Raw genomic sequence first — 922,746 nt, forward strand, 5'->3', positions numbered from 1 at the left:
GCGCTGTTTCCGGTTTCCGTCCTGACGGGCATGGTACTGAGTACCTGGCTGCGTGGGCAATGGATATGGACCTCCCTGATATGCGTTATCGCTGTCGCCCTCCAGTTCTGGATACTGTTCCTGTTTCTGTCACGCTGGTAACGGCGTTGATGTCTAAACGCACCAGCAGGTTACAAAAGTTTTCCGGTCTTGTGCCTTCTCATTCTTCTCCTTTTTTGCTCAGGCGAACGGCATTAGCAGGCATTTTCGCTGCCAGTGTGGAGTCCTGAGTAAAGTTATGGGATGATTGAGCCGTTTTTAGGGGGCGGGATGGGAAAACTGACGTTACTGCTACTGGTGCTGCTTGGCTGGCTGCAATATTCCTTGTGGCTAGGCAAGAATGGTATCCATGATTTTACGCGCGTCAGCGATGACGTGGCGGTACAAAAGGCGACAAACGCCAAACTTAAAATGCGTAACGATCAACTGTTTGCCGAAATTGACGATCTCAATGGCGGCTCTGAAGCGATCGAGGAACGCGCACGCAGTGAATTAGGCATGATTAAGCCGGGTGAAACCTTCTATCGTCTGGTGCCTGACCAGAACAAACGCAACGCGCAACAAGCTGCGCAAAACCAACAACGATAAAACATGAACAATCAGTCCCACTCTGCGGATGTGATTGCCGTGGTGCCCGCTGCCGGTATCGGCAGCCGCATGCAGGCAACCTGTCCCAAACAGTATCTGACGATTGGTCAGCACACACTTCTGGAACACAGTATTGCGCGTCTGTTCTCCCATCCCGCGGTTTCTCAGGTCATCGTCGCGTTAAGCCCTGACGATAATCACTTTGCCCGTTTGCCGCTGGCCAGCGATCCGCGTGTTGTGCGCGTGACCGGCGGAGAAACGCGTGCCGAGTCGGTTCTGGCGGGATTACAGGCGGCGCAGGGCGCACACTGGGTGTTAGTGCACGATGCCGCGCGCCCGTGTCTGCATCCGGATGATCTGGACCGCCTGCTGCAGTTACCAGGAAAGAGCAAAACGGGTGGCATTCTGGCGGCACCGGCCTGTGACACCATGAAGCGGGGGAAACCCGGCCAGTCAGCGATTGCGCATACGGTCGAACGTGACCATCTGTGGCATGCCCTGACGCCGCAACTTTTTCCCTACGCGCTCCTTACCGCCTGCCTGACCCGCGCCTTGAACGAGGGCGCGATCATTACCGATGAAGCCTCGGCACTGGAATATTGTGGCTACCATCCTGAACTGGTCACAGGTCGCAGCGATAACATTAAAGTTACCCGCCCGGAAGACTTAGCCCTGGCGGCTTTTTATCTTAGTCAGATTCAGTCAAAGGAGAGCGCATGATGCGTATCGGTCACGGTTTTGACGTTCACGCTTTCGGTGGAGAAGGTCCGCTGGTGATTGGCGGTGTGCGAATTCCATTTGAGTATGGTTTTATCGCCCATTCGGATGGCGACGTGGCACTGCATGCTCTGACCGATGCCTTACTGGGCGCGGTGGCAATGGGCGATATTGGCAAGCTGTTCCCGGATACCGATCCGGCGTTTAAAGGCGCAGACAGCCGCGGTTTGCTGCGGGAAGCCTGGCGCCGTATTGCGGCGAAAGGCTATCGCATCGGTAACGTGGACGTCACGATTATCGCTCAGGCACCTAAAATGCTGCCGCATGTACCCCAGATGCGCATCAATATTGCTGAAGATCTGGATTGCCATATGGATCAGGTGAACGTTAAAGCCACCACGACGGAAAAGCTCGGGTTCACCGGACGCGGCGAAGGCATTGCCTGTGAAGCGGTCGCGTTGCTGCTGAAAACGGAGTCGGCATGACGTTGCAGTACCTCCACGGTGTGCCTGGCGCGACGGGCGTGATTAAAGCCCGTCCGGAAGACTTCGAGGTGAAGGAAGACCTGGGGTACCGCCCTGACGGTGAAGGTGAGCATGTGCTGGTGCGCATTCGTAAAACGGGTGCCAATACGCGTTTTGTTGCCGAAGCCCTGGCAAAATTTATGAAAATTCCTGCCCGCGACCTCAGTTATGCCGGCATGAAAGACCGCCACGCCGTGACCGAGCAAACACTCTGCTTCCGTGTGCCGGGTAATGCGATGCCCAACCTGACAGGCTTTGCATCAGAAGGCGTCGAAATCCTTGAGGTTGTGCGTCATAAGCGCAAATTGCGCGTCGGCGCGCTGGCCGGAAACGCCTTTCGGTTGACCATACGACAGGTCAGCCAGCGCGATGACGTCGAGGCCCGCCTTAAGCAGATTCGTGAACGCGGTGTGCCTAATTACTTTGGCGAGCAACGCTTTGGGCGCAACGGCAACAATCTGCAGACGGCGTTGAAACTGGCGCGTCAGGAAATCCAGATACGTGACCGCAATAAACGTGGCCTGATGCTCTCTGCTGCACGCAGTGCGTTATTCAATCAGGTCACCAGTCTGCGTTTGCAGCAGCAGGGTAGCCTGACTCAGGTCATGAACGGGGATGCATTGCAGCTTACCGGGCGTGGCAGTTGGTTTGTCGCCCAGCCCGAGGAAAGGGAGGCATTGCAGGCGCGCGTGGATCAGCATGCGTTGCGTATCACGGCCCCCTTGCCCGGAAAAGGCGAGGCGGGGCCACAGGGCGACGCGCTGGCGTTCGAAGAGCACTGTCTGGCGGATGCCGTAGAACTGCGCGCGCTGCTGGTGCGTGAACGGGTGGAGGCCAGCCGGCGTGCCATGCTGGTGGTGCCGCGCGATTTGCACTGGCAGTGGCTGGATGACGCCACCCTGACGTTGCAGTTCTGGTTACCGGCGGGCAGCTTTGCCACCAGCGTGGTCAGAGAGCTGGTCATCACTGACGACACAGCGGATTTACCTGACGAATAAGCTACGTCCTCACCTGGCCAGTCGCGCGGGTGAGGGACGCGCTGGCGTACACGATGGGCGGCGTAGCAGGGGGCCAGCATCGCACGAAATCTTTCCTTTCAAGCAAATGTGTTACCTTTTTCCTGTCTGTGCGTTTTATTTTCGTCTACCACTTCCTCTCGCTCACCGCTAGAATGCAAAAGTCGCTGTCCAGTCATAACCTGTTGCCATGCTTCAAAACAGGTCCTTATTACGGCGACCCGGTTGAACAGAAAAGGTCAGAATTAAATGCGGATATTGCTCAGCAACGATGATGGCATCCATGCGCCTGGTATTCAGACGCTGGCAAAGGCTTTGCGTCAATTTGCCGAGGTGCAGGTGGTGGCACCGGATCGCAATCGCAGTGGTGCCTCCAACTCATTGACGCTGGAAACCCCGTTGCGCACCTTTACCCATGAAAACGGGGACATTGCGGTGCAAATGGGCACGCCCACCGATTGCGTGTATTTGGGCGTAAACGCGCTGATGCAACCCCGACCCGATATTGTGGTCTCGGGGATCAATGCCGGCCCCAATCTGGGTGATGATGTTATCTATTCCGGCACGGTGGCCGCGGCCATGGAGGGACGTCATCTGGGTTTGCCCGCCATTGCGGTTTCGCTCAATGGTCATGAGCACTATGCCACTGCGGCGGCGGTAACCTGTGCGCTGCTTAAAGCGCTGAGTCGTGAGCCGCTGCGCACCGGGCGCATACTGAACATCAATGTGCCCGATCTGCCGATGGCGGAGGTGAAAGGCATTCGCGTGACGCGCTGTGGCAGTCGGCATCCGGCCGATCAGGTGATTGCCCAAACCGATCCGCGCGGCAATCCGCTGTACTGGATAGGACCACCGGGCGAAAAACTGGATGCCGGCCCTGATACTGATTTTGCCGCCGTGGATGAAGGTTATGTGTCCGTCACCGCGCTGCATGTTGATCTCACCGCGCACAAGGCTCAGGACGTGCTGAGTCGCTGGCTGGATAACGCTGAGGTAAACCTGGTATGGTGAGTCGGCGTATCGAGACACTGTTGGCGCAACTGCGTCAACAGGGGATTCATGACGAACACCTGTTAAAAGCCATCGCCGACGTGCCGCGTGAGCGCTTTATCGATGAGGCCTTTGAGCACAAAGCCTGGGATAACATGGCGCTCCCCATCGGCTCAGGCCAGACGATTTCACAGCCCTATATGGTGGCGCGGATGACCGCCCTGCTGGAGCTCGATGTGCACTCGCGTGTTCTGGAAATCGGGACCGGTTCTGGTTATCAGACCGCGATTCTGGCTCATCTGGTTGAGCATGTTTACTCTGTCGAACGCATCAAAGGTCTGCAGTGGCATGCAAAGCGCCGTCTGAAACAGCTCGATTTACATAACGTCTCTACCCGCCACGGTGATGGCTGGCAGGGCTGGCCCTCGCGCGGGCCTTTCGATGCCATTATTGTGACGGCGGCGCCCCCCGAAATTCCGACTGCGCTGATAGCACAACTGGCAGAAGGTGGCATTATGGTGCTACCTGTCGGTGAAGAGCAGCAGGTGCTTAAACGCCTGCGCCGACGCGGCGGTGAAATCACCGAGGAAACGATTGAGCCGGTGCGTTTCGTCCCGCTGGTTCAGGGCGATCTGGCCTGATGACCGTGTTAGCATTTCTTAATAACTGTTTCATGGCACACGGTAGTTGATATTGTTACTATCCAGTCAGTTCAACGAAAATACAGCGTTTAACGTGCCACACAGTGTAATGTGCTGGTGAAAAGAGAAAGTCAGTTTTTAAAGGTTGCCACCACGGGGGATTAATGAGCACGGGAAGCACAATTTTTCAGTTACGCCGTCTGGCGGCGCTTTCACTGGTAAGTTTTTGGCTGGCAGGCTGTAGTTCAGGCGACAATACACAAGCGCCAATAAGTAATATCGGCGACGGCAGCAGCATGAATGATAACGGTAATATGGCCAGCACTGGTACTGCGCCTGTTGCCAGCGGTGTGCCGACGATGCCATCGCAGGGCGGCATGTTGAGCCGAAATACGCCTGTGCCGCAGAATAAGCCGGGAATCATTAGTACCGGTAATAATACAAGTAATGAAGTTGAAACCCAGAACGGGCGAATTGTGTACAACAGAAGTTATCAGAATATTCCCAAAGGAAGCTATTCTGGACAAACGTACACCGTAAAACGCGGCGATACCCTCTTCTATATTGCCTGGATTACCGGCAATGACTTCCGCGATCTGGCGCAGCGCAACAACGTACAGCCACCGTACAGCCTAAATGTTGGGCAAACCTTGCAGGTCGACAACGGCTCCGGCCAGCCTATTACCGGGGGCAACGCGATTACCGCGGCGGATGCATCACAAAGCGGCATCGTCACCGCACCACAAATAAAACAGGCCCCTGTTGCACAGCAGCCTGTTATTACGTATTCTGATGATTCAGGTAACTCGAATGGCAGTAAATTGTTGCCTTCGAAGGGAGCAAATGTTGCAACGACAACAGCTCCAGCCGTTACCGCACCACCGACGGTGAGCAGTACAACAAACAGTTCAACGCCTGTTGGAAGCTGGCGTTGGCCGACCGAAGGTAAGATCATCGATAACTTCTCTGCCACCGAGGGTGGTAACAAAGGGATCGATATCGCAGGTTCGCGCGGACAGCCGGTTGTGGCCACTGCTTCAGGAAGGGTGGTTTATGCAGGCAACGCGCTTCGTGGTTACGGTAATTTAATCATCATCAAACACAATGATGATTACCTGAGTGCCTACGCCCACAACGATACAATGCTGGTCCGGGAACAACAGGAAGTTAAGGCTGGGCAAAAGATCGCTACCATGGGTAGCACCGGAACCAGTTCAGTTAGATTACACTTTGAAATTCGTTACAAGGGGAAATCCGTAAACCCGTTGCGTTATTTACCGCAGCGATAATCCGGCAGAGTCCTCTGGAGTCTGCCCTGGAATCACGGGTAGGAGCCACTTATGAGCCAGAATACGCTGAAAGTAAACGAGTTACATGAGAATGCGGAATTCGAAGAGAATGGAGCAGAAATTTTTGATGAGAAGGCGCTCGTCGAAAATGACTCTGGCGACAATGATGTAGCAGAAGAGGAGTTGCTGGCGCAGGGTGCGACGCAACGTGTCCTTGACGCTACTCAGCTCTATCTTGGGGAGATTGGCTATTCTCCATTGCTGACGGCCGAGGAAGAGGTACTTTTCGCTCGCCGGGCATTACGAGGTGATATTCCTTCTCGTCGCCGCATGATCGAAAGTAACTTACGACTGGTGGTGAAGATTGCACGACGTTACAGCAATCGCGGTCTGGCCCTGCTGGACCTGATTGAGGAAGGTAACCTCGGCTTGATTCGCGCCGTTGAGAAATTTGATCCAGAACGTGGATTCCGTTTCTCAACGTATGCCACTTGGTGGATTCGTCAGACCATTGAACGGGCAATCATGAACCAGACCCGGACAATTCGTTTGCCGATCCACATTGTGAAAGAATTGAACGTTTATCTGCGTACTGCGCGTGAACTTTCTCACAAGCTCGACCACGAGCCGAGTGCGGAAGAGATTGCAGAACAACTGGATAAACCGGTTGATGACGTAAGCCGTATGTTGCGTCTCAACGAACGTATTACCTCAGTTGATACTCCTTTAGGGGGCGATTCTGAGAAAGCGCTGCTGGATATCCTGGCCGATGAAAAAGACAACGGCCCAGAAGATACCACGCAAGACGACGATATGAAGCAAAGTATCGTTAAATGGCTGTTCGAACTGAACGCCAAGCAGCGCGAAGTGCTGGCTCGTCGTTTCGGCCTGTTGGGCTATGAAGCGGCAACGCTTGAGGATGTTGGCCGTGAGATCGGTTTAACCCGCGAGCGTGTGCGCCAGATTCAGGTTGAAGGTTTGCGCCGTCTGCGCGAAATCCTGCAAGGTCAGGGCCTCAGCATTGAAGCACTGTTCCGCGAATAAGCTGAACACGGCACGTCAACAGAAAGCGATGGGTAACCCCCATCGCTTTTTTTTGTTTGTTATTTACGCTTAAGCCTGTCCGGCAAAATACTTCCCTGTCAGAAAACAGGGCTGACGGGCGGCATCTTTTGTCAGGCAAAGCGTCACATCGTCCGGAAAGCCTCTTTGTATCAGCTCGACTGCGGACGCGCAGTGAAACAGTGCCGCGAAATTCTGGGCCTGATGAGCGTGCCAGGCGGCGACAGCGGTCTGCGCTTCAGGTGAAAGCGTGCGTTGTGCCAGCGCGGCAATGATTCCCCCCGCTACCACATAATCCTCAATACAGGGGCGAAGGCTCCCGTCTGGCCAACGTTCGCCACAGGGGACAATCAGAATACGGCTGAAGGCGCGGCAGGCTTCGGCCGTTGCGGTCAGGTTTCTCAGGCAGCCTGTCAGCACGGGGACGCCCCGTTCCCGCGCCCTGAAGCAGGTTGCGGAGCCATTAGAAGAGGGCAGCACCAGTTTTTCATCCGGACGAACACTGAGTAACGTTCGCGGTGACAGACTGTAGCCCTCGCCACTGAATCGCCTGTCGCTGTTAGCCGCGATGGCACCGACGGACTGCGCATACTGCGTGACAGAGTGATCTTTCCAAGGATAAGGATAGACGCGCGCCCCGTTCTCCACTGCCACGCTGACACAGGTAGAAAAGGACATCACGTCAATAATCACGATGATATCCACGTCCCCGGCAAGATGATCAATGGCCGGGATCCCCCATTCCAGACGAACAGCAAACGCGTCCTGACGATACCAGTTCATAGGCTTTTCCCGCAGTGTGGTGTAACAGAGATGTGCAACCGGCGGAAGTTAGCCCTGCCTGCGCAATAATTTTTGCAGCCGTTTTTGCTGCCAGCGGCGGATCGCATCCTTAAATATAAACAGACGTAATGCTCTGACGAGCAGTAAGGCGCCCCAAATGGCGGCGACCCAGAGTGACCAGCGGTCATTGGGCGCCGTAAAGTAGTTCAGGACATACAGCAATGCGCATACCACCACAGCGCTAAACAGAGAACGGTAAAACCGGCTCTCGGCAGCGAGCTGCTGGCGGGCGTCAGAAATGTAGCTGTCCAGCGCTTCACCGTTATTCGCAGGGGCATCGGTCAGATCGGTCACGTTAATCTCAAACACGGCCGCCAGTGCGCTCAATGTTTCCAGGCTGGGCGGATCCCCGTTTTCGATGCGCTGTATGGTTCGGGTGCTGAGGCCGGCCATTTCAGCCAGTTGTTCCTGTGACCAGGCACGTGCCAGACGATATTCTCTGACGTTGTTCAGGTTACGCATAATGAGTCTCCGAAAGAGTAAACAATCGGTTTGCAGCATCGCCGGTAAGTGTCGACAGAAACACGATCGCAGCACGACAGGCACACGACAGCATTATGACACCGCTTTATCAGCCTGTAATCGCGTAAAGCGGTAGCAGAAGGATGCGCCAGCAGGGATAAAGAAAGCGGGCACAGAGAAATGCGTAACGGGAAGTCCGTAGCCGCCCCGCGAAAGGGCGGCCGTCATCAGACCAGTGCTTTAAGGCGGTAAATCCAGTCCAGCGCCTGGCGCGGTGTCAGCGTATCGGGATCCAGTGCTTCCAGCGCTTCTACGGCGGGAGACGTTTCTTCCACCAGCAACGGCAACTGCGAGCCGTCAACGTTTGAGGTTGCGGATTGACTGGAAACCGTTTCGAGCTCTTTCAGCTTATTACGCGCGCGTTTAATCACCTCTTTTGGCACGCCAGCCAGCGCGGCCACGGCCAGCCCGTAGCTTTTACTGGCGGCACCGTCCTGCACACTGTGCATGAACGCAATCGTATCGCCATGTTCTACCGCATCCAGGTGAACGTTAACCACGCCTTCCAGTTTCTCAGGCAGGGTCGTCAGTTCAAAGTAGTGCGTTGCAAACAGGGTCATCGCTTTGATTCGATTCGCCAGATTTTCCGCACAAGCCCAGGCAAGCGACAAGCCGTCATACGTAGAGGTGCCGCGGCCGATTTCATCCATCAGGACCAGGCTGTTTTCTGTCGCGTTGTGCAGAATATTGGCCGTTTCCGTCATTTCGACCATAAATGTCGAGCGGCCGGAGGCCAGATCATCTGCTGCGCCCACACGGGTGAAGATACGATCCAGTGGACCAATGACCACTTCTTCGGCGGGAACGAAACTGCCGATCCAGGCCATCAGCGCGATTAACGCAGCCTGACGCATATAGGTACTTTTACCGCCCATATTCGGGCCTGTGATGATCAACATGCGGCGTTGTGGTGCCAGCGAGAGCGGGTTGGCGATAAAAGGTTCTTTCAGGACCTGCTCCACTACCGGATGGCGGCCGGCGGTGATTTTAATCCCGGGCTTGTCGTGCAGCGTGGGACGGCAGTAGTTTAGCGTCCATGCGCGTTCCGCGAGGTTACTCAGTACATCCAGTTCGGCCAGCGCCGCCGCACTTGACTGTAACGCTTCAAGGTGCGGCAGCAGCAGATCAAACAGGCCTTCATACAGGCTTTTCTCCAGCGCCAGTGCTTTGCCCTTTGACGTCAGGACCTTGTCTTCATACTCCTTCAGCTCGGGAATGATATAGCGTTCAGCATTCTTAAGAGTCTGACGGCGGACATAGTGAATAGGCACCTGATGGCTCTGACCCCGGCTGACCTGAATGTAATAACCGTGCACGCCGTTAAAACCGACTTTCAGGCTGTCCAGACCGAGTTTTTCACGTTCGCGGATCTCCAGGCGATCCAGATAATCCGTCGCGCCATCCGCCAGGGCGCGCCACTCGTCCAGCTCAGCGTGATAACCCGGGGCGATCACCCCGCCATCTCTGATTAATACCGGTGGGGATTCGACAACGGCCTGCTCAAGCAGTGTGCGCAGGTCGCTAAAGTCACCTATCTGGGTACGCAGGGTTTTCAGGTGGGCGGACCCGGCGTTTGCCAGCAGATCGTTGAGTTCCGGCAACTGCTGAAACGCATGGCGCATGCGCGCCAGATCGCGTGGACGCGCCGTGCGTAGCGCCAGGCGGGCCAGAATACGCTCCAAATCACCGACCTGGCGCAGAACGGGCTGAAGCACGTCGCTCAGCGCCTGCAGCTCGGCGATTGATTCCTGTCGTTTCGCGATGACGCTGCTGTCACGCAACGGCATATGCAGCCAGCGTTTTAGCATCCGGCTGCCCATTGGCGTGACGGTTTTATCCAGCACCGCGGCTAAGGTGTTCTCGGTACCGCCTGCAAGGTTTTGGGTAATTTCGAGATTACGTCGGGTGGCGGCATCCATGATGATGCTGTCCTGCTGACGTTCCATGCTGATGGCGCGGATATGTGGCAGGCTGGTCCGTTGGGTATCTTTGACATACTGCAGCAGACAACCCGCCGCGCGCAGGCCGAGATGGGCCTGCTCCACACCAAAACCGTTTAAATCCCGCGTACCAAACTGCAAAGTAAGCTGCTGACGCGCGGTATCAATTTCAAATTCCCACAAAGGACGACGGCGCAGACCACGACGCTGATCGATGAGCGACATCGGCGAAAAATCTTCCGGGTAAAGGAGTTCGGCAGGATTGGTTCGCTGCAGTTCGGCTGCCATGGTTTCCAGATCCATGGGCTCACTCAGACGAAACCGGCCTGAACTGATATCCAGCGTGGCATAACCATAGCCGCGCGCACCGTGCACCACAGCGGCCAGCAGGTTATCCTGCCGCTCCTGCAAGAGTGCCTCATCACTGATCGTGCCTGGGGTAACAATGCGGACGACCTTACGTTCGACCGGCCCTTTGCTGAGCGCCGGGTCGCCAATTTGTTCACAGATGGCGACCGACTCACCGAGTTGCACCAGCCTCGCCAGATAATTTTCAACCGCATGATGCGGGACACCGGCCATAGGGATCGGTTCGCCCGCCGAGGCACCGCGCTTGGTTAAGGAAATGTCTAATAACTGAGAGGCGCGTTTCGCATCGTCGTAAAACAGCTCATAGAAATCGCCCATGCGATAAAACAGCAGGATGTCAGGATGCTCGGCCTTGAGGCGTAAATACTGCTGCATCATTGGCGTATGGGTGCTCAAGTCCATTTGCTCTGCTTTTTTCATCTCATCTTTACTCAAGGTTGACTCTTCCTTTTGCCCGTCACGGTCAAGGTGGTGGTTTAACAGAGAGACAGACAGGGACGTCTGTACCGTGCAGGAATCTTACCAGTTTACGGCTTCTGCATCATCAGGGTTGCCACGGCGAGTCATGAACTTAACAAAGCCGCGGGGTGACAGAAAGCGCGTCAGTAAAGGGAGGCCTCAGCGTTCGGGCCACTTCACAAAACGTGCCGATGCAGCGGTAAAAAAAGCGATTTTTTATACGATCACGTTTGTATGTCTTCCTGCTGAACGATTAACATTAACATCCCTGGTCTGGCTTGTTATATGGATATCCAATGCGTTCTAAGCTTGCTCTTCTTCCGCTTTTTGCCCTGCTTGCCGCCTGTAGCAGTAAGCCACACACTTCGCAGCCGCAGCCGCAGCCGCAGCCTCCTGCGGAACTGATTGCGCCGAAAGGCGGATTTTTACTGGAACCCGCACATGCGGTTCAACCGATGTTTGGTGATTTCGCCAGTAACCCTGTTGCAGAACAATTTATTGATAAAATGGTGGCGAAGCACGGCTTTGACCGTCAGCAACTGCACGCCATCATCGGCCAGGCAAAACGACTGGATTATGTCCTGCGTCTGATGGATCGCCAGGCTCCCTCGTATACACCACCAAGTGGGCCTAACGGGGCCTGGATCCGCTATCGCGATAAGTTTATTACGCCGGATAACGTACAAAATGGCGTGGCGTTCTGGAATCAATATCAGGATGCTCTGCAGCGCGCGCAGCAGGTCTATGGCGTTCCGCCGGAAATTATCGTCGGCATTATTGGCGTCGAAACGCGCTGGGGCCGTGTTATGGGCAAAACCCGTATTCTGGATGCACTGGCTACGCTCTCCTTTGATTATCCACGCCGTTCTGCCTATTTCAGCAGCGAACTGGAAACCTTTTTGCTGATGGCGCGTGATGAAAAAGACGATCCACTCGATCTCAAAGGATCGTTTGCCGGTGCGATGGGCTATGGCCAGTTCATGCCATCGTCCTACAAAGCTTACGCTGTCGACTTCAATGGTGATGGCCATATTAATTTATGGGATCCGGTCGATGCGATAGGCAGCGTCGCGCACTATTTTCAGCAGAATGGCTGGCGTCCTGGCGAGAATGTGGCCGTGCCGGCCAGCGGCCAGGCACCGATGCTGGAGAATGGCTTTAAGACCCGTTACAGCGTCAGTACGCTGGCCGCGTCAGGACTTTCTCCCCAGGGTCCGCTGGACGGCAATGATCAGGTCAGCCTGCTGCGGCTGGATTTAGGCACCAGTTATCAGTACTGGTACGGTTTACCTAACTTCTATGCCATTACGCGTTATAACAACAGCACGCATTATGCGATGGCTGTGTGGCAGTTGGGTGAAGCGGTCAGCAAGGCGCGCAAGGGCTCGCTGTTTTAATACTACCCTTATTAACTGTAAGGCTATATGATGGCGGCCCTGTATTTTGTGCCGCCGTTATTATCTGGAGTCGTTATGTCTTTACCTGCTTGTCCCGTTTGCCAGGCTGATTACACCTGGCAGGATGCTGAGAACCTAAACTGTCCGTCGTGTGGTCATATCTGGACGCAAGCTGAAGGCAGCGACAGCGCTCAGGAACAGGTCGTTCGCGATGCTAACGGCAATATACTGGCAGATGGCGACAGCGTAACGGTTGTCAAGGATCTCAAGGTGAAGGGCAGCTCTTCTGTGCTGAAGATTGGCACCCGCGTGAAGAGTATCCGGCTGGTAGAAGGCGACCACAATATCGATTGTAAAATTGACGGATTCGGTCCGATGAAGCTGAAGTCTGAGTTTGTCAAAAAGAACTGATGGTATTGGGCGCCCAGCGCGCCCGATTTCATGTGTCCTCACGTCGCCCTGATGCGTTACCGGTACTCACCGGCCCTGCCACAATCCGTTCACAGCTCCCCGGACATTATCCCTTTTGTTGCCTGAACGGGCACTTTATGCGTATTTATACGTCTATGTTCTGTGTGTCCGGAGCGCATGAGAGGTGAAACGTTATGCAAGACTGGGATCCCACGCTGTATCGCAAGTTCGAAGCCGAAAGAACACGACCGGCTCAGGAATTACTGTCCAGAATCAGGGTTGAAGATGTCCGTTTCGTTACCGATCTGGGGTGCGGCCCCGGCAACAGTACCGAGCTGCTTGTCGATGCCTGGCCACAGGCGCAGATTACGGGCCTCGACAGTTCTGCTGCCATGCTGGAGCAGGCGCGTGAACGTCTACCACAATGCGCATTTATTCAGGCTGATATCGCCACCTGGCAGGCCGCGATTCCACAGCAGGTTATCTATGCGAATGCCTCGCTACAGTGGCTGGGCGGTCATTCTTCGCTCTTACCACATCTCGTAAATCAGCTGGCACCCGGCGGTACGCTGGCCGTCCAGATGCCTGATAATCTGGATGAGCCTTCACATCAGTTAATGCGAGATGTGGCCACTTCCGGGCCGTGGCGTGACAAAATCAGCGCGCAGGCGGCCGAGCGCAAGCGATTACCTTCAACTGAACACTATTACGATGTGCTGACAACGACCGGGTGTGCCGTTGATATCTGGCGGACCACCTATTATCACGTTATGGATAATGCCCAGGCCATCATCCACTGGTTGAAAGCCACCGGGCTGCGTCCGTTTCTTGCGCCACTTAGCGTATCTGAACAGGAACAGTTTCTGGCCGCCTATCACCAGTGCCTCATGACCGCGTATCCGGCGCGGCAGGACGGCAAGGTCTTACTGGCGTTTCCCCGGCTTTTCATGGTGGCGACACGTAATCGCTAAAATATCTGGATAGTCACACGCAATTTCTGCATTGCTTTACCCCAGGCGCTTGAAAAAGGGCAGGGCTTGCACCATGTTCAGTACTCGTTGACAGGGAGCGACAAAATGAATGATTCGCAGTTGCAGACGTTGAGTACGCAGATTGGTGAGGCGCTGAAGCAGCGTAATGCTACGGTGACCTGCGCCGAATCCTGCACCGGCGGCTGGATCGCCAAGGTGTTTACGGACATCAGTGGAAGCTCGGCCTGGTTTGAACGGGGATTCGTGACCTACAGTAATGAAGCCAAGCAGGAATTAGTCGGCGTCAGTGCCGCCTCACTGGCGCAATCTGGCGCGGTCAGTGAAGCCGTAGTGCGCGAAATGGCTGTCGGTGCCCGGCAGCAGGCGCGGGCCGATTACGCCATTTCCGTGAGCGGCATTGCTGGCCCGGAGGGGGGCAGTGAAGACAAACCCGTGGGAACGGTGTGGTTTGGCTTTGCCGGCCCCGACGATATTGTCATGGCTTTTCGCCAGCAGTTTGACGGTGACCGTGATGCGGTGCGCCGTCAGTCGGTTGCCTGGGCGCTGCAGACATTGGCCAGTAAATTTCTGAAAAATTAAACTTGATACTGTATGACTATACAGTATAATTATTCGCAACAGAAAGTGCACAGGCACCATGTGTGCGTGTTTACCCGGCATGATTAGGAGTAGAAATGGCAATTGATGAAAACAAACAGAAGGCTTTAGCTGCCGCGCTCGGCCAGATTGAGAAGCAATTTGGTAAAGGCTCCATCATGCGCTTGGGTGAAGACCGCTCAATGGATGTGGAAACCATCTCAACAGGCTCCCTGTCACTGGATATCGCATTAGGTGCGGGTGGATTGCCGATGGGCCGTATCGTCGAGATCTACGGTCCTGAAGCCTCGGGTAAAACCACGCTGACGCTGCAGGTGATTGCTGCCGCACAGCGTAAAGGTAAAACCTGTGCCTTTATCGATGCTGAACACGCACTGGATCCGGTCTACGCCAAGAAACTGGGCGTTGATATCGATAACCTGCTGTGTTCACAGCCCGATACGGGTGAACAGGCGCTGGAAATCTGTGACGCGCTGGCGCGCTCCGGTGCCGTTGACGTGATTATCGTCGACTCCGTTGCTGCCCTGACACCAAAAGCCGAAATTGAAGGCGAAATCGGTGACTCACATATGGGCCTGGCGGCGCGTATGATGAGCCAGGCGATGCGTAAGCTGGCCGGTAACCTGAAACAGTCGAATACGCTGCTGATCTTCATCAACCAGATTCGTATGAAAATTGGTGTGATGTTCGGTAATCCGGAAACCACCACCGGCGGTAACGCACTGAAGTTCTACGCGTCAGTTCGCCTTGATATCCGCCGTATTGGCGCCATCAAAGAGGGTGACAACGTCGTCGGTAGTGAAACCCGCGTTAAAGTGGTTAAGAACAAAATTGCTGCGCCCTTTAAGCAGGCTGAGTTCCAAATCATGTATGGCGAAGGGATCAACACCTTTGGCGAGCTGGTAGACCTCGGTGTGAAGCACAAGCTGATTGAAAAAGCGGGTGCCTGGTACAGCTATAAAGGCGATAAAATTGGTCAGGGTAAGGCAAACGCCAGCAACTTCCTCAAGGAAAATGCGGCTGTCGCGAACGAAATTGACCTGAAACTGCGCGACATGTTGCTCAACGGCGCTGAGCAAAACGACGCAGCGGACTTCTCCGCTGACGACGTTGAGAATGCAGCCAGCGAAGCAAACGAAGACTATTAATGCCTGAAACGGGAGCAGAGAAATCTGCTCCCGTTTGACGTTAACCTCTCACTTGCCTTTCCTCTTTCCTCCTCTGCCTCCATACTCTCTTTCCGTTTGTTAAAGGTGCGCAGTATGTCTGAACAACCTCAGCCACACGTTATCTCTTTTTCACGCCTGCTCGATCGGGCAATGCGCCTGCTGGGTCAGCGCGATCACAGTCGCGAAGAGCTCAAACAAAAACTGCAGTTATCTGCCCAGCGCAGTGCGTGGATAAAACAAAAAGAACCTGAAATTATCACTCCCGAGCTGTTGGAAAGGGTCATCAACTGGTGCAGCGAAAATGGCTGGCTGAACGATGAGCGCTTCACAGAGCGATTTATTCAGAGCCGCAGCCGTAAAGGCTTTGGCCCACAACGGATCCGGCTTGAGCTGGGGCAAAAGGGCATAAGCCGTGATGCGATTGATCTCGCCATGGAAGAGACGGAGATCGACTGGTCAGCCTGCGCAGCGGAACTGGCAGAAAAGAAATTTGGCCATCCGTTGCCGACCGAATGGAAAGAAAAAGCAAAAGTGCAACGCTATCTGCATGCAAAAGGCTTTCTGAGTGAAGATATTCAGCAGGTTTTCAGAAATTTTGACGACTAAAGGCCGATGTGATTTTACTTCCCTCCGAAGAATATTTATCTTACCCCTTTTGGTTCCTTAAGCTTGCTGCCGTGATAACGCGGTACGCCTGATAAAGAAGGACCTTTCGTTAGCGTGATTCCAGGATATATATGAGCAAGAGCACTGCTGAGATCCGTCAAGCGTTTCTCGACTTTTTCAATAGTAAGGGACATCAGGTTGTAGCAAGCAGCTCCCTGGTACCGAACAACGATCCGACGTTACTGTTTACTAACGCCGGAATGAACCAGTTTAAAGATGTGTTTCTCGGTCAGGACAAGCGTGACTATACCCGCGCCACCACGTCGCAGCGTTGCGTTCGTGCGGGCGGGAAGCATAACGACCTTGAAAACGTCGGTTACACCGCACGCCATCACACCTTTTTTGAAATGCTGGGCAACTTCAGCTTCGGCGACTATTTCAAAAAAGAAGCCATTGCCTATGCCTGGGAACTGCTGACCGGTGACCAATGGTTCAGGCTGCCGAAAGAGCGCCTTTGGGTTACTGTCTATGAAACCGATGACGAAGCGTTCGACATCTGGGCCAATGATATTGGTGTTCCGCGCGAACGTATTATCCGTATTGGCGACAACAAGGGCAGTGCTTACGCGTCAGATAACTTCTGGCAGATGGGGGACTCGGGTCCTTGTGGTCCCTGCACCGAGATTTTCTACGATCATGGCGATCATATCTGGGGCGGACCGCCAGGCAGTCCTGAAGAGGACGGCGATCGTTACATCGAAATCTGGAACATCGTCTTCATGCAGTTTAACCGTCAGGCGGATGGCACCATGCTGCCATTACCTAAGCCGTCGGTAGATACCGGAATGGGGCTGGAACGCATCACGGCGGTCCTGCAACATGTGAATTCCAACTATGAAATCGATCTGTTCCAGAAGCTGATTAACGCGGTTGCTGAGGTCACTGGTGCGACCGATCTGAGCAATAAGTCGTTGCGCGTTATTGCCGATCATATTCGCTCCTGTGCATTCCTGATTGCGGATGGCGTGATCCCGTCGAACGAAAACCGCGGTTATGTTCTGCGCCGTATCATTCGTCGTGCAGTGCGTCACGGCAACATGTTGGGTGCGAAAGAGGCGTTCTTCTACAAACTGGTTGCGCCACTGATTGAGGTGATGGGGGCGGCTGGCGAAGAGCTGCAGCGCCAACAGGCTCAGGTTGAAAATGTTCTGAAGAGCGAAGAAGAGCAGTTTGCGAAAACGCTGGAGCGTGGCCTGGCCCTGCTTGATGACGAACTGGCTAAACTGAAAGGCGATACGCTGGATGGTGAAACTGTCTTCCGTTTGTACGATACCTTTGGTTTTCCTGCCGATTTAACGGCCGATGTCTGCCGTGAGCGTAATCTCAAAATTGACGAAGCCGGTTTTGAAAAAGCCATGGAACAACAGCGTCAACGGGCCCGTGAAGCCAGCGGCTTCGGCGCTGACTACAGCAATGTCATCCGCACAGATGCGGCCTCATCCTTTAAAGGCTATGACCAACTGGACCTGGCCGCGACGGTGAAAGGGCTGTTCGTCGCAGGTGAAGCGGTTGACGTCGTTTCGGCAGGGCAGGATGCGGTGGTAGTGCTGGATGAAACGCCTTTCTATGGCGAGTCGGGTGGTCAGGTTGGCGATACCGGTGTGCTGAAAGGCAATAACGTTGAATTCCAGGTTCAGGATACGCAGAAATATGGCCAGGCAATTGGGCATATTGGCAAAGTGAGCAGCGGTCAGCTGCGCATTGGCGACCGCGTGGAGGCGGTGGTTGATGAAGCACGTCGTGCACGTATCCGTCTGAATCACTCCGCAACGCACTTAATGCATGCTGCATTGCGTCAGGTGCTGGGTGAGCACGTCGCACAGAAAGGCTCTCTGGTTAACGATAAATACCTGCGTTTTGACTTCTCTCATTTTGAGGCCATGAAACCTCAGGAGATTCGTCAGGTCGAAGACATTGTGAACGCGCAAATCCGTCGCAACTTACCGGTAGAAACCGACGTGATGGATCTTGAGGCGGCGAAGGCGAAAGGCGCAATGGCGCTGTTTGGCGAGAAATATGACCAACGCGTGCGTGTACTGACCATGGGCGATTTCTCTGTTGAACTCTGTGGTGGTACGCACGCTGCACGTACGGGGGATATTGGTCTGTTCCGTATTCAGGCTGAATCGGGTAGCGCAGCCGGTATTCGCCGCATTGAAGCGGTCACGGGTGAAGCAGCACTGGCGCAGGTTTATGCCCAGAGCAGTCAGTTACAGGACATTGCTCAGTTGGTGAAAGCCAACAGCAGCAACCTGAATGACAAAGTGCGTGGGCTGGTTGATCACGTGCGGTCGTTGGAAAAAGAATTACAGCAGTTGCGCGATCAGCAGGCGGCGCAGGAAAGTGCCCAGCTTGGCAACAACGCCATTGATGTGAAAGGCGCGAAGCTGCTGGTAACGGAGCTCAGTAACACCGATCCAAAAATGTTGCGTACTATGGTTGATGATCTTAAAAATCAGCTGGGTTCGGCCATCATTGTTCTGGCCACTGTCGCTGAGGGCAAAGTGTCATTGATTGCTGGCGTAACAAAAGATCTTACCGACCGCGTAAAAGCGGGAGAGCTGATTGCTGAACTCGCCCCGAAAGTGGGCGGGAAAGGCGGTGGTCGACCTGATATGGCGCAGGCAGGTGGCAGTGATGCTACGGCACTGAAAGGTGCGCTGGCAGGTGTTGAAGGATGGGTTTCGAGCCGTCTGTGATGAAATAAAATAATTCATCGTAGCAAGCGTCAGAACTGGTGTTCCGGCGCTTTTTAATACGGTGTTAAATTTGCTAGTGACAAAGTCGGGTTGATGTAGCGTATTTCGGCTAAACTATTTATCAGCAGAATGTATTGGCGCGTTGATGTGCAATGGTGTATTTCTCATAACCTGTGTACAGCGTTAAGTGATGGATAACGCCGGGAAGCTGTATGAGCCCGACTCTTTTAATCTTTCAAGGAGCAAAGAATGCTTATTCTAACTCGTCGAGTTGGTGAAACCCTCATGATTGGCGATGAGGTGACTGTAACGGTGCTGGGCGTCAAAGGTAACCAGGTCCGTATTGGTGTTAACGCACCCAAAGAAGTGTCTGTGCATCGCGAAGAGATTTACCAGCGCATCCAGGCCGAAAAAACGCAACAAACTAACGTCTGACAGATTCTGCGTCTCGCACCTGTGCGAGACGCTCCCCTTTTTCCTCCCGCCGCTTAATTTCCTTTTTTCTGTTTATCGCTCATTTTTGTTAACTTCATCATCTTTCATTGTTGATTATTCACTCTTTTTGCCGTCATTTTGTCCCAATTGCCTGTCATTTGTGCAAACAGAAAAAACCTTCCGAAAAATTGTTTGACTTATAAGTCCGGGAAAGTAATATGTGCGCCACGCAGTGCCGATGAGCGGAAACAAAGTTCAGAAGCACAGTTCGGAAGAACGCGTAAGGTGAGGTGGCCGAGAGGCTGAAGGCGCTCCCCTGCTAAGGGAGTATACGGTCAAAAGCTGTATCGAGGGTTCGAATCCCTCCCTCACCGCCATTTCCGATGCATCCGTAGCTCAGCTGGATAGAGTACTCGGCTACGAACCGAGCGGTCGGAGGTTCGAATCCTCCCGGATGCACCATATCGTTAAATATGGACACGTTGATGCAAGGCTACGCGCCAGCAGAGAACGGTATCGGAACAGAGTTGTAAAGTGAATTAGCAATTCCTTCATGGTGAGTCGTTAGCACCCTGCGTTGTACAAGAATTTCATAATGCATCCGTAGCTCAGCTGGATAGAGTACTCGGCTACGAACCGAGCGGTCGGAGGTTCGAATCCTCCCGGATGCACCATACTTTCCAGTATGGACGTGTGTTCCTGGTCTGTAAGACATTTAATCTGTCAGTCAGAACCAGGGAGGATAACGTTGCGACAGCAACGGCCCGAAGGGTAAGGCGCCAGCCAAATCATTCTCCCGGATACACCATTCTTCGTATTATCCCCAGGTTGATTTCTGCCGTTCCATAAAAGATTTCTAAATGCATCCGTAGCTCAGCTGGATAGAGTACTCGGCTACGAACCGAGCGGTCGGAGGTTCGAATCCTCCCGGATGCACCATACTTTTCAGTGTGGACGTGTGTTCCTGGTCTGTAAGCCATTTAATCTGTCAGTCAGAACCAGCATTGCGTCAGCAACGGACAGAAGGGGAAGGCGCGAGCCGAATCATCCTCCCGGACGCACCATTCTTCGTATTATCCCCAGACTGGCTTCTGCCGTCCCATAAAGCTTTCTAAATGCATCCGTAGCTCAGCTGGATAGAGTACTCGGCTACGAACCGAGCGGTCGGAGGTTCGAATCCTCCCGGATGCACCATACTTTTCAGTACGAACATGTGTTCCTGGTCTGTAAGCCATTCAGCCTGTCAGTCAGAACCAGCATTGCGTCAGCAACGGACAGAAGGGTAAGGCGCGAGCCGAATCATCCTCCCGGACGCACCATTCTTCGTATTATCCCCAGACTGGCTTCTGCCGTCCCATAAAGCTTTCTAAATGCATCCGTAGCTCAGCTGGATAGAGTACTCGGCTACGAACCGAGCGGTCGGAGGTTCGAATCCTCCCGGATGCACCATACTTTTCAGTACGAACATGTGTTCCTGGTCTGTAAGCCATTCAGCCTGTCAGTCAGAACCAGGGAGGATAACGTTGCGACAGCAACGGCCCGAAGGGTAAGGCGTCAGCCGAATCATCCTCCCGGATGCACCCTACTTTTCAGTACGAACATGTGTTCCTGGTCTGTAAGCCATTCAGTCTGTGAGTCAGAACCAGCGTTGCGTCAGCAACGGCCCGAAGAGTAAGGTCCCGCCGAATCATCCTCCCGGTATACCGAGATTAATCTTCAAACGCCTTCTCTCTGCGCTCCACCTGACAGTCCACACAACCTCGCCACGCGTGCAAAACGCAAAAGCAAGGATTGTCGTCGTGTATTTCATTCAACGTCTTCCTGGTGCAGCAGGTGCGTAACATCCAGCCTTACCGTCGCAATCCAGAACGCCAACTTAACCGTTTTAGTCATAAACATAGTATTGAATTTCTCTCGATCAGGCTGATTTTGTAGGGAATATCGTGTTTATCGCGACGTAAACTTTCTGTCCCGGATGGCAGGCACTTCGGCTTTCTTAACATAATGCTTACGTTCTGCTTTCCTGCTAAAACCATTGGAAATTCGAAGGGTTACAGGCTTTCCATCACGATCACCTTTATCTGAAAACTAAAATAGCTAATGCTTTCAAAGCATTTGCTGTTCATCCCGCCTGGCGACAACCTACGCACATTCAGCTAAAGTAGTGGCTCATTTGTTGGAGGTCCTCTGTGACAATCTACGATCAATACGACGCCCTGATTTTCGATATGGACGGGACTATTCTTGATACAGAACCGACACATCGAAAAGCGTGGCGTCAGGTGCTGACGCGTTATGGCTTAACGTTTGATGAAGCGCGCATGATGGATTTCAATGGTGCGCCATCATGGCGGCTGGCGCAGCTAATTGTCGAAACCAATAACGCCGATCACGATCCTTATCTGCTTGCCGCAGAAAAAACGGCGGCAGTGAAAGCGATGCTGCTGGAAAATGTCCAGCCGCTTCCGTTAATGGACGTCGTTAAGGCTTATCACGGACGTCGACCTCTGGCTGTTGGCACCGGTAGCCAGCACGCCATGGCAGATGCACTTCTTAATCATCTGGGTGTCAGAGATCTCTTCTCGGCGGTGGTGGGGGCGGATGACGTCGAGCACCACAAACCGGAGCCCGAGACGTTCCTGCGCTGTGCGGCATTACTGGGCGTTGAACCGGCGCGTTGTGTGGTATTTGAAGACGCAGATTTTGGCGTACAGGCAGCGAAAGCCGCAGGTATGGCCGTGGTTGATGTCCGTCTGCTGTGAGCGAGACGCTGGCATATCTGTCTTTATTGAGCAGCAGCTTTCTTAGTGCGACGCTACTTCCGGGTAGTTCAGAGGCGCTGTTGGTTGCATTGCTGATCGCGAAAAGCGCATCAGTTTACGGGTTGATTGGAGTCGCATCGTTAGGGAATACCCTGGGTGGCTTGACCAACATAATTTTGGGTCGCTTATTGCCGTTAAAACGTCAGGGGCGATGGCATGAAACAGCAATGGCATGGTTGCAGCGGCTTGGGCCGGCGGCTTTGTTATTGAGTTGGTTGCCGGTAGTGGGTGATTTGCTCTGCGTGCTTGCAGGCTGGTTGCGTTTTGCCTGGCTACCCACTGTGCTGTTTCTGGCGATTGGCAAAACTCTGCGTTACATCGTTATTGCGACCGCCACATTACAGGGCATGGAATGGTGGCATTGATTCGTACAGATTCGGGGCTAGGGTTAACACTATGCTGAACAAAAATAAATTATTCACACAGCCGGAGGTTAATGTGATCCCCGACGTATCAAAAGCGTTATCCTGGCTGGAGGCGCATCCTGATGCATTAAAAGGCATTGGTCGTGGCATCGAACGTGAAACGTTGCGCGTGCAGCCGGATGGACATCTTGCAACGACTGCGCATCCTGCGTCGCTCGGATCGGCGCTTAAGCATGACTGGATCACCACTGACTTTGCTGAGACGCTGTTGGAGTTCATTACCCCAGTCGATCACAGCATTGAGCATATGCTGGCGTTTTTGCGCGATGTCCACCGCCATGTTGCGGATGAGCTCGGTGACGAACGCATGTGGCCTTTCAGCATGCCTTGCCTGATTGAGGACGCCAATAAGATTACGCTGGCGCAGTATGGCACATCGAATATTGGTCGGATGAAAACGCTGTATCGCCAGGGGCTTAAAAACCGCTATGGTGCGCTGATGCAAACCATCTCCGGCATTCACTATAATTTCTCTCTGCCGCTGTCGTTCTGGCAGGCATGGGCAGACGTAAAAGATTACGAAAGTGGTAAAGAGACGATTTCTGCGGGCTATCTGCGCCTGATTCGTAACTATTATCGCTTTGGCTGGGTCATTCCTTATTTGTTTGGCGCATCACCTGCTATCTGCTCCAGCTTCCTGCAGGGCAAAGAAAGCGCACTGCCGTTTAAACACGATGACAAAGGCACGCTGTGGCTGCCTTACGCGACATCGTTACGTCTGAGCGACCTGGGTTACACCAACAAGTCACAAAGTGCATTGGGCATTACCTTTAATTCCCTTGAGGGTTACGTCAGCGCACTGAAAAAAGCGATTAAAACGCCTTCAGAAGACTTTGTGAAGATGGGCACCCGGGATGCTGAGGGCAACTGGTTACAGCTGAATACCAACGTATTGCAGATTGAAAATGAACTCTATGCGCCGATTCGTCCGAAACGCGTTACCCGTTCCGGAGAAGCTCCATCAGATGCGCTGTTACGGGGTGGTATTGAGTACATTGAAGTGCGTTCCATGGACATTAATCCCTTCTCACCTGTTGGTGTGGATGAGAATCAGGTCCGCTTCCTCGATCTGTTCCTGATCTGGTGCACGCTGGCAGACGCGCCTGAAATGAGCGCTGATGAATTACAATGTAGCCGGCAGAACTGGAACCGCGTGGTGCTGGAAGGACGTAAGCCTGACCTGAAGATTGCGGTAGGATGTGGTGAGGCGGAATATTCACTGCGCGAGGTGGGCAAAACCTTGTTCGCCGACCTGCGCCGCGTCGCAGAAGCGCTGGACAGTAATCAGGGCACCACTGAATATCAGCAGGTCTGCGATGAACTGGTAGCATCCTTTGACGATCCTGAGCTAACCTATTCGGCGCGTATTCTGAATGCCATGAAAGAACACGGCGTAACGGGCACGGGGATTATGCTGGCGGAACAGTATCGTCAGCTGCTGGTTAATGAGCCGCTGGAAGTGTTAAAGCCAGAAGACTTTGCGCAACAGGCGCAGGCATCTGTTGCGGCGCAACAGCAGCTCGAAGCGAGTGATACGCTGGATTTTGAAACCTATCTGGCCAGCCGGGAAGGGTAGAAAAGAAAAAGGCCACATCACTGTGGCCAAATTAACATCTCTGTTGTCAGGGATGGATGATAACAAATGCGCGTCTTTCATATATTCAGACGCTGGGCGATCGGAAAAGTTTCATCGTTCATAAAAAATTTTTCAGACTAAGAGGTGACGTATGCCATTACTGGATAGTTTTACTGTAGATCATACCATCATGGCCGCGCCCGCCGTGCGTGTTGCAAAAACCATGAAGACGCCGCATGGCGATACGATTACCGTTTTCGATCTGCGTTTTTGTCGCCCCAATATCGATATTCTGACTGAACGTGGCATCCATACGCTTGAGCATCTGTTTGCAGGTTTTATGCGTAACCACCTCAACGGCGATGGCGTAGAAATTGTCGATATTTCACCTATGGGTTGCCGTACCGGCTTCTACATGAGCCTGATTGGTGCGCCAGATGAGCAACGTGTGGCACAGGCCTGGAAAGGCGCGATGGAAGATGTGCTGAAAGTGAAAGATCAGAACCAGATTCCTGAGCTGAATGAATACCAGTGTGGGAGTTACAAGCTGCATTCGCTGGATGAAGCGCAGCAAATTGCCCGTAATGTGCTGGCACAGGAGATCGGCGTTAACCACAATGACGATCTGAAACTGCCTGCTGAAAAGCTGAAAGAGCTGCACATCTAGTCTGGACTGTTCTCACAAAAACGCCGCGCATACGCGGCGTTTTTTATTGGGTTACGGCTCGCCGTTTATGCAAAAAGCAGGAGCCAGGCCAATAAAAAGCCGCCCTAAAAGGCGGCTTTATTCTGCTCAGGAGCCTACAGACTGTTTAAGCGGCGTCTGTGGCGTAATGCGCACCTGCTTAATCATATTATCCTGCACATCCAGGATATCGACGTCGTAATGATTCACCCGGACTCGCGTATTAACGGTGGGGATCTCTTCCAGCGCCTCCAGCAGCATGCCGTTAATCGTGCGCGCTTCCTGCTCGGGTAACTGCCAGTTGAAAGCTTTGTTGATCTCACGAATATTGGCGCTGCCTTCAATGAGCACCGAGCCATCGTTTTGCGGCATGACCTCTTCGGCCAGTGACGGCGACATCGACGTAGTGAAATCCCCAACAATTTCTTCCAGAATATCCTCGATAGAGATCAACCCTTTAATATCGCCATATTCATCAACGACCAGACCGGTCTTTTTCTTGTTGCGCTGAAACTTCACCAACTGCGTGTTAAGCGGAGTGCCTTCCGGGATGTAGTAAATTTCATCAGCGGCACGCAGCAACATCTCTTTAGTGAACTCTTTTTTCTCCGTCATCATGCGCCAGGCTTCACGCACGCGCAGCATGCCCACGCAGTCATCCAGTGAGTCGCGGAACAGGACAATACGACCGTGCGGTGAGTGGCTGAGCTGACGAATCACGGATTTCCAGTCGTCATTGATATTGATGCCGACGATTTCATTACGTGGCACCATAATGTCGTCCACGCTGACCTTTTCCAGGTCCAGTACGGACAGTAACATGTCCTGGTTGCGTCGGGACATGTGCGTACGTGATTCATAAACGATAGTGCGCAGTTCCTCTTTACTTAACGCGGAACTGATAGCCCCTTCTGCCCGAATGCCGACAAGACGCATCAGTAGACGCGTAATGGTATTCAGTAACCAGACCAGCGGCAGCATAACGTACTGCAGCGGGCCCAGCAGAAAGCTACTGGGATAGGCGACTTTTTCTGGATAAAGCGCAGCAACGGTTTTAGGGAGCACCTCTGCAAAAACCAGCACGACAAAGGTCAGAACACCCGTCGCAATCGCCACACCGGCGTCACCATACAGGCGCATTCCCACAATGGTGCCAATCGCGGACGCAAGGATATTGACCAGGTTATTCCCGATGAGCACCAGGCTGATAAGGCGATCGGGACGCTTTAACAACTTTTCAACGCGGCGGGCGGCGCGGTGACCATTTTTTGCCTGATGACGCAATTTATACCGATTGAGCGTCATCATGCCGGTTTCAGAACCCGAAAAGTAGGCTGAAACCAACACCATGATGATGAGCGTGACAATCAGGGTCGTGGTCGAAACATGTTCCACCGCAAAACTTCCTTTTGATTAAGAACTGTGAATAAGCAGATGCTGAAGCACGCGACTGCCGAAATAAGCCATCGTCAGCAGCACAGCGCCGCTGCAGTTGAACCACACCACACGGCGACCGCGCCAGCCTTCATGATAGTGGCCCCAGAGCAAAACGATGTAGACAAACCAGGCAATAATGGACAGCACGGCTTTATCCACGTTCTCGGCGCTGAACAGATCGTGCATATAGAACAGGCCCGTACACAGCACCAGCGTCAGTAACACCACGCCGACCTGGGTGATGTGGAACATCTTCCGTTCAATGGTCAGCAGCGGTGGCATATCCTGCGTGAAGGCCAGCTTTTTGTTTTTCAACTGGTAGTCAATCCATGCCAGCTGTAACGCATACAACGCCGCAATAATCAGCGTGGCATAGGCAAACAGCGACAGGCCAATGTGGATCATAATGCCTGGCGTTGTTTCGAGATGGGTAATGAATGCGTTCGGCACAAAAGTGGCAAAAGCCAGGTTAATTAAGGCAAAGCTGTAGACAATCGGCAGCAGTAACCAGCCACGATTCCGTGAGGCAACGATGGTCATAATGGCACAGATCAGCAGGCTGACCAGCGAACCAATATTCAGCAGGCTGAGGTTTTGCCCGCCATCGACAGCGAAAATTCGTTGCTGCAGGGCGACGGCGTGGGTGACAAGCGCCACACAGGCCGACAACACAGCTAACCGACGCCAGCCGCTTTGACGTTTCAACAGGCTGGGGATGATGAGTGCAAGACTCAGGGAGTAGGCGAACAGCGCCACAATCGCGAAAACGGACATAGTTCCTTTCAGGCATCAGTCAGATAAAGGAAAAGGGCAGTATAGCGCCAGGCGAAGCAGGCTCCAAACGATCTGAGGTGGAATTGAAGAGATCGGCTCGGCTTCGTGTTATAATCCGCCGCATTCTGCCGATATGGCGCCTCGCGATTTTTTTTAAGTGAGAGACAATGTTTGACAATTTAACCGATCGTTTGTCGCAAACCCTGCGCAATATCAGCGGCCGCGGAAGGCTGACTGAAGACAACATCAAAGACACGCTGCGCGAAGTGCGCATGGCATTGCTGGAAGCTGACGTTGCGCTGCCGGTGGTGCGGGATTTCATTAACCGCGTAAAAGAAAGCGCGGTGGGCCATGACGTCAATAAAAGCCTGACGCCGGGGCAGGAATTTATCAAAATCGTCCGCAATGAACTGGTTGCGGCGATGGGCGCAGAAAACAACGCGCTGGATCTGGCCGCGCAGCCGCCGGCTGTCGTGCTGATGGCGGGCCTGCAGGGTGCGGGTAAAACCACCAGTGTGGGTAAGCTGGGTAAATTCCTGCGTGAAAAGCACAAGAAAAAAGTGCTGGTGGTGTCCGCGGACGTTTATCGCCCGGCGGCGATCAAACAGCTGGAAACCCTGGCACAGCAGGTGGGGGTGGATTTCTGCCCGTCCGATCTGAGCCAGAAGCCTGTTGATATCGTCAACAACGCGCTGCGTGAAGCCAAACTCAAGTTTTACGATGTATTGCTGGTGGATACCGCAGGTCGTCTGCACGTAGACGAAGCGATGATGGACGAGATTAAACAGGTTCATGCCGCGATTAATCCGGTTGAAACCCTGTTTGTCGTGGATGCCATGACCGGTCAGGATGCGGCGAATACCGCGAAGGCCTTTAATGAAGCGCTGCCGCTGACCGGGGTTATCCTGACGAAAGTGGATGGTGACGCGCGCGGCGGTGCCGCGCTGTCGATTCGCCATATCACGGGCAAGCCAATCAAGTTTATGGGGATGGGCGAGAAGACCGATGCGCTGGAAGCGTTTTATCCGGACCGTATTGCCTCACGCATCCTTGGTATGGGCGACGTCCTCTCGCTTATTGAAGATATCGAGAGCAAAGTTGACCGTGCGCAAGCGGAAAAACTGGCGAAGAAGCTGAAAACCGGCGACGGTTTTGATCTCAATGATTTCCTTGAGCAACTGAAGCAGATGCGCAACATGGGCGGAATGGCGAGCCTGATGGGCAAGCTGCCGGGCATGGGGCAACTGCCTGACAACGTGAAATCGCAGATGGATGACAAAGTGCTGGTGCGCATGGAAGCCATCATCAATTCGATGACGCGCAAAGAGCGCGAAAAACCAGAAATCATCAAAGGCTCACGTAAGCGCCGTATTGCCACCGGCTCCGGTATGCAGGTGCAGGACGTTAACCGCTTATTAAAGCAGTTCGACGACATGCAGCGGATGATGAAGAAAATGAAGAAGGGCGGAATGGCGAAAATGATGCGCGGCATGAAAGGTATGATGCCGCCAGGTTTCCCTGGACGCTAAGGGGTTCCACAAAAAAGCCTGGGATGGCTCAGTTTAGGTTGCTTTTTGCGCCAAAATGAGTAAAATTTTCGGGCTTTTTATACAGCACCCGGACCCCGTTCCTCGATGGGGGCCGGGTGTTTTATTAACTGAAGAGGATGTTATGGTAACAATTCGTTTGGCACGTCACGGCGCTAAAAAGCGTCCGTTCTATCAGGTCGTCGTTACTGACAGCCGCAATGCACGCAACGGTCGCTTCATCGAGCGCGTAGGTTTCTTCAACCCGATCGCTTCTGGTCAGGCTGAAGCACTGCGTCTGGATCTGGATCGTATCGAGCACTGGGTTGGCCAGGGCGCAACGCTTTCTGATCGCGTTAACGCGCTGATCAAAGAAGCAAAGAAAGCAGCTTAATCTGTCACGGTGGTGAGCATGAGCAGACAACTTGCCGCACAGGCACCTGTTAACCCGATTGTATTGGGCAAAATGGGCGCTGCATACGGCATTCGCGGCTGGCTCAAAGTGTTTTCCTCCACTGAAGACGCTGAAAGCATCTTTGACTACCAACCCTGGTTTATCCAGCGCGCCGGTAAATGGCAGCAGGTGGAACTGGATAGTTGGAAGCACCACAATCAGGACCTGATCATCAAAGTCAAAGGCATTGACGATCGGGATGCGGCGGCACAGTTGACCAATTGCGAAATTCAGGTCGACTCGACGCAACTGCCTGCGCTGGAAAACGGTGAGTACTACTGGAAAGACCTGATGGGTTGCAAGGTGGTCAACGTTGAAGGCTACGAGCTGGGTAAAGTCATCGATATGATGGAAACCGGTTCGAACGACGTTCTCGTCGTGAAGGCAAACCTGAAAGATGCGTTTGGTGTACAGGAGCGGTTAATTCCGTTTCTTGATGAACAGGTTATCAAGAAAGTCGATCTCGCTACTGGCCTTATTGAAGTAGATTGGGATCCTGGTTTTTGATCTCCGAATCAAACGGTAACGTAACGGCGAAAACAATGTGGATTGGTGTAATTAGCCTGTTTCCAGAAATGTTTCGCGCTATTACCGATTACGGGGTAACTGGCCGGGCAGTAAAAAATGGCCTGCTCAGCGTTCAAAGCTGGAGTCCACGTGACTTCACGCACGACCGGCACCGTACTGTGGACGATCGTCCTTATGGTGGCGGACCGGGAATGCTGATGATGGTACAACCTTTACGGGATGCCATCTCCGCAGCGAAAGCAGCGGCGGGAGAGGGTGCCAGGGTGATATATCTTTCACCTCAGGGGCGCAAACTGGACCAACAGGGCGTTTGCGAACTGGCGTCACGCGACAAGTTAATTCTTGTTTGTGGCCGCTATGAAGGGATTGATGAGCGCGTAATCCAGACCGAAATTGATGAAGAATGGTCAATCGGTGATTACGTTCTCAGCGGTGGGGAACTGCCCGCAATGACGATGATTGACGCAGTCGCCCGGTTCATTCCGGGAGTACTCGGCAAGCAGGCGTCAGCCGATGAGGATTCGTTCTCGGAGGGATTGCTGGATTGTCCACACTATACCCGACCTGAAGTGTTAGAAGGGATGGAGGTTCCGCCAGTATTACTGTCGGGCAACCATGCCGATATTCGCCAGTGGCGCCTGAAACAGTCGCTAGGCCGTACCTGGCTGAGAAGACCTGAACTTCTGGAAAACCTGGCTCTGACTGAAGAGCAAGCAAGGTTGCTTAAGGCGTTCCAACAGGAACACCAGCAACAAAACGATGATGCGGAAGAGTAATCTTCCCTGACTATCAGTTTACCCAGGATAAGAGATTTAATTATGAGCAACATTATTAAGCAAATTGAACAAGAGCAGATGAAACAGGACGTACCTTCCTTCCGTCCGGGTGATACCGTGGAAGTGAAAGTATGGGTCGTTGAAGGTTCTAAAAAACGTCTGCAGGCATTCGAGGGCGTGGTTATCGCTATTCGTAACCGCGGTCTGCACTCTGCATTCACTGTTCGCAAAATTTCTAACGGCGAAGGCGTTGAGCGTGTCTTCCAGACTCACTCTCCGGTAATTGACAGCATCGCTGTTAAACGTCGTGGCGCTGTGCGTAAAGCCAAACTGTACTACCTGCGTGAGCGTACTGGTAAGTCTGCTCGTATCAAAGAGCGTCTTAGCTAAGGTATCGCTAACGCGACATCTAAAAGTTAATAGCAAACAAGGGGTTGGCAGCATGCCAGCCCCTTTTTTTATTGCCAGAGAAACGCTTTCACAGAAAAGACTTACCCGATGCAGCCCGCAGTCCGGGTCTGTCGGCCTGACAAGGCGGATTGTCATTTAGGATGACGAATCCCGGCGTGAAGGACGATCACGATCACTCCCGTCAGCAAGGGATGGCGTCTCTGCCGGTGTTTTCAGGTAACATGTGTCCCGCCGTTCGCGCGTTGAAGACAGGGCCGTACTGCAAAATAAAAGCACGCTGTCATGAGCGGCTGCATAAATATTGCCTCCCCGATTTTCGTCGTCTCGCCCATGAGAGGGGTTGCCCGGGAAGGTGCGCATTATCATAAGGACAGGTTGTGAAGGACGCTCTTTTTTTTCTTTCTGGATTTTTACTTTCCATCGCCTCATTTCGTTCAGCCCGCTATGCGCTGGAAGGCAACAGCAATCTATGGCTTTGCCGCATTCTGACCGTGCTGTGGTCCCTCATGGTGTTCGTGTTGTTTCCCCTGTTTCTCGCCATTGGATTATATGGTCCGGCCCTGATTCTGGTGGCGCTGAACCTCATCATTGTCTGGGCTGGCCGTGAACACAGAAAGGAAATGGCGCGTAAGAAGCAGAAAGCCACGGCAGTTAAGCCGCATATCCCGTTAGTCGATGTGGATATGCCCTGGCTGAACATGAAAGAGATCGGCTTCAGTTATTTTGACTATGAGGGCAAGGTCGTTTACCAACGCGTCGATGTGGAATCCTGCGATGGGCGATTTATTAAAGGTTATAGTCATTTTTACAGAGAGTTACGCGCATTCGAACTGGACCGGATTGAGTACGGTATGGTTATTGTCTGGCGGACAAATGAAAGCATGACCGTTGACGACTGGCTTATCGCTTATGTTGAGGCTTATAGCCTCTGAGAACGCCCGGCTGACCTGACATCAGGGGCGCTGAAAATGATAGATCGCCGCGTTTACTGGCCCGCTGTCCAGGACAATTAAGCCATAACGGTAATCGATAAAGCGCCCACCGCTTTTTTCTGCCACTCGCCGGCTGGCATAGTTGTTCTCCACCGCCAGCAGTTCGATTGTCTGCACATCCGGCCGCGCAAAGCCAAATTCCAGTAATAACTTCACCGCCTGCGTAGCCACGCCCTGGCGCTGTGCATCGCTGCGCACCCAGTAACCGAGGGAACACAACGCGCCCGGCTCGCTGGCAAAACGAAAACCAGCACCGCCTAACAGACGATCCTGCGCATCCACAATCGCAAACTCTTCTGATTCTCGTACCGCCCGTTGTAAGTGGGTAAAGCGAATCCAGCTTTCGGCCTCATGAGGCTGATAGTTTTCGTGTGCCCAGCTCATCCAGGGCAAAAGGGTATCAAGTGAGGCATTTACCGCCGCGGTAAATGCCTCGACATCGTTTAACTGAAAAGGACGTAGCCGGATTGTTGGTGGGATCTGAACCATATTTCTGCCTCTCTGTGGGAATGCGCTTATCTTAACAGGCGATACCGCCACGTAAAATTCTTGTGTGTATAGTAAAGCTTACACATTCAGTGAATTTTGAGTTCATTTGTTTTTTATTAATATATTGTTTTTATTGGTATTTAATTTATTTTGCCAAGGCTTTTATGGGTAGTGGTAAATAAATTGTACATCCAGCGTTGTTGCGTGTATCAGTTATGGTACAGTAGTGTCACATCCTCTGTGAGGATCCTGTAAACGCATAAATGAGTGTAAAGGACAGCAAGATGCAAAAAGACGCGCTAAACAATGTTCACATTGCGAATGAACAAGTGTTGATCACCCCTGAAGAGCTGAAAACCAAGTTTCCGTTAAGCCCTGCGCAGCAGGCGCAAATCGCGGCATCGCGCCAGACCATTGCCGATATCATTGCCGGTCGCGATCCACGCCTGTTAGTGGTGTGCGGTCCTTGCTCTATTCATGACACAGAAGCCGCTCTTGATTATGCGCGTCGTTTAAAAACCCTTTCCGAAACGGTGAGTGATCAACTCTATCTTGTTATGCGCGTCTACTTTGAGAAACCCCGCACAACCGTTGGCTGGAAGGGGTTGATCAACGATCCTTACATGGATAACTCATTTGATATGGAAGCAGGGCTACACATTGCACGTGAATTGCTGGTTAATCTGGTCGACATGGGCCTGCCTTTAGCTACGGAAGCGCTGGATCCTAACAGCCCACAGTATCTGGGCGATCTCTTCAGCTGGTCGGCGATCGGTGCGCGTACAACGGAATCGCAAACGCACCGTGAGATGGCGTCAGGGCTCTCCATGCCGGTTGGCTTCAAAAACGGGACTGATGGCAGCCTGGGCACGGCGATTAATGCCATGCGTGCGGCGGCGATGCCTCACCGGTTTGTCGGGATCAATCAGTCTGGCCAGGTCTGCCTGCTGCAAACGCAGGGTAATCCGGATGGCCACGTCATTTTACGCGGAGGAAAAGCGCCCAACTACAGCCCTGAAGATGTGGCGCAGTGCGAAGCCGCCATGCTAAAAGCGGGACTCCGTCCGGCCTTAATGATAGATTGCAGCCATGGTAACTCCGATAAAGATTACCGCCGTCAGCCCGGTGTAGCGGAATCTGCCGTTGCGCAAATCAAACAAGGTAACCGCTCAATTATTGGCTTGATGCTGGAAAGTCACATCCATGAAGGCAACCAGTCTTCTGAGCAGCCGCGCAGCGAGATGAAGTACGGTGTTTCCGTCACGGATGCCTGCATTAACTGGCAGGTTACCGAAGATTTACTGCGTGGCATGCATCATGAGCTACAAGGGGCGCTGGCGGCGCGTTTTTCACACGAGGTCTGATAGGTAATGGTCGCGGAACTAAACGCATTACGTGAACAAATTGATACAGTAGATAAAGCTTTACTGGATCTGCTGGCAAAACGTCTGGAACTGGTCGCTGAAGTGGGTGAACTCAAAAGCCGCCATGGTTTGCCGGTCTATGTCCCTGAACGTGAAGCATCGATGCTGGCGTCGCGTCGTAAAGAAGCTGAGGCCCTCGGTGTTCCTGCGGACTTGATCGAAGACGTATTACGCCGGGTGATGCGTGAATCTTACGCCAGCGAAAACGATAAAGGTTTTAAAACATTGTGTCCTGCGCTTCGCCCAATCGTGATTATCGGCGGTGAAGGGCAGATGGGGCGCCTGTTCAATAAAATGCTGACGTTGTCTGGCTATGCGGTAAAGACGCTGGACAAAGATGACTGGGACAAGGCGGATACATTGCTGGCGGATGCCGGTATGGTGATGATCAGTGTCCCTATTCATCTGACAGAGGCGGTGATTAACCGGCTTCCTCCCTTGCCGGATGACTGCATTCTGGTGGATCTTGCCTCGGTTAAACATCGCCCTTTGCAGGCGATGCTGGCCGCACATCGCGGGCCAGTATTGGGTCTGCATCCAATGTTTGGGCCTGACAGCGGTAGCCTGGCCAAGCAGGTTGTGGTCTGGTGTGATGGGCGACAACCGGAAGCCTACCAGTGGTTTCTGGAGCAGATCCAGGTCTGGGGCGCGCGCCTTCATCGTATCGGTGCGGAAGAGCACGATCAGAACATGGCCTTTATTCAGGCGCTGCGCCATTTTGCGACGTTTGCTTATGGGCTGCATCTGGCGGAAGAGAACGTCAATCTTGACCAACTGTTGGCGTTGTCATCGCCTATCTACCGGCTGGAGCTGGCAATGGTTGGGCGCCTGTTTGCTCAGGATCCCCAGCTCTATGCGGATATCATCATGTCGTCTGAAAATAACCTGAATCTTATCAAGCGGTATTATCAGCGATTTGGCGAAGCGATTGCTTTGCTGGAACAAGGCGATAAGCACGCCTTTATCGCCAGCTTCAATCGGGTTGAGGCCTGGTTTGGCGATCACGCAAAACGCTTTTTGGTTGAAAGCAGAAGCTTACTGCGATCGGCTAACGACAGCCGTCCTTAAAAGCAAAAGGCATCCAACCGGATGCCTTTTTCATTTCTATTGCTTGGGTTCCACAGGAATCACATTCTCACTGGGATAGCAGCCAAGAACTTTCAGTGAACGCGTCATGGCGCGAAGTTCTTCCAGTGCCTGCTGCATTTTTTCAGACTGCAAATTACCCTGCACATCCAGATAAAACATCTCTTCCCAGGGATTGCCGTTAATTGGACGGGATTCCAGCTTGCTCATGATGAGATTGTGCTGGCGCAGGACCAAAAGGGCGTCAACCAGTGCACCTGCCTGTTGACCGGTTGCCATGATCAGCGTGGTTTTGGCCGAAATCTGATCGGAGACATCAATAGGTTTGCGTGCCAGAACAATAAAGCGAGTATGGTTCTGCTGCTGGTTAGCCAGATGGCGCTCAAGCACGCGTAACTGATAAAGCTCACCTCCGGCCTCACTGCCGATAGCCGCAACCTTCGGCGAGTTGAGCGCGGCCACTTTTTCCATCGCGGCGGCGGTACTTTCTGTGTAAACAATATTCCAGTGTGGAAAACGGTTGATAAAGTGGCTGGACTGCTGGAAAGGCTGTGGGTGGCTGTAAACCGTTTCGATTTGTTCCAGGTCGCTCGGGCCGCTCACCAGCATGCAGTGCTCAATGGGCAACGTCATTTCACCGACAATCGACAAATTGGTCTGTTGAAGCAGGTCATAAACATCATTGATGGAGCCGGAACTGGTGTTTTCGATGGGCAGGACAGCGTAGTCTGCCGCGTTGTTCTCAACCTGTTTAATAATGTCGTGGAATTTCAGGCAACCGCATTCCACCATGCTGTCGAAATGGCGGGCAGCATACTGTCGCGCAGCCAGATGAGAATAAGAGCCCTTTGGCCCTAAAAACGCGATGCGCGCAGCCTGTGCATGCGGATGGTTCAGGTTCTTTTGCAGCAATGCCTGCTGTGTCAGCACAGAGTCTTCAATGACTAACTGAAACAGACGGGTAATGTAATGCGCATCTAACTGATGCTTTTTGCCCAGCACAATAAGGTGTTCGATCAGCGCGCGCTCACGTTCGATATCACGGACAGGACGATGGGTGGCGAGTTTCGCTTCTGCCACCTCCACAGCCAGCAAACGCCGTTCGGCAAGTAACGTCAGTAGTTTTTCGTCCACGGCGCTGATTTTTTCACGCAGCGCCAGAAGCGGATTGTCCGGGGTCATAAGGCTCACCTGTAAGCTATCCAATAAAAAAGCCTCCCGATTGGGAGGCTTTGTTGTTCGTCTTCGCTTTCTTTTTACACGACGAATGGCCTCCCGTTCAGGGGAAGGTAAAAAAGAAAGCGAAGAAAAACGACAGTATTTTCATGAGGCGTTCCAAAATTGAGCTGACCTGAGAGTAACCGTACTCACGAAAAGCTGTCAACAAAAAACGCGCCCGGAGGCGCGTCAGAAAAGCGGGGATGAGGCTACTCTTCGGCTGCTGGCGTGAAATCTTTCACGCTGCTGGCCGCACGCCGCGCTTCAGGTTTGTGTTGGACTTTATTGAGTTGGCGCTCAAGTTTGCCGATCAAATCATTGATAGCGGTGTACATGTCGTCATGTTTGGCACTGGCGACCAGGGTACCGTTTGGTGTGTTGATGGTCGCGTCTGCCACAAACTCTTTGGACTCTTTCGACAGGACGATATGCGGATTAATCAGGTCAGTTTGCCATTTCTCAAGCTTGGCAAGGCGGTCTTCGACGTGTTCACGGATGGCTGGAGTAATTTCCATTTGCTTACTGGTAATGTTCACGATCATTATGCTTACCTCTCTGTGATTGCCGTCGGAATAGATCCAGCATAGCGCGATAATTCTGTATTTGTGTGATTTTGATCACAAAAAAATGTCACTTTTTGTCAACCAGGGCAAATTGTGAGAAAGGGCGAGAATGTGGTCGAAAAGGCTTGAAGCCAGGGCATTAACAAGGCATTGTTGACAGGTTAGCTCAGCGGCAACGTGTCAATATTGCCTGTTCTGTGCGCAAAAAAAAGCAGCCTCAGGGCTGCTTTTTTTGTTTCGGGAAAGGAAGGCTGATTAACCGTTATTGGCGGCGATAATTTTTGCCACTTTATCGGCCTCTGCATTCAACTGCAGTTGACGGTAGGCATTTTCCATCAGCGGAAGCGCGTCGTGTGTCGCCTGCGTATCAGGATAATCGCGCATCATGCCTTCAACACGGTTAACGACCGCGACATAAGCCCCGCGCTTGGTATAGAATTGCGCCACCGAGAGTTCATATTTAGCCAGACGATCTTTCAGGAAGACCTGACGCTTGTAAGCATCAGCGGCATACTGGCTGTTCGGGTAACTGCGCAGCAGCTGTGCAAAGTCGCGGAAAGCATCGCGCGCATGCGTAGGATCACGGTCCGAACGGTCAATGCCAAAAAAGCCCTGCAATGCTGAATCGTCCAGCGCCATATCCGTCAGACCTTTCATATAGATGACGTAATCGATATTAGGGTGCGTAGGATTCAAACGCATAAAGCGACTGATCGCCGCCTGCGCCATGGGCAGATCGGCATTTTTATAGTACGCGTAGATCAAATCCAACTGAACCTGCTGCGAATAGGGACCGAACGGGTAACGATTATCCAGCGCTTCCAGTTGCTTAATCGCCGCTTTAAAGTTACCGTCCTGCAGCTTTTGTTGCGCTGTAGCATAGATTTCAGAAGGCGGGTTGTCCGGTACCGCGTCATTTGAGCCGGAACAACCAACAAGTGCCAGGCTCAGTGTGGCTGCAGCCACCAGATATTTCATACGCGTCATGACGAAGTGATTATCCTCAAAATGTTATGGCGGAAGCTGTCCGTATAGCTCCCGGTAATGACCAGGTACGATAGCACATTATATTAAACGGCATCGCCGTAAAACCCAACGTTAACGAAGAAGCTGTATATGGCACAACAAGTTCAACTCACCGCAACGGTATCCGAGTCACAACTCGGACAACGTTTAGATCAGACTTTGGCGGAATTGTTCCCTGATTATTCACGTTCCCGCATAAAAGAGTGGATTCTCAACCAGCGCGTCAGTGTTAACGGCACTGTCATTGATAAGCCGAAAGAGAAAGTGCTTGGCGGCGAGCGCGTCACGATTGATGCAGAGATCGAAGAGGAGCAGCGCTGGGAACCCCAGGACATCCCGCTGGATATCGTATACGAAGACGAAGATATTATCGTCATCAATAAACCACGTGACCTGGTTGTTCATCCGGGGGCGGGAAATCCCGACGGTACGGTACTGAATGCACTACTGCATCACTATCCCGCCATTGTGGACGTTCCGCGTGCGGGGATTGTCCATCGTCTGGATAAAGACACCACCGGTTTGATGGTGGTGGCGAAGACCGTACCGGCGCAGACGCATTTAGTTGATGCCCTGCAGCGTCGTGAAATTACGCGTGAATATGAGGCGGTGGCCATTGGCACCATGACGGCGGGAGGAACGGTGGATGAACCGATTAGCCGTCACTCGACGAAACGTACGCATATGTCCGTGCATCCAATGGGTAAACCCGCTGTGACCCATTATCGCATTATGGAGCATTTCCGCGCCCATACGCGGCTTCGTCTGCGACTGGAAACCGGCCGTACGCACCAGATTCGCGTGCATATGTCGCATATTAATCATCCGCTGGTGGGCGATCCGCTCTACGGTGGTCGGCCGCGTCCGCCAAAAGGCGCGTCTGAAGAATTTATCGCGACCTTACGCGGTTTTGATCGTCAGGCCCTGCACGCCACGATGCTCCGTCTTTATCATCCTATCTCGGGTATTGAGATGGAGTTTCATGCGGCCATTCCGCAGGATATGATCGATCTGATTGACGCGCTGAAAGCCGACACAGAGATGTTCAAGGATCAACTGGACTGGTTATGAGTCTGATTATCCCAAAATGGCCTGCGCCAGCGCAGGTGCGAGCTGTCTCGACATTACGCCACGGTGGCGTCAGTGAGGGAAACTGGTGCTCGCTGAATCTCGGGGGCCATGTCGGTGATAAAGCAGAACATGTTCGTGCTAACCGTGAGCGACTGGTCTCGCTTGCGGCGTTGCCCGCGATGCCGCAATGGCTGAATCAGGTGCATTCAACTGACGTTGAACATCTCTCTGCCCGCATGGATCCTCAGCCGCGGCAAGCCGATGCCTGCATAACGCGTGAGCCGGGCGTAGTTTGTGCTGTGATGACCGCTGACTGCCTGCCCGTGCTGTTTTGTTCTGACGATGGGCGTGAAGTGGCCGCTGCACATGCCGGATGGCGTGGGCTTTGTGGCGGCGTGCTGGAAAATACGCTGGCGCAGTTTCAGGCGCCGCCTGACAGAATCCATGCCTGGCTGGGGCCGGCGATCGGTCCTGATGCTTTTGAAGTCGGCGCGGAGGTTCGTCGTGCATTCATGGACATTGATCCGCGTGCGGCGGATGCATTCCGCCCCGTCGGAGATAAATTTTTTGCCGATATCTGGCATCTGGCCCGACAACGCCTGCAGGCCGCAGGGGTCCAGTCTGTCAGTGCAGATTCACGCTGCACCTTCAGTGAACCCGACAATTTCTTCTCCTACCGCCGGGACAGGATCACCGGGCGTATGGCAACTTTAATTTGGCTGTTATAGTCTTACGCCATAAGACGATCCAGGCAGTGCATTTTTTACTCATATCTCAGGTCATTATCCTTGAAAACTTGAGGGATGACCTCATTTTAATCTCCAGTAGCATTTGACCTGTAATGGGAGGAATTATGCGTCTGGATCGTCTTACTAATAAATTTCAACTTGCTCTCTCCGACGCGCAGTCTCTGGCATTGGGACACGACAACCAGTTTATCGAACCTTTGCATCTGATGAGCGCACTGCTCAAACAGGAAGGGGGATCGGTCGCTCCGCTGTTGTCCTCTACCGGCATAGACGTGGCCTCTCTGCGTACGCAGATTGACCAGGCTATCGATCGTCTGCCCCAGGTGGAAGGCAGCGACGGCGACGTGCAACCTTCTGCCGACCTGATCAGAGTGCTTAATCTGTGCGACAAGCTGGCACAGAAGCGCAATGACAACTTTATCTCATCTGAATTATTTGTTTTGGCAGCCCTGGATTCACGTGGCTCGCTGGCAGACATTCTGAAGTCTGCGGGTGCCACTAACGACAAGCTCACCAAAGCGATAGAACAACTTCGTGGAGGTGACAACGTGAACGATCAGGGTGCTGAAGATCAGCGTCAGGCGTTAAAGAAATACACAATCGATCTCACTGAGCGTGCCGAGAAAGGCAAGCTGGATCCGGTGATTGGTCGTGATGAGGAAATTCGCCGTACCATCCAGGTATTGCAGCGCCGTACTAAAAATAACCCTGTGTTAATCGGTGAGCCCGGCGTAGGTAAGACCGCCATTGTTGAAGGGCTGGCCCAACGCATTATCAATGGCGAAGTGCCGGAAGGGCTGAAAGGTCGCCGTGTACTGGCGCTGGATATGGGCGCGCTGGTGGCAGGGGCAAAATACCGGGGTGAATTCGAGGAGCGCCTGAAAGGCGTACTCAGCGACCTGGCCAAACAGGAAGGCAACGTCATCCTGTTTATCGATGAGTTACATACCATGGTGGGCGCGGGCAAAGCGGACGGCGCAATGGATGCCGGTAATATGCTGAAGCCGGCACTGGCACGTGGTGAGCTGCACTGCGTCGGTGCCACCACGCTGGATGAATATCGCCAGTACATCGAGAAGGATGCGGCACTGGAGCGTCGTTTCCAGAAAGTGTTTGTCGCAGAGCCAAGCGTTGAAGATACCATCGCCATTTTGCGCGGGTTAAAAGAGCGCTATGAGTTGCACCATCATGTACAGATTACTGACCCGGCTATCGTTGCGGCGGCCACGCTTTCTCACCGCTATATCGCCGATCGTCAGTTACCCGATAAGGCGATTGACCTGATCGATGAAGCGGCATCCAGCATTCGTATGCAGATTGACTCCAAACCAGAGGCACTGGATCGACTGGAGCGGCGCATTATTCAGTTGAAACTGGAACAGCAGGCGCTGAAGAAAGAGTCTGATGATGCCAGCGTGAAACGTCTGGAGATGCTCGAAGCGGAGCTGAATCAGAAAGAGCGTGAATATGCTGAGCTGGAAGAAGAGTGGAAAGCGGAAAAAGCCTCATTAACCGGTACGCAGAATATTAAAGCGGAGCTGGAACAGGCACGCCTCCAGCTTGAGCAGGCGCGTCGCTCTGGTGATTTGGCGCAGATGTCTGAGCTGCAGTACGGCAAAATCCCGGCGCTGGAAAAACAACTGGCTTCTGCCACCCAGTCTGAAGGCAAAACCATGAAGCTGCTGCGCAATCGCGTGACAGATGTGGAAATTGCCGATGTGCTGGCGCGCTGGACCGGTATTCCGGTTGCCCGCATGATGGAAGGGGAGCGAGACAAACTGCTGCGAATGGAACAGGAGCTCCACTCGCGCGTTATCGGACAGGATGAAGCCGTCGAAGCGGTGTCCAATGCCATTCGTCGTAGCCGTGCGGGTCTGGCCGATCCAAACCGTCCTGTCGGGTCATTCCTGTTCCTCGGCCCAACGGGTGTGGGTAAAACCGAGTTGTGTAAATCGCTGGCTAACTTCCTGTTTGACAGTGACGATGCGATGGTCCGTATCGACATGTCTGAATTTATGGAGAAACACTCGGTATCGCGGCTGGTGGGGGCACCTCCGGGCTACGTTGGCTATGAAGAGGGCGGCTATCTGACCGAGGCGGTTCGCCGTCGTCCGTATTCGGTGATTCTGCTGGATGAGATAGAGAAGGCGCATCCCGATGTCTTCAATATCCTGCTGCAGGTGCTGGATGATGGCCGGTTAACGGATGGGCAAGGTCGCACCGTTGATTTCCGCAATACGGTGGTAATCATGACCTCGAACCTGGGCTCCGATCTGATTCAGGAACGTTTCGGCAATCTGAACTACGCCGAAATGAAGGGCGTCGTCATGGGTGTGGTAGGACAGCACTTCCGCCCTGAATTTGTTAACCGTATTGATGAGGTGGTGGTGTTCCATCCTCTGGGTGAAAAACACATTGCCTCTATCGCACAGATTCAGCTGCAACGGTTGTACAAACGCCTGGAGGATCGCGGTTATCAACTGCATATCTCTGATGCCGCGATCAAGCTGCTGGGTGAGAACGGTTATGATCCGGTGTATGGTGCGCGTCCACTGAAACGCGCTATCCAGCAACAGATAGAGAATCCGCTGGCACAGCAGATCCTTTCCGGACAACTGGTTCCGGGAAAAGTGATAGAAATGGATGTCAAAGACGACGTCATTACGGCACATCAGTAAGGCTGTCTCTGTTAAAAACGGGCGTAATGCCCGTTTTTTGTTTCTGAAACGGGCCGGGTTGGTGGTTTCTGCGACGGTTTGCCTGGAAAGTGAGCGGTTGAGAAGTTTCTTTGAATTACCCCCTTGCCAGCCCAAAATATTTGCCTATAATGCGCCTCCACTGACACGGCGCAACGGCTTACGTAACGCGGTGTTCAGCAGAGAACTCTCCGGAGTTTTCGCCGGAGAAAAACTTCTGAAAAAGAGGTTGACTCTGAAGGAGGAAAGCGTAATATACGCCACCTCGCAACAGACGGTTAACCCGCTGGTTGCACTGCTCTTTAACAATTTATCAGACAATCTGTGTGGGCACTCGCAGGATTGATATCCGCGTCTCCGGGCGCAAAAAAATATCAAGTCTTAAGAGTGAACACGTAGTGAAATTCATTACGACGTTTTCCTTGAGCATCGCTGCACTGGTTGCAGCAAATCAAACTTTAAATTGAAGAGTTTGATCATGGCTCAGATTGAACGCTGGCGGCAGGCCTAACACATGCAAGTCGGACGGTAGCACAGGGGAGCTTGCTCCTCGGGTGACGAGTGGCGGACGGGTGAGTAATGTCTGGGAAACTGCCCGATGGAGGGGGATAACTACTGGAAACGGTAGCTAATACCGCATAACGTCGCAAGACCAAAGTGGGGGACCTCCGGGCCTCACACCATCGGATGTGCCCAGATGGGATTAGCTTGTAGGCGGGGTAACGGCCCACCTAGGCGACGATCCCTAGCTGGTCTGAGAGGATGACCAGCCACACTGGAACTGAGACACGGTCCAGACTCCTACGGGAGGCAGCAGTGGGGAATATTGCACAATGGGCGCAAGCCTGATGCAGCCATGCCGCGTGTATGAAGAAGGCCTTCGGGTTGTAAAGTACTTTCAGCGGGGAGGAAGGTGCTGAGGTTAATAACCTCAGCAATTGACGTTACCCGCAGAAGAAGCACCGGCTAACTCCGTGCCAGCAGCCGCGGTAATACGGAGGGTGCAAGCGTTAATCGGAATTACTGGGCGTAAAGCGCACGCAGGCGGTCTGTTAAGTCAGATGTGAAATCCCCGGGCTTAACCTGGGAACTGCATTTGAAACTGGCAGGCTTGAGTCTCGTAGAGGGGGGTAGAATTCCAGGTGTAGCGGTGAAATGCGTAGAGATCTGGAGGAATACCGGTGGCGAAGGCGGCCCCCTGGACGAAGACTGACGCTCAGGTGCGAAAGCGTGGGGAGCAAACAGGATTAGATACCCTGGTAGTCCACGCCGTAAACGATGTCGACTTGGAGGTTGTTCCCTTGAGGAGTGGCTTCCGGAGCTAACGCGTTAAGTCGACCGCCTGGGGAGTACGGCCGCAAGGTTAAAACTCAAATGAATTGACGGGGGCCCGCACAAGCGGTGGAGCATGTGGTTTAATTCGATGCAACGCGAAGAACCTTACCTACTCTTGACATCCAGCGAACTTGGCAGAGATGCCTTGGTGCCTTCGGGAACGCTGAGACAGGTGCTGCATGGCTGTCGTCAGCTCGTGTTGTGAAATGTTGGGTTAAGTCCCGCAACGAGCGCAACCCTTATCCTTTGTTGCCAGCGATTCGGTCGGGAACTCAAAGGAGACTGCCGGTGATAAACCGGAGGAAGGTGGGGATGACGTCAAGTCATCATGGCCCTTACGAGTAGGGCTACACACGTGCTACAATGGCGCATACAAAGAGAAGCGACCTCGCGAGAGCAAGCGGACCTCATAAAGTGCGTCGTAGTCCGGATCGGAGTCTGCAACTCGACTCCGTGAAGTCGGAATCGCTAGTAATCGTGGATCAGAATGCCACGGTGAATACGTTCCCGGGCCTTGTACACACCGCCCGTCACACCATGGGAGTGGGTTGCAAAAGAAGTAGGTAGCTTAACCTTCGGGAGGGCGCTTACCACTTTGTGATTCATGACTGGGGTGAAGTCGTAACAAGGTAACCGTAGGGGAACCTGCGGTTGGATCACCTCCTTACCTGAAGATACCTTCGTGCGAAGTGCTCACACAGATTGTCTGATAGAAAGTCACGAGCAGAAAAAACCTCTACAGGCTTGTAGCTCAGGTGGTTAGAGCGCACCCCTGATAAGGGTGAGGTCGGTGGTTCAAGTCCACTCAGGCCTACCAACTTCGCACTCATGCTGCGTTATGTCTCCGGCTCGCATAGTTCACTATGCTTCGCGGAAACACGCCTTGCCTGAGCACGAAGTGCATTTCTCATGAAGTGCACGCAGTTGAGTGGTGGTAGTGGTCTCTGCAGTAACTGTATGGGGCTATAGCTCAGCTGGGAGAGCGCCTGCCTTGCACGCAGGAGGTCAGCGGTTCGATCCCGCTTAGCTCCACCATACTTGCTGTTTTTTCTGACAATACTTCAGAGCGTACCGGCGACGGTGTGCTGCGAAGTATTATGCTCTTTAACAATCCGGAACAAGCTGAAAATTTGAAACGACGCACGTCGTGTTCCTCCGTAATAAGGAACACAGCACGATGCGTTCGGGTCTCTCAAAAGCTCATAACACGCAAGCGCAAAACGCCTGTGGGTTGTGAGGTTAAGCGACCAAGCGTACACGGTGGATGCCCTGGCAGTCAGAGGCGATGAAGGGCGTGCTAATCTGCGATAAGCGCCGGTAAGGTGATATGAACCGCTACAACCGGCGATACCCGAATGGGGAAACCCAGTGTGACTCGTCACACTATCATGCAGTGAATCCATAGCGGCATGAGGCGAACCGGGGGAACTGAAACATCTAAGTACCCCGAGGAAAAGAAATCAACCGAGATTCCCCCAGTAGCGGCGAGCGAACGGGGAGGAGCCCAGAACCTGCATCAGCTTGTGCATCAGTGGAAGCGTCTGGAAAGTCGCAGGGTACAGGGTGATACTCCCGTACACAAAGGTGCACAGGCTGTGAGTTCGATGAGTAAGGCGGGACACGTGGTATCCTGTCTGAATATGGGGGGACCATCCTCCAAGGCTAAATACTCCTGACTGACCGATAGTGAACCAGTACCGTGAGGGAAAGGCGAAAAGAACCCCGGCGAGGGGAGTGAAACAGAACCTGAAACCGTGTACGTACAAGCAGTGGGAGCACCTTCGTGGTGTGACTGCGTACCTTTTGTATAATGGGTCAGCGACTTATATTCTGTAGCAAGGTTAACCGTATAGGGGAGCCGCAGGGAAACCGAGTCTTAACTGGGCGTTAAGTTGCAGGGTATAGACCCGAAACCCGGTGATCTAGCCATGGGCAGGTTGAAGGTTGGGTAACACTAACTGGAGGACCGAACCGACTAATGTTGAAAAATTAGCGGATGACCTGTGGCTGGGGGTGAAAGGCCAATCAAACCGGGAGATAGCTGGTTCTCCCCGAAAGCTATTTAGGTAGCGCCTCGTGAATTCATCTCCGGGGGTAGAGCACTGTTTCGGCTAGGGGGCCATCCCGGCTTACCAACCCGATGCAAACTGCGAATACCGGAGAATGTTATCACGGGAGACACACGGCGGGTGCTAACGTCCGTCGTGAAGAGGGAAACAACCCAGACCGCCAGCTAAGGTCCCAAAGTCATGGTTAAGTGGGAAACGATGTGGGAAGGCACAGACAGCCAGGATGTTGGCTTAGAAGCAGCCATCATTTAAAGAAAGCGTAATAGCTCACTGGTCGAGTCGGCCTGCGCGGAAGATGTAACGGGGCTAAACCATGCACCGAAGCTGCGGCAGCGACGCGCAAGCGTTGCTGGGTAGGGGAGCGTTCTGTAAGCCGTCGAAGGTGTGCTGTGAGGCATGCTGGAGGTATCAGAAGTGCGAATGCTGACATAAGTAACGATAAACAAGGTGAAAAACCTTGTCGCCGGAAGACCAAGGGTTCCTGTTCAACGTTAATCGGAGCAGGGTGAGTCGACCCCTAAGGCGAGGCCGAAAGGCGTAGTCGATGGGAAACAGGTTAATATTCCTGTACTTGGTGTTACTGCGAAGGGGGGACGGAGAAGGCTATATCGGCCGGGCGACGGTTGTCCCGGTTTAAGCGTGTAGGTGTGTGTGCCAGGCAAATCCGGTGCACTTTACACTGAGGCGTGACGACGAGGCACTACGGTGCTGAAGTGATAAATGCCCTGCTTCCAGGAAAAGCCTCTAAGCATCAGGTAACACGAAATCGTACCCCAAACCGACACAGGTGGTCAGGTAGAGAATACCCAGGCGCTTGAGAGAACTCGGGTGAAGGAACTAGGCAAAATGGTGCCGTAACTTCGGGAGAAGGCACGCTGGCGCGTAGGTGAGGGGACTTGCTCCCGGAGCCGAGGCCAGTCGAAGATACCAGCTGGCTGCAACTGTTTATTAAAAACACAGCACTGTGCAAACACGAAAGTGGACGTATACGGTGTGACGCCTGCCCGGTGCCGGAAGGTTAATTGATGGGGTTATCCGTAAGGAGAAGCTCTTGATCGAAGCCCCGGTAAACGGCGGCCGTAACTATAACGGTCCTAAGGTAGCGAAATTCCTTGTCGGGTAAGTTCCGACCTGCACGAATGGCGTAATGATGGCCAGGCTGTCTCCACCCGAGACTCAGTGAAATTGAAATCGCTGTGAAGATGCAGTGTACCCGCGGCAAGACGGAAAGACCCCGTGAACCTTTACTACAGCTTGACACTGAACACTGAGCCTTGATGTGTAGGATAGGTGGGAGGCTTTGAAGCGTGGACGCCAGTCTGCGTGGAGCCGTCCTTGAAATACCACCCTTTAATGTTTGGTGTTCTAACGTGGGCCCGTAATCCGGGCTGCGGACAGTGTCTGGTGGGTAGTTTGACTGGGGCGGTCTCCTCCCAAAGCGTAACGGAGGAGCACGAAGGTTGGCTAATCCTGGTCGGACATCAGGAGGTTAGTGCAATGGCATAAGCCAGCTTGACTGCGAGAGTGACGGCTCGAGCAGGTGCGAAAGCAGGTCATAGTGATCCGGTGGTTCTGAATGGAAGGGCCATCGCTCAACGGATAAAAGGTACTCCGGGGATAACAGGCTGATACCGCCCAAGAGTTCATATCGACGGCGGTGTTTGGCACCTCGATGTCGGCTCATCACATCCTGGGGCTGAAGTAGGTCCCAAGGGTACGGCTGTTCGCCGTTTAAAGTGGTACGCGAGCTGGGTTTAGAACGTCGTGAGACAGTTCGGTCCCTATCTGCCGTGGGCGCTGGAGAATTGAGGGGGGTTGCTCCTAGTACGAGAGGACCGGAGTGAACGCACCGCTGGTGTCCGGGTTGTCACGCCAGTGGCACTGCCCGGTAGCTAAGTGCGGAAAAGATAAGTGCTGAAAGCATCTAAGCACGAAACTTGCCCCGAGATGAGTTCTCCCTGAGGCTTCGGGCCTCCTGAAGGGACGTTGAAGACGACGACGTTGATAGGCCGGGTGTGTAAGCGCAGCGATGCGTTGAGCTTACCGGTACTAATGACCCGTGAGGCTTAACCTTACAACGCCAGAGGCGTTTTGGTTGAGAGACAGAAAGAATTTTCAGCCTTGTTTACCGGATAAGAATATGGTTCTGTTCTGCGGACGTGAGTCCGGAGGATTTTGCGCTGAGGCAAGGCGGCAACCGAGACGATGTGAAGGAGCATACTGAAGTATGTGACTGAGCAGCGCGAGGGCGCCAACGCGGCATCAGCCCAAAAGACACAGGACAGGGCAGCAAGAATTTGCCTGGCGGCTGTAGCGCGGTGGTCCCACCTGACCCCATGCCGAACTCAGAAGTGAAACGCCGTAGCGCCGATGGTAGTGTGGGGTCTCCCCATGCGAGAGTAGGGAACTGCCAGGCATCAATCAGGTGAAGAAGCCCCGTACGGAAGTACGGGGCTTTTCTACGTCCGCAAATCATGGTTCAGCAGCCAGCCGGGCAGAATCTTATGGCCGTTTAAAGCCTCTTGAGCCCGATATCCTACGCTGCTGTTTGCACTGAACCGGCTGGCAAGACTCCTTCCATCGTCGCCTGGTACCGTTTCTTTGTATAAATTCTCCAGGCCTGCCATCCTGGGTCAGAAAGTAAACCGTACCCTCAGACCGGCAGGGGATGGCTTTTCTTCACTTCCCTGAGCGAAATCGAAGAATTAATGCTCAGGATCCCCGGCAGCTTGCGCAGTTCCTTTTCAATAAACAGGCTGTAATGATCTAAATCCCGCGCAACCACCTGCAAAAGGAAGTCGGCCTCGCCAGTGATATTGTGGCATGACAGGACATAAGGATTCGCATTGATCCGCTCTTCAAAGTCTCGTGTTGCCGCCTCACTGTGTTGGCTGCAGACCAGACGCACGAATGCCATCACGCCAAACCCCATCTTTCGACGATTCACTACCGCCTGATAACCTTCAATGAAGGCTTCGTCCTCAAGCCGCTTCAGGCGCCGCCATGTTGACGCCGGGCTCATATCCAAATCCTGAGACAGCTTAAGACTCGATACTCTGCCGTCCTTTTGCAGATAGCGCAGTAACGCCACATCTTTCTTATCAAGAATACTCACTGAAATATCCACTCAGCCTTACTATCGTTAATGAAAGATAATTTCATAAACCATGATCCGCCTGCAATACACGAAAAGTAATTTCACGGCCCGTCAGTATACTTTTAGTAAACCATACATGAGGGTTTACTGATGAAAGCGGTCATATACGAATCATTTCTGTCCCCGCCTGTCCTGAAAACGCTGCCGGATCCCACACCGGAACCCCATGGCGTTGTGATTCGGGTTAAAGCAACTGGGGTTTGCCGAAGCGACTGGCATGGCTGGGTCGGCCACGATCCTGATATCCCGTTACCCCACGTGCCGGGGCATGAATTCGCCGGCACGATTGAAGCGGTCGGCAGCGCGGTGACGAAATGGCGCCCGGGCGATAATGTCACCGTGCCCTTTGTCTCGGGATGCGGTTTATGCCATGAGTGCCATTCAGGCAATCAACAGGTCTGCGATCATCAGTTTCAGCCAGGCTTTACCCACTGGGGATCCTTCGCAGAATATGTCGCCATACAGCAGGCGGATCTGAACCTCATTGCTCTACCGGATACGCTGAATTTCACCACTGCGGCCAGTCTGGGATGTCGCTTCATCACCTCTTTCAGGGCCGTTGTTGATCAGGGGAAAACGTCCGCAGGGCAGTGGCTTGCTGTGCACGGCTGTGGTGGCGTAGGCCTTTCCGCCATCATGATTGCCAATGCACTTGGCGCCAATGTCATAGCGGTGGATATCTCGGATGAAAAGCTGCAACTGGCGCGTGAGCTGGGCGCTGTTGCCATCGTAAATGCCACGCAGGTCGCCGACGTAGCGGAAGCGGTCAGAGAGTTCACCCACGGCGGGGCGCACGTTTCAATCGATGCGCTGGGTCATACGGCAACCTGTGTCAACGCTATCAACTCATTACGAAAAAGAGGCAGGCACGTTCAGGTTGGCCTGATGGCAGGTGAACACAGCGCACCGCCCATTCCTATGGCGCGGGTCATAGCTAATGAACTGGAAATTATTGGCAGCCACGGCATGCAGGCCCATCGCTATGATGTGATGATGAACATGATTCATGCGGGAAAACTTTGTCCGGAAAAACTGATCGGCAGAACCATTAACCTGGAGCAATCCATAGAGGCGTTAATGAATATGGATAAGTTTGAATCGCCCGGTGTTACGGTGATCACCGCATTTTAACGGTCTTCCTGTGCGCATGTCAGTGCTTCCAGGTTGTCATCGTGAGGCGCTGACGCGGCGTTATCGGTAAATGCCGCCTGATATATCACGCAATGATTTCAGTAAATTAGCAACACAGGTCACATTTTATAGGCTCGGGGCAACACCTCTTTCCGTTTTATTGCCGTCCATGCTTTACTCAACGCTTTAACGCTGCTTATCAGCAAGGAGCCGAGGCATAGCATGTCAGACATGAACAGCACTCCCCACACGCAGGCGATCGACAGAAAAAAACGTATCTGGGCCATCGTAGGCGCGTCCTCAGGTAATCTCGTCGAATGGTTCGACTTTTATGTGTACTCGTTTTTCTCACTCTACTTTGCCCATATTTTCTTCCCCCAGGGCGACACCACAACCCAACTGTTGCAAACCGCGGGCGTCTTTGCGGCGGGCTTCTTAATGCGGCCGATTGGTGGCTGGTTATTTGGCTACATTGGCGACCGCCACGGTCGCAAAAAATCCATGCTGATCTCGGTCTGCATGATGTGTTTCGGATCGCTGGTGATCGCCTGCCTGCCGGGCTACGAAAGTATTGGCATCGCCGCGCCCGCACTGCTTTTACTGGCGCGTATGTTTCAGGGACTGTCAGTAGGCGGTGAATACGGCACAAGCGCCACCTATATGAGTGAAGTCGCGCTGGAAGGACGAAAAGGGTTTTATGCCTCATTCCAGTATGTCACCTTAATCGGCGGCCAACTGGCTGCGGTACTGACGGTCGTGGTGCTGCAGTTTCTGTTAACCGATCATGAGCTACGAACCTGGGGCTGGCGTATCCCGTTCTTTTTAGGCGCCGCTCTGGCTGTCGTCGCGTTATGGCTGCGCCGCTCGCTGGATGAGACCTCGGATAAAAAAAACCGTGAACACCGCGATGCGGGCAGCGTCATCGGCTTATTGCGAAATCATACTAAGCCGTTTCTGATGGTACTGGGCTTTACCGCGGGCGGATCGCTGAGTTTCTATACCTTTACCACCTATATGCAAAAGTACCTGGTCAATACGTCAGGCATGGATGCGAAAACGGCCAGCGGATTAATGACCGGCGCGTTACTGGTTTATATGCTGCTGCAGCCGATTATCGGTGGTTTGTCGGATAAAATCGGCCGCCGCACGTCCATGATGGTCTTCGGGGCTGGGGCAGCAATCTGTACTGTGCCCATCCTGACACTTTTGCAAAACGTTCAGAGTCCGGGCATGGCATTTGTTCTGATTATGCTGGCGCTGCTGATCACCAGTTTTTACACCTCGATCAGTGGGATTTTAAAAGCAGAGATGTTTCCACCGCAGGTCAGGACGCTCGGTGTCGGGCTTTCCTATGCGGTGGCGAATGCCATTTTTGGTGGATCGGCAGAGTATGTTGCGTTGCTGATGAAACACCACGACATGGAAACCACGTTCTTCTGGTATGTTTCTGGGATGGGCGCACTGGCCTTCGTGGTAACGCTGTTGCTGCACCGGCAGGGTAAGGGCATGACGCTTTAATTGGTCAGCATGCCGCAGTCAGTCTGCGGCATGCTGAAACACTAGAGGATACGACTGATCAGGCGGTCAATACGGATACGACGCAGGCGTCGAATCAGTTTACGGACTTTAGCCGGGTAGTCAGCAATACTTTCCAGCTCACGGAAATGCTTAACCACAGTGGTATGTTGGCGGATCAGCATCAGTTCGTGCTGGCGCTGATCGGCCAGTTGCTGATGCGGATCGTGGATCAGTACCGCATTTTCCAGATCCAGCCGCCAGGCGCGCGGATTCAGGTTGTTGCCTGTAATAAGCTGCCATTCATCATCGACCCACATCCCTTTCAGGTGATAGCTGTTCTCACCCTCTTTCCATAAGCGCACGATCAGCTGTCCGTTACTGACGTAATACTGCAGGCGACTCAAAAAGCGACGCAGATTAATTTCGTAGAGATAGGGCAGTGCACCGATGATCTTGAACGGCTCATCGGGTGCAATATAGAAGTCATTCGCCGTCTTATCACCCACAATGATCTCGACATCTTTGCCCTGACGTAACAGGGCAATGATATTGCGCACCAGCAAGGCGGGCAGGTTGAAATAGGGGGTGCAGATAGTGAGTTTTTTCTCTGCGCAGGGCATCAGATGGAAAATGGTCTTGTTCAGCAGGCTGTGTTTGCCTAAGCCTACTAAAGGCGTTACGGCCAGTTCATCGTTGCCAGCGTTGCCTTCAAACTGATAGTTAAAACCGCGCAGGTCCTGACGAAACTGCCGGGTTTCGTTTTTAATTTCCGGGCTGGAAGGCCGCTCTGCATAGTCCAGACGATTCACCGCCTCCGCCTCTTTCAAATGGTGATTAATCCATTCGAACATGGTGTCAGCCAGGGCGGGGTTACGGATGAGCTGATAGCGGTCGTAGCGGTATTTATCATGCTGGTGCAGGTAGACGTCATTAATGCTGGCACCGCTGTAAAGCAGCATGTCATCAATGATGAAACCTTTCAGGTGCAGTACGCCCAGCGCTTCACGCGTATTCACCGGGATGCCGTACACCGGAATCACGCTGTCGGGATGTTGCTGGGCCATCTCACAATACCAGTCGGCGTTAGTGACGCCGCGCGCGGCACCAATGCGCCCGCGCTGGGCGCGGTGCCAGTCAACTAAAATACTGATATCCAGCTGTGGACGCGCGATTTTTGCCGCATAGAGTGCGTTCATGACGGCGCGGCCCGCATCGTCATTTTCCAGATAAAGGGCGACGATACAAATGCGCGATTGCGCTGACGCAATCTTTTCCAAAAGCGTCTCACGGAATTCGCCAGGCGAATAAAGCGTCGACACATCCGCAACAGATTGTGACAGTTTAGGCAGCTGTGCGAGGTGTTGTTGGTGTTTATTGCGCTTAAATTTAGACAACATCACAGTGCACTTCTTCTCGGTTCATTGTATGGCCTTTTGCCACCAAATCAGGGTCATAACGCTAAATAATAACATCAACCCGGGCTGACCGGGCGATTTTTACTTTTCTGTACACGGTAAATTGACATTATCCTGTAACAAAAGCTTAAGGCTGACGATACCATCGTCCATCTGCACATCCACGTTAAAATTGAGTTTTTTCGCCAGCGTGACCATGCCACGGTTGCCCGGCATGGTGATGCCGTTCAGTTGTTGCAGGCCATGGGCGCGGGTGTAACGAATCATTTTTTCGAGTAACCGTCGCCCCATTCCCAGACCTTTCAGATCGGAACGTACCAGCACGGAGAACTCTGCATCAATGTTGTCGGCATCCGAAATGGCGCGGGTGACGCCGATGATCTCCGGCTGTCCCTGGTGCTGACGCACCGCGACGATCGCCATTTCCCGGTCATAGTCGATCTGCGTCATATTGGCCAGATCGTCATGTGTGAATTCGTTAATTTCGCTGAAATAGCGGTAGTAGAGATCTTCTTTGGTTACCTGACTGATGAAGTCACGCAGCAGCGGTTCATCTTCGGGTAAGATTGGGCGGAACAGGCAATGCTGACCATCTTTCAGCTCCACCTCCTCTTCCAGGTGCTGAGGATAAGGACGAATCGCCAGGCGGGTTTCGCTGTCACCGTCAAAGGGGGCCAACGCCAGGGTGACGTCCAGCAGCGTGAAATCACTGCCCGCCGCCAACAGCGGATGAATATCCAGGCGCGCTATTTCCGGGCAATCCACCACCAGGTTAGACACCTGTACCAGTAACTGGCTCAGCGCGGCAACATCAAGAGGGATGAGCGCACTGCGGCTGCGGATCTTACCGCCTTTTATCGCCTGTATGACCAGATAGCGCGCCAGCGTCATATTGAGCGGCGGCAACGCTACGGCAGCCTGTTTCTCAGCCTGCCATTCCACGCCACCTTCACCCAGCATGATGATCGGGCCAAACAGCGGATCCTGTTCCACGACGATGCGCAGCTCCTGTGCTCCGGCACGATTTGCCATGCTCTGCACGACCAGCCCTTCGATTCGGGCGCTGGGTAACGTCTGTTTTACGCGGTCAATAATGGCGTCTGCCGCGCGCCGCACTTCAGCAGCATTGCGCAGATACAGCATCACGCCCTGAACGTCGGATTTATGCGCCACGTCCGGGGAGCGCAGTTTTAGCGCAACCGGGTAACCGATTTGTTCGGCAATGGTGACCGCATCATCGCTGTCTTTCGCAATCCAGGTGGGCAGAGTGGCCAGTCCGTAGGCTTTGAGCACCGGCTGCACCTCATGCGTATCCAGCGATAACACACCCTGATTTAATGCCTGAGATAAGATCTGGTGCGCCTGCGCACTGTCCTGAGTCAGACTGGCCGGCAGCGCGGGGGTTTCCCGCAGTAACTTCTGATTACGCCGGTATTCCACCTGGTGCATAAAGGCAGTAACGGTACCTTCCGGCGTGCGCCAGGTAGGAATGCCCGCCTGCGTAAAAGCCCGGCGCGCCGCCTGAGAAGAGTATTCCCCGCACCAGTTCGTCAACAGCGTAAGCTGTTTACCGCGCGGATGTTGTTGCACCAACTGAATAATTTTCTCTGCGGTTTCGGTGGCGGGGGCAACGGCACTGGGGGCATGAATCAGCATCAACGCATCTAAATCATGGCTGTCGAGCAGCACGCTAATACAGTCAAGATAACGCGCCGGTGTGGCATCGTCTTTTAAATCAAGCGGATTGCCATGTCCGACGCCCTCCGGCAGGAAAGCATTGAGCTGCTGCACGGTCTCGTCGCTCAGCACGGCCAGCTTACCGTTGCGGGCATAGAGTTCATCCAGCGCCAGTGCGGCGGGCGCGGCACCATTGCTGACGATCATCAGGCGATGACCACGCGGCGGGCGCATATGGCTTAAGGATTCCACTGCGGTAAACAGCTCGTGGGTATCCTGTACCCGCAGTAACCCGGCGCGCTGAATGGCGGCATCCCAGGCGGCATCCAGACCACTGTGCGTTCCCAGCAACGCCTGTGCCTGACGGCTGCGCCCACTTTTGATGATCAGGATGGGCTTATTACGTGAGGCGCTTCGCGAAGCCGAGACAAAACGGCGTGCATCACTAAGATGTTCAAGATAAAGCAGAATCGCGCTGGTTTTGCCATCGCGGGCAAGAAAATCCAGCAGGTCATCCACGTCGGTATCCAAACTGTCTCCCAGCGCGATAAACCAGGAGAAGCCCAGGTTACGCTGCTGTGCCCAGTCGAGAATGGTATTAGAGACGGCAGATGACTGCGAAATAAACGCAATGCGGCCCTTAGCAATGGGTACGGGCGAAAAGCTGGCATTCAGTCCCTGCCACGGTGCCAGCAGGCCCAGACTGTTAGGGCCGAGCAGGCGGATCTGCCAGCGGCTGGCGCACTGTTTTAATTCGGGAAGCTGGCTGGTGGGCGCAGAAAGAATGATGCAGGCTTTACAGCCTTTCTCGCCAAGCTGCTGCAGCAGTTCCAGATTCCTTTTGTGATGGGTGCAAATCACCGCCAAATCCGGGGCGAAAGGCAAACTGTGAATATCAGGCCAGGCCAGCACGCCGCTTACGGCTTTGTATTTTGGCGTAACCGGCAACACCGGTCCGCTAAAGCCGCCGGCCAGCAGGTTGCGCATCATGAAATAGCCTGCGCGTCCCGGTTTGATCGAGGCGCCGATAACCGCAATGGATTTCGGCCTTAACAGCGCTTCCAGTCCGCGTTGACTCATCACGTACTCCATTCATCAGGATTTAGGTGATTGTAAACGTATTTGCCCCGTTTTACCGCCGGGCAGATCGCAGGCTGAAGAAGGGCGTACATCAGCGCGCCCGGGACACTATTCGTCACGCATGTACGTGACCGCTAACGTTATCGGTTCTGACCGGGATGGTGCGGTTTACCGGCCAGGTAAGCCTGGCGAAACTGCTCAAAATGCCGGGATAAAGCCTGCGCTGCGTCGCTGTCGCCCGCCTGTTGCAGTAATGCCGCTGCAATTTCTGCCGTACAGTGCTGGCCTTCGCCGTGTGCTTCACGCAGCGTGTAGCGGGAAGGGGACGTTACATTGAGCGACAGCACCGGGAAACGATCAAGCCAGGGGCTTTTGCGAAACATCTTCCGCGCCTCATTCCAGGTACCGTCCAGCATAATAAACAGCGGCGGTTTGCCCGACAGCGGCGGCGCGTGGAGAATCTCGCGACCGTCATCCGCATAGGAGGCAGGAAAAACCACCATCGGCTGATAAGCCCCATCGGCCACCGCCGCCAGTAACAGCGGATCGGGCTCCGTGCGTGACCAGCCAAAGGCCTGCGTATTTGGCAACACATCCGCAATCAACCGGCCGGTATTGCTTGGCTTCATCGGCTCGGTATCAAACATCACCAGGCAAAAGCGGCTCCGGGCGGACTGTGTAACGATGCTGTCGCACAGGCACTGTTTTTCCGGCAACAGACAGCCCTGACAGCGAAGCACACGATTTCCGCGGGCTAAAAAAGGACGCGTAGCACGGGCCAGACGTTGGCTGCGTAAACGTAAAACGGCGTTATCAGACATGATTCTTCAGGACAGGAAAAAGCGTAGTGTAATCGAAGCGTAGGACAAAAGGAAAAGGCCAGCAGATGCTGGCCTCAGGGACTTACAGGGATTCGTCGAGCCACTCATTAAAGGGGGCTTTCGGCATCGCGCCGTTCAGCACATCCACCATCTCGCCTTTTTTAAACACCATGATGGTCGGGATACTGCGAATGCGGAAACGGCTGCTCAGGGCGGGCTCGGCTTCGGTATTCACCTTCAGAAAGCGAACCTTACCGCTACGCTCCTGCGCGACGTCTTTATAAACGGGCGCAAAGTTGACACAAGGGCCGCACCAGGGTGCCCAAAAATCCACGACGACAGGCAGGTCATCCTGCAGATAGCTGTCCAGCGTGGCGGCAGTGGCGTTGATCACGTCACCCGAAAACAGGCTTTCGCCACAACGACCACATTTGGCACCATCGGCAAGCCGTTCTTCGGGAACGCGATTGGTTGCCTGACAAGACGTGCATACCGTATTCATAAAAAACCTCTGATAATGATGTAGAGCGCTTTGCTCAATATTGTCCATTATGAAAGGGTGATAAGATCCGCTCAATGTGGATTGCTCTATAGGTTCAATAGTTGATAGCTAAGCGCAGTCACATCAGGTAATCTTCGCGCTCTCAATGCAGGAGGAAGAAATGAACGACGAATTTAAAGGCAAAAGTGGTAAGGTCAAAGTCATGTATGTGCGTGGCGAAGATGAGCAAAGCGCGCGTGCGCCCAATCCTCGTACAGGCAAAGGTGGCCGTCCTGCTGCTCGCCGTGAAGACACTCGTCGTTCATCCGGCCCACGTACTGAGCGCAGTGAAGAAGGCGGACGCAGTACAGGTCGTCGCAGCGACAGCGCGCCACGCCGCAATGACAGTGCACCTCGCCGCAACGATCGCAGCAGCGATAACCGCGACGCTTACGGCAGCAGTGATTCGCCCTGGCGCACCGTTTCCCGTGCACCGGTCGATGAGCCCAAATCGGATAACCCGGGCATCAGCGGTAAAGGTGTCGTGGACGTAGAGCAGATCCGCCGCCAGCGCCTGGAAGAAACCCGGGTTTATGGCGAAAACGCCTGTCAGGCGCTGTTCCAGAGCCGTCCCGAAAGCATCGTGCGTGCCTGGTTTGTGCAGAGCGTTACGCCGCGTTTTCGCGACGCGCTGCGCTGGCTGGCAGCGAACCGTAAAGCCTACCACGTGGTAGATGACGCTGAGATCACCAAAGCCTCCGGCACCGAACACCATGGCGGCGTGTGCTTCCTGATTAAAAAGCGCATGGGCATGGATGTGGCCGCGTGGCTGGAGAAGGCCGAAAGCAAAGACTGCGTGCTGGCCCTTGAAGATGTCAGTAACCCACATAACCTTGGCGCTATCATGCGTAGCTGTGCACATTTCGGTGTGAAAGGGCTGCTGGTGAATGATGCCTCGTTGCTGGAATCCGGCGCGGCAGTTCGTACCGCGGAAGGCGGGGCGGAACACGTTCAGGCCATCAGCGGCACAACCTTTACGCAAGGCCTCGACGCGTTCCGTAAAGCGGGTTACACCATCGTAACCACATCCAGCCATCAGGGTACGCCGCTGTCTGAAGCCGAGCTGCCTGCCAAAATGGTCCTGGTGTTAGGGCAGGAACGTGAAGGCTTGTCCGACAGCACGTTCCAGCAGGGCGATATGAGCCTGTCAATTGGCGGCACCGGTAATGTGGAAAGTCTGAATGTGTCGGTCGCGACCGGTGTGCTGTTAGCCGAATGGTGGCGTCAGAACGCATAATCTGTGCGAGCAAAACGATGGCGCGGCCAAGGCGCCATCATGCTCTATGCCGTTCGTTACCGCGCTTTACTCTCCCTCAGGCTTTGATCGCTGATAATGCGCATCCATCTCATCAAGTACCTGTTGATTCTCCAGTCCCCATTGATAAAGCTGTTCCACCGGTTCTGCAAAGGTTCTGCCCAGCGCCGTTAACTGATATTCCACTTTAGGCGGCACCACGTCATAAACATGGCGGGAAATTAGTCCGCGTTGCTCCAGCTCTTTTAGCGTCTGAAACAACATCTTTTTCGATATTCCCTGCAGGCTTCGCTGCAGTTCCCCCGTGCGTGCGCGGCCGCCAGGCCAGTGAAACAGTGCGTGCAGCACCATTGTGATCCACTTCACCGAAAACAGATCCATCAGGCGGCGCGGTGGCGAATCCACATAAAAAACCAGTTTTCCGTCAACCCAGGCTGGCATAGTGTCCTTCCTTTCTATGGTCACCAAAAGGTGACTACTATCAATAATGAACCCATTTGAGTAGAGTTTGCCGCCTTCCGTTAAATAACGCCAGATACGATGAGAGGCACAATGAAAATCAATGCACTGATCGCCCACGATGCGACACAACCCCTGACGTCCGGCCAGATAGCGCTGCGTCCGCTTCAGCCCAGTGATGTCAGAATCGAAATTCTTTACTGTGGCGTTTGCCACTCCGATTTGCACATGGCCCGCAATGAGTGGGCGGTGAGCCACTATCCATTAGTACCCGGTCATGAAATTGTGGGCCGGGTTATTGAAACCGGCGGAAAGGCCAGCCGTTTTGCCCCCGGCGATCTTGTCGGTGTGGGCGTGATGGTGGATGCCTGCCGCACCTGTCGTTTTTGTCAGCAGCAGGAAGAGCAGTATTGCGAAGCCGGCTTCACCGCGACCTATAACGGCACAGATAAATATACCGGGGAGCGCACCCGGGGCGGTTATGCGGAACACGTTGTCGTCGATCAGGATTTTGTCGTATCGGTTCCTTCGCACTTGCCGCTGGCAGGCGTGGCCCCGCTATTGTGTGCGGGCGTCACTGTGTGGTCACCGCTCCGTCACTTTGATGTCAAAGCGGGCGACAAGGTTGGCGTCATTGGCCTGGGTGGGCTGGGGCACATGGCGGTAAAACTGGCGAGCGCACTGGGTGCGGACGTCACGCTGTTCACCACCTCTCCCGACAAAGCGGAAGATGCGCGCCGACTTGGTGCCCGTCATGTCGTGGTATCACGCCATGCAGCAGAGATGCAGGCCAGTCAGCAGTCGCTGGATCTGATCGTGGACTGCGTTGCCGCGCCTCACGATCTGGATCCCTATCTGGCCACGCTTAAAACCAATGGCCGTCTGGTGCTGGTGGGCATTCCCGACAGCCCGCACGCCTCACCGGATATCACGCCTATGGTATTCCGCCGTTTAAGCATCAGCGGCTCTTCTATTGGCAGCATCAAAGAAACGCAGGACATGCTGGACTTCTGCGGTGAGAACAATATTACGGCTGACATTGAATTGATTCGCGGAGAGCAGACAGAAGAGGCATTTGCGCGGATGCTGAAAGGGGAGGTGAAATACCGGTTCGTGATTGATATAAAAGCGACGCGTTGGTAAGGACGTTCTGGCGTACCGGGCAGGTACGCCAGAACCGGCGAAGACAGTGCGGCAGCCGCTAGTGCGCGCCGCCGCCTCCGCCGCCTGCGCCGAACGGTGGACGGGCAAACCAGATCAGGACCAGCAAGACGAGGAACACGCCCGCCGAGGCCCAGAAAATCTCATTGGCAGAGATAATCAGCCCCTGATTGGTGATCTGCTGGGCGATGTAGGCCGATGCCTGCTGATGCGACATGCCCATCCCTTCAAGCTGGCTGTACATCTGCTGCGCATTGATGTTGTACGGCGTCACCGATTCGGTGAGGTTGCTGTGGTGCATTGCCTCACGATCCGTCCACATTGTCGTGGTAATGGAAGTGCCAATCGAGCCCGCCAGCGTACGCACAAAGTTAGACAGGCTGGATGCCGCGGCCATGCGCTCCGGTGGCAGACCGGAAAGCGTGATTGTCGTCAATGGCATAAAGAAGCAGGCCACCGCGAAGCCCTGAATAAACTGAGGCCAGGCGGAGGCCGCAAAGTCCATCTCGGGCTCAAAGGTGTAAGCTCGCCAGTAAAAACAAATGGCATACATAATGAAGCTAAACGTTACCAGTTGCCGCATGTCTATCTTATGCGAGAAACGCCCAATAATCGGCGACAGGATAACCGGGATAATCCCCACCGGTGCCGACGCCAGCCCGGCCCAGGTTGCGGTATAGCCGTAGACCTCCTGCAACAACTGCGGCAACAGGACAATCGAGCCAAAATAGAGCATGTAGGCCAGGCTAATCGACAAACAGCCTATGGTGAAATTACGCGATTTGAACAGCGACAGATCGACTATCGGATGCTCATCCGTCAACTCCCATATCAGCAACATCACGAGCGCCACCACGGCAACAATGGTCAGAACGATGATTTCCGTCGAACTAAACCAGTCCAGCTCTTTACCCCGATCCAGCATGACCTGCAGCGAACCGACTCCGACAATCAGCAGGACCAGCCCGACGGTATCGATCGGTCGAATCTGTGTCTGGGTTTCACGACCACGCAGGGTTTGCAGCGTCAGCATAATGACGACAACCCCGATAGGGACGTTGATAAAGAAGATCCAGCCCCAGTGGTAGTTATCGCTGATCCAGCCGCCGAGGATCGGTCCACATATCGGGGCCACGATCACCGTCATCGCCCAGAGCGACAGGGCGATACTGCGCTTGGCCGGGGGATAGTTGTTCAGCAACAGGCTTTGCGACAGCGGAATCAACGGACCGGCCACGATCCCCTGAATGACGCGGAAGAAAATCAGCATCTCCAGGCTTTCTGACATACCGCAGGCCCAGGAGGCCAGCGCAAACAGGATAGTGGACCAGGTAAAGAGTTTGACTTCACCGATGCGCCTGGCGAGCCAGCCGGTAATCGGAATCGAGATAGCATTGGCCACCCCGAATGAGGTGATGACCCAGGTTCCCTGGGAGTTGGACGCCCCCAGGTTACCGGCAATCGTCGGAATCGCAACGTTCGCAATGGTAGAGTCCAGAACCTGCATGAACGTCGCCAGCGATAACGCAATGGTCATTAAGACCAGCGGCATCCCTTTAAGCGGTGTTTGTGCCATTACAGCCTCCGGCTCATCATCCGGCGTTCGCGTGGACGATATCGGTGATCAGCGTATTAACCGGTGCCAGGTCAATGGCCAGCGCGTTAGTGCTGTAAGCTGCCTGCTGACGTACGCTGGTTGCCAGTACGCTACCGTCTTTATTGTCGGTATCAATTTTGACCAACGTTGACAGGCCAATACGCAGTGGGTGCTTCGCGACTTCGTCCTGGTTCAGCTCAATGCGCACTGGCAGGCGCTGAACGACTTTAATCCAGTTGCCCGTGGCGTTCTGTGCAGGTAACAGGGAAAACGCGCTGCCTGTGCCCATATCCAGCCCCACCACTTTGCCGTGATAGACCACATCGTCGCCGTAGATATCTGCCACAACGGTGGCCGGTTGACCAATACGCACGCCTGCCAGTTGGGTTTCTTTAAAGTTTGCATCCACCCACAAATCCGTCGCCGGGACGACAGCCATCAGCGGGGTACTGGTGCTGATTTGCGATCCGACCTGGACGCTACGACGCGAGACATAACCGTCCATCGGGCTGCGAATGTCGGTACGTTGCAGCGCCAGCCAGGCGTCACGCAGCTGCGCGGCGCTCTGTTTTACGGCAGGCTGGTTTTCCAGTGAGGTGTTCAGGATCATCGCCTGGTTGGCGTTGTATTGCTGAATCGCCACATCCAGCTCTGCTTTCGCGGAGGCCACGGCATCGCGCGCATGTTGCAGTTCTTCACGGCCAATCAGGTTGGACGCACCCAACGGTTCGCGGCGTTTCAGATCGGCCTGCGCCTGATCCAACGCCGTCTGACGGAGTGCAATGGTGGCCTGATACTGTTTCGCATTAATCATCTGTTGGTGCACCTGACGAACGCTGGTAGCCAGCTCCGTCTGCGCTTTTTCAAAGGCCTGCTGTGCGTCAGTTTTATCCAGCGACACCAGCACATCCCCTTTTTTGACATAGTCCGTATCGTCAAACCAGACTTTGTTCACGCTGCCTGATACCTGGGCCATGATCTGCACCTGATTACCCGCAACATAGGCATCATCCGTTTCCTGAAAATGACGCAACACTAAAAACCAGTATACGCCCCACGCAATGCCGAGCAGTACGACCACCAGCGCCAGTAAAATCAGTGCGCCTTTGCGCTTTTTCTTTTTGTTGTTCACAGGCTGATGCGGGCTTTGCGCCTCTGATGCACTCATGTATTTCTCCACGTTTTCCACTATGTCGGCGAGGTCAAGTCCGTTTTCGCCTTCGCCCGAGCCAAAAAAGCCAGCGACTAAGCGCTGGCCGGATGAAAGAGGGTTAAAATAACGATTTCGTCAGGTGATTGTGTCGCAGATCTTGCTATTACCGTGATAACGAGGCAGACAGTTTGTCTTCTTCCATTTTATCCAGTCGGGTAAGCAACTTACGGGTGATGCTTTCGAGCTGCGACTTTTCGTCAGCGGTCAGAGCGGACCACAGATATTGCAGGCTCTGATGCTGCGGCGGCAGAACCTGCTGCAGGAAGGCATTACCTTTGTCGGTCAGATGCAGATGCAGACAGCGGCGATCCTGCGCACTTTCACGGCGCTCAATCCAGCCGCGTTTTTCCAGCTCATCAGCGATGCGCGTGGCGTTGGTACGTGATGAACCCAGCGCGGTACTCAGTTCAGAAGGCTGAATGCTCTGATCTTCCTGCGCATCCAGGGTCAGCAATGCCATAAACAGGGTTTCATTGATGCCCTGTTCTTTCAGCATTTTATTACGATTATCCAGCAGCTTACCTTGCATATGCATGCAGAGTCGCGTCAGAAGAATCTCCTGGAAGGGGAAATCCGCATGACGATTGGCGCGGATGTTTAACATTTGCTCAATGGGAGTAAACGAACTTTCCATTAGAAAAAACCTCACTAATTTCAACTTTTATAGTAACCACGGCGACAGCATGACTGTTGAGTCACCGGACACAGAAGCGGTGTTCTCGGGCTGTTCCACTGTGGTGATTCAAGATCTGTCCTTGACCCCAGGGTGAAGGTGGTGCGCATCGATATCACAGGCGTTGGTCGTAGAGCGAAACGGTACGACATCAAATGATTTCGAAAGAAAAAATAACCGACGTGAATAACTTTGGGGCCAACCATAGCAAACTCACACTCGGCTGAACAGGCTAAATCACACTATTCTGGCTATTCGGTTGCTCTAAGCGGTGATTCCTCCACCAGACAAGTAAATTCAGTAACGTCAGTGTTGCACCGGCTGCGCAAACCCCATGCCAGCCGCCCAGATGATAGGCATTGGCAGACAGCAGCGAACCCAACGCACCGCCGATAAAGTAGCTGGTCATATAGCCTGCATTCAGGCGGTTACGGGCATCAGGCTGACGCGCGTAAATCACGCTCTGATTGGTGATATGCACGCCCTGTACCGCCAGATCCAGCAGCAAAATGCCGATAATCAGAGCTGCAAGATGCTGCGTGCCCCAGGCGGTCACGCTCCATGACAGCAGCATAATCAGCAAGCCCATGCTGGTGGTCAGTTTCGCTTTACCTTTGTCCGCCATCGCCCCGGCTTTTCTGGCCGCCAGTGCGCCAGCGGCACCCACCAGCCCCAGTAAGCCGATCTCCCCTTCCGAATAACCGTAGGGCGCGGAAGAGAGCAGAAAGGCCATTGAGGTCCACAGGATGCTGAAATTGGCAAACGTCAGGCAACCGGTAAAGGCCCGGGTGCGCAGAACAGCGTCGGCCGCATACAGCCTGAAAATGGAAACCAGCAGCTGCGGATAATTTAACGAGACCGAGGGGGTAATACGCGGCAGCGCGCGCCATAGCGCCAGTGCCATCAACAGCATTAAGACGCTGGCGACCCAGTAGACGGTTTGCCAGCCGCCCAACTGAGCCAGGCCGCCCGCTACGGTGCGCGCCAGCAGAATACCCAACAGCAAGCCACTCATGACGGTGCCGGTCACTTTGCCCCGTGTTTCCGGGCGGGCCAGGGTGGCCGCCAGCGGTACCAGAATTTGCGCCGCGACAGAAAAGAGCCCGGTAAGTACCGTTCCCAGTAACAACACAGGAAAGGAGGAGGAAAGGGCAATGATCACCATACCAAGCGCCGCCAGCACCATCATGGCAACAATCAGTCCACGCCGTTCCAGCATATCGCCAAGTGGAACCAGCAACAGCAGACCGCAGGCATAGCCGAGTTGCGCGCTGGTCACGATAAACCCGGCGAATGCGACGGATAAGTGAAAGTGAAGGGCGATAGTATGCAGCAGAGGCTGAATATAATAATTACTGGCGACGCACAGTCCCGTGGCAACGGACATCAGTCCCACCAGCGCGGAAGATAAACCAGGGTGAGACGTTGTCATAGGTCGTCAGTAGCAAAGATGAATAATAATGTGGCGTTAATAATAACCTAAAAAATAATTTGATAGCTATGTTTATGTGATAGTCGGGTAACAGTAAAGATCGACAGCCGTTTACGTCGGGTTTGTTGGTCGCGATTTCTCGGGTTGTGGCAGGCACAGACTTATCCCTCTGTCAGATTGGATCCGGGTACGGCGTCCCGTTTTGGCGTCGGAATAAACGGGTTTCTCAACGCCATGCCAAAGGCAGCGCGTTGCTGAGAGCGGTCAGTGCGTGAGCAGTGATCTCAGTCTGGTTAACCCTGGCAACGGCGGCCAAATCGTTACCGTCATTTATTGTGGCGCGATCGGCACCCGTTCCGCGGACGGAGAGGGAAGGTTCAGCGCGCTGTGAAAATGCCGCGCGCCTGTCCCTCCGCTAAGGGGAAACGTGCCGTTGACAGCACGGCACACAACGTCTTAAAAATTCCAGTCTTCGTCTTCGGTTTCGACCGCTTTCCCCATCACGTAAGACGATCCTGAGCCCGAGAAGAAATCATGGTTCTCATCCGCATTGGGTGACAGTGCCGCCAGAATGGCCGGATTGACCTGCGTCAGCTCCGCCGGGAACAGAGCCTCGTAGCCCAGATTCATCAACGCCTTATTGGCGTTGTAATGCAGGAAGGTTTTCACCTCGTCTGCCCAGCCTGTTTCGCCGTACAGCGCTTCTGTATAGGCCACTTCATTTTCATACAGCGCCAGCAGCAGATCGATGGCGAACTGCTGTAAGGCTTCGCGGCGGCCCTCATCGACCTGCTCAAGCGCTTTCTGGTATTTATAGCCGATATAGTAGCCGTGTACCGCCTCATCGCGGATGATTAAACGAATCAGATCCGCCGTATTAGTCAGCTTGCCGCGGCTGGACCAGTACATCGGCAGCCAGAAGCCCGAATAAAACAGAAACGACTCCAGAAAGACGCTGGCGATTTTTTTCTTTAACGGATCGTCAGCGCGGTAATGGGTCAGGATAATCCCGGCTTTATTTTGCAGGGCCTGGTTCTCTTCGCTCCACTGGTACGCCGCATCCACATCGCTGGTATTGCATAAGGTCGAAAAAATCGAGCTGTAGGAGCGGGCATGCACCGCCTCCATAAAGCTGATATTCGACAGCACCGCCTCCTCATGCGGCGTCAGCGCGTCGGGCATTAACCCCGGTGCGCCCAGCACATTCTGAATGGTGTCCAGCAGCGTCAGGCCGGTAAAGACGCGAATGGTGAGCTGCTGTTGTGACTTGTCCAGCGTCTGCCAGGCCGGCAAATCATTGGATAGCGGGATTTTTTCCGGCAACCAGAAGTTGCTTGTCAGACGGTTCCAGACCTCAAGATCTTTCTCATCCTGAATCCGGTTCCAGTTAATCGCGTGAATATGTCGAAGTTGCATAACAGGTTTCTCACAGTGCACAGGAGACGCAGCCCTGCACTTCGGTGCCTTGCAGGGCCATCTGGCGCAGTCGAATGTAATAGAGCGTTTTGATACCTTTCTTCCAGGCGTATATCTGCGCTTTATTGATGTCGCGCGTGGTCACGTCGTCCCGGAAGAACAGGGTCAGTGACAGGCCCTGATCCACATGTCGGGTTGCCTCAGCGTAGGTATCAATAATGGCCTCCGGCCCAATCTGGTAGGCATCTTCATAGAACGCCAGATTGTCATTGGTCATGAAGGGGGCGGGATAGTATACGCGACCGGTTTTACCCTCTTTGCGGATCTCAATACGCGACACAATCGGATGAATACTGGAGGTGGCGTGATTGATGTAGGAGATCGATCCCGTGGGCGGGATAGCCTGCAGATTCTGATTGTATAAACCCGAGGTCATCACCGCTTCACGCAGCGCCAGCCAGTCTTCACGGCCGGGCAGCGTAATGCCCGCTTTGGCAAACAGGGCGGCAATACGGGCGGTGCGCGGCTGCCAGTCAGCGTTCAGATACTTGTCAAAGTAAGCGCCGGTGGCATAGGTCGAGGACTTAAAACCCTCGAAGGTTTGCTGGCGTGCTTTTGCCAGCTGATTCGAGGCGCGCAGCGCATAATAGGTCACACAGTAAAAATAGAGATTAGTGAAATCCAGTGCTTCCGGGGAACCATAGACGATGCCTTCCCGCGCCAGATAGCCATGCAGGTTCATCTGGCCCAGGCCGATCGCATGGGAACGCCGGTTACCTTCTGCAACGGAAGGCACGGACGCAATATCACTCATCTCTGATACCGCCGTCAGGGCGCGGATTGCCGTATCCACCGTCTGTGCAAGATTGCCCGAGTCCATCGCATGCGCGATATTCAGGGAACCCAGATTACAGGAAATGTCTTTTCCCACGCGGCGGTAGCTCAGGTCTTCATTAAACTCGCTGGCGCTGTTCACCTGCAAAATCTCTGAACAGAGGTTGCTCATATTAATGCGACCGGCAACAGGGTTATCGCGGTTGACGCTGTCCTCATACATGATGTAGGGATAACCCGATTCAAACTGAATTTCCGCCAGCGTCTGGAAGAAATCGCGCGGCTGAATATAGGTTTTACGAATGCGGTCATCCGCCAGCATCTCGTGATATTTCTCACTGACGCTGATATCACCAAACGCCTGACCGTAGATCCGCTCCACATCGTAGGGCGAGAACAGCGCCATCGGCTGATTCTCTTTGGCAAGCTGGAAGGTGATGTCCGGGATCACCACGCCCAGCGACAGGGTTTTAATGCGGATTTTCTCGTCGGCGTTTTCGCGCTTGGTATCCAGAAAACGTAAAATGTCAGGATGGTGAGCACTGAGCCAGACTGCGCCCGCTCCCTGACGTGCGCCCAACTGGTTAGCATAGGAGAACGCATCTTCCAGCATTTTCATGACCGGAATGACGCCGGAAGACTGGTTTTCAATGCGCTTAATCGGCGCACCGGCCTCCCGCAGGTTCGACAACAGGAACGCCACGCCGCCGCCGCGTTTGGACAGCTGCAGGGCGGAATTCACCGCCCGGCCAATCGATTCCATATTGTCTTCAATACGCAACAGGAAGCAGGAAACCAGCTCGCCGCGCTGTTGCTTGCCGCAGTTAAGGAACGTCGGCGTGGCAGGCTGAAAACGGCCACTGAGGATTTCCGCCAGTACTGCGCGTGCCAGGCTTTCGTCGCCCCGTGCCAGCGTCAGTGCCACCATGCAGGCACGCTGCGCAAAGGTTTCCAGGTAACGCTTGCCGTCAAATGTCTTCAGCGTGTAGCTGGTGTAGTACTTCCACGCGCCTAAAAAGGTTTTGAACTCAAAACCCCATGTGTCGGCTTCATCGTGCAGGGCACACAGGAAGTCAAAATCGTACTGATTCAGCACGTCCGCTTCATAGTAGCCTTCTGCAACCAGATAGCGCAGGCGCTCGGCTACGCTGGCAAAGTGCAGCGTATTGGGTTGCACGTGCTGAATAAGGAACTGTCGCGCCGCCTGCTGATCCTTTTCAAACTGAATACGGCCATCGGCGTCGTAAAGATTCAGCATGGCGTTCAGCGCATGGTAGTCCAGCGCAACGTTGTTCAGAGTGTCTGTTGTTGCCAAAATTGGGTTACTCCCGCTTTTACATTGGCGATATCGTCCGGCGTTCCCATCAGTTCAAACCGATACAGGTAGGGAACCTGGCATTTCTTAGCAATGATGTCGCCCGCCAGGCAGTAGCCTTCACCGAAGTTACGGTTACCGGCCGCGATCACGCCGCGCAGACCGCGACGATTGGCTTCATCATTAAGAAACTGAATCACCTGTCTGGGCACGGCGCCGCGATGACTGCCACCGCCATAGCTCGGCACCACCAGAATATAAGGCTGGTGAATATGCAGCGGTTGCTTGCTCTCAATCGGTATGCGGTGCGCGGGCAGGCCCAGACGGGTAATAAACCGATGGGTGTTTTCCGACTGGCTGGAAAAATAGACCAGTGGGAACATGTGACTACCCGCCGATGGTCGTGGTTTGGGTTAAACGGGCTATCTTGTCAGGACGAAAGCCACTCCAGTGATCGTCATGGGTCATCACCACGGGCACCTGGCGATAGCCCAGCGCTTTCAGGCTGTCGATTGCGTCCGGCTGGGTATCCAGATTGATCAGTTGGTAATCGATGCCGTGGCGATCCAGTGCATTCTTCGTGGCATTACACTGGACACAGTGGTTTTTAGTGTAAATAATAATGCGCATGATTCGTATTCCTCTTTCATTGCGGTCCTGCTGCGAATAACGACGTGTATTTCCCTGAATCAGGCTTCGTTCGTGCAAACATCTTGTGGGCTGACAATGAAATGAATACTAGATGTAGTATTTGTGGCGGTCAATAGCACCATATGTAGGGTTAATCGCGATTATCGCGGCAAGTCAGGCCTGGCGCGCTCTGCCACCCGAAAAATAAATTTGTAAAGCTGGTTGATTAAAAAACAGGCATAAAAAAACCCCGCTCAGTGAGCGAGGCGGATGATAACGGGGTGGAACAGCGTTAGCGGCGTGAAACCAGTAGTGCGCCCAGCACAATGCCGACGGCCGCGCCGATACCCACACCGTACCAGGGTTTGTCATGGACATACGCGTCGACCTGATAGCCGGCATCGCGGGCCACCTGCGTGACGCGGTTACCGCCGCCGTTCAGTTTTGCCCGGGTTTGCTTAAGCAGGGCTTCAGCCTGACTGCGCGCAGAATTGACTTCGTCTTTGGCCTCGCTGCCGTAAGACTTCAGCAGGGCTTCAAGTGAATCTGCCAACTCATTAACATCCTGATTGATATCAATGTCATCGTTTTTTTGCGTTCGATTAAACATTTTTGGCTCCCTTGTCATTAACACGTAATACTCAGTGTAGACCACGTTTTGCTTAACGAGGCGCGGGACGACCCTTTAGGGAAAATTCCGAATGCCCGTACAGCCACGCTGATGTAAGGTTGCGTGGCTTTTGAAGAGGAGAGGATCAAGCATGTATTTACGACCAGATGAGGTAGCGCGCGTCCTGGAAAAAGTGGGCTTTGAAGTCGATGAAATTACCCCCCGTGCGTACGGCTATCGTCGTGGCGACAACTATGTTTACGTCAATCGCGAAGCGCGCATGGGGCGCACGGCGCTGGTCATCCACCCCACGTTAAAAGAAAAAAGTCAGCCTTTCGCCGAACCGGCCTCAGAAATGAAAACCTGTGATCACTACACACAGTTCCCTCTCTACCTGGCCGGTGATACGCAGGAACACTACGGTATTCCGCACGGTTTCAGTTCGCGAATGGCGCTGGAACGCTACCTGCAAAGCGTGTTTGGCTAACGCATTCCGCCCCGTTATCACGGGGCGCCGATCCCGGCCTTTCTGGCACCTTACCGCTTCGCCCGTTGCATTTCGGCGCGACGACGCGTATAAATCTGCTGCATATAGATGTTTAGACGTCCATACGGATGAGGTTTATGAGCGAGCAGAATACGTCTTCGCAGGGTCAGTTCAAGCGAACCATGAAAGTACGCCACCTGGTGATGTTATCGCTGGGCGGCGTGATCGGTACGGGCCTGTTTTTTAACACCGGCTACATCATTTCCACGACAGGGGCCGCCGGTACGCTGCTGGCTTATCTGATTGGCGCGCTGGTGGTCTGGCTGGTCATGGCCTGCCTGGGTGAGTTGTCCGTGGCGATGCCCGAAACCGGCGCATTCCACGTCTATGCGGCCCGCTATCTGAGTCCGGCAACCGGCTATACCGTGGCCTGGCTCTACTGGCTGACCTGGACCGTCGCGCTGGGGTCCAGCCTGACGGCGGCAGGGTTCTGTATGCAGTACTGGTTTCCGCATGTGCCGGTCTGGATCTGGTGCCTGGTTTTCTGTATTGCCATCTATCTGCTGAACGTGATTTCTACCCGCTTCTTTGCGGAAGGGGAATTCTGGTTTTCCATCATCAAGGTCATCACCATTGTCGCCTTTATCGTCCTGGGCGGTGCAGCCATGTTCGGGTTTATTCCCATGAAGGACGGTACGCCAGCACCCGGCCTGAGCAATCTTACCGCGCACGGCTGGTTGCCTAACGGTGTGTTGCCGATCATCATGACCATGGTGGCGGTGAACTTTGCCTTTTCCGGCACTGAGTTAATCGGTATTGCCGCCGGTGAAACCGAAAACCCGCAAAAAGTCGTGCCGCTGGCTATTCGTACCACCGTTGCTCGTCTCATCCTGTTCTTTGTCGGCACCGTCTTCGTGCTGGCGGCGCTGATCCCGATGGATCAGGCCGGTATCGTCAAAAGCCCGTTTGTGCTGGTATTTGAGAAAATCGGTATTCCATGGGCGGCGGATATCATCAACTTTGTTATTCTCACGGCCATTCTGTCAGCGGCGAACTCGGGCCTGTATGCTTCGGGCCGGATGCTGTGGTCGCTGGCCAATGAAAACACCTTGCCGCGCGCCTTCGCCCGGGTAAATAAACGTGGCGTACCGCTGCTGGCTATCACCGTCAGCATGATTGGCGGGCTGCTGGCGCTGTTTTCCAGTGTGGTCGCGCCGGACACCGTATTTGTGGCGCTGTCTGCTATCTCTGGCTTTGCCGTCGTGGCGGTGTGGCTCAGCATCTGTGCATCGCACTATGTTTTCCGTCGCCGCCATGTGCAGCAGGGCAAAGCGCCAGCGGACCTGATTTACCGCGCGCCGCTCTATCCGTTTACGCCGATTCTGGGCTTTTTACTCTGCCTGCTGGCCTGTGCCGGGCTGGCGTTTGATCCCTCACAGCGCATTGCCCTGTGGTGCGGAATTCCGTTTGTGCTGTTTTGCTATGGCGCTTACCATGTGACCCACAAAAAATCACAGGCTAAGGAGGCCAGAGATGTCGCGTAATCCTGTATCACACGCACTGCAGCAGTCTGCTCCGTTGATTCTGGATGGGGCGCTGGCGACTGAGCTGGAAACCCGGGGCTGCGATCTGACGGATGCGTTGTGGTCCGCGAAAGTGCTGATGGAAAATCCTGAGCTGATTTACCAGGTGCACTATGACTATTTTGCTGCTGGCGCGCGCTGCGCGATTACTGCCAGCTATCAGGCGACGCCACAAGGCTTTGCGGCACGCGGTTTGAACGAACAGCAGTCGCTGGCGCTGATCGCACAAAGCGTCGAACTGGCTCAACGTGCCCGCGCAGATTACCTGGCGACGCAGACAGACGACAGGATATTGCTGGTAGCAGGCTCGGTGGGCCCTTATGGCGCGTTTCTGGCGGACGGGTCGGAATATCGCGGCGACTATACGTTGCCCGAAGCCGAGATGATGGCGTTTCATCGCCCCCGGATAGCTGCCTTGCTGGCAGCGGGCGTGGATGTGCTGGCCTGTGAAACCCTGCCTTCGTTTGCCGAAGCGCAGACACTGGTCAACCTGCTGCGCGAATTCCCTGACAGCTGTGCCTGGTTCTCCTTTACGCTGCGTGATGCGGAACACCTCAGCGATGGCACGCCGCTGCGTGACGTTGCGGCCTACCTGAATGCGCAGCCGCAGGTTATTGCCGTGGGGATCAACTGCATCGCGCTGGACAGTGTCACACCCGCTCTGCAGCAGCTTCAGCGCCTGACAGAGAAGCCCCTGGTGGTGTATCCCAATTCGGGTGAGCAGTACGATGCCAACAGCAAAAGCTGGCACTCCGCGCCCTCAGGTTGCACGCTGCATGACAAATTTGCCGAATGGCAGCAGGCCGGCGCCCGACTGATTGGCGGCTGCTGCCGCACCTCGCCCCGTGACATCGCGGCGATTGCCCGCCATTGTCAACCGCAATAAAGCAGCAGAATCGGGCGATGATAGCCCGATTGAGAAGGATGAAAAGGTGGGAAGGGCGGTTTACACTGTGCTTCCTGACTTTTATCGGATCCTGCCATGAAACAGCACATTCTGGCTCTCGCTGCCGCGATGCTACTGAGCGGTTGCGCCACCATTGTTGGCAACGAAACCCAATCGGTTCTGATCGATTCGCAGCCGCCCGGCGCGCGTTTTACCGTACAGGATGAAACTGGTCGTCCGGTTGCGGAAGGCTATACGCCAAAAACCGTCATCCTGGAAAAATCCACCCATCGCTATTTTGGTAAAAAGCACTATTTGCTGATGCTGGAAAGTCCGGGCTATGTGCCCGTCACGGTGCCGATCGAAGCCCGTGCCAACCTGTGGTACCTGCTGGGGAATATTCCACTGCTGGGCTTCCCCGGCTGGCTGCTGGTCGATCCGTTCTACGGGGGCATGTATAACCTGGAGCCCGAGCATCCAAAGCCTTACATGAACCCGGTCGGCGCACGCGGCTGATTACTGGGCGGTAGGTTTTACCATACCGCCCGGTGCTTTATGGCGTTCCAGATACTGATGCTGGAAAATGCACATACGGATGGTGTTGCGGTATTCGCCATTGATAAAGAATTCGTGTTTAAGCACGCCTTCAATCTCAAAGCCCAGTTTGCTGTAGATGTGGATGGCTTTCTCATTTTCCTGATCGACGATCAGGTAGAGCTTATACAGATTCAGCACGGAAAAACCGTAATCCATCGCCAGCTTCGCCGCCTGGGTGGCCAGACCTTTGCCCTGATGCGCCGGATCAATGATGATCTGAAATTCAGCGCGGCGGTGAACATGGTTAATCTCCACTAACTCCACCAGCCCCGCTTTTTGCCCCTCATGCTCAACCACGAAGCGCCGTTCGGTCTGATCGTGAATGTGCTTATCGTACAGATCGGACAATTCCACGAAGGCTTCATACGGCTCTTCGAACCAGTAGCGCATGACGCTGGCGTTGTTATCCAGCTGATGCACAAAGTGAAGATCTTCTCGTTCCAGTGGGCGAAGTCGGATGCTCATGGTTTTTCCTTGCATCAGGCTGAGGCGGCAATCTGCTCAACGATCCGTCCCTGCGCCATCCGGACGGCACGGTCACACATGTGATCAATCACATCGGGATCGTGGCTGACCAGCACCATCGTCAGACCATCCTGACGCTTAAGATCGTTAAGCAGATTGAGAATCTCAGCCTGGATTGACATATCCAGTGCCGATGTTGGCTCATCCAGCAGCAGTATTTTGGGCTGAAGCAACAGGGCGCGCACGATAGCCACACGCTGGCGCTGACCGCCGGACAACTGATGAGGATAGCGATCGGCCAGCGACGGATCCAGCCCCACATGGCGAAATCCCTCATGAATACGATCGTCGATGTTGTCCCGTTTCAGCAGGTTGAGCGGCTCGGACAGCGTACGGCGCAGGCGATGGCGGGGATGCAGGGAGGCATAGGGATCCTGAAACACCATCTGCACCTCCTGACGCAGCGCGCCGGTAAAGTTTTTGCCCGGCAGAACTTTGTGCCCTGCCAGTTGCATGTCCCCCTGCCAGTGCGGATTCAGTCCGGCCATCACCCACAGCAGCGATGACTTGCCGCAGCCAGACGGGCCGACCAGACCAAAACACTCGCCCGCGTTAACCTGCAGGTTAACGTCGTGTACGACGGTACGCAGATCGTAACCCTGTTTGTGTGACACGCTCAGGTGTTGCAGATTAATCATGGTGAGCCTCCAGCGCTGCGCGGTCCAGCACCGGTAGTGGTTGTCCGTGCGTGGCTTTACTGGGGCGGCAGGACCACAGCGTGCGAGTGTAGGGATGGGTTGCGCGCGGCAAATCCGCCGCAGGCAGCGTATCCAGCACGCGACCTTTGTACATTACCATCACGCGCTCGCAGTGCTCTGAGACCTGTTGCAGATCATGGCTAATTAGCAGCAGGCCCATGTTGCGGGACTCCACCAGCTCACGAATCAGCGACAGCACCTGATCGCGCATGGCGTGATCCAGTGCGGATGTCGGCTCGTCGGCAATCAAAAAGGCCGGATCGGTAATCAGGGCGATGGCCAGCATCACGCGTTGTCCCATCCCGCCGGACAGCTGATGCGGATAAACCTGCATCAACTGGCGCGGATTAGGCAGGCCGACGGCATCCAGCATGTCGCACACCTTTTCTTTGCGCGCTGCGCGGCTCAGGCGACGGTGCAGAATCAGCGGCTCTTCCACCTGCCAGCCGATCGTCCGTGATGGATTCAGCGCATATTTGGGGTCCTGCATGACCATGGCCACGCGCTCGCCCCGCAGCTTACTCCAGCCGCGCTCGTTCAGGGCCAGGGCATTTTCACCCGCGACCTGAAGCTGGCTGGCCTGCAGATGCAGGGCAGGGGACAGTAAGCCCATTAACGTCCGGGCGGTCAGCGATTTACCCGAACCGGATTCACCAACCAGCGCCACGCGCTCCCGCCCGATGGAGAAACTGATATTGTCGACCAGCGTCGCCGCCTCGCTGCGGATGCTGAGTGACTCCACAAGAATGTTATTTTGCATGTCGGGTATCCAGTCGGTCACGCAGGCCATCGCCTGTCAGGTTAAACGCCAGGCTGGCAAACAGAATGGCCGCGCCGGGAGCCGCCGCCACCCACCACTGGTCAAAGATCACCTTACTGCCTTCCGCAACCATTGAACCCCACTCGGCGGTAGGCGGTTGCACGCCCATGCCCAGAAAGCCCAGTCCGGCAGCGGCCAGGATAATCCCGCCCAGGCTCAGCGCCGCGCGCACCACGGCGGTGGGCAGGCACAGCGGCAGAATATGGCCGAACATCAGGCGAAAGCCGGTAATGCCTTGCATACGGGCGGCGGCCAGATAGTCACTGCGCCGCAGCGCCAGGGTTTCGGCGCGCGCCTGACGGGCAAACGGCGGCCAACTGGTCAGCGCCAGCGCCAGCGCACCGTTCATCAGGCCCGGTCCCATAATGGAAACCAGCGCCAGGGCAATCACCAGGTTTGGCAGTGAAAGAAAAATATCAGTGATGCGCATTAAGACGCGCTCGGTCCAGCCGCCCGTATAGCCGGCGGTAATGCCCACCAGCAGGCCCACCGGGATAGTGAGGATCAGAATCAGTGATACCAGCAGCAGCGTCGGACGTGCGCCATAGATCACCCGTGAGAGCAGGTCGCGGCCAAAGCCATCGGTGCCAAACCAGTGTGCAGCCGAAGGCGGCAGCAGGCGGCTGGAGATGGTTTGCAGATTGGGATCGTAAGGCGCGATGAACGGTGCCAGCACTGCCATCAGAATGACAATCGCCACCAGCGTTAACCCGATGGTTAACGAGGTGATGCGTCGGCGGCTGCGTCGTGGTCGCACCGTTTCAAGTTCAGTAAGTTGTTGCGTCATCGTGTTCTCGGATCGGTTAACCAGGTGAGGGCGTCCGCCAGCGTATTGATCATAATAAAACAGCTTCCAATCAACAGAGTAGCCCCCAGAATGGCTGGCACATCGCCAGAGAAGAGCGCATTGGTCATATAGCGCCCTACGCCAGGCCAGGCAAACACGGTTTCTGTCAGCACCGAGCCTTCCAGCAGCGTGGCGTAGGACAGCGCAATCACGGTAATGAGCGTACCCAGCACGTTCGGGAAGATATGGCGCAGCAGAATCCGCACCCGGCCCGCGCCTTTTGCCCGCGCCAGCACCACGTACTCTTTACTGCTCTCTTCCAGCAGCGCCGCGCGCAGCAAACGGGTAATGCCCGCCATCGCCAGCAGGCCCAAAATCACCACCGGCAACCAGAGATGGGCCACCGCATTCCAGAAAATTTCCCGGTCGCCCGACAGCCAGCTGTCAATCAGCACAAAGCCGGTTTTCGGCTCCAGCGTATAGGCCCAGATATCATCCAGCCGTCCCGGTCCGGCAGACCAGTGCAGCACCGCATAAAACAGCAATAAGCCCAGCAGGCCCAGCCAGAAGACCGGCACGGAGTAACCCAACAGAGAGATAAAGCGTGCCACGTTATCGATCAGGCTGCCGGGTTTCCAGGCGGCCAGCAACGCCAGTGAAACGCCAAAGATCACGGCAAAAATCATTGCGCAGGTGGCCAGCTCAATGGTGGCCGGAAACGTCTGCAACAGGTCGCTGCTGACGGGCTGATTCGTCAGACGGGAAACGCCGAGATCGCCGCGCATCAGATGCGCAATGTAGTGCCAGAACTGCATCAGTACCGGCTGATCCAGCCCGAGATCGTGACGAACCTGCGCATAGGTCGCTTCACTGGCATGATCGCCCGCGATTTGCTGTACCGGATCGATCGGCGAGAGATGCGACAGCATAAAGGTAAACGCCAGCAATCCTGACAGGGTGATTACCAGTGACAGTAAGCCTGATGAAAGGCGGCCAGCGCGCCGCCAAAAATGCCGGGCGGACCCGGCAGAAGAGGCAGAGTGTGCCATTACTTAGTAACCTGCGAATAGTAAACCATGTCCGGGTTAATGCCCTGAACGTAGCCTTTAAGGTTATCGCGCAGGGCGATAAGGTTTTTCGCCTGCAATCCAATAACATAAGGCGAGCTTTTCAGCACTTCACGTTGCATCGCCTGGTAAAGTTCAACGCGTTTTTTCGGATCGCTTTCCGCGGTTGCAGCCAGCACCTGCTTATTCAGCTCGGGAATATGCCAGTCAGAACGGTAAGCAATCGTCTTGCTGCCATCTTCCGGGTTGTAGGCGAACGACGAGGCGTTGGTATTCGGATCAAAGTAGTCTGCGCCCCAGGCGTTGATCGTGCCTTCGTAGTTATGCGCTTTGACGCGGGTAGAAACTTCAGAGCTCAGTCCCGGCAACACTTCCACTTTTACGCCGCCTTTAGCAAAGCTGCCCTGCAGGGCCTGGGCAATATCCAGATACGGGGGCTGATTGCTGGTGGACAGGGTAAAGCTGACATTCGTCAGGCCGGCTTTTTTCAGGATCGCTTTCGCTTTTTCCGGATCGTAACTGTACGGGTTGTCGTTTAAGGCACCCAGAAAACCTTTCGGCAGAAACGTCTGGTGCACATCGAACTGCCCTTTCAGCAGCTGTCCGGCAATGCCTTTATAGTCGAACAGGTAGCGTGCCGCTTCCCAGAAGGCCGGGTTTTTTAACGCCGGGTTGTTTTTGTTGCCGATGTTGAACTGGATGTAATACAGCGAGGCCATCGGAATCGCGTCGGTTTTCACACCGCTTTTGCCCTGCAGCGAGGCAATCTGGTCTGCCCCCAGGTTACGGGCGATGTCAGCGTCGCCTTGCTCAAGCAGCAACCGGCGGGCCGCCGGTTCCGGCACATTTTTGATCAGAATATTTTTAATCTTCGGCGCGCCGGCCGGTGACGTCGGGTTGGCGGTCAGGATGACGGCCTGATGCATCACCACTTTACGAATCTGGTAAGGGCCGCTACCGGCAGAGTTGGTGGCCAGCCAGCCGTTACCGAAATCGCCTTTTTCGGCGTGCGCGCTGACAGTTTTTTCATCGACGATGGAGGAAACCGGTGCGGACAGCAGGCTAAGAACGTAAGCCGGGCTGACGTTCGCCGTCCAGCTAATCTGCACATGGTTGTCATCAACCTTTTTCAGGAAGCCATCCACATTATCTTTGTTCCAGCCGAGCTGGGTCAGAATAAAGGAAGGATCCAGATTCAGTTTCACCACGCGTCCCAGCGAGAAGATCACATCTTCCGGGCGCAGGGGATTGCCGCTGGCGAATTTGGCGTCTTTACGCAATGCAAACGTCAGGCTGCGGTTATCGCTACCTGGCTGCCAGGATGTCGCCAGGGTCGGTTTTAAATCTGTGGGGTTTTGTGGATCCGACTGCACCAGGCGCTGATAAATGTTGGTAAACGCTTGCACGCTGGTCAGTTCAAACCCTTTCGCCGGATCAAAGCTGTCTGCATCGTCTGTTGACTGTACGACGACCAGGGTATCTTTTGGTGTGGCGGCGTTAACGCTGAATGCGGTGGCCAGTGACAAGGCCAGTAATGATGGAATTATTTTTTTCATGGAAAATCCTTGCCTGAGAAAGTAACGCGAGTGTACGAAAGGGCTCATGCAAAGAATAGTCGATTATGGGCTAATGATATGCAAAAAAGTTATAACAAATGCAGCGCGGTTATAAGGCTGGTCAGGCGGGCATACTGAAGTCACAACGGTTAATAAACGAAACCGGGATTGAACCGTTATTTTTCTTTACCCGAACGGGGCTGGGATTATACTAAGCGAAAATAGTCGCAGGAGTCATACTTTGGATAGTCACCCTAAATACGTTATTACTCCGGCAAGCTAACTGCATTTCGCTGCTTGCCACCTGGCGGGCAGCAATCTTCTCTGTACGATCCGATTGCTCTCCCTGAAATACACGCTGTAGTCACTGCGAGAGCGCATTATGTTTATGTATATTCAGGCCCTTTTTCCTCCGCCTCGACAGGCGTAGCCGCGGGCTGCGCACCCTTTCTCATACAGTCATTTTTTATGCGTTTATTTCGCCAGGTCCGGTATTGCGCGGTATTTTTATTTTTCTGCGCGGCGGACGTGCGCGCTTATTTATTAAAAACTGACTGAACCTCTTTACCGGAAATAACCGGAAATACAGGCATGCTTTATTTCGCATGCAGGGTATCTGTTGCTTTAAATCAGGGAGATGTCGACATGAGCGACATGAAACTCGAACACGCCGCGATGATTCACAACCGCCAGCGTGCACTTAAAAAAACCAAAACGCCCTTTGCCATTGAACGCGAAGCACGCAATCGCACCGATGTCACGCTGAGCAACCTCCACAGCAGCTATGAGGGCCTGACGCACACGGAAGCCCGAGCGCGATTGGGTGATTATGGCCGCAATGAGGTGGTGCATGAAAAAGCGCCTTCCGCGTTTGTCCAGCTGATCCTGGCCTTTAACAATCCGTTCATCTATGTGCTGATGGTGCTGGCACTGGTCAGCTGGGTAACCGATTACTGGCTACCGCTGCGGGCCGGTCAGGACACCGATCTGTCTGGCGTGATCATCATACTTACCATGGTAACGCTCAGTGGACTGCTGCGTTTCTGGCAGGAGTTCCGTACCAACCGCGCCGCGCAGGCTTTAAAGTCGCTGGTTCGCACGCAGGTTACCGTACTGCGTCGTGAAGAAGGCAGCACGACTGGCCGCCGTCACGATATCGATATGCGTGAACTGGTGCCCGGCGATGTGATTTTATTGAGTGCGGGCGATCTGGTGCCGGCCGACGTGCGCTTGCTGGCCTCGCGCGACCTGTTTATCAGCCAGGCGATCCTGACCGGTGAATCGCTGCCCGTTGAGAAAAACGATCTCAGCGCAGGTGAAGAGATCGCAGAGCAGCCCGGTCGCAGCGTACTGGAGCTCAGAAACAGCTGTCTGATGGGGACCAATGTCGCCAGCGGCACGGCTCGCGCACTGGTCGTCGCCACCGGCAGTGAAACCTGGTTTGGTTCGCTGGCGGCCTCGCTCTCAGGTCGTCGTCCGCAGACCGCGTTTGACCGTGGCGTAAACAGCGTGTCCAGACTGCTGATCCGCTTCATGCTGGTGATGGTGCCGATTGTCTTACTGATCAACGGCTTTACTAAAGGCGACTGGATGGACGCCACCTTGTTCGCGTTGGCGGTTGCCGTCGGTCTGACCCCCGAAATGCTGCCGATGATCGTCAGTGCCAATCTGGCCAAAGGCGCGATTGCGATGTCACGGCGCAAAGTCATCGTTAAACGGCTGAACGCGATTCAAAACCTCGGTGCAATGGATGTGCTGTGTACCGATAAAACCGGCACGCTGACGCAGGACAACATTTTTTTGTCGGCACACCTGAACGGGGAAGGCGTAGAGGATGCGCGCGTATTGCTGCTGGCCTGGCTCAACAGCAGCAGCCAGAGCGGGGCAAAAAATTTGATGGACCGCGCGGTACTGAAATTTGGAGAGCAAACCCTGTCTGCGGCCCAGTGCAGCCAGTTTCAGAAGGTGGATGAGCTGCCTTTTGACTTCGTCCGCCGCCGTGTCTCTGTGGTGGTGGAAGATCTGCAAACGCACCGTCCACTGTTAATCTGCAAAGGGGCGGTCGAGGAAATGCTGGCTGCTGCGACCACACTACGTCAGGGCGAGTCGGTCATTCCGCTGTGCGAACAGAAACGCGTCGAACTGTTGAACCTGACGCAGCATTATAATCAGCAAGGCTTTCGCGTCCTCCTGGTGGCAACCCGTGAGCACGGCATAGCGCTGCCACTCAGCAGCAATGATGAGTGCGAGCTGACCATTGAAGGGATGCTGACCTTTCTGGATCCGCCTAAGGAGAGCGCGGGCAAAGCGATTCAGGCGCTGAAAGACAGTGGCGTGAAGGTCAAAGTGCTGACAGGCGACAATCCGCTGGTGACGTTGCGCGTCTGTCAGGAAGTGGGGCTGGCTTCTGAAGCCATGCTGACCGGCAATGAGATTGATGACATGAGCGACGCGGTGCTGCGCACGGAAGTGGAGCGCTGCATGATTTTCACCCGGCTGACGCCGCAGCAAAAGTCACGCGTGCTTAAACTGCTGCAGCAGAATGGTCATACCGTCGGTTTCCTCGGCGATGGCATCAACGATGCGCCTGCGCTGCGCGAGGCCGATGTGGGGATCTCTGTCGATACGGCGACGGACATTGCCAAAGAGTCGTCGGACATTATCTTGCTGGAAAAAGATTTGGCCGTGCTGGGCGAAGGTGTGCTCAAAGGGCGCGAAACCTTCGGCAATATCATCAAGTATCTGAACATGACGGCCAGCTCGAATTTCGGCAACGTGTTCTCCGTACTGATTGCCAGCGCATTTATTCCTTTTCTGCCCATGCTGTCTATCCAGTTGCTGATTCAGAACCTGATGTATGACATCTCTCAACTGGCTCTGCCCTGGGACAAGATGGATCGCGAGTTTTTACGTAAACCGCGTAAGTGGGATGCCGGTAACATTAAGCGCTTTATGCTGTGGATGGGGCCAACATCGTCTATTTTCGATGTCACGACCTTTGCGCTGATGTGGTACGTCTTCGGGGCAAATCATGAAAGCGCCCAGTCGCTTTTCCAGTCTGGCTGGTTTGTGGAAGGGTTATTGTCTCAAACGCTGGTGGTGCATATGTTGCGGACGCAGAAAATTCCCTTTATTCAAAGCTGCGCCCGGCTGCCGGTGCTGCTGACCACGATGGGTATCTGTGCGGCGGGTATCCTGCTGCCGTTCTCTTCGCTGGGTACGCTGGTGGGATTAGTTCCGCTGCCCTGGCACTATTTCCCCTGGCTGGTGCTCACCCTGTTTAGCTACTGTCTGGTGGCGCAGGGAATGAAGATGGCGTACATCAAACGCTTTGGCCGCTGGTATTAAATGCTTCAGCCGTAAAAACATCGCCGGTCAATGCCACAAGGTGAGGGTGGCATTGACCGGTTTTCCCTCTGTGCGCATCTGCACGGCCCGTCTTCGTGAACTTGTGCTATATCATTGCAAAAAACGTGATGTCGATAACGTAGACGAACCTTTCTGCCATTCCCGCTCTTGCCGTGGCGTTCTCTGATACAATTACAGCGAAATTATTTAACCTGACCTGACAATATCCGGGTTGGAGGGATCTGCCGTCATCATGCGTGTTAGCTCAGCGAACGGACACGTATCTGAGCGCCGCCCGTTTCCCCGGCCGGTAATGCACACTGCCCGCCACGTCAGAAGATTTTGCTCAGTGGCCATGCATACCACACCCGGCCGGCGCTGATGATGCGCGGACTTTTTTGCCCGATGATTGAGGATCGTCATCCCGCATGCGTTGTTGTTTACTGCCTTGCCTGTGTGTTGCCGGAGCCTGAAATGCAGCAGACAGAATATGTAATTGAAGGTCTGGTTCGGTTTTCACCCGCTCAGGGACGACTGTGCCTGGTCGAGTCCAGTGAAACCAGCGTGCCCTTATCGCCTGCCTGCAATCATTTACTGGAAATGTTTCTGAAAAGCCCCGGCGTGGTGCTGGCCCGGGAACATATTCTTGATAATTTCTGGCAGGAAACGGGCGCAACGCCTTCGTTCAACAGCCTGAATGCCTATGTATCGTCTATTCGACGCGGTTTTGCCTCGCTGGGCATCAGCCAGGACGTTATCACCACCGTTTATAAAGTGGGCTTTGTTTTCAATCCCACGCTGGCGATTCAAACGACGCACCTTGAGCCGGAACTGGCGGCTCCCACTGCGGAGCCCGTCTCTCCGACGGCGGCTCTGCCGCGACGCGACCGTCGTTATTACGCTGCAGGTATTGCGGTGCTCCTGCTGGCAGGCATGACTGTGCTGGTGCTGTCTTCCCTCCGGCCTGAAAAATCGATCGCGCCTGTCAGCGTGGCAGACGTCAACGGCTGCGAGGTACTCTATCTGCCGGTGCATCCGGGGGAATCGGCTTTCCCGCCGGAACCCGTGTGGCGCAAAATCATCGCCAGCAGCGGCATGCCCTGTCAGAAGGGCGGCAAATATCTGTTTTACGCGGACAGAAACGTGACGGCCGGCCACTGGGGCAATGTCTACGTCGCTTACTGCCGCCACGTAACGGGCGGCCAGGCCTACTGCTCAAACTATTCTGAACTCGGATGGCGGGCAGAGAATGAATAAGAAGAACGTCGTGTCGCTCAGTCTGGTTTTGCTCTGTGCCATCCTGGTTATTGCGGGAGGCCTGTACTCTGTAAAATCGCAACGCGCCATGTTCGAATTTACCTGCGCAGCGAATTTTCAACAGCGCGATCTCACCCGGAATTATCATCTGGATGCCAGCTTTGTGCTGACGCTGCGTCATTCCGGAGAAGGTATGGTGTCCGTTGATGGAGCGGTCTATCAAGCGGGAAATACGTATATCTTAAGACGTAATGTCGAATTTCAGTATTCACCCTATATCCAGTCACTTTATAAGCTCGACCACTATAGTGTGAGTCGCGGTCTGCGCGACAACGTACCGGAAAATATATTAAACAGCCACTTTGCCTATCTCTATATTTCGAAAATAAAAGGAATGGACGATGCGATATTGGTAGGCAGTCGGGTATTACCTCTTATCGTTTGTCATACCCGCTAATGGCGTTGTCCGCAGGCGCGGGTAGCGCCGTTTCGCACGTCCTTGCCCTGTGGAATGTACGCGGGTTTACGCCTCCTTCTGGTGGCTACCCTGCACAGCGAGCGTCTCTTTTGTGGAATTTAATTTTATATAAAATTATAAAAACAGTTTTTCCTTTCTAATATTAACCATTCTAAGGTGTTTGTGGCTATTTCAGCCCCGTAATTGTTAAATCCTCATATCGGCAGCATGCCCGGGTTCGTTACAGCCTGGCGCTGTAACGAAATAACAGACATAGCCGGAAAATTTAATTTTTGAGGTGTTAACACTTTACGGGGAAACGGCCATGAAAGAGCTTGCTTATAAAATTCAATGTGACGCGAAATGGAATCAGCTTCAGGACACTGAGAAAAAACCACAGATGAAAGACGTCATTATGTGTCTTATTAAAAAACAGTCGGAAGGCATATTAACCCGGGACGTCGCCGATGAGTGCGATATGTCTATTTACGCTGCAAGAAACTGGCTGTTAAAACTGGAAAACAGTGGACTGCTAAAAAGAGAGGCCGGAACCAAATCCTGTAAATGGTTTATTCTTTAGTGTTTCCCGTGCGTGCTCCCGATGACCTGACGCTCACCGGCAACCGTGCGTGACTGCACAGGCGGGATGTGCCGCAGGGAAAGAAGCCCGTCATAACGCGGCAACGGACGCGCCCGCGCGCGCGTCAGACTGATGGCCGGTAACCGGCCGTCCTGACGGCGCGCCGCGGGGATTCACACATAGAAATGAATATGTTTTTTACCATGTACCGGGGACGTCTCGATCTGTGTTTTGACCCTGAACACGTCCCACAGCAGTGACTCCGTGAGAATCTCATCCGGCGTGCCCTGCGCCACCACGCCCCCGTGCAGCATAATGATAAGACGATCGCAAAACAGCGCGGCATGGTTCAGATCGTGAATTGCCACAATGCTGGTGACCGGTAGCTCGCTGATCAGCTTCATCAGATGAATCTGGTGGTGAATATCCAGATGGTTGGTGGGCTCATCAAGCAGAATTTCATTCGGTGCCTGAGCAAGGGCCCGGGCGATATGCACGCGTTGCCGTTCTCCGCCAGACAGGCTCTGCCAGCCCTGATCGCAACGTGAGGCCATATCCACACGTTTCAGTGCGGCATCGACGATATCGTCGTCCTGGTGGGTCCAGCTGGAAAACGGCGAGTGATGCGGAATGCGGCCCAGTTTGACGATATCGCGAACACGCATATTGGCACTGGTTAACGCATGTTGTTCAACGAAGGCGACACGGCGGGCAAGCTGTTTGCGGGCAATGGACGACAGGTCCTTGCCATCCAGCAGCACTTTGCCCTTTTGTTGCTTACGCAGGCCAGCCAGAAGACGAAGCAGGGAGGATTTGCCTGAGCCATTTGGCCCCAGTAATCCCACCGTTTCGCCCGGCGATACCGCCAGGGAAACGTCATTAACGATGATTTTTTTCCCCACCTGCCAGGTGAGGTGTTCGGCGCTAATGCTCATTATTGATTCCTGGAGCGATAAATAATAACGGCAAAGAATGGCACACCCACCAGCGCGGTAACCACGCCCACCGGCAGGCTTTGGGGGGCAATCAGCATACGAGAGGCAATGTCCGCCAGCACCATCAAAATCGCACCCGCGATAGCACAGGCCACCAGCAGGCGGCTGTGCAGAGGACCGAAAAAGAAGCGCATCACATGCGGCACCACCAGCCCGACAAAGCCAATTGAGCCGGCCATGCTGACAATCGTGGCGGTCATCAGGGCGGTTGCCGTGAACAGCACCAGACGAACCACGCCAACCGGAATACCTAACGAAGCCGCGGCATCGTCGCCAAAGGTGAAGGCATCCAGCGCGCGCGCATAATAAAGACAGACCGCTAAACCGACCAGCACGACCACGACCACCAACTGAAACTCCGGCCAGCGTACGCCGCTAAAGCTGCCCAGCAGCCAGAACATGACGTCGCGCGCCTGCTGCGCATTTGCCGAGGTACTGATGGTGTAAGCGGTTATCGCATTAAAGAGTTGTGATGCCGCAACGCCCGCCAGAATCGTGCGCTCCGTCCCGCCACGTGCGCCATTGGTCAGCAGGGCAACAAACGCAAAAGCCGCAAAGGCACCGGTAAAGGCACCCAGCGAAAGGGAGATGGCACCCGCGCCGACGCCCGAGACCACAATCAACACCGCCCCGGTTGATGCGCCAGCCGAAACCCCTAACACGTAGGGTTCGGCAAGGGCATTCTTCAGCAGGCTCTGTAACACCGCCCCGCAAATCGCCAGACCTGCCCCACTGAATGCGGCAACCAGCGCCCGGCTTAAACGGAAATCCCAGATCACGCTTTCATGGATACGGTTAACGGGCACCGCCGTCATTCCCAGTTTATTGGTGACGGTATAAAAGACGGATTTTAGCGGTATTGATAACTCGCCTACGCTGACGCCCAGTGCAATCACCACAACCAGCACGACGAGGGCGAGGATCGCAATGGCGATAAACCCCACTCGTCGTGCCTGAACAACCCCTTCACTCATTAATTCAGGCCCATCTTACGTAACTGCTCTGCAACCTGTTCTGCACCATAAATCGTACGAATCGTCGGGTTCATCGCCTGACCGTCCATCACGACAATATGGCCTTTTTTCACGGCATCGAGCTGGCTCACGGCCGGATCGCTTTTCAGGAACTTAATCTTTTCTTCGGCGCTATCCAGCTTCCAGCGATTACGATCAAGGCTGGTGACCACGATGACATCCGGATTGGCGGCAATGATACTTTCCCAACTGACGGTGGGCCACTCGGTTTCGGTGGTAATGGCATTATGGCCGCCCAGCAGATCGGCGATAAAGCCGGAGGCACCATTTTTACCGCCCACGTAGGCATCCGCGGTGGGGGAGGAGCTGGAGAACCAAAACACGAAAGACAGGTCTTTCTTGCCTTTAGGAAAGGCTTTTCTCAGGGCGCTTTCACGCTTTTTAAAGTCGTTGATCACCTGCTGTCCGCGATCTTCAACGTTAAAGATTTTGGCAAAATCGGCGATTTCTTCGTAAACATAGGCCATATTCCACAGCGTCGAACGGCTGCCATAAATATCGCCGGTATTCTGCTTTGTGGCACACATGCCTGGTGACAGGTAGGTGTTTATGCCAACGGACTCAAAGTCTTCGCGTTTGGCAACTTTACTGCTCGGCCCCATCAGTAGCTGAATCTGGGCAGCCACAAAATCGGGGTTTTTCGCCAGGATGGATTCCAGCGTAGGGATCTCGACGGTCAGTACCGGCACTTTGGCATTCTTTTCAGCAAGCTCAGGTAACACTTTGGTCGGCCAGAATGCGCTCGCCACCATTTTATCCTGCAGCCCCAGCAGCAGCATGATTTCCGCCGTATTTTGCCCAAGCGCTACGACGCGCGCTGGCGCTTTAGTAAAGGTTTCCTTCTGACCACAGTTTTCGATGGTCAGCGGATAGGTGGTGGCCCAGGCGGAACTCGTCGTGAGGAAAATAAAACTCAACAGGCTAAGCATTTTTTTCATTGGTGTTTTCCATCATTAAATGAGACGGCATGCCGTAACGATTCTGGCGCGGCGAATTTTATCAGACAAAAAATGTAAATAGAAATCATTATTATATGAGTTGATATTTAACAAAAACGCATAAAATTTACTTCAGTTATTAGCCGGGAAAGAAATATCAGCGCAGCAATAAAGATAAATCACGCCGAGTCAAAACAGCGTGATAAGCCCTTGCTGAGGCGGCACTGATGCCGTTCTTGCATAAGAACGGGTTAATCGTTTTCCACGTGATAAAAAGATCACGAACCATTGAGCGGCATCGATATCAGAGAATAAACCCAAAAAACGCTTTGCACTTGACCGAACGCACAATTAAAACGGGCCTGGGTGAGAGAGCAGAGTGAAACAGATAGCCTCCATGTGTGCTCCACAGTTCAGACAAACTCAGGCAACCTGGGGTGCTTATCATCCTGCCACCGTTGTGGAGGATGTCATGAATACCCTTACGTTTATTGCTAAATACTGTGAATACGGCCTCAAGGTTGCAAGGTGTTTTATTATTAATGATGCACGTTTTCATACGCAGCGATTGCGTATTTTACTGGGCAGAGAGCCTGACCTGATTCATCCGGTCACCCTGAATGAAAAAATGTGTCATCGGCTGATTTATGACAGGAATCCGCATTATACGCAGTTGGCGGATAAATTAGCGGTGCGTGATTACGTGGCCAGCCGGACCGATGATGTGATGATTGTGCCACTCATTAACACGTATAAAAGCACCAAAGAGATTGCGTTAAACCGTTTACCCGCGACTTTCGTTTTGAAATGCAATCACGACAGCGGCAGCACGACAATCTGTAAAGACAAAGCGACGTTCAATATCAAAGCCGCTTTACTGAAGCTGGATTTAGCGATGAAAAAGAATATGTATTACACCACTCGGGAATGGCAATATAAAAACATCTCGCCGATGATTCTCTGTGAAGAATATATTGAATTGTTTGCAGGCCGTGAAAGAAGTACAACGCCTGAGATGTTGCGTATCCATTGTTTCAACGGTAATGCCAGCATTATTGAAGCGGATTTTACGGATGAGCAGGGCAGGGAATATGTCAATGTCTACAACAGAAAGTGGGAACTGCAGCCTTTCCAGATTGACTATCCTCATCATCCTGCGCCGATAGCCGAGCCCGCGTTGTTTTATCGCGCACTCTGTGCCGCGCAGGCGCTGGCAAAAGATATCGACTACTGTCGGGTCGATTTAATGCTGAAAGATGACAGCCTGTATTTTAGTGAAATCACCTTAACGCATCAGCGCGGCAAGCTCAAAATAATGCCTCTGGAATGGGACGCTAAACTCGGCGCGATGTGGCAACAGAAGCCGTATCAACCCACCTTATCCTGCCGATCTGCCCTGGCGCGCAACGGGCCAGCGCAATAAAAACAGCGAACCGCCCTGAGAAGACGTTTTATAGCCGATATCGCCACCGTGAGCCTGCATAATTGCTTTGGCGACCGACAGGCCCAGCCCGCAGCCTGTCGGATTGGCCGCACGACCTGCGATACCACGTTGAAACGGCTCGAACATATGACGCTGGAACTCTTCGGCTACGCCCGGCCCCGCATCTTCCACCTCAATAAAGTAGGCGCTGTCCCGGACACCGCTTCGCACAGCGATCGGGCCTGGCGTGGCGTAATTGCGTGCATTATCAAATAAAATCGTCAGGCACTGAATAATTCTGAGGGGATCACATTGCGTTATCGCCTGCGTTTTCTCCATGACCAGAGTGAATCCACGTTCACGGAACTGATGGCAAAACGCAGTACTGACGTTCTCCAGGATATCGCTAAACGGGACAGACTGGATATCCAGCGTAAACGAACCCCCTTCCGCCGCGCCGACAACGCGAAGGTCGTCGATCAGACGAGATAATCCCTCAGTCTGCCGCAAGAGGCTGATAAATAAGGGGAGTTCAGGCTCAAAAACGCCATCGACCAGCCCCTGCAACCTGCCGCGCAGAATAGTCACCGGTGTGCGAAGTTCGTGGGCAATGGCCGCGTTCCAGGACTTCCTTTCGTTGTCCAGGGTCTGCAGTTTTTCCGCCATGTCGTTAAAGTCCCGGACTAACAGATTGACCTCGCCCAGGCGGCTCTGGCTGCTGGCGGCGCGCGCGCTTAAATCACCCTGAGAAATACGTCGCAGGCTGGCGGCGACGGAACTTAAAGGGTGAAGGATTTTCGCGGTGAGTTTAAACGCAAACAGCAAGGCAATCAGGATGCAGAGAGAGGAACTGATGGCGATCCAGACCCAGTCGAAGACCGTCATATTTTCGCTGTTGCTGGCGGATAAGCCACCAGGGATATGATCAATGACAAAGCTGTAGAACAGATAGGAGCCCACCACCGCGACAAAAATAATGGCTAAGGCCAGAGTCAGCATAAACAAAAGAATTTGCCGACTGAGCGCTTTGTCTTTATTCACTTCTGTTCACCCAGCCGATAGCCCATGCCGCGAATACTTTCCGGTACGCCTGATATGCCACAGTTTTCGAATTTTTTGCGTAATTTACTCATGTGGCTGTCGACCGTTCTGTCCAGCGTATCGCTTTCAGGTAAGCAGGCGTTCAGCAACTCTTCCCGACTAAAAACTCTACGTGGGTATTTTGCCATGTGAGTCAGCAGCTTAAATTCTGTCGTGGTCAGGACAGGCGTCAGTGTCTGACCGTTGCTGTGAATCTCCACATAAAACTCATCGGGATAAAGCGTCATGAAACGGTTTTTAATCAGGTTTTGTGGTGCCACCTGAGGGTTGGCGCGGCGCAATACCGCCTCGATACGGGCCACGACCTCAGAAGGATTAAACGGTTTAACGATATAATCGTCCGCACCCAGCCGAAGCCCCATGAGTTTATCGATATCCTGATCCAGGGCTGTGACCATGATGACCGGCGTATTGCTCTCTTTGCGCAATGTTGAAAGGACATTCCAGCCATCAACGCGGGGCAACTGGATATCAAGCAGCACTAAATCAGGCTGCAGGCAGGTGATCAATGTGAGGGCTTGCTCACCGTCGGCCGCATGGACGGTTCTCATCCCGGCTCGCTTGATGTAACTCATCAGGATATCGGAGATTTCAACATCATCCTCCGCCACCAGGATTAATTTGTCGTTATTCATGACGCCCTCAACATCAAAGTCAGAAACGGTTGTCGGTCAATGTTACATCCACACCAGAATGCGTCGCCTCGCAATCGGCACAGTATGTCAGTCGCGGCAGACCAGCAAAGCACACTGCGACATAACAGACATCAGGCCCTGAACGCATACAGCATGATGAGACCGCAGGAGGCTCGCAACAGTTCACTCACCACTCTTTTTGCAGCAGGGCAAAAACCAACGTGTCCTCATACACAGGCACACCGTCTTCCTGCGTAAAACAGACGTACTCTTTGAAGCAGCCTTCCAGGCGCATCCCCAGACGGCGGCATAGCGCTTGTGAGCCTGCATTATCGCTTGCAACATACGCATAGAGGCGGCGGACATCCCTGACGTTAAAGAGATAAGTAAACAGACAGGTCGTGGCTTCCAGTGCAAAACCCTGTCCCTGATAGTGTGGATTGACATACCAGCCAACGCTTAACGTATTGTCATCGGGCTCGGCCTCACCAGAAGCAAACAGATGGCCGATCACGGCACCCGTTTCTTTTAAACAGATGGCATATTGCGTGTCATCATCGCGCCTTTTTGTGGCTTCCTCTCTGGCGGCGGCCATGTCTTCCAGTTTTTCATCGTAAAAGCATGCGGGCTGGGGATCAGACAAATAAGCAAACAGCGCTTCGGCGTCGTCCGGCATAAAACGCCGCAGGATTAATCGTTCTGATTCTGCTATTTGCATAACGCACCTTTACGTGAGGAAATAGAAGCGATAATAGGGACAGATAAAGCATTTTTAAAAGGCTGCACTGTGTGAAAACTGGCGCTATATTACTGTTGATGGTTTGATGTTGTCCATCGTATATAAGCCATTCCCCCCGTTTTTATTTAATGATTTTCTTCTCCATATTCCCTCCATAAAAATGACATCATGGCTCATTGTTCGCGCGTTAAGCTGTAACTATGCGCATTATTATGAGACCGTTCGTGATGAGGCCAGGTATTTTAATCAGGTTAAGTTATTGCTGTTTATTTTGGTCATTACTCGCGACAGGAATAAGTCCCGCATCAGGCCTGTCTCAAAAAATTTATCGTGTTCCCCACGCAAAGCCGACGGTTATTGCGCTTTATTATCCAAAAAAAACGCTCACCGTTCACGCGTGGAACCGGCATTTTTGGCAGGCCGTCGCGACAAACGTCACAGCCTGGCGCGGCGGTCGGGTTACCCGGCTGTTATATAAGTCCGTTGTCCATCGGCTGACAGAAAACTGACGGTGGAGCGCGTCGGGTGAAATGCATCCCACAGATGCGCACAAAAGGGCGTCATGCGCTGAATAACACCTGATCAGATGCAGCAGGAACACACCATACTTATTTTCTCAGGGTAGAACATGCCTCAGTTTTTTATTAACCGCCCCGTTTTTGCCTGGGTAATTGCCATCTTTATTATCGTGTCTGGCCTGCTCGCGATTCCAAAATTACCGGTGGCCCTGTATCCGTCTGTCGCGCCGCCTACCATTACCATTAATGCCTCTTATCCGGGCTCAACGCCGGAAACGATGAACAACAGCGTAATTGCCCTGATTGAGCGTGAGCTTTCTTCGGCGAAGCACGTGCTGTATTACGAATCATCCAGCGATACCAGCGGCATGGCTTCCATTACCGTGACCTTCGCGCCGGGAACCGATCCCGAGCTGGCGCAGGTTGACGTGCAAAACCGTATAAAAGTGGTGGAGCCTCGCCTGCCGCAGGTTGTGAGACAGAATGGCCTGAGCGTTGAAGCCTCAGGCGCAAATTTTTTGATGATTGTCGGGCTGACATCGAAAGACGGTAAGCTGACTGACGCCGATCTGAGCGATTACTTTTCCCGTAACCTCTCCGAAGAACTGCGCCGGGTGGAAGGCGTGGGCCGCGTTCAGCTGTTTGGTGCCGAGAAAGCGATGCGGATTTGGATCGATCCCGTCAGGCTGAGTCAGTATCGTCTGTCCGTCAGCGATATTAACCGGGCGGTCAGCATTGAAAACGCACAGATTGCGCCAGGCCGGACCGGTGATTCACCCGCTATCCCCGGTCAGCAGGTCAGCTATGCGCTGCTGGTCACCGGGCAGCTCGGCTCACCTGAGGCGTTTGGTCATATTACCTTACGCGCCAATCCCGATGGTTCGCGCGTCATTCTGTCGGATGTGGCCCGCGTCGAACTGGGTTCCCAGTCCTATGGTTTTGCTACGCGTGAAAACGGTCACGTGTCGACGGCGGCGGCCATTCAGCTGACGCCGGGAGCAAACGCCGTTAAAACCGCAGACAGGATCAGACAGCGGCTGAATGAACTGAGTAACGCCATGCCCGAAGGCATTACCTACAGCATTCCGTTTGATACCACGCCGTTTGTAAAAATCTCCATTGAGAAAGTGGTTCATACCTTTATTGAAGCCATGGTGCTGGTCTTTCTCGTCATGTACCTGTTTTTGCAAAACATTCGTTATACCTTTATCCCGGCTATTGTGGCTCCAATTGCCCTGCTGGGCACATTTACCGTTATGCTGCTGTCTGGCTTCTCGGTCAACGTACTTACGATGTTCGGTATGGTACTGGCCATAGGGATCATTGTTGATGATGCCATCGTCGTGGTGGAAAACGTCGAACGTATCATGGCGGAAGAGGGACTGGGCCCGAAAGAAGCGACCCGGAAAGCGATGAAAGAGATTACCGGCGCGGTCATCGGCATTACGTTAGTGCTGAGTGCCGTGTTTATCCCAATGGCGATGGCAAGCGGGTCGGTCGGCGCGATTTATCGCCAGTTTACGCTGACAATGGCTGTCTCTGTCTTGATCTCGGCATTTCTGGCGCTGAGCCTGACCCCCGCCCTTTGTGCGACATTGCTCAGGCCTGTCAACCAACACGCGCAGCAGAAAACAGGATTTTTTGGCGGGTTTAACCGCCAGTTTGCCGCCATTACGGCGCTGTATGGTCGCGGCGTCAGTCGCTTACTGAAACGCGTCGGCAGCGCGCTGGGGGTTTACGCGGCGCTGTGTCTGCTGCTTTTCCTGGCGATGAAAAACCTGCCTTCGTCCTTTTTGCCTGAAGAGGATCAGGGCTACTTTATGACGTCCATTCAGCTACCCTCGGAAGCCACGGCAGCGCGCACGCTAAACGTGGTTAAGGCTTTTGAACAGGCGGTGCTTTCACGCCCCGCGACGCAATCGACCATCGCCATTCTCGGTTTCAGCTTTGCCGGATCCGGGCCCAACTCGGCGATGGCGTTTACGACTTTAAAAGGCTGGGACGAACGAAACGGCGCGACCGCCTTTTCTGAAGCGGCGCATGCGCAGGAACAGATGGCGATGAATCCTGAAGCGGAAACCTTCAGTTTGATCCCGCCCGCCATTGATGAGCTGGGGAACTCCTCGGGTTTTACCCTGCGTCTGCAGGATCGCGGTGGTAAAGGCCTTGCTGAACTGAAGAAGGCTGAAGCGCAGTTGCTCGCGCTGGCGGCAAAAAGCCCGGTGGTCCGCAACGTTTATGTCGATGGCCTGCCTGACGGACAGATGATCCGACTGAATATTGATCGCCAGAAAGCCTTCGCGTTGGGCGTCTCTTTTGAGGAGATCAGCCAGACGCTCTCGGGAGCGATCGGTTCGCTGTACGTCAATGACTTCCCGAACCGCGATCGTATGCAGCAGGTCATTATTCAGGCGGATGCGAGATATCGCATGCAACCGGACGACGTCCTGGCGTTATATGTGCGCAACGCGACAGGCGGCATGGTGCAGATCGGTGAGTTTGTGCAGGCTCAGTGGGAAACTGCCCCCTTGCAACGGGTGCGTTATCAGGGCTACCCGTCAATAAAAATCACCGGTAACCCTGCACCAGGCTATTCAAGTGGCGATGCGCTTAACGAGATGGAACGTCTGGTAAGGCAGTTGCCTGAAGGGTTTGCCCTTGAGTGGAGCGGCGGATCGTTACAGGAGCAGCAATCTGCATCAGAAGCGCCCGCGCTCATGGTGCTGTCGATGCTGGTGGTCTTTCTGGTGCTCGCGGCGCTGTATGAAAGCTGGTCAGTTCCGATATCGGTCATGCTGGTCGTCCCGCTGGGACTGCTGGGAGCGGTACTGATGGTCAGCATGCTGGATATGCAAAACGACGTCTTTTTTAAAGTCGGGATGATCACTCTCATCGGGCTGTCGGCAAAAAATGCCATTTTGATCGTCGAGTTTGCGAAACAGATTCACGAAGGTGGTAAGGGGCTGGTCGACGCCACCTTAGCGGCTTCACGTATGCGTTTGCGGCCTGTTCTGATGACATCGCTGGCGTTTACCTTGGGTGTTGTACCGCTGATGCTGGCCACAGGGGCCAGCGCGACAACGCAAAAGGCGATTGGAACGGGCGTGTTTGGTGGCATGATCAGCGGCACGTTACTGGCCATCTTCTTTGTTCCGCTGTTCTATTTCTTGGTCATGAAGGTCGTGGAGAAACTGACGCGCAAGCGATCTTAACTGTGTGCAGGGCCGCGTGGGTAAAAGGCCGCCTCCTGGCGTGAAAAGCACAGTGGAGAAGACCAACGCCTTTTACACCGTCGCCGTGAGGCGGACAGAGCGTAAATAACGGACGTGCCTGTTTCGTTCGTGGATCTGGATTGTGAACGGGCTGCCCGGCCAAAGATGCTGTCCGGTCAGTGCCGTGAGCGCCACTTGTAAGACCGCAGAGCGATAAAACCCGCACCATAAAAAAAGCCAGCGCAGAAAGCGCTGGCTTGTTGCGGTTACGTCATGATCAGAACTGATAAACCAGACCCACGGCCAGGATATTGTCGGTTGAAATACCGGCTGCCTGAGTAAAGTCGGTTTCATCAAGCAGGTTGATCTTATAATCGATGATGGCTGACATATTTTTGTTGAAGTAATAAGCCGCGCCCAGATCAATGTATTTTACCAGGTCCCGATCACCATATCGTTCAAGATCTTTCCCTTTTGACTGCAGATACGCGATGCTGGGGCGCAGACCGAAGTCGAACTGGTACTGTGCAACCACTTCAAAATTCTGGGCTTTATTGGCGTAGCCTGGATTGCCATTACCAATGCGGGTAGCATTGTATGTCTGTGTATATTGGGCTGCCAGGTAAATAGCATTGGCATCGTATTTCAGGGCGCCTGAATACGTTTCAGCATTATCACCTTCGCCCAATGCCAGGCCGTTCTGGTCCAGCGTACGCTTAGAATGCGAATAGGCGACACCGAAATTGACACCTTCTGGCAGAGCATACGTTACAGCCGCGCCATAGCCATCGCCATTCTGCTTCACTGCATTTCGGTTGTTATTGGTGAGACTACCACCTTCAGCGTTGGAGCCCCCATTTCTGCCTTGGTACTGCAAGGCAAAATTAAGGCCGGGGACCAGGCCAAAGAAATCGGTGTTACGATAGGTTGCCAGGCCATTGGCACGTTGCTGCATAAAGTTATCCGAGCCGTAGCTGTCGCCACCGAACTCTGGCAGGACGTCGGTCCATGAGGTGACATCGTAAACAACGCCGTAGTTGCGACCGTAGTTGACCGAACCATACTCACCGAATTTCAGTCCGGCGAAGCCTAAACGCGTCCAGGACTGGTTTTCAGACTTTTCATCACGGTTTGCCTGCATATTGTATTCCCACTGACCAAAACCGGTCAGTTGGTCGGTAATCTGCGTTTCACCTTTTACACCAAGACGGGCATAGGAGTTATCCCCATGTCCGTCGTTATCACTGGTGAAATAGTGCAACCCCTGCATTTTACCGTACAGATCAATTTTATTACCGTCTTTGTTATAAACTTCCGCAGCATTTGTTACGCCTGCGGCGAATAAAGTGGTAACGGCCACTGCAACTAAGTTAAGTTTCATTAAAGAAATCCTTTTAATTATGTTTTGTCTCGACCAGAACAATTGAAAGGTATGGTGCGCTTAAATGGCGTGTTATTTTTAAAACAGAATGCAGTGTGAATTCAATAATAAGTTTCCGTAAGATCTTGTTTGTTTTTTGTTTATATGATCCCGATCCAGTAATCAGTGATTATTTGTTATCACTTTATTATGCTGTTTGATTTTATTGTGATATTTATTTTGAGTATTTTTTTATATATTTTTACCTTGGCGATGTTTGTTGTTACTGCTTCTTATTTTTTCTTTTTGTTTGAATTTTTATGGGTGTCGCTGTGATGGTTTATGTCATTTTTTGTATCGATCAGAAGTCGTAACTAGCATGTTAATTATAGAGGCATATCTTAAGTAATAGTTAAAGCTGTATCGAATTCTATTATTAAACTTCGAGTGAAAGGCAGCGTGAATAGTGTCAAGAGAGAGGTATTTTGCAGATGACACAAACGTTGTAATGAAGATTTGTTAAAAAAATGCCCATCAAGCCTCCTGACACTGTTGCAGCATCGGTTAACACATCGGGCCTGATCGTTTTCTGTATTAGCCTGCCAGCACAAAAATGGAGGAGGTTGCTAAGCGTCTTCATTTTTTAGGTGATGCCTTAGAACATCACCCGTAATTAAAGCGCGTTTTTATCATACCTGTACGGATTGCAGTAATAAGAAATCTGCGTCGATGCATCCGGTGTTCATAGATGATGCGGTGTTGATGTTTAATTCGCTGTTAACGTATTCACATCTCGCATTTCAAAATGAAATCACTATCCGAATTGGGTTTTCTTTTTGAAATTCTCATTTTTTATTTCGTGAAGGATTTCACTTTTACCCCTTCACCTTCTTTTACTGACAAATAAATTAAATCCTTTCTTCTCAGACGATTGCATTATTTTTTCTGTTTTTTTATCGGGTCTGGCACGGCGTCTGCAAACAATAACGTTGTCGCGTATAACACTGGAGATAATGGCATGGCTTATAAAATTTTACTCCCACAGGAAATTATGGCGGAAGGGAGAGCGTATCTGGAGAGTCGGGGCTATGAATTAATTACGGGCTCTGGCATGGAAGAGGACGACATTATTCGTGATATTCCCGACTGTGATGGCATCATCGTTCGGCTTTCAAAAATGTCTGAACGTGTATTTAACGCCGCGAAAAAACTCAAAGTCGTCGCACGACACGGTGCGGGCTACGATACTGTCGATCTTGAGGCCGCGAAACGTCACGGTGTTGTGGTGCTGAATGCGCCGGTGGCGAACAGCATGTCCGTGGCCGAACTGGCTATTTTCTACATGCTGCACTGTTCCCGCAATTTCAGGTTGGTTGAAGAGAAAATGCTTGAGGATTACTACTGGGCAAAATTGCGCACGCCCAAAGTGGAACTGGATGGCAAAACGCTGGGATTAATTGGTGTAGGCAATATTGGCTCGCGCGTCGCTGTTAAAGCCTTACGGGGTTTTAATATGAAAGTGATTGCATACGATCCCTATAAGACGCAGCAACAAATGCCAGACGGCGTTGAACGTACAGATGATATTGACCGCATTTTCAGCGAAAGCGACGTTGTCTCTTTGCATTGCCCGACAACGGCAGAGACCCAGAATTTCGTCGGAGAAAAGCAATTTGCCATGATGAAACCGACGTCTTACTTCATTAATACTGCGCGCGGCAAACTCGTCGATGAAAAAGCGCTGTATCACGCCCTCAGTCACCACCTTATTGCCGGCGCAGGTCTGGACGTTTTAAAGAAAGAGCCCTTCGACGCCAGCGATCCGATTTTTTCACTCAGCAATGTCGTTATTGGCCCTCATATCGGTGCCGCAACGAAAGAAGCCACCGACAGAGCCTCACTTCATACCGCCATAGGGATTGATGAGGTGCTGTCGGGTAAAAAACCAACCTGGCCCGTTCCTGGCTTTGGAGAATAATAAAATGACTATTGGAAATCGTATTTATTTAAAACGTCCTGCAGGTAAGCCTGATTTACTCAAGGAATACGCGCAACTTCCCGCTGCGAATATCGCCGATACCATGAATCGTATTGCTGTGTTGGGCAACGGTATCAGGCGGATTTCTTCCCCTCAAAAACCGGTTATGGCGGGATATGCCATTACGGTGAAAGCGCGCGCGGGCGACAACCTGATGTTGCATGCCGCACTGGATATGGCGACGGAGAATGACGTTATTGTCGTATCTAATGAAGGTGACCGTTCGCGAGCCCTGATGGGCGAAATCATGGTGGCTTACGCGCATCACTGCAAGAAGATCGCTGGCATCGTGCTGGATGGTCCCATCCGCGATATTGATGCTTTGTCACAGTTGGATTTTCCCCTTTTTGCCACAGGGGCAAACCCGGCCGGTCCGTTTAAAGAAGGTCCTGGCGAAGTAAATACACCTGTTGCGGTGGGTGGCGTAGCCGTGTGCCCTGGCGATCTCATTATTGGTGATGCGGATGGCGTAATTGTTGTTCCTTTGCATGATGCAGAACCCTTACTCGAAAAAGCTAAAGCGTATGCAGCATTCGATGCGAGCAAAGTTGAAGCCGCAAAAAACGGCACGGCAAATCGTGAATGGGTCACCAAATCACTGGAAGAAAAGGGCGTTGAATTTATTAACGACGTATTTCGTTAGTCGACCAATATAATATCCATTCGCTCAAACCACGGGAGTCATGCTCTCGTGGTGATAAGCAAAGGTAAAAATATATGTTCTCTTTAAAAATCTTATTGATCGTGTTTTTCCCGGTTTTATTCTGGATCTTGCCTAACCCTGACGAGATTTCCGCCACGACCTGGCATATGGTCGGTATTTATCTGGCGATGTTATGCGGGCTGGTATTTCGGCCTTTTACGGATGCGATTATTATGCTCATTATCCTCGGCATCGCATCTGTTTTTATCGATCCCCATATTCTGTTTGCAGGTTATGGCACGGCCATGGTCTGGTTTATTATCAGCGCCTTTATTATTTGTAAGGCATTCGTTATTACCGGACTGGGTAAACGTATCGCCTACATCTTACTGAAACGCTACGGCAGAAATACTCTGACACTGGGTTATCTGATGATGGTTACGGACACCGTGCTGGCTCCGGCCACCGGCTCGAATATGTCGCGCTCTGGCGGTATCGTCTATCCCATTTTCCGCAACATTGCTGAAGCGTTGGGCTCAAAACCTGACGAGGGTAGCCGCCGGATTGGTTCCTACCTGACGATTCTGATGTATGTCGTATCAATGGGAACATCCAGCTTGTTTTTAACCGGTATGGCCACCAACGCTATCACCGTGTCACTGGCTAACGAAATTATGAAGGTCGATCTGGACTGGATGACCTGGTTTAAGGCGGCCATTATTCCGGCCGGATTAGTTCTGCTGCTGTGTCCCTGGATACTTTATAAAGTTTACGCGCCTGAACTGAAAAAAATTGATAACGTCAATGAGATCGCTGAACAGGGACTGCGTGAACTCGGGCCGGTGAAGCGCGAAGAGAAACTGCTGATCGTGTTTTTTATTCTGGGCGTTTTGGGATGGATGACCGGCTCAGTAACGGGTATTCCTTTTATTCCGGTTGGCTTTGCATTCCTTGCCTGCTTGTTGTTATTTAAAGTGCTGAGCTGGGAACATGTGGTCAGTGAAAAAGCGGCCTGGCAAACGTTTGTCTGGTACGGCGCGTTCTATGGATGTGCTGTCGCGCTGTCAAAAGGCGGGTTCTACGTTTTCCTGGTGGGGGTGATTAAAAACTACCTGGATCTTTCTCATCTCAATGAATTTAGCGCAATTGGTGTGCTGATTTTTATCAGTCTTGCCGTACGTTATTTCTTTGTCTCAAACAGTGCGTTTGTCGTCTCTTTTTATCCCGTGTTGTTTACCCTCGGCATGACGACGCAGGCCAATCCAATGTACGTTGCATTGTCGTTGGCGTTTTCAGCAGGCTACGGTGCTCTCCTCACGCATTACGGTAACGGAGCGGGGGTTTTTACCTTCTCCAGTGGCTATGTGCCGCAAAAAACCTTCTGGCTGTTGGGCACAATGATGGTGCTGTTTAACGTCATTGTTTATTTCCTGCTCGGCATTCCTTACTGGAAATTCATCGGTATCTGATCGGAGGATAAACATGAAACTGGATCTTCGTATCAAAAATGGCCTGACGATAGACGGCCACGGCCAGAATTATATTCAGCGGGATGTGGGCATTATGGGGGATGTTATCGTTGATCTTACCCAGGTTGACGGCATTGAAGCTGAAACTGAAATTGATGCCGCAGGCTGTATTGTCCTTCCCGGTTTAATTGACTTTCATACTCATGTTTTTCATGGCGGAACGGCTATCAGCGTGAATCCAGACATCATTTGTTTGCCCAATGGCGTAACCAGCGTGGTTGACGCTGGCAGTAGCGGTTGGGTCAATTATGGATTGTTCCGTAACAGTGTGATCAACACAGCTACGGTAAGGATAAAAAGTTACTTAAATGTAGTAAATGTAGGCCTGTCTACGCTGGGTGGTGGGCCGACGGGATATCTGGAAAACACGAACCCGGCCAATTTTAATCGGGAAAAAATAAAGCAGGTTGTCAGCAAAAATGCAGACAATATTCTGGGCCTGAAGCTGCGCTACAGTCAGGATATTGCGAAAGGCAAACCCTACAGCAGCGATCCTTTTCTGACCACCGTTGCGCTGGCACGTGAGCTGAATACCTCGTTATGCGTGCACGTCACGGATTCCCAACGCCAGGCGGACGAACTCATCCCGCATTTCAACCCGGGTGATATATACGCGCACTGCTTTCACGGAACGGGTCACACCATCCTTAATGAGCAGGGCGAAGTGTACCCGTCGATTCAGGCAGCCCAGCGGAAAGGCGTCATCTTTGACTGTTCAAATGGCGTGGCGCATTTTGATTTTAATATTGCCCGTCATGCGATGGCGCAGGGATTTTATCCCGATATTATCAGCACGGACTTAACGCAGCGTAACAGCCTGCGTACGAATAAGGTCTACAGTCTGCTTCATGTCATGTCAAAATACCTGAATATGGGTATGTCACTGTTTGATATCGTAAAAGCGGTCACCAGCACCCCTGCCAGGCTAATGAAAATGCAGGGCCAGATCGGAACGCTCACACCGGGGGCATTTGCCGACATCGCCGTGGTTAAAATACGTCAGGAAAAAACCATTTTCGAAGACACGAGGGGCAATCAGTTACAAGGCGATCGCTATATTGATAACTGCTTAACCATCAGTCGTGGGCAGATCTGCTATCGCCGTCTGCATGTTTAATCACGCCTTATCCGTTCGCTCAGTTTTGGAATATTAACGCCAGGTGGTTTTTACGTGCCTGCACATGACGTCTGTCAATATAGGGGCAGACGTTATCTTTATACTTGTTCAGCGCGTTATCGATATAATCGGACTGTTAATGAAGTTCAATGAAATTGTCATTTTCTCTGTTTCAAAAACCATTACTCAGCGTATCTCTAATGTGCTGTTTGAAAAACAGCTAGAATTACCCGTCTACGAAATAGGTTATTCAGATGTGCTGGATAAAGCGAATGAAATGATTCGCGCCGGCACCAGAATCATCATCAGTCGTGGCGGTACCGCTGCCTTACTGCGCAGCAGCCTGGCCATCCCGGTGGTCGAAATTGCACATGATTTTCAAGGCGTGAACCGTATTCTTCAGGAAGCAAAAATCAAGTCGCAGAAGATTGCTGCGGTCGGCTTTCCCCAGTTTTGCCACGCGCTTAAGCATTATCAACATATGACTCATGATAATTTCAAGATCTGTCAGGTCTATAATCATTACGATATCGATAATGTCGTCAAAAGCCTTGCGGAAAATAATTATCAGGTCGTGATTGGCGGTCTGACCGTTGCTGAAATGGCCAAAAAATATGGTCTGAAGGTTGTAATGGGGGATACCGATAATATCTCTATTGAACAGGCCATCAACGAGGCCTTCAGCCTGTTAAAATATATTAACCAGGAAAATCTGAAGCTGGAGATAAGTCAGTCCGCGATAAATCAGTCACGGGAAGGCATTATGTGTCTCGACCCGATGGGGACTGTCGTCACAATAAACAGCAAAGGAAAAGCGCTTTTTCAGTGCCGCGTCGGGGAGAAAATATACAAAAAAGAAGGATTCAAAGACGTATACAACGCCATTATTGACGAGTCTGACGTCAGCGATATGACCCTTGAACTTGACGGGGAACGCATTTCTGTCGCGATAAAGCATTACTGTAAGCGGCAGGAGAGCTATTCAATCGTGACCGGCTGTCTGCAATCGCAAGCCCCGTGGCGAAACACGGTCAGTAAAAAGCGAAAACAGCGTGCTTTTTATACCCGTTACACCTTTGATGATATTGTTGGTGAGTCAGCCAGTATTAAGTCAGCGATCGAAAAAGCAAAGCGTTGTGCCAGCCATGATGCACCTGTCCATATTTTAGGTGATACCGGTACGGGTAAAGAATTGTTCGCTCAAAGCATTCACCAGCACAGCACCCGAAGCCACAGCCCGTTCATTGCGATTAACTGCGCGGCGATTCCTGAAAGTCTGCTTGAAAGTGAACTGTTTGGTTATGCTGACGGGGCATTTACCCAAGCCCGGAAAGGGGGCAAGCCCGGTATCTTTGAGATGGCGATGAAGGGCACCGTATTTATTGATGAAATCAGCGAGGCCCCACTCAACGTACAGGTCAAATTACTGCGTGTGCTACAGGAAAAACAGTTTGTTCGCGTGGGCGGTGATGGGCTGATTGCGGCGGATTTTCGACTCATAACAGCAAGTAATAAAGATTTGAAGGCGCAGATAACCATGGGCGCTTTTCGTCAGGATCTTTATTACCGTATCAATATCCTCACACTCCGGCTTCCCGCGCTGACTGAGCGTAAAGGTGACGTTGAACCTCTTATCCGGCATTTACTTCACCAGCAGGGAAAAGACAGGGTCTTTTCGCCGGATGCGCTGGCGTATTTAAACCGTTATCACTGGCCGGGGAATATACGAGAACTGCAATCGGTCGTGTGCAGACTGGCGGTATTTCATCAGGGCGGTACGGTCGATAAATCGACCGTGATCTCGTTGCTTGAGGATGAGCAGGTACTCAATAACGTGGTGTATGAATCATCCTCTTTTGCGTGCATAGACGCTGAAACCGATCTTCTGAAAAAACAGGAGCGCCGGCTAATTATTGACGTGATGGCAAAATGCCAGGGTGATAAAACCCAGGCGGCGGCAATGCTGGGGATCAGTGCGACCACCCTGTGGCGTAAGCTAAAAGCGTATGAGATCAGCGGCTGAATGTCGACAACGGTGCCGCTTTGATATAGTCAATAAACGTCCGCAATGCCGAAGACATATACTGGCGATTAGGGTAATAAAACTGCAGGCTGGGCCGTTCCGGTAACCAGTCCTCCAGTACCGAGATCAGACTACCGTTTGCCAGATGATCTTTCACCTGCTCGTAATAGAGATAGCCGAGCCCCGCACCCTGCAGTACGGCATCCAACTGTGAATCCATGTCGTCAAGGATGATGTTTCCGCCGGGAAGAAGCGCAAACTGGCCGTCCGGTCCGTTGAATTCCCACTGATAAATCCGGCCACTGCGATGACGAAACATGACGCACGGGTGCACGTCGATTTCGCGTGGATGCGTGGGACGAGGATGACGGGTAAAATAATCGGGACTGGCCGCGACCACCAGTTTGACTTTTGGCCCTACCGGCAGGGCAATCATGTCTTTTTCCAGCGTACTGCTCAGGCGAATGCCCGCATCAAAACCCTCTTTCACAATATCGACCAGCCTGTCTTCTGTCGTGATTTCCACACGAATATCCGGATAGCGCTGGCTAAACCCGGTGACCAGCGGAATCAGCACCAGACGTGAGGCAAGGCGCGAGGCATTGATTTTCAGCACGCCCATCGGCGTCTGGCGATAGCAGTTGGCTTCATCCAGCACCATGTTGATTTCATCGAAAGCGGGGCGTAAACGTTCAAACATACGGGCGCCGGCTTCGGTGAGTGACACGCTGCGCGTGGTACGGTTAAACAGGCGAATTTTCAGCCGCTGCTCCAGTTGCTTAATCGCGTGGCTGACTGCCGATGGCGACAGTCCGAGTTCATCTCCCGCGGCGCGAAAACTGTTGTGCCGGGCAACGGCAATAAAAGTCGCGAAGTCATAGACGTTCAGTTTCATTGATGAAAATCCCTCATTAACCTGTCTCAAATCATACGATTCCCACAGCAATGTCGCGAGCGTAAGGTGCTTTCGTCAGCACAAAAATGAGGTGAAAGATGAAACAACATGTCTATATCGTCTGGTCGCATCCGCGCAGGAATTCGTTAACCGCGCAGATGGTCCACAGCCTGCGCCAGCGCGCAGAGGCGCGCGGCGCCCATGTTACTGAACTGGATTTGTATCGCAGCGATTTTGATCCGGTGTTACGTGTCGAGGATGAACCGGAGTGGGGCAACCCGGATAAGCGCTATTCGCCAGAGGTCCACCGCCTGTTTGCTGAACTGGACAATCAGGACATTATCTTCTTTGTCTTCCCGGTGTGGTGGTACAGCTTTCCGGCCATGTTGAAAGGCTATCTTGAGCGCGTATGGAATTATGGCCTGGCCTATGGTGAGCAAAACCGGTTAACGGCAAAAACGGTGCGCTGGCTGGCGCTGGCGGGCGGCTCCCATCGGTCATTTATTAAATATGGCTGGGAGAAAAACATCACCGATCATCTTTTGGGCGTTTCGGCTTATCTGGCGATCCGCGATGTGGACGTCCATTTCCTCTACAACACGTTAGGGGTTGAGGAGGCCATTCAGGATGACGTCAGCCACTATGCACAACTCTTTGAGCAAATGTATGCGGTGGTAGACAGCACGGTTTAACGCAAGGCAGGGCGCCAACAGGCGCCCTTTAACATGCTCACCCGTACAATGAACGACGCGCGGGGTGCTCTGCTTCGCAGTGCCCGTTTTGCAAGGCGCGAGCATACCCTTTACTGCCGTTTAGCGGGAAATGGAGGCGCGCGTTGACAGCGCTGCAACGTTAATCACGGTGACGGTAGCCACGCCTTTAGCCCGGTCACCGTACCATCGCGCAGGTCTGAACGTATTCTCTTTGCCGCGATCCGCTTCCCGATGACGACATTTTACAAAATCTCCCTGTGGACTATGTTAAGCAACATGTCTTAAGAAAACACATCAGGCAACGGAGAACGTAATGAAAGCAATGACCCTGAAAGCCCCTGGCGGACTGCAGAACATCCACCTGTCAGACCGAGCCGATCCGGGACAGCCGGGAAAAGGCGAAATCCGGGTTGCCATCAAGGCCAGCTCACTGAATTTCCATGACCTGGTCGTCGCGACCGGGCAATTTCCCACCGAAGATGGCCGCATACTGCTGTCCGACGGCGCGGGCGTGGTGGAAGCCGTGGGCGAGGGCGTGACCGATTTTCGCGCAGGTGATCACGTCGTGTCGACATTCTTCCCCGTCTGGCTGTCCGGTAAACCCACCGCGGACGTCGGCGGCTTTGCCCACACGCCGGGCGACGGCATTGATGGCATGGCCAGTGAATACGTTGTGCGGGCGCAGAGCGCCTTTACCCATGCGCCAAAAGGCTGGACGCACGCTGAGTCAGCCACCATTACGACAGCTGGCCTGACCGCCTGGCGAGCACTGGTGACCGAAGGCAATCTTCAGGCTAATGATACCGTGTTGGTGCAGGGCACCGGCGGTGTATCTATCGCTGCCTTACAAATCGCTAAGGCCATGGGCGCGAAAGTGATTGCCACCTCCTCTTCGGATGAGAAACTGGCGCGCGCCCGACAACTGGGCGCAGACGAAACCATTAACTATCGCACGACGCCAGAGTGGGGGAAGAAGGTGCTCGAACTGACCGGCGGCGTGGGCGTGGATCAGGTGGTGGAAGTGGGCGGACCTGCCACGCTGGGTGAGTCGCTGAAAGCGATCAAGGTAGGCGGCCACATTACCCAAATCGGCATCATTTCCGGCGATGAAGCCCGGCTGTCCATTTTGTCTGTCCTGGCGAAGCAGGTCACCATCAAAGGGGTGATCGTTGCCAGCCGACAGGATCAGATCGATTACGTGAACGCGCTGGAAGGGATGAATCAGAAGCCCGTCGTTGATCGCCTCTTCCGTTATCAGGACCTCGCCGAGGCCTTTGCCTGGCAGCAGAGCGGTTCGCATTTCGGCAAGATCTGCGTGGAATGGTGAGTCACGCGCAGTAAGGCTGGTGTGTCCGTAGAAACGGTGCCTGATGAGGGCTGAAACCAGAGCCTTCATCAGGCATCGCGGCCTGCGCAGGATTAATTATTGTCGTGAATATAATAGGCCGCGTCAGCGGGCATAAAATGGCTGAGCCCGCCTGTCGCAATGCCGACAGCCAGTGCGTGTTGATTATCCAGCAGCATATGGTTGTCTTCGCTGTAGGTAATTTTGTCGATTTGATCATCCGTCAGGTTGGTACAGGTGTGATAAATATTTTTAATAATATTGCGGAATCGGCTGCTAAATTCATTTTTTTCAACCAGCATATTTTCTGAAAAATCTCTGTCCCGAGCATCATGAACCGTGGGCGCATGTAATAAAAAAATCGAATCGTCCATGGTTAGCCGTTTCTTTGCGCCACAATAAATTAAGGTTGCAGAGGATTCGACGGAGGACATATTCACGGTGGTCACCGGAATGGGTGAGTCCTTCACTATCTGATAGCCCATTTTCCCGGCATCAACATCACCGCCGGGGCTGGTGAGATAAAGCTGTATCTCCGTAGCGGCTTTGTAGTTTTGCGCAATCTCGTCAATGGCGGCGGACAGGGCCATAATTTTGTTCTGCGTTATCGCGCCAGTGAAAGCAATTTTTACCGTTTTAACGGTGTTGGGTGGGCGCTTCTCGTCAACGACTTTGTTCATCGCCGCCTGTGAGGTAAAACTTGTCAGGACAAAAAAGGCAGCCGCACAGAAAATATATTTCATATTAACTCCATCCTTTTTGCCCTTTAATTATCAGTACGACATTATGTCTGCAATATCTATTATCATTTTGCACGCGTTTGTTACCGCTAAAAATATATTTCAGTATTATGGCTTTTAAATGACTTTTTCAAATTAACCTGCGGCGACGCTAATTTTGTCGAAGAGGGGAGCAACGAAGCCGCATCACATATGCATCTGCTGTCCGGTAAACGGCATACTGCTTTCAGTATTGTCAGCACCGCAGGGCACCGTGCTGCTTTTATCGCACGGCTCCGCTTTTCCTGGCGTTTGTAACTGCGGGCTTTCTGCGATTCTGCTCAATGCGCCATGTCCCGGGGACGCGGGGGAAGCGGGAAAAGCTCCGGCTGCGTCACATATCACACGGCAAACTGATCCCTTTTTGTGACAAGTCACACAACCTCATAACATTTGCCAGCACAGGAAAAAGTTTCGCTAGATAATGAGTGTACTTTGTACACCATAGTTTTACAGAGTAAAACATGAAGTTTGCCCAGATGTAAAACCATGAACCTTCTGTGAGGAACACCATGTCTGAAAAGAGACCCAATGTGGCCATAACCTCCGATATAGAGCAGCAGACGGTAAAGCGTGTTATATGGCGCATTCTGCCGTTTCTGATTGTCTGTTATCTGATCGCTATCATTGACCGGGGCAATATCGGAATGGCGGCCCTGCAGATGAATGAAGATCTCGGGCTGACCAAAGCGGTGTTCGGCCTGGCGAGCAGCCTGTTTTTTGTGGGGTATTTTCTGTTTGAAGTGCCCAGCAATCTGGCGATGCAAAAGATCGGGGCGAAGATCTGGATATCGCGCATTATGGTGACGTGGGGCATCGTGTCGGTCTGCACGGCCTTTGTCTCCAGTGCCGGGATGCTTTATTTCCTGCGCTTTTTACTGGGCGCGGCGGAGGCGGGCTTTTTCCCTGGCGTGATCCTCTACCTGACCTACTGGATCCCCGGTAAATACCGCGCCCGCGTCATTGCGACCTTTATGGTGGCTATCCCGGCAGCAAACTTTATCGGCTCACCGATCTCCGGGGCCATCCTGTCACTGGATGGCTGGTTTGGCTTACGTGGTTGGCACTGGCTGTTTATTTTAGAAGGCTTCCCGGCCATCCTTTTAGGAATAGCCGCCTTTTTCCTGTTAAGCAACCGCCCGGAAAACGCGACCTGGCTGACGGAAGCACAGCGCAACTGGCTCAGCACAACGTTGGCGGACGAGAATGCGAAACGTAAGGTGATCGGTCATATCTCGCTGTGGCAGTTACTGCGTCACAAGCACATCTGGGTGATGGCCTTAATCTATGCCGGTGCCTCGGCGGCAGGTTCCACGCTCAGCGTCTGGTCGCCACAATTACTCAAGTCGTTCGGACTCGACAACTTCACGACCGGTCTGGTGAACGCCATTCCTTACGGCCTGGCGTCCGTGTTGATGATCGTCTGGGGCCGCAGTTCCGACCGTACGGGCGAACGTCGCTGGCACACGGCGCTGACGCTGTTCCTTATTGCGGGTGGGCTACTGTCGGCTTTCCTGACGCAGTCGCTGGCGGGCAGCGTGGTCATTCTGTCGCTGGTGCTGATTGGCGCGTACTCCATGAAAGGGCCGTTCTGGGCACTGGCTTCCGGCTGGCTGTCGTCCAGCACCGCAGCGGCGGGCCTGGCGGCTATCGGTGCCATGGCGAACCTGATTGGCGGCGGCCTGATGGTTAACGTGTACGGGATCATCAACGAGCAGACGGGCAGTCATGCGCTGGCCATGGTTCCGCTGGCCGTGCTCTGCGGGGCGGGCGGTATCGCAGTGCTGATCATGGGCCGCAAAAGCGCGACCAGAATCGAAGCGGATCACAGCCTGTCGACCGTCAGCAAATAAGTCGCATCGCTGAAATCACTGAAGCGCCTCCGGGCGCTTTTTTTTATACCGGAGAAAAGTGAAGGTGAGGCGAACCGCAGGAATGCCGGGATTTTCGGTTCTGCCATCCTTATCGGGCAGGCCGAGCGCTCTGATGTGGCAAGAACGCCTGTATACCGTTTCAGCCTGCTCTGCTCCATGTGCTCGCCTGCCCTCGTGATGGGATACTTCCCGGAAACCGGTATCGGTTATCGGAAATACCGGGCCGCGATCAGCAGACGAACGCGAACGTTGTTGCGGTGGGAAAGACAACGGCGTGGAAAAACAGTCTGCACGCGCAGGAACGGCGGCAGGAAGGAGGATAACGGAGAAATGAAGCCGTGGGGGATAAAACCACGCCGCCTCTGATATTGGCGTGGCTTTGTGTCCATTCAGATCGTGCGTCGGGGTTGGTTAACTGAGGCCATAATCCGAGGCGACATCACGCCAACCTGAATGTCGGCGGCGTGGTCGTTTTGTCCGGTCAGGTGTGACGGTAAGGGTCCTTGACGGACGCTACGCAGAAAGCTCCCAGCAGCAGCACCGCCGAAACCGCCAGCAGCGCCCACATAAAGCCACCGCTGGTCTGGCGCACATAGCCAATAAGCGAAGGACCCACGAAGCCGCCCAGATTACCAATCGAGACAATCATCGCCAGTCCGCCCGCCGCCGCGCTCCCTGTCAAAAAACCGGAAGGCAGCGCCCAGAATGATGCCTGAAATGCCAGGATGCCGCTCACAGTGAAACACAGCGCAAGCATTTTGAGGACGGGTTCATCAATGAGGGCGCTGCAGCCTAACGCCACGGCGGCGATCACCAGCGCCGCGCTGATCCAGCGAATACGGTGGCGGGAAGCATTCGCGCGCTGTGCCCAAAACAGCATGCTGAAGGCGCCACAGATATAGGGCAACGCGGTCAGAAAACCCGTCGCGGTGTGGCTGACGCCAAGCTGTTTGATAATCTGCGGCATCCACAAACCTACGCCAATTGAGCCGACAATGCCGCAAAAGTTAATAAAAGCCAGAAGGTAGAGCAGGGGATTACGCATTGCATCCCGCAGGCTGGAACCGTGAGCCTTTTCGATCTTTTTCTGTTCATTCGCCAGCCGCCTGCTCAGCAACGCTTTTTCCGCCTCGCTTAGCCAGCCCGCTTTGGCCGGACGGTCATGTAAAAAGAACAGGCACATGACACCAAGTATTACCGCCGGAAAGCCTTCCAGCAGCAACAGCCACTGCCAGTTGCGGATAGTGTCGTGTCCGGTAATTTGCATCAACATGCCGGATAACGGCGCACCGATAATATTCGCCACGGGAATGCCGACCAGAAAGGCGGCCGTGATTTTGGCGCGCCAGCTGCCGGGGAACCAGTAGGTAAAAAACAGGTAAATGCCCGGGGTGAAGCCCGCTTCCGCCACGCCCAGGCAGAAACGGGCAAAGGCAAAGCTGACGGGACCGGTGACGAAGGCGGTGGCCATGGAGATCAGCCCCCACGAAATCATAATGCGGGCGATCCAGATGCGGGCACCTACTTTTTGCATGATCAGATTACTGGGCACTTCGAAAAGGAAATACCCGATAAAGAACATGCCCGCGCCAAAGCCAAACTGCTCTGCTGTAATCCCTAAATCCGCGTTCATGCCCAGCGCGGCAAAGCTGACATTCGTGCGATCCAGATAACTGACCACGTAGCAGATAAAAATAAAAGGCAGGATCCGGCGAAAGGCTTTGCCTGCCGCGACTTCACTTTGTTCAAAATCCGTTTGAGTCATGCCGTCATGGGACACGGGCACGTCATCCTGCTCCGTCATTGAGCGGGAAGGCGTTGAGTGCAGATTCATGGTTGTCTCCGCTGCGTTGCGTCAACGCAGAGTTATTCTCAGAGAAAAGCAGTGGAAAGAAAGGGCAGCGGGTGGCCTGGCGTTTGCATTGAGCAGGTAAGAATGCTGCCGCTGACAGATTCGGTGATAAATAACTGCCGGCGCTGATCGCCGCCAAAACAGAGGTTGGTGGTGGATCGTCCGACCGGGCTGGTCAGAATCTCAATCGGCTCTGCCAGATCGTTTAACAGCCAGACGCGGCCCAGCCCCGGGTTAGCAATCAGCAGTTCGCCCTGCGCGTTGACGGCGATACCATCAGGACCGCTTGGCCCGTGCGAGGTAAAGAACTGGCCGACTTTGCTGACCGAACCGTCACGCTGAAGCGGTACGCGCCAGATCGCATTGCCGCGCGTCATGGCGACATACAGCACCTTCTCGTCGGGTGACAGCACCAGGCCGTTTGGGCTCGGGCAGTTATCCAGCAGAACGGACAGTTGCCCGTCCTGGCTGAGCCGGTAAACGCGTCCGGACGGATCGTGCAGCCCCGTTTGCCCCTGATCGGTGAAATAAAGATTGCCCCGGCTGTCAGGGGTAAGATCGTTCACGCCGCGAAAACTTTCGCTGTTACGGCGCGACAGCCACGGCGCGATCGTGTTCTCCTTGAGGCACAGCTTCATCAGGCCGTGACGGTAATCCGTGATCAGAAGCGTATCGGGATCGGTCAGTTTCATGCCGTTGGGTTCGCCGTCGTACTGCACCACGAGCTCCCAGTTGCCCGCCATATCGACACGGAATATGCGGCCATACGGAATATCGGTCAGGTACAGGCAACCCGAGGGATGCCAGACCGGCCCTTCCAGAAACGAATCGGTCAGCTGGCCGCCGCGATTAGCGGCCGCCCAGGCATTGTGGCTGTCAGGTTGGCGGAAACGATCGGGCAGCCGGGTAAATACCGTGGTCTGCCTGATCTCCGGTGTGGTCAGGCACATCATACCGTCGCTTCCTTCTGCGCCAAGATCTTCAGCAGATTGGTCACGGAAGCCGTCCCCATTTTCACGTAAGAGTTATCGCTCACGCCGCCGATGTGCGGGGTAATAATGACGTTTTCTACCGTCTGCCAGAGGTTGGGCGCGGTCAGCGGCTCCACAGTAAAGCTGTCCAGCGCCGCCCAACTGAGCCTGCCGCTCCTGAGCGCGCGTTCCAGAGCATCATCATCAATCAGTCCACCGCGTGCGGTATTCACCAGCACGGCGCCGGGTTTGAACTGTGCCAGCGCCTGGTCATTAATCATCTGGCTGTTTTGCGCGGTCAGCGGACAGTGCAGCGACACTATATCCGCGCGCGCATACAGCGTGGCTAAGTCGTCCACCTGCTCACAGCCCGCGGGCAGCGTTTTCGCCCAGGGATCGTAAGCAATAACCTGCATACCAAACACGCGGCCAATATCGGCCACCCGGCCGCCAATCGCGCCGAGGCCCACGAGCCCGAGCGTCCGGCCTTCCAGTTCAAGGGACTTGTGGCTGGATTTGTCCCAGTGTCCTTCACGCATCCGGCGATTCAGCGGAATCAGGGATTTGGTGCAGGCCAGAATCATTGCCCAGGTATGTTCAGCCACCGCCGCCGCGTTGGCACCCGGCGCAGACTGAACGCTGATGTTTCGTTCGGCCGCCGCGGCTTGATCAATAACGTCAATGCCGCTGCCATGTTTGGAGATCACGCGCAGCGCAGGCGCGGCATCCATGATGCGGGCGTTAATTTTTCCATAGCGCACCACGATTCCGACGGGATTATACTGCTGGCACAGCGCGACCAGATCGTCTTCGGTTGGCCTGGTGCCCGCAAACACCACTTCATAATCGTTCAGCATCGCAAGCGCGGCGGGGGCGATGTCAGCGCCGGTAATAATGACAGTATCCTGTTTGCGCATCAGAGTTCCTCCCCTTCCGCTAACATGCCTGCTGCACGCAGGGCACCGTTCAGCCAGGTCGGTCTTTTGTCCCCGGCTTTGATTGCCGCAATACGGCGGGTTTCCATATCCAGCTTTTTCGCCGCGAGTGCCAGCACCAATTCGACCTCGTCACGTGGGACGACCACCACACCATCGATATCACCGACCACCAGATCGCCCGCGTTGATCGTCGCACCGGCCACAGAAACCGGGTAATTCACACGACCGGGAATCAGCTTGGTCGGGCCACATGGATTCAGGCCAGCGGCGAAAATCGGATAGGTGTGGTTGCTCAGCGCATCCGCATCCCTGACCGCGCCATCGATGATAATGCCGGCAATGCCGGACGCTTCTGCCTGGGTCGCCATGATTTCGCCGAGCAGCGCACAACTGATATCGCCTTTACCGTCTACCACGATGACATCACCGGGTTTGGCCACCGCCAGCGCAGCATGGATCGCCAGGTTATCACCTGAACGCACTTCCACCGTTACCGCCGGTCCGGCCACTTTCATATGCGCACCCAGTGGCTTAACGCGGCCATGGAGCGTGCCTCGTCTGCCCGCGACATCCGCAAGAATCGCGGCCTGAAATTCAGCGGCACGTCTGACATAATCATGACTGACTCGCGTAACGTCGCGGTTGATCATCGGTTTTTCGTTCGCGGACATGGGTCACCTCACAGGTTTGATGTTTTACAGAGTAAAACTGTGTTGTACATAATGAAATTACTATATCGGTGACACTGACGCTCGCGCCAGTGTTGCGAGCTTGTTTGTGATGTAAATAAGATGTGACTCACAGTTTCAGGTACACTCAGTGCCAGCAAAAATCAGGAGAAGCGAAATGGGAAACGAAGGGGTTAATGCGGTAGAGAAGGCGCTGGCATTGCTGGATTGTTTTAAGCCAGGCGAAGAAAGCCTGTCTCTGACGGCGTTGTCGCAGCTCTCGGGCTACCACAAAACCACCGTTTATCGCCTGATGAATTCGCTGGAACGCATGAGTTATGTAGTCAGACGGGATAACGGGATTTATACCCTGGGACCAAGACTGCTGTATCTGGGCAAGCTCTACGAACAGTCGTTTCATCTGGCCAGCGTGGTCCAGCCCGAGCTACAGGCGCTGGCTTCGGCCACCCATGAAAGCGCCAGCTGGTATGTGATTGATAACGGTCAGCGTCTTTGCGTCTTCCGTGCGGAATCGTCGGATGGCCTGCGCCATACGCGACTGCCGGGCTCGCTTTATCCTCTGGATAACTCGGCGATTAGCCAGGTGCTGCGTTACTGGGGAATGGGCGAACCCCTGTTTGCTGAGACACCGGACTTACCGCTCTATACGTCGGGGGCGCGCGATCCGCACACTGCCGCCTTTGCCATCCCGGTGTTTGGCGAAGGGGATAAATTAACGGCCGCCCTGGCACTGACCGGTCCGTCATCACGCTTAACCCTGGACCGCAAAGCGGCAGGGCTGGGTGACCTGATGCGGGAAAGTGCCGCCAGATTGTCGGCTCAGTTAGGGGCCAGAAAGCCTTTTTGCGATGGGGTTTACTGGGGTAAATAGCGGGCAGTGCCGCGCGGTTGGGTCAAGAACCGTTCGGCGGCTGAGCAGGACAGGCATGTGCTGCCATCCTCCGGCCCGGTGGGCAGGCAGAACACCGACATCTATTCTACTGCTCAGCCGGGCGCATCCGCGTTTCTCCGCTTGCCTGCAATCGGCCAGTGATAAAGCGGACCGTGCGGCGACGTCCACGGCTCCGCTTCCGCGCCACGAAAGCGTGAGTCAGGTTAGCGGTAATAGATCGCTATCCGCTGATCCGCCACCGTTTCAATCGCCACCGGAATCTCAAACAGCCGCGTCAGCACGTCCGGCTGCATGATGTCGGCTGGCGTACCGCGCATAAAAACGGCGCCGTTTTTCATGGCAATAATGTAGTCGGAATAGGCGGAGGCGAAATTGATATCATGAATGACCAGAATGATGGATTTGCGCAGTTCATCCGCCGCCCGTCGTAATTGCTGCATCATGGTCACGCCGTGTTTCATATCCAGATTATTTAGCGGTTCATCTAACAGAACGTACTGCGTATCCTGGCACAGCACCATCGCCACAAAGGCCCGCTGCCGCTGCCCGCCGGACAACTCATCCAGATAACGCTGTGCCAGCGGCAACAAATCCAGAAAATACAGCGCCTGCTCAATATGGTGTCTGTCCGCTTCCGTTATCCGTCCTTTTGACCAGGGATAGCGGCCAAAACTGACCAGATCGTACACCGTCAGCCGATGGGTAAAATGATTCTCCTGCCGTAGCACCGACAGCACTTTCGCCAGCTGTTCAGTGTGCGCCTCGTTCACCACCAGCGAATCGATTCTGATTTCACCGCTGTCCGGCGTCAGCAGTCGGCTCATCACCGACAGCAGAGAGGATTTTCCGGCACCGTTAGGACCAATGATGGCAGTGATGCCCGACGCGGGCAGGGTTTCATTGATATTGTTGAGAACAGAAAGCGTGCCGTAGCGCTTATTCACATTCACCACTTCAATCACGTTGCCACCTTTTTAAGCACCAGATAAAGAAAGAGTCCACCGCCAACACATTCAATGATGACGGACAGCGTGCCTGCCCTGTCCAGCAGTCGCTCCAGAATGAGCTGTCCGCCGGTCAGCGTAATCATGCCGATGAGTACCACGGCAGGCAGCATCTCGCGATGACGCCATGAGCCCATGGCGGGCCAGGCCAGATTCACGATCAACAAGCCCAGAAACGTCATTGGCCCCACCAGCGCGGTTGAGATCGCTACCAGCAGGGAGATGAGCAGCAACAGACCGGTCACGTAGCGCTGAACGGGCACGCCGAGTGCGGTGGCGGTATCGCTGCCCAGCGCCAGCACGTCAAGGCGATGGCGCATGCGCCAGATGATTACCGTCACAACAGCAATGACGCTGCCTGAGAACAGCAGGACGTCGCAGTCGGCGCGGGTAAAGGTGGCAAACATCCGGCTCTGTAAAACGGCAAATTCTCCCGGTGATAGCAGGCGCTGCATCAGTCCGGACAGACTGCGGAACAGCGTGCCGAACACCAGGCCTGCCAGTAAGACGCGCTGGAGTTCCAGCCCGCTGAGGTTAAATAACCAGCGGTAAAGCAGCGTGGCAAACAGCATCAGAAGCGCCGTTTCGCCCAGAAACTGCACCACAGGGTAGGTCTGGCTCAACGGCGACAGGTGAATAAAAAAGACCATCAGCGTCTGAAGTAAAATAAACAGCGACTCCAGCCCCATGATCGACGGCGTAAGAATGCGGTTTTGCGTGATGGTCTGGAAAAGCAGCGTGCTGATGCCCGAGGCAAACGCAACCAGCACCATAGTCAGTAAAATCTGCCCGCGGTGTTTCAGGAGATAGCCGATATTGCCCTGCAGGTTAAGGGTCAGAAACAGCGTGCAGAGCGCAATCGCGATGATGGTCAGCAAACACAGCCGTCCGGCAGGGGAGCGCATCCTGTTCAGCACGCGAGACGGCAGCGAACACTCAACGGCCATGGCGTTTCCCCTTCATAATCAGCAGCAGAAACACCGCCGCGCCCAGTACACCGAGCAACGTACTGACCGGGATCTCGAACGGCTGCACGATAAGCCGCCCCAGGATATCGCAGCTTACTACCAGCATAGCCCCCGTCAGCGCGACCCAGTGCACGGTGCGTCGCAGGTTATCGCCAGCCAGCAGGCTGACAATATTCGGCACGATTAACCCCAGGAACGGCAGGACCCCGACGACCACGATAACCACGCCGCTGATGAGCGCAATCATCGCCATGCCCGTGAGCTGAACACGACGGTAGTTCAGCCCGACGTTTACGGAAAAGTCATGCCCTAAACCGGCGACCGTGAAGCGGTCGGCAAGCAGGCCAGCGAGCAGGGCGATCATCCCTACTAGCCACAGCAGTTCATAGCGCCCCTGCATCACGCTGGAAAAATCCCCCGATTCCCAACTGCCCAGCGCCTGCAGCAGGTCAAACTGCATCGCCAGAAAGGTGGTGACCGAACTGAAAACGGCCCCCAACATGATGCCGGTCAGCGGCACAATAAGGGCGCTTTTCTGACGAACATGGGCGATTAACAGCATAAACAGCAGGGTACCGGCCAGGGCGAACAGGGCGGCAATGCCCATTTTGACTATGACGGGCGCGGCGGGATAAAACAGCATGACCAGCAGTAAGCCCAGGCCGGCGGACTGTGTCGTGCCCACGACAGAGGGCTCGACAAAACGGTTTTGCGTCAGCATTTGCATGATTTGCCCTGCAACGCTCATGGCGCTGCCAGCCAGCACCAGCGCGACCGTGCGCGGCACGCGACTCACCCACATAATCTCCCGCATGTCGGCATCGCGCCACACGTCCATCAGTGACAGCTGCGTGACGCCCGTCATCACACTGAGCATCATCAGCGCCCCCAGCAGGATCAGGCTAAAGCTAAAGGCCACGGACTTCATTCTGGGCGGACGCCGGCTGTGCTGAGTGCCTGCCTGATCTGCTCCATCATCAGGCTGTAACTCTGGATCCCGCCAGCGAGGTACAACGAGGCCGAATCCAGCCAGATTATCTGCTGTTTTTTCCATGCCGTGGTGCGGCGCACCAGCGGATTATCCAGTACCTGCCGGGCAGAAACGCCCGCCTTGCTGCCGATGGCGCTGTCGCGATCCAGAACGAACAGCCAGTCCGGATTGGCCTGCATGATGAGTTCGGGCGAAATGGCGTTTCCGTGTTTACTGGCGGTCGGCAGGGCGATGGCCGGTCTGAACTGCAGGACATCAAAAATAAAACCAAAGCGGGAATGCGGTGTGTAAGCACTGAGTTTGCCGCCGTTGACCATCAGCATCATGGCCGTGCCTGCCTGAGCCGCCTGGCGGCGAAGGTCAGCAACTTGCGCATCAAATCTCGCCAGAACGGTGCTCGCCTGCGCCTGTTTACCCATGATTTCGCCCAGTTGCGTGGTTCGCTGACGCAGGCTGTTTAAAACATCATTGGGATCGATATCCAGCGATACGGTCGGCGCAATGTCGCTGAGTTTGTTATAGGCCGCCAGGGCTCTGCCGCCGGCCAGAATCAGATCCGGCCTGGCGCGGCTCAGGGCCTCATAGTCAGGCTCAAATAACGTGCCCGCATTGAGGTACTCATCACTGTTGTAGCGCGCCAGATGGGCCGGATAGCTTATCGCGGTCCGGGGCACGCCCAGCGGATGAATTCCTAACGCATCGGCACTGTCCAGCGTTACCGGGTTTAAGATCACCACACGTTGGGGATGCAGAGGAATAGCCGTTGTGCCCTGAAAATGCGACAGCTGGACGGTGGGCGCGTCGCTGGCCGACGCCAACGGCGCGCTCAGTAAGCAGGCGAGCGCCAGTAAACCTGCCAGAGGGGAAAAACGCATACCTTCTCCTTGTACGTTGTCATTGTCCGTAAAAGTGTGCCCGGTTGTCGGGCTGACCATCCGCTTTCCGCCTTGGGTACGTGGTATGTTCAGCAGGGCGAGCGGACCCTCAGTGTTATCAGAACGAAGCCGTTACGGAGGCGTACAGCGTTCGTCCGGGAACGTAATAGTTATTGCCGCTGGTGGTACTGGCAGAGGGTTGCGCGGACACCGGATTTTTATCGAAAAGGTTATCGACGCCCATGTTGAATTTCAGATGCCTGGTCGCCCGGTACTGCCCGGACAGGCCATAAATCATATAGGCCTGGCGGATACGTGCAGTTGCGGTATTGCCGCGTGCGGCCTGATCCGCGCGGTTATTCAGCCCCAGCATTTTTCCGTAGTATTTGGCGGTCATCGACAGACTGACCGCCTCATTGACCTGCCAGTCCAGCGAGGACCAGGTGGCGAGTTTTGGTGTGGTCACCAACATGACGCCCAGTGTGTCTTCCGCTTTGATCATGCGCGTAAAAGTGTTATTCAGGGTCAGGCTTTTCAGCCAGGGGCCTTTCTCTTCCGTAATCAGAGGCACCGTCAGGCTGCCTTCCACGCCCTGCGTGCGGGCGGTATCCAGATTGACGCGCTTCAGCCAGTAGCTACCGGACGCATCGCCCGGAATATAGCCCACCGGCGCGGAAGCAATTTTGTCCTGAAAGCGGCTGTCAAAGAAGGTTAAGCCCACTCCCCATCCCGCATAATCGTACAGGGCGCCCACTTCCCAGTTCTGCGACAATTCAGGCTTCAGCGCGTCATTCCCCAGGGTATAACAGCTCCCGCCCTGGTAATCGGCATAGCCGTTACAGCCGGCACCGCGGGAGGTTTCGATAAAGCCTTTGCTGGCCTGACGTACGCTGGGCGCCTTAAAGCCTTCAGAATAGCCGCCTTTCAACGTCAGAGCGTCCGTGGCTTGCCAGACAAGATAGGCGCGCGGCGTGGTCCGGTTGCCGTAATCGGTATTATCCCGGCGCAGGCCCAGCGTCAGGGCCAGATCGTCCCGCAGGTCAATCTGGTTTTCGATGAAGATGCCGGTGCTTTTCGCTTCGCCAGTATGTTTACCAAAGGTATCGGCCGCGTCGGCTGTCACGCCCAGCGAGCGCGGGTTATGCAGCTCTTCTTTTTTCCATTGCGCGCCCACGGTCAGGTTTTGGGGCAAACCGAGTTCGAAGGGCAGGTTGAGATCGCCTTCAATAATGGATTCTTTATTCCACAACGTGCTGTCCTCGCTGCCCGTCACTGCGCCGTTGGCGATAACCGGTACGTCCGACACCCAGTTTTTAAATTTATTCTGATAAGCGCTTAGCTTCGCCGTGCCAAATGCAAAAATGCCGCGGTAATCCAGCGCATAGTTTTCACGCTCAAGCTTACTGGCCCCGCGCAGATTAATTTCACTGCCGTTACTGGCGACGCCGGGAAGACCTTCTTCGGTTCCCTGCTGAGTAGAGATCGTCAGCCGATGCTGGCGGGTAATATCCCAGCCCAGTTCGGCACCGTAATTTTCATTCTTGCGTCCCTCCTGACCGCTTCCCCAGCGCAGTGCGCCGGTGTCGCTTTTATCCGCCTGGCGCTTATTCCACGAACCATTCAGACGCAGGTCAAACCCTTTCCCCAGTGGGCCGCCAACGCTACCTGTCCAGGTCTGGGTACTTCCCCGCTTATCGTCCTGCGGCTGGCGCGTGCCTGCGGTTAAGGTCCCGTGCCAGACATCACTGTTTCTCTTTGTGATGATATTCACCACGCCGCCCATCGCATCCGAGCCATAGAGCGCGGACATCGGTCCCCGCACCACTTCGATACGTTCAATGGCATCAACGGGGATCCAGTTGATATCGTCGAAATAGTTTTGTTGCGTGCTTTTGATGCCGTTGCTGGAGCTCATGCGTTTGCCATCAACCAGCAACAGCGTATACGCCGCTGGCATACCGCGCAGTTGAATACCGGAGCCCACGTCTGTTCCGATGGCTTTGGATACGCCCGCGACACGTTCCAGCACATCCGCAAGATCGGTAGCCGATTTACCAACGTCCTTTGCTAACTGTTCGGCGGTAATCACCGAGATTGATGCCGGGGCATCTTTCAGACGCTGTTCGACAGCCGAAGCCGTCACCACCATCACCTCTTCATCGGGATCGGTGATCTCCGGCTCAGCAAACGCAGGTGAAGCTATGCCAAAAACGGGAATGAACAGACTGGTTTTGATACGACGGGCGAGAGGGGTTAACGACGTCATAACGGTTAATCCTTTAACGGTTGTTTGTCCTGAAGATATTTACGGGCTGATAAACAGCATAAGGTGATATATAAATGGGAATCAAATCAATAATCATTATCAGTTGGCGGTGAAATAAATGCGCAGGGTAATTGCGTGGGAATTTTAATGATTCAGGATCGGCGGGAATGATCTGGAAACGGGAAAGGGTAGTTGCTTTTTATGTAAGACAGGCCTTTGATATATAAAGATTTAAGACGAAGAATTTCTTCTTTTGCTGATTGGATTTCTGAATAATTCCCTGCCTGTAAGTTTCTTTTTAATATTATCTTTTTTTACGTTTTGGATGATATTTACGAAAGGTAAAAGATGTTCTTGTTAATTTATATAATTGTTAAGAGGTTGAGAAAAATGACTTGGATCAATAATAAGTCTGATTATGTGAAATATTTGATTCTGTTTTGTGAAATAAGCTGGCTTAGCATAATAGCGTTATTTAAATGAATAATGGTTTTCCCGTAATGCATTGAGGTCTACCATGACGCATGGGCCATTAAGTCAGTCAATATCGGATACCTGCAATAAATGACCATGCTTCTCTGGAACCGGTAAGTTTTGAATGCGGGTTTCAAAGGCACAGGAGGGGACAAAAAAGCCCGCAGGCTTGTGCGCTGGCGGAATCTGAATGAATCACCTATCTATATGAAATTGAATGTAAATGTTTATTTTAAAAAAAATCGGTATACCTAAGCGTATACCAATTGCTTTTGTTAAAGGTTTTTCATGTTGTGGAGGGCGATGGCTTTGCATCTATCGTCAGATACGCTTTCAGACCTGAAGAGCGTTTTACACCACGCGGATCGGAAAAGAAGGGAACACGGAGTTTTGGAGAGTCGTTCACTTTAATTGTCCATACAGAACCGCCAATGAAATTAAACTCAATGGTTTTGTGATTGACGGACAGTGCTTCGAAAGAGCCTGACGAATACTCATTGCCAACCTGCAAACTTTCAACAATCCCCTGGCTCAGGCTGATGAGAGTAACAGTAAGAAACTCCTCAAAGATCACATCATCAGTTGTGAAAAGAATATACCTGTCATTGTCGACTTTAACTGTGGCTTCGAGTACCTGTCCTTTTATAGTGATACCCGTCGGTTCGTTATCGATCAATACTTCAGAAACGGCCTGCTGAAAATCAGTCGCTTTACTTTTCTCAACAAGCTTTACCGAGAGAGTTTGTTCCATGACTACCCCCAAAAACGTCCCATTTCAAAAGCGGCAAGTGCACCACCTACAAATCCACCAATCAAAACACAAACGGGTGCTCCGGGGCCGCATACTAAACCTGCTAAAGCACCTCCCGCTGCACCACCTGCTATGCCTGCACCGTTAATCGCTATTTGTTTACCGGTTTCAGCAACTTTGTTTTCAGCGGTATAAATTTCATATACAGAGATAGCTAAAGAGAGGACGATAAGCCCTTTTCCTGCTCGTGAGAGCTGCAACATCTTCAGGTTAACGCTGGGATTAGATTTACCCGCAGATTCCACAATGCTGGCATACACCTGATTTTTTTGCACTTCAGAAAGGCTGGCAAAGTTTGTTTTAGGCCCAAAAAGTGAGGTCGCTTTCTTTGCGACTAACTCATTAAGCGTCTTACCCGATGACTTCATTCTTTCCGCCATTGCACGCCCAAGTGGCGTACTGCGAGTCCTGATCATTTCCATGATGAGATTTCGCGTTTCCTGAGCTTCTTTCGCAGCCTGTTCCCATGTTAGCAATCCAGCATTAACTCGGGATCGTAAATCGTCAGCCATCTCTTTGATACGCCTCGAATACTCAAGGCGCAAGCGGGGATCTATGGATAGCCGAGCGGCAGCAGCAGCAACATCCCCCTGCAAAGCATTAATCGCTGCATCAAACTGTTCACGATTTTTAGTGTCCAGTGCATTCAAAAAAGAGGTATCCATTTATTGCTCCTTTTTTAGGCATTCAAACTTTATCAAAACAGTTGCGCGGCCAGAAAGCGAGAACCTACAAAAAAAAGATTTTATGAATAATCCTTCACATTGTTCACCTTTGGATTTTATTCTTTTATATCAGTTCATTAACTGGTGATGAATGGGTGAAGGGTGACGCATATCCTTCACCACGGGTGAACGATGGGCGTAAAAAAACCGGCTTTCGCCGGTTCAGGTTGTCATGCTGCGTACACGTCGTCGCATTTCGGCAGCCAGTCAGCGCTGCTTTCGTCCGTCAGCCCCAGGTTGGTCTGCACGCCGGTTTTCGTGCGCCGCTTCAGGTAGCTTTTCCCGTACTCGCGCAGGATGCTCTCCAGCGCCTGGCTGAAGGACTTCATGCTGAGCGGGTTGCGGTAGCCGCTGGCCTCCATGTAGGCCAGATAGGCGTGATACAGGTATCGCTTCGGCTGTAAGGGCCGGATGCCGGCGTTACCCATGTGCAGGCCGTTCGGCTCGGCGGTCGCAAACAGGTAGCCGCAGAAGTCCACCATCGGGTCGGCGTCACGCTTGATGCGCATGGCCTCGCCGGAGTTTTGCTGCTGCTGAAGCAGCGCGCGGGCGTCCTGCGGGCTGCTGAAGCGCTGCATGAGCTGGCGCACGATAACGGCCAGCTCCGCCTGTATCTTCTCCTTCAGCTGCGGGTCGCGCTCGTTTGCCGGGATGATTTCCGCGAAGTGCAGGATAACCCGGCGGCGCGACACGCCCCCGCTGCGGTCGGTGAAGCGCATGGGGTTATTGTTCACGGCCAGAATCACCGCCGGGATGTGGGTCGAGTAGGCGTCGCGGTACTTGGGGTCAACGGACACCGCATCGCCGCCGGTAATCGCCTTGATGCCCGCACCGTCGCCGCTCCACTTCTCCTGGTCAGGCAGGCGGATGAGCGAATAGCCGATGACCGACGCGCGCTCACGCGAGGATTCCAGCGTCTCGATGGTGGCCGACACGGCGTTGTCCGGTCCCGCCAGCATGGTGGCGATTTCAGCCATGATGCTTTTGCCGCTTCCGCCGGGGCCGGTGACCTCCAGAAACAGCTGCCAGTCGTAGCGGTTTGCCAGCACCATGAACAGCGCGGCCAGAATCACGTCCCGTTTCTCTGCGCTGCGCCCGGCGGCGCGGTCGAGCCACTGCCAGAAGTGCGGCGCGTGGCGCTCCAGCGTTTCGCCCGCCACCGGGCGGGTGTAGTCCACGTCGCTGACCGTGCGCAGCCAGTTCTCGCGCCGGTGCGGGCTGAAGGTGCCGCTGCGGGTGTCGAGCACGCCGTTGCGGAATCCGATGAGCTGGCGCTGCGGCGCGGCCTGCTGCGGCAGCATCAGCTTCAGCGTGTCCACCACGCCCGCCACCTTGCCCGCCGAGAACGGGGCGCGCAGGCGCTGGAAAAGCTTCGCCACGTCGCGCCCGAACTGGTTGCCGGAAATCACCTTCCACGCCCCGGCCTCATAGCGGCAGAGGATTTCGCCGCTGGCGTCCACCGCCAGATTACGCCCGTAGTGCTCCGCAACGCGCTCCGCCTTCTCGCTGGCGCTCATGGCCGTAAACTCGGCCTCGCTCATGGTGTCGAACGGACTGGCGGCGGGCGGGGCTGAGGTTTCCCGCAACGCCTGCCGGGTGGCGTCCTCCCCGTGCGCGGTAAAGGCGTCGTTCCAGTCGCCAAACACCGGCGGCAGGGCAACCGTTGCGTTGCAGGCCGCGGCGGCGTGCTTCGCCTTACGCTGGCCGTCGCCGTTCAGGTCGCGGTCGGCGGCAATCACCAGCGGCAGCGTCGGGTGCTTTTCACGGACGAGGCCGGCCAGGGAAAAGAGGTTCACGGACGACAGGGCAATCCACACCGCGTCCCCGGTCAGCGCGTGCACCGCCAGCCCGGTGGCGTAGCCCTCGGTGAGCCAGATGCGCTTCGGGGCGCCCTTACCGCTCAGGACGTGGCAGGCGCCTTTCACCTGGCCGCCCTTAAGCGTGCGCTTGTCACCGGCGGCGTTAATCAGCTGGACGTTGACCAGTGCGCCGTCCGCGTCGTGCAGCGGCACCAGCAGGTCGCCTGGGCGGTAGGCGGTCAGGGCCACCTTGTGCGGCTTCGTGAGCGTCAGGCAGGTCTGCTCTGGCAGCGCCTTGCGTGAGAGGTAGGCGTTGCCGGTGACCGCTTTCGCGCTGCTCATCAGCTGCTGCGCCAGAGCGGCCGCCGCCGTGCGGGCGGCCTCATCGTCCGGCTCTGCCGGTGCGGCTTCAGTGACCGGCGGCAGGTTGCCGGTCAGGTCGTTCACGCGCGCGGCGGCCCCGGTCAGGCTCACCCCCAGCGCCTTCTGCACCAGGTCCATGCCGTCACCGGCCCCGCACTGGTTGCAGAACCACGTCCCGCGCCCCTCTTTATCGTCAAAGCGGAAGCGGTCTTTGCCGCCGCACACCGGGCACGCCGTGTGCCGGTTCTTCACCACCTTCACGCCCAGCGCGGGCAGGATGCGGGGCCACTGGCCCCGCGCGGCGCTGGCCGCGTCGGATACGGTCATTTTCATTATGCTTTCCCTCAGTGCAGCGGCGGCGCGTCGTGGATGCGCCCGCAGAGTTCGTCCATCACCACCTGGCCTAAAAAGCTCAGGCACGGGGCGGCCTTCAGCGGCCCGGCGGTCAGCAGGTCGTCGAGCAGCGCGCAGGCAATCTCCAGCCCGCGCGTCCGGCCGTGCTGGCGCAGGTAAAAGCCCTCCAGTTCGGTCTCAATGGCGCGCTCCAGGCGGGCCAGCGTCAGGCCGCAGTGGCGCTTCTGCTCACGGCACAGGGTGAGCCAGGCGCAGGCCACGGCGCGGCGTGACAGCGCGGCGCGCAGCTCAGGGGACAGGGTGCGTGCGTTCATGCGCCGACCTCCCCGTTCATCCAGCCGTCGCGGCAGCGGGTCACCACGTCGTCCAGCTGGCCGGTGATGAGAAACAGCAGCGAGGCCAGCTGTTCGCTGTCGGCAGGCTCCGGCGGGGTGCAGCAGTCGCGCAGGGCCGCCGCGTCACAGGCCAGGCGCCCGGCGTTGCGCAGGTGCTCCAGGCGGGCGAGGTCGTCAAGGGTAATGGTGGCGTGGTTCATGCGCGCACCTCCGCAACCGGCAGGCGGGCAGCAAAGGCCAGTACGTATTCACGGACCAGCATCTGGCGGGCGGCGCGTTCGGTGGCGGCGGTGGCGCGCAGCATCTGCACGCGGGCATGGCGCTCACAGCGGCGCACGGCGGCAAACACAAAGACAAATTCTGAATGCGGGGAATTAAGGACGGTAGCCATAAGGGCAGTCTCCCTGAAGTAGCGGTTAACGCCACCACCGGAGTTCCTACGCTCACTGGTGGTGACCCGGACGGGGGTAGGAATACCGGCCTTCAAGGAAACCGGCCAGCCCGAAGGCTGCCCCGCCCGGGCCACCATTACGAGTACGGCGCAACGGATACAGAACCGTTGCCCGGATAACGGGTGCACTGAGGCTGAGACACAAAAAAAGACGCATGGCGCGTCTGGTGTCGCCAATAAGTAACTCGGGTTCCTACGCCCGGCTGCCGGTTTTACGACAGCAGAAATACTGTACCAGGGAAGGCCCCCGGCGCGCAAGCCGGGGAAAGCAAAGAAATGCAGCATGACGGACAGTCTCAGCGGTGGGTGAAGGTCATGCCGCACGCCCCTGACTCCGGGCAGCGATGCGTTCGTTCATCCAGGCGTTCACCTCGCTGGCCGCCCACGCGACGTTCTTGCCGCCCAGGGAAATCTGCGCGGGGAAGGCGTCACGGCTGATGAGGTCGTAAATCGTTGAGCGGGACAGGCCGCAGACGTGAATGACCTCCGGCAGGCGCATAAAGCGCTCCTGCACCGGCGGCGCGTAAGGGGCTGACGGGGCCGCCGGGGCGGAAGATGGTGCGGTTAAAACAGTGTGCATGGGCTACCTCTCGTTGATTCCATACAGAGCCGGGCGGATACGTCCGGCATCGGGCAGCTCTGTATTCTGAGCATATTTTTGTGGGAATCAACAAGGCGGGATTGTGTCACCACCCTTACAAAATGGTCATTTACTGCTCATGTAAAACGAATACAAACGAATAAAAACGTATAGAGACGAGGTAAAACCAGGACTTAGTTTCTGGCTATTGAAAGTGAAAGATCAAAAGGAAATAACGCTGATGAATGTCCGGTGGGCTTTTTTAAGACGGTGAACGATGGTGAACAGTGGGTGAAGGATTCTTTTTAAACTGTTCACCCTTTAATTTACTGTATTACTTATTTTTTTCTTTCTGATGAAGAAAGGTGAAGGATTTATATAAAACTAAAAGTGGAGTGTGGGTTTCGTGAGACCTTTCCCTGGCTGGCCAGAAGAAGGGCTTTTGTCTGAGCCGTCACACAATGTCATCCGGTGGCACCGCCTGTGCCAGCCCCGGCACAATTGACTGACTGAAAACGACCAGACAGGAAAACGAAATGGCCCTGAAATGTCCCGAATGCGGTCAGGTGGCTCATACCCGGACCAGTTCTTATGAAGCACCGTCCGTAAAGCGCACCTGGTACCAGTGCCGGAACCTTGACTGCTCCTGCACATTCACCGCGCTGGAGAGCGTTGAGAGAATCATCATGAAGCCCGGCAGGCCTGCAGCCACAGAGCCAGAGGTGAAGAACGGCACGGTACGTCAGCCGCAGACGCTCGGCCGCTACGGCTCAGCCTGTTCCCGCAGGGACCGGCACGCACAACCCTGAAAGAATAAGGCCAGAAACATCTAATGCCCGGCACCTGCCGGGCTTTTTTATCTCTGTTGCGTGAGTGCATGACTATGCTGCATGAAATCGCATGAGTTTCCGGCACCTGAAAACGGCAGCAAAGGCCAGCAGCGGTGCAGCCCGGAGTCATTAATGCAGGTGCATGAAAACCGCTACATGAAGTGCGCAGGCGTGGCGGGGCTACGAGAGCGCGCAATAGGGTAAAAGTAAGTAGTTCGTTAAAGTACAGGTCAAGATCATAATCAACTCGGGTAGTGAGTTACTTGATGCGAAAGAATTTTTTATACGGTAACTGATTTTAAATTAATGATGTGCGGGGGATACAGACTTTTCAAAAGAATTCAAAAATGGGAATTAACTTTATCTATTTATGCTTTTCTATTTCTACATAGCTCGACGCAAACCACTCTACAGGTTTTTTATTCTTCAAATCTTGCCCGTCGAAATTTTCATCAGGTGTCGATCTAAATACGATATAATAAATCCCAGGTTTTTTTAACCCTACTATGTAACTTAAGTTTTTTTCTGCACCAATTAAAACGTGAGTTTTTGATAATGACTTGTTTTTTGTATTGCTTTTAGCTTCCTTATCTCTTATTGAGGTGTAAAGAACTGGCGTTAACTTCTCCGATTGCTCAATCGAATCTCCAGTTGCCTTAACCTTGTATACTGTCACTGAGCCTTTGTCTGTATCAAAGGCCAATGGGCGTTTTCCATTGTTTTTTATATTTATATTTATTATGATCCCTAATTGAGTTTTTAAAGGAGTTGCATTAATAGTAATGCTACTAGAATCTGTGCCTTTGATTTGCTCTTTAATCTGCTTCAATTCTTCATTAGCTTTTGAAAGCTGGATTTCTGCATTACTAGCCATCTCTAGGGCTTTGAATGTATATAAAGCCCACCCGCCACCGATTATGATGGCCAGAGAAATGACAACATAATGAATGCCTGATAAGAAATTGTTAGACTTATCATGGTTATCCCACCATTTTTTAAAAAATCCCATTTTTCCTCCTTACATCCCTTCAAAATCATCAGGTTCAACATCAGCATCGTTCTCAACATCATCTGTCTGTGAGGTGCTCCGTTCTGTTTTTTTACTGATTTTTTGGTTAGGTACATGTAAGTCTAGGCCTGCTTGTACTTCTGTAAAACTCTCATCATGTTTAACTTTATCGATTAACAAAGTGATAGCTTCTCTATTAGCTTCAACAAATTGCTTATCTTGATCATTAGCGAAAGTAGGTTCAATCCCAAACATAAATAGGAACGTAGCAATTACTATCAAGCTTTTGAGACGATGACCGGAAGTTTTAGCCCATAAGTCTCCGGGTGAAAGAAATACTTGTTGCGTTGTTACAGTAAATGCTCTGTTTCGACGCAATTCAATGTAATTTTCCTCAAATATTTTTATTAATTTTTCGCTTGAGGTTTCTTCAATGTTAATTCCAGCTAACGTTTCGGCTATTGCCTCTATTTTATTTATGATTATGGAGTATTGTGCAATATCGAGGTTGTTGATTCCATCTTTCTGCTCAATACGAGAGGATATATAAGCCTCACCTTCGGAAATGAAAGCAACTGACAACCAATGATTTAATTCCTTCCAGTGTTCATTGGCTGAGAATACAGTTTGATTAGCACGAAAGCTATTATTTATAGCTAATGAAAGTTTGTTTCTCATCTGGGATCTACCCCAGTCAACTTCTCTTCTCAAGCTGAACTTCAACATCAAGTCGCTAGTAGTGCCATCGATATTTTTGAGAGTTACATTGTCGGCGCACTTATATGGTTTTGATTTGATAACCCCAACAATAATTCTTTTTCCATCAAGGGTTATAACCACGTCGCCTATTGACATCTGATTGATAAATCTATTTACCTGACCTGCTTTATTTGAGGCTGAAGCTAAACTTTCTTTTTTTTCCAAAAGAGTATTTTTATATCTAAGGAGAAGTGTCTCGACAGCATCTGAATTATTTAATGTTTCATCGTTGTAGTCCATATTATCTATGTGACCAATTGCAACGATAGAATTGTGTACGAAATGATCGTAGAAGACTCCGCTATCACCTGAGCGAACGACCCAGAATTTAGAGTTTTTAGGGATATCTTGAATAAACATTTTTCGTCCTTGAATTAGTTGGTTAATTTAAGATTTTAGTGATTTTTTTTAATTGTGCAATCAAAGTTGGCTATTATTTTGATACAAATTTACCCCACCAACTCATTAATTCTTTACGTTGAGTAAGATAAGTTGTCCGATTATAGGCTCGCCTAACTTCATTCTTATCACTATGAGCCAGAGCAGCTTCAATGACATCAGCCTTGAAACCGTATTCATTCATTGCTGTACTAGCAATCGAGCGTAACCCATGTGCGACTAACTTACCACCATATCCTATTCGTTTTAAAGCGGCATTTGCTGTTTGACTATTCATTGGTTGCTTAGGATCATTCCTGCTAGGAAAAACATGCTCTCGATGTGCGCTCATAGGTTTCATGATATTTAGAACTTCGACTGCTTGAGCTGATAAGGGGACAACATGTTCACGTTTAGCCTTCATTCTTTCAGCAGGAATAGTCCAAAGCTTAGCGTCAAGATCGATCTCTACCCATCGAGTACCAGAGGCCTCTGAAGGGCGTACAAGAGTCAGGAGCTGCCATTCAATCAGGCAGCGAGTTGGGATGGAAAGATTCGAGATTAAAAGCGAACGCATAAGTTTAGGCAATTCCTCAGGCCGCAGCGTTGGCATATTCTGCTTTTTGGGTTTTTCAAACGCCATACCGATCCCAGATGAAGGATTAGCATCAATCAAACCCGTGTTAACAGCATAAATCATAATCTCGTTAATTCGCTGTACCAAGCGGCGTACTGTTTCAAGAGCACCACGGGCCTTGATCGGCTCCAATGCTTCTACGAGCTTTCGGGCTTTGATTTCCTGAACCGGAATCTCGCCAATGGCAGGAAAAACGTCTCTTTCAAGAGAGCGCCAAATGTCCTTCGCGTAATCCGGCGTAACGCTGGCCTGTTTCAAAGTAAACCAGTTAGCCGCCACGGTTGAGAAAATGCTGTCTAAGGCAATCTGCTGCTGTTCTGTGGCCTGTTCGGCCTGAGCTTGTGGGTCAATGCCGTTTGCTAACAATGAGAGGTATTCAGCGCGTAGGCGTCGGGCATCGGCCAGCGACAGAGCAGGGAAGGCACCGAGGCCCATCATGGTGCGCTGTTTTGTCGCTGGCCTTTGATAACGGAAACGCCAAAGCTTCTTTCCTGTGGTTTTCACTACCATAAAAAGTCCGCCGCCATCATGCAGCGTCAGATCTTTATCAATGGCTTTGGAACGAAGTATTTCTGTGTTGGTGAGAGGGCGCGTAGTCCTTGCCATGCGGGGCTTTCCTGCGTAAATTGGTATACGTTATTGGCATATATTCTAACGTATACCAATTCGTATACCAATAATCACTGGATTTAGCCGGAATTCCTCGGACAATTACAGACACAAAAAAGCCCGCAGGGCTTGTGCCGTGCGGGCTTTCAGGATTTCACCGGACGTATCCGGATCATTGTGTGGTGGAGCTGGCGGGAGTTGAACCCGCGTCCGAAATTACTACACCGTCGGCACTACATGCTTAGTCCAGTCTTTACATTCGCCGGTCAGCTGCGGACGGACACGCCACTGACAGACTAGCCTGATTAAGTTTAACGCTTCAACCCCAGGCAGGGCATCCACGCGATCTCTTTTGGGTTTGACCTCTCTTGATCCCCGTCCTAAGAGCGGAGGCTAGGGAGAGAGGGCTCTCAGCAGGTTATTAAGCTGCTAAAGCGTAGTTTTCGTCGTTTGCGACTATTTTTTTGCGGCTTTTTACGAGGCCAACCGCCCCTCGGCATGCTCCTAAGGCTTCACAATCCCGTCGAATCCAGAATCAGCCCCAGAACTTTAAATACTAGCAAAAAAGCGTATCGAATTCCAGTATTTAACGATTGGCATTCTTCATAATACGCGCTTTGTCCATTTGCCATTCGCGATCTTTGATGTCGTTACGCTTGTCGTGCTCTTTCTTACCGCGAGCCACGCCGATTTTTAACTTACACCAGGCGTTTTTCCAGTAGAGCGACAGCGCGACAACGGTATAGCCCTCGCGATTAACGCGGCCATACAGTGAATCCAGCTCACGCTTTTTCAACAGCAGTTTACGGCTGCGTGTAGGATCGCAGACTACGTGCGTTGAAGCCACGGCGAGCGGCTGGAAGGTTGAACCGAACAGATAGGCTTCGCCATCGCGCAGCAAAATGTAGCTGTCGCTGATGTTCGCTTTACCTGCACGGAGTGATTTAACTTCCCATCCCTGTAGCGACAAACCGGCTTCGAACTCTTCTTCAATGAAGTATTCGTGGCGGGCGCGCTTGTTCATGGCAATGGTGGCAGAACCGGGTTTGTGTGCTTTTTTCTTTGTCATAATGCCGCGTATTTTACATCACTTGGTCGGTTATCGCATCCCCAGTCCAGCGGGGCAGCAGGAAACAGGGTATTCTAGCACACCATGACAATGAGGAATTTTTGTTTAATCGCTGAAAATGCTATTATTTAGCGGTTTTGTGACGAACAGGAACCATTATGGCTCAGATTAGTCGTTCGGCGCTGGTCCCCTTTAGCGCCGGACAAATGTACCAACTCGTAAACGATGTCGATGCCTACCCGCAGTTTCTGCCGGGCTGCACCGGTAGCCGCGTGCTGGATGCCTCTGAAAATCAGATGACGGCGTCAGTCGACGTGTCTAAAGCGGGCATCAGTAAAACCTTTACTACCCGTAATACGCTGACCGACAACCAGAGCATTCATATGCAACTGGTCGACGGCCCGTTCCGCAAGCTGACCGGCGGATGGCGCTTTATCGATCTCGGCGATGATGCCTGTAAGGTCGAACTAAGCCTGGAGTTTGAGTTCACCAATATGCTGGTTGAAATGGCATTCGGTCGCATCTTCAAAGAACTGGCCAACAGCATGGTGCAGGCGTTCACGCAACGCGCCAAAGAGGTTTACAGTGCCTGATATCTCGGTTGAGGTGGTGTACGCCCTGCCTGAAAAACAGTATCAGCAGTACGTAAAGCTGGAAGAGGGCAGTACGGTCGAGCAGGCCATCAAAAAATCGGGTTTGCTTGAGCTGCGGCCTGATATCGACCTTGCCAGCAATAAAGTGGGCATTTACAGCCACCCGGTGAAACTGACGGATATCGTGCAGGAAGGCGATCGGGTTGAGATCTACCGCCCGCTGATTGCCGACCCGAAAGAACTGCGTCGTCAACGCGCAGAACGCGCGGCCAGCAGCAAGAAATAACCGGTCAGATCGAAGAACATGAAAAAGGCGCTGATGAGCGCCTTTTTGCTTTCTGCGGGTTAATCACCGCCGCGATAGCGACGGTCAGAATCAACCGTTAGCCTTCTTGCGAGGACAGGGCAGGTTTATTGTCGATGTTGGTCAGCACACCGCTGCGGTCGAAGGTCAACGTCAGTGTCTGCTGTTTGACTTTCTCATGGCCAGGTTCCTGACGGAATACGTAGTACCAGACATTGCTACCAAACGGATCTTTCATCATCGGCGTACCCAGTGTATAGGCCACCTGCTGCTGAGTCATGCCGGTATGAATCTTGGCAACATCATTGGCAACCAGATAGTTTCCCTGATTGATATCGGGACGATAAACCACGCGCTCTAAAGTGGAGCATCCGGCGGTCATCATCAACATTACCACTGCCGCGGCAGTCAGCGTTTTACAGCGCATCTATACATTCCTTTTCTGGGGCCAAACGCCTTTTACAGGCTGTTCTTCTGCCATCAAATTCTGAACTCTGCCTGCGGCAGGCTTTATTATTCAGGCGACAATAGCTGTCGATGATAATAAACCTTTTCGCTATTGGAAACCTCTACAGAGCATGCATATGACCACGCTGTGTTAAAAAAGTGCATATCAGGCGGCTAAAAGTTCTTTAGCATTAGCCAGCGTGTTGCGGGTGACCTCGCTGCCGCCCAGTAAACGCGCCAGTTCCTGCAAACGTGCGCGCTTGTCCAGCGGCTGCATATGGGTTTCCGTCATTTCGCCGTCAGTCTCTTTGCTGACAAAGAAGTGCTGATGTCCGCAACCGGCGACCTGCGGCAGGTGCGTAACGCACATCACCTGTGTTGATTCGCCCAACTGGCGCAACATCTTGCCGACGACGGCGGCGGTAGGGCCGCTGATGCCCACGTCAACTTCGTCAAAGATCATCGCCGGGGTTTCCATCTTGCGGGCCGTAATCACCTGAATGGCCAGCGCAATACGTGACAGCTCACCGCCGGAAGCAACTTTGCCCAACGGCTGTAAAGGCTGCCCGGGGTTGGTCGTCACCTGGAAATCAATGCGGCTTGCGCCATCCGCCGTTAACTGATCGGGATTAAACACCAGTTCGATGGCAAAGCGGCCGTGCGGCATCGAAAGCAAATGCATGCTCTGGGTAATTAACTGCTGAAGCTCATCCGCAAAGCGGCTACGTTGTTCGTGCAGTCGTTCCGCGCACTGTAAGGCCGCCTGATAATGTTCGGTGACCAACGTTTGCAGACTTTCCTGATCGCTTTCCTGCTGGGATAACAACTCTGCTTCATCCAGCAATTGCTGATGGAGAGCGGGTAAGCCTTCCGGCGTGACATGGTGCTTACGCGCCAGCGCGATTTGCCGCGAGATACGCTGTTCCAGTTCATAAAGGCGATTGGGATCCAGATCGAGGCTGTCGCAGTAGTGACGCAGTTCGTCGCTGGCTTCGCTCAACTGAATGGCCGCTTCTTCCAGCAGGTTATAAACCCCGCTGACCTTGTCATCCAGTGCGGTAAGCTCTGACAGCATCTGACGTGCGCTGTACAGCATGCTGTTGAGGTTGGTGTCATCGCTGTCAGCCAGAAGCTGAAGTGCCTGCTGGCTGGTTGAAAGCAGCTGTCCGCTGTTGGCCAGGCGTTTGTACTCTTCGTCGATCTGCTCGAACTCACCTGCCTGCGGGGCAAACTCGTTCAGTTCTTTGAGCTGGTACTGCAGTAATTCGCGACGGGATTCACGTTCCTGCGCCTGCTGCTGATGCTGCGCCAGGGTACGGCAGCTCTGATGCCAGGTCTGATACGCCGCACGCATCTCAACCAGCAGCGCGTCATGCCCGGCATAGGCATCCAGCAGGTGTTTTTGATGGTCGGGCTTGAGCAGCAACTGGTGCGCGTGCTGGCCATGAATCTGAATCAGCAACTGGCCTAAATCGCGAAGCTGTGAAAGCGGAACCGCCGTGCCGTTAATAAAACCGCGTGAGCGGCCATCGGCACTGATCACGCGGCGCAACAGGCACTCATTGCCATCATCCAGTTGGTTGTCGCTGAGCCAGCGCTGAGCGGAAGGCGAGGCTTTGATTTGAAAGCGCGCGCATAAATCTGCGCGGTTGGCACCCTGACGCACCATATCGGCATCCGCGCGACCGCCGAGGCACAATCCGAGCGCATCGATAGCAATAGATTTACCGGCACCGGTTTCACCGGTAATGGCCGTCATGCCACGTTGAAAATCAATGTCGAGCTCACGAACGATAGCGAAATTGCTGATGGTCAGTTGTGCCAGCATAGCGTCACCTGTATGAATAAACACATATGGTTTTTCATACAGTATAAACTGGTTTTTTATCCAGTAAAGAGGGCGCGCTCACTTTCAGAACAATTTTTTTGACCAGCCCAGTTTGGAACTCAGCGTGTTGAAATAACTGTAGTTTTTGGGATGGATAAGATTGAGATGGTTTTCGCTGCGGCGGACCAGCACATCTTCCCCTTCCTGAATAGGCAGCGCAATCTGGCTGTCGCAGCTGATTTCCAGGTCGTTGCGGCGGGCCGAAAAGCGCAGGCGAATGGTGCTGCTGCTGTTAATCACCAGAGGCCGGGCCGATAAGGTGTGCGGAAACATGGGCACAATCGTTATCGCGTCCAGCGACGGCGTTAAGATCGGGCCCCCTGCGGACAGGGAATAGGCCGTAGATCCGGTCGGTGTAGAAATGATCAGGCCGTCTGAGCGCTGTGAAAAGGCAAACACCTCATCAATGTACACTTCAAACTCGATCATGTGGGCGACTTTGCCCGGATGGAGTACCACTTCATTAATTGCGCTGCCGATGCGGGGTGAACAGTCGGTTTTGCAGACCTGCGCTTCCAGCAGAAAGCGGCTTTCCACAAAATAATTGCCGTTCAGCACGTCATCAAGCTGATGGTGCGCGTTATCCGGATCCAGATCCGTCAGAAATCCCAGATTGCCGCGGTTGATGCCAATCACTTTTATGTCATACCGCGCCAGTACTCTGGCTGCGCCTAACATATTACCGTCGCCGCCGACCACGACGGCTAAATCCGCCTGCTGGCCGATTTCTGCCAGCGTGCCAGTCTGGACATCGTCCAGTGAGAGTTCCTGCGCAATCTGCTGTTCGACAATGACACGGTAGCCCTTACCGGTCAGCCAGCGGCACAGCATTTCATGCGTGGTGAGCGCGGTGGGATGGCGTGGATGGCCCACAATTCCAATGCAGTTAAAGTGTTTGTTCATCGAGTGGGTCTTCCTCATAAGCCAAATCGGCACGATGATGTGACGTGTTCCCTTGAAACCGCCAAACCAATCCCCATAATAAGCCAACCAGCGAAGTGAATGTGCAAAACGCGGAGAAATTCATGAGTAGTAAAGAACAGAACACCCCAAACGAGCAAGTCTCAGACGAAATTCAACAGGAACAACAGCAACCTCAGGACGCGGAGACAGCAGGTGAGGTGGATCCGCGTGATGAGCGCATTGCTCAGCTCGAAGCTGAGTTAGCGCAGTTGCAGAACGGCGTGCGTGACGCGCAGCTGCGTGCACAGGCAGAGATTGAAAATGTGCGTCGTCGTACCGAGATGGACATTGAAAAAGCGCACAAATTTGCGCTGGAGAAGTTTGCCAACGAGCTGCTTCCGGTGATTGACAGCCTGGAGCGTGCGCTGGAGCTGGCGAACAAAGAAGATGAGAAATCCGCTTCGATGGTGGAAGGCATTGAGCTGACGCTGAAATCGCTGCTGGGCGCAGTGCGTAAATTCGGTGTTGAAGTGGTCGGTGAAACCGGCGTCCCGTTCAACCCTGAAGTCCATCAGGCGATGTCGATGATGGAATCTGACGAGGTGGAGCCTAACCACGTGATGATGGTGATGCAACGCGGTTATACCCTGAATGGGCGTCTACTGCGTCCGGCCATGGTTGCAGTGGCCAAGGCGAAAGCCTGATTGTAGCCTCATCTCACAACGGCCGCGCACTGACGCGGCCGTTGTGTTCAGGCTGCCGGGTCAGGTAAAACTGGTGTCCAGTCAACAGGATCTCTGCCGCTTTCTTTTAACAGGGCGTTAGTTTTTGAGAAATGCTGGCAGCCAAAAAAGCCGCGGTGTGCCGAAAGGGGAGAAGGATGCGGCGCCTGCAACACATGATGGCGCTGGCGATCAATGATGCTGCCTTTCTTCTGCGCATGCGAACCCCACAGTAAAAAGATTACCCCTTCACGCTGCGCGTTAATCGCGTCAATCACCCTGTCGGTAAAGGTTTCCCAGCCCAGCCGGGCATGAGAATGCGCTTTGCCCGCTTCCACCGTTAACACGGTATTCAGCAACAGCACGCCTTGCTCTGCCCAACTGGCCAGATAGCCATGACTGGGTTTCTCAAAGCCCGGAATATCCTGCTGCAGCTCTTTATACATGTTCTGAAGGGAAGGCGGAATGGGCACGCCCGGTAATACAGAAAAAGCCAGACCATGTGCCTGATTCGGCCCGTGGTAAGGATCCTGACCCAAAATCACCACTTTCACATCGCCTAACTCCGTTAAGCGAAAGGCATTAAAGACGTCTTTTTGCGGCGGATAAACGGTCACGCCTGCAGCCCGCTGGTTGGCGACCTGTTTCAGGGTTTCAATGAAATAGGGCTTCTCTTTCTCTTCAGCCAGCACATCGTGCCAGGTCAGCTTTGCAGCCATAATCAACTCCCTTGTGTTCTGAACGCTAAGCTTAGCTGTTCAGTATCCAGACATGAAGCCTAAAATTATTTTAAAAATTCAATAAAATGTAGTCCCGCTACGTTTTAAAAATCAATCGCTTAGCAATGTGGCCAAAAAGCGCCCGATTGTACTTGATTCAGGTCAAAACTAACGTCATGAGCGAGTGATATACCAGTTGCTCATCATTGATTTATTGACGGTATTGGTCCAGCCAATGCCTTGCAGGAGAAACTGAGATGATCACAGGTATTCAAATTACCCAGTCACACAATCCGGCCTTAGTGAATTCGTTCTGGCTGTTAGATGAAGAAACCGCTCAGGCACGCTGTCTGTGTGCCGTAGCAGGCTATCAGGACGATCAGATTGTCGCGATTGGTGAGTTAGGGGACATGGCTTACCGTGAAGTACCGGTCGAGATTAAACCCCAGGTGCGCGTGGAAGGCGGGCAGCACTTAAACGTTAACGTCCTGCGCCGTGAAACGCTGGAAGACGCCGTGAAACATCCTGAGAAGTATCCGCAGCTGACCATTCGTGTTTCCGGGTATGCCGTGCGCTTTAATTCGCTGACGCCTGAACAACAGCGTGACGTCATTGCCCGAACCTTTACGGAAAGTTTATAAACTGCCTGTGTGCTGAAATAAAACGCAGCGCCAGAAGGACAAATTTCTACACGTTAACAGACAGATAGAACATGACTGTCGTCGGGTGAAATATCCAGCCGGGCGGCTTTATGATGTTTGATGCTGAATGGAGACGAAACCGGGCTTTACCCACCTGAACAATGAAAAATCGCCTCTCAGGAGGCGATTTTTTTAGAAGCGTGCTGTTTTATTCCGCGTTCTCACTGCCGGATGAGCTGCCACTTGGCTTGCGGCGTTTACCGACATTTTTAAGATCGCGATGGCGTTTTTTCACCCGCGGTTTCTCTTCTTCTTTGGCTTTTCGCTCTGCACGCTTCGCAAGCGCCTTTTTCGACGGTTTTCCGGTAGTTTTTGGCGAAGGCGCACGTGTGACCGGACGCAGCTCGTCAATCACCCGTGCTTTAATCGGCTCGTCAACGTAGCGACTGACTTTACCCAGCAGCAGATGGTCATGGGCTTCGACCAGCGAAATGGCGATGCCTTTACGACCGGCACGGCCCGTACGGCCGATGCGGTGCAGATAGGTATCCGCCGTGCGTGGCATATCGAAGTTAATCACGTGGCTCACATCCTCCACGTCAATCCCGCGTGCGGCGATATCGGTGGCGACCAGCACGTTTACCCGACCTTCCACCAGACGTTTAATCGCCTCATTGCGTTTAGCCTGGACCATTTCCCCTTCCAAGTAGCTGGTGCGGATTCCGGCATCATGCAGCCAGCTGACCAGTTCATGCAGGCGTTCACGTTTACGCACAAACACAATGGATCGGGTCACTTCCGGCTGCTTTAACAGGTGAACCAGCAGTTTGGTTTTGTGCTCAAGATCGTCGGCGCGGTGATACCACTGCTGAATTTTCTTACGCTCGCGACGGCTGGGATCGGCTTCCAGTTCAACCGGTTCGTTCAGCAGGCGCTCGGCAAAATCTTTAATATGCTCGCCTTCCAGCGTAGCGGAGAACAGCATTGTCTGTTTACGCCAGCGCGTTTCACCCGCGATGGTTTCGATATCCTGGGCAAAGCCCATGTCCAGCATGCGGTCTGCTTCATCCAGGATCAGCGTTTCCACTGCGCGGCAGTCAAAGTTTTCTTCTTTGATGTACTGCAGCAGACGGCCGGTGGTGGCAACCACAACGTCCTGATTTTCGCTGAACACTTCGGCGTGGTTCATAAAGGCCACGCCGCCGGTGATAGTGGCGATATCCAGATGCGTATGTTTCGCCAGTTCCCGCGCCTGGTCGGCAACCTGCATCGCCAGTTCACGGGTGGGCGTTAAAATTAAAATACGTGGCGGGCCAGACTTCTTGCGTGGAAAATCGAGCAGGTGCTGCAACGCCGGTAATAAATACGCGGCGGTTTTCCCGGTCCCGGTAGGTGCCGAACCCAGAACGTCGCGGCCCTCCAGCGCGGGGGGAATGGCAGCAGCCTGAATTGCTGTCGGGCGCGTATAGCCTTTCTCCTGCAGCGCTTCAAGCAGGCTTTCGTCGAGTTCAAGTTCGGAAAATGTGGTTACGGTCATGTTCTACCTCAGTTTGGGGCGCTGATTATAGACAGATCGGACATAATCTTCATCTGTTTATCGGTATTGACTGCGTCAGATTACGTTAACGGCGTGAATTCCCCAACCTGGCACGTTACACTTGGCGCCAGCTATACGGCAGAAAAACAGGTGAATGGTCGCTGAGTATGATGCAGGACAAGCCGCAGGCGCGGCCGCAGTTAAAAAAGAACGGGTTTACCTTCAAGCAGTTTTTTGTCGCACACGATCGCTGTGCAATGAAGGTCGGTACTGATGGCATTCTGCTGGGCGCGTGGGCACCGGTCGCCGGGGTAAAGCGCATCCTTGATATCGGTACCGGTTCGGGCCTGATTGCGCTGATGCTGGCCCAGCGAACGCATTCTGATGTGGTGATCGATGCGGTGGAGCTCGATGCCGACGCTGCGCAACAGGCCAGCGAGAATGCCTGTCAGTCACCCTGGGCTGCGCGTATTCATGTTCATCAACAGGATATCGCGCAGTGGGCGGAAAACAGCAATACGCGCTATTCACTGATCGTCAGTAATCCGCCTTACTTTACACCTGGCGTGGCCTGCTCAACGTCGGCACGCGACAGCGCACGCGCGACCGGTACCTTAAACCATCAGACCTTATTACGTTGCGCAGCGTTGCTCATAGAAGAAGAGGGCTTCTTTTGTGTGATATTGCCTGAGACGACAGGGCAGGAGGTGATTGCGCAGGCACAATCGGAGGGCTGGCATCTGCGCTTTCGCTTCGATGTGGCGGAATATGCTCACCGTCCGCCGCATCGTGTATTGCTGGGGTTTTCACCCAGTCCGGGTGAAACCCTGTTTGAACGCCTGGCTATCCGCGATGCCGACCGGCAGTATTCTGACGCCTGGCAAAGCCTGACGCGTGACTTCTATTTGTTTATGTGATCGCCGGGCTGCAGGACGGTCGGTTGCGCTTCCGCCAGCGTATCGGGATAGTCGCGAATAAAATGCAGTCCGCGGCTCTCTTTGCGTTGCAGCGCACAACGCACCATCAGCTCTGCCACCTGTACCAGGTTGCGCAGTTCCAGCAGGTTGTTTGACAGCCGGAAGTGGCGATAGTACTCGTCGATTTCCTGTTGAAGCAGGCTGATGCGGCGCAACGCGCGTTCCAGCCGCTTAGTGGTACGGACAATGCCGACATAATCCCACATAAACAGCCGTAGCTCATGCCAGTTATGCTGAATGACCACGCGCTCATCGGCATCATCCACCTGGCTTTCATCCCATGCCGGTAAACGATCTACGGTCTCCGTTTCAGGTAAGATCCGCATCAGATCCTCCGCGGCAGACCAGCCATATACCAGACACTCCAGGACAGAATTTGAGGCGAGGCGGTTGGCACCGTGCAGCCCGGTATAACTGACTTCACCGATTGCATATAAACAATCGATGTCGGTGCGGCCATGCCGATCGACGACCACGCCACCACAGGTGTAATGCGCGGCGGGCACCACAGGGATTCTGTCCTTTGTCAGATCAAAGCCAAAGGTCAGCAGTTTTTCGTAAATCATCGGGAAGTGGGAACGGATGAAGGCCGGCGGCTGGTGGCTGATATCCAGATACATGCAGTCTACGCCCAGCCGTTTCATTTCATGATCGATGGCGCGGGCGACGATATCGCGCGGGGCCAGCTCCGCGCGTTCGTCGAAGTCAGGCATAAACCGCGAACCATCGGGCCGCACCAGCCAGGCGCCTTCGCCGCGCAGGGCTTCCGTCAGCAGAAAGTTTTGCGCCTGCGGATGAAACAGGCAGGTAGGGTGAAACTGGTTAAATTCCAGGTTAGCGACCCGGCATCCTGCTCGCCAGGCCATCGCAATGCCGTCACCAGAGGCGACATCAGGATTCGTGGTGTACTGATAAACTTTGGCCGCGCCGCCCGTGGCCAGCACGACGGCGCGCGCCTGGCAGGTTTCGACCCGTTCGCGATTGCGGTTCCAGATCCAGGCCCCCATTACCCGGCGGGGGCCCGGTAAGCCCAGTTTGTCTGACAGGATCAGATCCACCGCGTTAGTGCGTTCCAGGATGCGGATATTCGAATGACGCAACGCCTGGCCGACCAGCGTGGTTTCCACTTCCCGGCCGGTGGCGTCGGCGCTGTGCAGAATACGGCGATGGCTGTGGCCGCCTTCTCGCGTCAGGTGGTAACGCATTTCACCGCCGGCCTGAGGATCGGTATCAAACGCCACGCCATGATCGATCAGCCACTGCACGCAGTGCCGCGCATTGCTGGCGACAAATGAAACAGCCTCACGATCGCACAAGCCCGCCCCGGCAATCAGCGTGTCTTCAACGTGAGAATCCACGCTGTCAGTTTCATCAAACACTGCCGCAATGCCGCCCTGCGCATACAGCGTTGAGCCTTCATTAACCTGCGCTTTACTGAGCACAGTGACCCGGTAATGCGAGGCCAGCCGCAACGCCAGTGACAGTCCCGCCGCACCGCTGCCCACAATAAGCACATCACACTGATAATCTGAGGGGGAGAATGTTGTCATAGCGTTTAATTTACTAAACAAGAATGACCCGAGCATAAGCCTTTGATGGTTTTTTGTGAAGTATTTTGAACACGCAAGCAGGCGTAATAGCGGACTAAATCTAATTTATGAGATATATCAAATGGTTAGTTGTTTAACCGTTTAAAATCCGTTTTTCATACCAAACTTAATCGAATACAAGGATTTAAAGATGAAAAAGCGGCTGTCATAGGTTACTCTGCCTGCGATTTGCGCGTGTTACATTGAACGAAAATCAACAAACTGTGTAATCCTGCAGCAAAGCGGCCGAAAATGAACTTTTCGCCACGTAATGACTCAAAGCGCATGCTTGCTCAATAGCTGTGTGCTGGCAGTTCCTTAACGCATAAGAAAGTATTTGGGGAGACTTTACCTCGGATGAGCGAGCAGTTAGCGGACCAGGTTCTGGTTGAACGGGTTCAGAAGGGGGATCAAAAAGCTTTCAACTTACTGGTGATCCGTTACCAGCATAAAGTCGCGAGCCTGGTCTCACGGTATGTGCCTTCAGGCGATGTGCCTGACGTCGTTCAGGAATCATTTATTAAGGCGTATCGGGCACTGGATTCTTTCCGTGGCGATAGCGCGTTTTACACCTGGCTGTATCGGATTGCCGTGAATACAGCCAAAAACTATCTGGTTGCTCAGGGACGCCGTCCGCCTTCCAGCGATGTTGATGCAATTGATGCGGAAAATTTCGAAAGTGCGGGTGCGTTAAAAGAAATTTCGAACCCTGAGAACTTAATGTTGTCTGACGAACTGAAACAAATCGTCTTTCGTACCATCGAGGCGCTTCCTGAGGACTTGCGAATGGCAATTACCCTCAGGGAACTTGACGGTCTGAGCTATGAAGAGATCGCCGTCATTATGGATTGCCCGGTGGGCACGGTAAGGTCACGTATTTTCCGTGCACGTGAGGCCATTGATAATAAAGTTCAACCGCTTATCCAACGTCAGTGATAACGGCTACTGGAAGGGTATTAGGCATGCAGAAAGAAAAACTTTCCGCTTTAATGGATGGTGAGGCTTTAGATAACGCGCTGATTTCAGCCCTGTCTAAGGATGCAGATCTACAAAAAAGCTGGGAACGCTACCATCTGATTCGCGATACCATGCGTGGCGATGTTGGTGAACACCTGCATTTTGATATTTCTGCTCGCGTTGCCGCTGCCATCGAAAACGATCCACAGCGTAATGTGACGTCCCTGATTCCTGAAGCACAGCCCGAGCCTTCTCGCTGGGAAAAAATGCCGTTCTGGCACAAAGTTCGCCCCTGGGCGGCCCAGATTACGCAGGTCGGCGTCGCAGCCTGTGTTTCCCTGGCGGTAATTGTGGGTGTTCAGCACTATAACCAACCCACCAACGGCAGCGTGGAAAGCTCTGACTCACCGGTATTCAACACCTTGCCAGTGATGGGCAAAGCGTCACCTGTCAGTCTGGGGGTCCCCTCGGATATGTTTGGTTCAGGCAATGCCTCACAACAGGTGCAGGACCAGCGTCGCCGCGTGAACGCCATGCTGCAGGACTACGAACTTCAGCGCCGTCTGCACGCCGATCAGCTGCAGTTCGAAACCAATGCGCCAAAACAAGCGCAGGCCAATGTACCGGGTAATCAGTCATTAGGAATGCAGCAGCAGTAATGAAGCCGCTATGGTATGCCGTTAGTCTTCTGACGGGCAGCCTGTTGTGGTCCACTGCCGCCCCAGCGCAGGTTTCTGCGTCTGGGGCGTTATTACAGCAGATGGAGCAGGCAAGTCAGACGCTCAACTACGAATTCGCCTACATCAACGTTTCCCGTCTTGGTATGGAATCGCTCCGTTATCGTCACGCAGTAATCGACGATCGCGTCTATGCACAGATTCTGCAGATGGACGGTCCGCGTCGCGAAGTCATTCAGCGCGGCAACGACATCAGCTATTTCGAACCGGGTATTGAGCCTTTCTCGCTTCCCGGCAATCACATCGTCGATGCGTTGCCATCGATTATCTACGCCGACTTTGCCAAGCTTGATGCGGCTTATGACTTTATTACCGTCGGCCGTTCCCGCATTGCCGATCAAATGTGTGATGTGGTGCGCGTAGTGTCGCGCGATGGCACGCGCTACAGCTATGTTGTATGGCTGGATGTGGATACCAAGCTACCGCTGCGCGTGGATCTGCTGGATCGTGACGGTGAAACGATGGAACAGTTTCGCGTGATCAGCTTCGCGGTGGATGATGGCGTACGCAACCTGATGCAGGGCCTTGAAAAAGCCAATCTGCCGCCGTCGCTCTCATTAACCAAATCAGACAATGCGACGCTGGACTGGGAGCCCGCCTGGCTTCCCGCAGGGATGACGCTCGTTTCCCAAAGCCGGCGTATGCTTCCCGCGTTAAATAAATCCCTTGAATCCCGGCTGTACAGCGATGGTCTGTTTAGCTTTGCTGTAAACGTTACGCCGGCAGATAAAAACAGCGTCGCACAGACATTGCGCACGGGACGTCGTACGGTGGAAACCGTAATACGCGATAATTACGAAATTACGGTCGTTGGCGAGTTACCGCCTGCGACGGCCAAACGTATCGCGGACAGTGTTAATCCTGGGGCAAAAAAATGATGAGAGAATGGGCCACCGTGGTGGCATGGCAGGATGGTATCGCGACACTGCATACCGAAGCCAAAACCTCCTGCAACAGCTGCCAGGCACGCAAAGGCTGTGGCAGCCATATGCTGAATAAGCTGGGGCCAAAGAATGCGCATGTGATGCAAATCGCCAGCAGCAAGCCCCTGGCTCCGGGCCAACGTGTCGAACTGGGCATCAAAGAGAGCAGCCTGCTCGGTTCGGCACTGCTGGTATACATGACGCCGCTGTTTGGCCTGTTTCTGTTCGCGGGTCTGTTCCAGGCCCTGTTCGGCAGCGACCTGGCCGCCGCCTGCGGCGCGCTGTTAGGCGGAGTTGGCGGCTTTATCGTCGCCAAAGGCATTTCCATGAAATTTGGCGATCGTGAGGCCTTCCAGCCGGTTATCCTCAATATCGCCTTGCCCCCAGATGCGCTTCGTGTTGAAAGCGAAGCCTGACCCCTGCTTAAGCCGCACTTGTTGCGGCTTTTGTCTTAAGCCTGACGCGCAAAAAACTGTTTCGTTTCCACGACGTTCCATTCTTTTATGCGCGGCCTTAACAGTGTAATATGCGTCGTCATTAATGAGGCTGACAGGATTGTGGGTTAAGAGCGATCTTCCTGAATGTGTCTGTGCTCAGGTTTCTAACTGATTCTCTACGTGAAGATATCTCTATAAATGAAGCACATAAGAAATTTCTCCATCATCGCCCACATTGACCACGGTAAATCCACGCTCTCTGACCGCTTGATTCAGATCTGTGGCGGATTAACTGACCGCGAGATGGCCGCGCAGGTTCTGGACTCAATGGACCTTGAGCGTGAACGTGGTATTACCATCAAAGCACAGAGCGTGACGCTCGATTACAAAGCCCAAGACGGCGAAACTTACCAGCTCAATTTTATCGACACGCCGGGACACGTTGACTTCTCATACGAAGTTTCCCGCTCACTGGCCGCCTGTGAGGGTGCGCTGCTGGTGGTGGATGCCGGACAGGGCGTTGAAGCGCAAACCCTGGCTAACTGCTACACCGCGATTGAGATGGATCTGGAAGTCGTGCCGGTGCTGAATAAAATCGATTTGCCTGCCGCCGATCCTGAACGTGCTGCACAGGAAATCGAAGATATTGTCGGTATTGATGCCACCGATGCCGTGCGTTGCTCGGCGAAAACCGGTGTCGGCGTACCTGAAGTGCTGGAGCGCCTGGTGCGCGATATTCCGCCGCCAGAAGGCGATCCGGAAGGGCCGCTGCAGGCACTGATTATCGACTCCTGGTTCGATAACTACCTGGGTGTTGTCTCGCTGGTTCGTGTGAAAAACGGCACCATGCGTAAAGGCGATAAAATCAAGGTACTGAGTACCGGCCAGGTTTATAACGCCGATCGACTGGGCATTTTCACGCCGAAGCAGGTTGACCGCACTGAACTGAACTGTGGCGAAGTCGGCTGGCTGGTCTGCGCCATTAAAGACATTCTGGGCGCGCCGGTGGGCGATACCCTGACAACAGCACGTAACCCGGCGGACAAAGCGCTGCCTGGCTTTAAAAAAGTGAAGCCACAGGTTTACGCCGGTCTGTTCCCGATTAGTTCTGATGACTACGAAGCGTTTCGTGATGCGCTGGGCAAGCTGAGCCTGAACGATGCTTCTCTGTTCTACGAGCCAGAGAGTTCAACCGCGCTGGGCTTTGGCTTCCGTTGCGGCTTCCTGGGTCTGCTGCACATGGAGATCATTCAGGAACGTCTGGAACGTGAGTACGATCTCGATCTGATCACGACCGCACCGACGGTGGTGTACGAAGTGGAAACCACGGGCGGCGAAGTCATTTATGTGGACAGCCCCTCGAAGCTGCCACCGCTCAATAACATTGAGGAGTTGCGTGAACCGATTGCGGAGTGTCACATGTTGCTGCCGCAGGAATACCTCGGCAACGTCATTACGCTGTGCATCGAGAAACGTGGCGTTCAGACAAATATGGTTTACCACGGCAATCAGGTTGCGCTGACCTATGAGATTCCAATGGCTGAAGTGGTGCTCGACTTCTTTGACCGTTTGAAATCAACATCGCGCGGCTATGCTTCACTGGACTACAATTTTAAACGTTTTCAGGCCTCTGACATGGTGCGCGTCGACGTGCTGATTAACTCAGAACGTGTTGATGCGCTGGCGCTGATTACCCACCGTGATAACGCACCTTATCGTGGACGTGAGCTGGTTGAGAAAATGAAAGACCTCATCCCACGTCAACAATTTGATATTGCGATTCAGGCGGCAATCGGCAACCACATTATCGCTCGCTCAACCGTTAAACAGCTGCGTAAGAACGTCCTTGCCAAGTGTTACGGCGGTGACGTCAGTCGTAAGAAAAAGCTGTTGCAGAAGCAGAAAGAGGGTAAGAAGCGAATGAAGCAGGTCGGTAACGTTGAACTGCCGCAGGAAGCATTCCTCGCCATTCTGCATGTCGGAAAAGACAGCAAATAAGGATCTTAAATGGCTAATATGTTCGCGCTAGTCCTGGCGATAGCGACATTGATTACTGGTATTCTCTGGGTGATCGATCGTATCAAGTGGGCACCACAGCGCCGGGCGCTGCAGGCGGCGGCACAGGCGCAGTCAGGCGGCACGCTCGATAAAAAAACGCTGGCAAAAATGGCGCCTAAGCCGGGCTGGATTGAAACCGCTGCCTCCGTATTTCCGGTGCTGGCCGTGGTATTCTTTGTGCGCTCATTTGTGTATGAGCCTTTCCAGATCCCGTCAGGATCGATGATGCCCACGCTGCTGATTGGTGACTTTATTCTGGTCGAGAAGTTTGCTTACGGCATTAAAGATCCGATTACGCAAACCACGCTGATCCCCACCGGGCATCCTAAGCGTGGCGATATTGCGGTCTTTAAATACCCAAAAGATCCCAGCCTGGACTACATCAAGCGCGTGATTGGCCTACCGGGCGATCGTGTAACCTATGATCCCTACAGTAAAACGCTGACTATTAATCCGGCCTGCGATAATGGCAAGCCTTGCAGCAAAGCGTTGCCCGTCACCTACAGCAACATTGAGCCAAGCAAGTTTGTTCAGACGTTTAGCGGGTTTGATGGTAACGAAGCCGGTAACGGGTTCTACCAGGTGCCGCTGAATGAAACCATGCGCGGTGGATTACGTCTGGCCACGCGCAAAGAAACGCTGGGCAATGTGACGCATGACATTCTGTTGGTGACGGAAGCACAAAGCCAGGCGAGCATGTACTATCAGCAGCCCGGCCAGCCGCAGGCGAGCTGGATTGTGCCGCAGGGGCAGTATTTCATGATGGGTGATAACCGTGACAACAGCGCCGACAGTCGCTACTGGGGCTTTGTTCCCGAGCGCAATCTGGTCGGTAAAGCGGTCGCCATCTGGATGAGCTTTGAAAAACAAGAAGGCCAGTGGCCAACCGGCGTACGACTGAGTCGTATCGGCGGTATCCATTAAGCCAGCCTGAGAGTCAGGCAAAATAGGGTGGCCTCCGTCATGGGGGCCACTGCACACCAAACAGAATGTGTTGGATTCTCAGCCCTGTTTGGTATGCAGAGTGACAGACGCAAAACAGAACTGGAATCGCATGAACCCCATCCTGATTAACAAGCTTCAGCGCAAACTGGGCTACACTTTTACACATTCTGAACTTTTACAGCAGGCGTTGACGCATCGCAGCGCCAGTAGCAAGCATAACGAACGCCTGGAGTTTTTAGGCGATTCGATTCTGAGCTACGTGATTGCAAATGCGCTCTACCACCGTTTTCCGCGTGTGGATGAGGGCGACATGAGCCGCATGCGCGCGACGCTGGTGCGCGGTAATACGCTGGCAGAGATGGCGCGTGAATTCGATTTGGGTGAATGCCTGCGTCTGGGGCCCGGCGAATTAAAAAGCGGCGGCTTCCGTCGTGAATCTATTCTGGCGGACACCGTGGAAGCGCTGATTGGTGGTGTCTTCCTCGACAGTAATATTCAGACGGTCGAAAAGCTGATCCTTGACTGGTATCAGACGCGCCTGGACGAAATCAGTCCGGGTGATAAACAAAAAGATCCGAAAACGCGCCTGCAGGAATACCTGCAGGGCCGTCATCTGCCGCTGCCAAGTTACTTAGTGGTGCAGGTTCGTGGCGAAGCCCACGATCAGGAATTTACCATTCACTGTCAGGTGAGTGGCATGGCAGAACCGGTGGTGGGCGTGGGCTCCAGCCGCCGTAAAGCTGAACAAGCAGCGGCTGAACAGGCGCTGATTAAACTTGGTCTGGAATAACAGTATTATCCCGGCGCCGCAACCGGCGCTGAAAACCTCAGGACTCGAATGAGCGAAAATGTTACATACAGCGGCTTTGTCGCGATAGTTGGCCGGCCTAACGTCGGTAAATCCACCTTACTGAACCAGTTACTGGGGCAGAAGGTTTCAATTACGTCGCGTAAGCCGCAAACCACCCGTCACCGCATTATGGGCATCCATACGGAAGGCGCTTATCAGGCGATTTACGTGGATACGCCCGGCCTGCATATGGAAGAGAAGCGAGCGATCAACCGCCTGATGAACCGTGCGGCCAGCAGTTCTATCGGTGACGTTGAACTGATCATCTTTGTGGTTGAAGGCACGCGCTGGACGCCCGACGACGAGATGGTGTTAAACAAGTTGCGCGATGGCAAAGTGCCGGTTCTGCTGGCGATCAATAAAATCGACAACATCCAGGATAAAAGCGTCCTGTTACCGCATCTGCAGTTCCTCAGTGAGCAGATGAACTTTATTGATATCGTGCCGGTTTCGGCCGAAAGCGGTAAAAATGTCGACACCATCGCCGCCATCGCCCGCAAGCATCTGCCGGAATCTGACCATCACTTCCCGGAAGATTACATTACCGATCGCTCACAGCGCTTTATGGCATCCGAAATTATCCGTGAAAAGCTGATGCGTTTCCTCGGTGCGGAACTGCCTTACTCGGTCACAGTCGAAATCGAACAGTTTGTGTCTAACGCGCGTGGCGGTTATGACATCAACGGTTTGATTCTGGTCGAGCGCGAAGGGCAGAAAAAAATGGTGATTGGCAATAAAGGCGCCAAAATCAAAACCATTGGTATTGAAGCGCGTAAGGACATGGAAGAGATGTTCGATGCCAAAGTGCATCTCGAACTGTGGGTTAAAGTTAAATCCGGCTGGGCAGATGACGAACGTGCGCTGCGTAGTCTGGGTTACACAGACGATCTCTGAATAAATGGAAGGCTGGCAACGCGCCTTTGTGCTGCATAGTCGTCCTTTCAGCGAAACCAGTCTGCTGCTTGACCTGTTTAGTGAAAGTGAAGGCCGTGTTCGTGTCCTGGCAAAAGGAGCGCGATCACGGCGTTCTCAGTTAAAAGGCACGCTTCAGCCTTTTACCCCGCTGCTGGTGCGCTGGAGCGGTCGTGGTGAGGTGAAAACGCTGCGCAATGCCGAAGCGGTTTCGCTTGCTCTCCCCCTCAGTGGTATCACGCTTTACTGCGGCCTGTACGTCAACGAGCTGTTGTCTCGGGTACTGGAACAGCACATCCCCTTTTCCGACCTGTTTTTTGACTATCTGCAATGTATCCAGACGCTGGCCGCCGCCGAGGGTTCACCCGAACCTGCACTGCGTCGTTTCGAGCTGGCGCTGTTGGGGCACCTTGGCTATGGCGTGGATTTCCTGCACTGCGCAGGCAGTGGTGAACCGGTCAGTGAAGACATGACCTACAGCTACCGGGAAGAAAAGGGCTTTATCGCCAGTCTGGTGCTCAATCAGCGCAGCTTTACAGGTAAACACCTGCAGGCGCTCTCCACGCGTAAATTTCCCGATGCGGATGCCCTGCGCGCGGCGAAGCGCTTTACCCGCATGGCGCTAAAACCCTATCTGGGGGGCAAGCCGTTAAAAAGTCAGGAGCTTTTCCGTCAGTTTACACCGAAAAAAAAGCCCGATATTGCCGGCGAGCCCTGATGCGGGTCGTAGCGGAATCGCATCAGGGCGCGTTACACTCCATACAATGACCATAATGAACCGAGGATTGTCATGGCTGAGTTACTGTTAGGCGTTAACATCGACCACATTGCTACCGTCCGCAACGCGCGTGGCACCCATTACCCTGATCCGGTCCAGGCGGCCTATATCGCCGAACAGGCGGGCGCGGATGGGATCACGGTGCACCTGCGGGAAGATCGCCGCCACATTACCGACCGCGACGTGCGTATTCTGCGTGATACCATCGAAACGCGGATGAATCTCGAAATGGCGGTCACCGATGAGATGCTGAACATCGCGTGTGATATCAAACCGCACTTCTGCTGCCTGGTGCCGGAAAAGCGTGAGGAAGTGACCACCGAAGGCGGACTGGATGTCGCCGGACAACAGGAAAAACTTAATGCCGCGGTAAAAAAACTCAGTGAGGCGGGCATTTTGGTATCCCTGTTTATCGATCCCGATCACCGGCAAATCGAAGCGGCTGTCACCAGCGGCGCACCTTATATTGAAATTCATACCGGTGCCTATGCTGAAGCCCCTGAAGGCCCGGCGCGCGACGCTGAGCTGGCCCGGATCCGTCAGGCGGCCACCTTTGCGGCCAGCCGCGGATTAAAAGTTAACGCCGGTCACGGTCTGACTTATCACAACGTCCTGCCGATTGCCGCGCTACCGGAAATGCATGAGCTGAACATCGGTCATGCGATCATTGGTCGGGCGGTGATGAGCGGCCTGCCTGACGCCGTCAAAGCCATGAAACAGCTGCTGCGAGAAGCGCGTCGCTAATGGCTATTCTGGGACTGGGCAGCGATATCGTCGAAATAGAGCGGATTGCCGATGTGATTTCTCGCTCTGGCGATCGACTGGCGCGTCGCGTGCTGAGTGAGGCCGAATGGCAGCAGTATCAGCAGCATCGTCAGCCGGTGCGTTTTCTGGCTAAACGTTTCGCCGTTAAAGAAGCGGCAGCCAAAGCGTTTGGCACCGGCATTCGCGGCGGACTGGCATTCAATCAGTTTGAAGTTTACAACGATGCGCTGGGTAAACCGCTCCTGCGTTTTTTCGATCATGCTGCTGAGGTGGCGCAGCGGCTGGGTGTACAGCATGTCCATGTCACCCTGGCCGACGAGCGCCACTATGCCTGTGCTACGGTCATTATCGAAAGCTAACCGTGCAGGGCAACAAACTTATCCCACAGCGCATCGCGTGATTCGATGTGCTGGGGATCCGTCACAATGGTGTTATCAATAGGGCAAACCCGCTGGCAGGTCGGCACATCATAATGTCCCACACATTCGGTACAGCGGCTCACCTCAATCTCATAAATCATCTCACCCATCGAAATAGCCTGGTTCGGGCATTCGGGTTCACACATATCGCAGTTAATGCATCGTTCTGTAATCAGTAAAGACATCGCGGTTTCTGAGTCAGTAAAGGGAGCAGGGCGTTTCTGCGGCGAACAAGTATGCTCGCCACAGCACCCGAAATAACGCCGTTATAGCACGATGGATCGCCTTCTCCTCGTCACTCAACTAAGGGATCCGGGTCAGGCGCGCTACGCTGCGTACAATAACACAGCGTGTTCCTCGCAAACATGATGCAGATAAATGAACACTCATGTAAGCGGAACGTTACCGGGCCGTTATGAGGATATCGCGCGCCCTGAGCCCGGCGCGGCTAAATCAGCTTCTTCACCAGCGCCTCGCTGTGGCGAATATGGCTGGACGCGCGCTCAGGATCGTTCTGTACCAGCGCCATAAAGAGCAGGTCCGTTAATGCCAGCTGGGCGGTAGTCGAGGAGATCGCGGCGCTGCGCGTACTTTGTTCCTCTGCAACGGTGTACAGGCAGTGCGTGGCGCACTGCTGCAGTGTGTTAGGCGTGAAGCCGGTAAAGGCCAGCACGTCCGCGCCCACCCGCACTGCTTCCTGCGCGGCCAGGTTAATCTCACGACGTTCACCCGTGTAAGAGATCGCCAGCAGCACATCGCCGGATGACATGGCCTGTACGCTGGCCAGCAGCGCGTGCATGTCCTGCTCCGCGACGGCATTGATACCAATCTTCATCAGCTTCCAGGAAAAATCTTTTGCCACCAGGCCGGATGCGCCGATTCCGACCAGTAAAATACGGCGTGCGCGCTTAAGCAGCTGCAAGACGGCATTCAGCTTCTCTTCGCTGTTGATATCCAGGGTCGCGCGAATGGCCGACAGCTTTTCTGTCAGTAATTTTTCGCCCACAGCCTTAAGGGGATCGTCACTGAGGATCTGATTATGCACGGTGATGGCATCTTTATCGGCCAGCGATTCGCTCAGTGCCAGCTTGAGTGCCGGAAAACCTTTATATCCCAGTTTTTGCGCAAACTTAACGACGCTGGACTGACTGACGCCAGCTTCTTCTGCCAGCTTTTGTGAACTTAAATGCCGTGCCCGATCCGGTTGTGACAGTAAAAAATCCGCCAGCCGGCGTTCGTTCAGCGCCAGTGAAGGATAAAGCTGGCGAATGCGCAGCAATGAACTCATGCCCAGTCCTCATGATGTAGCGGTGCGTCCGCAAGGAATAAATGATTCTAAAAGCATTGTAGCCACTGGAATAAAAAATGACAGTCATCGCCTCGCTGCGCGAAGATGACTACAATAGAGGCTGTTGATGCATATTCGTTAAAAAGGAGAGCTGTTTGACCAACGAGAGACAACGTCGCGTGGTGTTTTTCGACCTTGATGGCACATTGCACCAACAGGATATGTTTGGCACTTTCATGCGCTATTTGCTGCGCCGCAAGCCCCTGAATCTGCTACTGGTCGTGCCTTTGCTGCCCGTCGTCGGCGCGGGGCTGCTGTTCAAAGGGCGTGCGGCCCGCTGGCCGATGAGCCTGTTGCTCTGGTCAATCACCTTTGGCCGATCTGAAACCACCCTGTTACGACTGGAGGCCGAGTTTGCTCAGTGGTTTCGCCAGCGCGTGAAAGCGTTTCCGGTGGTGCAGAAGCGTCTCAGCGAGTACCTCAGCAGCGATGATGCGGATGTGTGGCTGATTACGGGCTCGCCGCAGTCGCTGGTGGAGCAGGTCTATTACGATTCGGCGTTTCTGCCCAGAGTAAAGTTGATTGCCAGCCAGATGCAGCGCGGCCTGGGGGGGCGCGTACTGAAATTGCGCTGTCTGGGCCACGAAAAAGTGGTGCAGTTAGAAGAACACATCGGCACACCACTGCAACTCTATAGTGGTTACAGCGACAGCAAGCAGGACAACCCGTTATTGTTCTTTTGTCAGCACCGCTGGCGCGTCACGCCGGCGGGTGAATTGCAGCAGTTAGAATAACCTGTACTGTGCTTCGGTTTTGCCGGCATGCCCGGTATAATGCGCCGCTTTTTGCTGCCGGGAGTGGTTCGTGTGACACAAGAACAAGATGAATACTGGATGCGCCGGGCGCTGACGCTGGCGCAACGCGCATGGGATGAGGGCGAGGTGCCGGTAGGCGCCGTCCTGGTTCATGGCGACCGCGTCATTGGCGAAGGCTGGAACCGGCCTATCGGTCAGCATGATCCCACCGCGCACGCAGAGATTATGGCGCTTCGTCAGGGCGGGAAAGTACTGGAAAATTACCGTCTGCTGGATACCACGCTTTATGTGACGCTGGAGCCGTGCGTCATGTGCGCCGGCGCGATGGTGCATAGCCGGATAGGTCGTCTGGTTTATGGCGCGCACGATGTGAAAACCGGCGCAGCCGGTTCGCTGATTGACGTGCTGGGTCATCCGGGGATGAACCATCAGGTAAGGTTAGATCACGGCGTGCTGGAAGACGCGTGCGCGGCGCTGCTGAGCGACTTTTTCCGCATGCGTCGTCAGCAACAAAAAGCGCTGCGACAGGCGCAGCGCGAAAGCTAATTCATTGCCACTTGTGGCGAAACGGCAGGATAGCCTTTGCCCATCTCCGCTTCCAGCGCGGCCTGCTGGGCAAGGCGCTTTTCCTGCTCCTGCAAATAGCCCACCAGGCTAATCTCATATTTACGAATATTTTCCACGTAGTTATACGCTTCCTGGCCCCGCGCGTAGCCGTAGGTCGTTTGCGCGTAATAACGCTTCTGGCTCAGCATCGGCAGGCGCAGTTTCACATCAGCCCAACTGTCCGGGTTGCCACCCTGTTTTGCCGTGAGCTTACGGGCATCCAGCATATGAGCATAACCCATGTTGTAGGCGGCCAGCGCAAACCAGATACGTTCGTCTTCCGGAATGGACTGCGGGACTTTATCCATCATATTTTGCAGATACTGGCTGCCGCCGCGAATACTTTGCTCAGGATCGGTTCGATCGCCCACTTCCACGCTGTCGGCAGTATTGCGCGTCAGCATCATCATGCCGCGCACGCCGGTCGGTGATGTCGCCTGCGGATTCCAGTGTGATTCCTGATAGGAGATAGCGGCCAGCAAACGCCAGTCGATATTACTGGCGTATTTCTCAAATAACGGTTTGATATCAGGCAGAACCGTATCAATCGCACGCAGGAAGGTGCGCGTATCCACATAATCAAAGGTGCCAACGTGCCCGAGGTATTTCTCTTCCAGCCGCGCCATTGCGCCTTCTTCGCCCATGCCATTAAAGAAATCCAGCATGGCCGCGTTCAGGCTGTCGTCGCTTTCGCGGGGCATATACCACGTCACCGGCTCTTCATCCGTGACGTCAAAGGCGACCGCCAGTTGTGGATGGATGCGCTGAAGCAGTGCGATGGTGACGGAATCGCCAATCGTATAATCCAGCTTGCCCTCGGCGACGGCCTCAAGTAGCGCTTTCGGGCTTTGATCGGTCGAGATAGCCCAGTCAAGGTCGGGATAGTGATCCGCTCTGGCGCTCTTGAGTGTAGACAGATAAGCCGATCCGGAGGCAACGACGAGCCGTCCCTTTAAATCGCCCAGGTTTTTCGGGCGAGTTTTATCCACACGATAAACCAACTGCTGGGAAACGCTGTAATAGCTGGGGCCCGTCTGATAGCGGTTCAGTCGCTCATTATTATAGATAAGGCCTGCGGCCAGCAAATCGGCTTTGCCGTCGTCAAGCGCATCAAACAGGTCGCTGATATTCGCGCGCACTGTGATTTCCAGCCTGACGCCCAGATAACGGGCGAAACGCTTCGCCAGCTCGTAATCCATCCCGGCCGGTGCTTTATTCACGGTGTAGTAAGTCAACGGTGAGTTTACGGTACTGACCCGTAGCACTCCCCGTGCTTTAATCTGTGAAATCGTATCCTGCCCGCTCCCATGCCAGGGAATGGACGGCCACAGTGCCAGTGCTAACAGCACGGTGAGCAGACCGATAAACAGATAATTTAATTTCAGGCGTTTCAAATAGTTATCTCTCGATGGCTCCAAGGCCTCTGTCTTTTAAGGCAGTATTGATTTTGTTTTAACTCCCAGAGCGAGGGGCATTTTGCGCAACAAACTGAGGCAGAGCAACTTATAAAGCAATTTTTGCGCAATTATCAGCCAAATCTTGTTGGCCATAAATTTTGCGCAAACGGTTTCGTCGCGGAGTGGCTTTCTCTATAATACGCCCCGTTTTCCCCCTGTTGCGCCCAATGAAGCGTCGCACCCGGCGTTTCAAAGACGAGAGATCTTATGATGGAAATTCTGCGTGGTTCGCCCGCCCTGTCGGCATTTCGTGTAAACAAACTGCTGGCCCGCTTTCAGGACGCTCATCTGCCGGTGAGTGATATTTACGCTGAGTACGTCCATTTTGCCGATGTCAGCGCGCCGTTGAGTGAGGATGAAAAATCCCGTCTGCAGCGCCTGCTCAAGTACGGTCCTTCTCTCGCTGAACATGCGCCACAAGGGCGTTTGCTGCTGGTCACGCCACGTCCAGGCACCATTTCGCCATGGTCTTCAAAAGCGACAGATATTGCGCATAACTGCGATCTGTCACAGGTCCGTCGACTGGAGCGCGGTCTGGCGTTTTATGTTCAGGCACCCCAGTTGACGGAAACCCAGTGGCAAACGCTGTCAGCGCTGCTGCATGACCGCATGATGGAAACGGTGTACAGCGATCTCCATCAGGCCGAACAACTTTTTGCCCACCACGAACCTCAGCCGGTCAAAAGCGTTGATGTGTTGGGTGAAGGCCGTCAGGCACTGGTTCATGCCAATACATCGCTGGGCCTGGCCCTGGCAGACGACGAAATTGACTACCTGCTGGCAGCCTTTACGAAGCTGGGCCGTAACCCTAACGACATCGAACTCTATATGTTTGCTCAGGCGAACTCCGAGCACTGTCGTCACAAGATTTTTAACGCCGACTGGATTATTGACGGCGAAAAACAGCCGAAATCGCTGTTTAAAATGATTAAGAACACCTTTGAGCAAACGCCGGATTATGTCCTGTCGGCTTATAAAGACAATGCGGCGGTGATGGAAGGCTCTAAAGTAGGACGTTTCTTTGCGGATGCCGAAAACGGGGAATATGGCTACCACCAGGAAGCGGCGCATATTCTGATGAAGGTCGAAACGCATAACCATCCTACGGCGATTTCGCCGTGGCCTGGCGCGGCAACCGGCTCCGGCGGCGAAATTCGTGACGAAGGGGCGACCGGACGGGGCGCGAAGCCGAAAGCCGGTCTGGTCGGCTTCTCGGTGTCGAACCTGCGTATTCCGGGCTTTGAGCAGCCGTGGGAAGAGGATTTTGGCAAGCCCGCGCGCATCGTCAGCGCACTGGACATTATGACTGAAGGCCCTCTGGGCGGCGCGGCGTTTAACAACGAGTTTGGCCGTCCTGCATTGAATGGCTATTTCCGTACCTATGAAGAACAGGTCAACAGCCACAACGGCACTGAACTGCGCGGTTACCACAAGCCGATTATGCTGGCGGGTGGCATCGGGAACATCCGTGCCGATCACGTCCAGAAAGGCGAGATTACTGTCGGGGCAAAGCTGATCGTACTGGGCGGCCCGGCAATGAATATCGGTCTGGGCGGCGGGGCGGCCTCATCTATGGCGTCGGGCCAGTCTGACGCTGATCTCGACTTTGCCTCCGTACAGCGTGACAACCCGGAAATGGAACGGCGTTGCCAGGAAGTGATTGACCGCTGCTGGCAGTTAGGCGACGACAACCCGATTCTGTTTATCCACGATGTCGGTGCGGGCGGGCTGTCGAACGCCATGCCTGAGCTGGTCAGCGATGGCGGTCGCGGTGGACGTTTCAACCTGCGTGATATCCTCAGCGATGAGCCAGGGATGAGCCCGCTGGAAGTCTGGTGTAATGAATCGCAAGAGCGTTACGTCATGGCGGTGGCACCCGAAAAGCTGGCTGAATTTGCGGCGATTTGCGAGCGTGAGCGCGCGCCTTTTGCGGTTATCGGTGAAGCCACAGAAGAGCAGCATCTGACGCTCAACGACAGCCACTTTGATAACAGCCCAATTGATATGCCGCTGGATGTGCTGTTGGGGAAAACCCCGAAAATGACGCGCGATGTCGTCAAACAGCAGGCGCAGGGCACACCGTTACACCGTGATGGCATCGTCTTAACGGAGGCGGTGAATCGCGTTCTGCACTTACCGACCGTGGCGGAAAAAACCTTTCTGATCACCATCGGCGATCGCAGTGTGACCGGCATGGTGGCACGGGATCAGATGGTAGGACCCTGGCAGATCCCGGTAGCCAACTGTGCGGTCACGACCGCCAGCCTCGACAGCTATCATGGTGAAGCGTTCGCTCTGGGCGAACGCGCGCCGGTGGCGCTGCTCGACTTTGCCGCCTCAGCACGACTGGCTGTTGGTGAAGCGCTGACAAACCTGGCCGCCACGCCCGTGGGGTCATTGAAGCGTGTGAAACTCTCGGCAAACTGGATGTCAGCCGCGGGTCATCCGGGCGAAGATGCGGGCCTGTATGACGCCGTGAAAGCTGTCGGTGAGGAGCTGTGTCCGGCACTGGGCATTACTATCCCGGTGGGTAAAGACTCCATGTCGATGAAAACCCGCTGGCAGGAAGGCACTGAACAACGCCAAATGACGTCGCCGCTGTCGCTGGTGATTACCGCCTTTGCTCGTGTCGAAGATGTTCGTCGCAACGTGACGCCTCAACTGATGGCGGATCAGGACAACCTGCTTCTGCTGATCGATCTGGGTAACGGTGCCAATACCCTGGGCGCAACCGCGCTGGCGCAGGTGTATCGTCAACTGGGCGACAAGCCTGCCGATGTACGTGATGCACAGCAACTGGCAGGCTTCTTTAATGCGATGCAGGCGCTGGTCAGCCAACAGAAACTATTGGCCTACCATGACCGTTCCGATGGGGGCCTGCTGGTCACGCTGGCAGAAATGGCCTTTACCGGTCACTGCGGTGTAGATGTTGATATCGCGGCGCTGGGCAGTGATGCGCTGGCGGCGCTGTTTACTGAGGAACTGGGCGCAGTCATTCAGATCAAGGCCGCCGATCGTGAAGGTGTCGAGCAGATTCTGGCTCAACATGGACTGGCGCAGTGCAGTCATGTGCTGGGCAGCGCACAGCCGGGCGATCGCTTCGTGATTCGTTCAGGCGACAGTGCTGTGTACAGCGAAAGTCGCACCACGCTGCGTACCTGGTGGGCGGAAACCACCTGGCAGATGCAGCGTCTGCGTGATAACCCGGCCTGTGCTGATCAGGAACATCAGGCAAAACAGGACGACAACGATCCGGGTCTTAACGTCAGCCTGACCTTCAGGCCGGAAGAGGACGTTGCCGCGCCGATGATTGCGACAGGTGCCCGTCCGCGCGTGGCCGTGCTGCGTGAGCAGGGTGTTAACTCTCATGTGGAAATGGCCGCAGCCTTTGACCGCGCAGGCTTTACCGCCGTGGACGTTCATATGAGCGATCTGCTGGCAGGACGCATCGATCTGGAACGTTTCCAGGCGTTAGTGGCCTGTGGTGGCTTCTCTTACGGTGACGTACTGGGAGCCGGTGAGGGCTGGGCGAAATCTATCCTGTTCAACCCGCGTGTGCGCGATCAGTTCGAAGCCTTCTTCCATCGTCCGCAAACGCTGGCGCTGGGTGTTTGCAACGGTTGCCAGATGATGTCCAACCTGCGCGAGCTGATTCCTGGCAGCGAACTGTGGCCGCGCTTCGTGCGTAATCAGTCTGAGCGCTTTGAAGCGCGCTTCAGCCTGGTTGAAGTGGCCGCCAGCCCGTCATTACTGCTGGATGGCATGGCGGGTTCGCGGATGCCTGTTGCGGTATCACACGGAGAAGGTTTTGTAGAAGTGCGCGATGGTGCTCACCTGGCGGCGCTGGAATCCAAAGGGCTGGTGGCGCTGCGCTTTGTGGACAATAGCGGTAAGGTGACGGAAACCTATCCGGCCAACCCGAACGGTTCGCCAAATGGCATCACTGCCGTGACCAACGAAAGCGGGCGCGTCACCATTATGATGCCGCATCCTGAGCGTGTTTTCCGTACGGTCAGCAACTCCTGGCATCCGGCGGAGTGGGGGGAAGACAGCCCATGGATGCGCATTTTCCGTAACGCGCGCAAACAACTGGGTTAATTGTCGTAAAAAAAATGGGGAGGCCAGGTGCCTCCCTTTTTTTATGGGCACGAGATGTTGGCAAAAGGAGACAGCCGTCACCTTTTGATGTCGCTGATTGGTGACATCTATCTCTATGATTTTACTATACGGCAGAGGTACGATGAAAATGTGTTGGCATTTGGCGACACATTTGCCAGACCAGATGGTCTGAATGGGCCGCTTTCACTGCTCGCTTACCTGCAAGAGCCTGAACAGAAAGGGGCTTTTATTGTTGGCATGATCTTTGCTATAATTATCGCGCTGCTCATTCGCTTGTTTATGAATGCCACCGCGCTGCGGTCAGAGCTCATAAAGCCCGAATGACGCACCAAACGGAGCCTGCCGTCCACCACACCGATAATCGTATGCATTGCATCGTTATCAAGCATCGGACGTAACGTTGAGTTAGGCTCCACCCATTCTCACGCGTGGCTAAGGCGGCGCGTCTGCGGCAGGCCAGATGGTCTGCCGTTTTCTTTTCTGCCTCTTCCTTCTCCGGGCCGACTCCGCTAGCATCCGGTAAGCGTATCTTTATGGAAGCCGTCGCGTGAAAAAATGGCGTTTTTTCCCCCAATCTCTGCGTCAGCTGGTGCTGATGGCCTTTTTGCTGGTGCTCCTGCCCTTACTGGTACTGGCCTGGCAAGCATGGGAAAGCCTCTCCGCACTCAGCAATCAGGCGGCGGACACTAACCGCAACACCTTTACCGATGTCCGGCGCAGCGAAGCCATGGCACGAACCGCCATTGAGCTGGAGCGCAGCTATCGTCAGTATTGCGTACTGGGTGATGCCTCGCTGGCGAAGCTGTATCAGACGCAGCGGATTCGTTACAGCCAGATGCTCAGCTCCCATGCTGATAATCTGCCCGATTTACCGGCTTTTAAGACGCTACGGGACACGCTGCCGCTGTTGGAAACCCTGCAGTGCCAGAACGGTAATCCGATGGGCAGTGCTGCGCAGGCGCTTGACCGTTTTTCCGCAACCAACGCACAACTGGTGCACGACACGCGGGAGGTGGTATTCGCCCGCGGCTTACAGCTGCAGCGCGAAATCGCCGATCGCGGTCAGTTCTTTGGCTGGCAGGCGCTGATTCTGTTCATTATCAGCCTGACACTCACGCTGCTGTTTACCCGCATGATCATCGGTCCGGTCAAAAGTGTCGAACGGATGATTAACCGCCTTGGCGAAGGGCGGGAACTGGGCAGCAGCATGGTGTTTCGGGGGCCACGGGAATTGCGTTCGCTGGGGCAACGTATTGTCTGGCTGAGCGAGCGGCTGCACTGGCTTGAATCTCAGCGACACGAATTTTTACGCCACCTTTCACACGAACTGAAAACCCCGCTGGCCAGTTTGCGTGAAGGCACGGCGCTTCTGGCGGATGAAGTCGCGGGCGTGCTAAATCCGGAGCAGAAAGAAATCGTCTCCATACTCGATACCAGCAGCCGTCGTTTGCAGTACCTGATTGAACAATTGCTCGACTACAACCGCAGGCTCGCTGATGGGCCAATCACGCTTGAGGCGGTCAAACTGGACGATATTGTGCATGACGTTGTGAATGCCCACGCCCTTTCGGCGCGTAACAAACAGATGCATGTTGAGATCGATCTGAAGGCCACAGATTGCCTGGCTGAGCCTATGCTATTAATGAGTGTGATCGATAACCTCTACTCTAACGCCGTGAACTATGGCAATGAATCCGGTAACATCTGGCTTCGTAGCCAGCAGCAGGGCGATACAGTCATCATTGAGGTCGCTAACAGCGGTACGCCCATTCCCGAGCATGAGCAGGCAATGATTTTTGAGCCCTTTTTTCAGGGCAGCCATCAGCGCAAAGGGCCGGTTAAAGGCAGTGGGCTGGGGTTAAGTATCGCAAAGGATTGTCTGCGCCGTATGCACGGCAACCTGCAACTGGTCAGCCGCGATGACGCGGATGTTTGTTTTCGCATTGAACTGAATACCACCGCCGGGAAAGTCTGAAGTATGAAATTTTTTGCCGCGATTCTTATAAGCGCACTGAGCACCCTGATGCTCAGCGGCTGTGCCTCCTCACCGGCGACCTCGGCATCCCAGCCCGCACCAAACTCTGTCGCGGTGCCTGAAACGCGCCTGGTGGATTATCTGACAACCCGCTGTAGCGATATCTGGCATATTGAAAACACTGCCGCGCTTGCCAATCCCCTTTACTGGATGCGCAGTATTGACTGCGCCGAACGACTTTCGCCCGCGGAAGCCCGCGCCGAGGCGCACCGCTGGCCAGTAGACAGCTGGTCGCGAGCCTTTAAACAGGGCGTACTCATGGCAAATGGCAACGTAACGCCACTGGAACGGCGCGACTATATCACCGAGCTGGACAGCTACAGTGAGCAGTTCCCGCAAAACCTGCGGGCACTCATCCAGCTCTGGCGCAGTAACCAGGCGGCACAGCTGGATTTAAGTGCGCTACGTTCGCGGTACGTCCATCTGCAGCAGAGCAGCGATGCGCAGACGGACGCGCTGCGTCAGCAGCAGATAAAATTACGGCAGCAGTTAAGCGATACGCAAAGCAAGCTGGAGCGGTTAACCGATATCGAACGCCAGCTTTCGTCGCGCAAAACCTCAGAGATGCCAGAAGGCAGTCATGGAACGGCGTTGCCACAAGAGGAAGAGCAGTAATGATAAAACATGCGGCACATCTGCTGCTGGTGGATGATGATCCCAGCCTGCTGAAACTGTTAGGGATGCGGCTGAGCAGCGAAGGCTATCAGGTGACCACCGCAGCCAGTGGGCCTGACGCGCTTCGGCTGTTGCAGAAAGAGAAAATCGATCTGGTGATAAGCGATTTGCGCATGGATGAGATGGACGGCCTGGCGCTTTTTGGCGAAATCCAGAAACGCCATATGGGCTTGCCGGTCATCATTTTAACCGCACACGGTTCGATTCCAGAGGCCGTCGCGGCAACCCAGCAGGGCGTATTTAGCTTTTTAACCAAACCGGTCGATCGCGATGCGCTTTATAAGGCAATCGATGAAGCGCTCGCGCAGCGCGTCCCGGTCAGCGACGACCGCTGGCGGGAAGCCATCGTAACACGCAATCCTCAGATGCTGCGCTTACTTGAACAGGCGCACATGGTTGCTCAGTCGGATGTCAGCGTGCTGATCAACGGGCAAAGCGGGACGGGTAAAGAGGTGCTGGCGCAGGCTATCCATGCTGCCAGTCCGCGCGCCGACAAGCCGTTCATCGCGATCAACTGTGGTGCCTTGCCCGAGCAGTTGCTGGAATCGGAGTTATTTGGTCACGCGAAAGGTGCCTTTACCGGTGCGGTCAGCGCACGCGACGGCCTGTTTAAAGCGGCCGAAGGCGGGACGCTGTTTCTGGACGAAATCGGCGATATGCCGCCCGCGCTGCAGGTTAAACTGCTGCGGGTCATACAGGAGCGTAAAGTCCGGCCGCTTGGCAGCAACAACGATATTGATATCAATGTGCGGATTATCTCCGCCACGCACCGGGATTTACCGAAAGCGATGGAGAAAAACGAATTCCGTGAAGATCTCTTTTATCGCCTGAACGTCGTTAACCTGAAAATACCGGCGCTGCATCAACGTACCGAGGATATTCCGCTGCTGGCTAATCATCTGCTGCGCCAGGCCGCGGACCGTCACAAACCGCAGGTGCGCAGTTTTTCGGTGGATGCGATGAAGCGCCTGATCTCCGCCAGCTGGCCTGGTAACGTGCGTCAGTTAGTGAATGTGATTGAACAGTGCGTGGCGCTCAGTTCCTCGCCGGTGATCAGCGATGCGCTGGTAGAGCAGGCACTGAGCGGCGAAAACAGCGCATTACCAACCTTTGTCGAGGCGCGTAATCAGTTTGAACTCAATTACCTGCGCAAGCTGTTGCAGATGACCAAAGGAAATGTGACCAACGCGGCGCGTCTGGCTGGACGTAACCGTACTGAATTCTATAAGCTGCTGTCACGTCACGAACTGGACGCCAGTGACTTTAAAGAGTAATTTTCTGCCGCACCAGCCTGCAGCATGGCCAGCGACATTTATACTTAAAAAATCCCTCTGACCACGGAGGGCGCGAGGAAAGGGTCTGACATGAAAAAGATCGATGCAATAATTAAACCATTCAAACTTGATGATGTGCGCGAAGCGCTTGCTGAAGTCGGCATCACCGGGATGACCGTAAGCGAAGTGAAAGGCTTTGGCCGCCAGAAAGGGCACACGGAACTCTACCGTGGGGCAGAGTATATGGTGGACTTTCTGCCGAAGGTGAAAATTGAAATGGTGGTAGGCGATGATATCGTGGACACCTGCGTCGAAACCATCATGCGCACCGCGCAAACCGGCAAAATTGGCGACGGCAAAATCTTTGTTTTCGATGTCGCTCGCGTGGTGCGTATCCGTACCGGTGAAGAGGACGAGGAAGCGATTTAATCCTTTTCAGAAGCGAAGCTTGCTTCTGAACTGCGACTGCGATGCGGGACAACGTTTATCGCTGGTCAGTGTGCCCCTGCCTGATTTCAGGAAGGGGCAATAATCAGTCATTTCCAGCACGTTATCATCTGGGCAACATTAACTTCAAATTGTACAACTCACTTATTATCTCTTTGTATCGCATTAATTTTTTGGTTTTTTATTTCGATTAGCATGTTGTTTGTTATTTAAGGTTAATGTTCTTTCATTTGGCTATTAATCTAAATCAAAAACGACTAATGATCTTAACGTTATCATGGCGCTTTTATAATTGGGTGCAGTTAATCATAGCCTTATGTTCTCGCGTGTTATAACTACGGCCGTTAATAAAGGGACGTGTAATTTACTCTCTTAATATCTACAGGAAAACCGAAGGCGCGTTGACAGAAAATGACTTATACAATGAAAGTAAAAGGGATAATGATATTCGCTCTGATTCTCGCATCCTGTCAGACCGTTTCCGGCGAAGATGCGCTTTACAGTAAAGTATTAACCGCTTCGCATTATCATGATAGTAAGGGCTTATCAGACAGCGATTACGACAAAATAGGGGAGCTTATAGCCCAGGGGGAAACCCGCTGGATAAGACTTTATCCCGTGTTAAGCAAATCGCCATTCTTAGGGATGACCTCTTTTCAGGAAAGTTTAAATATTGTCATGGCCTGTGCTTTACCTGAGAATCCCAACGAGGTGTTAAAATTTGTTGATGAGGCAAATATTGATCACATATGTGCAGCGCCTTTTATCGAACCGGGCCGTGATGAACTGCGTGACTATTTTAACGAAACATTCCCGACATTACATAAAGCTTTGCCAGAAGGATACTGGAAACAATCCTGTTTGCTGAAACTAAGAAAGGCCCTCGCTGATACATTGCCATCAATAAAAGAAAGTTAAACTCTGCTATTTCTTCCCATGCGTTAACGATTACCCGGCTCAATAGTGGTAAGTAAAACGCTGCCATGCGTGCGAAAGCGCCTGGATAGGCGGTAATCTGTTCCGCTATGAAAATATGTCCGACTCCGACTCCGACTCCAACGCGTCGCTCTTCACGCATGAACACTGTAATACGCACTGAACGGCTCCTTACTTTCAGCGTATAACAGATGCCAGAAGGGCCGTTCATAGCCGCAAATTACATTACCTTATGCGGACCAAACACCTCATAGTGAATCCTGTCCGCCGTCACGCCGACCGCCAGCAGCTGCTGAACGACGAACTGCATAAAGCCCAGCGGCCCACAAAGATAGAAGTGGGTATTCACCTCCTGCAGACGTGGTGAAACGCTCGCCAGATCCATAAGGCCTTGCGCATCATAACGACCTGCATCGCCCTGATTTGGCTCGCGATACCAGATATGTTGGGCAAAATCAGGCAACAGGTCACCGGCCGCGCGCACTTCATCTGCAAAGGCATGCTGCTGGCCGTTTTCAGCGGCATGTAACCAGTTGACCGCTGCCGGGTGCTGCCGGGTAGCCAGCGCATGCAGCATGGCCAGCATCGGCGTTTGCCCTACGCCCGCTGAAATCAACGTGACCGGCGTCGTCGGACTTGCCTGGAGAAAAAAATCCCCGTGTGGAGGCGTCAGCTGAATCTCATCGCCTGCTTTGGCCTGTTGATGCAGCCAGCCTGAGACTGTTCCCCCGGCTTCCTGTTTTACCGCAATTCGGTAGGTCTGCGCATTGCTGACGGTGGTGAGTGAGTACTGACGAATTTGCTGATAACGGAAGCCCGCTGGCTGCAGATGCAGTGACACATACTGCCCCGGCCTGAAGGACGCAATGGGTTTACCATCAACAGGAGCGAGGGTAACGCTTTTGATCACGTCACTTTGTTGCTCAATCGCGCTGATGAAGAAGGCTCTCGTGCCGCGCCAGCCGCCTTGCTGGTGTGCCGATGCCTGATAAAGGGCTTCTTCACGCTGGATAAATATATCGGCCAGCACTGTGTAGGCGCGTCTCCAGGCGGCGAGCACCGCTTCGCCAGGATTCAGCATGGCGTCGATAGAGGAGAGTAAATACTCACCCACAATTTTATATTGCTCAGGTTGGATCGTCAGACTGGCGTGCTTTTGGGCAATTTTTTCGACGGCTGGCCGTAGCGCCGTCAGATTGTCCAGATTGGCCCCGTAGGCGCAAATCGCATTAAACAGCGCTTCACGCTGTGCGCCATTGCGCTGGTTGGCCCTGTTAAAGACATGCTTTAACTCTGGATGATGAGAGAGCATCTGACTGTAAAAATGGGCCGTCAGATCGGGGCCGCATGCCGCAATCGCGGGAAGGGTGGATTTCACAATGTGAATCGTCTTGGCATCAAGCATGGGAATACCTCACTTAAAGTTGCATTTTAAATGCATCTTATGGCCGGGCGTTTTGTTCTGTAAATAGCGTTGTGGTTTACAGGAAGACTGAGCGGCAAATTTTCAGACGGAGAAATGGAAAATTTCCGTTACAGGGTGCGGGGAAAAACAGCGGGAAACCGCTTGCAAAGCGAGCCAAAAACACATCGCCAATGCGAAGCCAAACGTTTGCGTAAAAAGAGGGGATTGGCCCTACCGTCCCCTGGTAAAAGGGTTTACACTGTCTGCCTTCGCCCTTTGGGGGCGTAATTTGCCGATTTAAAGATAGCCAGTCAGGAGATGCGGATGTTAAAGCGTGAAATGAACATTGCCGATTATGATGCCGAGTTGTGGCAGGCGATGGAGCAAGAGAAAGTGCGTCAGGAAGAGCACATTGAACTGATTGCTTCTGAAAACTACACCAGCCCGCGTGTAATGCAGGCGCAAGGTTCACAGCTCACCAACAAATATGCTGAAGGCTATCCTGGCAAACGTTATTACGGCGGCTGCGAGTATGTAGATATTGTTGAGCAGCTGGCTATCGATCGTGCGAAAGCGCTGTTTGGTGCAGATTATGCCAACGTACAGCCGCACTCAGGTTCACAGGCTAACTTTGCTGTGTTTACCGCCCTGCTGCAGCCAGGCGATACCATTCTGGGTATGAACCTCGCGCACGGTGGTCATCTGACGCACGGTTCGCCTGTTAACCTGTCGGGCAAACTCTACAATGTCGTGCCTTATGGTATCGATGAAACCGGTAAAATTGACTACAACGAACTGGCTGAGCTGGCAAAAACGCACCAGCCTAAGATGATCATTGGCGGTTTCTCTGCGTACTCGGGTATTTGCGACTGGGCCAAAATGCGCGAAATCGCAGACAGCGTTGGTGCCTGGTTGTTTGTGGATATGGCGCACGTTGCGGGTCTGATTGCGGCTGACGTTTACCCGAACCCTTTACCGCACGCGCACGTTGTGACTTCTACAACCCACAAAACGCTGGCCGGTCCGCGTGGCGGCATCATTCTGGCGAAAGGTGGCGACGAAGAACTGTACAAAAAGCTTAACTCTGCGGTTTTCCCTGGCGGCCAGGGCGGCCCGCTGATGCACGTCATTGCGGGTAAAGCCGTGGCGTTCAAAGAAGCGATGGAACCCGAGTTCAAAACCTACCAGCAGCAGGTGGCAAAAAACGCGAAAGCGATGGTCGAGGTCTTACTGGAACGCGGTTATAACATCGTGTCAGGCGGCACTTACAACCACCTGTTCCTGATTGATCTGGTGAGCAAAAACCTGACCGGTAAAGAAGCGGATGCGGCACTGGGCCGTGCCAATATCACCGTGAACAAAAACAGCGTGCCGAACGATCCGAAAAGCCCGTTTGTCACCTCCGGTGTACGTATCGGTACCCCAGCGGTCACGCGTCGTGGCTTTAAAGAAGCGGACGTGCGTGAACTGGCCGGCTGGATTGCTGACGTGCTGGACGATGTGAACGACGAAGCCACGATTGAACGCACGAAGCAAAAAGTGCTGGATATCTGTGCGCGCTTACCGGTTTACGCCTGATCCCGTCAGGTGAGTCAACGGTTGAAAAAGGATGGCCCCGGCCATCCTTTTTTATTGCCCGTCTCACGTGGCTCTGACAAAGTATCGACCTCTTAACACGACCGGTCACACTATTGCTGGAGGGAACATGGCAATCGGCTCCGCCAGATGGCTTGGATTAAGCTATTTCACCTACTTTTTTTGTTACGGTATTTACCTGCCTTTCTGGGGCGTCTGGCTAAAAGGCGTGGGACTGAACCCCGAACAAATTGGCCTGCTGCTTGGCTGCGGCATGGTGGCGCGTTTTGTAGGCAGTTTGTTCATCGCCTCGCAGGTTAAACATCCTTCTCAACTGATTACGGCGTTGCGGCTGCTGGCGCTGCTGACCTGTCTTTTTGCCGTGGGATACTGGACTGGACAACAGTGGTTGTGGCTGCTGTTAGTGATGACCGGCTTTAATCTGTTTTTCTCCCCGCTGGTGCCTTTAAGTGATGCGCTGGCGGCGACCTGGACGCAACAAATTGGTCTGGCCTACGGGCCGGTGCGCCTCTGGGGTTCTCTGGCCTTCGTCATCAGTTCGTCGTTGACCGGTATGCTGGTGACGGCTTTTTCATCCCAGGCGATTTTAATGCTACTGTCAGCGGGCGTCATAAGTATGCTGGCGGGTATGTTGCTGACGCCGCAAACACACCCTCAGGGCAGCGAACGCAAGAGCAACGTCAGCGGTGGCTGGCAGGCCTGGCGCGATCTGATACGGGAAAACGCGATCTGGCGTTTCATGGTGTGCGTCACCCTGCTGCAGGGAGCGCATGCGGCCTATTACGGCTTCAGCGCGATCTGGTGGCAGGAAAGTGGCTATTCCGCCTCGCGCATTGGTTATCTGTGGTCGCTTGGCGTGGTGGCAGAAATTGTGATCTTTGCGCTGAGTCACCGTCTGTTTCACCGCTGGCAGGCGCGCGATTTACTGCTGCTGTCCGGCGTTTGCGCGTTAATTCGCTGGAGCCTGCTGGGGGCCAGCACGGCACTGCCGGTGTTGATTGTGGCGCAAATTCTCCACTGCGGTACGTTTACGGTCTGCCATCTTGCAGCCATGCGTTTCATTGCTTCACGGCAGGGTGCGGAGGTGATTCGGTTGCAGTCGCTCTATTCGGCGCTGGCGATGGGCGGCGGTATCGCCGTGATGACGATGATTTGTGGCGTGCTGTTTACCCATCTTCATGGACAGCTGTTTTGGGTGATGGCGCTGGTGGCGCTGCCTGCGCTGTTTCTGCGCCCGCGTCAGGACTCCAGCAAATAACGAATGCGTTGCTGATGATATTCGGTCAACGGCAATTCTGCGTGGATCAGCGGGGGCGAAAACAGCGGCAGGGAGGTGACGTAAGGCGAGATGATCAAATCAACTTCGCGCGGCGCGCCGTCGCGCTGAAAGTCATCCACATGCTGATAGGTGATATTAACGGGTAATAAGGTGATTTCCCGGATCTGCTGCTCAACGTCCTGTTCCAGCGCCGGATCGTCACCCGTCAGGAGCAGCACCTGTTTTTCCTGAAGGGCGCTGCTCTGCATCAGCCATGCACCAAAAATAATGGTTATCAGACTGACTTCTTCCGGTTTAAAACAAATCGCGTATTCCTGCTCAAACGCCACCAGCGCCTGCTGAGTGGTTCGCAGCAGGCGCGGATAAAGCCTGGTTACGTCTTGTGCCACACTGTCATCAATGCCAATAGTAAAGTAAGTGCGATCCAGCGCCTGCGCCAGGTGCGTATACAGTTGCTGCTGGAGTTCGGCACGTTCAGGAAAAGGGGTGCCTGACGAAGCCTCGAAGTCATCGATCAGCTGATGCGTGGCGCGCATGAGCCGCTGTTCACTGGCGTGACGGATGGCGTCCGGATGCGGCGCGTGGATGAGGCTGAACAGTAATGTCCAGAAGTCGGTTTCACTCGCATCCGGTGCGAGATGGCACCGTTTTTTCCAGTGACGAATGACATCAGTGGCCGCGCGGCGCTCCGCCTTCATCGCCAGCCAGGCCTGCTGTTGTGCAGTAAAGAGGGCAGGCTGGCGCTGGCACAGGCCGTATTTCATAAATATTTGTAAAAAGAGTTGATCGCGTGTACTGAAAGGGCGATCAAGGCACAGGCTGCAGTGCTGGATGAGTGCCTGTAGATTGGTTTCATCGTAGAGCGCCTTCTCAATTTTCATTTGCTTAAGGCGCTGGCGAAGCGGTGTCGCAAAATGCTCACAGACAAACGTCTGCGACAGACGCAAACTGCGCCGCAGGTTATGTATAAGACAAATTCGTCTGTCCAGCTCTGTACCATGAATGCGCAAGCTGCCATCCACCATTTGGTGAAGTTCCAGTTGATGATAGCGCTGTATCTCATCACCCACGGCGGCAATATCTTGCCTGGCGGTGGCAGCATCCACGCCGTTAAGCAGGCTTAACCGGGTGAGCGTCAGCACGGGAGTGGGCAGAAACAGCAATAACAACAGGTGGCAGCGACGCTGAGAAACGGTGAAGAGTGGTGCTGAAGATGTAGCAGAACTCATCAATCAATATTCCCGCTGGCTATTTTTAGCTAAGAATAGTCAACTGCCCTGACCGGTGAAGGGTTTACCCGGTTTTTTGTTCAGAGGTTTAAGGCGGGTCACAAAATTTTGTTACTTATGAAACCTTTTTATCAGGAACGTTACTTTATAACATTATGAAACGCATGTTTTTCGCACTGCTAACCCTGATAAGTTCGTCAGCACTGGCACATCCTCACAGCTTTATTGATATGAAAACGGAACTGGTTGCTGACGGCGATCGGTTTACGGGCCTGAAAATGATCTGGACCATGGATGAAATTACCTCCGCCGATCTTCTTTACGACGCGAGCGATGCGAAACCGGGCACCGTGGTCTGGAAAAAACTGGCAGCCGGCGTGATGGCGAATGTGCTGGGACAACATTATTTTTCTGAAATCTGGCATAACAAGCAGCGGGTGAAGTTCTTGAATCTACCAAAAGAATACAATCTGTCACGCAGTGGCAACAAAGCGGTGCTGGAGTTTGTGTTGCCGCTGGCCGAGCCACCCACATTAACCGGTCAGCGCTTTGAGATTCTCACCTTCGATCCCACGTATTTCGTCGACATGTTCTATGACAAGCCTGACGCCTTAACCGTGCCGCCAGCGTTGCAGTCACGCTGCGCCTTCATCTTGCATACGCCAAAGCCGAATGACTCGTTGAAGCAGTATGCCTTATCGCTCGACAAGGCCGATGCGCCACCCGAAGAGATGGATCTGGGCAGGCAGTTCGCGCAAACGGTGATTCTGACATGTCACTGACGACCATAGCGCGGCCCAAAAAACGGCTGTGGCCACTGGCAGTATTCATGGTCGGGCTGGTGACGGCGGTCAGCGCGATCTGGCTGTACTGGCCGCAAATTCTGCTGCAAAGTGTGCTCTGGCAAAAAATTCTCAACCGCGAGATGACGCAGCTCCTGCAACAGGTCGCCGAACATCCGCACCGGGCTGGCCTGTCATTACTGGCGTTTAGTCTGGTGTACGGCATCCTGCATGCGTTAGGACCTGGGCACGGTAAGGTTGTTATCACCACTTTCCTGGCCACTCATCCGGCAAAACTGAAAACCAGCATGAAGCTGACGCTGCTGGCATCGCTGTTACAGGGTTCAGTCGCGATTGTTCTGGTAACCCTGATGCTGGTGGTATTGCACACCTCATCACGCCAGTTGCATCTGAGCAGTTTCTGGCTGGAGAAGGGCAGTTATCTTCTGGTGATTGCCCTGGGAATCTGGACAGGTTATCGGGCGGTCAACTCTCTGTGGCGACTGTTCCGACCGAAACCGGCGATGAACATTCGTGCTCTGCATCCACACCATCATCATGATGATCAGTGCGGCTGCGGTCATGCTCATCTGCCCAGTGCACAGCAGGTAGCCGGTGCCGTTAACGTGAAAACCCAGTTACTGGTGGTTCTGTCGATGGGGCTGCGGCCCTGTTCAGGAGCCATTATGATGCTGCTGTTTGCTAAGGTGATTGGCGTTTACCTCTGGGGCGTCCTCTCGGCGGCGGTGATGGCGATGGGAACGGCCCTGACCATTTCGGCGATTGGTCTGCTGGTGCAGCGATCGCGTTCGCTGGCGCAACGGCTGAGTGCAAACAGCCACATAAGCGATCGCGCACGCAGTCTGTTGCCTCTGTTGGCTTTGCTGGGAAGCGTCATGTTAATCGTTGCGGGCTGTGCGTTATGGCAATCTGCTCAGCCGGGGTTGGCGGGCGGCATCCGGCCTTTCTGATTTCTATAGCAGCGAAAAGCGTTTTTCGCTGCTCATTCTGCAATATTTTCCTCACTATTTTTTATTTTTCTGCTGACTGTTTAGTGGTGAAATTTGTTTTCACTGTCTACGCTGTTAATAGTTAAATCACCTCCCAATAATGGGATGAATAAAAACGGAACGATTCCGTGCTTTGCGAGGAAAATATCTCATGGCTGATACCCGTATTAATAATGGCTACACCGATCCGCTGGTAACTGGAACAGCGGGTTTGCCCCTAAAACGTATTTCATGGAGTGCCGTTTTTGCCGGTGTTATTTGCGCACTGATAATTCACATATTATTAACTCTGCTGGGAACAGCTATCGGCGCGACGACTATTGATCCCCTGCAGGAAGGCAATCCGTTTAAACATCTGGGCACCGGTGCGCTGGTGTGGACGGCGATTGAAATGCTTCTCGCCATCGTCGCGGGCGCCTATGTTGCCGGACGTCTGGCACAGCGCGAAGGCGCGCTGCATGGGTTACTGATGTTTGGCATCAGCACGGTGATAACGATTTATTTAGCCGTCAGTCTTGCCAGTAGCGTATTAGGCGGTGCGATGAACATTCTGGGCACGGGCTTCCAGGCTGTCGGTCAGGGTATTTCAGCCGCTGCGCCATCTGTTACCCAAATGGCAAAAGACAAGCTGCAGGAAAACAATATTAATTTAAATGACATGCAGCGTGAGCTGGAAACGACGCTGCGTCAAACAGGCAAGCCTGAATTACAACCTGAAAAACTGAAGCAGGATGCGAATAATGAAGCGCAGAATGCAGAGAACCAGGCAAATAACACCGCTAATCATCCGCAAACCGCAGACACGGATTTAGCTAACTGGTTTAAAGGCGTTATTGATCGTCATGCTGATACATTACAGGCAGCCGATCGTGAGGCGTTGAAAAATATTATTAAAGCGCGCACCGGCAAAAGCGATCAGGAAGCAGAGCAGATCGTTAATCAGGCAGAGCAGAGCTATCAGCAGGCTATGCAGAAATATCAGGAGCTGAAACAGCAGGCAGAGCAGAAAGCCCGTGAAGCCGGTGAGCAGGCGGCTAAAGCGACAGCGAAAGCCAGCTGGTACGCCTTCTTTATCCTGATTATTGAAGCAGTCCTGGCAGGCGTGATGGGCATGGTGGGACGTCGTACTCAGCCACGTCAGGTGTTGGCGAACGAACGTCGCTAACCGAAAGGCGTTAAAAAAGGCGGCACAGAATGTGCCGCCTTTTTCTTTAGCGCTTCAGCGCTTCGCTCAGTTCATCGCGCATGGACGACAGCAGCGCTTTAACCACACGAGGATTACCGGCCACAATGTTACCTGAATGCAGGTAACCATGATTGCCGGTGAAGTCAGTAACCAGTCCGCCCGCTTCACGCACCAGCAGTTCACCCGCGGCAAAATCCCACGGTTTCAGACCGATTTCAAAATAGCCATCCACACGACCTGCGGCAACATAGGCCAGGTCCAGTGCGGCAGAGCCGGTACGACGGAAGTCCGCACACTGTGTGAACAGTTTGGTCATGATGTTCATGTAAGCCGGCGCGTGCTGTTTTAGCTTGAACGGGAAACCGGTCGCCAGAATGGTGCCATCCAGATCGCGAGCGATGCTGCCGCGCAGACGGTAGCCGTTAAGCTGCGCGCCCTGGCCACGTACGGCACTGAACAGTTCATTACGCATAGGATCATATACCACCGCCACTTCAGTACGGCCTTTAATGCGTACGGCGATAGAAACAGAGAAGTGGGGCAGGCGTTTGATAAAGTTGGTCGTGCCATCCAGCGGATCGATTACCCATTGAATGTCCTGATCTTCACCTTCAAGTTCACCACTCTCTTCAGTAATAATGGTGTGCTTCGGGTAGGATTTACGAATCACTTCGATAATCAGGCGTTCTGCGTCGCGGTCAACATTGGTTACGAAGTCGTTACTGCCTTTCTGGCTGGCTTCGACGGCGTCCGGGGTTTCATAATTCTTGGCAATTAAATTTCCGGCCTTGCGCGCTGCGCGCACGGCAATGTTGAGCATTGGATGCATCGGTATCTCTCGCTGGATGTTAAAGAACGGGGAAAACGGCGCGGAGTATAGCAGGGTGTTCGGTAAATGTCCTGCTTTATGTTAGAGTACGCGTCATCATTTTCTGACCGATCCCAATTATGCTGCAAAATATTCGTATCGTACTGGTAGAAACTTCTCACACCGGCAACATGGGCTCCGTCGCGCGCGCGATGAAAACTATGGGCTTAACTAACCTCTATTTGGTCAATCCGCTAGTGAAGCCGGATTCACAGGCTATCTCGCTGGCTGCCGGGGCCAGTGACGTGATTGGCGAGGCGAAAATTGTCGACTCACTGGATGACGCGATTGCCGGATGCAGTCTGGTGGTCGGCACCAGTGCACGTTCCCGCTCGCTGCCGTGGCCGATGCTGGATTCACGTGAATGTGGCCTGAAAAGTATTGAAGAGGCCCGGCAGGCCCCCGTCGCCCTGGTATTTGGTCGTGAGCGTGTCGGGCTGACTAACGATGAATTGCAAAAGTGCCATTATCATGTGGCCATCCAGGCGAACCCGGAATACAGCTCGCTTAACCTGGCGATGGCGGTGCAGATCATTGCCTATGAAGTCCGCATGGCCTGGCTGCAGGCGCAGGAAAACGCCAGTCCCAAACCGCAGTACGAGGAATCACCTTATCCGCTGGTTGACGACCTGGAGCGTTTCTACCAGCACATGGAACAGATGATGCTGGAAAGCGGATTTATCCGTGAAGCCAATCCCGGCCAGGTAATGAGCAAGCTGCGTCGTCTGTATACGCGCGCCCGTCCTGAGCGCGACGAACTCAATATTCTGCGCGGGATGCTCGCCTCGTTTGAGAAGCGTAAAGGACCGAAACAAAACGGCCCTGAATAGTTGAGTAAAACGCCAGGTTAAATAGTTGAGTAAATTACTTGGTTAAATAGTTGACCAAATTACTCGGGAATGTCAGACTTGCCGTCATCTTCGCTAATCCTCCGATAACCGGATGCTATTGAGGTTGTATGCTATGAGACTGACATCCAAAGGACGTTACGCTGTTACCGCTATGCTGGACGTTGCCCTGCATTCTCACCAGGGCCCTGTTCCACTGGCTGACATCTCTGAACGCCAGGGTATATCGCTCTCTTATCTGGAGCAGCTGTTCTCGCGGTTACGTAAGCACAATCTGGTATCCAGCGTTCGTGGTCCGGGTGGCGGTTATCTTCTGGGCAAAGAAGCCAGCGCGATTGCGGTGGGTGAAGTGATCACTGCGGTTGATGAATCTGTGGACGCCACCAAATGCCAGGGCAAAGAAGGCTGTCAGGGTGGCGAGCGCTGTCTGACCCATGTGTTGTGGCGTGACCTGAGCGTCCGTATTAGCGAATTCCTGAACAACATTACGCTGGCTGAGCTGGTGAATAATCAGGAAATCCTGGATGTGGCCGACCGCCAGAATGCTAACGACAATCGTCGTTTCCAGCACGCCCGCGCACAGGAAATCAACGTTAACCTCCGCGCCTCCTAATCCTCTGCTTCTCCGGCCCTTACTGCTAACGCGGCAGGGGCTGAATCTGCTATAAATACGTATGATTTTTTATACGGAGCTGTAGCGCAATGAAATTACCGATTTACCTGGATTATGCCGCCACGACGCCGGCCGATCCGCGTGTGGCCAGCAAAATGATGCAATTCCTGACGCTGGATGGCACGTTTGGTAACCCGGCCTCCCGTTCGCACCGTTTCGGCTGGCAGGCAGAAGAGGCGGTGGACGTTGCGCGCAATCAGGTCGCGGAGCTGGTCAATGCTGACCCACGTGAAATCGTCTTCACCTCCGGGGCCACCGAATCCGACAATCTCGCCATTAAAGGCGCAGCCCATTTCCACCAGTCGCGTGGTAAACACATCGTCACCAGCGTAACCGAACATAAAGCGGTCATTGATACCTGCCTGCAACTTGAACGTGAAGGCTTTGAGATCACCTGGCTGACGCCAGCAGCGAATGGCCTGATCGCGCCTGACGACCTGCGCGCCGCGCTACGTGACGACACGGTGCTGGTTTCCATCATGCATGTGAATAACGAAATCGGTGTGATTCAGGATATCGCTGCGCTGGGCGCCCTGTGCCGGGAGCGGGGCATCCTGTTCCACGTCGATGCGACGCAAAGCGTCGGGAAACTGGCTATCGATCTCGCTGAACTGCCTGTTGATCTGATGTCGTTTTCCGGTCATAAAGTTTATGGTCCTAAAGGCATTGGCGCGCTCTATGTCCGTCGTAAGCCGCGTATCCAGATTGATGCGCAGATCCACGGCGGCGGTCACGAGCGCAATATGCGATCGGGCACCTTACCGGTGCACCAGATTGTCGGCATGGGTGAGGCTTACCGCATTGCCAAAGCGGTGCGTGAAGAAGAGATGGCCCGCTTGTCGCTGTTGCGTGACAAACTGTGGCACGGCATTCGTGAGACAGGCGGCGTAACGGTGAATGGTGATTTGCAACACAGCTGCGCCAACATACTTAACGTCAGTTTTGCTGATGTTGAAGGTGAGTCGTTGATCATGGCGCTGAAAGATCTTGCGCTGTCGTCCGGATCGGCCTGTACTTCCGCCAGTCTGGAACCTTCCTATGTTCTGCGCGCACTCGGTCTGAACGAAGAACTGGCCCACAGTTCACTTCGCTTCTCACTGGGGCGGTTCACCACTGAAGAAGAGATCGATTATGCCATTGCGCTGGTGCAGAAGTCCGTGACGCGCCTGCGTGAACTCATGAAGTCATAATCAGGCCTGAAGAGGCTGACCACTGCGCACCGGCAACGCCTGCGGTGTGCGGCGTAACATCTGTATGAAAAGCCGTCGCAAAACAGGCTGGATGAAACGAATAACGAATACGGAGCCCTACAATGAGTACACAACCGATGAATATCACGCTCAGCAACCAGCCCGCCGATGCGCGCTGGGGTGACAAAGCACTGTTAAGCAGCAATGAAAACGGTATGACCGTGCACCTGCGTGAAGCCGATGCGTTGATGAGCATCCAGCGTGCCGCGCGTAAGCTGGATGGGCAGGGCATTCGTCATGTTGCCCTGACGGGCGAAGGCTGGCATCTGGAGCAGTGCTGGGCCTTCTGGCAGGGCTATCGCAGCCCGAAAGCCAAAAACAGCGTTGACTGGCCGCAGTTGGGTGAACATGAACAGGCGGAATTTGATCGCCGCCGTAAGATCGTAGGCTGGGTGCGCGATACGATTAACCTGCCTGCAGATGATTTAGGGCCAGAGACGCTGGCACACAGTGCCGTAGATTTACTGAGCGAGTTAGGTGGCGAAGCGGTCAGCTATCGCATAACCAAAGGCGATGATTTACGTGAGCAAGGCTATATGGGCCTGCACACGGTAGGACGGGGCTCAAACCGTCCGCCGGTTTTCCTGGCACTGGATTTTAACCCCACCGGCGACAGCGAAGCGCCGGTTTACGCCTGCCTGGTCGGTAAAGGGATTACCTTCGATACCGGTGGCTACAGCCTCAAAACCAGTGCCACCATGGACTCCATGAAGTCAGATATGGGCGGTGCCGCGACGGTGACCGGTGCACTGGCCATGGCCATCGCGCGCGGACTGAAAAAGCGCGTCAAACTTTACCTGTGCTGCGCGGATAACATGGTCAGCAGCAACGCCTTTAAGCTGGGTGACATCATTCGTTATCGCAATGGCAAGTCGGTAGAAGTGATGAACACCGATGCGGAAGGTCGTCTGGTCCTGGCAGATGGTCTGATCGATGCCAGCGAGCAGAATCCGACGCTGCTGATCGATGCGGCAACGCTGACCGGTGCCGCGAAAACGGCGGTGGGCAATGATTATCACGCCTTGTTTACCTTCGACGATGTGCTGGCGCAGTCGGTGATGGGCAGTGCGGTCAGTGAAAACGAACCGTTCTGGCGTTTGCCGCTGGCAGAGTTCCATCGCAGTCATCTGCCGTCAAACTTTGCCGATCTGAATAACATCGCCAGCCCGGCACATTCTGCCGGTGCCAGCAGCGCGGCGGCGTTCCTGTCCTATTTCGTCAGCCACTATCAGCAGGGCTGGTTACATATCGACTGCTCGGCGACGTACCGTAAGAGCGCGGTCGATCAATGGTCGGCAGGCGCAACCGGCCTGGGCGTGCGCACTATCGCCAACCTGTTACTGAAATAAATGCAATCTCCGCGGTGACCTGGTCACCGCTTTTTGAAGGTAGAAGTGAATGATGAACCGTCTTGAAGAGGTGCTGAAGCTGGCCGCCACGGAGCCTGCCCATCGTCCTGAGTTTTTTCAGCTACTGCTGGAGGCGGATGCATGGGTGCCGGGGGAAAGCACCCAGCAGCAGTTGGATGCCAGCACGCCTGTCGACCTGCAGCACTGGGAAAAAGAAGATGGCAGCAGTGTGATCCCGTTTTTTACCTCCGAACAGGCGATGAGCGAGGCGATCAACGATGAGCAGCCTTATGTGCGGCTGCCGGTACGTACGCTGTTTGAAATGACCCGTGGCGAAACGCTGTTTCTTAATCCAAAGTTGCCCACGGGCAAAGAGTTTTCTGCGGCGGAAATCAGTCATCTGCTGGGGGAAGAGGGCAGTGCCCTGATGCAGCAAACGGTGCTGGAAGGCGGTCAGTCACTGCTGCTGTCAGAAATCGCGGAACCGCCCGCGCAGATGATCGACTCGCTGACGCAGTTGTTCAGCAAATACAAGCAGGTTAAACGCGCTTTCATTGCCAGCATTCGTGAACAGGCGGATGATGTGCCTAATCTGTTGATTGGTATTGAAGCGGACAGCGATATTGAGGCAATTATTCAGGCGGCCGGCAGCGTAGCTACCGATACATTACTGGATGATGCACCCATTGATGTGTGTGAGATTACGGCAGAGGACCGCGGAATCAGTCACTTCTTTACCGCGCACATTACGCCCTTTTATGAACGCCGCTGGGGCAGTTTCCTGCGTGAGTTCAAAGGTGGTCAGCGGATCATCTGACACACTGCGCGGCCTGTTCGGCCGCGCGTTTACCGTTACTTCGCAATCGGCAAATCATCCCGGCTGCCCCATTCGGACCAGGATCCGTCATACAGCGTCACTTCCCTTGCACCCAGAGCCGTCAGCGCCAGAATCAACACCACCGCAGTCACGCCAGAGCCACAGCTGGCTACGATGGGTTTGCTGATATCCACACCGGCTTCCGCAAAGCGTGAACGAAGTTCGGCTTCCGGCTTGAGTGCGCCCTGCTCGACCAGGGTATTCCAGGGCAGATTAAGGCTGTTGGGAATGTGCCCACGGTGCAATCCCGGACGGGGTTCATCGACCTCAGCATTAAAACGGTTCGCCGCGCGCGCATCGACAATTTGCGCGCCGCCTTCATGGCTAATCAGCAAGACATCCGTCAGGCGTTTCACCAGGCCTTCATCGAACTGTGCATCAAACTCACCTTCCGGCAGACTGACCTCGCCCTCAGCCAGCGCATAACCCGCCGTTTTCCAGCCCTGCAGACCGCCAGCCAGAATGGAGACCTGTGCCACGCCAAAGGCGCGCAGCATCCACCACGCGCGGGGCGCAGAAAACAGATTGCCTTCATCATAAACAATCAAATGCTTATCACTGTTGATGCCCAGTTCGCGCATCGCCACCGCGAAGCTTTCGGCCCGGGGTAACATGTGGGGATAAGGGCTGGTGTGATCGGAAAGCGTTTCAATATTGAAAAAAGGCGCACCAGGCAAATGCTCCGCCAGATATTCTTTTTGAATATCGCGCGTGGCTTCCATGCCCGGCGGCAGCATACGCGCATCCAGAACCTGGAGCGTGCCGTCATTAAAATGTTCTTGTAACCAGTCGGCGGACACAAACAGTGGCGTCGTCATAACAACCTCTTCTCTGCAATCTGTGATGCCAGTGTCGGGCAATGTGCCCACCATCTCAAGAGAAGCGTTGATTAAATGCGAAGGTTGATGTGAAATCGTGCAGCATTATAAAACAATTCCCCTGGGGCACGGTGAAGGATTTACCATGAAACAACGCATTAACCGGCTGCTGTTCAGCATGCTGATCGGCGGCGCGCTGCTGTCTGCCGCCACGTTACCTGCTTTTTCCGTCAGCGCTGAAACGCCTGCCGCCAGTACGCTGGTCAGTAAGCCGCTGAGCATTATCGACCTCTCCGAGCTCCAGCTTGAGGGTGCCGCCGCACTGGTGTTAACGTTCAACCAGCCGCTTGATGATAAGCAGGACGTGGCCAAAAAGGTCCGGCTGACGGACGATCAGCGCGGCAAGGTGGATGGCGCTTGGGAGCTGTCCGGGAATCGCAAGGCGCTGCGTTTTCGCCATCCTGAACCCTCACGGCACTTTACTGTGACCGTCGATCCGGGCTTGCGCGCCGCCAGTGGTGAAACGCTGACCGCGGCTTACAGCCAAAAAATCACCACGCGCGACATTGAGCCGATGGTGGGCTTCGCCAGTCGCGGTTCTTTGCTGCCATTGCGTATTGCGCAGGGCCTGCCGGTGCTGGCCTTGAATGTCGATCAGGTGGATGTCGATTTTTTCAGGATTAAAAACGCGGGCCTGGCGCAATTCCTGTCCCAGTGGAATAACGGGAGTAATCTCACAACCTGGCAATCTCAGGAGCTGCTTAAAACCAGTGAGCTGGTTTACAGCGGCCGCTTTGAGCTTAACCCGGCACGCAATACGCGGGAAAAACTGCAGCTGCCGCTAAAAGACATCAAGCCGCTTCAGCAACCGGGCGTTTATCTGGCCGTGATGAAACAGGCCGGCACGTATCATTACAGTATGCCAGCCACGCTCTTCACCCTGAGCGATATCGGCCTGTCACTGCACCGTTTTCCGGGCCAGTTTGAGCTGTTTGCCCAGAGTCTGGAAAACGGCGATCCGCTCTCAGGCGTCAATGTCAGAGTCCTGAACGATAAAGGGCAGGTCCTGCAAAACGGCACCAGCGACAGCAGCGGGCATGTGCGTCTGAAAGCCGAAGACAAGGGCAAGTTCCTGTTGGCAATACAGGGCGATCAAACCTCCCTCATCGATCTGGCTCGCCCGGCATTAGATTTAGCCGAATTTCCCGTGGCGGGACCGGAGGGCTATGACAAGCAGCTGTTCGTGTTTGGCCCGCGCGATATCTACCGTCCCGGCGAAACGGTGATCGTCAATGCGCTGCTGCGTGATGCTGATGGCAAACCGTTACCGGCCCAGCCGGTTAAAGCCGAAGTGGTACAGCCCGACGGTGAAGTGGTGCGCACCTTTGTCTGGCAACCGCAGGACGGGTTGTATCAGCAGCGATTCAGCCTGCCCACGACCGCCATGACTGGTGGCTGGATGCTGCGACTTAACACCGGTGATAACCTGCCGCGTCAGTGGCATTTCCGCGTCGAAGATTTCCTGCCAGAGCGCATGGCGCTGACGCTGAAAAACGATGAGCAACCTCAGCCTGCCGATGCGGATATCACCTTTAACGTTGAGGGGCGTTATCTCTATGGTGCGCCTGCGGCGGGGAATGCGCTGCAGGGGCAGCTCTATCTACGTCCTGCCCGGGACGCGGTGGCAGCGCTGCCTGGCTATCAGTTTGGGGATATCACTGAGGAGGGCGTCAAACGCAGCCTGGGTGATGTGGATATCAAACTGGATGCGAACGGCAAAGCCCAGCTAACCGTCGAGAATCAGTGGGACCAGCTTCACTCGCCGCTAAACCTGATTTTACAGGCCAGCCTGCTGGAAACGGGTGGACGGCCTGTGACCCGACGTGCCACTCAGGCGATCTGGCCCGCGGAGGCGCTGCCGGGCATTCGCCCCCTGTTCGGCAACAAGTCGATCTACGATTACCGCAGTGACAGTTATCGCGATGAGCCGACCGTGCCGGAAAACAGCCTGGCCGATTTTGACATTGTTTACGCCAACAGTCAGGGCGAAAAGCTGGCGGCAGAAAAGCTGAATGTGCGCTTGATTCGCGAACGTCGTGACTACTACTGGAGCTTCTCTAACAGTGAAGGCTGGCAGTCACGCTACGACGCGAAAGATCTGCAGGAAGATGAGCGATCGATTACGGTGCCCGCTGAGGGCAGTACCAAAGTCAGCTTCCCGGTCGAGTGGGGCAGCTACCGACTGGAAGTGCAGGCGGGTGAAAAAATTGTCAGCAGCGTGCGTTTTCAGGCGGGCTATGACTGGCAGGATAATACTAATGGTACGGGCGCTCTGCGCCCGGATCAGGTCAAACTCCGCTTAGACAAAGCCGCTTATCAGCCCGGAGAAACCGTGCATCTGCAGGTGGAATCGCCCACGGCCGGTAAGGGCTATCTGATGGTTGAGTCCAGCAGCGGCACGCTGTGGTGGCAGCCGCTGACCGTTCCGCAGGGCGGGACGACGGTGGATGTGCCGATTGCCAACAGCTGGCAGCGTCACGATCTCTATTTTAGTGCCATTGTCGTACGGGAAGGGGACAAGACCAGCGGCGCTACGCCAAAACGTGCCGTCGGACTGCTACATCTGCCGATGGCGACCGACGCGCGCCGCCTGACCCTGACGCTGGATGCGCCCGAAAAGGTTCGCCCTGAGCAGAACCTGACGGTCAATGTGCAGGCCAGTCGTGAAGGCGGCCCGCTGCCGGAGAAGGTGCATGTGCTGCTGTCGGCGGTGGACAGCGGGGTTTTGAGCGTGACGGATTACAAAACCCCGGATCCCTGGCAGGCCTTTTTCGGCCGTAAACGTTATAACGTCGACCAGTACGATGTGTTTGGGCAGTTGATTGAAGGCGGCGGACGCCTGGCAGCGCTGCGCTTTGGCGGCGACGGCGAAGACGACACGCTGACGCGCGGCGGCAAGAAACCCGTTACCCACGTCAACATTGTGGCTCAGCAGCTACAGGCTGTTACGCTGGATAAAAACGGCAAGGGCTCGATCACGCTCCCTGTCCCGGCATTTAACGGTGAACTGCGCCTGATGACGCAGGTCTGGAGCGATGACAGCTTTGGCGCGGCAGAGCGCAAGCTGATTGTGGCGGCGCCGCTGGTCAGTGAACTGACCACGCCGCGCTTCCTGGCCAGCGGCGACAGCGCATCGCTGGCGCTGGATATCACCAACCTGACCGATTTACCGCAAACGCTGAAGGTGGATCTCGCAGCCCGGGGGCTTATTGCGCTGTCCGGCGCGGCCACGCAAAACGTGACGCTGGCCAAAGGTGAGCGGAAAACGCTACAGGTGCCGGTCACCGCGCAAAATGGTTTTGGTGACGGTGACGTTCAGGTCACGATTTCAGGCCTGAATCTGCCGGGTGAGCAGGTGCGGCCCAGCCAGCAGCAGTGGAAGATTGGCGTCAGGCCCCCTTATCCGGCCCAGACGCTCAGTTTTGACGCGGTGATCAACGGCGAGCAGCCGTGGCAGGTGACAGCGGCAGCCTTTGCCGATCTGGACGCGGCTACGCTCAGTGGACAACTGACGCTGAGTAATCGCCCACCGTTGAATATTGCGCGCTATATCAGTGCGCTTTATGCCTATCCCTACGGTTGTCTGGAGCAAACGGCGAGCGGGCTGTGGCCATCGTTGTACACCAGCCAGGCGCAACTTACCGCCATGGGTATCAAAACCAGCTCTGATGAGGTTCGCCGGGCAGCGGTGGAAACCGGTATTGCCCGGTTGGCGGGCATGCAGCGCGCGGACGGCAGCTTTGGTTTATGGGGCAAACAGAGCGAAGAAGAATTCTGGTTAACGCCTTACGTAACGGATTTCTTACTGCGCGCCAGTGAGGCGGGCTATGCGTTGCCTGATGAGGTCGTCAGCCGGGCGAACGCGCGCCTGCTGCGTTATCTTCAGGACCCGGCGCAGATCACCGGAGGCGGCAGCCAGCACGTCGAAGCGTTACGTTTCAGCGTGCAGGCTTATGCCGGACTGGTGCTGGCGCGCCAGCAGCGGGCACCGCTGGGTGCCTTACGTGCGCTGTATGAAAAGCGTGACAAGGCCCAGTCGGGCCTGGCGCTGATGCAGTTGGGCATTGCGCTAAAGTTAATGGGTGATGAACAGCGTGCGCAACTGGCGGTGATGCAGGGGGCAACGCTGCCACGCGCTGAGAACCGCTGGTTTGGCGACTACGGCAGTACCGTGCGCGATCAGGGCATGATGATTGCGCTGCTGGCTGAAAATCAGCTGCAGCCGGACCTGCAAAACAGCCTGCTGCTGTCACTGTCTAAAGAGGTGACGGGCAAGCGCTGGTTCTCTACTCAGGAGAATAATGCCCTTTACCTGGCGGCCCGGACGCTGCAAACCGCCAACGGGCAACGCTGGCAGGCGCAACTTCCGGGTAGCGATCAGCCTGTGAGTGGAGATGCGCCGCTAAATAAAGGACTGGATCATCAGCAACTGACTCAGGGCGTTGACGTACGTAATGTCGGCAGCACGCCGCTGTACGCCAGTCTGAACGTGGTCGGCTATCCGCTGAGTCCACCTGCGCCAGTCAGCCATATGATGGCGATTAAACGCGAGTACTTTACGCTGGATGGGCAGGCTGCCGATTTGAATAATCTGCGCAGCGGAGAACTGCTGGTGGTGCGCCTGACGGTCTCAGCCAAACGCAGCATTAGCGATGCGCTGGTGGTGGATTTATTGCCCGCCGGTCTGGAGCTGGAAAATCAGAACCTGGCGGACAGCAGTGCCAGTCTGGGGGACAGCGCCGATGCCTTAAAAGAGAGCATGATGGATATGCAACAGGCCAGCATCAGGCATATTGAGTTCCGTGATGACCGCTTTGTTGCCGCTCTGGCCGTCGATACGTATCGTCCCACCACGCTGATTTATCTGGCGCGGGCAGTTACACCGGGGCGCTATCAATTGCCCCCGCCGCAGGTGGAATCCATGTACGTGCCCGAATGGCGCGCCATTGGCAGCACACCGCAGCAGCTGCATGTACAGTAATCGGGTGCGTGCGTGATCAGGCACATCAGAAAGCGGTGGCTGCTGGCGCTGCCGCTTTGTGTTCTGGGGCTGCTGCTTGCGCTGCTGATACTGGACCGGCTGTCACCACTGCCGCTTAAAGCGGTCCAGCCTGCGCGAGTGGTGGTTGCGGAGGACGGTACGCCGTTGTGGCGATTTGCCGACAGTCAGGGGATCTGGCGCTATCCGGTCACGCCGGAAGAGGTTTCGCCCGCCTATATCCAGGCGTTGCTGACCTATGAAGATCGCTGGTTCTGGTATCACCCTGGTATTAATCCGCTGTCTGTGCTGCGGGCCGCCTGGCAGAATCTTCGCTATCGTAGTGTGATTTCCGGTGGCAGCACCTTAACGATGCAGGTGGCACGGCTTATCGACCCGCAGCCGCGGACGCTGCGCGGTAAGCTGATTCAGACATGGCGTGCCCTCCAACTGGAGTGGCACCTGTCAAAACGCGACATCCTGACGCTTTATCTTAATCGCGCGCCCTTTGGCGGCACGCTGGAAGGCATTGGCGCAGCCAGCTGGAGCTGGCTGGGCAAATCCCCGTCGCAGTTAACCCGCGGGGAAGCCGCCTTGCTGGCCGTGCTGCCGCAGTCACCCAGCCGCCTGCGGCCCGACCGCTGGCCGGAACGGGCTGAGGCGGCACGTAATAAAGTGCTGGACCGTCTGGCGCAATATCACGTCTGGTCTGCGCGTCAGGTGGCCGAGATCCGCCAGGAACCGGTCTGGCTGCCACCACGGCAAATGCCGCAGATGGCACCCTTGCTGGCCCGGCGGCTGTTGTCGATCAGCACTCACGAAAAAATCGTCTCAACGCTGGACCCGTCGCTGCAGCGTGAGCTGGAAAGTATGACGCTGAACATCAAAAATCAGCTGCCGCCGCGCACCTCGCTGGCCATTCTGGTGGTCGATCACACCACCATGGCCGTACGTGGGTATGTTGGTTCCGTTGACTTTGCTGACGACAACCGCTTCGGGCATGTCGATATGATTGCCAGCGTACGCTCACCGGGATCGATCTTAAAACCCTTTGTTTATGGCATGGCGCTGGATGACGGGCTGATTCATGCCGAGTCGCTGCTGCAGGATGTGCCGCGCCGTTTTGGCGACTACCGTCCGGGTAACTTCGATACCGGTTTTCATGGGCCGGTCAGCGCCAGCGAAGCGCTGGTGCGTTCCCTTAATCTGCCTGCGGTGCAGGTGCTGGAAGCGCTGGGTCCCAAAAATGTCGCGGCCCGCCTGCGCAATGTCGGGCTTAACCTGCGCTTTCCGCCCGGCGCCGAGCCGAATTTGTCATTGATCCTGGGGGGCACCGGCGCGCGCATGGACGAGATCGTTGCGGCGTACAGCGCTTTCGTGCGTCGGGGCAACGCCGCGCAACTGCGCTGGATGCCCGATCAACCGTTGCAGCAGCGGCCTCTGCTTTCGCCCGGCGCGGCGTGGATTATCCGCCGTGTCCTGGCGGGTGAAGCGCAGCCTGCGGGCAAAGGGAACCTGCCTGCGGTTGTACCGCTGGCGTGGAAAACCGGCACCAGCTATGGCTATCGCGATGCCTGGGCGGTGGGCATGAATCCCCGCTATCTGATCGGCGTCTGGGTTGGCCGTCCCGATGCAACGCCCGTCGCAGGGCAGTTTGGTTTTGCGTCTGCCGTTCCCGTGATGAATCAGGTAAACAGCGTACTGATGAACCGTTTAGCCGGACAGGAGGTGCCCGTTGATCCTCGTCCCGCATCGGTTACGGTGGCCAGCATCTGCTGGCCGGGCGGACAGCCGCTGCCTGTGGGCGATGAAAACTGCCGCCAGCGCCGCCAGAGCTGGGTGTTGAATGACACGTTGCCGCCCACCTTGCTGGCATCGGGCCAGGAAAGCCTCAGCGGTTTACGGTTGCGCTACTGGCTAAATGACCAGGGCCGCCGCGTGGCGGCTGACTGTCCGCACGCTGTCAGCCACGATCGTTTACTGTGGCCCTTACCGCTGGAAGCCTGGCTACCGTTGCAGGAGCGACGGCGTCAGCGGTTACCGGCTATCGACAGTCAGTGCCCGCCACTTACGCAGGGCAGCAGTGCGCCGCTGATTGTCACAGGCGTCATTGACGGGCAACGGGTGCAGCCGTTGCCGGGTAATTCCACCCTGGTCATGCCGGTTGCGGCACAGGGCGGGCAGGGTAATCAGCGCTGGTGGTTTTTGAACGGTGAACCCGTGACGGCGGAAAACCAGAGCGGCACGCTGTCGCTGCGTCTTGATCGCTCAGGTGACTATCAACTGGTGGTGATGGATGAAGCCGGGCAGCTTGCGACCGTTAACTTCACACGGGGATGATGGTTTTTTGCGCTAAATCAGATTTGAAAGCCTTCCGCATCGACACAGATCAAGATTTTTCAAGAAATTATGGGTTCTGTGATAGGCAACGTCACACTCAACCCCTATAATCGGCGCCGTTTCTTAGCCGGGGCGTGCGCCCTCGGTTTCTTCAGAACGTCAAGACAGAGGTCATCATGGCAATCGAACGTACTTTTTCTATCATCAAGCCAAACGCCGTCGCGAAAAACGTGATCGGTGCTATCTACAACCGTTTTGAAAGCGCAGGCTTCAAAATCGTTGGCGCAAAAATGCTGCAGCTGAGCAAAGAGCAGGCTGAAGGTTTCTACGCAGAGCACCAGGGCAAGCCGTTCTTCGACGGTCTGGTTGAATTCATGACCTCTGGCCCGGTTGTGGTTTCTGTACTGGAAGGCGAAAATGCCGTTCAGCGTCACCGTGACCTGATGGGTGCAACTAACCCAGCCAACGCACTGGCCGGTACACTGCGTGCTGACTATGCTGACAGCTTCACCGAAAACGCTACTCACGGTTCTGACTCTGCAGAGTCTGCAGCCCGTGAAATCGCGTACTTCTTCGGCGAAAACGAAATCTGCCCACGTACCCGTTAATTACTGACGCGTACACGGCTTTACAAAAATCTGCTGACCCGCGGTCACTCGCACCTGTTATCGGGCAGCAGATGTTGTACAATATTGCGCCTTCATTGAGCCAGCTTAGTGAAGGCGTAATTTTTTCTTTTCCCAACCGCGCCATAACGTGTAACAACGAGGCCAGAGAACACTATGTCCGAACAGATTGTGACGCCCGCGTCCACCTCACCGCTTTCCGTTTCGCCCAAAAGCCAAAAAATTAACCTGCTGGATCTTAACCGTCAGCAGATGCGCGAATTCTTTGTGTCCCTGGGTGAAAAACCGTTCCGTGCCGATCAGGTGATGAAGTGGATTTACCACTACTGCTGCGACGATTTCGAGCAGATGACCGACATCAATAAAAAGCTGCGTAACCGCTTAATGGAACTCACCGAAATTCGCGCGCCGGAAGTGGCCGAAGAGATGCGTTCAACGGACGGCACCATTAAGTGGGCTATTCGCGTGGGCGATCAACTGGTGGAAACGGTATATATCCCGGAAGGCGACCGTGCCACGTTGTGCGTGTCCTCCCAGGTGGGCTGTGCACTGGAATGTAAATTCTGCTCAACGGCACAACAGGGCTTTAACCGCAATCTGCGCGTCTCCGAAATTATCGGCCAGGTCTGGCGTGCGGCAAAAATTGTCGGTGCAGCCAAACTGACCGGCCAGCGTCCTATCACTAACGTCGTGATGATGGGCATGGGCGAACCTTTGCTCAACCTGAATAACGTCGTCCCGGCAATGGAAATCATGCTGGATGATTTCGGTTTCGGTTTATCAAAACGCCGTGTGACGCTGTCGACCTCGGGCGTGGTTCCGGCTCTCGACAAGCTGGGTGACATGATTGACGTGGCGCTGGCTATCTCGCTGCATGCGCCCAATGATAAACTGCGCGATGACATCGTGCCGATTAACAAGAAGTACAACATCGAAACCTTCCTGGCGGCAGTCAAACGCTATATTGGTAAATCCAACGCCAACCAGGGACGTGTCACGATTGAGTATGTGCTGCTGGACCACGTGAACGACAGCACCGATGATGCGCATGAGCTGGCGGCACTGCTCAAAGAAACACCGTGCAAAATTAACCTGATCCCCTGGAACCCCTTCCCGGGCGCACCTTATGGTCGCAGCTCAAACAGCCGCATTGACCGCTTCGCTAAGGTGCTAATGGACTATGGCTTTACCACCATTGTGCGTAAAACCCGCGGGGACGATATTGATGCCGCCTGTGGTCAGCTGGCGGGTGAAGTCATCGACCGCACCAAACGTACCCTGCGTAAGAAGATGGCCGGTGAAGCCATATCTGTGAAGGCGATCTGAAAGGCGGACGAACAGGGTTTCTGATCGGTTACCGGCGTGGCAGGCTGCTGCTCACCACACGGATGACAGGGAGGAAACCTTATGCGCAAAGGAGCAGGCGCGCGGCTACTGGCCGTTTTTGTTGTAAGCGGTTGTGTCAGTTCACCGTCGCAACCCGGGGCCGCAGAATTGCGTTTACAGCTGGGTATGCATTACCTTGCCGTAAACGATTACAGTGCGGCGCGCCGTAATTTCCTTCGCGCGCAGGCGGCAGCGCCAAAGGATTATCGGGTGCAGCTGGCCTTTGCCAGGCTCGCTCAGCGTCAAGGGCAAACTTCTGCTGCGCATCTTCATTTTTTACAGGCGCAGCAAATTGCCCCATATAATGGTTACATCGCTAACAATTACGGTGCGTTTCTTTGCACTTTAGGGCAGTATGATGAAGCGCATCAACAGTTTATCCGGGCAAAAGATGCGCAGGAAGGAGACGCCCGCATCGATGCGTACGAACTGTCGGGATATTGTTATCTGCGGGCAGGGGACAGACAGTCAGCGCGAGCAGCATTGTCTTATGCGCGTGATGCGGACAGAAGTAAGGGAGAATCGCTGCTGGCTGAAGCTGAAAGAGCGGTCGAACATGACCAATGGGCTAACCTGGCGCTATTGTTAGAGCTTTACCAGCCGCTGCCGGAGACGGCACGCAGCCTGGCGTTACACATACGTTTCGCCGCGCAACAGGGAAATCACGCAGACGTTTCACGTTATGGCGACCAGTTAGCGCGACGTTTTCCGCAATCGATACAGTACCAGCGTTATTTAGCTAATGAATACTGAAGCCACTCAAGAAAATTCTGCAGTTCATTCCACAGGTGCCCGCCTGCGTATCGCCCGTGAGCAAATGGGACTTACGCAGCAAAATGTCGCTGAACGCCTGTGCCTTAAACTTTCTACCGTGCGTGATATTGAAGAAGACAAGTCACCTGCGGATTTAGCCTCTACCTTCCTGCGCGGTTATATTCGTTCCTATGCGCGTCTGGTGCATATTCCTGAAGAGGAACTGCTGCCGATGATGGCAAAACAGACGCCAGTGCGGGCAGCCAAAATCGAACCGATGCAAAGCTTCTCATTGGGTAAACGCCGCAAGAAGCGGGACGGCTGGTTAATGATCTTCACCTGGCTGGTGGTCTTTGTTGTCGTGGGTCTGACGGGGGCCTGGTGGTGGCAAAACCATAAAGCCTCTCAGGATGAACTGGTGTCGATGGCCGATCAAAATGGCAGCAGCGGTGACAACAGCCAGTCGATTCCCTTAGGGCAAAACAGTGGTTCGTCCTCCGCGCCAGCGGATAACAGTACCAGCGTGCCGTTAACCAGTGGAAACAGCGCGGCGAACCCTGCTCCTGCTAACAGCGGCACAGCGGCCAGCACGCCCGCTGAAAACGACAACGCAAATGCAGCCACCTCCTCTTCGGCAGAGAACAATGCCGTGGTTTCACCCAGTCAGGCACCCGTAGAGAACACTACCGCACCGACGTCGTCGAACGCTACGCAGCCCATGCCTGTGGGCGCAGCGGCCGTCAGCGAACCTGCCGCCGATCCGAATGCGGTGGTGATGACTTTCACGGCTGATTGCTGGCTGGAAGTCAGCGATGCGACGGGCAAAAAACTGTTTAGCGGTATTCAGCGCAGTGGCGGTAAACTGAGCCTGTCAGGAACGGCCCCGTATCGTCTGAAAATTGGTGCGCCGGCAGCTGTTCATGTCGAATATCAGAATAAACCCGTTGATTTAAGTCGCTTTATCCGTAATAACCAGGTTGCTCGCCTGACGTTGGGTGCGCAATAACAGCGTAACGCGTGTTCCGGGCAATTGTGGAGAAGAAATATGCATAACCAAGCACCCATTATCCGCCGTAAGTCCAAACGTATTTACGTCGGCCAGGTGCCGATTGGCGATGGTGCGCCCATCGCCGTTCAGTCAATGACGAACACCCGCACCACCGATGTGGCCGCGACGGTCAGTCAGATCAAAGCCCTTGAGCGCGTGGGGGTGGATATCGTTCGCGTGTCGGTGCCCACGATGGATGCCGCCGAAGCGTTTAAACTGATTAAGCAGCAGGTCAATGTCCCGCTGGTCGCCGATATCCATTTTGACTACCGTATCGCGCTGAAAGTGGCGGAGTACGGTGTGGATTGCCTGCGCATCAACCCCGGCAACATTGGTAACAACGAGCGTATCCGCTCTGTTGTCGACTGTGCCCGCGATAAAAATATTCCCATCCGCATCGGGGTTAACGCCGGATCGCTGGAAAAAGATCTGCAGGAAAAATACGGCGAACCTACGCCGCAGGCTCTGCTGGAATCGGCCATGCGTCACGTCGATCATCTGGATCGCCTCAACTTCGATCAGTTTAAAGTCAGCGTAAAAGCCTCGGATGTGTTCCTGGCCGTTGAGTCCTATCGTCTGCTGGCCAAACAAATTGAGCAGCCGCTGCACCTGGGGATCACCGAAGCGGGCGGCGCACGCGCGGGGGCAGTAAAATCCGCCATTGGTCTGGGATTACTGCTTTCAGAAGGCATCGGCGACACACTGCGTATCTCGCTGGCCGCTGACCCGGTAGAAGAAGTCAAAGTGGGCTTTGATATCCTGAAGTCGCTGCGTATCCGTTCACGCGGCATTAACTTCATTGCCTGCCCGACCTGTTCTCGTCAGGAGTTTGACGTGATTGGCACGGTAAACGCGCTGGAGCAGCGACTGGAAGACATTATCACGCCGATGGATGTCTCTATCATTGGCTGTGTGGTGAATGGTCCGGGCGAAGCGACAGTGTCCACGCTGGGCGTGACCGGCAGCAACAAGAAAAGCGGTTTCTACGAAGACGGTGTCCGTCAGCGCGATCGTCTCGACAATGACAATATGATCGATCAACTGGAAGCACGCATTCGCGCCAAAGCGGCGATGCTGGATGAAACCCGTCGTATCGACGTACAGCAACTGGAAAAATAATCCTTTGCGCGTACGGCATGCACGACTTTTTTAGCTGAGCCTGTGCGGTTTCATCCTCATGAGGTATGATGCCGGACAGGTTTTTTTGCATTAAGAGATTTTAACGTGGCGAAGAATATTCAAGCGATTCGCGGGATGAACGATTTTCTGCCTGCGGATACGGCCATCTGGCAACGAGTTGAAGATGTCCTGAAGTCCGTGCTGGCGAGTTATGGTTACAGCGAAATTCGCTTACCTATTGTAGAGCAAACTCCCCTGTTCAAACGTGCAATCGGTGAAGTCACCGATGTGGTTGAAAAAGAGATGTACACCTTTGACGATCGTAATGGCGAAAGCCTGACGCTTCGTCCGGAAGGGACGGCAGGCTGCGTGCGTGCTGGTATCGAACACGGCTTGCTTTACAATCAGGAACAGCGCCTGTGGTACATGGGCCCTATGTTTCGCTACGAGCGTCCGCAAAAAGGGCGCTATCGCCAGTTCCACCAGATTGGTGTGGAAGTCTTTGGCCTGCAGGGGCCGGATATTGATGCCGAGCTGATTATGCTGAACGCCCGCTGGTGGAAAGCGTTAGGTATCGCCGACCATGTGCGCCTTGAACTGAACTCTATCGGTTCACTTGACGCGCGCGCCAGTTACCGCGAGGCGCTGGTTGCCTTTCTGGAACAGCATAAAGAGGCGCTGGACGAGGACTGCAAACGCCGCATGTACAGCAACCCAATGCGCGTGCTTGACAGTAAAAACCCGGATATTCAGACGCTGCTGAACGATGCGCCTCAGCTTGGTGACTTCCTCGATGAAGAATCTCGTGCCCACTTCGATGGCCTGCGTGCGCTGTTAGATGATGCCGGTATCGCTTACACGGTGAATCAGCGCCTGGTACGTGGGCTCGATTACTACAACCGCACGGTGATTGAATGGGTCACCGACAGCCTCGGCTCGCAGGGCACCGTGTGCGGCGGCGGACGTTACGATGGCCTGGTCGAACAACTGGGCGGACGTGCGACGCCAGGTGTCGGTTTTGCCATGGGCATGGAGCGTCTGGTGTTGTTAGTGCAGGCGGTGAACCCAGAATTTGAACCCGCGCGTAATGTCGATGTCTATGTTATCGCCTCAGGTCAGGGCGTTCAGTCAGCGGCAATGCAGCTGGCCGAAAAATTGCGTGATCAGCTGCCCGACATGAAGCTGATGACTAACTTCGGCGGCGGGAACTTCAAGAAGCAATTTGCACGCGCAGATAAGTGGGGCGCTCGCGTGGCGCTGGTGCTGGGTGAAGATGAACAGAAAGCCGGCCAGGTCGTGATCAAAGATCTGCGCAATGGCGAACAGCAAACGCTGGCGCAGGCGGATGCTGCGGCTGCACTGCGCACGCTGTTACAGTAAGCGCGTTATGGCACAACCATTGAAAGGAGAGGGATTGCGTGGAAGTGTATAGCAATGAGAACGAACAGGTTGATGCGCTGCGTCGCTTTTTCGCCAACAACGGTAAAGCATTAGCCATTGGTGTGGTTATCGGTATTGCTGCATTAGGTGGCTGGCGTTACTGGTCGAGCCATGAGCAGGACTCTGCTAAAACCGTGTCGGCTGAGTACCAGAAACTCACCAGTGCCATGCAGGTCAGCAAGCCTGAAACGCTGGAAGCCGTTAACACGTTTGCCCGCGAAAACAGTAACACCTATGGTGCCCTGGCGGCGCTGGATCTGGCGAAGCAGTATGTCGACAGCAATCAGCTGGACAAGGCCGAGAGCCTGCTGCAAAACGGATTAAAAGACACCAAAGATGCCAATCTGCAGGCGGTAATTAACCTGCGCCTGGCACGCATTCAACTGCAACAGAATCAGGCTGATGCGGCACTTAAAACCCTTGACGGTGTGAAGGGTGATGGCTGGACAGCCATTGTGGCTGACATCCGCGGCGAAGCGCTGCTGAGCAAAGGCGATAAGCAGGGCGCGCGCGATGCATGGAGTAAAGGCGTCGAATCTGACGCGTCTCCGGCGCTGAAGCAAATGATGCAGATGAAGATGAATAACTTAAGCTAAGCCAGTCAAGAGAGAGCGCATGGAATTACGTAAATACCTGCTGCCGGGGCTGATTTCAGTCACCCTGCTCAGCGGTTGCTCGCTGTTCAGCGGCGAAGAAGATGTAGTGAAAATGGCCCCATTGCCGAAAGTGGAAAACCAGTTCACGCCGAAGACAGTATGGAGTACAGGCGTGGGCGACGGGATTGGCGATTTCTATTCCAACCTGCATCCGACCTGGCAAGACGGCACCGTTTATGCGGCTGACCGCTTTGGTATCGTAAAAGCGCTCGATGCAGCGGATGGCAAAGAAAAATGGAAAGTCGACCTCTCTGAGAAAACCGGCTTCTTCTCTAAAAACCTGTCTGCCATGCTGTCCGGTGGTATTACCGTCAGCGGCGATCGCCTGTATATCGGCAGTGAGCGCGGTCAGGTTTATGCCCTGAACACCAGTGATGGTTCGATTGTATGGCAAGCTAAAGCGGCTGGCGAAGCGCTGTCGCGTCCTGTGGTCAGCGATGGCCTGGTGCTGATTCATACCAGTAACGGTATGTTGCAGGGTCTGGATCAGGCGACCGGGGCGGTGAAGTGGACCGTGAACCTGGACATGCCTGCGCTGTCGCTGCGCGGTGAATCAGCCCCGTCAGTTGCCTTTGGTGGCGCGATTGTGGGCGGCGACAACGGACGCGTCAGCGCCGTGATCATGAATCAGGGCCAGTTGATTTGGCAGCAGCGTATTTCACAGCCGAGCGGGGCGACGGAAATCGACCGCCTGAGCGACGTGGATACCACGCCGATCATTGTAAATGGTGTGGTTTACGCGCTGGCGTACAATGGCAACCTTTCCGCACTGGATCTGCGTTCAGGGCAGATTTTGTGGAAACGTGAAATTGGCGGCGTGAAAGATCTGATTGTCGATGCCGGGCGTATCTACCTGGTGGATCAGGACGATCGTGTGATTGCCCTGAATGCGGATGGCGGTGTCGCTATCTGGCGTCAAAGCGAGCTGCTGCATCGTAATCTGACCTCACCGGTGCTGTATAATGGCTACATCGTCGTCGGTGACGGCGAAGGCTACCTGCACTGGCTGAACACCACGGATGGCCGCTTTGTTGCCCAGCAAAAACTGGACAGCTCGGGCTTCCAGACTGAGCCTGTTGTCGCCAGCGACAAGCTGCTGATTCAGTCGAAAGATGGTGAAGTTTATGCCATTACCCGCTAACGGGTAAGTTGTCAGGCAGGGTTATCCTTCCGGCACAGCGGCTCCTGATTTCATCAGGGGCCGTTTCGTTTTTAGTCAGGCATGGTATCCTTTGCGCCGTAAGCCTGAACTGAACGGCTAAAGCCGTTATAATCACGCCATTCGGGCGAATTAATACATTATTGAGGCATTGTTATGGTACCTGTGGTCGCGCTGGTTGGGCGTCCCAATGTGGGAAAATCTACGCTGTTTAACCGTTTAACTCGCACACGAGATGCGCTGGTAGCGGATTTTCCTGGACTGACTCGCGATCGCAAATATGGTCGCGCCGAAGTGGAAGGGCGCGAATTCATTGTTATCGATACCGGCGGTATTGATGGCACCGAAGACGGTGTTGAAACGCGTATGGCGGAACAGTCGCTGCTGGCGATTGAAGAAGCCGACGTGGTGCTGTTTATGGTGGATGCCCGTGCAGGCATGATGCCCGCCGATCAGCAAATTGCAAAACATCTGCGCGCGCGTCAAAAAGCGACATTCCTGGTCGCGAATAAAACGGACGGGCTCGATCCGGATCAGGCCATTGTGGATTTCTATTCACTGGGTCTGGGGGAGATTTACGCTATCGCCGCGTCCCATGGCCGTGGTGTGACCAGCCTGCTGGAGACGGCGCTGCTGCCGTGGATGGAAAAGGTTGATCCCGTAGAAGTCACCGAAGAAGATGAAAACGAAGCCTACTGGGCCGCGTTAGCCGCAGAAGAGAACGGTGAGGAAGAGGAAGAAGAGGACGATTTCGACCCGACCACACTGCCGATCAAGCTGGCGATTGTCGGACGTCCAAACGTCGGTAAGTCTACGCTGACTAACCGCATTCTGGGTGAAGATCGCGTGGTCGTTTATGACATGCCAGGCACCACGCGCGACAGTATCTACATCCCGATGGAACGTGACGATCGTGAATATGTGCTGATCGATACCGCCGGGGTGCGTAAGCGCGGCAAAATCACCGATACGGTGGAGAAATTCTCGGTCATCAAAACCCTGCAGGCGATTGAAGACGCTAACGTGGTGATGCTGGTGATCGATGCGCGCGCCGGCATTTCCGATCAGGATTTGTCACTGCTCGGATTTATCCTGAACAGCGGCCGCTCACTGGTGATCGTGGTGAACAAGTGGGATGGTCTGTCACAGGAAGTGCGTGATGAAGTCAAAGAGACGCTGGACTTCCGTCTGGGTTTCATCGACTTTGCGCGCGTGCACTTTATTTCTGCGCTGCATGGCAGCGGTGTAGGCAACCTGTTTGAATCGGTAACCGAAGCGTACGACTGCTCAACGAAGCGTGTAAACACCTCGCTGCTGACGCGCATCATGAACATGGCGGCAGAAGACCATCAGCCACCGCTGGTGCGTGGTCGCCGCGTTAAGCTGAAGTACGCCCACGCGGGTGGCTATAACCCACCGATTGTGGTGATTCACGGCAACCAGGTGAAAGATTTACCGGACTCCTACAAGCGTTACCTGATGAACTATTTCCGTCGTTCTCTGAACGTAATGGGCACGCCAATCCGCATTCAGTTTAAAGAGGGTGAAAACCCGTACGAAGGCAAGCGTAACCTGTTAACGCCAACGCAACAGCGTAAGCGTAAGCGTCTGATGGCGCACATGAAGAAAAATAAGCGTTAACTGATCGAGGGCCAGATGGCCCTCTTTTTTTTGCCCTGGCATTGTGCTTATTTACACAATGGTGAAAAACGCTGCGCCAGAACTGCGGACATTTCGTCCCCGACAGCGGTGGTCCACTGCACAGGATGGGATATCCGCTGTCACAGGGTGCCTGTCTGTCCCGATTGTCATCAACCCTTACGTGACTGAGGCGAGGTGACCGATGACGTCTTCCAGCATGCGGGTTTACTTTCCCGATATATATCCTTGCCCCCCTTAAAAGCTCAAAACATCACTTTAGTTGTCCGCTGGGCTACTCTCTGGATCGGCGTGGCCTTATCCAACGTAAAAATTTGTAGCGAAAATGCTATTGCTTAGTAACAAACAGGTTTAAAACTTCACTGCATAACGTACCAGGTGGTACAATTTCGCCGCGTCATGACGGAGTATCGCCTGCTCTGGCTTCCTCCGGAAACATATCATTCATTTCATGGACGCAGGTCTGATTTAATTGGAATTAAAACAACGCTGTCTCATTAACCTGCAACGTTAACCGCGATACGCGCGAAAAGCGGCGGGCGAAAGAGCGGACTTTGTTTATCAGGAGAGTAAGTGTTATGGCTGAAACATCCTCTCGATCCGGTAAAGGATTGAGAATATGGTCTGTGCTGCTCGGGCTGGTGCTACTGGCAACCGGCCTGTTCTTTGCTGTTGGCGGGGGACAACTCGCAACGCTTGGCGGCAGTTGGTATTTCCTGGTTGCGGGCATCGTTATCGTGCTGTCAGCCATTCAGTTTTTCCGGGCAAAATCCTCAGCGGTTGTGCTTTTCCTGCTGGTATTTGTAGGGACTTTAGTCTGGGCGGTGATGGACGCTGGCCTGGTCTTCTGGCCACTGGTTTCTCGCCTGATGGTGCCCGCCGGTTTAATGATTCTGGCCTTCCTTACCTGGCCCGCCTTACGCAAGCGCGAGAATAAACCTTCGCTGGCAAAACTCTCTTATGCGCTGTCTGCCGTCATCGCCGTGGGTATGGTGGCTACATTAGTCCAGATGTTCCAGCCGCATCCAACCGTGGCGGCAACGGGTCCTGAACTGCCGCTGATTCCGGTAGAGAAATCGAAGCAACAGCAAAACTGGGATAACTACGGTAATACGGCTGGCGGCAGCCGTTTTGTCGCGCTCGATCAGATTACCCGTGACAACGTGAAGGATCTGCAGGTTGCCTGGACTTACCGTACGGGTGACATTCCCGAAAGCCCAACCGGTAACGGTGCGGAAGATCAGGAAACGCCGTTGCAGGTGGGTAATACACTTTACCTGTGCACGCCGCACAATAATGTCATCGCCGTCGAAGCTGACAGTGGAAAGCAGATCTGGAAGCGTGAAATCAACGCACAGGCTGAAGTCTGGCCGCGCTGCCGTGGTCTGGCCTATTTCGACGCGACGAAACCGCTGAACCAGCCAACGCAGCCCGGCTCAACGCCAGTACCGGCCGTAACGCTGGCGGCAGGAGACAGCTGTCAGCGCCGTATTCTGATGAATACTATCGATGCGCGCCTGATTGCGATTAACGCCGACAACGGTGAATTCTGTGAAGACTTCGGTAACCATGGCATCGTCGATCTGAAAGCGGGCTTAGGTGATGCGCCGGATCCGCTTTATCAGCTGACTTCAGCCCCAACGCTTGCCGGAACCACGGTGGTCGTGGGCGGCCGCGTGGCGGATAACGTGAAAACCGACATGCCTGGCGGCGTGTTGCGCGGTTTTGATGTGATCACCGGTAAAATGCGCTGGGCGTTTGACCCGGGCAATGTCGATCCTAATGCCATCCTGATGCCTGGCAAGGACTATACGCGCAGTACGCCGAACTCCTGGGCGCCGATGTCGTACGATGCGGCCATGAACACCGTGTTTATTCCTATGGGCAGCTCCTCCGTTGACCTGTGGGGAGCCAATCGTACCGCGCTGGACCATAAATATGGAGCCTCGGTACTCGCGCTGGACGCGACAACCGGTAAAGAGAAGTGGGTTTATCAGACCGTTCATAACGATCTGTGGGACTTCGACCTGCCGATGCAGCCCAGCCTGATCGACTTCCCGATGAAGGATGGCAGCACCAAACCTGCGGTCGTCATCGGCGGTAAAACCGGCATGATTTTTGTGCTGGATCGTCTGACCGGTAAGCCGCTCACCAAGGTTGAAGAGCTGCCGATGCCGCAGGGTGATATCCCGAACGAGCAATATACAAAAACCCAGCCGCATTCGACCGGTATGCCGATGATTGGTAATCAGACGCTGAAAGAGTCGGATATGTGGGGCGCAACCCCGTTCGATCAGCTGGCCTGCCGTATCGCGTTTAAGTCAATGCGCTACAACGGCCTGTTTACCGTACCTGGCACTGATAAGTCGCTGAGTTTCCCGGGTTCACTGGGCGGGATGAACTGGGGCAGTATGTCCACCGATCCGAATAACAACCTGTTGTTTGTTAACGACATGCGTTTAGGATTATGGGTACAGATGATCCCGGTTGATACCAGCAAAATTTCACGCGGCAGCAACGGGGGGGAAGCCATCAATACCGGTATGGGCGCGGTTCCGTTGAAAGGCACGCCTTATGCCGTGAACAAAAACCGCTTTATGTCACCGTTGGGTATTCCTTGCCAGGCGCCACCGTTTGGTACCCTGTCTGCGATTGACATGAAAACCCAGAAAATCGTCTGGCAGGTGCCGGTAGGTACGGTAGAAGATACCGGTCCGTTCGGCATCAAAATGCGCGCGAAAATGCCTATTGGCATGCCGACGCTGGGCGGTACGCTGGCGACGCAGGGTGGACTGGTGTTTATTGCCGGTACTCAGGACTACTACCTGCGCGCGTTCGATAGCGCCACCGGTAAAGAAGTCTGGAAAGCCCGTTTGCCTGTCGGCAGTCAGGGTGGACCGATGAGTTATGTCTCACCGAAAACCGGTAAACAGTACATCGTGATTTCCGCGGGCGGCGCACGCCAGTCGCCGGATCGTGGTGACTATGTGATTGCTTATGCGCTGCCAGACAGCAAATAAGCGACGATAAAACAAAAGGGCCATCGCGGCCCTTTTTTTGCGTAACGGAAAACCCGTTTTCCCGACAGGATAAGCTGCGGGTTCATAAGACGTGCCGCAGGGCAAACCCGAAGCCGCCTTCTGAAAAGGCGGCTTTGTTACTTACCGTCGCGCAACAGCGACTTGAGTTCTGGCGGTGCCTGTTGCTCGGGAACCAGTATGACGACCGTGCCGGACTGCTGGCGCGTGGCATATTGAATCTGGATGCGAAAGTAACGTTGATCCCCGCGTCCCACCTCTGCTGCTTTTTCCTCGGGTTCGCCCAAAGGCATCGCCCGTTCCAGTACCTGACAGACGTGCGCTTTTTCGGGAGGCGGAAGTTCGCCCAACGGAAATCGACGCTCATTCCGTAAGCCAGGAATAAAAGCAAAGCCGCCTTCTTGCGTTACCACAATCGTTGCGTCATCGGTGAGCTCGGGGAGTTGACTCATAACACGCCTACCTCTTTCCACGCTTGTTCAATTGCGCTCGCCACCGTGGTGTCGAAGCGCTTTTTACCATGCTGCACGGTGAGTTGTGCAAAGGCTTTGAAGTCCGCATCCTGATGTAAATCTTTATCGCACAGCGTGTCGTACCATGCCTGACCCGCTCGCTCCCAGGCATATCCGCCCAGGGCTTTTGCGGCCAGATAAAAGGCACGATTAGGAATTCCGGAGTTCAGGTGCACACCGCCGTTATCCTCACGTGTTTTAATATAGTCCTTCATGTGGCCTGGCTGAGGATCTTTCCCCAGCATCGGGTCATCGTAAGCGGTGCCGGGATGTGACATTGACCGTAGACCTTTACCATTGATGCCTTTTGCCAGCAGCCCTTCACCGATGATCCAGTCGGCCTTATCGGCTGTCTGTTTCAGACTAAACTGTTTCACCAGCGAACCAAACACATCAGACATGGACTCGTTCAACGCACCGGCCTGTTCAAAATAGATCAAACCGGCTTCGGTTTCTGTGACGCCGTGCGACAACTCATGCGCCACCACATCAATCGCAATCGTGAAGCGGTTAAAGATTTCGCCATCACCGTCGCCAAACACCATTTGCTGACCGTTCCAGAACGCGTTTTGGTACTTCTCACCGTAGTGAACCGTCCCAGCTAGTTTCAGACCGTGATTATCCAGAGAATTTCGTTTATAGATTTGCCAGAAAAAGTCGTGTGTGACACCAAGATAGTTCCAGGCTTCGTCGGCAGCAACGTCACCATTTGAAGACTGACCTTCTTTACGCACCAGCGTGCCAGGTAACGTTTCCTGGTTTTTGGCATCATAGATTTCACGCTCAATCTTCCCGGCCTGCGTGGTTTTTGGCGCTGCCGTCTTTTTCCAGTGTTCAGCCATCAGGTGCTGAACATGGGTCAGTGTACGACGTGCCTGCTCCTGCTGGTGGCCGGTGCCGTGATCGATAATCTTGCGAAGAATATAGGGAGGAATAACGCTGAAAGCCATTTGAGACTCCTTGGCATGAGGGATGTACCAGGAAGTATAGTTAAGAAATGCTTTTCTTTCGTCTCGGTTTTTCAGGAATAAGTTGCGTGACCTGGCTTTCAACCCAGCCATCATCAAGGCGAGTGCGTAACCGATCGCCCTTATTCAACTGGCCAGTTTTTTTCACGACCTGTCCATGGGTATCCGTCGTAACGCTGAAACCCCGCGCCAGCGTGGCGAGCGGGCTGACGCCTTCCAGTTGCGCGGCAAGCTGACCAAAACGTTGTTTATCGCGGTTAAGCATTTTTTCCATGGCCTGCTGCAGGCGATAGTGCCAGTTCTGCAGACTTTTTTGTGCCTGATACAGGCGTTCTTGTGGCTGCTGTTGGGCCAACCGCTGTGCCAGGCGATCCTGCTGACGGCTGGCGTGGCGAAGCCGTGTTTCCATCGCATCGCCCAGGCGCTGTTGTAGCCGGAACAGCAGGGTCTGCTGGCGCGCAAGGCGCAACTGCGGATGTTGCTGCTGCAGGCGATGGTCTAAACGGCTGAACAGACGCTGCTGACGCGCCAGATAGTAATCCATTGCCATTTCCAGCCGCTGCTGTTGTGACTGAAGTTGACGCAACAGCTCAAGCTGATTACGGCTGACAATTTCGGCCGCAGCCGATGGCGTTGGGGCGCGCAGGTCAGCGACAAAATCAGCAATCGTGACGTCAGTTTCATGCCCGACAGCACTGACCACGGGAATGTGGCTGGCAAAGATAGCGCGCGCCACGCGCTCGTCATTAAAGCTCCACAGATCTTCCAGCGAACCGCCGCCGCGTCCCACGATTAACACGTCGCACTCTGCCCGCAGGTTAGCGATTTCAATCGCACGTACGATCGCGGCAGGCGCATCTACGCCCTGTACGGCGGTGGGATAAATCACGACCGGTAGTGAGGGATCGCGACGGTGAAGCACGCGCAGTACATCGTGCAGCGCCGCGCCGGTAGCAGACGTTATGATGCCGACCTGCTTTGCCGGTTGCGGCAAGGGCTTCTTATGTTCTGGTGCGAACAGGCCTTCCTGCGCCAGCTTTGCTTTCAACTGTTCGAACTGCTGCTGGAGCAGGCCTTCACCGGCGGGATGCATGCTTTCAATAATCAGCTGATAATCGCCGCGCGGCTCATACAGCGTGATATTGGCGCGAACTAAAATCTGCTGACCATGTTGCGGGCGAAAGGTCACACGACGGTTGCTGTTACGAAACATCGCGCAGCGCACCTGTGCACCATCATCTTTCAGCGTGAAGTACCAGTGGCCAGAAGCCGGCTGGGTAAAATTAGAGATTTCGGCACTCAGCCACACCAGGCCCATCTCATTTTCCAGCAGCTGGCGCACTGTGGTATTGAGACGACTTACGGTAAAAATATTGGCGTTCGGTGGCAGCGACATGTGACGAAGATCAAATTCCAAATCAGTAGGTTAATTAGTCGATACTACAGGCCCTGTTGCGCGGATCAAGACTTTTTCTAAAAAACTAGTGGAGGCAATCGATTACGCCCTGTATAATGCCGCGGCAATATTTTATCTATTCTCACGCACCCGAGGTGGAGTATTGCCATGTTAAGAATCGCTAAAGAAGCACTCACTTTCGACGACGTCCTGCTCGTTCCTGCTCACTCCACCGTCCTGCCTAATACGGCCGACCTCAGCACGCAACTGACCAAAAATATTCGCCTGAACATTCCCATGCTTTCTGCTGCGATGGATACCGTGACCGAAGCGGGCCTGGCGATTGCGCTGGCACAGGAAGGTGGTCTGGGCTTCATTCATAAAAACATGTCAATTGAACGCCAGGCAGACGAAGTCCGTAAAGTCAAAAAACATGAAAGCGGCGTGGTTACCGAACCACAGACCGTACTGCCCACCACCACACTGGCCGAAGTTAAAGCGCTGACCGAGCGCAACGGTTTTGCTGGTTACCCTGTGGTGAACGCGAAAAACGAACTGGTGGGCATCATCACCGGTCGCGATGTGCGCTTTGTGACCGATCTGAACCAGCCTGTCACTGCCGTGATGACGCCGAAAGAGCGTCTGGTGACGGTGAAAGAAGGCGAAGCCCGCGACGTTGTTCTGCAAAGAATGCACGAAAAACGCGTCGAGAAAGCCCTGGTCGTGGACGACAGCTTCCATTTGCTGGGCATGATCACCGTAAAAGATTTCCAGAAAGCCGAACGTAAGCCTAATGCCTGTAAAGATGCGCAGGGCCGTCTGCGTGTGGGTGCTGCTGTCGGTGCCGGTGCGGGCAACGAAGAGCGCGTGGATGCACTGGTGGCTGCCGGTGTTGACGTCTTACTGATCGACTCTTCTCATGGCCACTCTGAAGGTGTACTGCAGCGCATCCGGGAAACCCGCGCGAAATACCCTGATCTCGAAATCGTCGGCGGCAACGTGGCGACTGGCGCGGGTGCGCTGGCGCTGGTTGAAGCGGGCGTAAGCGCCGTTAAAGTGGGCATCGGTCCGGGATCCATCTGTACGACCCGTATCGTTACCGGTGTCGGTGTTCCGCAGATCACCGCCGTTTCTGACGCTGTTGCGGCGCTGGAAGGCACGGGTATCCCTGTTATCGCTGACGGCGGTATCCGTTTCTCAGGTGATATCGCCAAAGCCATCGCGGCAGGTGCTTCCTGTGTCATGGTAGGTTCTATGCTGGCAGGTACAGAAGAATCGCCGGGTGAAATCGAACTTTACCAGGGCCGTGCCTTTAAATCTTATCGTGGGATGGGGTCACTGGGTGCGATGTCTAAAGGTTCATCAGACCGTTATTTCCAGACCGACAACGCCGCTGACAAGCTGGTGCCGGAAGGCATCGAAGGCCGTGTAGCCTATAAAGGCCGCCTGAAAGAGATTGTGCATCAGCAAATGGGCGGTCTGCGTTCATGTATGGGGCTGACCGGTTGCCCGACCATTGACGATCTGCGCACTAAAGCAGAATTCGTCCGTATCAGCGGTGCGGGCATCAATGAGAGCCACGTGCACGATGTGACCATCACCAAAGAGTCGCCGAACTACCGCATGGGTTCATAACCCCGCAAGATTTCCCGCCCGGCGACAGCCGGGCGCTTTACTTTATCAAGTCACCGTTTTGGAAAACCCTCAATGACGACGGAAAATATCCATAAGCACCGCATTCTGATTCTCGATTTTGGTTCTCAATACACGCAACTGGTGGCGCGTCGCGTCCGTGAGCTTGGCGTGTACTGTGAACTCTGGGCCTGGGACGTTACCGAAGCGCAGATTCGCGAGTTCAATCCCAGCGGTATCATCCTGTCAGGTGGCCCGGAAAGCACCACCGAACACGACAGTCCGCGCGCACCTGACTACGTTTTCACGGCTGGCGTGCCCGTGCTGGGCGTCTGTTATGGCATGCAAACCATGGCTATGCAACTGGGTGGTAAGGTCGAAGGCTCTAACGAGCGCGAATTTGGCTATGCGCAGGTAGAGGTGAACACCGCCAGCGCACTGATTCGCGATATCGAGGATGCTATCAGCGCATCAGGCAAACCGTTGCTGGATGTCTGGATGAGTCACGGTGACAAGGTGACCGCGATTCCGGCTGACTTCGTCACCGTTGCCAGCACGGAAACCTGTCCGTTTGCGATTATGGCGAACGAAGAGAAGCGCTTCTATGGCGTGCAGTTCCACCCGGAAGTCACCCATACGCGCCAGGGCCTGCGCATGCTGGAGCGTTTCGTTATCGATATCTGCCAGTGTGAAGCGCTCTGGACACCGGCCAAAATCATTGAGGATGCCGTTGAGCGCCTGCGTGCACAGGTGGGCGATGACAAAGTCATTCTGGGCTTGTCCGGTGGTGTCGATTCCTCTGTGACCGCGATGCTGCTGCACCGTGCGATTGGTAAAAATCTGACCTGCGTTTTCGTGGATAACGGTCTGTTGCGTCTGAACGAAGCGCAGCAGGTGCTGGATATGTTTGGCGATCACTTTGGTCTGAACATTGTTCACGTCGATGGTGAAGCGCGCTTCCTGGATGCGCTGGCCGGAGAAAGTGACCCTGAAGCGAAGCGTAAAATCATTGGCCGCGTTTTCGTCGAAGTCTTTGACGAGCAGGCGCTGCGTCTGGAAGACGTGAAGTGGCTGGCACAGGGCACCATCTATCCGGATGTGATTGAATCCGCTGCCTCTGCCACCGGTAAAGCCCACGTCATCAAATCACACCACAACGTCGGCGGCCTGCCGAAAGAGATGAAGATGGGCCTGGTCGAGCCATTACGTGAGCTGTTTAAAGACGAAGTGCGTAAGATCGGTCTGGAACTGGGCCTGCCGTACGATATGCTCTATCGCCATCCATTCCCGGGCCCGGGTCTGGGCGTACGCGTACTGGGTGAGGTGAAGAAAGAGTACTGTGACCTGCTGCGCCGTGCGGATGCCATCTTTATTGAAGAGCTGCATAAAGCCGATCTCTACAATAAAGTCAGCCAGGCCTTTACGGTGTTCCTGCCCGTCCGTTCCGTGGGCGTAATGGGCGATGGCCGTAAATACGACTGGGTCGTTTCACTGCGTGCGGTCGAAACCATCGACTTCATGACTGCCCACTGGGCGCACCTGCCGTATGATTTCCTGGGCCGCGTGTCCAATCGTATCATTAACGAAGTGAACGGCATTTCCCGCGTGGTCTATGACATTTCCGGTAAGCCACCGGCGACGATTGAGTGGGAATAATCCCGCTTCCGGTATAGCCCGACAGTCGGTTATATCAAGCACGAAGCCCGCATGATTGCGGGCTTTTTTATTCTCCGTCCTTCGGCTGTCTTGCGAGACCCTGTCGAAACCCATAAGGCACAGCCTCTGCTGATGCGAAAAAGGGTAACGCGGGGCACCAGGTCGACATATAAGGCAAAAAAATCAGCCGGCCTTATCCGGCTGATTTTATTAACAGTATTTCTGCCGGAGAGAAGAAGACGCACCTCCCCGGTCGGGCAATGCTTACTTAAGATGTTCCTTCAGCTCCACGGACGCCTGGCTTATCGCTGTGCGCACCGTTGGCTCTTTACTCAGGGCATTCAGCAAACCAAAGTCGTGGATCATGCCGTTGTAGCGGGTAACGGTTACCGGCACGCCGGCCGCGTCCAGTTTACGGCCAAACGCTTCCCCTTCGTCGCGCAGGACATCCAGTTCGGCGGTCTGAATCAGCGTCGGCGGTAAACCCGCCAGTTCTTCTTTGGTTGCGCGCAGCGGCGAGGCCAGAATGCTGTTTCGATCTTTTTCTGAGGTGGTGTAGTTGTCCCAGAACCACTTCATCATGTTACGGGTCAGGAAGTAGCCATTGGCAAACTGCTTATAAGAAGCATCGTCAAAGTTTGCATCGGTGACAGGCCACAGCATTACGTCGTAGCGAATAGCCGGGGTTTTATTCTGCTTAGCCTGCAGCGCAACGGCGGCAACCATATTTCCGCCTACGCTGTTCCCCACCAGAGCCAGGCGCTTACCGTCCACCCCAATTTCAGCGCCGTGTTCGGCTACCCATTTTGTTGCCTCGTAAGCCTGGGTAATGGCGACCGGATAGTGCGCTTCCGGCGAAGGCGTGTAGTTTACAAACACGGCTGCAGCACCGGATTCATTCACGAGATCGCGTACCAGACGTTCATGTGTCGGAAAATCACCCAGCACCCAGCCACCGCCGTGGAAAAACATAAACACAGGCAGTACGCCAGCGGCATGGGCTGGTTTGACTATTGTCAGCGTCAGCGGTTTACCCAGTGCCGTAATGGTCTTTTCAGAAATCTGTGCAGGCGGCAGCGTGGCGCCTTTCTGCGCCCCTGTAAGCACCGCGCGGGCTTCTTTAGGGGATAAGGTTTCAATCGGTTTTCCGCCGCTACTGTTAAGCGCGTGAAGAAATGCCGCCACGCCAACGGTGGGCTCCGGTGCGTTTTCGACCGGACTGGCCCATGCTGATGTCATCTGGCTGGCTAACAGTAAAGCACCTGCGGTGAGTTTCACTTTCATTGGGGTTTCCTTGTGTTTGCTATTAAGTAGTGTGCTATTTAGTTTGGCTACAATGCCAGTGAATTATCATCTTGTAAACAACTAAATAGTGAGCTATCTAAATTTTTACTATCTCACGGTGGGATGAACACGCCAAATAGCGAGGGCGGAATAAAAAATAACTATGTTTATTAGTGGCTTAAAACGGTGGGTGATAATTTAACACCTGCTTTTTTTTGCGCGCTACACTCATGTTGAAGCCGCTACGTTCGCGAACAGGCTATCCATTATTGGTACGTCTTGATCGAGCCGAGTTAAATCAGGGCAGTGCAACAGCCGCGCTTGCGCTGCTGATATGGAAAATGTTCGGTGTCGAGGGGGAGGCTGACGCGCTCGGTAAACTGCTTTTGCCAGAAGCACAACCGCGCTACCGGGACTGGTTGCAGCGCATTGCGGATCAGGCTAGCGGTTAGTCCCCTTAGCGCACTGGCGTAACCGGGGGAGGAAAACCGTGCAAAAACCTTTGCGTCACCTTGCCATGCGTTTCAGCGCAGAAATGCTGATTTATGCGTTAATGGGATGCTCGCCGCTGATCATCGCGCTTACGGCAGGGCAGGTTGCCAGTGTGGCCGGTTGTCCGCTGAATGAGAGCCGCGCGTATCCCTGCTTTATTCTGGGATACGATACCGGCCAGCTCCTTTACAGGATGGGCGTTTCAGGCTGGTTCAGTCTGTATAGCCTGCCGCTGGGGGCGATGCTCATGATGCTACGCACCGCAGCCTTCTTTGGGCAACTGTATTCACATTACCGTGCCAGGGGCAGCTAACGTGTCATGCCGCCGCAGGCGAAGTGAAGTCAAAGCCGGTGCTTTATTGCACTATAAAAGCCTGTCTCTGATCCCCGGGAACCCTCATGCTGACCCTGAAAATTTTTTGTCTCTGCTTTCTTACCGTCATTGTGCTGTCGCTCGCGGCCAGTCTGGCGCAGGCGACGCGCGGCGCTGATGCCCTGAATCAGGGTGGCTGGGCGACTGCCCGGCGGGATTCGGCAGGGCTCGCTCCCGATCCGCATGTTAACGCCAGTCAGGCCATCATTCAGGTTTATGCCGCGCCGACCTATGGCTGGAAGGGTGCCGTTGCGGTGCATCCGTGGATTATTTTTAAACGCGCAGGTGAAACCCGCTATACGCGTTATGAAGTCATCAGTTGGGGCAGTGGCGATAAGGTAAGGCGCAATGCCTCTTTGCCAGATGGTTACTGGTACGGTGCAAAACCGCGTTTGCTGGTGGAGCACCGTGGCCCTGAAGCGCAGAACCTGATTCCGCAGATTGAAGCCGCCATCAAAACCTATCCCTGGCCCACGACCTATCATGCCTGGCCCGGACCGAACAGTAATACTTTTATGGCGCACATTGGGCGCAATGTGCCCGCGCTGAAACTGAATCTGCCTGCTAACGCTCTGGGGAAAGACTATCGGCCATTATGGCGTCCGGTTGGCTTACCGCCTTCAGGGCGCGGGGTTCAACTGTCCCTGCTTGGCGTGGCGGGCGTAACGATCGGCGTGCAAGAGGGCGTTGAGTTTAATCTGTTAGGACTGAGTGCTGGCGTCGGATTTGCGCCGTTTCAGCTGCGCCTGCCTTTTATCGGCGGTGTAGGGCATAACAACCTGCAACATGATCATCCCTGATTGCCGGCCAGGGTGAGGCGTCGGGCGCATTGACGTCCTGCCCTCGTCTGCCCTGACGCGCTAACGGCCCACAGGTTAGCGCGTCCCGGCAGAAACGGTCAGCAGACGCCGAAATCGCCATCTTCGTGATAAAGGTTCACGCTGTCTGCTTTAATTTCAATTTCCTTTTTACTGGCATCATCTACGCGCGCGCACCAAAGCGTGTCGCCTTCGGCACGCAGCACGACCATTTTAGGACCGCCCGTTTTCGACTGAACCAGGTCATCAGGGTTAAACATATTTCCTCCGTTGTTTTCTGATGGTTATGTCTGGCATAGCAGCCTCGCATTTTTTGCGCGGCCTTTTCCATTTTAGACACAACCCGTTTTACCTGCCGTCCGACTGCTCGCGTCCTGTCCACACATCACAAAAATACCGCAAGGTTGTCAGTTGACAACCGAAAAAATATAAGGAATGCTACGCGCCATGGTGGACAGAAAGCGGCACCCGAATAAAGAGATTGAGGCAGCATTACGTTACGCAGAATCTTACGGATGGCGGGTTATTGCCTCCGGTCATCATGCATGGGGAAAGCTGTATTGCCCCTCAAATCTTGAGACATGCCGGTGTGGGGAATTTTGTCTGACCTGTATCTGGCACACACCAAAAAGCGCGACGAACCCTGCAAAAGCATTGCGGCGCGTCGTAGATAACTGTAGTGAGATAAAAAAACGCAAGCGAGGGCATTAACATGACGGAATACTGTTTCACCTTGCGGTTTGAACTGCCTGAAACGTCGGCACCCATTGATACACTACTGGAAAAACTGGCCGAGGCAGGATGCGATGATGCGCTGGTGGGCGCGGGAACCGCTGGCAAGCTGGCGCTGGAGTTTACCCGCCAGGCGATGTCGGCCAGCGATGCGGTCGACAGTGCGATCCGGGATGTACAGGTTGCCATTCCTGGCGCGGTCATGATCGAAGCGGCACCGGACTTTGTCGGCTTAACCGATGTGGCTGACCTTATTGGCGTGTCGCGTCAAAATATGCGCAAACTGATGCTGACGCACAGCAAACAGTTTCCGCTGCCGGTGCATGATGGCAAAACTGCTATCTGGCATTTAGCCGACGTGCTGGAGTGGCTGGGGCAGCGCAATCACTACCAGCTACCCGCGGTCACCTGCGAACTGGCGCAGGTAACCCGTCGGCTTAACGTGTTGGGTTCCGTGCAGCGCTACGGTTACCAAAAAACTAAGCCCTAGTGCGGCAACAGGAAAAGCGTCGCCAGGCCCAGGAAAATAAAAAAGCCACCGGTATCGGTAATGGCCGTAATCAGAACGCTGGAGCCCACGGCGGGATCGCGTTTCATTTTGGTCATTACCAGCGGCACCATCACGCCCATGATGGCCGCCAGCAAAAGATTCAGCACCATCGCCAGCATCATCACGCCGCCCAGTGCCATATTGCTGTACATGAGCCAGGTGATGGCACCCATAATCCCGCCCCAGAACAGGCCGTTAATCAGGGCGACGCCAATTTCTCGCTTAAACAGAAACGAGAAATTTCCCGGTTCAACCTGATGCAGCGCCAGGGCGCGGACAATCATGGTAATGGTCTGGTTACCGGTATTGCCGCCGATGCCGGCGATAATCGGCATTAAAGTCGCAAGTGCGACAATCTGTGAGATAGTGCCCTCAAACAGCCCAATCACGCGGGAAGCGATAAAGGCTGTGCAGAGGTTGATGGCCAGCCAGGCCCAGCGATTTCGCACCGACTTACGGACCGGAGCAAAGACATCCTCTTCCTGGCTGATCCCGCCCATTTTGCGGATGTTGCTTTCATTTTCTTTGTTTACCAGGTCGACCACATCTTCAATCGTGATACGGCCAATGAGCTTGCCCTGGGCGTCCGTCACCGCTGCGGAAATCAGGTTATAGCGTTCAAAGGCACTGGCGGCGTCTTCGGCTTTATCGTCCAGCTGAAAGGTGGTGGGATGGGGATTCATCACCTCGCTCACCAGGGTTTTGGGTTTGTTCAGCAGGATATCCGTCAACAGCAGTTCGCCGAGCAGCTGATTCTGTTCATTGGTAATGAAGATTTTGTCCGTGCCGTCGGGCATGCTTTTGCCTTTGCGCAAAAACCGTTGCACGGTCGCCAGCGTGACGTCCTCGCGTACAGTGAGGATATTGAAGTCCATCACCCGACCCACGCGATCGCGGTCAAACTTCATCACGCTCAGAATACGCGCCCGTAGTTTGGGCTCCAGGGAGGTCAGTAAGCGCCCGGTGAGGCCGCGCGGCAGATAGCGCACCAGCCAGGCCTGGTCGTCAATATCCAGCGGCGCGATAGCCTGGAGAATATCGCGGTTGCTCATCTCGTCGGTCAGGCTGTCCCAGACGGTTTCTGACGCTTCAACCAGCACATGGCCGCGTTTTTCCGGCGGCACCAGGCTCCAGAGCGCCAGGCGGGCTTCTTCAGGCAACGCTTCAAGGATGTCGGCCAGGTCAGCCGCATGGAGCTGGTCGATGTCTTGTTGCAGAATTTCCCGATGTATCACATTTTCACGTTGCTGCTCAGGCGAGAGATGACCGGCTTTATTCCGTAGTGTCTCGCTGAGACCCTGCTCATTGAGCAGCAGCGTCAGAATACGATGACGAATTTCATTTAAACGTTGAGTGTGTGAGGCAGACACATTGCATCCCTTTAGTCTGAAAGCACCTGCACGAAGTGTAGCGTTTTGAGTGAAAAAGGGAGGCAAAAAATCGTCCCGCAGGCGGGAATGCGCGCGGATGTGTCAGCGAAAAGCCTGTAAGGGATTAACGACTGCTGGAAAGCGTCGGGATAACAGGCGCGGATTCAGTTTGCTTTTGCTGATGATGCTCGAAGGCCGCAGGCAGGATAAAAACGAGACGGCTAAACAGAATGATAAAACTGATGAGTAAAACAACCCGCGTCATACTGACGCTTTTTTTACGTCTTCGGGGAGAAAGGGCGCTGTTCACGCAAAGAAATTCCTGTAATAACCCGGACCGGGCGACAGCAATATTTAGTCACAGTCGCCCGGGTAAATCAACCGCTGTTTAAAAAAAATACAACGGGTCAATAGCTGGCTTTCTGGGCCAGCAGGGTCGCAAAACGGCAGTTAATCCGGTTGCCGTTTTCATCTTTGCGATGTAGCTGTCCCCAGTTTTCGTTGTATTTCACAATGTGCCAGTTGCGGTAGTAATGGCTTAACTCACCGGATTTAAACGCGAAAGGGAAGTCAGACGGACAGGGCGCATCCTCGGTATTCATCGCGGCCACAATCAGGTTGAAGCCGTTTTTCACGGTACAGGCTTGCATATCCGCGATGAGCTGGGGAATGGTGGCCGGTTGCAAAAACATCATGACCACCGTCGAGATGACCACCTGCCAGGCCCCGTTAAAACGCACCTGATTTAAATCCTGCAGCGCCGTATGAATGCCGGTCAGCCCTTCGGCGGCGATGATCTGATTGAGCCGTTCCAGACTGGCGGGATTGTGATCCCAGGCCGTCACGTCAAAACCATGTTGGTTAAGGAACAGCGTATTACGTCCACTTCCGCACCCCAGATCAAGCGCTTTTCCAGGTGTCAGTTTAGGCAGCGCCTCGGCCACCTCCGAGTGCACAGGGGTTAAGCCATAGGTTTCTGCAAAATAGTTATCGGTTCGCAATGTCATGATTATCCGTTCGGTAATGCGGGCAGCAAATGCCCGCACAATCAGGCTTCTGCCAGAATCAGCTTCCAGCCGGTGACCTCATTCCAGTAGTTTTGCTCACGCTCCAGATCGAGCTGGACCAGGTTATTTTGACTGAAATAGCCCGCCGGGAAGGTAAGCGTCCAGTGGCCCTCATCACAGGTCAGCGTTAACGCGTCAGGACGTGTAGTCGCCTGACGCTGGTTGTTCAGTAAGGTGCCAAGGCGCAGCAGGAATATCAGCGGCAGAAACTGCTTTTTCTTAAACAGCGTGACGCGAGGCAGTTCATCCACTTTGACGGCTTTGCGGTGGAATCTGACCAGTGCTGCCAGCAGCATCTGCTGATCCTGGTTGAAACCCGGCAGGTTGGTGTTCTGCAAAATATAGGCTGAGTGGCGTTGCATGCCGCTGTGGTTGATCGTCAAGCCGACTTCGTGCAGCATCGCCGCCCATTTCAACAGCGCCGCCAGCTGAGGATTCGCGAGTTTGGGATTCTGGTCGCGCCATTGCAGATAGAGCTGCTCGGTGGTTTCCAGCACTCGACGCGCCTGGTCGCTGTCGATGGCATAGTGATTCGCCAGGCTCTGAGCGGTGCGGCTGCGAATATCCCGATGGCGGAAACGGCCTTCCATCTCATAAAGTACGCCTTCACGCAGCGCGCCATCGCTCAGGGTCAGTTCACGAATCGCCAGCGCATCAAACACGCCGCAAAGAATCGCCAGCCCCGGAACAAATACGCTTTTGCGCTCTTCAGACAGGCCTGGCAGACTCAGCGCAGCGAACGATTTATGCTTGATCACTTCATCATAAAGCTTTGTCAGTCGCTCTGGCGTAATCAGCTTCTCTTTCTCGCCCATCGCCAGCAGCACTTCGCAGGCCGCTTTGATGGTGCCGGAAGCACCAAGGGCATATTGCCAGCCGTGCAGACGATATTGCCACGCCAGGGTTTCCAGCTTCTGCGTGGCGGCCAGCCGGGCGCGACGGAAGTTTTCAACGCTGATTTCGCCGCCAGGGAAGTAAAGCTGGGCAAAGCTGACGCAGCCCATGCGGCGGCTTTCGACCAACTGAGGCTCAAAATCTTCACCGATGACGAGCTCTGTCGAGCCGCCACCGATATCAATCACCAGCTTGCGTCCTTTTTCCGGTTGCGTATGTTCGACGCCCATAAAGATCAGGCGCGCTTCTTCGTGACCGGAAATCACCTCTATTGGATAAGGAATGACCTCTGCCGCGCGCTGTAAAAACGTCTCAGCGTTAACCGCCTGACGCAGCGTATGTGTGCCGACAATCGTCACGTTGCTGGCATTAAAGCCCTGCAGGCGTTCGGCAAACAGTGCCAGGCAGTTCAGACCGCGCTCCATGGCGTCTTCGCTCAGGTAATTTTTGGCATCCAGGCCATCAGCAAGATGCACGCGCTGCTTCAGTCGCCCCAATACCTGCAAAGCCCCATCCACCACACGGGCAATGACCATGTGGAAACTGTTTGAACCGAGATCGATGGCCGCAAACTCTTGAGGTTTCGGCGTACTTTTTTGGGATATTGGCATAGGCGTTATTCAGGTTGTTCCAGCTTCTTAATGTATTCGTAAATCGCCATTTGCGACCGCACCTTACGACGATTGCCGCGCTGAACGTATTGGTTACTCAGCTCTTTATCCACGACGCGCGCTTTAACCGTGTCGCTGAGCTGAATGGCAATGATGTCCAGAATGCGCTGCTTTATTTGTGGATCCAGGATAGCCACGGCCACTTCGATACGGTAATCAATGTTACGCGTCATCCAGTCAGCCGAGGAGAGAAACACTTTCTTGTCTCCACCGTTTTCAAAGATATAAACGCGGTCATGTTCCAGGAAGCGATCAACGATACTGATCACACGAATATTTTCACTGATCCCAGGCAAGTCCGGAATCAATGAGCACATCCCACGAACCAGTAAATTAACATTTACGCCAACGCTGGAGGCCGTATAAAGCCTGTCTACCAGCCCTTTGTCCACCAGGTTGTTAATTTTAAGAGTTATGCCACTGGGGCGCTTTTGTTGGGCATTCGCAATCTCGTTATCGATCAAATCATACAGCATCCGACGTGAGTTTTGCGGAGAAACCATCAGGTGATCAAACGTCACCGGGCGGTACGGGTTTTCGATAAAGTTAAAGACCCGGCGCACTTCATTGGTGATCCGCGCATCGGCGGTCAGCAGCGAGTAGTCCGTGTACAGACGCGCGGTTTTCTCATTAAAGTTACCGGTGCCGATGTGGGCATAGCGCACGATTTCTTCGCCTTCACGACGGGAAATCAGGAACAGTTTGGCGTGAATTTTCAGGCCAGGCGCCGAGAAAATAACGTGAACACCGGCTTCTGTCAGGCGCTTAGCCCAGTAAATGTTGGCTTCTTCATCGAAACGCGCCTGAAGTTCGACGACCACCGTCACTTTCTTACCGTTATAGGCGGCGTGAATCATCGCATCCATGATGCGGGAATGCTTGGCGACGCGGTAAATATTAATTTTAATCGCCAGCACGCTGGGGTCGAATGATGCCTGGCGTAGCAGTTCCAGCACATGCTCGAACGTGTGATACGGATAATAAAGCAGGACGTCGCGATTACGAATGGCGTCAAAACCGTTGCGGAAGCCGTCAAAACCAATGTGGCGAATCTGCGGCATCGGACGGTTAATCAGGTTGTTTTTCCCGACGTTAGGAAACCCGATAAAGTCTTTGAAGTTGTGATAGCGTCCGCCTGCCAGCACGGAGTCGTAGTTGGAAATCGACAGCTTGTCGCACAGCAGCGCCACCATAGAATCCGGCATATCGCGCTGATAGACAAAACGCACAGGTTCTGCCGTCAGACGCTGTTTCAGGCTGGAGGACATCAGTTCCAGCAGGCTGGACTCCATTTCGGTGACCAGATCGTACTCCGCATCGCGCGTCATTTTCATTGAATAGGCGTTCAGCGTGTCGTAATCGTAGAAACCTTTGAAAATATCATCCAGGCAGTAGCGCAGGATATTATCTAACAGGATCATCGGCTTGCGGCGGCGCGGCGGCTCCGCAGGCAGGTTAATAAAACGCGGGACCTTGTCTGACGGGATTTCCAGCAACGCGTACTGAATATCGCTGCCGCGAATGATCTCGACCGCCAGATAGGTGTAATCGTCTTTCAGAAACTCCGTCAGGTCGGTTTCATGGGTAATCAGGATCGGCGTGATGTGCTGACGCAGTTCATGCTTAAAGTAGTGACGCAGCCAGCTTTGCTGATTAGGTGAAAGCTGACGTTCGTTAATCAGAAAGATTTGATTGCGCGCCATTTCCAGCAACAGGTCGTTGTAGAGCGCATCAAATTCCTGATCCGATTTCAGGACGCGCTGCTGAATCTTCTTCAACAGGTGGCGCGGTGTACTGGCGGAGCCTTGCTCTTCGCCAATCAGGATGCGTCGTTTCAGGTCGGCAAACCGGACCTTGTAAAATTCGTCGAGGTTATTTGAGTAAATACCTAAGAAACGCATACGTTCAATCAGCGGATTACTTTTGTCTGCCGCTTCCTGCAAAACACGTTCGTTAAAGCACAACCAGCTCATTTCTTTTTCAATATAAAGCTTTACCTGACCCATTCTCACTCCGTATGACGGTTGCAGGACTGACGACGCTACAGTATCCATCAGCATTATGGCGAGAGTATGGCAAGCTTGTCCAACAGCAAAAGTTGTCTTATCAAGCCGCTACGGGCAACATAGCGACTCATTTTCGCCGCATAATCAGGGCCGCATGAGCGTAAACCATATTCCCGTCCAGTTTAGCGATCGCCGACGTCGTGCTATTGACCGTTACACGCGGCGCCTCGTCACGTGCTGCGGGGTCGCTATTCTGTTACTGATGATGCTGCTGTTCTTTTGGTTGCTCTGGGTGGTCCTGCCGTTATTTAGCGCACCGGGTGTGCACAGTCTCAGTCATCAGCGGCTCTGGGATGCATCGCCCGCACTGGCCATTGGTAATAAAGGCAGCGTTGGCTGGCGTATCAGTCGTGATGGCAAGGCACGATTTATACCGCTGAATGGCCAACCGCCTGAGCCCGCGCTGATGCTGACGCCCGCGCCGCAACAGGTGGTAACGAGCGCCGATGGCAATACGGTGCTGCTCAACGCACAGGGCAGTTTAACCCTGTTGCAGCCGGTGATAAGCAAAGGCGAAGGCGAATGGCATTTTCCGTTGGGCGATAGCGGCTTTCGTCTGCCCCAGGGCGACGTAAAAGAAATGGCTGTCGCCACACTTCGTCCCGATCAATGGCGGATTGCAGCGCTCACTGACGCGGGCGTCAGTCTGTTAACGCTGGAAACTAACCGCCAGGCTGCGCTCATCCAGCTGCCGGGTCTGCAGCCTGCGCATCTGGTGCTTTCGCCTAAAGGCGACCTGCTGTACACCACCGAAGGCCGCCTGCTGCGGGTCTGGCAAATCGATGACGGGCGGGCCTGGCTGCGGGAAACGCAGATGCTGCCGGAAGCGCCCCAACATATGCAGTTACTGGCCGGAGGCCAAACGCTGCTAATTCAGGACAGTCACGGTATTACGCAATGGTTTTCCATTGCTGGCGATAACGGCCTGCGCCTGCACGCCATCCGCACGTTCGCACACAGCGCCGGACAGGGTCTGATCGTCAGTGAGGCGCAGCGCCGGGTTTTCGCTACCTTTGATCAAACCGGCCTGCTTAAGGTCTTTGCCAGCAAACAGGATGGGCCCATTCTGCAACACCAGTTAGCACCCGGCATCCTGCAGGCGCAGTTTTCGCCGCAGGGCGACAGCCTGTTGCTGGAGCGATCGTCAGGTTGGGAAACCCTTAAACTGACCAATCCCTGGCCGGATGTGACCTGGCGTAACTTCTGGCAAAAAATCTGGTATGAAAACTACCCCAAAGCCGACTGGGTCTGGCAGTCCACCAATGCCGGAGACAGCTATCAGGCGAAGTTCAGTTTAATTCCGATGGTGGTGGGCACGCTGAAAGCGGCCAGTATGGCGCTGCTTTTTGCCACGCCGCTTGCCCTGGCGGCCGCGATGTACACCGCCTGGTTTATGGCACCCGGTTTACGTCGTTGGGTGAAGCCTGCGATAGAGATGATGGGGGCGTTGCCCAGTGTGGTGATTGGGTTGATTGCCGGATTATGGTTAGCGCCCCATGTCGGTCAGGCATTAACAGGAATTCTGTTGCTGCCGGTCACGCTGGCGGGCAGTCTGCTTGGCTGCGGTATTCTGGCCCGCCGCTTACCGGCCCGCTGGCGGCAGCCGGGCCATGAGGTTATCCTGCTGCTGCCCGTGCTGCTTATTGTCGCGGCGTTAACGCTCTGGCTACCCACGCTTATCGTGCCGGATGCCGGTGACTGGCTGCCGCATTACGCGCAGCGTAATCTGCTGATAGCGGCGCTGGCGATGGGGTTTGCGCTGGTGCCGATGATTTTTACGCTGGCGGAAGATGCGCTGTTCAGCGTTCCGGCGTCGCTGGGGCAGGGCTCACTGGCGCTGGGCGCCACGCCGTGGCAAACCCTGACGCGGGTCGTGCTGCCGGGAGCGTCGGCCGGCATTTTTGCCGCGTTGATGATTGGTTTCGGACGGGCCGTAGGCGAAACCATGATTCTCTTAATGGCCACCGGGAACACGCCGCAAACTGAAGGCGGCCTGTTCAGTGGCCTGCGCACGCTGTCAGCCAATATCGCGATTGAAATGCCTGAGGCGGCCGTTGGCAGCGCACATTACCGGATTCTGTTTTTAAGTGCGCTGGTGCTGCTGGTCTTCACGTTGATGATCAATACGGTTGCCGAGCTTATCCGCCAGCGTCTGCGCCTGCGTTTTAGCCAGTATAAGGAGCAGGCATGAAGGCGATACGACAAAACGATCGCTGGCGTTGGCTTACGGCGGGTGCCGTGACGGTCTGTTTACTGGCCTTTACCCTGTTGATCGCGCTGCTGGGATGGCAGGGGCTGCGCGCGTTCTGGCCCCATCCCGTCGATCTCTATCAGTTCACACTGCCTGATGGCAGCAAAACCCGTGTACTGGGCGAAACGCTTGAGCGGCAATCGCATTATCCGGCGCCTGCCGCCGCGTCAGACGGCAAACCGGGCGACGTACATCGCTATCTGATTAAGACAGGCAACCGGGACTGGGCCGCGCCTGACTTTCGGGCGGTACTGAGTCAGCAGGCACCGATTGTCAGCCAGCCGGACGACGTGATGGTGCTGCAGCGCCGCAGTCAGGGGAATGCCTATGGCTGGTTTGTCGGCCTGCGGGAAGAGAATGATGTTCTTACGGCAAAAGACATTATGGCGCTTCTGCAACAGCGCCTTGAACAGGTAAAGCTTATCGAGCAGCAGGCCAGCGAGATGCGTCGGGTCGATATTGCCCGGTTGAATGAACAACTGGACCAGTTGGACGATCAGGCTGAGCATCAGCGCGCGGCAAAGCAGTTCGATTTGCAGGCGCAGTCAGAATACGAGGCCAACCAGGCGGCGCTGCAACGCCGCCTTCTTCAGCTCAATGACAGGCTGAACAGCCTGCAAGCGGAAAGCCAGCGTGATGCGCTGATTCTGCGCGATGTGAACGGCACTGATCATCGCATTCCCCTGTCGCAGATTGTGGAAGCCTGGCAACCCAACGCGATGAGCCTGACGCAAAAAATGGGGCATTTCTGCCAGCAGGTGTGGCGCTTTATTAGCGATTCGCCTGCCGAAGGAGAAAGCGAGTTTGGCGTGTTTCCGGCGATATTTGGCACGGTGCTCATGGTGCTGCTGATGTCTGTAGTTGTGATGCCGCTGGGCGTTATCGCGGCGCTGTGGCTACATGAATATGCGGAACGCAACGCGTTGACCCGTCTGGTACGCATCGCCGTGGTCAACCTGGCGGGCGTACCCTCGATTGTTTATGGCGTATTTGGGCTGGGCTTTTTTGTCTGGCTGGTGGGCGGCACGGTGGACCAGCTGTTTTACAGCAGCACCTTGCCCGCCCCGACATTTGGTACGCCCGGTTTGCTGTGGGCGTCGCTGACACTGGCCCTGCTGACCTTGCCGGTGGTGATTGTCGCGACGGAAGAAGGGCTTTCCCGCATTCCCGACAGTCTTCGGCAGGGCTCGCTGGCGCTGGGGGCGACCCAGGCCGAAACGCTCTGGAACGTGGTATTGCCTATGGCCGTTCCGGCCATGTTAACCGGCCTGATTCTGGCCGTGGCACGTGCCGCAGGCGAGACCGCGCCTCTGATGCTGGTGGGCGTGGTTAAAATGGTGCCGGAACTGCCGGTAGATGCGGTGTTCCCTTACCTGCACCTCGACAGAAAATTTATGCATCTGGGCTTTCAGATCTACGATCTCGCCTTTCAGAGCCCTAATACCGAAGCCGACCGGCCGCTGGTTTTCGCCACGGCGCTGCTTCTGGTGCTCATTATTCTGTTGCTGAACCTGTTAGCTATGGGCCTGCGTCACCGCCTGCGTGAACGCTATCGCCTGATGACTCAATAACTGACGATGACTATGATGCCCGAAACTGATATTGCGCTAACCGTTGATCATCTGTCGCTCTGGTACGGTGAGCGCCAGGTGCTTCAGGATGTCTCGCTGCAACTGCCCAAAAATCGCATCACCGCATTGATTGGCCCGTCCGGCTGTGGCAAATCAACGCTGCTGCGCTGCTTTAATCGTATGAACGACGTGATTGATCGCTGCCGCATTGAAGGGGACATTCTGCTGGATCAGCAGTCGATTATGCGACCTGCTCAGGATGTCTCTGCGCTGCGTCGCCGGGTCGGGATGGTGTTTCAGCGGCCCAATCCGTTTCCCAAATCGGTTTACGAAAATGTGGTGTACGGACTGCGGCTGCAAGGGGTGCGCGATAAGCGCGTACTGAATGAAGCCTGTGAACGGGCACTCCGGGCGGCGGCGCTGTGGGGCGAGGTGAAAGATCAGCTGGCACAGAATGCGCTGACGCTTTCCACGGGGCAGCAACAAAGGCTGGTTATCGCCCGCGCTATTGCGATTGAGCCGGACGTCCTGTTACTTGATGAGCCAACATCCGCGCTGGACCCGATTTCTACCCTGGTGATCGAAGAACTGATGAGTACGCTCAGGCAGCATTTCACGCTGGTGCTGGTCACCCACAACATGCAGCAGGCTTCACGCGTGTCGGATTACACAGCCTTTATGCATCAGGGATCGCTGGTGGAGTTTGACACCACAGACAGGATTTTCACCACACCACAGGTGCGCCGGACGGAAGATTACATCACCGGGCGTTACGGTTGAAAGGGCAGGGAGCCTGGCTCCCTGAGCATTAATCGTGGGCGTAGCCCTGAGCGGGTAAGGGATGACCATCCAGCCAGGCTTTTCCCTCACGCATGGTCAGTCGGCCTTCGGTAAACCAGTTAATTACCAGTGGGTAGATGGCATGTTCCTGATGCTGAACGCGTTCGGTAATCTCGGCCTCGCTGTCTTCAGCAAACACCGGCACCCTGGCCTGCAAAATGACCGGGCCACCATCCAGTTCATCGGTCACGAAGTGCACGGATGTACCGTGCTCCTTATCGCCGTTTTCCAGCGCCTGGCGGTGCGTATGCAGACCGGGGTATTTCGGCAGCAGCGACGGGTGAATGTTCAGCAGACGGTCAGAGTAATGCGCCACGAAGCCCGGACTCAGAATGCGCATATAACCCGCCAGCACCACCAGATCCGGTGCATACGCATCGATCTCACGCATCAGCTGCCGATCAAAACTGTCGCGATCGTTAAAGTCACGTGCATCCAGCGCTTTTGCCGGGATTCCGGCCTCCTGCGCGCGAACTAAACCATAGGCGGAGGCTTTGTTACTGAACACGGCAGCGACGCTGCCGTGAATACGCCCGTTTGCACAGGCGTCGAGGATGGACTGAAGGTTACTTCCGTTACCCGAAATCAGTACAACCAGCTTTTTCATGAATGAATAACCACACGCTCTTCCGAGTCTGAGGCGTTAATCACACCAATTTTCCAGGCGTTTTCCCCGGCAGCACGCATCAGGTCAACGGCCTTATCTGCGTCAGCCGGGCTCAGCGCGATGATCATGCCCACGCCGCAGTTGAAGGTACGATACATCTCATGACGACTGACATTGCCCGCCTGCTGCATCCAGCCGAACACGGCAGGCCACTGCCAGCTTTTCTCGTCAATCACCGCCTGAGTATTGTCGGGCAGGACACGCGGAATGTTTTCCCAGAAACCGCCACCGGTGAGGTGAGCAATCGCGTGCACATCCACCTGCTCAATCAGGCTGAGGATGTTTTTGACGTATATGCGCGTCGGCGCCAGTAAGTGATCGGCCAGCGGTTTGCCTTCCAGTTGCTCAACCAACGGATCGGTGCCGCTGACTTCCAGAATCTTACGCACCAGGGAATAGCCATTTGAGTGCGGGCCGCTTGAGCCCAGGGCGATCAGCACATCACCGTCCTGAACCTTGCTACCGTCAATGATTTCTGACTTTTCAACCACACCGACGCAAAAGCCCGCGACATCGTAATCTTCGCCATGATACATGCCCGGCATTTCAGCGGTTTCGCCGCCCACCAGCGCACAGCCTGACTGCAGACAACCTTCGGCGATACCGGTGATGACCGCCGATGCGGTGTCCACATCCAGCTTGCCGGTCGCGTAGTAATCCAGGAAGAAGAGAGGCTCCGCGCCCTGTACCACCAGGTCGTTAACACACATAGCAACCAGATCGATACCAATGGCATCGTGACGTTTGAGATCCATCGCCAGACGCAGCTTGGTGCCCACGCCATCGGTGCCGGAGACCAGCACAGGCTCACGGTATTTTTGCGGCAGCGCACAAAGCGCACCGAAGCCGCCTAGTCCACCCATGACTTCCGGGCGACGCGTCTTTTTCACTACGCCTTTAATACGGTCAACCAGAGCGTTACCAGCATCAATATCAACACCGGCGTCTTTGTAGCTGAGAGAGGTCTTATCGGTCACTGCGAGGTCCCCACGCGAGTTGCGGTTGGTGGTTTAATATAAAGCGCGGCAATTCTATCAGCGCAGGCAAACGTTTGCGAGTCTCAGATTGCGTCCCCGACAATTTTCATCAATCCTTATTTTATGCGGTGGATTGCGCAAGCACATGTGGCGCGATGTTAAAAAGGCGGTATAATCCCGCGATTTTTTTTAGCTCAACTCACTCCGGGAGAACAACAATGAAGATCGTGGAAGTTAAACACCCGCTGGTCAAACATAAACTGGGACTGATGCGTGAGCATGATATCAGTACGAAGCGTTTCCGTGAGCTGGCCTCTGAAGTGGGCAGTCTGCTGACCTATGAAGCCACGGCCGATCTGGAAACCGAAAAGGTCACCATTGAGGGCTGGAATGGCCCGGTTCAGGTTGATCAAATTAAAGGCAAAAAAATCACCGTTGTGCCCATCCTGCGTGCCGGTCTGGGCATGATGGAAGGCGTACTGGAGCACGTGCCCAGCGCGCGCATCAGCGTGGTAGGCGTGTACCGTGACGAAGAAACGCTGGAGCCTGTACCTTATTTCCAGAAGCTGGTGTCCAACATTGAAGAGCGCCTGGCGCTGGTGGTCGATCCGATGCTGGCGACGGGCGGCTCCATGATCGCCACTATCGATCTCCTGAAAAAAGCCGGCTGCAGCAGCATTAAAGTGCTGGTGCTGGTCGCTGCGCCAGAAGGCATTGCCGCACTGGAGAAAGCGCACCCGGACGTGGAGCTGTACACCGCCTCCGTGGACCAGGGCCTGAACGACAAGGGTTACATCATTCCGGGCCTGGGTGACGCGGGCGATAAGATTTTCGGCACCAAATAGTGACCTGTTCAGGCGGCTTCATGCAGCACCTTGCTGTCAGCCTGCAGGCGCAGGCCGAGCTGCTTTTTTTCGCAACAGCCAATAACCTTCATCAGCCGACCAGAGAGTCGGCTTTTTTTTGACCAAAAACAGACTATCAACTCAAGGGGACTTTTAATGACTCGTCGCGCTATCGGCGTTAGCGAACGGCCGCCATTACTGCAAACGATTCCGCTCAGCCTGCAACATCTGTTCGCCATGTTCGGCGCAACGGTGCTGGTACCCATCCTCTTTCATATCAACCCGGCTACGGTACTGCTGTTTAACGGTGTCGGGACGCTGCTGTATCTGTTTATCTGTAAAGGCAAGATCCCCGCTTATCTGGGATCCAGTTTTGCCTTTATTTCACCTGTTTTACTCCTGCTGCCGCTGGGCTACGAAGTGGCGCTGGGGGGATTTATTCTCTGCGGCGTGCTGTTCTGTCTGGTCGCGTTGATCGTCAAAAAAGCCGGTACCGGCTGGCTGGATGTGATGTTTCCGCCTGCTGCAATGGGCGCTATCGTGGCGGTCATTGGTCTGGAGCTGGCGGGCGTCGCAGCAAACATGGCAGGCCTGCTCCCTGCTGAAGGTCATGCGCCTGACGGGACAACCGTGCTGATTTCGCTGGTCACCCTGGCCGTCACCGTTTTTGGCTCGGTGTTATTTCGTGGCTTTATGGCCATTATCCCGATTTTGATCGGCGTGCTGGTGGGCTACGCGCTTTCCGCTTTTATGGGCATTGTGGACTGGCGCGGCGTGGAAAGTGCGCCGTGGTTTGCATTACCGACGTTTTATACGCCGCGTTTTGAATGGGTGGCGATGTTAACGATCCTGCCCGCCGCGCTGGTGGTGATCGCCGAACACGTGGGCCACCTTGTGGTCACGGCCAATATTGTTAAGCGTGATCTGGTCCGTGATCCCGGCCTGCATCGTTCCATGTTCGCCAACGGTTTATCGACCGTCATTTCGGGTTTCTTTGGATCCACGCCAAACACCACCTATGGTGAAAATATCGGCGTAATGGCCATTACCCGCGTTTACAGCACCTGGGTGATTGGCGGCGCGGCCATTTTCGCGATTTTGCTCTCCTGCGTGGGCAAACTGGCAGCGGCTATACAGGCGATCCCGGTGCCGGTCATGGGCGGCGTCTCCTTGCTGCTGTACGGCGTCATCGGTGCCTCCGGTATTCGTGTCCTGATCGAATCCAAAGTGGACTACAACAAAGCGCAAAACCTGATTCTGACCTCCGTGATCCTGATCATTGGCGTCAGCGGCGCGAAAGTGCACATCGGTGCCGCCGAGCTGAAAGGGATGGCGCTGGCGACGCTGGTTGGCGTTGCGCTGGCGTTGATTTTCCGCGTCATTTCCCTGCTGCGCCCGGAAGAAGTGGTGCTTGATGCAGAAGAGACACGCGACACATCGTCATGATGAAGGCCTGAAGACGCGGGCAGGGACGCCCGATTCATCTCTTCGCAAAAACTATGATAGACTGCCCCCGATTTTTGCCTGTTCGCTTGCTGAGGTGCTTCTGAACACGCCGGCACAATTGTCATTGCCACTCTATCTACCTGACAACGAAACCTTTGCCAGCTTCTGGCCGGGGGAAAACCCCTCGCTGATCGCTGCGATCAAGGGGGCGCTAAGCCAACAACATGGCAGCTATCTCTACTTCTGGTCGCGCGAAGGAGGAGGGCGCAGCCATCTGCTGCACGCTGCCTGCGCTGAAATGTCCGCGCGTGGTGAAGCCGTGGGCTATGTACCGCTGGATAAGCGCACCTGGTTTGTTCCAGAGGTGCTGGACGGCATGGAACAACTGCCGCTGGTTTGCATCGACAATATCGAATGCATCGCGGGAGAAGAAACCTGGGAAATGGCGATTTTTAATCTCTATAACCGCATCCTGGAAACCGGCAATACCCGGCTCTTTATTACCGGCGATCGCCCACCGCGTCAGCTGAACCTGCATTTACCCGATCTGGCATCACGGCTCGACTGGGGGCAAATCTACCGTCTGCAGCCGCTCTCCGATGAAGATAAGTTACAGGCTTTACAGCTTCGCGCCGGACTGCGTGGGTTCGAACTGCCTGAAGACGTCGGCCGGTTTTTACTGAAGCGGCTGGATCGGGAGATGCGCACGCTGTTTGATACGCTGGATCGTCTGGATAGCGCCTCTATCAGTGCGCAACGCAAACTCACGATCCCGTTTGTTAAAGAAACGCTTGGGCTTTAAAGAATCGCCAGTACCGCCTCGGGCGGACGGCCTAAGCGGGCCCGATCGCCATTGATCACAATGGGCCGCTCAATCAGAATGGGATTTTCCACCATCGCGTCCAGCAAAGCGCTTTCGCTTAACGCTGCCTGATCCAGCGCCAGGGCGGTATAGGTCGGTTCGTTGCGGCGCATCAACTGACGCGCGCTCTCCATGCCCAGTTTCTGCAGCAGAATCTGCAACGTCGCTTTGTCGGGCGGCGTCTCCAGATAGCGCACAATCACCGGCTGGATGCCACGCTGCTCCAGCAGTGCCAGAGTTTCCCGACTCTTACTGCAACGGGGATTATGATAAAGCGTCACCATACTGCTTATCCTTTCTGATATTGCTTGAAGCGTTGCTGCAACTGGCGCAACTGATCGATGCGCGCATCATAACGCGCCTGTTTCAGGCTCCCCAGCGGCACCTGGGCACTGGCCTGGCTCAGGGCACTGATGGCCTGAGCGATCTGACCATTTAAGGCCAGACTTTCGGCACGGGCAAACAGCTCTTCGTCGGTATGGCCCTGCTGTGCTGAAGCCTGAGCCAGCAAATCCCATCCGTTGGTGTCATCTTTGTGTGTCCATGTATAGCGGTTCAGAATGCGGCTGGCATTGGCGGGTTGCTTCGCTTCAACATAAGCGTTCGCCAGGTTGAGCTGAACGACCGGGCTGGTTTTAGCCGCCTGCGTCGCGGTCAACAGTGCAATGGCCTGCTGTGGCTGATTCAGGCCGATATCAATATCCGTCATCAGGTCAAGCAGCCAGACGTTTTCAGGCTGCTTAGCCAAAAGTGGCGTCACAATCCTTTTGGCTTCGCCATAGTTTTTGGCCTGCAAAAACTGCACCGCCTTACCGTACCGGGAAGCCAGCTGCTCGCGTGCATTACCGTTGGCATACTGGTTCAGTAACTCATCGGTCAGTTGATTACGGCCGGTCGGATACATGCCCAACGTGCGCACCTTTGCCAGATAAAAGTCCTGAGAAGACTGGACTACCACCGCGCGCATCTGGTTTGCCCGGTTGCGCGCATCGGCGAGACGGCTGTCTGGTAAGGGGTGAGTCAGCAGAATTTCAGGCGGTTTGGAAGAAAACCGGCTCTGATCGGCCAGTTTTTGCAGAAAGTCCGGCATGGCCTGCGGGTTAAAGCCCGCGCGCTGCAAAACCTGAATACCAATACGGTCGGCTTCCTGTTCGTTATTCTGCGTAAAACTGATGATGCCCTGCTGGGTACCCGCCAGTGTACCGGTTAAGGCGGCCATGCCCGCCTGTGGGCTGGCCATCGCCAGCAGGATCGAGCCCAAAGCCCCTACCCAGGTCAGCGGGGCATTGCGCTTTTGATCTTCCATCGCCCGCGCCAGGTGGCGCTGCGTCACGTGGGAGATCTCGTGCGCCATCACCGAGGCCAGCTGGCTTTCAGTATCGGTGAAGCGGAATAGCGCGGCGTGCAACACCACATTGCCACCAAAAAACGCAAAGGCGTTAAGTTCATCATTTTGAATCAGGAAAAAGTGGAAAGGCGTTTTAACCGCGTCCGCGTGAGAAACCAGCCGTTGACCGAGCTGATTGATGTACTGATTTAGCAGGGGATCGTTAATCAGCGGGGCGCTGGCACGTAGTTGCCGCACATAGAAATCCCCCATCTGCAACTCCTGATTAATCGACAGCGTAGAGCCTGCGGTCGTGCCCATATCCGGCAGGGAGTCGCTGATATCCGCCTGCGAGGTCAGCGGACAGGATAACGTGAGTGCAGGGAGTAGCGCAGCAATCAGCGTTTTTTTTAACCGGTTCAACATGCCTGAATCCTGTAATGAATCCCTGAATGGGACAGGTAAGCCGCTAATATGTTCTGTTTTACCCACGAATAGCGAGGCGTTCTGCGTATCTTAACCACAGGGCATGAAGAATGAAATGACGTTATCGCGCCCACTGCGCGGCAGGATTGTGATAATGCTTCAAACCTGACGAAAAAATTTGACGGTACAATGATCTGCAAAGCGCCTGAATAACAGCCTGTCCGGATGAAAATGGCCGACAACGTTGGCATAAACGCAAGGGCCGAATACAAAGATACATGCGGACTGACATGCGGGCCGGGTAGCCACAAGGCGGACGCGCTGAAAAGCAACAAAAAAACTGAACATACTGGCCATTTTCCCAGGTATTCTCTGAAAAAAAGGCCCTGTACCGTAACGATTATCAGAAAGGTAAATTAAAAATATTGATGGTGAAAATGCCTTTATTGCCGACAGGCTATTTATGGCTGGCAAGGAAGCGCCAGGAAATCGCGTTATCCAATCAGGAACCGTGACACGCTTTATGAACCATCTTAAATAAGAAAGAAAAAACACGGTCGATAAAAAATACTTTTTATCACGCTCCGTTTTTATTTTATGGCCGTCCCGACAAAATGCTATTAAGAATTTCAGCTGCTCTCCGCGCTGTACCACTGTGATATAGATAAGCCGCCGTCATCTTCAGGAGCCGCCGACGTTGCGGTAGCACGGTATACATCAGATTTAAACAGCAGGAGAGTGAGTGATGCGACCAGCAGCCTTTATTGTGGTAGCGGCGGTAGCGGGATTTATTGGCGGGAATGTTATGCAGTTGCCAGTATTAGTCGACAAGGTCAGCGGTAAATTTGCCAGTAAAACAGAACCCAGTGATTACTGGAGCACTCCGGCCATTCAGGGCTATGGAAAAATACATTATGTGGATACACCCGCGTATAAACCCGGCACGGTAGCGGATCTCAGTAATAAAATTGTTTTTCAAATTAATCGCAGTGAAGGCGATATTCGTCGGCCTAATCTGGGGCTGGAGCGCGTGGCACGCGTCACGAATCTCTATTACGCCGCAGGTGTACCGTTAGATAAACTGAATTTCGTCGTGTCAATTAACAGTGATGCCGTTCCCGCCGCACTGAATAATGAACAGTTTCATAAAGCATACGGGGTGGATAATCCTAACCTTCAGTTAATTAGCGCACTGGAAAAGGCGGGCGTGAAAGTGTCCATTTGCGATCAGTCAGTGGCGTTTCACCATTTCGAGCGTGACTGGATTGATACGCGCGTCACCCACACGATCTCCAGCGGCACCACCGTTGCCACGCTGCAAAACCAGGGTTATGCCTTTTTGATGCTGTAAGTCTCGCGATGGCGGTGCGCGCCGCTGTCACCTTAACGTCATCTTTCCGCGATGTGCATGTCATAAAACGCCTTTAGTGTAAGCGCCAATGAGATCGATCTCATTGGCGACTGACGAGGGTGAAATGAGTGACTTAATTCGTGTGGCAGAACGGGCTGGGGTTTCGCGCGCCACCGCCGCACGTGCCTTTTCCGATCCCCATCTGCTTAAACCCGGCACGCTGAAAAAGGTGCTGGATGCCTCGGAAGCACTGGGTTTTCGCCCCAACCATATTGCGCGCCAGCTCCGCACGCAGAGTTCGACCACTCTGGGCGTACTGCTGCCATCACTCAGTAACCCGGTGTTTGCGTTACAGCTTCAGGCGATGGAGCACCAGGCCCGGCTGGCGGGTTATGGCCTGCTGGTCGCGACAACGGATTATCAGCCAGAACGTGAGGCGGCGATCGTTGAACACATGCTGCGTCAGCGCGTAGCAGGGATGGTCCTGACCGTGTCAGATGCTGACAGCAGCGCCGTATTACCCACCCTGGCTGAAGCCCGCATGCCTTTCGTTCTGGCGCATAACATGCCGCAGAACACCGCCTGGCGCAGCGTCTGTGTGGATAACCGCCGGGCAATGGCAGAAGCCACTGCGCACCTGATCGCGCTGGGCCATCGGCATATTGTCATGGCGGCAGGGCCGATGTTGCAGTCTGACCGTGCACGTCAGCGCTACCTCGGCTATTGCGATGCGATGCAGCAGGCAGGCTTTACGCCCAGCGCGCTGGTTGATATGCCCAGCCACATTCACGCCCTGTTCGATCCCTTTTTACCGTTGATGACGGGCAGCGATCCGCTGACCGCCGTAATTTGCAGTAACGACCTCCTGGCCATCAGCCTGATGGGGGCGGCCGCGCGTGCAGGCATTAACGTACCGCTACAGCTGTCTGTTATGGGCTTCGATGGTATTGCCATCGGTGAACAGCTTTCGCCTTCACTGGCCAGCGTGGTGCAGCCCAGCGAGCGGTTGGGTGCCTGCGCCATCGATATGCTTCTCGATTCGTCTGCTGAGGCTTCGCGCTTACTGGACCACCACCTGCGTTCAGGCGAGAGCATCGCAGCAATTTTTCATTCTTCAACATCAGGAAAACATCATGTCTACACACAATAAAATTGCGCTGTTTGCCAGCGCGGCGTTGCTTACCGCCTGTGCATTATCCAGCCCGCTGGCGCAGGCCGAGGAGAATGCGATTTGCTACAACTGCCCACCGGAATGGGCGGACTGGGCGACACAGCTCCAGGCGATCAAAAAAGACACCGGTATTGTCGTGCCGCAGGATAATAAAAACTCCGGCCAGGCCCTGGCGCAGCTCGTCGCCGAAAAAAATAACCCCGTCGCCGATGTGGTGTATTACGGTGTCAGTTTTGGGATTCAGGCGGCACAGGCGGGCGTGGTGACCGACTACAAACCCGCCAACTGGGATCAGGTTCCGGCAGGGATGAAAGACCCGCAGGGTAAGTGGGTCGCGCTGCACTCTGGCACCATGGGGTTTATGGTTAACGTCGATGCTCTGGGCGGCGCGCCGGTGCCAACGTCCTGGGACGACCTGCTGAAGCCAGAATACAAAGGCATGGTGGGTTATCTGGATCCCGCCAGTGCGTTTGTCGGTTATGTCGCCGCCGTGGCGGTGAACCAGGCGAAAGGGGGCACGATGCAGGATTTTACCCCCGCGCTGACGTGGTTCAAAAAGCTGCAGGCCAACAAGCCGATTGTGCCTAAACAAACCGCCTATGCCCGCCTTATCTCTGGCGAAATCCCGATTTTGCTGGATTACGACTTCAATGCCTATCGCGCGAAGTATAAAGATCACGCCAACGTCGTCTTTGTCATTCCTCAGGAAGGCACGGTGACGGTGCCTTACGTCATCAGTCTGGTAAAAAACGCCCCGCATGCTGCCAATGGCAAGAAAGTGATGGACTACGTGCTGTCGGATAAAGGGCAGGCGATTTGGGCTAACGCCTATCTGCGCCCGGTGCGGCCTTCTGCGATGTCCGCAGAGGCTAAAAAGCGCTTCCTGCCCGACAGCGATTACGCGCGCGCCCATACTGTTGACTACCAGCAGATGGCTGATGCACAGAAAGCCTTCTCTGCCCGTTATTTGAGTGAGATTCGGTAATGGCCTTGTCGAATGCCCGCAGCGGTTTACCGGTGGCCTCGCGCCACCGGTCTCGCCGACGTGAGCAGGGGGCCAACTGGCCATGGATGCTGCTGCCGGCCTTACTGTTTTTTGCCGCCTTCTGGCTGTTGCCTTTTGCCCGTTTATTACAGATGGGCATGACGTCGGATCGCAGCACCCGGCACAGTGGTTACTGGACAGTGATTACCCAGCCCCAGTATCTGCAAAGCCTGTTTAACACCGTCCTGTTGTCGCTGGCGGTCACACTGGTCACGCTCGCGATTGCCAGCGTGGTGGGCTGTTTTCTGGCTCGCCAGCGCTTCGCCGGGCGCGGCACCTTACTGGCGTTGCTCACGTTCCCCCTGGCGTTCCCCGGCGTGGTGGTCGGATTTTTAGTGGTGATGCTGGCGGGACGGCAGGGCGTGCTGGCGCAGATCAGTATGCAACTGGTTCATGAACGCTGGACGCTGGCCTACTCGCTTACGGGGCTGTTTATTGGCTATCTCTACTTTTCACTGCCCCGTGCCATTGTCACGCTGGTCGCCGCCAGTGAAAAACTGGATCGTTCGCTGGAGGAGGCCGCTCGCTCATTGGGCGCCAGCCAGTGGCGCATTATTTGTGACGTGATTGTGCCGGGTCTGAAACCGGCACTGCTCTCCAGCGGTGCACTGTGTTTTGCCACCAGTATGGGCGCATTCGGCACCGCCTTTACGCTGGGCACCGACCTGAGCGTACTGCCACTCACGATTTACGGCGAGTTTACTAACTATGCCAACTTCGCCACGGCGGCGGCGCTGTCGGTGGTCATGGGCGCGGTGGCCTGGCTGGGATTGATGCTGGCACGTGTACTGACCCAATCCCGGGAGGAGAAGACCTCATGAAACGGCGTGGACTGTTCTGGCTGCAAATCGCGATCACGACGCTGACCGCCCTGTTCATGATTGTGCCGGTGGTGTTATCCATGCTGGCGGGCGTCACGCAAAACGACTTTGTCGGCCTGCGTAGCGGGCTGACGTTGAAGTGGGTTGAACAGGTGTGGGACATGTACAGCGACACGTTTTGGCTGTCGCTGATGATCGCGGTGAGCTGTTTGCTTGTCACGATAGTTGTCGGCGTGCCCGCCGCCTGGGGATTACTCAAGTCGCCATCGCGCTGGTCGTCACGTATTGAAGAGTGCCTGATGCTGCCCGTGGCGCTACCAGGCCTTGCGACGGCGCTGGGGATTATCCTGCTGTACGGCCAGTTTTCCGGCCTGCGCGACAGTTGGGTCTTTATCCTGATTGGCCATGTGCTGTTTACGCTGCCGTTTATGATTCGCCCGGTTCTGGCCGTGATGCAGGCTATCCAGTTGCCCCGACTGGAAGAGGCAGCCGCCAGCCTGGGGGCAGGCTTCTGGCAGCGTTTTTTCACCGTAGTGGTTCCCAACTGCCGTAACGGCATTCTTGCCGGGGCTTTTATGGTGACGACGCTGTCGGTCGGCGAATTCAATATTACCTGGATGTTACATACACCGCTGACCAAAACGCTGCCTGTGGGCCTGGCCGACAGCTATGCCTCCATGCGGCTGGAAGTCGGCTCGGCGTACACCTTGATCTTCATTTTAATGATTTTACCCCTGCTGCTGATGCTTAACGCCTGTAATCACTGGCTTGAACGTCAGTCACGTCAGCCACTCAGCGAGGAAAAGGCATGAATAACGATGCTGTTAACGTTACGTTGCGCGGCTGCGCGCGCCGTTTTGCGCACCACCAGGCGCTGCATCCTCTGGATCTCAGCGTGCACGCTGGCGAAACCCTGGTGCTGCTGGGGCCATCGGGCTGTGGCAAAACCACGACGTTGCGCATTATCAGTGGCCTGGAACGTACCGATGCGCCGGGTGAAGTCTGGTTTGACGATCGCAACGTGACCGATTTGCCGATTGAAAAACGTAACGTCGGGATGGTGTTCCAAAACTATGCGCTGTTTCCCAATCTCAACGTGGCGCAAAACGTGGCCTACGGCCTGAAAGTGCAGGGCGTCCCGCGTGCCGAACGCGAGGCACGAGTCCAGGAGATGCTGGAACTGGTCGATCTGACTGCACTGGCCCAGCGCCATATCGATAAACTCTCTGGTGGTCAGAAGCAGCGCGTTGCGCTGGCAAGAGCCCTGGCGGCCCGGCCTAAAGTGTTGCTCTTTGATGAGCCGCTGGCGGCGCTGGACGCCAAACTGCGCGAACGCCTGCGCGCAGACATCGGCGATCTGCTAAAAAAGCTGGCGATTACCGCCGTCTATGTGACGCACGATCAGCAGGAAGCCATGGCACTGGGCGACCGCATTGCGGTCATGGAGCAGGGCCGCCTGGTCCAGATTGCGACGCCGCAGGCCATTTATCAGCGTCCGGCTTCGCGCTTTGTGGCGGACTTCGTGGGCGCGATTAACTGCATTGAAACCGATGAGCAGGGGCAGCCGGTGAGATTCTGTCGTCCAGAGGATGTCCTGCTGGCAGAAGCGGGGCGCTATGCCCGACACGGCTGTATCGTCGCCAGCACCTTTCTCGGTGCCTCTCAACGTCTGCAGATCGATATTGGCCTGGATAAGCCCATCCAGGTCGAGCGTCACGCGCGCGAAAACTGGCATGCCGGGCAGCGTATCAGCTGGTCACTGGCCGGGCAGGCCGCGCTGGAATTTACCGCTTAAGGAGTGAAAGAGTGTCCGCTAATCCTACGCTGATCGCACAGATCAGTGACTTACATATTAAAGCGCAGGGGCGTTTGTCGTATAAGAAAGTCGATACGCACACGGCGTTACTGCGGGCCATCGCCACGCTGAATGCACTGCAACCGCGTCCTGACGTGGTCGTGATTACCGGTGACCTGGTGGATTTCGGCACCGCCGCAGAGTACCAGACGCTGCGCCAGGCGCTGGAGGGGCTGGAACGGCCCTTTTACCTGATGGCAGGTAATCATGACGACCGTCAGGCCCTGCGGGCCGCGTTTCCCGATCACACTTATCTGCAACAGGGCCCGACGCTCAACTGGCGGCTTATCGTCAGGGACGTCCAGCTACTGGCGCTGGATTCCAGCGTGCCGCACCAGCCATGGGGTGAACTTGATGATCGGCAGCTTCGCTGGCTGGATGACGCACTCACTGCGTCACCAGACATGCCCACATTGGTGATGCTGCACCATCCGCCGTTTGTCTGCGGTATTGATCATATGGACCGTCAGCGATTACGTCAGCCCGAAGCACTGGCGGCGATTATTGCCCGCCATCCCCAGGTTGAACGGGTGCTGTGTGGGCATGTACATCGGGCTGTTCAGACGCGGTTTGCCGGCACGCTGGCCTGTATTGCGCCCGGCGTTTCTCACCAGGTTGCGCTGGATCTGCAACCGGATGGCCCGGCCAATTTTGTGCTGGAACCGGCGGGGTTTTTGCTGCATCGCTGGCAACGGGAGCAGGGCATGACCACCCACCAGTGCGCAATCGGCGACTACGACGGCCCCTGGCCCTTCTATGACGAAAACGGTTTAATCGATTAAATGCGCGTCAGGGCGATTTTTTGAACTGTACTGTGCTTAAGCCTGCTCAAAATGTCCTACAGCGTGTAGACTTACAGGCTGTAGAACCGCGATATGATAAAAACAACAGAGCCAGGCACAGCACAATGAATTTTCGCACTGTGGCGTCAACGCCATGTTAATGAATTTCCGTCCAAGAGCTGATTTACGCACGCTTATTGCGCTGCTGGTCATCATCAGCATCGTTATCACCCTGGCCAATAATTTATATGCCACATGGCGCGTGCAGCGCATGGTGCTGATCGACAGTACGCTGGAAGCCAACCGCGCCTACGCGGCTAAGCTGGCCTCGACCAGTGAGGTTTTTTTTCGTCTGGCGCAGTCACAGTTGCACTTTAGTGCCAATGTACTGGGAAAGGATTTCGATAACGAAGAACTGTTAAAAACGGAAGTGAATCGCCTGCGCGAGCAGACGGACAGTTTTAACTCGGTGGCCGTCGTGGATGAAAACGGTACGGTGCGGGCCATCTCGCCGGAGTCGCTGACCCTGACCGGCATGCACCTGACCAGTGATGCGTCACGTGAAGCGCTGCAAACCCGGCAGCCCATGATCAGCAAGCCCACGGTTTCCGCCGCCAATAACCTGCTTATCTTTGTTTCATGGCCCATCTGGAACAGTCAGGGACACTATCTCGGTTATGTCGGCGGCACCATTTACCTGAAAAAGAAAAGCATTCTGAATGCCCTGCTGGGTGAACAGTTTTACCGGGACGGCACCAGCGTCTTTGTGCTCGACAGCAATAATCAGGTGCTCTATCACCAGAACCGGCAACTGGTTGGCAAAACCATACCGCCGCTGTTGAGCGACCGCGAACGGCAGGAAAAAGACAACGGTTCACTGGTGTTAACGGAAACCGACAAACCCACCCGGCTGGCGGGCTATGCCATCGTTCCGACCACGGGCTGGATGGTCGTGGCGCTAAAACCGGTAGACGCGACGTTGCAACCGCTGTCGGGTCTGATACTTAAAGTCCTGAAACACTCGGTTCCCTTCGCGCTTCTGACCTTGCTGGTGGCGGTGATTCTGGCCCGGATGATCGCTATGCCGCTCTGGCAACTGGCCCGCAAAGCCAGCAAGATTGATGGTCAGAGCGCCACCAACGATATCGGCGGCATTCATGCCTGGTATTTTGAGGCGGCGCAGGTGAAACGTGCCCTGCTGACCGGTATCGGGCTGGTGCAGGATAAGATTGGCCGTCTGAGTTCTGAGGCACAAACCGATCCGCTGACTCAGCTCCTCAACCGACGTGGCCTGAATGCCGTGCTCGATTATTTCCAGACGCTGCAACAGCCTTTTGCCGTGCTGGCACTGGATATCGATCATTTCAAAAACGTTAACGATAACTGGGGCCATGACGTCGGCGACCGGGTGATCCAGCAGGTGGCCAAAACGCTCCAGCAAAGCGCCAGAAAGCAGGATATTGTCAGCCGTAACGGCGGGGAAGAGTTCCTGATGCTGTTACCGGATACCAGTCTGGCCGACGCCGAGGCCATCGCTGAGCGCATACGTCTGAGCATCGCAGGCGAGGCGGTGGAAAATGTCGGCAATATCACGCTCTCAATTGGCGTGGCCGAATGGAGTGCACGCCGCGTGCCGCTGGAAACCAGTCTGAAGCGTGCCGACGATGCGCTCTATCAGGCCAAAAACGCAGGACGTAACTGCACTGTCGTCGCGAAATAGCGCGAAAGCGGCGCACCCTTTTCATCGTCTGAAGGCAGAAACGATGCCCGATGCAGCAGGGCTGCGCTCAGGAATTGATATGTTCCCGGCAGTAGCGTCGCTTCCAGCTGGCGGGCGTTAAGCCCGTTAGCTTGCGAAAAATCTGGCGAAAGTATCCGACATCATTAAAGCCACACTGACGCGCCACATCGGTTAACGAGAGGGAATCCCCAGTCAGCAATTTTTCTGCCATGACGATACGCTGGCGGTGAATGGCTTCCGTCAGCGTTAAGCGGAAAACGCGCCGGTAAACCCGCCCAAGGTAATCTGCATTACAGTGCAGCGTTTTCGCCAGACCCGAGGTGGACAGGGGCAAATGATACTGCGTGCGAATCAGCTGATTCGCCTTCCAGGCCAGATCGGCACCGGGGCTGTCAACAGTGTTCTCTTGCATGGCCGGGACGGTAAGCTGCTGCAGGATAAGCAGTAAAATACACTCCAGCGCCACGCTACGGTGAATATTCTGCTGTTCACTGAGAAACTGCCGGAACAGGGCAATGACATAAGCCGGATCGCCTACGCGCGTATGTTGAGGAAGGTGCAGCAGGCTCTGGTGTAACGTTGTCTGCAGTACAGGATGTTTCAACCAGTCGAAATGCAGCCAGTAAAATTTCAGATCAGGCGGAAATACGCCTTCTCCCACATGCCAGTGCCCGGGCCTGAGCAGTAAACTTTCTCCCGCCGTCACGCGAAACAGCACGTCGTCCTCACGGATAGTGAGTTGCCCACGCTCAACGAAAATAATTTCCCAGGAGGTCAGTCTGCGCGCCGGATGTGACCCTGTCCCGCGCGAAATAAACAGACCGCCGTTTTGCACCCGAACCGGAAACGCGATGGATAAGTCGAACATCATGATGCTTTTTCCCGCTGCTGATAGCGTTTTTTAGACTCTTCTCCCTGATTATTAACTAAAAATAGCCGCCGTATCTGATCAAGCTCACAGTTTAATGCTCAGGTCGGAATCCTCCCTTTTTTATACTTTTTCGTTCTCTTGTGGGTTAGCCGATTCCTGACAGAATACATCGGGTAAGGCGCCAAAACACCGATAAGCCCGTTATAAAGCGGGCAACCCTCTCTGTCCTGCATGAGGAAGACTTTATGACGTCTACGACACTTGAACAGAACACACTGGCGCAGTCGAACACACAGCAGATACTGTCCCTGCGTGAAAAAATCGGCTACGGACTGGGTGACGCCGGTGGCACCGTCATTACCTGCCTGATAACGAATTTTCTAACCTTTTTCTATACCGATGTGTTTGGCTTGACGCCAGCGCTGGTCGGTACGCTGTTTATGGTGCTGCGCATTTTTGATGCGATATCAGATCCGGTGATGGGCGTGATAGCGGACCGCACGCACAGCCGGTGGGGCCGCTTTCGTCCCTGGCAACTGTGGATAGCCCTGCCTGTCGGGATTATTGGCACGCTGACTTTCACCGCGCCCGCGCTTAGCATGGACATGAAACTGGTCTGGGCCTTTGCGACCTATCTGCTGCTCTCACTCAGCTATACCGCCATCAATGTGCCCTATTGCGCGCTGATTAACACCATGACGACGCGCCACTCGGAAGTGTTGTCCTGTCAGTCCTGGCGCTTTGTATTGTGTGGTGTGGCTGGCTTTCTGGTCTCAGTAGGGCTGCCGTGGCTGGTCGCTGAACTGGGAAAAGGAAACGCGGTGCTCGGCTATCGCGCAGGGGTCGGGATCCTGTGCGGACTGGCGGTGGTGATGTTTCTGTGCTGTTTCTTTTGGGTGCGGGAGCGCGTACCGCTGGATACGTTGGGCAAGTTCACCCTGCGGGAACATCTGGCCGGGTTACGCAAAAACGATCAGTTGTTACTGATGCTGCTGATGTCCTTTTTGCTGATTAACGTCTTCAACATCCGCGGCGGCGGCTATATGTACTTCATTACCTATGTCCTTCAGGGAAGCACGGCCTATACCTCCCTGTTTTTTACCATGGTGACCTTAGCCTCTATTTTGGGCTCGTTCATCGTGAATCCGCTTTCCAGACGCATTGATACCGTCCGGCTTTACTTCTGGACCAATATCGTGCTGGCGGCGGTGGCGCTGTGCATGTGGTTTCTGCCGGTTGGGTCGGCGTGGCAGAGTCTCTGGCTGGTGGTCATTCTGAGTAATGGTGTCATTCTTGGGTTTACCCTGCCGCTGCACTTCGCCCTGATGGCCTTTGCCGATGACTATGGCGAGTGGAAAAACGGCGTCCGGTCATCGGGGATGAATTTCGCTTTTAACCTGTTCTTTATCAAGCTGGCATGGGCATCCAGTGCCGTCATCATCAGCCTGCTGTTTATTGCGGTGGCCTATAAACCGGGCACAGGCAATCAAACCCCGGCTTCGCTGCATGCGATTACCGCCATGGAAACGCTGTTACCGGCCCTCTTTCACCTGCTGCTGGCCTTTGCCGTCCGTGCCTGCAAGCTGACTAACCCGATGATGGCGCAGATTTCGCATGACCTGCGTATTCGCCATGTCCAGTCTTAAGGAGAGCATGATGTCTGTAAATGAAGTCGATCTGCATAAGCTCCAGATTCACGATCCGTTTCTTGGTCAGTATCAGCACCTGGTGCGGGACGTGGTGATCCCTTATCAATGGGCCGCGCTCAACGATCGTATTGACGACGCCGAACCGAGCCATGCCATAGCTAATTTCCGCATTGCAGCGGGCCAGCAGACGGGCGAATTCTATGGAATGGTGTTCCAGGACAGCGACGTGGCAAAGTGGCTGGAAGCCGTGGCCTGGTCACTGTGCCAGAAGCCGGATGCTGAGCTGGAGAAGACCGCCGATGAGGTCATAGAGCTGGTCGCGGCGGCGCAATGTGAGGATGGCTATCTCAACACCTATTTTACGGTAAAAGCCCCGCAGGATCGCTGGACGAATCTGGCCGAGTGTCATGAGCTCTACTGCGCCGGACATATGATTGAGGCGGGCGTAGCGTTTTTTCAGGCCACCGGCAAACGACGACTGCTGGCGGTGGTGTGCAAACTCGCCGATCACATCGACAGCGTGTTTGGCCCCGGCGAGCAGCAGCTGCACGGTTATCCTGGCCACCCGGAGATCGAACTGGCGCTGATGCGGCTGTATGACGTGACCCAGGAGCCGCGCTACATGGCGCTGGCCGACTATTTTGTCACGCAGCGGGGAACGCAGCCGCACTTCTATGATGATGAGTACCAGAAGCGTGGTCAGACGTCGTACTGGCACACCTATGGGCCCGCGTGGATGATCAAGGACAAGGCTTACAGCCAGGCGCACCAACCTCTTGCGGAACAGCAGCAGGCGGTGGGGCACGCCGTGCGCTTTGTCTATCTGATGACCGGTGTCGCGCACCTCGCACGGCTGAGCCAGGATGAATCGAAACGACAGGACTGTCTGCGTCTGTGGCACAACATGGCGCAGCGACAGCTCTATATTACCGGCGGCATCGGTTCGCAGAGCAGCGGTGAAGCGTTCAGTAGCGATTACGACTTACCGAACGATACGGTTTATGCCGAAAGCTGTGCCTCGATTGGGCTGATGATGTTTGCCCGTCGCATGCTGGAAATGGAGGCGGACAGCCAGTACGCCGATGTCATGGAGCGCGCCCTGTATAACACAGTGCTGGGTGGTATGGCGCTGGACGGAAAACATTTCTTTTACGTCAATCCGCTGGAAGTCCATCCGAAAAGCCTGCCTTTTAATCATATTTACGATCATGTGAAACCGGTTCGTCAGCGCTGGTTCGGCTGCGCCTGCTGCCCACCCAATATCGCCCGTTTGCTGACCTCTCTCGGCCACTATATTTATACGCCGCGCGAGGATGCGCTGTTTATCAATCTCTATATTGGTAACCGGGTCGAGATCCCGGTTGGCAATCAAACGTTGGGCCTGCGGATCAGCGGTAATCTTCCCTGGCAGGAAACCGTCACAATCACCATCGATTCCACCCAGCCTGTGAACCATACGCTGGCCTTGCGCCTGCCCGACTGGTGTGCGTCGCCGCAGATTACCTGTAACGGGACGGAAGTGAATGAGGCGGCGCGCAAAGGTTACCTGTATCTGACCCGTCACTGGCAGGAAGGCGATACGGTAACGTTAACCCTGCCCATGCCGGTGCGCCGGGTTTACGGCAATCCGCTGGTGCGCCATGTGGCGGGCAAAGTGGCCGTTCAGCGCGGGCCCTTGATCTATTGCCTGGAACAGGCGGATAACGGCGAGCAGTTACATAATCTGTGGCTGCCTGCGTCGGCGACATTCCGTACCTTTGAAGGGAAGGGGGTTTTTGCGCACAAGGTGCTGATTCAGGCGGAAGGGATCAGAAAAGCGGCGCGTGAACCTGAGCAACAGCTGCTATGGCATTACGATCAGGCACCTGCGCTGGCGCAACCCCAGACCTTAACCTTTATTCCCTGGTTCTGTTGGGCCAATCGCGGAGAAGGGGAGATGCGTATCTGGGTGAATGAGGCCTAACGGCGTCATCTCTGCCAGCAGCCGGGCCCGGTGTCCGGTCTGAATTGCCGCAGGCGCGATCTGATTCGTAGCGTCTGCGGTGTTCAACGATCTGCCGCCAGCAGCGAGGATTTTTCGTCAGCGCGGTTTTCGCGCCTTTTCAGCCCCCAAATATCCGGTACAATCGTGGCCCCTTATGACGTCATGGACCCAACGGCATGCTGGCTTTATTGATTCAATGGTACAAACGCCGTTTTAGCGACCCACAGGCGATTGGCCTGCTGGTGATTCTGCTGGCGGGATTTTGCATTCTGTTCTTCCTGAGTGGCCTGCTGGCACCATTGCTGGTGGCCGTGGTGCTTGCTTATCTGCTTGAGTGGCCAACCGTGCGCCTGCAACGTATTGGCTGCACGCGCAGCTGGGCCACCAGCATTGTGTTGGTGCTGTTTGCCGGCATCCTGCTGGTGTTAGTGCTGATCGTCGCGCCTGTGGCGTGGCAGCAGGGCATTAACCTGACGCGGGATCTGCCTAACATGCTTAACAAGCTCTATCTCTACGCGGCCGGTTTGCCCCGACGTTTCCCGGCGCTGGTCGATGCCGGCATTATTGATGTGATTGTCGAGAACCTGCGTGGTCGTCTGAGCGGCGTGGGTGACTCACTGGTGAAATACTCACTGGCCTCGCTGGTCGGGTTGATGACGCTGATGATTTATCTGGTGCTGGTGCCCCTGATGGTGTTCTTTCTGCTGAAAGACAAAGACCAGATGCTGAACGCCGTGCGGCGTGTTCTGCCGCGAAACCGTGGTCTGGCCGCCGAGGTGTGGCAGGAAATGAATCAGCAAATCACCAACTATATTCGTGGCAAGGTGCTGGAGATGATCGTCGTCGGCATCGCCAGCTGGCTGGCGTTTCTGTATCTCGGTCTCAACTACTCTCTTCTGCTGGCGGTGCTGGTGGGCATATCGGTCCTGATTCCCTATATTGGCGCCATGCTGGTAACGATACCGGTCATTGGCGTCGCCCTGTTTCAGTGGGGGCTGGGCACCGAATTCTGGACATTGCTGACCGTCTACCTGGTCATCCAGGCGCTGGACGGCAATGTGTTAGTTCCGGTGTTGTTCTCCGAAGCGGTTAATTTGCATCCGCTGGTGATTATATTATCCGTGGTGATCTTTGGTGGATTATGGGGCTTCTGGGGTGTATTTTTTGCGATTCCGCTCGCCACGCTGGTGAAGGCGGTGGTGCATGCCTGGCCGGATGCCACGCTTGACGAAACGCTGAGTCGGTAAACAATCAGGGCGCGGTTTTCACCGCGCCCTGAGAGGCTCATGCAGACTTAAGATAGTCCATCACGATGTCGTGGTGATTGGACGTTTTGAAATCGTCGAACACTTTTTCAATCTTGCCGTTGGCATCGACCAGGAAACTGATGCGGTGGATGCCGTCGTAGGTTTTACCCATAAAGGTTTTTTCACCCCAGACGCCAAACTGCTGGCATACCTGGTGATCTTCGTCCGACAGCAGCGTGAAGTTAAGCAGATCTTTTTCTGCAAAACGTGACAGCTTTTCCGGTTTATCCGTACTGATTCCCAGGACTTCAACGCCCGCCTTTTTTAGCTCATCCATGTTGTCACGCAGACCACATGCCTGAACGGTACAGCCTGGCGTCATGGCTTTAGGGTAAAAGTAGACCAGAACGCGCTGACCCTGGAAGTCGGCTAAATTCACTTGTTCGCCATCCTGATCGGGCAAGCTAAATTTCGGTGCGGTATCACCGGCTTTCAGTGGATTCATCACATCTCTCCATTTTTTCGGTTCATGCTGTGGTTAATACACCATGAGGCGAGAAACAGCCAAATGGAAAATTATCAATTTCAGACGGTTTCCTCACCTGACCGTACTTTTAACGTAGCAGAACAGTCTGCGAGGCGCTCGTCTTTACCTGCCGGGTACAACCAGTTCGTGGGTGTCCGCATCGCTCAGACTGTAAAGCCGTAACGAACCCTGTGCATTCAGTTCCTGACATAACGCATTAAACGCCAGTTCAAATGCCGGGCCGTCGCTGCGCGTCGGGCTGTGTGCCGTCATCTGAATATAGAGTGTGGCGGGCTTGCCGTGTTGAGCAGGCTGAATACGTGAAACCAGTTCCGCAATGTTCATCTGGTGCTTATCGGTGAGATCCGTAAAGCGCTCAATGATATGCGGTGAGTCAGCTACCTCGACCTGGATAAAGGCCGTGTCGGGCATCGGAGGGCGTGCGGTAGCGTGCGTACGCTTCATCACGATCAGCAGTTCCAGCTCTGCGCCTTTGAGCGGGAGCGTGGACTCAATCAGCGTGATCGCGTTCCAGCTGCCGGACAGCAGCATAATGAACGTGAATTCATCCCCAAGCATAGCAAGGCGACTGTCTTCGATGTTGCAACCGCAACTGCTGACGTGGCGAGTAATCGTATTAACGATACCCGGACGGTCAACACCCAGAGCGGTGATCACCAAGTGATGGGGTTGAGATTGCGACAAAATAGGATTCCCTGTGCATTTGCTAATAACCATAAGGTAAACATAAAAAAAACTGCTGACAAGCGCGGGAATAGCGGAGCTTGCTTGCTTTTCCCTAAGTGTAAACCGTACCATGAAGCACTTGTTTGTCGAGGGGATCGCCAATGTTTACGGGAAGTATTGTTGCACTCGTTACGCCGATGGATGACAAAGGTAATGTCTGCCGTGCGAGTTTGAAAAAACTGATTGATTACCATGTCGCCAGCGGTACTGCGGCGATCGTTTCCGTCGGCACCACCGGCGAATCAGCCACCCTGAGCCATGAAGAACATGGTGATGTGGTGCTGCAAACCCTGGATCTGGCGGATGGGCGTATTCCCGTGATTGCCGGCACCGGCGCCAATGCCACAGCGGAAGGCATCTCGCTGACCAAACGATTTGAAAATTCAGGCGTTGTTGGCTGCCTGACGGTCACACCTTACTATAATCGTCCTACCCAGGAAGGCTTATACCAGCACTTTAAAGCGATTGCCGAGAGCACCAGCCTGCCGCAGATGCTGTATAACGTCCCTTCCCGTACCGGTTGTGATATGTTGCCGGAAACTGTTGCCCGTCTCGCTGAAATCAAAAATATTATCGGAATCAAAGAGGCAACCGGGAACTTATCGCGTGTCAGCCAGATCCAAGAGCTGGTTGATGATGCGTTCATCCTGGTGAGTGGCGACGACGCCAGCGCACTGGACTTTATGCAACTGGGCGGTAACGGCGTCATTTCGGTGACGGCAAACGTAGCAGCACGCGAAATGGCCGAACTGTGCAAACTGGCACAGCAGGGCAATTTCGTTGAAGCTCGCCGTCTGAATCAGCGTCTGATGCACCTGCATCAGACGCTTTTCTGTGAACCTAATCCAATCCCGGTTAAATGGGCGGCAAAACAGCTAGGATTAATCGCTAATGACACGCTGCGTCTGCCAATGACGCCACTGACGGCGGTTGCACAGCCAAAAGTGGAGCAGGCGCTGGTGAAAGCGGGTTTGCGATAATTTAGGGAGTGTGAATGAATTACTCAGTAAAGCGGTCAACGATTGCAACGGTGGTGGGGCTTTCCACCCTGATGCTGTTGTCGGCCTGTTCGAACGATCAGCGTTATAAGCGCCAGGTCAGCGGTGATGAATCTTACCTGCAGGCCAGCGGGCTGCGTGAGTTAAAAGCGCCGCCGGGCATGATTCTGCCTGTTCAGAACGGCGAATACGATATCCCACCGTCAACCAGTCAGGCACCGGTTGGCAAGCAGCTGGATATCCGTCCACCGGCGCAGCCGCTGGCCTTGATGAACGGCTCACGCGCGCAGTTCAGCAATAACACCGGCGCACTGATTTTCGACAACAACCGTGGATCAATTTGGTCGCAGGTTGTGGGCGTTGTGCAGGCGAAAAACTTCCCGATTGCGTCGCGCAATGACGCCGGACAGCAGCTGACCACCGACTGGGTGCAGTGGAACCGCGCAGATGAAGACAAGCAATATCGCGGGCGTTACCAGATCAGCGTGAAATCACAGAGCTATCAGCAGGTGCTGACCGTGCGTCTGCTGGAACTGCAGCAGGAAGGCACTAACATCACCTCGCCAGAGCAGATCCAACGCTATACCGCGCAGATGCTGAATGAGATTGCGGCGGGCATGGACAAGGTTGCCACGGCGAATGAAAACGCCGCAGCGGGCCGCGTGAACGGTGCGATTGATGTGCAGAGTGCAGCGGATGATACCGGCCTGCCTATGCTGGTGTTACGTACGCCGTTCAACGTCGCCTGGCAGCGCCTGCCTGCGGCAATGAAACGCGTCGGCATGGACGTCACGGACACGACCCGTTCAACCGGCAGCATGAAAGTGACCTACAAAGCGCCGGGCAGCAGCACCTGGGACAGCCTTGGCGCCAAAGATCCTGAACTGCCAAACGGCGATTACAAGGTTCAGGTTGGCGATCTCGATAACCGAACCAGTCTGCAATTCATTGATCCTAAAGGCCATGTGCTGACGCAGGCGCAAAACGATGCGCTGGTGTCGGTGTTCCAGGCCGCAATGAACAAATAAAATTACCCCAGGCCGGAGATTCTCCGGCCTTTTTATTTTGTTTTTTGGCATAATAGCGCACGTCGAGGTAATCGATTGCGTCACGGCAATCGACCTGAATATGTTGCCTCAGAACCGGATCTTTCATGTTTGGAGTTAATAAGATGCAAAAGCGAGCTGAGTTGTATCGCGGTAAAGCGAAAACCGTATACAGCACCGATAACCCGGATCTGCTGATACTTGAGTTCCGCAACGATACATCAGCAGGCGATGGTGCCCGCATCGAGCAGTTTGATCGCAAAGGCATGGTCAATAATAAGTTCAACCATTTCATCATGACGAAGCTGCAGGAAGCGGGCATTCCGACGCAGATGGAAGCCCTGCTGTCGGATAACGAAGCGCTGGTGAAAAAGCTTGAGATGGTACCGGTAGAATGCGTCGTTCGTAACCGCGCAGCGGGTTCGCTGGTTAAGCGCCTGGGCGTTGAAGAGGGCATGGTACTGAATCCTCCGCTGTTCGACCTGTTCCTGAAGGATGACGAGAAGCATGACCCGATGGTCAACGAATCCTACTGCGAAACCTTTGGCTGGGTCAGTAAAGAAAACCTGGCGCGGATGCGAGAGCTGACGTACAAGGCGAACGACGTACTGAGCAAACTGTTTGATGATGCCGGGCTGATCCTGGTGGACTTCAAGCTGGAGTTTGGCCTGTTTAAAGGCGAGGTCGTGCTGGGTGATGAATTCTCCCCGGACGGTGCGCGCCTGTGGGACAAAGAAACGCTGGATAAAATGGACAAAGACCGCTTCCGTCAGAGCCTGGGTGGCCTGATTGAAGCTTACGAAGCGGTGGCCCGTCGCCTGGGCGTGAAGCTGGACTGAGTCTGCTCTTCGTCTGCCGGCAAAAGGAGAGCGCGGGCTCTCCTTTTTCATTTTGGTGGAAAGCTGGTGATTGCGGCCTCACACAACTAAAATCATGCCATCTGCATAACAGGCCACAGGGAGCAAAACATGCGCTGGCAAGGACGTCGCGAAAGCGACAATGTTGAAGACCGCCGTAATCAGTCATCAGGCATGGGAGGAGGACGCATTCCTCTGCCACGCGGTAAAGCGGGCATTATCATGCTGATTCTGGTCGCCGTCGCGGGTTATTACGGTTATGACCTGACGCCGTTGCTGACGGGCGGCGAGGCGACGCCGGGCAACCAACAGCAGCAACAGCGCAGCGCCGATCCCCATCAGGATGAAGCGGCCAAATTTACCTCGGTCATTCTGGCGACGACCGAAGATACCTGGGACAAGCTGTTCAGACAAATGCATAAGCAGTACACGCCACCCAAACTGGTAATGTATCGCGGTGCCACGCGCACTGGCTGCGGGACCGGGCAGTCGGTTATGGGACCGTTTTATTGCCCGGCAGACCAGACCGTCTACATCGATCTTTCGTTCTATGACGAAATGAAACACAAACTGGGCGCAGGCGGTGATTTTGCGCAGGGTTATGTGATTGCACACGAAGTCGGCCACCATGTGCAGAAGCTGCTGGGCATTGAGCCCCGTGTACGCCAGATGCAGCAGGGCGCCAGTCAAAGCCAGATCAATCAGCTGTCCGTTAAAATGGAACTTCAGGCCGACTGCTTTGCCGGCGTCTGGGGCCACTATATGGAACAGGAGAAGATCCTTGAGGTGGGCGATTTGCAGGAAGCCCTGAATGCCGCCGAGGCTATTGGCGACGATCGCCTGCAGCAGAAAAGTCAGGGGCGCGTGGTGCCCGACAGCTTTACCCATGGTACATCGCAACAGCGCTATACCTGGTTTAAGCGTGGCTTTGACACCGGCAATCCTGGCCAGTGCGATACCTTCGCCGGTAAAGGATGACGCTGGCGGCCGCCAGCCGCGCGATGGCGTCGGCGGGCATACGGCGCGTAGCCGTTATCAGTGGTGATGCTGACTACAGCCTGACGATGGCTGCGCGCTGGTTCGACGCACTGGCGGGCGACTGGCTGTGTCTGAGTGACGTCCCTCTCGGCCCCGGCCCGCATTGTGTGCCAGCGGCGTTCCGTACCCTACTGGGGCGTGAGTTTCATCATGCCGTTTTCGATGCCCGATCGGGCTTTCATGCCGAGGCATTCGCCGCGCTGGCGGGCACGCTGACGGCTGGCAGTTGGCTGCTGCTGTTAGTGCCGCCGTGGCGACAGTGGCCACAGCAACCCGACGCGGACAGCCTGCGTTGGGCCGACGTCAGCGAACCCATTGCCACACCTCACTTTATCCGCCATCTGCAACGCCTGATCGAACAGGATGCACAGGGACTCTTACTGCGGCAGCCGTCGCCACTTAACGTGCCCGACTGGCCAGCCTTACCGGAATGGCACAGCCAGGCAACCGTCCAGCAGCAGACAATCTTATGTCAGCTGAACGGCCTTTCTGCAGGCGTGGCGGTCCTGACCGCTGCACGCGGCAGAGGCAAATCGGCTCTGGCCGGGATGCTCGCCCGCCAGAACACACGTTGCCTTATTACCGCCCCGGCAAAAGTGGCTACGGGCGTCCTGTCTGCCTTCGCGGGTGAGCACTACCGCTTTATGGCGCCCGATGCCATTCTGGCTCTGGAAACCGTGCCAGACGTTGACTGGCTTATTGTCGATGAGGCGGCGGCGATTCCCGCACCGCTGCTGCATGCGCTGGTAGCGCGTTTTCGTCGCGTGTTGCTGGTAACGACCATTCAGGGTTATGAAGGCAGCGGACGTGGTTTTATGCTGAAGTTTTGTGCGGAGCTGGAGCAGGTGCGCCATTTTACGCTGGATGAACCGCTGCGCTGGGCGCGCAACGATCCGCTGGAAAACTGGCTGAATCAGGCGCTACTGTTTGAAGAAACGCCCGATATGCCCCCTGCGAGAGTGGGCGGTCCGCGTCGGGCGGAACGCACGGATATGCCCGCCTTACGGGCGGCTTATCAGCTGCTTACCAGCGCTCATTATCGCACCTCGCCGCTGGATTTACGCCGCCTGCTGGATGCGCCAGGTATGCACCTGTGGCTGGCGGGCACTGTCCCGGCATTGCAGGGCGCGCTCTGGCTGGTGGAAGAGGGCGGATTGAGCGAGGCGTTAGCTCAGGCAGTATGGGCGGGCCACAGACGGCCGCGCGGCAATCTGGTGGCGCAGTCACTGGCGGCCCATGCCGGTTTCACCGACGCCGCCACGCTGCGGGCTTTACGTATCAGCCGGATTGCCGTGGCACCCCGCGGACGCCGTCAGGGAACCGGCAGGCAACTGGTCACGGCGGCCTGCGCGGCGGCGACCGGATACGACTATATCTCGGTGAGTTTCGGCTACACTGAAGCGTTATGGGCGTTTTGGCGCGCCTGTGGCTTTACGTTAGCGCGCATTGGCAGCCAGCGCGAAGCCAGCAGTGGTTGCTATGCCGCGATGGCGCTGCTGGGACTGACGTCGTCCGGCAGGCAGTTGCAGCAGAAAGCGGCGCAGCAGCTGGCGCGGGACTGGTCATTTCTCAGCGCACATATACCACTGGCATTGCCCTTATCCGCAGCCGATGACTGCGCGTTTACCCCGTTTGATGCCCGGCTCGCAGCCGGGTTCGCCTGGGCACAACGCCCGTTTGAAGCAAGCCTGGCGGTGCTCCAGCGTCTGGTCATTGTCAGCCAGGCTCCGTTACGCCTTCTCAGGCAGGCCGTCAGGGCCGACACCAATCTGTCCCGGCTGGCGCAGACCGCGCAGCTAAACGGACGCAAGGCATTGATCACCGCACTGCGCGCGGAAGCCGCAGAAGCACTTCTGGCGTTGCAAAGCATTGATGGCGAAGGGTTTCGTCAGCAATTGCAATAAATCCACCAACTCGTTCAAATATTCCCAATATGATCCTGCGCCAGGGCGCGTAGAGTAGTAGCAGGAGGTCGATATGACACTGAGATATGTAATTGTTCAGCAACCCCCAAAAGTTGCCCAGCTGTTTTTGCTTTACCATGCCGTGGGTGATAACCCTGACGCCATGGGGGAAATTGGCAGCTGGTTTGCGAAAACCTTCCCTGCGGCGCTGGTCGTGTCGGTGGGATCGCCAGGGCCTGGCGGTCAATGGTTTAGTGAGGCCGGACTTCATGATAAAAGCGAGCAGCAGTGCGTTAACGCCAGTATGCCGCAGTTTGTTGAGTCCGTTCGTCACTGGCAGCAGCAGAGCGGCATAAGTCCGGAAGCCACGGCGCTGGTCGGGTTTTCACAGGGCGGAAGCATGGTGCTGGAGGGCATCAAAGCGCACAACGATCTGGCGGGACGCGCAGTGGTGTTCAGCGGACGTTTTATTACCCTGCCGGAGAGCGCCAGCACCCGCACGACGGTGCATCTGATTCATGGCGATTATGATTACCGCGTGCCACTGGCACATGCTCATCAGGCCGAACAGCGTTTAACCGCACTCGGCGGTGACGTCACGCTGAATGTTGTGGACGATCTGGCCCACGCCATCGACCACCGCAGCATGAATTTTGCCCTGCATCATCTGCAGTACACGGTGCCGAAACGCTACTTTGACGAGGCGTTGGGCGGGGCTAAACCCGGCGATGATGATGTGATTATGACAATGTAACCGGGCACGCCCTCGCGACCGCGAGGGCGCAAACGCGTTATTTCTTCTTCGGCCAGTCTTCGTCGTCATCCCATTTGTCGTTGAAATCACGATGAGGCGGGAGATCGGGCTTGTTATCCATAAACTTTTTGTGATCGATGCGTTTCAAATCCTTATACACATTCATCAGCACACCGACCATCAGCAGGACCACCAGGATCCACCAGTAATCTTTAATAAACTCCACAGGCCCGCTCCTTTCCTCGCTGTCAGGCGATCAATTGTTCCATGATGCGTTGATACATCCGGCTCAGCATCTGCAAATCGGATGCTTTCACGCACTCGTTGATTTTGTGAATCGTGGCATTCACAGGCCCCAGTTCGACCACCTGCGACCCCATACGGGCAATAAAACGCCCATCAGAGGTGCCACCAGACGTCTGCAACTGCGGCTTAATTTCATTATAGTGCGTAACGGCGTTGACTACGGCATCCACCAGTTTACCGCGTGACGTCAGGAAGGGCTGACCGGAGAGCTTCCATTCAATGGTGTAGCGCAACTGATGGCGATCCAGCAGTTCTGCCACACGTTGCTGGATCAGGCTGTCGGTGAGTTCGGTACTGAAGCGGAAATTGAACTGCACGAACAGTTCACCGGGGATCACGTTATTGCTGCCGGTGCCTGCCTGGATATTGGCGATCTGCATACTGGTGGCCGGAAAGAACGCGTTGCCCTGATCCCATTCGGTTGCCACCAGTTCATTCAGCGCGGGCATCGCGCGGTGTACCGGATTATCGGCAAGCTGTGGGTAGGCCACATGGCCCTGTACCCCATGTACCGTCAGGTTAGCCGTAATCGAGCCACGGCGGCCGTTTTTCACGACGTCGCCCACGATTTCGCTGCTGGAGGGTTCGCCGACCAGGCAATAATCCAGACGTTCGTTACGCGCCATCAGCCGCTCGACCACTTTGACCGTGCCGTTGGTGCCGCTGGCTTCTTCGTCAGAAGTAATCAGAAACGCCAGTCGCCCTTTATGGTGAGGATTGACTGCGACAAAACGTTCTGCGGCAACCACCATGGCGGCCAGCGAGCCTTTCATGTCGGCAGCACCACGACCAAACAACATGCCGTCGCGAATGGTCGGCTCAAATGGCGGATTGATCCAGCGGCTGGCGTCACCCGGTGGCACCACATCGGTATGACCAGCAAAGGCCAGGGTTTCCCCTTCACCGCGCGTAGCCCAGAAGTTCAGCGTGTCGTCGATGTTCATGGTTTCGATGTGAAAGCCGATTGCCTGCAGGCGGGCAATCAGCAGCGCCTGGCATCCGGCGTCATCGGGGCTGAGAGAGGGACGACGAATAAGCTGCTGCGTCAGCTCAATGACCGGACAAAACATATTATGACTTCTCCTGAAGAAGATTCTGGTAAAGGGTTTCACTGAAACCCAGCAGCAAGGTGCCATCGGCGGTGCGCAGCACAGGGCGCTTAATGATCGCGGGCTGCGCCAGCATCAACGCTTTGGCGCTGGCGGCATCCGTAATGCTGTCACGCTCGGATTCGGGCAGCTTGCGCCAGGTGGTACCGCGCGTATTCAGCAGGTCCTGATAACCGAGGGCATCGATAAACTGCTGGAGCTGTTCGTCGGTCAGGCCGTCAGCCCGGTAATCATGAAAGCGATAATCCACGCCGGCCGCCTCTAAAAAACGCCGTGCTTTTTTGATTGTGTCGCAATTTTTAATGCCAAACATGACCCATTGCCCGCTCATCGCCTACTCCTGTCCCGTAAAAATGCGCTGAGCAGTTTACCATAGTGTGATCTTATGCAGCATCCGCCAGCGGCGCTCCGCATCGAATAAAATAGGTAAACAGACAGCCCTGAGGTGTACGTAAACGGTTTCAGTTTGAGCGCTAATGATTTCCTGGTTTATCACTTCTCCTTTAAGAATTTCCTTAAATGCCATTTTTAGGCTACGTCCTGGTTAAGCACCCCGCGAAACCTGTCAGGCTAAGGCTTTGCTGAAATGTGCGTCAGCCAGCAAATCAGAAAAGACTCAGCTTTTTTGCGTCTTTGCCGATAGTACTAACAGGTGTAAACGTATTCACCAGGCGAAAAAAAAGGCGTAATATTGCCACTACAATAAGAGAGGGTTCTATGATTGACACCGAAATGGGGAACTGGAAAGAATTTATCGAAGCGATGTTACGTAACAAGTAACACGTGACGAGAAAAGCAGGGCACTTTCCCCTCTGCTGTAGTTCTTACCACACACAGAAATAAAACGGCCGCTGTTTCCAGAGGCCGTTTTTTTTGCCTGTCTGGTTCGCCAGACAGGCGGGCAGGTTAGTCGGGATGTTTCTCTTTCAGCGGGAAACGACGACGCACCAGCACAAAGAACAGCGGCACAAACAGGATGGCTAACAGCGTGGCGGAAATCATTCCCCCCATCACGCCGGTGCCCACGGAGTGCTGACTGCCTGACCCTGCGCCGCTACTGATCGCCATTGGCAGGACGCCGAAGATAAAGGCCAGTGAAGTCATCAGGATCGGGCGCAGACGCTGGCGTGAAGCCGCAAGCGTGGATTCAATCAGCTCGCCGCCCTTGCTGTTAAGCTCGTTGGCGAACTCGACAATCAGGATGGCGTTCTTCGCCGAAAGCCCGACAACGGTCAGCAGGCCTACCTGGAAATAGACGTCGTTTTCCAGCCCGCGCGTCCAGGTGGCGATCAGGGCGCCGACCACACCGAGCGGCACAACCAGCATCACAGAGAACGGAATCGACCAGCTCTCATACAGGGCCGCCAGACAGAGGAACACGACCAGCAGCGAAACGGCGTACAGCGCCGGAGCCTGAGAGCCGGACAACCGCTCCTGATACGACGCACCCGTCCACTGGAAGCCCACACCGAGCGGTAGGGATTCAACCAGCTTCTCCATTTCGTTCATCGCGGTACCGCTACTCACGCCCTCTGCGGCTTCTCCCACGATCTCCAGTGAGGCGTAGCCGTTATAGCGTTCCAGACGCGGCGAGCCCGTTTCCCAGCGGCTGGTGGCAAAGGCCGAGAAGGGCACCATGGTGCCACTGCTGTTACGCACGTACCATTTGTCGATATCATCGGGCAGCATGCGATAGGGCGCATCAGCCTGCACATACACTTTTTTTACCCGCCCCCGATCCAGAAAGTCGTTCACGTAGCTCGAGCCCCAGGCGGTGGCGAGCGTGTCGTTAATGGTATCCAGCGACACGCCCAGCGCCTGCGCTTTACGCTCATCAATATCAATTTGCAACTGTGGGCTGTCATCAAGGCCGTTATGACGGACACGGGACAGAAGCGTATCTTTGCTGGCTTTGTCCAGTAGCATGTCGCGCATGGCCATGAGCTTGTCATGCCCGATGCCGCCATGATCCTGTATCTCCAGGTCGAAGCCCGATGAGCTACCCAACCCGGTAATGGCCGGCGGGCTGCTCGCAATGACCATGGCCTCATTGATGTGTTTAAAGGCTTTACCCGCGCGCTTAATGATGGCGAACGAGGTACGATCGGCACCTGGTCTGTCACCCCAGTCTTTCAAACGGATAAACAGACGCGCGACGTTTTGTCCATTCCCGCCGGGGCCTGAACCGATCGTTGAGAAGACCGACAGCACGTTATCTTTCTCTTTCGTCAGGTAGTATTTTTCCACTTTGGCCACCACCGCCGAGGTCTGATCCATGCTGGAACCGGCGGGCAACTGGACCTGCGTCAAAATCATACCGCGATCTTCCTGTGGCAAAAACGACGAAGGCAGGTGAAGAAACAGAAACGCCATGACGCCAATTATCCCCACATAAAGCAGCAGCCAGCGGCCGCCTGTGTGCAGAATGCGGGCAACGCCACGCTCATAGCGATCGGCATTGCGGTTGAAATGATAGTTAAACCAGCGGAAGAAGCCGCGCTCGCCGTGGTGTTCACCTTTGGCGATGGGTTTGAGCAGCGTGGCACACAGGGCTGGCGTCAGGATCATTGCGACCAGCACGGACAGGATCATGGCGGAGACAATCGTCACCGAAAACTGGCGGTAGATGGCGCCGACGGTGCCGCCAAAAAAGGCCATGGGAATAAAGACGGCGGACAGCACCAGCGCAATCCCCACCAGCGCGCCCTGAATTTGTCCCATTGATTTTCGGGTGGCTGCGCGCGGCGAGATCCCTTCCTCGCTCATGATACGTTCGACGTTCTCGACGACCACAATGGCATCGTCCACCAGCAGGCCTATCGCCAGCACCATGGCGAACATGGTCAGGGTGTTGATACTGTAGCCGAAGGCAAAGATCACACAGAAAGTGCCAAGCAGCACCACCGGCACGGCGATGGTAGGGATTAACGTGGCCCGGAAGTTCTGCATAAACAGATACATCACGCCAAATACCAGCAGAATGGCTTCCAGCAGGGTTTTGACCACATCGGTGATTGAGGCTTTGACAAAAGGCGTGGTTTCATAAGCGATCTTCGCTTCCAGCCCATGCGGAAAATAGTGTGATAACTCATCCAGACGTGCCCGCACCAGCTTATCCGTGTTCATCTCGTTGGCACCGGAGGCCAGTTTGATACCCAGTCCGGAGGCGGCCTGGCCATTGTAGCGGCTGAGGGAATCGTATTTTTCAGCGCCGAGTGCCACCGTTGCGACATCGCCCAGCGTGACCACGGAGCCATCGGGATTATTCTTCAGGGTAATCGCTTTAAACTGGTCGGGCGTTTGCAGCATCGACTGCGCGTTCACCGTGGCGTTCAGCGCCTGATTATTGACTGCCGGCAAACCGCCCACCTGGCCGACGGCCACCTGAGTGTTCTGGGATTTGATGGCATTCACCACATCATCGGTGGTCAGGGCATAGGCGGTCAGCTTGTAGGGATCGAGCCAGATGCGCATGGCATATTGGGTGCCGTAGGCATCCACTTCACCGACACCATCAATTCGGCTTATGGGATCCTGAATATTACTGGCGACATAATCAGCAATATCTTGTTTGTTCATGCTGCCGTCAGTGGAGACAAATGCCACCATCAAAATATTGCTGTCACCGGTTTTATTGACGGTCACACCTTGTGACTGCACCGGTTGAGGTAACTGACGCAGGGCTGCCTGTAACTGATTCTGGACCTGCTGACGGGCTTCGTCGGGATTGGTGCCGGCAGTAAAGGTGAGGGTGATTTGCGCCTGGCCGGTATTGCTGCTGTTCGAGGACATATACATCAGATTATCGATACCGGTCATATTCTGTTCGATAACCTGGGTAACGGTATTTTCCAGCGTTTGCGCCGAGGCACCAGGATAGGTCGCGGTTATACGCACGTTGGGCGGCGCTAAGTCGGGATATTGCTCAACGGGAAGCGAAATAATGGCGAGCGTGCCGCAAAGACACAATAAAATTGCCAAAACCCAGGCAAAAATAGGGCGGTCGATAAAGAAATTCGACATGGAATCGGCACTCCTCACTGCTTTTATTATTAATATGACCGATGCAGCGCGTAACGTACGAAAGTATTCCATGACATCACGCACGACCAGGCGACTACTTTACGTGCGGGCAGGGTTTGAAAAGTGGAGAAATTATAAAGAATGTGTAAATTGGCGCGCTTTTTCTCAACGATGTCGACGTTCAAGCCACAGGATGGTCGCCGCAACGCGTGAGCGAACCTCAAGTTTGCGCAGGATATTACGAAGATGTACCTTCACCGTCTCTTCTGAAATCTGCAAGGTATCAGCAACGGCTTTGTTGGACAGGCCTCGCGCCACTTCATGAAGCACGTCGCGTTCGCGTTCGGTCAGTAAACGGAACGGATCGTCGCTGTTGTGACGCGTCGCGAGCGAATGCCGGACCGCCTCGCTAAAGACATTTTCGCCCTGTGTGGCCTGTACGATCTGGTTTAGCAGGATTTCCGGTTCACTGTCTTTCAGCAAATACCCATCGGCTCCCGCATCCACCATGGCGAAGATATCACTGCGCGCATCCGACACCGTCAGCACCAGAATCCGCGAGTGGATGCCTTCATGACGAAGCGCTTTCAGCGTGTCCAGGCCCGACATCCCTTTCATATTCAGGTCGAGCAGGATGACGTCCGGTGTCAGGCGACGGGCCTCAGCCAGTGCTTCGGTGCCGTTGCTGGCTTCCGCGACGACCTGAAGCGTCGGGTCGAGCGCCAGTAACTGCCGAATACCGCGACGCATAAGCGGATGGTCGTCCACAATCATGATTGTTAAAGTCGGTTGTTTCATGTTTTCTCCCTGTCACCTGACGCTGCAGGTTGTCGCATGGGCAATGCGGTTCGTCAAGCGGCGGCTGCAGCGACCCTCTGTGGTGCTGTCATTGTAATGATTAACCCGATGGCCTGCCGTTGATCTGCCACATGCCCTGTGATGCGAGATGCAATAAAAGTAAAGCCGTGTTACGTGCGGCTAGTCAATCTCTGATGCCGGACGTGGTGGAAAGCGCAAAACAATCTGTGTTCCACACGGCTGCGAACGAATGTCTAACTGGCCAGACAAGCATGCTGCGCGCTCGGTCATGGTGATGAAACCATAATGCCCCGGGGGTTCTTCTGTGCTGATCATGCCCGTGCCGTCATCAGTGATTGTCAGTGAATGCTCACCTGTATCCGTGATCTGGTAGTCGACGGTAATCAAACGGGCATTCGCATGGCGAATGGCATTCAGGACGGCTTCCCGGGCAATTTGCAGGACGTGGACCTGTTGCCGGGCATCCAGTTGCTGCAGGCCTGGCTGGCAGGCCAACCGGATATCAGCGACAGTCTGAGACTGAAGCGGCGCAATCATCACGTGCAGAGCAGCCTCCAGATCGGCCTTTTCGATCGTCAGACGAAAGGTCGCCAGCAGTTCGCGTAGCTGGCGGTAAGCCTCTGCCAGTTCGCGATCAAAATCTGCAATGATCGCCTGTGCCGACTGATCGGAGGCGGACAGGCTGCGCCGAAGCTGCATCAGCTGTATCCGCAGGTAAGTCAGTGACTGCGCCAGCGAGTCGTGCAGTTCACGTGCAATCGTGGCGCGCTCCTCAATCAGCAGCATTTGCTGGTACTGCTTCTGGGTTTGCCAGATCCAGATCGACCGTCCCAGCATCGCGGCCAGGCTGCCCATTAGCGCGGCGGAAGGGGCCGTGCCGCCGGTTTGCCAGCGCAGCGTGCCAACACGTTGATCGTCCTGTTTCAGCGGTAAATGCTGCCAGGCCAGCGCGGGATCGTGCTGGCCCGCCTCACAGGTAAACTGCTCGCCCTGAAGCTGAATGAAGGCAATATTCTCTTTGCCGACGATGCGGTTCAGCACATCATCGAAAAGCGCCGGTTGCAGCGAACGGCTGGTCAGGATTTGTGAGCTTTCATAGAGTAAGGAGAGCGTATGATTCGCCTGGGTTAAGTCCCGGGTTTTGTCGCGGACCCGTTGTTCCAGTTGCTGATAATGGCACTGTAATTGTGCAGCCATGCTGCTGAAAGTCTGTGACAGGACTTTCAGCTCGTTCTGCTGCTGCACATGCAGGGGCGGAAAGGCAAAATTGCCGCTTTCCACATAGCGGCTGGCTCTGACCAGTGCATTGAGGGGTTTAACGACCTGCTGGCGGGTAAAGCGGATCGTCATCAGAGCGAGCGCAACAATGGCGATCACGCCCGTCAGGCTGCTGATGGCCACGACGCGCATTTTCAGTTCGGCGTAGCGCTGTAGCGCCAGTACGAAGCGGTTAATTTCGTCAACGTAGTTGGGCATTTGTTGCCGCCAGGCATCTGACGCGTTCGCCTGCAGATGCTGTGCCAGAGCGGGCCAGCCTTCGCGTAAACGCTGATAGTGATTAATAACCTTGCGCGGCACCCAGGGGCGATCGAGTTCCTGTAACACGGCGGCATCAAGCGTTTGTTGATACTGCGCCAGGTGCGCCGTCAGCAGCTGCGGATCTGCTCTGGCATCCCAGGCCAGGCGGTAACTTTGCATCCGCAGCGATCCGGCCAGATTAATGGCTTCCGCATCGCGCAGGCTACTGGAAAGCGTCAGCAGCGCCAGGCCGGTCGTCAGTAACGCCAGCAAGACAATCCACGTTAACGACAGCGCGATACTTCTGGTAACAGAGCGTTTAACAATCACGACAATAACACCTTTACTGACAGGGAATCATAAGAGCGGTGCCAGAGACACCCGACGACTTATTACAAAATGCCCGAAAACAGCGGCGCTGTGTACGCAAACTCACCCCCGTTGACGTTTCCCAGGAATGTCCACTTACGAATGAACATTGCTGCCATAGCTTTACACCTTGCCCATGTTGGCTTTCATTGCCTCGCTAATACTCAACACCATGTTTTACTCAGTGACCCACGCAAGTTCAGGAGGAAGTATGAAACGATTACCTGTGTACCTTAGCGCTGCTCTGTTGGCCACTGCTTCATTCTCTACTCTTGCTGCCACGGCAGTGGACCGGCAGGAAGCCCAGGGGCTGCAACGTATCGGCAGCGTCTCGGTGACAAATGTGAACGGCTCTCTGGATGATGTCACCCGCCAGCTTTCGCAGGAGGCCAAATCAGAAGGTGCCCGCCATTTCCGTGTCATCGGGGTTGATAACCCCGGCGACTCCAGCCTGTGGACCGGCACTGCCGAAATTTACCGCTAAATCCCTCTGTTACCTTCCCTGTAGCCCTTACCGGTCGCCTGTCGGCCGGTTTTTTTGTGATCTCAGAAAAGTTTTTTACAAATCGTCCGGCTTATCTCCTCGGTATATTTTGCTTCGATGTTGCATAACGGTTAGGATTCATCGCCGTAAATTCCCGCGCTGCTTTTCGTTAACTCACAGGCAAACGCACAGAGGAAGAAAACCCATTTCGCACTGCTAAACGCAATCGTTTGGATGCGCGATGACTTATGGTCAGGACAAACAGGAAGGCTATGAAATCTACGAAGAAAACCGCAGCAGACATGCGCGCTGCGAAACGACGCTGGCTCAATTCCCACGACTCCGGCTATAAGAAAGCCATGGGTAATCGTCACGTACAGATGATCGCTATCGGTGGCGCAATTGGTACAGGTCTGTTCCTGGGCGCAGGTGCCCGCTTACAGGCTGCGGGTCCCGCTCTGGCGGTAATCTATCTGGTCTGTGGCATTTTCTCCTTCTTCATTCTGCGCGCGCTGGGCGAACTGGTTTTACACCGTCCCAGCAGTGGAAGCTTTGTTTCCTATGCACGCGAGTTTATGGGTGAAAAAGCCTCCTATGTGGCAGGCTGGATGTATTTTGTTAACTGGGCCATGACCGGGATTGTCGATATCACCGCCGTGGCACTGTATATGCACTACTGGGGCGCGTTTGGCGATGTCCCACAATGGGTGTTTGCCCTGGGCGCGCTGGCGATTGTCGGTACCATGAACATGATCGGCGTAAAGTGGTTTGCCGAAATGGAGTTCTGGTTCGCGTTAGTCAAGGTGCTGGCGATAGTCATATTTCTGGTGGTCGGCGTGGTGTTCCTGGGCAGCGGTAAACCGCTGGACGGCAATGCAACAGGTTTCCACCTGGTCACGGATAACGGCGGCCTGTTCCCGCACGGCCTGTTACCGGCGCTGGTGCTGGTGCAGGGGGTGGTCTTTGCCTTCGCTTCGATCGAACTGGTGGGTACGGCCGCAGGTGAGTGTAAAGATCCGGAAACCATGCTGCCGAAAGCGATCAACAGCGTAATCTGGCGTATCGGTTTGTTCTATGTCGGTTCCGTGGTGCTGCTGGTGCTGTTACTGCCGTGGAATGCCTATCAGGCCGGGCAAAGTCCGTTTGTGACCTTCTTCTCTAAACTGGGCGTGCCGTATATCGGCAGCATCATGAATATCGTGGTCCTCAGCGCCGCGCTGTCCAGTCTGAACTCCGGTCTGTACTCGACAGGCCGTATTCTGCGCTCCATGTCGATGGGCGGCTCAGCACCGAAATTCATGTCAAAAATGAGCAGCCAGCAGGTGCCTTATGCCGGGATTCTGGTTACCGTTTGCGTCTATGTTGTCGGCGTAATACTCAACTACTATGTGCCGTCACAGGTGTTCGAGATTGTCCTGAACGTCGCGTCACTGGGGATCATTTCGTCCTGGGGCTTTATCGTGCTGTGCCAGCTGCGTCTGCGCAAAGCTATTAAAGAAGGCAAGGCCGACGACGTCAGCTTTAAGCTGCCGGGCGCGCCTTTCACTTCCTGGCTGACGCTGCTGTTCCTGTTCAGCGTGCTGGTCTTAATGGCGTTTGACTATCCAAACGGCACGTACACTATTGCCTCTATTCCGCTGATTGCGGTGATTCTGGTTCTGGGCTGGTTTGGTGTGCGTAAGCGCGTTAACGAAATTGCCGCCACGGAGCACGAGCATCACGAGCACGATGGCAAATCATCCTGACGGTGATCTTGCCTGAGATATCAATGCCAGCCTGCGTGCTGGCATTTTTTTTCGGTGTTTCGGGCGGTCTTGATAATTGCGTGCGCAGACACGTAATTCAGATAGTTTTCTTGCATCCCACGACCTATCATCATTGGCTCCCTTCTCACTTGCGGAGCGCCTATGTCGTCCAGAATCACTATCATCAAAGATAAGCTGCTGTCTGAGAACTGGTTTGTGTTGCGTAACATCACCTATGAGCTAACCGACAGCCATGGCGACGTCGTGCGTCACAAACGCGAGGTGTACGATCGCGGCAACGGGGCGACAATTCTGCTCTATAACCGTGAAAAAAACAGTGTGGTGCTGACGCGCCAGTTTCGCGTGGCGACCTACGTGAACGGTAATGAAGACGGAATGTTAATTGAGGCCTGCGCGGGCTTACTGGATGACGACTCGCCAGAGGATTGCATCCGTAAAGAGGCCATTGAAGAGACCGGCTATGCGGTAGGCGAGGTCGAAAAACTGTATTCGGTCTATATGTCACCGGGCGGCGTCACTGAACTGATTCACTTCTTTGCGGCGGAATATCATGAATCACTGCGCGAGAACGCTGGTGGCGGTGTTGAAGATGAGGCCATTGATGTGCTGGAAATGCCTTTTCCTCAGGCCATGGCGTGGGTGAAAGACGGACGCATTCGTGATGGTAAAACCATCATGTTATTGCAGCACGCCCTGATCGCAGGCTGGCTAACGCTGTAATCCTGCACGAAGCCGATGCGCAAACCATCGCATCGGCTTTCCGCTTTATACGCACGTCATCACGCTGTCGGCGACGCACTCCGGGTGCGCCTGCAGACGCGCCAGTGCCTCGGCATACGAAGGCATCGAATGGGCCGCACCCGGTCGCTCCACACATAATGAGGCAAACGCGGCCGCATACAGCGCCGCCTGATCCAGCGCAACGCCCGCCGCGAGCCTGGCCGCCAGCGCGCCGTTAAACGCATCGCCCGCGCCGGTCGTATCCAGCGGGGTGGCAGGAAACACGGGAATATGCCGTTGCTGCTGGCCGTCAGACAGTAACGCACCCGCCGTCCCCAGTGTAATAATGATCTGGCGCGCCCCTTTGCGATGCAGAATTTCTGCCGCCTGCCGGGCACTGCGGATATCGTTGACGTTGATGCCGGTCAGCAGCCTCGCTTCCGTACTGTTCGGGGTCAGCAGATCGACTTTTGCCAGCAACGTATCGCTGATTTTTTGAAACGGCGCGGGATTAAGAATCACAAAGGTATTGGCGGCCCGCGCATTATCAATCATGCGCTGTATCGCGCTCAGGTTGTTCTCGAGCTGGACCAGCAGAATGTCCGCCGCCGCGACGGTGGGTTTGCAGCGCGTGACTTCCGCCGCCGTCACGGTAAGGTTGGCGCCCGGATAGACGGAAATCATGTTTTCGGCGTCGTTTCCGGCAACGTAGATCAACGCATTGCCGGTGGGTTTCTCCTTACAGGTGAACAGTGTAATCGCATCAAACCCGGTTTTTTCCAGATGGCGGCGGGCAAACACACCAAAGTCGTCCTTGCCCACTTTGCCAATATAGTGCACCCGGGCGCCCGCGCGCAGTGCGGCGGTGGCCTGATTCGCACCTTTACCGCCCGGTCCCATCATGCTGTGCTGAGCAATCAGCGATTCGCCCGGCAGGGGAAAGCGGCGCATACCGGCGACAATATCCAGATTGAATGAACCAAACACACAGACTTTGCCTTTCATTTTCGCTCTCCAAAGTGGCGTTCGGCAGCCAGGCAGGCACCACGGCAGCCTGTGTAATCGGTGGCATGACTGAACACGATCCGTAAACCGTGGCGCGTGACGGGCGGCCGCAAACTGCGCTGAATGTGGTGTTGTAACTGCGCCAGCGGAAAACCGGCCATCGCCAGCACGCCACCGCCCAGAATCAGGTATTCCGGATCGAGGATGTTCATTTCACTGGCGATCAGGTGCGCCAGCCGCTGGACGAAGGCCTGCAGATCGGGATGATCCCCGTGTCGCGTAAACAGTTGTGACAGGGCGGTGTCCGGCTGATGCGTCGCCGCCCACTGGCTCAGCCAGTGACCGGAGATCAGCGTTTCCGCACAGCCGCGATTGCCGCACGGGCAGGGCAGGTCATTGCCGGGCAGGGGAATATGCCCCAGTTCACCCGCGCCGCCATGATGACCATGATAAAAGCGGCCTTCCAGCCACAGGCTATTGCCTAAACCGGTGCCGGGATACAATCCCACCGCGTTGTCGGGCAGGGCATCAAGCTGTAACAGGTCCCATAACATCAGGTGGTTGACGTCTTTATCCATGGCGACCGGCACGCCCAGTCGCTTGCTCAACTGGGCTGCCACAGGTTGCCCATCCAGTGCCTGAATAAAGGGTAACGAGATAACCTGCTGACGATCGCGGCTGAGTATACCGGGGAGCCCGAGCATTACGCCGCTAATCGCTTGTGACGCCAGCGTGTCAATAATCACATCGCCCAGGGCGTGAAGCGCATCCGTTTGCTGTGCCCAACTGGCGGTCGCTATTTTACGGAATCCGCACCAGTGCTGGCCGTCTTCCATCAGTTGCAGTCGGGTGCTGGTGCCACCGATATCCATTCCAAGCCAGCGTTGTTTCATGCAGACTCCTGTGCCAGTCCCTGTGCGGCATCAATGCTGCTGCGCATCATGTCCCAGGCGGTGCTGAGATCGTCATGCACGTTGAACAGGCCCGAGGTGCCGACAATCAGCACGTCTGCGCCCGCCTCCAGTAGCGTGCGGTAGGTTCGTTGATTACAGGAGCCGTCAATTTCGATGAGGAAGTCATAGCCCTGTGCCTGTTTCAGGGCCTTAAGCTGCTGGATCTTCTGCACCATCTCGGGAATAAATGGCTGCCCGGCATAACCCGGATCGACCGTCATTACGGTGATCTTCTCCAGCAGATGAATATAGTGATGAATAAACGACACGGGCGTAGCGGGATTTAAAACCACGCCCGGCTTTTTCCCCAGACTGCGGATCAGGTTGATCACCCGGAAGGCATCGCGGTTGATGGTCTCCGCATGCGGACAGATATAGTCTGCTCCCGCTTTCGCGACGGCCTCGATAAAATCGGTCGGCTGTTCCACCATCAGGTGAACGTCTATCGCTACGGGCGTATGCGGACGAATTTGCTCAATAAAGAACGGCGACAGCGTGATGTTTTTGACGTAATGCCCGTCCATGATATCAACGTGCAGGAAATCAGCGCGGGTGTTCAGGACCGCCAGCTGCTGTTTAATCTCCATCAGATTCATGCACATTAATGACGGCGAGATTTGAATACGCATCATACTTCCTTTTTCTCAGTCAAGGGATTCAGGGCCGCGCTTAAACGTTTGCTGCGCGTTACGGCCCGGCTCTCATTCAGTCGGGCTTTGCCCTGTTTAACGGCCAGCACCACAATCAATACCGCGCCCCACATTGCCAGGCTGACGTGCGGACTGATGTTCATCAGACTGAACCCGGTGGAAAGAATTTGTAGTGCGATCAGCGCCAGCACGACGCCGGTGACCCGGCCAAAGCCGCCATTGGGATCGGTGCCGCCAAGGATGATGGCCAGCACGGTGAGTAAGAGATAGGCATCGCCATAACCCATGCGGGCGGAGTTAAAGCGCGCCATCATCACCAGCCCCGCCAGTACGCACAACAGGCTGGAAAGGATATATACCAGCATCACCATGCGGTGCGTGTTGATGCCGCTAAACCAGGTCGCGTTGATGTTGCTGCCGCCCATATAGATGCACTTACCGGCGCGGGTTTTGCCCAGAAACAGGGCCAGCAGGGCGGCCGCAAGCAGAAAGAGCCACAGCGGCAACGGCACACCCAGTAAGGTATCGGCACCCAGAGCCCTTACAACGGGAGGCATACCGCTTACCGCCGCGCCTTTGGTCAGCCAGATACCGATGCCGTTAATCGTGATCATGGTTGCCAGCGTCACCAGGATGGGATGTGCGCCAATGCGCGTTACCATGACGCCGGTAATCAGGCCAATGAGTGCAGCAATCAGCATCGCACCCAGTACTGCCAGCAGTAACCACACGAGTTGCTGAGCGGTTCCGGCCCCGTCCGGCACCCTGTTTAGTAAGACCCAGGCGATAAACAGGCTGGTCAGATTGGCGGTGGTGATAATCGCCAGATTGAGTCCGCCACTCAGGATGGCAATAAACATCGCCAGGGTGAGTAAGCCCAGTTCCGGCAGTTGGAACGCCATGCTGAGGAAAGTGGCGTCGGTAAAAAAGCGGCCGGGTAACAGAATGCCGAACAGCGCCAGCGAGAAGGCAATCAGAAGTAGCAGGCCAACATTGGTGCCATCCGGTTTTAACGCAGCGAATCTTTTCATCTCTGTTTCTCTCCTCAGACAAAGCTGACGTCAGTTTCTTTGCGCTTCTTAAAGTGGGTGACAGCAATGGCGGCCATAATGACGGTACCGACCACGATGTTCATGAAGTAGTTGGATACGCCGATCAGGTTGAGTCCGTTCTTCAGAACCGCGATCAGGAAAACCCCCATCAAGGTTCCACTGACGGTGCCCTTGCCGCCCATCAGACTGGCTCCGCCCAGTACGGTTGCCGCCAGCACATCCAGCTCACCGCCCACCAGGGCGTTGGGGACGACTTCACCCATGCGGTAGACCTGAACCAGTCCGCCAATCGCGGCCATGGCCCCCAGCCAGCCATAGGCAAAGAGGGAGATCAGGCCAACGCGAATCCCGATACGCCGTGCGGATTCCGCATCGCCGCCCACGGCATAGAGTTGACGACCTAAATGTGTTTTGTTGAGGAGCACCGCTGTCAGCGCCGCAATGAGCAACAGGATGAGCAGCGGCAGGCCGAGCTGAAAGGCTTGTCCCTGCCATTCGAACGGCAGCACGTTACGCAGCGTGATCCACCAGTCCGGAAGCTGATACAGGCTGCGTCCACCGGTCACCCACATCAGCAGGCCAAACAGCAGCGACTGCATACTAATGGTGATGATGATGGAGACGACCCGGAGCCAGGTGATCAGCCAGGCGTTAATGACACCAAACAGCGTGCCGCAGGCTATCGCCAGTGCAATACTCAGCGGCGCGTTAGCAAACTGGTAATGCACAAACAGCGAGGCGATCAGGTACTGCACCACAGAGGCGACGGCCGCAAAGGAAATATCAATGCCGCCGGTCACCAGCACGACAAACAGTCCGAGGGCGAAAATGCCGGTAACCGCGTAACTCTCGGCCAGATCCAGCAGGTTTTGCACGGTCAGAAACTGGTCGCTGGCGAAGGAGAAAATCACAATGAACAGCAACAATACCCACGTCAGCCAGCCCTGGCTGGAATGAGGACGTAAACGGGAAAAATCAGGCATTGATCACCTCCGCCAGTTGCTGTTGCGCTATGCGGTCTGGTTGATATTCGGCCTGGATGGTGCCCTCGCGGAAATGCAAAATGCGGTCGCAGTTGTACCAGACCTCGGGGACTTCATCGGAAATCAAAATGATCGACAGGCCTTCGCGTGCCAGTTCGTGAATAAGTTGATAGATACTCGCTTTTGCCCCCACATCCACGCCGACGGTGGGCGAATCGAGGATGAGCAGGCGCGGCTGCGTCAGGACCCATTTCGCCAGCACAATCTTTTGCTGATTGCCGCCGGACAGCGTTGAGATGGCTAACTGTGGATCGGCAACGCGCACGCCCAGTTGCTGAATCCACTGAAGAATCAGCTTGTTCTTGCGGTATTCATCAATCAGGTGGAAGCGGTTTTGCAGCTGGTTAAGAATGGGCAGCACCATATTGTCGGCCACCGATTGTTGCTGAATCAGCCCCAGCGTCAGGCGATCCTCAGATACATAACCAATCCCGGCTTTGATGGCATCTTCATGACTGCGAAAGCGCACGGGTTTACTGTCCAGCCAGATCCTGCCGCGGTCTGGCCGGGTCATGCCGAACAGGGAAAGAGCCAGCTCAGTACGTCCCGATCCCAGCAGACCACACAGCCCCAGCACCTCACCTTCGTACAGCCGAAAATTAACATCGTGGTACTGACCTGCACGGTGCAGGTTTTCCACTTCCAGAATGACCCGATCACCGTTGCGCGTAGGGGTTTTTAACTGATAATCAAGTTTTTGCCCGGTCATCAGCTCGGTGAGATGGTGCGGCGTCATAGCCTGCGCCGGCCAGCAGCCAACCTTGCGGCCGTCGCGAATGACGGTTACGCGATCTGATATTTCCAGCACCTCGTCCAGGCGATGGCTGACAAATACCACACAAATCTTTTTCTGTTTGAGATAGCGTACCGTGCGCAGCAGTTGATTGACTTCGGTACGGGTGAGGGAAGCGGTGGGCTCATCCATGATCACCAGCCGCGCATCCGCCACCAGCGCGCGACAAATGGCGACCTGTTGTCGCTGAGCGATGGAAAGGTGCGCGACACTCTCGTCAAGATTGAGGTCAAACTGCAGTTCCTCAACAATACGCCGGGCACTGTCAACCAGGGTTTTGCGCTGATGCCAGCCAAATAACCCGCGCAGATTGTGTTCAAATGCGATGTTTTCGGCCACGCTCAGGTTCGGGAACAGGGACAGATCCTGATAGATGACCTGAATACCAAAGTCTCTGGCCTGCTGAGTCGAGAGACGGGGCAAGCGGTCTCCGTCACCTAAACGAATTTCGCTGCCACGATCCGGCGCATGTACGCCGGATATCACTTTAATGAGCGTACTTTTGCCACAACCATTGGTACCGGCAAGGCAGTGCACTTCGCCCGCCAGCAAGGTCAGCGAGATATCGCTCAGAGCACGATTCCCCCCAAAGGTTTTCGACAGTTTTTCCAGGGTGATAAGCCTTTGCGGCGCGACCGATTGCATCATTACAGCCCCAGCTTGATCAGGTTAGGCAGGTTAGCTTTATCCAGACTTTCCGTGTTGTTGCCCAGAATGGTGTGCGTTGTCTGATCCACTTTCACCTTGCCCAGGCCGTCAATCGTCATACCGTCCGTAATCGGTTCGTTCTTCTCCACCTTCTCGGCAATACGGATAAACACTTCACCGGCGGTATGTGGATTCCAGATATAGCCGCCCTTGATCGCCCCGCGGTTAACCAGTTGCGCGCCCTGACCCGGACTGAACGCCCCAATGACACAGACCTGATTGGTTTTATTGCGGTTCATAACGGCGCGACCGGCACCAATAGGGCCCTGCGAACCGAAGGCTAAAATGCCTTTCAGATCGGGATACTTAGACATCAGTTCATTGGTGGTACGGATGGACTCGTCCAGGGATTCGCCTACGCCAAATTTGTCCGTAACCAACTGCATGTTGGGATAGTGCTGCTTTTGATAATCCAGCGCGGCATCGGTCCACTGCTGATGAAGCGGCACCGTCAGGCTCCCCACGTATATGGCGTATTTCCCTTCGTCATGCATACATTGCGCCAGCGCTTTCATATGATTGATGCCGTGCGTTGCGGCATCCACTAATTCAAAGTCCCAGTTTGCAAACTTCTGGCCTGGCGATTCGTGGGTAATGACTTTGATGCCGGCTTCACGGGCGCGCTGCAAGACGGGCTCAAGCACTTTGGGATCGTTGGGGACGACGCCGATAATGTCCACTTTCTGGGCAATCAAATCTTCAATGGCACGCACCTGCAGGGCAGGATCGGCTGCGGTCGGCCCCACCATCCAGGCGTCAATGCCGCGTTTGGCCGCTTCGCTTTTAATTCCGGCTTCCATAGCGTTGAACCACGGAATACCACCGATTTTCACCACGATGCCCATGCGTATTTTGTCCGCCGCATGGGACTGAAAAGCCAGTAATGCGAACAACGAACAGGCGATAAGCTGTTTTTTCATAAAGGCTCCATTTAATTATTTATAAGCTGCACAGACTGGGGGCGCTGCGAGCAGTCAATAATATTGACGCCGTTCCAGGCCAGTTCCTGTTCCAGCTCTTTATCTTTCAACTGGTCAGTAATGAGAAAATCCACATCACGGTAATGGCAAATACGCGCGAATGAGGGCCGAAGAAACTTAGAGCTATCCATTAATAAATGTTTTCGTTCTGCTGCCAGAATCAGCTGTTGTTTTAAATGTGCATGACGTTCATTTCCTTCGCGTAAATAACCGTCATTGCCCAGACTGCTGCATGAAAAAAAGATCTTATTTATTTGAAACTCTTTTAACGGCTGCTCGGTAACAATGCCGTGAAAATCTTCATAACGATCTGAATATTCTCCGCCCAGACAAATGGTGCGAATACTGCCGCGCGCTGCCAGCGTCTGGACAATGCGTAACGAATTGGTTAATACCGTTAATTCAATATCCGGTAATTGCCGTGCCAGATAAAAACACGTGGTACTACTGTCGAGTAATAAGCAGTCGCCCACACTAATAAAATCCAGCGCGCGTTTCGCGATTGCCATTTTGGCGTCAACATGTTCGTTTACGCGTTGACGAAAAGACGATTCAGATTCATTAATCTCGCGATTATTAACCTGTAGCGTTGCACTGTGTCGTTTAGCCGGAACCGCACCACCATGGCTTCGCTGTAAAATACCTTTCTTTTCCAGTTGTGCTAAATCGCGGCGAATCGTTTCCTGAGAAACCCGACATAACGCGGTGAGTTCAGCGACAATAACCCGTCCGTTACACATTAATTCATCGATAATTCTCTGCTGGCGTTCAATCGGCAACATAATGGCCTCCGATGGCTATAAAGTACTGGAAGGCACGCGGCAAAAATGTGGCCTGAGCGTGGGTACGCAGGACCTGTTTTTACAACGCGCATAAAGAGATCAGTGTTGGGTTTTAATGAAACGAAATGAAAGCAATAATATTGTTTAGTGATTTGTCTCACTAAATAAGGGTTATTTAGCGGTCTCAGGATCCGCTGTGAACATTTTATCCTGCATTCTGCAGCGACTCTATCATGCCCGATTTTGCCCGTTTATGTGTATTTGACCGCTTTGCCTGTCCGGATAGTCCGACGAATCCGATTGAGAGAACGCTGACGAATACGCATGATGACCGCATTGCGCACGACAGGGCGCTACGGCTGTTGCAAAATGGATGTTTTTTAGGCAGTTAGTTGCGCTTGCTGGGCACTTCACAGAATGCGAACGTCGTGACGTGCGCGATTGCGCTATCATCTTCCACTCAGAGAAGTTGGGGCTCGATTTTCTTAATGTGGTACAGGATGAAATCGCTGTTTGCGTTGCCTTTATTCATGGTCGCCGCCGTCCAGGCTGATCCGGTGCAGAAACTGTTTTCTGACTGGCAGTTAACCTGCAATAACGCGGCCTTTTGCGTTGCGCGCAGCACGCAGGGTGACCGTGGTTTGGTGATGACCCTGTCGCGACATGCCGGGGCGGATGACCAGCCCCTGTTACGTATTGATTACGGCAGTGCCTATAGTGGTGCGCTGCCGGGGCCGGCGCTCAAAGATAATCTGCTGGTGGATCAGCGTCGTCTTCGTCCTGATTTCAAGCACTGGGACGTTGAACCGCATCATCTTGCGACCCGTAACCCGATTGCCATTAACGAATTTCTTGAACTCACCATGGATGCAAAAAATCTGCAGCTGACGTTCAGCGCCAGCCCACAGGTTTCATTGCGTGGCATGAAAGCGGCCCTGTTGTACATGGACGACGTGCAGGGGCGGGTGAATAGCATGAGCGCCTGGGTTCGACGGGGCGAACGCAACGGCGTGCCTGCTGCTCCGGCGATTCCGCAACTGCCACCTCCCATGGCCGCGCCTGTACCGCTGACGCGGGAAGAAACCAGTGGCCTGATCGATTACGGCACCTGGCGGGTTAATTCAGACACCTGTTCGCTCGATCCACTGCGACGCGAAGTCAGCGTCTCGCCGCTGACGGACAAAAAAGCCTTGCTGCTGGTGAGCTGTGAGATGGGGGCGTATAACGTGATCGATCGGGCGTTTGAAGTGACGCGTGCGCCGCCCTATGTGGCACGCGGTGTCAGCCTGACGTTACCCTTTACGCCGCCCGAGGGAGGAGAGCGCCAGCTGGAGCTGATTAATGCGGATTACGATGCGGCAACTGGCCAGCTTTACACCTTTGGTAAAGGGCGGGGACTGGGCGACTGCGGTACAGCGTCCCGCTGGCAGTTTAACGGTGAGCACTTTGTGTTAGCGGAATATGCCGAAGAATCAACCTGCGATGCCTGGCACAGCAGCGATGACTGGCCCACGCTCTGGGTAAGCCAGTCAGCCTCTGCGGATGGCAGCCGTTAAGGAATCGCCTGCACCATCATGGGGGAACCGGTCTGATTGCCCACCAACTCCGCCAGCAGGTTATTTACACCGTCACTCATTGGCGTGAAGCGGGTCAGGGGAGATCGGGTCACCACCACAAAAACGCCCACATTATTCTGCGGCACCATCGCTATATAGGTGATGAACCCCCCGCCACCGCCGGTTTTCTGAATGATCCCCGGACGCCCCTTTGACGGTCCCATATAAACCCAACCCATGCCGAGAGCGTCGGCTTTACCTGGCACGTCCATTCCATCCACCTTGTGAAGCTGATCGCGACGGTAGATTAATGTCTGCAGGCGATCGATCTGTGGCGTGCGGCGATTCACAGAGGAGTTCAGAAACTGCTGCATCCAGCGTCCCATATCATCCGGCGTTGAATAGACGCCACCGCTGCCGATAGCCGCCAGCGTGTTATTACACGGACTGGCTCCTTTTTCCGCCACCATTAAACGGGCGCACTGTTCGGGTGACGGGGTAAACGTGGTGTCCTTCATGCCCAGCGGGCGGGTGATCAGCTGCTGAAACAGGGCCGGATAGGGTTTACCCGCCGCACGTGACAGCGCATCACCCAACAGATCGTAACCCAGGTTGGAATAGGCCGCATTGGTGCCGGGGGCCGCTTTCAGGCTGGCGGTGTTCAGCCAGTTCCAGCGCTCACTTTGCGTAGGCCAGACAAAAACCGGACGATGCGGCTTACCGCCGGGCTGCTCGCGCGGCAGGCCACTGGTGTGAGTGGCGAGGTTAATCAACCGAATCGGTTGACCGTCGAAACCAGGGACCCGTTTTCCCGGAGGCGCATACTTACTCAGCGGATCGTCCAGACGAATCTCGCCGCGCTCGGCCATTTTTACCATCACCTCACTGGTCATTAATTTACTGAGCGAGGCAATACGAATTAACGAATCCTTTTGCGGACGAATATTGTTGCCGGGCCGGGTATCACCAAAGCTGGTAAAGACGCGCTGATTACCGTCTATTGCCACCAGGGCCATGCCGGTGGCACCACTGGCATAAAAGATATGCTCTGCATAGCGATCGACAATCTGGGAGGCCAGTAAGGGATCGGGCGCAACCTGCGCCATGCTTTTAAGGGGAAGCAAAGAAACCAGTAAAGCCAGTAAATAAGGAGTGCGCATTTTCAACGGAGAGGGCTTCGCTATAGGAGTCGGGTGAAAACCTATAGTAATCAGTTTAAGGATGACGGGAAGAGCAAAGCACAGTTTTTTTTATTTCAGATTACAGTCAGCTGGCGATGGCGGCCATGGACATCAGCGGACGGGGGATATGTTTTGCCCCGCAGAGGCCGCCGGACCGAGCCGCTGCACTGGCGGCGTGGCGCGCCGCAGTTCATGGCCGTTTGTACATGCGCCTGGGATGGCCCACTTTGCCATACAGCATTTCTACCGTCAGAAAGCCGGTTTCCACGCAGTGCTCCAGATAGCGACGGGCGGTTGTTTTACTGAGCCCGGTTTCGGCCATCACCTCATCAACCGAAAAAAGCCGCGTGGTGGCTGGCGTAAAAAGTGTCTGGACCCGTGCGAGGGTCGTTTCCTCAATACCTTTGCTGCCGTTATCGTGCGGGTAGTTCTTCGCCTGTAGCTGATAAAGGACATCGACATTTTTCTGATCGACAATCTTCCATGTGCGCTGCTGGTCTGCGAAAGCGATAAAGTTGGCAAGCGAGCGGTTAAGCCGTTTCCAGGACACAGGTTTAAGGACGTAATCGAAGGCACCGTTGCGGATGGCCTGGCTACAGGTATCCATATCACTGGCCGCCGTAATAAAAATAATGGAACAGTTTGCGTGGGCCAGCAACGGATCGCCAATCAGGGTGATGCCTTTGCCATCGGGCAGATAATTATCCAGCAATAGCAGCTGTGGCGCACTGATGGCAAGCTGCTGTCTGGCTTCTGCGAGTGACCCGGCGATACCGATCAGCCTGAGTTCAGGGTGTTTACCAATCAGTTCGGCATGAAGCTGAGCCAGTTCAGGCTCATCTTCCACAATCAGGACAGTCACAGGCTCATGTTGCATCGCGGACCTTCTCCGTTTCCGTTACGGGACAGCGGTGGGTTTGCGCGCAGGGGATAAACAGCGAGAAAATGGCGCCACGTGGCACATTGTCGCTGACCTCAATGGTTCCCCCTGTGCGGGTAATATAGCTTTCTGTTAAATACAGCCCGATGCCGTGATCGCCCCGGGTTTTCGTGGTGACGCCACGTTCAAACATGTTTTCGCGGATGGCAGGTGCAATGCCCACGCCGTGATCCGCCACTTCGATGATCAGCTCACGGGCGCTGAGCTTAATCAGCACTTCAACAGGTTCATGAGGCATCGGGGCGCGTTGCGTGGCTTCAATCGCGTTGTCCAGCAAATTGCCAATGACCGAGATCAGTTCAGCCTCTGACAGTGGGGGAAAGGGCTTGTCCATCAGACATGCGGGATCAAAGTGGAGGATAACGCCTTTTTCTCTGGCGCGTGCCGCTTTGCCCAGTAACAAGCCGCACAGCAGTGGCGAGCTGAAGCGTGCGGAGACAAAGTCCAGCCACTCCTGCTCGTGTTCTGACTGCGCCTCAATGTAGTCAATCGCGTCTTCAAAACGCCCCATGTGCAACAGCCCGGAAAGCGTGTTCATACGGTTAAGCTGCTCATGCCGCATAATGCGCAGATTATCGACATAACGTTTCACCTGGCTGAGCTGGGCGCTAAGGGAGTCGATGTCGTTAAAATCGCGGAAGGAGATTACCCAGCCCATCAGCGCGTCCTCCAGCATGATACGTACCCGGCTGGCGATGACGGTAAGCGCATTAAACTGACTAATCTCATCGTGGGTATCTTTCTCCAGCATCACGGGCTGCGATAAAAAGGGGACGGGCGAAATGATCTGGCTGACAGACTGCCCTCGCAGCGCCTCGGCGGACTGTGAAAGGCCTAACAGCGTTCGGGCGGCCTGGTTGATCACTTCGATCTGCAGATGTTCATTGATGACAATCACGCCTTCATAGATCGATTCCATCATAGCTTTTTGCTGACGGACCATCAGGCCGATCTCGCGCGGTTCCAGCGAGAAAATCTGTTTTTTAATATTGCAGGTGAAAAACCAGGAGAAAATAAACAGGGCGATAAGCACCAGGGCCGCCACGATCAGCAGGTTGATCATGTTGCTGAACGTGATGGCATCCAGATAGCGGGCGAGATAACCAACGGATACGATACCGACCACCTGCCCGCGATCGTTCAGGATAGGCGATTTGCTGCGCAGGGAGATTCCCAGGCCGCCTGTCCGGATGGTGGTGATACTTTTCCCTGCCAGCACAGCCGCGTTGTCTCCGCCGACCAGGGGTTTGCCAACCCGGTCCGCCGTCACCGAGTGAAAAAGGTGCAGGCCACGGTTATCGCCAATCACCATAAAACTGGCATCGCTTTTCCGGGCAATAGCCCGCATCAGCACGTTAATGGCCGGGATATCCCGATCCGCCACCGCTTTTCTCAGTTCCGGAATCAGCGCGATTTCATCAGCCTGAACTTTGGCGCGCATGCTCATCGCCTGATAAAGATGCCGGGTGATGCTGACGTAGTAATAGCTTCCCAGTAACACGAACAGGACAGACGAAAAAACAACGAGCGAAAGAAACAGCTTCGTTTGAAATGACAATTTCATGACTGTCACGCGCATTTTGGAATAATAACTTCAATGTATCATCTTTTTAACAACAGACACTACATGCGTTTATCTGTTTGATATTAATGGGATTAAATCGTTTTCAGAGGGCAGGGAAGCGTCATAAAAGGACAAACAATGGCTGCAGGGAATAAAAACCATAAACACCACGACGATTATCAGGATGCGGATCACGCTCTGGAAATAACACCATTAAAACTTTATGCCAGATACCTTCTCCTTCACGTAATTCCGTTTTTTTTAACGGCATTCTGAAAAAAAACGATGATGCAAAGAGGTTAATAATGCGCTCACCTGATAATTCTTTTCTGTCTGATACGCTGGCCCGTTCACCGCGCAGAAAAACCCTGAAGGAGCAGTGGTGGCATATTATGGATAACTGGAAAGTCGGGATTATCCCTCTTCCCTTGTTTGTGCTGGCCGGTGTGCTCATTGCACTGGACTGCCTGAGCGGGAAACTGGCCAGCGATATCGTCGTCATGGTCGCCACGCTGGCCTTTTTTGGTTTTGCCTGCGGTGAATTTGGTAAACGTCTGCCGGTGGTGGGCCGTCTGGGCGCCGCAGCTATCTGCGCAACCTTTATTCCCTCTGCGCTGGTCTATTACGGGTTACTTCCCGATATCGTGGTGACCTCAACAACGCAGTTCTATAAATCGACCAATATTCTCTATCTCTATATTTGCTGCATCATCGTCGGCAGCATCATGAGCATGAACCGTACGGTGCTGATTCAGGGCTTTCTGCGCATCTTTTTTCCCATGCTGTGCGGTGAAATCGTGGGCATGATTGTCGGCATGGGCGTCGGATTAGCGTTGGGGCTGGAGCCGTTCCAGATTTTCTTTTTTATCATTCTGCCCATTATGGCGGGTGGCGTCGGCGAAGGGGCCATTCCGCTCTCCATCGGCTATGCGGCGTTGCTCCATATGGATCAGGGCATAGCGCTGGGCCGTATCCTGCCGATGGTGATGCTGGGTGGCGTGACCGCCATTATTATTTCCGGCTGCCTGAACCAACTGGGTAAACGTTATCCGCACCTCACCGGGGAAGGCCAGCTGATGCCCAATGTCACGAACGTTGAGCCCGAGCCGCTGCAGTCCGTTTTTTCCGGTAAAGTTGACGTAACGGCCATTGCCTCCGGGGCGCTGCTTGCGGTGCTGCTCTATATGGTAGGGATGCTGGGGCAGAAGATGACAGGGCTGCCTGCGCCGGTAGGGATGCTGTTCCTGGCCGTGCTGGTGAAACTGGTCAATGGCGTTTCGCCCCGTATTCTGGCCGGTTCTCAGGTGGTCTATCGCTTTTTCCGCACCGCCGTGACCTATCCCGTCCTGTTCGCTGTCGGTGTGGCCATTACGCCGTGGCATGTGCTGGTCACCGCGTTTACGCTCACCAATCTGCTGGTCATTATCAGCACGGTCAGTGCGCTGGTCGCAACGGGCTTCTTTGTCGGGAAAAAGATTGGCATGCATCCCATTGATGTCGCCATTGTTTCCTGCTGCCAGAGTGGGCAGGGCGGGACGGGCGATGTAGCCATTCTCACCGCCGGTAACCGCATGGGCCTGATGCCGTTTGCTCAGATCGCGACGCGTATCGGCGGAGCCATCAACGTTTCGCTCTCTTTGCTGCTGCTGAGCCACTTTTTAAAGTAACGGTTGTTAAGGTCAGCAAGGCGACCTGTAAGGTGCCTTGCTGACGCGTTTCGTCTGCTTCAACCGTATGTTACCAGGGCGCGAGCACTTCACTTCATATGTTTAATGACGAGAGGGCTTTGCACTTTTAAGGGTCTTTAGCGTCAGTTAAATCCCGTCTCAGGCATTCTGATAAAGATCCCAGCGGTTGCCATAGATGTCTTCAAACACTACCACCGTGCCGTAGGCTTCCTGTCTGGGTTCCTCACAAAAGTGCACCCCTTTTGCCTTCATAGCGTGATAATCCCGCCAAAAATCATCCGTCTGAAGAAACAAAAAGACACGGCCACCGCACTGGTCTCCGATAAAACCGGCCTGACGTTCGTTTGATGCGCGCGCCAGCAGAAGATGGCAGTCGCTGTCGGGGTTCGGCGAGACGACAACCCAGCGCTTGCCCGGTTGGGGCGTGTCTTCAATTAGGGTGAAACCCAGTTGATCCCGGTAGTACTCAATGGCGCGGTCGTAATCATCAACCACCACGGCAATATAGCCCATGCATCGCTTTTGCGTTCTCATCCTTTACCTCGTCAGCAGATCACCAGAAAAACTGAGTTCACCTCACTGTCGCTGAAACGGAACGGGCGATGCAACATTAATCACACTTATTGTTTCTGTGCTGCCAGCCATTGAGCTTCCGGGCGAGGAAAAGGATTTGATTGCAACGGACACGGCGAAAAACGTGGTTACCGAAGAAGGTGGGTTTTCAGAAAGCAGCACGCCAGCGTCAGGCTGGCGTGCTGAGAGCAAAACCGCGGTCCGGCTGAGGAAGCCGGATCGCGTGAGTGCGAGGATTATGCCGGTTTCAGCAGGGCTTCGGCATGGCTGACGATGTTTTCTATCGTGAAGCCAAACTCCGCGAACAGCTTTTCTGCTGGCGCAGATTCACCGAACGTAGTCATCCCGACAATGGCACCGTCCAGCCCGACATACTTATACCAGTAATCTGCAATGCCTGCTTCCACGGCCACGCGTGCTTTCACAGCGGAAGGCAGCACGGATTCGCGATAAGCCGCATCCTGCGCGTCGAACAGATCCGTTGAAGGCAGTGAAACGACCCGCACCTTATGGCCGCCGGTCGTCAGCTTCGTTGCTGCACCCAGCGTGATCTCCACTTCAGAGCCGGTGGCAATCAGAATGACGTCTGGCGTGCCCTCACAGTCTTTCAGGACGTAACCGCCGCGTTTGATATTCGCCACCTGTTCCGCCGTACGCTCTGGCTGTGCCAGATTCTGACGCGACAGGATCAGGGCGGTAGGTCCATGATGACGCTCAATCGCAGCCTGCCAGGCCACAGCGGTTTCCACCTGGTCGCACGGACGCCAGACGCTCATATTCGGCGTAACGCGCAGGCTGGCAATCTGCTCTACCGGCTGGTGGGTTGGACCATCTTCACCCAGACCGATTGAGTCATGGGTATAAACCAGAATCTGGCGGGCCTTCATCAGGGCCGCCATGCGCGCGGCATTACGGGCGTACTCGACGAACATCAGGAAGGTCGCGGTATAGGGCACAAAACCACCGTGGTGGGCAATACCGTTACCAATGGCTGTCATACCAAATTCACGCACACCGTAGTGGATATAGTTCCCGGCCGGATCCTCTTTGATGGATTTCGAACCTGACCAGATGGTGAGGTTACTGGGGGCGAGGTCGGCAGAGCCGCCCAGGAATTCAGGCAGCATTTTGCCGTAGGCTTCCAGTGAATTTTGCGAGGCCTTGCGGCTGGCGATTTTTTGCGGATTCGCCTGCAGATCGGCAATGAATCGGGCAGTTTCCGCTTCCCAGTTTGCGGGCATTTCGCCGTTCATACGCCGCGTATATTCTGCGGCCAGTTCAGGATAAGCCTGCTGATACGCGGCAAACTTATCGTTCCAGGCTTTTTCGCGCGCCGCGCCAGCTTCTTTGGCATCCCACTGCTGGTAAATCTCTTGCGGGATCTCAAACGCCGGATAATTCCAGCCCAGTTGCTTGCGCGTCAGTGCGACTTCTTCTTCACCCAGCGCGGCCCCGTGTGCCTCTTCTTTACCGGCTTTATTCGGTGAACCAAAGCCAATAACCGTGCGGCAGATAATCAGTGACGGCTTATCGGTGACGCTTTGCGCTTCTTTAATTGCGGCTTTCACGGCCTCGGCATCGTGACCATCAATTTCACCGACCACGTGCCAGTTATAGGCTTCGAAACGTTTGTGCGTGTCATCCGTAAACCAGCCTTCGGTCTCTCCGTCGATGGAAATGCCGTTGTGGTCATAGAAGCCGATCAGTTTGCCCAGACCAAGCGTTCCGGCCAGTGAGCAGACTTCGTGGGAAATCCCCTCCATCAGACAGCCGTCGCCCATAAACACATAGGTGAAGTGGTCAACGATATCGTGTTGTGGACGGTTAAACTGCGCAGCCAGCGTCCGTTCCGCAATGGCCAGACCCACGGCGTTTGCCAGACCCTGACCCAGCGGGCCGGTCGTGGTTTCCACGCCCGGCGTGTAGCCAATTTCCGGGTGGCCCGGTGTTTTGGAGTGCAGCTGGCGGAAGTTTTTCAGCTCTTCAATCGGTAAATCGTACCCGGTCAGGTGCAGCAAACTGTAAAGCAGCATTGAGCCGTGACCGTTAGACAGGATAAAGCGGTCGCGATCCAGCCAGGCGGGGTTGGTCGGATTATGCTTGAGGAAATCGCGCCACAGCACTTCGGCGATATCTGCCATGCCCATTGGCGCACCAGGATGACCGGATTTTGCTTTTTGTACCGCATCCATACTTAATGCGCGAATCGCATTCGCCAACTCTCTGCGTGAGGACATAAAGGGTCTCCCTTGTTAAGCATCAGGGCGGGAGTGAGCCCGCCCGGTAAAAGAGGGGAAAAACTACAGGCGCGCCGCCAGCACATCTTCCAGTTTTTGCTGGTCAACGGCGAACTGGCGAATACCGTCTGCCAGTTTTTCGACCGCCATAGGGTCCTGATTATGTTCCCAGCGGAACTCCGCTTCGGACAGCGGCGACGGCTGATGGAAACATTCAGTGGAAGGCTCAAGCTTACGCTCTACGGGCGCCTCGCTGTTCTGCAACTCCTCCAGCAGGTTAGGTGACAGCGTCAGCCGATCACACCCGGCCAGCGCCAGTACCTGTTCGACCTTACGGAAGCTGGCACCCATAATGATGGTGTCATAGCGATGCTTCTTATAATAATCGTAAATACGGCGCACCGATTTCACGCCCGGATCTTCGTCGACGTTATACGGGTCCATGGGCTTGCGGCTGTTGTACCAGTCATAGATACGGCCGACAAACGGCGAAATCAGATAAACCCCGGCTTCGGCGCAGGCGCGCGCCTGGGCAAAGGAGAACAGCAGCGTTAGGTTGCACTGGATACCATTCTTTTCCAGCTCTTCTGCGGCTTTAATGCCTTCCCATGTGGAGGCCAGTTTGATCAGGATGCGAGAGCGATCAATGCCGTGCTCTTCATACATGCGGACCAGCTTTTCTGCTTTCGTGACGCACATGCCACGATCGAAGGAGAGGCGCGCATCCACTTCGGTCGAAACACGGCCTGGTATGCTTTTCAGAATTTCCATACCGAGGTTAATGGCCACTTTATCGCTGGCGTTAATAATCTGCGTTTCTTTGCTGCCACCCTGTTTTTTCGCGTAGTCGATGGCGTCATCAATCAGATGTTTGTAAGGCTGGAGAGCAGATGCTTTCAGAATAAGCGAAGGGTTAGTCGTCGCATCTTGTGGGTGATAATTACGGATGGACTCAATATCGCCACTGTCAGCCACCACGGTCGTGAACTGTTTAAGGGCTTCAAGCTGGTTCATTTCTACACTCCTTGAAAAATACGTTGTAACAAAAGGGAACACCTCTGGCCTCGTGCCCTAATCAGTGCAGACATTACCCGTCGTAGTAACGCCGACTCACCACATTGCAACAGACCAGGTGCAGTGAAAATGCGTTTTCTCTGAATGTTGTGCGATGAGGGTTGCGCGCAACCACCCGAGATGACATTTCTGCGGATAACGACTGTCCAGCCATTAAGGATAGCAGCCATGAAAAATGACGCAGGGTAGACTGTGGCAATCTGTGCGTTAAGAAAGAAGGTTCTTTGAACCGCCTCACCGCTTTGTGATGGTGTGCTTTCTATACTGAACATCCACTTACCTGGCGAAGAAGGATGTCAAATGGATGACCAACTGAAGCAAAGTGCGCTTGATTTTCATCAGTATCCCACTCCCGGAAAAATTCAGGTTTCCCCCACCAAACCTCTTGCCACCCAGCGGGATTTGGCGCTGGCCTATTCTCCTGGCGTGGCGGCGCCCTGTTTAGAAATCGCCGCCGATCCGCTGGCGGCGCACAAGTACACCGCGCGCGGCAATCTGGTGGCGGTGATTTCAAACGGTACGGCGGTACTGGGGCTGGGGAACATCGGCGCACTGGCCGGGAAACCGGTGATGGAAGGCAAGGGCGTTCTGTTTAAGAAATTCGCGGGCATTGACGTTTTTGATATTGAGGTCGACGAACAGGATCCCGATAAGCTGATCGAGGTGATTGCCGCGCTGGAACCCACGTTTGGCGGAATCAATCTTGAAGATATCAAAGCGCCCGAGTGTTTTTATATCGAACAGCAACTGCGGCAGCGCATGAAAATTCCGGTGTTTCACGATGACCAGCATGGCACGGCCATCATCTGTACGGCGGCGGTGCTGAACGGACTACGCATCGTCAACAAGGCTATCGCTGATGTACGGCTGGTGGTGTCAGGCGCGGGCGCATCGGCCATTGCCTGTATGAACCTGCTGGTCGCGCTGGGCTTGCAGAAAGACCATATTCAGGTGTGCGATTCGAAAGGGCTGATTTACCGTGACCGCGAACCCAATATGGCGGCCACCAAAGCCGATTATGCCGTGGAGGATCACGGCAAGCGCACGCTGGCCGACGTGATCCAGGGCGCAGATATTTTCCTGGGCTGTTCCGGACCGGATGTCCTGACGCAGGATATGGTGAAAAGCATGGCGAAAGATCCGCTGATTCTGGCGCTGGCAAATCCCCATCCCGAAATTCTGCCGCCGTTGGCGAAAGCCGTACGGCCGGATGCGATTATCTGCACCGGACGTTCTGATTTTCCTAATCAGGTGAACAACGTGCTCTGCTTCCCGTTTATCTTTCGTGGCGCGCTGGATGTGGGGGCCACCGCCATCAATGAAGAGATGAAGCTGGCGGCCGTACACGCCATTGCCGAACTGGCACAGGCGGAACAAAGCGACGTAGTGGCTTCGGCCTATAGCGATCAGGACCTGCGCTTCGGACCGGACTATCTGATTCCCAAACCCTTTGATCCACGTTTAATTGTGCAGATAGCCCCTGCCGTGGCGAAAGCGGCGATGGCGTCCGGCGTGGCAACCCGGCCTGTGGCTGACTTTGATGCCTACCGGGAGCAACTCACGGAGTTTGTGTATAAGACCAACCTGTTTATGAAGCCGATCTTTTCCCAGGCGCGTAAAGCCCCGAAACGGGTGGTGATGGCGGAGGGCGAAGAGGTGCGGGTGCTGCATGCTACGCAGGAGCTGGTCTCGCTGGGGCTGGCGAAACCCATCCTGATAGGTCGCCCCAACGTGATCGCCATGCGGTTAGAAAAACAGGGGCTCAAAATTGAGGCCGGAAAGGATTTTGAAATCGTGAATAACGAATCCGATCCCCGCTTTAAAGCGTACTGGAATGAGTATTACCAGATGATGAAGCGGCGCGGTGTCACCCCCGAGCAGGCGCAGCGCGCCGTTATTGGTAATCCGACCCTCATCGGTGCCATCATGGTCTACCGTGGTGAGGCCGATGCGCTGATCTGCGGCACCATCGGCGATTATAACGAGCACTACGAGATTGTGGAGCGCGTGCTGGGCCTGCGGAGTGATGTGAAGGTGGCCGGTGCCATGAATGCGCTGTTACTGCCGAATGGCAACACGTTTATTGCGGATACTTACGTCAACGCCGATCCTACACCGGAACAGCTGGCGGATATTACGTTGATGGCGGCGGAAACCGTCCGTCGCTTTGGGATTGAGCCGCGCGTGGCGTTGCTGTCGCACTCCAGCTTTGGCACCTCCAGTGCGCCTGGTGCGCAGAAAATGCGCGATGTGCTGGCGCTGGTGCAACAGCGCGCGCCTGAGCTGGAAATCGACGGGGAGATGCACGGCGATGCGGCGCTGGTGGAAAGCATCCGGCGGGAAATCATGCCCGACAGCCCGCTGAAAGGCAGCGCAAACCTGCTCATCATGCCCAACGTGGAAGCGGCGCGCATCAGCTACAATCTGCTGCGCGTGTCCTGTTCGGAAGGCGTAACGGTCGGGCCGGTGCTGATGGGCATGACCCGGCCGGTGCACGTGCTGACGCGCATCGCGTCCGTGCGCCGGATCGTCAATATGGTGGCGCTGGCGGTGGTGGAAGCGCAGACGCAGCCGCTGTAGTCAACCGGGGCGGCGACCCGGATTGCCGCCCCGGCACGTTCCTGAGGCGGCAACGTGGATTACTCAGCCAGGTTGAGCCAGTTTTTCACCGGCAGGAAGTCACGGTAGAGCGCGGCCTCGGGTGAGTCAGGTTCAGGATGATAGTTATATTCCCAGCGCACCATGGGCGGCAGGGACATCAAAATGGATTCCGTTCTGCCTCCGGTTTGCAGGCCAAACAGCGTGCCCCGATCCCACACCAGATTGAACTCTACATAGCGACCCCGGCGGTAAAGCAGGAACTGCCGTTCGCGGTCGCCATAAGGCATGTGCTTGCGGCGCGCCACAATCGGCTGGTAAGCGTCCAGAAAGCCCCGGCCGACGGCCTGAATAAGGGCAAAACTTTGTTCAAAGCCCGGCTCGTGGATATCGTCAAAAAACAGCCCACCAATACCGCGTTGCTCGTCGCGGTGTTTCAGATAGAAATAGTCGTCGCACCACTTTTTAAACCGGGGATAGACATCCTCGCCAAAAGGCTGGCAGATATCGAAGGCGGTCTGATGCCAGTGCAGCGCATCTTCTTCAAACCCGTAAAACGGCGTCATATCAAAGCCGCCGCCAAACCACCAGATCGGCTCGGCACCGGGTTTTTCGGCAATGAAAAAGCGCACATTCGCATGACTGGTCGGTACATACGGGTTGTTGGGATGGATAACCAGCGAAACGCCCATGGCTTCGAAACTGCATCCGGCCAGCTCAGGACGATGTGCCGTCGCGGAGGCTGGCATCTGGTCGCCATGAACGTGGGAGAAATTCACGCCAGCCTGTTCAAACACGGCACCATTACGCAGCACACGGCTTCGTCCACCGCCACCGCCGGGGCGTTCCCAGCGGTCTTCAGTGAACTGCGCGCCACCGTCTTCGGCAGTCAGCTTGCGACAAATCTCATCCTGCAAATCCAGCAGGAACGTTTTTACGCGGGAGATATCAGGCATGGGATAGGCTTCTCTTAGTAAAAATTGGCCGTGATTATAGCTGATCTACTATGACATTCGACGATCATACTCATCAAAGTAGTTAATGATACCTGTGGCGATAGCCGAGGCAATCTTCTGCCGAAAGGCGGTCGTGCCCAGCAACTGCTCTTCGCGCGGATTGGTAATAAAAGACGTTTCCACCAGCACCGAGGGAATGGACGGCGACTTCAGCACGGCAAAGGCGGCCTGTTCGGTATGCTGACTGTGAAGGTGATGCACCGGGCGAATCTGGTCCAGAACGTGTTTGCCCAGGGTCAGGCTGTTTCTGATGGTGTCCGTTTGCACGAGATCGAACAGAATCTGCTGTAAATACTGGTCCTGCTGTTCCACGTTGGCTCCGCCGACCTTGTCCGCGTCATTTTCACGTTTCGACAGGTAACGCGCCATGCTGCTGCTGGCACCCCGATTGGATAACGCGAACACAGAGGCACCGCTGGCATCCGGGCTGGTATAGCCATCCGCATGGATTGACATAAACAGGTTCGCACCGTGCTGATGCGCAATCTCCACCCGCTGGTAGAGCGGAATGAAATGGTCGCTGTCACGCGTCAGGCGGACCTCGATACGCGGATGTGACTGCAGCAGACTGCGCACATTACTGGCGATGTCTAAAACAATGTGTTTTTCTTCGGAACCCTCTTCGCCGACCGCACCCGAATCGATACCGCCGTGGCCCGGATCGAGCATCACGATGCGCTTGCCGTTGTTAACCCGCGGCCTGGGCGACGAGGGTCGGGTGGAGAGCGAAGCCTGCTGTTCCTTCGCCTGCACCGCGCGCGGGGACAATATGGCGAGCGCCAGCCCGGACAGCAGCAGCTGGCGACGATGAATTAAACGTTTGAGTAAGTGCATGTGCATGTCCCTGAGCAGTCATAATGCACCGTGTTATAGCGTAACATTATGCCCGGTGCGATCTTTCAACCATTTCAGGTTATTACTTTGTTTTTCAGCCTGGTAACAGGCAATTTCTTTTTTTTAACGTTGCCGTCAGCAGCCAGGGTTGCACCCGCCGAAGAAAGCGTGATAATCAGCAAATTGATGTGAACTGCAGGTACAGAAGATGGAAATCCGCACCTTCCGCCAGGAAGATTTTGAAGAAGTGATCACGCTCTGGGAACGCTGCGATTTGTTACGGCCATGGAACGATCCGGAGCTGGACATCGAACGCAAAATGCATCATGACGCCGACCTGTTTCTGGTGGCGGAAGTTGGGGGCGAAGTCGTCGGTACCGTAATGGGCGGTTACGATGGTCACCGTGGCGCGGCTTACTATCTGGCGGTGCATCCGGATTATCAGGGCCGCGGCTTTGCCAATGCCCTGATGAATCGGCTGGAGAAAAAACTCATTGCGCGCGGTTGCCCTAAAATTCACCTGATGGTGCGGGAAGAGAACGACCAGGTCGTTGCCTTCTATGAAAAGCTGGATTATGAAACGGTCGATGTGGTGTTGCTGGGCAAACGTTTAATCGAAGATCGTGAATATTAATTCGGTCTGGCCGCCTGAGGAGTACGACGACAAAGGGCAACTGCGCCTGCCGTTTCTTTTCTGGCTGATTCTGCTATTGCAGTCGCGCACCTGGTGGCTCCTGGTGATGGCCGGCGCGTCACGCCAGCAGGGAAACGATCTTCTGGCTCTTTTCTATCCGGATCGCCAGGCGTTCTGGTCAGGACTGGTGCTGGGTCTGCCAGCGCTGTCGGGGCTGTTGCTCACGGGCTACCGGTCGCGTTTACCCCGAGTGTGGCGCAGCTGGCGCCTGGTGCTGGTGGTATCGTTAGGAGCGAATTTGCTCTGGCAGAGCGTACAACTCGTCCAGACCGATCTGCTCAGCTCACCGTTGCCGCTGCTGTTTACGCTGTTTGATCTGCTGGCACTGCTGTGGTTACTGATCAGTGTCCGGCTTCGCGCCTGCTTTTTGCCGCCACACGATCCCGAATAAACTTTTTGCCGCTTTGCGACTCCAATCCGTTTTGCCCAGGTCTATTTATTAACAGGAGTTTTCATGAAAGCTGTTCGTTACACGATACTGACGGTGGCCATGCTGGTCAGTGGGTGTGCCAGTTCCTCCGGCCCTGACGCCAACAGCAGCCAGCAGGTACGCTGGTGGAATCCATTGAGTTACCACTGGTCTTCTGCGCTGCCATGGAACTGGTTTGGTCCTTCACTGACGATCAGCGATCAGGGCGTTGGTGGGATCAACAGTGCCACGGCGATGAACGAATCGGCCATCAAAGACGGGCTTAAGGGCAACTACGATCTGCGTCAGGGCATGCGTGGCCAGAACGGTCAGGTGGTGTCCTTCTGGCAGGCGATGAAGGACGGTCAGGTTAAGCTGGTCATTTATGGTCAGTCACAGGTTGACCGCATTGAGGTGACGGACAACGACATTACCAGTGCCGACGGCAGCAAAATTGGCGATGCGTTTAGCGCCAGATATGACAAAGCCTTTAATAACTGCATTGTGGCTGCCGGGTTAGACAATCATGACGTCGAATGCCGTGTGCCTGGCAGCCCGCATCTGCGCTACGTTTACAGCGGGACCTGGCACGGTCCGGAAGGATTACTGCCCGCCGATGACACGCTGAAAAGCTGGAAACTCAGCAAGTTCGTCTGGCAGCGTTAAGCCCCGTAATTTTTGCCTCCCGCAGGGCGTTCAGTGCGCCCTGCCAACCCAATTCTGTTTTTGCGCATTCTTTTCCCACCGCCTTATGCCTTTTTCGACTTTGAAATCAACAAACGATATATAAAACCGTTACGGGTTTACGCTGAGTTATAAATAAACTGCTGTATCTGCGGATGAGATCTGCATCAAATTTCTTCAGGGTGAACCATGACCTTCAAAGCGATGAAAAAAATCGTGAGCGGAATCGCGCTGTCGCTGGGCCTTGCTGGCGCCGCGCACGCCACAGAGCTGTTAAACAGCTCTTATGACGTTTCACGTGAACTGTTCGTCGCCCTGAACGCGCCTTTTGTCAGCCAGTGGGATGCGCGACATCCGGGCGATAAACTCACCATCAAAATGTCGCATGCGGGTTCTTCTAAACAGGCGCTGGCCATCCTGCAAGGGCTGCGTGCCGATGTGGTGACCTATAATCAGGTGACGGATGTACAGGTGCTGCATGACAAAGGCAAACTGATCCCGGCCGACTGGCAAACGCGCCTGCCGAATCACAGTTCACCGTTTTATTCCACCATGGCGTTTCTGGTTCGCAAGGGTAACCCTAAGCAGATTCATGACTGGTCCGATTTAACCCGTAACGACGTGAAGCTGATTTTCCCGAATCCGAAGACCTCGGGTAACGGGCGCTATACCTATCTTGCCGCCTGGGGTGCCGCAGAGAAAGCGGACGGCGGCGACCAGGCAAAAACGCGCGCCTGGATGACACAGTTTCTGAAAAACGTCGAGGTTTTCGACACAGGCGGACGCGGCGCCACCACCACCTTTGCTGAACGCGGCTTAGGGGATGTGCTGATCAGCTTCGAATCGGAGGTCAACACCATTCGTAATCAGTACGGTAAAGAGGATTACGAAGTCGTGGTGCCAAAAACCGATATCCTGGCGGAGTTCCCCGTCGCCTGGGTCGATAAAAACGTTGAACACAATAAAACAGCCGACGCGGCGAAGGCTTATCTGACCTGGCTGTATTCGCCCGAGGCACAGAAAATCATTACGGACTTTTATTATCGCGTGAACAATCCGCAGCTGATGGAGCAGCAAAAAGATCGCTTTCCAGCCACACAGCTGTTTCGGGTTGAAGATGTATTTGGTAGCTGGAATAACGTTATGAAAACCCATTTCGAAAGTGGCGGTGAACTGGATCAACTGTTAGCGGCGGGGCGTGGATAATGTTTGCAGCCAGCCAAAAACGTGTTTTGCCCGGTTTCGGCCTGAGCCTGGGCACCAGTCTGCTGTTTACCTGCCTGATTCTGCTGCTGCCCATCAGCGCCCTCATCATGCAGTTGTCGCAGATGACATTGCAGCAATACTGGGACGTGGTGACCAATCCCCAGCTGATTGCAGCCTATAAAGTGACGCTGCTGTCGGCCGGCGTTGCCTCATTGTTCAATGCCCTGTTTGGCATGCTGATGGCCTGGGTTTTAACGCGTTATCGCTTCCCGGGTCGCACACTGCTGGATGGTTTAATGGATTTGCCCTTTGCATTGCCAACCGCCGTCGCAGGGTTAACCCTGGCCGGTCTGTTTTCGGTAAACGGCTGGTACGGTCAATGGTTTGCTCATTTCGACATTAAGATTTCCTACACCTGGATTGGTATCGCGCTGGCGATGGCCTTCACCAGTATCCCGTTTGTTGTCCGGACGGTGCAGCCGGTGCTGGAAGAGTTAGGTCCGGAATACGAAGAGGCGGCGCAGACACTGGGCGCAACGCCCTGGCAAAGTTTCCGTCGCGTTGTGCTGCCGGAAGTGGCTCCGGCGTTGCTGGCGGGCACTGCGCTGTCGTTTACCCGCAGCCTGGGCGAGTTTGGCGCGGTGATCTTTATCGCGGGCAATATTGCCTGGAAAACAGAAGTGACCTCACTGATGATTTTCGTCCGTCTGCAGGAGTTTGATTATCCGGCCGCCAGCGCCATCGCGTCGGTCATTCTGACGGCGTCGTTGCTGCTGCTGTTTGCCATTAATACCTTACAGAGCCGCTTTGGCCGTCGTCTGGGAGGTCACTGATGGCCGATATTTCGCAACTTAATCATGCCGATCGCCAGCCTGTAAACTGGGGTAAATGGCTGCTTATCGGCACGGGTGTGCTGATCTCGGTGCTGCTGCTGGTGGTGCCGATGGTCTCCATCTTCTGGGAAGCGCTGCACAGCGGGCTTGGCCTGACTCTGCGTAACCTGACCGACAGCGATATGCTGCACGCGATTTGGCTGACCGTACTGGTGGCGCTGATTACCGTGCCGGTTAATCTGGTCTTCGGCACCTTGCTGGCCTGGCTGGTCACCCGCTTTACGTTTCCTGGTCGCCAGCTGTTGTTAACCCTGTTTGATATTCCGTTCGCGGTCTCGCCGGTTGTGGCTGGCCTGATGTACCTGCTGTTCTGGGGCATTAACGGTCCGGCAGGCGGCTGGCTGGATGCCCACAATATTCAGGTGATGTTCACCTGGCCGGGTATGGTGCTGGTCACCGTCTTCGTGACCTGTCCGTTCGTGGTTCGCGAACTGGTGCCGGTCATGCTGAGCCAGGGCAGTCATGAAGATGAGGCTGCGGTGCTGTTGGGCGCGTCGGGCTGGCAGATGTTTCGCCGTGTGACGTTACCGAATATTCGCTGGGCAATGCTGTACGGCGTGGTGCTGACCAATGCCCGCGCCATTGGCGAGTTCGGTGCGGTATCTGTGGTATCCGGCTCCATTCGCGGCGAAACCTACACTTTGCCGCTTCAGGTCGAATTATTGCATCAGGATTACAACACGGTGGGTGCCTTCACTGCCGCCGCGTTGCTGACCGTCATGGCCATCCTGACCCTGTTTTTGAAAAGCATTGTGCAGTGGCGCTTAGAGCAGCAGCACAAACGCCTGCAACTGGAGGAAAATCATGAGCATTGAGATTAAACAAATCAACAAATCCTTTGGTCGCACAGCGGTGCTGAACGATATTTCACTGGATATCCCGTCGGGCCAGATGGTGGCGTTGCTGGGGCCGTCCGGTTCCGGTAAAACGACCCTGCTGCGAATTATCGCCGGGCTGGAGCATCAGAACAGCGGCCAGATTCGTTTTCATGAGCATGACGTCAGTCGCCTGCATGCCCGCGATCGTAAAGTCGGGTTTGTTTTTCAACACTATGCGCTGTTCCGCCATATGACCGTGTTTGACAACATTGCCTTTGGCCTGACCGTGCTGCCGCGTCGTGAGCGGCCATCCAGTGCCGAAATCAAAAATCGTGTAACACGTCTGCTGGAGATGGTGCAGCTGTCGCATCTGGCAAACCGCTTTCCGGCTCAGCTCTCGGGTGGTCAGAAGCAGCGCGTGGCGCTGGCAAGAGCACTGGCCGTCGAGCCGCAAATTCTGCTGCTGGATGAGCCTTTCGGTGCGCTGGATGCCCAGGTGCGTAAAGAGCTGCGCCGCTGGTTACGCCAGCTTCATGAAGAATTAAAATTCACCAGCGTGTTTGTCACGCACGATCAGGAAGAGGCAATGGAAGTTGCCGACCGCGTCGTGGTGATGAGTCAGGGCAGCATCGAGCAGGTGGGCACGCCGGATGAGGTCTGGCGCGATCCGGCGACGCGCTTCGTGCTGGAATTCCTGGGCGAAGTTAACCGCTTTGACGGTGAGGTTCATGGTTCCCAGTTCCATGTCGGGGCTCATCACTGGCCGTTAGGCTATACCTCCGCCCATCAGGGCGCGGTTGATCTGTTCCTGCGTCCCTGGGAAATTGATGTTTCGCGTAAAAGCAGCCTGGAAACCCCTTTACCGGTACAGGTCCTTGAGGTGAGTCCGCGTGGCCATTTCTGGCAGTTGGTCGTTCAGCCTGCGGGCTGGCAGAGCGAACCTTTCTCGCTGGTGTTCGACGGTGACCAGACCGCGCCACTGCGCGGCGAGCGCCTGTTTGTCGGGCTGCAACAGGCCCGGCTCTATCAGGGCGCCACGCCATTGCGGGCAGTTGCCTTTGCGCACAGCGCCTGATATTTTCTTTTTCACGCAGGGCGGGACAATGTCCCGCCCTTTTTTAATGTTTATACCGCCATACCTCAGGCTCTGGCCTGATTCGTAACGGTATCGTTTCGCCAGGATATGCACCGTGACCACTCTGGAACACACAATCGGTAATACACCGCTTATCAGGTTACAGCGCCTGACGCCTGACAATGGCAGTGAGATCTGGCTGAAACTGGAGGGCAACAACCCCGCCGGTTCCGTCAAAGATCGCGCAGCCTGGTCGATGATTCATCAGGCGGAACGGCGAGGCGAGATAACACCGGGCGATCAGCTGATTGAGGCCACCAGTGGCAACACCGGTATCGCGCTGGCGATGATCGCGGCGATGAAAGGCTACCGGTTGCGCTTACTGATGCCGGATAATATGAGCCAGGAGCGGCAGGATGCGATGCGTGCCTATGGGGCCGAGCTAGTCCTGATAGGTCGGGAGCAGGGTATGGAGGGCGCGCGTGATTTAGCCCAGGCGATGGCGGCGCGCGGTGAGGGAAGGGTGCTGGACCAGTTTAATAACCCGGACAATCCACTGGGCCACTACCAGACCACGGGACCGGAGCTGTGGGCCCAGTCGAATCAGCGCATGACGCACTTTGTCTCCAGTATGGGCACCACCGGCACGATTACCGGCGTAGGGCGGTTTTTAAAAGAACATAAGACGGGCGTGAAAGTGATTGGCCTGCAGCCTAAAGAAGGCAGTAGCATTCCTGGGATTCGCCGCTGGCCTCAGGCGTATTTGCCCGGCATTTACCGGCCCGAGTTGGTGGATGAGGTAATTGATATGGGGCAGCAGGAAGCCGAAGAGACCATGCGGGCGCTGGCCCGGCGTGAAGGTATTTTCTGCGGCGTCAGCTCAGGCGGATCGGTCGCGGGCGCACTGCGTATTGCCAGCGCCCATCCTGGAAGCGTCGTGGTGGCCATTGTTTGTGACCGTGGCGATCGCTATCTCTCTACCGGCGTTTATCAGTAACGTCACGCAGCCATTACGCCCTCTGAAGGCTTATGCTGCGCCGTCGGCTGCCTGAGTCTTGTTTATTTGGCTAAGCTTACTGGCATCTGTAAGGATCGCGTAAAACTGGCTGCGCGTTTCGCTGGCCCGGTTCAAAATAGCGCCAGTGACGTAAGAGAGATAACAATGAAAATCCTGCTGGTAGATGACGACGTAGAATTAGGCACGATGCTGAGCCAGTATCTGATCACGGAAGGCTTTGATACGCAACTGGTGTTAACCGGCACTGCCGGTGTGCAGGGGGCGCTGTCCGGTGAGTACAGCGCCATGATTCTGGATATTATGCTGCCGGATATGAGCGGCACCGATGTCCTGCGCCAGGTGCGCCAGCAAAGCCGTCTGCCGGTGATTATGCTGACGGCCAAGGGCGACAATATTGATCGGGTTATCGGCCTGGAAATGGGGGCCGATGACTATATGCCCAAGCCGTGTTATCCCCGTGAGTTGGTGGCGCGCTTGCGTGCCGTACTGCGTCGGATTGAAGAGCATGCGCCTCTGCAGGATAAAAAAGAGACGCTGCAATGGGGAGAGTTAACACTCAATGCGGCCAACCGCGTGACGGAATGGCAGGGGAAAGCCTTTGATCTGACCGCCTCTGAATTTAATCTGCTGGATTTGCTGCTGCGTTCACCGGACCGGGTGGTGACGAAAGACGAGCTGTCTGAGAAAGGCCTGGGACGACCGCGTGAAGCGTACGATCGCAGCGTGGATGTGCATATCAGTAATATCCGTCAGAAGCTCAGCGCGCTCACCGCCGACAGCATCACCATCGAAACCGTTCGCAGCATTGGTTATCGCATTCGATGAATCAAACTTACCGTGGGCGCATGTTCTGGAAGATCCTGCTGGGGTTCTGGCTGGTTTTCCTGATTATCAGTCAGCTGATCTGGCTGGGTTTCTCACTTTCCGGTACGCGGCATCATCCCCCTGAATATTTGGTCACCCAGCGGCTGGCTGACGCGCTGATGGCGTCAGCCGTGTCGGTGCTGGAGCGGGGCGGCCCGTCAGCGCTGGATGCGATGATGGCGGAGTGGGCCCCGGAAGATCGGGCGTTTTTGCATGTACGCGCACTGGATAATCTCCGCAACGCAGAGGCACCGCCGCTTGCGCCCGAAACGCCCGAAAAATCCTTTTTTCCCGACCATCTTGTGCGCCAGGCACAGAGCCCGGACGGCAAGAGCTATGAGCTGCTGTACGATCTGAAAGGCATACGCACAATGAGCCGGGAGGGGCGGCCACATAATTTCCTGAATATTCCTGAGCCCATGTTCATTTTCGCCGGGTCTGTGGGGTTGCTGTTTAGCCTGCTGCTGGCATGGAACCTGACGCGCCCTATGCGACAACTGCGTGAAGGTTTTTCGCGGGTAGCCAATGGCGATTTAAGCATCAGGCTCTATCCTGCGCTGCGTAAGCGTCATGACGAGCTCTCCAGCGTGGCGCAGGCGTTCGATGCCATGGTTGAACGCCTGGACACGTTGGTGCGTGCCCGTGAAGCCCTGCTTCATGACATCTCTCATGAACTGCGCTCGCCGCTTGCCCGTCTGCAGCTGGCAACGGGCCTGGCGCGACAGCGGCCAGAAAACGTGAATGACTCGCTGGATCGCATCGATGAAGAGGCACAGCGGCTGGATAAGATGATTGGTGAACTGTTAACCCTGGCGCGTGCCGAGCATGAAAGTGTGCCGGGCGAACACTATTTTGATTTGGCCGGCTTATTAGAGGCGGTGGTTACTGATCTCCGTTATGAAGCGCAGATCCCCGGCGTCGAGGTCGTGTTTAACGTTGATGAGCAGGCCGATCATACCGTGCGCGGGGATGCTGAGTTATGCCGGCGAGGCATTGAGAACGTGCTGCGTAATGCTTTACGCTTTTCGCTGCCGGATCAGCGCATTGAGGTCAGCCTGCAGGTTGAGCAACAGTGGCTGGCGATTCAGGTGCGGGATCAGGGACCAGGCGTCGATGAGAATAAGCTGTCCAGCATCTTTGATCCCTTTGTCCGGGTCAATTCGCCGTTACTGGGTAAAGGCTACGGGCTGGGGCTGGCAATTGTGCGCAAAGTGGTACTGGCGCATCATGGCGAGGTCAGGGCGGTTAACCGGCCTGAAGGCGGACTGGAGCTGACACTGCGTTTGCCCCGCTGGCAGCCGCATTAAGCAGAGACGTGAAGCATAAGAGAACGGCACCCTGAGGTGCCGTTTGTGTATTACTTTTTGATGCGAATCACCGGGGTTTCACCCACGACGACCTGACCAGACAGTTTTGTCAAATCCTTGATTTCATCCATATTGGAAATGACAACAGGGGTCAGTGTGGATTTTGCTTTCTCTTCCAGCAGCGGCAGATCGAATTCGATCACCACGTCGCCTTTTTTAACCTTCTGACCTTCTTCGGCGATGCGTTTGAAGCCTTCGCCTTTCAGTTCGACGGTATCAATGCCGAAATGCACGAACAGCTCAATGCCATTATCGGATTCGATTGAAAAGGCATGGTTGGTTTCGAAAATCTTGCCGATAGTCCCATCAACCGGCGCAACCATTTTGTTGCCGCTTGGTTTGATCGCAATACCGTCACCCACGATTTTTTCTGCAAACACCACATCTGGTACGTCTTCAATATTCACGATTTCGCCAGACAGAGGCGCTACGATATCAATTGTCCCAGCGCTATCTGTTTTTTCGCCAAAAAGTTTAGAAAACAAACCCATGATCTTCTCCTAAGCAGTAATTTGGGGCCAGCATCTCGTGGATCAGCAGAGCGTTTTTTCTTTAATGAACTTGTTCACCAGGTTCATCAAGTCTTCCGCCGTAGGTTGAGCCAGTGCCTGCTCTGCCAACGCCTTCGCATCTTCGAAATGTGTATTACGAATAATTTTCTTGATGCCAGGGATAGAAATGGCACTCATGCTGAATTCGTCCAGCCCCATTCCCAGTAACAGTAGTGTAGCACGTTCGTCACCTGCCAGCTCACCACACATGCCAGTCCATTTACCTTCAGCATGAGACGCATCAATGACTTGCTTGATGAGGTTCAGTACCGAAGGCGTCATCGGGTTATACAGGTGCGAAATCAAATCATTACCACGATCTACTGCAAGAGTATACTGCGTCAAATCGTTTGTCCCAATGCTAAAGAAGTCGACTTCTTTCGCCAGGTGACGTGCAATCACGGCAGAGGCAGGCGTTTCCACCATAATGCCCACTTCGATTGACTCGTCAAACGCTTTACCTTCTTCGCGTAACTGCGCTTTCAGCAGCTCCAGTTCCGCTTTCAGCGTACGCACTTCTTCAACCGAAATGATCATCGGGAACATGATGCGCAGCTTACCGAAAGAAGAGGCACGTAAGATAGCACGCAGCTGTGCATGCAGAATTTCCTTACGATCCATCGCAATACGGATGGCGCGCCAGCCCAGGAACGGGTTTTCTTCTTTAGGCAGGTTCATGTAAGGCAGGTCTTTATCACCGCCAATATCCATGGTACGGACGATCACGGCCTGCGATCCCATGGCTTCTGCGACCGCTTTATACGCCTGGAACTGCTCTTCTTCGGTCGGCAGTGAGTCGCGATCCATAAACAGGAACTCAGTGCGGTACAGGCCAACACCTTCTGCGCCGTTGCGCTCGGCACCGGCGATATCGCGTACCGTACCGATGTTGGCGCAGACTTCAACCTGATGGCCATCCAGCGTAACAGCCGGCAGATCTTTCAGCTTCGCCAGCTCATGTTTTTCAGACAGATACTGATTCTGAACCGCTTTCAGCTCTTCCTGAACCGCCTCAGACGGATTAACGTGAATCGCATTGTTCACCCCGTCCAGGATGATGAAATCGCCGTTTTTGATGGTGGCGGTCACGTTACCAGTGCCGACAATCGCCGGGATTTCTAACGAGCGTGCCATGATTGAGGTGTGCGAGGTACGGCCACCCAAATCGGTAATAAAGCCCAGCACCTTTTTCAGATTCAGCTGTGCGGTTTCGGATGGCGTTAAATCTTTCGCCACCAGAATAGATTCTTCCTGGATTGCGCTCAGGTCGACAATGTGCAGACCTAAAATGTTTTGCAGCAGACGCTTACCGATGTCACGCACGTCTGCCGCACGCTCTTTCAGGTATTCGTCGTCCAGCTCCTCCAGGGCTTTTGCCTGGGCGTCGATGACGGAGTTCACAGCAGCATCAGCAGTGGCGTGATCTTTTTTGATCAGGTCGATGATTTCCTGCTCCAGCTCTTCGTCTTCCAGCAACATAATGTGGCCTTCGAAGATGGCTGCTTTTTCTTCACCCAGGGATTCGCTGGCTTTGATACGAATGGCTTCAAGTTGCTCAGCCGCTTTGCTACGCCCTTGCAGAAAGCGCTGAACCTCCTGCTCAACCTGGTCATCTGAAATTTTTTTACGGTTGATGACGATCTCGTCTTCTTTCAGCAGCAGAGCTTTGCCGAAAGCGATACCTGGTGATGCTAAAATGCCTGAAATCATAACCCTACCTTTTTATCACGATGGCTGACTGGACTCGTTGCGTTGCCATAGTCGTGTGACACGTACTCTACGAAAGCAATAACGCGGACAGATTGTCCGCGATCAAGATGTTGCACACAATGGCGCAGAAGAGTCGTTTTAAGCGGAGCAGAAAGGAGATTACTCCAGTTCCGCCATCAGCTTAACCAGATGCTCTACGGCTTTTTGCTCATCTTCACCTTCCGCAGAAAGTGTGACAACGGTGCCCTGAGTCAGACCCAGAGTCTGCAGCTTAAACAGGCTTTTGGCGCTGGCCGATTTGCCGTTGGAGGTCACGGTGATTTCTGACTGGAAGGCTTTAGCTTCTTTGACAAATTGCGCAGCAGGGCGAGTATGCAGTCCGTTTGGTGCGGTAATGGTAACTTCTTGCTGGAACATTCTATTTCCCCAACGTTTTCAGGATGAGTGTTATGGATCTAAAGTCTAGCCTGGAGCCGTAACTTTAGCCTGTGTAGGTGCGCGGGTATACAACTTACAATCGAACAAATGCGCTTGAATGAGTGTTTCATTCCCGCTGCGTGTCAAAACACGAGTTGAGCACGTCACCGGGTAATTATGCCGTGATTCGCCCTTTCACTAAATCTGAAACTTGATTCAGCTTGATCCACTTCAAAGGAGGATTAATTTCAGGCATCGAAATAATTGGCAGTCTAAATACCAGAGCCACACGACTGAAATCAATTGGCTGCATGGTAAAAGTGAGATCTGCGCCACAAAAAAGCACCCGTCAGGGTGCTTTTTAAGCGTTTGTCCAGGGCGAGCTTCGGGCTATTGCAGCTCTTTTTCCGTAAAAAGATCGGCAAACAGCGCGGTGCTGAGATAGCGCTCACCAGAAGAAGGAAGAATGACAACGATGTTTTTGTTGGCGTAGGCTTCATCTTCCTGCAACTTCAGCGCGGCGGCAACGGCGGCACCCGAAGAGATACCTGCCAGAATGCCTTCTTCTTCCATCAGGCGACGGGCCGTGGCGATCGCTTCATCATTAGTGATGCCGACAGCTAAATCGATCAGCGCCAAATCCAGGTTACCCGGAATAAAGCCCGCGCCAATCCCCTGAATCTTATGCGGGCCGGGTTTCAGCTCTTCGCCCGCCATCGCCTGCGCAATCACCGGTGAGTCAGTGGGTTCTACGGCCACGGTGATCAAGGATTTCTTACCCTGGGTGTTTTTGATGTAACGGCTCACGCCTGTCAGCGTGCCGCCGGTCCCCACACCGGCAATGAACACATCCACTTCACCATCCGTGTCTTCCCAAATTTCGGGACCGGTGGTTTTCTCGTGAATTTCCGGGTTGGCCGGGTTACTGAACTGCTGCAGCAGCAAATACTTGTCGGGATCGCTGGCCACGATCTCTTCTGCTTTGGCGATCGCGCCTTTCATGCCTTTTGCGCCTTCGGTCAGGACCAGATTTGCGCCCAGGGCTTTAAGCAACTTACGGCGCTCAACAGACATAGTGTCCGGCATGGTCAGCGTCAGTTTGTAACCGCGCGCGGCGGCCACGTAGGCTAATGCAATACCGGTGTTACCGCTGGTCGGTTCAACCAGTTCAATACCTTGCTTAAGAATACCGCGTTTTTCTGCGTCCCAAATCATGTTGGCACCGATACGGCATTTCACACTGAAGCTCGGGTTACGGGACTCAACCTTCGCAAGGATGCGGCCGTTACCGATGCGGTTCAGTCGAACCAGCGGCGTATGACCAATTGTCAAAGAGTTGTCTTCATAGATCTTACTCATAGCCTGTCCTTAACTGTATGAATTATTGGGAACCCTCTGAGCATACCTGTTCTGCCCCGTGGCGGAAGGAAAGAAATCATATATCTATATGTCTCATGGCGATAAGACCTGCCGAAAATTGCATAAGGATAGTTGATATGTTCAGCGCAGGCTTTCACGAGCCAGGTTCGCCCGGTAGCGATCAACCCACATCGCGGTGGCCCCGCACACGGCGACCGGCATAATGGCCAGGTTCACCACGGGAATCATTGTAAAGAGGCTCACCAGCGCGCCAAACTGCATATTGGCTGTCTTGTGCTGGCGTAAGGCATGACGCATCTGCTGAAAACTGACTTTATGGTTATCGAAAGGATAGTCGCAATACTGAACAGACAACATCCAGGCGCTGAACATAAACCACAGCACGGGTGCCACCGTCTGCCCAAAACCCGGAACTAAATAAAGTAATAACAGGCCCAGTGCGCGGGGCAGGTAGTAGCCCAGCTTTTGTAATTCGCGTTTCATGATGCGCGGCACGTCTTTAACCATGCCCAGCCAGCCGCTGTCAGGCAGTGGTTTACCCGTCAGCCGCCCCTCAAGTTGTTCCGCCAGCAGGCCGCAAAACGGCGCGGCAATCAGGTTGGCTATCGTTGAAAAGAAATAGCTAAACACCAGCACCACCGAAATCACCGACAGCGGCCACAGCACATAGCTGAGCCATTGCAGCCAGTCCGGCACATGCGACATCAGTTTGGGGATCCACTCGTCAAGACGGAAAAATAACCAGACAAAGGCGCCGCCTAGCAGCAGGATGTTGACCAGCAAGGGGATGATGACGAAGCGCCGTATGCCCGGTAACCTGATTAGCTTCCAGCCCTGGCTAAAATAGTGCACGCCATTAAAAGAGGAAACGGAATTATTCACAGCCATCGAGCCAGTTCTCCTGAAGATGTTAAGGCGCGCCTACTATAACCTGGCTTTTTCTGCTGACCAGGTGCCGTTTGGGTAAAAAAACAGCGAAAAAGTGGCGGTGAGCTATCTTATTTGTGAGAAAATACTGCACAGACTTGCACTTATCTGGCAGGGCAAATACAGTTAGAGAATAAAGTTTGCCGCGGTGGCAAGGTATTGGAACAACAGAGAATACAATGATGCAGGATTTGCGTCTGATATTAATCGTTGTTGGCGCGATCGCCATTATAGCGCTTCTTATTCACGGACTGTGGACCAGCCGTAAAGAACGCTCTTCAGTCTTCCGCGATCGCCCGCACAAACGTTTGAAACAACGTGATGAACATGATGATGAGACGCTGACCGACGACGTTGATGACGGCGTCGGTGAAGTGCGTGTGCGTAATACGCGCGGGCACCAGGAGCCTCATTTTGACGACATCCGCGAGCCACAGCCTGAAGTGCGGCGTGAGCCTGTTAAGGAGCGCCCGCGTCAGCCTTCTGCGCCGCAGCCTGAAAGCGATCCTCTTTTTGACCCGGCACCGCAACCGGAACGTGCGCCACAACGGCCTGCACCGACTCGCCAGCCACCAGCCTTTACCGCACCGCCGGTTCAGGCCGATCCGTTGCTGGATAGCGATCCGCTGGACAGCGTTCAGCCCAATCCTGTTTATCAGGCCGAACCTGAGCCTGACTATGAGCCAGAGCCTGAGGTGGTCAGTCCGCCGCCGCAGCCGAAACAACCTGAACCTCGTCCGCAGACCAGCAGTAAGCCCAAAGAAGCGGTGCTTGTGCTGCATGTCGCGGCGCACTCAGGCGGTCAGCTGAATGGTGAAGCCTTGCTACAGGGCATTTTGCAGGCCGGTTTTCAGTTTGGTGAAATGAACATTTTCCATCGTCATCTCAGCCCGGCAGGCAGCGGTCCTGTGCTGTTTAGTCTGGCTAACATGGTGAAACCCGGTTCCTTCAATCCTGACGAAATGACCGACTTCACCACGCCCGGCGTCTCCATTTTCATGATGGTGCCGTCGTATGGCGATGCGAATCAGAACTTTAAGCTGATGCTACAGTCCGCGCAGCGTATCGCGGACGATGTGGGCGGTGTGGTACTGGATGACGAACGCCGGATGATGACGCCGCAAAAGCTGGAAACCTACAAAGCGCGTATCCGCGATGTGGTCGAATCCCGCGAGTAATCCACACTTTTTCAAATTATTATGATGAACCCCCGCCTGTCGGGGGTTTTTTATCTGATGGGGTTATATGAAATCCGTCCAGGAACACATCACTGAACTGCGCACCACGTTGCGCCATCACGAATATCTGTATCACGTTATGGACGCGCCGGAAGTGCCGGATGCGGAATACGATCGCCTCATGCGGGAACTGCGGGATCTGGAAGCACAGCATCCTGATCTGATCACGCCTGATTCTCCCACGCAGCGCGTAGGGGCCGCCCCGTTGATGGTATTTGAGCAGGTACGCCATGAAGTGCCGATGCTGTCACTGGATAACGCGTTCGATGAACCCAGCTTCAGGGCCTTCAATAAGCGTGTCCAGGATCGTCTGAAAAGCACCGACGATCTCACCTATTGCTGTGAACTCAAGCTGGATGGCCTGGCGGTCAGCCTGCTGTATGAAGATGGCTTATTAACGCGCGCGGCGACGCGCGGCGATGGCACAACAGGCGAAAATATCACGACGAATGTGCGGACGATTCGTGCCATTCCGCTGCGCCTCAAAGGGGACAATATTCCCGCCAGAGTAGAAGTGCGTGGAGAAGTGTTTATGACGCAAAGCGGCTTTGAAAAACTCAATGCCGAGGCGCGCCGTACAGAGGGCAAAGTCTTTGCCAATCCACGCAATGCGGCAGCGGGCTCGTTGCGCCAGCTGGATCCCCGTATCACCGCGAAACGACCGCTAACGTTCTTCTGCTATGGACTGGGCCTGCTGGAAGGGGGCGAGATGCCCCGCAGCCACATGGCGCGACTGCAACAGTTCAAAGCCTGGGGCCTACCGGTCAGCGACCGTATTCGTCTGGTGCGGAACGCCGGTGAAGCGCTGGCGTTTTATCACGAGGTTGAATCAGAGCGGGCCACGCTGGGTTTTGATATCGACGGCGTGGTGATTAAAGTCGATTCGCAGGAATTGCAGGAAAAGCTGGGCTTTGTCGCGCGCGCGCCGCGCTGGGCCGTGGCGTTCAAGTTTCCTGCGCAGGAGCAGATGACGATTGTGCGTGACGTCGAGTTCCAGGTGGGGCGGACGGGCGCTATTACACCTGTTGCCCGACTGGAACCCGTTCAGGTGGCAGGCGTGATGGTCAGCAATGCCACATTGCATAATGCCGATGAAATTGAACGCCTCGGCCTGCGCATTGGCGACAAAGTCGTGATTCGTCGTGCCGGCGATGTGATTCCTCAGGTGGTCAATGTTGTGACCAGCGAACGGCCTGACAATGCCCGTGAGATCGTGTTTCCTTCTCAGTGCCCGGTGTGCGGTTCCGATGTTGAACGCGTTGAGGGCGAGGCGGTCACGCGGTGTACCGGTGGCTTAATCTGTGGTGCACAGCGCAAAGAAGCGCTGAAGCATTTTGTGTCGCGGCGCGCCATGGACGTTGACGGCATGGGTGACAAGATTATCGATCAACTGGTCGAGAAAGAGTACGTCAAAACCCCGGCCGATCTGTTCCGGCTCAGCCGTGAAACCCTGACCGGGTTAGATCGTATGGGCGCGAAGTCGGCGCAGAATGTGCTCGACGCGCTGGAAAAAGCCAAATCCACTACGCTGGCGCGTTTCCTCTATGCGCTGGGTATTCGCGAAGTCGGCGAAGCCACGGCGGCAAACCTGGCCAGTCATTTTGGCGATCTGCAAAAGGTCATGGATGCCGATCTGGACGCGCTGATTGCGGTTCAGGATGTGGGCACGGTCGTCGCGAAGCACGTACGTCACTTCATGGAAGAAGAGAGCAACCGCGAGGTGATCCGGCAGCTGGTTGAAGATATTGGTATCCACTGGCCCCAGGTGGTGGCGGTGAACCCCGGCGAGATCGACAGTCCGTTTGCAGGCAAGACCGTAGTGTTAACGGGCTCACTCTCGCAGATGAACCGGGACGATGCCAAAGCGCGACTCATCGAACTCGGTGCCAAAGTCAGCGGCAGCGTATCGAAGAAAACCGATTTGCTGATCGCAGGAGAAGCTGCGGGCTCAAAGCTGACAAAAGCGCAGGAGCTGGGCATTGAGATCATTGATGAAGCCGAAATGATCCGGCGACTCGGTACCTGAGATGGATAAGCAGGCGCTGATCGAGATTGCGAATACGGCCATGCCGTTTGGCAAATATAAAGGCCGGATGCTGATTGATTTGCCAGAGCCCTATCTGCTGTGGTTCGCCCGTAGCGGCGAGTTTCCGGCTGGTCGTTTGGGGGAGCTGATGCAGCTTACCCTGGCGATAAAAATTGAAGGGCTGGAAGGGTTAGTTAAACCTTTAAAGCGTGGTGACTGAGTTCGCGGCCTCGCATGAGGCCGCTTGTCTGAACGTGTTTCCGTTATTTCTGCGATTCCACGACAGCCGCTTTGCTTTTCTCCGCCTGCAACGCATTGGTTCGCTTGTAACGTCCGGCAATAAACGAGCACACCATCAACTGAACCTGGTGAAAAATCATCAGTGGCAAGACGATGATACCCACCGCGCTGGCGGGGAACAGGATATTGGCCATCGGCACGCCGTTCGCCAGGCTCTTTTTCGAGCCACAGAACAACACCACGATTTCATCGGGACGACTGAAGCCAAACAGGCGCGCAGCTAGATAGTTAATAATCAGCACCAGCGTCAGGAGCAGGATGCAGCCCGCCAGAATCCACAGCAGCGTATCAATCCCGACGCGTTTCCAGATGCCGTTCACCACCGCTTCGCTGAACGCGGAATAAACCACCAACAGAATGGACGTCTGATCGGTGATGCCAATCAGGCTACGGTTCCTTTCCACCCAACCGCTAATCCAGCGGCGTGACAGATGACCTAAAACAAAGGGTACCAACAGTTGCAGCATGATTTTACCCACCTGCTCAAGGCCATCGCCTGGTCCGTTACTGTTGACGTCCATCACCAGATTAACCAGCAGCGGGGAGACGAAAACACCTAACAGGCTGGATGCCGATGCGCTGCACACCGCAGCAGCCACATTGCCGCCAGCCATTGAGGTGAACGCGATGGCCGACTGGACGGTGGCAGGCAAAATGCAGAGGTAAAGGAAGCCGGTATAAATTTCTGCGCCGACGTTAACCGGATGCCACCAGACAATCAGCAGCCCCAGCGCCGGGAACATAACAAACGTACTGCACATGATCCAAAGGTGAAGCCGCCAGTGGCTGCTGCCTGCGATGATTTTTTCGCGTGACAGTTTGGCACCGTGCATGAAGAACAGCAGGGCGATGGCGGCGGTGGTCAGGTACGTGAAAAAGTCCACGAAGCCGCCTCTCGCCGGAATGAAAGAGGCCAGAAGTACAGTGATGATCAGCTTGATCATCATCGGGTCAATACGGAGAAATCCCATCGTTAAAATCCGGTTAAATTAAGTCTGGAGTGATTGTGCGCGATGAGGGTTTAGAAATAAAATTGATTTATTAAATGAATCTATGCGAGAAATTAATGAATTACTCCCTACGTCAGTTACGCACCTTTGTGGCCGTTGCGCATTATGGTGGCTTTAGCCAGGCAGGGCAGGCGATTGGGCTGAGTCAGTCTGCGGTCAGCCACAGCATTAAAGAGCTGGAAGCGGAAACGGGCGTCCGCTTGCTGGATCGCACGACGCGCGAGGTGGTGCTGACCGAAGCCGGGCAGCAGCTGGCTTCACGTATGGAAAGGTTGCTGGAAGAGATAAACACCACGCTGCTGGATATTCGTAGCTATGGCGAACAACGCAGTGGTACGGTACGCATCGCGGCGAGTCAGACGATCTCAGCCCACCTGATGCCGCAATGCCTTGCCGCCAGCCAGCAAAGCTACCCGGAAATAAAGATCATCCTGCACGATCGGGTGCAGCAGGCCGTGCTTCAGAGCGTACGTCACGCCGAAGTCGATTTTGGCATTGTGATTGGCCCGCTGAATGACAGTGAATTCGACTGCTGCGCCATACTGGATGAACCCTTTTTACTGCTGTGCCGGGAGGATGATCCGCTTGCTGAGGTCGGGCAGGCAAGGTGGCCGATGTTGGAGGGACGTACGATGGTGCTTCAGGATTATGCGTCGGGCAGCCGGATATTAATTGACGCGGCGTTACGTCAGCAGAACATCAGTATCAATGTGGTTCAGGAAATCGGTCATCCGGCCACGCTGTTTCCTATGGTTGATGCAGGTATCGGGATCAGCATTTTACCCGCGCTGGCGTTACCGCTTCCTGCGGGGCGCGCGTTAACGGTAAGACGTCTCTATCCTGAGATCAATCGCAGCCTGACATTAATTAAGCGCAAGAATCGCTCGTTAACGCCTGCGGGCGAGGCCATATGGCAGGAGGTGCGTCAGCAGGGAGCTCTGCTGACGCAACAACGTGCTTCCAGTCCTGCGTTTTAAATATAGACGTCGAGCTGATTATTTTGGGTAGGGCGATTGACGCCGTCGGCTGACACGGTTTTACCTTCTTTTTCCGCCTGTTTCGCTTCGGCTTTTTGTTGCTCTTTGCGTTGCAGCTGCTGGATTTGCGCTTCTAAAACCTGAATCTGCGCTTTGATAGTATCCTGCTGCTTCTTCTTTTCTTCGGTGGTCAGTGTTTTATCATCGCCCAGACTTTTTAACTGGTCGTTCAGGCGCGAAATCTGCTTATTCAGGCTGGCAATTTGTGCTGCCGTGTCTGATGAGGCGCTTGTCGTATCTGACGTTGAGCCACTGCCGATGCTCGGTGTGCTGGTTGAAATAGTTGTCATGATGATCTCCTTGCAATTAGACGTTTTAGGTTATCGGATGCGCGCGGCAAAAGCTTAATGCCTCAAAATGTTAAATTTACGAAAAGATTTTTACAGATTAACGTTAGTCCTTACCATTCAGTTGAGTAGACGGGTAACGGTGGCGGATACGGCTGTTGGTTTCATTATTTCGGCAGTGGGAAAAAGCAGGGCGGGTAACTGAACCTGCGGCAGATTCTCATTCCGCACGTCAGGCATCGGAGCGCAGAAACGAAAAAAGCGCCAGAAGGCGCTTTTTCCTGAATTTGGTGGGGCGTGCAGGATAGTCTTCAGCCCGGCGGGCCTCGCCCTTCGGGTGATGCTGGCGCATCAGCCTGAATCGCTGCGCGATTCAGTCGAACCTGCAGCAGTTTCTCATCCTGCACTTTTTGCGCATAGCAAAAAGGCGCCTTTAGGGCGCCTTTCTACATTGGTGGGTCGTGCAGGATAGCCTTCGGCCCGGCGGGCCTTGCCCTTCGGGTGATGCTGGCGCATCAGCCTGAATCGCTGCGCGATTCAGTCGAACCTGCTGCAGGTTCTCATCCTGCACATCAGACATCGGAGCGCAGAAACGAAAAAAGCGCCTGAAGGCGCTTTTTTCTGAATTTGGTGGGTCGTGCAGGATTCGAACCTGCGACCAATTGATTAAAAGTCAACTGCTCTACCAACTGAGCTAACGACCCGAAGTGGTGGGTGATGACGGGTTCGAACCGCCGACCCCCTCCTTGTAAGGGAGATGCTCTACCAACTGAGCTAATCACCCACTTCGGTACTGCTTCACAAGAGTGTCATCTGACTAAGATATGGTGGGTGATGACGGGTTCGAACCGCCGACCCCCTCCTTGTAAGGGAGATGCTCTACCAACTGAGCTAATCACCCATATCTTATCTCTTGTCACTGCGGGCCCTCTTAAACCTTCTTAAGAGTGGTGGGTGATGACGGGTTCGAACCGCCGACCCCCTCCTTGTAAGGGAGATGCTCTACCAACTGAGCTAATCACCCCCGCTGTGTGGAGTCGCATTATAGGGATAGTTGATTTTGAGTCAACGCTTTTTAAAACTTAATTGTGCGTTCGGTTTAATTTTAAACATCTCGCAGGGATTTTATCCAATATGCTGGTTTTCTTAGCAGAAATGCGGGCTTTGCTGCCGCTCTGCTACGTTGCATGCATTGAGGATTCATCATCAGGTGCTAGAATGTGCGCACTGTTTTCGCGTCTAACCTGTTTTTTGTCATCCAGACAAGAACCCGCGCATTTAAGGCAATACTGAATGAAAATCAAAACTCGCTTCGCGCCAAGCCCTACTGGCTTTTTACATGTAGGCGGTGCTCGTACCGCACTCTATTCATGGCTCTTTGCTCGTCATCATCAGGGCGAGTTTGTGCTGCGCATCGAAGATACCGATCTGGAGCGTTCAACACCGGAAGCCATTGAAGCCATTATGGACGGTATGAACTGGCTGAGTCTGGACTGGGATGAAGGCCCGTATTATCAGACCAAACGCTTTGATCGCTACAACGCCGTCATTGATGAAATGCTGGAAGCAGGCACGGCTTATAAATGCTACTGCTCTAAAGAGCGTCTCGAAACGCTGCGTGAAACCCAAATGGCGAACGGTGAAAAACCGCGTTACGACGGGCGTTGCCGCGACAGCCACGAGCACCATGCCGCAGACGAGCCTCATGTGGTGCGCTTCCGTAACCCGCAGGAAGGCTCGGTCATTTTTGATGACCAGATTCGTGGCCCGATTGAATTCAGTAATCAGGAACTGGACGACCTGATTATTCGCCGTACCGACGGCTCGCCAACCTACAACTTCTGTGTCGTGGTTGATGACTGGGATATGGGCATTACGCATGTTGTGCGCGGTGAAGACCATATCAATAACACACCACGTCAGATCAACATTCTGAAAACCATCGGGGCTCAGGTACCGGTTTACGCGCATGTTTCCATGATCCTGGGCGATGACGGTAAAAAACTGTCTAAGCGCCATGGTGCAGTCGGTGTTATGCAGTATCGTGATGATGGTTACCTGCCGGAAGCGCTGCTCAACTATCTGGTGCGTCTGGGCTGGTCCCATGGCGATCAGGAAGTGTTCTCCGTTAAAGAAATGACAGAGCTGTTTAGCCTGGACGCGGTGAGCAAATCTGCCAGCGCCTTTAATACGGAAAAACTGCAGTGGTTAAATCATCATTATATTAATGCGCTGCCACCGGAGTACGTTGCCACGCATCTGCAATGGCACATCGAGCAGCAAAACATTGATACGCGTACCGGCCCGGAGCTGGCGAAACTGGTTACGCTGTTGGGGGAACGTTGCAAAACGCTGAAAGAGATGGCGGCATCCTGCCACTATTTCTACCAGGACTTCACAGAGTTCGATGCGGATGCCGCGAAAAAGCATTTACGTCCAGTCGCCCGCCAGCCACTGGAAGTGGTTCGCGATAAACTGGCTGCATTAACTGACTGGAATGCCGAAACGGTGCATGCCGCTATCCAGCAGGCTGCCGATGAGTTAGGCGTCGGTATGGGTAAAGTCGGTATGCCATTGCGTGTAGCCGTTACCGGAGCAGGGCAGTCACCGGGACTGGATGTGACGGTCGAAGCGATTGGCCGCAGCCGTAGCGTTGAGCGTATTGAGAAAGCGCTGGCCTTTATTGCTGAGCGCGAAGCGCAGAGCGAATAATCTTTCTCTTTGACGGCTGGCGGTGATGTTATCAGGACACTTACTGACAACACCCGACTAAAGTCTGAGCCGCGGGACGTGATTGTCAGCGGCGCAAAAAAACCGGAAGCCTCGCGCTTCCGGTTTTCTTATTCTTCACGAATGCCCAGACGCTCAAGTACACCTTTTATCCCTTCCCGCAAAATCAGGGCCATAAGTTGATCCTGTTCATTCTGGCTCATTTGCTGGACAGAACTTATTAATAACGCAGGTAATGAATTAGGTGGAGGAGTATAATTGCCTGTAGGTTCATTGAGATTACGTGTCGACTGAATAAAGCTTTTTACGCGCTCATCAATGTGGATCAGTCTCGCTTTTCCGCCCTGAACGCCGGGTTTTGGCGTCGTCGTCCAGTTCTCGCGTTTGATCCATTTGTTCACCGTCTGCCGACTGTAGCCCGTTTCGATTGCCAGTTCTTCCGGAGTAAGCCATTCCTTTTTCACGATGCTGTCCCTGTTCAATACATTAGCTATACATATTACAGGAAATCGTAACGGGTGAAAGTAACGGAAAACGAAATTGCCTTTTGTCTCTCAACAAAAGGCAATGAGGAATTATTGCGCAGTGTGTGCCTGTTCGGCAGCGGGGCGGAACGCCAGGAAGTAAGCCAGACCCACGAAGACGGCACCGCCTACAGCATTACCTAAAAATACCGCCACAAAATTCGGGAAGTATTCAGCCCAGGTCATCTGACCGGCGAAAATCGCCGCAGGAATAATGAACATGTTGGCGACAACGTGCTGGAAACCAATCGCCACGAACGCCATCACCGGGAACCACATGCCAAAAATTTTACCGACGACATCTTTACTGGCGAATGCCAGCCAGACGGCCAGGCACACCAGCCAGTTACAGCCAATGCCGGAGATAAAGGCATGCAGGAAATCGGCATGCACCTTCGCATTCGCAATCGCCAGCGTTTTTTTCAGGTAATCACCTTCGGTCATGGCCAGCATGTGACCAAAGAACCAGGCAATCGCGATGCTGCCGAGGAAGTTCGCAATCGTTACCCAGAACCAGTTACGTAATACGCTGTAACCGCTAACACGGCGGGCAAACCAGGCAATGGGCAGCGTCATCATGTTACCCGTTAGCAGCTCGCCCCCGGCCAGAATGGTCAGGATCAATCCCACCGGGAACACGGCAGCCCCTAAAAAGCCACCAAATGACCCCCAGTCTGCGGGTAAAGAGTTAATGACGTGAACATCCAGCAGGAACCCTGTAGCAATAAAGGCACCGGCCATGAAACCAAGAATGATAAGGGAGCTAATGGAGGCATGGCTTTTGGCCACCCCTGCCTGAATCGCCAGTTGGGCGATCTCTTTAGGTGTATGCAGCGACATATATTCTCTATTGATTTTAGTGGTGGAGCGAAAACGCCTGGTTGAAGAACGGTGCGCTGGAGAAAACCATGCAGCCGTATTAAATAGCGGGCTAAGTTTTACACGACATTACAGGGAAGACAAGATAATTCCTATAACATATTTAACGATGCATTAACTTAACGCCGATCAAAAAGGTTTAACCCCGACCAGACACCTTACATCATATTAACAAGCTCTTTTTCTGCGCAAACGGACGTCATCGCGTTAAGTTTGCCGTCTTTTTCAGCGATCAAACACAGAATGTGATTTTGCCGTTGACACTCCCTGGGGGGTTTCATATTATGCCGTCCGTCGCGTAACACGACGGTTTTTTCGGTTCGGGGCTATAGCTCAGCTGGGAGAGCGCTTGCATGGCATGCAAGAGGTCAGCGGTTCGATCCCGCTTAGCTCCACCAAACTTCTCCCAAAAGTTTGGCACTGAAAAAACGATTTCCAGATGTGGGGGTATAGCTCAGCTGGGAGAGCGCTTGCATGGCATGCAAGAGGTCAGCGGTTCGATCCCGCTTATCTCCACCAACTTTCTGCTTGTTCATCAAATCAATAAGTCATCAGAACGCAATGTACTGGTTTTTCTCATCTTATTTCCAATCTTGTTCGTGCTGTCATGTGAAAATCGCCTCTCTTTAGCTTTTGACTTTGCCACTCGGCTCAGCAGCGATTAAAGACGTCAGCGAGATTGACGCACATCCACCTTCAACATCTCTTCCAGCACCGTCTGACCGCATTATTCAGGCGCGATGCGTTACCCTGTTTTGCTTCGAGAACATAATCCTAAGCTCTTTGCTCACGCCTCAGATGCACCAGTAGCACGAGAATATGTGTCTCCCTGGACAGCCGCTCACGTCGCTATATTTGTGACTGCTTCAAGGACTGGGGTTTGAAGGAAGGGGGACTGCCCTTTCATTCTGCAAGGATTCAACTCAGGAGAAAGTATGAACCTCAGACCCGTGATTGATTACTTTGAGCAAACAGTTCGGCCAACTGTGGACGAGTTTTATGCAGATGAGATGAACATGCGTCGAGGACCTATAGCAGCAATCGTCCTCTACCATGTTTATGATTACGCAAAATCCAATGGTTTTGGAAAACCAGGTGATAGCTTGCAGGGTAAAAATAAGATGTTATATGAAGTGGTTCATGCTGTGGCGAATGCATCAAAACATTTTCAGTTACATCAGCACGCAATCGCACGGCACGTTGAACAGATTGCATCTGATCATAACGAAGGACTTTTTAGTGCGCCTTTTGGTGACGGTGTATTCACTGAAGCTAATGGCATTTATTTAATTTTGGATGAACCACAGTCGCATGATGGACGAGATTTTGAACGCGTCGAACTCAAATCAGCGATTAAATTTGTTTTTACTTTCTGGGAGAGTGAGATAATGCGATTCAAAGAGGATTATAAACATAATCCATATTAGTCTTTATCTTATGGATTTTAATGAGGGTTTCGGTTCCCCTCCAAACTCGCTTGATTGGAAAATTCAATCTAAGTATGATTTTTTCATCGAAAGGTAGGGGGCACGAATGATCGAGTGCGAGATGGATTACAGCAAGGTAAGTGCTGACGGTAGAACTGTTAAATTACTTTGTTATGGTGTAGGAACCTTTGATGTCTTCTCGGGCGAAAACCCGACGACTAACATTGCCGAATGCGCATATAAGAATAAAGCTGCGCTTCCTCCGGGCACATACTGGATTGTTCCCCGCCCGACAGGCAGTATGAGTAACCGTGTACTTAGTGCAATTAAAGACTGGCGTAACGGCACCGATCACAGTGAGTGGTTTGGTCTTTATAATGACGCTACTATGAGTGACCATCTCTATGTACATGGCTCTGAGCGTGGTGGTTTCAGGCTGCATCCTTTGAGACCGGATGGAAGTGGGGAGTCATGGGGATGTATAACATTCTATAAAATCCCACAGTTCAACATTCTTCGTAATGCATTACTTAAGACAGAAATGATGCAGGTGAAAGCCGGTGTTAAAGCATATGGACGTGTGACTGTTAAAGGGAGAACAGATTATGACAATTGCAAAATCAACTAATCGCAGGAATTCTGTTTTACTTTTCATTTTGATATACGTGGCTTGCCTTGCCATTGTCTTTTTTGTCCGCCCCGTTTGGCAGTTTACAGAGAAACTGTCCCACTACATTGATGATATATTGAATGCAACAGGTGTTGCGATGGCCGATGGTGAATTTGACCCGGCCGGGTTATGGGTTATTTTTGGTATTCCTCTAATATTATCTATAGCGATTTTTTTTATAATTAGGATAGTGAAAAAAAGATATAAATAAATCGCTAAATGAGTGTGGATGACCACACTCTGTATAAATGCTGTTGAGAACAAGGTCTAATAAGAGTCCGTAACTTCAATGGTGGTGTAATCTCTCAGTTTCACCTGTAAATTAACTATTCATTTTAAAACACCGCCTGGCTCACACGGACGGGTGAGTTGAGCCTGCATCGCCTTCTCGTTTTATCGGGCGCTTTTCATATTTCCCTCGTACGTTCTCGTTACGATTGTTCCAACTGTTGAACCAGCCATCCCCTGAACGCGTCAAGCTGCGAGATAAATTCCCTGGCTGATGTACTGGGCTGAGAGCTTTCGGCGAGAAAGAAGGCGATGGCAGCTTCCTGGTCGGGATAACGCAGAACAAAGCGCGATACATGCTCGGCAAGCGTTGCAGGCCCGTCCGCGTCGCTATCCTGGCGCAGCATATTCGTTGAGCGAATGACTTTTCTGGCGGCGGCGCGTTGCCACTGCTGGCGGCCGGGCAAGGCGCAGGACAGTTTCGCGACATACTCGTCTAAAACCTCCGTGAAATCGCCATTGAGTGCCCTCGCCAGCGCTTTCGAGGGTCTGAACCGGTTAAAACGCACCGATAAATCTTCACCGTAAAGGCAGCGGCAGTGATGCTTTAGCCAGTATCCCCATGTATTAAGGTTGTTCGGGTCCATCACCTCACTTAGCGTGCCTTTATCAACGTCGATTTTACTGACGACAGGATGCCTTGCCGTAAGCCTCTCTTTTACGGCCGCCAGGCTGTCGCGCGTAGCGGGCGCGAGCGGATGACGAAAGACAAGACAGACATCCAGATCAGACTGTCCTTCGACGGCTGTGCCAAACGCAACGCTGCCATAGAGCCACAGGCTGTGAAGATCATCGCCGACGGTCAGACGGAGTTGATGAATAGTATCGTCAACGATTACCTGAAACGCCGGTTGAAAGGCGGTCACAGGTGGAACGGCGATGTAACCCTCGGCATCCAACGCCATAAACGCTCCTTTTAAGAAGAGAGAGGACTGTGTGGCAAGGGGCAGACTGCAAACTGCTGTCAATGCAAAGTAGCAGGGTGACTCAGGAAGGGTAAAGCGTAAGCGTTAAACCGTCTCTGGTTAAAAGCAACAAGGCGAGCCAGTTGGCTCGCCTTGTCTGTTGCGTAAGCCCGGAATCAGAATGCCAGCACCAGGCCTGCAATGGCTGCGGACAGCACGCTGACCAGCGTTGAGCCATACAGCAGTTTCAGGCCGAAGCGCGAAACGACGTTGCCTTGCTCTTCATTCAGGCCTTTAATCGCGCCCGCGACGATGCCGATAGACGAGAAGTTAGCAAAAGACACCAGGAAAACCGACAGAATACCTTCGGCATTTGGCGACAGCTGGCTGGCGATTTTCTGCAGATCCATCATCGCCACAAACTCATTGGAAACCAGTTTCGTTGCCATGATGCTGCCAACCTGCAGCGCTTCGCCTGATGGCACGCCCATCACCCAGGCAAAAGGATAGAAGACGTAACCCAGCACGCCCTGGAACGTGATACCGAAAATGAAGTCAAACAGCGCATTCAGGCCAGAAATCAGGGCGATAAAACCAATCAGCATTGCTGCGACGATGATGGCTACACGGAAACCAGCCAGGATATATTCGCCCAGCATTTCAAAGAAGCTCTGACCCTGGTGCAGATCCTGCAACTGCAGGTCTTCTTCGTTATCGACGCGGTAAGGGTTGATCAGCGACAGTACGATAAAGGTACTGAACATGTTCAGCACCAGCGCAGCAACCACATACTTAGGCTGCAGCATGGTCATGTAGGCACCCACAATCGACATGGACACGGTGGACATCGCGGTCGCCGCCATCGTGTACATACGACGCTGTGACATTTTGCCCAGAATGTCTTTATACGCGATAAAGTTCTCAGACTGTCCCAAAATCAGAGAGCTTACGGCGTTAAACGATTCCAGTTTACCCATGCCGTTGATCTTAGACAGCACCGTACCGATGCCGCGAATCACCCATGGCAGGATGCGGAAGTGCTGAAGAATCCCGATCAGCGCCGAAATGAACACAATCGGACACAGGACGTTCAGGAAGAAGAAGGCCAGACCTTTATCGTTCATGTTGCCAAAGACAAAGTTGGTGCCCTGAGCCGCATATTTCAGAAGATGGTCGAAGAAACCGGCGAAGCCTTTGACGAATCCCAGACCGGCTTCTGAGTTCAGGAAGAACCAGGCCAGAATGATTTCGATAACCAGAAGCTGAATAATGTAGCGAACCCGAATACTTTTTCTGTCGTGGCTGACCAGCAAGGCCAGCACACTGACTACCACTAGTGCTAAAAGAAACTGCAAAATATGGGACATGTTTGCTCCAAATTTGAGGAGGATTGTATTTTGCTGCGTATTCTATGTAACGGCTTACCGAAAAACGAGATCTCATCCACAATATAAGTATTCACTATCGCCAAATTTCTCAGAAAACTCTCAGCGATCACGTCCTGTAACCAAAATATTCACATGGATTTCACTTAAATCTGTTGTCTGTAATTTGCACAACACGTAGAGTGACTAAAATACGTTGTATAAGCAGGGCTTTCTTAGCCCTGATTTATAGCAATGGCTATACTTTATAGCATTATCTATCATAGCGATTAGCGAAACCGAATTTCACTCGTACCTGTGTCGCCTTAAGCTACACAGGTTAACTCAGACAGGGTACCCGATATGCTAGAAAGCCGTGCCGCAGAACGCGCAGCGCGTGGCGCCAGAAAAATCAAACTCGCTTTACTGGGGCCTGCCTTTATCGCCGCGATCGGCTATATCGATCCGGGCAACTTCGCGACCAATATTCAGGCCGGTGCCGCGTATGGCTACCAGTTGCTGTGGGTGGTGGTGTGGGCCAACATTATGGCCATGCTTATCCAGCTGATGTCAGCAAAGCTCGGTATTGCCACGGGCAAGAATCTGGCGGAACACATTCGCGATCGGTTCCCGCGCCCGGCCGTGTGGTTTTACTGGGTGCAGGCAGAGATCATCGCGATGGCGACCGATCTGGCGGAGTTTATTGGCGCGGCTCTGGGATTCAAACTGCTGCTGGGCGTCTCACTGATGCAGGGCGCGGTCCTTACCGGTGTGGCCACCGTTCTGATTTTGATGCTGCAAAACCGCGGGCAAAAGCCGCTGGAGCTGGTGATCGGCGGATTACTCCTGTTTGTTGCGGCCGCTTATATTGTTGAACTGTTTTTTTCCCAGCCAAAAGTCAGCGAACTGGTGACAGGCATGGCGCTGCCTTCACTGCCGAATGCCGATGCGGTTTTCCTGGCGGCCGGTGTGCTGGGTGCAACCATTATGCCGCACGTCATCTACCTGCATTCTGCCTTAACGCAGGGAAAAAGCCGCGACAGCCAGGCGCAACGTTACTCTTCCACTAAGCTGGATGTGGCGATCGCGATGACCATTGCCGGTTTTGTTAATCTGGCGATGATGGCCACGGCCGCTGCGGCTTTTCACTTTAGCGGCCACAGCGGTATTGCGGAACTCGATCAGGCTTACACCACCTTGCAGCCCTTGCTCGGTCATGCTGCCGCGACGGTATTCGGCCTGAGCCTGGTCGCGGCGGGGTTATCCTCCACCGTGGTGGGTACGCTGGCGGGCCAGGTGGTAATGCAGGGATTTATCAATTTCCATATCCCTCTCTGGGTCCGTCGTGCCGTCACCATGGTGCCGTCATTTATCGTGATCTGGGCGGGCTGGGATCCCACGCGTGTGCTGGTAATGAGCCAGGTCCTGCTGAGCTTTGGTATTGCACTGGCGCTGATCCCTTTACTGGTGTTTACGGGGAACCGTGAGCTGATGGGCGAAGCCCTGGTAAACAGTCGTCTGATGCAGAACACCGGTCGAATCATTGTGGTGCTGGTGGTCAGCCTGAATATTTACCTGCTCGTCGGACAGGCCATGGGCATTTAGCCTTACCTGGCAGCGATCGGGCACGGCTTTAAGCGCTGAACGCCACAGTTTATAATATCACTCTCTTCCCGAGTCAGGAGTGACATCATGCGCACGCCAGATTACCCTTCAGACGACCATGTGAAATGGGCCGCCGTTGACGATTATTTTTCACAGTTGTTAGCGCCGCCCGATAACCACCTCAGCGCGGCCCTCCAGGCAAACAGTCAGGCCGGGCTGCCAGCTCATGATGTTTCGGCGATGCAAGGCAAAATGCTGGCGCTGTTAATCAGCATTCAGAATGCCTCACGTGTGCTCGAAATCGGCACACTCGGCGGCTACAGCACGATCTGGATGGCGCAGGCGCTGGGCGAGGGGGGAACCATCACCACGATATAAGCCGATCCCCGCCATGCGCAGGTTGCCCGCGAAAATATTCATCAGGCTGGCCTGTCCGAACGGGTTACGCTGCATGTGGGGGCGGCGCTGGATGTCCTGCCGCATCTGCAGGCTCCCTTTGATCTCATTTTTATTGATGCGGACAAAAAAAATAATCCCGGCTATCTTCGCTGGGCCATTCAGCTCTCCCGGCCCGGCAGTCTCATTATCGTCGATAACATTGTTCGCGGCGGTGCCGTGATTGATGCCGGTTCTACCGACGGCAACGTGCAGGGCGTACGTGAGTGTCTGCGGCGGCTGGCCAGCGATCCCCGACTGGAGGCGACCACGATTCAGACCGTGGGCGAAAAAGGCTGGGATGGCTTTGCGCTCGCCCGGGTGAAAAGCCGCGAGGAGTAAGCGCAGGTTGTCTGCCGGCACGCAGGCCGGCAGAGGACGGTTAGCGGTAGTGATGCGGCTCAGGGTGCGCATGACGCCAGTGGCGTCGTTCATGTTCCCACTGGCGTTGCCGTTCACGCGCGTGCCAGCGACGTTCCCGTTCCGCTTCCTGATGACGTCGCCAGGCATCATGCCGCCACCAGCGTCTTTCCTTATAAGCGTAGCGATCGTTAAACCAGCGCGGTTCACGCCAGCGGTCGCCATCCCAGTAATAACCCCGGCGGTCCCGGTCGCCCAGATGCAGCGTGACGCCTGGTGCCAGGCGTATTTCATTTCCCGAGGCTTGTGCTGTGTGCATCGCCAGCGGCGTTAACACTGCTATGAAAGCAGCAAAGCATACTCCACGTATCATTATCTTCTCCTGCAGCAGCTTATGATTACTGCTGTCAGGCCATTTTGACGGTATTGCACAAAGAAGCCTGCACATGTTGTCTGAAAATACGCGAAAAACAGGGCTTTGAGAGTTTTCTGGCACAGAAGCCCGCGTGCGCGGGCAACCCGTATCAGGCCAGTATCGCCTCAATGGCGGCGAGTTCGTCTGTCGAGAGCGGTGACTGGGTCAGCATCTGCACCGCGTCGTCAATTTGTGCCGTTTTACTGGCCCCGATCAGCACGGAGGTAATGCGCGGATCGCGCAGCACCCACGTTAACGCCATTTGCGCCAGTTTCTGCCCACGCTGTTCTGCCAGATCGTTCAGCTTACGCACCCTGGCCATTTTCTCTTCCGTCAGCTGATTTTCATTCAGGAACTTACTGCCGCTGGCGACGCGGGAATCGGAGGGAATACCCTGCAGATAGCGATCGGTCAGCACACCACCCGCGAGGGGCGAAAATGCGATACAGCCTGTGCCATGCTCATCCAGCGTCTGCAATAAGCCCTGTTCCGGCGTGCGTTCAAACAGGGAGTAACGGGGCTGATGAATCAGGCAGGGTGTCCCCAGATCGCGCAGAATCGTCATCGCTTCAGCCGCCCGCTCCGCCGGATAGTTGGAAATGGCGGCATACAGCGCCTTGCCCTGACGGACAACGTGATCCAGCGCCCGCATGGTTTCTTCCAGCGGCGTTTCCGGATCGGGACGGTGATGGTAAAAGATGTCAACGTAATCCAGGCCCATTCGACGCAGGCTCTGGTCCAGACTCGCGACCAGATACTTGCGCGAACCCCAGTCGCCGTAAGGGCCTTCCCACATGGTATAACCAGCCTTGGTTGAAATAATCAGCTCGTCGCGATGCGCCTGAAAATCGTCGCGCATAATGCGACCAAAATTGCTTTCTGCGGAACCGGGCGGCGGACCGTAGTTATTCGCCAGGTCAAAATGGGTGATGCCGCAGTCAAACGCATGGCGCAGCAACTGCCGGCTGGTTGCTAATTGGGTGCTGTCACCAAAGTTATGCCACAGGCCCAGTGAAATCGCAGGAAGCTTCAGTCCACTGCGTCCACTTCGACGCCATTGCATATGCTGATACCTGTCGGGGCGAGGAAAAGCTGTCATAGAAAAGTCCTGAGTGAAAACGATTAAATGTGCCAAAACAGTGGGAGTGTATACGGTTACACTCAGGATTAATCCGTGTCAGATCGCATATCTGCCGAATAATCCACGGTCGTAACGCTTGCTTGCCATGTAATCCGTTGGCGAAATGACAGGCACTGTTCGCTAAATTAACGCCATGTCAGATACTTATCAAAACACTCCCTAAAGGAATTCGCTATGTCCTCTTATACGGTTAGTGATTATCTGTTGGCGCGTTTGCAGGCGTGCGGTATTCGACATCTGTTCGGCGTACCGGGTGACTTTAATCTGCAGTTTCTGGATCGGGTGATTGCGCATCCGACAATAAGTTGGGTGGGATGTGCCAATGAGCTGAATGCCGCTTACGCTGCGGATGGCTATGGACGCTGTTCGGGTATGGCGGCGTTGCTCACCACCTTTGGCGTAGGGGAGCTCAGCGCAATCAACGGTCTGGCAGGCAGCTTCGCAGAGTACGTGCCCGTGATTCATATCGTGGGCGCGCCGTCGAGCCAGGCGATGCAGCAGGGAGACTGCGTGCACCACACCTTAGGGGATGGCGATTTTGGCCATTTCATCCGCATGGCAAAAGAGGTTAACGTCGCCACCGCGCAACTGACCGCTGAGAATGCCACCGCCGAAATTGACCGGGTTTTGTGCAGCGTGATTCAGCAACATCGTCCGGGCTATCTGCTGTTGCCTGTCGATGTTGCCCAGGCCGAAACCGCTGCGCCCGTTCATCCCCTGGTATCGTCGGCTTCGTCACCCGAATCCCTGCGCAGCGCGTTTCGCCAGGCCGCCGAGCGGTTACTGGCACCGGCGCAACGCGTCTCACTCCTGGCCGATTTTCTGGCGCAGCGCTGGCAACAGCAACCGGCGCTGGCTGCGTTACGTGCCGGGCGTGCTTTTCCGTGCGCCACACTGCTGATGGGCAAAGGCGTGCTGGATGAGCAGCAGCCGGGGTTTGTGGGCACTTACGCAGGTGAGGGCAGTGAAGGCCCGGTACGCCAGCAAATTGAAGAGGCAGACGTCACGCTCTGCGTCGGCGTGCGCTTTACGGATACGATTACCGCTGGATTCACTCAGCAATTTCGCCCCGATCGGCTGATCGACGTGCAGCCACACAGCGCCAGCGTCGCGGGACAGACGTTTGCCCCGTTGTCGATGGCCGATGCGTTGCAGACATTACTGCCGTTGTTCGAACGCTATGGCGCAGGCTGGCAGTCCGCCGGGCCAGTGAAACCGGCGGCGCCTGTCCCTGACGCGGCCATCATCAGCCAGTCTGCCTTTTGGCAGGCCATGCAGTCTTTTATTCAGCCCGGCGATATTATTCTGGCGGATCAAGGCACCGCGGCGTTTGGCGCGGCGGCGCTGCGCCTGCCTGCCGGGGCGCAGCTGCTGGTACAGCCGTTATGGGGATCCATCGGTTATACTCTGCCAGCCGCGTTTGGTGCCCAGACGGCACGCCCGTCACAGCGCGTCATCCTGATCATTGGCGATGGTTCGGCACAGTTGACCATTCAGGAACTCGGCTCGATGCTGCGGGATGATCAACATCCAATCATTTTTCTGCTCAATAATGAAGGCTATACTGTGGAGCGGGCCATTCATGGCGCAGACCAGCGTTATAATGATATTGCCCAGTGGAACTGGACAGCGCTGCCGCAGGCATTCAGTTTACACTGTCAGGCACAAAGCTGGCGCATCAGTGAAACCGTGCAACTGACCGCACTGATGGCGCAACTGACACAACAACACAGACTGTCGTTTATTGAAGTCGTGATGCAAAAAGATGACCTGCCGCCCCTGTTACGTAAAGTCTCAGCCTGTCTGAGCCAGCGCAACGGCGGATGAGATTCGGAAAGTTGCCTCTGTGCAGGCCAGACTAACGCGGTTAGGCTGTTGCACACACGAGTCAGACGCTCACCTCAAGCTTCGGTGGGCGTTGTTGTTTTATCGGCAGGATTTTATAGTGTCCTCCAACTCTTTAAGACCCCCAAGCGGAGCACCAGAAGAATGACAACTTATGCCTTGGTCGGCGATGTCGGCGGCACCAATGCCCGCCTCGCTTTGTGTGAGGTGGAAAGCGGCAGCATCTCCCAGACCAAAACATTCGCAACATCAGACTACGACAGCCTCGAAGCCGTCATCCGCCATTATCTTGATGAACAAAAGCAGGATATTAAAGACGGCTGTATCGCCATTGCCTGCCCGATTACCGATGACTGGGTTGAAATGACCAACCACGACTGGGCCTTCTCGACTAAAAAGTTGAAGGCGAACATCGGTTTTGAACACCTGGAAATTATTAACGATTTCACCGCTGTCTCCATGGCGATTCCTATGCTCGGCGAAGAGCATGTCATCCAGTTTGGCGGTAAATCGGCGGTGAAGGATAAACCGATCGCGATTTACGGTGCGGGAACCGGCCTCGGCGTCAGCCATCTGGTACACGTCGACCAGCGCTGGGTCAGTTTACCCGGTGAAGGGGGACATGTTGATTTTGCCGCTAACAGCGAAGAAGAAGATCAAATTCTGGAAGTCTTAAGGGAAGAATTAGGTCATGTTTCAGCAGAACGTGTGTTGTCAGGCGCTGGTCTGGTCAATCTCTACCGTGCGATTGTAAAAGTCGATAACCGTGAGCCGGAGAATCTGAAGCCACGCGAAGTCAGTGAGCGCGCCCTGGCGGACAGCTGCACCGACTGCCGTCGTGCCTTATCGCTGTTCTGCGTCATCATGGGGCGTTTTGGCGGTAATCTGGCGCTGAACCTCGGGACCTTCGGTGGCGTTTACATCGCGGGCGGGATCGTGCCGCGTTTCCTGGAGTTCTTCAAAGCCTCGGGTTTTCGTGCCGCTTTTGAAGACAAAGGGCGCTTCCGTGACTATGTTGCCGATATCCCGGTTTATATGATCACGCATGACCAACCCGGGCTGTTGGGTGCCGGTGCGCACCTGCGCCAGACGCTGGGCCGTATTCTCTAGTTTGCAGGCTCTGTCCTGCCCGACGCAAGGGCAGAGCCGCCTTTCCCTCTCACAACCGCATCAGTAGCCGAAACGCTTTTACTTTGCTGCGGCTGACCGGTACCTGTACTTCCATATCCCGCAACTTCAGCAGATAGGTATTGTTAAACCAGGGTTCGATTTCCCGGATTTTGTTGAGGTTGACGCAGTAGGACCGGTGGCAGCGAAAGAACAGGTGTTCGGGCAGGCGTGAGCAGAATTCCGTCATTGTCATCGACATCACATAGGCTTCACGGCGGGTATAGACGAAGGTTAACTTCTCGTGCGCCTCAACGTAGTAAATGTCATTCACGTCGGTCACGATAATGCGTTCATCTTTGGTCAGATTCACGGTCAGTACGCTCTGCGCCATTGGCGTCTGAGTGGGCGCGTGCTGTTGCTGCCAGGTGGCATCCAGCTTGTTCAGCATCGTGACGATACGGGATTCATGATACGGTTTCAGAATATAGTCAAACGCTTCCAGTTCAAAGGCTTCCACGGCATGCTCTTTCCAGGCCGTGATAAACACAATCAGGGGCTTATGAACAAACTGATGAATACTCTTTGCCAGTAACATGCCATCCAGAGAGGGAATATTGATGTCGAGAAAGATCACATCAACCCGATGCTGCTGCAGATATTTGAGGACATCCAGACCGTCATCAAAGCAGGCCGCTATCTCAATCTTACTGTGTTGCTGAATCATCCAGCTCAGCTCTTGCTGGGCCAGAAATTCGTCCTCGACGATGATGGCTTTCATGCAAGGTTCCCCACCAGTAACTGCCCGGTTTTGCTCAGTGTAAACGCGATTTCGGTGCCGGGCTGATGACGCGCAATGTGCAGCCCTTCGCCCGAGAGTAACTTCACCCGGTGATGGACATTTAACAGGCCAATTTTATTGCCGGGCATTTCGTTGCGAGCCACACGATCAATCACCTCGTCACTGATCCCTTTACCGGTATCACGCACGGCGATGCGCACGCGGTCGCCCAGGTCTCGCACACTTAACGTCACCACACCTTTACCTTTACAGGGCTGAATGCCATGAACAATAGCATTCTCCACCAACGGCTGAATCAGCAGGCTGGGCAGGGAAAAATGCAAATCCTCGTCAATGTCATAAATCATGGTTAACTTATCGCCAAAGCGCGCCTGCTCAATCGCTATATAATCTTTTACCTGCCAGAGTTCTTTCTTGATATCGATAAGCTCATCGTCATTCAGTTCGAGGTTGTAGCGCAGATAGCGCGATAAGTTGATGACCAACTGGCGCGCCGTATCGGGATTGAGCCGGATAGATGACGAAATGGCATTCAGCGCATTGAACAGGAAATGCGGATTAATTTTGCTCTGCAGGGCACGCAGTTCCGCTTTATTGGCCATTTCGCGCAGTTGCTCCGTACGCGAGACTTCCAGCTGCGTCGAAATAATCTGGGACAGGCCTACCGCCATCTCTTTCAGCGAGCCGGTGATGCGGTGCGCACGACGGTAATAAATCTTCAGCGTGCCGGTCACCTTGCCTTTTTCCCACAAGGGGATGACGATCATGGAGTGAATATCTTTCGTCCGGTGGGCTTCGTCATTGTTTTTGATGATGATCTTCCCACTGTGCATCGCCTGCGCCGTCGTCGGGCTGATCCCGTCGTCACCATGCTGGTAATTGTGTTCACCGTAGCCAACATAGGCCAAAATCTTCTGCTTGTTGGTCATCGCGACGGCATCGGCCTTGATTTCCCGTCTAATGATGTCACAGACACGGCGCAGGGAATCGCTGTTGACCTGACGGAACAGCGGCAGGGTCTGGTTAGCGATATCCAGCGCCAGTTTTGCCTGACGTGCTGCAATAGCCTCTTTTTCACCTTCCACGCTCTGCACCAGCAACACGATTAAGCCAATGCTGGCGGCGCCCAGAATCATCGGCAGGGCAATTTCAGAAACAATGGTCAGCCCGAGCGCGGTGGGCGTGGCCCACAACACGATAAGCAGCATGGTCAGACTTTCGCAAAACATGCCGCCCAGAATCCCTACCAGCCAGCGCCGTTCGCGCTGCACCCGGCGATGAATGGCACCGGCGACAATGCCGGCGATGATGCTGGTCATCAGGCAGGGCACTGACGTCACACCATGAATATCTATCAGGAAGCGGTGCAGACCGGCAATCACACCGGTGGTAATGCCAACCCAGGGACCAAACAAAATACCGCCAGCCATCACGGCGATCACCCGTACGTTGAGCAATGAACCGTCGACATTGCCCCCTGACCAGGTACTGAAAAGTGCAAACAGTGAAAAAATGGCAATCACGGCCGCTTTTTCCAGCGCCGTATGCTCATCTTTCTGCAGGATCTGACGAAAAGGTGGGGTTCGCGTCAGAAAAAACAGGCAAATCAGCATCAGCGCCGCACGGTCAAAGACGGCCAGAAGCATAGTAAAGTGTGAAGTCACAGGCGACTCTTCAGCGAGGTCAAAGAAGGTTATGATAAAAAATGTGATGATGTTGTGCCAGCGTGCCTGACAGCCAGCCGGGCAGTTCATGTTTTAGATCAATTTATTCAAAAGCTGAAAAAGAGGAAATGTTGAGCTCATTTAAGAGGAACGTTTTTCCGCTGCCAGTGCGGCCCGGTCCACTGTGGTCAGGCCCGGTGACTTTATTACGTGTTATCGCCCGGAGTGATGTATGCATCTGACTACCTCGCGTTTGACGTTAACCTCTTTGCAGCCTGAAGACTGGCAGCTGTTTCGTGCGGTACATGAAGATCGCGATACTATGCGCTGGGTAAGTGACATTCCCGATGAAGATGATATCCGTGAGCGGTTTCGTCAGCGTCTGGCACCCTGGCAACCCGGCAGTTTTCACATGTTATGCCTGGTCATCAGGCGGCGCGACAGCGGGGAAGCCATCGGGTTATTGGGTTGTACGCCTGAATGGCAGCCCGCCCGTCAGGCGGAGGTGGGGTATATGCTGCTGCATCGCCACTGTGGTCAGGGGTTTGGCAGTGAAGCGCTGGAAGCGCTGTGTGCGTGTTTGTTCGACGCCGATTTTCTCAAACTCCGGGCGCTGGTGGTGGAAGGAAACTGGGCTTCCCGGCGAATTCTGGAAAAAAACGGCTTTCTGCTGAAACGGACGCTGCAAAATAATTATCTGCTGAATGACCGCTGGGTGAATGACTGGCTGCTCGAGCGGCTCAATCCGGGAAAATAAAAAATTTTCTGCTCCTCTCGACAAAGTTGTTATTAGCGCGTTATGTTCTTGTTGAGGTCACCGCAGTGACCAGCGTCGCTCGGACGGTCCGGGCGCTAACGTTTCCAGAGGATACCATGGCTGATAACAGCACCACTCGTCGTTTCTCGCGTATTGAACGCCTGCCCCCTTACGTCTTTAACATTACCGCTGAACTGAAGATGGCTGCGCGTCGGCGCGGCGAAGATATCATCGACCTTTCAATGGGTAATCCCGATGGCGCGACGCCGCCGCACATTGTCGAAAAACTGTGCCAGGTGGCTCAACGTGAAGATACGCACGGCTATTCCACATCGCGCGGTATTCCTCGCCTGCGGCGTGCTATTTCACGCTGGTATCAGGAGCGTTATCAGGTAGATATTGATCCCGAATCGGAAGCGATAGTCACCATTGGTTCCAAAGAAGGTCTGGCTCACCTGATGCTGGCCACGCTTGACCATGGCGACACGGTGCTGGTGCCGAATCCCAGCTATCCCATTCATATCTATGGGGCCGTTATCGCAGGCGCTCAGGTGCGCTCCGTCCCGCTGGTGGAGGGCATTGATTTCTTCAATGAGCTGGAGCGTGCTATTCGCGAGAGCTATCCTAAACCTAAAATGATGGTGCTGGGTTTCCCGTCGAATCCCACTTCTCAGTGCGTAGAGCTGGACTTTTTTGAGCGCGTCATAGCGCTGGCCAAACAGTACAACGTGCTGGTCATTCACGATCTGGCCTATGCCGATATCGTCTATGATGGCTGGAAAGCGCCGTCCATTATGCAGGTGCCTGGCGCACGGGATGTGGCCGTCGAATTTTTCACCCTGTCAAAAAGCTATAACATGGCCGGCTGGCGCATAGGTTTTATGGTGGGCAACAAAGAGCTGGTCGCCGCCTTAGCCCGAATCAAGAGCTACCACGATTACGGCACCTTTACGCCCTTACAGGTCGCGGCGATTGCGGCCCTGGAAGGGGATCAGCAGTGCGTGCGCGATATTGCCGAACAGTATAAACGTCGCCGCGACGTGCTGGTGAAAGGGCTGCATGAAGCGGGCTGGATGGTGGATATTCCCAAAGCGTCGATGTACGTCTGGGCAAAGATTCCGGATCATTATGCGCATCTGGGCTCGCTGGAATTTGCCAAGCACATGCTGCAGGAAGCGAAAGTATGCGTTTCACCCGGCGTGGGCTTCGGTGATTATGGCGATACGCACGTCCGATTTGCACTGATTGAAAACAGCGATCGTATCCGACAGGCGGTAAGAGGCATTAAGGCGATGTTTCGCGCCGACGGCATTTTGCCGGGCAGCGTGAAAAGTATGGAAGAACAGATTTAACATCCCATTGGGGCGACCACCTGTCGCCCCTGTGGAATGCCTGCAGAGACTACAGCATCAGCACAAAGGTGCCGACCCAAAGTAGTACAAAGAAAGAAATTCCCATCAGCGCATATTTCACAAGCGAACTCCTCTGAGCGGTTACGATATTGGCGATCCCATCCAGCGCAACGCGGACAGAAAGGATAAGGTCGCCGTTCAGATTTACGGTCAACGATCTCCCGTACGAACTGAATAACTCAGAACAGGATCGGGGCTAATCTACGCGTATTCAGACCGAAAATAAATAGTTTGGTTCTGAGAGTTTGTTCACATTTTTATCGAACGTCAATGTCCGGCACTGCCGACATGCCCACGCGGAGTTGCGCCAGGTTTTTCTGGTTCTGGTCCAGGACAATTTTAACCGGTAATCGCTGAACCACTTTCGTGTAGTTGCCGGTCGCATTATCGGGAGCAATCGCCGCAAATGTCGCGCCTGTCGCGGGGGCAAGACTGTCGACGTGACCGGTAAAAATCTGGTCAGGCAAAGCATCTACCCTAATGCGGACGGGTTGACCCGGACGCACATCCTGCAACTGCGTTTCCAGATAATTCGCGGTGATATAGGTTTGTTGTAACGGCACCACCGCCAGCAAACGGGTACCGGCGGAAACATAGGCGCCCAGGCGCACTGCGCGCTGTCCCACCATGCCGGCCACCGGGGCCACAATGCGGGTGTAAGACAGATTAAGACGTGCCTGGTCGACGCTGGCCCTGGCGGCAGCAACATCCGCTTCGGCGGATCGGACGGCTGCCTGCAGCACGCCAACCTGCTTAATCGCAGAAGCGAGCGCGGCTTCACTCTGACGCACCGCGGCGCTGGCAGAGCGCTGCGCCGAGCTGGCTTTTTGCTGCTCGTCAGCGGCAACGGTGCCGCGCTGATAGAGACGGTTATAGCGTTCGGCACTCTGTCCGGCATACTGCGCCGAAGCCTGACTGGCGGAAACGCTGGCCTTCTGTTCATCAATGACCGACTGCTGCTGCTCCAGCTGTGCTTTGCTGCTCAACAGTTTGGCTTCACTGACCTGCAATGCGGCCTCCGCGCTTTCCAGTGCCACTTTGTAATCGCGATCGTCCAGCGTCGCCAGGAGTTCACCGGCGGCAACCTGCTGGTTATCTTTCACCCTGACGCTGGCGATGTACCCCGACACTTTGGGCGCAACAAGGGTGTAATCGGCATTGACCCAGGCATCATTGGTACGGTGATCGTTACGGGTCATCACGGACCAGACAATCAGCGCCATCGCCAGCAAAACCAGCAGCAGCAGGGAAAGCAGCACGGTTTTTCTCATTACTAAAGCACGCATATACAGTTATCTCGACGTGGAGGTTGCAGGTTGAATCAAGGTTTGGGGCGGCCAGACGCGTTTGGGCAGCCAGGCGGTGACGACCAGCAGCAGCAGCGCAAAACCGATCAGCAGCAGCCAGGTATCACTCAGGCCGAGCACCAGCGCCTGGTGCTTTATCTGGGTAGCAAAGCCGCGCAGATTCTCGACGGAACTCACGCTGCCATCGGGCAACAGCGGAAACTGACTGCTGGCCTGACTGCTGTTGGGGGCGGTCATCAGCCACGGCCTGCTGCCCGCTTGGTTGACGAGGATACTGGAGTGAAACTGTTCACGATGGCTGACAAACCATGACACCAGGGTAGAGGCCGCAATGCTGGAAAACCCGCGTACCGTGTTGAACATCGCCGAGGCAAAAGGTCCTTCAGGCGGTGCTACCACGCTGGTCGCGCTCATCAGCACGGGCAGAATCACCATCGGCTGGCCTACGGCCTGCAACGCCTGAATCAGCCAGAAGTTATCCCGCGCCCAGTCCGTTGTGATCTGCATACCGAGCAGGCAGGAGGCAATCAGGAAGCACAAGCCCACTGCCAGCATCCAGCGACAGTCAATCCAGCGGATATTCAGCAGGGCGGCAAGCAACGGCGCCACAACGAGCTGGGGCAACCCAATGGTCAACGCCAGCGGCGCGAACTGGGCGATGCGAAAGCCATCGACCTGGGCAAAATAGCTGGAAGGCAGGGCAGAGCCGGACAGCGACACGATCAGGACGCCGGCCAGTACCAGCAGGCCGTGCAGCAGGTTAGGTCGCCGCAGCATCTGCAACTTAAACAGCGGCAGGGGATGGAACCACTCATTGATTAAAAAGACGATGAGTAACGGCACGGCGGCCAGCAGCATAGCGGCAATCAGCGGAGAATCCAGCCAGTCAAGCCGTTCGCCCTGGCTGAGTACCAGAATGATTAACGCCATCCCGCTACAGCCTGTGAGCATCCCGAACAGATCGATCTGCTGAAAACGTTCTGTGCGCAACGGATCCTGAGGCAATCCCCAGCCGGTTAATACGAGGGCTATCAGCATACCGGGCACAACCTGCCAGAAGACAAACATCCAGCTGACCTGATCGGTCCAGAAGGCGGCCAGCGACGCGGCCATATTCGGCCCGAAGGTGGCAGTAAGGGCATAGGCGCCTAATCCATAGAGCTTGAACGGCGGTGGCAGAAAACGCAGGGCGACGGTCATCAGCATCGGCGGCAGCGCGCCGCCAAAGAGCCCCTGGATCACGCGTAATACCATAAAGAGCACAGGATCGGTCATCAGCGGTAACAGTATTCCGGACAGCATAAAGCCGACCGAAACAAACAACGTAAAGCGGCGCAGGGAAAACGTCACCGCGAACCACGGCGCAATCATCATGGCGGCCACTTCGGCAGCCTGATAAGCCGAAACAATCCAGCTTCCGTCGTCGTAGCCCATACCGAGGGCAGCACGAATATCGGCCAGCGCAATATCACTGACGCGATCGTTGAGCCCGGAGGTCAGCGCCGCGATCCAGACGCCAAGCAGGCCCAGGGCGAGACGTAAGGTAAAGGGATGCAGCGGCGGCGCAGTGCCAGGCTGGGTCGTCATAGCAGGTGTCTCATTGTTTTTTTGGTTCGATGTATTGCGATGCGATACAGGCGGGGCGATATTACATGGCAATATGCTGTATTGCAATGTGGTACACGCTGTAAAACGTGCGCTTTTCGGGTTACAGTAAGCCAGCTCAAAAAGGACGACGCTATGACTCAACAATCATCCAGCCGCGAAGATGAAAAAACGGGCGGTATTCAGGTTATTGCGCGCGCGGCTAAAATTCTTAATGCTCTGGGCGAGCATCCCGGTGGCATGAGTCTGGGCGAAATCGCGCATGCGGTTGATCTGCCGCGTTCTACCGTACAGCGCATTGTGGCCGCGCTGGACAGCGCCGAACTGGTTCGAAGCAGTGGGGCGGGCGGATTGCGTCTCGGGCCAGCTTTACTGAAGCTGCTCGCCAGCGTGAACACGGATGTGGTCGATTTGGTCAAGCCGCTGCTGGAAAAACTGTCGGCGGATACCAATGAAACGGTCTCCCTGTCCCGCGCCAGTGGTGCGCAGCTTGCCGTCATTCATTATGTTGTGGCGTCGCGCGAGCTGCGGGTGGTTCCCCGTATCGGACTGGAGCTGCCGCTCTACAGCACCTCGGGTGGCCGCGCCTTGCTGGCGCTGGAAAGCGATGAAGACGTCCGGACGCTGGTGGGAGATGCCTGGCGCGAACTCACGGACAAGACGGTTAAGACGCAGGCAGCACTGTTAGAGATGCTTCGGGAAGTGCGTGAAACCAGCATTTCCTACGACCGTGGTGAAACCCTTGAAGGCGTTTCAACCATGGCCTTTGCGCTCGATACGCTGTTTGGCCGCTTTGCGGTCTCCTTACTGGTGCCCACGGCGCGGTTTAAGAAGCATGAATCACGCTATCGTGAAGAAATGTTGCTGTGCAAACAGGCTCTGATTCGTGAAATTGGCAAAATTGCCGCTGTTGAAGGATGAGTGCTCAATGAAAACAGTATTAATGGCTATCGATAATTCACCGGTCGCGAAGAAAGTGGTGTCGTTAACGATCGAAGAAGCACAGGCGCATGATGCACAAGTGATTGTGCTGTGTTGTATCGATCCCGCCTATTCATCCTGTAGCCAGCCCATTGATATTGATGCCGGTGAAGATCCGGCAGATTTTGTGGCCGCGCAGGATGAGCAAAATACCGCTGAAATGGTGGTGCGTCATGCCCTGGCCCCCTTGCTCCAGGCCGGCATTAAGGCGCGAGGTATGATTCTGGCCGGCGAAGCGGCGGAGACAATCGTGGCCCAGTCCCAGCAGCTCAATGCCAGCATGATTATTATGGGGCGACGTCATTTATCGCCCTTTAACCGGTTATTAAAAGGATCTGTGAGTGCCGCTGTGGTTGAACGCGCGCATTGCCCGGTACTGATCGATGTGCGTAAGGATTAACAACGTAGTATGACTCTCCTGCTTTTTCTTACGCTGGCCGCCTTTGTGCTGCTGGCGATTATCATCGTTATGTTAGTCAGAACCACCCGGCTTAAAGCGTGGCAGGGTGTGGTTCTTTTTATCCTGCCGCTGTTGTTGTCGAATGTTTTATGGTTCAGCTGGATCCAGCCTCAGCAGCAGCAGGAGAAACGCTACGAGCGCGCGGCAGATTATATGGCACAGGCTACGGTATATCGGGTGCTGCGCACTCAGGAACCCGCGCTGTGGCAAATACTGACGCGCGATCTGGCGCGCAAACTGCGTGAAGGCGAACCCATGTTGCAGGCAACGGGCGAACTGCGCGGGTTATTGACGGATGTGATCAATCAGCGCCTTATGCGGGGTACTGACGCGGCCGTATTGAAATATATTGGCGTCTCGGTGGAAGAAATGCAGACGCTCAATAAAATTGACCCGGGCCTCTGTTTTCAGTTCCTTTATCCGCAGGTGAAGGGCGGTATCAATCTGGTTGAAACTCTGCCCGCCAGCCTGAACCAAAAAGATGCCGATGCCACCGAGTATTTGCTGCTTAACAGTCTGGGGGACGAACAACCGCTGGACCGCAAGCAGGCGCTGCACGATCTCAAGACCATCGTCGACCATCTCTACCTGAAGTGGGGCAATAAGCTGCAACAGCTGAATATGCCTGCCGATGCCGCCGTTGATCGGTCTTCCATGTGTGCCATGTCTGTCGATCTTTATAGTGCCATCCTCGCACTCCCGGACAAGCAAGCCGCCAATCTGCTTCGTAGAATGATTGCGCTTTCAGGCGAAGGTTAAAAAGAAAAAAGCCCGCCAGTGGCGGGCTAAATGCTGAGAGAGGCTTTTTTTAGAGTAATTCCTGGTGTTGTTCGTGAGGCTTTTCACTGGAATCAGTGTCGCAGTTTATTGGCATAACCTGCCAGTTGTTTAACCGTATTGAATCAATTGGTAAAACTTCGTAAATACGCAGTTGTTCGCGTACTAATCCTATAGATGCGCATTTTGCAGCGCCTTACACTGCGTCAAAATGTGAGGAAATAAAATGAAAATGGCAATCATGGGTGCATTTGCACTTATTTTTCTGAGCGGTTGTACCGCCAGTAAACCCGGGGCGTTTGAACGTGTTGATGAAGATCCCAGTTCAAATACCGTACAATATCGTTTCGACCCGCTGAAAGTGAATCGTGATGCAATGGAAATTGATATCGCGAATTACTGCAGCAATAAAGGTTTTGATAAAGTAGAGTCACTCCCTGTTCAGGACAGCACAATACCAGGTTTAAAGAAAACCTGGTATCAGTGTAATTACGCAGTGAAAAGTTAATGAATAAATGAGGTGGGATTATATCCCACCTTCTTTTTATATTATGCTGTGTGAAATCTTTGCCCTTCAGTGAATATCATTTTGTTTTATGCCTCCTTTCTGCTGCGCTGGAACGTCTGCGGATAACGCCTCCTGTCCAGGAGAAATAAAGGCTACCGACTGAGGGAACAGCGCGGCGGTAACGATGTCTGGCATACGGCACCTCCTCTTTTTCAATACTCAGGATAATACGCCGAAAAAGTGCAGCAAAAATGCAGCCTGTGTAGAGTTATTTCGATAAATATGTCGCGATATTTCAAAAAAGAACGCGAAAAAGAGGATGAGCGCATATTCCAATCGGAATAGACCGAATAGGTATTAATATGCGTGAGACCTGTCTTAAAAACAAGGCTGACGTGCATGTGTGAAGATGGAAATTAGCGCTACAGTAATATCAGGACAATTTAAGGGAGACAAACATGACGCATAGGGTAAAAAACGTTCTGCCGCTTCAGGCTGAGCTGGCAGAATGTCCGCTCTGGTCTGTGCAGGAACAGGTGCTGTGGTGTGTGGATATTCTGGCACCGGCCATCCATCGTTTCGATCCGGCGAGTGGTGAGCTCTCCACATTTCCCCAGGCAGAAGAAGTCGGATGCATCGGTCTGCGGGAACAGGGCGGTATCATTGCCGCACTGCGTAGCGGCGTCTGGCTGCTGGACGAGCAGGGGAAACCGCAAAAAAAAGTGGCGGATAATCCCGGTATCGCCGGGAAAAGCCGCTTCAATGATGGCCGTGTGGATCCCTGGGGTAATTTCTGGTGCGGCAGTTTATGGGAGCCACAGGATAAAAACGGCGGCTTGCTTTGTCGCGTAACGCCTGATTTGACGCTTGAGGTGAAGGCACGCGACATCAAAATTTCCAATGGCGTTGCCTTTTCTCCTGACCGTCAGTGGATGTATCACAGCGATACGCCGAATGAAGTGCTCTATCGCTATCCGCTTGATGCTCAGGGCGAGCCGGGGCAGCGTGAAATCTTCCGGCGGTTTGATGCCCGTGGTGGCTTGCCCGATGGGGCGGCTGTCGACAGTGAGGGCTATTACTGGTCAGCCCTGTTTGACGGCGGACGCGTCGTGCGTATTGATCCGCACGACGGTGAAATCGTCGATGAGATTACACTGCCGGTGAAATGGCCCACCATGGTGACGTTTGGCGGCAGCGATCTCAAGACGCTGTTCATCACCAGCTCACGCGAAAACCTCAGCGAAGAGGATCTCGCCCGCTATCCGCAGTCGGGCGATATTTTTGCGGTGGATGTCGACGTGGCCGGTATGGAAGAGCCGCGTTTTCGCGGCTGATGGTGAGGGCCAGGCTTATCTGGCCCTGTAACGTTACTGACGCTGCAACAGCGGTTCATGGGCTGGCTGGCTCTGCGGCAGGCGGATTGTCAGTGACAGCACCAGTGATATAACCAGCAGGGTCATAATGAGGCTGAAAGTGACCGTAAAGCCGCCAAACATTGAGGCCACCAGCGAACCCATTACGCTGCCAATGCCAAAGCCGAGATAAATCATGCCATAATTTTTGGTCAGATTATTCAAGCCGAAAAAGTCACTGACCAGCGAAGGGAAGACGGTAATGGTGCCGCCGAAGCTAAACGCAATGCAGGCCAGGGACAGGAAAAACGTGGTTTGATTCATCTGTGTAAACAGCATCAGGCTCATACCGATCAGTGAAACCAGTTGGGCCAGTGAGATCACGCGAATACGCACCATTTTATCGGACAGCACGCCCAGTACTAACCGACCACTCAGGTTTGCTACCGCGATGACCGTGACGGCGTTAGCGGCGGTCTGGGTGCTGAGGTGAACCAAACCTTCCCCGATGTCTTTTGCAACGCCAATCACATACAGCCCGCTCATACAGGCAGTCAGAAACATCAACGCCAGCATCCAGTACTGTGGCAGACGCACCGATTCGGCCAACGTATACTGACGCGTCGCTTCTGCCTGAGTAGCTGACGCAGATTGCAGCGGCGCATCGCGCATCATCAGTCCGCCAGCAATAATCATCGCCATTGCCAGCAGGCCCCAGAGCACAAAGGTCTGTTCAAGCCCAAATCGTGCCAACAGTGCCCCGCAAATGAATTTAAATCCCAGACTTCCCAGACCGTAAGCGCCAATGGCGCAGGCCGATATCATGCCTTTACGTTCAGGAAACCATTTCACACAGTTGGATAGCGTCATCAGATACCCTGCGCCATCGGCCAGACCTAACAACACGCCCGCGCTCAGGTACAGCATGATCAGATTATCTGCATGGGCGGTCAGCCCCAATCCCAGCGCCATCAATATACCTGCGCCGATAGTGACCTTACGGACGCCAAAACGCTCCTGCAGCTTGCCAGCCAGTGAAGAAGAGATGGCCAGCCCCAGGCTCAGTAAACCAAATGAAAATGCGATCTGGCTTACGGGCGCATCCAGTTTTTGCGCGAGCTGACCATTGAATAAGCTCCAGGTATAAACGGACCCCAGCGCTAACTGAGTTATCACCGTACCGATAAGTGTGAGCCAGCGTGTACGCTGGTGGGCAGTCTGTTGAGTCGCGTTCATTATGTTACTCCCAGGGGGAAACTGAATACTGGCGTCAGAATAACCAAAACCCCTACGCGCGAGGGCGGAAAGCGCATGAACGGAATGCAACGCGGAATGAAATGCTGTCAGGGCGGAATGAATGGCCGCGTGGGGTAAGTGTAACGAGGTGAGTCAAGGTAATGAAGGCAGGTAAACAGCAGTAAGGGAATATTACGGCCAACCTGTTTTCCCGGCAGGCTTAGCATTTTTTTGCCAGGCTTAAAGTCCATTCAACAGGAGGAAATATGAAAGACCGGACATATGAATCCATCACCAGTGAGGATGAAGTTTGCTGCATTATCGGTCAGGCAGTGATCGAACTGAGCGCAGAACAGCAGCCTGTCACGAAATCTACCCTGGCACTGAAATTATTGTCAATGGCGGACCGCGACAGTGACGACGAGCGGGTTCTGCTCTACTGGATTGCGCGCAAAGCGATCAATCAACCCCAGCATCTTGTCAATGCGCAGCAAAAACGGGCATGACGCCCAGACAGGAAAGGGCGCCATGCCCGCTACGGTTCCGTTTTGTTTACACAGGACACATCACCGTAAAATCATGGTAGCGCCAGGGACGGCGAAGACGCGTTCCGTCGCGCCCGGTGAGCACGACACCGTAAAACGTGACTTTCTCTGTGCATCGCTGCTCTCGCTTTCTCTGCTAAGAGAGGTCATTACCGCCAGTGCGAAGCGGCACGATAGCGAGCCGCATATTTCCCACCTCCTCGCCTGCGATCACACTCAGACATACTCTGCACGCTGACAGAAACAGTTGACTATGGGACAAAGACACAAGTTTTCCTGTGCCCGGAGGCGTTATGCATTTCACATTCTTCAACTCAGCCTGCTTGCTGCTGGCGCTGACGTGTACGTCGTGCAGCCAGTCATCTTCTGGTCACATCCCTGCGGGTAAATGTGATGCGGAAGCGACCTACAATCTTCATTTGTCGCGTTTTGACGAAACGGCGCAACAGTTGGCGCACGGTACCGGGTGTTTTATCCAGACGGATTTGTCGCGCACTGGGGCTGTTCAGGTGAATCCTGTAGAGGGCACCATGACGCTTCGTGAAGCGCTCGGGCAGGCTATAAAAGGCACGCCGTTGAAGATTGTGGCGCAAACGCCGGATGTCATTACTGTCGAAAAATAATCGCGAATCACGGAGGTCACACCATGCGCAGAGGCGCTGCTTTGCTTATTTTGTTGTTAACCGCATCAGTCTGCTATGCCGCGCCAGGGGGGAACGGTGGGGAAGGTGGAAATGGCGGAGCGGGCGGTAACGGCGGAAGTATGGACAATCAACCTGGCGGTGCTGGGTTGCCTGGCCACAATGGTCAGCGCGGCATGAATGGTTGTCCCGGCGGTACTGCGCCCTCTCAGGACGGCAGATTTTATCTGCCCGGCACACATGAGCAATGTAATCCGGCGCATCCAAAGTCGCATCCTAAACGGCATCACACCGTGTCGTCCGGGCAGATGGAACGAATCTGATAATCGGCTGGCCCCGCGCCTGTGTATCACCGGCTTGTGCGCAGGCAAGGCAGACATGCGCCGACAGGTCGGGCTGGTTCGTGGCTACGCACTAAGCGATTAACTGGCGCGTTCAGCAATCGCAGGGATGGGGTTGTTGCGGGAGAAAAGACAAACATGCATCACGCACTATTGCCCGTGGGCGGCCTTTTTTATCGCGCTGTGTTAACTGCGAAGGCGCAGGCGGTGCTCGCCGCACCCGGCCCGCAAAGTGCGGGGCGTTATCATCGCCACGGGCAACCGGCCTTGTATATGAGTCCGCTGCCGGAATGGTCCATCATGGCGGTATCGGGCTATATGCGTGAGGATGGCTTTTCACGCGTCCTGATTCCACTACGCCTGTCAGGGGCCTGGTTGGTAGATCAGCGCGATAAGGCAAAATGTGAGCAACTGGGAATCCTGCCAGAAGCCGCTGATGGCAGTTGGCGAATGGCGCTGCAGCAGGGGCGAATCCCGGATTCATGGCACAACGCAGATAAAGCCAGAGCAACAGGCGCGGATGGGATTATTGACCGTTCGCGTCTTATTCCCGGCGGCTGGCATATCTGTCTTTTTCAGTGGAACACGCCTTCTGCACCACGCGTGGCGGTAAGCGGCAAGCCCATCCCGATCACGCTTTCACCGGCTGGCCCCAAGTGGGGATTATAGTGCGGGCAAATTAAACCAAACCTGTCCCACGCTGCGGTCGCAAATAAACCGACGCTCGCTGCGGACTGGCTCTCATTTCACAGAGACCTGTTTATCCGCAGGCCAACTCAGAGAACCGTCGCCGATGTTTGCCGCGTCGGTTTCCTTCATCCCGTCACCGCCGCTGAGCGGTCAGTTGACCCCGTCGCGATGCCCGTTATCCTGCTGAGCAACATTATGCAGGACCATGGCGGCGGCTCCGAATGCGACCGTATCCGTGGCCGCGACGTCCGGCAGACAGATTTCAGGCTGCACGACAGGTGTGCCGTTTAACGTATCCAGAGTGGAAAAGTCGAGCCAGGCCGCAAGCCGTTCACGCACCATCTGCGGAAGTGTCCCACCCAGATAGATCGCCGCTGGCGCGAGGACCGCATTCAGCATAAAGCCCAGCCAGGCGATCTCCGGGCCAGTACGTGCGATCCATTCGTCGAGAACCGCTGTGTTTTCGCTAAGAAAATGGTGCCAGACAGCCTCAGCGCGGCCTTCAGGTATCTGGCCAAGGCGATGCTTACACCACGCCGCAAGGTCAGTAAAAGAGGGGCGGGGCCTGTCGAGTGGCAGCAGCAGCCCAATTTCGCCCGCATTGCCCAGATGACCGCGATAACGTTGTTTGCCCAGGATAAGGCCACTGCCGACGCCCTCTGACAGATAGAGATAGATAAAATCGTCATGATTAGCCGCATTACCCAGCGTCATTTCGCCCATGGCGGCAGCATTGGCATCATTTTCGATTAACACCGGACAGCCCAGCGCCTGCTGAATGGCTTCGAACAGCCCGGGTTCATCCCAGGAAAGCACTTCGGGAGCCAGATGGAGCGGAGCCTGACCGCGCTGGAAGCGCGTCGGCATGGCAATGCCTGCGCCAATCAGTAAATGACCCGGTATGTGGTTTCTCTCAAGCAACGTTTTGTGGCCCTTCTGTATCTCTGAGCGGGCGCGGGCAAAGGTATCATAGTGGCCGGTCAGTTCAATTTCGTCGACCCGTTTCCCTTTGAAATCAAGCAGCATCAGCGTAACAGAGAAGCGGCTGGCATGAATCCCAACGGCATAGCCGATGGAGGAATTAAGCATCAGATCAATGTGGGGCGCGCCCCGGCCAGATGAACGCCGGGCTCCTTCGATGATGATACCTCGCTTGATGAGATCGCGGGTCATCATGCTGACGGCCGCCGCTGTCACCCCGCAACAATCGGCGATCTCAGCACGTGATGCGGCGTCGTTGCGACGCAGATAACGTAGTACGGCCGACTGGGTCGAACCGATTCCTTCCCAATGTTTTGATGAAGTCAACGCACCTTCTCCCTGTCGTTTTCACATGGTCATGAACCTGTCATTTAAATAAATTAACTTACTTAAATAATAGGCACAACGGGAATAAACACCATGTCAAAAAAACTCACAGTCCTCGCCACCCTCGTGATGTCCGCGTTGTGTGTTGGCATGACTCACGCAGAAGAGATAACGATTAAACTCGCCACGCTCGCCGAGCGTAGCGCACCGAACCGCATTACCAACATTGAAGATGCAGCCGACATCATGAACAAGCAATTTAAGGCTGCGGGCGTCGACAAACATATTGTGATTCAGGCCAATAGCAGTGCTGTCAAAGGCTGGGACGACTTCGCCATGGATATGCTGAAGGCGATGTCCGTCGGACAAGGGCCGGATATTTATGTGCTGCCCCATGAATGGATTGGTCAGTTTGCGAAGGACGGCTATGCCATGCAAATGAACGATAAGATCGCGGCGGCACCGTGGGTCTATGGCGACATCCTGCCCGTCCTGTGGGCGTCGGCAAAGGCAAACGATGGAAAGATCTATGGCATACCGCAGGATGCTGAAATACGCATGTTTTTTTACAACAAAGATATGTTGAGAAAAATCGGCAAGGATGAAGCCTTTATCAACGCCATACCGGCCAGGGTGGAGTCCGGTGATTTTACACTGGACGATCTGACGGCCCTTGCCAAAGAGGTCGTGGACGGTAAAGCGGCTCAGTACGGCATGTTGCACCGGCCGAATGTCGGTATTGATTATCTGATGGTTTTTCAGTCTTACGGCGTGAAATTTATGGATGACAAGACCGGCAAGCTCATCTTCCCTAAAGCAGAAATGGCGGATGCGCTTGGCTGGTATGAGCGCAATGCGAAGCAGGGAGTGACGCCGGTCGATAACACGGCGATGAGCTGGGATGCCATTCAGAACGCGTTCAAGCAGGAGAAGGCCTTTATCTTTCACCAGGGCGTCTGGGCGGTTGCCTGGCAACTGGGCGACAAAAATGGCGCGGTCTGGCCGACAGACAAAGAAGGGTATTTTCATAAGATAGGCTGGATCCCGGCGCCTGCGGCCAAAAAGGGCGGTCAGCCCTCAAACCTGTCGCATCCGCTTCTCTATACGGTGAACGCCAAAAGCAAAAATGCTGACATTGCTGCCGAACTGGTGGCACTGGCGACGTTGCCTTATTTCAACAACGAACATGCTGTGACGTCCTATCACACGGCCATCAGCAACGCGCAAACGGCGATGCCGAAATACCGCGATAACTGGGTGCTGTCAGCCGCTTCGCCCATGATGGTACATGCGAAGTTCGTGCCTAATCATATCCAGTTTGGCAGCTATAACAAGGTGCTGTTCAGCGGTCTCCAGGCGGTTGAAACAGGAAAAATGACGGCAAAACAGGCCGTTGATTTTATCGCCGAAGAGCTCGAACTGCAGTTTGGCGACGATATAGAAATCCGGTCGTCTGTCGCCAAAAAATAGTGCTTAGCCTGTAAAGCGTCGCTTACTCTCCAGGGAGATGTGGTCATGTCTCAGTTTCAGCCTCGGGCGCACCGGCCGGCCCGACCTGTGTTCTATCTCGCGCCTGCTATCGCGCTGTTGGCCGTCTTTTTCCTGGCGCCCATTATCGTCAATACCGTCATCGCCTTTACCGATATGGGCGCTGATCTGCGGGTCGGTCACTTCACGCTGCAAAACGTCGAGCGGATTGTCTTACGCGATGCGCGCATGCCTGCGGTGCTGCTGACGACGCTGATTTATGTCACGGCGACGCTGTTTATTTTTAACGTCGGGCTGGGTGTCCTGTTGGCGATAACAACGACGGCCATTCCCGACAGGCTGGGTAATCTTTTTCGCGGTCTCTGGCTTTTGCCACGCATGTCGCCGGCCGTCCTCTACAGTATTCTGTGGATATGGGTTGCCGATCCCACGCCGTCTGGTTTGCTCAATCAGGTAACCGGATCCTTCGGTCTGCCGCTCATGAATCTGCGTAATGATTTCCCCTTGTTTCTCATCATTGTGGCAAATGGCCTGGTCGGGGCATCGTTTGCCATGGTCATTCTGACTTCATCCATTCGTTCCATCCCTGCACATCTTGCCAATGCGGCGCGAGTGGATGGGGCGAGCGAATGGGGCGTGCTGCGCTATGTAGTGGCCCCCGCACTGTCTCAGCCCATTCGGTTTATCACCATCTATCAGGGGCTCTCCTTGCTGACGACCTACGAGTACATTCTGCTCATCACCGGTGGCGGTCCCGTCTACGATTCGACGCCTTATGCGCTCTATATCTACCGTCGCGCCTTTGAAAATGGGGCTTACGCCTATGGCGCGGCGCTGGCGCTTGGCCTGATGGTGATCGGCGTAGGCGTGACCTTAATGCAATGGCGGGTCAGTAATATGCGCGCGACGTTTGCCGCGCCGAAAATCGAGGTATTGTGATGTCACTCGTTCCAAACCCGGCAGTGGCCAAATCGAAATGGGCGCGTCTTGAACGCAGAGGCACAATCAACCGTGTCGGCTTCCTTTCTGCGCTCATTCTCTTCCTGACGGTGATGTCAGTGCCGATTCTGCTGCCTTATCTCTGGCTTCTGGCCAAATCGCTGACCACGTCTGATGCGTCCGTCAGCCGGCTTGTTCTGTGGCGCACCAGCGCAATTGCGGGCGTCGCGTATATCGGAGCGATCGCGCTTGCTTTCCTGGCAGAGCGTTTACGCAGACCGGTATTGTCCTGGGCTGCGCTGGGGATCGTTGTGCTGCTGCTTGTGATGATTTTTCTGATGCCACACATGACGTTGCACAACTACCGTTTTCTCTGGATGCGCGACATCGCGAATACGGGCACCACGCGCGTGGACCTGATGCCATCGGCCTGGACGGCACTTGGAAGCTCGCTGATCTTTGGCGTTTCACAAACGCTGATTGTCACGATCGTCGCTACCCCAGCCGCCTACGCGTTATCGCGCTTTGTCTTTGCCGGGCGGCAAAATTTTCTGCGCGGCTTGCTGCTGTTACATGCTTTCCCCGCGCTGGCGCTCACCATCGCCATCTTTATCCAGCTTCACTATATGGGCCTGCTCAACCATCTTTTCGGTGTGGTGATGGTGATGAGTGCGCTGGAGCTGCCTTATGCGATCTTCGTCCTGAAGGGCTTTTTCGACGCAGTGCCCTGGGATATTGAAATGAGCGCGGTGACCGACGGTGCGACCCGTTTTCAGGCTTTTCGTATGGTGGTATTGCCCCAGGTGCGTAGCGGACTGATTGCGATTGCCACCTTCACCTTTTTACGTGGTTGGGAGGAGTACGTTTTTGTTCAGACGTTACTTATCGACAAAAGCCAGATGACGATGAGCCTCTACCTGTTCTTTGTCGCACAGGATAATACGGGTGCGGATTACGGCATGATCGCCGCTGTGGGCATCATTTATTTACTCCCTGTGTTCGTTCTCTACACCTTTACGCAGAAATACATCACTCAAATGAGTTTTGGCGGTATCAAGGGATAATTGTCATGGCCTCGATCACTCTTAACAATGTCAGCAAAAACTGGGGCGAGACTCAGGTCCTGAAACCGATGAATCTTACCATTGAGAACGGCGAATTCGTCGCCATTCTCGGCCCCTCAGGATGCGGTAAATCGACAACGCTGTTTCTGCTGGCAGGGCTCTATGCGCCGACCAGCGGTGAGATCGCGTTTGACGGGCACAACGTCAATCGCATCGATGCCCGCGATCGCAACGTCGGTATCGTCTTCCAGTCTTATGCGCTTTACCCGAACCTGACGGTACGCGAAAACATCGCTTTTCCGTTACGTTTTAAAAAAACAGGTAAGGAGCACATTGCCAGGCGCGTGGAGGAGGCGGCTAATCTGGTGCAAATAAGCGCACTGCTTGATCGACGCCCGTCGCAGCTTTCAGGGGGGCAGCAACAGCGCGTGGCGCTGGCGCGGGCACTGGTCAAGGAACCGAATATTCTGTTACTTGACGAACCGCTTTCTAACCTCGATGCGACGCTCCGTATCACCATGCGGACGGAACTCAAGAATCTCCAGAAACGTCTCGGCTTCACCACCTTGATCGTCACCCATGACCAGCTGGAAGCCATTACCATGGCCGATCGGATCATCTGTATGAATCATGGCGAGATAGTGCAGATTGGTACACCTGATGACCTGTACAGACGTCCGGCCGATCGCTTTGTTGCAGGGTTTATCGGCTCGCCGCCGATGAATCTTGTGGAAGGACAGGCAGTCGGCGGGTTTCTGCACCTGGGGCAAACGACACTCGAACTGAACCACGAATACGACGGCCCCGTTTGTTTTGGTCTGCGTCCGGAAGATATCAACCTTATTACCGTTGACGAGGCTCCCTTGTGTGGGGAGATCATGACCGTTGAGCCGATGGGGCGTGAAGTTTTCTACACGATTGACACGCCGGCCGGCACGCTTCGCGCGCTGGAATATGGTGAAGCGGTGCGTCATGCGCCTGGTTCCCGGGTAGGAATAGCGAGCCAACCCGAACTGACTCTGATCTTCAATGCTGTCGGTAAACGCATCGTCGATCTTCATGCCAACCTCGCCGTAACCGGCCACCCCAGCAGACAGGTTCACGCTGGCTAGCTTACAGGACAAGATTTCCATGACCCGAATCGTATCACACCGTGGCGCCAACCATTTTGCGCCAGAGAACACCTTCTTTGCCGCCGATCTGGCGCTTGAACAGGGGGCTGATTACATTGAGCTGGATGTACGGGAGAGCGCCGATGGTGTGCTCTACGTTATCCATGACGAGACGCTGGATCGCACCACGAACGGGACGGGCCCTGTTGGGCATGCTCTGTCGCGCGATATTGATACACTGGATGCGGGAAGCTGGTTCGATGAGCGTTTTAAAGACGCCAGGGTGCCGCGACTTGATGCCTATCTCGAACATCTGCGCGGCCGAGCGGGCGTTTATATTGAGCTGAAATACTGCGATCCGGTAAAAGTGGCTGCACTGGTACGCGATCTCGGTATGGTCCGTGATACGTTTTTCTTTTCGTTTTCCGAAACGATGCGCGCTGGCCTTCAGGCCGTTGCGCCGGACTTTCGCAAAATGATGACCCTCAATATCGCGATGTCTCCCTCTCTCGTTGCCACCGTGCATCATGCATCGATCATTGAGGTAAACGTAGAGCAGATGCGTCATCCCGGTATTCTTGAAGCAAGCCGTAAGACCGGGCTTGAGATTATGGTTTATTACGGTGATGACGATATAGCGATTCATCAGGAAATTGCGGCGGCGGGCGTCGATTATATTAACCTCAATCGCCCGGATCTCTTTAGCCACACACGGCGATAGGTTTACAGAACGACTGAACGATAAGGTTCTGCGTCGCTAACAGCGCTGTCCGGCTGGAAAACAGTGACGACACAACCCGGGCAGGGGCAGCTGTGCTGCCAGCTAGTGTGATCAACGATGCAGCCGCCTTCGCAGCCGACGGTGCAGAAGAAACCGTCAGCGCGATGAAATGGGTGTATGTTGCCCGCCCTGAACATCAGGCGAATGTGGAAGTACTGGCGACCCTTCCCGCGCCGGTAAAAAAGTGGAAATCTTTCGTTGCCGGTATGGGTACCATGCTGGCGATAAGCGTGGCCGCAGCGGGAAGCTGGCAATATGTAAACCGGCCAAATCCGCTGCAGGCTCAGTTGGCGGCATCTCTGGCACCTTTACCTGCAACGCTCACGCCAGAACAGGTGGATCTATTGCGTCAGCAGACTGCTTTGCCGCAGAACGTGATCGCCCAGACACAGCAACAGCTGAACCGTCTGGATAAGCTTCCGCTGGGCTGGAGCATTGACTACAGCCGACAACTTGTAGAGCAGGCTCAGGCGCTCTGGCCGGAGCAGGCAAAGTCTCTGGCACAGCAATGGCAACAACAACGCAGTGCTGTCGCATTACCGGCAGAGCAGCTTAATGGCTGGTCTCAGGGAATGATGACACTACAAAAACTGAGCGACAGATTAAATGGCCTTGATGAACAGAAGGGTAAATACATAACGGTCAGTGAGCTGAAATCAGTGGTTTTTGCCACGATGCAGTTCTTTAATCAGTCCATACCGGCTGAAGAACAGCTGCGCTTACTGTCGCAACATCCAGCGGGGAAACCGTTACCTGCTGCTGCCCAATCTCAGCTGGAAATGCACCTGAAACAACTGACAGCCCGCTATGCCGAACTGAAACAGCAGGCAGAAAAATAAAACCTCTCGTCTGGCAAAAGCGAGCACGCCGTTTTCTGTCGGGTTTTCTGATTTACGCAGGGCGCTTAAGAAATGAGTGGGTAGCGATCCACATAAAGGCGCTTCATTTTCTTTCTGATTCTGAGAATGTCCCCGACTTGATTATTTAGGAAGATTGCGCGTTATCGGCCAGGCGTTACACTTTTCTTCAGTCTGTCGACAGGGGCAAGCTGGTCGCAAAAAACACGATGAGATGTTGACCGCTTGCCTAAAAGTGCCGGCCGTTCTGAGCCTTAATAGAGCGTGAATGCTTAAACAGGAAATGTGTATGTGTAATCGTTCATGTTGAAATGCGCAGAAACTGGCCGTCGTCACCCAGGCAGAGCAGAGGCGGTATTAAAGATAAGAAGGATGAGTGAATTTGGTGAATGTCAGAAGGCTGTACGTGGTGTCCCCTGCAGGAATCGAACCTGCAACTAGCCCTTAGGAGGGGCTCGTTATATCCATTTAACTAAGGAGACGCCAGCGCAGTATACCGCAGTTAAGCGGCAGGATTCACTACACTGCCGCGCGTTTGCTCATTCTGTCAGCAATTTAGCGTTCTTCTTGCTGCTGCTGCTGACGTTTTTTCTCAGCTTTGCGCCGTTCTGCCTTCGCCTTTGCCTGAGCAGCTTCGCCCATATCATTGCGAATCTGGGCGTGACTTATCAGGGCGAAAATCAGCGTACCGCCCGTCAGGTTACCCAACAGGGTTGGAACAGCAAAAGGCCAGAGAAACGCGGTCCAGGGCACGCTGCCGTTAAACACCAGGTAAAGCACCTCAACGGAACCCACCACGATATGTGCCAGATCGCCCAGTGCGACCAGCCAGGTCATCATCACAATGACAAACAGTTTGGCCGCTCCCGCATAAGGGAACATCCAGACCATTGTGGCAATGATCCAGCCGGAGATCACCGCGTTAGCAAACATCTCGCCCGGCGTATGTTCCATCACCTTCATGCTGATATCCGTAAAGGCCTGGCGAGTGGCTTCATCAAAAATGGGCATTTCGTTAAACGCTAAGGCGGCGAATGCAGTACCAATAAGGTTGCCCAGTAGCACAATGCCCCACAGGCGAAGCAATAAACCAAGATTGCTTGTGGTGGGTTTGTGCATAACGGGCAGAACGGCCGTCACGGTGTTTTCAGTGAAAAGCTGCTGCCGTGCCATAATCACAATCACAAAGCCAAAGGTGTAGCCAAGATTTTCCAGTAAATAGGCGCCGGGGACGCCGTCCAGATGAACCTGAAAAATGCCCTTGGCCATCAGTGAAGCCCCCATTGACAGCCCGGCCGCAATCGCTGACCACAGCAGCGCCATGCCATCCCGCTCCAGCTCTTTTTCCCCGTCCTGTCGAATCTCTTCGTGGATAGCGGCGGCACGCGAGGGCAGGGCGTCTTCATCTACTTCAATATCCTCCTTTCCCTGTTCTTTTTCTTCGCTGTCTACATCGTTAGGTCCCTGACTTATGCTTGATGAAGGCTTCATGTTTTCTCCTGGTAACAGTACAAATGCGTTATAAGCGTAGTCGTTTTTTGGCTAACGAAACTGTTTCTGCGACAGCGAACAAACGTGACAACCTTCTGCCGTGGTGCGCTTTTTATCCACCAGACGCGCTGAAAAGCACGAATATCTAAGCCCTGCGCAAAAGGGGAGCGCGCACAGCCTTCGGCACGCTGTAACATTGTGCTATCATTTGCGCCTTATTTGGCTGGCGCGATTTACCCCTCCATGTTGGAAATCATTAATCTGCTTTGTGTGCGTGATGAGCGCGCGCTCTTTGAGGCGCTTACGTTTCGCGTGTCGCCAGGTGACATCGTACAAATTGAAGGGCCAAACGGGGCCGGGAAAACGTCGCTGCTGCGTATCCTGGCCGGACTGAGCACGCCTGAACATGGTGAGGTGCGCTGGCAGTCGCAGCCGATTCACCGGCAACGCGACACCTGGCATCAGGCCATGCTTTACCTGGGGCATCTGCCGGGGATCTCATCGGCGTTATCGGCGCTGGAAAATCTGCGCTTTTATCATCCAGACTGCCGCGATGAACACCTTTTTACTGCACTGGCCAGCGTCGGCCTGGCAGGTTATGAAGAGGTCGCGGCCGCGCAGCTCTCTGCCGGACAACAGCGGCGCATCGCCCTGGCCCGGCTGTGGCTGACCCGGGCAACCTTATGGATCCTGGACGAACCTTTAACCGCCCTCGATCACACGGGGGTGGAGACGTTAATGAGCCGCTTTGTGGCGCACACGCAGCAGGGGGGTTCTGTCATCGTGACCAGCCATCAGGCGCTACCGGGGCTGACGGGGCAGATCAATACTATCCGCCTGCATGCCGTGGAGTGGCAGTAATGTTGTGTCGTCTTATTCAGCGCGAATTACGCATCGCCTGTCGTCGCGGCGCCGAAGTGATGAATCCACTGTGGTTTTTCCTGATTGTCATCACGCTCTTCCCGTTGGGTATCGGTCCCGATCCTCATCAGCTGGCACGGATCGCACCCGGCATTGTCTGGGTTGCGGCATTGCTCTCTTCGCTGCTCGCGCTGGAAAGGCTGTTTCGTGATGACCTTAACGACGGCACGCTGGAGCAACTTTTATTGTCGCCTGTACCGCTGCCGGTCACGGTGCTGGGGAAAGTCATCGCCCACTGGCTGGTCACGGGCTTGCCGTTAATTCTGCTTTCGCCCCTGGCGGCCCTGTTGCTGTCCCTGGATATGCCGGGCTGGCGGGCGGTGGCACTGACGCTGCTGTTAGGAACACCGACGCTGAGTTTTCTCGGCGCGATTGGCGTGGGGCTGACCGTTGGGTTGCGTCGCGGCGGCGTGCTGCTCAGCCTGTTGGTTCTGCCACTGGCTATTCCGGTACTGATTTTTGCCAGCGCGGCCATCGACGCCGCAGGTCAGGGGTTAGCCATTGGCGGTTACCTGGCGTTGCTGGGGGCGATGCTGGTCGCGAGTGCGACGCTGGCCCCGTTTGCCACCGCCGCGGCGTTGCGGATTACGCTGCACTAAATCAGCACGCATCAGACGTGTTATTCGCGTTTATTTAAAAGTGAGCAAGTAAACATGTGGAAAGGATTACATCAGCTGGCGAAGCCCGAACGGCTGTATCAGTTGTGCGGTCGGCTGGTGCCGGGGTTCGCCCTGGCCAGTGCGGCGGTACTGCTGCTGGCCTGGATATGGGGATTTGGCTATGCACCGGCAGACTACCAGCAGGGTGACAGTTTTCGCATTATGTATATTCATGTTCCGGCGGCCATGTGGTCGATGGGGATATACAGCGCGATGGCCGTTGCGGCGTTTACTGGTCTGGTCTGGCAGATGAAAATGGCCGATTTAGTCTCAGCGGCGATGGCACCGATCGGTGCGGTGTTTACCTTTATTGCGCTGGTTACCGGTTCTGCCTGGGGCAAGCCGATGTGGGGAACCTGGTGGATATGGGACGCCAGGCTCACATCAGAACTGGTGCTGCTGTTTTTATATCTGGGCGTCATTGCGCTGTATCAGGCGTTCGAGGACCGTCGCATGGCCGGGCGCGCCGCAGGGGTGCTCATTCTGGTCGGCGTGATCAATCTGCCCATCATTCATTTCTCTGTGCAGTGGTGGAATACCTTGCATCAGGGATCGTCCGGCTTACTGCAACAGGCTATCGCGCCGCCGATGCGCACGCCGCTGCGCTGGGCCATCCTGGGTGACCTGCTGTTGTTTATCACGTTAACGCTGATGCGCTTACGCAACCTGATTCTGCTGACGGAACGTAAACGTCCCTGGGCGATTGCCCTGGCAAAGACAAGGAGCAAAGAATGACGCCCGCTTTTGCCTCATGGCATGACTTCATTGCCATGGGCGGTTACGCCTTTTACGTCTGGCTGGCGGTGGCAGGGGCGCTGGTGCCGCTTTGTGGCCTGATTGTACACAGCTGGTGGTCACACAGACGTTTGCTGGCGGACATTCGCCAGCGTGATGCCCGGGAGCGCCGTCTGCGCGCGGCCAGTGTTAAACGTGCCGGGACTAAAACGGCAGGAGAAGCGAAGTGAATACCCGCCGTCGTAATCGCCTGTATGTCGTCGTGGCGATACTTACCGGACTTGGACTGGCTACCGCGCTGGTAATGTATGCGCTACGGTCCAATATCGATCTGTTTTATACGCCAGGTGAAATCCTGGAGGGGAAAGGTGATGCACACATCAGGCCGGAACCCGGACAGCGTCTGCGCGTGGGCGGCGTGGTGATGCCCGGCAGCGTCACGCGAGATCCCCGAACGCTGGCCGTCTCTTTTCAGCTTTACGATGGCCGTGGTGTGGTCAGTGTAAACTTTGTGGGCATTTTGCCCGATCTGTTTCGCGAGGGGCAGGGCGTCGTTGCACAGGGCGTCCTTGAACCCGGCAACCTGATCAACGCCAAAGAAGTGCTGGCGAAACATGATGAAAATTACACGCCACCTGAAATCACCGCCGCGATGAAGCCCGCACCACCCGTGCAACAGGCCGCGACTCACCCGGCAGGACAGACACCATGATGCCAGAACTGGGCAGTTTTTTACTCTGTCTCGGCGTCGCGTTGGCGCTGCTGCTTAGCGTATATCCGCTGTGGGGCGCCTGGCGTCAGGATGCGCGCCTGATGGGCATGGCGCGTCCCCTGGCCGTTGGCCTGTTCGGCTGTGTGGCGGGAGCTTTCGGGTTGCTGGTCTGGGCGTTTATCGTTAACGACTTTACCGTAAGCTATGTCGTTAACAACTCGAATTCCCTGCTGCCGGTCTATTACCGCATTGCGGCCACCTGGGGGGCGCACGAAGGCTCCCTGCTGCTGTGGGTGCTGCTGCTGAGTGGCTGGACGCTGGCCGTGGCGATCTTCAGCCGTGGCATGCCGCAGGACGCACTGGCGCGCGTGCTGGCGGTGATGGGCATGATTACGCTGGGCTTCCTGCTATTTATCATCCTCACCTCTAATCCGTTCAGCCGCACCCTGCCGGACTTTCCCGTCGATGGCCGCGACCTCAATCCCATGCTGCAGGATATTGGCCTGATCTTCCATCCGCCGTTGTTATACATGGGCTATGTCGGTTTCTCGGTGGCCTTTGCTTTTGCCATTGCCTCCCTGATGGCCGGAAGGCTGGATACCGCCTGGGCGCGCTGGTCGCGTCCCTGGACCACCGCAGCCTGGCTGTTCCTGACCATAGGTATTGTGCTGGGCTCTGCATGGGCCTATTACGAGCTGGGCTGGGGCGGCTGGTGGTTCTGGGATCCGGTTGAAAATGCGTCCTTTATGCCCTGGCTGGCTGGCACGGCGTTAATGCACTCACTGGCGGTGACCGAAAAGCGCGGCACCTTTAAAGCCTGGACCGTATTGCTGGCGATTACCGCGTTCTCCCTGAGTCTGCTCGGGACCTTCCTGGTGCGATCCGGCGTGCTGGTCTCGGTGCACGCGTTTGCCTCCGATCCGGCGCGGGGCATGTTTATTCTGGCCTTTTTGGTGATTGTCATTAGCAGCTCGCTGCTGCTCTATGCCCTCAAAGGAGGGCAGGTCCGCAGCCGGGTACAAAACGCCTTGTGGTCACGCGAGTCCTTTCTGCTGGGCAATAACGTCCTGTTGATTGCGGCCATGCTGGTGGTGCTGCTCGGTACGCTGTTACCGCTGGTCCATAAACAACTCGGTCTGGGCAGCATCTCCGTGGGCCAGCCCTTTTTTAATACGCTGTTCAGCTGGCTGATGGCACCGCTGGCCTTAATGTTGGGGATTGGGCCGTTAGTGCGCTGGCGCCGTGATGAACCCCAGAAGCTGGTACGGCGTTTGCTGTTAGCACTGGCCGTCACGCTGCTGGCCTCCGTGCTGTTGCCCTGGTGGCTACAGGATCGGGTAGAGGCAATGACGGTAGTGGGCCTGCTGATGGCGGTATGGATCATCGTGTTAACCCTGATGGAACTGCATGAACGTGCGACGCATCGTCATTCTTTTTTCACCGGACTGCGCCACTTGTCACGCAGCCACTGGGGCATGGTGCTCGGCCATTTAGGTGTCGGCGTCACCGTGATTGGGATAGCGTTTAGCACGCAATACAGCGTTGAACGGGATGTGCGCATGAAAGCGGGCGACAGTGTTGATATCCATCACTACCACTTTGTCTTCCGCGATGTTCAGGATCTGCAAGGGCCCAACTACAGCGGCGGCGTGGCGGTGATTGATGTGACGCGGGACGGGCAGCCTGAAGCGATGTTGTATGCGGAAAAACGCTTTTATTCAGCGGCGCGCACCATGATGACCGAGGCGGCAATTGATGGTGGCTTTACCCGCGATCTCTATGCGGCGCTGGGTGAGGAACTCGATGACGGCAGTTGGGCGGTGCGCATTTACTATAAACCCTTTGTGCGCTGGATTTGGTTCGGTGGACTGTTTATGGCTGCGGGCGGTCTGCTCTGTTTACTGGATCCGCGTTATCGTGCGCGTAAAAAAGGCGAGCGCGAGGTGCGGGCATGAAAAAGATTCTGTTTATTCCCCTGATCCTGTTTTTACTGCTGGCCGCCGCGCTGCTTTGGCAACTGTCACGCAATGCGGCGGGCGACGATCCTACGCGGCTGGAGTCGGCGTTAATTGGTAAACCGTTGCCGGTGTTCCGGCTCGAAGCCTTGGAAACGCCCGGCAAAACCTACAACCAGCAAACGCTTATCACCGGCAAACCGCTTTTACTCAACGTCTGGGCAACATGGTGCCCGACCTGTCGGGCAGAACATCACTATCTGAATACGCTGGCAGAGCAGGGCGTGCGGGTAGTAGGGCTCAATTATAAAGACGATCGGCAAAAGGCGGTGACCTGGTTAAACACGCTGGGTAATCCTTATGCGCTCAGCCTGTATGATGGTGACGGTATGCTGGGCCTGGATCTTGGCGTATATGGCGCACCGGAAACCTTTCTGATCGATGGCAACGGCATTATTCGCTATCGCCATGCCGGAGATCTGAATCCGCGCGTCTGGCAGCAGGAAGTAAAGCCTTTATGGGATAAATACAATACGGAGAGCGGCTCATGAAAGCGCTGGTGACGATGCTTTGCGGCTTGCTGTTTAGCGCCAGCCTGTGGGCGGCCATCGATACCTATGCATTTGACTCCGTCGCGCAGGAAGAACAGTACCGTGATATCACCGCCTCCCTGCGCTGCCCCAAATGTCAGAACAACAGCATTGCGGATTCCAACGCCATGATTGCGGCGGATATGCGGTTGAAAGTTTATCAGCTGATGAAACAGGGACAAACGCGTCAGCAGATCCTCGACTATATGGTGGCGCGCTACGGCAATTTCGTCAGCTACCAACCGCCCGTAACGCCGTCCACCGTGATTCTGTGGCTGGGACCTGCGCTGTTTGTCGCAGGCGGCGCGGGCGTAATCGTCTGGCGCAGTCGCCAGCGTAAGACCTGTAGCGAACTGAGTGATGAAGAGCAACAGCGGCTTGAAGCCATTTTGAAATCGGACAGGGAAGCATAATGGCAGCCTTTTTAATCGCGATATTGGTACTGCTGTTCGCGGCCTGTGTGCTGTTCCTGGCCGCAGGCTGGCGTCCGCGCGCGTCCCACATAGTCACGCGTGACAGCCTTAATAAAGATTTTTATCACCAACGGCTGGCCGAACTGACGCAGGATGAGGATCAGGGCGTGATCGCCGAGCGGGACGTGATGGCGCGCGAGCTACAGCAGTCACTGTTGAGTGATATTCCGCCTGCACCGGATGCACAGTCGCGCAGCAGTCGCCGTTGGGTATTGTTACCGGGCATTATTGTCTTACTGGTCGTGCCGCTGGTGTGCTATCTCAACACCGGCGGTTTTGTGCCGTTCAGCGGCTGGCTGCAGGTGCAGAAAGCATATCCTGCGCTGCGTGCGCAGGTGCTGGATCCTCACGCGAAGCCGCTGACGCCGGAACAGCTTTCACGCTTACAGCTCGGTTTGCGCAGCCATCTGCAAACCGAGCCTGATAACCTTAGCGACTGGGCAATGCTTGGCCGTCTTGGTATGGTGCTGAATAACGCGACGACCGCCCGTCAGGCGTTCGAGCACGCGCTGCAGTTGGCACCGAATAATCAGGTATTAAAACAGGATTACGCCGAGGTTCTGGCCCGGTCGGGCGATCCACAGGAAAACCGTCAGGCAGAACTTGTGTTGCAGGATCTGCGTAAACAGGATCCGCACAATGCCCGGACGCTGAGCCTGCTGGCTTACGCTGCCTTTGAACAGCAACACTATGCTCAGGCGATTGCGGCCTGGCAAACCTTACTGAACGCGCTGCCGGCGGACGATCCCCGGCGCGACAACATTGCGCGCAGTATTGAGCAAGCCAGAACGGACGCCGGACAACAAGCGAGCCAGTTGACGGTAGATGTGACGCTTTCTCCCCAGGCAGAAAACATGTTACCGCCGGGCGGAGTCATGTATATTTCGGTTACTGACGGTATGTCGCCCGTGCCGGTGGCCGTGAAGCGTCTTGCTGCCGGGCATTTTCCCGTGTCGCTGACGCTGGATGACAGTAATGCCATGATGCAGGGGCGCCGTCTTTCGGCGCAGAAACAGATCCAGGTTCGCGTCAGGATTTCACGTAATGGCCGCGCGAACCCTGAGCCGGGTGACTGGTTCGGTGTCAGCGCCGTCGTGCCCTGGGACGGTCATCAGCATGTGACCGTTGAGATTAATGCGCAGCAGCCTTAGACCGATATTCTCTGGCTCTGTCTGAATCTGTAAACCGCACCGTGGATATCAGCTATGCTTGCTTAACGCGCTGATCTACCCGAGAAAGGCGGCAGGGTATACATCACTTATATGCACAGGGAGAAAAAAATGGATCACCGCCTGACCAGCCTGGCCTTGGCCAGTGTGCTTCTGGTGGGTTGTGCCAGTTCAAAGCCGGAGACCGATGCGCCAGCCGGGCGTAGCGATCCGTTTGAAGGCTTTAACCGCACAATGTTTAACTTTAACTACAATGTGCTGGACCCGTATGTGGTGCGTCCGGTGGCTGTGGCCTGGCGCGACTATGTGCCCGTCCCGGCACGTGCTGGCCTGAGCAACTTCCTGGGCAACCTGAGCGAACCCGCCAGTATGGTGAACGCTATTCTGGTTGGTGAGCCGCGCAATGCCGGTATTCACTTCACGCGTTTCTTCCTGAATACCGTGCTGGGCCTGGGCGGCTTTATCGACGTTGCAGGCAAAGCGAACCCTGAGCTGGCGCGCCAGGGGCCGCAACGCTTCGGTACCACGCTGGGGCACTATGGCGTGGGCTACGGTCCTTACGTGCAGTTGCCTGGCTATGGCAGCTTTACGGTGCGTCAGGACGGCGGCGATTATGTGGATACGCTTTATCCGGTGCTGGGCTGGTTGACCTGGCCGATGTCCGTGGGTAAATGGGCACTTGAAGGGGTGGAAACGCGTGCGCAACTGCTGGACTCCGATGCTATCCTGAAACAGCAGCGCGATCCTTACGCCTTTATGCGTAACGCCTATTTTGAGCGCTATGACTTCCTGGCGCGTGGTGGCAAGCTGAAGCCCGAAGATAATCCGAACGCAGCGGCAATTCAGGACGATCTCAAAGATATCGATTCTCAGTAATGTGAGGCCGCCCGGAAAAGGGCGGCTTCAGGCTGAAGTGATTTATACGAATGTTCTGTCAGAGCTCGCCAGGCGGAGCAAAAAAAAGCGACACAGTGTGTCGCTTTTTTATGCGGTCAACATATCAGAATTTGTAGTTGAAGCTCGCGCCGTACAGCCAGGCTTTACCACTGGAATTAAAGGTGTAATTGCCTTCCTGAATGGTAACTTTCTGACCATGCATATAAGAGACGCCGACATCGACGGAGGCATCGTCATTAAATGCATAGGAGGCACCCGCACTCAGCCACAAGCGATCCTGATCCGGGATGGAGATGGAACGCTTGTCAGCCGGAACCGGGCTGTCATCAAAGGCGATACCGCTGCGGAAGGTCCAGTTTTTATCGTACTGGTAAGTGGTACCCAGGGCGATACGGTAGGCATCATGGAAGCCTTCATCTTTATAGAACAGCGTCTGACCATTCGAACCGGTCGCTTTCAGCTCCTGGAACTGGCTCCAGCTGGTATAGGCCAGGCTATAGTGAACGGCCCATTGTGGCGCGACTTTATGCCAGCCTGAAACTTCCCACATTTCTGGCAGATTCAGGGTTAATGAACCCGGAATCGTGTTTCCGCTTGTGCCAAAAGGTGCGCCGGGAATGTTAAATGCGTTGATGGCCGCAGGAAGATTACTTTTGTAATCCCCATCAAAGTCAACTTTCACCTCAGAGCGGTAGGTGAAACCAAAACGGTTATTATTATCAACCTCATAAAGTACACCGGCGTTCCAGCCATAACCCCATTCGTTCCCCTTTAGTCGGGTAATTTGGGTATCCGCAGGAATGCCCAGCGCGGAGAACGACTCTCCGGCATAACGCTCAATTTTCGCTTTAGCATAAACGGCATCAAAACCCACACCAAAGCTGAAGTGTTCATTCAGGCGGTAGGCGGTGCTGAGGTTAAGATTAACGGTCGTCAGGTCTGTTTTACCGCCGAATCCGCCTGCGGTATAACCGTTATTAAATTCTGTCGCCAGACCGTAGTTTGAGGTGGCAGAGGCACCTACCCACCATTGGTCATTAATCGGCTGGACATAGTGCAGATCAGGGATCCACTGATTAGGCGCGATGTTTTTCGCATCCAGGCTCCGTCCTGTTGGACTCTGGCCGCTGATATCCACTTGAGGATCGATATATACCGCACCGAGTGAAAATTCAGGGCGATCCATCAGCGCCATGGTCGCCGGGTTACGGCTGGCTGAGGCCGCCGTATCACCCATTGCGCCTTCGCCTGAATAAGCACGACCTAAACCAATGGAAGAAAATTCATTTAACTGAAATCCGGCTGCGTAAACGTTAGAGGAAATAAGCGCTACCGCAGCTGCCACGGCTGACTTTGCGAACAGGTTTTTATGGTTCATGACCACAACCTCATGTGAATTATTATTTAACGTTGTGACGTCGTGTAACAAGGAACGGCGGATTGTATGGACTGATGACGGTCGGACATATCAGACCAGTGCGGAGAGTATAGGTCCGACCTGTACACATGTTGCAATATTGTTTTTAAATTATTTCCAATTTGATAGATGAAAATTCGATCTGCTTAACACTTCTCTGCGGGAAACGAGGCAGGCAGCAGGCGCAAAACTGATTCAGATCAAATTATATTGTGATATTCGTCACTTAGCGTCGCGTGCATAGCGGGGGAGAAATCCAAAGCGTAGAATTTTTCGCAGCAAGGCTTTTCCCTTTAGTTGTGAAACCAGGAGATTACCATGACGGATGCTCTGAAAAAATGTCGCGCGACCGAAACGGCGGCATGCTGTTGTGTGGATGTCGGTACCGTAATGGACAACACCGATTGTACCGCCAGTTGGTCAGCGTGGTTTGGCCAGCGCGCGGAAGCCGACAGCAAACTGGCTGAACTGAGCGAAAGGGCGCGTCAGGTCGAGTCCGATCCCTGTGTCATAGATGCGCGATTCACAGAAGAGACGGGCGGCGTGCGGCTTGATGTTGCTTTTACTTTTAGCTGTCAGGCAGAAACCCTGATTTTTCAGTTAGGTTTACGCTGAACCGCTTAACGCCGCTGCCCGGCGGCGTTTGTCATTTTCGTGTTTCTCATCTCACTTTTCTCTTCCTGATGTTGGCGGCGTAGCCGCTTGTGGTTAACACTGTGGATCAGGTCAGACCTCTTTTGGCAATGATGCCCCGGTCACGATGCACAGGTGGATACAATGAGCAAAGCGCAGTCACTGTTGACGCGTACGGGCGAGCGCATCGCTATCACTCATGGATTACGTACGCCTTTTCTCCGTCAGGCGACAGGATTTCATGGCATTCCCGCCGTAGAGCTGGGCCGGATGGTGGTCAGTGAAATGGTGGCCCGGAGTGAGTTACCGGTCGGGATGATTGAGCAACTGGTGTTTGGTCAGGTGGTGCAGATGCCAGAGGCTCCCAACATCGCGCGGGAAATTGTGCTGAGCAGTGGTCTCAGCGTCAGTACCGATGCGTACAGCGTCAGCCGAGCCTGTGCGACCAGCTTCCAGGCGGTGGCTAACGTCACGGAAAGCCTGCTGGCAGGCACGATTTCGGTCGGTATTGCGGGCGGCGCGGATTCCTCTTCCGTCCTGCCGATTGGCGTCAGTAAAACGCTGGCTCGTGCGCTGGTGGATATGAACAAAGCAAAAAGCCTTTCCCAAAAGTTTCAGATTCTGCGCCGCCTGCGTCCCGGCGATCTGTTACCGGTGCCGCCTGCCGTGGCCGAATACTCCACAGGATTACGCATGGGCGATACCGCAGAACAGATGGCGAAAACGCACGGCATCAGCCGGGAAGAACAGGATGCGCTGGCTCTGCGTTCGCATCTGCGCGCAGCGCAGGCCTGGCAGTCGGGCGTGCTGAATCAGGAAGTCATGGCCGCCTTCGTCCCGCCCTTCAAGGCCCCCATAGACCAGGATAATAACGTGCGAATGGATGCGAAAGCGGCTGACTATGCCCGTTTACGTCCGGCGTTTGATCGCCAGCACGGCACGGTAACGGCAGCCAACAGCACGCCGTTAACGGACGGGGCGGCGGCGGTGATATTGATGCGTGAAGGCCAGGCCAAAGCGCTGGGATTACAGCCGCTGGGCTATCTGCGCAGCTACGCCTTTACCGCCATTGATGTCTGGCAGGACATGCTGCTCGGGCCCGCTTACGCCTCGCCGCTGGCGCTTGATCGTGCTGGCATCACGCTGGCTGATCTGACGCTTATTGATATGCATGAAGCGTTCGCGGCGCAGACCTTGAGTAATATCAAGCTGTTTCGTGACGAACGTTTTGCCCGCGAGGTATTAAACCGCTCGCACGCGCTGGGTGAAATCGACGATGCACGTTTTAACGTCCTGGGCGGCTCCATCGCCTATGGTCATCCTTTTGCGGCGACCGGCGCGCGCATGATCACGCAGACCTTAAATGAATTGCGTCGGCGCGGAGGCGGGCTGGGACTGGTCACGGCCTGTGCCGCCGGAGGATTAGGTGCAGCCATGGTTCTGGAGGCCGAATAATGGAACAGCGCGCGTTTACTTTGCAGATGCGGGACGATCATGTTGGCGTGATCACCATTGATGTGCCCAATGAAAAAATGAATACGCTGAAGGCGGAATTTGCGGTCCAGATTGCCAGCCTGATTAGCGAGGCACGCCAGCATCCGCAGCTGCTCGGGCTGGTACTGATTTCCGGGAAGCCTGACAACTTTGTAGCAGGTGCCGATATCACCATGATTGATCGCTGTCAGCGTGCGGATGAAGCCGAAGCTCTGACAAGGCAAGGGCAGGAGGTAATGGCCGCGATTGCCGCCTTGCCGTTTCCTGTGGTGGCCGCGATTCACGGGGCCTGCTTAGGCGGCGGTCTTGAGCTGGCGCTGGCCTGTCATTCACGCATCTGTACGCTGGATGATAAAACCCGTCTGGGACTGCCGGAAGTGCAACTGGGATTACTGCCCGGTTCGGGTGGCACGCAGCGTCTGCCGCATCTGATTGGTGTGCAAAAGGCTTTACCTCTCATCCTGACGGGGAAAAGCCTGCGCGCGAAGCAGGCGAAGAAGCTGGGGATTGTCGATGACGCGGTGCCGCAGGCGATCCTGCTGGATACCGCTATCGAAAGCGTTAAAAAAGGCAAATGCCGCCGCGCACCGCTTCCGCTGCGCGACCGTCTGCTGCAGGGGCCTATCGCCCGCCAGGCCTTGTTTGCGCTGGTCAGGCGGGAAACGGAACGCAAAACCCAGGGGAACTATCCGGCCACGCAACGTATCATCGATGTGGTGCGCATTGGGCTTGAGCAAAGCAGTCAGGCAGGTTATGCCGCCGAGGCGCGCGCCTTTGGCGAGCTGGCCATGACGCCGGAATCGGCGGCGCTACGCAGCCTGTTTTTTGCCTCCACCGCGCTGAAAAAAGAGAACGGAACTGAGGCGCAGCCCCGGCCAGTCGAACGTGTCGGTGTGCTGGGCGGCGGGTTGATGGGCGGCGGCATTGCCTGCGTCAGCGCAATTCATGCCGGTCTGCCCGTGCGCATCAAAGACATCAGCCTGAACGGCATTAATCATGCGCTGCAGACCAGTTGGGCGCTGCTGAGTAAAAAAGTGCAGCGTCGTCAGCTCACCCCGGCGCAGCGCCAGCAGCAGATGGCGCGCATCAGCGGCGGTACCGACTATCAGGGGTTTACCCAACGTGACATCGTCATCGAGGCGGTGTTTGAAGATCTGGCGCTGAAACAGCAAATGGTGGCAGAGGTGGAAACGCACTGTCAGCCCCAGACGATTTTTGCGTCCAATACCTCTTCCCTCCCGATTGCCGACATTGCGGCGAAGGCCGCGCGTCCTGAGAATATTATTGGCCTGCACTACTTCAGTCCGGTGGAGAAAATGCCGCTGGTTGAAGTTATCCCGCATGCGGCGACATCGCCTGAAACGCTCGCCAGCACCGTCACGCTGGCACGTAAACAGGGCAAAACGCCGATTGTGGTCGCTGACAGACCGGGCTTTTACGTCAACCGTATTCTGACGCCCTACATCAACGAAGCGATGCGCTGTCTGCTTGAGGGCGAACCTGTTGAACATATTGACCGCGCACTGGTGATGTTTGGCTTTCCGGTTGGGCCGGTTCAACTGCTGGATGAGGTGGGCATCGATGTTGGCAGTAAAATCTCGCCCGGGTTGCAGCAGGCTTACGGTGAACGGTTTGCGGCACCGCCTGCTCTGGCGGCCGTGATCAACGACGGACGCAAAGGGCGAAAAAATCATAAAGGGTTCTATCTGTATGAATCGTCACGTTTGCAACGTAAAAAGCCGGATCCCACCGTGTACGACGTATTGCAGATTAAACCCGCAAGCGTGCAGAGTGGGGCACACATCGCAGAGCGCTGCGTGATGATGATGTTAAATGAGGCGGTGCGCTGTCTGGATGAGCAGGTTATCCGCTCGCCCCGTGACGGTGATATTGGTGCGGTGTTTGGTATTGGCTTTCCCCCGTTTCTGGGTGGGCCATTTCACTATATTGATCGCCTTGGTGCTGGGGAAATCGTCAACAGATTAACGCGGCTTGAGCAGCAATATGGTGACCGCTTTGCACCCTGTGAAAGATTGCAGCGGGCAGCGCAACAGCAGACAAAGTTTTACACTTCTTCATAAATATGAATATCCATCCTGATTCAGGGGGTTAGTCGTGTGTCGCACCATCATGATGCGACGCCGTAATCGGGTAGGTGCTTATTTAATAAACAACCGGTTGACTATACTGAAGCCATTAGGGTAAAACACGACGTTCATTCGCAGAATGAAGCGCCTGACACGAAGGTGTCAGGCGATGTCGACAAACAACAGCGGTGCTTTATGCAAGTTTTTATCATGCGTCACGGCGATGCGGCGCTCGACGCTGCCAGTGATTCAGTCCGGCCCTTAACGCTTTGTGGATGTGATGAATCACGCCAGATGGCGAACTGGTTAAAAGATCAGGCTGTTGACATTGAACGTGTCCTGGTCAGCCCTTATCTGCGTGCGCAACAAACGCTCGCGACAGTTCGTGAGGCGCTGCCCTTACCAGACGGGGCGGATATCCTGCCGGAGTTAACGCCTGGCGGCGATCCGGGGCTGGTGGGCTGCTATTTGCAGACGCTGGCAAACGAAGGGGTGAAATCGGTGCTGGTGATCTCTCACCTGCCGCTGGTCGGTTATCTGGTGTCGGAGCTGTGCCCTCAGGAAACGCCACCGATGTTCGCTACTTCGGCCATTGCCTGCGTGGATTTTGACCCGGCGGAAAGCCAGGGCAAGCTGCTCTGGCAGGTCAGTCCTAAAAAACTGGCAAAAGCGATGTAAACGCTGTCGGGCCATCCTCTGGCCCGACACTGAAAACGTTTGACTCACTTCACCCGTTTTCTTTCCATACGTTACGCAATCACAAAACGCGACACCGATCCTGCCAGTGTTTGCGCCTGATCGTGCAGCGCACTGGCGGCAGCGGACGACTGCTCCACCAGCGCGGCGTTCTGCTGCGTCACGTTATCCATCTCAACAATCGCGACGCCTACCTGCGCAATGCCGCGATTCTGCTCTTCCGACGCATGAGAAATTTCGTTCAACAGATCCGTCACGTTACTGACCGAGTTGACGATCTCCCCCATGGTGTTCCCCGTCTGACTCACCAGTTGCGAACCGGCATTAATACGCGCCACAGAATCATGAATCAGCGCTTCAATCTCCTTCGCCGCCTGCGCACTGCGTTGTGCCAGATTACGCACTTCGCTGGCTACCACGGCAAAGCCCCGACCTTGTTCTCCGGCCCGTGCCGCTTCTACGGCGGCATTGAGTGCCAGGATGTTGGTCTGAAACGCGATACTGTTTATCACGGAGGTGATTTCTGAGATTTTGCCAGAGCTGGTGGTGATCTCATTCATGGTGCTGACCACATCCGTAACCAGCTGCCCACCGCGGCTGGCGGTGTCGAAGGTTTGCTGCGCCAGTCGACTGGAATGATGAATGTTGTCTGCGTTCTGCTTAACCGTTGCGGTCAGTTGCTCCATGCTGGCTGCGGTCTGCGCAAGGGCGGCGGCCTGGCTTTCTGTGCGGGCTGACAGATCATTATTGCCGGAGGCAATCTCCGCTGAAGCCTGACTGACGCTGGTCACGCCACTGCGGATACCGCTGATAATGCGACGCAGCTCATCGCTCATTTCACCGACTGCATGCATCAGTTCGCCCAGCTCATCCCGACGGGACGATTTCAGCACGGTGCTGAGGTTGCCACGCGCCATCTGATTAGCGACGTGCAGCAGTTCAGCGAGAGGACGCGTCAACTGGCGGGTAATAAACAGGGCGATAAGAATGCCTGCTATGATAGCGGCGATGATAATCACCGTCATCAGCCAGACGGCCTGATTCGCGTCGTGATTGGTCGCATCTAACTGCTGGGTAAACAAGGCGTTGCTCATGTCGGTCAGGATTTTGCCCGCAGCCGCCAGTTGCACAGTGGCTGCGTCACCAGCCGCCACCGACGCCATCAGCGCATTGATATCGCCCTGTTTGGTCTCAAGCTGTGCGCTGACTTTTTCAAGCGCAGCACTGTCTGCGGCGTTAAGGCGCGGTTTGACCTGAGCCATCAGCTGCACGGTTTCCGACAGGAAGTTGCTCAGGGCGTTGCGATCTTCTTCTTTGTGCTCAAGGCCAAAGAGTTTGACACGTACCGCCACGCCGCCCAGGTGTTTATTGATTTCCTGTAACGCCGCGCTCGTCTGCGGGTCACTGCTGTTGCTTGCGGCCAGTTGGCTGATATCCCGCATCTCATCCGCCACGGACAGGTTCTGAAGCGCCTGTGCCCCGTTACGGACAGCCTGTACCGTATCGGCGCGTTTCTGCCGGTAAGTGGCAATAGCGGACGGCATCGCCGTAATCATCGCCTGCTGACTGTCATCCCAGTGAAAAACGCCCAGGTTTTTCAGATTCTGATCCACCTCTTTCAGCAGATTTTCGTTAACGTCGATGAATTTTTCATCATGCGTTTTCACGAACTGCAGTCGGGCATCTTTGGCCTGTGAAAACCGGTCATTAACGCTTTTCAGCTCCCTGAGCTTTTCGGCCCGGACGCTGATGTCGTTCAGATTTTTAATCCCGCATATCGCTACGGCCAGACTCAAAAGTAAAATCAGTCCAAAACCGAGCATCAGCTTTTTGCCCACTTTCAAATTCTCAAAAAAATGACTTAACCCGCTCATTCAAAAAGTTCCCTTGGTCAATGTGCCGAAATAATCAAACGTAATGTGCCTAAATGCTTAGACGTTATCGGCAGCGAGTAAATTGTATTCAGTATAAATAATTACATAAGCAAATAGTCTGCGTCAGTCTGAACAAAAACGGGCAGAACAGAGGACCAAAAACAGGCGCAAAAGTGAAAGAAAGCGGGCGTCGGTTAAACCGGTTTCCCCCGGCAAAGGGGGGAAGAAACGGGGCGAAACGGCGGGGTGGAAAAGACGTCTCAGGGCAGGAATATCAAGGCAGCTCTGGCGGTTGCCACTCTTCGACTTCAATCAGGACCAGCAGCGCGGCGTCGCCACCAAACATTTTGGGTGCCTGATGAAATGCCATTACCCAGGGATGCTGGGCCAGCCACAGCGGCGTTTGTTGCTTTAAAATATGTTTACCATGTCCGGTCATCACGCTGGCACAAAAAAGGTGTTCGCGACGGCAGGCGGCAATCAACGCGCCCAGTTCCTGTTTGGCCTGCATCTGTGTGAGTCCATGCAGATCGAGAAAAATTTCTGGCGTGTAATCGCCCCGACGCAGCTTTTTCAGCTCGAAATGGCTCACGTCCGCACGGACATAGCGCGTCGCCCCTTCTGTGGACAGCAGCGGCTGGAACTCATCGGAAAAATAATGGCTGTTGTCCGCTTGCTCAGACAGCAGGCGTTTAACCGGCACGTCGCGGGTTTTGACCACCGGCTTATGCACGATAGTATCTTGTTTCAGTTCTCGCGTGCCGGTCATTAACTGACGGAACAGCGCTTGATCATCCTGGCTCAGGGTCGGTTTTTTACGCATGGGTCGTGAATCATGTCTGAGGTGGCTGATTAACAGCAGAAGCCATTACCTTACCGTTTACTGTCATTAATTGTCAGCTTTTTCACCTTGCTGCGCTGAATTCTGCTCGGCTTCGTGGCAAACTATCGGCCGATTTAGTTAAAGGCCTGCGGAGGGCTATGTGGACAAAATTTTCGTCGATGAGGCAGTGAACGAACTGCACACCATTCAGGATATGCTGCGCTGGTCGGTCAGCCGCTTTACCGCGGCTGGCATCTGGTACGGACACGGCACAGATAATCCCTGGGACGAAGCCGTCCAGCTGGTTCTGCCCACGCTTTGGTTACCGCTTGATATTCCGGAAGACATGCGCAATGCCCGCCTGACCGCCAGTGAACGTCATCGCATTGTCGAACGCGTCATTCGTCGCGTTAACGAACGCATCCCGGTTGCCTATCTGACTAATAAAGCCTGGTTCTGCGGCCATGAATTCTATGTCGATGAACGCGTTCTGGTTCCCCGCTCGCCGATTGGGGAGCTGATTGAAAACCGTTTTGCCGGCTTAATCCCTGAAAAGCCGCGTCATATTCTGGACATGTGCACCGGAAGCGGCTGTATTGCCATCGCCTGTGCTTACGCCTTCCCGGACGCCGAAGTTGACGCGGTGGATATCTCCCACGATGCGCTGGCGGTGGCGGAACAAAATATCGAAGAGCATGGTTTGATCCACCATGTCACGCCGATTCGCGCCGATCTGTTCCGCGAATTGCCGCCTGTGCAATACGATCTGATCGTAACCAATCCGCCCTATGTGGATGCCGAAGATATGGACGATCTGCCGGGCGAATATCACCATGAGCCTGAGCTGGGTCTGGCGGCCGGAAGCGATGGCCTGAAGCTGGTCCGCCGTATTCTGGCCTGTGCGCCGGGTTACCTGAGCGAAAACGGCGTGCTGATTTGCGAAGTCGGCAACAGTATGGTGCACATGATGGAGCAGTATCCCGATGTGCCTTTCACTTGGCTGGAGTTTAACAACGGTGGTGACGGTGTCTTTATGCTCACCCGTCAGCAAATCGTTGATGCACAGCACCATTTCTCATTCTATAAAGACTAAAAAGAGGGGCGAGCGTTCGCCCGTCAAACCGTAACAAGGAATCTCAATGGCCGGAAACAGCATCGGACAGTTCTTTCGCGTCACCACCTTTGGCGAATCTCACGGCATTGCTCTGGGATGTATTGTTGATGGCGTGCCGCCCGGCATTCCGTTGACCGAAGCCGATATCCAGCACGATCTGGACCGCCGCCGTCCGGGCACTTCGCGTTATACGACGCAGCGCCGTGAACCGGATCAGGTCAAAATTCTGTCAGGGGTGTTTGAAGGTGTCACCACAGGGACCTCGATTGGCTTGCTGATTGAGAACACCGATCAACGTTCGCAGGATTACGGCGCCATTAAAGATCTGTTCCGACCCGGCCATGCGGATTACACCTACGAACAAAAATACGGTACGCGCGACTATCGCGGCGGTGGCCGTTCATCGGCACGTGAGACGGCGATGCGCGTGGCGGCGGGCGCCATCGCCAAAAAATACCTGCACATGCAGCACGGGATCGTGGTGCGGGGCTATCTGGCGCAGATCGGCGACGTGGCCTGTGAACTTAAAGACTGGACCATCGTTGAAGAGAATCCGTTCTTCTGCCCGGACGCCGATAAGCTTGAGGCGCTGGATGAACTGATGCGCGCGCTGAAAAAAGAGGGCGATTCTGTCGGTGCCAAAGTCACGGTCATGGCGGAAAATGTCCCGCCGGGCCTGGGCGAACCGGTCTTTGATCGCCTGGATGCGGATCTCGCGCATGCGCTGATGAGCATTAACGCCGTGAAGGGCGTTGAAATTGGCGACGGCTTTGCCGTGGTGAATCAGCGCGGCAGTCAGCATCGCGATGAAATTCGGGCTAACGGTTTTCAGAGTAACCACGCAGGCGGCATTCTCGGCGGTATCAGCAGCGGTCAGACTATCAGCGCCAATCTGGCGATGAAGCCGACCTCCAGCATTACCGTGCCGGGCAAAACCATCACCCGCGACGGGGAAGAAGTGGAGATGATCACGAAAGGCCGTCACGATCCCTGCGTGGGCATTCGTGCGGTGCCGATTGCCGAAGCCATGATGGCAATTGTGCTGATGGACCATCTGCTGCGCCAGCGTGCGCAGTGTGGCGATGTCAACTCCACCGTGCCACGTTGGTAACCTGATGAAAGTGATGCTGATGCTCAGCGCGCTGTTACTCAGCGCGGCAAGCCTGGCGGCGACGCCGTGGCAGCGTATTCAGCACCCTGTCGCGGGTGCACCGAATGCGATTGGCGGCTTTGCCAACGGCTGTATTGTCGGCGCGCAGGCTCTGCCGCTTAACTCACCGGATTATCAGGTCATGCGTCAGGATCAGCGTCGCTATTTCGGTCATCCCGACCTGATTCTGTTTATCCAGCGCCTGGCCATGCAGGCGCACAATCTGCAACTGGGCAACGTGCTGATTGGCGATATGGGCATGGCTGCCGGCGGACGCTTCAGCAGCGGCCATGCCAGCCACCAGACCGGACTCGACGTGGATATCTGGCTACAACTGCCAAAAACCCGCTGGAGCGCACAGCAGTTACTGAAACCTCAGCCGCTGGATCTGGTGGCCGCCGATGGCAGGAACGTCGTTGCGCGTCACTGGCAGCCTGAAATCGCCAGTCTGATTAAACTGGCGGCGAAAGATGAAGATGTCACGCGCATCTTCGTCAATCCGGCGATTAAAAAGCAGCTTTGCGCGGATGCGGGTACAGATCGAAGCTGGTTACATAAAGTACGGCCCTGGTTCGCGCACCGCGCCCATATGCACGTCCGTTTGCGCTGTCCACAGGGCAGCCCGGATTGTGAGGAGCAGGCTCCCCCGCCTCCCGGGGATGGCTGCGGGGCAGAGTTGCAGAGCTGGTTCCTGCCAAAGCAGCCGGGTTCTGCGCCTGTGAAGCACGAACCCCCGCCGCTGCCGCCTGCCTGTCAGGCGCTGCTGGATAAACATTTACTGTAAGGGTTCCCATGGAGTGGTTCATTGCCAGCCCGCTGGCGGTTGTCCTGCTGTTTTTTATTGCGCTACTGGCTGGATTTATTGATTCGATTGCGGGCGGCGGTGGCTTGCTCACGCTTCCTTCTCTTCTGGCGGCCGGGCTGTCGCCGGCGCAGGCGCTGGCGACCAACAAACTCCAGTCGGTCGGCGGCTCTTTCTCTGCCAGCCTGTATTTTGTACGGCGGGGAGCCATTACGTTGCGTGAGCAACGGCTGAATATCGCCATGACCTTTCTGGGCGCGGTGGGCGGCGCGGTGCTGATTCAGCATCTTCAGGCCGATTTCCTGCGGCAAATCCTGCCGCTGCTGCTGATCGCCATCGGTATGTGGTTTTTGTTAATGCCGCGCATTGGCGAGGAAGACCGGGTGCATCGTCTCAGGGGGCTGCCTTTTGCCCTTATCGGCGGTGGCTGTATCGGTTTTTATGATGGTTTTTTTGGCCCGGGAGCTGGCTCGTTTTATGCGCTGGGCTTTGTGACGCTGTGTGGCTTTAACCTGGCGAAAGCGACTGCGCATGCCAAACTGCTTAACTTCACCTCAAATTTTGGCAGCCTGCTGTTCTTTATCTTTGGCGGGAAAGTGGTGTGGGGCACCGGCCTGATCATGATGCTGGGCGCGGTCTGTGGCGCACGACTGGGCGCAAGGCTGGTTCTGGCGCGTGGGCAAAAGCTGATTCGTCCGATGGTGGTGATCGTTTCGGCGGTCATGAGCATGAAATTGCTCTGGGACAGCCACGGCAGTGAGGTTCTGGCCTGGCTGGCGGCGCTGAATCTGTAATACTTTACGTGAATATTGAATGACAACACATGACTACCCGCAGCTCATTACGCTGTTTGACCGCTGCTTTAGCGAAGACTTTCAGACCCGTCTAATTAAAGGCGATGATGAACCGATTTATCTTCCTGCAGACAGCGAATCACCATGGAACCGGGTGGTGTTCGCCCATGGTTTTTACGCGAGTGCGCTGCATGAAATTTCGCACTGGTGCATTGCCGGTGAAGCCCGGCGCAAGTTAGTCGATTTTGGCTACTGGTATTGCCCGGACGGGCGGGATGCGCAAACGCAAAGCCAGTTTGAATCGGTTGAGGTGAAGCCGCAGGCCCTGGAGTGGATGTTTTGCGTTGCCGCAGGCTTTCCCTTCAATGTCAGTTGTGACAATCTCGATGGCGATTGTGAGCCCGATCGCATTGCTTTTCAGCGTAAAGTTCATGCCCAGGTCATGAGCTACCTGGCGTCGGGCATTCCTGCCCGTCCCGCACGCTTTATTTCAGCCCTGGCTGAATTTTATGGCAGGCCTTCTCTGACCGCATCACAGTTTCCATGGCCGGAAGATGTGTAATGCAGAAGGGATTATTTAACAGAGGAATTGAGATGATCGCAGAATTTGAAGCGCGTATTCTGGCCCTGATTGACGATATGGTTGAGCACGCCAGTGACGATGAGCTGTTTGCCAGCGGTTATCTGCGTGGCCATTTAACCCTGGCAGTCGCGGAAGTGGAGCAACTGGATGACCACACGCCGCAGGCGCTGCAGATTCAGGTCACCCGCAGCCTGCAAAATGCCATTGCCGCCGGAGAGTTATCGCCACGGGATCAGGCGCTGGTCATTGGCATGTGGGATAATCTGTTTTTACAGGCGCGTCAGCAGACTGCCTGAGTGAGCAGGGCGGCATGCCGCCCTGGTGCTATTTCCCCGCTTTTTTGCCCTTCAGCAGCTTTCTGACCCAGTAACGATTAGGATTCAGCGCCGCCAGCGTGCTGGCATCCAGCGGCTGAGGTTCGCCGCTCAGCTGTGCCGCCAGGACTTCTGCCGCCAGCGGTGCGCTGCACAGCCCGCGCGAGCCAAGTGCGCCGAACAGATAAAGGCCGGGAAAGTACGGCGCCGCTGGGATCGCCGCTCCGCGGGCATTCTGCTGCGCCAGATCGGCATAAAGCGCAAGCGTTGCTGCGTAATCCGGCGCACAGCCCACCATCGGTAAGTGATCCCGCGTGGCACAACGTACGCCGCTGCGCGCTGCGTTCTGACTGACATCCACCGCATTAACCCAGTCGCTGTGCGGCAGGCAATGCTGCAGGCGGCGGTGATTCTCCTGCTGATCCGCTTCACGAAAGGCGGTGGAGGTCTCGCCCCGGTGATAGCTGGCCCCGATACAGTGCGTCGCAAACTGGGGACTGGCGGGCGTGAGATAGCCATCGTAGCAGAGCACCGTCCTGAGCGCCGACAGCGCAGGCGATACGGGAACATGGCTGACCTGACCGGCCACCGGATACACGGGCAGCGCGTCGGTCTGGGGCAGGTCGGTGAGGTGATGGCCGTTCGCCAGCACCACGGCAGCGTGATGCACATCGGGCTGTTCGCTAAAGGTTAACGTCCAGCCCTGCGCATTCTGACTGAGCGCGGTGACGCGATGCAGCCAGTGTACACGCAATCCCAGTTGCTCGCCCCTGGACAGCAGGGAAGAGGTCAGTTCGGCCGGGGCTAACCAGCCGCCCATCGGGTAATAGATGCCGCCGCAGTGCAGCGCAACCTTCGCCCGCGCCTCGGCTTCCTGTTGCGTCACGCCATGGGCAATCTCTTCAGGTAATCCCATCGCCAGCATCTGTTCAATCTTGCTGGCACTTTTATCGTCCCAGCCGAGCTGCAGGACGCCGCTCCAGTCGTGTTCGAACGGCAAATCCAGCGCGTCATACAGGCGACGGGCAAACGTGAAGGCGGCGGGGAAAAAGGTGGCAAGCGCCGGATCGTGCTGATTAAGCAAAGGGTATAGTGCGCCCTGACGATTGCTGGATGCGCCCAGCGCGGGGGCTTCGTCGGCGCAATACAGCGTAACGCGCCAGCCGCGGCGCAGTAAAGCCAGCGCCAGCGTCGCACTGGCGATACCACCGCCCACCAGAGCAACCTCTTTTTCAGACGGCGCAGGCCGGGCATACCAGGGTTGGCGCGGGCACTGTGCTGGTGCCTGTTCAAGCGAGCCGCACAGCATTTCCCGTTTTGGACCAAATCCTTTACGGCGCGTGACCGCAAAGCCCGCTTCCTGCAAGCCACGACGCACGAAACCGGCGGCCGTAAAGGTGGCAAATGTGCCCCCTGGCCGGGCCAGCGCCGCCATCGACTGAAACAGTTCCGGCGTCCACATATCGGGATTTTTCGACGGCGCAAAGCCATCTAAAAACCACGCGTCGACCTGACGATGCAGACTGTCATCAAAATTATTAATTAGCGCATTAATATCGCCTAACCACAGATCCAGCGTGATGCGGCCGGCATCGAATAACAGCCGCTGGCAGCCGGGCAGGGCCAATGGCCACTGACGCTGGAGTTGGTCGGCCCAGGGCGCAAGTTCAGGCCAGTGCTGATGGGCCGCCATCAGATCGGCCTGGGTCAACGGAAATTTTTCAAAGCTGATGAAATGCAGTCGCTTCAGCGCCGCATCGGGATGATGACGCTGGAACTGGTCAAACGCCTGCCAGAGCGTAAGAAAGTTAAGGCCGGTGCCGAAGCCGCTCTCGGCCACAATCAGCAGGTCGCGTGGGTGGTGGTGAAATCGTTGGGGGAAATGATTGCCACCCAGAAACACGTAGCGCGTCTCTTCCAGACCATTATCGTTGGAAAAGTAGACGTCGCCGAAGGCTCGGGAAACAGGTGTACCCTGTTCATTCCAACTCAGTTGGGCATGTTCAACCGGAGACAGTTTCACAGTAAAGGCTCATTTTTCAGGGAATGGCAGGAGTTTATCGGTCGGGGGAAGATGACGCAAATTTACAAAGGAATTGGCTGATCGGACTTGTTCGGCGTACAAGTGTAAGCTAGAGTGCTCGTCAAATAACAGAAGTGTTGAGGAAGATTGAATGAAACGTGCTGTGATTACTGGCTTAGGGATCGTTTCCAGTATTGGTAATAACCAGCAAGAGGTGCTGGCATCTCTGCGTGAAGGCCGCTCAGGCATCACTTTTTCCCAGGAGATGAAAGATTCCGGCATGCGTAGTCACGTCTGGGGTAACGTTAAACTCGATACCACCGGCCTCATTGATCGCAAAATTGTGCGGTTCATGAGTGATGCGTCCATCTATGCTTACCTGTCAATGGAAGAAGCTATCAAAGATTCTGGCCTGAGCAACGAAGCCTACCAGAACAACCCTCGCGTAGGTTTGATTGCAGGTTCCGGCGGCGGTTCTCCACGTTTTCAGGTTTTTGGCGCGGATGCGATGCGCAGCCCACGCGGCCTGAAAGCCGTTGGCCCTTATGTGGTGACCAAGGCGATGGCATCCGGTGTTTCTGCCTGCCTGGCCACACCGTTTAAAATCCACGGCGTAAACTACTCTATCAGTTCAGCCTGTGCGACCTCTGCACACTGTATTGGTAACGCGGTTGAGCAGATTCAACTGGGCAAGCAGGATATCGTTTTTGCCGGCGGCGGCGAAGAGCTGTGCTGGGAAATGGCCTGTGAGTTCGATGCGATGGGCGCCCTGTCGACCCGTTACAACGACACGCCAGAAAAAGCGTCACGTACCTATGACAACGAGCGCGACGGCTTCGTTATCGCAGGCGGCGGCGGTATGGTCGTGGTGGAAGAGCTGGAGCATGCGCTGGCTCGTGGCGCGCACATCTATGCTGAAATCGTGGGCTACGGTGCCACCTCTGATGGTGCTGATATGGTCGCACCGTCAGGTGAAGGCGCTGTACGCTGCATGAAGATGGCGATGCAGGGCGTGGACACGCCAATCGACTATCTGAACAGCCATGGTACCTCTACGCCAGTGGGCGATGTCAAAGAGCTGGGTGCTATTCGTGAAGTGTTTGGCGAAAACACACCGTACATCTCTGCGACCAAAGCCATGACCGGCCACTCCTTAGGAGCGGCGGGTGTGCAGGAAGCGATTTACTCACTGCTGATGCTGGAGCACGGCTTTATCGCCCCAAGCATTAACATCAGCTCGCTGGACGCCGCGGCAGAAGGCATGAACATCGTGACAGAGCCGACGGAAAAAGCCCTTACCACCGTGATGTCTAACAGCTTTGGTTTCGGCGGCACCAACGCCACCCTGACCCTGCGTAAATACCAGGCATAAGTGTGGCGAAGCGTCATGTTGCGCGCAGCATGACGCACACACATCCAAAAGGCCGGCGATTGCCGGCCTTTTTTGTTTCGGTCCATTAGTCACGTTGACGGGATGCGCTGCGTGACAGCAGCCTGACCAGACTGTCACATCCCGCCACAATTTCATCCGGCGTGAGCGCCGCAAAACCTAATAGCCAGCCTTGCCGGTTTGTTTTTTCGCTATACAGCGGGCTGAGCCGGGGTAACAGTAAGCCCGCGTTTGCCGCCTGTACGGTCAAAGCGCCTTCATCCCCCTGTAACAGGTTAACAGCCAGTTGCAGTCCGCCCGGACAGGGAAAGGGGGTGAGCCACGGCGTCAGACGCTGTTCAATCTGTTCCAGTAAGCGATCGCGACGGCTCTGGTAAAGCTGACGCATCAGGCGCAGATGACTGGCGAAGTGCCCCTGCTGCATAAACGCGGCGGTCACCGCCTGGGGAAGCAGGGCGCTGTGACCATCCAGAATGCTGCGTACGCGACCCGAGGGTTCCACCAGCGCCTCGGGCACGACCATCCATGCCAGGCGCAGGGACGGGAACAGGGATTTTGAAAACGTGCCTAAGGTTATCACCCGCTGATCCCTGTCGAGTGCGTGCAGCGCGGGAGCGGGGCGCTCATCATAGTGAAACTCACTGTCATAATCGTCTTCGATGAGCCAGCTACCGTTGCGGCGAGCCCAGTCGAGCCAGGCGAGACGACGTGGCAGACTCAAGGCAACACCTGTCGGATACTGATGGGAGGGCGTCAGGTACATCAGCTTTGCCGCGCCAGGCTGAGGGACGGCGCCCTGGCCATCCACACTTATTCCGCTCACGCGGGCACCCGCAGCCAGAAAGGCGTTGCGTGCGCCCGCATAACCCGGCTCCTCCATCCACACGTTATCGCCAGGGTCGACCAGCATCAGCGCCAGTAGCTGAAGGGCCTGCTGCGAGCTGGTCAGAATCACGACCTGCTCAGGCTGGCAGTGAATGCCGCGCGACAACGCAAGGTAATCAGCCAGCGCGTGGCGCAGTGGCATATAGCCTGACGGATCGCCATAGCCCATCACGCTCTGGCCTTCGCTGTGCTGGATACGTGCGGTTAACCGCCGCCAGACCGCATGAGGAAACGCCCGCAACTCCGGAGAACCCGCTGCAAACGCACAGGGAAACGGCGCGTCCTGGCAGCCGCCTGTCGCCAGGACCTGCTGGCCGCGTCGTGACAACCGGGCCATGCGGCTGGCGCGAATGCGGGGAGCTTTGTCAGGGAGAGTGATGGCAACAAAACTGCCCCGGCCTGTTTCCCGCCGCAGATAACCCTCGCTTTCGAGCTGGGCGTAAGCCGCTTCCACCGTCACGCGTGACAGCGTTAAATCCGTGGCCAGCTGACGTGTAGAGGGCAGTTTCTGTCCGGCCTGAAGGTGCGCGGTTTCTATCCACTGACGCAGCGTGGCGCACAGGCGGTCACGCAGACCGCCCGTGGTCTGATGATGAAACAGTTGCAGAAGCGGTGACGACATAATGGTCTTATCAACAGGTTCAGATGGGTCTTAGTCAGGCATCCACTTTGCCGTACACTGCCGTCATCACACAACAGGAGAAATGCCGATGTCATCCGTTTTACGTTTCCCTCCCGCCTCACCGTCGCAAAGCGTGGCGTATCTGCAGGCTAAACTGGCGTATTACACCGATGCCTGGGATCTGGCTGAGGATCTTTCCCGTCAGGTTCAGGGGATTGTGGTCGTGGATGCGCGCCAGGCAGAGGCATATCGCGGCGGTCATATCTGTGGCGCGATCTCTTTCCCACACCGGGAAATGAACGAAGCCAGCACGGCCCGCCTGGATCGTAATAAAGTGTACGTCACCTACTGCGATGGGATTGGCTGCAATGGCTCAACCAAAGCGGCGCATCAGTTAGCCTTGTTGGGCTTTCAGGTGAAAGAGCTGACTGGCGGGCTGGATTTCTGGAAGCGGGATGGTCACCCCATGGCATGGGGCGATGAGGCGGGCGAATGGCCGCAGACAACGGCTGCGGCATCCTGTGGTTGCTGACTTACAGCACCAGCCAGAGCAGAAAGGCCAGTACGATCAGCCCGACGACCGCGGCCAGTAAGGGGCGCTCAGCCAGCGGTTTCAGTGCGGGCGGCAGCGAGGCGGAAATCGGTGCCCAGATGGGGTGCGGATTCAACTCACTGTCGGCCAGCGCCTGCTCATGGGCTCGCTCTGCGCGCCGTGAAAACAGGAAGTTAAGCAGGTCCTGCGTCTGGGTCGGCGTCAACACCGTCTGCGGGGTAGCCTGGAACCGTTGCTGGCTGTAATCCTCCAGCATCTGCTGCTCACGCTTGTCCAGAGGATGTTTCAGTGAGCTTTCAATCAGCTGCAGCGTTGGCGCGCTGTGCTGGCTCAGCGTCTGACGCACCTGGAGATACTGAGTCAGTAACGGGTAATGGCGTGAAGGAATCGGATCGCCGCTGGTCAGGTTCACCAGCTTCAGCGCCGCCGTCCAGATTTTGCCGCTGGATTCGCCGGTGGCGGCCGCCAGGCGGACGATCTGCTGATTCAGCGCCTGGTGTTCGGCGGGCAGCAGAGAGCGATCGCTGGTGCGACTCTGTTGCGGCTGGGGGATTGCCATCTGACCATTTTGCAGCATGGTTAACACCTGACGCAGCTGGTCCTGCGTCAGGGCACTCAGCACCGTCTGACCAAACTGCTGACGGATAAAATCACTGACAGCCTGACGATTGTTTCCTTTCGGCAGCAATTCGGTCAGTTGCGTCATCAGCTGACGTGTGGCATGGCCATTTTGCACCTGCGCCAGGCGGGCGTTGAGAAACTGCTCGGCAGCCGGGAAGTGGCGCGACTGCAGTTCCGCTTCACTCTTCACACCCACTTCATGGCGCAGCCCAGCCCAGAGCTCCGGCGCTTTTAACGTGCTGAGAGACATGATGCGCACAATCAAACGCTCAAGCGTCGTACGCTGGGCAGGCGACAGCGGTTGTTCACCGGCAACGCTGCCCGGACGTGAAGTGTCAGTTTGGGGATTAACAGATGAACGATCGCCGACCGGCACACCGGGGCCGCTGACAGGTTGCATGGCGGATTCCTTGGAAAACAGACTAGCGTGGGGTGCGCCGGAAACAGAATACGCTATGATAACAAAAGCCCCCTGGAAATCCACGGGGCTGATGTGTTTCAACCAAAGATTTACTTACTGATGCGCAGGCGTCGCTTTACGGCGCAGACGTTTCCATACAAACGGAACAATCAATACCGCCACGGCCAGGATCAGCAGCACTTTGGCAATCGGGCTCTCCCACAAAATCGCCATTTCACCATTGCTGATAGACAGCGCACGGCGCAGGTTCTGCTCCAGCATTTCGCCCAACACGAAACCTAAGATCAGCGGTGACATCGGGAAGTCCATTTTTCGCAGGATATAGCCAAAAACACCAAGCCCGACCATCAACAGCAGGTCAAAGGTGGTGCTGTGTACGGCGTAAACGCCAACCGCAGAAATGGCGGCAATGGCCGGTACCAGAAACCACAGCGGAATGGTCAGCATACGCGCGAACACGTTGATCATCGGGATGTTCATAATCAGCAGCATCACGTTGCCAATTAACAGCGCCGCAATGAGCCCCCAGACGATATCCGGCTGTTCGGTAAACATCGCCGGACCGGGCGTGATGTTATATAGCGTCAACGCGCCGACCATCACCGCGGTGGTGCCAGAGCCCGGAATGCCCAGCGTCAGCATCGGAATAAACGATCCGCACGCCGAAGCGTTGTTGGCGGCTTCTGGCGCAGCAACACCACGAATATCGCCCTTACCAAACTGGTCGCTGCCGCTGATTTTTTTCTCTGTCATGTAGGCGATTGCGCTGGCGATGGTGGCACCGGCTCCGGGCAAGACACCGACAAAGAAACCAATAAACGATGATCGCAGCGTAGCCCCGGTCGACTGGGCGGCTTCTTTCATGTTGAACATCATGCGGCCACTGGCGCGCACCACCTTTTGTCCCGTATGGGTGGATTCCAGCATCAGCAAAATTTCGCTCACCGAGAACAGGCCAATGACCACCACGACAAACTGAATGCCGTCGGAGAGGTGAACGCTGTCAAAGGTAAAGCGGTAAACGCCGGTGTTGGCATCCACGCCAACGGTCGCCATGCTTAAGCCAATCAGGGCGGACAGAAATGACTTGAGCGGATTCTGGCTCATCATGCTGCCCAGGCAGGCAATGGCAAACACCATCAGCGCAAAATACTCCGCCGGGCCAAACGCCAGCGACCAGCGCGCCAGCAGCGGGGCGAACAGGATGATGCCGATAATCGCAATGGTGGAGCCGACAAACGAACTCACGGCAGAGACAGACAGCGCTACGCCCGCTTTTCCCTGCTGTGCCATGGGGTAGCCATCCAGCGCGGTCATAATCGCGCCAGCGTCGCCCGGCACATTGAGCAGTATCGACGAGATGCGTCCGCCGTATTCACAGCCCAGATACACCGTTGCCAGTAAAATCAGGGCAGACTCCGCAGGCAGGTGCAGCGCAAAGGCCAGCGGCATCAGAATGGCCACGCCGTTGATCGGACCCAAACCGGGCAGCAGGCCAACAATCGTTCCGATAAAGCAGCCAGTTAAGGCAATCAGCAGGTTTTGCGGTGTCATGGCAACGGCAAAACCCTGCATGAGAAAAGACCAGATATCCATTTTTCTCTCCTTAGCTCATCAGGCTGCCAGCCGGCAGGGTGACATCCAGCAGATGGTCAAAGGCGTAAAACAGCGCCCACCCCATAACCGCGCCGGACAGGACGGCGGCCCACCAGCGCGCGCCAAACAGCATGCCGATGCCGAAGGTCAGGAGCGCGGTGGATAACGGGAACCCCAGACGTTCAAACAGCCAGCCATACACGAACAGCATGACGGCCAGCGCCACCAGACGTTTCATCGTCTGCGGTGCGGGCCACTGGATAGCATCGGGCTTTCTCAGCAGCAGCATGACGGCACACAGCGCCATTAGGGTGAGTAGCACCAGCGGAAAAGGCCGCGGGCCGACGGGTTCATAACTGTATTCACTCTGGATTTGCCAGGCGACGACTAACCCTGCCAGACATAACACCAGCCACAGCATGGCAAAAATACGATCGCTCATGATGCGCTCCGGTTACTTAGCCAGACCAAATGATTTCGCCTGCTCACGGTAAGCGGCCACCTGATTCTTCACGTATTTATCCAGTTCTGCGCCAAAGAGATTGAACTCAAACAGGCCACGCAGTTCGCGCTGTTGCCTGAATTCGGGCGTTTGCACCATTTTTTCGAACGCGTTCTGCCACCACTGGTAATCCGCGTCGCTGACCTTCGGCCCCAGATAGAAGCCACGAATAATGGGCCATTCCACGTTAAACCCTTGCTCTTTCGCCGTCGGAATCGTCGCCAGCTGATTGGGCAGACGCTTGTCGGCCATCACCGCCAGGACGCGCAGTTTACCGCCTTGCAGGTGCGGCACCATTTCGCTGAGATCGCCCGACATCACCTGAATATGATTGCCCAACAACGCGGTGACGACTTCGCCCCCGCCTTCAAAGGCGACATAGCGCATCTTACGCGGATCGATACCGGCTTCTTTCGCCACCAGCGCGGTCTTCATCCAGTCCTGACTGCCGATGGAGGCACCCGCACCGACCACCACCTTGGTCGGATCTGCCTTCATGGCCGCCATTAATTCGCCCAGATTTTTCCACGGCGCGTCTTCCCGCACGGCGATCATGCCGTAATCTGTGCCGATGGCCGCTAACCACTTCACATCATCGACCGAGTAACGACCAAATTTTCCCTGCGACAGATTCAGCAGTGAGCCGCCCGAAAAGGCGACCACAGTGCCTGCTTCAGCCGGGCGCTGAGCCACAATAGCGTTATAGGCCACAGCACCCACGCCGCCAGGCATGTAGGTAATGCGCATCGGTTTTTCGATCTGTTTGGTTTCCATGAGTGAAACCTGAATCAGCTTACAGGTCAGGTCGAAACCGCCACCCGGTTTGGCGGGGGCAATGCATTCGGTCCTGTCGGGGGCAGCGGCATTACCTGGCGACGGCAACATGAGAGCCAACAGGGCAGAGGCGAGGGCGGTGTGGATTATTTTTTTCATCGTGCGCTCCATCTTTCTTTCAGAGTGTGATTACTACCGACAATTCGGCGTTATTGAATTGTTAAATCGGTAACCTTTCATTTACCTTTCAGCCATCAGGTTTAGTGAAAGGATGTGATATGCGTCTCTTACTGGTGGAAGACACGGCCGAGCTGGCGCGATGGTTACAGAAGGCGTTAACGCAAAAAGGGTTTGCTGTGGACTGGGTCGCGGACGGCGTTTCGGCGGATCACAGCCTGCAAAGTGAAGATTATGCGCTGGTCGTACTGGATGTTTCCCTGCCGCGTCTGGACGGCATTGAGGTGTTAACCCGGTTACGTCGGCGTGGACAAAATGTCCCGGTGTTGCTGCTGACCGCACGCACAACGCTGGACGACCGCGTGCGCGGCCTGAATACCGGCGCGGATGACTATCTGACCAAACCCTTCGAACTGGATGAGCTGGATGCGCGCCTGCGTGCGTTGCTGCGTCGTGCGCAGGGACACTCGGCCCGGCACCAGACCCTGGGCCAGTTGGTGCTGAACGGCGAAGGCTACTTTTTGCTGGCAGAGAAACCGCTGGCGCTGACACCGCGTGAATCCAGCGTACTGACCACGCTGATGCAGCGTCGGGGCCGCCCGGTCTCGCGGCAGCATTTGTATGAACAAACCTTCACCCTGGCGGATGACGCCAGCCCGGAAAGCATCGAGCTGTATGTACACCGGGTACGCAAAAAGCTGGCGGGCAGTAACGTGGGCATTGTGACGCTGCGCGGACTGGGCTACAGCCTGGAAACCCTGGCATGCGACTGATCACCTCGCTACGGGGCGAGTTACTGGCCTGGCTGGGGCTGCCGCTTTCCCTGCTGTGGGTGCTTTCTGTTTACACGCACTATCAGAGCGGACTGGCGGCGGCGAATCAGGCCTACGATCGCTCTCTGCTGGCCTCTGCGCGCACAGTCGCTGAACGGCTGGTGGTGCGTAACCAACACCTGGAGGTCGACGTGCCCTGGGTGGTGCTCGACAGCTTTGAGCGCAACATGAATGATCGCCTGTTTTATCAGGTGATTTCGCCGCAGGGGAAAACGCTGTCCGGCTATGACGGGCTTCCCCCGATCCCCGTCACCAGCGCGATGTCAGAGACCTATCCCGCGCTGGTCCATTTCTATGACGGCTATTATCAAAAGCAGCGCATCCGGGTAGCGGCCTTGTGGCAGCCCGTCAGCGAGACGGGCGCGGAAGGTATGGCGCTGGTGCTGGTCGCGGAAACCATCCATTCCCGTGAGGCTTTCGCGAAAGGGCTGATGCGCACGGCTTTGCTCAGCCAGAGCGCGCTGGTGTTAATTGCCGTGTTGCTGGCAAGCCTGATGCTACGCCGGGTGTTGCGGCCTTTACGCCGTCTGTCCCGCATTGTGCTGCGTCGCGATGGTGCTGAACTGACGCCGCTGCCGTCCCTGCCGTGGTCGGAGCTACAGCCGCTTATCGTGGCATTTAACCGCTATCTGGAACGGCTGCGGGGATTGCTGGCGCGTCAGGATCGGTTCAGCGCCGACGCCGCTCATCAGCTTCGCACGCCGCTCACTATTCTGAAAACCCAGATCGGCACGGCGCTGGACAGCCATCAGCCCGAACAGTGGCGGGAAAGCCTGCAGAGCATGCGCTACACGCTGGATGACACCATCCTGCTTACCGACCGGCTGCTGCAACTGGCGCGTATCAAAGCCCGACACGGCGAAGATAAACCCATGGTGAAAGTGGATCTGGCGACGGTGGTGCGCGAGGCGTGCCTGAGCCGCTATGCGGCTGCGCGTGCGAAACAGATTGACCTGGGTTACGAAGGTGATGCGCACGGCGACGTCAAAGGCGATGCGCTGCTGCTGGGCGAGCTGTGCGCCAACCTGCTGGATAACGCTATTACCTATACGCCGGTGCAGGGTACGGTGACGGCGCGCCTGGAGAGCGGCAGATTATACATTGAGGATTCAGGGCCGGGCATTCGCCCGGAAGAGCAGCAAAGCGCGTTACGGCCATTTATCCGGCTGGATAACGCCGCGATGCAGACGGGAGCAGGTATCGGGCTGGCGCTGGTGCACGATATTTGCGCCTGGCATGGCGCAACCGTCACGCTGGATAGCAGCCCGTCACTCGGTGGGCTGCGTGTCACTATCCGGTTTAATGCGGATCGGCCTTAAGCGATTCCCGTCGCGTTAACGGCCTGCGCAGACGCTGTGCCAGCAGAACGCCTGCCAGCGTCAGACCGCCGCCAATCCAGTGATAGCTGTGCAGATGTTCATGCAAAAACAGCACCGCAATCAGGGCGGTAAAGAGCGGTGTCAGATTCATAAAAATACTGGTGATGCTGGCCCCCAACTTTTGTACGCCATGAATCCACAGCCACGGGGCCAGAATGGAGGCGAACAGGCCGGCAAAGGCCACCAGGGGAAGATTCCGTGGCGTGAGCGAGACATCCGGTGTCATCAGAAAACCGGGCAGCAACAGCATCACGCCAGCGGCAATTTGCACATACAGACTCTGCCAGACGGGCAGGGGAATCGACCAGCGTTTTGTCATCACGCCGTAAAGCGCATAGCAGGCTGAGGCCGCCAGCATCAGGGCTTCGCCCGTACCGATGCCGTGATGCAGCAGCTGGTCAGGCTTGCCTTCACTGACCAGCCAGATTAAGCCACAGAAGGAGATCAGACTGCCGGCCAGAATCCCCACAGTTGGGGCAATCCGCAGAATAAGGACACTGAGCAGCACGGTGAGTAGCGGGATGAGCGCGGCGATAATGCCCATAAACAGGGCGCTCACGCTATGGGCGGCGTAATAGGCCAGACTCTGATACAGCGCCATGCCCAGCAGGCCCAGAATCATCAGTCGTCCCAGATGCGGCCGGATCGTCTGCCATTGCCGCAGCACGCCCGGCAGGACAAAAGGCGTCAGCACCAGCAACGCCAGCAGCCAGCGATAGAACGAAATTGCGGCAGGCTCAATGGCACCTGCCGATAATTTATTCACGATAGCGTTAACCGACCAAATCAACACCGCAAACAGCGGAAATAAAAAGACCATAACAAGGCTCCCGTCTCAGACCCGCGGCAGTGTACGCCTGTGATGCCCCTTTCTGCCAGCCTTACCCGCCCCTGCACTGCGTGGTTAGGCGAATGTCAGGCTTTTGTGCCAGAATAGCGGCCTTCAATACACAGACAGGAAAGCCGTGGTGAAAATTCTCGTCGATGAAAATATGCCGTATGCCCGTGAACTCTTTAGTCGTACGGGCGATGTGGTCGCCGTACCTGGCCGACCGCTTCCTGAAGCCGAACTGGCGGATGCCGATGGTCTGATGGTGCGTTCCGTCACCCAGGTCAACGCCGCGTTGTTGCAGGACAAACCCGTTAAGTTTGTCGGCACCGCCACGGCGGGCACGGATCATATTGACGAAGCGTGGCTGCAGCAGGCGGGCATCGCCTTCTCTGCGGCCCCCGGCTGTAACGCGATTGCGGTGGTTGAATACGTGTTTTCTGCCTTGCTGCTGCTGGCAGAGCGGGACGGTTTCCAGTTGCGCGATCGTACTGTTGGCATCGTGGGCGTGGGAAATGTGGGCGGACGCCTGCAGAAGCGGCTGGAAGCCTGGGGCGTAAAAACCCTGTTATGCGATCCCCCGCGCGCCGATCGGGGTGACGACGGCGAGTTTCTCTCGCTTGATGCGCTGGTGCAACAGGCCGATATTCTGACCTTTCACACGCCGCTGTTTAAATCCGGCCCCTATAAAAGCTGGCATCTGGCCGATGCCGCGCTGCTGATGGCCCTGAAACCGAAGACGATTTTGATTAACGCCTGCCGTGGCCCGGTGGTCGACAATGCCGCACTGCTTGAGGTGCTGAACCTGCGTCACGATCTGAGCGTGGTGCTGGACGTCTGGGAACCGGAGCCGGATCTCTCTCTCGCGTTGCTGGATCGGGTCGATATCGCCACGGCGCACATTGCCGGTTACACCCTTGAGGGCAAGGCGCGCGGCACCACCCAGGTGTTCGAAGCCTGGTGCGACTTTATTGGTCAGCCGCAGCAGGTGCCCCTGAGCAGTCTGTTACCTACGCCAGAGTTCAGCCAGATCAGCCTGAATGGGCCGCTCGATCAGCCAACGCTGAAACGTCTTGTGCATCTGGTGTATGATGTGCGCCGCGATGATGCGCCCCTGCGAAAAGTGGCGGCAAAACCGGGTGAATTTGACCGCCTGCGCAAGCAGTATGAAGAGCGTCGCGAGTGGTCATCATTGCAGGTGAACTGCGATGAGGCCGCGACCGCAGAAATGCTCACTCAGTTGGGCTTTAACGCCGTATTATCCTCCACCTGATTGTCAGCCTGCGTAAAACGCGGGCACAGGTGCAGGGATAAATCTGAATCCCTGGGCGGTGACATCACCGCCTTCTGTTTTTATGTCATTGTCTGAGGTAAACCAACATGTCTGACGGCTGGAATATTGCGCTTCTTGGCGCAACAGGCGCAGTAGGGAACGCTGTACTGGAACTGCTGGCTCAACGCCAGTTCCCGGTTGGTGAATTGTATTTGCTGGCAAGCGATAACAGCGCCGGTGAAAGTAAACGTTTTGAAGGCCGCTCTTTGCGGGTTGAAAACGCCGCGGAGTTTGACTGGTCACAGGCGCAGCTGGCCTTCTTTGTTGCCGGTCGTGACGCCTCGGCCCGTTATGCGGAAGAGGCGGCGAGTGCGGGTTGCCTGGTTATCGACAGCAGTGAGCTGTTTGCCCTGTCGCCGGACGTGCCGCTGGTGGTGCCGGATGTGAATCCGCAGGTGCTGGCCGATTACCGTAATCGCAATATCATCAGCGTGGCCGATAATCTGGTGAGCCAGCTGCTGACGGCTATCAAACCGCTGGTCGATGCCGCCGGTTTAGGCCGTTTGCAGGTCACCAATCTGATCTCCGTCTCCACGCACGGCAAAGTGGCTGTGGATGCGCTGGCCGGGGAGAGCGCCCGCCTGCTGAACGGCGTACCGGCGGATGACCACCATTTTGGTCGTCAGCTGGCTTTTAACCTGCTGCCACAACAGGCCGATGCAGAGGGCAGCGTGGAGAGCGAGCGTCGCCTGGTTGATCAGGTGCGTAAAGTGTTGCAGGACGACGGTTTGCCCGTGGCGGTCAGCAGCGTTCAGGCACCGGTGTTTTATGGCAATGCCCAGATCGTCCACATTGAAAATCTGCGCCCGTTGTCGGCAGACGAAGCCAGAGCAGAGCTGGCCCTGGCCGCCGATATTCGCCTGAGCGACGAGGAGGACGTTCCCACGCCGGTAACGGATGCCTCAGGTAGCGATGCGCTGAGTATCGGCAGTGTACGTAATGACTACGGTATTCCGGAGCTGTTGCAGTTCTGGTCCGTGGCGGACAACGTTCGTTTCGGTGGCGCGCTGATGGCGGTGAAAACCGCAGAGAAGCTGGTGCAGGAGTATATGTACTGATGTCGGAAGGTCAGACAAGAAAGCTGGCACTGGGCATTGAGTACGACGGCAGCCGATACTACGGCTGGCAACGGCAGCAGGAAGTGCGCAGCGTGCAGGAAAAGCTGGAGCGGGCGCTGTCGAAGGTCGCAGACCATCCGGTGAGCGTATTTTGCGCCGGGCGTACCGATGCTGGCGTGCACGGCACCGGACAGGTGGTGCATTTTGAGACCGTGGCGCAGCGAGCGGATGCCGCCTGGACATTGGGTGTCAATGCCAATCTGCCGGACGATATTGCTGTACGTTGGGTGAAAGCCGTGCCGGACGAGTTTCATGCACGTTTCAGCGCCACAGCCCGGCGTTACCGTTACCTGATTTACAACCAGCGCTTACGTCCGGCTATCCTGGGCAAGGGCGTGACGCACTTTTACTATCCGCTGGATGTGGAAAAGATGCAGCGCGCCGGGCAGAGCCTGCTGGGCGAGAACGATTTCACCTCGTTTCGCGCCGTACAGTGCCAGTCGCGTACGCCATGGCGCAACGTGATGCACCTGAACGTCAGTCGTCACGGGCCCTATGTCATTGTGGACATTAAAGCCAACGCTTTTGTGCACCATATGGTGCGCAACATTGTCGGTAGTCTGATGGAAATTGGCTGTGGTAATCAGCCAGAATCCTGGATGGCAGAACTGCTGGCCGCCAAAGATCGCACGCTGGCGGCGGCCACGGCAAAAGCCGAAGGGCTTTACCTGGTGGCGGTGGATTATCCCGCGCACTTTGCTTTACCTCAGCCGCCGATGGGGCCGTTGTTCCTCGCGGATTAATCAACCTTAGCTAAAGGGATCGTTATGGAGTTCATCCATTTTGTGGTCGATTTTATTTTGCACATTGATGTGCATCTGGCCGAATTAGTCGCGCAGTATGGCATCTGGATTTACGCCATTTTGTTCCTGATTTTATTCTGCGAAACCGGCTTAGTGGTCACGCCGTTTTTGCCAGGCGACTCGCTGCTGTTTGTCGCGGGGGCACTGGCGGCATTGCCCGGTAACGATCTGAACGTCCACCTGATGGTCGCGCTGCTGGTTATCGCGGCGATCCTGGGTGATGCGGTGAACTACACCATCGGTAAACTGTTCGGTGAACGCCTGTTCAGCAACCCGAACTCGAAAATTTTCCGCCGCAGCTATCTGGATAAAACCCATGCGTTTTATACCCGTCATGGTGGAAAAACCATTATTCTTGCCCGTTTCGTGCCGATTGTGCGTACCTTTGCCCCTTTTGTCGCCGGCATGGGCCACATGTCCTATCGGCATTTTGCCCTGTTTAACGTTACCGGTGCGCTGGCATGGGTGCTGCTGTTTTCCTATGCAGGCTATCTGTTTGGCGATTTGCCAGTGGTGCAGGAAAATCTTAAGCTGCTCATCCTGGGCATTATCGTGGTATCGGTTCTGCCGGGCATTATCGAAATCTGGCGTCATCGCCGCCAGGCTAAGCAGCAAAATTAACCCTGAGCAGGCTTACCGCTCAGGGGTAAGACCAGATTTTTATCCACAGTCTTAACTGGTTGTGGTTTAATGAGCGACATTTACCGTCTGCTGAAGCGGTTTTCAGCAGCATCAAGACGACTGGACCAGGTCAGTTTTTAACAGAAAGGTCATCAATGAGCTGGATTGAACGCATTCTTAATAAAAGCAATATTACGCCTGCACGTCGTGCCAACATTCCGGAAGGAGTGTGGACGAAATGCGACAGCTGTGGCCAGGTACTTTACCGTGCCGAGCTGGAGCGTAATCTTGAGGTCTGCCCGAAGTGCGACCACCACATGCGCATGCACGCCCGTGAGCGTCTGGCGAGCCTGCTCGATCAGGGCACGCTGGTTGAACTGGGCAGCGAGCTGGAACCCAAAGATCTGCTGAAGTTCAGGGATTCCAAAAAGTACAAAGATCGTCTGGTTGCGGCACAAAAAGCGACAGATGAAAAAGATGCGCTGATCGTCATGAAAGGCCAACTGCACGGTATGCCGGTTGTCGCGGCGGCCTTTGAGTTCGCGTTTATGGGCGGTTCAATGGGCTCTGTTGTCGGGGCGCGTTTTGTTCGCGCGGTCGAGCAGGCGCTGGAAGACAACTGTCCGCTTATCTGCTTCTCCGCCAGCGGCGGTGCCCGTATGCAGGAAGCGTTAATGTCACTGATGCAGATGGCGAAAACTTCTGCGGCGCTGGCGAAAATGCAGGAACGCGGTCTGCCGTATATTTCGGTGCTGACTGACCCAACCATGGGCGGTGTTTCCGCCAGCTTCGCGATGCTGGGCGATCTGAACGTGGCCGAACCGAAAGCGCTGATTGGCTTTGCGGGTCCACGCGTTATTGAGCAGACCGTGCGTGAAAAACTGCCACCGGGCTTCCAGCGAAGTGAATTTCTGATTGAAAAAGGCGCGATTGACATGATCATTCGTCGTCCGGAAATGCGCTTTAAACTGGCAAGTCTGCTGGCAAAAATGATGAACCTGCCGGCACCGTTGCACGATGGTGAAGAGTTCGCACCTGCGACGTCCCACCCGGAGAGTAACGAGGCCTGACAGGAGACCGAAGGCGCGCCGGTCGCGCCTTCCACCCATGCACCCTATACCTTGTTGCTTTCACCAGGTATAAATTTGCAAAACGGGACATATGGACAATCTTCACCTCCCTCAAGCCACGTCGCCTTTGGCCACGTGGCTTTATTATCTTGAGCACCTCCACACTCAGGCAATTGAACTGGGCCTGGACCGTATTCGCCAGGTGGCGCAACGTCTGGACCTGCTGAAGCCTGCCCCTTTTGTTTTCACCGTTGCCGGTACCAATGGTAAAGGCACTACCTGTCGGACGCTTGAAACCCTGTTGATGGCCGCGGGCTATCGCGTGGGCGTTTACAGCTCGCCGCATCTGGTGCGTTACACGGAGCGTGTCCGGGTGCAGGGACAGGAGCTGAGTGAAGCGCAACACAGCGCCAGTTTCGCTGATATTGAAGCGGGACGCGGTACTATCTCCCTGACCTATTTTGAATTCGGCACGCTGTCGGCGCTTAACCTGTTTCAGCAGGCGAAGCTTGACGTGGTCATTCTGGAAGTCGGGCTGGGTGGGCGGCTGGACGCAACGAATATTGTGGATGCCGATGTCGCGGTGGTGACCAGTATTGCGCTGGACCATACCGACTGGCTTGGCCCGGATCGCGACAGCATTGGTCGGGAAAAAGCGGGCGTATTCCGTCAGGGTAAACCTGCGGTGGTGGGTGAACCTGCTATGCCGGTGACGATTGCCGATGTCGCCAGGGAAAAGGGCGCTCAGCTCATTCAGCTTGGCCGTGACTGGCACTATCATGCGCAGGCAGAAAGCTGGTCTCTGCGCGATGCGCACGGTGAACTGAGCGATCTACCGCTGCCGCAGGTGCCCCTGCCGAATGCGGCAACGGCGCTGGTGGCGCTGCGTGCCTCGGGGCTCAACGTCAGCGACGCACATATCCGAGCCAGCCTGCCGCTGGCGGTGCTACCCGGGCGCTTTCAGACCGTCAGTGAGTCGCCTCGCGTGATTCTGGATGTGGCGCATAACCCGCATGCAGCAGGCTACCTGGCATCGCGCCTGGCTGCCTTGCCGACGCGGGGGCACGTTCACGCCGTGGTCGGGATGCTGCATGATAAAGATATCGCCGGGACGCTGTCCGCGCTGGCCCCGCAGGTCGACTTCTGGTACTGCGCGCCGCTGCCCGGCCCGCGCGGTGCCAGTGCAGAACAACTCATGGCACACGTAACGTCTGCCCGGGCATTCGCAGATGTCGAACAGGCCTGGCAACAGGCGCGGCAGCAGGCTGAACCGCAGGACATCATCCTGGTATGCGGCTCTTTCCTGACCGTCGCGCAGGTGATGGAATCGATTGAAACGGAGAGAGGACGTGGCGAGTAAGTTTCAAAACCGTTTAGTCGGTACCGTTATTCTGGTGGCCATCGGCGTGATTGTGTTGCCGGGGCTGCTGGATGGTAAGAAAAAACACTATAAAGAAGAGTTTGCGGCGATTCCACTGGTCCCGAAACCGGACGACCAGCAGGACAGCGAAATGGTGCCGCCGGTCACCCAGTCGCTGCCAGCCCATCCGCCTGCCGGCGCGGGCAGTGCGGTAAGTCATCCTGACGGGGGCAACTCACAGGCGCAAGAGGGCAGCACGCAGCCCGAGCAAAACAGTGCGCCGAGTGTCGTATCACCGCCGCCTGTACATTCGACGACAGCGAAAGAAAAACCAGCTGAGACGACAAAACCGAAACATACCGAGCAGGCTAAACCGAAGCCGGTAGAACAGACGCAGAGCAAACCGGTCGAGAAAACCAAACCGGTTGAGCAAGCGAAGCCCGTTGAAAAAACCAGGCCGGCCGAGCAGGCAGCGCGCACCGAGGAAGCGGCCCCGGCAGAGCAACCGAAAGAGACGCAACCCTCGGGACAGGCGTATGTTGTCCAGTTGGGCGCATTGAAGAACGCCAGCAAGGTCAACGAGATTGTCGCGAAGCTGCGCCTGTCGGGTTACCGGGCCTATACGGTGCCGTCAACGCCGGTGCAGGGACAAATCACCCGCATTTATGTGGGACCGGATGCGTCTAAAGCGAAAATGCAGGCGGCAGTGGGCGAGCTGAAAAACGTCTCGGGTCTAAGCGGCGTGGTTAAACCCTACAGCGCGCGTTAAACCCGCGATTGGCGCTGCCGATAAGAATAACAGGCAGCGACAATCAGCCCTGGTTAAGCGGGGCGGGCAACGTTTAGCCTGGCTTTTCAACGGGTTAACCGGATAACAATCTCACAGGCGAAGTTCGTTTTTTTCTTCGCCTTTTTTATGGATGCAGAACCTGAAAACCCCTACGCAAACGTTTTCTTTTTCTGTTAGAATGCGCCCCGAACTGGATGCAGGGGTGCAATGGCACTGGCGCTGGAAGAGTTCATGATCTGGATTGATTACGTCATTATTGCGGTAGTTGGTTTTTCGGCTTTGGTCAGCCTGGTTCGAGGGTTTGTCCGCGAAGCCTTATCTCTTGTTACCTGGGGATGCGCGTTTTTTGTCGCCAGTCATTACTATGCCTACCTTGCTGTCTGGTTTACAGGTTTTGACGACGAACTGGTTCGGAACGGAATCGCCATTGCGGTGCTGTTCATTGCGACCCTGATTGTGGGGGCGATAGTGAACTACGTTATCGGCTCGCTGGTAGAAAAAACCGGCCTGTCGGGAACCGATCGGGTATTAGGCGTTTGTTTCGGGGCCTTGCGTGGTGTGCTTATTGTAGCCGCTTTGCTGTTCTTCCTGGATACATTCACGGGTTTTTCAAAAAGCCCGGACTGGCAGCAGTCTCAACTTATTCCCGAGTTCAGTTCTATAATCAGGTGGTTTTTTGACTACCTGAAAAGCACGTCGAGTTTTTTGCCCCGGTGAGACCATCGGGCGTACGGCTTAATGAGGAAATGACAACATGTGCGGTATTGTCGGTATCACCGGTTTCATGCCGGTAAACCAGTCTATCTATGACGCGTTAACGGTGCTCCAGCATCGTGGGCAGGATGCCGCAGGCATTTGTACGATTGATGCGCTCAACTGCTTTCGCCTGCGTAAGGCCAACGGCCTGGTCAGCGATGTTTTCGAAGCCCGTCATATGCAGCGTTTACAAGGCAACATGGGGATTGGTCATGCACGCTATCCTACAGCGGGCAGCTCCAGCGCTTCTGAAGCGCAACCGTTCTACGTCAACTCGCCGTACGGGATTTCTCTTGCACACAACGGTAACCTGACCAACGCACATGAGCTGCGTAAGCAGCTGTTCGAAAAAGGCCGCCGTCATGTGAACACCACGTCAGACTCAGAGATCCTGCTGAATATCTTTGCGCAGGAACTGGATCGTTTTCAGCACTATCCGCTGGAAGCCGACAACATTTTTGCCGCTATCGCCGCCGTGCATCAGCAGGTTCGCGGCGCGTATGCGGTGGTCTCGATGATTATCGGCCACGGCATGGTCGCCTTCCGCGATCCTAACGGGATTCGTCCGCTGGTGCTGGGCAAACGCGTCATTGCGGATGGCCGTACCGAGTATATGGTGGCCTCAGAGAGCGTCGCGCTGGATACTCTGGGTTTTGAATTCATCCGTGACGTCGCGCCGGGTGAAGCAGTTTACATCATGGAGCAGGGCCAGCTTTCGACCCGTCAGTGTGCCGAGAACCCCAAAAACAATCCGTGCCTGTTCGAATACGTCTATTTTGCCCGACCGGACTCCTTCCTGGACAAAATTTCGGTCTACAGCGCGCGCGTCCGCATGGGCACCAAGCTGGGCCAGAAGATTGCCCGTGAATGGGAAGATCTGGATATCGATGTGGTGATTCCGATTCCGGAAACTTCCATGGATACGGCACTGGAAATCGCCCGCATCCTTGATAAGCCTTACCGCCAGGGATTTGTGAAAAACCGCTATGTCGGTCGTACCTTTATCATGCCGGGTCAGCAGCTGCGCCGCAGCGCCGTGCGCCGCAAACTCAATGCTAACCGCGCCGAATTCCGCGATAAAAACGTCTTGCTGATCGATGACTCTATCGTGCGTGGCACCACGTCTGAGCAGATTATTGAAATGGCACGCGAAGCAGGGGCTAAAAAGGTTTATCTCGCCTCTGCGGCTCCGGAAGTGCGCTTCCCTAACGTCTACGGCATTGATATGCCGAGCGCCACTGAGCTGATTGCCCATGGCCGCGAAGTCGAAGAGATTCGTCAGATTATCAAAGCAGATGCGCTGATTTTCCAGGATCTCAATGACCTCATCGAAGCCGTACGCGAAGAGAATCCCGATATCGTTCAGTTCGAGTGCTCCGTTTTTAACGGGGTTTACGTTACTAAAGATGTGGATCAGGGCTACCTTGAATATCTGGAATCCCTGCGTAACGACGACGCGAAAGCCATTGCGCGGCAGAACGAAGTCGAAAATCTTGAACTGCATAACGAAGGCTAATCAGGCCTGATGCAAAAAAAGAGGGCGGGACTTATCCCGCCCTCTGTGTTTTTTGTCGCGCTGCGCTATTATGGTGCACTTTGCCACTGCAAGGTTGAACGATGAAACGACTCATTATTGGTATTTCCGGCGCAAGCGGTGTGATTTACGGCGTGCGGTTACTGCAGGTCTTGCAGCAGGTCAGCGACGTGGAAACCCATCTGGTCATCAGTCACGCGGCGCGTCAGACGCTGAGCCTGGAAAGTGACTACAGTCTGCGCGATGTTCAGGCGCTGGCCGATGTGGTTCATGATGTGCGCGACATTGCCGCCAGCATTTCCTCCGGGTCGTTTAAAACCCTGGGCATGGTGATTTTACCGTGTTCAATGAAAACCCTGTCGGGCATTGTGCACAGCTACAGCGATTCCCTGCTGACGCGCGCGGCGGACGTAGTGCTTAAAGAGCAGCGCAAGCTGGTACTCTGCGTACGTGAAACGCCGCTGCATATTGGCCACTTGCGGATGATGACGACCGCCGCTGAATTAGGGGCGATTATCATGCCGCCGGTACCGGCGTTTTATCATCGTCCGACAACTATTGACGAACTGGTCGATCAAACAATTAACCGGGTTATAGATCAGTTCGACATTGAACTGCCTCAGGATTTGTTTGTGCGCTGGCAAGGTGCATAAGGTTCAGCTTGTGCACTTATTTAGTGCAAAAGCGCGGGAGCGATCACTGTTCCTGCATTTGATGAACTAAAAGTTCACAACATCGCTTTTTCTCTGTGACTTCACTGATATATTCCTTTCACAAACCCAGCCTTTATGTGGCAAAAACGGCGGGCTGGGCGCGCGGCAGACCTGCATAACTGGCACGAAACGTGCACAGGTTACTGGCAGTGTTCGTTGCAAACACACATCATGCATCACATAACAATAATTTGCTGAGGGTAATCTATGAAGAAGCGTGTTCTGGCTCTTTCTTTAATGTTGGGCCTGTCCAGTGTGGCCAGCGTTTTTGCAGCCGTACCGGCCTCGATTCGTGTCGGCACTGACCCAACATACCCGCCGTTTGAGTCAAAAAACGCGCAAGGACAGTTAGTCGGTTTTGATATCGATCTGGCTAACGAAATCTGTAAACGTATTCAGACCAAATGTACCTATGTGGAAAGCGACTTTGATGCGCTGATTCCGTCGCTGAAAGCTAAAAAAATTGACGCTATTATCTCCTCGCTCTCTATCACCGCGAAACGTCAGGAAGAGATTGCTTTCTCTGACAAACTCTATGCGGCCAACGCCCGTTTAGTCGCGCCTAAAGGTTCGAAAATTCTGCCGACGGTTGAATCGCTGAAAGGCAAAAACGTCGGTGTGCTGCAAGGCACCACGCAGGAAACCTATGCTAACCAGTACTGGCGTCCAAAAGGTGTGACCGTCACGCCTTATGCGAACCAGGATCTGGTGTACCAGGATCTGACTGCGGGCCGTATTGATGCCGCATTCCAGGATGAAGTGCAGGCGGCTGAAGGCTTCCTGAAGCAGCCTGTCGGTAAAGACTACGCTTTTGCCGGTCCGGCCGTGAAAGATGACAAGATTTTTGGCGTCGGTACCGGTATAGGATTACGTAAAGATGACACCGAGCTGAAAGCGGCCATTGATAAAGCGTTTGAATCCATGCGCAAAGACGGTACGTACGACAAAATTGCGAAGAAATACTTTAATTTCAACGTGTACGGTGACTAACCTGTCGACTTTGCCTCTGGTAATCGCCTGACCGGATAATGCCTGGTTGCCCTGGCCGCACTGGCCCCGGCAACCTCTGCGTTGTGGTTGATGCCTTACCAGAAGCAACGCTGCCCGCCCACGTGGCGGGTTCAGCGCCGTTTCCACCCCACGACAGGATCTTTTCCATGTTGTATGGCTATTCTGATGTCATTTTGAAAGGCACGTTGGTCACGCTGGAGCTGGCACTGAGTTCCGTGCTGCTGGCGGTGATTCTCGGGCTGATTGGCGCAGGCGCGAAGCTGTCACGTCATCGCCTGCTGTCGCTTATTTTTGAGGGCTACACGACGCTGATTCGTGGCGTGCCCGATCTCGTCCTGATGCTCCTGATCTTCTACGGTCTGCAGATAGTGCTGAACCACATCACCGATGCGCTGGGTCTGGCGCAGTTCGATATCGATCCTATGGTCGCGGGCATTATCACCCTGGGCTTCATCTACGGGGCCTATTTTACCGAGACGTTTCGCGGGGCCTTCATGGCCGTGCCCAAAGGGCAAATCGAAGCCGCGACCGCGTTTGGTTTTACCGGTTCCCAGGTTTTCCGTCGCATCCTCTTTCCGGCGATGATGCGTTATGCGCTGCCCGGGATTGGTAATAACTGGCAGGTGATCCTGAAAGCGACCGCGCTGGTCTCGCTGCTGGGGCTGGAAGATGTGGTTAAAGCCACGCAGCTGGCGGGCAAGAGCACCTGGCAGCCGTTTTATTTCGCCATCGTCGCGGGTGTGATCTATCTGGTGTTTACCACACTGTCTAACGGTGTGCTGTGGTGGCTCAATCGCCGCTACACGGTTGGCGTGAAGAGGGCAGAGCTATGATTGAGATTATCCACGAGTACTGGAAATCACTGCTCTGGACTGACGGTTACCGCTTCACCGGCGTGGCGATTACGCTATGGCTGCTGATTGTTTCGGTGGTGCTGGGCGGCTGTATGGCGGTACTGCTGGCGATTGCACGCGTGTCGCCGAATCGCTTTATCAGCCTGCCGGTCTGGCTCTTTACCTATGTTTTTCGCGGTACGCCGCTGTATGTTCAACTGCTGGTATTCTATTCCGGCATGTATACGCTGGAGATCGTGAAAGGCACCGAGTTGCTGAATGCGTTTTTCCGCAGCGGACTGAACTGTACCTTACTGGCGTTTACCCTGAATACCTGCGCCTATACGACGGAGATTTTCGCCGGTGCGATTCGTGCTGTGCCTCACGGGGAAATTGAAGCCGCGCGCGCGTATGGTTTCTCAACGTTTAAACTGTATCGCTGCATTATTTTGCCTTCTGCGCTGCGCACCGCCTTGCCGGTTTACAGCAATGAGGTGATATTGATGCTGCACTCGACCGCGCTGGCCTTTACGGCAACCGTGCCTGATTTGCTCAAAATCGCCCGGGACATCAACGCGGCAACGTATCAGCCCTTTACCGCGTTTGGCATTGCGGCCGTCCTGTACCTGATTATTTCCTACACACTGATTAGCCTGTTCCGCCTGGCGGAGCGTCGCTGGCTGGCCCATGTGAAACCTTCTTCATCGCATTGAGTAAGACTATGGCTGATAACAAATTAAGCGTCACCGAACTGCATAAACGTTACGGTGAACATGAAGTATTAAAAGGCGTGTCTTTACATGCTAATGCGGGCGATGTCATCAGTATTATTGGATCGTCCGGCTCAGGGAAAAGTACCTTTTTGCGCTGTATTAACTTCCTCGAAAAACCGAGCGAAGGCACCATTACGGTCAATAACACCGCCATTTCGCTGGTCCGTGATACCGACGGTCAGCTAAAGGTGGCCGACAAAGAGCAGTTGCGCCTGCTGCGCACCCGCCTGACGATGGTGTTTCAGCACTTTAATTTATGGAGCCACATGACGGTGCTGGAAAATGTCATGGAAGCACCGATTCAGGTGCTGGGCCTGAGCAAAGCCCAGGCGCGCGAACGCGCTGTCACCTATTTGAATAAAGTCGGCATTGATGAGCGGGCGCAGTCAAAGTATCCGGTGCACCTGTCAGGCGGCCAGCAGCAACGTGTGTCGATTGCCCGCGCGCTGGCGATGGAGCCCGAGGTGCTGTTGTTTGATGAGCCAACTTCTGCCCTTGACCCGGAACTGGTCGGGGAAGTGCTGCGCATCATGCAGAAGCTGGCCGAAGAGGGCAAAACCATGGTGGTGGTGACGCATGAAATGGAGTTTGCCCGTCACGTTTCCAGCCATGTAATTTTCCTGCATCAGGGTAAGATTGAAGAGCAGGGGCCGCCGACAGAGTTGTTCGGCAATCCCAAAAGCCCGCGCCTTCAGCAGTTCCTGAAAGGTTCTCTTAAGTAAGCCGATCCGCGCCTGTTGAGCCATCGCTTAACAGGCGCGTGGCGGTAGATTCGTCCGTGACCAGACCCGAGATCCAGCCGCCTGTTAATGCCGCCCGAATGGCGGCAAATTTGCGCTCGCCGCCTGCAAAACCGATGATCGGACGCGTTGTCCGGCTTTCCAGCGTGACGCTGGTGAGCAGCGCATCGGTCTCGCCCATCACACGTTCACCCTGTTGATTGAAAAAGTGGCCAAGCATTTCGCCAACGACGCCGCGCGCGTTGAGTGCCTGAACCTGGCTGTCGGTGATAAACCCTTCAGCATGGAGCGGACAGCCGGGTGTGACTTCGCCGATGCCGAGAAAGGTCATACTGGCCTGTAAGGCCCGGCTGACCACGCGTTGATAGACCTGATGTTGGCACCACATCTGTTTATCTTCCGGACTATCGGCATACAGCGGCGCAGGAATAAAGAAATACTTGCCCTGCATTTTTTCAGACAGCTTGAGCGGCACGTCATAGCGGGTGCCGGAGTCGTCTCGCGCAATAGCACCAATCATGGAAACACACTGGTGCTGGGGCCGCTCCACCCAGGGCAGGGCATCAATAATCGCCCGCAGAGTTTTACCCGAACCGATACCAAACACCTGCGGCTGGTCATCGTTGATAAACTGCGACATAACCTCTGCGCCTTCGACCGCCAGCATCTGCTGAATAGCGTGGTCATCCAGCCCGGCAGAAGGGACGACACGACAGTGCTGCAGGCCAAAGGCTTCCTGCACCGCGTGTGACAGGCGCAGGCAGTGCGTGACAGGATGGTCAATCTTGACGCTGACCATACCCATTTCGCGTGCGCCTGAAATCAGGCGCTGGGCAACCTGCCTGGAGAGTCCCAGCGCCCGGGCAATCTCTTGCTGTGTTAACCCGGCCACGTAATACATCCAGGCGGCGCGTGCAGCCAGTTCCTGCTTTTTCTCTTCTTTGTTCATCACGGCATTCCCTTCTCAGCGAATCGCTAGTTTATCGCGTATAGCCGGCAAAAACCTATCAGGGCAAAAGCTCATGTGTTGGGCAATTGCTTTTATCGTGAGATCTGTCACAGATAATACTCGTAACCTCTGATTAACATACAGCGTTCGGGCAATTGCCCTCTGTTATGACAAATGCTTATTGAGGTGACTATGACAACATCCGTGTGGATGCATATTGGGGCAGGCTCTTTTCATCGCGCTCATCAGGCATGGTATCTGCACCGGCTGATGCAGCAAGGGGACAGTCGGTGGCACATTGCGCTGGGGAACATCCGTGAGGATGCGTCACCGCTGTTGACCCAGTTGGCTGCGCAGCACGGCGAGTATGTGCTGGAAACGGTCACGCCGCAGGGCGAACGCGACTATGAAACGATTACCTCGATTCGCAAGATTCTGCCCTGGGATAAGGCGCTTCGCGCCCTGGTGCATCAGGGCGCCGATCCCGCCACCCGGATCCTTTCTTTTACCGTGACGGAAGCCGGTTACTACCTGACGACGGAACATGCGCTGGATCTACAGCAGCCCGATATTCGCGCGGATCTGCAGGGCGAGGCGCGCACCCTTTATGGTGCGCTGGCGCGGATCCTGGCGGCGCGCGTCGCGAACGGCGGCGGCCCCGTTACCTTGCTGAACTGCGATAATCTGCGCCATAACGGTGAGCGTTTCCGCCAGGGCTTTTTGGCGTTTCTTAACGCACAAGGGAACGAGGCGCTGGCTGACTGGGTGCGGACTCACACCACCTCGCCGAATACCATGGTGGACAGGATCACACCGCGTCCTACGGCGGATATTGCCGGACGTGTGCTGGCGGCCACGGGTAAAGATGACGCGGTGCCGGTGATGGCGGAATCCTTTATCCAGTGGGTGATTGAGGATGACTTTATTGCCGGGCGTCCGGCGCTGGAGCAGGTCGGCGTTGAGCTGGTGGAGTCGGTGTTGCCCTGGGAAGAAGCCAAGATCCGCATCCTCAACGCCACCCATAGCGCGATTGCCTGGGCGGGCACGCTGATCGGCTTGCGCTACATCGACGAAAGTACCCGGCAGAAAGCGATTCATCAGATGGCCCGGGAGTATGTTTCGCAGGATGTCATCCCGTCGTTGTCTCCCAGCCCTTTAAATCTGGCTGAATACCGCGATGTCGTACTGTCGCGCTTCAGTAACCCCTGGATCAAAGACACCAACCAGCGTGTGGCGGCGGATGGCCTGTCGAAAATCCCGGCGATGGTCACGCCCACTTTGCAGGCGTGCTATCAGCGCGGAACGCCACCTGCGGCCAGCGTGGTGTTACCGGCCCTGTTTTATCTGTTTTTGCAGCGCTGGGCGCTGGGCGAACTGCCTTACGACTATCAGGATGGTGTTCTGCAACCCGACGTGATTCAGCAGTGGTTCACCCAGCCCGATCCGTTGCGGACCTATATGACGCAGCCTTCCCTGTTTGGGGCGCTGGCGACTTCCGCCGATTTTCATGCACGCCTCACCGCTACCGTAGCCGGGCTCACCACATGGCTGGCCCAGCCGGAACAGAAACTGGCTGTGGCATAGGGGAACGACATGTACCTGGGTATCGATATTGGCACATCCGAGCTGAAAGCGCTGATCCTGAATGCGCAGGGCGACATTGTGGCATCTGAACATGCCACCTTGCAGGTGCAGCGGCCGCATCCGCACTGGGCAGAGCAGCATCCGCATGACTGGTGGCACGCCTGCCAACAGGTGATGGCGCGTCTGCGTCAGCAGGCGCCTCAGGCCTGGTCGGCTGTCACGGCGATAGGCCTGTCCGGCCAGATGCACGGTGCGGTGCTGCTGGATGAACAGGGCGACATTTTGCGGCCCTGTATTTTGTGGAACGACACGCGCAGCGCGGCGGAATGTAACTGGCTACATCAGCACCATCCCGAGATGATGCAAATCAGCGGCAACATGATCATGCCGGGCTTTACGGCACCCAAACTGCGCTGGGTTGCGCAGCACGAGCCCGCCTGCTTTAGCCGCATCAGCAAAGTGTTGTTGCCGAAAGATTACCTGCGCTGGCGGTTAACCGGACGGTGGGTGACGGATCCCTCCGATGCCGCCGGGACATTATGGCTGGACGTGGCGACGCGCGACTGGTCAGACGCGCTACTGGCCGCGACAGGGCTGCGTCGCGAGCAGCTGCCTGAAATCGTGGAGGGCAATGCGGTCAGCGGCACGTTGCGACCTGACCTTGCCCGCGAATGGGGCCTGTCGACAGCGGTGATCGTTGCCGGCGGCGGTGGCGATAACGCTACGTCAGCGGTCGGCGTCGGTGCCATCCACCCTGGCGATGCGTTTATTTCCCTTGGGACCTCCGGCGTGATTTTTGTGGTCAACGATCGGCTACGGGCCGATCCGCAGTCCGGTGTGCATGCGTTCTGCCATGCGCTGCCTGGTCGCTGGCACCAGATGAGCGTCATGCTCAGTGCTGCAAGCTGCCTGCGCTGGGTATGTCAGCTGCTGTCGGTCAGTGAAAATCAACTGCTTGAGGACGTGGCTGAGCTGAGCCCAACACAGAAACAGCGGGCCCCACTTTTCCTGCCCTATCTCTCTGGCGAGCGCACGCCGCATAACGACCCTGATGCCACGGGCGCGTTTTATGACCTGCGCCATGAAACCCAGCGCGCCCTCATGGGGTACGCGGTGCTGGAAGGTGTCGCGTTTGGCCTGGCCGACGGTCTGGCCGTTCTGGGCGACGGACGGCAGGACATCACGCAGTTCAGCCTGACTGGTGGCGGCGCACGCAGCAGCCTGTGGGCGCAGCTGATTGCCGATGTGCTGGACTCTCCGGTGGTGACGCATCCGGCCAGCGCGTCCGGCGCGCTGGGGGCGGCGCGACTGGCCTGGCTGGCGACGGGCGGTGATGAAGCGACCGTATGCCGCAAACCGTCCGTGCAGGCGCGCTATCTGCCGGACCCCGAAGTTCGCGCGGTGCTGCAACAACGTCTGGCACGATTCCGCGCGCTATATCACCAACAAGTTCAGACCCGTTCACTGGCCTGATTCACCTGTAACCGAACAGAGAAGGACCATCGTTATGCATGCAACTGCGTACTGGTTTGGCTTGCCCAAACAGCTGATCTGGGGATTCGTCGCCATTGCGATTTTTATGGCAGGAGACGGTTTCGAAATGGCATTTCTGTCACGCCATATCACCGATATGGGCTTCACGCCGGGCCAGTCGGCGCTGGTGTTTACCTGTTACGGTTTAGCGGTCGCGCTTGCCGCCTGGGCCTCCGGCGTGGTGGCGGAACTGATTACGCCTCAGCGCGCCATGTTAATCGGTTTTGTCTTGTGGATTGTTATGCATGCCCTGTTCATGAGCCTGGGGCTGGGACTGCGTAATTATCCCCTTATGCTGCTGTTCTACGGCATTCGCGGCCTGGCTTATCCGCTGTTTATCTATTCTTTTATGATGCTGCTGGTCCAGGTGTTACCGCGTGAACGCCTCGCGGCGGCGACGGGCTGGTTCTGGGCAATGTATTCGGTAGGGATTGGTGTGGTAGGAAGCTATCTGCCCAGCCTGATTATTCCCTCTCTTGGTGAAACCGGGACATTATGGCTGGCGATTGCCTGGGTGGCCTGCGGTGGCGTACTGGCGTTTTTTAGCCTGCGCCATGTGCCGGTCGACCGCTCACGCGTGAACTTACCGATGCGCGAGAAAATGACGGAAATGTCCCGGGCGGTGACCATCCTGTTTACTAATCAGCATGTGTTTTACGCCTGCCTGATCCGCATTATTAATACGCTGTCGCTGTTTGGTTTTGCCATCATCATGCCGCTGCTGTTTGTGGATCGGCTGGGTTTCACCTTGTCGGAGTGGTTACAAATCTGGGCGGTGTTTTTCTTTGTCACCATCTTCACCAATATCTTCTGGGGCATCATGGGCGAGCGGATTGGCTGGATCCGTCAGGTGCGCTGGTTTGGCTGTCTGGGCATGGCGCTCTCCAGTCTGGCATTCTACTATCTGCCCGTTTATGCCGGTCATAACTTCATGGTCGCCCTTATTCCGGCCGTCATGTTGGGGATTTTCGTCGCGGCGTTTGTGCCGATGACGGCCGTCTTTCCCACGCTGGAGCCGCATCATCAGGGCGCGGCGGTCTCGGTTTATAACCTGTCAGCGGGGATGAGCAATTTTGTCGCGCCGGCCATCGCCTCTATGCTGTTGCCGTTTTTTGATATCGTCGGGGTGGTGTGGGCTTATACCGGCTTGTATCTCTTTGCCGGGGTGCTGACGTTTATTATCCGTGTGCCGCAGCCTCATCATGGCGCGCAACGTACAGCGCGCAAGTCAGGGTCCGCAGTAACATCGCAATAGAAGAAGGGGAGCCACAGGCTCCCCCGGCATTACCCCTTAACCACGTCCTTTAAGGCATCATGCAGGTCATACCAGCGGAAGCGAAACCCTGCGGCCTCCAGCCGTTTAGGCAGCACATGTTGTCCACCGAGCACCAGCACCGAGGATTCGCCCATCATCAGCTTAATGGCGCTGGCGGGCGTGCGCATGAAAGCCGGGCGGTGCATGACCTCGCCCAGCGTGGCGGCAAACTGCTCGTTGCGCACCGCATAGGGCGCGACCATGTTATACGGGCCCTGGCAGTCGTCATGATCCAGAAGCCACAGGATGCCGTTGACCATGTCATCGATGTGGATCCACGGCATATACTGTTTACCGCTGCCGAGCGGGCCACCGACGCCGAGCCTGAACGGCAGTTTCATTTTGCTCAGGGCGCCGCCCTCACGCGCCAGCACCACGCCGGTGCGCAGCAGGCAGACGCGCGTCCGGTCACTTTGTGCCGTCAGTGCCAGCTGTTCCCAACGGGCACAGAGCGTATGCGTAAATTCATTCTGGCCGGGATCCTCTTCGGTCAGGACCACTTCACCACTGTTGCCGTAAAAGCCGGTCGCCGACCCCGAAATCAACACGCGCGGCGGCGTGGTGCTGGCATTGATGAGTGAGGCAATACGTTCTGTGATTTGCCAGCGGCTCTCGCACAGTTGCTGCTTATGCGGCTCGGTCCAGCGTTTATCGGCAATCGGTTCACCGGCCAGGTTGATCACGGCATCCACCCCATCCAGCGAATGCTGCTGTGCGAGGCCAGACCAGAAGGCGATATTTTCGCCCAGCGTTTCCCGTGCGGCTACGACATCGCGGGTCACCACGCTGATCGTGTGACCACGCGCCTGTAACTGCGGAATAAGATGGCGGCCAATAAGCCCGGTTCCACCGGTCATTAAGATATGCATAGTGCGGCTCCGTCTGATTTTTTCTTTTTTGCTTACTTCATCATAGAAGAGTCGTTCCCGGCTGGCGTGAGCCGCTTCGTAATTTCGTGCGGTGGCGGCAAACATCGGACCAGCACCGGGTTGTTTTCAGAAATAAAAATCGGTAAACATGATGCACCCCTGTCAGCGATATCGAGGTAGCAGATGAATTACCCCTCCATTACCCTGTGGTCAGATTCATCGTTTTTCAGTCCTTATGTGATGTCGGTTTACGTTGCGCTGACGGAAAAGGGGATCCCTTTTAGCGTCAGGCGCATTGATTTATCCCAAAACCAGCAGCTTGACGACACCTACCGTAGCCTGTCACTGACCTGCCGTGTGCCAACGTTACAGGTTGATGAGTTTATGCTGAGTGAGTCCTCAGCCATTTGTGAATACCTTGAAGAGCGCTTTGCCGCGCCAGAATTTGAACGGCTCTATCCTAAAGATCGCGAGAAACGCGCGCGCGCCCGGGAGATTCAGGCCTGGCTACGCAGTGATTTGCTGCCGATCAGACAGGAGCGTCCCACAGAAGTGCTGTTCGCCGCAGAGCGCTTTGCGCCGCTTACGCCCGCTGCGCTTCAGGCGGCCGATAAGCTGATAAGTGCCGTACAGCGGCTGTTACCGGAAGGGCAGCAAAACCTTTTTGGTGAGTGGTCGATTGCAGATACCGATTTGGCTGTCATGCTTAATCGACTGGCGCTTCACGGTGATCCCCTGCCAACCCGTTTACAGCATTATGCTGAGTTTCAGTGGCAGCGTGCATCGGTGCAGTTGTGGTTGACGGAGAGCGGTAAACATCGCTAGCGATCGGCGCTTGCTCAAGTTGTCATAAGTGATTACCTTACGACACACTATGATATAGATGTGGCAAACAGCGCGTGCATGAAGACACGCTAAACAGGAAAGGGTTACGGATGGTGGATCAAACTGCTGGTGGCGAGATCGAGTGGGTCGATATCGTAAGCGAAGAGAATGAAGTCGTTGCGCAGGCTACGCGCGCGCAGATGCGTGCACAATGCTTACGTCACCGCGCGACCTATATCGTGGTTCACGATGGTATGGGGAAAATACTGGTTCAGCGCCGTACTGAAATCAAAGATTTTATGCCGGGTAAACTGGATGCGACGGCAGGCGGCGTGGTGCAGAGCGGTGAGGATATGCTGGAATCTGCCCGACGTGAAGCGGAAGAAGAGCTGGGTATTGCCGACGTGCCCTTTGCGGAGCATGGCAAGTTCTATTTCGAAGATGAGCACTGCCGCGTCTGGGGCGGATTGTTCAGTTGCGTCTCTCACGGCCCGTTTGCGATGCAGGAAGAAGAGGTTGATGAAATCTTCTGGATGACGCCGGATGAAATCACCGCCCGTTGCGACGAGTTTACCGATGATTCACTCAAAGCGCTGTCGTTGTGGCTGAGCCGCAATAACGAAAACAGCAACTGAGTTTTCTGCTTTGCGAACGCCTTGCCGTTCGCAAAGCATCCTTCCTTCTTTTGCGGCAACGCGCTCCACGAGATGATTGACGGCAGCCTTTTCCTGGCGGGCAGCGTCATTCTTCCTCGGGCGTCGGCTTTCGCTTTTCCGCCACCGCGCCAGTCTGTCTTGACGATGTCTCAGTCAGGTATTGCATTAAGACATTTGATCGTTAACCCATTGTGAGGATCGTGGCTGACATCACGCGCCTGTGCCCGGGATCAATAAAAAATCGCCCTCTCAGTAGAAAGGGCGGTGTGGTGCGTGCGCAAAGCAAGTAAAGAGGATCAGACCGGCTGCGGCTGACGCATTTTTTCGCCACGGCGGCGCAGCACTTCCATCACTATCAGGAGCAACAGAGAGGCCGCAATCATAATGGTGGCTGCCGCTGCAATGGTGGGATCGAGGTTCTCGCGGATACCGGCAAACATCTGAATCGGTAGCGTCCGCTGCGTAGGGCTGGCAAGAAACAGCGTGACGACCACTTCATCAAAGGAGGTCGCGAAGGCAAATAACGCCCCGGAAAACACGCCCGGTGCAATCAGCGGCAGGGTGACTTTACAAAACGCCAGCAGTGGTGAGGCGCCGAGACTGACGGCGGCGCGCGTCAGGTTGGTGTCGTAACTTTTCAGGACGGCCACGACCGTGATCACCACAAACGGGACGCCCAGCAGCGCATGAGCCAGAACCAGCCCGAGATAGCTGTTTAGCAGGGACAGTTTGGCAAAGAAAAAAAACATGCCCACCGCGATGATCACCACCGGTGCCACCATCGGTGAAATGATGACTGCCATCACCAGCGCTTTACCGCGAAAGTCGCCCCGTACCAGGCCCATCGCGGCCAGTACGCCCAGCACGGTGGCCAGCAGGGTAGCCAGCGGAGCCACCAGCAGGCTGTTCATCAGCGCGCCCAGCCATTCGTTAGAATGGAAAAACGCGTCGTACCAGCGCAATGAAAAGCCACTGAGGGGATAGCTTAAAAACGAACTGGCGTTAAACGACAACGGCACGATCACCAGCACCGGCACTATTAAAAACAGCAGGGCGGCTGCACCGTAAAAATTAAACAGGTAACGCCAGACCCGCAGCAGCGTGGAACCTTGTTGTCTCATCATTTGCTCCTTAACGCACCGCAGCTTCAGAAGAAGTGCGGGTAACGCGCGAATAGACCACATACAGTAACGTGACAATGATCAGTAACTGGCTGCCCAGGGCGGCGGCCATGCCCCAGTTCATCGTGCTGTTAGTAAAGAAGGCGACAAAGTAGCTGACCATCTGGTCGTCCGGGCCGCCCAGCAGGGCTGGCGTCACGTAGTAGCCAATCGCCATCATAAACACCAGCAACGCACCTGCGGTGATCCCGGCAAAGGTCTGCGGCACATAGACGCGCCAGAAGGCGACAAACGGATGCGCGCCCAGCGACACCGCTGCGCGGACGTAGCTGGGGGATATGCCTTTCATTACGGCATACAGCGGCAGCACGATAAAAGGCAGCAATATATGTGTCATGGAGATGTAAACCCCCACCCGGTTAAACACCAGGGTGAGCGGGCTGTCGATAAGCCCGGTGCCCATCAGCGTGCGGTTGATTAATCCGCCGGACTGTAACAGCACAATCCAGCTGGCCGTCCGCACAATCAGTGAGGTCCAGAAGGGCAGCAGCACCATAATCATCAACAGATTGGCCCGGTTAGAAGGCTGTTTCGCCAGCCAGTAGGCCAGCGGATAACCCAGCCCCACGCACAATAACGTCACGACGGTGGCCATCCATAAGGTGCGCAGCAGGACGTTGACATACAGCGCCTGATCCGGCGACTGCGCGGTGATTTCACCCGTTCTGGCATCGACTTTATGGTCAAACACCGACAGCAGGTAATAGCTGGTATAAGGCTTTGCTACGCGCTTCAGGGTTTGCCAGGTGGATAACTCGCCCCACAGGGGCTGTTTGTCGATAAGGGTGGCTTTGACGTTAAGGCCATCCTCGGGCGCCTGGCGCGGTACGGCCAGGATCAGGCGGCGAAACGCGTTATCTTCATAACTTAACCGCTTCGCAATCCCCGAAATCTGGCCCTGTTCGCGTGCCGCGCTGACTTCTTTTGCAAGCAGTGCATACAGGCTCTCATCCGGTAGCGCTTTACCGTCCCATTTCGCCAGGGCCTGGCTGGTTTGGGGTAAGGCGTCATTAAGCTCAGGATTGCTCACGCTCATGCTGAGGATAGAGCCGATAGGGAATAAAAAGCACACCACGACGAAAATCAGTAACGGGGCCACTAAAAACAGAGAGCGTTGTGTTTTTAACCAACCTGCCCGGTTGAACGAGTGGCGCAGGCTGAACGCGCGTTCTGTACTTCTGACGGGCGCTGAATCCATCACGGGGTTTTGACTCATGCCGACCTCCTGAAAAGGGGCTGCCGGATCGCGTCCGGCAGCAGGTTATTTCGCGGCCCAGGCGTTAAAACGCTGTTCCAGTTCTTCACCATGCTCCAGCCAGAACGTGGCGTTAACCTGTACGGCTTTGGCCATGTTTTCGGGCGCTGTTGGCAGTTGAGCCAGACGATCCGCCGCCAGCAGTTTGCCTGCTTTGATATTGGCGGGGCCATAAGGAATATTTTCGGCATAGACCTTTTGGTTCTCAGGCTGCAGCGAGAAGGCGATGAATTTCTCTGCCAGCGCTTTATGTTTTGAGCCTTTCACAATCGCCCAGTTATCGAAGTCATACAGGTTGCCATCCCAGACGATTTTAAAGTTATGGCCTTCTGCCTGGGCGGTGCCGATACGGCCGTTATAGGCCGAGGCCAGCGTCACGTCGCCTGATACCAGCCACTGCAGCGGCTGTGCCCCGGATTCCCACCACTGAATATGGGGCTTGAGTACATCAAGCTTCTTAAAGGCGCGATCCACGCCCGCAGGTGTGGCCAGCACCTTATAAACATCTTCACGCTTCACGCCATCCGCCATCAGCGCGATTTCCAGGGTATATTTTGCGCTCTTACGCAGCGCACGTTTGCCCGGGAATTTTTCAACATCCCAAAAATCGGCCCAACTCGTGGGGGCGGTTTTCAGTTTGTTGCCATCGTAGGTCAGTACCGTTGACCAGACGAAGAAACCGGCACCACATTCGCTGACGCTGCCTTTGGCAAAGTCCGCTTTATTGCCAATTTTGCTCCAGTCCAGGGTTTCAAACAGACCTTCTTCACAACCGCGCTCCAGTTCCGGAGTTTCCAGTTCGACGACGTCCCAGCCGATCTGTTTGGTTTCGACCATGGCGCGGATGCGGGCCATCTCACCGTTATATTCGCCTGCTTCGATGCTGTCTTTTCCCGCGGCCATGAACGGCTTATAGAACGCTTTATCCTGTGCGTCTTTATTCGTCCCGCCGAAGGACACTACCGTGAGGGTTTCCGCCTGTGCCTGCAGCGCCACGGCTGCCAGCACCATTGCCGCTATTTTTTTCATCATCCCCGAACTCCTGAATTATTCTTGTCAGGCAGAACTCACTGCCTGGTGTTTGCGTTGCAATCCTGATGCCATCAGCTCAGCTGACTGCGGAACGGGCAGCCAGCCAGCTCAACTTAGTGTTGACCGAGAATGCGGTTCAGCAGATTTAATGCCGTGCGGAACTGCGCATCCGGGATGGTCAGCGGATAAAGGAAGCGAATCACGTTACCGTGGACACCGCAGGTGAGCAGAAGTAAGCCTTCGTCAAGTGCCGCCTGCTGGATGGCTTTGGCGATGTCCGCGCGCGGTTTTCCTGTGCTGTCGCAGAACTCAGCCGCTATCATCGAACCCCGCCCACGCACGTCCGCCAGCGCGTTACAACCCGCGCCTTTCAGCGTTTCGGCCAGTTGCCCGCCCAGTTGCAGGGCGCGCTCGCACAGGTTCTCTTCACGAATCACCTCCAGTACGGCCAGTGCGGCTGCAATGGCAGGAGGACTTCCCGCATAGGTGCCACCCAGCCCGCCGGGTAACGGGGCATCCATAATCTCAGCCCGTCCGGACACGGCCGACAACGGCATCCCGCCGGCCAGGCTTTTCGCCATGGTAATCAGGTCAGGCTGCACATCGGAATAGTACTCACTGGCAAACAGTTTCCCGGTGCGGGCAAAACCACTTTGAATCTCATCGGCAATCAGCAGGATGCCGTGTTCATCGCACAGCTTACGCAGCGCGGTGACGAAGGCCGCCGGTGCGACATTGAAACCGCCTTCACCCTGGATCGGCTCATAAATGATCGCTGCGACCTGCTGCGGGCTGATATCGCAGCGAAAAATCGTTTGTACACTCTCCAGCGCGTCCTCGACGCTACAGCCATGCAGTGCATTCGGGTAGCGGGCATGAAATACTGAGCCAGCAAAAGGACCGAAACCGGTTTTGTACGGGGTCACTTTGCCGGTCAGCGACATCGTCATGTTGGTGCGCCCGTGAAACGCGCCGGTAAACGCGATGATGCCGGGACGGCCGGTCGCCGCGCGGGCAATTTTTACCGCGTTCTCAACCGCTTCCGCGCCGGTGGAGAAAAAGGTGGTTTTAGCAGGGCCGTTGACGGGCACCCGCGCATTCAGTTTTTCCGCAAGGGCGATGTAATTTTCATAGGGCACGATCTGAAATGCAGTATGGGTAAAACAGTCGAGCTGTTCTTTGATGGCGGCGATGACCTTAGGATGACGGTGTCCGGTGTTCAGTACGGCAATGCCGGCACTGAAATCGATGATTTCGCGGCCCTCGTGATCCCACAGCGTGGCGTTTTCAGCTTTCACCGCATAGAAATCGCACATGACGCCCACGCCGCGTGGCGTGGCATTGAGACGACGGACCTGCACTTCACTGTTACTCATAACGCGACCTCGTGGTGTTTGTTTCCATATTGTTACAGTGGAATTTGCCTTCTTGGTTTTAGCGTTTTCAGGGTTTTATAATCCAGAGCCAGTTTTTTTTATTTTGAGGTACCAATTTTGCGAAGCTTACTCGGTGACCTGCTTGCACAACGGCTGGCCGCGCTGTCCGGCGGTACGCTGAATAAGCGACTGTATGACGCGCTGCAGGCGGCGATTCAGGATGGATCCATTGCCACCGCAACACGGCTGCCCGCCAGCCGCGACCTTGCTCGCGAACTCGCGGTCTCACGCAATACCGTACTGGCCGTGTATGAACAGTTGCAGTCAGAGGGGTACTTACAAACCCGCACAGGCAGCGGCACGTTTGTCAGTGCGGTGCTGCCTGAAGAGGTGCCAGGCGGGCCGCTGGTCAGGCCGGTTTCGGCGCCAATGAAGCCCGTCAGGCTGTCCCGTCGGGGATCGCGATTACTGGCAAACAGCGGTGCCGGAAGTCATCAGTGGGGGGCGTTTATGCCCGGCGTACCGGATGTCAGTCACATGCCGCACGACATCTGGCGCAAAATCCAGCTTCGTCTGAGCCGACGCCTGCCCGTTGAGAACCTGAGCTATGCCAGCCACGGCGGCTGCACCGAGCTGCAACAGGCGCTGGCCGATTACCTGCGGGTGATTCGTTCCGTCAACTGCAGCCCCGAGCAGGTACTGGTGACCGCAGGCACGCATCAGTCGCTGGATCTGCTGGCAAAGATGCTGTGCGATCCGGGTGACCGGGCGCTGGTAGAGGAACCTGGCTACTGGGGCATTCGTAACGTGCTGGCGGTGAACGGCGTTACGCTGATCCCTACGCCGGTTGACGAGCAGGGGCTGGTGCTGCCCCCGGAGCAGCCTGACAGCCCTGCGCCGCGTTTAATCTGCGTGACGCCTTCCCATCAGTATCCACTGGGTGCGGTGATGAGCCTGCAACGGCGGCATGAGTTACTGGAGCGTGCGAAGCGCAGCGGCAGTTGGGTGGTGGAAGATGACTACGATGGCGAGTTCCGTTTTTCCGGCAGCCCGATACCCGCGCTGCAAGGGCTGGCGGCGGATGCGCCTGTCATATACCTGGGGACGTTCAGCAAAACGTTGTATCCCGGCATTCGACTCAGTTACATGGTGGTGCCTAAATCCATGGCTACGCGTATGAAAATGGCGCACTCCGAGCTCTATCGCGGCGGTTATGGGCTGGTGCAGCTCACGCTGGCCGCGTTTATCCGCGAAGGGCACTATGCGGCTCATGTACGGCGGATGCGGCAGATCTACAGTCGTCGCCGCGCGGCGCTGGTCGCCGTGATCAGCCAGTCGCTGGGGGCCGACTGGATTGTGCATCACAGCAATGCGGGGCTGCATCTGGTGCTCAGACTGCCCGACAGCATCGACGATGTGGCGTTCAGCGCTGAGCTTGAACAGTGCGGTGTGCTGACGCGCCCGCTGTCTTCCTACTACCTGCAAGGCACGCCGCAGCGTGGGTTACTTTTGGGCTATGCCTGCGTTGACGAAGCGGATATCCCCAGTGCGTTCGCGCCTGTCCTTGCCCGTCTGGAACATCACCTGCAAATCGCCTCAGTTTCTCCCTGAGGCACCACAAGTGTGCAACCTCTTATCTTGCCTGATTCTGTGATCTCATTCACGTTAAGGTAATGTTAAATTTAAAAAGACAATAGAATACAATGGCCTGCAAGAAGGCTTTGCAAGCCCGTTCGTTTTATTTTGTCAAATTCTGCTTGTGCGAATCAGCGGCGTTATGGTAGTGCTAAAAAAAGGCCCGCCAGGATTCGCATGTCAAACGGATGATGCATGAATCGTGCCGAAACCCTTTCCATCCTGTTTTCGAGAGTACGCCATGAGAAATTTTGTCAGTTTCAGGAATATCAAAAAGAGCTACGACGGCGACAAGCTGGTGGTGCGCAACCTTAATCTGGACGTGGCAGAAGGGGAGTTTTTGACGCTGTTAGGGCCCTCAGGATCGGGGAAAACCACCAGCCTGATGATGCTGGCGGGCTTTGAAACGCCCACCGATGGCGAGATTCTGCTGCGTGATAAACCCCTGCACACGCTGCCGCCCCATCAGCGTGATATCGGCATGGTGTTTCAGAATTATGCGCTGTTTCCCCATATGACCGTGGCGGAGAATCTGGCATTTCCCCTATCCATACGTCGCCTGAGCAAAGCGGATATCAAAGTGCGGGTTAAGCGCGTGCTGGATATGATTAAACTGACCTCGCTGGCCGATCGCTATCCTGCCCAGATGTCGGGTGGCCAGCAGCAACGTGTAGCGCTGGCGCGGGCACTGGTTTTTGAACCCAGGCTGATCCTGATGGATGAACCGTTAGGGGCACTGGATAAACAGCTGCGTGAGCATATGCAGATGGAAATCAAGCAACTGCACAACCTGCTTGGGCTGACCATCGTTTACGTCACGCATGACCAGAGCGAAGCAATGACCATGTCAGACCGGGTCGCGGTGTTTAATGATGGCATGATTCAGCAGATGGACAGCCCGAGTAAGCTTTATGAGCAGCCAGATAATGCCTTTGTTGCACAGTTTATCGGCGAAAATAACTGCCTGTTAGCCACACAATCGGGTCAAAAGGGCGAGTATTATCAGGTGGCACTGGATAATGGCGTTCATCTGGACGCGCTGAAAGTCCGACCCAGTTCGCCTGGCAAACGTATCCAGCTCAGCATCCGGCCCGAACGCATCAACGTGAACGCACCAAAACCGGGCGACCAGTCTGTGCAGGCTACCATTCAACAGTTTATCTATCTGGGTGATCATGTCCGCATGCTGACCGACGTGGCCGGGCAGGGGAATTTTATGGTGAAACTGGCCTCATCCGATGTCGCGCCTGAGTGGAAACCGGGGAGCGAGGTTATGCTTTCCTGGCAGCCACAGCATTTACGTGCGCTGGATGTGACATTGCAATAAAAAAAGAGCATGCGGGCTGCATGCTCTTTGTTCTCACTACCGGTCAGGCGGTTTGTTACTGGCCTTCCGCCTGGAGTGACTGAATTGCTGTCAGGGCAATGGTATAGACGATGTCGTCCACCAGCGCACCGCGCGACAAGTCGTTAACGGGTTTACGCATCCCTTGCAGCATCGGCCCGATAGAAATCAGATCGGCTGAGCGCTGCACCGCTTTATAGGTGGTGTTACCGGTATTCAGATCCGGGAAGATAAATACCGTTGCGCGACCCGCGACCTGCGAGTTTGGCGCTTTCGATTTCGCGACGTCTTCCATAATCGCCGCGTCATACTGCAGCGGACCGTCAATGACCAAATCCGGGCGTTTTTCCTGTGCCAGACGGGTAGCTTCGCGCACTTTTTCGACGTCGCTTCCTGCTCCGGAGTTACCGGTCGAGTAGGAGATCATCGCCACGCGCGGATCAATACCGAAGGCTTTGGCGGAATCGGCAGACTGGATAGCAATTTCAGCCAGCTGTTCAGCGGTAGGATCCGGGTTAATCGCGCAGTCGCCATAGACCAGCACCTGCTCCGGCAGCAGCATAAAGAATACCGACGAGACCAGAGAGCTGTTCGGGGCGGTTTTAATCAGCTGTAACGGCGGACGAATGGTATTGGCCGTGGTATGCACCGCACCTGAAACCAGGCCGTCTACCTCGCCACGCTCCAGCATCATGGTACCGAGCACCACGTTGTCTTCCAGCTGTTCCTGCGCCACCACTTCGGTCATACCTTTGTTTTTACGCAGTTCAACCAGACGCGGAACGTAGTTCTGGCGAACCACTTCAGGGTCAACAATCTCAATGCCTTTACCCAGCTCAACGCCCTGTACTGCGGCCACGCGCTGAATTTCATCCGGGTTACCTAACAGCACGCAGGTCGCAATGCCGCGATCGGCACAGATCGCGGCCGCTTTCACGGTGCGAGGCTCATCACCTTCTGGCAGGACGATGCGTTTACCGGCTTTACGTGCCAGCTCGGTCAACTGATAACGGAATGCCGGCGGGGACAGACGACGGCTGCGTTCAGAGGTGGCGGTCAGCGACTCAATCCAGTCTGCATTGATGTAGCCTGCGACATATTCCTGCACTTTCTCAATGCGCTGTGTGTCGTCTACCGGCACTTCCAGATTGAAGCTTTGCAGACTCAGTGATGTCTGCCAGGTATTGGTTTTGACCATAAAGACCGGCAGACCGGTCTGGAACGCGCGTTCGCACAGTTTGGCGATCCGCTCGTCGATCTCGTAGTTACCGGTTAACAGAATAGCCCCAATCTCTACGCCGTTCATGGCGGCCAGACAGGCGGCAACCAGTACATCCGGACGGTCTGCGGAGGTGACCAGCAGCGAGCCTGGACGGAAGTGCTCAAGCATATGAGGAATGCTGCGGGCACAGAAGGTTACCGACTTCACGCGGCGCGTCTGAATTTCACCTTCATTAATGATGCGCGCGTTCAGGTGGCGGCACATATCAATCGCGCGGGTCGCGATCAGATCAAAGCTCCACGGCACGCAACCCAGGATGGGCAACGGGCTGTTGGCAAACAATTGGTCGGGATTGATATTGGCAATGCTGGCCTTCGTGGAATCATCGAAGATTTCAGACAGGTCGGGACGCGTCCGGCCCTGTTCGTCGACCGGCGCGTTCAGCTTGTTAATAATGACGCCGGTGATGTTTTTATTCTTCGCACCGCCAAAGCTGCTTTGCGTCAGTTCGATACGTTCTTTAAGCTGGGCCGGCGAGTCATTACCCAGCGCGGTCACAAACACAATTTCAGCGTTCAGCGTTTTAGCAATTTCGTAGTTAAGGGCGCTGGCAAACTGATGTTTGCGCGTGGGCACCAGGCCCTCCACCAGCACCACTTCTGCATCCTGCGTATTCGCATGATAGCGGGCAATAATTTCTTCCATCAGCACGTCCTGCTGATTGGATCCCAGCAAGGATTCAACGCGTGACATGGGCAGCGGTTCTGCCGCAGGAATACCGGAATTTTTGCGTACGATGCTGGTGGTTTGGTCGGGCGCATTGCCACCGGCGCGTGGTTGAGCAATGGGTTTGAAAACGCTCAGTCGAACGCCTTTACGTTCCATGGCGCGAATAACGCCAAGGCTAACGCTGGTCAAGCCGACGCTGGTGCCGGTCGGAATGAGCATAATTGTACGTGACACGATTGCACCTCTCAGAGTTCACTGGGTGTCAAAATAACACCGTCAGCCTGAGCTGACGGAGAAAGGATATCAGGCGGTAAGACGCGCGGCGTCCCTGGCGATGACTAACTCTTCATTCGTTGGGATAACCAGTGCCGGACGCGTGCCCTCTTTGTTGATGAAGCCCGCTTTACCAAAACGCGCGGCCAGGTTGCGTTCATGATCGAGTTCAAAGCCCAGCAGAGCCAGTTTCTTCAGCGTTAACTCGCGGACCATCGCCGCATTTTCACCGATACCACCGGTGAAGATCACGCCATCAAGACGGCCGTCCATCAGCGCAGTATAGCTGCCGATGTATTTGGCGAGGCGATGGCAGAATACGTCCATTGCGCGTTTGGCATCGTCTTTCGTGGCGTAATTATCTTCAACGTAGCGGCAGTCGCTGGTGACTTCGGTCAGCCCTAACAGACCGGACTCTTTGGTCAGCATCTTGTTGATAGCATCCACGTTCATGCCCAATGTATCGTGCAGGAAGAAGATGATGGCCGGATCAATATCACCGCTGCGGGTGCCCATCACCAGGCCTTCCAGCGGCGTCAGCCCCATGGAGGTATCCACACATTCGCCGTTACGGATGGCAGAAACCGATCCACCGTTACCGAGGTGACAGGTGATGATATTCAGGGTTTCCAGCGGCTTATTCAGCATTTTTGCCGCTTCGTGGGTCACATAGTAGTGGCTGGTACCGTGCGCACCGTAGCGACGCACGCCGTGATCTTTGTAGAGCGCATAGGGCAGCGCATAGAGATAGGATTCTTCCGGCATTGTCTGATGGAAAGCGGTGTCAAAAACCGCCACATTCTTGTCAGACAAATGGGGGAAGTTTTTCATCGCTTCATCAATGCCGATCAGGCCAGCAGGATTATGCAGCGGTGCAAAAGAAGCGGCATCTTTGATACCCTGAACGACAGCGTCAGAGATCACGACCGATTGCGTCAATTTTTCACCGCCGTGGACGATGCGATGACCTATTGCAGCGATTTGTGCCGAAAGCTCTGGTTTTTGTGCCAGAATTGTTTTAACAATGAAATTCAGTGCTTCGCTGTGGGCAGCGCCAGCACCTAAAGGTGCTTCCTGTTTTTGGCCGTCAAGCTTCCACTTGATCTGCGCTTCGGGCAGGTGAAAACATTCAGCCAGACCTGACAGAAATTCGTCTCCGGTGGTGGGATTCAGAATGGCAAACTTAAGGGATGAGCTGCCGCAGTTCAGGACCAGTACTAACTTACTCGACATGGAAGTACCTATTTGTTAAAAGTGGCTAAAAAAAACGCAATCAGACATACAGCGTAGCCTATTGAAGCTGCCAGATTAATGACAAAAGTCATACCCGGGTCAAAATAATGCGTTATACGCAAAAAAAGTTGAGTTTTTACGCATAAATTTTAAATCACGCTTAAAACGGGTCTTATCGCCTCTGTGACAAAGAAGGTTGCGACACTGACGCGACTAAAACGGCGTCAGAATAGCCGGAGTCACCTTTAAAGACAAAAAGATTTGAAGGATGTTACGTAAAGTTGTGTCGTTATAGTTATTTTTCAAAAAATACAGCATTAGTTGAGGCGAGCCATGGCGAATCAATCTAACACGGGCTGGTTCCGGATGTTTCAGCGCGGACAGCATTATATGAAGACGTGGCCCAATGATAAACGTCTGGCACCGGTCTTTCCCGAAAACCGGGTATCATCGGCCACACGTTTTGCCATTCGCTTTATGCCCCCGCTGGCGGTGTTTACACTGACCTGGCAGATCGCGATGGGTGGGCAACTGGGCCCTGCCGTCGCGACAGCGCTTTTCGCCTGCAGTTTACCGATGCAGGGATTGTGGTGGCTGGGCAAACGTTCAGTCACGCCGCTGCCGCCGACGCTTCTGCGCTGGTTTCATGACGTGCGCACCAAACTGGAAGCCGCAGGGCAGGCGATTGCGCCGGTTGAAGGCACGCCAACCTATCAGGCGCTTGCCGATCTGCTGAAGCGCGCCTTTAAGCAACTGGACCGGACTTTTCTGGACGATCTCTAACCTGCAGCGTGCCGAAATATTGCATGTGAATCTGTGGTTAAATCAATGAAAAGCGATGTGGCAACCTCCGCATCGCTCCCCCTGTGTCATCATCCTTCCATCGTATAAAACCTGAACAGCCTCTGGGCTGAGGGAGAGAAAGATGGAAATGACCCACGCACAACGCTTAATTCTGGCGAACCAGTACAAAATGATGGCGATGCTGGAGCCTGAGAATGCGGAGCGCTTTCGGCGTTATCAGACCATTATTGAGCGCGGCTACAGCCTGCAGATGCGTGAACTGGATAAAGAGTTCGGCGAACTCTCTGAAGCCACCTGCCGTACGCTCATCGACATCATGGAAATGCACCATGCGCTACAGATTTCCTGGTCTAATCTGAAAACCGAAGGAGAGATCGATACCCGGCGCCTGGCGTTTCTGGGATTTGATGCGGCTACGGAATCCCGCTACCTTGGCTATGTACGCTTTATGGTGAATACGGAAGGGCGCTACACGCATTTTGATTCCGGCACGCACGGCTTCAATGCACAAACACCGATGTGGGAAAAGTATCAACGCATGCTGGCTTTATGGCAGACTTGTCCCCGCCAGTACCATTTAAGCGTAAACGAGATTGCGCAAATCATTAACGCCTGATGAGGAGTGACGTGTGGAGTACAGTGGTTTTTTGTTTGATTTAGACGGCACCTTAGTGGATTCATTACCGGCGGTTGAACGTGCCTGGTCTAACTGGGGCGCACGTCATGGCATTGCGGCTGATGAGATTCTGGACTTCATTCACGGTAAACAGGCAATCACCTCCCTGCGTCATTTCATGGCCGGTCAGTCAGAGGCCGCGATTCAGGCCGAGTTCCTGGCACTGGAAAAAACGGAAGCGGAAGATACGGACGGTGTGAAGGCGTTACCAGGTGCCCTGGCGCTGCTCACTCAGCTTAATGAACTGCAGATCCCCTGGGCGATTGTTACTTCAGGTTCTGTGCCAGTGGCTCATGCCCGCCACAAAGCGGCGGGCCTGCCTCTGCCTGCGGTCTTCATTACGGCTGAGCAGGTAGCAAAGGGTAAGCCTGAACCCGATCCCTACCTGCTGGGTGCCGAAAGGCTGAAACTGTCTCCAGCCGACTGTGTTGTGGTTGAAGATGCGCCTGCTGGCGTGATCGCCGGGCTGTCGGCGGGCTGTGCCGTCATTGCTGTCAATGCGCCAGACGAGACACCGCGACTGGATGACGTGGCGCTGCGCCTGACTTCACTGACGTCACTAATCATTACCAGACAGCCAGCGGGTAAGTTTGCCTTTCACAGCCAGCCTTAAGTGCAGAGTGGCGGCATCGGGCCGCCCGAATCAGAGCGGTGTATCTTGCGAGATTTCGTCCAGAGACAGGCTAAAGCTTGGGATAAACACCTCAACAAAATAGCTCATTTCAGGCGAGCGACGCTGAGTCAGGGTTTTTTCCAGCCGCGCCTTGGCGAGTAAGAATTCATTGTTGCCTGCCGACAACTCTTCCAGGCATTTAACGTAGGCGCAGAGTGCGTCGGCCTGCTTCACTACCGCTTTCTCATCTTCACTGTGCAGATGTTCATCAATCAGCGGGCGATAAACGTCCTGCAACTCGTCGGGCAGCATCTCAATCAACTTCTGCTGCGCGATTTTCTCAATCTTTTTGTATTCATGGGCAATTTGCGCGTTGTAATACTTCACCGGGGTAGGCAAATCGCCCGTGAGCACTTCACTGGCATCATGGTACAGCGCCATCATCGCGATGCGCTCGGCATTCAGGTTACCGTTAAACTTTTTGTTCTTGATGATGGCCAGCGCATGGGCGACCATCGCCACCTGTAAACTGTGTTCAGAGACGTTTTCGGTCCGCACGTTACGCATCAGTGGCCAGCGGTTAATCAGTTTGAGGCGTGAGAGGTGGGCGAAGAAATGGCTTTGAGTCATGGTCATTCCTGTTTACGACAGGGGAGAGGTTAACTCTCCCCAAAATGACATCAGTATAGATGCAACAGGACTACTGGCGGTAGCCTTGCAGGAAACGGCCAAACTTATTGATGGCCATTTCCAGGTCATCGACGCGCGGCAGGGTTACGATACGCAGATGATCGGGCCACGGCCAGTTAAACGCGGTGCCCTGCACCAGCAGCACTTTTTCCTGTAACAGGAAGTCCAGCACCATCTTCTGGTCGTCCTGAATATTGAATTTTTTGGCATCAATTTTCGGGAACATGTACAGCGCTCCCTCCGGCTTCACACAGCTGACGCCGGGAATATCGTTGATCAGTTCCCAGGCACGCTGACGCTGTTCGTAGAGACGACCACCCGGTGCGATGAACTCACTGATGCTCTGATATCCCCCCAGGGCGGTCTGAATTGCGTGCTGCGCCGGAACGTTGGCGCACAGGCGCATGGAAGCCAGCATTTCCAGCCCTTCTATATAGCCTTTTGCGTGCTTTTTCGGACCATTCAGCACCATCCAGCCCTGACGGAAGCCCGCCACGCGGTAGGTTTTTGACAGGCCGTTAAACGTGACCGTTAACAAGTCCGGTGCCAGTGCGGCAATAGAGTGGTGCTGTGCGGCATCGTAGAGAATCTTATCGTAGATCTCGTCAGCAAATATAATCAGGTTATGCTGACGGGCTATCTCAACCACGTCCATCAGCAGCTCTTTGCTGTAAACCGCACCGGTGGGGTTGTTGGGGTTGATGATAACAATGCCGCGAGTGCGTGGCGTAATTTTGCTACGAATATCATCCAGATCCGGGAACCAGCCAGCGGACTCATCACACAAATAGTGCACGGCTTTTCCGCTCGACAGCGACACGGCTGCCGTCCAGAGCGGATAGTCCGGTGCCGGAACCAGCATTTCATCTCCGCTGTTCAGCAGCGCCTGCATCGCCTGAACGATCAGTTCTGAGACACCGTTTCCAATGTAGATATCTTCTACTGTGACATCGCGCATATCCCGCGCCTGATAATGCTGCATGATGGCCTTTCGGGCGGAATAGAGCCCTTTGGAATCGCAATAACCTTGTGCACTGGGCAGGTTACGGATCACATCCACCAGAATTTCATCGGGCGCTTCAAAGCCAAACGGCGCGGGGTTACCGATGTTCAACTTGAGAACTTTATTACCTTCTTCTTCCAGGCGCTTGGCCTCTTTTAAAACCGGCCCACGAATGTCATAACACACATTGTCCAGTTTGCCGGATTTATCAATTTGAAAAGTCATTTTTGGCCGCCTTAATATGCAGAATCCTTTTGCCTGCCGCTGAAAACAAACCTGCACAATGTACTCTCCTCACGAACACAAAAGAAGGGCGCGAGGTGGTTTTGGCGTCTTCAGCATCTTTGTCTCCGTCCAAACGACGTAATGCATATTACTTATGACCCTGTATGGTTTAAAATTCTGCTTGAGTCATCATTAATGGTTTTTTATGCTGCCTGATAAAAGGCTTTGTTTGGCGCGTTGCTGTTTTTTTTATGCCGACAGGGAACGTAATCGACATAGTGAAATCAGAACAGGCCTAATGCGTCATAAATGAAATAGTTTAATTATGCTTTATTGATGCATAAATTTTGCACGATAGTGCATAGCGTAAGTAGGGTGTGACAGCCGTGCATTAATCGTTAATACGGTTAACTATTTTATCTCTAAGGACTTTTTTTCGTTTTTTGAAGCCAGTCTAAAAAACAGAGAGCATCTTTAGTACAGGTTTACCTGTCTAAAAGTCTTATTCACTGTTTTTGGGCGGGTTGAATGCGCACAGGACGTGCGGGATGTGTTGGAAAATGCGATCCGATCAAAATTTGCAATGCTTTTCATAAAAACATTTCCATTTTGCGGTCAAAAATGATTAAGTATAATTTACTATTTGATGTGATTAAACGCGATACAGCGTGTGTGTATGACAGACCCATTTACCCCGGCGTAATGACTTTTTTGGGGTTGAAAAAGACAACTACACAGCTTCCCGCAATTTTGCATCCAGTGCCTTCGGTACAGAAGTTGTCTCTGTCTTCAGGTCACGGCTTCCGTGTTTTACAGGAACGTGCCGTGCGCCTTCGTAAGTAAATTTTATGTCGGCCCTGTGCTGGGACGGCATGAAGCATCATTACCGCTTATCGCTTTGATAAGCTTGTAATAACACCAGGATAGTAGTTCTTAAAACTCTAATAAGTGAAGAAAAACATGACTAATGCAAATCGTCCGATACTTAATCTCGATCTCGATCTGCTTCGAACTTTTGTTGCTGTTGCGGATTTAAACACCTTTGCAGCCGCGGCTGCTGCGGTATGCAGAACGCAATCGGCAGTAAGTCAGCAGATGCAGCGTCTGGAACAACTGGTCGGTAAAGAGTTGTTTGCCAGGCATGGCCGCAACAAATTATTAACAGAACATGGCATTCAGCTTCTGGGTTATGCCAGAAAAATTCTGCGTTTTAACGATGAAGCCTGCACATCGCTGATGTACAGCAATATTCAGGGCGTTCTGACAATCGGGGCGTCAGACGATACGTCCGATACCATTCTGCCGTTCCTGTTAAACCGCGTTACCTCTGTTTATCCCAAACTGGCCATTGACGTTCGTGTGAAACGCAATCCATTTATGATGGAAATGCTGAATCAGGGCGAAGTCGATCTGGTTGTTACCACCTCCAGTCCGGGTAACTTTACACATCAGGTACTGCGGACATCGCCAACCCTGTGGTATTGCGCAGCGGACTATGTGTTCCAGCGTGGGGAAGCGATCCCACTGGTATTGCTGGATGAACCCAGCCCTTATCGTGATATGGCGATTGACCATCTGAACGAAGCAGGCATTCCCTGGCGCATCTCTTACGTCGCTTCAACGCTGGCAGCGGTACGTGCTGCCGTTAAAGCTGGTTTAGGCGTGACCGCGCGTCCGGTGGAGATGATGAGCCCGGAACTGCGCGTAATGGGTGCAGCAGAAGGATTACCGGTGCTGCCAGATACTCAGTATCTGCTGTGCCGCAACGCGGACAACGACAACGAACTGGCGCTGGCCATTTTCAACGCCATGCAGTCTACCCACGATCCCTACAACATGATCGGCAATGCCGATGGTGCCTTACTGCTGGACGACGAAGAGTAAATCCCGTCTTCTTTCGCAAAAAATGCGAAATCTGCCGGCACGTTAATCTGAGTAAATGCGCCTTTTGTTCTGTAACCGGAACAAGAGGCTTTTTTTTGCTGCTTTTCTGACCCGTGGTTTTCTTTTTCAGTCCTGTTCTGTCAATTACCTGTTCATACTCTGGTCAACAGGGCGAGCGGGGAAGGGAAAGCACGAAGTGGAGATTTGTTGATGCGAATCAGGCTGATAACTGATTAAATTTAACACAAAAATGATAATTCTGTGTTCTGGATCAACAAAATAGCCCTTCTAAAAGCAAGGCAATCCCGCCGAATCCTGTCAAACTATGCGCGTTGATAACGCGATCCACACGTTGAAATACCCGCTACACTGAAATTACCCCTACAGACTGAAGCGATTTAGCTGGAAACACGCGCGTCATATGTTAATAATATGATGCAGGTGTAAAATAATGTTTGGATACTTTTGTCAAAGTTGACAAAAGGTTATAGAAAGGAGTAAAAAACCACATAAAATTGCTGCTTATTGCACAGTAACAGCAAAATTTGTAAGGTTTTTATCCTTCCCTTTGAATCGATGTGGTGAGTTTGCTGCCAGAACCAGAGCAGGATGCCAGCGCCACTTTTGATGAGTAAGCAATGAGTATGTCAACTACCACCGAAATCATCGCTCAGCATTGGGCATTCATCGTTTTTATCGTCATCGCATTTGGCCTCTGTGCGTTTATGTTGACCGGAGGATGGCTGTTAGGCGGCAGAGCTCGTGCCCGTCATAAAGACACGCCTTTCGAATCCGGTATTGAGTCCGTGGGTGATACTCACATCCGCTTATCCGCCAAATTCTACCTGGTGGCGATGTTCTTCGTTATCTTCGACGTCGAAGCTCTCTTTTTATACGCATGGGCGACCTCAATCCGTGAAAGTGGATGGGTCGGCTTTGTGGAAGCCGCAATTTTCATTTTGGTGCTCCTGGCGGGCCTGGTTTATCTGGTGCGCATTGGCGCGTTGGACTGGACTCCTGCACGCCGCCGAATCGTGGTTAAAACTCCCACGGTAAGTCACACCAATCCTCACAAGCAGTAAAAGAGAGGCAATAAGATGGACTATACGCTCACCCGCATAGACCCAAACGGTGGTGAGAACGACCGTTACCCTCTGCAAAAGCAGGAAATCGTCAGCGATCCGCTGGAGCAGCACGTTCATCGCAGCGTTTACATGGGCAAGCTCGAACATGCCCTGCACGACATGGTGAACTGGGGACGTAAGAATTCCCTGTGGCCCTACAACTTTGGTCTTTCCTGCTGCTACGTTGAGATGACCACCTCCTTCACTGCCGTGCACGATGTGGCGCGTTTTGGTGCTGAGGTTATGCGTGCCTCACCGCGTCAGGCCGACTTTATGGTTATTGCCGGTACGCCGTTCACTAAAATGGCCCCGGTGATTCAGCGTTTGTACGATCAGATGCTGGAGCCGAAATGGGTCATTTCCATGGGGGCCTGTGCTAACTCAGGCGGCATGTACGATATCTATTCTGTCGTGCAGGGCGTGGATAAATTCCTGCCGGTTGACGTTTACATTCCAGGTTGCCCACCGCGTCCTGAAGCCTACATGCAGGCTCTGCTGTTACTGCAGGAGTCGATTGGTAAAGAGCGTCGTCCTCTGTCCTGGGTGGTCGGCGATCAGGGCGTTTACCGTGCCAATATGCAGTCTGAGCGTGAACGTAAGCGTGGCGAGCGTATTGCAGTAACCAACCTGCGTACACCAGACGAAGTTTAAGTTAACCGTATGGATGGAATTAGTGCCTGCAGCGACAATACACAAATTAATGCATGGCACCATCCTGACGCCTTCATTTGAGCGCCTGTTAGCAGGCCGGAATGGTGAGTAACGTATGACAGATTTGACCACGCAAGATCTCGCTCAGCCGCTATGGCAAACCCGGGATCATCTGGATGACCCGGTAATTGGCGAATTGCGTAATCGTTTTGGGCCGGATGCCTTTACTGTTCAGGCAACACGTACCGGGATTCCGGTGGTATGGGTTAAGCGTGAACAGCTACTGGAAATCATCACTTTCCTGCGTAAATTACCCAAGCCTTACGTCATGCTCTATGACCTGCATGGTATGGACGAACGTTTACGCACCCACCGCGCCGGGTTACCTGCCGCGGATTTTTCCGTTTTCTACCACCTGCTTTCGATTGAACGCAATCGCGACATCATGCTCAAGGTGGCATTGTCTGAAAACGATATGCACGTGCCGACCATCACGAAAATTTTCGCCAATGCGAACTGGTATGAGCGCGAAACCTGGGAGATGTTCGGCATCACTTTTGATGGTCACCCGCACCTGACCCGCATCATGATGCCGCAGACGTGGGAAGGGCACCCGCTGCGTAAGGATTACCCTGCGCGCGCCACCGAATTTGATCCTTTCACGCTGACCAAACAGAAAGAAGATCTGGAAATGGAAGCGCTGACGTTCAAGCCAGAAGACTGGGGCATGAAACGCAGTACTGCCAGTGAAGACTTCATGTTCCTTAACCTGGGTCCTAACCACCCCTCCGCGCACGGTGCGTTCCGCATCATTTTGCAGCTGGATGGTGAAGAGATTGTCGACTGCGTTCCGGATATTGGTTATCACCACCGTGGTGCCGAGAAGATGGGCGAGCGTCAGTCCTGGCACAGCTATATTCCCTACACTGACCGCATCGAATACCTCGGTGGCTGCGTCAACGAAATGCCTTATGTGCTGGCGGTAGAAAAACTGGCCGGCATCGTGGTGCCCGATCGCGTTAACGTAATCCGCGTGATGCTTTCAGAGCTGTTCCGCATCAACAGTCACCTGCTGTACATCTCCACCTTTATTCAGGACGTCGGGGCCATGACGCCGGTGTTCTTTGCCTTTACCGACCGTCAGAAAATTTATGACGTGGTGGAGGCGATTACTGGTTTCCGTATGCATCCGGCCTGGTTCCGTATTGGCGGCGTCGCACATGACCTGCCGAAAGGCTGGGAACGCCTGCTGCGTGACTTCCTGGACTGGATGCCAAAACGTCTGAAAGAGTATGACAAAGCGGCGCTGCGCAACACCGTACTGATGGGCCGTTCGCAGGGCGTAGCTGCCTATAACATGGAAGAAGCGCTGGCCTGGGGCACAACCGGTGCCGCACTACGTGCAACGGGTCTCGATTTTGACGTGCGTAAATGGCGCCCCTACTCAGGCTATGAAAACTTCGATTTTGAGGTTCCTGTGGGCGCGGGCATCAGTGATGCCTATACGCGCGTACAACTGAAAATGGAAGAGATGTGGCAGTCGCTGCGTATCCTGGAGCAGTGCCTGAACAACATGCCGGAAGGGCCGTTTAAGGCGGATCATCCGTTAACCACGCCGCCACCGAAAGAGCGTACGCTGCAGCACATTGAAACCCTGATCACTCACTTCCTGCAGGTTTCCTGGGGCCCGGTCATGCCGGCCAACGAATCTTTCCAGATGATTGAGGCGACCAAAGGGATCAACAGTTACTACCTGACCAGCGACGGCAGCACGATGAGTTACCGCACGCGTGTGCGTACACCGAGCTTCCCGCACCTGCAGCAGATTCCATCGGTAATCCGTGGCAGCCTGGTATCCGACCTGATCGTATACCTCGGTAGTATCGACTTTGTTATGTCAGACGTGGACCGCTAATTATGCACGATCAACACATTGCTATTAAAACGATCGACCCTAACGAGGTCTTCGTGCTGAGTGCGGAAGAGCACCATGCGATTGAGCACGAAAAACACCATTACGAAGATGCGCGCGCTGCCTCCATTGAAGCACTGAAAATTGTGCAGAAGCAGCGCGGCTGGGTGCCTGACGGTGCGATCCATGCGATTGCAGAAGTGTTAGGAATTCCTGCCAGCGACGTAGAAGGCGTGGCAACGTTCTATAGTCAGATTTTCCGTCAGCCTGTTGGCCGTCACGTGATTCGCTACTGCGACAGCGTGGTGTGCCACATCACCGGTTTTCAGGGGATTCAGGCGGCACTGGAAGAAAACCTGAATATTAAGCCTGGCCAGACGACAACCGACGGTCGCTTTACCTTACTGCCGACCTGTTGCCTGGGTAACTGTGATAAAGGTCCAACCATGATGGTGGATGAAGATACCCACGTTCATCTGACGCCGGAAGGCATCGCCTCTTTGCTGGAGCAGTATCAATGACAATCAAACAGATCATTCGTACTGCTGAAACCCATCCCCTGACCTGGCGCATGCGCGAGGATCAGCAGCCGGTATGGCTTGATGAGTATCGCAGCAAAAACGGCTATGCCGGTGCGGAAAAAGCTCTGAAAGGGATGGCACCTGACGAAATCGTCTCACTGGTAAAAGATTCCGGCCTGAAAGGGCGCGGCGGTGCCGGGTTCTCGACGGGCCTGAAGTGGAGCCTGATGCCGAAAGATGAATCCATGAACATCCGTTACCTGCTGTGTAACGCCGATGAAATGGAGCCTGGCACGTATAAAGACCGCCTGCTGATGGAACAGATGCCGCATCAGCTGGTGGAAGGCATGCTAATCAGTGCGTTTGCCCTGAAAGCTTACCGGGGCTACATCTTTCTGCGCGGCGAATACATTGAAGCCGCAGTGCATCTGCGTCGTGCGATTGCGGAAGCCACTGAAGCAGGCCTGTTGGGCAAAAACATTCTGGGTACCGGTTTTGATTTTGAACTGTTCGTCCACACCGGTGCGGGACGTTATATCTGCGGTGAAGAAACGGCACTGATTAACTCCCTGGAAGGTCGCCGTGCCAACCCACGTTCCAAGCCACCTTTCCCGGCAAGCGCGGGCGTGTGGGGCAAGCCGACCTGCGTGAACAACGTTGAAACGCTGTCGAACGTGCCGGCTATTCTGGCCAACGGCGTCGAGTGGTACAAAGGTCTGTCAAAAAGCGACGACGCCGGTACGAAACTGATGGGCTTCTCCGGCCGGGTGAAAAACCCTGGCGTGTGGGAACTGCCATTTGGTATCACCGCACGCGAAATCCTTGAGGATTATGCCGGCGGTATGCGCGACGGCCTGCGTTTTAAAGCCTGGCAGCCGGGTGGCGCGGGGACCGACTTTTTAACGGAGCAGCACCTCGATCTGCCCATGGAATTTGCCAGCATTGGTAAAGCCGGCAGCCGTCTGGGTACCGCTCTGGCAATGGCCGTGGACCATGAAATCAACATGGTTTCACTGGTGCGTAACCTGGAAGAGTTCTTTGCCCGCGAATCCTGCGGTTGGTGTACGCCATGCCGTGATGGCCTGCCGTGGAGCGTGAAGATTCTGCGCGCGCTGGAGCAGAAAAAAGGCCAGCCGGGGGACATTGAGACCCTGGAGCAGCTTTGCCGCCAGCTTGGCCCGGGCAAAACCTTCTGTGCCCACGCGCCGGGTGCGGTCGAGCCGCTGCAGAGCGCCATTAAATATTTCCGTGAAGAGTTTGAAGCCGGCATTGCGCCGCAGGTGTTTGGCAATACCCGATCTATCGGCGGTATTCAGCCAAACCTGCTGAAAGCGCGCTGGTAATTCGCCGTTATCCACGGGAGCTGGCCCTGTGCCGCCGTCCCTGTTGCAGTGTGCAGGGGCAAGAATTTGATTAACGCTCGTTTCTGACGAGCCTGACGGAAGCATGTCACTATGGCTACAATCCATGTAGACGGTAAAGAATATGATGTGAACGGAGCGGACAACCTGCTACAGGCATGTCTGTCTCTGGGCCTTGATATTCCTTATTTTTGCTGGCATCCGGCGCTGGGAAGCGTGGGTGCCTGCCGCCAGTGTGCGGTGAAGCAATTCCAGAACGCTGAAGACACCCGCGGCCGCCTTGTCATGTCCTGTATGACACCGGCGTCCGATGGCACCTTCATCTCAATTGATGATGGCGAAGCGAAAGAGTTCCGTGAAAGCGTGGTGGAGTGGTTAATGACTAACCACCCGCATGACTGTCCGGTATGTGAAGAGGGCGGTAACTGTCATCTTCAGGATATGACGGTCATGACAGGCCACAGCTTCCGCCGCTATCGCTTCACCAAACGTACTCACCGCAATCAGGATCTCGGTCCGTTCATCTCGCACGAAATGAACCGCTGTATCGCCTGCTACCGCTGCGTGCGTTACTACAAAGATTATGCCGACGGAAAAGATCTGGGCGTGTATGGTGCGCACGACAACGTGTATTTTGGTCGTCCGGAAGACGGCACGCTGGAAAGCGAGTTTTCCGGTAACCTGGTCGAAATCTGCCCGACCGGCGTGTTCACCGATAAAACCCACTCCGAACGCTATAACCGTAAATGGGATATGCAGTTCGCGCCAAGCATCTGTCAGCAGTGCAGCGTAGGCTGTAACACCAGCCCCGGTGAGCGCTACGGCGAACTGCGTCGTATCGAAAACCGCTATAACGGCAGCGTTAACCACTACTTCCTGTGTGATCGTGGTCGCTTTGGCTACGGTTATGTCAATCTGAAAGATCGTCCTCGCCATCCGGTCCAGTTGCGTGGCAACGACAGCGTGAAGCTAAATGCCGAGCAGGCCGTTAACGCCGGAGCCGATGTCCTGCGTCAGGCGAAGCGCGTCATTGGTATTGGTTCGCCGCGTGCCAGCATCGAAAGTAACTTTGCTCTGCGCGAACTGGTCGGTGCGGAAAACTTCTCTACCGGTATGCCCGCGGGCGAACAGGCGCGTCTTGAACTGCTGCTGAAAGTGCTGCGTGAAGGCGGCATTTATACGCCTTCACTGCGCGAGATCGAGAGCTACGACGCGGTGCTGGTGTTAGGCGAAGACCTGACACAGGTTGGCGCACGCGTGGCCCTGTCAGTGCGTCAGGCAGTAAAAGGCAAAGCCCGCGAAATGGCCGCTGCGCAGAAAGTCGCAGACTGGCAGATCGCCGCGATCCTCAATATCGGTCAGCACGCTAAGCATCCGTTATTTGTCACCAACGTCGATGAAACCCGTCTGGACGACATCGCGGCGTGGAGCTACCGTGCCCCGGTTGAAGAACAGGCGCGTCTTGGCTTTGCGATTGCCCACGCGCTGGACGACAGTGCGCCAGCCGTCAGCGATTTCGACAGTGCGCTGAACGGTAAGCTGGATGTGGTGGTACAGGCGCTGGCCGGTGCCAAAAAACCGCTAATCATTTCCGGTGTGCATTCAGGCAGCAGTGCCATGATCGAAGCGGCCGCGAACGTGGCCAAAGCCCTGAAAGCGCGCGGTGCAGACGTCGGTATCACCCTGCTGGCTGGTCATGCTAACAGCATGGGCCTGGGCCTGATGGGGGGTAATACGCTGGATCAGGCACTGGAACAACTGCAGAACGGCGAAGCCGATGCGGTCGTGGTGCTGGAAAACGATTTGTATCGCCATGCGCCAAAAGCGCAGGTCGATGCGGCGATGAACCATGCGGCTAACGTGATTGTGGTCGATCATCAGCGCACCGCCACGGTGGAAAAAGCCGGACTGGTGCTTTCCGCTGCCAGTTTTGCCGAAAGCGACGGTACGTCAATTAACCATGAGGGCCGCGCACAGCGCTTCTTCCAGGTGTACGATCCTGCCTACTACGATAACAGCATTGTGATGCTGGAAAGCTGGCGCTGGTTGCACTCGCTGCACAGCGCGCTGGAAAGCCGTCACGTTGACTGGACGCAACTGGACCATGTCATTGATGCCGTTGTGGCAAGTCTGCCACAACTGAAAGGGATCAAGGATGCGGCGCCGGATGCCAGCTTCCGTATTCGTGGTCAGAAGCTGGCGCGTTCTCCGCATCGTGCCAGTGGGCGTACTGCTGCGCGCGCGAATATCAGCGTGCACGAGCCGCGTCAGCCGCAGGATCAGGACACCATGTTTGCCTTCTCGATGGAAGGAAACAACCAGCCGAGCGCCCCGCGTTCGCAAATTCCGTTTGCGTGGGCACCAGGCTGGAACTCACCGCAGGCGTGGAACAAATTCCAGGATGAAGTGGGCGGGAAACTGCGTCATGGCGATCCCGGTGTGCGTTTGTTCGAAGCCAGCGATGCGCAGCTTGCCTGGTTCAGTAGCGTACCAGAAGCCTATGCCACGCAAGGTCAGTTCCGCGTCGCGCCTTACTACCAGTTATTCGGAAGTGAAGAAATGACGCAGCGTGCGCCGGTTATCCAGCAGCGCATGTCGGCACCAACCCTGGTTCTGAACCCGGAAGATGCCGCGAAGCTGGGCGTGAATAACGGTGCAGCAGTGGAATTAACCTGTGCAGGTGAAACCGTACGTTTGCCAGTGCGTTTCTCGGCTTCTTTGCAGGCAGGGCAGGTTGGGCTTCCACTCGGTATGCCCGGTGTCCCGGCCTTCCTGGCGAATGCAAAAATTGATTCTCTGCAGGAGGCGGCGCAATGAGCTGGTTAACACCGGATGTTATCGACATTCTGATCGCCATTGGTAAAGCGCTGGTGATTTTGCTGGTCGTGGTGGCCTGCGGTGCGTTTATGAGCTTCGCCGAGCGTCGTTTGCTCGGCCTGTTTCAGAACCGCTATGGGCCAAACCGTGTGGGCTGGGGCGGATCGTTGCAGCTGGTTGCTGACATGATCAAGATGTTCTTTAAAGAGGACTGGGTTCCCCCGTTCACCGATCGCTTTATCTTTACGCTGGCGCCGGTCATCGCGTTTGTTTCCCTGCTGCTGGCCTTTGCTATCGTCCCGGTTTCACCGACCTGGGTGGTGACCGATCTCAATATCGGGTTGCTGTTCTTCCTGATGATGGCGGGCCTGGCCGTATATGCCGTGCTGTTTGCGGGCTGGTCGAGTAATAACAAATACTCGCTGTTAGGTGCGATGCGTGCCTCTGCGCAGACCTTGAGTTACGAAGTGTTCCTGGGTCTGTCACTGATGGGCGTGGTAGCGCAGGCGGGCTCGTTCAACATGACCGATATCGTCAACAGTCAGACGCATCTGTGGAACATCATCCCGCAGTTCTTTGGGTTTGTGACCTTCTGTATCGCGGGTGTGGCCGTTTGTCACCGCCATCCGTTTGACCAGCCCGAAGCCGAGCAGGAACTGGCTGACGGTTACCACATTGAATATGCCGGTATGAAATTTGGTCTGTTCTTTGTCGGCGAATATGTCGCGATTACCACCGTTTCAGCGCTGATTGTGACGCTGTTCTTTGGTGGCTGGCACGGGCCTTTCCTGCCGCCGTTCATCTGGTTCGCCTTGAAAACGGCGTTCTTTATGATGATGTTCATCCTGATTCGTGCTGCGCTTCCGCGTCCACGCTATGACCAGGTGCTGTCGTTCGGCTGGAAAGTGTGTCTGCCGTTGACGCTGTTGAACCTGCTGGCGACCGCCGCAGTGATTCTTTATACAGCGCAGTAAGGGGTAACAAATGACGTTAAAAGATATTGTCGTAGGCTTCGGCACGACAGTGCGCAGTATCTGGATGATTGGCATGCACGCCTTCGCGAAACGCGAAACCCAGATGTATCCAGAAGAGCCGGTCTACCTGCCACCGCGTTACCGTGGCCGTATTGTGTTGACCCGCGATCCTGATGGTGCAGAGCGTTGTGTTGCCTGTAACCTGTGTGCGGTAGCCTGTCCGGTAGGCTGTATTTCGCTGCAAAAAGCGGAAACCAAAGACGGCCGCTGGTATCCAGAGTTCTTCCGTATCAACTTCTCACGCTGCATTTTCTGCGGCCTGTGCGAAGAGGCCTGCCCAACTACCGCTATCCAGCTGACGCCGGATTTCGAACTGGGCGAGTTCAAGCGTCAGGATCTGGTATACGAAAAAGAAGACCTGTTGATCTCGGGGCCGGGTAAATATCCGGAGTACAACTTCTACCGTATGGCAGGTATGGCAATTGACGGTAAAGATAAGGGTGACGCAGAGAACGAAGCGAAACCTATCGACGTCAAAGGCTTACTACCTTAAGGAGCAGGGCATGGAATTTGCGTTTTATCTTTGCGGACTGGTGGCGGTGGTGACGACGTTGCGCGTGATCACCCACACTAATCCGGTACATGCGTTGCTGTACCTGATCGTTTCGCTGTTATCGGTGGCTGGCGTCTTCTTCTCTCTGGGTGCCTACTTTGCAGGTGCGCTGGAAATTATTGTGTATGCCGGCGCCATCATGGTGCTGTTCGTGTTCGTTGTGATGATGCTTAACCTGGGCAAAGCCACACAGAAACAGGAGCGTGAATGGTTAAGTCCGTCTTTGTGGATTGGTCCGGGCCTGGTTTCGTTGCTGCTGCTGGCAGTGATGATCTACGCCATCATGACGGCACATGACCAGGGCATTGACGGCAAAATTATCGATGCGAAAGCGGTGGGCATCAGTCTGTTTGGCCCGTATGTGCTGGCGGTTGAACTGGCATCAATGCTGCTGCTGGCCGGCCTGGTTGTGGCTTTCCACCTGGGCCGCGAAGAGCGCCAGGGCGAAGTCCTGAGCAACCGTTCAAACGATGCCGCGCAGGCGAATAAGGAGCAAGCATGATTCCCTTACAACATGGATTGATTCTGGCGGCGGTGCTGTTTGTGCTGGGACTGACCTCGCTGGTGTTGCGCCGTAATCTGCTGTTTATGCTGATAAGCCTGGAAATCATGATTAATGCCGCGGCGCTGGCGCTGGTTGTTGCAGGCAGCTACTGGGGACAGGCTGACGGTCAGGTGATGTATATTCTGGCTATCAGTCTCGCCGCAGCGGAAGCCAGTATTGGGCTGGCCCTGCTGCTTCAGCTCTATCGTCGTCGTCAGACGCTGAACATTGATACTGTGAGCGAGATGCGCGGATGAACCTTCTCTATTTAACTGTCTTATTTCCGCTAATCGGCTTTCTGCTGTTAGCGTTCTCCCGTGGCCGCTGGTCAGAAAACCTGTCCGCGACCGTGGGCATGGGATCGGTCGGGCTGGCTGCGCTCACCACGGTGTTTGTGGGTTTCGACTTCTTTGCTCACGGGCAGCAGGTCTTCACTCAGGCGCTGTGGACCTGGATTCATGTCGGCAATTTTAATATTCAGGTCAATCTGACGCTGGATGGCCTGTCGCTCACCATGCTGTCGGTGGTGACCGGTGTCGGCTTCCTGATCCATATGTTCGCCTCGTGGTATATGCGTGGAGAAGAGGGATATTCACGCTTCTTCGCTTATACCAACCTGTTTATCGCCAGCATGGTTGTTCTGGTCCTGGCGGATAACCTGATGCTGATGTATCTGGGTTGGGAAGGGGTAGGGCTGTGCTCCTATCTTCTGATCGGCTTCTATTACAGCAATCCGGAAAACGGCAAGGCGGCGATGAAGGCATTCATCATCACGCGCGTCGGTGATGTCTTCCTGGCATTTGCGTTGTTCATCCTTTACAACGAACTGGGTACGCTCAACTTCCGCGAAATGTCGGAGCTGGCACCGGCACACTTTGCGGCGGACAACCACATGCTGCAATGGGCCACGCTGATGCTGTTGGGTGGCGCAGTAGGTAAGTCTGCGCAGCTGCCGCTTCAGACCTGGCTGGCCGATGCGATGGCAGGTCCAACGCCGGTTTCCGCGCTGATTCACGCCGCCACCATGGTGACGGCAGGGGTTTACCTGATTGCCCGCACCCACGGCCTGTTCCTGTTGACGCCTGAAGTGCTGCATCTGGTCGGCATTATCGGTGCGATTACGCTGGTACTGGCGGGTTTTGCTGCTCTGGTCCAGACGGATATCAAACGTGTACTGGCTTACTCTACCATGAGTCAGATCGGCTACATGTTCCTGGCGCTGGGCGTGCAGGCGTGGGATGCCGCCATTTTCCACCTGATGACCCATGCCTTCTTTAAAGCCTTGCTGTTCCTGTCCTCAGGTTCGGTTATCCTGGCCTGCCACCACGAGCAGAACATCTTTAAGATGGGCGGACTGCGTAAAAGCATCCCACTGGTGTACACCTGCTTCCTGGTCGGCGGTGCTGCCCTGGCCGCATTGCCGCTGATTACCGCCGGTTTCTACAGTAAAGATGAAATCCTGTTTGGTGCACTGGCGAACGGCCATCTGAACCTGATGGTCGCGGGTCTGGTAGGGGCGTTCCTGACCTCAATCTACACCTTCCGCATGATCTTTATCGTCTTCCACGGCGAAGAGAAAATCCATGCGCACGCGGGCAAAGGCATTACCCATCATCTGCCATTGATTGTGTTGCTGGTGCTCTCAACGTTTGTGGGTGCATTAATTACCCCACCGCTGGCGGGCGTTTTACCGGCCAATGAGTTTGGTGAGAACGGTAAAGTCACGCTGGAGATCGCGTCCGGCCTGGTCGCGGTTGCGGGCATCGTTATCGCCGCTGCCCTCTGGCTGGGCAAGCGTCAGCTGGTCAGCAGCGTGGCCAACAGTGCGCCGGGCCGTTTCTTCGGCACCTGGTGGTTCGCCGCCTGGGGCTTTGACTGGCTCTACGACAAAGTCTTCGTCAAACCGTATCTGGGCATTGCGTGGTTGTTAAAACGCGATCCTCTTAACGGCCTGATGAACCTGCCTGCGTTGCTTTCACGTATCGCCAATAAAGGTCTGGTGGTCAGTGAAAACGGGTATTTGCGCTGGTATGTCGCGTCGATGAGCGTTGGTGCCGTCGTTGTGCTGGCGCTGCTGCTGGTAATTTAAAGATTGATGAGCGGGTAGGTGTGAAAACTTACCCATTAAGAATGTCAAAGATTGTCTGATGTAAGGGCGTAATCGGCGCAGTCCGTTTTGCCACCGCCAGCGCACAGCAACCGGCGCGTACTGAAGTACGTGAGGATTGCGAGCACTGCCGGGGGCGAAACGGGCAAGTGAGATAGCCCGAGCCAGGACAAAAAAAAGGGAAGTATGCCGTGTTATTACCTTGGCTAATTTTCATACCCTTCTTCGGTGGTTTCGTCTGCTGGCTCACCGAGCGCTTCGGCGCGAAGGTGCCTCGCTGGATCGCACTGATCACCATGGGGCTGACGTTGGCGCTCTCGCTGCAACTCTGGTTGCAGGGGGGCTATTCACTGACGCAGGCAGCGGGTATTCCGCAGTGGCAATCGAGCTTCTCAGTACCCTGGATTCCCCGTTTCGGCATTAATTTCCATTTAGCGCTTGATGGCCTTTCGCTGTTAATGGTGGTGCTGACCGGACTGCTCGGCCTGATGGCAGTGCTGTGTTCCTGGAACGAAATTGAAAAGTATCAGGGCTTCTTTCATCTGAACCTGATGTGGATCCTGGGCGGCGTTATCGGCGTGTTCCTCGCCATTGACATGTTCCTGTTCTTCTTCTTCTGGGAAATGATGCTGGTGCCGATGTACTTCCTCATCGCGCTGTGGGGACATAAAGCATCGGACGGTAAAACCCGTATTACCGCCGCGACCAAATTCTTTATTTATACTCAGGCATCCGGTCTGGTGATGTTGATTGCGATTCTGGCGCTGGTGTTTGTTCACTACAACGCCACGGGCGTCTGGACGTTCAACTACGAGCAGTTGCTGAAGACGCCAATGTCGCACACCGTGGAGTACCTGCTGATGCTGGGCTTCTTCATCGCGTTTGCGGTGAAAATGCCGGTTGTCCCGCTTCATGGCTGGCTGCCTGATGCGCACAGTCAGGCTCCGACCGCAGGTTCAGTTGACCTGGCGGGTATCCTGCTGAAAACCGCCGCCTACGGCTTACTGCGCTTCAGCCTGCCGCTGTTTCCAAACGCCTCGGCAGAGTTTGCACCGATCGCGATGTGGTTAGGGATTATCGGGATTTTCTACGGTGCCTGGATGGCGTTCTCGCAGACGGATATCAAACGCCTGATTGCTTACACCTCGATTTCGCACATGGGCTTTGTCCTGATTGCGATTTACACCGGTAGCCAGTTGGCCTTCCAGGGCGCGGTTGTACAGATGATCGCGCACGGCCTGTCAGCAGCGGCGCTGTTTATCCTGTGCGGACAGCTTTACGAACGTCTGCATACCCGTGATATGCGTCAGATGGGCGGTTTGTGGTCGCGCATCAAATGGATTCCAGGGTTATCCCTGTTCTTTGCTGTCGCCAATCTGGGTATGCCAGGTACGGGTAACTTCGTCGGGGAATTCATGATCCTGACCGGCAGTTTCCAGATCGTTCCGGTCATTATCGTGATTGCGACCTTTGGCCTGGTTTTCGCCTCGGTCTATTCGCTGGTGATGATGCAACGTGCCTACTACGGTGAAGCGAAATCGAAAGATCCGCTGCCGGGCATGTCGGCGCGTGAATTCCTGACCATTGGGGTGCTCGTGGTCCTGCTGGTGCTGCTGGGTGTTTATCCTCAGCCGATTCTGGATACCTCACATGCTGCAATGAGCAATATTCAGCAGTGGTTTACCGCTTCAATTTCAACTACAAGGCCGTAATTCGCCATGACAATAACTCCTCAACAATTGATCGCGTTGCTGCCGCTGTTAATCGTCGGATTGACGGTGGTGGTTGTGATGCTGTCCATTGCCTGGCGACGCAACCACTTTGTTAACGCCACGCTAACAGTGGTTGGCCTGAACCTGGCACTGCTGTCACTGTATTTTGTCGGTCAGGTTGGCGCGATGGATGTCACGCCGCTGCTGCGTGTAGACGCGTATTCGATGTTCTATACCGCCCTGGTGATGCTCGCCAGCCTGGCAACCTGTACTTTTGCCTATCCGTGGCTGGCCACGTTCCCGGACAACAAGGACGAGTTTTATCTGCTGGTTCTGATTGCTGCACTGGGCGGTATCGTGTTGTCAGCGTCTAACCACCTTGCATCACTGTTTATCGGGATTGAACTGCTGTCACTGCCGTTGTTTGGTTTGATTGGTTACGCCTTCCGTCAGAAACGTTCGCTGGAAGCGGCCCTGAAATACACCATCCTGTCGGCGGCGGCATCGTCTTTCCTGCTGTTTGGTATCGCGCTGATTTACGCTGACTCGGGCAACCTGGGCTTCGTCAGCCTGGGGAAAAGTCTGACGGACAGCATGATTCAGGAGCCGCTGCTGCTGGTCGGTCTGGGCATGTTGATTATCGGTCTGGGCTTTAAACTGTCACTGGTGCCATTCCATCTGTGGACGCCGGACGTTTATCAGGGCGCACCCGCACCGGTTTCTACTTTCCTTGCCACCGCCAGCAAAATTGCGATCTTCGGCGTTATCATGCGCCTGTTTATGTACGCGCCGGTGACCGACAGCGAAGCCGTACGGACGGTACTGGCCGTGATTGCCTTTGTCTCCATCCTGTTCGGTAACCTGATGGCGATTTCGCAAAGCAATATCAAGCGCCTGCTGGGTTACTCTTCTATTGCGCATCTGGGGTATCTGCTGGTCGCGCTGATTGCGGTGAAAGATCATCAGCTGTCGCTGGAAACCGCAGGGGTTTACCTGGCCGGTTACCTGTTCAGCAGCCTCGGCGCGTTTGGTGTGGTAAGCCTGATGTCCAGTCCTTATCGTGGCCCGGATGCCGATTCGCTTTACTCCTATCGCGGGCTGTTCTGGCACCGTCCGATTCTGTCGGCCGTGATGACCGTGATGATGCTGTCGCTGGCGGGTATCCCCATGACGCTGGGCTTTATCGGTAAATTCTACGTGATTGCCTCTGGCGTGAGCGCCAACCTGTGGTGGTTGACCGGTGCGGTGGTGGTCGGCAGTGCGATTGGTCTTTACTACTATCTGCGCGTTACCGTCAGTCTTTATCTCAGCCCGCCTGAATTGCTGAGCCGCGATACGCCAGCCAACTGGGCCTTCACCGCCGGTGGCGTGGTTGTCTTGATCTCCGCGATTCTGGTGTTGGTGCTGGGCGTTTATCCGCAGCCGTTAATCAGACTGGTGCAGATGGCCCAGCCGCTGATGTAATGTTACGCTGTTGCGATCAATCAGGCCTTCGGGCCTGATTTTTTTTGTCTGAAAATCGACACAGGTGATTTTTGCATAGCCTTCGCAATATCACGTCGCGTCCGCTTTTCTCTTCGTTTTCATTCTGCATCTTCATTCTGTTTCCACAGTTTCGTGCTGAAATGGGGCGAACAGATAAGGGGGAGCATTGCTTATGGATCGCCGACATTTTCTGCTGGGGTGTACCGCAACGCTGCTGACGGCAAAAAGCACACTGTCATTCGCCGCGCAGGCCGCTGTCGCCCAAACCGTTATTCCCCTCTGGCCCGGCACGCCACCCGGCGGTGGCGGGCCAGAGGGGCCGGTTGAGACATCGCCTTCAGGCGCAGAGCGTCATATCGCCGTACCCACCTTAACCGTCTTACGGCCGGGCACGGGGAACGGTCATGTTGTCCTGATCGCCGGTGGTGGCGGCTATAAACGGATAGAAATGGCAAAAGAAGCCTGGCCCGCGGCTCGCTGGTTAACGGCGCGCGGCTACACTGCGGCGATATTACGTTATCGTCTGCCGTCCGAACACTGGGGCGATGGTAACCGGGTTGCCCTGCAGGATGCGCTGCGTGCCCTGCAACTGGTCAAAGCACAGGCAACAGGGTTAACGGTGCTGGGGTTTTCGGCCGGTGCGCATTTGCTCGGGATGGCCATCAGCCCGATGGGTGCGCGCATGGGGGCGGTGACAGAGGCACAGGACAGCGCACCTGTTCAGGTTGACGGTGCCGCGCTGATTTATCCCGTCATTACGCTGGAAGCGCCTTATACGCACACATCCACTCACCGCGTTTTGCTGGGGGCGCATCCTACGGCGGCAGAAGAAGCCGCCTGGTCGGTGCAGAATACGGTGACAGCAGCATCACCGCCTTTTTTTCTGGTGCAGGCCGAAGATGACCCGATATCCGATCCCCACAACACGCTGATCATGGCGCGAGCCTGTCAGCAACATCACGTAAATGTGGAGATGATCCGCTACCCAACCGGCGGGCACGGTTTTGGTATGGGGAAACCCGGCACACCCACCATGGCCTGGCCTGCGCGTTATCAACACTGGCTGCAAAGCCGCTAGCAGGCTACAGTGAGGGGTCGGTTATTGAATGAGGATGAGACATGCATATCAGTTGGCTGGATCTGCACCAGCAGGCATTAAGCGTCCCGCAGCTTTATGCAGTACTGGCGTTGCGCTGTGAAGTCTTCGTCGTGGAGCAGCAGTGCGCCTATCTGGATGTGGATGGTCAGGATTTGCAGGGCGAGAATCGTCACCTCCTCGGCATGGCGCAGGATGACCTGCTGGCCTATGCGCGCATCCTGTCGCCCCGGCGCGCCGAGACAGAGGTAAAAATTGGGCGCGTCATCATCTCCAGCAAAGCCCGTGGCCTGAATTTAGGTAACCAGTTGATGATGCAGGCGATAGCCAGCTGTGAACAGCACTGGCCAGGGCATGCACAGTTTCTTTCTGCCCAGGCGCATCTTGCGGGGTTTTATCAGCGTCACGGTTTTGTCGCGGTCAGCGACAGCTACCTTGAGGACGGTATTCCCCATATTGATATGCGCAGAGCAGGGGGGAAATAAACCGCGCTAACGGCCTGACGGTTTTATTCCTCCCTCAGCCTGTCGCGTGTTCTTTTCACGTATGCAAAAAAAATGCATCCCGGCGCCAGGCCTGAGATGCATTATGCCGTGAGATGGCCGTGTTAGCTGACGGTCATCTGGCGATCGTCAACGTATTTACGCTGGTCTGGCGGGGGCGGCACATACTGATAGAGCCACGTTTCGCTCAGCGTTTCGTCTTTGGTGCGCAGGAACAGACGCATCTCAACGGGTTGTACGCTGTCGCTGTCAGGATACCAGTCAAAGAGGATACGGTACCCTTTGATCGGCTCAACATACAGAATCTCAACCTGCTTAAAGGTGCCGGAGGACACGGTAATCACCGGTTCAATGCCCTTTGGTGCGGCGGCCTGCAAATCGCCGCCGATAAAGTCGACAGCAAAACGGCGGCACCACACATCCGGGAAGTGCTCGCCTGGCGCCCAGCCTTCGGGGAAGCCGCCGATGCCGGTGCGGGTTGCATCCACACGCGCCAGTTGGCTCTGTACGGGCGGCAGTGCGCTCCAGTAGAGTTTGTACGAAAAGCTGAACGCGTTGCCCGCTTTGATCGGTTCGGCGGGCTGCCAGAAGCAGACGATGTTATCGAGCGTTTCACCGGTCGTGGGGATTTCCATCAGGTTGATGGCACCTTTACCCCACTTACCAACCGGTTCCACCCACAGGCTTGGCCGTTTGTTATACCAGCCAATCACGTCCTGATAATTCTCAAAGTCATGATCAAGCTGAAGCAGACCAAAACCACGCGGGTTTTCATCTTCGTAGGCGTTGAACTGCAGACGCTGAGGGTTATTCAGCGGACGGGCAATCCATTCCCCTTTCCCGCTCCACATTGCCAGACGATCGGAGTCGTGAATCTGGGGATGGTAGGTGTTACACATCCGACGCTCGTTGGTGCCGCAGCTGAACATACTGGTCATCGGCGAAATGCCTAACTGACGAATATCCTTGCGGGCAAAGAGATGATTCTCAATGTCCATCACCACGCGTTCGGCTTCGCAGTGAATCACAAACTTGTATGCGCCGGTGATGCTGGCCCCATCCAGTAAGGCATAGCAGGTGAAGGTTGTGTCTTCGGCTTTCGGCGTTTCAAACCAGAACGCTGTAAAGTCCGGAAACTCTTCCTGGCCATTACTGAAAGTGTTAATGGCGACGCCACGCGCGGACAGGCCGTACTGGTAAGTATCATCGACAGCACGGAAGTAGCTGGCACCGAGAAAGGAGACGATATCGCGGCGGGCCAGTTCAGGTTTTTTAAAGGCACGGAAGCCCGCAAACCCCAGATCGGTTTTGCCTTCCAGCTGCTTAGTGTCGACTTTCGCATCGTTGTAGTTAAACAGCTCGGTGCGGAAGTGGATTTCGCGTGCCTCACGGCTGGCACTGTCGACGGAAAACATGCGGATGCGGCGTTTAAAGCCCATGCCGACGTGGAAAAACTGCACATCAAGCTCGCGATTCGGAATGTTGTTCCACAGCGAGTGATTAGCATCGTACTGAATATCGTTGTAAGCCTGCGGCGTCAGGTTAGCCAGCGTTTGCGGCAGCGGGCCCGGTGGACCACCCCACGGCTTTTTGGCCAGTGCGGCCGCGTTCTTTTTTAACTCGTCGAAATCGAAGCGCACTGCGATTCCGTCAGCAATGCCATCATCTGCCCAGGCGGATTGCGCGAATAGCGTTGATAAGCCTGTCATACCGCTCACCGCGGAGAAGGCCATTGACGCTTTCATAAACATTCTTCGATTCATGCCGGAGATCATTCCTTAGCTTTTCGAGTTTGTTGTGACTGTCGTGTCGAAGCACAGAGCCTGATTATTACAGGCAACAGCAGGGTACGACAGACGGCTTAGAGAAAAATTCAGTTCGCTGAAAATTTATCAGATAAATCAAATAAACGAAGCGAAATTGCTTTAAGCAAGTTATCTCTTACACTTCTTTGCGTAATCACAGCCTGCCATAAGTTGACGCGCGTGCGCTTTCCTTGCGCCGATTTTCAGGTGATTCCTGGTAAGGGGCCGCGCAAAGCCCTCATTTATGGCTATAGTTAACCAGGTGCATTGCAATTCACATGGAGGAAATGATGGTAAAACAGACTGAATCTTTCGACACGGGCTATGACGACGATATCGCACTGCTGACTGAAACGCTGGAAGAAGTGCTGAAGTCATCAGGTGATCCGGCCGATCAGAAATATATCGAACTGAAAACCAAAGCTGAACGCGCGCTGGAAGATGTTAAATCACGTGTCAGCCAGGCCTCGGATAGCTATTACTACCGTGCCAAACAGGCCGCGTACCGTGCTGATGATTACGTCCATGAAAAACCGTGGCAGGGCATTGGCATCGGTGCTACTGCAGGGCTGGTATTAGGCCTGCTGCTGGCGCGTCGCTAATCTCAATCGCCTAAAACGGGCAGGCGCTGTCCTGTCCGTTCTCCCTTTCTGGTTCTTCCGCACTTCTGTCACCTGCCTGAAAATGCCGTTACCCGGTTAATTCCTGCCCGCAGATTGTGTTTTGTTCAGGGGCTTTCTAAAGTAAAGCGACAGGCACAAGGAGAATGAATGTGATAAGAGTTGAAATGCTGTCCACGGGCGATGAAGTGTTACATGGACAAATCGTCGATACCAACGCCGCCTGGCTGGCTGATGTGTTATTTCAACACGGGTTGCCGATGACCAGCCGGACTACGGTGGGTGACGCAATGTCGTCGCTGGTGGAAACGCTAAAGGCCCGCAGTCTTGAGGCGGACGTGCTCATCGTGAATGGTGGACTGGGGCCAACCACTGACGACCTTAGCGCCCAGGCCGCGGCCAAAGCGAGCGGGGTAGGGCTGGTGATGCAGGAAGCCTGGCTGGAAACGATGGAAGCCTGGTTCGCCAGCCGCGGACGGGTTATGGCTGAGAGCAACCGTAAACAGGCAGAAATTCCCGCTAACGCCGAAATGCTGGATAACCCGGTCGGTACCGCCTGTGGCTTTGCACTGCAACTCAATCGCTGCTGGATGTTCTTTACGCCAGGCGTTCCCTCTGAATTCAAGGTAATGGTCGAACAACAAATCATTCCGCGTCTGAAAGCGAAGTTCGACCTGCCTGAACCGCCCGTTTGCCTGCGGCTGACCACCTTTGGCCGGGGAGAAAGCGACATTGCGAATGAACTGGAACCCTTGCCGCTGCCGGAGAACGTGCTGATGGGCTACCGTTCTTCCATGCCGATTATCGAAATCAAACTTACGGGGCCAGCCGAACAGCGCGTCGCGATGGAGCAGGTCTGGCAGCAGGTACGTTTGTTGCTGGCCGAGTGTACGATATTTGAAGGCACTGAGGGGCTGCCTGCACTGCTGGCGCGGGAACTGCATCAACGTCACTGGCGGCTGGCGATCAGCGAACAGTACACCGCAGGGTTACTTCACTGGCAACTGGCTTCGGCTGACGTGCCCCTGAGCGCCAGCGAAATTCTGCCGCAGCAGGACGAGAGTCTGGATGTTCAGGTCATGCGCACCCAGGCGCTGGCGACGCGTTTGCAGACTCAGCTTGCCCTGTCCGTCGGCAGCCTGAGCGAAGACGCGATCTCTGTGGCGCTCCATACACCGGAAGCGACCTGGGGACAACGTGTTAAATTCAATAGTGGTCGTCACAATCTGGAAACCCGTCAGAAAGTGGTGGCGATGATGGCAATGAACATGCTGCGGCGCTGGTTACACGGCAGCGAGGTCAGCACAGGGCACGGCTGGATTGATGTGCTTGAAACTATCAAGCATTAAAAATACGGAGCGGTGCCAAACGGCACCGACCGCCTTCTTTTTCTGCTCCCCGCGTTTCCTCAACTAACACGCTGTTTAACGCCGTAGCCCCGTCGCCAGCACGGTAAAGGTCGCCGTGACTTTAGCCAGCGTGGCCTGGGGCTCGGCGCTGGCGGCCACCCACAAGGCGGCAGTAAACGCCGCACCATTCAGCAAGCGGGCAGCGGCTTCAACATCCACGGGCTTCAGCACGCCGCTCGTGACCATCTCCTCCAGTGCATGCTGGGTTGCGGTCAGGCAGGCGTTCTGGCTGGGCCACAGGGAGGGATCGCCAAGAAAGGCCGGGCCATCCAGTAATACAATACGCTGCACTTCGGGGTCCAGCGCCATCTCGATATAGGCGATACCTTCCGCCAGCAACTGGTTCCAGCTGTCGCCCGCACTGGCCGCGCGCGCTTTTGCACGCTGGGCGATTTCACTGTCGACTTCCGCGACCACAGCGGCGAGAAGGCCACGTTTATCGCCAAAATTGTGATAAAGCGCACCGCGCGTTAAACCAACGCTCGCCGTCAGCTCATCCATGGACGCGGCAGCAAACCCCTTTTCGGCAAAGGCTTTACGTGCGGCGGCAATCAGTTTAAGGCGATTTTCTTCCATCGTGACCGCACGAGGTCGTCCTGCCATGGTTCTCTCCTTTTCGTATACGTCGCGTATCTGAAATTGACATACGGGGCGTATGTGTGTTTTATTTCACATACGGGAAGTATATTAAATCATGTCGTCATGAGGCGCATGATTTCCTGATAACAACTCACCAGAGGGTTAAACAATGAGCAATCGTGAAGCAGTTTTCCCGGCGGGCCGTCATGCGCTGTATGAAAGGCATGGCTATTCCGCTGCGATCCGCTCGGGCGACCTGCTGTTCGTCTCGGGTCAGGTTGGCAGTCGCACGGACGGATCGCCTGAACCGGATTTTGCTGCTCAGGTGCAACTGGCCTTTGAGAATCTGCGCCAGACACTGGCGGCGGCAGGCTGTTCGTTCGATGATCTTATTGATGTCACCACGTTTCATACCGACCCTGAAACGCAGTTCGCTACCATTATGGAAGTGAAAAAAGCGATATTTCCGCAGCCACCTTATCCTAACTGGACGGCGGTCGGCGTTAACTGGCTGGCAGGATTCGATTTTGAAATCAAAGTCATTGCCCGTATCCCCTGAGTCAGCACCCGGCGAAAAAAAACCGTCATCCGGTTGGGATGACGGTTTTTTTAAACGCTTTGGCTCAACCACTAGAGTTCAAGCTCGATTTCACCTTTCGCCTTACAGCAGCAGGGCAGGATCTCCCCCTGTTCAATAAAGGCCAGCGGGGTTTCCGCGTAGTCGACCTCGCCGCGCAGTAACCGCATACGGCAGGAGCCGCAGTAACCTTCCCGGCACTGAAACTCCACGCACAGGTTGTTGGCTTCCAGCATGGTCAACAGATTAGGATGATCGTCTGCGCACTCCAGTCGGGTGCCGGAACTGCGCAGAATAACAACAGAACGGCTCATCGTTATAACTGGAAGTCGTCGAAGTCGTTTTCGCCCACTTCTGAATCAATCTGACCCACCAGGTAAGAACTGACTTCCACTTCCTGCGGGGCAACCTGAACGTTATCGGACACCAGCCAGGCGTTGATCCAGGGTATCGGGTTCGAGCGCGTTTCGAACGGCAGATCGAGGCCAACCGCCTGCATACGAATGTTGGTGATGTATTCGATATACTGGCACAGGATATCTTTGTTCAGACCGATCATGGAGCCGCCGCTGAACAGGTAATCTGCCCACTCTTTCTCCTGTAAGGCCGCTTTCTTAAACAGCTCGAAGCACTCTTCACGGCATTCGGCGGCAATTTCTTTCATTTCAGGATCGTCTTCACCGGTGCGCAGCAGATTCAGCATGTGCTGGGTGCCGGTCAGATGCAGAGCTTCGTCGCGTGCAATCAGCTTGATGATTTTGGCGTTGCCTTCCATCAGTTCTCGCTCAGCAAACGCAAAAGAGCAGGCAAAGCTGACGTAGAAGCGGATCGCTTCCAGCGCATTGACGCTCATCAGGCAAATATACAGCTGCTTTTTCAGCGCGCGCACATTAACCGTAATGGACTTACCATTGACCTGATGCGTACCTTCACCCAGCAAATGCCAGTAGTTAGTCATCTCAATCAGGTCATCGTAGTATTTAGAGATGTCCTGCGCACGCGCCAGAATCTGCTGGTTGGTGACGATATCGTCAAATACCACAGACGGATCGTTCACGATGTTGCGAATGATGTGGGTGTACGAGCGAGAGTGGATCGTTTCGGAGAACGCCCAGGTTTCGATCCAGGTTTCCAGTTCCGGAATCGAGATCAGCGGCAGCAGTGCCACGTTCGGGCTGCGTCCCTGAATCGAGTCCAGCAACGTCTGGTATTTCAGGTTGCTGATGAAGATATGCTTTTCATGATCGGGCAGGGCCTGGTAGTCGATGCGATCGCGTGAGACATCGACTTCTTCAGGACGCCAGAAGAACGAAAGCTGCTTTTCGATCAGTTTTTCAAAGATATCGTATTTCTGCTGGTCAAAGCGCGCCACGTTAACGGACTGACCGAAAAACATAGGCTCTTTCAGCTGGTCATTTTTGTTTTGTGAAAAAGTGGAGTAAGCCATAAAAAACTGTCCATGGTAGACGAGGCTCAGCACCGGCCTCGCGGAAAAATGTGGGCGGGAAAGGCTCCCGCCCGACCGTCAGATCTTACAGGCGCCGCTTTCGCAGCCATCATCCTGAATAGAAGGTGCCAGATCGTCCTGCGCATCTTCTGCACCATCACGGGTGTTTTGGTAGTAGAGCGTTTTCACGCCGAACTTGTAGGCGGTCAGCAGATCTTTCAGCAGTTGCTTCATCGGCACTTTGCCATTCGGGAAGCGCGACGGATCGTAGTTGGTATTTGACGAAATCGCCTGATCGATGAATTTCTGCATTACGCCAACCAGTTGCAGGTAGCCATCATTGGACGGCATATCCCACAGCAGTTCGTACTGATCTTTAAGACGCTCATATTCCGGCACCACCTGACGCAGGATACCGTCTTTAGATGCTTTAATACTGATATGGCCGCGCGGCGGTTCGATACCGTTGGTGGCGTTTGAAATCTGCGACGAGGTTTCAGACGGCATCAGGGCAGAAAGCGTCGAGTTGCGCAGGCCGTGGGTTTTAATCTGCTCGCGCAGGGTTTCCCAGTCCAGGTGCAGCGGCTCGTTGCAAATCGCATCCAGATCTTTCTTGTAGGTATCAATCGGCAGCACGCCCTGTGCATAGGTGGTTTCATTGAACCACGGGCAGGCGCCTTGCTCTTTAGCCAGCTCATTTGAGGCTTTCAGCAGGTAGTACTGAATGGCTTCAAAGGTTTTGTGCGTCAGGCCATTCGCGCTGCCGTCGGAGTAGCGCACGCCGTGCTTCGCCAGGTAGTAAGCAAAGTTAATGACGCCAATGCCCAGCGTACGACGACCCATCGCACCCCGTTGCGCGGCCGGAATCGGGTAATCCTGATAATCCAGCAGTGCATCCAGCGCGCGTACAGCCAGCGTGGCCAGCTCTTCCAGATCGTCCAGGCTGTCAATCGCACCAAGGTTAAATGCTGACAGCGTACAGAGCGCAATCTCACCGTTTTCGTCGTTGACGTCATTGAGCGGTTTAGTTGGCAGCGCAATTTCCAGACACAGGTTCGACTGGCGCACTGGCGCAATACTGGCGTCAAACGGGCTGTGTGTGTTGCAGTGGTCAACGTTCTGGATGTAGATACGGCCGGTAGAGGCGCGTTCCTGCATCATCAGCGAGAACAGATCCACCGCTTTCACACGCTGCTTACGAATGCTGCTGTCTTGTTCGTATTTGGTGTAAAGACGTTCAAATTCGTCCTGATCGGCAAAGAACGCATCGTACAGGCCAGGTACGTCTGACGGGCTAAACAGCGTGATGTCCTCGCCCTTCAGCAGGCGCTGGTACATCATTTTGTTGAGCTGCACACCGTAGTCCATGTGACGCACGCGGTTACCTTCCACACCACGGTTGTTTTTCAGGACTAACAGGCTTTCCACTTCCAGATGCCACATCGGATAGAAGAGCGTTGCTGCGCCGCCACGGACGCCGCCCTGCGAACAGGATTTCACCGCCGTCTGGAAGTGCTTGTAGAACGGGATACAACCGGTATGGAAAGCTTCACCGCCGCGAATCGGGCTGCCCAGCGCGCGGATACGACCCGCGTTAATACCAATACCTGCGCGTTGTGAAACGTATTTCACAATAGCGCTGGAGGTCGCGTTGATGGAATCCAGGCTGTCGCCACATTCAATCAGGACACAGGAGCTGAACTGACGGGTTGGCGTTCGCACTCCCGACATGATTGGCGTCGGCAGGGAGATTTTAAACGTGGAAATCGCATCGTAGAAACGCTTGATGTAATCCATCCGGGTCGCACGCGGATAGCCTGAGAACAGGCAGGCCGCCACCAGAATGTACAGGAACTGGGCGCTTTCGTAGATCTCACCGGAGACGCGGTTCTGAACCAGATATTTGCCTTCCAGCTGTTTCACGGCCGCGTAGGAGAAATTCATGTCGCGCCAGTGGTCGATGAAGCCGTCCATCTGCTCGAACTCTTCACGGCTGTAGTCTTCCAGCAGATGGCGATCGTATTTACCCAGGTCAACCATCTTAACGACCTGATCGTACAGCGCGGGCGGCTCAAACTGGCCGTACGCTTTTTTACGCAGGTGGAAGATCGCCAGACGGGCGGCAAGGTACTGATAGTCAGGAGCATCGCGAGAAATAAGGTCTGCAGCGGCCTTGATGATCGTTTCATGGATGTCAGAGGTTTTGATGCCATCATAAAACTGAATGTGGGAACGCAGCTCTACCTGTGAAACCGACACATTGTTCAGCCCTTCAGCTGCCCAGTCGAGGACACGGTGAATTTTGTCGAGATCAATGCGCTCCTGGCGGCCATCGCGTTTAGTAACGAGCAGACTTTGGTTCATGTCGCGTTTTTACCTTTGCGTGAGTATCCAATAATTAAAAGAAATCCCGATTTATACACAGCATATTCATTGTGAATAATGTTGTGGATAAACACTACATCTTGGGGTTGTCGAAGATAAGTATAACAATATGGAGGCTTATTCTAGTATTTTGCTGGCGCTTAACAAGAGGAAAAAATGATGTCTGCGGGGGTTGTATTTTCTGCGGGTTTTCTTAGGCCGCGTCTCGTAAGGCCGCAGGTCTTGTCAACCAGTCTGAGAAAATATTGCGATTTATGATCGACCGCTGATTTTTCAAACATTGCGCGACTTTTTCCAGCATTGGTCTATGCGAAAGCCTGTTTTGAGCCATAGCCGTCGTGCCACAGGGCTTAATGCGTAGCGGCAGGGAGGATAGCGTTTTGTGATGACAGTGGGATGACAGCAGCGTGGGCAAAGCCGCACGCTGCACAGGAATTACGCCTCGCCGTGATGCGTGTGGATCATGTAGTTCACGTCCACACCTTTGCCCAGACGGAACCGATCGGTAAGCGGGTTGTAGTGCAGGCCCGTCATGTTGCGTTCACGCAGTGGGGTTTCATCCACCCAACCCAGCAGCTCAGAGGGACGGATAAATTTCTTCACATCATGCGTCCCACGCGGCACCATGCGCAGGACATATTCCGCACCGAAAATCGCCATCAGCCAGGCTTTGGGATTACGGTTAATGGTCGAGAAGAACACCTCGCCACCGGGTTTAACCAGCTGCGCGCAGGCGTGCACCACTGAACGTGGATCCGGCACGTGCTCAAGCATCTCCATGCAGGTCACCACATCGTACTGGCCTGCATGCTGGCTGGCATGCTCCTCGACCGTTTGTTGCACATAGTCGAGCGTCACGCCGCTCTCCAGCGCATGCAGTCGTGCCACCTCAAGTGGCTCCGCGCCCATATCCAGCCCGGTGACGATTGCACCTTCCCGGGCCATGCTTTCCGCCAGGATACCGCCACCACAGCCGACATCGAGCACTTTTTTACCGAACAGCCCGTGACTGTGTTGCGCAATGTAGCCCAGCCGCAGGGGATTAATACGGTGCAGCGGTTTAAATTCGCCCTCCAGATCCCACCAGCGCGAGGCAACGGCCTCGAACTTGGCAATTTCCTGTGCATCGACATTGTGCTGAGGGTTCTGTGGTTGTGCATTCATTGAATCGTGACTCCTGACAAAATGTGACATCAGTATAAACGCTTAACTTATCATGGCGCACCTTATCAACATGAGTAAAAGCACCTTAATAAGGTGGTTAACGTTCACCAGTGAATTGCGGTGTGATATACTTTCGCACCTTTAAAATCCGGGATTAGTAGAGGGATAGCGGCTCCATGAGCGACCTTGCGAGAGAAATTACACCGGTTAATATCGAAGAAGAGTTAAAAAATTCTTACCTCGATTACGCCATGTCGGTCATTGTTGGCCGAGCTTTACCCGATGTGCGTGATGGCCTGAAGCCAGTACATCGCCGCGTACTCTACGCGATGAGCGAACTGGGTAATGACTGGAACAAACCCTATAAAAAATCTGCCCGCGTCGTCGGTGACGTTATCGGTAAATATCACCCGCATGGTGATTCTGCCGTTTACGACACCATCGTACGTATGGCCCAGCCTTTCTCCCTGCGTTACATGCTGGTGGACGGTCAAGGCAACTTCGGATCCATCGACGGCGACTCCGCTGCGGCGATGCGTTATACCGAAGTGCGCATGTCTAAAATCGCCCACGACCTGTTAGCTGATCTGGAAAAAGAGACCGTTGACTTCGTACCGAACTACGACGGTACCGAGCAGATCCCTGAAGTTCTGCCCACCAAAATCCCTAACCTGCTGGTCAACGGATCGTCCGGTATTGCCGTCGGTATGGCCACCAACATTCCGCCGCATAACCTGCGCGAAGTGATTAACGGCTGCCTGGCTTATATTGAAGATGAAAACATCAGCGTTGAAGGGCTGATGGAACACATTCCGGGGCCTGATTTCCCGACGGCGGCCATTATCAACGGGCGTCGCGGCATTGAAGAAGCCTATCGCACCGGTCGCGGTAAAGTTTACATCCGTGCCCGTGGTGAAGTGGAAGTGGATGCCAAAACCGGACGTGAAACCATCGTCATTCACGAGCTGCCCTATCAGGTGAACAAAGCGCGCCTGATAGAAAAGATTGCCGAGCTGGTGAAAGAAAAGCGCGTCGAAGGAATCAGTGCGCTGCGCGATGAGTCTGATAAAGACGGCATGCGTATCGTCATTGAAATTAAGCGTGACGCCGTTGGTGAAGTGGTTCTCAATAACCTCTATTCCCTGACTCAGTTGCAGACCTCTTTCGGTATCAACATGGTCGCTCTCCATCAGGGCCAGCCGAAGATTATGGCGCTGAAGGAGATTCTCGAAGCCTTCGTTCGCCATCGCCGTGAAGTGGTGACACGCCGTACTATTTTCGAACTGCGCAAGGCGCGCGATCGGGCACATATCCTTGAAGGTCTGGCGATTGCGCTGGCTAACATCGATCCGATTATCGAACTGATTCGCCGCGCACCAACGCCAGCGGAAGCAAAAGCGGGTCTGATCTCGCAATCGTGGGCGCTGGGCAATGTGGCCGCGATGCTGGAACGTGCAGGCGACGATGCGGCCCGTCCAGAGTGGCTGGAAGCGCAGTTCGGTATCCGTGATGGTCAGTATTACCTGACAGAACAACAGGCGCAGGCCATTCTGGACTTACGTCTGCAGAAGCTGACCGGCCTTGAGCATGAGAAGCTGCTGGACGAGTACAAACAGCTGCTGGATCAGATTGCAGAATTATTGCACATCCTGTCCAGCTCAGAACGTCTGATGGAAGTCATTCGCGAAGAGCTTGAGCTGATGCGCGATCAGTTCGGCGACGACCGCCGCACTGAAATTACGGCTAACAGCGCCGACATCAACATCGAAGACCTGATCAATCAGGAAGATGTTGTGGTGACATTGTCGCATCAGGGCTATGTGAAATATCAGCCGCTGAGCGACTATGAAGCCCAGCGCCGTGGCGGTAAAGGCAAGTCTGCCGCCCGAATCAAAGAAGAAGACTTTATCGATCGTCTACTGGTGGCGAATACCCACGACACGATCCTGTGCTTCTCCAGCCGTGGCCGGCTCTACTGGATGAAAGTCTACCAGTTGCCTGAAGCCAGCCGTGGTGCACGCGGGCGTCCTATCGTTAACCTGTTGCCGCTGGAAGCCAACGAACGTATTACGGCGATTCTGCCGGTACGTGAATACACCGAAGGCTTTAACATCTTCATGGCTACCGCCAGCGGGACCGTGAAGAAAACGGGTCTGCAGGAGTTTAGCCGCCCACGTAGCGCAGGCATTATCGCGATTAACCTGCGTGATGACGATGAGCTGATCGGTGTGGCGCTGACGAACGGCAACGATGAGGCGATGTTGTTCTCTGCGGCCGGTAAGGTGGTGCGCTTTGCAGAATCCGCGGTACGTGCCATGGGCCGAACGGCTTCGGGCGTACGGGGCATTAAGCTGGCGCAAAACGATCGCGTAGTTTCGCTGATCGTGCCGCGTGAAGAGGGCGCGATTCTTACGGTTACGCAGAACGGCTACGGTAAGCGTACCGCGAACAGTGAGTACCCGACCAAATCCCGTGCAACGCAGGGCGTGATTTCCATCAAAGTAACTGAGCGTAATGGCCCGGTTATTGGTGCGGTACAGGTTGTCGACAGCGATCAGATCATGATGATCACCGATGCCGGCACACTGGTAAGAACCCGTGTCTCCGAAGTCAGCATCGTGGGCCGTAATACTCAGGGTGTGATCCTGATTCGTACAGCCGAAGACGAGAATGTTGTCGGTCTGCAGCGCGTAGCGGAACCGGTGGAAGAAGAAGAGCTGGATGCTATCGATGGCAGTGTGGCGGAAGGGGACGATGATATCGTACCTGAAGTCGACAATGACGACGATGATGAACCGGCAGTGGACGACGACGAGTAAGTTACCCGTCGTACGTTAAACCGCAACGGCAGGACAGGGGTAACCCGGCCTGCCGTTTTTTTTGGCTGTGAAGACAGAGAGAGGAGAGGTGGGCGTCAGGTCAAACATTCTCAAACTGCGCCCTGAGCCCGGAGTCGACTGGCTTTTTCGCTGCGATAAAGCTAGTGTATGAACATCAAAAATCCAACAATGCGACTAACCTTGCCACCTGCGAGTCACCTTTGAAATATCTAGTTTCTTTCCGCACGACGCTGCGCATTTCGCGCTATCTGTTTCGCGCGCTGGCACTGCTCATCTGGTTGCTGGGCGCTGTTCTGACGACGTTCTATATTATCAGCGTCCTGCATGACAAAGAGAACAAGGTACGTCAGGAGTTTGCCAGTAACTACGGCACCATTGACTGGTACGTACGTCATTCTGCGGGCATGATGCGTGAACTCAAATATATTGCTGAAAACCGGCTCGCCAGACCTGCACCCATCGGTCAGTCCCAGGCGGACAATCTGATTCAGCCACAGTTTATGCCGTTATATTCCGGTGACGACTGTGCCTCCATGAGCACCACCTGGCGCAACTCGCTTGATTCCTTAGGCAACTACATTAACTACTGGAAAAGCAATTTCGCCTCCTCCTACGAGCTGAACCGGGTCTTCCTGATTGGCGGCGATAACAGGTGCCTGGCTGACTTTACCGTCAGCACTAACAATAATAATGTCAGTCGCGATCGCAGTCTGAAGCTTCTGCGGGAAAACCTGCAGCGTTACCGTAACAGCCCGGAAGAGGACCAGCGTAATCCGGCCTACTGGGTGAGCAGCTCCGCTCAGCCTGGTGTAGGCAGCTTCTCTGTGGTGATGCCGGTCTATGTGGCCGATAAACTGCAGGCTTTGCTGGGCGTAGAGCAAAATATCCGCCTTGATGAATTTATCCAGCCCGGCAGCCTGCCGGTGACCGCGACCATAACCGACGAAAATTATACGCCGTTGCTGACGTCACGCCGGGGAGGCGTAGGTTTCTCGCTAAACGAATTACCCGACGATAAAACCTGGTTTGGTTATCTGGACGGTTATCGCCAGCTGGTGCTCAAGAAACCCTTACCGCCATCAGAACTCAATGTGATCTGGTCGGTGTCAACGGATGTCCTGGTCGATCAGCTCAGGCTCATGATGATTAACGCGGTGCTGCTCAATATCATGAGTGCGGTACTGCTGTTTACGCTGGCCTGGTTATTTGAGCGGCGCATGTTTTTGCCTGCGGAAGAGAATGCACACAGGCTGGAAGAGCATGAGCAGTTTAACCGTAAGATCGTGGCGTCAGCACCGGTCGGGATCTGTATTCTGCGCACCAGCGATGGCACCAACATTCTGAGTAATGAGCTGGCGCATAACTATCTTACGTTGCTGACGCAGGAAGACCGCAAGCGGTTAAATGAAATTATCGGCGGCCAACAGGTCAACTTTGTGGATGTCCTGACGGGCAGCAACACCAATCTGCAAATCAGCTTTGTGCATTCCCGATATCGCAATGAAAACGTCGCCATCTGCGTGCTGGTTGATGTGTCCGCGCGCGTTCGTATGGAGCAGTCATTGCAGGAGATGGCGCATGCCGCTGAACAGGCCAGCCAGTCGAAATCGATGTTTCTGGCCACGGTCAGCCATGAACTGCGCACGCCCTTATACGGCATTATTGGTAATCTGGATTTATTACAGACACGACAGTTGCCCAGCGGTATCGACTCGCTGGTCACCGCCATGAACAACTCCTCCAGTCTGCTGTTAAAAATCATCAGCGATATTCTCGATTTCTCGAAAATCGAGTCGGAACAGTTGAAGATTGAACCGCGTCCTTTCTCCCCGCGTGAAGTGATTACCCATATTGTCGGTAACTATCTGTCGCTGGTGGTGAAAAAACGCCTGACACTGTACTGCTATATTGAGCACGATGTTCCGCAGTTCCTCGATGGCGATCCCCTGCGTCTGCAACAGGTGATTTCTAACCTGCTCAATAATGCGATCAAATTTACGCATACCGGCTGCATTATCCTGCATGCATACGTCACCCAGGGCTATCTGGCCTTTCGTATGCGTGATACCGGCGTCGGGATTCCGGCAAAAGAGCTCACCCGGTTATTCGATCCGTTCTTCCAGGTCGGAAATGGCGTCCAGCGCAATTTCCAGGGCACCGGGCTGGGCCTGGCGATTTGTGAAAAGCTGATCAACATGATGGACGGTGATATCGAGGTGGAGTCAGAGCCGGGAATGGGAAGCCAGTTTATCGTGCGTATCCCCATCTACAATGGTAAGCAGCCGTCCATTCCACTGCTTGACGGGCTGCAGGATAAGAAAATCTGGCTGGCAATGCGCAATGAGTACCTGGCCCAGTATCTGGACAGGCTGTTGAAGCAACATGGCTTCCAGGTCGCCGATATGCTGGCAAACCCTGGCAGTGATGATGTGGTGTTAACCGACTATGCAATGGAGACATTCCCCCAGGTGCGTGCGGTTATCACGTTTGACGGCGCGCATGTGGATATGCCGCGTGAGCCGCAGGCAGGGCGCTGGATCCACAGCACGGCAACCCTGCATGAACTGCCGACTTTACTGGCACGTATTTACCGCATTGCCGTGGAAACCGAGAGCACGGACGCGCTTTCTCTGAGCGGGCCGGTCGAAGAGAAAATCCATAATGACGACATTATGGTGCTGATCGTTGACGATCATCCTATCAACCGCATGCTGCTGTCAGAGCAGCTTGGCACGCTGGGTTATCAGGTGAAAACCGCCCAGGACGGTGTTGACGCCTTAAATGTCTTAAGCCGTAATACAATTGATATTGTGCTGACCGATGTGAACATGCCCAATATGGACGGTTATCGTCTGACTCAGCGCCTGCGTCAGTTAGGGCATGTGTTCCCGGTGATAGGCGTCACGGCGAACGCGCTGGCCGAAGAAAAGCAGCGTTGTATGGACGCAGGCATGGACAACTGCTTGTCGAAGCCCGTGACGCTGGATGTGCTGAAATCAACGCTGGGTCTCTATGCGGAGCGGGTACGTAAAGCCCGGCAGGGATAAAAGAGAAGTGGAAGGAGGCGGTGCGAGTGCACCGCCTGAAAACTTACTCTTTGTCGATCTGGGTTGCGCTGACCGATGACAGATAGTTGAGCAGGGCAATATCGTTATCCACACCCAACTTCATCATGGCCGATTTTTTCTGGCTACTGATGGTCTTAATACTGCGGTTCAGCTTCTTCGCAATTTCCGTTACCAGGAAGCCTTCAGCGAAGAGACGTAATACTTCGCTCTCTTTAGGCGAAAGACGCTTATCGCCATAACCGCCGGCACTGATTTTCTCCAGCAGTTTCGCCACGCTTTCCGGCGTATATTTCTTGCCTTTCTGCAGCGCAGCCAGCGCTTTAGGCAGATCGGTTGGCGCACCTTGCTTCAGAACGATACCTTCGATATCCAGATCCAGCACGGAGCTGAGGATGGCCGGATTGTTGTTCATGGTCAGAACAATGATCGACAGATCAGGATAATGGCGTTTGATATATTTGATCAGCGTAATACCGTCACCATACTTTTCACCCGGCATAGAGAGGTCGGTGATCAGCACATTGGCATCAAGCTTGGACAGGTTGTTAATCAGTGCTGTTGAGTCTTCAAACTCACCCACAACGTTAACCCACTCAATTTGTTCCAGAGATTTTCGGATACCGAAAAGAACAATTGGGTGATCATCGGCAATAATTACATTCAGGTTATTCATCTTATTGGTTACCTTGCTGCAGCAGTTGATTGACATAAGCGTCAATATTACTGGTGGTATTTTTAATGTTTGAATCGTCACACACTTTGATGTGGTGTTCTAATTCTTCACAAAGCTGTTTGCCCGGTGTCAAATTAAGCATAGCAAACACGCCTTTAAGGCGATGGGCAGTCTGAGCAAGCGAGGCATAATCGTTTATCGCTGACTCAGTATACAATCTCTTTACATCATCCGGTACTGTCTCAGTAAACAGCTGGAAATAGCCTCCACTTAGCAGTGGCGTGCTGGCGTCATCTTCTTCAGTGTTATCCTCCATTACATCGTGGGACAATTGCTTCTCAATCAGTGCCAGTAATGCATCCAGTAGTGCATTACTGAGATTGAAATTGACGCGATACTGTTGATCGTTCAGCGCATGATGGCCCGGTTCGTCTTCTGCCAGTAACAATGCCCAGCCACTCAGTTTGCCCGGATCGTCGGTGATCTGTACGTCGTGATCCTGACCCGAAATACGTTCATCAGGCGTCAGGCAGCGCGCGCCCCAGTTTTCCAGATGGCGAGAAACAATTTTGTGGACATCTTCAACGGCGATCTCCACCAGCGCGGTTACGCCTTCCAGGATTTTCTCTTCCTCCTCATCACGCTGTTCCTCTAGCGTGAGGGGCAGTTGAATGTTATAGCGTGTGCCGATATCGGCTTTCGCCACAATCTCCAGGCTACCGCCCATTTGTTTACACAACTGCTTGCACAGGAAAAACGCCATACCGGACGCCTGACCATAACGATCCTGACTGGTATCGCCCAGGAACGGGAAGTCCACGTTCGCCAGTTCATCCACGGTCAGTCCGGCACCGGTATCCACCAGTTCAATATAGACCCGGTCAGGCTGGTTCTCTGCCGTCTTTACCGCCAGGGTAATCTTGCCCCAGCGGGTGGTAATCAGCGCATAATGCATCAGCGTGGTGAGGATTTTGCGCAATGCACGTCGATCGCCAAAGCGCATCTCGTCATTTGCCAGATGATTATTCACCACCAGGGACAGGCCTTTGCGGCGCAGCAGCGGCAGGCTCTCCAGCGTAATTTCGTCCAGTAACTCTTGCAGGTTAAATACCGACGCATCAGGTGACCAGTCATGCGCTTCAAGACGATTGAGCAGCACGATATCGTCCACCAGACGAGCCAGTGACTGGCTCTCGTCCAGAATATCCAGCACGCTTTCGTCGTTATCACGCTGACTCAACTGCACCAACTGCGAGACGATTTTTTCCAGCGGCTGGTTTAACGCATGGCCAAGGTGATGCAGCAACTGCTGACGCATCTGGTGGTTGCGATCCAGCACCTGCTGTGCTTTTTGCAGTTTCTTGTTGACCAGTAATTCCCGATCCTGATCGCGCATCATAAACAGCTGTGTATGCGGCGATAAAACGCTACGCGCATGGCGTATTTCGTACACTTCGTTGTTGATCGTAGCCTGTAATACACCCTGATGCTGATCGGACATATTGATGATCTTTTGCAGGTTCAGGTGAGGCAAAAGATGCTCGGCGATCTTATTACTTAACAAGGTACGGTTACTCGCAAAGTCGTACACCAACAGGCCCACAGGTAAGCTGGCCACAATCTCCTGATTGAGTACGCGAAGGGAGTCCAGTTCAGCACTCTGGTTTTCACTGGGACGAAGCGATTGTTTGCGTAGTAACAATACGCCACTCAGTGAAAGTAAAAACAGCACCAGGTTAATCAGTAGTGGCCACATCAGGTTATGCGCACTGTCGAGCAGCAGGCGAACAAGGGGGACCCGGTAAACCAGCTGCAGCGAGGTGCTGGGCAGGGCTGCGGCTATCTCAATGTCGTGGCTGACCAGCGAAACCTGGGTTGTCTCAAGGCCTTCCTGGTTTGTACTGGTGTTATTGGTAAAGCTGGCATCCTGACGCAACTGGAAGTTCTCTACCGGCATATTAAGCGGGATTAAGTCATTCACAGGCAAATCAAACGCGACGACAGTAGCCAGATGGCCGGGCTGATTAAACGTCGTACGCAGGGTAAAGTAGTGATCGTTCTGGAAAGCAAGATGACGCAGAGGCGAAAAGCTTTCGCGTTCATCCAGCGCATTCGCCTGCTGCAGCATTTCAGCACGGCGCGCATCCACTAATGAACTTAACGCATTCTCTTTATAGCGAGTGGCCAAATCTTTCAGCGGCAGGGTCGATATCATAATCAGGCTGTTGTCCTGACCATTTAAGAAATACATCGACCAGGTCGGCGATTCGGCACCCCACAGCGTATCAAGATAACTGGACATCCGCATCGTCATATCCAGCGTGCTGCTGTCATGCGAACCAAAGATCAGCGCTTCGGTTTTACGTCGGGTTTTTTCGAGGTAATAGACATCAGGACGCAGACGCGTCTCTTGTAAATTGCTGGCAGGGACGGAACCTGCCGCACTGGCCGAGAGGTTTTCATAAATTTGCCAGGTCACAAAACGATAGGTATCAATACGTTTTTGTACGTCGTGCGCCATATCTGCCATGGCATAGCGTTTATCGGTTAGCCAGGCATTAATTGAATTTTGCACCATACAACCCAGCGCCAGTAACAGTACCAGGTTAAATACGATAAAAAAGCGGGTGACATTGCTGGATGTCAGAGGAAACTTATACAACATAGCGTCTCAGATACCTGATTTATCGCGCAACGTTGCGCGCACTGACAGCCACAGCCAACAAGAGCAGTGCAATCAGTAAAAATGCACCGCTAAGGCTAATCCATTGAGAGATGAACCCGATCAACGCCGGACCAGAAAGAATACCTGCATATCCCAACGTTGTCATGGCTGAAATCGCCAGGTTAGCGGGCATTGCATGCTGATTACCCGCCGCGTTAAATAACATAGGCACGGTATTGGATAAACCAAATCCCACCAGTAAGAAAGCCAGTAATGACGCTTCCGGCCAGGGCAGCAGGACGGCGAGCGCCAGGCCCGACGCCGCGGCCAGCGCGCCCATGACCATCACCGGATAGCGGCCAAAACGTTGAATAATCTTATCGCCAGTAAAGCGTCCTGCCGTCATCGCTACAGAGAATACGGCATAGCCCAGGCCCGCATGTGCCGTCGACATTGACGGATTTTGCAGCAGCAACAGGGCACCCCAGTCCAGTACTGCGCCTTCTGCCAGAAACAGGATAAAGCACAGTACGCCCAGAAAGGCGACACGCCCGCGCGGAATCACCAGCCAGGGCTGATCAGGCTGATGTAAGCGCTGGTTCATATAGCCGGACAGCCGCCACAGCAGCAATGCGACCATCACCGCCATAACGATCAGAACCGATAAGAGAGGGGTCAATGTCAGACCTAACAGCAGACTTACCGCACCGGCACCTAAAATGCCTCCCAGGCTGAAAAACGCGTGAAAGCCTGACATCATGGGGCGTCCTGCGGCTTTTTCTACTTCCACCGCCTGATAATTCATTGCAACGTCCAGCATCCCCAACCCGGCACCAAACAGCATGAGTGCTGCGGCCATCACCAGATGGGAAGGCGCGGTTGCCAGCACAGGTAGCATTAACAGGACCAGCAGCGTCGAACTCATCATCACCCGCCGGCAGCCAAAGCGGGCGACCAGCGTGCCTGTGACGGGCATCGCAAGCAGTGAACCAATCCCCAGGCAGAGCAGCAGGGCACCGAGGGATGCTCCTTCTAACTGCAAGCGATCGCGCGCATAAGGTACCAGTGGTGCCCAGGCTGACATGCCTAGTCCATTAATTAAAAAAATGGTACGCGTACCGGCGCTAAGGCGGCGTTCAGAACAGGTTGATTTTGCGGCATCCAGTGCTGTCATGGCTCTTATTTCATCTGTATCGAAGCAAAAAAGTGTAGCATCAAATTGCTGCAAAACGCTGTGAGAACACAGGCTTAACAGTTCATCATTTTACGTAGATGATTTTCGCGCAGCGCCAGTGTACCGACTTTTAGCGGTGCCAATGATTTTTCCAGAACTTTCCTGGCTTACTTTCCCTCCTGCCGCGACGTTGTATGACCGTGGTCACATTTTCGCTACGTGTATTGCTTAGTTAAATTTGAGTATGCCTTCAGCCTGTCAAGGCCTAAAAAAAACAGGTTAATCCGTAACTTTGCGCATTTTTTAGAAATATTTAGCAACATCTGAAAGCGATGCGCGGCACATTTTTGCCACTTTTTTACTGACAAAACCAAAATTTGGCTAATGTTATCTTGGTTAAATCATAAATAAAACTGCATATTACGATTGATTTTTGCCCTGACTGTGATGAATATTATTTTCATGATGTTGCCAAAAGTAAGTTCGGATTAATTAAAATTTAAACAATTATTACGCTTCGCTTAGATTTTTTGCCATAGTTCTTGATTTTTTTACCTATTGTCGCGCCAGGTTGAAACGTTTTCAGATTCGCAGCAAGTAAAACGTGGAAAGGTTACCCATAAATTATTTTTATGGTTTTCATTTCAGTTAATTAGCTTCTCTGGTGGAGTAAGGTCAAGATGGCAGAAATCACTCAAACTCGGGTGGATATCATTTCCCGTGCAAATGGTACGCTCATTTCACAGGTCGATGGCGTCTCAGCACAAACGATTACCCTCAGTGAACCCAGCGTTGTCCGTATTAACGGCACACGTGAAGTGGTGACGCAATTTCAACGGCAGGGTGATGACCTTATCGTTCAGATGCGTGACGGCAGCACGGTTCGCTATAAAAACTTCTTTCTGGATGATGCTGCCGGCGATCACAGTGAACTGGTGTTTGACGATGGTGTGAATCCCCCAGAGCATGCGCTTTTCCCCACGGCGGTTGACGCAACAGATTACGCCGCCACAACCATGACGCCCACCTATGAATCTCTCGACAGTGTCGATCCCCTTCTCCTGGCTGATAACAGCAATATTTCTACCGGACTAATGACCGCCAGCGGTGTGGGCCTGCTTGGTCTGGCGGGCGTTGCACTGGGTACCAGTCGGGGCGGAGGAGGAGGTGGTGGTGGTGACAATCCGGCCGCACCGGGAACGCCCGGTGCGCCAACGCTCACCGTCAACCCTTTCGCCGGGGATAACGTGCTGGACAACACCGAGAAGGCGTCAGATCAAACGCTTTCGGGCACCACAACCAATGTGGAGGCAGGCCAGACCGTCACCGTGACGCTGGGCGGACAGACCTACACCACCACGGTAGGAACAGACGGCAGCTGGAGCGTGACGGTGCCGGCGGCGGCGCTGCAGGCGCTGGCGGCGGGCACGGCGACCATCGCGGTCACGGTGAGCAACGCGGCGGGCACCGCAGCCACGACTACCGAAACCATCACCGTGGAGGCGCCGGTGACCTCGCCGGGCGATCCGACGGTAACCCTTGCGCCCTTTGCCGGGGACAACATTCTGGACAACGCGGAGAAGGCCACGGATCAGACCGTCTCGGGCATCACCGCCAACGTGGAGCCGGGCCAGACCGTGACCGTGACCCTGGGCGGACAGACCTACACCGCCACGGTGGGCCAGGACGGCAGCTGGAGCGTGACGGTGCCGGCGGCGGCGCTGCAGGCGCTGGCGGCGGGCACGGCGACCATTGAGGCGACGGTGAGCAACGCGGCGGGCACCGCAGCCACCCAGACCCAGGCCATCACCGTGGAAGCGCCGGTGACCTCGCCGGGCGATCCGACGGTGACCCTCGCGCCCTTTGCCGGGGACAACATTCTGGACAACGCGGAGAAGGCCACGGATCAGACCGTCTCGGGCATCACCGCCAACGTCGAGCCGGGCCAGACCGTGACCGTGACGCTCGGCGGACAGACCTACACCGCCACGGTGGGCCAGGACGGCAGCTGGAGCGTGACGGTGCCGGCGGCGGCGCTGCAGGCGCTGGCGGCGGGCACAACGACCATTGAGGCGACGGTGAGCAACGCGGCGGGCACCGCAGCCACCCAGACCCAGGCCATCACCGTGGAAGCGCCGGTGACCTCGCCGGGCGATCCGACGGTAACCCTTGCGCCCTTTGCCGGGGACAACATTCTGGACAACGCGGAGAAGGCCACGGATCAGACCGTTTCGGGCATCACCGCCAACGTCGAGCCGGGCCAGACCGTGACCGTGACGCTGGGCGGACAGACCTACACCGCCACGGTGGGCCAGGACGGCAGCTGGAGCGTGACGGTGCCGGCGGCGGCGCTGCAGGCGCTGGCGGCAGGCACAACGACCATTGAGGCGACGGTGAGCAACGCGGCGGGCACCGCAGCCACCCAGACCCAGGCCATCACCGTGGAAGCGCCGGTGACCTCGCCGGGCGATCCGACGGTGACCCTCGCGCCCTTTGCCGGGGACAACATTCTGGACAACGCGGAGAAGGCCACGGATCAGACCGTCTCGGGCATCACCGCCAACGTGGAGCCGGGCCAGACCGTGACCGTGACGCTGGGCGGGCAGACCTACACCGCCACGGTGGGTCAGGACGGCGGCTGGAGCGTGACGGTGCCGTCCGCGGCGCTGCAGGCGCTGGCGGCGGGCACGGTGACCATCGAGGCGACGGTGAGCAACGCGGCGGGCACCGCGACCACCCAGACCCAGGCCATCTCCGTGGAGGCGCCGGCAACACAGCCCGGCGATCCGACGGTGACCCTCGCGCCGTTTGCCGGGGACAACATTCTGGACAACGCGGAGAAGGCCACGGATCAGACCGTCTCGGGCATCACCGCCAACGTCGAGCCGGGCCAGACCGTGACCGTGACCCTGGGCGGACAGACCTACACCGCCACGGTGGGCCAGGACGGCAGCTGGAGCGTGACGGTGCCGGCGGCGGCGCTGCAGGCGCTGGCGGCAGGCACAACGACCATTGAGGCGACGGTGAGCAACGCGGCGGGCACCGCGACCACCCAGACCCAGGCCATCACCGTTGAAGCGCCGGTGACCTCGCCGGGCGAACCGACGGTGACCCTCGCGCCGTTTGCCGGGGACAACATTCTGGACAACGCGGAGAAGGCCACGGATCAGACCGTCTCGGGCATCACCGCCAACGTCGAGCCGGGCCAGACCGTGACCGTGACCCTGGGCGGGCAGACCTACACCGCCACGGTGGGCCAGGACGGCAGCTGGAGCGTGACGGTGCCGGCGGCGGCGCTGCAGGCGCTGGCGGCGGGCACGGCGACCATTGAGGCGACGGTGAGCAACGCGGCGGGCACCGCGGCCACGACTGCCGAAACCATCACCGTGGAGGCACCGGCAACACAGCCCGGCGATCCGACGGTGGCTCTTGCGCCCTTTGCCGGGGACAACGTACTGGATAACGACGAAAAAACGTCGGATCAGCTCATTTCAGGCGTTACCAGCAACGTGGAGCCGGGCCAGACCGTGGCCGTGACACTGGGCGGGCAGACCTACACCGCCACGGTGGGTCAGGACGGCGGCTGGAGCGTGACAGTGACGGCGGCGGCGCTGCAGGCGCTGGCGGCGGGCACGGCAACCATTGAGGCGACGGTGAGCAACGCGGCGGGCACCGCAGCCACCCAGACCCAGGCCATCACCGTGGAAGCGCCGGTGACCTCGCCGGGCGATCCGACGGTGACCCTTGCGCCGTTTGCCGGGGACAACGTACTGGATAACGACGAAAAAACGTCGGATCAGCTCATTTCAGGCGTTACCAGCAACGTGGAGCCGGGCCAGACCGTGACCGTGACGCTGGGCGGGCAGACCTACACCGCCACGGTGGGTCAGGACGGCGGCTGGAGCGTGACGGTGCCGGCGGCGGCGCTGCAGGCGCTGGCGGCGGGCACGGCGACCATCGAGGCGACGGTGAGCAACGCGGCGGGCACCGCAGCCACGACTGCCGAAACCATCACTGTGGAGGCACCGGCAACACAGCCTGGCGATCCGACGTTGACCGTCGATCCTTTCGCCGGAGACAACGTGCTGGATAATGCAGAAAAAGCAACGGATCAGATTCTGTCCGGCACCACCGTCAATGTGGAGCCGGGCCAGACCGTGACCGTGACCCTGGGCGGGCAGACCTATACTACCACGGTGGGCCAGGACGGCGGCTGGAGCGTGACGGTGCCGTCGTCAGCGCTGGGCGCATTAGCGGCGGGCACGACGACAATTGCCGTCAGCGTGGCTAACAATGCCGGAGACATCGCGACGGGCAACCAGGACATTATCGTTGAACCCGCAGCGGGGACGCCGGGATCGCTGACGATTACCCAACCGCTGGGCGGAGATGGTTTTATTAATGCGCTGGAAGCCAGCCAGGGCGTTATCGTTAAGGGTGCGTTCCTTGGTGGGACACCGGGTCAGCAGATTGCGGTTAACTTTAACGGTGTCAATTACAACGGTACCGTAGATGGCGACGGATTATGGTCGGTCACGATGCCTGCAGCCGCTTTTGACGGCGTAGCAGACGGGCTGAAATCGATTACCGTCAGCACCGTGGATGCTAACGGTAACCTTGTGACCGGCACAGCTGACGTGATCCTGCAGGCCACAACATTGCCTGCTGTTAACCTCGACAGCGGCGCGATCAGCGATGGTGTCCTTAATAATCTGGACGCCGCCAGTGATCAGGTACTGAGCGGGAATACCGGCATTACCGGTGACGGACAACAGGTACAGATTCAACTCGGCGGCAACACCTACAACGTTCCGGTTAATACGGACGGCAGCTGGAGTACGACGATTCCTGCCACCGATCTGTCTGCCTTACCGCAGGGGAATAACCCATTGGTTGTCAGTGTGGTTGATCAGGCTGGCAACGTGGTTACCCAGACAAATAACCTCACGGTGGATACTCAGTCACCTGTGCTGGGCGTTGATCCCGTGGGCGGCGATAACACGCTAAGCGTCAGCGATCTGACACAGCCACTGATCCTGAATGGTACCGGCCAGAATGGCGATCAGGTCACACTCTCGCTCAACGGCAGATTTTACCGGACGCTGGTGGCCTCTAATGGCCGCTGGTCTTTGAGAGTTGACCAGTCTGATCTCGCTGCATTACCGTCAGGCAGCAATCCGTTTACGGTCACGGTGACGAATGCCAATGGCAGCCAGACGACGTTCACCAGCGATCTGAATGTCGCGACGGCACCAGAAGTCCAGCCTACGATTACGGTTAATTCGGGTAGTTTTGCTGGCGATGGCATTCTGGATGGTGCCGAACAGCAGCAGCCACAAACCCTTACCGGCACCACAACCAATGTTGAGGCGGGACAACAGGTTAGCGTTACCCTGAATGGCGTGACCTACACGGGGACAGTAGAGCCCAACGGTAACTGGCAAATCACGCTGCCGTCCACCGCATTGTCCGGCTTGCCGAATGGTGCGCAGACGCTGACCGTTGAGGTCGTAAACGCCGTCGGGAACACCAGCAGTGCCGAGCTGGCCTTTACGGTGGACAATACGGGCAGCAGCGTTGCGCTGTCGCCTGTAGGGACAAATAACTACCTCAATGTTGAGGATGTGGCCAGCGATGTCGTGTTGAGTGGCACCACAATCAACATTCCTGCGGGCAGTCAGGTAACCGTTAGTGTTAATGGCACCAGCTATACCGGCACGGTCGATGCGCAGGGCAACTGGACGGTGACGCTGCCTGCCGGTTCACTGGCTGAACTGCCAAACGGTGCTCTGCCGGTCATTACCACTATCACCGATGCCGGTGGTAACACGCTTGCCACCAATACAACGAATATTAACGTCTTTGCTACCGATCTGCCGATCGCAACGGCTGGCGTCGCCTTTGGTGATGGCGTGCTGAATGGCGCTGAAGCCACGGCCAACGGCACGATTACGGGCAACAGCGGTGTGACCGGTGCCGGGCAAGGCGTTGTCGTCAACTTCAATGGGGTTGACTATAACGGCACGGTAGATGGTGCAGGTAACTGGCAGGTGAGCATTCCGTCAGGCATCCTCGCTGCGCTGGATCAGGGAACGGTACCTTATACCGTCACGCTCACCGATATTGCCGGCAACACCAGTACGGCCTCTGGCTCCGTCACGGTGGATACCGTGCCGCCGGTGCTGCAGGTTGCCACGCCTTCTGGCGATGGCGTACTCAACGCCACGGAAATTCAGCAGCCTCTTGTGCTGACCGGCACCAGTGAAAACGGTGCGACCATCGTTGCCTCGTTTAATGGTACAACCGTCACAACAACGGCTAATACAGATGGCACCTGGACGCTGAACGTACCGGATGCTGCGTTGAGTGGATTGTCTGACGGTAGCTATACCTTAACGGTGACGGCGACAGACAGTGCCGGTAACGTCTCTACCAATACCAGTAACCTGACGGTAAAAGCGGATGCGGCTTCGCTGCCAACGTTAACCCTGAATTCCTTCGCAGGCGATAATGTCGTCGATGGCGCAGAGCGTCAGGTCAGTCAGGTGCTGTCCGGCACCACCACGAATGTCGAGCAGGGTCAGACCGTCACCCTCACTGTAGGCAGCGATGTTTTCAGCGGCACAGTATTGGGGGATGGCACCTGGCAACTGACTGTTCCGGCAGAGATCCTCGCTTCGCTGGCTGACGGCAGCGCCAGTTACACCGTGGCCGTCAGTGATGCCGCAGGCAATACCGCCACTGGCAGTCTGGATCTGACGCTCAACAGCAATGCCTCAGGCATCGCGCTGGCCCCCCTGAGCGACGATAACTATCTGAATGCCGGTGAGGCAACCGACCCGCTGATTGTTAGCGGAACCACGGTCAATGTCGCGCCCGACAGCACGGTTACGCTGGTGTTCAATGGTGTCACGTATACCGGCACGGTTTCAGCCACCGGAACCTGGAACATTGTGATCCCACCTGCCGATCTGGCAAGCCTGACGGATGGGCTGACCACGTTGACCGTATCGGCTACGGATACCACGGGGGCCGTACTCAGCAGCTCAGGCACGCTGAACGTGGCCATTAACAATGTACCCAACCCTGTCGTTATTAATGCTTTTGATGGCGGCGTGATTAATGCAGACGATGTCACCAGTGCGCAGGCGCTGAACGGCACAACTGGCGTGAGTGGCGTTGGGCAAACCGTTAACGTCACCTTTAACGGTAATATTTACAGCGGAACCGTGGACGCAAACGGCAACTGGCGCGTTACGCTGCCTGCTGATGCGCTTACCGCTCTGACTGAGGGCAGCACCGGCTATACGGTGACGGTCACGGATGCGGCCAGTAACAGCCGTTCCGTTGCGGGCACTGTCGAGGTGGATCTCACCCCGCCAGGCCTGACGCTGGATCCGGTGACAGGTGATGATGTTGTCGACCCGACCGAGAGCACCGGACCGATTGTGCTCAGCGGCAGCAGTGATGCCGGGGAAGGTCAGGTGGTAACGATCGCCTTAAACAATCAGGTATGGACCACGGCAGTTGACGCCGAAGGCAACTGGAGCTTTACATTGCCCGCTGGCGCACTGGAAGGTATTCCCGCAGGCAGCTATGCACTGGCCGTGACCGTCAGCGATCTGGCCGGAAACAGCGTGACAGAAACCCGCGAGATTACCGTATCAACGAACAGTCTGCCGATCAGTATCGTTACACCTTTCACAGACGGCTATCTGAACCAGATCGAGTCCACGACTGACCAGACACTCAGCGGCACCACCGGCGCTTCTGGCGCAGGTCAGACCGTCACGGTGACCGTGGGGGGAAATGATTACAGCGCGACAGTGGATGCACAGGGTAACTGGTCTCTGACTCTGGGTAGTGATGTCCTTCAGGCACTGACAGAAGGCGTCAATCCCATTGTCGTCAATGTGACTGACGCGGCGGGTAACACGGGCAGCCTGGACAGTAACATCACCGTGGATTTCACACCGCCTGAACTGACTCTGACGCCGGTTACCGGAGATAATCAAATCAATGCAGTGGAGGTGCTGCAGACCATTCCGGTTTCCGGCACGGCATCGCTGGCTGATGAAGGGCAAACGGTTACCGTGACCTTACAAGGCCAGACTTATCAGACGCTGGTGCTTCAGGATGGAAGCTGGCAGGTCAATATTCCTGCCAGCGTCATGCAGGGCTTACCGGATGGCACGTATGCGTTGGATATTACCCTGACAGATGCGGCGGGTAACCAGACCACGCTGACGCAAAATCTGACCCGCGTCGCCGACAGCGCGTCATTGCCCGTGCTGACAGTCGATACCGTCAGCGGCGATAACTTGCTGAACCGGGCAGAAGCCGCTGCCGATTTCACCATCAGCGGTGGCAGCACGAACCTGACGGCGGGGCAGGTTGTGACTGTCATCCTGAACGGTCAGAGCTACACCGGTGCCGTACAGGCAGACGGCAGCTGGAACGTGACCGTTCCTGCGGGTGATGCTGGCGCGCTGCCAGATGGTGCGTTGTCTGTGGTGGTGGTGGCGAGCGATACGGCGGGCAATCCTGCCAGCAGCACTGCCAGCCTCACTGTCATCGCCAGCGAGGCGGCGCAGCCAACGCTTAGCGTAGATGTAGTGGCAGCGGACGACATCATCAACGCAACCGAAGCCGGAACGGCGCTGGAGGTGACGGGCAGCAGCAGGCTACTGGCAGAAGGGACGCCTGTTACGCTGACCGTTAACGGTATTGCGTACCCGACCACCATTGATGCCAACGGCAACTGGCGCGTAACCGTGCCCGCCGATGCCCTTGCTGATCTGCCGTCCGGGACAGAACAAGCCTTTGTGGTGACGGCGAATGATGCTGCGGGCAATCCTGCGGAGGCCAGCCATAATGTCGCCATCGAAACGACCCTGCCACCGCTGGTCGATATTACCCTGAGCGCAGGCACGTCGCTGAATCAGGCCGAATCGCTCCAGGATCTGACGGTCACCGGTAACAGTGCGCCTGGCGCACAGATTAGCGTGACGCTAAATCAAATCAGTTACACCGCCCTGGCCGACGGAAACGGTGCCTGGACGCTGGTCATCCCGGCAGCGGATCTGCAAGCGCTGACTGATGGTGTTCAGACTGTCATCGTGACGGCAACGGACACCAGCGGTAACGTCGCGACCGACAGCAGTACGACGCTGGATGTGGCGATCAGAAACGTACCTGTCCTGACGCTGGACGTCCCGTTTGGCGATGGCCTGCTGAGTCAGGCAGAGGCTGCGGGTGCGTTGACGCTGACGGGCACAGCCACCAATCTGGCCGAAGGCAGCGAAATCACCGTCACAATTGGGGATCAAGCCTTTACCACGACGGTCGCTGCCAACGGTATCTGGACGCTCAATCTGGCACCGGACGCGCTCAGCGGTTTACCCGATGGCGTGACACAGGTGCAGGTGACGGCCAGTGATGTGGCGGGCAATCCGGCAGAAGCATCCGTCGGCGTTGAGATCTTACTGACGCCACCAGCGACGCCAACGGTTGCGGAAACGCTGTTTGGCGACAACGTCATCAATGCCAGTGAAGCTGCGTCAGTACAGCTGATTAACGGCACCACACCACTGAGCGACGGGCAAACCGTGAACGTGACTGTGGACGGCACACCGCTGACGGTATCCGTTGACGCCCAGGGTAACTGGACAGCCAGCCTGACGCCGGAAGTCATGGCGGGGCTGGCCGATGGCAGCCATACCCTGAGTATCGTGACGACCGATCGGGCAGGCAATACCTCGGTGACGACCACACAGGATTTCACGACGGCAACCGCACCGATTGCCGCGCCTACGCTTGATACGCCGTTTGGCGATGGACGCATTAACGCGGCCGAGGCGCAGGCTGGCGGTAGCCTGAGTGGCGATCTGAATAATGATAACGCCGCCGCCGTGACCGTTACGGTCAACGGGACGCTCTATGCGGCTGCCATTAACGGCGACGGCACCTGGTCACTGGATCTGCCCGCGAGCGTCCTGCAAACGCTGCCGGATGGGACCTGGCCGGTGACGATCACCGTCACCGACGTGAATGGCAATACGGCCAGCACCGTTGACAACATCATTGTCGCTGTGCAAACGCTGCCGAATGTGAGTCTCAATCTGCCGTTTGGCGATGGTGCGCTGAATGCCACTGAGGCGACACAGGACCAGACCCTGACCGGTACCACCGGCATCAGTGGCGCGGGGCAAACCGTCACGGTGGTGATCAGCGGCTTCAACAATGACGAACCGCTGAATGCGGTCGTGCAGAATGACGGAAGCTGGTCGCTCACGCTGACCCCGGATCAGATGGCGCAAATTCCTAACGGCAGCCATGTCATTACGGTGAGTGCAGCCGATAGTGCGGGGAACACCGACAACACCACATTAAACGTGGTGACCGCGGTGACGGCGCCCGTGCCGACTTTTGCGGCCACGCAGTTTGGTGGCGACAATGTGCTGAGCATCAGTGAGGCCGCCGCTGGCGTCACGCTGACGGGGACGACGGGCAGCAGCGGCGCAAATCAGGCCGTCAGCATTATCGTGAATCTGGACGGCATCAGCTATCCCGGCACGGTCGATAACGATGGCAACTGGAGCGTGACGATTCCGCCTAATGCGTTAAATTCGTTGGGGAGCGGTCAGTATACCGTCACCGTTAACGTCGTTGATGCTACTGGCAACCCGGGTACTGCCCAGTTTAACTTCACGGCCGATCTGACGACACCGGTGCCAACCGTGGCCCCGCTCGCCCGCGACGGTTTTATTAATTCAGCGGATGTCGCGAATGGCGTCACCCTGACCGGTAGCACAGGGGAACCCGGTGAAGGGCAGACGGTTGTGGTCACCTTAGGAGGGACAAGCTTCGATGCGGTGGTACAGGCAGATGGCAGCTGGACATTAGCCCTGAGCACAGCCGATCTGCAAGGTTATACCGACGGAAATTACAGTCTTTCTGTGGTCGCGACGGATGCGGCTGGCAACAGTGCCACCCTTACAGAGACGCTGACCATTGATACTACCGCACCTGTGATCACCACGGTGGCCTTTGCAGGAGATGACGGACTGGATTACGCCGAAAGTGTTCAGCCGCAGGTGCTGAGTGGCGTAGTAACAGGGGCTGAAATCGGGGCTTCGTTGACCGTTTCCCTTGCGGGCACGGTGCTGGGCACGGGCATCGTTGGGGCAGACGGAAGCTGGAGCCTCACACTGACGCCTGAACAAATGCGTGACTTTACGCAGCCGACTACCACACTGACGCTGACCGTCAGCGATCAGGCCGGTAACCCGGCGACGCAGGAACTGTCGGTTCCGGTTGATCTGACGCCACCGCCGGGACCGCTGGTCACGCTGGGCACCGTATCGGGTGACAACATCATCAGTACGGTCGATCAGGCAAATGGTGTCGTGCTGAGCGGAACATCGCAAAACCTGGGTGCTACCGGCGAGGTCAGCATTGTCATCAACGGGACCCCTTACGCCACCACGCTGGATGCGAACGGCAACTGGACGACAGAAGCGCTGTCCGTCGCCGATTTCGGCACCACCGACGGGCCGGTCACCATTACGGTCAACGCGACCAATGGTTCGGAAACCGTCACGGCCACTGGCACCGTGCAGTTGGATCTGACACCGCCGTCACTCACTATCAATGACTTTGCGGGTGACAATGTCATTAACGACGGCGAAACTCAGGTACGCCAGACCATCAGCGGTACCTCGGACACCAGTGAGGCGGGCCGCGCAGTAACGGTGACGCTCAACGGCAAAACCTACACCGCCGTCGTGCAGACTGACGGCACCTGGTCAACCAGTGTACCGGCCAGTGATATGCAGGCACTCGCCGAGGGTCAAACGGTCATCAATGCCCAGCTCAGCGATGCTGCGGGCAACGTGACTTCCGTCGACCGCACCGTGACTGTAGATACGACCGCACCATTGATTCAGACTGACGCCTTCCTGGGCGACAACCTGATTAATGCAGCCGATATCACAACCAGTCAGGTCCTGAGCGGTCGCACAACGGGCGCAGAAGAGGGCCAAACCATTTCCCTGTTCGTGGGTGATGGTGCGCCGATCGCTACGGCGGTTATCGGTGCTGACGGTGCCTGGAGCATTGACTTAACGCCTGACGTGCTGGCCAGCCTTAACGATGGTCCGCTGGTCTTTGGTCTTCGTGTCAGCGATGTTGCAGGCAACCAAACCGATGCGACGATCACCGTCAACAAGGTGGTGAACGCGGCGTTAAATCTGGTGGTCGACTCTGTGTTTGGTGACGGCACACTCAGTGCGATCGATACCACGATTGCACAGACCATTACCGGCACGGCCACATCGGCCGGCGTGGGCGCGACCGTCGCGGTCACGATTGGTGGCACAACGCTGACCAGCGCGGTCGGACAGGATGGCAAATGGGCCATTGTGGTTCCACCGAATGTACTGGGTTTGATCAGTGATGGTCAGCTGGCGCTGGACGTCACCCTGACAGATGCTGCGGGCAACGTCCGTACCGTGGGGGAAACCGTGACGGCGATTGTCGATGCCGTACCCGTTGTGGGAACCCTGACCGGCCTGTTTGGTGGCGACAACTTGCTGAATATTGCCGAAGCGGCCGTCAACCAACAGATTGGCGGTACGATCGAAAATGCGGCGGCGGGATCGCAGGTGACGGTGACGTTAGGCACCCGCACCTACACCACCGCAGTGGGCGCCAATGGAAGCTGGAGTCTGACGCTGCCTGCTGCCGACCTGACGGCGCTGACGGCGGGTAACCAGACACTGGGCGTCAGCGTGGTTGATGCTGTCGGCAACGTGGCCAGCAACAGTACCACCATTGGCATTTTCACCCAGACGCCGACTATCAGTCTGACCTCACTGTTCGGTGATGGTGTGCTTAACCTGGCCGACATTGCGACCAGCCAGACGCTCAGCGGCGTGGTCAACAACGTCGCAGCAGGTTCGACAGTCACGCTTACGGTAGGCGCCTCGCAGATTAACGCAGTGGTGGGAGCGAACGGCACCTTCTCCGCAACGGTGACGCCAGATATCCTCGGCACGCTGGCGCAGGGCAACCTCACCATCGGGGCAACGGTTACCGATGCTGCCGGGAATACGGCCTCGACCAGCGCGGGCATTCGCGTCGATACCGTGGTACCAACCATTACCCTCAATCCGCTGTTTGGGGATACGTTGCTGAACGTAGCTGATGCCCTGGCGGGGCAGACGATTAGCGGCGCGGTAACCGGGGCGGAAGCTGGATCTCGCGTGGTTGTGACGATTGCGGGCCAGCAGCTCGTGACCGTCACCGATGCCAGCGGCAACTTCAGCCTCGGCTTAACGCCGACTTTGCTGAAAGGCTTGTCCGACGGCACGCTCACTGTAAGCGTCAGCGTCACCGATGCCGCAGGCAATACCAGCAGCAGCTCGGCCACGGCGACCGTAGGCATTAACAATTTGCCGAAAGTGACGCTGAACCCGCTCTTTGGCGACGGTGTGCTTAATATTGCCGAGTCGCTCGTGACGCAGACCATTACGGGGACCGCAACCGGCGTGGCGGCGGGCAGCACCGTGCGCCTGGCGATTGGCAACACCACGGCGACGGCGGTGGTGAATGCGGATGGCACGTTCTCTGCTTCGTTAAGCCCGGCGGTTCTTTCGACATTGCTTGGCGGCAACTTTACGGTCAGTGCATCGGTAACGGATGCGGTCGGTAACACCACCTCCACCAGCGCAGGCGTGCAGCTGGCCGTGACGCAGCCAACTCTGACGGTCAATACGGTGTTTGGCGACGGTGTCCTGAGCGCCGCAGACCTTTCAACTAACCAGACCATCAGTGGGTCGTCGTCACTGTCAGCGGGCGCAACCGTCAGCGCCACGTTAAACGGCGTGACCTACTCCACCAAAGTGGTGAGCGGCGGTGGGTGGACGATCAGCGTACCGAAGGCCGATCTGCTGAGCATCAGCGATGGTGCGAAAACTGTTGCCGTGACAGGGACCGACCTTAACGGTAATACCGTGTCCGGTTCGGGCAACCTGAGCGTCATCAGTAACAGTACGCCGGCGTTAACCATTACCTCCCTGTTTGGTGACAACGCGTTGAGCGTCGCAGATGTGAAAACCACGCAGACGATTAGCGGGACGGCCACTAACGCGGAAGGATCGCTGGTGCAGGTCACCATCGGTACCCAGACCTTTACTACGTCGGTAAACAGTAACGGGACCTGGAGCCTGCCGATCTCCGCAACAAACCTGGCGGCGATTGCGGACGGACTCTATACCGTTACCGCCAGCGTCACCAATGGTATCGGCAACAGCGGCAGCGCGTCTGCTTCGCTGGGCGTCGCCAGCCGCAGTACGCCGACCGTTGGGGTGAACAGCTACTTTGGCGGTGATGGTTATCTGAACATCTCTGAATCCAATATTGCTGAAACCATCAGCGGCACCAGCAGTAATGCTGTCGGCGGGAGCGTGACCGTTAACGTGGCAGGTAATATTCTGACCACCACTGTAGGCGCAAACGGCACCTGGAGCGTTAGCGTACCGTCAGCCACACTGAAAGGCATATCGGACGGCAGCCATTCGGTCGCGGTCACTGTCACGGATATCGGCGGTAACAGCACCACGACGACCAGTGCCTTTACCGCGTTGTCGCACAACCAGCCTGTCGTCGGGGTGGATCCGGTGCTCAGCGTCGTGACCGCACTGTTGACGGGTTTGACGGTGCAGGGCGGATCGCTGAACGCAGCCCAAGGTTCCAGAGTCAGCGTGACGCTGCTGCTGGCGAACGGCAGTAACGGGCCAACCATCAATACGACTACCGATGCTCTGGGACGTTACTCGGCTAATTTTGCCTCGTCACTGCTTTCTGTAGGGGGACTCTTGCTGTCAGTGAATACGCTGGCGAAAGTGACCATTACGGATGTGGCCGGTAACAGCTTTACCACCACAAACACGCTGTTGCTGGGGTCATTGTTGCCTGCCACGACCACGCTGTCGGCGGAGTCGTTTGCCACCTTCGCGGTGTCGGACGAAAGTGTTACGGCGGCCAGTCTGGAAACGCAGCATCACAGTCAGTCTGGCGAGGAAACAGCACCGGCGCTCCATGCCGTCTCTACACTGACCACGGAAGCCGATACGGTGGTGCCGACCAGCAGTACCGAGTCGGTGAATGTCGCGGAGCAAGCCGTTGTCGTGCCTGAAACCCCCATAACGGAGGAGGCTTACAGTATTGGTGGGGTGGTGATTACGCTGGAAGATGGCAGACAGATTGAAGGGGCGACGGTAAGCGGCAGCAGTGGTGCCGATACCGTGACCGTCAACGATCTGAATTTCAGCCATATTGATGGCGGTGCCGGTACCGATACCCTGGTGCTGGGCGGTGATCACATCACGCTGGATCTGACTGCGCTTGGCCTGAAAGTCGAAAACATTGAAATTCTCGATCTGGGTAAAAGTGGCACCAATTCGGTCAAACTTGATCTGAATGAGGCGCTTACGCTTACAGACAACCAGAGCGATGATTTGATGATTAAAGGCGCAGACGGCAGTCAGGTCACGCTGGTCAATAGCGATGGTGGCGTTTGGGAAATCAGTGGTGAGCGTATGCTGAATGGCCAGGCCTATGAGGTCTACCATAATTCGGCGCTTGCCAATGACAACACGCTGGGTGATGTGCTGGTCCAGCATAACCTGCAGGTCGCCATCGTCTAAACGGTGCAGTTTGATGGTTACACGCAGAACACAGCGGGTGCGCAAGCACCCGCTTTTTTAATCCGTTTTAACTGACCGTACCGCAGTTAATGCGCCGCATTCGATAGTGCATGTCGGTCATCCTTCCCCCAGGCGGAGGACTGGCACGGGATAAAGCGGTATATAACGTCACGCCCTGTCCTGACGCCTCGTCCTTCAACGGATAGAGTAATTCCTTAACTTTATTAACTGGCAGGTTGTTTACTTATGCTAATGAATTTTTGGGATTGAATTTGGCTAAAAAAACAGCTTTCAGACGAGATATTTGATAACTGGCGATTTTTATCATGAACCTCTCGCCGATTTATACTATTAATATTAACGCGCGCTTAGCGGTAGGCTTTCAAAAACATAAATTAAATTAACAATAAAGTGCGTGTTCTGCTGTCGCATTGCTGTTTTTTACGCCCCAAATCACCAGGTAATCCTCTAACGATGATAAACAGCCCTGTTGGTATGAAGAATGAAGAACGCGCGTCTGGTCCTGATCTGTTGTGCCTTAAATGGCATGGTACTCCCTGCAGCCCTGGCTGCGCCTTTACCCGAAGCCGAATTTAACTGGCGTGCCGCGCCCAGTGAAGAACAGGTGGCAACCTTAACCCTGCGTGAGGCGATTCTGCGCGCGTTTGCCCGCAATCCGAAGATTTCGGAAGCGGCCGCTCAGATTTACGTAGGGGAAGGGGATCTCAGTGCGGCCCAGAGCGCCTGGTATCCCCAGATATCGCTTCAGGGCGCAGCGGGGCGCTCACATCAGACGGATTCCTCCGGCAGTCTGAACAACAACGGCTCTGGCGGCATTATGCTCAGTCAGCTCCTGTACGATTTTGGCCGCACCAACGGTGCCATTGATGAACAGCATGCCCTTTCAGAGGCATATCGCTTTGGCCTGTTCGATGCCATGACGCAGGCCGCGAAAGATACGTTACAGGCCTATCTTGAGGTCAAACGCTATCAGTCACTTGCCATAACGGCCCAGACAAACATCGCGTCGCTTGAGCATGTTCGCGAAATTGCCAAAATGCGGGCGGATGCCGGTCTCAATTCTCAGTCCGATGTATTGCAGGCGGAAACCCGCATTGCTGCGATGCAGGCGACTCGTGAACAGTATCTGGCACAGCTTCGCTCGGCCAAAGCCCAGCTTACGGTCTTGACCGGCGTGGTACCGGCGACGCTGCCTGAACTTCCTCAGGCGCTGCTCAGGCAGCAGGTCACTCTTGATCGTATTGCCTATGAAAACAGCGCCTCGGTGCGCAGCGCGCAGTCTAAGCAGGAAGCCGCGCGTGAGCGGGTAAGGCAGGCCCAGTCTGGCCACTGGCCCAGTATCAAAGTGCAGGCGGGCCGGACGCGTTATGAAAACGATCAACGCTCATACTGGGACGACGAAGTGCAGCTCCAGGTTGAGGCGCCGCTCTATCAGGGCGGGCTGGTCAATGCCAAAACGCAGGCCGCCGAGGGTGAGCGTCTGGCCGCACAGGCGGCGGTGCAGCAAGCCAAACTGGCCATTAATCAAAGCGCCTCCACGGCTTACGCCGATATGATTGGCGCCCAGCAACGCCAGCAGGCGGGGGAAGTGCAACTGGCCAGCGCGGAGCACACGCGCAATGTTTACGCCGACGAATACCGGCTCAGCAAACGTAGCCTGAACGATCTGCTCAGCGTTGAGCAGGATGTCTTTCAGGCCGACAGTTCCCGCATCATCGCCCTCTACGACGGCTGGGATGCCACCGTCCGCTATGCGGCCGCCGTTGACAACCTGCTCGATATCATGGGCATCGACCGCCAGAAAAACAGTGGCGATCTTCTTCCTTCGCTGCAATAGCCAGTCTGCACTAAAAGGCGTGAATAATGAGTGTACAAAACCTGAAGACGGAAAACTGGATTGCCGCGATGTTGCGTGTGGCGGCGCGTTTCGGCAAGCCTGCCGATGGCAAAACGCTGCGTCAGCAGATGCGCTGGTTCGAACATCTCCCTGCTGAACAGCAACTTGAACGGCTTTGCGGTTTGCTCGGCCTGCACCTGACCATGGTGTCCCCCAACAAACTGCGCTGGCGCCAGGACATCACGCCTGTCGTGCTGGTTATGGAAAACCATAGCGTGGCGGTGCTGGAAGGCATTGATGGGGAGGGAAGCGCACGTTACTGGCTCAGCGAAGGCGGTGACGTGATTCGCGAAGGTGAGCTGGCGGGCCTGCTTTCGCGTACACAAGGAGATGTGGGCGTTATTGGCGTTGCCGCTCGTGGGCGGGATGCCCGCATTGATGAGTTTGTTCAGCCCTATGAGCCGCACTGGTTCTGGAAAAACTTTCGGGGCATGGGCCGCCGTATTGCTGAGATTTCCCTGGCATCGATCATCAGTAATGTTCTGGCGCTGGCCGGGATTCTGTTTTCCATGCAGGTCTACGACAGGGTCATTCCTGCGCAGTCCGAAGCTACGTTGTGGGTGCTGTTTGTGGGCGTGCTGATTGCCGCCGCCATTGAATATTTGATTCGTCTGATGCGCACGCAGGTATCCGATCTGATGGGGAAACGCATTGACCTGAAAGTCTCTGCCATGCTGTTTGCCCGGGCGATGAATATTCGTAACGAATCCCGACCTAAATCAACCGGCTCTTTTATCTCGCAACTGCGCGAGATCGATCAGGTGCGCGAGTTACTGACCTCCACGACCGTCGGCGCGGCGGCAGATTTACCTTTTGTCATTCTCTTCCTGTTTATTATGTCGTTTATTGGCGGCTGGCTGGTCCTGACTCCGCTGGCCGCCATTCCCCTCATTATTATCCCAGGCCTGCTGGTACAGTTTCCTATGGCCCGGCTGGCGAAAGCCGGCTTACGTGAAGGGGCACTGCGTAATGCGGTGCTGGTCGAGACCATCGAAGGCATTGAAGACATCAAGGCATTGCAGGCAGAGCCGTATTTTCAACGCCAGTGGGAGCAAACGCATGAGGTCAGTGCGTCAATCGGTAATCAGCAACGCCTGTGGGGGGCCAGACTCACGGGCTGGGCATCGACCGTGCAGCAGCTGACCTATGCGGGCATGCTGGTCTTTGGGGTCTATCTGGTGCTGGACGCACAAATCACGACCGGGACGCTGGTCGCCTGTAGCCTGCTTTCCTCGCGCACCATCGCGCCACTGATGCAACTCACCATGGTCTTTTCCCGCTGGCAGCATGCGAAAACCGCAATGAAAGGGCTGGATGAGCTACTGAAAAAACCACTCGATAAACCTGAGACCGCGACATTGGCCCACTGTCCGACGCTGACCGGGCACTATGAATTGCGCAACGTGCATTACACCTATGATGAAGAGAACGAAAAGAACGTACTCAACGTGCAGCAGTTAACCATCAGGCCCGGTGAAAAAATCGCCATTCTGGGCAAGGTCGGTGCAGGTAAATCCACCCTGCTGAAAATTCTGGCCGGTCAGGCACAGGCCACGCAGGGGAAAGTGCTGGTCGATGGCGTAGATATGGCGCAAATCGACCCCACGGATCTCCGCCGTCAGCTCGGCTGGCTTTCTCATGATTCGCGACTGTTCTTCGGCACGTTACGTCAGAATCTGCTGCTGGGGAATCCACACGCCAGTGAACAGGAGATGCTGCAGGCGCTGCGTATCAGCGGTGCGTTGTCGCTGGTTCAGCAGGATGCGGCCAGTCTGGATCGCATTATTAATGAAGGTGGCCGTGGGCTGTCGGGCGGCCAGCGCCAGATGATTATGCTCAGCCGGATGATTCTGCGCCAGCCACAGGTTGTGCTGCTGGATGAACCCACCGCCTCGATGGATGAGCAACTTGAAGATCATGTGATCCGCCAGATGCAGAGCTGGATCAGTGGACGAACGTTAATCCTGGTCACGCACCGTCCCGCACTGTTGAAGATGGTTGATCGTATCGTGGTGATGGAAAACGGCCGCATCATTGCGGATGGGACAAAAGAGCAGATTCTGCGGCGCGCGACCGCGGATGCCGGTCAGGGAGGGGCAGCATGAGCATCGTCATGTTAGATAAAGATTTGGCCAAACATGAGCGACGCACATCCACCATCATCTGGTTGTGCACCGCCGCGCTGGTGCTTTTTCTGATCTGGGCGCATTTCGCCATTCTTGATGAAGTCACGGTCGGCACCGGAAAAGTGACGCCGTCAACCCGTGCGCAGGTAATTGACAGTCTGGACGGCGGCATCGTGAAGCAGCTTAACGTGCATGAGGGCGATATCGTCGAAAAAGGCCAGATTCTGGCCACTCTGGATCCCACCCGTTTTCAGTCTAACTTTGGTGAAGTGCAGGCACGGGTAAGGACGCTGCGCGCTTCGTCTGAGCGACTGAGCGCAGAGCTGTCTGGTACACCGCTCACCTTCAGCGCAGAGACGCTAAAAGAGCCGCAACTGGTGGCGCGTGAGAAGCAGTTGTACGAATCACGTCGCCGTAACCTGACAGAGACGATCAGCAACCTGCAACAGTCTTTACGGCTGGTTCAGGATGAGCTGCGTTTAACGGAACCGCTGGTGGCGAAGGGCGCCGCAGGGCAGGTGGAAGTCATTCGCCTGCGCCGTCAGGTCAGCGATCTGCGCGGTAAAATTGATGAGGCACGTAACGATTATCTGGTCCGTGCCCATGAAGAGCAGGTAAAAAACAATGCGGAACTGGATGCCCAGCTACAGGTTGCCGCAGGCAAAGAAGACCTGCTGACGCGTGCCACGCTCACTTCACCCGTTCGGGGTATCGTGAAGGATATCCAGGTCACCACGGTCGGTGGTGTGCTCGAACCGGGCGGTAAGATGATGGAAATCGTGCCGCTGGAAGATCAACTGCTAATCGAAACCCGTATCAATCCTCGTGATATCGCCTATATTCGGCCCGGCCTGCCAGCCGTGGTGAAAGTGACCGCCTATGACTCTTCCATCTACGGTGACCTGCCGGGCGTGGTGGAAACGGTCTCGCCAGATACCTTGCAGGATGAGGTTAAGCGCGATCAGTTTTATTACCGTGTTTATGTCCGCACACAAAAAGCGGAGCTGACAAACCGGGCCGGACGACGCTTCCCCATTGTGCCGGGCATGGTGGCGAATGTAGAGATCAAGACAGGGCAGAAATCTGTCATGGATTATTTGCTTAAGCCGTTGAATAAGGTCAAAGAATCGATGCGTGAACGTTAATAAGGCGTGGAACCGGACCGGTAACCTAGCTGGTTTCGGTCCGTGATAAAATACAGGGGAAACTTTGTAAGAGGCGCGGGTTAATTTGGCGAGGGCGAAGCGGCATAAGTGACGAATAATTCAGCACTTAGCGGTGCTATTTTCCGCACAGCTGACCAGACACTGAACAGCAGGCAAAAAAAAGCCGGGCAATATGCCCGGCGCTTAATTAGCATTTAAGAAATCATTCGGGGGTGAATGAAGATAAGAAATAAATGATGATAGCGGGTGTAATTATAGGGATTATGGGAAAGATGTTTTATCATTGAGTGCTTAGGAATATTCCCACTAAAATCATAGGAATAACTATTATTAAGTAAGGGATTATCAATTTGTGCTTTATTTTTTATCACTCTGTGCGGCTAATTAGTTCCATAATATTCATATCCTGAAATAAATTTTACAGTTAAAGAAACACTTTATGAAATTTCGTATCATTTTAGCGATGGATTATTACGCTTGTTGAAATAACAATGGGCCTTCAACCGATTTATCATCGGTCAGCAGTGGCAAATATAAAAGGCACATAACAGAGGGTAATAAAATGAAGCGTCACATTCTCTCCCTGGCGATCCCTGCTTTACTCGCAGCGGCAGGATCGGCAAATGCGGCTGAAATCTATAATAAAGACGGCAATAAATTAGATTTATTTGGCAAGGTAGACGGCCTGCACTATTTCTCGGACAACGACAGTAGCAATGGCGATCAGTCGTATGTGCGTTTTGGCTTCAAGGGTGAAACCCAGGTTACCGATCAACTGAGCGGCTACGGCCAGTGGGAATACCAGGCCGCGCTCAACAATTCAGAAGCCCAGGGAACAGCTGACAGCTATACCCGTGTTGGCTTTGCCGGGTTAAAATTCGGCGATGCGGGCTCATTCGACTATGGCCGTAACTACGGTGTCGCTTACGACATTGGCGCGTGGACAGACGTGCTGCCTGAATTCGGTGGCGATACCTATGGCGCGGATAACTTTATGTTCCAGCGCGGTAACGGCATGGCAACCTACCGTAACAACGGCTTCTTCGGACTGGTCGATGGCTGGAACTTTGCGGTTCAGTATCAAGGCAAGAACGATAACCCCACTGAAACGTCAGGCGGTCGTGATGTGTTGGGTGAGAACGGCGACGGCTGGGGCCTGAGCACCACGTACGATCTGGGATCGGGCTTCGGCATCGGTGCCGCGACCTTCCAGTCCGATCGTACTAATAACCAAAATGGTAATGCGCCAGGCATTCTGGGACGCGGTGATAAAGCTGCAGCCTATACCGGTGGCCTGAAATACGACGCCAACAATATTTACCTGGCCGCGATGTACACGCGCGCCTATAACGCCATCAGCTTTGGCGACAGCACCAGCGGCAACCAGGCGAACACCGCTTACGGATACGCCGATAAAGCCGACAACTGGGAACTGGTGGCGCAGTACCAGTTTGATTTCGGTCTGCGTCCGTCTCTGGCGTACATCAACTCACGCGGTACTGATGTCCAGAACTGGGGCAAACAAAATCTGAAGAAATACGTCGACGTAGGGGCGACTTACTACTTCAACAAAAACATGTCGACCTATGTTGATTATAAAATCAACCTGCTGGACGATAATGACTTTACCAAAGCGGCCGGTATCAATACCGACGATGTGGTGGGCGTAGGACTGGTTTACCAGTTCTGATAAAAGCAGGGAGCGCTATGCGCTCCCTGCGTTATTCCTCACCCACCGAGGCTGGCGGATGGTTTTCGTCTGACGGCACAAGAACGTTGCCGTATCTCGCCCCTTCAAACGCCACACCTGACAAGGTAAACGCGGCGTAACTCAACCAGCGTTGTAACGCCGTCATTTCGATTTCTGGCTTTTCCATCCTCTCTCTCCCGGCAACGCAGATAGCATTACACGTGCAGGATTCATGCCAGTCCGACCGCTCTCATAGCCACGGACATCTCGCCCGTTTTGCTACAATGGCCGGCGATTCAGGGGAAGAGAATGACCTTTGATGGTGCAGACGTGATCAACGACGGCGCAGATAAGTCGTAACCATGTGGCGGTGACGGCGTTGTTGCCAGGTTTTATAACTGCCAATAACGAACAGGCCCAGCGCAACGGCAAGGATTATATAAATCATTTGTTGCTCCTTATGCTTACGCCCTCAGTATTGAGGAGAACGATCCAGTCTGTGCGACTCACTCAGCTTTATCAACCAGTTTTAATTTAATTTACTTAATGTTTATGCTTTGAAGCAGGCATAAAACGCCCGTTATGGATGAATAATGATGAGAAGTAAGATTAATCTGCTGTTAGTGGCGGCGGTCCTGCTGGTAGCAGGATGTGATCATCCCGCATCAAAAACCAAAGACGGAATGGTGCTGGAAGGGAAAACGATGGGAACGGTGTGGCGGGTGAGCCTGGCGGGCGTGGATGAAACGCGTAAAGCCGATCTGCAGCAGCGCATTCAGCAACAACTGGATGCCGACGATGCCGAACTTTCAACCTGGAAGGCTACCTCCGTGCTCTCTCGCTTTAATCAGAGCCGCGCCACCACGCCGCAGCCGGTGAGTGAAAACATGGCTGATATTGTGACGATGGCTTTACGTATCGGTAAAAAAACAGCAGGCGCCATGGATATTACGGTGGGACCGCTGGTGAATTTATGGGGGTTTGGGCCGGATAAACAGCCCGTGCATATTCCCGATGATCAACAGATTGCTGCGGCCAGAGCGTTGACCGGCTTACAGCATTTGCGCGTCATACAGGGCAGCAACGGACAATGGCTGCAGAAAGATCTGCCAGGCTTGTATGTCGACCTCTCCACTATGGGCGAAGGATTTGCCACCGATCATCTGGCTCGCCTGATGGAGCAGGAAGGCATCAATAACTATCTGGTGTCGGTCGGGGGAGCCGTTTTATCCCGCGGAATGAACGCGCAGAACCAGCCGTGGCGGGTTGCGATTCAAAAACCGACCGACAGAGAAAATGCGGTTCAGGCCAGAGTCGATCTGCAGGGCCATGGGATCAGTACGTCGGGGAGCTATCGCAACTATTATGAACTGGACGGCAAACGCCTCTCCCACATTATTGATCCGGCCACAGGCCGGCCTGTCGATCACAAGCTGGTTTCGGCAACCGTGATTGCCACGACCGCGATGGAAGCCGACGGCTGGGATACCGGGCTTATGGTGCTAGGCACAGAAAAAGCCAAAGCGCTGGCTCTGAAAGAGAAGCTGGCGGTGTACCTGATTACGAAGGAAGGGGACAAATTTGTGAGCTGGATGTCGCCACAATTTACCGCTTTCATTATTCCATCTGACTGACAGAGAGAAACGCATGCTGGATCTGTTTAGTGACGCTTCACCCTGGCAGGAACCGCTGGCGGACGGCGCCGTGATATTGCGGCGACGTGCCCGCGATCAGGCCGACGCACTGTATGAGGCGATCATGACGATTGCGAAGAGCAATCCGTTTGAACACCGTATTACGCCGGGAGGACACCGCATGTCCGTCGCCATGACCAACTGTGGTGATTTTGGCTGGTCCACGGATGCGCGCGGCTACCGTTACAGTGAGCAGGACAGCACACATCAACGCCAGTGGCCTGCGATGCCGGAGACGTTCCGGCTACTGGCCCGTCAGGCGGCAGAAGAGGCGGGCTTTCCGGCGTTTAACCCGGATGCCTGCCTCATCAACCGCTATGAACCTGGGGCAAAACTGACTTTGCATCAGGATAAAGACGAGAAAGATCTGCGTCAGCCGATCGTTTCTGTGTCGCTGGGGTTGCCTGCTGTATTTCAGTTTGGTGGTTTTGAACGCAGCGATCAGGCGCAGCGGGTGCTACTTGAACACGGCGATGTGGTGGTCTGGGGCGGCCCGTCTCGCCTGCGTTACCATGGAATATTGCCGCTGAAAGCCGGTATTCATCCGCTGACTGGCGCGTTCCGCTATAACCTGACATTTCGCCGGGCGTTTTAACGTGCGCAAGTTAGTGCGAATAACTATTGCTATCATTTGCCATCACTTTACACTGCAGGCTCAGTGGATTGCCGGGTAAGGTTTTATGGCGTTGTTACAGGTTGTTTTTAATCAGTATCGCTGGCCGTTTATTGGTGTGATTTTGCTCACCCTGCTGAGTGCGGCATTGGGATTAGGCATGATTGCGTTTATTAACAGCCAGATGATTGTTGCGGTGAATACCTCGCTAAGCGTGTTGCCGGCTTTTCTGGCTCAGGTCGCGCTGCTGATGGCGGTGACCCTGGCCTCACAGCTGTCGCTGACCTGGCTGGGGCATCAGTTTGTCTGGCGGCTGCGCGGCGAATTTATCAAACGTATTCTGGATACGCGCGTGGAGCGCATCGAGCAAACAGGCAGTGCGCAACTGCTGGCAGGATTAACCAGCGATATCCGGGCCATTACCCTTGCGTTTGTGCGTCTGCCGGAGCTGATTCAGGGCATCATTATCACGCTGGGTTCAGCGCTTTATCTTGCCTGGCTGTCGCCGAAAATGTTGCTGGTGACCAGCGGCTGGCTGGCTGTGACGTTGGTGGGCGGCTGGATGCTGGTTTCCCGGGTTTATCAGCACATGGCGAAACTGCGTGAAGTTGAAGACAACCTTTACCGTGACTACCAGACGGTGATTGAAGGACGTAAAGAGCTGCAGCTTAACCGCGCGCGTGCCCGACTGATTTATGACACGGTTTATCAGCAGGATGCCCGCGCTTACCGGCACCACATTGTGCGCGCCGATACTTTCCACCTCAGTGCCGTCAACTGGTCCAATATCATGACGCTGGGTGCCATCGGCATGGTCTTTTTCATGGCAAACAGTCTGGGCTGGGCGAATACGGCTGTCGCAGCAACGTTTTCCCTGACGCTGCTGTTTCTGCGCACGCCGCTGCTGTCGGCGGTAGGGGCCTTGCCGACATTGCTCAGCGCGCAGGTGGCCTTTCGCAAACTCGCGCTGTTTGAACTTGCACCTTATCAACCTGATTTTCCTGTCCCCGCAGCAACAACTCCGTGGCAAACGCTTGAGTTGCGCGACGTCACCTTTCATTACGGTGAAAACGGGTTTCGGGTGGGGCCGGTAAACCTGACGCTTCGTCGTGGCGAACTGGTGTTTTTGATTGGCGGTAACGGCAGCGGTAAGTCGACGCTGGCGATGCTGCTGACAGGTCTGTATCAGCCCCAGTCCGGTTGTCTGGTGATCGACGGTCAGCCGGTCGATGCTGGCGACCGGGATGCCTGGCGGCAGCATTTTTCAGCCGTCTTTACCGATGTGCACCTGTTTGATCGCCTGATTGACAGTCAGGGCGAACCGGCTTCGCCTGCCCGCGTCCAGCTATGGCTTGAAAAGCTAAAAATGCAGGACAAGCTGAAGATTGAGGGGAATAAGATACTTAATCTGCAACTGTCGAAGGGGCAGAGCAAAAGGCTGGCGTTACTGTTGGCGGTGGCGGAACAACGCGACGTCTTGCTGCTGGATGAGTGGGCCGCCGATCAGGACCCGCATTTCCGCCGGGTGTTTTACCGCGAACTGCTGCCTGCGTTGCAGGCGGCGGGCAAGACCGTCTTTGCAATCAGCCATGATGATCACTACTTCATTCATGCCGATCGTCTGCTGGAGATGCGCGATGGCAGGCTGTATGAGTTAACCGACAGTGAGCGCGAGCGGGCCACGCAGGATGCGATAAAGCTTACCGATACCGGCTTGTAGACGCGTGGCAGCCGTTGCCGGCGCATCGACGATTAACGGAAATAAGACAAAAGATAAAGCCGCTCAAATCAGCGGCTTTTCAATGTTGGGTTGGCGTTTTCAGCTTCCACTCAGGCCTGACAGTGCCAGAGCCAACAACGGTGGGTTGGTCGCTTGAGATAATCAATCATTGGGTGGGATGGCAAAGTTTTTCAGTGACACGACAAAGTGGTGTTGGCCTTTACTGATGCGCGCACCGCGATCGCACCACTGACTTGCCAGACGGAAGAAATCGTCACAACCGATGTCGTATGCCAGCTCCACCTTACTGATGCCTGAATGCAGTAAGTCTTCTGCATCCTTCAGGTTCTTAGCTTTGATGACCATATCTGTATCCTCGATTTCAGGAAGAAACAGAATAAGTTATTTTTATTACAAAATTGTTTCAATTTCATGAATGGCTGTCATATTTGCCCGTTTTGTGAAGCCACAAACACTTTGCATGTCACGTTAACCCAATGACTTTTTTCCTGAATCTCCCTTTCAGGCCTTTTTCTGGCAAGCCAGAGGGAAACCGCCTCAGCGTGGCCCGACTCACTATCCGCTCACTGCCATGCTATCTGTTCTGCGTTTTCCGCTTTCACGGTTGGGGTTCACTTTCTGCTGCTTGCCGGACAGGCCCCTGCGACAGAAAACTGAGATCGCTGCCGGACGGGCGCTGATAAATACGTAATGAAAAAACGTTAGCGATGGCATAGATATATTCAAAGATTGCCGACTGCGTATTTTCATAGTCCACCCAGAGTACGGAGGAGGTAAAGCAGTAGATCTCAATCGGTAACCCTTCGGCTGACGGTTTCAGCGATCTCACCACGATATACATGTCTTTGTGGATATCCTCCCGCTGTGTCAGCCAGGCAGTAAGATAGTGACGAAAGACCATCAGGTTAGTCATGCCGTTTTCAACAAACCAACGGTCACCGACCGCGCTCAGTTCCCGACCATCCATCAGCTTTGACAGTTGTTCGCTGATGCCGCGGACCTGGACCATCGGCTCCAGCATGGCATGATCTACAAAGCGTATTGACGTTTGATCAAGGTAGAAACTCCGCATAATGCGTCGTGCCCCGGAGGAAAACATTGCCTGCCAGTTGGTGTACGTTTCGGTCAGAAAGGTTTTTGTGGGCACACGCGAAAGTGTATTGTCCCAGTTACGAATGGTGATGGTGTGCAGCGCAATATCAATGACCTCGCCACTGATATTATTCGCGGGCAGCTCAATCCAGTCGCCAAGCTGTAGCACGTCATTCGATGAGAGCTGAATATTCGCCACCAGTGATAACAAGGTGTGCTGAAAGACCAGCATCAGAACCGCTGCCACGGCACCCAGACTGGAGATGATAATGGCTGGAGACTTATTCGACATAATGGCCAGGATCATTATCGCAGAGATAATGTGGACCAGAATCTTACCGACCTGAATATAGCCCTTGATTGAATGATTTTTACGTTTTGATTTTTTGACATAGGAGATGTTCACAATCTCCAGTACTTCATTAAAAAACAGCGACAGATAAACCATAAATAAAATGCCGCAAATGGTTTTTATGGCGATTAACAGGTGCTCGGGCAGGTCCGGCATAAACTGTAACAGGAAGTAGACCGTGATGACCGGAATAAAATTGGATAGTTTTTCAGACAATCTGACATCTTTATCCAGCGGCACCTGATTCTTGTGACTGCTGAAGAACACTTTACGCACCACTCTGACCACAAAAAATTTGCATATCAGATGGGCTACCAGGCCCGCGACAATCAACACCAGGAGGTTAACAGCAATAGAAAGGGCGGGTTTATTCTCGATAAAGTGTTGTATGTCGTTAAAATAATTCATGTTAATCGTAAGCCTGGAAATGTTGCTGGTATTCAACCACAAACCTGTTGATGGCGATAAGCGTAGCGTGCGCCTGCTCTTCGCGCGACCGCGGTTAAATAAATGTTGTTTGTGCCTGAATGTAAGCCGCGCGGCACGGGCCGTCAGCCCGGAGGTGGTGACCGTGCTGTTGTTGACGTGCGCGGCTATCTGTTCCAGCGCGGGTCGTTAACCGCGATGTTTTGTCGATGCATCGCATTGTCTCATGAAGGTGAGTGCGGGTAACGCGCGGAGGTCTCCATCGCAACAAACCGCATTGCAGATTAAGGCAGGGGGAGAGGCGAATCAGAGAAGGAATAATATCGTCGGCGTTTTTCTCCTTTGCACAGGAAAGGTGATTAGCGTCAGGTTTTATACTTGCAGAAAATTAAATTTTTGATGGTGACTGACGCGTATTAATCAGGTTGCTGTCGGTTTTATCCCAGGCGAGATGATGGCTGAATATATGCCCATATACGCTGAATACATGGAATATATGGTTATTATTTTGCTTATGAGAGCGTTATCGTAGGTTAAAAATACCTCTAAAACATATGCTTATCGCCACCTCTTTTCAGGAAGGTGGAAAATGAAAACGCACATAACGTCAACCATTCATGCCGATTACGCTGTTCAGTCAGACCGCTCGGGTCGTGTAGGCTTTATTGAGAAGGCCGGATTTGGGGCCGGTGATGCAGCCTGTAATATGCTGTTCAACCCGATAACCCTGTTCCTGTCATTTTTTTATACGGATATATTTGGTCTGGCTCCGGGCGTGGTGGCGACCATCTTTCTTGTTGTCCGTTTTGCAGATGCGATTTTTGATCCTTTTTATGGCGCCTGGATTGATAAAACCACCACACGCTGGGGGCGCTTTCGTCCGTGGATCATTGGCTTCGCCGTACCGTTTGCCATGAGTTGTATGGTGATGTTTTACACGCCCGATTTGCAGGGTAATGCAAAGATCCTGTATGCGTTTATTACCTATCTGATTTTGTCACTGCTGTATTCCGGTGTGAATATTCCGTACTGCTCGCTAGGCGGTGTTATCACCACCAATGCGCAGGAGCGGGTGTCCTGTCAGCAGTTTCGTTTTATGGGCGCTGGCTTTGCCAGCTTATTCTGTACTCTGACATTGTTGCCGATGGTGGCTTTCTTCGGTAACGGCAACCGGCAAATGGGCTTCTTTTGGGTCATTACGATTTTTGCCGTGATTTCCCTGTTCCTGTTTGTCTTTTGCGTGGCTACGACACGGGAGCGCGTGATCCCCAAAAGCAACGCCGGGGATTCCATTTTTAACATTATCCGGCAAATCATGAAAAACGATCAGTGGGTCGTCTGTGTCTTTGCCATGTTCCTGGATTGTATTCCGTCGTTTGTGCGCGGGGCCGCGTGTATTTATTTTGCCAAATACGTGATGGGGCTAAACGATTATTATGCCACGCTATTTCTGAGCACCGGGATTGTTGCCGGGATTCTGGGTTCTTATATCACACCGTATTTCACCAACCGCTGGTGCAAAGTCACCGTTTACCAGGCATGCAAAGCTATCGCGCTGATGATGTCTGTCGGATTCTTTTTTCTGCCCGCGCAGAATGTGCTGGTGGTCTTTGTCTGGTTCTTTGTTCTGTCAGTGATTCATCAGATTGGCGCGCCCATTCTGTGGTCGTTTATCGGCGATGTGGATGACTATGGCGACTGGAAAACGGGTAAACGTCTGTCCGGCATCTGTGCCTCCGGTAACCTGTTTTCACTCAAAATTGCGCTGGCCGTCAGTGGCGCGATGGTGGGGGCCGTGCTGTCGGTTACCGGTTATCAGGCCAATGTCGCCATTCAAAAAGCTAGCGCGATTGCGGGCATTTATACGCTGATGGTCTGGATTCCGGTCGTGGGTTATCTGCTTTCTGTGTGGCTGGTCCGCACGCGCTACATACTGACCACGGCCAAAATGAAAACCATCGAAGACGACCTGTTATCGACGCATTCTGAGTGAGCCTCTGCGCGTTCGCCACAGAGAAGACAGAAGGGGAGAAAATGATTAAGTACTTTTTTCAAAAACAAAACTACATCGGCCAGGTCAATGACGCGCTGTACGGTTCTTTTGTGGAACATCTTGGACGTGCGGTCTACAGCGGTATTTATGAACCCGGTCATGTCACGGCGGATCGGCACGGTTTTCGTCAGGATGTGGGGGCCCTGGTGCAGGATCTGGGGATTAACACCGTACGCTATCCTGGCGGCAACTTTGTCTCTGGTTACAACTGGCGAGACGGTATTGGGCCGCAAGCTGAGCGTCCGGTGCGGCTGGATTACGCATGGCTTACCAAAGAGAGCAATCAGTTTGGCATTGATGAGTTCGCGACCTGGTGTGAAAGCTATGGGCTGACGCCCATGATTGCCGTAAATCTTGGCACCGGCACGCCGCAGGAGGCCGGTTACTTTATTGAGTACTGTAATGTGGCATCGGGGACCGCGCTGAGCGACTTGCGTATCCAGCATGGTCGGGCAGCGCCGTACAATTTTAAACTCTGGTGCCTGGGTAACGAGATGGACGGTGACTGGCAAACCGGGCAACTGAGTGCAGAAGATTACGTGAAAAAAGCCCGAGAAACGGCAAAAATCATGCGCTGGGTCGATCAGGATATCAGGCTGGTCGCCTGTGGCAGTTCAAACTCGTTACAGGCCAGTTATCCGGAATGGGATCGCATCGTTCTGGAAGGGCTTTATCATCAGATCGATTACCTTTCCTGCCACCACTATTTTGAAAACAGCACCGGCAATCCGCAGGACTTCCTGGCGTCTTTCCAGCGAATGGATGATTTTATTCATACCATCACGGCCACAGCCGACTATGTGAAAGCCAAACTGCGTAGCGATAAAAAAATGATGCTGTCGTTTGATGAATGGAATATCTGGTCCATTGAAGGCGAGCCCTGGCAGGATTACTTTACCGATCCCGCTAATCGCTATCAGGAAGCACCGCCGTTACTTGAACAGTCTTACACCTTCCTTGACGCGCTGACGTTTGGCGGGCTGATGTGCTCGTTACTCAATCACTGTGACCGCGTAAAAATGGCTTCTCTGGCCCAGTTAGTTAATGTGATTGCCCCCATCTTTACCCGTCCGGGAGGGGAGGCCATTCGCCAGACAATCTACTGGCCTTTCCAGATGGTGAGCCATTGCGGGCGAGGGCATGCCTTACGCTATTTTGCCAATGTTCCCACCCTGAATACGGTGCACGGCGAAACCCGGCAGATACAGAGCGCGGCGGTGTACAACGAAGAGAAACAGCAAATTGCCTTCTTCGCGCTCAATATGCACGCGCATGAGGCAGCGGATGTGGCCTTTATGCTCGATGACTTTGGTGAAGGGACGATAGCCGAACACAGCATACTGGCAGGTCATGCGCTGGACGCAAAAAACACTTTTGCTCAGCCCGACAACGTGGTGCCAACGTCACGCACGCTCACTGAGGCTGAACGTCGTCAGATGCAGGTGACGTTGCCGCCGCTGAGCTGGAACCGGGTGCTGATTGATCTGCGGGGTTGAATACAGGTCGGGCCGGCCAGGTTGGCGGGCCGGAGACAGACATAAAAAAACCAACCGTAAAGGTTGGTTTTTTCGGGATAATTTGGTCGGCACGAGAGGATTTGAACCTCCGACCCCTGACACCCCATGACAGTGCGCTACCAGGCTGCGCTACGTGCCGAACTTTGGAGAGCTAGTCTACTGATTATCAGCACGAATGCAAGCGTTCCAACGCCTAACTGCCTTATTATTAATCAGTTAGCGATAAAACGCTTCTCTTCTGTGAGCACCTGCAACAACAGCGCCAGCTCGGGTTTATGATCCTTCAACGTATTGCCGTCTGCGTCGTAGGCGCGATAGCTACCGTTATTGTTGAGCACCAGCGTGACTTTCGGCGTGGTGATGACCAGCTTATTGTCTTCGCTACTGGTCACCCAGTCATGACGGCGCTGTGCCGCAAACAGATCTTCACCCTGCGCATAATTCACCGGATTCGTTCGCACATGCAGCAAGCGCTGCATCAGCGTCACCATCACGTCCTGATGATCGGAAAGGCGCGTCACCGTCTGTGCGGGCGTGTCCGGCCAGTGAATCACCAGCGGCACCTGCAGGTTTTGGCGATTTCCCTCGTTATCCGGATCGCCCTCCAGCGCAATACCGTGCTGTGCAGTAATCACGACCACAGTGTTTTTCAGCAAATCACGCTGCTGTAGCGTGGTGAGGATCGCCTGAATCTGTTCATTTAGTGCCGGTGCCTGGCGCAGATAGCTGCGCTGGCGGGTTTTGTCATTGTTGCCGCTGATATCCGGTCCGTTCAGGGCCAGCCAGGAGAACCATGGCGTGCCGTCAACTTTTTGCGTGCTCAGCCAGTTTTGCCATTGCGATACGGTGCTGGCATTGGGCTGATCGCCGCTGGCAGGCAGCGAGTAATCTGACAACAGCGCCTGACGGTACAACGGCTGGTTGAAGCCGTCAGAAGAGAACAAACCAAACTGATAGCCCTGCGTGCTCAGCGCCGTCAGCAGGGCAGAAGGCGTACGTTGCGCCAGCACGCCGTTCATATAGCTGGGTGAAATACCGTAGAACAGGCCAAACAGCCCCCTTTCAGCGTTATCGCCTGCGCTGAAGTGCTGCGTGAAACGCACGTTCTGACGGGCAAATGCGCCTAGCGCGGGCAGCGCCGTGTCGGTGTTGGCGCTGTTCAGGCCATCCACCGTGATCACTAACAGGTTATCGCGCGTACCTTTATCCGCAAAGGTGATATCGCTCAGCGGATACTGCACGGCCGCCGCTTCGGGATCGCCTTGCTGTACCAGGCGGCGTTGATATTCCTGCGCATCCAGTAAGCCGTGGCGCTCCAGGAAACGTCGCGCGGTCATCGGATAGGAGAGCGGCAGATTGGCGCGTTGCATAGTAATAGGGCGGTAGAAGTTGGCGTCCGCCCAGATATACATCAGGTGGCTGGCAAAGAAGGCGCAGATAAACAGGGCCGCCAGCGGTTTGCCAAAAGAGCGGCGGTTCAGGCTACGTAGCTTCTGCCAGCTCCAGGTGGCAAACAAAATCTCCACCAGAAAAATCAGCGGCACGCCGATAAACATCAACTGCCAGTCGCGCGCCATTTCACTTTGATCAGGATTGATTACCAGTTCCCATACCACCGGATTAAGGTGAAGATGGAAACGGTTAAATACCGCGCTGTCGACCATCAGCAGTGTCAGCCCTGCCGTGGCCACCACCGACGACAGGACCCGCATCAGACGTTGCGACATAACGACGAACGTCAGCGGAAAAATAATCAGTAAATAGGCGGCAAAGACAATAAAGCTGAAGTGGCCAATCCAACTGCTGTACGCATAGATACGTCCCGCCAGGGAGGCAGGCCAGTCGGCAACCAACAAATAGCGGCTACCCAAAATGAGCGCGAAAAAGATATTAAACAGAGCAAACCAGTGTCCCCAGCTAATCATCTGGGAGACTTTTTCGCGGTAGCGCTGTCGGTTGGTTACCATAGTTTTACGTCAGACCGGCAAATTAATGAGTACTGTCGTCTACCGACGCCTGTAGCGCATCAGCAAAAGAACGAGCCAGAGCGCGGCGTTGCGCAGGCGCAACATCGCTGTTAATCAGGTTGGTTACCATGTTCCCCAGAACCATCAGGGAGAGATCGGTGGGAGCCTGGTCTTTTTGCAAAACCTGCGCCATTTCCGCGAGGAGTTGTTCAACGCGTTGGTCGCTGTAACGGGATGATTGTGGCATAGCGAAAACTTATCTCGTCTCAAAAGGCGATATAGTACCGGAACAACGCACTTTTTTCCGCAAATTTATCGAAAGCATCCGGTCTGCGTTATGCAGAGAGTTGAAAGCTGCTGCTGGCGGTGTTTGAATACGCGCCTGTGCTACCAGGAGGAGTTTACCATGAGTCTGGATATCGACCAGATTGCCTTGCATCAGTTAATTAAACGTGATGAAAATCAGCTAGAGCTGGTGTTGCGTGATTCGTTACTGCCGGCCACCAGCACGGTCGAAGCAATGGCGGAAGAGTTGCACCGTGTTTACAGTGCTAAGAGTAAAGCTTACGGGCTGTTTAATGCGGAAAGCGAACTGGCCGAGGCGCTGCGTAACTGCCGCAAAGGACATGATGATTTCCTCGCCTTTAGCCGGGCGGCGACCGGACGCCTGCGTGATGAACTGGCAAAGTATCCCTTTGCAGAAGGCGGCGTGGTGCTGTTTATTCAGTATCGTTACCTGGCGGTAGAGTATTTACTGGTGGCGGTATTGAACAGCCAGTCCAGTATGCGCGTCAACGAACAAATGGATATCAGTAGCACACACTATCTGGATATCAATCATGCGGATATCGTGGCACGTATCGATCTCACCGAATGGGAAACCAATCCGGAATCCACCCGTTACCTGACTTTTTTGCGCGGCCGGGTCGGGCGCAAAGTGGCCGATTTCTTTATGGATTTCCTGGGCGCGGAAGTCGGCCTGGATACCAAAGCACAAAACCGTGGCCTGTTACAGGCGGTAGATGATTACTGTGACGAGTCGAATCTGGATAAAAATGAGCGGCAAAATTATCGCCAGCAGGTTTACAGCTACTGTAATGAGCAACTTCAGGCAGGCGAAGAGATTGCGCTGAAGGCGCTGTCTGGCGAACTGCCACCGCTGGGGGATAAAACGTTTGAAGCCTTTACCCAGGAGCAGGGCTATGAACTGGAAGAACATTTCCCGGCCGACCGCAGCACCTTACGTCAGTTAACCAAATTTGCCGGGAGCGGCGGGGGGCTGACGCTAAATTTTGATGCCATGCTGCTTGGCGAGCGCATTTTCTGGGACCCGGTGACGGATACCCTGACCATCAAGGGCACGCCGCCCAACCTGCGCGAACAGCTACAGCGCCGTACCAGCAGTAAGTAATGGCGAGCCGGACACGGCGTTCAGACTGACCGCAGACAAAATAAAAGGGCCGGTTTCGCAACCGGCCCTTCTACTTTCAACTCACCCGGCGATTAAGCGCGAACGAAGTCGATGTGGTGCAGTTTTGGCTTGAACGGGTGACGCTGAACAGCCTGCACTTTAACTTTGGTTTCTTTACCATCAACAACCAGCGTCAGAACTTCTTCGTAGAAGCCTGGCTTCGCTTGCAGGTTCATTACCTGGTCGTGGTCAAGGTCGATAGAAACAGCCGCTTCTGAACCACCATAGATGATGGCCGGGAAACGGTTTGCTGCGCGCAGGCGGCGGCTCGCACCCTTACCCTGCTCTTTACGTTCTACTGCATTGATAGTGAACATTAATACGTCTCTTTATAATTTCTGCTACAGGCGACCCAGTAACAGAAGGGTTATTCAACACCGCTGATGCACATGCAAAAGCGGGCGGCATTATAGCCGTAATCCCCCACCGGGGCAAACGCTAATACGGCCTAGCGGAGTTCATTGGCCCGGCGGAAACGGCCCTGATAGTCAAACAGCTTCTCGCGAATCTGCCAGAAGCGGCCTTTGGCGCGCGCCACAACAAAATCGGGATGACGCAGCAGCGGCTGTAAGGCCAGCACATCGGCGGCGGTTTGCCAGCCCAGCGGCACGCCGGGTGCGCGCTGGTGCGGGCGCATAAAGAGCTGTTCGAAGGCCTTGCGCTGTGCAGGGGTTTGCAGGCGAAAGCGCTCGCTGACGCTGGTGCCGTCTTCATCAAAGTAGGTGGCGTTGAGCCATTCGCCTTTTTCATCGCGGCCCTGTTCCAGGGTCATGCCACCGCAGCGCAGAACCCGGGCATCTTTCAGTTTCAGGGCGGCTTTGAGCATATCGTCAGGATCGACCAGAATCTTGTCGCATTCGCGGCAGCGACGTGCAGCAATGTCGTTCTCTGCGTTGCACTCCGGGCAGTTTTTAAAGCGGAAACGGTAGTCGCACTGTTCACGCTCGCCCTCGTCGTCCTCTAAAACGCCCTGGCATCGCCGGCCGAAGTGCTCAATCACCATGCCATCGCTTGTGGCTTTGCCCCAGAAGGTGTTGGCGAAACCGCAGGCAGGGCAAAACACCTGCACGGGCTGATTGTCGCTTTTCCCTTTTGGCGTCCCCACTTCGGGCGTAAACAAATCGTGGGGATTACCGGCATAGTCCAGAATCAGGCAGTCCTTCTTGCCGGGAGACAAGCGCAGACCACGCCCCACAATCTGTTGATACAGGCTGACCGATTCCGTGGGACGCAGGATGGCAATCAGGTCCACATGCGGCGCATCGAAGCCGGTCGTTAACACGGCGACGTTCACCAGAAATTTAAGCTGCTGGGCTTTAAAGGCGGCGATCAGGGCATCGCGGTCTTTGGCATGGGTTTCCGCCGAGACCAGCGCGCTGTTTTCCGGCAGCAGGCTCAGAATTTCCCGTGCGTGTTCGACCGTGGAAGCAAAAATCATCACGCCCTGGCGATCGTCGGCAAATTCCACAATCTGACGAATGATCTGTGGGGTAATACGCTGCTGCTGTTTGAGTTCCCGGTTCAGATCGGCTTCGCTAAACAGGCCATTCGCCTGCGCGGTCAGGCGGCTGAAATCATACTGCACCACCGGCATATCCAGCCGTTCAGGGGGCACCAGAAACTGGTGCTTAATCATATAGCGCAGGGGCAGTTCATAAATGCAGTCGCGGAACAGGGCTTTTTCGTCGCCACGCACCATTCCGTGATAATGAAAACGGTAGATCCAGCCCTTGCCCAGACGGAACGGTGTGGCCGTTAAGCCCAGTAAACGCAGGTTAGGATTATGCTGACGCAGATGCGTAAAAATCTGTTGATACTGGCTCTCTTTGTCGTCACCAATGCGGTGACACTCATCCACGATCACCAGCGAAAAGGCGCTGTCAAACAGGCTGAGGTTTCGCGCAACGGACTGCACGCTGCCAAACACGACTTTTCGCTGGCTCTCTTTGCGCTGTAAGCCTGCCGCAAAGATATCAGCCTCCAGGCCGTAAGCCTGATATTTGCTGTGATTTTGCGCCACCAGCTCTTTGACATGCGCCAGCACCAGCACCCGGCCGCGGGCCAGGCGTGCCAGTTCCGCGATCACCAGGCTTTTTCCGGCCCCGGTGGGCAGCACTATCACGGCAGGGTCATGATGACGACGGAAGTGGGCGACGGTGGCATCCACCGCTTCCTGTTGATAGGGACGTAAAGTAAAAGACATGCTGCTCACTTTTGGAAAACCTGCTGCAATTATGCCACGAATCGTCTATAAACGCGCTGTCAGAGAGACGCCGTTCAGGCTATACTTCCCAGACTTTTTCAACGGTTAATAACGCCGTTTTAGTTTCCCTCCGCAGTAACAGGCAAAACACATTCATGCGACTCGACAAATTCATTTCTCAGCAACTGGAAATCAGCCGTGCTATCGCCGGACGTGAAATCCGTGGTCAACGTGTCACCGTTAATGGTGAGGTGGTGCGCGATACCGCGTTCAAACTCCAGCCCGATCACGAGGTCGAGTATGACGGCAACGTGCTTCAGATGCAGACCGGGCCGCGCTATTTCATGCTGAATAAACCGCAGGGCTATGTCTGCTCCACGGACGATCCCGATCATCCTACCATCGTCTATTTCATCGAAGAACCGATGGCATTCAAACTGCACGCCGCAGGCCGGTTGGATATTGATACGACCGGATTAGTGCTGCTGACGGACGACGGACAGTGGTCGCACCGTATCACTTCACCGCGCCACCATTGTGAGAAAACCTACCGTGTGACGCTTGAAGCGCCCGTAAGCGACGATACCGCTGCGCAGTTCAGCGCAGGTGTACAACTGCATAACGAAAAGAGCCTGACCAAACCCGCACAGCTCGAGATCATCACACCGACGGAAGTCCTGCTGACGATCAGCGAAGGGCGCTATCACCAGGTCAAACGCATGTTCGCCGCCGTGGGGAATCGGGTGGTGGAGTTACACCGTGAGCGCATTGGCGCCATCGTCCTGGACGAGGACCTGGAACCGGGAGAATACCGCCCGTTAACAGAAGAAGAGATAGCCAGCATTGGCTTGCCTGACGAACTGAAACAGAAATAGCGAGAAAGCCGGTGCGCAAGGAAAAAAATTCGCCATTGGGGTTGGTGATCATTCTCGGCCTGTTAGCGATGTTGATGCCATTGTCGATAGATATGTATCTGCCTGCCATGCCACAAATTGCGCGTCAGTTTGCGGTATCCGCAGGCAGCGTACAGATGACGCTCAATCTTTATATTCTGGGGTTTGCCATTGGGCAGTTGATCTACGGTCCGCTGGCCGACAGCTATGGTCGCAAACCGGTGATAACGCTGGGCACCCTGATATTTGCCTGTGCGGCGGCAGCCTGCGCGCTTTCTCAGTCAATAGAACAGCTTATCGCGATGCGTTTTTTGCACGGCTTGTCCGCTGCGGCTGCCAGTGTCGTGATAAATGCCCTGATGCGCGACAGCTACTCGAAAGAGGAGTTTTCGCGCATGATGTCCTTCGTGATGTTAATCACCACCATTGCGCCGCTGCTGGCCCCCATTATCGGTGGCTGGCTGCTGTTGCTCTGGAGCTGGCACGCCATTTTCTGGACACTCTCGATAGCCGCGCTGATTACCACCGTTCTGGTCGCGACCCAGATTCGGGAGACGCTGAAGCCTGCGCAGCGCCAGCGTTTTCATCTGCGCACGACGCTAGGGAATTTTGTGGCTTTATTTCGCCATAAACGGGCGTTCAGCTATATGCTGTCGAGCGGGTTCTCCTTTGCGGGACTGTTTACCTTTCTCAATGCGGGCCCGTTTGTTTACATCGAGCTCAATCATATTTCGCCGCAAAGCTTTGGCTATTATTTTGGCCTGAATATCGTGTTTTTGTTCATCATGACCCTGATTAACAGCCGCGCGGTGCGCCGTTTTGGCCCTGTCACCCTGTTCCGTTTTGGGTTACTGGTGCAGTTTGCGATGGGCATCTGGTTGCTGGTGGTCAGCGCGTTTGATCTGGGGTTCTTGCCGCTGGTCTTCGGTATCGCCATGTTTATCGGCTGTGTGTCCATGGTGTCATCAAATGCCATGGCGGTAATTCTGGATGAATTTCCGCACATGGCCGGTACGGCGTCTTCACTGGCGGGCACGCTACGTTTCGGCGTGGGCGCACTGGCCGGTGCGCTGCTCTCCCTGTTCAGCTTTAACAGTGCCTGGCCTATGGTGGGCACCATTGCGCTCTGTGCAACGCTCTCCGTTGCGCTCTTTCTCTACGCGTCACGTCCGCATTCTGCCGCCCGCTAAGCAGGCGGCAGCCTTCGCTGTCGCCTGTCCTGACCTGCAAAGACAATAATGTTTCTTATTTGTGAAAAAAAATAGCAAATAAAGTAATCACATTGGGTCTAAAATGATTGTTAGTTATCATCAAACGCGGTACATATAGCCCAAAATGAGATTCAACTCGCAATTTGGCTGATAACGCGCATGACAGGTTCGGCGCGCGATGCTGATACCGTTGGTGGTGAATTGGCTGCATTCTCTGGAGATACTGATCACTATGTTGCAACTTTCGGTGGTGCATCGTTTACCCCAGCGGTTTCGCTGGTTGAGTGATCGTCATAGCGTGATTGAGACTGACGATACGGATTCAGAAGAGCACGATGTTATCGCGCTTCGTCTGATAAGCCACGATGGCGTGCCTGCCTGGGAGATTTTGCAAGAACTGAAAGACATGCTGGCCGCCATTCAGGTCGATGGCAAAATTGCCGAGTGCGAAGGGCAACCCTGTCTTTTTATCCGCCGTTGTGATGAAAGCGCCACTAACTGCTGTCTGAAAAACCAGGGCGTTGCGATTGCGGAGACCTTTATTGGTCGCTGAGCGCCACTGACCTGAGCAGCTCGCGAGTATAGGCTTGCTGTGGGGCGGCGAATAACGTTTCACAGTCACCTTGTTCCACCACCTCTCCCTGTCGCAGGACGATCAGCTGATGGCAGAGCGAGCGAACCACTTCCAGATCGTGGCTGATAAACACATAGCTGAGCTGACGTTGCTGTTGCAGCCCACGCAGCAGATCCAGAATCTGTTTTTGGACCGAGCGATCCAGCGATGATGTGGGTTCATCCAGCAACAGCAGTTCAGGCTCCAGAATCAGTGCGCGTGCAATAGCGATTCGCTGCCGCTGTCCGCCCGAAAACTCTGCCGGATAACGATGGCGGCTCTCCGTGTCCAGCCCGACTTCTGCCATCACCGCGATAACCCGCTCTTCCTGCTGTGCCGCACTCAACTGCGGAAAATGCACCGCCAGCCCTTCGGCGATAATTTGCAGGACGGTCATGCGCGGATTAAGCGCAGAGTCAGGATCCTGAAACACTACCTGAATACGGCGGCGAAGCGGCAACAGCTGTTTACGTGACAGTTGATGCAGCGGTTGATGATCAAACCAGACTTCGCCCTGAGCGGCTATCAGTCGCAGCAGGGCCAGCCCGGTGGTGCTTTTCCCCGAACCGGATTCGCCCACCAGCCCCAGGCTTTCCCCGCGTTTCAGGCGAAAACTGATCGAGTTGACGGCAATCTTTTCGCCCGTTTTACGCTTAAACAGCCCCTGATGCAGGGGGAAAGTGACGCGCAAATGCGCCACGTTCAGCATCACAGGAGATTCGGCCGCGAGCGGCACGGCGCGGCCTTCCGGGTTGGCCGCAAGGAGTTGCTGAGTGTAAGCGTGCTCCGGCTGACGAAGCAGAACCGCGCTGCGGTTGTGCTCCACCACCTGACCGGCGCGCATGACGCTCACGTTATCCGCCAGCTGACGAACGATGTTCAGGTTATGCGTAATAAACAGCATCCCCATATTCAGTTCCTGTTGCAGTTCACGCAGCAGGGTAAGGATTTGCGCCTGTACCGTGACATCCAGAGCGGTCGTCGGTTCATCGGCAATCAACAGCTTCGGTTGGGTAAGCAGCGCCATGGCGATCATGACGCGCTGGCGTTCACCGCCGGAGAGCTGGTGCGGAAAATCATTGAGTCGCGAGGCGGGCTGGCGAATACCGACGCGATCCAGACAGCGAATAATCTCTGCCCGTGCCGCTTCCCGCCGCAGCCCGCGATGCAAAGACAGAACTTCGTACAGCTGTTTTTCGATGCTGTGCAGCGGATTGAGAGAAACCATGGGTTCCTGAAAAATCATCGCCATTTGATTGCCACGCAGTCCGCGAAGGCGCTGCTCTGATGCCGTTAACAGGTTCTCACCGGCGAACAGAATCTCTCCCTGCGGATAGACGACGGTGGCCTCATGCAGGAGCCGCATGACTGACAGGGCCGTGACGCTTTTTCCCGAGCCGGATTCGCCTACCAGCGCCAGCGTTTCTCCCGCCTCAACGCACAGTGAAACATCCTTCACGACCTGATGCAGCTGTTTGCCCTGACGAAAGGCGATGGAAAGGTGATTAACGGCAAGCAGTGGCGCGTCCATTCAGACTCCTTTACTGGGATCGAAGGCGTCGCGTACGGCTTCACCAATGAAAATCAGCAGCGACAGCAGTATCGCCAGCGTAAAAAAGCCAGATAAACCCAGCCACGGTGCCTGCAAATTATTTTTTCCCTGCAGCAGCAGTTCACCCAGCGAAGGCGAACCGATGGGCAAGCCAAAACCTAGAAAATCGAGGGACGTCAGCGTGGTAATCGAACCGCACAGAATAAAAGGCAGAAAGGTCAGGGTAGCGACCATCGCATTCGGCAGCATATGCCGCAGCATGATGCGTGCGTCGTTGACGCCCAGCGCCTGCGCCGCGCGAATATAGTCAAAGTTGCGGGTACGCAAAAATTCGGCTCGGACCACGCTGACCAGGCTCATCCAGCCAAACAGCACGGTCACCAGCAGCAGCCACCAGAAGCTGGGCTGAACCACGCTGGACAGCAGAATCAGTAAAAACAGCGAAGGCATACCGGACCAGACTTCTGTAAGTCGTTGTCCTATCAGATCTGTTCTGCCGCCAAAGTAGCCCTGTATTGCGCCAATGACGATACCGATGACGCTGGAAAACAGCGTAAGCAGCAGACCGAACAGAAGCGAAATACGCAGACCGTACAGCAACCGCGCCAGCACGTCGCCACCGTTGGCGTCAGTACCCAGCCAGTTTTGTCGCGAGGGAGGTGAAGGGAAAGGCACTTGTGACGCAAAATTGAGGGTATTGGCTCCAAAGCGAATGGGTGCCCAGAGCGCCCAACCCGCTTTTTCCAGCCGCTGTTGCAGCCAGGGATCCTGATAATCGGCTGCCGTCGCAAAGTCGCCGCCGAAGTCAGTTTCGCTGTAGTTAAAAAACAGGGGCGCGTACCAGCGGTGCTGATAGTGCACCAGCAGCGGCTTGTCGTTGGCAACCAGCTCGGCACACAGGGAAAGAACAAAGATAAACAGAAAAATCCACAGCGACCAGTAGCCGCGTCGATGATGCCGGAAGCGCTGCCAGCGTTGCTGGTTTAAACGCGAAATCTGCATTATCGCCTCTCAAAATCGATACGAGGATCAACCAGCGTGTAGGTCAAATCACTCAGGATATTCATCAGCAACCCAATCAGGGTGAAAATATACAGGGTACCAAACATCACCGGATAATCCCGCTGGACGGTGGCATCAAATCCCAGCAGACCTAAACCATTCAGCGAGAACATCACCTCAATCAGGACCGAGCTGGTAAAAAACATACTGATAAAGGTGGCGGGGAAGCTGGCTATCACCAGCAGCATCGCATTGCGGAACACGTGGTGGTACAGGATACGGCGCTCGGAAACCCCTTTAGCCCGGGCGGTGACGACGTAATGTTTGCGAATCTCATCAAGAAACGCATTTTTGGTCAGCATGGTTAAAGTAGCAAAACCGCCAATGACCGTAGCCAGCACCGGAAGCGCAATATGCCAGAGATAATCCCCCACCTTGCCGTACCAGGGCAGGGTGGCAAACTGCGGCGAGGTCAGCCCGCGCAGGGGAAACCAGTCGAAATAGCTGCCGCCGGCAAACAGGACTATCAGCATAATACCGAACAGAAAAGCAGGCACCGAGTAGCCAATGATGATGAACGTGCTGCTCCAGATATCAAACGGGCTACCATTCCGCACGGCCTTTTTTATCCCTAACGGAATCGACACCAGATAGATAATCAGTGTGCTCCACAGGCCGAGGCTGATGGATACCGGTAAACTCTCTTTAATCAGTTGCAACACAGACGCACTGCGAAACAGGCTGTCACCAAAGTCAAAGCGCAGGTAGTTCCACAGCATCGAAAGATAGCGCTGCCCGATGGGTTTGTCGAAACCATAACGCTTTTCAATTTCGGCGATCACTTCCGGGTCCAGACCACGTGCGCCGCGATACTGATTATCGCCAGGCGTTGAGCGATTCAGGCTGGCCCGCGTTCCGCTGCTGTCAGCGCCGCCTGCGCCGGGCATGCCGCTGGTCTGGCCAAACTGAATGTTTGCCAGCGCCTGATCAACCGGGCCGCCGGGCGCGATCTGCACAATGAAAAAGTTGAGTGTGATAATGGCCCACAAGGTCGGAATGATCAGTAACAGTCTGCGAAAAAAGTACATTGCCACAGGATGTCCTCAGCGTCGGTTAGCGGGCAGGCGGCCGGCTTTACTGACGTCATACCACCAGTTATCCAGTCCCGTACTGTAATCAGGTTTCCTCGCAGGATGGGAAAATTTATTCCAAAAGGCAAGGCGCTGGTCGGCGCTGTACCACATCGGGATCATGTACGCATTCCACAGCAAAATGCGGTCCAGCGCCTGCCCCAGTGGCAGCAAGGCGTCGGCGTCACCCTGATGGTCGACAATCGCTTTAACGAAGTGATCAACGACGGGATCCTGAACCCTGGCGTGGTTCCACGAGGACTGAATATAGTCCGACTGCCAGCTAGCCTGCAGGTTACGTGAGGGCGTTGGCATCGCGAGATACACCGTGCTGACCATATCATAGTCGCCGCTGCGCAGGCGACGCAGATACTGAGAGCTGTCAATCTGACGCAGCGTTAAGGTGATCCCCAGGCGGGAAAGGTTATGCTGGTAGGGAAGGGCCCATTCGCTATTGGTGCCACCGGGCAACAGCAGCTCTGCCGTAAAGGGTTTTCCGTTCTTATCGTTCACCAGGCGTTGGTTTTTAACATGCCAGCCAGCCTGGTTCAGCAGGGACATGGCTTTAAGCAGGTTCGTGCGATCGTAACCGCTGCCATGGGTTGTCGGGGGTGCCCAGGCGTCGGTAAAGATGTCCGGCGGTAACTGCGCACGGAAAGGGGTGAGTAGCCGTTGCTGTGCGGCATCAGGTTGGCCCTGTGCAGCATATTTTGTATTCTGGAAATAGCTGCTGGTACGTTTAAAAGCATGATAGAACAGCGTTTTATTCATCCATTCAAAATCAAAGGCCAGCGCCATCGCCTGGCGTACCCGTCGATCCTGAAACAGGGGTTTTTGATTATTGAGCGCCAGCCAGCGCGTATCAATTGACGCGGTATTGGGCATAGATTCTTTCACAATCTGCTGATCGTCAAAGTGACGGCCACGGTACTGCGTTGCCCATTTTTTCGCGGACGTCTCTTCTCGCAGGTCGAAAGCGCCGGCCTTAAACGCCTCAAACGCCACGTTGTCATCCAGGTAATAGTCGTAACGCATGACGTCAAAATTAAAGCGCCCGCGGTTGACCGGCAAATCGGCTGCCCAGTAGTCCTTCACGCGACTGTACTCAATAAACTGGCCCAGCTTCCAGCGGCTGATGCGGTAAGGTCCGCTCGACAGAGGAGGCTGACTGAGCGGTTCGTTAAACTTTTTATTCTGCCAGAAGGTATGCGATATCACCGGCAGCGATAGTAAGCTCAGCATCAAATCTTTGTCGGGTGCCGGTAACGTAATACGCACCGTCAGACGATTAACCGCCTCCATCGTCACGCCGCGATAATAGAGACGAAACTGGGGCACGCCTTCGGTCATGAATGTGTGAAACGTAAACGCGACATCCTCAGCGGTAATGGCAGAGCCATCGTGAAATCGCGCACGCGGGTTAAGGGTGATCTCCATCCAGCGAAAATCAGCGGGATGACGGGCGGATTCGGCAATCAGCGGATAGTAACTGCCGGGTTCATCATCCGACGTGGTAAATAAGCTGTCATACAGTGTGCCGGTGCCCGCCGCCGGATTGCCGCGCGATGCGTAGCGGTTGAAATTGTCGTAGGTGCCGGGCACAGCCTGAACAATTTTGCCGCCCTTCGGCGCGTCAGGGTTCACATAGTCGTAATGATGAAAGTCCACGGCATACTTCGGCGTGCCCAACTGAGCAAACGTGTAACTGACCTGCACCGGGCTGGCGTGCAGCGGGCTGGTCAACCAGCAGCACAGCAGCAAAACAACATAGCGGAACGGCATAAAGAGGGCGGTCTCCTGAACGTTTTGACACCGCAGCGGTGTTACAGGCTGATGGACTGGCTGGTCTGGCGCAGAAAGAACGCCTTGACCTGTTCGGGCGGTAGCGGGCGGCTAAACAGATAGCCCTGCAAATGTGTCACGCCACGGTTGATCAGCCAGCTTGCCTGCTCATCCGTCTCAACGCCTTCCGCCACGCTCATCAGATTCAGTTTCTTTGACAGCTGTAAGACTGTATCCAGTACGGGCGAGGTAATCGTTTCGGTGCCAATACTTTGAACAAACCCACGGTCAATCTTCAGATAATCAAACGCATACTTTTCAAGATAGATTAATGCACTGTGCCCGGTACCGAAATCATCTACCGCAATTTTAATTCCGCGCTGATGAAGCCAGTTAAACAGTGCGGCCGCGTTACTGTTTTCCACCACAGCACGTTCAGTAATCTCAAAAACGTACTGAAAGTGATCGTGCGGCATGCTGTCTTGCCAGTACAGCACATCATCGCGAAAGCTGCAGGCACCCAGATGCAGCGGCGAAATATTAAGACTGATGCAGGTTCCTTTCGGCAGCGTGTGGCGCAGTAGATGTGCATCACGTGCAACCAGCTCAAAAAGGTGCCGGGTCAGGGGAATGATTTGGTTTTGCGCTTCGGCATAACTGATAAAAATGTCGGGTGAGATTGCTTCGCCTGAAGGGTGCGTCCAGCGAAGCAGCGCCTCAATGCCGTAAGATTGCCTGTCTGCTGCTGTGATGATGGGCTGATATTCAACATGAAACTCGCCACGTCGAATGCCCATCGTGATTTCTTTACCGGGACGGCGCACCCGGGACAGTAGCACCCAGCTCATCCCGCTGACAATTAACGCAAACAACAGGCTAATCAGCATGATCGTTTGGTAGTCGCTCGCCGATAAGGTTGAACCATAAAGTGCAAACTGAAACGGCAATCCGTCCATTGGCGTCTGCATAAGGGGTGAGGGGATCAGGTGATTTCGCACCAGCGTGGGCTGCCAGCTTGTCAGGGCAGTATTATGCGCAAGTAACGCGATACCGGTAATTTCGGGGTGAGATGACGCTTTGAGTTGATAAGGTGACAGGCTGACATTCAGCGTGACAAACAGGCCTGACTGCTGGGTGCCAGGTTGTTTGATCCAGATCGCCAGCGCCGGTTTTGTTGGCTGCATTGGCGTTCCGGGCAGTAAACGAATATCCCGTTCACGTGTAGGATCGGTGCGCGGTGAGAGCGCGCTGAGCGGCTGAAAGAAACTGCCCGTCGCCGAGGAGCAAAAGGCATTACCGTCTTTAACCAGGATAATGGCGCGTATGTCACCCGCAAAGGCTGCACGCGCGGTTAATTCGTGATTAACGATGTAGCATTCAGACTTAACTAAGGGAAGCAGCGGAATGAGGGTATCTGAAATAAGGGCGTTCACGCTGTGCTGAAAATCGGTGCTGCTGTCGATGAGCAACTGCTTGTGTTGTTGCTTGCGATGGTGCTGGGTCTGAATAAGCAAAACAGACGTTAACAACAAGAAAAACAAACTACCAACAATCGCGCTCTTCCACGCGATGCGACGAGGATAAGTTGCCTGGCGTATCAGCGCCCGCGACAATGGCATGAAGTGCTTCCCCTGATCAAAATACAAAACTAAATGATGCACAATCGCACACATTTTCGCGTTTGAGAATATAACGAGTCAGTTAGTAATGTCTCGTTATTATTTTGATAAACAAGTATTTTTTTACGTTGATTCGCTGGATTCAGAAAAAAAAACGCTGCATAGGCAGCGTTCTTTTTTCTCTGGCTGAGAGGACGTTCGTTCTACACTAGCTCGGATTGCGACTTAATACCCGACGTGCTTCGCGATAACGTTTTTTCCAGTAATCTTCATTAAGGCTGGAGATCATCACGCCGTTGCTGGTCGAGGCATGAACAAAGTTGTCGTTGCCAAGATAGATACCAACATGACGGCCGGTGGAACCTGCACGGAAGAGGACTAAGTCACCCGGGCGCAGTCTGCTGCGTGCGATTTCTTTCCCTGTTCCCTGCTGTTCGGAGGTCGAACGAGGAAGATCTAATCCAAATTGTTCACGAAAAGTACGCTGTACGAAAGCGGAACAATCAATGCCGCGTTTAGTATCACCGCCAAGACGGTAACGTACACCTTTCCAGCTCGCGTATTGATCCATGATGCGTGTCTTAACATCGACATTACGCACCATCTCTTCGAACTCATCCTGAGACGCTTGAAGTAAAAAACCATTCTGGTTGTTAACTTCATGATTCTCGATTTTTGCGTTATGGGTACTGCTACAAGCTGAGAGGAGTGTTGCCAGCGCCAGAGCGGGCGCTATCCGCCAGATATATCTCAGTATTGGTTGAGACTTGACCATTATTCGGGTTTTCCTTCGAAGTCCTTACGACAAGATTGTCGCCAGCCAGATGACAAAACGGAATGAGATTAATAAGCCAGCCAGAACAAGACAACGCTTTAATTATAAAAATGTGTAAATCACCACAATTTATCTGTTAAAGAATGCTTAATACCGCGACTTCTTTCTCACTGCGACCGAGATTAACCGATTCCCGAGGCCGTGGCGAGTGCTTTTAATCAAATTCTGATAGGTTTTTTTGATACTTATCAAACTTAAATGACTTGATCACTTTATCAACAGGAATGCAAGTGTAATAACAGGATGAAAGGGGAAAACAGACGCTAATTCCAGGCATAGTGCGGGTTACGGGGAGGGCGGCGGCGCGGCTGGCTTTCATCAGACAGGATAAATCCCATAATATCATCGGCTTTAGCGTGATTTTTTGTTAGCGTGCTAATTGTTACTTTGAGTTTTTTATAAGTAAGGGCGGTTTAAAATTTAATCATTAACCCGCCCTCGCTAATTAATTACCCTTGGGGTTTATTTTTGCCCGGTAATTTGTGATAAAACCAATTAACCAGATAATCACTTGCCGGTGTTAATAACCACCAGCTCAATCCCACCAGAACAACAGAAAGCGAACCCACCGTAATATCCGTAAACCAGTGCGCGCCAGCCATCACGCGCGGCAAAGCGAATAAAACAACAATAACTACGCCGACTAAAAACGGGCGAAAGCCAAAATAACGCCACATAAATGCCGCAAAGATCATCAGCATCATGCCATGATCGCCGGGAAAACTGTCCTTTGACGCATCTTTAGCGGGAATGCCGGTCAGCTCACTGACACGATGCACGCCGTCAAAAAACAGCGTCGGGCTGGCGTGTTTGACCGGCAACAGATGGCCGGCCTGATTCAGAACGACCGCAGTCACAAGCATGGTAATGCCAATGGCCAGCATACGACGTCGACCGGTGGGCGTTTCGCGGTACCACAGCCACAGATAGAGCAAGCCCATTGCCAGCAAGGACACGGCATCAAAGCCGCGAAAATTAGTGATGGCAACCAGCAGGGCAAACGCCGGGTGAGCAACCATCTCATTATTGAAGGCGAAAAAAATCCCTTTATCAATTTCAAACCAAAACCCGTGATGAGGCGGTAAGTACCAAGAAAAAAACAGCATCATCCCCAGTGCATTAAGCAGGAGGATGGTGACAAGACGTGTTGCGTGCATAAATCTGCCCCAGTAAAAAAATAACCGCCGACCATAACCATGTCAGCTTAAACGAATCTTCAACAAGGCGGATTGTAAACTATTCCAGTCGGCAGGTGCGGAATGAATCATCTCAACACGGCTGTCTGGCGGCGTTGTGTCCAGCAATGCATAATGAAAATCCTCCCCCTGACGATTGATACTGACTGAGCCTTCCTTTATTCTCAGGAAGCCTTTGACCCGATCTACAGGGGCAAGCCGCGCCCATTCAAGCAGGGGCTGAGCATCAAACACCGTTTCATTGTCAAAAAGCCAGCCGCAGGCGACATAACCCTGGCCCTGATTGAGCGCCCGACGCCACGCGCTCTGCCCGTCAAGACGCATTGCCGCAATACCACTGCCCGGGGGCGTTGAATGAGAGTGATGTGCAGGATGCGGAATGTCACGCGGCGCACCTCGCGGTTTGTCCAGTAAGGCTGGAGGGATACGGCCAAATTCCGTAGCCACAAACGGGCGATCGGCCTGATGCGCTTCCCGCCATTGTGCCAGGCGCTGCTTATCATGGTCACTCCAGCGATCGCGTTTATTGCCAACGATGATGTCGGCGGCGAGGAGTTGATCGCGAAAGTTTTCATTATTGAGGATACGTGGGTCGGCAAGCTGGCGCGCATCCAGCAGCGTCAGCGTCGCCTGAAGCGTGAGCCAGGGCTCATAGGCAGGCGAGGTCAGCATGGTCAGGAGCTGGCGGGGATGGCCGAGTCCAGTAGGTTCGATTAATAAACGGTCGGGTTTATTCTGCTTTAACAGCCTGTTCAACCCAATTTGCATGGGCAGTCCGTTAACGCAACACATACAGCCGCCGGGAATCTCTTTTAGAGTGGCGCCGCGGTTGGCAAGTAATGCGCCATCAATACCTATCTCACCGAATTCATTGACCAGTACAGCCCAGTTTTCCCCGGCGGGCTTATGCGCTAACAGGTGAAGCAGCGTAGTGGTCTTTCCACTGCCTAAAAATCCGGTAAGGAGGTTAACACGTGTCATGCCTGAGGCTCCTGCAAAGCATTATGCGAATATTGTTATAGTATAACAATATTCGCCTGCCGCACGCGCCAGACTGGATCAGTCGGCGCGTCCCATATAGCGGCGCTCTGCCACATGGATGCGAATGCGCTCACCGTTACTGAGATATTCGGGCACCTGCACGACCAGGCCTGTACTCATCCCGGCAGGCTTTGTGCGTGCGCTGGCCGACGCGCCTTTAATTCCGGGCGAGGTATCCACAATTTCCATGTCAACCGTCTGAGGCAGTTCAAGCGCCAGCACCTGTCCGTCCATGGTGAGCACCTGGATACCGGGAATGCCCCCTTCAGGGATAAACAGCAGTTCTTCTTCTATTTGCTCTTTTTTGAAGGCGTAAGGCGTGTAATCTTCATCGTCCATGAAGACGTATTCATCACCATCAATATAAGAGAAGGTGACGCTGCGGCGGCTCAGCGAAATGGCATCAATAATTTCATCGCCTTTGAAGCGTTCTTCTACTTTCATGCCGGTGCGCACATCGGTAAAGCGCATTTTATACAGCGTTGCCGCGCCCCGGGCGCTTGGGCTCTGGACATCAATGTCTTTCACCAGCAGCAGTTTGCCGTTATGGGTGACGGCCATTCCTTTTTTGATTTCGTTCGCTTTTGGCATTGCGGTTCTCGCTGACAGAGTGATAGTGCGCGCAACGTTACTCGCGCGGACGTGAACAGGCAAGACAGCGCGAAAAATTTTGTGCCTGATGGCGACTAACAGGATAAAGCCACCTCAGTATATATCATGGATCATGACGTCATTGGCGTTGCAAACGCGACATCACAGCATGACCGGCGATCGGCGCCTGGCCTGTTTCTCTGTAAAGGTGATGTCAGGGTAAGGCACGTTCTGTTATCGTGCGCGCTTTAGCGGTTCGAGGAGGTAAAAGATGGAATGTCGTACAGACTGTGGCGCATGTTGTATTGCCCCGAGCATTTCCTCGCCCATTCCGGGAATGCCACTGGGCAAACCCGCCAATACCCGGTGCGTTCAGCTTGCGGATAATAACCTTTGTAAAATTTTTGGATCGCCTCTGCGTCCGAAAGTGTGTGCCGGACTACAGCCATCAGTTGAGATGTGCGGTAGTAACCGTCATTATGCGATGGATTATCTAATTCATCTTGAGCAAAGCACTGCACCTTAGTCTCTACAGATGATCATCCACGTTTATGGCGTTATAACCCGGAAAGTTTGTTGTCCCCGGTTACACAGTGGCCGCCTGAATTCATACACGCACTCCACGTCCATAAACTTAATGGTTCTGGCAGTAACCCCACTGTTTTCCCGTCCGGTAAACACCGCGATAAGCAGCTCAGGGCGAGAGTTCTTCCAGCGATTTTCCTTTTGTTTCAACAGCAAACAGCAGTGTTACCACACCGCCAATGAGTGCAATAACAGCAAACATGATGAAAACAAATCTGATGCCGAAACCGGACACGATAAATCCTACCATCAGGGGACCCAGTGACGATCCGGCGCGCAGCCAGGCGCTGGAAAAGGCGGTGCCAACCGCCCGTAGTCGGGTTGGATACAGTTCCGCCGAATAGAGATACAGCGAGAAAGCGATAGTTTGCAATATTGCATAGGTGATACTGCCAAAGATTAGTACCTGCAAAGGGGCTGTTGCGCCCGATACCCAGAGCGCGGCTAACGGAATAATCGCCAGCATGAACGCCCAACTATACCAGCGCTTTCTTCCTACTTTATCGATATTGAACGCACAGACAACAGAAGCGATGACGCCGCACGCAGAAGTGATCCATCCATAGGCCAGGCTGGTTTCCAGCGGCAGATGGAATAAGGTTCGGTACAGGGTTGGAAACCACGTAATCATCCCGTTGTTAATGGTGTAAACCGTAAGCCACAGGCCCCAGAGCATAAAGGTACGCGACTTATAGATTCCCGAAAAAAGCGCTTTGACACCACCTGATGATACGGCAGCAGGGACAACGGGTGTTATAACGGGTTCAGGCAACACCATGCCGCGGCGAAGGGCTTCTGCTTCAAACGAACTCACCACGTTTTCGGCTTCCTGGTGACGTCCTTTTACCACTAACCAGCGCGGTGATTCTGGCATCAGCCAACGTAATGGCGCAGCCAGTGCCGAGGGAATCAGGCCAATAAGAAACATGATTTTCCAGCCATAAACCGGTACCAGGAAAAAACCGATCAACCCGGCACACATCATACCGACAGGAAAAATTACTTCGTACAGCAAAAAGAAGCGACCGCGCTTTTTGGCTCCGACAAATTCATTGATATAGGCACTGGCGACAGGCACTTCCGCACCAATACCCAGCCCCTGTAAAAAGCGAATAATCAGTATTGACCAACCATTCCAGGCAAACAGGCAGGCGGCATCCATGATAACGAACAGGATAATGGTGATTCGTAATACGCCGATTCTGCCTATCTTCTCCGCCAGGGTGCCAAAAAATAATGCGCCAAACAGCTGCCCGACGTAGCTTGCCGCAATGATCAGTCCGACAAATGTTGGCGTCAGTCCCCATTCCTGGGTCAATTGCGGCAGGGCAAATGCAATAGCAATAATCGTGTAAGCGTCGAAAAACGTTGATAATCCAACAACGATACGGATGAGCTTTAAGCGTCGCGTAATAGGTAAGCGCTCGAGTCGTGCCAGTAACGCAGTAGAGTGCGCCGCAAAATGACTCTCGCTAGCCGTACGTGACGCGATAACCTGAATAGTCATAGTTATACCCTGTAACATGGGGCATAAACGTAAGAAAGCGAAAGGACAGATATCAAATTTCAGGCCCTTTACTTACGGTTATTGCACATCTTTAAAGAGAGAAAATAAGCTGTGATAACGTTAATGCAATCGTTTTCACATAGGTTTATCCTTTGTCCTGTATGCGTTTGCGTCAATTCAGCGGTGCAATTAATTGCGAGTGACTTCACACTCCAGAGGCATGTCATTAAAAAAGCGTGAACGGACGCATAATATCAGGCAGCGTTTGGTTGAGATTTCCTCCAAATGCATAACCTAAGCTTTACCGGTGCGGGGCTAGCCGGGAACGCAATCAAAAGCCAGTCGCATAATGTGAATCATGATTACGCTGAGGTGCGCTTGCGGCAAGCGAACAGGCTATTTCGTCCCGACGGGCAGCAGCTACAGTTTGTAGACAGTTATTTGCTACTCAGATTATTACTTGGAGTCAATTGTGGATCAGGAAAGCCAGGAAAAGGACCCGTCAGATAAGCGACTTATCACGATGCGCGATGTTGCTAATGCGGCAGGCGTCAGCATTTCGACCGTATCAAGGATTTTGGATGAAAGGCTGCCACAGTCAAAAAGCGCCTCAGCTGAAAAAGTTCGCCAGGTTGCACGTGAGCTGGGTTACAGGCGAGATTACGTTGCATCAAGTTTACGCAGAGGGGACACCGGGACGCTGGGTGTGCTGGTTCCCCGAATGACCGATGCCGTCACCGCGATGCTCTACGAGGAAATCGCCACCGCAGCCGCACGACGCGGCTATTTTGCGATTGTCGCGACCTGTGGTGATGACTCCAGTCAGGAAAGCGCCGCGGTAGAATCTTTGCTGGACCGACGCGTAGATGGCTTGATTCTCTCGACCTGCCGTTTGGGTGACCCGCTTCCTCTTACGTTACGTGAGCGTGATATTCCCCATGTGCTGGTATTACGCACCGATGAAATCAGCCCTTCTTCCGTAGGCGATGATGAAATGGGAGGGTACCTGGCCACGCGCCATCTCATTGATTTGGGTCATAAAAAAATAGGCATGATTGGGGGGCCTGACTTTGCTTCTAATGCCTTGAATCGTCGCAAAGGCTTTGAACGCGCGATGAACGAGGCAGGCTTAACGGTGCGACCTGAATGGTGCCGTTCGTCAGACTTTAATATCCAGTCTGGCGAAGACGTGGGAAAAGCCATATTGAACAGTCGCTCACGGCCCAGTGCCATTTTTGCTGTGAACGATGAGATTGCTATCGGCGTCGTGGCCGCCGCACACCAACTGAATATTACGATAGGTAAGGCATTGTCACTTGTCGGCTACAACGATATCCCTTTGGTAAGCCGGTTGCCTGTGGCATTAACCTCTGTAAGAACGCCGCTGGAACACATTGCCAGTAATGCAGTTGATATGCTGATAAATGGCAAAAATGCGTCGACCCTCCGCACTGTTATTCCCACACTTATACCGCGTAAATCGACGGCTTCGCCCGATACCTGAGATAGCCTGTATCAGGTATCGTCATGACAACAAATCCTGAAAGCGAATCCGAGATCCAGATCGCAGCAGTTATTCTCCTCGCTGTTTTTTTGTGATGATTGCTGCATTTTTACCCGCATGAATATTGACGGCGCACCGGGGACGGTTCAGATTTACCCTTGAGTGAAAACGATTGCACAAACGATTTCATGCGATCTTAATTTCTATGTTACAGATTTAATTATCTAAATATTAAGGAGTTTAAGATGATCAATATCGATCTCAGGGGATTAACACCGGCGCCCGTTACGCCTTTTACACGTGAAGGCCATATTGATTTCCCAGCCATCCAGCGCCTTGGAAGCTGGCTGGGCAGTATCGACGGTGTGAAAGGGCTTGTCGTATTGGGCCATGCGGGTGAGGGGACTTTCCTGACTCAGGATGAGCAGGCCGCTGTAATTCGAGCTTTTGTTAAATCTGTTGAGGGCAAAATACCGGTGATTGCGGGCATCACGGGGGAGGGCACAGAGGTTGCAGCACGGGAAGCAAAACGGGCTGTCGAAGCGGGTGCAACTGCCGGATTGCTTTATCCTTCACATGGCTGGTTGCGCTTTGGACACCAGGAGGGCGCGCCTCAGGATCGTTATCGCGTAGTCTATGAGGAGAGTGGATTACCGCTCATTCTCTTCCAGTATCCTGATGTCACTAAAGCGACCTATAACCTGAAGACGTTACTTGATATCGCTGCGCAACCTGGCGTGTTTGCAATGAAGAACGGGGTGCGTAACATGCGGCGCTGGGATACTGAGATCCCAGTGATCAGACGGGAACGCCCCGATCTGCAAGTATTAACCTGCCACGATGAATATCTGCTTCATACTATCTTTGACGTCGATGGCTTTTTAGTCGGATACGGCAATATCGCGCCTGAGCCGCTAATTGAGATGATTAATGCAGGTAAAGCACAGGACTATAAAAAGGCACGTGCGATTCACGATCGCCTCATGCCGTTGACTAAGGCGGTGTACCATCGCGGTTCACATATGGAAGGAACTGTTGCGCTTAAACATGCACTGGTCGCGCGTGGGATTCTAGAACATGCGACGGTTCGCTCACCTTTACTGCCCTTAGGCGAAGGGGCGGCAGAAGAAATTCATGCTGCAATGCGTTCGGCTGAACTGGGTAAGGTTAACGGCTGACTGGCGCGCAAACAGGCGGTGCTCATCCTTCGGGCGCTGCCTGGCCACCGAAGGCTCTCAGCGGTTACGTATCTCGCAACAACGCTTTCAATGAAATACTTCCTCAGTCAGCAGGGAACGCGCACTTTTACGGGCAATAACAGCGTTGTTCAACCCTCACAGGAAACCCTCGACTTAATCTGACGGGTGGCCTGGTAAAATCTGTTTCCACAACGTCTTCCCGTTTGTCGCGAAAGCATATTCGTGAAGACCTGCAGGGCAGGTGAGCAGGTAAGGGGCCGCACGTAAAAAAGGAAAGACTACATGCTCTTACTCCAGTTTATTACCGTACTTTTTTTCCTGTTTTTAGGGATGCGAATCGGTGGCATTGGCGTGGGGTTCGCAGGCGGAGCCGGTGTCGTTGTGCTGTGCGCATTAGGGGCGACGCCCGGAGAGCTGCCAATGCTGGTTATGGTGTTTATCATGGTCGTCATCGTTGCGATATCGGCCATGCAGCAAGCCGGAGGCATTGATTATCTGGTGCAGCTTACCGAGCGAGTTCTTCGTCGTTATCCTCGTCTGCTGGTCGTGACGGCACCTCTGTCAACCTGGCTATTGACGATGATGGCCAGCACAGGCCAGGTTTCCTTTGCCTGTATGCCCGTTATTGTGGGTGTGGCGAAAGATCATCACCTTCGACCAACGCGAGCACTGGCTCTGTCGGTGGTGGCGTCATTGCTGGGGATCGTCGCCTCGCCCATTTCAGCGGCGGTGATTTTTTTCTCGGGTATTCTGGAACAAACCCAACTGGGATGGGGTTATATTGACCTGATTACCGTTATGATTCCTGCCACCTTCATGGCACTCATGTGCACGTCACTTTTCTATCTGTGCTGGGATCGCCTACGTAACAGAGATAAACTGGACACCCGGACTCTCTGTAATAAAAAAATATCCCATCATGAATCGTCCCCTTTTGCTAAACGTTCAGTCCTGATCTTTGTTACCGGGCTTATTGTCATCCTGTGTTATGCCATTTTTAGCAGCCCCAGGGTGGGGATCATTTCAGAGCCAGTTTTAAATAGCGGCGAGGCCCGAATTACCGTAATGCTCGCTGTCGCCATGGCCATTGTGATGTTATGCCGGGTCAATGTGCACACCATTCCTGATTCCTCCGTCTTTAAAACCGGCATGACTTCCTGTATTTGCATACTGGGTGTGGCCTGGCTGGGCACGACTTTTATGAACAGCAATCGCATCTTTATACAGGACATCGTCGCCAGCTATTTTACGGACTCTGTTGTGCTACTGGCACTCATCATTATGCTCGTCTCCTGTTTTCTCTATTCTCAGGCCGCCTCAACCAAAATTTTGTTTCCAATGGCGCTAAGCATGGGTATTGCACCCGCAGCGCTCATCGCCTGCTTTCCGGCCACTGCTTCTCTGTTTATCCTGCCCAATTACCCCACGCTACTGGCTGCCGTCACGCTGGACGACACCGGATCGACACAGCTAGGACGCCGGATAATTGATCATCCTTTTTTTGTTCCCGGATTACTGGCAACGTTATTATCGATGCTGTTTTCCCTTTGGCTGGCTGTTCTTATTCATCCCTGAATGCCAACGTAAGGGTGTTAGCAACAGTCTGTGCAGATTTGCCAGCGCTTAAACGGGCAGGACGCGCTGGCGCATCGTTTCCGTTGTTCGTCAATCGCACTTCTCTCTCTGAAAAGCTGACGTTGCTGAAATTCCCTACTGTAAATCGACCTGATGTCGTCCAGACTTCAGCACGCTTTTTTAAGATTCTCCTGCGACCTCACTGAATTGTGCGTAATGTCAAAGATCTGTTACGTCGTTAACGCATTTTCTTGCCTGCGGCACGTCACTCCATCACAATTCTTGAAACGTTTCAGCGTTGCTCTGGCAACCTTCGTTGCCGCTAACAGCATTTTTAAACACCAGTTAGCTGAAACGATTCAATCAGCAAGCGAGGAGAATTATGTTCCAGCTCGAATTGCAGGCCATCCATACCGGAGCCAGCGCCCAAAATAAAGAAGATGCGATTCGTCAGGTTGCGGCGGCACTTACTGCTGCAGGTAATGTGGCGGAAGGTTATGTCAACGGTATGCTGGCACGTGAGCAGCAGACCTCTACCTTTCTGGGGAGTGGTATTGCCATTCCTCATGGCACCACCGACACGCGCGATCTGGTACTCAAAACCGGCGTTCAGGTCTTTCAGTTCCCGCAGGGCATTGCCTGGGGCGACGATCAGACCGCCTATGTCGCGATTGGTATTGCGGCCAAATCCGATGAACACCTGGCCTTGTTACGTCAGCTTACGCATGTGCTGAGTGATGACGCTGTTGCCGAACAGCTTAAAACGGCCTCAGCGGAAGATCTGCGTGCGCTGCTGATGGGTGAGAAGCAGCCCGCGGCGTTCAGCTTTGACACCTCACTGATTACCCTCGACGTCAACGCACGTGATTTGATGACGTTGCAGGCCTTAAATGCCGGGCGTTTACAGGCGGCGGGCGTGGTTGATGCCAGCTATGTCGCGGATGTGGTGTCGCGTCATCCTCTGAGTCTGGGACAGGGCATCTGGCTCAGTGACAGCGGTAAAGGCAATCTGCAAAGCGGCGTAGCCGTTAGCCGTACAGCGAGCGCGTTTGAGCACCAGGGCGAACCGGTCAACATGCTGATAAGCGTGGCAGCCGTTAATGAGCGTCCACTGGACGTGCTGGGCTACCTCAGCGCGTTGCTGCAGAGTAATAAGGCCGATCGTTTATTAAAAGCGGATGCGGCAGGTGTTTATGCTCTGCTGACCAGCGAAGTCGACGAGCAGGCGGACCAACTGACTGCAGAATTCACGATCCGCAATGAGCATGGCTTACATGCGCGTCCGGGTACGGCACTGGTGAGCGTTATCAAGCAGTTTAACAGTGAGATCACGATTACGAACCTCGACGGCAGCGGCAAACCGGCGAACGGACGCAGCCTGATGAAAGTGGTCGCGCTGGGCGTGAAAAAAGGCCATCGACTGCGTTTCACTGCCAGTGGTGATGATGCACAGCAGGCATTAGATGCCATCGAAGAAGCGATCAACAGCGGATTAGGTGAGGGGGCAGCATGACCAGACGTGTGGCAACTATCACGTTGAATCCTGCGTACGACCTGGTCGGCTTTACGCCTGAAATTGAGCGCGGTGAAGTGAACCTGGTGAAAACCACCGGATTGCATGCTGCCGGTAAAGGCATCAATGTTGCCAAAGTGCTGAAAGATCTGGGAATTGATGTCACCGTAGGGGGCTTTCTGGGGAAAGATAACCAGGATGGTTTCCAACAGCTGTTCAGTGAACTGGGGATTGCTAACCGCTTTCAGGTGGTCAATGGCCGTACCCGCATCAACGTCAAGCTCACCGAGCAAAACGGGGACGTTACCGATCTCAACTTTTCCGGCTTCAGGGTGACCGCGCAGGACTGGGATCGTTTTACCAGCGATTCATTAACCTGGCTGGGTCAGTTCGACATGGTTTGCGTCAGCGGCAGCCTGCCGGAAGGTGTCGATCCTGACGCCTTTACCCGCTGGATGACTGAACTGCGCACCCATTGCCCTTGCATTATCTTCGACAGCAGCCGTGAAGCGCTGGTCGCAGGCCTGAAGGCCGCACCATGGCTCGTCAAACCCAACCGTCGCGAGCTGGAAATCTGGGCGGGACGTAAACTCCCTACGTTGCAGGATGTGATTAACGCAGCGCACGAGTTGCGTGAGCAGGGCATTGCACATGTGGTGATTTCTCTGGGTGCAGAAGGCGCACTTTGGGTCAATGCCTCAGGTGAATGGATTGCTAAACCGCCGGTGTGCGAGGTTGTCAGCACCGTTGGGGCAGGTGACTCCATGGTAGGTGGCCTGATTTATGGCCTGTTAATGCGTGAATCCAGTGAACATACGTTACGTCTGGCTACTGCGGTAGCCGCGATGGCCGTGAGCCAGAGCAACGTTGGCGTTACCGATCGTACCCAGTTGGCCGCAATGATGGCGCGCGTCGACTTACAACCCGTTAACTAACAGCAGGAGAGCGATAGTGAAAACGCTGCTGATAAAAGATCCTTCAACAGGACTGGCCTCTGCCTACATGGCAAAAAAACGTCTGGCTGCGGCTGCTGCGCAGGCGGGTTTGACGCTAACAGAAAACCCGGCGGAAGCCGAACTGGTGATTGTCACCGGTCAACATGTGCCTGACGATGGTGCGCTGAACGGAAAATCCGTCTGGCTGGGCGATGTTCAACAGGCGGTCAGTGAGCCAGAACAGTTCCTGAACCGTGCGAAAGCCGAAGCGAAACCCTGGCAGGCCCACGCAGCCGCTCCGGCTGCAACCCCTGCTACAGCGTCAGCTAACGGACCAAAACGCGTGGTTGCCGTAACGGCCTGTCCAACGGGCGTAGCACATACGTTTATGGCGGCTGAAGCTATTCAGGCTGAAGCGACCAAACGCGGCTGGTGGGTGAAAGTTGAAACCCGTGGCTCTGTTGGTGCAGGTAACGCGATTACGCCAGAAGAAGTGGCGGCGGCCGATCTGGTAATCGTGGCGGCGGATATCGAAGTGGACCTGGCGAAGTTTGCGGGTAAACCGATGTACCGTACCTCAACCGGCCTGGCGCTGAAGAAGACCGCTCAGGAACTGGATAAAGCCGTTGCTGAAGCGAAGCCGTTTAAACCGTCCGGCGCACAAAACAGCAATCAGGAAGAGAAAAAAGAGGGCGGTGCAGGTGCTTACCGTCATCTGTTAACAGGCGTGTCTTACATGCTGCCGATGGTGGTGGCTGGTGGTCTGAGTATCGCGCTGTCGTTTGCGTTTGGTATTACGGCGTTTAAAGAGCCGGGTACGCTGGCGGCTGCGCTGATGCAAATCGGTGGCGGCAGCGCGTTTGCCCTGATGGTGCCGGTACTGGCGGGTTTTATCGCGTTCTCTATCGCGGACCGTCCGGGCCTGACGCCGGGCCTGATTGGCGGGATGATCGCCACCAGCATCAACGCGGGCTTCCTTGGCGGCATCATCGCGGGCTTTATTGCGGGGTATGCAGCCAAACTCATTAGCGGCAAAGTGAAGCTGCCACAAAGTATGGAAGCGTTAAAACCTATCCTGATCATTCCGCTGTTTGCCAGCCTGATCACCGGCTTGCTGATGATTTATGTGGTCGGTAAACCCGTCGCGGGCATCATGAGCGGTTTGACCAGCTGGCTGGCTCACATGGGAACGGCTAACGCCATCCTGCTGGGTGCTATCCTCGGCGGTATGATGTGTACCGACATGGGTGGTCCTGTTAACAAAGTTGCCTACGCTTTCGGTGTCGGTCTGCTGAGTTCACAAACCTATGCACCGATGGCCGCCATTATGGCTGCGGGTATGGTGCCACCGCTGGCAATGGGGCTGGCGACGCTGGTTGCCCGTCGTAAATTCAATAAAGGTCAGCAGGAAGGAGGTAAAGCCGCGCTGGTTCTGGGCCTGTGCTTTATCTCAGAAGGTGCGATTCCGTTTGCCGCTCGTGACCCCATGCGTGTCCTGCCATGCTGTATCGTCGGCGGTGCGGTGACCGGTGCCACTTCTATGGCGATTGGTGCCAAACTGATGGCACCGCACGGCGGCCTGTTCGTGCTGTTGATTCCAGGTGCAATTACCCCGGTACTGGGTTACCTGCTGTCGATTGTTATCGGCACAGCCATTGCCGGATTAGGATATGCGGTGCTGAAACGCCCGGAAGAAGAACTGGCGAAGGCCTGATCTTAAAAGGAAAAAGGAGCCGCCAGGCTCCTTTTTTTAACGTTGCTCTGATTTGAGCCAGGCTATTTCATCTTTCCAGATATCCGGATTGATGGTCTCCAGAATCAGCGGAATACCATCGAAGCGCGAATCCTTCATTATCCAGCTAAACACGGTTTTACCGATATTGCCTTCTCCCAGGCTGTGGTGACGGTCAACCCGGCTGCCCAGCGTACTTTTGGCATCATTCAGGTGCATGCCACGCAGATAATTAAATCCGACTATGCGATCAAACTCGGCAAAGGTTTCAGTACAGGCTGCTTCGCTGCACAGGTCATATCCGCCGGCGAAAGCATGGCAGGTATCAATACAAACACCTACGCGAGATTTATCTTCAACGTGTTCGATAATGGTCGCGAGATGCTCAAAGCGAAAGCCCAGATTACTGCCCTGTCCGGCGGTGTTTTCAATCACGGCGGTGACGTTGCGGGTCTGATCCAGTGCGATATTGATGGACTCAGCGATACGTTTTAAACAGGTCAGCTCGTCAATCTGCTGTAAATGGCTACCCGGATGAAAATTCAACAGTGTCAGGCCCAGTTGCTCTGCACGCTGCATTTCATCCACGAAGGCATCGCGGGATTTCTGCAGGGCTTCCATAACCGGATGCCCCAGATTAATCAGATAGCTGTCATGAGGCAGAATCTGATCTGATGAAAAGTGGTATTTCTCGCAGGCAGCGCGAAAGGCAGCAATGGTCTCATCCGAGAGCGGGGCGGCTTTCCACTGGCGCTGATTTTTGGTGAACAGCGCAAACGCCGTGGCTTCCAGTTCATGCGCGCGGATCACTGCCTGATCCACACCACCCGATGCGCTGACGTGCGCGCCAATATACTTCATGCCGTTCTCCTGAAGGGTTCAACTCAGTCTGAACGGCATGATACACGATGACACTGGGGCAAAACGCAGCGCGGCGGAAATTTTTACACCCGGATTAGGCAGGCAAACAGCAGCGCGACAGGATAATATCTGCTGCCCCGCAGAACAGAGCGGCGTCAGAAAGGACAGGCTGCCAGCATGGCGAGCTGGCAAGCGTCTGCAACAGAATGATGCGGGGACTAAAAAGGTTGGGCAAACCTGTCAGTGGCGGAGTTGCGCGACATCTTTTTCGCTCAGGCCGGTCATTTTGATGACGGTAGGGCGGTCAAAGCCGTTAGTTAACATGACCCGGGCAATCTTCAGCGCTTCTTCCTTTCTGCCTTTCTCAAGACCACGCTGTTCGCCCAAACGGATACCTTTCTCAATCCCTTTTTGTTCCAGCTGTTCTGCAATGGTCATCAGTGCGTCTCCGTGTTGCGGCACCCGCTGTGCCAGCTTATGGATTAAGGCGTGCGCATCCGACACCTCGCCCGCCTGCACCATGTAGTTTACCAGCGAGATAACCTGTGATGAAGAGAGATATTCATTTGTGAGAATAGCCACCAGCCTGTCAAGCATCACGGTCAGATTACGCTGATGGATGTGCTTCTGAAGTAACGTTAAGGCGGCCATACGGCGGTGGTGCAGGATCTCGTCGTCAGGGATACGCGTTACGTCAACCAAAGGGAAAGCCGCCGTGTAAAGTTTGCCCGCCTGATCCGGTAACGCAAAGCCATCCAGCCAGCAGAGAGAATAGGGATAGGGGCTACGTTTACCGGTGTAGAACAAGACGGGAATGACTAACGGCAGCGTTTGATGTCCGGCTTGCAGATGGCGATGCATGGCGGCCACCGCATAGCGCATTAACCTGAAGGCCATGTGTTTATCCGGACCAGACTGGTGTTCAATAAGGACGTGGATATAGCCTTCGCCGGACGCGGTTTTCACGCTGTACAGCACATCGCTATAGTACTGCCGCAGGTCGTCCTCGACAAAGGAACCCGATTCCAGCTTAAGCGTGGTCAGATCGCACAGGGCGCGCAACGCTTGTGGCAGGTGGATCGCCATAAAATCCCGCGCCACGTCCGGCTCGGTCAGAAACTGTCGGAACAGCGCGTCGTGAGGTGTCGGTGTTGGGGACGTTCTCTTCATCAGTTCCGGCTCGTAAAAATCACCGGTCTACAATAGAGCTACGGGAGGATCTTACCTAATAACAATGGCTTAATTTACGGCGCTTCTCGCAACGCTTGATGAGATGAACACCTTCAGCACGCGAGCAAACGGGCTAACCGGCCTGCATGCGGCCGGTTTAATAAAGACATGAACGTGCCTTACGCGATAAAACGCTGAACCAGCAGGTTAATCGTGCCGCCGCCCAGCACCAGCCAGCCAAAGACCAGTGCCCCCAACAGCACAGGTTTATAGCCCGCTGCACGCAGGGCAGTGAAACGGGTGGTCAGACCCAGTGCCGCCATTGCCATGGTCAGCAATATTCCTCCCAGCGTGTTGAACATATTCACCCATCCGGCCGGCAGCCAGTGCAGCGAGTTGAACAAGGCGACAACGACAAACATCAGGGCAAACCATGGAAACGTCACCGGCTTTGCGCTCTGCTGTTCTGCCTGCTCACGTCGCAGGGCGCCGCTCAGCAACAGTAAAAACGGCGCCAGCAGCATGACGCGCAGCATTTTCGCGATGACGGCGCTGCTTTCGGTTTCGGGCGCAATGCTGTGTCCGGCAGCAACGACCTGCGCCACCTCATGAATGGTTGAACCGGTAAAAATGCCAAACTGCGTCAGCGTGACACGGGGAAAAAAGTCATGCACCAGGGGCCACAAAACGGGATAAATAAAAATCGCCAGGGTACCAAACAGCACCACCGTAGCGACGGCAACGGCCACTTTTGACGGCGCCGCTTTGACCACCGGTTCCGTGGCCAGCACCGCCGCGGCGCCACAGATGCTGCTGCCTGCACCAATTAACCATACAGTTTCGCGGTCAAGCTTCAGCAGACGTCGGCCCAGCAGGCAGGTCACAAAGAACGTACTGCTCAGGGTCAGCACATCAATCAGCAGACCGCTTAATCCCACGTCGGTGATTTGCTGCAAGGTGATGCGAAAGCCAAACAGAATCACACCGAGCCTGAGCAGTTTTTGTTTTGCCAGCTGTACGCCCGCGTCACACTGGCCGGCAAGAGGCGAGTAAACGCTGTTACCGACGATGATGCCCAGCACAATCGCCAGAGTTAATGATCCCAGACCCAGACGAGCGATGCCTGGCACCTGGGCCACAGCGGCAGTCACGCTGGCGATCAGGCCGCATAACAACAGGCCGGGTAGCCACTGCTGAACGAAAGGATTTTTTGAGAGGGTGATGTCTGCCATGATTACGCTCCTGGTTGAGCGCTCATCATCATGCGGGGCTTGTTAAAAGTGAAATTGATTATATATTTATAATCTACCGCTATAAGTGATAAGGCAGGAACTATGCTGTTTGCACGACTGAAACGCTTAATCACGCTCATCAAACGCGATGTGCTGACGCTCGCCTTTGCCTGTCGCGATCCTCAAACACCGCTGTGGTGTAAAGGCCTGGCCGCCGGGTTGCTGGCGTACGGCATAAGTCCGATCGATTTGATTCCGGATGTTATCCCGGTTGTGGGACTAGTAGACGATGCCGTCATTATCCCTGCCGGTGTCATGCTACTGCTGAAAATGCTGCCGCGCGAGGTTCGGGCCCGCAGCGTCGCGCGTGCGCAGCAACAGCGTGCACGCGGTAAAAAAGTATTGGGTGTACTGGGTGTGATTTTTCTGCTGTGGATCGCCCTGATCGTTTACCTTGTCGCGCGCTAAGTGATTCCGGAGTTTTCATGCATATTACCCTGCGACAAATTGAAGTGTTTACCGAGGTGCTTAAAAGCGGCTCTACCACCCAGGCTTCTCAGGTGCTGGCGCTCTCCCAGTCTGCTGTCAGTGCCGCCCTGGCTGATCTGGAAAACCAGTTAGGTGTGCAGCTTTTCGATCGGGTAGGAAAGCGGCTAGTGCTCAACGAACATGGCCGGTTACTTTATCCCCGTGCCGTTGGCCTGCTCGAACAGGCCACAGAAATCGAACAGTTATTTAAAGAAGATAACGGGGCTATTCGTATTTATGCCAGCAGCACCATCGGGAATTATCTGCTGCCGGGGATGATTGCCGGTTACCGCCGTGATTTCCCCACGTTGCCTTTAGAGCTGAGCGTGGGAAACAGTCAGGACGTGATCACAGCCGTTTCCGATTTTCGCGTCGATGTGGGATTAATTGAGGGGCCGTGCCATATGACAGAACTGGTCAGCGAGCCCTGGCTGGAAGATGAACTGGTGGTCTTTGCCGCACCGGACGCCGCCATTTTGCAGCAGCCCGTCACGCTGACCTCGCTGGCTGAGGCCACCTGGATTCTCCGCGAGCGCGGCTCAGGTACGCGCGAGATTGTCGATTATCTGCTGTTGTCCCATTTGCCGACATTTCAGTTGGGCATGGAGCTGGGCAACTCCGAAGCGATAAAGCATGCCGTGCGGCACGGGATGGGCATCAGTTGCTTATCACGTCGGGTGATTGCCGAGCAGTTGAGCGCCGGGACGCTGATTGAGCTGAAAACGCCTTTGCCGAATCTGACGCGCACGCTTTATCGCATCCACCATCGACAAAAACACATCTCAAAGGCCCTGTCGCGGTTTTTATCGTACTGCCGGGAAACGTAAACGCCCGATGAATGGTGGTTTAATCAGCGGTTCAACCCCTTGAATTTCAGGGAAACAGGCGGCGCCGCTAATAATTTCGCGCCAATCATGAAGGTAACTAATAACAGCGTAGCATTCGCTATACAGCGTGGCCTTTGCTGCTACAATCGCGCCTTATTTTTACCCAGCGTAATGTTTACACATGCATAATGACACAAATACAACACAACAACCTGCGTTACGACGCGATCTAAAAGCACGCCATCTCACCATGATCGCCATTGGCGGATCAATCGGTACAGGTCTGTTTGTGGCATCCGGTGCCACCATCTCTCAAGCTGGCCCCGGCGGGGCATTACTCTCATATGCCTTAATTGGCTTAATGGTCTATTTCCTGATGACCAGCCTCGGCGAACTGGCCGCCTTTATGCCGGTTTCCGGCTCCTTCGCCACCTACGGTGCCAAATATGTGGAAGAGGGCTTTGGTTTCGCCCTGGGCTGGAATTACTGGTACAACTGGGCGGTCACCATTGCTGTCGACCTGGTGGCATCGCAACTGGTTATGAATTACTGGTTCCCCGACACGCCGGGCTGGATCTGGAGCGCACTGTTCCTGAGCCTGATGTTCCTGATCAATTACATTTCAGTCAAAGGCTTTGGCGAGACCGAATACTGGTTCTCCTTGATCAAAGTCGCCACCGTCGTGATCTTTATCGTGGTGGGCGTGTTGATGATTGTGGGTATTATGCGTGGCGCGGAAAATGCAGGCTGGCATAACTGGCAGGTAGGCGATGCGCCGTTTGCCGGAGGTTTCGCGGCGATGATCGGTGTTGCGATGATTGTCGGCTTTTCTTTCCAGGGGACTGAACTCATTGGCATAGCGGCGGGTGAATCTGAAGATCCGGCGAAAAACATTCCGCGCGCCGTGCGTCAGGTGTTCTGGCGCATCCTGCTGTTTTATGTGCTGGCCATTCTGATTATCAGTCTGATTCTGCCCTATACCGATCCGCAACTGTTGCACAATGATATTAAAGATATCAGCGTGAGTCCGTTTACCCTGGTGTTCCAGAATGCCGGCCTGCTGTCTGCGGCGGCGGTCATGAACGCGGTGATTTTAACGGCGGTACTGTCGGCCGGTAACTCCGGGATGTATGCCTCAACGCGCATGTTGTATAACCTGGCGTGTGAAGGTAAAGCGCCGCGCATTTTTGCCCGGCTGTCAAAAGGCGGCGTACCGCGTAATGCGTTATGGGCCACCACCGTCGTCGCGGGTTTGTGCTTTTTAACCTCAAAATTTGGTTATCAGGAAGTCTATCTCTGGCTGCTGAATACCTCCGGTATGACAGGCTTTATCGCCTGGTTAGGGATTGCCATCAGTCACTATCGTTTCCGTCGCGGTTATGTGGCTCAGGGGCGCGATCTGAGCGACTTGCCTTACCGCTCAGGCTTCTTCCCACTGGGGCCCATTTTTGCCTTTGTACTCTGTCTGATTATTACGCTCGGTCAGAATTACCAGGCCTTCCTGCAGGACACCATTGACTGGTACAGCGTTGCAGCGACGTATATTGGCCTGCCCTTGTTCCTGCTGATCTGGCTGGGTTACAGGCTGGTGCGGGGCGGACGCATTGTGAAATACAGTGAGATGGAATTTCCCCGCTCATAACGGTTAAAAGCGCACGGTAAACGCCGTGCGCTTTTACGTTACGTCATCACTATTAACATTCCATGAATTGATAATTATTATCACCTGCACTATTGTGGCTGCGTTTTTAATTTTGGAGCCATTACTGGATTGGACCATGACAACGGAATCCTCGTTGATTGGTGCTGAAGCAGGCCATCAGCCCATACTGAAAAATTATCATCAGGTTTTGCGCCGCCGCCTGTTCTGGATAGGGGCGTTGCTGGTGGCGATCCTTGCGTCACTGGTTCTGGACTTTACGCTCGGCCCGGCCGGACTTTCGCTATCGACGTTGTGGCACACGCTGCTCTCACCCGAGAGCGTTGATGCAGGCACGCGCGTCATTGTCTGGGATATCCGCCTGCCTTATGCGCTCATGGCCATCGTGGTCGGCCTTGCACTGGGCCTTGCTGGCGCAGAAATGCAAACCATCCTTAATAACCCGCTTGCCAGTCCGTTTACGCTGGGCGTTTCCTCGGCGGCGGCATTCGGCGCCGCACTGGCCATTATTTTAGGTGTAGGGATTCCGGGGATCTCCGGTCAGTGGTTTATCTCAGCCAATGCGTTTATCTTTGCTCTGCTGGCCGCCTTAATGCTGGACGGCATTACGCGCTGGACACAGGTCTCATCATCTGGCGTGGTGTTATTTGGTATTGCCCTGGTGTTTACCTTTAATGCGCTGGTGTCGATGATGCAGTTTATCGCCAGTGAAGATACGTTACAGGGGCTGGTGTTCTGGACCATGGGCAGCCTGGCGCGTGCGTCCTGGGAAAAACTGGGCGTACTGAGCGCGGCTTTTGTGCTGTTGGTGCCGTTTTCCCTGCTCAGTAGCTGGAAACTGACCGCACTGCGCCTGGGGGAAGACCGGGCAGTGAGCTTTGGTATCGATGTGCGCCGTCTGCGCCTGGCGACTTTGCTGCGTATTAGTGTGCTATCCGCCTTAGCGGTTGCCTTTGTCGGCCCGATTGGTTTTATTGGCCTGGTCGCACCGCACATCGCCCGTATGATGTTTGGCGAAGATCATCGCTTCTATCTACCTGCCAGTGCGCTGACCGGTGCCCTTGTGCTGTCGCTGGCCTCAGTGGCTTCCAAAAACCTGATTCCCGGAGCCATCATCCCGGTCGGGATTGTGACCTCGCTCATTGGGGTGCCATTTTTCCTGAGTATCATTTTGCGTCACCGAGGGCATGTGTAATGGAACAGGGATTACGCCTGCGCGGCTTCACCACCGGTTATCCTAAACGTCAGGTCATTGATAACCTTCACGTCGAGCCGTTACCGCGTGGCGAAATCACGGTCCTGCTGGGACCGAACGGCTGCGGTAAATCCACCTTACTGCGTGCGCTGGCCGGGCTGAATAAAGGGCAGGGCGAACTGTGGTTAAACGGCGAAGATCTGATGACTCAGCCCTTTGCCCGCCGGGCCAGACAGGTTGTGTACCTGCCGCAATCGTTGCCCGCGGGGGTGCATCTGCATGTGCTGGAGTCCATTATCGTCGCGCAGCGTGCGTCATCGGGCCTGCACAGTCCCGCCAGTGAAGCCGATGTCATGAGACTGCTGGATCAACTGGGCATTGCCCATCTGGCGATGCGGTATCTGGATCAGCTCTCGGGTGGACAAAAGCAGCTTGTTGGCCTGGCCCAGTCGTTGATTCGCCGGCCTGCGCTGTTACTGCTGGATGAACCGCTGAGTGCGCTGGATTTAAACTACCAGTTCCACGTTATGGATTTAGTGCGGCGTGAGACGGCGCTACGCAATATGGTGACGGTGGTCGTGGTCCACGATATCAATATCGCTTTACGTCACGCGCAGCATGCGCTGATGCTCAAAGCGGGACGGTTAATCGCAGAAGGCGCACCGGATAGCGTGATCACGCCCACTACGCTGGCGCAGGTTTATGGCGTGCAGGGCCGCATTGAGCACTGTTCCCGCGGAATGCCGCAGGTCATGATTGACGGATTAGTCCGGGAAGGGCTGATGTAAAAAAACGGGGATGGCGCACGCCATCCCCGGTTGTGTTATCCCACCAACAAGTGCTGCGCATGAAAGCGCAGATGATCTTCCACGAAGCTGGCGATAAAGAAGTAACTGTGATCGTAGCCTGGCTGAATACGCAGAGTTAACGGGAAATCCATCTCCTGCGCCACTGCCTCTAATCGCTCCGGCTGAAGCTGATCCGCCAAAAACTGATCGCTGTCGCCCTGATCGATCAATAACGGCAGGCGATGCTGAACCTCGCGCATCAGCTGACAGCTGTCGTATGCCCACCAGGCCTGGCGATCCTCTCCCAGATAAGCGGTGAACGCCTTTTGTCCCCAGGGCACATCGGCGGGATTCACAATCGGCGCAAAGGCGGAGGCGGAGGCAAAGCGGTTTGCCAGGCGTAACGCCAGCATCAGCGCGCCGTGTCCGCCCATAGAGTGCCCCATGATCGACTGACGTTCACTGACCTTAAAGTTATCGGCAATCAGCGCAGGCAGCTCCTCACTAAGGTAGTCGAACATCCGATAGTGGCTCGCCCAGGGCTGCTGCGTCGCATTGAGATAAAAGCCCGCGCCCTGGCCCAGATCATAGCCCTCGTCATTGGCCACCGCCTCACCGCGCGGGCTGGTATCGGGCATGATCAGCACCAGCCCCAGTTCAGCGGCGACGCGCTGCGCACCCGCTTTGGTGGTAAAGTTTTCATCATTGCAGGTCAGGCCTGCCAGAAACCACACCACCGGTGGGGGCGAATCCCCGCGCGGACGGGGCAAATAGATGCTGAACGTCATCGGGCAGTTCAGCACCTGAGAGGGATGACGCCAGCGCTGCTGCCAGCCGCCAAAAATACGGTGTTCTTCCAGTAACTCAAGAGAAGATGTCATAGCGCCCCCGATTACTTATTGAAGTGAACGACGGAGCGGATCGACTTCCCTTCGTGCATCAAATCAAAGGCGTCATTTATCTCTTCCAGCGGCATGGTATGCGTAATGAAGTCGTTCAACGCAAATTTACCATCGAGGTAATCCTGCACAATCCCAGGCAGCTGCGAGCGACCTTTTACGCCACCAAACGCAGAGCCACGCCAGACGCGCCCTGTGACTAACTGGAACGGACGCGTAGAGATTTCCTGGCCTGCACCGGCGACGCCAATGATCACCGACTCGCCCCAGCCTTTATGGCAGCACTCCAGGGCAGAACGCATCACGTTGACGTTACCGATACATTCAAAGGAGAAATCCACGCCGCCGTCGGTGAGTTCAACAATCACGTCCTGGATAGGTTTATCGTAATCCTTAGGGTTGATCAGATCGGTCGCACCAAGTTTACGGGCCAGGTCGAATTTGCTGGTATTGATATCAATACCAATGATGCGGCCGGCCTTCGCCATTTTCGCGCCGATAATCGCTGACAAACCAATGCCGCCCAGACCAAAGATGGCAACGGTATCGCCTTCTTTAACTTTAGCGGTGTTCATCACTGCGCCCATACCGGTGGTTACGCCGCAGCCCAGCAGGCACACTTCTTCCAGTGGCGCTTCTTTACTGATTTTCGCCAGAGAGATTTCCGGGACGACGGTGTATTCGGAGAAGGTTGACGTGCCCATATAGTGAAAAATGGGTTTACCGTCTTTAAAGAAGCGCGTCGTGCCGTCAGGCATCAGGCCTTTACCTTGTGTGGTGCGGATGGCCTGGCACAGATTGGTTTTGCCTGACAGACAGAACTTACATTTACCACATTCCGGCGTGTAAAGCGGGATAACATGATCGCCCACTTCCACGCTGGTGACGCCTTCGCCGACCGCTTCAACGATACCGCCGCCTTCGTGACCCAGAATCGCCGGGAACACGCCTTCCGGATCGCTACCTGACAGCGTATAAGCATCCGTATGACAAACGCCAGTGGCAACGATACGGACCAGCACTTCCCCTTTTTGCGGCGGCATTAAATCCACTTCTTCAATTTTCAGTGGTTCGCCAGCGGCCCAGGCGACAGCGGCACGGGTTTTGATCATGTTCATGCAATCCCTCTTCCAGTCAGATTGTGACGCGTTATGGCGTCTGGATGGTCGTGATTCATTAAAAATAGCGCGGAAATCTTATTCCGCCGCCTGTAAAGGATGCATCAGCTCATCGTTGAGCGGACGATCGTGAAACTGTTCGATAATAAGGTACTTGAGTGCCTCAACATTGGGCGTAAAGGCGTCCCGTCGCCACATCAGCCAGGTCGCAGTATCACGATACTTCGCCGGCAGGCTGTGTACCTGAACCCGTGCGCGCTCTGGCATCTGTTTCAGGACCGACGCCGGAATCATCGCCACGCCTGCACCGCCTGCGACACAGGCCAGCATGGCATGATAAGACTGAATCTCCATGACGCTGTCTGGCGCGGCCTGGCTGTCGCGATACCAGGCTTCCAGTTTCACCCGGTAAGAGCAGCTGTTGCGGAACGCAAACAACGTATCTTCCTGAGTATCGCGTGCGCTCGTCACCGGGATGTGGTCAAGGTCAGTGATGAGCACCATCTCTTCACGGAACGCAATACAGCCATTCAGATCGTCATGCTGAACCGGCCCGTCGACCAACGCCGCGGCCAGTGTTCCTTCGCGAACCCGATCGATAATTTCACCGGAGGTGCCAGTGATCAGCGATAAGGCGACCGCCGGAAAACGCTGATGATAGGCAGCCAGCAGGCCAGGCAGGCGCGTTGCCGCCGTACTTTCCATCGAGCCCAGCGCAAAATTCCCGCCAGGCTTACCGGTGCGCGCCATACTTAAGGCTTCATCGCTCAGGGCCAGAATGCGCTGCGCATAGTTAAGAAAGTTATGGCCCATCGGGGATAAGCGAATACGCTGTTTTTCCCGAATGAACAGATCGGCACCCAGTTCCTCTTCCAACTGGCGCAGGCGCGTGGTGAGGTTAGAAGGCACCCGATGCAGTTGTTCCGCAGCACGGGCAAGAGAACCGCTCTCTGCCACGGAACAGAACATACGTAGCTGGACTAAATCCATGTGTTCTCTTCCTGTAAACAAGTTGGTTAATATTATTCACTTTTCGTGATTCTAAGCATCGTTCATGCTGTACGCAAGTTTCAATTTAAAAAAACTGAGGTACCCAATGGCATTTCGCGTCGCGATAAGTGCGTTTTTGACCTTGTTTGTCGTCATGGGCATCGGCCGTTTTGCGTTTACGCCCCAGGTGCCTTTACTGATTCAGGCTGATCAGTTAACCCTGACCAGTGCCAGTGTGGTCGCAGCATTAAACTATCTGGGTTACCTGTGCGGTTCCTTTGACGCGATGCGCGCGCAGCAGCGTGTGGAGTGGCGCCTGCATCTGGGGGTTTGGGGCGCGGTGGTGTTAACCGCGTTGTCAGCCTGTGCCGGGGGCCCCTGGCTGCACGGGATCATTCGCTTTGTGATTGGCTGGGCCAGCGGCTGGGCCATGGTGCTGGTGGCCGCGTGGAGCAATGAGCAACTGCATCATCACGGTCGTCCTGGTCTGTCGGCGGCGGTCTTTGCCGGTCCCGGCGCTGGCATTTTCATCAGCGGCCTGCTGGCGGTCATCTTACACAGTTTACAGGTCTCTGTGACGCTGGCGTGGGGCATTTACGCTGTGCTGGCCGCCGTGCTGGTGGCGGCCACCTGCCGCAACCTGCCGCGTACGGGGGCGCTGCACCGGGCAGGGCAGGTACCAGCGCCGCTGACGCTGACGCCCAACCTGCGGCGGCTGGTCCTGAGCTACAGCCTGGCGGGGTTTGGCTATATTTTGCCTGCCACCTTTTTGTCGCAAATGGCGGCAGCCCGTTTTCCGGGCAGTGCGCTGGCGCAGCTGGTCTGGCCGGTATTTGGCGGGGCGGCGATGCTGGGCATCGTCATCGGTATTGTGACGCGTCGAATGGGGCAGGCGCATGCCCGCCTGGCCATCACGCTCTGGGCCCAGGCGCTGGGCGTGCTGGCGGCCGCCTTGTTGCCGGGGTTCGGTGGTTTGTTACTTGGTGCGCTGCTGGTGGGCGGAGGCTTTTTGAGTGTCGTGCAGTTGTCGCTGCTTTGCGCGCGTGAACTGGCTCCGCAGCATACGCGCTATATGGCGGGCTTACTGACCACCGGCTATGCGATTGGGCAACTGGCTGGCCCCTTACTTTCCTCGCTTTCAACCCTGTTTCTGCACCACCTTGAGCCTGCGTTATGGGTAGCAGGCGCCAGCCTGGTTTGGGCGTGCCTGTTAGTGTGGCGGCGGGCCGCGTGAAAAGCTTTCATCTCCAATCAGATTGATTGCTGGATTCCCTGCACAGAAAGTTTCACAATACGCGCTCAGTAATATGACCCGCAGGTAACAGACTGCGGGCGCAACACCTGCCGGAGAAGAGTAAGATGAGTACCTTAAGTCAGGAAGCTGCACTGGTTCACGAAGCGCTGCTGGCGCGTGGGCTGGAAACGCCGCTGCGTGCACCTACGCGTGAAATGGACGATGAAACGCGCAAAAGCCTGATTGCAGGCCATATGACGGAAATCATGCAGTTGCTGAATCTGGATCTTGAAGATGACAGCCTGATGGAAACCCCGCACCGCATCGCTAAAATGTATGTCGATGAGGTCTTTTCCGGTCTCGATTACGCCAATTTCCCCAAAATCACCCTTATCGAAAACAAGATGAAGGTGGACGAGATGGTCACGGTACGCGACATTACGCTGACCAGCACCTGTGAACATCACTTTGTGATTATCGATGGTAAAGCCACCGTCGCCTATATTCCCAAAGACAAAGTGATTGGTTTATCCAAAATTAACCGCATCGTGCAGTTTTTTGCCCAGCGACCTCAGGTGCAGGAGCGTCTGACCCAGCAGGTGCTGCTGGCGCTGCAAACATTGTTAGGCACCAATAACGTTGCTGTTTCCATTGATGCCGTCCACTACTGTGTAAAAGCACGCGGTGTAAAGGATGCCACCAGTGCCACCACGACCACTTCCCTGGGCGGTCTGTTTAAATCCAGCCAGAATACCCGTCAGGAATTTCTGCGCGCGGTGCGTCACAGTTAATATCGACAGGTGGGCGCAGATGCGCCTGCCGGGTCCGTCAGGAGCCGCTATGCAACGCTACCTTGCGCTGGATTTTATTCGCGGCTGTGCCATTCTCGGCATCCTGTTGCTGAATATTATTGGTTTTGGCTTACCTTCTGCGGCCTATCTCAATCCTGCCTGGCAGGGCAGCGTCACCTTGTCTGATGCGTGGACATGGGCGCTGTCCGATATCTTCGCGCAGCTTAAATTTCTGACGCTCTTTGCGCTGCTGTTTGGCGCGGGGTTGCAACTGCAGCTGCCGCGCGGAAGTCGCTGGCTGTCCGCCCGTCTGTCATTACTGGTGCTGCTGGGGTTTCTTCACAGCATTTTTATCTGGGAAGGCGATATCCTGCTGGATTACGGCATTATCGGCCTGATCGTCTGGCGGATGCTGCGCGATGCGCCGTCCACGCGTGGGCTAATCAATACCGGGATTTTACTTTATCTGGTGGGCTGTGCGCTGTTGCTGATCTTTGCCCTGATTAGCAGCGCCGAGCCGTCACGCTCGTGGTTGCCCGGCGCCGCAGACATTCAGTATGAACAGTTCTGGAAGGTCAACGGCGGGCTGGCGGCGGTACGCATCCGCCTGGATAACCTCTCCTCCGGTTTAATGGCGCTGGTGGCGCAGTATGGCTGGCAACTGGCCGGACTGATGCTGCTGGGCGCTGCCTTGTTACGTAGCGGCTGGCTGAAAGGAACGTTTCCCGTGTCCCATTACCGGCGCGTTGCGCGGATGTTACTGCCGATTGGGCTGGGGATAGCGACGGCAGGCGTAGCTGCGCAATGGTTTGTGGACTGGGATGCACGCTGGAGTGCGTTCTATTTACAACTGCCGCGTGATCTTGCCAGCCCGTTAATCAGTATCGGCTATGCCGCACTGTGCTTTGGATTTTGGCCAGCCATTCAGCGCTGGCGGATGAGTTATGCTATTCAGTGTGTGGGCCGCATGGCGCTCAGTAACTATCTGCTGCAGTCCCTGATCGGCACTACGCTGTTCTACCGCTTCGGGCTTTTTATGCACTTTACGCGCTGGCAACTGGTCATGATGGTGCCAGGCATATGGTGTATTAACCTGCTGTTTTCCGTGCTGTGGCTACGCTATTTCCCGCAGGGGCCGGTGGAATGGATCTGGCGTCGTCTGACACGCTTTCTTGCCACGCCGTACCCCACGTCATCCTCAGAAAGATAATGACGGTCATCACAAAGGTTGCAGAATTGTATGTAACCGTTTTCATTGGTGTGACGCAATTCACGCTGTCCCGTGCACTTCCCTGACAGAATAACGCCGGTGCCATAACCGGCGTAATGCCTTTTCTCTGGAAGTGCTGCATGATAACCATTCGAGATGTTGCGCGTCAGGCGGGCGTGTCCGTAGCGACTGTCTCGCGCGTACTAAATAACAGCAGCGCGGTCACCGCTGAAACACGTGACGTCGTGTTACAGGCGGTTGACGCTCTGGGCTATCGCCCAAATGCCAATGCTCAGGCGCTGGCAACCCAGGTGAGCGATACGATCGGCGTCGTCGTCATGGATGTCTCCGATCCCTTTTTTGGCGCGCTGGTTAAAGCGGTGGATACCGTGGCACAGCGCGTCCAGAAACATGTACTGATCAGCAACTCCTGGCATCAGGAAGAAAAAGAGCGTCACGCTATCGAAGTGTTGATACGGCAACGGTGCAATGCGCTGGTGGTCCATGCGAAAACGCTTTCAGACGCAGAGCTGGCGGGCTTTATGAGTCAGGTGCCAGGTATGGTGGTTATCAACCGCAGCATACCGGGTTATGAGGCCCGTTGCGTCAGTCTGGATAATGTGACCGGGGCCTTAATGGCCTCACGCATGCTGCTGCAACAGGGGCATTCCCGCATCGGCTATCTCTGTTCAAGTCATCCCATTGAAGATGTGGATCAACGGCGTGAAGGCTGGTTACAGGCGCTGGCAGAGCAGGGAATCCGTCCACAGGAAAGCTGGATAGCCAGCGCAGAGCCGGATATGCAAGGGGGCGAAGCCGCAATGGTGGAACTGCTGGGACGCAATCTGAATCTCAGCGCCATTTTCGCCTATAACGATGGTATGGCGGCCGGTGCCCTTACCGCTCTGAAAGACAATGGCATTCAGGTACCGCACCATTTTTCTGTCGTCGGCTTCGATGATATTCCGGTTTCGCGGTACACCGATCCTCAACTTACCACAGTCCGTTATCCTATTGTTTCTATGGCAAAACTTGCCACTGAACTGGCCCTGCAGGGCGCGGCAGGCTGTCTTGACACTACGGCGAAACATATCTTTATGCCCACCCTCGTTCGCCGCCATTCCGTCGCGCAAAAGCAAAGTGTGGAGTCCGTCACTAATTCAGGCGATTCCACGATGTAACCGTTTTCAATCTGTGATTGTATTCACAGTTAATTAACATTGCTATCACTATGATGGCAACGTCTTACAGTACTGAAACATTATGTAACGCCACTCTCCCGTTGAGTGCACCGACAGCATCGTTGGTTCAGGCTTATAACACACGCTTTACGGACGCATTGACCTACATGGAAGTCGAGTTTGGCACGGCACAGCAGTGGCTCAGTCTGATTTAGAGCGCATCTTGCCTCGCCGGATAATTCTTACCCGATGTTCTTCCGCGGCTTGACGCAGCAGAACATAAAAAGACCCTACAGAAAAACCGGAGATACCATGAATAAGAAGGTTTTCACGCTCACAGCACTGGTTGCCAGCATGATGTTTGGTGCAGTAGCCCACGCCGCTGATACCCGTATCGGCGTGACTATTTATAAGTACGACGACAACTTTATGTCGATGGTACGTAAAGACATCGAGAAAGAAGCCAAAACGCTGGGCGGCATCCAACTGCTGATGAATGACTCGCAGAACGATCAGTCAAAACAAAACGATCAAATTGACGTGCTGATGGCAAAAGGCGTGAAAGCGTTAGCCATCAACCTGGTCGACCCGGCTGCAGCGGCCGTCGTGGTACAGAAAGCCCGTGCGAACGATATCCCGGTTGTGTTCTTCAACAAAGAACCTAACGCCAAAGTGCTGGCCAGCTACGATAAAGCCTACTATGTCGGTACCGATTCGAAAGAGTCTGGCGTGATTCAGGGCAAACTGATTGAGAAACACTGGAAAGCGACCCCGGCCTGGGATCTGAACAAAGACGGTGTGATCCAGTATGTGCTGCTGAAAGGCGAACCAGGCCATCCTGATGCCGAAGCGCGTACTAAATATGTTATCGATACGCTGAACAAAGATGGCGTGAAAACCCAGCAGTTAGCGATGGATACGGCGATGTGGGATACCGCACAGGCTAAAGACAAAATGGACGCCTGGCTGTCAGGCCCTAACGCCAAGAAAATCGAAGTGGTAATCGCGAACAACGATGCGATGGCGATGGGGGCTGTTGAAGCGCTGAAGGCACACAACATGTCTTCTATCCCGGTATTTGGTGTGGATGCCTTACCTGAGGCGCTGGCGCTGGTTAAATCTGGCGCGATGGCCGGTACGGTGCTGAACGATGCGGAAAACCAGGCGAAAGCCACCATCGATATGGCGAAGAACCTTGCCGATGGTAAACCGGCCACCGAAGGCACCAACTTCAAGATGGTCGATAAGATCGTACGCGTACCCTACGTACCGGTTGATCAGGAAAACCTGTCTCAGTTCCAGAAATAATTATGTGCAAACGGGCGCGGCGGCTGCTGCGCCTTTTTTATGTCATCACCGTTTTTTAGCCAGGTAAATTATGGCCAGTGATAATACGACCGCGCAGCGCGAATATCTGCTGGAAATGACCAACGTCAGTAAATCATTTCCCGGCGTTAAAGCTCTCGACAACGTAAATTTAAAAGTGCGGCCTCACTCCGTTCATGCACTGATGGGTGAGAACGGCGCTGGTAAATCAACGTTGTTAAAATGTTTATTTGGTATCTACAAAAAAGATACCGGAAGTATTCTTTTTCAAGGGCAGGAAATAGATTTTAAAAGCTCCAAAGAGGCGCTGGAAAATGGCGTGTCAATGGTTCACCAGGAATTAAACCTGGTATTACAGCGTACCGTGATGGACAACATGTGGCTTGGGCGTTATCCACGCAAAGGCTTCTTTGTCGATCAGGAAAAAATGTACCGTGATACCAAAGCGATTTTTGACGAGCTGGATATTAACATCGATCCCCGTGACAAAGTCGCGCATCTCTCCGTCTCGCAAATGCAGATGATTGAGATTGCCAAAGCGTTTTCTTATGACGCCAAAATCGTGATCATGGATGAACCGACATCCTCGTTGACGGAAAAAGAAGTTAATCATCTGTTCACGATTATCCGTAAGCTGAAAGATCGCGGCTGCGGCATTGTTTATATTTCACATAAAATGGAAGAGATCTTCCAGTTGTGTGATGAAATTACGGTTCTGCGTGACGGTCAGTGGATTGCAACCCAGCCGCTCGAAGGGCTGGACATGGATAAGATTATCGCCATGATGGTGGGGCGTTCATTAAGCCAGCGCTTCCCGGATCGCGTAAATGTGCCGGGCGAGACCATTCTTGAGGTGCGCAATTTAACCTCTCTGCGTCAGCCTTCTATTCGTGATATTTCGTTTGATTTGCGTAAAGGGGAGATACTCGGTATTGCCGGGTTGGTCGGTGCAAAACGTACGGATATCGTCGAAACGCTGTTTGGCATTCGCGAAAAATCGGGCGGCACAATTAAACTGCACGGTAAAACGATTAATAATCACACGGCGAACGAAGCCATCAATCATGGCTTTGCTCTTGTGACGGAAGAACGTCGCTCTACCGGTATTTATGCGTTTCTGGATATTGGTTTTAATTCTCTCATCTCCAATATCAAAAAATATAAGAACAACATTGGTCTGCTGGATAATAAGCGTATGAAGAGTGATACCCAATGGGTTATCGACTCCATGCGGGTAAAAACGCCAGGCCACCATACCCAAATTGGTTCGCTTTCAGGTGGTAACCAACAGAAGGTGATTATTGGACGCTGGTTGCTGACGCAGCCCGAAATATTGATGCTCGATGAACCCACTCGCGGTATTGATGTGGGGGCCAAATTCGAGATTTACCAGCTGATGGCTGAGCTGGCAAAAAAAGAAAAGGGCATCATTATTATCTCTTCCGAAATGCCAGAGCTGTTAGGCATCACCGATCGTATTCTGGTCATGAGTAACGGTCTGGTCGCTGGCATTGTTGATACAAAAACGACTACGCAGAACGAAATATTGCGTTTAGCGTCATTACACCTTTAATGAAGTAAGGGCTGTTAACATGAAAGCGACTACAAAAAAGAATGCGCTAACCTGGCTGAAAGAGGGTGGCATTTATGTCGTGCTACTGGTACTGCTGGCGATTATTATTTTCCAGGATCCGACGTTCTTAAGTTTAATGAATCTGAGTAACATTCTGACCCAATCCTCGGTGCGTATTATCATCGCGCTGGGCGTTGCGGGACTGATTGTGACCCAGGGGACAGACCTGTCAGCCGGTCGTCAGGTTGGCCTCGCCGCTATCGTGGCCGCTTCGCTGCTGCAGGCTATGGATAACCCAAACAAAGTGTTTCCCCATCTGGAAACCGTACCGATTCCTGTGGTGATCCTGATTGTTTGTGCGATTGGTGCCGTTATTGGCCTGGTGAACGGCGTGATTATTGCTTACCTGAAAGTGACGCCGTTTATCACTACGTTGGGTACCATGATTATCGTTTACGGTATCAACTCGCTGTATTACGACTTCGTAGGCGCATCACCGATTGCAGGCTTCTATGACGGCTTCTCAACCTTTACGCAAGGCTTCCTGCGTTTCGGGGATTTTAAGCTGTCCTACATCACCTTCTATGCGGTGATTGCGATCGTGTTCGTCTGGATTCTGTGGAACAAAACGCGTTTCGGTAAAAACATTTTTGCCATCGGCGGTAACCCGGAAGCGGCAAAAGTCTCCGGCGTAAACGTTAACCTGAACCTGATTCTGATTTATGCGCTTTCAGGCGTGTTCTATGCTTTCGGCGGCATGCTGGAAGCGGGCCGTATCGGCTCGGCAACGAACAACCTTGGCTTTATGTACGAGCTGGATGCTATCGCGGCCTGCGTCGTCGGTGGTGTGTCTTTTGCCGGTGGTGTGGGGACGGTGGCCGGTGTCGTGACCGGTGTGTTGATCTTCACCGTCATCAACTACGGCTTGACCTATATCGGCATTAACCCTTACTGGCAGTATATCATCAAGGGCGGCATCATTATTTTTGCTGTGGCGCTCGACTCGCTGAAGTACGCACGTAAAAAATAACGGCAGAAGTCATCATGTAAGCTAAGCGGCCTGCGGGCCGCTTTTTTTATGGCACGGAAGCCGCCAGCCTGCGCCCGGAAGCAGGAAAGAACGCGGATTCACGGCGAGCCAGCAGGATGCCCGCTATGAGAGTGCGCGTTCGAATTGACTTTAATCAGGAACGGAAAGCTGTCCTGTGGACGCAAAATCCTGAGTCAGCAGATCAGCAGATCAGCAGATCAGCAGATCAGCAGATCAGCAGATCAGCAGATCAGCAGATCAGCAGATCAGCAGATCAGCAGATCAGCAGATCAGCAGGTCAGCAGGTCAGTAAGGTAAAGAAGCAGCAAATCCGCCGCGCTGGACTGACCGTCATCCTTGGTAACGATGCGTGATAAGCCCTGTCGCCATCGCAAAGTCCCGCGCTAAGCCTTGTTTCGCCATAGCAAGGATGCTACGTATCGGCGATGCACTCCTGTCAGAAAGGCATAGCCTGCCGCGCCGGCGTTATCATCCGTTCTCACAGTCTATCTTCACGCCAGGGTGAGCGGGCTGGCTGGCAGCCAGACAAAGGCGGCTTACTGATGGCGCTTTTGTTCCAGTTCCAGCAGTTGCTCAGGGGTGACAGCAGGATAGCTTTGCGCATCCTCCGGCACATCATGTACGGCGGGAATGGGCACCAGAGGCCCGAGAAAGCGCGGTTCACGCTTGAGGAGGTACAAATCTACCAGCGCGCCAAGACGTGCACCGACCTCACGCATGCGCACTGTCAGCATATTTTTCGGCGAGGGCACAGCGTAGCACTGAGCCTGAATGCCAAGGTGCAGGGCGATAAACAGCGCCCGCTCACAGTGGAAGCGTTGGGTGATGATAATAAAATCGTTGGTATCGAATACCTTGCGCGTGCGGACAATGGAGTCCAGCGTCCGAAAGCCCGCGTAATCCAGTACGATATCCGCCGGATCAACGCCACCTTTGATTAAATCGCGCCGCATGGTCATGGGTTCGTTATAGCTCTGCTGCGCATTGTCTCCGCTCAGCAGTAAATAGTTAATCTTGCCGCTGTTATAGGCGTTAAGCGCGCCCTGCATCCGGTACAGGTAGTACTGATTAATCACCCCGGTGCGGTAATATTTTGCCGTGCCCAGCACAACACCGACCTGACGATGGGGCAGTGAGGCCAGATTGTCGTAAATATAGGGGGCGGTTTTCCAGCTTATCCAGCGATCCAGGCCAAGCGCCGTCGCCACCATCGTTAAGATGATGAAAAGCAGAGCAATGAAAACGCGTTTCAACATGCGCCTGAGCACTCGAGATGAGAGGTTTTGGTGGGACAAGGCTACTTGAGCAACCCTCGCGAAGCAAGTTTACCCCGTCTGGCTGGTGCTATTTTAAGCAGCGCTGGATCGGAGGATGATCCAGCGCAGACCTTTTTAGATCGAGGTACGGCGGTAATGACGGTATTGCGGCAGCCAGAAGTTATTCGAAATAGACTGTGACAGCACGTCTTCCGAGGTCACCACGGCAACGCCCGCCAGTTGCGCGGCTTTGCCCACTTCCATTGCGATCACTTTCGACACGCCCTGAATATCTTTGATTTCAGGCAGTACCGGCCCTTCACCATCGTTGACCAGCGGCGAGCAGTCTGCCAGTGCGCGGCTGGCTGTCATCAGCATGGTATCGGTTACGCGTGATGCACCCGAGGCAATCACCCCTAAACCGATGCCCGGGAAGATATAGGAGTTGTTACACTGCGCGATCGGATAGGTTTTACCGTTCCATGAAACCGGTGAGAACGGGCTCCCGGTCGCGACCAGTGCAGCACCATCGGTCCAGGCGATAATATCCGCTGGCGTGGCTTCAACGCGCGAGGTGGGGTTAGAGAGCGGCATCACAATAGGACGTTTGCAGTGCTTGTGCATCTCGCGGATGATCTCTTCGGTGAACAGTCCGGGCTGGCCTGAAACCCCAATCAGAATATCGGGTTTGGCGTTGCGCACTACGTCCAGCAGCGAAATCGCATCACTGGCCGTATCCCAGTCTTTGAGGTTGTCGCTTTTCTGCACCAGCTTGCTCTGGAAATCGAGCAGGTTAGGCAACTTATCAGTGAGCAGGCCAAAGCGGTCGACCATCATTACGCGGCTACGCGCCTCTTCATCGCTCAGACCTTCCGACTTCATCTGTGCAATGATTTGCTCTGCGATACCGCAGCCGGCTGAACCTGCCCCCAGGAACACCACTTTTTGTTCGCACAAACGGCTTCCGGCAGCACGACTGGCGGCAATCAGAGTGCCCACGGTGACAGCAGCGGTGCCCTGAATATCATCGTTGAAGCAGCACACTTCATCGCGATAGCGCTCCAGCAGCGGCATTGCGTTTTTCTGCGCAAAGTCTTCAAACTGCAGCAGCACTTTCGGCCAGCGGCGTTTCACGGCCTGGATAAATTCATTAACGAATTCATCGTACTCCTCACCGGTGATACGTGGGTGACGCCAGCCCATATAAAGCGGATCGTTCAGCAGTTGCTGGTTATTGGTACCGACATCCAGCACCACCGGTAAGGTGTAAGCCGGACTGATGCCGCCGCACGCGGTATACAGCGACAGTTTACCAATCGGAATACCCATGCCGCCGATGCCCTGGTCACCCAGGCCCAGAATACGCTCACCGTCGGTCACCACGATGACTTTAACGTTCTGTTTGGTGGCGTTTTGCAGCATGTCTTCGATGTGTTCACGGTTGGGATATGAGATGAACACACCGCGGGCGCGGCGATAAATTTCAGAGAAGTGTTCGCAGGCTGCGCCGACGGTTGGCGTATAAATAATTGGCATCATCTCTTCAAGATGATTGTCCAGCAGACGGTAGAACAGGGTTTCGTTAGTGTCCTGAATATTGCGCAGGTAGACGTGCTTGTCGTTATTATTTTTGAAGTCCTGAAACTGACGCCATGCGCGTTTCGCCTGCTCTTCAATGGTTTCGACCGCTTCGGGCAGTAAGCCGTTGAGATTGAATTCGTTACGCTCTTCGATGCTGAAGGCGCTGCCCTTATTCAGCAGGGGAAATTCCAGCAGAATAGGGCCAGCGTAGGGAATATAGAGCGGGCGTTTACTTTCGTATTCGAGTTCCATGCAGTAATGCTCCGGTTGCGAGTGTTCCTGGCGCAATAAGAGGGTAGAGGACGCCAGTTTATTTTGATAAAGAAGGCCTGGCGTCAGATCCTATGAAATTTCTCGCGGATGTACAGCTTTTGTAAATAAAAGATTTAGAAACTGTTTAAAACCGTGCCCCGCATTACGCTTTACGCCAGCTCGATAACGTTAAGGTTGTCGCAGCCCAGCGCGCGCAGTGTTGCCTGCGTCGCTGAATACTGATCTAACGCAGGCTGTCGGGGCTGGGCCAGCGCTGCTGCCTGAATCGCCTCGCAGGATTCGCCGGCCATATTCAGCAAAATCAGTGCGGCCTGAAGCGGAGGCAGGCTGGGATTGAAGGCCGCATTTTCCGCATAGCGACCGCTAAAAATACGGCCTGAGGCGGTTTGCACTGCAACGCCACTGAACGCGCGGCTGTAAGGGGCATGACTCTGGTTGGCCGCGTCAATGGCCGCCTGCGACAGCGCATCTCCCGTGACAACAAAGCCATGATCCACCTTATCCATCAGCCGTTCGGTGATGTGCAGGTCGCCAGGACCGAAAGCGTCAGGCAGATAGTGCGCTAACGTCTGCACCGGGCGCTGGGGCAGGCTGATACGAATCGCCGTGCCGCTGTTAAGCTCATTCATGAACTGGCGGCAATGCCCGCACGGCGTGTAGTTGACGGTGATGGTCTCCAGGCGCGCTTCGCCGCGCAGCCAGGCGTGCGTAACAGCGCTTTGTTCTGCATGCACGGTTTGCTGCATGGTGGCACCGGCAAACTCCATATTGGCACCGAAATACCAGTTACCGCTTATCCCGCGTGCAATGGCACCGACGTTAAAATGGGACAGCGAGGCGACCGCGCAGGCCGCCGCGACCGGAAGCAGCGCCAGGGCGAGGGCGTCCGCATCCAGTTGGGTTTGCTGTTGCAGGAGGGTGACCTGATCGGCCCGCAGCATCGCGTCAAATCCCGGCTCACTCAGCACCGGACGAAGCGCGGTTTGCAGGGGAGCCGGCAGTAATTCAAAGGCAGAGTGGAAACGTGGATGCATGGAAGCCTCATTCAATCTTCAGGCAATGTGCCAGACATCGGTTTATATGTGATCTCTGTCGCTCTTACAATGCAACGTGTCTTAGAGTTTTCAACTTTGCGAGATCTCTCCCAAAGTTTTAGCCCAACCAGTGCAGTAGCAGCGGAAAAACAAAGGGGGCCAGTAACGACGTTACGATGCCGCAGATCACCAGTGCCAGCGAACTAAATGCCCCTTCCTGGAAGTCCAGTTCAGCCGCCCGGGCGGTTCCCAGCGCATGGGACGCATTACCAATCGCCAGACCGCGTGCCGCTTTACTTTTCACGCCCAACAGATTCAGCACCATATGGCCAAATACCGCACCGAGCACACCGGCTATCAGCACACAAATCGCACTGATAGCGGGAATGCCGTGCAGAGAGCCGGACACCGCCATCGCGATCGGTGTGGTGACGGATTTAGGTAAAATCGTGGCGGCGATTTCCGGCGTTGCCCCCATCCACAGGGCGATCGCCGTGCCGGAGGTCATTGCCGTCAGGCTGCCGATCAGGCATACGCCGATAATGGATTTCCAGCGGGCGCGAATCTGATGCATCTGCTCATACAGCGGCAGCGCCAGTGCGACCACGGCGGGCTGTAGCAGGGCATTAAGCACCTGGCTTCCGGCAAAGTAACGTGTATAGGGCAGTTGCAGTAACAGCAGGATGGGAATGATGATCGCCATCGAAACCAGCAAGGGGTTCAGCAGGGCAATCTTCAGCGCGGCAGCCAGTCTGCGCGCCAGGAAAAATGCGCCCAGCGTCAGGGGCAATGACCACCAGATATCACTCATCCTTCACCTCTTTCGTCGGCGCGCGCGAATGCAGCTTGTGGGCGCTTAACCCCACGATGCTCAGGACAGCGAAGGTACTGACAAGACACGAGACCACGATAGGGCCAAACTGCGCGGTCAGCAGATCGGTGTAATTCATGACGCCCACACTGATGGGAACGAACAGCAGCGCCATATAGCGAATGATAAGATGACAACCGGGCTTAACCCAGTGGACCGGCACGATTTGAGACGCGAGCAGGGTAAACAAAATCAGCATGCCAATAATGCTGCCGGGCAGCGTGATGGGCAGCAACCTTGCTACGCCGTTTCCGGCATATAAACAGAGATAGAGAAGGGTAAAAGCGCGCAGATAACGCCAACTTATCGCTAGCACGGTATGCATGACAGGCTCCTGTTTCCAACGAGCGTAATCCTACGCACTGACGGTCTGGCGTGCCAGCTGTCAGCGTAAGGCAGAACGGCCCTCCCTGCCATCAGATGCAGGAAGGGCGAACGCCTTATTTAACGGGCATACCCGGCACTGCGCCACTGTCGACAGACAACACGAACAGGTCTTTGCCGCCCGGCCCCGCAGACAGCACCATGCCTTCCGAGATGCCAAAGCGCATTTTACGTGGTGCCAGGTTCGCCACGATAATGGTCATTTTGCCGACAAGTACGGCCGGGTCAGGATAGGCTGCACGGATACCAGAGAAAATCTGGCGCTTCTCGCCGCCCAGATCCAACTCCAGACGCAGCAGTTTGTCTGAGCCGTCCACCAGTTCCGCTTTCTCAATCAGTGCCACGCGCATATCAACTTTGGCAAAGTCATCAATCGTGATGGTATCGCCAATCGGCGCATCCGCCAGTGGGCCGCTGACCGTCGGTTTACTGGCTTCAGCCGCGTCGGCTTTCGACGCTTCAATCAGGCCCTCGACTTTCGCCATCTCAATGCGACCATACAGGGCTTTAAACGGCGCAACCTGATGGTCGAGCAGCGGCTGCTGAATGGCGTCCCAGCTGAGTTCGCTGTTCAGGAAAGCTTCGGCTCGCTCGCTCAACGACGGCAGCACAGGCTTCAGCCAAGTCATCAGCACACGGAACAGGTTAATGCCCATGGAGCAAATAGCCTGCAGATCGGCATCACGGCCTTCCTGCTTCGCCACCACCCACGGTGCCTGCTCGTCAACATAACGGTTGGCCAGATCGGCCAGCGCCATAATTTCACGAATCGCCCGGCCAAATTCACGGCTTGCCCAGGCTTCGCCAATTTTTTCGGATGCGTCCAGGAAGGTTTGATAAAGCGCCGGGTCGGCCAGTTCTGCGGACAGCTTGCCGTCAAAGCGTTTGGTGATAAAACCGGCATTACGTGACGCCAGGTTGACCACTTTGTTCACAATGTCGGCGTTGACGCGCTGAACAAAATCTTCCAGATTCAGGTCGATGTCATCAATACGCGAAGAAAGCTTGGCCGCATAGTAATAGCGCAGGCTGTCGGCATCCAGATGCTGTAACCAGGTACTGGCTTTGATAAAGGTTCCGCGCGACTTCGACATTTTTGCGCCATTTACGGTCACATAGCCATGCACAAACAGGTTGTTGGGTTTGCGGAAGCCGCTGCCTTCCAGCATGGCAGGCCAGAACAGGCTGTGGAAGTAGACGATGTCTTTACCAATGAAGTGGTACAGCTCTGTGGTGGAATCCTGCTGCCAGAATTCGTCAAAACTGATGTCGCCGCGTTTGTCACACAGGTTTTTAAACGCGCCCATATAGCCGATCGGCGCATCCAGCCAGACGTAGAAGTACTTGCCCGGCGCGCCAGGAATTTCGAAGCCAAAGTACGGCGCATCACGGGAGATATCCCACTGTTGCAGACCGGATTCGAACCACTCCTGCATTTTATTTGCGACCTGCTCCTGCAGTGCGCCAGAACGCGTCCAGGCGCGCAGCATTTCGCTGAACGACGGCAGGTCAAAGAAGAAGTGCTCGGAATCACGCAGCACAGGGGGTGCACCGGACACCACTGATTTCGGATCGATCAGTTCGGTCGGGCTGTAGGTCGCGCTGCACACCTCGCAATTGTCGCCGTACTGGTCAGGCGCTTTACATTTCGGGCAGGTGCCTTTCACGAAACGGTCAGGCAGGAACATACCTTTTTCCGGATCGTACAGCTGAGAAATCGTGCGGTTCTTAATGAAACCGTTCTCTTTCAGGCGACCATAGATGAGCCCGGCCAGCTCACGGTTCTCGTCGCCATGCGTTGAGTGATAGTTATCATAGCTGATGTTAAAACCGGCAAAATCTGTTTCGTGCTCGTGTTTCATTTCAGCAATCATCTGTTCCGGCGCAATGCCCAACTGCTGAGCCTTCAGCATGATCGGCGTGCCGTGGGCGTCATCGGCGCAGATGAAGTAAACCTGATTGCCACGCATTCGCTGATAACGCACCCAAATGTCCGCCTGGATATGCTCGAGCATGTGGCCGAGATGAATTGAGCCGTTAGCGTAAGGCAGGGCGCAGGTTACCAGAATTTTTTTTGCGACTTGAGTCATAGTTTGCGTAGCTTTCAGTTAAGTAAAAAAACGGGCTTAGATGGTAACCGATGGGCACAGCCGCGTAAACATAAGGGATTTCCCGCCGCGCGGCCCGTGAAACGATCGGCATCTGATAGTATTGTTACTACATCGTTGAAAAACAGCATAAGCACAGCAGAAAAGGAGTGGGGATGACAGCGCAATCCCGGGAACCACATACACCAGAAGCCTTACGCGCCGTTGTGGCCGGCGTTCTGAACAGCTTTGAGCATCCGACGCTGCAACGTAACCTTATTACCCTGAAGGCGCTGCATCATGTGGCGCTGCTGGATGGGACGTTGCATATTGAACTGCGGATGCCTTTTGCCTGGCACAGCGCGTTTGAGACCTTAAAAGCAGACACCAGCGCTGAGCTACTGCGTCTGAGCGGCGCGCAGGCCATCGACTGGCGGTTAAGTCACGAGATTGCTACGTTGAAACGCGTGAAAAATCACCCTGGTGTTAACGGCGTGAAGAACATTATCGCGGTCAGCTCCGGTAAAGGCGGCGTGGGCAAATCGAGTACCGCAGTTAATATGGCGCTGGCGTTACTGGCTGAAGGCGCACGTGTGGGCATTCTGGATGCCGATATTTATGGCCCGTCCGTGCCCAACATGCTGGGCTGTGAAAAAGAGCGCCCGACCTCGCCTGACGGCACCCATATGGCGCCGATCATGTCCCATGGTCTGGCAACCAATTCCATCGGCTATCTGGTGACCGACGATAACGCGATGGTGTGGCGCGGCCCTATGGCCAGCAAAGCGCTGATGCAGTTACTTACCGAAACCCAGTGGCCCGACCTGGATTATCTGGTGCTGGATATGCCGCCAGGAACCGGAGATATCCAGTTAACGCTGGCGCAGAGTGTGCCCGTCACCGGTGCGCTGGTGGTCACTACGCCACAGGACATCGCGCTCATCGATGCACGCAAAGGCATGGTCATGTTCGAAAAGGTTAACGTCCCGGTGCTGGGCGTGGTGGAGAACATGAGTATCCACGTCTGCAGCCAGTGCGGTCACCATGAGCCTATTTTTGGTACCGGCGGAGCGCAACGGCTGGTGGACGACTATGGCACGCGGCTGCTGGCACAGCTTCCCCTGCATATTCATTTGCGTGAAGATCTGGATGATGGCGAGCCAACGGTGATTCGTCGGCCGGACAGTGAATTTGCGATGCTGTACCGTCAGCTCGCCGGACGTGTGGCCGCCCAGCTTTACTGGCAGGGCGAGGTGATTCCCGGCGATATCGCCTTCCGCGCGCTTTAACCCTTCTGCGCGTCGCTCTCATAGTGCGACGCCTGGGGATAATGCATTAACAGATAGCCGCCTTGCTCGCTTTCACCCTGGGAAATCACTTTCCAGCCATGTTGCAGGTAAAACGTCTGGGCGGCCTTGTTCATTTGCAGACACTTCAGCGCGCCGGTTGATGTAAAGCGTGACTGGACGGCCTCAAGCAGTGCACTGCCCACGCCGCGCCCCTGATAATCAGGATCCACATACAGGCTGTGTAAGAAATTATCGTTTTCCATCAGACCCGCGAATCCTGCCCGATGCCCGTCCAGCTCAGCCACTAAAACGGTTTCGCCGAGTATCACCTGATCGAAGTCTTCCAGCTGCCAGTCATCGTTGGCGATCCAGTCCCAGTTATGCCGACGGGCCGCCAGAAACAACGTCCGCAGGAAAGGACGGTCGGCCTCTGCAAATAATCGAATATGCACATCAAGCTCCGTTAAACATCTTTTAACAACCCTGGCAGGGATTCTCAAAAAAGTAAAAGCAGAACAAATGTCATCACTTTCCTTGTACACTGCCCGACGGTGCCTTATGGGAAAACAGCAAACGGCCTTCAGTTAACGCACAGGGGTTATTGCCTGGAAGCACGCAATATATCTTTTTGCGGGTAAATGAAGGTAAGAAAAGCGGTTTTTTCCCTTAACGATCAACGCGATCGGCGTTTGATAGCTTTCGTTTATTTTATTGATAACGAGGGCTTATTAGATGTTGGCCCGGAAAATTTGTAAGCTGCATCACATATTTTAAAGGAGGCCATCACATGTCCATTATCAACACCAAAATTAAGCCGTTCAAAAACAGTGCATTTAAAGACGGCCAGTTTATCGAAGTAACCGAGAAAGACGTTGAAGGTAAATGGAGTGTTTTCTTCTTTTATCCGGCTGACTTCACCTTTGTTTGCCCAACCGAACTGGGCGACGTCGCGGATCACTATGAAGAGTTCCAGAAACTGGGCGTGGACATCTACTCAGTGTCTACTGATACCCACTTTACCCACAAAGCCTGGCACGGATCTTCTGACACCATCGCAAAAATCAAATATGCGATGATCGGTGACCCAACTGGCGCGCTGACCCGCAACTTCGACATCATGCGCGAAGACGAAGGTCTGGCTGACCGTGGTACATTCATCGTTGACCCACAGGGTGTTATCCAGGCTGTAGAAATCACCGCTGAAGGTATTGGCCGTGATGCGTCTGACCTGCTGCGCAAAGTGAAAGCGGCGCAGTACGTGGCTTCTCACCCTGGTGAAGTGTGCCCGGCCAAATGGAAAGAAGGTGATGCGACTCTGGCGCCTTCGCTGGACCTGGTTGGCAAAATCTAATTTTCGCATCGCAACGTCGATCATTTTCTCATCGGGTGCTTCGGCACCCGATTTTTTGACCAGGAACTCACTATGCTTGATACCAATTTAAAAACGCAGCTCAAAGCTTATCTTGAGAAACTCACCAAGCCTGTGGAGTTGATTGCAACGCTGGATGATGGCGCAAAATCAACCGAGATTCGCAATCTGTTGGTCGATATCGCGAGCCTGTCTGACAAGGTCAGCTTTCGTGAAGAGAACGATCGTCAGGTGCGTAAACCCTCATTTTTAATCACTAACCCTGGTGCGGATCACGGCCCACGTTTTGCGGGTTCGCCGCTGGGTCATGAATTTACCTCACTGGTGCTGGCGCTGTTACAGACCGGTGGGCACCCGTCCAAAGAAGCACAAAATCTGCTTGATCAGATTGCGGCGCTGGATGGGGATTTCCATTTCGAAACCTATTATTCGCTGTCCTGCCACAACTGTCCGGATGTGGTACAGGCTCTGAACCTGATGGCGCTCCTGAACCCGCGCATCAGCCACACCGCGATTGACGGTGGCCTGTTCCAGAACGAAATTCAGGAACGGAATGTCATGGGCGTGCCGGCGGTTTTCCTGAACGGCAAAGAGTTTGGTCAGGGCCGCATGAGCCTGGCGGAGATCGTCAGTAAAGTCGACACCAATGCTGACAAGCGCGCAGCAGAAGCGCTGAATAAACGCGAAGCCTATGATGTGCTGATTATTGGCAGCGGTCCCGCTGGCGCAGCGGCCGCCATCTATTCTGCCCGTAAAGGCATCCGCACCGCCCTGATGGGTGAGCGTTTCGGCGGACAGGTACTGGATACCGTTGATATCGAAAACTATATTTCCGTGCAGAAAACGGAAGGGGCCAAACTGGCTGGCGCATTGCGTGCCCACGTTGACGATTACAGTGTTGATGTGATTGACAGTCAGAGCGCGATTAAACTGATTCCGTCTGCGGCGAAAGGCGGCCTGCACGCCATTGAAACGGCGTCAGGTGCCGTACTGAAATCCCGTAGCATCATCCTGGCGACCGGCGCGCGCTGGCGCAACATGGGCGTACCGGGGGAAGAGCAGTACCGTACTAAAGGTGTGACCTATTGCCCGCACTGTGACGGTCCGCTGTTCAAAGGTAAACGCACTGCCGTCATCGGTGGCGGTAACTCCGGCGTGGAAGCGGCTATCGATCTGGCTGGTATTGTTGAACACGTCACATTGCTGGAATTCGCCAGCGAAATGCGTGCAGACAAAGTGCTGCAGGACAAACTGCGCAGCCTGAAAAACGTGGATGTGATCCTGAATGCACAAACCACCGAAGTGAAAGGCGACGGCAGCAAAGTTACCGGCCTGCAATATCTGGATCGCACCAACCAGACAACCCATGAACTGGCGCTGTCAGGCATTTTTGTTCAGATTGGCCTGCTCCCTAACACCACCTGGCTGGAAGGGGCGGTTGAGCGCAACAAGATGGGTGAAATCATCATCGATGCAAAATGCGAAACCAGCCTGAAAGGCGTTTTCGCAGCAGGCGACTGCACCACGGTGCCTTACAAGCAAATCATCATTGCCAGCGGTGAAGGGGCAAAAGCCTCGCTGAGCGCTTTTGATTACCTGATTCGCACCCAACCTGCACACTAAGTTTTTCGGTGCAAAAGCCAGCCCTGTAACCTGTGTTACAGGGCTTTTTAATATCCGGCCAGCGTCATTAACATCATCCACAGCGGCGTGGTTATCGCGGCAAAAAGGGTGGAAAGCAGCATACTGGCGGCCGTGGGGCCGGTAATCACGTTAAATTTCTGCGACATCAGGTAGACATACACACCGACCGCCATCGACCCCAGCAGCACTACCACTTTACTTTCCAGCGCAGGCAGACCCGTCAGCCAGGCGATCGCCCAGACACACAGCGGCTGCAGAATCAGTTTCAACGCACAAATCGTGTAACTCTCTTTCAAGCCTTCCCGCACCCGATAGTGCGCCAGGCCCATGCCGAGAGTGACCAACGATAAGGGTGCGGCGATGGACGCCAGCATGCGCAGCGGTTCAGCGGCGATGGCGGGAAGCGGCCGCTGCAACAGGCTCCAGGCGGTGCCTGATAAGATGCCAATAATTAACGGATTCCTGAGCACGCTAATCAAGGTGCGCTTAAAGCCCTGAAGGGAAAAACTGCCCTGTTTCGACCATTCCACCGAGACGGTGAGTAATGTCCAGAGGATCAGACTGTTAAACACCAGCACCAGCGCAACCGATGGCAAGGCACCGGGGCCCAGCAGGACGGTAGCGACCGGAATACCCAGCATAACGTTATTTGAAAAGACCCCGCCCAGGGCAAAGACCGAACCGGCCACGCCATCCAGATGAAACAGACGCGAGGCAAGGATTCGGCCCACGATAAACACCAGCAGACAACTGCCAAAGAATGCCAGAAGCAGGCGCACATCGACTGCGGGACTGTTGTAAAAGTCACTCATGATGCGAAACAGCATGCAGGGCAGGGCAACGTTAAAGACAAACCGGTTCATGCCTTCGCTGATGCTCAGCGGCCATTTGCCCCATTTCGTCAGGCAATAACCCAGGAAAATAAGAATAAACAGCGGGGCTGACAGGTAAATCTGGTGTCCTAATGTATCCAGCAGGAAGGGCATAAGCGTAAGCAGTCCAGTGACTCAGTAAGGGCAAGACTACCAAATTGCGTCGGCCGCGTAACCTGGCAAAACGTGTACCCGACCCGCGAATTTACCCTAGCCAGCGGCGCGCCTGGTCATCACTGATATCGCGATAATACACCCGATGGATAACCGTATCGCAACGCTGACAACGGGCAGAAAGATAAGTGGAATAATAGTGTCGGCCAGAAGGAGAAAGGGCACCCTGACGGGTAATGGTGATGTCAGTCCATCGGTGACGATGAGGGATAAGCGCTAAAAATCGCATCATGCTTCCTGTCAAGTATGAAGTGTTCTGGTAATTTTTAACTACGTGATATGAAGATTTATTGTTGCGATGTTGTAGGCAGGTGTTTGTTATTGCTGGGCATTCTGATATTGGTGAAGGATATAATTTACTCGCGTAAATACCTTTACTGCTCTGACGTGCAAATTTTAAGCCCGCAGCATTAAGCCTTTTTTCGTGCGGTGGGGAGTTGATCGGGATCATGTAAAAGTCTCGCCCGCCAGGTTGAAAAAAGAATAAGCACCTTGCTTAAATTTAGGGGCTTACTTATTCTTCTTTGCGTAACACGACTCGGGGTGCCCTTCTTTGTGAAGGCTGAGAAAAACCCGTATTACCTGATCTGGATAATGCCAGCGTAGGCTTCCAAGATTCTGATTAATATTCATGTGGTTACATTTCTTTTTGTCCGTGCGAAATGCACTTGAGGTACAAAAAGGGCGTAATCATGAGGTGCAGAACTCTTCCATACACGTTTCAACGAAACGGTAACTACTATCTTCAAATCCGGCTTTCGAATGGTCGGATGTATAAAAAATCACTTCTTACTGATAGCTATCACCAAGCCTCAGCTTTGATGATTAACATCACTCCGCACATCCCATTTGTTAAATCATTAGCAACTCCGACTCCGATGTTTGACGCGTTTATCTCAAACCTGATCATGTCAGAACGTAGGTCTGTGACACTTCCGCTGCTATCCAGTCTACCGCTTGTTGTATCACCTAAAATTGGGGAGCCATCGTCACAAGTTGAACCGGAAAACGTATTAAATCTCTCTGATGCTTGGGCTATGTATAAAGTCGAAAAGGGGAGGAATTGGACTAAATCGATCTCAATGGCGAATGAACGTTATATTGAGGTATTGCTTGTAGTGTTGGGGGAAAATACGGATGTAACTGCGATCACCAAACAGGACATTAAACAGGTGATGGAAGTCGTTGAAAATCTCCCTAAGCGTGTTGTTCAGCCATATCGCTCAATGACCATTCGGCAGTTGATAGATTGTGATGACGTGCCAACTGATGAGCTTGTGGGCTTTGAGGCTATCCATAAGCATCTCAAGCTCTACAAATCCTTATTCAAAACATTTCTCACCGAAGGCAAAGATATTTTACCTAAGTCGCCCACTGAGGGCGTAGTGGCGGCACCATCAAAAGCCAGATTTGGTGCATACAGTTCGGCGGAGATGAAGAAGTTTGTAGAGTGGGCACTTAAGCAGCCGGATGGCTGGCAGAAGTGGATTACATTATTGTTGGCGTACACTGGAGCCAGGAGAGGTGAAATTGCCAAACTGGAAAAATCACAAATCAGATATGATGAGGATAGCCAGCGGTATTATTTCCTGATTGCAGAAGGAGGGAAGGGGAAAACAGAAAATGCCACCCGGCAAGTAGTAATTCACCCTAAGCTGATCGAATGGGGATTTATGGATTATGTTGAGCACCAATGGAAAGAGCGGATTTTTTCAGAGGTAGCGGGCACAAACATGACAAAGATTGGTAAAGAATTTGCAAATGTGCGTGATCAGCTTGGTATTTCTTACTTAGACGACTTTGGACAGCGTAGGCTTCTGCATAGCATTCGTCACTCTGTTTGCTCTGCTGCGATGGCTGGATGGGTTAAGAATATCTTACATCTGCAACAAACGGTAGGACATGAGAAAAGTGGTGGTATAACTAAACGCTATTTGCATACTTTCCCAATATCTTCAATTTGTTACGTGATTGATGGGATTAGCTGGGTTTGATATTTAAATATAATGATTAAGAAGCGAGTTAAGCAATATGGAAAAATATTGTTAGAATAACCCAAAATTGAGCTGACATACAATGATAATGAAGATTTTTCATTAAAATAAAATCCGGCAGAGTCTGCCGGATTTTGCAAATTAATTATCAGAGTTAAGTACTCTTGAAAACTGCTGCTCATAGTAGATTAGCGTTGCGGGTTCTAAATAGTAATCAGGTTTTAATTTAAAGTTATTGAAAGCCAAGTTTTTTATTATATTAAAATCAACCATGTTATGCTTTATTCCTGAAGTAACCTTGTAGGCATAAGATAAAATCTGTAAAATCATATATTCATAAAAATGTCCCTGAATGAGATGCTTAAAATCAAGCTCAGTTGCAGTCAGCAGTTGATGAAGTTCTGGTATTGATTTAACATCATCAGGGATTTTTCTAAAAAGCCTTTTTATTTCACTTAATGGCAAAGGGTACTTTAAGTTAACATCATATCTAAATCCTTTATCTCCTCCTTTTTTGCTAACGGGGAAGATTCCCTTGCCAAAATATGTTGTTATTAAATTCACTCTATTAATTAAACACAATCTTCGAAGTGAGCGATTAATTTTATTATGAACGATACAACAAGCGGCTTCAGAATCCAAGCTTAGCAAGCTTACAAGTTCTAAATAAAGCTTAGATGACCAGAAATCATTTTCCCAACTATAGCCATGTGTAACTATTAGTTTATCGAAACTTGTTCTTGTATAATAGATGCCATCATAATCGCGGTCAATAATAGCAAAAGAATTGTTTATTTTTTCTTTAATGATTTTGTCGTGATAATCCAGCACATTTTCTTTACACCCAACGATTTTTATTTTTATATTGTTGTGAGGTGAAAACACTTTGAACAATGAAGAGTAAAATATGGCATCGAATACTTTTGTATCATCATGAACTTGATCGTTATCAATGTTTTCCAATGTTCTACCTTCGATATAAGCAATAGCTTCTACCTTATAAAACTTATTGTAATTTCTTAGGCCACTTGCTGTTCTTGAGAAAGTCATGACACGAGATCCTCCATGTCAATAACTGCATCTTGTTCAAACCCTACAATATCTGGTGAGTGAGTGGCAAATATAATTTGTGCGTTGGGGTTTAGTTTGGTTATCGCTCCAATTAATTGCTCTTGCCAAATTACATGCAAAGATAGTTCTGGCTCATCAGCTATATATATAACATGGTTTGAATGTTGCAGGAGTGTTTCGCCAAGTATTATTAATAATTGTTTTTCACCCGAGGATAACTCTTCCAAGCCAATTAACCTACCATCTTTAGTCATAACTACAAGTTCATTTTTATCAGAAACAGAGAATTTCTTACGGCCATTAAACATAGAGTTAAGTAGAGATATGAAATTATCTCTGGGTTTGAAAATATCAGATTTTTTTGTTTGAAGTATTTCGTAATCAGCCACTAAAGTGTGGGCACGCCAAGAATTATAAATAACAGAAAAATCATCTACAGATATTGATCTTACATTATCTCTTTTTTTTACTTTTTCTAAACGTGAAAAGTGATCATTCAATTTCTTTAAATAATATTTGTTCTCAACACCTAAAACATCAAAAACTTCAACAAGAGTTTTTCGCTCTTGATCAATGTCTATAGAGCTTGAAAATTGAAAAATTGGATTTGCTCCCTCATTATTAATTAGAGCAAGAAAACTTTTTTTCTGAAATTCAATGGTATGATCGGAAAATTGCTGCGATAAAACTGAAAAATAGCGAACAAGATTATTGTTAAGGTCGATTATCTTATGGTCTATAGTTGATAATGCTCGCTTTTCAACCTCTCTTGTATATAAATTATCAGCTCTATTAACTGATAACCAAGAAACTTTAATTAAATCACCTAAAAGAAGATTGATTTCATTTAATGTGTGGGCTTCTTGATTACTCCCTCTTCTTCTACTAACAATCCGACCGCCATCCTTCGTTTCCATGTAAACTCGATCAAATCTGGCATCAAAGGGAATTATAATTGGTTGATCTTTAGCCGCTTTTTGTATTTCATACGTTAAAATGTCATCAGAAATCAACGTGTTTTTTGTTACTCGAATACTTGGTCGACGCGAACCGCCTACCTCTTTTAATCTTATAACGATGCTTTCAAATTCAATACGTAATAATTTTTCAAAATCAAAAGTAAGTGCCGCAGCCAATAAATTAATAAGTGTAGTTTTCCCCGTGCCGTTAACTCCTATTATAAAATTGGTTTTATTATTAAGAAGTATGTTAATATCTTGATGCCCCCACAACCCTCTTATATAAACAGATGTTATAGTATTCATTGTCTTCCTCATGGAGTGCGAGTGGAAAGTAAGGTGTGTAAAAGGAAATTCTAAACATTATTTAACGTTCCGTAAACTGGAAAATATTAAAGCATATAAAGTTTTTAATCTCAAAATGAGTTGATTGATAGGTAAACCCTTATATTCAATTAGCAATTGAAACTCATTGTCCAGCATCGATTGGAATGCGAAATATGTGTTGTGCTTGTACATGTATCGAATTAGCATGCTAAATCGCTGCCTATCGAATCAGCTTTTTAAGCTTGATTAAGTGTTGCGAACTGCCTTGATTGTTCATTGCTACGCTTTATAATTAATCGCAACACACAAATCAATACAATGTAGGCAGTTACACAGAGTTAATTACAGGCTCATTTAGGATATCGAGAGGATTCGAACAGTACTGAACTGCAAGCCCTTTGACTTTATCCCCTCCTACTATATCAGCGTTCAATGCCGCTAATACTGGCAAGCATTTCTTTCTTCACACGAAAAACTGTGGCCCTGCCGCAATCACATAACTTTGCGATCTCGTCTGGTGTATTCTTCCCGGCCTGTAACATATCGATAATTTTGTTATGAAGTACTTTATTCTTTTGCTTGCCTTTGTATTTCCCTGCTTCTTTGGCAAGAGTAATCCCCTCGTTGCGGCGTGATGCGATCATTCCTCGTTCAAATTCCGCAACGGCTCCCATCATGGTTAGGATCAGGCGTGATTGGGGGGAGTTATCAAAGCTCATTGAGTTAGCAAGGAACTTAACAGTGATCCCGCGATCAACCAAGTTATCAATCATTTCCAGCAAATCGCGAGTATTGCGTGCCAGGCGGTCGATGCTGTGGGCGACGAGAGTGTCACCTTTGCGGAGGTGTGAAAGCAAATTCAACAATTCAGGTCTTTCGTTGGTGGATTTGCCAGATTCTTTCTCTGTCACTATTTTATCGCAAACAGGTTCCAGTACTGCCAATTGGCGATCAAGATTCTGGCTCCGGTCGGAAACACGAGCATAACCAAAAATCATTTCCTTGCCCTCGCTCTCTGTAAGTATCATTTTAATTAAATGGAGGATACAGTATCATTTAAGTATGATCAACTTCTAAATGATACTTGGCGAGACAGGAAAACGGAGTATCGTTGGGGAGTACCCAAAAGAGATTCTTGATCGTTCTGTTTTTAGGCAATATACGGTTAGTGGAAATTTCGGCACTGAGATCTGAGTATACGGAATTTTGTTGGCAGGGTTGAACCTGATCAGGCGAACGACATTTTAAATCAAACGGAAAAAAGCTGGCTGTACTTTTATCTCAGTAAACGATCCCTTTAACTTTTTTGTCAAAAATCGAGATGCCAGGGGGTTGATTATTTTTTGAACTAAAGGCGAGTATCTTAGCCACATTCTTAAACGCGAAGGCTGTAAAGGAGGTTAATATAGAAATGCATAGGTTACCTATTTGCGATAAAATCAGTCAAGATTTCTATTCCGAGGTTTCTTATGGGTAAACTTTCCGAACGTTTGAGACATGCAAGAATTAGTGAGGGGCATTGCGTCATTTGCGGTTCATATGGCTTATTGAGTAAGGATCATGTGCCACCTCGTTGTGCAACGACTATTCAACCAATGTTTCAAAAAACAGTGTCTGAATATTATTCCTCTGATGAAATAAAACCAATAAATGCCCACGCCGGAGCGACATTTAAAACCATATGCAAGAATTGTAATGGCAACATACTTGGGAGTTTGGATCATGAGATTAAGGCTCCCATCGAGAACTTTATAAATCTAATTAAGCAATATTTATTTGGTGTTCATTTTTACGGTAACATTATTTCAACGCCTTTCAATGCAATACCTTTTTTGCGTGCAATGGTGGGTCATCTACTCGCAGCAACATCCGTAGAAGTATGCAAAAATGCTCTTGTTGATAGTGAATATTACACACCATTAAGAAAATTTGTTTTAGGAGAAAATATGAAGATAGAAGATACTCATGATTTCTATTATTGGTTTTATCCTAACAGAACACAGATAACGGCTCAGCAAACTTCGTTTTTTAACAATGGTCATCTTTGTCATTGTAGCTGTATGCACTTCTTTCCTATAGCTTTTTTAATAACATTTAAAAATGAAGGAACATATCCTGCACATGCGTCAAGATTAACAGTTGATGACAAAAAATTATATTTTAATATGACTCAAGGAAACTTGGACTATGTAGCATTTCCTTTCACACCACTGAATGGGAATCAAATGATGCTGATGACAGATACGTTTACTTCAGCAAGTTACCCTCAGAAATAAGCACCTTCTATAGAAAAACCAGTACTAATCATATTCAATCTAATAAATCACAAGGGAAAAGCTTGTGCTCTATATAAAAATTGAAGCATTAAATATCAGGAATAACTTTTTTTATTTCTGCCTCCGCAGAATATGGCATTCCACCGCTTTCATACGCCTTAACTGCGATTACTGTATTTTTTAATTTAGTTATAGCATTTTGTTTCCACTGAGGAGACCAGTAAGAACAATTAAGTTGTCCAACTGCATGATAAAAATAGTCTTTGATATTATAACAAAAAAGAAAATCCATACTTACAATATTTTGTTCAAGTTCATATGATTCAAAAACATAACCAGCATTTGCATTCCAATACTTTAGTATCCGTATCAATGGTTTTATCAAAGAGTAATTACTTCTGTTTTTATCAGTTAGTTTACTATTAAAATCATTGGGGTTAGTACTAATCCATGTTTCGAAATTATTTGCTGGTGCAGGGATTTGATATCCATATATTGTATTATAAACAGCAGGAACCAACTCAAACGTAATATGATGGAGGTTAAGTTTAATTGTTGGGTGACTTTGCTTTCTTTCAGAAGAAGAATAATAGCATTCAACAAAATTCTTGAGGCGATTTAAATACGTCTGCGGTTGATGCTCCGTATTACTGAATACAACCATATAATCCACATCAGATTGCGGATCATATTTTCTCGGCAACATTGTATAACGGGTATTAGAACCAAACGCAAAATGGCTTATAACAACACTATTATCAAAATAGTATCCAAGTCTTCTTTGCAATGTGCTAATCGAAGTTGTTATAGTGCTATCCTTCAAGATAGCATTTTTGGATATAGTATCCAAATAGGATTGAACGCTCATTTCTTTTCCTTGTCGATAGCGTATTGAGAAAAACCATTATTGACATCTGATTGCGTTTTTTCGTATGCCCATCGTGGGATCGTAGGAGAGCTAATGTTTAGTTGATTCCTTCGATCAGAAAAAACCTTTATTTTTTCCTTTAAATCATTTTCAGATAAAGTTACTTCAATTAGCTCAATCTCACGAAAAAGACGAACATCATTTTTAAGGTTATTATATTCTCCAGCCGCTGATTTATGATGACCAGCACGCTTACTTGGATTCAAAGCAGTATTAATTGCTGTTAAGCATGTAAGTACAAAGGATATTAATATAGTAATATTAGTCATGTCCTTCAAAGCACTAAGACCAGCTATAGCAGATAATATTGCTATAGGTACCCCTATCAATAAATTACATCTTTCCCAAGGGGAAGACGCATTATAATGAGATTTGGAAGAATAAAGAGCATCCTCTTCGATACGCAAACATTCATCTTTGATTTTTTCAATAAGTTGGCTGCTCATTTTCATTCTCAATGATAAATTTTATGTAGCCTACAACATTCCTTAAAAAAATGTAAGGTTTAGGGTGAGAATATCGAGAAGGAAAAGCCCATAATAGATTGATTTAACTTATTTTTTAAGAAGGTAACATCATCGTAAAAAAAGGCCACTTTCGCGACCTTCTTAAACACAGTTCATTGAGAACGATCAAGTATCATATACGCTGGCTGGCACATACTACCCCGCTCCTGTAGCCAGTAGTAATCAAGATCGGCTACATGCACATCCAACCCCGAATCCACACGGTTGATCTGTAACCGTAGCCCTACAGTGCCCTTGTACGATAAACCAGATTCAACAACGTATTTGTACTTAACCCCACCTTCTTCTTCAAATGACTTGAGATAAGGCGTCATTTGTTCCTGAATTTCCTTTAAGCAAACAACTTCATTATTAAAAGTAAATGGTTTTTCTATTTTCCCAGCTGGTACAGCCGCAACTGACACACCAGAGCAACAAAATAACAGTACTGCGATAGAAGCCTTTTTCATATTAATATTCCTTATTGAAGGTTAGTACTTAATACTTCACCAGTATCAGCATTGAACGTACAGGAGTACTCTATATTTTTAAACGCACCAAACCCGTTTTGAGCCTGTGCTCTATGCCCGTAAAGAGTGACTAATTTCCTGCTTTTGTCGTACCAGCTATACGAAGAGAATTTTGGTTCGGTAATTCCATCAGTCCATTTAAATTGGTACTGAGCAGAATTTTCTACAGCTACCTTACAAATATAATCGCCAGCTTTATGTTTCGAAGCGTAGCAATGAGCATCATCGAGACATTTAGCTTCTTCCTCTTTTGTATGTCTTTCTTTTTCTGCGGCAAGTACAGCATCCTGAGACGCCTTTTCTGCTGCTTTGACGCGTTGTTCTTCGGCAAATTTGGCGTAATCAGTAACATTCGAAATATTATTTTCACGGGCAACAGAAAACTCTTTACCGTCTTTAAATCCAAGTTTTTGTGCTCTGGCTTCATCGCTTGATGAGCGGGCAGCACTTGCCACAATAGCAAGCACAATGATCAGTACAGGAACCGTATAATTATTAATGAGTTTATAGGGTAAGTACTTAGCCCGGAGAGTACCGAAGCCCATAACAGCCCAGCTGATCGCGGCAGCACTTGCCAGTAGCTGGCACAATCCAGCGACGGAAAGCATAACGACCGACCAGAAGCCAGTACCAGCGGAGAAAAAGTCACCAAATTTTTCAATCCCAGCCAGACAAAGAAAAACGCCCCAAAATCCATAGATTACCAGCTGTACCAGTCTCACGATCTTGTAACTCCTGCTCGCCTTTTAAGGTTAAAAGTACGGACTAAAACCATCCGTTTTCACGCCCTCAAGAGTAACACGCACATACAACAAAGATCGATATTGACGATCAATAATAGGTAAATTGATCGTCATAATCTATCAATAACTATTAATTTCATACAAATCAATAGGTAAAATCGATCCAGGGGATTCACTGGATATGAAACTGGCTATGTATCTGATTTCAATACGGGAAGTACTGTCTATTCCACCTCACAGACGCTCTTAAAGAGTCGTTACGCCGTTTTATGAGGTTTTGTGCGTTCAGGTACATCAGTAATGAATATCGTGTTCAGGGGCTTCCTGTGCGTTTTGTCGGAAACACCATCATGAAGGGGAATTGAGCGGATCGGGTTCGCTTCGCTCTGGACAGTACTGATAGTGCTTTTTCAGTAAGTGAAACAGCAGATACCCCACTAAGTACACAAAGGAGTCATCAGAATAATAAGTAATGAAATAACAATCAGTTACGTAATTATTGACAGAACAAAAAAACGCGATTGGTTCGCTCTGCAAGTGACTGGAAGGAACGAAGCAGTAGAATCGAATCCAGCGAACAGTACTCGCTTGCGGGTACTGTTTAATCATTTATATAATTATAACAATGAGATAGCTATCAAGTACTCACTGCGTGAGCACTCTCAAACTACCCGAAATAGTTCGCTTGCTTTGCCGCTCCTGCTTTCAGGCAGTTAATTCGCTTTCGCTCTTTTGTTGATGTCCGTTTTTCTCTAAACATATATTATAAGGGGTTATTTTTGGACATGCTGCTGCTTTTCATGTCGGTGTTTCGGACTGAATTTGCATCTCTTTTTTGTACTGCTTTCTGGTATCTGCCCCACATAGCCGTAGTATCGTCAGTACTGAGATCCGCGTTGACAGTACTTGCAAGAAACGCTTTGAATGCCTCTAACTCAAGCCCCGGATTGTCCTTTTTCCAGCGACTGAAACGTTTCGATTTTGTATCACTCAATGCAGGCAGTTTGTTAGCGTTTGTGGCTCCTTTTGGCCTTCCTGGTACACCTGGTGCTACGTTCTCCAGCACTCCGGGAATATGTTCAATATTTGTACTTAATGACTCAGCCTGCCATTTATCAAATACATAAACCGTTTGCTGTTCTGTACTATCGAATTGACGTGATACCCCTCTCAACGCGAACTGGTGAAGGCTCTCGTATTCTCTCGCTTGATGGATATCCTCACCTGTAATCTTCAATAGCAACTCACACAGCTTCGCTTCCGTGTCGTCAGGACGCATACAGGCTAACCAGACGCATGTATGTCGATCTTTGTAGTCGTTATGCCCCCTCGCATCAGGGCTTATTCTGTAAGCCTCATGTAGCTTCTGTTTATCGGTATTGTTGTTCGTCCAGTAGTATTCCTGGCCTTCGAGTACTTCAGAGAGGTAAGCATAAACACGCTGGAGTTGAGCGGGGCTTCTGTCCTTCCATGTTTTTGATAATTTTATATTTTCTGAGAAATAGTATACTTTGAGGCGTTCAGTTAAAGGTACTTTTCGTTGTTGCAGATCATTCAGACTGATTTGTTCAAATATTTCTGGTCTTGCCTTATAAATCAATGAGTTTTCGAAGTTAGCCCCCATAAAAGTTACAGGTAATCCAAGATACTTACTTAGATCTTTCCATCCAAGAATACTCAATTGCACTTTCTCTGGATCGACAAAGTAATCGTTACCCATGATGAAAATATCATTCTCAGCTATAACAGAAAGTTCTTGGGCGATTTTGTTCATTAAATCACCTTTTACCGCTTTCTTTTTCGCTGTTAAGTACAGCCTTTTTTCATCATCGACAATCTCATGCTCCTGCATCAGATCATGATATATAATATCTTTGATTCTCTGATTATCGTCATTAATATTTTTGAATGAATGAAAGTTAGTCACATCATCAAGCCAGATTTGCCACCCAGTTAACATATCTGTGGGAATTCTAAAAAATGTTTTATCACTAATAATGAGAACTCGCTCAACTGGTGTTTTGAGGAAAGCCAGTACTGTATTAATGACATTTTTACCTCTTGGCATTAAATCACTAATCAGTAATTTAGAACTATCAAATTTTTTAGATGTATTTGTTGCAAGTTTCTGTGTGTTTTGTACGATAATAAATTTTTCAGTACTGCCTTTAGTGTTAAGTACCCGATTGATCATATTACATAATGAAGTAGTTTTCCCTGAACCACACTCAGCAGATACATACTTAAACTTGGTAAAAATAGATTTGGGATTGATCATTTGTATACGCTCCATATTGATAAATTCAGGAAGGCCGATTCATGCGAGTGAGTCGGCTTTTTTTGAGGTGATAGATTAGTTGGTTAACTGGGGGCGGTGTAAATTCTTAAGTTTTACTTTTTGATACCAGTTTTTGTATTTCGTGAGTTTGTTACTTCTTAGCTTCTCTATGTATCCTTTTGGTAATCGCACTTTTAATATGTTACATATTCGTGCTGAGGTCATATCGCTACATAGAATGTTTTCATATTGATCAAAAGTAAGTGATATTTCTGATACAATTGTTTTTTTACGAACTGATTTATTCAGCGTCTTTCTATTAGTACGTATTTCCCTTTTCTTCAATTGTTATTCTCCATAATTTTTTCTTTTGCTAAGATATTGTTGCAGCCATTTTGTTGCAACAATACTCATATCTGGTGGGGAATTGTTGAAATACATCGCTTCATCATATTCTTCTTCCAGTCTTTTTAGATTAGATAATATTTCATTTTCTAAATTATCTTTTACTTTCATTTTAATGCCTATGTGTATAAGATTTGGTTTTCATATTTTAGTATAGGTCACAAAAAAAACTTGTTTCATGAGAAAATAACAGTTAATTACTGTCTCTACAGATTATTTCTGTTGAAGGTAATTACATAGCGGTAAGAAATGAATAAAGTAGGGCATCTACTTTATTTTTCTAAACATGATTCAAAACTTCATTTGGCGATAATAATGATTAATTCTGTCCATAGATTCTAACTATAACCGTTTTACATGGGTAAAGTATAATCAAGCTTTTTGTTTTCCTGTGGGGTACAAAATGGGGTACAGGCTGGGGTACAATGCTCAATAGTGAGATTCGTAAAAACAACCTTATACAAACAGGTAAACTTACATAACTCACTAATTAATAAAGAAATGTAATCTACACGACTCGGGGTGCCCTTCGTATGAAGGCTGAGAAATACCCGTATTACCTGATCTGGATAATGCCAGCGTAGGGAAGTCTGATGCCTGACCGCATTCGCCTTCTTGTCCGCCGGTTGGGAGTTCTGATGACACATCAACCGCACCATCTTTCTGATGCGCAATGCGCGCCCCTCCTGCAACAGTTTCGCCGTCAGTCACCGCTCGTGCACTGCATGACCAATGATGTGGTGCAAATGCTCACGGCTAATGTCCTGCTTGCTCTGAACGCGTCACCTGCCATGGTCATCGATCGCGAGGAAGCGCCGCAGTTCAGCGGTATCGCGGATGCACTGTTAATCAATGTCGGCACATTAACGCACGAACGCCAGCTGGCCATGGCCGCGGCAATCGAGGCGGCTAATCTGGCAGGCACGCCCTGGACGCTGGACCCGGTAGCGGTGGGCGCACTGACGTTGCGTACCCGGTTTTGCCAGCAGGTGCTGATGCAGTCGCCTGCCGTGATTCGCGGCAATGCTTCCGAGATTCTGGCGCTGGCCCAGCAGGCTGACGGCGGACGTGGCGTGGACAGTCTGCACGCCGCCGAAAGCGCCCTGCTGGCCGCCCAACAACTGGCGCGGGAGTATCAGACCTGTGTGGTGGTCACTGGCGAGGTGGATTATGCCACCGACGGGATGCGTACCCTGTCGATCGTCGGCGGATCGCCCTTAATGACGCGAGTGGTCGGTACCGGCTGTGCACTGTCTGCGGTCGTCGCCGCCTTTGCCAGCCTGCCGGGTGACAGACTGGTCAATATCGCCAGCGCCTGTCGGGTGATGGCACTGGCCGGAGAGAAAGCCGCACAGGCATCAACCGGGCCGGGCAGCTTTGCACCGGCGTTTCTGGACGCGCTCTGGACACTGGAGGCCGCCCTGTGAAACGCATCAATGCTTTAACGATTGCCGGTACCGATCCCAGCGGCGGTGCCGGGATTCAGGCCGACCTGAAAACCTTCTCCGCACTGGGCGCTTACGGCACCAGCGTGATTACGGCCCTGGTGGCGCAAAATACCTGTGGCGTACAGTCGGTGTACCGTATTGATCCTGATTTTGTCAGCGCACAGCTGGATTCCGTTCTTGATGACGTGCGCATCGACAGTGCAAAAATTGGCATGCTGTCCGACGCGGCGATCGTGGAGCGGGTGGCGGTTGGCTTGCAGCGCCGGGCAATCCCGTTTGTGGTGCTGGACACGGTGATGGTGGCCAAGAGCGGCGATGCCTTACTGAGTCCTGATGCCATTGCCTGTGTCCGCGAGCGCCTGTTGCCACAGGTGTCACTGATCACACCTAATCTGCCCGAAGCCGCCGCGCTGCTCGAATGCCGTATGGCCAGCAATGAGAACGAGATGCTGACGCAGGGCGATGCCCTTCTGGCGCTGGGTTGTCAGGCCGTGCTGATGAAGGGCGGACATCTGGATCATGGCGAAAGTCCTGACTGGCTGATCACGCCAGCGGGGCGGCAACGGTTCAGCACGCCTCGGGTGAAGACGCGCCATACGCACGGTACCGGTTGTACGCTGTCTGCTGCGCTGGCGGCCCTGCGTCCACGGCACAGTGACTGGGCGGAGACGGTTAATGAAGCCAAAACCTGGCTACAACAGGCCCTGCTGGCAGCCGATTCGCTGGAGGTGGGCCACGGGACTGGACCTGTGCATCATTTTCATCAGTGGTGGTAACGGCTTCGCTCAGCGATTGTACGGCGCGCTACTCAGCCTCGAACCAGTCACGGTTTTGCCTGATCACGGGCGCGAGCGAAAACATCATTGCCTGCAGATGGTGACGCAGGGCGGTTTCTGCCTGGTCCGCATCGCGCGCTTTCAGGGCGGCAAAAACGGCTTCATGTTGTTCGATCAGCGTTTCAGCGGGCGCGACCTGATTCAGGGTGAGATAGCGCACCCGGTCCATCGTCGCCTTGATGTTTTCAATAGTTTCCCATGCCAGCATACAGTCGATGCTCTCCGCAATCAGACGATGGAATTCATCGTCCAGGCTGAGAAACATCTGGCTGTCGCCCCGGGCGGCAGTGATGCGCTGGAGCTGCAGATTATGCTCCAGCGCCATCAGTCCGCGCTGGCTTGTTTCCCGCGCTGCGCGGCGTATCACGGCCAGTTCTACCGCTTCCCGGATAAAGCGTCCATCTTCGACCTGCTTCGCTGAAATCTTACGCACAAAGGTGCCGCGCTGTGGAAGGATTTGTACCAGACCGGCTTCTGCCAGCTTAATGAACGCCTCACGTACCGGCTGGCGAGAGAGATGAAAACGGGCGGAAACCTCTTTTTCCGACAGCAAAGCGCCCGGCTGAATGACGCAGGTGACGATATCTTTGCGTAGATAACGGTAAATCTGCTGATTGACCGGTTCACTTGTCGTGATGGTGTAGGAAAGCGTCATGTTCTGTCCCTGTTAACATTAACCCGATGTCGCCAGCGCGTTAAAACGCCTTAGCCCTGTGCGATGGCCTGTTGCACGGCCGCCCGTGCCCCCACTTTCGTCAACTGTATATAGCAGGCGGAGAGCGCGTCAACAAAGGCTGTATTATCCGCCAGATCCTCGCCGAAAACGGTTTTCAGGCCCAGTAAGGCCCGCACCCGCTCCTGACCTTCCGCGCTTTCTGCCACACAGGTGGCCAGCTGGGCTTTAAGTGGGTCGCGGATCGCTATAGGTTCGCCTTTTTCATCGACCGCACCGACATAGCGCATCCAGGCGGCAATGCCCAGCAGCAGCAGCGGGCAGGGTGTGCCGTTAGCGAGATGCCAGCGTACGCTGTCAAGAAAGCGTTGTGGCAGTTTCTGGGTGCCATCGGTCGCAATCTGGTAGGTGCGGTGTCTGATAGCGCGGTTGGCAAAGCGAGCGATTAAGGCGTCGGCGTAAGCCGGTAAATCCACGCCCTGCGTGGTTAACGTCGGCGCCTGTTCGTTAACCATCAGCGCACGTGCGGCCGCCCGGAACGCGTCGTCAGCCATACAATCGCTGATGTGTTCATAACCCGCAAGGTAACCAAGGTACGCCAGAAAGGAGTGGCTGCCATTGAGCATGCGCAACTTCATTTGCTCAAACGGCAGCACATCCTCCACCAGTTCGGCACCGGCCTTGTCCCAGTCAGGTCGGCCGCTGACAAAATGGTCTTCAATCACCCATTGAAAGAAGGGTTCAGCCTCAACGGCCACCGGATCGGACGAACCAATACGGGCACGTAACGCGTCAAAGGCGGCCTCATTCATTGCCGGAACAATGCGATCTACCATGGTGGAGGGAAAGGTGATGTTGTGCTGAATATAGTCCGCCAGCGACGCATCATGCTGCCGGGCGAGCTGCGTCACCACATTCCGTGTGACGTGGCCATTTTCAGGCATGTTATCGCAGGACATCACGCTGAAAGGCGCTAAACCCAGATCGCGTCGACGGCGGATGGCGGCGACAATCAATCCGGGCAGCGAGCGGGGCTGTGCGGGGTGCGCCAGGTCATGCACGATATCCGCATGTTGCAGATCGAGATTGCCGCTGGCGGGCAGGTGACAATAGCCTTTTTCCGTCACGGTCATCGACACAATCGCCACGTCCGGCTGGCACAGGGCCGTAATCACGGCATCAATGCCGTCCGTTTTGCCGTGCAGTGCCGCGGTAACCACCCCAATGACCCGGATTTTCACGGCGTCGTCACTTTTTTCGGTCAACGTATAGAGAAAGTCCTGCTGGCGGAGTGCCTGAATCAGCTCGCCGCTGTTAAGGTTAACCTCGCAGATTCCCCAGTCGCTACCCTGTTCGGCCAGTTTATCCGTGCACAAGGCCTGATGGGCGCGATGAAAGGCACCAAAGCCGATATGCACTATACGGGTTTTAAGCTGGCGACGGTCATAGGCGGGCAGATGAACATCCGCAGGAAGGTGATCGATGTGTAGCATAAAGCATCCTTGTGGCAGACGGACGGCAGGCCATGCTGGCATTAAGGATGAAAAATTACGCGTCCCGCTACTACCATACAAGTTGAAGTAGCGGAATTGTGAATGTAATCACGAACTGTTTACATTAAGGCCGGGAGCCAGGGCTCCCGTGAGAATTAACTCAGCAGGGCACACTGCGGCGGCAGGCGGCAGCTTAACGCGCCCGGCATGATATCGATGGTAAATGACTGGCCTGTCAGCGGTTCGCCATCCAGGTTAAAGGTCATTTCATGCGGTGAGCGAATCGTCAGGGACGATAAGCGCGTAGAAATAATGCCGGGATTCTCTTCATCGCCGGTCAGGGAATGCAGCAGGGTAGGCAGCAACTCCTGCGCGGTAACAATGCTGACGTCCAGCAGGCCATCGTTAATCAACGCCGACGGGCATAAACGCTGACCGCCTCCGGCCTGACGACCGTTGCCGATGCCGATGACCAGCGCATCGCCCTGCCAGTTAAAACCGGGCCCGGTAATTTCACAACTGTCCGGTTTTAGCGTGTCCATGCGCATCAACCCATGAATAAAATAGGACACGCCGCCCAGCGCAGATTTGAGTTTTTCCGGCGTCTCGGTCGTAATGCGCGTGCCAAATCCTCCGGTCGCCATATTAATAAAATAGTGATGCTGGTTAACGCGGGCGAGGTCGATATCACAGGCTTTACCCTGGATAGCCAGGCGCAAGGCGTGCTCAATCTCTTCAGGAATGCCGACGCTGGTGGCAAAATCGTTCGCTGTGCCCAGCGGCAGAATCCCCAGAACCGGGCGCTCATCCGCGTTGACCGACGCCAGTGCGGTAGCGATTTCGTTGACGGTGCCGTCACCGCCGCCCGCCACTACGGTTTCCGCCTGCAGTTCAAGGGCTTCTTCCACGTAACGCTCACCGTCTCCTTTTTCATACGTCACGCGCACGGCTATGTTAAAGCCCTCGGCGCGCAGCTTCGTGATCGCTTCACGGAGATCGTCATTACCTGCGCCTTTACCATTCAGGATTAGCAGCGTAAGCGATTGTTTGTCCATTATCTGTTCCTTGGAGATCGAAAGCGTAGTTAGTGGTTATAGCATAGCCGGAAGAGAAAAATGATTGGCGAAAGGGAGAAAAAAGAAAACCCGCACGGGGGAGCCGGGCGGGTGAATGAGGTGGATCCAGTTACTGCTGCTGATAATTGTTACTCATTGGTAGCAGGCAGCACTATAGTTCAGTAAAACCGAGCCGTCTGTGATCCTGTTCTTGCTTTTGTCAAATTTTGTCAGGCCGTGGCGTGAGCGGCATGCGGATCCTGGGTGTTCTGGCCTGGCGCAAAGTTACGCAGCAGCAAGGCAAACCGCAAATCTACCTCCGGCGGCACTTTCATCCAGACGCGATGCCCGTCTCCCGGGGCCACCTCTGTCGGTTCTCCACGGCTGTTTTGCAGGGCATCAAGGGTACAGATCAGGTTACCGGACGGCGTCATGATCTCCAGGCTGTCATGCAGAACAAATTTATTCTTTACCCGTACTTCCGCCCAGCCCTCGCGCTGTTCACCGCTGAACTCCCCGACGAACTGCTGGCGCTCTGAGACAGAGTAGCCGGTCTGGTAATTCTGGTAGCTGTCGTGGGTGTGACGACGCAAAAAACCTTCGGTATAGCCGCGATGCGCCAGGCCTTCCAGGGTTTCCAGCAGGGCAGAATCAAACGGTTTACCTGCCGCCGCATCGTCAATGGCTTTGCGATAAACCTGTGCGGTGCGGGCGCAGTAATAATAGGATTTGGTGCGACCTTCGATTTTCAGTGAGTGAACGCCCATCTGGCTCAGGCGCTCGACGTGCGCCACGGCACGCAGATCTTTCGAGTTCATGATGTAGGTGCCGTGTTCATCTTCAAAGGCGCTCATCATTTCGCCGGGTTTCATTTTCTCCTCCAGCAAAAACACCTTGTCGCTGGGTTGCCCAATGCCCAATGTAGGCGTCACGTCCTGTACGCTGACCGGCTGATGAATTTCAACAATGTTGCCGACGTCATCTTGTCTGGCTTCCTGCAACTGATATTCCCAGCGGCAGGCGTTGGTGCAGGTTCCCTGGTTAGGATCGCGTTTATTCATGTAGCCCGACAGCAGACAGCGCCCGGAGTACGCCATACACAGTGCGCCGTGCACAAATACTTCCAGCTCCATGTCCGGCACCTGCTCGCGAATATCGGCGATCTCCTCTAGCGACAGCTCGCGGGATAAAATCACCCGACTTAAGCCCATTTGCTGCCAGAATTTCACCGTTGCCCAGTTTACGGCGTTAGCCTGCACAGATAAGTGGATGGGCATGGCCGGAAACGCCTCGCGCACCAGCATGATCAGGCCAGGATCGGACATGATTAACGCGTCGGGCTGCATCTCAATTACCGGCGTTAAATCGCGAATAAAGGTTTTCAGCTTGGCGTTATGCGGGGCGATGTTCACCACCACATAAAACTTTTTACCCAGCGCGTGGGCTTCGTTAATGCCTTTCGCCAGGTTTTCATGGCTGAATTCGTTATTGCGTACCCGCAGGCTGTAGCGCGGCTGGCCGGCATAGACGGCATCGGCCCCATAGGCAAACGCGTAACGCATGTTTTTCAGCGTTCCGGCGGGGGAAAGTAATTCGGGTTTCATGATGTGCTCACTGATGTCAGGTCAGCATGTCGCCTGGGCGACATGTGCAGGGGGAAACCCTGCAAAAGGTGCGGAATTGTAGGCAGGGTGAAAACGGAAGTAAATTGATCTGGGTCAATCTAAATCAACTGGCAGACATCGGCTTCCCAGCGATAGCCCATGCCATATACCGCGCGGATAAAGGGTTGTTCGCTGTCCAGGCTTTCCAGTTTCCTGCGCAGGTTCTTGATATGGCTGTCAATGGTTCGGTCGGTGACAACCCGGTAATCGTCGTAGAGATGGTTTAACAACTGTTCACGGGAGAAGACTTTTCCCGGTTCAAGGGACAGCGTTTTCAGCAGACGAAATTCAGCGGGCGTTAAATCCAGCGGCTCATCACGCCAGCTGGCCTGAAAGCGGCTTTCATGAACTTTCAGCAAAGACGCGACGGGCGCTTCTTCGGGAGATCGCTTCACCCGGCGCAAAATGGTTTTGACCCGCGCTACCACTTCGCGTGGGCTGAATGGCTTGCAGATATAGTCATCCGCACCAATCTCCAGGCCCAGCAGGCGATCGATTTCTTCTGTGCGCGCGGTCACCATAATAATCGGCAAGTCGGAATCACGGCGAATCTCACGGCACAGCGTCAGGCCATCTTTACCCGGCAGCATCAAATCCAGCAGGATAAGATCGGGCGGCGTCTGTTTAACGTAGTCCAGTACCGCGTTGCCGTGCGCCAGATGATGCGTGCGATAGTTAGAAGCCTCAAGGTAATCAATCATCAGCTGTGCCAGCTTGGGTTCATCTTCAACCACAAGGATTAGCGGGTAAGTGTTTTCCTGGTTCATAATCTTCTAAACGGGAGGAACATAACGCAATTGTAGCGCGATTTTCAGCCCACCTAAATCCGCATGCGAGGCGCTGATGCTGCCACCGTGGGCATCAACAATGTTTTTACAGATGGCCAGCCCCAGGCCAGAGCCGCCGCTGGCGCGATTGCGCGAACCTTCTGTGCGGAAAAAACGCTCAAATATTTGTGCCTGTTGATCGCCTTCCACGCCGGGCGCGCTGTCCTCTACGGTGACGTGCCAGTAGGGCGCGTCATACCAGAGCCGCACCCGGACGTCGCCGCCGGCATCGGTGTAACGCAGGCTGTTTTCCAGCAGGTTAATAAACAACTGCATCAGCCGGTCAGGATCGCCAAAAAACGGCGCGTCATCCGGCAGGTCGAGCTTCAGGGTTAAATCATGGCTGCGGTAGCGCTCGGTAAAATTGCCTGCGCTGATCTCAATAAGCTGCACCAAATCGGTGGCCTGCTTGCGATAGGCCAGGGCGCCGACGTCAGAGAGCGAAAGCTGGTGCAGATCATCCACCAGCTTGGTCAGCAGCGCCACTTCGCTTTGCAGAGAGGTAATCGCGTCTGGCGTGAGTTTACGTACACCATCCTGCATGGCTTCCAGCTCACCGCGCAAAATCGCCAGTGGCGTGCGCAGTTCATGCGAGATGTCGGCCATAAAGGCCCGACGCATACTTTCATTTTTCTCCAGCGAACTGGCCAGCAGGTTAAAGTCATGGGCCAACTGGCCCAGTTCGTCCTGGCTGTCAACCTTAACCCGTGTGGCTAAATTCCCCGCCGCCAGATGATGCGTACCGTCTACCAGTCTTTTCACCGGTGCCAGCAAGCCCCGCGCCATCAGCCAGGTGACCAGGGCGGCAAGCAGAGTAGAGAGGCCCACGATATACCAGCTGGTTCGTCGCTGCTGCTGATCAAAATTGATATCGGTGCTGCGCGTCAGGCGCTCTGGCGGCGAGCTGATGATCCAGCCCACGACTTTACCGTTACTGAGCGTAATATCGTGACGTATCCCTTCCGGGGGAACCTGTGAGCGCGGGCCGACCATCACTTTGTAGTGCTGATCGAGTACCCAGAACTGGGTGCGCCAGCCGTGAGGCGGTAACTGGTTACTGCTGTCCGGGTTTTGCTCCAGCGAGCGCAGCATCGAGAAGATCAGCCGGTCGTTATTACGCAGAAAATCCCAGTCGCCATGCTGTTCATACTGATCGGCCAGCGCCGCACCCAGCAAATTCAGCCGCTGTTCATTCCCGCGTTTAATATAGTCGACAAAGCCATGTTCAAAGCTGAGCCGGACGCCCCAGTGCATGGTAATCAGGACCAGCATGCAGGTGGAGAATATGGCCATGAATAATTTGGCACCGATGCCAAAATGCAGGAACGATCTCATTCACTTCTCCGACGTCGCAGATCGACGCTTTTACTCATCTCTTTCGGAACCCGCCAGAACACCAGCGCAGGCAGAATAATGATCAGCGCCATACAGAGATAAACACAGATAAACGCCTGATGGCTTAAACCCTGTTCCCCGAACGTTGCATGACCAAACGCGCCCAGCAGCAGGCCCGCCACGGTTACGCCAATACTCATTGAGAGCTGCATGATCATCGATAACAGGCTGTTGCCGCTGGAGGCCAGGTCATCGGGTAGATCCTTGAGCGTCAGCGTGTTCATCGAAGAGAAGCGAATCGCATTCACCATGCCTTGCAGAAACAGCACCAGCGGCAGCATGACTATCCAGCCGAGCATCGCCACCAGTGGAAACAGCAAGACCACCAGCGCCAGGCCTATGGTTGAACCCACCAGCACGTTGCGATAGCCAAACAGGTTAACAATGCTGACAACCACACGCTTCATGCCCATATTGCCCAGCACCATGGCAATCATCATTAAGCCGGCATGAAACGGGCTGAAGCCCATGCCGATTTGCAAGAACAGCGGCGTCATAAAGGGCAACATGCCGCTGCCGATGCGGCCAGTCAGACTACCGAGTAAGCCAATGGAGAAAATGCGGTTGTCGAACAGCTTCAGGCTGAACAGCGCACTGTCGTTTTGGCGCGCATGCAGCAGATAAAACAGAAGAGAGCCGGTGCCGATGAGGATCATCCCGGCCAGTAACAAGGCAGAGCCGCCGCTACTGCGTTGACCGTCAAGCGCCAGCGTTAACGTAGCCATTCCGGCGGCCAGCAGGACAAACCCGACAAAATCAAAGCGTCGCGGCGGCATCGCGTAGTTCGGCAGTAACTTCAACGTGGCGACGGCACCGATGATGCCGACCGGGATGTTAATCAGGAAAATCCAGTGCCAGCTGGCATATTCCACCAGCACACCGCCCAGTGCGGGCCCCAGTAGCGGCCCAATCTGGCCGGGCAGGGTGACAAAGGTCATCGCAGACATATACTGGTCACGCGGTACAATACGCATTACCGTCAGTCGTCCTACCGGCACCATCATGGCCCCGCCAATCCCCTGAATCACACGCGCCATGATAAGCTGATTCAGCGTGCCTGACAGGCCGCACAACAGCGATCCCACGCTGAACAGCACAATCGCGCTAAAAAAGATATTTCTCACGCCAAACCGGTCCGCCAGCCAGCCGCTCAGCGGCAGCGTCACCGCCACCGTGAGCACATAGGCCACAATCACCGAATGCATATGCAGTGGGCTCACGCCCAGATCGTGCGCCATGGACGGGATCGCCGTGTTGACGATGGTGGTGTCCAGCGTCTGCATAAAAAAACCAAAGGCAACAATCCACAACTGCCAGCGGACCGTGACGCTCTGCATGATATTTACCCCTTAATGCTGAGTGGCATTCATCCTCTGGGTGCGCGTTTTACGTCGCAGTTTGTCCATCATTAAGTACACCACCGGCGTGGTATACAGCGTGAGGAGCTGGCTCATGATCAAGCCGCCGGCAATGGTGATGCCCAACGGCTGACGCAGCTCGGCGCCGTCTCCGCTGGTCAGCACCAGCGGTAACGCGCCAAACAGGGCCGCCAGCGTGGTCATCAGGATAGGGCGGAAGCGTAACAGGCAGGCCTGGAAAATCGCCTCGCGGGCACTCAGGTTGCCGTTGCGTTCTGCGTCAAGCGCAAAGTCGACCATCATGATGGCGTTCTTTTTTACTATCCCGATCAACAACAGAATCCCGATCAAGGCAATCAGGCTGAACGGCGTATCAAACAGCTCCAGCGCCAGCAGGGCACCGACGCCCGCAGACGGCAGCGTCGAAAGAATGGTCAACGGGTGCACATAGCTTTCGTAGAGAATCCCCAGCACGATATAAACTGCCGCAACCGCAGCCATCATCAACCAGAGTTGACTGCTTTGCGATTGCTGGAACGCCTGTGCGGTGCCGGCAAAGCTGCCGCGCACGCTGGACGGTACGCCAAGCGCCGTCATAGTGCGATCGATCGCCTCGGATGCCTGGGAAAGCGACACACCTTCTGGCAGGTTAAAGGAGAGGGTTGACGCGGCAGACAAGCCCTGATGATTAACCGACAGCGGCGCGTTGGCCGGTTGCCATTTGGCGAACCAGGAAAGCGGGATGGGTTTGCCGTCGCTGTTAATCACAAACATCTGATCCAGTGAACTGATGTCCTGGGTATAGCGCGGATCCACTTCCATGACGACCTTGTACTGGTTCAGCGGCTGATAGATGGTGGAAATCTGACGCTGACCAAACGCATCGTTGAGCAACGCATTCGCTTCGGAAACATTAATGCCCAGCCGCGCCATGCTGGCCCGGTCATACGTCAGGGCCATTTCGCTGCCCTGATCCTGCTGATCGGAGTTAACGTCGGCCAGTTCCGGCAGGGCGCTAAAGGCCTGACGAATTTTCGGTTCCCAGGTGCGCAGCGCAGCCAGATCGTCTGTTAACAGAGAATACTGATAGCTGGCGTTGGCTTCGCGACCGCCCACCCGGATATCCTGCACCGCATTAAGATACAGGTTGGCACCGGGCTCCTTTGCCAGCTTGGTACGCAGGCGGGCAATCACCGCCTGTGCATTATCTTTGCGTTCGGACAAGGGTTTCAGGGAGATAAACATCAGGCCCATATTGGTGCGCATGCCGCCGGTAAAGCCCACCACGCTTGAGACATCCGGATCGGCCCCCACGATTTTCATGAAGTCCTGCAACTTACCGCGCATCGCCTGAAACGAAATGCTTTGGTCGGCAGAAATAAAGCCGGACAGGCGGCCGGTATCCTGCTCGGGCAAAAAGGTTTTAGGAATACTGATGAACAGCCACACCGTCAGGGCGACAGTGCCCACGAGCAACAGGATGACCCAGCGCGCATGGTTCAGCACGACGTTCAGAGAGCGGGCATAACCCTGTTGTACCGCCAGCAGCAGGCGGCCAATGCCCCGTCGCCGCGGCTGACTGCGCGGCGCATGGGGTTTCAGCAGGTAAGCACACATCATGGGCGTCAGCGTGATGGACACAAACAGCGAGATCAGAATAGCAACCGACAGGGTGATGGAAAACTCTGCGAAGAAGCGGCCAATCAATCCGCCTGTCATCAGCAGCGGCAGGAAGACCGCGATCAGCGACAGGCTCATCGACAGCACCGTAAAGCCCACTTCACGCACGCCTTTGAGCGCGGCGGCCAGCGGTTTCATGCCCGATTCAACATGACGGGCAATGTTTTCCAGCACCACAATGGCATCGTCCACGACAAAGCCGGTGGCGATGGTCAGCGCCATCAACGACAGATTGTTCAGGCTAAAGCCGCACAAATACATGGCGGCAAAGGTGCCAATCAGCGAGACCGGCACGGCCGCCGCCGGAATCAGCGTGGCGCGACCTGAGCGCAGGAAAACAAACACCACCAGAATGACCAGGCCAACGGCGATAATTAGCGACTGTTCAACTTCTTCGAGCGACGCGCGGATGGTGGGTGAGCGATCCTGGGCAATCTGCAGATCGATCGCCGTCGGAATGATTTCGTGCAGTTCGGGCAGTTCAGCGCGAATACGATCAACCGTCTCAATCACGTTCGCATCCGCCGTTTTGCGAATCACCAGCAAAACGGCCGGTTTGCCCCGCGACATACCGGCGTTGCGCACATCCTGCACGGAGTCCTCAACGGTGGCGACATCGGACAACCGTACTGCCGCGCCGTTGTTGTATTGCACGTTCAGCGGCTGGTATTCCCGGGCAGTTTGTAATGCATCGTTGGTCCGTAACTGCCAGCGCTGTTGCCCGTCTTCCAGCGCGCCCTGCGGACGGCGCTGGTTAGCGTTAGCGATGGTCTGACGCACCGCATCCAGCGACACGCCCTGATTAAATAACGCCTGCGGATTGAGCGCCACGCGCACTGCGGGCAGCGAGCTGCCGCCCACGGTGACATCGCCCACGCCATTAATCTGCGACAGCTTCTGTGCCAGCTGTGTCGACGCATAATCATAAAGCTGGGCTGGCGTGTACAGATCTGACGTCAGCGTCATAATCATGATCGGCGCGTCAGACGGGTTGGCTTTGCGGTAGGTCGGACGCGACGGCATGCCGGTAGGGAGCAGGCTCTGCGCCGCGTTAATGGCCGCCTGTACATCACGTGCCGCGCCGTTAATATCACGATTAAAATCGAACACCATAATAATGCGGGTCGATCCCAGCGAACTGGTCGAGGTCATTTCACTGACGCCTGCAATTCGGCCCAGCGAGCGCTCCAGCGGCGTGGCGACCGAAGACGCCATCGTTTCGGGCGAGGCTCCTGGCAGGGACGCTGACACCATAATGACCGGAAAATCCACCTGCGGCAGCGGCGCCACCGGCAGCAGGCGGAAGCCCAGAATGCCCGCCAGCGCAATGGCCAGCGTCAGTAGCGTCGTGGCGACCGGACGATGGATAAACAAAGCAAAAAACTTCACGGCTGCGCCTCCGTCTGACCCAGGCGACGACGCAGGTTATGCGCCAGGCGGTCAAACAGCAGGTAGATTACCGGCGTGGTAAACAGCGTCAGAATCTGGCTCAGAATCAGGCCGCCGACCATGGCGATCCCCAGCGGCTGCCTCAGCTCTGCACCTACGCCAGTGCTGAGCATCAGCGGTAATGCACCCAGCAGGGCGGCCAGCGTCGTCATCAGAATCGGTCGGAAACGCAGCAGGCAGGCCTGATAAATCGCATCATAGGGCTTCATGCCCTGTTCACGTTCCGCCGCTAACGCGAAGTCGATCATCATAATGGCGTTCTTTTTCACAATACCAATGAGCAGAATGATGCCGATGATGGCAACAATATCCAGCTCATTCCCACTTATCATCAGCGCCAGCAGCGCACCGACGCCCGCCGTGGGCAACGTGGAGAGAATGGTGATGGGATGGATAAAGCTCTCATACAGCACGCCGAGCACGATATACATCGCCACGACTGCCGCCACAATCAGCCAGACGGTACTGGTCAGGGCAGCCTCGAAAGCCAGCGTGCTGCCCTGGAACTGCGTCATCACCTCTGACGGCATCCCCAGTTCCGTCTCTGCCTGGTTGATCGCTTTGGTCGCATCTTCCAGCGAATAGCCCTTCGCCACATTGAAAGAGAAGGTGGCGGAGGGGAACTGACTCAGATGGTTAATCGTTAAAGGCGCATGGCGCTGGGCAATGCTGGCGATCGCGCTCAACGGCACGCTGCCACCGTCAGTGCTGTTCAGACGAATACCGTCCAGGCTTTGCAGGCCCGGCATGGTGCTGTTGTCCTGTTCCAGCACCACGCGGTACTGATTCGCCTGGGTATAAATCGTGGAGATCAGCCGCTGACCAAAGGCGTCATACAGCGCGTTATCTACGTCCGCCATGCTGATGCCCAGCCGGCTGGCACTGTCACGGTCCACTTTGATATAGGCTTCCAGCCCCTGGTCCTGCCAGTCACTGCTGACGTCACGTAGCGCAGGGTGTTTCTGCAGGGCGTTAAGCAGGGCAGGGACCCAGGTGCTGAGCGAATCCAGCGAACCGGACTGCAGAGTAAACTGATACGGCGTACGGCTGGCCTGGGTATCAATTGTCAGGTCCTGCACCGCCTGCAACCACAAGGTGACGCCAGGAATTTTGCTGATCTGCGCTTGCAGCCGCTGCTGAATCTCCGGAATACGCTCGCTGCGCATATCCAGCGGTTTGAGGTTAATCTGCAACCGGGCGCTGTTGAGTGACGGATTGGTGCCGTCCACGCCCACGAACGAGGTCAGACTCTGCACAGCCGGATCTTTCATAATCACAGAGGCAACATCGCGTGTCCGCTCCGCCATACTGGCGTAGGATACCGACTGCGGTGCCTCCAGCGTTCCCTGGATAATGCCGTTGTCCTGCTGCGGAAAGAAACCTTTAGGAATGGCCATCCACAGCAAAACCGTCAGCAGCAACGTGCCGAGCGCCACGGACAGCGTCAGCCAGGGGTGATTCAGCACCCGGCGCAGCCCACGACCATAAACGGCAATGATGTGATCGAACATCGCTTCGCTGGCACGGGAAAAGCGGTTCTGCTTACGCAGTGACTCGGCGCTCAGCATGCGGGCACACATCATCGGCGTCAGGGTGAGCGAGACCACCGCTGAGATCAGAATTGCCACCGCCAGCGTCACCGCAAATTCGCGAAACAGGCGACCAATCACGTCGCCCATGAACAGCAGCGGAATCAATACCGCAATCAGTGAAAACGTTAACGAAATAATGGTAAAGCCAATTTCGCCTGCCCCTTTCAGGGCCGCTGTCATCGGCTTTTCCCCTTTTTCGATATAGCGCGAGATATTCTCAATCACCACGATGGCATCGTCCACCACAAAGCCTGTGGCGATGGTCAGCGCCATCAGCGTCAGATTATTGATGGAAAAGCCCAGGAAATACATTGCCGCAAAGGTGCCAATAAGCGACAGCGGAACAGCCACGGCCGGAATGATGGTCGCGGGCACATTACGCAAGAACAGGTAGATGATCATCACCACGAGCGCCATTGCCAGCATCAGCTCATGCTGCGTATCGGTGACGGACGCGCGGATATTGGTGGTGCGATCGGTGACCAGTTTGACATCGACGGATTTGGGCAGGCTGGCAATCAGCCCGGGCAGCATGGCGCGAATATTGTCGGCGGTTGCAATAATATTGGCACCCGGCTGGCGCTGCACATTCAGTACGATGGCGGGTTCACGGTTAGACCAGGCACCCAGCCAGCTGTTTTCGGCACCCTGTTCAATCGTAGCCACATCGGCCAGCCGCACTGGCGCGCCATTTTTATAACTGACGATCAGCTGGCGGTAATCCTCGACCGATTTCATCTGATCGTTGGCTGACAGCGTAACCGAGCGGGTCGGACCATCAAGACTGCCTTTCGCGGAATTTACGTTGGCGTTGGTGATCGCCGTACGCACCATTTCGCTGGTCAGGCCCATAGAGGCTAATGCCTGGGTGTTCATCTTAACGCGCACAGCGGGACGCTGGCCGCCGGTCAACGTGACCAGGCCGACGCCGGTCACCTGGGAAATTTTCTGCGCGACGCGTGTTTCCACCATGTCCTGTACCTGGGTTAAGGGCATGCTGGTGGTGGTGACGGCGAGCGTCATGATGGGCGGATCCGCCGGGTTAACTTTGCTGTAAACCGGCGGATTCGGCAAATCGCTGGGCAGCAGGTTAGAGGCAGAGTTAATCGCTGCCTGCACTTCCTGTTCTGCGACATCGAGCGGCAGCGAGAGCTGGAACTGCAGTGTCACCACCGAGGCGCCGCCAGAACTTTGCGAGGCCATCTGTTTAAGACCGGACATCTGACCGAACTGACGTTCAAGAGGCGCTGTAATCGACGACGTCACCACATCCGGACTGGCACCGGGATACAGGGTAACAACCTGAATGGTCGGATAGTCCACTTCGGGTAACGCTGACACCGGCAAAAAGCGGTAACCCAGAATCCCCGCCAGCAGAATAGCAATCATCAGTAACGTCGTCGCGACCGGGCGCAGAATAAACTGGCGTGACGGTCCTCCGCTGTGGTCAGGAGGCATAACCTGCATTACTCTGACTCTCCCTTGGATGGCAAGCTGGCGCGGCTCTGTTTAGTTGCACTGCTCTGTGCTGCAACCACTTCCACTTTTGCCCCCTCTGTCAGGCGGTCAAGGCCATCCGTTACCACGCGGTCGCCCGCGCTCAGTCCGGCATTGATGACCACTTTCTGACTGTCCTGGAAACCGGCGGTCACGGTTTTCTTACTCACCTTATTTTCGCTGTTAATCACCCAGACAAAGTGGCCTTCGTTGCCCATCTGTAACGCGGCTACCGGAATCACGACGGCATCCTGCAACGTATTCACCTTCAGCCGGGCGTTGACGAACTGATTAGGGAAAAGCAGGTCATCCTGATTATCAAAACGCGCTTTGATTTTAATGGTGCCTGTCGTGACGTCGATCTGGTTATCCAGACTGAGCAGTTTTCCGCGCGCAATCAGGTGTTGATTGCTGCGGTCCCAGGCTTCCACCAGCAACGGTTCGCCACTTTTCTGCGCCTGCATGATCTGGCTGATATTGTTTTCGGCGACGCTAAAGACGACATCCACCGGATGCGTCTGAGTAATCACCACCAGACCATTGGTATCACCGCTGGTGATGTAGTTGCCAATATCAACCTGCTTCAGGCCGACGCGACCCGCAATCGGGGACGTAATTCGGCTGTAAGTCAGGTTCAGCTGTGCGCTGGCAACGCTGCCTTCGTCGGCCTTAATCGTGCCCAGGGTTTCACTGACCAGCGCGTTTTGCGTATCCAGATCCTGCTGGGATACCAGCGAGGTTTTCGCCAGCTTCTGGTAACGGGCTAAATCACGGCGGGCGTTCGCAAGCGTAGCCTGATCGCGCGCCAGCTGGCCTTGAGCCTGCATCAGGGCGACCTGATAGGGACGCGGATCGATCTCTGCCAGCAGATCGCCGGCTTTGACCTGCTGGCCTTCCGTGAAATGGATGGCCACCAGGTTACCATCTACCCGGCTGCGTACCGTTACGGTATTGGCTGCGGTCACCGTACCCAAACCGCTAAGGTATTGCGGCACACTCTCTGTCACGGCGCTGGCAGCCTGCACGGGCGCAAGCGGTTTATGTCCACCGTTGCCTCTTTTGCCGTGTTCTGACTGGCTGGATGTTTCGTTGCCTGCGGGTTGGGCTGGATGCTTCCACCAGTAGTAACCGCCTGCAGCAGCGGCAATAACCACCGCTAAAATCAGGCCTTTTTTCATTCCAGGATGTCGGTTGTTCATTGTTATTGTTGCTCTCCAGCGATATCGTTCCAGGACGCGGGCGTAAACGTTAGCCTGCAAACCACGAATTGTAGTCGTCCCTGCGGGTAAAAATTTGAAGGAATTAAGGATATCTGTCAGCGCACCGTAAGTATGTCGGTTTTTTGAAAAAACGGCGTTGGCAAAGAGTCAGATTTGATGTGAAACAAGGCGGACTACGCTAACAACAGCGCGCCGGATCATATCCTGCCTGATCAGGAAATACAGGATTAAAAACAACTTATCCTTCAGGAAGATGACACATTCATCACCCAGCGCTTTACGCAGCCGTGCGCAGCATGAAGAAGGTCAGCGTTTAACCTTACGTTATGCCTGCTGAGACATTGAGCGCTGAGCAAGGGGACGCGGTGCGAAGAGGAATAAGCATCATCTTCGATACCGCCGGGTCCGTCAGTAACGTGCATTGCCGGACCGGGCGCTATCCTTAACGCGGCAGAACCGGCTGACGCATGGTGCCGCTTTAACCCCGCTCAGGATTAAAGGGCAGAAGGGCTTTTTTCTGAGGACAGGCACTGCACTCGTTTTGCCTTCACCGCAAAAGAAAGCACGGGCTCACATACTGTGTCGCTTTACCCGCGCACAAACTGACAAAGCCAGAAGGGGCATTTTCCGCGAGGCATTACGCAGCGCTGAGCGACCTGAAGGCACCGCATGAGCGGCGCGAGGACCGCCGAAGCCAAAGTGCCTCTTCTGGCGATCTCACCCGCCGACATCATAACAATGGGTTAGCATCCCAAAACAGCTCAGGCTGACGTCTTTGCGGTAAAGGGAAACGAAGGAAAGGGAGCCGAAGCCAAAATGCCCCTTCAGGCGATTTCACCCGCCGCCAGTGCTGCACTTTACTCGACTCCCCCCGCTGTCAGGCAAACATCACCTCAGCCCAGCGCGCCAGACCAGCGGTCACTGAGGCAAAGTCATCTCCGCCAGCAATCGGTGTACCCGGCAGGGCCTGCTGCAGCGCAGCGCGCAGCAGAGGCGAACGTGCACTACCGCCCGTCAGATAGATCACTTCCGGCTTAATATGGCTGGTCGCCAGCGCCAGATATACCTGTTCCAGGATCTTCTCCAGCGGCTGGCTGATCGCGTCCTGCAGGGTTGCCACGCTGATATCGGCCTGTAAATCCGCGCTGATAAAATCCAGTGCGGCGGCGAAGTCAGGGCGGTCGGAGAGGGCGATTTTGCTCTCTTCCGCAGTACGCACCAGACGATAGCTCAGCTTTTGTTGCCAGACTTTTAACAGGTGTGCCACGGCGGCAGGATTTTCGGCATCCCGTACCAGATCGCGCAACAGTTTGCCGCAGGCGGTACTGTAAAAATCGCTTTGTGCAGGCACATCGTTGATGGCGACGGCATTCCACCAGGGCAGGGCAGGTAAGGCCGTGCCTTTTTGTGTCTTCCCGCCCGCGCCCAGCAACGGCATCAACGCTTTAAACGCCAGCATAATATCCAGGTCATTACCGCCCACGCGGCAGCCACTATGGCCCAGCAGGCTTTCCCGCCGGTCTGACAGATGACGCCACTGCGGCCCCATCAACAGCATCGAACAGTCGGTGGTTCCCCCACCGATGTCCACGACCAGCACGCGGGTTTCTTTTTCGAGTGTGGCTTCAAAGTCCAGCCCCGCCGCGACCGGCTCAAACTGAAACTCCACCTCCCGAAAGCCCGCGCGTTTAGCGGCACGCAATAAGATGCCCTGCGCCTGCGCGTTGGCCTCTTCGCTGCCCAGTCCCTGAAAGTTCACCGGGCGGCCAATTACCGCCTGTTCAATTGACTGGTCAAGCTGTGCTTCGCCCTGCTGACGAATATGCAGCATCATGGCGCACACTAAATCTTCAAAGAAGGCGATCTGCTGGGGTTTTAACCCACTCGCGCCCAGGAAGGACTTCGGCGACTTCACGAACCAGACATCTTCCGGATCGACCATATAGTGCTGAAGCGCGGTCAGACCGAACTGCACGCTATCGGAGAGAACATCGATATCTTCTTCACGGTTATAGCGCAGCGCCCGTTGCAACAGCGCCGTGCTTTCCTGGTCCGGCGTGGCAACCTGATGATGGCGATAAAGCCATTCCGTAACGGCTTCACGTGTCGGGGAGCAGATCATCGATGGCAGCAGGCGTTGACCGTTCTCCAGCGTTAACAGTCGTGGTGTGCCTTTTTCGCTGACCGCAATCGAGCAGTTAGCCGTACCGTAATCGAATCCAATGAACATTTTTCGCCCCCAGGCAGGAAAAAGGGGGCGACTTTAGCGCAGCTGTAAAGGTGAGGCAAGCGGCGAGCGGCAGAATTAGCGAATCGCAAAAAGGTGATCTTCACTCAGTTTGCTGAGCGGCTGGCGCTCGGCAACCGCACTGCCCCAGACTCCGTCAACATCCAGGCTGGTAAGCGTGGTCAGAACGGCCGGCACGGAGACTGGGCCCGCAAGCAATATAATATTACGTTCATTGGTCTGGCTTTGAATAATGGAAATCAGCATTTCATCCATCAGATTATTATGCAGGTTCGCCACCAGCTCGGGGGCCAGAATCAGGCAGTCCACCACTTTACCGGTTAACTGATTAAACGCATCCAGGTTACGGCCAAACTGTTGCAGCACGATGCGACAGCCTGCCTGACGCAGTTTCATCAGTGTGCCCAAAAGCTGCTCGCCGCCCGATAACACGCTGGCGGCATGCAGCGCGATACCGCTGTTACTGTTCGCCAGACCGGATTCTGCAAAACGGATACAAAGTTTCTCAACGAAAACCGGATTATAAAGCGCGTTAACATCCACGGGCAAAATTAAAGCAATGCCTTTTTGGCTCATAGCCGCAATGCGATGACGGAAAAAAGCCTCAACGATATTGTCTTCCAGCCGCTGTTTCAGCGCCGCGTCAGTCAGGTTGTTACGCAGCAGATGTTCATCCACCAGCAGTCCTTCCCGGGTAAACAACTGCACTTCAATCAACCAGACGCTGGCTGAGTGCGGCTTACCTGGCGGTGCGACAGCCCAGACCTGGAGTTCCACCTGCAAGGCATCCAGGGTTGCCTGATCCAGCGAATGGTGGCTGCCGGTCAGGGCCAGCGGATGCTGTTCGTACACCATGTAGCGCCCGCGGCCGCTGCGTTTAGCGTTGTAACAGGCAATATCGGCCTGGGACAACACATCACTGCTTTGACAATTATTTGGTGAAATTTGTGTCATGCCTGCGCTGGCCCCAACCTGATAGGCCCGGCCCAGCCATTCAAAACAATAGTCGTTGACTGCACGCACGATACGCTGCACCACATCACGGGCCTGGTCCACCAGACATTCAGGCATGAGCACGGCAAATTCATCCCCGCCAAGACGGGCGAGAAAGTCGGTGCTGCGCAGGTGGTGACGCATTAAATCGGAAAGTTCGCTCAGCAGTGCATCCCCGGCGGCGTGCCCGGCGCTGTCGTTAACCGCTTTGAATTTATCCAGGTCAATAAACACCAGTACATGCTGATGTTGATGTTCAGCGGCATCGGACAGCAGTCGCTTCAGTTGCAACTCAAAACTGGCGCGATTGGGCAGGCGGGTTAACGTATCGTGCAGCGCGCTGTAGCTCAATCGTTTCATGACTTTACGTGATTCACTCACATCCTGAATGACCATCACCGCGCCGCGTTCGGTTCCCGATTCCGATTTCAGCGGTGTTATCGTGTAATGGATATCAATATGCTCACCATTCAGGGTGTGAAGCACCCACTCTTCCGACAGATAGGGCGCAGTCTTTTCAGAATGCGTGGGGTTGATCATCAGATTTTCCACGGGCGCGCCGTGACGGCCATGGGTGATGTGAAGCAGTTCACTTACCGGTCTGCCGACCGCGGCTTCCTGTGACCAGCCAGTCATTTTTTCAGCCACCGGATTCATGAAGGTGACGCGCATGGCCTGATCCGTACTGATGACGGCCTCGCCGATGGAATCGAGCGTAATCATCATGCGCTCTTTTTCCTGAAACAGGGCTTCGTTCAGGTTACGCAGCGGCGTAATGTCCTGTGCAACGCCCAGTATGCGCTCGATCCGGCCTTCCTGACTGAGTAAACGATTCGCCTGAGAACGTATCCAGTAATGTCCTTCTTCGCGCATCACGCGATACTCCATTTGAAACGCGCTGCTTTCTTCAATGGCCTGCTGTATGGTCTGCACACAAAATGCGCGATCGTCGGGATGCACCAGTTTGATCCACAAGTCGAAGCTGGGCACTTCATCCGACTGCAAACCGAACAATGTGTACATGCGTTTATCCCACAGCATTTCTCCACTGTTCATGTTCCATTCCCACACGCCAATGCCGCCCGCTTCGTTGGCCAGCGTGATACGTTCCATTAACCGCTGGTTGACCAACTCGCTCTGTTTTAATTCAGAAATATTCACAATCTGCGCAATGAAATAGAGCGGTTGTTGTTCGCTGTCCCGTACCAGCGAAACCGTCAGCCGCACCCAGACGATTTCATGGTCCTTACGGAAGTAACGCTTCTCCAGCGTGAACGACAAAATCTCGCCAGCCAGCAGCTTATCCATTTTGCCATCGTCAATACCCAGGTCGTCAGGATGCGTAATCTGCTGGAAAGTCAGGTTCTTTAATTCGTACTCGGGATAACCCAGCGTGTCGCATAATGATTTATTCACCTGAAGCCAGCGGCCTTCGGGTGAAACCAGCGCCATGCCAATAGCGGAATACTCCATGGCGTTACGAAAACGCGTTTCGCTTTCACTGATATGGCGCGTTTCATGGCGGAACGCATCCATGACCAGCGACATAATATGGCAGGGGATTAAGACCATCAGAAACGGCAGCCAACTGACAATCATGGCGTAATTCGTCGTCGTAGGCGTGACGATTATCCAGTCTAAAGAAAGCAGCAGCGCCATAAAGCTGGCGTTGAGAAAGAACAAGACAAACGCCTCCACCTTGGGCAGCCGAACAGCGCACCAGAACAGCACGACCAAAATGAAGGTAAACGGCCAGGGCAAAAAACGCAGCGACAAATAGCTGGCAATCAGCGTCAGAACGAGGCTGAAAAGTGTTTCAAACAGCGAGGTGCGCCTGAGGTAACCCTTAGGCAAGGGCCAGGAGAGCAGCAGCAGAACCGGCCCAAGCGCGAGCATGCCGATGATTTCCGAAATCACCCATGTATAAAAGAAGGCGAAAGAGGCCTGTTGTCCAACCTGTAAAACCCACAGCGCCAGTACGCCACCAATCAGTGGCGAAATCACACCGGTGGCAAAAACAAAGCGCAGCCAGTCACGCAGCGACACCAGCGGTGCCTCGCGGTTAAGCAACGCGCGCAGCAGCATGCCACCGATGCCCGCCTGCAAAAGGTTCAACAGGGCAAATTTTAAATTTGAAAGCGCAGGACCGATGACAAACGCATTGGCTGCAGCGGTGCCAATCAGGCAGGCCGCAAGGAACAACGGCAACTGACGTGATGTGCAGCGAAACACCACCACGGTCATTAAGGCGGTGGAAAACCATAAAGGCGAAATCTTGCCGCTCACTACGATCAGTTCAAGGCAGAACAAGGTCAGGACGAACGAAACCAGGCCAAGCCCGCAGGCATGAAGCCACGAATTAGGTGATTTATCTGACGAAGCCAGCGCATCAACGATCATTTATCGATCCAGCAGGGTACAAGGTATTGACATGGCAGGTGACGAGATAGCCATCCTGATTGAAGAATGCTAGCACATTTGTTGGAGAAAAAAGGGGGGAAATCATTAAATTGCGTTATTTGACCGATTGACGGGCTCGTCTGTGAGGCGAGCCCGTCTCGCCTTATTCAACGAAAAAGGTCGGCACGGGTATAGGGTTTTTCCAGGCCCGCGAGGCGGGCTGAAAAGTGCTCAAGAAACTGCTGCGTGGTGGCGATGCGTCCATGTCCCAGCAGCAGCACCGGCACCAGCAACGCGGCGGCAATCTGCGGCCAGCTAAACCCTTTTAATGCGGTTTCGCGTTGTGAAAGCAAAAAAGCGGTGCTCAGTGTAAAGCCTAACAGCAGTCCGGTCAGGACTTCGCTGAGGGAATGAGCATGGATGACGAGGCGGGAAAACCCCACCATTAAGGGGATCATATAGCCCACGCCAATGGCGAAACCGCGCCACAGGCTCGGCCAGCGTCCGGATATCAGCCAGAGCATCACGGGCCACAGGGTGGCAGACATGGCGCTGTGGCCGCTAAATCCGGTGAAGTTAAAACGGGCACTGCCAATGCCAAAGCCCAGAAAGAGAATTTTTGACAGGCTGACAACCAGCCCCGCCAGGCCAAAGGCAAAAAGCCAGTACCATACGGTGCGCCGGTTATCACTTTTCCACGGCAAAATCAGTGCAATAATCACCGCCGTGGGAATTAACAACATACTGTCACCAAAATAGGTGAGGGTCTTCCAGAGCATAGTTTTCCTTTATTTTTTTCGGGCCCCAGGCCCTTTTTGTTCAGGTTTGTAAGACCTGATACGTGCTGTGCATCGTCATGCTGTCTGAGAGGGCTAGTTTATCGATGAAATCATTCGAGTTAAAAGGGGAAAGTCTGAAAACCGGCCATGCCATTTCTCTGGCATCAAAAGACCGAAATCCCTATACTTAGCGCCAAATCACCCTCTCCGTTCAGCCCCATTAACTGGGTGCGCAGTTTGCGTACAGTTTCTGGCTCCAGTATCAGGTTTTTAAAAGTATGACTGACAAGTCCCATCAGTGCGTGATCGTTGGCATTGCAGGTGCATCCGCATCCGGTAAAAGTTTAATCGCCAGTACCCTGTATCGTGAAATTCGCGATCAGGTGGGTGATGAACACATCGGTGTTATTCCCGAAGATGCCTATTACAAAGATCAAAGTCACCTCACCATGGAAGAGAGGGTTAAGACCAATTATGACCATCCCAGCGCGATGGATCATGATTTGCTGTTACAGCATCTGCGCGCTGTCAAAGCAGGACAGGACATTGAACTGCCGGTTTACAGCTACGTTGAGCACACCCGCACGCAAGAGACGCTGCATCTCAAGCCCAAAAAAGTCATTATTCTTGAAGGCATTCTGTTGTTAACGGATGCGCGGTTACGCCAGGAACTGAATTTTTCCATTTTCGTCGATACGCCGCTGGATATTTGTCTGATGCGCCGAATGAAGCGCGACGTCAATGAACGCGGTCGCTCAATGGATTCCGTCATGAGTCAGTATCAGAAAACGGTACGCCCGATGTTTCTGCAGTTCATTGAACCGTCAAAACAGTACGCGGATATCATCGTGCCGCGCGGTGGTAAAAACCGCATCGCGATTGATATTCTGAAGGCCAAGATTAATCAGTTTTTCGAGTAGTTTACGTCTCAAAAGGCGTGACGCGAACAGGTTAAAAGCACAGATGCGCCCTGTTCGCTACACTTACTTCATGGAGTTACCGTAATGAGATTATGCGACCGCGATATTGAAGCCTGGCTCGACACCGGAAAACTGGCGATTACCCCACGGCCAACCGTGGAACATATCAATGGTGCAACAGTGGACGTGCGTTTGGGCAATCAGTTCCGGACGTTCAGCGGACATACCGCGCCGTTTATTGATTTAAGCGGCCCGAAGCACGAGGTCAGTGCTGCGCTGGATCGCGTCATGAGCGATGAGATCGTGTTGCCGGAAGGTGAGGCGTTCTTTTTGCATCCGGGCGAACTGGCGCTGGCGGTAACGCTGGAATCTGTCACGATTCCCGACGATCTGGTGGGCTGGCTCGACGGGCGTTCTTCACTTGCCCGCCTCGGGCTAATGGTTCACGTCACTGCGCACCGTATCGATCCGGGCTGGCAGGGCCGTATCGTGCTGGAGTTCTATAATTCAGGCAAACTGCCTCTGGCGTTGCGCCCTGGCATGTTGATTGGTGCGCTAAGCTTTGAACCGCTTTCCGGTCCGGCAGCGCGTCCCTATAATCGCCGTGAGAATGCAAAATATCGTGGCCAGCAGGGTGCTGATGCCAGTCGTATCGACAAAGATTAATTCATGAGGATGTGATGAGAAGAGTGATAACCACGCTGGCCATTCTACTGGTGGTGGTCGTAGCGGGATTAACGGCGTTGGTCATGCTGGTGAACCCTAACGACTTCCGTAGCTACATGGTGCAACAAGTCCAACAGCGTAGCGGTTATCAACTCACTATCGATGGCGACCTGCGCTGGCATGTGTGGCCGAAACTCAGCATTCTCGCCGGACGGATGAGCCTGACGGCACCCGGAGCGGCGCAACCGGTTGTTTCTGCCGATAACATGCGTCTGGATGTTAATCTTCTGCCGTTACTTTCCCATCAGCTCAGCGTAAGCCAGGTGATGTTAAAAAATGCCATCGTGCGGGTCACGCCAGACAGCGCCGCGCGGGCACCTGAGAACGCGCCGCGCGCGCCCCACAACAGCGAACCCACCTCGTCTGCCGGCTGGTCGTTTGACATCGACAATCTGCAGCTGTCCGACAGCCTGCTTATCTGGCAGCAGCCGGGCGGGGACGCCTTTACCTTCCGTAATCTTAATCTGGATATGGAGCAGGATCAGTCCAGAATCGCCACGATCGGCCTGACGACCCGTCTGACCCGTAACCAGCGCACCGCTGTCCTGACGCTGAAAGGGCAACTGGACAAATCACGCTATCCGCATCAGTTGAGCGGCCAGGTGGCGCAGGTCGACTATAACCTGACCGGAGCGAGCCTGCCGCCAGAGGGCATTAAAGGCACGCTGAGCTTTCAGGGCAGCTGGGACCTGGATAAAAACCGTTTTGACGTGAGCAATCTTAAGCTGACCGCCAACGACAGCGTGCTCAGCGGGCGCGCTGAAGGTGAACTTACGCCGCCGCAAAAGCTGGCGCTGGATCTTCATGCCAGCGCACTCAATATGGACAATCTGTTGTTTATCTCGACCCTGACCCAGCAGATGAGTGGACAAAACAGTCAGATTGCCCCGGCACCGGTCATCGCGGACCAGCCTGAACCGACCAATGCAGACTCCCCGCTTAACGACATTGATCTCGATTTGTCGCTGCAGGCCGATAGCGCGGTCTGGCGTGGCCTGAACCTGACCAAACTCTCCCTCAAAGCGGTTAATCAACGGGGGCTGGTAACCTTCAGTACATTATCAGGCAATGTGGGGCAGGGGAGCTTCTCTGTACCGGGCAGTATCGACATTCGTCAGCCTGTTACGCAGGTCGCTTTTACGCCGGTGCTGAACCAGATAGCTATCCAGCCTTTATTAAAAGCGCTGGCCTTGCCGCCGTCGCTGCAGGGAACCCTGAGCCTTAAAGGTGAATTGTCGGGTGAAAATCTGACGCTTGCGGATGCAAAACGCAGCTGGCAGGGCAAGGCCGATATCCAGGGGCATGATCTGAAACTGGCCCAGCTCGACTTACAGCAAATGGTGCGCAGTGCCGTGGCACGTGTCAGCGACCGTGTCAGCAGTGATTCTCAGGCGTCCGGACAGGGCATTGAGCAGGTGAGCGGACAACTGGCCATGAAAAATGGGCTGCTGACGTTAAGTCATCTCGACGGTGGAGGGAAGGCGCTGACGCTGCGCGGCGAGGGGCGTATCAATCTGGTGCAGCAACAGCTGGATGTGACGCTGGGACTGACACTGAGCGACTGGCGCGGCGACGAAAAACTGGTGGCCGCGCTGTCCGACCAGGTGATTCCGTTCCGTATTTATGGCAGTTGGGCTAATCCGCAATATACGCTGCCGGTAGATGATGTCATGCGTGACAGGCTACAGAATGAGGCAAAATCCCGCCTCAATCAGTGGCTCGATCGTCAACAGGCAAAAGACAAGAACAGTACGCACCCGTAATCACCGTCGGCAGCCGGCGCTGAATTACGCTTTCAGCGCCGCACCGTCGACGTGAGGTACAATCCCTACCTTCTGAATCCGGTGCTGGTCGACCTGTAAAGTCCGTAGCCGGTATTCACCAAGCTGAATCTCTTCGCCTTCCTGCGGCACATGTTGCAGGCGATCCATCATTAAACCTGCGATCGTGTGGTAATGCTGTGTGTTTTCTCGCGGCAGCGTGACGTAAAGGGCCAAATCGTCCAGTGGCATATGGCCATTGGCAATCCAGCCGCCTGCGCCGTCAGGCTGAATGTCGTGGCGCGCCTCTGAATCGGCTTCGTTCGGCAGATTGCCCGCAATCGCCTCCATTAAATCGCTCAGCGTCACCACGCCTTCTACCGACCCGAACTCATCGACCACAAACGCAAAATGCGTCTGTGCCTGGCGGAACTGCTCCAGCGCCTGTAACACCGTTATGCGCTCGTGGAAGACCAGCGGCTGACGGATCAGGCTACGCAGATCCAGGGCATGCTGATGCAGCGACTGATGCAGCAGATCGTTAACATGGACAACACCAAGCGGTTCGTTACCGTTTTCGGTGATAACGATGCGCGTATGCTGATTGCGGTCAAGATCGGCCATAATGACGTCGGGATCGTCGCTTAAATCAATGTGCTGAACATCATGGCGCGTGGTCATAATTGTGTCGATACGACGTTGCCCCAGTCCCATCACGCTGGCAATCATCACACGTTCCTGCCGGTTAAACAGGGCAACAGACTCACCGTCAGCCAGCATAGAAGCGGTTTGCGTATCCAGCTCGGCCTGTTCCGCTTCACCACGCAGCAGCCGCAGCACGGCTTCAGCTGTGCGCTGGCGAAGGGGCCGTCCGGCTGACAACACTTTACGGCGGTTAAACTGTGCCAGCTGATTCAGGGCTTCAATGACGACGGAGAAACCGATCGCGGCATACAGATAGCCCTTGGGAATCGCAAAACCAAACCCTTCCGCCACCAGACTGAAACCAATCATCAGCAAAAAGCTCAGACACAGAATCACAATGGTCGGATGGTTGTTAACAAAGCGCGTCAGCGGTTTACTGGCTAACAACATCAGTAAAATGGCGATAGTGACCGCCGCCATCATGATCGGCAGATCGTTGACCATCCCGACGGCGGTAATCACCGCATCCAGAGAAAAAATGGCATCCAGCACGACAATTTGTGCCACGACGGGCCAGAATTTAGCGCCGCCCTTTTGTTGAGTGTCCTCCGCATCGCTGCCTTCAAGTCGTGTGTTAAGTTCGGTGGTCGCTTTGAACAGCAAAAACAGCCCCCCGCACAACAACAACAGATCACGCGCACTAAAGGCATGATGCGCGAAGGTGAATAAAGGTTGAGTCAGCGTTACCAGCCAGGAAAGCGAGGCTAACAGCAGCAGGCGACAAACCAGCGCCATGAGCAGACCAATAATGCGCGCGCGGTCGCGCAACGCCGCAGGCAGTTTCTCCACCAGGATAGCGATAAACACAAGGTTATCAATACCCAGCACCAGCTCCAGAACGATTAGCGTTACTAAACCTGCCCACAATGAGGGATCGGTCATTACCTCCAGCATGCGTTATTCACCTGAATGTCTAAAAATAAGCTTTGTCTGATGATAGTGGACAGACGGCGTCGGGACAAATAGCGGAATGACAGGCGCTTTACGCTTTATTTAGACACAGGCCACTTTAATTACAGGCGAATTAATGGACGAAATGATTAATGCGGGAAGGACTGTAAGGGATAAAGGTTGCAGATTAATGTCACTACACTCGCCATTCAGAGGAATTTCTTATGCGATTAATCCTGGTGCCAACATGGAATAAATCTGATTTTTTTCTTCCCTGGCACCCAAAATGAGCGGCTTCAATACTTATTACTGGTAGTCTTTTTCCTAAAATAGTCCGGTGATGGCGGGGTCCACTTGTAAACAGGCCAGTAATAACTAGTATAGCAACGAGTTAGTTAACGCCTGCGTCTGAACCTGTAATTTGCGCAATCATCCGTCAGGGTAAGCAGCGGAATGTAAACGCATTCGGCAAGGGATGCGTTGTGCGCCTTCATTTGTGGCGCAGGGAGAACCCGAGGCTATCAAGGCGGTATTGGCACCGACAGCCAAGGGCGGTAGCGTGCCTGACTTGCCGCTGTGGTTTGATATTTAATCAGTCCTGTGTGGGTAAAGTCAGAGTAATCTGTTGGTATTGAGTACGGGATTATTGTTTTCATAGTCAATGACAATGGCGTAAATGCCGCAGGAGCTCCCCTCAGAAACGCTTCAGGCTCAACATCAGTACTGTTCTCTTCAGGGTCTGGTCGTGGTGGGTTAAGGAAATAAAATAAAGAGTTAAATATGCGCGATAACCATTTTACGTTTAAAAGTCTTATCACCAAATTATTATTGGCTTGTTCTGATTTAATATGTTTCAACGCGGCATTATTTATCGCGATGATGCTAATTAATTTGACATCTCCGTCTCTTTTATCGGATATGTCTGACCGGGAATTAAATTTAAAAATTGCTACCCACATTTGCCTGTCAGTAATTTGCGTGGGCTGGTTCTGGGTCAGACTGCGTCATTACACCTATCGCAAACCTTTCTGGTTCGAATTAAAAGAAATTTTTCGTACCATTCTTATTTTTTCCGTTATTGAACTGTCAATCACGGCACTGTCTCAGTGGCAGATGTCCCGTTTTGTCTGGCTGCTGACCTGGCTTATCACGCTGGTGATTATTCCTGTCTGTCGCTCCGTTTTTAAACGCGTCTTAAATAATTATGGCCTGTGGAAAAAACAGACCATCATTATCGGCAGCAGTAAAAATGCCCAGGAAGCGTGGGAAGCGCTGCAAAGTGAAGAAGTCATGGGATTCGATGTCATTGCCTTCTACGACGTTGATGGGACCTGCCCTCAGGACGTCATGTCGGGCGTTCCTGTTCTGCGCGACGAACAGGACGTATGGAAGCTGACCAATGCGGACACCCAGTTCATCGTGGCGGTGGAATTCGAGCAAAGCCAGTACCGTGATATGTGGCTGAAATCACTGGCTATGCACAACTGTCGCTCCGTTTCTGTCATTCCGACGCTGCGCGGCGTACCGCTGTACGGTACCGATATGGCCTACATCTTCAGCCATGAAGTCATGATCCTGCGCGTGCAGAATAACCTGGCTAAGCGTACGTCACGCTTCCTGAAGCGCGTGTTCGATATTGTCGGCGCACTGTCTATCATCGTCATGCTGCTCCCCGCGCTGCTGGTGCTGGGTTTTCTGGTCGGCCGGGATGGCGGTCCACCGATTTATGGTCATGAGCGCGTGGGCATGAATGGCCGTAAATTCAAATGCCTGAAATTCCGTTCGATGGTGATCAACTCCAAAGAAGTGCTTGAGGAAGTGCTGCGTACCGATCCGGTCGCCCGTGCTGAGTGGGATAAAGATTTCAAACTTAAAAACGATCCACGCATTACCAAAGTCGGCCACTTCATTCGTAAAACCAGCCTGGATGAGCTGCCGCAACTGTGGAACGTCGTTCGGGGTGATATGAGTCTGGTAGGACCGCGTCCTGTCATCGAAGACGAGCTGGCACGCTACGCCGGTGACGTGGATTACTACCTGATGGCCAAACCCGGCATGACCGGACTGTGGCAGGTCAGTGGTCGTAACGACGTAGATTATGAAACGCGCGTCTATTTCGATTCCTGGTACGTGAAAAACTGGTCGTTGTGGAACGATATCGCCATTTTGTTCAAAACCGTCGGTGTCGTGCTTAAGCGTGATGGTGCTTATTAACCGCAGGAAAAAGGTGCCAGCCTCTCTCTGACAGCACACGACAGGGGAGCGGGTTGGTACATTTTTCTAAAAAAAAGCGGTACGGCATTGATAAACAGCAATGTTCTGCTTTGCTTTATTTCTTTCTGGGTAAAGCGCGTGATCGGTAAAAGACAGGAGCTAAGAATAATGAACGACATGTTCAGTGCCTGAGTCAGGATAGTTTACTTTTTTTGAGCGCTTACACAGCGGCGTACTTGCCTCTATCAAACATTAACTGATAGCGAAGATCTAAATGATTACAATGAAAATGAAGATGATACCTGTTTTGGTATCTGCCACGTTTATGGCCGGCTGTACCGTCGTGCCGGGGCAAAATTTATCCACTTCGGGAAAAGATGTCATTGAGCAGCAGGACAACAACTTTGACATCGACAAGTACGTTAACGTGTATCCGTTAACGCCGAGCCTGGTGGAAAGAATGCGTCCTAAGCCACTGGTAGCACAAGCCAACCCGTCACTGCAAAATGAGATTCAGAACTATGAATACCGTATCGGCATTGGTGATGTGCTCACCGTGACCGTATGGGATCACCCTGAACTCACCACGCCCGCTGGTCAGTACCGCAGTGCAAGCGACACCGGTAACTGGGTCCATTCAGATGGCACCATTTTCTACCCTTATATTGGTCGGGTCCGTGTCGCAGGCCGGACCGTAGGGGAAGTGCGTAATGAGATCGCGCGTCGCCTGGCACAGTACATCGAAAGTCCTCAGGTTGACGTCAGCATTGCTTCCTTTAAGTCACAGAAAACTTACGTAACCGGTGCGGTGACCACCTCAGGTCAACAGCCTATTACCAACGTTCCGCTTACTATCCTGGACGCAATTAACGCCGCGGGCGGACTGGCTGCGGACGCCGACTGGCGCAACGTGGTTCTGACGCATAATGGCCGCGAACAGCGCGTGTCATTGCAGGCGTTGATGCAGAATGGCGATCTGAGCCAAAACCATCTGCTTTATCCGGGCGACATTCTGTATGTGCCGCGCAACGACGATCTGAAAGTCTTCGTTATGGGTGAAGTGAAACAGCAGGCCACCCTGAAGATGGATCGCAGTGGCATGACGCTGGCGGAAGCGCTGGGCAATGCGGCGGGCATGGATCAGACCACGTCGGATGCGACCGGTGTCTTTGTTATCCGTCCGACACGCGGCACAGACCGCAACAAGATCGCCAATATTTACCAGTTGAACACCAAAGATGCTGCATCGATGGTGATGGGTACCGAATTCCAACTCGAACCTTACGATATCGTCTACGTGACCTCGACGCCGCTGACGCGTTGGAACCGCGTGATATCGCAGTTGATACCAACCATAGCCGGTGTTAACGATGCGACGCAGGCCGCACAACGCATCCGCAACTGGTCGAACTAAGGTTTCGCCATGATTAAGTCTGTGTTAGTCGTCTGCGTAGGCAACATCTGCCGCTCTCCTACCGGAGAGCGCCTGTTCAAACGTGCGCTGCCGCAACTCTCTGTCGCCTCAGCTGGTCTGGGTGCCCTCGTCGGGCACGCGGCGGATAAAACCGCCTCTGACGTCGCGGCCGATAACGGGTTGTCACTGGAAGGGCACGAGGCCCAACAGTTAACGGCCAACCTGTGTCGGGAATATGACCTGATTCTGGTGATGGAAAAGCGCCACATTGAACAGGTTAACCGCATTGACCCGGCAGCGCGTGGCAAAACGATGCTGCTTGGGCACTGGCTCGATCAGAAGGAAATTGCGGATCCGTACAGAAAAAGCCGTGAGGCCTTTGAAGAGGTTTACGGGTTACTGGAACACGCCACTCAGAAATGGGTCAGCGTTTTAAGCCGATAGTTGGGATTATCCATGAATAGTAAAAATAAAGTCATGACCGCGCCACGCGAGGAATCGAATGGATGGGATCTGGCACACCTTGTGGGACAGCTGATTGATCACCGGTGGGTGATCGTCGCTGTGACCGCTTTTTTCATGCTGGTGGCAACCCTTTACACCTTGTTTGCAACGCCCATTTACAGCGCCGATGCGATGGTTCAGGTCGAGCAAAAGAACACCAGCACCGTTCTGAATGAACTGCAAACGCTGATGCCGACCACGCCTGCTTCTGACACTGAGATTCAGATTCTGGAATCACGTATGGTACTGGGCAAAACCGTTCAGGACCTTGGTCTGGACGCGGTGGTCTCACAGAACTATTTCCCGGTTATCGGTAAAGGTCTGTCACGCCTGATGGGCAATAAACCGGGCGAGGTCGCGGTTTCCCGTCTGGAGATCCCACGCACTATCGACAAACGCAGCGTTAAGCTGGAAGTGACCGGAAAAGACAGCTACACCGTTTCGGCTGACGGGGATGAGCTGTTTAAAGGAAAAGTCGGGCAGTTTGAAAAACACGGTGATGTCAGCATGCTGGTCAGCGATATCAATGCTCAACCCGGCACCACATTTACCGTCACCAAACTGAACGAGTTGCAGGCGATTAACAGCATCCTGTCTAACCTGACCGTCGCGGATAAAGGAAAAGATACTGGCGTGCTGGGCCTGCAGTATGTGGGTGAAGACCCGGATCAGATCAGTAAGGTGCTGAATCAGATCGTCAACAACTACCTGTTGCAGAACGTTCAGCGTAAATCTGAGCAGGCGGAGAAAAGCCTGGAGTTCCTGAAAACGCAACTGCCTGAAGTCCGGGCCAAACTGGATCAGGCTGAAGATAAGCTGAACGCCTTCCGCCGCGCGAATGAATCCGTTGACCTCTCACTGGAAGCGAAATCGGCACTGGATTCTTCCGTCAGCGTACAGAGCCAGCTTAACGAGCTGACTTTCCGTGAAGCCGAAGTGTCGCAGCTGTTTACCAAAGATCACCCGACCTATCGTGCGCTGCTTGAGAAGCGCAAAACGCTGGAAGATGAGCAGGCTGAGTTAAACAAGAAAATTGCGCAGATGCCGAAAACCCAGCAAGAGATTCTGCGTCTGACCCGCGATGTGCAGTCAGGCCAGGAAATCTACATGCAACTGCTTAACCGTCAGCAAGAGCTGAGCATCAGCAAGGCCAGTACCGTGGGTGATGTTCGCATCATCGACCAGGCGGCCACCGCTAACGCACCGGTAGCACCGAAGAAGCTGTTGATTATCGCCGCCAGCTTTATCCTGGGCCTGATGGTTTCCGTGGGCGTGGTTCTGCTTAAAGCCCTGTTGCATCACGGCATCGAAAATCCAGAACAGCTGGAAGAGCTGGGCATGAACGTCTATGCCAGCGTACCGCTCTCCGACTGGCAGCGTAAGAAAGACACCGAAGCGCTGGCACGTCGTGGCCACAAGGTGAAAACCGATCCGCATGACACGCTGCTGGCGCTGGGTAATCCGACCGATCTGTCCATTGAAGCGATTCGTAGCCTGCGTACCAGCCTGCACTTCGCCATGATGGAGGCGAAAAACAACATCCTGATGATTACCGGGGCCAGCCCGGGCATTGGTAAAACCTTTATCTGTGTCAACCTGGCGACGCTGGTGGCTAAAGCCGGTCAGAAAGTGCTGTTTATCGACGGTGATATGCGCCGGGGTTATACCCACGAACTGCTGGGTGCCGATAACAAATCCGGGCTGTCAAACGTCCTGTCCGGCAAAACGGAGTTTAGCCCGGCCATGATTCAGCAGGGCGCGTACGGGTTTGATTTCCTGCCACGTGGTCAGGTGCCGCCGAATCCATCGGAGCTGTTAATGCATCGCCGTATGAGTGAACTGCTGGACTGGGCAAGCAAAAACTACGATCTGGTCCTGATTGATACACCGCCGATTCTGGCTGTTACCGACGCGTCCATTATCGGAAAACTGGCCGGTACGTCGTTGATGGTGGCGCGTTTCGAAACTAACACCACGAAAGAAGTGGATGTCAGCTTCAAACGCTTTGCCCAGAACGGTATCGAAATTAAAGGGGTGATTCTGAACGCCGTGGTACGCAAAGCCGCTAACTCTTATGGTTACGGCTACGACTACTACGACTACGAATACGGTAAACCTACGAAAAGCTAAGCGCTAAGTGAGAAGGGGCGGGTTTCACCGCCCCTTTTGATCGCTGGCTTGCGATGACGACACGCAACGATTTGCACAGATGATTCTGGATAGAACGCACAATAAGCGACGATCTCACGTCAATCATCAGAATTCATCATCAACATGCCCTGGTCTTTCACGCAGACCCGCTGAGACAGCCGCCTGGAAGGGCTTCAGCGCTGGCCACTGTTGGCATGTGAACTTGTGGATTTAAGGAATCACACCATGGCTCCATATTGGTCAATATCAGGGTTTTTGCTGCTGCTTTCGCTGTTCGAAATCCTGGTTAAAAAAGACGAACGCACAAATTACGCTTTAACCTGGCTGCTCTGTATTGCTGCCATGATTTTGATTGTTTTCGGCGGTATTCGCGGTCTGGGCACCGGCATGGATGACTTTCAGTACCGGAGTTTCTTCGAGGACTTCGTACGACGCATTCAGATTAACGGCTTTTTTAATACCGTCGCTTTTTTCCGTTACGAACCGCTGATTTTCGCCATGGCCTGGCTGACCAGCCTGTTTTCGCACAATGCCAGCGTCTTTCTGTTTGTGTTTTGTGCCATTGCAGTTTCCATAAATACCTACTTCTTTAAGAAGATGTCACCCTATCCGGTGCTGGCGCTGGCGCTGTATTCCGCGCACATCTTTATTAACAAAGACATAAACCAGATTCGCTTTGGCCTGAGCTCCGCGCTGTTCCTGGGTGTGCTGTGGTCCATTTACCTCAAGCGTTACTGGTGGGCATTTACCTTTTTTATTCTGTCCTTTATGAGCCACAACACCGCCGTTATGGTGGTGACGCTGGTGCCGTTCCTGTTTATTCGTGACTGGCGCTGGTGGCCGGTAGTTATCATTCTCTTCAGTCTGCCGCTCTCCGTTGTCGGCGGTTCCAGCTTTATCGCGCTGATTGCCGGTCATTTGGGGTCACTGGGTGAAAGGGCATCGGGCTATAACAACGACCCGTCCTACGCAATGGATGGCAGTATCCTGTCAGTCTCGAACCTGAAAAACATTATGCTGGTGTTTATCTTCTTCTATTTCATGCTGACGGAAGAGCTGAAGCGCGAAAATTACGCCCAGTACCGTCTTAACTATCTGCTGATTTTAAGTTTTGCTATCGGCGGGGCGATCAGGATCTTCCTGTACAACTTCCCGTCGGGTTCACGTCTGTCCAACTATTTGCAACAGGTCGAGCCGATTATTCTGACCTCGCTCATCTTTCAGGCCAGGCGCGTCTGGAAGCCCGCACTGTTTGGCATGCTGGTTTTCTTCCTGCTCTATTACCTCTACTACAACACCATCTCCACCAAACAGGCGGTTGTCGGCTACGAAGTGGCGCAGGAGTTTTGGTTGACTCGCTAATCAACCCGGCGATCGTCCTGCCGTGAAAGGCGTCACGCAGGGGCGGTTGCCAGTCAGAACACAGGTTTTTCTTCGACCTTTGTCGATTGAATTGTTTATTTTTGAACTATTTTAATGAGGTGCTGGCAATGAAGGACATTCGTTTCTCCATCGTAATTCCGGCTTATAACGCGTCAGAATCGATTGTCACGACGCTGGATTGCGTTAAAGCACAGACGTATCGTCATTTCGAGGTCATCATCGTTGATGACAAATCGGCGGATGCCGCCGCGCTCGCCGAGGTGGTTCGCAGCGAGCGTTACCAGGACCTGGACATCAACCTGGTGTTGTCAGAGGTCAAGCTGAATGGCGCAGGTGCGCGTAACAAAGGCATTGAACTGGCCACGGGCGACTATGTCAGCTTCCTGGATGCCGACGATGAATGGCACGCCGATAAGCTACTGCAGGTCACAAAAAAAATTGCCGAACTTGAGGCGCAGGGCAAAGACAAGACCATTATCTTCAGCCAGGTGAATATCTATCAGGACGGCGCGTTCCTGAAAGTCATGCCAATGCAGCCGCCTGCTGAAAATGAAACGGTGGCGGAATATCTGTTCGGTTGTTATGGCTTCATTCAAACCAGCACGATTGTGCTGAAGCGTGAAGATGCCGCCAAAATTCAGTTCGATGCGCGCTTTATTCGCCATCAGGATTATGACTTCTGTATCCGTGCCGATCGGATGGGTTACCGGTTCGAGATGATTGACGCGCCGCTGGCGAACTATCATCTGGTGACCTCGTTCGGTTCAAAGCACAAAGGGGAATCGGTCAAGTACTCCCTGTTCTGGCTGGATACCATGAAGCCGCACCTTACCGCGCGTGATATTCACACCTATAAAGCCTTTAAGCTGCCGCTGCGCTACAAAATGGATGGCAACGCCCTGATGGCGAGCGTGAGTTTTGCCCGCTATTTCTTGCTCACTAATAAAGACAATCGCACCTACTTCCTCAACCGCGTGAAAGACAAGCTGAAAGCGCGTTTTGGCGGTGAAAAGGCACTTTCCTGATTCTCTTAAATGTTGTGACGTTTCTGTGCTGCCGGAAGCCTCTCCCGGTTGCTCCGTCTTTTTATTTATTCAGGTATGAAAATGACTAATCACTCTGATACCGTTGGCATCGTGATGCCTATGTATAATGCCCGCCAGACGGTATTACGCGCCGTGCAGTCCGTGTTAAATCAAACCTATCAGGACTGGCACCTCTATCTGATCAACGATAAATCCACCGATGACTCCCTCGCCTGGGTAAAAGAACAGTGCCAGGATCCGCGTATTACGATTCTGGACAATGCCGTGAACATGGGCGCAGCCGAAACCCGCAATGTCGGCTTGCGCGCGGCCAAAGAAGAGATCATTGCTTTTCTGGACAGCGATGATGAATGGCACAGTGATAAACTGCGTCAGCAGATGCAGGCGATAGCCGATGGGGATAATCTGGTTATTACCGAATATCATTATAAAACCCGCAAAGCTGACCACGATATCCGCTACTCGAAGCCGTATTTACAGCAGGACAACTTCGTAAAAAAACAGTACCGTGTCTGCTTCTCTTCCGTGTGCTTTCGCCGTCCACCAGGCGGTATTTTTTTCCAGCGCAAAGGTCATGAAGACTTCCTTTTCCTCTACGAACTGTTTAGCCGTTATAAACAGGCCAGGATAATTCAGACAATTCTGGTGAATTATTATGAGCTGGGCGATTCTCTGTCGCGTAATAAAAATAAAGCCGCGAAATGGCACCTCGAACTATTAAGAATTATCTATAAAAACAATCCGTTAAAAATCTATTACTATTACGCCTGGTATATGGTGAACGGTGTGCTTTTTAGCCTGAAACACCGTTAAGCCGATCGGCAGGATTGTCTGTAAACTTTGAGGTGGATAACGTTTCATGAAAAAAATCGTCCTGGTGATCAAAGACGCTTACTCGTATGCCGGCACCGAGAATATCTGTAACTTTATGTCGGAATGCCTCGGTGATGAGCACGACGTCACCATTTACTCGCTGGAAGGGCACGGTCAGCCGTTTTACCCGTTTGAAAAGGTTAAGCGCATCGTCAGCTTTGAAGGGGAAAGTAACCCGATTAAAAGTGCGGTGGCACGTATCCAGCAGGAAGGCTTTGATACCGTGTTTTTGATCAGCATGGGCCGCCTGAGCGTGATGTTTGCGTTCTGGAATCTGATGACGTTTAAAAAGAAACGTTTCAAAGCCTATGCCTGTGAGCACGTGGCCATCAACTCCTTTAGCAAGCCCATTAAATTCCTCAAATTCCTGCTTCTGCGCTACTACGACCGCGTGATTGTGTTGACGGATAAAGATCATCAGGTCTTTCAGCGCTGGCACATTCCCAGCCAGACCATCCCCAACCCGGTCGTATACAAAGCCTGGCAACGCACCTCGCGTCATCGCCAGGCGCTGGCAGTCGGCCGTCTGGACAATCAAAAGGGTTTTGACCTGCTACTGGATATCTGGCGCGACTTTGCCAAAGCCCATCCAGACTGGACCCTGGTCATTGCCGGTGACGGCGAGCTGCGCCAGCAGTTGCACGATCAGGCTGCTGTGCTGGGCATCACCTCCAGCGTGAAGTTCGTCGGCAAAGTCAGCAACATCAACGACTACTATCGCGACAGCGATATGGCGCTGATGACCTCGCGTTATGAAGGTTTACCGCTGGTTTTGCTGGAAGCCAAATCGTGGTCGTTGCCGGTGGTGGCGTATGACTGCCCGACGGGTCCTCAGGAGATCATCAATCACGGTGAAGACGGCTTCCTGGTGCCAATGAACAAGAAAAGCGAATTTCTGGCGCGGATGGAGCAACTGGCGAGCGATGATGCCTTGTTCTACGCCATGAGCGAAAAAACCCAACACACTGCGCTGAGATTTGACGGCAAGCAGATTAAACAAAGCTGGCTGGCGCTGGTGTAAACGGGCGGGAGATGCTCATTTTTGCTGTGCCTCATGGGACACCTTTTATGGCTGAGTTTACGGCCTTCATGACGACGGGATTTACTGCATGAAAAGAAGAGAAGTCTTGCAAACCGCAGCCTCCGCCCTTGTCGGTGCGCTTTCCGTGAGCACGTTTTCCAGTTATGCCGCCAAAAATACGGGCCTGGCGCTGAAATCGGTTGATGCAACGGCGATCCCGAAAGGGGATGTTCCCATTCTTACCCCTGAAAATGTGTACGCCATGCCACCGCAGTTTTGGCAAAATTTTCAGGGGAAGCTGTGGATTGGCAAAGCAGGCAGCGATGCCCGCCAGCCCGGTAACCAGATTCCGGTCTTTTTGCGCGATGCCAACGGCAATCTGGCGCAAATCACCCAGCCGATTACGCTGAACAAAGGCAATTTTGATCAGTTCGTCAAAGACAATGCGGCGCTTATCGCTAATCCGTCGCACGCTATGGCGCTGGAGGACAGCAACGGACAGACCGTATTCAACATTCCGGATGTCAGTCAGCCGGGTCAGGCCGCTTTTAGTCAGCGTCTGGCGCAGCCTGCCGGTTATCAGCTCATCGGGGAAATTCCTTCTGTCGATGATCTGCGTAAAACGCGACCGCTGTTTGAAGGGGCAAAGATTAAGCTGAAGAGCTGGCATCCCGGCCTGGAAGTGGGCGGGGGCGAGTTTGTTGGCAGTTTTCAACCCGCTCAGGACGATCAGGGCGTGATTTTCAGCGGCGACGGCTTTCACTGGCGCCGCGTGGTGGATGACTATAACCGGCTGTCCCTGTTTGACTTCGGCGCGATCGCCGACGGCAAAACCGACAGCGCGCCCGCCATTAAAGCCATGTATCAGTGGTCACAACAGAGCGATCAGCCTATCTGTGTCCAGTTCCCGGCAGGCACCTTCTTCGTGACAGGCTGTGACTTTGGTGAAGAACAGCGTCGCTTTTTCCGTATCTCCGGGGCCATGGTCAACTTCGGCTACTTCCCGGCGACCACCATCGTTTCTGATGGTCAATCCCCGTTTGTGTTTGAGGTCAGCGCCCGCTGGGTGGAAATCTCCAACCTGATTTTCAATGGCAATACCGATACGAAGCCGAACAGGCAGGGTCTGTTCCGCAATACCTGTCCGGGAGGGCAATTCTTCCGGGGGGCCTGTCTGCGTTTCAACAACGTTGGTGGCACCGCGCTGAGTCTACTGGATACGCTGGACTGTAAAATTGACCAGTGGTACGCCTCGGCCTGTACTGGTGATGTCATTCAGGCCGGCTGGTCAGGACAGAAGAAGGGCAACTGGGATCACAGCACGGCGATTGAGCTTTCCAACTTCAATGCGCAGCACTGTAAAGGTGGCAAGGTCCTGAATCTGCCGCGCTGCAGTCAGTCGCTGATTCATAACGGCTGGATTGAACACTGCGACAATCCCGGCGATATCTCCAATGGTCAGTGGATTATTGATGCGCTCAGTCTGGAAGATTGCAAAAACCCGCTTATCGCCTGGCACTCGCGCCTGAATACGCGCCAGACCAACCTGCAGTCGGGGAGCTGGATTGATAACTCAGAGCAGGGCGATCGCTGGTTAAGCGCCTGGGAGATGGGATCGACCCGCGTTGAATCCTACGGCGTCGCGATTGATGGCAGCCTGAAATACAACTATCTCACTTCGCGCTGGTTGCTGGAAAACAACACCAGTCAGCCCGTGTGGTACGAACTGGCTAACCTTTATTCTCCTACTGTCGGTGACTCGTGGGAAATCGAGGTCTTCGGCCAGTCGCAGTTTAACAACGGCACGGACAGCGAACCGCTGATGAATCTGATCGACGGCAGAAACACTGGTGGTCGCGCGGTGATTCATGTACAGCGTAAGAAAGATCACGCTGAAGCCAGCTGGTCAGCGGAGGGCAGCAGCCCGGTGCTGGACGTGCGTTACGTGGCGAAAACGGACACCGATACACAGGTCTTTATCAGGCTGGCAGGCTGGACGCCTTCTGCTGCCATCATGATCAAAAGCACCGCGAAGGACCGTTTTGTGACCGGCCGCTGCGCACGGGTCGATGCCAAAATGGCTAAAGCTACGCCCGACAGTGGCAGCCATGCTGCACCGCAGCGCTTTAGTCTGCACAACGGCAAAGCGGGCGTCGGCGCAAATGAGCAAGGTGATCTCCTGCTGGCTTCCCGCGCGCTGTCGGCTGACAACGTGGATACCCGTAAACCAGAAGGTTTCGTGTCGGTGGTCATTAACGGTAAAACCGTTGCCTTGCCCTATTTTGCCATTAAAGCGTAATTGAGAGAGGGCTGCCCTTAGCGGCAGCCAGGGCCAACAGGATCTGGGCTGTTGGCGTGCACGTTATTGCTGTTTTTTATCAGTGTTCATTTTGCCCGTTTCGGAACTGGGCGGTTGTCAGAATTAGAAAAAATTTAATTCGGAGTTTTTATGAAAATTTTATTGGTGGGTAACCATACCTGTGGGAATCGTGGGGATGGCGCGATTCTGCGTGGACTGATTGATTCAATTCAGGCCGCGCGCAACGATGTCGATATTGATGTGATTAGCCGTTATCCAACCAGCTCCGGTTATCTGCTTCAGCAACATATTCAGCAGGACAAGCTGTTCCTGCATAACAACTCCTCGGGGAAGGGCCTGATTGGCTCAGTCAAACGTAAGGTAGCGAACCGCCTGATGCCCAACATCATGATGGCACACCTGGGTAAAGGCGGTCCTTACAAGTCATTTTCCGTGCCGCCGCACCTTAAAGCCTTTACGGAAAGCCTGAAGGATTATGATGCCATCATCCAGGTAGGCGGCTCATTCTTTGTCGACCTCTATGGCGTAACGCAGTTTGACCATGCGCTTTGTGCTCTGTTAGCCAAAAAACCTATTTACCTGATTGGTCACTCGGTCGGTCCGTTCCAGAATGCGCGCACCAACCAACTGGCAAATTTTGTGTTTGATCGGGTGGACAAGCTTATTCTGCGTGAATCGGTCAGTCTGGATCTGATGAAGCGGGATGGCGTTACCAGCTCGAAAGTGGTGGCCGGTGTGGATACAGCGTTTCTGGTTCGTGCCCGTGAAGTGGAAAACCCCAGCCACAGCCTGCAACACTGGCAGAGCGTGATCCGCACGCGTAAAACCATTGCCATCACGGTACGCGAACTGGCCCCCTTTGATAAGCGTTTGGGCGTCACGCAGCAAGACTATGAAGCCGCATTTGGCCGGGTGATTAACGCGATGATCGCGAGCGGTTATCAGGTCGTCGCCCTGTCTACCTGCACCGGTATCGACAGCTACGCCAAAGATGACCGCATGGTCGCGCTGACCCTGCGTGACCACGTACAACAGTCTGAGCATTATCACGTCGTGATGGACGAGTTTAATGACCTGGAACTGGGTGTGCTGCTCAGCGAGTGTCATCTCACCATTGGTACCCGTCTGCACTCTGCCATTATCTCGATGAACTTCGGCACGCCTGCCGTAGCGATTAACTATGAGCACAAATCCATGGGCGTCATGAATCAGTTAGGCCTGCCGCAGATGGCGACCGATGTGCAGAGCCTGATGGACGGTTCCCTGATCGACAAGGTGCAGAGCGTCCTCGCCGACTACGACGCGATCAAGCAAAACGTTGCTGCTGCCGTGGCGCACGAAAGGGAAGTGGGTAACCGAATCACTGAAGAGATTCTAAACGTAATAGGATGATGTGATGAAACTGACTTTTTTCACGATGCGTTTCCCGGTTGCCTCTGAAACATTTGTTCTGAACCAGGTCACTCATTTTATTGATGCGGGCTATGACATTGAGATCATCTCGGTATTTCCGGGGGATCTGGTCAACCGGCATGGCGCGTTTGATGAGTACGGCCTGGCAGCAAAAACGCACTACCTGCTGCCAGAAGAAAAAGTGTCGCTGACGGACAAGCTGGGACAACGCCTGAAACTGGTTTTGCCTAAAATCACCCGGGCATCCTTATTACGTTCGCTTAACGTGCGCCGCTATGGCGCACAGTCAAGCAAACTGCTGCTTCCCGCCATTGTCGCCAATGCGCGTCAGACCTATGAAGCGGATGTGTTCCTGGTGCACTTCGGCTATGCCGGTGCGCTGGCAAATAAACTTCGCGAACTGGGTATTCTGAAGGGCAAACAGGCCACCGTTTTCCACGGCGCGGATATTTCGCGTCGTCACATTCTTGACGAGCATAAGCAGGATTACCGCAACCTGTTTCAGCAGAGCGAGCTGATGCTACCGATCAGCCATCTGTGGCAAAACAAGTTGATCGAAATGGGCTGCCCGCCCGAAAAGATTCACGTGACCCGTATGGGCATCGAGCCTGAGAAATTCAACTTCCAGCCGCGCGACGGTTTTCACACGCCGCTGCGTATCGTGTCCGTCGCCCGCCTGACAGAGAAGAAAGGCCTGGATGTCGCGGTCAAAGCCAGCGCCATGCTTAAGCAGCGCGGCGGTCAGTTCCAGTACACGATTATTGGTAACGGCGATCAGGATAAGATGATGCGTGACTTCATTGCGAACGAAGCGATGCAGGATTGCGTCACCATGCCAGGTTTTAAACCGCAGGAGGAGATTCGTAAGGCGCTGAGTGATGCCGATATCTTCCTGCTGCCGTCGAAAACCGCCGCCGATGGCGACATGGAAGGTATTCCTGTCGCGCTGATGGAGGCGATGGCGGTCGGGCTGCCGGTGGTCTCCACCTTCCACAGCGGTATTCCTGAACTTATCGAAAACAACGTTTCTGGCTGGCTGGTCAAAGAAGATGACGCTGACGCGCTGGCCGACACCTTACTGAAACTGTCCCAGGGCGAGGTAGACGTTGCCCCCGTTGTTGCGGCCGCCAGACAGAAAGTGGAAACCGAGTTTAATCAGCATATCGCCTACCGCGAGCTGGCACAGATTCTGGAGCGAATGGTTTGAGTGGAATAAAGTCACAGGCGATTTGGTTGTTTGGCAGCACCTGTTTTTCAGCCGTACTGCAGGTCGCGCAACTGAGTTTTCTCGCCCGTAAACTCGAAACCCATGAACTGGGGCTGCTGGCCATTATCAACGCCATTCTGGCGGTGGCGGGCGTCCTGCAGGACATGGGAATGAGCAGCTATCTGGTACACCGCCAGGACATCACGCGCCGTGAGCAGAGCACGATCTATTGGGTTAACGTCGGCATTAGTTTCTGTACCGGCCTGGTTATGCTGGGCATTGCTTTCCCGGTTGCCTGGTTCTATCACCTGCCGGCGTTAACCGGACTGATTATGCTGACCAGTCTCAACTTCCTGGTGCTCGGTCATCTGTCTCAGTATCAGGCGCACTATATCAAAACCAAACGCATGGTTTCGCTGGCGAAAATTGAGATGGGCACGAAGCTGTTCGCCTTTCTGTGTGTTGTCGCCATGCTGGAGTTTACGTCGCTCACCGTCGCGGCAGCGATTCTGGGCCTGTTTATCAATGCGTTCACCCGTATTTTGTGCATGATTGCGCTTGGAGAGAAGTCCTGGCGGCCTACGCTGGAGTTCGACAAACAGACCTTTTTTAACGCGGTACGCTACGGAATTTACCAGCTCGGTTCGCAAACCATTAATCAGTTACGCACCCAGGCCGATGCGCTGGTGGTGGGGAAAGTGATGGGCGCTGACATGCTCGGTGTTTACTCACTGGCGAAAGAGCTGGTGCTGCAACCGCTCAAGCTGGTGTCGCCCGTGATTAACCGCCTGGCGCTGCCGCGCTTTGCCGAGAAGCAGCACGATCCGGAGCAGTTGAAGAAACTGTTCCTCAAGGGCACGCTGGTGATTATGTTGTTCAGCAGCGCGATGTATCTGGCTATTGGTATTTTGTCACCCGTCATTGTTCGCGTGCTGTATGGTGCCTCACATGAGCAGGTTTACCATCTCATTCCGTTGATGCTGCTGTTTGGCATGCTGCGCCCGATGGGCGGTCTGACTGGTGCTATTTCCCAGGCTAACGGTCGCACCAACGTGGAGTTCTACTGGAACATCGTCGCGAGTCTGGTGGTGGTGGCGGTGCTGGCCACTACCTTTATCTGGCCGAACGTCCTCTATGTCGCGCTGACGTTGTCGATTTCGCAGGTGTTAATTTCCGCCCTGGCGCATCCGTTCTTTATTAAACCGGTCATTGGCATTCGTTTTATACCCTATGCCCGACAGTGGGTGTCGGTCTCCGTACTGTTTGCGGGACTGATGCTGCTGGTCAATCACTTCAACCTTTTCGTGATGCCGGAATGGTTTGAACAGTGGCTGTAAGTGTCATTATCACGGGCGACTTCGGGTCGCCCGAGTCGTTTTATGGCTGGCCTTAAAAAAGGCAAAGGGCGTTGCATTCAGACCGCCAGAGACTCGCTTGTCTGCGGGATTGCACTTTATTTCCAAACGGCGAAAACCCAGGGAAAATCCCGAATTTGTAAGATTTCACAGCGAGTTAGTGTGGGCTTTTCAGATAAAGATTATACTTCCTTTTCCGGTCCATCCGGCATAATTGACGCATGTCTTCACTTCATTAGATGGAATAAATATGACCAAGCTTAAAGCAGTAATCCCGGTTGCGGGTCTCGGCATGCATATGCTTCCGGCGACCAAAGCCATTCCGAAAGAGATGCTGCCTGTTGTGGACAAGCCAATGATTCAGTACATCGTTGACGAGTGCGTAGCTGCAGGTATTAAAGAGATTGTGCTGGTCACCCATGCGTCCAAAAATGCGGTGGAAAACCACTTCGATACAACGTACGAACTTGAAGCGTTGCTTGAAGCGCGCGTGAAGCGCCAGTTGTTGAGTGAAGTACAGTCAATTTGTCCGCCAGGCGTGACCATCATGAACGTACGTCAGGCGCAGCCACTGGGTCTGGGACACTCCATCCTCTGTGCCCGCCCGATGATCGGCGATAACCCGTTCGTTGTCGTCCTGCCTGATGTCCTGCTGGACGATTCTACCGCTGACCATTTACGTTATAATCTGGCGGCCATGGTGGCGCGTTTTGAAGAGACCGGTCATAGCCAGGTTCTGGCGAAGCATCTGACCGATTATGACCTGTCAGAATACTCGGTGATCACGACGGAACAACCGCTGGAAAACCCGGGCGACGTCAGCACCATCAGTAACTTCGTTGAGAAACCAGAGCATCCGGCTGAGTTAAACTCAGACCTGGCGGCGGTAGGGCGCTACGTCCTCTCTGCCGATATCTGGCCAGAACTGGAACGCACCGAACCGGGCGCATGGGGACGTATTCAGTTAACGGATGCGATTGCCAGCCTGAGCAAGAAAAAAACGGTCGATGTGTCCCTGATGACCGGGCACAGCTTTGACTGTGGACGCAAGTTGGGTTACATGCAGGCATTTGTCTCGTACGGTTTACGAAACAATGCGCAGGGCCGTGATTTCCGCGAAGCGATCAAGCATATTCTGGCGAAGTAATCACTGTATAATTCGCCGCGGTTAACGCGGCAGAAAGGGAGAAGTTGAGATGGCAATTTTGGTTACAGGCGGCGCGGGTTACATCGGCTCTCATACCGTACTGGCGCTGCTGGAGCGCGGTGACGACGTCGTCGTCCTGGATAATCTGTGCAATGCCTCGCGTGAGGCGATTAACCGTGTTGAGAAACTCGCCGGCAAGAAAGCCACCTTTATTGAAGGTGATGTCCTTGACCGCGCCTGCCTGCGCGACCTGTTTGCCTCTCACCGTATTTCTGCCGTGATTCACTTCGCCGCACTTAAAGCGGTGGGTGAATCCATGCGTATGCCGCTGGAATATTACGAAAATAACGTTGCCGGTACCGTTGTTCTGCTGGAAGAAATGCGTAACGCTGGCGTCTGGAACTTCATTTTCAGTTCCTCTGCCACCGTTTACGGCGCTAACGCGCCGGTACCTTACGTTGAAACTACCCCAATTGGGGGGACGACCAGCCCGTACGGCACCTCCAAGCTGATGGTCGAATTCATTATCCGTGATTTTGCCAAAGCCGAGCCGAAGTTCAAAACCATTGCGCTTCGCTACTTCAATCCGGTTGGCGCGCATGAATCGGGTGAGATCGGTGAAGATCCGTCAGGCATTCCAAACAACCTGCTGCCCTACATTGCCCAGGTCGCTATCGGTCGTCTGGATAAGCTCGGTGTGTTTGGCGGTGACTATGATACGCCAGACGGCACCTGCCTGCGTGACTACATTCATGTCGTTGACCTTGCGGAAGGCCACCTTAAAGCGCTGGATCATCTGGACAAAATTGAAGGTTATAAAGCCTACAACCTGGGTGGTGGCAAAGGCTTCTCCGTACTGGAGATGATCAAAGCCTTCGAAAAAGCCTCGGGCAAACCGATTCCGTATGAAATCAAACCACGTCGCGATGGCGATCTGCCGGCGTTCTGGGCGGATGCGTCGCTGGCGAACCGTGAACTGGACTGGCGGGTGACGCGGGGGATTGACGCGATGATGCGCGATACGTGGAACTGGCAGTCGAAGAACCCGGAAGGGTTTAAGTGATTTTTAAAAAAACCCGCAAAAATGCGGGGTTTTTAAATTTCTGGGGTTGTTTACATTAAATCCTATTTTAATGCTTTCATTCATTATTCTATATAAAATTTTATTTTTAGAACATAGATCACGATTGAGGAAGAATAAGTAAGACAGTCTTAAAATAAAACAAGTAGAAGGGGTTATTATTACTAATAATAAATGTATAGATTAGTTAAAATATTTGTTTTTTAGTGCTCTTATTCGCATGCGACCGAACTTTAAAAAATACTTTATTGGTCTTTTCTTGATGCGAGCCTGAACTATGGGATGATAACGGTCTATGATATCAAGAATCATTAGATCAGTTACAGTAGTAATAGTTTCTGCATCAGATCTTACAATTTCGTAAGGCCAGTCATCGGTATATTTGACCTTAAGTCCTCCACATGCAACTAAATGAAAATACAGAAGCGTTTCGGGTGTCAGCGGAACTTTCTGAGTTATATAATCTTTCAAGTTTGGCAAAAAAGATTCAATAAGTTCTGATGAATTTCTGGAAAATACAAGTAACTGATCATTGAAACCTACGTTTGTAGGAATCATTTTTCCAGTAGAACGATTTCTGTATGCAAGAACTTTCGCCAATCCATAATTTCTGTTGCCAGTATGCTGACAAAAGTCAACTCCTGAGGGGATATATACAAAACCTTCGCGAATGTTTCTAAGATTAAATTTAGAGTAAAATGAAAGATCAGGGCGAGTGATTATGACTTTATCGTATTTAAAATTATTCTGGGATTCAAACTCTTTCATTAACTTGAAAACGCCGTGAATATTATAAAACATACTAAAAAATCTTGCAGGGTTTAAACTAAAAAGCCATTGGTTTTTGTCGATGAATGATGCTTCATTATTAAAATGTTCAAAATTCTTGCCATGAAGTTTATAAGAAGTCAAGTAACTACCGTAAATATTTTCTAATCGTGTCGCAACTCCTCCAGCGATCTCATGAGCATCATTTTTAGGATTGATTTTAAGGAAGCCAGTCTTATCCAAAATACCTTGATGTATTTTTAAGGGGCTGTCAGATGAGTCAGGGCCAAAATAGAAAATGTCAGCATTATTAGGGACTACTATATTGTTAAGTAATGATCCTGCAGTTATTTCAGCAGTCCTTAAGAAGCCATATAATAATACTGCGACCTTTTGATCTTTGTCCATTTTATTTCCTGTCTATAAAGTTAAAAATCTAATCTTATCTCAGTGTTTAAATTATTAAACACTTTGTTTGAAATGGTTCAGTTATTTAATAAGGGTTGCACCTAAATTTTCCAGTAAAAAATTATTTTAAACTTGTTTATTTCCTTAGCATCCAAAAGATGCCTGAAATAGCTATGCGTGGTATGTTTTCAATTATCTAATGTGCAGTGGGTTAGTATTCATATGACAACTAAATATAAAAAGTGTAAGATAAGCTAATTATATACATAGTTAAGCATGAGATAGCGAGTTTTATAATTAAAGTTTATAGGCAAATCGTATGAATTTAACACCAAAAATAAGTGTAGTTATTGCTGGTACACAATATAGTGAATTTGATATTAAATATACAGTTAGCATGCTGAGGGGCTGTTTTGACAATCCAGAAATCATTTTATCTACGAATGATACTTCATTAGCAGAGTCTTGCAATAAAAGTAACTACTTTGACAAGGTCATATTATGTAAAAATGAGGGTGAGTTGCCATCACTAAAATTTCCTCAGACGTTAAATTCAGCTATTATTAATAATAATATTAATAAGCAAATTGCTTGCTCCTATTCTGGTATTAAAGCTGCATCCAACTCATTAGTAATGAAATTACGCACCGATCAAATTATTGTCAATGACAATATACTATCACTTTGGTCTTTGATAAATAAAATCCCTCAAATTTCTGGAGTTAATAATAAAAGGATTATAACTTCGAGTGTGTTTTCAATAAATCCAAGATACAGCGAAAGGATGCCTTTTCATATTGGTGATATGTTTCAGTTCGGATATAAAAAAGATATTTTAGATTATTATTCTGCTCCAGAATATCCTTTCTTGTATTCGGTTTGGTATGAAAATCATTTTCATAGTGTAGGAAGTAATAAAAATGAAAAGGCTTTTAGGTCAAAATACGCTGTTGAGCAATGGTTGGCACTACACTATATATATAGGAAAGAAGATAAATTCCCTATAAGGTATCATAATGACTGTTCAAAAGAAATTATTGATGAATTCGAACGTGTTTTTCCGGAGCATTTTATTATTGCACATCCAGATGATATCGGTCTTCGTGTATCTAAATTTGAAAGCGCAAGAAGTTACTTTAACACGCAATGCTACTCTACATATGAGTCTATAGAGTTACTTAAAAAATTACATTCTAACATTACAATTCACAATCATTATGAATCTAAAGGGATAAGTAAAAATAAATTTATTTATCTCATGACTTTATTAAACAATAACATTGTGCAAATTTTAATTAGAAACATGCCATTAAGGTTTAAAGAATGGCTAAAAAAATTGATTTCCTAACGGAGTATTCTGTAAATTATTTTAGATAAAGCGACTGGCATTATCCTTATTGCGAAATGCGCAAGACTATATGTGATATTTCGCAATATGCTATTTTTTGTGTGTCTTATATAATGAATTCGGTACAACATTTCCGAATACGCCTTCTTTATCCCCGTTCTGCGGTGCAATGTTGCGTTGTTTAGTCTGTAAAATAAAACAATGTCAGGTATATTGTGAAAAATATAACCTGAAATAGCAAGGTTAAGCCAAAATGCTAAATCCTCCGAAAGGTGTGTCTGAACCGGATAGCGTTCACCTTTTACAAAAACTCTTTTTCTAAAAACGACTGTAGGATGAATAAAGGGAGTAATTTTTATAATGTTATGCTTTATTTTAAAATCGGAACCAAACTTTTTTATAGTCTTATAATAAATACCAAATTCTTTGCAGCTCCCACCTAAAACATCAATATTTTCATTCTTGATGAGAAAAGATCTTTGTAAATCAATTCTTTCTAATACGCAAATGTCATCAGCATCCATCCTAAAAAAAAATTCTATATTAGGATGGTTGTGAAGCAAGAAATCAATTGATTCATTGAGTGAGATTGCCAATCCTCTGTTAATATCAGAATTAATGACTTTAATAAAATTATGATTTTCTGAAAAGAAATTCACCACTAGTTTTAATTCTTTAGATATATTGCCGTCAATAAAAATCAGGACAACAAAGCGGTCAGCTGTTTGATTTACTAAACTCCAGAGGCTGCAATAAAGCTGAAAAGGTTTATCTTTATAGTAAACTGATATTATTACAGCAGCATCTGCCTCAACAAAATTACGATGTATCATTAAATTGCGCTTATCTTAATTAGCTTATTACACGCGATTGTGCATAAAAAGTGTAAGCATCATCAACTGAGCCGCTGAATACAATCTTTCCAGCATCTAAGACGACCCCTTTTGTACAAAAGGATTTAACATCAGCTTCAGAGTGTGAAGAAAACACTAATATACCGACGGATTCAATCAGATTTAAGATGCGTTTACGTGCTTTATCCATGAAATTAGCATCGCCTGCTCCGATGACTTCGTCTAGTAACAAAATATCTGGTTTCACAGCTGTCGATATGGCAAATGCAAGACGTACTGACATACCCGATGAATAAGTTCTTACTGGGAGATCAATAAAGTCTGCTAAATCTGTAAAATCAATTATCTCATCGATTGTTTCATTTATTTGGCGTTTGGACATGCCTAAAAGCATTCCACGGGAATATATGTTTTCACGTCCTGAAGACTCGGGATTAACACCCAAATTAATATCGAGTAAGCTAGCAATGCTCCCCTTGCTTTCTATTGCACCCTGCGTAGGCTCATAAATTCCTGCCATTGTTTTAAGTAGAGTCGATTTTCCTGCACCATTGTGGCCTATCAAGGCTAATCGGTCACCATGTTCTAATGTCAAATTGATATTTTTTAAAGCGTCAACGGTGACTTGTCTGGAGTTTGATGAAATAACGCCTCCAGTGGTCAGTCTTACAAAGTTTGCTTTAAGAGAACGTGATTTGACGTCAAAGATTGGATAGCTGACGGCAACATTGTCAAGTTTCAAATAAGAAGACATAATTAAACCCAGTAAGAAATTTTCTTGCGAGAACAGCTGAAAGTATAAAGGCTGACAATCACATTAATTATTGTAAAAACCAATATATATTTGATGCTAGGGTGCATAACTGCCGGAGGAAAATTAGCAGGTAGCAATGAGTACCTTATAAAATCAATGAAATGATAAATAGGATTCCATTCTAAAAGATATGCTTTAGTTCGCATTGACTCAGTCGGTATCCACATAACAGGAGTAACTAAAAAACCAATTTGCAGGATAGATGCAACTATTTGGCGTAGGTCCATGAATCGTGTGCAAATACATGCCAGTGTTAAAGACATAAAGAAAATATTAAACGTTAGAATACATAATCCAAACAATGCCTTACCAACAGTATAAAAAGTCAGTGTACTATCAAAAAAAATTAAGCATATGACCAGTATAATGGCATTATGAAGGAAGAAGTAGAAGTTTCGCGCAACAGATTGATATATAAAGACGCTTCTTTCAATTTTGATTTGCTTTATAAATCCGGCGCAGGCAATAAAAGAATCTGCTGATTCAATAATGGTTTGGTTAATGTAATTCCAAACCAGAATACCAAGTGACATATAAAGCAAATAATGCTTTATATCTTGATTAAATAGTGTTGAAAATACTGTTGATATTGAAACAACATATATGGCTGTACTTGCAGTGATCCAGAATGGACCCAAAATACTTCTGCGATAACGGATGACAATTTCTTGCCAAGCCATATAGCTCCAAAACTGATATTTCTTAAATCCATCAAATATATCTTTTAACGCCAGTTTAAACATTATCTGTGCCCAAAAAATCAGTGTATTCTGCCGGTGTACCCATAAAGATATGTTTCTCAATGGACGTTAATTTATAATGAACGCTCATTTTTTTATCAATAATAAAGTTAAACATCGGCGCTATATACAGTTCACCTCTACTTTCTCGTTGCATTTCGATGTAAGCATTGATGTAAATCTCTTTATTCTTAAATCCATATACTCCATTTGAACACAAATCTGAAATACGCACTTTTTCTGTTGTTTTCACAACTTTTGATGTGTTGCCATCTGGTAGGGCAAAAGACCAATGTTCACCTTCACCTTTAAAAACTTCCAAATAAGCATCGTTTTGAGTCTCAAAAAATTTAAACTCTTTTTCGTAAGTATCAATGTTGAAAACGACAAATGGGACATCATTAGGGACTTTATCTAAGCTTAAAAAAACCGTTTCAGCCTGGCCGCGAGTTTCGGAACTCAGAACCACGATTTCAAAATCTTTGATGCCTATTTTATCAATTTCAGAAGCCACAAAGGAGGGGGTGTCGTAAACATCGCGACAAATAAATATAAATTTTTCGGAATCGTAATAATCTTCAAATGTTTTGACTGACCATTCGAAAAGAGTTTTTCCATGAGCTTCAAGCTTGTACTTAGGTTGAGTATAGCCTGCTTTAAAAAAACGGCTGCTGAGGCCAGCCATAGGAATAATAATCATTTTTTTACTTCCTTATAAAGATTTATAGCCGTTGCTACAAACGCTGACTGCCGATCCGGCCTGTCATAGTGTAAAGGTAACATTGATAGAAACAATGTTGTCGTAATTGCGAGAATCTCTTTATAAGAAAAAGCTGATTTTTCGAATTGTTTTCTTACTAAATCGCTAAGATCGGCGCTGCTATCAGGAATGGTCAATTTAAGTGTTAAACCATCATCATTAACGATAAACCTGTCAGAAATTATATAATCGTATTTACCAATTGCTGAGTGTAATATTTTAGCAAGGTCATAACGAATGTCACCATAGATACTTAATAGTCCATTAAAGTCTATTCCTCTGGGATCGATGACTTTAATGTCGTTTTTCTTGAAATCATACAGAATGTTACTGAAACAAAAATCGCCATGGATGAAAGTACTTTTTGATTCTTTACTAATTAGATCATGCATCTCATGAAGCATCTGTTTAAGCTCAAACTTATTTCCTTCAGCGTCTTGTATTATTTTGTTGTAGCGAGGATTATCTTTGGTAAATTCTTCAAGACGACTCTCATTCTTTGATACTAATGATGTATAGAAATCGTCATCAACAGAACTTGCGGGGATTTCATAACATTTTTCTATGAAAGTAAAACAGGACGTTATAATGTGCGCCCAGATAGCTTTTGGATGATTACCATAAACAAATAATTCGGTGAGAGTAGGAGAATAAAGATATTCAAGCTTATATTTATAAACTTCATCTTCATCCCCATGACTTATCAGCATTGGAGCATAATAAGCCATTTCTTCTGGGATATTACTAAACCAGTTCGCTTCTGCTTGAAGCTTTTCTTTCTTAACCGAGCGTTTTTCTACATAATACTTGTTTATAGTTAATTCATTGAACGCTCTTGCTGTTGAAACAATTGTCTTAGAATCATAAAAAGTATTGAGATGGCCGAAGTCGAGCCAATCTTCTCGATATTGTTGGCTAAAAGGTGTTGTCTCGTGATATTTCACCAAACTTTCGGCGAGTTCAAATTTTGAACTTATTAAGTTGCGGATTAGCAGTTGCGGTTTAGATATTGCTAAAATACCGCAAAATACGGATTCATTACTTTCAAACGCATTATTCATGACCATCCATGAATAATTGAAGTCTGAGTGTGCAGTAAATATAACATCTTTGTTATTTTCATCGATGTTTAAAGGTGAACGTAATAAAGTATCACCGTAATAAATAACAACGTGCTCATCTTCGGCACTACAACTCGAAGCCAGGCTAAAAGCGATGCTTTGGCCAAGAGAAAAAGTTTCATCAATACGAATTATTTCCACAGATAATTCTGATAGAACCTTTTCATCCCATGAAGACATATTAAAACTTTTAGGTAGTGTTAAAAATATCTTCTCATTTTTATTTTCATCACGAATGTGTTTTATTTGGTAAGTGTAAAGTCTTTTATTCCCTACAGGTAGAAATGCAGGGGGTAGCTGTCCAAACTCGGCACGTAAATCCTGATCAACGTACTGAGCTGACAATATGATAATCATTTTTCTTTCCTTAACAGCTCAATAATCTCATCATAAGACATATTAATGAATTCACTTGGGCGAATAGCCTTGTCATCTATGTAAAAGCCTTCATGGCCGCACCATGGTTTTCCGACATAGATTTCGTCGTATGGTATCTCATTTTCTTCTAACCATTTAATAATAACCGGTAAGGTGTTCTTATTGATGAGCCCCACATTATTGTTAAACGAATTCATATTTCTACTTGTGTTTAACACTATAGTAAAACCCAGCTCTTTGTATTCTTTTATTTTTTCCAGCAAGTCTCGGTTAACAATGGCATCTTCATATCCATTTTCACCTTTACCTTTGGTCAGGGTCATATCAATGTCAACAATCAGTTTTTTCATGGTATGTGTTTCTTTAAGTTGTCAATTATGCAGAATTTAACAATGGTCCTGAGTATAATCATTGGAATACCAATATAGCATTTTATTTTTCTATATAAGTATACTTGCTGCTTGATGATCTCAAATACACTGAGTGTGTTTAAGTATGCTCTTTTTGTTTCATTCAATTTATAAAAGGGGGATTTGATGAATTTAATTGTAAAACCCAACTCCAATAAGCTATAAATCATTAGTTGATCACTTACATAACCGTACTTTTCTTTGAAATATATCTTATGGATGGTTTTTTTAGAAAATATTATTTTTTGTAGAGGCGCAAGGAGTGGTTTTCCTTTTATAAAATTAGTTTTTATAACCTGCTCAGCGGCTTTAATGTTTAATTCTTTAGCTGAAGCATTTTCTTTTAAACTCTCCCAACTATTGATGAAATAGTCATTTATATATAAATCACTATCCATTTCCAGCGAAGGGAAGTTTTCAAGTAACAAATCATCCCCACAGAAGTAAAACGAAAATGTTTTGAAGTTAAAGTTTCTTGTTGCGTTATCGACCAAAAACTTCCAGTGAGCAGTTCTGTTAAGTTGCGTCTCTGGATGAATAATGAGCACGTTTTCTTTTTTGTCAAAAAAAGATCTGCAAAAATCAGCACTTTTTTTGTTAGGTAAACTAATAAGAAAGCTTAATCTTCTTGACTTTTCACAATATTCATCACTCACTTTATTTATCAATTCAATATCTACGTCTTTCATTGGAATGAGAAAGAGATGATCATACGTATCAGGCATTAGGGTGACCGTTTGATTTGGTGTCGCTGTAGCTCACTGATTTTAATGGTTTTTTTAAGCCACGCTACCGCCCCAGGCTTTACAGCTACCAGTGCACTACATTGAAGTCTTCAAGTTTTTTCATAAGCTTAACTACAACAAAAGCTTTGGCTGCAGTTTCAGGGCTTTTTTACAAACAGCGCATGCCATTTGTGTTTAAATTCATTTAAAAACAATGTGTTGAAACGCTTGCTAAGCAATCATAAAGCAATTTATACGCATAAATCTGAATGAAAAGTAGTAAGAAATTTCTGTAATGCAGGCATCATTCTCACGGTTCGCTATGTTTCACGTTTTATGCTAAATCTCCATAACTATACGCTTTTCCGCATAAATTCACCAACTCCACCAACGCTAGTTGGTTTTTTTATATACTATTTATATGGTTATTTTTACATACTCTCATATTCGTGCAACTGTCAGTACCTGAGTGATGAACAATCTTATCCTTGTTCGGACTCTTAAGCGCTTAACTGACTCTTAAGTCCATAAATTTATGGATTTTTAATAGCCTTCGCTGTTTTCCTAATAGCATCAATCACTACCTCTTTTGATCCAGAGTGAGTTAACATGTCTCTCACTTTTGTTCATACACAGTTGTGTGTGATGTGACCCTTCAGACAGGAGTAAAAAATGTCCAAGCAACAAATCGGTGTTGTCGGTATGGCAGTCATGGGCCGCAACCTGGCTTTAAACATTGAGAGCCGCGGTTACACCGTTTCTGTCTTCAACCGCTCACGCGAGAAGACCGATGAAGTGATCGCTGAGAATCCGGGTAAGAAGCTTGCGCCGTTCTACACCGTTGAAGAGTTTGTCGATTCGCTGGAAAAACCACGCCGCATTCTGCTGATGGTTCAGGCAGGTGAAGCGACTGACAAGACTATCGCCTCACTCACCCCGCATCTTGATAAAGGCGATATCCTGATCGATGGTGGTAATACCTTCTACAAAGATACCATTCGTCGCAACAAAGAACTTTCTGATCAGGGCTTTAACTTTATCGGTACCGGCGTTTCCGGTGGTGAGGAGGGCGCTCTGAAAGGTCCATCTATCATGCCTGGTGGCCAGAAAGAAGCCTATGAGCTGGTTGCACCTATCCTGGATAAAATTGCCGCTCGTGCTGAAGATGGCGAGGCTTGCGTGACATACATCGGTCCGGACGGTGCGGGTCACTATGTTAAGATGGTCCACAACGGTATCGAATATGGCGACATGCAGCTTATTGCCGAAGCTTATGCGCTGCTGAAAGGTGCACTGGGTCTGAATAACGAAGAGTTGGCCGCAACTTTTACTGACTGGAACAATGGTGAACTGAGCAGCTATCTCATCGATATCACCAAAGATATCTTCACCAAAAAAGATGAAGACGGACATTACCTGGTTGATGTCATCCTTGATGAAGCCGCTAACAAAGGCACCGGTAAATGGACCAGCCAGAGCTCTCTGGACCTGGGCGAGCCGTTATCCCTTATCACCGAATCGGTGTTTGCCCGCTATCTGTCATCGCTGAAATCACAACGTGTTGCCGCGTCAAAAGTGCTGAGTGGCCCGCAGGCAAAAGCCTTTACCGGCGATAAAGCTGAATTCGTTGAGAAAGTACGCCGCGCGCTCTATCTGGGCAAGATTGTTTCTTACGCGCAGGGGTTCTCACAACTGCGTGCTGCGTCCGAAGAGAATAACTGGGATCTGCATTACGGAGAAATCGCTAAGATTTTCCGTGCCGGCTGTATCATCCGTGCCCAGTTCCTGCAGAAAATTACTGATGCTTACGCAGCAGATGCGGGTATTGCTAACCTGCTGCTGGCACCGTACTTCAAAGATATCGCGGATCAGTATCAGCAGGCACTGCGTGATGTGGTGTCTTATGCGATTCAGAACGGTATTCCTACACCGACATTCTCTGCGGCGATCGCTTACTACGATAGCTATCGTTCAGAAGTGCTGCCCGCTAACCTGATTCAGGCACAGCGTGACTACTTCGGCGCACATACTTACAAGCGTATTGATAAAGACGGTGTGTTCCATACTGAGTGGTTAGACTAATCACCCGATTTTAAAATGTTTAAAGGCTTCCCAAGGGAAGCCTTTTTTTAACCGACTAACAACTCCCCACTCCTCACCGCCTTATCGCCCGCCAGCCTTAACACCAGCATGCCTGCCGTCGCAAATCTGGCCCAGTGCCGCGCGTATAGCACGCCTCCAAATTCTGCGACCAGCGGCGTGATGTGGTCGGTGACAGGATCAACAATCTCCGCAACCACTTCTCCTGGACGGATTCGCGCGCCTAGCGGTTTGCGATACAGGATTAGGCCCGATACCGGTGAGTGAACATATTCACAACCCGCCAGCGGCGTCGGGGGATTTTTAAGCGGCGGCATTAAAGCCGACGTGCCTTCAGTGTGTCGCTGCTTGATAATATTGCCTTCTTCTGCGGCCTGCGCTACACCAGGCGCACCCAGTCCGGTGCCGCTCTCATCCACACCGACCACATCCTCGCCGCCGCTCACCACCGACACCAGCTCATCACCGCCAATCACCGGCGCAGCGACTTCAACGGACACGGACGTATCGGCCGCGGAGATATAGCCGGATTCCTGCAACGCGTTAATGATCGCATCTGCGTCCTGTTCAGCCTGTTCAGGCGAGACATCACGTACGCCACGTAGCTCCAGCGTTACCGGTAGCAGGCCGCGCGGCATCGGGAATGTTTCACCAAATTTTTCAGCCAGCGTCAGCCAGGGTTCACAGCAGGCTTCGTCAAAGGGCTCCCCCCCCGAGATCTGTGCCAGTAGCTGCACTTCACTGCCCAGCCAGCGTGCTAAGGGTTCGATATCCGGCCATGCATGTGGCGTGGTGTAAAGGTGTGGAACCGCCTCCCAGTCACAATGCAAATCAATCATCAGATCGGCCTGACTGGCCATGCGCATCAGCGTATAACGCTGGGCTTCCAGTTCAGTTTTGGCGATTGTGTCACGGTAGTAACGGTCAATCGCATCACGAATCAGCTGCCGGTTCTGACTCTCATTCTGGGTCAGCGTCTCGGCCAGTTCCCCCGCCAGAAGCGCCCCCAGAGACGGGAATTTGCGGTTAAAATCCTGGCCGGACTGTGCGTGGAAGCGTCCCAGATGTGTACCGTGCCAGTGTTGGCTCAGGGCCAGCGGATTGGATACCGGTATCAGGGAGAAAAAAGCTTTGAGTCGTCCGGCAGATTCCAGCGCCTGTAAACGCGGCTTAAGATACCAGGCCACCGCCATCCCCGGGATCTCGTCGCCATGTAAGGAAGCCTGAATATAGACCTGGCGACTGTGATCATCGCCAAAATGAAAACTGATAATTTCACGCTGGGTGCCGAGAGAGGCGCTTAACAAAGGGTGATGTTGTTGGTACATACCGTGTTAATGTCCTTTTGTCGGTTCAGGGGCGGACAAATGCCGCCCATAAAATCATTGAGTATAGTCATGCAGGCGGAGGAGGGGGAAAAAGCCTGCCCTGACGTTACGGTTGAATGGAAATATCCGTGGCGAAATATTTCTTTTGCAGTTTGTCAAAGGTGCCATTTTTCTTAATGGCAGCGAAGGCATCATCCAGCGCAGTTTTCAGTTCGGTATCGCCTTTACGCAGGCCAATCGCCGTGCCCGGCCCGATGATCGGGTCTTTCACAATCGGCCCGGCCAGTTCAAACGCGCTGCCCTGAGGTTGTTTGAGAAAACCGTTTGCCGCCTGAGCCGCATCGGTAAAGACCGCATCAAGGCGCCCGGCCACCAGATCACTTTCAACCTGCGCCTGATCGCCATAGGGCACGACCGTCACGCCAAAAGGTTGCCATTTTGCCCGGGCATAACGCTCCTGCACAGTGCCTTGTTCTACGCCTACGGTTTTGCCTTTCAGCGATTCCGGGGTGGGCAACAGGCCCGACCCCTTACGCGCGATAAGCTGGGTGTGCGTATCGTACAGCGGCACGGTAAAGTCGATTTGCTTCAGTCGCTCTTCGGTGATGCCCATATCAGACAGAATGGCGTCGAATTTACGCGCTTTAAGCGCCGGAATCATCCCGTCGAACTGGCTCTCCACCCAGACACATTTGGCCTGCATCTGCGCGCACAGCGCGTTACCTAAATCGATATCAAAGCCGACCAGCTTCCCCTGCGGCGTTTTGGATTCAAAAGGGGGATAGGTGGGATCAACAGCGAAGCGAACCTGCTCAATTTTCGCCTGGGCGCCAAACGCGCAGCCAGCCAGGAGGGCCAGCGCTAACGCTTTGTGTAAACGGGTTTTCAGAGAAGTGATTGCCATCGTTTTCGGTCTTCTGTTGTCGTAATAGTGTATTACGCAGAGTACCTTTCACCCGGGATGATGGCAATTAGAGGATGATTTTCACAATGTTAGCCTGGCAAAGGCCACGGTAATCCTGGGTATTCAGTACGACAGACTGGTCGAGTACGCCGGCGTTAAAGGCAATCTCGTCATAGCGCTCAAACAGCAGCGGGTCGACCACCACAGTTAAATCAGGATGAAAGCTGAACGGGGGAATCGCACCAAATACGCAGCCGGTCAGCACATCGACCTCTGCGGGCGAGGCAAGGGATGCCCGGCGTCCGCCTACGGCTGAGGCGACTTTACTGAGATCGGCCTGCTGATCCGCAGGCAGTACCGCCAGAACATGTTGTTTGACGCCATTGCCTTTCACATGACACACCAGCGCCTTTGCGCCCTGTCCGACTGCCGTGCCGCGAATTTTGGCAACGGCTTCACATTTGCCGGTTGCCTCATGCTGCATCAGGCGGTAACGCGCGCGATGCTGGTCGAGCAGAGCAATGAGTTTTTCATGCGTAGTCACGGTAAAATCCTTACAGGTCAAATGGACGGGAAAGGCTGCTCAGCAAACCGTCGAGCAGCCGTAACGCAGTCTGTCACTTATGACGGGCGCGCAGGTTATTGATGATGGTGCTGAGATCCAGATCCTGATCCTGCAGCAGTACCAGCAGGTGATAGATCAGATCGGATGCTTCGTTCGTCAGTTCCTCACGATCGTTCACCGTGGCAGCCAGCGCGGTTTCCACGCCTTCTTCACCGACCTTCTGCGCAATCCGTTTGGTGCCGCTGGCATAGAGTCTGGCGGTGTAAGAGCTTTCCGGGTCGGCCTGCTTACGAGACGCCAGCAGTTGTTCCAACTGATAGAGGAACGTCCAGTCAGGCGCAGCAGGGGAGAAGCAGCTGGAGGTGCCCAGATGGCAGGTGGGGCCAATCGGGTTGGCCAGCACCAGCAACGTGTCGTTGTCGCAGTCAGGTGTGATGCTCACGACCTGTAGAAAGTGTCCTGAGGTCTCGCCTTTGGTCCACAGACGGTTTTTGGTGCGTGAAAAGAACGTCACGTTGCCGTCCTGCAGCGTTTTTTCCAGCGCCGCCTGATTCATATAACCGTGCATCAGAACTTCACCAGAAACAGAGTGCTGGACGATGACCGGCATCATGCCTTGGGTTTTTTCCCAGTCTAACCGGGCCAGTTGTTGTTCAGTTAACACGCACGAATCTCCACACCGTTGTCGATCAGAAAGCGTTTCAGCTCGCCGATATTAATAATTTGTTTGTGAAAAACCGACGCCGCCAGCGCGCCATCGACATTGGCCTGCTCAAAGGCTTCAAGGAAGTGAGTCATGGTACCCGCACCGCCAGAGGCGATCAGCGGTACCTTGCAGACATCACGTACCTTCTTCAACTGCACCAGGTCATAACCGTTGCGCACGCCGTCCTGGTTCATCATGTTGAGGACAATCTCGCCTGCGCCCCGTTTCTGCACTTCCTGCACCCAGTCCAGCGTTTCCCACTGGGTCACGCGGGTGCGGGATTCGTCGCCGGTATACTGATTAACATGGTACTTCCCGCTGGCGTCATCAAACCAGGTATCAATACCGACCACGATGCACTGGACGCCAAAGCGGTCGGCCAGGCGGGTGATCAATGAAGGATCGGCCAGCGCAGGGGAGTTAATGGAAATTTTGTCCGCACCAAACTCCAGAATCCGCGCGGCGTCTTCCGGGGTTTTGATGCCGCCTGCCACGCAGAACGGAATGTCGATGACTTCGGCAACGCGCGCAACCCAGCTTTTATCCACTACGCGGTCGTCCGATGAAGCGGTGATATCGTAAAACACCAGCTCGTCCGCACCTTCTTGCGCATAGCGCTGCGCCAGCGGCACGATGTCGCCAATAATTTCGTGGTTACGAAACTGAACGCCTTTTACCACCTGACCGTCACGCACATCGAGACAAGGAATTATCCGTTTTGCCAGCATGCTATGGCCTCCGAAACTGTAAATTTGCCTTCCAGTAGCGCACGTCCGACGATCACGCCCTGAACACCGCTGCCGCGAAGGGCGGCAACGTCACTGAGTTCACCAATACCGCCTGAGGACTGAAACGCAATCTGCGGAAAGCGTGCGGTCACTTCTTTATACAGATCCACGTTCGACCCGCTGAGCGTACCATCACGGGAAATGTCGGTGCACAGAACATGCTTCAGCCCGACAGGCTGGAACTGTTCAATGACCTCTTCGAGCGTAACGCCCGCAGCTTCCTGCCAGCCGCTAATCGCCACCTCTTTGCGGTTGGTCGCATCAATACGAACGTCCAGCGCCAGCACAATCGCGTCCGGGCCAAACTCGGTAAACCAGGCTTTCACTTCCTCGGGCTGTTTGACGGCGGTCGACCCTACCACCACACGGCTGGCACCCGCGTCCAGTAACGCTTTAACGTCTTCCCGACTGCGAATGCCGCCGCCAACCTGGACCACCGCATCCACGCCGTTAAGCAGGCTTTTCAGTAAGGTAATCTGGCGTTTCGCCGGATCTTTAGCACCGGTTAAATCCACAAGGTGCAGTACCGTTGCGCCCTGGCGTGCGTAATCCTGTAAGCGGGGTAACGGATCGCTGCCGTAATCGCGCTGACGGGCATAATCACCCTGATGCAGGCGCACAACCTTGCCATCAATTAAATCTAATGCGGGGATAATCATTACATCTCCAGGAAGTTTTTCAGCAACTGCGCGCCGACTTTGCCAGAGCGTTCCGGGTGGAACTGCACGCCAAAGAAGTTATCTTTCTGTACCGCGGCCGTGAACGCCTGACCATAGTGACACTGCGCAATGGTGCTGGCATTTACGGGCATCGCAAAGCTGTGTACGAAGTAGAAGTAGCTGCCTTCATCAATGCCGCGGAACAGATGATTACCGGCCTGAGCGGTGATCTGGTTCCAGCCCATGTGCGGTAACGGCAAACCCTGTGTATCCATCAGTGACACGGGCTGGTCGATAATGCCCAGCGTGGGCACACCGCCATTCTCCTCGCTGTGGCTGCCCAGCAGCTGCATGCCCAGGCAAATACCCAGCACCGGCTGCGTACAGGCCTTGACCAGCTCAATCAGCTCACGCTCCTGCAGTTGGTTCATGGCCGCCTGCGCGGTGCCAACGCCGGGCAGAAACAACTTATCGGCGCGCAGGACGACATCCGGATGGCGACTGACCTCTGGCGTATAGCCCAGACGTTCAACGGCCCACTTTACCGACGACAGGTTGGCACAGCCTGTATCCAGGATCACCACGTTCATTACAGCACTCCTTTAGAGCTCGGCAGGGTATTTCCCTCAACGCGAATCGCCTGACGTAAGGTCCGGCCAAAGGCTTTGAATAAACTTTCCACACGGTGATGATCGTTTTTCCCTTTGGTTTTCAGGTGCAGGGTGCTCATCATGGCGTAGGACAGGGAACGGAAGAAGTGCTCGACCATCTCGGTGCTCAGATCGCCAACGCGCTGATAGCTGAATTCCGCTTTAAATTCGATATGTGGACGACCAGAGATATCCAGCGCACAGCGCGCCAGGCACTCATCCATCGGCAGCACAAAGCCAAAACGGCCAATGCCGCGCTTATCGCCCAACGCTTTCAGCAGCGCTTCGCCCAATGCCAGACCGGTATCTTCTACCGTGTGGTGATCGTCAATATACAGGTCACCGTTGACGTCGATGTTCATACGGAAGCCGCCGTGCACGGCAATCTGGTCCAGCATATGATCAAAGAAGCCGACGCCAGTGTTGATCTTACTGCCGCCTTCGCGGTCCAGCCACAGTTCCACGCGGACCTGGGTTTCTTTGGTGTTGCGTTGGACCAGCGCGTAGCGGTCGCGCTGCGTCAGCTGCTGCTGAATCGCTTTCCAGTCCTGACCTTCTGCGCCATAGCGAATGCCCTGAATCCCCATATTTTCCGCCAGCTGAATATCGGTCTGGCGATCGCCAATCACATAGCTGTTGGCCGTATCAAGGGCGCCTTCAGCCAGCCAGGCCTCAACCATCTGGGTTTTCGGCTTACGGCACGCGCAGTGGTCTTCAGGCTTATGGGGACAAATCAGCACATCGCTAAAACGAATGCCCTGCGATGACAAAATCTGCATCATCAGCGTGTGTGGGCCATCGAAGTCCGCCTGTGGAAAACTGTCCGTGCCCAGACCGTCCTGATTGGTAATCATCACCAGCTGATAGCCTGCGTCCTGCAGCGCCAGCAGTGCAGGCACGACGTCCGGTTCAAACGCCAGCTTGTCCATCCGATCCACCTGAAAGTCCTGCGGCGGTTCGGAGATAATCGTGCCATCGCGGTCAATAAAAAGGGTCTTCTGACTCATGCTTACTCCAGAGATAAGGCTTGCAGCGCGGCGATCAGGCGTTCGCACTCGGTGCGGGTTCCCACCGAGATGCGCAGACAACCTGCGAGGCCGGGGTTCTTGTTTTGGTCACGCAAAATAATGCCCTGATCCCACAAGGTTTTAAACACCTTTGGTGAATCGGTAAAGCGCACCAAAATATAGTTGGTTTCGCTGGGGAAGACCTGCTCCACGACGCGAATTTGCGGCAACTGTTCAAACAACCAGCTACGGTTGGCATTCAGCTCATCGACGTGCTGGCGCATTAAGGCAATCCCTTCGTCGCTCAGTGCCTGGCCCGCCACGTCGGCCACCGGTGTCGCCAGCGGATAGGGCGCAATCACCTTCATCAGCAGGTCGATAACCGGTTTATTCGCCAGCGTAAATCCGCAGCGCAGACCGGCCAGCGCGAAGGCTTTCGACAGGGTGCGCAGAATGACCAGGTGCGGATATTCGCGCAACCAGCCCGCCAGCGTCGCCTGTGGACAAAATTCAATATAGGCTTCATCCGCGACGACCAGCGCTTTGCCGGCGGTCATCGCCAGTAGCTGACGGATAGCGTCCTGATCAATCAGGTTGCCCGTGGGGTTGTTCGGGCTGCACATATAAACGACTTTCACACCGTCGAGCTGTTCGGCAATCGCGGGCAGGTTCAACTGCCAGTCTTCACGTGCCGGCACGGTACGGTACTCAATGCCGATGGTTTCCGCGCTGACGCTGTACATACCGTACGTCGGTGGGCAGAACAGAATCGCGTCTTTGCCGGGCTCACAGAACGCCCGCATCAATAGCTCAATGCCTTCATCTGCGCCGCGGCTGACCAGCACCTGCTCAGGAGACAGGCCCGCGTAAGCCGCATAGCGGGTGATTACCTGCTTCGGCTGGCACTCCGGGTAGCGGTTCAGGGTTTGCTGCGACAGCTCAAAGGGCACCGGCAGCGGAAACTCGTTAGCATTCAGCCAGACATCACCGTTGCCGCCCAGACGACGCGCCGACTGATAAGGCGTCAGCGCACGCACATTGGCGCGGGCCAGTTTTTCAATATCCTGACTCATGCTTGCTCCTTGAGCGCGCTGACGCGCAACGTGACGGCATTTTTGTGGGCATCCAGTTGCTCCGCGGCGGCCAGGGTTTCAATGGTGGCGGCGAGATCCATAAAGCCCTGCGGCGTCAGTTCCTGTACCGTCATACGTTTCTGGAAGTCGGCCAGCCCCAGGCTGGAGCAGGTCGCGGTATAACCATAGGTCGGCAGCACATGGTTCGTGCCGGAGGCATAATCGCCTGCAGACTCGGGCGACCAGTCGCCCAGGAACACGGAGCCTGCGCTGGTGATTTGCTCAACCAGGTCGCGCGGCGTGCGGGTTTGCAGAATCAGGTGCTCCGGACCATAGCGGTTGGAAATCGCCACACACTGTTGCAAATCGCGGGCCACGATCAGGCGGCTGCTTTCCAGCGCCTTACGGGCCGTGGCGGCACGCGGCAGCTGCGCCAGCTGTTGTTCGACAGCGTCAGCCACGCGCTCAGCCAGTCCCTGTGAAGGCGTCAGCAGAATCACCTGAGAATCCGGCCCGTGTTCCGCCTGAGACAACAGGTCGGACGCCACGAACGCGGGCGTGGCACCGTCGTCGGCGATCACCAGCACTTCTGACGGGCCCGCGGGCATATCGATAGCCGCGCCATCGAGGCACTGGCTGACCTGACGTTTGGCTTCGGTGACCCAGGCGTTGCCCGGTCCGAAAATTTTAGCCACTTTCGGCACGGTCTCGGTGCCGAAGGCCAGGGCGGCAATGGCCTGCGCACCGCCCACCTGAAATACTTCTTCTACGCCACACAGCTGGGCCGCATAGAGAATCTCGTCGGCAATCGGCGGCGGTGAGCACAGCACCACGCGGCCGCATCCGGCAATACGTGCCGGTGTCGCCAGCATCAATACGGTGGAAAACAGCGGGGCGGACCCCCCGGGAATATAGAGGCCGACCGATTGCATCGGGCGCGTCACCTGCTGGCAACGCACGCCCGGCTGGGTTTCGATATCCACAGCTGGCAGAATCTGCGCACGGTGGAAAGTCTCGATATTGGCGACCGCCACCGCCATTGCCTGTTTGAGTTCATCACTGAGACGATCGCTGGCAGCCTGCATCTGCTCAGCGGTCACGCGAAAATCCGTCAGCTCAACCTTGTCAAAGCGCGCGCTAAAATCGCGCAGAGCTGCGTCGCCTTCGCTTTTCACGCGCGCCAGAACGTCACGCACAATCTGACTGATGCTGTCAGAGGCAGACAGCGCCGGGCGTGCCAGCAGCGCCTGTTGCGCCTCTGCGCTGCACGCCTGCCAGTTCACGGGTGTCATGATTTTGCTCATCGTTTACTCCAGCATTTTTTCGATTGGCAGCACCAGAATCGAACTGGCACCCAGCGCTTTGAGTTTTTCCATGGTTTCCCAGAACAGCGTTTCGCTGCTCACCATGTGCATTGCCACACGGCTCACATCGCCCGCCAGCGGTAACACGGTTGGACGCTCGGCACCCGGCAGCAGGCTGATGACTTCTTCCAGACGCTCGCTCGGTGCATGCAACATGATGTATTTGGATTCACGTGCTTTAATCACGCCCTGAATACGGGTCATCATTTTATCGATCAGCTCCTGCTTGGCCGCGGGCATGTCGCCGTCGCGCTGAATCAGCACGGCTTTAGAACGATAGATGACTTCCACTTCACGCAGACCGTTCGCTTCCAGCGTGGCACCGGTGGAGACCAGATCGCAGATCGCATCGGCCAGGCCGGCACGCGGCGCCACTTCGACCGAGCCGTTCAGCAGACAGGATTTAAAGGCGATACCTTGCTTGTCGAGATACTGTTTTAACAGGTGAGGATAGGAGGTGGCGATGCGGGCATTGTTCAGGCACTGCGGGCCGGTGTACGCGTCATCGACCGGCATGGCCAGTGACAGACGACAGCCGCCAAAGTCGAGGCGACGCAGCGTGAAGTAGCGAGGATCTTCCCCCTGTGCGCGGCGCGTCAGTAACTCTTCTTCCAGCACGTTTTCGCCGATAATGCCCAGGTCGACTACGCCGTCCATCACCAGGCCCGGAATATCGTCATCGCGCACGCGCAGAATATCAATAGGCATATTTTCAGCGAAGGCGATCAGACGCTGTTGCTGAAGATTGATTTTGATCCCGCAGCGCGCCAGCAGCTCGCGTGAATCATCGCTCAACCGACCTGATTTCTGCATAGCTATGCGTAAACGGCTATTGTCTAACATTGTTCCTGTCCCCTTAATTAACCTGTCCTGAATGCGTATTTTGCGTCAGCCCATAAAAAAACCCCCGGAAGACGATCTTCCGGGGGTTCTCTTGCGTTCGCACCACTGGAAGATCCTAGACGTCTTCCAGCACACATCGCCTGAAAGACTAGTCAGGGTGATGGTGGTGATGATGGTTGAACTGAACGCGTGTCATAAAATTCTCGATAATGAAAAGTTATTCATTTGTGTGGAATTAACCTAACGAAGATAGTTGAAATTGGCAACTCTTTTTTAATGTTGTTCTTCGCAAAGCACAGAAACACTTTGCACTGGTTTGCAACTCAGGGGCAGCTTAAGATGGCTGAATCTTGACGTTCGCAGCAGGAGACAATATGAAAAAGGTCGCAATTGTAGGACTCGGCTGGCTGGGCATGCCGCTTGCGATGGCGCTGACCGCGCGAGGCTGGCAGGTGACCGGCAGTAAAACCACGCCGGATGGCGTAGAGGCGGCCCGTCGCTGTGGCATCGATGCGTTTCAACTTGAACTGACGCCCGAACTGGTCTGTGAGGCCGAGGACCTGGAGGCGCTGTTTGACGTGAATGCGCTGGTTGTCACCCTGCCCGCCAGCCGCACGGCAGAGGGCGGCGACGCCTATGTGCAGGCAGTACAAAACGTGGTGGATACCGCGCTGGCGCGCAATGTCCCACGGATCATCTTTACCAGTTCCACCTCCGTCTATGGCGGCAGCGCCGGTATCAAAACGGAGAAAAGCCCGCTTCAACCAGAAACCACGGCAGGCAAAACGCTGGTGGACCTGGAAAACTGGCTGCACGACTTACCCGGCACCAGCGTCGATGTATTGCGTCTGGCCGGGCTGGTGGGCCCGAAACGGCATCCCGGTCGCTTCCTGGCCGGCAAACAGGATTTACCCAATGGATCGCACGGGGTGAATCTGGTGCATCTGGATGATGTGGTGGAGGCGATTATGCTGCTGCTGCAAACGCCAAAAGGCGGCAGGACGTTCAACCTGTGTGCGTTGAAACATCCGTCCCGCGCCCATTTCTATCCCTGTGTGTCGCGCCAGCTGGGCATGACGCCGCCCACCTTTGAACCGCAGACGCACGACGACAGCGGTAAGTTGATTGACGGCGCGCGTATCTGTCACGAGCTGGGCTTTGAATACCGCTACGACGATCCGCAGAAAATGCCGCTGGAGTGAGTGTGGCTTTCCCCTTAGCGGGGAAAGCGTCGTGTTCTGTTCCTGATCACACGCCGAGTCGGTCGCGTAAGGCATACCAGGCGGCACCCATGGCCGTCAGCGGCACTTTAAATCGCCGTCCGCCAGGGAAGGGCAGATGCGGAAGCTTCGCGAAGGCATCAAAGCGCTCAGCATCCCCACGTAACACTTCGCTTATCAGCTTGCCGGAAAGGTGCGTGCAGGTCACGCCGTGGCCGCTGTCGCCCTGCATAAAGTAGACGTTGTTTTCCAGCCGACCAAACTGTGGCATGCGCGACAGCGTCAGCAGAAAATTTCCGCTCCAGGCGAAATCAATCTTCACGTCCTGCAACTGCGGAAAGGTGCGTAGCATTTTAGGCCGGATCATCGTGATCACATCGCCAGGCTCGCGCGCCCCATAAACCACACCGCCACCATAGAGCAGCCGGTTGTCGGCGGTCAGGCGGAAATAGTCCAGCAGATAATTGGAATCTTCTACCGAATAGTTGTTGGGTAACAGCGCTAATGCCCGGTCACGGGACAGCGGTTCGGTGGCAATGATTTGCGAGCCGCACGGCATGCTTTTGCGACTCAGGCGCGGTTCGAGTTCGGAAGGCAGATAAGCATTGCCGGCAAAAATCAGAAACGTGGCGCTGACTTCTCCCTGTGCCGTTTTTACCCGATTAGGTGAACCGTAGCTGACGCTTAACGCGGCGGACTGTTCATAGATACGACCGCCGTGGCGACGAATGGCTTCGGCTTCTCCAAGCGCCAGATTCAGCGGATGCAGATGTGCGCCGCGTTTGTCGAGCAGCCCACCTACATAGCGCTCTGAGCCGATCTCGCGACGAATGCCGCGCTCATCTAGCAGTTCAAGCTGGTCGTTACCGTAACGCTGCCAGGCGGCTTTTTGACTGGCCAGGTGCGCCATCTGACGGCGGTTAAACGCGGCGAAGATACCGCCCGGGCGGTAATCGCAGGCGATCGCGTAACGGTCGATACGATCACGAATAATATCACCGCCTTCAAACATCATACTGCCCAGCATTTTTGCGCTGTCTTTGCCGTAGCGTTGTTCAATCACATCCACGTCGCGGCTGTAGGAGTTCACGGCCTGGCCGCCATTGCGGCCACTGGCACCATAACCAACACGAGCCGCTTCAAGCAGCACCACATCGTAACCCGCTTCGGTTAAAAACAGGCCGGCCGATAAGCCCGTAAAACCGGCACCAATAATGCAAACGTCACACTGGATGCTTTCCTGCAGCACCGGCCAGGGCGCATGGGGGTTCCGTGTGGAGGTGTAGTAGTTTTCTACGTAATTCATATCAAGCTCCTTGGCGAACGTCCCTGATTAAAAATTGGCGGGCGTATGGGCGCTGACGATGCGACAGGGCACATCGGCCTGGTTGGTAAAACTGTGCGGCAAACCCGTATCGATCACGTAACTTTCGCCGGCCGTCAGATGAAATTGCTGACCGTTAACTTCCAGTACGATGCGCCCTTCCAGCAGGGTGCCGGTCTCTTCGCCCGCATGGCGTAACTTTTCGCCGGTGCTGGCACCTGGCTGGTAAGTTTCCAGTAACATGCCTAACGCCCGGGTTTTCGTGCCGTTATCAACCAGTTTAAGCGAAACGCCCTGACTGCCGATTTCCAGCAGATCTTCAGGCCGGACCACCACTTTGGGCGCGTCCTCAGCATGCGGCTCCGAAAAAAACGCAGACAAAGACAGGCCATAAACCTTCAGCAACTTTTGCAGCGTGCTGACCGCCGGGCTGACCTTATCCTGTTCGATAGTACTGATGGCGCTGTGGGTCAGTCCGGCCAGTTCCGCGACGCGCCGTTGTGACAGTCCCATGGCCTGACGGATCTGCGCCAGGCGGCGTCCCGGAGCCTGAGCCGCATCATTCATACCTTTTTCCTCTGGTGATAGTGCAGGGCGGCCTGAATAAAGCCGTCAAACAGCGCAAAGGACGGCGTGGCGGGTTTCAGCTGCCATTCAGGATGCCACTGTACGGCAAGGGCGAAAGGATGCGCTGGCAGGCTGACCGCCTCAATCAGACCATCGGGCGCACGGGCCTCAACGCGCACCTGCGGTCCCGCTTCACGAATGCCCTGGTGATGAACGGAGTTGACGGTGATCGGCGCACGCCCCAGCAGCCTGTCCAGCAATCCTCCCGGTGCAATCTGGATGGCATGAGCGGGTGCGTAAGTTTGTTCAGGTAAGGCATCCTCGTCTGCATGGTGGCGCTGAAACTGCGGATGGTGGTCAAGGTGGCGATACAGGGCACCACCGTTGGCCACGACCAGCTCCTGCATGCCCCGACATATGCCCAGCAGCGGCATCTGTTTGCCGACAGCATGCGTAATAAGGTTAAACGCCAGGCGATCGCGGCCGGCATCTGCCTCCGGCTCTTCGCCTTCTTCGCCATACAGCCAGGGCTCCAGGTGGCTGGGGCTCCCGGTCAGCAGAATGCCGTCCAGCACAGCCATAGCGTTTTCTGATAGATGCGGGGCAGCCATAAGGTGATGGGGCAGGGCAAGCGGCACGCCGCCCGCCAGGACGATGGCATCAAGATATTTGTTGTGGACAGACTGAACCGGGTGGCCCTGATTGTGCGTCTGGCACATCACTACGCCAATCAAAGGCTTGTCAAAAATAATGCCCATCTTTCCCCCTTAACTGCTGTTCGAAATATTTGACGAAAAGGGCATGTCTGATGGTTAAGTGTGCAATATTTTGTCAATCTAGCAATCCATTGGTCGATCTTCAAACAGATTTGTTACATTTGCACACTTTTTACGTTAGAGCTATGTTAGATGAGTGGCGGTTTTTTTGAGCATTACGCACTCCCATTTTTGTGGTCAAAGGCGGATGAAATCATGACTAACCTGGTAGAAGTAGAAGACTTCACGCTTCACAGTGAAGAGAGACGAACCAGCGCGTTCCAGCAAGAAGTGAAAAACTGGCTGGAGCGCCACCCTGAAACGCAGTATGTCGATATCTTGCTCAACGATTTAAATGGTGTTTTTCGCGGTAAGCGCATCCCGGTTTCGGCCTTAGCCAGGCTGGAAAAAGGTTGCTACTTTCCCGCCTCGGTTTTTGCCATGGATATTCTCGGCAATACCGTCGAAGAGGCCGGTCTGGGCCAGTCGCTTGGTGAACCCGATAACCTCTGCCTTCCCGTCCATGGCACACTCGTCCCTTCCGCCGCCGATCCGCAACACATTGCACAACTGCTGTTAACCATGTGCAACCAAGATGGCACTCCCTTTGACGTTGAACCCCGAAATGTTCTGAACCGGCTGTGGCAACAGCTGCGTAATCGTGGACTGTTTCCGGTGGTAGCGGTAGAGCTGGAGTTCTATCTGGTCGATAAAAAGCGCGATGCAGAAGGCTATATTCAACCGCCCTGTGCGCCAGGCAGTGACGATCGCAACAGACAAAGCCAGGTTTACTCGCTGGATAATCTCGATCACTTCGCCGATGTCCTGCGTGATATCGATGCGCTGGCCCGTCTGCAGGGCATTCCTGCGGATGGCGCGCTGGCGGAAGCCTCGCCGGGGCAATTCGAAATCAATCTCCATCATACCCGTGATGTGCTGAGCGCCTGCGACCATGCTATCCAGCTCAAGCGCCTTATCCGCCAGGTGGCAGAGAACCACGGCATGACGGCAACATTTATGGCAAAACCCTATGAGGACTACGCCGGAAGCGGGATGCACGTCCATATCAGCATGCTTGATGCCGCTGACCATAATGCCTTTGCCTGTGATGACGGAAGCGATTCCCCGCTGCTGAAACGCACGCTGGCGGGCATGATTGACCTTATGCCTGCTTCCATGGCGCTGCTGGCCCCCAACGTCAATGCCTTCCGTCGTTTTGTGCCCGATGCCTACGTTCCTTTGCAGGCGTCGTGGGGCCATAATAACCGTACGGTAGCGTTGCGTATTCCCTGTGGCGATCTGGAAAGTCGCCGCATCGAGTACCGGGTAGCCGGGGCGGATGCGAATCCTTATCTCGTCATGGCTACCATTCTGGCCGGCATGTTGCACGGCCTCGATACGCAGCTGCCGCTGCCACAGCCGGTTAAAGGAAACGGCCATGAAGCGGAAGGGCTGGCGCTGCCGATTCGGCAGAGCGATGCACTCTATGCCTTCGAAAGCAGCTATCCTTTACAAAAATTACTGGGTGAGAAATTTGCCAAAGTGTGGTTTAGCTGCAAAAATTATGAGCTTATGCAGTTCGAAAGATTAATCACTGCCACCGAAATTGACTGGATGCTGAAAAACGCCTGATTAAAATTTTGCATTCTATGCGACAACGTCTTGAAATAATGCGTTGGGTTAGGGCAAAATACGCCCCCTGCAAATTCAGAACATAACCGACGCTCACCGCGCCGGTTATTTTTTTGCATATTGTTTTTAACGCGTAGCATTTAGCTGACACCAACGAGGCCGGGCACGCACCCGGATAGATAAACACTGAAAACACGCAGCCGCGTGAGATTGAGGATGTAAAGATGGGGATGTTTAACACTCTGCCAGCCCAGGCTGGTACACGTTTCCGTGATGACTACGGCGCCGCGCTGGCCGCCAGCCTTACTCCCTGTCGCTTAATGCGCAGTTTCCTTGTGAATCAACCCAGCCAGGTTGCTGCGCAAGGAGGACTGAAGCATGTCGCTTAATACCTCTGCCGCACCACAACGTGCCCAACTGAAAAAAACGCTGACGTTACTTCCTGTTGTCATGATGGGCTTGGCCTACATGCAGCCGATGACCCTGTTTGATACCTTTGGTATCGTATCGGGCCTGACGGACGGTCACGTTGCCACCGCTTATGCTTTCGCCCTGATTGCGATCCTGTTTACCGCCGTGAGTTACGGTAAGCTGGTACGCCGCTTCCCATCTGCGGGCTCCGCTTATACCTATGCTCAGAAGGCCATCAGTCCGCACGTCGGCTTTATGGTAGGCTGGTCATCGCTGCTGGACTATCTGTTCATGCCGATGATCAACATTCTGTTGGCTAAAAACTATTTTGAAACCCTGGTGCCAGGGATCCCGTCGTGGATTTTCGTGGTGCTGCTGGTGGGCTTTATGACGCTCTCCAACCTTAAGGGCATCAAAACGGTCGCTAACTTCAACAGCGTGATTGTCATCCTTCAGGTGGTGGTCATGGTCGGTATCACCGCGATGGTGATTTACGGCGTGGCGCACGGCGAAGGTGCGGGAACAGTGGTAAGCAGTAAACCGTTCTGGTCTGAAAACGCCCATGTGGTGCCGATGATCACCGGTGCGACGATTCTGTGTTTCTCATTCCTCGGTTTTGACGGTATCAGTTCGCTGTCAGAAGAAACGAAAGATGCAGAACGTACCATTCCGCGTGCGATTTTCCTGACCGCGCTGATTGGTGGCCTGATGTTTATTGTCGCGTCGTACTTCCTGCAACTGTATTTCCCGGACATCTCGCGCTTTAAAGAGCCGGATTCGTCGCAGCCTGAAATCATGCTGTATGTGGCCGGTAAAGCGTTGCAGATCGGTATCCTGATCTTCTCTGTGGTCACGGTACTGGCGTCCGGTATGGCAGCGCACGCAGGCGTTTCACGTCTGATGTACGTGATGGGCCGTGATGGTGTGTTCCCGGAGCGTTTCTTCGGCTATATCCATCCAAAATGGCGCACGCCGTCCCTGAACGTGATTCTGGTAGGTGCCGTGGCGTTGATGGCGATCAACTTCGATCTGGTCACCGCGACTGCGCTGATTAACTTTGGTGCGCTGGTTGCGTTTACCTTCGTTAACCTGTCAGTGATTGCGCAGTACTGGGTACGTGAAAAACTGAATAAAACCCTGAAAGATCACGTCCAGTATCTGGTTCTGCCGATGATGGGTGCCCTGACCGTGGGTGCACTGTGGGTTAACCTGGAGCAAAGTTCTATGGTGCTGGGACTGATCTGGGCCGCGATTGGTATTGTTTACCTGGCCTTTGTGACGCGCAGCTTCCGCAATCCCGTTCCACAGTTTAGCGAAGAAGTGTAATCCCCCGGCCCTGCTCATTCACAGAGCAGGGCCGTTTTCTGTCAGCTTTTACTTGCCAGCATCAGTTCCCAGCTTCCTGCCTGTAACGCATTCCGTCCTGCGGCATTTAACTGATCATCTGTCACAATCACATCAAACTTTTCCAGCGGTAAGGCCAGCCACGTCGCGATTTTATCGTATTTCGAGCTGTCGCTGAGCAGCACGCGTTTGCTGCTGACGTCACACACGGCCTGTTTAACCGCTACCTTGTCTTCATCCGGCGTAAACAAACCGCGCAATCCCCAACTGGAAGTGGAGACAAAGGCAATGTCAATTGCCAGTTGCCGCAGGTGGCGTGCGGCTGCATCGCCAATGCAGGAACGGTTATCCCGACAGACGGTGCCACCGGTATGAATCACCCGGCAGCGGCTCGCCTCCATCAGCAAATTGGTCACCATAAAATCATTGGTGACCACTAACAGGTCCTCCCTGTCGGCGATTTCCCGCGCCAGCGCCAGTGTGGTCGTACCGGCATCCAGATAAATACAGCTGTCAGGCGGAATCAGCTGAGCGGCCAATTTGCCGATGGCGTTTTTTTCTTCATTACACAGCGCGGTCTTGGTCAGGTGCGAGGGTTCGCTCGCCAGGCGGTTAACGGAGCGCACGCCACCGGAAACCGACAGCACCGCGCCCTGTTCCTCCAGCTTCTGCACGTCCCGACGAATCGTCATGTGTGACACGTCAAAACGCTCGGTCAGTTCGGCGATGCTCATTACGCCGCGCTCGGCCACCAGTGCCAGAATCTGTTGATGACGCTCAACGGGGATCATATACACCTCGGTTTATCATTTTTTCACATTGTAGGGGATGCCTTCACAAAGACGCACGGAAATTTTGCACCAGATCCCCTTTGCTGGTGGCGGTTTGACCGTGATATCTGGCAATAACAGTCACATGACCGATGTGAATAAATGTTCAACTGTGGCCTCATGAAGTTAATTTGTGTGAAATACGGCACGTTTTTGCCCGCACTTTCCTGCCACTATTAACAGCAGAGACCAAAAATTCACTTAATTTAACAAGGGAGGCCACCGATGCCCGCTTCAAAGATCTGTGTCATAGGTTTAGGCTCAATGGGAATGGGCGCGGCGCAGTCCTGCATCCGGGCTGGGCTGGCGACATGGGGCGTTGATCTGAATCCGCAGGCCTGCGAAACGCTGCGTCAGGCAGGCGCGCGTGACGCGCAGTCGTCGGCTCATGCCTTTGCCGAACACCTGGATGCTGTCCTGTTGCTGGTCGTGAATGCCCGGCAGGTTAATGCAATTCTGTTTGGCGAGCAGGGGCTGGCGGCCAGACTGAAGCCGGGCACGGCGGTGATGGTATCCTCCACCTTGTCCGCGCAGGATGCGCAGCAGATCGCCGCCAGACTGGCGGACTGTCAGTTGCTGATGCTGGATGCGCCAGTGTCCGGCGGGGCCGCCAAAGCCGCCAGTGGCGAGATGACCGTGATGGCATCCGGGAGCGATGCGGCCTTTGCGGCTTTGCAACCGGTACTGGATGCGGTCGCCGCAAAGGTTTACCGCGTCGGCACGGAAATCGGTCAGGGATCGACAGTCAAAATCATTCATCAGCTGCTGGCGGGCGTGCACATTGCCGCCGGGGCCGAAGCCATGGCGCTGGCCGCCCGCGCCGGGATTCCGCTCGATACGATGTATGAGGTGGTCACTAACGCAGCGGGCAACTCATGGATGTTTGAAAACCGTATGCGCCATGTCGTCGACGGCGACTATCGACCGAAATCCGCAGTGGACATCTTTGTCAAAGACCTGAATCTGGTCGCCGATACGGCGAAAGCCCTGCATTTCCCGCTACCGCTGGCCTCTACCGCGCTGAATATGTTCACTGAGGCCAGCAATGCCGGTTTTGGCCGCGAGGATGACAGTGCGGTGATTAAAATCTTCAGCGGCATTACGCTGCCCCAGCGCGAGGAGGCAATGTGATGCGCTTAGGGGTGATTGCCGACGATTTTACCGGCGCAACCGACATTGCCAGCTTTCTGGTGCAGAACGGGCTTTCTACCATTCAGTTTAACGGCATCCCAGAACAGACAACGGTCCCGGATGCCCAGGCCATTGTGGTTAGTCTGAAATCGCGATCCTGTGCGCCGGCGCTGGCCGTCAGTCAGTCGCTTGCGGCGCTGCGCTGGCTGCAGGCGCAAGGCTGTGAGCGCTTTTATTTCAAATACTGCTCCACGTTCGACAGCACCGCTGCGGGTAACATCGGTCCGGTGACGGATGCGCTCATGGCCGCGCTGAATGAGACGCTGACGGTGATCTGCCCGGCATTGCCGGTCAACGGACGTACCGTTTATCAGGGCTACCTGTTTGTGGGGGAACACCTGCTATCGGAGTCCGGCATGCGCCATCATCCTGTCACGCCGATGACCGACAGTAACCTGCTAAGGCTGATGGCGTGTCAGAGCACGGGAAAAGCCGGGCTTATTCCGTTAGCCACGGTCGAGCAGGGCGCAGGCGCGATAACAGAGCAACTTGAACATCTGCGTGCTCAGGGCGTGAACTATGCCGTAATCGACACGCTTACTGAGCAGCATCTGCTGAATCAGGGCGAAGCGCTGACGTCGATGCGGCTGGTCACGGGCGGCTCCGGGCTGGCCATTGGCCTGGCGCGCCAGTGGTCAACATCTGGCTGCGACGATGGTCAGGCGCAGCGCGCGGGCTATCCGCAGGGGCAGCGGGCCGTGGTGCTTTCGGGTTCCTGTTCACCAATGACCAACCGCCAGGTCAACGCGTATCGCCAGCAGGCACCCGCCCGGGAAATTCACGTTGAGCGCTGCCTCAACGATGAACAGTACGCCGGGGCGCTGTGCGACTGGGTCGTTGAGCATGCCGACGGGCCGCTGGCCCCGATGCTCTTTGCCACTGCGGATGCGCAACAGCTGCAGTCGATCCAGCAGCATTTCGGTGCACAGCGCAGCAGTGAGGCGGTAGAGCAACTGTTTGCTCAGGTGGCGAGAGATCTGCAATCCCGTGGCTGGCAGCGCTTTATCGTGGCGGGCGGCGAAACCTCGGGCGTGGTCGCCCAAAGCCTGGGCGTGACCGCCTTCCATATTGGTCCGGTGATTTCGCCCGGTGTGCCCTGGGTCAGAGATATCCAGCAGCCGCTGTCACTGGCGCTGAAGTCTGGCAATTTTGGCGATGAGCAGTTCTTCCGCCGCGCACAAACGGAGTTTTCACATGACTGAACAACAGGCCCGCGAAGAGATGGTCAGACTGGGTGCCTCGTTCTTCCAGCGTGGTTACGCCACCGGCTCGGCCGGTAATCTGTCGCTGCTGCTGGACGACGGCACCTTACTGGCAACGCCCACGGGTTCCTGCCTGGGCGAACTGGATGCGGAGCGTCTGTCTAACGTGACGTTACAAGGGGAGTCGATAGCCGGGGATAAACCCTCGAAAGAGATCGCCTTTCACCGGGCGCTCTACCTGAATAATCCGGACTGCCGGGCAGTGGTTCACCTGCACAGTCACTACCTGACCGCGCTTTCCTGCCTGCAACATCTGGACAGCCAGAACTGCATCCGCCCGTTCACGCCCTATGTGGTGATGCGGGTCGGTGATGTACCGGTGGTGCCGTATTATAAACCGGGTGATGCGCGGCTGGCGGAGGATCTGGCGCTGCTTGCCCCGCGTTACCGCGCCTTCCTGCTGGCAAACCATGGTCCGGTGGTGGTCGGCAAAACCTTGCGCGAAGCGGCGGATAATACCGAGGAGCTGGAAGAAACGGCGCGTCTGATGTTTACCCTGGGCGATCGCGCCATTCGTTATTTAACCGCCGACGACGTCGCTGAACTCAGGAGCCGGTAATGCCAAAGTTTGCAGCTAACTTATCTACCCAGTTCAACGAAATGCCTTTTCTGCAACGCTTTGCCGCGGCGGCACAGGCGGGCTTCAGCGCGGTCGAGTTTCTGTTTCCCTACGAATATCCGGCTGAGCAACTGAAAGCGCTGCTGGCGGATAACGGGCTTAAACTGGTGCTGTTTAACACCGCACCGGGCAACGTTGACTCGGGGGAATGGGGCGTTTCGGCTATTCCCGGACGGGAAGCCGACGCGCGCGCAGATATCGACCGGGCGCTGGCATATGCACGGGCGCTGGATTGCCCACAGGTGCATATCATGGCCGCAACGGTGCCGCCGGGTGCCGATCGCCAGCGCTATGTCGAGACATTCATCCGCAACATGCGCTACGCGGCAGAACGATTTGCCCCGTATAACATCCGCTTGTTGATCGAAGCCCTTAATCCCACGACCAAACCGCACTATCTCTATGTCAGCCAGTATCAGACGCTGGAGATGGTCGACCTTATCGACCGGCCCAACGTATTCACCCAACTGGATCTGTTTCATGCCCAGATCGTGGACGGCAATCTCAGCCATCTGATTCGCCATTACGCCGGACGTTATCGCCATGTGCAAATCGCCGCCGCGCCCAGTCGACATGAACCTGACGAGGGCGAGATCAACTATCCCTGGCTGTTCAGCCTGTTAGATGAGGTGGGCTACGACGGTTGGGTCGGCTGCGAATATTTCCCGCGCGGCGACACCGTAGAGGGGCTGAGCTGGCTGGCGCCCTGGATGAAAAACCGCTGAGTTAACGTGAAAAAATCACACCGGTGCTGCGGTACCGGTGCCATTCTGCTCGTCTCTGAAACGGAGCGGCACCAGGTTGAGCTTTAACGAAAAAACGCGAAAAAAGATAACTATTCCAGAGGTTTACTATGACGACTACGTTGCTGTTAGCCATTGCGACCGCCAGCATTGTGATATTGCTGTTGCTGGTCATTAAAGCCAAAGTCCATCCCTTTGTTGCCCTGTTAATTGTCAGTCTGCTGGTGGCCATCGCGACCGGTATTCCGGCTGAAAAAATCATGGAAACCATTATCAGCGGGATGGGCGGACTGCTGGGGCATATCACTATCATTATCGTGCTGGGGGCGATGCTGGGGGCCATTATCGAAGCCTCTGGTGGCGCAGAGTCGCTGGCCCAGCGTTTCAGCAAAACGCTGGGTCTGAAACGTACCGTTGCCGCCCTGACGATGGCTGCCTTTATTTTAGGCATCCCGGTATTTTTTGAAGTGGGCTTTATCATTGTCATTCCGCTGATCTACGGCTTTACCAAAGTGGCGCGGGTATCCCCGCTGAAGTTTGGCTTACCGATGGCGGGCGTCATGCTGACTGTGCATGTGGCGCTGCCGACGCACCCTGGCGCCGCCGCCGCCGCGGCCATTTTGCATACTGATATGGGCTGGCTGATGATGCTGGGAATTCTGGTCTCGGTGCCGGTCGGTATCCTCGGCTATTACGTGGCAAAGGCAATGAACCGTCGGCAGTACCACCTGTCGGTTGAGGTACTGGAACAGTTGCAGATGGCGAAGCCGGAAGGGGTACAGAAGAAAAATGAACCCGCACCGCCGGGCGCGCTGACCATCAGCGGTTTGATCGTCGTCCCGATTGTGCTGATCGTGGCAGGCACGCTGTCGCACTCGCTGCTGACGGAAGACAGCCTGCTGCGCAAGGTGATGACGGTTATTGGCACCCCGCCGATTGCGCTGCTGATCGCCCTGGGACTGGCCGCCTGGCTACTGGGCCTGCGTCGTGGCTGGAGCAAGGACAAGCTTGAGGACCTGACCGGTCGCGCCATTCCGGGATCGGCCAGCGTGATTCTGGTGGCGGGCGCGGGCGGGGCGTTTGGTAAGGTACTGGTGGAGTCCGGTGTCGGCAACGCGCTGGCGCGGGCGCTGGAAACGCTGCATTTGCCCCTGATTCCTGCCGCGTTTATTCTGTCGCTGGCGCTACGCGCCTCGCAGGGCTCGGCAACCGTGGCGATCCTCACGACCAGCGGATTACTGACCCAGGCCGTGACTGGCATAGATGATATGCACCGTGTACTGGTCACACTGGCGGCGTGCTTCGGCGGTCTGGGCCTGTCGCACGTGAATGATGCAGGTTTCTGGGTGGTAACGCGCTATCTGGGCCTGTCGGTGGCGGACGGTTTAAAAACCTGGACGGTACTGACGACCCTGATGGGGCTGAGCGGCTTTGCCCTGACCTGGGCGCTGTGGTGGGTAATCTGATATACAAACCGGGAGGGCGACAGGCCTTCCCGATCTGCCGGGACGTCAGGACACCAGTTCCTGCGCGTACCGGTACAACGCTTTAAGCTGAGACAGTTTTTCCGCGTCCCCTTCGTGCAGGCTGGCCAGCGATTCCAGCTCCATCAGAAAAGCCTGCACTTTTTCTGGATTCAGAACCTCACGGCGATGCTGAAGCCAGCGCTGCTGTTCGGCATCATCCAGCGTACCGGGGAAATTACGGGCGCGATAACGAAACAGCAGTTTTTCCACCCGCGGGCTGTCAAATGTCAGATTGAGCGCAGGCAGATTGGCAGGAGCGGTCTGGCGGATGATGTTCATTCCGGCGCGGTCGGCATCGCTAAAGAAACCGTCATAGAGCTGCGTGTCGACATCCTCTGACGGCGCAAAAGGTTCCGCCTCAGCAAAAATAGCCACCAGTTTTTCACGTACGTCAGGATGCTGACGCAGCGTGGCCAGATTATCCAGGCAGAACTGACGATCAATACCCAGCCGCCCGGCATCTTCCGGACGCAAGGTATTAGCGGGTGCCAGCACCGGACACTTATTGATGTGCACCAGTTTCACCGGCACGGCAGGCTGATCGCCCAGCTCGCTTTTAGGTGTGTACAGGCGCTCGCGCAAACTGTCCGCATCCAGCGTCAGCAGGGGCGCAATATCCCCGGCCAAATCCACCACGATCAACGCATTGCGGTTGTCCGGATGCCAGGCAAGCGGCACCACCCAGCTGGTATTGCCGCGCGCCGCGCCAAACATGCCAGAAACATGGACCAGCGGCTTCATCTGCGGGATGTCGATCAGGGTCATCAGTTTGTTTTTGTTGCGATGCGTAAACAAAAACTCAAACAGTTTTGGCTGTTTTTCTTTCACCAGTTTCGCCATTGCCAGCGTGGCATAGACATCCGACATCGCATCATGGGCGTTTTCGTGCGCCACGCCGTTGGCTTTGGTCAGATGCTCCAGCCGGAAGCTGGGAAAGCCGTCATCATTCTCTGGCCAGTTAATACCTTCCGGGCGCAGCGCATAACAGGCGCGCATCACGTCCAGCAAATCCCAGCGGGAATTACCGTTTTGCCAGCTCCAGCCGTACGGATCGTAGAAGTTGCGGTAAAAGATATTGCGCGTCACTTCATCGTCAAAGCGCACGTTGTTATAACCCACGACGCAGGTTTGTTCGGTGGTAAACAGCGCATGAATACGGGCAGAAAACTCGGCCTCGTTCACGCCCCGGGAGGCGGCTAATTGCGGCGTAATACCGGTGATCATGACCGCTTCAGGCTGGGGCAGGTAATCATCCGGTGGGCGGCAGTAGAATACCTCTGGCTCGCCAATCGGATTGAACTCGCTGTCGGTGCGCAAACCGGCAAACTGTGCCGGACGATCCCGTTGCGGGCTGGTGCCGAAGGTTTCGTAATCGTGAAACAAAAAAGTGAATTCAGAGGCGGGCACGTCGCTGTCCTGTCTGCAAAAAATCAACGTTCAGGATAGTCGTCTGCGTGCCTGAGTACAACTGCCAGGGCGCAGGCTGTTGAATGGTGCGCAGCAGTTCATACTTTTTTTCAATTTATTTAAACCTTATTAAGGGTTTTGCCGTAAAACGTCCCGCTGTTCATGTCCGTTTTACTTGCTCAACTAAGGATGAAGTGTTGAAAAGGCGTCTGTTAATTACCGTAACTGTTTTTTGGGCTTCGCTGGCACAGGCCGACGATATGCCATTTCCTGTGACGCCACCGGCGATTGATGCAGCCTCCTGGGTGCTGATGGACGCCACCACGGGGCAGGTGCTGACCGCGGGCAATCCCGACGAGCGCCGGAATCCCGCCAGTCTGACCAAGCTGATGACCGGCTATGTGGTCGACCGCGCGATCGACCAAAAGAAAATTACCCGCGACGACATGGTGACGGTGGGAAAAGATGCCTGGGCAGCAGGCAATCCGGTCTTTAAAGGCTCCTCACTGATGTTTCTCAAGCCCGGTGATAAGTTAAGCGTGCGTGATCTCAGCCGCGGCGTGATCATTGATTCAGGCAATGACGCCTGCGTTGCGCTGGCGGATTACGTGGCCGGTAGCCAGGACAACTTTGTTAAGTTAATGAACCACTACGTGGAGAAACTGGGGCTGACGAATACCCATTTCGAAACTGTACACGGTCTGGATGCGCCGAGGCAATATTCCAGCGCACTGGATATGGCAAAACTGTCGCGCGCCATTATTGATGGCGAGCCCGATTTCTATGCCATGTACCGTGAAAAAACCCTCACCTGGAACGGCATTACCCAGAACAACCGTAACGGCCTGCTGTGGGACAACAACCTGCACGTCGATGGCCTGAAAACGGGCCATACTGAAACGGCGGGCTTCAACATTATTGCCTCCAACATTGTGGGGCAGCACCGCCTGATTGCCGTCATCATGGGCGGGAAAAGTGCGAAAGGGCGTGAAGAGCAGGCGCGCAAGCTGCTGGTCTGGGGCCAGAATACGTTTGATACCGTACAACTGTTCCATGCCGGTAAGAAAATTGGCAGTGAACATGTCTGGTACGGTAATCCGCACCAGGTTGACGTGGGCACGGCAAACGATGTTTATCTTTCACTGCCGCGCAGCGAAATCCCGAACGTCAAAGCCAAATACGTGATCAACCGCACCGACCTGGAAGCGCCACTTAAAGCCAATGAGAACATTGGTGAAATCCAGGTGATGGACAAGGACAAGCAGATCGCCAGCTATCCGCTGGTGGCACTCACCGCCGTTAACGAGGCGGGCGTAGTGAGCCGCATCACGGACTACCTGAAACGCAAGTTCTAGTCGTTACGTCCCTGCTTCGCCTTCGCGGGGCAGGGATGAACCCGCTATCGTGCGCCATGTGTTGTCGTCATGGTGAATTTTGCTGATTTCCGGGGCAGGGTTGTTGATAATGGTCCGCTCAACGCTGTACAAGCGAAAACATTGACGGCGCGCCAGGATCGGCAGGGCGCGGCGCGTGGAATCATTTTTTTACCAGCGGACAAGCGACTTTGCGCTCTGATAAACCCATCTCAAATCTGGAATTCTGGTTATATCGTCATTACCGCAGCGTGCACGGGTTACGCATCGCGGTGGCGTTTCTGTGTGCGTTTCTGCTTGTCCGCGTCACGGGCATTCCCGAAGGCACCTGGCCTTTGATTACCCTGGTTGTGGTGATGGGGCCGATCTCAACCTGGGGAAACGTCTTCCCGCGCGCCATTCAACGCATTGGCGGAACGATTGCCGGGTCAATCTCTGGTCTTATCGCCCTCAGGCTGGAGATGATTTCGCTGCCCGGCATGCTGGCATGGTGCGCAGTGATCATGTTTATCAGCGGCTATCTGACGCTGGGGAAACACCCTTACATGGCATTGCTGATTGGCATCACGCTGTGCGTGGTTGTAGGCGCGCCAATGGGGGATTTCACCGTGGCGATGTGGCGCGGTGGCGATGTCATTTTAGGATCGTTACTGGCGCTGTTATTTACGGCCATCTGGGCGCAGCGTGCGTATATTCACTGGCGTATTCAGCTGTCAGATACGCTGGCAGAAATGGCCAAAATCTACCATGCGGGGTTTTCCGCCAACCTCGTGGAAAAGCCCCGGCTGAACAAACCGCTGGGCAAACTGCTCACCAGCGTGGTGAAAATGCGTGCCCTGCTGGAGCCGTCCAGTAAAGAAACCCGCATCCCAAAATCGGTGTTTGAAGCGATACAGACGTTGAACCGTAATATGGTGTACACCATTGAGATGCAAATTAATGCCTGGTGGGCATCACGCGAAAGTCATCTGATCATGCTGAATGCTCCGACGTTACGCCGCACGCAGGAGATGACCGAAAACGCGCTGCGAACCTTATCGGTCATGGCTGTGAAGGGGGAAACCTACGACATCATCGCGGCCAATCATGAGTTAACGGAAATCGTCAAAGAGCTTAAGCAGTTGATCGCTGACGGGAGTGACCGTCTGGAAGAAGCGCCGATTTATGGCTATGTCTGGCTGAGTCTGGAGCTGGCGAAGCAGCTGGAACGCATGACGGATTTGATGCGCCTGGCGCTGCGTAAATAATCACCTCAGACAATGACTTAATGCGAAACCCGGTTTTTTTGCGCTAAGATAAGAGCCAGTCCGAATTTAGCTGTGAGAATTGCCCACAAGGCTGGCTGGCCGCTAAGCTGATCGTTTTGACTCTCTCCCTGCTTTAGCAGGCTTAAAGAAAGGTGCCATCATGGAAAATGCCAAGCAATCATTTCAGGACGTACTTGAGTTTGTCCGTACGTTCCGCCGCAAGAACAAACTGCAGCGTGAAATCGTCGATAATGAGAAGAAAATTCGTGACAACCAAAAGCGTGTGCTGCTGCTGGATAACCTGAGCGAATACATCAAACCCGGCATGAGCGTTGAGGCGATTCAGGAAATCATCGCCAGCATGCGTGCTGACTATGAAGATCGCGTGGATGAGTACATCATCAAAAACGCTGACCTGTCTAAAGAGCGCCGCGAGCTGTCTAAAAAGCTCAAGACCATGGGCGTGGGCGAGACGAAAACGCCATAAGGCAACGCGTATTATCGCGGATAACCAGCCCGCTCCAGCCATCCGGTTGGGCGGGTTTTTTTGCGTCCGCGATCAGCGGGACAGCTTGCGGGCAATCTGCTGTAACTGACGGGCCAGCGCGGATAAGTCTGCGTCTTTGCTGGCCGGCGCGGCGGTGGTTTCCCGCACGACCAGTACCGGCTCCAGCGTCCGTGATGCGACCGCTTCCCCCTGCAGCGCGGCCAGCGCCTGCTCCACGCTCGTGGCACCCAGTTGCTGGAGATCCTGACGAATCGTGGTCAGCGGCGGCTGGTACCAGGCGCTTTCTGCCGTGTCATCGTAGCCGACAATGGAGATTTCAGCCGGAATCGCCACGCCATGCTGATGCAATGCCCGCATGGCACCCAGCGCCATTTCATCATTCGCTACCAGCAGCGCCTGGGGCAGCGCGTCCGGTAACTGAGACAGCATAGCCTGGTAGCCCGACTGGGCACTCCAGTCGCCGCGCAGCACACAACAGGGAGACAGACCGTGCCCGGCCAGCGCCTGGCGCCAGACCGCTTCACGCTGACGGGCCGATACCGAGCGAACCGGACCATTCAGCAGGCCGATGTGCGTATGTCCGAGCGCGACGAGATGCTCAACCGCAGCCCGCGCCCCTTTTTCATTGGAGTACTGGCAATGAGACACAACGGCGTGCGGTTCAGCATCCAGAAACAGCACCGGTTTTTTGCCACACAGACGACGGATTTTTTCCGCGTCGGCGGCCTCAAGCGGCATATTAATCAGTACGGCATCAACGCGCTGCGCCATCAGTTCATTCACCGTGGCTTCGGCATCGTCCGCGCTGTCCATGGCAATGACTAAATGGTAGCCGGCTCTGGCGGCGCGCTGCTGTATTGCCGAGGCAATCTGCGCTGGGGCCATTAACGCCAGATTGCTGGTGGCCAGGCCAAGGGTCCGCGTGGCTTTACCCGCTAACTGCTGCGCAACCCGATTGGGAACGTAGTTGAGCTGTTGCATCGCCGCTTCCACTTTTTCGCGGGTACGGGGAGAAACCTGCTCAGAGCGATTAAGCACACGAGAAACGGTTTGATAGGAAACGCCCGCCAGTTGGGCAACATCATCAAGGGTCACAGAGCGGGACGTCATTCTTCCTCCAAAAGATGAGGCAGCGAGTGTAACAAATTTCCGTTACCCACGCGTCGTGCAACGGCGTGGCTGCGTGCTCATCACATCCGTGTTTAACGGTTCTGTTGATAGATCTGCAGGTTGACATTGACCGCGTTCAACAGCGGTGCAGTGATGCCATGACGGCTGGCACGTAACAGCAGGTCGCCAATGATCGGGTCGGCTTCAATCGCAAAGCCCTGAGTCAAATCACGATACATTGAGGAGGTCATCGGCGTCGACGGGTCGTTCAGCAGCGCGTAGATTTTGGCGGTCACTGCCGGGCGCGGTTGGTAGCCCTCAGCACAGATAATCTGCAGCACTTCGCTATAAATGCCCTGAAGCAACATCTCGCCGCCTGGCTGGTTCAGCACCTGTTGCGTATTCCCCCGCGCCAGGCAGCACACGGCGCCGAGTGTGCTCAGCAGCAGCCATTTTTCCCATAATTCACCGATAATATTGTCGGTAAAAACTGTGTCGACAACGCTGCTGCGAAGGGCAACATCAACCTGCTGAAGCCGGGCATCATTATTACCATCCAGCGCGCCGTAACAGATCTGGTGCAGAGGCGTTAACTGCACCACATGGCCCTGGTCGTTCAGCGTGGCGTTAATTTTGCACAGCCCACCGATCACCCTGTCGGCACCAAAGTGGGTGACCAGCGTATCGATATGCCGCATGCCATTCAGGATCGGCATGATCAGCGTATGCGGACCGACAGCCCGCGCAATGTCCTGGATGGCCTGATCCAGACCGGTGCTTTTGACCGTGATGATGATTAAGTCGTAATGCGTATCCAGCCTGTCGGCAGTGATCAACGTCGGATGCAGCGTTTCCTGCCCTGATGGGGTCTGCAGCACCAGGCCCGTTTGTTGTAACTGACGGAAACGGCCTTCACGGACCAGAAAGGTCACATCTTGCCCGGCCTGCATCAGCCGCGCACCAAAATAACCGCCGGTTGCACCCGCACCTACCAGTAAAATACGCATCCCTTTTCCCTCTGTTAAACGCGCCTGTCCAGATGCAGGACAGAAAGTTTAGTTATGCGTTAAAACCCATTCTGCCCGCAAGCATTATTACATTCCGCATGGGCACAGAATCGCGCATTGATCGTGTTCCATTGAGCGCGACCTATGTCAAAAATCTTGAATATAGTGCTTAAGTATATTCACTATCCCTCATGACATGGCTGGCGTAACCTTATTTCATCGATGTTTATCATGCGAAAGCACCCGTCTTTCGCCAGGAGATGTTACAGATGAAAAAGATTGGTTTTCTCTCATTTGGCCACTGGACGCCCTCGCCGCAGTCCGCCACGCGTTCTGCCCAGGATGTGTTGCTGCAATCTATCGACCTGGCCGTCGCAGCGGAAGAACTGGGCGCGGATGGGGCCTATTTTCGTGTGCACCACTTCGCCCGTCAGCTCAGCTCGCCGTTCCCGCTGCTGGCTGCGGTCGGTGCACGCACCAAAAAAATTGAAATAGGGACTGGCGTGATCGACATGCGCTATGAAAATCCGCTTTATATGGTGGAGGATGCCAGCGCTGCGGATCTGATTTCCAACGGTCGCTTACAGTTGGGACTGAGCCGTGGTTCACCCGAGCAGGTGATTGATGGCTGGCGTTACTTCGGCTACGTGCCGCAGGAAGGCGAGACGGATGCGGACATGGGCCGTCGCCATACGGAAGTGTTCCTGGATGCGCTGCGTGGCGAAGGCTTTGCTAAACCGAATCCCAAGCCAATGTTCCCCAATCCACCGGGCTTGCTACGTCTTGAACCGCTGTCGGAAGGCTTACGTGAGCGTATCTGGTGGGGCTCGGGTTCCAACGCCACCGCAGTATGGGCAGCGAAAATGGGCATGAATCTGCAAAGCTCGACGCTGAAAGATGATGAAACCGGCGAGCCGTTCCACATCCAGCAGGCCAAACAGATTCGCGCCTACCGTGACGCCTGGAAAGCGGCAGGGCATCAACGTGAACCGCGGGTTTCCGTCAGCCGCAGTATCTTCGCGCTGGTGAATGATATGGACCGTGCCTACTTTGGTCGCAGTGGTCAGGATCAGGATTCCGTCGGTTTTCTGGATGAGAAAACCCGCGCCATTTTCGGTCGCAGTTACGCGGCTGAACCCGAAAAGCTGATCAAACTGCTGGCAGAAGATCAGGCGATTGCCGAAGCGGACACCTTGCTGCTCACCGTGCCGAATCAGTTAGGCGTGGAATATAATGCCCATGTGATTGAAGCGATTCTGAAGTATGTCGCTCCTGAATTAGGCTGGCGTTAAACGCTAACTGATTCTGTGAGAATAATCGCCCCGCGCAGTCCGGATTGCGCGGGGTTTTTCATTCTTTTTCCATCCTGATGTCCTGTCTTCTCTCCCGGTTACGTAGCAGTGAATGCCGTTTTTTTATTTTTAAAAAACTATTTCGTCGCGACACAATTTCTTATTAAGAATAATTCTTTCGGATTTATCTCAATAAAATCATGCGCGTTGTAAATTAATTGACATGAACTCATGTTAATTTTATTAATGAGTAAAGGGCGTAGAAAGAATCGTTGCCTGATTAACTATCCCTAATTGCTGCGTGAATAACGCAGTCATCTTTTTATTTCCACTTTATAGCGAACAGAAATGACAGGCCGGTGCTTATCCTGAATTTAAGATGGCACTGATGCTGACGAAATGTCTCAGCCTGGCGATGTGCATCGTGCTTTTTGTCCCACCCCAAACTAACCGGAAAAAAGAATGGCGATCGATATTTATTTGAAAGTTGAAGGCACCACAGGTGAATCACAGGACAGTAAACATAAAGGATGGACCGACGTACTCTCATTTGAGTGGGGGGCTTCACAACCCGGCAATATGGCTGTTGGCGGCGGTGGTGGCGCGGGGAAAGTGAGTTTTAACGATCTGCGGATCAAAGCCTTAATCGATAAATCCACGCCAGCCATTCTTAAATACTGTTCCAGCGGAAAGCATGTTTCAAAAGTTGAACTGTCGGTTTGCAAAGCTGGCGGTAGTCAGATTGAGTACACAAAAATTGTGCTGGAAGATGTTCTGGTCACCGCAACAAATTTCAACGGTATCGGGCAAAGTGACACTATTGTTGTGGACTATGCCTTTCAGGCATCTAAAGTTTCTACCAGCTATTGGGAGCAAAGCGCCAGCGGGACTAAAGGTGCGGAAAGCAAAGCCGGTTGGGATATTAAACAAAATAAAGAGAGCTGAGTTAATCTGCCCGTAAATATAAAGGTGAAAAATGGCTATTGATATATTTTTGAAGATAGACGGGATTGAAGGTGAGTCGCAAAATGCGAATCATAAAAAATGGATTGATGTACTTTCATTTGACTGGGGCGCGCAGCAGCCAGGGAATACGGCCGTTGGCGGCGGTGGGGGAGCAGGTAAAGTAAATTACCGCGATTTAACCGTTGAGGCCTTAATTGATAAGGCCACGCCTGCATTAGTGAAATATTGCGCCAGTGGTAAACATCTGCCGAAAGTTCAGCTGTCCGTTTGCAAGGCGGGTGGACAGGAAGTGGAGTATACCCGCATCACACTTGAGGATGTCCTGGTGACACAGACTGACTTCACCGGCGTCGGGCACGCGTCAACGCTGGGTATGCAATATTCCTTTCAGGCCAGCAAAGTGGCACTGGAATACTGGGAACAGGCTTCTCAGGGAACGAAAGCCGCTTCCGTACAGATGGGCTGGGATATTAAACAAAATAAAGAAAACTAATGACTTCGTCGGGCGGCAGCAAAAAGTGAGGGCGTTATGGCATTTCCAAAAGTGAGTCTTATTGAGGGCCTGACTACGGACCCTCGTTTTAATCCTGCGGGTTCCGCTAACTTTCTGTCCAAAGAGGTGCTTGATGAAGCGCTGATTTTAGTCAGATCGTTTGAACCAGCGGAAATCGCCCGGCTGAGTAAAACCGATACCAGCCAGATTGCTTATGCGATGTCGAATTATAAAGAAGATAATAACCGTCGTTATAAAACCTGGAACGAAGAGTCGGCTTCAGTCAGGAGGCCTGGCGGAGAAATTCGGCACCTTGACAATCGTATTGGCGGCGTCAGAGTTCAGCAGGCAAGTTCGATTGCGACAGGTGCGATATCAAGCTCTACTGGCGCTACAGGTGTGGTTTTATGGTCCGCTTACCAGGGGCTTGGAAGTATTATTGGACGGGGCTCTCTTCCTGTACTGGCGGCACTCTTTTCTGCGGTAGGCGTCTACTTCGTCAACAAAAAAACCGTTGCCGTTAATCAGATGGCTGCCCATATCAAAGCACTCGCGGATCTCTTTAATACTGCACATGAAGCCTTTGAAGACTTCAAAACAGAAGCGGAGCGTAAACGCGCTAATTTTAAACCCGACGATCAAATGCGTACGCCCCTCACCTTTGAGCAAACCGTGGCATCCCATAACGCCTGGCCCCAGGATCATGCGCGGGACATGACGCCCATCCTTCAGCAATTTATCCGCCATGAATATCAGCGTGTGGAGCTGTATGGCACGAGTGCCGAGTTTGTGAAGGTTTTTTTTAAAAACCAGGCACCCCTTTCTCTTTCACGCACGCAGTACAGTAATCTGATTAACTTAAAATTCCCGTAAGGAATGGCGAAAAGCTGTCTGAAGGCAACGCTATTCAGACGGCAAGCCCGCTTAGCGTGCCGGACGGTGAATTCATGTCTTGATAAAGGTAAGCAGACTGACCACCTTACCGGTTAAAGCACACGCCCTGGATGTTGCGTTTACCGACTCACTTCTCAGATAAGTTACCCTGCGCGGATAAAGGTTACCCCGCGCTTTTCCGCCCGGGTAAACGGTATTGCTTTGCGCCTGCCAAAAGTCAGGCTTCAGTTCCCACCATTCACATTAACCATTCGCGCATACGGCGTGTCAGTTGGCGCGCAGTATGCGTTGGAGGCGCATTAACAGTCGGCCGCAGGGCCGGACGGGACAGACAGCAGAATATTGTCAACGTTATGCGAGTTAGCTTCCAGGTCCTGACTTGTTGTCATCCGCTAAAATCGTTATGGTTTACAAGCGTTTGTCAGACCCGATAGCGGGACCAGCCCAGTAAGAAAACCTCCCGATATCAGCGCGTCGGCACTCTTGTAACTCATTGATGTCTTGCAGACATAAACAGTAAGCGGGCTGTCTGAAGGCGCAAACCCGGTGCTGGTGCACCAGAAGCAGATACAGCCTCATCCGGCCTGTATCGCGTCAAATGGCCTCGCGAATGATGGACTCACCTTATTGACCAGGAGCTTGCAAATGACGATGAATGCCCGATCTTCTGACGCTGCACTTACGGCGGCCTCATTTAAAACCCAGCGACATTATACAGTTGGTTATGTACCTAAATTCGGGGACACCAGCACACCTGCACTGAACATTAGTGGCAAATGGTTACGTGAATTGGGATTCGAGACGGGGACGAAGGTAAGGGCAGAGATCAGCAAAGGCTGTATCGTGTTGCAGGTCGAGACACCGGAGTCAGAAGAGAACCTTTCCCGAGCGCGTTAAGGGTTGTGTTGCTCTCACCACCGTTTATAGTTACAGAATCAACCGCCCCGTTTAAGGAGCCTGACATGCCACATTACTGTTTTTTCCAAAAGGGTAAGCAGATTGTCGTGCTGGAAAAATCGTCTACAGACAACGCTACCCAGCTCATTGCGCAGGGCTATGAAAAGCAATTTGAGGAGGTGAGTGCGTCCAGTGAGAAAAAGGCACTCGCTCGCTTTGCGGATATTCGCCGACGTAACCAGGCGGATTACGAGGACTTCCTGGCGGGGGCGGCAACGATGCCGATCATCGATGGCTTACGCGCGGTAGCGGGTTTTATCGTAGGTAAGAAGTAGCGCAGCCGGAGCAGCGCCTGCGTTAAGTTCCCTGCGCGGTAACGCGACCTGGATTGTTGCGTATTTCACGCCATTCCCAAAACAAAAAGCCCGCTCAGGTTTCCCTGAGCGGGCTTCTCTAAATCTGGCTCCTCTGACTGGACTCGAACCAGTGACATACGGATTAACAGTCCGCCGTTCTACCGACTGAACTACAGAGGAATCGTTTGAACGGGGCGCATATTATCGACGTCGTGCAGGCTTGTCAAAGCTCTTTTTCATAAAAGTGTCTGATTGCTGAAATACTCGCCAACTCTGTGCGCTGTGCCGTATCGCTAACGCTAACAAGCGGCTTCACAGGGTTTCTTATTGCGTAAACAGAAACCCCCCTCCGCGTAAAATTTCGCCTTGGACTGGACAGTGACGATTGTTCTTTATGTTCGTCACATTTATTTCATTTTTAGTTTGAAATGCTAATAAATGGAATTTAAATTTCATTTCAACTTTCGCTGTCCGCCCGGAGTCTAAATGAACAAAGTCAGAATCGGCATGATCGGCAGTGGCTACATTGGCCGCTGTCATGCGATTGCTTATGCCCAGGCCCCTGCGGTGTTTGCGTTAAAAGGGGAGATTGTCCGTGAGATGCTGGCAGAGGTGAATCCGGAACTGGCGGCAAAGCAGGCCGCCACCTTTGGGTTTGCCCGCTCAACCGGTGACTGGCGTGAGCTGGTGTGCGATCCCAATATTGATGTGGTGGATATCTGTGCGCCCAATTTTCTGCATAAAGAGATGGCGCTGGCTGCGATTGCTAACGGTAAACATGTCTATTCCGAAAAGCCGCTTTCCCTGACCGTAGCGGATGCCCGGGAAATGGTGGAAGCCGCGGCAAAGGCCGGCGTGAAAACGCTGGTGGGCTTCAATTACATGAAAAACCCCACCAGTCAGCTGGCGAAAGAGATTATTGCCCGAGGCGAAATCGGCGAAGTGGTGCACTTTTATGGCACGCACAATGAGGACTATCTGGCAAAATCTGACACTCCGCTCGACTGGCACTGCCAAAAAGCACTGGCCGGACTGGGCGCCCTGGGCGATCTGGCTGCGCATATCGTTAATATGGCGCATTATCTGGTCGGCAATATTGTGGAAGTCAGCGGCGATATGATGACGGTCATCAGGTCGCGTCCTGACCCGAAAGATCTCAGTCGTCAGTTACCGGTTGAAAACGAAGATCAGGCCAGCGCATTGCTGCGTTTCCAGAACGGGGCGCACGGCGTGATTGAAACCTCGCGCATTGCCTGCGGAGCCAAGATGGGCCTGACCTATGTGGTGACGGGCACTAAAGGCACGCTGCGCTATACGCAGGAACGGATGGCAGAGCTTGAACTCTATCTTCATGATGAACCCGCAGGGCGTCAGGGCTTCAAAACGATTCTGACCGGGCCTGCTCATCCGGATTACGCCAGTTTCTGTGTGTCAGCAGGCCACGGTATCGGCTTTAACGATCAAAAGACCGTGGAAATACGCGATCTGATTAATGGCGTCGCCGCAGGCGATCGTATGTGGCCGGATTTTGCCGAAGGTTTGCAGGTACAAAAGGTGCTGGAGGCGATTGCGCTGTCCGCCACAGAACGGTGCTGGCAGGAAGTCTGATAGTAGTTACAGCATACTTTAATGCACAGACGGGAACCTGTGCGCCTGCGGACAGGCAGGCGCACGTTGTTATCAGCAGTCAGACGCTTTGTCCCACCACAGCTTGTCCATCGCGTAATAGCGGTCACGCTGGCTCACCGGCTGTGACAAATCCCGCTCCCAGGGCTTCGCCAGGATGTAGTGCAGGTTCTTCACTTCTTTACATTCCCACAACGTATCGTGCTGAAAACGAAGCGTTTTTAGCGCATTATAAATATAGGAAAGGGGCAGCCATTTATCTTTAAAAGCTTCGTTGAGCAAGTCCTGTTCTGAGAAGGCATAGGCGCGCAGGTCATCAATGGCAGCAATACGCGCTTCAAGATCGTTAAAGACAGCCTCATCCGGTTCCAGCACCAGGAATCCACCGTTCAGGTAATAATCCACATGGGCCGGCGGCGTCTGCTCGCGCTCCTGCCAGGTATAGTGGCAGAACTCGGGCTCCCAACTGTCAGGATAGGACTCAATCTGGTTGGGATTACAGCGGCAGGCGTGGCAGGCGGCCAGCACGAAGTCACCCAGGTCCAGTGTAAACAGTTCATCCATATTCTTTAAGATGAGCATGTCAGCATCCAGGAATACCACGCGCCGATACTCGGTCAACTGCCAGGCGCGCAGCTTAGTCCAGACCTCGCCAAAGCGTTCAGAGGCATAGTGCTGATTCAAATCATTATTCGGATAAAGCGGATCAACCCGGCGGATAATACAGCCCTCATCCCTGAGGGCTTCACACTCGCTGTCACTGATAGCATTGGTGGCCATCACAAGCAGTGGCCAGCGTGTTTTCGTCTGTTGCAGTGAACGGTGCAGCGCTTTCACGCCCACCAGATAATCCGGTTGCGTCAGTAACGTTACCCAGGCAAACATAACATCCCTTTTTTAAATTATTTAAACAGTGCAGCGGTATAGTCGTTGCTGAAGCGGTGGTGCGGATCAAGTTGTTCACGCAGGGCGCGAAAGCGGTCCCAGTGCGGATAAAGATCCCGCCAGTGGTAGAGCGAGGCATCGTAATATTTACCCCAGTGCGGACGCCCACCTTCTTCGGCCAGCAGTTTCTCCACCTCGCTTAAAAAGTGCAGGCCGGCCTCAGAAAGCGATCCATCATCCGCGTAATAAACGACAAAGCCAAAGAAGCAGGTGGGCTGGTCGAAGGCGGGGCTCAGCCAGGCGGATGAGGCACCGGTGCAGCGCAGGATAATCGGATAGTGCATGTGCGGACGATTTTCGGCATACCAGCGTTTGATCTTGCTGATGATCGCCGGCGTGCGCGCCAGCGGAACGCCAATTTCAACGTTGATCTGCGGCACGGCGATACCGCGACAGAACAGTTGGTAGATGTCGCCTGTGACATCGGTAAAGTCGCGAAAGCGAGTCACAGTGCGGAACTGTTTGCCGCCTTTACCGTGAATCTGCGTATCGCGATGCATGTGCTCCAGCGTCTGTTCGATAGTATCGTTCAGGCTGTCATCACCTTCATCGGCATGTTCTACTACTTCGCGTCCCGACTGCTCGTAACGCTGGATCTCATCGTAGCTGGCCTGATGTGCATTCCAGACGTGCATGATGTTATCGTCAACAAACCACCAGGCCTTACTGAGTGCATAATCCTCATTCCAGCGCAGCAGATCGCTTTCCAGGTTGTCCGCCGAAACCGCATTCTTGTGGCAGGTGAAGATGCGGAACGGTTGGGTGCGCAACGTCACTTCGGTCACGATGCCCAGGGTGCCGAGCGACACCAGCGCCGCCGCAAAATCGTCGTCACCGCGCGACAGCTCCCGTATGGAGCCGTCGCTCAGCACCAGACGGATCTGCTCGGCTTCATCCGCAATGGAGCTTTGCTGCAGACCCTGACCGTGCGTACCGGTTGCCATCGCACCGGCCAGCGTCTGCACGGAGATCACGCCCGGCGAAGAGGCCAGCATGCGGTCCATGTCTGTCAAGGTGCTGTAGATCTGTTCGAGCGGTGTGGCGCCTGCAAACGTAACGCTGTGAGCATCGCTGCGGAGCAGGCCGGTAAAGGCGCTCAGATCCAGCAACAGATCGTCGGGATGCACAGCCAGCATTCTGCCGGGTGAGTAGGTTTTGCCAATAACGCGCACTGTGTTGTGAGTGTCGCGCAGTAACTGCTGCAAAGCCGCCTCATTGGCAGGGCGTTTTACCTGCTGTTGTGTACCAATCGGCGCGTTTTGCGCCCAGTTCCAGAGTGTATTGTCATGAGGTTCACGCTGCGTCTGGCGAAGCGGATAAAGGCTGGCGTCTCTGCTCAAGCTGCTTTCCTTACTTAAGTGATATTGTTATTACCACTTAAGCATAGACTATCCTTTTCAGCGCTCAGGACGCGTGGCGTGAGCATCCGATGTAGCGCAGCGTTGCCGTGACGGCGAGCTGGCGATTACGACGGATGATCTCGTCTTCATTTTTGTCCCGACTAAACAGCGTATTGAAGGTGAAGCGGTTGGAGACCTGATGCACACAAATACTGCTGATCAGGCGATGGACGTCCAGTGTCTCGATCTCTTTGATGAACAGTCCCTGCTGCTGTCCCCGGCTCAGAATATCGTCCAGTAAGTCCAGCGCACTGCGGTTCAGCTGGCTCAGACGGGCAGACTGCGAGATGTAGCGGCCGCGAGACAGGTTCTCCATACAGATCAGACGCACAAAATCCGGGTGGGAAACATGGTAATCGAAGCTGGCTTCAACCAGTTTTATGATGGCCTGCTCAGGGGCGAGCGAGGCCAGATTCAGGCCAGTTTCATGCTCCCTGATCTGCTGGTAAACCTGTTCCAGCGCATCGATATAGAGCTGTTCCTTATTGCCAAAATGGTAAACCACCATTCGTTTAGTCGTCTGGGCATTTTCAGCAATTTGCTCAAGACGGGCGCCTTGCATACCAAACTCAGCAAAGGTCGTCAGTGCGCTCGCAAGAATGCGCTTTTTAAGTCCTTCAGGATCATTTTTGCGTTTCGTAGTGTCTGACATAGTGCTCAACAGGGCGCCTGTTAACGAGAAGGTAAGGGCAAGATGTTACCACAGCGGATCAGGGCTGTTACTTATACCGAGAGCAAATGAAGATTAATCAGTCTGTTCTGACGTCGCACGGGAGGCCGTGTCACATCGGTCACGGCATTAAAGCGTTTTCAGTATCATACCGATGGCGGCCAGCAGCATGATAACGCCGACCGATTTAAACATGATGCGCTGTGCACGTTGGCTGGTCAGTAATGCGCGAACGCTTACTGCCGCCAGAATAAACATGGCCCCGACCATCAGCAGTACCGCTGCGGTAACGGGCACCAGTCTGGCTGCCCAGAATGTTAAGGATATGCTCTCCAGCGATATCACAAGCGGTAATATGGCCAGATAAAACGCGATTGTTTTCGGGTTGCCCAGTGTGATGGTCAGGCCTGACAGCCAGGCAGAAGTCAGTTGCTTGTGCGTCACCTTTTGGTCCAGCGTGATGGAATGCGGCTGATAAGACCAGAACTGCCAGGCCAGAAAAGCTAAATAGAGCGCCGCAGCCCAGTTAATCAGTGTAAACAGTCCGGTATAGGTATGAGCGACAACGGCCAGGCCAAATACGGCGAGCGTCAAATAAAATAAATCGCCCATTATCACGCCTGCAAGCGCAGCAAAACCCGCCAGAGAGCCCCCGTTAAGGGTACGGGCCACGATCGCTGTCATGCCCGGGCCGGGAATGGCCGCGGCCAGACCCAGCGCCAGTATATAAGGCAGTAATTCTGTTATCGCAGGCATCGTCTTTCCTTCATAAATGTTATTTCGGGATAAAATCCAGACAGGCTGGCCATGAAAAGCGGCACGACGAGGACAACCCGGACTCGTCTGCCGCCTTAATCTGCCCTGTCCGGCCATTTCTTTTGATCTGCACCTTGTACAGCACCTGAAAACAGTATGTCCTGGCGAGACAGAAATAGGCTGTCTCAATCACATTCATTTATCGTATTCTTTGCAAGAATTAACCTCATAAACGAAATGTAGCGAAAGGAATTGACCGGTATGCTGCTTGATAAGACAGAAATGAAAATCCTGCGTGTTTTACAGGACGATGCCCGTATTACTAATCAGGAACTGGCTGACAAGATTGGTATGTCTGCCTCACCGTGCTGGCGTAAAGTGCGCAGGCTGGAAGAGCAGGGCGTCATTCAGGGGTACCGGGCTGTACTGGACCGCAAAAAAATCGGCGCCGGGGTCATGGTGTTTATTCGTGTGGTTATTGATTGCCACAGCGAGGATGAGGCAAAAAAATTCGAGCAACAGGTCACGGCGCTGGATGATGTGGTGGCCTGCTACAGTATCGGTGGTGATGCCGATTTCCTGCTACAGGTTGTGGCGAGCGATCTTGAAACTTATGCGGAGTTCGCCATGTCTGTAGTACGCAGATTGCCGCGCATTAAAGAGATGCAAAGTATGTTTGTGCTTAAAGAGATCAAACCGCTGACCGCTTATCCGGTTAAAAATTCACACTGATATGACCGGCTGAATCTTATGCAGCATCTGTGATGCAGCCGGACTCAGCCGCGTTTAACGTAGCGTTGACGCGACAGTTATAATGAACAGGAAATGACGGAAAAGCCGGGATGCCATAAAAGGCATTTTGATGTCTCTGGCGTGGGCAGAGGTAATATGAGGCGACACAATGGGCATTCATTCCGCGAAACTCTGCGCCTTTATCGTTGTGATTTGAAAAACACGCCATTGACGATGGCGTGTTAATGGTTCAGAAAACTGAATGCTGTTTTAAGGTGCCCGCCCGATTTTTTTCGTGCCTTTCGTGTAGTAAAGATTGTGGTATTGACCATTTGAATAAATCACCACGAATCTGCGCGCGCCGACATAAGCGCCAAAACTGTTTTTTGCATTAATCACGCCGGGGATGACCCAGCCAAACATCAATTCTTCTTTATCTTCGGGCACATTCATTACCCAGGTATATCCTTTAAAAGGTTTAAAAAAACGATAATGCGCGCTGTAAGGATCTTTCAGATGATAATAAAACGTATTTTTGACATCCGTTTTATAAGTGTCTGGCAGCGTACCGTAACTGGCAAGCTGCACTTGTAGTGGATCGGGTTCATGAGAACGGGCTACACATCCTGTCAATATCATCGTTAAAGCAAAATACAGCACACGCTTTCTCATTAATCGCCTCAAGGGTTAATATTTTTGTTATAAGGCGAAACACTAGCACCCGGCGTATATTTCGGTCTATAAACCGTTGATAAACGAGTGTTTTATATTAGCGAACAGCGAGTGAATGGTTTAATACTGGAGAGCGAAGCGGTTTATCTTGACAACCCGGTGTTGACTGAAACGACTGTTCGGGCGCAGAGAGAGTTTAAGAGACTAACAAAAACCCGCTCCTGTTTCCCTGAGCGGGTTTTTCTAATCTGGCTCCTCTGACTGGACTCGAACCAGTGACATACGGATTAACAGTCCGCCGTTCTACCGACTGAACTACAGAGGAATCGTGCTACAGGGCGCATAGTAATGGACTGATCTTACTGAGTCAAAGCGGTTTTCGCGCCGGGCAGTCTGTTTGCTGAAGGATTCAGCATTCTGGTTGTTTCAAGCGCAACTTTGCGCATTCCTGCTCTTCTTCATCCATAAAATGGTTTTATCACAGCACCCATGCCGGACAGGTGAGTGCGACCCGCATCATCGATGCCTATGCAATAAAGGAAACGGATTAGCCTGACCATCCTGTTCCAGGCGGCCCATGATGGCAAAGCCCAGCTTTTGATAAACGTGCATAGCCTGCTTTTGTTCATTCACGTCGAGTGCATTCGCGCCACAGGTTTCCACAGCATATCGGTAAGCGATAGCGTGCTACGTCTTCCTTACCACAGCCACAAACGCACCGCACAAGGCTGGCGTTGCGCCATCCACGGACGTAGTATGCAGCATTCGTCCCTGTAGCTTGTCTCAAACACTCTTTATCACAGGTAATATCGTCATGGCGTTGATTCCAAAAAACTACTCACGGCTTGAAAGTGGCTACCGTGAGAAAGCCCTGAAAATCTATCCATGGGTTTGTGGGCGCTGTTCGCGCGAGTTTGTCTATTCCAACCTGCGTGAATTAACGGTTCATCATATTGATCACGACCACACCAATAACCCGGAAGATGGCAGTAACTGGGAATTGCTGTGCCTGTACTGCCACGATCACGAACACTCGAAGTATACGGAAGCTGACCAGTATGGCACCCGGGTTGTGGCGGGTGAGGACGCGCAAAAAGACGTGGGCGAAGCCACCTATAATCCCTTTGCGGATTTAAAGGCAATGCTGGATAAGAAAAAGTAAGACTGAAGGCCCGGACGTGACCTTTGCGTTCGCGCCTGACAGCGGCCAGACGCGCATCCGTTTTTATGCGCCTGCTATTCACTCCCTCTCTGACTGTCCGCAGCTTATCCCCCAGGGGCAAAGCCCTTCAGCACGAGGCTGAATCAACAGCCTGGTGATGTCGTTCGCCTCTCAGTGCAAAAGTGCAGTATGCCCGTTGACGTGCTCACCTGCCGCGTACTCCGTTTTAAACAGCTATGGTTAAAGGGGCACCGTCGACCATGGAGAAGTGAATGAACGAGCAACTGCAAGCACAGATTGCCGCAAGGCTGGCGTTGACAGCCGGACAGCGGCAACAGACGCGCACGGCGCTGAGTCAGGGTCTGCCAGCGGAACCTGATTCACGACGCGCACAGCGTTATGCCTTTCAGCAACGCGCCAGACAACAGGTCATCATCGGCACGAATGATTTGCTGCCCGTCTCTTTTTTGCAGCAGGGGCTGAGCGCCGCCAGGGCGGTGGCACTGGTCAGGGAAGATGGCGTACCCAAAGGCAGTGGGTTTTTAACCTGGGGCAACCTGTTTGTCACGAATCACCATTTGTTACCTGAACCGCCTGAAAAAGGCCGTATTACGCTTCAGTTTGGCTACCGCCAGGGAGAAGCGGGTGAGATGATTCAGGGACGTCTTTTCAGTGTGGATGCGGAACGCTTCTGGCTCACCAGCCCGACCGAAGCATTGGACTGCACGCTGATCGCGTTAGGCGACGCGCTTGACGACAGTGGCGAGCAACCGCTGCCGCTGGCGCTCAATGACCGCAACGATAAACATGCGTTGGGCATCCACCTTAATCTTATCCACCATCCCGGCGGTGCGCCGCAGCAGGTCTCGCTGCGCAATAATGCACTGTTAGCCCGTCATGAAGAGTTTTTGCACTACGAAGCCGACAGCGAAGGTGGCTCGTCGGGCGCACCCGTTTTCAATGACAGCTGGCAGCTGGTGGCGCTTCATCACGGCGGCGTGGAAGAGAACGGAAAATGGGTCAATGAAGGCATCCGCATCAGCGCGCTTACCGACTGGCTTAAAGGCGCGCTGCCGACGTTACCTGAAGCCTGGCAATCGTCGCTGATGCAGGCGCTCAAGGCTGAGCCTGCAGCGGAACAGGTGTTGCCCAGTGCCGCTGCACCCGATGAAAATTACGCTAATCGCGACGGTTATCAGGCGGGCTTTCTGTCGGGCACGCATGTTGATGTCGCCGGCATTATCGCGCCACGCGCCAGTGAAGTCGCACCGCTGCGTAATGGGCGCAGCGGTGCAGAAGCCACGCTGGATTATGAGCACTTCTCGCTGATCATGAGCGCAGGGCGGAAGCTGGCCTTTTTCACAGCCACCAATATTGATGGTGCGCGCTACATCAATATTGACCGCGGCAGTGGACAACCTTCGCTGCTTCCTGAAGGCGACCGCTGGTATGAAGACAGCCGTATCGACAGTCGCTATATCACCGGCCAGGCGTTCTATAGTGAATTCAGCCGCTGGTTTGATCGGGGCCATCTCACCCGCCGTAGCGATCCTACCTGGGGCACCGCGGCCGAAGCAGTGCGCGCCAATAAAGACACGTTTCACTTTACCAACTGTTCACCGCAGCATTTTCGCTTTAACCAGAGTGTGCAGTACTGGCAAGGTGTTGAGCGCTACATCCTGGAATATGGTGTGTTAAAAACTAAACAGCAGATTAGCGTGCTGACCGGACCGGTACTTAACGATCAACACCGGCAATACGGGAACTTACAGGTGCCGCTGATGTTCTGGAAAGTGGTACTGCGCATCGGGCCGCAGGGCACGCCGCAGGCCACTGCACTGCTGGTCAGTCAGGATAAGTTGCTGGACGAACCGCGCCGCGTACTGCCGCTTCAGCAGCCGGAAGCGGTTCCGCAGGTGGACGAATACCGCGTTTCGATTCGTTCACTGGAAACACTCACCGGGCTTGATTTCAGCGCGTTCCGCGACTGGGACAGCTGGCAACCCGATCCCAGCCTGCTGGCCGATCCTGTGCAGGCAAAGCTGATTATGAGCTGGTCTGAGGTGTTATAAAGGGACGGCGGCAATCGGCTGAATGCAAAGGACATCATACTGCCCGTTCTGGTGTTCCGAACGGGCAGCATTCGTAGATTGTCACCACTGACGTGTCGGCCGACTTGCCCGCCAGCAACGCCCTGAGCAGTATGCCAGCCTGAGATTCAGCCGAACGATCGCTGCATGTGTTCGCGGCTCGCCCTGTCTAAACCATGACATTAACCCGACGGGTTAAATGCGCCACTGGCGGCAAGAAGACAGTAAGCCGATGCCGAGACCTGTCCCGGCATCGGGGCAGACAAGGCCTACGCCAGCAAACCGTGTGGATCCAGGACATATTTGGCGGCCACACCGGCATCAAAGCTGGCATAACCCTCGGCCGCCTGTTCAAGGGGCAGCACTTTGGCGTTCACAATTTTCGCGATGGGTAACCGGTCATGCAAAATTGCATTCATGAGCTGGCGGTTATATCGCAGCACTGGCGTTTGTCCGGTGTGCAGGGTTTGCGCCTTTGACCAGCCCAGGCCAAACTTCAGGCTCAGGGATCCTTCACGGGCTGCCTGCTCCTGAGCGCCCGGATCGTCTGTTACATACAGTCCCGGAATACCAATCTTACCGGCCACCCGGGTGACAGCCATCATGCTGTTCAGGACAATAGCCGGCTGCTCTTTACCCGAATGGCCCCGCGCTTCAAAGCCGACCGCATCAATCGCCGAGTCGACTTCCGGCACGCCGATGATATCCGCGATCATTTCACCCAGGCGATCGTGTTTGCTCAGGTCGACGGGCACAAAGCCCATTTTTTCTGCATGCGCCAGGCGATCCTGATTGAAGTCACCCACCATAACTACCGCTGAACCCAGAATTTGCGCTGAGGCTGCCGCGGCCAGGCCAACCGGGCCCGCACCCGCGACATAGGTCATCGAACCGACGCCCACGCCCGCCGTGACCGCACCATGAAAGCCAGTCGGCAGAATGTCTGACAGCATGGTCAGATCCAGAATTTTTGCCAGCGCCTGATCCCGGTCAGGAAACTTCAACAGGTTAAAATCGGCATACGGCACCATGACATATTTTGCCTGTCCGCCAACCCAGCCGCCCATATCGACATAGCCGAATGCGCCGCCAGCGCGTGCCGGATTAACCGTCAGGCACACGCCGGTATCCAGTTCCCGGCAGCAGCGACAACGTCCGCAGGCCACGTTGAAGGGGACAGAGACAATATCTCCCACGTTAAGCATTTCAACGTCGGTGCCTTTTTCAATGATTTCGCCGGTAATTTCATGCCCCAGCACCATGCCCGCCGGTGCGGTGGTGCGTCCACGTACCATGTGCTGATCGGAGCCACAGATATTGGTCGACAGCACTTTGATGATGACCGCGTGATCGATTTTTTTACCCGCGGGGCTGACGAATTTCGGATCGGCAATATCCATCACTTCAACCTTACCGGGCCCCTGATATACCACACCTTTATTGGAAGCGTTTCCCATAGTAATGTCCTGTCTGGCTGATTAAGAGGTCTGTCTGGCAGCGCGGTATCATGCATGTAGGGTGAGGTACTTACCGGTCTGCAAAGGCAGTGTAAGCAAGTCAGTGGTGCTTAAATGATCTGACAACGACATCGGGACGGGAAAAAACGCAGAATGGCGACATCGACAGAAATAATAAAAACAGATCGCCATTGTGCAATAAAGCCTGTCCGGACATCCTGTCGAAAATAAATAAAATGATTTTAATAAAAACGACCTGTAATTATCTGTCGGCGACAACGTCGCTTATTATTACATAGGCTTTTCCTATGCCGTTATTTCACGTCAGACAGTGCTATGATAAAAATGAATTAGCTCACGCGTGTTGACTTCATTTTTTTCAGGCGGTCAGGTTTTAATTAAGGGTTGCAATAACCCGGCAGTTACGAAATAACGCGTCAGAATATCGTGCCTGAATACCCTGCGATCGTTATCGCCAGAGGATTACCGTATCGCTGACGGTTATTTCTGGCATATCGACCGCAATATATCATCAACCGCAATGGTCGCTGAGTGTTAATCATTACGTAGAAGGAACAGGACAATGAATATTGTTACGCCCGCGTCGCCCGCGTCGCCCGCTACGCTCAGAAAGGTAACCGCCGCTGCCGCTATAGGTAATTTTGTCGAGTGGTTTGATTTTGCCGTTTATGGTTTCCTGGCCACGATTATTGCCCAAAACTTTTTTTCACAGGCACTTCCGCAGACCGCCTTATTACAGACGTTCCTGGTGTTTGCCGTGGCGTTTGCCTTGCGGCCATTAGGTGGGGTGATATTCGGTATGCTGGGGGATAAATATGGGCGTAAACGTATCTTATCGTTGACGGTACTCATGATGGCGGGCGCGACCACGCTGATTGGCCTGCTTCCGACCGACAGGCATCTGGGGATCATGGCCCCGATTCTGCTGACGCTGGCCCGCTGTATTCAGGGATTTTCGGCAGGAGGGGAATATGCCGGAGCCTGCGCCTATGTGATGGAGCATTCACCGCCACGCAAACGCGCCTGGTACGGAAGCTTTATCACGGTCTCGACGTTTTCTGCTTTCGCGGCTGCGGCAGTTATCACTTTTCTGTCAGATGCCGCGCTGGGCCAGGATCAGATGCGCGCGTGGGGCTGGCGTATTCCTTTTCTGATTGCGGCCCCGCTGGGGCTGGTGGGGATTTATCTGCGCATTCGTATGGAAGAGACGCCTGCTTTCCGGGCTGCACGTCGCGAAGAGGCGGGAACACATGCGGCACTTGCTGACACGTTACGCCAGCAGACAGGAAACATCCTGCGGCTGGGGGCCTTTATCGCCTTAACCGCGCTGACGTTTTATATGTTTACCACCTACTTCTCGACCTTTCTCCAGTTGCAGGGCCACTTCAGTCGGGCCTCGGCCTTGCTGGTCTCCTTCCTCGCGCTGCTGTTTGCGGCGGGGCTCTGTCCGGTAGCGGGAGCGCTTTGTGACGGGATAGGCAGAAGAAAGACGGTGGCTGTCACGGGCGGATGGGTGATCGTAAGTGTCTTACCGGCCTGGTGGCTGGCCAGTTCGGGCCTGCTCTGGGCCGCCATCCTCGGGGATATGCTGTTAGCGACGGGGGCGGTGTTTTCGGGCGTCGTGACGGCCGCGTTACTCTCCGAAGTCTTCCCCACGCGGGCACGGTATACCGCCTCTGCCATTACCTACAATCTGGCCTATACGCTTTTCGGCGGCACCGCACCGCTGGTGGCAACCTGGCTCATTGACTACACAGGCAATACGCTGTCACCGGCCTTTTATCTTGTTGCGGTCGCGGTGCTGGCGCTGGCGGGCGGGCTGAGCTTGCCCGAAACCTCACGTATTTCTTTGCAGGATGACGCCGCACATCCGCATTCGCGGCAACAGGGTGCGGTAAAGCACGTGGGGACGGTCGCCCGCAAGGAGCCGGTGTGAGGCATAAGGGTCACCAACCGGGCACCCGCCCGGGTTATCTTCTGATGGCCTCGCTGGCAGTGCATAAAACTGCGACATAAACATTCCTCCGCATAGCGAGGGGCGGCATCGGCGCGAAGCAGGCCAGGGACTGTGCAGCATCGCAGGGCAGGTGCTTATCACCCATTGCGGTGTCAACACGTCAGAGAAAGCGTGACCCGACGAGTCACCCAAGATCGCCAAGCAACGTGCTGGCTGAGAAATGATGCGCAATTTGCGCCTGCAACAGTTCGGCGCAGCCCAGCGCATCGGTCAGCGCGTTGTGGGCCGGATAGTGCGGCAGATGATAACGGGCCCGACAGTCAGACAGGCGCAACGACAGTCGGGGGCGCGGTCGCCACCATTTCTGTCGCCAGCCGTTTTGCCGCTGTGCCGCAATAACGCGCGCCTCCAGCGCCAGCGTATCGATACAGGGGAACACAATGCCTTCGCCAATGCGCTTTTTAAATGCTGCATCCAGAAAAGGCTGTTCAATCCCTTTGTGATGGACCACCATCACGTTTCCCGCCATCATTGCCAGCAGCCTGAGCAGCACAGCATTCAGGTCCGGGGCGCGGGCAATAGCGGAATGTGTGATGCCGTGAATAACCACCGACTCTGTTCGCAGGTCGGCACGCGGATTCAGTATCCAGTGCTGGCTGCCCTGGATACGGATGCGCGACAGGCTCATCGGCAGTAAACCGATACTGACAATATCATCATGCTGAGGATTCAGGCCGGTGGTTTCAAAATCCATCGCCAGTAAGGGAACGTCGGACAACGGTGTATCGGGTGACGGCATGCCAGACAAGTAGTAGTTTTTCAGCGCGGCATGGCGCGTTTCCCTGGCCCGTCTGGCGAGGACGGCGGGCCAGTCCTGCGGCAGCACGCTGTCCTGGCGGGCGCGGACACAGGGCGACAGCAATGCTTTATTGATATGCAGCATTAAACGCTCCGCCCTGGCTGATAGCGATATTTTAAAAATTTTTGCGCATTGCTGAGGATCTGAAAGGCATCCTTCAGATTCTTGCGCTCAAAGTCAGACAGATTAAGCGGTTCAATCCGGTTGTCCGGTTCCTGGCCGTTCTCCACATCCTGCGCCTGGTGGCGGATGCGCACCATCGAAATAAACTCCAGCGCATCCCGCAGATCCTGACCGCGTCCGTGGGGCAAAATGTCGGCCTGCATAATCGTCTGCAGCCGATCAAAGGAGTTATGCGCCGTTGCGCCCGCCGCCAGCGCATGCACACGAATCAGATCGGCCAGCGGGGCCGTTCCGCGCCGTTTCATATCGATGGATTGCGTATGCTGGCCGGAGGGCTCCATCACAAAGTTTTTAAAGAACCCCAGCGGCGGCTTTCGCAGCAAGGCATTGCGCGCCAGACAGGCGAGAAAACGGGCGTTGTGCCGCGCTTTGTGTCTGATACGCTGGTTAAGCTGTTCTCCCCATTCCACCTGGCCCCAGACGGCGTCCAGGTCGAAGAAAATCGCGCTGTCCAGCAGTGATTGCGGTGAGGGCGAATCGATCCACTCATCAAAATAGCGTTCCCAGACGGAGAGCGGCTGGCACCAGCGGCTGTTTGTCGCCATGATATTTCCCTTGCAGTAGCGATAGCCGCAGGCGTCCAGCCCGTCACTCACGCGTCGGGTCAGCGCCATAAAATAGGGCGCATGGCGCAGTGGGTCATAACGGTTATCCAGGATCAGGGCATTATCCTGATCGGTGACGAGCAGTTGCTCCTGGCGGGCCATCGAACCCAGGGTAATAAAGCAGTAGGGGACCGGCGGCGGCCCCAGTTCCGCCTCGGCCAGCGCCAGCAGGCGCTGCGTGAAACTGCGACCAATGACCGCCATGGCGCGGCCAGTCATCTGTGAGTTGGCATCTTCACGTACGATGCGGCTGAAACAGGCACGCACCTCGTTTTTCAGGGCGCTTAGTTCGTCCGGGCGCTGGCAGTGAAAAATACGGCTGACGATAAACAGGCTGTTTTGCGATTCGTAGCGGATAATGTCCGATTGTGAAATCACGCCGACAGGACAGCCGTTTTTCATCACCGGCAGATGATGAATATTGTGCTGCATCATGGTCAGCATCGCTTCAGACACCAGCTGATAATGTTCCACGTGGTTCAGCGGTGCGGTCATGATCGCCTTCACCGGTGTCTCAAACCCGAGTCCACCCGCGATGACCCGCTCACGCAGGTCTTTATCCGTCACGATGCCGGTCAGCGCCGGCCTGACGGCGGGGTTAACTTCTGCCATCGGCGTCACGATCAACAGCGAGGAGACATCCTCTTTACTCATTTTCACCGCGGCGTCGCGCACCGTGGCACGGCTGTCGAGGGTAACGGGCGGTCGGCTAATCAGGGCCTCAATGCGTGAGGCCATCAGGCCGTTAGCCTCTTCTGTGCGCGCCACGGTTTGCCGGAGACGGGTGCGGTCCTCCACTTCCACTAAATCGGCAAATTCCTCGTATTTGCGAAACAGCGCATTAAAAATCGGGGCCGGGATCAGGTAAGTCAGCGTATCTTCCAGCGCGGTCACCGGAAAGCGTACGCTGTTTTCGCGCAACAAACCAAATTCGCCAAAATAGCCCCCGGCCGTCAGTCGGTTATACAGATCGCCATTGCGTCGGTAGATTTCCACCGCGCCGCTGCGAATCACATACCAGGCATCGACAGGCTGGCCAAAGGTGAGAACAGGCGTTCCGGCTTTGAAATAGCTGACCTCAATGTGCGCGGCGATGCGCGCCAGCGCCGTGAGCGGTAAGGTGTCAAACGGCGGATAGCGCTGAATGAAGTCGATAATTTCCTGATGGGCTGACTGCACGGTGACCTCCTTTTCTGCCACAGCGGACAGCCTGACCTGCGCGGTCCGCTCAACGCTGACTTATTGATTACGCACCGCAGGGGCAGAACGTGCCAGCCGCGGTTCTGACATCAGTCCTTTCACCACCGCGACTGAGGCGATCAGCAAGACCAGTGCGAACGGCAGCCCGGTCGAGACCACCATCGCCTGTAGCGCATCCAGCCCACCGCCGAGGATCAACGTTATCGCAACCAGCCCTTCAAACACGCACCAGAACACGCGCTGTGAAGTGGGAGAGTCGATCTTGCCACCGGAAGCAATAATATCGATGACCAGCGTGCCCGAATCCGCCGACGTCACAAAAAACACCACCACCAGAATAATCGCCACCACGCAGGTGATTTTTGCCAGCGGCAACGTATCCAGCATGGTGAACAACTGCAGCGGCAGAACAGCATCGGCAATGCTCTGATAGCCTTCGGTGAAATACTGATGAATGGTGGTGCCGCCCAGCACCGTCATCCACAGCACGCAGGCCAGTGACGGCACCAGCAGTACCGAGATCATGAATTCACGCACCGTGCGACCACGCGAGATGCGTGCAATGAACATCCCGACAAAGGGCGACCATGAGATCCACCATGCCCAGTAAAACGAGGTCCAGCCTGCGGCAAAATTGCTGTCAGGGCGGGCAACCGGATTCGACAGGGCGGGCAAAAACGCAAGATAGGAAGCCAGGTTTGAGAAAAAACCGCTAAACAAAATCAGGGTAGGGCCGACCACAATGATAAACAGCAGCAGTAACCCAGCCAGAATCATGTTGGCTTCAGATAACCGCCGTACGCCGACATCCAGCCCGGCCACCACCGAAAAGGTGGCAATCGCGGTGATGACGATCACCAGGACAATCTGCGTAGTTTGTCCTAATGGCACATCAAACAGAAAATTCAGGCCGGACGCCGCCTGGGAAGCGCCCAGCCCCAGCGAGGTTGCCAGACCAAACAGCGTCGCCAGTACAGCCAGGATATCAATGATGTGTCCCGGCCAGCCCCACACCGCGTCGCCCAACAGCGGATAAAACAGCGAGCGGATCGTCAGCGGTAAACCTTTATTGAAAGAGAACAGCGCCAGACCTAATGCCAGAAAGGCGTAAATGGCCCAGGGATGCAGCGCCCAGTGAAAAATCGTGGCGGCCATCGCCAGCTGCTGCGCATTGTCGGCCGCGCCAACTGCGCCATTCAGGGGAGCCCAGTCGGTACGTACACCGTTTTCCACAACGGTGCCACCCATTGAGCTGGAGAAGTGCGACAAAGGCTCGGAAACGCCATAAAACATCAGGCCAATGCCCATTCCGGCGGCAAACAGCATGGAGAACCAGGTCACGTAGTTGTAGTCAGGGCGGGCCAGCGTGCCGCCGAGGCGCACTTTACCGAGGGGGGAAATAATCAGGCCGAGACAGAGAAGAACAAAAATATTTCCGGCACTGATAAAGAACCAGTCGAGTCGGGTGGTCAGCCAGTTCAGCATTCCTTTAAACAGCGGTGCCACATCACTTTGAAAGACGAGCGTTAAAACGATAAAGGCAATAATGACCATCCCGGAGAGAACAAATACCCGGTTGTGAATATCCAGACCGAAGGGGCCAACATTTACCACGATATTGTCCTGCCCCACCTGATAATCAGTATCATAAGGTGCGACGTCCCCGTCAGGCAGCATGGGATCTCTGGCGTCTGCCATAATCATTTCCTCGCGATTTGTTCGTTGTTGTTAATGCCATCCTCAGCACGCCGGGCTGGCTCTGTTTTAGTTAACGGACATCGTTTCGCTCATCCCTGACAATCCCTGTTTTCCTGTGGTGCAAGAGTGCGGCTATCAGTCTCCTTTCCTTTCATTCAGCTGAACACCACCGTACGTTTGCCGCTTAAAAACACCCGTTTTTCGACGTGATAACGCACGGCATTAAATAACGTTACCCGCTCAATATCCTGTCCACGACTAATCAGGTCATCCGGATAAAGGGCGTGATCGACGCTCTGAATGCCTTGGGTAATAATCGGCCCTTCATCCAGATCGTTATTCACATAGTGGGCAGTGGCGCCGACCATTTTTACCCCTTTTTCCCAGGCCTGATGGTAAGGGCGCGCGCCTTTAAAGCCCGGCAGCAGGGAGTGATGAATATTGATGGCTTTTCCGTCGAGTTTTTCGCACATGGCAGGTGACAGGACCTGCATATAACGGGCCAGCACTACCAGGTCGATATGATGCTGCGCCAGCAGCGCCATAATGCGGGCTTCCTGTTCGGCGCGGTTCGCGTTATTTACCGGCAGATGGTAATAAGGAATACCGTGCCATTCGGCCAGGGAACAGAGATCGGGATGGTTAGAAATGATCAGCGGGACATCAATATTGAGCTGGCCGGTGCGGTGACGAAATAACAGATCGTTAAGACAGTGATCGAATTTAGACACCAGAATAGCGACGCGTTCGCGATGCTGCGGCGGCGTGAGTTGCCAGTGCATTTCAAAGGGCATCACGCGCGGCGTGAAATTATCCCGAAAAAGGTCGGTACTGAAGGGGGAGGCGGGTGAAAAGGCAACGCGAATAAAAAAATGGTGACTGACCCTGTCATCAAAAGAGTGTATTTCATTGATGTAGTGACCGGACTCTGCCATGAATCGGGTCACAACATCCACGGTACCCAGTTTACTCGGGCAACTGGCGGTAAAAATCCATGAATCGGGCAGCGCGCTCATGGGCAGCTCCTGTGAAGAAGAGAAACGCGTGCCGTCGGAAACGCGTCCGGCCGGCACAACAGGGCATTACTTCGTAATGGTCAGGCCATATTCACGACTGGCATCCTGTAACCACAGCCAGATGTAGTCGGCGAAGCTACGACGGACGACCAGTTCCCAGCGGTCTTCGCCGGTCCGGCGGATCAGTGCGCTGCTTTTGGCAAATACCGAACCTGCGACTTTGCCCACCGGGAACGCACGGGGATGGAGATCCAACACCGTGCTTTTCTTCAGCACATCAATGGCATGTTTGCCGGAGAGCGTCAGTATCGTCTGTCCGCCGCTGACGTTGACCACGGAGTAGTGACCGTCAATCTCTGCGCGCAACGCTTTTTCCACCGGAAACAGCTGATCCATTGGCAGAACCACCAGCCACTCGTCGGGACTCAGCCAGCGCACAGAAATGTCGCCCTCTTCACAGGAGGTAAGGGGGACGGTGGGCAGCGCTACACCCAGCACCGTCAGGCAACCCCGCATAAAACTCCGGTTCTGCTGTGAACCGCGCAGCACCAGATGGCCCAGCAGCGCCTGTTCGCGCAGCTGAACGCCACCGGGCTGCGCATGGCTGGCCGCCAGCTTGTCCAGCCCGGCGTGATGCAGAGGGGATTCGGCGCGTACCTGCGCAGGCGCACACTGATCCATGACCGCCACCTGTCTGACAGTCTTTGCCGGTTTGGTTTCAGGTAAGAGGGTTTCAGACATGTTGACGTTCTCCTTTCGGATCGATAAAGACCGTGCTGCAGATTTCCGCTTCGACCACCCGGCCATCGGCCAGCGGGTAGAATACGGTTTCGCCCATGCGAGACAGCCCGCCTTTGATAAAGCCCATGGCGATGCTGCGATTCAGGTTAGCGCTCCAGTAGCTGGAGCTGATGTGGCCCAGGATATCCATCGGGACAGGCTGAGCAGGATCGGCCACCGCCTGTGCGCCTTCCGGCAAGACGATCATAGGATCGCGTGTTTTCAGCCCGACCAGCTGTTTGCGCTGGTCACGTACGCAGTCAGCCCGCGCCATGCCGCGTTTGCCGATATAGCTGAACGGTTTTGTGTCCGCGACGCACCAGCTCATATTGAGATCGTGCGGCGTCACCGAGCCGTCGGTGTCCTGACCGGCAATGATGAATCCCTTCTCGGCGCGCAGGATATGCATGGTTTCGGTGCCGTAAGGCGTCAGATCGTATTTTGCGCCGTGCGCAAAGAGTTTCTCCCAGACGTACAGGCCGTAATTGGCCTGTACGTTGATCTCAAACGACAGCTCACCGGTAAAGGAGATACGGAAGAGTCGTGCCGGTACGCCCGCTACCTTGCCTTCCTGCCAGTCCATAAACTTAAAGGTCTCTTTGTCCAGCGAGACGTCGCTGCACAGTTCAGCCAGTAAATTGCGGCTGTCGGGGCCGGATACGGTCATCGTGGCCCAGTGATCGGTCACGCTGGTAAAGAACACTTCCAGCTCCGGCCATTCGGTCTGATGGTACAGCTCCAGCCATTCCATGACGTGTGCCGCGCCGCCGGTGGTGGTGGTCATCAGGAAGTGGTTTTCCGCCAGGCATGACGTCACGCCATCGTCGAATACCATGCCGCTTTCGCCGCACATCAGACCGTAACGGCATTTGCCGACGCCCAGTTTGGCCCAGGCGTTGGTATAAACACGGCTGATAAACTCACGGGCATCTTTGCCCTGAATATCAATTTTGCCCAGCGTGGACGCATCCAGAATGCCCACGCCATTGCGCACCGCACGACATTCGCGATCCAGCGTCTGTTGCATCGTTTCGCCGGCACGCGGGTAGTACCAGGGGCGCTTCCACTGGCCGACATCCTCGAACATCGCACCTTGCCTGACATGCCACGGGTGCATGGCGGTGAAGCGTTTGGGTTCAAATAGTTCACCACAGTTACGCCCCGCGATAGCGCCAAAGGCGATCGGCGTATAGTTCGGACGAAATACCGTGGTCCCGGTCTCGGGGATGCTCTTGCCCATCACTTTGGCGGCAATCGCCATGCCGTTGATGTTGCCCAGCTTTCCCTGATCGGTACCAAACCCCATTGCCGTATAGCGTTTAATGTGCTCAATCGCTTCAAACCCTTCCCGCGTTGCCAGAGCGATACCGGCGGCCGTAACGTCATTCTGCAAATCCACAAACTGCTTGGGTGCGCGGCTGATCGGTTTGATGTGCGGAATATGGAACAGGGCGGCGGGCGGATGTTCCAGCCACTTTTTCACGTCGGGGAGGGCGACCTCGACCGGCGTCAGGCCCAGCTTCAGCGCAGCGTCCTGTCCGGCATTGATGCCTTCCTGCAGCACGTTATCAAGCGCATAGCGCCCGTTGATGCCGCCTGCCGTCAACTGCTTCTGATGTGTCGGCCCGGGCAGGAAACCCGTCACGTCCGTGTTCCAGACCGGACGGCTGCCGGTATGGCCCGCCAGATGAATGACCGGGCTCCAGCCCCCAGAGCTGGCTACGGTGTCGCAGGTGAGGGAAAAGGGCTTGCCGGCGATCGCCTCACCTTTTTTATCCAGGGCGGCAATCGTGACGCCGCTGACGCGCTTTTTGCCCTTTACTTCAATAACGGCACTGCCGGTGATGATTCGAATACCGCGGCCACGAACAGCGGCGGCCAGTTCACCTTTGGTCACGGTTCGGGTATCTACCACGGCGACCACCTCGCGTCCCGCATCAGCCCAGTCGAGCGCGGTTCGGTAAGCGCTGTCATTGGTGGTCATCAGCACCAGCTGGTGCCCGGGCACCACGCCATAGCGGTTGATGTAGGTGGAGATGGCAGAAGGGATCATGCAGCCCGGTACATCGTTATGGCTAAACACCAGCGGTCGCTCCTGGGCACCGGTGGCCAGCACAACCCAGTGTGCCCGGACGCGGTGCATACGCTGGCGAACCTGGGCCGCCGCAGCGCGATCGCCTTTGTAGTCGGTTCGGTTCTCGTTAACGGTAAGAAAGTTATGGTCGTGATAGCCATTCACCGTGGCGCGCGTCAGCAGCGTCACCTCCGGCATCGTCGCCAGTTCCGCCACCACCTTGTTGACCCATTCCATTGCCGGTTTGCCGTCAATCAGTTCCCGGCTGGCAAGCAGATGGCCACCGAATTCATCCTGCTCATCCGCCAGGATGACGCGGGCGCCGCTGCGACCGGCGGCGAGTGCCGCCATCAGGCCCGCAGGCCCGCCGCCCACAACCATGAGATCGCAATGCTGGTTCATGGCGTCATAGATATCGGGATCTTTCTCGCGTGGCGCGCGACCCAGACCGGCGGCTTTGCGGATGAATTTCTCATAGGTCGGCCACATCGATTGCGGATACATAAAGGTTTTGTAGTAAAACCCCGGCGGCATCACTTTGCCGCCAAGGTTGCCTACCAGACTCATCAGGTCGGATTCGACAGACGGCCAGCCGTTGGTGGCCGAACAGACCAGGCCGTCATAAAGGGCCTGCTGGGTAGCGCGCACGTTTGGCACCTGCGTGGCTTCTGTCGCGCCAAGCTGCAGCACTGCGTTCGGCTCTTCAGCGCCGGCGGCGACAATGCCGCGTGGACGGCTGTATTTAAAACTGCGACCGACAATATCAATGCCGTTGGCGAGCAGGGCGGAGGCGACGGTATCGCCTTCATAGCCCTGATACGGCTTGCCATTCCACGTAAAAGTCAGCGTACTGGAACGGTTAATTCTGCCGCCGGACGGCAGGCGATTCTTCTGGCTCATGCGCTCCGCTCCTTACGCGTGTTCACGGGATTCAGGCTGTTCGTTGAGTGTGTAAACCTGTTTGATCTCATAGGTCTGGGTATCACGTACCAGATTAAAGAATTTGCGGCATCCCGCGCTGTGCACCCAAAGTTCGTGATGTAATCCGCGCGGGTTTTTACGGAAATAGAGAAAGGTTCCCCACGCTTCATCACTGCACTGATCCGGGTTAGCAGGCCGCGCGATATGCGCCTGGCCACGGGGATGAAACTCTTCTTCTTCGCGATACTCACCACAGTGAGGACAGTAAATGTGCAGCATGTTGTCACTCCTTAGTGGGCTACGCCTGCGGCGCCATGTTCATCGACCAGCGCACCGGTATAAAACCGGGACAGGGCGAAGGGTTCGGCAATCGGGTGCGGCGTGCCGTGCGCTAACTGATGGGCAAACAGGTTGCCGGAGCCAGGCGTAGCCTTAAAGCCACCGGTGCCCCAGCCGCAGTTAAAGAACAGGTTGCGCACCGGGGTGGACGAGAGAATCGGGCTGGCATCCGGGCAGGTGTCGACAATGCCGCCCCACTGACGGTTCATGCGGACACGGCTGGTGCACGGAAACAGCTCAACAATGGCCTGAATGGTGTGTTCGATGACGCTGTAGGAGCCGCGCTGACCATAGCCGACCCAGCCATCAATACCTGCGCCGATGACCAGATCACCTTTATCTGACTGACTCATATAGCCATGCACATGGTTGGACATGACGACGGTATCCAGGAAGGGCTTGATCGGCTCGGAGACCAGCGCCTGAAGCGGATGGGATTCAACCGGCAGCTCAAAGCCGGCCATTTTGGCCATCACGCCAGAGTTACCGGCGGTGACGCACCCCACCCGATCCGCTTTAATTACGCCGTGGTGGCGGGTTTTGACGCCGGTGATTTTGCCGTCACTGATTTCCATATCAATGACCTCGCAGTTCTGAATCAGATCGACGCCCAGGCTGTCCGCCGCACGGGCATAACCCCAGGCCACCGCATCGTGACGGGCATTGCCCCCGCGCCGCTGTACCGACGCGCCCAGTACCGGATAGCGCGCATCTTTGCTGCAGTCCAGTGCGGGGATCTCTTTCTGTAACTGGTCGCCGTAAACCATCTCGTTGTCGATGCCCTGCAGGCGATTGGCATTCGCCAGTCGTTCATTGGTGCGCAGGTCCTGCAACGTATGGCAGGTGTGATAAACCCCACGCTGAGAGAACATCTGGTTGTAGTTCAGCTCTTGTGACAGGCCTTCCCATAATTTCATGGCGTGCTCATACAGCGCTGCGGATTCATCCCACAGGTAGTTGGAGCGCACAATCGTGGTGTTACGGCAGATGTTGCCGCCGCCAAGATGGCCTTTTTCCAGCACCGCCACGTTGGTGATGCCGTGCTCTTTCGCCAGATAGTAGGCGGTAGCCAGACCGTGCCCCCCGCCGCCGATGATAATAACGTCGTAGCGTTTCTGCGGGGTGGGGTTGCGCCAGACTTTCTGCCAGTTCTCGTGATAGCTCAGACTGTGCCTGAGCAGGCCAAATCCTGAATAGCGTTGCATCATTTCTACTCCAGTAACTCTCGCGCGTGGGCGAATTGACAGACGATAAAACCGCGCCGCCGACCGAAGCCGGTGGCCGCCTGGCCTAACGGTAAACCGGGAAGTCCGCGCACAGGGACAGCACCTGCTGCTTCACCTGAGCAATCTTCGTCTCCAGCATGTCGGCGTTGTTCATCACATCCAGGATGTCGGCAATCCAGCCGGCCAGCATGCGACAGTGCGCTTCGCTGAAGCCGCGCGTGGTAACAACCGGCGCGCCAATGCGCAGACCGGAGGTCACAAACGGGGATTGTGGATCGCCGGGAACGGCATTTTTGTTGACGGTAATGTTGGCGCGTCCCAGCGCCGCATCGGCCGCTTTACCGGTCAGCCCCTGTTTAATCAGGCTGAGTAAAAACAGGTGGTTGTCGGTGCCGCCTGAGACCACATCGTAGCCACGCGTCATAAACACGTCGGCCATCGCGCGGGCATTGTTGACCACGCGACGCTGGTAGTCGGTATAGTCAGGCTGCATGGCCTCTTTAAAGGCGACGGCTTTGGCGGCGATCACATGCATCAGCGGACCGCCCTGGCCGCCCGGAAACACGGCGGCGTTGAGCTTTTTCTCCAGCTCGGGGTTGGCTTTTGCCAGAATCAGGCCGCCGCGCGGACCGCGCAGGGTTTTATGCGTGGTGGTAGTGACCACATCGGCATAGGGCAGTGGAGTGGGATAAAGGCCCGCCGCGACCAGGCCCGCCACATGCGCCATGTCGACAAACAGCCAGGCACCGACCTTATCGGCAATGGCGCGGAAGCGCGCCCAGTCCACGACGCGTGAGTAGGCCGAGAAACCGGCGACGATCATTTTCGGCCGATGTTCCAGCGCCAGCGCTTCGACCTGTTCATAATCAATTTCGCCGCTGGCTTCATTCAGGCCGTACTGCACGGCCCGGTAAATTTTGCCGGAGAAGCTGACATGGGCGCCGTGCGTCAGATGACCGCCGTGCGCCAGGCTCATGCCCAGAATGGTGTCGCCCGGCTGGCACAACGCCATATAGACCGCCGCATTCGCCTGCGAACCCGAATGGGGCTGCACGTTAGCGTAATCGGCACCAAACAGCGCACAGGCACGTTCTGTTGCCAGTTTTTCGACTACGTCGACATATTCACAGCCGCCGTAGTAGCGCTTCCCCGGATAGCCTTCTGCATATTTATTGGTCAGTACCGTACCCTGAGCCTGCATCACGCGCGGGCTGGTGTAATTCTCGGAGGCGATAAGCTCAATATGCTCTTCCTGACGCACCGCTTCCTGTTCAATGGCCTGCCACAGTTCACTGTCAAAGCTTTGAATATCGTCGCGCTTCGCAAACATGCTTTTCTCCTTGCCCGGATAACCACGCAGCGCCTGCTTTGGGCCTGAACCGTTCAGGGCAGCGGTAGAGTGAATGTGGGAGGGATAATAACCAGCGTCACCGATGCCGGAATGTTTGGTAGCGCCCCGGCGATGTCAATTTGCGACATACCCACGCAAGGCGGACACATTGAACGGTGAGGAACGGCAGAAAGGGCAAAACATGGCGAATTCATCGCCAAATACGTCGTTATCCGGCATCTCTTGTTTTTCATCCGCGCAGATAATGCGGCTGTCATTCACTCAACGGCAGGCATAAGCCCGGGAGCGCAACATGAGTATCAGTGTCTTCGATCTGTTCAAAGTCGGAATTGGTCCCTCCAGTTCACATACCGTTGGCCCTATGCGCGCGGCACAACGCTTTGTCGAACCGCTCGGTCATCGTGAGGATCGTGGGATGATTTACCGCATCAAAGTCGAACTGTTTGGTTCGCTCAGCGCCACCGGGCGCGGGCACAGTACGGATAAAGCGGTACTGATGGGGCTGATGGGCGCCTCACCCGATACCGTCGATCCCGCTACGATCAACAGCACGATACAGGCGATTGATGAAACCGGCTCCCTCACGCTGCCCTGGGGAGAAAACATTGCGTTCGACAGCCATGAGGACCTGCTGTTTGTCGATGATGTGCTTGCTTACCATCCGAACGCGATGCGCCTGAGCGCGTTTTACCGCAACGGGCAAAGCCGTTCGACCGTGTATTACTCCATTGGGGGCGGATTTGTGCTGGATGAGGATGAGGCGCTGGCGTCGGCACATCTGGTGCCACAGTGCACGCTGCCCTACGACTTTAACAGCGGCGCCGCTTTGCTGGCACACTGTGCGGACCGGCAGTTACGCATCAGTGCACTGATGCTGGAGAATGAAAAAGTCTGGCGCACGGAGGCCGGGATTCGGACCGGTCTGGCGCAGATCTGGCAGGTGATGCAGCAGTGCATTGCCAATGGTCTGGAAAATGAAGGCATCCTGCCGGGAGGGCTTAACGTGCGCCGACGAGCGCCCATGCTCTACCGATCGCTGTGCCGCGCCTCAGCGGAAAATGTGATCAGTTCAACCCTGTCGGCGATGGACTGGATCAACCTCTATGCGCTGGCGGTCAATGAGGAAAATGCGGCAGGCGGGCGTATGGTTACCGCGCCCACGAACGGGGCGGCAGGTATTATCCCGGCGGTACTGATGTACTACATGAAGTTTGAACCCCAGGCGCGCGAAGACGATGTGGTCGATTTTCTGCTCGCGGCGGCGGCGATCGGCGCACTGTGCAAGAAAAATGCTTCCATTTCGGGGGCCGAAGTCGGCTGCCAGGGTGAGGTGGGGTCCGCCTCTGCTATGGCAGCAGCCGGCCTGACCGAGGTGCTGGGTGGCACGCCCGAGCAGGTCGAAAATGCCGCCGAGATTGCGCTGGAGCATAATCTCGGTCTGACCTGTGATCCGGTTGGCGGACTGGTGCAGGTGCCGTGCATCGAACGCAATGCCATTGCGGCAATGAAAGCGATAAACGCGGCACAGATGGCGCTGCGCGGCGACGGTCAGCACTTTATTTCGCTGGATAAAGTGATTCGCACCATGCGCGACACCGGACGGGATATGCAGGATAAATACAAGGAAACCTCGCGCGGCGGGCTGGCGGTCAACGCGATTGAATGTTAACGATGTGTTGGTTTTTGGTTACTTACGCTTATGGGTTCGAATAAAAAACAGCCAGAAAAACACGTCACAAAACAGTGCAATAAAACCGTCATATGACTAAAACGGTTCAGCGGGTGCACCGTTATGAAGCCTGCCTGCGTTGAAAGGGCTGCAATGATCAAATCTGTGAAGCTGAACAAACATTTGTTTCGCTTATGTTAACTGTGTGTCATTTTTGCGTCGTGTGACCTGGTGACGAATGGCATGGCTGTTGCTTACTCTATAGGTGTTGGAAAGCAGTTGGGTGAAATACCCCTGGGTGATGTTCCTGTTAAGCCTAATAGAGGTCAGCGCACATGTTCGATACAGACGCAATTCATAAACGTTCCTCTACTGAAAATAAAACGCGCAGCGTAGGCTTTTTGCTGGTGAATAACTTCACCATGATCGCGCTGGCAACCGCCGTTGAACCCTTACGCATGGCGAACCAGCTGAGCGGCAAGGAGCTGTACAGCTGGTATACCGTCAGTGAAGAGGGCGCGCCCGTTGTCGCCAGTGACGGGATTGCCATTACACCCGACCATTCGATGGCGAACGTGCCGGCACTGGATGTCCTGATTGTGGTCGGCGGTGTCAACATTACCCGCAGCTATTCCAGTCGACAGATTGGCTGGCTGCAAAGTCTGGCGCGCCGTAAGATCCTGATTGGTGGCATCTGTACCGGCCCGTACCTGCTGGCGGAAGCGGGGCTGCTGGATGGCTATCACTGCAGCGCCCACTGGGAATGCATAGCCTCCATGCAGGAAGCCTATCCCCGCGTGATCTGCACCAATCAGCTGTTTGTGATTGAGCAGGATCGCATGACCAGCAGTGGCGGTACTGTACCGATGGATATGATGCTGACGATGATTCAACGGCATTTTGGCCATCAGCTCACCGCCGCCATTTCAGAGATGTTTATCTGCGACCGGGTCCGCAACGAGTCCGACTACCAGCGTATTCCCCTGCGCCATGTACTCGGCACCGCCCAGCCCAGCCTGGTCGAAGCCGTTTCCCTGATGGAGGCCAATATCGAAGAGGCCATCGATCTGGATGAACTGGCCGGATACGTGGGCCTGTCCCGGCGACAGCTTGAACGGCTGTTCCAGAAATATCTGCACTGTTCGCCCTCACGTTACTACTTAAAGCTGCGTCTGTTCCGCGCCCGTCAGTTATTAAAACAAACCTCCATGTCGATTATTGAAATTGCGCTGGCCTGCGGTTTTGTTTCCACGCCGCACTTCAGTAAATGCTATCGCGAACACCTTGGCGTGCCGCCGCGTGAAGAGCGGCGCGGCGTTCACAGCCAGGGAAGCGGCAAAACGCTGACGCAGTTTTTCATGGCCGACCTGCCCGGGCTGACTAACTGGCAGCAGGAAAGCACCGTCTCCACCTCCCTGCGTATTCTGAACGAAGCGCGGTTTGAACCCACCTTTGGCTCCGTCACGCTGCCGGGCAATCTCTGACGCCTGTCTTACCCCACTGCGTCAGCAAAAAACAGCCTTTCGGGGCTGTTTTTTGCTTCGGGTCCCGCAACATATTGCCGTTTTTCTGTGCCCTGAACTGCGCCAGCGGTCAGGCAAGTGACGTTTTCAGAACAATTCTGCCCGCGCGTAAACCCTATTCTGTTTTCATCAGGCCGCATCCGGTTATGACGTAAACCAGAGAGGAAGATATGAACGCGACTGAATTGCATGATTCTGCGATTGTCATTGATGGGTTGGTCATTGCGAAGTGGGACAGAGCGCTGTTTGAAGATATGCGCCGCGGCGGACTCACCGCGGCCAACTGCACGGTATCCGTGTGGGAGGGCTTCCAGAGCACGGTGAATAACATCGTCGAGATGAATCACCTGATTGCGCAAAACGCCGATCTGGTCACCAAAGTCACCACGACGCGCGATATCCGCCGCGCTAAGGACGAAGGCAAAACCGGGATTCTGCTGGGCTTCCAGAACGCCCATGCGTTTGAAGACCAGCTTGGCTATATCCAGGTGTTTAAAGAACTGGGTGTCGGTGTGGTGCAGATGGCCTATAACACGCAGAACCTGGTCGGTACCGGCTGCTATGAGCGTGACGGCGGCCTCTCGGGCTACGGCCATGAAGTCGTGGCGGAGATGAACCGCGTCGGCATGCTGTGCGACCTGTCGCACGTCGGCGCGCAAACCTCGAAAGAGGTGATCCTCGCCTCGAAAAAACCGGTGTGCTACTCACACTGCCTGCCGTCAGGTCTGAAAGATCACCCGCGCAATAAATCGGATGAAGAGTTGAAGTTTATTGCCGATCACGGCGGCTTTGTTGGCGTCACCATGTTTACCCCGTTTTTAAAGAACGGTATTCACTCCACCATCGAGGATTATGTCGAAGCCATCGACTACATCTTTAACCGGGTCGGGGAAGACCAAATCGGCATTGGCACCGATTTCACCCAGGGACATGGCCAGGCATTTTTCGAATGGCTGACTCACGATAAAGGCTACGCCCGCCAGTTAACGGACTTCGGCAAGATCATCAACCCGGAGGGCATTCGTACTTTGGGCGAATTCCCGAATTTAACCGCCGCCTTGTTACGTCACGGCTTCACCGAAAAGCAGGTGCGTAAATTTATGGGCGAAAACTGGCTCAATCTGCTGGCCAATGTCTGGAACGAGTAAATCCGTTACCCATTCCTGTGAACACGTGAGGTTAAACCATGGCACATGCGCCTGAAATGCCTATCAGCGTCGATGATGAAACCGGCGTCTGGACCACCGATGCGTTACCGATGTTGTACGTACCGCGCCACTTTTTTGTGAATAACCATATGGGCGTCGAAGAGGAAATCGGTGCAGAACGCTATGCCGCGATCCTCTATAAAGCGGGCTATAAATCCGCCTGGCACTGGTGCCAGAAAGAGGCCGAACTGCACGGTTTTTCAGGTGAGGCGGTGTTTGAACACTACATGAAACGCCTTTCTCAGCGCGGCTGGGGCTTTTTTACCACCGAGTCGCTGGACCTGAAGCAGGGGACCGCGCGCATCCGGCTCGATCACTCCGCGTTTGTGTATCAGTACGGCAAAGTGAACCGTAAGGTGGACTACATGTTTACCGGCTGGTTTGCCGGTGCCATGGACCAGATCGCCGAAAGCCTGGGTTACAGCGTAAGAACGCAGGCGGTGCAGACGCAGAGTGCGGCGGAAGAGGGCTGTGATTACGGCATCTTCACCGTTTCGCCGCGCTAAACACGCACGCGCCGCAGCCTGCTGCGTAAGACGCATGACCTGAAGGAACCGCTGGCTGGCGGCGGGCTATCAGAATTACGTGAAGGTGAAGCTATGTCACAGTTTGATCTGCTGTTTGAGCCATTGAAGATAAATAAACTGACTATCCGCAACCGCATTGTCAGCACGGCCCATGCCGAGGTGTACGCCACGGATGGCGGAATGACCACCGATCGCTACGTGAAATACTATGAAGAGAAAGCGAAGGGAGGGTGTGGCCTCTGCATCTGCGGCGGCTCAAGCGTGGTGTCCATCGACAGTCCGCAGAGCTGGTGGAGCTCGGTCAACCTGAGCACTGATCGTATCATTCCGCACTTTCAGAATCTGGCCGATGCCGTGCATCAGCACGGCGGCAAAATCATGATTCAGATTAGCCATATGGGTCGCCGTTCACGCTGGGATGGGGAAAACTGGCCGAATCTGATGTCGCCGTCCGGTATTCGTGAACCGGTGCACCGCGCCACCTGTAAAACGATCGAGGAAGAGGAGATCTGGCGCGTCATTGGCGATTTCGCCAAAGCGGCGGTGCGGGCGAAAGCGGGCGGCCTGGATGGTGTCGAGTTATCGGCCGTGCATCAGCATATGATCGACCAGTTCTGGTCGCCGCGCGTCAATAAGCGCACGGATGAATGGGGTGGCAGCTTTGAAAAACGGATGCGTTTTGGCCTTGAAGTCCTGACTGCCGTGCGTGACGCGGTGGGGCCGGACTTTGTGGTGGGCATGCGCATCACCGGCGATGAGTTCCATCCGGACGGCCTCAGCCATGAGGACATGCGCCAGATTGCCGCGTACTACGATAAAACCGGCCTGGTCGATTATTTCGGTGTGGTCGGTTCCGGCTGTGACACCCACAACACGCTGGCTAACGTGATCCCCAACATGAGCTATCCGCCCGAGCCGTTCCTGCACCTGGCGGCAGGCATTAAAGAAGTGGTCTCGGTGCCGGTGATCCATGCGCAGAATATTAAAGATCCCAATCAGGCACAGCGCATTCTCGCCGCGGGCTATGTGGACTTTGTCGGCATGACGCGCGCCCACATCGCCGATCCGCACCTTATCGCCAAAATCAAAATGAATCAGGTAGACCAGATTCGTCAGTGCGTCGGGGCGAACTACTGTATCGACCGTCAGTATATGGGGCTGGATGTGCTGTGTATTCAGAACGCGGCCACCTCGCGCGAGTACATGGGGCTGCCGCATATCATTACCAAAACCGACGGCCCTGTGCGCAACGTCGTGGTCATCGGCGGCGGGCCTGGCGGACTGGAAGCCGCACGCGTGGCAGCCGAGCGCGGTCATAAGGTGACGCTGATCGAGCGCGCCAGTGAACTGGGCGGGCAGATCACCATTGCCGCCAAAGCGCCGCAGCGCGACCAGATGGCGGGGATTACGCGCTGGTTAGCGATGGAGCTGGCGCGCCTTAACGTTAACGTTATGACTGATACGACAGCGGATACGGCGATGATCCGGGACCTGAATCCGGATGTCTGCATCCTCGCTACGGGTGGACAACCTTTCCTTGAACAAAATCCGGAATGGGGCGCAGCCGACGGAAGGGTGGTCTCCAGCTGGGACATTCTCAACGGCGTGGTGGAGCCGGGCAAAAACGTACTGGTGTACGACGCCATCTGTGAGTTCTCTGGCATGTCCGCCGCCGACTTCCTGGCGGCACGCGGCGCGTTAGTCGAACTGGTCACTGGCGACATCAAACCCGGCATTGGCATCGGCGGCACGACGTTCCCAACCTACTATCGCAGCCTGTATGAAAAAGCGGTCGTGATGACCGCTGATCTGGCGCTGGAGAAAGTGTATCGCGAAGGCGAGAAGCTGGTGGCGGTGCTGGAAAATGAGTATACCGGCCAGAAAGAGGAGCGGGTGGTCGATCAGATCGTGGTCGAGAACGGCACGCGTCCTGATGAGGCGCTGTACTACGCGCTGAAAGCCGAATCGCGCAACAACGGGCAGATTGATGTAGAGGCGCTGTTTGACATCAAACCGCAGCCGGTGTTGTCGCAGCCGGGCAGTGGCATGATCCTCTGGCGCCTGGGCGACTGCGTGTCGCAACGCAATGCCCACGCCGCGATTTACGATGCACTGCGTCTGTGTAAGGACCTGTAATTCGCCGTCGTTGACGTGCAGCCCGCGCGCTGCACATCGCAGAAATTGTCTGGTAAGGGCACATCATGGTACTCGATCGGTTACTTCCCTGGTTACTGCTTGGCGCAGTGATACTCGCCCTCATCGGTATGGTCAGGCGCATGCTGCTCTGGCGGCGCGGGCAACCTGAAAAGGTGGCCCTGCTGAGCGGTTTGCTGGCCATGCCACGGCGCTATCTGGTCGATCTGCATCATGTCGTGGCACGCGATAAATACATGTCGCGCACCCATGTGGCGACCGCAGGTGGCTTTGTCCTGTCAATGTTACTGATTCTGGCGGTTCACCTCTTTCGCATCAGCAACGTACTGGTCAATGGCGTACTGGCGGCCGCGCTGGTCGTCATGTTTACAGGCGCGCTGTTTGTCTGGTATCGCCGCCGGAATCCGCCCGCCCGGCTTTCGCGTGGCCCCTGGATGCGGCTGCCGAAAAGTCTGCTGGTGTTTGCGTTCACCTTCTTTATCACCACATTGCCGATCTCGGATCGGTTTGGCGAGGCCGGACGCTGGGCGCTGGCGCTGCTTCTGCTGGCGGGCATCATCTGGGGACTGGGTGAGATGGTGTTTGGCATGGCCTGGGGCGGACCGATGAAACATGCCTTTGCGGGCGCACTGCATCTGGCTTTTCATCGCCGGCCGGAACGCTTTGGCGGCGGACGTTCAACCGGACTCAAAAGCGTCGATCTCAATGCGCCGACGCTGGGCGTCGAAAAACCGGCGGATTTTAAATGGAATCAACTGCTCGGATTTGACGCCTGCGTCCAGTGCGGTAAGTGCGAAGCAATGTGCCCGGCATTTGCGGCGGGTCAGCCGCTAAACCCAAAAAAGCTGATTCAGGACATGGTGATCGGCATGGCAGGCGGCAACGATGCCCGTTTTGCGGGCAGCCCTTATCCCGGTGTACCCGTCGGTGAGGCCTGCGGCCAGCCGCATCAACCGATCGTCGGGGGGCTGATTAAAGAAGAGACGTTATGGTCCTGCACGACCTGCCGCGCCTGCGTTGAGGAGTGCCCGATGATGATCGAGCACGTTGATGCCATTGTCGATATGCGCCGTTTTATGACGCTGGAAAAGGGGCAAACACCAGGCAAGGGCGCGGCAGTGCTGGAAAACCTCAGTCTCACTGACAACCCGAACGGCTTTAATCCGCGCAGCCGTACGCACTGGGCGGCTGACCAGAACCTGCCGCTGATGCGCGACGTGAAACAGACCGACGTGCTGTTCTGGGTATCGGACGGCGCGTTTGATATGCGCAGTCAGCGTATCCTGCGCGCCTTCGTCAATATTCTTAAGGCCGCCAATGTGCGTTTTGCGGTGCTGGGCGATGAAGAACGGGACAGCGGCGACGTGGCGCGGCGGCTGGGCGATGACGCCACATTCCAGCGCCTGGCGAAAAGCAACATTGCGACGCTGCAACAGTATCGTTTTAACCGCATCGTCACCACCGATCCGCATGCCTTTCACTGTCTGAAGAATGAATATCCTGAACACTATCCGGCTGGCACGCAGCCCGACTACGAGGTGCTGCACCACACGACATTCATCAACGAACTGGTTAAGGCGCAGCTCCTGGACCTGAAGGATTACAAGGGCGGCAAGGTGACCTGGCACGATCCCTGTTATCTCGGCCGCTATAACGGTGAATATGCCGCTCCGCGCGAAGTGCTGGCGGAGCTGGGGATCACGCTGTCTGAAATGACCCGATCCGGCTTTCGTTCCCGCTGCTGCGGTGGCGGAGGCGGTGCGCCGGTGACGGATATTCCTGGTGAACGCCGTATCGCCGATATGCGCATGGAGGATGCCAGAGAGACCGGGGCGGAACTGATCGCTGTCGGTTGCCAGCAGTGTACCGCGATGCTGGAAGGCGTTGTCGGGCCACGTCCGGCGGTAAAAGACATCGCCGAACTGGTGGCTGAGGCGCTGAACGAACCCAAAAAACCGCTGCCCGCGAAAATCCGCGACCGCCAAATTGCTGTGGAGGTTATCTGATGGAAACGATCATACGTCGCGATCCGCGCCTTGAGTGGGTCAGCCGCAACCGCCTGCATCCCGACCATGCGGAGCGGTGTCAGCCGCCGCCGGAGAGCCGCGGCCCGTCAGGGTTGCTGCGCAAAAACCCACACGTCGTAGGCTTTACCGGCCCGACTGGCCTCAGGCGCATTGACCGCGAGAACGGTAATGCCTGCGTGCAGCTCGCCAGCCGGCGTCTGGCCGGGGCTGATCATCCGGTCGAACGGCCGCTGTATCGTGTGGAGCAGCCCGATTACTGCGTGGCCGTGGTGCTCGACATGTCCGGCGGACGCCTTACCCGCCACGATCGCGATATCCTGGGCCAGGCTCATCAGCTGATCCAGCATGCTGGTGGCGCTGGCGTGGTGATGGCCGTGGTGTTTGGCGAGCATCGTGAAGGGGACTTTGCGACGGCCGGTGTGGATCGCCTGCTGCATCTCAGCGGCGAGCACTATTCCGGCTACCGCCCGGAGCAGCGCATTCATGCACTGATGGCGGTTGAAAAAGAGTGGGCACCGCGTTTCTGGCTGTTCCCGGACAGCGTCGCGGGCGGCTTCGAACTTGGCTGCAGGTTTGCCGCCCGCACGGGCGAACGGCCCGCAACCCAGGTCTGGCGCGTAACCGGGGAAACCTGCATCAGCCGTGCCGCAGGCGGCAGCGCGGATATTACCCGACCGCTTGCGCGCGTGATGTTGCTGGCGGAGGAGTGCGCCGAACCGATCGACGACACCCGGCATGAGGTCTTGCCGGTCAGCATCGGGCCATTGAGTATCCGGACAAAACGTATTGAGGACTGCGGCCTGATACCGGTCGATCCGGCTGCGGTGCCGCTGGGCGAAGCGGAATTCATTCTGTCGGCAGGCAATGGCATCTGCAACTGGGAACAGTTTCATGCCACGGCCGCGCTTCTCGGGGCCACCGAAGGCGCAAGCCGTGTCGTGGTGGACAGCGGTCATATGCCGCGTTTCCGTCAGGTAGGGGCCACCGGCACCTGGGTAACGGCACGGGTTTATGTGGCGGTGGGCATCTCCGGCGCGGTACAGCATTTACAGGGCATTGCGCAGTGTGACCGGGTGATTGCCATTAATACCGACCCCGGCTGTGATATGGTCAGCCGCGCCTCGCTCAGCGTGATTGCCGACAGTGATGAGGTTCTGGCAGCGCTGGCACGGCGGGTGCGTGACTGGCGCAAAGAGGAGTTACATCATGCAGCATAATGTGCAACACAGCGGCTGCCGTATCACCGCGCTGGTGTCGGTGGGCAGGCATCCGGAATCCGGACGCGCCCGTCGGGCGGAACAGGACGCCCGCGCGGTAGAGCTTGGGCTGACGCTGGCGCAGGACACCCTGGAAGTCCTGCATGCGGGCGATCCGCATGATGCGGCGCTGCGCAGCTATGCCGGAATGGGCGTGGAGGCGCTGCGCGTGCTCGCCATGGACGAACAGGGCGACGCGGTGGCGGTATTGAGCTATTACCTTAGTCAGGATCAGCCGGACGTGATCCTGACCGGCGGCCGGTCGGAGCGGGGTGAGTCGTCCGGTATGCTACCTTTTCTGCTGGCGGAAGCGCTGGCGATGCCGGTGGTGGTCGGCGTGGCGGAAATCGTCAGCCTGAACGGCACCGATGCCGAAGTATTACAGGCACTGCCGCGGGGACAGCGCCGGTTGCTACGCATTGCGCTGCCGTTTATCGCCAGCGTCGACATGGCCGCCTGCGCACCGCGTCAGGTCGCCTTTGGTCCGGCAAACCGGGCGACGATTATGGCGCAGCCGGGCGTTGAGGTGCGGGATGCGGCAAGAGCGGAATGGCAGATTGCCCCGGCGGTCAAACGGCCGAAGCGTCTTAAAAAGATCAAAGCCAAAACGGCTGCTGACCGCTTTAAAGCGGCAACCGCCAAATCACAGAGCGACGGTGGAAAGGTTCTGCAAAATAAACCGGTAGAGGAAATGGCGCAGGCGGTCTTTGATCTGCTGCTGGAGGAGGGGGTGATTCGCTAGGGCAACGCTGATCCTGCCTGGCTTGATCCTCGCCAGGCAGGAATATCATCAGCCTTTCACGTTTTTGAGGATGGTTTCGCTGTACCAGTCGATAAAGTTAATCACGCCGAACTCATAGGTTTCCGAATAAGGGCCCGGTTGATAGCCGACAGAGTTAATCCCACGCTGGTTCTCTTCCCCCAGAACGCGATCCTGCTCATTGGTCGCATCCCAGACGGCACGCAGTTTCTCGGGATCAAAATCTTCACCCGCCACCGCGTCTTTATGCACAAACCATTTGGTGGTGACCATCGTTTCCTGCGCCGAGAGGGGCAACACGCGGAACACAATAAAGTGATCGCTCTGCATGTGGTTCCAGGAGTTCGGCAGGTGCAGGATGCGCATGGAACCCTGATCGTGACTCAAAAAGCGCCCCATGAGTCTGGTGCAGCCTTCGCGACCATCTATGGTCATCGCCTTCGTGCCCTCTTTCAGCGGCATCCGCACGATGCGGTTACGCAGGCCAAAGCTCTGGTGGCGATGGGGAATTCCCTGTTCGTCCCAGCGTGCGGCCTGTTTATTGTAGTAATCGTGGAAGCTCTGCGGCGCGCGCGGATCGTTGGTATCGTCCCACTCCAGCAGGCTGTTCAGCAGTTCAGGATGACTTCCGGCGCAGTGATAGCACTCGCGATTATTCTCCAGCACCAGTTTCCAGTTCGCTTTTTCGTACATGTGCGATTCTGCCGCCAGTTTGGTGTTTTCCACGTCATAGGGCGCCATGTATTCGTCCAGGGTGGCCAGAAAGGCGTCAAAGTCAGACTGTGGCGGCGCATCAGCCAGACAGACAAAAATAAAGCCGCCGGCGGTTTTGCAGTGCGCCTTTTTCAGCCCGTGCTGCTTCATATCAAATGCCTGATTCATTTCCGAGTCGGCAAATAACAGATTGCCTTTCAGGTCGTAGGTCCACTGATGATAGGGACACACCAGATTCGCCACTTTGCCGCGCTCTTTTGAGCAGAGTCGGGAGCCGCGATGACGGCAGGTATTATGAAAGGCGTTAATGTTACCTTCCGCGTCCCGCAAGACCAGCACCGGGTTCTGACCCACCTCAAGGGTGAAGTAGTCCCCTTTTTTCGGGATTTCACTGCTCATTCCCGCAAACAGCCACTCTTTCTGAAAGATCGCCTCCATATCAATGCGAAACAGAGTCGGGTCGTTATAAAGCGCCTGCGGCAGCGAGTAGTTGGGCTGACGCTTTTCGAGCAAATCGCGTATGCGGTCGTTCGCATCGACAAGGCTTGTACAGGTGATATTCAGCAGATCGTTATGGCTCATAGTGATCTTCCCGCGCGGTTAAGGAGAGTGTTTTGCGCCTTTCCAGGCGTAACAGGATGCCAACCACCCAAATTTTCCGTCAGGCCAGACGTTGATGCACGCGTAACGGCTAAGGGTGACGTCCATGCTGCACGGGTTACGCGCACGCCAATGTTCTGCCAGCGACATCCATCCCCTCTGTTAAAGACGTGCGCGCGAAATTTCTTAGCGGGACGGTTTTTTTAAGCATTTCCGTGTCGCGAATAACTAAATGCTGAAACAGGGTTAAACGGAAAATCAGGCTTACCGGCTCAAAAGCCTGTTGCGATGTCGCCAGTCAGACAGGCAATTGAACTCTCCACTTCTGATGGGAATGAAACGTATGTCAGACCGAAATATCACCGTACTGAATACCAATGCTTTTGAGCCTGTCACAACACAAACCTGGACCAATGGCCGCCATGCGGTGCGCTGCGTGAAGGTGATACAGGAAACCCATGACGTGAAAACCTTCTGTTTTATGGCAGAGCAGCCGGTGATGTTCTTTTTCAAACCGGGGCAGTTTGTCACGCTGGAACTGCTGATCGAGAATGAAACGGTTTTCCGCTCCTATACCATCTCCAGTTCGCCCTCCGTGCCTTACAGCTTCTCCATTTCGGTAAAACAGGTGCCGGGCGGCGTGGTCTCGAACTGGTTACATGCCACACTGCGCGAGGGCATGAATCTGGCAGTACATGGTCCGGTAGGGCAGTTCAACTGCATCGACTATCCCAGCAACAAGGTGCTGTACCTCTCTGGCGGCGTGGGCATTACGCCCATGATGTCGATGGCGCGCTGGTATTTTGATACCAATGCGGATGTGGACATGGTGTTTGTGCACAGCGCACGAACGCCGGAAGACATTATTTTCCGACGCGATCTGGAAAACATGACGGCGCGCATCCCCAATTTCAGACTGAGCATCATCTGTGAGCGGTACGAATCGGGCCAGTGCTGGTCCGGCTTCAGCGGTTTCCTCAATTTGGCGATGCTGCAAATGATTGCTGCGGATTTCAAGGACCGCGAGGTTTTCTGCTGTGGCCCGACACCGTACATGCGTGCGATTAAAACGCTGTTACAGGAAGTCGGTTATGACATGACGCGCTATCACGAAGAGTCGTTTGGTGCCACACCAGAGGTCGTGCAGGAGCAGGTCGAACAGGAGGCCGAAGAGGCCGCTGAAATGGCCGACGCGCTGTGCAGTTCAGAACTGCTTAGCGTAGCATTCACCCAAAGCGACAAGAGCGTCAGAATCGCCCCCGGCGAAACCGTGCACGCCGCCGCGGCCAAACTGGGACTGCATATTCCAAAAGCGTGCGGCATGGGCATCTGCGGCACCTGTAAGGTGAAGTGCCTGGACGGCGACGTCGAGATGAACCACAACGGCGGCATCACCGATGAGGATGTGGAAGAGGGCTACATTCTGTCGTGCTGTAGCATTCCAAAGAACAATATCATCGTTGAATTTTAATGACGATCCGCATCGCCGTCTGGCGCACGCTCAGCGCGAGCACGTTTGCTGTGCAGTGCGCAACGGTGACGCAGCCTGAACAGGGGTAAAGCGCCGTTCACCGCAGCGGATAGACAGCCGCAGCGTCAGTGACAGGGCTTATTCTCCTTCTTGCTGGCCGTCCTCACTCTGCATCGACGCCTCACTCCCGCGTAAGGGCCGTCGAACGGGACATATGTCCTGCAAGCGTTCACAAACGCGCACCAAACAAAAAGCCCGCTCAGGTTTCCCTGAGCGGGCTTTTCTTAATCTGGCTCCTCTGACTGGACTCGAACCAGTGACATACGGATTAACAGTCCGCCGTTCTACCGACTGAACTACAGAGGAATTGTTGGAACGGGGCGAATAGTAGCGGCGTCAGTACGGGATGTCAAAGCACTCTTTAACGGTTTGCGTTCAAGTGCGTGTAAAAGCAGCGCATTGGCGAAGAACTAACGCATTCGCTTGCTTTTCAAACTGCTAACAGGATCTCACTTTAAACCCATTTCCAGGTAGATGTTAGACGCATGTCAAATTTTTGTTATTTGACGATATCAAAACACTTGTTTCAGTGCTTTTATGATAAAAATTTCAAAAAAGTAATTTATGGAATAAATAAACTGTTTACGGCGACAAAATGGAATGTTCTGAGATGCGTCCGCGTCGCCTGTAGCGCATGTTTATGGAAATCATGAAGATAAGAAAAGTGGTGGGGGTGTCAGAAAAGCGTCAACGTAGTCGTCTTACCTCAAATTTTCCATTAAAAACGCCAGCGAGGCGGTATGAATGTAAAAAATATTTTTCATTCAACAGGTCAGTCGCTAGCAAGTTAACAAATAAGAAGGGTCCCTATGAACATCAAAAAAACGATTGTTGCTTCACTGTTAGCCTGCATGTTGCCCGCCGCTGCGATGGCGAAAGATATTTCCGTGGGGGTTTCGATGGCGATGTTTGACGATAACTTCCTGACCATTGTGCGTAACGCTATACAAAATGAGATGAAAAAGGATGACGTAAAAGGCCAGATTGAAGATGCCAAAGGCGATGTCGCGCAGCAACTTCAGCAGGTACAAAACTTTATTGGTCAGGGCGTCGACGCCATTATTGTTAACCCGGTCGACACCGACGCGGTGAAACCGATTATCGATCAGGCATCTAAGGCGGGTGTGGCGCTGGTGTTCGTCAACCGCAAACCCCAGGCGCAGTTGGGTGACAAGATGGCGTTTGTGGGTTCTGACTCCGAACTGGCGGGCCGTCTGCAGATGGAAGCGCTGGCAAAAGCCATGAACGGAAAAGGTAACGTGGCTATTTTGCTGGGTGATTTGGCGAACGAATCCACCCGCGAGCGCACCAAAGGGGTGGAAGCGGTCGTGGCGAAATACCCGAATATTAAAGTGGTACAAAAGCAAACGGCGAAATTTAGCCGTAACGATGCGGTGGACGTCGTGAGTAACTGGATGACCGCCGGAGACGATATCAACGCTATCGCGTCAAACAACGACGAAATGGCCATCGGTGCCATTCAGGCGCTGGGTAAAAACGATAAACATATTCTGGTCGCCGGTGTCGATGGTACCCCCGATGCGCTGCAGATGATTAAGAACGGCAAAATGGTCGCCAGCGTGTTCCAGGACGCAAAAGGACAGGGTGAAGGTGCCGTTCAAACGGCGGTTAAGCTCGTCAAAGGTGAGAAAGTGCAAAAGATCGTCGATATCCCGTTCCAGCTGATCACCAAAGACAACTACACCAAATACACCAGCATGAACCAAAAATAAACGTCCTGAACCTGTGGAACGGAGGTGATGTATGACCGCGTTTGCGCTTGAAGCCGAAGGCATCAGCAAGTTCTTTCCGGGCGTGAAGGCACTGGATAATGTGTCGTTACGTGTGCGTCCGGGAACGGTACATGCGTTGATGGGTGAAAATGGCGCGGGCAAATCCACTTTAATGAAATGCCTGATCGGGATGTACCGTCCCGATCAGGGCTCCATTAAAATTAAAGGGGAGCCAGTGCAGTTCAGGGACACCATGGATGCGTTACGTTCCGGTATTTCCATGATTCATCAGGAGCTCAACCTGGTGCCGCATATGACCGTCGCAGAGAATATCTGGCTGGGACGGGAGCCGGTGAAGTTTGGTTTTGTCGATCACGCCCGACTGAATGAAGAAACCCAGCAGTTGTTAAGCCGCCTGAACATCAGACTGAAAGCCGATCGGCTGGTGGGCGAACTCAGTATTGCGTCACAGCAGATGGTGGAGATCGCCAAAGCGGTGTCCTGGAACTCGGACATTGTGATCATGGACGAGCCTACCTCCGCCCTGACGGAAACCGAGGTCGCCCATCTGTTTACCATCATTCGTGATCTGCGCGAGCAGGGCAAAGCCATCGTTTATATCAGTCACAAAATGGATGAGATCTTCGCCATTACGGATGAAATCAGCGTGTTCCGCGATGGCAGCTGGGTGGGCAGCGACAGTACCAGCGCATTCACGCGTCAGTCGCTGATTACCAAAATGGTCGGACGTGAGCTGACGCAGCTGTTCCCGAAATTCAATAATGCGATTGGGGAAGAGGTGCTCACCGTTCGTCACCTGAGTTGTCAGGACCGCTTTTCCGACGTCAGCTTTGGCGTGCGCCGTGGGGAAATTCTCGGTGTGGCGGGTCTGGTCGGTGCCGGACGCAGTGAAGTGATGGAAAGCCTGTTTGGCATGGTGCCTTTCGACAGCGGCGAAATCCTGATTGATGGTGTGCCGGTCGCTATTGATTCGCCGTCGGTCGCCATCGAAAAAGGAATGGCGTTTCTGACAGAAGATCGCAAGAAGTCCGGGTTGTTTTTGGTGTTGTCGGTGTTAGAGAACATGAGCATCGTCAACATGCCTGAATACAGCGGTAAAGGCGGTTTTGTCAGTCATGTGAAAATGGCTCAGGACTGCATGGATCAGATCCGCCGTCTGAATATCAAAACCCCCACCATGGACCAAATCATCAATAACCTGAGCGGAGGGAATCAGCAGAAAGTCCTGATTGCCCGCTGGCTGCTGGCTCAACCCAAAATCCTGATTCTTGATGAGCCGACCCGTGGAATTGACGTCGGGGCGAAAGCAGAGATTTACCGTTTGATCAGTGAACTGGCCAACCGTGGAGTTGCCATCATTATGGTGTCGTCAGAGCTGCCGGAAATTCTGGGCATGAGTGACCGTATCATGGTGATGCATGGTGGGCGCATTACCGGCATCCTCGATAAAGACGAGGCCGATCAGGAAACTATTTTGTCGTTAGCATCCGAATGAGGCGCGAAACCACGATGAGTAATATGAAAGCAACGGCCACGCAGGCTCCTCAGCATCAACCCTCTTTTTTTGCGCATTTACGTCAGAAACTGCCAAAAGATACCGGCATTTTTGTCGTGATGGTCGGCATTGCGTTAATTTTCGAAATGTTTGGCTGGTATGTGCGCGATCAGTCCTTTTTGATGAACACCAATCGTCTGATTCTTATCGTCCTGCAGGTTGCCATTATCGGCATCATTGCTGTGGGCGTGACCCAGGTCATTATTACCACCGGTATCGATCTGTCCTCCGGGTCGGTTATCGCGCTCACTGCCGTGGTAGCCGCCAGTCTGGCGCAAACTTCAGATACGCTGACCCCGATGTTTCCGTCACTGGTGAACATGCCCGCGGTGGTGCCGATTGGGGCCGGCATTGGGGTAGGGTTATTGTGCGGTCTGATTAACGGCGTATTAATTACCCGTACCGGTATTCCCCCGTTTATTGCCACGCTGGGCATGATGGTGTCGGCCCGTGGACTGGCACAGTATTACACCCAGGGTAACCCTATCAGTTTTCTCTCTGACGGGTTCACCTCGATTGGCCAGGGCGCAATGCCGGTCATTATCTTCCTGGTGGTTGCGCTGGTGTTCCACATCGCACTGAAACATACCCGCTACGGCAAATACGTGTACGCCATCGGCGGTAATATGACCTCGGCCAAAGTGTCCGGTATCAACGTCAATAAATACCTGATTATTGTCTATACCATCGCAGGCGCGTTGTCCGGCCTGGCGGGCGTGGTACTGGCGGCGCGCGTCAGTAGCGGCCAGTCGAGCATGGGCGTGGGCTATGAGCTGGATGCGATTGCCGCGGCGGTTATCGGCGGCAGCAGCCTGATGGGCGGCGTAGGGCGCATTACCGGCACGCTGATAGGCGCGGTGATACTGGGACTGATTAAAAGCGGCTTTACGTTTGTCGGGGTAGATGCGTACATCCAGGATATCATCAAAGGCATCATCATCGTCGCCGCAGTGACCATCGATATGCGACGCAACCGTGCCAAACGCTGAATACGCTGCCGCCCTGGCGCTGTAGCGGCGCTGGCGGCAGGCGCTTATCCCGGTCACATCGTTCACCCTGCGCCCGGGACTAAGCGCCACCGCCGCCTTGCTACATCACAAATGCGTTTACGTCGTCCCGTTTCGCGATCCTGTTAAAAGAAAAAACAGGGTAGTAAACGTTTCGGTTATTCCTTTTAACTAATGCGTCTTTGCACGTCTGCCGGGCCGTGATAACGCCGCCCCGGCGGTCTGCTAAACCTGTTACGTTTCCCGCCTTTTACGGATAAACCCTGCCCCGGAGAGGTGGGGGGGATTTCCCGGTCATCAAGCCTCATCCTCGATGAAGATTGCCTGTTAACCATCCCTGCACGCTGGTCTGTCATGTTGCGCACTATTGCGGTGCAGGGCGACATGAATGGGAAAAGCAGGTCTGGCAGTCGTCCGGGATTACCTCTTTAGAGGTAACAGGAAACGCTTTTTTATCCGACTGTTAGAAAAATTTTCAAAGATATTTTGCAAACTGAATAAACCTGGTCTGCATCTTGCAATTCCCTCTTATGCAGGCTGGTGAGTAGCGACCAGCCAGACACCTTGACGTAGCGACGGAGGCAAGATGAACTTAAGACGGCTGAAATACTTTGTGAAAATCGTCGATATCGGTAGCCTGACACAGGCAGCAGAAGTGCTGCATATTGCTCAGCCTGCATTGAGCCAGCAGGTTGCTACGCTGGAAGGCGAGCTGGAACAGCAGCTTCTGAACCGGACCAAACGCGGCGTCACACCGACCGAAGCCGGTAAACTGCTTTACAGCCATGCACGCGTCATTCTGCGGCAGTGTGAGCTGGCCCAGTCTGCGGTGATGAATGCCGGTCAGGTGGTGGAGGGGCAGGTGTCAATCGGTCTGGCACCGGGCACGGCGGCATCCGCGTTAACTATGCCGCTTCTGCAAACCGTACGGGAACAGTACCCGGATATCATGATTTACCTGCATGAAAACAGCAGCAGTGCGTTGAATGACAACATCATCAGCGGGCAACTGGATATGGCGGTGCTGTATGACCGCGCCCCCACGGCGGGCATCAACAGCGTGCCCCTGCTGAAAGAAGATCTCTATCTGGTCGGCGCAACCGCCTGCCCTGGCGCCAACGTCGATCTGGCCGAGGTAGCCCAGATGAGCCTGTTTCTGCCGCGTGATTACAGCGCCGTGCGCCAGCGTGTTGATGAGGCTTTCTCACTGCGCCGCCTGAGCGCGCGCATTATTGGCGAGATCGAATCGCTTTCGACGCTCACCGCCGCAATATCCAGCGGGATGGGCGTGACCGTGTTGCCTGAATCGGCGGCCAGAGCGCTGGTTGGTTCAACCCAGGCCTGGATGGCGCGGATCACCAGCCCGACCATCAGCCTGCCGCTGTCACTGAATCTTTCACACCGCTTGCCGTTATCGCCACCCGCACAGGCCGTTAAAAATATTCTGCTGTCGCTGCTCAACAAGCCACTGACTGAAAAACGCGAACTCACGCTGGTCAGCTAAACACAACGTTCTGTTTATCCCTCTCAAGCAGGGCGCGTAAAACCGCGCCGCTGCCTTTTCTCCTCTTCCAGGCTGTCCTCTCTGTGCGTCCTGCCGCCGGCTATATGCTTCAAACGCATAAATAAATCTTTTTTTATTATTTCAGGTTATCGATAAGCGTTTTTATTATCGAATGATCAGATTGCGTAAAGAGAGGTAAATATTTTGAATTTCCAGCAACTTAAAATTATTCGCGAAGCCGCGCGGCGGGAGTTCAACCTCACGGAGGTCGCCAGCACGCTGTTTACCTCGCAATCAGGCGTCAGCCGTCATATTCGCGATCTGGAGGATGAGCTTGGCGTCGAAATTTTTGTCCGTCGGGGCAAGCGCCTGCTTGGTATGACGGAGCCGGGCAAGGCGCTGCTTACCATCGCCGAACGCATTCTCGATGAAGCCGGTAAAGTGCGTCGCCTGGCCGATGTCTTCACGAACGAATCCAGCGGCATTCTCTCTATCGCCACCACACACACGCAGGCCCGGTACAGCCTGCCGCCGGTCATCAAGTCCTTTCGCCAGCTTTATCCTAATGTCCGGCTTGAACTTAATCAGGGATCGCCGCAGGAAATTGTGAATATGCTACTGGCCGGTGAGGTGGATGTCGGGATTGCCAGTGAAATGCTGGCGAATAATAACAGCCTGGCCGCGTTTCCCTGGTTCAGCTGGCATCATGCACTGCTGGTTCCGCGCGATCATGAACTGGCACAACAGCAGCCGGTCTCACTGAATGCTCTCAGTCAGCATCCGTTAATTACCTACCGGCAGGGCATTACCGGCCGCTCCCGGGTGGACAGCGCGTTTCAGCGCGCCGGCTTAAAGCCGGATATCGTGCTCAGCGCTCAGGATTCCGATGTGGTGCGCACCTATGTCAAACTCGGGCTGGGCGTCGGTATTCTGGCCGATCAGGCCTGTGAAAAAGAGCCGGGCGGAGAGCTGGTCCGGCTGGATGCCACTCACCTGTTCGACGCCAACACCGTCTGGCTGGGCCTGAAACGGGGACAACTGCAGCGCAATTACGTCTGGCAGTTCCTTGAGCTGTGCAACGCGAATCTGTCGCTTGAAGAAATTAAAGCGCAGGCGCTCTCTACGGCAGGCGATGATGAGCCCGTAATCGACTTTCAGATCTGACTCCGCGTTGCGCCCTGACGGCATAAAATTTTTTTTCGGCCGTCATTCGCCATAGCGAACGCTTTCTGGCTGCCAATAACAACATCCTGCGCTTCCCCCAACCGATAAAGTGAAGAGAACTGAAAAAGGGGGATGCGATGTCACGTATACAACTGAAAGATCACACACTACTGCGCCAGCAGGCGCTGTTTGCCGGTGAATGGCAACACGGTTATCAGGGCGCAACGCTCGCCGTTAACGATCCGGCTACGGGCGAAACGCTGGCGAGCGTACCGGCGTTAGGTCGCCAGGAAACGGAGGCGGCGATTGCCTGTGCCGAATCGGTCCGCCATGCATGGGCGGCAACCCCCAATGCCACCCGTGCGGCGCTGCTGGAAAAATGGCATCAGCTTATTCTTGATAACGCTGACGATCTGGCCATCATCATGACGGCAGAACAGGGCAAGCCGCTGGCGGAGGCGCGCGGTGAAGTGCTCTACGGTGCCAGTTTTGTGAAATGGTTTGCGGAAGAAGCGCGTCGGATTTATGGCGACACCATTCCCGCCCCAACGACCGACCGGCGCATTATTGTCCTGAAACAACCGGTTGGCGTCGCGGCAGCGATTACGCCCTGGAATTTCCCCATCGCAATGATTACCCGCAAGGTCGCACCGGCACTGGCGGCAGGCTGCCCGATTATCGTTAAACCGTCTGACCTGACGCCGCTGTCTGCACTGGCACTGGCCGTGCTGGCCGAGCGCGCGGGTTTCCCGGCAGGCGTTTTACAGGTGCTCACCGGCATGCCGACAGACATCGGCGCCGCGCTGACCGAAAGCCGTCTGGTGCGTAAAATCTCGTTCACCGGCTCAACGCGCGTGGGCCAGTTGCTGATGAAACAGTGCGCTGACAGCATTAAACGCCTGAGTCTGGAGCTGGGCGGCAACGCGCCGCTTATTGTCTTTGACGACGCGGATATCGAGATTGCCGTCGCAGGCGTGATGACCAGCAAATTCCGTAATGCGGGACAAACCTGTGTGTGTGCCAACCGTATTCTGGTGCAGCGTAACATCTATGAACGCTTTGCCGCCCGACTGCTGGACGCGGTGGCGACCCTGAAGGTCGGAGATGGTTTTGCCCCTGGCAGCACTATCGGGCCGTTGATCAATACCTCCGCGGTGGAGAAGGTCAACGGGCACATTGATGATGCGCTGCAAAAAGGCGCAACGCTGTTGACCGGTGGCATCAGCAACGGCCCCGGTACGTGGGTGCAGCCCACCGTGCTGGGACAGGTCACGAGTGAGATGCGCATCGCGCAGGAAGAAACCTTTGGACCGGTGGCTCCGCTGTTTATCTTTGATGATGAAGAACAGGCGCTGGCGATGGCAAATGACACACCCTTTGGCCTCGGCGCTTACTTCTTTACTGAAAATATCCGTCGAGCCTGGCGCGTGGCGGAAGCGCTGGAGTTTGGCATGGTCGGTTTTAATACCGGCGTCATTTCGCTGGAAGTCGCGCCGTTTGGCGGCGTGAAATTATCCGGCATAGGTCGCGAAGGGTCGCGATATGGCATTGACGAATATCTGGAGCAAAAAACATTTCACATGGGCAGCCTGTAATTTAACTTTTAATTTCTGATATTCCTCGCCAGCATGAACGTTATGCTGGCGTTTTTTTTGTGCGCCAGATCGACGTTTTATCGGTATTCTCCTTTTTAGTGCAAGTTTCATGCGCATTGCACCAAAGCAATGCGGCTTTTTTGTGAACTAAATCATCTGTTTAACCCTTCGGCAATTCCGCAATAAATCCTTCACGAATACGGCACAAAAATTTTTTTGGGCGGTTTTAAACGCATTTTTATTTTTTTAACGGCTGGCATACTTTCTGCATTACCTAATAAAGCGTGCCGAAAAGCATTGCCAGAAATTAATTCATCCAGCATGTGATGGGTGTAACAAATAAGGATTCTTTCATGTTGAGTTTCGACCCAGAAAGCGTGCAACTCCCGCCTGGCCACTATATTGGCGGAAAACATGTACAGACCCAGGGCGACGCTTTTGCCGTTAAACGCCCGTCTGATGGCAAGGTGTTTGCCACGCTGCGCGAAGCCCAGGCAGAGGATGTTGACCATGCCGTCATGACGGCACATCAGGCATTGAAAACCAGCGGCTGGTCAGGATGTGCACCGCGTGAACGTGGTCGGGTATTGCGCCGCTGGGCAGACTTAATCGAACAGGATCCCCTGCTGGCGCAGCTTGAAGCCCTTGGCTCAACCCGTCCGATTACCGATGTTGTGCAACATGAAATTCCCTTTACTGCCGAAGCCATTCGCTTCTATGCCGAGTGCGCCGACAAATACAGCGGCGATCTGTTTCCGACACGTGACAGTAGCCTGGGCATGTTGATTGCGGAGCCCTATGGCGTTATCGGGGCGATCACGCCGTGGAACTTCCCGCTGTCCATGGCTTCATGGAAATGCGGACCTGCGCTGGCCGCAGGCAACGCGGTAGTGCTAAAACCCTCAGAGCTGACGCCGCTGTCCACCGTGCGTATGGCCGAGCTGGCGGTACAGGCCGGGTTACCGGCGGGCATTCTGAATATTGTGCAGGGCAGCGGTGCGGTGACCGGCAGCGCCCTGGTCAGGCATCCCCTGGTGCGCAAAGTCTCCTTTACCGGCTCCACTGTGACAGGCGCGCGCATTATGAGTGATGCGGCCCAGTTTGGCATGAAGCCCGTCACGCTGGAGTTAGGCGGCAAAAGCCCCCAACTGGTGTTTGATGATGCGGGCGAGATTGAGGTGCTGGCACAACGCATTCTGCGTGGCTTTACCGCCAATGGCGGCCAGGCCTGCGTTGCCGGGACGCGCCTGATTGTGCAGCGCGGTATTGCCGATGCGCTGACGGAACGGCTGGCGGCGCTGTGTCGTGAGGTCCGGCCTGGCGTGACCTGGCAGGAAACCAGCCGCTATGCCCCGCTGATTGATGCGCGTCAGGGCAACAAAGTGCAGTCCGTGATTGAGGCGGCGAAAGCCCAGGGCGCAGACGTGCTGGTGGGCGGTGACCGCTTCGCGGATACCGATGAGGGCTGGTTCTGGCAACCCACGCTGCTGACGCAGGTGAAACAGGATAATCCGGCAGTGCAGCAGGAAATCTTCGGGCCTGTGCTGACAATTCAGACGTTCGACAGCGAAGACGAAGGGCTGGCGCTGGCGGCACATGAGACCTATGGCCTGTGCGCCGGGGTGCATACGCTGAGCCTGCCACGTGCGATGCGTGCGATACGGGGAATCGCTTCCGGTACGGTATGGGTCAACCGCTACGGGCGGTCCGGCGATTTCATCATTCCTACCGGGGGGTTCATGGGGTCCGGTATCGGCAAAGATTTGGGTCGTCAGGCGTTCCAGGCCTGCCAGCGCCAGAAAAGCGTCCTTATCGATTTTTAAGCACCTAACCAGACAATAACGAGGTTAATGTAATGGCACTGTTTAAACCCAAATTCATCACGTTTGATTGCTATGGCACGCTGATCTTTTTTGATATGGCCGGTGCGGCAAAACGCTGTTTTCACGATCGCGTCGACGCGAAAGACATGGCGGCCTTTGTGACCGACTTTTCCAGCTATCGCCTGGACGAAGTGCTGGGCGCGTGGAAACCCTATTACGATGTGGTCAGCAATGCGATTCAGCGCACCTGTAAAAAGTGGGGCGTGACATGGACGCAGGCTGACAGCGATTACATTTACACCGACTGCGCCACCTGGGGACCGCATCCGGATGTGCCTGCCGGGTTAGCTAAAGTGGCGGAAGCCTTCCCGTTGGTGCTGCTGACCAATTCAATGAAGGATCTGATTCCACACCATATTCCTCGTCTGGGTGCGCCCATCCACATGACGATTACCGCAGAAGAAGCGGGCGCGTATAAACCGCAGATGAAAGGCTTTGAATACATGCTGGAGAAACTGGACTGCCGTCCGGACGAAATTCTGCATGTCTCCTCCAGTTTCCGCTATGACCTGATGACGGCGCACGATCTTGGCATTAAACACAAGGTCTGGGTCAACCGTGGCCACGAACCGGCTAACCCCTATTACCAATACACCGAAATCAAAGACATTGGCGGCCTGCCCGGCGTCGTGGGTCTGTGAGGACAGCGTCATGAAACTGGAATCGTACTGGCAGGCGACCGCACCGGCGTTTCGCGCGGCCGCCAGCGGTCCGTTACCCGCCCATGCGGATGTGGTGGTGATCGGGGCGGGCTTTACCGGTGTTTCGGCGGCCTTATCGCTGGCGCGCAGTGGGATCAATGTGGTGGTGCTGGACAGCGGGGAGGTGATGAGTCAGGCCTCCGCCCGTAATGGCGGTCACTGCAACACCGGCGTGGCACAAAACTTTGCTTCACTGGTGGCCAGCCAGGGGCTTGAGCAGGCCAGTCGGTTCTATAAGGCATTCGATGATGCCGTGACCTATGTCGGGCAGTTGATTAAAGACGAGCAGATTGACTGTGACTTTCGTCTGTGCGGCAAGCTCAAACTGGCCAGTAAGGCGTCGCACTTCTCCGGCCTGCGTGAGGCCTGGGAACTGATGCGCCGTACGGTGGATCCGGATGTGGAACTGCTCAGTCAGTCAGAGGTTGCGCAGGAGATCGACGGCGGCAACTTCCATGGCGGCCTGCTACAGCATCACGGCGGCCAGATGCACATGGGCAAATTTGGCATCGGCCTGGCCGAAGCCGCGGCCCGCAGTGGGGCAAAAATTTATACGCACCATCACGTTACGAAGCTGGAACGGCTTGACGGCTACCGCCATCGGGTGGTGACCAGCAAAGGTGACATTCTGGCCGATAAAGTGCTGATGGCGACGGGCTGTTCCAGTGACGGTCCGTTCCCGTGGTTCCAGCGCCGTATTGTGCCGGTGGGCAGCTTTATCGTGGTGACCGAGCCGCTGGATACGGCGCTGCTTACCGGCTTGCTGCCGCATAAACGTAACTATGTGACCTCCATGAACATCGGCAACTACTTCCGGACCACCGCGGACAGCCGTCTGGTGTTCGGTGGCCGGGCACGCTTCGCCATCAGTAACCCGACGTCGGACTCCCGCAGCGGGGACATCCTGCACGCCGCCATGGCCAGTATGTTCCCCAGACTGCGCCATACGCAGATCGACTACTGCTGGGGCGGCATGGTGGATATGAGCGCCGATCGCCTGCCGCACGCAGGCGAACAGGACGGTGTGTTTTACTCGCTGGGTTACAGCGGGCATGGCACGCAGATGTCGGTATGGATGGGCCGGGTCATGGCCGATCTGTTAAGTGAGAAATCCCGCGATAACCCCTGGCAGCGCGAGACATGGCCTGCACTGCCGGGTTATCACGGAAAACCGTGGTTCCTGCCTCTCGCCGGGCTCTACTACAAAGCAAAGGATCGCCTTTCATAACTTCACATTGTTTTTCAGGCCGCCGGGGCATTGTCGGGTCGAAACATCATGACCGGATCATCGCCTTCGCGGTGCGCGCCACACAGCATGTGCCGTCTGATTAACGCAGGGAATTTCACCGTTCGCTTGAAAACGTAATGAGGGTGTACAGATGAGTAAAATCGATAATAAAGAATCTGACGTAACCAATTCTGCTCTGACGCGGATGATCACTGAAGGTACGCTGTCCCGCCGCAGTCTGATGAAATTGCTTTCAGCCGGGGCCGCGATGAGCACAGGGTTGATAGGCTTCCCTGGCATGGCGCTGGCAGAGGAGAAACCGACTCAGGGCGGCAAAATCCGTGTGGGCATGTCCAATGCGTCGGCGACTGACACGCTGGACCCGGCGAAAGGCAATAACAGCGCCGACTTTACGCGCCAGTTTATGTTCTACAGCGGGCTGACAGAGGTGGATAAAACCCTGACGGTGAAACCTGCGCTGGCGGAATCCATCGACTCTGACGATGGCGTCACCTGGAGCATTAAGCTGCGTAAAGGCGTGACCTTCCATGATGGTAAGCCGTTTACGTCCAAAGACGTGGTTTATTCACTGAGCCGCCATAAAGATCCAGCCGTCGCGTCCAGCGCTTTCAAGCTGGCTGAGCAGTTCAAAACCATCAACGCCGTCAACGACAATGAAGTGCAGCTTATTCTGGTGGCACCTAACTTTGACGTTCCTTACATGCTCGCAACGTCGCCCTTCCTGATCGTGCAGGACGGCACCAAAGATTTCAGCAAAGGTATCGGCACAGGGCCGTTTGTCTGCAAAAGCTTTACGCCTGGCGTCAGTACGCTTGGCACGAAAAATCCCAACTATTTTAAACCGGGGCTGCCGCATCTGGACCAGGTGGAACTGCTCGGCGTGACCGATCAGGCGGCCCGCGTCAATGCTCTGTTATCAGGCGATATTCAGGTGGCTTCAGGGCTGAAAGCCTCGGACAGTATGCGCATCAGCCGTACACCGGATCATGGGGTGCTTGAAACCAAGGGCGGCATGTACACCAACCTGATTATCCGCACCGATATCAAACCCGGCAGCAATCCCGATTTCGTGCTGGCGATGAAATATCTGCAACCCCGAGAGATCGTGGTGAAAACCGTGTTGCAGGGCTTTGGCGACGTCAGCAACGATACGCCGGTGCCGCCGTGGCACCCGCTGTACAACGCCGATCTCAAACCCCGTCCGTTGGATCCGGAAAAAGCGAAGTTTTATATCAATAAAGCCGGCATGAGCGGGCAAACCATTGAGATTGTTACGACGCCGCCGCTGGAAGGCGCAACCGAAGGCGCGCAGCTGATTCAGCAGGTAGGTCGCAACGTCGGACTGAACGTCAACGTGCGTCGTGTGCCGTATGAAGGCTACTGGGGGACCCACTGGATGAAAGATCCCATTGGTTACGGCTCCATCAACCCGCGGCCAACACTGGATATGCTGTTCTCACAGTTTTATCTCTCCAGCGCACCGAACAACGAATGCGGCTGGAAAAATGAACAGTTCGATCAGCTGGTGATTGCGGCGCGTGGCGAACGTGATAAAGCCAAACGCAAGCAGATGTACGGCGATATGCAAACGCTGATCTATGACCACTGCGGCACGCTGATTCCTGCCTTTATCAGCTCGATGGATGGTTACAGCAAAAAGCTGAAAGGGCTGGAAGCCTGGCCGTCAGGCATGTTGATGGGCTATCGCTTCCACGAGTTTGCCTGGCTGTCTGCCTGATCACGCGTCTGTAAGAGGAGTTCGCCGATGAACCGATACATGATGTTCCTGATTGCCCGGCGCATTGGCGCCGGCATCCTGACCTTGCTTATCGTCTCAGCGGTGGTGTTCTTTATCACCAGCCTGCTGCCGGGCGATGCGGCGCAAATGATCCTGGGGCAAAACGCCACACCCGAAACCGTGGCGGCCCTGCGTCAGCAACTGGGCTTAGATCAGCCGCTGCTGGTGCGCTATTTCACCTGGCTCGGCGGCATGCTGACAGGGAATTTTGGCACCTCATTTGCCAGTCATCTGCCGGTGGCACAGCTGGTGGCACAGCGGCTTCCGGCCACGTTTGAACTGGCGGCGACCACCACCGCCATCTGCGTGCCGCTTGCGCTGATTATCGGTATTGCCGCCGCGATGAACCACGGCTCGAAGCTGGATCGCGCGCTGGTGATTGGCACTATGGCCACGGTAGCCGTACCGGAATTTCTGGTGGCGACCGTAGCGGTGCTGATCTTCGCCGTGAAGCTGCACTGGGTCTCGGCTATGTCACTGGGCAGTCCCAACATGGATTTCGCCAGCTATATCAAAGCCTACGCATTGCCGGTCATCACGCTATGTTGCGGCCTGGTCGCCCAGATGGCGCGCATGACGCGTGCGGCCATCATTAACCAGCTCGACAGCCCGTATCTGGAAATGGCCTTGCTGAAAGGCGTTTCCCCGATGCGCGCCGTGTTGCGTCATGCCTTACCTAACGCCGTTGGCCCGATTGCGAACGCGATTTCCCTCAGCCTTTCTTATCTGTTTGGTGGCGTCATCATCATTGAAACCATCTTCAGCTATCCCGGTCTGGCCAGCCAGATGGTGGATGCGGTCAGTAACCGCGATCTGCCCGTCGTGCAGCTCTGCGTCATGCTGTTTGCCGGCTGTTATCTGTTGCTGCTGCTGGCTGCGGATATCGTCACTATCGCCTTTAACCCGAAATGGAGGAGCTGATGAAACTTCTGCTTCCCTGGCGCATTTTTCAGTCACTGTCGTTATCAGGTCGCCTGGGCCTGATCGTGACCCTGTTCTGGCTGGTCATCGCGCTGTTTGGCACCTGGTGGGCACCGCACAGCCTCGACGATATTGGTTCCGGGCCGCTGATGGGCGGATTCACCCCCGAAAACCTGTTGGGCACCGATTATCTGGGGCGGGATATGCTCACGCGCATTATGTACGGCGCGAAATTCTCGCTGGGCCTGGCACTCGGCGCGGCCATTCTGGCCAGCCTGATTGGGACGATGCTGGCCTTAATCGCGGCGGTCACCGGACGCTGGCTGGAGGAGCTCTTGGGTCGCATTAACGACGCGATGCTGGTGCTGCCGGGTAAAATTCTGGCGCTGATGATTGTGGCGGTATTTGGTTCTTCACTGCCGATGCTGCTGATCACGGCGGTGTTCACCTACTGGCCGGGCGCCTTCCGCATTGCGTTTGCGCTGGCCAGTAGTTTGCGCAATATGGATTACGTCCGCGCCTCCCGGCTGCGGGGCGAAAGCCGCTGGTACATCGCCATCCACGATATTCTGCCGAACATGGTTCATCCGGTGCTGGCCGATTTTGGTCTGCGCTTTGTGTACATCGTCCTGCTGCTGAGCGGCCTGAGCTTCCTGGGATTGGGCGTCCAGCCGCCGTATGCCGACTGGGGCACCTTAGTCCGCGAAAATATTCAGGGGCTGTTTGACGGTTCGCCGGCGGTGTTGATGCCCGCCCTGGCGATTGCCAGTCTTACTATCGCCGTAAACCTGTTTATTGACAGTCTGCAAAGCATGCGTCCGCTGACGCTGGCAAAGGAGGGGGCATGAACGTGACACCACATACGGCGATGCCTGTGATTTCGGTGGATAAGCTGCGCGTAACGGCGCACAACGACAATGGCGATAAGCTGGATATCGTCTCTGATATTCGCTTCACCGTGCAGAAGGGGGAAGTCCTGGCGCTGATTGGTGAATCCGGCTCGGGGAAAACCACCATCGCAATGGCGCTGATGGGCTATGCCCGCCACGGTTGTAAGATCGCCGAGGGAAATATCCACGTCGCGGGCACCAACGTCATGGCACTGACGCCTGCCGAACTTCGCTTTTTCCGCGGAAATAAGGTCGCCTACATTGCGCAAAGTGCGGCGGCCTCGTTTAACCCCGGCATGAAAATTATCGACCAGGTGATCGAGCCAGTGGTGATTCACGGCACGATGATGCGCAAGGCGGCAAAAGCCAAAGCGCTGGGCCTGTTTCGGGAGCTGGCGCTGCCGAATCCGGACACCATTGGCGATCGCTTTCCGCATCAGGTTTCAGGCGGACAGCTACAGCGCTTAATGACGGCCATGGCGCTGATTAGCGATCCGGAGGTGGTGATTCTTGATGAGCCTACTACCGCGCTGGATGTGACCACGCAGGTCGAAGTGCTCAAAGCCTTCCGCCGCGTGGTCAAACAGCGTGGCGTGACGGCGATTTATGTCAGCCACGATCTGGCCGTCGTTGCACAAATGGCCGACCGTATTCTGGTTTTGCTGCAGGGAAAAATTGCCGAATACGGCACCACGGCCCATCTGATAGGCGCACCGCAGTCGGACTATACGCGCCTGCTGATGGCGGCGGCGCAACAGAAAGAACGCCCCAGCAACTGGTGCCCGGCAAAGGCGAATGAGCTGCCGCTGCTGGAAGTACGCGACCTGTCTGCGGGTTACGGACCCAAAGGCAGTGATGGTTTGCCCAAAGTGCGCATTCTGGAAAACATCAATCTTACGCTCTGGAAAGGCCAGGCCATCGGCATTATCGGTGAGTCCGGCTCGGGCAAAACCACGCTGGCTCATGCTATCGCCGGCCTGAACCCGGCCTGTCAGGGGCAAATCCTGTTTAACGGTCACATGGTGGCCGGTCAGATGCAAAAGCGCACGGATAACGAACTGCGTCGTATTCAGTATGTTTTCCAGATGGCGGATACGGCGCTCAATCCTGCACACAGTGTGGAACAAATTCTGTCACGCCCGCTGACGCTGTTTCATGGGCTGAGCGGCATCGCCCGGCAGAACCGGCTGTATCAACTGATGGATTTGGTCAGGCTGCCACGTACCGTGCTCTCGCGCCGTCCCTGGTCGCTGTCCGGTGGACAAAAGCAGCGCGTGAACCTGGCGCGCGCGCTGGCGGCAGAGCCGGATGTCATTCTGTGCGATGAGGTAACCTCGGCGCTCGATACCGTGGTGGCCTCGGCGGTACTGGATCTGATCAGTGAGCTGCGCCGTGAACTGGGGCTGTCTGTCATCTTTATCAGCCACGATATGCACGCCGTCAGAGCGGTGTGCGATGAGATCGTCGTCATGCGCAATGGCGCTATCGTCACCCAACTGGCGCGGGAAAATTACGAGCAGCCGACCCGCGAGCTCTATTTTGAACGCCTGAAACGTGCCGTGCCTGAACTCCGTCAGGGCTGGCTCGACGAGCACGAAGAGATCCTGAAAGCCGAATAACCGGTAAACAAGCGCCCCCCATTCCGGGGCAGGGCAGCACGCCATTGCCATGTTGCCCCAACACACGACGAGGTTGTGACGACATGCCCGCACCGATTCGATATGTACAGGACAGCCCGGATTTCCCGGATGCTGCTGATGTGGTGGTGATAGGTGCCGGTATCGCCGGTGCAGCCGCAACCTGGTATCTGGCAAAGCAGGGCCTGAAAGTGGTGCTGATAGAAAAAGGCCTGGTCGGGGCCGAACAGTCCAGCCGCAACTGGGGCTGGTGCCGCCAGCAGAATCGCGACGAGCGTGAACTGCCACTGGTGATTGAAGCCCTGCGCGGCTGGGAACAACTGAGCCAGGAAACCGGGGAAGAGCTGGGGTTTCGCCGCAGCGGCCTGGTGTATGCCACCCGCAATGAAGCGGATATTGCCGCCTGGGATAAGTGGGGGCAGATGGCGAAGCAGTACGGCGTGCGCAGCGATATTCTGAATGCCCGGCAGGCTAAAGCGATGACGCCGGGCAGTACCACTGACTGGCTGGGCGGCGTATCTGCGCCTACGGACGGTGCTGCTGAGCCGCGACTCGCCGCCCCCGGCATTGTCATAGGGGCGCAGAAAAACGGGGCGCAGGTTTTTCAGCAGTGTGCCGTGCGCGGGCTGGATATCACGGCGGGCCGTGTCAGCGGCGTCGTTACGGAACGCGGCCTGATCAAGACCAGCCGTGTGATCTGTGCTGCCGGGGCATGGACCTCGATGTTTTGCCGTCGTCACGGTCTCGATCTGCCGCTTGGCAACGTGATTGGCACCGCGTTTCGCACCCAGCCCATTCGGCAGGCCATTACCGTGCCGTTTTATACCGAACGTTTCGCCTGTCGCCCACAACTCGACGGCAGCTATACGGTTTCCGTCTCCGGCCGCGGCAGACTGGAGCCCGGCGCGCAGGGTCTACGTTATCTGAAGCAGTTTTATCCCACATTCAAAAGTCGTCGTAAAAACCTTACCCTGAACTTGGGGATTAAACCGTTTTTCCATGGGCCTGAAGCCATGGGCCGCTGGGATCTGGATAGCGTTTCGCCGTTTGAGCGCATGCGTATTCTCGATCCGGCCGCCGATCGCTCGGTGGTGGAAAACGGCCTGGCAGCGATGCGCCGGGAGTTTCCTGCCCTGGCCAACCTGAAGGTTGCCCAGGCCTGGGGCGGCATGATTGACAGCACCCCGGATGCAATTCCGGTCATTTCCACCGTGGCAAAACTGCCCGGTCTGGTGCTGTCGGCGGGCTTCAGCGCCCACGGTTTTGGCATTGGCCCCGGTGCGGGCCGCCTTGCCGCCGAGCTGGCAACTGACGCCACGCCGGTTGTCGATCCGACCCCTTATCGCTACAGCCGTTTCACTGACGGCAGCGCACTTGATGCACCTGGCATGATGTAAGGAAAGCAAAATGACATTTCATATTCGTACCATGACCTCAGACGATATCCCTCAGGTTCACGCCATGAGCCAGGCACTTAACTGGCCGCACCGTCGCGAGGACTGGGCGATCGGCATCCAGCTTGGCGAAGGCGTAGTGATTGAAGAGCAGGGCGAGGTCATCGGCAGCGCGATTCTGTGGCGCTGGGGTGACGAGGCCGCCACCATTGGCCTGGTCATTGTGGCCAATCAGCATCAGGGCCGGGGACTGGGCAAGCAGCTGATGCTGGCGCTGCTGGAAAAAGTCCCCGGCTATAACGTACGTCTGCACGCTACCGACATGGGCAAGGGCCTTTACGAGAAACTGGGTTTTGTGGCCTGCGGCAACATTCTCCAGTACCAAACGCCATCACTGAGCAGCGTGCCGGCCGTGCCCATCCCGGCGGGGTTAACTCTGTCTGCCGCAACCGCCGACGACCAGGACAGGCTGGTGCAGATGGACCAGGCGGCGCATGGGCTGTACCGCCCTGAACTTATTGCGCATCTTATTAACGATAACCAGACCGTTATTTTGCAGGACGACGCACAACAGGCGCGCGGGTTTGCCAGCCTGCGCCGTTTTGGCCGCGGCTGGGTGATTGGTCCGGTGATCGCGGACAGTTTACCGGTGGCACAGGCACTGACCGCCGCGTTAATGCAGGGCCTGAAAGGGGAATATCTGCGCATGGACACCGACGCCGCGCTGCCGATGGCCAGCTGGCTTGAAAGTCTTGGACTGGCCAATGTGGATGCCCCGGTCACCATGGTACGTGGCCAGGTGTGGGCACCACAGGGCATGCAGGCGTTTGGCTTAATGACCCAGGCGATGGCCTGATGCATATCGTGTACAAATCGGAGCCCCAGCGTGGCCTTTACTGGCAGCGCTGGCTGGCGGCGCATGCGCCGGATATCCACTTACATCTCTGGCCCGAAACGGGTGAGCCGGAGCAGGTGGAGGCGGTGATCGCCTGGGTGCCGCCGGACGATGTGACCCGCCGGTTTCCCAACCTGAAAATTCTGTTTTCTGTCGGTGCCGGGGCGGAACAGTTCGATCTGTCCGCGCTTCCTGCGCACCTGCCGTTAGTGAGGATGATTGAACCCGGGCTGACGCAGGGCATGGTGGAATACATTACCTTCGCCGTGCTGGGACTGCATCGCGATATGCTGCGCTATTTCCAGCAACAGCGTGCGCAACAGTGGCAGGCGCATTCAGCCGTGCCCGCCAGCGAACGGCGCGTAGGGATCATGGGACTCGGCGAACTGGGACGCGCCGCACTGACCCAGCTTCAGACGTTAGGCTTTGACTGCGGCGGCTGGAGCCGGACGCCCCATCAGATACCGGGCGCAGCCTGCTGGCACGGTGACGCGCAGCTGCCCGCGTTTCTGGCTCGCAGCGACATTCTGGTGTGCCTGTTACCACTGACGCCCAGCACAGAGGGCCTGCTCAATGCCAGACTGTTCAGCCAGTTGCCCGCCGGGGCCGCGCTGGTGCAGGTCGGACGCGGACCGCAGCTTAACGAACAGGATTTGCTGACCGCGCTGGACAGCGGTCAGTTACGGGCCGCGGTGATTGACGTAACGGAGCCGGAACCGCTCCCTGCCGGTCATGCGTTCTGGACCCATCCCGCCATCTGGCTCACGCCCCACATTGCCAGCCGCACACAAAACGACAGCGCGGTGAGCGCACTGGTGGCCAACCTGCGACGTTTTCAGCGCGGTGAGCCGCTGCACGGCGTTATCGATCGTTCACGAGGATATTAAGATGGACCATTTAGTGGCGTTGCGCCGGGATCTGCACCGTAACCCGGAGCTGGGATTTCAGGAGCAGCGTACCAGCGACATTGTTGCCCGCTTTTTACACGATCTGGGCATTGAAGTGCATCGTGGCATCGGTAAAACCGGCGTCGTGGGCATACTGAAGAAAGGCACAAATTCGCGCATAATTGGGTTGCGTGCCGATATGGATGCGCTTCCTATGCAGGATAAAGGCGAGGTCGCCTGGAGCAGCCTGCAACAAAACCGCAGCCATGCCTGTGGTCATGATGGCCACACGACCATGTTGCTGGGCGCAGCGGAGAAACTGGCGCGTGACGTTGCGTTTGACGGTACGGTGTGTTTTATCTTTCAACCGGCAGAAGAGGGGCTGGCGGGCGCGAAGGCTATGATCGACGATGGCCTGTTTGAACGCTTTCCCTGCGATGCCGTGTATGCGCTGCATAACTGGCCCGAGCTGCCGCTTGGGGAGATTCAAACCCGTCCGGGGCCGATTATGGCGGCAGCCGACCGTTTTGATATCACCGTCAAAGGCGCAGGCGGTCATGCTGCCCAGCCTCATCTGACCCATGACACGCTGTTGGCGCTGAGCGAGCTGGTGGTCCAGCTCAACACGCTGGTGCCACGGGCACTCGATCCCTGCGAACCGGCTCTGCTGACCGTGACGCGCATGCAGGGCGGTTTCTCCCACAATATGATCCCTGCGGAAGCCAACATCACCGGTACGGTGCGCACCTTTAATCCCGCGGCGCAGGACATCATCGAATCACGCCTGCGGCAGATGGCAGAACACATCGCGGCCGCGCACGGCTTACAGGCTGAGGTGAACTATCTGCGCTATTACCCGGCCACGATCAACAGTGATGCGGAAGCGACTCAGGCACTCGCCGCCCTGCAGGCCGCAGGTATGCAGGCACGCCTCGCGGCTCAGCCCGCGCTCACCTCAGAAGATTTTGCTTTTATGTTGCAGGCCAAACCCGGCGCCTATCTGTGGATCGGCTCCGCGCCCTGCAAGCCGCTGCACCATGCGGCCTATGACTTTAACGACGCGTTGATACCGCATGGAATACGGGCATTTATCACGCTGGCCTGCCACGGGCTGGGGGCAACATTTCCTTGCTGAAACCTGTGGGATTTTAACACTTAATGCCGCTACTGGCGGAATTACGGCACCGTCATCGCTCAACAGATTGCGATACTTAAGCCAACCGAACACGACGTGGATGAGGTAGAGAAATGCAGAATGTCCTGGCAGAACAGCAAACTTATTCGGATAACAGCCTGTTGCTGGATGTCCGAGAACACCATGTGCCGCGTGGCATCGTTACCGCACATCCGCTGGTGATCGAACGCGCGAAAGGCAGCGAAGTATGGGATGTGGAAGGGAACCGCTATCTGGATTTCGTGGGCGGCATCGGCGTACTGAACGTCGGTCATAACCATCCTGCGGTCGTTAATGCCGTGACCCGTCAGCTCGGCCTGGTGTCGCATGCCTGTTTTCAGGTTGTGGCCTATCCCGGCTATATCGAACTGGCACAGCGCCTCAATAAGCTGGTCGGCGGTGAAGATCATTATAAAAGTGTTTTCTTCACCAGCGGCGCAGAAGCCGTCGAGAATGCGGTAAAAATTGCGCGAGCTTATACGCAACGTCCCGGCATTATCGCCTTTGACGGTGCCTTCCACGGTCGTACCTTGCTGGGCGTCACGCTGACCGGCATGTCTGCGCCGTACAAACAGAATTTCGGTCCGTTCCCGAGTGATGTGTATCGTCTGCCGTTCCCGAATCCGTTGCACGGTGTCACAGAGGCCGACTGTCTGAAGGCGCTGGAGCAACTGTTTGCGGTGCAGATTCTGCCGGAGCGCGTGGCCGCCATTATCATTGAACCGGTGCAGGGCGATGGCGGCTTCTTACCGGCCGGTCCCGCGTTTATGCAGGCCCTGCGCCGCATTACCACCCAGCACGGCATTGTGTTGATCTGTGATGAAATCCAGAGCGGCTTTGGCCGTACCGGCACCATGTTTGCCTTCCAGCAACTCGGCATCAAACCGGATTTAGTCACGACGGCGAAGAGTCTGGCGGGCGGGTTGCCGATTTCGGGCGTGGTAGGTAAAGCCGAGATCATGGACAGCCCGGCGCCGGGCGGACTGGGCGGGACCTATGGCGGTAACGCGCTGGCCTGTGCGGCGGCCCTCGCGGTACTGGATATCTTTGAGCAGGAAAATCTGCTGGCGCGTTCTTGTCAGTTAGGTGAGCAACTGAATCAGCGTCTGCGTCAGCTGGCAGACAAGTATGCCTGTATTGGCGATGTGCGCGGCGTAGGTTTTATGCAGGCCGTTGAGATTCTGGATGTGGACACACATAAACCCGACAGTGCACTGACGCAAAAGATCCTCGACTGCGCCTGTCAGGAAGGGTTGCTGCTGATTAAATGTGGCTTGCATCGCAATACCATTCGTTTCCTTGCACCGTTAGTGACCACCGATTCGCAACTTGAAGAGGCGCTGCATATTTTCGATATCGCGCTGGCGCGGGCGACCGGTCGTTTGTAACAGCACTGGCCCTCATTGACAAGGCAGCCACCCGGGATGCGGTCCACCAGGCCGCAACCGGGTGTCACGCTGGCGCATTTTTTGCAAAGCGTGATAAGCCCGGGATTTTTTGTGTTACAAAAAAGTAGCGCAGTTGTTATTTTAAAAGGCGTATTTTACGGGGTAATAAAAGTGCGCTTTGCGCGAGTACACAGCGTATTTCTGGGTAGTCACGAACGTCCAGTACAGCGGTAAACAATGAGGGGTGCTATGAACGGCTTAATGAAACTCGATCGCATCGATATCAATATTCTGGTGCAACTACAAAAAGATGGCCGTATCAGCAACGTTAATCTCGCCGATGCCGTCGGGCTTTCCCCGAGCCCTTGCCTGCAACGCGTCAAGCGCCTGGAACAGGCGGGATTCATCACGGGCTATGAAGCGCACGTTAATCTCACCAAAATTACCGATTCCGTCACCGTCTTTACCGAAGTCACGCTTAACGGACACCGCCGCGAAGACTTTATGAAGTTTGAAGCTGCGATGCGTGATGTCGATGAGCTGATGGAGTGTCATCTGATTACCGGCGGTTACGATTACCTTCTGCGCTTTATCACCCGCAGTATTGAGCACTACCAGGACGTGATTGAGAAGATGCTCGATGCCCAAATCGGCATTGATAAATACTTCAGCTACATCGTGATCAAATCCCCGGTCATGAAAAGCAGCGTACCGCTACGGTCGTTGATCAGTAAACATAACTCCATGGAATTTGGCGTGTAATCGCGTTGCAGCGCGCCGGCTTAACCGCCGCACGCGCTGTGTCTGTCCCGGCATCAGGCCGCCAGGATTTGGATCTTAATACCGCTGGCGGAAAAGACGGGCCGCGCACGATAGCCCTCAACGGTGATCTGTTCAAACCGCCCCGAACGCGCAGCGGCATCGATCAGCGGGATCACCTCGCCGAGTTTCGGCTGATAGCCTTTCACAAACCGCACGACGAGCGTGCCGCCCGCCGCCAGCGGCCCCCGAATCGCCAACTGTCCTCCGCCTTTGCCATCAATGTCCAGCTCAAGACGAGCATTCGGTCTGGCCGTAAAGTGACGTTTGATCTGCACGGGCGACGCCGCGCGAATACGCACGGCACCCTGGCTACCGACATACACATCCCCCTTGCCAAAGGCATGCACGGAGCCGGCTTCAAGCGTGCCGCCATCTACCTGGGTGCCGCCGCTGTAATGATTATTCCCCACAAGCTGTAACGTACCTGACCCCTGCAAGGTGAGCTTGCCTGCGCCGCTAATAGCATTGCGCCAGCTGTCACGCTGGTTAAAACCGCCTTTGCTCGCATCCATCGCCACCTGTACATTGCCGTTAAACTGGCCATAGCCGTCGGCAGCGGCCACCAGATTCAGACGGCCCCAGCCCTCCGCATCGTCCATGACAGGATAACCGGAGGCAATCTCGGTGGTTTTCAGCACGACCCGGCGCTGTGAAGCCGTCAGATAAGGAAAACGGGTTTCCAGTAAGATCTCCGCGCCTTTGGGCACGACGGGTGGACGCTGACGTGATGCGATGGGCGTAAAGCCGAATGTCATGCGACGTCGCGCTTCAGCACGGTTGGTGGCGGGATCGGCAAAGCGATCGGCCTGCAACGGTGCTGCGTGGGCAAAGACCCGCAAAGCCTCTGGCGTAGTGCCGGTTCGTTGTAACAAGGTCTGGTGCGCCTGTGCAAATGCGCGCAGGGCCTCATCATGGTAAGCCGTGAGGTTGGCGGTTGCGACAGCCAGCGCCAGCATGCGACCGCCAATGACATCCAGTGGTGAGTGCATCCCGGCAATAATACGATTTTCGCCCAGTTCCATACCGCGGCTGATCATCGCCTGAAAGCGTTCAGGCACCAGCCAGGCCATGGCGATGGCATCTCTGATGGCTTCTGCCGTATGGCCGCTGATGAACCCGCCATCGGTCGCTGGCGTCGGGCTCTCGGCAGGCACCAGTGCGGGCACGACAACCACCTCTGATCGCCAACGGTAGGGACGGGCATATTTGTAGAAGCGTTTCGCCGGTTCGGTAGAGGCGTTGTTGCCCATTTCATTCAGAAAATCGACCACCAGCCCAAAGTCGTGATTGCTTTCCTGAGTGCCTGCGCCGGTATTGTTGCCCTTATCCACGTAAAGCACACGGCTGGCATCAGCCGGAATGCGGGTAATCGAAGTGACCTGTTGGGCGGCGCTACGCCAGACGGAGGTCAACGGTCCCAGGCCATCAGTGACGCTGTAGCCCTTGGCACGGCGGTCATCAAAATAGGCTGCTGCGGCCTGCGCAGGCGAACGATGGGCGGTGGCCTTTACCACGTATTTCAGGTTGGCATCCAGCACATGCCGGTTGAGCACGGTGCCACAAACGGGTGGCTTGTCAGGTAGCCCCGTGCAGTCCGAAGGTGTAATGGCCGGAAAACCGTCACGCGCCGGGGCTGTGACGCCCGCATCGACCCGCAGGGTACGCGGACGCCACAGGGTCAGAAACCCGGACACCACGCGCACGCCCGCATTGGTATTAAGCGTGGCAAAGTGGGCATCGCCGCGCTGGTTGGTGGCGATTGTATCCACAAAAGCCGGCACGTTGGGGGGAGGTGCACTGTCACTGAAGCCCGGATCCGCAGGCGGCGGTGCCGCCAGTGCATTATTCATTAGAACAGGCAGCAGCACCGCGCCCGTCAACCGTGTCAGAAACGTGCCAAAACGCATCACCGCAGGCATAGCGAAAACCTTCGACAAAAGAGTGGGGCGCTATTGTGTCAGGGCAGCGTTAATCACGCATGACACTTCTGTGATGTTTTGACGCTGCGCTGTGTTTCCAGAAACAGGATGAAAGTTTCCCATTCTTTGTGCAACCCTGCCCTGAGGCAGTGCCTGAAAAAGCATCAATCCTGCCAACGATAGCACGCAATTGGATCATAAGAATTCGATCTTGTATCCAAGGCCGTATCCAGACGGACATTCAGCGTATGCGCCCGGCTGAATGCATTTTCTGGCATGCATCATGCAGCATCAGCGGGATAAGAAAGGGTTGTGGCGAAGGCAGTGCACTGCCCCAAAAGGCATCAATGCCTGGCCACGACCGGTGAGGGCAACAGGGCTGTTTTCCCTGAGAAACGTAAGTGAGGACAACCGGTGCTTCGGCACATAACCGTAATTTCACCCTAACCCAGGAATTCCTCAATGAAAAAACACGCTACCCCGACGCTGGAGCAGGAATTTGAGCACGAACCCGTGCCGCTCTCGCACCGTCATCCTACCCGGTCAGTTTCCGCCGTCTGGTTTGGTTTCCCAATGATTCTGACTAACGCGCTGTTTGGCGGCATTATTACCTGGCATCTCGGCTTCTGGCCGGCGCTGTTAGCGATCCTGATGGGGAATCTGGTGCTGTTTGCCTATGTCGGCGCATTAAGCTGGTTTGCAGGCAATACCGGGATGAATTTCGCATTGCAGGCTAAGCGCACGTTCGGCAGTAAAGGCTATATCCTCGTGTCGGGCTTTTTGTCGACTGTGGTGATCGGCTGGTATGCCTTCCAGACCGGACTGACGGGCACGGTCATTCATGAAACGTTTGGCTGGAACGCGCTGGGTGTGACGGCGTTTTCCATGGTGCTGTTTACTGCCGTGACCTTTTTGGGCGTGCGCGCGCTCTCAGTGCTGGGCATGATTGCCGCGCCCCTGTTTGTGATACTGGGTTTTGTGGCGCTTTATTTCATTGGCCAGACCCATGACTTTGCCAGCATGTTTCACTGGACAGGCAGCCCGTCGGTAGCAGGGGCCATGAGCATGGGCACGGCGGTGACGATGGTTGTCGCCGGGTTTGCCGACTCGGGCACGATGACGGCTGACTTCACCCGCTGGTCGAAGAATGGTCTGGCGGGCGTGATCGCCGCTTTCTCGGCGTTTCCACTGGCCAATATGATTGCCTACCTGTTTGGCGTGGTGGTGGTTTCCGTCGGTGCCGCTGTGGATCCGTTAACCAATGGCGGCAACTTCCTGCCGATGCTGATGGGCCATGGCCAGCTGCTGACGGTCGCGGCCTTCCTGTTTGTCTTTATCAATCTGGGCTCGGTGTGTACTCACTGTCTTTACAATGGTGCAGTCGGTTTCAGTCATCTGTTCAACAGTAAGATGCGTCGCTGGACGCTGATTCTGGGCATTACCGGCGGACTGCTGGCGTTAGCGGGCGTGTGGTCGTATTTCCTGGCATGGTTAAGCCTGCTGGGCGTAGTCGTGCCGCCTTTCGGTGCGGTGATGATTGTCGATCTGATCTTTATGGCGAAAATCAGTGGGAAACGTGCGCCGCAGCGTTTTCGTGGCGTGGCCTTTGCCGCCTGGGCGCTGGGGAGCCTGTGTGCCGTCATCGCTCATCTCGCGTTCCCACAGTTTGGCGAAGCGGTGATTGGTCTGGTCACCGCCGCACTCAGTTACACCCTGATGATGAAATTACGTGCCCCGGCACCGTTAATGGAGAAAAAGAATGCCTGAGTACAGCGTGAATTCAACGCCTTATCCCTGGCCGTTTGACGGCCACTTCAGCCCCGCCGATACCGCGCTGCTGGTGATTGATATGCAGACTGATTTTTGCGGTAAAGGCGGCTACGTTGACACTATGGGTTATGACATCAGCCTGACGCGTGCGCCAGTCGAACCCCTTAAAGTGTTGCTGGCGCGGATGCGGGCACTGCAGTTCCCGATTATTCACACCCGGGAAGGGCATCGCGCGGATCTGAGTGACTTGCCGGCCAACAAACGCTGGCGTTCTGCCCGAATGCACGCAGAGATTGGCAGTTCAGGGCCCTGCGGGCGCATCCTGGTACGCGGTGAACCCGGTTGGGAGATTATTCCTGAACTGGCGCCATTACCGGGTGAGGTCATTATCGATAAGCCGGGCAAAGGCTCGTTTTATGCGACCGATCTGGAGCTGGTGCTGCGCAGTCGCGGGATTCGCAACCTGATCATTACCGGCATTACCACCGATGTCTGTGTCCATACCACGTTGCGCGAGGCTAATGACCGGGGCTATGAATGTCTGGTGTTAGCCGACTGCTGTGGCGCGACGGAGCAGCGCCATCATGAAGCGGCCCTCAGTATGATTCATATGCAAGGCGGTATATTTGGTGCGGTTGCCACCTCGGCCGCGCTGCTGGATACCCTGGGTCAGCCGTAGTTCGGTAAGGTGCTCGTCTGTTGTGATGGCAGGCGGGCACAAATTCATTTTTACGTCACCGCGTCGTCACCTCTCTGTCATCTGATCCCGTCACGCTGTAGCCATCCCGCAGCCCACCGGCTGCGAAATCCCCCCTTACGCTGTGAGGATTTATTTGTGATGGAGTTATCCAGACATCCGACCACTGTGTATCAGGCCGTTGCGGCGCAACTGGAGCAGGCTGTTCAGGAGCGTTATCGCAGTGGTGACTACCTTCCTTCGGAGCAACAGCTGGCCGATCACTATGCCGTTAACCGCCACACCTTACGTCGGGCGGTTGATGAACTGGTGAATAAAGGGTTGCTGCAGCGTCGCCACGGCGTCGGCATTTTGGTGTTAATGCGCCCGTATGATTATCCGCTCCATGCGCAGGCCCGCTTCAGCCAGAACTTACTGGAACAGGGCAGCGATCCCACCAGTGAGCGCCTGCTGGCCGTATTGCGTCCTGCCAGTACAGACGTCGCGGCCGCATTAGGCGTGAACGAAGGCGACAACGTCATTCATCTGCGCACGCTGCGCCGGGTCAATGGCCTGCCGGTGTGCCTGATTAATCACTTCCTGCCCGACCTCAGTTGGTGGCCGCAGCTACAACGCTTTACCAGCGGCTCGCTCCACGACTTCCTGCGGCAGCACACCGGCAAGCAGCTGGTGCGCACGCAAACGCGCATCAGCACCCGTCGGGCTCAGGCCAAAGAGTGCAAGCAGCTGGAGATCGCACTGCATTCCCCCTTGTTGTGCGTGCGCACCCTGAATAAAACCACCGATGGTGCGATGGCGGAGTACTCCGTCAGCCTGACGCGTGGCGACATGATTGAACTCACTCTGGAGCACGAATGAAACAGCAAGCGGCACGCCAGCACTGGCTTTCGGTGTTGGCCCACAGTAGCGCCGCCGAGCTTGACGCGCTCTGGCAGCCGCTCAACCTTACGCCGGCATTTACGCTGATCCGACCGGCTGAAATTGGCCTGACACGGTTGCAGGCCCGCATGGGCGCGACGGGCAAACGTTTTGTGATGGGCGATGCCACCATCACGCGCGCGGTCGTCCGGCTAAACGATGGCACCCTGGGCTACAGCTACCTGCTGGGCCGGGATAAAGCCCACGCCGAGCGCTGTGCCCTGATGGATGCGCTGTTGCAGCAGACGGGCACCGCCGAGCTGTTACAGGAAAAGATTATTACCCCACTGGCGGCCTTACGCGACGAGCAGCGTCAGCTGCGTGCACGTGAAATCGCCAGTAGCAAAGTGGACTTCTTTACGCTGGTACGCGGAGACAATGAATGACTTTACTGGCAAGTTTTCATCACCCGGTTGCGGATGCGCAGCATGCTTTTCGCCGCATTCTGAAAGCCATGAGCGAACCCGGCGTTATGGTATCGCTGCCGCTGCAACAGGGCTGGGGCGCACTTTCTCCCGCCGCCACTGCCGTGCTGCTGACCCTGGTCGATCAGGAAAGCCCCCTATGGCTGGACCCACAGGTCGATAATCAGACGCTGCGCGATAACCTGCGTTTTCATACCGGCGCACCGATTACCGACAGCAGTGATGCGGCATTTGCGTTAAGTCACGCGACCGCTCAGCCTAACCCGGCCGACTTTTCCGCGGGCGACAACCTGGCACCTGAGAAAAGCACCACGCTGATTATTGAGGTACCTGCGCTGAACGGTGGCCTGGCATTACGGTTGACAGGGCCGGGGCTGCGCGAAGCACGCGCCATTGCGCCACAACTGCCGGAAAGCGTGATCGACTACCTGCGTGCCCGCCCGCATCCGTTTCCTCAGGGTGTGGATCTCATCTTTACCTGTGGCGAAGCGATGATGGCGGTGCCACGGACAACCCACGTTGAGGTGTGCTCATGTACGTAGCCGTGAAAGGGGGCGAAAAAGCCATTGCTAACGCCCATCACCTGCAGGCGGATGTGCGGCGCGGCGATCGCGCGGTGCCTGAATTATCCTGCGACCAGGTCGCGCAGCAGCTCGGTCTGGCGGTAGATCGGGTGATGACGGAAGGTGGCATTTACGATCCCGCGCTGGCGGCGCTGGCGATTAAGCAGGCCAGCGGCGATCTGGTGGAGGCCATTTTCCTGCTGCGTGCCTATCGCACAACCCTGCCGCGGCTAGCGCAAAGCACGCCGTTAGCTACTGGTAGCATGCGAATCGAGCGACGCATCTCGGCGGTGTATAAGGATTTACCCGGCGGTCAGGTGTTGGGCCCGACCTACGATTACAGTCACCGTCTGCTGGACTTTACGTTGATAGCAAATGGCGAAACACCGCCGCCGCCGCGCAGTGAGCAGGCGCTGCCGGAACACTGTCCGCATATGTTCAGCATGATGAGCGAGGAAGGCTTTGCGGAGGCAGAACGCGACGATGGCAGCGAACCCACGGATATCACCCGTGAGCCGATGGGCTTTCCCGCCTCGCGCGCGGCACGTCTTCAGCAACTGGTGCGCGGCGACGAAGGGTTTCTGCTGTCGCTGGGCTATTCCACGCAGCGTGGCTATGGCCGCACGCACCCCTTTGCCGGTGAAATCCGTACCGGATACGTCAGCGTCAGCATTTGCCCCGAAGAGCTGGGTTTTGAACTGGAGATCGGGGAAATGCTGCTGACCGAATGCGAAATGGTCAACGGTTTTACGCACGACGGCGAAAGCGCCCCGCACTTTACGCGGGGTTATGGCCTGGTCTTTGGCCGGGCTGAACGTAAAGCCATGTCCATGGCGCTGGTGGATCGGGCGCTACAGACGCGTGAACACCATGAACGCATTACCAGCCCGGCGCAGGACGAGGAGTTTGTGCTGTCCCATGCGGATAACGTCGAAGCTGCAGGTTTTGTGTCCCACTTAAAACTGCCGCACTACGTCGATTTCCAGGCGGAACTGGAACTGCTGAAACGTCTGCGCCAGGACTATCAGGAGCAGCAAAATGGCTGAACTCAGCGGCTATAACAACGGCTATCTTGACGAACAAACCAAACGTACGATCCGACGCGCCATCCTGAAAGCCGTGGCGATTCCCGGCTATCAGGTGCCGTTTGCCGGACGTGAAATGCCGATGCCTTATGGCTGGGGCACCGGCGGCATTCAAATTACCGCCAGCGTGATTGGCGACAAAGACGTTCTGAAAGTTATCGACCAGGGCGCGGACGATACCACCAATGCGGTCTCGATCCGCCGTTTCTTTCAGCGCGTCAGCGGTGCGGCGACGACCGAGCGCACAGTGGATGCCACGCTGATCCAGACGCGCCACCGTATTCCGGAAACGCCGCTGCAAGAAGATCAGATCCTGATTTTCCAGGTGCCGATTCCCGAGCCGCTGCGCTTTATTGAGCCTCGCGAAACGGAAACCCGCACCATGCATGCGCTGGAAGAGTACGGCATTATGCAGGTCAAACTGTACGAAGATATCGCCCGTTTTGGTCACATCGCCACCACCTATGCCTATCCGGTAAAGGTCAACGATCGCTATGTGATGGATCCGTCGCCGATCCCCAAATTCGATAACCCCAAGATGCACATGATGCCCGCGCTCCAGCTGTTTGGTGCCGGTCGTGAAAAACGCATCTATGCCTTGCCGCCCTATACCAAAGTTGAAAGCCTCGATTTCGACGATCATCCCTTCACCGTGCAGCAGTGGGACGAACCCTGTGCGCTCTGTGGTTCGCGCCACAGCTATCTGGATGAGGTGGTGATGGACGACCAGGGCACGCGCATGTTTGTGTGCTCCGATACCGATTTTTGCCACCAGCAGCAGGAACAACACCATGCACAGTGAACAACCGCTGCTCGCGGTGAACAACCTTACGCATCTGTATGCGCCAGGAAAAGGCTTTGAAGACGTCAGTTTTGATCTCTATCCGGGCGAGGTTCTGGGTATCGTCGGGGAATCCGGATCGGGCAAAACCACCCTGTTGCGTAGCCTGTCAGCGCGGCTGGCACCGCAGGCGGGCGCGATTCACTATCTGCAACGCGATCTGTATCAAATGAGCGAAAGCGACCGCCGCCGCTTACTGCGCACGGCGTGGGGCGTGGTCCACCAGCACCCGCTGGAAGGTTTGCGCCCTCAGGTCACGGCGGGCGGCAATATCGGCGAGCGCCTGATGGCCGTCGGTCACCGCCATTACGGCGAAATCCGCGCGCAAGCCAGCCACTGGCTGCAGGCGGTGGAAATCGCGGCTAACCGCATCGATGATCTGCCGACAACCTTTTCCGGCGGCATGCAGCAGCGTCTGCAGATCGCCCGCAATCTGGTCACCCAGCCGAAGCTGGTGTTTATGGATGAACCGACCGGCGGCCTGGACGTTTCGGTGCAGGCACGGTTACTGGATCTGCTGCGTACGCTGGTGCGGGAACTCAATCTGGCGGTGGTGATTGTGACGCACGATCTGGGCGTGGCGCGCCTGCTGGCGCATCGCCTGCTGGTGATGAAGCAGGGCCGGGTGGTGGAAAGTGGCTTAACTGACCGCGTGCTGGATGACCCGCATCATCCTTACACGCAACTGCTGGTTTCATCGGTGCTCAACTAATGGCGACGGCGACTATGAAAACGCAACTGCGCGTAGAAAATTTGTGCAAAACCTTTGTGATGCACAATCAAAACGGGGCGGCGCTGCCGGTATTACAGGATGCCTGCCTGGACGTCAGTCAGGGCGAATGCGTGGTACTGCACGGGCATTCCGGCAGCGGGAAATCCACCCTGCTGCGTGCCCTGTACGGTAACTATCAGGCCAACAGCGGCCACATCTGGGTACAGCATCAGGGCGAGTGGGTGGATATGGCGCAGGCACCGGCCCGTCAGATTATTGCCATTCGTCGCGATACTATCGGCTGGGTCAGTCAGTTTCTGCGCGTCATCCCGCGCGTGCCGACGCTGGAGATCGTGATGCAGCCGTTGCTGGAGCGCGGTGTGGAACGCGGCTTCTGTGAAGCCCGCGCGAAAGAGCTGCTGACGCGACTTAACGTCCCGCAGCGCCTCTGGTCTCTGGCCCCCTCAACCTTTTCGGGAGGCGAGCAGCAGCGCGTCAATATCGCCCGTGGCTTTATCGCGGACTATCCGGTGTTGTTACTGGACGAACCCACGGCGTCACTCGACAGTGTCAACAGTGCTGCGGTCGTGGGCCTGATTGAGCAGGCGCGTGAACGCGGCGCGGCAATCGTGGGGATCTTTCATGATGAAGCGGTGCGGGAACGTGTGGCCGATCGCCTGCACGTCATGCAGCCCTTCAAAACAGGGGCAGAAGCATGATCATCAATAACGTAAAGCTGGTGCTGGAAAATGAGGTTGTTGCCGGTTCGCTGGAGTTTCGCGAAGACCGTATTACCAACTTTAGCGAAACGAACAGCCAGCTGGCCAGTGCGCTGGATGGCGAAGGCGCGTATCTGCTGCCGGGCCTGGTGGAGTTGCATACCGATAACCTGGACAAATTTTTCACCCCACGGCCTAAAGTCGACTGGCCGGCGCACTCGGCGATGAGCAGCCACGATGCGCTGATGGTGGCCAGCGGCATCACCACCGTGCTGGATGCTATCGGCGTGGGGGATGTGCGTGATGGCGGCCACCGACTGGAAAATCTCAGTAAAATGATTGGCGCGATTCGTGACAGCAACCAAAAGGGGCTTAATCGCGCGGAGCATTTACTGCATCTGCGCTGTGAGCTGCCGCATCATACAACGCTGCCGCTGTTTGAAGCCTTGCTGTCCTCACCTGAGCTGTCGCTGGTGTCGCTGATGGATCACTCACCCGGCCAGCGTCAGTATGCGTCGCTGGAAAAGTACCGGGAATACTACCAGGGAAAATACCAGCTGAATGATGAGCAGATGGATGCGTTTGAGCGCGAGCAACTGGAACTGGCCGAGGCCTGGTCACAGCCTAATCGTCTGGCGATTGCCGCGCTGTGCCGCGATCACGGCATCGCGATCGCCAGTCATGACGATGCGACTGTTGACCATGTCGAAGAGTCGCACGCCGTGGGCAGTGCGATTGCCGAGTTTCCCACCACGCTGGAGGCGGCGAAAGCTTCGCGCTACCGCAACATGCAGGTGTTAATGGGCGCGCCCAACATTGTTCGCGGCGGTTCGCATTCCGGCAACGTGGCCGCCTGGGAGCTGGCCGCTCACGGCATGCTGGATATCCTGTCGTCGGACTACTATCCCGCCAGCCTGCTGGATGCGGCGTTCCGCCTGGCCGCCGATGAGCGCAATACGCTCTCTTTGCCTCAGGCCATTGCGCTGGTAACGTGCAATCCGGCACGTGCGCTGGGGCTGGAAGATCGTGGCGTGATCAGCGAAGGCTGCCGCGCCGACCTGGTCCTGGCGCATACTCAACATGGCCATCCCCATATTCGCCATGTCTGGTGTAAAGGTCGGCAGGTGTACTGATGGCCCGGCTCATCTGGCTTATCGGCCCGTCCGGTTCAGGCAAAGACAGCCTGCTGGACCGGCTGCGCGAGGCACCGCCTGAGGGCTTGCTGATTGCTCATCGCTATATTACGCGCCCCCATGATGTAGGGGGCGAAAACCATATCGCCCTGACGGAAGCGGAATTTATCCGGCGTGATGCGCTGGGGTTATTTGCCGTCAGCTGGCAGGCGCACGGTTTTTATTACGGCGTGGGCAGTGAAATCGACCACTGGCTGGCGTGCGGGCAAAACGTGCTGGTCAACGGATCGCGCCAGCATCTGGAACACGTCCGGGCACGTTACGGCACGCGACTGTTACCGCTATGCCTTGAGGTGTCGTCTGCGGTACTGGCCGCACGGTTACGTCAGCGTGGCCGTGAGAGCGAAGCGGCGATCGCCCAACGGCTGGCACGGGCTGCCCGGCATCAGCCAGAAGGCTGCCTGCGGCTGAATAACGATGGCGCACTCGAAGAGACCGTACAACAGTTACGTCAGCTGCTGGAGGGCGCCTCATGAAACTGACCCTGCTCGGTACGGGCGGCGTAACCGGGGCTCCCGTGTTCGGTTGTGACTGTGGCGCCTGTTTGCGCGCCCGTCAGTCTGCCCGTTATCGCCGCGCGCCTACAAGCGCGTTAATCGAAGCCGGACGTGAACGTATTTTACTGGATGCGGGCTTACCCTTGCTGGCAGAACGGTTTCAGCCTGAGGATATCAACCGGATTCTGCTGACGCACTATCACATGGATCATGTGCAGGGCTTATTTACCCTGCGCTGGGGCAAAGGGAAACCGATTCCCGTCTGGGGGCCGCCGGATGAAAAGGGCTGTGACGACTTGTTTAAACATCCCGGCTTACTGGATTTCCGGCCCGCGTTAACTCCCTTCGTGGCCCAGTCATTTGGCGACCTGCGGGTGACGCCCTTACCACTCCAGCATTCACGGCTTACGCATGGCTATCTGTTTGACTGGCACGGTGCCCGGCTGGCCTGGCTGTGTGATACCTGCGGTCTGCCGCCGGATACCGCGGATTTCCTTCGTGGGCAAACGCTGGACCACCTGGTGGTGGACTGCAACGATCCCCCCGGTCAGGGTGGGCGTAACCATAACGATGTGACCGCGGCCCTGACCATCATCGAGGCACTGAAACCCCACCAGGCCTGGCTGATTCATCTGAGTCACGATATGGACAACTGGCTGGCCGAGCATCCGCTACCGGCCTCGGTGCAGGCGGCGCATGACGGCCTGTCGCTGTCTCTGGACGCCGTTTTGCCTGTCATCGTTTAATCACATAACCGTAATACAGCTTTCATCCCCGGTGTTCTTAATATAGCGGTCTCTCGTCAGGTTCCTGCTGCGTGAGCAGGGCCTGCTGTCCCTGCTGCCAGCAAAGGCACTGAGCAACAGGTGCGGGCCAGACAGGGTAATGAAGCCCCGGATTCAGCGTCGGGTGCACAGAACGTTAACTGGAACAACGGAGAACATCATGGCACAGGCACTGCTGAAAACGGTGGTCGATAACGTCACGTCGTTGACCCACTCCGGCGGGCAAAAAGTGTTATCTGTTCAGGGATTGAGCAAAGCCTACGGTAGCAACAAGGTCCTCGATAATGTCAGTTTCGATTTGCATGCGGGTGAATTAGTGGCGGTGATTGGTCGCTCTGGCGCAGGCAAATCGACATTGCTGCATATGCTGAACGGCACCATTTCGGCCTCGCAGGGCGCAATCATCAGCCTGCATCACGGCGAAGCCGATCGCAATGTGGTCAACCTCAGTAGCCGCCATATGCGCGAATGGCGTGCGCAGTGCGGCATGATTTTTCAGGATTTCTGCCTGGTGCCGCGTCTTGACGTGCTGACCAACGTGCTGCTGGGTCGTCTCAGCCAGACGTCGACGCTGAAATCGTTTTTCAAAGTCTTCTCTGACGCCGACCGCGCCCGCGCGATTCAACTGCTGGAGTGGATGAACATGCTACCGCAGGCGTTACAGCGTGCCGAAAACCTTTCAGGTGGACAAATGCAGCGCGTGGCGATCTGTCGGGCGCTGATGCAAAACCCCAAAATTCTGCTGGCCGACGAACCGGTTGCCTCTCTCGATCCCAAAAATACCACCCGCATTATGGACGTTCTGCGCCAGGTGAGTGAACAGGGCATCAGCGTGATGGTTAACCTGCACTCGATCGAGCTGGTGAAAAGTTACTGCACCCGCGTCATCGGGATTCAACGCGGTGTGGTGCTCTTTGACGGCCATCCTTCTGACCTGACCGACGGCCTGCTGCATCAGCTGTACGGCGATGAATTCAACCAGATCCACTAACTATCACAGCAAGAGAACAAGGCTAATGAAAATCAAAGCTTTCGCGTTATTGACTACGGCACTGCTTACCTTTGGCGTTAATGCAGCGGATGCACCTAAAGAACTGAATCTGGGCATTTTGGGCGGTCAGAACGCCACCCAGCAGATTGGTGATAACCAGTGTGTGAAATCCTTCTTTGATAAAGAACTGCACGTGGATACCAAAATCCGCAACTCGTCCGACTATTCCGGCGTAATTCAGGGCCTGCTGGGTGGCAAAGTGGATCTGGTGCTGAGCATGTCGCCGTCGTCTTACGCCTCGGTGTATATTCAGGACCCGAAAGCTGTCGATTTAGTCGGCATTGTCGTGGATGACAAAGATCAGTCTCGCGGTTATCACTCTGTCGTGATTGTGAAAGCTGACAGTCCTTACAAAAAGCTGGAAGATTTGAAAGGCAAATCGTTTGGGATGGCCGATCCGGATTCCACGTCAGGCTTCCTGGTACCCAATCAGGCCTTTAAAAAGCTGTTTGGCGGCAACATCGACAACAAATACAACAATTTCTTTTCCAGCGTAACCTTCTCCGGTGGTCATGAGCAGGACATCCTGGGCGTGCTAAATAATCAGTTCGACGGCGCCGTCACCTGGACCTCCATGGTGGGGGATTACAATACGGGCTACACCTCGGGTGCGTTTGGCCGCCTGATCCGTATGGATCATCCTGACCTGATGAAACAAATCCGCATCATCTGGCAGTCACCGTTAATTCCTAACGGGCCTATCCTCGTGAGCAATAAACTGCCCGCCGATTTCAAAGCGAAAGTGATTGCTGCCATCAAAAAACTGGATAAAGACGACCACGCCTGTTTCACCAAAGCCGTGGGCGGCCAGCAGCACATTGGCAAAACCTCTGTGGCTGACTTCCAGAACATCATCGACATGAAGCGCGAGCTGATGAAAGGCGCGCGCGGCTAACGGTAAAGCCGTTGGCGTTGAGCCAGCGAGCCGCCCGCCGGGGTGCGGGCGGCCCGCTATCACAGACAGATTTCCCTTTCTCTGCTGACTTTGCCACACATCAATCTGAGAACACCGCCGTGACCGACTTCGAACGCTATTATCAACGTATCCGCCGCCAACAGAAGCGTGACTCGCTCGTCTGGTCACTGGTGCTGGTGGGGCTTTACCTGGCGGCGGCGAATATGGCCGAGTTCAATCTCGTGACCATCTGGCAATCCTTACCGCACTTTTTTGATTATCTGCACGAAATCATGCCCGTATTGCATCTGCCGGTGTTATTTGCGGATGGCAAGACAGAAGGTTCGCTGGCTTACTGGGGCTATCGTCTGAATATCCAGCTGCCGTTGATATGGGAAACATTGCAGCTGGCGCTGGCCTCCACGCTGATTGCGGTGGTGATAGCGGGCGTGCTGGCCTTCTTTGCGGCCGATAACACACAAACGCCAGCCAGTCTGCGCATGGCGATTCGCGCTTTTGTCGCCTTTCTACGCACCATGCCGGAACTGGCCTGGGCGGTGATGTTTGTAATGGCATTTGGCATCGGAGCGATTCCCGGCTTTCTGGCGCTGGCGCTGCACACCATTGGCAGCCTGACCAAGCTGTTTTATGAAGCCATCGAGTCCGCCTCGGATAAACCGGTGCGCGGGCTGGCGGCCTGCGGTGCCAGCAAACTGCAACGGATGCGCTATGCCTTCTGGCCGCAGGTGAAGCCGGTTTTTCTGTCATACAGCTTTATGCGCCTGGAAGTTAATTTCCGTTCGTCGACCATCCTGGGGCTGGTGGGGGCGGGCGGCATTGGTCAGGAGTTAATGACCAATATTAAACTGGATCGCTTTGATCAGGTCAGCATGACGCTGCTGCTGATTTTGATTGTGGTCTCGCTACTGGACACCGTTTCTGGCCGCCTGCGCCGTCGCGTTGTGGAGGAATAATTATGGTTACGCTTGCGCCCGATATCAGCGCGATGAAACAGCAGCATCCCGCGCTGTTTGCTGCACAAAACCGCTATCTGCGTCGCCTTGCCATGCTGGTCCTGGCGCTGGTGCTCTATTATGTCTTTTTCTTTATGGTGTTTGGCATCGAATGGAACCGCCTGCTCACAGGATGCCAGCAACTGGGCCGCTATTTTCTGCGCATGTTTGTCTGGCAGGACTTCGTGAACTGGCCGTTTGGCTACTATTTCTCTCAGGTCGGCATTACGCTGGCGATTGTGTTTGCCGGCACGCTGACCGCCACGCTGCTGGCGCTGCCGCTCTCGTTTCTGGCGGCGCGTAATGTGATGCATGACAAGGTTGCCCGTCCCATTGCGTTTGTTGTGCGTCGCCTGTTCGATATGCTGCGCGGCATTGATATGGCGATCTGGGGCCTGATTTTTGTTCGCGCGGTCGGCATGGGGCCGCTGGCCGGGGTGCTGGCGATTATCCTGCAGGACATTGGTCTGTTAGGTAAGCTCTATTCCGAAGGCCACGAAGCGGTTGAGCGTTCACCCAGTCGCGGCCTGGGCGCGCTGGGCGCCAACAGCCTGCAGAAGCACCGGTTTGGTATTTTCACCCAGTCCTTCCCACAGTTTCTGGCACTGAGCCTGTATCAGATCGAGTCCAATACCCGCTCAGCGGCGGTGCTTGGCTTTGTCGGCGCGGGCGGTGTCGGCCTGGTGTACGCGGAGAACATGCGCCTGTGGAACTGGGATGTGGTGATGTTCCTGACGATCATCCTGGTTGTCGTGGTCATGGTGATGGATGCCATCTCCAGCCGCCTGCGTAAACGCTATATCATCGGGAAGCCGGTGCCGTTGTGGCAGCCTGGCGGGCACGATTAAGCCGTGCGCTGCGCTGCCAGGCGCGCTGAAGCGCCTGCACCAGCTGCGCTGCCTGCCAGGGTTTCGCCAGTCGTTCACACAACGGCAACGTGACGGGCTGGTGACGCAGATCCTGGCCGCTGATGAGCAATGTAGCCAACTGCGGCCACTTTTGCTGTGCCTGACGAATCACCTCCGCACCGTTAATCTCACCCGGCAACATCAAATCGCTGATCAGCAAATCGATATCCGGCGTCTGGTGCAGCAGCGCCAGCGCCGCTTCGCCCGTGTCACACTCCAGCGTCAGGTAACCCAGTTGGTGCAGATGTTCACACAGGGTTTGCCGCACAGCCGGTTCATCATCCAGCACCAGAACTAACCGGTCCTGCGCGGCATCCGGCTGCGCCGGGTGCGAGGTGACGGATCGGACCGCCGGGACATCGGGCGCGCGTGGCAGTAACAGCCGTACGGTGGTGCCCTGGCCCGGCGCGGTTTCCAGCTCTACCTGTCCGCCTGACTGACGAACAAAACCGTAGACCATCGACAGGCCCAGGCCGCTACCGGTACCGGTTGTTTTGGTGGTAAAGAAGGGTTCAAACACCTGCGCACGCACCTCTTCTGACATGCCGCAACCGTGATCGATGACCTCAATGGTGACCCGGTCTCGCTTTTCACCGCGCTCAGTGCGGCGCTGGTTCCAGATACGCAGACGGATCTCGCCGCTTTGTCCGTCCATCGCATCTCTGGCATTCACCACCAGATTCATGACCGCATTCTCTAACTGACTGGCATCAATCCAGGCAGGCCAGCCGGGCCGTTGGGCATCAATAATCAGGTGTTGACCGGGCAACAGCGAATGTTGCAGCAGCCCCTGCAGGTTTTCCACTAACGACACGACCGACACCGCATGCGGATTCAGGGTTTGCTTACGCGAAAAGGCCAGCAGTCGCTGGGTCAACAGAGCTGCCCGATCCGCCGCCTGGCGGGCGCGTTCTATCCGGCTCGCAAGAGGGCCGGGCGGCAGTTGCCCCTCGGTTAACGCCAGGCTGCCGATAATGACGGCCAGCAGATTGTTGAAATCATGCGCGATGCCGCCGGTCAGTTGACCTACCGCTTTCATTTTCTGGCTGTGTACCAGCGCTTCTTCCAGCACCTTCCGTGAGGTGCGCTCCAGCACCGTATTCACGCTACCGCGCCGGGGGACCGGGCTGAAGCGCAGTTCTACGGTGCGGCCATCGGCCAGCCTGACTTCCTGTGGTTCCGCCAGATCGTGCAGGTGTATATCAAGCTGCTCCAGCAGATGCTGGTAGTGCAGTCCCCGCTGCAAATCCCGCGGTGCGATGCCCAGAAGCTGCGGATACTGATCGTTCCACACCACCAATTCGCCGCTGTTATCAAACAGGGCAAAGCCATCACGCATTGCCAGAAAGGTGGATTCAAGTTGGGTACTTTTCTCTTTTAGCAGACGCGACGTATGGGCCAGCGAGGCGGTATTACGGGCAAACACGTTGAAGGCGCGCGCCAGCTCGCCCAGTTCATCCCGTCGCTGAAGGCCCGGCACGCTGACATTGTGTTCCCCCTGGGCCAGCCGGGTCATTGCGGCGGCAATGGCGGTCAGGCTGGACCCCAGGTTGCGGTAGATGTAGTACCCGGTATAGACGGTGATGGCGAGTGCCAACAGGGCAGAAAGCAGGATAAAGCCACTGACCGAATCCCGTTGTCGGTGAGTGGCAATGTTACGCTGGTCACTTTGCCGGGCTACCTGCTGAACGTACGCGGTAATGTCATCATTCAGCGCGGCTACAAGCGCCTTGATACGGTAGGTGGCATAGGCGATGGACAGATCGCTCTGTTCCAGCGCTGCCGCCAGCGGGATCAGGCTGCGTTGGGTTTCCAGTAACTGCTGCACGTTGTCACCCAACGCGCCCGATGCGGCCACGTTGCGCCATTGCGTCATCACCTGCTGCAACTGATCGATGACCGCGGTCGAGGAGGGCGTACGAATCGCAATATCCAGTAGCCTGCCGGTCTGCTGGCGCAACGCGAAATCGGGTGCGCCGGTTCCGTTGCGGTGTGCCAGGTCATTAATGCGTTCCAGCAGCAGCTGTGACTGCCATAACCCGCTGAGCACAAGATTGCGCTGCAAATGACGTTCATGGCCCTTACGCAGCAACAGACTCACAGACTGCTCAAGCATCAGACTGCGTGCACGCAGTCGGGCCACGCGTTCAGGCTCGCGTGCAGCCAGCGGCGTTCTGGCCAGCAGGGCGAGTGAATGTTGCAGGGCCTGCTGATTCTGCTGCAGTCGTCGCGATTCGCTCTGATATTCCAGCGCGCCCACGACCTGAGATAACCGCACGGCGGTGATGGCGACATTCGCGGTATTGCGCGCCAGCGCCAGGCTGCCGTTCATATCGGCCAGCGTCTGTGCCTGAGCCTGTTCCTGAAGGCTTCCGGCATGGCGAAAGCTGGTAATGGCCACCACGCTCACCATCAGGGTGACGCACACAACTAATAAATGCGACAGCAACAGGCGACCGCGCGCCCCGACCTGCCACGGCAAACTGCGTTGCATCAATACGCTCTCCGGCCATGCGACGATAGGGCGAGTATAAAAGTGAGTGCGAAGCGGAATATGACAAATATGAATGGCCGCTGACATTATCCATTTATCTTCTCCTGCTTAACTCGCGGCTATCCATAATCAGCAGGAGCGGGGCGATGACAGCTAAGCCGATACTTGAAATGCGTCAGATCACCCGGCGTTTTGGCCACTTCTACGCACTGAAAGGCGTTGACCTGACCGTTTATCCTGGCGAGGTGCATGCGCTGATGGGGGAGAATGGCGCGGGCAAAAGCACCCTGATGAAGATTCTGGCGGGGGCCTATACGGCCACCAGCGGCGAGGTGTTGATCAACGGTGAGCCGTATCCGCTTAAAGGACCGAAAGCGGCATTAGCGGCCGGGATTACGCTGATCTATCAGGAAATCAACCTTGCTCCAAATCTCACCGTGGCAGAAAACATCTTTCTGGGAAGCGAAATCACCCGTGCTGGCATGGTCAGGCGTCACCAGATGGCCCGTGAAGCGCAGCAGGTTATTAAACACTTAGGCGCGCAGTTCAGCGCAACGGACAAAGTCAGCAGGCTGAGCATTGCCGAGCAGCAACAGGTGGAGATTGCGCGCGCCCTGCATCGCAACAGCCGTGTTCTGGTGATGGATGAGCCCACCGCCGCCTTATCCAGCCGCGAAACTGAACAACTCTTTGCCCTGATCAAACGGCTGCGCAGCCAGGGAATGGCGATTATCTACATCAGTCATCGCATGGCGGAAGTGTATGAGCTGTCGGATCGCGTCAGCGTACTGCGCGACGGTCAGTACGTCGGCAGTCTGACGCGCGATAACCTTAACGCCAGCGAGCTGGTGCGCATGATGGTGGGACGCCCACTCAGCGATCTGTTCAATAAAGACCGCACCATTCCTCGCGGCGAGGTGCGTCTGGCTCTGCACAACCTGTCCGATGGCGGCAAGGTACAGCCCTGTAGCCTTAACGTGCGGGCAGGCGAAATTGTTGGCCTGGCCGGCCTGGTTGGTGCGGGACGCAGCGAACTGGCCCAGCTGATTTTTGGCGTGCACCGGCTTCAGCAGGGTGAAATCTGGGTGGACGGCCAGAAGGTAGAGATTCACTCCCCAAGAGAAGCGATTGCGCACGGTATTGGCTTTCTGACCGAGAACCGCAAAGAGCAGGGATTATTCCTCGAAATGGCTGCACAGGAAAACATCGTGATGGCCACGCTGGAACGGGATGCGCAGTACGGCATGTTGAACCGCCGTCAAGCCAGAAAGATCGCCAGCGAGGCGATTGCCGCGCTCAATATCCGGGTTCCCCACGCGCTGGTGCGGGCAGGAGGCCTGTCCGGTGGCAACCAACAGAAGCTGCTGATTTCCCGCTGGATTGCCATTGGTCCGCGCATTCTCATCCTGGATGAGCCGACGCGCGGCGTGGACGTCGGGGCCAAAAGCGAGATTTACCGCATGATGCAGGATATGGCGCGGCAGGGCGTGGCCATTCTGATGATCTCCAGTGAATTACCGGAAGTGGTCGGCATGAGTGACCGGGTCTATGTGATGCATGAAGGCACTATCGTAGGGGAACTGGCAGGTAACGAGATCAGTCAGGAAAACATCATGACGCTGGCAACCGGTGCGTATAGCGCATCACCGCTTGAAGTATGAGGATAAAACCATGACACAAACGGCACGGATTCATCCACCCACGGTCAGACGAGCCCTGATGGGCGACATCATGCAGACCGTCGGCATTTTACCCATTTTGATTTTAATCGTGGCGGTCTTCGGCGTTGTCACACCCAATTTCTTTACCGAAGCCAATTTACTGAATATTACGCGCCAGGCGTCCATCAACATTGTACTGGCCGCAGGCATGACGTTTGTCATTCTTACCGGCGGTATCGATTTATCTGTCGGCTCAATGCTGGGCACGACGGCGGTGGTGGCGTTGCTCACTTCGCTGGATCCGATGCTGGCCTCGCTCACGATTCCGATGGCGCTGGGAGCCGGGCTGGCGATGGGCCTGTTTAACGGCATTCTGGTGGCCTGGGCCGGGCTTCCGCCGTTTATCGTGACGCTGGGCACCTATACCGCACTGCGCGGAGCCGCCTATCTGCTGGCGAACGGCACCACGGTCATCAACGCCGATATCAATTTCGAGTGGATAGGCAATGGCTATCTGGGGCCGGTACCGTGGCTGATTGTCATTGCGTTCGCGGTGATTGCGCTTTGCTGGTTCATCCTGCGCCGCACCACGCTGGGCGTTCACATCTACGCCGTAGGCGGCAATATCCAGGCAGCCCGTCTGACCGGGATCAAAGTCGGGCTGGTACTGCTGTTCGTTTACGGGATGAGCGGCTTACTGTCCGGCCTGGGCGGACTGATGAGCGCTTCACGTCTCTACAGCGCCAACGGCAATCTGGGCATGGGTTACGAGCTGGATGCCATTGCGGCGGTCATTCTGGGTGGCACCAGTTTTGTGGGGGGAATCGGCACCATTACCGGCACGCTGATTGGCGCACTGATTATTGCCACGCTGAACAACGGCATGACATTGATGGGCGTTTCTTATTTCTGGCAGCTGGTGATTAAAGGTGCCGTGATCATCATCGCCGTGCTGATCGACAAATATCGCACGCGTCATCATGTGGGCTGATGTCCCCTATGCAGAGAGTACACAACGCGCCATTCAGCAGTTGGCCGATAAATAACAGCAGGAGAAGATCTATGCGTTTTAATCCGATTGTAACCGGGTTGCTGGCGGCAACGCTGCTCAGCGCCGGTATGGCTCAGGCAAAAGAACTGAAATCGATTGGCGTGACGGTGGGCGATCTGGCTAACCCGTTCTTCGTGCAAATCACCAAGGGCGCAGAGATGAAGGCGCGCCAGCTGGCTGGCGATAACGTCAAGGTGACGCTGGTGTCGAGTGGCTACGATCTCGGACAGCAGGTAGGGCAGATAGATAACTTCATCGCCGCTAAAGTCGACATGATTATCCTGAATGCCGCGGACTCAAAAGGGATCGCGCCCGCAGTGAAACGCGCACGGGATGCCGGTATTGTGGTGGTGGCTGTCGACGTCGCCGCCGACGGTGCCAACGCGACGATCACCTCGGATAACACTCAGGCCGGTGAAATGGCCTGTAAATATATCGCTGACCGTCTGAAAGACAAAGGCAACGTCGTCATTATCAACGGGCCGCCGGTCTCGGCGGTGCAAAACCGCGTGGAAGGCTGTATGACGGCGCTGAAACGCCATCCTGACATCAAACTGCTTTCTTCTAATCAGAACGCCAAAGGCAGCCGTGAAGGCGGCCTGGAAGTGATGACCGGCCTGCTGTCGGCCAACCCGAAAATCGATGCCGTGTTCGCGATTAACGATCCAACCGCAATTGGCGCGGATTTAGCGGCGAAACAGGCACAGCGTAACGAGTTCTTCATTGTCGGAGTGGACGGTTCACCGGACGGCGAAGAAGCGCTGAAACGTAAGAACTCGCTCTTTGCCGCCACGCCCGCTCAGGATCCTCAGGTGATGGCCGCGAAAGCCGTCGAAATCGGTTACGACATCCTGCAGGGAAAACCCGCACCGGATAAACCCGTGCTGATCCCGGTGAAGCTGATCGACCGTAATAATGTCGGCAGCTACAAAGGCTGGACCGTGAAATAAACCAGCAGGCGGCATCGCAGGGTGCCGCCTTAACGGGAGAGCGGAAGATGAAACGCGCTGATGTGAACAGACAGTTGCAATATACGCGAGACTTTTTCACCCGTCAGGACGTCCCTCTGCCGTCCTGGGCCGATTACGGTCTCCGGCAGTGGCGTCAGCAACAGGAGGACATCACTGAAATCGTTGCCTTACGCCTGGGCTGGGATCTGACCAGTTTTGGTGGCGACGATTTTCTGCAAACCGGCCTGACGTTATTCACACTCCGCAACGGCTCGCCGCACGGAACGCCCTGGCACAAACCTTATGCAGAAAAAGTGATGCACGTGCGTGAAGGGCAGGTAACGCCAATGCATTACCATCCGCGCAAGATGGAAGACATTATTAATCGCGGCGGCGGCAACCTGATTGTCGAGCTGTATAACCGTGAAGGCCATGACAAAGCCGCCACGCCGGTGACGGTTTCCCTGGACGGCATCCGGCAAACCCATGCGGCGGGTTCGCAGATAAGGCTTTCCCCTGGTGAAAGTGTCACGCTCGTCGCGGGCGTCTGGCACAGCTTCTGGGGCGAAAACGGCTTTGGTGACGTGCTGGTGGGGGAAGTCTCCATGCCCAACGATGATGACAACGACAACGTCTTCCTGACGCCGCTGGCGCGTTTCAACGACCTTGACGAGGATGAGGAACCCCAGAGGCTGCTTTGTAACGACTATTCCCGCTGGCTCACCTTGAGGAGTGAATGATGGCTTTAATTTCTCTGGCACAGGGGCTGGCGCATGCCCAGCAACAGGGTTATGCGCTGGGCGCGTTTAATGTACTGGACAGCCATTTCCTGCGTGCGCTGTTTGATGCGGCAGAGCGACAGCGCTCGCCGTTTATTATCAACATTGCTGAAGTGCATTTTAAGTACGTCACGCTTGATCAGATTACTGAGGCGATCCGTTTTGAAGCCGCGAAGCATACTGTTCCGGTGGTGCTGAACCTGGATCATGGCTTGCACTTTGAGGCGGTAATGCAGGCGATTCGTCTCGGGTTCACCTCGGTGATGTTTGATGGTTCGACCCTGAGCTATGAAGAGAACATTCGCCAGACGCGGGAAGTGGTTCGCGCCGCACATGCCGTCGGCGTTTCCGTTGAGGCAGAGCTGGGCGCAGTCGGGGGTGATGAAGGCGGCGCACTGTTTGGGGAAGCGGACAGCGAGAAATTTACCGATCCGCGACTGGCCGCTGAATTTGTGCGCGAAACCGGCATTGATACGCTGGCGGTCGCCATTGGTAATGCGCACGGCAAATACAAAGGGGAACCCAAACTGGATTTTGACCGGCTGGCGGCGATTCGTCAGCAAACCGGTGTACCGCTGGTGCTGCACGGCGGGTCGGGCATCAGCGACGCGGATTTCCGTCGGGCAATCTCACTCGGTATTCACAAAATTAACTTTTACACCGGCATGTCTCAGGCAGCCCTTGACGCGGTGGAACGCAGTCTGGCCTCGCGCAATACCCGTTATGATGAGTTCGCAGAGTTACTGATGGCGGTGGAAAAGGCGATTTGTGAAACCGTTATGCAGCAGATGAACATTTTCGGCAGCGCAGGCCAGGCGTAAATGGCAACGCGAAGCGGCATTCTGGCCGCAGGTGTCATGCTGGTGGATTATGTGCATCGCATCAGCCACTGGCCGGAACAGGGCTGGCTGACCGAAATACAGCACAGCGAAAAGGCCGCAGGTGGCGCGCCGCTCAATGTCCTGCTCACGCTGTCGCGCATGCAGTGCACACTGCCGCTGGCGGCGATTGGCCTGCTCGGCAATGACGCCGATGGCGATTTTCTGCTGGCTATGATGAAAGCGGCGCAGATTGACTACCGGTTAGTGCAGCGCACCGACGACAAGCCTACAGCGATGACCCAGGTGATGACGACCCCGGACGGACAACGGACTTTTTTCTTTTCACCCGGCGCCAACAGCTTACTGGACAGAACGCACTTCGCCGCCGTCGATGACGCACAGCGCATCTTTCATCTGGGGTATTTGCTGCTGCTGGAAACGCTGGATAGCGTGGACAGCGAATTTGGTACCCGCAGCGCCCGGTTGCTGGCACACATGCAGCAGCGGGGCTATTTCACGTCCCTGGATCTGGCTTCCCGCGCGGGCGATTACCGCCCTCAGGTGCTGCCCGCCTTACGCTGGCTGGATTATCTGGTGATTAATGAACTGGAAGCGCAGGCGTTGTCAGGCGTGCTGTTACGTGATGGCCGCGGCATTCAGCCGCCTGCCGCTTTTGCCCGTGCCGCGCAGTGGCTGGCGGAGCAGGGCGTGCGTCAGCGTGTTGTCGTCCATGCGCCCGAGGGCGCATGGGGACGTGAAGCGGACGGCGAAGGTGTCTGGCAGCCCGCCTGGCAACTGGCACCCGACGCTATTGTGGGCAGCGTCGGAGCGGGTGATGCGTTTTGTGCGGGCGTGTTGTTTGCCAGCCATGAAGGCGAGGATATGGTCTCGACGCTGAAACTGGCCCATACCTGCGCCTGTTTTAATCTGCGTGCCGCCAATGCGACAGACGGCATTCGCCCCTTGCGCGACATGCGTGAATGGATGGCTCAGGCGGTTTGTGTGGAAAGTCCCAGCCCTTCAGGTTTGACCACATCGGCAGAAAAAACATAGCCCAGCCCGCGGATAGTGCGGATCAGGCCGGGCTGATGCGGATTGGCTTCAATTTTACGGCGTAACCGCATGATCAGCACATCGATCGTGCGGTCAAAGACATCCATCGTCTCGCTGTGGGTCAGTTCTAATAACTGATCGCGTGTCAGGACCTTACGTGCATGCCGTACCATGGCGCGTAACAAAGTATATTCCCCCTGCGTCAGGGGAACCGTTTCGCGTTGAGGATTGAGTAACTGGCAGCGCGCTTCATCAAGCACCCAGCCATTGAAGCGCCAGCCTGACTGCGCGTCATCACTGGTTGCGGCACGTCCGCTGCGTCTGAGGGCGGCGCGTGCGCGGGCCACGACCACGCGGGGATTGAACGGTTTAGCAATATAGTCGTCCGCGCCCATCTCCAGACCCACGACCATCTCCGATTCCGATCCCATGCCGGTCAGCATGATTACGAGGATATCAGGCCGTTGACGCTGCAACTGCTGGAGCACCAGCAATCCATTGGTATCAGGCAACATCATATCTAACATTACCAGCGCGATGTCCGGGTGAGCACTGACCATCGCCAGCGCCTCTTTACCCTGATGACAGCGATAAACCCGTAAAGCATGTTCACTGAGCGCGTCCTGCAACAGATCGCAGACCGCAGAATCATCATCCACCACCAGAACTGCTGGCTTCATTGTGTGACCTCAATGTTACTAAAGAGTTAATTTCGAGTTTACACATTCCCCTTTTGCCTGCAGGTTAATGCGGCTGAAACGTGACCAGCGTCGCCTCACAAAGTGTTGAAGCGTGCGTCAGCACCCTTTTTTTGCCTTTTCGGCATTGAAAGGAAAACGTTTGCGCATTTAGGGGGCAATGCACCATAATCGCGCCCTGATTCGGTTCAGAATTCTCTTAAGGCTCGTTTGCGCTTATCCAGGTAATCGATTGCGTGTCGGACTGGCACAGCAATTGCTTAAGCCTTAGCAATTGCTCACATGACAAAGGAAAGCAACCCCGGTTTTTAGCAGGCCTGCAACGGCGCGGGCCAGCCGTCGGCATTACCACAAACAGCATGATAATAACTTTGGCAAGAGAGCACGTACCTGAGTGACGTCTCTATCATCGAGAGATAATGATGTTAGAAAAACTATTTAAATTAAAAGCGCACAACACAACGGTTCGCACCGAAATCATCGCCGGGATCACGACCTTTCTGGCAATGGCTTATATCCTGTTCGTTAACCCCAGTATTTTAGGGGCGACCGGCATGGACAAAGGTGCGGTCTTCGTCGCGACCTGTCTGGCGGCGGCAATTGGTTCTGTGTTGATGGGACTGATTGCCAACTATCCTATCGCCCTGGCACCGGGAATGGGCCTGAATGCGTTCTTCACGTATACCGTTGTGCTGCACATGGGCTACACCTGGCAGATTGCGCTGGGCGCGGTATTCCTGTCTGCGGTTATCTTCTTTGCGTTATCAATCTTTAAAATTCGCGAATGGATTATCAAAAGCATTCCGTTGCCGTTGCGTGCGGGGATTGCCGCCGGTATTGGTCTGTTCCTGGCGATTATCGCGCTGGAAGGGGCGGGAATCGTCGTCGACAATCCGGCCACGCTGGTAGGAATTGGTGATTTGACCAAGCCTGGACCACTGCTGGCGATGTTAGGTTTTATCATCATCGTCGTGCTGGAGGCGCGCCGTGTGACGGGCGCGGTTTTGATTGGCATTCTGATCATTACCTTTATCTCCATGGGAATTGGCCTGACGCCGTTTGGCGGCGTATTTTCTGCCCCGCCGTCCATCGCCCCGACGTTTATGCATCTGGATATCGCGGGTGCGTTTAACGTGGGTCTGATTAGCGTGATTTTTGCGTTCCTGTTTGTCGACGTGTTTGATAACACGGGAACGCTGCTGGGCGTGACCAAACGTGCCGGACTGGCTGACGAAGAGGGCAACGTGCCTAAAATGGGGCGCGCGCTTGTGGCGGACAGTGCGGCGGCGCTGTTTGGTTCTCTGCTAGGAACGTCCACGACCACCAGCTATGTCGAATCGGCTGCAGGCGTCAGCGCCGGTGGCCGTACCGGATTAACGGCTGTGGTGGTGGCGGTGCTGTTTTTACTGGCGCTGTTCTTTTCACCCCTGGCTTCCAGCGTGCCGGTTTACGCCACGGCACCCGCACTGCTCTTTGTGGCTGTGTTGATGACCTCAGGCCTGGCCGAGATCGACTGGAAAGACATTACTACTGCGGCTCCTGTTACGGTGACGGCCCTGACCATGCCATTAACGTATTCCATTGCAAACGGTATCGCTTTCGGCTTTATCACCTGGACCGTGGTGAAACTGCTGAGTGGACGGACGAAAGAAATTAATGCGGCGCTGATTATTCTTTCCCTGCTGTTTGTCATTAAGCTCGGCTGGTTGAGTGCATAATTAACTTCACCGTTACAGCATAGTTAATATGCTGTAACGGTTTTAGCGTTATATTTCGCGTCGATGCACCACCATGCTGATTCAGCTTTTTTCAATCGTTGTGCATTCTCTTCCAAAATGAATATGAACTGCCTTTTCTTCACGCCTTTCACCTCTTACTCTCCGACAACACCTTCTGAATAAGGCGGCACGCTGGTTTTATTTTGCGTTCTTATTCAATCAGGTAATGTTTATTGTGCGGGACTTTGCTTCAATAACGTCGAAGCAGGTCGTGAATAACGTTAACGGATGCATGTAATCCGCCTGTCAGGGACTGATAATGGGCAACCTTTGTATAAAACGGGATCGCGGAAAGCCAAACGTAATCGACCGTCATTGCGGGACGGGAGGCAAAACAATGGAAAATTTTGAAAAGCGCTTTGAGCGACTGGAGCAAGACAGCCATCAGATGAAAATTGATCTGGCGCTGTTCAGTGGGCGCGCGACGGCATTTGCGACGAAAACCGATCTTGAAATACTGCGCTCAGAGCAAACGCTGTTTCACGTTGAAATGCTTCAGCGATTCACTGGCCTGGAAGAAAATGTAGAACACGTCGCGAGTCAGTTTGCCGGTATTGAGAACAGGCAGGATCGTATTGACAGCAAACTTTTTGAAATCAATAAGGTATTAGTCGACGTTACTAACCGGTTTAACAGCATTGACGCCACCTTCTCGGTTGTCATAGCGAAATTTGATGATACTGACAGCCGATTTGATGGGACAGATAAGCGGCTGGACGGACTTGGCTGTCGGTTCGAGGGTGTGGACAAGCGGTTCGACGGACTTGACTGTCGACTTGATGGCGTGGATAAGCGGTTCGACGGACTCGACTGTCGGCTTGATGGCGTGGATAAGCGGTTCGACGGACTCGACTGTCGGCTCGATAGCGTGGACAAGCGGCTGGACGGACTCGACAGTCGGCTTGATGGCGTGGATAAGCGGCTGGACGGACTCGACAGTCGGCTTGATGGCGTGGATAAGCGGCTGGACGGCATCGACAGTCGGCTTGATGGCGTGGATAAGCGGCTGGACGGACTCGACTGTCGGCTCGATGGCGTGGATAAGCGGCTGGACGGCATCGACAGTCGGCTTGATGGCGTGGATAAGCGGCTGGACGGACTCGACTGTCGGCTCGATGGAGTGGATAAGCGGCTAGACGGAATCAACTATCGCCTTGATGGCATTGATAAACGACTCGACGGAATGGATCGTCGCTTCGACAAGGTGGATCAGCGATTCGACAAGGTGGATGAGCGATTCGATAAGCTGGATGCGCGATTTGAAAGCCTGAATAATCGCCTTATCTGGACATTTATGGTCCCGGCTATTCTGGCTGTGTTTGCCTGGTTTATAAATACTGCCGTACTGAACGCAGCCTGATTCAGCAGAAACGGAGAAGGGATGACGGCATTAATGTGAAAGAGACTCACCCTTAATACCGTCTTTGATTTTACTCTTTAACGGAACGGGGGTTCGTTAAACGTTCGCAGTTTACGCGAATGTAACTTGTCACCCTCAGCCCGTAACAGCTCTACCGCCTGAATCCCAATCTGCAGGTGTTCAGAGATGGCGCCGTCGTAAAAGCGATTCGCCTGACCGGGCAGCTTAATTTCGCCGTGTAACGGTTTATCGGAAACACAGAGTAACGTGCCATAAGGCACCCGGAAGCGGTAACCCTGGGCGGCAATGGTGGCACTTTCCATATCCACCGCCACGGCGCGGCTGAGATTAAAGCGCAGGGCCGAAGCCGAGTAACGCAGCTCCCAGTTACGGTCATCGGTGGTGACAACAGTACCGGTGCGCAGGCGCTCTTTGACTTCTTCGCCGGGCATACCGCTGACCGATTTGGTGGCATCGTAGAGGGCGCGCTGAACTTCGGCGATGCTGGGAATCGGGATATCCGGTGGCAGCACGCTATCCAGTACATGATCGTCACGCAAATACGCATGGGCCAGAACGTAATCCCCAATACGCTGACTTTCGCGCAGGCCGCCGCAGTGACCTATCATCAGCCAGGCATGAGGGCGAATGACGGCAAGGTGATCGCAGATGGTTTTGGCATTGGAAGGACCCACACCGATATTGATCAGCGTGATGCCGCGACGATGCGGTGACGTCAGATGCCAGGCAGGCATCTGATGTTTTTTCCAGGCCAGATCGGACAGCATCGCGTCATTGTTTTCCGTGTCAGCCGTCAGGATGACATCTCCGGCGCATACCAGGCTGTCAAACGGGGTTGACGGATCGCGTACCTGTTCGATGGCCCAGCGGACGAATTCATCCACATAACGCGTGTAGTTGGTAAACAACACGAACGGCTGAAAATACTCCACAGCCGTGCCGGTATAGTGGCGCAGGCGTGCCAGCGAAAAGTCGGTGCGCAGCGCATCAAAGTGGGAAAGGGGGAAAGTGGCGTCAGCATGAAACAAGCCATCTGCCGTTTCATCCCCAATCTGCGAGAGTTCAGTCGTGGGAAAATGACGGGCTATGCCGGCGCTCATGGTCCGGTCCAGCGACAGGTCAGAGCCGTCTATTACATACGGGTAGGGAATCTCCTGCTGTGACGGGCCGACTTCGATGTCCACGTCGTACTCTTTTTCCAGCATCGCCAGCTGTTCTGAAATGTAATGACGAAGTAAAGCGGGGCGGGTGACGGTGGTGCTGTAACTGCCTGTATGTGTAAAACGGCCCCATGCACGCGTGCGATTCTGTTGCGGTCCCTCTCCCTGCCAGGTAATGCGTAATTCAGGATAAACAAACAGGCCTTGCTCACGCGCGGCCGGGTCCGGCAGCACGCCTTCTTCCGTGTAGGCCTTGATGGACGCACGAAGCGCATCGACGGCGTCATTGTAAAGTTGCTCAAGCGCATCGAGTGCCTGTTCGCGTGTCAGCTTTTTCCGTTGGGCTGGCATAACTTCTCCTTTCAGGTTCTTACCACAATGCTCCTCAGCTTAGCGGTTTTAACAACGGATTGGGTGAAGAATCTATGATCGCGCGCATTTTGCGGCTGCCTGTTATGGGCGAGGCTAGTGGGCATCATGCGGCACTGAGTAAAAAAACGGATTAACCCGACAGCATCAGGATGTGCAGGGCAGCAATGGCTTTCGCTAAGGCAAGAGGGTGGACCGGAGCATGGCAGCACCGATTCGGCACGACTAAAGGCGAGAGCAGAAAAGTGTGTAACGATGATTTAACAGGAATGCAAAACGTTTTGCATATTTCACTTTACGCTACCATCATTAGAGTTCTTTCCCGACATGTTCATATTTGGTACTCCTTTGCAAAATCCCGGCGTAGCAGTGGTGCAGGCGATTAAGCGCACGGCGTGGTATCCGAAACGTCGCGCTTACCGCACGCTGTACTGGCGTGAAATTTCGCCTCTTGCAGTTCCTATCTTTTTTGAAAATGCCTGTGTGCTACTGATGGGCGTGTTAAGTACCTTCCTGGTGAGCTGGCTGGGCAAAGAAGCCATGGCCGGCGTCGGGCTGGCAGACAGCTTCAACATGGTCGTCATCTCCTTTTTTGCCGCCATCGACCTGGGAACCACGGTAGTGGTCGCGTTTAGCCTGGCCAGACGCAATGGTAAACGGGCCCGCGCCGCAACACGGCAGTCGCTGGCAATGATGACGGTATTAGCCCTGGTGCTGGTTATCGCCATTGAGTTCTGGGGGCATCTGATTATTGACGCCATCGCAGGCGCAGCAGAACCGAAAGTGAAAGCCCTGGCACTCAGCTATCTGCAGGTTTCCGCATGGAGTTATCCGGCGGCGGCCATTACGCTGATTGGTAGCGGTGCGCTGCGTGGGGCAGGGAACACGAAAATACCGATGCTGATTAACGGTGGGATGAATATTCTTAACATCGTTATCAGCAGTGTGCTGATTTATGGCTGTTTTTCATGGAAGGGGCTGGGCTTTGTGGGGGCCGGATTAGGGCTGACAATTACCCGCTACATTGGCGCAATAGCGGTCATCTACGTGTTAATGATTGGCTTCAACGCCTCACTGAGAATTTCGCTGTCCAGCTATTTCAGGCGTTGGAACAGCAGTATTTTATTTGAAGTCTTAAGCATCGGTGTGCCGGCCAGTATTGAATCCGTGCTGTTTAACGGCGGGAAGTTACTGACACAGGTCTTTGTGGCGGGCATGGGTACCAACGAAATTGCCGGCAATTTTATCGCGTTTTCAATCGCCTCACTGATTAACCTGCCTGGTAATGCGCTGGGATCGGCGTCGACCATTATTACGGGAAAACGCTTAGGTAAATACCAGGTTTTTCAGGCAGAGCGGCAAATCAAGCACGTCTATCTGTTGGCTACAATCTGTCTGACAGGCGTTGCTGCACTGACCATACCGCTGGCGGGGCTGCTGGCACGCTTCTACACCAGCGATCCGGAAGTGATTAGCGTCACCAAACACCTTATCTGGCTGAATGCCCTGTTTATGCCGATTTGGGCCGCCTCCTGGGTGCTCCCCGCCGGCCTGAAGGGCGCGCGTGATGCCCGTTATACGATGTATGTATCGATGTTCAGTATGTGGTGCGCAAGGGTTGTTATTGGTTATCTGCTGGGCATTGAACTCGGTATGGGCGTGATTGGTGTCTGGCTGGGCATGTTCCTTGACTGGACGGTGCGCGGCGGATTTTTCTGGTGGCGGCTGAAAAGCGGGAAATGGCTTAATAACTACCGCAAGATGCTCGCCAGGGCAGAATCCACCTGAATACCTTCAGCCCACCCGTTTGTGAGAAGTGATGATGCGTGGCAGCTTCGCGCCGCGCATCATCACAGTCTGTTTTAATACTGCCACGCTTTTCATTTACCTGCCTCTACACAGGTTTCGTCATTCGTCAGGACGGTTCTGTGCCCACTTTTCCCGCAAAGCGGACGAAATGCGTTCGAATCCAGGGCCGCGCGCATCGCCTTCGGGTAGGAATACTCTTAAATTTAACGCCATTGCTTCGTTTAACTCTTTGATTAATATGGGTTATTGATTTTGTTTCAGAAAGACCAGGCAGCCAAATTTGACTTAATTCCTCTTTTCAACTTACGCATCGCGTTTGAGCTGACGGTTTTCTCAGCTTTCAGGGCCATCCGGCACCTTAAAATATTCATCTGGCTTAAGCTTTTATACTAAAGGATAGGGGCGCTGAGACCATAGATGAGTATCAGACGTACGAAATGTGCAGGTTTCACCGTATTGTCATCTGTTTGAGTTAGTAAAAAACATAAATACTATTACTTAGTTACGTAACTGGGAGCTGTATTGAATTTTTCAAGGCAATATGTAAAGCTGTGTAAGATGTTAATAAATGGAAAAGAACTTTACACAGGCGAGCAGGATGTACAGGCTCGTGCGGTAGCTATGGTGCTGCATATTTTTTTTGTAACCCATTGATTTATTGCTATTTGTGTGAGATCGACTGGAATTTAAGCAGGATGTTACCATTCTCCCCACACGAATAACGATTAACCAGCCCCGTTAAGTTTAACGATTACCTAACAAAAATCGTGTCTTACCAAAACATAATCAGGCTGCTTTAATACCGTTTGCTTTTAGGAATGGGTCAGTTTGCTGAATGTATTTGGTGAAATTCAGCCGACCCGCTTCTCCGGTCATCAGGTTTTATGAACTGTGCCTATACTGTTCATGCTCATCGTATAAAATTTACACTCAATCAACGCTCCTATTCAGGCAACTTGTATTGTTAATCAATGACTTGGCGTCATCTGGCGTCCAGTTGACGTTGTGCAACAATACGACGCGCTGACCACCGGCCAAAGGCCACTTTTTTGGGTATTAATGGAACTAAATATGAAAAAAATGGTGAACTTTCGAATTGCATTAAGCCTGATGTTTGTTTTTGCTGTTGCAGGCTGTAAAACACCGCCAAAAATGACAGATGACACAATGGTCACCAATACCGTTGATGGCACTACCCTGATTCACCGTCATGCCGTAGCTGCGCCTGCACAGTTCACCGCCGTCAATGAGAGTTACCGTGCCCTGTATCCTGCCTCTGTGATGACACGCCCGGATTTTGGCGGCAAGGTCGTGGAAACGCTGAAAACGGGTGAAACCTATACCGTTGTGGGTCAGGTAGAAAATAACTGGCTGGCACTGGGCGAAGAAGCTGACGCGGTTTCACCACCCGCAACTGACGCGAAAGCCACCGACAGTAAGGGCGCCGCGCCTCAGGCACCGACCAATGCGGTCAAAGTCATTGGCTATGTGCCTTTCCGTGCAGTGGTAAAAAGCGATTTATACGACCAAACCATCAAAGCCGATCAGCCTAAGCGTCGTGCGCGTGCCGCCGCGAAGAAAAAGACCTGCGTCTCTGTTGATGGCAACAGCCAGGCCTGCCAGAACAGCAATAACGGTACCTGGATCATTAACTAAGTCAGGGGCAGGGAGGGGCAGATATGGCACATACCCACTTGCGCGCTGGCCTGAAAAAATGGCTCTGGCCCTTCCTGCTACTTCTGCTGACCGCATGCAGTAGCAGTAAGCCCGATATCGCGCGCTACAACCTGAATTTTCAGGCGCATCCCCCCATCAACGCCGGCGCGCCGCTCAAAGTGCGCGTCATGCTGTTGACGTCGGATGCCGAGTTTATGTCCGCTGATTTCTTCACATTACAGAATCAACCCGCGACCGCATTAGGCAATACGCTGCTTAACAGTCAGCAGTTTTTCCTGATGTCCGGTCAGCTCAGTAAAACGCTGAGTGCGAAAAGCCTGCCTGAGGCACGGTTTATCGGCATCATGGCGGAATATCAAAAGCTGGATGGCAAAGTGTGGCGGCTGGCGCTGCCTTTCCCGGACAGCGACAGCAGTTCATTCTGGCAGTTCTGGAAAAGCAATGATGGTGAGCTAAACGCCAACATTATTGTTGACGATGCCGGTATGCGTCCCGTTAAGCAATAACACCGTCTTCAAAGGATGATTATGAACAGAGCCGAAAAGGTTGTTTGGGCGGAAGGGATGTTTTTGCGTCCTCACCATTTCCAGCAGGCAGAAAATTTTCTGCAAAGCTCGCTGCGTGAATGGGGCCAGTCGCAACGTCCTTACATTTGGGGATTTTTCGATCTCGAATTTGATGAAGCGCTGTTACGGCAGGGCAAGCTGGCGCTCAATGCCGCCAGTGGATGTCTGCCGGATGGGACGTTTTTTGCTTTCAGCCAGCCCCAGCAAGGTCCAGCCCCATTAGACGTGCCCGCGAATATTGACCGGGCGAAAGTGGTGCTGGCCATCCCCGCGCGGCGTAATGGCCGCGAAGCGGTAACGTTTGAAGATGCGCCAGATTCTCTGGCGCGCTACCTCGCCTGGGAAGCGGAAGTCGAAGATGACAACGCGCAGGCTGTTGGCACCGCCACCGTCCAGTTTGGCAAGCTTCGCCTGCGGTTAATGCTGGAGCAGGATCTGACCGCAGAGTGGACGGCCATGGGCGTGGCGCAGATTGTTGAAAAACGCAGTGACAACCACATTCGTTTAGACAATGACTATATCCCTCCTACCTTAACGCTTGCAGGCAGTCGTCCGCTTCAGAGCATGATGACGGATTTGCACGGTATGATTCAGCAGCGCAGCCAGCAACTGAGCCAGCGCGCGCCAGGTACCGGGCGTTTTAACAGTGCAGATATGGTGGATTTCATGCTGCTGGCGCTCCTTAATCGCCAGTTGGGGCTGCACGCTCATCTGCAGCACCTGCCGTTACTGCATCCTGAAACGCTCTACAGCCACTGGTTACAACTGGCCGCGGAACTGGCAACCTGGACGCAGGCCCGTACGCCTGACGCGCTTCCCCTTTACGATCACGATGATCTGCAAGGTTGCTTTTCGCGCCTCACCCTGTTGCTGCGTCAGGGGCTGTCGCAGGTCATGGAAGAGAGCGCCATTCAGCTGCCACTGACGCAGCGTTCACACGGCCTGAACGTCGCCACCGTGCCAGACAACAGCATGGTGCGTGAATTTGGCTTTGTGCTGGCCGTCAAGGCAAGCGTTCCCGCCGATGCACTCAAAACCCATTTCCCGGCACAGATGAAGGTCGCGCCTGTGACCAAAATTCGCGATCTCGTGCAGTTGCAGCTTCCGGGGCTGGCCCTGAGAGCCATGCCTGGCGCGCCCCCGCAAATCCCCTGGCACGCAGGCTACAGCTATTTTGAGTTGGATAAAAACAGCGAGCTTTGGCAGGAGATGGAACGATCGGGTGCCTTCGCGCTGCACCTTGCCGGTGAGTTTCCGGGCCTGAACATGGAGTTCTGGGCCATTCGCAGTCAGTCAGAATAATTCAAACTGAGCAGGCATGATGCAGGAACAAAACAAACCGAACAGTGATGCTTTTCAGCAGGAGTTAAGTCTGAGCCATCAGAACACGCTGGTGGCCGCAGCTAATCCGCTGATCAACGCCATTCCCCAGATTCGTCACTCGGTATCGCATGACGATCCCGCCCGTTTACGCCAGCAACTTATCGAACAGATTCGTCGTTTCGAGCTGGCCTGTCAGCAGTCGGGTCTGAGCTACGAAGTGATCGTTGGCGCACGTTACTGCCTGTGTACGGCGCTGGACGAAGCCGCTGCGCTGACGCCCTGGGGCAGCCGCGGTGTGTGGACCAGTAATGGCTTGCTGGTAACTTTTCACAACGAAACCTGGGGTGGCGAAAAGTTTTTCCAGCTGCTGGCTAAACTGTCACAAAATCCGCGACAGCATATTCTGTTACTGGAGCTGATTTATTTCTGTCTGGTGCTGGGGTTCGAAGGGCGCTACCGCGTACTCGACAACGGGCGTTCACAACTGGACACCATTAAACAGCGCCTGCTGCAGATGATCCGAAGCGTCAGGGGAAGTTTTGCCGCTGCGCTTTCGCCGCATCCTACCGATCAACCGGTGTTGCGCAAACTGTGGCGACCGATGATTCCGCTGTGGGCCTGCGCCGCGCTGGCGGGCCTGGCGGCCTGCCTGTTCTACATTGTGCTTAACTGGCGGCTGGGGGATTACACCTCGCCGGTGCTGGCCAAAATTTATCAGACAACACTGCCCGAAGTGCAGATTCGAAATCCGGCACCGCCGCCGCCGCCGTCACTGAACCTGAAGTCCTTCCTCAAACCAGAAATCGATGAAGGCCTGGTCGCGGTGCGTGACGAGGCCGATCAGAGCGTGGTGACGCTGAAAGGAGACGGCTTATTCGCCTCTGGATCAACGGAAGTTCGTGGGCGTTATGATGCGGTGATTCAGCGCATTGCCGAGGCCATGAACAACGTCAGCGGGAAAATCCTGGTCGTGGGATACAGCGATAACGTACCGATTCGCAGTGCACGTTTTGCATCGAACTACGAGCTGTCGCTGGCTCGCGCTCAGTCCGTTCAGAACCTGTTGCAAAAACAGCTGGCCAATCCGTCACGTGTCAAAGCGGAAGGGCGGGGCGAAACGCACCCGCTGGTGCCTAATAACAGTGCAGAGAACCGCGCCCGCAACCGTCGTGTTGAAATCACGCTGCAGGTCGCACCTGACACGACGAAAGCTGAACTTAACGGCCTGGCAAGAGGGAACTAATCCATGCTGAATGTCCTGTTTTCGATACTGACCAGCCGCCTGGCGTGGGGCTTCGTCGGTATCACAGCGTTATCATTTATCATTTGGGTCATCGGCCCGGTGTTCTCGATAGTGGATTCCCGGCCGCTGGAGTCTGAACAGAACCGCATGATCAGTATTGCGCTGCTGTATGTGGTCTGGGGCCTGAGTCAGGCGATTCCACGTCTGTATAACTACTGGCTGAACCGCAAACTGATGTCCAGTCTGGAGACCAGCAAACCGGACGCACCTGAGGAAGAGCGCAAACGCCTGACCAGTGAGGATCAGGTGCTTGCCAGCCGCTTCTCTGAAGCGACAGAAATGCTAAAAAAGGCGCATTTTCAGCGCCAGAGCAGCAAAGGCGCCCCTTTCTGGGCGCAGCGCTTCAGCCATCAGTATCTGTACCAACTGCCGTGGTACATGATTATCGGTGCGCCTGGCGCGGGTAAAACGACGGCGCTGGTGAATTCCGGTTTGCAGTTTCCGTTGGCCGATAAATTTGGCAAAGCGGCCTTACGCGGTATTGGCGGAACACGAAACTGCGACTGGTGGTTTACAAATGAAGCTGTCCTGCTGGATACCGCAGGACGCTATACCACGCAGGAAAGTCAGCAGGAGCGTGATGCCAGTGAATGGCACCATTTTCTGGCGCTGCTGCGCAAATACCGTGGCCGTCAGCCTGTAAACGGCGTCATTGTGACACTCAGCGTGGCTGATCTGTTGTCGCAATCGCCCGACGCCATGCGTAATCAGGCGATGGCGCTGCGTCAGCGCCTGATGGAACTTCACGATCAACTGGGCATTCGCTTTCCGGTTTATGTGCTGGTCACTAAAGCTGACCTGTTAAAAGGTTTCCGCAGTTATTTTGCCAGCCTGGATAAAACACAGCGCGAACAGATTTGGGGATTTACCTTCCCATGGGCGAAAGCCTCGACAGCGGATTTCGAACTGAGCAGCCAGTTCCAGCAGGAATATGCTCTGTTGCAACAGCGGCTGGATGCCGGGCTGGCGGATGTTCTGCTGGCGGAAAGTGATGCGCAGGCGCGGGCAGAAAGTTATCTGTTCCCACAAGAATTTGCCGCGCTGCGCCCACAGTTGGCTGAAGCGCTGGATATTCTCTTTGCCCGTTCTGATTTCGAAACGCAGTTTGCGCCGCGCGGGATCTATTTCGCCAGCGGCACCCAGGAAGGGCTGCCATTTGACCGTGTGATGGGCGAACTGACACGTGCACTGCACTTGCCGGGCCAGCAGCAGGGCGAGTCAGGTAGCTGGGACAAGGTGGATAAAGAGGCCCCGATTCCGCAGAACAAAGGCCAGAGTTTCTTCCTGAAAGGGGTGCTGGAAAACGTCATCTTTCAGGAGTCGGGCCTGGCGGGCAGCAATCGCTGGTGGGAACTCCGTAATCGCGTAGGGCTCTGGTCGGGCTACCTGGCCTTGCTTATCCTGGTGCTGATTGCGGGGACATTGTGGCTGATCAGCTACAACAAAAATAAAACTTATCTGCAGGAGATGGCGGCCAAAACGCCGCAGGTCGAGCAACTGGGTGACAAACTGCAAAAAGAGGTGAACGGTAACCTGTTTGCGCTGGTCCCTTATCTCAACACGCTGTTGCACCTGCCGGAAAGCGCGTCTTTTTCCCTGGAGCATCCGCCGCTGACGCGTCGCATGGGGCTGTATCGGGGTACCGAAGTGAGTGACGCCACGCAGGCGTTATACGATCGCGCACTTAAACAACTGTTGATGCCACAAGTGGCGCAAAATATTACCCGCTGGTTACGCAATGACAACGGCAGCGATGCCGATTACAGCTATGAAGCCCTGAAGGCTTATCAGATGCTGTATCAGCCAAAGCACTATGACGGTAAGTTTCTTCAGGCGTGGATGATGTTAAATATCTCCCGTGAACTGCCTCAGGATGTGACGCAGGCGGAGGTGAAACAGCTGGCGTGGCACCTGCAGCAGTTGCTGGAAACACAGATCCAGTCCTCGCCCTATGCGAAGGATGACGCGCTGGTAAAGCGCGAGCAGGCGCTGATTAGTCAGATGCCGCTGTCACAGCGCGTTTACGGACGCCTGAAACGCCTGCTGGAACGCGATAGTGCATTGTCACCCGTGACCCTGGCTGCCCTGGGTGGGCCGCAAAGCGAACTGGTGTTCTCACGTAAAAGCGGTAAATCCGTGAATGAAGGCGTGTCCGGACTTTTCACGCCCGACGGCTACTGGAACCACGTTGATAAAGAGATCGCCCCCGTTACGGATGCCCTCTACAAGGATGATATCTGGGTGCTGGGTGGCGAAACGGCCCATGAAGACAGCAAACAAACCGATATGGCGGTGCGTCAGCTGTATATTCAGGACTATATTCGCCAGTGGGAGCAGTTTCTCAGCGATATTCAGCTCAACAGCAGTGCCGATTTAACGCAGCGTATTAATACCGCACGTCTGTTATCCAGTAACCATTCCCCGCTGCGGCAACTGGTTATTAATTTGAGTAAACAGCTCACGCTGACGCGGGCACAACCTGACGACAAGAGCGCGAAAAATGCCGCAGCCGCGTCAGATAACAGTGCCACGCGTACGTTACAGGCACTGTTTACCTCGCCGCGCTCGAATGGTGAACAGGGTGCGGTGCAGCAAACGCCTGAACAAGCGGTAACGGCCCATTTCGCACCGATTATCGAACTGGCACAGCCATTGCAGCAGGGCAGCAAAGTGCTGGCCGTGGATGATTTCCTGAAGCAGATTGACGACCTCTATCGTTACCTCACGGCCGTACAGGACGCGGCGAACAGCGGAATGCCACCGCCCTCCAGTGATGCGATCAGCCGTCTGCAGGCCAGCGCAGGCCGTTTGCCTGGCTCGCTGCAAAATATGGTCTCCGGTATGGCTGTCGGTGCCAGCAGTGATGCACAGCGTCGCGATATGGATAACGTCCGCAAGCGTATTACCATGGAAGTTGGCAGTTTCTGTCGCCAGGCGATTGCCGGCCGCTATCCTTTAGTGCGCAACGCGCGAAGTGAAGTCACGCCTGACGACCTGGCGCGCATGTTTGCGCCAGGCAGCGGACTGATGGACAGCTTCTTCCGGGACAATCTGGCCAGTAAAGTGGATACCACCCGCGCGGCATGGCGTTTCACGCCGGGCATTGATGGTAAAACGTTACCGGGGGGCGAAGCGCTGCTGCGTCCGTTCCAGCAGGCTCAGTCGATTCGCGATGCGTTTTTTGCCAATGGTGCCACCACGCCTTCTTTCCGCGTGACGTTGCGCACGGTAAAAATGGACAACGACATTCTTAATATGACGCTGGACGTGGACGGGCAAATCTTACGCTACAGTCATGGTCCACAGGCGGTGCAGTTAGTCAGCTGGCCCGGTCCGGGGGGAACCAGTCAGGTGCGCATGCAACTGGGCCTGACGAATGGCACGACCTCCACGCTGACCACCAGCGGGCCATGGGCGCTTAATCGCTTCTTTGACCGCGCACAGGTCACCTCGGTCGGCGGACTGACGCGCGAAGCCAGCTTTAATGTGGAGGGCCATAATGTGACGTTGTCCTTTACGCCGGGCAGCATCAGGAACCCCTTCCAGCTCCCTGCATTTAGCTGTCCCTGAAACAGGATCTGACTATGACTCAATACGCAGCACCTGGCTGGTACGGCAAACTGCCCAGTTCGGGTGATTTCGTAAAACGACGTTTCCCCGATACCCTGCAGCGCCAGTGGTCGAACTGGTTTCAGGTAGGATTGCATCACTGGCAAACCAGTGCGGAAGGCGAGCATTCCGCGTCCCGGGCCTTTCTTAAAGCGCCCGTATGGAATTTTGTCATACCGCCCATGTTAGGTACGCAGCTGATTCAGATGGGCTGTCTGACCGCCGCCCGCGACAGCGTCGGGCGACATTATCCGCTCTGTGCGTTGCGCTACTTTACGCCGACGGAATGGGCCCCGTTATTGCTGGCCCGCGCCGGTGACTGGTATCACCAGATGGGCAATACCTTGTTGCGGGCGGTTCAGGAGGGTGGCACGCCCGAGCAGTTTGATCAGGCGTTGTTAAGTATTCCCCTTCCACAGCCTCAGGAAGGCGAAGCCTCATCGGATATCTTATCGGTGATCGGCAGCGGGGAGAATAATGCCTCCACCCTGAGCTGGAATTTGCCATCACAGAGTTTTGATCCCCAGTTTCAAAGCAGTTTTTGGTGGACCAATCAGAGCGACGGTTTTCCGCTTTATACCCATGTCCACAGCGGCAACCTGACAGCGCAGTTATTTTCGCTGTTATTCGATCCGGCGGGCGGTGCAAAGCCCGGGCGAAATGGACTTTATCCTCCTATGTTTGAATCCTGAGGCGAAACGGATGAGTATTGATATTGACACGTTGCTGATACCGGTAAGCCACGATAATCCCTGCGGGGATAACCTGGAATACGATGCGGATTTTCAGGCGATGGAACAGGCCAGCGTAGGCAAAGCCGAGCAGCAGTTCGGCAATACCATCATTCCGGCCGAACCGGCTGACTGGAACAAGGTCGAAAAGCTGGCACTGGATTTAATGAGCCGCAGCAAAGATTTACGCGTCATGCTCACGCTGACGCACGCCTGGACTCGTCTCAAAGGGTTGCCCGGCTATGCACAGGGGTTGCAACTGATTGAGCAGGCCATGTCGCAGTACTGGGAAACCTTGTGGCCACGTCTGGAAGAAGATGGCCAGCCCGATCCCTTTTACCGCATTAATGCCCTGGCCGTGCTGGGCGACCAGTCAGCCCTGGCGGGCGCGGTGCGCCAGTCGTGGCTGCTGCGTTATGCTTCCGACGGGATTACGCTTCGCGATGCCGCTGCATTATGTGACGGCAGTAAAACGGAAGTGCCAGACTACCCTGGCGGCCTGCCGCGTCTTAATGATGAACTGGCGCGAGGCGAGCAACCCGGCGTTGCGGCCATTCAGGACATTGGCGAACGTTTGCAGCGCATTCGTAGCCTGGTGACTGAAAAGCTGGATGAAACGGCCTTACCGGATATGAGTCAGCTTCAGCGCAGCTTCGCCATGCTGAATGAGCGTTGCCAGGCCACCGATATTGGCGCGTTACAGTCTCTGGCAGCGGCCGTACAGTCTGCACCGGAAACTGAAAACCCAACCGCGCCCAGGGCCGCGTCGCGCGCCGCTACAGACTGGCGCAGTGCTCAGCTTAACTCGCGTGCTGAAGCGCAGTTAATGCTGGAAAAAGTGAAACAGTACTTTACGCAGCACGAGCCCAGCCATCCGGCACCGTTGATGATTGACCGTGTACAGCGCCTGATCGAACTCGACTTTATGGACATCATTCGCGACCTTGCGCCGGATGGTGTACATCAGTTAGAAAACATTTTTGGACGCCGCGACTAAGCTATCAGTGAAGTCTTAACGCAGCGAGACCTGCGCGCCTCCTGCGAGCCAGTAACCGCGCATTATTTATGGAGAGAACCATGCCAACAATGAAGTCCAGTGGGCAGAAATTTATCGCCCGCAATCGCGCGCCACGCGTTCAGATTGAATATGACGTGGAAGTTTATGGTGCAGAACGAAAAATTCAGCTGCCCTTCATCATGGGCGTACTGGCCGATTTAGCCGGTAAGCCGCTGGAGCCGCAGGCCAGCGTTGACGACCGCAAATTCCTGGAAATCGACATCGATAACTTCGATGAGCGCATGAAAGCCATGAAGCCACGCGCTGCATTCCAGGTCGACAATACGCTGAACGGCGACGGCAAACTGAATATTGACCTGACTTTTGAAAGCATGGACGATTTCTCCCCGGATGCCATTGCCCGTAAAGTCGAACCACTTAACAGCCTGCTGGAAGCACGTACTCAGCTTTCAAATCTGCTGACCTATATGGATGGCAAAAATGGCGCTGAAGAGCTTATCGGCAAAATTCTTCAGGATCCGACCCTGCTGCAGGCGTTGACGCATGTGCCTAAGCAGGCGGATGCCGCAGAAGGGAAGGAGGAGCAATAATGAATCAGACTTCTCAACAACCCCAGTCACAGGGCGATGCCAGTTTTAGTCAGGACGAGTTTAGTGCCTTACTGAACAAAGAGTTTCGTCCAAAGAGTGAGCAGGCGCGCGAAGCGGTAGAAAGCGCGGTGAAAACGCTGGCACAGCAGGCGCTGGAAAATACGGTGACCGTTTCCAGCGATGCTTACCGCACCATTCAGGCACTGATTGCTGAGATTGATGAAAAGCTGTCTCAGCAGGTCAATCAGATTATTCACCATGAAGAGTTTCAGAAGCTGGAAAGCGCCTGGCGCGGTCTGAGCTATCTGGTGAATAACACGGAAACCGATGAGATGCTGAAGATTCGTTTCATGAGCATCTCTAAACAGGAGCTGGGCCGCACGCTCAAGCGCTATAAAGGCGTGGGCTGGGATCAAAGTCCGCTGTTTAAGAAAATCTATGAACAGGAATACGGCCAGTTCGGTGGCGAGCCGTTCGGTTGCCTGGTCGGCGATTACTACTTCGACCACAGCCCGCAGGACGTTGAGCTGCTGGGCGAGATGGCCCGCATCGGTGCGGCCGCGCACTGTCCGTTTATCACCGGTACCGCGCCAGGCGTTATGCAGATGGAATCCTGGCAGGAGCTGGCGAATCCACGCGATCTGACCAAAATCTTCCAGAATACCGAATATGCCGCCTGGCGCAGCCTGCGCGAATCGGAAGATGCGCGTTACCTGGGCCTGGTAATGCCGCGCTTCCTGTCTCGTCTGCCTTACGGCATTCGTACCAACCCGGTTGACAGCTTCGATTTTGAAGAGCAGACCGATGGCTCGGATCACAGCAACTACAGCTGGACCAACGCAGCTTATGCGATGGCGGCCAACATCAACCGTTCATTTAAAGAGTACGGCTGGTGTACCTCCATCCGTGGCGTGGAATCAGGTGGCGCAGTGGAAAACCTGCCCTGCCATACGTTCCCCAGCGATGACGGCGGCGTGGACATGAAGTGCCCGACCGAGATCGCCATCAGCGATCGCCGTGAAGCCGAACTGGCGAAAAATGGCTTTATGCCGCTGGTCCACCGTAAAAACTCAGACTTCGCCGCGTTTATTGGCGCACAGTCGCTGCAAAAACCGGCGGAATACCATGATGCGGACGCTACCGCGAATGCTCGTCTGGCTGCCCGTCTGCCGTACCTGTTCGCCTGCTGCCGTTTCGCTCACTACCTGAAGTGCATTGTGCGCGACAAAATTGGTTCATTCCGTGAGCGTGACGATATGGAACGCTGGCTGAATGACTGGATAATGAACTATGTCGATGGTGACCCGGCTAACTCTTCACAGGAAACCAAATCACGCAAGCCACTGGCTGCGGCGGAGGTGAATGTGGAAGAGCAGGAAGACAACCCTGGCTACTATGCGGCGAAGTTCTTCCTGCGCCCGCATTATCAGCTGGAAGGATTAACAGTGTCGCTGCGTCTGGTATCGAAGCTCCCTTCGCTGAAGTCGAACGAGAATTAAATTTTTTTGCAATGTAAAGCACGTCCAGGTGGCGTGCTTTTCAGACGATTAAGCATGACTTTTTTCACTTCCAAAATTCTGTTTCTCGTAAAATAAACCTTTTCTGAAAATACTGGCTCCGGTAGAAGGTCTACGGGTTTCGACCGGGCTATAAAGGTATAATGGCAGGCTGCCCAATCAGATATTTTGCTGTTCCAGGTCGGCCAGATAAATAATTAGCTTAACTGTTCTGTTATCGCTGTGAGAATGGATAGGGGTTAAGTCATCAGCCTGCAACAGAATGAACGACATAATTAAATTTAGCGTATATACGACGGATGCCTTGTGTGCGTCAGCATTCATTTGACATACCGATACGGCAAAAAAATCTCCTGCTGTTGCAGTTTATTGTAGTGGGACCCTTCGGGAAGCCTGTAGCACTCCCGAAGTCGAGGCAAAAGTAAAATATGGACTGTTTTATTCAGCCCCATGCTTTTCTCTTTGCCATATAGATGCTTTTTCGAAAGCGACAACTTTTTCCATAACGAAGAGTAAATATTATGGCTATTGATATGTATTTGAAGGTAGACGGCATTACGGGTGAATCTAAAGATTCTAACCATACCGGCTGGATTGATATTACCTCTTTCTCCTGGGGCGCTAATCAGCCGGGTAATATGAGCGTGGGCGGCGGTGGCGGTGCTGGTAAAGTTAACTTCAACGACCTGCACATTAATGCCAAAATCGACAAAGCGGTAACTGCACTGCTGAAAAACTGTGCCAGCGGTAAGCACGTTTCTAAGGTTGAAGTGTCAGTTTGTAAAGCGGGCGGCACGCAAATCGAATACACCCGAATCACCCTGGAAGATGTGCTGGTAACCAACGTTCAGTTCGTGGGTTCAGAGCACGATGACACCCTGGGCGTAACTTATGCATTCCAGGCTGCGAAAGTGAAACAGCAGTACTGGGAGCAGAGCTCTTCTGGTGGTAAAGGTGCAGAAACCAGCGCGGGCTGGAACATCAAAGAGAATAAAGAAGCTTAATTTTATTGCAGCCCTGAGAGGGGCTGCTCTTTCATTAATAAACTCAATTGCATATAAAGGGATTTTAATATGACACTTTTACGCTTAGGCGATCGAGGTGATGCTGTTGCAGTTTTACAAAAATTGCTTGTAGATAAAAATTACAAAGTTTCAATAGATAAAATATTTGGAAAAAATACTGAGCTAGCAGTAAAGAAATTCCAAACTGATAATAAATTATATCCTGATGGCATTGTTGGAAGGAAAACCTGGGAGGCTTTAGGTAAAAGAATTGTACAGCCAGTTCCTCCCCCACCCATTAAGGGCGTTCAGGGTAGACAATTTGTAATCGGGATGAAACTTTCTGAAAGTGGAATTCAGGCACTTTATAAATTAGAATCGTTACGTGGTGTTAGCAACCACTTGCATTGGCCTGGTGGGAAAAGTGGTGTAACTTTAGGTGCGGGCTATGACATGCTCGAACGAACCCAAAGTGAGATAAAAGAAAAGCTTATTTCTATCGGTATCGATGCAAATTCTGCTGCTAAAGCAGCTGAAGGAGCAGCGAAAAGTCATAAAGCTGCGTCTGATTTTGCAGTACAAAATAAAGATCTTATTAATTTAACAAAGCAGCAGGAAATTGAGTTATTGAGATTAACTGTTCCACATTATGAAACATTAATTAAAAATAGGATAACAATACCGTTAACCCAATATGAATTTGATGCATTGGTATCATTCGCATATAACTCTGGAGGGGTTTTAAATAAAGTAACCAATGATATTAATAAGGGTAATGTCGGTGATGCGATGACAACGATAAAAAAAATAATCTATAGCGGTGGTAAAGTCTTCAAGGGTTTGGTTAATCGACGTAATTCTGAAGTTAAACTCTATCTTGAAGGGATTTATGATTTATGAAGAGTAATAAATTGACGTTTATGCCAGCCCTTTTAAGTAGTTTAATGCTTGTGTCTTCTTGTTATGCAAGTGGAGATATTGGAAGTAATATCATTGGGCAATGGATTGTCGAAAATGTTTATGTAGATGGTAATGACTCTTCAAGACCTGACTTTATCAGCAATGACCCAAACTTGGTTGGGCGAGTTATTAATTTCGACAAAAACAGTATTTCTGGTTCGATTCTTGTGGCAAATGGGTGTGCATCTCCCTCCTATAATAAAAAAGACCCTATCACGGTAGCTCAGCTGCTTAACCTCACAGCGGGCGAAAGCGAAAATGAAAAAAACGATCTGGCGAATGATTACGGATTGCCTTTAGTTGCTAAAAATACGGTCGTTCCTTATGAAGTAAATTGCAAGTCAGGTATGTTTGGCCCTTCAGGTGAAAAAATTGGTAATTGGATCGTTGAAAAAAAAGATGGTGAACTGCTCACTAACTGGAATTCACAAAGCTACTTATTGTTAAAAAGGTTACCAGCTAATGTCAAACCCATGCCATCATTCAATTGTATTAAAGCGTCAACAGACACAGAAAAAGCTATATGTAGCAACAACGAATTAGCCGGTTGGGATAGGAGCGTTGCACAAGCCTATAGTATTGCGGTAAAACAAATAAAAAGTGTTGACGTCGATGTAAAGTCTAAACTTTCAATGCTTCTAGTTTCGCAGAATAATTGGATTAAAAAGCGAAATGAATGTAAGGGCGACGAGAAATGTCTCTCGGAAAAGATGCAGAATAGAGTTTCTGAACTTGTTGAACAGTCCAAATAAAAGTTAATAATTCTTGAATGTTGAAAACACTAGTGGTTTTTTTAGGTGAGTAAATGTACTTTTTTGGCTAAAAATGTAGAGTACTTCGTTTATTCACCTGTTTTTTAATTTTATTTATCATACTTGTTTTTATTACATCCAGAATGTCGAAATTGCTATTTATGATTGAGCTATCGTTGCGGTTATTTATACCACTGAAGCCCCTGATCACTACGGAAATGATTACTACATTTTGGGATTAAAAAGTGGTGATGACAGTGTCTATTACGATCAGAGTGTTACTGAAAATTTTCAAAATTCTTATATAAAAAATCTCTCTGGACTTCGTAAGGCTTATCAAAAATGATTTTAATCAAACCTCTTTAGCAAACCAAACAAGGCTATATATTAGTTTTAATTAAAGGGGTTTGCATATGAGATGTATGATTAAACTCCTTTGTACTATTGGTTGAAATTGATGTATTTCCCGCTATAAAAATAAATTTTGATGCAGAAGGTAATGATAGGCCTAATAGCACAGTATCTAGTCGTCATATCCATTGGCCTAAAGGAGCTTCTGGCGTAACAATCGGATGTGGTTTTGATATGGGTGGGCGTTCTAGTGATACGGTGAAAATAGACCGGATCCACGCTGGTGTTCCACAGGAAGAAGTTATTCTTCTGGCGAGAGGTGCTCGATTATCGCCTTCACAGTCAGACAAGTTCGTAAAGGAACACCGTAATGAGTATGGTATTATTAATCGTGTGGCTCAAGCTAAATTATTTGAAATGATATACCCTAAATACCTGGTTAGAGGGTAATCAATTTATCTTAGAAAACTTCTGGCTTCCCAGAAAGTACCCCTTTGTAAAACCTTAAACCTCCTATAAAATATATAGCTGTAGACTTTGCATATCAAGGGCTAGGTTTTGAAAGAACCATGAAAGCCTGCATGTATAACGATATCGATAAGTTAATGGATTTTATTGAAAATAATTCCCAAGTAAAAAGTTATGAGGGTAGACGCCAATGAGAAAATTATTTGAGAAAACATAAACAGGCGGAGATTTTTATGTGCAGGCAATATATTTATAGTTTGGCTTTTATCTTTTTTATATTTGGTCATTCAGCTTATGCGATGGATGATTGCTCTAAGGAAACAAGTGATCCGGCAGTGTTTACTTGTGCTGAAAAAAACAAAAACACTGCAGAGCAAAAGTTAAATAATGAGTACTCGGCGGCAAAGAAACGCATCGATAAAGTCTTTCAAAACGAAGCTGAAGTCAAAAAAGAATATTTGAATATATTTCTTGAGTCACAGCGAAGCTGGCTAAAATATCGCGATGGGCAGTGTAAGTTATTTGCGCATGTTGCCGATGAAAACAGCAAACCTTATACGGTATTTAAGAATGATTGTATTGCAGAACTTGATGAGGCAAGAACTAAGCAGTTGGAGCAGATCCCGTACGATTGATTGTTTTTTAATATGCACCTGTTGTAATACAGGTGCATATTATATTGTAAAGCTTTAGTAACTCTATCTATTTTTATATCCCGCCTTTCTCCCCGAGAGACGCGCGATATAGATGTCGAACAGCTAACCGCAGGAATCCGTGATGCGCTTTACGATAATAACCGCTAAACCCGGCCATCAACCGCCGCAAACCAGTTTTGATTTTCTTCCTCCCGGCGGCACAATTGGTCGTGGCGTGGATAACAATCTGGTACTGCCCGACGACGATCGCACGATTTCCCGCCTGCAGGCGATTGTGCATATCACTGCTGAAGGTGAATGCCGCCTGACGAATCGCGGTAACGTGACGCGCGTGCTGTTAAACGATATCCCACTGGAGCGGGGACGCCAGGTGGAATTGCAGGACGGCGACGTGCTGGGTATTGATGACTACCGCCTGCTGGTTAACGATATTAATGGTGAACAGCAACCACAGCCGTCGCCTGTCGTGACGGCTGCACCAGCCAAAGCGCCGGTCATGAACGATGCGCCACCGGTCGCCGCACCAGTCACTGCCACAGCAAGTACGGCGGCCATTCCGAGTGAAATTTGGGACAGCCTGGCAAAAGAGTTTTCCATCTCAGACGATTTGTCGAAGCGTAAAACGCCGGCCCCCGATATGCCAGATGCCAATCCGTTAACTTCGACGGCGGCGAACCGTAATCCGGAAGATCCGCTGGCACAGTTGATCAGCGATAAGCCGCTGGATATCGGGCAGCAGCCTAAAACCAGCAGTCTGTTTGATGAAGGCGATGCGCTCTTTGCGCAGGAAAGCATCTTTGATGATCGTACGCCGAGCACCTTATCAGCCCAGCAAAATGCTCAGGGACAACCGAAAGTCGAGGCGCCATCGGGCGATCTGGATCCCCTGAATCTGTTTGGCAGTCAGAATACGCCCGACCCACGTCATCATGACGATCCCCTTGGATTAATGATGAGCGGCGCGGTACCGCTGGCGCAACCTGAGGTGCCGGTTACACAACCTGAAGCACGGCCAGCCCCGCAGAAACCGGCCCCGCATCCGCAAACGCCTGAGCCTGCTCTCGAACCGCGTGACAGCGCGCCGGTTGAGCTGGCCGAGTTAAGCAGCTCACCGCTGTTTGATCACACTGAAACGCAGCCCACTCACGATCCCGTATTCGAAACCGAGCCGGAGCCTGCGCCGCCTGAAGGGGCGCAGAGTCCCATTGATTACGGTGGCATTACGTTACCGACGCCGCAGGCGGTTCAGCGTGCGCCTTCGCCGACGCCAAAAGGACGACTGCGTATTGATCCGGTTGCCTCGCACAACAATAACGGTGGGGCAGAGCAGACGACAGGAAACAGCAGTAGCGGTGATGCGTTGAAAGGTGAATTGCTGGATGCGTTGCTCGAAGGCATGGGTCTGCAGGATCTGCAACCAACCCCGCAATTCGACCGTGAGCAGATGCGGCAATTTGGCCAGATGCTGAGCATGTTTTCACAGGGAACGGTCGCGCTGCTCTCGTCGCGCTCAATTTTGAAACGCGGCGTGAAGGCGGATATGACGGTGATTCTCGACGACGCGAATAACCCGTTTAAACTGTTGCCCTCGGGCAAGACCGTGCTGATGCAGATGTTTGGAAGCCGCATGCCGGGCTTTATGCCACCACGTCAGGCGGTACGCGATGCGCTGATTGATTTGCAGGCCCACCAGTTGGGTATGATTGCCGGTATTCGTGCGATTATCGCCTCCATGCTGCAATCGTTTAATCCCGACCAGCTGGAAGAAGAGGCGCGTCAGAACGGATCAATCTCACGCATTGGTCTGCTCGGTAATCGCAAAGCCGCGCTGTGGGAACATTTTGTTCAGCGCTATGGCGAAACCGCCGGTGAAATCGAAGATGACTTCCATACCTTGTTTGGCGAAGCCTTCTTGCACGCGTACGACATGGAAGTAAATCAGTATAAAGACTCACAAACCCACACGGATGACGCATGAATATCTCTACTGCTTCCACGTCGAATCAGGGCGACCGCGCCACCAATCAGGATCAAACCGGTGAGCGCATCGGTGAACGTTCGGCCTGCTTTGTGGTGTGCGATGGTGTGGCAGGGTTTCCTGGCGGTGATGTGGCAGCGAAAATTGCGCGCAGCAGCCTGATGGAAGCCTTCGATGGCAATGCGCACCTGGATGCGCAAACTATCCGCGATTACGTCAATTATGCCAACGACGCAATCCGGCAACAGCAAAAAGCCAACAGTCAGCACAGTCGCATGGGCACCACGCTGGTGAGTTTGTTTATCGACAGAGACTATGAGCTGGCTTACTGGGCACACGCAGGCGACAGCCGCCTGTATCTGTTTCGCCGCGGCTATCTCTATCATGTCACCACCGATCACAGCCTGGTGCAGCAAATGAAAGATGCCGGTCATCAGACCGAAGGCATCAACAGTAACCTGCTTTATTTCGCCCTCGGCATGGGCGATGAACAGCGTGATGCCAGCTATAGCGACGTGGTGCCTATTGAAGACGGCGACGCCTTTCTGCTGTGCACGGACGGCTTCTGGCATGGCGTCACGCTGGAACAAATGCAGCAATCGTTGCATATGGTGAACACGCCAGAAGAGTGGCTGACCCTGATGCAACAAATTATCAAAAACAGCCAACCGCAGGGTGGTCAGCAGGACAACTTCAGCGCCATGGCTGTCTGGGTAGGTTCCCCGGAAGACACCACTTTATTGCACTCGCTGTCAGATGCGGCGCAGTTTTTCCCTCTTCGAGATTGAGAACGCCAACATGAAATATGGATTAGTGGGCCTGGCTGCAATGCTGTTGAGTACCCATGCCTTTGCTGAGAACTATCGCATTGTGCAGTCGCCAACTCAGAAACTGGATGTCTGGATTGATGATGTTAAAGATAACCAGCTCGCAAGCTGGTGTAAGAGCACGGTGAACCTGCGCATTGTGACGCACGGGGATAAAGATCCTTCAGTATTAAATGATTTTCTGCCGCGTGTCGCCGGATTAATGGGCTCGCAATGTAAGCCGCTGCAACAACTGCACTGGACATTAACCGATACCGAAGGTACCCAACTGGGTAACGGCAGTGCGGCAAAAGCGCAGCAGTGGAAAGTGGTTATCACACCGCCGGCAACCTCACAGCCTGCTTCAGCTGCCACTGCACAGCAGCAGGCACCGGTGACGCAGACGCAACCCGCCGCGCCGGTCGTGCTGAATTCTCCACCCGCCGATACCACGCCATGGCTGCAGTTCAGTTTGCTGGATGGCTGTCATTTCCGGACCTGGTGGCATCAGCCCGCGCAGTCAAGTGGCGTCTTCGTGCCCGCTAAGCAGGGCGTGACCTGTGGCAAAGATGGCTGGCTGAGCGGTCACAGTACCTTAACGGAAGTGGGAAAGGGCCAGAGCAAACCCGTCTCTGTCAGCTTCTTACAGGGTTTCCCGGTGGCGGGCCTGAGCGACAAACAACAGCTTGATGAGCTGACGATTACCACGGTCAACAGCGAGCGCATGGTGCTGAGTGATGAAAAATCGCCAGACAGCTGGCTGGTGCTGCCGTTCAGCCCACAATTCAACGGCTGGCAGGCGGTGAATCAGGTCGTTGTGGCGATGCCTGCCAGCGAAGCCGCAGATGAAAATGCCCTGCGGGCGCGCCTGCAGGAAGTGCGGAAAACCTGGTCACCCTGGCTGAGCAGCCCTGCCTCAATCAAAGTGCAGTTGGTGGAAAAACTCCATCCGGAACTGAAAGATCCGGCCGCCGCCGTCTATCGCACCATCAACTAAGGCATAAGGAGTTTGAATGGATTCTTTACAACAGCGTCTGGCTAACGCCTCTCTGGCAGAAAACTTGGCCAGCATTACCGCGCAAATCCAGGCAAACCCTGCGGATGCCGATTTACGGGCTGCCTTCGTCCAGCTGTTGTGCCTTGCCGGTAACTGGAAGCGGGCACAGACACAACTGAAATCCTGGCTGGCGATGCTGCCGCAGGCGCAGCCCACCGTTACCTTGCTGCAACAGGCAATTGCGGGCGAAGTATTACGTGAGGCTGTCCTGCGCGGCGAGGCCGATCCCCAGTTGCCTGGCAGTGCCTGGCCCTGGTGCAATCTGATGCTGGCCGCGTTAAAAGCCGATATCGCCGGGGATAGCGTAGCAGGGGCGACACTGCGTGCTCAGGCGCTGGACAGCGCAGAAGCGAGTGCCGGTCGTGCCGTTGCGCAGGAGGGCGAAAGCCCGTTCGCCTGGCTGATGGACGGCGACAGTCGCTTCGGACCGATCTGTGAAGCGATTGCTAATGGTCGCTATTACTGGATTCCGTTTGCGGCGATCGCGGAAATGGAATTCCAGGCACCAGCAAGCGTGACGGATCTGGTCTGGCGTCATACGCGTTTGCAACTGGTGGATGGCAGTGAGCAAATCTGTCAGATCCCGGTTCGTTATCCTCTTCAGGAAGGCGCAGACGAACGCTTCCTGCGTGCCAGCATCACAGAATGGCAGGCACTGGACGGTGACGAAGGGCAGTTCATTGGGCACGGACAAAAAATGTGGCTCAGTGACGAGGCAGACTTTCCCTTACTGACGCTGCAACAGATGATTTTCAACGAAACTGAGTTACCTCATGAGTCGTAACGACAATTCATCCGGTGACGGCTATTCACAGCTGCATGGCGGCTATCGTTCGCGTAAAAATCGCGAAACGCTGACCGCGCGCGATAAGCTTCAGTCATCGCTGCTGGACAGACTGACGGATGATGCACCCGAGAAAGCGACAGAATCGGGCAACAGTTCGGTGATTACCCACAGCACGCTGCGACGCAATGTACTGCGCGATCTTCAGTGGCTGTTCAACACCATTAACAATGAAGCACAGCACGATCTTAGCGGGTTGAATGAGGTGCAGCGCTCTGTGCTGAACTTTGGCGTCGCGCCGCTGGCCGGACAGAATATTTCTGACATTGAGTGGCAGGATATGCAGCGGAAAATGACCGATGCCATCCTGCATTTCGAACCGCGTATTATACCGCAGGGCCTGCAGGTGCGCTGTGTCAGCGATCTGACCTCCCTCAGCCTGCACAACGTTTTGTCGATCGAGATTAAAGGCCGGTTATGGTGCGTACCTTACCCGCTGGAGTTTCTGTTCCGCACTCAGGTGGATTTAGAGAGCGGCCATTTTGAACTACAGGATGCAGGTTAATCATGGACAGCAAGCTGCTCGATTATTACAACCGTGAACTGGCCTATCTGCGTGAGATGGGCGCGGAATTTGCTGCGCAGTATCCGAAAGTCGCCGGACGGCTCGGGATGCGCGGCATTGACGTTGCCGATCCCTATGTCGAGCGGCTGATGGAAGGTTTTGCTTTCCTGACCTCCCGTGTGCAGCTAAAGATGGATGCGGAGTTTCCGCGCTTTTCGCAGCGCATGCTGGAAATGGTGGCGCCCGGCTATCTGTCTCCCACGCCGTCCATGGCCATTGCGCAACTGACGCCGGACAGCCGGAAAGGCGATATCAGCAATGGTTTTTTAGTGCCGCGCGGCACGATGATGGAAAGCCAGAACCTGAAAAAAACCGGTGTCACCTGTAGCTACAGCACGGCACATGATGTGATGCTGCAGCCGCTGCGCATCAGCGATGTCTCCCTGGGGGGCGTACCGGCGGATATTCCGCTGGGAGAACTGAAGGCACGCGGATCGTCCGGGGCGTCCAGTGCACTGCGCATCCGTATGACCTGCGAAGGCATTTCCTCGCTGAGCCAGCTCAGTCTGGACGACATTATGTTTTTCCTCAGCGGCCCGGATATTCAGGCGCTCAAGCTGATGGAGCTGCTGATGCAGCATCGTAGCGGTATTATTTTGCAGTCCGTGGAAGCAAAACCGCAGCGCCAGTCGCTGCCAGACGATGCGCTGGAGCAGGAAGGCTTTTCGCCGGATCAGGCGCTGCTGCCGGATGACCTGCGTAATTTCGATGGCTATCGTCTGCTACAGGAATATTTCGCTTTCCCGGCACGTTTCCAGTTTGTCAGCCTGCGCCAGCTCGCGCCGTTTTTGCGCCGCTGCGACAACACACAGTCTTTTGACATCGTTATCCTGCTGGATAAAGCCGATGCCGCGCTGGAAAGCGTGGTCGACAATACGCACCTGGCGCTGCACTGCACGCCGGTGATCAACCTGTTCCCGAAAACGGCTGAGCGACTCAAAGTCAGTGACAGCCAGCATGAATATCATCTGGTGGTCGATAACATCCGCCCACTGGACTATGAAATTCATTCGGTGAAGCGGCTGTTTGCCTCGGTGGAAGGGCAGCGTGAAGAGCAGATTTTCCGTCCCTTCTGGAGCACCTTCAGCCACGATGGCGGCGATTACGGCGCCTATTTCTCGCTGCGTCGCGAACAGCGCACACTGTCCGAACATGCGCTGCGCTATGGCACCCGCACAGGCTATATCGGCTCTGAAGTATTTTTGTCGTTGGTCGATCAAAACCACACGCCGTGGAACAGCGATATCCGCTACCTGTCTGCCGAGGTGATGTGTACCAGCCGCGATCTGCCGTTAATGCTGTTACAGCAGGAACAGGGCAACTTTGTTATGCCCGACTCAATTCCGGTCGGGCAGCTTACCTTATGCAAAGGGCCCACGCCGCCACGTCCCGCGCTGGCCGAAGGGCTGTCAGCCTGGCGGTTAATCAGTCATCTGCAGATGAACTATCTCAGCCTGATGGACAGCAGTGAGGGGGAAGGCGCGGCGGCCTTGCGCCAGATGTTGAGTCTGTATGCGAGCCTGGCGGAAACACCGCTAACGCGCCAGATCGACGGCATACGGCACTGCAACCTGAAAGCCGTGCACCGTCGCGTACCGGAACCGGGCCCGGTGGTCTTTGCACGCGGCGTGAGCATCGCGCTGGAAGTCGATGAACAGGCTTTTTCAGGTGCCAGTCCGTGGCTGTTTGGCAGCGTACTGGAGCGCGTCTTCTCTCGCCTCGTGGCGCTGAACAGCTTTACCGAATTCACCCTGAGCAGCCAGCAGCGCGGCGAAGTGGGCTACTGGCCACCGCGCATGGGTAAAAAGGCGCTGCTATGAGTGAAACGGCGCACATCATTCCCTTACAGCGGGCCGTTCGCCTGCCCGATGATTTCTGGCAGGCGGTCATGGCCGCTCCCTGGCGCTACGACCTGTTTCAGCTGTTGCGTAAGCTGGATGCCCAGAGCGGTCAGCGTTATGTCTTAGGTAAAGCGCCGCTGCCAAAATTTGAAGCCGTGCGCATCGGACAAACCCCTTCGCTGGCCTTTGCACCGTCCACCGTGTCACAGGTTAAACCGCGCGAGCAGGACGACCGTTATGACGTGGCCATCTACAGCTTTGGCTTGTTCGGCCCTAACGGCCCGTTACCGACGCACTTAACGGAATACGTTCGTGGCCGCATCGATCACCATCAGGATCACAGCCTGAGCGCCTTTGCCGATCTGTTCCACCATCGCGCCACCTTGCTGTTTTACCGGGCCTGGGCGAATGCTCAGCCCACCAGCTCGCTGGATCGCCGTGATGACCGACGCTTTCAGGATTACCTGGCCTGCGTGGCAGGCATTGGCTTACCGGCTCAGCAACAAGCCAGTTCGCTCAGCCTGCATGCGCGCCTGATGCTGTCCGGCCACCTCAGCCGTCACGGTCATGATGCCGAAGGCCTGGTGCGGATTCTGCGTCATTACTTTGGTGTGCCGGTGATGTTGCAGCAGAACGTGCCGCAATGGTTAGCGCTGGACAGCCGCGATCAGGCGCGGTTGTCAGCAGGACGCCACATGCCGCGGCTGGGTGAGTCCGCTTTCCTTGGCGTGGCCGTACGTGATGTGCAGCATCGCTTCCGCCTGCGCATCGGACCACTCAGTGCCGAGCAGTATGAACGTTTTTTACCCAATGCTCAGGGCGCGTGCGAAGTGCGCGACTGGGTACGTCACTATTTAGGGATTGAGATGCAGTGGGATCTCAGCCTGATCCTGGCGGCCGACGCCGTGAAAGGGGTAACCCTGGGCGGTGAGGCGCGGCTGGGCTATACCAGTTGGCTTGGACAGCAACCGCAGCCCATAGATCGTGAAGATTTTGCTTTTGAGGTTGAGGCCATGCCGTAACGGCGCAACCGCTTTCCCCGATATTTAGCCGCTTCTTTCATTAAAGAGAACCGATATGTCAGAAATCAGCCGTGCCGTACTATTTGGCAAACTGGATACGCTGTTATTTACCTCGCTTGAGAGTGCGACCGCCTTCTGCAAACTGCGTGGCAACCCCTACGTGGAGCTGGTGCACTGGCTGCATCAGCTCATGCAGCAGCAGGATGGCGATCTTCAGCAGGTGATTAAGCACTTTTCACTGGATGAAAACGCGCTGACGCGGGATATCGTCGCTGCCCTGGACCGCCTGCCGCGCGGCGCCAGTGCGGTCTCCGATCTCGCAGAACACATCGACAGCGCCGTTGAACGCGCCTGGGTTTATGCGTCGCTAAAATATGGCGCGAACCGCATTCGCGGCGGGCATCTTCTCATCGGGATGTTGAAAACCTTTAATCTGGCCAGCGTGCTGAAAGGCATCTCGCCGCAGTTTTCGCGCATCAATGCCGATGCGTTACTGGCGCAGTTTGATACCTTGCTGGCGAACAGCAAGGAGGTTCAGCAGGCCGTTGTGCCGCCTGTCGGTGAGGCCGCCGCGCCAGCGGCAGCGGGCACCAGTACGCTGGTGCAGTATGCACAGGATCTGACGGCCCGCGCACGGGACGGAAAAATCGATCCGGTCGCCGGCCGTGATGAAGAGATCCGCCAGATGGTGGATATTCTGATGCGCCGCCGCCAGAACAACCCGTTACTCACCGGTGAAGCCGGCGTGGGAAAAACGGCGGTGGTAGAAGGGCTGGCGCTGCGCATCGCGGCCGGTGACGTACCTGCACCGCTGCGCGACGTACAACTGTGGCTGCTGGATATCGGTATGCTACAGGCTGGTGCGGGCATGAAAGGTGAATTTGAAGCGCGCTTACAGGCGTTGATCAACGAGGTGCAATCCAGTCCCACGCCGATTGTGCTGTTTATTGATGAAATTCATACACTGGTAGGCGCGGGTGGACAACAGGGCACAGGCGATGCCGCCAACCTGTTAAAACCCGCCCTGGCCCGTGGCCAGCTGCGCACAATTGGCGCAACCACCTGGGCCGAATACAAAAAATACATTGAGAAAGATCCCGCGTTAACCCGCCGTTTCCAGACCGTGCAGGTGCAGGAGCCGGATGAAGCGAAAGCGATCCTGATGCTGCGCAGCACCGTCAGTGCTCTGGAGAAACATCACCAGGTACTGCTCCTGGATGAAGCCGTCAGCGCCGCCGTAAAGCTGTCTCACCGCTACATTCCTGCCCGTCAGTTGCCGGATAAAGCCGTGGCGTTACTGGATACCGCCTGCGCCCGCGTGGCCGTCAGCCAGGGCGCTCAGCCGCCTGCGCTGGAAGATTGTCTGCACCGCCTGGCGGCGCTGGACATTGAAGCAGACATTGCGGAACGCGAAGCGAAGGTCGGGCTGGGCGATGAAACCCGTCAGTCCGCCATTGCTGCGCAACGCAGCGCACTGGAGGCCGAGCGTGATGCGCTGGACGCCCGCTGGCAGCAGGAGCGCGAACTGGTCGAAGAGTTGATTGCACTCCGTGCCCGCTGCGTGACGGAAGGAGAAGCCTCGCTGCGTGAGGCGCTGGATCACACCCGGCAGAAGCTGCAGGCGGTCCAGGGTGAAGCGCCCCTGCTGTTTGCCGCCGTGGATGCCAGTGTGGTCGCAGCGGTGGTATCTGACTGGACCGGTATCCCACTGGGCCGCATGGTGAAGAACGAAATCGACGCTGTGCTGAATCTGGCCGATACGCTGAACCAGCGCGTGATTGGTCAGCGCCACGGTCTGGATCTGATTGCCAAACGCGTCCGCACCTCGCGCGCCCGTCTGGATAATCCCAACAAACCGGTCGGTGTGTTTATGCTCTGCGGCCCGTCGGGCGTGGGCAAAACCGAAACCGCGCTGGCGCTGGCTGAGTCGCTTTACGGTGGTGAACAAAACATAATCACCATCAACATGAGCGAGTTCCAGGAAGCGCACACCGTATCAACCCTGAAAGGTGCGCCTCCGGGCTACGTCGGTTACGGGGAAGGGGGCGTACTGACGGAAGCCGTCCGCCGTCGCCCTTACAGCGTGGTACTGCTGGATGAGATTGAAAAAGCCCATCCTGACGTGCATGAGTTGTTCTTCCAGGTGTTTGATAAGGGCTGGATGGAAGACGGGGAAGGCCGTCACATCGATTTCCGCAATACCATTATCATTCTGACCTCTAACGTCGGTACGGAACTGATCAGCGCTCTGTGCGCCGATCCGGAACTGATGCCGGAGCCAGAGGCTCTCAGCACCGCGTTACGTAAACCGTTGCTGGAGGTTTTCCCGCCTGCGCTGTTGGGCCGTCTGCTGGTGGTACCGTATTATCCGCTGAGTGATGAGATGCTGGCGGAGATTGTTAAACTTCAGCTGGGACGCATTGTCCGTCGGCTGGAAGAGAATCACGGTATTGAGGCCGTTATTGACGATTCGGTGGTCAGCCAGATCGTGCAGCGTTGTACGGAAGTGGAGTCTGGCGGTCGCATGGTCGACGCCATCCTGACCAATACCCTGTTGCCGCAAATGAGCCAGATACTGCTCAGCGCCCATGCCCGTGACGAACGTTATCGTCGTGTGCAGGTCAGCTGTGAGCAGGGCGAGTTTGTTTGCCAGTTTGCTGTCTAAAGCCGTTCGTTATCAGAGAGCGTTCGAATATGTCGGAACACGATAATCACCAGACTGTACCCAATGCGCTACCGATTGGTTACCGGTTCAATGAGTTTGAAATCAAGGAAGTCATCGGCGGCGGTGGCTTTGGCATCGTCTATCGCGCGTGGGATCACCAGCTGGAACGCGATATCGCCATCAAGGAGTTTATGCCGTCCTCACTGGCTGTGCGCAGCGACGATCTGAATCTGGTACTGCGCAGTGAACGGTTCAGTAAGACGTTCCATGCCGGCCTGAACAGTTTTATTCAGGAAGCCCGTCTGCTGGCGCGTTTTAACCATCCTAATCTACTGCATGTACTGCGCTTTTGGGTGCAAAACGACACCGCCTACATGGGCACGGTGTTTTACAGCGGGACCACACTGTCAGCCCTGCGTGAGCGCAATCCGCAGCTGATCGATGAGAACTGGATTCGTCGCCTGCTGCCGCCCCTGCTGGGTGCGATTAAGACCATCCATGATGCGGGTTATCTGCATCGGGATATCTCGCTGGATAACATCCAGATTCAGAGTAACGGCGATCCGGTGCTACTGGATTTCGGCTCCGCGCGCAAAACCATCGGTAACCTTTCGGATGAAAGCGAAACCATGCTGCGTCCGGGTTATGCGCCGATTGAGCAATACAGCGACAACGATGAAAGTGAACAGGGCGCGTGGACCGATATCTATGCGCTGGGTGCCGTACTGCACACACTAATCACTGGCGCACCGCCGCCGGTGAGCGTGGTACGCAGTATTGAAGATAATTATCAACCGCTGGTTCAGCGTGCGCCGGCCGGCTACAGCCAGACCTTGCTGGCGGCAGTCGATCGCGCGCTGGCCCTGAAACCGGAAGATCGTCCGCAAAGCATTGACGCCTTTGCGGCCTCCCTGGTGCTGCCAGAAAAAGCGCCCGAACCGCTGCCGGAAGTGAAAAACACCGGGCCGGGCACGATGCTGGTGCCGGTAGAAGAAAACGACGAGGCCGCTGCACCGGCCACACCGCTGAAGAAACTGATGCGTAACCGCTTTGCGTTACCGGGCATGGTCGCGGCGGGCGTGCTGGTGGGCGTGTGTGCAGGTTTACTGATGGCGGGCGGCGACAAACAGGACGCTGAACAGGCTGACGTTGCGCAGACGGAAACGGCCCCGGCAGCTTCCTCCGCATCGCAGGCACCGACGGAGCCCTCTGTTACATCGGCTCAAACCCAGACGGCGCCAGCACAAACGCAGACTGCCCAGGCCCAACCGGAAAAAGCGCAGGAACCGGTGGCACCGCCACCTGCGCCCGTCGCGCAGGTGTATATCAAATTACAGCCCGGCGAGCGCGTTGAGGTGAACGGCCAGCCGCAGGCGGTTGTACCGGCAGCCAATGGTTTTGCCGCACTGCAACTGGCACCAGGCAATTACACGTTTTCAGTGACAGGTCAAAGCGGCGAACGCGAACAGACGTTGACGATTAATCAGGAAGGCGTCTGGTTACTTGATCCTCATATTTAACAGGTATGTCTATGTTTTCACGTATTACTGTACAACTTCCCGCGCAGGGACTGCTGTTCCGTCGTCTGAGCGGCCGCGAGGCGCTGTCTGAATCGTTCGTGCTGGAAGCGGAGCTGCTTTCCACGGACGCGCGCATTGACCGCCAGTCGCTGCTGGGTAAACCGGTCACCTTCACGCTGCCGACGGACGGTCTGATGAGCGCGCTGAACCCGCGCTATATCAACGGCAAAATCACCCGGATTGGGGTACGCAGCGAGGAGCTGGGCGGTGTGCGCTATGCGGTCTACGGGCTGACGGTGGAGCCGGACCTGTGGCCGATGAAGCGCGACCGCAACCTGCGCATCTTCCAGAGCCAGACGGTGCCGCAGATTGTGCAGACGCTGCTGAAGGAGTATGCGGTAAACGTGGAGACGCGCCTGGCGGGCAGCTACCGGGTGTGGGAATACTGCGTGCAGTATCAGGAGAGCAGCTTTGACTTCATCAGCCGGCTGATGGAGCTGGAGGGCATTTACTACTTCTTCCGCCACGAGGCGGACAAGCACACGCTGGTGCTGTGCGACGCGCCGGACCAGCATCAGCCGTTCCCGGGCTACGAGACAATCGCGTACCACGTGACGCCGTCGGGCGGCAGCGTGACGGAAGAGGGCGTGAGCCAGTGGGCGCTGGCGGAGAGCGTGACGCCGGGCATCTACAGCACCGACGACTACGACTTCCGCAAGCCAAACGCATGGATGCTGCAGGCGCGCCAGAATCCGGTGTCGCCGACGCCGGGTTCAGTGGACGTGTACGACTGGCCTGGCCACTTTGTCGAGCACGGTCACGGCGAATACTACGCGCGCGTCCGCCAGGAGGTGTGGCAGGCAGAGCACCACGAGGTGAGTGGAAGCGGAACGGCGACGGGTATCGCGCCGGGCTACACCTTTGCGCTGCTGAACGCGCCGCACTTCAGCGACAACGGCAAATACCTGGTGACGTCGGCGTACTATGACTTTGAAGAGAACAGCTACGCCAGCGGCGACGTGGGTGCCACGCGCCACAACATCGACTTCACGGTGCTGCCTGCCGCGGTGACCTTCCGTGCGCGCCCGGAAACACGGTGGCCGAAGACGCACGGCCCGCAGACGGCCAGGGTGGTGGGGCCGAAGGGTGAGAGCATCTGGACGGACAAATACGGCCGGGTGAAGGTGAAGTTTCACTGGGACCGTCTGGCGAAGGGTGACGACACGAGTTCATGCTGGGTGCGGGTGTCAAGCGCCTGGGCAGGCCAGGGGTTTGGCGGGGTGCAGATCCCGCGCGTCAACGATGAAGTGGTGGTGGATTTCATCAACGGCGATCCCGACCGTCCATTGATTATCGGCCGGGTTTACAATGAGGCCAGTATGCCGCCGTGGGCACTGCCCGCTGCCGCCACACAGATGGGCTTTCTGAGCCGATCGAAAGACGGCACGGCGGATACCGCTAACGCATTGCGCTTTGAGGATAAGGCGGGTGAGGAGCAGGTATGGCTTCAGGCGCAGAAGAATATGGACACCAACATCAAAAATGATGAAACGCATACTGTTGGTGGGGAACGAAGTCACTATGTCGCTAAAAGTGAGTTACATCGTGTTGAAGTCAATCAGGTACAGGCTGTTAAAGGCGACACTGAGATTTTGACCGGTAAAGGTAAAGTTGATGCTGTAGTCGAGCAATATGTTCTGGCGTCGGGGACCCAGCTACGCCTTGTCTCGGGCGAAAGTGCCATCGAACTGAATGCAAATGGCACTATCAATCTTATCGGAAAAGATTTTAATTTCTTCGTCGAGAAGGACGGCAATATCACCACAGGTGGAAAACTGAATCTGAACACCGAAGGCGCGCAACCGGGCACCTCTGCGCCGGGGTCGGGACACAAAGGCGATATCATCGCGGCTGTTCAGGAGAAATTTACGCCGGGAAAGCCGGGTAAGGCAGGTGCTTTAGCAAGCGCACCTGCCGACGCTTCAAATAATGCCGTTGCCCCCGCTAACGTGCAAACGCCCTCTTTCAGTGGTTATGGCAAAGATGTAGACAGTTTGGTTGAGAAGTCACCTACCATGAAACAGGACATCACCACCCTGAAAAAGCGTGGATGGGTTTTCAAAGAGGGTGAGGCGGGGAAAGGGACGTTTGCGGATCGTCAAGGTCGTATCATCACTGTCGATAAAAGCAACATGAATGATGCTGCTAAAGTCGTACAGTCGCTGTCACATGAAAGTGGACATGCACTTTATAAACCCAATATTGATCTGAGTTCTAAGGATAATTACCTGAACAGCACACTCAGTGATGAGGGCGCAGCCACACTAAATAATATTCGTGTACAGCGTGAGATCATTGCTAATCACGGTGAGGACATCGGCATAGCAGGCAATACAGCGAATCAGAAAGATTACAATGCTATCTTCGACTCCCTGCAAAAAGGTGACATCACTGAGAGTGACGCGAGGATGAAGATCGGGCGTATATTCGGAAAAGGTGAGAGGACCTCCACGACGAAGGAGCTATACGAGGATTATTATGGGGGTTGGTATGATAAAAATTACCCGGCAAAGTAAGCTATCAGTCATGTTACTGGCAGGTTTTTTTATAAGCGGATTAGTGGAAGCAAAGATGCAAGCAAATGATATATGGAGTTTTGTCACGCAAATGCGTTCCAGTGTGAAGAGTTTATCTGTACAGGCTATTCACAATGCCCCACTGGCGTTTAAATTAAAAAGTCAGAATGAATATATCAATTTTTACCGGGCTGACGGGATCAGGCTTAACGATGCGTTACTGATTAACGATATTGAGTTGCGACTGAGTAAAAGCCCTGACGGAATGGCACCTTTTCTGAGTTTTTCGCCGCAAGGGAAGTGCATTACGCTGAATGAGATCAAAAACCATTATCGGACTATCCGTTTAACGGATTACCCGCGTGGTCAGTCTGAGAATGAGCTAACCAGCTACACATCACCTCCCGATGCCAACGGCCAGGTCATCACCTTTTCATTTACGGCTAAAAATCCAGACTGCCTGAGCAGAGTGATTATTACTTCTGAAGAGTAAAGGAACGGCTTACTGACAATGATGGTCTGGTACAAAGCTCAGCAGCAATTGTCACCTCTTTGTGCGATTATCTGGCTTTGAATGTTCCTCTCTCATCAGAAAATATATGACGTTAATCAGGTTATTTTTGACACTGGCGTTTTTTTTCACGCCTGTTTTAAGTCTGGCAAATACGGTGTCGACAGAAGCAGTACCTCCACTGAGCAACGACGATTTCTCTGTCCTGCTCAACGACTACGCTTTCACCCCTGGTGACGCATGGAACAATCAGAGCTTCGTCCGTGCGGGCAAAGCCTTGAGCTCGGTTGTGGCCGGAGAAGTGGTCATCGATGAACAGCGATACAACTATTTCCAACACAGCTATGACGGCTTTGCGTTGTTCAGCGCAACGGCGGTGGGAAACGCCAGCCATACCATTCTGGCGGAGATTCTTGTGGACGCTGCCAGCGTGCCGACGGCTCGCAATATTGTGGTGGGCGATAGCGTGGAACAGGTTCGGCAAGCCTATGGCCCAGGCAAAGAAAGTGACAGCGATAATCAACACTGGCTTATCTACAAGCTGGGTGAGAAACAGTTGATGTTCGAAATTGACCAGCAAAAGGTCAGCCATATCATGTTGAATACCACTATGAGTGCCAGGCAGCATGACATCAGCGCAGACCAGGCTGTCAGCGCGGCAACGGAAGCCATTCACACTTATCACCTGACAACACTCAACGATCAATGTCTCAGGTATGATGTTGACGACAGCAGTGATAAAAGTTTCTTTATCATTACGGTTCGCGAAGACAACCATGACGTCAGTTGTGGCGGCGATCCGGATATCTCTCCTCGTCTTTTCGACATTAAAGTGGCGCGTGATAACACTCAAATACTCACTAACGCCGATGATGCCGATGGCACATATCGAAGCCTGAATACGTCAGCCACACCCAATCAATAAACGGACACCCTATGAATTATCAGTTCAATGAAGGCGCATTTGCGCTGTTTCCTGCTGCGTGGCAGGACACCACCATGAATATTTTGCGGGATGAGGCCAGTGGGCTGGCATTCGTTGTGAGTCGTGGTGTCATTCCTGAAGGTAGCGATGCGGAGACGGAGTTCCAGCGTCAATGGGATACATTACGCAGTCAGATGGGCGCTATTCAGCAAACAGCGTTTGTACGGGTTATGGCTGGGATTGATAGCGCGCTACAGGCGCTGGAAGTTGAAACCGCCTTCGAGCGCAATGGACAAGCTGTGTGGCAGCGGCAGTTGGCTACTCAGGTTCCTGACAGCAACATTTTCATGATTTTTACCCTTTCCGCGATGCGTCCTTTCAATGAAGAAGATGGAGAGCGCTGGAAGAGTTTTAAACACAGTCTGAGTCTGAACAATCCACGGAAAGCATAAGCTATGGATAACCATGCGGCCCGCGTGGGCGATGAGATCATTCACTCCAGCATTTTTGCTGATATCACCAGTATTGTCGCTGAGGGCGCAGCCTACGCCGTGATCGGTGCGGCGGTGGGCGCGGCGGCAACCGCCGCCGCGCCCCTGTTAGGTGCAGGGATGGCCGCGGCCGGTGTGGCCGCTATTGGTTCCAGCTGCCTGCTCAGTGGTATTCTGGGCGGCGTACTGGCCAATGCCGTTGGCCTCTCAGAGGACATCACTAAAGTAGCCGATGGGCTGGGAAACATGCTGTTCCCTCCTTCGCCCGCTGGTGTGATTGCCAGCGGATCAGAAAATGTTCTGGTGAACGGTCTTCTCGCGGCACGTGCGGCGGGCATGCTCGTATCCGGAGAAACTCCACCGCCGGAACCGCAGTCACCCAAAAGCTTTGCCGATTACGGCGGCATGTTGCTCGCTGCAGCCAGCCAGTTTGGCAGTGCGATGTGGCAGCCTACGGTTGCGTCTGCCGATGCCGGAACGTCTCCGTTGGAGCAGGACAAAGTTGTCTGCGAAAAACACGGCGCGCCGCAATATCTGGCACAGGGTTCTAAGCAGGTTTTTATTAACGGGCAGCCAGCCGTTCGCGCCAAAGACAAAACCACCTGTGAAGCCACGGTAAGTGACGACGTTTCACCCAATGTCATCATTGGCGGTGAAACCGTGACGGTAAGAGAGATCAAAAGCGGTAAAGTACCAGGGCTGGCTTTAGCGATGATCGGCCTGTCCCTGATCCGCGGTCGACCTAGTCAGATTCTGAAAAACATGCCCTGTGCACTCGCCGGTGCGGCCGGGGGGATGATGGCCGATATGGCGATTAATGCGGCCTTTTCGTCGCTGTTCCCGGTTCATGCCTCGACTGGCGTCAAAGTCCTCAATGATGATGCCGAACGTGATTTCTCCCTTCCTGGCCGTTTTCCGCTCAGTTTCCAACGTAGTTACAACAGCCTGACGCAGCGCAGCGGATTATTTGGTCTGGGCTGGGCAACGGTGTTCGACAGCTATTTAGTGCTGGATGGCGCACAGGCAACCTGGTTTGATGACAACGGGCGCGAGCTGCGCTTTGCGGTGCCGGGGGATAAAGAGGTGCTTTACAGCATCAGTGAAGGACTGATGGTGCGCCGTAATGAAATGGGCGATATCGCTATTGCCGATGATGATGGTGCGGTTTGGCGGCTCTATAAACCTACAGCGGCGAATCCTCAGGTACTGCGTCTGGCTTCGCTGAGCGACGAATACGGTAACGCGCTGGAGATGGGCTGGGATGAGCAGGCGCGTCTTGTGCGTATTCATGATGCACCGTTGGCCATCGACGTCACACTGCATTACGGCGACAACCAGCACCCCCAGCGCCCGACCTCCGCCAGTCACTTTGATGGTGAACAGCACTGGCCGCTAGCGCACTGGGACTATACAGAACAGGGCCAGCTTGCCAGCGTCACCGATGCGGCTGGCATTACCTCGCGCCGTTTCCGTTATAACGACGATGGGTTAATGATCTGGCATCAGCTGCCGGGCGGACTGGAAAGTGAATATCGCTGGCAGAAACTGGATCACTGGCGTGTGGTCGAGAACCGCACCAATACCGGTGATGGCTGCCATATGCACTACGATCTGGAAGCAGGCATTACGCGGGTGTCGACCTATGACGGTCAACAGCGCGAACACCACTGGAATGCTGCGGGCCTTATCACCTGTTTCATTGATGAACGGGGCGAGAAGTGGCGTTATGAGTGGAATGAAAACGAACTCATGACGCGCCGCATCGATCCGCTGGGCAATGCGGTGAGCTTCACCTATGACGATCTTGGTAACCGTGTTGAAGAGAAAGATGCGGACGGCGGTGTGCAGGCAGTGCAATGGCTGTCCCACCGTTCTCTGCCAACGGTCGTTGCAGGCGCAGACGGCTCCACAACGAAATACTATTACGATCCCCATCATGGCCTTGAGCGTGTGGTCGATGCGCTCGGGCAAAGTACCGTTTATAAGCGGGATGAGTTTGGGCTGGTTATCGAAGAAATCGATGCGGCAGGCAACAGCTATCGTCGGGAGTTCAACGATGCAGGCCAGGTCATCCGTGAAACAGACTGCTCAGGGCTGACGACGCGCTACCGCTATCATCCGCTGGGCTGGCTCAGTTGTGTGACGGCGCCGGATGGTGAAGAAACCCGTTATCACTATGATGCAGCAGGCCGTCCTGTTTTGCTGGAGCGGGCAGAGGGCTGGGAAGAGCGGTTGCGCTGGAGTGACAACGGCCTGCCGCTGGCCCATGAGTCAGCGGATGGCAAACGCAGTGAATTCCGCTATGACAACGTCGGGCGCTTAATCGCGAACCGCAATGCCCAGGGTGAGACGGTTCAACGCAGCTGGGACAGCCGTAGCCGGTTAACGGCGCTGCAAAACGAGAACGGCGAGCAGTATCAGTTCGAATGGGGCGCAGATTCACTGCTGCTGGCCCAGACTGGACTGGACGGCGTGGCCACGCGTTATGAGTATGATGCTGCGGGCCGCACGTTAGCACGCACTTTTGCCGCCGGGCATCCTCAGGCGATTACCCATCGCTATCACTGGAGTCGGGCCGGACAATTGCTGGCGCGCACGACACCGGAAGGTCAGACGCGCTATCACTACCGTGGTGGTGGTCAGCTAAATAAAGTGTCACACCATCTGCCACTGTCTGACACCGAGTGGAGCCAGCAGGCTGAGCAGGAGATTACGTTTACCTATGATGCGCTGGGCCGCATCGTGAGTGAACAGGGGGAGCAGGGCACACTGGCCTGGGAGTACGATGCGCTGGGTAATTGCACAGCCCTAACCCTGCCGGATGGCCGCAACCTGAAGCAGCTTTACTACGGTAGCGGTCATTTACTGAGCATCGCACTCGACAACCTGCCGGTGACGGAGTTTACCCGTGACACATTGCATCGGGAACTCAGCCGCACGCAGGGCGGTCTGACCACGCGCAGTGAATACGATCGTCTTGGCAGACTGCGCCGCCGTGACGTTTTCAGGGGGGAAGCCCAGCGACCTGCACCGCGCGTCTGGTCCCGCCGACGCGATTTCGATTACGGCAACAACCTGATCCGTGAAGAGCGCGACGATAATCCGTTCAGCCAGACATTATGGCACTACGATAACGCAGGTCGTTTGTTGTGCCAGGAAGGCGCGCAGCCTGGTAATGAACACTGGCGCTGGGACGGTGCAGGCAACCCGCTGGATCGCCATGCCGCTTCCCACGTCATGCATAACCGCGTGACCGAACTGAACGGGATTCGCTGGCAGTACGATATTCATGGCCGCACCACTGAGAAGGATGACGGCCAGACCCGCTGGCGCTACCGTTACGATGGTGAGCATCGTCTGACGGATGTCATCAGCGAGCCGCGTGATCGCAATAAGCCACGCAACAAAGTGAGCTTCCGTTACGATCCGCTGGGCCGACGCATCAGTAAAACCTGCCAACAATCGTTACAGGGTAAGCCGTCTGGTCATGCTGTCACAACGCGGTTTGTGTGGGAAGGTTACCGTCTGCTGCAGGAAATCCACGACGATATTCCGCTGACCTATGTGTACAGCGACAGCCAGAGCTATGAGCCACTGGCCCGTATTGATGGCGTGGAAAGTCCGGAGATATTCTGGTTCCACTGCGCCGCGAATGGCACGCCAGAACTTTTAACCGACGTTGAAGGCCAGAAGACATGGGAAGGTGTGAACAGCCCGTGGGGCAAACTGCTGCGCGAATCGAATCAGCGAATTCCGGTGGTAGAGCAGAACCTGCGTATGCAGGGCCAGTACCTGGACCGGGAAACGGGGCTTCACTATAATTTGTTCCGTTATTATGATCCGGACAGTGGCCGGTTTACCCAGCATGATCCGATAGGGCTGGCGGGGGGGATTAACCTTTATCAGTATGCGCCGAATGCACTGGGATGGGTGGATCCGTGGGGGTTGATGAATTGCAAAAATCCTTCTGAGGAAGCAACAAAATGGCAAGGTCCAAAAAACCCCGATTACCCAGGAATTGACGTTTACAAGAACAGGAAGCTTAAAAAAGGTACAATTCTCTATGCTCTTTACCCTAATGGCGACCAACAACCTGCATATGTAGTGACGTTCCCTACTGTTAATCAGTACAGAGGAGATCCGTTAGGTTATCATCAAGCACTGCAAGTTAAATTGGATCCACGCTGGCCTGTGCGTACGAAATTAAGAGCATTTTATGTAAGCGAAGACATTGACGTTGCTTACGGTAGAGCTGCAGCGAATAAAATGTATGGCGATGGTGGGGGGCTTCAGTTCTTCATACCAGAGGAAATGAGACATTTATTAATCCCAGGGAAAATTATTGATATATGAAAAAATTAAAAGTTGATCCAATTACAGGTACAATAATTTTAGATGAGTTAGGTCTGGACGTTACAGATGAAGACACTTTTTGTGAAAGTAATTTCTATAAAAGCATGAATAGTAAAGGGAGTATAAAAAAAATTATTCCTCATCATTATCTAATCGAGTCAATAATTTTTTTTAATAAAGAATTTGAAATGCATATAAGGCCGATATGCTTTAACTTTCCGTTTATGGTACAACTTATAGATAAGAAAAGTGAATATTACGATTCCTTAAGTGATTGGGATAAACGAACCAATATTAAAATGTTAAATGAATCAGTAGAAAATTTGTCTAATTGGCTTGGTTCATCACTAGAATTAAGAGAGCCAGATTTCATTTCAAATGAAGTAGTAAGGTGGGAGTTCTCTTGGGGAGATATTTCAGTTTCCTATGAGACAAGATCATTCAACCATGGTATATACATCACATGGAATGCTGGTGAGTAATGAAAGTCATAATAACGAGTGAATTTATTTAAGGTTAACGAAAACCAAGAGTTTGCGTTCATATAAACCTGACTGCTGGTATTTTTAAAAGGTACCGCTAGTTCGAAACCCATAATTGAAATTTTTTTAGGCAGTATCTACTATACAAAGAGATTAATAACTTATCGTATGAGTATTACCGGTTTTTGAAAAAGCATGTTGCTCCTTTATGGGATCTGGAATATTCCGGCTCTCATGGCTATGCACATCGATATGGAGTTCTGAAAAAATCTGTATTAATTTTTATAGTTAAAACCAGAACCCTGTACAAAGCTCAGTGAATTACCAAACACGGGCTGGTTGAATATAAAAGCCAGCTTCTTCATAAATACCTAAGTAATCTGACGTCCGGAAAATTACTGATTGATAGCTGAAACCTTTAAGTCTCAAAAAGTGCATGAAACTAAAATAATTGTAATTATCCATTTACCTTATAATATTCAGAACCGGTATGCCACTTGTCACGTCATGCATAACCGCGTAACCGAACTGAACGAGGGCCGCTGGCAGTAGGATATTCATACTTTATCAGTATGCGCCGAATGCGCTGGGATGGGTGGATCCGTGGGGGTTGAGGCGTACATGTAAGCCTAATAAACCAACTAAACATAATGATCACAACCAAGGCGCGTTTGCAAGACAGTGGCAGGGGAGAGGCGTATATTAAGGGCGTGATACTTGGACAAATACTATGTTGAAGGAAGGTGATATTGTCTATGGTGGTGTGCCCGGACAATCTGGCTTTTATTTCGACAAAACAACTCTGGATGCCGCAGGCGGGAGCAGAGAGTCACTTTGGAAAAGTTTACAGGTGTTACCACATCCAAAATTTGGCTATCGTGGTCAGATACAGGCTTACAGGGTAAAACGCGAAATAATTGTTGGAACTGGCAAGGCATTATCACAAGATCTAGAAAAATTCGGAAGTGGTGGTGGAACACAATTTTCCCTTTCTAATTATAAGGCTGTTTTAGAGCCTGTTGGAAATACATTTAGTATGGGGATATGAAATGAAAATTAATAAAGAATACGGAAGTTTGGATTTTGAGAATGGATTGATTATTTCCTCTACTTCGACTAAGAAAAATTTGTTTGCGATGGGTGGTTTATTTTGGGAGGGATGGCCTGACAATGGTGATGATACCGTAAATTATCGAGCCGTTTTTAATACGAAAAACAATAGGCAAGGTGATATTTACCTGATCGTATTTTTATCTCATAAAGGTGATGAGAATGCCACAGTAGTAAGTTGGTGCTTTGCACCTGATAATCTATTGATGGGAGAGCAAAATAAACCAGAGGGTAAAGTTACACGAAAATTAAGAGAGTGGTTTAAAGTGCAATCTGGTTGTAATCTTCCAGTCTATGGCGCGTGGGGACACATTGATGCAGTATATGACCCACATAACAGAACAGGTATGATTACTTGTAACTATCGTTCAGGCTTTGAAGATGCAAAGTCATGGAGTAATTATTGTGAATGGAATAAGTTAAAATTTTAATGTTGATAGTGAAGTATCTTTATATGGATTATTTATGGTTTTTCAATAAATACCATTTGTAGTTATTTTCTATTAGCTAATCTTTTTATCCTGCTATATATAATAACTATTTGCGGTGTGGTGGGTTTTATCATTAATTTTAAAGTTGGTTTTTTGGCAATTCAATCATTGACGGTATTTTAATGAGATTTTTATCATGGCTTGTCGGGCGTGATATCACTGAATTACTGCAACATGGTTTCGAAATAGATGAGGTAATCGCACTACAGGAAAACTCCATACTTGCCTGTTCCACTACAGAGCTTGAGCTTTATTTTAAACAGCCTGCTGAGTCTCTTCCCTGGCAAAATGCCTTTCCGATTGCAATAGTGCTGGAGCTGGTGCTGGTCGCCTTTGCATTTAATTTGCTGATATTTCTGCGCGCTTTACTCTGCTCAATCCACAAGTACATGCGTTGATTTTTTTTATTCCCTCAATCGTCATTATTGGCGCGGTACTCACGGCCAGTTACCTGCTTGCCCGAGGCAAAACAACCGGTGTGGCGGGGCTAGCATACGTCTGTGGGACATTGCTTATATTGACCGTTTTCTATTGAGCTTTGCTCAAAGTCGCTGGCTGAATAAATGGCTACACTTACGCAGGATATCGGTTTCAAAATCATTGGGTTAATGAATTACCTGTCAGGTGCGTACGTCGCCTGTTCAAGCTCTGGAAAGCGATCTGGTGCCTGGTTTCGGCTGGGTACTTCAGTATTACGCAAGATTCGTATTATCGCTTCTGCCGCCTCGTCTGCACCGCCCATCATTATGCCGTTTATTACCGCTGAGTTGCATGCCATGGTGATGCTATTGATACACGTGTCCGGTACAAATACCACTTCAGATCGGCGCTCAGAAAATATCAACGAAAAAGGCAAAACCATGTAGCCACTCACGCCCAAAAAAATTTCATTTTCCTCGCTTGAAATCCCACTAAATGATCCTATAAATGTCTGTGAGCAGCGGGGGAGGTCCCCACGCCGATGAGCTTTTGAATGAACCATTAATTCAGGAGGTTATCACTATGGCATTACGTAATTTTCCCGTATTTCCTTCTATCGCAGATTCTGCCTTTTCAGACCGGTTTAACCGTATCGACAGGCTGTTCAGCCAGTTGACCGGTGATGCGCCCGTGTCGGTTTCCCCCTCTTACGACCTGAAGCAGGTTGATAACGAACACTACGAACTGACCGTCAGCGTGCCGGGCTGGAAAGAAAGCGAGCTCGAAATCGAAGTGGCAGGCGGTCGTCTGACCGTGACCGGACAGAAAGAGGAGGTCAGCGATAACGATACGGAAAAAGAAGGGCAGAACAGCGGTTGGCTGCACCGTGGTATCAGTCGTTCAGACTTCCGTCTGAGCTACAGCGTGCCGGAGCATATGAAAGTGACCACTGCACGCCTGCAGGACGGTTTGCTGCGCGTCGGCCTGCACCATGAAATACCGGAAAGCGAGAAGCCTCGTCGCATTCCGATCGAACACCGTACGGCGGAAGCCATTGAACATCAGGCCTAATGGCAGGTTAACGAAAAAGCGGAGGGCGCTGACGGCGTTCTCCGCGCTTTTTCATCAAGGTGCCAGAGAATCAGGAGGCGGTAATGAAAGTCATCAGCGTGCCCGAAGATCGTGCTCTTTATCCCAAACTGGTTGGCGAAACCGTAATGGCGGCAAAACTACAGTTAGGCCGCACCCGGTTGTCGGTGAATTACAACAAAGTGCCTGGCGGTATCATGCCGGTGCTGGTGGTGGATTTCTACAACGAAAAAGGCAAGCTTTACTCCCTGTGTTACAACCTGCCGCCCGATACACCAGAGCGCACTGAACGTCGATTGTCGCTGTTAATGCGGCTGATTGAAAAAGAGGCCAGTGAGGAAAAGCTGGCTGAGGCGGTATAAAACCGATAAGTGCAACCAAAACGAAGAGGAGGTGACGATGCTCAACACACTCATGCTACATACCTCGTTGGGTGCTGGCATGCTAGCGATGACGGCCAGCCTGTTTCACAACCGTTTTAAATAAGCTGTTTTCGTTTTCTCTCTTCAGGGTGCCGACATCGCGGCACCCTGTTTCATTTGTGCCCGCCGCTTGTCTTTCTGTGCCTCAATTGTTATGTTATAACATATCTAGTTATAGGGTGAAAAACATGCCGTCGTCCAGAGCGTTACCTCAATCCGATCCTGTTTTGCAGGTCAACATTGCGCAGTTGAACCGAACGGACGGCGAACCGCTCTTGCATCACATTCACTTCAGCGTCAGAGAGGGAGAGCGGCTGGTCATCATCGGGCCAAACGGCAGTGGCAAGACGTCATTACTGCGGGCAATGTGCCGTGAGTTATCGTCACCGCCACAGGCGATTCAGCTTAACGGCGCATGTCTGGCAACGTTTTCACGGCAACAGCTTGCCACCTCCATAGCCGTGATGGCGCAGAATGATATGCCCGATCTCAGGCTGTCGGTTGAAGAGTACGTTGCGTTGGGCCGTATTCCGCATCTACGCGCCTGCCCGGCAGGAGTAAATCAACGGATCGTTCACGAGTCTATTGATGAAACCGGTCTTTCAGCACTAAAAACACGCCCGCTGGCTGCGCTGTCCGGGGGAGAGCGACAACGTGCTGCACTGGCGCGCGTGCTGGCGCAAAAGCCGTTATTGATCTTACTGGATGAACCGACGAACCATCTTGATCCGCTGGCCCGCCAGCAGCTACTGGCACTCATTAAAAACAAAGGGATTACGGCAATAGCGGTACTGCATGACCTGTCCCTGATTGATACGTTTGCCGATCGTGTGCTTATCCTGTCGCAGGGCGAGCAAATTGTGTGTGATCACCCGTCGCGCGCGCTGACGTCGCGCTATCTCCAGCCCGTGTTCGGCTTAAACAGCTTTACCGTAAAACATCCTGCCAGCGGTAAGCGCTTACGTATTTTTGAGGTGCCCGACTGTGCATGATGCATTGAGTAAAATCGGTTTTGCCGCGTTCCTGGCCGTGACGCCAGCCATGTGGGCCAGCGCGAGTGATTTTCCTGTCACCATCGACAGTTGCGGCCAGCCCGTGACGTTCACCTCGCCGCCTGCGCGAGCCGTGATTAACGACCTCAATATGGCAGAAATGGCTTTTGCGCTGCATCTGCAGAACCGTATTGTCGGTCTCACCGGCATCAGTGGCTGGTACAAGATGACGCCGGCCTTTAAGCAGGCCATGAGATCCATCCCTGAGCTGGCACCGAAATATCCCTCACTGGAAACGTTGCTGGCCGCGAGCCCTGATTTCTTTTTTGCTGGCTGGAATTACGGGATGAAAGTGGGCGGTGACGTTACGCCTGCTTCACTGCGTCAGTACGGCATTAAAACCCTGGTGCTGAGTGAAAGCTGCGTCTTTACGCAGAAGGACAAGCAGAAAGCGACCATGGATCTGCTCTATAACGACGAGATTAAACTGGGCAAAATTTTTGGCAAGCGGGCCGAGGCCGAGGCGCTGGTGACGGACTGGAAGCAGCAACTGCAGGCCTTACCTCAGCGTCCGGCTGACACGCCGCCTCGAAAAGTCTTCGTTTACGACTCAGGCGAAGATAAACCGTTCACCAGCGGACAATATGCCATGCCGACCGCCATCATTGAGGCCGCCGGAGGTAAAAACGCGATGGAAGCGCTGGAGATGAGCTGGGGCACCACCTCCTGGGAGAGCGTGGCGGCCACGCAGCCGGATTTTATTATCTTGCTGGACTATCAGACCGGCAGTGGGGCAGAGGCACTGCGCCACTTCCTGGAAAATCATCCGCTTATGAAGCTGACGCCTGCGGTGAAGCACCACCGCTACCTGAAGTTACAGTACGCTGAACTCACACCGGGGCCGGCCAATATTCAGGCCGTGGAGAAGCTGGCTCATGCGCTCTATTCGACGGATGCGCCGTGAATCGATTGCCGCATCGTTATTCAGGAATAATGAGTGCGTCCTGCCTGCTGCTGGCGATCCTGATGCTGATCAGCACGGCGGGAGGCACCGTGTCATTGTCTTTAACGCAGGTGCTGTCCGCACTCGACATGGCAGACGCGCCCGTCTCTGAAATGGTAACCCGAATCGTGATCGACCTACGGTTACCTCGCACGCTGCTGGCCGTGATGACGGGGGCTGGCCTGGCCATGGTCGGGGCTTTATTGCAAACCACCACCCGTAACGATTTAGCCGATCCGTTTTTATTTGGTCTGTCCTCTGGGGCCTCAGCCGGTGCTGTACTGGTGATTACCCGCTTTGGCGATCGGCTGTCGGCGTTAACCTTGCCTGTTGCCGCTTTCGCGGGTGGGCTGTTTTCAGCCGCCGCCGTCATGTTGCTTTTTCATTTCAAAAAGCAACGTTCAGCAGAGCACTTGATTCTCTGCGGGCTGGCCGTGTCATTTCTGTTTGGTGCGGTGACCAGCTATTTGATTTTTTCAGGCGACCAGCGCGCGGCCAGCTCGGTGATGTTCTGGTCACTGGGCGGGCTGGGATTAGCCAGCTGGCTTAACCTGCCTTATGCACTGGTAAGTCTGGCACTACTGGCAGGGTTTGTGGCGCTGCGCGGGCGGCAGTTGGATGGATTGCTGGCGGGCGAGCAAACTGCACTCTCGCTTGGTATTCACGTCAACCGGTTACGCATTGAGGTGTTTCTGTGCTGTGCGCTGGCAACCGCGTTGCTGGTGGCCCTGACCGGCGTCATTGGCTTTGTCGGACTGATGGTGCCGCACCTGTGTCGGCACATCACCGGCGTGAAACACCGGTTGCTGATCCCACTGTGCGCACTCTGGGGCGCCATTTTGTTGTGTGCTGGCGATATTGCCAGTCGGACGCTGCTGGCCCCGCAGGAGCTGCCCATTGGCATCATCACAGCGGGCATTGGGGGGATGTTTGTGATTGTCCAACTGACGCGCGCCCGACCCTGAATGCTGAAATCCGCCGCTGAGTAAGACCGGTTCACGGTGCCTGACTCAGTAAGGTAATTTCATTATTTCATTCCGAGACAGCTGGCAAATAATGGCGAGCGATCTTCTGCAATCAAGGTATTTCCACCGAGGATTGCCGGATTGCCTGGCTTTATTATGAATGTAATAGCTATTCACACTTCTTTGCATTCGGGTAACATATTAGCCATTGTCTTATTTACTTAAACAATTGAACCGATCCATCCTAAACCTTAAAACAAACGTACTCACGAAGTCCCGCGTGACTTCAGTCTGACGTCAGGGTTCGATTTATGCTCAATCGCATTACTGTTCAGTTACCCGTTGAAGGCTTGCTGTTCTGGAAGCTATCTGGCCGAGAGGCCCTGTCTGAATCGTTTATCTTAACGCTTCAGGTTTTAGGGACCGATGCGCGTATCGAACGCAGCGCGTTGCTGGGTAAAGCCGCTACCGTAGTGGTGCCGACGCAAAGTCTGGCAAATCCACGTTACTTTAATGGCAAGATCACGCGGGTGGCGGTGAGCGCGGTAGAGATGTCAGGCACGCGTTATGCTGTTTACACGTTAACGCTTGAGCCAGATCTGTGGCCGATGAAACGTGACCGGAATCTGCGCATTTTTCAGGAGCAAACCGTTCCACAAATCGTGCAGACGTTACTCAGTGAGTATCAGGTTAACGTGGAAAATAACCTGTCGGGTAGCTATCGCAGCTGGGATTACTGTGTTCAGTATCAGGAAAGCAGTTTTGATTTCATCAACCGACTGATGGAGCTGGAAGGCATTACCTGGCACGTTCGCCATGAGGCCGGTAAGCATACCATCGTGCTCACGGATGCCACTGCGCAGTACACGCCATTTAGTGGCTATGAAGTGATCCCCTATCATCAAACGCCTTCAGGCGGTTCCACCAGTGAAGAAGGGATAAGCCAGTGGGCCCTTACTGACAGCGTGACGCCGGGTTTATACAGTCTGGACGACTACGATTTTCGCAAACCTAACGCCTGGCTCTTCCAGGCACGACAAAATCCAACATCTCCTTCACCCGGCACCATTGATGTGTATGACTGGCCGGGGCGGTTTGTGGAACATGGTCATGGCGAATTTTATGCCCGCATCCGTCAGGAGCGTTGGCAGGTAGAGCATCAACAAACCCACGGCACCGCGACGGCAATGGGGATTGTGCCGGGCAGCACGTTCCAGCTCACCAATGCGGCCTTTTTCAGCGATGTCGGTGAATATCTGGTGACTGCTGCTGACTACCAGTTTGAGGAGAATCGCTACGCCAGTGGCCCGGACAGCCAGACGATTCATCGTACGGAGTTTAGCGTGATACCAGCGGGTGTGGTGTTTCGTCCTGAGCAGAAAACGCCGTGGCCGCGCACGGGCGGCCCGCAAACGGCGAAGGTGGTCGGGCCGAAAGGCGAAAGTATCTGGACCGATCGCTATGGTCGGGTCAAGGTTAAGTTTCACTGGGATCGGCTGGCAAAAGGTGACGATACCAGTTCCTGTTGGGTGCGTGTTTCCAGCGCGTGGGCGGGACAAGGTTTCGGCGGCGTGCAGATTCCACGCGTAGGCGACGAAGTGGTGGTCGACTTTATTAATGGCGACCCTGATCGGCCAATTATCACCGGTCGCGTCTATAACGAGGCCAGCATGCCGCCCTGGGCTTTGCCCGCTGCCGCTACGCAGATGGGATTCATGAGCCGCTCAAAGGATGGATCGCCTGACAATGCCAATGCGCTGCGTTTTGAAGATAAACCCGGCGAAGAGCAGCTCTGGTTGCATGCTGAACGTAATATGGATACCGAGGTTGAAAACGACGAAACTCATGATGTCGGCAGCAATCGCACCAAAACCGTTGGTAAAGACGAAACCAGCCATATCAAGCAGAACCGTACACGGACCGTGGATGGCAATGAAACCATCTCGGTTGGACAGGACCGCAGTAAAACCATCAGCGGCAATGAAACCACCACGGTTCAGCAAAATCGTACGGAAACGGTGAAAGGTAATGAAACGCTCAGCGTTGAGCAAAACCGCGATGAAACCATTACCGGAAACCATACCACGACGGTGAAAAGCAATAACACCGGCACAGTAGAAGGGAAGCAAACGCTAACGGTGATTCAGGATCGGACCCGTACGGTGCAGGGCAATGAAAAGGTTAGCGTGCAGCAAAACCGAACCGTGCAGGTGACGGGTAATCAGACACTCGACGTGACGGGTAATCGTCACGTCAGTGTCAACAGCAATGAGGCCCGTACCATTGCGCAAAAGCAGGATGTGACGATCGGCGCTGGGCGCACGCTCAGTATCACGGGGGGCGATACCCGCTTTACTCAAGGAAGCGTGGCCGACAGTGCCACGGATACGTTTCATATCAACGTCGGTGAGAGCGGGATTTTAATCAGCAATGGCAGCGTGCAAATTACGGCGGGCGGATCGACGATTACCATTAATGCCGCCGGTGTCATGGTGAATGGCAAAAAGATTGAACTCAATGCTTGACAGGGATGAGAAATGAGCACCGCAAAGAATCCCACTGAACGTGTTATGACTGAGCTGGAGCTGAGCTGGTTAACCGCCACGGAAAAGACCGACGCGGGTCTGTTTATCTGGCGCGTTCCAGCCGCAGGCGAATCACTACTTGATGCGTTCATCGCCCTTCAGCAGCATCCGGAGGGGCGTTCCGTACCCGATATATTCCTTGGTCTGTCTACGGCGTTTGAAACCGGTTATGGCTATAGCGATGCACTGTCGCGTGACTTTCTTGAACATTATGACGCCACGCCCGATGCGGCACATTGGGATGGCGATGTGTTGCTGCCCTGCTACACCATTGAACAGCTTTGCGGCCTGTTACAGGACTTCGCCGATCATTTTGCAGAGGATGTACGTTACCTGGTTCTGGTGCTTAAACCCGCTGCCGTAAGTGACGAGAGTGCGTTGATGCGCTGGCTGAAACGCTGGCTGGCTTCCTCCGCGCCTGCGCCGCGTTTACTGCTGATTGATACGCTTGAACAACCGCTTTGGCAGCCACTTCATGACGCGCATCCTGATCGCGTCCAACTGATTGTCGATCAGGTCGATGGCATGAAGGTGATGCATCAAACCGCCCAGCAGCAAAGCGATCCTGATACCGATCGGGCATTGCTGCGGCGTTACCTTGCCGATGCGATGCTCTTGCTGGAAAAAGGGACCGCCCAGCAGGTCGCTGCGCGCGGCAGTCTGGCGTTAGGCATTGCACAGCGGCGAGGCTGGCCTGATCAACAGGCGATGTTGCATAACCTTATTGCGGGCGGCTGGCTGAAAGGCCAGGATCACAATAAGGCCGTCGACCACTATCGTGAGGCGCAAAACGCGTCCAGCAGCGTGGCGGACCCCGTTGTCAAAGGCCAGCTTCGAACGCAGAGTACGTTTGGCGAAGCCGGTGCCTGGTTTTCACATAAAGAGTACGTTCGGGCGGCACAGTGCTACCGGCAGGCCGCGCGTGAGGCAGAGGTAATCCCCCATCCTGTGTTTGCGATTGAGGGCTGGCGCATGACTGGCTTCTGTTTATGGCTCGCCGGACAACGCCCGGCTGCCATGGAAGCCTATGGTAAGGCCGTGCGAGCCGCAGAGAATGTGCCGCTGGCCGAGCGGGGCGAAACCACGCTGCCGCTGGTCTTTCAGGATCTCCTGCGCAGTCACGATAAACGCCGCACAGAGGCGCTTGAAGCCTATGCATCTCGCTGGCAATCCGATAAACAGCGGCTTATTCAGCAGGCCGACGCGAACCTGCCGCCTGTGCCCACCCCATCGCAGGTCCGCCAAACTGACAGCCTGCTGCAACGCCAGCTCGAGGCAACCTTTTTACTTATTCGCGAGGAGCGGGAAACAGTCATCCGCAATGGCGATGACAGTTTTCGCCGTGTCATCCACCTGGCCCGTGAAAAACTGCATCCGCAGTGGAATGGCTTACCTGACATCGCCCATCCTTTTGATGCCCCGCCGGGTGAATGGCAAAGCCTGCCTGCGTGGGGAAGCACTGAACCCTTAGCCACACAACCTGCAGGGAGCAACACATTGTGAAAAACCGCATCATCCTTATTGTCGTCGTCACGGTCCTGGCGCTGCTGTTCTTAAGCCTGTCCGATAGCGGTCTGGCGACGGAAGTCAGAACATTTTTGCGCGCGCTGCTGCGTGCCATTTTCTGAGGCCTGATTCATGCATTCCGGTGCGCACTTTGATCCGCAGCTAGGACTTGACATTCACACCTATACCTGGACTTTACCGACGCCTCACATCGGTATTGTGTTTGATGTGTTTGACTATCTGCCATTGATTGGCACTACGGTGCATGTTAACAGCATCAAACGGGCCAGCGCGGGAACGGGTGGAATGTCGATACATATCCCCGTTGGCGGCGTTTGGGGGCCGCCGTTGCGTGCGCCCGGCGGCCCACAGATTGAAGATGAGCTGTTTATGGGCAGTAAAACGGTTTCGGTGGATGGTGAACCGTTTTCCCGAATTGGCATGCCGGTACTGAGTTGCAATATTGTCGGTATGATTCCCCCGTTTCGCCTCAAGCGCGTCACTAAACCCAAACCGTTGTCCCTGACGCTACCGCTGACGTTTAACCTGGCCATCCCCAACAATGTCATCGTAGGCGGGCCACCAACAATCAATTTGATGGCGCTGCTGATGCGTGCCGGGTTGAGCGGTCTGGGAAAAGGGCTGAAGAAGTTCCGGAAGTCGGTGAAATGGCAAAATTTCATGAAACGCTTTGGCGACTACAGGCGCAAATTGTTTCGTAATATGGAGCCAGGGGTTCTCAAGTGTAAGGTTCTGCGAGCGGAACCGGTCGATATTCGGGATGGCAGCGTCAGTCTTGAACAGCAGGATTTCCTGTTGCCGGGCCGGCTGCCGCTGGCCTGGCATCGGACGTATTCGTCGGCCGATGTTGAAACGGCAGGACTTTGTGGCTATGGCTGGCTGACACCCGCGGATACCCGGCTGGAAATCCTGACTGAAGAGGGCATTGCGCTCTTTATTCAGCCTGACGGGATGACGCTTTTTGCCGCCCTGCCACAGGAAGACGGACGTAAACATGCTGTCATGGGGTTGCCGGATGGCAGCCGCCTGTGGCGAGACAGCGCCCAGGGCCAGGTGACCTGGTGCGTTGAGCAGGAAGCGGGGATCCTGTGGCATTTCACCGGTGCCGATGGGCGGTTACCGATACAGCAATTATCCGATCGTAACGGAAACGGCTGGGCCTTTGAATGGAAGGACGAGATGCTGATTCGGCTTCGCGAATTCAGCCTTAACGGGTTGACCGGACGAGAGGTCCTTGTCACTCATGATAAGGGCCGCCTGAGTAGCTTACGCCTGAACAATGCGCTGGACGGTGACATCACGCCGCTGACGCGCTACGAATATCATGCCAATGGTCAACTTAGCGCCGAAATTGATGCGCTATCGCATCCCCGGCGTTTTGACTATCAACAGTTTTATCTGGTCAGTCACTTTGACCGAAACGGCCAGGGATTTCATTACCAGTACAATCAGGACTGGCGCGTCATTCACGCCTGGGGTGACGGCGGCGTCTGGGACTACCACTTCGCTTACGAACCGCTGCTCAATGAGGTTGAAGTAACGGATTCACTGGGCCACCTCTCACGTATTACGTTTGACGACAATGGTCTGCCGATCGCCGAAATCGAACCCTGTGGCGGAAATACCGTATTTCGTTACGATGACTTTGGTCGAACGGTAGAAGTGATTGAACCGGATGGCAGCATTCATCGGTGGGATTATGACGCGCAGGGTCGCATGATCGCTGAGCATTTACCCGACGGCAGCAGGGTGCAGGCTGTTTACAATGAGGATGGCCTGCCGCTGGCGATCACCGATCAGAAAGGTGCGGTCTGGCACGCCGACTATGACAGCGGTGGCAACCTTATTGCCAGTCGCGATCCGGGCGGTGTGACGGCCCGTTATCAGTTCGATCGGCTTGGCCAACTGACCCAGGCGAATGAGCCGGGTGCACCGCAAACAGAGTATCGTTATGACCGCTTTGGTTTCCTGCTGGTGGTCAGCGTGGCAGGCGCGGGAGAGACGCGTTTCAGGCACAACGTACGTGGGAATTTACTGGAACGTGCTGATGCCAGTAACGGTGTGACCCGTTTTTACTGGGATTCGAAAGATCGCCTCATCGCCACGGTCGACCCGGCGGGTGGCGATGTCCGGATTGAGTATGACCGTGAAGATGAGCCTGTCACGTTTACCGATGAAGTGGGGCAGACCACGCGTTTTTACTATAACGGCACAGGCATGCTCACCGCCTGTGAAACGCCTGATGGTGCCCGGCTGGGTTATGAATACGATCCTGAGGACCGCCTGCTGGCCGTGATTAATCAATCTGGTCAACGCTGGCAGATGGAACGAGATGGGCTTGGACGTGTGACGGCCGAGCAGGATTATTGGGGACAAAAAACGCAGTACCGTTGGGACAAAGGCAGCCGCCTGGCCGCACGTTGCGATCCGCTCGGACGTGAGGTGCACTATGGCTACGATAAAGCCGGGCGCCTGAGTGAACGACGTAGAGGTGATACCTTACAGGCAACGTTCCACTATGATCCCTGCGGAAGGCTGGTGCTCTGCCAGAATCCCTGGCGGCGACTCAGCTGGCGCTACGATGACGCGGGACGGTTACTGACAGAAGATCAGGACGGCTTTCAACTTCGCTACCATTATGACGAGCAGGGACGTTTGCACGAGCGTGAAAGCGACAGTGGCCATCGGGTGGTTTATCGGTACGATGCGTATCAACGTTTACGCACCGTGCAACTCAACACTGATTCGCCGATCACCTTTGATTATGATGCCGCGGGACGGTGTATTCATGAACAGTTGTCAGAGGCATTGACGCGCACCCTGAATTACGACCACCAGGGACGGCTTACGTCACAGCAGGTACTACAAAATGATTTACCGCTGTTTGCCAGTGGCTTTGTCTATGACAAAAGCGGAAATATGACTGCGCGTCACGACAGCCAGTGGGGCAACGATCGCTATCGTTATGACCCTGTGGGCAGGCTGACGGCACATATCACCCCTGACGGGGCACTGCGAAAGTTTGTGCAGGATGCAACAGGTAGCCATTTGCAGACGCAAACCCGTGAGGTTAATGACCGCGCGGAAGGTTGGTTCCGGGAGGGCGTGCATCAGGGCGTTCGTTATGTTTATGATCGTGCCGGTGAGTTACGCCAGCGACGCCGAGTCGCGGGGACAGCGGGTGATCAGGATGAAAAAGAAGATTTCCTCTGGGATGAAAATCGACAACTGATTGCGGTGCGTAAAGGGAACCATCAGGTGCGCTATGGCTATGATGGGCTGGGCCGCCGGGTGTTTAAGCAAACCGACAGCGAAACGCGCTGGTTCTACTGGCAGGAGGACGCGCTGGTGGGCGAAACGCTCACCCGCACACATGAACCTCTGGCCGCGCAGAGTATCTTTGATACAGGCAGTCGCCTTAAGCGACAAAAAGCACAGGCTGCACTGTTCAGCACGATGCGGGAATACGTCTATTATCCCGGCACGTTTCGACCGCTGGCGTTGCTGACGCAACAGGGGGACAGTAAACAAAGCTGGCACTATCACTGCGATCCTAATGGCGCACCAGTCAGACTGACATCCGTTACTGGTGAGATTGTCTGGGCAGAAAAAACCGGTGTCTGGGGTGAAAAAGGCCAAATCTTTGCTGATCAGATCGAAAACCCCCTGCGTTTTCAGGGGCAGTATTTTGATGCCGAGACGGGGTTACATTATAACCGCTATCGGTATTATGACCCTGAGATTGCGGCGTATATCAGTCAGGATCCGATAGGGCTGGCGGGGGGGGTTACTCCCTATCGTTATGCTCCAAATCCATTTGTATGGAGTGATCCACTCGGGCTTACGACGGAGGAAATAAAAACTTTGTTCCATTTCACCGATTTGAAAGGAATGGAGGGTATTAAAAACAGTGGAGTTATCAGGCCTTCCACGGGCGGTGTTCATGCACGTTTTGGAGATGGTCAGTATTTTACTAATGTTCACCCAGATAGGATTGGTGGGCGTACATTAAAAGATTTAGAAGACTCTGGTAAAATATCTTTGGGGCAACTTGCGGCTAACATTTATGGTGATGCAAGAAAGTCTGGTAGTATCACTCATTATATTGAGATTGATGTGACAGGGTTGAATATAACTGAGCCGAGACCGGGTACTTTCTTAGTCAAGAATGACAAAGAACTTGATGTCTCGAACCGAATAGTGAGTAGTGGGAGTTCATGCTAGTGAGTAATAAAAGTTACTACCGTGCGGTTTCAGAATTTTTGAGGGGAGCCGGTGTTGTCTATACTGAATTCATCGGGGAAGTGGCAACCAGACAGATAAGCGTTTTTGAAGGGAATCATTACTCTTCATCTTCTGTCACTGACTGGCATGAAGATATTGGTTACTTACTCTATGATGGCAAAAAAAATGAGTTAGATTTATCTGATTCTGAAGAGATTACAGATGAAAATTTTGAAACCGAATGGAAAAAAACACTCGTCAATGAAGACCAAATAGCCTATATCCATCATCATAGTGGAGATGCATCAATACCATTTAAAGAATCAGTTATTATTTTGCACGTTGTGAATAACCTAGGAAAGTGGGGGAAAGGTTTTGTCCTTTCTTTGTCTAAAAGATATCCGTTGGCAAAAGAAAAATATTTGGCCTCTTCGCGAATTGGGTATAAGATGGGCGATGTGCAATTTATTGAAGTGGATACTCTTAATAGAGTATTTGTAGCGAATATGGTTGCACAGGAAGGAATAAAAAAATCCCAAAGAGACGCTAAAAGATACATTTCATATGAGGCTCTTGAAGAGTGTCTGGAAATTGCAAGTGACTATGCGTTGTGCAATAGATTAGAAGTTCAGATGCCAATGATCGGTGCAGGTCTGGGCGGCGGAGATTGGCAAGTTATTATTGATATTATAAAAGATAAACTGACTTATAAAAAAATACCCTGCCATATTCTAACTTTAGATTAGATGGCAAGAAAGGGCTTTTATCAGCCTTTTCTTTTTTCTCGCTTTTTCCTTTTAATTAAGGTTTTTTATGAGGGTTTAGTTTTCCTTTTTCATGTGAAAAAAAATAATATTACTCTAGTTCATAGTGGCGAAATTTTAATAAGTCGTGCTACTTTGCTATGATTTATTCTGTGATAAATTTTCTTTTTTTGGTGAATTAGCTAAGTCATATTAAAACTAGAGCTGAAAATTAGATGTTAGATATAAATTGGAAAGAAACCTATAAAAAAATGCCGCTAATGCGGCAATTCTTAATTCTATGAGCATTATTATAAATAAATGTTCGGCTGGGTACACTTAAAATACCCCCTCACTCACACCACCGTTTCATTCTCAAGCTTCTGCCTTTTCCGCAGATTCGGAAAGAGCATCATCCAGAGCCCAACCACCACCAGTGTCCCGACGCCGCCAATGACGGCGGCGGGCACCGCGCCCATCCATGCCGCGAGCAGCCCGGATTCAAACTCACCCAATTGATTTGAGGTATTGATAAAGATAGCGTTAACCGCATTGACGCGGCCGCGCATCGTATCCGGTGTATCCAGCTGAACCAGTGCGCCACGGATCACCATGCTCACCATATCGAAACCGCCCAGTGCGGCCAGCGCCAGCAGAGAAAGCCACAGTTTTGTTGAGAGCGCAAACAGCAGCGTCGCCAGGCCAAAACCGGCCACGGAACCAAACATAATCATGCCGACATGTTTTTCCAGCTTATGACGGCTGAGCCAGACACCGACCAACAGGGCACCCACTGACGGCGCACCGCGTAACAGGCCAAGTCCCCATGGCCCGGTGTGCAGAATATCCTGGGCGAAGACAGGGAGCAGGGCGGTCGCCCCGCCCAGTAACACGGCGAACAGGTCGAGCGATATTACGCCCAGAACATCCTTGCGTTCGCGAATAAAGCGCACGCCCATAAACATGTTCGACAGCGTCATCGGCACACGTTCCTGAGGAGGGCGTTCATAACGTAAGCAACCCACCAGTATCAGCGAGAATAAATAAAACAGGGCTGAAACCCCGTAAACCACCTCGGGACCGGCTATATACAGCAGGCCACCCAGCGTTGGCCCGACGATCACCGCCGCCTGACCGCCAACAGAGCTGGCCGCCATGGCGCGCGCCAGAATCGGTGGCGGGACCAGCGCCGGCAACATAGAGGTAATGGCTGGCCATTCCAGGGCTTTCGCCAGCGAAATCAGAAAGACCAGCCCCCAGATTTCAAGTTTGTCTGCCCAGTGCAATAGCGTCAGCGCCACCAGGCCGAGCAGCGCGGCCCACTCAATCAGTTGGCCGATAACCACGATACGGCGGCGGTCGAACTGATCGGCCAGATGTCCTGCCGGCAACGCCAGAAGCACTGAGGGCAGAAACTGCATCAGGCCAATCATGCCTAACGCCATCGCGCTGTGGGTTATTGCATAGATTTGCCAGCTGACGGCCACGGAAAACATCTGAAAACCAAATGAAGAGCAGGTTCGGGCGAGCCAAAACGCCACAAATGACCTGTGTTGCAGCAGCGAGTCTTCGCCTGTTGAAACGCCTGTACGCATCCTGATTCCTGTCCCGAAAAGCCTCGCGGCAAAAGTGATTGCCTCAGTCTGATTGATGACCATGATGCAGTCTGGTTTTTTCTGACTAAAGCATGGCGATGTTACTGCCTGGCGGTCCGCGCGATATTCACGACATGGGCAGCGTCAGTCAGCACAGATAGAGCCCTAAATATTAGCATGCTCAATATTCAGTTTAATAAATCAAAATATCGACAAGATGTGATTTTAACCCGCTGAATAATGGGGAATTGCCGGATTACTTTTTATCATTCACCACAGAAAATGTACGAGCCGATCGGAAGGGACGCGACTTATCAGAGCTATTGGTCTTTCGTCGACGCAGCGATGATAAGATACGATCCAATGTTTTTTGACCGTCAGGCAAAGCCGTGTCAAAAAGCACATAAAGGCGGGCTCGCAGGGCATAACGCTTTTTACGGCGTAAAAGACGTTAAAGCCCGCCTGACTGTTTCATCCATAGTCCGGGCTCATAAGGCGGCGTAAGACGTCAGCAAAGACGTTGGCAGGCTGACTCGACGTCGTCGCAGAAGTCTCCGCCAGGCCTTCGTTTCGCCGTCACTGACGCAAAAGGCGCAGACGGAGGAGATGATGTCCTTGAGTGTGCTACAGTGTTCAGGCACTTTTTTTCCTTGGGTTTTCAGAGGTCCCAGCTAATGACGAATAAACAGGGTGTTTTAATTGTTAACCTTGGAACACCAAAAGAACCCACGACTGCTGCGGTTAAAACATTTTTATCGAAATTTTTGCACGACTACAGAGTGGTCGATTTACCCCGGATCCTGTGGTGCCCGATCCTGCATGGCGTAATTATCCCGCTACGCGCCAAACGCGTGGCCAAATTATACTCCTCTATCTGGATGGACGAAGGTTCACCGCTGATGGTGTACAGCGTCCGTCAGGCGCGCGCACTGGAAGCGCTGACAGGCATGCCTGTTGAGCTGGGCATGAGTTATGGTGAGCCGAGCATCGGGGGCGCTATCGACAGGCTGCTGGCGAAAGGTGTCGATAAAATTATCGTTATTCCTTTGTATCCGCAGTTTTCCTCGTCCACCGTGTCATCCGTTTTCGACAGCGTGAGTCGTCACCTGCAGACGATGAAGAACCGCTACACACCGGCGATCAACTTCATCAACGACTATGCTGATCATCCTGCTTATATCGATGCGTTAAAAACGTCCGTGCTTGAATCGTTTGAGGCCAATGGCGTGCCGGATGCCTTACTGGTCTCCTATCACGGTATACCAGTCAGGTTTTCAAACGAAGGCGACAAATATCAGGAGCGTTGTGCGTTAACGACGAAATTACTCACCGACGCCCTGAACATGCCTTCGCTAAAAGTAGTGATGACCTTCCAGTCACGTTTCGGCAGGGAACCCTGGTTAACGCCTTATACCGATGAAACCATTAAAAATCTGCCTGCGGAAGGCGTGAAAAGCCTGCAGGTAATCAGTCCGGGCTTTGCGGCAGACTGTCTGGAAACGCTGGAAGAACTGGATGAGCAGAACAGGGAAATCTTTATGCATGCGGGCGGGGCGTCCTTTACCTATATTCCTGCGCTCAATGATAAACCTGTTCATATTGAGATGCTGCGCCAGCTGGCGGAGGGCGCGAAATAGCGTGCTGCGGTCCGTCACTTGTTAAAGACCGGTAGCGACAAAGCCAGAATGCGTTCATTCTGGCTTTTTTTTATTAACCTGCAGCATTTTATGATGGCAGATTGCTAAATTTGGCCGTAAAGCACGCGCGGAGAGAAGGCAGAGAAAGGCGATCGGCTGAAAAGCAAAAAGCCTGCTCGTAAGCAGGCTTTTTTAATTCTGGCTCCTCTGACTGGACTCGAACCAGTGACATACGGATTAACAGTCCGCCGTTCTACCGACTGAACTACAGAGGAATCGTGTGAACGAGGCGAATAGTAACGAGGTCGGCTCAGGGTGTCAACAGTATAAAAGCGTTTAGCATTCAACTGGCTAGCTTTAAAGCAATGCGTCTGCAAAGCAGGCGATTTAGTCGTGAGCGGCTCCTGTTCTGCTTAACGGGTCCTGCTGATAAAAGTGCTGAAGATGACGGTACATGGCCGGGAAACGCTCCGCCAGCAGGGCCGGGGCCGTAAAAAAATACTCGGATAATACCGCGAAACACTCTGCCGGATCGCTGGCGGCATAAGGATCGATGCTGGCGGCCTGCTCACCGACACTTTCCACTTCATGTTCAATCCCGGCCATCGCGCTACGCAAATCTTTTTCCCATTGGGCAACCTCACGTAGCGGCATCATTGGCACGCCGCTGGTATAACCGCTACCGCGCGCATCCAGTTTGTGCGCCACTTCATGAATGACCAGGTTGTAGCCGGAAAGATCGAAGGAGTCCTGAATATCCAGCCAGTTGAGCACGACCGGCCCTTGCGTCCAGCTTTGCCCGGCATGGACGGCAGGGGCGTGATGGACCAGGCCATGCTCATCCTGCCACAGGTCATCCACATTGAAAGGCTCGGGATAAATGAGCACTTCGTGAAAGCCGTCCAGCCAGTCGAGCCCCAGCTTCAGCACCGGCAGGCAGAACAGCAAAGCAATGCGCACGGTACGCAGCGTATCAAGCTGACAGCCTTCAAGCGGAACCAGTTTTTTTTGCTGCAGAAAATGCTGAGCCATGGCCTGCAGCGACTGACGTTCATCGTGGTTGAGGAGGGTAAAAATCGGCTGTGTCAGCCCGGCCTGCCAGGGCAGGTCAGTCAGATCCGTATTGCTGTGTGTTTTCCATGGCCATTTAAACATCGTTGGTTCCGCACTGAATGCTGCAATTGCAGAACCCTGAGCGACCAGACAGTAAAATGCCAGCATCAAAACGGCATGCTGGCATCGTCAGGCTTCAGGGATGAAGGAGCAATATTCAACCTGTTAGCAAGGAAATTGTCTGTGATTCAGCCCACAAAGCGCAGGCTAAGTTGATTCGCGCGTGGCACGCTCGAACTCAATAACCCAAACCCACGGGTTAACCTGCCAGCTGGTTGCCCCGTACTGTTTTTGCCAGGCTTTGCGATAGGCTTCTTTAGGCAGTTCAGAATTGACGTTCATGGTAAAGAAGTTGTTCAGGAAGTGCGAGTCGGTCTGCACACCTTCCGCCATAATGTCGTCTTCACTAATATCCTGAATCTGCTCTGCGCGCACATCCGTAATAATCAGGTCGATGCGGCTTGCCCAGCGCGGCATATGAATGGCTGTTTGCCAGCCAAACTGCTCGGCGTCCGGTCCGCCTGACGTATGTTGGCCCAGTTCATTGCTGTCCGCCCGGTACTGGCAAAAGTCCGGCGAGCGAAACGGGGTGGGATCGCGTTCATAATCCGCCAGCGCATGTTCAGGCACGATGGGGCCACGCCAGGTTTCGCGGACCCAGAGCTTGTCGCCAGGCATGCCGTAAGGACAATGATAACGAATGTCGTTCATGGCCATCATTTTGTCACCGTGCAGGTGATTAGCCTGCACATCAAAGGCATGTACCCCTTCATGATGATCCTGGCCTGGACCAAAAGCCTGCGTTTTCATTATGCGCCGGGTTTGGGTTTGTTGGCCAACCAGCAGGGCTCGGACCCGCTGTTCGGAAAAAAGAATCGGCCGCTCTTTCATGGATTACCTCTTTTTATTAGTCGATCCCGGTTACTGCTGAAACAAAAAGGGCACCTAAATGGTGGCAATATCATAAAAAATATAAATCATTATTCCTGATAATTGGCCACCGTGTGGTTCGCTCAGTTGTGATGATTTTTAATCCACCGGACAGGAGTGGATAAAAAAACATCAGCACTGCTGTTAACGCGTATTACCGGACATCTGATAGTGAGAATACAGTACGTTATATCGGCAAAAATAGGAACCTTTTCAGATTTATCCATCTATAATTTTCGCCGCTTTTATTGTTTTTTACATTTTTATTATGACATTAATTCCCTCACTCTGAGATAAAATAGCGCTGATTAATCATTATTAATATTAAACTATTCATCCTGCCTAAAACTGAATCAGTCAAGGCTGAAAAAGCAGCAAATGGCTGTTTTCCTGGTAGCGAATTGCCATAAAAATGATCAGCGTCTCATTTTTAAGAGGAATTTAAAGGTCCCGACCGGCTTTTTCCTTAGCGATGTAAAGAAAATGTCATTAGCCATTCGTTATGATGACAAAGCCTATACGCGTAACAGGTCGTCAATTGAGACGAAAATAACCCTTACAGGAAAAGATTATGTCACTTGCACTTTGGCAGGCTCGCTATGAAACCTGGTTTGAAAAAAACTGGATTCATGATGATGGCGCACACGATATTGCGCATTTACGTCGGGTCTGGATGAGCGCGCAGCGCATTATGGCAGGTACATCTGCCGACCCCCTGATCGTCCTGACTGCCTGCTACTTTCATGATGTGGTGAACTTACCGAAAAACCATCCTGAACGTCATAAGGCTTCCACTTACGCCGCCAGCGAAACGCAGCGTATCCTGCAGCAGGACTTTACGGATTTTCCTGCCGAATTAATCGGTGGAGTGATGCACGCGGTTCAGGCACACAGTTTTAGCGCGGCCATCACGCCCGAAACCCCTGAAGCGAAAATCGTTCAGGATGCCGATCGGCTGGAATCGCTGGGTGCAATCGGGCTGGCCCGGGTGTTTTACACGGCCGGTACGATGAACCGTCCTCTGTTCAACAGTGAAGACCCGCTGGGGAAAGCGCGTGAACTTAATGATGTGAAATGGACACTGGATCACTTTCAAACCAAGCTGTTACGGTTGCCTGAAACGATGCAAACCGAAGCAGGGCGGAGACTCGCAGAACACAACGCGGACTTCCTGGTACGCTATATGGCCAAGTTGTGTGCTGAGCTGCAGGGTAATCTGGTTAGTCTGGATGAGGCAGTACTTCGTGATTTTAGTCCCTTACACGCTGAATATTAAATTTTTATGACAGTATAGGAATCGATACAGTCATCCGGTAGCGTGGAAGCAATAACAAAAAAGGAGTGAGGAAATGACCGAAACTGTTAATTTGACGATTAAAATTGATCCTGCATTGAAAGAACACATTAAACAGCTGGCGCTTGAAAACCAGGTATCAATGAGTCAGGAGATCGTGCAACGTCTGCAGGACAGCCTCGAAGCACCTTCTCAGCCCGCCATCGACAGTCAGAACACGGAAGAAGGCGCGTCGGATGCTTTAAGTTCCAGCGAAATTAAACAACTGCGTATGCTGCTTAAGAAGCAGAGTAAGAAAAAGAAATAATGGTTATCGGTTGTTCTCGCGATGAAAGCCGCCTTTGATAAAGGCGGCTTTTTTATTCAGAGCGCGTATTCAGACGGCAATGCGAAATTGTTGCACGCTTTCGGCCAGGCGTGAGGCCTGATGTTGTAAGGTATCGGCGGTGCGTACCTGCCGCGCCGTAAGCCCCTCGTTAGTATGCAGTTCCTTGTCCAGCTCCACCACTTCGGCGGCAATGCCAGACACGCGGCGACTTTGTGCTGTGGCGTTTTCCTCCAGTTCTTTTAACTGGGTGACCACGGCGCTGACCGACTGGCTGATTTGGTAAAACAAGGCTTCCAGTGACTTCACCTTGTTGAATCCCTCAGAAATATGCAACTGTGTATTGTTCACCAGCCCGTTAATTTGCTGTGCCGACTCGCCGCTTTTATTCGACAGGGTACCCATCTCTTTTGCCACGACGCTAAAGCTGCGTCCATAAACCCCTGCATGCGCTGATTCAATCGCCGCATTCAACGCCAGCAGACGCGTTTGCAGTGAAAGACCGTCCAGCAGCTCGACAATGCCGGCGATTTCCCCTGAGGAATCGACGATGTGGCGCATCTGCACCTCCATTTCATCGACCTGACTGGCGCACTGCTGCATCAGTTCATCCGCGACATGTGCCTGCTGTGCGGCCTGTTGCGAAAACAGCGTACTGTTTTCAACCTCTTCCGAGACACGATGCAGGCGCTGCGAAATATGACTAAAGCTGCTGTTTTGCACCTTATAGTGCTCGCTTACCTGGTCATTGGTATGCTGCATTTCCCGCGCGCCCTCCGCCACGCTGGCGGCTATGGTATTAATTTCTGCCACAATGGTGCGCAGCCCTTGCCGCATATCCGCCACCGCGTTAAACAACCCGGCGGTTTCTAACGATTGCAGACGAGGCGGTTGCGGGCAACTGACTAAGTCGCCAGTGGCGATAGCCTGCAGCTGGCGGCTGGCCAGTCTTAAAGGAATAATCACGCCGCGCAGCAGCAAAACTCCACCCGTCAGCAACAGCGTAAACAGCAGCCCTGTGACCAGCAGCGACAGGTTACGGCTGGTGGTCAGCGTCTCCAGTGTCAGGTTGTTGACGGCAGAAAGCTGTTTGTTGGCCTGGGTGATTTCGTTAAACCAGGCGCTGTTAAACTGCTGCTGATAAGCCTGCATCGGCACCATAAAGAACGCATCGATATTATTGGCTTCCAGGCCTTTAAGCTGCTCTTCAAGGCCCTGGGTTAACATCATGAAACCCTGCTCAAGCTCCCCCTTGGGAACGGCATGGTACTGAGCAAACAGCTGTTCTGCATGCACGAGTGAAGATTTTGCGGTTTCCGCCAGGCTCTTCCAACTGTCCACCGATCCACTTTTCTGATCTTCCATCAGATAAATGCCTGCCCGGTGGCTGTTATCGCTGGCCGTCAGCAGCTCTATGCGAGCGTGATCGAGCAGCGCCAGCCGGTCGCGCATGGCACTCGCCTGCGTCAGGTTCACTTTGGTATGGCTGACCTGCGCGGTCAGCAGAACAATCCCGATGGATTGCAGCAAACAAAACAGCACAACGAACAGCATAAAATTGCCGCGCAGGCTGGTAAGCCAGGTGGGCTCCGGGGGCAGTTTGACGCGATAGCGACGCTTCAGACTGCGCAGGGATAACAACGCGAGAGGTGACATCATTCTACCCATCAAGTGAAAAAGCAGCAGTATTCTGGGCTTGTATGACGAGGTTGTGACAATATCGCCTGGCAGCGGGAAAAGAGGAGAAAGGTTGCGCCTAAGCGCAACTTTTAGCGTGTTTTATGCTGTAAATCGCGGATGTAGGGCAGGAGAAGCTGCGCCACGGCGGCAAAAACGGGGACGACAACGGAATTACCAAACTGTTTATACGCTTGCGTGTCGGAGACCGGAATGCGAAAAGGCTCACTGCCGGCATCATCGAAGCCCATGATGCGTGCGCATTCACGGGGCGTAAGACGACGGGGACGATGCGCCATATTGGTGGCATCAAGGAAATCACGCTCGCCTTTATCCGCGTCCCAGCCGCGATCGATCAAAATCTCAGAGCCATCTTTATAGTAGCGGGCAGACAGGGTGCGCACGCAGCACTGCAGATTGCGCGGATCGTTCAGACCAAAGCCAAAGCCATTCCCCAACGCTTTATGCTTTTTGGCATACTGATACAGATAACGCCACAGCACCGGCGACAGGATGTACTTATCACCAGGTGCGGCTTCCAGCAAACTTTGCAGGCTGGGCACCTGGGCAGGGAAAAAGCGTTTGATGTCGCGCAGGGTAAAATTCTCGCAGCCGGCAATGTCCCGTCGAATGCCCACCAGCACAATACGCTCGCGGTGTTGAGGCAAAAAATGGCGGGCATCAATCACTTTCGGATCCGGTGCACTGGCATCGGCATCCGCGACGGCATAGCCCAGCTCATCCAGCGTGTCCATGATGATGGCAAAGGTCCGGCCTTTGTCATGGCTTTTTAGGTTCTTCACGTTCTCCAGCACGAAGAAGGGCGGTTTTTTGGCGGCAAGAATGCGTGCTACATCAAAAAACAGCGTACCCTGCGCCTGACATTCGAACCCATGCGCCCGACCCAATGCATTCTTCTTACTGACGCCAGCCAGCGAAAAAGGCTGACAAGGAAAGCCTGCCAGCAGCACCTGATGATCGGGGATGGCTGCATCAATGGAGGAGTAGATCGCTGCTTCATCGTTTAGCCCGGCAGGCTGCGTGACCTGGCGGATATCAGTATTGAAGTGGTGCTCAAGCGGATCGCTGTAATGGTTGGCCCGGTACGTGCGAATCGCCTCTTTATTCCACTCACTGGTAAAGACACATTTTCCACCAATGCGCTCAAATCCGCGACGAATCCCCCCGATGCCGGCGAACAGATCAACAAAACGAAACGCAGGTGCATCATAATGTGCAGGACGAGACGGCAATAAGCGTTCGAACAGATCCCGCTCCGCAGTGCTCAGCACGGGCAGTGTGCTTTTACCCTGACGAATACGGTTGATGAGCGTCGGTGACCAGTGCGCAAAGCCGGCCTGATGCAGTCGGGCAACGATATCCCTGACGGAATAGATCGACAGGACCTGGTGTAACAGATTCAGTTCATCGGAATGCAGAGCTGCAGAAAGAAGAGGTTCAGCGGTTGCGACGGCGTGCATGCAAATATCCTTAACAGTGAAGCGCCTATGCTATCACTCCTTGCCCGATGAGGAAATCCGCCTGACGCGGCGGCGGTATGCTGCAAAACACGCGAGTGGGAAAGTCAGGACAGGTAGCACCGGACGTCTGATTACCGTCCGGAAGCGGCAAAAAAATGGCCGCTTTTGTCCAGGTGGCTTTCGCTTTTCAGGACGGCGACTAAAGTTGAATGAGTAGCCTTTAAGGAGATGCTATGGCCGACGTTCACTCCAGCGAAACGCGCAGCAAAAACATGCGCGCCATTCGCCAGCAGGACACTGCGATTGAGCAACGCATCGCACTGTTGCTTAAAGATCGCGGATTCACTTACCGGGTTCAGGACAAAAACCTGCCAGGGCGGCCTGATTTTGTCCTGACCGCTCATCAGGCCATTATCTTTGTGCACGGCTGCTTCTGGCATCGTCATCACTGCTATTTGTTTAAGATACCCGCCACGCGCACCGAGTTCTGGACAGGCAAGATTAACAGCAACGTCGAACGAGACCATCGCTATGTACGGCAGTTACGTGAGAGCGGCTGGAAGGTTCTCATCATCTGGGAATGTGCACTGCGTGGCAAACTCCGTCTCGACGACGACGCGTTGCTTGAACGACTGGAAGAGTGGTTACTGGCGATGAATGACAGTGCTGAAATCGATCATCAGGGCATTCATCATTATCGTGAGCAGGAATGATCGGGCCTTGCTCATCAGTAACATAACATGTTAGATAGACGCTTTTCCGTGACCGGGAGACCGAGATGAGCAGCATAAAACTGACGGTTAAACGTCTCTACCAGATTCGTGATGAGCGCATGGTGAATACCAAAGCCACCGCCAGAATTTATGTGGGCGAAACGCTGGTGGCCACGGAAGAAATTACCGGCATGACGGAAAGCCCGGTCAGTAAATACCTGCATAGCGAAGGACTGGCTGGGCAAGCGGTGCGCGTCGAATGGGATTGTGAGGGCATCGCAGAGATGACGGTAACGGAAATCGAACGATGCCCATGTTGTCAACATAACGAACCGGAATAGTCACAACGCACGCATCGTGTGCCGTTGGGCTTCGTCGAGGATGAGGCTTCCACTGTTTGCGATGTAAGTCGTTGTCGATGACCGAATAAGGGACATATTTTGGCAGGAACCAGTTTATTAACGTTGCTGGATGATATCGCCACGCTGCTGGATGATATCTCTGTAATGGGCAAAGTCGCGGCAAAGAAGACGGCGGGCGTTCTGGGTGACGATCTGTCACTGAATGCGCAACAGGTCAGTGGCGTAAAAGCCAATCGCGAACTGCCGGTCGTGTGGGGCGTGGCCAAAGGCTCGTTTCTGAACAAGCTGATTTTGGTGCCGCTGGCGCTGATTATCTCGGCATTTGCGCCGTGGTTAATCACGCCGCTGTTGATGATTGGCGGCGCTTACCTTTGTTATGAAGGTGTCGAGAAAGTGCTGCACAGCCTGCAACACGACAAGCAGCAAAATTCACCAGAGGCCCGTCAGCAGCGTCTGGATAATCTGGCAAAGCAGGATCCGCGTGAATTTGAAAAGAAAAAGGTTAAAGGGGCTGTGCGCACAGATTTCATTTTGTCCGCCGAAATCGTCGCGATTACGCTGGGCATCGTTTCGGAAGCACCGCTGCTGAATCAGGTTCTGATCCTGGCGGGCATTGCCATTCTGGTCACGATTGGCGTTTACGGTATTGTGGCGGGCATCGTGAAAATCGATGATCTGGGATTCTGGTTAAAGCAAAAATCGTCACGGGTGGCCCAGTCAGTTGGTGCCGTGCTGCTGGCCGCGGCACCCTGGCTGATGAAAATATTAACCGTGGTGGGCACGCTGGCCATGTTCCTGGTGGGAGGGGGCATCATTGTTCACGGGATAACGCCTTTGCACCACTTTATTGAAAATGCTATCGCTCCGTTTAGCGGTCTGGTATCAGGGCTGCTGAGTAACGGCGCTAACCTGGTGATTGGTTTTATCATTGGGTCGATCGTGCTTTTAGTGGTTAACCTTATTGCCAAACTGCGTGGGTAATCGGTATAACAGCGCCTTCTTTTACGCGTTCTGGGGAGAAAACAATGAGCGACGATATGTTTGAATTCGATATAGATGCTCAGTTAGAGCAGGCCGAAGCCAAGGCAGAAAAAAAGGCGGCCGAAGTGCCTGACGACCTGAGTGACGAAGCGGATTGCGAAGGCTGCAAAATCTGATTCATCCTCCCTCTGAAGCGGATAGCCTCTTATCCGCTTTATTCCTTTCCAGGATAACCTTCTACTTTATTCTGAATTTGCCCTTTTTCTGCGCGCCTTAACAGCAGCAACTTTTTTACCATGCTATAAATAAATATTAAGAATTAATGTCAATGGATAAAGAGGGCGCAACATGGTTTTTGCAATCAGTGATGAAGTGCAGCATAAGGACGGCGGGCAAACGATGGTGGTGACCGGTCATGCCAGTGGCATGGTAGAGTGTCGCTGGTATGATGGTTATGCGGTCAGAAGCGAGGCGTTTCGGACAGACGAGCTCAGCCACACCCGTGAGTCACAACCGCAGTTAACGTCCTGATCGCAGATGACCGGGCCGGTGTTGTACACCTGGCCCGTCTGTCTTCCTTCCAGGCATCACGTCACGTAATAGCCTGTCTTCCACCTATGGCACGCTAGACGTTACCGTCATTATCCTCTTCTACCGCCTTGTAAATTCGTTGCAGTATATCCGGGAAGGCAGACTGAACCCGACTCCAGCTTGGGATAAACGGCTTGTCATTTGGGCGTTCTATAAAGGACTGACCCGCATCCAGGATAGCCTGGGTAAACATCTCGACCGCAGCCTCTTCCACGTGCTGATCGAATTTCAGTCCGTTCATGGCGGCCTCATGATTGTAGATTTCCATCATATCTAACGCGTTGCGATAGTAGGTGGCTTTCAGCACGCGGAAGGAGTCACTGGTGAGCGGCACGCCCATGGTGGCAAGTTTACGTAAAAGCGACTGAACAATATCGTTGCTCATGCGCTTCAGGCCGCCTGTTCCGTCATCCTCTGCCAGCGGTTGATGCTTGTGGTCATAATTATCCGCAATCTCAACCTGGCACGACTGGCGTGTGGTGTAATTGCGATAGATCTCGGAGAGCACGCCAATCTCCAGGCCCCAGTCACCCGGAATTTTAATCCCGTTAAGGACATGAGTACGCATGGCGAACTCGCCGGAGAGCGGGTAACGGAAACTGGAGAGGTAATCAAGGTATTCCGAGTGACCATACACTTTTTGCAGGGAACGCAGCAGCGGCCCGACTAATAAACGGCCCACGCGACCATTGAGTTTGCCGTCGGCGACGCGCGCATAAAACCCTTTACAAAACTCATACTGAAACGCGGGATTCGCCAGCGGATAAAGCAGACGTGCCAGCATACCGCGCTCATAGGTAACAATATCGCAATCGTGTAGCGCGACACAGCTGGTGCGGTCGGAGGCCAGCGTATAGCCGGTGCAGAACCAGACGTTACGCCCTTTGCCCGGATTCGTCGGCGACAAACCTTCTTTGTCCAGTTCCGCGTCGATCGCCTTCAGGCGGGGACCATCATTCCATAAGATCCGATGGCGCTGCGGCAGGCGAGAAAAGAACTCGCGGGCATGGAGGAACTGATCGCGATCGGCCCGGTCCAGGCCGATGACAATTTCATTCAGATACGGCACTTTGGCCAGTTCATCGACGATTTTGCTCAGTGCCGGTCCTTCCAGCTCAGAAAACAGGGAGGGCAGAATTAACCCCATTTTGCGTTTACGCGCAAAACGCACCATTTCTTTTTCCAGCGATTCGACGCTGCGGTGCGTGAGATTATGAAAGTTAGTAATTACGCCATTCTGAAAGAAATCACTCATTGCATCATCCTTATGGGGTTGCCCGAGGAACCACAGCCGTTCATGGCTGCGTTAAAAAATGGTCCAGACCTTCGCGCCAGCCTTCAGGGCCGTGATGCGTTGTATGATAAACCTGCCCATCATTACGCGTTAACGTGACAGGGTTTTTGCTGAAGCCTTTAATCACGATGGCATAATCGACCGCATCGAGCATAGGTGCATCGTTAGGGCCATCACCCAGTCCAATCGTGATCAAATCCTGATGGCTGTAATGCGACAGTAATTTATGCAGGGCATGGCCTTTTCCGCTTCGGGCCGGCATCACGTGCCAGAAGCGGCCGCCCTGGGTAAGCGTCAAATGGTAGTCAGCCAGCGCATGGCGAAAACGGTCTAACGCCTCGTCGGTATCGCGCCAGACGATAACTTCGGAGGCATCGCGCTGGCGGGCGAGCGCGGCCTCGGCTTCCGGTAAACCTGTCATTGCCGACACGTCGCTGTCGCTAAAATCCTGAAAGCCGCTAAAGCGGAACTGCTGTTTCAGCGCGCTAAGAATCCGACAGATGGCGACGTAGTTCAGCTTATCGTCAGGGATACGAACGGGTTTGTCCTCACGGAGATAGAGAACCGCGCCGTTTTCGGCGATAAACGGCGTACCGCTAATCCCGATTTTTCGTTGCAGCGGCAGAATTTCCGCCGCCGTCTTGCTGGAGCAAATCACCACAGGAACCTGATGCTGGCTGAAGGTCTCCAGCCATGCTGTGGCGGCATCCCAGTTGTAGTCGTGGTGGTCAAGCAGCGATCCATCGAGGTCGGTCACGATCATCAGCGATTCATTCAGGTTGGGCATCCAGGTCTCCTCCACACGGCTCACGTTAGCCACGGCATCTGTTTAGTGTAGTTGAGTCCTGAAAAGGCCCGAGGTTCCGTACTCATGCAGACAGAACCAGGAGGATTCTTAAAACCCGATAGGACAAAAAGCGGGAGCGGTCAGAATGTGCACGACGCATGGCGCGCACGCTGTGGCTTGCGTAGGCAGGAGGAGAGCAGGAGCAGAATAAGATGAGCGAAACGTGCATCGCAGAAGCTTGTTTTCATTACCGGAACAGCTACTCTGAGAAAGCAGTATGTCTTCCCTGGTGTAACGATTTGAATACTTGCCTGGCCTGTGCCGGGTATTTTTTTGCCTGCTATTCCGCCCGGCGAGCGATCCCGCTAGCGATTGATCTCACTGTAGCGGCAATCGTGAATGTCCATCTCACACTGCTCCGCAGGTTCACGGCACGGGGCTGTCGGCCCGCCAGCATTTTTTTCAGCCTGCGCAACCTGAGGCGAAAAATAGTCCTGTACCTGTCCTGCCGTGTCACGCTGGATGGCATGAAGAAGCGCATCCATTTCACTGTCCCGATCACTTTGGTTTTCATCTGAAGCGAGAAAATGCGTCATAGTCTGCCTCCAAAGAGCAACGTGAATACTGAGTATAGAACGGCGGGCTGACAGCAGGGAAGGGTAAAAAAAAGCCCGCGCTGCGCGGGCAAAATAATCCTTGTTACTTTGGGTGTGTTGTTTTCCTGGGGTAGGAAAGCAACGCAATGAAGTGTAACGATTCTCGTGTTAAACGTCCGGCTGTGAAGTGTCAGGAAAACGAAAAAAACCCTGACTCAGATTTACCTGACTTTTCCTGTAACCCTTCAGAAAACGGCTATATTGGTAAGCAAAACGGTTTTTCTCAGTACCTAAAGGAATGGTTATGGACTTACTTCGAATTCTTATCGCTATTTTACTTCCACCACTGGGCGTTTTCCTGCAGGTCGGTTTTGGCGGCGCGTTCTGGCTGAACATTTTACTGACCTTGTGCGGCTACATTCCCGGCATCGTCCACGCCGTGTGGGTGATTGCCCGCCGTTAATGCCTGCATTCGTCCTACGCTTCCATTACACTGTTATCAGGAACGTTTCTGGAGAGTAACAGATGAAGGTAGACGATCGCGTAAGCGTTAAAACCGACGGTGGACCCCGGCGAATCGGTACGATCCTGGCGGTAGAACCTTTTAACGAAGGGACGATGTTTTTGGTGGCGCTGGACGATTATCCGCAGGGGATCTGGTTTTTTAACGAGAATAATCACCGGGACGGCGTTTTTGTCGAGCCCTGGGTTCCCGCCTGATTATCGGTCAGTCTGATGAAAACGCCCGCGATGTCTGAGGATGTCGCGGGCGTTTACTTTTATCTGTCCTGTCACAAATGTCACAGGACAGGGGCGTCCGCTTGGGTCAGAACGTTTCCCAGTTTTCATGACCAGAGGTAGTGGCTACCGGACGTAGCACGGGTGAGCTCGCTTTCGGTGCCACGTTTTTAACATCGGGAGTTTTCGCGACCGGTGTGTCGACTAAGCGAAATGCGGAAACCGCTTTCGTCAGTTTACCCGCCTGATCTTCCAGTGATGCCGCCGCCGCTGAGGCTTCTTCAACCAGCGAGGCGTTCTGCTGGGTCACGTTATCCATTTCCGTTACCGCCTGGCTCACCTGCTGAATACCGCGGCTTTGTTCATCCGAGGCGGCAGCAATCTCAGACATGATATCGGTCACGCGACGCACCGCTTCGACAATTTCACCCATCGTACTGCCGGCCTCGCCAACCTGATGCGAGCCACTGCTGACTAACTTTACAGACTCGGCAATCAGGGATTCAATTTCCTTCGCGGCCTGGGCGCTGCGTTGTGCCAGACTACGGACTTCACTCGCAACAACCGCAAAGCCACGTCCTTGCTCCCCTGCGCGCGCCGCTTCGACGGCGGCGTTCAGCGCCAGAATATTGGTCTGGAAAGCGATGCTGTTAATCACATTGGTGATCTCAGCAATTTTCTTCGAGCTGCCAGAAATATCGTTCATGGTTTTCACTACACCACTGACCATGTCGCCACCGTTGCGTGCTTTATCTGATGCATCGGCTGCCAGTTGGCTGGCATGGTGCGCGTTATCGGCGTTCTGTTTCACCGTCGCCGTTAACTGCTCCATGCTGGCTGCGGTCTGCTCAAGGGCGGCGGCTTGCTGCTCCGTCCGCGAGGAAAGGTCGGTGTTACCGGCTGAAATTTCACTGGAGCCTTGATAAATGGCGATAGCGCCTTCACGCACCGTACCGACCGTTTTGACTAACGATTCCTGCATGCGCTGCAGATTATCCAGCAGTAAGCCGATTTCGTTACGACCGTGCGGTACTGAAGGGGCGGTTAAGTCACCCTGAGCGATACGCTCGATATGGGCAACCGATTTGCGTAAAGGCGTGATCACGACCCGACGGAGAAAAACAAAGGTCAGCAGCACCAGCACCAGCGCAGCCACAAACGCACCACCCATGGAAATAAAACCAATACGTGACTGTTCGGCAGCCTTGGCGTTAATGAAATCAGAACGGATATCCCGAAGTTTGATCGCCTTGACCAGCACAGCGTTATAAGCGTTATCCAGTTTACGCGTGGTGTCGGTTTCCTGGGCAATGATGCTTTCAAAACTGCCCTGTTTACCGGCATCAATCATCGGCTTCAGGCCTTTTTGAACATACTCTTTGAAGCGAGTAGTGAGCTCTTCATCCAGCCTGACGTCTTCGGGGGTTTTATTCTTGCGGTTCAGGTAGACGTTGAGGCCATTTTCAGCCTGCTTAATACGCTCATCCGTTGCGGCAAGGTTGGCATTGAAATCATCCATCTCACCAATACGCGCGGCCGCACCGGCCTGGATGATATTCAGTCGGGCAGAGCGGAGGTTTGAGGAGCTGTCGATCAGACCGTTGCGGACCTGAATTTCCTCAGTCGCATCTTTCAACGACTGATTACTCAGGATGAGGAAGTAGCTGGAAATGCCTATACAGAGTGCGAACAAAAATAATATCCCGCCGAAAATCAAACTAAACAGCGGGACCAGTCTGAGATTTTGCCAAAAACTGACGTTGTGATGTCCTTCATTAATCAGCGTTGTGTTCATTTCCTTGCTCTCTTAAGGGGGCCTGATGAAAAAAACATCGGCAGGAGCAGGAAAAGGTTTATGCTGAAAATTGAGATCTTGATCGCTAATCACTAAAAAAACCGGCCTTTTGGGCCAGTTCTGTGAGGCGGCAAACTATCTTACGTTGACGTAAATACCAGAGGTCACGTTATCGGTTAAGCGCACGACATGGTAAATCACCTGCTTGTTGTGCGTTTTAATTTTCCGCTTAATGTTTCCTTTATGGGAAGAGACCGTCTTCGCTTTAATTTGCATTTTGTCGGATATCTGGATGGTATCATGACCCGACATCCACATTTTCAGCATATTTGACTCAGTCTGGCTCAACGTCAGAGGGTGAACGTCCAGCCCTGAGGAAATACGCGGAGACATGTTAAGTTTCTTTTGCAAATACGTGCTAAGGAGAGAATCCAGCGTTGAAGGTTTAATGGCTTTCGACGTAATAATTAAATTTTTTCGGACATACAGATATTCTTCAAAATGAATATTACTGATGGCCATAAAAATAAAAAACAGTGTTTCGGGATGCTGATTAATAATGCTGCGAATGCGCTCGCTTGAGTCGGTTTCGTGAATGAAACAGTCTTCATTAATAAACACAACACCTGGTTTCAACTGCTCACATCTTTGCTGTAATTGCTCAATATCGGAGACAGAAGTAATATTTTTCTTCTTCACTCCTTTAGAAGACATATAGTCCGATAATCCCAGGCGTGTGTAGTTGCAGGAATCCATAATAATCGTTGGCATGTTAGCGACCCTCACCAATTTGTTATCCGTTTAAATCAACGATGAATTACGCGTTGCGGTACGAGAAGATTTCCAAAGCGCTTTTTTTTATTCTGCTGATGCAGCGTGGCAACGGGCAAACGCCCGTAAAAGTCTTCTTCCTTGACCCGTTCTGCAAAATTTTTTCTTACTCTGGCCCCACACCTGGCGTCGAATCCACATCGGGTATTGATGTAAAGTCGTACCGGCGCGAAACACCGTTTTTGGGAGCAATGTCACTATCGCTGAAAACCCAGAGTTTTCTGATAGGACAAGTCTTAAAAACATTTGTTTCACGAAAGTGTAAGGCTGAAGAGTGAGTTGACAATGCCGGAAAAAACATTTTCTGACAAGAAAAATCACACAATATTTTTTCTTGTTTAATTTCAATGCATTGCCGATTTTATCACCAAAACAACCCTGTCGATGACTCTGTGTACCGCCCGACTAAAATACGCGATGCGCGGTTTAATAAGAATTATTTTAAGACTTATCGCACATTTATCAGAATATCCTTAGTTGATTTCTGGAAAATATGGTTTGAAAAATGCCCGGATAGTTGTGAATTTCTTAAGTATGGAAAAGGAAAAATAGTTAGATACTTAATGTTCAGGAGGGGGACAGTTCGGTGAGGAACTGGGCCAGAAGATCAAATATTTCGCCGAACAGGTGCTCACAGAACGGGGCGAGAAGGGGCATCAGCAGGCTGATCGTCAAAATGCCGACTGATAAGGTAATCGGGAAGCCGATCGCGAAGATTGATAACTGTGGTGAAAGACGGTTTAACAAACCCAGGACCATGTTTAGCGTGAGTAGCAGAACGATCAAGGGTAACGCTAACATCATGCCATTAAGGAAAATCATGCCGCCTGATTTTGCCAGCGCCATAAAAGCATTAGCTTCAAGTGGTGTTCCACCCACAGGAAGTGTATGAAAACTGTCCGCCAACAGTGAGATAAGCCACAAATGACCGTTGAAGGATAAAAACAGTAACATAGCCAGCATGTCGAGAAAACGCGCAAGGACCGGCATATTAAGCCGACTGGCGGGATCAAAAAACGTCGCAAATGACAGACCCATCTGCAAACCAATCAGTTCACCGGCCGCCCGGACAGCTGCAAAGGCAAACTGCATCGTAAAACCAATGGCGATACCAATCAGCATTTGCTGAATCAGCAGCATGAAACCGGCCGGCGAAAACAGGGTGACGTTCACCGGCGGTAACAGCGGGACCAGCAACCAGGTGATCATGGCCGCCAGGCCGATTTTCACCCGTTTGCTGATGGCGCGCTCACTCAATACCGGCGCTGTCGCAATCAGCGCCAGAATGCGCACCAACGGCCAGAAAAACTGGCTTATCCAGTGAACAAGCTGGCTGCTGTCGAGCGTAATCATCAGCCGATGATATAGGGCAGGTTAGAAAAAACGGTGCGGATATAATCCAGCAAGACGTTTAACATCCAGGGACCGGCAACGACGCCCGTGGCCGCCACCGCAATAATCTTAGGAATGAAAGACAGCGTTTGTTCATTAATCTGGGTCGCTGCCTGTAGCAAGCTCACCAGTAAACCGCTGACCAGGGCGGCCAGCAGCATCGGAGCGGCCAGCAGCAACGCGACGCGCATCGCCTCCTGGCCCATTACCATTACCGATTCAGGTGTCATGAATATCTCCTGTGCAATTCACAAGATCAGGAATAGAAACTTTGTGCCAGCGATCCAACCAGCAACTGCCAGCCATCCACCAGAACAAATAACATTAATTTAAAGGGCAGGGCGATGGTTGCCGGCGGCACCATCATCATACCCAGCGCCATTAATACGCTGGCCACGACAAGGTCAATAATTAAAAAAGGAATAAAGACGGTAAATCCAATCTGGAAGGCGGTCTTTAATTCACTGGTCACATAAGCAGGTAATAAAATACGCATCGGCACGGCTTCCGGCCCGACAATAGGAGGCGTATTTGCCAGACGGGCAAATAACGCTAAGTCAGCTTCACGCGTTTGACGCAGCATAAATTCGCGCAGGGGTTGTGCGCCTTTATCAATGGCCACATCCATACTGATTTTATCCTGACTGAAAGGCAGATAGGCATCCTGATAAATTTTATCAAAGGTAGGTGCCATAATAAAAAAAGTTAAAAAGAGCGTCAGGCCCAGTAATACCTGATTGGGCGGCGCAGAGGGCGTGCCCAGCGCATTACGCAGCAGACCAAAAACAATAATGATGCGGGTGAAGCTGGTCATCATTAACAGAATGGCCGGCAGAAACGTCAATGAGGTAATAAATACCAGCGTTTGTACCGGAAGTGACCAGCTCTGGCCACCATTGGCTAATGGCTGGCTTACCAGGCCCGGTAACTGGGCGTGAGCAACCGGTGCCAGCAACAGCAGCGGCAGAAGAGGGAGCAGTCGACGCATCATGGGTTTTTTCCGGGACGTTTAACCAGATTCTGTAATAACTGACGAAAATCCTGCGGTGCTGCCTTTTCCGCGGTGTCTACATCGGGTGAACCCGGTGGCAACGTATGCAGGTGGGTAATTTGCTGTGCCGTTACGCCCAGAACCAGACGGGCATCTGGCGTATCAACGATGACGACGCGCTCGCGCTGACCGACCTGGACACTGGCCGTGAGCGTCAGCTCACGGCTGCCGACTTTTTTCGGCGCAAAGCCCATACGACGGGCCAGCCAGGCGCATGCCAGAATCAACAGGATAATAACAACCAGAACACCACTTACCTGAGTCAGTACAGAGCCCGCTGAGATGGCGGGCGTCTGCGGTGTAGCCGGTTGGACAGTATGATTCTGGTTATTCATATTAACGGCTCAGACGGCGCATACGTTCTGAAGGCGTAATGATGTCGGTGATACGCACACCATATTTGTCGTTAACGACCACGACTTCACCCTGCGCAATCAGGTAACCGTTAATCAGGATATCCAGCGGCTCGCCTGCGAGACCATCCAGTGAGACCACAGAACCCTGTGTCAGACGCAGCAGTTCTTTGATGGTCATCTTGGTGCGGCCCAGTTCCACAGTCAGTTTTACCGGGATATCCATAATCAGGTCAATATCCTGCAATGAGCCTGAAGTGTTGCTGCTTTCAAACGATTTGAAAACGTCATCACTCTGTGAGGTGCTGGCACCAGAGCCCACCTGCTCATTCATTGCTTCAGCCCACAGATCGTCCGCAGAGATGGTGTCATCGGACGGTTTCTTGCTGTCAGTCATGGGGCTGTTCCTCGTTAAGCGAATTCAAAATCGGGTTAATCAAATGTTCTACACGCAGCGCATACTGACCGTTAAGTGTACCGTACTGGCTGGTTAAAACAGGCACACCGTCCACGTGGGCAATAATGCGCTCGGGTTTTTCAATCGGCAGGACATCGCCGGGTTTCAGCTGCAACACGCGTGACAGACGCAACGACGTTTCAGCAAAATGGGCAATCAGTTCCAGTTCAGAATGCTGAACCTGCTTCACCAGATTGTCCCGCCAGTGTGTATCTTCTGACCGCGAGTTTTCCAGCGGCGGATTCACCAGCATTTCACGCAAAGGTTCAATCATCGAAAACGGAATACAGATGTTGAACTCACCGACAAGGTTGCCAATCTCGACCTGGAACGGCGTGTTGACGACGATATCGTTAGGCGATGTGGTGATGTTGGTGAACTTCACCTGCATTTCCGAACGAACGTACTCGACATCCAGAGGATAAATCGCTTTCCACGCATCGCTGTAGCCATCAAGCGCCAGTTTCAGCATACGACGAATGACGCGTTGCTCGGTATGCGTGAACTCACGTCCTTCTACTTTAGTCGGAAAACGCCCATCTCCGCCAAAAAGGTTATCAACGGCAATAAACACAAGGCTCGGTGAAAACACGACCAGAGCCGTGCCGCGCAGCGGCTTCAGGTGGATCAGGTTCAGGTTCGTTGGCACCGGCAGGTTGCGGGCAAACTCATGGTATGGCTGAATCTTGATCGCGCCCACGCTGATATCCGGGCTACGGCGCAGCAGGTTAAACAGCGCCATACGGAAATGACGGGCAAAACGCTCGTTAATAATTTCCAGCGCCTGTAAACGCTCGCGCACCACGCGGCGCTGGGTATTGGGATCATAAGGGCGAATATCGCCCTCTGGCCCGTTTTGTTTCTTTTCTTCTTCCGCGCTGCCACTGTCGCCGTTTAATAGCGCGTCAATTTCAGCCTGGGAGAGAATGCTGTCGCCCATTGATTCACCTCAAAATGAAGGCGGTAAACAGTACGTCGTCTACGACCTGCGGAGGTTGACCTTTCACCAGCGGTGGTGCCAGCGCCTGTTTGATTTGCTCAACAAGCGCTTGCTTTCCTTGCTCTGTCGCCAGCGCAGCAGCGCTCTGGCGAGAAAGCAGCAGTAACAGACGACTGCGAACCTCAGGCAGATAGTCACTCATCCGACGACGCGTTTCTTCATCCGGCAGACGCAGAGTAAACCCTACGTACAGTACGCGGTCTGGATCGTTGTCGGGATTGACCAGGTTAACCGTAAATGTATCAAGTGCAAAAAAGACCGGGGCGGGAGGCGGTTCAACTTTCGCGACCTCCGGCTTATCGCCCTCATGTTTATTCATTATTCGCCAGACTGCATAGCCTGCCACGCTGCAAGCGGCCAGCGTTACGATCAGCAACACTGGAATCAGGATTTTACGTTTGCGACCTTTAGCTTTCGCGTTATCAGACATTTTAGCAGTTACTTCCTGTGAATTATGGGCGAGCCTCTCGGCTCACCTGAACAGATTATCGCGTGTCTTAAGTCAAACAATGGCAAGAAAAGACACGGGTTTTACGCTTACCTTCAGCGTTTGTCGCTGTCAGGCAAAGGTGTCGACGGCGCCCTTACCGTTTAACCGGGCCTGAAGAGCCTGCGGTACGGCAATCGGCGTGATGTCGTTATCACTGTCCTGGGTCAGAGAGAAGCTGCCGTGCTGTCCGTCGCGACGCGCCTCCTGCTGATGCTGGAAGCTTTGCCCTTGCGCGAAACTGTCACTGCTGACCTGACTCTCACCCAGGTTAATACCATTTTCAGCCAGCGCAGTGCGCAGCTGAGGAAGCGCGGCTTCCAGTGCAGCCCTGACATGGCTGTGACCTGAAACCATATTTAACTGTGCCTGATCGTTATTCAGTTTCAGGCTGATCTGGATCGCACCGAGATCTTCTGGATGCAGGCGTAACTCCGCATTCTGCTGGCCGTTACGACTGAACATCACAATTTGTTGACTCAGGGCCTGCTGCCATTCATTGCTACCCAGGTGGGCATTCAGCATCGGCGTAGACGGCGTGTTCATCGACGCAGAGGCCGTGAAGGGTTGCATAACGCTGCTGGCGCTGGTTATCGGCGCGGCAATCATCGTCTGATTATCGCTGGCTGCAGCGTTTATCGGACGCTCATCCTGCTTGTTGACGCTGCTCAGTATCTGCTGAAAACTGGCGTCTGTAGTCAACTGTGCCGGTGTCGATGCGGTTTGCGTCGTGGCTGCGGGCGTTACCCCATGGCTGGCCTGGTCAACGTTACTGGCCAGACGACCGGCGTCCTGCACCTTGCTGTTTTTCGCGTCTTTGTCATCACCGCTCAGTGCCGTGGTCACCGCCTGCGTCAGTACCGATAAGGCAGAACGCGGTCCGGCATCGCGTTGCATATCCACGTCACGCGTCGTCGTGCTGTCTTTCACGGCCTGTTGCAAGCCGGTTGCCGGTAACATGGCAAACAGCGCCTGAATATTTTGCATATCGCTGCTGTTCAGCGCGGCCTCTTTCGCGTCACCCTTATCATCGGCTGATTTTGTACCGGCTTTAATATTTTCCGGTTTAAACAGCGCACTGAGTGCAGTCGGGTTTTCCAGCGAAGAGATCAATGCATTCAACGACGTGGCAACCTTGCTGTCGTCATCAGTGACGCTATTTTTTTCTGCTGCAACCGTGGTTTTACTGTGCAGTTTCGCCAGGGAAAGCAACTGATTTCCCAGTGTAGTGATAAAGTCCTTCGGTAGCGCCTCGCCACTGCTCAGCAGATCGGTTGTCCCCGATGTTTCAGCGGTGCCGGTTGTTTTCGTTGTCAACGCAATGTTTGGCAGCGTAATCATTCGCCTTTCCTCAGTGCAGCCCGTTGGGCAAATTCATCCATCCGTTTCTGGTCGAGACGGTTTTCTTGTCGTAATGCATTTTCTTCTGCCCGGGTAATCAGCGTCTGATAGGCATTGAGGCGTTGTTGTTTTTCACGCCAGTTAACCAGTGCCTGTTCAAGCCGTTGATTCCATTGCTGCAACTGACTGCGGTGTTGCTCAATGGCTTTTTCCAGCGTCTGAATGAACTGGTGATAGTTCGTCCAGCGGTTGCTGGCAATACCGCTGGACATGTCGCTGTTCAGCTTGTTGCGGTATTCATCCTGATAGTCAAGCAACATACTGAGCTGCTCGTTTGCAGCCTGCTGGCCACGCCGCATATCGCCTAACAGCACGGCGGCGCGTTCAAGATCCTGTTCCGCCAGGTCACGCAAAGTGTCAATGGCATTGACTGTTTTCATTACGATGTCCTCATATCAAACGCGCGAATTAACCGAACAATGCATGTAAATGCAGGCAGGCATCGTCGTACTCACTGCGCTCAAAAATGCCTTGTTGCAGGAAGGCTTCCATCTGCGGATAAAGCTGAATGGCTTTGTCCAGCATCGGATCGCTACCCGCGGCATAGGCACCGACGCTGACCAGATCCCGGTTGCGCTGGAAACTCGAGAGCAACTGTTTGAACTGGCGCACGCGTGCATAATGGTTTTCATCAATCAGTGACGTCATGGCACGACTGATTGAGGCTTCAATATCAATCGCCGGATAATGGCCGGCTTCGGCCAGACGACGTGACAGCACAATGTGGCCGTCAAGGATGGCACGCGCAGAGTCAGCAATCGGATCCTGCTGATCGTCGCCTTCGGTCAGCACGGTATAAAACGCCGTGATCGAGCCGCCGCCATCGATGCCGTTACCCGCGCGTTCAACCAGGGCGGGCAGTTTGGCAAATACGGAAGGTGGATAACCTTTGGTGGCCGGCGGCTCACCAATCGCCAGCGCGATTTCACGTTGCGCCATGGCATAACGTGTCAGCGAATCCATGATTAATAAAACATGTTTACCGCGATCGCGGAAATCTTCCGCAATGCGCGTGGCGTAAGCGGCACCCTGCAGACGCAGTAGCGGTGAGACATCTGCCGGCGCGGCGATGACGACCGAACGGGCGCGGCCTTCAGCACCTAAGATGTTTTCAATAAAGTCTTTAACTTCACGGCCACGTTCACCGATTAAGCCCACCACGATCACATCGGCCTGGGTATAGCGCGCCATCATGCCGAGCAGCACACTTTTACCCACGCCTGATCCGGCGAACAAGCCCATACGTTGTCCCCGGCCAACGGTGAGCAGGGCGTTAATCGCCCGAACGCCGGTGTCCAGCACATCGGTAATAGGGGTGCGCTGTAAAGGGTTAAACGGCGGTGTGTTCAATGGGGCACGGTAGCCCGTTTCCGGGGAAGGCAAGCCATCCAGTGGGCGGCCGCTGCCATCAAGCACCCGGCCTAACAGCTGTGGCCCCAGCAGCAGCTGTTTACCTGAATGAGGGTTATCGCCGGTGGTACGGGCATAAACGCGCGCGCCGGGCAGAATGCCGTCCACTTCTTCCAGCGGCATCATCAACAGTTTCTGACCGTTGAAGCCCACGACTTCGCTTTCAATTTCGCTAATCGTTTTACCGTCATTACGTTCAATCACACAGGTCGAACCGAGCGGCAACTGCAGGCCGGTTGCTTCGAGAACCAGGCCGGTGGCACGCGTCAGCCGTCCATAGCGACGAACAGGTTGCACCTGCGCAATACGACTTTCGAAGGCATCAAGCGAGCCCAGCCAGCGGTTCAGACGAGTGGTCATTAAAACTCTCCAGGTGCGGCAAGACGGCACAGTTCCTGCCAGCGGGTTGCCACGCTCGCGTCAAGATCGCCGTCTTCGGCACTGAGCTTGCAGCCGCCGGGGTGCAGTGTATTGTCAGCCAGTAAACGCCAGCCGTGCAGATCAAGCGTTGGCCCCAGTGTTTGTTCAATCCTCAGCAGGTCATCAGGATGCACCCGAAGCTGCGGCTTACCGCTAAACATGGGCTCCTGCTGCAGTAAGCCCTGAATCTGGCGCAGCAACGCACTGCCATCCACCGTGGTGGCCTGACCAATCACCGAACGCGCGGCTTCCAGAGCCAGCTGCATCAGGCGGGCAGCAATGACGCTGTCCAGCGATTCCAGCGTATTTTGAAATTCCGTCACCAGCTGCTGCATTCGCGCCTGTAAGGGAGCCTGCTGTTGCTGCGCATCAGCAAGGCCTTGCTGAAAGCCCGCGTCATAGCCGGCTTTCTGACCTTCATTAAACCCCTGCTGATGGCCTTCGCTGTAGCCTTGACCGTGGGCTTCTTTACGCAACTGCTGCTGCATCTGCTCAAACTGCTGTTGCTGTTCGTCTTCTTCTGATTCGAAGAATTCGATTTCGGGTTCAGCCTGAATCGTCGCGGGCTCTTCATGACGCCCCAGTTCTACAGGCTGCCACAGTTGCCAGGGGCGGGCGGAAAATGCATCAGACATAGGTTTCCTCGCCGCCACCGATTACCATCTCGCCGGACTCTGCCAGACGACGCACCACCAGCAGGATCGCTTTCTGTTCGTTCTCTACTGCAGACATACGTACCGGACCACGGTTGGCCAGATCGTCGCGCAGGATATCGGCCGCACGGGCTGACATGTTTTGGAGGAACTTCTCGCGCAGCGGCTGCTCGGCACCTTTCAGGGCGATCAGCAACTGCTCGGATTCCACTTCCTGCAACAGACGCTGGATACTGCGGTCGTCCACTTCCACCAGGTTTTCGAACAGGAACATCTCGTCGATAATTTTCTGTGCCAGTTCGCCATCGAAGTCGCGTACCGCTTCGATAACCGCTTCTTCCTGCTGCGTTTTCATCAGGTTGATAATTTCGGCCGCTGTTCTCACGCCGCCCATCTTCGCACGCTTGAGGTTGGTACCGTCGAGCAGGCTGTTCAGGACTTCGGTCAGTTCTGCCAGCGCTGCCGGCTGCACACCACCGAAGGTAGCAATACGCAGCATGACGTCATGACGCAGGCGCTCATCAAACAAGGCCAGAATATCGGCAGCCTGACCCCGTTTCAGGTGGACCAGGATAGTCGCGATGATCTGTGGATGCTCGTCGCGAATCAGATCGGCTGCGGCCTGCGGTTCCATGAAGTTGAGCGTTTCCATACCACTGGTGGTATCGCGGGTTTCAAGGATATCTTCCAGCAGGCTTGACGCACGCTCTTCACCCAACGCCCGGGTCAGCACGGAGCGCAGGTAATCGTTCGAGTTGAGGCTCAGTGCCGCGAACTGCTCGGCATCGCCTTCAAACTCACGCAGCACTTCGGTCAGTTGCTTATGCGAGACCTGACGCATGCTGGCCATCGCGGCACTCAGATGCTGAACCTCACGCTGGTTCAGGTGCTTAAAGACTTCCGCCGCGCGTTCTTCACCAATGGTCATCATCAGAATGGCGCTTTTTTCAGTACCGGTCAGACTCATAGTTCGTTACTCATCCATTCGCGAATCACCAGCGCAACAACGCGCGGATCGTTTTCAGACATGTCGCGGATACGCTGGCTCATGACTTCAGCGCTCATGCGGTTATTAGATTTACGTTCCTGCTCAAGTTCATCTTTGCTGAGCTGGACGCTGTAAGCTTCCTGATCGTTCTGCTGAGCAGCACGGGCAGCCTGAGCTTCTGCAGCGGCCTGCTCTGCGGCTTTCTTACGCAGAACATGCGGACGCACCATTTTGCGATACAGGATGAACGCCACCAGCGCAACCAACAGCCATTTACCTGCATTAATCAGCTGATCAAAGAACGACTGCTGTTGCCAGAAGGGCAGTTCAGTTGATACAGGCTCGGTGGTATTAAACTGCGAGTTCACCACGTTGACAGTGTCACCCCGTGTCTGTGAATAGCCCATGGCTTCGCGCGTCAGGTCTTCAATCTGCTTCAGCTGCTGCTCATTCAGCGCAATCGCTTTGCCTTTATCGTCTTCGCGATAGTTCACCACCACCGCAACAGACAGGCGCTGCACGTCACCCACATTCATCTTGGTATGACGAATGGTACGATCCAGCTCATAGTTCACCGTATCATCACGGCGCGAGTTGGTCGGTACACTGCTGGTAGAGGCTGTGCTGGTCCGTTGACCATTGGCTGCATTGTTCTGACCATTGGCATTCTGGCCATTGGCCGCATTGTTATTTGCCGTGTTGATCGGGGCCGTATTGGCTGGCGCAGGCTGGTTAGACAGTGCGCCCGGTACGCCGCCCGGATAAGGGCTGCCCGTCTGCTCGCTGGTACTGGTCTGCTGAGAGCGAATAGACGCGTTTTTCGGATCGCCGTTCGGCTGGTACTTCTCATCCGTCTGTTCACTGGTATCGAAGTTAATCTGTGCCGTTACCTGCGCATGGACATTGCCCTGGCCCAGAATCGGGTTAAGGATCGCTTCGATACGTTGCTGGTAACGCGCTTCGACTTCAGCGGCATATTTCAGCTGTGCATCGTTCAGATCACGGCCTACTGCGTCAGAACGGGTTAACAGATGACCGCTCTGATCGACTACGGTCACGTTCCCCGGCGGTAAACCGGCCACGCTGCTGGAAACCATGTGCGTGATGGCCTGAATCTGACCTTCATCCAGCGCACGGCCTGGCTGCAGAGTTAACGTCACAGACGCGGAGGGCGCTTTTTGCTCACGTACGAACAGGGTTGGTTTAGGCATCGCCAGATGGACGCGCGCCGTTTTCACCGGCCCCAGAGATTCGATAGTACGTGCCAGCTCGCCTTCCAGTGCGCGCTGGTAGTTCACCTGCTCGCTGAACTGGCTGATACCGAACTTCTCTTTATCCAGCAGTTCAAAACCGACGTTGCCACCTTTAGGCAGGCCCTGTTCAGCCAGACGCAGGCGCAGCTCATGCACCTTATCTTCCGGCACCATTAATGCACCGCCGTTATCCGCGAAACGATAAGGGACATTCATTTGCGTCAACTGCGTGACAATGGCACCCCCGTCCTCATTGGACAGGTTGCTGAACAATACGCTGTAGTTCGGTGTTTTGGCCCAGAGCACCAACGCAAAAACCACAGCGATAGCGGCTGCGGCTGCGACAATTAACGGAATACGTGGATTGGCACGCAGGCGAGCGAGAAGGTCACCAAAGCCTTTCGTTTCTTCATTTTGTGTGGCGGCTGCACTCGCATTCATGACCGATTCCTGCCTGACGTAATTGACCGGGTTAGTTGTGATGGCAAAACAGACTCCCTGACCTGCTTAAATAAAATTTCTACTTCAATGCCTGGCATTATTTGATGAAACGCAAAATTCGATGGGTGAATAAGCCACGGTTTTTAGCGTCATTTAGCGGCTTTGTCTTATTGACAATGTGTTAACTTCTCCCCACGTCAAAAATCTTCATCTTTTTTAATGAGGTAGCAACCATGTCAATTCAGGCAATCGACGGTGTTTTACAGCAGTTACAGATGACCTCGCTTCAGGCCAATAACAAAAGCGATGAGGTCAACAGCCATATCGATTTTGGCGCGACCATGAAAGCCGCTCTGGACAAAATCAGCGAAACCCAGACCACTGCCCGTAGCCAGGCGCAGGCGTTCGAAATGGGGAAACCCGGTGTCGCTTTAAACGATGTGATGGTCGATCTGCAAAAATCGTCTATCTCCATGCAGATGGGGATTCAGGTCAGGAACAAGCTGGTTTCGGCCTATACCGACATCATGAACATGCAGGTGTAGTCGGGAAAACGGGTCTTTATTATCAGGTATATGCCTGGCGGCGTTGAGTTGGGACAAGAGCGACACAGAATGTGGCTTTACCAAAAGCGCCTTCTTGTTGCTTTATACGTGTTCAACGATGCAATCGTACACCTGATAACCTTTCCTGTGCGTTCAGGCCATGCCAGCCGCGCGCGGTAGCCGACTTGGGCCTGTCAAGGCAGCGTCTGAGACGCGATTATCGCACCACAACCTGCCTCATCATCCCTTTACTTCAGACATCTACCTGTCGGTGTTTATTCTCCTTTTCTTGCCGAAAGAAAATATATCCTGCATCTTTATCCTTCGCTTCCGTGCAGGCGTTCACTATGACATTTTCGCTGTGCCGGTTACGGCTGCATGACGCCATCCGCTAAAGTATTTTCAGCACGGTTCCTGCGTCAAAAAATATCATTTCTAATGTTGTAATTTTTCTACGACTTTTAAAAGCAAAATTAGTTAGCTTAATAACTAAAAATATCCCTGAAGGTGGGAAGTAAAAAATGAAATACTGAAAGCAAAAGATGTAATCTGGTATGTATTCGTAAGCCAGCAAAACCTGTTTACCTTAACGGCGACGCGGGTTGCGACAGCAGCGTAACAGGCACCACGCGGCTTGCATCCCCGGTTACACATCAAACGGAAATATTCCTCTTCTAATCTAATTAAAATATTTAACTGTTTAAATCTGTCGCCTGATATTAATGTCAGCATTCATTCTGCTCACGGATATATCAACATGAGATACTTAATTCAAACACTTCTCACGACCTCAAAAAGTGGTGAGCAGATTAAATATGAAGTCTATTCGGAAAACCGGAAGTCAGATTTTATAGATAAAATCCCGGAGGGTTCCTGCACAGTGATTTCTTACAAACTGACTGAGGGGACGATTCAGTTGCTGGATCGGGATGTGAATCTGCAACCGTTATTCGATGCCCATCGACCGGCGCAGGATGTTTTTTATCCAGACGGCCCTCACCGGATTAATCTTGAGATGCTGGTCGATTATTTAAATCAGCAAGCCTGATCATGTGCAGAGGGGGCCCGCTCCCGTATCCGGCGATTTTCTGCGCCTGCGATCCGTGTGAATAAAGGGCCAAAGCCTGTTGCCCGCCCGTCCCTGACCGTTGCCAGGCGAGCAGCCCACATGCCAGCCCAGCTGGGTTAACGAACAGGGAGGCATGGCTTCTCATCCTGCTGGCCTTAAAATAACGACTGCACCGGCTTCAAAGCACGGTGCAGATCACCGTCTGCCCCGGTTAAGTGGGCAGACAGTGACATGTCATGATGCTTTGAAAGGATCCTTTTTATCATCCTGACTGTCATCATTTTTTCTGGGCACTTCACCGTGATCTTTCGGTGCATCGTTTGCGGGATGATCATCTTCCTCGTAGGCATTTCCCGCATTAGGTGCGGCTTCGGGTAATCCTTTGCTGACATCGCCTTCATGTTTACGTTTATCGTTACTTTGGTTGTGCATCGTTTGCTCCTCTTTGTCGTCCTCTAAGTCTAGACCAGCACAACAAAGCTGTGAGCGGAGACCCGTCAGCAAAATTATCATCACGTAAGGACGGGGTATGACTCCGCCGTTTTCCGCCTGACCACGACGAGAAGCCATGTCCTGTAAAAGTGACTTCCGATTATTCCTAATGCAAAACCGCTATATTGTCCTAGCTTTAAATCTCCAGACGATATTTTCATTGGAAAAACAACCAAAAGGAAACACAGCATGAGTGATTCAATCGAAACCAAAAGCAAAACCGATTATCTGCGTGACGTGGCATCCCAGTTGAAAGAAATGCGCCACTATGCGCAAACGAATACTGAGACGCTTTCCGCCCATTGGTTAGCCTTTGATGCCGGTGAATACAAGGATGAAGGGAATGCGGCCCGTATTGACGCATTACTGAATAAGCAGGGAACGTTGCTGGAAGATCTGGAGAAAGCCATTCAGGATATTGAAATTGAAATCAACCACAGTGAGCAGGAGAGTTAAGGTATCTCCCGCTAACTGAGGGGTGGCGATTAACGGATTAATCCGCCACCAGCCAAAACTCGGCTTCATCAAACATTTCTTCCACCAGACGCGCGACAGTGGCTTTATCATTCTTGCTGAGGTCGGTTTCTATCGCGTTACGTTCCATCGGTTTCACCTTGACCTCGATGTCAGGAAAAACACGATGCACACGCTTTTCAAGCTCTGCCAATATCATGTCGCGCGCCCCTGGCAGGCCCGCGACATTACGCTTATCGTAAATTAACTCTACAAACATAATAACCATCCCTTCAGGGCAAAATCGCGTTGCCATTTTACTGTAAATAAAAACAGTATCAAGCTGATGTTTGCATGAATCCGTTTTTTAGGTCCCGCGTAGAAAAGCATTTTTATCTGATTTACTCTGAGGGCGCTCTTAACGATATATGCGCTCACTCACCGGGAGAAGTGCAATGCGACAATTGGTTATTGATATTCTGCTTAAACTGGCAAAAATGGATGTCGATGCAAAGGAACTGACTGCTCAGGTCGAAGCGCAGTCATTGCTGGTTGCCGCTTTATTAGTCCAGGCGAAACAAGATAATGCGTTAACGATTTCTGAGACGGTGCAGGATGCCATTGTCACGGCATCGCGTTCCTCATCAGAGTTCATGCAGTCTGATATTGATCTGTTGCTCACGCACCTCAACCGATTACTGGCCGTGGCTAAGTATGTTGAGGTGAGGGGAAAGCTCGAACAAGAAGAGTGATGGCTAACGCTGGCGGCAGCGGGGTTTTCTGCCGCCAGCTAGGACATCACGGGCATTAACCGTTTGTTGTCACGACGCTGCGCAACGCCATCGCCGTTATTCTTCCTGTCCGCACAGCTGAGGTATAGCTAGAGCTCGTTCTTAATACAAAATTCTTCCCAACTCATTCCCAGAGATTCGGCATGCGATCGGAGATAGGCTTCGATGGCTTCGGCGGCGACGGCTTTATCCGGCTCTGCCAGTTGAATCGAAAAAATCATACCATCAAGATTTTTCTGGCGTAAAAAGGCGGCATAAATGCGTTCGGCGTGCCACTCGCGCAATTCACGCAGGGACATATTGGCGGCACGGGCATCCTGTTCGGTCAGTTCATCGAGTGCGGCCTGAAAATCGGCATGGGCAGTGAAGAACATTTGGCGTGCCTGGGCATAATAAGCTTCTGGAGTTTTCATGACAAATCTCTGAGATGTAATGCAGGGCGACAGTGTAGCCTGTTGTGCCTCCCTTGTCAGGCCGGAGTGGACAGGTTCATTCACAGCGATAAAAGCGGGCAGGGAAGGGAATAAACATCACCCGGTGCGTGATGAATCCAGGAAAAGCGCGCTTTACGTTGATTTCATCCCTCAGATATCTTGCACATCTGGCGGTAAAAATTATAACGTAGCCGCCATTAACCGGATTTAGGGATCAAAGATGAAAAACTGGATGCTGATTGCCACACTGGCGCTGAGTGGCTGCGCACAAATAAACAGTTATCAAAGTGCGGTGCAAACGCCGGCCCCGGCAAATTTACAAGGCAACTGGCAGACGGTTGGGCCGCAGAGTAACCTGATTAGCGACAAGGCGATTGGGAGTCTGATTATCAACGCGGACGGCAGTACGCTGGATTGCCGGCAGTGGCAACGGGTCATTGCGAAGCCAGGCAAATTGACGCAGCTGAATGGCGATTATGTCAATGTTACGCGTCAGTTACGCATCATGACACTGGATCTGGATGGCGGTGAGCTGGATTACGACGGGCTTACGTTGCGTAAGGTCGATCGACCCACGGTGGAATGCCAGAAAGCTTTACAGGAAGCGGCCCAACATCCCGGTGTGGATGTGATTCAGAATATCGAACCCGAGATTATGCGTCCGGTTCTGAACAAATAAATGACGCAAAGCGGTCTTAAGGACCGCTTTGCGCTGATGCGCAGGCTGTTACCGCGCCAGAAAAAGCAGCGGACCTGTGGTTTTATGCCTCAACAACCCAGACACTCACGCTGCCTGCATTACAGCGAAACACGGCGCTGCCGGCGTCGTCCGTCGTAACGGTATCGGATTGATGTCCCAGATAGTCATACCATACTTTCCCGGCATATCCTTCTCCCATTGAAATCTGTTTTTCCCCCGCTTCGCCATTCGACATGATCACAATACAGCCAGGCTTTTCAGCGGTTCCGCTGCGGCTGAACGCGACGCAGTTAGGATGGTCGAAGTAATCGGTTTGCGCGCCCCAGCCAAATTGCTGACGGGCACGAATCAGCCCTTCGAGTTCAGGAATGACCGGCATATCGACCTGATGCATTTCACCGTCTCCGCCTTCATCCTCATAGTGGGCACCGAACAGGTCCGGATAAAAAATGGTCGGAACGCCTTGCTCGCGCAACAGAATCAGCGCATAAGCCAGCGGCTTAAACCAGGCTTCAACGGGCGCTTCCAGAGACTGCAGCGGCTGTGTGTCGTGGTTGGCCACGATAGTCACGGCATGCCACGGGTCGGCTAATACCAACGAGTTATCAAAAATTTTGCTCAGGTCATAATCGCTGCCGGCTTTAGACGCCTGATGAAAATTCATATGCAGCGGGGCGTCAAACAGCAGCGTTTTGCCTTCCACCTGATGGATATATTCCTGCAACTTTTCGGTTTCAAAGGACCAGTATTCCGCCACAATAAACAGCGGTTCGTTAGCGACGTCCTGAATATGTTCGATCCAGTCTTTGTAAAACCAGGCCGGGATATGTTTTACCGCGTCCAGACGAAAGCCGGTGCAGGGGACCTGCTCCATGACCCAGCGCGCCCAGTATTTGAGTTCTTCGCTCACCGCCTTATTGCGGAAATCAACATTGGCGCCCATCAGATAATCAAAGTTACCTAACTCGTTATCCACCTGGTCGTTCCAGCCTTCAGCGGTGTAATCGTTGATAATTTTGAACACGCCGTTTTCATCGGGATTTTCAATATGGTCGACCCCGCTAAAACACTTATGATCCCAGATGAATGTCGAGTATTCGCCTGCCCGCGCCGGAAACGTAAACTTTGTCCAGGCTTCGCATTCCACGACCTCGGGATAAATTTCATCACGATTATCCGGGTTAACGCGATTTACGCTCACCTGTTCTTTCTCGTCCGCGCCCATTTTATGGTTGAGAACCACATCCAGCAGCACGCCAATGTTGTGGCTGCGCAGCGCATTGACGGCAGCCAGCAACTGCTGCTTATCACCATATTTGGTGGCGACGCTGCCTTTTTGCTCAAACTCGCCTAAATCGAAGAGATCGTAGCTGTCATAACCCACCGAGTAACCACCGGACTCGCCTTTATAGCAAGGGGGCAGCCAGACCATGTTGATGCCGATGTCATTAAGCAGGGCCGCTTTTTCTGCGACTTCCGGCCACAGCGTGCTGCCATCGGGATAATACCAGTGGAAAAACTGCAAAAGGGTTGGGTTGTGCATGACAAACGTCCAGTCAGAGGAGAGGGAACTGGAAGTATGGGATAAGAGTGAAGAAATTACGCGGGTAAACTAAAAAAAGAGTGTTTACCCGCATAAGTCGGCCTTTACTGGTCTTTTGGGTAAAGGATATTACCCGCCATCTTGCCGTAAGAAGAGACAATGTTGTGTTGCTGCGTTGAGGTCGTGACCAGCGAGCGCAGTTCGCTCATACGTTCACCCAGCAACGTCTTCAGCGTGGTTTCATTCTTCAGAATTTGCTCAAGTACCGGGCGAATTTGTGCCCGCTGTAATGCTGACAGCGCACTGGCATCGTTATCACGCGCAACACGCTCGACGCTACTAACGTAAGTTGATTCGCAACTAAGCAACTCATCCCATTGTCCCTGCCGGGCATTTTCCAGCATGGCATTACTGAGCGTGAGTAAGTGTTGATATCCTTTTAGCAGCTCGAGTGGATAACTCATTAAAAGGTATCCTGCTGTGGCTGGTAATTAGGGCCAATCTGTTTCCACGCATCCGCAATATTATTGAGCAAGCCTTCGACTTCCGTAATGGCCTCAAGGTCGTTGTTCAGGTTAGCCTGTAACAGACGACGGGTCATATATTCATACAGATCGTCGAGATTAGCGGAAATTTCACCGCCAACCTCATGGTTCAGGCCTGCGCGCAGCCCGTTAGTAATGATATTAATGGCCTTAGATAAGGCGTTACCTTTACCGGGAATATCGCCTTGCTCAATTAAAATGGCAGCTTTTTTCATGGCGCTCAGGGCGCCATCAAAAAGCAGCACGACCAGCTGATGTGGGCTGGCGCTTAATACGGCGCTTTCCACACCTACCTGCGCATAGGCCTGAATACCGGACTTAGCGTACATGCTTACCACTCCTGTTATAGTTTGGCGAACTGCTGGGTCAAATAGTTACCGGTCTGGGTCATGGAGCTGACCAGGGTAGACAGACTGGTAAACTGTGTTTTGTAACGCGCCATGGTCGCCGCAATCTGGCTGTTTACTTCGTCGTACTGATCGGACAGTTTTTTCAGTGAGGTATTAATGCCGTTAGTGGCATTTTGTACCTGTCCGTCACTGGCCAGTATCTGCGTCAGTTTGTTATTTGCCTGTGTGGCAAACCCGGTTGTTTTACCGTCACCCGTCAGAAAGTTCAGGACATCTGTCGGTTGATTGGTCAGGGCTTTGTCCAGTTTGGTGCTGTCCACAGTCAGCTTGCCGTTAACGTCCTGCGTGATCCCCAGTTGTGACAGACTGGTCAGGTTTCCGCTGGCTTGTGCGCTGGACAGTTGACTGCGCAGGCTGGTCTGGATGTTACGTAAGGTATTATCACCCAACAGATCGCCGTTACCGGAACTTTGCGACTCACCCGCTTTCACCGCGGTGTATTTCGTCTGGTTACCGATAGTGGTTTGCAGGGAATTGTAGGCATCCACGTAAGCCTGGATTGCCGCCGTCATTGGCTGATTGTCTGTGGCGACGGTCAGCGTTTCCGGTGTATTTGTAGCGGTGGTTTTCGTCAGGTTCAGCGTGACACCTTCAGGCGCGTCCGTGACGGTATTGCTGCTGCGGGTGATGGACACGCCGTTAATTTTTAACTGCGCATCTTTAGCGGCAACCTGTTCGGTCATCGCGTTGCTGCTGCCACCCGAACTGTAATTAATATACTGGGACAGCGTGCCGTCGTCCGTACTGACCGTCATCGCATTCGCTGTGCCACTGTCGCGTGCAGTCAGAGACAGATAATAGGTATTATCGTCTGCTTTAATAATACTGGCGTTTACGCTGCCTTGCTGTTTATTAATCGCATCGCGAATATCAGACAGGCTGGTTTGATCTTTGCTCAGTGTTACCGTGAGCGGCGATTTCTGCCCAGACTGGGAAATCGTAATCGTGCGAGATGCCAGGCTCTGATCACCTAAATCGGTATCTTTACTGCTGGCTGATTTTGACAGCAGCGATTGCGAAGAGGCGAGTTGAGTAACCTCAATAGAATAGTTACCGGCGGAGGCTTTGCTCGCCAGCGTGGCAGTGAAAGCGGTATTCGTGCTGGTGACTTTCGTAGCCGCAATCGTCGAGGCATTTTGCAATGCCGCCGCCGCGGTCTGCAATTTTGACAGGCCGGTTTTCACCACGCCCCAGGCGGTAAGCTGAGCGTTATAGGACGCCTGCTGCTTAGTAATAGGCGTCAGTTTAGTCTGCTCAGCGGATTCCAGGCTGCTGTAGAGAGTATTCAGGTCGAGGTTCGTACCAGCACCGAGTGAACTTACACTTGCCATGCTTTAATCCTTTACGAGTTTACGTTAAGTGAAATGGGTATCGGCAGCGAGTGGCAAAAGATTAGCCTGTCTCTGAAAAAATTGATGGCTGAATAAAACCCCTTTCTTTAATTGTCTTCCCGGATTTGGCTGGCGAAAAATTACTGAATTTTTTTTCTAAAGGTTGAACGAGGGCTGACGATAATCAGGTTGTCGGTAAGCTAGCCGAATTCAGACGCCTAATATGGCTCAATTTTTTAAAGGAAAAACATCATGGCAGTGATTAACACCAATACCCTGTCGCTGGTTACCCAGAACAACCTGAGCAAGTCACAGTCTTCTCTGGGTACTGCAATTGAGCGCCTGTCTTCTGGCCTGCGTATCAACAGCGCAAAAGACGATGCAGCCGGCGAAGCTATCGCTAACCGCTTCAGCTCTAACATCAACGGCCTGACCGTTGCAGCCCGTAACGCCAACGACGGTATCTCTCTGTCGCAGACGGCTGAAGGCGCCCTGACTGAAGTGAACAACAACCTGCAGCGTGTACGTGACCTGACCGTTCAGGCGCAGAACAGCTCTAACTCAGCATCTGACATCGACTCAATCCAGGCTGAAGTTAACCAGCGTATGCAGGAAATCGACCGCGTCACCAAGCAGACCGATTTCAACGGCATCAAAGTTCTGAACACCGGTTCAGGCAGCACCACTTATAACTTCCAGGTTGGCGCAAAAGACGGCGAAACCATCGGTATCACCATCAGCTCAAGCGACGGTTTTGACCTGGCAGCAGCGGGCCAGTCTGGCACCACTCAGAACACCAGCTCAACAACCGGTCAGACCGTTAACGGTAACGCGCGTACCACTTCAGCTATCGGTTTCGACGTGCTGAAAGGCGCAGTAACCGGCGGTACCGGCGGTACTGCAGCAGGCACCACACCGCTGGCCGACATTGACAAGGCGATCAAAGCCGTTGACAACCAGCGCAGCCTGCTGGGTGCGTCTCAGAACCGTTTTGAGTCCACCATCAGCAACCTGAACAACACCGTGACCAACCTGACCGCTGCCCGCAGCCGTATTCAGGATGCGGACTACGCGACAGAAGTGTCAAACATGTCCCGCGCGCAGATCCTGCAGCAGGCCGGTTCTTCTGTACTGGCACAGGCTAACCAGGTGCCACAGACCATGCTGTCTCTGCTGCGTTAATCGCCGCACAGCCCGTCTGATTAAAAGCGCCCCCAGTGATGAGGGCGCTTTTTTATTGTTGATGGATCCAGCAGACGGTGTATTTTCCGGGTATGACAGTCTGCCCGAAGCTCTCTCACAGGGTTGTCTGACTGTCGTTTGACAAACTAAGGTTCGCGCAATGCTTATTGTCGATGGGGCAATGATTGTTTGCGCTGAGTTAATGTCATCAGAAAGCGTAACAGCGACAGCACTATTTTTTGATAACCCCGCCATTCCGCCAGGATGCCTTCCTGTCTCATTAAAATAAAAGCCGTCATTCTCTCTAAAGTTTTAGCCCCGACGGGCGATAACAATAGTGAAGGCGATAAAGCCGCAGGATTAACACCTGACCCCCGACATTATTTATGAAGGATAATTATCATGGCCGTTATTAACACCAATACCCTGTCGCTGGTTACCCAGAACAACCTGAGCAAGTCACAGTCTTCTCTGGGTACTGCAATTGAGCGCCTGTCTTCTGGCCTGCGTATCAACAGCGCAAAAGACGATGCAGCCGGCGAAGCCATCGCTAACCGCTTCAGCTCTAACATCAACGGCCTGACCGTTGCAGCCCGTAACGCCAACGACGGTATCTCTCTGTCGCAGACGGCTGAAGGCGCCCTGACTGAAGTGAACAACAACCTGCAGCGCGTACGTGACCTGACCGTTCAGGCGCAGAACAGCTCTAACTCAGCATCTGACATCGACTCAATCCAGGCTGAAGTTAACCAGCGTATGCAGGAAATCGACCGCGTCACCAAGCAGACCGATTTCAACGGCATCAAAGTTCTGAACACCGGTTCAGGCAGCACCACTTATAACTTCCAGGTTGGCGCAAAAGACGGCGAAACCATCGGTATCACCATCAGCTCAAGCGACGGTTTTGACCTGGCAGCAGCGGGCCAGTCTGGCACCACTCAGAACACCAGCTCAACAACCGGTCAGACCGTTAACGGTAACGCGCGTACCACTTCAGCTATCGGTTTCGACGTGCTGAAAGGCGCAGTAACCGGCGGTACCGGCGGTACTGCAGCAGGCACCACACCGCTGGCCGACATTGACAAGGCGATCAAAGCCGTTGACAACCAGCGCAGCCTGCTGGGTGCGTCTCAGAACCGTTTTGAGTCCACCATCAGCAACCTGAACAACACCGTGACCAACCTGACCGCTGCCCGCAGCCGTATTCAGGATGCGGACTACGCGACAGAAGTGTCAAACATGTCCCGCGCGCAGATCCTGCAGCAGGCCGGTTCTTCTGTACTGGCACAGGCCAACCAGGTGCCACAGACCATGCTGTCTCTGCTGCGTTAATCGCCGCACAGCCCGTCTGATTAAAAGCGCCCTCAGAAATGAGGGCGTTTTTTTTTGCCAAATCAGTTAAAAAAATTTAAGTAATGTATAAAGTTTGTCCCCCGTTCGACGATAACAATAATGAAGGCGATAAAGCCGCAGCCCAAATCTGAACCCTATCATCATGAAGGATAATTATTATGGCAGTCATTAATACCAATACCCTGTCGCTGGTTACTCAGAACAACCTGACCAAATCTCAGTCATCACTGGGTACGGCGATTGAGCGCCTGTCTTCTGGCCTGCGTATTAACAGCGCAAAAGACGACGCAGCCGGCGAAGCTATCGCTAACCGCTTCAGCTCTAACATCAACGGCCTGACCGTTGCAGCCCGTAACGCCAACGACGGTATCTCTCTGTCGCAGACGGCTGAAGGCGCCCTGACTGAAGTGAACAACAACCTGCAGCGTGTACGTGACCTGACCGTTCAGGCGCAGAACAGCTCTAACTCAGCGTCTGACATTGACTCAATCCAGGCGGAAGTTAACCAGCGCATGGAAGAGATCAACCGCGTTACTCAGCAGACTGACTTTAACGGTATTAAAGTGTTGAATACCGGTTCAGGTTCTCAGACGTATAACTTCCAGGTTGGCGCAAAAGACGGCGAAACCATCGGTATCACCATCAGTGCAAGCAACGGTTTCAACCTGTTCAATACCTCTGGTGCGACTGCTCAGACAACCGGTCAGACTATCAATGGCAACGCGCGTACTACCGCGGCTGAAGGTTTTGACGTGATGAGCGGGACCGTAACAAGCGGTGGCACCACCGATGGTTCACCTCTGGCGGACATCGATGCGGCCATCAAAGCGGTCGACAACCAGCGCAGCCTGCTGGGTGCGTCTCAGAACCGTTTTGAGTCCACCATCAGCAACCTGAACAACACCGTGACCAACCTGACCGCTGCCCGCAGCCGTATTCAGGATGCGGACTACGCAACGGAAGTGTCAAACATGTCCCGCGCGCAGATCCTGCAGCAGGCCGGTTCTTCTGTACTGGCACAGGCCAACCAGGTGCCACAGACCATGCTGTCTCTGCTGCGTTAATCGCCGCACAGCCCGTCAGATTAAAAACGCTCTCAGAAATGAGGGCGTTTTTTTTAATCGGTCTAATTAGCCCGCTTTGCTATAGCTTTTCCCGCCCTAAGTTAATGCCCAAAAATTTACAATAGTCTGAAACAGGTAAGGTACTTACGTGCAGGATAGTGCTATGCACAACCAGAGGATGTCAGATGAACAGGCTTTTAATAAGCATTGACCGAGTTGAGCAGTTTTCTCTTCACGTGAATGAGGCGCTCGATATCATTGATGTTTTTTTAACCTGGGGATGGCAGGTGGATATTGTCACCAGTACCTATGGTAAAACGCTGTCGTTTGAACTGGAAAAGTACAAATCCAACCCGGCTTTCCGCATTATCAGTGATAAGCAAGGCACACTCGCTGATGCTTATAGCCTCATCTGGGTCTATAAGGGTTTTATTGCACAAAAATTGTTACCCGTGCTGGAAACGTTAACAGGCACGGCCCCGGTTATTTTCCGCCACTTTTATGATTATCATGACATTTATATGCCGTGGGGCGCTGAGCTGGAAAATCAGCTCGCCTCCCTGTCATTGAGTTTGTCGCCTGTGGTGTCAGAACGTTTGCTGCAAAACGGACTGCTATCCAGTCAGATCGCTGTTTTGCCGTTTACCGTTCCTTCCGCATTCAGTTGCTATCCATCTCGTAATGCCCGCACTGCGCTCAAACGCATACTTTATTACGCCCCGGATATTTCCGCCGAAATGTATGAGCTGCAACAGCAACTGAAAAGTCAGTCCATTACGCTGGAATGGTTCGACTGTAGCCAGCCTGTGAGTCGGATTGAGCCTGAGTGGCTGGATAACTACGATATGGTCATGGGTGGCGATGAAATTGTGGCCAAGGCGTTAATACTGGGGATTCCGGTATTTTTAGCGTCTACAACCGGTGTGGAAGGTTATCTTAACGCGCATAACCTTCAGGAGTTTGAACAATCGCATTTTACCGTGGTGAATCTGCAGTTTTGCCCGGAGACGGAGGAGTGGATCGCCGCACTCAAACGGGGTTTCAGTGAGGCCGTGGCATGGACCCGGGCAAACCAGGGCCGCTTTGGCGATAAATGGACGATGCCTGCTGCGATCCAGACTATCCTCAGCCAGCTCCCTGCGCCCAAACGCTGGTCCATGGATGACCCGGCGCAACATGCGTTACGCTTTCACAGACAGTCCGTCCTGTCCTGGGCCGATAAAAATTACTCTATTGAGCAGTGGCTGAAAGACAGGTCAATTACCGAAGCCCGACGCGCAGCGTTACAGTCATTTATTCAGTCTGTGCCCGAAAGTGGCGACATCGGGATCGTGATCATTGATGAAAACGGTGATGCCGCAGCCTGTGAACGTTCCCTTGCCGCCGTCAGGCAGCAAACATTGCCGCCCGCGACGGTCATGTTACTGAGCGATGTCGACATTGAGTTAAATGAGGGGACGATAAGCGCCTGTGCCTCAGGCTGGGTCGCTGAACTTAACGAGGTCGTTTATCACCAAACCGGGCCAGCCGCGCTGCTGCTGGTGATGGCAGGGGATGAGCTTTTGCCTGACGCGTTGCTGTTGCTGGCAGAGCAGCGTTTGCGACGCCCGGAAACGGCTGTGTGGTATGTCGATGAAACCTTCAATGATGATATGAATGAGCCGGGAGCGATTCTTCGTCCCGATCCCAATATCGATCTGTTAAGAAGTACGCCTTACGTAGGCCGCACGTTGCTGTTTGACCGCCGGAAAGTGCAGGCGGCGGGGAAGGGCGAGGATGCCGTCAATCCTCTGATCATGTATGAATGGCTGTGGCGTTGCATTGAAAATCAGGGACCGGGCGCGCTTGGACATGTGTCAGATGTCGTAGTCAGAGGCCAAAAAGAGAACGGGCGCTGGCATGAAGCGCAGTCCTGTGAAGCCGGCTATCGGCGCGTTGTCGAGGCGCATTTACAGCGTTTAGGGATAAAAGCGTCACTTAATGCCGGCATGAATCCCGGTTTTGCACGGGTGCGCTATCAGTGGGACACGCAGCCTCTCATTTCCATTATCGTCCCCACGCGTGACCATGCCGCCTTACTCCGTGCCTGCATCGATACGTTGATGGAGAAAACGCGTTATCCCTATTATGAATTACTGATCGTCGACAATCAGTCCGTGGATGCGCAGGCCTGTACCTTTCTCAACGATCTCGACAAACTCAATATCGAACAGATTAAGGTACTGCGTTACGACGCGCCGTTTAATTTCGCCGCCATGCATAATCGCGCGGCAGAGCAGGCGAAGGGCGACGTCCTGTTGTTCCTGGATAACGACTGCCAGATTACGCAACCTGACTGGCTGGATGCGCTGCTGGAGCATGCACTGCGGCCAGAGGTCGCATTAGTCGGGGCGCGCCTTGAATACCACGATGGCCGGGTTCAGCACGGTGGTTATCTGCTGGGTGTACAGAACGGCGTTGACAGTCCGTGGGAAGGGATGCAGGAACATGCCAGAGGTTTCCAGAGCTATCTGCAAACGGAGCACAATCTTGCTGCAGTGAGTGCGTCCTGCATGATGGTCCGTAAAGACGTGTTCTTTAGTCTGGGTGGCTTTGCTGAGAACGATTTCCCGCTTTACTTCGCGGATGTCGATTTGGGGTTACGTGCGCAGCAACAAGGTTACTTAAACGTCTGGACGCCGTGGTCGCGTGTTCGCCATATGGGCGGTGCAACGCGGTTGATGCCAGAAAAGTTCAACGTACAGGAAAGGCCGTTTCAGCATGACTATAGTCGGCTTCGCCAGCAGTGGCGCGCCACGCTGTTAAAGGATCCCAGTAACCATCCGCTGATGCAGCGGGCAGGTAAACCGTTTACGCTGGGTGCAGGGACGGCGCGTTTTCAGCAGCCGCTGCCGGGCAGGCCACTGCCTGTCGTGCTCGCACACCATGTCGACTGGCAGGGATGTGGCAATCACCGCATCCTGCAACCGTTCAAGGCCATGGAAAGTCAGTTGCTGCTTGAGGGCGGACTCACTCAGCAAATTCCCGGCGTAATGGAAGTCGCACTTTTACAGCCTGATATTATTGTGCTGGAGTCGCTGAGTGGCGGTCGTTTCCCGTCGGTCATGGCGCAATATCGCGACGTCTGCGATGCCAAAATTGTGGTTGAGTACGACGACTACCTGCTCAACGTACCGGTAAAAAATGGCAACCGTAACCAGTTCCCTAAACAGATTGTCAAAAATCTTCGCAAAGTAATGGAGTGCGCGGACTGGGTGGTTGTGTCAACCGCACCGTTAGCGGATGCCTACAGCCGTTTCCATCATGATATCCGCATTGCACAGAACCGTCTCGCAGAAGGTCAGTGGGGCCATTTGACCAGCCAGCGCGGCGTGGGGCGTAAAGTGCGTATCGGCTGGGCGGGCGGCAGTACACATGCCGGTGACCTGCAAATTTTGCTGCCGCTTATCAAGGAGCTGGAAGACAAGGTTGAATGGGTTTTCATGGGAATGAAACCGCGGGGCGTGCACTGTGAGTTCCACACTGGCGTGCCGTTTGATATGTACCCAGAAAAGCTGGCCAGCCTGAACCTGGATCTGGCACTGGTGCCGCTCGAAGTCAACCAGTTCAATGAATGCAAAAGTAATTTGCGGTTACTGGAGATCGGCACCTGTGGCGTGCCGATCATTGCCACCAGTATCGAACCCTATCGTTGTGGCCTGCCCGTCACGCTCGTTGAAAACCGCTTTAAAGACTGGATGGGCGCTATACGCGCGCACCTTGCGGATATGGATGCCACTCGTCGTCTGGGCGATCAACTTCGCGCGGCGGTCCATCAGGACTGGTACCTGAGGGAGCAGGGATTAAACGAATGGCAGAGAGGTTGGCTTTCTGCCTGAGACAGTGGCGGCGCGTCGTCCTGATGATGACGCCGTCGTTACATGACCGGACATAACGTCTCCATAGAGACACACAACGTTCAGGCAACGCCAGCTTTTCATTGTCGCGCCTGTAGAAAAAGAGGCTGTTATGCGTGGGTTCACCTTTCCTTACTTACTTCTGGCACCGGATTACATCGAATCTTCATCAGGCGTTCAGGTTATCCATCAGCTCTGCCACATGATTAATGAACAGGGCGGTAAAGCCTGGATGGTTAATTGCCGCGTGAATCCAGAATGGAATACGCCGGTGATAAACAGTGAAGACTGGAAAGTTATTCAAAACAGCGGGCAACCCTGGATTGCCATTTACCCTGAAATCGTATCGGGTAATCCTCTTTCCGCGCCCGTATGTGTTCGCTATATGCTGAACCGGGAAGGCGTGATCATGAATAACCGGATCCATGAAGGACCGGATGATTTATTTTTCTGGTACCGCAATGAGTTTGCTGAAAAAGCCGTTGACCCACAAATATTGGGAATCGAATCCTTTGATCTGCAATTATTTTGTGACGACAACCCGCAGAAAGACCTGAATATCCTCTACCTGAATCGTGTGCCTGAGTCGGTCGTTGATTTCATCCAGCTACCCGCGGATACCAAAATCTTGTCCATGGCAAACCCATTGACGCTGAAAGAACTTGCCGTTGTGCTCAAGCGTACGCGCGTATTTTATTCGTATGAGTCCTCGGGCACCTGCGCAATGGCGATTTTATGCGGCAGTCCTGTAGTTGCGTTAACCGCACCGGGTTATGAAAAGTATGCCATTACGCAGGAAACCGTGCGTGACAACGGTGGCGCTGGATTTTGCTGGGAAAACACCCAGGAAGCTATTGATACCGAGCGCCAGAATTTATGGAAGATGCGAGACTATTTTCTGGTCCGACGCGCGCGAAGTCAGCAACAGTTTGAAAACTTCGTTACGTTGACACAAGAAAAGGCCGAACAACGTGCCGCGCAGGATAAGCGACACGCTTTGAATGACTGGCTGTATAAGCGGCAACTTCCGGCTCCTGCTGAAGAGGTGCAGAGTACTTCATCACTGCCACTCCTCAGAATGCTGATTGCCGTCCAGCCAGGCAGCGAAGCGGACAGGACCTCGACGCTGAATGCCTTATTGCCTCAGTTAGATCAGGTAACAGGATGCGCCGTTTTACTGGCGACGCCGCAGGAAACGTGCCACGTTTCTGACGATCGTGTCTTTCAGATTCGGTCTGATGTGTGGCTGAATGAAATGAATTGTCATCTGGAGCAGAACGTTTACGACTGGATATACGTCGTTCCTGCCGGGTGTCAGTTTACAGCGGAAAGTTTACGACTCCTTGCTGAGGCCTTGCACAGCAGAACGGGATGCGCCTTTGTTTACGCGGATGAAGGCCTCTCTGACAAGGAAGGGAAAATTCATCCTCATTTTAAGCCTGCATTTTGCCCGGACCTTTTTCTGAGTCAGCCTTCACTCTACCTTAAGCGCGGGATCTTCGCGCGAAACGCCTTGATGGCTATCGGCGGGTTTAATGCTGATTTATCCGCGTGCTATGAGCTGGATGCGATTACGCGACTGTTAGCTACGCGCGATAGCAACGTGTTTGGTCATGTTTCAGAGGTCTTTACCGTGACGCCTCTGAACAGCTGTGTGGCACAGGATCTGCAGCAGGAACATGCTGTGTTGCAATCTTATCTTCAGCAGCAGGGCTTCAGCCAGGGTGTAGTGGAGCACCAGCCGGGTAAGCCGTGGCGGTTAAGATACAGCACGGAGCCGGTGATTTCGCTCAGCATCATACTTGTCGCTGGCACAAATATCCATCAACTGCAGTGTTGCATCACTACGTTATTTGAACAAACCCATCAACCTGTATGCCAGTTGATTGTTATTGTGACGCCGGCGACCTCTGAGGCCATCACGGCCTGGCTGACGACAAATTTGTCAACAGCGTCGGTTAACATCAACATCCTGAAAAGTCATGGCAGCCAAACCCAGGAAGCGGCGATTAATGAGGCAGTAGGGCAGGCAGAAGGCGAGTTTCTGCTGTTATTGGATCCCCGTGTTTTATTTGTCAGCCGCGGCTGGCTGGAGGCGCTGGCATGTCATGCCCTGCGGCATGATGTTGTCTGCGTCGCGCCTCATATTATCAACCTGGACAGTCAGATCTTATGTGCCGGAGAAATTCTTGGGGTCAGGGGCCTGGCCTTCCCCGTTGGGTATGCCGAAAGATGGGGCAATGCAGGCTACCTGTCACGCTATCAAAGCGACTGTAGTTATTCGACGTTGGCCACAGACTGTCTGTTAATCAGAAAAGACAGATGGCTGGAGGTCGGTGGATTTGATACGGCTTATACACAACCTCTGCTGGCCAGACTGGACCTGAATCTGCGACTGGTTCAGCTGGGCGGTCGGGCAATATGCACACCTTACAGCGTTGTAGCAAAACAGGAAGCCGTGACGGACTTTCCGCCACAATATGCGTTGTCGCCTTCACAGGAACTTGACCGTTTCTATCACGCCTGGCTCCCTGTTCTGGCAGATGATCCGGCTTATAATAAAAATTTAAGCCTGAACAGAACCCTTTTTACCGCAGACAGCACGTTAGTCACGGGCTGGAACCCGCTCAAACTTGGCGAAACACGCACCGTCATTTTTATCGCGCAGGATCAGAATGATACTGGCGTGCAGCGATTTACCACCGCGCTGGACAGGCTGATGAATGCCGGTGGCGTCAAAAGCGTGCTTCTTGAACAGATACCCTCCGCGCCAGAATTATTGCGGCATCATCCTGACGAGCTCGTTATCAGCGGCGAACTGACGGATCTCGCCTGCCAGACAATCAGGCAACTCAAAAACGCCATAACCTGTCGTGTTCATTATCTTATTCAGGACGATCCGAATGCGCGGAAATATAAAAAATTAATTGAAGATAATGTTATCGATAACTGGCTAACGTACAGCGATGCACTGGCCAATTGGCTCAAAAAGCGCCATAAACCTGTCGTTATTCTTCCCAATGTTTTAGTGCAACCCTGTCAGGATAGGGTTAAGCAGAAAAAAGACAAATGCCGTGTCGTGTGTTTCACATACGATCTCAGGAAGAAAGATTGTGAATTACTGACTCCAGCGATAACGACAAGTGCGGAAAAGCTTGACTGGATTGTCATTGGACATTGTCCGCCGGAATGGCTGCCTTATATCAGGGAAACGTACCGTTTTCAGACTGAGGCCCGCCTGGTCGCGCAGTTGCTGCATTGTGACGCCGATATCGCCGTGCTTCCGCGCTGCAACAATGATGAAAACCGTTACAAAGATAACAACGTACTCACGCAGTTAGCGGTAATGGGGATACCGGCGATGTATAGCGATCATCCTACATTCGGTGAGTCCGTTCCCGGCTGGAGAGTAAAACATAACCCGAACGCCTGGAAAGAGGCTATCGCAACGCTTTGTGCTGATACGTCGCTGAGTGACACGCTCAGTCAGCAATTGAAAGAAAAAGCGTATAACGAGGTAAACCAGGACGCGCTTATGACACTTTTCGGCCGGATACAGGCGTTATCTGAAGCCACTCAGGCATAAATGACGTGCAGAGACAGCGCGCCAGATAAAAGCCCTGTACGCATTCAACAATTATTTAAGGTCAGGAAGTTATCCGATGAAGATAAACAAACCCTCATCAAATGTGCTGGTGACAAGTCCTCTTCTGCCGCCCCTGGAAGAGTTCCTGCCTTATTTAGAACGTATCTGGGGCAGTAAACAGCTCACAAATGGTGGTCCGTATCACCAGGAGCTGGAACGGGCCCTTGCCGATTATCTCGGTGTCGAGCACCTCAGTTTGTTCGCGAACGGTACCCTGGCGCTGGTGACGGCGCTACAGGCGCTCAGAATCACGGGGGAGGTGATTACCACTCCTTATTCTTTCGTCGCGACATCCCATTCCTTATTATGGAACGGCATAAAACCCATATTCGTCGATATTGATCCTGTTACCTGCAATATCGATCCTGAAAAAATCGAGTCCGCCATTACGCCTACCACCAGTGCAATTTTACCCGTTCACTGCTATGGCATTCCCTGCGATGTCGACCGCATTCAACGTATTGCCGACAACTACGGTCTGAAAGTCATCTACGATGCCGCGCACTGTTTTGGTGTTAAACAAAAAAACGTCAGTATCCTGAATCACGGCGATCTTTCTGTTTTAAGCTTCCATGCGACAAAGGTATTTAACACGTTTGAAGGCGGCGCCATTATCTGCCCGAATGAAAAAATCAAACGACGTATTGATTATTTAAAGAATTTTGGCTTTGCCGATGAAACCACGGTGGTTGCGCCGGGTATCAATGGCAAAATGAATGAAGTTCAGGCGGCATTTGGATTACTCCAGCTGAAGCATGTGGATTCAGCGCTGGCTAAGCGTAAAGTCATCTACGAAAAATATCAGCAGGCATTAGGGCATATACACGGACTTACGCTACTACCGCTCGTTGATGAAACCGACTGGAACTATGCGTATTGCCCGGTCTTTGTTCACGCGGGATTATTCCCGATGACGCGTGATGAACTGTATCATCACTTCAAAAGCCAAAATATTTATGTCAGACGGTATTTTTATCCGCTCATCTCCGATTTCCCGATGTACAAAGGCTATGAATCATCGGCTCCTTCAAATTTGCCGGTGGCCAGTCAAATTTCTCAGCAGGTGTTGTGTTTACCGGTGCATCCAAACCTGGCGGAAGCGGATCAGGATGAGATTATTAACATTATTATGCGCGCCAGCAATGTGAATGCTGCGTAAGGCTTCAATCCGGATCTTTACAAGCCCGTCAGGCAAAAGGGAACATGCGTTTGCCTGACGCTGCACATCTCACATGCTTTCCATCTGCACGATCTTGCTTTCTTAATCGTTTCTCATCTCAAAAAATCGTTGCTGACAGCGGTATATCGAAAAAGAAACGGGAAGGGCACAGACGACGGATACAGGTAATGAGAACAACTCTGCCCGGCTGATACGCGAGAGCCGGGCTGATGCAAAGAAAAAATCAGGCAGGAATCGCGTACAACACCAGTTCAAAAGCATGAACAGGATGATGGGCGCGGAGATAAAATCGATACCCGGGCATAATGCTTTTGATATAAGCAGGAATCTTTATAAGATCATCCGGTTTGTGATAAGCGCTGATTGCCAACAGTGGGTAACAGCGTTGAATACTGTTTTTCGCCCCCTCCAGCGCAGAAAGCTCAGCGCCTTCAATATCCATTTTGATAAACGTCACCTTACTGTCCGCAATAACGCTATCGAGTGTGGTTAATGCGATACTGTTAGTCGTGACCTTTTCAGTAATTTTTGAATCCAACGCTTTTCCTGAGTCGAAATACAGCGTTGTCTCTTCACTCCATACGCCTGCCTGGTGGCATTCACAATACGCTTTATCCGCTGTAGCGGCACACAGCAACGGATAATTGACGTCGTCAGGTTCGAAGGCAAAGATTTTTTTCGGCGAAGGGAGTCCGCGGGTGGCCAGTGCGGCTTCGAAAGCATTCACGCTGTCACCATTATAAGCACCACAGTCAACAAAAACCTCGGACTTACTCAACGCGACAATGTCGGTTGGGAAGTAATGGTTCTCATCATACACTGTTTTAATATAGTCAGGGCGTGCGCTAATACGCTGATTCATGAATGCGATAAACGTCTCGCGAGATTTATCATCACCAAGACTTTCATATAAGGAATGCAGGGCGTCAGCATGGGTCTGACAAAAATCATAGGAAATAATATCTTCGGTGTTTACGCCCGTAAAAGAGGGGTCATAGACCAGCACTTCAGATTGAACGTCTGATAATGAATTTAAAAACGCCTGCTCCACATACTGTAGTGCAATAATAAAATTATATTTTTTATTGGTGTTGAGCAAACTTTCCAGAGGGACAACAGTCAGTTCGTTTAACGTTTGACCAGGAGAAAAATACATTTCATTGACCGCTACATAATCGATATGCAAATGATTACGCGCCATATATTCACTGGTCTTGGTAGCCAGACAGCCTGCGCCAATGAGGACTACCGGATTACCGTTTTGGTACATTTTCTCCAGCGTAACGAGAAAATGGTTATTTTTCTCGACTATTTCACTAAGAAAACTCATGAGGAACTCCGTTATATTTTATCTTTTTATTGTACAAAGGGTACATTTTTGCTGACTTGTTGCACTTTTCGCGGCACTTTCAAGAAAGTGAAGCCCGCGAGCCGCAACGTCTGAACCCATCACGTAATCGTTAGGTTCCCCTCTCAATGCAGAGGCAATGTCAGCATAATAATTGGCAAATGCTTCAATAAAGCCAGCAGGGTGACCCGCTTTAAAACGGCAGTAACGTGCATCAGCAGCAACAATGTTGTCATTGGCTGTGCGATCGATAACAGAACGACTGCCTTGCAAACCGCTGACATACAGGAATTCAGGATCCATCTGGAGCCATTCTGCGCTGCCCTGACTTCCCATGACGCGAATCCGCAGGCCATTTCGGTATCCCAGAGCGGCTTTGCCATACCAGTAATTACACGTCATACCGCTTTGATAACGCGATAAGATATGTACGGTGTCGATAACGCCGGGAATTTTGGCGTAGGTATCATTGATCGCATAAATATCGACGGCGTGATCCCCGGTGATAAATTCAATAAGCTGGTGAACATGAACGCCAAGATCGAGCGAAACGGTTGGAATGACGGCATCCTGCTGCCGCCATCTCTGCGGTTTTGGCACATCGCCATGCTGATTATGGCGTGCAAAACCTTCCTGAGGCATTTCAACCATGACCTGCTGAATGGCCCCGAAATCGCCCCGCTGTACGCGCTTTTGCAGTTCGCGCACCATGGGATAGCCACTGTAATTATAAGTGACAAACAATTTAGCCTGATGTTGGTGCTCGCTGTTCATGATGTGCAAAGCGCTTTGATGGCTTTCAACCATTGCCTTTTCGCAAATTACAGCCAGACCGTTTTCGAAACAGGCGGTGATAATTTCATGATGGTCAGGGGTAGGTGTTAACACCGCAACTGCGTCAAGATGGTGGCGCTCCTGTAAAATAAACGCCTGAATACTGTCATAAATACGTTCAGGATGAATATTCCAGCTCTCACCCGTGTGACGATTCTGCTCAGGATTGCGGCTAAAACAGCCCGCCACAAGCGTAAAATCCCCGTCGAGCTGTGAGGCAATTTTATGGGTAAGACCAATAGCCGAATTCGCGCCACCGCCAATAAAACCAAGTTGTAGTCGTTTTTTCATATCGGTTTCCTAGTACTTACCAAGCGTAAAAAAATTTTTTAACTGTGGTGTGAAGCGGGCCAGTTCATCACGTTGGTGGAATTCAGCAAAAATAAGCGCGGCGCGATCGTGAGGCGCGCGCTGGATTCTCTCGCCTGTTTTCTTAAGTGGCAGAAAAGAAAGGATATTGGCCGGTAATGCTGCGAAGCTGACGGAGGTAAAGGTTTGTTCCTGATCAACGGACACAGTATGGCGAGCGATTAATCTGACATGTTCGGGACGCCGACTGGCTGGCGTAAAAGGCGTGCCGGTAAAGGCATGGATGAACCAGAGTGAATAAGGCGTGTCTGTAGAGTTTTCAATGAGTTGATTATACAGGTCACCCGGGCATCGGCGTGTCATTTCTATCAGAGAAAAGCTTTTACCATCCGAGATAAACTGAGTGTGCAGTAAACCATCACAAAGCCCGAGCTCATCAACGAGTGCCTGTATACAGTCGCTGACCTGGTCTTTTATCGACGCAGGAAGATTGAGGCTGAGGCTACTACTGTTTACCTGCCAGGGATAAACGGTACAAAATTCATCAACAAAATATTCGACCGCCACTTTTCCATTCACGATAAAAGCGGAGTGGCTGTGTAAATCACCGGCTATCCAGCGCTCTATAAGTGCCTGGCCACAGGATGATGCCGCACAGGCGTCTCGCCAGGCGGCGGAGATGTGTTCGCGCTCAGTCACCAGTGAAATCCCTAATCCGCTGTAGGAATCGACAGGTTTTATCATCAACGGTAACGGAAGTTGCGCCGCCTCTTCAGGACAGCTCACGGCCACAGGGACTGGATAACCCTTCTTCTGTGCCCACTGGCGGAAAACGTCTTTTTTAAAAATAATTTCTGCTACATCAGGGCGATCAAAACCGCGTAAGCCCATTGCCTCAGCGACACTGGCACCCGTAAGGTAAGACACATCGGTAACACCAGGCAGAAGTGATGTAATATTGAGTGATTTCGCTAGGGTCAGTACGTCCTGTACGTTGGCATAATTCAGGCAAAAAGAGTGGGCCGCGAGTTGATGACCCGGATCCTGCGGTTTGCCGCTGCATACGGCTGTTTCATAACCGGAATGCTTAAGTGCCATCAAAAGAGGCATGGCAGCAAAACCGGCATCCAGCATAAGTGCTTTTTTATTACTGCTCATTATGATTTGCCTGAGGTGGTGCAGCTAACACATTGTTTAGCTGGCAAAGTTTTTTCCTGGTATGGATGGGGTGCCAGGCGCGCTTTTATAGCAGATTGTAATCCCGGCAGGCCGAACTGATGCCGTAAATAAAGCCCTTTTTAGTGTGTATTTAACGCAAACGGGGACAGGCAGGCTCGTCAGGAACCGCGCTTCTTTCTGGCGGCAACGTGAATGTTTTATGCAGAGTCATAATGACCGGAATGGCAGAGACAGGCAGACGCCACAAAGCGATATAACGCTGTATTAATACAGTAAAGCAACATCGCAGTATTGATTGCATTGCCGCCGTGACTGAATGGTACTGTTTTGTGTGCTGACAAGCCTGATCGATAAGATGCATCTTCAGGCTTACAGCAAAGGCTCAGAGGTTTTGATAGCCGGATTTCAGGCTACGATAATAAGTGGAACGCAGTAAGGCTTCTGAGAGTTGTTCACGCGGTTGTGAAGAAAAGAAGTGATAGTTAATTTTACAGGCCAGAGAAAGCCCTGTTTCGCGCATCATGAAATAATGCTGTTCGCCACTGCCTACCTCTGGAGCAATATAGTTTTTGAGCAAATCGTTGCCGCCGAGATCGAAGTTCTTATTCTCTTTAAATAAATCAAAAAAGATTGCACTAAAGAAAATGCTTAAATGTTTGTTATTGGGGTGGCTTACCGTGCTGTAGCAATGTTTATCTTTTAACAGGGCGTCCCGATAAAAGTCTGAATAATCAAACGCCACCTTACCTTCTTTGAACAACCGCTGGTAGCGATTAGCGTCGTCCATGATCATGTTATGCTGCCTGGCCGCGTCGTAACTGACATTGTGGTACGCAGCAACGGCATCCGCACAGGCATGTGCGGTCAGATAAAGATGCAAAAAACGGTAATCGACATACACCATCAAATCGGGCACGGCAGCAGAATAATACCCTAGCTGCGGTGCTGATACGCTTGATTCCATTGTGGGTAATATGCGGATATCGAAATACTCGGTCAGTTTCGCGGTTGACAGCAAACCCCAGCGTTCAGAATGATACTGCATATAAATATGATCGCAGCTTTCAAGTTCGTGCATCAGATTGATAATGTCTCGCTGAGCATCAAGTTTATACAGAGGTGTATTAACAACGTGTGTTATTGCGCCACGATGAAGCTCAGAATAATTACTTAATAACTGACCAACGACTTCGAGCTGACAGTTACCAATCGTTGCTACTTTCATTACATTATCTCCTTATAAAGTATTCGCGTAGGGAAAGGGGGTTGCCAGGTGATTCAGACAGAGGCGAAGTTTATCCTGCCAGTCTGAGGGGGGGATGCCGATGGTGCTGAGAGCGTCACTGTTCATCACACTGCGCGCCGGCCGAATCGCCGCAGACGGATAGTGCGAGCTGATAATGCCATGCACGACCACGTCCTGTTGCGCCGCGACAAAGATTGTCTGAGCGAATTCGCACCAGCTGACGGCAACGTCGCCACAATAATGGTAAAGACCGTGCTTTTCGGGCATGTCGGCGAGCGTGATCATGGCCTGGGCTAAATCACCCGCGTAGGTCGGACAGCCATACTGATCGTTCACCACATGTAACTCGGAACGCGTCTGCGCCAGACGAAGCATGGTACTGACGAAGTTATTACCGTATTCGCTGAACATCCATGAGGTACGAATCACAATCGCCTCGGGCAGGACCTCAAAGACGCGCTTTTCACCTTCCCACTTACTTAGGCCGTAAAAATTAATCGGGCAGGGCGGATCCTGTTCGGTATAGGGCGTTTTTTTCACCCCGTCGAAAACATAATCTGTGGAAATATGAATGAAACGCGCCCCGATCATTTTGGCGGCCTGAGCCAGATTTTCAGGGCCAATCGCATTGATCTTTAAGGCTCGTGTCCGGTCGGTTTCTGCCTTGTCAACGGCGGTATAAGCCGCTGCATTCATAATGACATCGGGCTTAAATTTTTTAACCACGCGCACAACGGCAACGCGATCGGTAATATCCAGTTCCGCCGAACCACACGCCAGCGTGATCCAGTCGGCGGGAAAACGATCCAGTAAACAACGCCCTAACTGGCCATAAGCACCCGTGAGTAAAACGCGCATTACATCAACTCCTGCAACGAGAGTCCTTGTTGATCTTTTACCGACAGAATCGGCTGTTCGACAGGCCATTGAATCGCAACATCGGGGTCATTCCACATCAGACAGGCTTCATCCTTAGGGTTGTAATATTGAGTACATTTATATTCAAAGTCAGCCATGTCCGAGAGCACGACGAAACCGTGCGCGAGCCCTGGTGGGACCCATAGCTGAGTTTTATTCTCTTCTGAAAGCAAAATACTGACCCACTGACCATAGGTGGGCGAATTTGGGCGGATATCGACGGCGACATCAAAGACTTCTCCGCGCACCACGCGTACCAGTTTGCCTTGAGGCTCTGTTTTCTGGAAATGTAAGCCGCGTAAGACGTGCTGTGCAGAGCGGGAATAATTATCCTGAACAAATTCAAGGTCGGTTTGCAGGAGATCCTGATAACGGCGTTTTTCAAAGGTTTCCAAAAAGAAACCGCGCGCGTCGCCATATACGGCCGGCTGAATAATTTTAACGTCAGCAATATGGGTTGCTTTGACTTCCACGTTATTCCTCCACCAGCATTTTTAAATATTGGCCGTACTGCGTTTTTCCAAGATAATGCGCACGCTTTAACAGCGCGTTGTTGTCTGTCCAGCCTTTACGCCAGGCGATTTCTTCCAGACAGGCGATTTTAAATCCCTGACGTTTTTCAATGGTGTGAATGAAATGAGAGGCCTCAAGCAGGCTTTCATGTGTGCCTGTATCCAACCAGGCAAAACCGCGGCCCAGGATTTCAACGTTAAGTAAGCCATCATTAAGGTACATCTGATTGAGCGTGGTAATTTCCAGCTCGCCCCGTTCAGACGGTCGCACTTCACGCGCCATGGCGCAGACGTTGCTGTCATAAAAATACAACCCCGTCACGGCATAGTTGGATTTCGGTACGGCGGGTTTTTCTTCGATGGAAAGGGCGCGGAACTGCTTGTCAAATTGCACTACGCCAAAGCGCTCCGGATCCATCACCTGATAGCCAAATACGGTTGCGCCCCGATCGCGTGCAACGACATCTTCCAGCTTCTTACCGAAGCTTTGACCAAAGAAAATATTATCGCCGAGTACCAGCGCGCAGCGTTCACCGGCAACAAATGACTCACCAATAATAAACGCCTGAGCCAGACCATCAGGTGACGGCTGAACCGCATACTGCAAATTAACACCAAAATGCGAACCATCACCAAGCAGGCGCTGAAACCCAGCCAGATCTTCCGGTGTGGTGATGACCAGAATGTCCTGGATCCCCGCGAGCATTAAGACGGAAAGGGGATAATAGATCATGGGCTTGTCATAGACCGGCAGCAGTTGCTTAGAGACGCCACAGGTCACCGGATGCAGTCGGGAACCGGTTCCGCCTGCCAGTACTATGCCTTTCATCATTCGCTTCCTTCATAACTCGTCTGCGCGTGCAGCGTGATGGTGAAAGAATACGAGTGTTCGAGTGAAAGTAATGGCACGAATAACCGACAAAAAAGCGGGTAAAGTCAAGGATAAGTCCGTTCATGCATCCATAGCGGGTAATGAAATAAATCAGCATAAGCGAAGCGGGCACATTTTATCGCGCAGTAATGCAAATCGCGTCAGCCAGACGGAAGTGATTGTGGATTAGAGTTTTCGGTGCGATAAAAGTTGGATAAACGTTACAGTTCATACAGATGGTGCCGATAACATTCTTCAGGATAAGTTTAATTTGGCTACAACTTCGCGTGTTCTGGGGTGGTTATGCGCTTCAACTATGACCTGCTACCGGGTGAACGGCTTTCCTTCGAGGAGATCGCCCGGCGCTATGCACAGCAATACCCTGATGAGAAAGAATTAACAGCGCGAGCGCTGCTGAGTCCTTCGACCAGCTTTCGGACGCTAAAGATTCGTGCTGTCTTCGCACAGGAAGAAAGCAACAGTCCGCTGGAAGACCTGTTATTTATTGCGAACGACAATGAACGTAAAAATTACCTGCGCCGTTTTGAGTATTACCTGAAGCAGCAGGCTCCTTTTCACTATTTCCGCCGGGGAGAGCAGGACAAAGCGGAGAATTTGTGGAAAGTGATTGGCCAAAGCTACGTATATGCCATGATCGATCCCCATTCAGCACAGGCGCAGAACCTGATCAACAGCCGGGGATACAAACTGGTGCTGATGCGAGAAGACGGCGACGATGCCTGGTGGCAGTTGTTTAACATGCACTCCAATCCGTGCTTTCCGCAATCACAGCGTATCCAGTTTATTGTGGTACTGAGTACACCCGGACATAAAACACCCGCCGCAGTGATGCCTGGTACTGAAGTCGGGCGGCGGGTAAAGGCTAAAGTGCTGCAGCGAGCCAGCCAGGCCGAATTTATGGCCGCCGTGAAAGCCCGTTATGGTGCCTGTGTCATTACCGGCACCAGCCTGATCGATCAGCATCCGTGGCCATGGGTGGAAGCCTGCCATATTGATACGCGAGAGAATGATGAAGGTTTTCTGGCGGATAACAGTGTGGATAACGGATTGTTCCTGCGCAGCGATTTACAGCGACTTTTTGTTAACCGAATGATTAGTATTGATGGTGATTCCGGCAAGGTCCGTTTTAATGGGGATGAAAAAACCCGCGAAAGCATTAGCCCTTTTTATCAGGAAATGGAAGGGCAGGTTTGTGCTTTATGGGACAGCGTGCCCTCCGCCACTCGTCAACGTTTACTGTCATTAGGTTAGCCTGTTGAGACAGAGCGGAATCTTCCGCTCTGAAACATCACAAATTTGAAATAACCTCGGTTTATCCCGCCTATTCTGCCAATCGAAAGTCCTACAGAATTGCATAATCATGCCGATAACTTCATTAACGCAGGGTAGTCAACGTGAACGATCTCTATACCGCCGAAGGCGTGATGGACAAACATTCGCTCTGGCAGCGCTACGTCCCACTGGTGCGTCATGAAGCACTGCGCTTGCAGGTTCGCCTGCCTGCCAGTGTGGAACTTGACGATCTGCTGCAAGCCGGGGGCATTGGTCTGTTGAATGCGGTGGAGCGCTACGACGCGCTTCAGGGTACCGCCTTTACCACGTATGCAGTCCAGCGCATTCGTGGCGCAATGCTTGATGAGCTTCGCAGCCGGGATTGGGCGCCACGCAGCGTCAGACGTAATGCACGTGAGGTAGCCGGAGCCATGCATCAGGTTGAGCAGATGCTGGGTCGGGCCGCTTCCGAGCAGGAAGTCGCGCAACAGTTGAATGTTTCGATAGAAGAGTACCGGCAGATTCTGTTGGATACCAACAACAGTCAGCTCTTTTCATACGACGAGTATCGGGAAGAACACGGTGACAGTGCGGAGCTGGTGACGGAAGGGCACGAAGAGGCCAATCCACTTCATCAGTTAATGGAAGGGAGTCTGCGTGAACGCGTCATAGAAGCGATCGAGGCGTTGCCTGAGCGCGAGAAAATGGTGCTGACACTGTACTACCAGGAAGAACTGAATCTTAAAGAGATTGGCGCGGTACTTGATGTCGGGGAATCCCGGGTCAGCCAACTGCACAGTCAGGCGATTAAACGCTTGCGTGCCCGACTTACGGGAGCGCGCTAGAAGGCTCAGTTCCTGGAGATCTATAAATATAAGAAATCGGGGACTCAACAGTGGGAGCCAAAACCAAAGCCAGACCTTTAAGTCGCTATCTTAAAGACTATAAACACAGCCAAACCAATTGTTCACACTGTGGCAAAGTACTAGACCGAATGGCGCTGGTTTTTCGTGGCCAGATCATCAATAAAGAGGCCATCGCACGGATGGACCAAATGATTGATGAGCCACTCTGGCTAAAACTGCAGCCAGAATTAACGGCACTTTGTCGTTTTTGCAGCGATATTTTTTGTAATACACATCCTAACTATTTTGACATTATGGCGTTTAAACAATATCTGTTCGAGCAGACGGAAATGAGCCCAAGCACGATTCGTGAGTATGTGGTTCGGTTACGTCGGCTTGACGATATGCTGAAGGCGCGAAATTTTCCGGCAGAAAAACTGAAAGGCAATAGCTGGCATCAATGCCTGGAAGAAGATTTACCCGATGCAGGCAACAATAATTATCGAATTGCGCTGCGCAAATATGACCAGTTCTTAGGCTGGCAGCAACGTTAAGGGAAAAATGCCGGGCACAGGATGCACGGTCAGTCGATTTCCCGCCCCACGTTTCTTCTCACCATCGGAAGAAACGTGGGGATGTTGTGCATTCCCGTCTTCCACGTTCCTGACCTCAATTCAGGATGATCCTTTCTTCATCTTCTGTAACACTGTAATGATAACTGCTCTGTGCCTGACTGGAGGCCGCATTGTCTTTACATCTTATTCATCAGTTTCCCCGTATTGAACTTCTGGGTGCGCCCACGCCTCTGGAATTTTTGCCCCGTCTGTCGGACTTCTTAGGTCGTGACATTTTTATCAAACGCGACGATGTAACGCCGCTGGCGCTGGGCGGCAACAAACTGCGCAAGCTGGAGTTCCTGGCGGCCGATGCGCTGCGTGAGGGGGCCGATGTGCTGCTCACCGCCGGTGCGATCCAGTCTAACCACGTGCGTCAGACCGCTGCGGTCGCCGCCAAACTTGGGCTGAAATGCGTGGCATTACTCGAAAACCCCATCGCGACCCAGAGCGAGAATTATCTCACTAACGGTAACCGGCTGCTGCTGGAACTGATGGACGTTGACGTGGTGATGGTTGAGGCACTGACCGATCCTGCCGCACAACTGGCGGAACAGGCGGAACGCCTTGAGGCGCAGGGTTTTCGACCCTATACCCTGCCTGTTGGCGGATCAAACGCGCTAGGCGCGCTGGGTTATGTAGAGTGCGCCCAGGAGATCGTGCATCAAAGTGAAGGCGTGGTGGATTTTGCTGCGGTAGTCGTCGCGTCTGGCAGTGCCGGAACGCATGCGGGGCTGGCCATTGGGCTGGAACACCTCATGCCGCAAACCGAGCTGGTGGGCGTGACCGTATCGCGTCAGCGTGATGAACAGCTGCCGAAAGTGGACGCTATTCGTCAGGCGCTGGCATCGCAGTTGTCGGTAAAGGCAAAGGCCCCAGTGACGCTGTGGGATGACTACTTTGGGCCACGCTATGGCGAGCCAAATGAAGAGGGCACAGAGGCGATCAAGCTGCTGGCCCGGCTGGAAGGCCTCCTGCTCGACCCGGTTTATACTGGCAAAGCGATGGCGGGGTTAATTGACGGGATCAGTCAGAATCGTTTCCGCCGCGAAGGACCGCTCCTGTTTGTGCATACCGGCGGTGCGCCCGCGTTATTTGCTTATCACCCTTCGGTCTGAGACGTCGCGAAAAAAAGGTTTATAATCCGGCCGTTATTTTGCTGTCTCAGGTAAATAACGCCCATAATGACAGAGCGGCAAACGGGGTTTAGCCGCTCAACAGCACACTCACGAATAATAAATGGGGTACACATGGCTTTCTCACAGATTCGTCGCCAGCTGGTGACGGGAATGATGGCGGTTGCGCTGGTTGCTGGCGTTAGTGTTAAAACCTTTGCCGCAGAAGATTTGCTGCAGCAAGTGAAAAGTAAAGGCGAACTGCGTGTGGGCCTGGAAGGCACCTATCCGCCTTTCAGTTTCCAGGATGAAAAAGGCAAGCTGACCGGATTTGAGGTGGAGTTCGCCCAGGACCTGGCGAAACACATGGGTGTGAAAGCCGTTCTGAAACCGACCAAATGGGATGGCATGCTGGCCGCGCTGGATTCTAAACGTATTGATGTGGTGATTAATCAGGTCACCATTTCCGATGAGCGTAAAAAGAAATATGACTTCTCCACGCCGTACACCATTTCGGGCGTGCAGGCGCTGACGCTGAAGAAAAATGCCGGCAGCATCACCCGCCCCGAAGATCTGGCGGGTAAAAAAGTGGGCGTCGGTCTGGGCACCAACTACGAGCAGTGGTTACGTGCAAACGTGAAAGGTGTCGATGTTCGTACCTATGATGACGATCCTACCAAATACCAGGATCTGCGTTCAGGTCGCGTTGATGCGATTCTGGTGGACCGTCTGGCGGCACTGGATCTGGTGAAGAAAACCGGTGACACGATGGCCGTTGCTGGCCCTGCGTTCTCGCGTCTTGAAGCGGGCGTTGCACTGCGTAAAGGTAACGAAGATTTACTGAAAGCCATTAACCAGGCGATTGCAGAGATGCAGAAAGACGGCACGCTTAAAAAGCTGTCTGAGAAATGGTTTGGCGCGGACGTTACGCAATAATGCAGGAAAGTTTACAACTGGTGCTGGATTCAGCACCATTCCTTCTTAAAGGCGCGCTGTTTACGCTTCAGCTCAGTATTGGCGGGATGTTTTTTGGGCTGATACTGGGCTTTGTGCTGGCGCTGATGCGCTTGTCGCGCTTTTGGCCCATCAGCTGGCTGGCACGTATCTACGTGTCGATTTTTCGTGGCACGCCGCTTATCGCTCAGTTGTTTATGATCTACTACGGTCTGCCCCAGTTTGGCATTGAGCTGGATCCAATTCCTTCCGCGATGATTGGCCTGTCGCTGAATACAGCAGCCTATGCATCGGAATCGCTTCGTGGTGCCATTGCGGCGATTGAGCGCGGCCAGTGGGAAGCGGCGGCCAGCATTGGCATGACGCCGTGGCAAACGCTGCGCAGGGTTATTTTGCCTCAGGCTGCCCGTACCGCTTTACCGCCATTGGGTAACAGCTTCATCAGCCTGGTCAAAGATACCTCACTGGCGGCGACCATTCAGGTACCGGAGTTATTTCGTCAGGCCCAGTTGATTACCTCACGTACGCTGGAGGTATTTACGATGTATCTGGCGGCCTCGGTTATCTACTGGATCATGGCTACCGTGCTGTCTGCCTTACAGAACCGGCTCGAAGCACACGTTAACCGTCAGGATCAGGAGGCGAAATGAGTGCCATTGAAGTACGCCAACTGGTGAAACAGTTTAACGGCCAAACGGTACTGCACGGCATCGATCTGGATGTTGCGCCGGGTGAAATTGTGGCGATTATCGGCCCGAGCGGATCCGGTAAAACGACGCTGTTGCGCAGCATCAACCTGCTTGAAGTGCCTGAGGCCGGGCGCATCAAAGTCGGTGATATTACGATTGACGCCAGTCTGGGGATCAATAAGCAGAAAGAACAGGTGCGCCAACTCCGTCAGCAGGTGGGGTTTGTGTTTCAGAACTTCAATTTGTTTCCGCATCGCTCGGTGCTGGAAAACATTATTGAGGGGCCGGTCATCGTCAAAGGTGAAACCAAAGCGGACGCGGTTGCGCGGGCGCGTGGCCTGCTTGAAAAAGTGGGATTGCAGGGTAAAGAAGACAGCTATCCACGTCGTCTTTCCGGCGGACAGCAACAACGTGTTGCCATTGCCCGCGCGCTTGCCATGCGGCCTGAAGTCATTTTGTTTGATGAACCGACCTCGGCGCTGGATCCCGAGCTGGTGGGCGAAGTGTTGAATACGATCCGGGCGCTGGCGCAGGAAAAGCGCACGATGGTGATTGTGACCCATGAGATGAGCTTTGCCCGTGATGTCGCTGACCGGGCGATTTTCATGGATCAGGGCCGCGTGGTAGAACAGGGCCCGGCCAAAGCGTTGTTCAGCGCTCCTCAGCAGGCACGTACCCGACAGTTTCTGGATAAATTTCTTAATCAATAATCCCCAAAATGCCGCCCGACACGGGCGGCGTTTTATTTATTTTTTTCCTGCCTGCGCGCTCAGTTTCTTCTGAAAATTTACGGCTGGTCTTTCCTTAACCTGTTGTTATCGCTTCGGTTATACGGAGTGATGTTTCAATGACGTAACAGAGTGTAAATTTTAAGACCTCCCCGATTGAGGTGACAGTGAAAATATTAATAATTCTTCACAAATTCATCGCGCTATCGGGACGTTATAATGACTCACCCCAGGAAGGAAATCCTCTGGATCAATACCCTCAAAGGAGGGTGCATTTTACTTGTCGTACTGCATCACGCCATCATCACCACGTTCGCACCCTCGCTTCATCATCTGACCGCGGGTCTGCTACCGGCACAAGGATGGATGGCGTTTAATACCTGGCTCTCGCCGTTGCGTATGCCCGCTTTCTTCTTTGTGTCTGGGTTGCTGGCCGCTAACGCGGTCGTGAAGAAAAGCTGGCAGGAAGTGTTTACGAAAAAATTCAGCAATATTGTTTACCTCTACCTGCTGTGGGGCGTGATTCAGTGGCTGAGTATCCACTACATTTCCACCCATTTAGGCGAACGGCTGTCCAGTAGCAAAAATGCCGCCTATGCGGATTCGCCTCTTGAGTTTATTAAGCTGCTGATGCTGTCGATGACCAGCCTGTGGTACCTGTACGCGTTGGCAGGGTTTTTCCTGGTGACTAAGCTTTTCCATCAACAGAAAAGGGTTCTGCTGGCGGCGGCGATAGCGGCGAACTACGCTGCGCAGTTTAACCTGATCCCCGGATGGGGCCCGGCCAGCGTGGCGCAGAACTATCTGTATTTCCTGCTGGGCGTATTTTTCAGCGCGAGGCTAATTGAACTGAGCGCCCTCAAGGGACGTCACTGGCTGTGGCTTGGCGCGATTGCACTTGTCGGCATCGCCCATCATGCAGGTGGCATCTATAAAAACCCGTTTTACAGCCTGCTGACGATCGTGTTTGGCATCGTGCTGTGTCGTTTTCTCAATGCGCATTTCAGAATGACCTGGCTGAACGCTATCGGTCGAAATACATTACAAATCTATGTGTTACACCGCATTTTTATCGAACTGCTCGGACTGAGCGCTATCACACTGGCCCTGCATTTCGGCTGGTTCGGCAATGCCGGCTTTAGCTGGGCCTGGGCGCTGCTGATGCCGGTGACCGGTGTGGCGGTATGCACACTGCTGTCGCTGCTGGTCTGGTCGTTACTTAATCGCGGGCCGGGACGTATGCTGTTTCTCCATCCACGCCTGGTCAGTCAGCGTCAGCCTGAAACGCAAACCTTATACTGAAGATCCGGGCCAGCGTGCTGGCCCCTTTTTTCATCCGCCAGATCACCTCTCCGTTGCCCGTCATGCCCGCGAGCCCGAAGCCAGGTCAGCGCACGCCTGACTGTGAATCCATTTTTTATCGGGAAAACGGAATAAAAGCGCCTACGTCAGTCCCAAAGGTACGCCTGTTGAAAGCAGGGCAGGGCCTCGGTTTATGTCATAAGGATAACCAGACAGGAAAGGAAAACGCGCCTGAATAACGCGCTTGCCGGGCGCAGTGTCAATAAATCCCTTTAAGTGTAAAGTACGGTCCGAAACGCACCGCAACGCGGGTATTTAAGACTTTCGCTACATTCAGCAGAAAGAACATACGGAATACTTTTCGCACAAGAGAAGGCGACGTGAATTGCCGTTTCACCGCAGCGGAAATGTGCCGATGATGAGCAAAGAAAAAGAAGAAATTGCCTGGATTAATACACTCAAAGGCCTGTGTATCCTGCTGGTTATTCTGTATCACACGGTATTACCCGGCTTTGATAATACGGTAACACATCTGACCGCGGGCCTGCTCCCGGCTGAACTGTGGGTCCGGTTTAACCTGCTACTGTCGCCGCTGCGCATGCCCGCCTTTTTCTTTGTATCGGGTCTGCTGGCCAGTCATGCCATTCTTCACCGGCCCTGGCAGTCTGTCGCCACCAGCCGCATTATGAATCTGTTTTACCTTTATCTGTTATGGGGCGTTATTCAGTGGGGATCCATTTCCGGCATCGCGACGGAAATTACCGGACAGCGTATTTCGCAAAATCTTAATGCGGCCTATGCCGGTTCGTTTTCAGAATTTCTCAGACTGACCTTTCTCGCCATGAGTACCGCCTGGTATTTATATGGTCTGGCACTCTATTTCCTGTGCGCCAAATGGTTTCAACATTACAAAATCCCGCTGCTTATCGTAGCCGCTGTGCTGAACTATCTGGCGGTCGAAAAGAGTATCCCGTTCTGGGGACCGCAAAGTCTGGCGCAGTATTTTATCTTTTTTGTATTGGGCGCATTTTGGTGGGCACCCATGCTACGACTGAGCGAAGGGCGACGGGAGAACAGGTTGCCGTGGCTGTTACTGGGACTGCTGGCTGTACTACAGGGCCTGCTTGATTTGAACAGCCGTCTTTTTCTCTGTCTGATTGCCATTCTGGCCAGCGTGGCCGCCTGCCGATGGTTAAGCCAGCTAGGCTGTATGGCCTGGCTGAACTGGACAGGCCGCCATACCTTACCCCTTTACGTTATTCACCGTATTTTCATTGAATATTTCGGGATGACGGCGATTTTATATGCGCAACGTCACCAGCTTTTTGAGCTGGCAGGCTTTTCATGGCTTTGGGCCTGTCTCTATCCTCCGGTGATGGTTACGATCTGCGCCTTGTGCTCCATGGCGGTCTGGTCATTGCTGAATCGGGGACCGGGACGCGCGCTGTTTCGCTTGCCACATCTGATGAAACGGCCTTCCATTCCGGCAGCCTGACCGTTGTACGCATGTCAGCCACCTGTCTCTGCGGCGCGTCCGGATTGCGTATGCGGGGGATGTGCGCGCAGAGACCACCTGATAGCGCGAATCCCTTCGCACTTCTCCACTGCTGAGGCGCTCAACGGCCGCGGGTTTTTTATCCGTCATAAAAAAAGGTTCATGCCAGGCATGAACCTTGATCACAACCAGAATGAAACGCGCCGACAGTTAACCGATCGTCATCAGGCTGGCGTTACCGCCCGCGGCGGCGGTGTTGACGCTCAAAGAGCGTTCAATCAGCAGGCGTTCCAGTAACAGGTTGGTTTCACCGCGGGCAAATCCCTGTACTGAGACAATCGCACCTTCACGCGCCGCAATCTGCTCGCACAGGCTGCGGAGCTGGTCGGCATCACCATGATAAATCACGGCATCAAACTGCGCGGTCAGCGGATCCTTCGCCAGGGTAATACGGCTCTTCACCGCTGCCGGTAAGGTATTAAGCAGCGTACGATGCAGGTCATCATCCGGCCACAGAGCCTGACTGCCAACGCTGGTTACCGCAGCCAGCTGAATCAGCGCATCGTCGTTGTTATCTGCCAGACAGAGCACCTGTTCGCGCGGGAGTAACAGGAAGGTGTTGCGCTCTCCTGTTGGGCCCGGCAGCAGACGAACCGTACCGGCCTGCGCCAGCTGTTCATAATGCTGACACAGCGCAGACAGCTGTGGCTTATCTTTTGCCCAGTCGGTCAGTGCCTGATGCGGCGCTAACAGGCGTTGACGCTGACTGTTGTCTGCGGGACGTTCCGCATCCTGACGGGCGAGGGTGGTGCTCAGCGCCTCATCCGGGCGGTTAGCCAGCAGACGATAAAGATACAGTGGGCCGCCCGCTTTTGGACCGGTACCTGAGAGGCCTTCGCCCCCAAAGGGTTGCACACCGACGACCGCGCCGACCATGTTGCGGTTAACATACAGGTTACCCACTTTGGCACTGGCGGTGACCTGCGAGATGGTTTCGTCGATGCGCGTATGAACACCCAGGGTCAGGCCATAGCCTGTGGCGTTAATCTGCTCAACGATCTGCGGCAGGTTGCTGCGGGTAAAACGCACCACGTGCAGGACAGGACCAAACACTTCCTGGGTCAGATCGCTGACCTTATCCAGCTCAATCAGCGTTGGTTTCACAAAGGTGCCTGTGGCCCATTCTTTGCTGTCCTGTGGGTTATCCTGTGCCGTCTGGTAGACCTTAAAGCCTTTATTACGCATGGCCTGAATATGGCGTTCGATGTTGGCTTTGGCTTCCTGATCAATCACCGGACCGATGTCGGTGGACAGGCGTTCCGGGTTGCCCATGCGGCATTCCGCCATCGCGCCACGCAGCATTTTTAACGTGTGGTCTGCGACGTCTTCCTGCACGCAGAGCAGACGCAGGGCGGAACAGCGTTGTCCCGCGCTGTCAAAGGCCGATGCCACGATGTCGACAACCACCTGTTCGGTCAGCGCGGAGGAGTCCACAATCATGGCATTCATTCCGCCCGTTTCCGCAATCAGCGGTGTCGGACGGCCCTGCGGATCGAGTCTGCCCGCAAGATTGCGTTGCAGCAGCGTGGCAACGGCGGTGGAGCCGGTAAACATGACGCCGCGCACCCGTTCGTCGCCGGTGAGCTGTGCCCCCACGGTTTCGCCCTGACCCGGCAGCAGTTGCAGTACACCGGCGGGCACGCCAGCGCTCAGTAAAATATTGACGGCCTGTGCGGCAATTAACGGCGTTTGCTCGGCGGGTTTCGCCAGCACGCTGTTACCTGCCGCCAGAGCCGCGGCGATTTGGCCGGTAAAAATGGCCAGCGGAAAGTTCCACGGGCTGATGCAGACTACCGGGCCAAGCGGGCGGTGGGTTTCGTTATCGAAATCATGGCGCACAATGCCGGCATAGTAATAAAGGAAATCGACCGCTTCACGCACCTCGGCAATGGCGTTGTTATAGGTTTTTCCGGCTTCACGCACCAGAAGACCCAGCAGTTGCTGTAGCTGGCTTTCCATCAGCTGTGCGGCGCGCTCCAGAATGGCGGCACGCTCCTGCGGCGGCGTGGCAAACCAGATAGGGCCGGCATTAACGGCGGCCTCAATGGCCAGGGAAACCTCCTGTTCGGATGCCTGGCGCACGGTGCCCACCACATCCGCAGGGACGGCCGGATTGAGCACTGGCTCGCTTTCCCCTCCCGTTAAGGGGCCATCGATAAGCGGTTGCGCCACATATGTTTCGGTAGCACCGCTCAGCAGCGCGCTGGACAGCGACGCAAGACGATGTTCATTCGCCATATCAAGACCGGCGGAGTTTACGCGGTCCTCGCCATACAGGTCACGCGGTAAGGGAATTTTCGGGTGCGGCAGGCCCAGTGTTCCTTCGCTGAGACCCAGTTTTTCCACTTCGGCAACCGGATCGGCGACCAGTTCGTCGATGGGCAGTGACGTATCGGCGATGCGGTTAACGAAGGAGGTATTCGCGCCGTTCTCCAGTAAGCGTCGCACCAGATAGGCGAGCAGCGTTTCATGCGTACCGACCGGGGCATAAATACGGCAGGGACGATTAAGTTTACCGTCTGCGACCTTGCCGACCACCTGTTCATACAGCGGTTCACCCATGCCGTGCAGGCACTGGAACTCGTACTGACCCGGATAGTAGTTATTGCCTGCCAGCTGATAAATGGCGGCCAGGGTGTGCGCATTGTGCGTGGCAAACTGCGGATAGATCAGGTTCGGCACCGCCAGCAGCTTGCGCGCGCAGGCCAGGTACGAAATGTCTGTATACACTTTGCGCGTGTACACCGGATAGCCCTCCAGGCCTTCCATCTGGGCGCGTTTAATTTCGCTGTCCCAGTAAGCGCCTTTCACCAGACGAATCATCAAACGGCGGCGGCTACGTTGCGCCAGGTCGATCAGCTCATCAATAACAAACGGACAGCGCTTCATATAGGCCTGAATGACAAAGCCGATACCGTTCCAGCCCTCCAGTTCAGGCTCAAAACACAGCCTTTCGAGCATATCAAGAGAGAGTTCCAGGCGGTCGGCTTCTTCTGCATCAATATTAATGCCGATGTCGTAAGAGCGGGCCAGTAGCGTCAGCGACTTAAGCAGCGGATACAGCTCATCCATCACCCGGTCGTACTGGGCACGGCTGTAGCGCGGGTGCAGGGCAGAGAGCTTAATTGAAATGCCCGGGCCTTCATAAATGCCGCGGCCATTGGAGGCTTTGCCAATCGCATGAATCGCCTGCTGATACGAAACCAGATAGGCTTTGGCATCGCTGGCGGTCAGGGCGGCTTCGCCCAGCATATCGTAAGAGTAACGGAAACCTTTCTCTTCAAGCTTACGGGCGTTAGCCAGTGCTTCGGCGATGGTTTCACCCGTCACGAACTGTTCACCCATCAGGCGCATCGCCATATCCACGCCTTTACGGATCAGCGGTTCACCACTCTTGCCAATGATCCGGTTGAGCGAGCGCGACAGATTCGCTTCGTTATGCGTTGAGACCAGGCGGCCGGTAAATAACAGGCCCCAGGTAGCGGCGTTAACAAACATGGACGGACTGCGGCCCAGATGCGACTGCCAGTTGCCGTTACTGATCTTGTCACGGATAAGCGCATCGCGCGTCGGTTTATCCGGAATACGCAGCAACGCTTCCGCCAGGCACATCAGCGCCACGCCTTCCTGTGAAGATAATGAAAACTCCTGAAGCAGACTTTGCACCATACCGGCGCGTCCGGTTGCTCCTTTTTGGTGCCTGAGCTTCTCGGCCAGGGTAAAGGCGAGCTGCCGGGTTTTTTCAGCCAGCGGAGCGGGAAGGCGGGCTTGCTCCAGCAACATGGGAACGGCATCGGTTTCAGGTCGACGCCAGGCGGCCGTCACGGCCGAACGAGCTACCGACTGCGGCAGGATGTGCTCTGCGAAGTCAAGGAACGGCTGAACCATCTCGTCCGCAGCGACCTCATCAGAAGCCGATTCGTTGAGCTGCAGGGGAATCTCTTCCACTGTTTCACCGGCTTCTAACTGCACGAGATAGTTAAAGATCGCTTGTTTAATCAGCCAGTGCGGCGTGCGATCCATTTTCTGTGCCGCCAGTTTAATGCGACTGCGGGTGGCTTCATCCAGCTTCACCCCCATGGTCGTTGTTCCCATGATTTCTGTTCCTTAAAACGTTTTTTACCAGAGCAAGGGCTGCACTATCACTCATGTTGCAACTTTGTGCAACCTTGTTAAATGTGACCTTGCTTCCACACTTTACCGCCGCTTTTGCCATTAACATTTAAAAGCGGCACAAATCTTGCTGCAAGAAACTCGCCAATGTTGCAACCCCCTTCAATTTAAACAGGGTTGTGGTGGTAAAGGTGCAACTTAAGTGTGAGCGGGCGCAACCTGTGAACATTTAAAACAGAGAGAGAGGTGAAACTGATGTAACGGATGTGTTAAATGCATTGTGTAGAACGTGCCTTTACGGCAGGATACCGCGCCTTAAGGGAAACGGGCCTTTTATCGATGCGGTAATACGCTGACGCTACCCCGTTCCGGTGGCGCAGGAAAAGATTTCTCTTAAGAGATCGGATAATAACGGAGAAACACATGACAGTAAGTACACCCATGCTGGTGACCTTTTTAATTTATATCCTCGGGATGGTGCTCATCGGTTTTATTGCCTGGCGCTCAACCAAAAACTTTGATGACTACATTCTGGGCGGTCGCAGCCTGGGCAGTGTGGTTACCGCGCTGTCAGCGGGTGCCTCTGACATGAGCGGCTGGCTGCTGATGGGCTTACCCGGTGCCATTTTTCTCTCCGGCATTTCAGAAAGCTGGATCGCCATTGGTCTGATTATTGGTGCCTGGCTTAACTGGAAAATTGTCGCGGGTCGTTTACGCGTCCAGACAGAACATCATGATAACGCCTTAACCTTGCCCGACTTTTTCACCAGCCGCTTTGAAGATCGCAGCAAAATTCTGCGTGTGATTTCTGCGGTCGTCATCCTGATGTTTTTCACCATTTACTGTGCTTCCGGTGTGGTTGCCGGTGCGCGCCTTTTTGAAAGCACCTTTGGAATGGACTACGCCACGGCCTTATGGGCCGGTGCGGCGGCGACCATTCTCTATACGCTGGTGGGCGGATTCCTGGCGGTAAGCTGGACAGATACCGTTCAGGCCAGCCTGATGATCTTCGCCCTGATTCTGACGCCGCTTATCGTCATCATGGCCGTCGGCGGTTTAAGCGATTCGCTGGCAGTCATTCAGGCTAAAAGCACGGAAAACCTGGATATGTTCAAAGGACTGAATGTGGTTGCGGTCCTGTCGCTACTGGGCTGGGGATTAGGTTATTTTGGCCAGCCCCATATTCTGGCCCGCTTTATGGCGGCGGATTCACACCGGTCAATTCGTACCGCGCGCCGTATTGGTATGGCCTGGATGATTTTGTGTCTGGCCGGCGCCGTCGCGGTTGGCTTCTTTGGTATCGCCTATTTCCAGAACAACCCGGGCGAGGCCGCTGGTGTAACTCAAAACGGCGAGCGTGTATTCATTGAGCTGGCACGTATTCTGTTTAACCCCTGGCTTGCCGGGATTCTGCTGTCAGCCATTTTAGCGGCCGTCATGTCGACACTCAGTTGCCAACTGCTGGTGTGCTCCAGCGCCCTGACCGAAGACCTGTATAAAGGCTTTTTGCGCAAAAATGCCAGCCAGAAAGAACTGGTCTGGGTCGGTCGCCTGATGGTGCTGCTGGTCGCGCTGATTGCCATCGCGCTGGCCGCCAACCCTGAAAACCGGGTATTAGGCCTGGTCAGCTATGCGTGGGCGGGCTTTGGTGCGGCGTTCGGGCCGGTTGTGCTGTTCGGCGTGTGCTGGAAACGTATGAACCGCAATGGCGCATTAGCGGGCATGGTTGTCGGTGCGGTGACCGTGGTGGTCTGGAAGCAGTATGGCTGGCTCGGTCTGTACGAAATCATCCCGGGCTTTATCCTGGCCAGTCTCGCCATCGTCGTCTTTAGCCTGGCGAGTCGCGCACCGTCAACCCAGGCGATGGCACGTTTCGATGCCGCTGAGGCCGAGTTCCAGACGAAGTAATCGCCTTCTTTTTTCCACCGCCTGCCCCCGTGAGGGCAGGCTTTTTTTTGCGCGTTATCTGGCACAGACAGTTACGAAATTATTTCGTTGTGGAACTTGTATTTTTTTTGAGTGGTAATGATAATCGGTATCGTTCGTTTTTACGTAACTTTACGCGTCGTTGACGCCGGTTAACATTTAAGAGGTTGGCGATGTTCGTTCCGTTTCTCATTATGCTGCGCGAAGGACTTGAAGCCGCGTTGATCGTCAGCCTGATCGCCAGTTATCTGAAGCGCACTCAGCGCACTCAGTGGTTTCCTGCGATGTGGGCAGGCGTCTTTATTGCCGCCGCACTCTGCCTTGGGCTGGGTATCTTTATCAACCAGACCACGGGTGAGTTTCCGCAGAAACAGCAAGAGCTGTTTGAAGGTATCGTGGCGGTAATCGCGGTCGTTATCCTGACCTCGATGGTGTTCTGGATGCGCCGGGTCGCGCGCAATATCAAACGGGAACTTGAACACGCCGTCGACGAGGCATTGCATAAATCGGCCGGCGGCGGCCTGGCGCTGGTGATGATGGTGTTTCTGGCCGTCGCACGCGAAGGGCTGGAATCAGTGTTCTTTCTGCTGGCCGCGTTCACACAGGATGTCGGTTATGCGCCGCCGTTGGGTGCGGTGTTGGGGCTGGCCACGGCGGTGGTGCTGGGCATGCTGATCTACTGGGGCGGCCTGCGGCTCAACATGGCGCACTTTTTCCGCTGGACCAGTATTTTCATTCTGCTGGTGGCAGCAGGCCTGGCGGCAGGGGCTATTCGCGCTTTTCATGAGGCAGGGCTGTGGAACCATTTTCAGCAGGTGGCCTTTGATATGAGCCCGATCTTATCCACGCATTCGCTGTTTGGCACAGTGCTGGAAGGCATGCTTGGCTATCAGGAAGCGCCCAGCGTCAGTGAAGTTGCTGTCTGGCTGCTCTATCTGATCCCCGCTTTATTATTGTTTGTTATGCCTGCACGCGCTGATACCTCAGCAGCTGCGCGCTAACGCGTTTACCCGGCGCGTCAGCCGCGCCTCTGACTGAACAGGGAAAAAATATGATGATGCGTTTTAACCGTAATGCGGTACTGGCTTCTCTGCTGGCGTTTTCTGGCTCTTCACTGGCTGCAGCCATTCCGCAGGTCAGCGTCACTGTGACGGACAAACAGTGTGAGCCCATGTCAGTTACGGTACAGGCCGGTAAAACTCAGTTTCTGATTAAAAATAACAGCCAAAAAGCGCTGGAATGGGAAATTCTCAAAGGCGTGATGGTGGTCGAAGAGCGCGAAAATATTGCGCCGGGCTTTAGCCAGAAACTGACGGCCAACCTGGAAGCCGGGGAATATGACATGACCTGTGGCCTGCTGACGAACCCGAAAGGCAAACTGATCGTGCAGGGCACCGGGAGCAAAAGTGCGCAACAAGGCAAACCCGAACTGATGCAACTGGCGGGCCCCATTAATGCCTATAAAGCCTATGTCACTGAGGAAGTGAGTCAGCTGGTATCCGGCACGCAGGCGTTTACGGATGCGGTGAAAGCCGGTGATGTGGCTAAAGCCAAAGCGTTATTTGCGCCCACCCGTCAGCACTACGAGCGCATTGAGCCGATCGCGGAGCTGTTTTCTGACCTTGATGGTCGTATTGATGCCCGCGAAGATGATTACGAGAAAAAAGCCGACGATCCGAAATTTACCGGCTTCCATCGTCTCGAAAAAGCCCTGTTTGCAGATAACACGACGAAAGACATGGCAGGCTATGCCGACCAGTTAAATCACGATGTGCATGACCTGCAACAACGCGTGAGTGAACTGGCATTTCCTCCGGCGAAAGTGGTGGGCGGAGCCGCCGGGCTGATTGAAGAGGTGGCGGCGACCAAAATCTCTGGCGAAGAGGATCGCTACAGCCGCACGGATCTGTGGGATTTCCGCGCGAATGTGGATGGCGCACAAAAAATTGTCACACTTTTACGTCCGGTACTGCAGCAGGCGAACCCACAGCTTTTAGCAAAAATAGACGCTAACTTCAGTAAAGTGGATGCGATTCTGGATAAATACCGCACGCAGAAAGGTTATGAATCCTATGAAAAACTGACCCAGGCTGACCGCACGGCGCTGAAAGGGCCGATCACCGCTCTGGCGGAAGATCTTTCCCTACTGCGTGGCACACTGGGCCTGAACTAATCATGGACAAGGATCAGGAATTACAGCAGCCTGCGCGGCGGCGTTTATTAAAAGGGCTGGGCATGCTGGGCGGCGCGGCTGCAGTTGGCGCGGGCTGTCCGTTTCATGCCGGGGCTGCTGAGCAGCCCGACAGTTTTGCACCGGGCACGGTTACGCCGAACGCGCGTCAGCAACGACAGCCTTTCTATGGCGTGCATCAGGCGGGCATTATTACCCCACAGCAGGCCGCCATGATGCTGGTGGCGTTTGATGTGCTGACCAGCGACAGGCGTGAGCTGCAGCGGTTGTTTCAACTGCTGACACAGCGCATTGCGTTTTTAACGGCGGGCGGCAAGGCCCCCGCCGTGGTCAACCCACAGCTGCCACCGATGGATTCCGGTATCCTGGGGGCCGAGATTGCCCCCGATAATCTGACCATCACGGTGTCAGTCGGTAACGCGCTGTTTGACGGGCGTTTCGGTCTGGCTGCGCTCAAACCCGCGAAACTGCAGCCGATGACCCGGTTCCCTAATGATTCGCTGGATGCCAGTCAGTGCCATGGCGATCTGCTGTTGCAGATTTGCGCCAATACCCAGGACACGGTGATCCACGCGCTGCGCGATATCATCAAACATACGCCGGATCTGCTGGGCGTACGCTGGCGGCGGGAAGGCTTTATCTCCGATCATGCCGCGCGCAGCGCGGGCAAAGAAACGCCCATTAATCTGCTGGGCTTTAAAGACGGCACGGCAAATCCGGACACGCACAATCACGCTTTGATGGATAAGCTGCTCTGGGTCACCGAGGATCAGCACGAGCCAGCCTGGGCGCGGAATGGCAGCTATCAGGCGGTAAGGTTGATTCGCTTCCACGTGGAAATGTGGGATCGCACACCGTTGGGCGAACAGCAGACCATTTTCGGTCGCGAAAAGCTGAGCGGCGCGCCGCTGGGTATGAAAAATGAACATGACGTTCCCGATTACCGTAACGATCCGGATGGCCAGATAATTGCGCTGGATGCGCATATTCGTCTGGCAAACCCCCGTACGCCCGCCACGGAAAGCAGCCTGATGTTGCGCCGGGGATACAGTTATTCGTCCGGTGTTTCCGCTTCAGGTCAACTGGAGATGGGATTACTCTTCGTCTGCTATCAGCATGATTTGGAATTGGGTTTCCTTACCGTCCAGAACCGCTTAAATGGCGAAGCGCTGGAAGAGTATATACGTCCGTTTGGCGGCGGTTACTTTTTTGTCTTACCCGGCGTGGTGAATGAAAACCATTATTTAGGCCAGTCCTTACTGGAAAGTTGATTAAATTTTAGGCGCGGCATTCTGTGTCTGACAGCGCAGCGTGCCGTGTTTTCATATTGCCGTTTTTTCCCCGTACGGCTTTTTTATCACCCCGTTTAACACGCCTTTTAACGTGACGTAAAATATACTAACCCTCTGTAATAAATACGTAATTTAATTTAAGTAAGGTCTTCGTTAACGGTCGGTTGAATATTTATTTTTCATGAAAGTGAAAATACTGTTGCAAAATACCAATAAGATGGTTCACTTTACTATGAAAGCGTAATCGGGCGTGTTGATGTCTCACACTGGAGTTCGCGCATGGATAGATGTTTTTACAGCCGTTCAGCAGTAAACAATATCGCACTCACCCGTGAGGGACGTTCTTCCTCAACCGCTTTTACATCTCAATGTGTTTTCTCTCTTCAACTTCACTCCTTTTTTACCGGTATACGGTCAGGCTGTTTTGCTGCCGGATATCAATCGTCATGGCCTGTCACGGCTCTAAAGGAAGCCAACTGAAACCTCTAAAGCGTTCACGTAATCGCAACGGGCGTATTGCCTGAAGCGGGAAATGAAACCAACTGTAAGGTGCCACTATGGGAAGACAGAAAGCAGTGATCAAAGCGCGTCGAGAAGCAAGACGAGTGCTTCGTAATGACTCACGCAGTCATCGTCAGCGTGAAGAAGAATCGGTCACTTCGCTGGTGCAAATGGGTGGGCTCGATGCAATTGGCATGGCACGCGATGTGCGTGACCGGGCGCCGATTGAAGCCCGAAATGAAGCTCAGGCGCATTATCTTAACGCCATAGAAACAAAACAGCTTATCTTCGCCACGGGCGAAGCGGGCTGCGGCAAAACCTGGATTAGTGCTGCGAAAGCAGCAGAGGCCCTGATTCATAAGGATATCGACAGGATTATCGTTACGCGCCCGGTGCTACAGGCGGATGAGGATCTGGGATTCCTTCCCGGTGATATCTCAGAGAAATTCGCCCCCTATTTCCGCCCGGTTTACGACATTCTGGTTAAACGTCTTGGCGCATCCTTTATGCAATATTGTCTGCGTCCGGAAATCGGCAAAGTGGAAATTGCGCCTTTTGCCTATATGCGCGGCCGCACCTTTGAAAATGCGGTAGTGATTCTGGACGAAGCGCAGAACGTGACGGCTGCGCAGATGAAAATGTTCCTGACCCGCCTTGGCGAAAATGTCACGGTGATTGTTAACGGCGATATAACCCAGTGCGATTTGCCCGCTGGGGTGCCTTCCGGTCTCGCAGACGCGCTGGCGCGTTTCGAAGAGGACGAGATGGTTGGCATTGTCCGTTTCGGCAAAGAGGATTGTGTGCGTTCCGCGCTGTGTCAGCGCACTCTGCACGCGTACAGCTAGCGTTCGATTGAGTCATGTAGCGACCAAACCCGGCTCCGGCCGGGTTTTTTTGTGTCTCAGACCCGCCGTCTGGCGCGATCATTCACCGCTGCCGATCTGCCAGATAAAGGTCGGATCGCGCCGGTTCACTTCCCAGTCGCCGACATTTCGACTCTTGTAGATCACCGGATTGTGGGACGCGATGGTTCGGGCATTGCGCCAGTGCCTGTCCAGCGCGTTTATCACCCGCGTATCTGACGCGCCCAGCGCATTAAATAACTCGCTGGCCGCGCGGGTAATCCATTCAACGGCGACGACCTGCGCTTTGGCGGCCTCCACTTCGGCCTGCACGTTGGCGGCGTGAATCAGGCTTTCTGCTTGCCCTTGTTGGTGCGCATCAAACGCAAGCTGGAGCGACGGCGTGGCCTGCTGCACGGCGGCATCTGTCGCCCAGACCCAACTGCTTATCTGGCCGACAACCTGCAACACCTGCACATCCTGTTTGACCTGGCGGGCATTGCCGTGGCTGTAAATGCGTTTTCGTTGTGCAACGCTCCGGGACACATCCCGCACAATAGCGCGACCAATGCCGGCCAGGGTCGCGAGTAAGACATGCTGATAAAAAGCCGTCTGATAGCGAAAGCGTTCACTAAAGTCATACATATGCGCAGGCTCCACGTGCGCCTCGCGAAAGCGCGTAGTGCCGCTACCGGTCAGGCGTTGCCCAAATCCATCCCAGTCATCGTCCCGCTCAACGCTGTCCTGATGAGTGCTCACCACCGCAATCACGTCGCGCTGGTTGTCGGTGCGCTTAGCGTACACATCAATCCAGTCGGCATAGAGTGTGCCGGTGCTGTAAAACTTTTCGCCCGTCAGTTGCCAACCGTGCCCGGTAGGGGAAACGGTGGTATTCACGTCTCCCAGCCTGACGCTGCCCGTTTCACTCCAGCCACTGCCGACGATGTCGCCATCAACAAAGCGGCGAAACCAGCGTTGACGGTCTTCGCTGTCAGGTTGATTGAGGCGATCCTCGACAAAGGCCATATGGGCGCGCAGAGCCTGAGGCAGATTGGAATCCGCTTCTGCCAGCTCGGTGAGCAAACGAAAAAGCTGCGGCAGCGAGGCTCCCAGGCCGCCATTAGCCGTTGGGATACGCAGCGTGCCAAAGCCCGCCGCCTTAAGCCAGTTTATCGGCTCATGCAACAGTGTCCGGTCGCGTTCGCGTGCAGCGGCCCCGTCGGCGATGCGGGCAAAAACAGGACGAAAGCGTTCTGCCAGACGGGTGTAATCAGGTTCAGACATGGTGTTCTCCTTGGGCTGACGGGTCATCAATATCGTGGCGCGTCGGTTCAAAGCGCACCACAAGCAGGAAAATGATGGGGATGAGAGCGGCCAGTGACACGATCCAGAACAGGTTGGTGCCATAAGCCGCCTGCAATATCGGCAGAATGAACAGCGCCAGTGCGCTTCCTGCACCAGAGATCGAACGGCTAAATCCGACGCCGGTGGCGCGAATAGATGTGGGATAGGCGAGGGCGGGATAGATCATTAACTGCGCACCGGGTCCGAACCCTTCGGCAAACAGCCACACTCCCAGCAGCAGAATGGCAAAGACCACACCGTAAGTGGCTTCAGGATGCCCGATCAAGGCCAGTGAAATCAGGGTGATAAACTGTAGCGCAAACCCCGCGATGGCCACATGACGAGAGGGAAACTTCCAGGCCAGTCGCATGCCCAGCAGGCCGCCGGTAAAGGCGAACAGCGCATTAAGTCCCAGTGAGGCGGCAATGGTTTCGAACACGCCCGCGCCCAGAAACTGCGCCAGAATCGAGGGCAGGAAAAATGCGATAGCCGTATATTCAAAAGCGATACAGGCGTTCATCACCGCTGCCACGATAGTGCGTTCGCGATATGGCTTCTGGAACAGCACGCGGAAACTGACCGCCGGTGCGACAGGCTCGATGGCAGAGGACTTATCTTCATGTGCCTGGATGCCATAGGACTCGCGCAGAATACGGACGGCACCGCGTAAATCTCCCTGATTAGCCGCCCATAAAGGCGATTCGTTCATAAACTTGCTGCGCCCGGCAATAATCAGCAGGGCTGGCACGGCACCAAACAACAGCGATGCCCGCCACAGCCAGTCAATGTGCTGGGCTGGCAACAGGAAGTAGAGGGCGAAGATGATGAAAAAGCAGACCGACGAGGCGGCATACCACATCGGGCACCAGGCCGCCAGTCGCGCAGCTTTGTTGCCTTTACCCGAAAACTTCGAGAATTCGGCCAGATAGGCCATGGCCACAGGCAAATCCATTCCCACACCAATGCCCATCAAAAAGCGCGCCCCGATCAGTACCCAGACATTCGGAGCCAGACCGGCAGCGAGGGCAGAAACGACGAAAAAAAGCATGTCTGCCATAAACACCGAATAGCGACCGTATTTATCGGTCAGCCAGCCGCCAGCCAGGTTGCCCACAATGGTGCCGATCATAATGGAGGAGGTGACCAGCCCGGTTAAGGTTGGCGTTAAGCTAAACGTCTTAACGACATCATCGATGCCGTAGGACAGCGTCGTGAGGTCATAGGCATCCAGAAAAACGCCGCCCAGCGCCAGAAACACGATCCAGCGCGCATAGCTGTTTTTGTCACTTTGCGTATTGATCAGTCGGGCCACATCGTTGACGGAGCGAACCGGTGTGGAAGGCGGCGAGGGAATCGCCACATCATCATCGATATTGAGAGTGCTCATGTTATCCTCGTTATTGTCTGTACAGGTGCTGCCTTTATAAGCAGTGCATACGCAGTAAACAAACAAGAAAAAGTGATAAGGATTGCTTTAAATTCAATAAGTTAATTTTTATTTTTCAGACATGAAAAAGACCGGAAACGCGGGCACGCTTCCGGTATGGGTTAGGTGAATCAGGCTAACGAAGCCGTCTCGTTATGTTATGAGGCTTCAGCAGGGACGATCAGGCCCGCTGACGAGGGCGTGCGTCGGTAGCTGGCACCAGGATGAGGATGAGTAAGGCGATCGCCCAGCCCAAAAAGCTTCTCCCGTAACGTGCCGGGCTGGTAATCCTGCTTATATACGCCGCGTTTTTGCAGTTCCGGCACCAGCAGGTTCACGACGTCAGCAAAGGTTTCATGGGTAACGGCATAAGCCAGATTAAAACCGTCAACGTCTGTTTCCTCCACCCAGCTCTGTAGTTCATCTGCCACGGTTTCGGTGCTGCCCACCAGCAACGGCCCAAAGCCGCCAATGCCTACCCAGTCGGCCATGTTTTGCACCGTCCATTCACGCTGCGGATCGGCGGTCGAGAAGCTCTCTACAACAGACTGAATCGCATCGGTATGAAGATGTTTAAACACCTGATCGGGTTGATAATGACTAAAGTCAATGCCGGTCCAGCCGGAAATCAGGGCAAGGGCACCTTCGTGGCTGACATAACGTTTGTAATCCTGCCATTTGGCCTGGGCCAGCTTATCGGTCTCGCCCACGATCACGGTTTGCATATTGAAAATGAGAATGCTGCGCGGATCGCGTCCGGCCTCCTCTGCGCGCCGACGAATATCGGCCACGGTTTTCCTGAGCAGCACCTTAGACGGCGCGGCAACAAACACGCACTCGGCATGTTGCGCGGCAAAAGCTTTACCGCGGCTGGAGGCACCCGCCTGATATAACACCGGCGTGCGCTGTGGTGACGGCTCACACAGGTGAATGCCCGGCACCTGGAAAAAGGTGCCCTGATGGTTGATCGGATGGACTTTGTTCGGATCGCTGAAGATATGGCGCTCCCGGTCGCGAATAACGGCGTCGTCTTCCCAGCTGCCTTCCAGCAGTTTATAAACCACCTGCAAATACTCATCTGCATAATCGTACCGGGCATCATGACGGGTTTGCGTGGCCTGGCCCAGATTGCGTGCGCCGCTTTCCAGATAGGAGGTGACGATGTTCCAGCCAATCCGCCCTTTGGTAAGATGGTCCAGCGTCGACATCCTGCGCGCAAACGGATAAGGATGTTCAAACGAAAGCGAGGCGGTCAGACCGAAACCGAGATGCTGAGTGACCATCGCCATTGGGGTGATCAGCGCCAGCGGATCGTTAACTGGCACCTGAGAGGCACTGCGAAGGGCGGCATCATTGTTGCCGTTAAAGACATCATAAATGCCCAGTACATCGGCGATAAACAGGCCGTCAAATTTACCGCGCTCCAGCAGCACGGCTAAGTCTGTCCAGTATTCCAGGTCCTTGTACTGGCAGGAGCGATCGCGCGGATGCGCCCACAGGCCGGGTGACTGATGACCCACGCAATTCATATCAAAGGCATTTAAGCGGATTTCACGTTGTTTAGGCATAGCAGGCTCCTGAGCGGATGCGGCACGCCGGTGCCGCCCACTTTTTAGGGGGATAATAAACAGGTAAGTGATTAGTCAGTCAGTGAAAGGGGACATCGCTCGTTTAGCGTAGCGGTTGTGAGATTCAGCAGTTGACGGGCAACCGCTTCCGCATGCATTGCCACCTGCGGCAGGCCCATCAGTTCACCAAACCGACCGCGGGCCGCGGGACCGACCACATACAGATGGGAATTGCTGTGGCCCTGTGCCGTTCGCGTCTGCGACAGGGCATTGACATCAATGCCAAGCGCTAAAGGATCGGGCCGGATGACGCCATCATCACACAACTGGCGTAGCAGGACATCATGTTGTACCAGTTTCCCGTGCGCCGGGCCGGTGGTCACGATCACCTTATCCACCTCCCGCGTCACGATTTCGCCCGAGCGAGTTTGCAGATGCAGCCGCACCGCAGAATGGCTGGACTCTGCCGCCGTCAGCCGCGCCGCCATCACCTGCAACGATCCGTTTTCCAGCCGCGCGTTCAGCACCTGGCCTGCCTGTGGCGCAATGCGGTAGCGGTGCACATCCCACCACGGCCGCAGATGGCGCAGAAAGCGCCGTTGCTCATTCAGTGGCAGGCTCTGCCAGAGGGTCTGGCCCTGCCGACGAACCTCATCAAAGACGACCTGCCACGGAAGCCCTCTCGCCGCCGCTTGACGCATGTCCTGGCGGATGCGCCGTAACCAGCAGCGCACACCCGCTGGCCTGGCAAGGTGCCCTTCAAGCGACCAACTGAGGTCATGCTGACTGATATTGGGCCGGGGAAGTTGTCCACGGCGCGAGAACACGGTGACAGGGCCGCGGTGCCCCTGGCGATCCAGCGTGGCCACCATATCCGCCATCGTTAAACCGCTGCCCACAATGGCGATGCGCTCCTCCGGACCGACAGAGGCGAGGGCGTTCTCCTGCCAGGGATCGGCGATGATGGCGGGATGGTCAGCCAGTGCGGTTAACGCGCCAGGCAACGACGGCGCGGGATGACTGACGGCCAGGACCACAATGTCGGCGGCAAGGTGTTTGCCGGCGGCGGTGCTGACCGTGCCGTCCCGGAAAGCCACAGCGCGATCCTGCAGATGCGCCAGAACGACAGGCGACTCACGTTGTGCCGCCTCGAACTGTGCATTGACCCAACGGGCAAACTGCCTGCGCTGAGGATAGACATGACCATCGTGCCAGCGCGCGGCGGGATCGCTGACATATGCATCAGAGGCGCGATACCAGCGATCAAAGCTGCCTTCTTCCTCTCCCGCCAGCTGCATGCGTGACGCGGGTACATTAAGGCGGTGAGCCGGATCGGCCGTCGAGTAGGCAACGCCCTGCGCCAGCTGCGACCGGGGTTCGATGAGCGTGACACGCAGTCCGGCCTGGCCCAGACGACCCAGATGCACGGCCAGCGCTGTCCCGCTAAATCCACCGCCCACGATGACAATATGCTGCTCTGACATAAACCGCCTCATTTGTTAACTGGCACTGGCGCTTTTTTCGGGACGACGATCGCCACCGATAGTTTCACCAAAGGGACCTGTATTCACGCTGCGCTGTGCTTTCCCGGCGTGCGTCGACAGCGGCAGCAGTGGCATCAGTAACTCGGCTACCCGGTGCGCTTCTTCCAGATGCGGATAGCCCGACAGAATAAAGTTATCAATCCCCAGCGCCTGGTATTCCCGAATCCGCGCAGCCACCTGCTGAGGGTTGCCGACCAGTGCAGTGCCAGCGCCGCCGCGCACCAGTCCGACGCCTGCCCATAAATTGGGGCCGATGCGTAAGCCTTCGCGTGAACCGCCGTGCAGTGCACTCATGCGCGCCTGGCCCGTCGAATCCATACGGGCAAAGATCTTCTGAGCGGATGCGATGGTTTCATCATCCAGATGAGCTATCAGTTTATCGGCTGCTGCCCAGGCTTCCTCTTCGGTTTCACGCACAATAACGTGCAGTCGAATGCCGTAGGACAACGCCCGGCCACGTTCCTGCGCCCGCTGGCGCACAACGTCCAGTTTGGCGGCAACCTGCTCAACGGGTTCGCCCCAGGTGAGATAAGTATCGACCTGACTGGCGGCCACGTCGACCGCATCGTCCGACGAACCACCAAAGTAGAGCGGTGGACCGTCGGCCTGCACAGGCGGAAACAGAATTTCAGCGCCCTCCACACGAATATGTTCACCGTGGAAGTCCACTTTCTCGCCTTTCAGCAAACGGGAATAGACCTCCAGGAACTCCCGCGTGACCTGATAGCGTTCGGCATGACTCAGGAAAATACCGTCGCCTTTATTTTCCACCGGATCGCCACCCGTCACCACATTGATCAGTAAGCGCCCGTCTGACAGACGGTCCAGCGTTGCCGCCATGCGCGCCGCCAGGCTCGGTGGCTGCAACCCCGGCCTGACCGCCACCAGATAACGCAGCTGTTTAGTGATGGGGGCCAGAGCCGCCGCCACCAGCCAGGAATCTTCACAACTTTTACCCGTGGGGATCAGTACGCCGTAGAAACCCAGATTGTCTGCCGCCAGGGCGACCTGTTGCAGATAGGGCAGATCGACCGCTCTGCCGCCCTGGGTGGTCCCCAGATAACGTCCGTCACCGTGGGTGGGTAAAAACCAGAACAGATTAATGTTTTTCTCAGAGGCTTCAGGCATTAGCAGATTCCTTTATAACGATATTTGAAATTGGCAAATGAAAAGCAATCTTTCAGTTATAAAGCCATTAGCAGAATACGTGCCAACTGCGGCTGGTCATTTTTTCCTTTTAATTTATAGCGTTATGATCTCAGCGTTCAGGTACGCGCTGTTGCACATGCAGCAGGCGTTGAACTTCAGTGCTGCATTTGCAGCAAAAGGGCTCAGCCCGTGTCTCGTTTCCCTTCACGCTTAGCGTTATCGTGAGCGCTCATTCACTTTGCAGGTATCCGCTATGGAACACGCTGGTCCCGATTTAATTGACCCGGCTTCTCTGGCCTTCAAAAGTATCCTGGATCGCCTGGCGCCTACGGATGCCACGGTGTTAATCATTGGCGAAACCGGCACCGGTAAAGAGGTGATGGCGCGCTATCTGCATCATCACAGCCCACGCCGCCGCGCGCCCTTTGTCGCCGTGAACTGCGGCGCACTGACGGAAAGTCTTGCCGAGTCAGAACTGTTTGGGCATGAGAAGGGCGCGTTTACCGGTGCCACGGAACGTCATCGTGGCTGGTTCGAGGCGGCGCAGGGCGGCACGCTGCTGCTGGATGAGATCGGTGAACTCAGTTTGCCGCTCCAGGTAAAACTGTTGCGCGTATTGCAGGAGAGAGAGATTACCCGGGTAGGTTCATCTCAGGCGATAAAGGTAAATGTTCGGGTGCTTGCCGCCACGAACCGCGACCTGACCGGTGCGATTGCCGAACGGCGCTTCCGCGAGGATCTTTATTACCGGCTGAATGTGGCCAGCGTGGCGCTGCCGCCTCTGCGCGAGCGCCGTGAGGATATACCGGTGCTGGCCGCGTATTTTCTGCAACACTATGCGCGCCGACTGGGCCGACCTCAGCTGCGTCTGAGTGAGGAGGCGATCGCGACGTTAAGCCGGTACGCCTGGCCGGGCAATATTCGGGAGCTGGAAAACACATTACATAATGCTGTTCTGCTCAGCCAGGAAACACTCATTGGCCCCGGGCATCTGCGTCTGGGCCGCGTGACTGAGGCTGCACCGGTGCCTGAACAGGATGTGATTGATCAGTTTATTCGGCAGCAACTGCAGCACAGTGAAACGCCCCTGTATCCCAGAATTATTGAATCCTTAGTGCGGAATGCCTATGCGCTGAGTCAGGGAAATCAGCTCCAGGCGGCAGCGCTGTTGGGGATCAGCCGTCACAGCCTGCGCACCCATCTGGGCCACTGCGGCATCATTAAGCCGCGCCGCAGCAGCGTCATCGCGCCATCGCGTGCTTTGACAGACTCTGTGGTGCAGGAGCGTGAGTTGCGTATTGGTTACCAGAAGTTCGGCAATCTTGGCATTCTCAAAGCCCGTCAGCATCTTGAGCAGCAGCTGGTGGGCCAGAATGTCCGCGTGTTGTGGAGTGAATTTCCTGCGGGGCCACAGTTGCTGCACGCCCTGCGCGATCAGGAAATTGACTTTGGTACGACAGGCGAAGTTCCGCCACTGTTTGCCCAGGCCGATCAGGGCACCATGGTCTATGTGGCCTGGGAACCGCCTGCGCCGCAAAGTGTTGCCCTGATGGTCGCCAGACACAGTGCCATCACGACGATTGCCGATCTCAAAGGCAAGCGCATTGCGGTGAATAAAGGTTCTAACGTCCATTTTTTGCTGCTGCAGATCCTCGATGAAGCAGGACTGACGCTGGACGACGTGCGTATCGTGTATGCCCCACCGAAATACCCGTTAACCGCCAGCGACCTGAATGCGGTCGATGCCTGGATGATGTGGGACCCTTTACTGAGTGAGGCCGAACGTGGCGATCAACTGCGCGTTATTGCCGATGGCGTGGGCCGGGTCAGCAACCATCAGTTCTATCTGGCGGATCGCCAGTTTGCTACGCATTCACCCGATTTACTGCGCCTGTTGATGACCGCGCTGGAGCAGACTGGCCAGTATATCGATGCCCATCCGGCCGAGGCTGCCGGGTTACTGGCAAAGGAGTTGGGCATGTCCGACAGCGCATTACGTCAGGCGCTGGCGCGGCGTAGTCATCGAACTCAGGCGATGAACTTAGCGATTATTCGCGAGCAGCAGAGAATCGCCGATCGTTTCTATGCGCTCGGTCTGTTTCCCCGCGCCATCAACGTCCGGGACAGAGTCTGGCCGCAATGACGTTTTATGACTAAGGACAGAACTTATACGCATTAAGCCCTCAGGCACGGATTTGTTATGTTGCGCTGACAACACCTTCGTTCAGGACAGAAAAATGAGAAAAATAGTGATAAGCGCACTGATTGCGCTCGCTCAACTTGGCACCTTCGTGACAGCACAGGCGGAAGACAAACCCCAGGTCGTGAATATTGGTTTTCAGAAAGCGAATATTTTTGCGCTGCTGAAATACCGTGGCACGCTCGACAGCGAATTTAAAAAGCAGGGCATTGATGTGCGCTGGGTGGAGTTCCCGGCAGGCCCGCAGATGCTGGAAGGGCTTAACGTAGGCAGTATCGATTTGGCGGCCACCGGCGATGCGCCTCCTGTTTTCGCGCAGGCGGCACAGGCCGATCTGGTCTACCTTGGCCACTCGCCGGCCAACCCGCAGACCGAGGCCATTGTGGTGCCGGCCGATTCCACGATCAAAAGTGTCAAGGATCTGAAAGGCAAGCGCGTGGCGCTGAACAAAGGATCGGATGTTAATTATCTGCTGGTGACTGCGCTGGAGCAGGCGGGGCTGACGTATAAAGATATTACGCCGGTTTATCTTCCGCCTGCCGATGCCCGGGCCGCCTTCCAGCGCGGTGCTGTCGACGCCTGGGTTATCTGGGACCCGTATCTGGCCGAAGTCGAAACCACGGCCCATGCGCGCCTGCTGAAAAATGCCGAAGGCTTAGTGCCGCATTACACTTTTTTCCTGGCCAGCCGCAAATTTGCTGATGGTCATCCCGAGACGGCGAAACAGGTGCTGAACGCGCTGAGTCAGCTGAGCACCTGGGCAAACAGTCATCAGGCTGACGCCGCAAAAATCCTTTCCGGCTCCACGGGGTTGCCTGTACCCATCTGGCAGCGCGCGCTGGCCCGCATGCCGTTTGGGGCGGAACGTATGACGCCCAACGTGTTTAACGAACAGCAGGCGCTGGCCGATAAATTTACCCAGATTGGTCTGTTGCCGGTGAAGGTGAATGTTAGCAGCGCGACGTGGGCACGGGATAATAAGTAAGGTATGAAATCACTTCAGAGCAAGTATTTGAACCTGCGAACTTATTACCCTTAATTAACAATCAACTAAAGCATAGAAATAAAGTTGCAGATGTAAAGTAGTTGCTGAACAAAAAAAGTTAATGTTGAAAACAGGCAGGTTCTATTTTTTTTAAAATGAATAGAGAACTGCCTTCTTTCTTAGCTAAAAGTATGTGAGGGGATGAAAATTTCGTAGATGTAAAGGGGGCTAATGACTAAAATACGTGTTAAACATGCTTCCTGCTAACAATGGTTTTGCCATATTACCATAAGAGTCATATGCTTTCATACATTTCTCGATTGGTTAACACTTCAATCCCAATGAATGATATGAAAAAATCATGAGCATTTATATTCAGCTATCCAGATGCAACCCAGCACGCCTTATCGGCCGTTTTGGAAGGCCGCAAAATCACACTTCCAGGCCAGGTTATAAATAACAATATACTCCATAGGGTGCTGCTTATTTACTTAGATTTGGATAAATTTAATAGTCCACCCTTGGGTGGACTATAGGTTATATTTTTGTAAGAATCGATTTGACGAACTTGACTCTGGATTTTAATTTTTTTAATTTCGTGAGTGTCGTTCCAATCAGCCCTATGAAAAAACCATAAATATCAGTTCGTATCCAGCTGTTGTTGTTTTTGCAAAGATTGTAGATTAAGTTATAACGAGATTCGCTTATACACGCAGCTTTGTAGAAGAGTGAGTTATTAAAATATCTGTATTTATCATTGATTAATCTTAAGCTCCTCATGTCTTTTATTATATAATTACTTGTTAGAAAAGAGTAAAAATCTTTGATGTTCCCGTTTTTGTAGTCGTTGTGATATCTAATGCCTATTTTTTTTCCAAAATTTTTTGCAAATTCAATCGTTAAGTATTGTTCAACTGCAAATTTTGATTGAAACTGTTTTTCAAGGTAATTGCTGTTTTTAGCGAATTTATTAAAATTATAGTGCAAGGCATCTGTCCTTTGATATAGAGGGATGTTCCACATTCTCTTTATATCCTCAGCTTCTCCGATCTGGATCCAGTCACCAATGTGATAGGGCATTCGTTCAACAAAAACAGGATCCAGCGTGAATAAATTTGAACATATAACTTTATTTCCGAAAGTGTCAGGTGAAATAGAAGAATACTTATCAATTTCAGAACGATAGAAATTCACGATGTCATTTAAAAAAAACTTTAGATCGCTTCGTAGCTTTACAATTATCTTACCTTTTGCTGCAGTGACTCCTGCTTGACTTGATACGATTAAACGATTCACATTGTTTAGTTTATCATCAAATTTAAGGCCTGGTAATGTACCGGGATCTTTACTCATGATAATTTTGTCAACAATGCTTTTTAAATATGATGTTTTTTCTCCTTCCCATGTTGATATCAAAATTTCACACTGAGGGTTATTTTTTTTAAATGTAAAATGTTGTCTACTAGTTCAGATTGCTGCTCCCGGGTCTTTAAATGAGATAATGACCCTTGGAAAATGATGCTTAATTCCATCTTATTTTTCTCTTTGGTTTATAATGTAAGCTAGGAATGCTTTTTTGAGTATTCTAACCTTCAGTATTAAATTACTGTTTGTTATTATTTCTTGCTGTAATTAAATTATTTTTTTTATTAAAGTGAAATTAGTTGTTTGATGCTTTTTTTAATTTAAATGCTTATCATTTATAGTTGTTAATAGCTGTTTTTTTTAAGCTTTTTTCTGGATAAGCTAAAAAAATGTTAAGCTGAAAATCAATTTTTTTTGTAACTGGCTGTAATTGCTGAATTTAATTTATTTTTCTAAGGCTTTACCAAAACAAGCAACACATGATAGTTTCATTTCATTAAGTAATATTGGCAGGAATGGTTAATGATTTTATTTAATTCGGGGTGGGGGTTAAGCGGTTTTTGTAATTTATCGTTTCAATCAGACATGATTGGAAAGGAGTGGCAATATTTTATTTTGACCGAGGGTGTTAAACCAAAAGTGGCTTTTTATCTTCTGGGTATCAAGTTTCAATTTAAAGCAAACGATAAGCAACTGATTTAAATTGAGATTTTTTCTTTTGGCGAAAAACGCCGTCATCTTACATACTATTATGCTTCTTTTACAACGCTTCAGCCTTTGGAGAGCCTCAGAAGACAGGCTAATCAGGGCATTATTCCTGCAATGTCCTACTGTATGTAGCAGTAAGGACTTATTCACTCACTGCGCTCGCCCCGCGCTCATGCAAAACGGCGTTGCCGTTTTGTCGCCCCCCGGGCGGGGGTTCTCATCCCCTCTCAGGAGAACAGACAAAAAAAAGTCCAGAGGTGAGTCTGGACGCTTCTTCAAATCTGGCGGTGAGAGGGGGATTCACTCGCTGCGCTCGCCCTTCGGGTGGCCTGGCGGCCATGCAAAACGGCGGGGCCGTTTTGTCGCCCCCCGGTCGGGGGTTCTCATCCCCCTCTCAGGAGAACAGGCAAAAAAAAGTCCAGAGGTTAGTCTGGACTCTTCTTTGAATGTGGCGGTGAGAGGGGGATTCGAACCCCCGATACGTTGCCGTATACACACTTTCCAGGCGTGCTCCTTCAGCCACTCGGACACCTCACCGCAAATTGTTGCTGACCGCGCTGGGTCAACGGGGCGCTACTATAGGGAGTCGACCTGAAACGGTCAAGCACTATTTTTTTCTTTTTTTCTATTCGCTTAAGCTCTGAACGAATCGCGTTAAGGCTGCGCAAAATCGGGTTTTTTAATCACAAAACGCCCGTTTTTACGCAGTGTAAAGTCCGCTCAGCGGCAGGCGGTTACTGGGCGGTTTTAACCCGACTGGCAAAACTCTTGCGCAGCTTTTGCAGTTTAGGGGGAATCACCGCCATGCAATAGCCGTTTCGCTGGCCGGCACCTTCCCAGTAGTCCTGATGATAACCTTCTGCCGGATACCAGGCCTTTAATGGCTCGATGGTCGTGACAATCGGTTTATCATGATCCTGCTGAGCGCGTGCAATCGCGGCACGGGCTTCAGCTTCCTGCTCGGGTGTTTCGGGGAAAATGGCGGAGCGATACTGAGTGCCGATGTCGTTGCCCTGGCGATTAAGCTGTGTTGGATCATGCGTGGCAAAGCTGATGTCCAGCAAATCGCCATAGCTGACCTTCTCAGGATCAAAGCCAATGCGAATGGCCTCTGCATGACCGGTGGCGCCACTGCAGACCTGCTCATAGGTCGGATTAGGGCGCTCGCCGCCGGTGTAACCGCTTTCGACTGACTCAACGCCAATCACGTCTTTAAAAACCGCTTCTGTACACCAGAAACAGCCGCCTGCGATTACTGCATATTCGATTGCCATAAATGTTACTCCTGTCTGGTCTGAAGGAAAGAGGTGGGGATGACGTCAGGCATTTTCAACATCTCTGAAGACGTCAGCGTAAAGAGAGCCGCGTTAAACGCCGTCTGATGTGGGGCCTTTTTGTCACACGATGCGTTTAGCGTAGCAGGGAATGGGGCAAGCGGTGGGCACCCTGTCGGGAAGGTTTAAGCAGCGACAGGGAATGTAGCGCTTAATGTTTCCTTAACACAGGGCAGCGATACTGAGGTGGATTCTACAGGAGACGCTATGAAAACCACGACTGTTACCGCCACCTCTTTCGTATCACGCCCATTCAGCGAGTACGTTGCCGTTATTCTTGCCGTCAGCGCTGTCATCAGCTTTCTGGCCTGCTGGTTTGTGAACTGAATCAGTCCACCGCGAAAAGGACCCTGGCCAGGCAACCTGAACGGTCAGGGCGATTTTCCAGCAGAAACTGTCCATGATGTAACTGCACAATCCGACTGACGATACTCAGGCCCAGCCCAATGCCACCATAGCGCGTGTCCATGCGGACAAAGGCTTTGCTTAACTCGCCGCGCCTGCTTTCATCAATGCCGTCACCTTCGTCTTCCACGATCAGCGCCGGGCCTGGTGTGTTTTCAAGCCGCACGGTGATATTACTTTCAGATGGGCTGTAACGGTGGGCGTTTTCCACCAGATTGCGCAGAAGCATTCGTAACAGGATCGCATCGCCTTTCACCCTGAAGCTGTGCTCAACATCAAGGGTTAACGTTTGATGACGCACGGCAAGCATCGCACTCAACTCCGCTTCCATAGGCACAATCACTTCATTGATGAGGGCAACCTGCTGGTAGCTGCCTGAGGTAAACTGCTGGCCGGCACGGGTCAGTTGCAGCAACTGGGCGACATTTCCTGTCATCTGATCCAGACGATGTAATAAAGGTTGCGTATCGACGGCCTGATTTCGTTGTAGCAACTCAAGATGTAAGCGTAAACCTGCCAGCGGCGTTCGCAGCTCATGGGCCACATCGGCCGTAAACAGGCGTTCACGTTCCAGACTGTCTGTCAGACGTGCGACAAGGCGATTCACAGAGTGCGTAACAGCGTCAATCTCCTGCACCGATCCGGAAAAGGTGATAGGTTCCAGGTTTACCTCGCTCCGGTTCTCCAGTTCACGCTGCAACTGATAGAGCGGGCGGGTAATCCAGCGTACCGCCTGATAGCACAGGAGCAGCGTCAGCGTAATCATCACCAGACTGGGCAGGGCAAGACTCATCACGGCTTCGCGGACTTCTTTATGGACATGCCGGTCCATGTTGCGGTTCTGCAGATGCGCCTCAACTAAAAATTGCACCTGTTCCTGACTTTCATGCCAGAGCCAGGCCACGCTGATGAGCTGGAAAAACAGCATAATGAGGCCAATCGTGAGAAGCAGCCGAAAACGCATGGTCGTCCCGGTGCGGTCAGTATTCATGTCTCGGGCATCTCGTTATCGGTTTGGGAGGGGGACAGGGCATAGCCGAAGCCGCGAACCGTTCTGATCATGCTTTTGCCGATCTTGTCACGCAGGTTGTGGATATGCACTTCCAGCGTATTGGTCGAAGGCTCGTTATCAAAATTATAGATATCCTGATACAGCAATTCGCGGTGCACCGGATGGCCCGCTTTGAGCATCAGGCGAGACAGAATCGAAAACTCTTTAGGGGTGAGATCAAGCAAGGCGTGATCCAGATGGATCTGGCGATGTGTCATATCCAGCGACAGGTTGCCCACCTCCACGCGCGTATCCCCCTGGTTAACATGACGTCTGATAAGGGCACGAATCCTTGCCAGCAGTTCATCCAGCGCGAAAGGCTTGATCAGATAGTCATCGGCACCTGCATCCAGCCCGGCGATGCGCTCATCAATCGTGTCACGCGCGGTAAGAATCAATACAGGCTGCATCTGCTTCTGACGGCGAAGACGCTGCAGAAAGTGCAGTCCATCCTCATCCGGCAGGCCGACATCCAGCACGATCAAACTGTAAAGCCCGCTGGCAAGATGAGCTTCCGCGGAACGGACCGTTGAAACCGCATCGCAGACATAGCCCGTGCCTTCCAGCGCCAGAACAAGACCTTGCAGCAGCAGAGCATCGTCTTCAACAATTAATATTTTCATAAGCGCTTAACAGGATACCTCTTTTGTATCAGTACCGATGACCGGACACAGCAATAGCGGGTCGCTCTTGCGCGAACTCACCTTGACAACCTTGTCCGGCAAGCGGATAAGGCAGGCCGTCCCGGTTTCGTCGGCTGTGCCTGCTTTGGGCAAACATGCCGGGATTGTTGCTGACATGACGAATGTTGTCACTCAACTTAGCTCAGCGGAAACGTTAATTAAAGATGAGATAAAGGGGGCTGCAAATCAGCCCCTTTTCGTCTCGCCCGGCATGATGCCTTAACCCGTAATAAGACGTTTTATCAAATGCGAAAGGGCAACATGACGGGCGGACTATTAATATAAAGGCGGAATAATAAAAAATGTTACTTTATCCGGGTTGAATCATTAGTGAATGTCTCCATTATTATTGGCTAATACATTCGCATTAACGCGCAACAATGAAAGTCAGACGGTAATAAGTGAACAGTATGGATAAGAAAGATTAGGAAAACCTTAAACAGGACCATTTATTACATTTTTATTTCTTTTTTGCGGGCGCAAAATAAGTCGGCGTGAGCAGGCCGGTAATCGCCGTTATTGCCAGCAGCAGAATTAAGCGTGACGGCTGGCACAGGAAATGCATATTTCTGGCAGAATGCAGGATTGCGTCTACACTTTATGGGGCGACAACGACAGTCAGTGAGTTTTTCAGCACTTAACGCGTATGTTTTTGGAGAAAGAGTTACCGAATTGCAGGGTTTTACCGCGCAGTCTCCTTACTTCATTCGGCCTTGCGCCGACCTCTTGCTGAACGCTCTCTGCTGCGATGTCCTGATGATGAACCCGTTTACAGGAGAAGACACGTGACCCAGACGGCAGAAAGTAATGCCTCGTTTCCGTCATTGAGCGGCGGTCTGTATGCCTTCTTTTTTGATGTTGATGGCACGCTGGCAGCGATACAGCCCCAGCCGGATGCCGCTTTCATTCCAGAACAGGTTGTAGCAGAGCTGCAACGCCTCTCTTCTTTATGCCACGGCGCGCTGGCGCTGGTATCAGGTCGTCCTGTTGAGCAACTGGATGCGCTTGCGGCACCGTTGCACGCGCCGGCTGCCGGCGTGCATGGCGCTGAGCGTCGAGACGCGGAGGGCAGGGTACACCGCGTGTCACTGCCCGAAGAGACTGAACGTCAGCTGAAACAGATGCTGGAAGCCGAAATGGCCCACTGGCCAGATACGCAGCTTGAAGCGAAAGGGATGGCGTTTGCCCTCCATTATCGTCGGGCGATGGCACATGAGCAGGACATATTGCACCTTGCGCAGGCCGCCGTCGAACGTTTCTCGGGTCTGACGTTGCAGCCCGGAAAGTGTGTGGTTGAAATTAAACCGACCGGCATTGATAAAGGCGCGGCTGTGCAGGCATTTATGCAGGAAGCCCCGTTCGCGGGACGTATTCCGGTGTTCATCGGTGACGATCTGACCGATGAGAAAGGCTTTGCCGCCGTCAATGCCATGCACGGGATTTCCGTGAAAGTGGGAGAAGGCGAAAGCCAGGCACGTTATCGTTTACATGACGTTACGGATGTCTATGCCTGGCTGGAAAGAACACGATTACAATTAGAGCAAGATAACGTTGGTAAGGAGTTTAGGTTATGAGTCGTTTAGTTGTTGTATCTAACCGTATCGCCATGCCAAATGGGAACAAAACCAGCGCGGGCGGCCTTGCCGTTGGCATCCTGGATGCGCTGAAAAGCACGGGTGGACTGTGGTTTGGCTGGAACGGTGAGATAAGTGAATTTTCGGGTGAGGAAGAAAACCCGGTATCGGTAACGGAGCATGATGGTATTGAATATGCTTCCTTCCCGCTGAGCCAGAACGAGTACGATCTCTATTATTGTCAGTTTTCTAATACCGTTATCTGGCCTGCTTTCCATTACCGTTTAGATCTGGTGCAGTTCCAGCGTGAAGCCTGGGAAGGATACTGCGAAGTTAATGATGCCGTCGCGCAGCGACTGAAACCGCTGATCAAGCCTGACGACATTCTGTGGATTCATGACTACCACTTCCTGCCGTTTGCCGCCGCGCTGCGCCGGGCAGGCATCAACAACCGCATCGGTTTCTTCCTGCATATTCCTTTCCCGACGCCCGAAATTTTCAATGCGCTGCCGCCGCACAGAGAACTGCTGGAAATGTTGTGCGAATACGATCTGTTAGGATTCCAGACGGAATCTGATCGCGTCGCCTTCCTCGACAGTGTGAGCCAGCTGACGCAGTTGCAGAATAAAGGTGACAAAAAACATCGCGCCTATGGCAATACCTTTATGACGGAGGTGTACCCGATAGGGATTGAACCTGACAGCATTAAGGAGATGGCTGAAGGGCCATTGCCACCCAAAATGGCGGCGATGAAGAAGGAGCTGGGCGATGTGCGCAATATCATTGCCTGCGAACGTCTGGATTACTCGAAAGGCTTGCCGGAACGCTTCCTGGCGTATGAAGCGCTGCTGGAAAATTATCCGCAGCATCACGGCAAGATTCGTTACTCGCAGATTGCGCCAACGTCTCGTGGCGATGTGCAGGCCTATCAGGATATTCGTCATCAGTTAGAAACCGAGGCAGGGCGCATCAACGGGAAATACGGCACCCTGGGCTGGACGCCACTCTATTATCTTAACCAGCACTTTGACCGTCGTTTATTGATGAAAATTTTCCGTTTAACGGATGTCGGCTTAGTGACGCCGTTGCGTGACGGGATGAACCTGGTGGCGAAGGAGTACGTGGCGGCGCAGGACCCGGACGATCCGGGTGTGCTGGTACTTTCCCGTTTTGCCGGTGCGGCTAACGAGCTGACGTCCGCGCTCATCGTGAACCCTTATGACCGCGATGAAGTGGCCGCGGCGCTGGATAAAGCGATCACCATGCCCCGTACGGAGCGTATCTCACGTTATAACGATATGATGACGGTACTGCGTAAAAACGATATTACCGCATGGCGCGAAAACTTCCTGCGTGATCTTGAAAAGATTGCCCCGCGCAGTGCCGATCACGGCATGGCGAATAAGGTCGCAACCTTCCCGAAACTCGCCTGACAGTAGAGCAAGCCAGGGACGGCTTGCTGTGCGTTACATTCCTCACTGTTTGCACACACTGTGCAGCTAATGATTTCTCCCTAACTCAAAAGTGTTCCCCTTCCGGCAGGCTAGCGTCTGAGGGTGAAGTGCTGCAAAAATGCGCACTTAATTCGTCCCGCCACTTTCTTTACCTGGTTAAGCTAAAGTTATCCTGATTCCTGCCGATAGTTAAAATGCATAAAACTCACCTGCCTGCAATTCATTCATATCCTTAATGTAACTCCTTGTTACATCGACTGTCGCTCTCTAAACAGGTCGCTTTCACCCTTTACGAACGATTGTCGGAAAGCGCGTAATCTGGATTGTCGGTCTTTTTCTCCTGTTTTCCCTTCTTTTTGTTTCCTCACCTAACTGACTAATTTGAATACGATTAATTCCTTTACCGGGCAGCATATTCCACTGCCTTTATGGTTTTGATTAGTTCTAAATAGGGTGCAAATTCCTTTCCCAGGGATAAACGGGGATTCTACGCGCCTGACAGAATCTTCCCTGATTTTTGTAGCCAATTAAGTCCAGCTCAGGACAAATCCCTGTAAAAAAAATGCCAAATCGTGCAAAAAGTAGACAGAAGAAATGTGATCATAAAGCGTTACTGAAGAAAATAACCCAAAAAGTGTGATATGTGTCACACTTTATCTAAAATTTCACCGAACTGTCGTTGTATGTGAGGATCATCCGATATAGATTTGCCTTGTTTTCGGATTAGTCTTAAAAAATGTAAGAAAGCCTCAGGGAAGAAGGTTATTGACTTAAGAATAAGGTGGACTGAAAAAATGACTTCTGACCGGTCAGACAGGGTCGCAAAAAGAAGCAGAACTCAGAACCATTTGCTTTTTATGTTTAATTATTTTGCCATCTTTAGATTTACCAACCAGCAGCTCGATACGCAGAGATGTCATCTGCGGTAAGTTACGTCGCGTCTCTCAGGATGGAAAAATGGGTACATCTGAATTACTAAAACATATTTACGATATCAACTTGTCATATTTACTGCTTGCGCAGCGATTAATTAACCAGGAAAAAGCTTCTGCGATGTTTCGCCTCGGGATTGATGAAAAGATGGCTGATGCATTGTCTGAATTAACCTTACCTGAAATGGTGAAATTAGCTGAGACCAATCAACTTGTGTGTCAGTTTCGTTTTACCGATAGCACCGTTATTAATCGCCTGACGCAGGAATCACGTGTGGATGATTTACAACAAATCCACACCGGGATTCTGTTATCCAGCCGTTTATTACGCAGCGCGTCGAAAGACGCCGCGCCTACTAAAAAGAGGGCGGTATGATGGGTGAGAAAAGTATTGTTCAGGAAGCGCGTGATATTCAGCTCGCTATGGAGCTGATCACACTGGGCGCGCGCTTGCAAATGCTGGAGAGCGAAACGCAGCTGAGTCGTGGTCGCTTAATCAAACTTTATAAAGAGTTGCGTGGCAGTCCGCCACCTAAAGGCATGTTGCCTTTCTCGACTGACTGGTTCATGACCTGGGAACAGAACATTCATGCCTCGATGTTCTGCAATGCCTGGACGTTTCTACTCAAAACCGGTTTGAGCAAAGGGATTGATGCGGTGATTAAAGCCTACCGCCTTTATCTCGAGCAGTGCCCGCAATCGGACGAGGGCCCGCTGTTGGCGCTAACACGCGCCTGGACCCTGGTGCGATTCGTTGAAAGCGGTATGCTGGAATTATCAGATTGTAAATGCTGCAGCGGCAGCTTTATTAATCATGCACATCAGCCTGTTGGCAGCTTTGTCTGCAGCCTGTGCCAGCCACCATCACGTGCCGTAAAAAGACGTAAACTTTCTGCAGATACTGCCGATATCTTTCCACAACTGCTGGATGAACAGGTTAAACACGCCGTTTAAATTTGTTCGCAATGTGGAAGTCATCCAGCAGCGGTTAATCCCGCTGCTTTTTTTTTGCCTCCACACGGTGAACATCTCCGGTTTCTCTGGCTTAACGTCGACCAACACGTTACGGACGTAAGGATTTTTCTGTGCTGATAATTTTAGGTTACATCGTTGTATTAGGTTCCGTGTTGGGCGGATACGCTTTAGTGGGCGGCCATCTTGGCGCGCTTTACCAGCCTGCAGAACTGCTGATGATCGCCGGGGCGGGCGTCGGCGCGTTTCTGGTGGGCAACAACGGTAAATCGATCAAGAAGACCCTCAAAGCTCTGCCGCTCCTGTTCCGCGGCTCGAAATACAACAAAGCGGTGTACATGGATCTCATGGCACTGCTTTACCGGCTGATGGCGAAATCTCGCCAGCAAGGCATGTTATCGCTTGAGCGTGATATTGAAGATCCCGCCCAGAGTGAAATTTTTGCTAATTATCCCCGCATCTTAGCCGATAAACAGTTAGTCGACTTCATCACCGATTATTTACGCCTGATGGTGAGCGGCAACATGAATGCTTTCGAAATCGAAGCATTGATGGATGAAGAGATTGAAACCTATGAACACGAGTGTGAAGTGCCGGCACAAAGTATCGCTGCCGTCGGCGATGGCCTGCCCGCTTTCGGTATCGTTGCGGCGGTAATGGGCGTGGTTCATGCCCTGGCGTCAGCTGACCGTCCAGCCGCCGAGCTGGGCGCACTGGTGGCACATGCCATGGTGGGAACGTTCCTCGGGATTTTACTGGCATACGGTTTTATTTCGCCTCTGGCGTCGGTATTACGTCAGAAGTGTGCTGAAACGACCAAGATGATGCAGTGCGTGAAAGTGACCTTACTTTCCAGCCTGAACGGTTATGCACCGCAGATCGCCGTCGAGTTTGGTCGTAAAACGCTTTATTCAGCTGAGCGTCCATCGTTCAGCGAACTGGAAGAACACGTTCGCAACGCGAAGAACCCGGCTAAACAGACTTCGGATCAGACCTCATGAAACATGGCAATCGCCCAATTGTGCTGATTAGAAAGCGCAAACATAAAAAACATGAAGGAGGACATGGCTCATGGAAAATCGCCTATGCCGACTTTATGACGGCGATGATGGCATTTTTTATGGTGATGTGGCTGCTGTCGATCGCCAGCCCACAACAGCTTATCCAGATAGCAGAGTATTTTCAGACGCCCTTAAAAGTGGCGCTGACGGGTGGACAGAGAAGTAGCGACAGTAGCAGCCCGATCCCAGGCGGAGGAGACGATGCTACGAAGAAAGAAGGTGAAGTCAAAAAGGTTGTGGATATGGATGCGCAGAAACGCAAGCTGGATGAAATTCGCCTCAACCGCCTGCGTGAAAAGCTCGACCAGTTAATCGAAGCTGATCCGCGCCTGAAAGCGCTGCGTCCGCACCTGATTATCAATATGGTGGAAGAAGGGCTGCGTATTCAGATCATCGACAGCCAGAACCGCCCGATGTTCAAGACCGGCAGTGCAGAAGTTGAACCTTATATGCGTGATATTTTGCGCGCGATTGCCCCGATTTTGAATGACATCCCTAACCGTATCAGTATCGCGGGCCATACGGATGACATTCAGTATGCGACCGGTGATAAAGGGTACAGCAACTGGGAATTGTCAGCGGACCGTGCCAATGCGTCACGTCGTGAACTGGTGATTGGTGGGCTGGATGGTGGAAAGATTCTGCGTATCGTCGGCATGGCGGATACCATGAAACTGAAAAATCGCGGCGGCGATGATGCCGTTAACCGTCGTATCAGTTTGCTGGTGTTGAACCATGATACCGAAGCCGCGATTGAGAAAGAGAACGCAGAAAGTGACGCGGTTCAGATTAGCGATCCCTCTGCCTTAGAAAAAGTGACCGCGCCGTCAGCACCCGGCAGTAATGCGGCTGATAAAACATCTTCCAAACCTGCAACTGCCACGTCGGCGGATGCAGTGAAAACAGCGAACTCCGCACCGTCAGCCGCATCGACGAGCGCAGAGAAAGCCGCGACCGCCGCCTCGTCAGCGTCATCGACGAGCGCGGTGAAAACAGCAGCCTCCGCATCGTCAGCCTCACCGGCGGTCGCGGCGAAAACAGCGACCTCCGCGACGTCAACCTCTTCGGTTCGTGCGGTAACAACAATAACGCCTGCACCGTCAGCCCTACCGGCGGATGCAACGAAAACAACCTCCGCACCGCCAGCGTCTTCGGCGGGTGCGGTGAATACAGCAGCCCCCTCACAGCCGAGGTGATTCCCGTGAGCATGGACATCAGCGATTTTTACCAGACGTTTTTTGATGAAGCCGATGAGCTGTTAGCGGATATGGAGCAACACCTGTTGGGACTTGATCCCCAGGAGCCAGACTCTGAACAGCTTAACGCCATCTTCCGCGCCGCCCACTCGATTAAAGGCGGAGCCGGAACCTTTGGTTTTACGGTTTTACAGGAAACAACCCACATCCTGGAAAACATTCTGGATGGTGCTCGTCGCGGCGAGATGCAGCTCAGCACCGACATCATCAATCTGTTTTTGGAAACTAAAGATATTATGCAGGAACAGCTAGATGCTTATAAAACCGCGCAAGAGCCTAACGCGGAAAGCTTCAAGTATATCTGTGAAGCATTACGCCAACTGGCGTTAGAGGCGAAAGGTCAGCCGGTTGAAGCACCGGTTGTGGTTGCGCTTGAAGCACCAGCCAGTCAGGCCGAATCTGCGCCATCTGATGCTGACGGTGTTCACCTGCAGTTGGTGGATCTGAAAGAAAAAGATATCGACCTGATGCTGGAAGAGCTGGGAAATCTCGGCACGCTCAGCAACGTGAAGAAAGGCAGCAGTACGCTTGAGTGTCACATCACTGGCGTAGGTAAAGACGACATTATTGCCGTGCTGTGTTTCGTCATTGATGAAGCGCAGATCCGCTTCCCGGGCGCTGACGCCGCCGCCGCCGTTGCGGAAAGCGTGGATGCTCCTGAAGTGGCAGAAGTGCAGACCGCTACCGTGACCGAATTGCCGGTAGCTGCGGTCAAACGCGAAAGCAAACGCGCTGCCGCACCTGCGAAGAGCAGCGAATCAAGCAGCATCCGTGTTGCGGTTGAGAAGGTCGATCAACTGATTAACCTGGTGGGCGAACTGGTGATTACCCAGTCAATGCTGGCGCAGCGTTCAGGTGAACTGGACCCGGTTGCCCATGGCGAACTGTTGAACAGCATGGGTCAGCTTGAGCGTAACGCACGTGATCTGCAAGAGTCCGTGATGTCAATTCGTATGATGCCTATGGAGTACGTCTTCAGCCGCTTCCCACGTCTGGTGCGTGATTTGGCCAGCAAGCTGGGCAAAGAGGTTGAACTGACGTTACTGGGTAGCTCGACGGAACTCGATAAGAGCCTGATCGAACGTATCATCGATCCGTTAACGCACCTGGTGCGTAACAGTCTTGACCACGGCATCGAAACCCCGGAGAAACGTATTGCGGCAGGTAAGGTTGCCACCGGTAATCTGACGCTGTCAGCGGAACACCAGGGCGGCAACATCTGTATCGAAGTGTCAGATGACGGTGCGGGCCTTAACCGCGAACGTATCCTGGCAAAAGCTCTGTCATCGGGCCTGCCGGTGCATGAAAACATGAGCGATGAAGAAGTCGGCATGTTGATTTTCGCGCCAGGTTTCTCAACGGCAGAGCAGGTCACCGACGTATCTGGCCGCGGTGTGGGCATGGATGTGGTGAAACGTAACATTCAGGAAATGGGTGGCCATGTTGAAATTGCCTCAAAACAAGGCAAAGGCACCACCATCCGTATTCTGCTGCCGCTGACGCTGGCGATTCTGGACGGCATGTCAGTGCGCGTAGCGAACGAAGTCTTTATTCTGCCACTGAATGCGGTGATGGAATCGTTACAGCCGCGTGCTGAAGAGCTGAAACCCCTGGCGGGCGGCGAATGTGTTCTGGAAGTGCGCGGCGAATACCTGCCACTGGTTGAACTGTGGAACGTCTTTGACGTGAAAGAGGCGAAAACCGAAGCGACGCAGGGCATTGTGGTGATTCTGCAGAGCGCGGGCAAGCGTTACGCTTTGCTGGTGGACCAGTTAATCGGTCAGCACCAGGTTGTGGTCAAAAACCTGGAAAGCAACTATCGCAAAGTTCCAGGTATTTCAGCCGCCACCATCCTCGGCGATGGCAGCGTGGCGCTGATTGTGGACGTTTCGGCGTTGCAGTCACTTAACCGTGAAAAACGTGTGGCCGGCGCTGCCGCCTGATTGATAACGAAAGGGTAAATAACATGAGTGGAATGGCAACCGTGACAAAAATTGCTGGCGAAACCGTTGGACAGGAGTTCCTGGTCTTCACGCTGGGTGATGAAGAGTACGGCATCGATATTCTGAAGGTTCAGGAAATTCGTGGTTACGATCAGGTAACCCGCATTGCCAACACGCCTGATTTTATTCGCGGCGTGACAAACCTGCGCGGCGTTATCGTGCCAATCATCGATTTGCGCGTGAAGTTTTCACAGCCAGACGTTGAGTACAACGAAAATACCGTGGTGATCGTGCTGAATCTCGAAAACCGCGTCGTCGGTATCGTGGTTGACGGTGTGTCGGATGTCCTGTCGCTGACACAGGAACAGATCCGTCCTTCACCTGAGTTCGCTGTGACTATGTCAACCGAGTACCTGACAGGTCTGGGTGCACTGGGCGAGCGCATGTTGATTCTGGTCGACATCGAAAAGCTGCTGAGCAGCGAAGAGATGGCGCTGGTCGACAACCTGCGTACCGCGTAATCGTTAAACACGGGCCAGCCAACGCTGGCCCGTGTTGTTATCCTGCACGCCGAACCCGTCATCACCGCGTTTCATTCACCTGTCGACCTTTCAAAAAACACGCTGTCTGTGATCCTGCTCCAGGATTAGCATATTGCTCTGGTTTCAATAATTACAAAAGACATTTGAACCCCTTTTTAAAAGCGAAATGGCTAAAACATCCTGCGTTGCCGCCGATACAGCCCCTGCACGTTACTTATTTAGTCGGGGAAAAAGATGTTAAAACGGATAAAAGTGGTGACCAGTCTGATTACGGTACTGATGCTTTTCGGTGCCCTGCAACTGCTGTCAGGCAGCCTGTTTTGGTCAGCGCTCAATAATGATAAAGCGGCGTTTGCCTTGTCGCAGATTTCAACACGCAACGTGGCGGCCATGACGGATGCCTATATGGCTCTGAACCAGTCACGTACTACGCTCAACCGCGCCATGTTGCGGTTACAAACCAGTCTGGCATCGCAAATGAACGGCGGTCAGCTGGACAGCCTGACGGACAAAGCCATTAGCGAAGCCAATAAAGGTGAGCAGTATCTTGCCGAGTTTAATGCCATTCCGGAAACGCCAGGCGCAGATACCGAAATGCGCGATCAGTTACAAAACCATTTTGCCGCCTATCTGACCGGTCTGCGCGGGATGATCGCCAGCCTGAAAGCCAAAGATCTGGAAGGCATGTTCAAACAGAACATTGAACAGAAGCAGCAGGCCATGCAGGCCACCTATACGGCCTGGCGTCTTAAGCAGAGCGAGCTGTCTTCCCATGGTGCAGAACAAAACCAGCAAGCCTTTACTCAGATGATGTGGTTGCTGGGCATGGTCGGTACTCTGGTGGTCGTGGTGATCATCGGTTGCTGGTTTGGCCTGCGCCAGGTGCTGATTTATCCTCTGCAACGTTTGCTGGTGGATATCCGCACGATTGCCTCGGGTGATCTGACGCAGCCAGTGAAGGTAGAAGGCCGTAATGAGATGAGCCAACTGGCCGCCGGTATCCGTGAGATGCAACAGTCTCTGGTGACTACGGTGGGTGAAGTCCGCAGTGGTTGCGATGCGATCTTTACGGGTGCCAGCGAAATCGCCGCGGGCAATAACGATTTGTCCGCGCGTACGGAAGAGCAGGCGGCCTCGCTTGAGCAGACCGCCGCCAGCATGGAGCAACTGACCGCCACGGTGAAACAAAATGCGGATAATGCGCGTCAGGCTTCACAACTCGCCCATACTGCATCTGAAACCGCCTTGCAGGGTGGCAAGGTTGTGGATGGTGTCGTCAGCACAATGAAAGAAATTGCCGACAGTTCCAGGAAAATCGCTGACATTATCAGTGTGATCGATGGTATTGCTTTCCAGACGAATATCCTGGCGTTGAACGCCGCCGTCGAAGCCGCGCGTGCAGGCGAGCAGGGCCGTGGCTTCGCGGTTGTCGCCGGCGAAGTACGTAGCCTGGCGCAGCGCAGCGCGCAGGCCGCCAAAGAGATTAAAGGGCTGATTGAGGATTCTGTTGCCCGCGTTGACAGTGGTTCGCAGCAGGTCGAGAGCGCGGGCAGCACCATGAATAATATTGTGGGTGCCGTCACCCGCGTGACCGACATTATGGGTGAAATTGCCTCGGCATCGGATGAACAAAGCCGCGGTATCGATCAGGTGGGGCAGGCGGTGACAGAAATGGATCGTGTGACGCAACAGAACGCCTCGCTGGTGGAAGAATCTGCCGCCGCTGCCGCCGCGCTGGAGCAACAGGCGAGCTCGCTGTCCCAGGCCGTTTCCGTCTTCAAAATCTCCCGTACTTAAGCGTTCTGACAGTTTTTACTGCCAGCGTGATGATCAATTCACGCTGTCAGTAAAGTTCCGCCTGCGCGGGCCGATAAACAGAATCGAATTGCTAATGAATGAGGTTTCTATGTTTAGTCGAGTACGCGTTGTCACCGGCCTCCTGTGTGTACTGGGGCTTTTTGCCTTGCTGCAGGTTTTCTCGGGTGGGGTATTTTTCAAAACGGTTACGGAAGATAAAGAAAACTTTGCTTATAACCAGCGTCTTAGCACCTTGCAACGCGCCATGGGAACGTCATGGGTTGCGCTTGTCCAGGCACGTAATACCTTAAACCGTGCGGGCATTCGTTATTTGCAGGATGGGCAGATGGCAGGTTCGGGAGCCACCGTAAAAGAGCTGGTGGCGCTGGCTGACAGTGAGCTGAAACAGGCTGAAAAGGGCTATGAATTATTCAATGCCAACCTGTCAGAGAAAGGAAAAAGTGCGGCTAACGTGCTGACGCTACAGGCCAATTACAAACGATTCCACGATGGTCTGGCGGAACTGATTGTGTTTCTGGGCAACGGCAACTTCAAAGGGTTTGTTGATCAGCCGACACAAAGTTATCAGGACAAATTCCAAAAAGATTATGACGACTGGCTTAACTACAACCTGGTACTGAGCCAGAAAGGCATCGATGCCAATAATGCCGCTTATCAGCGCATGATTATGCTGGTTGCGGGGACGCTGGTCTTTACGCTGCTGGTGATCGTGCTGGTGTGGAATCTTATGCGCAGCCTGCTGATTCGCCCGTTAAAACAGAGCATCGATCATATCCAGCATATCGCACGGGGTGACCTGACGCAGCCTATCGCCATTACCGTACGTAATGAAATTGGCGATTTGCTGACGTCTCTGCAGGAGATGCAACGTGAACTGGTCCGTACGGTCAGCACCGTCCGTGATGGGGCCGATGCGATCTATACCGGCGCCAGCGAAATTGCCGTAGGGAATAACGATCTGTCGTCGCGAACAGAGCAGCAGGCGGCTTCGCTGGAGCAAACCGCTGCCAGCATGGAACAGCTTACTGCGACCGTGAAGCAAAATGCTGAAAACGCCCGTCAGGCGTCGACGCTGGCGCTGAATGCCTCTGAAACCGCACAGCAGGGCGGCAAAGTGGTGGACGGTGTCGTGACCACGATGAAAGAAATTGCGGGCAGTTCCAGAAAAATTGCCGATATCACCAGCGTGATTGATGGTATTGCTTTCCAGACCAATATCCTGGCACTGAATGCGGCCGTGGAAGCGGCACGCGCGGGTGAGCAGGGCCGTGGCTTTGCGGTGGTTGCCGGTGAGGTGCGCAATCTGGCACAGCGCAGTGCACAGGCGGCGAAAGAGATTAAAGGGCTGATTGAGGACTCCGTCAGTCGCGTGAATACCGGTTCAGTCCTGGTTGAAAGCGCAGGCGATACCATGAACGAAATCGTCAGCGCCGTCACGCGCGTCACCGACATCATGGGAGAGATTGCCTCTGCTTCAGACGAACAGAGCCGTGGCATCGACCAGGTTGGCCTGGCCGTGACCGAGATGGATCGCGTGACACAGCAGAACGCCTCGCTGGTTGAAGAGTCGGCCGCCGCCGCTGCGGCACTGGAAGATCAGGCCAGCAACTTAAAACAAGCGGTTTCTGTCTTCAATATTGGTAAAGAAATTGTCACGCAGGCCGTTAACAAGACAACGGCGGCAAAAAGTTTACGTTTAGAAAGTCCGTCAGAGGGCATTCGCCAACCCTCATCACGCAGTGATGAGAACTGGGAAACCTTCTAATTGCCTGGATGGCCCAACCGCTGATGTGCGGTTGGGCATAGCAGCAGACGTTTAACAGGTGTAGTTCAGGCCAGGTGCAAAGATGAAGAAATCGACGTTATTAGATCAACCAGAGGCGACAACGCTGCTCTCACAGATGGTGCAGCGGCTGCCCCTCTCCGATACCCATTTTCGCCGTATCAGCCAGCTCATCTATCAGCGCGCGGGTATCGTGCTGGCCGATCATAAGCGCGAGATGGTTTACAACCGTCTGGTACGTCGTCTGCGCACGCTGAATATTGATGATTTTGGTCGCTACCTGGCCCTGCTGGAGAACGATCCTAACAGTGCTGAGTGGCAGGCGTTTATCAACGCTCTGACCACTAACCTGACCGCTTTTTTCCGCGAGGCGCACCATTTTCCTATCCTGGCGGAACATGCGCGTAAACGTCAGGGCAATTTCAGCGTCTGGAGCACGGCCGCCTCAACGGGCGAAGAACCTTACTCTATCGCGATTACCCTGGCTGAAACGCTGGGAACCGGACCCGGTAAATTCCAGGTCCATGCCAGTGATATCGATACCCAGGTTCTGGAAAAAGCCGTGGCGGGCGTTTACCGCCAGGAAGAATTACGGACGCTGTCGCCTGCACAGCTACAACGTTTCTTTTTACGAGGTACGGGCCCGCATGCTGGCATGGTGCGTGTGCGCCCCGAACTGGCGAATATGGTGAATTTCAGTCAGCTGAATTTGCTGGCCAACGACTGGAACCTGCCGGGTCCGTTCGATGCCATTTTCTGCCGTAACGTAATGATCTATTTCGATAAAGAAACACAAGAAAAAATTCTACGTCGTTTTGTTCCACTGCTTAAGCCTGGCGGCATCCTGTTCGCCGGACACTCAGAAAACTTTAGCCAGATTAGTAAAGAGTTCTGGCTGCGTGGGCAAACCGTTTATGGACTGACGAAGGAAAGATGATGAGCAAAATTACCGTGATGTGCGTAGATGACTCTGCGCTGATGCGGCAACTGATGACAGAAATCATCAACAGTCATCCTGATATGGAAATGGTGGCGACGGCCCCGGATCCATTAGTAGCCCGCGATTTAATTAAACAGTTTAATCCGCAGGTGTTGACGCTGGATGTTGAAATGCCGCGCATGGATGGACTGGATTTTCTTGAAAAACTGATGCGTCTTCGCCCGATGCCGGTCGTGATGGTGTCATCACTAACGGGACAGGGTTCAGAAATCACGCTGCGCGCGCTTGAGCTCGGTGCGGTGGATTTCGTGACCAAACCACAGTTAGGCATTCGTGAAGGTATGCTGGCTTATAGCCAGATGATTGGCGATAAAATTCGCGCAGCTGCCCGGGCACGTCTGCATGTGCGCACCACCATGCCTGCCCCGGTCACGCTGAAAGCCGGTCCGCTGCTGAGTAGTGAAAAGCTGATTGCGATTGGTTCATCGACGGGCGGTACAGAAGCCATTCGCCACGTATTGCAGCCGCTACCGGCCACCAGCCCTGCGCTGCTGATTACGCAACATATGCCACCGGGATTTACCCGTTCGTTTGCCGAGCGGCTAAACAAGCTCTGCCAGATTACGGTGAAAGAGGCCGAAGATGGTGAGCGTATTCTTCCTGGCCATGCTTATATCGCGCCCGGCGCGATGCACATGGAGCTGGGGCGCAGTGGTGCGAACTATGTCGTGAAGCTGAACGACGGTCCGCCAGTTAACCGTCATAAACCGTCAGTCGATGTGTTGTTTAAATCGGTGGCGATCAACGCCGGGCGAAATGCCGTTGGCGTGATCCTGACCGGTATGGGTAACGATGGGGCAGCAGGCATGCTGGAAATGCATCGTGCCGGCGCCTGGACCATCGCGCAAAATGAAGCAAGTTGTGTCGTTTTTGGCATGCCACGCGAGGCGATAGCCAGCGGCGGTGTGAGCGAAGTAGTGGATTTAAGCAACATCAGCCAGCACATGCTGGCGAAAATTAGCGCCGGACAGGCATTGCGTATTTAACAGGCCCGTCCTGCCGGGCGAGATAACACAGGAGTAGATATGGCTGACAAAAATATGCGCTTTTTAGTGGTGGACGACTTCAATACGATGCGTCGTATTGTCCGTAACCTGCTGAAAGAGCTGGGCTTCAATAACGTAGAAGAAGCGGAAGACGGCGTCGATGCGTTAACTAAACTCAAGGCAGGTGGTTTCGATTTCGTTATCTCCGACTGGAACATGCCTAACATGGATGGCCTGCAACTGCTGCAGACCATTCGCGCAGATGCGGCCATGGCCAGTCTGCCTGTGTTGATGGTGACGGCTGAAGCGAAAAAAGAAAACATCATTGCTGCCGCTCAGGCGGGTGCAAGCGGCTATGTCGTTAAGCCGTTTACGGCCGCCACGCTTGAAGAGAAGCTGGGCAAAATTTTTGAAAAACTGGGTATGTAAGGAGATGTGATGAGCGACCTTCCGAAATCAGCTGAGCAAGCCGCGGCACAAGATATCATTTCCCGCATCGGTTCACTGACACGCATGCTGCGTGATAGTTTGCGTGAGCTGGGGCTGGATCAGGCCATTGCAGAAGCTGCTGAAGCCATTCCTGACGCCCGTGATCGTCTGGACTATGTAGTGCAAAAGACCGCTCAGGCGGCCGACCGGGCGCTGAACAGCGTCGAAGCAGCGCAACCGCACCAGGACAAAATGGAAGCGGGAGCGATTGCGCTTAAAGGACGCTGGGATGCATGGTTTGAGAATCCTATTGAACTTGCCGATGCGCGCGAGCTGGTGACGGATACGCGTCAGTATTTAGGGGAAGTGCCTGAGCACACCTCTTTTACTAACAAGCAGTTGCTCGACATCATGATGGCGCAGGATTTCCAGGACCTCACCGGTCAGGTGATCAAACGCATGATGGATGTGATTCAGGAGATCGAGCGCCAGCTGTTGATGGTGCTGCTGGAAAACATGCCAGAAGTGAGCGCCGAAAAACGTCAGGTTGGCACTACGCTGCTTAACGGTCCTCAGGTTAACGCTGCCGCCCCTGGGATTGTTGCGAACCAGGATCAGGTGGATGACCTGCTGGACAGCCTCGGTTTCTAATCACCTGGCTGTCTCGCCATCGCGACGTTGCGATGGTCCCTTCTGAAAAGTGGCCTGCTCACCGCGGGCCACTCCGCTTTTCTCTTTTGCTATCCGTGAAAGAGCATGTGTTTTTCACGTTTTATCCACGCTTTAACCAAACTCAAATTTGGCATTCTATGCTCAGAATTCCTGCCAACCGAGGTTTGTGGTGTCAGAAAACAGTGATGAGGACAAAACAGAATCGCCCACGGCCCACCGACTTGAAAAAGCGCGTGAAGAGGGCCAGATTCCGCGTTCGCGCGAGTTAACCTCACTATTGATGCTGTTGGCAGGCATCATGATTTTATGGGTTGGCGGGACGGCAATGGCCCATCGACTGGCGGCAATGGTGTCAACCGGACTCAGTTTCGACCATGGCATGGTGACCGACGATAAAATTATCATCGCCCACGTCGGTAATCTGATCATGCAGGCCATTGCCGCGCTTCTGCCGCTTCTGGGCGGGCTGGTTCTGGTGGCCATTGCCTCACCGATGCTGCTGGGCGGCGTGGTCATCAGCGGCAAATCCATCAAAGTGGATTTTAGCAAGCTGAACCCGTTGCCAGGCTTCAAACGCATGTTCGCCGCGCAGGCCTGGACGGAGCTGTTTAAAGGCATTCTGAAAACCATTCTGGTGGGCTGCGTGGCAGGCTGGTACATCTGGACGCACTGGCCCGATATGCTTCGGCTGATTGCCGAGTCGCCGACCACAGCCCTGATCCATGGCATGGACATGATCGCTATCTGTTGTGCGCTGGTCATGCTCGGCCTGATCCCCATGGTGGGATACGACGTTTTCTGGCAGCTTTACAGCCACTTTAAAAAATTGCGGATGTCACGTCAGGAAATTCGCGATGAGCACAAGCAGCAGGAAGGTGACCCGCACGTGAAAGGGCGCATTCGTCAGCAGATGCGCGCGGCAGCCCGTCGTCGCATGATGGCCGATGTGCCCAGGGCCGACGTGATCGTTACCAACCCAACACACTATTCGGTTGCGCTGCAATATAACGAGAAGAAAATGAGTGCGCCCAAGGTTATTGCCAAAGGCGCTGGCGAGATCGCCTTACGCATCCGTGAACTGGGCGCAGAACACCGCATTCCGGTTCTGGAAGCACCGCCGCTGGCGCGTGCGTTATACCGTCATACCGAAATCGGACAACACATTCCTGGCGCCCTTTATGCGGCCGTCGCGGAAGTGTTGGCCTGGGTCTGGCAGCTTCGCCGCTGGAAGCGCGAAGGTGGCCTGGTGCCCGTAAAACCTAAAGACCTGCCGGTCCCGGCAGAGATGGACTTTGCAGGAGAGAGCAAAAACGATGGCTAATCTGGCCGCTAAACTACGCCTTCCAGGCAACTTCAAAGACATGCAATGGCAGGTCCTTGCGGGTCCGGTGCTGATCATCATGATTTTGTCGATGATGGTTCTGCCCTTACCGCCGTTTATCCTTGATCTGCTGTTTACCTTTAACATTGCCTTGTCGATTATGGTGCTGCTGGTCGCCATGTTTACCCAGCGCACGCTGGAGTTTGCGGCCTTTCCCACCATTCTGCTGTTTTCGACCCTGCTGCGCCTGTCGCTGAACGTAGCCTCTACGCGTATTATTTTGCTGGAAGGGCATACCGGTGCCGCGGCGGCGGGACGGGTGGTGGAAGCCTTTGGCCACTTCCTGGTTGGCGGAAACTTCGCCATCGGGATCGTGGTGTTTATCATCCTGGTGATCATCAACTTTATGGTTATCACCAAAGGTGCGGGCCGTATCGCCGAAGTGGGTGCGCGCTTTGTGCTTGACGGGATGCCGGGTAAGCAGATGGCTATCGACGCCGACCTGAATGCGGGTCTGATTGGCGAAGATGAAGCGAAGCGTCGTCGCGCCGAAGTGACTCAGGAAGCGGACTTTTACGGTTCGATGGACGGTGCCAGTAAGTTTGTACGCGGGGATGCCATCGCCGGTATTTTGATCATGGTCATCAACGTGATCGGTGGTTTACTGGTGGGGATCGTTCAGCATGGTATGGATGCGGGCCACGCGGCAGAAACCTATACGCTGTTAACCATCGGTGACGGTCTGGTCGCACAGATCCCTGCGCTGGTCATCTCTACCGCGGCGGGTGTTATCGTGACGCGCGTGGCAACCGACCAGGACGTCGGCGAGCAGATGGTCGGGCAACTGTTCAAAGATCCGCGCGTCCTCATGCTGAGTGCCGGCGTAATCGGTTTGCTGGGGCTTGTGCCGGGCATGCCTAACTTTGTGTTCCTGCTGTTTACGGCGGCCTTACTGGGGCTGGCGTGGTGGTTACGTGGCCGCGAGATGCAGCCGAAGAAGAATGTCGAATCGCCGAGCAGCATCGCAAAATCCATGGAAACGCCTGCCTCTGCCGAAGCCTCCTGGACTGATGTGCAGCTTGAAGACACGCTGGGCATGGAAGTGGGTTACCGCCTGATTCCGATGGTCGATCACAACCAGAACGGTGAGTTGCTTGGTCGTATCCGCAGTATCCGTAAAAAAGTGGCGCAGGATGTCGGCTTTCTGCCGCCGGTGGTGCATATCCGTGACAACATGGAATTGCCACCCGCGCGCTACCGCATTTTAATGAAAGGCGTGGAGATCGGCAGCGGTGATGCCTATCCCGGACGCTGGATGGCGATTAACCCCGGCACAGCCGCGGGTACCTTGCCGGGTGAAGCAACCGTCGATCCTGCCTTTGGCCTGGCGGCGGTGTGGATTGACGGTGCGCTCAAAGAGCAGGCCCAGATTCAGGGCTTTACCGTAGTAGAAGCCAGTACCGTTGTGGCGACGCACCTTAATCATCTGATTGGCCAGTACGCCAGTGAGTTGTTTGGCCGTCAGGAAGCGCAGCAACTGCTGGACCGCGTCTCCTCAGAGATGCCGAAACTGACCGAAGATTTAGTGCCTGGCGTGATTACGCTGACAACGCTGCACAAAGTCCTGCAGAACCTGCTGGTTGAGCGCGTTTCGATTCGTGATATGCGCACCATTATTGAAACCCTGGCAGAGCATGCGCCGGTTCAAAGCGATCCGCAGGAACTCACCAGCGTGGTGCGCGTGGCGCTGGGCAGAGCGATTACGCAGCAGTGGTTCCCGGGCACGGGTGAAGTGCAGGTGATTGGCCTGGATGCGACACTGGAGCGCCTGCTGCTGCAGGCCTTGCAGGGCGGTGGCGGACTTGAGCCAGGCCTGGCCGATCGGCTGTTAGCCCAGACGCAGGAGGCCCTGCAACGGCAGGAAATGATGGGCGCGCCGCCTGTCCTGCTGGTCAATCATCCGTTACGCGCCTTACTGGCACGCTTCCTGCGCCGTAACATGCCGCAGCTGGTGGTGCTGTCCAATATGGAATTAAGCGATAACCGTCAGATTCGCATGACCGCAACCATCGGTGGCAAACAATGAGATCGCTAATGCTGTTTTCGCTGCTGCTTCCGCTGTTTGCTCAGGCCGCTGACGGTGCCTGGAGCGCCAGCGCGGCGGGTCCACTGATGGCGAATCGGGGAAGCTGGCAGTCGTCGCAGCCGCTGACCCCGCCAGGTCAGGTCAGTGGGGCGATCACCGTGGTGAACTGGCGTTATCAGTTTACCCAACCGGTGCCTTCCGGTTTACAGGTCCGGCTCTGTGCAGAACAGCGTTGTACCGAACTGGACGGTGCCAGCGGCAGCACACGCGGTCTGGCTGAGGTCGCCGCCGGTGAAACGTTACATATGGTGTTTGGCTTCGCCGGTGGCGGAAGTTTGCCGCCGGGGCTGAAGGTCGTCAGCACAGCGGTGACGGTTAACTACCACTAAGCCTTTTTCGCCCTGTTCATGGCAGACTGACAAGCATCATCAAGAGACTGATGCTGTCGGTCTACCCGATCACTCCCGATGTCATAACGCGGTTCAGGCTACGCGTCTTTTTGCAGCAGAAAGCGGTAAAGCCATCCCCCCGCAACGCCACCCGCTATCGGTACCAGCCAGAAAACCCACAGCTGCTGTAACGCCCAGCCTCCCTGAAAAACAGCCATCGCGGTACTGCGTGCCGGATTCACCGAGGTATTGGTTACCGGGATACTGATTAAGTGAATGAGCGTTAATGCCAGACCAATCGCAATGGGAGCGAAACCCGCCGGCGCGCGTTTATCCGTCGCACCCTGAATAACCATCAGGAAGAACGCGCTGAGTACGAGTTCAGTGATGACGGCCGCACAGAGGGAATAGCCGCCTGGCGAGTGCGCCGCAAAGCCGTTGGCAGCGAAACCCTTATCTGCCATCGTAAAGTCAGCCTGACCACTGACGATCAGATACAGCACGCCCGCCGCCGCAATACCGCCAGCCATCTGTGCCACGATGTAGGGCAAGATGGTCTTGCTGTCGATGCGGCCACCGGCCCATAAGCCCAGGGTGACGGCGGGATTAAAGTGACCGCCCGAAATGTGGCCTACCGCAAAGGCCATTGTCAGTACGGCGAGGCCAAATGCCAGAGACACGCCCACAAACCCAATCCCGGTTTGGGGAAAATTCGCGGCGAGCAGGGCGCTGCCGCAGCCTCCGAATACCAGCCAGAAGGTGCCGAACAGCTCGGCAAACGCTTTTCTTAACATCAACGTATTCTTCCTTTCTCGTTAACACGTTAAACCTGATAAAACGCGGGCTTATAGTAGAGCGCGGGAATAAGAAAAGAATCTTGTCCCGACAGGACCTTGATATACGCGACATCAGGGTTGCCTGAGCGGGTTTGCACGGCGCGTGCTGCGATCATCTCTGGTGCTGAAATACGAATTAACGCCTTTGTATCGTGGAGTCAGGGAGGGCAATGGCAAAGATGACGCTACACGAAGGAAAATTGTGCGGGTGACGGGCAGAGCGGGAAGGGCGAGGTTGAGGCAGGCGCTGAGAACAGTCAGCTCTCAGCGCCTTAACAGATTACATGCGATCGACCGTTTTGATCCCCAGCGTATCCAGACCCAGTTTCAGGGTTTTTGCGGTCAGTGCCGCAATCTGTAAACGGCTCAGGCGCGTCACGTCGTCCTCTGCGGCCAGAATCGGACAGTGCTCGTAGAAACCGGAGAACAGGCCCGCCAGATCGTACAAATAGGCACACATCACATGCGGTGTGCCATCGCGTGCCACCTGGGTAATGACCTCTTCAAACTGCAGCAAACGCGTTGCCAGCAGGGCTTCACGGTCATCCGTCAGCACGATTTCTGCCTGAATCGCATCGGCGTCGATACCGGCTTTACGGAACACGGACAGCACGCGCGTATAAGCATATTGCATGTAAGGCGCCGTATTGCCCTCAAACGCCAGCATATTATCCCAGTCAAAAATGTAATCAGTGGTGCGGCTTTTTGACAGATCGGCATATTTCACGGCGCTGATGCCGACGACTTCCGCGAGCGTGCTGACTTCCTCTTCCGTCATGTCCGGGTTTTTCTCGCGTACCAGTGTGTACGCGCGTTCATAGGCTTCATCCAGCAAATCTGACAGCTTAATGGTGCCGCCGCTGCGGGTTTTAAACGGACGGCCATCTTTACCCAACATCATACCGAACGCATGATGTTCAAGTGGAACGGACGCAGGCACATAGCCGGCTTTACGGACAATGGTCCACGCCTGCTGTAAATGCTGATGCTGACGTGAGTCGATGTAGTAAATTACGCGGTCCGCATGCAAAGTTTCATAGCGATACCTGGCACAGGCAATATCGGTGGTGGTGTAAAGATAGCCGCCATCCTTTTTCTGGATGATCACGCCCATCGGCTCACCTTCTTTGTTCTGGAATTCTTCCAGGAATACCACGGTGGCGCCTTCACTCTCGACGGCCAGACCTTTGGCTTTCAGATCGGCCACAATTTCCGGCAGCATGTCGTTATAGAGGCTCTCACCCATCACATCATCACGCGTCAGGGTGACGTTCAGACGGTTGTAGATATGCTGGTTTTGCGTCATGGTGATATCAACCAGCTTTTTCCACATCTGACGGCAGTAGTCGTCACCGCCTTGCAACTTCACGACATAGCCGCGCGCACGCTCTGCAAACTCAGGATCTTCATCGTAAGTGCGCTTGGCTTCACGATAAAAACCTTCTAAATCCGCCAGCGCCATCTCCGCGTGGTTTTCATTTTGCTGTTTTTCAAGAAACGCAATCAGCATGCCGAATTGCGTGCCCCAGTCGCCCACATGGTTCGCGCGGATCACGTTGTGACCCAGAAACTCGAGGGTGCGCACCGCGGCGTCGCCAATGATAGTGGAACGCACATGGCCGACGTGCATCTCTTTCGCCACGTTGGGGGCAGAGTAGTCCACGACGATTGTCTGTGGTTCGACCGGGTTCACGCCAAGGCGCGGATGATTCAGCGCCTGCCGGGCATGGTCGGCCAGCCACTGACGATCCAGGAAAATGTTGATAAAGCCCGGCCCCGCGATCTCCACTTTGCTGGCAATGCCAGTGAGGTCCAGATGTTGAATCACGGTTTCAGCTAATTGTCGTGGCGCCTGGCCCAGTTTTTTCGCCACGGCCATGATGCCGTTAGCCTGATAATCACCAAACTGAACTTTAGCCGACTGACGAACCTGAGGTTCACAATCGGAGGGAGCACCAGCCAGCACCATTGCCTGACTGACTTTTGCGGAAAGAAGCGCCTGAATATTCACCGGGTTACCTTACATATGCAGAGAAAAGCACGCTATTTGGGCAGCGGGCTGTCTTCATGATTCTGCCGGGTGCAATGACCACAGGTCCTGGCCCGGCAAAAGGAAAAAATGAGGGAAAAAGTATACGTGAATTGTCAGCGTGAGTCAGTAGCGGGATAAAGGCAGGGAAACAGAGCCGAAGATGTTTCCCGCAGAGATTAGCGACGACGCGCGCGGCGCGCGTTTTTAACACTTTTGTCTGCACGTACCTTCCAGTGGCGCGCAAGGGCAAACCCCATCAGTGCAATTAAGATGGCAACTACGATGAGCATCGTCATAAAAACTTTCCTTATAATAGTGTTAATGCAAATTTAATAGAAAGCTATGCAGGCTGCAATCATGCCACCGTTAAGTAAGACTTATCTTATTGCGTTAATGATAACCATACAAAACAGTAACTTAAGTTACTTTTGTCAACGAAAAGGTGGATCTAACCAGAAGATTAATCTGAATTAAAAGCGTTAATTTTT

792 protein-coding genes, 21 tRNA genes, 3 rRNA genes, 3 other RNA genes, 2 pseudogenes, 2 riboswitches and 2 other annotated features (1 of these 825 cut by a window edge) are annotated in these 922,746 nt (G+C 54.1%); of the genes and pseudogenes, 493 read left to right on the forward strand and 328 right to left on the reverse strand.

Features of this window, described 5'->3' with window-relative positions; all coding sequences use genetic code 11:
• The 9 genes from C1N59_RS04680 to rpoS all read left to right on the forward strand — a co-directional run.
• Nucleotides 1-141, forward strand: the end of a protein-coding gene (locus tag C1N59_RS04680) for a DUF3561 family protein (protein ID WP_006120736.1). Its footprint begins 180 nt before the window's first position; only the last 141 of its 321 coding nucleotides appear in the window; its start codon lies off the left edge, out of view; it ends in the stop codon at nucleotides 139-141.
• A gap of 168 nt (nucleotides 142-309) precedes the next feature.
• A complete protein-coding gene (gene ftsB, locus C1N59_RS04685) occupies nucleotides 310-627 on the forward strand; it encodes a cell division protein FtsB (RefSeq protein ID WP_006120735.1) in 318 nt (105 codons plus the stop codon).
• Nucleotides 628-630: 3 nt separating this feature from the next.
• Nucleotides 631-1,347 carry a 2-C-methyl-D-erythritol 4-phosphate cytidylyltransferase gene (gene ispD, locus C1N59_RS04690; RefSeq protein ID WP_394550370.1) on the forward strand — a complete coding sequence of 239 codons (717 nt, stop codon included), beginning with the start codon at nucleotides 631-633 and terminating at the stop codon, nucleotides 1,345-1,347.
• Nucleotides 1,347-1,829 (forward strand): 2-C-methyl-D-erythritol 2,4-cyclodiphosphate synthase, encoded by a 483-nt coding sequence (gene ispF, locus C1N59_RS04695; protein ID WP_269751002.1) that lies wholly within the window; start codon nucleotides 1,347-1,349, stop codon nucleotides 1,827-1,829. Before ispD ends, ispF begins: the two co-directional genes overlap by 1 nt.
• Nucleotides 1,826-2,866 (forward strand): tRNA pseudouridine(13) synthase TruD, encoded by a 1,041-nt coding sequence (gene truD / locus C1N59_RS04700; protein ID WP_058708940.1) that lies wholly within the window; start codon nucleotides 1,826-1,828, stop codon nucleotides 2,864-2,866. The genes ispF and truD overlap by 4 nt, the downstream gene beginning before the upstream one ends.
• Before the next feature lie 267 nt (nucleotides 2,867-3,133).
• Nucleotides 3,134-3,895 (forward strand): 5'/3'-nucleotidase SurE, encoded by a 762-nt coding sequence (gene surE / locus C1N59_RS04705; RefSeq protein ID WP_394550371.1) that lies wholly within the window; start codon nucleotides 3,134-3,136, stop codon nucleotides 3,893-3,895.
• Complete coding sequence (locus C1N59_RS04710) at nucleotides 3,889-4,515, forward strand: protein-L-isoaspartate(D-aspartate) O-methyltransferase (protein WP_006120730.1); 627 nt, start codon at nucleotides 3,889-3,891, stop codon at nucleotides 4,513-4,515. Before surE ends, C1N59_RS04710 begins: the two co-directional genes overlap by 7 nt.
• A gap of 164 nt (nucleotides 4,516-4,679) precedes the next feature.
• Nucleotides 4,680-5,804: a murein hydrolase activator NlpD gene (nlpD, locus tag C1N59_RS04715; RefSeq protein ID WP_033739535.1), complete on the forward strand. Its 1,125-nt coding sequence runs from the start codon at nucleotides 4,680-4,682 to the stop codon at nucleotides 5,802-5,804.
• A 51-nt stretch (nucleotides 5,805-5,855) separates the two neighbouring features.
• Nucleotides 5,856-6,848: an RNA polymerase sigma factor RpoS gene (gene rpoS, locus C1N59_RS04720; RefSeq protein WP_006120728.1), complete on the forward strand. Its 993-nt coding sequence runs from the start codon at nucleotides 5,856-5,858 to the stop codon at nucleotides 6,846-6,848.
• Between the two features lie 69 nt (nucleotides 6,849-6,917).
• On the opposite strand, the gene C1N59_RS04725 is transcribed toward rpoS, so the two are convergent.
• From C1N59_RS04725 to mutS, 3 genes are all read right to left on the reverse strand, one after another.
• Nucleotides 6,918-7,649 (reverse strand): 2-phosphosulfolactate phosphatase, encoded by a 732-nt coding sequence (locus C1N59_RS04725; protein ID WP_394550372.1) that lies wholly within the window; start codon nucleotides 7,647-7,649, stop codon nucleotides 6,918-6,920.
• 48 nt (nucleotides 7,650-7,697) lie between these two features.
• A complete protein-coding gene (locus C1N59_RS04730; RefSeq protein ID WP_324029901.1) occupies nucleotides 7,698-8,171 on the reverse strand; it encodes a helix-turn-helix domain-containing protein in 474 nt (157 codons plus the stop codon).
• 227 nt (nucleotides 8,172-8,398) lie between these two features.
• Nucleotides 8,399-10,960, reverse strand: a complete 2,562-nt coding sequence (gene mutS / locus C1N59_RS04735; RefSeq protein WP_173476989.1) for a DNA mismatch repair protein MutS — start codon at nucleotides 10,958-10,960, stop codon at nucleotides 8,399-8,401.
• A gap of 335 nt (nucleotides 10,961-11,295) precedes the next feature.
• On the opposite strand from mutS, the gene mltB reads away from it, so the two are divergent.
• From mltB to luxS, 18 genes are all read left to right on the forward strand, one after another.
• A complete protein-coding gene (mltB, locus tag C1N59_RS04740; RefSeq protein ID WP_394550373.1) occupies nucleotides 11,296-12,396 on the forward strand; it encodes a lytic murein transglycosylase B in 1,101 nt (366 codons plus the stop codon).
• Nucleotides 12,397-12,471: 75 nt separating this feature from the next.
• Complete coding sequence (locus C1N59_RS04745) at nucleotides 12,472-12,807, forward strand: zinc ribbon domain-containing protein YjdM (RefSeq protein WP_006120723.1); 336 nt, start codon at nucleotides 12,472-12,474, stop codon at nucleotides 12,805-12,807.
• A 194-nt stretch (nucleotides 12,808-13,001) separates the two neighbouring features.
• Nucleotides 13,002-13,778: a trans-aconitate 2-methyltransferase gene (gene tam, locus C1N59_RS04750; protein WP_394550374.1), complete on the forward strand. Its 777-nt coding sequence runs from the start codon at nucleotides 13,002-13,004 to the stop codon at nucleotides 13,776-13,778.
• A gap of 105 nt (nucleotides 13,779-13,883) precedes the next feature.
• Nucleotides 13,884-14,378, forward strand: coding sequence for a nicotinamide-nucleotide amidase (gene pncC / locus C1N59_RS04755; RefSeq protein ID WP_054633241.1), 495 nt, complete (start codon nucleotides 13,884-13,886; stop codon nucleotides 14,376-14,378).
• Between the two features lie 95 nt (nucleotides 14,379-14,473).
• The gene (gene recA / locus C1N59_RS04760) at nucleotides 14,474-15,544 is read left to right on the forward strand and encodes a recombinase RecA (RefSeq protein WP_006120721.1); all 1,071 of its coding nucleotides are present in this window, start codon (nucleotides 14,474-14,476) and stop codon (nucleotides 15,542-15,544) included.
• 114 nt (nucleotides 15,545-15,658) lie between these two features.
• Complete coding sequence (locus C1N59_RS04765; protein WP_080752857.1) at nucleotides 15,659-16,171, forward strand: regulatory protein RecX; 513 nt, start codon at nucleotides 15,659-15,661, stop codon at nucleotides 16,169-16,171.
• A 131-nt stretch (nucleotides 16,172-16,302) separates the two neighbouring features.
• The gene (gene alaS, locus C1N59_RS04770) at nucleotides 16,303-18,930 is read left to right on the forward strand and encodes an alanine--tRNA ligase (protein ID WP_394550375.1); all 2,628 of its coding nucleotides are present in this window, start codon (nucleotides 16,303-16,305) and stop codon (nucleotides 18,928-18,930) included.
• A 249-nt stretch (nucleotides 18,931-19,179) separates the two neighbouring features.
• Complete coding sequence (gene csrA, locus C1N59_RS04775; RefSeq protein WP_006120718.1) at nucleotides 19,180-19,365, forward strand: carbon storage regulator CsrA; 186 nt, start codon at nucleotides 19,180-19,182, stop codon at nucleotides 19,363-19,365.
• A gap of 284 nt (nucleotides 19,366-19,649) precedes the next feature.
• A tRNA-Ser gene (locus tag C1N59_RS04780) sits at nucleotides 19,650-19,742 on the forward strand.
• Between the two features lie 8 nt (nucleotides 19,743-19,750).
• A tRNA-Arg gene (locus C1N59_RS04785) sits at nucleotides 19,751-19,827 on the forward strand.
• A 135-nt stretch (nucleotides 19,828-19,962) separates the two neighbouring features.
• Nucleotides 19,963-20,039: transfer RNA gene (locus tag C1N59_RS04790), tRNA-Arg, on the forward strand.
• 188 nt (nucleotides 20,040-20,227) lie between these two features.
• Nucleotides 20,228-20,304: transfer RNA gene (locus C1N59_RS04795), tRNA-Arg, on the forward strand.
• A gap of 178 nt (nucleotides 20,305-20,482) precedes the next feature.
• Nucleotides 20,483-20,559, forward strand: a tRNA-Arg gene (locus C1N59_RS04800).
• A 178-nt stretch (nucleotides 20,560-20,737) separates the two neighbouring features.
• Nucleotides 20,738-20,814: transfer RNA gene (locus C1N59_RS04805), tRNA-Arg, on the forward strand.
• A gap of 746 nt (nucleotides 20,815-21,560) precedes the next feature.
• Nucleotides 21,561-22,127 (forward strand): fructose-1-phosphate/6-phosphogluconate phosphatase, encoded by a 567-nt coding sequence (gene yqaB, locus C1N59_RS04810; RefSeq protein WP_044242548.1) that lies wholly within the window; start codon nucleotides 21,561-21,563, stop codon nucleotides 22,125-22,127.
• A complete protein-coding gene (locus C1N59_RS04815) occupies nucleotides 22,124-22,552 on the forward strand; it encodes a YqaA family protein (protein ID WP_006120716.1) in 429 nt (142 codons plus the stop codon). The genes yqaB and C1N59_RS04815 overlap by 4 nt, the downstream gene beginning before the upstream one ends.
• A gap of 31 nt (nucleotides 22,553-22,583) precedes the next feature.
• The gene (gshA, locus tag C1N59_RS04820; protein ID WP_033739518.1) at nucleotides 22,584-24,188 is read left to right on the forward strand and encodes a glutamate--cysteine ligase; all 1,605 of its coding nucleotides are present in this window, start codon (nucleotides 22,584-22,586) and stop codon (nucleotides 24,186-24,188) included.
• A gap of 151 nt (nucleotides 24,189-24,339) precedes the next feature.
• On the forward strand, nucleotides 24,340-24,855 hold the full coding sequence (luxS, locus tag C1N59_RS04825; RefSeq protein ID WP_006120714.1) for an S-ribosylhomocysteine lyase: 516 nt from the start codon (nucleotides 24,340-24,342) through the stop codon (nucleotides 24,853-24,855).
• A gap of 126 nt (nucleotides 24,856-24,981) precedes the next feature.
• On the opposite strand, the gene C1N59_RS04830 is transcribed toward luxS, so the two are convergent.
• Nucleotides 24,982-26,268 carry an HlyC/CorC family transporter gene (locus tag C1N59_RS04830; protein ID WP_033739517.1) on the reverse strand — a complete coding sequence of 429 codons (1,287 nt, stop codon included), beginning with the start codon at nucleotides 26,266-26,268 and terminating at the stop codon, nucleotides 24,982-24,984.
• Nucleotides 26,269-26,286: 18 nt separating this feature from the next.
• Nucleotides 26,287-27,084, reverse strand: coding sequence for a cytochrome C assembly family protein (locus tag C1N59_RS04835; protein ID WP_006120712.1), 798 nt, complete (start codon nucleotides 27,082-27,084; stop codon nucleotides 26,287-26,289).
• Nucleotides 27,085-27,251: 167 nt separating this feature from the next.
• Between C1N59_RS04835 and ffh the strand changes: the two genes are divergently transcribed.
• The 6 genes from ffh to C1N59_RS04865 all read left to right on the forward strand — a co-directional run bounded on the left by ffh (nucleotide 27,252) and on the right by C1N59_RS04865 (nucleotide 31,711).
• Entirely contained in the window at nucleotides 27,252-28,613 is a 1,362-nt protein-coding gene (gene ffh / locus C1N59_RS04840; protein ID WP_006120711.1) for a signal recognition particle protein, read from the forward strand.
• 142 nt (nucleotides 28,614-28,755) lie between these two features.
• Nucleotides 28,756-29,004 carry a 30S ribosomal protein S16 gene (gene rpsP / locus C1N59_RS04845; RefSeq protein ID WP_033739514.1) on the forward strand — a complete coding sequence of 83 codons (249 nt, stop codon included), beginning with the start codon at nucleotides 28,756-28,758 and terminating at the stop codon, nucleotides 29,002-29,004.
• Between the two features lie 18 nt (nucleotides 29,005-29,022).
• Nucleotides 29,023-29,571: a ribosome maturation factor RimM gene (gene rimM / locus C1N59_RS04850; RefSeq protein WP_006120709.1), complete on the forward strand. Its 549-nt coding sequence runs from the start codon at nucleotides 29,023-29,025 to the stop codon at nucleotides 29,569-29,571.
• A gap of 35 nt (nucleotides 29,572-29,606) precedes the next feature.
• Nucleotides 29,607-30,368: a tRNA (guanosine(37)-N1)-methyltransferase TrmD gene (gene trmD / locus C1N59_RS04855; RefSeq protein WP_050504850.1), complete on the forward strand. Its 762-nt coding sequence runs from the start codon at nucleotides 29,607-29,609 to the stop codon at nucleotides 30,366-30,368.
• A gap of 42 nt (nucleotides 30,369-30,410) precedes the next feature.
• Nucleotides 30,411-30,758 (forward strand): 50S ribosomal protein L19, encoded by a 348-nt coding sequence (gene rplS, locus C1N59_RS04860; protein WP_006120707.1) that lies wholly within the window; start codon nucleotides 30,411-30,413, stop codon nucleotides 30,756-30,758.
• A gap of 398 nt (nucleotides 30,759-31,156) precedes the next feature.
• Complete coding sequence (locus C1N59_RS04865) at nucleotides 31,157-31,711, forward strand: hypothetical protein (protein WP_033739511.1); 555 nt, start codon at nucleotides 31,157-31,159, stop codon at nucleotides 31,709-31,711.
• A 21-nt stretch (nucleotides 31,712-31,732) separates the two neighbouring features.
• Here C1N59_RS04865 and C1N59_RS04870 read toward each other — a convergent pair whose 3' ends face one another.
• Complete coding sequence (locus tag C1N59_RS04870; RefSeq protein WP_033739509.1) at nucleotides 31,733-32,260, reverse strand: GNAT family N-acetyltransferase; 528 nt, start codon at nucleotides 32,258-32,260, stop codon at nucleotides 31,733-31,735.
• Between the two features lie 284 nt (nucleotides 32,261-32,544).
• Between C1N59_RS04870 and C1N59_RS04875 the strand changes: the two genes are divergently transcribed.
• Both C1N59_RS04875 and tyrA read left to right on the forward strand, forming a co-directional pair.
• On the forward strand, nucleotides 32,545-33,624 hold the full coding sequence (locus tag C1N59_RS04875; RefSeq protein WP_033739508.1) for a 3-deoxy-7-phosphoheptulonate synthase: 1,080 nt from the start codon (nucleotides 32,545-32,547) through the stop codon (nucleotides 33,622-33,624).
• Between the two features lie 6 nt (nucleotides 33,625-33,630).
• Entirely contained in the window at nucleotides 33,631-34,752 is a 1,122-nt protein-coding gene (gene tyrA, locus C1N59_RS04880) for a bifunctional chorismate mutase/prephenate dehydrogenase (protein WP_394550376.1), read from the forward strand.
• A gap of 36 nt (nucleotides 34,753-34,788) precedes the next feature.
• On the opposite strand, the gene pheA is transcribed toward tyrA, so the two are convergent.
• The 4 genes from pheA to bamD form a co-directional block, all read right to left on the reverse strand.
• Nucleotides 34,789-35,952, reverse strand: coding sequence for a bifunctional chorismate mutase/prephenate dehydratase (gene pheA, locus C1N59_RS04885; protein ID WP_033739505.1), 1,164 nt, complete (start codon nucleotides 35,950-35,952; stop codon nucleotides 34,789-34,791).
• Nucleotides 35,953-35,974: 22 nt separating this feature from the next.
• Nucleotides 35,975-36,098 (reverse strand) — a sequence feature (Phe leader region).
• Nucleotides 36,050-36,097 carry a hypothetical protein gene (locus C1N59_RS04890; RefSeq protein ID WP_193750318.1) on the reverse strand — a complete coding sequence of 16 codons (48 nt, stop codon included), beginning with the start codon at nucleotides 36,095-36,097 and terminating at the stop codon, nucleotides 36,050-36,052. (Overlaps the previous feature by 48 nt.)
• 99 nt (nucleotides 36,099-36,197) lie before the next feature.
• A complete protein-coding gene (gene raiA / locus C1N59_RS04895; protein WP_006120701.1) occupies nucleotides 36,198-36,530 on the reverse strand; it encodes a ribosome-associated translation inhibitor RaiA in 333 nt (110 codons plus the stop codon).
• Between the two features lie 276 nt (nucleotides 36,531-36,806).
• On the reverse strand, nucleotides 36,807-37,538 hold the full coding sequence (gene bamD / locus C1N59_RS04900; RefSeq protein ID WP_006120700.1) for an outer membrane protein assembly factor BamD: 732 nt from the start codon (nucleotides 37,536-37,538) through the stop codon (nucleotides 36,807-36,809).
• A 129-nt stretch (nucleotides 37,539-37,667) separates the two neighbouring features.
• Here bamD and rluD point away from each other — a divergent pair, with 129 nt between their 5' ends.
• From rluD to rrf, 8 genes are all read left to right on the forward strand, one after another.
• The gene (gene rluD / locus C1N59_RS04905; protein WP_006120699.1) at nucleotides 37,668-38,648 is read left to right on the forward strand and encodes a 23S rRNA pseudouridine(1911/1915/1917) synthase RluD; all 981 of its coding nucleotides are present in this window, start codon (nucleotides 37,668-37,670) and stop codon (nucleotides 38,646-38,648) included.
• Nucleotides 38,645-39,376 (forward strand): purine nucleoside phosphorylase YfiH, encoded by a 732-nt coding sequence (gene yfiH, locus C1N59_RS04910; RefSeq protein ID WP_262959402.1) that lies wholly within the window; start codon nucleotides 38,645-38,647, stop codon nucleotides 39,374-39,376. The genes rluD and yfiH overlap by 4 nt, the downstream gene beginning before the upstream one ends.
• A 125-nt stretch (nucleotides 39,377-39,501) precedes the next feature.
• A complete protein-coding gene (clpB, locus tag C1N59_RS04915; RefSeq protein WP_033739502.1) occupies nucleotides 39,502-42,075 on the forward strand; it encodes an ATP-dependent chaperone ClpB in 2,574 nt (857 codons plus the stop codon).
• Nucleotides 42,076-42,553: 478 nt separating this feature from the next.
• A 16S ribosomal RNA gene (locus C1N59_RS04920) occupies nucleotides 42,554-44,095 on the forward strand.
• A gap of 73 nt (nucleotides 44,096-44,168) precedes the next feature.
• A tRNA-Ile gene (locus C1N59_RS04925) sits at nucleotides 44,169-44,245 on the forward strand.
• 142 nt (nucleotides 44,246-44,387) lie between these two features.
• Nucleotides 44,388-44,463 (forward strand) — tRNA-Ala (locus C1N59_RS04930).
• Between the two features lie 202 nt (nucleotides 44,464-44,665).
• Nucleotides 44,666-47,571: ribosomal RNA gene (locus C1N59_RS04935) — 23S ribosomal RNA — on the forward strand.
• 226 nt (nucleotides 47,572-47,797) lie between these two features.
• Nucleotides 47,798-47,913, forward strand: a 5S ribosomal RNA gene (rrf, locus tag C1N59_RS04940).
• Together the 16S, 23S and 5S rRNA genes with 2 tRNA genes alongside form the textbook arrangement of a ribosomal RNA operon.
• Before the next feature lie 237 nt (nucleotides 47,914-48,150).
• Here the strand turns inward: rrf and C1N59_RS04945 are convergent.
• Nucleotides 48,151-48,612: an Lrp/AsnC family transcriptional regulator gene (locus tag C1N59_RS04945; RefSeq protein WP_233255815.1), complete on the reverse strand. Its 462-nt coding sequence runs from the start codon at nucleotides 48,610-48,612 to the stop codon at nucleotides 48,151-48,153.
• A 132-nt stretch (nucleotides 48,613-48,744) separates the two neighbouring features.
• Between C1N59_RS04945 and C1N59_RS04950 the strand changes: the two genes are divergently transcribed.
• Nucleotides 48,745-49,785, forward strand: a complete 1,041-nt coding sequence (locus tag C1N59_RS04950; protein WP_058702295.1) for a zinc-dependent alcohol dehydrogenase family protein — start codon at nucleotides 48,745-48,747, stop codon at nucleotides 49,783-49,785.
• A 222-nt stretch (nucleotides 49,786-50,007) separates the two neighbouring features.
• Nucleotides 50,008-51,303 carry an MFS family transporter gene (locus tag C1N59_RS04955; RefSeq protein WP_394550377.1) on the forward strand — a complete coding sequence of 432 codons (1,296 nt, stop codon included), beginning with the start codon at nucleotides 50,008-50,010 and terminating at the stop codon, nucleotides 51,301-51,303.
• A 41-nt stretch (nucleotides 51,304-51,344) separates the two neighbouring features.
• On the opposite strand, the gene pssA is transcribed toward C1N59_RS04955, so the two are convergent.
• The 4 genes from pssA to trxC all read right to left on the reverse strand — a co-directional run bounded on the left by pssA (nucleotide 51,345) and on the right by trxC (nucleotide 56,798).
• Nucleotides 51,345-52,700 (reverse strand): CDP-diacylglycerol--serine O-phosphatidyltransferase, encoded by a 1,356-nt coding sequence (gene pssA, locus C1N59_RS04960; RefSeq protein ID WP_039340129.1) that lies wholly within the window; start codon nucleotides 52,698-52,700, stop codon nucleotides 51,345-51,347.
• Nucleotides 52,701-52,799: 99 nt separating this feature from the next.
• Entirely contained in the window at nucleotides 52,800-55,475 is a 2,676-nt protein-coding gene (locus C1N59_RS04965; RefSeq protein ID WP_283785967.1) for a bifunctional acetate--CoA ligase family protein/GNAT family N-acetyltransferase, read from the reverse strand.
• Between the two features lie 140 nt (nucleotides 55,476-55,615).
• Nucleotides 55,616-56,296, reverse strand: a complete 681-nt coding sequence (locus C1N59_RS04970; RefSeq protein ID WP_054633257.1) for a tRNA-uridine aminocarboxypropyltransferase — start codon at nucleotides 56,294-56,296, stop codon at nucleotides 55,616-55,618.
• 82 nt (nucleotides 56,297-56,378) lie between these two features.
• Entirely contained in the window at nucleotides 56,379-56,798 is a 420-nt protein-coding gene (gene trxC / locus C1N59_RS04975; RefSeq protein ID WP_039340125.1) for a thioredoxin TrxC, read from the reverse strand.
• Nucleotides 56,799-56,958: 160 nt separating this feature from the next.
• Here trxC and C1N59_RS04980 point away from each other — a divergent pair, with 160 nt between their 5' ends.
• Complete coding sequence (locus C1N59_RS04980; protein ID WP_006120689.1) at nucleotides 56,959-58,074, forward strand: tRNA/rRNA methyltransferase; 1,116 nt, start codon at nucleotides 56,959-56,961, stop codon at nucleotides 58,072-58,074.
• A gap of 66 nt (nucleotides 58,075-58,140) precedes the next feature.
• Here C1N59_RS04980 and C1N59_RS04985 read toward each other — a convergent pair whose 3' ends face one another.
• A complete protein-coding gene (locus C1N59_RS04985) occupies nucleotides 58,141-58,533 on the reverse strand; it encodes a winged helix-turn-helix transcriptional regulator (protein WP_394550378.1) in 393 nt (130 codons plus the stop codon).
• 111 nt (nucleotides 58,534-58,644) lie between these two features.
• On the opposite strand from C1N59_RS04985, the gene C1N59_RS04990 reads away from it, so the two are divergent.
• Nucleotides 58,645-59,694, forward strand: a complete 1,050-nt coding sequence (locus C1N59_RS04990; RefSeq protein WP_394550379.1) for an NAD(P)-dependent alcohol dehydrogenase — start codon at nucleotides 58,645-58,647, stop codon at nucleotides 59,692-59,694.
• 58 nt (nucleotides 59,695-59,752) lie between these two features.
• On the opposite strand, the gene emrB is transcribed toward C1N59_RS04990, so the two are convergent.
• The 9 genes from emrB to C1N59_RS05035 all read right to left on the reverse strand — a co-directional run bounded on the left by emrB (nucleotide 59,753) and on the right by C1N59_RS05035 (nucleotide 69,432).
• Nucleotides 59,753-61,288: a multidrug efflux MFS transporter permease subunit EmrB gene (emrB, locus tag C1N59_RS04995; RefSeq protein WP_039340119.1), complete on the reverse strand. Its 1,536-nt coding sequence runs from the start codon at nucleotides 61,286-61,288 to the stop codon at nucleotides 59,753-59,755.
• Between the two features lie 16 nt (nucleotides 61,289-61,304).
• On the reverse strand, nucleotides 61,305-62,477 hold the full coding sequence (gene emrA / locus C1N59_RS05000; protein ID WP_033739448.1) for a multidrug efflux MFS transporter periplasmic adaptor subunit EmrA: 1,173 nt from the start codon (nucleotides 62,475-62,477) through the stop codon (nucleotides 61,305-61,307).
• A gap of 148 nt (nucleotides 62,478-62,625) precedes the next feature.
• Entirely contained in the window at nucleotides 62,626-63,156 is a 531-nt protein-coding gene (gene mprA / locus C1N59_RS05005; RefSeq protein WP_033739447.1) for a transcriptional repressor MprA, read from the reverse strand.
• Between the two features lie 271 nt (nucleotides 63,157-63,427).
• Nucleotides 63,428-64,627 (reverse strand): MFS transporter, encoded by a 1,200-nt coding sequence (locus C1N59_RS05010; protein WP_205958775.1) that lies wholly within the window; start codon nucleotides 64,625-64,627, stop codon nucleotides 63,428-63,430.
• A 456-nt stretch (nucleotides 64,628-65,083) separates the two neighbouring features.
• The gene (nrdF, locus tag C1N59_RS05015) at nucleotides 65,084-66,043 is read right to left on the reverse strand and encodes a class 1b ribonucleoside-diphosphate reductase subunit beta (protein ID WP_006120682.1); all 960 of its coding nucleotides are present in this window, start codon (nucleotides 66,041-66,043) and stop codon (nucleotides 65,084-65,086) included.
• A gap of 10 nt (nucleotides 66,044-66,053) precedes the next feature.
• Nucleotides 66,054-68,192, reverse strand: coding sequence for a class 1b ribonucleoside-diphosphate reductase subunit alpha (nrdE, locus tag C1N59_RS05020; protein WP_394550380.1), 2,139 nt, complete (start codon nucleotides 68,190-68,192; stop codon nucleotides 66,054-66,056).
• Nucleotides 68,171-68,575: a class Ib ribonucleoside-diphosphate reductase assembly flavoprotein NrdI gene (gene nrdI / locus C1N59_RS05025; protein ID WP_006120681.1), complete on the reverse strand. Its 405-nt coding sequence runs from the start codon at nucleotides 68,573-68,575 to the stop codon at nucleotides 68,171-68,173. Before nrdI ends, nrdE begins: the two co-directional genes overlap by 22 nt.
• Before the next feature lie 4 nt (nucleotides 68,576-68,579).
• On the reverse strand, nucleotides 68,580-68,822 hold the full coding sequence (locus C1N59_RS05030; RefSeq protein WP_006120680.1) for a redoxin NrdH: 243 nt from the start codon (nucleotides 68,820-68,822) through the stop codon (nucleotides 68,580-68,582).
• Between the two features lie 292 nt (nucleotides 68,823-69,114).
• Nucleotides 69,115-69,432, reverse strand: a complete 318-nt coding sequence (locus tag C1N59_RS05035) for a DUF883 family protein (protein WP_033739441.1) — start codon at nucleotides 69,430-69,432, stop codon at nucleotides 69,115-69,117.
• A 151-nt stretch (nucleotides 69,433-69,583) separates the two neighbouring features.
• Between C1N59_RS05035 and C1N59_RS05040 the strand changes: the two genes are divergently transcribed.
• From C1N59_RS05040 to C1N59_RS05055, 4 genes are all read left to right on the forward strand, one after another.
• Nucleotides 69,584-69,919 (forward strand): DUF2002 family protein, encoded by a 336-nt coding sequence (locus C1N59_RS05040; RefSeq protein WP_006120678.1) that lies wholly within the window; start codon nucleotides 69,584-69,586, stop codon nucleotides 69,917-69,919.
• Nucleotides 69,920-70,056: 137 nt separating this feature from the next.
• Nucleotides 70,057-71,463 (forward strand): S-methylmethionine permease, encoded by a 1,407-nt coding sequence (gene mmuP, locus C1N59_RS05045; RefSeq protein ID WP_006120677.1) that lies wholly within the window; start codon nucleotides 70,057-70,059, stop codon nucleotides 71,461-71,463.
• Nucleotides 71,453-72,388, forward strand: a complete 936-nt coding sequence (gene mmuM, locus C1N59_RS05050) for a homocysteine S-methyltransferase (protein WP_205955601.1) — start codon at nucleotides 71,453-71,455, stop codon at nucleotides 72,386-72,388. The genes mmuP and mmuM overlap by 11 nt, the downstream gene beginning before the upstream one ends.
• Nucleotides 72,389-72,484: 96 nt before the next feature.
• Nucleotides 72,485-72,904 carry a hypothetical protein gene (locus C1N59_RS05055; RefSeq protein ID WP_006120675.1) on the forward strand — a complete coding sequence of 140 codons (420 nt, stop codon included), beginning with the start codon at nucleotides 72,485-72,487 and terminating at the stop codon, nucleotides 72,902-72,904.
• Here C1N59_RS05055 and speG read toward each other — a convergent pair whose 3' ends face one another.
• The 6 genes from speG to C1N59_RS05085 are packed head-to-tail and all read right to left on the reverse strand — an operon-like array spanning nucleotide 72,905 to nucleotide 78,438.
• A complete protein-coding gene (gene speG / locus C1N59_RS05060) occupies nucleotides 72,905-73,450 on the reverse strand; it encodes a spermidine N1-acetyltransferase (RefSeq protein WP_006120674.1) in 546 nt (181 codons plus the stop codon). It abuts the gene before it with no gap.
• A gap of 14 nt (nucleotides 73,451-73,464) precedes the next feature.
• Complete coding sequence (locus C1N59_RS05065) at nucleotides 73,465-74,148, reverse strand: ABC transporter ATP-binding protein (RefSeq protein ID WP_394550381.1); 684 nt, start codon at nucleotides 74,146-74,148, stop codon at nucleotides 73,465-73,467.
• A complete protein-coding gene (locus C1N59_RS05070) occupies nucleotides 74,141-74,968 on the reverse strand; it encodes an ABC transporter ATP-binding protein (RefSeq protein WP_033739435.1) in 828 nt (275 codons plus the stop codon). The genes C1N59_RS05065 and C1N59_RS05070 overlap by 8 nt, the downstream gene beginning before the upstream one ends.
• Nucleotides 74,958-75,815: an ABC transporter permease gene (locus C1N59_RS05075; protein ID WP_262959391.1), complete on the reverse strand. Its 858-nt coding sequence runs from the start codon at nucleotides 75,813-75,815 to the stop codon at nucleotides 74,958-74,960. Before C1N59_RS05075 ends, C1N59_RS05070 begins: the two co-directional genes overlap by 11 nt.
• Nucleotides 75,812-76,864: an ABC transporter permease gene (locus tag C1N59_RS05080; protein WP_394550382.1), complete on the reverse strand. Its 1,053-nt coding sequence runs from the start codon at nucleotides 76,862-76,864 to the stop codon at nucleotides 75,812-75,814. The genes C1N59_RS05075 and C1N59_RS05080 overlap by 4 nt, the downstream gene beginning before the upstream one ends.
• Nucleotides 76,864-78,438, reverse strand: coding sequence for an ABC transporter substrate-binding protein (locus C1N59_RS05085; RefSeq protein ID WP_033739429.1), 1,575 nt, complete (start codon nucleotides 78,436-78,438; stop codon nucleotides 76,864-76,866). Before C1N59_RS05085 ends, C1N59_RS05080 begins: the two co-directional genes overlap by 1 nt.
• A 645-nt stretch (nucleotides 78,439-79,083) precedes the next feature.
• Here C1N59_RS05085 and mgtA point away from each other — a divergent pair.
• The 4 genes from mgtA to C1N59_RS05105 all read left to right on the forward strand — a co-directional run bounded on the left by mgtA (nucleotide 79,084) and on the right by C1N59_RS05105 (nucleotide 84,080).
• Nucleotides 79,084-81,786 (forward strand): magnesium-translocating P-type ATPase, encoded by a 2,703-nt coding sequence (gene mgtA / locus C1N59_RS05090; RefSeq protein ID WP_283785976.1) that lies wholly within the window; start codon nucleotides 79,084-79,086, stop codon nucleotides 81,784-81,786.
• 474 nt (nucleotides 81,787-82,260) lie between these two features.
• Nucleotides 82,261-83,043: a winged helix-turn-helix domain-containing protein gene (locus C1N59_RS05095; RefSeq protein WP_172912821.1), complete on the forward strand. Its 783-nt coding sequence runs from the start codon at nucleotides 82,261-82,263 to the stop codon at nucleotides 83,041-83,043.
• Nucleotides 83,036-83,500 carry a hypothetical protein gene (locus C1N59_RS05100; protein ID WP_162286421.1) on the forward strand — a complete coding sequence of 155 codons (465 nt, stop codon included), beginning with the start codon at nucleotides 83,036-83,038 and terminating at the stop codon, nucleotides 83,498-83,500. Before C1N59_RS05095 ends, C1N59_RS05100 begins: the two co-directional genes overlap by 8 nt.
• 325 nt (nucleotides 83,501-83,825) lie before the next feature.
• Nucleotides 83,826-84,080 carry a FaeA/PapI family transcriptional regulator gene (locus C1N59_RS05105; RefSeq protein ID WP_006120482.1) on the forward strand — a complete coding sequence of 85 codons (255 nt, stop codon included), beginning with the start codon at nucleotides 83,826-83,828 and terminating at the stop codon, nucleotides 84,078-84,080.
• Nucleotides 84,081-84,253: 173 nt separating this feature from the next.
• On the opposite strand, the gene C1N59_RS05110 is transcribed toward C1N59_RS05105, so the two are convergent.
• From C1N59_RS05110 to C1N59_RS05120, 3 genes are read right to left on the reverse strand one after another with little or no spacing between them, the layout of a single operon-like run.
• Complete coding sequence (locus tag C1N59_RS05110; RefSeq protein WP_394550383.1) at nucleotides 84,254-85,015, reverse strand: siderophore ABC transporter ATP-binding protein EitC; 762 nt, start codon at nucleotides 85,013-85,015, stop codon at nucleotides 84,254-84,256.
• Complete coding sequence (locus tag C1N59_RS05115; protein WP_033739425.1) at nucleotides 85,015-86,049, reverse strand: FecCD family ABC transporter permease; 1,035 nt, start codon at nucleotides 86,047-86,049, stop codon at nucleotides 85,015-85,017. Before C1N59_RS05115 ends, C1N59_RS05110 begins: the two co-directional genes overlap by 1 nt.
• On the reverse strand, nucleotides 86,049-87,047 hold the full coding sequence (locus tag C1N59_RS05120) for a siderophore ABC transporter substrate-binding protein EitA (RefSeq protein WP_006120487.1): 999 nt from the start codon (nucleotides 87,045-87,047) through the stop codon (nucleotides 86,049-86,051). The genes C1N59_RS05115 and C1N59_RS05120 overlap by 1 nt, the downstream gene beginning before the upstream one ends.
• A gap of 472 nt (nucleotides 87,048-87,519) precedes the next feature.
• On the opposite strand from C1N59_RS05120, the gene C1N59_RS05125 reads away from it, so the two are divergent.
• Nucleotides 87,520-88,470 carry an ATP-grasp fold amidoligase family protein gene (locus C1N59_RS05125; RefSeq protein WP_394550384.1) on the forward strand — a complete coding sequence of 317 codons (951 nt, stop codon included), beginning with the start codon at nucleotides 87,520-87,522 and terminating at the stop codon, nucleotides 88,468-88,470.
• On the opposite strand, the gene C1N59_RS05130 is transcribed toward C1N59_RS05125, so the two are convergent.
• From C1N59_RS05130 to C1N59_RS05140, 3 genes are all read right to left on the reverse strand, one after another.
• Nucleotides 88,426-89,511: an ATP-binding protein gene (locus C1N59_RS05130; protein WP_394550385.1), complete on the reverse strand. Its 1,086-nt coding sequence runs from the start codon at nucleotides 89,509-89,511 to the stop codon at nucleotides 88,426-88,428. The two genes, C1N59_RS05125 and C1N59_RS05130, sit on opposite strands and share 45 nt — an antisense overlap.
• A complete protein-coding gene (locus tag C1N59_RS05135; RefSeq protein ID WP_394550386.1) occupies nucleotides 89,508-90,206 on the reverse strand; it encodes a response regulator in 699 nt (232 codons plus the stop codon). The genes C1N59_RS05130 and C1N59_RS05135 overlap by 4 nt, the downstream gene beginning before the upstream one ends.
• Before the next feature lie 187 nt (nucleotides 90,207-90,393).
• The gene (locus C1N59_RS05140) at nucleotides 90,394-90,924 is read right to left on the reverse strand and encodes a GNAT family N-acetyltransferase (protein WP_054633269.1); all 531 of its coding nucleotides are present in this window, start codon (nucleotides 90,922-90,924) and stop codon (nucleotides 90,394-90,396) included.
• A gap of 649 nt (nucleotides 90,925-91,573) precedes the next feature.
• Here C1N59_RS05140 and C1N59_RS05145 point away from each other — a divergent pair.
• Nucleotides 91,574-94,675 (forward strand): multidrug efflux RND transporter permease subunit, encoded by a 3,102-nt coding sequence (locus C1N59_RS05145; RefSeq protein ID WP_394550387.1) that lies wholly within the window; start codon nucleotides 91,574-91,576, stop codon nucleotides 94,673-94,675.
• A 277-nt stretch (nucleotides 94,676-94,952) separates the two neighbouring features.
• Here the strand turns inward: C1N59_RS05145 and ompC (C1N59_RS05150) are convergent, their stop codons facing one another.
• The gene (ompC, locus tag C1N59_RS05150) at nucleotides 94,953-96,056 is read right to left on the reverse strand and encodes a porin OmpC (protein ID WP_394550388.1); all 1,104 of its coding nucleotides are present in this window, start codon (nucleotides 96,054-96,056) and stop codon (nucleotides 94,953-94,955) included.
• A gap of 997 nt (nucleotides 96,057-97,053) precedes the next feature.
• Here ompC (C1N59_RS05150) and C1N59_RS05155 point away from each other — a divergent pair.
• From C1N59_RS05155 to C1N59_RS05175, 5 genes are all read left to right on the forward strand, one after another.
• On the forward strand, nucleotides 97,054-98,013 hold the full coding sequence (locus tag C1N59_RS05155; protein ID WP_394550389.1) for a hydroxyacid dehydrogenase: 960 nt from the start codon (nucleotides 97,054-97,056) through the stop codon (nucleotides 98,011-98,013).
• 4 nt (nucleotides 98,014-98,017) lie between these two features.
• A complete protein-coding gene (locus tag C1N59_RS05160; RefSeq protein WP_033739409.1) occupies nucleotides 98,018-98,716 on the forward strand; it encodes an RraA family protein in 699 nt (232 codons plus the stop codon).
• A 74-nt stretch (nucleotides 98,717-98,790) separates the two neighbouring features.
• Nucleotides 98,791-100,185: a DASS family sodium-coupled anion symporter gene (locus C1N59_RS05165; RefSeq protein ID WP_033739407.1), complete on the forward strand. Its 1,395-nt coding sequence runs from the start codon at nucleotides 98,791-98,793 to the stop codon at nucleotides 100,183-100,185.
• Between the two features lie 13 nt (nucleotides 100,186-100,198).
• Nucleotides 100,199-101,362 carry a metallo-dependent hydrolase gene (locus tag C1N59_RS05170; RefSeq protein WP_205955594.1) on the forward strand — a complete coding sequence of 388 codons (1,164 nt, stop codon included), beginning with the start codon at nucleotides 100,199-100,201 and terminating at the stop codon, nucleotides 101,360-101,362.
• A 139-nt stretch (nucleotides 101,363-101,501) separates the two neighbouring features.
• Entirely contained in the window at nucleotides 101,502-103,385 is a 1,884-nt protein-coding gene (locus tag C1N59_RS05175) for a sigma 54-interacting transcriptional regulator (RefSeq protein ID WP_394550390.1), read from the forward strand.
• On the opposite strand, the gene C1N59_RS05180 is transcribed toward C1N59_RS05175, so the two are convergent.
• Entirely contained in the window at nucleotides 103,375-104,280 is a 906-nt protein-coding gene (locus C1N59_RS05180; RefSeq protein ID WP_394550391.1) for a LysR family transcriptional regulator, read from the reverse strand. The two genes, C1N59_RS05175 and C1N59_RS05180, sit on opposite strands and share 11 nt — an antisense overlap.
• A gap of 98 nt (nucleotides 104,281-104,378) precedes the next feature.
• Between C1N59_RS05180 and C1N59_RS05185 the strand changes: the two genes are divergently transcribed.
• The gene (locus C1N59_RS05185) at nucleotides 104,379-104,972 is read left to right on the forward strand and encodes an NAD(P)H oxidoreductase (RefSeq protein WP_033739402.1); all 594 of its coding nucleotides are present in this window, start codon (nucleotides 104,379-104,381) and stop codon (nucleotides 104,970-104,972) included.
• 334 nt (nucleotides 104,973-105,306) lie between these two features.
• Nucleotides 105,307-106,320, forward strand: coding sequence for a zinc-dependent alcohol dehydrogenase family protein (locus C1N59_RS05190; RefSeq protein ID WP_054633276.1), 1,014 nt, complete (start codon nucleotides 105,307-105,309; stop codon nucleotides 106,318-106,320).
• Between the two features lie 92 nt (nucleotides 106,321-106,412).
• On the opposite strand, the gene C1N59_RS05195 is transcribed toward C1N59_RS05190, so the two are convergent.
• On the reverse strand, nucleotides 106,413-107,081 hold the full coding sequence (locus tag C1N59_RS05195; protein ID WP_394550392.1) for an ATP-dependent Clp protease proteolytic subunit: 669 nt from the start codon (nucleotides 107,079-107,081) through the stop codon (nucleotides 106,413-106,415).
• A 548-nt stretch (nucleotides 107,082-107,629) separates the two neighbouring features.
• Between C1N59_RS05195 and C1N59_RS05200 the strand changes: the two genes are divergently transcribed.
• A complete protein-coding gene (locus tag C1N59_RS05200) occupies nucleotides 107,630-108,970 on the forward strand; it encodes an MFS transporter (RefSeq protein ID WP_033739396.1) in 1,341 nt (446 codons plus the stop codon).
• 502 nt (nucleotides 108,971-109,472) lie between these two features.
• Here C1N59_RS05200 and C1N59_RS05205 read toward each other — a convergent pair.
• The 4 genes from C1N59_RS05205 to C1N59_RS05220 are packed head-to-tail and all read right to left on the reverse strand — an operon-like array spanning nucleotide 109,473 to nucleotide 113,423.
• Complete coding sequence (locus C1N59_RS05205; RefSeq protein WP_394550393.1) at nucleotides 109,473-110,825, reverse strand: MFS transporter; 1,353 nt, start codon at nucleotides 110,823-110,825, stop codon at nucleotides 109,473-109,475.
• 38 nt (nucleotides 110,826-110,863) lie between these two features.
• The gene (locus C1N59_RS05210; RefSeq protein WP_058702312.1) at nucleotides 110,864-111,796 is read right to left on the reverse strand and encodes an SMP-30/gluconolactonase/LRE family protein; all 933 of its coding nucleotides are present in this window, start codon (nucleotides 111,794-111,796) and stop codon (nucleotides 110,864-110,866) included.
• Nucleotides 111,793-112,731, reverse strand: a complete 939-nt coding sequence (locus tag C1N59_RS05215) for a hydroxyacid dehydrogenase (protein ID WP_058702313.1) — start codon at nucleotides 112,729-112,731, stop codon at nucleotides 111,793-111,795. The genes C1N59_RS05210 and C1N59_RS05215 overlap by 4 nt, the downstream gene beginning before the upstream one ends.
• Nucleotides 112,731-113,423: an RraA family protein gene (locus C1N59_RS05220; protein WP_394550394.1), complete on the reverse strand. Its 693-nt coding sequence runs from the start codon at nucleotides 113,421-113,423 to the stop codon at nucleotides 112,731-112,733. Before C1N59_RS05220 ends, C1N59_RS05215 begins: the two co-directional genes overlap by 1 nt.
• Before the next feature lie 175 nt (nucleotides 113,424-113,598).
• Here C1N59_RS05220 and C1N59_RS05225 point away from each other — a divergent pair, with 175 nt between their 5' ends.
• Complete coding sequence (locus C1N59_RS05225; RefSeq protein WP_033739386.1) at nucleotides 113,599-114,312, forward strand: IclR family transcriptional regulator; 714 nt, start codon at nucleotides 113,599-113,601, stop codon at nucleotides 114,310-114,312.
• A 224-nt stretch (nucleotides 114,313-114,536) separates the two neighbouring features.
• On the opposite strand, the gene C1N59_RS05230 is transcribed toward C1N59_RS05225, so the two are convergent.
• From C1N59_RS05230 to C1N59_RS05285, 12 genes are all read right to left on the reverse strand, one after another.
• Nucleotides 114,537-115,295 (reverse strand): iron ABC transporter ATP-binding protein, encoded by a 759-nt coding sequence (locus C1N59_RS05230; protein ID WP_394550395.1) that lies wholly within the window; start codon nucleotides 115,293-115,295, stop codon nucleotides 114,537-114,539.
• Nucleotides 115,292-116,284 (reverse strand): iron chelate uptake ABC transporter family permease subunit, encoded by a 993-nt coding sequence (locus C1N59_RS05235; RefSeq protein ID WP_394550396.1) that lies wholly within the window; start codon nucleotides 116,282-116,284, stop codon nucleotides 115,292-115,294. The genes C1N59_RS05230 and C1N59_RS05235 overlap by 4 nt, the downstream gene beginning before the upstream one ends.
• Nucleotides 116,274-117,233 carry an ABC transporter permease gene (locus C1N59_RS05240; RefSeq protein ID WP_054633283.1) on the reverse strand — a complete coding sequence of 320 codons (960 nt, stop codon included), beginning with the start codon at nucleotides 117,231-117,233 and terminating at the stop codon, nucleotides 116,274-116,276. The genes C1N59_RS05235 and C1N59_RS05240 overlap by 11 nt, the downstream gene beginning before the upstream one ends.
• Nucleotides 117,230-118,171, reverse strand: coding sequence for a siderophore ABC transporter substrate-binding protein (locus C1N59_RS05245; protein WP_054687234.1), 942 nt, complete (start codon nucleotides 118,169-118,171; stop codon nucleotides 117,230-117,232). The genes C1N59_RS05240 and C1N59_RS05245 overlap by 4 nt, the downstream gene beginning before the upstream one ends.
• A 118-nt stretch (nucleotides 118,172-118,289) precedes the next feature.
• Nucleotides 118,290-120,437 carry a TonB-dependent receptor domain-containing protein gene (locus C1N59_RS05250; protein ID WP_394550397.1) on the reverse strand — a complete coding sequence of 716 codons (2,148 nt, stop codon included), beginning with the start codon at nucleotides 120,435-120,437 and terminating at the stop codon, nucleotides 118,290-118,292.
• A gap of 760 nt (nucleotides 120,438-121,197) precedes the next feature.
• Nucleotides 121,198-121,662, reverse strand: coding sequence for a hypothetical protein (locus C1N59_RS05255; RefSeq protein ID WP_394550398.1), 465 nt, complete (start codon nucleotides 121,660-121,662; stop codon nucleotides 121,198-121,200).
• A gap of 2 nt (nucleotides 121,663-121,664) precedes the next feature.
• Nucleotides 121,665-122,387, reverse strand: coding sequence for a hypothetical protein (locus tag C1N59_RS05260; RefSeq protein ID WP_210480267.1), 723 nt, complete (start codon nucleotides 122,385-122,387; stop codon nucleotides 121,665-121,667).
• Nucleotides 122,388-122,617: 230 nt separating this feature from the next.
• Entirely contained in the window at nucleotides 122,618-124,942 is a 2,325-nt protein-coding gene (locus tag C1N59_RS05265; RefSeq protein WP_394550399.1) for a phage/plasmid primase, P4 family, read from the reverse strand.
• A gap of 11 nt (nucleotides 124,943-124,953) precedes the next feature.
• Nucleotides 124,954-125,277 carry a DUF5375 domain-containing protein gene (locus tag C1N59_RS05270; protein WP_029569062.1) on the reverse strand — a complete coding sequence of 108 codons (324 nt, stop codon included), beginning with the start codon at nucleotides 125,275-125,277 and terminating at the stop codon, nucleotides 124,954-124,956.
• A complete protein-coding gene (locus C1N59_RS05275) occupies nucleotides 125,274-125,498 on the reverse strand; it encodes a hypothetical protein (protein ID WP_064373078.1) in 225 nt (74 codons plus the stop codon). Before C1N59_RS05275 ends, C1N59_RS05270 begins: the two co-directional genes overlap by 4 nt.
• The gene (locus C1N59_RS05280) at nucleotides 125,495-126,034 is read right to left on the reverse strand and encodes a host cell division inhibitor Icd-like protein (protein ID WP_394550784.1); all 540 of its coding nucleotides are present in this window, start codon (nucleotides 126,032-126,034) and stop codon (nucleotides 125,495-125,497) included. The genes C1N59_RS05275 and C1N59_RS05280 overlap by 4 nt, the downstream gene beginning before the upstream one ends.
• Before the next feature lie 28 nt (nucleotides 126,035-126,062).
• Nucleotides 126,063-126,329, reverse strand: coding sequence for a helix-turn-helix transcriptional regulator (locus tag C1N59_RS05285; RefSeq protein ID WP_394550400.1), 267 nt, complete (start codon nucleotides 126,327-126,329; stop codon nucleotides 126,063-126,065).
• A gap of 536 nt (nucleotides 126,330-126,865) precedes the next feature.
• Here C1N59_RS05285 and C1N59_RS05290 point away from each other — a divergent pair.
• Entirely contained in the window at nucleotides 126,866-127,138 is a 273-nt protein-coding gene (locus tag C1N59_RS05290; RefSeq protein WP_205957212.1) for an ogr/Delta-like zinc finger family protein, read from the forward strand.
• A gap of 385 nt (nucleotides 127,139-127,523) precedes the next feature.
• Here the strand turns inward: C1N59_RS05290 and C1N59_RS05295 are convergent, their stop codons facing one another.
• The 5 genes from C1N59_RS05295 to smpB all read right to left on the reverse strand — a co-directional run bounded on the left by C1N59_RS05295 (nucleotide 127,524) and on the right by smpB (nucleotide 131,620).
• The gene (locus C1N59_RS05295; protein ID WP_336716908.1) at nucleotides 127,524-128,168 is read right to left on the reverse strand and encodes a hypothetical protein; all 645 of its coding nucleotides are present in this window, start codon (nucleotides 128,166-128,168) and stop codon (nucleotides 127,524-127,526) included.
• A 9-nt stretch (nucleotides 128,169-128,177) separates the two neighbouring features.
• Entirely contained in the window at nucleotides 128,178-129,287 is a 1,110-nt protein-coding gene (locus C1N59_RS05300) for a hypothetical protein (RefSeq protein WP_394550401.1), read from the reverse strand.
• Between the two features lie 73 nt (nucleotides 129,288-129,360).
• Complete coding sequence (locus C1N59_RS05305; protein WP_394550402.1) at nucleotides 129,361-130,548, reverse strand: integrase domain-containing protein; 1,188 nt, start codon at nucleotides 130,546-130,548, stop codon at nucleotides 129,361-129,363.
• Between the two features lie 183 nt (nucleotides 130,549-130,731).
• Nucleotides 130,732-131,094, reverse strand: a transfer-messenger RNA (tmRNA) gene (gene ssrA, locus C1N59_RS05310).
• A 43-nt stretch (nucleotides 131,095-131,137) separates the two neighbouring features.
• The gene (gene smpB, locus C1N59_RS05315) at nucleotides 131,138-131,620 is read right to left on the reverse strand and encodes an SsrA-binding protein SmpB (RefSeq protein WP_033740943.1); all 483 of its coding nucleotides are present in this window, start codon (nucleotides 131,618-131,620) and stop codon (nucleotides 131,138-131,140) included.
• A gap of 158 nt (nucleotides 131,621-131,778) precedes the next feature.
• Here smpB and C1N59_RS05320 point away from each other — a divergent pair, with 158 nt between their 5' ends.
• On the forward strand, nucleotides 131,779-132,213 hold the full coding sequence (locus C1N59_RS05320; protein WP_006120491.1) for a type II toxin-antitoxin system RatA family toxin: 435 nt from the start codon (nucleotides 131,779-131,781) through the stop codon (nucleotides 132,211-132,213).
• Nucleotides 132,206-132,499 (forward strand): RnfH family protein, encoded by a 294-nt coding sequence (locus C1N59_RS05325; RefSeq protein ID WP_006120493.1) that lies wholly within the window; start codon nucleotides 132,206-132,208, stop codon nucleotides 132,497-132,499. Before C1N59_RS05320 ends, C1N59_RS05325 begins: the two co-directional genes overlap by 8 nt.
• A gap of 97 nt (nucleotides 132,500-132,596) precedes the next feature.
• On the opposite strand, the gene bamE is transcribed toward C1N59_RS05325, so the two are convergent.
• The 3 genes from bamE to nadK form a co-directional block, all read right to left on the reverse strand.
• Nucleotides 132,597-132,944, reverse strand: coding sequence for an outer membrane protein assembly factor BamE (gene bamE / locus C1N59_RS05330; RefSeq protein ID WP_033740942.1), 348 nt, complete (start codon nucleotides 132,942-132,944; stop codon nucleotides 132,597-132,599).
• A 186-nt stretch (nucleotides 132,945-133,130) separates the two neighbouring features.
• Nucleotides 133,131-134,792 carry a DNA repair protein RecN gene (gene recN / locus C1N59_RS05335; RefSeq protein ID WP_058701191.1) on the reverse strand — a complete coding sequence of 554 codons (1,662 nt, stop codon included), beginning with the start codon at nucleotides 134,790-134,792 and terminating at the stop codon, nucleotides 133,131-133,133.
• A gap of 84 nt (nucleotides 134,793-134,876) precedes the next feature.
• Nucleotides 134,877-135,755 (reverse strand): NAD(+) kinase, encoded by an 879-nt coding sequence (gene nadK, locus C1N59_RS05340; protein ID WP_006120497.1) that lies wholly within the window; start codon nucleotides 135,753-135,755, stop codon nucleotides 134,877-134,879.
• 122 nt (nucleotides 135,756-135,877) lie between these two features.
• Here nadK and grpE point away from each other — a divergent pair, with 122 nt between their 5' ends.
• On the forward strand, nucleotides 135,878-136,459 hold the full coding sequence (grpE, locus tag C1N59_RS05345) for a nucleotide exchange factor GrpE (protein WP_006120499.1): 582 nt from the start codon (nucleotides 135,878-135,880) through the stop codon (nucleotides 136,457-136,459).
• 47 nt (nucleotides 136,460-136,506) lie between these two features.
• On the opposite strand, the gene ung is transcribed toward grpE, so the two are convergent.
• Complete coding sequence (gene ung, locus C1N59_RS05350) at nucleotides 136,507-137,196, reverse strand: uracil-DNA glycosylase (protein ID WP_054633312.1); 690 nt, start codon at nucleotides 137,194-137,196, stop codon at nucleotides 136,507-136,509.
• Between the two features lie 257 nt (nucleotides 137,197-137,453).
• Here ung and grcA point away from each other — a divergent pair, with 257 nt between their 5' ends.
• Complete coding sequence (grcA, locus tag C1N59_RS05355) at nucleotides 137,454-137,837, forward strand: autonomous glycyl radical cofactor GrcA (protein WP_039340033.1); 384 nt, start codon at nucleotides 137,454-137,456, stop codon at nucleotides 137,835-137,837.
• A 208-nt stretch (nucleotides 137,838-138,045) separates the two neighbouring features.
• Here grcA and srmB read toward each other — a convergent pair whose 3' ends face one another.
• Nucleotides 138,046-139,374 carry an ATP-dependent RNA helicase SrmB gene (gene srmB / locus C1N59_RS05360; protein WP_033740936.1) on the reverse strand — a complete coding sequence of 443 codons (1,329 nt, stop codon included), beginning with the start codon at nucleotides 139,372-139,374 and terminating at the stop codon, nucleotides 138,046-138,048.
• Nucleotides 139,375-139,541: 167 nt separating this feature from the next.
• Here srmB and C1N59_RS05365 point away from each other — a divergent pair, with 167 nt between their 5' ends.
• Entirely contained in the window at nucleotides 139,542-140,291 is a 750-nt protein-coding gene (locus C1N59_RS05365; protein ID WP_054633313.1) for a tRNA(1)(Val) (adenine(37)-N(6))-methyltransferase TrmN, read from the forward strand.
• Here the strand turns inward: C1N59_RS05365 and nadB are convergent.
• Nucleotides 140,276-141,937, reverse strand: a complete 1,662-nt coding sequence (nadB, locus tag C1N59_RS05370; protein WP_054633314.1) for an L-aspartate oxidase — start codon at nucleotides 141,935-141,937, stop codon at nucleotides 140,276-140,278. The two genes, C1N59_RS05365 and nadB, sit on opposite strands and share 16 nt — an antisense overlap.
• 360 nt (nucleotides 141,938-142,297) lie before the next feature.
• On the opposite strand from nadB, the gene rpoE reads away from it, so the two are divergent.
• The 11 genes from rpoE to acpS all read left to right on the forward strand — a co-directional run bounded on the left by rpoE (nucleotide 142,298) and on the right by acpS (nucleotide 151,661).
• Nucleotides 142,298-142,876, forward strand: coding sequence for an RNA polymerase sigma factor RpoE (gene rpoE / locus C1N59_RS05375; RefSeq protein WP_006120509.1), 579 nt, complete (start codon nucleotides 142,298-142,300; stop codon nucleotides 142,874-142,876).
• Between the two features lie 26 nt (nucleotides 142,877-142,902).
• A complete protein-coding gene (gene rseA, locus C1N59_RS05380) occupies nucleotides 142,903-143,556 on the forward strand; it encodes an anti-sigma-E factor RseA (protein ID WP_054633315.1) in 654 nt (217 codons plus the stop codon).
• Nucleotides 143,556-144,512: a sigma-E factor regulatory protein RseB gene (gene rseB / locus C1N59_RS05385; protein WP_006120511.1), complete on the forward strand. Its 957-nt coding sequence runs from the start codon at nucleotides 143,556-143,558 to the stop codon at nucleotides 144,510-144,512. Before rseA ends, rseB begins: the two co-directional genes overlap by 1 nt.
• Complete coding sequence (gene rseC / locus C1N59_RS05390; protein ID WP_039340029.1) at nucleotides 144,509-144,973, forward strand: SoxR-reducing system protein RseC; 465 nt, start codon at nucleotides 144,509-144,511, stop codon at nucleotides 144,971-144,973. Before rseB ends, rseC begins: the two co-directional genes overlap by 4 nt.
• A gap of 219 nt (nucleotides 144,974-145,192) precedes the next feature.
• On the forward strand, nucleotides 145,193-146,992 hold the full coding sequence (gene lepA, locus C1N59_RS05395) for a translation elongation factor 4 (protein ID WP_039340027.1): 1,800 nt from the start codon (nucleotides 145,193-145,195) through the stop codon (nucleotides 146,990-146,992).
• A 9-nt stretch (nucleotides 146,993-147,001) separates the two neighbouring features.
• On the forward strand, nucleotides 147,002-147,976 hold the full coding sequence (gene lepB / locus C1N59_RS05400) for a signal peptidase I (protein WP_054633316.1): 975 nt from the start codon (nucleotides 147,002-147,004) through the stop codon (nucleotides 147,974-147,976).
• 130 nt (nucleotides 147,977-148,106) lie between these two features.
• Nucleotides 148,107-148,787 carry a ribonuclease III gene (gene rnc, locus C1N59_RS05405; RefSeq protein WP_006120517.1) on the forward strand — a complete coding sequence of 227 codons (681 nt, stop codon included), beginning with the start codon at nucleotides 148,107-148,109 and terminating at the stop codon, nucleotides 148,785-148,787.
• A 48-nt stretch (nucleotides 148,788-148,835) separates the two neighbouring features.
• Nucleotides 148,836-149,741, forward strand: coding sequence for a GTPase Era (gene era / locus C1N59_RS05410; protein WP_033740928.1), 906 nt, complete (start codon nucleotides 148,836-148,838; stop codon nucleotides 149,739-149,741).
• A 4-nt stretch (nucleotides 149,742-149,745) separates the two neighbouring features.
• A complete protein-coding gene (gene recO, locus C1N59_RS05415) occupies nucleotides 149,746-150,477 on the forward strand; it encodes a DNA repair protein RecO (protein WP_394550403.1) in 732 nt (243 codons plus the stop codon).
• A 72-nt stretch (nucleotides 150,478-150,549) separates the two neighbouring features.
• Entirely contained in the window at nucleotides 150,550-151,281 is a 732-nt protein-coding gene (gene pdxJ / locus C1N59_RS05420; protein WP_394550404.1) for a pyridoxine 5'-phosphate synthase, read from the forward strand.
• Nucleotides 151,281-151,661 carry a holo-ACP synthase gene (gene acpS, locus C1N59_RS05425; protein ID WP_006120525.1) on the forward strand — a complete coding sequence of 127 codons (381 nt, stop codon included), beginning with the start codon at nucleotides 151,281-151,283 and terminating at the stop codon, nucleotides 151,659-151,661. Before pdxJ ends, acpS begins: the two co-directional genes overlap by 1 nt.
• Here acpS and C1N59_RS05430 read toward each other — a convergent pair.
• Both C1N59_RS05430 and C1N59_RS05435 read right to left on the reverse strand, forming a co-directional pair.
• Complete coding sequence (locus C1N59_RS05430) at nucleotides 151,658-151,906, reverse strand: YfhL family 4Fe-4S dicluster ferredoxin (protein ID WP_033741000.1); 249 nt, start codon at nucleotides 151,904-151,906, stop codon at nucleotides 151,658-151,660. The genes acpS and C1N59_RS05430 overlap by 4 nt on opposite strands.
• 263 nt (nucleotides 151,907-152,169) lie before the next feature.
• A complete protein-coding gene (locus tag C1N59_RS05435; RefSeq protein WP_006120655.1) occupies nucleotides 152,170-153,009 on the reverse strand; it encodes a MurR/RpiR family transcriptional regulator in 840 nt (279 codons plus the stop codon).
• Between the two features lie 155 nt (nucleotides 153,010-153,164).
• Here C1N59_RS05435 and yfhb point away from each other — a divergent pair, with 155 nt between their 5' ends.
• Entirely contained in the window at nucleotides 153,165-153,803 is a 639-nt protein-coding gene (gene yfhb / locus C1N59_RS05440; RefSeq protein ID WP_039340020.1) for a phosphatidylglycerophosphatase C, read from the forward strand.
• A gap of 72 nt (nucleotides 153,804-153,875) precedes the next feature.
• Nucleotides 153,876-154,370, forward strand: a complete 495-nt coding sequence (tadA, locus tag C1N59_RS05445; protein WP_006120653.1) for a tRNA adenosine(34) deaminase TadA — start codon at nucleotides 153,876-153,878, stop codon at nucleotides 154,368-154,370.
• Here tadA and mltF read toward each other — a convergent pair.
• On the reverse strand, nucleotides 154,367-155,824 hold the full coding sequence (gene mltF / locus C1N59_RS05450) for a membrane-bound lytic murein transglycosylase MltF (RefSeq protein WP_054633320.1): 1,458 nt from the start codon (nucleotides 155,822-155,824) through the stop codon (nucleotides 154,367-154,369). The two genes, tadA and mltF, sit on opposite strands and share 4 nt — an antisense overlap.
• A 270-nt stretch (nucleotides 155,825-156,094) precedes the next feature.
• On the opposite strand from mltF, the gene purL reads away from it, so the two are divergent.
• The 7 genes from purL to C1N59_RS05485 all read left to right on the forward strand — a co-directional run bounded on the left by purL (nucleotide 156,095) and on the right by C1N59_RS05485 (nucleotide 165,355).
• Nucleotides 156,095-159,985 carry a phosphoribosylformylglycinamidine synthase gene (gene purL, locus C1N59_RS05455; RefSeq protein WP_394550405.1) on the forward strand — a complete coding sequence of 1,297 codons (3,891 nt, stop codon included), beginning with the start codon at nucleotides 156,095-156,097 and terminating at the stop codon, nucleotides 159,983-159,985.
• Between the two features lie 54 nt (nucleotides 159,986-160,039).
• Nucleotides 160,040-160,330 (forward strand): hypothetical protein, encoded by a 291-nt coding sequence (locus tag C1N59_RS05460; RefSeq protein ID WP_394550406.1) that lies wholly within the window; start codon nucleotides 160,040-160,042, stop codon nucleotides 160,328-160,330.
• Between the two features lie 223 nt (nucleotides 160,331-160,553).
• Nucleotides 160,554-161,981: a sensor histidine kinase gene (locus tag C1N59_RS05465; RefSeq protein ID WP_394550407.1), complete on the forward strand. Its 1,428-nt coding sequence runs from the start codon at nucleotides 160,554-160,556 to the stop codon at nucleotides 161,979-161,981.
• Between the two features lie 3 nt (nucleotides 161,982-161,984).
• Nucleotides 161,985-162,656, forward strand: a complete 672-nt coding sequence (gene qseG / locus C1N59_RS05470) for a two-component system QseEF-associated lipoprotein QseG (RefSeq protein WP_033740913.1) — start codon at nucleotides 161,985-161,987, stop codon at nucleotides 162,654-162,656.
• Nucleotides 162,656-163,990, forward strand: coding sequence for a two-component system response regulator GlrR (gene glrR / locus C1N59_RS05475; protein ID WP_006120648.1), 1,335 nt, complete (start codon nucleotides 162,656-162,658; stop codon nucleotides 163,988-163,990). The genes qseG and glrR overlap by 1 nt, the downstream gene beginning before the upstream one ends.
• A 90-nt stretch (nucleotides 163,991-164,080) precedes the next feature.
• Complete coding sequence (glnB, locus tag C1N59_RS05480; RefSeq protein WP_003848647.1) at nucleotides 164,081-164,419, forward strand: nitrogen regulatory protein P-II; 339 nt, start codon at nucleotides 164,081-164,083, stop codon at nucleotides 164,417-164,419.
• A gap of 429 nt (nucleotides 164,420-164,848) precedes the next feature.
• Nucleotides 164,849-165,355, forward strand: a complete 507-nt coding sequence (locus C1N59_RS05485; protein ID WP_394550408.1) for a hypothetical protein — start codon at nucleotides 164,849-164,851, stop codon at nucleotides 165,353-165,355.
• Nucleotides 165,356-165,593: 238 nt separating this feature from the next.
• On the opposite strand, the gene hmpA is transcribed toward C1N59_RS05485, so the two are convergent.
• Nucleotides 165,594-166,778 carry an NO-inducible flavohemoprotein gene (gene hmpA / locus C1N59_RS05490; protein ID WP_277282956.1) on the reverse strand — a complete coding sequence of 395 codons (1,185 nt, stop codon included), beginning with the start codon at nucleotides 166,776-166,778 and terminating at the stop codon, nucleotides 165,594-165,596.
• Nucleotides 166,779-167,102: 324 nt separating this feature from the next.
• Here hmpA and glyA (C1N59_RS05495) point away from each other — a divergent pair, with 324 nt between their 5' ends.
• Nucleotides 167,103-168,356 (forward strand): serine hydroxymethyltransferase, encoded by a 1,254-nt coding sequence (gene glyA / locus C1N59_RS05495; RefSeq protein ID WP_033740908.1) that lies wholly within the window; start codon nucleotides 167,103-167,105, stop codon nucleotides 168,354-168,356.
• A gap of 127 nt (nucleotides 168,357-168,483) precedes the next feature.
• Nucleotides 168,484-169,632 carry a 3-phenylpropionate MFS transporter gene (locus tag C1N59_RS05500; protein WP_394550409.1) on the forward strand — a complete coding sequence of 383 codons (1,149 nt, stop codon included), beginning with the start codon at nucleotides 168,484-168,486 and terminating at the stop codon, nucleotides 169,630-169,632.
• Here the strand turns inward: C1N59_RS05500 and csiE are convergent.
• The gene (gene csiE / locus C1N59_RS05505; protein ID WP_058707699.1) at nucleotides 169,614-170,882 is read right to left on the reverse strand and encodes a stationary phase inducible protein CsiE; all 1,269 of its coding nucleotides are present in this window, start codon (nucleotides 170,880-170,882) and stop codon (nucleotides 169,614-169,616) included. The two genes, C1N59_RS05500 and csiE, sit on opposite strands and share 19 nt — an antisense overlap.
• 155 nt (nucleotides 170,883-171,037) lie before the next feature.
• Here csiE and C1N59_RS05510 point away from each other — a divergent pair, with 155 nt between their 5' ends.
• The 3 genes from C1N59_RS05510 (at nucleotide 171,038) to C1N59_RS05520 (ending at nucleotide 173,839) form a co-directional block, all read left to right on the forward strand.
• Entirely contained in the window at nucleotides 171,038-171,664 is a 627-nt protein-coding gene (locus C1N59_RS05510; protein ID WP_110268118.1) for a DUF1007 family protein, read from the forward strand.
• Nucleotides 171,655-172,635 (forward strand): nickel/cobalt transporter, encoded by a 981-nt coding sequence (locus C1N59_RS05515; RefSeq protein WP_039340000.1) that lies wholly within the window; start codon nucleotides 171,655-171,657, stop codon nucleotides 172,633-172,635. Before C1N59_RS05510 ends, C1N59_RS05515 begins: the two co-directional genes overlap by 10 nt.
• A gap of 190 nt (nucleotides 172,636-172,825) precedes the next feature.
• Nucleotides 172,826-173,839 (forward strand): TIGR04086 family membrane protein, encoded by a 1,014-nt coding sequence (locus C1N59_RS05520; RefSeq protein WP_039339998.1) that lies wholly within the window; start codon nucleotides 172,826-172,828, stop codon nucleotides 173,837-173,839.
• 46 nt (nucleotides 173,840-173,885) lie between these two features.
• Here the strand turns inward: C1N59_RS05520 and suhB are convergent, their stop codons facing one another.
• Nucleotides 173,886-174,689: an inositol-1-monophosphatase gene (gene suhB, locus C1N59_RS05525; protein ID WP_006120639.1), complete on the reverse strand. Its 804-nt coding sequence runs from the start codon at nucleotides 174,687-174,689 to the stop codon at nucleotides 173,886-173,888.
• A 119-nt stretch (nucleotides 174,690-174,808) separates the two neighbouring features.
• On the opposite strand from suhB, the gene trmJ reads away from it, so the two are divergent.
• From trmJ to sseB, 5 genes are all read left to right on the forward strand, one after another.
• A complete protein-coding gene (gene trmJ / locus C1N59_RS05530) occupies nucleotides 174,809-175,558 on the forward strand; it encodes a tRNA (cytosine(32)/uridine(32)-2'-O)-methyltransferase TrmJ (protein ID WP_033740902.1) in 750 nt (249 codons plus the stop codon).
• A 133-nt stretch (nucleotides 175,559-175,691) separates the two neighbouring features.
• Nucleotides 175,692-176,189, forward strand: a complete 498-nt coding sequence (iscR, locus tag C1N59_RS05535) for a Fe-S cluster assembly transcriptional regulator IscR (protein WP_006120637.1) — start codon at nucleotides 175,692-175,694, stop codon at nucleotides 176,187-176,189.
• An 89-nt stretch (nucleotides 176,190-176,278) separates the two neighbouring features.
• Nucleotides 176,279-177,439, forward strand: coding sequence for an IscS subfamily cysteine desulfurase (locus C1N59_RS05540; protein WP_033740900.1), 1,161 nt, complete (start codon nucleotides 176,279-176,281; stop codon nucleotides 177,437-177,439).
• A gap of 122 nt (nucleotides 177,440-177,561) precedes the next feature.
• Nucleotides 177,562-178,848 (forward strand): aminopeptidase PepB, encoded by a 1,287-nt coding sequence (gene pepB, locus C1N59_RS05545; protein WP_006120635.1) that lies wholly within the window; start codon nucleotides 177,562-177,564, stop codon nucleotides 178,846-178,848.
• 52 nt (nucleotides 178,849-178,900) lie between these two features.
• Nucleotides 178,901-179,665: an enhanced serine sensitivity protein SseB gene (sseB, locus tag C1N59_RS05550; RefSeq protein ID WP_172677643.1), complete on the forward strand. Its 765-nt coding sequence runs from the start codon at nucleotides 178,901-178,903 to the stop codon at nucleotides 179,663-179,665.
• Between the two features lie 35 nt (nucleotides 179,666-179,700).
• On the opposite strand, the gene sseA is transcribed toward sseB, so the two are convergent.
• On the reverse strand, nucleotides 179,701-180,543 hold the full coding sequence (gene sseA / locus C1N59_RS05555) for a 3-mercaptopyruvate sulfurtransferase (RefSeq protein WP_006120633.1): 843 nt from the start codon (nucleotides 180,541-180,543) through the stop codon (nucleotides 179,701-179,703).
• Between the two features lie 145 nt (nucleotides 180,544-180,688).
• On the opposite strand from sseA, the gene C1N59_RS05560 reads away from it, so the two are divergent.
• From C1N59_RS05560 to C1N59_RS05615, 12 genes are all read left to right on the forward strand, one after another.
• A complete protein-coding gene (locus C1N59_RS05560; protein WP_394550410.1) occupies nucleotides 180,689-185,584 on the forward strand; it encodes an alpha-2-macroglobulin family protein in 4,896 nt (1,631 codons plus the stop codon).
• A 12-nt stretch (nucleotides 185,585-185,596) separates the two neighbouring features.
• Nucleotides 185,597-187,921, forward strand: a complete 2,325-nt coding sequence (gene pbpC / locus C1N59_RS05565) for a peptidoglycan glycosyltransferase PbpC (protein ID WP_394515049.1) — start codon at nucleotides 185,597-185,599, stop codon at nucleotides 187,919-187,921.
• A gap of 176 nt (nucleotides 187,922-188,097) precedes the next feature.
• A complete protein-coding gene (gene ndk / locus C1N59_RS05570; RefSeq protein WP_003848684.1) occupies nucleotides 188,098-188,529 on the forward strand; it encodes a nucleoside-diphosphate kinase in 432 nt (143 codons plus the stop codon).
• 174 nt (nucleotides 188,530-188,703) lie between these two features.
• A complete protein-coding gene (locus C1N59_RS05575) occupies nucleotides 188,704-189,873 on the forward strand; it encodes a bifunctional tRNA (adenosine(37)-C2)-methyltransferase TrmG/ribosomal RNA large subunit methyltransferase RlmN (RefSeq protein ID WP_033740892.1) in 1,170 nt (389 codons plus the stop codon).
• 81 nt (nucleotides 189,874-189,954) lie between these two features.
• On the forward strand, nucleotides 189,955-190,686 hold the full coding sequence (pilW, locus tag C1N59_RS05580) for a type IV pilus biogenesis/stability protein PilW (RefSeq protein WP_033740890.1): 732 nt from the start codon (nucleotides 189,955-189,957) through the stop codon (nucleotides 190,684-190,686).
• Entirely contained in the window at nucleotides 190,676-191,692 is a 1,017-nt protein-coding gene (gene rodZ, locus C1N59_RS05585) for a cytoskeleton protein RodZ (protein WP_039339986.1), read from the forward strand. The genes pilW and rodZ overlap by 11 nt, the downstream gene beginning before the upstream one ends.
• Nucleotides 191,693-191,731: 39 nt before the next feature.
• The gene (ispG, locus tag C1N59_RS05590; protein WP_033740886.1) at nucleotides 191,732-192,853 is read left to right on the forward strand and encodes a flavodoxin-dependent (E)-4-hydroxy-3-methylbut-2-enyl-diphosphate synthase; all 1,122 of its coding nucleotides are present in this window, start codon (nucleotides 191,732-191,734) and stop codon (nucleotides 192,851-192,853) included.
• Nucleotides 192,854-192,958: 105 nt separating this feature from the next.
• Nucleotides 192,959-194,233 (forward strand): histidine--tRNA ligase, encoded by a 1,275-nt coding sequence (gene hisS / locus C1N59_RS05595; RefSeq protein ID WP_006120624.1) that lies wholly within the window; start codon nucleotides 192,959-192,961, stop codon nucleotides 194,231-194,233.
• Nucleotides 194,234-194,271: 38 nt separating this feature from the next.
• Nucleotides 194,272-194,889, forward strand: a complete 618-nt coding sequence (locus tag C1N59_RS05600) for a YfgM family protein (RefSeq protein WP_006120623.1) — start codon at nucleotides 194,272-194,274, stop codon at nucleotides 194,887-194,889.
• 19 nt (nucleotides 194,890-194,908) lie between these two features.
• Nucleotides 194,909-196,090 (forward strand): outer membrane protein assembly factor BamB, encoded by a 1,182-nt coding sequence (bamB, locus tag C1N59_RS05605; RefSeq protein ID WP_006120622.1) that lies wholly within the window; start codon nucleotides 194,909-194,911, stop codon nucleotides 196,088-196,090.
• 174 nt (nucleotides 196,091-196,264) lie between these two features.
• Complete coding sequence (gene der / locus C1N59_RS05610; protein WP_006120621.1) at nucleotides 196,265-197,749, forward strand: ribosome biogenesis GTPase Der; 1,485 nt, start codon at nucleotides 196,265-196,267, stop codon at nucleotides 197,747-197,749.
• Nucleotides 197,750-198,345: 596 nt separating this feature from the next.
• On the forward strand, nucleotides 198,346-200,787 hold the full coding sequence (locus tag C1N59_RS05615; protein ID WP_033740882.1) for a glucose/quinate/shikimate family membrane-bound PQQ-dependent dehydrogenase: 2,442 nt from the start codon (nucleotides 198,346-198,348) through the stop codon (nucleotides 200,785-200,787).
• 137 nt (nucleotides 200,788-200,924) lie between these two features.
• On the opposite strand, the gene C1N59_RS05620 is transcribed toward C1N59_RS05615, so the two are convergent.
• Genes C1N59_RS05620 through xseA form a run of 3 tightly spaced genes read right to left on the reverse strand, consistent with a single transcriptional unit; the run spans nucleotide 200,925 to nucleotide 203,681 of the window.
• Entirely contained in the window at nucleotides 200,925-201,257 is a 333-nt protein-coding gene (locus C1N59_RS05620; RefSeq protein ID WP_033740881.1) for a protealysin inhibitor emfourin, read from the reverse strand.
• Nucleotides 201,254-202,267: a M4 family metallopeptidase gene (locus tag C1N59_RS05625; RefSeq protein ID WP_033740879.1), complete on the reverse strand. Its 1,014-nt coding sequence runs from the start codon at nucleotides 202,265-202,267 to the stop codon at nucleotides 201,254-201,256. The genes C1N59_RS05620 and C1N59_RS05625 overlap by 4 nt, the downstream gene beginning before the upstream one ends.
• Before the next feature lie 40 nt (nucleotides 202,268-202,307).
• On the reverse strand, nucleotides 202,308-203,681 hold the full coding sequence (gene xseA, locus C1N59_RS05630) for an exodeoxyribonuclease VII large subunit (RefSeq protein ID WP_394550411.1): 1,374 nt from the start codon (nucleotides 203,679-203,681) through the stop codon (nucleotides 202,308-202,310).
• Nucleotides 203,682-203,849: 168 nt separating this feature from the next.
• Between xseA and guaB the strand changes: the two genes are divergently transcribed.
• Both guaB and guaA read left to right on the forward strand, forming a co-directional pair.
• Nucleotides 203,850-205,316, forward strand: a complete 1,467-nt coding sequence (guaB, locus tag C1N59_RS05635; RefSeq protein WP_033740877.1) for an IMP dehydrogenase — start codon at nucleotides 203,850-203,852, stop codon at nucleotides 205,314-205,316.
• Nucleotides 205,317-205,388: 72 nt separating this feature from the next.
• Nucleotides 205,389-206,969: a glutamine-hydrolyzing GMP synthase gene (gene guaA / locus C1N59_RS05640; protein ID WP_006120616.1), complete on the forward strand. Its 1,581-nt coding sequence runs from the start codon at nucleotides 205,389-205,391 to the stop codon at nucleotides 206,967-206,969.
• Nucleotides 206,970-207,233: 264 nt separating this feature from the next.
• On the opposite strand, the gene C1N59_RS05645 is transcribed toward guaA, so the two are convergent.
• Complete coding sequence (locus tag C1N59_RS05645; protein WP_033740876.1) at nucleotides 207,234-208,253, reverse strand: alpha/beta hydrolase; 1,020 nt, start codon at nucleotides 208,251-208,253, stop codon at nucleotides 207,234-207,236.
• A gap of 490 nt (nucleotides 208,254-208,743) precedes the next feature.
• On the opposite strand from C1N59_RS05645, the gene C1N59_RS05650 reads away from it, so the two are divergent.
• Nucleotides 208,744-209,058, forward strand: a complete 315-nt coding sequence (locus tag C1N59_RS05650; RefSeq protein ID WP_152607481.1) for a hypothetical protein — start codon at nucleotides 208,744-208,746, stop codon at nucleotides 209,056-209,058.
• 86 nt (nucleotides 209,059-209,144) lie between these two features.
• Nucleotides 209,145-209,918 carry a DUF3750 domain-containing protein gene (locus C1N59_RS05655; RefSeq protein WP_054633337.1) on the forward strand — a complete coding sequence of 258 codons (774 nt, stop codon included), beginning with the start codon at nucleotides 209,145-209,147 and terminating at the stop codon, nucleotides 209,916-209,918.
• Between the two features lie 98 nt (nucleotides 209,919-210,016).
• On the opposite strand, the gene C1N59_RS05660 is transcribed toward C1N59_RS05655, so the two are convergent.
• The gene (locus C1N59_RS05660; RefSeq protein ID WP_033740871.1) at nucleotides 210,017-210,196 is read right to left on the reverse strand and encodes a hypothetical protein; all 180 of its coding nucleotides are present in this window, start codon (nucleotides 210,194-210,196) and stop codon (nucleotides 210,017-210,019) included.
• 187 nt (nucleotides 210,197-210,383) lie between these two features.
• Between C1N59_RS05660 and C1N59_RS05665 the strand changes: the two genes are divergently transcribed.
• Together C1N59_RS05665 and C1N59_RS05670 are read left to right on the forward strand one after the other, a co-directional pair.
• A complete protein-coding gene (locus C1N59_RS05665) occupies nucleotides 210,384-210,647 on the forward strand; it encodes a hypothetical protein (protein ID WP_369974379.1) in 264 nt (87 codons plus the stop codon).
• Nucleotide 210,648: 1 nt separating this feature from the next.
• Nucleotides 210,649-211,158 carry a helix-turn-helix transcriptional regulator gene (locus C1N59_RS05670; protein ID WP_325990435.1) on the forward strand — a complete coding sequence of 170 codons (510 nt, stop codon included), beginning with the start codon at nucleotides 210,649-210,651 and terminating at the stop codon, nucleotides 211,156-211,158.
• Here the strand turns inward: C1N59_RS05670 and mgtE are convergent.
• The 5 genes from mgtE to ppk1 all read right to left on the reverse strand — a co-directional run bounded on the left by mgtE (nucleotide 211,155) and on the right by ppk1 (nucleotide 217,226).
• Nucleotides 211,155-212,588, reverse strand: a complete 1,434-nt coding sequence (mgtE, locus tag C1N59_RS05675; protein ID WP_394550412.1) for a magnesium transporter — start codon at nucleotides 212,586-212,588, stop codon at nucleotides 211,155-211,157. The genes C1N59_RS05670 and mgtE overlap by 4 nt on opposite strands.
• Before the next feature lie 124 nt (nucleotides 212,589-212,712).
• A complete protein-coding gene (locus C1N59_RS05680) occupies nucleotides 212,713-212,898 on the reverse strand; it encodes a YfgG family protein (RefSeq protein ID WP_394550413.1) in 186 nt (61 codons plus the stop codon).
• A gap of 97 nt (nucleotides 212,899-212,995) precedes the next feature.
• The gene (gene tehB, locus C1N59_RS05685) at nucleotides 212,996-213,595 is read right to left on the reverse strand and encodes a tellurite resistance methyltransferase TehB (RefSeq protein ID WP_039340157.1); all 600 of its coding nucleotides are present in this window, start codon (nucleotides 213,593-213,595) and stop codon (nucleotides 212,996-212,998) included.
• 41 nt (nucleotides 213,596-213,636) lie between these two features.
• A complete protein-coding gene (gene ppx, locus C1N59_RS05690) occupies nucleotides 213,637-215,160 on the reverse strand; it encodes an exopolyphosphatase (protein ID WP_033740864.1) in 1,524 nt (507 codons plus the stop codon).
• A gap of 5 nt (nucleotides 215,161-215,165) precedes the next feature.
• Nucleotides 215,166-217,226, reverse strand: a complete 2,061-nt coding sequence (gene ppk1 / locus C1N59_RS05695; protein WP_006120467.1) for a polyphosphate kinase 1 — start codon at nucleotides 217,224-217,226, stop codon at nucleotides 215,166-215,168.
• 154 nt (nucleotides 217,227-217,380) lie between these two features.
• Here ppk1 and C1N59_RS05700 point away from each other — a divergent pair, with 154 nt between their 5' ends.
• From C1N59_RS05700 to pstB, 3 genes are read left to right on the forward strand one after another with little or no spacing between them, the layout of a single operon-like run.
• Entirely contained in the window at nucleotides 217,381-219,477 is a 2,097-nt protein-coding gene (locus C1N59_RS05700) for an ABC transporter permease subunit (protein WP_054633340.1), read from the forward strand.
• The gene (gene pstA / locus C1N59_RS05705; RefSeq protein ID WP_110268126.1) at nucleotides 219,474-221,108 is read left to right on the forward strand and encodes a phosphate ABC transporter permease PstA; all 1,635 of its coding nucleotides are present in this window, start codon (nucleotides 219,474-219,476) and stop codon (nucleotides 221,106-221,108) included. Before C1N59_RS05700 ends, pstA begins: the two co-directional genes overlap by 4 nt.
• A 12-nt stretch (nucleotides 221,109-221,120) precedes the next feature.
• Nucleotides 221,121-221,888, forward strand: coding sequence for a phosphate ABC transporter ATP-binding protein PstB (gene pstB / locus C1N59_RS05710; RefSeq protein ID WP_033740860.1), 768 nt, complete (start codon nucleotides 221,121-221,123; stop codon nucleotides 221,886-221,888).
• Nucleotides 221,889-221,916: 28 nt separating this feature from the next.
• Here pstB and purN read toward each other — a convergent pair whose 3' ends face one another.
• Together purN and purM are read right to left on the reverse strand one after the other, a co-directional pair.
• Nucleotides 221,917-222,555 (reverse strand): phosphoribosylglycinamide formyltransferase, encoded by a 639-nt coding sequence (purN, locus tag C1N59_RS05715; protein ID WP_006120462.1) that lies wholly within the window; start codon nucleotides 222,553-222,555, stop codon nucleotides 221,917-221,919.
• Nucleotides 222,552-223,592: a phosphoribosylformylglycinamidine cyclo-ligase gene (gene purM, locus C1N59_RS05720; RefSeq protein ID WP_033740857.1), complete on the reverse strand. Its 1,041-nt coding sequence runs from the start codon at nucleotides 223,590-223,592 to the stop codon at nucleotides 222,552-222,554. The genes purN and purM overlap by 4 nt, the downstream gene beginning before the upstream one ends.
• 218 nt (nucleotides 223,593-223,810) lie before the next feature.
• On the opposite strand from purM, the gene upp reads away from it, so the two are divergent.
• The 3 genes from upp (at nucleotide 223,811) to hda (ending at nucleotide 226,685) form a co-directional block, all read left to right on the forward strand.
• Entirely contained in the window at nucleotides 223,811-224,437 is a 627-nt protein-coding gene (upp, locus tag C1N59_RS05725) for a uracil phosphoribosyltransferase (protein ID WP_013026702.1), read from the forward strand.
• Nucleotides 224,438-224,593: 156 nt separating this feature from the next.
• Nucleotides 224,594-225,883: a uracil permease gene (gene uraA / locus C1N59_RS05730; protein WP_039339935.1), complete on the forward strand. Its 1,290-nt coding sequence runs from the start codon at nucleotides 224,594-224,596 to the stop codon at nucleotides 225,881-225,883.
• A 94-nt stretch (nucleotides 225,884-225,977) separates the two neighbouring features.
• On the forward strand, nucleotides 225,978-226,685 hold the full coding sequence (gene hda, locus C1N59_RS05735) for a DnaA inactivator Hda (RefSeq protein WP_162286434.1): 708 nt from the start codon (nucleotides 225,978-225,980) through the stop codon (nucleotides 226,683-226,685).
• Here hda and arsC read toward each other — a convergent pair.
• Together arsC and C1N59_RS05745 are read right to left on the reverse strand one after the other, a co-directional pair.
• Nucleotides 226,682-227,029 carry an arsenate reductase (glutaredoxin) gene (gene arsC / locus C1N59_RS05740; RefSeq protein WP_006120455.1) on the reverse strand — a complete coding sequence of 116 codons (348 nt, stop codon included), beginning with the start codon at nucleotides 227,027-227,029 and terminating at the stop codon, nucleotides 226,682-226,684. The two genes, hda and arsC, sit on opposite strands and share 4 nt — an antisense overlap.
• Nucleotides 227,030-227,034: 5 nt before the next feature.
• A complete protein-coding gene (locus C1N59_RS05745; protein ID WP_033740854.1) occupies nucleotides 227,035-228,498 on the reverse strand; it encodes a beta-barrel assembly-enhancing protease in 1,464 nt (487 codons plus the stop codon).
• Between the two features lie 745 nt (nucleotides 228,499-229,243).
• On the opposite strand from C1N59_RS05745, the gene C1N59_RS05750 reads away from it, so the two are divergent.
• From C1N59_RS05750 to C1N59_RS05785, 8 genes are all read left to right on the forward strand, one after another.
• Entirely contained in the window at nucleotides 229,244-229,849 is a 606-nt protein-coding gene (locus tag C1N59_RS05750; RefSeq protein ID WP_006120453.1) for a DsrE family protein, read from the forward strand.
• 124 nt (nucleotides 229,850-229,973) lie between these two features.
• Nucleotides 229,974-230,999: a substrate-binding domain-containing protein gene (locus tag C1N59_RS05755; protein ID WP_162286368.1), complete on the forward strand. Its 1,026-nt coding sequence runs from the start codon at nucleotides 229,974-229,976 to the stop codon at nucleotides 230,997-230,999.
• Nucleotides 230,983-232,005: an ABC transporter substrate-binding protein gene (locus C1N59_RS05760; protein ID WP_039339928.1), complete on the forward strand. Its 1,023-nt coding sequence runs from the start codon at nucleotides 230,983-230,985 to the stop codon at nucleotides 232,003-232,005. Before C1N59_RS05755 ends, C1N59_RS05760 begins: the two co-directional genes overlap by 17 nt.
• The gene (locus C1N59_RS05765) at nucleotides 232,005-232,886 is read left to right on the forward strand and encodes an ABC transporter permease (protein ID WP_133745429.1); all 882 of its coding nucleotides are present in this window, start codon (nucleotides 232,005-232,007) and stop codon (nucleotides 232,884-232,886) included. The genes C1N59_RS05760 and C1N59_RS05765 overlap by 1 nt, the downstream gene beginning before the upstream one ends.
• On the forward strand, nucleotides 232,883-233,698 hold the full coding sequence (locus C1N59_RS05770; RefSeq protein ID WP_394550414.1) for an ABC transporter permease: 816 nt from the start codon (nucleotides 232,883-232,885) through the stop codon (nucleotides 233,696-233,698). Before C1N59_RS05765 ends, C1N59_RS05770 begins: the two co-directional genes overlap by 4 nt.
• Nucleotides 233,695-234,681 carry an ABC transporter ATP-binding protein gene (locus C1N59_RS05775; protein WP_394550415.1) on the forward strand — a complete coding sequence of 329 codons (987 nt, stop codon included), beginning with the start codon at nucleotides 233,695-233,697 and terminating at the stop codon, nucleotides 234,679-234,681. The genes C1N59_RS05770 and C1N59_RS05775 overlap by 4 nt, the downstream gene beginning before the upstream one ends.
• 11 nt (nucleotides 234,682-234,692) lie before the next feature.
• Entirely contained in the window at nucleotides 234,693-235,523 is an 831-nt protein-coding gene (locus C1N59_RS05780; protein WP_054687314.1) for a phosphodiesterase, read from the forward strand.
• Between the two features lie 154 nt (nucleotides 235,524-235,677).
• Entirely contained in the window at nucleotides 235,678-237,243 is a 1,566-nt protein-coding gene (locus C1N59_RS05785) for a sensor domain-containing diguanylate cyclase (RefSeq protein ID WP_394550416.1), read from the forward strand.
• A gap of 67 nt (nucleotides 237,244-237,310) precedes the next feature.
• On the opposite strand, the gene C1N59_RS05790 is transcribed toward C1N59_RS05785, so the two are convergent.
• Nucleotides 237,311-238,132, reverse strand: coding sequence for a helix-turn-helix domain-containing protein (locus C1N59_RS05790; RefSeq protein ID WP_394550787.1), 822 nt, complete (start codon nucleotides 238,130-238,132; stop codon nucleotides 237,311-237,313).
• A 248-nt stretch (nucleotides 238,133-238,380) separates the two neighbouring features.
• Between C1N59_RS05790 and C1N59_RS05795 the strand changes: the two genes are divergently transcribed.
• The 3 genes from C1N59_RS05795 (at nucleotide 238,381) to C1N59_RS05805 (ending at nucleotide 243,015) form a co-directional block, all read left to right on the forward strand.
• Nucleotides 238,381-239,781, forward strand: a complete 1,401-nt coding sequence (locus C1N59_RS05795) for an MFS transporter (RefSeq protein WP_394550417.1) — start codon at nucleotides 238,381-238,383, stop codon at nucleotides 239,779-239,781.
• A gap of 10 nt (nucleotides 239,782-239,791) precedes the next feature.
• Entirely contained in the window at nucleotides 239,792-241,747 is a 1,956-nt protein-coding gene (locus C1N59_RS05800) for a glycoside hydrolase family 127 protein (protein ID WP_172912995.1), read from the forward strand.
• Nucleotides 241,748-241,944: 197 nt separating this feature from the next.
• Nucleotides 241,945-243,015 carry an AI-2E family transporter gene (locus tag C1N59_RS05805; protein WP_006120437.1) on the forward strand — a complete coding sequence of 357 codons (1,071 nt, stop codon included), beginning with the start codon at nucleotides 241,945-241,947 and terminating at the stop codon, nucleotides 243,013-243,015.
• 37 nt (nucleotides 243,016-243,052) lie between these two features.
• On the opposite strand, the gene bcp is transcribed toward C1N59_RS05805, so the two are convergent.
• Both bcp and C1N59_RS05815 read right to left on the reverse strand, forming a co-directional pair.
• Nucleotides 243,053-243,520, reverse strand: coding sequence for a thioredoxin-dependent thiol peroxidase (gene bcp / locus C1N59_RS05810; protein WP_394550418.1), 468 nt, complete (start codon nucleotides 243,518-243,520; stop codon nucleotides 243,053-243,055).
• 144 nt (nucleotides 243,521-243,664) lie between these two features.
• Entirely contained in the window at nucleotides 243,665-244,279 is a 615-nt protein-coding gene (locus C1N59_RS05815) for a glycine cleavage system transcriptional repressor (RefSeq protein ID WP_369974380.1), read from the reverse strand.
• A 110-nt stretch (nucleotides 244,280-244,389) separates the two neighbouring features.
• On the opposite strand from C1N59_RS05815, the gene dapA reads away from it, so the two are divergent.
• The 6 genes from dapA to ypfH all read left to right on the forward strand — a co-directional run bounded on the left by dapA (nucleotide 244,390) and on the right by ypfH (nucleotide 250,885).
• Entirely contained in the window at nucleotides 244,390-245,268 is an 879-nt protein-coding gene (dapA, locus tag C1N59_RS05820) for a 4-hydroxy-tetrahydrodipicolinate synthase (RefSeq protein ID WP_033740842.1), read from the forward strand.
• A 14-nt stretch (nucleotides 245,269-245,282) separates the two neighbouring features.
• Complete coding sequence (gene bamC / locus C1N59_RS05825) at nucleotides 245,283-246,314, forward strand: outer membrane protein assembly factor BamC (protein WP_033740841.1); 1,032 nt, start codon at nucleotides 245,283-245,285, stop codon at nucleotides 246,312-246,314.
• A 143-nt stretch (nucleotides 246,315-246,457) separates the two neighbouring features.
• Nucleotides 246,458-247,171, forward strand: coding sequence for a phosphoribosylaminoimidazolesuccinocarboxamide synthase (purC, locus tag C1N59_RS05830; protein WP_033740988.1), 714 nt, complete (start codon nucleotides 246,458-246,460; stop codon nucleotides 247,169-247,171).
• A 129-nt stretch (nucleotides 247,172-247,300) separates the two neighbouring features.
• Nucleotides 247,301-248,167 carry a KPN_02809 family neutral zinc metallopeptidase gene (locus tag C1N59_RS05835; RefSeq protein WP_394550419.1) on the forward strand — a complete coding sequence of 289 codons (867 nt, stop codon included), beginning with the start codon at nucleotides 247,301-247,303 and terminating at the stop codon, nucleotides 248,165-248,167.
• The gene (locus C1N59_RS05840) at nucleotides 248,164-250,131 is read left to right on the forward strand and encodes a tRNA(Met) cytidine acetyltransferase TmcA (protein WP_394550420.1); all 1,968 of its coding nucleotides are present in this window, start codon (nucleotides 248,164-248,166) and stop codon (nucleotides 250,129-250,131) included. Before C1N59_RS05835 ends, C1N59_RS05840 begins: the two co-directional genes overlap by 4 nt.
• A 73-nt stretch (nucleotides 250,132-250,204) precedes the next feature.
• On the forward strand, nucleotides 250,205-250,885 hold the full coding sequence (gene ypfH / locus C1N59_RS05845) for an esterase (RefSeq protein ID WP_394550421.1): 681 nt from the start codon (nucleotides 250,205-250,207) through the stop codon (nucleotides 250,883-250,885).
• Between the two features lie 37 nt (nucleotides 250,886-250,922).
• On the opposite strand, the gene C1N59_RS05850 is transcribed toward ypfH, so the two are convergent.
• The 3 genes from C1N59_RS05850 to C1N59_RS05860 all read right to left on the reverse strand — a co-directional run bounded on the left by C1N59_RS05850 (nucleotide 250,923) and on the right by C1N59_RS05860 (nucleotide 252,631).
• Entirely contained in the window at nucleotides 250,923-251,066 is a 144-nt protein-coding gene (locus C1N59_RS05850; protein WP_191091058.1) for a YpfN family protein, read from the reverse strand.
• Nucleotides 251,067-251,133: 67 nt separating this feature from the next.
• On the reverse strand, nucleotides 251,134-252,261 hold the full coding sequence (gene dapE, locus C1N59_RS05855; RefSeq protein ID WP_006120418.1) for a succinyl-diaminopimelate desuccinylase: 1,128 nt from the start codon (nucleotides 252,259-252,261) through the stop codon (nucleotides 251,134-251,136).
• Nucleotide 252,262: 1 nt separating this feature from the next.
• On the reverse strand, nucleotides 252,263-252,631 hold the full coding sequence (locus tag C1N59_RS05860; RefSeq protein WP_006120416.1) for an ArsC family reductase: 369 nt from the start codon (nucleotides 252,629-252,631) through the stop codon (nucleotides 252,263-252,265).
• A 401-nt stretch (nucleotides 252,632-253,032) separates the two neighbouring features.
• On the opposite strand from C1N59_RS05860, the gene C1N59_RS05865 reads away from it, so the two are divergent.
• Nucleotides 253,033-253,080: a hypothetical protein gene (locus tag C1N59_RS05865; protein WP_227008733.1), complete on the forward strand. Its 48-nt coding sequence runs from the start codon at nucleotides 253,033-253,035 to the stop codon at nucleotides 253,078-253,080.
• Nucleotides 253,081-253,206: 126 nt separating this feature from the next.
• Here the strand turns inward: C1N59_RS05865 and acrD are convergent, their stop codons facing one another.
• The 3 genes from acrD to narQ all read right to left on the reverse strand — a co-directional run bounded on the left by acrD (nucleotide 253,207) and on the right by narQ (nucleotide 258,990).
• Nucleotides 253,207-256,323 carry a multidrug efflux RND transporter permease AcrD gene (gene acrD, locus C1N59_RS05870; protein WP_172912867.1) on the reverse strand — a complete coding sequence of 1,039 codons (3,117 nt, stop codon included), beginning with the start codon at nucleotides 256,321-256,323 and terminating at the stop codon, nucleotides 253,207-253,209.
• 165 nt (nucleotides 256,324-256,488) lie between these two features.
• A complete protein-coding gene (locus C1N59_RS05875) occupies nucleotides 256,489-257,121 on the reverse strand; it encodes a response regulator (RefSeq protein ID WP_205952122.1) in 633 nt (210 codons plus the stop codon).
• A gap of 180 nt (nucleotides 257,122-257,301) precedes the next feature.
• Nucleotides 257,302-258,990, reverse strand: a complete 1,689-nt coding sequence (gene narQ / locus C1N59_RS05880) for a nitrate/nitrite two-component system sensor histidine kinase NarQ (RefSeq protein WP_394550422.1) — start codon at nucleotides 258,988-258,990, stop codon at nucleotides 257,302-257,304.
• Nucleotides 258,991-259,240: 250 nt separating this feature from the next.
• Between narQ and C1N59_RS05885 the strand changes: the two genes are divergently transcribed.
• The 3 genes from C1N59_RS05885 (at nucleotide 259,241) to nudK (ending at nucleotide 261,999) form a co-directional block, all read left to right on the forward strand.
• Nucleotides 259,241-259,513, forward strand: a complete 273-nt coding sequence (locus C1N59_RS05885) for a YdgH/BhsA/McbA family protein (RefSeq protein ID WP_006118378.1) — start codon at nucleotides 259,241-259,243, stop codon at nucleotides 259,511-259,513.
• A 272-nt stretch (nucleotides 259,514-259,785) separates the two neighbouring features.
• Nucleotides 259,786-261,258 (forward strand): L-asparagine permease, encoded by a 1,473-nt coding sequence (gene ansP, locus C1N59_RS05890; RefSeq protein ID WP_033740834.1) that lies wholly within the window; start codon nucleotides 259,786-259,788, stop codon nucleotides 261,256-261,258.
• Between the two features lie 162 nt (nucleotides 261,259-261,420).
• Nucleotides 261,421-261,999 (forward strand): GDP-mannose pyrophosphatase NudK, encoded by a 579-nt coding sequence (gene nudK / locus C1N59_RS05895; RefSeq protein WP_033740833.1) that lies wholly within the window; start codon nucleotides 261,421-261,423, stop codon nucleotides 261,997-261,999.
• A 45-nt stretch (nucleotides 262,000-262,044) separates the two neighbouring features.
• Here nudK and C1N59_RS05900 read toward each other — a convergent pair whose 3' ends face one another.
• Genes C1N59_RS05900 through C1N59_RS05935 form a run of 8 tightly spaced genes read right to left on the reverse strand, consistent with a single transcriptional unit; the run spans nucleotide 262,045 to nucleotide 269,965 of the window.
• Nucleotides 262,045-263,004 (reverse strand): ribokinase, encoded by a 960-nt coding sequence (locus C1N59_RS05900; protein WP_033740832.1) that lies wholly within the window; start codon nucleotides 263,002-263,004, stop codon nucleotides 262,045-262,047.
• Nucleotides 263,001-263,897 carry an allose kinase gene (alsK, locus tag C1N59_RS05905; RefSeq protein ID WP_054633362.1) on the reverse strand — a complete coding sequence of 299 codons (897 nt, stop codon included), beginning with the start codon at nucleotides 263,895-263,897 and terminating at the stop codon, nucleotides 263,001-263,003. Before alsK ends, C1N59_RS05900 begins: the two co-directional genes overlap by 4 nt.
• Nucleotides 263,894-264,586, reverse strand: a complete 693-nt coding sequence (gene alsE, locus C1N59_RS05910) for a D-allulose 6-phosphate 3-epimerase (RefSeq protein WP_006118382.1) — start codon at nucleotides 264,584-264,586, stop codon at nucleotides 263,894-263,896. Before alsE ends, alsK begins: the two co-directional genes overlap by 4 nt.
• The gene (locus tag C1N59_RS05915; RefSeq protein WP_033740830.1) at nucleotides 264,586-265,638 is read right to left on the reverse strand and encodes an ABC transporter permease; all 1,053 of its coding nucleotides are present in this window, start codon (nucleotides 265,636-265,638) and stop codon (nucleotides 264,586-264,588) included. The genes alsE and C1N59_RS05915 overlap by 1 nt, the downstream gene beginning before the upstream one ends.
• A gap of 14 nt (nucleotides 265,639-265,652) precedes the next feature.
• A complete protein-coding gene (locus C1N59_RS05920; RefSeq protein ID WP_033740829.1) occupies nucleotides 265,653-266,642 on the reverse strand; it encodes an ABC transporter permease in 990 nt (329 codons plus the stop codon).
• The gene (locus C1N59_RS05925; protein ID WP_394550790.1) at nucleotides 266,635-268,140 is read right to left on the reverse strand and encodes a sugar ABC transporter ATP-binding protein; all 1,506 of its coding nucleotides are present in this window, start codon (nucleotides 268,138-268,140) and stop codon (nucleotides 266,635-266,637) included. The genes C1N59_RS05920 and C1N59_RS05925 overlap by 8 nt, the downstream gene beginning before the upstream one ends.
• Nucleotides 268,141-268,142: 2 nt before the next feature.
• Nucleotides 268,143-269,123 carry a substrate-binding domain-containing protein gene (locus tag C1N59_RS05930; RefSeq protein ID WP_054633363.1) on the reverse strand — a complete coding sequence of 327 codons (981 nt, stop codon included), beginning with the start codon at nucleotides 269,121-269,123 and terminating at the stop codon, nucleotides 268,143-268,145.
• A gap of 11 nt (nucleotides 269,124-269,134) precedes the next feature.
• Nucleotides 269,135-269,965, reverse strand: a complete 831-nt coding sequence (locus tag C1N59_RS05935) for a DeoR/GlpR family DNA-binding transcription regulator (protein ID WP_054633364.1) — start codon at nucleotides 269,963-269,965, stop codon at nucleotides 269,135-269,137.
• Between the two features lie 488 nt (nucleotides 269,966-270,453).
• Between C1N59_RS05935 and C1N59_RS05940 the strand changes: the two genes are divergently transcribed.
• A complete protein-coding gene (locus tag C1N59_RS05940) occupies nucleotides 270,454-271,521 on the forward strand; it encodes a DUF1176 domain-containing protein (protein ID WP_006118388.1) in 1,068 nt (355 codons plus the stop codon).
• On the opposite strand, the gene ampH is transcribed toward C1N59_RS05940, so the two are convergent.
• The 3 genes from ampH to C1N59_RS05955 all read right to left on the reverse strand — a co-directional run bounded on the left by ampH (nucleotide 271,518) and on the right by C1N59_RS05955 (nucleotide 275,206).
• A complete protein-coding gene (gene ampH / locus C1N59_RS05945) occupies nucleotides 271,518-272,681 on the reverse strand; it encodes a D-alanyl-D-alanine-carboxypeptidase/endopeptidase AmpH (protein WP_172677644.1) in 1,164 nt (387 codons plus the stop codon). The genes C1N59_RS05940 and ampH overlap by 4 nt on opposite strands.
• A 211-nt stretch (nucleotides 272,682-272,892) precedes the next feature.
• Entirely contained in the window at nucleotides 272,893-273,579 is a 687-nt protein-coding gene (locus tag C1N59_RS05950) for a response regulator (RefSeq protein WP_054633367.1), read from the reverse strand.
• Nucleotides 273,569-275,206 (reverse strand): ATP-binding protein, encoded by a 1,638-nt coding sequence (locus C1N59_RS05955; protein WP_394550423.1) that lies wholly within the window; start codon nucleotides 275,204-275,206, stop codon nucleotides 273,569-273,571. Before C1N59_RS05955 ends, C1N59_RS05950 begins: the two co-directional genes overlap by 11 nt.
• A gap of 305 nt (nucleotides 275,207-275,511) precedes the next feature.
• On the opposite strand from C1N59_RS05955, the gene C1N59_RS05960 reads away from it, so the two are divergent.
• Nucleotides 275,512-276,873, forward strand: a complete 1,362-nt coding sequence (locus tag C1N59_RS05960; protein ID WP_394550424.1) for a 2-hydroxycarboxylate transporter family protein — start codon at nucleotides 275,512-275,514, stop codon at nucleotides 276,871-276,873.
• Between the two features lie 159 nt (nucleotides 276,874-277,032).
• Here C1N59_RS05960 and C1N59_RS05965 read toward each other — a convergent pair whose 3' ends face one another.
• From C1N59_RS05965 to tal, 3 genes are all read right to left on the reverse strand, one after another.
• Nucleotides 277,033-277,428, reverse strand: coding sequence for a VOC family protein (locus tag C1N59_RS05965; protein ID WP_039339885.1), 396 nt, complete (start codon nucleotides 277,426-277,428; stop codon nucleotides 277,033-277,035).
• Between the two features lie 275 nt (nucleotides 277,429-277,703).
• Nucleotides 277,704-279,704, reverse strand: a complete 2,001-nt coding sequence (tkt, locus tag C1N59_RS05970; protein ID WP_033740817.1) for a transketolase — start codon at nucleotides 279,702-279,704, stop codon at nucleotides 277,704-277,706.
• Between the two features lie 63 nt (nucleotides 279,705-279,767).
• Nucleotides 279,768-280,718 (reverse strand): transaldolase, encoded by a 951-nt coding sequence (gene tal / locus C1N59_RS05975; RefSeq protein ID WP_033740815.1) that lies wholly within the window; start codon nucleotides 280,716-280,718, stop codon nucleotides 279,768-279,770.
• 360 nt (nucleotides 280,719-281,078) lie between these two features.
• Between tal and maeB the strand changes: the two genes are divergently transcribed.
• Nucleotides 281,079-283,358 (forward strand): NADP-dependent oxaloacetate-decarboxylating malate dehydrogenase, encoded by a 2,280-nt coding sequence (gene maeB / locus C1N59_RS05980; protein WP_172912873.1) that lies wholly within the window; start codon nucleotides 281,079-281,081, stop codon nucleotides 283,356-283,358.
• 59 nt (nucleotides 283,359-283,417) lie between these two features.
• Here the strand turns inward: maeB and hemF are convergent, their stop codons facing one another.
• Entirely contained in the window at nucleotides 283,418-284,332 is a 915-nt protein-coding gene (gene hemF / locus C1N59_RS05985) for an oxygen-dependent coproporphyrinogen oxidase (protein WP_394550425.1), read from the reverse strand.
• A 48-nt stretch (nucleotides 284,333-284,380) separates the two neighbouring features.
• Nucleotides 284,381-285,226, reverse strand: coding sequence for an N-acetylmuramoyl-L-alanine amidase AmiA (gene amiA / locus C1N59_RS05990; protein WP_033740810.1), 846 nt, complete (start codon nucleotides 285,224-285,226; stop codon nucleotides 284,381-284,383).
• A gap of 208 nt (nucleotides 285,227-285,434) precedes the next feature.
• On the opposite strand from amiA, the gene C1N59_RS05995 reads away from it, so the two are divergent.
• The 10 genes from C1N59_RS05995 to C1N59_RS06040 all read left to right on the forward strand — a co-directional run bounded on the left by C1N59_RS05995 (nucleotide 285,435) and on the right by C1N59_RS06040 (nucleotide 294,194).
• Nucleotides 285,435-285,860: a GNAT family acetyltransferase gene (locus C1N59_RS05995; protein WP_006117810.1), complete on the forward strand. Its 426-nt coding sequence runs from the start codon at nucleotides 285,435-285,437 to the stop codon at nucleotides 285,858-285,860.
• Nucleotides 285,850-286,311, forward strand: coding sequence for a DUF2919 domain-containing protein (locus C1N59_RS06000; RefSeq protein ID WP_033740808.1), 462 nt, complete (start codon nucleotides 285,850-285,852; stop codon nucleotides 286,309-286,311). Before C1N59_RS05995 ends, C1N59_RS06000 begins: the two co-directional genes overlap by 11 nt.
• Nucleotides 286,312-286,374: 63 nt before the next feature.
• On the forward strand, nucleotides 286,375-286,995 hold the full coding sequence (locus tag C1N59_RS06005) for an RpoE-regulated lipoprotein (protein ID WP_394550426.1): 621 nt from the start codon (nucleotides 286,375-286,377) through the stop codon (nucleotides 286,993-286,995).
• 207 nt (nucleotides 286,996-287,202) lie between these two features.
• Nucleotides 287,203-288,219: a sulfate ABC transporter substrate-binding protein gene (locus C1N59_RS06010; RefSeq protein WP_394550427.1), complete on the forward strand. Its 1,017-nt coding sequence runs from the start codon at nucleotides 287,203-287,205 to the stop codon at nucleotides 288,217-288,219.
• Nucleotides 288,219-289,052: a sulfate/thiosulfate ABC transporter permease CysT gene (gene cysT, locus C1N59_RS06015; protein ID WP_054633372.1), complete on the forward strand. Its 834-nt coding sequence runs from the start codon at nucleotides 288,219-288,221 to the stop codon at nucleotides 289,050-289,052. The genes C1N59_RS06010 and cysT overlap by 1 nt, the downstream gene beginning before the upstream one ends.
• Nucleotides 289,052-289,927, forward strand: coding sequence for a sulfate/thiosulfate ABC transporter permease CysW (gene cysW / locus C1N59_RS06020; protein WP_006117805.1), 876 nt, complete (start codon nucleotides 289,052-289,054; stop codon nucleotides 289,925-289,927). The genes cysT and cysW overlap by 1 nt, the downstream gene beginning before the upstream one ends.
• Nucleotides 289,917-291,005 carry a sulfate/thiosulfate ABC transporter ATP-binding protein CysA gene (gene cysA / locus C1N59_RS06025; RefSeq protein ID WP_006117804.1) on the forward strand — a complete coding sequence of 363 codons (1,089 nt, stop codon included), beginning with the start codon at nucleotides 289,917-289,919 and terminating at the stop codon, nucleotides 291,003-291,005. The genes cysW and cysA overlap by 11 nt, the downstream gene beginning before the upstream one ends.
• Nucleotides 291,006-291,120: 115 nt before the next feature.
• Nucleotides 291,121-292,002 (forward strand): cysteine synthase CysM, encoded by an 882-nt coding sequence (gene cysM, locus C1N59_RS06030; RefSeq protein WP_054633373.1) that lies wholly within the window; start codon nucleotides 291,121-291,123, stop codon nucleotides 292,000-292,002.
• A 165-nt stretch (nucleotides 292,003-292,167) separates the two neighbouring features.
• Complete coding sequence (locus tag C1N59_RS06035) at nucleotides 292,168-292,848, forward strand: response regulator transcription factor (RefSeq protein ID WP_006117802.1); 681 nt, start codon at nucleotides 292,168-292,170, stop codon at nucleotides 292,846-292,848.
• Nucleotides 292,845-294,194, forward strand: a complete 1,350-nt coding sequence (locus C1N59_RS06040) for an ATP-binding protein (protein WP_054633374.1) — start codon at nucleotides 292,845-292,847, stop codon at nucleotides 294,192-294,194. Before C1N59_RS06035 ends, C1N59_RS06040 begins: the two co-directional genes overlap by 4 nt.
• Nucleotides 294,195-294,244: 50 nt before the next feature.
• On the opposite strand, the gene crr is transcribed toward C1N59_RS06040, so the two are convergent.
• The 5 genes from crr to cysZ all read right to left on the reverse strand — a co-directional run bounded on the left by crr (nucleotide 294,245) and on the right by cysZ (nucleotide 299,200).
• On the reverse strand, nucleotides 294,245-294,745 hold the full coding sequence (gene crr, locus C1N59_RS06045) for a PTS glucose transporter subunit IIA (protein ID WP_006117800.1): 501 nt from the start codon (nucleotides 294,743-294,745) through the stop codon (nucleotides 294,245-294,247).
• Nucleotides 294,746-294,787: 42 nt separating this feature from the next.
• Entirely contained in the window at nucleotides 294,788-296,515 is a 1,728-nt protein-coding gene (gene ptsI, locus C1N59_RS06050) for a phosphoenolpyruvate-protein phosphotransferase PtsI (RefSeq protein WP_006117799.1), read from the reverse strand.
• A 159-nt stretch (nucleotides 296,516-296,674) separates the two neighbouring features.
• Entirely contained in the window at nucleotides 296,675-296,932 is a 258-nt protein-coding gene (gene ptsH, locus C1N59_RS06055) for a phosphocarrier protein Hpr (protein WP_003848868.1), read from the reverse strand.
• A 390-nt stretch (nucleotides 296,933-297,322) separates the two neighbouring features.
• Nucleotides 297,323-298,291 carry a cysteine synthase A gene (gene cysK, locus C1N59_RS06060; RefSeq protein WP_033740801.1) on the reverse strand — a complete coding sequence of 323 codons (969 nt, stop codon included), beginning with the start codon at nucleotides 298,289-298,291 and terminating at the stop codon, nucleotides 297,323-297,325.
• Nucleotides 298,292-298,432: 141 nt separating this feature from the next.
• Complete coding sequence (cysZ, locus tag C1N59_RS06065; protein ID WP_054687328.1) at nucleotides 298,433-299,200, reverse strand: sulfate transporter CysZ; 768 nt, start codon at nucleotides 299,198-299,200, stop codon at nucleotides 298,433-298,435.
• A gap of 218 nt (nucleotides 299,201-299,418) precedes the next feature.
• On the opposite strand from cysZ, the gene zipA reads away from it, so the two are divergent.
• From zipA to C1N59_RS06080, 3 genes are all read left to right on the forward strand, one after another.
• Nucleotides 299,419-300,417: a cell division protein ZipA gene (gene zipA, locus C1N59_RS06070; RefSeq protein ID WP_033740799.1), complete on the forward strand. Its 999-nt coding sequence runs from the start codon at nucleotides 299,419-299,421 to the stop codon at nucleotides 300,415-300,417.
• A 67-nt stretch (nucleotides 300,418-300,484) separates the two neighbouring features.
• A complete protein-coding gene (gene ligA / locus C1N59_RS06075; protein WP_394550428.1) occupies nucleotides 300,485-302,503 on the forward strand; it encodes an NAD-dependent DNA ligase LigA in 2,019 nt (672 codons plus the stop codon).
• A gap of 1 nt (nucleotide 302,504) precedes the next feature.
• On the forward strand, nucleotides 302,505-302,723 hold the full coding sequence (locus C1N59_RS06080; protein ID WP_039339860.1) for a DUF3820 family protein: 219 nt from the start codon (nucleotides 302,505-302,507) through the stop codon (nucleotides 302,721-302,723).
• A 43-nt stretch (nucleotides 302,724-302,766) separates the two neighbouring features.
• Here the strand turns inward: C1N59_RS06080 and C1N59_RS06085 are convergent, their stop codons facing one another.
• Complete coding sequence (locus C1N59_RS06085; protein ID WP_006117793.1) at nucleotides 302,767-303,774, reverse strand: bile acid:sodium symporter family protein; 1,008 nt, start codon at nucleotides 303,772-303,774, stop codon at nucleotides 302,767-302,769.
• 95 nt (nucleotides 303,775-303,869) lie between these two features.
• Between C1N59_RS06085 and C1N59_RS06090 the strand changes: the two genes are divergently transcribed.
• On the forward strand, nucleotides 303,870-304,790 hold the full coding sequence (locus C1N59_RS06090) for a LysR family transcriptional regulator (RefSeq protein WP_033740794.1): 921 nt from the start codon (nucleotides 303,870-303,872) through the stop codon (nucleotides 304,788-304,790).
• Here C1N59_RS06090 and C1N59_RS06095 read toward each other — a convergent pair.
• The 7 genes from C1N59_RS06095 to C1N59_RS06125 all read right to left on the reverse strand — a co-directional run bounded on the left by C1N59_RS06095 (nucleotide 304,787) and on the right by C1N59_RS06125 (nucleotide 306,161).
• Nucleotides 304,787-305,140, reverse strand: coding sequence for a FlxA-like family protein (locus C1N59_RS06095; RefSeq protein WP_006117791.1), 354 nt, complete (start codon nucleotides 305,138-305,140; stop codon nucleotides 304,787-304,789). The genes C1N59_RS06090 and C1N59_RS06095 overlap by 4 nt on opposite strands.
• Before the next feature lie 285 nt (nucleotides 305,141-305,425).
• Nucleotides 305,426-305,558, reverse strand: a non-coding RNA gene (locus C1N59_RS06100) — RtT sRNA.
• A gap of 31 nt (nucleotides 305,559-305,589) precedes the next feature.
• Nucleotides 305,590-305,722, reverse strand: a non-coding RNA gene (locus tag C1N59_RS06105) — RtT sRNA.
• A 43-nt stretch (nucleotides 305,723-305,765) separates the two neighbouring features.
• Nucleotides 305,766-305,841 (reverse strand) — tRNA-Lys (locus tag C1N59_RS06110).
• A 4-nt stretch (nucleotides 305,842-305,845) separates the two neighbouring features.
• Nucleotides 305,846-305,921, reverse strand: a tRNA-Val gene (locus C1N59_RS06115).
• A gap of 41 nt (nucleotides 305,922-305,962) precedes the next feature.
• A tRNA-Val gene (locus tag C1N59_RS06120) sits at nucleotides 305,963-306,038 on the reverse strand.
• A gap of 47 nt (nucleotides 306,039-306,085) precedes the next feature.
• A tRNA-Val gene (locus C1N59_RS06125) sits at nucleotides 306,086-306,161 on the reverse strand.
• 269 nt (nucleotides 306,162-306,430) lie between these two features.
• On the opposite strand from C1N59_RS06125, the gene gltX reads away from it, so the two are divergent.
• The gene (gltX, locus tag C1N59_RS06130; RefSeq protein WP_394550429.1) at nucleotides 306,431-307,849 is read left to right on the forward strand and encodes a glutamate--tRNA ligase; all 1,419 of its coding nucleotides are present in this window, start codon (nucleotides 306,431-306,433) and stop codon (nucleotides 307,847-307,849) included.
• A 128-nt stretch (nucleotides 307,850-307,977) separates the two neighbouring features.
• Here gltX and C1N59_RS06135 read toward each other — a convergent pair whose 3' ends face one another.
• Nucleotides 307,978-308,331: a YfeC-like transcriptional regulator gene (locus C1N59_RS06135; RefSeq protein WP_033740792.1), complete on the reverse strand. Its 354-nt coding sequence runs from the start codon at nucleotides 308,329-308,331 to the stop codon at nucleotides 307,978-307,980.
• A gap of 111 nt (nucleotides 308,332-308,442) precedes the next feature.
• Nucleotides 308,443-309,231, reverse strand: coding sequence for a formate/nitrite transporter family protein (locus C1N59_RS06140; RefSeq protein ID WP_006120379.1), 789 nt, complete (start codon nucleotides 309,229-309,231; stop codon nucleotides 308,443-308,445).
• A gap of 361 nt (nucleotides 309,232-309,592) precedes the next feature.
• Here C1N59_RS06140 and C1N59_RS06145 point away from each other — a divergent pair.
• From C1N59_RS06145 to C1N59_RS06165, 5 genes are all read left to right on the forward strand, one after another.
• A tRNA-Ala gene (locus tag C1N59_RS06145) sits at nucleotides 309,593-309,668 on the forward strand.
• Nucleotides 309,669-309,713: 45 nt separating this feature from the next.
• Nucleotides 309,714-309,789: transfer RNA gene (locus tag C1N59_RS06150), tRNA-Ala, on the forward strand.
• A gap of 416 nt (nucleotides 309,790-310,205) precedes the next feature.
• On the forward strand, nucleotides 310,206-310,697 hold the full coding sequence (locus C1N59_RS06155; RefSeq protein WP_375096633.1) for a hypothetical protein: 492 nt from the start codon (nucleotides 310,206-310,208) through the stop codon (nucleotides 310,695-310,697).
• A 121-nt stretch (nucleotides 310,698-310,818) separates the two neighbouring features.
• Nucleotides 310,819-311,325, forward strand: coding sequence for a DUF2778 domain-containing protein (locus tag C1N59_RS06160; RefSeq protein ID WP_239001171.1), 507 nt, complete (start codon nucleotides 310,819-310,821; stop codon nucleotides 311,323-311,325).
• Nucleotides 311,303-311,578, forward strand: a complete 276-nt coding sequence (locus C1N59_RS06165) for a hypothetical protein (protein ID WP_054633379.1) — start codon at nucleotides 311,303-311,305, stop codon at nucleotides 311,576-311,578. Before C1N59_RS06160 ends, C1N59_RS06165 begins: the two co-directional genes overlap by 23 nt.
• 220 nt (nucleotides 311,579-311,798) lie before the next feature.
• Here the strand turns inward: C1N59_RS06165 and C1N59_RS06170 are convergent, their stop codons facing one another.
• Together C1N59_RS06170 and C1N59_RS06175 are read right to left on the reverse strand one after the other, a co-directional pair.
• A complete protein-coding gene (locus tag C1N59_RS06170) occupies nucleotides 311,799-312,560 on the reverse strand; it encodes a nucleotidyltransferase domain-containing protein (RefSeq protein ID WP_394550430.1) in 762 nt (253 codons plus the stop codon).
• Between the two features lie 176 nt (nucleotides 312,561-312,736).
• The gene (locus C1N59_RS06175) at nucleotides 312,737-313,927 is read right to left on the reverse strand and encodes a NupC/NupG family nucleoside CNT transporter (protein WP_006120376.1); all 1,191 of its coding nucleotides are present in this window, start codon (nucleotides 313,925-313,927) and stop codon (nucleotides 312,737-312,739) included.
• Between the two features lie 360 nt (nucleotides 313,928-314,287).
• Here C1N59_RS06175 and C1N59_RS06180 point away from each other — a divergent pair, with 360 nt between their 5' ends.
• Together C1N59_RS06180 and C1N59_RS06185 are read left to right on the forward strand one after the other, a co-directional pair.
• Nucleotides 314,288-315,529: an Nramp family divalent metal transporter gene (locus C1N59_RS06180; RefSeq protein ID WP_394550431.1), complete on the forward strand. Its 1,242-nt coding sequence runs from the start codon at nucleotides 314,288-314,290 to the stop codon at nucleotides 315,527-315,529.
• 87 nt (nucleotides 315,530-315,616) lie between these two features.
• Nucleotides 315,617-316,306, forward strand: a pseudogene (locus C1N59_RS06185) (O-methyltransferase).
• A gap of 40 nt (nucleotides 316,307-316,346) precedes the next feature.
• Here C1N59_RS06185 and C1N59_RS06190 read toward each other — a convergent pair.
• Nucleotides 316,347-316,697: a DUF2502 domain-containing protein gene (locus C1N59_RS06190; protein WP_054633383.1), complete on the reverse strand. Its 351-nt coding sequence runs from the start codon at nucleotides 316,695-316,697 to the stop codon at nucleotides 316,347-316,349.
• A 151-nt stretch (nucleotides 316,698-316,848) separates the two neighbouring features.
• Nucleotides 316,849-317,838: an L-glyceraldehyde 3-phosphate reductase gene (gene mgrA, locus C1N59_RS06195; RefSeq protein ID WP_006120370.1), complete on the reverse strand. Its 990-nt coding sequence runs from the start codon at nucleotides 317,836-317,838 to the stop codon at nucleotides 316,849-316,851.
• A gap of 216 nt (nucleotides 317,839-318,054) precedes the next feature.
• Between mgrA and C1N59_RS06200 the strand changes: the two genes are divergently transcribed.
• On the forward strand, nucleotides 318,055-319,707 hold the full coding sequence (locus C1N59_RS06200) for a thiamine pyrophosphate-binding protein (RefSeq protein ID WP_054687345.1): 1,653 nt from the start codon (nucleotides 318,055-318,057) through the stop codon (nucleotides 319,705-319,707).
• A 162-nt stretch (nucleotides 319,708-319,869) separates the two neighbouring features.
• Nucleotides 319,870-320,835, forward strand: coding sequence for a glucokinase (gene glk / locus C1N59_RS06205; protein WP_039339845.1), 966 nt, complete (start codon nucleotides 319,870-319,872; stop codon nucleotides 320,833-320,835).
• Between the two features lie 49 nt (nucleotides 320,836-320,884).
• On the opposite strand, the gene C1N59_RS06210 is transcribed toward glk, so the two are convergent.
• Entirely contained in the window at nucleotides 320,885-321,613 is a 729-nt protein-coding gene (locus C1N59_RS06210) for a LytR/AlgR family response regulator transcription factor (RefSeq protein WP_054687347.1), read from the reverse strand.
• Nucleotides 321,610-323,280, reverse strand: coding sequence for a LytS/YhcK type 5TM receptor domain-containing protein (locus C1N59_RS06215; protein ID WP_394550793.1), 1,671 nt, complete (start codon nucleotides 323,278-323,280; stop codon nucleotides 321,610-321,612). The genes C1N59_RS06210 and C1N59_RS06215 overlap by 4 nt, the downstream gene beginning before the upstream one ends.
• A 250-nt stretch (nucleotides 323,281-323,530) precedes the next feature.
• Between C1N59_RS06215 and C1N59_RS06220 the strand changes: the two genes are divergently transcribed.
• The gene (locus C1N59_RS06220) at nucleotides 323,531-324,055 is read left to right on the forward strand and encodes a GNAT family N-acetyltransferase (protein WP_039339839.1); all 525 of its coding nucleotides are present in this window, start codon (nucleotides 323,531-323,533) and stop codon (nucleotides 324,053-324,055) included.
• 116 nt (nucleotides 324,056-324,171) lie between these two features.
• Complete coding sequence (alaC, locus tag C1N59_RS06225) at nucleotides 324,172-325,407, forward strand: alanine transaminase (RefSeq protein ID WP_006120363.1); 1,236 nt, start codon at nucleotides 324,172-324,174, stop codon at nucleotides 325,405-325,407.
• A gap of 49 nt (nucleotides 325,408-325,456) precedes the next feature.
• Here alaC and ypdK read toward each other — a convergent pair whose 3' ends face one another.
• The 3 genes from ypdK to C1N59_RS06240 all read right to left on the reverse strand — a co-directional run bounded on the left by ypdK (nucleotide 325,457) and on the right by C1N59_RS06240 (nucleotide 328,361).
• On the reverse strand, nucleotides 325,457-325,528 hold the full coding sequence (gene ypdK / locus C1N59_RS06230) for a membrane protein YpdK (protein WP_006120362.1): 72 nt from the start codon (nucleotides 325,526-325,528) through the stop codon (nucleotides 325,457-325,459).
• Between the two features lie 196 nt (nucleotides 325,529-325,724).
• A complete protein-coding gene (locus C1N59_RS06235; RefSeq protein ID WP_039339837.1) occupies nucleotides 325,725-326,753 on the reverse strand; it encodes an HlyD family secretion protein in 1,029 nt (342 codons plus the stop codon).
• A 6-nt stretch (nucleotides 326,754-326,759) separates the two neighbouring features.
• Entirely contained in the window at nucleotides 326,760-328,361 is a 1,602-nt protein-coding gene (locus tag C1N59_RS06240) for an MFS transporter (protein WP_394550432.1), read from the reverse strand.
• A gap of 153 nt (nucleotides 328,362-328,514) precedes the next feature.
• Between C1N59_RS06240 and C1N59_RS06245 the strand changes: the two genes are divergently transcribed.
• From C1N59_RS06245 to C1N59_RS06265, 5 genes are all read left to right on the forward strand, one after another.
• A complete protein-coding gene (locus C1N59_RS06245; protein ID WP_006120359.1) occupies nucleotides 328,515-329,300 on the forward strand; it encodes an IclR family transcriptional regulator in 786 nt (261 codons plus the stop codon).
• 7 nt (nucleotides 329,301-329,307) lie between these two features.
• Nucleotides 329,308-329,760 carry a universal stress protein gene (locus tag C1N59_RS06250; protein ID WP_006120358.1) on the forward strand — a complete coding sequence of 151 codons (453 nt, stop codon included), beginning with the start codon at nucleotides 329,308-329,310 and terminating at the stop codon, nucleotides 329,758-329,760.
• 9 nt (nucleotides 329,761-329,769) lie between these two features.
• Nucleotides 329,770-330,579: a hypothetical protein gene (locus C1N59_RS06255; protein ID WP_394550433.1), complete on the forward strand. Its 810-nt coding sequence runs from the start codon at nucleotides 329,770-329,772 to the stop codon at nucleotides 330,577-330,579.
• 244 nt (nucleotides 330,580-330,823) lie between these two features.
• Nucleotides 330,824-331,105, forward strand: coding sequence for a hypothetical protein (locus tag C1N59_RS06260; protein ID WP_006120355.1), 282 nt, complete (start codon nucleotides 330,824-330,826; stop codon nucleotides 331,103-331,105).
• A 458-nt stretch (nucleotides 331,106-331,563) separates the two neighbouring features.
• Complete coding sequence (locus tag C1N59_RS06265; RefSeq protein ID WP_039339825.1) at nucleotides 331,564-332,439, forward strand: SMP-30/gluconolactonase/LRE family protein; 876 nt, start codon at nucleotides 331,564-331,566, stop codon at nucleotides 332,437-332,439.
• Between the two features lie 33 nt (nucleotides 332,440-332,472).
• Here the strand turns inward: C1N59_RS06265 and C1N59_RS06270 are convergent, their stop codons facing one another.
• On the reverse strand, nucleotides 332,473-333,693 hold the full coding sequence (locus C1N59_RS06270; protein WP_172912883.1) for an L-lactate MFS transporter: 1,221 nt from the start codon (nucleotides 333,691-333,693) through the stop codon (nucleotides 332,473-332,475).
• 266 nt (nucleotides 333,694-333,959) lie between these two features.
• On the opposite strand from C1N59_RS06270, the gene C1N59_RS06275 reads away from it, so the two are divergent.
• The 3 genes from C1N59_RS06275 (at nucleotide 333,960) to C1N59_RS06285 (ending at nucleotide 335,889) form a co-directional block, all read left to right on the forward strand.
• Nucleotides 333,960-334,199: a hypothetical protein gene (locus C1N59_RS06275; protein ID WP_006120349.1), complete on the forward strand. Its 240-nt coding sequence runs from the start codon at nucleotides 333,960-333,962 to the stop codon at nucleotides 334,197-334,199.
• A 332-nt stretch (nucleotides 334,200-334,531) separates the two neighbouring features.
• The gene (locus C1N59_RS06280; RefSeq protein WP_039339814.1) at nucleotides 334,532-334,861 is read left to right on the forward strand and encodes an STN domain-containing protein; all 330 of its coding nucleotides are present in this window, start codon (nucleotides 334,532-334,534) and stop codon (nucleotides 334,859-334,861) included.
• Between the two features lie 497 nt (nucleotides 334,862-335,358).
• Nucleotides 335,359-335,889 carry an RES family NAD+ phosphorylase gene (locus tag C1N59_RS06285; protein WP_058701251.1) on the forward strand — a complete coding sequence of 177 codons (531 nt, stop codon included), beginning with the start codon at nucleotides 335,359-335,361 and terminating at the stop codon, nucleotides 335,887-335,889.
• Nucleotides 335,890-336,060: 171 nt separating this feature from the next.
• Here the strand turns inward: C1N59_RS06285 and C1N59_RS06290 are convergent, their stop codons facing one another.
• Nucleotides 336,061-337,218: an ROK family transcriptional regulator gene (locus C1N59_RS06290; protein WP_394550434.1), complete on the reverse strand. Its 1,158-nt coding sequence runs from the start codon at nucleotides 337,216-337,218 to the stop codon at nucleotides 336,061-336,063.
• 93 nt (nucleotides 337,219-337,311) lie between these two features.
• On the opposite strand from C1N59_RS06290, the gene C1N59_RS06295 reads away from it, so the two are divergent.
• The 6 genes and pseudogenes from C1N59_RS06295 to C1N59_RS06320 form a co-directional block, all read left to right on the forward strand.
• The gene (locus tag C1N59_RS06295) at nucleotides 337,312-338,688 is read left to right on the forward strand and encodes an ABC transporter substrate-binding protein (RefSeq protein WP_006120344.1); all 1,377 of its coding nucleotides are present in this window, start codon (nucleotides 337,312-337,314) and stop codon (nucleotides 338,686-338,688) included.
• Between the two features lie 45 nt (nucleotides 338,689-338,733).
• A complete protein-coding gene (locus C1N59_RS06300; protein ID WP_033740753.1) occupies nucleotides 338,734-339,645 on the forward strand; it encodes a carbohydrate ABC transporter permease in 912 nt (303 codons plus the stop codon).
• Complete coding sequence (locus tag C1N59_RS06305) at nucleotides 339,645-340,709, forward strand: ABC transporter permease subunit (protein ID WP_394550435.1); 1,065 nt, start codon at nucleotides 339,645-339,647, stop codon at nucleotides 340,707-340,709. Before C1N59_RS06300 ends, C1N59_RS06305 begins: the two co-directional genes overlap by 1 nt.
• Before the next feature lie 5 nt (nucleotides 340,710-340,714).
• Nucleotides 340,715-341,821 carry an ABC transporter ATP-binding protein gene (locus C1N59_RS06310; RefSeq protein WP_394550436.1) on the forward strand — a complete coding sequence of 369 codons (1,107 nt, stop codon included), beginning with the start codon at nucleotides 340,715-340,717 and terminating at the stop codon, nucleotides 341,819-341,821.
• 19 nt (nucleotides 341,822-341,840) lie between these two features.
• Nucleotides 341,841-342,542: a glycerophosphodiester phosphodiesterase gene (ugpQ, locus tag C1N59_RS06315; protein WP_205952100.1), complete on the forward strand. Its 702-nt coding sequence runs from the start codon at nucleotides 341,841-341,843 to the stop codon at nucleotides 342,540-342,542.
• 17 nt (nucleotides 342,543-342,559) lie between these two features.
• A pseudogene (locus C1N59_RS06320) lies at nucleotides 342,560-343,441 on the forward strand (VasL domain-containing protein); the annotation flags it as partial.
• Nucleotides 343,442-343,866: 425 nt separating this feature from the next.
• Here the strand turns inward: C1N59_RS06320 and C1N59_RS06325 are convergent.
• Both C1N59_RS06325 and C1N59_RS06330 read right to left on the reverse strand, forming a co-directional pair.
• Nucleotides 343,867-343,941 (reverse strand) — tRNA-Arg (locus tag C1N59_RS06325).
• A 73-nt stretch (nucleotides 343,942-344,014) separates the two neighbouring features.
• The gene (locus tag C1N59_RS06330) at nucleotides 344,015-344,950 is read right to left on the reverse strand and encodes a formate/nitrite transporter family protein (protein ID WP_394550437.1); all 936 of its coding nucleotides are present in this window, start codon (nucleotides 344,948-344,950) and stop codon (nucleotides 344,015-344,017) included.
• A gap of 243 nt (nucleotides 344,951-345,193) precedes the next feature.
• Here C1N59_RS06330 and ccmA point away from each other — a divergent pair, with 243 nt between their 5' ends.
• The 10 genes from ccmA (at nucleotide 345,194) to mlaA (ending at nucleotide 353,040) form a co-directional block, all read left to right on the forward strand.
• Entirely contained in the window at nucleotides 345,194-345,811 is a 618-nt protein-coding gene (gene ccmA, locus C1N59_RS06335; protein ID WP_394550438.1) for a cytochrome c biogenesis heme-transporting ATPase CcmA, read from the forward strand.
• Complete coding sequence (gene ccmB / locus C1N59_RS06340; protein WP_054633398.1) at nucleotides 345,811-346,470, forward strand: heme exporter protein CcmB; 660 nt, start codon at nucleotides 345,811-345,813, stop codon at nucleotides 346,468-346,470. Before ccmA ends, ccmB begins: the two co-directional genes overlap by 1 nt.
• Before the next feature lie 54 nt (nucleotides 346,471-346,524).
• Nucleotides 346,525-347,265, forward strand: a complete 741-nt coding sequence (locus C1N59_RS06345) for a heme ABC transporter permease (protein ID WP_033740732.1) — start codon at nucleotides 346,525-346,527, stop codon at nucleotides 347,263-347,265.
• Nucleotides 347,262-347,495: a heme exporter protein CcmD gene (gene ccmD, locus C1N59_RS06350; RefSeq protein ID WP_006120099.1), complete on the forward strand. Its 234-nt coding sequence runs from the start codon at nucleotides 347,262-347,264 to the stop codon at nucleotides 347,493-347,495. The genes C1N59_RS06345 and ccmD overlap by 4 nt, the downstream gene beginning before the upstream one ends.
• Nucleotides 347,492-347,977, forward strand: a complete 486-nt coding sequence (ccmE, locus tag C1N59_RS06355) for a cytochrome c maturation protein CcmE (protein ID WP_006120098.1) — start codon at nucleotides 347,492-347,494, stop codon at nucleotides 347,975-347,977. Before ccmD ends, ccmE begins: the two co-directional genes overlap by 4 nt.
• Entirely contained in the window at nucleotides 347,974-349,932 is a 1,959-nt protein-coding gene (locus tag C1N59_RS06360) for a heme lyase CcmF/NrfE family subunit (RefSeq protein WP_054633399.1), read from the forward strand. Before ccmE ends, C1N59_RS06360 begins: the two co-directional genes overlap by 4 nt.
• Complete coding sequence (locus C1N59_RS06365; protein ID WP_006120096.1) at nucleotides 349,929-350,483, forward strand: DsbE family thiol:disulfide interchange protein; 555 nt, start codon at nucleotides 349,929-349,931, stop codon at nucleotides 350,481-350,483. The genes C1N59_RS06360 and C1N59_RS06365 overlap by 4 nt, the downstream gene beginning before the upstream one ends.
• Entirely contained in the window at nucleotides 350,480-350,935 is a 456-nt protein-coding gene (locus tag C1N59_RS06370) for a cytochrome c-type biogenesis protein (RefSeq protein WP_039339742.1), read from the forward strand. The genes C1N59_RS06365 and C1N59_RS06370 overlap by 4 nt, the downstream gene beginning before the upstream one ends.
• Complete coding sequence (gene ccmI / locus C1N59_RS06375; protein ID WP_033740720.1) at nucleotides 350,935-352,146, forward strand: c-type cytochrome biogenesis protein CcmI; 1,212 nt, start codon at nucleotides 350,935-350,937, stop codon at nucleotides 352,144-352,146. Before C1N59_RS06370 ends, ccmI begins: the two co-directional genes overlap by 1 nt.
• Before the next feature lie 129 nt (nucleotides 352,147-352,275).
• Nucleotides 352,276-353,040, forward strand: a complete 765-nt coding sequence (gene mlaA, locus C1N59_RS06380; protein WP_033740717.1) for a phospholipid-binding lipoprotein MlaA — start codon at nucleotides 352,276-352,278, stop codon at nucleotides 353,038-353,040.
• 124 nt (nucleotides 353,041-353,164) lie between these two features.
• Here the strand turns inward: mlaA and fadL are convergent, their stop codons facing one another.
• Nucleotides 353,165-354,439, reverse strand: coding sequence for a long-chain fatty acid transporter FadL (gene fadL / locus C1N59_RS06385; RefSeq protein WP_394550439.1), 1,275 nt, complete (start codon nucleotides 354,437-354,439; stop codon nucleotides 353,165-353,167).
• A 357-nt stretch (nucleotides 354,440-354,796) separates the two neighbouring features.
• On the opposite strand from fadL, the gene C1N59_RS06390 reads away from it, so the two are divergent.
• From C1N59_RS06390 to sixA, 4 genes are all read left to right on the forward strand, one after another.
• Complete coding sequence (locus C1N59_RS06390; protein WP_006120091.1) at nucleotides 354,797-355,093, forward strand: YfcZ/YiiS family protein; 297 nt, start codon at nucleotides 354,797-354,799, stop codon at nucleotides 355,091-355,093.
• 162 nt (nucleotides 355,094-355,255) lie between these two features.
• Complete coding sequence (gene fadI, locus C1N59_RS06395) at nucleotides 355,256-356,566, forward strand: acetyl-CoA C-acyltransferase FadI (RefSeq protein ID WP_039339733.1); 1,311 nt, start codon at nucleotides 355,256-355,258, stop codon at nucleotides 356,564-356,566.
• Nucleotides 356,566-358,686, forward strand: a complete 2,121-nt coding sequence (gene fadJ, locus C1N59_RS06400; RefSeq protein WP_394550440.1) for a fatty acid oxidation complex subunit alpha FadJ — start codon at nucleotides 356,566-356,568, stop codon at nucleotides 358,684-358,686. The genes fadI and fadJ overlap by 1 nt, the downstream gene beginning before the upstream one ends.
• 201 nt (nucleotides 358,687-358,887) lie before the next feature.
• A complete protein-coding gene (gene sixA / locus C1N59_RS06405; RefSeq protein ID WP_006120087.1) occupies nucleotides 358,888-359,370 on the forward strand; it encodes a phosphohistidine phosphatase SixA in 483 nt (160 codons plus the stop codon).
• 71 nt (nucleotides 359,371-359,441) lie between these two features.
• On the opposite strand, the gene C1N59_RS06410 is transcribed toward sixA, so the two are convergent.
• Nucleotides 359,442-361,262 carry a methyl-accepting chemotaxis protein gene (locus C1N59_RS06410; protein WP_394550441.1) on the reverse strand — a complete coding sequence of 607 codons (1,821 nt, stop codon included), beginning with the start codon at nucleotides 361,260-361,262 and terminating at the stop codon, nucleotides 359,442-359,444.
• A 274-nt stretch (nucleotides 361,263-361,536) separates the two neighbouring features.
• Nucleotides 361,537-362,085, reverse strand: a complete 549-nt coding sequence (gene smrB / locus C1N59_RS06415; RefSeq protein WP_039339724.1) for an endonuclease SmrB — start codon at nucleotides 362,083-362,085, stop codon at nucleotides 361,537-361,539.
• A 160-nt stretch (nucleotides 362,086-362,245) separates the two neighbouring features.
• On the opposite strand from smrB, the gene prmB reads away from it, so the two are divergent.
• Genes prmB through C1N59_RS06445 form a run of 6 tightly spaced genes read left to right on the forward strand, consistent with a single transcriptional unit; the run spans nucleotide 362,246 to nucleotide 366,824 of the window.
• Nucleotides 362,246-363,178 (forward strand): 50S ribosomal protein L3 N(5)-glutamine methyltransferase, encoded by a 933-nt coding sequence (gene prmB / locus C1N59_RS06420; protein WP_006120083.1) that lies wholly within the window; start codon nucleotides 362,246-362,248, stop codon nucleotides 363,176-363,178.
• 46 nt (nucleotides 363,179-363,224) lie between these two features.
• Nucleotides 363,225-364,310 (forward strand): chorismate synthase, encoded by a 1,086-nt coding sequence (aroC, locus tag C1N59_RS06425; RefSeq protein WP_033740703.1) that lies wholly within the window; start codon nucleotides 363,225-363,227, stop codon nucleotides 364,308-364,310.
• Nucleotides 364,311-364,314: 4 nt separating this feature from the next.
• Entirely contained in the window at nucleotides 364,315-365,133 is an 819-nt protein-coding gene (gene mepA / locus C1N59_RS06430; RefSeq protein ID WP_394550795.1) for a penicillin-insensitive murein endopeptidase, read from the forward strand.
• Nucleotides 365,134-365,141: 8 nt separating this feature from the next.
• Complete coding sequence (locus tag C1N59_RS06435) at nucleotides 365,142-365,945, forward strand: sulfite exporter TauE/SafE family protein (protein WP_006120080.1); 804 nt, start codon at nucleotides 365,142-365,144, stop codon at nucleotides 365,943-365,945.
• A 19-nt stretch (nucleotides 365,946-365,964) separates the two neighbouring features.
• Nucleotides 365,965-366,507 carry an elongation factor P hydroxylase gene (locus tag C1N59_RS06440; RefSeq protein ID WP_039339723.1) on the forward strand — a complete coding sequence of 181 codons (543 nt, stop codon included), beginning with the start codon at nucleotides 365,965-365,967 and terminating at the stop codon, nucleotides 366,505-366,507.
• A 32-nt stretch (nucleotides 366,508-366,539) separates the two neighbouring features.
• A complete protein-coding gene (locus C1N59_RS06445) occupies nucleotides 366,540-366,824 on the forward strand; it encodes a YfcL family protein (RefSeq protein ID WP_006120077.1) in 285 nt (94 codons plus the stop codon).
• A 28-nt stretch (nucleotides 366,825-366,852) separates the two neighbouring features.
• Here the strand turns inward: C1N59_RS06445 and mnmC are convergent, their stop codons facing one another.
• Nucleotides 366,853-368,865 (reverse strand): bifunctional tRNA (5-methylaminomethyl-2-thiouridine)(34)-methyltransferase MnmD/FAD-dependent 5-carboxymethylaminomethyl-2-thiouridine(34) oxidoreductase MnmC, encoded by a 2,013-nt coding sequence (gene mnmC / locus C1N59_RS06450; protein ID WP_394550442.1) that lies wholly within the window; start codon nucleotides 368,863-368,865, stop codon nucleotides 366,853-366,855.
• Between the two features lie 151 nt (nucleotides 368,866-369,016).
• On the opposite strand from mnmC, the gene fabB reads away from it, so the two are divergent.
• A complete protein-coding gene (gene fabB, locus C1N59_RS06455) occupies nucleotides 369,017-370,237 on the forward strand; it encodes a beta-ketoacyl-ACP synthase I (RefSeq protein ID WP_033740697.1) in 1,221 nt (406 codons plus the stop codon).
• A gap of 85 nt (nucleotides 370,238-370,322) precedes the next feature.
• Here the strand turns inward: fabB and C1N59_RS06460 are convergent, their stop codons facing one another.
• Entirely contained in the window at nucleotides 370,323-371,762 is a 1,440-nt protein-coding gene (locus tag C1N59_RS06460; RefSeq protein WP_054687422.1) for a MocR-like pyridoxine biosynthesis transcription factor PdxR, read from the reverse strand.
• Between the two features lie 88 nt (nucleotides 371,763-371,850).
• Between C1N59_RS06460 and C1N59_RS06465 the strand changes: the two genes are divergently transcribed.
• A complete protein-coding gene (locus C1N59_RS06465; RefSeq protein ID WP_006120072.1) occupies nucleotides 371,851-372,294 on the forward strand; it encodes a rhodanese-like domain-containing protein in 444 nt (147 codons plus the stop codon).
• Between the two features lies 1 nt (nucleotide 372,295).
• Here the strand turns inward: C1N59_RS06465 and flk are convergent, their stop codons facing one another.
• The 4 genes from flk to C1N59_RS06485 form a co-directional block, all read right to left on the reverse strand.
• Nucleotides 372,296-373,336, reverse strand: a complete 1,041-nt coding sequence (flk, locus tag C1N59_RS06470) for a flagella biosynthesis regulator Flk (RefSeq protein ID WP_033740689.1) — start codon at nucleotides 373,334-373,336, stop codon at nucleotides 372,296-372,298.
• A 114-nt stretch (nucleotides 373,337-373,450) separates the two neighbouring features.
• Nucleotides 373,451-374,953 carry a tripartite tricarboxylate transporter permease gene (locus tag C1N59_RS06475; protein WP_033740688.1) on the reverse strand — a complete coding sequence of 501 codons (1,503 nt, stop codon included), beginning with the start codon at nucleotides 374,951-374,953 and terminating at the stop codon, nucleotides 373,451-373,453.
• Nucleotides 374,954-374,963: 10 nt separating this feature from the next.
• Entirely contained in the window at nucleotides 374,964-375,395 is a 432-nt protein-coding gene (locus tag C1N59_RS06480; protein WP_054687426.1) for a tripartite tricarboxylate transporter TctB family protein, read from the reverse strand.
• Nucleotides 375,396-375,407: 12 nt separating this feature from the next.
• The gene (locus C1N59_RS06485; protein ID WP_394550443.1) at nucleotides 375,408-376,388 is read right to left on the reverse strand and encodes a Bug family tripartite tricarboxylate transporter substrate binding protein; all 981 of its coding nucleotides are present in this window, start codon (nucleotides 376,386-376,388) and stop codon (nucleotides 375,408-375,410) included.
• Between the two features lie 119 nt (nucleotides 376,389-376,507).
• Here C1N59_RS06485 and tctD point away from each other — a divergent pair, with 119 nt between their 5' ends.
• A complete protein-coding gene (tctD, locus tag C1N59_RS06490; protein WP_033740685.1) occupies nucleotides 376,508-377,179 on the forward strand; it encodes a transcriptional regulator TctD in 672 nt (223 codons plus the stop codon).
• Entirely contained in the window at nucleotides 377,170-378,558 is a 1,389-nt protein-coding gene (locus tag C1N59_RS06495) for a sensor histidine kinase (protein WP_033740683.1), read from the forward strand. The genes tctD and C1N59_RS06495 overlap by 10 nt, the downstream gene beginning before the upstream one ends.
• On the opposite strand, the gene C1N59_RS06500 is transcribed toward C1N59_RS06495, so the two are convergent.
• A complete protein-coding gene (locus C1N59_RS06500) occupies nucleotides 378,539-379,438 on the reverse strand; it encodes a DMT family transporter (RefSeq protein ID WP_039339713.1) in 900 nt (299 codons plus the stop codon). The genes C1N59_RS06495 and C1N59_RS06500 overlap by 20 nt on opposite strands.
• Nucleotides 379,439-379,586: 148 nt before the next feature.
• Here C1N59_RS06500 and pdxB point away from each other — a divergent pair, with 148 nt between their 5' ends.
• From pdxB to hisP, 14 genes are all read left to right on the forward strand, one after another.
• A complete protein-coding gene (gene pdxB / locus C1N59_RS06505) occupies nucleotides 379,587-380,720 on the forward strand; it encodes a 4-phosphoerythronate dehydrogenase PdxB (protein WP_039339712.1) in 1,134 nt (377 codons plus the stop codon).
• Nucleotides 380,721-380,827: 107 nt separating this feature from the next.
• Complete coding sequence (locus tag C1N59_RS06510; RefSeq protein WP_039339710.1) at nucleotides 380,828-381,838, forward strand: aspartate-semialdehyde dehydrogenase; 1,011 nt, start codon at nucleotides 380,828-380,830, stop codon at nucleotides 381,836-381,838.
• Nucleotides 381,838-382,641, forward strand: a complete 804-nt coding sequence (truA, locus tag C1N59_RS06515) for a tRNA pseudouridine(38-40) synthase TruA (RefSeq protein WP_006120062.1) — start codon at nucleotides 381,838-381,840, stop codon at nucleotides 382,639-382,641. The genes C1N59_RS06510 and truA overlap by 1 nt, the downstream gene beginning before the upstream one ends.
• A gap of 24 nt (nucleotides 382,642-382,665) precedes the next feature.
• A complete protein-coding gene (locus tag C1N59_RS06520) occupies nucleotides 382,666-383,322 on the forward strand; it encodes a DedA family protein (protein ID WP_205955521.1) in 657 nt (218 codons plus the stop codon).
• A gap of 155 nt (nucleotides 383,323-383,477) precedes the next feature.
• Nucleotides 383,478-384,392 carry an acetyl-CoA carboxylase, carboxyltransferase subunit beta gene (gene accD, locus C1N59_RS06525; RefSeq protein ID WP_033740674.1) on the forward strand — a complete coding sequence of 305 codons (915 nt, stop codon included), beginning with the start codon at nucleotides 383,478-383,480 and terminating at the stop codon, nucleotides 384,390-384,392.
• 91 nt (nucleotides 384,393-384,483) lie between these two features.
• On the forward strand, nucleotides 384,484-385,752 hold the full coding sequence (gene folC, locus C1N59_RS06530) for a bifunctional tetrahydrofolate synthase/dihydrofolate synthase (RefSeq protein ID WP_262959319.1): 1,269 nt from the start codon (nucleotides 384,484-384,486) through the stop codon (nucleotides 385,750-385,752).
• Complete coding sequence (gene dedD / locus C1N59_RS06535; RefSeq protein ID WP_033740672.1) at nucleotides 385,742-386,521, forward strand: cell division protein DedD; 780 nt, start codon at nucleotides 385,742-385,744, stop codon at nucleotides 386,519-386,521. Before folC ends, dedD begins: the two co-directional genes overlap by 11 nt.
• 252 nt (nucleotides 386,522-386,773) lie before the next feature.
• A complete protein-coding gene (gene cvpA / locus C1N59_RS06540; protein WP_026021019.1) occupies nucleotides 386,774-387,259 on the forward strand; it encodes a colicin V production protein in 486 nt (161 codons plus the stop codon).
• 37 nt (nucleotides 387,260-387,296) lie between these two features.
• Entirely contained in the window at nucleotides 387,297-388,814 is a 1,518-nt protein-coding gene (gene purF / locus C1N59_RS06545; protein WP_394550444.1) for an amidophosphoribosyltransferase, read from the forward strand.
• A 101-nt stretch (nucleotides 388,815-388,915) separates the two neighbouring features.
• Entirely contained in the window at nucleotides 388,916-389,485 is a 570-nt protein-coding gene (locus C1N59_RS06550; RefSeq protein WP_006120055.1) for a UbiX family flavin prenyltransferase, read from the forward strand.
• A gap of 267 nt (nucleotides 389,486-389,752) precedes the next feature.
• Nucleotides 389,753-390,535, forward strand: coding sequence for a lysine/arginine/ornithine ABC transporter substrate-binding protein ArgT (gene argT, locus C1N59_RS06555; protein ID WP_006120054.1), 783 nt, complete (start codon nucleotides 389,753-389,755; stop codon nucleotides 390,533-390,535).
• A 167-nt stretch (nucleotides 390,536-390,702) separates the two neighbouring features.
• Nucleotides 390,703-391,389 (forward strand): histidine ABC transporter permease HisQ, encoded by a 687-nt coding sequence (locus C1N59_RS06560; RefSeq protein WP_033740669.1) that lies wholly within the window; start codon nucleotides 390,703-390,705, stop codon nucleotides 391,387-391,389.
• On the forward strand, nucleotides 391,386-392,102 hold the full coding sequence (locus tag C1N59_RS06565) for an ABC transporter permease (protein WP_033740667.1): 717 nt from the start codon (nucleotides 391,386-391,388) through the stop codon (nucleotides 392,100-392,102). Before C1N59_RS06560 ends, C1N59_RS06565 begins: the two co-directional genes overlap by 4 nt.
• Before the next feature lie 8 nt (nucleotides 392,103-392,110).
• Nucleotides 392,111-392,884, forward strand: a complete 774-nt coding sequence (gene hisP / locus C1N59_RS06570) for a histidine ABC transporter ATP-binding protein HisP (protein WP_033740666.1) — start codon at nucleotides 392,111-392,113, stop codon at nucleotides 392,882-392,884.
• On the opposite strand, the gene C1N59_RS06575 is transcribed toward hisP, so the two are convergent.
• Nucleotides 392,877-393,851, reverse strand: coding sequence for a sugar-binding transcriptional regulator (locus C1N59_RS06575; protein WP_205958742.1), 975 nt, complete (start codon nucleotides 393,849-393,851; stop codon nucleotides 392,877-392,879). The two genes, hisP and C1N59_RS06575, sit on opposite strands and share 8 nt — an antisense overlap.
• 192 nt (nucleotides 393,852-394,043) lie before the next feature.
• On the opposite strand from C1N59_RS06575, the gene dalD reads away from it, so the two are divergent.
• Genes dalD through C1N59_RS06590 form a run of 3 tightly spaced genes read left to right on the forward strand, consistent with a single transcriptional unit; the run spans nucleotide 394,044 to nucleotide 398,223 of the window.
• Nucleotides 394,044-395,435 carry a D-arabinitol 4-dehydrogenase gene (dalD, locus tag C1N59_RS06580; protein WP_110268193.1) on the forward strand — a complete coding sequence of 464 codons (1,392 nt, stop codon included), beginning with the start codon at nucleotides 394,044-394,046 and terminating at the stop codon, nucleotides 395,433-395,435.
• Nucleotides 395,436-395,444: 9 nt separating this feature from the next.
• Nucleotides 395,445-396,908, forward strand: coding sequence for a xylulokinase (gene xylB / locus C1N59_RS06585; RefSeq protein WP_033740660.1), 1,464 nt, complete (start codon nucleotides 395,445-395,447; stop codon nucleotides 396,906-396,908).
• A 34-nt stretch (nucleotides 396,909-396,942) separates the two neighbouring features.
• A complete protein-coding gene (locus tag C1N59_RS06590) occupies nucleotides 396,943-398,223 on the forward strand; it encodes an MFS transporter (RefSeq protein ID WP_033740658.1) in 1,281 nt (426 codons plus the stop codon).
• Nucleotides 398,224-398,252: 29 nt separating this feature from the next.
• Here C1N59_RS06590 and C1N59_RS06595 read toward each other — a convergent pair whose 3' ends face one another.
• Nucleotides 398,253-399,152, reverse strand: coding sequence for a TIGR01777 family oxidoreductase (locus C1N59_RS06595; protein WP_033740657.1), 900 nt, complete (start codon nucleotides 399,150-399,152; stop codon nucleotides 398,253-398,255).
• Nucleotides 399,153-399,335: 183 nt separating this feature from the next.
• Here C1N59_RS06595 and yfcF point away from each other — a divergent pair, with 183 nt between their 5' ends.
• Nucleotides 399,336-399,977, forward strand: coding sequence for a glutathione transferase (gene yfcF / locus C1N59_RS06600; RefSeq protein WP_162286771.1), 642 nt, complete (start codon nucleotides 399,336-399,338; stop codon nucleotides 399,975-399,977).
• 110 nt (nucleotides 399,978-400,087) lie between these two features.
• Nucleotides 400,088-400,612 (forward strand): NUDIX hydrolase YfcD, encoded by a 525-nt coding sequence (gene yfcD / locus C1N59_RS06605; protein WP_033740653.1) that lies wholly within the window; start codon nucleotides 400,088-400,090, stop codon nucleotides 400,610-400,612.
• 317 nt (nucleotides 400,613-400,929) lie between these two features.
• Here the strand turns inward: yfcD and C1N59_RS06610 are convergent, their stop codons facing one another.
• From C1N59_RS06610 to C1N59_RS06625, 4 genes are all read right to left on the reverse strand, one after another.
• Nucleotides 400,930-401,754 carry an ABC transporter permease gene (locus C1N59_RS06610; RefSeq protein ID WP_033740651.1) on the reverse strand — a complete coding sequence of 275 codons (825 nt, stop codon included), beginning with the start codon at nucleotides 401,752-401,754 and terminating at the stop codon, nucleotides 400,930-400,932.
• Between the two features lie 10 nt (nucleotides 401,755-401,764).
• The gene (locus tag C1N59_RS06615) at nucleotides 401,765-403,030 is read right to left on the reverse strand and encodes an ABC transporter permease (protein ID WP_394550445.1); all 1,266 of its coding nucleotides are present in this window, start codon (nucleotides 403,028-403,030) and stop codon (nucleotides 401,765-401,767) included.
• Nucleotides 403,031-403,075: 45 nt separating this feature from the next.
• Nucleotides 403,076-404,101 carry an ABC transporter substrate-binding protein gene (locus C1N59_RS06620; protein WP_033740647.1) on the reverse strand — a complete coding sequence of 342 codons (1,026 nt, stop codon included), beginning with the start codon at nucleotides 404,099-404,101 and terminating at the stop codon, nucleotides 403,076-403,078.
• Nucleotides 404,102-404,214: 113 nt separating this feature from the next.
• The gene (locus tag C1N59_RS06625) at nucleotides 404,215-405,477 is read right to left on the reverse strand and encodes a 4-aminobutyrate--2-oxoglutarate transaminase (RefSeq protein ID WP_110268194.1); all 1,263 of its coding nucleotides are present in this window, start codon (nucleotides 405,475-405,477) and stop codon (nucleotides 404,215-404,217) included.
• A 117-nt stretch (nucleotides 405,478-405,594) separates the two neighbouring features.
• On the opposite strand from C1N59_RS06625, the gene C1N59_RS06630 reads away from it, so the two are divergent.
• Nucleotides 405,595-407,088 carry a MocR-like pyridoxine biosynthesis transcription factor PdxR gene (locus C1N59_RS06630; RefSeq protein WP_394550446.1) on the forward strand — a complete coding sequence of 498 codons (1,494 nt, stop codon included), beginning with the start codon at nucleotides 405,595-405,597 and terminating at the stop codon, nucleotides 407,086-407,088.
• A 265-nt stretch (nucleotides 407,089-407,353) separates the two neighbouring features.
• Nucleotides 407,354-408,439, forward strand: a complete 1,086-nt coding sequence (locus C1N59_RS06635) for an ABC transporter ATP-binding protein (RefSeq protein WP_039339690.1) — start codon at nucleotides 407,354-407,356, stop codon at nucleotides 408,437-408,439.
• Between the two features lie 55 nt (nucleotides 408,440-408,494).
• Here the strand turns inward: C1N59_RS06635 and pta are convergent, their stop codons facing one another.
• Together pta and ackA are read right to left on the reverse strand one after the other, a co-directional pair.
• Complete coding sequence (pta, locus tag C1N59_RS06640; RefSeq protein WP_006120035.1) at nucleotides 408,495-410,642, reverse strand: phosphate acetyltransferase; 2,148 nt, start codon at nucleotides 410,640-410,642, stop codon at nucleotides 408,495-408,497.
• 69 nt (nucleotides 410,643-410,711) lie between these two features.
• Nucleotides 410,712-411,914, reverse strand: coding sequence for an acetate kinase (gene ackA, locus C1N59_RS06645; RefSeq protein ID WP_394550447.1), 1,203 nt, complete (start codon nucleotides 411,912-411,914; stop codon nucleotides 410,712-410,714).
• A gap of 333 nt (nucleotides 411,915-412,247) precedes the next feature.
• Here ackA and yfbV point away from each other — a divergent pair, with 333 nt between their 5' ends.
• From yfbV to C1N59_RS06660, 3 genes are all read left to right on the forward strand, one after another.
• Nucleotides 412,248-412,697: a terminus macrodomain insulation protein YfbV gene (yfbV, locus tag C1N59_RS06650; RefSeq protein WP_054633417.1), complete on the forward strand. Its 450-nt coding sequence runs from the start codon at nucleotides 412,248-412,250 to the stop codon at nucleotides 412,695-412,697.
• Between the two features lie 142 nt (nucleotides 412,698-412,839).
• On the forward strand, nucleotides 412,840-413,334 hold the full coding sequence (locus tag C1N59_RS06655) for a YfbU family protein (RefSeq protein WP_006120032.1): 495 nt from the start codon (nucleotides 412,840-412,842) through the stop codon (nucleotides 413,332-413,334).
• A 13-nt stretch (nucleotides 413,335-413,347) separates the two neighbouring features.
• Nucleotides 413,348-414,007, forward strand: a complete 660-nt coding sequence (locus tag C1N59_RS06660) for a sugar phosphatase (protein WP_058701322.1) — start codon at nucleotides 413,348-413,350, stop codon at nucleotides 414,005-414,007.
• Between the two features lie 30 nt (nucleotides 414,008-414,037).
• Here the strand turns inward: C1N59_RS06660 and yfbR are convergent, their stop codons facing one another.
• Together yfbR and C1N59_RS06670 are read right to left on the reverse strand one after the other, a co-directional pair.
• The gene (yfbR, locus tag C1N59_RS06665; protein WP_006120030.1) at nucleotides 414,038-414,637 is read right to left on the reverse strand and encodes a 5'-deoxynucleotidase; all 600 of its coding nucleotides are present in this window, start codon (nucleotides 414,635-414,637) and stop codon (nucleotides 414,038-414,040) included.
• Between the two features lie 70 nt (nucleotides 414,638-414,707).
• Nucleotides 414,708-415,925, reverse strand: a complete 1,218-nt coding sequence (locus C1N59_RS06670) for a pyridoxal phosphate-dependent aminotransferase (protein ID WP_033740636.1) — start codon at nucleotides 415,923-415,925, stop codon at nucleotides 414,708-414,710.
• 960 nt (nucleotides 415,926-416,885) lie between these two features.
• Here C1N59_RS06670 and lrhA point away from each other — a divergent pair.
• The 16 genes from lrhA (at nucleotide 416,886) to C1N59_RS06750 (ending at nucleotide 435,211) form a co-directional block, all read left to right on the forward strand.
• A complete protein-coding gene (gene lrhA, locus C1N59_RS06675) occupies nucleotides 416,886-417,809 on the forward strand; it encodes a transcriptional regulator LrhA (RefSeq protein WP_033740635.1) in 924 nt (307 codons plus the stop codon).
• A 638-nt stretch (nucleotides 417,810-418,447) separates the two neighbouring features.
• Nucleotides 418,448-418,891 carry an NADH-quinone oxidoreductase subunit A gene (locus tag C1N59_RS06680; protein WP_006120027.1) on the forward strand — a complete coding sequence of 148 codons (444 nt, stop codon included), beginning with the start codon at nucleotides 418,448-418,450 and terminating at the stop codon, nucleotides 418,889-418,891.
• Between the two features lie 15 nt (nucleotides 418,892-418,906).
• Entirely contained in the window at nucleotides 418,907-419,584 is a 678-nt protein-coding gene (locus C1N59_RS06685; RefSeq protein ID WP_006120026.1) for a NuoB/complex I 20 kDa subunit family protein, read from the forward strand.
• Between the two features lie 115 nt (nucleotides 419,585-419,699).
• Nucleotides 419,700-421,499, forward strand: coding sequence for an NADH-quinone oxidoreductase subunit C/D (gene nuoC / locus C1N59_RS06690; protein ID WP_006120025.1), 1,800 nt, complete (start codon nucleotides 419,700-419,702; stop codon nucleotides 421,497-421,499).
• Nucleotides 421,500-421,501: 2 nt separating this feature from the next.
• Nucleotides 421,502-422,017 (forward strand): NADH-quinone oxidoreductase subunit NuoE, encoded by a 516-nt coding sequence (gene nuoE / locus C1N59_RS06695; protein WP_006120024.1) that lies wholly within the window; start codon nucleotides 421,502-421,504, stop codon nucleotides 422,015-422,017.
• 2 nt (nucleotides 422,018-422,019) lie between these two features.
• On the forward strand, nucleotides 422,020-423,360 hold the full coding sequence (gene nuoF / locus C1N59_RS06700; protein WP_170317973.1) for an NADH-quinone oxidoreductase subunit NuoF: 1,341 nt from the start codon (nucleotides 422,020-422,022) through the stop codon (nucleotides 423,358-423,360).
• 111 nt (nucleotides 423,361-423,471) lie between these two features.
• A complete protein-coding gene (gene nuoG / locus C1N59_RS06705; protein ID WP_394550448.1) occupies nucleotides 423,472-426,195 on the forward strand; it encodes an NADH-quinone oxidoreductase subunit NuoG in 2,724 nt (907 codons plus the stop codon).
• Complete coding sequence (gene nuoH, locus C1N59_RS06710) at nucleotides 426,192-427,169, forward strand: NADH-quinone oxidoreductase subunit NuoH (protein ID WP_033740629.1); 978 nt, start codon at nucleotides 426,192-426,194, stop codon at nucleotides 427,167-427,169. Before nuoG ends, nuoH begins: the two co-directional genes overlap by 4 nt.
• Nucleotides 427,170-427,179: 10 nt before the next feature.
• The gene (gene nuoI, locus C1N59_RS06715; protein ID WP_006120020.1) at nucleotides 427,180-427,722 is read left to right on the forward strand and encodes an NADH-quinone oxidoreductase subunit NuoI; all 543 of its coding nucleotides are present in this window, start codon (nucleotides 427,180-427,182) and stop codon (nucleotides 427,720-427,722) included.
• A gap of 10 nt (nucleotides 427,723-427,732) precedes the next feature.
• The gene (gene nuoJ, locus C1N59_RS06720; RefSeq protein ID WP_006120019.1) at nucleotides 427,733-428,284 is read left to right on the forward strand and encodes an NADH-quinone oxidoreductase subunit J; all 552 of its coding nucleotides are present in this window, start codon (nucleotides 427,733-427,735) and stop codon (nucleotides 428,282-428,284) included.
• Nucleotides 428,281-428,583 carry an NADH-quinone oxidoreductase subunit NuoK gene (gene nuoK / locus C1N59_RS06725; RefSeq protein WP_028724970.1) on the forward strand — a complete coding sequence of 101 codons (303 nt, stop codon included), beginning with the start codon at nucleotides 428,281-428,283 and terminating at the stop codon, nucleotides 428,581-428,583. The genes nuoJ and nuoK overlap by 4 nt, the downstream gene beginning before the upstream one ends.
• Nucleotides 428,580-430,415: an NADH-quinone oxidoreductase subunit L gene (nuoL, locus tag C1N59_RS06730; RefSeq protein ID WP_394550449.1), complete on the forward strand. Its 1,836-nt coding sequence runs from the start codon at nucleotides 428,580-428,582 to the stop codon at nucleotides 430,413-430,415. The genes nuoK and nuoL overlap by 4 nt, the downstream gene beginning before the upstream one ends.
• Nucleotides 430,416-430,624: 209 nt before the next feature.
• Nucleotides 430,625-432,145, forward strand: coding sequence for an NADH-quinone oxidoreductase subunit M (gene nuoM / locus C1N59_RS06735; protein ID WP_033740623.1), 1,521 nt, complete (start codon nucleotides 430,625-430,627; stop codon nucleotides 432,143-432,145).
• A 6-nt stretch (nucleotides 432,146-432,151) separates the two neighbouring features.
• The gene (gene nuoN, locus C1N59_RS06740) at nucleotides 432,152-433,609 is read left to right on the forward strand and encodes an NADH-quinone oxidoreductase subunit NuoN (RefSeq protein ID WP_006120015.1); all 1,458 of its coding nucleotides are present in this window, start codon (nucleotides 432,152-432,154) and stop codon (nucleotides 433,607-433,609) included.
• Nucleotides 433,610-433,802: 193 nt separating this feature from the next.
• The gene (locus C1N59_RS06745) at nucleotides 433,803-434,708 is read left to right on the forward strand and encodes an alpha/beta hydrolase (protein WP_054687452.1); all 906 of its coding nucleotides are present in this window, start codon (nucleotides 433,803-433,805) and stop codon (nucleotides 434,706-434,708) included.
• 41 nt (nucleotides 434,709-434,749) lie between these two features.
• Complete coding sequence (locus C1N59_RS06750; RefSeq protein WP_054633423.1) at nucleotides 434,750-435,211, forward strand: GNAT family N-acetyltransferase; 462 nt, start codon at nucleotides 434,750-434,752, stop codon at nucleotides 435,209-435,211.
• Between the two features lie 122 nt (nucleotides 435,212-435,333).
• On the opposite strand, the gene C1N59_RS06755 is transcribed toward C1N59_RS06750, so the two are convergent.
• Nucleotides 435,334-436,992, reverse strand: coding sequence for a glucan biosynthesis protein D (locus C1N59_RS06755; protein ID WP_006120012.1), 1,659 nt, complete (start codon nucleotides 436,990-436,992; stop codon nucleotides 435,334-435,336).
• 332 nt (nucleotides 436,993-437,324) lie between these two features.
• On the opposite strand from C1N59_RS06755, the gene elaB reads away from it, so the two are divergent.
• Together elaB and C1N59_RS06765 are read left to right on the forward strand one after the other, a co-directional pair.
• On the forward strand, nucleotides 437,325-437,636 hold the full coding sequence (gene elaB / locus C1N59_RS06760; RefSeq protein ID WP_033740963.1) for a stress response protein ElaB: 312 nt from the start codon (nucleotides 437,325-437,327) through the stop codon (nucleotides 437,634-437,636).
• Nucleotides 437,637-437,806: 170 nt separating this feature from the next.
• Nucleotides 437,807-439,003, forward strand: a complete 1,197-nt coding sequence (locus tag C1N59_RS06765) for a nicotinamide mononucleotide deamidase-related protein YfaY (protein WP_006120010.1) — start codon at nucleotides 437,807-437,809, stop codon at nucleotides 439,001-439,003.
• Nucleotides 439,004-439,078: 75 nt separating this feature from the next.
• Here the strand turns inward: C1N59_RS06765 and C1N59_RS06770 are convergent, their stop codons facing one another.
• Nucleotides 439,079-439,666, reverse strand: a complete 588-nt coding sequence (locus C1N59_RS06770; RefSeq protein ID WP_006120009.1) for a TetR/AcrR family transcriptional regulator — start codon at nucleotides 439,664-439,666, stop codon at nucleotides 439,079-439,081.
• 145 nt (nucleotides 439,667-439,811) lie between these two features.
• Here C1N59_RS06770 and C1N59_RS06775 point away from each other — a divergent pair, with 145 nt between their 5' ends.
• Nucleotides 439,812-440,201: a RidA family protein gene (locus C1N59_RS06775; protein ID WP_006120008.1), complete on the forward strand. Its 390-nt coding sequence runs from the start codon at nucleotides 439,812-439,814 to the stop codon at nucleotides 440,199-440,201.
• 71 nt (nucleotides 440,202-440,272) lie between these two features.
• Here C1N59_RS06775 and yfaE read toward each other — a convergent pair whose 3' ends face one another.
• The 4 genes from yfaE to ubiG form a co-directional block, all read right to left on the reverse strand.
• On the reverse strand, nucleotides 440,273-440,533 hold the full coding sequence (yfaE, locus tag C1N59_RS06780; protein ID WP_006120007.1) for a class I ribonucleotide reductase maintenance protein YfaE: 261 nt from the start codon (nucleotides 440,531-440,533) through the stop codon (nucleotides 440,273-440,275).
• A 2-nt stretch (nucleotides 440,534-440,535) separates the two neighbouring features.
• Complete coding sequence (nrdB, locus tag C1N59_RS06785) at nucleotides 440,536-441,666, reverse strand: class Ia ribonucleoside-diphosphate reductase subunit beta (protein ID WP_006120006.1); 1,131 nt, start codon at nucleotides 441,664-441,666, stop codon at nucleotides 440,536-440,538.
• Between the two features lie 78 nt (nucleotides 441,667-441,744).
• Complete coding sequence (nrdA, locus tag C1N59_RS06790) at nucleotides 441,745-444,030, reverse strand: class 1a ribonucleoside-diphosphate reductase subunit alpha (protein WP_033740614.1); 2,286 nt, start codon at nucleotides 444,028-444,030, stop codon at nucleotides 441,745-441,747.
• A 456-nt stretch (nucleotides 444,031-444,486) separates the two neighbouring features.
• On the reverse strand, nucleotides 444,487-445,215 hold the full coding sequence (gene ubiG, locus C1N59_RS06795) for a bifunctional 2-polyprenyl-6-hydroxyphenol methylase/3-demethylubiquinol 3-O-methyltransferase UbiG (RefSeq protein WP_033740611.1): 729 nt from the start codon (nucleotides 445,213-445,215) through the stop codon (nucleotides 444,487-444,489).
• Between the two features lie 176 nt (nucleotides 445,216-445,391).
• Here ubiG and gyrA point away from each other — a divergent pair, with 176 nt between their 5' ends.
• Nucleotides 445,392-448,034: a DNA topoisomerase (ATP-hydrolyzing) subunit A gene (gene gyrA / locus C1N59_RS06800; protein ID WP_033740609.1), complete on the forward strand. Its 2,643-nt coding sequence runs from the start codon at nucleotides 445,392-445,394 to the stop codon at nucleotides 448,032-448,034.
• Nucleotides 448,035-448,255: 221 nt separating this feature from the next.
• Nucleotides 448,256-451,102 (forward strand): two-component system sensor histidine kinase RcsC, encoded by a 2,847-nt coding sequence (rcsC, locus tag C1N59_RS06805; RefSeq protein WP_394550450.1) that lies wholly within the window; start codon nucleotides 448,256-448,258, stop codon nucleotides 451,100-451,102.
• Between the two features lie 43 nt (nucleotides 451,103-451,145).
• Here rcsC and rcsB read toward each other — a convergent pair whose 3' ends face one another.
• Genes rcsB through C1N59_RS06820 form a run of 3 tightly spaced genes read right to left on the reverse strand, consistent with a single transcriptional unit; the run spans nucleotide 451,146 to nucleotide 455,635 of the window.
• Nucleotides 451,146-451,796, reverse strand: coding sequence for a response regulator transcription factor RcsB (gene rcsB / locus C1N59_RS06810; RefSeq protein WP_006120001.1), 651 nt, complete (start codon nucleotides 451,794-451,796; stop codon nucleotides 451,146-451,148).
• Between the two features lies 1 nt (nucleotide 451,797).
• A complete protein-coding gene (gene rcsD, locus C1N59_RS06815; RefSeq protein WP_394550451.1) occupies nucleotides 451,798-454,461 on the reverse strand; it encodes a phosphotransferase RcsD in 2,664 nt (887 codons plus the stop codon).
• Between the two features lie 19 nt (nucleotides 454,462-454,480).
• Nucleotides 454,481-455,635: an MFS transporter gene (locus tag C1N59_RS06820; RefSeq protein WP_033740605.1), complete on the reverse strand. Its 1,155-nt coding sequence runs from the start codon at nucleotides 455,633-455,635 to the stop codon at nucleotides 454,481-454,483.
• Nucleotides 455,636-456,315: 680 nt separating this feature from the next.
• Here C1N59_RS06820 and C1N59_RS06825 point away from each other — a divergent pair.
• The 5 genes from C1N59_RS06825 (at nucleotide 456,316) to ompC (C1N59_RS06845) (ending at nucleotide 478,245) form a co-directional block, all read left to right on the forward strand.
• A complete protein-coding gene (locus tag C1N59_RS06825) occupies nucleotides 456,316-471,345 on the forward strand; it encodes an Ig-like domain-containing protein (protein ID WP_394550452.1) in 15,030 nt (5,009 codons plus the stop codon).
• A 502-nt stretch (nucleotides 471,346-471,847) separates the two neighbouring features.
• Nucleotides 471,848-473,203, forward strand: a complete 1,356-nt coding sequence (locus tag C1N59_RS06830) for a TolC family outer membrane protein (protein ID WP_039338185.1) — start codon at nucleotides 471,848-471,850, stop codon at nucleotides 473,201-473,203.
• A gap of 26 nt (nucleotides 473,204-473,229) precedes the next feature.
• Nucleotides 473,230-475,368, forward strand: a complete 2,139-nt coding sequence (locus C1N59_RS06835; protein ID WP_394550453.1) for a type I secretion system permease/ATPase — start codon at nucleotides 473,230-473,232, stop codon at nucleotides 475,366-475,368.
• A complete protein-coding gene (locus C1N59_RS06840; RefSeq protein ID WP_033740600.1) occupies nucleotides 475,365-476,534 on the forward strand; it encodes an HlyD family efflux transporter periplasmic adaptor subunit in 1,170 nt (389 codons plus the stop codon). The genes C1N59_RS06835 and C1N59_RS06840 overlap by 4 nt, the downstream gene beginning before the upstream one ends.
• 583 nt (nucleotides 476,535-477,117) lie before the next feature.
• A complete protein-coding gene (ompC, locus tag C1N59_RS06845; RefSeq protein WP_006119981.1) occupies nucleotides 477,118-478,245 on the forward strand; it encodes a porin OmpC in 1,128 nt (375 codons plus the stop codon).
• A 31-nt stretch (nucleotides 478,246-478,276) separates the two neighbouring features.
• Here the strand turns inward: ompC (C1N59_RS06845) and C1N59_RS06850 are convergent, their stop codons facing one another.
• Together C1N59_RS06850 and C1N59_RS06855 are read right to left on the reverse strand one after the other, a co-directional pair.
• A complete protein-coding gene (locus C1N59_RS06850) occupies nucleotides 478,277-478,432 on the reverse strand; it encodes a hypothetical protein (protein ID WP_262959303.1) in 156 nt (51 codons plus the stop codon).
• 147 nt (nucleotides 478,433-478,579) lie between these two features.
• Entirely contained in the window at nucleotides 478,580-478,693 is a 114-nt protein-coding gene (locus tag C1N59_RS06855; RefSeq protein WP_006119983.1) for a hypothetical protein, read from the reverse strand.
• Between the two features lie 145 nt (nucleotides 478,694-478,838).
• Between C1N59_RS06855 and apbE the strand changes: the two genes are divergently transcribed.
• The 3 genes from apbE (at nucleotide 478,839) to C1N59_RS06870 (ending at nucleotide 482,272) form a co-directional block, all read left to right on the forward strand.
• Nucleotides 478,839-479,879: an FAD:protein FMN transferase ApbE gene (gene apbE / locus C1N59_RS06860; RefSeq protein ID WP_033740598.1), complete on the forward strand. Its 1,041-nt coding sequence runs from the start codon at nucleotides 478,839-478,841 to the stop codon at nucleotides 479,877-479,879.
• 13 nt (nucleotides 479,880-479,892) lie between these two features.
• The gene (alkB, locus tag C1N59_RS06865; RefSeq protein WP_039338180.1) at nucleotides 479,893-480,534 is read left to right on the forward strand and encodes a DNA oxidative demethylase AlkB; all 642 of its coding nucleotides are present in this window, start codon (nucleotides 479,893-479,895) and stop codon (nucleotides 480,532-480,534) included.
• 85 nt (nucleotides 480,535-480,619) lie between these two features.
• Nucleotides 480,620-482,272, forward strand: coding sequence for a multidrug ABC transporter permease/ATP-binding protein (locus C1N59_RS06870; RefSeq protein WP_058702163.1), 1,653 nt, complete (start codon nucleotides 480,620-480,622; stop codon nucleotides 482,270-482,272).
• Between the two features lie 162 nt (nucleotides 482,273-482,434).
• On the opposite strand, the gene C1N59_RS06875 is transcribed toward C1N59_RS06870, so the two are convergent.
• Complete coding sequence (locus C1N59_RS06875) at nucleotides 482,435-482,638, reverse strand: hypothetical protein (RefSeq protein WP_006119987.1); 204 nt, start codon at nucleotides 482,636-482,638, stop codon at nucleotides 482,435-482,437.
• A gap of 253 nt (nucleotides 482,639-482,891) precedes the next feature.
• Nucleotides 482,892-484,145, reverse strand: coding sequence for a mechanosensitive ion channel family protein (locus tag C1N59_RS06880; RefSeq protein WP_039338178.1), 1,254 nt, complete (start codon nucleotides 484,143-484,145; stop codon nucleotides 482,892-482,894).
• 607 nt (nucleotides 484,146-484,752) lie between these two features.
• On the opposite strand from C1N59_RS06880, the gene C1N59_RS06885 reads away from it, so the two are divergent.
• Nucleotides 484,753-486,156, forward strand: coding sequence for a glycoside-pentoside-hexuronide (GPH):cation symporter (locus tag C1N59_RS06885; protein ID WP_054687471.1), 1,404 nt, complete (start codon nucleotides 484,753-484,755; stop codon nucleotides 486,154-486,156).
• A 41-nt stretch (nucleotides 486,157-486,197) separates the two neighbouring features.
• Nucleotides 486,198-487,712: an arabinosylfuranosidase ArfA gene (locus tag C1N59_RS06890; RefSeq protein ID WP_110268205.1), complete on the forward strand. Its 1,515-nt coding sequence runs from the start codon at nucleotides 486,198-486,200 to the stop codon at nucleotides 487,710-487,712.
• A gap of 83 nt (nucleotides 487,713-487,795) precedes the next feature.
• On the opposite strand, the gene C1N59_RS06895 is transcribed toward C1N59_RS06890, so the two are convergent.
• The 3 genes from C1N59_RS06895 to C1N59_RS06905 form a co-directional block, all read right to left on the reverse strand.
• Nucleotides 487,796-487,872 (reverse strand) — tRNA-Pro (locus C1N59_RS06895).
• 73 nt (nucleotides 487,873-487,945) lie between these two features.
• Nucleotides 487,946-489,700 carry an LPS biosynthesis-modulating metalloenzyme YejM gene (gene yejM, locus C1N59_RS06900; RefSeq protein ID WP_058708435.1) on the reverse strand — a complete coding sequence of 585 codons (1,755 nt, stop codon included), beginning with the start codon at nucleotides 489,698-489,700 and terminating at the stop codon, nucleotides 487,946-487,948.
• Between the two features lie 22 nt (nucleotides 489,701-489,722).
• The gene (locus C1N59_RS06905; protein ID WP_006119976.1) at nucleotides 489,723-489,947 is read right to left on the reverse strand and encodes a YejL family protein; all 225 of its coding nucleotides are present in this window, start codon (nucleotides 489,945-489,947) and stop codon (nucleotides 489,723-489,725) included.
• A 159-nt stretch (nucleotides 489,948-490,106) separates the two neighbouring features.
• Here C1N59_RS06905 and yejK point away from each other — a divergent pair, with 159 nt between their 5' ends.
• On the forward strand, nucleotides 490,107-491,111 hold the full coding sequence (gene yejK, locus C1N59_RS06910) for a nucleoid-associated protein YejK (protein WP_033740589.1): 1,005 nt from the start codon (nucleotides 490,107-490,109) through the stop codon (nucleotides 491,109-491,111).
• 92 nt (nucleotides 491,112-491,203) lie between these two features.
• Here yejK and rplY read toward each other — a convergent pair whose 3' ends face one another.
• Nucleotides 491,204-491,488, reverse strand: a complete 285-nt coding sequence (gene rplY / locus C1N59_RS06915; protein ID WP_006119974.1) for a 50S ribosomal protein L25 — start codon at nucleotides 491,486-491,488, stop codon at nucleotides 491,204-491,206.
• Nucleotides 491,489-491,619: 131 nt separating this feature from the next.
• Nucleotides 491,620-493,374, reverse strand: coding sequence for a DEAD/DEAH box helicase (locus tag C1N59_RS06920; protein WP_394550454.1), 1,755 nt, complete (start codon nucleotides 493,372-493,374; stop codon nucleotides 491,620-491,622).
• 155 nt (nucleotides 493,375-493,529) lie between these two features.
• Between C1N59_RS06920 and rsuA the strand changes: the two genes are divergently transcribed.
• From rsuA to C1N59_RS06935, 3 genes are all read left to right on the forward strand, one after another.
• Nucleotides 493,530-494,249, forward strand: a complete 720-nt coding sequence (rsuA, locus tag C1N59_RS06925; protein WP_033740587.1) for a 16S rRNA pseudouridine(516) synthase RsuA — start codon at nucleotides 493,530-493,532, stop codon at nucleotides 494,247-494,249.
• An 11-nt stretch (nucleotides 494,250-494,260) separates the two neighbouring features.
• The gene (locus tag C1N59_RS06930; RefSeq protein WP_394550455.1) at nucleotides 494,261-495,457 is read left to right on the forward strand and encodes a Bcr/CflA family multidrug efflux MFS transporter; all 1,197 of its coding nucleotides are present in this window, start codon (nucleotides 494,261-494,263) and stop codon (nucleotides 495,455-495,457) included.
• Nucleotides 495,458-495,710: 253 nt separating this feature from the next.
• Nucleotides 495,711-496,031: a YejG family protein gene (locus tag C1N59_RS06935; protein ID WP_375096438.1), complete on the forward strand. Its 321-nt coding sequence runs from the start codon at nucleotides 495,711-495,713 to the stop codon at nucleotides 496,029-496,031.
• On the opposite strand, the gene yejF is transcribed toward C1N59_RS06935, so the two are convergent.
• From yejF to yeiP, 9 genes are all read right to left on the reverse strand, one after another.
• Entirely contained in the window at nucleotides 496,018-497,622 is a 1,605-nt protein-coding gene (gene yejF, locus C1N59_RS06940; protein ID WP_394550456.1) for a microcin C ABC transporter ATP-binding protein YejF, read from the reverse strand. The genes C1N59_RS06935 and yejF overlap by 14 nt on opposite strands.
• Complete coding sequence (locus C1N59_RS06945) at nucleotides 497,623-498,645, reverse strand: ABC transporter permease (RefSeq protein WP_039338172.1); 1,023 nt, start codon at nucleotides 498,643-498,645, stop codon at nucleotides 497,623-497,625.
• Nucleotides 498,645-499,739 carry a microcin C ABC transporter permease YejB gene (locus tag C1N59_RS06950; RefSeq protein ID WP_033740582.1) on the reverse strand — a complete coding sequence of 365 codons (1,095 nt, stop codon included), beginning with the start codon at nucleotides 499,737-499,739 and terminating at the stop codon, nucleotides 498,645-498,647. Before C1N59_RS06950 ends, C1N59_RS06945 begins: the two co-directional genes overlap by 1 nt.
• A gap of 9 nt (nucleotides 499,740-499,748) precedes the next feature.
• Nucleotides 499,749-501,557 (reverse strand): extracellular solute-binding protein, encoded by a 1,809-nt coding sequence (locus tag C1N59_RS06955; protein ID WP_006119965.1) that lies wholly within the window; start codon nucleotides 501,555-501,557, stop codon nucleotides 499,749-499,751.
• A gap of 41 nt (nucleotides 501,558-501,598) precedes the next feature.
• Complete coding sequence (locus C1N59_RS06960; RefSeq protein WP_033740578.1) at nucleotides 501,599-503,176, reverse strand: cyclic di-GMP phosphodiesterase; 1,578 nt, start codon at nucleotides 503,174-503,176, stop codon at nucleotides 501,599-501,601.
• Nucleotides 503,177-503,384: 208 nt separating this feature from the next.
• Nucleotides 503,385-503,951, reverse strand: a complete 567-nt coding sequence (gene mepS / locus C1N59_RS06965) for a bifunctional murein DD-endopeptidase/murein LD-carboxypeptidase (protein ID WP_006119961.1) — start codon at nucleotides 503,949-503,951, stop codon at nucleotides 503,385-503,387.
• Nucleotides 503,952-504,460: 509 nt separating this feature from the next.
• Nucleotides 504,461-505,168: a phosphatase PAP2 family protein gene (locus tag C1N59_RS06970; protein WP_006119960.1), complete on the reverse strand. Its 708-nt coding sequence runs from the start codon at nucleotides 505,166-505,168 to the stop codon at nucleotides 504,461-504,463.
• A 42-nt stretch (nucleotides 505,169-505,210) separates the two neighbouring features.
• Entirely contained in the window at nucleotides 505,211-506,188 is a 978-nt protein-coding gene (locus tag C1N59_RS06975; RefSeq protein WP_394550457.1) for a CobW family GTP-binding protein, read from the reverse strand.
• 78 nt (nucleotides 506,189-506,266) lie between these two features.
• Complete coding sequence (gene yeiP / locus C1N59_RS06980) at nucleotides 506,267-506,839, reverse strand: elongation factor P-like protein YeiP (RefSeq protein WP_006119958.1); 573 nt, start codon at nucleotides 506,837-506,839, stop codon at nucleotides 506,267-506,269.
• Nucleotides 506,840-507,110: 271 nt separating this feature from the next.
• On the opposite strand from yeiP, the gene C1N59_RS06985 reads away from it, so the two are divergent.
• A complete protein-coding gene (locus C1N59_RS06985) occupies nucleotides 507,111-507,365 on the forward strand; it encodes a YkgJ family cysteine cluster protein (RefSeq protein WP_072193592.1) in 255 nt (84 codons plus the stop codon).
• Nucleotides 507,366-507,533: 168 nt separating this feature from the next.
• Here the strand turns inward: C1N59_RS06985 and C1N59_RS06990 are convergent, their stop codons facing one another.
• Nucleotides 507,534-508,931, reverse strand: a complete 1,398-nt coding sequence (locus tag C1N59_RS06990) for an MFS transporter (protein ID WP_394550458.1) — start codon at nucleotides 508,929-508,931, stop codon at nucleotides 507,534-507,536.
• A 472-nt stretch (nucleotides 508,932-509,403) separates the two neighbouring features.
• Here C1N59_RS06990 and C1N59_RS06995 point away from each other — a divergent pair, with 472 nt between their 5' ends.
• From C1N59_RS06995 to fruA, 6 genes are all read left to right on the forward strand, one after another.
• Nucleotides 509,404-510,435: a LacI family DNA-binding transcriptional regulator gene (locus C1N59_RS06995; RefSeq protein WP_394550459.1), complete on the forward strand. Its 1,032-nt coding sequence runs from the start codon at nucleotides 509,404-509,406 to the stop codon at nucleotides 510,433-510,435.
• Nucleotides 510,436-510,680: 245 nt separating this feature from the next.
• Nucleotides 510,681-511,613 carry a dihydrodipicolinate synthase family protein gene (locus tag C1N59_RS07000; protein ID WP_394550460.1) on the forward strand — a complete coding sequence of 311 codons (933 nt, stop codon included), beginning with the start codon at nucleotides 510,681-510,683 and terminating at the stop codon, nucleotides 511,611-511,613.
• 303 nt (nucleotides 511,614-511,916) lie between these two features.
• The gene (locus C1N59_RS07005; protein ID WP_394550461.1) at nucleotides 511,917-513,209 is read left to right on the forward strand and encodes an anaerobic C4-dicarboxylate transporter family protein; all 1,293 of its coding nucleotides are present in this window, start codon (nucleotides 511,917-511,919) and stop codon (nucleotides 513,207-513,209) included.
• A gap of 382 nt (nucleotides 513,210-513,591) precedes the next feature.
• Complete coding sequence (gene fruB, locus C1N59_RS07010; RefSeq protein WP_394550462.1) at nucleotides 513,592-514,722, forward strand: fused PTS fructose transporter subunit IIA/HPr protein; 1,131 nt, start codon at nucleotides 513,592-513,594, stop codon at nucleotides 514,720-514,722.
• Nucleotides 514,719-515,657, forward strand: a complete 939-nt coding sequence (gene fruK, locus C1N59_RS07015) for a 1-phosphofructokinase (protein WP_394550463.1) — start codon at nucleotides 514,719-514,721, stop codon at nucleotides 515,655-515,657. The genes fruB and fruK overlap by 4 nt, the downstream gene beginning before the upstream one ends.
• Before the next feature lie 16 nt (nucleotides 515,658-515,673).
• Complete coding sequence (fruA, locus tag C1N59_RS07020) at nucleotides 515,674-517,371, forward strand: PTS fructose transporter subunit IIBC (protein ID WP_394550464.1); 1,698 nt, start codon at nucleotides 515,674-515,676, stop codon at nucleotides 517,369-517,371.
• 36 nt (nucleotides 517,372-517,407) lie between these two features.
• Here fruA and nfo read toward each other — a convergent pair whose 3' ends face one another.
• From nfo to C1N59_RS07035, 3 genes are all read right to left on the reverse strand, one after another.
• Nucleotides 517,408-518,250: a deoxyribonuclease IV gene (gene nfo / locus C1N59_RS07025; protein ID WP_033740573.1), complete on the reverse strand. Its 843-nt coding sequence runs from the start codon at nucleotides 518,248-518,250 to the stop codon at nucleotides 517,408-517,410.
• 240 nt (nucleotides 518,251-518,490) lie between these two features.
• A complete protein-coding gene (locus C1N59_RS07030; protein WP_394550465.1) occupies nucleotides 518,491-519,420 on the reverse strand; it encodes an Rpn family recombination-promoting nuclease/putative transposase in 930 nt (309 codons plus the stop codon).
• 179 nt (nucleotides 519,421-519,599) lie between these two features.
• Nucleotides 519,600-520,652 (reverse strand): YeiH family protein, encoded by a 1,053-nt coding sequence (locus C1N59_RS07035; RefSeq protein ID WP_394550466.1) that lies wholly within the window; start codon nucleotides 520,650-520,652, stop codon nucleotides 519,600-519,602.
• A 102-nt stretch (nucleotides 520,653-520,754) separates the two neighbouring features.
• On the opposite strand from C1N59_RS07035, the gene C1N59_RS07040 reads away from it, so the two are divergent.
• The 5 genes from C1N59_RS07040 to C1N59_RS07060 all read left to right on the forward strand — a co-directional run bounded on the left by C1N59_RS07040 (nucleotide 520,755) and on the right by C1N59_RS07060 (nucleotide 525,650).
• A complete protein-coding gene (locus C1N59_RS07040; protein WP_006119946.1) occupies nucleotides 520,755-521,120 on the forward strand; it encodes a YkvA family protein in 366 nt (121 codons plus the stop codon).
• A gap of 17 nt (nucleotides 521,121-521,137) precedes the next feature.
• Complete coding sequence (gene yieE / locus C1N59_RS07045; protein WP_033740566.1) at nucleotides 521,138-522,007, forward strand: DNA-binding transcriptional regulator YeiE; 870 nt, start codon at nucleotides 521,138-521,140, stop codon at nucleotides 522,005-522,007.
• A gap of 181 nt (nucleotides 522,008-522,188) precedes the next feature.
• Nucleotides 522,189-523,649 carry an amino acid permease gene (locus C1N59_RS07050; protein WP_394550467.1) on the forward strand — a complete coding sequence of 487 codons (1,461 nt, stop codon included), beginning with the start codon at nucleotides 522,189-522,191 and terminating at the stop codon, nucleotides 523,647-523,649.
• A gap of 136 nt (nucleotides 523,650-523,785) precedes the next feature.
• On the forward strand, nucleotides 523,786-524,862 hold the full coding sequence (locus C1N59_RS07055; protein WP_054633448.1) for a FecCD family ABC transporter permease: 1,077 nt from the start codon (nucleotides 523,786-523,788) through the stop codon (nucleotides 524,860-524,862).
• Entirely contained in the window at nucleotides 524,862-525,650 is a 789-nt protein-coding gene (locus C1N59_RS07060; RefSeq protein ID WP_006119940.1) for an ABC transporter ATP-binding protein, read from the forward strand. The genes C1N59_RS07055 and C1N59_RS07060 overlap by 1 nt, the downstream gene beginning before the upstream one ends.
• 35 nt (nucleotides 525,651-525,685) lie before the next feature.
• Here C1N59_RS07060 and fghA read toward each other — a convergent pair whose 3' ends face one another.
• The 3 genes from fghA to C1N59_RS07075 form a co-directional block, all read right to left on the reverse strand.
• Entirely contained in the window at nucleotides 525,686-526,531 is an 846-nt protein-coding gene (gene fghA / locus C1N59_RS07065; RefSeq protein ID WP_394550468.1) for an S-formylglutathione hydrolase, read from the reverse strand.
• 11 nt (nucleotides 526,532-526,542) lie between these two features.
• Nucleotides 526,543-527,667, reverse strand: coding sequence for an S-(hydroxymethyl)glutathione dehydrogenase/class III alcohol dehydrogenase (locus tag C1N59_RS07070; RefSeq protein WP_033740561.1), 1,125 nt, complete (start codon nucleotides 527,665-527,667; stop codon nucleotides 526,543-526,545).
• Between the two features lie 78 nt (nucleotides 527,668-527,745).
• Complete coding sequence (locus C1N59_RS07075; RefSeq protein WP_039338161.1) at nucleotides 527,746-528,657, reverse strand: putrescine utilization regulator PtrR; 912 nt, start codon at nucleotides 528,655-528,657, stop codon at nucleotides 527,746-527,748.
• A 106-nt stretch (nucleotides 528,658-528,763) separates the two neighbouring features.
• On the opposite strand from C1N59_RS07075, the gene C1N59_RS07080 reads away from it, so the two are divergent.
• The 8 genes from C1N59_RS07080 (at nucleotide 528,764) to C1N59_RS07115 (ending at nucleotide 537,376) form a co-directional block, all read left to right on the forward strand.
• On the forward strand, nucleotides 528,764-529,891 hold the full coding sequence (locus tag C1N59_RS07080) for a YbfB/YjiJ family MFS transporter (protein WP_394550469.1): 1,128 nt from the start codon (nucleotides 528,764-528,766) through the stop codon (nucleotides 529,889-529,891).
• A gap of 125 nt (nucleotides 529,892-530,016) precedes the next feature.
• Nucleotides 530,017-530,682, forward strand: a complete 666-nt coding sequence (folE, locus tag C1N59_RS07085; RefSeq protein WP_006119934.1) for a GTP cyclohydrolase I FolE — start codon at nucleotides 530,017-530,019, stop codon at nucleotides 530,680-530,682.
• 49 nt (nucleotides 530,683-530,731) lie between these two features.
• Nucleotides 530,732-531,892, forward strand: coding sequence for a DUF418 domain-containing protein YeiB (gene yeiB / locus C1N59_RS07090; RefSeq protein WP_394550470.1), 1,161 nt, complete (start codon nucleotides 530,732-530,734; stop codon nucleotides 531,890-531,892).
• A 140-nt stretch (nucleotides 531,893-532,032) separates the two neighbouring features.
• Nucleotides 532,033-533,073 (forward strand): HTH-type transcriptional regulator GalS, encoded by a 1,041-nt coding sequence (gene galS, locus C1N59_RS07095; protein ID WP_054633452.1) that lies wholly within the window; start codon nucleotides 532,033-532,035, stop codon nucleotides 533,071-533,073.
• Nucleotides 533,074-533,385: 312 nt separating this feature from the next.
• On the forward strand, nucleotides 533,386-534,381 hold the full coding sequence (gene mglB / locus C1N59_RS07100; RefSeq protein WP_033740552.1) for a galactose/glucose ABC transporter substrate-binding protein MglB: 996 nt from the start codon (nucleotides 533,386-533,388) through the stop codon (nucleotides 534,379-534,381).
• Between the two features lie 70 nt (nucleotides 534,382-534,451).
• Entirely contained in the window at nucleotides 534,452-535,972 is a 1,521-nt protein-coding gene (gene mglA, locus C1N59_RS07105; protein ID WP_006119927.1) for a galactose/methyl galactoside ABC transporter ATP-binding protein MglA, read from the forward strand.
• A gap of 19 nt (nucleotides 535,973-535,991) precedes the next feature.
• On the forward strand, nucleotides 535,992-537,002 hold the full coding sequence (gene mglC / locus C1N59_RS07110; protein ID WP_006119926.1) for a galactose/methyl galactoside ABC transporter permease MglC: 1,011 nt from the start codon (nucleotides 535,992-535,994) through the stop codon (nucleotides 537,000-537,002).
• Nucleotides 537,003-537,127: 125 nt separating this feature from the next.
• Nucleotides 537,128-537,376, forward strand: a complete 249-nt coding sequence (locus C1N59_RS07115; RefSeq protein ID WP_394550471.1) for a hypothetical protein — start codon at nucleotides 537,128-537,130, stop codon at nucleotides 537,374-537,376.
• A gap of 183 nt (nucleotides 537,377-537,559) precedes the next feature.
• On the opposite strand, the gene sanA is transcribed toward C1N59_RS07115, so the two are convergent.
• The 6 genes from sanA to metG form a co-directional block, all read right to left on the reverse strand.
• Complete coding sequence (gene sanA / locus C1N59_RS07120; protein ID WP_006119925.1) at nucleotides 537,560-538,279, reverse strand: outer membrane permeability protein SanA; 720 nt, start codon at nucleotides 538,277-538,279, stop codon at nucleotides 537,560-537,562.
• A 135-nt stretch (nucleotides 538,280-538,414) separates the two neighbouring features.
• The gene (locus tag C1N59_RS07125; protein ID WP_006119924.1) at nucleotides 538,415-540,112 is read right to left on the reverse strand and encodes an NAD-dependent malic enzyme; all 1,698 of its coding nucleotides are present in this window, start codon (nucleotides 540,110-540,112) and stop codon (nucleotides 538,415-538,417) included.
• 170 nt (nucleotides 540,113-540,282) lie between these two features.
• Nucleotides 540,283-541,167 carry a cytidine deaminase gene (cdd, locus tag C1N59_RS07130; RefSeq protein WP_205956592.1) on the reverse strand — a complete coding sequence of 295 codons (885 nt, stop codon included), beginning with the start codon at nucleotides 541,165-541,167 and terminating at the stop codon, nucleotides 540,283-540,285.
• Between the two features lie 118 nt (nucleotides 541,168-541,285).
• Nucleotides 541,286-541,978, reverse strand: coding sequence for a CidB/LrgB family autolysis modulator (locus tag C1N59_RS07135; protein WP_394550472.1), 693 nt, complete (start codon nucleotides 541,976-541,978; stop codon nucleotides 541,286-541,288).
• The gene (locus C1N59_RS07140) at nucleotides 541,971-542,363 is read right to left on the reverse strand and encodes a CidA/LrgA family protein (protein WP_033740547.1); all 393 of its coding nucleotides are present in this window, start codon (nucleotides 542,361-542,363) and stop codon (nucleotides 541,971-541,973) included. The genes C1N59_RS07135 and C1N59_RS07140 overlap by 8 nt, the downstream gene beginning before the upstream one ends.
• Nucleotides 542,364-542,478: 115 nt before the next feature.
• Complete coding sequence (gene metG, locus C1N59_RS07145; protein ID WP_394550473.1) at nucleotides 542,479-544,512, reverse strand: methionine--tRNA ligase; 2,034 nt, start codon at nucleotides 544,510-544,512, stop codon at nucleotides 542,479-542,481.
• Nucleotides 544,513-544,685: 173 nt separating this feature from the next.
• On the opposite strand from metG, the gene apbC reads away from it, so the two are divergent.
• Nucleotides 544,686-545,798, forward strand: a complete 1,113-nt coding sequence (apbC, locus tag C1N59_RS07150) for an iron-sulfur cluster carrier protein ApbC (protein ID WP_033740543.1) — start codon at nucleotides 544,686-544,688, stop codon at nucleotides 545,796-545,798.
• Here apbC and C1N59_RS07155 read toward each other — a convergent pair.
• Nucleotides 545,795-546,250, reverse strand: coding sequence for a GNAT family N-acetyltransferase (locus C1N59_RS07155; RefSeq protein WP_054633457.1), 456 nt, complete (start codon nucleotides 546,248-546,250; stop codon nucleotides 545,795-545,797). The two genes, apbC and C1N59_RS07155, sit on opposite strands and share 4 nt — an antisense overlap.
• Before the next feature lie 335 nt (nucleotides 546,251-546,585).
• On the opposite strand from C1N59_RS07155, the gene ahpC reads away from it, so the two are divergent.
• Both ahpC and ahpF read left to right on the forward strand, forming a co-directional pair.
• Nucleotides 546,586-547,149: an alkyl hydroperoxide reductase subunit C gene (ahpC, locus tag C1N59_RS07160; protein WP_033740540.1), complete on the forward strand. Its 564-nt coding sequence runs from the start codon at nucleotides 546,586-546,588 to the stop codon at nucleotides 547,147-547,149.
• Nucleotides 547,150-547,221: 72 nt separating this feature from the next.
• Nucleotides 547,222-548,790: an alkyl hydroperoxide reductase subunit F gene (ahpF, locus tag C1N59_RS07165; RefSeq protein WP_054633458.1), complete on the forward strand. Its 1,569-nt coding sequence runs from the start codon at nucleotides 547,222-547,224 to the stop codon at nucleotides 548,788-548,790.
• Between the two features lie 47 nt (nucleotides 548,791-548,837).
• On the opposite strand, the gene C1N59_RS07170 is transcribed toward ahpF, so the two are convergent.
• Both C1N59_RS07170 and C1N59_RS07175 read right to left on the reverse strand, forming a co-directional pair.
• The gene (locus tag C1N59_RS07170; RefSeq protein WP_394550474.1) at nucleotides 548,838-549,797 is read right to left on the reverse strand and encodes an AEC family transporter; all 960 of its coding nucleotides are present in this window, start codon (nucleotides 549,795-549,797) and stop codon (nucleotides 548,838-548,840) included.
• 91 nt (nucleotides 549,798-549,888) lie between these two features.
• Nucleotides 549,889-550,086: a hypothetical protein gene (locus tag C1N59_RS07175; RefSeq protein WP_394550798.1), complete on the reverse strand. Its 198-nt coding sequence runs from the start codon at nucleotides 550,084-550,086 to the stop codon at nucleotides 549,889-549,891.
• 300 nt (nucleotides 550,087-550,386) lie between these two features.
• A riboswitch (TPP riboswitch) is annotated at nucleotides 550,387-550,481 on the forward strand.
• A gap of 68 nt (nucleotides 550,482-550,549) precedes the next feature.
• Between C1N59_RS07175 and C1N59_RS07180 the strand changes: the two genes are divergently transcribed.
• Complete coding sequence (locus C1N59_RS07180; protein ID WP_394550475.1) at nucleotides 550,550-551,851, forward strand: tyrosine-type recombinase/integrase; 1,302 nt, start codon at nucleotides 550,550-550,552, stop codon at nucleotides 551,849-551,851.
• Nucleotides 551,852-551,992: 141 nt separating this feature from the next.
• On the opposite strand, the gene C1N59_RS07185 is transcribed toward C1N59_RS07180, so the two are convergent.
• The 3 genes from C1N59_RS07185 to C1N59_RS07195 form a co-directional block, all read right to left on the reverse strand.
• A complete protein-coding gene (locus C1N59_RS07185; protein ID WP_394550476.1) occupies nucleotides 551,993-552,901 on the reverse strand; it encodes a hypothetical protein in 909 nt (302 codons plus the stop codon).
• Nucleotides 552,898-554,187, reverse strand: a complete 1,290-nt coding sequence (locus C1N59_RS07190; RefSeq protein ID WP_394550477.1) for an AAA family ATPase — start codon at nucleotides 554,185-554,187, stop codon at nucleotides 552,898-552,900. The genes C1N59_RS07185 and C1N59_RS07190 overlap by 4 nt, the downstream gene beginning before the upstream one ends.
• Before the next feature lie 443 nt (nucleotides 554,188-554,630).
• The gene (locus C1N59_RS07195) at nucleotides 554,631-555,206 is read right to left on the reverse strand and encodes a recombinase family protein (RefSeq protein ID WP_394550478.1); all 576 of its coding nucleotides are present in this window, start codon (nucleotides 555,204-555,206) and stop codon (nucleotides 554,631-554,633) included.
• A 471-nt stretch (nucleotides 555,207-555,677) separates the two neighbouring features.
• On the opposite strand from C1N59_RS07195, the gene C1N59_RS07200 reads away from it, so the two are divergent.
• Complete coding sequence (locus tag C1N59_RS07200; RefSeq protein WP_394550479.1) at nucleotides 555,678-556,484, forward strand: chaperonin; 807 nt, start codon at nucleotides 555,678-555,680, stop codon at nucleotides 556,482-556,484.
• An 88-nt stretch (nucleotides 556,485-556,572) separates the two neighbouring features.
• Here C1N59_RS07200 and C1N59_RS07205 read toward each other — a convergent pair whose 3' ends face one another.
• The 6 genes from C1N59_RS07205 to C1N59_RS07230 all read right to left on the reverse strand — a co-directional run bounded on the left by C1N59_RS07205 (nucleotide 556,573) and on the right by C1N59_RS07230 (nucleotide 561,985).
• Entirely contained in the window at nucleotides 556,573-557,352 is a 780-nt protein-coding gene (locus tag C1N59_RS07205; protein WP_394550480.1) for an SMODS domain-containing nucleotidyltransferase, read from the reverse strand.
• Entirely contained in the window at nucleotides 557,349-557,858 is a 510-nt protein-coding gene (locus C1N59_RS07210; RefSeq protein ID WP_097492921.1) for an SLATT domain-containing protein, read from the reverse strand. Before C1N59_RS07210 ends, C1N59_RS07205 begins: the two co-directional genes overlap by 4 nt.
• Before the next feature lie 173 nt (nucleotides 557,859-558,031).
• Entirely contained in the window at nucleotides 558,032-558,388 is a 357-nt protein-coding gene (locus tag C1N59_RS07215) for a hypothetical protein (protein ID WP_394550481.1), read from the reverse strand.
• 11 nt (nucleotides 558,389-558,399) lie between these two features.
• On the reverse strand, nucleotides 558,400-559,170 hold the full coding sequence (locus tag C1N59_RS07220) for a hypothetical protein (protein WP_394550482.1): 771 nt from the start codon (nucleotides 559,168-559,170) through the stop codon (nucleotides 558,400-558,402).
• Between the two features lie 784 nt (nucleotides 559,171-559,954).
• Nucleotides 559,955-561,469 (reverse strand): type III restriction endonuclease subunit R, encoded by a 1,515-nt coding sequence (locus tag C1N59_RS07225; protein ID WP_394550483.1) that lies wholly within the window; start codon nucleotides 561,467-561,469, stop codon nucleotides 559,955-559,957.
• 348 nt (nucleotides 561,470-561,817) lie between these two features.
• Nucleotides 561,818-561,985: a hypothetical protein gene (locus tag C1N59_RS07230; protein ID WP_285720311.1), complete on the reverse strand. Its 168-nt coding sequence runs from the start codon at nucleotides 561,983-561,985 to the stop codon at nucleotides 561,818-561,820.
• Nucleotides 561,986-562,382: 397 nt separating this feature from the next.
• Nucleotides 562,383-562,478: riboswitch (TPP riboswitch) on the forward strand.
• Nucleotides 562,479-562,512: 34 nt separating this feature from the next.
• On the opposite strand from C1N59_RS07230, the gene thiM reads away from it, so the two are divergent.
• Nucleotides 562,513-563,301: a hydroxyethylthiazole kinase gene (gene thiM / locus C1N59_RS07235; protein WP_155489639.1), complete on the forward strand. Its 789-nt coding sequence runs from the start codon at nucleotides 562,513-562,515 to the stop codon at nucleotides 563,299-563,301.
• Nucleotides 563,298-564,098, forward strand: coding sequence for a bifunctional hydroxymethylpyrimidine kinase/phosphomethylpyrimidine kinase (gene thiD / locus C1N59_RS07240; protein WP_133745368.1), 801 nt, complete (start codon nucleotides 563,298-563,300; stop codon nucleotides 564,096-564,098). The genes thiM and thiD overlap by 4 nt, the downstream gene beginning before the upstream one ends.
• 28 nt (nucleotides 564,099-564,126) lie before the next feature.
• Here the strand turns inward: thiD and C1N59_RS07245 are convergent, their stop codons facing one another.
• The 13 genes from C1N59_RS07245 to C1N59_RS07305 form a co-directional block, all read right to left on the reverse strand.
• Nucleotides 564,127-564,813, reverse strand: a complete 687-nt coding sequence (locus C1N59_RS07245; protein ID WP_039338144.1) for a GntR family transcriptional regulator — start codon at nucleotides 564,811-564,813, stop codon at nucleotides 564,127-564,129.
• A gap of 50 nt (nucleotides 564,814-564,863) precedes the next feature.
• The gene (locus tag C1N59_RS07250; protein WP_394550484.1) at nucleotides 564,864-566,324 is read right to left on the reverse strand and encodes a mannitol dehydrogenase family protein; all 1,461 of its coding nucleotides are present in this window, start codon (nucleotides 566,322-566,324) and stop codon (nucleotides 564,864-564,866) included.
• A gap of 155 nt (nucleotides 566,325-566,479) precedes the next feature.
• Entirely contained in the window at nucleotides 566,480-567,379 is a 900-nt protein-coding gene (gene yegS / locus C1N59_RS07255) for a lipid kinase YegS (RefSeq protein WP_054633462.1), read from the reverse strand.
• A 230-nt stretch (nucleotides 567,380-567,609) separates the two neighbouring features.
• Complete coding sequence (gene yegQ / locus C1N59_RS07260) at nucleotides 567,610-568,986, reverse strand: prephenate-dependent tRNA uridine(34) hydroxylase TrhP (protein WP_033740520.1); 1,377 nt, start codon at nucleotides 568,984-568,986, stop codon at nucleotides 567,610-567,612.
• A gap of 116 nt (nucleotides 568,987-569,102) precedes the next feature.
• A complete protein-coding gene (gene baeR / locus C1N59_RS07265; RefSeq protein WP_033740518.1) occupies nucleotides 569,103-569,810 on the reverse strand; it encodes an envelope stress response regulator BaeR in 708 nt (235 codons plus the stop codon).
• A 6-nt stretch (nucleotides 569,811-569,816) separates the two neighbouring features.
• Nucleotides 569,817-571,205, reverse strand: a complete 1,389-nt coding sequence (gene baeS, locus C1N59_RS07270; RefSeq protein WP_283786124.1) for an envelope stress sensor histidine kinase BaeS — start codon at nucleotides 571,203-571,205, stop codon at nucleotides 569,817-569,819.
• The gene (gene mdtD / locus C1N59_RS07275; protein WP_054633464.1) at nucleotides 571,202-572,602 is read right to left on the reverse strand and encodes a multidrug transporter subunit MdtD; all 1,401 of its coding nucleotides are present in this window, start codon (nucleotides 572,600-572,602) and stop codon (nucleotides 571,202-571,204) included. The genes baeS and mdtD overlap by 4 nt, the downstream gene beginning before the upstream one ends.
• A 12-nt stretch (nucleotides 572,603-572,614) precedes the next feature.
• Nucleotides 572,615-575,692: a multidrug efflux RND transporter permease subunit MdtC gene (gene mdtC, locus C1N59_RS07280; RefSeq protein WP_394550485.1), complete on the reverse strand. Its 3,078-nt coding sequence runs from the start codon at nucleotides 575,690-575,692 to the stop codon at nucleotides 572,615-572,617.
• On the reverse strand, nucleotides 575,689-578,811 hold the full coding sequence (locus tag C1N59_RS07285; protein ID WP_394550486.1) for an MdtB/MuxB family multidrug efflux RND transporter permease subunit: 3,123 nt from the start codon (nucleotides 578,809-578,811) through the stop codon (nucleotides 575,689-575,691). The genes mdtC and C1N59_RS07285 overlap by 4 nt, the downstream gene beginning before the upstream one ends.
• Entirely contained in the window at nucleotides 578,811-580,040 is a 1,230-nt protein-coding gene (locus C1N59_RS07290) for an MdtA/MuxA family multidrug efflux RND transporter periplasmic adaptor subunit (RefSeq protein WP_039338138.1), read from the reverse strand. Before C1N59_RS07290 ends, C1N59_RS07285 begins: the two co-directional genes overlap by 1 nt.
• A gap of 898 nt (nucleotides 580,041-580,938) precedes the next feature.
• A complete protein-coding gene (yegD, locus tag C1N59_RS07295; protein WP_054633467.1) occupies nucleotides 580,939-582,291 on the reverse strand; it encodes a molecular chaperone in 1,353 nt (450 codons plus the stop codon).
• Nucleotides 582,292-582,366: 75 nt separating this feature from the next.
• Nucleotides 582,367-585,702 carry a diguanylate cyclase gene (locus C1N59_RS07300; RefSeq protein ID WP_394550487.1) on the reverse strand — a complete coding sequence of 1,112 codons (3,336 nt, stop codon included), beginning with the start codon at nucleotides 585,700-585,702 and terminating at the stop codon, nucleotides 582,367-582,369.
• A gap of 167 nt (nucleotides 585,703-585,869) precedes the next feature.
• A complete protein-coding gene (locus C1N59_RS07305; protein ID WP_006119881.1) occupies nucleotides 585,870-586,481 on the reverse strand; it encodes a phosphatase PAP2 family protein in 612 nt (203 codons plus the stop codon).
• Nucleotides 586,482-586,759: 278 nt separating this feature from the next.
• On the opposite strand from C1N59_RS07305, the gene udk reads away from it, so the two are divergent.
• The 3 genes from udk to asmA all read left to right on the forward strand — a co-directional run bounded on the left by udk (nucleotide 586,760) and on the right by asmA (nucleotide 589,890).
• Nucleotides 586,760-587,401, forward strand: coding sequence for a uridine kinase (udk, locus tag C1N59_RS07310; RefSeq protein WP_006119880.1), 642 nt, complete (start codon nucleotides 586,760-586,762; stop codon nucleotides 587,399-587,401).
• Between the two features lie 84 nt (nucleotides 587,402-587,485).
• Nucleotides 587,486-588,067 carry a dCTP deaminase gene (dcd, locus tag C1N59_RS07315; RefSeq protein WP_006119878.1) on the forward strand — a complete coding sequence of 194 codons (582 nt, stop codon included), beginning with the start codon at nucleotides 587,486-587,488 and terminating at the stop codon, nucleotides 588,065-588,067.
• Nucleotides 588,068-588,081: 14 nt separating this feature from the next.
• A complete protein-coding gene (asmA, locus tag C1N59_RS07320; protein WP_054633469.1) occupies nucleotides 588,082-589,890 on the forward strand; it encodes an outer membrane assembly protein AsmA in 1,809 nt (602 codons plus the stop codon).
• 24 nt (nucleotides 589,891-589,914) lie between these two features.
• Here the strand turns inward: asmA and C1N59_RS07325 are convergent, their stop codons facing one another.
• Nucleotides 589,915-591,486 (reverse strand): TerC family protein, encoded by a 1,572-nt coding sequence (locus tag C1N59_RS07325; protein WP_058708407.1) that lies wholly within the window; start codon nucleotides 591,484-591,486, stop codon nucleotides 589,915-589,917.
• Between the two features lie 777 nt (nucleotides 591,487-592,263).
• Here C1N59_RS07325 and wbaP point away from each other — a divergent pair.
• From wbaP to galE, 14 genes are all read left to right on the forward strand, one after another.
• Nucleotides 592,264-593,697 carry an undecaprenyl-phosphate galactose phosphotransferase WbaP gene (wbaP, locus tag C1N59_RS07330; RefSeq protein ID WP_039338133.1) on the forward strand — a complete coding sequence of 478 codons (1,434 nt, stop codon included), beginning with the start codon at nucleotides 592,264-592,266 and terminating at the stop codon, nucleotides 593,695-593,697.
• A 274-nt stretch (nucleotides 593,698-593,971) separates the two neighbouring features.
• Nucleotides 593,972-595,111 (forward strand): polysaccharide export protein, encoded by a 1,140-nt coding sequence (locus tag C1N59_RS07335; protein WP_033740498.1) that lies wholly within the window; start codon nucleotides 593,972-593,974, stop codon nucleotides 595,109-595,111.
• Between the two features lie 9 nt (nucleotides 595,112-595,120).
• On the forward strand, nucleotides 595,121-595,555 hold the full coding sequence (locus C1N59_RS07340; protein WP_006119871.1) for an arsenate reductase/protein-tyrosine-phosphatase family protein: 435 nt from the start codon (nucleotides 595,121-595,123) through the stop codon (nucleotides 595,553-595,555).
• 12 nt (nucleotides 595,556-595,567) lie between these two features.
• Nucleotides 595,568-597,745, forward strand: a complete 2,178-nt coding sequence (wzc, locus tag C1N59_RS07345; RefSeq protein WP_054633473.1) for a tyrosine-protein kinase Wzc — start codon at nucleotides 595,568-595,570, stop codon at nucleotides 597,743-597,745.
• A gap of 246 nt (nucleotides 597,746-597,991) precedes the next feature.
• A complete protein-coding gene (locus C1N59_RS07350) occupies nucleotides 597,992-599,128 on the forward strand; it encodes an EpsG family protein (RefSeq protein WP_006119869.1) in 1,137 nt (378 codons plus the stop codon).
• A 128-nt stretch (nucleotides 599,129-599,256) separates the two neighbouring features.
• On the forward strand, nucleotides 599,257-600,174 hold the full coding sequence (locus C1N59_RS07355; protein ID WP_033740494.1) for a glycosyltransferase family 2 protein: 918 nt from the start codon (nucleotides 599,257-599,259) through the stop codon (nucleotides 600,172-600,174).
• Between the two features lie 81 nt (nucleotides 600,175-600,255).
• Nucleotides 600,256-601,008: a glycosyltransferase family 2 protein gene (locus tag C1N59_RS07360; protein ID WP_283786141.1), complete on the forward strand. Its 753-nt coding sequence runs from the start codon at nucleotides 600,256-600,258 to the stop codon at nucleotides 601,006-601,008.
• 46 nt (nucleotides 601,009-601,054) lie between these two features.
• On the forward strand, nucleotides 601,055-602,089 hold the full coding sequence (locus tag C1N59_RS07365; RefSeq protein WP_058708406.1) for a glycosyltransferase family 4 protein: 1,035 nt from the start codon (nucleotides 601,055-601,057) through the stop codon (nucleotides 602,087-602,089).
• 88 nt (nucleotides 602,090-602,177) lie between these two features.
• Nucleotides 602,178-604,388 carry a phage tailspike protein gene (locus C1N59_RS07370; RefSeq protein ID WP_033740488.1) on the forward strand — a complete coding sequence of 737 codons (2,211 nt, stop codon included), beginning with the start codon at nucleotides 602,178-602,180 and terminating at the stop codon, nucleotides 604,386-604,388.
• Nucleotides 604,389-604,538: 150 nt separating this feature from the next.
• Entirely contained in the window at nucleotides 604,539-605,801 is a 1,263-nt protein-coding gene (gene wcaK / locus C1N59_RS07375) for a colanic acid biosynthesis pyruvyl transferase WcaK (protein ID WP_394550488.1), read from the forward strand.
• A gap of 4 nt (nucleotides 605,802-605,805) precedes the next feature.
• A complete protein-coding gene (locus tag C1N59_RS07380) occupies nucleotides 605,806-607,029 on the forward strand; it encodes a glycosyltransferase (protein ID WP_394550489.1) in 1,224 nt (407 codons plus the stop codon).
• The gene (locus C1N59_RS07385; RefSeq protein ID WP_033740483.1) at nucleotides 607,026-608,366 is read left to right on the forward strand and encodes a lipopolysaccharide biosynthesis protein; all 1,341 of its coding nucleotides are present in this window, start codon (nucleotides 607,026-607,028) and stop codon (nucleotides 608,364-608,366) included. The genes C1N59_RS07380 and C1N59_RS07385 overlap by 4 nt, the downstream gene beginning before the upstream one ends.
• Before the next feature lie 268 nt (nucleotides 608,367-608,634).
• Nucleotides 608,635-609,531, forward strand: coding sequence for a UTP--glucose-1-phosphate uridylyltransferase GalF (gene galF / locus C1N59_RS07390; RefSeq protein ID WP_006119858.1), 897 nt, complete (start codon nucleotides 608,635-608,637; stop codon nucleotides 609,529-609,531).
• Nucleotides 609,532-609,580: 49 nt separating this feature from the next.
• A complete protein-coding gene (gene galE, locus C1N59_RS07395; RefSeq protein WP_394550490.1) occupies nucleotides 609,581-610,594 on the forward strand; it encodes a UDP-glucose 4-epimerase GalE in 1,014 nt (337 codons plus the stop codon).
• Between the two features lie 201 nt (nucleotides 610,595-610,795).
• Here galE and C1N59_RS07400 read toward each other — a convergent pair whose 3' ends face one another.
• A complete protein-coding gene (locus C1N59_RS07400) occupies nucleotides 610,796-611,788 on the reverse strand; it encodes a hypothetical protein (RefSeq protein ID WP_394550491.1) in 993 nt (330 codons plus the stop codon).
• A 319-nt stretch (nucleotides 611,789-612,107) separates the two neighbouring features.
• Between C1N59_RS07400 and C1N59_RS07405 the strand changes: the two genes are divergently transcribed.
• Nucleotides 612,108-613,136 (forward strand): WavE lipopolysaccharide synthesis family protein, encoded by a 1,029-nt coding sequence (locus tag C1N59_RS07405; protein WP_394550492.1) that lies wholly within the window; start codon nucleotides 612,108-612,110, stop codon nucleotides 613,134-613,136.
• On the opposite strand, the gene C1N59_RS07410 is transcribed toward C1N59_RS07405, so the two are convergent.
• The 7 genes from C1N59_RS07410 to C1N59_RS07440 are packed head-to-tail and all read right to left on the reverse strand — an operon-like array spanning nucleotide 613,133 to nucleotide 618,938.
• Entirely contained in the window at nucleotides 613,133-613,969 is an 837-nt protein-coding gene (locus tag C1N59_RS07410) for a glycosyltransferase (protein ID WP_394550493.1), read from the reverse strand. The genes C1N59_RS07405 and C1N59_RS07410 overlap by 4 nt on opposite strands.
• A gap of 19 nt (nucleotides 613,970-613,988) precedes the next feature.
• Complete coding sequence (locus tag C1N59_RS07415; RefSeq protein ID WP_394550494.1) at nucleotides 613,989-614,744, reverse strand: ABC transporter ATP-binding protein; 756 nt, start codon at nucleotides 614,742-614,744, stop codon at nucleotides 613,989-613,991.
• Nucleotides 614,745-614,746: 2 nt separating this feature from the next.
• Nucleotides 614,747-615,547, reverse strand: a complete 801-nt coding sequence (locus C1N59_RS07420) for an ABC transporter permease (RefSeq protein WP_205952050.1) — start codon at nucleotides 615,545-615,547, stop codon at nucleotides 614,747-614,749.
• The gene (locus tag C1N59_RS07425) at nucleotides 615,540-616,244 is read right to left on the reverse strand and encodes a glycosyltransferase family 2 protein (protein WP_394550495.1); all 705 of its coding nucleotides are present in this window, start codon (nucleotides 616,242-616,244) and stop codon (nucleotides 615,540-615,542) included. Before C1N59_RS07425 ends, C1N59_RS07420 begins: the two co-directional genes overlap by 8 nt.
• Nucleotides 616,241-617,782 (reverse strand): protein kinase family protein, encoded by a 1,542-nt coding sequence (locus C1N59_RS07430; protein ID WP_394550496.1) that lies wholly within the window; start codon nucleotides 617,780-617,782, stop codon nucleotides 616,241-616,243. The genes C1N59_RS07425 and C1N59_RS07430 overlap by 4 nt, the downstream gene beginning before the upstream one ends.
• Nucleotides 617,779-618,153 (reverse strand): HAD family hydrolase, encoded by a 375-nt coding sequence (locus C1N59_RS07435; protein ID WP_205950509.1) that lies wholly within the window; start codon nucleotides 618,151-618,153, stop codon nucleotides 617,779-617,781. The genes C1N59_RS07430 and C1N59_RS07435 overlap by 4 nt, the downstream gene beginning before the upstream one ends.
• Complete coding sequence (locus C1N59_RS07440; protein WP_205952047.1) at nucleotides 618,150-618,938, reverse strand: hypothetical protein; 789 nt, start codon at nucleotides 618,936-618,938, stop codon at nucleotides 618,150-618,152. The genes C1N59_RS07435 and C1N59_RS07440 overlap by 4 nt, the downstream gene beginning before the upstream one ends.
• 672 nt (nucleotides 618,939-619,610) lie before the next feature.
• Here C1N59_RS07440 and gndA point away from each other — a divergent pair.
• Nucleotides 619,611-621,020 carry an NADP-dependent phosphogluconate dehydrogenase gene (gene gndA / locus C1N59_RS07445; protein WP_162286462.1) on the forward strand — a complete coding sequence of 470 codons (1,410 nt, stop codon included), beginning with the start codon at nucleotides 619,611-619,613 and terminating at the stop codon, nucleotides 621,018-621,020.
• A 47-nt stretch (nucleotides 621,021-621,067) separates the two neighbouring features.
• Here gndA and C1N59_RS07450 read toward each other — a convergent pair whose 3' ends face one another.
• From C1N59_RS07450 to hisL, 12 genes are all read right to left on the reverse strand, one after another.
• Entirely contained in the window at nucleotides 621,068-622,366 is a 1,299-nt protein-coding gene (locus C1N59_RS07450) for a succinylglutamate desuccinylase/aspartoacylase family protein (protein ID WP_394550497.1), read from the reverse strand.
• 106 nt (nucleotides 622,367-622,472) lie between these two features.
• A complete protein-coding gene (locus C1N59_RS07455) occupies nucleotides 622,473-623,270 on the reverse strand; it encodes an ABC transporter substrate-binding protein (RefSeq protein WP_033740450.1) in 798 nt (265 codons plus the stop codon).
• A gap of 67 nt (nucleotides 623,271-623,337) precedes the next feature.
• Nucleotides 623,338-623,814, reverse strand: a complete 477-nt coding sequence (locus tag C1N59_RS07460) for a YbaK/prolyl-tRNA synthetase associated domain-containing protein (RefSeq protein WP_006119835.1) — start codon at nucleotides 623,812-623,814, stop codon at nucleotides 623,338-623,340.
• Nucleotides 623,815-623,887: 73 nt separating this feature from the next.
• Entirely contained in the window at nucleotides 623,888-624,499 is a 612-nt protein-coding gene (hisIE, locus tag C1N59_RS07465) for a bifunctional phosphoribosyl-AMP cyclohydrolase/phosphoribosyl-ATP diphosphatase HisIE (protein ID WP_006119834.1), read from the reverse strand.
• A complete protein-coding gene (gene hisF, locus C1N59_RS07470) occupies nucleotides 624,493-625,269 on the reverse strand; it encodes an imidazole glycerol phosphate synthase subunit HisF (protein ID WP_006119833.1) in 777 nt (258 codons plus the stop codon). Before hisF ends, hisIE begins: the two co-directional genes overlap by 7 nt.
• Complete coding sequence (gene hisA, locus C1N59_RS07475; protein ID WP_033740446.1) at nucleotides 625,251-625,988, reverse strand: 1-(5-phosphoribosyl)-5-[(5-phosphoribosylamino)methylideneamino]imidazole-4-carboxamide isomerase; 738 nt, start codon at nucleotides 625,986-625,988, stop codon at nucleotides 625,251-625,253. The genes hisF and hisA overlap by 19 nt, the downstream gene beginning before the upstream one ends.
• Nucleotides 625,988-626,578 (reverse strand): imidazole glycerol phosphate synthase subunit HisH, encoded by a 591-nt coding sequence (hisH, locus tag C1N59_RS07480; RefSeq protein WP_006119831.1) that lies wholly within the window; start codon nucleotides 626,576-626,578, stop codon nucleotides 625,988-625,990. The genes hisA and hisH overlap by 1 nt, the downstream gene beginning before the upstream one ends.
• Nucleotides 626,578-627,645, reverse strand: a complete 1,068-nt coding sequence (gene hisB / locus C1N59_RS07485) for a bifunctional histidinol-phosphatase/imidazoleglycerol-phosphate dehydratase HisB (protein ID WP_033740444.1) — start codon at nucleotides 627,643-627,645, stop codon at nucleotides 626,578-626,580. Before hisB ends, hisH begins: the two co-directional genes overlap by 1 nt.
• 2 nt (nucleotides 627,646-627,647) lie before the next feature.
• Nucleotides 627,648-628,718 (reverse strand): histidinol-phosphate transaminase, encoded by a 1,071-nt coding sequence (gene hisC, locus C1N59_RS07490; RefSeq protein ID WP_039338110.1) that lies wholly within the window; start codon nucleotides 628,716-628,718, stop codon nucleotides 627,648-627,650.
• The gene (gene hisD, locus C1N59_RS07495) at nucleotides 628,715-630,022 is read right to left on the reverse strand and encodes a histidinol dehydrogenase (protein WP_394550498.1); all 1,308 of its coding nucleotides are present in this window, start codon (nucleotides 630,020-630,022) and stop codon (nucleotides 628,715-628,717) included. The genes hisC and hisD overlap by 4 nt, the downstream gene beginning before the upstream one ends.
• A 3-nt stretch (nucleotides 630,023-630,025) precedes the next feature.
• The gene (gene hisG, locus C1N59_RS07500) at nucleotides 630,026-630,925 is read right to left on the reverse strand and encodes an ATP phosphoribosyltransferase (protein ID WP_006119827.1); all 900 of its coding nucleotides are present in this window, start codon (nucleotides 630,923-630,925) and stop codon (nucleotides 630,026-630,028) included.
• Nucleotides 630,926-630,977: 52 nt separating this feature from the next.
• Nucleotides 630,978-631,098 (reverse strand) — a sequence feature (His leader region).
• Nucleotides 631,074-631,121, reverse strand: coding sequence for a his operon leader peptide (gene hisL / locus C1N59_RS07505; RefSeq protein WP_100396937.1), 48 nt, complete (start codon nucleotides 631,119-631,121; stop codon nucleotides 631,074-631,076). Its footprint overlaps the feature before it by 25 nt.
• 178 nt (nucleotides 631,122-631,299) lie before the next feature.
• Here hisL and C1N59_RS07510 point away from each other — a divergent pair, with 178 nt between their 5' ends.
• On the forward strand, nucleotides 631,300-632,127 hold the full coding sequence (locus C1N59_RS07510; protein ID WP_006119826.1) for an SDR family oxidoreductase: 828 nt from the start codon (nucleotides 631,300-631,302) through the stop codon (nucleotides 632,125-632,127).
• A 46-nt stretch (nucleotides 632,128-632,173) separates the two neighbouring features.
• Here the strand turns inward: C1N59_RS07510 and C1N59_RS07515 are convergent, their stop codons facing one another.
• The 3 genes from C1N59_RS07515 to puuD are packed head-to-tail and all read right to left on the reverse strand — an operon-like array spanning nucleotide 632,174 to nucleotide 634,794.
• The gene (locus tag C1N59_RS07515; protein WP_039338107.1) at nucleotides 632,174-633,451 is read right to left on the reverse strand and encodes an NAD(P)/FAD-dependent oxidoreductase; all 1,278 of its coding nucleotides are present in this window, start codon (nucleotides 633,449-633,451) and stop codon (nucleotides 632,174-632,176) included.
• A gap of 27 nt (nucleotides 633,452-633,478) precedes the next feature.
• Nucleotides 633,479-634,036 (reverse strand): HTH-type transcriptional regulator PuuR, encoded by a 558-nt coding sequence (gene puuR / locus C1N59_RS07520; RefSeq protein WP_054633493.1) that lies wholly within the window; start codon nucleotides 634,034-634,036, stop codon nucleotides 633,479-633,481.
• On the reverse strand, nucleotides 634,033-634,794 hold the full coding sequence (puuD, locus tag C1N59_RS07525; RefSeq protein WP_394550499.1) for a gamma-glutamyl-gamma-aminobutyrate hydrolase: 762 nt from the start codon (nucleotides 634,792-634,794) through the stop codon (nucleotides 634,033-634,035). The genes puuR and puuD overlap by 4 nt, the downstream gene beginning before the upstream one ends.
• Nucleotides 634,795-635,007: 213 nt before the next feature.
• Here puuD and C1N59_RS07530 point away from each other — a divergent pair, with 213 nt between their 5' ends.
• The 3 genes from C1N59_RS07530 to C1N59_RS07540 all read left to right on the forward strand — a co-directional run bounded on the left by C1N59_RS07530 (nucleotide 635,008) and on the right by C1N59_RS07540 (nucleotide 638,160).
• Nucleotides 635,008-636,423, forward strand: a complete 1,416-nt coding sequence (locus C1N59_RS07530) for a glutamine synthetase family protein (RefSeq protein ID WP_033740953.1) — start codon at nucleotides 635,008-635,010, stop codon at nucleotides 636,421-636,423.
• A 224-nt stretch (nucleotides 636,424-636,647) separates the two neighbouring features.
• Nucleotides 636,648-636,812 carry a hypothetical protein gene (locus tag C1N59_RS07535; protein ID WP_006119821.1) on the forward strand — a complete coding sequence of 55 codons (165 nt, stop codon included), beginning with the start codon at nucleotides 636,648-636,650 and terminating at the stop codon, nucleotides 636,810-636,812.
• Entirely contained in the window at nucleotides 636,802-638,160 is a 1,359-nt protein-coding gene (locus C1N59_RS07540) for an APC family permease (protein ID WP_394550500.1), read from the forward strand. Before C1N59_RS07535 ends, C1N59_RS07540 begins: the two co-directional genes overlap by 11 nt.
• Nucleotides 638,161-638,201: 41 nt before the next feature.
• Here C1N59_RS07540 and ygbI read toward each other — a convergent pair whose 3' ends face one another.
• Nucleotides 638,202-638,969: a DNA-binding transcriptional repressor YgbI gene (gene ygbI / locus C1N59_RS07545; RefSeq protein WP_054633496.1), complete on the reverse strand. Its 768-nt coding sequence runs from the start codon at nucleotides 638,967-638,969 to the stop codon at nucleotides 638,202-638,204.
• A gap of 264 nt (nucleotides 638,970-639,233) precedes the next feature.
• Between ygbI and ltnD the strand changes: the two genes are divergently transcribed.
• The 5 genes from ltnD to C1N59_RS07570 all read left to right on the forward strand — a co-directional run bounded on the left by ltnD (nucleotide 639,234) and on the right by C1N59_RS07570 (nucleotide 644,289).
• Nucleotides 639,234-640,139, forward strand: coding sequence for an L-threonate dehydrogenase (gene ltnD / locus C1N59_RS07550; RefSeq protein WP_033740433.1), 906 nt, complete (start codon nucleotides 639,234-639,236; stop codon nucleotides 640,137-640,139).
• Nucleotides 640,139-641,401 (forward strand): 3-oxo-tetronate kinase, encoded by a 1,263-nt coding sequence (gene otnK, locus C1N59_RS07555; RefSeq protein WP_054633497.1) that lies wholly within the window; start codon nucleotides 640,139-640,141, stop codon nucleotides 641,399-641,401. The genes ltnD and otnK overlap by 1 nt, the downstream gene beginning before the upstream one ends.
• A complete protein-coding gene (locus C1N59_RS07560; protein ID WP_394550501.1) occupies nucleotides 641,394-642,020 on the forward strand; it encodes a 3-oxo-tetronate 4-phosphate decarboxylase in 627 nt (208 codons plus the stop codon). Before otnK ends, C1N59_RS07560 begins: the two co-directional genes overlap by 8 nt.
• Nucleotides 642,020-642,805, forward strand: coding sequence for a 2-oxo-tetronate isomerase (gene otnI, locus C1N59_RS07565; RefSeq protein ID WP_394550502.1), 786 nt, complete (start codon nucleotides 642,020-642,022; stop codon nucleotides 642,803-642,805). The genes C1N59_RS07560 and otnI overlap by 1 nt, the downstream gene beginning before the upstream one ends.
• Before the next feature lie 128 nt (nucleotides 642,806-642,933).
• Complete coding sequence (locus tag C1N59_RS07570; RefSeq protein WP_394550503.1) at nucleotides 642,934-644,289, forward strand: GntP family transporter; 1,356 nt, start codon at nucleotides 642,934-642,936, stop codon at nucleotides 644,287-644,289.
• A gap of 45 nt (nucleotides 644,290-644,334) precedes the next feature.
• Here C1N59_RS07570 and sbcB read toward each other — a convergent pair whose 3' ends face one another.
• Nucleotides 644,335-645,756 (reverse strand): exodeoxyribonuclease I, encoded by a 1,422-nt coding sequence (sbcB, locus tag C1N59_RS07575; RefSeq protein WP_394550504.1) that lies wholly within the window; start codon nucleotides 645,754-645,756, stop codon nucleotides 644,335-644,337.
• A 197-nt stretch (nucleotides 645,757-645,953) separates the two neighbouring features.
• Here sbcB and dacD point away from each other — a divergent pair, with 197 nt between their 5' ends.
• The 3 genes from dacD (at nucleotide 645,954) to tmaR (ending at nucleotide 648,863) form a co-directional block, all read left to right on the forward strand.
• A complete protein-coding gene (gene dacD, locus C1N59_RS07580) occupies nucleotides 645,954-647,111 on the forward strand; it encodes a serine-type D-Ala-D-Ala carboxypeptidase DacD (protein ID WP_394550505.1) in 1,158 nt (385 codons plus the stop codon).
• 209 nt (nucleotides 647,112-647,320) lie between these two features.
• Nucleotides 647,321-648,376 carry an FUSC family protein gene (locus tag C1N59_RS07585; RefSeq protein ID WP_033740425.1) on the forward strand — a complete coding sequence of 352 codons (1,056 nt, stop codon included), beginning with the start codon at nucleotides 647,321-647,323 and terminating at the stop codon, nucleotides 648,374-648,376.
• A gap of 160 nt (nucleotides 648,377-648,536) precedes the next feature.
• Nucleotides 648,537-648,863 carry a PTS system regulator TmaR gene (tmaR, locus tag C1N59_RS07590; RefSeq protein WP_033740422.1) on the forward strand — a complete coding sequence of 109 codons (327 nt, stop codon included), beginning with the start codon at nucleotides 648,537-648,539 and terminating at the stop codon, nucleotides 648,861-648,863.
• A 72-nt stretch (nucleotides 648,864-648,935) separates the two neighbouring features.
• On the opposite strand, the gene C1N59_RS07595 is transcribed toward tmaR, so the two are convergent.
• Together C1N59_RS07595 and C1N59_RS07600 are read right to left on the reverse strand one after the other, a co-directional pair.
• Entirely contained in the window at nucleotides 648,936-649,994 is a 1,059-nt protein-coding gene (locus C1N59_RS07595) for a LacI family DNA-binding transcriptional regulator (RefSeq protein WP_033740416.1), read from the reverse strand.
• Nucleotides 649,995-650,086: 92 nt separating this feature from the next.
• Nucleotides 650,087-651,001: a ketopantoate reductase family protein gene (locus C1N59_RS07600; protein WP_162286472.1), complete on the reverse strand. Its 915-nt coding sequence runs from the start codon at nucleotides 650,999-651,001 to the stop codon at nucleotides 650,087-650,089.
• A 269-nt stretch (nucleotides 651,002-651,270) separates the two neighbouring features.
• Here C1N59_RS07600 and C1N59_RS07605 point away from each other — a divergent pair, with 269 nt between their 5' ends.
• The 6 genes from C1N59_RS07605 to C1N59_RS07630 all read left to right on the forward strand — a co-directional run bounded on the left by C1N59_RS07605 (nucleotide 651,271) and on the right by C1N59_RS07630 (nucleotide 655,878).
• The gene (locus C1N59_RS07605; RefSeq protein WP_394550506.1) at nucleotides 651,271-652,293 is read left to right on the forward strand and encodes an LLM class flavin-dependent oxidoreductase; all 1,023 of its coding nucleotides are present in this window, start codon (nucleotides 651,271-651,273) and stop codon (nucleotides 652,291-652,293) included.
• A 462-nt stretch (nucleotides 652,294-652,755) separates the two neighbouring features.
• Nucleotides 652,756-653,238: an Hcp family type VI secretion system effector gene (locus tag C1N59_RS07610; protein ID WP_039338087.1), complete on the forward strand. Its 483-nt coding sequence runs from the start codon at nucleotides 652,756-652,758 to the stop codon at nucleotides 653,236-653,238.
• A 31-nt stretch (nucleotides 653,239-653,269) separates the two neighbouring features.
• Nucleotides 653,270-653,752 carry an Hcp family type VI secretion system effector gene (locus C1N59_RS07615; protein WP_394550507.1) on the forward strand — a complete coding sequence of 161 codons (483 nt, stop codon included), beginning with the start codon at nucleotides 653,270-653,272 and terminating at the stop codon, nucleotides 653,750-653,752.
• 36 nt (nucleotides 653,753-653,788) lie between these two features.
• Nucleotides 653,789-654,625 (forward strand): hypothetical protein, encoded by an 837-nt coding sequence (locus C1N59_RS07620; RefSeq protein WP_033740411.1) that lies wholly within the window; start codon nucleotides 653,789-653,791, stop codon nucleotides 654,623-654,625.
• 666 nt (nucleotides 654,626-655,291) lie between these two features.
• Complete coding sequence (locus tag C1N59_RS07625; protein ID WP_033740409.1) at nucleotides 655,292-655,543, forward strand: SymE family type I addiction module toxin; 252 nt, start codon at nucleotides 655,292-655,294, stop codon at nucleotides 655,541-655,543.
• A 65-nt stretch (nucleotides 655,544-655,608) separates the two neighbouring features.
• A complete protein-coding gene (locus C1N59_RS07630; RefSeq protein ID WP_033740406.1) occupies nucleotides 655,609-655,878 on the forward strand; it encodes a hypothetical protein in 270 nt (89 codons plus the stop codon).
• Between the two features lie 125 nt (nucleotides 655,879-656,003).
• Here the strand turns inward: C1N59_RS07630 and C1N59_RS07635 are convergent.
• Nucleotides 656,004-656,079: transfer RNA gene (locus C1N59_RS07635), tRNA-Asn, on the reverse strand.
• Nucleotides 656,080-656,385: 306 nt separating this feature from the next.
• Here C1N59_RS07635 and C1N59_RS07640 point away from each other — a divergent pair.
• Entirely contained in the window at nucleotides 656,386-657,507 is a 1,122-nt protein-coding gene (locus C1N59_RS07640) for a Gfo/Idh/MocA family protein (protein WP_394550508.1), read from the forward strand.
• 72 nt (nucleotides 657,508-657,579) lie between these two features.
• Here the strand turns inward: C1N59_RS07640 and C1N59_RS07645 are convergent, their stop codons facing one another.
• The 4 genes from C1N59_RS07645 to C1N59_RS07660 form a co-directional block, all read right to left on the reverse strand.
• Entirely contained in the window at nucleotides 657,580-658,410 is an 831-nt protein-coding gene (locus C1N59_RS07645) for a glycosyltransferase family 8 protein (RefSeq protein WP_394550509.1), read from the reverse strand.
• A 17-nt stretch (nucleotides 658,411-658,427) separates the two neighbouring features.
• Nucleotides 658,428-659,810 carry a D-arabinono-1,4-lactone oxidase gene (locus C1N59_RS07650; RefSeq protein WP_162286476.1) on the reverse strand — a complete coding sequence of 461 codons (1,383 nt, stop codon included), beginning with the start codon at nucleotides 659,808-659,810 and terminating at the stop codon, nucleotides 658,428-658,430.
• A gap of 64 nt (nucleotides 659,811-659,874) precedes the next feature.
• Nucleotides 659,875-660,522 carry a TetR family transcriptional regulator gene (locus C1N59_RS07655; protein ID WP_039338080.1) on the reverse strand — a complete coding sequence of 216 codons (648 nt, stop codon included), beginning with the start codon at nucleotides 660,520-660,522 and terminating at the stop codon, nucleotides 659,875-659,877.
• A 147-nt stretch (nucleotides 660,523-660,669) separates the two neighbouring features.
• Entirely contained in the window at nucleotides 660,670-661,296 is a 627-nt protein-coding gene (locus C1N59_RS07660; RefSeq protein ID WP_289367368.1) for a LysE family translocator, read from the reverse strand.
• A 261-nt stretch (nucleotides 661,297-661,557) separates the two neighbouring features.
• Here C1N59_RS07660 and C1N59_RS07665 point away from each other — a divergent pair, with 261 nt between their 5' ends.
• On the forward strand, nucleotides 661,558-662,028 hold the full coding sequence (locus C1N59_RS07665) for an Lrp/AsnC family transcriptional regulator (RefSeq protein ID WP_039338077.1): 471 nt from the start codon (nucleotides 661,558-661,560) through the stop codon (nucleotides 662,026-662,028).
• Between the two features lie 270 nt (nucleotides 662,029-662,298).
• Here the strand turns inward: C1N59_RS07665 and C1N59_RS07670 are convergent, their stop codons facing one another.
• Together C1N59_RS07670 and C1N59_RS07675 are read right to left on the reverse strand one after the other, a co-directional pair.
• Nucleotides 662,299-662,700: a hypothetical protein gene (locus C1N59_RS07670; RefSeq protein WP_324030381.1), complete on the reverse strand. Its 402-nt coding sequence runs from the start codon at nucleotides 662,698-662,700 to the stop codon at nucleotides 662,299-662,301.
• Nucleotides 662,701-662,949: 249 nt separating this feature from the next.
• Nucleotides 662,950-663,025, reverse strand: a tRNA-Asn gene (locus C1N59_RS07675).
• Nucleotides 663,026-663,514: 489 nt separating this feature from the next.
• Between C1N59_RS07675 and yajD the strand changes: the two genes are divergently transcribed.
• Both yajD and C1N59_RS07685 read left to right on the forward strand, forming a co-directional pair.
• Entirely contained in the window at nucleotides 663,515-663,862 is a 348-nt protein-coding gene (gene yajD, locus C1N59_RS07680; protein WP_033740398.1) for an HNH nuclease YajD, read from the forward strand.
• 272 nt (nucleotides 663,863-664,134) lie between these two features.
• A complete protein-coding gene (locus tag C1N59_RS07685; RefSeq protein WP_133745348.1) occupies nucleotides 664,135-665,934 on the forward strand; it encodes a DNA/RNA non-specific endonuclease in 1,800 nt (599 codons plus the stop codon).
• Between the two features lie 287 nt (nucleotides 665,935-666,221).
• Here C1N59_RS07685 and fdhA read toward each other — a convergent pair whose 3' ends face one another.
• On the reverse strand, nucleotides 666,222-667,409 hold the full coding sequence (fdhA, locus tag C1N59_RS07690; protein ID WP_058708382.1) for a formaldehyde dehydrogenase, glutathione-independent: 1,188 nt from the start codon (nucleotides 667,407-667,409) through the stop codon (nucleotides 666,222-666,224).
• A 583-nt stretch (nucleotides 667,410-667,992) separates the two neighbouring features.
• Here fdhA and C1N59_RS07695 point away from each other — a divergent pair.
• The gene (locus C1N59_RS07695; protein WP_394550510.1) at nucleotides 667,993-669,366 is read left to right on the forward strand and encodes an MFS transporter; all 1,374 of its coding nucleotides are present in this window, start codon (nucleotides 667,993-667,995) and stop codon (nucleotides 669,364-669,366) included.
• Between the two features lie 205 nt (nucleotides 669,367-669,571).
• Here C1N59_RS07695 and C1N59_RS07700 read toward each other — a convergent pair whose 3' ends face one another.
• The 9 genes from C1N59_RS07700 to glyA (C1N59_RS07740) all read right to left on the reverse strand — a co-directional run bounded on the left by C1N59_RS07700 (nucleotide 669,572) and on the right by glyA (C1N59_RS07740) (nucleotide 681,618).
• The gene (locus tag C1N59_RS07700; protein ID WP_033740392.1) at nucleotides 669,572-670,330 is read right to left on the reverse strand and encodes a 3'-5' exonuclease; all 759 of its coding nucleotides are present in this window, start codon (nucleotides 670,328-670,330) and stop codon (nucleotides 669,572-669,574) included.
• The gene (locus C1N59_RS07705) at nucleotides 670,330-672,213 is read right to left on the reverse strand and encodes a DUF294 nucleotidyltransferase-like domain-containing protein (RefSeq protein ID WP_033740948.1); all 1,884 of its coding nucleotides are present in this window, start codon (nucleotides 672,211-672,213) and stop codon (nucleotides 670,330-670,332) included. The genes C1N59_RS07700 and C1N59_RS07705 overlap by 1 nt, the downstream gene beginning before the upstream one ends.
• A gap of 60 nt (nucleotides 672,214-672,273) precedes the next feature.
• Nucleotides 672,274-673,932, reverse strand: coding sequence for a BCCT family transporter (locus C1N59_RS07710; RefSeq protein WP_039338067.1), 1,659 nt, complete (start codon nucleotides 673,930-673,932; stop codon nucleotides 672,274-672,276).
• A 155-nt stretch (nucleotides 673,933-674,087) separates the two neighbouring features.
• Nucleotides 674,088-674,948, reverse strand: a complete 861-nt coding sequence (gene purU / locus C1N59_RS07715) for a formyltetrahydrofolate deformylase (RefSeq protein WP_164482139.1) — start codon at nucleotides 674,946-674,948, stop codon at nucleotides 674,088-674,090.
• A 66-nt stretch (nucleotides 674,949-675,014) separates the two neighbouring features.
• Nucleotides 675,015-675,689 (reverse strand): sarcosine oxidase subunit gamma, encoded by a 675-nt coding sequence (locus tag C1N59_RS07720; protein WP_081011341.1) that lies wholly within the window; start codon nucleotides 675,687-675,689, stop codon nucleotides 675,015-675,017.
• Nucleotides 675,682-678,702: a sarcosine oxidase subunit alpha family protein gene (locus C1N59_RS07725; RefSeq protein ID WP_394550511.1), complete on the reverse strand. Its 3,021-nt coding sequence runs from the start codon at nucleotides 678,700-678,702 to the stop codon at nucleotides 675,682-675,684. Before C1N59_RS07725 ends, C1N59_RS07720 begins: the two co-directional genes overlap by 8 nt.
• 12 nt (nucleotides 678,703-678,714) lie before the next feature.
• Nucleotides 678,715-679,002: a sarcosine oxidase subunit delta gene (locus C1N59_RS07730; RefSeq protein ID WP_033740381.1), complete on the reverse strand. Its 288-nt coding sequence runs from the start codon at nucleotides 679,000-679,002 to the stop codon at nucleotides 678,715-678,717.
• Nucleotides 679,003-679,013: 11 nt separating this feature from the next.
• Complete coding sequence (locus C1N59_RS07735; protein ID WP_033740946.1) at nucleotides 679,014-680,267, reverse strand: sarcosine oxidase subunit beta family protein; 1,254 nt, start codon at nucleotides 680,265-680,267, stop codon at nucleotides 679,014-679,016.
• 85 nt (nucleotides 680,268-680,352) lie between these two features.
• Complete coding sequence (gene glyA / locus C1N59_RS07740) at nucleotides 680,353-681,618, reverse strand: serine hydroxymethyltransferase (RefSeq protein ID WP_039338062.1); 1,266 nt, start codon at nucleotides 681,616-681,618, stop codon at nucleotides 680,353-680,355.
• Between the two features lie 313 nt (nucleotides 681,619-681,931).
• Here glyA (C1N59_RS07740) and C1N59_RS07745 point away from each other — a divergent pair, with 313 nt between their 5' ends.
• The 8 genes from C1N59_RS07745 (at nucleotide 681,932) to C1N59_RS07780 (ending at nucleotide 692,745) form a co-directional block, all read left to right on the forward strand.
• The gene (locus C1N59_RS07745; RefSeq protein ID WP_394550512.1) at nucleotides 681,932-683,308 is read left to right on the forward strand and encodes an L-serine ammonia-lyase; all 1,377 of its coding nucleotides are present in this window, start codon (nucleotides 681,932-681,934) and stop codon (nucleotides 683,306-683,308) included.
• Between the two features lie 335 nt (nucleotides 683,309-683,643).
• Complete coding sequence (locus C1N59_RS07750; protein ID WP_033740379.1) at nucleotides 683,644-684,792, forward strand: choline metabolism transcriptional regulator GbdR; 1,149 nt, start codon at nucleotides 683,644-683,646, stop codon at nucleotides 684,790-684,792.
• 209 nt (nucleotides 684,793-685,001) lie between these two features.
• Entirely contained in the window at nucleotides 685,002-685,979 is a 978-nt protein-coding gene (locus C1N59_RS07755) for a dipeptidase (RefSeq protein WP_033740378.1), read from the forward strand.
• 38 nt (nucleotides 685,980-686,017) lie between these two features.
• Nucleotides 686,018-686,545 (forward strand): DUF5943 domain-containing protein, encoded by a 528-nt coding sequence (locus C1N59_RS07760; RefSeq protein WP_054633518.1) that lies wholly within the window; start codon nucleotides 686,018-686,020, stop codon nucleotides 686,543-686,545.
• Nucleotides 686,546-686,638: 93 nt separating this feature from the next.
• Nucleotides 686,639-688,702 (forward strand): dimethylglycine demethylation protein DgcA, encoded by a 2,064-nt coding sequence (gene dgcA / locus C1N59_RS07765; RefSeq protein ID WP_039338060.1) that lies wholly within the window; start codon nucleotides 686,639-686,641, stop codon nucleotides 688,700-688,702.
• A gap of 65 nt (nucleotides 688,703-688,767) precedes the next feature.
• Entirely contained in the window at nucleotides 688,768-690,726 is a 1,959-nt protein-coding gene (locus tag C1N59_RS07770; RefSeq protein WP_058708376.1) for a (Fe-S)-binding protein, read from the forward strand.
• A complete protein-coding gene (locus tag C1N59_RS07775) occupies nucleotides 690,726-691,964 on the forward strand; it encodes an electron transfer flavoprotein subunit alpha (protein WP_394550513.1) in 1,239 nt (412 codons plus the stop codon). The genes C1N59_RS07770 and C1N59_RS07775 overlap by 1 nt, the downstream gene beginning before the upstream one ends.
• Nucleotides 691,954-692,745, forward strand: a complete 792-nt coding sequence (locus C1N59_RS07780) for an electron transfer flavoprotein subunit beta (protein WP_394550514.1) — start codon at nucleotides 691,954-691,956, stop codon at nucleotides 692,743-692,745. Before C1N59_RS07775 ends, C1N59_RS07780 begins: the two co-directional genes overlap by 11 nt.
• 48 nt (nucleotides 692,746-692,793) lie before the next feature.
• On the opposite strand, the gene C1N59_RS07785 is transcribed toward C1N59_RS07780, so the two are convergent.
• Nucleotides 692,794-694,059: an aromatic ring-hydroxylating oxygenase subunit alpha gene (locus tag C1N59_RS07785; protein ID WP_394550515.1), complete on the reverse strand. Its 1,266-nt coding sequence runs from the start codon at nucleotides 694,057-694,059 to the stop codon at nucleotides 692,794-692,796.
• A gap of 361 nt (nucleotides 694,060-694,420) precedes the next feature.
• Here C1N59_RS07785 and C1N59_RS07790 point away from each other — a divergent pair, with 361 nt between their 5' ends.
• On the forward strand, nucleotides 694,421-695,548 hold the full coding sequence (locus tag C1N59_RS07790; protein WP_152999662.1) for a hybrid-cluster NAD(P)-dependent oxidoreductase: 1,128 nt from the start codon (nucleotides 694,421-694,423) through the stop codon (nucleotides 695,546-695,548).
• Nucleotides 695,549-695,838: 290 nt separating this feature from the next.
• Here C1N59_RS07790 and C1N59_RS07795 read toward each other — a convergent pair.
• A tRNA-Asn gene (locus C1N59_RS07795) sits at nucleotides 695,839-695,914 on the reverse strand.
• Between the two features lie 503 nt (nucleotides 695,915-696,417).
• Here C1N59_RS07795 and C1N59_RS07800 point away from each other — a divergent pair.
• The 19 genes from C1N59_RS07800 to C1N59_RS07890 all read left to right on the forward strand — a co-directional run bounded on the left by C1N59_RS07800 (nucleotide 696,418) and on the right by C1N59_RS07890 (nucleotide 719,766).
• Nucleotides 696,418-697,341 carry a sugar ABC transporter substrate-binding protein gene (locus C1N59_RS07800; protein WP_033740368.1) on the forward strand — a complete coding sequence of 308 codons (924 nt, stop codon included), beginning with the start codon at nucleotides 696,418-696,420 and terminating at the stop codon, nucleotides 697,339-697,341.
• Between the two features lie 31 nt (nucleotides 697,342-697,372).
• The gene (locus tag C1N59_RS07805) at nucleotides 697,373-698,857 is read left to right on the forward strand and encodes a sugar ABC transporter ATP-binding protein (protein ID WP_033740365.1); all 1,485 of its coding nucleotides are present in this window, start codon (nucleotides 697,373-697,375) and stop codon (nucleotides 698,855-698,857) included.
• 23 nt (nucleotides 698,858-698,880) lie between these two features.
• Entirely contained in the window at nucleotides 698,881-699,906 is a 1,026-nt protein-coding gene (locus C1N59_RS07810; RefSeq protein ID WP_369974382.1) for an ABC transporter permease, read from the forward strand.
• Between the two features lie 604 nt (nucleotides 699,907-700,510).
• On the forward strand, nucleotides 700,511-701,428 hold the full coding sequence (gene nac / locus C1N59_RS07815; protein WP_006119661.1) for a nitrogen assimilation transcriptional regulator NAC: 918 nt from the start codon (nucleotides 700,511-700,513) through the stop codon (nucleotides 701,426-701,428).
• A 204-nt stretch (nucleotides 701,429-701,632) separates the two neighbouring features.
• Nucleotides 701,633-702,592, forward strand: a complete 960-nt coding sequence (gene cbl, locus C1N59_RS07820) for an HTH-type transcriptional regulator Cbl (RefSeq protein WP_006119660.1) — start codon at nucleotides 701,633-701,635, stop codon at nucleotides 702,590-702,592.
• 137 nt (nucleotides 702,593-702,729) lie between these two features.
• The gene (locus tag C1N59_RS07825; RefSeq protein WP_058701619.1) at nucleotides 702,730-704,187 is read left to right on the forward strand and encodes an NAD-dependent succinate-semialdehyde dehydrogenase; all 1,458 of its coding nucleotides are present in this window, start codon (nucleotides 702,730-702,732) and stop codon (nucleotides 704,185-704,187) included.
• Nucleotides 704,188-704,540: 353 nt separating this feature from the next.
• The gene (locus C1N59_RS07830; RefSeq protein WP_033740361.1) at nucleotides 704,541-706,010 is read left to right on the forward strand and encodes an aldehyde dehydrogenase family protein; all 1,470 of its coding nucleotides are present in this window, start codon (nucleotides 704,541-704,543) and stop codon (nucleotides 706,008-706,010) included.
• A 32-nt stretch (nucleotides 706,011-706,042) separates the two neighbouring features.
• Complete coding sequence (locus tag C1N59_RS07835; protein WP_039338052.1) at nucleotides 706,043-706,711, forward strand: haloacid dehalogenase type II; 669 nt, start codon at nucleotides 706,043-706,045, stop codon at nucleotides 706,709-706,711.
• 10 nt (nucleotides 706,712-706,721) lie between these two features.
• Nucleotides 706,722-707,999 carry an NAD(P)/FAD-dependent oxidoreductase gene (locus tag C1N59_RS07840; protein WP_054633526.1) on the forward strand — a complete coding sequence of 426 codons (1,278 nt, stop codon included), beginning with the start codon at nucleotides 706,722-706,724 and terminating at the stop codon, nucleotides 707,997-707,999.
• A gap of 151 nt (nucleotides 708,000-708,150) precedes the next feature.
• Entirely contained in the window at nucleotides 708,151-709,758 is a 1,608-nt protein-coding gene (locus C1N59_RS07845; protein WP_283786227.1) for an ABC transporter substrate-binding protein, read from the forward strand.
• A 27-nt stretch (nucleotides 709,759-709,785) separates the two neighbouring features.
• Entirely contained in the window at nucleotides 709,786-710,739 is a 954-nt protein-coding gene (locus C1N59_RS07850) for an ABC transporter permease (protein ID WP_394550516.1), read from the forward strand.
• On the forward strand, nucleotides 710,739-711,587 hold the full coding sequence (locus C1N59_RS07855) for an ABC transporter permease (protein WP_006119653.1): 849 nt from the start codon (nucleotides 710,739-710,741) through the stop codon (nucleotides 711,585-711,587). Before C1N59_RS07850 ends, C1N59_RS07855 begins: the two co-directional genes overlap by 1 nt.
• The gene (locus tag C1N59_RS07860) at nucleotides 711,584-713,248 is read left to right on the forward strand and encodes an ABC transporter ATP-binding protein (protein WP_394550517.1); all 1,665 of its coding nucleotides are present in this window, start codon (nucleotides 711,584-711,586) and stop codon (nucleotides 713,246-713,248) included. The genes C1N59_RS07855 and C1N59_RS07860 overlap by 4 nt, the downstream gene beginning before the upstream one ends.
• Nucleotides 713,249-713,331: 83 nt before the next feature.
• Entirely contained in the window at nucleotides 713,332-714,663 is a 1,332-nt protein-coding gene (locus tag C1N59_RS07865) for an NAD(P)/FAD-dependent oxidoreductase (RefSeq protein WP_054633529.1), read from the forward strand.
• A 10-nt stretch (nucleotides 714,664-714,673) separates the two neighbouring features.
• Nucleotides 714,674-715,516 (forward strand): GNAT family N-acetyltransferase, encoded by an 843-nt coding sequence (locus C1N59_RS07870; RefSeq protein WP_039338046.1) that lies wholly within the window; start codon nucleotides 714,674-714,676, stop codon nucleotides 715,514-715,516.
• Nucleotides 715,516-716,442 (forward strand): 2-hydroxyacid dehydrogenase, encoded by a 927-nt coding sequence (locus C1N59_RS07875; protein ID WP_394550518.1) that lies wholly within the window; start codon nucleotides 715,516-715,518, stop codon nucleotides 716,440-716,442. The genes C1N59_RS07870 and C1N59_RS07875 overlap by 1 nt, the downstream gene beginning before the upstream one ends.
• A 1-nt stretch (nucleotide 716,443) precedes the next feature.
• On the forward strand, nucleotides 716,444-717,577 hold the full coding sequence (locus tag C1N59_RS07880) for a M20 aminoacylase family protein (RefSeq protein ID WP_054633531.1): 1,134 nt from the start codon (nucleotides 716,444-716,446) through the stop codon (nucleotides 717,575-717,577).
• A gap of 113 nt (nucleotides 717,578-717,690) precedes the next feature.
• A complete protein-coding gene (gabT, locus tag C1N59_RS07885; protein ID WP_033740353.1) occupies nucleotides 717,691-719,004 on the forward strand; it encodes a 4-aminobutyrate--2-oxoglutarate transaminase in 1,314 nt (437 codons plus the stop codon).
• A gap of 249 nt (nucleotides 719,005-719,253) precedes the next feature.
• Nucleotides 719,254-719,766: an Lrp/AsnC family transcriptional regulator gene (locus C1N59_RS07890; RefSeq protein ID WP_054633532.1), complete on the forward strand. Its 513-nt coding sequence runs from the start codon at nucleotides 719,254-719,256 to the stop codon at nucleotides 719,764-719,766.
• 53 nt (nucleotides 719,767-719,819) lie between these two features.
• Here C1N59_RS07890 and C1N59_RS07895 read toward each other — a convergent pair whose 3' ends face one another.
• On the reverse strand, nucleotides 719,820-721,745 hold the full coding sequence (locus C1N59_RS07895) for a phosphatase PAP2 family protein (protein ID WP_054633533.1): 1,926 nt from the start codon (nucleotides 721,743-721,745) through the stop codon (nucleotides 719,820-719,822).
• A gap of 462 nt (nucleotides 721,746-722,207) precedes the next feature.
• Here C1N59_RS07895 and C1N59_RS07900 point away from each other — a divergent pair, with 462 nt between their 5' ends.
• The 16 genes from C1N59_RS07900 to phnE (C1N59_RS07975) all read left to right on the forward strand — a co-directional run bounded on the left by C1N59_RS07900 (nucleotide 722,208) and on the right by phnE (C1N59_RS07975) (nucleotide 735,757).
• Nucleotides 722,208-723,512, forward strand: a complete 1,305-nt coding sequence (locus C1N59_RS07900; RefSeq protein ID WP_054633534.1) for a purine-cytosine permease family protein — start codon at nucleotides 722,208-722,210, stop codon at nucleotides 723,510-723,512.
• Nucleotides 723,505-724,194, forward strand: a complete 690-nt coding sequence (locus tag C1N59_RS07905) for a biuret amidohydrolase (protein WP_054633535.1) — start codon at nucleotides 723,505-723,507, stop codon at nucleotides 724,192-724,194. Before C1N59_RS07900 ends, C1N59_RS07905 begins: the two co-directional genes overlap by 8 nt.
• Nucleotides 724,195-724,353: 159 nt before the next feature.
• The gene (gene phnF, locus C1N59_RS07910; protein ID WP_006119641.1) at nucleotides 724,354-725,070 is read left to right on the forward strand and encodes a phosphonate metabolism transcriptional regulator PhnF; all 717 of its coding nucleotides are present in this window, start codon (nucleotides 724,354-724,356) and stop codon (nucleotides 725,068-725,070) included.
• Nucleotides 725,067-725,516 carry a phosphonate C-P lyase system protein PhnG gene (gene phnG / locus C1N59_RS07915; RefSeq protein ID WP_054633536.1) on the forward strand — a complete coding sequence of 150 codons (450 nt, stop codon included), beginning with the start codon at nucleotides 725,067-725,069 and terminating at the stop codon, nucleotides 725,514-725,516. Before phnF ends, phnG begins: the two co-directional genes overlap by 4 nt.
• Nucleotides 725,513-726,097: a phosphonate C-P lyase system protein PhnH gene (phnH, locus tag C1N59_RS07920; RefSeq protein WP_033739495.1), complete on the forward strand. Its 585-nt coding sequence runs from the start codon at nucleotides 725,513-725,515 to the stop codon at nucleotides 726,095-726,097. Before phnG ends, phnH begins: the two co-directional genes overlap by 4 nt.
• Complete coding sequence (locus C1N59_RS07925; protein WP_054633537.1) at nucleotides 726,088-727,164, forward strand: carbon-phosphorus lyase complex subunit PhnI; 1,077 nt, start codon at nucleotides 726,088-726,090, stop codon at nucleotides 727,162-727,164. Before phnH ends, C1N59_RS07925 begins: the two co-directional genes overlap by 10 nt.
• On the forward strand, nucleotides 727,157-728,005 hold the full coding sequence (locus C1N59_RS07930) for an alpha-D-ribose 1-methylphosphonate 5-phosphate C-P-lyase PhnJ (RefSeq protein WP_006119637.1): 849 nt from the start codon (nucleotides 727,157-727,159) through the stop codon (nucleotides 728,003-728,005). Before C1N59_RS07925 ends, C1N59_RS07930 begins: the two co-directional genes overlap by 8 nt.
• Nucleotides 727,995-728,756, forward strand: a complete 762-nt coding sequence (gene phnK, locus C1N59_RS07935) for a phosphonate C-P lyase system protein PhnK (RefSeq protein WP_006119636.1) — start codon at nucleotides 727,995-727,997, stop codon at nucleotides 728,754-728,756. The genes C1N59_RS07930 and phnK overlap by 11 nt, the downstream gene beginning before the upstream one ends.
• Nucleotides 728,756-729,475, forward strand: coding sequence for a phosphonate C-P lyase system protein PhnL (gene phnL, locus C1N59_RS07940; protein ID WP_054633538.1), 720 nt, complete (start codon nucleotides 728,756-728,758; stop codon nucleotides 729,473-729,475). The genes phnK and phnL overlap by 1 nt, the downstream gene beginning before the upstream one ends.
• Nucleotides 729,472-730,608, forward strand: coding sequence for an alpha-D-ribose 1-methylphosphonate 5-triphosphate diphosphatase (gene phnM, locus C1N59_RS07945; RefSeq protein WP_039338201.1), 1,137 nt, complete (start codon nucleotides 729,472-729,474; stop codon nucleotides 730,606-730,608). Before phnL ends, phnM begins: the two co-directional genes overlap by 4 nt.
• On the forward strand, nucleotides 730,608-731,144 hold the full coding sequence (gene phnN, locus C1N59_RS07950; protein ID WP_394550519.1) for a ribose 1,5-bisphosphokinase: 537 nt from the start codon (nucleotides 730,608-730,610) through the stop codon (nucleotides 731,142-731,144). The genes phnM and phnN overlap by 1 nt, the downstream gene beginning before the upstream one ends.
• Nucleotides 731,141-731,911, forward strand: coding sequence for a phosphonate metabolism protein PhnP (phnP, locus tag C1N59_RS07955; protein ID WP_039338203.1), 771 nt, complete (start codon nucleotides 731,141-731,143; stop codon nucleotides 731,909-731,911). The genes phnN and phnP overlap by 4 nt, the downstream gene beginning before the upstream one ends.
• Nucleotides 731,912-732,110: 199 nt before the next feature.
• Nucleotides 732,111-732,941: a phosphonate ABC transporter ATP-binding protein gene (gene phnC / locus C1N59_RS07960; RefSeq protein WP_394550520.1), complete on the forward strand. Its 831-nt coding sequence runs from the start codon at nucleotides 732,111-732,113 to the stop codon at nucleotides 732,939-732,941.
• A gap of 25 nt (nucleotides 732,942-732,966) precedes the next feature.
• Nucleotides 732,967-733,896 carry a phosphonate ABC transporter substrate-binding protein gene (phnD, locus tag C1N59_RS07965; RefSeq protein WP_054633541.1) on the forward strand — a complete coding sequence of 310 codons (930 nt, stop codon included), beginning with the start codon at nucleotides 732,967-732,969 and terminating at the stop codon, nucleotides 733,894-733,896.
• Nucleotides 733,897-734,015: 119 nt separating this feature from the next.
• Nucleotides 734,016-734,870, forward strand: coding sequence for a phosphonate ABC transporter, permease protein PhnE (gene phnE, locus C1N59_RS07970; RefSeq protein WP_033739498.1), 855 nt, complete (start codon nucleotides 734,016-734,018; stop codon nucleotides 734,868-734,870).
• 2 nt (nucleotides 734,871-734,872) lie between these two features.
• Complete coding sequence (phnE, locus tag C1N59_RS07975) at nucleotides 734,873-735,757, forward strand: phosphonate ABC transporter, permease protein PhnE (RefSeq protein WP_054633542.1); 885 nt, start codon at nucleotides 734,873-734,875, stop codon at nucleotides 735,755-735,757.
• Here phnE (C1N59_RS07975) and C1N59_RS07980 read toward each other — a convergent pair.
• A complete protein-coding gene (locus tag C1N59_RS07980; RefSeq protein WP_394550800.1) occupies nucleotides 735,711-738,311 on the reverse strand; it encodes an ATP-binding protein in 2,601 nt (866 codons plus the stop codon). The two genes, phnE (C1N59_RS07975) and C1N59_RS07980, sit on opposite strands and share 47 nt — an antisense overlap.
• Nucleotides 738,312-738,457: 146 nt before the next feature.
• Between C1N59_RS07980 and C1N59_RS07985 the strand changes: the two genes are divergently transcribed.
• From C1N59_RS07985 to C1N59_RS08010, 6 genes are all read left to right on the forward strand, one after another.
• Complete coding sequence (locus C1N59_RS07985) at nucleotides 738,458-739,972, forward strand: sugar ABC transporter ATP-binding protein (protein ID WP_394550521.1); 1,515 nt, start codon at nucleotides 738,458-738,460, stop codon at nucleotides 739,970-739,972.
• Between the two features lie 10 nt (nucleotides 739,973-739,982).
• Complete coding sequence (locus tag C1N59_RS07990; protein WP_033739482.1) at nucleotides 739,983-740,963, forward strand: ABC transporter permease subunit; 981 nt, start codon at nucleotides 739,983-739,985, stop codon at nucleotides 740,961-740,963.
• Nucleotides 740,964-741,034: 71 nt separating this feature from the next.
• Complete coding sequence (locus C1N59_RS07995) at nucleotides 741,035-741,973, forward strand: ABC transporter substrate-binding protein (RefSeq protein WP_054633546.1); 939 nt, start codon at nucleotides 741,035-741,037, stop codon at nucleotides 741,971-741,973.
• Nucleotides 741,974-742,020: 47 nt separating this feature from the next.
• On the forward strand, nucleotides 742,021-742,713 hold the full coding sequence (locus C1N59_RS08000; RefSeq protein ID WP_039338209.1) for a D-lyxose/D-mannose isomerase: 693 nt from the start codon (nucleotides 742,021-742,023) through the stop codon (nucleotides 742,711-742,713).
• The gene (locus C1N59_RS08005; protein ID WP_033739478.1) at nucleotides 742,713-743,573 is read left to right on the forward strand and encodes a ketose 1,6-bisphosphate aldolase; all 861 of its coding nucleotides are present in this window, start codon (nucleotides 742,713-742,715) and stop codon (nucleotides 743,571-743,573) included. Before C1N59_RS08000 ends, C1N59_RS08005 begins: the two co-directional genes overlap by 1 nt.
• The gene (locus C1N59_RS08010) at nucleotides 743,574-744,626 is read left to right on the forward strand and encodes a carbohydrate kinase family protein (RefSeq protein ID WP_394550522.1); all 1,053 of its coding nucleotides are present in this window, start codon (nucleotides 743,574-743,576) and stop codon (nucleotides 744,624-744,626) included.
• Here C1N59_RS08010 and C1N59_RS08015 read toward each other — a convergent pair.
• Nucleotides 744,563-745,306, reverse strand: a complete 744-nt coding sequence (locus C1N59_RS08015; RefSeq protein WP_394550523.1) for a response regulator — start codon at nucleotides 745,304-745,306, stop codon at nucleotides 744,563-744,565. The genes C1N59_RS08010 and C1N59_RS08015 overlap by 64 nt on opposite strands.
• Nucleotides 745,307-745,743: 437 nt before the next feature.
• Here C1N59_RS08015 and C1N59_RS08020 point away from each other — a divergent pair, with 437 nt between their 5' ends.
• A complete protein-coding gene (locus C1N59_RS08020) occupies nucleotides 745,744-747,042 on the forward strand; it encodes an NCS2 family permease (RefSeq protein ID WP_199227855.1) in 1,299 nt (432 codons plus the stop codon).
• 397 nt (nucleotides 747,043-747,439) lie between these two features.
• A complete protein-coding gene (locus tag C1N59_RS08025) occupies nucleotides 747,440-748,462 on the forward strand; it encodes a hypothetical protein (protein ID WP_394550524.1) in 1,023 nt (340 codons plus the stop codon).
• A 77-nt stretch (nucleotides 748,463-748,539) separates the two neighbouring features.
• On the opposite strand, the gene C1N59_RS08030 is transcribed toward C1N59_RS08025, so the two are convergent.
• A complete protein-coding gene (locus tag C1N59_RS08030; RefSeq protein ID WP_394550525.1) occupies nucleotides 748,540-749,994 on the reverse strand; it encodes an AMP nucleosidase in 1,455 nt (484 codons plus the stop codon).
• A gap of 390 nt (nucleotides 749,995-750,384) precedes the next feature.
• On the opposite strand from C1N59_RS08030, the gene C1N59_RS08035 reads away from it, so the two are divergent.
• The 44 genes from C1N59_RS08035 to C1N59_RS08250 all read left to right on the forward strand — a co-directional run bounded on the left by C1N59_RS08035 (nucleotide 750,385) and on the right by C1N59_RS08250 (nucleotide 805,556).
• The gene (locus C1N59_RS08035) at nucleotides 750,385-751,800 is read left to right on the forward strand and encodes an EmmdR/YeeO family multidrug/toxin efflux MATE transporter (protein WP_039338298.1); all 1,416 of its coding nucleotides are present in this window, start codon (nucleotides 750,385-750,387) and stop codon (nucleotides 751,798-751,800) included.
• Between the two features lie 1,080 nt (nucleotides 751,801-752,880).
• Nucleotides 752,881-753,477 carry a hypothetical protein gene (locus C1N59_RS08040; protein ID WP_033742175.1) on the forward strand — a complete coding sequence of 199 codons (597 nt, stop codon included), beginning with the start codon at nucleotides 752,881-752,883 and terminating at the stop codon, nucleotides 753,475-753,477.
• A 23-nt stretch (nucleotides 753,478-753,500) separates the two neighbouring features.
• A complete protein-coding gene (gene tssJ, locus C1N59_RS08045) occupies nucleotides 753,501-754,004 on the forward strand; it encodes a type VI secretion system lipoprotein TssJ (protein ID WP_050504999.1) in 504 nt (167 codons plus the stop codon).
• 21 nt (nucleotides 754,005-754,025) lie between these two features.
• Nucleotides 754,026-755,366: a type VI secretion system baseplate subunit TssK gene (tssK, locus tag C1N59_RS08050; RefSeq protein ID WP_033742173.1), complete on the forward strand. Its 1,341-nt coding sequence runs from the start codon at nucleotides 754,026-754,028 to the stop codon at nucleotides 755,364-755,366.
• Between the two features lie 16 nt (nucleotides 755,367-755,382).
• Nucleotides 755,383-756,630 carry a DotU family type VI secretion system protein gene (locus C1N59_RS08055; RefSeq protein WP_080752842.1) on the forward strand — a complete coding sequence of 416 codons (1,248 nt, stop codon included), beginning with the start codon at nucleotides 755,383-755,385 and terminating at the stop codon, nucleotides 756,628-756,630.
• A gap of 3 nt (nucleotides 756,631-756,633) precedes the next feature.
• Nucleotides 756,634-760,260, forward strand: a complete 3,627-nt coding sequence (tssM, locus tag C1N59_RS08060; protein WP_394550526.1) for a type VI secretion system membrane subunit TssM — start codon at nucleotides 756,634-756,636, stop codon at nucleotides 760,258-760,260.
• A gap of 14 nt (nucleotides 760,261-760,274) precedes the next feature.
• Nucleotides 760,275-760,991, forward strand: coding sequence for a type VI secretion system-associated protein TagF (gene tagF, locus C1N59_RS08065; RefSeq protein WP_033742168.1), 717 nt, complete (start codon nucleotides 760,275-760,277; stop codon nucleotides 760,989-760,991).
• 10 nt (nucleotides 760,992-761,001) lie between these two features.
• On the forward strand, nucleotides 761,002-762,027 hold the full coding sequence (gene tssA / locus C1N59_RS08070) for a type VI secretion system protein TssA (protein ID WP_033742167.1): 1,026 nt from the start codon (nucleotides 761,002-761,004) through the stop codon (nucleotides 762,025-762,027).
• An 80-nt stretch (nucleotides 762,028-762,107) separates the two neighbouring features.
• On the forward strand, nucleotides 762,108-762,638 hold the full coding sequence (gene tssB, locus C1N59_RS08075) for a type VI secretion system contractile sheath small subunit (protein WP_033742165.1): 531 nt from the start codon (nucleotides 762,108-762,110) through the stop codon (nucleotides 762,636-762,638).
• On the forward strand, nucleotides 762,638-764,137 hold the full coding sequence (gene tssC, locus C1N59_RS08080) for a type VI secretion system contractile sheath large subunit (RefSeq protein ID WP_394550527.1): 1,500 nt from the start codon (nucleotides 762,638-762,640) through the stop codon (nucleotides 764,135-764,137). Before tssB ends, tssC begins: the two co-directional genes overlap by 1 nt.
• 539 nt (nucleotides 764,138-764,676) lie before the next feature.
• On the forward strand, nucleotides 764,677-765,159 hold the full coding sequence (locus C1N59_RS08085; protein ID WP_033742159.1) for an Hcp family type VI secretion system effector: 483 nt from the start codon (nucleotides 764,677-764,679) through the stop codon (nucleotides 765,157-765,159).
• 69 nt (nucleotides 765,160-765,228) lie between these two features.
• Entirely contained in the window at nucleotides 765,229-766,059 is an 831-nt protein-coding gene (locus tag C1N59_RS08090; RefSeq protein ID WP_054633557.1) for a glycoside hydrolase family protein, read from the forward strand.
• Entirely contained in the window at nucleotides 766,056-766,871 is an 816-nt protein-coding gene (locus C1N59_RS08095; protein ID WP_394550528.1) for a lysozyme inhibitor LprI family protein, read from the forward strand. The genes C1N59_RS08090 and C1N59_RS08095 overlap by 4 nt, the downstream gene beginning before the upstream one ends.
• Before the next feature lie 444 nt (nucleotides 766,872-767,315).
• Nucleotides 767,316-767,672, forward strand: coding sequence for a lysozyme family protein (locus C1N59_RS08100; protein WP_394550529.1), 357 nt, complete (start codon nucleotides 767,316-767,318; stop codon nucleotides 767,670-767,672).
• Nucleotides 767,673-767,893: 221 nt separating this feature from the next.
• Nucleotides 767,894-768,325, forward strand: coding sequence for a lysozyme inhibitor LprI family protein (locus tag C1N59_RS08105; protein ID WP_394550530.1), 432 nt, complete (start codon nucleotides 767,894-767,896; stop codon nucleotides 768,323-768,325).
• 142 nt (nucleotides 768,326-768,467) lie between these two features.
• Nucleotides 768,468-770,324 (forward strand): type VI secretion system-associated FHA domain protein TagH, encoded by a 1,857-nt coding sequence (gene tagH, locus C1N59_RS08110; protein WP_394550531.1) that lies wholly within the window; start codon nucleotides 768,468-768,470, stop codon nucleotides 770,322-770,324.
• A complete protein-coding gene (locus C1N59_RS08115) occupies nucleotides 770,321-771,112 on the forward strand; it encodes a PP2C family protein-serine/threonine phosphatase (RefSeq protein WP_039338221.1) in 792 nt (263 codons plus the stop codon). Before tagH ends, C1N59_RS08115 begins: the two co-directional genes overlap by 4 nt.
• A gap of 10 nt (nucleotides 771,113-771,122) precedes the next feature.
• Nucleotides 771,123-772,127 (forward strand): hypothetical protein, encoded by a 1,005-nt coding sequence (locus tag C1N59_RS08120; protein ID WP_394550532.1) that lies wholly within the window; start codon nucleotides 771,123-771,125, stop codon nucleotides 772,125-772,127.
• Between the two features lie 16 nt (nucleotides 772,128-772,143).
• Nucleotides 772,144-772,971 (forward strand): type VI secretion system accessory protein TagJ, encoded by an 828-nt coding sequence (locus C1N59_RS08125; RefSeq protein ID WP_110268310.1) that lies wholly within the window; start codon nucleotides 772,144-772,146, stop codon nucleotides 772,969-772,971.
• Nucleotides 772,961-773,536 carry a type VI secretion system baseplate subunit TssE gene (gene tssE / locus C1N59_RS08130; protein ID WP_039338225.1) on the forward strand — a complete coding sequence of 192 codons (576 nt, stop codon included), beginning with the start codon at nucleotides 772,961-772,963 and terminating at the stop codon, nucleotides 773,534-773,536. Before C1N59_RS08125 ends, tssE begins: the two co-directional genes overlap by 11 nt.
• 2 nt (nucleotides 773,537-773,538) lie before the next feature.
• Nucleotides 773,539-775,416, forward strand: coding sequence for a type VI secretion system baseplate subunit TssF (tssF, locus tag C1N59_RS08135; protein ID WP_033742148.1), 1,878 nt, complete (start codon nucleotides 773,539-773,541; stop codon nucleotides 775,414-775,416).
• The gene (gene tssG, locus C1N59_RS08140) at nucleotides 775,413-776,459 is read left to right on the forward strand and encodes a type VI secretion system baseplate subunit TssG (protein WP_394550533.1); all 1,047 of its coding nucleotides are present in this window, start codon (nucleotides 775,413-775,415) and stop codon (nucleotides 776,457-776,459) included. Before tssF ends, tssG begins: the two co-directional genes overlap by 4 nt.
• Before the next feature lie 55 nt (nucleotides 776,460-776,514).
• A complete protein-coding gene (gene tssH / locus C1N59_RS08145; RefSeq protein WP_394550534.1) occupies nucleotides 776,515-779,124 on the forward strand; it encodes a type VI secretion system ATPase TssH in 2,610 nt (869 codons plus the stop codon).
• Nucleotides 779,125-779,153: 29 nt separating this feature from the next.
• Nucleotides 779,154-780,644: a serine/threonine protein kinase gene (locus tag C1N59_RS08150; protein ID WP_054687602.1), complete on the forward strand. Its 1,491-nt coding sequence runs from the start codon at nucleotides 779,154-779,156 to the stop codon at nucleotides 780,642-780,644.
• 11 nt (nucleotides 780,645-780,655) lie between these two features.
• On the forward strand, nucleotides 780,656-783,220 hold the full coding sequence (locus tag C1N59_RS08155) for a type VI secretion system Vgr family protein (protein ID WP_054687604.1): 2,565 nt from the start codon (nucleotides 780,656-780,658) through the stop codon (nucleotides 783,218-783,220).
• A complete protein-coding gene (locus C1N59_RS08160) occupies nucleotides 783,195-783,713 on the forward strand; it encodes a hypothetical protein (RefSeq protein WP_226375844.1) in 519 nt (172 codons plus the stop codon). The genes C1N59_RS08155 and C1N59_RS08160 overlap by 26 nt, the downstream gene beginning before the upstream one ends.
• A 175-nt stretch (nucleotides 783,714-783,888) precedes the next feature.
• Nucleotides 783,889-784,656 (forward strand): hypothetical protein, encoded by a 768-nt coding sequence (locus C1N59_RS08165; protein ID WP_394550535.1) that lies wholly within the window; start codon nucleotides 783,889-783,891, stop codon nucleotides 784,654-784,656.
• Nucleotides 784,657-784,667: 11 nt separating this feature from the next.
• A complete protein-coding gene (locus C1N59_RS08170) occupies nucleotides 784,668-785,108 on the forward strand; it encodes a DcrB-related protein (RefSeq protein ID WP_033742127.1) in 441 nt (146 codons plus the stop codon).
• A 3-nt stretch (nucleotides 785,109-785,111) separates the two neighbouring features.
• Nucleotides 785,112-789,500, forward strand: coding sequence for an RHS repeat-associated core domain-containing protein (locus C1N59_RS08175; RefSeq protein WP_394550536.1), 4,389 nt, complete (start codon nucleotides 785,112-785,114; stop codon nucleotides 789,498-789,500).
• Complete coding sequence (locus C1N59_RS08180; RefSeq protein WP_394550537.1) at nucleotides 789,497-789,982, forward strand: hypothetical protein; 486 nt, start codon at nucleotides 789,497-789,499, stop codon at nucleotides 789,980-789,982. Before C1N59_RS08175 ends, C1N59_RS08180 begins: the two co-directional genes overlap by 4 nt.
• A 730-nt stretch (nucleotides 789,983-790,712) precedes the next feature.
• On the forward strand, nucleotides 790,713-791,030 hold the full coding sequence (locus C1N59_RS08185; protein ID WP_394550538.1) for a hypothetical protein: 318 nt from the start codon (nucleotides 790,713-790,715) through the stop codon (nucleotides 791,028-791,030).
• Nucleotide 791,031: 1 nt separating this feature from the next.
• Nucleotides 791,032-791,523: a hypothetical protein gene (locus C1N59_RS08190; protein WP_394550539.1), complete on the forward strand. Its 492-nt coding sequence runs from the start codon at nucleotides 791,032-791,034 to the stop codon at nucleotides 791,521-791,523.
• A 182-nt stretch (nucleotides 791,524-791,705) separates the two neighbouring features.
• On the forward strand, nucleotides 791,706-791,981 hold the full coding sequence (locus tag C1N59_RS08195) for a hypothetical protein (protein ID WP_226375019.1): 276 nt from the start codon (nucleotides 791,706-791,708) through the stop codon (nucleotides 791,979-791,981).
• Between the two features lie 165 nt (nucleotides 791,982-792,146).
• Nucleotides 792,147-792,449, forward strand: coding sequence for a hypothetical protein (locus C1N59_RS08200; protein WP_110269041.1), 303 nt, complete (start codon nucleotides 792,147-792,149; stop codon nucleotides 792,447-792,449).
• A 136-nt stretch (nucleotides 792,450-792,585) separates the two neighbouring features.
• The gene (locus C1N59_RS08205) at nucleotides 792,586-793,074 is read left to right on the forward strand and encodes an Hsp20 family protein (protein WP_033742122.1); all 489 of its coding nucleotides are present in this window, start codon (nucleotides 792,586-792,588) and stop codon (nucleotides 793,072-793,074) included.
• Between the two features lie 83 nt (nucleotides 793,075-793,157).
• Entirely contained in the window at nucleotides 793,158-793,454 is a 297-nt protein-coding gene (locus C1N59_RS08210; protein ID WP_394550540.1) for a hypothetical protein, read from the forward strand.
• A 248-nt stretch (nucleotides 793,455-793,702) separates the two neighbouring features.
• Nucleotides 793,703-794,506 carry an ABC transporter ATP-binding protein gene (locus tag C1N59_RS08215; RefSeq protein ID WP_394550541.1) on the forward strand — a complete coding sequence of 268 codons (804 nt, stop codon included), beginning with the start codon at nucleotides 793,703-793,705 and terminating at the stop codon, nucleotides 794,504-794,506.
• A 49-nt stretch (nucleotides 794,507-794,555) separates the two neighbouring features.
• Nucleotides 794,556-795,470 carry an ABC transporter substrate-binding protein gene (locus tag C1N59_RS08220; RefSeq protein WP_394550803.1) on the forward strand — a complete coding sequence of 305 codons (915 nt, stop codon included), beginning with the start codon at nucleotides 794,556-794,558 and terminating at the stop codon, nucleotides 795,468-795,470.
• Between the two features lie 29 nt (nucleotides 795,471-795,499).
• Nucleotides 795,500-796,474, forward strand: coding sequence for a FecCD family ABC transporter permease (locus tag C1N59_RS08225; protein ID WP_394550542.1), 975 nt, complete (start codon nucleotides 795,500-795,502; stop codon nucleotides 796,472-796,474).
• Between the two features lie 311 nt (nucleotides 796,475-796,785).
• Nucleotides 796,786-798,999, forward strand: coding sequence for a type VI secretion system Vgr family protein (locus C1N59_RS08230; protein WP_054633587.1), 2,214 nt, complete (start codon nucleotides 796,786-796,788; stop codon nucleotides 798,997-798,999).
• Nucleotides 799,000-799,011: 12 nt separating this feature from the next.
• Nucleotides 799,012-800,562, forward strand: coding sequence for a hypothetical protein (locus tag C1N59_RS08235; RefSeq protein ID WP_054687629.1), 1,551 nt, complete (start codon nucleotides 799,012-799,014; stop codon nucleotides 800,560-800,562).
• Complete coding sequence (locus C1N59_RS08240; RefSeq protein WP_096010432.1) at nucleotides 800,559-800,687, forward strand: hypothetical protein; 129 nt, start codon at nucleotides 800,559-800,561, stop codon at nucleotides 800,685-800,687. Before C1N59_RS08235 ends, C1N59_RS08240 begins: the two co-directional genes overlap by 4 nt.
• A 10-nt stretch (nucleotides 800,688-800,697) precedes the next feature.
• On the forward strand, nucleotides 800,698-804,810 hold the full coding sequence (locus C1N59_RS08245; RefSeq protein WP_394550543.1) for an RHS repeat-associated core domain-containing protein: 4,113 nt from the start codon (nucleotides 800,698-800,700) through the stop codon (nucleotides 804,808-804,810).
• The gene (locus C1N59_RS08250; protein WP_054687633.1) at nucleotides 804,804-805,556 is read left to right on the forward strand and encodes a macro domain-containing protein; all 753 of its coding nucleotides are present in this window, start codon (nucleotides 804,804-804,806) and stop codon (nucleotides 805,554-805,556) included. Before C1N59_RS08245 ends, C1N59_RS08250 begins: the two co-directional genes overlap by 7 nt.
• 353 nt (nucleotides 805,557-805,909) lie before the next feature.
• Here C1N59_RS08250 and C1N59_RS08255 read toward each other — a convergent pair whose 3' ends face one another.
• A complete protein-coding gene (locus C1N59_RS08255) occupies nucleotides 805,910-807,148 on the reverse strand; it encodes an MFS transporter (RefSeq protein WP_054687634.1) in 1,239 nt (412 codons plus the stop codon).
• A 674-nt stretch (nucleotides 807,149-807,822) separates the two neighbouring features.
• Between C1N59_RS08255 and hemH the strand changes: the two genes are divergently transcribed.
• Nucleotides 807,823-808,785 carry a ferrochelatase gene (gene hemH / locus C1N59_RS08260; RefSeq protein ID WP_394550544.1) on the forward strand — a complete coding sequence of 321 codons (963 nt, stop codon included), beginning with the start codon at nucleotides 807,823-807,825 and terminating at the stop codon, nucleotides 808,783-808,785.
• A gap of 199 nt (nucleotides 808,786-808,984) precedes the next feature.
• Here hemH and C1N59_RS08265 read toward each other — a convergent pair.
• The 3 genes from C1N59_RS08265 to C1N59_RS08275 form a co-directional block, all read right to left on the reverse strand.
• Nucleotides 808,985-809,060 (reverse strand) — tRNA-Asn (locus C1N59_RS08265).
• Nucleotides 809,061-809,172: 112 nt separating this feature from the next.
• Complete coding sequence (gene mtfA / locus C1N59_RS08270) at nucleotides 809,173-809,940, reverse strand: DgsA anti-repressor MtfA (RefSeq protein ID WP_394550545.1); 768 nt, start codon at nucleotides 809,938-809,940, stop codon at nucleotides 809,173-809,175.
• A 165-nt stretch (nucleotides 809,941-810,105) separates the two neighbouring features.
• Nucleotides 810,106-810,789, reverse strand: a complete 684-nt coding sequence (locus C1N59_RS08275) for an ASCH domain-containing protein (protein WP_033742103.1) — start codon at nucleotides 810,787-810,789, stop codon at nucleotides 810,106-810,108.
• Between the two features lie 610 nt (nucleotides 810,790-811,399).
• Here C1N59_RS08275 and C1N59_RS08280 point away from each other — a divergent pair.
• Together C1N59_RS08280 and C1N59_RS08285 are read left to right on the forward strand one after the other, a co-directional pair.
• Nucleotides 811,400-812,104, forward strand: a complete 705-nt coding sequence (locus C1N59_RS08280) for a phosphohydrolase (protein WP_039338268.1) — start codon at nucleotides 811,400-811,402, stop codon at nucleotides 812,102-812,104.
• Nucleotides 812,105-812,177: 73 nt separating this feature from the next.
• Entirely contained in the window at nucleotides 812,178-812,429 is a 252-nt protein-coding gene (locus C1N59_RS08285) for an Arc family DNA-binding protein (protein ID WP_394550546.1), read from the forward strand.
• 69 nt (nucleotides 812,430-812,498) lie between these two features.
• Here C1N59_RS08285 and C1N59_RS08290 read toward each other — a convergent pair whose 3' ends face one another.
• Together C1N59_RS08290 and dcm are read right to left on the reverse strand one after the other, a co-directional pair.
• Nucleotides 812,499-814,115 carry a methyl-accepting chemotaxis protein gene (locus C1N59_RS08290; protein ID WP_394550805.1) on the reverse strand — a complete coding sequence of 539 codons (1,617 nt, stop codon included), beginning with the start codon at nucleotides 814,113-814,115 and terminating at the stop codon, nucleotides 812,499-812,501.
• 101 nt (nucleotides 814,116-814,216) lie between these two features.
• Nucleotides 814,217-815,605 carry a DNA (cytosine-5-)-methyltransferase gene (gene dcm / locus C1N59_RS08295; RefSeq protein WP_394550547.1) on the reverse strand — a complete coding sequence of 463 codons (1,389 nt, stop codon included), beginning with the start codon at nucleotides 815,603-815,605 and terminating at the stop codon, nucleotides 814,217-814,219.
• Between the two features lie 233 nt (nucleotides 815,606-815,838).
• On the opposite strand from dcm, the gene C1N59_RS08300 reads away from it, so the two are divergent.
• From C1N59_RS08300 to C1N59_RS08320, 5 genes are all read left to right on the forward strand, one after another.
• Nucleotides 815,839-816,318 (forward strand): very short patch repair endonuclease, encoded by a 480-nt coding sequence (locus C1N59_RS08300; protein ID WP_058701674.1) that lies wholly within the window; start codon nucleotides 815,839-815,841, stop codon nucleotides 816,316-816,318.
• Between the two features lie 65 nt (nucleotides 816,319-816,383).
• Nucleotides 816,384-816,659, forward strand: coding sequence for a hypothetical protein (locus C1N59_RS08305; RefSeq protein ID WP_006119595.1), 276 nt, complete (start codon nucleotides 816,384-816,386; stop codon nucleotides 816,657-816,659).
• 99 nt (nucleotides 816,660-816,758) lie between these two features.
• Nucleotides 816,759-817,661: a DUF808 domain-containing protein gene (locus C1N59_RS08310; RefSeq protein ID WP_054633597.1), complete on the forward strand. Its 903-nt coding sequence runs from the start codon at nucleotides 816,759-816,761 to the stop codon at nucleotides 817,659-817,661.
• A gap of 44 nt (nucleotides 817,662-817,705) precedes the next feature.
• Nucleotides 817,706-817,837: a hypothetical protein gene (locus C1N59_RS08315; protein WP_006119592.1), complete on the forward strand. Its 132-nt coding sequence runs from the start codon at nucleotides 817,706-817,708 to the stop codon at nucleotides 817,835-817,837.
• A 172-nt stretch (nucleotides 817,838-818,009) separates the two neighbouring features.
• On the forward strand, nucleotides 818,010-818,192 hold the full coding sequence (locus C1N59_RS08320; RefSeq protein ID WP_033742091.1) for a YodC family protein: 183 nt from the start codon (nucleotides 818,010-818,012) through the stop codon (nucleotides 818,190-818,192).
• A gap of 94 nt (nucleotides 818,193-818,286) precedes the next feature.
• On the opposite strand, the gene C1N59_RS08325 is transcribed toward C1N59_RS08320, so the two are convergent.
• The 3 genes from C1N59_RS08325 to C1N59_RS08335 form a co-directional block, all read right to left on the reverse strand.
• Nucleotides 818,287-819,507 (reverse strand): glycosyltransferase family protein, encoded by a 1,221-nt coding sequence (locus C1N59_RS08325; protein WP_033742089.1) that lies wholly within the window; start codon nucleotides 819,505-819,507, stop codon nucleotides 818,287-818,289.
• A gap of 40 nt (nucleotides 819,508-819,547) precedes the next feature.
• A complete protein-coding gene (locus C1N59_RS08330; protein ID WP_054633598.1) occupies nucleotides 819,548-820,333 on the reverse strand; it encodes a mannosyl-3-phosphoglycerate phosphatase-related protein in 786 nt (261 codons plus the stop codon).
• 365 nt (nucleotides 820,334-820,698) lie between these two features.
• Nucleotides 820,699-820,929, reverse strand: a complete 231-nt coding sequence (locus tag C1N59_RS08335; protein WP_033742085.1) for a DUF2525 domain-containing protein — start codon at nucleotides 820,927-820,929, stop codon at nucleotides 820,699-820,701.
• 304 nt (nucleotides 820,930-821,233) lie between these two features.
• Between C1N59_RS08335 and C1N59_RS08340 the strand changes: the two genes are divergently transcribed.
• Entirely contained in the window at nucleotides 821,234-821,392 is a 159-nt protein-coding gene (locus C1N59_RS08340; protein ID WP_006119587.1) for a YqaE/Pmp3 family membrane protein, read from the forward strand.
• Nucleotides 821,393-821,454: 62 nt separating this feature from the next.
• Nucleotides 821,455-821,649, forward strand: coding sequence for a protein DsrB (gene dsrB, locus C1N59_RS08345; RefSeq protein WP_006119586.1), 195 nt, complete (start codon nucleotides 821,455-821,457; stop codon nucleotides 821,647-821,649).
• Between the two features lie 106 nt (nucleotides 821,650-821,755).
• Here the strand turns inward: dsrB and C1N59_RS08350 are convergent, their stop codons facing one another.
• The 15 genes from C1N59_RS08350 to fliF form a co-directional block, all read right to left on the reverse strand.
• Nucleotides 821,756-823,462, reverse strand: a complete 1,707-nt coding sequence (locus C1N59_RS08350; RefSeq protein WP_394550548.1) for a methyl-accepting chemotaxis protein — start codon at nucleotides 823,460-823,462, stop codon at nucleotides 821,756-821,758.
• Between the two features lie 135 nt (nucleotides 823,463-823,597).
• The gene (rcsA, locus tag C1N59_RS08355; protein ID WP_006119584.1) at nucleotides 823,598-824,233 is read right to left on the reverse strand and encodes a transcriptional regulator RcsA; all 636 of its coding nucleotides are present in this window, start codon (nucleotides 824,231-824,233) and stop codon (nucleotides 823,598-823,600) included.
• 627 nt (nucleotides 824,234-824,860) lie between these two features.
• Nucleotides 824,861-825,646: a flagellar biosynthetic protein FliR gene (gene fliR / locus C1N59_RS08360; RefSeq protein WP_110269026.1), complete on the reverse strand. Its 786-nt coding sequence runs from the start codon at nucleotides 825,644-825,646 to the stop codon at nucleotides 824,861-824,863.
• Entirely contained in the window at nucleotides 825,646-825,915 is a 270-nt protein-coding gene (fliQ, locus tag C1N59_RS08365; RefSeq protein WP_033742083.1) for a flagellar biosynthesis protein FliQ, read from the reverse strand. The genes fliR and fliQ overlap by 1 nt, the downstream gene beginning before the upstream one ends.
• Nucleotides 825,916-825,941: 26 nt before the next feature.
• Nucleotides 825,942-826,673, reverse strand: a complete 732-nt coding sequence (gene fliP / locus C1N59_RS08370; protein ID WP_033742230.1) for a flagellar type III secretion system pore protein FliP — start codon at nucleotides 826,671-826,673, stop codon at nucleotides 825,942-825,944.
• Complete coding sequence (gene fliO / locus C1N59_RS08375; RefSeq protein ID WP_033742082.1) at nucleotides 826,673-827,071, reverse strand: flagellar biosynthetic protein FliO; 399 nt, start codon at nucleotides 827,069-827,071, stop codon at nucleotides 826,673-826,675. Before fliO ends, fliP begins: the two co-directional genes overlap by 1 nt.
• 1 nt (nucleotide 827,072) lies before the next feature.
• Nucleotides 827,073-827,486, reverse strand: a complete 414-nt coding sequence (gene fliN / locus C1N59_RS08380) for a flagellar motor switch protein FliN (RefSeq protein ID WP_006119577.1) — start codon at nucleotides 827,484-827,486, stop codon at nucleotides 827,073-827,075.
• On the reverse strand, nucleotides 827,479-828,486 hold the full coding sequence (gene fliM, locus C1N59_RS08385) for a flagellar motor switch protein FliM (protein ID WP_006119575.1): 1,008 nt from the start codon (nucleotides 828,484-828,486) through the stop codon (nucleotides 827,479-827,481). Before fliM ends, fliN begins: the two co-directional genes overlap by 8 nt.
• A gap of 4 nt (nucleotides 828,487-828,490) precedes the next feature.
• On the reverse strand, nucleotides 828,491-828,976 hold the full coding sequence (fliL, locus tag C1N59_RS08390; RefSeq protein WP_006119574.1) for a flagellar basal body-associated protein FliL: 486 nt from the start codon (nucleotides 828,974-828,976) through the stop codon (nucleotides 828,491-828,493).
• Nucleotides 828,977-829,105: 129 nt separating this feature from the next.
• A complete protein-coding gene (locus C1N59_RS08395) occupies nucleotides 829,106-830,374 on the reverse strand; it encodes a flagellar hook-length control protein FliK (RefSeq protein ID WP_394550549.1) in 1,269 nt (422 codons plus the stop codon).
• Entirely contained in the window at nucleotides 830,371-830,814 is a 444-nt protein-coding gene (fliJ, locus tag C1N59_RS08400; protein ID WP_033742078.1) for a flagellar export protein FliJ, read from the reverse strand. The genes C1N59_RS08395 and fliJ overlap by 4 nt, the downstream gene beginning before the upstream one ends.
• Before the next feature lie 28 nt (nucleotides 830,815-830,842).
• Nucleotides 830,843-832,204, reverse strand: a complete 1,362-nt coding sequence (fliI, locus tag C1N59_RS08405; RefSeq protein ID WP_033742076.1) for a flagellar protein export ATPase FliI — start codon at nucleotides 832,202-832,204, stop codon at nucleotides 830,843-830,845.
• Nucleotides 832,204-832,899, reverse strand: a complete 696-nt coding sequence (gene fliH / locus C1N59_RS08410; protein ID WP_394550550.1) for a flagellar assembly protein FliH — start codon at nucleotides 832,897-832,899, stop codon at nucleotides 832,204-832,206. Before fliH ends, fliI begins: the two co-directional genes overlap by 1 nt.
• The gene (fliG, locus tag C1N59_RS08415) at nucleotides 832,892-833,884 is read right to left on the reverse strand and encodes a flagellar motor switch protein FliG (protein ID WP_394550551.1); all 993 of its coding nucleotides are present in this window, start codon (nucleotides 833,882-833,884) and stop codon (nucleotides 832,892-832,894) included. Before fliG ends, fliH begins: the two co-directional genes overlap by 8 nt.
• On the reverse strand, nucleotides 833,881-835,599 hold the full coding sequence (fliF, locus tag C1N59_RS08420; RefSeq protein WP_033742074.1) for a flagellar basal-body MS-ring/collar protein FliF: 1,719 nt from the start codon (nucleotides 835,597-835,599) through the stop codon (nucleotides 833,881-833,883). The genes fliG and fliF overlap by 4 nt, the downstream gene beginning before the upstream one ends.
• Nucleotides 835,600-835,832: 233 nt before the next feature.
• Here fliF and fliE point away from each other — a divergent pair, with 233 nt between their 5' ends.
• Together fliE and C1N59_RS08430 are read left to right on the forward strand one after the other, a co-directional pair.
• A complete protein-coding gene (gene fliE, locus C1N59_RS08425) occupies nucleotides 835,833-836,144 on the forward strand; it encodes a flagellar hook-basal body complex protein FliE (protein ID WP_006119561.1) in 312 nt (103 codons plus the stop codon).
• A gap of 757 nt (nucleotides 836,145-836,901) precedes the next feature.
• Nucleotides 836,902-837,192: a hypothetical protein gene (locus tag C1N59_RS08430; RefSeq protein ID WP_324030481.1), complete on the forward strand. Its 291-nt coding sequence runs from the start codon at nucleotides 836,902-836,904 to the stop codon at nucleotides 837,190-837,192.
• A gap of 255 nt (nucleotides 837,193-837,447) precedes the next feature.
• Here C1N59_RS08430 and C1N59_RS08435 read toward each other — a convergent pair whose 3' ends face one another.
• Nucleotides 837,448-837,645: a hypothetical protein gene (locus tag C1N59_RS08435; protein WP_006119494.1), complete on the reverse strand. Its 198-nt coding sequence runs from the start codon at nucleotides 837,643-837,645 to the stop codon at nucleotides 837,448-837,450.
• 249 nt (nucleotides 837,646-837,894) lie between these two features.
• Here C1N59_RS08435 and C1N59_RS08440 point away from each other — a divergent pair, with 249 nt between their 5' ends.
• Nucleotides 837,895-838,161, forward strand: coding sequence for a hypothetical protein (locus C1N59_RS08440; protein WP_006119493.1), 267 nt, complete (start codon nucleotides 837,895-837,897; stop codon nucleotides 838,159-838,161).
• Nucleotides 838,162-838,198: 37 nt separating this feature from the next.
• Here C1N59_RS08440 and C1N59_RS08445 read toward each other — a convergent pair whose 3' ends face one another.
• Complete coding sequence (locus C1N59_RS08445; protein WP_033742070.1) at nucleotides 838,199-838,438, reverse strand: DinI-like family protein; 240 nt, start codon at nucleotides 838,436-838,438, stop codon at nucleotides 838,199-838,201.
• A 175-nt stretch (nucleotides 838,439-838,613) separates the two neighbouring features.
• Here C1N59_RS08445 and iraP point away from each other — a divergent pair, with 175 nt between their 5' ends.
• Nucleotides 838,614-838,910, forward strand: a complete 297-nt coding sequence (iraP, locus tag C1N59_RS08450; RefSeq protein ID WP_006119490.1) for an anti-adapter protein IraP — start codon at nucleotides 838,614-838,616, stop codon at nucleotides 838,908-838,910.
• A 128-nt stretch (nucleotides 838,911-839,038) separates the two neighbouring features.
• On the opposite strand, the gene C1N59_RS08455 is transcribed toward iraP, so the two are convergent.
• A complete protein-coding gene (locus C1N59_RS08455; protein WP_006119488.1) occupies nucleotides 839,039-839,362 on the reverse strand; it encodes a DUF6388 family protein in 324 nt (107 codons plus the stop codon).
• A 241-nt stretch (nucleotides 839,363-839,603) separates the two neighbouring features.
• On the opposite strand from C1N59_RS08455, the gene yedD reads away from it, so the two are divergent.
• Nucleotides 839,604-840,062, forward strand: coding sequence for a lipoprotein YedD (yedD, locus tag C1N59_RS08460; RefSeq protein ID WP_006119487.1), 459 nt, complete (start codon nucleotides 839,604-839,606; stop codon nucleotides 840,060-840,062).
• An 82-nt stretch (nucleotides 840,063-840,144) separates the two neighbouring features.
• On the opposite strand, the gene amyA is transcribed toward yedD, so the two are convergent.
• The 4 genes from amyA to fliD form a co-directional block, all read right to left on the reverse strand.
• Nucleotides 840,145-841,626, reverse strand: a complete 1,482-nt coding sequence (amyA, locus tag C1N59_RS08465) for an alpha-amylase (RefSeq protein ID WP_205953273.1) — start codon at nucleotides 841,624-841,626, stop codon at nucleotides 840,145-840,147.
• A gap of 104 nt (nucleotides 841,627-841,730) precedes the next feature.
• Nucleotides 841,731-842,090 carry a flagellar protein FliT gene (gene fliT, locus C1N59_RS08470; protein WP_394550552.1) on the reverse strand — a complete coding sequence of 120 codons (360 nt, stop codon included), beginning with the start codon at nucleotides 842,088-842,090 and terminating at the stop codon, nucleotides 841,731-841,733.
• A complete protein-coding gene (gene fliS / locus C1N59_RS08475; RefSeq protein WP_033742062.1) occupies nucleotides 842,090-842,500 on the reverse strand; it encodes a flagellar export chaperone FliS in 411 nt (136 codons plus the stop codon). Before fliS ends, fliT begins: the two co-directional genes overlap by 1 nt.
• A gap of 14 nt (nucleotides 842,501-842,514) precedes the next feature.
• On the reverse strand, nucleotides 842,515-843,912 hold the full coding sequence (gene fliD, locus C1N59_RS08480; protein WP_058708341.1) for a flagellar filament capping protein FliD: 1,398 nt from the start codon (nucleotides 843,910-843,912) through the stop codon (nucleotides 842,515-842,517).
• Between the two features lie 252 nt (nucleotides 843,913-844,164).
• Here fliD and C1N59_RS08485 point away from each other — a divergent pair, with 252 nt between their 5' ends.
• The 6 genes from C1N59_RS08485 (at nucleotide 844,165) to C1N59_RS08510 (ending at nucleotide 856,212) form a co-directional block, all read left to right on the forward strand.
• Nucleotides 844,165-845,094 carry a flagellin N-terminal helical domain-containing protein gene (locus C1N59_RS08485; RefSeq protein ID WP_006119482.1) on the forward strand — a complete coding sequence of 310 codons (930 nt, stop codon included), beginning with the start codon at nucleotides 844,165-844,167 and terminating at the stop codon, nucleotides 845,092-845,094.
• A 402-nt stretch (nucleotides 845,095-845,496) separates the two neighbouring features.
• Entirely contained in the window at nucleotides 845,497-846,426 is a 930-nt protein-coding gene (locus C1N59_RS08490) for a flagellin N-terminal helical domain-containing protein (protein ID WP_006119482.1), read from the forward strand.
• Between the two features lie 179 nt (nucleotides 846,427-846,605).
• Nucleotides 846,606-847,511 (forward strand): flagellin N-terminal helical domain-containing protein, encoded by a 906-nt coding sequence (locus tag C1N59_RS08495; RefSeq protein ID WP_039342628.1) that lies wholly within the window; start codon nucleotides 846,606-846,608, stop codon nucleotides 847,509-847,511.
• Nucleotides 847,512-847,696: 185 nt separating this feature from the next.
• Nucleotides 847,697-851,389, forward strand: coding sequence for a glycosyltransferase (locus C1N59_RS08500; protein WP_394550553.1), 3,693 nt, complete (start codon nucleotides 847,697-847,699; stop codon nucleotides 851,387-851,389).
• A gap of 130 nt (nucleotides 851,390-851,519) precedes the next feature.
• On the forward strand, nucleotides 851,520-854,993 hold the full coding sequence (locus tag C1N59_RS08505) for a glycosyltransferase family 2 protein (protein WP_394550554.1): 3,474 nt from the start codon (nucleotides 851,520-851,522) through the stop codon (nucleotides 854,991-854,993).
• Nucleotides 854,994-855,069: 76 nt separating this feature from the next.
• On the forward strand, nucleotides 855,070-856,212 hold the full coding sequence (locus tag C1N59_RS08510; RefSeq protein WP_394550555.1) for a DegT/DnrJ/EryC1/StrS family aminotransferase: 1,143 nt from the start codon (nucleotides 855,070-855,072) through the stop codon (nucleotides 856,210-856,212).
• A 244-nt stretch (nucleotides 856,213-856,456) separates the two neighbouring features.
• On the opposite strand, the gene C1N59_RS08515 is transcribed toward C1N59_RS08510, so the two are convergent.
• The 7 genes from C1N59_RS08515 to rfbA form a co-directional block, all read right to left on the reverse strand.
• Nucleotides 856,457-857,563, reverse strand: coding sequence for an FkbM family methyltransferase (locus tag C1N59_RS08515; protein ID WP_164482094.1), 1,107 nt, complete (start codon nucleotides 857,561-857,563; stop codon nucleotides 856,457-856,459).
• Between the two features lie 18 nt (nucleotides 857,564-857,581).
• Nucleotides 857,582-858,706 carry a Gfo/Idh/MocA family protein gene (locus C1N59_RS08520; RefSeq protein WP_394550556.1) on the reverse strand — a complete coding sequence of 375 codons (1,125 nt, stop codon included), beginning with the start codon at nucleotides 858,704-858,706 and terminating at the stop codon, nucleotides 857,582-857,584.
• Nucleotides 858,707-858,715: 9 nt separating this feature from the next.
• Nucleotides 858,716-859,882: an ATP-grasp domain-containing protein gene (locus C1N59_RS08525; protein WP_394550557.1), complete on the reverse strand. Its 1,167-nt coding sequence runs from the start codon at nucleotides 859,880-859,882 to the stop codon at nucleotides 858,716-858,718.
• A 403-nt stretch (nucleotides 859,883-860,285) separates the two neighbouring features.
• Nucleotides 860,286-861,128, reverse strand: a complete 843-nt coding sequence (locus tag C1N59_RS08530) for a WcbI family polysaccharide biosynthesis putative acetyltransferase (protein WP_110267404.1) — start codon at nucleotides 861,126-861,128, stop codon at nucleotides 860,286-860,288.
• Nucleotides 861,129-861,140: 12 nt separating this feature from the next.
• Nucleotides 861,141-862,007: a dTDP-4-dehydrorhamnose reductase gene (rfbD, locus tag C1N59_RS08535; protein ID WP_039342611.1), complete on the reverse strand. Its 867-nt coding sequence runs from the start codon at nucleotides 862,005-862,007 to the stop codon at nucleotides 861,141-861,143.
• The gene (rfbC, locus tag C1N59_RS08540; protein WP_058701499.1) at nucleotides 862,007-862,540 is read right to left on the reverse strand and encodes a dTDP-4-dehydrorhamnose 3,5-epimerase; all 534 of its coding nucleotides are present in this window, start codon (nucleotides 862,538-862,540) and stop codon (nucleotides 862,007-862,009) included. The genes rfbD and rfbC overlap by 1 nt, the downstream gene beginning before the upstream one ends.
• A 1-nt stretch (nucleotide 862,541) precedes the next feature.
• The gene (gene rfbA / locus C1N59_RS08545) at nucleotides 862,542-863,408 is read right to left on the reverse strand and encodes a glucose-1-phosphate thymidylyltransferase RfbA (RefSeq protein ID WP_058701498.1); all 867 of its coding nucleotides are present in this window, start codon (nucleotides 863,406-863,408) and stop codon (nucleotides 862,542-862,544) included.
• 345 nt (nucleotides 863,409-863,753) lie between these two features.
• On the opposite strand from rfbA, the gene C1N59_RS08550 reads away from it, so the two are divergent.
• The 9 genes from C1N59_RS08550 to C1N59_RS08590 all read left to right on the forward strand — a co-directional run bounded on the left by C1N59_RS08550 (nucleotide 863,754) and on the right by C1N59_RS08590 (nucleotide 872,485).
• Nucleotides 863,754-864,722 carry an HNH endonuclease signature motif containing protein gene (locus C1N59_RS08550; protein ID WP_006118886.1) on the forward strand — a complete coding sequence of 323 codons (969 nt, stop codon included), beginning with the start codon at nucleotides 863,754-863,756 and terminating at the stop codon, nucleotides 864,720-864,722.
• A 143-nt stretch (nucleotides 864,723-864,865) separates the two neighbouring features.
• Nucleotides 864,866-865,588: an RNA polymerase sigma factor FliA gene (locus C1N59_RS08555; RefSeq protein ID WP_006118887.1), complete on the forward strand. Its 723-nt coding sequence runs from the start codon at nucleotides 864,866-864,868 to the stop codon at nucleotides 865,586-865,588.
• 50 nt (nucleotides 865,589-865,638) lie between these two features.
• Nucleotides 865,639-866,142, forward strand: a complete 504-nt coding sequence (gene fliZ, locus C1N59_RS08560) for a flagella biosynthesis regulatory protein FliZ (protein ID WP_039342604.1) — start codon at nucleotides 865,639-865,641, stop codon at nucleotides 866,140-866,142.
• A 191-nt stretch (nucleotides 866,143-866,333) separates the two neighbouring features.
• Entirely contained in the window at nucleotides 866,334-867,320 is a 987-nt protein-coding gene (locus C1N59_RS08565; protein ID WP_394550558.1) for a D-cysteine desulfhydrase, read from the forward strand.
• Between the two features lie 132 nt (nucleotides 867,321-867,452).
• Nucleotides 867,453-868,253, forward strand: coding sequence for a cystine ABC transporter substrate-binding protein (tcyJ, locus tag C1N59_RS08570; protein WP_033742037.1), 801 nt, complete (start codon nucleotides 867,453-867,455; stop codon nucleotides 868,251-868,253).
• On the forward strand, nucleotides 868,253-868,921 hold the full coding sequence (tcyL, locus tag C1N59_RS08575; protein WP_033742036.1) for a cystine ABC transporter permease: 669 nt from the start codon (nucleotides 868,253-868,255) through the stop codon (nucleotides 868,919-868,921). Before tcyJ ends, tcyL begins: the two co-directional genes overlap by 1 nt.
• Entirely contained in the window at nucleotides 868,918-869,670 is a 753-nt protein-coding gene (gene tcyN / locus C1N59_RS08580) for an L-cystine ABC transporter ATP-binding protein TcyN (RefSeq protein WP_006118892.1), read from the forward strand. The genes tcyL and tcyN overlap by 4 nt, the downstream gene beginning before the upstream one ends.
• A 237-nt stretch (nucleotides 869,671-869,907) precedes the next feature.
• Nucleotides 869,908-870,990, forward strand: coding sequence for an acyltransferase family protein (locus tag C1N59_RS08585; protein WP_394550559.1), 1,083 nt, complete (start codon nucleotides 869,908-869,910; stop codon nucleotides 870,988-870,990).
• 415 nt (nucleotides 870,991-871,405) lie between these two features.
• Nucleotides 871,406-872,485 carry an acyltransferase family protein gene (locus C1N59_RS08590; RefSeq protein ID WP_394550561.1) on the forward strand — a complete coding sequence of 360 codons (1,080 nt, stop codon included), beginning with the start codon at nucleotides 871,406-871,408 and terminating at the stop codon, nucleotides 872,483-872,485.
• Between the two features lie 210 nt (nucleotides 872,486-872,695).
• Here C1N59_RS08590 and putA read toward each other — a convergent pair whose 3' ends face one another.
• Nucleotides 872,696-876,640 carry a trifunctional transcriptional regulator/proline dehydrogenase/L-glutamate gamma-semialdehyde dehydrogenase gene (putA, locus tag C1N59_RS08595; protein ID WP_394550563.1) on the reverse strand — a complete coding sequence of 1,315 codons (3,945 nt, stop codon included), beginning with the start codon at nucleotides 876,638-876,640 and terminating at the stop codon, nucleotides 872,696-872,698.
• 441 nt (nucleotides 876,641-877,081) lie between these two features.
• On the opposite strand from putA, the gene putP reads away from it, so the two are divergent.
• The 5 genes from putP (at nucleotide 877,082) to phoH (ending at nucleotide 883,413) form a co-directional block, all read left to right on the forward strand.
• Nucleotides 877,082-878,566 (forward strand): sodium/proline symporter PutP, encoded by a 1,485-nt coding sequence (gene putP / locus C1N59_RS08600; RefSeq protein WP_394550565.1) that lies wholly within the window; start codon nucleotides 877,082-877,084, stop codon nucleotides 878,564-878,566.
• A gap of 191 nt (nucleotides 878,567-878,757) precedes the next feature.
• A complete protein-coding gene (gene efeU, locus C1N59_RS08605; RefSeq protein ID WP_033742028.1) occupies nucleotides 878,758-879,585 on the forward strand; it encodes an iron uptake transporter permease EfeU in 828 nt (275 codons plus the stop codon).
• Between the two features lie 50 nt (nucleotides 879,586-879,635).
• The gene (gene efeO / locus C1N59_RS08610) at nucleotides 879,636-880,757 is read left to right on the forward strand and encodes an iron uptake system protein EfeO (protein ID WP_205950342.1); all 1,122 of its coding nucleotides are present in this window, start codon (nucleotides 879,636-879,638) and stop codon (nucleotides 880,755-880,757) included.
• 2 nt (nucleotides 880,758-880,759) lie between these two features.
• A complete protein-coding gene (gene efeB / locus C1N59_RS08615) occupies nucleotides 880,760-882,046 on the forward strand; it encodes an iron uptake transporter deferrochelatase/peroxidase subunit (protein WP_110267410.1) in 1,287 nt (428 codons plus the stop codon).
• 578 nt (nucleotides 882,047-882,624) lie between these two features.
• On the forward strand, nucleotides 882,625-883,413 hold the full coding sequence (phoH, locus tag C1N59_RS08620) for a phosphate starvation-inducible protein PhoH (protein WP_006120221.1): 789 nt from the start codon (nucleotides 882,625-882,627) through the stop codon (nucleotides 883,411-883,413).
• A 78-nt stretch (nucleotides 883,414-883,491) separates the two neighbouring features.
• Here the strand turns inward: phoH and C1N59_RS08625 are convergent, their stop codons facing one another.
• The 5 genes from C1N59_RS08625 to ssuD form a co-directional block, all read right to left on the reverse strand.
• Entirely contained in the window at nucleotides 883,492-884,694 is a 1,203-nt protein-coding gene (locus C1N59_RS08625; RefSeq protein ID WP_394550568.1) for an acyl-CoA dehydrogenase family protein, read from the reverse strand.
• Nucleotides 884,687-886,141, reverse strand: coding sequence for an MFS transporter (locus C1N59_RS08630; RefSeq protein ID WP_394550570.1), 1,455 nt, complete (start codon nucleotides 886,139-886,141; stop codon nucleotides 884,687-884,689). Before C1N59_RS08630 ends, C1N59_RS08625 begins: the two co-directional genes overlap by 8 nt.
• A 197-nt stretch (nucleotides 886,142-886,338) precedes the next feature.
• A complete protein-coding gene (locus C1N59_RS08635) occupies nucleotides 886,339-887,748 on the reverse strand; it encodes an LLM class flavin-dependent oxidoreductase (protein ID WP_394550572.1) in 1,410 nt (469 codons plus the stop codon).
• A 71-nt stretch (nucleotides 887,749-887,819) separates the two neighbouring features.
• Nucleotides 887,820-889,232 carry an FAD/NAD(P)-binding protein gene (locus C1N59_RS08640; protein ID WP_394550574.1) on the reverse strand — a complete coding sequence of 471 codons (1,413 nt, stop codon included), beginning with the start codon at nucleotides 889,230-889,232 and terminating at the stop codon, nucleotides 887,820-887,822.
• 15 nt (nucleotides 889,233-889,247) lie between these two features.
• Entirely contained in the window at nucleotides 889,248-890,420 is a 1,173-nt protein-coding gene (gene ssuD, locus C1N59_RS08645; RefSeq protein WP_039343204.1) for an FMNH2-dependent alkanesulfonate monooxygenase, read from the reverse strand.
• Nucleotides 890,421-890,694: 274 nt separating this feature from the next.
• Here ssuD and C1N59_RS08650 point away from each other — a divergent pair, with 274 nt between their 5' ends.
• Complete coding sequence (locus C1N59_RS08650) at nucleotides 890,695-892,584, forward strand: aliphatic sulfonate ABC transporter substrate-binding protein (RefSeq protein WP_110267413.1); 1,890 nt, start codon at nucleotides 890,695-890,697, stop codon at nucleotides 892,582-892,584.
• Nucleotides 892,585-892,678: 94 nt separating this feature from the next.
• Nucleotides 892,679-893,626, forward strand: a complete 948-nt coding sequence (locus tag C1N59_RS08655; protein WP_394550577.1) for a sulfonate ABC transporter substrate-binding protein — start codon at nucleotides 892,679-892,681, stop codon at nucleotides 893,624-893,626.
• 537 nt (nucleotides 893,627-894,163) lie between these two features.
• Here the strand turns inward: C1N59_RS08655 and C1N59_RS08660 are convergent.
• Nucleotides 894,164-895,042, reverse strand: a complete 879-nt coding sequence (locus tag C1N59_RS08660) for a WavE lipopolysaccharide synthesis family protein (protein ID WP_394550579.1) — start codon at nucleotides 895,040-895,042, stop codon at nucleotides 894,164-894,166.
• 471 nt (nucleotides 895,043-895,513) lie between these two features.
• On the opposite strand from C1N59_RS08660, the gene C1N59_RS08665 reads away from it, so the two are divergent.
• A complete protein-coding gene (locus tag C1N59_RS08665) occupies nucleotides 895,514-895,693 on the forward strand; it encodes a hypothetical protein (RefSeq protein WP_394550581.1) in 180 nt (59 codons plus the stop codon).
• Nucleotides 895,694-896,148: 455 nt separating this feature from the next.
• On the opposite strand, the gene C1N59_RS08670 is transcribed toward C1N59_RS08665, so the two are convergent.
• The 4 genes from C1N59_RS08670 to pmrA all read right to left on the reverse strand — a co-directional run bounded on the left by C1N59_RS08670 (nucleotide 896,149) and on the right by pmrA (nucleotide 899,112).
• Nucleotides 896,149-896,236 (reverse strand) — tRNA-Ser (locus C1N59_RS08670).
• 197 nt (nucleotides 896,237-896,433) lie between these two features.
• The gene (msrA, locus tag C1N59_RS08675) at nucleotides 896,434-896,973 is read right to left on the reverse strand and encodes a peptide-methionine (S)-S-oxide reductase MsrA (protein ID WP_006120229.1); all 540 of its coding nucleotides are present in this window, start codon (nucleotides 896,971-896,973) and stop codon (nucleotides 896,434-896,436) included.
• 388 nt (nucleotides 896,974-897,361) lie between these two features.
• The gene (pmrB, locus tag C1N59_RS08680) at nucleotides 897,362-898,429 is read right to left on the reverse strand and encodes a two-component system sensor histidine kinase PmrB (protein ID WP_054633629.1); all 1,068 of its coding nucleotides are present in this window, start codon (nucleotides 898,427-898,429) and stop codon (nucleotides 897,362-897,364) included.
• The gene (gene pmrA, locus C1N59_RS08685) at nucleotides 898,426-899,112 is read right to left on the reverse strand and encodes a two-component system response regulator PmrA (RefSeq protein ID WP_054633630.1); all 687 of its coding nucleotides are present in this window, start codon (nucleotides 899,110-899,112) and stop codon (nucleotides 898,426-898,428) included. Before pmrA ends, pmrB begins: the two co-directional genes overlap by 4 nt.
• A gap of 845 nt (nucleotides 899,113-899,957) precedes the next feature.
• On the opposite strand from pmrA, the gene otsB reads away from it, so the two are divergent.
• The 17 genes from otsB to C1N59_RS08770 all read left to right on the forward strand — a co-directional run bounded on the left by otsB (nucleotide 899,958) and on the right by C1N59_RS08770 (nucleotide 919,390).
• The gene (gene otsB / locus C1N59_RS08690; RefSeq protein ID WP_054633632.1) at nucleotides 899,958-900,746 is read left to right on the forward strand and encodes a trehalose-phosphatase; all 789 of its coding nucleotides are present in this window, start codon (nucleotides 899,958-899,960) and stop codon (nucleotides 900,744-900,746) included.
• The gene (gene otsA / locus C1N59_RS08695; protein WP_054633633.1) at nucleotides 900,743-902,179 is read left to right on the forward strand and encodes an alpha,alpha-trehalose-phosphate synthase; all 1,437 of its coding nucleotides are present in this window, start codon (nucleotides 900,743-900,745) and stop codon (nucleotides 902,177-902,179) included. The genes otsB and otsA overlap by 4 nt, the downstream gene beginning before the upstream one ends.
• A 978-nt stretch (nucleotides 902,180-903,157) precedes the next feature.
• Nucleotides 903,158-903,508 (forward strand): flagellar transcriptional regulator FlhD, encoded by a 351-nt coding sequence (gene flhD, locus C1N59_RS08700; protein ID WP_006120236.1) that lies wholly within the window; start codon nucleotides 903,158-903,160, stop codon nucleotides 903,506-903,508.
• Nucleotides 903,508-904,086: a flagellar transcriptional regulator FlhC gene (gene flhC / locus C1N59_RS08705; protein WP_033742000.1), complete on the forward strand. Its 579-nt coding sequence runs from the start codon at nucleotides 903,508-903,510 to the stop codon at nucleotides 904,084-904,086. The genes flhD and flhC overlap by 1 nt, the downstream gene beginning before the upstream one ends.
• Nucleotides 904,087-904,217: 131 nt before the next feature.
• Nucleotides 904,218-905,105 carry a flagellar motor stator protein MotA gene (gene motA / locus C1N59_RS08710; protein WP_006120238.1) on the forward strand — a complete coding sequence of 296 codons (888 nt, stop codon included), beginning with the start codon at nucleotides 904,218-904,220 and terminating at the stop codon, nucleotides 905,103-905,105.
• A complete protein-coding gene (gene motB, locus C1N59_RS08715; RefSeq protein WP_054633635.1) occupies nucleotides 905,102-906,361 on the forward strand; it encodes a flagellar motor protein MotB in 1,260 nt (419 codons plus the stop codon). The genes motA and motB overlap by 4 nt, the downstream gene beginning before the upstream one ends.
• An 11-nt stretch (nucleotides 906,362-906,372) precedes the next feature.
• The gene (gene cheA, locus C1N59_RS08720) at nucleotides 906,373-908,364 is read left to right on the forward strand and encodes a chemotaxis protein CheA (protein WP_394550807.1); all 1,992 of its coding nucleotides are present in this window, start codon (nucleotides 906,373-906,375) and stop codon (nucleotides 908,362-908,364) included.
• A 23-nt stretch (nucleotides 908,365-908,387) separates the two neighbouring features.
• Entirely contained in the window at nucleotides 908,388-908,885 is a 498-nt protein-coding gene (cheW, locus tag C1N59_RS08725; protein ID WP_006120241.1) for a chemotaxis protein CheW, read from the forward strand.
• A gap of 255 nt (nucleotides 908,886-909,140) precedes the next feature.
• Entirely contained in the window at nucleotides 909,141-910,703 is a 1,563-nt protein-coding gene (locus C1N59_RS08730) for a methyl-accepting chemotaxis protein (RefSeq protein ID WP_033741998.1), read from the forward strand.
• Between the two features lie 109 nt (nucleotides 910,704-910,812).
• On the forward strand, nucleotides 910,813-912,489 hold the full coding sequence (locus C1N59_RS08735; RefSeq protein ID WP_033742224.1) for a methyl-accepting chemotaxis protein: 1,677 nt from the start codon (nucleotides 910,813-910,815) through the stop codon (nucleotides 912,487-912,489).
• Nucleotides 912,490-912,571: 82 nt separating this feature from the next.
• Complete coding sequence (gene cheR / locus C1N59_RS08740; protein WP_006120244.1) at nucleotides 912,572-913,444, forward strand: protein-glutamate O-methyltransferase CheR; 873 nt, start codon at nucleotides 912,572-912,574, stop codon at nucleotides 913,442-913,444.
• The gene (locus C1N59_RS08745) at nucleotides 913,444-914,493 is read left to right on the forward strand and encodes a protein-glutamate methylesterase/protein-glutamine glutaminase (RefSeq protein WP_006120245.1); all 1,050 of its coding nucleotides are present in this window, start codon (nucleotides 913,444-913,446) and stop codon (nucleotides 914,491-914,493) included. The genes cheR and C1N59_RS08745 overlap by 1 nt, the downstream gene beginning before the upstream one ends.
• A gap of 39 nt (nucleotides 914,494-914,532) precedes the next feature.
• The gene (gene cheY / locus C1N59_RS08750) at nucleotides 914,533-914,922 is read left to right on the forward strand and encodes a chemotaxis response regulator CheY (protein ID WP_006120246.1); all 390 of its coding nucleotides are present in this window, start codon (nucleotides 914,533-914,535) and stop codon (nucleotides 914,920-914,922) included.
• Nucleotides 914,923-914,931: 9 nt separating this feature from the next.
• Nucleotides 914,932-915,573 (forward strand): protein phosphatase CheZ, encoded by a 642-nt coding sequence (cheZ, locus tag C1N59_RS08755; RefSeq protein ID WP_006120247.1) that lies wholly within the window; start codon nucleotides 914,932-914,934, stop codon nucleotides 915,571-915,573.
• Between the two features lie 190 nt (nucleotides 915,574-915,763).
• Nucleotides 915,764-916,915 (forward strand): flagellar biosynthesis protein FlhB, encoded by a 1,152-nt coding sequence (gene flhB / locus C1N59_RS08760; RefSeq protein ID WP_162285809.1) that lies wholly within the window; start codon nucleotides 915,764-915,766, stop codon nucleotides 916,913-916,915.
• Nucleotides 916,908-919,001 carry a flagellar biosynthesis protein FlhA gene (gene flhA, locus C1N59_RS08765; RefSeq protein ID WP_033741997.1) on the forward strand — a complete coding sequence of 698 codons (2,094 nt, stop codon included), beginning with the start codon at nucleotides 916,908-916,910 and terminating at the stop codon, nucleotides 918,999-919,001. The genes flhB and flhA overlap by 8 nt, the downstream gene beginning before the upstream one ends.
• Complete coding sequence (locus C1N59_RS08770; protein ID WP_033741996.1) at nucleotides 918,998-919,390, forward strand: flagellar protein FlhE; 393 nt, start codon at nucleotides 918,998-919,000, stop codon at nucleotides 919,388-919,390. Before flhA ends, C1N59_RS08770 begins: the two co-directional genes overlap by 4 nt.
• 98 nt (nucleotides 919,391-919,488) lie before the next feature.
• Here C1N59_RS08770 and aqpZ read toward each other — a convergent pair whose 3' ends face one another.
• Together aqpZ and argS are read right to left on the reverse strand one after the other, a co-directional pair.
• Nucleotides 919,489-920,184 (reverse strand): aquaporin Z, encoded by a 696-nt coding sequence (aqpZ, locus tag C1N59_RS08775; RefSeq protein ID WP_185199559.1) that lies wholly within the window; start codon nucleotides 920,182-920,184, stop codon nucleotides 919,489-919,491.
• Nucleotides 920,185-920,506: 322 nt separating this feature from the next.
• Nucleotides 920,507-922,237 carry an arginine--tRNA ligase gene (gene argS, locus C1N59_RS08780; protein WP_006120253.1) on the reverse strand — a complete coding sequence of 577 codons (1,731 nt, stop codon included), beginning with the start codon at nucleotides 922,235-922,237 and terminating at the stop codon, nucleotides 920,507-920,509.
• Nucleotides 922,238-922,746 lie beyond the last annotated feature (509 nt).

It is taken from the genome of Pantoea sp. SGAir0183, from assembly GCF_043545505.1.

Coding starts and splice junctions, on each gene's coding strand:
- ftsB (WP_006120735.1), top strand. CDS start 310: ATGGGAAAACTGACGTTACTGCTACTGGTGCTGCTTGGCTGGCTGCAA.
- ispD (WP_394550370.1), top strand. CDS start 631: ATGAACAATCAGTCCCACTCTGCGGATGTGATTGCCGTGGTGCCCGCT.
- ispF (WP_269751002.1), top strand. CDS start 1,347: ATGCGTATCGGTCACGGTTTTGACGTTCACGCTTTCGGTGGAGAAGGT.
- truD (WP_058708940.1), top strand. CDS start 1,826: ATGACGTTGCAGTACCTCCACGGTGTGCCTGGCGCGACGGGCGTGATT.
- surE (WP_394550371.1), top strand. CDS start 3,134: ATGCGGATATTGCTCAGCAACGATGATGGCATCCATGCGCCTGGTATT.
- C1N59_RS04710 (WP_006120730.1), top strand. CDS start 3,889: ATGGTGAGTCGGCGTATCGAGACACTGTTGGCGCAACTGCGTCAACAG.
- nlpD (WP_033739535.1), top strand. CDS start 4,680: ATGAGCACGGGAAGCACAATTTTTCAGTTACGCCGTCTGGCGGCGCTT.
- rpoS (WP_006120728.1), top strand. CDS start 5,856: ATGAGCCAGAATACGCTGAAAGTAAACGAGTTACATGAGAATGCGGAA.
- C1N59_RS04725 (WP_394550372.1), bottom strand. CDS start 7,649: ATGAACTGGTATCGTCAGGACGCGTTTGCTGTTCGTCTGGAATGGGGG.
- C1N59_RS04730 (WP_324029901.1), bottom strand. CDS start 8,171: ATGCGTAACCTGAACAACGTCAGAGAATATCGTCTGGCACGTGCCTGG.
- mutS (WP_173476989.1), bottom strand. CDS start 10,960: ATGAAAAAAGCAGAGCAAATGGACTTGAGCACCCATACGCCAATGATG.
- mltB (WP_394550373.1), top strand. CDS start 11,296: ATGCGTTCTAAGCTTGCTCTTCTTCCGCTTTTTGCCCTGCTTGCCGCC.
- C1N59_RS04745 (WP_006120723.1), top strand. CDS start 12,472: ATGTCTTTACCTGCTTGTCCCGTTTGCCAGGCTGATTACACCTGGCAG.
- tam (WP_394550374.1), top strand. CDS start 13,002: ATGCAAGACTGGGATCCCACGCTGTATCGCAAGTTCGAAGCCGAAAGA.
- pncC (WP_054633241.1), top strand. CDS start 13,884: ATGAATGATTCGCAGTTGCAGACGTTGAGTACGCAGATTGGTGAGGCG.
- recA (WP_006120721.1), top strand. CDS start 14,474: ATGGCAATTGATGAAAACAAACAGAAGGCTTTAGCTGCCGCGCTCGGC.
- C1N59_RS04765 (WP_080752857.1), top strand. CDS start 15,659: ATGTCTGAACAACCTCAGCCACACGTTATCTCTTTTTCACGCCTGCTC.
- alaS (WP_394550375.1), top strand. CDS start 16,303: ATGAGCAAGAGCACTGCTGAGATCCGTCAAGCGTTTCTCGACTTTTTC.
- csrA (WP_006120718.1), top strand. CDS start 19,180: ATGCTTATTCTAACTCGTCGAGTTGGTGAAACCCTCATGATTGGCGAT.
- gshA (WP_033739518.1), top strand. CDS start 22,584: ATGCTGAACAAAAATAAATTATTCACACAGCCGGAGGTTAATGTGATC.
- luxS (WP_006120714.1), top strand. CDS start 24,340: ATGCCATTACTGGATAGTTTTACTGTAGATCATACCATCATGGCCGCG.
- C1N59_RS04835 (WP_006120712.1), bottom strand. CDS start 27,084: ATGTCCGTTTTCGCGATTGTGGCGCTGTTCGCCTACTCCCTGAGTCTT.
- ffh (WP_006120711.1), top strand. CDS start 27,252: ATGTTTGACAATTTAACCGATCGTTTGTCGCAAACCCTGCGCAATATC.
- rpsP (WP_033739514.1), top strand. CDS start 28,756: ATGGTAACAATTCGTTTGGCACGTCACGGCGCTAAAAAGCGTCCGTTC.
- rimM (WP_006120709.1), top strand. CDS start 29,023: ATGAGCAGACAACTTGCCGCACAGGCACCTGTTAACCCGATTGTATTG.
- trmD (WP_050504850.1), top strand. CDS start 29,607: ATGTGGATTGGTGTAATTAGCCTGTTTCCAGAAATGTTTCGCGCTATT.
- rplS (WP_006120707.1), top strand. CDS start 30,411: ATGAGCAACATTATTAAGCAAATTGAACAAGAGCAGATGAAACAGGAC.
- C1N59_RS04870 (WP_033739509.1), bottom strand. CDS start 32,260: ATGGTTCAGATCCCACCAACAATCCGGCTACGTCCTTTTCAGTTAAAC.
- C1N59_RS04875 (WP_033739508.1), top strand. CDS start 32,545: ATGCAAAAAGACGCGCTAAACAATGTTCACATTGCGAATGAACAAGTG.
- tyrA (WP_394550376.1), top strand. CDS start 33,631: ATGGTCGCGGAACTAAACGCATTACGTGAACAAATTGATACAGTAGAT.
- pheA (WP_033739505.1), bottom strand. CDS start 35,952: ATGACCCCGGACAATCCGCTTCTGGCGCTGCGTGAAAAAATCAGCGCC.
- raiA (WP_006120701.1), bottom strand. CDS start 36,530: ATGATCGTGAACATTACCAGTAAGCAAATGGAAATTACTCCAGCCATC.
- bamD (WP_006120700.1), bottom strand. CDS start 37,538: ATGACGCGTATGAAATATCTGGTGGCTGCAGCCACACTGAGCCTGGCA.
- rluD (WP_006120699.1), top strand. CDS start 37,668: ATGGCACAACAAGTTCAACTCACCGCAACGGTATCCGAGTCACAACTC.
- yfiH (WP_262959402.1), top strand. CDS start 38,645: ATGAGTCTGATTATCCCAAAATGGCCTGCGCCAGCGCAGGTGCGAGCT.
- clpB (WP_033739502.1), top strand. CDS start 39,502: ATGCGTCTGGATCGTCTTACTAATAAATTTCAACTTGCTCTCTCCGAC.
- C1N59_RS04950 (WP_058702295.1), top strand. CDS start 48,745: ATGAAAGCGGTCATATACGAATCATTTCTGTCCCCGCCTGTCCTGAAA.
- C1N59_RS04955 (WP_394550377.1), top strand. CDS start 50,008: ATGTCAGACATGAACAGCACTCCCCACACGCAGGCGATCGACAGAAAA.
- pssA (WP_039340129.1), bottom strand. CDS start 52,700: ATGTTGTCTAAATTTAAGCGCAATAAACACCAACAACACCTCGCACAG.
- C1N59_RS04965 (WP_283785967.1), bottom strand. CDS start 55,475: ATGAGTCAACGCGGACTGGAAGCGCTGTTAAGGCCGAAATCCATTGCG.
- C1N59_RS04970 (WP_054633257.1), bottom strand. CDS start 56,296: ATGTCTGATAACGCCGTTTTACGTTTACGCAGCCAACGTCTGGCCCGT.
- trxC (WP_039340125.1), bottom strand. CDS start 56,798: ATGAATACGGTATGCACGTCTTGTCAGGCAACCAATCGCGTTCCCGAA.
- C1N59_RS04980 (WP_006120689.1), top strand. CDS start 56,959: ATGAACGACGAATTTAAAGGCAAAAGTGGTAAGGTCAAAGTCATGTAT.
- C1N59_RS04985 (WP_394550378.1), bottom strand. CDS start 58,533: ATGCCAGCCTGGGTTGACGGAAAACTGGTTTTTTATGTGGATTCGCCA.
- C1N59_RS04990 (WP_394550379.1), top strand. CDS start 58,645: ATGAAAATCAATGCACTGATCGCCCACGATGCGACACAACCCCTGACG.
- emrB (WP_039340119.1), bottom strand. CDS start 61,288: ATGGCACAAACACCGCTTAAAGGGATGCCGCTGGTCTTAATGACCATT.
- emrA (WP_033739448.1), bottom strand. CDS start 62,477: ATGAGTGCATCAGAGGCGCAAAGCCCGCATCAGCCTGTGAACAACAAA.
- mprA (WP_033739447.1), bottom strand. CDS start 63,156: ATGGAAAGTTCGTTTACTCCCATTGAGCAAATGTTAAACATCCGCGCC.
- C1N59_RS05010 (WP_205958775.1), bottom strand. CDS start 64,627: ATGACAACGTCTCACCCTGGTTTATCTTCCGCGCTGGTGGGACTGATG.
- nrdF (WP_006120682.1), bottom strand. CDS start 66,043: ATGCAACTTCGACATATTCACGCGATTAACTGGAACCGGATTCAGGAT.
- nrdI (WP_006120681.1), bottom strand. CDS start 68,575: ATGTTCCCACTGGTCTATTTTTCCAGCCAGTCGGAAAACACCCATCGG.
- C1N59_RS05030 (WP_006120680.1), bottom strand. CDS start 68,822: ATGCGCATTATTATTTACACTAAAAACCACTGTGTCCAGTGTAATGCC.
- C1N59_RS05035 (WP_033739441.1), bottom strand. CDS start 69,432: ATGTTTAATCGAACGCAAAAAAACGATGACATTGATATCAATCAGGAT.
- C1N59_RS05040 (WP_006120678.1), top strand. CDS start 69,584: ATGTATTTACGACCAGATGAGGTAGCGCGCGTCCTGGAAAAAGTGGGC.
- mmuP (WP_006120677.1), top strand. CDS start 70,057: ATGAGCGAGCAGAATACGTCTTCGCAGGGTCAGTTCAAGCGAACCATG.
- mmuM (WP_205955601.1), top strand. CDS start 71,453: ATGTCGCGTAATCCTGTATCACACGCACTGCAGCAGTCTGCTCCGTTG.
- C1N59_RS05055 (WP_006120675.1), top strand. CDS start 72,485: ATGAAACAGCACATTCTGGCTCTCGCTGCCGCGATGCTACTGAGCGGT.
- speG (WP_006120674.1), bottom strand. CDS start 73,450: ATGAGCATCCGACTTCGCCCACTGGAACGAGAAGATCTTCACTTTGTG.
- C1N59_RS05065 (WP_394550381.1), bottom strand. CDS start 74,148: ATGATTAATCTGCAACACCTGAGCGTGTCACACAAACAGGGTTACGAT.
- C1N59_RS05070 (WP_033739435.1), bottom strand. CDS start 74,968: ATGCAAAATAACATTCTTGTGGAGTCACTCAGCATCCGCAGCGAGGCG.
- C1N59_RS05075 (WP_262959391.1), bottom strand. CDS start 75,815: ATGACGCAACAACTTACTGAACTTGAAACGGTGCGACCACGACGCAGC.
- C1N59_RS05080 (WP_394550382.1), bottom strand. CDS start 76,864: ATGGCACACTCTGCCTCTTCTGCCGGGTCCGCCCGGCATTTTTGGCGG.
- C1N59_RS05085 (WP_033739429.1), bottom strand. CDS start 78,438: ATGAAAAAAATAATTCCATCATTACTGGCCTTGTCACTGGCCACCGCA.
- mgtA (WP_283785976.1), top strand. CDS start 79,084: ATGAGCGACATGAAACTCGAACACGCCGCGATGATTCACAACCGCCAG.
- C1N59_RS05095 (WP_172912821.1), top strand. CDS start 82,261: ATGCAGCAGACAGAATATGTAATTGAAGGTCTGGTTCGGTTTTCACCC.
- C1N59_RS05100 (WP_162286421.1), top strand. CDS start 83,036: ATGAATAAGAAGAACGTCGTGTCGCTCAGTCTGGTTTTGCTCTGTGCC.
- C1N59_RS05105 (WP_006120482.1), top strand. CDS start 83,826: ATGAAAGAGCTTGCTTATAAAATTCAATGTGACGCGAAATGGAATCAG.
- C1N59_RS05110 (WP_394550383.1), bottom strand. CDS start 85,015: ATGAGCATTAGCGCCGAACACCTCACCTGGCAGGTGGGGAAAAAAATC.
- C1N59_RS05115 (WP_033739425.1), bottom strand. CDS start 86,049: ATGAGTGAAGGGGTTGTTCAGGCACGACGAGTGGGGTTTATCGCCATT.
- C1N59_RS05120 (WP_006120487.1), bottom strand. CDS start 87,047: ATGAAAAAAATGCTTAGCCTGTTGAGTTTTATTTTCCTCACGACGAGT.
- C1N59_RS05125 (WP_394550384.1), top strand. CDS start 87,520: ATGAATACCCTTACGTTTATTGCTAAATACTGTGAATACGGCCTCAAG.
- C1N59_RS05135 (WP_394550386.1), bottom strand. CDS start 90,206: ATGAATAACGACAAATTAATCCTGGTGGCGGAGGATGATGTTGAAATC.
- C1N59_RS05140 (WP_054633269.1), bottom strand. CDS start 90,924: ATGCAAATAGCAGAATCAGAACGATTAATCCTGCGGCGTTTTATGCCG.
- C1N59_RS05145 (WP_394550387.1), top strand. CDS start 91,574: ATGCCTCAGTTTTTTATTAACCGCCCCGTTTTTGCCTGGGTAATTGCC.
- ompC (WP_394550388.1), bottom strand. CDS start 96,056: ATGAAACTTAACTTAGTTGCAGTGGCCGTTACCACTTTATTCGCCGCA.
- C1N59_RS05155 (WP_394550389.1), top strand. CDS start 97,054: ATGGCTTATAAAATTTTACTCCCACAGGAAATTATGGCGGAAGGGAGA.
- C1N59_RS05160 (WP_033739409.1), top strand. CDS start 98,018: ATGACTATTGGAAATCGTATTTATTTAAAACGTCCTGCAGGTAAGCCT.
- C1N59_RS05165 (WP_033739407.1), top strand. CDS start 98,791: ATGTTCTCTTTAAAAATCTTATTGATCGTGTTTTTCCCGGTTTTATTC.
- C1N59_RS05170 (WP_205955594.1), top strand. CDS start 100,199: ATGAAACTGGATCTTCGTATCAAAAATGGCCTGACGATAGACGGCCAC.
- C1N59_RS05175 (WP_394550390.1), top strand. CDS start 101,502: ATGAAGTTCAATGAAATTGTCATTTTCTCTGTTTCAAAAACCATTACT.
- C1N59_RS05180 (WP_394550391.1), bottom strand. CDS start 104,280: ATGAAACTGAACGTCTATGACTTCGCGACTTTTATTGCCGTTGCCCGG.
- C1N59_RS05185 (WP_033739402.1), top strand. CDS start 104,379: ATGAAACAACATGTCTATATCGTCTGGTCGCATCCGCGCAGGAATTCG.
- C1N59_RS05190 (WP_054633276.1), top strand. CDS start 105,307: ATGAAAGCAATGACCCTGAAAGCCCCTGGCGGACTGCAGAACATCCAC.
- C1N59_RS05195 (WP_394550392.1), bottom strand. CDS start 107,081: ATGAAATATATTTTCTGTGCGGCTGCCTTTTTTGTCCTGACAAGTTTT.
- C1N59_RS05200 (WP_033739396.1), top strand. CDS start 107,630: ATGTCTGAAAAGAGACCCAATGTGGCCATAACCTCCGATATAGAGCAG.
- C1N59_RS05205 (WP_394550393.1), bottom strand. CDS start 110,825: ATGAATCTGCACTCAACGCCTTCCCGCTCAATGACGGAGCAGGATGAC.
- C1N59_RS05210 (WP_058702312.1), bottom strand. CDS start 111,796: ATGATGTGCCTGACCACACCGGAGATCAGGCAGACCACGGTATTTACC.
- C1N59_RS05215 (WP_058702313.1), bottom strand. CDS start 112,731: ATGCGCAAACAGGATACTGTCATTATTACCGGCGCTGACATCGCCCCC.
- C1N59_RS05220 (WP_394550394.1), bottom strand. CDS start 113,423: ATGTCCGCGAACGAAAAACCGATGATCAACCGCGACGTTACGCGAGTC.
- C1N59_RS05225 (WP_033739386.1), top strand. CDS start 113,599: ATGGGAAACGAAGGGGTTAATGCGGTAGAGAAGGCGCTGGCATTGCTG.
- C1N59_RS05235 (WP_394550396.1), bottom strand. CDS start 116,284: ATGGCCGTTGAGTGTTCGCTGCCGTCTCGCGTGCTGAACAGGATGCGC.
- C1N59_RS05240 (WP_054633283.1), bottom strand. CDS start 117,233: ATGAAGTCCGTGGCCTTTAGCTTTAGCCTGATCCTGCTGGGGGCGCTG.
- C1N59_RS05245 (WP_054687234.1), bottom strand. CDS start 118,171: ATGCGTTTTTCCCCTCTGGCAGGTTTACTGGCGCTCGCCTGCTTACTG.
- C1N59_RS05250 (WP_394550397.1), bottom strand. CDS start 120,437: ATGACGTCGTTAACCCCTCTCGCCCGTCGTATCAAAACCAGTCTGTTC.
- C1N59_RS05255 (WP_394550398.1), bottom strand. CDS start 121,662: ATGGAACAAACTCTCTCGGTAAAGCTTGTTGAGAAAAGTAAAGCGACT.
- C1N59_RS05260 (WP_210480267.1), bottom strand. CDS start 122,387: ATGGATACCTCTTTTTTGAATGCACTGGACACTAAAAATCGTGAACAG.
- C1N59_RS05265 (WP_394550399.1), bottom strand. CDS start 124,942: ATGAAAATGACCGTATCCGACGCGGCCAGCGCCGCGCGGGGCCAGTGG.
- C1N59_RS05270 (WP_029569062.1), bottom strand. CDS start 125,277: ATGAACGCACGCACCCTGTCCCCTGAGCTGCGCGCCGCGCTGTCACGC.
- C1N59_RS05275 (WP_064373078.1), bottom strand. CDS start 125,498: ATGAACCACGCCACCATTACCCTTGACGACCTCGCCCGCCTGGAGCAC.
- C1N59_RS05280 (WP_394550784.1), bottom strand. CDS start 126,034: ATGCTGCATTTCTTTGCTTTCCCCGGCTTGCGCGCCGGGGGCCTTCCC.
- C1N59_RS05285 (WP_394550400.1), bottom strand. CDS start 126,329: ATGCACACTGTTTTAACCGCACCATCTTCCGCCCCGGCGGCCCCGTCA.
- C1N59_RS05290 (WP_205957212.1), top strand. CDS start 126,866: ATGGCCCTGAAATGTCCCGAATGCGGTCAGGTGGCTCATACCCGGACC.
- C1N59_RS05295 (WP_336716908.1), bottom strand. CDS start 128,168: ATGGGATTTTTTAAAAAATGGTGGGATAACCATGATAAGTCTAACAAT.
- C1N59_RS05300 (WP_394550401.1), bottom strand. CDS start 129,287: ATGTTTATTCAAGATATCCCTAAAAACTCTAAATTCTGGGTCGTTCGC.
- C1N59_RS05305 (WP_394550402.1), bottom strand. CDS start 130,548: ATGGCAAGGACTACGCGCCCTCTCACCAACACAGAAATACTTCGTTCC.
- smpB (WP_033740943.1), bottom strand. CDS start 131,620: ATGACAAAGAAAAAAGCACACAAACCCGGTTCTGCCACCATTGCCATG.
- C1N59_RS05320 (WP_006120491.1), top strand. CDS start 131,779: ATGGCTCAGATTAGTCGTTCGGCGCTGGTCCCCTTTAGCGCCGGACAA.
- bamE (WP_033740942.1), bottom strand. CDS start 132,944: ATGCGCTGTAAAACGCTGACTGCCGCGGCAGTGGTAATGTTGATGATG.
- recN (WP_058701191.1), bottom strand. CDS start 134,792: ATGCTGGCACAACTGACCATCAGCAATTTCGCTATCGTTCGTGAGCTC.
- nadK (WP_006120497.1), bottom strand. CDS start 135,755: ATGAACAAACACTTTAACTGCATTGGAATTGTGGGCCATCCACGCCAT.
- grpE (WP_006120499.1), top strand. CDS start 135,878: ATGAGTAGTAAAGAACAGAACACCCCAAACGAGCAAGTCTCAGACGAA.
- ung (WP_054633312.1), bottom strand. CDS start 137,196: ATGGCTGCAAAGCTGACCTGGCACGATGTGCTGGCTGAAGAGAAAGAG.
- grcA (WP_039340033.1), top strand. CDS start 137,454: ATGATCACAGGTATTCAAATTACCCAGTCACACAATCCGGCCTTAGTG.
- srmB (WP_033740936.1), bottom strand. CDS start 139,374: ATGACCGTAACCACATTTTCCGAACTTGAACTCGACGAAAGCCTGCTT.
- C1N59_RS05365 (WP_054633313.1), top strand. CDS start 139,542: ATGATGCAGGACAAGCCGCAGGCGCGGCCGCAGTTAAAAAAGAACGGG.
- nadB (WP_054633314.1), bottom strand. CDS start 141,937: ATGCTCGGGTCATTCTTGTTTAGTAAATTAAACGCTATGACAACATTC.
- rpoE (WP_006120509.1), top strand. CDS start 142,298: ATGAGCGAGCAGTTAGCGGACCAGGTTCTGGTTGAACGGGTTCAGAAG.
- rseA (WP_054633315.1), top strand. CDS start 142,903: ATGCAGAAAGAAAAACTTTCCGCTTTAATGGATGGTGAGGCTTTAGAT.
- rseB (WP_006120511.1), top strand. CDS start 143,556: ATGAAGCCGCTATGGTATGCCGTTAGTCTTCTGACGGGCAGCCTGTTG.
- rseC (WP_039340029.1), top strand. CDS start 144,509: ATGATGAGAGAATGGGCCACCGTGGTGGCATGGCAGGATGGTATCGCG.
- lepA (WP_039340027.1), top strand. CDS start 145,193: ATGAAGCACATAAGAAATTTCTCCATCATCGCCCACATTGACCACGGT.
- lepB (WP_054633316.1), top strand. CDS start 147,002: ATGGCTAATATGTTCGCGCTAGTCCTGGCGATAGCGACATTGATTACT.
- rnc (WP_006120517.1), top strand. CDS start 148,107: ATGAACCCCATCCTGATTAACAAGCTTCAGCGCAAACTGGGCTACACT.
- era (WP_033740928.1), top strand. CDS start 148,836: ATGAGCGAAAATGTTACATACAGCGGCTTTGTCGCGATAGTTGGCCGG.
- recO (WP_394550403.1), top strand. CDS start 149,746: ATGGAAGGCTGGCAACGCGCCTTTGTGCTGCATAGTCGTCCTTTCAGC.
- pdxJ (WP_394550404.1), top strand. CDS start 150,550: ATGGCTGAGTTACTGTTAGGCGTTAACATCGACCACATTGCTACCGTC.
- acpS (WP_006120525.1), top strand. CDS start 151,281: ATGGCTATTCTGGGACTGGGCAGCGATATCGTCGAAATAGAGCGGATT.
- C1N59_RS05430 (WP_033741000.1), bottom strand. CDS start 151,906: ATGTCTTTACTGATTACAGAACGATGCATTAACTGCGATATGTGTGAA.
- C1N59_RS05435 (WP_006120655.1), bottom strand. CDS start 153,009: ATGAGTTCATTGCTGCGCATTCGCCAGCTTTATCCTTCACTGGCGCTG.
- purL (WP_394550405.1), top strand. CDS start 156,095: ATGATGGAAATTCTGCGTGGTTCGCCCGCCCTGTCGGCATTTCGTGTA.
- C1N59_RS05460 (WP_394550406.1), top strand. CDS start 160,040: ATGTTGGCAAAAGGAGACAGCCGTCACCTTTTGATGTCGCTGATTGGT.
- qseG (WP_033740913.1), top strand. CDS start 161,985: ATGAAATTTTTTGCCGCGATTCTTATAAGCGCACTGAGCACCCTGATG.
- glrR (WP_006120648.1), top strand. CDS start 162,656: ATGATAAAACATGCGGCACATCTGCTGCTGGTGGATGATGATCCCAGC.
- glnB (WP_003848647.1), top strand. CDS start 164,081: ATGAAAAAGATCGATGCAATAATTAAACCATTCAAACTTGATGATGTG.
- C1N59_RS05485 (WP_394550408.1), top strand. CDS start 164,849: ATGACTTATACAATGAAAGTAAAAGGGATAATGATATTCGCTCTGATT.
- hmpA (WP_277282956.1), bottom strand. CDS start 166,778: ATGCTTGATGCCAAGACGATTCACATTGTGAAATCCACCCTTCCCGCG.
- glyA (WP_033740908.1), top strand. CDS start 167,103: ATGTTAAAGCGTGAAATGAACATTGCCGATTATGATGCCGAGTTGTGG.
- C1N59_RS05500 (WP_394550409.1), top strand. CDS start 168,484: ATGGCAATCGGCTCCGCCAGATGGCTTGGATTAAGCTATTTCACCTAC.
- csiE (WP_058707699.1), bottom strand. CDS start 170,882: ATGAGTTCTGCTACATCTTCAGCACCACTCTTCACCGTTTCTCAGCGT.
- C1N59_RS05510 (WP_110268118.1), top strand. CDS start 171,038: ATGAAACGCATGTTTTTCGCACTGCTAACCCTGATAAGTTCGTCAGCA.
- C1N59_RS05515 (WP_039340000.1), top strand. CDS start 171,655: ATGTCACTGACGACCATAGCGCGGCCCAAAAAACGGCTGTGGCCACTG.
- C1N59_RS05520 (WP_039339998.1), top strand. CDS start 172,826: ATGGCTGATACCCGTATTAATAATGGCTACACCGATCCGCTGGTAACT.
- suhB (WP_006120639.1), bottom strand. CDS start 174,689: ATGCATCCAATGCTCAACATTGCCGTGCGCGCAGCGCGCAAGGCCGGA.
- trmJ (WP_033740902.1), top strand. CDS start 174,809: ATGCTGCAAAATATTCGTATCGTACTGGTAGAAACTTCTCACACCGGC.
- iscR (WP_006120637.1), top strand. CDS start 175,692: ATGAGACTGACATCCAAAGGACGTTACGCTGTTACCGCTATGCTGGAC.
- C1N59_RS05540 (WP_033740900.1), top strand. CDS start 176,279: ATGAAATTACCGATTTACCTGGATTATGCCGCCACGACGCCGGCCGAT.
- pepB (WP_006120635.1), top strand. CDS start 177,562: ATGAGTACACAACCGATGAATATCACGCTCAGCAACCAGCCCGCCGAT.
- sseB (WP_172677643.1), top strand. CDS start 178,901: ATGAACCGTCTTGAAGAGGTGCTGAAGCTGGCCGCCACGGAGCCTGCC.
- sseA (WP_006120633.1), bottom strand. CDS start 180,543: ATGACGACGCCACTGTTTGTGTCCGCCGACTGGTTACAAGAACATTTT.
- C1N59_RS05560 (WP_394550410.1), top strand. CDS start 180,689: ATGAAACAACGCATTAACCGGCTGCTGTTCAGCATGCTGATCGGCGGC.
- ndk (WP_003848684.1), top strand. CDS start 188,098: ATGGCAATCGAACGTACTTTTTCTATCATCAAGCCAAACGCCGTCGCG.
- C1N59_RS05575 (WP_033740892.1), top strand. CDS start 188,704: ATGTCCGAACAGATTGTGACGCCCGCGTCCACCTCACCGCTTTCCGTT.
- pilW (WP_033740890.1), top strand. CDS start 189,955: ATGCGCAAAGGAGCAGGCGCGCGGCTACTGGCCGTTTTTGTTGTAAGC.
- rodZ (WP_039339986.1), top strand. CDS start 190,676: ATGAATACTGAAGCCACTCAAGAAAATTCTGCAGTTCATTCCACAGGT.
- ispG (WP_033740886.1), top strand. CDS start 191,732: ATGCATAACCAAGCACCCATTATCCGCCGTAAGTCCAAACGTATTTAC.
- bamB (WP_006120622.1), top strand. CDS start 194,909: ATGGAATTACGTAAATACCTGCTGCCGGGGCTGATTTCAGTCACCCTG.
- der (WP_006120621.1), top strand. CDS start 196,265: ATGGTACCTGTGGTCGCGCTGGTTGGGCGTCCCAATGTGGGAAAATCT.
- C1N59_RS05615 (WP_033740882.1), top strand. CDS start 198,346: ATGGCTGAAACATCCTCTCGATCCGGTAAAGGATTGAGAATATGGTCT.
- C1N59_RS05620 (WP_033740881.1), bottom strand. CDS start 201,257: ATGAGTCAACTCCCCGAGCTCACCGATGACGCAACGATTGTGGTAACG.
- C1N59_RS05625 (WP_033740879.1), bottom strand. CDS start 202,267: ATGGCTTTCAGCGTTATTCCTCCCTATATTCTTCGCAAGATTATCGAT.
- xseA (WP_394550411.1), bottom strand. CDS start 203,681: ATGTCGCTGCCACCGAACGCCAATATTTTTACCGTAAGTCGTCTCAAT.
- guaB (WP_033740877.1), top strand. CDS start 203,850: ATGTTAAGAATCGCTAAAGAAGCACTCACTTTCGACGACGTCCTGCTC.
- guaA (WP_006120616.1), top strand. CDS start 205,389: ATGACGACGGAAAATATCCATAAGCACCGCATTCTGATTCTCGATTTT.
- C1N59_RS05645 (WP_033740876.1), bottom strand. CDS start 208,253: ATGAAAGTGAAACTCACCGCAGGTGCTTTACTGTTAGCCAGCCAGATG.
- C1N59_RS05655 (WP_054633337.1), top strand. CDS start 209,145: ATGCTGACCCTGAAAATTTTTTGTCTCTGCTTTCTTACCGTCATTGTG.
- C1N59_RS05660 (WP_033740871.1), bottom strand. CDS start 210,196: ATGTTTAACCCTGATGACCTGGTTCAGTCGAAAACGGGCGGTCCTAAA.
- C1N59_RS05665 (WP_369974379.1), top strand. CDS start 210,384: ATGGTGGACAGAAAGCGGCACCCGAATAAAGAGATTGAGGCAGCATTA.
- C1N59_RS05670 (WP_325990435.1), top strand. CDS start 210,649: ATGACGGAATACTGTTTCACCTTGCGGTTTGAACTGCCTGAAACGTCG.
- tehB (WP_039340157.1), bottom strand. CDS start 213,595: ATGACATTGCGAACCGATAACTATTTTGCAGAAACCTATGGCTTAACC.
- ppx (WP_033740864.1), bottom strand. CDS start 215,160: ATGCCAATATCCCAAAAAAGTACGCCGAAACCTCAAGAGTTTGCGGCC.
- ppk1 (WP_006120467.1), bottom strand. CDS start 217,226: ATGGGTCAGGTAAAGCTTTATATTGAAAAAGAAATGAGCTGGTTGTGC.
- C1N59_RS05700 (WP_054633340.1), top strand. CDS start 217,381: ATGAGCGTAAACCATATTCCCGTCCAGTTTAGCGATCGCCGACGTCGT.
- pstA (WP_110268126.1), top strand. CDS start 219,474: ATGAAGGCGATACGACAAAACGATCGCTGGCGTTGGCTTACGGCGGGT.
- pstB (WP_033740860.1), top strand. CDS start 221,121: ATGATGCCCGAAACTGATATTGCGCTAACCGTTGATCATCTGTCGCTC.
- purN (WP_006120462.1), bottom strand. CDS start 222,555: ATGAAAAAGCTGGTTGTACTGATTTCGGGTAACGGAAGTAACCTTCAG.
- upp (WP_013026702.1), top strand. CDS start 223,811: ATGAAGATCGTGGAAGTTAAACACCCGCTGGTCAAACATAAACTGGGA.
- uraA (WP_039339935.1), top strand. CDS start 224,594: ATGACTCGTCGCGCTATCGGCGTTAGCGAACGGCCGCCATTACTGCAA.
- arsC (WP_006120455.1), bottom strand. CDS start 227,029: ATGGTGACGCTTTATCATAATCCCCGTTGCAGTAAGAGTCGGGAAACT.
- C1N59_RS05745 (WP_033740854.1), bottom strand. CDS start 228,498: ATGTTGAACCGGTTAAAAAAAACGCTGATTGCTGCGCTACTCCCTGCA.
- C1N59_RS05750 (WP_006120453.1), top strand. CDS start 229,244: ATGCGACCAGCAGCCTTTATTGTGGTAGCGGCGGTAGCGGGATTTATT.
- C1N59_RS05755 (WP_162286368.1), top strand. CDS start 229,974: ATGAGTGACTTAATTCGTGTGGCAGAACGGGCTGGGGTTTCGCGCGCC.
- C1N59_RS05760 (WP_039339928.1), top strand. CDS start 230,983: ATGTCTACACACAATAAAATTGCGCTGTTTGCCAGCGCGGCGTTGCTT.
- C1N59_RS05765 (WP_133745429.1), top strand. CDS start 232,005: ATGGCCTTGTCGAATGCCCGCAGCGGTTTACCGGTGGCCTCGCGCCAC.
- C1N59_RS05770 (WP_394550414.1), top strand. CDS start 232,883: ATGAAACGGCGTGGACTGTTCTGGCTGCAAATCGCGATCACGACGCTG.
- C1N59_RS05775 (WP_394550415.1), top strand. CDS start 233,695: ATGAATAACGATGCTGTTAACGTTACGTTGCGCGGCTGCGCGCGCCGT.
- C1N59_RS05785 (WP_394550416.1), top strand. CDS start 235,678: ATGTTAATGAATTTCCGTCCAAGAGCTGATTTACGCACGCTTATTGCG.
- C1N59_RS05790 (WP_394550787.1), bottom strand. CDS start 238,132: ATGTTCGACTTATCCATCGCGTTTCCGGTTCGGGTGCAAAACGGCGGT.
- C1N59_RS05795 (WP_394550417.1), top strand. CDS start 238,381: ATGACGTCTACGACACTTGAACAGAACACACTGGCGCAGTCGAACACA.
- C1N59_RS05800 (WP_172912995.1), top strand. CDS start 239,792: ATGTCTGTAAATGAAGTCGATCTGCATAAGCTCCAGATTCACGATCCG.
- C1N59_RS05805 (WP_006120437.1), top strand. CDS start 241,945: ATGCTGGCTTTATTGATTCAATGGTACAAACGCCGTTTTAGCGACCCA.
- bcp (WP_394550418.1), bottom strand. CDS start 243,520: ATGAATCCACTGAAAGCCGGTGATACCGCACCGAAATTTAGCTTGCCC.
- C1N59_RS05815 (WP_369974380.1), bottom strand. CDS start 244,279: ATGGTTATTAGCAAATGCACAGGGAATCCTATTTTGTCGCAATCTCAA.
- dapA (WP_033740842.1), top strand. CDS start 244,390: ATGTTTACGGGAAGTATTGTTGCACTCGTTACGCCGATGGATGACAAA.
- bamC (WP_033740841.1), top strand. CDS start 245,283: ATGAATTACTCAGTAAAGCGGTCAACGATTGCAACGGTGGTGGGGCTT.
- purC (WP_033740988.1), top strand. CDS start 246,458: ATGCAAAAGCGAGCTGAGTTGTATCGCGGTAAAGCGAAAACCGTATAC.
- C1N59_RS05835 (WP_394550419.1), top strand. CDS start 247,301: ATGCGCTGGCAAGGACGTCGCGAAAGCGACAATGTTGAAGACCGCCGT.
- C1N59_RS05840 (WP_394550420.1), top strand. CDS start 248,164: ATGACGCTGGCGGCCGCCAGCCGCGCGATGGCGTCGGCGGGCATACGG.
- ypfH (WP_394550421.1), top strand. CDS start 250,205: ATGACACTGAGATATGTAATTGTTCAGCAACCCCCAAAAGTTGCCCAG.
- C1N59_RS05850 (WP_191091058.1), bottom strand. CDS start 251,066: ATGGTCGGTGTGCTGATGAATGTGTATAAGGATTTGAAACGCATCGAT.
- dapE (WP_006120418.1), bottom strand. CDS start 252,261: ATGTTTTGTCCGGTCATTGAGCTGACGCAGCAGCTTATTCGTCGTCCC.
- C1N59_RS05860 (WP_006120416.1), bottom strand. CDS start 252,631: ATGAGCGGGCAATGGGTCATGTTTGGCATTAAAAATTGCGACACAATC.
- acrD (WP_172912867.1), bottom strand. CDS start 256,323: ATGTCGAATTTCTTTATCGACCGCCCTATTTTTGCCTGGGTTTTGGCA.
- C1N59_RS05875 (WP_205952122.1), bottom strand. CDS start 257,121: ATGAAACAACCGACTTTAACAATCATGATTGTGGACGACCATCCGCTT.
- C1N59_RS05885 (WP_006118378.1), top strand. CDS start 259,241: ATGAAACGATTACCTGTGTACCTTAGCGCTGCTCTGTTGGCCACTGCT.
- ansP (WP_033740834.1), top strand. CDS start 259,786: ATGAAATCTACGAAGAAAACCGCAGCAGACATGCGCGCTGCGAAACGA.
- nudK (WP_033740833.1), top strand. CDS start 261,421: ATGTCGTCCAGAATCACTATCATCAAAGATAAGCTGCTGTCTGAGAAC.
- C1N59_RS05900 (WP_033740832.1), bottom strand. CDS start 263,004: ATGAAAGGCAAAGTCTGTGTGTTTGGTTCATTCAATCTGGATATTGTC.
- alsK (WP_054633362.1), bottom strand. CDS start 263,897: ATGAAACAACGCTGGCTTGGAATGGATATCGGTGGCACCAGCACCCGA.
- alsE (WP_006118382.1), bottom strand. CDS start 264,586: ATGCGTATTCAAATCTCGCCGTCATTAATGTGCATGAATCTGATGGAG.
- C1N59_RS05915 (WP_033740830.1), bottom strand. CDS start 265,638: ATGAAAAGATTCGCTGCGTTAAAACCGGATGGCACCAATGTTGGCCTG.
- C1N59_RS05920 (WP_033740829.1), bottom strand. CDS start 266,642: ATGCCTGATTTTTCCCGTTTACGTCCTCATTCCAGCCAGGGCTGGCTG.
- C1N59_RS05925 (WP_394550790.1), bottom strand. CDS start 268,140: ATGCAATCGGTCGCGCCGCAAAGGCTTATCACCCTGGAAAAACTGTCG.
- C1N59_RS05930 (WP_054633363.1), bottom strand. CDS start 269,123: ATGAAAAAACAGCTTATCGCCTGTTCGTTGTTCGCATTACTGGCTTTT.
- C1N59_RS05935 (WP_054633364.1), bottom strand. CDS start 269,965: ATGTTGCCGATTGAACGCCAGCAGAGAATTATCGATGAATTAATGTGT.
- C1N59_RS05940 (WP_006118388.1), top strand. CDS start 270,454: ATGTGGTACAGGATGAAATCGCTGTTTGCGTTGCCTTTATTCATGGTC.
- ampH (WP_172677644.1), bottom strand. CDS start 272,681: ATGCGCACTCCTTATTTACTGGCTTTACTGGTTTCTTTGCTTCCCCTT.
- C1N59_RS05950 (WP_054633367.1), bottom strand. CDS start 273,579: ATGCAACATGAGCCTGTGACTGTCCTGATTGTGGAAGATGAGCCTGAA.
- C1N59_RS05955 (WP_394550423.1), bottom strand. CDS start 275,206: ATGAAATTGTCATTTCAAACGAAGCTGTTTCTTTCGCTCGTTGTTTTT.
- C1N59_RS05960 (WP_394550424.1), top strand. CDS start 275,512: ATGCGCTCACCTGATAATTCTTTTCTGTCTGATACGCTGGCCCGTTCA.
- C1N59_RS05965 (WP_039339885.1), bottom strand. CDS start 277,428: ATGAGAACGCAAAAGCGATGCATGGGCTATATTGCCGTGGTGGTTGAT.
- tkt (WP_033740817.1), bottom strand. CDS start 279,704: ATGTCCTCACGCAGAGAGTTGGCGAATGCGATTCGCGCATTAAGTATG.
- tal (WP_033740815.1), bottom strand. CDS start 280,718: ATGAACCAGCTTGAAGCCCTTAAACAGTTCACGACCGTGGTGGCTGAC.
- maeB (WP_172912873.1), top strand. CDS start 281,079: ATGGATGACCAACTGAAGCAAAGTGCGCTTGATTTTCATCAGTATCCC.
- hemF (WP_394550425.1), bottom strand. CDS start 284,332: ATGCCTGATATCTCCCGCGTAAAAACGTTCCTGCTGGATTTGCAGGAT.
- amiA (WP_033740810.1), bottom strand. CDS start 285,226: ATGCACTTACTCAAACGTTTAATTCATCGTCGCCAGCTGCTGCTGTCC.
- C1N59_RS05995 (WP_006117810.1), top strand. CDS start 285,435: ATGGAAATCCGCACCTTCCGCCAGGAAGATTTTGAAGAAGTGATCACG.
- C1N59_RS06005 (WP_394550426.1), top strand. CDS start 286,375: ATGAAAGCTGTTCGTTACACGATACTGACGGTGGCCATGCTGGTCAGT.
- C1N59_RS06010 (WP_394550427.1), top strand. CDS start 287,203: ATGACCTTCAAAGCGATGAAAAAAATCGTGAGCGGAATCGCGCTGTCG.
- cysT (WP_054633372.1), top strand. CDS start 288,219: ATGTTTGCAGCCAGCCAAAAACGTGTTTTGCCCGGTTTCGGCCTGAGC.
- cysW (WP_006117805.1), top strand. CDS start 289,052: ATGGCCGATATTTCGCAACTTAATCATGCCGATCGCCAGCCTGTAAAC.
- cysA (WP_006117804.1), top strand. CDS start 289,917: ATGAGCATTGAGATTAAACAAATCAACAAATCCTTTGGTCGCACAGCG.
- C1N59_RS06035 (WP_006117802.1), top strand. CDS start 292,168: ATGAAAATCCTGCTGGTAGATGACGACGTAGAATTAGGCACGATGCTG.
- C1N59_RS06040 (WP_054633374.1), top strand. CDS start 292,845: ATGAATCAAACTTACCGTGGGCGCATGTTCTGGAAGATCCTGCTGGGG.
- crr (WP_006117800.1), bottom strand. CDS start 294,745: ATGGGTTTGTTTTCTAAACTTTTTGGCGAAAAAACAGATAGCGCTGGG.
- ptsI (WP_006117799.1), bottom strand. CDS start 296,515: ATGATTTCAGGCATTTTAGCATCACCAGGTATCGCTTTCGGCAAAGCT.
- ptsH (WP_003848868.1), bottom strand. CDS start 296,932: ATGTTCCAGCAAGAAGTTACCATTACCGCACCAAACGGACTGCATACT.
- cysK (WP_033740801.1), bottom strand. CDS start 298,291: ATGAGTAAGATCTATGAAGACAACTCTTTGACAATTGGTCATACGCCG.
- cysZ (WP_054687328.1), bottom strand. CDS start 299,200: ATGGCTGTGAATAATTCCGTTTCCTCTTTTAATGGCGTGCACTATTTT.
- zipA (WP_033740799.1), top strand. CDS start 299,419: ATGATGCAGGATTTGCGTCTGATATTAATCGTTGTTGGCGCGATCGCC.
- ligA (WP_394550428.1), top strand. CDS start 300,485: ATGAAATCCGTCCAGGAACACATCACTGAACTGCGCACCACGTTGCGC.
- C1N59_RS06080 (WP_039339860.1), top strand. CDS start 302,505: ATGGATAAGCAGGCGCTGATCGAGATTGCGAATACGGCCATGCCGTTT.
- C1N59_RS06085 (WP_006117793.1), bottom strand. CDS start 303,774: ATGGGATTTCTCCGTATTGACCCGATGATGATCAAGCTGATCATCACT.
- C1N59_RS06090 (WP_033740794.1), top strand. CDS start 303,870: ATGAATTACTCCCTACGTCAGTTACGCACCTTTGTGGCCGTTGCGCAT.
- C1N59_RS06095 (WP_006117791.1), bottom strand. CDS start 305,140: ATGACAACTATTTCAACCAGCACACCGAGCATCGGCAGTGGCTCAACG.
- gltX (WP_394550429.1), top strand. CDS start 306,431: ATGAAAATCAAAACTCGCTTCGCGCCAAGCCCTACTGGCTTTTTACAT.
- C1N59_RS06140 (WP_006120379.1), bottom strand. CDS start 309,231: ATGTCGCTGCATACACCTAAAGAGATCGCCCAACTGGCGATTCAGGCA.
- C1N59_RS06155 (WP_375096633.1), top strand. CDS start 310,206: ATGAACCTCAGACCCGTGATTGATTACTTTGAGCAAACAGTTCGGCCA.
- C1N59_RS06160 (WP_239001171.1), top strand. CDS start 310,819: ATGGATTACAGCAAGGTAAGTGCTGACGGTAGAACTGTTAAATTACTT.
- C1N59_RS06165 (WP_054633379.1), top strand. CDS start 311,303: ATGACAATTGCAAAATCAACTAATCGCAGGAATTCTGTTTTACTTTTC.
- C1N59_RS06170 (WP_394550430.1), bottom strand. CDS start 312,560: ATGGCGTTGGATGCCGAGGGTTACATCGCCGTTCCACCTGTGACCGCC.
- C1N59_RS06175 (WP_006120376.1), bottom strand. CDS start 313,927: ATGTCCCATATTTTGCAGTTTCTTTTAGCACTAGTGGTAGTCAGTGTG.
- C1N59_RS06180 (WP_394550431.1), top strand. CDS start 314,288: ATGCTAGAAAGCCGTGCCGCAGAACGCGCAGCGCGTGGCGCCAGAAAA.
- C1N59_RS06190 (WP_054633383.1), bottom strand. CDS start 316,697: ATGATACGTGGAGTATGCTTTGCTGCTTTCATAGCAGTGTTAACGCCG.
- mgrA (WP_006120370.1), bottom strand. CDS start 317,838: ATGACAGCTTTTCCTCGCCCCGACAGGTATCAGCATATGCAATGGCGT.
- C1N59_RS06200 (WP_054687345.1), top strand. CDS start 318,055: ATGTCCTCTTATACGGTTAGTGATTATCTGTTGGCGCGTTTGCAGGCG.
- glk (WP_039339845.1), top strand. CDS start 319,870: ATGACAACTTATGCCTTGGTCGGCGATGTCGGCGGCACCAATGCCCGC.
- C1N59_RS06210 (WP_054687347.1), bottom strand. CDS start 321,613: ATGAAAGCCATCATCGTCGAGGACGAATTTCTGGCCCAGCAAGAGCTG.
- C1N59_RS06215 (WP_394550793.1), bottom strand. CDS start 323,280: ATGCTTCTGGCCGTCTTTGACCGTGCGGCGCTGATGCTGATTTGCCTG.
- C1N59_RS06220 (WP_039339839.1), top strand. CDS start 323,531: ATGCATCTGACTACCTCGCGTTTGACGTTAACCTCTTTGCAGCCTGAA.
- alaC (WP_006120363.1), top strand. CDS start 324,172: ATGGCTGATAACAGCACCACTCGTCGTTTCTCGCGTATTGAACGCCTG.
- C1N59_RS06235 (WP_039339837.1), bottom strand. CDS start 326,753: ATGCGTGCTTTAGTAATGAGAAAAACCGTGCTGCTTTCCCTGCTGCTG.
- C1N59_RS06240 (WP_394550432.1), bottom strand. CDS start 328,361: ATGACGACCCAGCCTGGCACTGCGCCGCCGCTGCATCCCTTTACCTTA.
- C1N59_RS06245 (WP_006120359.1), top strand. CDS start 328,515: ATGACTCAACAATCATCCAGCCGCGAAGATGAAAAAACGGGCGGTATT.
- C1N59_RS06250 (WP_006120358.1), top strand. CDS start 329,308: ATGAAAACAGTATTAATGGCTATCGATAATTCACCGGTCGCGAAGAAA.
- C1N59_RS06255 (WP_394550433.1), top strand. CDS start 329,770: ATGACTCTCCTGCTTTTTCTTACGCTGGCCGCCTTTGTGCTGCTGGCG.
- C1N59_RS06260 (WP_006120355.1), top strand. CDS start 330,824: ATGAAAATGGCAATCATGGGTGCATTTGCACTTATTTTTCTGAGCGGT.
- C1N59_RS06265 (WP_039339825.1), top strand. CDS start 331,564: ATGACGCATAGGGTAAAAAACGTTCTGCCGCTTCAGGCTGAGCTGGCA.
- C1N59_RS06270 (WP_172912883.1), bottom strand. CDS start 333,693: ATGAACGCGACTCAACAGACTGCCCACCAGCGTACACGCTGGCTCACA.
- C1N59_RS06275 (WP_006120349.1), top strand. CDS start 333,960: ATGAAAGACCGGACATATGAATCCATCACCAGTGAGGATGAAGTTTGC.
- C1N59_RS06280 (WP_039339814.1), top strand. CDS start 334,532: ATGCATTTCACATTCTTCAACTCAGCCTGCTTGCTGCTGGCGCTGACG.
- C1N59_RS06285 (WP_058701251.1), top strand. CDS start 335,359: ATGCATCACGCACTATTGCCCGTGGGCGGCCTTTTTTATCGCGCTGTG.
- C1N59_RS06295 (WP_006120344.1), top strand. CDS start 337,312: ATGTCAAAAAAACTCACAGTCCTCGCCACCCTCGTGATGTCCGCGTTG.
- C1N59_RS06300 (WP_033740753.1), top strand. CDS start 338,734: ATGTCTCAGTTTCAGCCTCGGGCGCACCGGCCGGCCCGACCTGTGTTC.
- C1N59_RS06305 (WP_394550435.1), top strand. CDS start 339,645: ATGTCACTCGTTCCAAACCCGGCAGTGGCCAAATCGAAATGGGCGCGT.
- C1N59_RS06310 (WP_394550436.1), top strand. CDS start 340,715: ATGGCCTCGATCACTCTTAACAATGTCAGCAAAAACTGGGGCGAGACT.
- ugpQ (WP_205952100.1), top strand. CDS start 341,841: ATGACCCGAATCGTATCACACCGTGGCGCCAACCATTTTGCGCCAGAG.
- C1N59_RS06330 (WP_394550437.1), bottom strand. CDS start 344,950: ATGAAGCCTTCATCAAGCATAAGTCAGGGACCTAACGATGTAGACAGC.
- ccmA (WP_394550438.1), top strand. CDS start 345,194: ATGTTGGAAATCATTAATCTGCTTTGTGTGCGTGATGAGCGCGCGCTC.
- ccmB (WP_054633398.1), top strand. CDS start 345,811: ATGTTGTGTCGTCTTATTCAGCGCGAATTACGCATCGCCTGTCGTCGC.
- C1N59_RS06345 (WP_033740732.1), top strand. CDS start 346,525: ATGTGGAAAGGATTACATCAGCTGGCGAAGCCCGAACGGCTGTATCAG.
- ccmD (WP_006120099.1), top strand. CDS start 347,262: ATGACGCCCGCTTTTGCCTCATGGCATGACTTCATTGCCATGGGCGGT.
- C1N59_RS06360 (WP_054633399.1), top strand. CDS start 347,974: ATGATGCCAGAACTGGGCAGTTTTTTACTCTGTCTCGGCGTCGCGTTG.
- C1N59_RS06365 (WP_006120096.1), top strand. CDS start 349,929: ATGAAAAAGATTCTGTTTATTCCCCTGATCCTGTTTTTACTGCTGGCC.
- C1N59_RS06370 (WP_039339742.1), top strand. CDS start 350,480: ATGAAAGCGCTGGTGACGATGCTTTGCGGCTTGCTGTTTAGCGCCAGC.
- ccmI (WP_033740720.1), top strand. CDS start 350,935: ATGGCAGCCTTTTTAATCGCGATATTGGTACTGCTGTTCGCGGCCTGT.
- mlaA (WP_033740717.1), top strand. CDS start 352,276: ATGGATCACCGCCTGACCAGCCTGGCCTTGGCCAGTGTGCTTCTGGTG.
- fadL (WP_394550439.1), bottom strand. CDS start 354,439: ATGAACCATAAAAACCTGTTCGCAAAGTCAGCCGTGGCAGCTGCGGTA.
- C1N59_RS06390 (WP_006120091.1), top strand. CDS start 354,797: ATGACGGATGCTCTGAAAAAATGTCGCGCGACCGAAACGGCGGCATGC.
- fadI (WP_039339733.1), top strand. CDS start 355,256: ATGAGCAAAGCGCAGTCACTGTTGACGCGTACGGGCGAGCGCATCGCT.
- fadJ (WP_394550440.1), top strand. CDS start 356,566: ATGGAACAGCGCGCGTTTACTTTGCAGATGCGGGACGATCATGTTGGC.
- sixA (WP_006120087.1), top strand. CDS start 358,888: ATGCAAGTTTTTATCATGCGTCACGGCGATGCGGCGCTCGACGCTGCC.
- C1N59_RS06410 (WP_394550441.1), bottom strand. CDS start 361,262: ATGAGCGGGTTAAGTCATTTTTTTGAGAATTTGAAAGTGGGCAAAAAG.
- smrB (WP_039339724.1), bottom strand. CDS start 362,085: ATGCGTAAAAAACCGACCCTGAGCCAGGATGATCAAGCGCTGTTCCGT.
- aroC (WP_033740703.1), top strand. CDS start 363,225: ATGGCCGGAAACAGCATCGGACAGTTCTTTCGCGTCACCACCTTTGGC.
- mepA (WP_394550795.1), top strand. CDS start 364,315: ATGAAAGTGATGCTGATGCTCAGCGCGCTGTTACTCAGCGCGGCAAGC.
- C1N59_RS06435 (WP_006120080.1), top strand. CDS start 365,142: ATGGAGTGGTTCATTGCCAGCCCGCTGGCGGTTGTCCTGCTGTTTTTT.
- C1N59_RS06440 (WP_039339723.1), top strand. CDS start 365,965: ATGACAACACATGACTACCCGCAGCTCATTACGCTGTTTGACCGCTGC.
- C1N59_RS06445 (WP_006120077.1), top strand. CDS start 366,540: ATGATCGCAGAATTTGAAGCGCGTATTCTGGCCCTGATTGACGATATG.
- fabB (WP_033740697.1), top strand. CDS start 369,017: ATGAAACGTGCTGTGATTACTGGCTTAGGGATCGTTTCCAGTATTGGT.
- C1N59_RS06460 (WP_054687422.1), bottom strand. CDS start 371,762: ATGTCGTCACCGCTTCTGCAACTGTTTCATCATCAGACCACGGGCGGT.
- C1N59_RS06465 (WP_006120072.1), top strand. CDS start 371,851: ATGTCATCCGTTTTACGTTTCCCTCCCGCCTCACCGTCGCAAAGCGTG.
- flk (WP_033740689.1), bottom strand. CDS start 373,336: ATGCAACCTGTCAGCGGCCCCGGTGTGCCGGTCGGCGATCGTTCATCT.
- C1N59_RS06475 (WP_033740688.1), bottom strand. CDS start 374,953: ATGGATATCTGGTCTTTTCTCATGCAGGGTTTTGCCGTTGCCATGACA.
- C1N59_RS06480 (WP_054687426.1), bottom strand. CDS start 375,395: ATGAGCGATCGTATTTTTGCCATGCTGTGGCTGGTGTTATGTCTGGCA.
- C1N59_RS06485 (WP_394550443.1), bottom strand. CDS start 376,388: ATGAAAAAAATAATCCACACCGCCCTCGCCTCTGCCCTGTTGGCTCTC.
- tctD (WP_033740685.1), top strand. CDS start 376,508: ATGCGTCTCTTACTGGTGGAAGACACGGCCGAGCTGGCGCGATGGTTA.
- C1N59_RS06495 (WP_033740683.1), top strand. CDS start 377,170: ATGCGACTGATCACCTCGCTACGGGGCGAGTTACTGGCCTGGCTGGGG.
- C1N59_RS06500 (WP_039339713.1), bottom strand. CDS start 379,438: ATGGTCTTTTTATTTCCGCTGTTTGCGGTGTTGATTTGGTCGGTTAAC.
- C1N59_RS06510 (WP_039339710.1), top strand. CDS start 380,828: ATGTCTGACGGCTGGAATATTGCGCTTCTTGGCGCAACAGGCGCAGTA.
- truA (WP_006120062.1), top strand. CDS start 381,838: ATGTCGGAAGGTCAGACAAGAAAGCTGGCACTGGGCATTGAGTACGAC.
- C1N59_RS06520 (WP_205955521.1), top strand. CDS start 382,666: ATGGAGTTCATCCATTTTGTGGTCGATTTTATTTTGCACATTGATGTG.
- accD (WP_033740674.1), top strand. CDS start 383,478: ATGAGCTGGATTGAACGCATTCTTAATAAAAGCAATATTACGCCTGCA.
- folC (WP_262959319.1), top strand. CDS start 384,484: ATGGACAATCTTCACCTCCCTCAAGCCACGTCGCCTTTGGCCACGTGG.
- cvpA (WP_026021019.1), top strand. CDS start 386,774: ATGATCTGGATTGATTACGTCATTATTGCGGTAGTTGGTTTTTCGGCT.
- purF (WP_394550444.1), top strand. CDS start 387,297: ATGTGCGGTATTGTCGGTATCACCGGTTTCATGCCGGTAAACCAGTCT.
- C1N59_RS06550 (WP_006120055.1), top strand. CDS start 388,916: ATGAAACGACTCATTATTGGTATTTCCGGCGCAAGCGGTGTGATTTAC.
- argT (WP_006120054.1), top strand. CDS start 389,753: ATGAAGAAGCGTGTTCTGGCTCTTTCTTTAATGTTGGGCCTGTCCAGT.
- C1N59_RS06560 (WP_033740669.1), top strand. CDS start 390,703: ATGTTGTATGGCTATTCTGATGTCATTTTGAAAGGCACGTTGGTCACG.
- C1N59_RS06565 (WP_033740667.1), top strand. CDS start 391,386: ATGATTGAGATTATCCACGAGTACTGGAAATCACTGCTCTGGACTGAC.
- hisP (WP_033740666.1), top strand. CDS start 392,111: ATGGCTGATAACAAATTAAGCGTCACCGAACTGCATAAACGTTACGGT.
- C1N59_RS06575 (WP_205958742.1), bottom strand. CDS start 393,851: ATGAACAAAGAAGAGAAAAAGCAGGAACTGGCTGCACGCGCCGCCTGG.
- dalD (WP_110268193.1), top strand. CDS start 394,044: ATGACAACATCCGTGTGGATGCATATTGGGGCAGGCTCTTTTCATCGC.
- xylB (WP_033740660.1), top strand. CDS start 395,445: ATGTACCTGGGTATCGATATTGGCACATCCGAGCTGAAAGCGCTGATC.
- C1N59_RS06590 (WP_033740658.1), top strand. CDS start 396,943: ATGCATGCAACTGCGTACTGGTTTGGCTTGCCCAAACAGCTGATCTGG.
- C1N59_RS06595 (WP_033740657.1), bottom strand. CDS start 399,152: ATGCATATCTTAATGACCGGTGGAACCGGGCTTATTGGCCGCCATCTT.
- yfcF (WP_162286771.1), top strand. CDS start 399,336: ATGAATTACCCCTCCATTACCCTGTGGTCAGATTCATCGTTTTTCAGT.
- yfcD (WP_033740653.1), top strand. CDS start 400,088: ATGGTGGATCAAACTGCTGGTGGCGAGATCGAGTGGGTCGATATCGTA.
- C1N59_RS06610 (WP_033740651.1), bottom strand. CDS start 401,754: ATGAGACAACAAGGTTCCACGCTGCTGCGGGTCTGGCGTTACCTGTTT.
- C1N59_RS06615 (WP_394550445.1), bottom strand. CDS start 403,030: ATGAGTCAAAACCCCGTGATGGATTCAGCGCCCGTCAGAAGTACAGAA.
- C1N59_RS06620 (WP_033740647.1), bottom strand. CDS start 404,101: ATGATGAAAAAAATAGCGGCAATGGTGCTGGCAGCCGTGGCGCTGCAG.
- C1N59_RS06625 (WP_110268194.1), bottom strand. CDS start 405,477: ATGAGTAACAGTGAAGTGCAGGTCCGTCGTCTCAATGCCACGCCACGC.
- C1N59_RS06635 (WP_039339690.1), top strand. CDS start 407,354: ATGAGAAATTTTGTCAGTTTCAGGAATATCAAAAAGAGCTACGACGGC.
- ackA (WP_394550447.1), bottom strand. CDS start 411,914: ATGTCGAGTAAGTTAGTACTGGTCCTGAACTGCGGCAGCTCATCCCTT.
- yfbV (WP_054633417.1), top strand. CDS start 412,248: ATGGCGAATCAATCTAACACGGGCTGGTTCCGGATGTTTCAGCGCGGA.
- C1N59_RS06655 (WP_006120032.1), top strand. CDS start 412,840: ATGGAAATGACCCACGCACAACGCTTAATTCTGGCGAACCAGTACAAA.
- yfbR (WP_006120030.1), bottom strand. CDS start 414,637: ATGACTCAAAGCCATTTCTTCGCCCACCTCTCACGCCTCAAACTGATT.
- C1N59_RS06670 (WP_033740636.1), bottom strand. CDS start 415,925: ATGACTTTTCAAATTGATAAATCCGGCAAACTGGACAATGTGTGTTAT.
- lrhA (WP_033740635.1), top strand. CDS start 416,886: ATGACTAATGCAAATCGTCCGATACTTAATCTCGATCTCGATCTGCTT.
- C1N59_RS06680 (WP_006120027.1), top strand. CDS start 418,448: ATGAGTATGTCAACTACCACCGAAATCATCGCTCAGCATTGGGCATTC.
- C1N59_RS06685 (WP_006120026.1), top strand. CDS start 418,907: ATGGACTATACGCTCACCCGCATAGACCCAAACGGTGGTGAGAACGAC.
- nuoC (WP_006120025.1), top strand. CDS start 419,700: ATGACAGATTTGACCACGCAAGATCTCGCTCAGCCGCTATGGCAAACC.
- nuoE (WP_006120024.1), top strand. CDS start 421,502: ATGCACGATCAACACATTGCTATTAAAACGATCGACCCTAACGAGGTC.
- nuoG (WP_394550448.1), top strand. CDS start 423,472: ATGGCTACAATCCATGTAGACGGTAAAGAATATGATGTGAACGGAGCG.
- nuoH (WP_033740629.1), top strand. CDS start 426,192: ATGAGCTGGTTAACACCGGATGTTATCGACATTCTGATCGCCATTGGT.
- nuoI (WP_006120020.1), top strand. CDS start 427,180: ATGACGTTAAAAGATATTGTCGTAGGCTTCGGCACGACAGTGCGCAGT.
- nuoJ (WP_006120019.1), top strand. CDS start 427,733: ATGGAATTTGCGTTTTATCTTTGCGGACTGGTGGCGGTGGTGACGACG.
- nuoK (WP_028724970.1), top strand. CDS start 428,281: ATGATTCCCTTACAACATGGATTGATTCTGGCGGCGGTGCTGTTTGTG.
- nuoL (WP_394550449.1), top strand. CDS start 428,580: ATGAACCTTCTCTATTTAACTGTCTTATTTCCGCTAATCGGCTTTCTG.
- nuoN (WP_006120015.1), top strand. CDS start 432,152: ATGACAATAACTCCTCAACAATTGATCGCGTTGCTGCCGCTGTTAATC.
- C1N59_RS06745 (WP_054687452.1), top strand. CDS start 433,803: ATGGATCGCCGACATTTTCTGCTGGGGTGTACCGCAACGCTGCTGACG.
- C1N59_RS06750 (WP_054633423.1), top strand. CDS start 434,750: ATGCATATCAGTTGGCTGGATCTGCACCAGCAGGCATTAAGCGTCCCG.
- C1N59_RS06755 (WP_006120012.1), bottom strand. CDS start 436,992: ATGAATCGAAGAATGTTTATGAAAGCGTCAATGGCCTTCTCCGCGGTG.
- elaB (WP_033740963.1), top strand. CDS start 437,325: ATGGTAAAACAGACTGAATCTTTCGACACGGGCTATGACGACGATATC.
- C1N59_RS06770 (WP_006120009.1), bottom strand. CDS start 439,666: ATGGCAGGACGACCTCGTGCGGTCACGATGGAAGAAAATCGCCTTAAA.
- C1N59_RS06775 (WP_006120008.1), top strand. CDS start 439,812: ATGAGCAATCGTGAAGCAGTTTTCCCGGCGGGCCGTCATGCGCTGTAT.
- yfaE (WP_006120007.1), bottom strand. CDS start 440,533: ATGAGCCGTTCTGTTGTTATTCTGCGCAGTTCCGGCACCCGACTGGAG.
- nrdB (WP_006120006.1), bottom strand. CDS start 441,666: ATGGCTTACTCCACTTTTTCACAAAACAAAAATGACCAGCTGAAAGAG.
- nrdA (WP_033740614.1), bottom strand. CDS start 444,030: ATGAACCAAAGTCTGCTCGTTACTAAACGCGATGGCCGCCAGGAGCGC.
- ubiG (WP_033740611.1), bottom strand. CDS start 445,215: ATGAATGCACAACCACAGAACCCTCAGCACAATGTCGATGCACAGGAA.
- gyrA (WP_033740609.1), top strand. CDS start 445,392: ATGAGCGACCTTGCGAGAGAAATTACACCGGTTAATATCGAAGAAGAG.
- rcsB (WP_006120001.1), bottom strand. CDS start 451,796: ATGAATAACCTGAATGTAATTATTGCCGATGATCACCCAATTGTTCTT.
- rcsD (WP_394550451.1), bottom strand. CDS start 454,461: ATGTTGTATAAGTTTCCTCTGACATCCAGCAATGTCACCCGCTTTTTT.
- C1N59_RS06820 (WP_033740605.1), bottom strand. CDS start 455,635: ATGACAGCACTGGATGCCGCAAAATCAACCTGTTCTGAACGCCGCCTT.
- C1N59_RS06825 (WP_394550452.1), top strand. CDS start 456,316: ATGGCAGAAATCACTCAAACTCGGGTGGATATCATTTCCCGTGCAAAT.
- C1N59_RS06830 (WP_039338185.1), top strand. CDS start 471,848: ATGAAGAACGCGCGTCTGGTCCTGATCTGTTGTGCCTTAAATGGCATG.
- C1N59_RS06835 (WP_394550453.1), top strand. CDS start 473,230: ATGAGTGTACAAAACCTGAAGACGGAAAACTGGATTGCCGCGATGTTG.
- C1N59_RS06840 (WP_033740600.1), top strand. CDS start 475,365: ATGAGCATCGTCATGTTAGATAAAGATTTGGCCAAACATGAGCGACGC.
- ompC (WP_006119981.1), top strand. CDS start 477,118: ATGAAGCGTCACATTCTCTCCCTGGCGATCCCTGCTTTACTCGCAGCG.
- C1N59_RS06850 (WP_262959303.1), bottom strand. CDS start 478,432: ATGGAAAAGCCAGAAATCGAAATGACGGCGTTACAACGCTGGTTGAGT.
- C1N59_RS06855 (WP_006119983.1), bottom strand. CDS start 478,693: ATGATTTATATAATCCTTGCCGTTGCGCTGGGCCTGTTCGTTATTGGC.
- apbE (WP_033740598.1), top strand. CDS start 478,839: ATGATGAGAAGTAAGATTAATCTGCTGTTAGTGGCGGCGGTCCTGCTG.
- alkB (WP_039338180.1), top strand. CDS start 479,893: ATGCTGGATCTGTTTAGTGACGCTTCACCCTGGCAGGAACCGCTGGCG.
- C1N59_RS06870 (WP_058702163.1), top strand. CDS start 480,620: ATGGCGTTGTTACAGGTTGTTTTTAATCAGTATCGCTGGCCGTTTATT.
- C1N59_RS06875 (WP_006119987.1), bottom strand. CDS start 482,638: ATGGTCATCAAAGCTAAGAACCTGAAGGATGCAGAAGACTTACTGCAT.
- C1N59_RS06880 (WP_039338178.1), bottom strand. CDS start 484,145: ATGAATTATTTTAACGACATACAACACTTTATCGAGAATAAACCCGCC.
- C1N59_RS06885 (WP_054687471.1), top strand. CDS start 484,753: ATGAAAACGCACATAACGTCAACCATTCATGCCGATTACGCTGTTCAG.
- C1N59_RS06890 (WP_110268205.1), top strand. CDS start 486,198: ATGATTAAGTACTTTTTTCAAAAACAAAACTACATCGGCCAGGTCAAT.
- yejM (WP_058708435.1), bottom strand. CDS start 489,700: ATGGTAACCAACCGACAGCGCTACCGCGAAAAAGTCTCCCAGATGATT.
- C1N59_RS06905 (WP_006119976.1), bottom strand. CDS start 489,947: ATGCCACAATCATCCCGTTACAGCGACCAACGCGTTGAACAACTCCTC.
- yejK (WP_033740589.1), top strand. CDS start 490,107: ATGAGTCTGGATATCGACCAGATTGCCTTGCATCAGTTAATTAAACGT.
- rplY (WP_006119974.1), bottom strand. CDS start 491,488: ATGTTCACTATCAATGCAGTAGAACGTAAAGAGCAGGGTAAGGGTGCG.
- C1N59_RS06920 (WP_394550454.1), bottom strand. CDS start 493,374: ATGTCTTTTACTTTACGTCCCTATCAACAGGAAGCGGTGGATGCCACC.
- rsuA (WP_033740587.1), top strand. CDS start 493,530: ATGCGACTCGACAAATTCATTTCTCAGCAACTGGAAATCAGCCGTGCT.
- C1N59_RS06935 (WP_375096438.1), top strand. CDS start 495,711: ATGTTGCAACTTTCGGTGGTGCATCGTTTACCCCAGCGGTTTCGCTGG.
- yejF (WP_394550456.1), bottom strand. CDS start 497,622: ATGGACGCGCCACTGCTTGCCGTTAATCACCTTTCCATCGCCTTTCGT.
- C1N59_RS06945 (WP_039338172.1), bottom strand. CDS start 498,645: ATGCAGATTTCGCGTTTAAACCAGCAACGCTGGCAGCGCTTCCGGCAT.
- C1N59_RS06955 (WP_006119965.1), bottom strand. CDS start 501,557: ATGCCGTTCCGCTATGTTGTTTTGCTGCTGTGCTGCTGGTTGACCAGC.
- C1N59_RS06960 (WP_033740578.1), bottom strand. CDS start 503,176: ATGCCATTGTCGCGGGCGCTGATACGCCAGGCAACTTATCCTCGTCGC.
- mepS (WP_006119961.1), bottom strand. CDS start 503,951: ATGGTCAAGTCTCAACCAATACTGAGATATATCTGGCGGATAGCGCCC.
- C1N59_RS06970 (WP_006119960.1), bottom strand. CDS start 505,168: ATGCACGCAACACGTCTTGTCACCATCCTCCTGCTTAATGCACTGGGG.
- C1N59_RS06975 (WP_394550457.1), bottom strand. CDS start 506,188: ATGACACGTGTTAACCTCCTTACCGGATTTTTAGGCAGTGGAAAGACC.
- yeiP (WP_006119958.1), bottom strand. CDS start 506,839: ATGCCAAAAGCGAACGAAATCAAAAAAGGAATGGCCGTCACCCATAAC.
- C1N59_RS06985 (WP_072193592.1), top strand. CDS start 507,111: ATGGAATGTCGTACAGACTGTGGCGCATGTTGTATTGCCCCGAGCATT.
- C1N59_RS06990 (WP_394550458.1), bottom strand. CDS start 508,931: ATGACTATTCAGGTTATCGCGTCACGTACGGCTAGCGAGAGTCATTTT.
- C1N59_RS07000 (WP_394550460.1), top strand. CDS start 510,681: ATGATCAATATCGATCTCAGGGGATTAACACCGGCGCCCGTTACGCCT.
- C1N59_RS07005 (WP_394550461.1), top strand. CDS start 511,917: ATGCTCTTACTCCAGTTTATTACCGTACTTTTTTTCCTGTTTTTAGGG.
- fruB (WP_394550462.1), top strand. CDS start 513,592: ATGTTCCAGCTCGAATTGCAGGCCATCCATACCGGAGCCAGCGCCCAA.
- fruK (WP_394550463.1), top strand. CDS start 514,719: ATGACCAGACGTGTGGCAACTATCACGTTGAATCCTGCGTACGACCTG.
- nfo (WP_033740573.1), bottom strand. CDS start 518,250: ATGAAGTATATTGGCGCGCACGTCAGCGCATCGGGTGGTGTGGATCAG.
- C1N59_RS07030 (WP_394550465.1), bottom strand. CDS start 519,420: ATGAAGAGAACGTCCCCAACACCGACACCTCACGACGCGCTGTTCCGA.
- C1N59_RS07035 (WP_394550466.1), bottom strand. CDS start 520,652: ATGGCAGACATCACCCTCTCAAAAAATCCTTTCGTTCAGCAGTGGCTA.
- C1N59_RS07040 (WP_006119946.1), top strand. CDS start 520,755: ATGCTGTTTGCACGACTGAAACGCTTAATCACGCTCATCAAACGCGAT.
- yieE (WP_033740566.1), top strand. CDS start 521,138: ATGCATATTACCCTGCGACAAATTGAAGTGTTTACCGAGGTGCTTAAA.
- C1N59_RS07050 (WP_394550467.1), top strand. CDS start 522,189: ATGCATAATGACACAAATACAACACAACAACCTGCGTTACGACGCGAT.
- C1N59_RS07055 (WP_054633448.1), top strand. CDS start 523,786: ATGACAACGGAATCCTCGTTGATTGGTGCTGAAGCAGGCCATCAGCCC.
- C1N59_RS07060 (WP_006119940.1), top strand. CDS start 524,862: ATGGAACAGGGATTACGCCTGCGCGGCTTCACCACCGGTTATCCTAAA.
- fghA (WP_394550468.1), bottom strand. CDS start 526,531: ATGACATCTTCTCTTGAGTTACTGGAAGAACACCGTATTTTTGGCGGC.
- C1N59_RS07070 (WP_033740561.1), bottom strand. CDS start 527,667: ATGAACATGATCAAAACCCGTGCCGCTGTCGCCTGGGCCGCTGGCGAA.
- C1N59_RS07075 (WP_039338161.1), bottom strand. CDS start 528,657: ATGGATTTAGTCCAGCTACGTATGTTCTGTTCCGTGGCAGAGAGCGGT.
- C1N59_RS07080 (WP_394550469.1), top strand. CDS start 528,764: ATGGCATTTCGCGTCGCGATAAGTGCGTTTTTGACCTTGTTTGTCGTC.
- folE (WP_006119934.1), top strand. CDS start 530,017: ATGAGTACCTTAAGTCAGGAAGCTGCACTGGTTCACGAAGCGCTGCTG.
- yeiB (WP_394550470.1), top strand. CDS start 530,732: ATGCAACGCTACCTTGCGCTGGATTTTATTCGCGGCTGTGCCATTCTC.
- galS (WP_054633452.1), top strand. CDS start 532,033: ATGATAACCATTCGAGATGTTGCGCGTCAGGCGGGCGTGTCCGTAGCG.
- mglB (WP_033740552.1), top strand. CDS start 533,386: ATGAATAAGAAGGTTTTCACGCTCACAGCACTGGTTGCCAGCATGATG.
- mglA (WP_006119927.1), top strand. CDS start 534,452: ATGGCCAGTGATAATACGACCGCGCAGCGCGAATATCTGCTGGAAATG.
- mglC (WP_006119926.1), top strand. CDS start 535,992: ATGAAAGCGACTACAAAAAAGAATGCGCTAACCTGGCTGAAAGAGGGT.
- C1N59_RS07115 (WP_394550471.1), top strand. CDS start 537,128: ATGAGAGTGCGCGTTCGAATTGACTTTAATCAGGAACGGAAAGCTGTC.
- sanA (WP_006119925.1), bottom strand. CDS start 538,279: ATGTTGAAACGCGTTTTCATTGCTCTGCTTTTCATCATCTTAACGATG.
- C1N59_RS07125 (WP_006119924.1), bottom strand. CDS start 540,112: ATGGAACTCGAATACGAAAGTAAACGCCCGCTCTATATTCCCTACGCT.
- cdd (WP_205956592.1), bottom strand. CDS start 541,167: ATGCATCCACGTTTCCACTCTGCCTTTGAATTACTGCCGGCTCCCCTG.
- C1N59_RS07135 (WP_394550472.1), bottom strand. CDS start 541,978: ATGAGTGATATCTGGTGGTCATTGCCCCTGACGCTGGGCGCATTTTTC.
- C1N59_RS07140 (WP_033740547.1), bottom strand. CDS start 542,363: ATGCATACCGTGCTAGCGATAAGTTGGCGTTATCTGCGCGCTTTTACC.
- metG (WP_394550473.1), bottom strand. CDS start 544,512: ATGACTCAAGTCGCAAAAAAAATTCTGGTAACCTGCGCCCTGCCTTAC.
- apbC (WP_033740543.1), top strand. CDS start 544,686: ATGACAGCGCAATCCCGGGAACCACATACACCAGAAGCCTTACGCGCC.
- ahpC (WP_033740540.1), top strand. CDS start 546,586: ATGTCCATTATCAACACCAAAATTAAGCCGTTCAAAAACAGTGCATTT.
- ahpF (WP_054633458.1), top strand. CDS start 547,222: ATGCTTGATACCAATTTAAAAACGCAGCTCAAAGCTTATCTTGAGAAA.
- C1N59_RS07170 (WP_394550474.1), bottom strand. CDS start 549,797: ATGCCCTTCCTGCTGGATACATTAGGACACCAGATTTACCTGTCAGCC.
- C1N59_RS07175 (WP_394550798.1), bottom strand. CDS start 550,086: ATGCGATTTTTAGCGCTTATCCCTCATCGTCACCGATGGACTGACATC.
- C1N59_RS07180 (WP_394550475.1), top strand. CDS start 550,550: ATGAGGTGCAGAACTCTTCCATACACGTTTCAACGAAACGGTAACTAC.
- C1N59_RS07185 (WP_394550476.1), bottom strand. CDS start 552,901: ATGACTTTCTCAAGAACAGCAAGTGGCCTAAGAAATTACAATAAGTTT.
- C1N59_RS07190 (WP_394550477.1), bottom strand. CDS start 554,187: ATGAATACTATAACATCTGTTTATATAAGAGGGTTGTGGGGGCATCAA.
- C1N59_RS07195 (WP_394550478.1), bottom strand. CDS start 555,206: ATGATTTTTGGTTATGCTCGTGTTTCCGACCGGAGCCAGAATCTTGAT.
- C1N59_RS07200 (WP_394550479.1), top strand. CDS start 555,678: ATGGGTAAACTTTCCGAACGTTTGAGACATGCAAGAATTAGTGAGGGG.
- C1N59_RS07205 (WP_394550480.1), bottom strand. CDS start 557,352: ATGAGCGTTCAATCCTATTTGGATACTATATCCAAAAATGCTATCTTG.
- C1N59_RS07210 (WP_097492921.1), bottom strand. CDS start 557,858: ATGAGCAGCCAACTTATTGAAAAAATCAAAGATGAATGTTTGCGTATC.
- C1N59_RS07215 (WP_394550481.1), bottom strand. CDS start 558,388: ATGAAAAAGGCTTCTATCGCAGTACTGTTATTTTGTTGCTCTGGTGTG.
- C1N59_RS07225 (WP_394550483.1), bottom strand. CDS start 561,469: ATGATCAATCCCAAATCTATTTTTACCAAGTTTAAGTATGTATCTGCT.
- C1N59_RS07230 (WP_285720311.1), bottom strand. CDS start 561,985: ATGAAAGTAAAAGATAATTTAGAAAATGAAATATTATCTAATCTAAAA.
- thiM (WP_155489639.1), top strand. CDS start 562,513: ATGACACATCAACCGCACCATCTTTCTGATGCGCAATGCGCGCCCCTC.
- C1N59_RS07245 (WP_039338144.1), bottom strand. CDS start 564,813: ATGACGCTTTCCTACACCATCACGACAAGTGAACCGGTCAATCAGCAG.
- C1N59_RS07250 (WP_394550484.1), bottom strand. CDS start 566,324: ATGCTACACATCGATCACCTTCCTGCGGATGTTCATCTGCCCGCCTAT.
- yegS (WP_054633462.1), bottom strand. CDS start 567,379: ATGGACAAACAATCGCTTACGCTGCTAATCCTGAATGGTAAAGGCGCA.
- baeR (WP_033740518.1), bottom strand. CDS start 569,810: ATGAACCAGGAAAACACTTACCCGCTAATCCTTGTGGTTGAAGATGAA.
- baeS (WP_283786124.1), bottom strand. CDS start 571,205: ATGAGATCGTTCCTGCATTTTGGCATCGGTGCCAAATTATTCATGGCC.
- mdtD (WP_054633464.1), bottom strand. CDS start 572,602: ATGCAGAGCGTCACGGTCCGCTGGCAGTTGTGGATTGTTGCCTTTGGT.
- C1N59_RS07285 (WP_394550486.1), bottom strand. CDS start 578,811: ATGCAGGTTATGCCTCCTGACCACAGCGGAGGACCGTCACGCCAGTTT.
- C1N59_RS07290 (WP_039338138.1), bottom strand. CDS start 580,040: ATGAACAACCGACATCCTGGAATGAAAAAAGGCCTGATTTTAGCGGTG.
- yegD (WP_054633467.1), bottom strand. CDS start 582,291: ATGTTCATTGGATTCGATTACGGTACGGCTAACTGCTCGATTGCGGTC.
- C1N59_RS07300 (WP_394550487.1), bottom strand. CDS start 585,702: ATGATCGTTGATGCGCTGGCTTCGTCAGATAAATCACCTAATTCGTGG.
- C1N59_RS07305 (WP_006119881.1), bottom strand. CDS start 586,481: ATGCTCTGGAAGACCCTCACCTATTTTGGTGACAGTATGTTGTTAATT.
- udk (WP_006119880.1), top strand. CDS start 586,760: ATGACTGACAAGTCCCATCAGTGCGTGATCGTTGGCATTGCAGGTGCA.
- dcd (WP_006119878.1), top strand. CDS start 587,486: ATGAGATTATGCGACCGCGATATTGAAGCCTGGCTCGACACCGGAAAA.
- asmA (WP_054633469.1), top strand. CDS start 588,082: ATGAGAAGAGTGATAACCACGCTGGCCATTCTACTGGTGGTGGTCGTA.
- C1N59_RS07325 (WP_058708407.1), bottom strand. CDS start 591,486: ATGCTGGAGGTAATGACCGATCCCTCATTGTGGGCAGGTTTAGTAACG.
- wbaP (WP_039338133.1), top strand. CDS start 592,264: ATGCGCGATAACCATTTTACGTTTAAAAGTCTTATCACCAAATTATTA.
- C1N59_RS07335 (WP_033740498.1), top strand. CDS start 593,972: ATGATTACAATGAAAATGAAGATGATACCTGTTTTGGTATCTGCCACG.
- C1N59_RS07340 (WP_006119871.1), top strand. CDS start 595,121: ATGATTAAGTCTGTGTTAGTCGTCTGCGTAGGCAACATCTGCCGCTCT.
- wzc (WP_054633473.1), top strand. CDS start 595,568: ATGAATAGTAAAAATAAAGTCATGACCGCGCCACGCGAGGAATCGAAT.
- C1N59_RS07350 (WP_006119869.1), top strand. CDS start 597,992: ATGGCTCCATATTGGTCAATATCAGGGTTTTTGCTGCTGCTTTCGCTG.
- C1N59_RS07355 (WP_033740494.1), top strand. CDS start 599,257: ATGAAGGACATTCGTTTCTCCATCGTAATTCCGGCTTATAACGCGTCA.
- C1N59_RS07360 (WP_283786141.1), top strand. CDS start 600,256: ATGACTAATCACTCTGATACCGTTGGCATCGTGATGCCTATGTATAAT.
- C1N59_RS07365 (WP_058708406.1), top strand. CDS start 601,055: ATGAAAAAAATCGTCCTGGTGATCAAAGACGCTTACTCGTATGCCGGC.
- C1N59_RS07370 (WP_033740488.1), top strand. CDS start 602,178: ATGAAAAGAAGAGAAGTCTTGCAAACCGCAGCCTCCGCCCTTGTCGGT.
- wcaK (WP_394550488.1), top strand. CDS start 604,539: ATGAAAATTTTATTGGTGGGTAACCATACCTGTGGGAATCGTGGGGAT.
- C1N59_RS07380 (WP_394550489.1), top strand. CDS start 605,806: ATGAAACTGACTTTTTTCACGATGCGTTTCCCGGTTGCCTCTGAAACA.
- galF (WP_006119858.1), top strand. CDS start 608,635: ATGACCAAGCTTAAAGCAGTAATCCCGGTTGCGGGTCTCGGCATGCAT.
- galE (WP_394550490.1), top strand. CDS start 609,581: ATGGCAATTTTGGTTACAGGCGGCGCGGGTTACATCGGCTCTCATACC.
- C1N59_RS07400 (WP_394550491.1), bottom strand. CDS start 611,788: ATGGACAAAGATCAAAAGGTCGCAGTATTATTATATGGCTTCTTAAGG.
- C1N59_RS07405 (WP_394550492.1), top strand. CDS start 612,108: ATGAATTTAACACCAAAAATAAGTGTAGTTATTGCTGGTACACAATAT.
- C1N59_RS07410 (WP_394550493.1), bottom strand. CDS start 613,969: ATGATACATCGTAATTTTGTTGAGGCAGATGCTGCTGTAATAATATCA.
- C1N59_RS07415 (WP_394550494.1), bottom strand. CDS start 614,744: ATGTCTTCTTATTTGAAACTTGACAATGTTGCCGTCAGCTATCCAATC.
- C1N59_RS07420 (WP_205952050.1), bottom strand. CDS start 615,547: ATGTTTAAACTGGCGTTAAAAGATATATTTGATGGATTTAAGAAATAT.
- C1N59_RS07425 (WP_394550495.1), bottom strand. CDS start 616,244: ATGATTATTATTCCTATGGCTGGCCTCAGCAGCCGTTTTTTTAAAGCA.
- C1N59_RS07430 (WP_394550496.1), bottom strand. CDS start 617,782: ATGATTATCATATTGTCAGCTCAGTACGTTGATCAGGATTTACGTGCC.
- C1N59_RS07435 (WP_205950509.1), bottom strand. CDS start 618,153: ATGAAAAAACTGATTGTTGACATTGATATGACCCTGACCAAAGGTAAA.
- C1N59_RS07440 (WP_205952047.1), bottom strand. CDS start 618,938: ATGCCTGATACGTATGATCATCTCTTTCTCATTCCAATGAAAGACGTA.
- gndA (WP_162286462.1), top strand. CDS start 619,611: ATGTCCAAGCAACAAATCGGTGTTGTCGGTATGGCAGTCATGGGCCGC.
- C1N59_RS07450 (WP_394550497.1), bottom strand. CDS start 622,366: ATGTACCAACAACATCACCCTTTGTTAAGCGCCTCTCTCGGCACCCAG.
- C1N59_RS07455 (WP_033740450.1), bottom strand. CDS start 623,270: ATGGCAATCACTTCTCTGAAAACCCGTTTACACAAAGCGTTAGCGCTG.
- hisF (WP_006119833.1), bottom strand. CDS start 625,269: ATGCTGGCAAAACGGATAATTCCTTGTCTCGATGTGCGTGACGGTCAG.
- hisA (WP_033740446.1), bottom strand. CDS start 625,988: ATGATTATCCCCGCATTAGATTTAATTGATGGCAAGGTTGTGCGCCTG.
- hisH (WP_006119831.1), bottom strand. CDS start 626,578: ATGAACGTGGTGATCCTGGATACAGGCTGTGCCAACCTGTCGTCGGTA.
- hisB (WP_033740444.1), bottom strand. CDS start 627,645: ATGAGTCAGAAGACCCTTTTTATTGACCGCGATGGCACGATTATCTCC.
- hisC (WP_039338110.1), bottom strand. CDS start 628,718: ATGAGTCAGGATATTGAAAAACTGGCCCGCGCCAATGTGCGTGCGCTG.
- hisD (WP_394550498.1), bottom strand. CDS start 630,022: ATGAGCAAAATCATGACACCCGTGAACTGGCAGGCGTGCAGCGCAGAG.
- hisG (WP_006119827.1), bottom strand. CDS start 630,925: ATGTTAGACAATAGCCGTTTACGCATAGCTATGCAGAAATCAGGTCGG.
- C1N59_RS07510 (WP_006119826.1), top strand. CDS start 631,300: ATGAAAAAGGTCGCAATTGTAGGACTCGGCTGGCTGGGCATGCCGCTT.
- C1N59_RS07515 (WP_039338107.1), bottom strand. CDS start 633,451: ATGAATTACGTAGAAAACTACTACACCTCCACACGGAACCCCCATGCG.
- puuR (WP_054633493.1), bottom strand. CDS start 634,036: ATGAATGATGCGGCTCAGGCTCCGGGACGCCGCCTGGCGCAGATCCGT.
- puuD (WP_394550499.1), bottom strand. CDS start 634,794: ATGGGCATTATTTTTGACAAGCCTTTGATTGGCGTAGTGATGTGCCAG.
- C1N59_RS07530 (WP_033740953.1), top strand. CDS start 635,008: ATGACTAACCTGGTAGAAGTAGAAGACTTCACGCTTCACAGTGAAGAG.
- C1N59_RS07535 (WP_006119821.1), top strand. CDS start 636,648: ATGGGGATGTTTAACACTCTGCCAGCCCAGGCTGGTACACGTTTCCGT.
- C1N59_RS07540 (WP_394550500.1), top strand. CDS start 636,802: ATGTCGCTTAATACCTCTGCCGCACCACAACGTGCCCAACTGAAAAAA.
- ygbI (WP_054633496.1), bottom strand. CDS start 638,969: ATGATCCCCGTTGAGCGTCATCAACAGATTCTGGCACTGGTGGCCGAG.
- ltnD (WP_033740433.1), top strand. CDS start 639,234: ATGCCCGCTTCAAAGATCTGTGTCATAGGTTTAGGCTCAATGGGAATG.
- otnK (WP_054633497.1), top strand. CDS start 640,139: ATGCGCTTAGGGGTGATTGCCGACGATTTTACCGGCGCAACCGACATT.
- C1N59_RS07560 (WP_394550501.1), top strand. CDS start 641,394: ATGACTGAACAACAGGCCCGCGAAGAGATGGTCAGACTGGGTGCCTCG.
- otnI (WP_394550502.1), top strand. CDS start 642,020: ATGCCAAAGTTTGCAGCTAACTTATCTACCCAGTTCAACGAAATGCCT.
- C1N59_RS07570 (WP_394550503.1), top strand. CDS start 642,934: ATGACGACTACGTTGCTGTTAGCCATTGCGACCGCCAGCATTGTGATA.
- tmaR (WP_033740422.1), top strand. CDS start 648,537: ATGGAAAATGCCAAGCAATCATTTCAGGACGTACTTGAGTTTGTCCGT.
- C1N59_RS07595 (WP_033740416.1), bottom strand. CDS start 649,994: ATGACGTCCCGCTCTGTGACCCTTGATGATGTTGCCCAACTGGCGGGC.
- C1N59_RS07600 (WP_162286472.1), bottom strand. CDS start 651,001: ATGCGTATTTTACTGGTAGGTGCGGGTGCAACCGGCGGTTATTTTGGT.
- C1N59_RS07605 (WP_394550506.1), top strand. CDS start 651,271: ATGAAAAAGATTGGTTTTCTCTCATTTGGCCACTGGACGCCCTCGCCG.
- C1N59_RS07610 (WP_039338087.1), top strand. CDS start 652,756: ATGGCGATCGATATTTATTTGAAAGTTGAAGGCACCACAGGTGAATCA.
- C1N59_RS07615 (WP_394550507.1), top strand. CDS start 653,270: ATGGCTATTGATATATTTTTGAAGATAGACGGGATTGAAGGTGAGTCG.
- C1N59_RS07620 (WP_033740411.1), top strand. CDS start 653,789: ATGGCATTTCCAAAAGTGAGTCTTATTGAGGGCCTGACTACGGACCCT.
- C1N59_RS07625 (WP_033740409.1), top strand. CDS start 655,292: ATGACGATGAATGCCCGATCTTCTGACGCTGCACTTACGGCGGCCTCA.
- C1N59_RS07630 (WP_033740406.1), top strand. CDS start 655,609: ATGCCACATTACTGTTTTTTCCAAAAGGGTAAGCAGATTGTCGTGCTG.
- C1N59_RS07640 (WP_394550508.1), top strand. CDS start 656,386: ATGAACAAAGTCAGAATCGGCATGATCGGCAGTGGCTACATTGGCCGC.
- C1N59_RS07645 (WP_394550509.1), bottom strand. CDS start 658,410: ATGTTTGCCTGGGTAACGTTACTGACGCAACCGGATTATCTGGTGGGC.
- C1N59_RS07655 (WP_039338080.1), bottom strand. CDS start 660,522: ATGTCAGACACTACGAAACGCAAAAATGATCCTGAAGGACTTAAAAAG.
- C1N59_RS07660 (WP_289367368.1), bottom strand. CDS start 661,296: ATGCCTGCGATAACAGAATTACTGCCTTATATACTGGCGCTGGGTCTG.
- C1N59_RS07665 (WP_039338077.1), top strand. CDS start 661,558: ATGCTGCTTGATAAGACAGAAATGAAAATCCTGCGTGTTTTACAGGAC.
- C1N59_RS07670 (WP_324030381.1), bottom strand. CDS start 662,700: ATGAGAAAGCGTGTGCTGTATTTTGCTTTAACGATGATATTGACAGGA.
- yajD (WP_033740398.1), top strand. CDS start 663,515: ATGGCGTTGATTCCAAAAAACTACTCACGGCTTGAAAGTGGCTACCGT.
- C1N59_RS07685 (WP_133745348.1), top strand. CDS start 664,135: ATGAACGAGCAACTGCAAGCACAGATTGCCGCAAGGCTGGCGTTGACA.
- fdhA (WP_058708382.1), bottom strand. CDS start 667,409: ATGGGAAACGCTTCCAATAAAGGTGTGGTATATCAGGGGCCCGGTAAG.
- C1N59_RS07695 (WP_394550510.1), top strand. CDS start 667,993: ATGAATATTGTTACGCCCGCGTCGCCCGCGTCGCCCGCTACGCTCAGA.
- C1N59_RS07700 (WP_033740392.1), bottom strand. CDS start 670,330: ATGCTGCATATCAATAAAGCATTGCTGTCGCCCTGTGTCCGCGCCCGC.
- C1N59_RS07710 (WP_039338067.1), bottom strand. CDS start 673,932: ATGGCAGACGCCAGAGATCCCATGCTGCCTGACGGGGACGTCGCACCT.
- purU (WP_164482139.1), bottom strand. CDS start 674,948: ATGAGCGCGCTGCCCGATTCATGGATTTTTACCGCCAGTTGCCCGAGT.
- C1N59_RS07720 (WP_081011341.1), bottom strand. CDS start 675,689: ATGTCTGAAACCCTCTTACCTGAAACCAAACCGGCAAAGACTGTCAGA.
- C1N59_RS07725 (WP_394550511.1), bottom strand. CDS start 678,702: ATGAGCCAGAAGAATCGCCTGCCGTCCGGCGGCAGAATTAACCGTTCC.
- C1N59_RS07730 (WP_033740381.1), bottom strand. CDS start 679,002: ATGCTGCACATTTACTGTCCTCACTGTGGTGAGTATCGCGAAGAAGAA.
- C1N59_RS07735 (WP_033740946.1), bottom strand. CDS start 680,267: ATGCAACGCTATTCAGGATTTGGCCTGCTCAGGCACAGTCTGAGCTAT.
- glyA (WP_039338062.1), bottom strand. CDS start 681,618: ATGTTTGCGAAGCGCGACGATATTCAAAGCTTTGACAGTGAACTGTGG.
- C1N59_RS07745 (WP_394550512.1), top strand. CDS start 681,932: ATGAGTATCAGTGTCTTCGATCTGTTCAAAGTCGGAATTGGTCCCTCC.
- C1N59_RS07750 (WP_033740379.1), top strand. CDS start 683,644: ATGTTCGATACAGACGCAATTCATAAACGTTCCTCTACTGAAAATAAA.
- C1N59_RS07755 (WP_033740378.1), top strand. CDS start 685,002: ATGAACGCGACTGAATTGCATGATTCTGCGATTGTCATTGATGGGTTG.
- C1N59_RS07760 (WP_054633518.1), top strand. CDS start 686,018: ATGGCACATGCGCCTGAAATGCCTATCAGCGTCGATGATGAAACCGGC.
- dgcA (WP_039338060.1), top strand. CDS start 686,639: ATGTCACAGTTTGATCTGCTGTTTGAGCCATTGAAGATAAATAAACTG.
- C1N59_RS07770 (WP_058708376.1), top strand. CDS start 688,768: ATGGTACTCGATCGGTTACTTCCCTGGTTACTGCTTGGCGCAGTGATA.
- C1N59_RS07775 (WP_394550513.1), top strand. CDS start 690,726: ATGGAAACGATCATACGTCGCGATCCGCGCCTTGAGTGGGTCAGCCGC.
- C1N59_RS07780 (WP_394550514.1), top strand. CDS start 691,954: ATGCAGCATAATGTGCAACACAGCGGCTGCCGTATCACCGCGCTGGTG.
- C1N59_RS07785 (WP_394550515.1), bottom strand. CDS start 694,059: ATGAGCCATAACGATCTGCTGAATATCACCTGTACAAGCCTTGTCGAT.
- C1N59_RS07790 (WP_152999662.1), top strand. CDS start 694,421: ATGTCAGACCGAAATATCACCGTACTGAATACCAATGCTTTTGAGCCT.
- C1N59_RS07800 (WP_033740368.1), top strand. CDS start 696,418: ATGAACATCAAAAAAACGATTGTTGCTTCACTGTTAGCCTGCATGTTG.
- C1N59_RS07805 (WP_033740365.1), top strand. CDS start 697,373: ATGACCGCGTTTGCGCTTGAAGCCGAAGGCATCAGCAAGTTCTTTCCG.
- C1N59_RS07810 (WP_369974382.1), top strand. CDS start 698,881: ATGAAAGCAACGGCCACGCAGGCTCCTCAGCATCAACCCTCTTTTTTT.
- nac (WP_006119661.1), top strand. CDS start 700,511: ATGAACTTAAGACGGCTGAAATACTTTGTGAAAATCGTCGATATCGGT.
- C1N59_RS07825 (WP_058701619.1), top strand. CDS start 702,730: ATGTCACGTATACAACTGAAAGATCACACACTACTGCGCCAGCAGGCG.
- C1N59_RS07830 (WP_033740361.1), top strand. CDS start 704,541: ATGTTGAGTTTCGACCCAGAAAGCGTGCAACTCCCGCCTGGCCACTAT.
- C1N59_RS07835 (WP_039338052.1), top strand. CDS start 706,043: ATGGCACTGTTTAAACCCAAATTCATCACGTTTGATTGCTATGGCACG.
- C1N59_RS07840 (WP_054633526.1), top strand. CDS start 706,722: ATGAAACTGGAATCGTACTGGCAGGCGACCGCACCGGCGTTTCGCGCG.
- C1N59_RS07845 (WP_283786227.1), top strand. CDS start 708,151: ATGAGTAAAATCGATAATAAAGAATCTGACGTAACCAATTCTGCTCTG.
- C1N59_RS07850 (WP_394550516.1), top strand. CDS start 709,786: ATGAACCGATACATGATGTTCCTGATTGCCCGGCGCATTGGCGCCGGC.
- C1N59_RS07855 (WP_006119653.1), top strand. CDS start 710,739: ATGAAACTTCTGCTTCCCTGGCGCATTTTTCAGTCACTGTCGTTATCA.
- C1N59_RS07860 (WP_394550517.1), top strand. CDS start 711,584: ATGAACGTGACACCACATACGGCGATGCCTGTGATTTCGGTGGATAAG.
- C1N59_RS07865 (WP_054633529.1), top strand. CDS start 713,332: ATGCCCGCACCGATTCGATATGTACAGGACAGCCCGGATTTCCCGGAT.
- C1N59_RS07870 (WP_039338046.1), top strand. CDS start 714,674: ATGACATTTCATATTCGTACCATGACCTCAGACGATATCCCTCAGGTT.
- C1N59_RS07875 (WP_394550518.1), top strand. CDS start 715,516: ATGCATATCGTGTACAAATCGGAGCCCCAGCGTGGCCTTTACTGGCAG.
- C1N59_RS07880 (WP_054633531.1), top strand. CDS start 716,444: ATGGACCATTTAGTGGCGTTGCGCCGGGATCTGCACCGTAACCCGGAG.
- gabT (WP_033740353.1), top strand. CDS start 717,691: ATGCAGAATGTCCTGGCAGAACAGCAAACTTATTCGGATAACAGCCTG.
- C1N59_RS07890 (WP_054633532.1), top strand. CDS start 719,254: ATGAACGGCTTAATGAAACTCGATCGCATCGATATCAATATTCTGGTG.
- C1N59_RS07895 (WP_054633533.1), bottom strand. CDS start 721,745: ATGCCTGCGGTGATGCGTTTTGGCACGTTTCTGACACGGTTGACGGGC.
- C1N59_RS07900 (WP_054633534.1), top strand. CDS start 722,208: ATGAAAAAACACGCTACCCCGACGCTGGAGCAGGAATTTGAGCACGAA.
- C1N59_RS07905 (WP_054633535.1), top strand. CDS start 723,505: ATGCCTGAGTACAGCGTGAATTCAACGCCTTATCCCTGGCCGTTTGAC.
- phnF (WP_006119641.1), top strand. CDS start 724,354: ATGGAGTTATCCAGACATCCGACCACTGTGTATCAGGCCGTTGCGGCG.
- phnG (WP_054633536.1), top strand. CDS start 725,067: ATGAAACAGCAAGCGGCACGCCAGCACTGGCTTTCGGTGTTGGCCCAC.
- phnH (WP_033739495.1), top strand. CDS start 725,513: ATGACTTTACTGGCAAGTTTTCATCACCCGGTTGCGGATGCGCAGCAT.
- C1N59_RS07925 (WP_054633537.1), top strand. CDS start 726,088: ATGTACGTAGCCGTGAAAGGGGGCGAAAAAGCCATTGCTAACGCCCAT.
- C1N59_RS07930 (WP_006119637.1), top strand. CDS start 727,157: ATGGCTGAACTCAGCGGCTATAACAACGGCTATCTTGACGAACAAACC.
- phnK (WP_006119636.1), top strand. CDS start 727,995: ATGCACAGTGAACAACCGCTGCTCGCGGTGAACAACCTTACGCATCTG.
- phnL (WP_054633538.1), top strand. CDS start 728,756: ATGGCGACGGCGACTATGAAAACGCAACTGCGCGTAGAAAATTTGTGC.
- phnM (WP_039338201.1), top strand. CDS start 729,472: ATGATCATCAATAACGTAAAGCTGGTGCTGGAAAATGAGGTTGTTGCC.
- phnN (WP_394550519.1), top strand. CDS start 730,608: ATGGCCCGGCTCATCTGGCTTATCGGCCCGTCCGGTTCAGGCAAAGAC.
- phnP (WP_039338203.1), top strand. CDS start 731,141: ATGAAACTGACCCTGCTCGGTACGGGCGGCGTAACCGGGGCTCCCGTG.
- phnC (WP_394550520.1), top strand. CDS start 732,111: ATGGCACAGGCACTGCTGAAAACGGTGGTCGATAACGTCACGTCGTTG.
- phnD (WP_054633541.1), top strand. CDS start 732,967: ATGAAAATCAAAGCTTTCGCGTTATTGACTACGGCACTGCTTACCTTT.
- phnE (WP_054633542.1), top strand. CDS start 734,873: ATGGTTACGCTTGCGCCCGATATCAGCGCGATGAAACAGCAGCATCCC.
- C1N59_RS07980 (WP_394550800.1), bottom strand. CDS start 738,311: ATGCAACGCAGTTTGCCGTGGCAGGTCGGGGCGCGCGGTCGCCTGTTG.
- C1N59_RS07985 (WP_394550521.1), top strand. CDS start 738,458: ATGACAGCTAAGCCGATACTTGAAATGCGTCAGATCACCCGGCGTTTT.
- C1N59_RS07990 (WP_033739482.1), top strand. CDS start 739,983: ATGACACAAACGGCACGGATTCATCCACCCACGGTCAGACGAGCCCTG.
- C1N59_RS07995 (WP_054633546.1), top strand. CDS start 741,035: ATGCGTTTTAATCCGATTGTAACCGGGTTGCTGGCGGCAACGCTGCTC.
- C1N59_RS08000 (WP_039338209.1), top strand. CDS start 742,021: ATGAAACGCGCTGATGTGAACAGACAGTTGCAATATACGCGAGACTTT.
- C1N59_RS08005 (WP_033739478.1), top strand. CDS start 742,713: ATGGCTTTAATTTCTCTGGCACAGGGGCTGGCGCATGCCCAGCAACAG.
- C1N59_RS08010 (WP_394550522.1), top strand. CDS start 743,574: ATGGCAACGCGAAGCGGCATTCTGGCCGCAGGTGTCATGCTGGTGGAT.
- C1N59_RS08015 (WP_394550523.1), bottom strand. CDS start 745,306: ATGAAGCCAGCAGTTCTGGTGGTGGATGATGATTCTGCGGTCTGCGAT.
- C1N59_RS08020 (WP_199227855.1), top strand. CDS start 745,744: ATGATGTTAGAAAAACTATTTAAATTAAAAGCGCACAACACAACGGTT.
- C1N59_RS08025 (WP_394550524.1), top strand. CDS start 747,440: ATGGAAAATTTTGAAAAGCGCTTTGAGCGACTGGAGCAAGACAGCCAT.
- C1N59_RS08030 (WP_394550525.1), bottom strand. CDS start 749,994: ATGCCAGCCCAACGGAAAAAGCTGACACGCGAACAGGCACTCGATGCG.
- C1N59_RS08040 (WP_033742175.1), top strand. CDS start 752,881: ATGGAACTAAATATGAAAAAAATGGTGAACTTTCGAATTGCATTAAGC.
- tssJ (WP_050504999.1), top strand. CDS start 753,501: ATGGCACATACCCACTTGCGCGCTGGCCTGAAAAAATGGCTCTGGCCC.
- tssK (WP_033742173.1), top strand. CDS start 754,026: ATGAACAGAGCCGAAAAGGTTGTTTGGGCGGAAGGGATGTTTTTGCGT.
- C1N59_RS08055 (WP_080752842.1), top strand. CDS start 755,383: ATGATGCAGGAACAAAACAAACCGAACAGTGATGCTTTTCAGCAGGAG.
- tssM (WP_394550526.1), top strand. CDS start 756,634: ATGCTGAATGTCCTGTTTTCGATACTGACCAGCCGCCTGGCGTGGGGC.
- tagF (WP_033742168.1), top strand. CDS start 760,275: ATGACTCAATACGCAGCACCTGGCTGGTACGGCAAACTGCCCAGTTCG.
- tssA (WP_033742167.1), top strand. CDS start 761,002: ATGAGTATTGATATTGACACGTTGCTGATACCGGTAAGCCACGATAAT.
- tssB (WP_033742165.1), top strand. CDS start 762,108: ATGCCAACAATGAAGTCCAGTGGGCAGAAATTTATCGCCCGCAATCGC.
- tssC (WP_394550527.1), top strand. CDS start 762,638: ATGAATCAGACTTCTCAACAACCCCAGTCACAGGGCGATGCCAGTTTT.
- C1N59_RS08085 (WP_033742159.1), top strand. CDS start 764,677: ATGGCTATTGATATGTATTTGAAGGTAGACGGCATTACGGGTGAATCT.
- C1N59_RS08090 (WP_054633557.1), top strand. CDS start 765,229: ATGACACTTTTACGCTTAGGCGATCGAGGTGATGCTGTTGCAGTTTTA.
- C1N59_RS08095 (WP_394550528.1), top strand. CDS start 766,056: ATGAAGAGTAATAAATTGACGTTTATGCCAGCCCTTTTAAGTAGTTTA.
- tagH (WP_394550531.1), top strand. CDS start 768,468: ATGCGCTTTACGATAATAACCGCTAAACCCGGCCATCAACCGCCGCAA.
- C1N59_RS08115 (WP_039338221.1), top strand. CDS start 770,321: ATGAATATCTCTACTGCTTCCACGTCGAATCAGGGCGACCGCGCCACC.
- C1N59_RS08120 (WP_394550532.1), top strand. CDS start 771,123: ATGAAATATGGATTAGTGGGCCTGGCTGCAATGCTGTTGAGTACCCAT.
- C1N59_RS08125 (WP_110268310.1), top strand. CDS start 772,144: ATGGATTCTTTACAACAGCGTCTGGCTAACGCCTCTCTGGCAGAAAAC.
- tssE (WP_039338225.1), top strand. CDS start 772,961: ATGAGTCGTAACGACAATTCATCCGGTGACGGCTATTCACAGCTGCAT.
- tssF (WP_033742148.1), top strand. CDS start 773,539: ATGGACAGCAAGCTGCTCGATTATTACAACCGTGAACTGGCCTATCTG.
- tssG (WP_394550533.1), top strand. CDS start 775,413: ATGAGTGAAACGGCGCACATCATTCCCTTACAGCGGGCCGTTCGCCTG.
- tssH (WP_394550534.1), top strand. CDS start 776,515: ATGTCAGAAATCAGCCGTGCCGTACTATTTGGCAAACTGGATACGCTG.
- C1N59_RS08150 (WP_054687602.1), top strand. CDS start 779,154: ATGTCGGAACACGATAATCACCAGACTGTACCCAATGCGCTACCGATT.
- C1N59_RS08155 (WP_054687604.1), top strand. CDS start 780,656: ATGTTTTCACGTATTACTGTACAACTTCCCGCGCAGGGACTGCTGTTC.
- C1N59_RS08160 (WP_226375844.1), top strand. CDS start 783,195: ATGATAAAAATTACCCGGCAAAGTAAGCTATCAGTCATGTTACTGGCA.
- C1N59_RS08170 (WP_033742127.1), top strand. CDS start 784,668: ATGAATTATCAGTTCAATGAAGGCGCATTTGCGCTGTTTCCTGCTGCG.
- C1N59_RS08175 (WP_394550536.1), top strand. CDS start 785,112: ATGGATAACCATGCGGCCCGCGTGGGCGATGAGATCATTCACTCCAGC.
- C1N59_RS08180 (WP_394550537.1), top strand. CDS start 789,497: ATGAAAAAATTAAAAGTTGATCCAATTACAGGTACAATAATTTTAGAT.
- C1N59_RS08185 (WP_394550538.1), top strand. CDS start 790,713: ATGTTGAAGGAAGGTGATATTGTCTATGGTGGTGTGCCCGGACAATCT.
- C1N59_RS08190 (WP_394550539.1), top strand. CDS start 791,032: ATGAAAATTAATAAAGAATACGGAAGTTTGGATTTTGAGAATGGATTG.
- C1N59_RS08195 (WP_226375019.1), top strand. CDS start 791,706: ATGAGATTTTTATCATGGCTTGTCGGGCGTGATATCACTGAATTACTG.
- C1N59_RS08200 (WP_110269041.1), top strand. CDS start 792,147: ATGGCTACACTTACGCAGGATATCGGTTTCAAAATCATTGGGTTAATG.
- C1N59_RS08205 (WP_033742122.1), top strand. CDS start 792,586: ATGGCATTACGTAATTTTCCCGTATTTCCTTCTATCGCAGATTCTGCC.
- C1N59_RS08210 (WP_394550540.1), top strand. CDS start 793,158: ATGAAAGTCATCAGCGTGCCCGAAGATCGTGCTCTTTATCCCAAACTG.
- C1N59_RS08215 (WP_394550541.1), top strand. CDS start 793,703: ATGCCGTCGTCCAGAGCGTTACCTCAATCCGATCCTGTTTTGCAGGTC.
- C1N59_RS08220 (WP_394550803.1), top strand. CDS start 794,556: ATGTGGGCCAGCGCGAGTGATTTTCCTGTCACCATCGACAGTTGCGGC.
- C1N59_RS08225 (WP_394550542.1), top strand. CDS start 795,500: ATGAGTGCGTCCTGCCTGCTGCTGGCGATCCTGATGCTGATCAGCACG.
- C1N59_RS08230 (WP_054633587.1), top strand. CDS start 796,786: ATGCTCAATCGCATTACTGTTCAGTTACCCGTTGAAGGCTTGCTGTTC.
- C1N59_RS08235 (WP_054687629.1), top strand. CDS start 799,012: ATGAGCACCGCAAAGAATCCCACTGAACGTGTTATGACTGAGCTGGAG.
- C1N59_RS08245 (WP_394550543.1), top strand. CDS start 800,698: ATGCATTCCGGTGCGCACTTTGATCCGCAGCTAGGACTTGACATTCAC.
- C1N59_RS08250 (WP_054687633.1), top strand. CDS start 804,804: ATGCTAGTGAGTAATAAAAGTTACTACCGTGCGGTTTCAGAATTTTTG.
- C1N59_RS08255 (WP_054687634.1), bottom strand. CDS start 807,148: ATGCGTACAGGCGTTTCAACAGGCGAAGACTCGCTGCTGCAACACAGG.
- hemH (WP_394550544.1), top strand. CDS start 807,823: ATGACGAATAAACAGGGTGTTTTAATTGTTAACCTTGGAACACCAAAA.
- mtfA (WP_394550545.1), bottom strand. CDS start 809,940: ATGTTTAAATGGCCATGGAAAACACACAGCAATACGGATCTGACTGAC.
- C1N59_RS08275 (WP_033742103.1), bottom strand. CDS start 810,789: ATGAAAGAGCGGCCGATTCTTTTTTCCGAACAGCGGGTCCGAGCCCTG.
- C1N59_RS08280 (WP_039338268.1), top strand. CDS start 811,400: ATGTCACTTGCACTTTGGCAGGCTCGCTATGAAACCTGGTTTGAAAAA.
- C1N59_RS08285 (WP_394550546.1), top strand. CDS start 812,178: ATGACCGAAACTGTTAATTTGACGATTAAAATTGATCCTGCATTGAAA.
- C1N59_RS08290 (WP_394550805.1), bottom strand. CDS start 814,115: ATGGGTAGAATGATGTCACCTCTCGCGTTGTTATCCCTGCGCAGTCTG.
- dcm (WP_394550547.1), bottom strand. CDS start 815,605: ATGCACGCCGTCGCAACCGCTGAACCTCTTCTTTCTGCAGCTCTGCAT.
- C1N59_RS08300 (WP_058701674.1), top strand. CDS start 815,839: ATGGCCGACGTTCACTCCAGCGAAACGCGCAGCAAAAACATGCGCGCC.
- C1N59_RS08305 (WP_006119595.1), top strand. CDS start 816,384: ATGAGCAGCATAAAACTGACGGTTAAACGTCTCTACCAGATTCGTGAT.
- C1N59_RS08315 (WP_006119592.1), top strand. CDS start 817,706: ATGAGCGACGATATGTTTGAATTCGATATAGATGCTCAGTTAGAGCAG.
- C1N59_RS08320 (WP_033742091.1), top strand. CDS start 818,010: ATGGTTTTTGCAATCAGTGATGAAGTGCAGCATAAGGACGGCGGGCAA.
- C1N59_RS08325 (WP_033742089.1), bottom strand. CDS start 819,507: ATGAGTGATTTCTTTCAGAATGGCGTAATTACTAACTTTCATAATCTC.
- C1N59_RS08330 (WP_054633598.1), bottom strand. CDS start 820,333: ATGCCCAACCTGAATGAATCGCTGATGATCGTGACCGACCTCGATGGA.
- C1N59_RS08335 (WP_033742085.1), bottom strand. CDS start 820,929: ATGACGCATTTTCTCGCTTCAGATGAAAACCAAAGTGATCGGGACAGT.
- C1N59_RS08340 (WP_006119587.1), top strand. CDS start 821,234: ATGGACTTACTTCGAATTCTTATCGCTATTTTACTTCCACCACTGGGC.
- dsrB (WP_006119586.1), top strand. CDS start 821,455: ATGAAGGTAGACGATCGCGTAAGCGTTAAAACCGACGGTGGACCCCGG.
- C1N59_RS08350 (WP_394550548.1), bottom strand. CDS start 823,462: ATGAACACAACGCTGATTAATGAAGGACATCACAACGTCAGTTTTTGG.
- rcsA (WP_006119584.1), bottom strand. CDS start 824,233: ATGCCAACGATTATTATGGATTCCTGCAACTACACACGCCTGGGATTA.
- fliR (WP_110269026.1), bottom strand. CDS start 825,646: ATGATTACGCTCGACAGCAGCCAGCTTGTTCACTGGATAAGCCAGTTT.
- fliQ (WP_033742083.1), bottom strand. CDS start 825,915: ATGACACCTGAATCGGTAATGGTAATGGGCCAGGAGGCGATGCGCGTC.
- fliP (WP_033742230.1), bottom strand. CDS start 826,673: ATGCGTCGACTGCTCCCTCTTCTGCCGCTGCTGTTGCTGGCACCGGTT.
- fliO (WP_033742082.1), bottom strand. CDS start 827,071: ATGAATAACCAGAATCATACTGTCCAACCGGCTACACCGCAGACGCCC.
- fliN (WP_006119577.1), bottom strand. CDS start 827,486: ATGACTGACAGCAAGAAACCGTCCGATGACACCATCTCTGCGGACGAT.
- fliM (WP_006119575.1), bottom strand. CDS start 828,486: ATGGGCGACAGCATTCTCTCCCAGGCTGAAATTGACGCGCTATTAAAC.
- fliL (WP_006119574.1), bottom strand. CDS start 828,976: ATGTCTGATAACGCGAAAGCTAAAGGTCGCAAACGTAAAATCCTGATT.
- C1N59_RS08395 (WP_394550549.1), bottom strand. CDS start 830,374: ATGATTACGCTGCCAAACATTGCGTTGACAACGAAAACAACCGGCACC.
- fliJ (WP_033742078.1), bottom strand. CDS start 830,814: ATGAAAACAGTCAATGCCATTGACACTTTGCGTGACCTGGCGGAACAG.
- fliI (WP_033742076.1), bottom strand. CDS start 832,204: ATGACCACTCGTCTGAACCGCTGGCTGGGCTCGCTTGATGCCTTCGAA.
- fliH (WP_394550550.1), bottom strand. CDS start 832,899: ATGTCTGATGCATTTTCCGCCCGCCCCTGGCAACTGTGGCAGCCTGTA.
- fliG (WP_394550551.1), bottom strand. CDS start 833,884: ATGAGTCTGACCGGTACTGAAAAAAGCGCCATTCTGATGATGACCATT.
- fliF (WP_033742074.1), bottom strand. CDS start 835,599: ATGAATGCGAGTGCAGCCGCCACACAAAATGAAGAAACGAAAGGCTTT.
- fliE (WP_006119561.1), top strand. CDS start 835,833: ATGTCAATTCAGGCAATCGACGGTGTTTTACAGCAGTTACAGATGACC.
- C1N59_RS08430 (WP_324030481.1), top strand. CDS start 836,902: ATGAGATACTTAATTCAAACACTTCTCACGACCTCAAAAAGTGGTGAG.
- C1N59_RS08435 (WP_006119494.1), bottom strand. CDS start 837,645: ATGCACAACCAAAGTAACGATAAACGTAAACATGAAGGCGATGTCAGC.
- C1N59_RS08440 (WP_006119493.1), top strand. CDS start 837,895: ATGAGTGATTCAATCGAAACCAAAAGCAAAACCGATTATCTGCGTGAC.
- C1N59_RS08445 (WP_033742070.1), bottom strand. CDS start 838,438: ATGTTTGTAGAGTTAATTTACGATAAGCGTAATGTCGCGGGCCTGCCA.
- iraP (WP_006119490.1), top strand. CDS start 838,614: ATGCGACAATTGGTTATTGATATTCTGCTTAAACTGGCAAAAATGGAT.
- C1N59_RS08455 (WP_006119488.1), bottom strand. CDS start 839,362: ATGAAAACTCCAGAAGCTTATTATGCCCAGGCACGCCAAATGTTCTTC.
- yedD (WP_006119487.1), top strand. CDS start 839,604: ATGAAAAACTGGATGCTGATTGCCACACTGGCGCTGAGTGGCTGCGCA.
- amyA (WP_205953273.1), bottom strand. CDS start 841,626: ATGCACAACCCAACCCTTTTGCAGTTTTTCCACTGGTATTATCCCGAT.
- fliT (WP_394550552.1), bottom strand. CDS start 842,090: ATGAGTTATCCACTCGAGCTGCTAAAAGGATATCAACACTTACTCACG.
- fliS (WP_033742062.1), bottom strand. CDS start 842,500: ATGTACGCTAAGTCCGGTATTCAGGCCTATGCGCAGGTAGGTGTGGAA.
- fliD (WP_058708341.1), bottom strand. CDS start 843,912: ATGGCAAGTGTAAGTTCACTCGGTGCTGGTACGAACCTCGACCTGAAT.
- C1N59_RS08485 (WP_006119482.1), top strand. CDS start 844,165: ATGGCAGTGATTAACACCAATACCCTGTCGCTGGTTACCCAGAACAAC.
- C1N59_RS08490 (WP_006119482.1), top strand. CDS start 845,497: ATGGCCGTTATTAACACCAATACCCTGTCGCTGGTTACCCAGAACAAC.
- C1N59_RS08495 (WP_039342628.1), top strand. CDS start 846,606: ATGGCAGTCATTAATACCAATACCCTGTCGCTGGTTACTCAGAACAAC.
- C1N59_RS08500 (WP_394550553.1), top strand. CDS start 847,697: ATGAACAGGCTTTTAATAAGCATTGACCGAGTTGAGCAGTTTTCTCTT.
- C1N59_RS08505 (WP_394550554.1), top strand. CDS start 851,520: ATGCGTGGGTTCACCTTTCCTTACTTACTTCTGGCACCGGATTACATC.
- C1N59_RS08510 (WP_394550555.1), top strand. CDS start 855,070: ATGAAGATAAACAAACCCTCATCAAATGTGCTGGTGACAAGTCCTCTT.
- C1N59_RS08515 (WP_164482094.1), bottom strand. CDS start 857,563: ATGAGTTTTCTTAGTGAAATAGTCGAGAAAAATAACCATTTTCTCGTT.
- C1N59_RS08520 (WP_394550556.1), bottom strand. CDS start 858,706: ATGAAAAAACGACTACAACTTGGTTTTATTGGCGGTGGCGCGAATTCG.
- C1N59_RS08525 (WP_394550557.1), bottom strand. CDS start 859,882: ATGAGCAGTAATAAAAAAGCACTTATGCTGGATGCCGGTTTTGCTGCC.
- C1N59_RS08530 (WP_110267404.1), bottom strand. CDS start 861,128: ATGAAAGTAGCAACGATTGGTAACTGTCAGCTCGAAGTCGTTGGTCAG.
- rfbD (WP_039342611.1), bottom strand. CDS start 862,007: ATGCGCGTTTTACTCACGGGTGCTTATGGCCAGTTAGGGCGTTGTTTA.
- rfbA (WP_058701498.1), bottom strand. CDS start 863,408: ATGAAAGGCATAGTACTGGCAGGCGGAACCGGTTCCCGACTGCATCCG.
- C1N59_RS08550 (WP_006118886.1), top strand. CDS start 863,754: ATGCGCTTCAACTATGACCTGCTACCGGGTGAACGGCTTTCCTTCGAG.
- tcyJ (WP_033742037.1), top strand. CDS start 867,453: ATGGCTTTCTCACAGATTCGTCGCCAGCTGGTGACGGGAATGATGGCG.
- tcyL (WP_033742036.1), top strand. CDS start 868,253: ATGCAGGAAAGTTTACAACTGGTGCTGGATTCAGCACCATTCCTTCTT.
- tcyN (WP_006118892.1), top strand. CDS start 868,918: ATGAGTGCCATTGAAGTACGCCAACTGGTGAAACAGTTTAACGGCCAA.
- C1N59_RS08585 (WP_394550559.1), top strand. CDS start 869,908: ATGACTCACCCCAGGAAGGAAATCCTCTGGATCAATACCCTCAAAGGA.
- C1N59_RS08590 (WP_394550561.1), top strand. CDS start 871,406: ATGATGAGCAAAGAAAAAGAAGAAATTGCCTGGATTAATACACTCAAA.
- putA (WP_394550563.1), bottom strand. CDS start 876,640: ATGGGAACAACGACCATGGGGGTGAAGCTGGATGAAGCCACCCGCAGT.
- putP (WP_394550565.1), top strand. CDS start 877,082: ATGACAGTAAGTACACCCATGCTGGTGACCTTTTTAATTTATATCCTC.
- efeU (WP_033742028.1), top strand. CDS start 878,758: ATGTTCGTTCCGTTTCTCATTATGCTGCGCGAAGGACTTGAAGCCGCG.
- efeO (WP_205950342.1), top strand. CDS start 879,636: ATGATGATGCGTTTTAACCGTAATGCGGTACTGGCTTCTCTGCTGGCG.
- efeB (WP_110267410.1), top strand. CDS start 880,760: ATGGACAAGGATCAGGAATTACAGCAGCCTGCGCGGCGGCGTTTATTA.
- phoH (WP_006120221.1), top strand. CDS start 882,625: ATGGGAAGACAGAAAGCAGTGATCAAAGCGCGTCGAGAAGCAAGACGA.
- C1N59_RS08625 (WP_394550568.1), bottom strand. CDS start 884,694: ATGTCTGAACCTGATTACACCCGTCTGGCAGAACGCTTTCGTCCTGTT.
- C1N59_RS08630 (WP_394550570.1), bottom strand. CDS start 886,141: ATGAGCACTCTCAATATCGATGATGATGTGGCGATTCCCTCGCCGCCT.
- C1N59_RS08635 (WP_394550572.1), bottom strand. CDS start 887,748: ATGCCTAAACAACGTGAAATCCGCTTAAATGCCTTTGATATGAATTGC.
- C1N59_RS08640 (WP_394550574.1), bottom strand. CDS start 889,232: ATGTCAGAGCAGCATATTGTCATCGTGGGCGGTGGATTTAGCGGGACA.
- ssuD (WP_039343204.1), bottom strand. CDS start 890,420: ATGCCTGAAGCCTCTGAGAAAAACATTAATCTGTTCTGGTTTTTACCC.
- C1N59_RS08650 (WP_110267413.1), top strand. CDS start 890,695: ATGGAACACGCTGGTCCCGATTTAATTGACCCGGCTTCTCTGGCCTTC.
- C1N59_RS08655 (WP_394550577.1), top strand. CDS start 892,679: ATGAGAAAAATAGTGATAAGCGCACTGATTGCGCTCGCTCAACTTGGC.
- C1N59_RS08665 (WP_394550581.1), top strand. CDS start 895,514: ATGATTTTATTTAATTCGGGGTGGGGGTTAAGCGGTTTTTGTAATTTA.
- msrA (WP_006120229.1), bottom strand. CDS start 896,973: ATGGCAATCGAATATGCAGTAATCGCAGGCGGCTGTTTCTGGTGTACA.
- pmrB (WP_054633629.1), bottom strand. CDS start 898,429: ATGAATACTGACCGCACCGGGACGACCATGCGTTTTCGGCTGCTTCTC.
- pmrA (WP_054633630.1), bottom strand. CDS start 899,112: ATGAAAATATTAATTGTTGAAGACGATGCTCTGCTGCTGCAAGGTCTT.
- otsA (WP_054633633.1), top strand. CDS start 900,743: ATGAGTCGTTTAGTTGTTGTATCTAACCGTATCGCCATGCCAAATGGG.
- flhD (WP_006120236.1), top strand. CDS start 903,158: ATGGGTACATCTGAATTACTAAAACATATTTACGATATCAACTTGTCA.
- flhC (WP_033742000.1), top strand. CDS start 903,508: ATGGGTGAGAAAAGTATTGTTCAGGAAGCGCGTGATATTCAGCTCGCT.
- motB (WP_054633635.1), top strand. CDS start 905,102: ATGAAACATGGCAATCGCCCAATTGTGCTGATTAGAAAGCGCAAACAT.
- cheA (WP_394550807.1), top strand. CDS start 906,373: ATGGACATCAGCGATTTTTACCAGACGTTTTTTGATGAAGCCGATGAG.
- cheW (WP_006120241.1), top strand. CDS start 908,388: ATGAGTGGAATGGCAACCGTGACAAAAATTGCTGGCGAAACCGTTGGA.
- C1N59_RS08730 (WP_033741998.1), top strand. CDS start 909,141: ATGTTAAAACGGATAAAAGTGGTGACCAGTCTGATTACGGTACTGATG.
- C1N59_RS08735 (WP_033742224.1), top strand. CDS start 910,813: ATGTTTAGTCGAGTACGCGTTGTCACCGGCCTCCTGTGTGTACTGGGG.
- cheR (WP_006120244.1), top strand. CDS start 912,572: ATGAAGAAATCGACGTTATTAGATCAACCAGAGGCGACAACGCTGCTC.
- C1N59_RS08745 (WP_006120245.1), top strand. CDS start 913,444: ATGAGCAAAATTACCGTGATGTGCGTAGATGACTCTGCGCTGATGCGG.
- cheY (WP_006120246.1), top strand. CDS start 914,533: ATGGCTGACAAAAATATGCGCTTTTTAGTGGTGGACGACTTCAATACG.
- cheZ (WP_006120247.1), top strand. CDS start 914,932: ATGAGCGACCTTCCGAAATCAGCTGAGCAAGCCGCGGCACAAGATATC.
- flhA (WP_033741997.1), top strand. CDS start 916,908: ATGGCTAATCTGGCCGCTAAACTACGCCTTCCAGGCAACTTCAAAGAC.
- C1N59_RS08770 (WP_033741996.1), top strand. CDS start 918,998: ATGAGATCGCTAATGCTGTTTTCGCTGCTGCTTCCGCTGTTTGCTCAG.
- aqpZ (WP_185199559.1), bottom strand. CDS start 920,184: ATGTTAAGAAAAGCGTTTGCCGAGCTGTTCGGCACCTTCTGGCTGGTA.